Raw genomic sequence first — 922,746 nt, 5'->3', positions numbered from 1 at the left:
CTTATTGACAAGTTCATTGCAGAAAACCCAAAAATAAAACCCAACAAAGACGTTCAAAAGATTGCTATAGAAAGCTCTGTTACGCTTGACAAAAAGGAACTGATGACCGAAACCTTGGCAAAGGTTTACCTAGAGCAAAAAAAGTATAAAAAGGCCATTCAATCTTATAAAATTTTAAGTTTGAAATATCCGGAAAAAAGTGGTTTCTTTGCAGACCGAATTAAAGCGGTAGAAAAATTACAACAAGAAAATAAGTAAGGCATTATGAGTACGTTCACCATTTTTTTAATCCTTATTATTATAGTTTGCTTTTTGCTAATACTAGTCATCATGGTTCAAAACCCTAAAGGTGGCGGGTTGTCATCTTCTTTTGGTGGCGGTGGCAGTCAAATTGTTGGCGGTGTAAAAAAGACAGGAGATTTCTTGGACAAAAGTACTTGGACCTTATCCATTTTACTTGTTGTTCTTATCCTAGCTTCTAACGTTGCCCTTAAAGGCAACTTTAGTGACACAGACTCAAAATTACTGAACGGAGACGGCATTGAGACCGTTGTTCCAGAAACAGTACCGGAAGCTTTACCGGAACAGGCTCCTGAACCAGCAAGTTCTCCTGCCGATAGTTTATAAAATAACTTACATTCATACACAAAAATGCCAGCTTAGTGACAAGCTGGCATTTTTGGTTTAACAATGTGTCAGTTTTCCCGTAATGGCATAATTTCTGCCTAGTACCACCTGAGAATATAATTTTTCAAACTAAAAACTAAAAATATGGCAAAAGTGAACATTAAACCATTGGCGGATAGGGTTCTTATTGAACCTATGGCTGCCGAAACCAAAACAGCATCAGGTATCTACATTCCAGATACTGCCAAAGAAAAACCTCAACAAGGTAAAATAGTTGCCGTTGGACCTGGTACCAAAGACGAGCAAGTAACAGTTAAAGTTGGTGATACTGTTTTATATGGTAAATACGCAGGCACTGAGCTTAAGCTTGAAGGCGTTGATTACCTTATGATGCGTGAAAGTGACGTTTTAGCAATCATATAGTTTCTTTCACATTCCATTAACCACTGGAATTTTCAAGGAAGTACATAAGATAAATTCAAAAGACTCTCACTTTGGTGAGAAAAACTAATACTAATATTTATTATGGCAAAAGATATAAAGTTTGACATTGATGCACGCGACGGCCTTAGAAGAGGCGTTGATGCATTGGCAGATGCAGTTAAAGTAACATTAGGTCCTAAAGGTAGAAACGTAATCATCAGCAAATCCTTTGGTGCTCCACAGGTAACCAAGGATGGTGTTACGGTAGCAAAAGAAATTGAGTTGGCAGACCCTCTAGAAAACATGGGTGCCCAGATGGTTAAAGAAGTTGCTTCTAAAACCAATGACCTTGCGGGAGACGGTACTACTACAGCTACAGTTTTGGCTCAAGCTATTGTTAAAGAAGGCTTGAAAAACGTTGCTGCCGGCGCAAACCCAATGGATTTGAAGAGAGGTATTGACAAAGCAGTTGAAGCTATTGTTGAAAACTTGGCCAAGCAATCTAAAAAGGTTGGTGATTCTTCAGAAAAAATAAAGCAAGTGGCTTCTATTTCTGCCAACAATGACGAAACTATTGGTGACTTGATCGCCCAGGCTTTCGGAAAAGTTGGTAAAGAAGGTGTAATTACCGTTGAAGAAGCAAAAGGTACCGACACATACGTAGATGTTGTTGAAGGTATGCAATTTGACAGAGGTTACCTTTCTCCATACTTTGTTACGGATTCAGAAAAAATGGTTTCTGACCTAGAAAACCCTTACATCTTATTATTTGATAAGAAGATTTCTTCTATGAAGGATTTACTTCCTGTATTGGAGCCAGTTGCCCAATCCGGAAAACCTTTATTGATCATTGCAGAAGATGTTGATGGTGAAGCATTGGCTACTTTGGTAGTAAACAAATTAAGAGGTTCTTTAAAAATTGCAGCTGTTAAAGCTCCAGGTTTTGGTGACCGTAGAAAAGCAATGTTAGAAGACATCGCTATCCTAACAGGTGGTACGGTTATTTCTGAAGAAAGAGGTTTCTCTTTGGACAATACTACACTAGACATGTTGGGTACTTGTGAAAAAGTACAGATAGACAAAGACAATACAACTATCGTAAACGGTGGCGGTGTTGCAAAAGATATCAAGACTAGAGTAAACCAGATCAAATCTCAAATTGAGACCACTACATCTGATTACGATAAAGAAAAACTTCAAGAGCGCTTGGCCAAGTTGGCCGGTGGTGTTGCCGTGCTTTACGTAGGTGCTGCATCAGAAGTTGAAATGAAAGAAAAGAAAGACCGTGTAGATGACGCCTTACATGCAACAAGAGCTGCTGTAGAAGAAGGTATCGTTGCCGGTGGTGGTGTTGCCTTGGTTAGAGCTAAAGCAGTTCTTTCTAAAGTTGCTACAGAAAATGAGGACGAAGCTACAGGTCTACAGATTGTTGCCCGTGCCATTGAAGCACCGTTAAGAACTATCGTTTCTAACGCAGGTGGTGAAGGTTCAGTTGTAATTGCTAAAATCCTTGAAGGTAAAGGAGATTACGGTTACGATGCTAAATCCGAGAAATATGTTGAAATGACAAAAGCCGGTATTATCGATCCTAAGAAAGTAACTCGTGTTGCATTGGAGAATGCTGCATCTGTTGCCGGTATGATCTTAACTACCGAGTGTGCATTGACCGATATTAAAGAAGATGCTCCTGCTGCACCACCAATGGGTGGAGGCGGAATGCCAGGCATGATGTAGTGGCGAGCCGCCACAGGCAATTTTTAGCTTGTTTGCGGACGACATATATTATAATTAAAGCTGCTCTTGAAGTTTCAAGAGCAGCTTTTTTTTAATGCACTTATACCAACAAAAAAACCACCTTCTTTATTTACAGAAGGTGGTTTTCATGTCCGAACGGTAAGCGCCTATTCCAGGCCGTAACCTAACTACTTCTTACGAGGAGCAGCTTTCGGAGCAGCCTTTTTACCAGCTTTAGCTGCTAACGGCTTAGCAGATGATTTACCTGCATTTTTTGCTTGTGCCATGATTTTCGTGTGTTAAATAAAACTAATCTAAGGTAAATTAGTTTTTGATCCGTGATATTTTCATTGGGAAAAAATTAACTAAAATTTTTTCAGCCAATTTAACCTTACCTCTTTACTTCTAACACCCTGGCCATTAGACGCTTAAATATTAATGGTCAGCACCATCATCTGAATTATCTTCTCTATATCTACAACAAGGGTGCACACTTTCGTAAGCTTCCTCTGTAGCTTTTAATTCTTTGGTATCGTGACCTACTGCTACAATAGCAGTTTTTATTTTCATGGGGTCTGTTTTACGCTCGTCCATAATAACCGCCAATTGATGCGTTGGTATATCCCACGAGGCATACTTTACCCCTTTTACATTAAGTGCCGCTTCTTCTATCCGTTCTTTGCACATGGCACATTTTCCATTAACGTCAAAGGTCATTTTTTTATTCTTTTCCTGAGCAAAGGTCACTAGAGCAAATAGGGCCATCGCCATTGATAAAACTGTAGTTTTCATTTGTATATGTATTAATTAGTAGTGTTATTAAATTTTAATTCTAAAACCTCCATAAAACATACGTCCCATAATAGGCGCATAGATAATAGTAGTATCAAAGTTGGGACCAAAAGGGTCGTCAGCCCCTAAAACCGGATTATCTTGTTGTACTCCGGATAAGTTCTCTCCCCCCACATATATTTCAAACGTATTAGAGAACACTTTTGTTATCTGTGCATTCATATGATTATAGGGTGATGATGTAGTTGCCAGTTGATACGCTATTGGATTTGAACTCGTATCCGGCAATCGTTTTTCTCCCACACTATGCAACGTATAATCAAACTTCCACTTAGAACCATTTTCCTTTGCTTTTGTCTCATAACCAACATTGGCAAAGAACATATCTTGAGCCTGTAACGGCTTCTGAAGACTACCGCTTTGATAATCGGTTTTTACGTCATAATTTTTATACGCAACCCGCAGATCTAAACGAGGTAGAGGCTCATAATTCACTTCAACCTGAAAACTCTTTGCCTTACTATCTCCTTCCAGATTATAAAATAAGACTTCTTGTGAACTTTCCCAATCCACTACAACCTGATTTTCAAAATGGGTAATATAATAGTCTACCGAGATATCTCCTTTTCCATTCAGAAAATTAAACCCTTGTAAAAAACTTACCCCATAATTCCATGCATCCTCGGGATCAAGACCGTATACTTCTCCGCTAGAGTTTAAGATCTTTATCTCACGTGCCGAAGCAAAAAGCTGTTGATTCTCCGCAAAAATATTGGCGGCGCGCTTACCCCTACCAAAAGAACCTCGCAAACTTCCCTTTTCCCAAGGTGTATATCGCATGTGGAATCTTGGGGTAACGAACGTACCCAACCTATTGTGGTTGTCTACACGAACACCGGCAGTAAGACTTACCTTTTCCAAATTCTCATAACTATATTCAAAAAAAGCACCTACCGAACGGTCTTCCCTAGAATAATCCGTAGCGGTTACCATTTCATCATAACCGTCATAAGCAAAGGTTAATCCTGTTTTAAATTTGTTGCGTGTATCTCCTATGATAGAGTTGAAAAGCAAATTGGTGTAGATGCTCTCATGGTTAATATCATAAGTTCTAAAACCAAAATACGAATCCTGTTTGTGTAAACTATAAGCCGTTTGAAAACCGAAACTCTGAAATGGCAACTCCGGAAAAACGTAACCCAGTTTTAAAGAAGTATCAAAACGGCGGGTGTTAATTTCACTCCCCCATACTTCGGCTTCATTCTGCAATCCGTTTGCTCCATCTACCCTATCCGTATTAGGGTTAAAATCTACCTCTCCAACTTGCTTTTCATCATTTAAAAACCGGACATTAAAAAAGCTTACCCAACCCTTCTCCGCATCTTGGTACTGCCAGCGGTTCATTACGTTAATTTGGTCTGCCAGGGGAGCATCAAGAAACCCATCTCCATTATCATCTTCTTTTTGAGTTCTTTTATTTCCGTGGATATAAAGTCCAGTGCTCCATTTTTCGGACAACTTTTTATTAAAATGGGTATTCAACTCATACCGCCCGTTCTCATTACCATATCCATTTATAAAAATGGAACTATCTGTTAAAGGTTTAACCAATTCCGTATTTATTTGACCCGAAATACTTTCATAGCCGTTTACCACACTACCCGCACCTTTGGTAATCTGAATACTCTCGATCCAAGTACCTGGGGTAAATGTGAGTCCGTATGCCTGCGAGGCACCGCGCACCATTGGAATATTCTCCTGGGTAATCATTAAATACGGGCTGGTAAGTCCTAACATCTCAATTTGTTTTGTTCCCGTTAACCCATCGGATAGGTTTACATCTATTGCGGGATTGGTCTCAAAACTTTCAGCCAAATTGCAACAGGCCGCCTTTAACAACTCCGCACTATTTACGGTTACCGTATTTTGTGGGCTAAAGTAGGTTTTTTGAATATGGTCCCGTTCCTGTTGCACCACCACTTCTTCCAGCTCATTGGAGGGCTTTAAACCGTGACGTATTGTTTTAGGGGCATTTACCAATAAGGTATCGGACTCATAGCCCACATAACTAATGATCAGCTTATTGTACTCCTTTTTATAAGGAATGGAGAATTTTCCATCTATATCCGTTACTACTCCTATTTGGGAATCCATCCAATATACATTGGCCCCCGCAAGTCCTAACGGATTACTATTGCCTGCTTCCACCACTGTCCCATCTACCTTTTCTTGAGGAAAAGAGAGCCAAGGCAATAACAAGGCAAGCGTTATTATTAATTTATTCATCTATTTAAATTGAATTTTCTATTGTCAATTTGTTTGTTTTATTCGTAGTCCCCTACTGGAACAACCCAATAAAATTAGACCTATAGCCTTAAGAGAACTACCTTACCACATGAGATGCTCCGATTAAACCAACCGAAACCATACTACGCAGTACAGCACAAAAAATTGAAGAAAATCAAATTAAAAAGACAGCATCAAGCAATTGAATATCCTTGATTATTTTGGGAGGATTGTAGTGACTGTACGGAACATGTTTAGCCTCTACTGGCTCAAAAAGAACCCCATAAGAATAAACGAACGCAACCAAAACCATTTGCTGGTCAAGGTTAAAATCGTTAAAAGAAGGTTTTACGTCATTTTGCCCTTCCATAGCGATCAACTCACTATTACAGCATGACATTTTATCTACAGTAGAACCTATATTCTCATCCAAAGACATTGCCATACCGCAATCTTGGGCATCCGAGAAAAATGCAACATCTACAAGATGCCCCATACAATAGTGCTTTTCTACTTTAAAAGAAGTTGTAGAAACCAGTAGCACCAACGCCATGAAGCAAGCAAAATAAGAATGTATCTTTCGGTTCATTAAGGCAAATTTAAGAAATAAACTGCCATTCTTATTTTTAGCCCTAGTCTTTAACTAAAATTTAGAGTTTCCCGCTAATTCATGATTAAATGAATTTAAAACTGACATTTAGGGCAATAAAATAGAATTAGATCGTTGTAGAGGTACTAATTATAACGGATAAAACTTACAGTACATCCGATTCACTAACCGCTTTCAACTTAAAATTTTAGAAATGAAGAAGAATATTAGATCAGTAGTAAAATCTGGATTTGCAATTTTTGCATTAGCCTTTATGGCCTCTAGCTGTAGTAGCGATGAAGGTTCTGTTTTTGACACTCCCACAGATCAGGAACAAGAAAATCCTGACGGATCAAACACAGCCACATTAATAATCAATGAAAATGATAGCTCCAATGACATTTTAGTTGCTGAAGCATCTGGCGAAGTAGGCGCAACTGTTCCTGGACGTATTATTTATACTTCCGTAAACAACCAAAAAAGATTGTACATCACCCAAAACATATCCGGAAGTGGAGATATGCCTTTTAATAACTTTAATATAGAAGGCAAAGACCTCAAAGAAGCTTTAAAAGGTGATGGTTCTGTTGACTTAGATGGAGATACCCAAAAAGCTATTGACTTTACTTTTGAACTTCCGGTTCCTGATATTGACAATGGAGAAATAGTATACAAATTCTGGACTACGACCGGAAAGGGAGATTTTAGGGATGCCACTAAAAGAAAAGCATTGGGCGTAGGTACAATTACCGTTACAGTTGGTAATGGCACAAACGCTGCCGCCGAGGTAAGATCTTTTACAGATGTAAAATTATTTGCACCAGATGAATTTGGCAAGACCGAAACATTTTTTTCCCTTCTGAACGGCACCGAGTACAGAATAGATAGCGGCCCTGAATTTAGAGCGTTTTGGGATTTTGGATATTACTACGGGGCTTCTGGTGATTCTGCAAATGACAAAGCTTCCTTTGCCTCTACTGCAACCTATAATGATGTATTTCCTTTTGACGTTAAAGGTCTTGAAGCTGATGATACCGAGGAAAATGCCGCAACAGAAACCTTAAACCACATGTATTTTGACCTATCATCTACTACAACAGCTGAGTTTGATGCAATTGTCTTAGCGGGTGAACTAAATTTCATAAACGAAACCACCTTTGAATCAAGAACAAATCTTGCTGTTGGCGAGGTAATTGAGTTTGTGGACGAATATGGTAAAAAAGGTCTTATTAAAATTACAGATATAAAGGCCGGCTATGGCATTACGGACTACATTGTCTTTGACGTGAAAGTACAACCATAAAATATTTTAAAATATTGAAAAGAGGGTGTCGTTAATTCGGCACCCTTTTTTTGTTTACAAAAGCTTATTTTTGCACAAAAAATTAGCATGTTCAACACATTACGCACCCAAGCGTCTTCCATACTACACTCTACCGAAACAACCGTAGAAAACAGACTGCAAAACCTTTGTGAGCTTCTTAAAGAAACCGTTCCCCATTATGATTGGGTAGGGTTCTATTTTAAAAACGGCAATAAGGAAGAATTAAAATTAGGCCCTTATGCAGGCGCACCTACCGATCATACAATTATACCTTTTGGCAAGGGTATTTGTGGCCAAGTTGCAGTATCCAATCAAAATTTTGTTGTACCGGACGTTAAGGCTCAGGATAATTATATTGCCTGCAGTATTACGGTAAAGGCAGAAATTGTGGTTCCACTATTTATTAATGGTGAAAACGTTGGTCAAATAGATATAGATTCCAATACCCCTGATCCGTTTACGGAAGAAGACGAACGCTTTTTAGAGTTTATAAATACCGAAGTGGCCAAAATATACATCCCATAACCCATACCTAAAAGCACTTTTTTAATATATCAATGCCGTTTATCGATGCCACCCCGTGTTATTTGACACGAATCAGTTTAAAACTTTAGCTGTTTTGTTGATAACCTCGGCTATTTTTTCTTTCAAAAAAAGTACTTTTGCGTGTCTTTTTAACTTAGTAACAACATCCTATTAAAATGAGCATCAAAAAAGCTTCTTCTGCACTTATTTCCGTATTCCATAAAGATGGACTAGAACCTATCATTAAAAAATTCCAAGAATTAGGAATTACAATCTACTCCACCGGAGGAACCGAGAAGTTCATAAAAGACCTAGGTGTTGATGTTGTGCCCGTAGAGGACGTAACCAGCTACCCTTCTATATTAGGAGGAAGAGTTAAAACTTTACACCCTAAAGTTTTTGGAGGCATCCTTAACAGACAGGACAATGAAAGTGATGTTGCCCAGTTAGAAGAATTTGAAATTCCACAATTGGATATCGTTATCGTAGATCTTTATCCTTTTGAAAAAACCGTAGCCAGCGGTGCTCCGGAACAAGATATTATTGAAAAGATCGATATAGGCGGTATTTCTCTTATACGTGCCGCTGCCAAGAACTTCAAAGATGTGCTTTGTGTTTCTTCTATGGAAGACTACGCAGATTTCTTAAACGTTATCACAGAAGGTAACGGAAGTACAAGCCTAGAGGACCGCAAGCGTTTTGCTTCAAAAGCTTTCAACGTTTCTTCTCACTATGATACAGCTATTTTCAACTACTTTAATAAAGAACAACAAGAAGCTACGCTTAAAATAAGCGAAGAAAAGGGCCAAGTTTTGCGTTATGGGGAAAACCCACACCAAAAAGGGTTCTTCTTTGGTGATTTTGAGGCCATGTTCAACAAACTACACGGCAAAGAATTATCGTACAACAACCTTTTAGATGTTGATGCAGCAGTTAATCTAATGAACGAATTCAAGAACGATGCGCCAACTTTTGCCATATTAAAGCACAATAACGCTTGTGGCCTTGCACAACGCGAGTCCATTCACCAAGCCTATGTAGATGCCTTGGCCGGTGATCCCGTTTCTGCTTTTGGAGGTATTTTGATCAGTAATGTTGAAATTGACAAACCTACGGCAGAAGAAATTCGCGGTTTGTTCTGCGAGGTAGTTATAGCACCAAGCTATTCTCAAGAAGCACTTGACATACTAAAAGGCAAAAAGAACCGTATTATTCTTGTTCAGAATGATGTGGTGTTGCCGGATACTTTGGTCAGAACTTGTCTTAACGGATTTTTAGTTCAAGACAAAGACCATAGAACGGATGCCATAGAAGATTTACAGTACGTAACCAACACTAAACCATCGGAACAGGATTTGGAAGATTTAATTTTTGCTTCCAAATTATGTAAGCATACCAAGTCCAACACAATTGTCTTAGCTAAAAACAAACAATTATGCGCTAGCGGAACAGGGCAAACCTCTCGTGTAGACGCTCTAAACCAAGCAATTCACAAGGCTAAATCGTTTAATTTTGACCTTGAAGGAGCCGTAATGGCGAGCGATGCGTTCTTTCCTTTCCCAGATTGTGTAGAGATAGCCAATAAAAGTGGTATATCTAGCGTTATACAGCCGGGCGGGTCTATAAAAGACCAATTGAGTATTGATTACTGTAATGAAAACAACGTATCTATGGTTATGACGGGCACCCGTCATTTCAAGCATTAATTTCATTACTTTTGTCGATGAAACACACCCCTATCAAGCTAGTAACATAACCAAACAAGATTACAAATGGGATTTTTTGATTTCTTGACTGAGGAAATCGCCATCGATTTAGGTACGGCGAACACCCTTATCATTCACATGGACAAGGTAGTTGTGGACAGCCCGTCCATCGTTGCTCGTGACCGTATTTCAGGCAAGATAATTGCCGTAGGTAAAGAGGCGAACATGATGCAGGGCAAGACCCACGAAAACATTAAAACAATACGCCCGTTAAAAGATGGGGTTATTGCAGATTTTGATGCATCGGAAAAGATGATCAATATGTTCATCAAGAATATCCCTGCCTTAAAAAAGAAATGGTTTCCACCTGCACTTCGTATGGTCATCTGTATTCCTTCAGGTATTACCGAAGTGGAAATGCGTGCCGTAAAAGAATCTGCAGAACGTGTAAACGGTAAAGAAGTTTACTTGATCCATGAGCCAATGGCAGCGGCTATAGGTATTGGGCTGGACATTATGCAGCCAAAGGGAAACATGATCGTAGATATAGGGGGCGGTACTACAGAAATTGCTGTTATAGCCCTTGGAGGAATCGTTTGCGATAAATCCGTTAAGATTGCAGGTGATGTTTTCACTAACGATATTATTTATTACATGCGTACGCAGCACAACCTTTATGTGGGTGAGGCTACTGCAGAGAATATAAAAATAGAAATAGGTTCGGCAACAGAAGATTTACAGACACCTCCGGACGAAAAATCGGTACAAGGTCGTGATCTATTGACAGGAAAGCCTAAGCAAGTCCAGATTTCATATCGTGAAATTGCGAAAGCATTGGACAAATCCATTCTTCGTGTAGAAGATGCCGTAATGGAAACACTTTCCCAGACTCCACCAGAACTGGCCGCAGATATTTACAACACCGGTATTTATTTAGCAGGGGGTGGTTCTATGTTACGTGGATTGGACAGAAGGCTATCACAAAAGACAGACCTACCTGTTTATATCGCAGAAGACCCGTTACGTGCCGTAGTTAGGGGTACAGGTATAGCACTTAAAAACTTAGAGCGCTACAAGAGTATCCTTATCAAATAAAACCTAAAGATTTCGGGGCGATTTCAAAAGGGTTTAAATTTTATTTCCATTCGGAATTGCTTCGCAGGTTTCACCAAATCCATTAGTGAATGCAGCAGATCATCAACTTTATCATACGATATAAGAATTTCCTTCTTTATGTCTTATTGATGATTGTTTCTTTGGGCTTTACGATACAGTCTCACTCGTATCACCAATCCCGTTTTTTCAACTCGTCCAACTGGATTACGGGCAATATCCTAGAAACCTCAAATGATGTTTCTACCTATTTTGGCCTGGATAAGGAAAACGAGAAGCTAATGCAGGAGAACGAGTACCTGCGTAAGCTGCTCTTCAACAAAAAAGAAATAGACTCCACTATCTTAGATTCGGTACAACTAACATATACTATTACTACGGGTAAGGTCATTAAGAACAGTTTTGCGGACCCCCGCAACTACGTTACCTTAAATAAAGGCAAAAAGGATAGTGTTAAGCCGGATATGGGTGTAATTACCAGCAAAGGTATTTTGGGCATTGTAGAAAACACCTCGAATAATTTTGCCACGGTACAGTCTATTTTAAACGAAAAATCCAACATAAACGCCAAAATAAAGAATACCGACCATTTTGGCTCTTTGGTATGGGATACAAAAAGATATAATGTAGTGCAGTTGGTAGATATACCTAGATTGGTGCCACTTACCATTGGAGATACTATTGTAACCGGAGGAATGAGTAGTATTTTTCCAGAAAACATACCTATTGGAACCATTAGAAAATTTGACCTAAATACTTCTAAGAGTTTTTACAATATAGATGTAGCCCTATTTAATGATATGACAAATATCAAGAATGTCTACATCATAGATAATTCGTACCGCGAGGAAATTTTAGAACTAGAAAAACAAACGGAGACCAATGGTCAGTAACTACTACTTCTTAAACGTCATTCGTTTTATACTGCTAGTACTGGTACAAGTGCTTGTGTTCAATAGGCTCAACTTTTTTGGGTTCATAAACCCTATGGTCTACATTCTGTTTCTTTACTGGTATCCCATAAAAGAAAACAGGGCGGCATTTATAGGTCTTGGCTTTTTACTGGGCATTGCAATAGATTTCTTTTCGGACACGATGGCCATACACGCGGCATCTACAATTACAATAGCCTATATGAGGCCCGCAATTATGCGATTTGTTTTTGGTGTTAATTTTGAATTTCAAAGTTTTAAATTAAGTAACACCACTAGGGTACAACAAATTACGTATTTGGCGTTATTAATTATAGTACATCACTCTGTTTTCTTTACTCTGGAAATTTTTAGTTTGGCTAATTTCCTATTAATTTTGAAAAAAGTATTGGCTACGGGCATCGCAACTCTTATTCTTTGCTTATTATTTGGTTCACTGTTTAGTGTTCGCAAAGAGTAAATAAGCGTAAAAAATTATAAACCTCTTTAATCAAAAATTTCATCTAAGATGAAAAAGCTGTTATTATCATCCATTATCGTAATTATTGGTATTACGTTTCTCGGCAGGCTTTCCTATCTGCAGATATTCAGCTTTTCCCCTGATCAAGTTTTAGAAGACCCCGCAATAAAACGGGTATATGATTATCCTGAGCGCGGTTATATTTACGATAGAAATGGGGAGCTTTTAGTAGGTAACGATCCTGCCTATGACGTCATGGTTATACCTCGTGAGGTTCGCGAACTAGATACATTGGAACTTTGTGGACTTCTAAAAATAGACAAAGAAAAATTTAAAAAGGAACTGCGTAAAGCTACGATTTATTCGCCACGACTTCCTTCAGTTTTTGTTCCTCAACTCTCCAAAGAAGATTACGCAAAACTTCAGGAGAAAATGCGCCACTATGCCGGTTTCTACATCCAAAAACGTTCGCTACGCTATTATGATACCAATAGTGCCGCAAACGTATTGGGTTACATTAGCGAAGTAAACGAACGTGATTTGGCAAAAAACCCCTATTACGTACAGGGTGAACTTACCGGCCGTACAGGTGTAGAAAAAGTATATGAAGATATTTTAAGAGGAAGAAAGGGCGTACAATACATTCAAAAAGATAGGTTCAACAGAGATATTGGACCCTATAAAAATGGAACCTTGGACACCTTACCGGAACAAGGTTTTGAAATAAATATTACTATAGACAAGCATCTTCAAGAGTATGGAGAGCGTCTTATGCACGGAAAATGGGGCGGTATTGTTGCCATTGAACCGTCTTCGGGAGAAATATTATCCATGATTTCAGGGCCTACCTATGACCCGTCTCTTTTAGTAGGGAGAAAAAGATCTGCTAATTATAGCAAGCTACACTACGATTCAATCTCCAAACCAACGTTTGACAGATCTATTTCGTTTGAAAAAAGTCCAGGTTCTCCATTCAAGGCCATTAATGCTTTAATTGCATTGCAAGAAGGAGCCATTACACCATCTACTACATTTACTTGCCACCACGGCTTTTTTATCGGAAGAAGTAAAAAGGGCTGTCACTGTGGCGGAGGTGTAAGAACGTTGAACAACGGAATCTACAAATCATGCAACGCTTATTTTGTAGGTGCCTATAAAAAATTATTTGAACAATTCCCATCCAATAGCGACGCTATGGATGCTTGGGAGAAGCATGTTAGAAGTTTTGGGCTAGGGTCTTATCTAGGCTCCGACCTTTACACAGGAAGACCAGGTAGCGTTCCCAGTACCGCCCTATACAATAAATGGTACGGAGAAGGAGACAAAAGATGGTCTGCCACTACCACCTACTCCAATGCCATTGGACAAGGAGAGGTAAACGTTACCCCAATACAGTTGGCCAACATGACCGCTGCCATAGCCAACAGAGGCTTTTTCTATACGCCTCATGTTCTTAAAAAAATAGACGGCAAAGAAATAAGTATCCCAGATTTTGTAGAGCCAAAGCACACTACTATTGATAAGCGACATTTTGAACCTGTAATTCAAGGTATGGCAGACGTTTATCATAAAGGAACGGCACAATACATACAAATACCTGACATTGAAATTGCAGGAAAGACCGGTACCGTAGAGAATTTTATAAAAATAGATAGCGTCAAGACCCAATTAACGGACAACTCGGTTTTTGTGGCCTTTGCCCCAGTAGAAAACCCCAAAATTGCCATAGCCGTATACATTCAAAACGGATACTACGGATCTAGGTACGCCGGACATATTGCCTCTTTGATGATTGAAAAATACCTTAAAGGCGAAATTACCCGAAAAGACCTGGAAAAAAGAATGCTAGAGCGAACTTTGGAAAGTGAATACGCTAAACCATACAGTGGCAAAGAATTTAAAATAAACGAATACGATTGGAGCAAGCATTCTATAAAGTACCAAGAACAAGCAACCCAATCAGAACAATAGCATATGGCCGGTAAAAGTGTCCTTAAACGTATTGATTGGCTTTCTGTTCTATTTTACGTACTACTTCTAACCATAGGTTGGGTAAACATTTATTCAAGTACTTTTTCGGAAAGTGACTCTTCCATATTTGATTTTGGAACTCTACATGGCAAGCAACTTTTCTTTATACTTACCAGTTTTGCATCTATTGTAATTCTGCTGGCTCTTGAGGCCAACTTCTATGAACGGTTCTCCAGTGTACTCTATATCATATCAATGGTACTACTACTGGGCTTATTTGTCTTTGGAAAAACCATAGCAGGAGCTACCTCCTGGTATGATTTGGGCTTTTTTAACCTTCAGCCATCCGAGCTGGCAAAAGTAGCAACAGCCTTGGCCTTGGCCAAGTACTTAAGTGATATACAGACCGATATAAAACGAAATAAAGATCAGCTCTACGCCTTCTTGATTATTTTAATTCCGGCTATATTGATTATACCTCAACCTGACCCGGGTAGTGCTCTAGTCTTTTTCTCTTTAAGTTTTGTGATTTTCAGGGAAGGCCTACCTATCTACTATCTAGGGATTGCCTTTTTTGCCATCCTTATTTTCGTAACAACCTTAATGTTCGGTACCATTTGGATTACCATAGGCATTGCTTTGATCTTGATACTTTTCTTTCTATTAAAAAAGAAAAAATTTAAAGTTCCAATAATACCTACCGCAATAGCTGTTGTTGTAACCATTCTGTTTTCCCTTTCCGTTGATTTTGTTTTTAACAACGTTTTTGAGCAACGCCACCGTGACCGGTTCAGTCTTTGGTTACGTCTTGAAAAGGACCCTGCCAAACTGGAACACATTAGAAAAACCATTGGCTACAACACGTATCAATCTGAAAAAGCCATTGAATCCGGCGGTTTTTTTGGCAAAGGCTTTTTAGAAGGAACACGAACCAAAGGTGATTTTGTACCTGAACAGCATACAGATTATATTTTTAGTACCGTTGGTGAAGAATGGGGTTTCCTGGGAACGGCAACAGTGGTACTTCTCTTTACTTTTTTATTATTACGACTTGTTTATCTTTCAGAAAGACAGAAAACCGGTTTTGCCCGAATGTATGGTTATGGGGTAATTTCTATTCTACTCATACATTATTTTATAAATATTGGTATGGTAATAGGTGTACTTCCAACAATTGGTATTCCCCTACCCTTCTTTAGTTATGGTGGATCAGGGCTATTGTTTTTTACGGCCCTCCTATTTATTTTCTTAAAATTGGATGCCAACCGCCTTAAGGAAGGTATTTAGAATATAGCAACGATAAAGAAGAATAGCACATCTTAGAATTTAAACTTCCAACTGCTAGTATCTACCGTACTTTCTACTTTACCCTGAAGTTGTTTAGGAAGCCTTTCAAAAAAATCGATGCCTGTTCGTTTTTCTACCTCATCAACAGAAACACTAAATTGTTTTAAAGGTTTCGTGCTCTGCTTTCCTTCCATCAAAAAAGCTAGCACCTTTAGGTTCTCCCCAGCTCCACGAGATATAATTTTGTAATAATATTTAGGCACATCCACATCTTCATCCCCTATCTCTTCCAAGCCTTTTTCCAAAACTCCAGCCGTAACCACAAAAATCTCTCCGTATTGTTTGGCCCACATTCGCACTTGCATCTCCAGTTCATTCCATACTCCCGCGTTAAATTCGCGATTTTGAGGACTAATATTACTCGTGTAAAATGTTTCATTATAGGCCTGCTTGGAGAATCTTCTATCTCCCGCCGGGCATAAATGCCCTCTATCATAACCGGAACCCTTATAATTTCTCCAATCTGCAGATTTTGTTCTTACCTTGGGGTCCTCAATAAAATAAGGTCGTTTACGGTCATCATAGGTCAAATGTTCTTTCTTTAATGTGTACGCCACCCATTCCGCTTGCTCATAAGGTTCATTATACGATAGTGTATAATGACTGTGCTCAACCACATCTCCTGTTGTTGAACTGGGCATAAGGGTACCGGCTATGGTGGTTTTTGGTCCATTTTCGGTTTGCTGCGAATAGGTATTCGGTGTATAAAAATTTTCGAATAACCAAAAAGCACCTATACAAACCAACATTAGAACAGAGTAGATGAGCTTATTCTTTTGAGTCTTATTCATTCTTCAAATGTACTATAAAATCAATAGGTGTTGAACTAGCTTAAATGTAAGTAAACGCTAAAAAATTCGACAAATAAGCACATTTCATACAATGCAATGTATTTATTTTGTACTATCTAATTCAATGAACAATTAGTTTAAAAGAAAGGAAAACTATGCTTACATGGAAAGATGTAATCAATTTTAGTGTTAAAGGGAATCCACAGCCGGACAGAAGAGTAGAGAAGACCGAGGCAGAATGGCGTGAACTCCTTACTCCTGAACAATTCAGGATTACCCGAATGAAGGGTACTGAACGGGCACACACCGGTGCACTTTGTAGTGCACATGATGCAGGCAAATACAACTGCATCTGTTGTAACGCACCGTTGTTCGATTCTACCATTAAATTCGAATCGGGTACAGGTTGGCCCAGTTTTACTCAGCCTATAAAAGAAAATGCTATTAAATATGAGAAGGATTCCTCATTTGGTATGGTACGCGTAGAGGTCATGTGCAATACTTGCGATGCCCATCTAGGACACATTTTCCCCGACGGGCCCGAACCTAGCGGATTACGCTACTGTATTAATTCAGAATCTATGCAATTACAAAAAGAAAGTCTTAAAAATGAGCAATAAAAATCTAGAAATAGCCACACTTGGCGGCGGATGCTTTTGGTGTATAGAAGCTGTCCTGCAAGAATTAAAAGGAGTTAAGAAACTAGTATCCGGTTACACGGGCGGTACCGCTCCAGGAAAACCAACATATAAAGAAGTCTGCTCAGGCCTTACAGGTCATGCAGAGGTGGTTCAGGTTACTTTTGACCCTTCGGTAATTTCATATCAAGATTTACTGATTGTGTTCATGACCAGTCACGACCCTACTTCACTTAATCGCCAAGGGGGAGATGTTGGAACACAATACCGTTCCGTAATTTATTACCATAACGATACGCAAAAGGAAGTTGCCGAAACCGTAATTAAAGAGTTGGCATCTTATTTTGAAGACCCTATTGTTACAGAATTGAGTCCGCTATCCGTTTTTCACGATGCCGAAGACTATCATCAAGATTATTACCGTAATAACACCACACAGGGTTATTGTAGCGCAGTAATTACACCGAAACTGGCAAAACTAAGACAAATGCATGCCGATAAATTAAAACAGCCGCTAACTAGCTCGTAACCAATTTAGCGCAGCTAATCTACAGGAAACCGTAATTGGTCTTTCAAATTAAAAAAAATGGGTTTTAAGAAAGTAATTTTACCTCACAATCTTAAAACCCATTTCTATGAAAACCACACAACTTTACTACCGTATAGCCCTTTCTTTATTTTCATTGGCCATCGTATATGCCGTAGCCAACTCCTTTTTTAATTACGAAGCCGTAGTTATGAAATTTGAAGATTTAGGCTACCCTCCTTATTTAATATTTGTATTGGGAACGGCTCAATTACTAGGTCTTTCCGTTCTTATTTTTAATAAAAGCTCTTGGATAAGAGAATGGGCCTATGCCGGCTTTTTCTTAAATCTTGCGTTTGGTATAATAGCACATCTAATGGTAAAAGATGGAAATGGCGCCCCGGCCGTATTCTGTATTATTGCCCTTTACGTGACATTCGTACAAAATAAAAAACTTAATGAGCAGGCTACATCTGCAACTGAAGACACACATACTAAACCTACGCTAAAAACTGTAGCATGATTTGGGCGCTACAGCTTTATTTATTGCGACTTAAAAGACCTGCTAAACAGCAGGTCTTTTTATTTTAGTACCACCGCAAGTCCTAATCATATTTTACGACTAAACTTATAGACATTAATTACTATGGAAAAGATAGCTTTAGGTGGTGGTTGCCATTGGTGTACGGAAGCAGTATTTCAGTCTTTAAAGGGTGTTGACAAAGTTGAACAAGGTTTTGTATCATCTACGGGGATACATACTAGTTTCTCCGAAGCAGTCTTGGTTCACTTTAACCCTAGTATCATTACTTTAAAGGACTTAGTAGAAATACATCTTCACACCCACAAAAGCACTTCCAACCATAGCATGCGCTCCAAATATAGGTCTGCTATCTATACGTTTTCTGACCAGCAGTTGCACGAAGCGAATGCCATTTTAAATGAACTACAAGTGGATTTTAAGGATAGACTCATTACGAACGTGCTTCCTTTCGATTCCTTTAAACCCTCAACGGTTGCATTTCAAAATTACTATTACAGCAACCCTGAGAAACCATTTTGTGAAAATTATATAGACCCAAAAATTAAACTGCTCTTTAAGAAGTTCAGTATACACACAAAGGCAAATTCAATTGCGGACCTCTAAATAAAAAAGCCCTGACACAAAATGCATCAGGGCTTATTCTATATAAGTATATTTTTTCTATCCTTTTACTGCGGCCAGTTTGCCGTGTTCAATTTTATTGTTCTTTAAATCTTCAAGTACATTTACAGCTTCCTCTACATAAACATCCTTAGCCAAAGCTTTATGCCATCTGTCACGTTTTTCACGTAACACAGAATCTTTGACGAACAACTCTTCTTCATACTTTAAGGAAGCAAAAGTCAGCTTAGAATCATATTCATTGATTGCCTTAAAGTAATCGGACTTTTTCTTGTGTTCCTTTTCGTCTGCACGATAAGCATCATAGTTCAAAGAAATCTCCATCTCATCACTTTCAGACTTCAACCATTTAGCGTTTTCCTCAATTAGCTTGATCTGCGGATTATTTGCCATTCTCTTAGTACTGTTGGCAATGGTCTGATCGTAATCTATATACCCTTCCCAAGGCTTGTAATCCGCCGGAGAAATTTTATCCCATTTTAAAGGATTGGCTTGATCTCTCTCACCAAGATCAATATAGCTGTACTTGTCCGGAACCACAACATCGCTCTTAACACCTTCCAACTGGGTGGAACCACCGTTAATACGGTAGAACTTCTGGGTGGTTAACTTAATAGCTCCTAGATCTCCATGATCGTTACTTCTAACTATGTTGTCCAAAGGAATTACGTTCTGTACGGTTCCTTTTCCAAAGGTCTGTTTGCTACCAATAACAATAGCCCTTTTATAGTCTTGCATAGCTGCCGCCAAAATTTCCGAGGCGGAAGCGGATAGTTCGTTTACAAGTATAACAAGTGGGCCGTCCCATTGAATACGCTCATCTTTATCATCATACACATCCTTACCTTTTCCTGAAGAACGCACCTGAACAATTGGGCCATCTTTAATAAAAAGACCGGCCATTTCAACAACGGTCTTTAACGATCCTCCACCGTTATCCCTTAGATCTATGATAAGACCTTCGGCACCTTCTTCTTTTAAACGCTCTACCTCCTTAGCTACATCGGTAGCTGCATTTCTTTCGGTATAATCATCAAAATCTACATAGAATTTAGGTAAATCTATTATTCCAAACTTTTCATCGCTCTTAATAATACTTGCCGATTTGGCGAAAGACTCTTCCAGCTCAACCACATCTCTAGTAAGCTCTACAGTATCCAAAGACCCATCTATCTTACGCACGGTAAGTTCAACTATGGTACCTTTTGGGCCTTTTATCAATTTAATGGCATCATCCAAACGCATACCTACAATATTGATAGGCTCTTCTCCTTCTTGACCTACTTTTATGATTTGGTCTCCAACTTCCAATCGGGCATCACGCCATACCGGACCACCGGAAATGATATCTACAATCTTAGCACCCTCTGGTTTTTTCTGCAAACGTGCGCCAATACCTTCAAATTTACCGGACATGCTCGTATCAAACTTATCTTTTTCATCCGGAGCAAAATAGTACGTATGCGGGTCAAATTCGTCTACAATAGTGTTTATATATTGAACGAACCAATCCTTACGTTCCAAATCATTTACAAAATCAAAAAATTCATCCAGTGTTTTTTTGGTAGAAACCCTAGCTGCCTTTTCAGCATCTTTAGGTGTCATTGGCTTAGCACTCGCACCTTCTTTTTCCTCAACGACATCTCCTCTTTCAACGCCTTTCATTTTAGAGTCATACGTTCCTAGAGTTGCATATTTAAGTTGTTGCCTCCAACGTTCCTTCAATTCTTTTTTAGAAGTAGCGAAACTCATTTTCTCGTAATCGATATTTATGGTTTCGTTTTTATTGTAATCAAAAGGCTTCTCAAGCACCTCTTTATAGATAACCTTTGCTTCCTCCATACGTTGTACCAATCTATCATACACTAGATTGAAAAATGTGATATCCGTACTTTTGATTTGATCGTCCAACTGAAACTTGTACTGCTCAAATTCTTTGACGTCCTCTTCCAAAAAATATCTTTTGGTCGGATCCAAAACATCAATAAAATCCTCAAAAACACTTACCGAAAAATCGTCATCAATATTCTTGGGTTCATAATGTCCCTTTTCCAATACATAAGTAATAAGGTCTAAAAGCAGTTTATCTTTATCGTCAGTTTCAAAAGATTTGTTGGTAAAACTGCACGAAGCAACAGATATAAGCATTACCAAAAGAGAATAGGCAAGATTCCTTTTCATATAATTTTTTTTCGAAATTTTTAAAATAACCAATCTTGGGGAAGATTGAGATTTTCACACTTAAAAGTAATGAATTCCCTAAGATACTGAAAAAACCATGCCACCTTTAGAGAGGATACACTAATTTTTTGTTAAACGAACTTAGGTCGTTGTGTTCTGTAAACGTATTTTTGCACTATAAAGTATTCAGCATGAAAAAACCTTTGATCTTAGTAACTAACGATGACGGAATTACAGCTCCAGGTATACGTGCTTTGATTAAGTATATGAAAGAACTTGGCGATGTTGTAGTAGTTGCTCCAAACGGACCGCAATCTGGCCAAGGACACGCAATTACCATAGACAATACGCTGTATGCCAATAAAATTGTGGTAGACAAAAAAAATGGCGCCCCTATTGAATACAGTTGCAGCGGCACACCTGCAGATTGTGTAAAAATGGCACTTCAGGAATTATTGGACCGTAAACCGGATATTTGTGTTAGCGGTATCAACCACGGATCCAACTCGTCTATAAACGTTATATACTCGGGTACCATGAGCGCTGCTATTGAGGCCGGCATAGAGGGCATACCTGCCATAGGTTTTTCTTTATGCGATTACTCGTGGCATGCAGATTTTAAGCAAGCAGGGCATATCATCAAAAAAATAGTTAGCGAATCCTTGGCCAATGGCATTCCAAAAGGTGTAGTGCTGAACGTTAATATTCCTAAGGCCCAAAAAGAGGATATCAAAGGAATAAAAGTTTGCAGACAGGCACGTGCCAACTGGAAAGAGAAATTTGACAAACGTACCAACCCAGGTGGAAAGGATTATTACTGGCTAACCGGTGAGTTTGAATTATTGGACAAAGGCGAAGACACGGATGAATGGGCCTTGGCCAACAATTACGTATCCGTTGTACCTACCCAATTTGACCTTACGGCCCATCATGCAATCCAGCAACTTAATGGTTGGCAATTTGAGTAACTAAAATTCGTTTCTTAAAGAAATATAACTTTACAGTACCAAACAGGATTGAATGAACTTAAAAATTATGAACGTTAGAAAAGAGCTTGCCATAGGATTTTTAGTAGGTATAATTGCCAATACCATTGGCACTTTGCTCTATATCTTGTTATTTTCGGACTTTGGTATTGCCGAAACTTTTGAAGCAGCTATAGAACAAGGTCATATTGGCAGTCTTTTGGCCTTGGGAGCCATCCTTAACCTTATCGCTTTTTTTGGTTTTTTAAGAATCCGTAGAGACAACAGGGCTAAAGGTGTTCTTATTGCTACACTTTTAACCGCATTGGCCATTTTGTACTATAAAATCTTTTAGCCGTAAATTAACGGTAAAGAACATACGAATTTTGCCCTAACCGAGTTCTCCTTTTAAAAGGGCAAGGTATAAACTGTATTAATTTGTAATGAAGTATTATATAATAGCAGGCGAAGCGTCTGGAGACCTCCACGGCTCCAACCTTATGAAAGCCTTAATCGCCAAAGACCCAGATGCCAATATTCGCTTTTGGGGAGGTGACCTTATGCAACAGGCAGGAGGAACTTTGGTAAAACATTACAAAGAAATGGCCTTTATGGGCTTTCTGGAAGTCCTTATGAATTTAGGTACAATTGCCAAAGCTATTAAATTCTGTAAGACGGATATTCAACAGTTTCAGCCAGATGTTATTGTTTTTATTGATTACTCCGGCTTTAATCTCCGTATTGCCAAATGGGCCAAAGAACAAGGATTTAGAACAAATTACTATATATCTCCGCAAATATGGGCCTCAAGGGAAGGACGTATAAAAGACATCAAAAGAGATATTGATGCCATGCATGTTATTCTTCCTTTTGAAAAGGAGTTCTACGAAAAGAAACACAATTACCCAGTAAATTTTGTGGGACATCCACTTATTGATGCCATTGAAAATAGAATTCCGGTTGATGAGCTCCAATTCCGGCAGCAACATAAGTTAGACTCAAAAAAACCGATTATAGCGTTACTTCCGGGTAGTAGAAAGCAAGAAGTACAGAAGATGCTAACGGTAATGTTATCCGTCATCAAAGATTTTTCGGCCTATCAATTTGTAATTGCAGGAGCACCTAGCCTTGACCATGATTTTTACGGGCCCTTTCTAAAAAATCCCAACGTTAGTTTTGTAACCAACAAAACCTATGACCTTTTAGGTATTGCCCATGCAGCCTTGGTTACCAGTGGAACGGCTACATTGGAGACCGCTATTTTTAAGGTGCCCCAAGTGGTTTGTTATAAGGCGAATTGGCTTTCGTACCAGATTGCCAAACGAATTATTACCCTTGAATATATATCGCTTGTGAACCTTATTATGAAAAAAGAGGTGGTAAAAGAACTTATTCAAAACGATTTGACCACCAAAAACATAAAGGCCGAATTAAATAAAATACTTGATGGACCTGCACGTGAGGCCCAAATTGAAGCCTACAACCAACTTGAAAAAAAATTGGGCGGTAGAGGAGCAAGTGTTAATGCCGCTACCCTTATTATAGAAAATGTTTAATTTTGGTATAAGTCCATCTAGAAACGTATCTATTTACATGCTTCGCAAACTCCTATATATTCTAATTATCTGCCTTGTTGCCAGTTGTGGGGCCTCAAAAAAGAAAACGGCTCAAAACCAACCAAGAAGAGTAACGGTTGCAGCCAAGCCCATGGATGCACCAAAAAGAGAAAAGAAACCTAGCAGGAACGTAACGGTAGCCAAGCGTTCAAAAGCAGATGATGTTATAGATTCAGCATTAAAATTTTCAGGGGTTCGTTACAAATTTGGCGGAACGACCAAAAAAGGAATGGACTGTTCCGGATTACTTTATGTTGCCTTTGGCGAAAATGATGTAAAGCTACCACGCACCTCTTACCATATGGCCGAAGAGGGGAAAAATATTCGCGTGCGCGATGTTGAAAAAGGCGATTTACTTTTCTTTAAAACAAGTAAACGCAGCAAACGTATCAACCATGTAGGCATGGTTGTTTCCGTAGAAGGCGATGAAATTAAATTTGTACATTCTTCCTCCTCTAGAGGTGTCATAGTTTCTTCCTTACGCGAAGGATATTGGAACAGTGCCTTTATAAAAGCTACCCGAATTCTGTAAATGAGATTGCTTCGCTTCATACCCATAAAACTGACACTCGTTGTCATTTTGGGTATTGTGGCAGGAAACTATCTAAACCTAGATGTACGCTTTCCCCTATTTGCTTGCATTATTCTACTAGTTCTATTGGGTTTTTTACGTTTCAAGGATAAAAAGAACGAATCCCATAGTTTTGGATACTTAGCCATTTTAACCACATTTTGTATTGGTCTGTTCGCTGCCGGGTTGGCACAACCAAAAAATCAAACGAACCATTACCTTAATACAGATTTTTCCGGAAACCATATTTGGCACATCAAAATTTCGGAGGCACTAAAACCCAGCTCCTATTCGGAGAGATATATTGGCAAGGTACAAGCGCTGGACCAAAATTATGCAGAGGGAAAAGTCTTGCTCAGTTTTTCGAACGATTCTATGCTCAAAAAACTTCAGGTTGATGATGAGGTTGTACTATTTAGCTCCATAGATGAAGTAAAAGCGCCATTAAATCCACATCAATTTAATTATAAGAATTATTTAAAGGATTTGGGTATATTCCATCAATTTAGACTAACAAGCAGCCAGTTTATTACTCTTGACTCTCCTTCCACCACTATTTATGGCATAGCAGCCAATGCGCGTACCCATATCATTTCTCAACTTAAAAAAGCCGATTTCGGCCAAGAGGAACTGAGCATAATTCAAGCATTGCTTCTAGGGCAGCGCAACGACATATCCGAAGAAACTTATACCGATTATAAAAACGCAGGAGCTGTTCATATTTTGGCTGTTTCAGGCTTACACATAGGGATTCTATTATGGATTTTACTATTTCTTCTAAAACCTTTGGAACGCCTGCCTAGAGGCAAAACTTTAAAACTGGTCTTAACCGTGCTTTTGCTTTGGGGCTTTGCCTTCCTTTCTGGTTTATCTGCATCCGTAGTGCGATCCGTTACCATGTTTTCTTTTGTAGCCTATAGCATGTATTTAAACCGCCCGAACAACACCTTTAACATACTGGCTTTATCCATTTTCTTTATTCTATTGGCCATCAACCCAAACCTTCTTTTTCAAGCGGGCTTTCAAATGAGCTATGCTGCCGTTTTGGCTATTGTTTGGCTTTACCCGCTTTTTCAAAAATTGTGGTTTCCAAAACACAAGCTCGTGAGGAAGATATGGCAGCTCTTGTCCGTTAGTATTGCGGCACAGTTGGGAGTATTGCCCATAAGCCTGTTTTACTTTCATCAATTTCCGGGTCTGTTCTTTATAAGCAACCTACTCATTGTTCCCGGATTGGGAATTATCCTTGGGATGGGAATTTTAGTTATTTTCTTGGCACTAATTGGCCAATTATGTGGTGAACTGGTTATCATCTATAATGCCCTGATCGGCTGGATGAACCAAATTATACACTGGGTTGCCCAACAGGAAGCCTTTATCTTTAAAAATATCTCTTTTGATGGCGTTCAAATGGTATTGGCCTACACTATACTTTTTAGCTGCGTAATTTTATTCACCCGTCCTAACTTTAAAAAAGCGATTGCACTCGCAACGTTTATTGTGGGGTTTCAACTATGGACGATTTATACGGATTACGAGACTGCCCGCAAGAACATTTTATTTATTGGGCATCAAACAAAAAATACGGTAGTAGTACACCAAAACGGGCACCATACAATTGCTGCAACTCGTGACACCCTTAGCGTAGGGAACATGCTAAATGATTATAGTGTAGCGGAACGAACAACAAATACAACCTACTCCACTGTTAAGAACAGTTACAAGTGGGAAAACAAGAACGTTTTAATTATTGATAGTCTAGGTGTTTACCCCACAAGGGAAACCTCCGTAGATTACCTTATTCTTACCCAATCGCCTAAGCTAAATCTCGAAAGGGTCATTTCATCCATACGTCCAAAAAATATAATAGTAGACGGCAGCAACTATACTTCTTATGTAAATAGATGGAAAGAAACCTGCCTAAAACAAAAACTCCCTTTTCACGCTACAGGCGAAAAGGGAGCTTATTATTTTGATTAACGTAATTAAACGTGTTTCTCTATTTCAAAATCTTCCTGTCCTCCTGAAATTCTAGTTTCTCCGTCTTCCGCACCATGGGCCAATCGCTTTAATGGTTTTAACATGGCGATAACCAAAAGCCCAATTAGAGACCAAATAACGGCTATACCTGTAAAGATTTCAAATTCACCCAGTGATTGTGACGCCTGCCCTATTAGACCTGCCACTTTGTTCCCAAGGCCTGTTGCCGCCCAATACAATCCCATGATAATGGAGGCATATTTAAGCGGTGCCAATTTAGTTATGTAGGATAACGATACCGGAGACGCACAAAGCTCACCAATAGTATGAAGTAAATAAGCTAATATCAACCAATACATAGCGGAAGAACCGTTGGCCTCATATTGCAAGGATGCTGCACTCATAAACCCAAAACCAAGGGCCATAACTATTAGACCTACGGCTATTTTAAAAATTGACGAAGACTCTTTGCCGGCCTTACGCCATTTTAACCAAAAGGCACCCACCACAGTAGCCAAAGTGATAATGAAGAATGAATTCACCGACTGAAAAACCGATGCTGGAATTTCAAACAGACCAAAGAAATTACGATCCGTTTTTTGCATGGCATATAAGTTCATTAGTCCACCTGCTTGTTCAAAGGCCGCCCAGAATAAAATAATCAATAGAAACGAAATTAAGAGAACCTTTATCCTATCCTTCTCTATACTCGTTAAAGGTCTGTCCAAAATTTCACGATCAGCGGCATTGTTCCTGCTAATTAGGTTACCAACGTGCGTCAAATATTTCTGTCCCCAAATATAAACGGCCTGCCCCATGAACATACCTATAGCGGCCAAACCAAAGCCGTAGTGCCAGTTTATGTTCTCCCCAACATAACCACATAAAATTGGAGCAAGGAAACCACCTATGTTAATACCCATATAAAAGATATAAAAGCCTAGATCGCGTCTTTCGTCCTTCGGCTTGTAGAGTCCGCCAACCATTGAGGATATGTTGGGTTTAAGACAGCCCACCCCTAAGATTATAAAAAAGCACCCTAAATAAAACGAAGTCTCGGAATTCATTGCCAAAATAGCATGTCCTAAACACAGAAGTATTCCCCCGAGCATAACGGTCTTTTTTTGCCCTAAGAACCTGTCCGCAATCCATCCACCGGGAATTGAAGAAACATATACCAACATGGTATACCACCCATAAAGAGCAAGTGCCTCATCATTACTCCAGCCAAAACCTGCATTGCTAGAAGTAGTCTCCGCTACCAGAAACAAGGTAAAAAGAGCTCTCATCCCATAGTATGAAAACCGCTCCCACATTTCAGTAAAGAATAGAATATATAAACCTACCGGATGCCCGAACAGTTCCTTTTCATGCGGTGCCTTTTCTACTATTGCCATAAATATGTTATTTGTTTAATTGGATTTGTATCAAAACTAGTTCAAGATGCGATTAAATTACGCTTTAAAACGTTTCATACCTCTTGAGTCTGTAAACTTCTGTTGTTGGTCTGGGTTTCTAATTTTCAGGGTTCAACAAATTTTCCTGCAAAAAATTAGTCATTTTATTGAATAAGTGCACTCTGGTATTTCCTCCATAAATGCCGTGGTTCTTATCTGGGTAAATAGCCCAATCAAATTGTTTATTGGCCTGCACCAGTGCTTCAATCATGCGCATTGAGTTCTGCACATGTACATTGTCATCACCGGAACCATGAACCAACAGGTAATTCCCTTTTAACATTTCTGGATAGTTCAAAGGAGAGTTTTCATCATAACCGGCCGGATTTTCCTCCGGAGTACGTAAAAAACGTTCTGTGTAAATGGTATCGTAAAAGCGCCATGTAGTTACCGGAGCAACTGCAATGGCCGTTTCAAAAACATCGTTTCCTTTTAAAATGCAGTTGGTAGACATATGGCCTCCAAAACTCCATCCCCAAATTCCGGTTCTATTTTCGTCTATATACGGCAACTTGCTCAATTCTTTAGCAGCTGCAATCTGGTCTTCGGTTTCATATTTTACAAGATTTAGATAGGTAGACTTTTTAAAATCCGCACCCTTAAAGCCCGTTCCCCTACCGTCTACACAAGCAACCACATAACCTTGTGATACCAATTGCTGATGCCACAAATCCCTAGCATCCAACCAACGGTTTACCACGCTCTGTGAACCTGGACCACTATATTGGTACATTAACAACGGGTATTTTTTTGCTGGATCAAAATCTTTAGGCTTCACCATATACATATTTAGCTCATTGCCATTAATGGTAATGGTAGAGAATTCCTTTTCGCTAATTTCGTATCCTTTCAACTTTTCAACTAAAGCATTGTTATTTTTTATCTCCTTTACCTTTTTCCCGTTTAAAGCTTTGTGCAGCATATAAACAGGCGGTGTACTTGCATTGGAATAGGTGTGTATAAAATAAGTGAAATCTGCACTAAAATCGGCATCATTGGAGCCTTCCTGTGCTACCAAAGCCTTTTTGTTCTTTCCGTTGCTTTCAATACTGTATACACCACGGTTAATTGAGCCGTTTTCCGTAGATTGGTAATAGACCTTATCCTCATTCTGATCATAACCATAGTATTGGGTCACCTCCCATGGCCCCTTGGTTATTTGGTTTACAAGATTACCATCCTGATCATGAAGATAGATATGGTTGTAGCCGTCTTTTTCGCTTGTCCAGATAAAACTATCATCCGCCAGAAACGTAAGGTTATCCGTGATATCTATATACGCTTTGTCCTTTTCCTCTAAAAGTACGGTAGCCGCATTATTTTTAGCATCTACGGAATACAATTTCAAATGGTTCTGGTGCCTGTTGAGCACCTGCACACTTAAATAATTAGAGTTGTTCATCCATTTGATACGTGGAATGTAATATGCATCCCCTAAATCTACCCCGGCTGTGGTTTTAGCCTTTACATCGTATAAATGCAAATTTACTTTGGCATTTGCCTCGCCGGCCTTAGGATATTTGAATGTTTCCTGAGTAGGATATAAATCCGTTCCAAAAACATCCATAGAAAATTCGGGCACATCCGTTTCATCAAAACGTAAAAAAGCTATTTTAGTGCCATTGCTATTCCAATCAAAAGCCCTGACAAAAGCAAACTCCTCTTCGTAAACCCAATCCGTTATACCATTAATGACTGAATTTTTCTGACCATCTGTCGTAAGCTGTTCCGTAGTACCGGAAGCCAAATCAAATAAGTAGAGGTTGTTTTTGGCCACGTAGGCCACCTTTGTTCCGTCCGGAGCCAGCTTTGGCTCTTGAATTTTTGTATCTGAAACTTTGGTTAATTTTTTGGTCTTTAAATCATACACATAAAAAATGCCCAGTGTTGAATGTCTATAGATGGATTCTAATTCTGTTGCCAACAACAACTGAGACTCATCATCACTGAATTGGTAGGAGCTAAAACCTTCTATTTCTTGTAAATTGGCAGAACTAACAATGGTTTCTACCTTTTTCTGCGTAGCGTAATCAAACTTATCAATGGTTGTAGTCCCATCTGCATCCCAATTCAACAGGGTATATTGCTTACCGTTTTTCATGGACCTCAAGGCATCCAACCTTTCAATTGAGAAATCACCTCCGTATACTGCCTCTACTGTAACTTGTTTCTTTTGCGCATAAGAAATCGCCAAAAAGGCGAATACAAAAGAGACACTCAAAACTATTTTTCGCATAGAATGTTATAAAAAAGATTAAATCGCCCAAGTTTAGTGATAATTTTACAAAGAATTAAACTTTAAATCATAAAAATCCCTTGTTTTATCGAGGTTAATCGCAATCATAGGTATAAACCATTATCATTATCTTTACCCACCGAAACCAAATGTTATGACCAAGCCCATAGAGGGATTCTCAAAACTGACCAAAGAGCAAAAGATAGATTGGCTAACGGCCTCTTATACGGCCGATCCAAAGGCAGCAAAAAGCCTACTCAAAAGGTACTGGAACACAGCCGAAGACGTGCAACAACTGCATGACGAGTTTATAGAAAACACGGTTACCAATTACTATCTTCCGTTTGGAATTGCCCCAAATTTTTTAATCAACGATAAACTTTATGCCATTCCCATGGCCATTGAAGAAAGCTCCGTAGTTGCGGCAGCAAGTAAAGCGGCAAAGTTCTGGCTAGAAAAAGGCGGGTTTAAAACCCAAGTTTTAGGTACCGAAAAAATAGGTCAAGTACATTTCATATACCAAGGCAACAAAGAACACCTTATCTCTTTCTTTGCACATATAAAACCAAAGCTACTTTCCGAAGCCTCCTCCATCACCAAGAACATGGAAAAACGAGGTGGCGGCATCAATAGCATTGAACTGAGGGATAGAACTAATGCCCTGGACAACTATTACCAATTGCATTGCACGTTTGAGACGCTTGATGCTATGGGCGCGAATTTCATAAATTCCTGTCTAGAACAATTTGCTAAAACTTTTAAGGAAGAGGCGAGTTCGTTTTCTCTTTTTACCGAAAAAGAAAAGGCTATTGAAATTGTAATGAGCATCCTGTCCAATTATGTTCCTAATTGCTTAGTTAAAGCCGAGGTAACCTGCCCAGTTACAGAATTGAAGATAGGAAACAGCGAAGCATCTCTTCAATTTGCAAAAAAAATAGTACAAGCGGTAAACATAGCCAAAGTAGAACCCCATAGGGCCGTTACCCACAATAAGGGTATTATGAACGGTATAGATGCCGTTGTACTGGCCACAGGAAACGATTTTAGGGCTGTAGAAGCTGGTATTCATGCCTACGCAGCCAAAGATGGTTCTTACACCAGTCTCACCCATGCCGCCATTGAGAATGACACCTTTAAATTTTGGATCGAGATTCCTATGGCTTTAGGGACTATAGGCGGACTCACCAGTTTACATCCTCTTGTAAAATTAGCCATGGAGATATTAGGTAAACCGTCCGCTAAAGAATTAATGCAGATTGTTGCTGTTGCCGGTTTGGCACAAAACTTTGCCGCAGTACGCTCTCTAGTCACCACAGGTATCCAAGAAGGGCACATGAAGATGCACCTATTGAATATCTTGAACCAATTGGGAGCCACCGAAGAAGAAAAGAAAGCATTGACCATTTATTTTAAGAAACATCCGGCCACCCACAATGCCGTAGTAGAAGCGTTTGAAAAGCTCAGGAACACCAAATGATAAAAGAGTACTACAGTAACGGAAAACTACTCTTAACGGGAGAATATGCCATATTAGACGGCGCATTAGGTCTTGCTATACCTACTAAATATGGACAAACGCTAAAAGTAACCCCTACCCAAAGCCAACAATTAATTTGGAAAAGCCTGGACAACGAAGAAAAAGCTTGGTTCAAAACTTCGGTTGATATAGGTGAATTAGCAACTGATAAAAAAGAAGTTACAAACGAAACCGTAGAAACGGTACTTTTAAATATACTTAAAGAGGCAAAAAAATTAAACCCTAACTTCTTATTCAAAACTACAGGGCTAGAAGTTGAAACTAAATTGGATTTTCCAAGGGATTGGGGTTTAGGTTCATCATCAACCCTTATAAATAATATTGCGCAATGGGCAGAGGTAGATGCTTTTCAACTCTTGTGGAATGCTTTTTCCGGAAGTGGGTATGATATTGCTTGCGCCCAGAATAACACTCCTATCCTCTATCAGGTTAAGGAAAAAATTCCAACAATAAAACCGGTTGCTTTCAATCCTAAATTCAAAAAACAACTTTTCTTTGTTCACCTAGACAAAAAACAAAATAGTAGGGAAGGGATTGCCCAATATCGAAAAATGGAGTTTGACCATATCAAACTCACCGAAAGTATTACCCGATTAACCTTAGAAATAACGGAAAGTAAAGATTTGGAAACTTTTGGGAGTCTACTGGAACGCCATGAAGCCCTTTTGTCCCGAATATTACAGACCAAGACCATAAAACAACAACTTTTTCCTGACTACTTGGGAACTATAAAAAGTTTAGGCGCTTGGGGCGGCGATTTTATTCTTGCCATTGGCAATAAAGACACTCCGGATTATTTTATAAAAAAAGGCTACCGTACGGTAATTCCCTACGATAAAATGGTGCTATAAAAAAAGAGCCTTTCAATATTGAAAGGCTCTTTTTTTGTATTGTTAGACCACTATCTAGTAGAAAGCAGCTCTTTTGTCCTCAATCTCCGAGGCATCTTTTAATGCATCGTATACTGCAGTATTAACTCGTGCTTCACGTGAAGTTTTTACGGAAGTAGCGTACATACTATAGTTATCCAGTTTTGGCGCTTCGGTCTTCTTGGTAACCGTTAACTTATAAACTCCGGTGTTACCTTCTATAAGCTCAGAAGTAGCACCTTCTTTCATTGCGAAAGCAGTACCTACAACAGCAGGTTCAGACCCGGCTCCAGGAATTGTTGGAGACTTAACAGTTAACGCAGATGCCGTTGAGGCACTTACGTTATTATCTTTTGCCAAATCTTCAATTGATTTTCCTTTGTTGGCTGCTGTAATTTGTGCCGCTTTACGTTCTTTTCTAAGTTTAGGAAGAACTATAGCAGAGGCATCCTCTACAGACATAAGACCTTCTTTGTATGCTTTTGTTACTTGAGCAACAGCATAACCACCGGTTAAATCAAAACGCTTGATATCCCCAATATTGGTCTCTTCCTGAAAAGCCCACTGTACAATATTTCTTTGTGCACCAAGACCTGGCAAGTTTTCATCTGTAGCCTTTATCTTGTTTACAGGGCGAACCAAGTATTCATTTTCTTTGGCTAGATCTGAGAATGCCTTGTTAGATTCAATAGACTCCATTTCAAATTTAGTAGCATCCGTAAACAACTTATTAGTTGTTTCCTCAGATGGTTCTATCTCACGAGCCAAGGTAGCTATTTGAACAATATCCTCTTTATCATCTATTTTAATAACATGGAAACCAAAATCAGTTTCAACCATACCAATAGTGCCTACTTTATTTCCAAAAGCAAAATCATTAAAAGCAGGTACCATCCTACCCTCTTGGAAATATCCTAAATCACCTCCGTTTGGTGCAGAAGGACCGTCAGAATTATCACGTGCCAACTCTACAAACTTGGCATCTTTCTTTTTAGCCTCTCTTAACAAACGCTTTGCTTCGGCCTCAGCCTCTTCTTTAGTTCTTGTTACTTCAGGATTGGCACGTTGCGCACCTTCGTAAGCAATAAGAATATGGCTTGCCTTTACAGAACCTCCTGGCTTTCTGGCCACCATTTTAGAAACTTTAAAGAAATCACCATCTCTATAAGGACCATACATTTCTCCAACCTGCAAAGTCATTAGCGTATCTGCAAACTTGGCAGGAAGCTGCTTCTTAGATTTGTAAATAGTATCAAATTTCACATCTGAATTACGATCTAAAAATGCCGCTAAATCCGTTGTATTCCTGAAACCAGCTACAGTATCGTTTTTATCCGTTTGAGCATTATACTCAACTGTATCGTCCATCAATTTTGTAATGGCATCCTTTACTGCTGTCTCATCTGCGGCAGAAGGCTTCTCCTGAAAGTATACAAACTGAATATCCCTAGCTGGTTCTTGTTTGAAATCTTCCTTATGATTATTGATGTAAGTCTGAATCTCACTTTTAGAAACAGAAATAGTACTATCCGGAATAGAAGTGAACGGAATACGTACATACTTAACATCCACCTTATCATTGGCCAGTTTGTAATCTAGTTCACCTTCTTTTAAAGTGGCACCAACTCCGGCCTTGATCAAGTTAAAATAGGTTTGCTGTTTTGCGCTTTGAACAATTGCCTGTTCATCTTGCAACCAAAGATTGTACTGCTCCGGATTGTTCAATTTAAGCTCAGCAATAAAATTTCTGAATTTGTTCTGGTCAAAAACACCACTTTCATTCTGGAATTGTGGGCTCTGAGCATATGACGGAATAGTTCCAATGTAGTTTAGAATTTGATCTTGCTCAATATCAACCCCCAAATCCTCGAATTGCTGTCCTAAGATAGCATTACGTACCTCTTGGTCAAACACTTGGTTTACGGTCTGCATTGTAGAAGCGCTGGCAGAACGTCTAGAAGCAATATCTACCTTTTGGCGAAATTCATCTATTGAAATTTCCTCTCCATTAATTTCGGCTATACTAGAGCCTACTTTACCACTAACATCTCCGTTGACAAATACACCGGATATTACAAATGCGAAAAGGGCCAAGCCTATAATCAGTATTAGAACGGTTGTCCGTTTTCTTATATTCTCTAAAATTGCCATTAATTAGGGTTTTGTTTAATCAGTTTGCGAAATTACCATTTTTCCTTCAATTTATAAAGGATTGAAAAACTATTCTTTATCAAGGATTTGTAAGAACACTAAATCAATTTTTGTGTTCGATACTTCAATTATTTTGAACATGAAATTTTCTATTTGGATTTCTGAATTTTGCTCGGGAATTTCACCTGTTTCACTCACAATTAATCCGCCAAGTGTCTCATACTCTTCACTTTTAGGAAGCTCCAATTTATAGACTTCATTTATGTAGTCAACCTCTAACCGCGCCGAAAACTTAAACGTATTATCCTCTAATTGTTCTTCAATTAGATCGGTAGTGTCATGCTCATCTTCAATTTCACCAAAGAGTTCTTCAACAATATCCTCTACGGTCATGATTCCTGAAGTACCTCCGTACTCATCCAGAACCACTGCAATACTCTTTCGTTTTTTGGTCAACACATTAAGAATATCCTGAATAAGCATGGTTTCGGGCACAAACTCAACCGGCAAAAGAATACTCTTTATGGTTTTTGGCTTTTTAAATAGCTCATACGAATGCACATAACCTATAATATTATCTATAGTATCTTTATAGACCAAAATTTTAGAATAGCCTGTTTCCGTAAAAAGTTTTGCCAGGTTTTTTGGTGTCTCATGAAGTTCAACCGCCATGATTTCTGTACGGGGCACCATTACTTCTCGTGCTTTTAAGGCGGCAAATTCCAAGGCGTTCTGGAAAATTTGAATCTCGGAATCTACTTCGTCCTCCTCTTCTACGGTTTCCATCTGCTCCGTTATATAATCCCCAAGTTCTATTTTGCTAAAAGCCAATTGCACATCGTCCCCATCTGTTTTGAAGAACGCTTTTAAAATAGCATCGGACACCCAAATTACAAAATCGGAAATCACCGAAAAGATAATATAAAAAAGATAGGCCGGTATGGCCAAAAATTTGAGCAAGGTATTGGAGTAAATCTGAAAGAGCACTTTTGGCAAAAACTCCGCAGTAAAGAGGATAACCAACGTAGATATGACCGTTTGGGTTACCAGACTAAAATCTCCCAACACTAAATTGAGAAACTCACTATGGGAGGGCACCATACTTTGAAACCACCCCATGAGCAGATCACCCATGAACAACCCATAAATAACCAAGGCAATATTATTGCCAATAAGCATAGTGGCAATAAACTTAGATGGCTTTTTGGTTAGGCGCGTTAACACCTTGGCCAAAAGACCTTCCTGCTTCTTTTCTATTTCAATGTGAATCTTATTGGCGGAAATGAACGCTATCTCCATACCTGAAAAAAAGGCCGAAAACAGCAGCGATGAAACAATAATCAAAATGGCAGCTTCCACAGCTTATTGTTGGTTATCTTGTTTGCGTTGTTCAAACTTTTTCCTGTAATTTCTTCTGAACAGAAACATTCCTATTGAAACCGCAGCGAAGAACATAAATAAATAAGTGCCTTCCCTATCCGTATTCCAATCCGTAAAAATTCTATACAATGAGAAAAAGGCTACTGCCAAATATAAATATTCGGTATATCTTAAAATCTTAATCATCCGATTCTTCTTTAATAGTCATTAAGCCATATGTTTTATGGGCGTTGAAGAAACTTAAGTCTTTATTAAAATCCATTCCTTCACCATCCATGATAGTTCCATCCTCGGGATTTGTAAACTTAAAATTCTCTTGGGTAAAAATCCAATTATCATCCTGATCCCAAAACAATTGCGGGGTTTCCAATTTCTTGCCGTCATGGCTTTCTATGACAACATTGCCTTGTAAATCTATTACATTTGTGGCAGAATAAATAATTCCGTAATCCGCTTTAATAATACTCTTCTCCCCAGCTTCATTAAAATAATCTACCAACAAACCTTTTGGAAAGGTACGGTACGGAAATTCCTGATTGTTATAATCCTCGTTCAAAGGACTTGTTAGAACCGCAATTACACGGGTTGAAGTAGAATCTTCACTCTCAAGCATTTCCTTGGCCTCTGTATACGTGGCCGTAAAATTTTCGGTAATACCCATAGGATACACCAAAGGTGCTTTCTCCTGACCGGACCTTTTGTAGTTATCCTGACAAGAAAAAAAAACTATTGCCATGGTAAGAACCATGGCAATAGTTTTAAGATTATATCCGTAAGATGAAATCATCTTTCTATAAGTTCGGTACTTTTATGCTACCACCAACCCAACAACTGAAAGACACGGTTTTACCGGCCATACCAGAGTTGAATATATCTGTTTTAGAAGGTGCTTTTGCAGCATAACTAGCAGCAGACTGATTAGCCGCTCCTTTTACCGCTGGATCTACACGACCAGCTTGACGGGCCATATCCGCAGCCTTCCAGTAAATAGCTCTTTTCTCAAACGGAGTACTACCACAATCGTTAGCACTTGTTGCGTAAAGGCTAGCTATTAACAAATATGCTTTACCGTTGGCTTTATTAGCATTGATAGCCATTTGAGCATACTTTCTAGCTGTAGACTTGCTACCTTTTCTTTTGTTGATTACCGCTACTTTATAAGCGATATCAGATTTTTTATAAGGATCGGTCTCCAAAGTCATAGCCTTATCAAAATCCGCAAGGGCTCCTTTAGAATCTCCATTTTTCATTTTTAATGTACCACCATATACATAAGCACTAGCCGATGGATCTAAAGCCAATTGAGCTTCAAACAACTTTTGAAACAAAGGATCATCCGTACATTCTTTGTTGAACATTCTTCCTACCGCTCTTTTTACCCATGTAACATCTCCTTTTTTCTCTTCAAAACTCTTTTCATATAAAGGAATAAGGTTATCACAATCTGCCAAAGCACCAAGCTTAGAATCTACACTACCGGCAATTTTACCGTAAGATTCCGAATTAGTAGTCGCAATTTTCAAGCTTCTTTTCTCTTTAGAAGTAATAGTTCCCGTAGAATCTTTAGGAAGCAACTTGGTAATTACACCTGTAAGTTTTTTGTTCTCTTCTTCTATTTTATCGTTTACGTTATCGTAAACATCAAAAACCTCTTGCAAGTCTTTTTTACCATCTTTGTGCAAGTCTACCAAACTTGAAAAGTACAAGTACAAGGCTTTTGGATTCTTAAAGTTTTTAGGATCTTTCTCAAAAGCTTCCCCTAACAACTTGTACAACTCATCGTCAGAAGCCATTTTGTTATCGTACAAAAACAAAGCTTTATCAATACCTACTACACCTGGAGAGTATTTTGCTGGAAAGTACTTGGCACTGTTATCGTACAAAGCCAACATATCCTTTACGTACCCATCTTTTTCAGCACCAGATGACTTTTCTATTTTATCGGCCAATATTTTCTCGCCGTAAATAAAGTTAGCACGGTTAATATCAGGGCAATTATCATAGACCATTTTCCAAGGAGTATAAGCCGCCTCATAATTTTTCACCTTTGCATGCTCAACATATATAGATAAGTTGGTCATACATTCTTGATTTTGAGCCTGGGCATTACTTACTCCCATAAACCCTAAAAGCATAATCGCCGTGAAGTAAAGTTTTGTTTTCATTTTTAAATTTTTACTTGTTTTTCAAATTACAAATTGCCAGTCAAATTCATGGTTAGTGCCCAGAGTTATTATGGCTCATTTTTTATGTTCTAATTTTTGGAGGGGTAATGTACTAATTTTTCACCAAGAGGTCTAAAGTAAATTTAGAAAATGCCATTTTGAGATTTTTTTTGCGAATTTACCCAATCATTCTCTAATTAACCCAATAAACCCTAACGAAATCTCAAGCATTTTACAATCTTAGTTTATCTTTCTCTTTCTAAACCATTGATCGTTTAAAGACAATCCTAGGTTGACTTTAAAATAACTCTCCTCAATTAGATCTGCTGCGGTAGTTCCTCTTTTTCCATATTCAAAACCTAAGTTAAGATTGGAAAGATTGTTACCCAACGGTAAACCCAATCCAAAAGTTATGCCAAAATCATTTATATCTTTTTCATTAACATACATTCCGGTCTTCTCAAGACGTACACCAGCCCTGTAAGTAACCCTTTTTAAATAGCTTCCAAAAGAATTTCTTTCCGGAGTATAAAAACCTCCCAATGCAAATGTGCTGGCGTCTTTATATACTAAATTATCTATCTCCAAAAAGGCGTTAGAAAAATCAGTTAGCTTCTGAAAGCTATATTCCAGCCCCAAAAACCATTGCATATTTTTTCCGTAACCCAAGCCCAATGTAGTTGTGGTAGGTATGGTTACCCCAGTTTCTTTTAAGCCTTGAGAGTACAGATCAACTTCATTTACGAAACTTTCCGAGGACGGGCTTCCAATAAAAGAACCTATTCTCTGCGTATTTCTGGCCGAAAGATTGGCCTGTGTATTTATGCGTACCGATGTATACAAGGTGTATTCATCATCCATTGCCGGTGTATAGCTAAGAGCATAATTCAAATCTACACCGTTAATCCTAGAAACCCGCTCATCTTTTGAACCCAACAAAACACCTTCCGTGCTTTGCACTTTAAGGGTTTCTATTCTCCCAAAATTATAGTTCAGGGTTACACCAAAACTGAAATCCTTTGCAAATTCATAACCAACGGATACATAAGCCTTGTTAACACCGCCATCACCGGAGTACTGATTTATTTCTTGAGACCCTTCTGCCCCGACCAAATCTTCAAAATTATAACCTACCGAAGAATAAGGCACGATACCAAAACCAACTCCCAAGCCTTTTTTAATACTTAACCCAATAGACAAGTAATCTAAATTGGTAACCGCCGTACTCTGCTGTTCGGTAAAGCTTTTTAAAGTAGTCTGTTTGTACGATAGCCCCGCAGTATAAGTGGTTATACCAAAATCATCCCTTCCTTGAATACCCAATTTACTATACGCGGCAGGGTTTCTAAGGTTAACATGAATACTATCGGCATACATACCTATGCCACCCATCATCTGGTTTTCTACGGTAGAACCGCTTCTTAACTCTCCTAAACCAAAATATGAATATGGGGAAACCGAACCATCTTGAGCGTACATGCCTGTTGTAAAAAGGCAAATTATGGCAAAACCTATTTTTCTGATCATTAGCGTTTGTTGTATTCCAACAGATAATTTAATCCCTTAAGGAGAAATTTGGAGTCCGCAAATATGGTATTTTTTAACCGTTTAGACAAAAATAGCATGTCACCGCCTGTTAAAATAACTGTTAAATCTGCAAAACGAGATTTGTATTGGTCTATTACACCGTCTATTTCTTGGCAAATACCGTTTACTACACCACTGTGAATACTGGTTTCGGTAGAGTTTCCTATGTAATCTATAAATTCTTTTGGCTTCAATAGGGGCAATTTTGAAGTTTGTTCGTGCAATGCCTTATATCTCATATGCAACCCTGGGGAAATGGCCCCTCCCAAATACTCTCCGTAATCGTTCACCATGTCATAGGTAACGCATGTACCGGCGTCTATGACCAGACTGTTCCCTTTTGGATTATGATAAAATGCCGCTGTTGCCAGCGCTATACGATCAACACCCAAGGATTGTGGAGTGGCGTATGAATTCTTAAAAGGGGTTTTACTGGACGGTGTTAGTTCATGAACTTCGCAAAAAACGGTAAGCACCGACATGACTTTTCGGTCCAAATTTCCAACCGAAGCTATTATTCCGCGTTTTATTTTAGGATAATGATCACAAATTTCCTTTAGTTCCCGAGCTACATTTTCAACCTCGGAATTTTGCCGAAATATAAGGGTATCTCCCTCATACACGGCTAGTTTCACACAAGTATTACCGGCATCTATTACTAAGTTCATAGATACAAAGATCAAAAAATGTTACCTAACATTCATCTTTTTTTCAAAATTTGTTTGCATATCGCAAATTTGAAATTATATTTGCACCCCGCAAACGGGCATGGTGCCTTAGCTCAGTTGGTAGAGCAATGGACTGAAAATCCATGTGTCCCTGGTTCGATTCCTGGAGGCACCACAAAAAATCCTTACTTCGGTAAGGATTTTTTTGTTTTTGGACTTATCTTGCAAAAAACTACTGTTTTGACTGTAATAGATACCAACACCCCTCTAGAGGAACTACAGAATTATCTACTATCCAAAGAGTGGTTAGACCCCTCAGAAAAAATCATTTCCGTAGAAAAGCCCGGAGACGGCAACATGAACGTGGTACTGCGCATCACAACCGATCAACGTTCGTTTATCTTAAAGCAATCACGGCCCTACGTACAGAAATACCAACAGATCAAAGCACCTCTAGATCGTATTTTTGTAGAAAAAAAATTCTATCAAGCCGTTAGGGACAATGCCGTTCATGCCCACGTACCCAATATCATTGGTTTTGATTCTAACGAGCATTTATTACTGCTTGAAGATTTAGGTCATTGCGAGGATATGGTCTACATCTACCAAAAACAGGCTATCTCAAACAGACAGTTAGACCGTCTTATTTTTATTCTAGGGCTCATTCACAGAAAAAAGGTATCCAGTGATTTTCCACAGAACCTAGAAATGCGCCAACTGAACCATCAACATATTTTTGAACTTCCATTTTTAGAGGATAACGGATTTCCATTGGACGATATACAACCTGGACTCCAAGAGCTTTCGCTTCAATACAAGAAAGACAAGAAAATAAAAAAGGTTGTAAAAAAGGTGGGGAAGAAATATCTATCACCCGGCACCACACTTCTTCATGGCGATTATTATCCAGGAAGCTGGATGACCGAATCTGAGAATCTGTACATTATAGACCCGGAATTTGGTTTTGTAGGTTTCCCCGAATTTGATTTAGGTGTCATGTCCGCACATATTATCATGGCCACTGGCAAAAAGGGCTATCTAAAACGTATTCATGCCGCCTATGATGGAGAGGCCGATCTGGAGTTAATGTCCCAAGTGGCCGGTATAGAGATTATTAGAAGGTTAATAGGGCTGGCACAATTGCCCCTAGAACGCAGTTTAAAAGAAAAAGGCAAGCTTCTGAAAAAAGCACGCAAACTCATTTTGTCTCCATGAAAAGACTTCTACTTTGGACGCTAACAGTCTTATTCATTGGCTGCAAAGAAAAAACATCTCCATTAGAAATCCCCGCTCCAATTGGCCAATCTTATATCTTGGACACTCTAGACCTTTCAGAAAAAACCTATTACGACAAAGTTTTAGGTGCTTTGGTTGGATCTGCTATTGGCGATGCCATGGGTGCTTCTACCGAAATGTGGTCTCGAAAAGACATTCAACTTAAATACGGCTACATTACGACCCTCACTCCCGCCGTACGACAACAATCACCAGAAGGCACGTGGGACCATAATTTAATTGCCGGCGCCACAACGGACGATACACGTTGGAAATATGCCATGGTCAAGTACCTATCGCTAAACAAAGAAAACCTTAGTGCTACTAATTTTGCCAATTTTATAACGGACTATTATGCATCGCTTACAAAGACCATTAGTGACAATGGTGCCGTACCGGAAACCGATTTCTTGGATACCCAGATTGAAAAAATAGACTGGATCAAGGAATGGGCACGTGTAAGCATGGCCTATCAAAAAGATACCGAAGCCTACCTAAAAGCCATGAACCGTTTTTACGGTGGTGAAATGTCTTGTGCCGGGCAACTGTATACTCCAATGTTCGGGCTTATAAGCAATAATCCTGAAGATGCTTACAATCTTGCCTATGAACATACTTTGTTTGACTTGGGGTATGCCAAGGACATATCCGCTTTGGTTTCAGCAATGACACATATGGCACTCCGGACCACCAATATGGATTCCATAATCAACACCGCCACCTTTATAGACCCGCTAGGCTACCAAGATAGCAGACTAGTAGGCCGTATTTCATATAACATGGCAGATGCTTCCGTAAAAAAAGTCCTAGCCATAAAACAACTTGTATTAGCCGATACCTTAACCGCAAAAGACAGCATTCTCTTTAAAATACCTGAGGGATTTAATGGGCTCCAAAAGGAATGGACCCGCCAAGAACTGGCCTATCAATTTTTGGAGGAAAATGAAAAGGCTATTCCCTTTCACTCTGGAGAAATCTGGCAAATTTTGATTACCGCTTTACAATATGGCGAAGGCGATTTTGAAAAAACCCTTCAATTTATAGTGAACTATGGCCGGGACAATGACACCGTTGCCGCAGTAGCCGGGATGATTCTGGGCGCCAAAGAAGGTTACTCCAACCTACCGGTAACCCTACGTACCCAAGCCCTTAAAGTTAACAAAGAAAATATGGGCATAGACCTTGAGGCCTTGGCGCTTGAAATGGTAGAGAAAAAGCACATAGACTTTCAGAACCCTTAGTCTTTACTTAACAATTTCAGCTTATATTAATCTTATATTTGTTTATGCTTAAACAAACAATTATTAGAATTTGACTTTCATATTAATATTTTTAGCCTGCATACTTGGGTACCTGCTTATCAAATATTGGATTAGACTTATTAACTTCATTTTTAAGCCAATTGAAATGGCTTTAGAGAATAAACAAAGAAAAATCAAAGCGATTCGAACCGAAAACAAGAAGAAACAGGTTTCCAATTACAATCTCGGAGAATTTGATATAAATGACTTTCCTGAAAATAGAAATGAAGAATTTTACTTTTATGAATATGACATTCCAGATGGAGAATGGGTTAATATCGATGAGACAATTTGTAAAATAAGAATTGGCGAGAAAGGTATTCTTCAATTTTCTACTGTTGTAATAAGAGCAAAAAAAGCAGGGGTTTTAGAATGGACATCTGAAAAAGATGATTCGTTAAAAAATGGAGATAATATTTACAAACTACACCAAAAAGGAGAATACCAAAACGAAAATTCAATAGAAAATTTTGAACACAAAGATTTTTTTAAAGAACAAGGTTTCAAACACTCTTTCAATAAATGGCTTGTTGACGATGGCTCTTTAGTAAAAGAAGGAGAACCAATTTTTGAATATAATGACTCAAAATACAAGAAACATATAAATTATTCTAAAAAAAATGGGTTCATTCATCAAATTGACCCAAACAAAATCCTTGATTTAAACAGAAATGAATTAATGTATGTTATTCGTGACACTGATGAAAAAAGAATTGAGCAACGTTTTATAAATAAGCCAAATTTGATTACCGATGATTTTACAGAATTGAAGATTGTAAAATGGCATAGAGTAAGTTCTAGCTCAGAGATTAGTCCAGGAGTTAAAACTAAATCAGACAACATGATAATTGACTTTCTTTTCACCTTCAATTATTTAGACGATAATGATTATATTGTATTTCACTTTAACTCAAAGCAAATAAGACCTAAACAATTTGACAAAATCAACTTCCTATTTGAAAACGGAGAACAAATTCAATTTGAGTTGCTGGTAAACCCAACTTTTTCAAAAAATAGATTAAACGAAAAAATTTTAGAATATAAAGGATTAATAACTAAATCTGAACTCAACCTCTTTGCAAGTACATATTTTAAGAAATGGAAAATTTCCCTCGTTAGTGACAAAAGAGAAATATTAGGAGGCGATAAAAGTGGAGATGCATTCTATTCAACAAAAAACAACATTAGAATTGTAATCAAAAAATTCGCAAACGATTACATAAATTTAGTTCAAAAAACAATACCAAATTATCAACCAACTGAATTTAAAAAAGAGGAATCAATTAAAGAAACAGCCATTGAATTTTGTTATGTTTATCTAATGCACGACACTTCTAATAAATATTATAAAATTGGAATTTCTAACAAGCCGGAATATAGAGAAAGAACTTTACAAAGTGAGAAACCGACAATAGAAATGATTCAGTGCAAGAAGTTTCCAGTTAGAAAAATTGCTGAAAGTATTGAAAAGGCTCTTCACCAAACTTATTCAGATAAAAGACTAAGAGGAGAATGGTTTGAACTAAGTAAAGAAGATATTGAGCACATCAAACAAACATTGAGCTAAACAAAAATTGCTTAATTAAGTCCAAAAAAAAGTTTGAATCTATATATTTCATTTAAAACTTGTTTCTATCAGATATAACCCATGAGATCAACATTAACCACATTTCTATTTCTCTGTGTCGTTTCAACTTCCTTTTCACAGAACAAGATTGATAAAACCCTAAAAAAGCTCAATAAAGGATCTGTAGACTACATTCACATTGAACAACTTGAAAACGCCACGAACCCCATTTTTATTGATGCTCGAGAGAAGACTGAATACGAAGTAAGCCACTTAAAAGAGGCCATTTGGGTGGGATATGATACGTTTCAGTTGGACTCCGTTACTCAACAACTGCAAAATAAAAACAAGGAAATAGTCGTTTACTGTTCCATTGGGGTACGATCGGAAGATATTGGGGAAAAGTTGAAAAAAGCGGGGTATACCAATGTAAAAAATCTATATGGAGGTATTTTTGAATGGAAAAACAAAGGCTATCCGGTTTATGATTCTATTGGAAACCCCACCGAAAATGTCCACGCCTTTAACAAACATTGGGGCAAACTACTAAATGCAGGAGAGAAAGTTTACGACAAATAAAACGTCTAATGGGTTCTAGAAATTACAACACATTACAAACCATTAAAACCTTTCGCATTTGAGTATTATATCGCCCCAAGAAAAACAAAAAGACGCCGCTACGGTAAACTATACCAATATAGCATCAAAAAACCTTCTGCTCATTTTTACGCGAAACCCGCAATTGGGCAAATGTAAAACTAGATTGGCAGCTACGGTCGGAAATGAAACAGCTTTGGACATTTACAAGTTTTTACTGAACCACACGGTAAACATTACCAAAGACTTAAATGCCGCAAAACAAGTTTGGTATTCCGAAGAAATTTGGGCAGATGATATTTGGAGCCCTAGTATATTTGACAAAAGATTGCAGCAAGGCAATGATTTGGGCACTCGTATGGCCAAGGCCTTTCAAGATGGTTTTGCTTCTGGCTTTGAACGTATTATCATCATAGGAAGCGATATGTACGACCTTGACCAAAATAATATACAGAATGCTTTTTCCCAGTTAAAGAAAAACGATTTTGTAGTTGGGCCTGCCGAAGATGGCGGCTATTACCTTCTAGGAATGAATTCCTTTAAACCAGAGCTTTTCTCCAATAAAGATTGGGGCAAGGAAACCGTTTTAGCCAGCACCTTGGAAAATCTTAAAAACGAAAAATATCATATTTTAGAAGCACGTAACGATGTGGACGTTTATGAAGATATTAAAGACATAAATGCCTTTAAGCCCTATTTAAAACATATTAAAACATGATACAAAAACAATTAAACGAATCTGTTGCTTATTTACAGAGCAAAGGATTTGACAATCCGGAAATTGGTATTGTACTGGGTACCGGCCTTGGTAAATTGGCCGATCAAATAGAAGACCCTATTGAGGCGCATTACAACCATATTCCTTTCTTTCCCCTGGCCACCGTAGAATTTCACTCCGGAAAGCTTATTTACGGTACCCTGGAAGGGAAAAAGGCAGTGGTCATGCAAGGGCGATTTCACTTGTATGAAGGGTATGACTTTTTAGATATTACCTACCCCATTCGTGTTATGCACCAACTGGGTATTAAAAAATTATTTATTTCCAATGCTGCAGGAGCCATCAATCTAGACTATAAAGAAGGCGACTTAATGCTTATTGAGGATCATATTAACCTTCAAGGCGGATCTCCTTTGGCATTTAAAGGTGTTGGGAAGTTTGGTGACCGTTTTACAGATATGTCCGAGCCCTATGACATACCAATGCGCCAAACCCTGACTAAAATCGCAGAGAAAGAAGATATAACACTTCATAAGGGCGTATATGTTTCGGTGGTGGGACCACAACTGGAGACCAAGGCAGAATACCGGATGCTTAAAATTATTGGCGCAGATGCCGTGGGCATGAGTACAGTGCCCGAAGTTATTGTTGCCAACCATTTAAGCCTGCCCATTATTGCTGTTTCTGTTATTACGGATGAGTGCAACCCGGACAATCTTAAACCCGCGGACATACAACGTATCCTTAAAACGGCCGAAGCGGCAGAGCCCAAAATGGTAAAGCTATTCAGGGAGCTGATAAAAACCCTATAGACTATACTTCTAGGTCGAAAAAAAGAAACCAATAAGCTCCTATATGTAAGTTTTTGCATCTAGGAGCTACTTATTGAGAAACCTTAGAAGCATGCAATTTAAACTAATGGCTAAAATGGCAGTGTTATCAATTTTCTCCTTTGCCGGACTTTTTTCTTTTTTTGGAGGGAGAGAAATGCCTCAACACCATTTTTCCGGTAACGAACAGAGCAAAACTTTAGACCACTCCACTTGGAACACCCTTTTAAAGAAACATGTAGATCTTACGGGAAATGTAGACTATAAAGCTTTTAAGGCAGACCAAGCCACATTAACCGCTTATCTAGATTATTTGGCGCATTCGGTTCCTTCCGAAAATTGGGCCAAAGAAGAGGGGCTGGCTTATTACATCAACCTTTATAATGCCGCTACGGTACAGTTAATTCTGAACAACTACCCTACCAAAAGTATAAAAGACATAAAAGACCCGTGGGGAAAAGAATGGGTGAAAATTGGTGATGAAAGCTATTCTCTTGGCGATATTGAGCATAAAATACTTCGTAAAATGGATGAGCCCAGAATTCACTTTGCCATTAACTGCGCTTCTTTCTCATGTCCAAAATTGCTTACCGAGGCCTATACAGCCCAAAAACTTGAGAACCAACTTCAGCAGGCGTCAAAAGACTTTGTAAACGACCCTACAAGAAATATCATCTCAAAAGAAAAGCTACAGCTTTCCAACATCTTTAAGTGGTACAAAAAAGATTTTACCGAAAACGGGAACCTTATCGACTATATCAAAAACTATAGCCATACAGACATAGACCAAAAAGCCAACATAAAATACCTTACCTACGATTGGAGTTTGAATGAAAAAAAATAGACTTCAAATAAGCATTATTATTCCGGTATTGAACGAAGCTCATGGCATTGTCCAAATGCTCAATCACCTAACCGAAAATAGCTCCTCTAACAACATCAAAGAAATATTGATAGTAGACGGGGGAAGCACGGACCCTACTGTTGCCCTGGCAGAGCGTAATGGCGCTAGAGTTATAACCTCCGCAAAAGGAAGGGCCAAACAATTAAATTATGGTGCCAAACACGCTTATGGGGACATACTTTACTTTTTACACGCCGATACGTTCCCCCCAAAGGATTTTGATGTTTCAATACTAAATGCTATAGCGGACGGTTACAAAACGGGTTGTTTTCAAATGAAGTTTGACAGTGACAGTAAATTTTTGAACTTCTTTGCCTGGTTTACCCGTGTTAACCATAAATTATGTAGAGGGGGAGACCAATCTTTATTTATTACAAAATCCCTTTTCACCAATTCGGGTGGGTTTAATGAGGCGTATGTAGTCTATGAGGACAATGAATTTATAGGTCGCTTATACAAAAGTGCATTCTTTAAAATTTTGCCTCGCCACGTAAGGACGTCAGCAAGAAGATACGAAGAAAGGGGCACGCTCAGGCTACAGTATCATTTTGGAATGATGCATTTAAAAAACTACTTGGGTGCCGGGCCAGAGCAACTGTACGACTATTACAAAAGAAAAATTTCGATTTAGCGGATAGGGCCTATTTCCCCTAACTCATGATCTAGAAGAATCCCTTCACTTATCCATTTGGCCAAAGCCTGACGGTTTTCAGGATCCAATATACGCCTCTGATCTTTCTTGTTTCTAATGTTCCCCACCTCTATAAAAGTCATTGCCGGGTGTGTCTTCTTTACTAAATACAAAGAAGTCCGGTCTTGAAAAGTTCCCGAATAAGTGCGGTTAGGCTGATATTTTTTATATTTTTTCTGAAAAGTCTTATGGATACTTTCCGCCAATTTTTTACCGTTCTTGCTCTTTTCATGATGGTAGAAAAACACGTCTATATTCTGCCCCACGCTACGGCTGTCTATATGGGTAACTATAAGGCGTTGGTATTTACCCCTATTTTGTCTGTATAAATCGTTTACGATATTTACCCGTTGTTTTAAACGGGCCACCTGGTTCAAAGGAATGGTTTTATTAGGGTAGGCCACTTCATCATGATCTATTTCCAGAACACGTTCATCCCTGATTCCATCGTTTTCATCCCTAATAATAATATAGACAGTAGCTCCGTGAGACAATAGTTCTTTGGCCAAACGCAACGTTATGTCATACGCATACTCATCTTCAGCAATAGATTTACCACCATAAGTTGCCATTGCTCCAGGGTCGGGCCCACCATGGCCAGAAACCAAATAATAGACTGCTCCCTTCAACTTCTCGGTCTTAGGCAATACCGTTTCGTGGTCTTTACCAAAGATGGCGTAATCCTTACCTTCTATCTTTTTAATTTCCTTAGTCTTTCTTTGAATGGAATCTACAACATCAACCGTATCCAAGTCCGCAGAAGGTATTTTGTAAGTTCTACCCGCATACAAATGAACACTGTCCCTAAGGTTTTCAATATTCATTGAGATAAAATCATCATAATGATCGTATGGGTTTACCCCTTGTTTTCTTAATAAGGAAAGTATACCATCGCCTTTTTCGGCAACAACCGTCTGTATCGTATCCTGAGCGAAAGACGACATTGTAAAACCCGCGATAACCAGAAATACCGCTACTTTTAAGCGAGAAGAAAAACTATAAACCATTAAACAAACTGTATCAAAAAACCAACATGTATCTATTTCACCAAGAAAGTGGTTCTTTCTCTAAAAATCAAAAACAATGCCTAAAATTATTGGAATGCGTTACAAAATTAAAGAACCAAGGGATAAAACAAGAAGGCTTTAAAGAATTTAGTTAACCATTTCTTCAACAGTACACCTTTTCTTCTTTTTTTAGGTAAGTTGACTTTGACGATAACTTTTAGGGGACTGACCTATGTGCCTTTTGAAATACTTTACAAAATAAGAAGCATCCTCAAACCCCAAACGAAACGCTATTTCATTAATCTGCAATGTAGTAAACCGCACCAGTCTTTTAGCCTCCAATATAGTTCTTTCGGCAATGACTTGAGATGGCGACCTCCCTACTATCGCATTTGTTAAGGTAGCTAATGTTTTGGACGAAATATTTAAAATACGGGCATATTCAACCACTGAAAGTCCCTCTTTAAAATTAGCCTCCACCAACTCCTTAAAATCGAAAAACTGCCGTTCATAAAGACTATTCAGCTGTATGGGATTTTGAGCGTCCTCTTGGTGAAAACGTTCTAGCTGTATCAAAAAAGCCTTCAGCAAAAAACGGATACTGTCTTCGTAACCAAAACGATTTCGCTCCTTTAATTCAGTTTTAATAAGAGAAATATAGGTTGAAGCCAGGGTTACGGTATCGCCCTCAATAGTATAGAAAGGTTTTTCCAACATATGGAATATGTTGAATTTAAGAAACATGTCCACATCTGTATGCTTAAAAAAACTTTCATTAAAATGAATAAGCCAACCTTGAACTTCTTCATTTTCATCAAATGCATGTACTTGGTCCTTAGTAACAAAGAGCAGGGTATTCTTTTTAATGGCATACCGCTTAAAATCTACCACATGCGTGCCTCCTTCATTAAAAAACCAGATAATCTGATAATAGCTATGGGAATGGGGTATAGCGGCCAAATCGCCACTTTTTTTCCTATACGCATTTAAATCGTACAACTCAAATTGAAGCTTTCGCGGATGCATTTTATGCAGATGGTACTGTTCAATTTTTGTTTTCGAACGTTGCATTGATTGGGGTTGGTAGTGGTTTACGAATCCTTGGTCGCAAAAGAAACAGAACACTAACGACTACCCCATAATTTTTTGTGCCGCGTTAATTCCACTAATAATGGCACCATCCATATAGCCACCGTGAACAAGGGAAGTCTCCGCACCTGAAAACCAAAGTTTTCCGTTCAAATAGCCTTTGGCAAAAACTGGGTTCCCGTAAGACGGACTCATATAAATAGACTTTATAGTCTCGCAAGAAGTATGTCTATCTTTAGACCAATCTTTTTCTTTATAAGTAAGGTAATTCAAAACTTCGGCCCCTAAGTATTCAGATAAGTAGTCTAGAATCCGTTGTTTTCTATTTTCTTCGGAAGTATCTCTTAGCCCTTCATTTACAAAGCCCATTAGGGCAAAATGAGAGTTCTCCGCATCATTGTGATCGTACAATTCCGTAACGGCACCCACTTGACCAATAACCATTCCTGAAAAATTCTTGTTTCGCCAAAATGGCTCTTTAAATGTCAACCCCACTTTTATGGCATTGCTCATCCAGGTATGGGTCTTATCCATTACAGCTCCAACCTCAACAGGTAATTCAGGAGAAAAGGAAATACGGGTAGCTATTTTAGGCGGAATGGTAACAATAACCTTCTCTCCATAAAATACTCCTTTGTTGGTTTCTACCCGTACTCCATCCTCTATTTCATGAATACTTAAAACATCAGTACCTGTTGTTATCTTGTTTAATACAGGTTTAGCTAATGCCTGAATCAAAGCTTGCGAATTTCCCTTAATACGATAGGCTGCTGGGGTGTTCGGATCATTCTCAAAATAATGTTCGGGTGCCATGGTGCTATAGACCAATACGCTCTTCCCTTTATTATATTGATGGTACTTTTCTATACCCAACTCATTTAAAAGCTCAATTACCGCTTCATGATGTGTCTGGAACCAAGTAGCACCAAAATCAATCCCGTTTTGGGTTAAAATCCGGCCCCCAATACAATCTCGTGATTCTAACACTCTAAAATCACTTACCCCCTTGCCGAATAATTTATAAGCTGATGTTAGACCCGAGAGCCCTGCTCCTATTATGATATATTTAGAAAAATTCTCTTTCAAACTTACTTCATTAAATGTGTTCCGTGCACTACTGCAGCTCCCGCTCTTAATGCCGCGGAAACCATAGTAACTTCTGCCAACTCTTCTTCCGTAGCACCTGCCGCTATTGCCGCATCTTTGTGTATTTCAAGACAATATGGACATTGCGTTGTCAAAGCTACAGCAATTGCTATTAACTCCTTATACTTTTTTGGTATAGCACCTTCTGACAGAGCCGCTTGATCAAAAGCCCAAAATGCTTTCATTGCCTTTTCCGATCCTTCCCCTAGAGCTTTTAACTTCTCTAAATTCTTCATGTCGTACATAACTTTACGTTTTTTAAATGGAGGAAGATGAAGCAATTCATATGTTTCCTTTGAGACAACAAACTGCTTCTATCATCCATCAATGGTTGATAAACTTAGTTTCTTCCGGACATTACACCGCCATCCGTGTCCCAAATAGCTCCCGTTACCCACGAAGCCTTATCAGAAAGTAAAAAAGAGATGGTATTGGCTACATCTTCTGGTTTTCCGTATCGCCCAATTGGATGAAAACCGTGGAAACCTTGCAAAGCTTCGTGCGCTTCTTCCTGCCCTCCAAAAACACTGTCATAAACAGGAGTTTGAACCACTGCCGGAGAAACGGCATTCACTCGGATCTTAGAATCTGCCAACTCCATGGCTAAATGTTGCGTTAAGGAATGTAATCCTGCTTTCTGCATAGAATATGCCGTTGAAGGCGTAGCTTTCACTGCCTGCTTAGCCCACATAGAGCCTACATTTACAATAGACCCACCACCTGTGGCCGCCATCTTTCTAGCTACATTCTGTGTAATGAAATAGAACCCTCTGTTCAAATCCATATATGAATCGTAGTCTGCCACAGTGTGATCCAAAAATGGTTTTGGTCCAAAAATACCCGAAGCGTTCACTAGGTAATCTAAATTATCCCAACCGCTGATTTCCGCATTCAAACTGTCCAATTCGGTTGCATTGGTAATATCTACCTTATGGGTCGTTAAATCTCCCGTAGCTTCTTCTTTAAAAGCCGCAAGTTTTTCCAGGTTTGTTCCAACAACGTGTACCTCTACGCCATCACTTAACAGCTTTTGTGCCGTTGCTTTCCCAATTCCGCTACTACCTCCAATTATTAATGCTCTTTTCATAGTATCTATTTTTAGATTTTTCTTTGGAACAAAGGTATTTAGGTTCTCTGGCCAAGAACGGCATATTCCGGAGAATCCATGGTAATTTTCGGAAACATATGCCCTAACTTTCCCTATTTAAAATACCTTTATACACATGAGCGGAAACACTTACAAACCTAGGGCACTGGACCACATTGTCTACACTGTACGGGATTTGGATTCGGCAATCACCACCTTGAAAAATAAGCTAGGTATTACCGCTGTTTTTGGAGGATACCATAGTACCCAAGGCACTAAAAATGCCTTGATCAATCTAGACAATGGTACGTATTTAGAACTATTGGCTGCAGATGATAACAACAAAAGTATACCTCCTCCAAGATGGATGGGCGTAGATATGCTTACAAAGGACCAAATTACCCGTTGGGCCATTAAATCCGATCAGCTTGAAAAAGACGCCAGTTCATTAAAAGATTACCATAGCAAAATGGGTCATATAAAAGCCGGAAGTAGGAATACAGCAAACGGGACGTCATTAAAATGGCAACTAATTTTACCCCTTGCTACACCAGAAATTGAGTTAATTCCGTTTATGGTAGATTGGAGTCAAACGGAAACACACCCCCATGATGCTTTGCCCAATATGGGGTGTAAATTAATTGAACTGTATGGTACACACCCAAACCCCGACCTACTCAGCAATACGCTCAAAACCTTAAATGTAAATTTACGGATCGAGCCCAATGAAAACATGAGTTTAAAAGCCATTATACAAAGCCCAAAGGGAATAGTAGAAATTTAAAAATGCATATGAAAATCACCTCTTATCTTATTGTTGCATCAGTTTTAATGGGATTCTTTTCGTGCAAGTCCAAGCAAAAAGAAAAAAAAGAAGAATCTGTTGTAAAAACCAGTTACTCCACTGACCCCTCTACCCAAAGGGAAGAACCTGACGAGGCCAAGATTTTAGTGCTAGAAGCAATAATTGCCCATGGGGGCAATGCCTACAACATAGCTCATTATGGCTTTACCTTTCGGAATAAAGAATACACTTTTAAGAATGATGGCAACAAATACACCTATACCGCATCAGTAGGAGACACCATAGACTTTCTTGAAAACGGGAAATTAGTGCGTAGCGTAAACGGCCAGCCGGTTTCACTTTCCCCAAAGGACAATGACAAGTATAAAGAAGCTTTAAATTCAGTGATTTATTTTGCCACCCTTCCCCATAAATTAAGTGATAAGGCGGTAAACAAAACCTACAAGGAGGAGATAAAAATTAACGGCGAGGATTACAAAGCCGTTCAGGTAACTTTTGACCAAAAGGGAGGTGGTACAGATTATGACGATGTCTTTATGTATTGGATCAACAAAAATTCAAAAACCGTAGATTACCTAGCCTACAAATATGCAACGAACGGTGGTGGTGTCAGGTTTAGAAGCGCCTATAATCGTAGAACAGTAGATGGTATCATATTTCAAGACTACATCAACTACAAAGCAGCTGTTGGCACCCCATTAACCGAATTGCCTGTTTTATATGAGAAAGGAAAATTAGAAGAACTTTCAAAAATAGAAACGGAGAACGTTGTAAATTTAGCCCAATAAAACAGAAAACATGGCTGTTCTTGAAGTTATAAAAATGGGCAACCCTTTACTTAGAAAGGTGTCCCAAGCGGTGGAACCAAAAGAAATAACCTCTCCCGATTTTCAAAAATTTTTAGCGGACCTTGTAGAAACCATGCGTGCGGAAAGTGGCGCCGGTATTGCCGCAATCCAGGTTGGAGTTCTCAAAAGGGTCTTTGCTATGGAAATGAAGAAGAACAATCGTTACCCGGACAAAGGTTCTTTTTCACTTACCACAGTGATAAACCCGGAGATCGAACCTCTTTCTTCGGAAGAAGTAGAAGGGTGGGAAGGATGCTTGTCCATACCCGGAATACGTGGCAGATTAAAGCGCTACAAGAAAGTAAAATTGAGCGGATACGATTCCAACGGTGAGAAGTTTGAAAGGATTCTTGATGATTTCTCCGCCATAGTTGCCCAACATGAATTGGACCACCTTAATGGCATCTTATTAATTGACCGTATGCCCAACATGAAAACTTTAACCTTTCAAGAAGAGTACGACAAGTATTGGAATGTTTAATCAGAAGTACTGACCAATCCCAAAAACAAGTCCTCTAGAAGCATCCTTGGTAATACCATACCCATAGTCAATTCTAAAAATGGCATTGAAGATGCGCTTATGCATGAACCTAAGGCCCACTCCTGGATAAATACGGATGTTACGCTTATGGGAAAAATCACTAAAACTACCCCCTGGATTACGCCACGACCCACCATCAACAAAAACATTGCTCTGTAGCACAAACCAATTTTCTTCTATGAGGGTATGACGGTATTCCGTATTAAAAACAATAGCACCGGTTCCCCGGTCTATGGTATTACCAACACCCCGTATGTTTAAATTATTGTCTACGGTAAAGGGCGCAAAAGGCGTATTTACATTACTTGCCAATCCTAAACGGAGCCGGTTGGCCCAATTGCCCTTTTCACCAACACGCTTAAAGTAAACAAAATCGTTAAACCCAATTAAAAACTCGGGCAAACTGGAATCTTCACTCCCCACATATTGAAAATTCAAGGTGCTTCTAAATCCATCTAAAAAATAGAAATAGTACTTTATGTTTTCGTAATTGTAAATGAGTTTAAAAAGATGTTTATCTACCCTTAAAGCCCTGGGTACGCTATTATTGGTTGCCCCGGACAGGTACTTGTAATCTTCCGTAAAAAGGCTTCCCCCAAATTCTATTCGATTTTTAAAATTGAATTCGTGTAAGCCCATTACCTCAAAACCGCGATTGTTATACCTATAATCTGCTGTTGTTCCATCAAAAAAAACGGGTTCCTGAGTTGTAAAATCGTTATAACTTAAAGATAAACCAGTAGTTCTACTGAACAGATGCGGAGCCCTAACCGCCACTCCATACGAATTGAAAACATCATATTGATAAAAGCCCCCAAGGGTTATTCCCCTTCCCAAAAAGTTGAATTCCTGCAGACCTACCCTAAAGGCAAAAGCATCATTGGAGGATGAAAAAAGGTTGGCAAAAGGAATTAACGTAAAATTCTCCTCTACATTGTAAACCACTTTATATCCTGTATTGCCTTCACTTGACGGAAAAACATTATAATAAGCATGGGATATTAACGGAAGCCGTCTTAGTCTGGAAATGTCCTCGTCCAAAAGAAGAGAATCCAACTCCATACCGGACTTTAGAGTAACCAAACTTTTTAAGTACGCTACTTTTGTTCGTTTAGCCCCTTCAACCTGAACACTTACCACCGTTCCTTCTTGCGCCAGAGAGAACCATCCATTTAATACAATTATAAAGAACAAAAGTATTCTTATAGTCATTCTTTTATACAATCAGACTGCTAACGCAATTATATCCTTTCTTAGCTACATCCCAAATCATGGACAATAGCCGTAGATCAAAACTCTATTTCCGAAAAAAGGTTCACCCAATTATCTTCACTCACTGCCATTAAAGTAAAAGTATAATCAGCTTCTGCTTTCAAGTCCGGTGGGGTATCATTTGTAATATTCAAAACTACATTGTCCGTATCATAGTATTGAAAATTATTTTCGAAGGTATACGTACCGGACAGCAAATTGCCGGCATCATCCGATACAACTTGAAAATAAATTTTGGAGTCCGTATACTTCCCATCTTCCCAAGTAAACAAACGTTTTCCGGTTTCCAGGGAACCTACCTTTATATTTTTAGAAACATACTCTGTTGGCTTGGAAAGTTGTTTTAACCTAATAGGGTTGGACAGATGTATTTTTCCATCTTCTTCAAAGCTGACAATCACCCATCGTTCTTCTGCAACCGCAACTTCAAACTTTTTTAAATAGCCGTTAAAGACATCAAACGCAGGGATTTCCAATCGGTAATATTGGTCATAATCGGTTTTTGAGATAGAAGTGTCTTCCGTTTCGTAGTATCTAATGTTGGTAACCCCTTCCCGTGGATAAAAGAATACACTTACCAAATCATCATTTTCATTACTGGCGGCGCAGGCAATAACGTTATCAACAACCGGTGTCTTGTTTTTTAGGGCATCCTGCAATGTTACATCTTGATTTTCTAAATCGGATGAGCAACCTACGGCTACCATCACTAGAATAAAAAAAATGACTGAACGCATATCAATATTTTTTATATACCTCTTTAATTATTTCTTGTGCCGGTTTATTCTGCGGTGTAAATCTATTGTCTTTCTCCCCTCCGGATTTCTTATGGTCTATAAACCACTTCCAAACATATCCTCCGGCAAACCATTCTTCGTTCCAAAATTCCTCAAAGATGGCTTTTTTAGCATTTACTTGGGCCACTAAGTTTACTTCATCTTCATTTTTATCTACCAACCACGGTTTATGGGCGGTGTAATCCATACTTCTATACCCAAATTCCGTAAACAAAACAGGACGATCCACTTTCTCAGAAAGTGCTGCAATGTCAGTTTTCCACCGTTTCCATCCTTCTCGCAACGCCTCTACGGACGGTGTTTTTTCTTCCGACAGCGGAAAATACGCATCAATTCCTATATAATCCAAATCTTTCCAAAAAGGAACTCTTGAATATTCGTCCCAGTTGGCCGCATAAGTGAGCTTACCATCATAAACAGCCCTGATCCTACCAATTAGTTCATGCCAATATTCCGGTCTATTGGTTACGAATTTTTCAAGCTCGGTACCAATACAAAAGATTTCAGATTGGGTTTCTTGGGCCATTTTAGCATTGGCCAAGATAAATTTATCATAAGCCACCTCTAGCTTTTTCCAATCTTCTTCGGAATTCATGTGTAAGGTGCCCGTAAATTCGCCACGCCAAATCCAAATCTGCGGTTTAACCATGGTCTTGATGCCATTTTTATGAAGCATGTCTATATATTGCTTTGCTCCCTTGTTGGTTTCTCCAAACCACTGGCGTTCCGTATTGAAGACAATTTCTGGAGAGGCCACATCTCTAATAAAGCCAAAAGGCATAATAGCCGCATGGTTGGCATAAACCTCCTTTACATCATCTATATGTTCTTGCAGAACTTGGTTTCTAGAGGCCACAAAGCTAACCCCGTTAATCTTTTTCTTGACTTGACTAGAGCAAGAGAACTGAAGTAGACATAAAAAAAGGAGTCCTAATCTACGCATGTATCGTTATTAAGACCCCTAAAATACAGTATTTATGATTACCTCTTAGAAAATGGCCCTCAAACCTAAATTAAAGGTTTGCCCGAGCCCCGTATTACTCCCTCTTACGAAGTTTGTATATAAGGCTTCAAGATTAAGCGCATTTGTTAACTGATACTTGGCTCCTCCTCCTAAAGCGGTAAAGTCTTGAGCAAAATCGTTACCCAAATCCAAACGTTGCGAATGCTGCGCCAGCGCCAAAACTGTAAATTTAGAACTAGGGAAATAACTTAAAAATATGCCCGGTGTAAGGTTCAAGCTATTGTTGGCAAAGCTATCCTCCTTATCACCAAAACTCAGTTCGGAATTCAATTCGCTGAACAACTGCCATTTATTGCCTGGAAAAGTATAGTCATAAAAAAATCGGTTTTGCCAGATATATCCATTTTGATCCAAGAATACACCGTTTTCGGTTTCATTGTCTACCAAGGGAATAAAGAAAGAACTCTGAATGGAAAAATTACTAACAGACCTAAAAGGCACGAATTTTACCGATGGGGCTATTGAAGTTAGACCAGAACGCGCTGTGTTATCCTCTCCATCAAACTTAAAAACATCCAGAGCGCCTCTATCTCCTATTACGTTGGAACGGAATTCAAAAATAGCACCCACATTCCAACGCTTGTTTTCACCAACTCCGGTATATGCCTCTAAAGTAGAAGTAAAAAATGTTTGTCTGGGCTCCTTGCCATCGCTAAACGTACTTTTGGTTTGGGTATAGAGGTTATTGAACCATTTTAAATCTATTTGTCCCTTACCAATTAATTTGGACGGTGTATACTGTTGAATATTACTTTGAACCGTTTGCTCCTGATCATTTGTTTCTTCTTGCGAAAATCCGATGGCAGTAGCCAAAAGAAGTCCTGAAAGAAAAAGATTTCTTTGTATTGTTTTCATAAGTTTATGTTTAAAATTTAAGGCTGCTTATTATTTTGTTTCGTTCAAGGTCCAGTCATATGGGTAATATGAAACCTTGGTTTTTTCCGGTAGTTGTTCAGACTTATACTTGTTGATAAAGTCTATTAGACTCTGTCCATTTTGAGTGAAGTCTCCCTTATACCATTCAAAAATCTGAGAAATTTTAACTTTGTTCTTATTTAATTGGATAAACTCAGGATCGTTCAATGCCAATTTGGTCTGCTTTTCAAGTTGTGCCTCTAAAGTACTTGGCTTATACGCTTTGCTAATTATAGGAGGACATCCTAAACCGCCACATACCAATACAAAATGAAAACGTGGTTCTGCAGGGAATTTTGCCCGTAACAATTTGTTCTCAATATCATTAAGAGTAGTTTTCTTTCCTCCTATTTCATATTTTTTTCCATCAAAAAAACCACCAACGTCCAAGGGCGATTTTAACGGATATCTATCAACTATTCCTTTAATAACCAATAAATTGTAACCATTGATCCAAAATGCCTGATACTCTTTGGCATTTGCCTCTGCGACCGTGATTTTTTTTGCGGCCTCAAGCAATTCATTTAAATCTGCGGGGTTTTCCTTAATTGCTTTATAATGAACTCGGCCGTTCGTAACATTAGTTTTAAAAAAGGCATCTGCCTTGCTAAAAAATTCATCAGTACTTTGTCCGAAAGTGGCTGATATTGTGGCCAAAGAAAATACCAAAGCCAAGATTGAATATTTCATAATTTGATAGTTTTTGTTGTTATTCTTGTCGCATAGGTCGAGACAATTTTAACATCCATACAAAAAAAATGATTTTTTTAAGAGTTTTGTAAAAAATTAAAAATCAAGGTCCTACAAGTTCGGTTTACCTCCCAAAACCTTACAAATACCTCAAAAATTTAAAACGTTTCTAAATTAGACAAGGCAATTAAGGTGTTACCTTTAAAAACGACAGAACCCGCAACAACCGAATTAAATTATGGAGCATATCGTCATTATTGGTAACGGAATTTCAGGTGTAACCGCTGCAAGGCACATTAGAAAATTATCCGATAAAAAAATTACCATCGTATCGGCCGAGACCGATTATTTCTTTTCTCGTACTGCCCTAATGTATGTATACATGGGCCACATGAAGTTTAAACATACGCAACCTTACGAAAATTGGTTCTGGAAGAAAAACCGAATAGAACTGGTAAAAGGTTTTGTTACCAACGTAGACCATGAAAGGAAAACCTTGGTATTAGCTGAAGGCAAGGAACTAACTTATGATAAGTTGATTATCGCCACCGGCTCAAAACCTAACAAATTTGGTTGGCCGGGTCAAGATTTAGATGGGGTTCAGGGCTTATACTCAAAACAAGATCTGGACATGATCGAAGCTAACGCCCCAAACAACAAAGTCTGCAATCGTGCGGTTATCGTGGGTGGTGGCCTCATTGGGATAGAACTTGCGGAAATGCTGCGTTCACGTAAAATTCCGGTTACCTTTCTAGTACGCGAAAACAGTTTCTGGAACGGGGTTTTGCCCAGTGGCGAATCTCAAATGATAAACGAGCATATTCTAGACCATCATATTGATTTAAAACTGGAGACCAATCTAGTTGAAATTATAGCAGATGAAAATGGAAGGGCCAAAGCCATTACTACGGACAAAGGCGAAACTATAGAATGTAATGTGGTAGGCTTAACGGCAGGCGTTTCCCCTAACATAGATTTCCTTAAGGATTCTGGTATTGAGCTTGGTAGAGGCGTCAAGGTAAACCGTCTTCTAGAAACCAATATAAAAGACATTTATGCCATAGGTGATTGCGCTGAGCAGCATGAAGGCATTGGCAATAGGAGACCTATAGAAGCGGTTTGGTATACCGGCCGTATGATGGGAGAAACCTTAGCCCAGACCATTTGTGGCAACCCAAGATCATATAATCCCGGTCATTGGTTCAACTCCGCCAAATTTCTAGACATAGAATACCAAACCTACGGTTGGGTTTATAGTGAAAAAATCAAAAAAGAATATGAAAGCCACTTTCATTGGCGCCACGCAAAAGAAAACATCTGCATTACGGTAGCCTACCACAAAGACACCAATACGTTTTTGGGCATCAACACCTTTGGCATTCGTATGCGGCATGAGATATTTAACCGCTGGCTAACCGAGGAACGGGACGTAGATTATGTGATGCAATACCTTAAGGATGCCAATTTTGACCCGGAATTCTATTCGCACTACGAAGAACAAATTATTTCAAAATACAACTCGGTTATGCACACCAGCTTATCCGTTAAGAAAAAAAGTTGGAAACGAATTTTTAGTAAAGCTTAACCAAATACAAAATGAAAGCAATAAAAAATATAGGACTGGTCATCTTCTTAATAGGACTGGCCACTTTTACGGTCATACCCGTATTGGGCACCTTCAGTTTGGACCAAAGTACCTTTGACCAAATTATAAAGGATAAAAACATTAAAAGTGATGTTTTTATCCAATCTATAAACCAGAACGTGGTAGGCAAAGATTTTAATGGCATGCTAAGTTTATCGCCAACAATTAGCTCCGCATTAGATGCCGCAAATAATCAGCACAAAAAGAACAAGGAATACAAAAAGGTAATTTACACCAGTGGTCATGATATGGCCGCTTTAATCGGCAAGAAATCCGGCACTGGCCTTATCGCCCAAAACAAAGGCCTTATGTGGTTCTTGACCTTTGGCCTTGGCATTATTGGAGCGTTAATGTTCATTCTGCCCAATATTATTCTATTAGGTAAAAAGGGCATTAAAAACGATGGTGTTTACCATGAAAGCGCTACAAACAGAGGATGGATAGCTTGGATGGTATTCATATTCCTAGTTTCCTTTTATCTGATATTGTACTTCCGCCCAGAATTTGCCGTAAACTGGACGTTTTTGGTTGACCCAATCAGCGAAAGCCTTAGTGGAAATCCTGCTGGCCATTGGTTTGTATATGGTTTTATGTATTGTGTAGTTATGACTGTAATGGCCGTACGCATGTATATTAAATACCGTCACAACGTATACCAAATGGTACGAACAACATCTGTATTGTTCTTCCAAATCGTTTTTGCTTTCCTGATTCCTGAAATAATGGTGCGTTTACAAATGCCATATTATGATTTCAAGAATGCGTTTCCTTTAGATTATGATTTCTTTTTTCAGTGGAATTTAAAAGAACTACTTAATAGCGGTGGCATAGGATTGTTCATTCTCGTATGGGGTGTTGTCCTTACCTTGGTTATTGTGCCGGTTATGGTTTATTTCTTTGGAAAAAGGTGGTATTGTTCTTGGGTATGTGGTTGTGGAGGTTTGGCCGAAACATTAGGTGACCCTTACCGCCAACACTCAAGCAAATCATTATTCTCTTGGAAAGTAGAACGTTGGTTAATACACGGGGTCCTGTTGTTTGCCGTGGTCATGACAGGCATGACCTTGTATAGTTTCTTTGCCGAATCCGGTACCGTATTGGGCATTAAGACCCAAAGTGTCCAAAATACTTATAGTTTGTTAATTGGCGCTGTCTTTGCAGGCGTTATCGGAACTGGGTTCTATCCTATTTTTGGCAACCGCGTATGGTGTAGATTTGGGTGCCCATTGGCTGCTTACCTTGGTTTTGTGCAACGTTTTAAATCTCGCTTTAGAATTACTACCAACGGTGGCCAGTGTATTTCCTGTGGAAATTGTTCTACCTATTGTGAGCAAGGTATTGATGTGCGTGCGTATGCCCAAAAAGGAGAAAATATTGTACGCTCTAGTTGTGTGGGTTGTGGTATTTGTTCCGCAGTTTGCCCTCGTGGAGTACTGAAACTGGAGAATGGACCGGAAGAAGGCCGTATCAACCCTACCGAAGTATTATTGGGTAATGATGTTGATTTAATGGAATTGGTAAACAAAAAATAATAGAAACACCCCTTGTTCCTGTTAGTTTCCCGTTCATAAACCGACTATAATTAAACAATTTTAAAAAATGTTTCCTAAACTATTTCTTATGGCCGCTCTTGTTTTATTTGGACTACAGTCCAAAGGAGATACGGTATACCATAAAGAATACTATCAAACAGGAAACATTAAAGAAGAAGGTTGGTTAATAAACGGTGAAAAAACGGATTTTTGGAAATTTTACCACAACAACGGAAAACTAGCGGAGCAAGGGCACTACAAAAAAAATCAACGCACATCCTACTGGCATTTTTATGATAGTTATGGCAAACCTCTACAAGAAGGCCATTATACAAACGGAAAAAAATCCAATTGGTGGCTTTTCTATGATTCTATGGGAAAAGTGAACCACAAATGCCAGTTAATTAATGGAAAGAAAAATGGATATTGTCTTAAATACATCAATGAGAAGTTGACCTCGGCCGAAAAATACCAAAACGGTAAAAAAATTAAGGAATGGTTTAGTTTTAGTAGTTTTAGGCGCGAAAACAACTTATCCGACCTTAAATAATGACACGTTGCTATCTGTTCCTCTTGCTTCTAATTACCATTTCGGTTCAGTCTCAAACAGAAATAAACTACCCAGAAGTCCTTTATGGAAATGAACATATTACGGCTAGTTGGGTAAGCCACCCAGATATTAAAGGAGGTGAAGACGCCGCTGTATTGTTTCGCAACACATTTAAGGTTGCCGATTTAGAAGAAGATTTTATCATTAACATCTCAGCAGATAACCATTACTTTCTATATGTAAATGGAGAATTTGTAACTCACGGCCCACAATTAAGCGATATCCAGCATTATAAATATGAGACGCTCAACCTAAAAAACTATTTGCATAGGGGTAAAAATGTTATAGCCGTTAAGGTTATTAATTTTGGAAAAAGAAGGTTTTTGGGCATGCAATCCATTTTCACAAGTTTAGTGGTAAACGGAGTGTCCAACGGGGCAAAAATCATTAGCACAACGGGGTATAATGATGATTGGGTATGTTCCATAGCCCCTTCTTACAAAGCAAATGAAGTAATATGGCGCGGCAATGGGGAAAAGGCTATTGTTGGCGGGTTTTATGCCAACAACCCTACTGATATTATTGACATGAACAAACACCCTACCAACTGGGACACAATAGATTACAATGACTCTGATTGGCAAAAGGTGGAGTTTTTTGAAAATGCCAGTAGCATGGGCGGTTCTATTGCCTATTTATTGGAGCCTCGCAATCTACCCTTACTAACTTGGGAAAAAGAAGCTATCGGAAATACTGTGAGAAGTACGGAAAAGGCCTCCTCAAAATTCCCCGTTTCCGGAGAACTGAAAATCTCACCACAACACAAGACAACTTTCCTCATTGACCAAAAATATGTCACGAACGGGTTTCCTGAACTTGTTTTTAGCAAAGGAAAAGATGCACGTATCAAAATAAAATATGCCGAAAACCTTTTTGGTGAAGAAAATGAAAAAGGCGACCGGAACAACATAAAAAACAAAAAGCTGCTAGGCTATTATGACAGTATTGTTTCCAGCGGTAAAAATGCACAAAAGTTTATTCCAAATTGGATGCGAACCTTCCGCTTTGTTGAATTTGAAATTGAAACAAAGGATCAGGAACTGGTATTAAATAGTTTTATAAATTATCGTTCACGAACCAATATAGCTTCCAACGCACGTTTTCATTCAGACAATGAAATGTACAATGCCATTTTTGACATCTGTAAAAGAACGGTAGATATCTGTACACAGGATTATTTCCTAAGTGATGCGTATTACGAGACCATGCAGTATGTAGGGGACACTAAAATTCATGCGTTACTTTGGCAGGCTATGAGTGGTAACCTATCACACACTAGGAATGCTATTGAACAATTTCATCAATCACGGGATTCTGAAGGTAACATTTTGGGCGCCTATCCATTAAGGTCTACATTTATTTATCCCACCTATTCCTTGGTTTGGGTAGATATGGTTGCAGATTATTACAACCTAACTAATGACTCCGCTTTTATTGAAAAATACGAGGCTGGTATGATGAATACGCTAGCAGGTTTCGAAAAAAATATGAACGGACTAAATCTGGTAAACAAAACCAAGTATCGTTATTTCATAGATTGGTATTCAGGACCAAATGACGGCAAAGGAACTGCTACAAAAAATGATGGAGAAAACTCCGCCGTGGTAACCCTTCATTATGTACACGCGCTACAAAACGCCGCTAAATTGTTTAGAGCCATTGGTAAAAATGATTTTGCAGAAAAATATCAAAACAGAGCAGAAGAAATAAAAAAATCCGTTTACGACCTTTGTTACGATAACCAAAAAAACCTTTTTGCCGAACGCCCTGATAAGACTGTTTACGATCAACATACGAATATCATGGCTATTCTTACGGATGCCGTACCAGCCCGTGAACAGAGAGAACTACTGGAAAAAATTTTGAACAACAAAGAGTTACTACAAGCCACATATTATTACCGTTTCTATTTATTTCAGGCTATACAAAAGGTTGGTGCTCCGGAATTGTTCCACTTGGCACAGAAACCATGGGAAACTATGGTCAACGATCATATGACTACTACCTTAGAACGTTTTGAAAGCGAAAAAAAACCAACACGATCAGAAGTACATCCGTGGAGCGCTTCCCCTGCCTACTTCTATTTCAATTATTTAGCAGGAATAAAATCCTTAAAAAATAACTTTGAAGAAGTAAGGATCGCTCCGGTTTTTGGCGCCCTTGAAACCATAGACGGTTTGCTTCCTACCTCTAGGGGCAACATTACTTTCAACCTGAAAAAATCTAAATCCAAACTTTTGGCGGAAATAACTATTCCAAAGGGCATGAAAGGTGAATTAGTTTGGAACGACAAATATATTCCACTAAAACAGGGAACGAACAAGTACACTCTAAAATAAGCTTCGTCAATGCCACAACCAGACATTAAAGTCATTATTCCTGCATATAACGAAGCAGATTCTATAGCTTCGGTGATTGGTGACATCCCAAAATCGGTATCTGAAATAATTGTCGTAAACAATAATTCCACAGATAAAACAGCAGAAAATGCAACTAATGCGGGAGCTACTGTATTGACCGAGAACCAAATGGGGTATGGCTATGCTTGTTTGAAGGGTATGGACTATGTTGCCAAACAATCCAAAGCACCTGATATTATCGTATTTGTTGACGGAGATTATTCAGACTATCCAGAAGAACTTGATAAGCTTGTAACTCCAATTCTGAATAAAGATGTAGATTTTGTAATTGGTGCACGCGTAAAACGACTAAGAGAAGAAGGCAGCATGACTCCACAGCAAATTTTTGGTAACTGGCTGGCCACTTTTTTAATGAAATTGTTCTTTGGCGCAACATTTACAGACCTAGGTCCGTTTAGGGCTATAGCTTATGATAAGTTATTAGCGCTCAACATGGAAGACAAAACTTACGGGTGGACGGTAGAGATGCAATTAAAGGCTTTAAAGAAAAAGTTGGCATATACCGAAATACCAGTACGTTACAAAAAAAGAATTGGCGTGTCAAAAGTTTCCGGTACCGTAAAAGGTAGTATATTTGCGGGCATAAAAATATTAGGTTGGATTTTTAAATACAGCATAAAATAATATGGGTTTACTTATTGCTTACATTATTATCGCAATCTATAGTGTAGCTCTGCTATTGATATTCTTCTACAGCTTGGCGCAACTTAACCTCTTGGTAAATTACCTAGGGTACAAAAGGCGCAACCAAATTGCCCCAAAATTCAATCTTCTTGACCCAAAGGAGATTCCCTATGTTACTATACAGCTACCTGTCTATAACGAGGAGTACGTTATGGAACGGTTGCTAGAGAACATTGCAAAAATAGAATACCCTAAAAGTAAACTTGAAATTCAGGTGCTTGATGATTCTACGGACGATTCTGTAAACGATACCGCAGAACGGGTAAGGGCCTTGCAGGAAACAGGTCTTGACATTCAACATATACGCCGCGAAAATCGCCAGGGTTTTAAAGCGGGAGCATTAAAAGAAGGACTGGAAATTGCAAAAGGTGAGTTTATTGCCATTTTTGATGCAGATTTTATGCCATCCGGCGATTGGTTAAAAAAGACAGTTATTTACTTTAAAGACCCGGAAATTGGCGTGGTACAGACACGTTGGGGCCACATTAACCGTGAGTACTCTACCCTAACCCGTATACAGGCCTTTGCCTTGGATGCCCACTTTACATTGGAACAGGTAGGCCGAAACGCAAAAGGACACTTTATAAACTTTAACGGTACTGCCGGAATATGGCGTAAAGAATGCATTATAGACGCAGGAAACTGGGAAGGAGATACGCTTACCGAAGACCTTGACCTTAGCTACCGTGCCCAATTAAAGAACTGGAAATTCAAATATCTTGAAGATGTTGAGACACCAGCCGAACTTCCTGTAGTTATCAGCGCCGCTCGTTCACAACAATTTAGATGGAACAAAGGGGGTGCAGAAAACTTTAGAAAAACGGTTTTTAACGTAGTTACGGCCAAGAACATTTCGTTCAAGACCAAATTTCATGGGGTAATGCATTTACTGAACAGTTCTATGTTTCTTTGTGTTTTCTTGGTTTCGTTACTGAGTATACCGGCCATGTACATAAAAGCCATGTACCCGCAGCTTGATATTGTTTTTACCCTATTGAGTTTCTTTGTACTGAGTACTATTATTCTTTTTGTTTGTTATTGGTTTACTTATAAGAGTATCCAAGGAAGCAGTTTTGACAATTTTGTAGATTATATAAAATTGTTCTTTACTTTCTTTTCTGTGGCATTAGGCTTCTCCTTACACAATTCAATTGCTGTTCTTGAAGGGCATATGGGAAAAAGAAGCGAATTTGTACGTACCCCAAAATTCAACTTGAATAATCTTACGGATTCTTGGAAAGGCAATAAGTACCTTACCAAGAAATTATCTCCAAACATGATTCTTGAAGCTGTTCTAATGGTGTATTTCCTTTTTGGAATGTATAGCGCCATTCCCTTAAACGATTTTGGACTTTTCCCTTTTCATTTTATGCTTTTTATAGGTTTTGGATTTGTTTTCACCAAGTCTTTAACTTCACGTGCATAACGCGAAGAATCTATTCTTGCAAAAAGACCACATGTCATTTAATTTTCTTATTTTTTCGATGATAGGAACAAACCGTTAAATGTCTAACCGACTTACCACATACTGGAAATTACACAAGGTGCCCATAGTATTGGCTCTTTTGAGTACCATTCTATATTATACCTTCGCTTTTCAGTTAGTGCGAACGGACTTTATTAGACTGTTTACACTTTTTGCCGCTTCCTTTTTTATCTGTTATAAACTCATACAGTTTGAAAAGTGGAACTTTAAATTCCTTCTTGTAGTTGGTATTCTTTTTCGGTTGATTTTCTTAACAACGGAACCTAATCTCTCTCAAGACTACTATCGGTTTATATGGGACGGTCACTTGGTGGGCAATTTTATTAACCCCTACTTAAAAGTTCCCAATGAATTAATTACCCAAAGTGATTTGGTAATACCCAATGCCCAAACTCTTTATGACAGCATGGGTAGTTTAAGCGCAAAACACTATAGCAATTACCCACCGCTAAACCAATTATTATTTGCCATTGCTTCCATTTTGGGCGGCAAAAGTATCATGGGTTCCGTGCTGGTTCTTAAGACCATGATTATCTTATCGGATATTGGTATTTTCTACTTTGGAAGAAAATTGCTAAAACATCTTAACCGCTCTCCTCACCTTATTTTTTGGTATTTTCTTAATCCTTTAGTAATTATTGAACTTACGGGAAATCTTCATTTTGAAGGGGTCATGCTTTTCTTCTTCGTATGGGCCCTGTATTTGTTATCTATTAAAAAATGGGCCTTAGCGGCCATTCCTTATGCCATGTCCATCTGCGTAAAGTTGGTGCCGCTATTATTCCTTCCCCTATTCTTAAAACATCTAGGGTTTAAAAAGAGTATAAGTTTCTACGCCATAATTGGTGTTACGTGCCTTTTCTTGTTTACTCCCTTTTACGCCTCAGAATTTATAGCCAACTACTCTAAAACCGTAGGTCTATGGTTTTCTAATTTTGAATTCAACGCGGGTTTATACAATGCCATAAAATACATTGCCGTTCAATTTGACGGAAAACCTTGGGAGCTTATAAAAACATACGGTAAAATAACTCCGGTAATTACTATTCTATCCGTATTGTCCTTTACTTTCTTTAGGAACAACCAACAAGTATCGGTACTTATAACTTCAATGTTGGCCGTACTTACCCTGTACTATTTTATGTCTGCCACGGTACATCCTTGGTACATTATTTTCTTGGTAGTTCTTGGGGTTTTCACCCGTTATAAATATGCCGTACTTTGGTCCGCAACGGTAATTCTAAGCTATTACGCCTACTCAAAGGTAGATTTTAAAGAAAACCTTGGTTTAATTGCCGTTGAGTATATTTCCGTATATGCATTTTTGATTTACGAAATTTTTAACTCAAAACAACAATTTGTTATTTTTCGCAAAAATTAACCTCACACCTTTATACTTTCGGCATAATCTTGTACATTTGACCTTCCATGAAAGGACAAAGACACATATCTAAAACTTTGAGCAACCTTGCTCCAGTTCGCCCGTTTTCTCGTCGCCGTCGCCCGTAAGGGTGTTTCATATTTCATGGAAATAGGTGAGTCCATTTCCGCACAACGACCAACAATTCATTTTTTTTTACAGTTTAAATCCTTTTGGCAATGAAACTAATTATTGCTAACAAGTCACATGTTAAATACGCCCAGATCATTAGCGATACCATTACGGAATCTGCTAAGGTAAGAGGCACAGGCATAGCCAAGCGTACACCGGAATACATTCAGAAACGTTTGGAAAACGGCAATGCCGTTATTGCCCTAGACGGAGACAAGTTTGCTGGCTTCTGTTATATAGAAGTTTGGGGACACGAAAAATTCGTGGCCAACTCAGGCCTAATTGTTCATCCTGATTATAGAAATCAAGGATTGGCCAAAAAAATAAAAAAAAGAATTTTCGAGCTTTCGAGAGAGAAATTTCCGGATGCCAAAATATTTGGTATTACCACGGGCTTGGCCGTAATGAAAATGAATTACGAACTTGGTTACAAACCGGTTACATTTTCTGAACTAACGGACGACCCCGAATTTTGGAAAGGCTGCCAAACCTGCAAGAACTTTGATATTCTTACCCGCACAGAACGTAAAATGTGCCTTTGCACAGGTATGCTGTATGATGCGACCGTCAAAGAAAAAAAGGTGGAAAAAGAACAAGTAAACAGCAAAGCCTTCCAAAGACTTAAAAGCATTAAAGAATCGCTTTTCCTAAAAAAGAAAACAAACGAATAACCATAACAGGCCAATGGATCATCTGATTATGGCCAAGACAATACAGTTTTAAAATGAAAAAATTAGTTTTAGCATACAGCGGCGGATTAGACACTTCCTACTGCGCTAAATACCTATCAAAAGACAAAGGTTTTGACGTACATGCAGTAAGTGTAAATACAGGTGGTTTCTCTAAAGAGGAGATTGCTTCCATAGAAGAAAAAGCACTACAATTGGGGGCCAGTTCCTATACCTCTATTGATGCCGTTCAGACATTTTATGACAAAGTAGTTAAGTACCTCATCTTTGGAAATGTACTAAAAAATAACACCTACCCTCTTTCTGTAAGTGCGGAACGAATTGTACAGGCAATAGAAATCGTAAACTACGCTAAAAAAATAGGAGCCAATTATATTGCCCACGGTAGCACCGGGGCAGGTAATGACCAAGTTAGGTTTGATATGATTTTCCAAATCGTTGCCCCTGAAATTCAAATAATCACTCCAATTAGGGATAACAAATTAGCCAGGGAGGCCGAAATTGAATACCTAAAACAGAATGGTGTAGATTATCCTTGGGAAAAGGCCAAATATTCTATAAACAGAGGCCTTTGGGGTACTTCCGTGGGTGGTGAAGAAACATTAACATCACAAAGAGCTTTACCGGATAGCGCATACCCAAGCCAATTGCAGGAAAAGGAACCTACTGATGTAAAACTAACCTTTGAAAAAGGAGAATTAGTAGCTATTGATGGTGTTAAAGACGGTCCTGTTGCCAATATAGAAAAGCTGGAGGCCATGGCTTCTAAATATGCTATAGGAAGAGATATTCATGTAGGTGATACCATTATCGGTACAAAAGGTAGGGTTGGTTTTGAAGCTGCGGCTGCATTGATCATAATAAAAGCACACCATTTACTGGAAAAACATACGCTTACCAAATGGCAACAGTTCCAAAAGGAGCAACAAGGTAATTTCTATGGTATGCTATTACACGAAGGCAACTATTTGGATGCGGTAATGAGAAACATAGAAGCTTTCTTGACCGATACCCAAAAAACGGTTTCTGGTGATGTTTTCATCAGCCTATATCCTTTCCAGTTTAGACTTAACGGAATTTCTTCTCAACATGATTTAATGACCGATGCTTTTGGAAGCTATGGTGAAGTAAACAAAGGGTGGTCTGCAGATGATGCCAAAGGGTTTATTAAAATACTTTCCAATTCAGGAAAAATATATAACCACGTAAACCAGAAAAATGATTAAAGTAGGTATTATTGGTGGTTCTGGTTACACGGGCGGGGAACTCATTAGAATTCTTTTGCACCATCCTGAAGCTGAAATAGATTTTGTCTACAGCACCACCCGAGCAGGAAAAAAAATTACCACGGCACATGCCGATTTGTTGGGCACGACCGATATGGAATTTACCGGCACCATCAATCCTAATGTAGCGGTTGTATTCCTATGTTTGGGCCATGGTAATTCTTCCAAATTTTTACAGGAAAACGATTTTTCAAAAGACACCAAAATAATTGACCTGAGTAATGATTTCAGACTGCAGGCCGATGCTGTTTTTGAAGGAAGAAAATTTGTTTACGGACTTCCCGAACTCAAAAAAGAAGAGATAAAAAAGGCTGACTATATTGCCAACCCAGGCTGTTTTGCTACCGCCATACAATTGGGTCTTTTGCCTTTGGCAAAAGCCAACAAATTAAGGCAGGCCGTTCATATCAATGCAGTTACAGGTAGTACAGGCGCGGGTGTAAGTCCATCTGCCACCTCTCATTTTAGCTGGAGAAACAATAACGTGAGCTGGTACAAACCTTTCACCCATCAACATTTAGGCGAAATAAACGAAAGCCTAAAGTCATTGCAAGCGAATTCAGGTGAACTATTTTTTCTGCCTAACCGCGGCAACTTTACCCGTGGCATTCTTGCCACTGCGTATACTGAATATGACGGTACTCTAGAGGAAGCTATTGACCTGTACAAGGATTTTTATGCAGATGCTCAGTTCACGCAAGTTGCCGAAGAGCCCATCCATCTAAAACAGATCGTAAACACCAATCAGTGTCATATTCATTTGCACAAGCATGAAAACACATTGCTTATCACCTCGGCCATAGACAATTTGCTCAAAGGTGCCTCAGGCCAAGCCGTTCAGAACATGAACTTAATTTTTGGCTTTGAAGAAGGTACGGGCCTTAACTTAAAAGCCGGCGTTTTTTAACGATTAATAGAAAACTATTTCCGTAATGCGGTTCTACCGAACAGTAACGGAAACAACCAAAAAATTAAAAATGAAAATAGCCATTATAGGAGCAGGAAATTTAGGACTTTCCATTGCAAAGGGAATTTTAAATTCCAACGGTGCTACAACCATGTACCTGACCAAAAGAAACACTGCTGAAATTGAGGAATATGCCAACTATGGCAATGTTACAATTACCTCGGACAATAGAGAAGCGGTTGAAAATTCGGATATCCTTATTTTGGCCGTGCAGCCCGCTCAATTGGAAAACATTTTGGAAAGCACCAAAGACCTGCTTACGGAAAAACACGTGGTCATCTCTACTATAACCGGTTTTAGTATTGCTAAAATGGAGGATATTCTTGGTGAGGACTGCAATATCATAAGAAGTATGCCCAACACGGCTATTTCGGTAGGGCAATCCATGACCTGTATCTGTAGCAATGAAAAGGGCAAAAAGAAGATTGAATTGGCTAAGGCTATTTTCAATCGTATGGGACATTCCATGGAAATTCCTGAAACCCAAATGCAGGCCGCAACGGTAATCTGCGCTAGCGGTATTGCCTTTTGGATGCGTTTGATCCGCGCCACTACACAAGGTGCCATTCAGTTAGGTTTTGATGCCAAGGAAGCACAGGAATTGGCCATGCATACTTGTAGCGGAGCAGCCAGCCTGTTAATTGAATCCGGAAGTCACCCGGAAGCGGAGATTGACCGGGTTACCACACCCCAAGGTTGCACCATTCAAGGTCTAAATGAAATGGAGCACCAAGGTCTTAGCTCTTCCCTTATTCAGGGGATAGTAGCATCCTATGAAAAAATCAGTAGAATTAAAGAGAACCAGTTGTAAAGGGCGGCCTCTCTAATAAAATACAAGAAGCTATGATCAGCTCAACAGTAAAAGTTATGAATTTATTTGATGTTTACCCATTATACGATGTAACCCCGGTTTCTGCAAAGGGGATAGTAGTAACCGATGCTAAAGGAACGGAATACCTGGATTTCTACGGAGGTCATGCCGTAATCTCCATTGGCCACTCTCATCCACATTACGTAAAACGTCTTACGGACCAGCTAAATAAAATAGGGTTTTACAGCAACTCGGTAAAGAACCCTTTGCAAGAGGAACTGGCTACTAAACTAGGCGAGCTTTCGGGCTGTGAAAATTACAATCTGTTTTTATGTAATTCCGGTGCAGAGGCCAATGAAAATGCGCTAAAACTAGCTTCTTTCCATACTGGTAAATCTAGGGTTATCGCATTCACCAACGGTTTTCACGGCCGTACCTCCGCAGCCGTTGCCGCAACGGACAATCCAAAAATAAACGCTCCTATCAATTTACAGCAGGAGGTTACTTTTCTTCCGTTGAACGACTTTGAAGCATTTCAAAATGAAATAGAAAAAGGAGATGTATGTGCGGTAATTATAGAGACCATACAAGGTGTTGGTGGTTTGGATGAACCCACTACGGAATTTTATCAGCAAATTGCCTCACTTACGAAAGCTAACGGATCGGTATTGATTGCCGATGAAGTGCAATGTGGTTTTGGCAGAAGCGGTAAATTCTTCGCTTTTCAGCATCATGACATACAACCGGATATTATTTCGGTGGCCAAAGGTATGGGTAACGGTTTTCCAGTGGGCGGCATTCTAATCCATGAAGACATTAAGGCTTCTTACGGTTTATTGGGCACCACTTTTGGTGGAAATCATTTGGCTTCCGTAGCCACACTGGCAGTTTTAGAAGTTTTGGAAGAAGAAAAACTTATAGAAAACGCGGCGGACTTAGAAGGTTATTTTAAAACCTTGGCTGCAGAAATACCTCAAATTAAAAAAGTAAAAGGTAGAGGTCTTATGTTAGGTCTTGAGTTCAATTTTGAAGTAGCCGATCTAAGGAAGAGGTTAATCCATAACCAACAATTATTTACAGGAGGTGCCAAGGACAAGTATGTTTTAAGAGTCCTTCCTGCCTTAAATATTACCAAAGCGCATTTAGATACTTTTTTCACCGCCTTAAAAGCAGAATTGTAATGAGCTTATTACTGGACATAAAACAACGTAACGCCGTACTTTCTGATATGGCCCAACTTTTGGACAAAGAAAGGATCGCGATTTTAGCTGCCAATAAAATTGATATGGAAAGCTATATGGGCGACGATATTGCCATGCGCGACCGCCTTAAAGTAGACCAAAGTAAAATAGACGGTATGATTTTGAGCCTGCAGCAACTTGCGGCACAAGAAGACCCTCTAGGTGTGGAACGCTTTAGTTTTGAGCACGAGAACGGTATGCAGGTAAGCAATAAGACAGCTCCTTTTGGAACGATTCTTATTATATATGAATCCAGACCCGATGTTACTATCGAAGCGGCTGGAATCGCATTTAAATCAGGAAACAAGATTTTATTGAAAGGCGGAAAAGAATCGCTTAACAGCAATCTGCTATTGGTAGATTTATGGCACAAAGCGCTAGAAGCTAATGAGGCCGATGCGGATTGGGTTACCTATCTGCAATTCAACCGGACGGAAACTCAGGCTTTCCTAGAAAAACCTACCCAAAAGGTGGATCTTATTGTACCTAGAGGTGGCGAAAGGCTAATCGCTTTTGTAAAACAGCATGCCACCTGCCCTGTTATTGTTAGTGGTCGTGGAAATAATTTTGTTTTTATTGATAAGGAGGCCGATTTAGAGATGGCAATAGACATTATCATCAACGCAAAAACGACCAAAATATCGGCCTGTAACGCTCTGGACAAGGTTCTTGTTTCATCGGATTTACCACGCAAACAACAGTTCCTTCAGCATTTAATACAGGAACTAAAAAAGAGTGATGTTGAAATTTTGGCCGATGATGCCATATCCGGTATGGAGGGTACAAAAACCATAGAGGACGAGCGGGTTTGGTACGAGGAGTTTCTAGATTACAAGATTGTAATTGGCCAAAGTTCGGATATTGAAGATGCCATTTCAAAAATAAACACTTACGGTGGTGGGCATAGCGCCTCGATCATTACGGCCAATAACGAAACTGCAGATTATTTCATGAGCAATGTAGATACAGCAGCAGTCTACCACAATGCCTCTACCCGCTTTACGGATGGCGGGCAATTTGGACTGGGGGGCGAACTTGCCATTAGTACGGACAAGTTGCACCAAAGAGGCCCTATAGGGTTGCAACACTTGGTGACCAATAAGTGGTATGTAAAAGGAAACGGGCAAACAAGAGGATAAATTTCAACTCCCCCTTGTCTCCCAACGAATGAAAAAGAATACCTGATGAAAAAAAGGATTTTATTAAAAATAGGCTCTAACACCCTTACCAAGGAAACCAATCAGATTTCCCGAGGAAAAATAGAGGACATAGGTAGACAAATAGCACTGCTTAAGGACGATTATGAGTTTGTCATTGTAAGTTCCGGGGCCATTGCCGCAGCTAAGCAGTTCGTGAAATTGGAGCACAACGGAGAGGAAATCAACGTAAAACAAGCATTGGCCGCTATTGGCCAACCGCATTTAATGCGTATGTTCCAAGAGAGCTTTAGGGAATTAGGAATTTTTGCTGCACAGTGTCTTTTATCGTATTCGGATTTTGAGAACCCAAAATCAAAAGCCAATATCAAGAATACTATAGACATTTTGGTAAGCAATAATTTTATTCCTGTCATTAATGAAAATGACACGGTTGCCGCAGATGAGATTCAGTTTGGCGATAATGATAAACTGGCCGCATTAACGGCTGCCTTGCTTAAAGCGGACCTTTTAATGATTGCCACCAATACGGATGGGATATATACCAAAGCTTCCATAGAAAACGGAAAACCGGACACTATTGCAGAAGTATTGGGTATTGATAGTCTGCAACAAGAAATAAGCTCGCACAAATCATCGCACGGTACCGGAGGAATGCAATCCAAAGTGGAAGCTGCTACCATTGCCCAAAAGGCCGGTATTGAAACTTGGATCGTAAACGGACTTAACGACAACTTTATAACCGATGCTTTTGAGGGGACGGGCAAGCATACCAAAATAAAGACAACAGACGGTCACTTTTTAGCGGACCATTGATGTAGATAACATCCACAGAAAAAATAGAATAGCAAGAGAAAAGAACACAAATGAAACATTACCTTTCTTTACAAGACATAGATTCGTTGGAAAACTGGGTGAAAGAGGCCCGAAATTTAAAAGAAGCCCCAAGGAAACACAAGAGCTTAGGTTCGGACAAAACTATTGGGTTGTTATTCTTCAACAACAGTCTCCGTACTCGCTTGAGCACCCAAAAAGCAGCTATGAACCTTGGAATGGAGGTAATTGTCATGAATTTTGGAAGCGAAGGGTGGGCTTTGGAATATGCCGATGGCACGGTTATGGACCAAGGAACTTCAGAACACATTAAAGAAGCAGCACAAGTTATATCACAGTACTGTGATATTGTTGCCATTAGAGCCTTTGCCGGATTGCAGGACAAAGAAGAAGACGAGGCCGAAAAGGTTTTGAACGGATTTAAAAAATACGCCAGCGTACCCATTGTAAATATGGAAAGTTCAGTAGGCCACCCGTTACAGGCTTTGGCCGATGCCATTACCTTGGCCGAACAAAACACTAAGACAAGACCTAAAGTGGTACTTTCTTGGGCACCTCACCCAAAGGCATTACCTCATGCCGTAGCCAATTCATTTGTAGAGATGATGCATTTGCAAGATGCCGATTTTGTAATTACACATCCGGAAGGCTACGAATTGAACCCAGAAGTCACCAAAGGAGCAACTATTGAGTACGACCAGAACAAAGCTTGCGAAAATGCCGACTTCATTTACGTAAAAAACTGGAGCAGTTACAACGATTACGGCAAAGTCTTAAACCAAGACAAAAGCTGGACCATGACCCCGGAAAAAGTGGGTAACGCTAAATTTATGCACTGTCTACCGGTACGTAGAAACATAGTAGTTGCGGATGCTGTCCTAGATGGCGACCAATCTTTGGTCATAGAACAAGCCAACAATAGAACTTACGCCGCACAAATTGTATTGAAGAAAATATTGGAACAGTAAACCCATGAAGTTATCTATCATAAAAATAGGCGGTAATGTCATTGAAAATAAAGAGGAACTCTCTAAATTCCTAAAAGCTTTTTCCGAATTGGAAGGGCCAAAAATATTGGTTCATGGCGGTGGAAAACTGGCCACTCAATTGGGCAAAAGATTAGGTATAGAATCCAAACTCATTGGTGGGCGCCGTATTACAGATGAAAAAAACCTTGAACTGATTACCATGGTCTATGGCGGACTCGTCAATAAAAATATCGTAGCGGAGCTACAATCCTTAAATTGTAATGCCATTGGACTTAGCGGTGCGGACGGAGATACCATTCAAGCGCACAAAAGACCTGTAAAAGATATTGATTACGGCTTTGCTGGAGATGTAGATGGTGTAAACGCAACGGTTATTACAAAGCTATTAGAAGCAGGGCTAACTCCCGTTTTCTGTGCGATGACCCATAATGGCGAGGGGCAACTATTGAACACCAATGCAGATACCATTGCTTCTGAGTTGGCCATTGGCATGAGCTCTAGTTACGAAACCACCCTTTATTATTGTTTTGAGAAAAAGGGTGTCCTAATGGATGTAACCGATGAAGAATCCGTAGTTAAGCATATTGATACCGAATCCTACAAAACCTTGCTGGAGCAGAAAATTATTGCAGATGGCATGCTCCCAAAAATGGAAAATTGCTTTCACGCCCTTAAACAAAACGTACATCAGGTACGCATTGGAGACATAGGCATGTTAGACCCTAAATCCACTTTATTCACTACCCTTACCTTATAAAAATGGAACAAGCAGCATTAACGCAAAAAGCAATAGACTTATTAAAGGAACTGATTTCGATTCAATCGTTTTCATCTGAAGAGGATAAAACTGCGGACGCCATTGAGAACTGGTTCAAAGCTTTTGACATTCCTTTTAAACGTCACTTAAACAATGTGTACGCGGTAAACAAACACTATGATGAAAGCAAGCCTACCTTGCTTCTAAATTCGCATCATGACACGGTAAAACCAAATTCGGCTTACACAAGAGACCCTTTCAACGCACATATTGAAGATGGAAAACTTTATGGTTTGGGCAGTAACGATGCGGGTGGCGCTTTGGTTTCCCTTATCGCAACGTTCACCCACTATTATGCGGAAGAAAACCTAAATCATAATATTCTAATGGTAGCTTCTATGGAAGAAGAAAGCTCAGGCCCTAATAGCCTACGTGGACTTCTGCCACACCTACCAAAGATTGATGTTGCCATTGTGGGCGAACCTACTTTGTTGGATTTGGCCATAGCTGAAAAAGGATTGGTCGTTTTTGATGCGGTCATAAAAGGCACTCCATCACATGCCGCACACCCCAACGATAACAACTCCATTTACAACACTATTGAAGTATTGGAGTGGTTCAAAAACTATAAGTTCGATAAGGTTTCGGAAGCCTTAGGCCCCGTAAAATTAACGGTTACACAAATTAACGGAGGCTCACAACATAACGTGGTTCCTGCACAGGTAGACTTGGTTATAGATGTGCGTGTAAACGACAAATACACCAACGGAGAAATTGCTGAAATCCTAAAGAAAGAAGCACCTTGTGAATTAAAGGAGCGCTCATTAAAACTGAATTCTTCGGCTATTGATAAAAATCATCCATTAGTGCAGTCGGGAATTGCATTAGGAAGAAAAACCTACGGCTCCCCTACACTCTCGGACCAAGCCGCATTAACCTGTCAGTCCCTTAAACTAGGACCTGGAGACAGCACACGATCACATTCGGCAGATGAATACATCTACGTCAAAGAAATAGAAGACGGAATAGATTTGTATATTAATTTATTGAAAGGATTTCTTTTTTAGTGCTAGGTTCATAGTTAAAAGTTAATAGAAAATGTATAATTACAAGGAGCTTATTGTTTGGCAGAAATCAATGGATCTCGTTGAAAAAGTTTATAAATTGACTTCTTCTTTTCCGGTCGAAGAGAAATTTGGTCTTACCAGCCAAATTAGGAGATGTGCAGTTTCTATACCAAGTAATATTGCAGAGGGTACCGGTAGATTATCAAAAAAAGTATTTCGGCATTTTTTGGAAATTTCAAACGGGTCCATCAATGAATTAAAAACACAATTGGAAATATCAAAAAGAATCGGATTTCTGTCTGAGGAAGATTTAGAGGGAACTTTCGACCTATGCGATGAAGTTCAAAAAATGACATTCACATTAATCAAAAAGTATAGTGACTTTTAACTATAAACTTAAAACTTATATCTGAAAAAATGAAACTCTGGGACAAAGGCTTTAGCACCGATAAAAAAATTGACCATTTCACCGTTGGAAACGACCGTGAGCTTGATTTGCACTTGGCAAAATACGACGTTATTGCTTCGCAAGCGCATGCCAAAATGCTGGGTAAAATAGGACTGTTGACCAATGAGGAAACTGCGGACTTGGTAAAAGAATTGGATGCCATTGCCGAAACCATTGAAAAAGGCGAGTTCGTAATTGAAGATTCGTTTGAGGACATGCACTCAAAAATAGAATATGTACTCACTGAAAAACTTGGCGACACCGGTAAAAAAATACACACCGCACGGTCTAGAAACGATCAAGTTTTGGTGGCCATGCACCTATACCTGAAAAACGAACTTTCAGAAATAAAATCAAGCACCAAGGAGTTGTTTGATTTGCTTTTGGAACTTGCAGAAAAGCACAAAGACGTTTTGCTTCCGGGATATACCCATTTACAGATTGCAATGCCATCTTCTTTTGGGCTGTGGTTATCGGCTTATGCAGAAAGTCTTATTGATGATTTATATTTTGTTGATGCAGCTTATAAGGTAGCTGACCAAAATCCTTTAGGAAGTGCAGCCGGTTATGGAAGCTCCTTCCCTATAGACCGCAGTTTCACGACAAAGGAAATGGGTTTTGAAACTCTTAAATATAACGTTGTTGCCGCTCAAATGGGCCGTGGAAAAGTTGAGAAAGCAACTGCTTTTGGAATGGCAAATATCGCCGCTACCCTATCAAAACTGGCTATGGACATCTGTTTGTACATGAGTCAGAATTTCAACTTTCTGTCCTTTCCAGATGAGTTGACCACCGGTAGTAGTATTATGCCGCACAAGAAAAACCCTGATGTTTTTGAGCTTGTACGGGGTAAATGCAACAAGCTACAGAGCATACCCAATCAGTTGACTTTGGTCATCAATAACCTACCGAGCGGATATCATCGTGATCTGCAATTGGTAAAAGAAATTATTGTTCCCGCCATTCAGGATATGAAAGCGTGTATTGAGATTCTTACTTTCAGTCTTAAAGAAATGCAGGTGAACAAGGGCATTTTGGAAGACCCGAAATACGATTATCTCTTTAGTGTAGACACATTGAACGAATTGGTACAAAGCGGGTTACCCTTTAGAGATGCCTACAAAAAAATGGGACAAGAAATTCAAGAAGGCACCTTTACGCCAAAGAGAGACATTCACCATACTCACGAAGGTAGCTTAGGTAATTTATGTTTGAAGGAGATTAAAGGGAAGATGGACAAGATTTCTTAAATTCACGTAAAATTACTTAGAAAAAGTAAGTATAAAAGAAGGTGAATGACAAATATCTACTGGCCTGTATATAAAAATTTAGAAAAAGAGTTTCTGGATTTAACATACTCAATTCATATTGACGATAATCAGCTTGAAGTTTATTCTTCCAAAATTTCCGATTTAATATTGAGAAGTGCCATAGAAATTGAGTCAATTTCTAAAGAGCTTTATTACAGAGAGGGAGGAAAAGAAATTAAAAATATAAAATTTGACATTGATGCACTAAAATACCTTAACAATAAGTGGATTTTAGAAGAAAAAATCGTTTTCATCAGCTCATTAAATTGTTTTCTTTCCGAAGACTCAATACAACCTTTCAAAAAGAAAGCCACTAAACACAGTGGAAGACTAACCTACAACTGGAACAATGCATATCAACACTTAAAACATAATAGAGGTGAAAATCTTAGATATGGTTGTTTGAAAAATCTATTTGAAATTTTGGCCGCCCTATATATCCTTAATATCTACTACAAAAAGGAAACACTCGAATTAGGTAGTGAACCCGGAAAGTTTTCTGGGACCTTAGGCTCTAAGTTCTTCTCAATAAAAGTCCATCGAAATCACTCAATCAATCAATACGGAATAATTAAAGATAAAGATTTTGAACAGTGCACTTACTTTATCGCATATACAAAAGAAATTAAAAAAGTAATTCAAAATATAGACTATTCGAATTTAGAAAATCTTGCCTCGCAAGGAAACAAGGTTAAGTTATTAGAATGGAAACTTGATGCTCATCGTTCGGGACTATTTGATACACTTCAAAATCTAAAATTTGAGGCCATATTAAATGAAAACAATATAAACACATGAAATTATCAAAGTTTAAGGTCTCTCTAGTTATACTATTATTTTTTACATCGCAGAACTTCTGCCAAGACACCTACCAAAGAAACACTTCTGCAGATGTACAGGCTTACGTTTTTGGGCTTACTTTAAATGATGCATCCAATAGCATAAAAGGAGAAGCTGAAATTACTGTAGATTTTAAAAACGAAGTGAATCCGTTTGCATTGGACCTCATCGCCAAAGGAGATACCTATGGCATGCAAGTGACCCATGTTTTTGAAGGAGACACAGAAGCTATCTATAGCTACGAGCAAAACAAAATAAACATAACGCCATCTGCATCCAAAGAAAAAACAAGAACTTATAAAGTGGTCTATGAAGGCATTCCTGAGAGAGGCCTTGTCATTGACACCACTAAATTTGGGCAACGTTCTTTTTTTGGTGACAACTGGCCCAATTTGGCACGGCACTGGCTTCCATCGGTAGACCACCCATCGGACAAAGCTACTATTGAATTTAGGATTACCGCTCCCGACCATTATGATGTAGTGGCCACTGGCGAAAAAATAGAAGAAAGCAATTTAGGCAACGGATTAAAATTGACTGCCTACAAAGAACCCGCTCCCGTTGCCATGAAAGTAGTAACCATTGGGGTTACGAAATTTGCAAGCAAACTGTTGGACGAGGTGTATGACATTCCTGTTTCGGCATGGGTTTACCCAGAAAACCGGTTGGACGGATTCTCGGACTATGGTGTAGCTACCAAAGTGCTGAAATATTTTATAGATAATATTGGTCCATATTCCTACGCCAAATTGGCCAACATGCAGGCCAAGACCCAATGGGGAGGTCTTGAAAATGCGGGCACTATTGCTTATTTTGAAAATTCCGTAACCGGAAAAAACGAAGTAGAAGGACTTATTGCCCATGAAATAGCCCACCAATGGTTCGGTAATTCTGCCAGTGAGAACGATTGGAACCATGTTTGGCTTAGCGAAGGTTTCGCTACCTATTTCGCAATCCTTTATCAAGAAAGTGTCTATGGTAATGACAAGCGAAAAGAGGAGTTAGAACTGGACCGTAAGCAAATCATAGACTATTATCAAAAGAACCCATCACCCATTGTAGACCCTTCCATTACTGACCCAATGAAGGTTTTAAGCACAAACACCTACCAAAAAGGGGGTTGGGTATTGAATATGCTACGCCATAAGTTAGGCGATGAGATTTTTTGGAAAGGCATTAAGACTTATTACAAGGCTTTTCGGAATTCCAATGCAATGACTGTTGATTTTCGGAAAATAATGGAACAGGCTTCAGGGGAATACCTTGAGTCGTTCTTTCAGCAGTGGCTGTTTATAAAGGGTTATCCAGAACTTAAATGGGATTGGAACTACAATAAGAAGAATCTGCAAATCAATCTTACTCAAGTTCAAAAGCATCATATTTTTAAATTTCCCATTGAAATAGGTGTTGTTAAAGACGGGGAAATTGTCATCTACAAAATGGATATTGAAAACGCCAGAAAGAACTTGACCATAAAACTAGACTACCAACCGGATGATGTTGTTCTAGACCCGGAATCTTGGTTGCTGTTTGAAGAGAAAAGCAACTAAATATACCCACCACCACTCTAAGTTTTAACTTCCTTCCCTCTTGAACATAATACTAGGGAGGTGAATTTATCTTACAATAATCTTTTGTTTTTTAGAACTATTTACTCCTCTAAAAATCAATGTTGTAGTCATATTTCCCCTATTCAAATATGTCTCACACTTATAGTTTTAACAAACTCACCTTGTAAATTATAGTATTCACAACAAAAATTCTTCGACAGAATACCATTCTTATACTTTTAAATACCAATTAACCAATACCCAACCATTTTTAACCTACTACCCCGCATGAAAAGAATTTTCATTCCCCTAATTTCCCTTTGTATATTTTCTTGCAGTACTGATTTGGAAGAAGATACCCTGGATGCAATTGATGAAACTACCAAAACAACATCCGAAAATGAGGAAGAGACCGAAGAAACTACTTCGGAAAACACAAATTCAATTCCTGTTTTTGAAGCAGCCAACTATTCAATAAATGAGCACTCATTAGCTGCCAGTTCTATTGGTTTTGTAACTGCTACCGATAGTGACCAAGATGAAATAACTTACTCCATAGAGTCTAGTGCCGATCTTATAATTGACGAAGTTACCGGTGAAATCATAACGGGTCCGCTGCTTAAACCAGACTTTGAAACAAAGGATTCCTACACGTTTATGGTCTCTGCATTTGACGGTAAAACTATAGTTGACAAGAGTTATGACCTAGCAATTAACAATGTAGACGAAGTTACACTTCTAACGGACGAACAAAAGGAAGTTGTTGCTTATGCCCAACATTTAACCTATTGGAAAGGAGATAGTAACATTCCTCTAGACTTTAACCAAAAATGGGCAAACTCTATGAAATTGCACCTTACCGGAACCATTTCAGAACAATATGAAACTACTACGAAAAGCGTCTTAGAACAGTACAACGCATTATTCTCTTCTGGAGATTTCAACATATCGTTAGTTCAAAATTCCGAAGATGCAAATGCAATTTTATTTTACGGCAGTAAAGAAGAGGTAGAAGGGGTTTGGCCTGATATGTACGATGAAATTAAAGATGGGAATTACCATGGTTTTGCTATGAGCCCGTCCGAAAATTCTGTTTTGGTCTCCACCCGAATATGGATATCAAACCCGGCCGAAGCACTTTTAAAACACGAGCTTGGGCATGCACTAGGTTTTGGACATTCTAATAAATGTGAAGACGAAGGAAGCTTTTTGTGCTCTCAAATTAGTACAGAAAATGATTTCCTAGAAGTAGAAAAAGATATTATTCGTTTCATCTACAGTTCTAAAATTACCGCTGGTCTTACCGAAGAAGAAATAGAAGCAATTCTGGCTGATATTATACTAAATGAGGAATAGGCCATAAGATATAGTCTCCATCATTTTATCTAACCTGTACGCGAATACTACCCCAAACCAACCAGAAATGACTAAAAACCTACTGCCCATTCTGCTATTTTTATTTTTTAGCGCTAGCACAGTTGCCCAATCATTTACCTCAATTTGGAATACCAATAATACAGAAACAGGTTCTTCTGCTAACAACCAAATAACCATACCTACCAACCCCGCATACACTACTTACAATTATGATGTAGATTGGGGAGATGGCTCTACGGATACTGGGGTAACAGGTAATATAACTCATGACTATGCCGCACCAGGCACCTATACAATTCAAATAAGTGGCACTTTCCCATCTATCTATTTTAATGATGACCGGGCTAATGATAAACTAAAAATCATTGAAATATTGGCTTGGGGTGATATTCAATGGCAGACTATGGAAAATGCTTTTTTTGGGTGTGCAAATATGAATTTTGATTTAATCGATTCACCAGATTTGACCCAAGTAACTTCATTTAAAAATATGTTTAGAGGAGGAACTTCATTCAATGGAATTGTGAATGAATGGGATATAAGTACGATTACTGATCTTTCTGGAACTTTTGCAAATTGTAACACCTTTAATAGACCTTTAGATTTATGGGATACAAGTAACGTTACAGATATGTCTGAAACTTTTGCTAGTGCAGGTCAATATAATGAGCCATTAGATAATTGGAATACTGGTGCTGTAACTAACATGTCCGCAATGTTTAGTAGTGCTGGTAATTTTAACCAAAATATCAACAATTGGAATGTTGCTCAGGTAACAAACATGTCTGCAATGTTTAGATATACTAATAGGTTCAATTTCCCATTAAATAATTGGATTGTAAGCAACGTAACAGATATGTCGTCCATGTTTGATGGTTCTGCTTTTAACCACCCTATTGGTAATTGGAATGTAGCTAGTGTAACAAATATGTCTGGAATGTTTAGACATGCCGTTTACAATCACCCTTTAGCTAGTTGGGATGTATCTTCTGTTCTAGATTTCTCAGAAATGTTTCAAAGACATAGAACTTTTAATCACCCCTTAAACAATTGGAATGTTACTAATGCTACCAATATGTCTAGCATGTTTGATGGTTGGTATTGGGATCAAGTTTACAACCACCCACTAAACAATTGGAATGTTAGTAACGTAACTAATATGAGTTACATGTTTAGAGACAACTCTGGTTTTAACCAAGATATAAGTGGATGGAATGTTAGCAATGTAACTAATATGGCAGGTATGTTTTCGCTAACAGATGTATTTAATCAAGATATAAGTGGGTGGAACGTTAGCAGTGTCACGAACATGTCCACAATGTTTCAACAGGCACAGGTGTTCAATCAACCCCTAAATAATTGGAATATAAGTAATGTAACTAATGTTTCATCAATGTTTGATAGGGCTTCAAGTTTCAATCAACCATTAAATTTATGGAACCTCAGCAAAGTTACTAGTTTCCAAAACATGTTTAACCGTGCAAGTTCTTTTAATCAAGATATAACGGGCTGGAATACATCTAGTATTACCGATATGTCTGGTATGTTCACTTCTGCCAATACTTTCAACCAAAACTTGGGTATTTGGGATATTTCTTCTGTGACCAATATGACAAATATGTTGTCAAATAGTGGAATATCGCAGGAAAATTATGATAATACATTAATTGGTTGGGCTGGTCAAACTGTAAATACTGGAGTAAATTTAGGCGCAACAAACCTACAATATTGCGATGCCTTAAGCCAAAGACAAAGTTTAATAGATGATGATGGCTGGACAATCTCCGGAGATGCGGTCAACTGTTCGTATGTACTTTGTACCGATATTACGATGCCGCATGCAAGTGATACAGCTACACCTGCTAATAGCGATATCCGGTGGGATCCTGCACCAAATGCCACAGGGTATAAAGTTACCTTAGAAATTGAACGTGGTGGGGTTCGTAGTTATGCTACTATTGGTGGAAATACCGCTAACAATTATGATGTAGGAAATACCGTAGGTTTAGACTTTACCAATGAATTTATGGCTAATGACACCGTATATGTTACTGTAGTACCTTATAATGGTGAAGGGGATGCCGTAGGATGCCAAGAAATTAGTTTTACTGTAGTTGAAAGTTGGGTTAACAGAACCGATGTTTTTAAAATCACTATTGATACTAGAAATTTAGATACCAGTTCTTCTGCGGCAAATCAATATAGAATAGAACTAAATGATGGCTATCCAGACTATTTAACATACGACTTTAATATTGATTGGGGAGATGGGCAGTATGATAATAATGTTACAAATGATATAACACATTCTTATTTAAACCCTGGAATTTATACAATTGCAATCATTGGAGATTTCCCTGCATTTTACCACAGTTCCAGCAATAGAGATAATAAAAAACTTATTTCAATGGACCAATGGGGAGACCAGGTTTGGGGTTCTATGCAAAGTACGTTCTATTACTGCCAAAATATGGAATACAACGCAACGGATATTCCTAATCTTTCACAAGTTGAAAGCATGCAAAATATGTTTGGTGCTTGTTTTTTGTTTAACGGTAACATTAATGATTGGGATGTTAGTAATGTTACTAATATGAGTGGTGTTTTCTTAGCAGCTCAAGCTTTTAATCAACCATTAAATAATTGGGATATAAGTAATGTAACAACTATATCTACAATGTTTCTTGGTGCGGATGCCTTTGACCAACCACTTGACAATTGGAATACCAGTAATGTAACGGATATGTCCAGAACTTTTGAACAGACCGAATTATTCAATCAGAACATTAATAATTGGGATGTTAGTAATGTAACCGATATGTCTAGTATGTTCGAAAGAGCACTGCTTTTTAATCAACCACTAGATAATTGGGATGTCAGTAATGTAACCGATATGTCTAAAATGTTCGATGGTTTTGTATATGACATTCCATTTAATCAGCCTTTAGACAATTGGGACGTGAGTAGCGTAACCAACATGACAATGATGTTTAGGAGAGCAATAGACTTTAATCAAAATATTAATGGTTGGAATGTTACTAATGTAACCAATATGGCTTTAATGTTTAACAATACAGATGCCTTTAATCAACCTTTAAACAATTGGAATGTATCATCTGTAACAGATATGAATTCTATGTTCAACGGAGCAGATAATTTTAATCAAAATATTAATGGTTGGAATGTTACCAATGTAACTAATATGTCCTCCATGTTTAACAATGCTTCAAGTTTTGACCAACCACTAAACAGTTGGGACGTAAATTCCGTGGTAAACATGTCTAGTATGTTTCGTGGTGCATCAGTATTTAACCAACCCTTAGATAACTGGGATGTAAGTGCAGTAGCAAATATGACTTCTATGTTCGAAGATGCCGTACTCTTCAACCAACCTATAAGTACATGGAACGTTAGTTCTGTAACCCTTATGGAATCTATGTTTGAAGATGCCGAAGTTTTTAATCAAAATTTAAATAATTGGAACACTGCAGTAGTAACCAATTTTGAAGCGATGTTTAAAAACGCTCTAGCATTTAATGAACCGCTATCTAATTGGAATACTGGTGAAGCATTAACCATGCAAGAAATGTTTATGGGAGCTTCTACCTTTAACCAAAACATTGACCCTTGGGATGTTTCCTTTGTAACCACTATGGAAGCCATGTTCAATGGAGCAACATCATATAACCAAACCGTGAACTCTTGGAACGTAGCTTCTGTAGCTACTATGGAAGATATGTTTAAAGATGCAATAGCCTTTAATGAAAATATTGGTGATTGGAATGTTCGTGGTGTTACTACTATGGAAGAAATGTTCAGCGGCGCAACCGTCTTTAACCAAGACCTAAATAACTGGCGTATTTCTGGAGTAGAGAACATGGATTATATGTTCAGAAATGCATCGGCATACAACCAACCTATGGATTTATGGAATCCAGGTTTAGTAACAATGCATGCTATGTTTGATAATGCCATTGCTTTAAACCAAAGTTTGGCAGAATGGGATGTTAGTAATGTTACCAATATGAGTGACATGCTAGACCATACTGCTCTGGTTAGAGAAAACTACGACAACACTTTAATTGCTTGGTCAGAGCAAAACCTAACTCCTGGTATTACACTTGGTGCAGAAGATTTACCTTATTGTGATGCACAGGAAGAAAGACAAGCTATGATCGATAATTTTGGTTGGACATTTAACCAAGATGTTCGCGATTGTCCCATACCAGATTGTACCCTATTAACCTCTCCGCTTAATGGCGATACAGATGTACCGGTAAATACAAATATTACGTGGGAACACGCTTTATATGCAGAAGGATACCGTTTAACAGTAGGCACAAGCTCAGGAGGCAACGATATTGTAAATAATGCCACTATAACTAATGAAACCTCATACGAGTTTGCATCCGATTTCAATACTGGAGATGTAGTCTACGTAACCTTAATTCCTTTTAATACAGAAGGAGATGCTGTTGGTCCATGTACCGAAGAAAGTTTTACTATATCAAGTAATCCGGCAACCATACCAGATTGTACTACTTTAATTGAGCCTTTAGATGGAGTAACTGATGTTGCTGTAACCACAGACCTAAGTTGGAACCCTATTTCCAACGCAGATGGCTATAAAATAACAGTAGGAAACTCAGCAGGGGCAAACGACATTCTAAATTCGGAAGATGTTGGTAATATTACCACTTACGAATTTGCAACAGACTTGCCTGAAGACAGTGATATTTTCGTGACTATTATTCCTTACAACGATGAGGGCGATGCCACAAGTTGTACCGAAGAAAGTTTCCATACGGAAATAATTCCTGTACCACCGGTTTGTACAAATTTAACAACTCCATTGAATGGTGCAACTGACGTACCTATTGATACGCAATTAAGTTGGACAGCGGTATCTAACGCTACTGGATATTTAGTAGTTGTTGGAACTACTTCTGGTGGAATTGAAGTAGTAAACAATATTGACGTTGGTAATTTTACCACGTATGATATTCCTGGAGATTTACAAGAAGCTAGGATGCATTACGTAACTATTATTCCGTATAATGCAGAAGGTGATGCAACAGGTTGTATAGAAGAAACCTTTACTACAGGAGATTCTACGAGTCCTCCGTCATGCACAAGTTTATCTGCGCCAATACATGGAGCAACGGCGGTTGCCCCTGATACCAATTTAACATGGGCCGAAATAACTTCTGCTACGGGGTACAAATTATCCGTAGGTACATCTTCAGGCAGTTCTGATATTTATTCTGGCGATGTTGGCGATGTTTTAATTCACGATCTTGCTGCTGATTTACCCGAGAGCACAACAATTTATGTAAGTGTTACTCCGTACAATGATAATGGCGACGCCATGAGCTGTACAGAAGAAAGTTTTACTACCGATGGTGTGCCGCTTTGTACAACATTGTTAATGCCTGCAAACGGAGCAACAAATATTGCGGTAGATGCTAATATTGAATGGAACCCTAGTGGCAACACTAATGGCTATAAATTAACGGTAACTGCTAGCAGTAGTACTGCCAATAATTTAACCGATGTTGATATCACCTCAGGTACTACACACACTTTTGCAAATGACTTTGAAAGAGGTGAAACTGTTACTGTCACTATTACGCCATACAACGATACTGGTGATGCTATTGGATGCACCTCGGAGAGCTTTACTATTGTTCCTCCTCCAATACCAACGTGTACTACTTTAATAACACCAACGGCAGGAGCTGTTGATATTGCTCCAAGCACCAATTTAGAATGGAACGCAAGCACAGATGCAGACGGTTATAAACTTACCGTTATGGCAAGTAATAGCACGTTTAACAATATAACAAATGTTGATATAACTTCGGGTACCACATATAATTTCGCTAATGATTTTGAACAAGGAGAAACTGTTACCGTAACCATTGTACCATATAACTCCGTTGGGGATGCTATAGGGTGTACTTCGGAAAGTTTTACAATAAAACCTGTGTCTACTTGCACAGCTCTAAGTTCACCTACAAATGGTTCTATAGATATTGCAGTAGATTCTGATATTACCTGGAATACTGTAACAGATGCTACGGGTTATAAAGTATCTGTAACCGGCAGTAGCAGCACCGCAAACAACCTAACAGATTTTGATACTACAACTACAACCTATGATTTTACCAATAATTTTGAACAAGGTGAAACCGTTACGATTACCATTACCCCATATAACGAAGTGGGAGATGCTATTGGGTGTACTTCTGAAAGCTTTATTATTGAGGCCGTACCGCCATGCACCTATTTAACCACCCCTACAAATAGCACCATTGATGTAGCTGTTGACACAAATTTGGAATGGCAACCTATTACCGAAGCAAATGGATACAAGTTAACCGTTTTAGCAAGTAGCAGTACGGGTAATAACGTAACCGATTTAGTTTTATCAACCGGAACATCCTATAGTTTTCCAAATGATTTTGAACAAGGCGAAACGGTTACAGTTACCATTGTTCCTTACAATAATGTTGGAGACGCCATTGGGTGTACTTCGGAGAGTTTCACTATAAAGACCATACCCATGTGTACCAACTTGGTATCTCCTGTAAATGGAGATATCATACAAACTATAAGCGAAATTAGCTGGAATCCAGTTATAGACGCTGATGGTTATAGATTAACTGTTGATGGTAGCAATAGTACCGCAAATGACATTTCCAATTATGACACAACAGATACCACTTATGTTCTTCCAAATGATTTTGATGAAGGGGAAAATGTTACGGTTACCATTACTCCGTACAATGAAGTAGGTGATGCAATGGGGTGTGCCTCGGAAAGTTTTGTAATACGGCCAATACCTTCTTGCACCAATTTAACAGTTCCTCTAAACGATGCAACTGATGTTTCTGTCATGACAGATATTTCATGGAATACAAGTTCAGATGCTGATGGTTATCGAATTTCAGTAGGTACATATCTAAACGGCACTGATATTGTAAACAATGAAGACGTAGCTTCTTTAACCAGCTATACCTTTGCTGAAAATTTACCTTCCGAAAGTTTAATTTATGTTACCATTACCCCATACAACACTTCCGGAAGCGCTATTGGTTGTACAACAGAAAGTTTTGAAACGGAGATAATAGCTCCGGGATGTACTCAATTGTCCAGTCCGTTCAATGGAGAAAACAATGTACCATTGGAAAGCAGCATTTTATGGAACGCGATAGACAAAACAGATGGTTACCGCTTATCAATTGGAACCACTCCTAGTGGAACTGAAATCCTCAACAATCAAGATTTAGGTAATACTACAACATATACACACACAGAGGAGTTACCTCTTGATACACAAATTTATATAAATATTGTTCCATACAATAGTGCAGGTAACGCAGTACAATGTGAAGAACAGTCCTTTACCACGGTTATACCGGAAGATGACACCAAGTATGGCTTCTCACCGGATGGAGATGGAATAAATGAATATTGGCATATAGATAATATTGAGTACTACCCGGAAAATTCGGTAATGATTTACAACAGATGGGGAGATGCCGTTTTTCAAATAAACAATTACGACAATAACTCCAATGTTTTCCGTGGTGAGGCCAATTTAAAGACCAAAATGGGTGCAGGAAAATTACCGGCAGGAACTTATTTCTTCCACATTCAGATTGAAGGCGAAACTATTCTTAAAAAAACTACAGGGTACGTAGTAATCAAGCGTTAATCCAATGAAACTAAACCAAAAAATTGGCACGCTGGCACTAGGTGTTCTGCTGTCGCTTACCTCATATAGCTCTGTGTTTGGGCAACAAACACCAACATTTACAGAGTACAATTACAATCCGTTTATATTAAATTCCGCTTATGCGGGTTTAACCCAAAACACAGAAATTTCATTAAGCAATTCGGGATTTTTTAATCAGATAGAGGGTAGCCCTAAAAGCTTCTCTTTGAGTGGTCATGGATCTTTGAACCGGAATAAGATTGGTCTAGGCGCCGGTCTCATAAGAGATCAGATAGGAGTAACTACTTCCACAAATTTCTTTGCATCCTATTCCTATAAAATATTCTTTGACTTTAAAAGTAACAGACCTTATTGGCAACTTTATGATGCAGGGGTATTATCCTTTGGGATTACCGCAGGTCTTCAACAATACCAAGACAACTTAACCCAACTAGGCATAGTAGGCGACCCAAATTTTGCACAGGACATCAATGCTACCATACCAACAATTGGTTTGGGATTTTTATTTAATCACGCTTCGTTTTATGTAGGATTTTCAACGCCAAATATCTTAGGGGATGCGTTAGCTTCAGACGATTCATTAAAATTAAATAGTCCTTATTATGGATATTTTGGGTATCGCTTTTTCAACAATCGTTTTCAAGATTTAATGATAAAGCCCAACGTTCTCATAAAGCATGAGAATGGTGCCGCATTACAGGCGGATTTAAATGTTGCTGTGAGTTTTAGAAACAAATTTGAATTAGGTACGGGATATAGGACCAATAATTCTTTAAACTTTTTAGCAGGCATTTATTTATTTGATAATGTACGGGCCATATATAACTACAATTTGGCTACTAATGATTCTTCGCTAGGGAATACCCACGGAATTATTTTGAGCTATCAATTTGGGGATGGTTATGCATTAGACTAAATTTCAACTATGTCCATAAAAAAAATAATTATTGGGTCCCTCCTTTTTGGTGCAGCTATAATAGTGAGCTCTTTTTACTTGGTTTTTAGGACAAAAACAGAAGATTTATCCAATAAATTTCCCTATAACACAATCATTAATAAAACCTTTATAACCAAACATGAATGCTATATAACCATACACCAGCATTCTTTAGAAAACCCGTATATCTTAGATCTAACTAACACTAGTTTTTACGAAACCAACAAACCCATTTATAAACTGCCCATTGGAACTTCATTAAATATTGAAAAAACAAAAGCATTTACAACACCCGTTAGTGGCTCAACACATTCTATTGTTTTGGGAAGCGTTTATATTCCCGAACTAAAAGAGACTGTAAAATTTGAATTTTTCTGGGGAGAGAACCCTACTTATGGCCTTTATGACCATAACGATAATTACTACATTTACGCACTTGCTCCATGGCAAGAAAAAGCACTACCCTATAAATATTTTTGGGATGGCCGTAAAGAACCCCACGATTGGGAAGAATGGAACTTGTTATCCAATTAAGCGAGAGTTGCAGAAAAGACAAAACCGATACGAATATCGGTCTTAAGGCTTGCTGTTGTTTACTTAAACAAATAAACTATGATACAAAGATGTAACTTTCGCACGTTTCAAAAGTTACCTTAATCTTACTTTATGGTTATCAAATTCAACCTATCTCTGGCGATAAATTATTTGATCATACCCAAATTAACCACCTCTTGCTCCGTTAGGTAACGCCAGTGTCCTCTAGGCAAGTCTTTTTTGGTAAGTCCTGCATAAACTACGCGGTCCAATTTTACGATTTCGTACCCTAGAGTCTCAAAAATACGTTGTACAATGTTGGTACGGGTACTGAAGATTTCCATACCTATTTGGTTCTTGGGCGCTTTATCTACAAAACTAATATCCTGTACCTTAATTACCTTTTCATCAACAAGTATCCCTTCCTGAATCTTTTTTAAATCGGCACTACGTAAAGGCTTATTGAGTTCAACATGAAATATTTTTCGCAATCCGTTTTTAGGACTGTTCAAACGTTTGGTCAACTCGCCGTCATTTGTAAAAAGTAAGAGCCCTGTGGTATCCTTACTTAGTTTACCTACAGGCAGAAGCTCCGTTTTGGTAGCTTTGGAAATTAAACCTAGAGCGGTACGCCTACCGTGCTCATTTCGCGCCGCGGTCGTAAAATCTTTGGGTTTATTAAGCAGTACGTATTCTTTTTTAATAGGGTTCAGCAAACGGCCATCAAACTTAACCTCGTCCGTAAGTTTTACTTTATACCCCATTTCAACCACGGGCTTTCCGTTTACGGTTACACTACCCGCTGAAATATAAATATCCGCTTCTCTACGTGAACACACTCCTGAGTTGGCTACATATTTGTTCAAGCGGATTACGTTAGGGTCCGATGGTTTTTTTGGTTCTTGTTCCGTTTTTTTCCGTATTGGTGCATTACCACGCGCATAACTCTTCTTGCGGAAAGTACCACCTTGTCTTCCCGAAGCTCTCTTATCATTGTTGGAATCTGATCTGCCCATATCTAAAATTTATGCAAAGGTAGCTTTAATCTTTGAACTCTACGGTAGATTGACGCTCTCTATTTACGCTAAGCTTCGTAATATCAGGTCTTGAGTAGTGCCCAACCGGGTCAAAATTTTGGCGCTCTTCATAAACCCTGTTAAAATCAAGGTCATGATACAACAGCCCTTCCCTATCCAAAACAGGCTCAAGCAACCATTCCCCATCAGGACCTGCAATACAGGAACCTCCATTGGCCATGACCTCGGGTGCCTTTTTCAATATTTCTTGCAAATGTGGTGTAGTTTCAGGAAAATCGGATCTTTTCATCAATGAGGATACAGATATTACAAAACTGCGTGATTCCCTCGCTATAAAACGGGTTATATCTTTTGTATTATGGTCACTACCCGGCCAAACGGCAATATGTAAATTCTCGCCCTGTCCGTAAAGGGCCGTACGCGGTAAAGGCATCCAATTCTCCCAACAATTAAGTCCGCCAACGGTAAATTGTTTAAGCGGGTGTACTTGTAGTCCGTTACCATCTCCGGGCGCCCAAGTTAATCGTTCATCATAGGTGGGTTGTAATTTACGGTGAACGGATTTGATTTCGCCCGCGGCATCAATATAAACCAAAGAGCAATAGAGACTATGACCTCCCCTGTTTTGGGCTCTTTCAATAATGCCCAAATACACCGCAATCCTATGTTCCTTTGCCAAAAGACACACAGAATCCAACTCACCTAGTTCAATTTGCACAGAATTTCGTGCATAGTGCGCATGTAATTCTTTATTCACTTTGGTATCCCAAGCCGCTCCATCCGTTAAGGCCAACCAAAAAGGATAACCGGGCAAAAGGGCCTCGCCAAAAACTACAAGTTCCGCTTTTTCGTGTGCAGCCTCCCGAAGAGTGGCCTCAATTTTTTTTAGTGTCGCTGCTTTGTCCAACCAAACTGGTGAAATCTGGGCCAGAGCAACTCTCAATCTATTTTCCATTATAAAATTCGATTTAATACTAGGTCTACATCTATTAAGAGAATACTAAAAACTCCTACTATGATAATAAGCTTAAGGATGTTATGCAGCCAAACATAGTCTTTCTTAGATTTTGATTTTACCAATAAAACCAAGAATAACAATAAAAGTAGCACACAGGCCATAAAATAGTAATGCATATACCCTACATCAAACTTTAGTATTAACAATAGTGAAGGGATCAAGGTTAGCAAAATCAATACAGAAATAAGGGTTTTAGAAACCTTACCGCCATACAAAATAGGAATGGTCTTATAGTTTTGGGCCAAATCTCCTTTTATATTTTCCAGGTCTTTGATCATCTCTCTTGCCAAGATCAATAAAAACAAGAACATGGCATGCACAAAAATTACGTTTTCAAAATTTTTGTAATACACAAAGACGGCAAAAAAGGGGGCTATGGCCAGGGTAGCGGAGACAAAGTTGCCCACAAAAGGCATTTTTTTTAATTTATGTGAGTAAAACCATATCCCGAAAATATAGGCCGAAAAGAAAAATACCGCCTTAAACGATACATAACTTGCCGCTATAACCGCCAAAAAATTAAGGATAAAATAAGTGGTTAACTTAAACTGTTGGCCAACTAACCGATCGATCATACTCTTTCTGGGTTTGTTGATCAAATCTTTCTCCGCATCGTAAAAATTGTTGATAATATAGCCACTGGCGACTACCAAGGCCGAAGCTATTACGATAATAAAAAGGTTTAGATCAAGGACAACTTCCCGTACAGGTAGTTCATGTGCCAAAATATAGATAGACGCCAAGTACTGCGCCAAAACAATCATGAGAATATTGTATCCGCGAACAACAGAAAACAGACTGAATACCTTTAATAGTAAAAGCCTATTTTTTCTACTGAGCATGTATTGTGATTTTAGAAGTTGTAAACCACTTCCAAATTGTAGCCCTTCAATGCTTTTTTAGCTTTATCCAAATCTTCGGCAAAACCTAGAATGTAGCCACCACCACCGGAACCACAAAGTTTTAGATAATAGTCATTGGTCTCAATACCTTTTTTCCATAGGTCATGGAACTTTGCGGGTATCATAGGCTTAAAATTATCAAGCACCACGTGAGACAATTGTTTTAAGTTACCAAAAAGCGATTTTACATTTCCGCTTACAAAATCTTCCACACAAGCATCGGTGTGTTTGATAAACTGGTCCTTAAGCATGTTACGGAAGCCCTCTTGTTTCATTTTCTCCATGAAAATTTGAATCATGGGTGCCGTTTCGCCCGTTGAGCCACTATCCAACAAAAACACTGCCCCTTTTCCTTCCGGATTTTGGGTAGGTATGCTGGCAGATTCTATATTATCCTGAGAATTGATAAGAATAGGAATACTCAAATAACTGTTCAAAGGATCTAGACCAGAAGATTTTCCGTGAAAAAAAGATTCCATTTTTCCGAAAATTGCCTTTAACCTAAGCAATTTCTCTCTGGTAAGGTTTTCAAGAACCGTAATCTTATCCTGTGCGTATTTATCATAAATAGCAGCAACAAGTGCACCGCTACTACCTACTCCATATCCTTGCGGAATAGAACTATCAAAATACATACCCCCTTCAACATCCGCTTTTAAAGAAACAAAATCAAAGGAAACTAAATCAGGACTGTTTTTATGGATCATCTCTAAGTAACCTACATATTCACGAAGACTAGCATTAGATTCCTTAGCCGTTTCAGACGGGTTTTCATCCGTCTTTAAAGCTCCCTTAAAAAAATTGTAGGGAATGGAAAGTCCTTTGGAATCTTTAATAATCCCATATTCTCCAAAGAGAAGTATTTTCGAATAAAATAATGGTCCTTTCATTATATAGTTGGTTAGCTACGGTGCAAAAATACAAAATATACTTTTGATGATTCTACAATTCTGCCCCACTACACGATTAACGTTATAATTTTATCTGTTAAAACACATAAACCCCGCCACATTTAGTCTGGTTTAAAGCAAAAACCTTACCCATCTGCAGCCAATTCATGTTATGCACCTACTTAAAGATACGCTATATGTACGTTTTATGATACATAATGGATCAAAACAACATATTTTTCTTGAAGCTTGAACGGCCTAACTTCTATTAAATTATGAAGTTCTTAGTTTATTTTTTGAGCGCCGTTTCCTACAAAGTCATGAATAAATTGCCCGTTTTGGCAATACGCCGCCAACTCATCCTTAATAAATTGTTGCACTTGTGTTTTCTCATCTTCAGGATAGAGTACATGAACATTGGCCCCGGCATCCAAAGTGAAGCAGACATGGGTTTTAGAATCCTCGCGGAATGCCCATATTTTATTAATGATTTCAAGTGTATTGGGCTTCATGAGGATGAAATAAGGTTGACTTGTCATCATCATAGCATGAAGCGTTAGGGCTTCGCTTTCAACAATAGAAATAAACTCGTTTAAATCACCCTCGGCAAAAACCGTTTCTAGCTTTAAAAGGTTTTCATGGGCCTGATGAAACCGTTGTTCCGCAAAAGGATGCCCGTGCATTAGGTCATGCCCTACCGTACTGCTCACCTGTTTTTGACCTTTGTCTACCAATAAAATGGTATCGCAATAATTTTGAAAAACAGGATGTACTTTATGTGGATATTCAACTCCGTATAAGTTGGAACTTCCCTCAATTTTGGCATGTACGCCCCATTGCACTAAACTACCTTTTATACTCCGCGCGGCACTCCCCGAACCCAATCTTGCCAAAAAAGATGCCTTTTGATTAAAATAATCCTGAGTCATTTCAGGGTTTAAATTGCGCTCTATCTCCATTAGGCAAAGTGCCAATGCGCTCATACCTGACGCCGATGAAGCAATACCACTACTATGCGGAAAGGAATTAGAGGTTCCTATCTTAAACTGATACTCCTTTAAAAATGGAAGATACTGATATACTCGCTCAAAAAAAGTATTGATTTTCGGTTTGAAACTTTCCTCTACTTTTCCATCTAAAGCAACATCAAAGAAAAAGCTATTACTTGGCTCGTTTAATCTCTCATAGGTTACCGTTGTTACCGTAGCACATTCGTTTAAAGTAAAACTAATGGAAGGATTAGCTGGAATCTGGTTTTCCTTCTTCCCCCAATATTTTACCAAAGCAATATTACTTGGTGATTTATAGGTGGTTTTTCCGGATAAAACGGACTTTGTATAAGGAGAGGGAATAAATTCTTTTTCGGTCATCGCGAAATATTTTGTGCAAAGATAGTTTTTACCAAGATTGTGATAACCATCAATGGAATAAATCACTATTTTAGGGGTAAACGCTTTATATTTTGAAAAAGAAAGCCCTCTACATTATATGCGCCGTAAGTATTTGCCTTGCTATTGGGTTCCTATCTAGTTTTGCTACCCAAAGCTCCGTAAACGACTGGTTTACCACCCTAAACAAACCTAGCTTTAATCCGCCTAACTGGGTATTTGCGCCCGTATGGACCGTTCTTTACATTATGATGGGCGTAGCCGCCGGTATTGTTTGGGCAAAGGGGCTTTACCATTTATGGGTACAGACCGCACTTTACCATTTTGGATTTCAATTGCTCTTAAATGCAGCATGGAGTATTGTTTTCTTTGGCCTTAAAGAACCGCTCTTGGCACTATTGGTAATTATCACTTTGCTTATTGTACTTGCCATTACCATAAAATGGTTTAAAGTGGTAAGCAAACCTGCCGCTTGGTTATTGGTTCCCTATCTGCTTTGGGTATGTTTTGCAACCGTTCTTAATTATAAACTTTGGGAACTGAACTAACTACTGTTTCAAGAAGACATTTCAAGTAGCTTTACCATGGTGTTGTAATTTCGGGTAGTGGCTTCAACCTTTAACTTTCTCTCTACAAGATTGTTGTTCAATTTTGCCTTTCCGTATCCCGTTTTACACCATAAACACACACAATAACACGTTATTGCAAACTCCTCTTGAGCATAGGTTTCTGTACTAAAAGCATCAACAAGTCCTTGCTCCGGCAGATTTTTCAACAAAACAAAATACACTTGTTTCCGGGCAATGGCATCCAAATCCGTATACGGATTACTATTGAAAATATCCTGAAAGTCGCTTCTTGATTTTACCAGAACAGGCACATCAAAACCAAAAGTTCTTTTAATGTTTTCAGCAATTGAAACTTCTAAAGTAGCAGTGCTTACTTCCTCACTTTCAAAAACCACATTACCACTTTGTATATAGGTTTTTACATTTAAAAAACCCATTTCAGTTAACATAGACCTCAACGCTGCCATAGGCACTTTCTTCTGCCCGCTTACGTTTATTCCTCTTAACAAAGCAATATAAACACTCATTTAAAAATTATTAGCTACGGCCTGTGCGGCAATATACCCGCCCGTCCAAGCATTTTGGAAATTAAAACCTCCCGTAATAGCATCTACATTAATGACCTCGCCAGCAAAATACATACCGGGCAGCTTTTTACTCTCATACGTCTTGAAGTTCACTTCTTTTAAATCGATACCGCCTGCAGTGACAAACTCTTCCTTAAAGGTACTTTTTCCATCAATTTTAAGCTCGCATTCTACAAGTTGATGCGCTAATTTCTCCAATTGATTTTTGGTAACATCGGCCCATTTATCCGTCTCATCGATGCCGGAAGCCCGTACCAGATTGGTCCACAACCTACGGGGAACTTCAAGTGCCTTGGTTCTTAAAACGGTTTTTTTGGCCTCAACCTCCTTGATTTCCAAAAACAGTCCCATGAGTCCCTCAAAGTTATAATCCGGAAGCCAATTTACCCGTATCTTAAATTTGTAGTGCATGTCATTCAATAAACGTGCACCCCATGCCGATAGTTTTAAGATTGCCGGTCCGCTTAAACCCCAATGCGTAATAAGAAGTGGCCCATCCGAAGTTAAAATGGGCAGTTTGGATTTTTTGCTTTTTAATCGTGTGGTAACTTTTGAGTTGTACACTTGATTTTGGAATACCTCTACCTGTGCCAATGTACTTACCCCGGGAATACCAGCAATACGCTGGTCTTTGCAATTAAACGTAAACAGAGAGGGCACCGCAGGCACAATTGTATGGCCCATATTTTCTAGAAGCTTCCAAACTTTAGGATTACTTCCTGTTGCCACTACAAGTTTTTCACACTCATAACTATGTTTAATAGTGGTTATTTTAAACCCTTCTTTATCCTCCTTTTTTTCAATTTTGGAAACCGCGCTGTGTTTTAAAATTTTAACACCCAAACGGTTTGTTTCGTTCAAAAAACAATCGATAATGGTCTGGGAAGAATCCGATTCCGGGAACATGCGCCCGTCCGATTCTATTTTGAGGGTTATTCCCCTTTCTTCAAAAAAAGCTATGGTGTCTCCGCTACAATAGGTGTGAAAGGGGCCTATAAGTTCTTTTTCTCCCCTCGGATAGTTTTTGGTCAACTCCCTTGGGTCAAATTCTGCATGGGTTACGTTACAACGTCCTCCACCGGAAACCTTTACTTTTCCCAAGACATCCTTGCCCCGTTCTAAAATTGCAATTTTAAGATGTGGTTTTGCCTCCGCAATATGAATAGCCGTATAAAATCCTGCGGCACCACCGCCAATAACGATAACATCAAACATTAATCAATACGTTCTGGATAATTGGTAATAATACCATCAACGCCAAAGCGTTTCATTTGTAGAATATCTTGTGGCTCGTTTACCGTCCAAGGATAAATCTTAAAACCGGCCTCTTTTATCTTTATGTTATTCTCTGCGGTAAGTTTCTTAAAGCTAGGATTAATAGCTTCAGCATTCAATTCACTGCCAACCTCCAGTGCGTCCAGTGGGTTACCTTCAATTAAAACAGCAATTCTTACTTCTTTATTTGCCTTTCGCATATCCCGCAACTCATCCCACTCAAAGCTGGAAATAATAAAATCGTTCAGTTGCCATTTACCCGATTTTACTTCGGCTCCCATCATTCTATTCACATCAACGGCCGTATTCCTTCCTTTTAGTTCAATATTCAATTGGGTCTTTCCTGCCATAACATCCAGAACCTCTTGTAGCGTGGGTATTTTATGCCCGCCCTCTACGGTTAAAGCTTTTAGCTCGTTAAGGGTATACTTTTCTATTTCACCTTTTCCGTCGGTTAAGCGCTCTACCGTATCATCATGAAAGACCACAATTTCACCGCTCTTTATTTTAAAAACATCAATCTCCAACATATCCACACCCATCTCCATGGCTTTCTCAATAGAAGCTATGGTATTTTCGGTTTCATGGCCCATGGCACCGCGGTGCCCAATAACTAATGGTTTCTTGTTTTCCATACAACTTGATAGAACTAGTGCACAAAAGATAGTCAGAATTGACAACTTATTCATGATATACTATTTTACAGTGAAAATAAAAGATTCCAGAGGATTAATATCTATGCGTACTTGGGCGGAACCATTTTGCACTTTTAAGGTTTTCTCCACCCCGTAAAGTACATCAGTAATGATATGTTCCCCATCTGGCAATTGCCATTCGCGAACAATATTTTCCGGAAGCTTCAATTCAAAACCAAACCAGTCATTGGCATCAAAGTTTGAAATAACAATAAGCTTTTCACTATTGGACCAACGTACATATGAAAGTACGTGATGGTTGTAATATTCCGTATGGTCTTTATTATAAAAGTGAATGTCTTGATATGCCCCCATTAGGGCACTACTATTAACGGTAAAAGACAATAAACGCTGATAAAAATCCCGTAACTCAGCCTCTTCTTTGGAGAGCTGGCCTCCGTCAAACTTTTTATTGTTCACCCACCTTTGATGGTGCGGCACTCCTATATAGTCAAAAATTGAAGTCCGTGTGGGGCTTCCAAATCCAGCATTTTCCGCAGCAGGCTCGCCTACCTCTTGTCCAAAATAAATCATAACCGGAGCGGTGGTCATAGTGGCCGAAACCACCATTGCAGGTTTTCCTTTATTGGCATCACCGGCAAAATCTGGAGAAGCAATACGCTGCTCATCATGGTTTTCCAAGAAATGCAACAAGTGGTGTTCAATATCTTGCGTACCGTTCTTTATAACAGGAATGTGATCTGTCCAACCATGGCCTTGCATAATTCCTTTTAGGGAATCGTACATTTCTACCTTATCATAGAGGTAATCCATTTTCCCTCTAAAAATATAATTTCTGTATTCGTGGGGGTTATAGACTTCGGCCATTAAAAAGGCATCCGGATTTTTCATTTTAATATTGGAATTCATGTAACTCCAAAACTCCACGGGTACCATTTCGGCCATATCATAACGGAAACCGTCTACGCCCATTTCTATCCAGTATAGTGCAATGTCCTTAAACTTTTTCCAAGAATCCGGAACAGACCTTTCTTCCCAAAACTCAAAATGGGCCTTATAGTCCTTCCCACCAAAATCATCTGGTAAAACATCAAAATCATAATGACCATCCGGTCTTACCCCATAATTTATTTTTACGGTCTCGTACCAATCATTAAAGTCCGGTTGCGCCAAACGCGAACCATTGCCCGTCCATTTTGCCGGGTTTTCATAAAACTTATGGTCTACCCCTTCATGGTTTTCCCCGCCCAATGGCAAATACCCATCACGCCATTCTGGTACTTGAAAAGGAGTATTGGGAATATAATAAAAGTTATTGTCCCTATGATATTCTACCGATGTATCGTCTGACGCTCCAAAAGGCTCCTTACCCTCAGGAGTTGAACCGCCTTCATACTTCCGTGCCACATGGTTGGGAACGATGTCAATAATTACCTTTAGACCTTCTTTATGTGTACGGCCGATTAAATTCTTGAACTCTTTCAGCCTATTTTCCGGATTTTTTGCCAAATCGGGATTTACATTGTAATAATCCTTTACGGCATACGGCGATCCTGCCCTTCCTTTTACTACATCCGGATCGTCATTAGAAATTCCATATGACGTATAATCGTTAATTACGGCATGGTGGGGCACTCCTGTATACCATATGTGGGTTACACCCAGGTTTTTAATTTCCTGCAAGGCCTTTTTTGAAAAATCCGAAAACGTCCCTACCCCGTTCTCTTCAATGGTTCCCCACGGCTTATTAGTTGTATTGGTATTACCGAACAATCTAGTAAACACATGATATACCACCTTCTTTTTATTCTGCCCCATGCCTTAAACTACTTTCACTTGATTAGGGGTTAGCACTACACGTTCCCCGTTCAAGCGGATAGACATATCTTCCTGACCGTTAAGCAGAAACTCGGTACTACCATTTTTTACGGTTACCTTAAGAATTCTATTTCTAAAGTTGATTTTAAACGAATAAGCCTGCCATTGCTCTGGTATCTTGGGCTCAAAAGAAAGCTTATCGTCTACCACCCTCATTCCTCCAAAGCCTTCTACAATACTCATCCAAGTACCGGCCATAGAGGTAATGTGCAAGCCCTCTTCTACTTCTTTATTATAATCATCCAAATCTAATCTGGAAGTTCTCAAATAGAATGTGTAGGCCTGCTCCATACGATCTAATTTTGCAGCCTGAATGCTATGTACGCATGGCGATAAAGAGGATTCATGTACCGTAAAAGGCTCATAAAAATCAAAATGCTTTTCCAATTCCTTCTCCGAAAAATGGTCTTCAAAGAAATAAAAGCCCTGGAGAACATCGGCCTGTTTGATATAGGGCGAACGTAAAATGCGGTCCCAACTCCATTTTTGATTGATAGGTCTTTGTGTTTTGGGCAGCTCACTAACCGTAATCAGCTCTTTGTCCAAAAATCCGTCCTGTTGCAAGAAAACACCTTTTTCCTCGGAATACGGGAAATACATATTATCCGCTACCTTTTGCCATTGTCCTACTTCATTGTCCGTAAGTTTGACCTTGCCAATTACCCTTTGGTAATCCTCATTATAACCGTCTTCAACCTGCTGTAACTGCTTTATGGTATAGTCAATACACCATTTGGCCAGATAATTCGTATACCAGTTATTGTTTACGTTGTTCTCATATTCGTTGGGTCCCGTAACCCCCAATATAACATATTTGTTCTTGGCCGAAGAAAAGCTGGCTCGTTGGTGCCAGAAACGGGCAATACCAATAAGTACCTCTAACCCCATTTCCGGGATATAAGAGTAGTCTCCCGTAAAGCGGTAATAGTTATAAATAGCAAAGGCTATAGCCCCGTTACGGTGTATTTCCTCAAAAGTGATTTCCCATTCATTATGACATTCCTCACCGTTCATGGTAACCATTGGATAAAGGGCCGCTCCATTTGAAAAACCTAATTTCTGAGCGTTCTCAATAGCCTTTTCAAGGTGATTGTATCTGTATTTCAATAAACTACGAGCCACATTTTGATCTTTGGTAGCCATATAAAAAGGAATACAATACGCTTCCGTATCCCAATAGGTACTTCCGCCGTACTTTTCTCCCGTAAACCCCTTAGGTCCAATATTTAAACGTGAATCCTTGCCCAAATACGTTTGGTTCAACTGAAAAATATTGAACCGGATGCCTTGTTGCGCTTTTACATCGCCATCTATAGTGATATCGCTCATCTCCCATATTTTGGCCCAGGCTTGCTTTTGTCTATCCAACAACGCTTCAAACCCTAGATCAAAACCTTTGAGCAAAGCTTTTTTAGAAGCTTCCCTTAATGCAGATGCATTATGATTACGAGAAACTACATATCCTCCTAACTTATGGAGCGCTAACGTATCTCCTTGTTTAGCAGTTTGTACATATTCGTGACCAACACGCAATTCGGAAATCTGTTCCGCTGGATGATGTTCTATAGCCTCCCCGTTAAGGAACAACCTGCTTTCCATAAACGTGCAGGTCTCAAAATGGGTTTTCATAGTATGCGCTTCTATAAAAGCCTGCTTGCCTTCCGAAGTCACCGAAGTAGTGTTCCAAAACTTATCGTCCCAGTTGGAATCTTCATTGGTAATACCGCTATCTAGATAAGGAACAAACTTAATTTCCGCATCGCCATTTTCAGGTGATATTTCATATTTAATAGCCCCAACCTCGTCTAAATCCAAAGACAGGAAACGTGTTACTTTAACGGAAACCTTATCATCATTAGGCAGAACGGCCGTAAAAACACGACGGTACCAGCCTTCTTTCATATTTAGTTCCCTACTGAAATTATCTACTTTTTTGCAGGTATTTAAATCTAAAGGTTCTCCGTTGATGAAAACCTCTATTCCGATCCAATTAGGTGCGTTCAGAACTTTGGCAAAATACTCTGGATACCCATTTTTCCACCAGCCAACGCGGGTTTTATCCGGATAATAGACCCCAGCTATATAACTCCCTTGAAAAGTATCTCCCGAATACTGCTCTTCAAAATTGGCCCGTTGCCCCATAGCTCCGTTACCAATACTGAAAATACTTTCTGATGATTTGACCAATTCTTTATCAAAACCTTCTTCAATAATTGACCAAGGGTCCGCTTTTATATACTCTTGCATTTCGTTTAAATTTAGGGGTGAAAAAATGGGCTTATGCCTCGGCCGACATTAAGCTTTCCAGAAAATCGAGGCTCATCTCCGTAAAGTCGTTGAAATTATAATTCGCTTCGGAGAGAACCTGGGCGTCTCCAATACCAATACTTACCATATTTGCATTGTTCGCCGCTTGTATACCTGCCACTGCATCCTCAAAAACAAGACATTTTTCCGGTGCAACGCCTAACTTACGGGCCGCAATCAAGAAAACCTCTGGGTCAGGTTTTGCCTTGGTTACGTCATTGCCGTCTACAATGGCATCAAAATAAGATAAAAGATTTACTTTTTCCAAAATGGGCCGTGCGTTTTTACTTGCCGAGCCAAGGGCAATAGGAATATTCCTTTCCTTCAAAAAATTTAAGACCTTAGGCACATCCGGTAGAACTTCGGACGCATCCATTTTTTCTATGTATTCTAGATAGTCTTCATTCTTTTCAACCATCCAAGTATCAAATTGTTCTTGGGTGGCCGTAATGCCTCCAATATCCAAAAGGATTTCCAAACACCTTTTACGGCTTACGCCTTTAAATAATTCATTCTGCTCTTTTGTGAATTCAAAACCCAATTCATTGGCCAGTTTCTTCCAAGCTAAGTAATGATACTTTGCGGTGTCTACAATTACGCCGTCTAGGTCAAATATAAATGCGGATGTGCTCATATAGTTTCAACGTATTAGATTATAATAATAGGTAACTCCTTAAAAAATTAATCCAGCAGTATTGGACCAACATCTATTTATTTATAGTAGAGCCTCTTTCTAGAAGAGTTGCCTCTATAACCTCTGTTTTATAGACTTCCTCTTCATCAAAACCAATTTCGTTCTCAAGCTTTTCAATTAACATCTCAGTCGCCCTTTCTCCCATTTTCTCTCCGTGTTGGGCAACAGTTGTTAATGTTGGAGAGGAGTAGCGGGACAAAAGTCCGTCCGTAAAGCCAATTACCGAAACATCTTCTGGAATCTTAAGCCCCTTCTTTTGAGCTGCGCCCATAAACAGTACTGCAAAAATTTCATTAACACACAACACCCCATCAAAACTTTCATTTTCAACAAAGTTCTCTATATAGGACTCTTCTATTCCTTTAAAAGGCAAAACTAAGGTTAACTTTTCATCATAGGCTATGTTATGGTCCAGAAGGGCCCTTTTATAACCTTCTGCCCTCTTTTCGCTAACGTTAAAATAACTTTCAGTAGTTACCAGTGCTATTTTCTTCTTTCCTTCGGCCAACATTTTCACAGTCGCATCGTAAGCAATCTGTTCATCGTTCATCACCACTTTATCACACTTAATTTCATCAATGACACGATCAAAAAGAACCAACGGAAAACCCTGTTCCATTACTTCTTTTAAGTGGCTAAAGTCATTCTTCTGCTGAGTTTCCGCAGAAACGGACATAATAAAGCCGTCTATACTACCATTGGCAAGAAGTTCCATGTTGAACACTTCTTTTTCGTACGACTCATCAGACACACATACAACCACGTTATAGCCATGTTCATTGGCACACTTCTCAATACCTCTAAAAACCGTAGTGAAAAAATGATGTACTATATCTGGAATAACAACACCTATATTCTTTGTCTTTCTGTTTTTAAGGCTTAAGGCTATAGTATTGGGCCTGTAATTATACAATTTTGCAAAGGCCTTTACCTTTTGCTTGGTGTCAGCACTTATCTCATCGCTATCTTTTAGCGCTTTTGAAACCGTGGAGATAGATACCTCTAATTCTTTAGCAATTTGTTTTAAAGTAATCTTTCGTTTCAAATCTTATAACTTTTGGATAGTGAAAATAAACTATAAAATGAGTAAATGAGAACCTTCTCATTTTTTTTAACAACCTCAGGTGTTTAACAGGTAATTTTAGCACTTTTTTAATTAAAAAGAAAAACTGTATATTTGAAATAGATATCAATTCCCCGATTTCAACCTTCACTTATTATTTATTTGATATTTATTCGATATTATAATTATTATAATCGAATTATATAAAAGTTATTAACACGAAACCGTTTTCGTAGTTTTCGCAGGCGCCCGTTCGTGTGTTTTAAGGCCAATTTTATATACATTTAACATTATTTTATAATTAAACTCAACTTAAAACATCTCATTTATGAAGATCATGCTACTAAAAAACCTGATTATGGTTGCGGCTTTTTTAAGCTTTGGCATAGCACAGGCACAAGATGTATCAGGAACTGTTTCCGATGCAAGCGGTCCTTTGCCGGGAGCAAGTATTGTCATTAAAGGTACAACTACTGGCGCACAAACGGACTTTGACGGAAATTATGCATTGAGCAACGTTCCCGAAGACGCCACATTGGTATTCAGCTACATTGGCTTTGCCTCTCAGGAAATACCGGTAAATGGCCAATCTACTATTAACGTAACATTGCAAGAAGATGCCCAAGCTTTGGACGAAGTAGTAATAATTGGTTATGGCTCTACTACCGTAAAGGATGCTACAGGCTCTGTAGCCTCCGTTACTTCCGAAGACTTTAACAAAGGTGTGATTTCCTCACCTGAACAGTTAATACAAGGTAAGACGGCCGGTGTTCAAATTTCCCAAGGAAGTGGAGAACCCGGATCCGGAGTCTCTATCCGTATTAGAGGAACATCGTCCGTAAGATCAAACAACAACCCTTTATTTGTTGTAGATGGTGTACCATTACCATCTGGAGATACTTCTTCAGAAGGAACTAATATTGGTGTAGGCTCTAGTTCTGCTAGAAATCCTCTAAGCTTCTTAAACCCTAATGATATTGAAAGCATGAGTGTTTTAAAAGATGCTTCCGCTACCGCAATTTATGGTTCAAGAGGTGCCAATGGTGTTGTAATCATAACTACAAAGAGTGGAAGAGGTGGTGCTGAAGGAGGAACATGGGAGTTCTCTTCGGACTTAAGTTTTTCAGAACCTGCAGAAGAATATGATTTACTTAACAGACGTCAATTTCTATCTGCCGTAGATGCTTTTGGAGGATCTGCCACAGATTTTGGCAACGATACTGATTGGCAAGGTTTGGTAACACGTAATTCTGCCTCTACCAATAACAACTTGGCTTATTCACGTAATTACGGCTCAGGTAACGTAAGAGCTACCTTTAATTACGGGAAACAATTTGGTGTTATAAAAAAATCTTCTCAAGAACGTATCACTGGTCGTTTAAATATTTCTCAAAGATTTTTAGAAGACAAATTAAAGCTTGATTTTCAAGGTACAATCTCACGTGTAAATGATGAGGCACCGCCATTAAGCGGTAGTGCAGGTTCTACAGGAGACCTTTTAGGGTCGGCTTACTCAGCTAACCCAACTTGGCCCGCTAGTGCAACCTTTAATCCTGGAGACAGGATTAATCCTCTAAACTTATTGAACAACTGGCAAAGTTTAAATAACACTAACCGTTATTTAGCAAATTTCTCTGCAGCATATGACATAACCCCTGAGTTGACAGCGAAAGCTACCCTAGGCTATGACAAGGCAGATGCAACACGCGAAGCTTCATTAAGTTCTAATTCGTTTAACGTTTCTAGAGGCGCAGCTGGTAATGGCCGTGGTGCTTTAAACGACCTCACCAATGAGAATAGACTCTTTGAACTTACATTGAACTACAAGAAAGAATTTTCTAATTCAACCCTAGATGTACTGGGTGGTTTTTCTTATCAAGATTTTAATGTTAGAGGAAGAAATATAGAAGGCTGGGGATATGCTACGTCCGACCTTAATTCAATGGCCAGAGACTTATCAAATGCTTCTGACATTTTAGAATCTAGAATTTCCGGTTCTTACCAACAATACGGGTATGCAAGTAATATTGCAGATGGTATTTTTGTAAACAGATTGTTTCCAACAACGGAGACTGACTTTTTAGGTGACGCATCTATTCCTGTTAGTTCAATTTTTGCTGATACATTTGATAACACAGATGAACTGCAATCTTATTTTGCAAGAGTTAATTACACCATAGCTAACAAATATTTATTTACAGCTACAGTAAGAGCAGATGGCTCTTCTAAATTTGGAGACAACAACCAATATGGTATTTTCCCTTCAGGAGCTTTTGCTTGGAAAATTAATGAGGAAGATTTTATTGGAGATGCAGTGTCTACATTAAAACTTAGGTTAAACTATGGTATTACAGGAAACCAGGACGGTCTTGGTTATGGACGTTTTGTAAGAAGAGAAAGATACTCTGACGGAAGCATTAATGATGCTGGAGAAATCAACATACCAGGTATTACAACAGTTGAATTTGCAAATCCGGATTTGAAATGGGAAGAAACCACTCAATATGGTGTAGGTCTTGACTTTGGTTTTGCCAATGATAGATTAAACGGAAGTATTGACTTTTACCGAAAAGAGACCAAAGACCTTCTTTTAAATATTGAAGCGGCACAACCATCCCCACAACCAACATTCTTTCAAAACTTAGATGCTTTAGTTCTTAACCAAGGGGTAGAATTTGCATTGAACTATGATTTTGTACAAACCGAGGATTTTAACTGGTCCGCTGGGTTCAATGTTGCTTACAACAAGAATGAAATACAAGATTTTGATGGTGAAATTGCCGCAGGAACGATACGTGGTGCAGGTCTTTCAAATGCATTTTCTCAACGTTTAGCTTCAGGACAACCTTTATTTTCTTTCTACTTACGGGAATTCGTTGGTTTTGACGAAAACGGAAACCCTGTTCATGAAGGTGGAAACGATAACCAAAAATTTGTCGGCAAAAGCGCTTTACCTGATATTACTGGAGGTTTTTCAACCAGTTTAAATTACAAAAACTGGGATGCTTCTCTATACTTTAACGGTCAGTTTGGCAACTACATTTACAACAACACGGCTAATGCCTTCTTTACCGGTGGTGCTATAGGCAGTGGAAACAATGTAACTCAAGATGTTGTTGCGCTTGCTGGAGAAGAAGGACGTTTTGCAGAAGCTTCGGTTTCAACTAGATTCTTAGAAAAAGGTGATTTTGTGAGACTTCAAAATGCCTCTATAGGTTACAATGTGCCTCTTTCAGGAGAAGGTTGTTTTGACTCTATGAGACTAAGCCTAAACGCACAAAACCTATTTGTAATTACTGACTACAGTGGTCTTGACCCAGAAGTTAGCGTAAGCCCTGCAGGTGATGACCTACTAAACGGCTTGCCAATAGCCGGTATTGACTATAGTTCTTTTCCACGACCTAGAACTTTGACCGTTGGAATCAATGTAACTTTTTAAAAAAATTGATATGAAAATAAATATACAAATAACCCCAATGTTATTTTCGGTATTGACGATGGCTCTAGCGGTCTCTTGTACCGATCTTGAAATAGAAGAGACAGATTCTTTAATAAGCGAAGATTCTGGGTCAACAGGATTTACAGGCTTAAGTGATCCAGAGTCTTCACTTAGCGATCTTTACAATAAAGTTGGAGGAGATTTCCAGGGCCAAGAAAACATGTATGCACTTTCTGAAGTGGCTACAGATGAACTCTTGGTTCCCACTAGAGGAACCGACTGGGGTGACAACGGTATTTGGAGACAATTGCACACACATACTTGGACTACTTCCCACCTATTTGTGAAAAACTCATGGAACAATTTGAATCAAAACATTTTTAGAGCTACAGAAATCATTGAAAGCAATCCATCAGCATCAGTTGTTGCAGAAGCAAAGTTTCTTCGTGCGTTCAACATGTTTTTTGTTGTAGATCTTTTTGGCTCTGTTCCTTTTAGAGGTGTAGACGAAGGACCAGATGTTAATCCAATGGTTATGAGCCGAACAGAAGCTTTTGATTTTATTGTGACAGATATACTTGATGCCTTGCCTAACTTACCGTCAGTAACACCAGGTGTTGACAATACTGGGAAAGCAACACAAGAAGCGGCTAACTTTTTATTGGCCAAACTTTATTTAAACGCTGCTGTTTATAAAGGTACAGGCACTTTTGATGCTGCCGATATGCAAAAAGTCATAGATGCTGTAGACGCAATTGAAGCAAAAGGTTTTGCCATACAAGAAGGTTATTTTCAAATTTTTGAACCTACGGACGATACCGAAACTATTTGGCATTTAAATAGTGAGATTGGAGGAAGAATATGGAATACGCTTCATTACAACCAAAATTCACCTGACAACGAAGGTGGTGGATGGAACGGATTTACTACTCTTTCTGATTTCTATAATAGTTTTGAAGGAGCTGAAAATACCAACTACGTAGGCGATGGTCAGGAAGAACGAAGAGGTTTTGTTCCTGATGCCACAACAGCAAACAATCAGAACTTAGGTATTGGTTACGGCTTTTTAATTGGTCAACAGTATAATGAAGATGGCACCCCACTTACCAATCGCCAAGGTGCACCTTTGAATTTCACCAAAGAAATCCCTGCCCTAGTAGGTAATACTGAAGTAGAAGGGGTACGAGTAATTAAATATCACCCATTTGACCCTACTGATGAAGAAAACCAAAACAACTCATTTAGAAGACATCAAATTATGTTCCGTTATGCAGATGCTCATTTGATGAGAGCAGAAGCTATGATGCGCATGGGGAATGATATTACAGGAGTAGTTAATGAGCTAAGGCAAAAAAGAACTGATACTCCTGACTTAACATCTGTAAGTGAAGAAGAACTACTTGCTGAAAGAGGAAGAGAATTATTTATAGAGTACTGGAGAAGAAATGATTTAGTTAGATTTGGACAATTCACTTCTCCTTGGAGCCTTAAGGAAGTTAGTGGAGATGAAAATACAAATCTCTACCCTATACCGGAGACTGCAATTCTATCTAATCCAAATCTAGTACAAAATCCAGGGTACTAGAAATTATATTTTAAGTGTTTAAAAAGGCCTTGACAAAGAAGTCAAGGCCTTTTTTTGTTCTCTTTTTTCACTCACAAACTGAATCACTTTCAAATAACTTATACCCTACAACCATATTTAGCTTTAAATTTTAACACAATCAAATTATGGATATAATCCAAATAAAAGGAAATATTCCATAAATTAGCTATTCCACTTTTATAAGGATAGCTATGCAAATTTTTCGTCCACAACTTACCCCTTATACATTCTCGCAAACTATTGAATCGGCTTCAATTGGGTATAAAAAAACTATAAAGACCCATAATATATGTATCTAAACTGCCATACATATTATAGTCTTAGGTACGGTACCATCAAAACTGACGAACTTCTAAGTTTAGCCGCCCAAAACGGCTGTAAGACTTTAGCGTTAACGGATATTAACAATACTTCCGCCGGTCTTGATTTTGTCCGTTTAGCCCCTAAATATGGTATAAGACCTATCCTAGGAGTTGATTTTAGAAATGGTGCCAGTCAGCAATTTATCCTCCTTGCAAAAAACAATAAAGGTTATAAAAACATCAACTCTTATCTGTCCTCTTTTTTACACCAACCTGGTCTAGCCATACCTGAAAGACCTATTGAAATTGAAAACAGCTATATAATCTATCCTTTTGAAAAGGCAAGAAATTATAAGCTAAAGCAAAATGAGTATTTAGGAATTTCCTTAAAACAATTAAATGGCTTAAAGTTTTCAAAACAGAGCATTAACAAAGACCGTTTGGTACTACTCCATACCGTGTCTTTTCAAAGTAAAAGGGGATTTAATACCCATCGTCTATTAAGGGCCATTGACAATAATACGTTATTGAGCAAGTTGCCCGTACATGAACAAGGCCAAGAGACAGATCAATTTTTATCCGAAGATAAAATCAAACTTATTCACATTGATTTTCCGGAGATACTAGAAAACACATTACGATTACTAAATAATTGTAACATTAAATTTGATTTCTCCGAAACCAAACCAAAGAACCAGCGTGCATACTCTAACAATGAGGAGTTGGATTTTCGATTCCTTCAAAAATTAGCCCACCAAGGTATTCCATATCGTTATAAAAATGCAGCTCCGCAGATTTATACCCGTATAGACAAAGAATTGGCCATCATTAAAGAAAAAGGATTTGTCTCCTATTTTCTGATCAATTGGAAAATCTTAAAATACGCACGCAGCAAAGGGTATTTCTATGTGGGCCGTGGTAGTGGGGCCAATAGTATTATAGCATACCTTTTACGCATAACCGATGTAGACCCAATAGAGCTTGATCTTTATTTTGAACGCTTTATAAATATACATCGTAGAAATCCACCTGATTTTGACATTGATTTCTCTTGGTCCGATAGGGACGATATTACTCAATTTATGTTCAAACAATTTAAGAACACTTCTCTTATAACCGTTTATAACACCTTTAAATTCAAGGCGTCCGTACGTGAACTGGGAAAAGTTTTTGGGTTACCAAAGTCGGAAATAGATATACTTACCAAAGGAAAATTCAATTTTAACCAACTGGATAATTTATCTCAACTGGTTTTAAAATACAGTCAATATATACAAGGCTTCCCAAACTACTTAGGTATTCATGCCGGAGGCGTTTTAATTTCCGAAGAACCCATTCATAGCTATTGTGCCACATTTATGCCTCCCAAAGGTTTTGCCACTGCACAAATAGACATGGTAGCGGCAGAAGATATTAGATTATACAAGTTTGATATTTTGAGTCAGCGCGGTCTGGGAAAAATAAAAGATGCCGTTGAAATTGTAAGGAAGAACCATCCCCTTCAAAAGCCCATAGATATTCATAACATTAAACGGTTCAAAGAGGACAAGCGCATTAAATACCTTTTAAAAAACGCCAAGGCCATAGGATGCTTTTATGTAGAATCTCCCGCCATGCGAATGCTTTTAAAAAAGCTGCAGGTAGATGATTATTTGGGCTTGGTGGCTGCTAGTTCCGTTATTAGGCCCGGTGTGGCAAAATCGGGAATGATGCGTGAATACATTTTACGTTACCGATATCCTGAACGAAGAAAAGATGCTCATCCTGTGCTATTGAATATCATGCCCGAAACTTTTGGGGTCATGGTTTATCAAGAAGATGTTATTAAAGTAGCACATTATTTTGGGAGACTGAAACTTCATGAAGCAGATACACTACGCCGTGGCATGTCCGGTAAATTCCGGTCGCGAGATGAATTCTTAAAAGTAAAACAACAATTTTTTGATAATTGTAAGGCCGATGGTAAAGCTGATGCTGTTACAAGTGATATATGGCGCCAAATTGAAAGCTTTGCCGGGTATGCTTTTGCCAAAGGACATTCTGCTTCATATGCCGTAGAAAGTTACCAGAGCCTGTTCTTAAAAGCGTACTACCCCCTAGAATATATGGTGGCAACGCTCAACAATGGCGGCGGATTCTATAGCCGTGAACTTTACGTTCATGAAGCAAAAATGCACGGAGGTATCGTCCAAGCTCCATGCATCAACCAAAGTGAGTATCTGACCACTATTATGAAGAATACCCTCTACCTTGGATTTGGTTTTCTAAGGAGCCTAGAAACCCAAACTATAGAAAAAATATGCGCAAACAGAGCCCGCTATGGCCCTTTCAAAAGCTTGGATAATTTTGTTGATAGAGTTCCTGTTTCAGTAGAGCAAATTGCCATACTTATTAAAATTAATGCATTCCGTTTTACCGGAAAAAACAAAAGAGAACTTCTCTGGGCCGCCTATTTACAAACGAGCAAAGCCCCAAAGGAAGAGCATGTTCCTACCCTTTTTCAATCTAAAAAAATATCCTACAAAACCCCAGAGCTAAAAACTTCAGAATTAGAAAATGCATTTGATGAATATGAGCTGTTGGGGTTTCCCTTATGCAACCCTTTCGATTTGCTGGCAAATCCTAAAGAAAACACCTTAAAAGCAAACCAATTACTTCATTATAAAAATCGGGTAGTTACAATTGAAGGTTATTTAGTAGCTACAAAAAACACTTCAACTTCAAACGGAAAATCAATGCATTTTGGAACTTTTCTAGATAGGAACGGTGATTTTATAGATACCGTTCACTTTCCTCCCATAGCCGCAAAATTCCCTTTTAGGGGAAAAGGTATTTATTCTATAACCGGTAAAATAACCGAAGAATTTGAATGTGTTACTATTGAGGTTATCAGCATGTACCACCAAGCAATCATTGAAGACCCCAGATATTCCGAAAACCCTAAAACCAGTGCCTTATAATGCCAGAGGAAAGAGCTATAGTACATATGGATCTTGATACATTCTTTGTATCGTGCGAACGCTTGTTGGACAGTCGCCTGAATAAAAAACCTATTTTAATAGGTGGTGTTTCTGACCGAGGCGTAGTAGCTTCATGCAGTTATGAAGCACGGAAGTTTGGTATACATTCGGCCATGCCTATGCGTATGGCCAAGCACTTATGTCCGGAAGCTATAGTTTTAAGGGGCAATGCAGCCACCTACAGTAAATTTTCCAATTTGGTTACAGATGTGATCAAGGACAGCGTTCCCCTTTATGAAAAAAGCTCGGTAGACGAATTCTATATAGATTTAACGGGAATGGACAGATTCTTTGGGTGCCACCAAATAGCTATTGAACTTAGGGAAAAAATCATGAACGAGACAGGGCTACCCATCTCCTTTGGATTATCTATAAACAAGACCGTTTCCAAAATTGCAACGGGAGAAGCCAAACCTAACAACCAGATTAGAATTTTTAAAGGCACCGAAAAGCCCTTTTTGGCCCCATTATCCGTTAGAAAAATACCCATGGTTGGTGAAGTCACCTATAAATCATTATGTGACTTGGGAATCAAAAAAATAGTAACCGTTCAGGAAATGCCAATGCAATTAATGCATAAGGTATTGGGGAAAAACGGGTTGTCTATTTGGAAAAAAGCCAACGGTATAGACAACAGTCCCGTGATTCAATACCACGAGCGAAAATCCATTTCTACGGAACGAACCTTTGACAAGGATACAACGGACATTAAAAAACTTAAAAGTATTATTATTGCAATGGCCGAAAATCTAGCTTACCAATTACGGAGAGGTCATAAATTAACCGCCTGTGTTACCTTTAAAATCAGGTATTCGGATTTTCAGACCTATACACAACAACAGCGAATACCATATAGTTCTTTGGACAGCAGCATCTTGCCCGTAGTCTTAAACCTCTTTGAGAAACTGTACAATAGGCGTCTGCTAGTACGGTTAATCGGGGTTAGGTTTAGTCATTTGGTAGAAGGAGGACATCAAATTAATCTGTTCGAAGACAATGAAAAGCAAATACGTCTAAGCTTGGCCATAGACAAAATGCGTGAACGGTACGGAGACCGTTCCGTTATTAGTGCCGCTGGTATGGAAGCTAAAAGTATTAGCCGATGGAACCCGTTTTCAGGAGAACCGCCTCCCCTTTTGCCCAACAGAAGAAGGTAATAAAAATATTACCCAAAGAAAAGGCCTTGCACAGAGGTAATCCGTACAAGGCCTTAAATTATATAAGCCGTTCTTTATTTTGCAAAATAGACATACAGTGCCACTACGATAAAACAGATTGCAATACCCACCTGCTTCACATATTTGTAAGGCTCAATAGAGACTTGTTTGGTATACTCCAATTCAAATGGTTTTTCGTTAGGATATATTTTACCTATTACCAACATAATAGCCGCATTCAACACGAACAAAATGGCCATAACGTGAATAAAGTGTGGATAAGCTTCCGCTTTTACCAATGCCAATGCATCAACATCTATTATACCGGCCGCAGCGGCCTCTTCCAACGCCCCATCAACAAACATGGGCTGTAAATAAAATTGACTGAAACAGTACAATACAACACCAGCAATAATACCGATTTTTGCTGCTATGGCAGGAACCCTTTTTGTAAGATACCCCACCACGATTATCGTAAATATTGGAATCGTATAAATACCGTTCAACTCTTGCAAGTAGGCAAAGAGACTACCTGCATTAGATATTAACGGCGCAATAAGCATGGCACCTACTGCCAAAACAACACCAAAAATCTTACCGTATTTTACTACCGTTTGTTCTGTAGCTTCCGGATTAATATGCTGCTTGTACACATCAAGCCCAAAAAGGGTTACAGAGCTGTTCAATACACTGTTAAACGAACTCAAAATAGCCCCAAAAAGTACTGCTACGAAAAAACCTACCAGATACTTTGGCAATACTGCATTTACCAATGCCGGATACGCTTGATCTGGCATTTCCAGTCCACCTTGAAAATAGTGGAAAGCAATAATACCGGGAAGCACCACGATTAACGGTCCTAAAATTTTAATAAAAGAAGCTAACAATAACCCCTTTTGACCTTCGGCCAAGTTTTTCGCTCCCAAAGCTCTTTGAATAATTTGTTGGTTTGTACCCCAGTAGAACAAGTTAATAAGCATCATACCCGTAAACAGAGTTGAAAATGGTACACTGTTGGTTACTTCTCCTGTTGAATCAAACTTCTCAGGATTTGCTTGATAAAGGACATCCAAACCACCAAATACACTTCCATCACCTATAGCCATCAGTCCAAAAACAGGGATTAGAAGTCCGCCGATCAAAAGTCCAACCGCATTAATCGTATCTGACACCGCTACAGCCTTTAGTCCTCCAAAAACGGCATAAATAGAACCAATAATACCAATACCCCATATACTTAAGTTCAGTGCCGTACCATCGGAGACTCCTAACATCGTAGGTAAATCAAACATAGTACTGATCGCAAGCGCTCCAGAATATAGAATAGTTGGCAACAACACCACAACATACCCTGTAAGAAACAAGATAGACGTTAGTGTTTTTGTTGTTACATCATACCTATCTTTAAGGAATTGAGGAACCGTAGTTATACCCCCTTTTAAATACCTTGGCAATAAGAAAATGGCAGTAACCACCATAGCAATAGCCGCTAAAGTCTCCCAGGCCATAACCACAATTCCTTCGGTATAAGCTTGTCCGTTAAGACCAACAATTTGTTCGGTAGAGAGGTTGGTCAATAACAATGACCCCGCAATAACTCCAGCCGTTAAACTCCTTCCTCCTAAAAAGTAACCGTCCGAAGAATTTTCATCGGTTGTACGTGTTGCAAAATAAGATATTATGGCCACCAAAGCGGTAAAGCCTATAAAGGACAAAATTCCGATCATTATAAATTGGTTTGATATTTCGGTTAAATATATTGGATTATTTACGAAAAACTTAAAGATTAACGGACAATAAATACGAAATCACACTTGACACAAAAAAAGGATGAAATTTCACGGGACTGTAATTTTCTATACCTCTGGGCATTGATTATCTTGCAGACGATTTTGACTATGAAAAAAGTACTATTTTTAATTTGGGTTGGGACGCTGTCCTTTTTAATGATTTCCTGCTCAGAAAAAAAGCAAGAACCCACAACTTTATTTCAAAAATTAGAAGCCACAAGCACTGGAGTTTCCTTCAAAAACTTCCTTAAAAACACCCCTGACCTCAACATTCTTAATTATCTCTACTACTATAACGGAGCGGGAGTAGCAGCCGCAGATTTCAACAATGACGGGCTTACAGATATCTACTTTACAGCCAACGAAAGTGCAGACCATTTATACTTAAATAAAGGCAATTTAAAATTTACCGAAATAGGTAAAAAAGCAGGAATCGTTAATTCAAATGGATGGACAACAGGCGTTACTCACGTAGACATAAACAACGATGGTCTTTTAGACATCTACATTTGTAAAGTTGGCAATTACAAACACCTTAAGGGAGCCAATTTACTCTATGTAAACCAGGGTAATGACAATGATGGCCTTCCTATCTTTACAGAAGAAGCCGCAAAGTACGGACTTAATTTTTCAGGGTTTTCAACCCAAGCTGCATTTTTTGATTATGATTTAGATGGCGATTTGGATTTGTTCCTCCTGAACCATTCTGTTTATCCTAACCGCACTTATGGAAAAGGCGCTAAAAGAAAACAGGTTGATCCCTATTCCGGTGATCGCCTCTACAGAAATGAACATGGAAAATTTGTTGATGTATCTTCTGAAGCCAAAATTTTTCAAGGTGAAATTGGCTATGGATTAGGTATTGGCGTAAGCGATATTAACAATGATGGTTATCCTGATATTTACGTAGGCAATGATTTTTTTGAAAACGATTATCTCTACATCAACCAAAAAGATGGCACGTTTGAAGAAATTATCTCTAAAAACGATAGAAAACTTGGTCATACCACTCATTTCTCCATGGGCAATGATTTGGCGGACATCAACAATGACGGACTTACAGATATTGTTTCCTTAGATATGTTACCCGAAAATCTGGAAACTTATAAAACATCTGGCTTAGAATACCCATATCCTACTTACCAAAATTATCTGCGTAACGGGTACGCACCCCAGTATATGCAGAACACCTTGCATTTAAACTTGGGCAACAATAACTTTAGTGAAATAGCACACTTAGCAGGGGTTTCTGCAACTGAATGGTCCTGGGGAGCTCTTCTGGCAGACTACGATAATGACGGGCTTAAAGACCTTTTTGTTTCAAACGGCATCAAAGGAGCTACCAATGATATGGATTTTATCAACTTCATTGCCAATGACAATATTCAACAACGTATTGAAAAAGGCATGACCAAAGAAGACATGACCTTTATTGATGAAATGCCAAAGAAAAAAGTTACCAACTATTTTTTCAAGAACCAGGGAGATTTAACCTTCAAAAATATGTCCGGTGTATGGTCTGACCAACAGGCTAGTTATAGCAACGGTAGTATTTATGCAGACCTAGATAATGATGGGGATTTGGATATTGTGGTAAATAATGTTGACCAAGAAGCTTTTGTCCTTGAAAACAGAAGTGTTTCAAGCAATGAAAATCACTTTCTAAAAATAGACTTTGAGGGGCCTGAAAACAATCTTTTTGGAATTGGTGCAAAGGTTATCGCCTACGGCCACAACTCTCCCATAAGTGCAGAAAATTTTGTGAGCCGCGGTTATTTATCCGCTGTTCCTACTGAATTGCATTTGGGCGTAGGTAAAGATTCCGTTTTAGATTCAGTAAAGATTATATGGCCAGGCGGAAAACTTCAAACACTGAAAAAGGTTCGTGCCAATCAAAAACTAACCTTTAATATCTCTAAGGCAAACGGTAATTTCTATAAAAATTCGGAGAAACTCACCCCATCAATACTAAACAACACTCCTGATTTTCTCGGTTTCTATCATAAAGACAGTCCCACTCTTGAATTCAACCGAAGTCCATTGGTCCCTTTTGCCAATACCAATGAAGGACCAAGTATTTCCGTTGCAGATACTAATGCGGACGGATTAGATGATATTTTCATCAGCGGCGCAAAAGGTCAGGCTTCCGCTTTGTTCGTTCAGCATCCAGATGGAAGTTTTAAATCACAGCAAACCAACCTTTTTAAAGAAGATGCGATTAACGAAGATGTGTCTCAAGTCTTTTTTGACGCTGATGGTGATGGCGACCAAGATTTAATTATTGTTAGTGCCGGTAATGAATTTAAAACGGGCAAAACATTACAACCTCGATTTTACCGAAATCAAAATGGGCTGCTCAAAAAAGAAGACGAGCAGTTTGCCAGACTCTATCTTAACGCATCAAAAATAAGCGCTGTAGATTTTGACAATGACGGTGATAAAGATGTTGTGATTACTGCTGACCAGATTCCACATGAATTTGGTATCCCCCCTTTGCAATATATCTTTAAAAATGACGGCTCCGGAAGCTTCACAGACGTATCGGAAACTTTTGGACAGGAGTTTCAAAAAATAGGCAATGTTAAAGATTTTGTGTGGAAAGATTTAAACGGAAACGGCTTTCAAGACCTTATAATAGTAGGGCATTGGATGCCGATTACGATATTTTACAACAATGGAAAATCATTGCAGCTTCAAGACAATCCTACTTTAAAAAATACTAATGGTTGGTGGAACACCATTGTGGCCGACGATTTTGACAATGATGGTGATATTGACTTTATAGCTGGAAACTGGGGTCTTAACAGTAAATTCAAAGCTTCTAAATTAGAACCTATTACACTTTACAGTGCAGATTTTGACCAAAACGGACTTACAGATCCAATAGTGACACATTTCCATCAATCCAAAGAAACACCGTTTGCATCAAAAGACGAATTAACTAAACAATTACCTTATTTAAATAAAGAATTTTTATCCTACAAAGACTTCGCTCAAGCCTCCATATCAGACTTATTTTCTAAAGAGAAATTGACAAAATCCCATCAAAAAAAAGTCTATGAATTGCAAAGTCTATTTTACGAAAACGATGGAGTTGGAAATTTTAATATAAAACAGCTCCCAACTATTGCACAAGCATCTACAATTCATGATATTGCAGTAGACGACTTTGATAATGACGGGTTTAAAGACCTTTTAATTGTAAGCAACTCAACTGAAATTAGCACGCAATTAGGTAGAATGGATGCTTCTCACGGCGTTATTTTACGTAATAACCAAAAAGGAAGTTTTGAATGGTTAAGCAACCAGAAATTTAATATTGAGGGGTCTGCAAGAAGTATTGCTAAAATCAAAGTAAAAAACAACCAATTCTATATCATTGGCATGAACAATGACGTTCCTATTTTCTTATCAAAAAAAAGCAGCAAATAGTATGCAACTAATAGCCAAAAAATTTTTCAACGGTCCACTTTGGGCATTTAGCCTTATGATGGTTCTTATGGCTTCATGCAAACCGGAAACCAAAGAAGATACTTCTGATACACAAAAAAAAGAGACCCTTTTTAGCATGCTTCCTACAGAAGAAACCGGCATCGATTTTATCAACTCAGTAAAGAATCAAAAGAATTTCAACATATTCAAATACCGTAATTTCTACAACGGGGGCGGAGTAGCTATCGGAGACATCAATAATGATGGACTGGCAGACATTTATCTTTCCGCTAATATGGGGCCTAATAAACTTTACCTGAACAAAGGTGATTTTAAGTTTGAGGATATTTCTGAAAAAGCCGGTGTTACTGGGAACAAACCGTGGTCTACAGGAGTGGTCATGGCAGATATTAATGCAGACGGTTTACTGGACATTTACGTAAGTAACGCTGGAAACATGGAAGGCAACAACCATGATAATGATCTATATATCAATAACGGAGACCTCACTTTTACGGAAAAAGCAAAAGAATTCAATCTTGCAGAAACCGGTTTCTCCACACACGCTTCTTTTTTTGATTATGACAAAGACGGAGACCTAGATGCCTACATCTTAAACAATAGCAACATACCCGTTAGCAGTTTGGGCTACGCAGAACAACGCAGCGTTCGGGCTCAAGATTGGGAGGGTGTTCCTCATATTTTTAGGGGTGTTGGCGACATGCTTTTACGAAACGACAACGGAAAATTTACGGATGTAAGTGAAGATGCGGGCATATATGGTAGCTTAATTGGGTTTGGCCTTGGAGTTATGGTAAGCGATATTAACGGAGACCTTTGGCCGGACATCTATGTTTCTAACGATTTTTATGAGCGCGATTACCTTTACATCAATCAAAAGGATGGCACTTTTAAAGAAGAAATAAAAGAATGGACCTCTCACCTATCGCTGTCGGCAATGGGCATAGACATGGCCGATATCAACAATGATGGTCATGCGGACATTTTTATTACAGATATGCTTCCGGAAGGTGACCAGCGGGTTAAATCGGTTATGGAGTTTGAGGGTTACAACATCTTTAAACTAAAGCAGAGTAAAGATTTTTATCAACAATACATTCAAAATACATTACAACTGAACAATGGTAACGGTTCGTTTTCGGAAGTAGCCTATCATAGCGGTGTAGCAAAAACAGATTGGAGCTGGGCCGGACTATTATTTGACATGGACAATGATGGTCTGCGCGATATATTTATTACCAACGGTGTAAACCATGACCTTACCGATCTTGACTTTGTAGATTTCTTTGCCAATGAAATCATACAAAAAATGGCCCTGACGGGTAAGAAAGAATCTATAGATTCCATTATAAACAAAATGCCAGTTGCCCCGCAACCCAACTATGCTTATCGTAACAAAGGAGATATCACTTTTGATAATGCAGCAGTAGATTGGGGATTTGAAATCCCCAGCCTATCCAACGGTGCGGCATATGGAGATTTAGATAATGACGGTGATCTTGACTTGGTCGTGAACAATGTAAACATGCAATCGTTCGTATATAAAAACAACACTAGTGAAAAAACGGATAACCATTATATTAAGCTAAAATTTGAAGGTCAAGGCCAGAATCCGTTTGCAGTAGGTGCCAGTATTAAAATGTACTACGAAGACCAAATTGTCTTTCAGGAATTGATTCCCTCACGTGGTTTTCAATCTTCGGTAGATTATGTAATGGATGTTGGTCTTGGGGAGACCACTACGGTAGATTCTCTTCGTGTTATTTGGCCCGATGATTATACGCAGAAGCTGGAAAACATTTCTGCTGATCAGCTTTTAACATTAAAACGATCGGATGCCACAGAAAAATATGTTCCACAAAAACCATCGAACAAAAAGACACTACTCACCGAAATAAACGAAACAAAGTTAGAATCACACAAAGAAGATTCGTATCAAGATTTTGATTATGAAGGACTTATTTCCAAACTTATATCTCAAGAAGGCCCTGCATTAGCAATAGGCGATGTAAATGGCGATGGTAACGAAGATATTTTTATAGGAGGCGCAGAGGGCCAATCCGGTATAGTATACACCCATTCCGGAAACGGGAAGCTCTCAAAAAAACCGCTGAACTTAGATATTGATTTTGACGATACAGCCGCTGCATTTTTTGATGCCGATGGAGATGGCGACCAAGATTTGGTCATTGGCACAGGTGGCAATCGTATTAATAAGGAAAATTCATATAAGCCCAGGTTATACCTTAATGACGGAAGAGGGAATTTCAGCAAAAGTACGGAAGACCTACCTTCGGCCTTTAAGAACATTTCGGTTATTTCGCCACAGGATTTTGATGATGATGGTGATATTGACCTTTTTGTTGGCTCCAGAAGTGTGGTGGGCACTTATGGTGTAGATCCGGACCATCTGTTTTTAGAGAACCAAGGTGAAGGAAAATTCATTGATGCCACCGAAAGGCTAGCATACGACCTTAAAGATGCCGGTATGGTTACGGATGCGGTTTGGGCAGATGTAGATGGTGACAACAAAAAAGATTTGCTCACTGTATCCGATTGGGGCAGACCTAATATTTATAAGAATTCCGGAAGACGGCTTAGTCGGCTTTCTACATCGCTTGACAGCTTATATGGTTGGTGGAACACCGTAGAAGCCGTAGATCTTGACAAAGATGGCGACATGGACTTAATATTGGGTAACCAAGGTACAAACGTGCCCTACGAAGCCGATAAAGAGCACCCCATGAAACTATGGATTAACGACTATGACAACAATGGCACGTTAGAACAGATTACAACCCGAGGTTTTGACGGAAAGGATTATCCCATCCACCAGAAAAAAGAATTGACCGGACAAATAGTGTCCTTAAAAAAGCAAAGTTTAAAAGCTTCCGAATACGCCAAGAAAACCATAGGAGAACTTTTTCCAAAAGAGATTTTTGATCGTAGCATCGTTAAAGAAGCCAACACTATGGAATCCGTAATTGCAATTAACGAAGGTGGTGGCAAATTCACTATTAAAAAATTGCCATCGCGTGTTCAACTATCATGTGTTTGCGGTATTACTTGTGCCGACATTGATAAGGACGGAAATTTAGACCTTATCATGGCCGGGAACAACTTTGAGTTCAAGCCACAATATTCCCGTTTGGATGCCAGCTACGGTAATGTGCTTTTAGGCGATGGAAACCTGAACTTTAAATGGCAAGATTATAACACCAGCGGTTTTTTTATTAAGGAAGAGGTAAAGCATCTGAAACAATTTAAAGACAAAAGCGGAAAAACCTTTCTTATTGCGGCCATAAACGATAGTGCACCTAAAGTTTATGCTTTAGATTAAATGTCATTTCCAAAATTACAATTTCAAAGAAAAAACCTACTATTCGTGCATTTCAAACATACTCATATTGTTCTTTGCATTGCCCTCATGGCCTTTACTGCTTGCGGCAAGAAACAAGACTTTTTATTCAGCAATCCTCCCGCTACGGAAACAGGCATAACATTCAAAAACACCCTTACAGAAACAGACGATCTAAATATATTGGACTATCTATATTTTTACAACGGAGGTGGTGTAGCCATTGGTGACATTGACAATGACGGTCTTCCTGATATTTTCTTCTCAGGGAACCAGGTTAAAAACAAACTCTATCGCAATAAAGGAAATCTACAATTTGAGGACATCAGCAAAACGGCAGGTATTGAAGGTAATAGTACTTGGAATACCGGCTCCGTAATGGGCGATGTAAACGGTGATGGCCTTTTAGACATTTACGTATGTGCCGTGGTGGGCATTAACGGATTTAATGGATATAATGAACTGTTCATAAACAATGGTGATGGCACCTTTATTGAAAGTGCCGCCAAATACGGCCTTGATTTTGACTCCTATAGTTCCAATGCCGCTTTTCTTGATTTTGATTTGGATGGCGATTTGGATATATACCTTTTAAACCATGCCGTACACACCCAAGAATCTTTTGGCAAAGCCGATTTAAGACTTAAACGAAACTATCAAACAGGAGACAAATTACTACGTAATGATGGAGACAAATTTACCGATGTAAGTGAGACCGCCGGAATTTATGGTGGGGTAAATGGCTACGGATTAGGATTGGCAGTTTCTGATTTCAACCAAGATGGTTACCCGGATATCTATGTAGGAAATGATTTTCATGAGGACGATTACTATTACTTAAACAATGGAGACGGGACCTTCACTGAGAGTTCAAAACAGTTTTTCGGTCATACCTCTCGGTTTTCAATGGGTAATGATGTGGCCGACATTAATCATGACGGTTGGCCCGATTTAATTTCTCTAGACATGCTCCCCCAAGATGAAAACGTCTTAAAATCATCAGAAGGAGATGATAATATACAAACCCAAAAGTTACGTACAGAACGTTATGGGTATGGGTACCAGTTCACCCGAAACATGCTAAATATCAATCAGCAAAACAGTTCTTTTTTAGAAACGGCTCTTATGAGCGGTTTAGCCGCTACGGATTGGAGCTGGAGCGCTTTGTTTGGAGATTATGATCAAGATGGTGAGCAAGACTTATTTATATCCAACGGTATTCCAAAAAGACCTAATGATCTTGATTTTATCAATTTTGTAAGTAACGAGCAGATTCAAAACAAAATGAACAACACCAAACTTATGGACCAACAAGCTTTGGACAAAATGCCGAGCGGAAAAATCCACAACTTTGTATTTAAAGGTTCGGATAACTTAACCTTCAAAGATGAATCAGGACAATGGATACTTAAAGACACCTTGGTTTCTGGAGCTACAGCCATGGGGGATTTGGACAATGACGGCGATTTGGATTTGGTGACCAATAACCTAAACGGAACGGCTGCTCTGTATATCAACAACACTGACAGTAGATCAAATTACCTAAAATTAAAATTTAAAAACATAGGAAAAAATACTTTTGGCCTAGGAACCAAAGTTTTCTCATATACCCAAGGCAAGTTGCAGTATAAGGAACTCTATACTGTTAGAGGGTTTCAGGCTTCGTCCGAACCCATGATTCATTTTGGATATGGAACTACAGAAAAAGTAGACTCTATTCAAGTAGTCTGGCCCAATGGCAGTTACCAAACACTAAAGGATATTGCTACCAATCAGACCGTGATTGTGGAACCGGAAAACACAGTCAAGTTCAATTTTGCCAGCTTACTACCTGACGAAAAAATAATTTTTGAAAAGGAAGAGAACAACTTAGGTGTTACTTTTAACCATATCGAGGACAATTACACAGACTTTAATCGTCAAAAATTGATTCCCTATCAGGTTTCGGACCGTGGTCCCGCAACTGCAATCGGCGATTTAAATGGTGATGGGAAGAACGATATTTTCTTTGGAGGCTCAAAATACATTCCTTCGCAAATCTATATTCAAAATGATACGGCATTTACACCGTTTCATGTAGCACAAATAGCTAAAGATTCTATTAAGGAAGATGTCTCTGCGGTAATTGCAGATTTTAATTCGGACGCAAAGAATGATTTGATTATTGGTACAGGTGGCGCTGATTTTTATAATAAAATGGAACCTTTGCTTGATTCTTACTATACTCAGAATGACTCTGCTTTTATTCTCGCTCCGTTTCCTGAGAATTTTCAGAATACCTCCATTCTAGCCCCCTATGATTTTGATAGCGATGGAGACCTTGATTTGTTCGTTGGAAGCCAAGCCATTTCAAACGACTTTGGAAAGACACCACAATCAGTTTTACTAACAAACGACAACGGTATTTTCTTTAATAAAAATGAAGAAGCGCTTACCAATTTAGGCATGGTTACCGATGCCATTTGGAGCGATTTTGATTCAGATGGCACAAAAGACCTCATCGTTATTGGAGAATGGATGTCGCCAACTTTTTTCAAAAATATTAACGGCCAACTAAATAAAATTAACAATGTTCAAAAGAATCTGAACGGACTTTGGCAAAGTATTGTTCCCTTTGATATTGATAATGACGGAGACTTAGACTATCTTCTTGGTAATTGGGGAAGCAACAGCAAATTTAAAGCTTCGGCAGAACACCCTATGAAAATGTACTATGGAGATTTTGACAAGAACAAACAAACCGAAACCATAACGACTATTGAAAAGGACGGTAAATACTACCCTCTAGAAGGCTTAGACGGACTGTCATCCCAGCTAGTTTTTTTAAAGAAAAAATTCAACACCTACGCCTCTTTCGCAGGCTCCACAATCGAGGATATTTTTGATAAAGAAACTTTAGAAAAAACCAAAACACTCTTAGTTCATGAACTCCAGTCAGGCTATTTAAAAAACGAGAGCGGTAAATTCAATTTTGTTCCTTTTCAAAATGAATTACAGGTGTCACCTATAATGTCTATGTTGTCCTATGATTTTGACGGCGATGGAAAAAAAGAAGTTTTAGCAGCAGGAAACTATTTTGGTGTTAAACCGTATCACGGTAGATTCGATTCTTTTGCGGGCGCCTTGATTAAAGGTGAAAATAATGTAATTTTAAGCGCTAAAATCGGGTTAGACCTTAGTCAAAAATCCGTAAGAGATTTGAATATCGTTAATTTAGGAACAAAAAAATACCTCTTGGTTACCATAAATAATGACAGCCCCCAAATCTATAGGCTGAAAAGAAAACAAAAGACAAATGAATAAGATTTTTATAGTACTGCTTTCGCTAGTATTTGCGATTTCGTGTAAAGCCCCGCAAAAAGAAGAATCTATTACTATTACCCCAGAAGACCTTAACGCTTCAATAGACCAGGTAACGGAGATTATGATTCATGATATATTCTCGCCTCCTGTAGCCAGTAGAATTTTTGCCTATCCTAACGTTGCCGCCTATGAGATTATGGCTATGGCAAATGACGATTACAGACCGCTGGCAGGACAACTAAACGGACTCACATCTATTCCTGCACCAGATACTACCAAAGTCATCAACTATGACCTTTCCGCAATGGTGGCACATATGGAACTAAGCAAAAGGCTGATATTTTCAGAAGACCGGATGGAAGCTTTACGCGATAGTCTTTATACGATATGGCAAGGCAAGAACCCAGTTCTGTTCAATAGTTCCAAAGAGTATGGCCTACAGGTAGCGGACCATATAGCCCAATGGATGAGCAAAGACAATTATGCACAAACGCGAACCATGCCCAAATTTACGGTAGATGCAGACGATGAAACAAGATGGCAGCCTACTCCTCCTGCTTACATGGACGGTATTGAACCCCACTGGAATAAAATAAGACCATTTGCAATAGACTCCGCAGCACAATTCAAACCAATTCCTCCACCTGCATTTTCCCTTGAGGAAGATTCCCATTTTTACAAAGAGCTTAAAGAAGTATATGATATAAGTAATAAAATTACAGAAGAAGGTGATGCTTCCGAAGAAATTCAAATTGCTCAATTTTGGGATTGCAACCCTTATGTTTCGGTTACACGGGGTCACCTTATGTTCGCAACCAAGAAAATAACTCCGGGAGCACACTGGATGGGTATAGCAAAAATTGCAGCGCGCAAAACCAACAGTGACTTCCATCAAGCCTTATACGCGTATACCAAGGCCTCAGTAGCAATGGCAGATGCGTTTATAAGCTGTTGGGACGAAAAGTACAGAAGTAACCTTATTCGCCCTGAAACCCTGATAAACCAACATATAGATGACAGTTGGAAACCGGTACTACAGACCCCACCATTTCCCGAGTATACAAGTGGCCACAGCGTTGTTTCCGGAGCGGCTTCAGTAGCCCTAACGGATGTTTTTGGCGAAAATTTTGCTTTTGATGATGATACCGAAGTGCCTTATGGACTTCCAATCCGCAGTTTTACATCCTTTGAGCAAGCTGCCAATGAAGCTGCAATCAGTAGAATGTACGGAGGTATTCATTACCGAGCTGCGGTTGAAGTGGGTGTTAAACAAGGTAGGGACTTGGGCAAGTTCGTAGTTGAAAAACTCAAAATGAAAAATAGCAACGCAATGGCCCAAAACTGAGCCTCATGTTCAAAAAAATAACTGTAGTCCTGTCCGCTCTATTAATAGTAGGGGCAATTTGGTATCTTTTTATCATGCCTCAAGACTACATAGTTCGTTTTCAAACCAAGGCCTTACCGGGTACAGTAAACCAGATTGCAAAGTTTTGGGCAGATCAACAAAACAACGCCCACTTTCAAGAACAAAAAAGTCTTTCTGATTTTACAACTACGCTTATTGTAAACGACACTACCCTTACTCTTAATTGGAAAATTACTCCAATGAACGACTCTATTTCCCGTGTAAAAGTTGCCATATCGGATAACGAGCATAGCCTAAAAAACAGAATACTTCTACCCTTTACAACTACCTATTTTGAAAAACGCTCAAAACGTACTGTTAAAGATGTTTATACACTTTTAAAAAGCCACCTTTCAAACTTTAAGACCACTATAGTTGGTGAAGAGGTTATTCCTGAAAAATATTGTATCTGTGTTCCCCTAAAAAGCACCCAATTAGGAAAGGTTAAGGGCATGATGGAGAACTACTCGCGCTTAAGCAACTTTGTTGCAAAGAATAGTATTAAACCGGACGGAAGACCTTTGATAGAGGTTCAAGACTGGAATACTAAAAATGATAGTATTACCTACAATTTTTGCTTTCCCATAATTAAAACGGACAGCCTTCCACAAGACCATGATTTTGTTTACAAAAAAGTCCAGAAAAGAAAAGCCCTGAAAGCCATTTATAATGGCAATTACCTGACTTCTGACCGAGCATGGTATGCGTTAATGCATTACGCTGAAAAAAAAGGGTTGCAAATTAACGAAAAACCGTTTGAAGTATTTCATACCAATCCTAATATGGGCGGAAACGAGCTAGAGTGGAAAGCTGAAATTTTCATGCCTATACAAGACCAAAAAGAGGAATAGAGTGTACCTTTGCTTCCTAAAAACACGTTGCAATGAAAGTAATGGCAAAACACTTTTCACTCCAAGTCATGGCTCTTTTTCTTTTTTACAGCTGTTCCAATCACGGTCAGTTAGCTTATGTAACAAAGTTACCAAGTAGTCTAAAAGAAAATTCCGGAATAGCTACGTACACAAATGATGCAGCATGGTTCATTGAGGACAGCGGCAATGATGATGTCATTACCAAAGTGGATTTTAAAGGAGAAATCCTAAAGGAGTTTAAGGTAAAAAATGCCAAAAACCATGATTGGGAAGACCTTACGGAAGACAAAAAAGGCAACTTATATATAGGTGACTTTGGCAATAACGCTAGTGACCGTAAAGATTTGGTAATCTATAAACTCCCCAACCCCGAATATGAAACCGGAGACCATATTACCGCTGAGCAAATAGTCTTTAAATACCCCGAGCAAAAACGTTTTCCTCCTAAAAAAAAAGAGCGTTATTATGATGCTGAAGCTTTCTTTCACTATAACAACTACCTTTATATTTTTACAAAAAATAGGGCTAATCCGTTTAGCGGAGAATCACTAATATATAGAGTTCCCGATACCAAAGGAGATTATGATGCCGAATACTTGGGCAGGATAAAAACATGTGATGACTGGGATACTTGTAAAGTTACTTCTGCCGATATTTCTCCCGATGGAAAAACTGTAGTCCTTTTAGGAGCAGGAAAGCTTTGGACCTTATCTGAATTTGATTTGGAAAATTTACCCGAAAGCACCTTAAAAGAAACGGACCTCATGGTACGTACCCAACTAGAATCTGTGAGTTTTGTAGATAATACCACCCTTTTACTTTCTGATGAAGAGACAAAAAAAGAGGGCGGAAATCTATATAAGTATAAGCTTAAATAAACGCCTGCCCCTTGCTATTCATTTTGCGCTAGAAACCAAAACCTACACCAAAGGAGAAGCGCAAGCCATCATCACTATTGAAAAGTGCCATGCGCGCCGTGACAATATCAGCTCCATTAAGAAAAAATCCGCCTCCGTATGAGGTATGCCATTCTTTGGAATTTTCCATGGGCAACCACACCCTTCCATAATCAAAGCCACCATAAAACCCCATGGCCAATGGTAGAAGTTGTGTCTTTATTTTCCTAAGACTATATCTGATATCCGTATTTTGATAGTAAGATTTTTTACCGGTAAACCGTTGGTTTCTAAATCCCCTTAATCCATCAATACCCCCAATACTGGCGGCTTGATAAAATTCATAATCGTCGCCTATATTAAAATGTGCCTTCCATTTTGTAGCTAAAACCAATCTACCACTAGGTATTAACTTATAATCAAAAGCAAGACTGGGAACGACATAACCAAAAGCATTTCCGTTATCGGTACTTCTTTTATATCCTGCTGCAAGCGATGTAGACATTCCCATGGTTGGAAAAGCAGCATTATCCGTATTGGCATACGAATACTCCGCATCAACACCTACAAATTTATTTCCGGTCTCATCTCCGTTAGCCTGATAGTAAGTGTTGATAAATCTATCATCACTCTCTTCTACCTCTATGGATTCGTAAGATACGCCGGTTTTAAACTTAGCCCCGTATTGACCTCGCCATACCAAGGCCGGAGCAAATTTAAGTGTCTGTAAACGCACTCGGTTATAATCCATTCCCAAATCGTCATCAAAATTCTCGGTACTATTACCAAAATCGAAAAAATTGATAGCAAAGTTCGGACTGGTAAAACGAGCTCCCAAGTGTAAATTCCAATTTTCAAAAACATGGGCAAACTCACCACTGTACCCTAGTTCAAAACCACTGGTCGCAAAGTAAAAGGAAGCATCTACCTTATGTTGTTGGGTAAAAGGGTTCTGCCTGAAACCGTTGTACGTATAGGTATCACTAATTCCTATTTTAACGCCATCATCAGGGTTATAACCAATAGTAGGTATAATTTGATTTACAGAATTCCTAATTTGCAGTGGCAGGTAGTTGTTGGTGTTATAATCATCCGTAAGTTTTAATTTGGCGCCACTCAATTCCTCTATAGTGTTCTTCTTTGTTTTATAATCGTAAACAGCTATGTTACCGCCTTGACCTACCCTATAAATATCATTGTTCTGGCCACCCACCAAACGTATCTTAATAGCACTTCCTTCATCTCCGTTTACCTCAAATATATCATCATCATCCAGCCCATAAACCCAAACTTCTTTGGTGCTATTTTTATTGAAAACCTTGGAGAAAAACAACTTGTCCTTTTCACCTTTTATATTCCTATAGACCTTTACCTCTGTTTCTTTATCATTTAAGACGTTCACCTCAAACCAATCATCCTTATCGGTTCCTACCACTACCGCATATTTGTTAAGAACGCTATAATAGGTCTGCGCAGTTTCTTCAATTTTAGCGGATCGCGCCAATAAGATTCTTTTAATTTCTGCTACCGTTTCATCCCTCACCTCCTTAGGAAAGTGAGTAAACGCTTTATCAATGACTTCTTCGGTAAGATTTTCCCGAATGAACTTAGCCTGTTCTTGCCATTGCTCTGGGGTCGTTTCGGTCAAAAGCGCCATATCCAAAACATAGGTCTTTGGCGAAGAGTTAAAACCTTTTACGTTTCTTATTTCTTCATTAAAACCTTCCATTAAATGTAAAGCCGGAATTATCCTTGTGGCCAGATTCATAAAAAAACCATCACCATGTTTAGAATACACCATATCACGGTCCCTAGGCACTGGTTTATAAAGAACCTTATCATTTTTCTTATCCTTAAATTCTGCCCAACGCCATTGATCTACATGACGGTCCCAATCGCCCATAACCATATCAAAAAGTCGCGCTCTTAAATACATTTCAGAGTCTACGGCATATTTCTCATCGTCCCGTAAATCTTCCAGCATGCTATTCGTACTTTTTAGTTCATTGGCGTACCCAAAGCTTTTTAGATTTCCATGACCATCACCGGCATGTTCCTCTATCATATATAGCTCATTTCCAAAGGATTCATTAAAATCCTTAAGAGCTGGTTGCTTTGGCACATAATAAAGTACCGGGTTTGTATGGTATAGTCCCACGGCATCGGATAGCTCTGCCGTAGTAAAAGGCCCATAAGGGTGAGATCCTGTGTAAAAGTCAAGAAGGAAATTTTCTGTATAAGTATTTTCAAAATCACCCATTACATATTGTTCCTGAAAGGCCATGGCCTGCAAATATAGTTCCGCATCCTTACGAAGGGCCCGCATTACAAATTCCTTACCATCCTTATCCCTTAATCGCAATGATTTTGATTGATGTCCTCCTCCTTTATGAACAGGAACAAGACCTCCCATAAGAGTATCCAAATTTACCGTTGGGGCTTCTACTTTTGTGGCATAGTATTTACGGTACCGGTCTCCCCATAGAAACTTAAAGAAACCGCTTCTATCTATTTCATCCTCGGAATAAACCGAAGCTTTTACCGTTGTCGGGAATTTCTCATCATACTTGCCTTGAAACAACTTTCGGTCCGGTGGTAATACTTGCGAAGTGAATAAAAATTCCTCGCCCTTATTACCATCTACTCCAAAGTATCTAACTTGAGAAGAACCGTCCGTATAAACCTCCAAGGTAGCATAACCCCTTTGCCCCGTAGAAAATTTGCTGCCGTTCAAGAGACGGGTAGTTCCCGTTTTGGCCCCGGAACCGCTCACTATTTGAGGAGTATTCTCCTCCACAATATATTGCAACGTATGTTCGTGCCCCGAAGCCAAAATAACTTTTTCCGAGTATTGGGCCAAGGTCAACAACCGCTTCCTGAGCTCTGTATACCGTTTGTTACTCATATCTTCTATAGATGCCCCTGTAGTTCTTCTTAAAAGATGTACAAAACTTCCTAGAATAGGCAAAGGACCAACTTTTCCTTTAGGATACAAATATGCCTTTGTGGAATATTGACCTCCGTGCGGACCGTAGCTAAACATAGGATGGTGCATAGCGATTATAGTGGTGTTCTGCCGGTTGTCTTTAATTTCGTCTTCGAGTTCCAGCCAAAACGCATCGCGCGTTTTAATATCGCATTTATCATTAATATCAGGGCGCTTGTCCCAATTGGTCAAGTACCACTCCGTATCTATTGCAATTACGGTAATGTTATCCGTTACCTCTATGGTTTCTATAGGACAACCATCTTCGGGAAAAAAAACATCTTTACTGTCCAGTTGTTCCTGAATGTAATCTTGTTCTCGTTCCAAACCTACCAAACCTTCCGTATACCAATCATGGTTGCCCGGTATAAAAATAGGGGCTCCCTTAAAATTATCCAGGGTCTTTAATTGCGCATCCAAATCGTTCTTGGCCTTAATGTACGCTGCGGTAGAGTCTTTAGGATCCGGAAGTCCTGCAGGGTAAATATTATCCCCTAAAAATAGTGCTGTACTATTTTTGTCCGCATCATCTAACTTGCTCTTGAAAATTTTAAGTGCATCGTTCATACCGTTCATAGGAGATAGTCCGGCGTCTCCAATAAGGTAAAACGTATGTGCAACTGTTTTGGTGGTAGAAACATCCTCTTTACCTTCCTCATTAGCGTACTTGGTCTTGGAGGTCGCACATCCCACGAACAATACCACCAATGCTATTAAAGCAAAATGTTTGCCCAATAGAATACTATTCATTCTCAATATTTTGTAATTTGGAACCATAAATATTTTTTTATGCCGGATTTACTATCAAAAACCGAAGAATTTGCAATCAACCTATTAGTCAAAGATTTAGATACCAACTATTTGTATCATAATCTTAGGCATACTCAACGAGTTGTCAAAAGTACTAAAGAATTGCTTGATTTCTATAACTTAAACACTGTTGATAGTGACGCAATAACACTAGCCGCATGGCTTCATGACACAGGCTACACGCGTGGTGTTGAAAATCACGAAGAAAGCAGCTGCGAAATAGCTAAAGAATTTCTTGCAAGCCAAAATTGTAGTGCACAAACCATTGAAACGGTCTGCAATCTTATTATGGCTACAAAAAGAGGCTATGAGCCGCAGAATCTAATGGAAGAAATCATAAGGGACGCAGATGCATCCCATCTGGCACAATCCAGCTATGGGGAAACCTGTGAAATGCTGCGGCAAGAATTACAATTATTGGGTCTTGCAGAGCATTCACCAAAGGAATGGCGTAGAGCCAATATTAAGATGTTCCAGACAGAGCATCGTTTTTATACGGACTACGCACTTAAGAATTGGCAAGAAGGCAAGGACGATAACCTTAGAAAATTAGTAAAGCGCGATAAGAAACAAAAAAAGACCCTAAAGAAAGAGGAACTTAAAGTAAAACTAAAGAACCAAAGTCCGGAAAGGGGCATACAGACCATGTTTCGTGTTACTATGCGCAACCACCTAAAGTTGAGTGATATTGCAGATACAAAGGCGAACATTTTGTTATCCGTAAATGCAATTATTATCTCATTAATGCTTTCCAATCTTATACCAAAATTAGACAACCCCTCTAACGATTATTTGGTTATTCCGGCAGGTATTTTTGTGCTATTCAGTGTTATTTCCATGATTATGTCCGTTATGGCAACGCGGCCCAATGTTACTAGTGGTGAGTTTTCCAAAGAAGATGTACAGCAGAAGAAAGTAAATTTATTGTTCTTTGGAAATTTTCATAAAATGAAACTTGAGGATTATGAATGGGCTATACAGGAGTTGATTAAAGACCAAAAATATGTTTACGACTCCCTAACCAAAGATCTTTACTTTTTGGGAGTTGTATTGGATAGAAAGTATAAACTATTACGTTGGACCTATACCATCTTTATGATAGGAATGACCCTATCCGTAATCGCATTTTTTGTAGCGTTGAAATTCTACGGTCCCGAAAGAATAATTGAGTTACCTACCTAAGCCTTTAATTCGTTCATAAGGTCTTCATAGGTATACGTCTTTTCCTCATTGTTTTGCTTGGTCTTGTAGAGAATGTCTGCCCTAATGGCTTTCAATCCGCTAACACCTTGTAGACCTTCTAGCTCAACAATCTCTACCTTTCCGGTAAAATACCCTTTGGAGCGGAGAAATGTGATGTATCTTAGATACTCTAGCTCATCTTTTTTCTGCGAATAGACAATGACCATTTTTCCCGCTTGGGTCAAACGTTCATTGGTTCCTTTTATATAGGATTTATCTATACGCTTTTTGATGATCTCGTAACGTGCGTTATATGTGCCATCTACATCAAAACGTTTCTCATCCATTCTAAAACGTATAGAAAGCGAGGTACTGTACACCAATATAAGCGATGCCACGTCCAAAGGCACCGGAAGTTTAGGTTTTAGGGCATAATGCGCATTCTCCATTTCGCACATGACCTGTAACTGCCATAAACGAAGGTTATTGAGATAAAGCATATCAAAATCGCGATCACCTACTATTTCTTCGCCTATATACATGTTATGCTCAACACCATCTGTTTTATATCTTTCAAAATAGTGAGGAAACATGGCTTGGGCATTCTTCTGTTTTTTATCCATTAACCCCGCCAGCTTCATATTGATCTGTGTAACGCTCTCATCATAGTTACGTCTGTGATCGTAGTAAGACTCTGTACCCATATCAACCGACGATTCATAGAAAAGAATCAGGTTCTTCAAGTTCTCATCAGTTTTTTTTAAATGAGAGAAAACAGGATTTATTTCTTCGGTTACAAAATTAAAGATGGCCTGTTCACTATTGGTGTGGAGGCTATCCTTAATACTGTCCGTATGATTATTTACCCTAAACATCAACTCCTCATAAATAGGCAGCTTTGTTTTCTGCCAAGCCTCTTCAAGGACCTTACCAATAGTAGACAACTGAATCATAAGGTCCCGTTGTATAGCTATGTTTCTAGCTTGGGAAGAATTTTTTATATCCACCTGCCCATATAAAGGGTACACATCCTTAAAAACAATCTCCCTGAACGTTGGGTTTCTTCCTTCGGTAGAATCTTTTACAAAGCGTTTAGCTTCTTCCTCAAAACGCCAGTATACGGAATCGTGTACCGATGTACATTCATTTTGGATCACGGCATCGATCAGGTTGCTCTCCTCAATTTTAGAACGCAATACCGCAGATACGATAAAAGGCATTATATCCTCTAACTTATTAGCATTAACACTATTAAGGGCATTAACTTCATAAGCTACAAGCTCTAAAATTCCTAAAAGGTTTCCATTTTGCCCAATAGGTGCCAAAATAGCACTTTTGATACCTTGCTCCTTTAATCCCTTAAAAAGAGACATTTCGTCAGCAGTTTCATAATACCTATCTACGTCCGAAATGGCAAAATAACTATTCTCCTCCAGTAATTTGCGGTAGGACTTTTGGCACAAGGTACTGGCACAGGCTACTGAATCCCTTTCCCTTAAGAGGAAACTTTCCATACCACTGGCATACACCCTCTCAAAACGATTGTCTTTGGCATTGTACTCTACAAAACCAGCTTTCATGTTGGGCGTATTGAAGAAAGACCTAAAGGTTTCCTGCAGATTATCCATGAAATTCTTGCTGTTTCGCTTGTCATTAGCAATCAGGCTAGATTTTATTTCAGAGATAGAATGCTCCGCCGTAACATCAAACATATTGGAGATAACAAAACCTTTTGAAACAAAACTATGTGGCGGTATTTTCTCTTTCCACAAGTCTATATTATCAAAATTGTCCAACAACTCATCCACATCTTTCTGAGTGAGTTCCTTTGCCTTGTCCGTTGGCAAAATCTCCATAAAATCTGCATTGTACAGAATTCTATAGTGGCGCATTACACCGTTTTTATCCGGTATATCGTAAAAAAACGGTCTTTTAAAATCAAAATTGAACCCGTAATGAAAATTAAGGATTACGGTACATGCCACAATATACATTTGGTGTTCGGGCAAATTCCGCATTTGAGGCAAGAAGTCATCACCTCCGGCATCTTTTAATATTTTCTTAAACCGCTTAGAGGAATTAAAAATGATATTGTCATAGGGCAAAGAAGCCGCCTTTATTTCGTTGTTGGTAAGAACTTCCGAAAAGATATCCTGTAAAATTATATTAATGACATCCTTGTGTTTTTCAAGCAAAGCAACGTCATTAAACCCTGCGCGTAATTCCGGGTAGGGTTTGGCCGCATCTATAATGCGCTGTGCCATTTTCGCAGCCGTAATGTTATCGCTTTTGGCCATAACATCATACTGCCGCAAAAGCTTATCAAAGCTAATGAGCTGTATAATTGGCAAATCTATTTTACTATCTTCGTTCATCACGGTTCTTATAAGTCGCAAATACCTTCTTAAAGTTACAAAAGAAAATAATGTTTTGTTAAAACAAACTTTATGCCTTTCGTCGCTTTTTTTAGATATTTATGCAAATTTACAATATGTCGTCCAATACCCGGTTATCCAGAGCATACCAAAATGCCAAAATGGTACCTTTTGACGATGAATCGAAGTTTATCCTCTTTAGCGACTGCCACAGAGGTGACAATAGTTTTGCAGACGACTTTGCCAACAACCGAAACATTTACTTTCACGCACTAAATTTCTATTTTAAGGAAGGTTTTGATTATTGTGAAATAGGCGATGGTGACGAGCTCTGGGAGAACCGTTTTTTTGAATCTATATTTGAGGCCCATAAGAATGTATACGGACTATTGAGAAAATTTCATTTAGGCCGTAGACTACACATGATTTGGGGAAACCATGACATGGTCTACAAAGACCCACAGTATGTCAAAACACATCTAAGCAGTTATTTTGAACCCATAGACGGGGAATCCAAAGAGCTTTTTGAGGGCATTACATACCACGAAGGCATTATACTCCAGCACAAGGACACCCAACAAGAAATCTTTTTGACCCATGGTCACCAAGCAGATTGGTGGAACTATACTTTTTGGAGATGGAGCCGTTTTTTGGTTCGCGTTCTTTGGAAACCGCTACAGGTTTGGGGTATTGCAGACCCCACAAGCCCGGCCAAAAATTACAAAGAACTCATTAAAATAGAGCGCCGTATTAAACGGTGGATTTTAAAAAATAACTTGTTGATTACTATTGTTGGGCACACTCATAGACCACGCTTTCCGGAGCCTGGTGATATTCCGTTTTTTAATGATGGTAGTTGCGTTCACCCACGCAGTATTACGGGTATTGAAATAGAAAACGGCAGCATTTCACTGATCAAATGGCAGATATCAACCACAGATGATGGTACACTCCGTGTTGTACGGGTCTTATTGGAGGGGCCACAAAAGTTGACGGACTACCAGAAAGCAAAAGGTTAGAAGAATACGTATCTTTACCGCCACCATTAACTAATATTAAATTACATGTTTAAAAGAACACTATCCATTGCCCTTATTGCATTAGTACTTACTTCTTGCTGGAAAGATAAAAGCCCGGAAGACCTTATTCGTCTAAAAGATAAATTCAAGTCTCAGGTAAATGCTTTTGAGAACAAGAAAGAAACGGCCAATAAGAACGTGAACAAAGGCCTAGAATCGCTCAATGCATTAAAGAGTGCACTGGAAGACACAAAGAACGAAGACAAGGAATTTGCAAAGGTATATGGCGATTGGGAAAAGGTAGACCGCCGGGTACAAAATCTCAACAAAGAATACGAAGATTTAAAAGAGAAGGCTTCTAATCTTTTTGCTGCAATGGAAAAACAGACCAACAGCCTAAGTGATGAGACCAGCAAAAAAACGCTTTTAGGAGCCATTAAAAAAGCAAAGACCAAATACAACGGTACTTTAGCCAATACTTCAAAAGCCATTGACAAACTAAAACTTTTACATGGCGATGCCGTAGAGGTCGTAAAAGCCCTAGAAGTGGCTGCCGCCCTAAATTCCTTTGACAATATAAACGACCAGATGAAAAGTATAGAGGGCCGTGTAGATGGTATTATGCAAGAACTGAACGTAGCCGTTGTGGAAAGCAAAAAACTGTACGAAAAGAAGATTACCGAATTAGGAGAATAAGTCCCTAGCATGTATTGTTCTTTTTTGACGGAAAGCTTCAAAGCGCCTCATAATCTTGAAAACTGTGCATAAAACTTAATTTCATTATTTTAGCGCTAGCCCCAATAAAAAGCAGTAGTATGAAACGGTCCCCTCTCCTTCTTTTAACTCTTTTTATGTGGATGCTGGGCACATCTGTTTTTGCCCAGCACATAAAATTCAAGACCCTTAGTACTAACGACGGACTCTCTAACAACTCCATTACAGATATTGTTAGTGACCATGATGGGTTATTGTGGATTGCAACTTGGGACGGTCTTAATAGTTATAACGGAAATATGTTTACGGTTTACAAACACGACTTAAAAACCCCCAAGTCAATAGCCGGAAACAATATAGAAAGGTTAAAAAAAGACCGCGAGGGCCATATTTGGATACTCACCAAAGAGAAAAAGCTAAGCAGGTACATTGGTGACGGACAGTTTCAAAATTTTGTTTTTGATGATGCACCCAAATACGTAACGCTTACTAAAAATGGCAATATTGGAATAAAAACCAGTAAGTCCAGCTATACATTTACGGAAGGAAAATTTGTTAAATCCGAATTTGTTGAGGAGAAGCAAGAAGACAAAGGCATACTTAAGGGCATCTTGCTCAGCAAATATCCAAATTCAATTATAAACGATGTTCTTAAAGACCGATTCGGAAATATCTGGTACGCCACAAGAAAGAACGGCGTTTATATTATTCCAAACAATGCAAGTAATAGAGATAACGAGCAAATAGACCATTATTTCCATGACCTTTATGACCCTTATAGCTTTAAAAGTAATGAGGTAGAGAAAATATATGAAGATGGTTTTGGCAACATTTGGTTAGGACATAAAGATGGCGGACTAAGCATGGCCTATACAGGCTCCGAACAGATTACGACCATAACGCCCCATCCCTACGAATTCCCGCACCTACCTAACGAAACTATACGTGCCATTACAACAGATTTTAAAAGTCGTGTTTGGTTGGGGTACTATACAAAAGGCGTATTCTATTATGATCAAACAAAAGAATGTTTTGTAAAGTTCAAGATCAAAGAGGTGGCAAAAAATTCGGATTGGGAACGCATCCGTTCACTGTACACTGATAAATCGGGAGAAATCTGGATTGGCACCTATGCCGGCATTATCCGGATAAAAAACGGAAGTTATTCACTTTACCAATCAAAAAATATCCCGGAGCTGCCCAATGATAGAAACTACTCCTTTCAAGAAGACAATGCCAACAATATATGGGTAGCCTGCTGGGGCGGAGCGGCCAAATTCAACTTAAAAACAAATCAATTTGAATCATTTAAAGGACAAGAAGCCCTAAGTTCTTACCATATTAGAAATATAGCATACGCAGATAACGAACTACTGATAAGTACCGAGAACGAAGGTCTACTTCTATTGGACATCCCTTCAGGAACATTAAAAGACATTACGATTAATGACGGTATTTTGGGCAATAGCGTCTATTCCTCTTTTAAGGACAAGCAGTCCGGACATTACTGGATTGCCAGTTTGGGTGGCATAAGTATATATGACAAGAAAGACCGCCTGATTCATAATATTACCGAAAGAGAAGGATTACCAAGTCACATGGTTTATGGTATGCTTTTAGATAGCGATAAAATCTGGATAAGCACTACCAAAGGGATAGCTGCCGTTGACCGAAATGACTTTTCTGTAACGTCTTTAAATATGGACGAAGGCTGGCAAGGCAGGGAATTCTCCGAAGGCGCCTATTACCAAGATCGAAAAGGCTCTATATTCTTTGCCGGAATAAATGGCCTAAACCACTTTTCCCCCACAACTATCAATATTACCAAAGAGCTCCCCAAGCTTAAAGTGCATATTGACAATAGCAATGATTTTTCCCAAGGCATAACAAAAAACTATACCGAAAATTCTATAGAAGTATCCATAGAGCCCATTGTTTTTACTAAAGACCCCAATAATCAGATACTCTACAAATTGGTGGGATATGACAGTGAGTTTAAATCCTTCTCGGATTCCCCTATTCACTACACGGATTTGCCCGATGGAGAATACATTTTTGAAGTGAAAAATTCTTTATCCCAAGACCTTGCTTTTAAAAGTATACCTATTGTAATCCAAAAACCATTTTACAAAACTCCTTGGTTCTATATTTTGCTGTTGGCCACTACTCTTTTAGCATTTACGGGTTGGGTATTGGTACGAAACCGAAATATTGCAAAAAACCAGAAAAAACTAGAGCTTAAAATTGAAGAACGAACGCAAACCATAAACCGCCAAAAGGAAAGATTAGTTAAAGTAAACGAAACCTTAGATGAGAAGAACAAGGAAATAAACCGCCAAAGAGAGGAGCTTTTAAATTCCTATCACCAGCTTAAAAATGAAGATTTTGAAATTGAAAAATTTAAGACCTTCGTCCTGTCCGAATTTAAGGAACCAGTTTCCAAGATTATAGAGAACTCAAAACAACTTGAGCAAAATGAAGGCGTAAAACAGAATATAAACAACGAATCCAACAGGTTGATTACATTACTTTCGGAATGGGATTACCTTACCAATTCCAAAGATATTGGCGAACTTAAAAAATCGGCAACCAAAATAAAGCAATCCATAAAAATCTTAGTTGACGGACTTTCTGCGCACGCCAAAAAATCAAAAATAAACTTAGATTACTCCTTAAACATAGAAGACCAATGGGTTGAGTTGGACTCTCTACGCTTTAAACTATTTTTTAAATATCTGTTTAATGACATCTTAAAATACATTTCCAAGAACAGCTTTTTAAAGGTAATTGTACGAACGGTAGATACGTCATTAGAACTTGTTATTGAATCAAATAGTAAAGTCCTTATTGATAATTTTTTCAGCATACAGCATTATAGTCCTTACTATAGAGCTGCTAACACCCTATTAACGGCCATGGAAGGGACTCTGACCGTAAAAAACGAAGAAACCCTGACCATTTCTGCACTGTTGCCTATAAAAGTCGTGGACACCAATCAAAAAACGGAAGAGGTATTATGGAAACACTTAGACCTGAACCAAAAACTACCATCTGACAAAAACAATATCCTTATATTCTGTAACGACAACGATTACCTACCTGCCTTTCAGCTGTTTGACGACCCGGAAAACAATTTAGTATTTGAACGTACCTCAGCAGCAATTTCCTCCGCTATTAAGCTTGTGAACATTCACTGCTTGGTGTTGTACAACATTACCATTGACGAGCAGTTGGTCCAACTGTTTCATCTTACCAAGAACAACGGAAAACAAATGGCGCTTCCTACCCTTTACATATCCGAAGATATTGACCACGCCCTACGAATACAGACCACTGAGCTTGGTGTTGATGCTTTTATACAGTTGCCTGTTAGCAAATCTTTTATTCAAAGTAAGCTCACAAAACTACTATCCGTTAGAAAAGAATTTGCCAATCACAGTGCCAAACACTTGTTTTTAGAAACACCTTTTACAGAGGACCAAACTTTATCCGTTAATGAAAAATTAGTAAAAAAGGCACTGAAGCTTATAAATGAAAACCTTCACGACCCATCCTTCAACGTTCAGAAGTTGAAAGAAATGCTTTTCGTATCCAAAATAAAATGCTACCGCGCCTTTAAAGAAGTACTGCAACAATCCCCTTCCGACGTAATTATAAAACTCAGATTGCAAAAAGCGGAATATCTCCTCCAAAACCGCTCATTGAACATTTCTGAAATAAGTACGGAGTGCGGTTTTAACGACCCAAAGTATTTTAGCCGTCTATTTAAGAAGAATTTTGACTATAGTCCAAAAGGGTATAGGGCAAAAATGGCTCAACCTTAGTGTTAACCGCATATTATCACAAGGTTACGTTAGGATTACTGTAACCAAAGTGCACCAAAAAGAAACCATACAACCCCATTTTTGAGTCATAAGTACACCTTTATGATTCTTTTTTCATCTGGTAAAGAAACGTCTCCACCTACTTTTGGTAGATAACCAATTTTAAAATTCTACCTAAATGAAAAAAGTGTACTTATCTCTGCTAATAACATTAGGATGTCTTTCCTTTTCTTATTCGCAGGTAACAGTAAAGGGAACGGTAGTTTCCGAAACGGACGGAATGCCCATTCCTTCCGCATCAATTATTGTAAAAGGAAATTCCCAAGTGGGTACTTCCACTGATTTTGATGGCAATTTTACATTGAATCTTTCCGAAGAAAACGGAACGTTAGTAATCTCCTCTTTGGGTTTTGCCACTCAAGAAATACCATATTCCGGAGATGAAACCTTAAACATCGCTATGACCGAAGAGGCCAGTTTTTTAGATGAAGTAGTACTTATAGGCTACGGCTCATCCAGAAAAGGCGATTTAACCACGGCCATTGCCACAGTAAACAACGTGGAGACAATTGCTTCCCGGCCTGTATCCAACGTTACAGAGTTTTTACAGGGTAATGTTGCCGGTGTAACCGTATTGTCTCAAGGAGGAGATCCTACCGCTAGTGGCAACGTTGTTATTAGGGGGCTGGGAACTTTCGCCAATGAAAGTCCGCTTACCGTAGTTGATGGTGTTCCTTACTACGGGCCTGCTATAAACCCTAACGATATAGCATCCGTTTCCGTTCTTAAAGATGCTGCTTCGGCTGCTATTTATGGAGCTCAAGCCGCATCCGGTGTTATCGTTATTCAAACTAAAAAAGGAAAGTCCGGCAAACCTCGTGTAACCGTAGATTATTACGGTGGTATACAAGAAGCTACAAACTTACCTACTCCGTTAACGGCGCAACAGCAATCTCAGGTTTACAATACCGCAGCGGACAACGCCGGAACCCCAAGACAATCTGCTCACGACCCAGAACAAAACCCTTATGGGCAAGTAAACCGTACCAATTGGGTAGACGCTATTTTTAGACCTGCAGGCATCAACAATGCAAATGTTAACATAAGTGGCGCAGGCGATAGCATGAACTACCTAACTTCATTTGGATACACCAAAAGAGACGGTCTTTTAGAAGGAACAAGTTCAGAGCGCTATAACTTTAGAGTGAAGTCAGATTTTGACCTTTCCGATAAAATCAAAATAGGCGAAAACGTATATTTCTCAAAAACCGAAGCCGTAGGAACCAATACGGACAACCCATATTCAGGAACCATAATAAACGCCATTTACATGCCTTCTGCCTCTCCTACCCGTTATGAAGATGGTAGTTTTGCAGGTGTTGCCCCAGAGAACCTTTCCCAATTTGCAGGGGCGTACGGAGATGTGTATAACCCTTTAGCCTTGTTGTTAAGACCAACTACTACAGCTCCTACAAACTTTTTAAATGCCAATGTCTTTTTACAATATGATATTGTAGACGGTCTAACTTTTAAGACTACTTACTCCTATAGTTACACAGATTCCGAATACAAAAGATTTCAGCCCAAAGTACCGGAACTAGGTCGCTCCAACCCTAACAACTATCTTGAGCAAAGTAACGCTACAACCAACCGTTGGGTATGGGACAACCAGTTAAGCTATAAGAAATCATTTGGCGATCACAACCTTGATGTTACCGCTATCTATTCCTCACAGCATACCGACTTTGAAAAACTTACCAGTAAGGGAGAAGGATTTAGCAACGAACAAGCCTTCAACCAATACTTATCCAACGCTTCCATTATACGAAACCCCTCCAGTCAAGTTTATGAAGATGCACTAACATCTGCCATTGGTAGGGTTATGTACAATTTCAAAAACCGGTACTTTATTTCAGGAAGCATCAGAAGGGACCAAACGTCTCGTCTAGCCGCAAACAACCAAGCGGACAATTTTCCATCTGCCACCGTAGGCTGGAGGTTATCGGACGAATCGTTCTTTAATGTTGAAGCTATTAACGATTTAAAATTTAGGGCTTCATGGGGGCAGATAGGAAATATTAATTCCGTAGGCTACTACTCTTTTGATGTTCCGTTGAATACAACCGTAGTAACCATTGGCGAAGATGCCTCTTTTGATGACAAAGGTGCATTTGTGGGCAAGCAATCTAACCCCGATTTAAATTGGGAAGTATCGGAATCTGTTAACTTTGGTCTGGACGCCGCACTTTTCAACAACACGTTAAGCCTTACTTTTGATTATTTTGAAAAAAGCACCAAAGGAATGATTCTTCCTGGTCTTGAAGACCTTAACCAAGGTACGAGCGCTGCAGATGTTAACGGAGGAGAAGTTAAAAACAATGGTTTTGAAATATCCGCAAGTTACTCTAACAAAATAGGAGAGCTAGATTTCACGGTTAATGCCAATACCAGTGTGCTGGACAATGAGTTGGTAAACCTAGACGGTTATAATAAAAGTGGTATAGATTTTATTGCCCATACGGACAATGTTAGAGGGGTTCTTAGACCTTATCGTTCAGAAGTAGGTAGAGCTTTATACTCTGTTTATGTAGTACCTCAACTGGGAGTTTTCCAAAATCAGGCAGAAATTGATGCCCATGTAAAAGATGGCAATTTAATTCAACCTAACGCGCAGCCTGGGGATTTTAAATTTGCGGATAGCAATGATGATGGAAAAATAGACGATAATGATAAGATTTTCTATGATAGTTACCAGCCAGATTTTACCTATAACTTTGGCTTGAACCTAAATTTAAGGAAATTTGACCTAGGCGTGTTGTTCCAAGGGGTTTCTGGTGTTGAAGTGTTTAACGGCTACAAATTTTCCACCTATAACGCATCACTTACCGGATATAACTTAGACAACAGGGTACTAGACGCATGGTCATCTTCAAATACCGGAGCAACAACTCCAAGATTATCTACAAAAGATGACAACCAGAACTTTGGACTAGCTTCTAGCTGGTACCTTGAAGACGCTTCGTACTTAAGAATGAAAAACGTAACCCTTGGGTACACTATTAATGACCGCATTATGAATTCCGTATTGCCTGGTTCATCATTACGTTTTTACATTTCTGCGGAAAACTTATTCACTATTACGGATTACACAGGAATTGACCCCGAGGTTGGTGGCAAAGGATTGGATATTGCCAGATACCCTCTTTCCCGAACAATTACGGCAGGATTGTCTTTATCGCTTTAACAACAAAACATTTAGAAAAATGAAATTCAATAGAATAAAAATAATGAGCTTGGCAATAGGCTTTGCCGGTCTTAACCTAATTACGTGCTCGGACGATTTTACCGAAGTTGACCCTTTGGGAAGCACCTCGTATGCTAACTTTTGGGCCACCGAACAAGATGCTGCGGAAGCGGTTAACAGTATGTACGAATTCATGACGGACCAAGAAATGTTCTCAAGAGGATTCTTCTGGTACATTAATGCTTCGGACGATATGATTACTGGTCGTATTAAAGCTTCCGCCGATAATATCAAGGATTTTAACATCACTGGTGGTGAAGGAGGTTACACCTCTACCTGTTACCCCAAAAGCTACAAGGTAATCCGCCGCGCCAATGATATTATCTTGAACATCCCCAATATGGACATCAGCGAAACGCTAAAAAACCAATATTTGGGAGAAGCCTATTTTATGCGCGCTTTTAGCTATTTCTGGGTAGCCCATACCTATGGAGACAACGGCAACAATGGTGGAGTTCCTATTGTTACGGAAGAAAACATGAACGATGAACCCGGTAGTTATTCCAGACCGGCAAGTGTGGTTGAAAATTACAAACAGATAGAAGCAGATCTAATGAAAGCTTCAGAACTGCTACCGTTGTTCACAGACTATTCATCCGAAAATTATGGCCGCCCGCATAAAGATGCCGCATTGGCGTATATGGCCAAAACCAATCTTTATTGGGCACAATATGACGCCGCTAGATATGCTGAAGTTGTAAAATATGCAGATGCGGTTACCAACAGTGGTTCGGGAAGGGCATTGATTAATACGGGCAATCCATCTCAAGATTTCCGTGAACTGCACAGCAACCTGAACAATTGGACCAGCGAGTACATTTGGTCAGTTAACTCCGGAGTGGATAAAGGTAGTATCCTAACAGGTGTTATGCTTGAAAACAAAGGCTGGGGTAAATACAATGGCTGGGGCTATTACACTCCTTCCGAAGGACTTTATAACGAGTTTGAAGATGGCGATGCCAGAAAAGCGGTTACCGTTCTGAATTTTGGTGATGAATTTACTTTTTTCGGTGAAACCAGAAGGTACCAATCGGAAAACTCCTTATCCGGTTTTCAGTTCAATAAGTACATGTACGAATTCCAGTTCGAAAATCCTATCGGAACTTATTTGAACAGTAATGGAGATGACCCTTCAACAATTTATAATGTTCCTTTAATGCGCTACGCGGAAGTGTTGCTTATGAAGGCCGAAGCACTTATCATGGATGGTAAAAATGGAGATGCCCCATTAAATATGGTTCGGGAAAGAGCAGGTCTTCCAGCTATTGCAAACGCTACCATGGAAGATTTAAAACACGAAAGAAGGGTTGAACTTGCCGGCGAATTTGCTAACAGGCATTTTGACTTAGTTCGTTGGGGCGATGCCGCAGAAGTATATGCGCAACCCATCTACGGCCGTATTTATACAGACCGTTCCAATCCAGACTCACCATATACCTCAGAAATTGTATGGCCTGCAAGAAATTTTGATGCTTCGTACATGAATGTTTGGCCCATACCTAGTACAGTAATTGAATCATCCGGAATCCCCCAAAACAAAGGATGGTAGTAATTAGTTCGTTAGTTTAGTTTTATTTACGAAAGAGTGTCTCTTAACGGGGCACTCTTTTCTTAATTTTAAAGTATGTATAGATTTAAAACAAAGTATTCTCTCCTATTGGCGCTTTTTTGCATTACCTTTCTTAATGCACAACACAGCAGAAAAACCCTAATTCATTCGCACAACGACTATCTACAGAACGTACCGTTTTGGAAAGCATATTCAAACGGTCTTGATATTCTTGAGGCTGATATTTTCCTGAAAAACGGACAACTGAACGTAACCCATACCGAAGCAGAAATTACAAAGGGCAGAACCTTACGGACGCTTTATCTTGACCCTTTAAAATACGCCATTGAGAACAACATTGGCAACCCCACCAACCTTACTTTAATGTTGGATATTAAATCCGATGCCAAGCCTACTTTAAAAAAGATACTGGCCGAACTTAAAAAATATCCTGAAATCATATCAAGACCTGATATAAAGATTGTGATTTCTGGTCATAGGCCCAATGCCAACACCTATGACTCCTACCCCAACTATTTGTATTTTGACCATCAAAAGTTAGAAAGCGACCTTGATACAAGTGATTGGGAAAAAGTAGCTTTTATAAGTGTTGATTTCAAAAATTACTCGGAATGGAATGGCAAGGGCAGGCTTACGCAAGAAGATTACAAATCAGTATCCGAAGCTATAAAAAAGGCCCACAACCTCAGTAAACCGTTTCGTTTTTGGGGCACACCGGATTCAAAAACTGCGTGGAAAGCCTTTTCGGATTTAGGAGTGGATATCATAAATACGGATATGCCCTATAAATGCCCCACATATTTGAACTCCCTTGAAAAACGCACCTATAAAAATATATTAAGCTCAGAAGTTTACCGTCCTACTTATGCTACGGACCAAAAAGACACACTTATTAAAAATGTCATTCTGCTAATTGGTGATGGTAATGGTCTAAACCAGATTTCATCGGCTGTTTTGGCCAATGGAGGTGAACTTACCCTTTCGCAATTAAAGAGTATCGGTTTTCTAAAAACTCAATCTTCAGATGATTTTACTACGGATTCGGCCGCGGCTGGTACTGCCTTGGCCACAGGTGTTAAAACCTACAATAGGGCTATTGGGCTTGACCCGGAAAGGAAACCCGTTGAAAACATGCCGGAATATTTCTCTAAGTATAATTTTGTCTCCGGTATCATAACTACCGATCATGTTACGGGAGCAACGCCCGCATCTTTCTATGCCCATCAAAAAGACCGTTCAGATACAGAATTAATAGCCAGTGACCTTTTAAAAAGCGACTTGTCCCTTTTTGTGGGAGGCGGAGCCAAGGATTTTAAATTCGATTGGAAAAAGACTGAATTCAATATCCTGAACAAAATTGATGAAATAGGGAAGGACCAATCCGAAAAAATAGGTCATTTTCTTTCTGAAAAAGGAGTGCCCGGAGTTTTGGAAGGTCGTGGTAATGCACTAGCCATAGCCACCAAAAATGGTATTGAATTTTTGAACTCTAAGGACAAACCGTTTTTTTTAATGGTTGAAGCCGCCCAAATAGACAGCAACGGGCACTATAACAATGTAGGTGGTATCGTTACCGAAGGAATTGACTTTGACAGAGCCATTACCGAAGCCATTAAGTTTGCGGATACTTCCGGCAACACCTTGGTTATCATTACGGCAGACCATGAAACTTCTGGTTTTAGTATTCCCCAAGGCAACCTAGAAGAAGGTATCATTGAGGGCACTTTTACTACCTATGACCATACGGCCACTATGGTTCCTGTTTTTGCCTATGGCCCCGGCTCACAATTGTTTCAAGGAACGTATGAAAACAACCATTTGTTTGAAAAGATCAAAAGAGCGCTTAACTTAGGGGATAACTAAAAGTAACCGACCCATGAAAAGATTTAAAGCACTCGATGTATTCCGGGGATTGACCGTATGCCTGATGATTATTGTTAATACCCCTGGCGACTGGAGCTCTACCTTTTCACCTCTGTTACATGCCAAGTGGCACGGCTTTACCCCTACCGATTTGGTTTTTCCCTCATTTTTATTTGCCGTAGGTAACGCCTTTGCTTTTGTAAAGACCAAATGGGGAGAAAAGCCTTTCTCCGAAGTATTCAAAAAAATTGCAAAGCGCACTTTACTCATATTTTTGCTCGGGTATACCATGTATTGGATACCCTTTTTCTCTTGGACCGAAACAGGGGAACTAACCCCTGTTCCTTTTAGCGAAACTAGAATTCTAGGTGTGCTGCAGCGTATAGCCCTCTGTTACTTCATTGGTGCCGTGATGATATACTTTTTAACCAATAGGCAGCTGATTATAGCTTCAGTTTTGTTATTACTAAGCTACTGGGGGCTGTTGTCCGCATTTGGCGACTATACCCTTGAAGGAAACTTTGCCAGAACCGTAGACCGTCTTATACTAGGCGACAGCCATCTATATATGGGCAATGGTATACCGTTTGATCCAGAAGGACTTTTAAGCACACTGCCTTCCATTTGTAACGTCTTAGTGGGCTATCTTATAGGAAAATATATTATTCATGGCGGGATGAATTACGAGAAGCTGGCAAAAATGCTATTGATGGGTGCCGGTCTATTGGCGGTTGCTTATCTATGGGATTTAGGTTTCCCGGTAAACAAAAAATTATGGACAAGCTCTTTTGTAACACTCACCGTGGGTCTAGACATTGTAGTGCTATCCGTTCTTATTTACACCATAGACTTTGTAAAAAAGCCCGTTAACTACAATTTCTTTGAAGTATTTGGGAAGAACCCCCTTTTCATTTATCTACTTTCGGAATATGTAGCCATTGGCGCCCTCTTTATCCGGGTTAATGGTGAACAATCTCTTTATAGCTATGTGTACGAAAAAGGTTTTAGTTGGATCGGTCCTTACTTTGGTTCTCTGGCCTTTGCTTTGGTTTTTATGCTCTTTTGCTGGAGTATAGGCTTTTGGTTGGACAAGAAAAAAATCTACATTAAGGTCTAGTTGCCGCTTATTTACGAAGCTTGTAAAATAATACTTGTATTACATGAAAACAGGACATAAAAAAACCCCGCAATAGCGGGGTTTCCTATATAAAGTTGAAATCGTTTTTCTTAGTTGATTCCTACAGTCCATCCAGCAGCCCAATCAGGCTCACCAGCCTTATTACCTGCACCACTTGCATCTCCTTCTGTGTAGAAGTCTGTGTTGGTACCAGCATAGTTAGTAGCACTGAACTCAGCAGCAGGGCTAGCAAATTCAATAGTTGTAATTGAAAGTGCATCCGAATCAATTCTAGCGTTAGCTTCAGTATCCGTATCTTTTACGTTGATACCTAAATCAACACCTTCTGTGTAGAAGTTCTCAACAGTAAAGCTACCACCACCTTCTTTGAAGAAAAGGGCACCTTCACTTACTGGACCTACAACTGTAATATTTTTCAATGTAGTAGTTGTTACGGGAGTAGCGTCTCCGTCATCACCGTTGTTAGAACCTTCAATACCAGCTTTGGCACCATCCTTAATGTACCAGTTAGTACCGTTACCTGTCCATCCATCGGCAAAATCTATTGAATCGTCACCACTTCCTATAGAAACAAGGTTAACACCATCAACAGCTCCACCAAAGAACTCGATACCGTCATCTCCACCCATGTAAGACTGAACGTTTTCAAAAGTAGTACCAGAACCTACACCGAATAAAGAAACACCGTTAAACTCCTTATCGTTAGAGAAAGTAGCACCGGTATACTCAACTCTCAAGTATGTAATGCTACCTGAATTATCTTCAGCGTTTGCACCTCCATAAGTAAGGTCACCTACCTCTGTAGTAACGTCAACACCTTTGTTGGTTGGAGCGTCACCGGCAATAACCAAACCACCCCAGTCTCCTTGGGCAGGATTTTCAGCACCGGATGTCATAACAACAGGAGCAGTAGCTGTACCGTTAATGTTTATTTTTGCACCTCTTTCAACACCTATGAAAGCAGCAGTACCACCTGTTGCAGTAATAGTAGTTCCTGCAGGAATTGTAAGCGAACCACCTTCTTTAACAACGAATCCGCTAGTTAAAAGATACTCTACGTTAGCGTCTAACTCAACATCACCGGAAATTTCACCGGCAAGGTTCAACTGAGAAGCAGCAGCGCTATTGCTCAATCCAATAGTCCAACCAGCAGCCCAGTCAGGAGCAGCAGCACCGTTACCAGCACCTGTAGCCACACCTTCTACGTAGAAGTCAGCATTAGTACCTGCGTAATTAGTAGCAGCAAACTCAGCTGGAGTATCAGCAAATTGAATGTTAGAAATCATTAGATCATCAGCATCAATTCTAGCATTGGCTTCAGTATCAGTATCTTTTACGTTGATACCCAAATCAGCACCACTAACAAAGAAGTTTTCAACAGTAAAGTTACCACCACCTTCTTTGAAGAAAAGGGCACCTTCACTTACTGGACCTACAACTGTAATATTTTTCAATGTAGTAGTTGTTACAGGAGTAGCGTTACCATCATCACCGTTGTTAGAACCTTCAATACCAGCTTTAGCACCTTCGGCAATGTACCAGTTTGTACCGTTACCTGTCCATCCATCGGCAAAATCTATTGAATCGTCACCACTACCTATAGAAACAAGGTTAACACCATCAACAGCTCCACCAAAGAACTCGATACCGTCATCTCCACCCATGTAAGACTGAACGTTTTCAAAAGTAGTACCAGAACCTACACCGAATAAAGAAACACCGTTAAACTCCTTATCGTTAGAGAAAGTAGCACCGGTATACTCAACTCTCAAGTATGTAATACTACCAGAGTTATCCGCAGCGTTTGCACCACCGTAAGTAAGGTCACCTACCTCTGTAGTAACGTCAACACCTTTGTTGGTTGGAGCGTCACCGGCAATAACCAAACCACCCCAGTCTCCTTGGGCAGGACTAGCAGAACCTGAAGTAAGCACTACAGGAGCAGCAGCTGTACCGTTAATGTTTATTTTTGCACCTCTTTCAACACCAATAAAAGCGGCTGTACCACCTGCGGCTTTAATAGTAGTACCTGCAGGGATAGTTAATGTAGCTCCAGACTTAACTATGTAAGCACCTGTAAGGTTATAGGCCGTAGCTGCATCTAATTCTGTATCCTCGGTAATATCGCCTTCTAAGTCTTCAGAAGTTCCAGTTGTAGAACACGGCTCACAAGAACCTCCACAATCAATATCAGTTTCGTCACCGTTCTTTATACCATCACTACAAGTGGGGTCGTTTGTCGGCAAATTGTCATCATCGCTACAAGAAACCACAAAGGTCATTGCAGCTAGACTTAGCATTAAAGAGAAAATTGTTTTTTTCATTTTCTGAAAATTTAAATAGTTAGGTAATTTATTATGGTTAAAACTCGTATTTAGAAGCTGAATGTTAACGTAAGGGATAAATCAGACCCTCTCTTATAAGACAAATCGGTTACAGGACCATCTTCCAAGAATCCAGGAACTGCCGGGTTTACTGTATCCAATTCTCCTTCTGCGTTCTCAGTAACTCTTTCAATAAGTGGGTTCAATAAGTTTTTAGCGCTAATTCCAATTTTAAAGTGTTCGTTCAATTGCATGGACGAAATGAAATCCAACGTTACAAACCCTTTATCCATCAAATGTCCACGTCCCGTACTACCAAGAGCATAAAGTCTTTCTGAAAAATAGTTAGCCGCTATAGTGGCGTTAAGGTCTTTGTTGTTCTTAAGTTCTTTGTAGAAACTAATATCTCCGTTTACAATAATATCCGATGCACCTTGTAGCGGCGCCTCTGTATTGGTAAAAGCTGCTGCCAAACTGGTTTCGTTCGCCACTTTTTCCGATTGTAATTTTTGGTTGGTGTTCAAGTAAGAGATGTTACCACCAAGACTTAATCTTTCTTCAAGAAAATCATCGGCAATCTCAATCTCATTTTCAAATAGGTTTACTCTAGCTTCCAATTCCACACCAAAAGCGGTAGCGCTATCTCCTGTGTTGGCATAACTTAAATCGTTTGCCGCAGAAACCACAAGGAAAGTGTTGATAGGGTTTTCTATATACTTGGCAAATACGCCAAACGAAAGAATCTCGCTTGAAGTAGGGAAAAGCTCCCATCTTAAATCAAAATTGTAGTTGGTAGAGTTCTGCAAATCTGGGTTACCGTAAGAATCCTGGGTAATATCTTCTTGAAACAAGAAAGGTGCTCTTTCTTTAAACTGTGGTAAAGTATAGGTCTTACTTGTTGCAAACCTTAAGTTCTGCTTCTCGTTCAATTCGTATTTCAGGGCCAAAGAAGGCAAAAACTCAAACGTATCCAATTTACTTGAATCCTCACCAAATGTTGTATTCCAATCAATCTCCTGAGTTATTTGTTCTCCTCTTAAACCTGCAAACAAAGTAAGTTTAGGATTGAACTTGTATTCCAAAGTAACGAAAGCCGCATTAATCTGCTGTTCCCCACCAAAGGTCTGTGGATTTAAAGATCCAGGGATAGAAGCCCCACCTCTAAACGTTCCTATTTGATAAAGCCCTGCACTTAACGGGTTTTGATCAAAATATTGATCAATCTGTCTAATATCTACCTCTGGCTGATCATTTGGTCTTAAAAAGCGATAGTTGAACTGTGTTGCATCAAAATCTACCGACTTAAACCTACCGTTATAACCAACAGTTAATTTTCCATCAAAACCTTCGTCTTCATTTTCTTTAAACTTGTAGGTAGCCGAAAGGTTAGCTGCAATTTCCTGCTCATCCAACTCTTGGAAAAAGCGGTGGTTTTCAGAAGCGGCCGAAACCAATGCAAATGATTTAGGACCATCAGGATTGTTGTTCCGTACCGGTAAAACCGTGTTTTGGCGTCTGTCCGGAACTAAGTTTTTTACGTAGTTATAGGCTCCTCCCCAATTCACATCAATATTCTCTGAAAGATTATGCTCTCCCAATAACTGATGTACATATAAAGTGGTTCTTTCAAAAGTGGCACGTTGAATAAATCCACCACCTTCTGGTGCATCATCTTCCCTATCCAAGATTCCGAAAAACTCTTGTTGCTTTTGGCTAGAGTTGTTCAATACCAATAGATTGTACTTAATGTTATTGGCATTATTAATTCTATACCCTACGTTACCCATTAATGTAGTGGCCGTAGAATAATCAAAAGTAGTAAAGTCAAAAGCAGAGTTAGGAAGACCGTTACCAACGTTTGGCTGACCGTTGTTGATACCTTCGTTATAACTATGCTTGTTACTAAAAGACGCTACCCCAAAAATGCTCAACCTAGATTCTTCGCCTATAGTATAGGAGTCACCTCCTTTAAGTGAAAAGCTTGAATTAACCGGAGTACCCACAGCTTCCCTGTCCCAACTGGTATCAAAAGTATCGGAAAACGGATTGTTTGGAATATCCGCGTTATAGAATCCTGAAAAATCAGGACCATCGTTCAAATAAAATTGATCAACACCCAAGGCTTCAGTGTTACCACCAACAGAGGCACTAACATCAAAAAAACCATCACCGTTGTAATTTCTGGAAACAATATTAACGTTTGCTCCACCAAAATCTCCGTAATTGGCTGCATTGTATGTCTTATCTATTCCAATAGATTCTATAATGCTTGAAGTAAAAACACCTAGATCGATGTTCTTTTTTGAAGTGTTGTTAGAAGGTAACGGAAGCCCGTTCAATGTTGTAATATTGAACCTATCTCCCAAACCTCTTACGTAAACGTTTCCGGAACCTTCTTCTTTAGAAATTCCCGTTACTTTAGTAACTGCAGTGGCCGCATCGCTAACACCTTTACGCGCTAATTCCTGGGCACCAATAGAAGTTTCTAGGGTAATCGCTTTTTTCTGGTCAAGTAAAAGTGCCATTTCAGAATCCTTTCTGGAAACCGTGGTTACCACAACTTCACTCAATTCAAATCCGCCCCCAGCACTCATCGGCACATTTATTGTTGTTACTTTTCCAGCTTCAACCACTACATCTGGAATGTCTACAGTTTCATATCCTAAATAACTATAAGATACAACGTAAGTTCCCGGCTCAAGACCTGCTATTTCATAAAGTCCATCAAAATCTGAAGTTGTACCTGTAGTAGTTCCTTTTATCACTACATTAGCGAATGGCAAGGGATCGTCATTCATCTCTTTATCAGTAAGTTTACCGATAATACTCCCAGTGTCTTGGGCGCTTAATTGAATTGAAAAAAGGCAAAGGGCAATAAAGTATATTAGTCTCATTATCTAGTTTTATAACGCCGCAAATAACGCCACGTGAAGTAAAAGTCGAGTTACGTGTATGTTAAACCTTTATTGCAATAAGGTTAGGTTTATGTTACTATATTAAATCAACGTTAAGAGACTTTGGTATGTCGGTATTATATTTACTTTTGACGAATTAACCATCTTTACAGACCTTATGAAAAAGAAAGACATTAAGATATTACTTGTTGATGATGAGCCGGATATACTAGAAATAGTAGGTTATAATCTTACTGCAGAAGGCTATCAGGTCTTTACCGCCAAGAACGGAGTGGAAGGTGTGGCCATGGCAAAGAAAAAACAACCGCATTTAATTATCTTAGATGTAATGATGCCAGAAATGGACGGTATTGAGGCATGCGAAACCATTCGTGCCACTGCCGGACTGGAGAATTCCATCATTACTTTTCTTACCGCCCGTGGCGAAGACTATTCCCAAGTAGCAGGTTTTGATGCCGGTGCGGATGACTATATTACCAAACCAATTAGACCAAAAGTTCTAGTAAGTAAGGTTAAAGCACTTTTAAGAAGGTTAAAGGAAGAAGCGGCCCCACAAGATGATATTGTAACCGTAGGTAACATTATTATAAATAGAGAGGAATACAAAATAATCAACGACGGCGAAGAGATTGTTCTTCCTAGAAAAGAGTTTGAACTTTTGGCCCTACTCACTTCCAAACCTAGTAAAGTTTTCAAAAGAGAAGTTATTCTTGACAGGGTCTGGGGTAACGAGGTTGTTGTTGGTGGGCGTACCATAGACGTTCACATTAGAAAACTTAGAGAAAAAATTGGCGAGGAGCATTTTAAGACCGTAAAAGGGGTTGGCTACAAGTTTGTTCTTTAATTAAGTCTGTCCATTAATTAAGTTATACGTCTTTTTTGTAGTAATTTTGGGCGGTGACTCGTTCCATGATTATATATACCCGTTTTTTGGCACAAACAAAACCGTTTTCTTATGTCCGCTAAGCTAAGAAGGTCATATCGCTTTGCGCTAAGGTCTTCTTTTATGATTTCCGTGGCATTTGTTTCGCTTTTGGCATTGTTCCTACATCTTTTCAATGCTTTTAATTGGACGGCAATCATTATTTCTGCCCTACTACTATTCCCTATTGCCTTCATTGTTTTACAGATACGAATAGAAAGGTTCATTTATCGTCGTATTAAAAAGATTTATGATGATGTTGCCATGCTGGAATCATCATCTATTAGCACAGGCCCCATAACGACCGATATGAAAACCCTAACCGAAGAGATAGGGAAGTTTGCCCAAGACAAGCGTGTAGAAATAGACACCTTAAAAATTAGGGAGGAATACAGAAAAGATTTTCTTGGCAACGTATCGCACGAGCTCAAAACCCCTCTTTTTACCGTTCAAGGTTATATAGAAACGCTCTTGGATGGTGCCATTAACGACAAAAATGTACGCCGTAAATATCTGCAAAGAGCCAATAAAGGCGTAGACCGGCTCATATATATTGTTAAGGATTTAGACCTCATTACCAAATTAGAGGTGGGAGACCTTAATCTTAAAAGAGAACCGTTTGATATTATTGAACTTATACAGAATGTCTTTGACCTCTTAGAAATGAAATCGGCAAAGAAGAAAATCACACTCACTTTTGATATGGAGTATGATGAACCCATAATGGTCTTTGCGGACAAGGAAAAAATACAACAGGTAGTAACCAACTTTTTGGTAAATTCAATTAAATACGGCCATACCAATGGCACTACCGAGGTAAGTGTAGAAAACCTCATCAAAAACAAAGTAATCGTTAGGGTAACCGATAATGGCGAAGGTATTCCCAAACAACATATACCACGCCTATTTGAACGTTTTTACCGCGTAGACAAAAGCGGTAGCCGTACTGAAGGTGGGTCAGGTCTTGGTCTTGCCATAGTAAAACATATTGTAGAGGCACACGGAGAAAAGATATATGTAGAAAGTGAAATAGACGTAGGTTCGGAATTTTCATTTACTTTGGAAAAAGCAAAAACTGATACCGAGACTAAAGTCTTACCTAAAATTTAATTTTACACTATTGGGAAGCAAGAACAAACTTAAGCGGTTTAAAGAGAACGAAACCTTTTCAAATGTAATCCAACCTAACCGGGATGCAGTAAAGCAGGGGTTCGAAAAAAGAGGAAAGTGGAATGATTTTTTTGGAAATGACAACCCAATTGTACTAGAATTAGGGTGCGGCAAAGGAGAATATACCGTAGGGCTGGCCAAACAAGACCCTAGTAAAAATTTCATTGGTATAGATATAAAGGGGGCTCGCCTTTGGAGAGGTGCAAAAACCGCTCTGGAGGACAATCTTAAGAATGTAGCTTTTTTAAGGACACAGATAGAACTTATAGACGAACTTTTTGCCCAAGACGAGGTTTCCGAAATCTGGATAACTTTTCCCGATCCCCAAATAAAATACAAGCGAACAAAACATAGAATGACCAACGAGGCTTTCTTGGCCAAATACAAGAAAATTTTACGCCCAGATGGTCTTATGCACCTAAAAACCGATAGCGAATTTATGCACGGTTATACCTTAGGACTACTACATGGTCTAGGATTGGAAGTGAACTACGCCAACCATGATGTGTACAAAAATGAGGGCAGTCCAAAAGAAGTGTTGGAACTTCAGACTTTCTACGAAAAACAGTATCTTGAAAAAGGTAAGCCCATTACCTATATTCAATTCAAGGTACATTAAGCATGCAGCATCTTTTGATTCTTTTTTTTGCTACTTTTTCGGCAGCTTTTATGGCAACGGTACCTCCTGGTCTTTTGAACATGAATGCCGCAAAGGTTAGTGTAGAAAAGGGTAAACTGAACGGAATTATTTTTAGCTTGGGAGTAGCTGTAATGGTTATTCTACAAGCAACCATAGCAGTTTACATCTCAAAATTCCTTCATAAAAACCCTGAAGTTGTAGATATACTTCTCAAAATTGCGGTAGTGGTTTTTGCCTTTTTTATGGTATACTTTTTTGTAGCCGCCAAGAGAAATAAAGTACAGAAAATAAAAGCGGTAAAGGTTAGTAAAAAGAATAGTTTTTTTAAGGGCGTACTTTTAGCAGCGTTAAATCTATTGACCATACCCTACTATAGCGGACTTAATATTATGTGGAATGCTTCCGGTTGGATCAAGTTTCAAGTTTGGGATATTCTTGTATTTATTCTAGCGGCAGGTTCGGGCACTTTTACCGTGCTTTATATGTATACCGTTTACTTCAATAAGCTTGAGCACAAATCAAATCGATTTTCGCAGAACAGCAATTATATTCTTAGTGCTCTTATGTTGGTTCTATTGATTATAACCATTCTAAGAATTATATTTCTCTAATGAATCCTGACAACAAAAATTTCTTCCAAAAAGTATATGAAGTGGCCCGGCTCATTCCAGAAGGTCGTGTTACCTCATATGGTGCAATTGCCAAATATTTAGGTGCCGCCCGTAGTGCCCGTATGGTAGGTTGGGCCATGAACGGAGCCGGCAGTATGCCAGATGTACCCGCCCATAGAGTGGTAAACAAAATTGGACTACTTACAGGAAAACACCATTTTGACGGCACCAACCTTATGCAGCAGCTCTTGGAAAATGAAGGAATAACCGTAGTTGACAATCAAATCATCAACTTTGAAAAGCATTTTTGGGATCCTTTTAAGGAGCTAGGTTAAAATTCTTACCTTAATCAAAAGTGAGTGTAAAAACAGTCTGGTCCCGGGAAATTACTTGAATGGTTCCCTTATGCAAGCGCATAATCTGCTTAGACAAACTTAACCCTATACCGGTTCCCGTATTTTTAGTTGTGAAAAAAGGAACGAAGATTTCCTCTACTAGGTCTTCAGGAATTCCCGGGCCATTGTCTCGCACCTGCACAAACTTCTTTCCTTTTCTATTGATACCGGCTATAAGGTCAATTTTTCCGTTTTGTTGATTGCCAATGGACTGCTGTGCATTTTTGCCCAAATTCACCAATACCTGAGTAATCTGCTTTACATCAATATAAAGTTCCAAATCTTGCGGATCTATGGTAATTGAAATCTCAATTGGGTCTACTCCGGATTTATTATCCAATAAGAGCTTTACCTTCTCCAAAAAGTTTTGCGCACGTATCAATTCCCTATCAGGTTCCGGTACACTTAAAAATTTACGGTAAGAGTGCACAAAGTTCATCAAGTCGCTTCCTTGTCCCTTTATAACTTCAAGCCCCTTAACCGTGCTCTGCAAATGTTGCTCTTGCAATTCCTCTATGGCCAGTAAATTTTCTCCCTTTTTATAATATTTTAATATCGATTCCGAAATAGAGGTTATGGGGGTAATGGTATTCATAATTTCGTGCGTAAGCACCCGTATTAACTTCACCCAAGAGTCCGTTTCCTTCTCGTCCAGTTCTTTACGTATATCCTGGACCACCACCAATAGCAAAGGCTCGCCATCAAGGTTCATTGCTGTAGCTTTTACGGCCAGTTCCTTCTTTTCACGTTCATTGGTCAACTGATGAATACTGCTTTCAAACGGATGTAGATCTTGAAACTTGGCATACAATTTTTCGTCTATTTGCTTTAATTGCTTCACATGGTTCAAGGGGTGATAGTTCAGCAATTTTTCAATTGTAGGATTTGCATAAAGAATATGCCCTTTGGGGTTGACAGTCATAATCCCAATATCTGCCTGTTTTAAAATTTCTTGATAAAACTGTTCCTGGGCCTGCTTTTTAAGGTGAATATCTTGCACCATAGCGTTGAGCATATTAAGGCTATGGTTCAGTTCTTTTAATGATTTACTACTTAGCTTTTCTGGAAACCGAAGAGTAAAATCCTCATTCTTTATGGCATCAAAAAAATATGCTATTTTTCGGTTGGTCTGGTTTACATAGTAAATAAGCGAATAGATCTGCACTACAAGCAAGCATAGGGCAAAACCTACCAAAATGTACTTTTCCCCAAAAAACAAAAATCCTACTGCCAATGCGGTCAAGGACAAGAGAACCGTACGGAGAATTAATTGCAGATAAATGTGTTTACTTACCATTTGCTAAATGTGCTTATTTCCCTATTTTCTTTAACTTGTTGTACAAGGTTTGCCTAGAAATCCCCAATTGTTCTGCGGCCGCACTGTAGTTACCATCATTTTGCTCCAAAGCACTGTTGATCATTAAGAGTTCCATTTCCTCCAAGGTATTGGGACCGTTTAAATTTGTGGCAACCGTAGATTTATTGCTCAGTAAAAAATCTTCGGGTTTTAGTATATTCCCTTCCGATAGGATTACGGCTCTTTCAATAGTATGCAAAAGCTCCCTGATATTTCCTGGCCAAGCATACCCCATTAATTTATCTTGTGCCGCTTGATTGATACGAAGTCCAGGTTTACCATATTTAGAAGTAAATTTTTTCAAATAGAAATCAGCCAGGACCAAAATATCCTGATCGCGTTCCCTAAGTGCCGGCACCTCTACTCTAATGGTATTTATCCTGTAGAGCAAATCCTCCCTAAAGAGACCGTCCGCTACCATTTTATCCAAATCTTCGTTCGTAGCACATATCAACCTAATATCCACCGGAATAGCTTTATTGGAACCCACCCGAACAATGGTCCTGTTCTGAATGGCGGATAACAGTTTAGCTTGCGCCTGCAATGAGAGGTTTCCTATTTCGTCCAAAAAAAGAGTTCCTCCATTTGCCGCTTCAAACTTACCTGCCCTATCCTCTTTGGCATCGGTAAAAGAACCTTTGGTGTGGCCAAAAAGTTCGCTTTCAAATAGGTTTTCTGAAATGGAGCCCATATCCACGGAAATAAAAACTTCGTTATTTCGGCTAGATAGCTTGTGAAGTTCCCTAGCAATCAACTCCTTTCCTGTACCATTTTCTCCTGTAACCAGAACATTTACATCGGTTTTAGCAACTTTAGACACCAATTTTAGCACTGCGTTCAAGGCTTTTGAATTGCCAATGATGTAATTCTTATTTTGATTGATAACCTGCTTTAAATGGCTTTCCTTCTGTTTTAGCTCCTTAACCTCCTTCTTGGACTTTCTAAGTTCATAGGCAGATTTTACGGTGGCCAATAACTTATCATTGTTCCAAGGTTTTAGAATAAAATCAGAGGCTCCTTCTTTCAAAGCCTTTACGGCCAAATCTACCGCACCATAGGCAGTCATCATAACAACCGAAGTCTGTGGGGCTTTTTTCTGTAACTCCCGTAACCAATACAGCCCCTCATTTCCGGTATTTACCCCAGCCGAGAAATTCATATCCAACAGCACCATATCTATTTCATTAAGATTTGGGAAGGACGTTATCTGGTTAGGATTTGAAATGGTCTGTATAGAGCTGTACTCAAATTGCAACAATATTTCAAGAGCGCTAAGAACGCTCTTGTTATCATCAACAATCAAAATTTTTGCATCTACCATAGTAATCTTGTTCTACCGTAAACTAAAACGGCACCTAGTAAAACTACAATTTCAATATTATAAATTTTTAACAGTGTCTAAAAATTTGACACTTGCTGTACACATATTTTACAAACCAAAACGTCAATAACAAAATACAAATTTACAATATGTTGATTTTCAGTTATTTAATATATTGGCACGGGAATCGTATTAAGTTTGGCACACTTGATATATTATGAGCATTATTTTTAAATACTTAATTTGGATTTTGTTACTAATCTCCGCCAAACTAGCCGGCCAAGATTCGTGGACCTTAGATGCCTGTGTGGCCTATGCTTTAGAAAACAACCTGCAATTGAAAGATTATTCTTTTAACACCAATTCCAATGAGGAGACCTATAGACAGTCTATTCGTAACCTTTTGCCCACGGTTACGGGTTCCGGAAACTATGTAATCAATTTTGGACGTAGTACCGATCCCTTTACCAATGATGTGGTTACTACAGATTTTTTCTCCAACCGTTACACGCTAGAAGGTTCTGTTGACCTTTTCAGGGGATTTCAGAAAATGAATAACATAAAGGCTACCGAACTTCTGTATAAAGCTACTCAAGAAGAAAATCTACAGCAACGTTACTTACTGGCTTTTAGAGTAATGCAGGCTTTTTACGATATTAGATTTTTTAAAGGATTAGTAGCCATATCAAAAGAACAGATGACGGTATCCCAATCCAATTACGATCTGGTTGCCAAACAAATAGAATTAGGACTCAAAGCCGGAGCCGACCTGTACGAGGCCGAATCGTTATTACTTACGGACAAACTAAACCTTACACAAAGTAAAAACCAATTAGCCGCGGCTAAGCTTCAACTGATACAAGAAATGAATCTAGAAGGAACCAGTGAAATAGAGGTACAAGACGGCCTAAACCATACCATGGAACCCGAAAATTCACCTAATGTACAATCGGACAGTATATATGCTGAAGCAAAAGAATTTATGCCCATGCTCAAGGCCCAAGAGTTACGGGTAAAAGCTGCCAAAAAGCAACTGGCCATAGAAAGAGGTTCCTTATACCCGTCACTATCTTTATTCTCAGGAATTTCCACCGGATATTTTGAGACCACAAGAGATTCACTTGGTGTTACCGTTCCTTTTAGGGACCAGTTCCGAGATAATACATCGCAGTTTATAGGGGTAAGTTTAAGCGTACCCATCAGTAATGGATGGGCTGCTCGTTCCCGTATCAAACAACAGAAAATTGAAAAATTACGAGCCGAAAACAATTTAAAGGTACAGGAACAACTCGTCTACCAGACCATTCAACAATTGGTACAGGAATATCAATCCCTAGAGGTTGAGCGCGAGCAGAGCGCACAAAAAGTACAAGCGCAGGAACTGGCTTTTACCATTGCACAAAAGCGGTATGAAAAAGGCCTTATTAATGCCTTGGAATTATTTACTGCCAAAAACTTGTTTGCCAGTGCCCAAAATGAAAACCTGCAGGTAAGGCTCAGGTCGGAAATCAATCAAAGCACTTTGGAGTTTTACCGAGGCCTACCGGTTTTTGATATTGAATAAAGAATAAATAAAGACTAGCTAAAAACGACAATTATATAGCACAATGGATATACAACTAGAAAAGAAAAAAGGATTACGCCCCAAACATTACGGCTACATTGCACTGGCAATACTACTGCTTTTTGTGGGTTATCAACTGCTTTTCGCCAGCTCCGTCTCTACTTTTCGGACTGATAAGGAAAAACTCTCCATAGCCTCAATAACCAATGGTAAGTTTGATGATTACATTACCATTAGCGGCAATGTGGCTCCAATTGCCACCATTTACATGGATGCCTATGAAGGGGGCCGGGTTAGTGAAAAGCTAATTGAAGAAGGCGCTATCGTCAAGAAAGGAGATATAATCCTAAAACTGGATAATATTAACCTGTACGAGCAAATACTACAAAGCGAAAGTGGGCTGGCCCTGAAGCAAAACGATTTACGCTCTACGAAGTTAACTTTTGACTCAAGACAAGTTGAAGGGCGAAGGTCTTTGGCTACCGCGGCCACGGAATTACAACGATTAAAACGAAATTTTGAACAAAACGAAGCCCTGTTCGCCGAGGAACTCATATCAAAGGAAGCCTATCTTACCGCAAAAGAAAACTACGAACTTTCTCAAAAACAGTACGATATCATAAAAGTACAGACCGAAAACGATGACCAAGTTAGAAAAACCTCCTTGCCCGTTCTGGAAGCGGACCTTAACCGAATGCAGAAAACACTGGGTATGGTCTATCAGCGGCTAGACCACCTGAATGTACGTGCACCGGCAGACGGTCAACTAGGTTTTCTTGATGCAGAAATAGGCCAAAATATTACTCAAGGACAACGAATTGGGCAAGTAAACGTACTTACGGATTATAAAATTGAGGCGAATATAGATGAACACTATATTGATCGGGTAAAAAGAGACTTAGTGGCCGTTTTGGAGCGCAACGGCAAGCAATTTCCGCTGCGGGTACGAAAGGTATATCCCGAGGTACGCAACGGGAGGTTTAAAGTAGACTTGGTCTTTACGGAAGAGAAACCTGAAACCATCCGTACCGGACAGAGCTACAACATTAAATTGCAATTGGGAGAATCTAGTGACGCCTTGTTATTACCCAAAGGAAGCTTTTTCCAAAGTACTGGTGGGCAGTGGCTATTCGTAGTTTCCCCGGATGGTGGAGAAGCCATAAAACGTAATATTAAAATAGGAAAACAGAATTCAAAATATTACGAAGTCATTGAAGGCCTCCAAGCCGGTGAGAAAGTGATAACCAGTAACTATGACTCTTTTGGCGAAGCCGAAAAAATAGTTTTAAAATAGCAATTAACTGTCACTTTACACACAAAGCATCATCTTTATAACAACAAAAATCAAACTAAAAAATGATACAGATAAAAAATCTTAAAAAGAGTTTCAAGACCGAAGAGGTAGAAACCTTGGCCCTGAATAACGTAAACCTTAAAGTTGAAGAAGGCGAATTCGTTGCCATTATGGGGCCCTCCGGCTGCGGAAAATCTACATTACTTAACATTATAGGCATGCTAGACAGCCCAAATGAAGGCTCCTATGAATTTGCCGGTCATGAGGTAAGTCGCCTTAAGGAACGCCAACGCACAGAATTAAGAAAAGGAAATTTAGGCTTTGTATTCCAAAGCTTTAACCTTATTGATGAGCTAACGGTTTATGAAAACGTAGAACTGCCCTTAATTTATCTAAAGATGGGTAAAGCGGAACGAAAACAAAAAGTACGCGAGGTTTTGGAGCGTATGAAAATTGCACACAGGGAGAAGCACTTTCCACAACAACTTTCCGGCGGTCAACAGCAACGTGTAGCCATTTCAAGAGCGGTAGTAACCAACCCAAAATTGATTCTTGCCGATGAGCCTACTGGAAACTTGGATTCCAAAAACGGTATAGAAGTCATGAACCTATTAACGGAACTTAATCAAGAAGGAACCACTATTGTAATGGTAACGCATTCCGATAGAGATTCGCATTACGCTCATAGAGTTGTAAATCTATTTGACGGTCAAATTGTTACCGAAAGCCAGAACAGGGCTATTGGTGCCATTATGTAAAGGAGTTTATTCATCAATCAAAGTAATTCAAAAGGTCCCCTAATCAAGGACAACCAATTGTAAAGACGAAAATCATGTTCAAAACATACCTTAAAATAGCATGGAGAAGCCTTAAGAAACAACCATTTTTCACTTCGTTGAACATATTTGGTCTTGCCATTGGTATGGCCGGTGCACTGCTCATTTCGTTGTACATCTATGAGGAATTGAGCTATGATAAAATGTTTCCTGATGCCGAACGGATCCATCGTGTAAACAATAATATAAAATTTGGTGGGGACGAGCGTCAATTCGCCGTTACTCCTGCCCCTATGGCTGAAGCCCTCAAATCCGACTTTTCTGAAATTGAGGTAGTAACACGCTTTAGAACACGTGGTAGCGCCCTTGTCCGCAAGGCCGATGATTTGGCAAACGTAAAGGAAGAACATACCACCCATGTAGACCCCTCTTTTTTTGAAATGTTTGGCGTAGAGCTGTTGGCGGGTGATGTAAATACGGCTTTAAAAGACCCGAATACCTTGGTCTTGACCAGAACGGCCGCCGAAAAGCACTTTCCGATCACCAATGCGGTGGGGCAAAATATAGTGCTTAACAATGAGGAAAACTATACCGTTGTTGGGGTTATCGAAGATTTTCCGCAAAATTCCTTTTTGAAAGGGTACACCGTTTTTGAGGCGATGGCCGGATATGAAGATGCCGTAGTGGGCAATTGGGGCAGTAACAATTACCAAACCTTCATTAAGTTGATTCCCACGGTTAACGCAGACGATATTCAAGAACAGTTGCGCGGCTTTTTGGGCAAATATGTTATTCCTGGTGTTCAACAATTTATGCCGGGCATAACGGAAGCGCAATTTAAGGCGGCCGGCAATCATTTAATCTTTAGCACCATTCCTTTGACCGATATCCATTTAAAATCCCATAGGGTGGCGGAAATGAGTGCTAACAACGACATACAGAGCATATATATCCTTTCTTTTATAGCTGTTTTTCTTTTGGTCTTGGCCAGTGTCAATTTTATGAACCTCTCTACCGCCCATTCACTGAAAAGGGCAAAGGAGGTCGGGGTTAGAAAGACCTTGGGCTCCAATAAAAGAGACCTGGTACGCCAGTTTTTGGTAGAATCGGGATTGGTATCTTTTTTGGCTTTGGGCTTAGCCTTGGTTTTGACCCTTGTAGCCTTGCCTTATTTTAATACCCTTGCCGATAAAAATATTTCAATACCTTTTCAAAATCCCATTTTTTGGTTGATTTTGTTGGCTTCCGTTGTTGTCTTAGGATTGTTTTCAGGAAGTTACCCTGCTTTTTTTATGTCGCGATTTATGCCTGCAACGGTATTGAAAGGAGGTAACGGAAATAGTGTTGAGGGCGGTAAAATTAGAAATTCCCTCGTCGTATTTCAATTCGCCATTTCGGTTTTTTTGATTGTTAGTACCTTGGCGGTATATCAACAATTAAAGTATATACAAGGCAAAGATTTGGGCTTCTCAAAAGACCAGGTCTTGATTGTAAATGACGTGTATACGGCAGGAGACAAGGTATCGTCGCTCAAAGAACAAGTGAAACAATTGAGTTTTGTTGAAAATGCTACGTTGAGCAGTTATTTTCCTACTCCCTCGTCCCGTAGTGATACCACTTTTCTTCCTGATTCGGGTGAAACCAGTGTGGAATCTTCCATTAATATGCAAACCTGGGACGTTGATTACGATTATGTTTCCACTATGGATTTTGAATTCGTGGCAGGCCGAGATTTTGATAGGTCCTATGGTAATGACTCTACGTCCATCATTTTAAACGAAACGGCTACAAGAATAATGAATTTGAGTCCGCAAGAGGCTATAGGCAAGCGCTATACACCAGATTTTGATTCTGATACTCCAACGTATTATACTGTTGTTGGGGTATTAAAGGATTTCCATATAGCTTCACTAAAAGAAGATATTGATGCTTTAAGCTTGCACTTGGGAGATGAGGCCTATGCCATGGCAGTAAAAATTAAGCCTGGCGATTTTGCCAATGCAATTGCTCAAATTGAAGGGGTTTGGAATACTATCGTACCCGGTGAGCCATTTGATTATTATTTTATGGAAGATGCCTTTAATGATACTTATGCCAGTGAACAAAGGTTAGGCAATATCTTTATCATATTTACGGTACTCTCCCTTTTAATTGCCTGCTTGGGACTCTTTGGCCTTGCAGCCTTCAATGCCCAAAAACGCACCAAGGAAATAGGGGTTCGGAAGGTTTTGGGCGCCAGTGTTGGGCAGGTTGCTTATGCCTTAACTATAGACTTTTTAAAATTGGTCGGACTTGCGATCCTGGTAGCCCTGCCGTTAGGCTGGTATGCTATGAACAGATGGTTGGAAGATTTTTCCTATCGCATAAATATTCCTTGGTGGATATTTGGTCTGGCGGCATTTTTGGCCGTTCTCATATCCGTAATCACTGTAAGCTATCAAAGTATTAAGGCAGCCCTAGCAAACCCCGTAAAAAGTTTGCATGCCGAGTAAAAACATCCATCAAACAAAAAAAAGAAAACCATGTTAAAGAATTATATAAAAATAGCTTGGAGAAACCTACTGAAGAACAAACAGCAGACCATCATAAATTTGCTAGGGCTTACTTTAGGTACCGTGAGCTGTCTTACTATTCTATTGTATGTCTTTGCTCAGTTTGGATATGACCAACACCACAATGAAGCGGATACAATTTACCGTGTAGAGACGATAATAGAGCGCAATGGGCAAGAAAGCTATGAAAGTTCAACCTCATCTCCTCCCATAGCTTTTGCCCTTAAAGAAGATTTTGCCGAGGTAGAGGAAGCAACGCGCGTTGTTCTTACCGATGTTTTTTATAGCACTTTAATTCGTGCTTCGGAAAGCAAGGATGCCTATTACGAGCCACGGGTTTATATGGCCGATTCCACTTTTTTTAAAGTTTTTGATTTTGAATTTATTGAAGGCAATAAGCTTACCTCGCTAAACGAACCCAATGCGGTAGTACTTTCTTCTTATTTAAAACACAAACTGTTCGGAAACCAAAATGCTATGGGCAAGACCATAGTTTGGGGCACCGGAGAAGATACCCTCATCTTGACCGTTAAGGGCGTTTTTGATGAAAAAGCGAATAAATCCCATCTGAACCCCAACTACGTGGTAAGTATGAGCACCCCAGGCATGGGAACTTTTGTACAAACTTTTGAGAGTTTTGCTACAAATAATTTTGTGCATAGCTACGTAAAATTATCCGCTAACGGTAATATTGCCCAATTTCAAGCTAAAATGCCCGGATTTATTGAGGATAGGGCCGCAAAGGACCTTGCTGATGCAGGAATGAGTAGTAAGGCCTTGGAATTAAAAGAGGTTACGGATATTCATTTACGTTCCAATGGCCGTAAAAACCAATTAGACAAGGTTTCGAGCATTACATACCTGTATTTTCTTTTGAGCCTTGCATTTTTTATTCAACTGGTAGCCTGCATAAACTTTATTAATCTCAGCACGGCAAGAGCAAGCAGACGCGCCCGCGAAATAGGGGTACGAAAAGTAGTTGGTGCAGGAAAAAATGCCCTAATGAGGCAATTTTTGGGCGAATCGTTACTCTTATCGCTTTTCGCCATACTGATCAGTATACCTATCGTAATTTTGTTACTACCATTGGTAAATGAGCTTACCCAGGAAACCCTTACCTATTTGAATCTTTATCAATGGAAGTTAATATCGGTTCTTTTGGCGCTGGGAATAGGTACAGGTTTGGCTGCCGGCATCTATCCTGCTATTATTCTATCCTCAATAAAACCCGTAAATGCCCTCAAGGGCGGAACTATAATGCAATCCGGAAACGGTACTCTAAGAAAAGCGTTGGTCGTATTCCAATTTGTGGTTTCCATTGGCTTGGTAGCTACAGTAATTATCATTTCCCAACAATTTAGGTTTACTCAGGAAAAAGACCTTGGCTATACGAAAGACAATTTAATTGCCCTACGGATAGGCACGGATGACGCGTCTAGTAAATTTGAGTCTTTAAAATCTGCATTTTTGAATATTCCCGGAGTAACTGATGTATCTAGTGGAAATTATGCTCCCTCTGAAATTATATTGGCCGATAATGGATGTTATCTTCCCGGAGGAAACAGCGAGAACAGAACGGTCGTAAATCGTAACGGCGTAAGCGACGGATATTTTAGAACCATGGGGATTCCTTTTTTGGAGGGACGCGATTTTACGGAAGCGGATACTGTAGACCAAATTATTGTGAATGAGGCCACCTTAAGGGCTTTCAATATTAAACAAGAAAATGCCTTAAGCTCAACACTCATGCAGGGTTCCGGAGAGGATACTTTTGAAATGCGAATTATTGGTGTTGTGGCAGACTACCATTTTGCATCCCTAAGGGAAGAAATTGAGCCTTTGTTTCTTCATAAGGAAACGGCACCAAATTGGTTGTTTCTAAAAACAAAGACCAATAATTATAGTGAACTACTGACCCAACTAGAAGGCCAGTGGAAATCTACAGTAAGTAACGTTCCTTTTGATTATAGGTTTGTAGACAAAGAGGTAGAAAGACTCTATGATGAGGAAAAGCGGCTTGGCTTTATCTCCGTAGCTTTTACCGTGCTGGCTATCTTCATAAGTTGTTTAGGACTTTTTGGGCTTATTTCTTACGTTACGGAACAGAAGAAAAAAGAAATCGGTATTCGTAAGGTACTTGGTGCAAGCGTACGATCGGTAGTGCAACTATTAACTCGGGATTTTGTAACGCTAGTATTGATCGCATTTCTAATTGCTTCACCTATTGCCTACTATTTCATGTCTAGATGGCTAGAGGGTTTTACGTATAGAATTGAAATTGAATGGTGGGTATTTTTGGTCAGCGGCGGTTTCGCCCTCATAATAACATTGTTGACCGTGGGCATGCAAAGCCTAAAATCTGCTGTAGCCAATCCGGTAAAGAGCTTACGAACGGAATAAGCAAAAACATCAATCCAATCAAAAAACAACAATCATGTTCAAAAACTATTTAAAAATCGCCTGGCGAAACCTTTTAAAGAACAAAGGCTATTCCGCTATCAACATTGGCGGGTTGGCATTAGGAATGGCCGTTACCCTAATTATAGGTCTCTGGGTACACGATGAACTCTCGCATAACAACTATTTCAGCAAAAAAGACCGTATTGCACAGGTTTTTCAATCCCAGACCTTTAACGGAAACACAGATAGCGGCCCGGCCATACCTCGCCCATTGGAAATGGGCCTTAGAAATGGCTACATGGACAATTTTAAACATCTGGTCATGGCTTCCTGGAACAACTCCGTCTATCTCAATTATAAGGACAAAAGCCTTTCCAAAACAGGAAATTTTATGCAAGAGGACGCCCCGGAACTTCTTGGTCTTACTATTCTTAAAGGCGAAAAGAACGGATTACGGAAAATTAACTCCATTATGCTTTCCGAGTCTGTAGCACAAGCCCTCTTTGGAGAAGAAAACCCTATCGGTAAAGTGGTGAGGGCCAATAGTCAGTATGACATGGAAGTTACTGCAGTGTTCGAAGACATACCCATGAACAATTCATTTAATGATTTGGAGTATATCATGCCATGGGAAAAGTACCTGACTATTTTTGAATGGATTCAAAATGCAGAGGACCAATGGGGAAACAACTCGTTTCAGATGTTTGTTCAGCTTGCGGACAACACCAGTATGGAACAGGTTTCCGCCACCATAAAGGACGTTAAAAAGAACCTTAACGAAGATACCGCAGAGTTCAACCCACAGCTATTCTTGCTACCCATGAAAGATTGGTATCTAAGGAGCAGTTTTGAGAATGGAAAACAAGTAGGCGGGCGCATTAAATACGTATGGTTATTTGGCATTATTGGTGGCTTTGTACTGCTTTTGGCCTGTATTAACTTTATGAACTTGAGCACGGCCCGTTCCGAAAAAAGAGCCAAAGAAGTAGGCATTAGAAAATCAATAGGCTCACAACGCAACCAATTGATTTATCAGTTTTTGAGCGAATCATTTTTAGTAGTTTTATTCGCATTTTGTTTGGCCATACTGATCGTGCTTCTTTCTTTGGACGGATTTAACGATCTGGCAAAAAAAGAAATAGCCTTCCCTTGGAAAGACGGTCTGTTTTGGGCAATTTCATTCGCTTTTATCCTATTCACCTCTTTATTGGCAGGTAGCTATCCGGCACTCTATCTATCCTCTTTTAAACCGGTAGATGTTCTCAAAGGAACGATGACAACTGGTAAATACGCAGGGCTGCCCCGTAAAATATTGGTGATACTACAGTTTACCGTGTCCGTAGCATTTATCATAGGTACTGTTATCGTAATGCAGCAGATTAATTACGCAAAGGACCGCCCCGTTGGTTATGACAAAGAAGGTTTGGTACAGATACCAACAATGAGTCAGGATTTTGAAGGCAAATATAATTTAATACGAAGTGAATTTTTAACATCCGGTGCGGTAATGGAAATGTCTTCTTCAAGCGCTCCAACTACCCAAATATGGTCTAACCGAGGCGGCTTTAATTGGGAAGGAAAACCCGAAGGCTTCCAAGAGGATATAGCATGGACGGATGTTAGCCCTGAATATGCCAAATCCTTAAACCTGAAGATTCTTGAAGGAAGGGACTTTTCAAGGGAATTCGCCACAGATTCAAATGCGGTGCTTATTAATGAAACGGCCGTAAAGTATATGGGGCTTACGGATCCTGTTGGGAAATTTATAAAAGACGATGATGTTGAAGACCCCTTTCCTCCCCTAAAAATAATTGGCGTGGTACAGGATATGATTGCGCAGTCTCCTTACGAACCCGTAAAACAAGGTATTTATGCCTATGACAAACATGGTAATGCCAGCTTTTACAATTTACGGTTAAATCCTGACAATAGCGCTAATGAAAACATTTCTACTATTGAAAATGTATTTAAGTCCCATTTTCCGGATATCCCTTTTCAATATGATTTTGTAGATTCTGAATATGGCGAGAAATTCGCCGCAGAAGAGCGTATTGGAACACTTTCGGCCATCTTTACAGCGCTGGCCATTTTAATTAGCTGTTTAGGACTGTTCGGACTCACATCCTTTGTAGCGGAACAGCGTAAAAAAGAAATAGGGGTACGAAAAGTTTTGGGAGCTTCGGTTTTCAACGTTTGGAACATGTTATCCAAAGACTTTCTAAAACTAGTGACCATTTCTTGTTTCATTGCCGTTCCAATCTCATACTATATTATGAACGGCTGGCTACAAGACTACCCCTACAGGGTAATACTTGAATGGTGGATTTTTCTCTTGGCCATAGTAGGTGCTCTTGCCATAACCATTCTCACGGTAAGCTTTCAAGCCATAAAAGCGGCCAATTCAAATCCGGTCAAAAGTCTAAGAATGGAATAAATAGGAGATACTAATAAAAGAACGAACACATGTTACTTCAACTAAACCATATTTTTAAATGGGTTCAACAAGGTGGGCAAAGAGTCTTCTTGCTGAAAGACATCAATCTACAAGTAGAAGAAGGAGAGTTTATTTCCATCATGGGGCCCTCTGGGTCTGGAAAATCCACTTTACTGAACGTCATAGGAATGTTAGATGACTTTAATGAAGGTGAATATAATTTTCTTGATAAATCCGTACATCAACTTAAAGAAAAGCATAGAGCCAACTTGTATAAAGAATATATTGGTTTTGTATTTCAGTCTTATCATTTAATTGATGAATTAACCGTCTACGAAAATCTGGAAATGCCTTTATTATATAAAAAACACTCCAGTTCTGAACGTAAGGCCATGGTAGCCGATATGTTGGACCGTTTTAATATTGTAGGCAAAAAGGACCTGTTTCCCTCACAATTAAGTGGCGGCCAGCAGCAAGTGGTGGGCGTGGCAAGGGCATTAATATCAAATCCAAAACTTATTCTTGCCGATGAACCCACAGGTAACTTGAATTCTCAGCAAGGAGAAGAAATTATGCAACTTTTTAAACAGCTTAATGATGAAGGGGTAACCATTATTCAAGTAACACATTCAGAAAAAAATGCCGCTTATGGTAAGCGCATCATTAATTTATTGGATGGGAGGATGGTGTAAGCCCGTTTATCAAAAAAAAATCAGCCTAAGTTGAGGCCCAGTTTTATAGAATATTGTGCGAAACTAAACCTCCATAACCAATACCTATCTGCCCATATTACATTTCAATGCAAACGCTTTAGTTTCTTGCCCTTATGCCGTATCTTTGTTCTTTAGAATGATTTTATATAATGAAGATTGATAAAAAAGCAGTTTTAAAGGCACTAGAGAACATTACCGTACCCGGTGAGGGACAGAATATGGTAGAAAGCGGTGCGGTTAAAAATATACAGATTTTTGGCGACGAGGTTGAAGTTGATATAACCATTGGCAATCCCAGTCTACAGGCCAGAAAAAAGACCGAAGTAGAAATCTTAAAAATCATACACCGAGAGGTATATGAGAAAGCAAAGATAAAAGTCAACATAAAGGTAGATGCTCCGGCAAAACCCAAGACCAATGAAATTAAGGGCAAGCCATTGCCTGGCATTCAAAATATTATTGCGGTAGCTTCCGGAAAAGGTGGTGTAGGTAAATCTACAGTTACTGCAAACTTGGCGGTAACCCTTGCAAAAATGGGTTTTAAAGTTGGTGTTTTAGATGCGGATATCTACGGACCATCCATGCCTATCATGTTTGACGTTCCCTTGGAAAAACCATTAGCGGTCAACGTTGGTGGAAAATCAAAAATGAAACCGGTTGAGAATTATGGCGTAAAGCTATTATCTATCGGGTTCTTTACCCAGCCCAACCAAGCGGTTATTTGGCGTGGTCCCATGGCTGCAAAAGCCTTGAACCAAATGATTTTTGATGCGCATTGGGGTGAACTGGATTTTATGCTGATTGACCTTCCACCGGGAACAGGAGACATTCACCTAAGCATTATGCAAGCCATGCCCGTAACTGGGGCCGTGGTGGTAAGTACACCTCAGAACGTTGCCTTGGCGGACGCTAGAAAAGGGGTGGCCATGTTCCAACAGGAGTCCATAAATGTTCCCGTATTGGGAATAGTGGAAAATATGGCTTATTTTACACCTGACGAGCTTCCTGACAATAAGTACTATATTTTTGGTAAGGAAGGAGCAAAAAATCTGTCTGAAGATTTAAACGTACCTTTCTTAGGAGAAATTCCATTGGTTCAGAGCATTCGCGAAGCGGGTGACGTTGGTAGACCAGCGGCCTTGCAAACGGCCACACCGGTTGAAGAAGCTTTTGAAGAGGTTACAAAAAATGTAGTACAAGAGGTTGTAGGGAGAAACAAAAGTCTTCCCCCTACCGAGGCAATTAAGATAACAACTATGGCAGGCTGTTCTGCCGTTAAGAAAAAATAATATGACATCCGAAAATATGACATCCGAAGAATTAAAACAGAATGTTGAAAAAGCCCTAGAAGAGATTCGTCCTTTTCTACAGAGCGATGGAGGTGATATTTCCTTAATCTCTATTGATAACGAAAATTCTGTAAAGGTAAGGTTAGAGGGCGCATGTGTTGGATGTAGCGTTAATCAAATGACCCTAAAAAGCGGTGTGGAAATGACCATAAAAAAGTACGCTCCACAAATTGAAGAGGTCATAAATATTGTAGCCTAAATGCTGATTTTAGTCATATTCTTACAGACGTTTTAACTCTAATATTGTCTGACCTTTAATGTAAAACTCAATGATCAAAACAGACTTATTGATTATTGGAGCTGGCCCAACAGGGCTTTTTGCCGTTTTTGAGGCAGGCCTATTACAGCTCAAGTGCCATTTAATTGATGCACTACCACAAGCCGGGGGCCAATGTTCCGAAATCTATCCCAAAAAACCCATTTATGACATTCCTGGTTTCCCCGAGGTATTAGCGGGCGACTTGGTGAACAATTTAATGGAACAAATAAAACCTTTTGAACCTGGTTTTACTTTAGGCGAAAGAGCACAGACCATAGAAAAATTAGAGGACGGTACTTTTATTGTAACGACCAATAAAGGAACCAAACACCACGCTCCTATTGTAGCCATTGCTGGAGGCTTGGGTAGTTTTGAACCTCGCAAGCCACTTCTTGAAAACCTCCAGAAGTACGAGGACAATGGCGTTGCCTATATCATTAAGGATCCTGAGGTCTACCGAAATAAGAAAGTGGTAATTGCAGGAGGAGGAGATTCCGCTCTGGATTGGAGTATATTTTTAGCCGATGTAGCCTCAGAAGTCACTTTGGTACACCGTAGAAACGAGTTTAGAGGTGCATTAGATTCCGTAGAGAAAGTGCAACACCTCAAGAACCAAGGTAAAATAAACCTAATCACCCCTGCTGAAATCGTTGCTCTTAAAGGCGAGGAAACCCTAGAGGCCGTTTCCATTAGAAAAACAACAAATCCTAATGAGGATGTTACCTTAGAAGTTGATAATTTTGTGCCGCTTTTTGGTCTTTCTCCCAAATTGGGACCCATTGCAGATTGGGGCCTTGATATTGAAAAAAATGCCATAAAAGTAGATACGTTCGATTATCAGACTAACGTACCGGGAATATATGCCATAGGCGATGTTAACACCTATCCAGGGAAATTAAAATTGATTCTCTGTGGTTTTCATGAAGCAACATTAATGTGCCAAAGTGCGTACCAGCGTATTTACCCGGATAAAAAATATGTAATGAAATATACGACCGTAGGCGGCGTAACCGGTTTTGACGGAAGTAAAAAAGAGGCGCCAAAGGCGGTTGTAAAATCCATTGATTAGTAAAAGTTTATAATTCAAGAATATTAATGTCCGACATAAAAATAAAAATAACCGACCGTGATGGTGTAACCCATGAGGTAGACGCCCCAACCGATATGAACATGAACCTTATGGAAGTCGTACGTTCGTACGAATTGGCCCCTGAAGGAACTATTGGAATCTGCGGTGGTATGGCCATGTGTGCTTCTTGCCAATGCTATGTAGAATCCGATCATGAACTTCCTGAAAAGTCCGATGATGAAGATGCCATGTTGGCCGAAGCTTTTGACGTTAAGGATAACAGCCGTTTGGGATGTCAAATTCATATGACCCCAGATTTAGACGGCCTAGAAGTTGAACTGGCTCCTGAAAGTTAGATTCTTGCCTGGTAGGTAAACAAGTTGTAGTACCTACCTTCTTTTGAAATTAGCTCGTCGTGGGTACCTTCTTCGGCAATTCTACCATTTTCAATAACTAAAATCTGATTCGCTTTTCGGATGGTACTTAACCTGTGCGCTATTACAAAAGTGGTACGCCCTTCCGTTAAAGCTGCTAAACTCTTTTGAATCAAGGCTTCGCTTTCTGTATCCAAATTAGATGTAGCCTCATCTAGAATTAAAATTTTAGGGTCGGCCAAAACGGCCCTTGCAATCGCAATACGTTGGCGTTGCCCCCCGGAAAGCTTAACACCGCGCTCCCCTATCAAAGTGTCGAGTCCATCTTCAAACCTATCTGTAAACTCATTTACATAAGCAGCTTCAACCGCCTGTTGCAATTGCTCTTCAGAAGCATTTGGTCTAGGAAACAGAATATTCTCCCGTATGGTTCCCTCAAACAGAAAATCGTCCTGCAAAACCACCCCTAAATGTTGTCTAAAACTATTTAGGTTTACTTTAGAGACGTCCTTGCCGTCTATAGTAATCCTTCCCGACTGAGGGTTTAAAAAAGTAGCCGCCAATCCTGCAATGGTAGATTTTCCTGAACCAGAACTCCCTACTAAAGCGACTACGTTTCCGGATTTCACCTCAAAGTTAATGTTGTGCAACACCTCCTTATCTTCCTCATAGGCAAACGAAACATCATCAAAAACAATATCCCCTTTAATCTCATCTAGAACAATCGTTCGGTTTTCTTCATCTGACTCAGGGGTCATATTCATAAGTTCTTCCGTACGGTCCAATCCAGCCAGTGCTTCGGTCAACTGACTACCAATATTGCTCATTTGAACAATAGGAGCTATCATCAACCCTAACAAAAATGTAAAGGTTAAAAATTCACCAATAGTAAGCTCATCCATCATTATTTTATAACCTCCTATACCCATAATACCCGTAGTGGCAATCCCCAAAAGAAAGGTTGAAGAACTGGTCATGAAAGCAGTGGCGGTCAAACTCTTTTTTACATTTTGAAAAAGACGGTCTACTCCCTTTTCAAAAATTTTATTTTCTTGCTCTTCCGCATTAAAACCCTTGATTACGCGAACGCCACCCAAGGTTTCCGTAAGTCTCCCTGTGACCTCGGCATTTATTTTTCCTCTATTTCTAAAAATGGGTCTTATAATCTTAAAAGCCTTTAATGCTATAATAGCAAATATGGCAAGCGGCACTAAGGTGAACACCGTCATCGTCCAACTGATCCGCAATAACAATATAAGTGAAACTACAGCGGTAATGGTTCCGCCAACAAGTTGGACCAACCCAGTACCGATAAGATTACGGACCCCTTCCACATCGCTCATAATACGGGAAACCAAAGCTCCGGATTTTGCATTATCAAAAAAGCTTATAGGTAACGAGAGCACCTTTTTCTGCACTTGAGTCCTAAGCTCAGAAATTAGAAACTGTGCCTGTACGCTTAAGATTTTAGTCAATAAAAATGAGGTTACCGCTTGTACCAAGATTGCTAAGGCAACAGCACCAACAAGCAATTTTAAAAAATCCAGGTCTTTATTGGGTATAATGTCGTCCATTAAATATTTAAGGGACATAGGTGCAATAAAACTTGCTGCTTTACTTATTACAATAAGCACAAGACCTATAAACACAAGATTTCGTCTGGGCCAGATAATGGTCTTAAATGCGGTAAGGATACTAACTTTCTTTTCGGCCATGGAAGATGTTTTGAAGAGGGCAAAGTTACGGTAAAAACAGCGACTTTGCTTTTTAAGAAAGTTATCTAAATCATAAAGCTAAACCACTAGCGAATATTGAGAATACACAGCGTAATCTAGAAAATTTAATCTTCCGCTTCCTTTGTAACGATCAAGGTAGCTTTAGAACCTTCGGAGAGCAACCATTTATTCGCGTAGATAAGCTCTCCCTTATCATCATAAACGTTGATTTGTGCGGTGTTAGGAGGAGAAGAACCCACATTAAGGGCCTCAAAATCTATACGGTTAAAACCTTCTTTTAAATCAACATTCACGCCTTTAAAAGAGCCGGTCAAAAGAATATTAGGGTCGGCCACATCACCGTTAACATATATTTTTACACGATCCCCATCTACAAATTCGTGATCACGACAAACGATACCCACAAACTTCCCGTTGTTTTTTACATCGCCCAAATACATATCTGCAAAGTGCTGTTTAGAACCTTCCTTGGGTTGTCTTGGCCCTACTTTTGGGTCTATTTTCATACCTGCCCCGGCCTGAACCAGTTCGCGGTCATCAATCATCTTTACAGGGTTGCGTTTTGCGATATCAAAATCTACCTGAGGCTGGTCATCCACCACGGATGGTATTTTTAACGAAGTGCCTTGGTCAGGCTTGGCGTTATCATCAATCTTATTGGCGGCATCAATCTTAAGGTCTTTCTTTTGGGGAATATCCGTCTGGGCCATCCCCGTAAGGGAAAACAGCAGTGCAGCCAATACCAGTACCGAATATTTTTTGACCATTGTATAAAAAAAAATGCAAGATAAAGATAACAAATACCCTGCCATAGGGGCTTAAGGCAATGTTAAAACGATAAATTACTAAAAATCGTATCGGCAATCAATCTATGTCCTGTTTTATTAGGATGTATAGGGTCTTTGCCATAACACTCTTTTTGACTTGCAAAAAGCGGTTTCCTAATATTTATCTCGGCATTGGCGTAAGGATGCTGCATTTCTAGAATAATATCGGTAAACTTTTCAAGCACTTCCGCATCATATTTAGGATAGGGATTTTTATAACTATAGGACATTGCTTTTTCATTTTTTTTACTGGACTCGGCCAAGGGTGGTGGAGTGAGTAAAATGGTCTTGATATCCCTTTGACGCATTTTTTCAAGAAAAGAATAAACGCCAATTTTAAAGCTTCTGAACAGTTCATCGGAAGGTTTTCCGTAAATACCGTCATTAATACCATAGCAGAAAAGGGCTACATCTATGGAGTTTTTGTCCAAAATCTCATCTAACCGTTCAAAAAGGTACGGCCTAGGACCAGAATGATCCTGTTCTGTAAGTCCGCTTACGGTTTCACTACTCTTCCCAAAGTTGATGAACGTAATATTGAGTTCCGGTTTTTCTAGATTGAATTTTTCCTGAAGCATTTCAACATAACCATGCCCGCCTGCGTACGTAATGCTATCGCCAAAACAACCCACCACCTGATTTTTCTTTAATTGAAATTTGGAGTTATCAAAGCACCCTATTAGGCTAGTACTTACAACTGCCAGTGCCGTTCTATTAATGAACTGTCTTCTTTTCATCATCGTGCAATGATTCAATAATTTAAATAAAAATATCAAGAATGAGCACCCCTATGAGCCCCATAACTCCAACTGTGGTCTCCATTACCGTCCATGTTTTTAAGGTGTCCTTAACCGATAGATTAAAATACTCCTTATAAAGCCAAAACCCGCTATCGTTAACATGGGATAACATTAGACTTCCCGAGCCAATTGCTAAAACCATTAGCTCCGGACTAACATCCGTATTGGCGATTAACGGCAAAACAATACCCGCTGCTGTAAGACCGGCCACCGTTGCGGAGCCTACACAGACCCGAATGACCGTTGCTATAAGCCATGCCAAAATAAGTGGAGAAATAGTAGAACCTTTTAGCATTTCACCTATATAATCGCTCACCCCACTATCTATAAGCACTTGTTTTAACGCTCCCGCACCCGCTATAATCAAAAGTACCATGGTAATACCAGAAACGGCACTGGAAACGGAATCCATTACATCTTTCATTTTTTTACCCCTAGCCAGTCCCAAGGTATAAATGGCCACCAGAACAGATATAAGCATTGCCATTACGGGATTACCCAAAATATCAGTTGCTTTTCTAACAGCATTCCCTTCGGGCAACAACAAGGTCATTACAGAAGCGAAACCTATAAGAATTACAGGAAGCAGTGCCGTAAGAATACTGGTAGCCGTACTTGGCATTTCATCATCCGTTAAAACTTTTGGATTTAAAAATTCCTTAAGGGGAGTTGCCTTTACATTTTTAATAGCGCGTGACAATAGCGGCCCTGCAACGATAATAGCAGGTATGGCCACTAGAATACCATACAATAAGGTTTTCCCGATATCGGCATTAAAAATAACCGCTATACCCGTAGGCGCCGGATGCGGAGGAAGGTACCCGTGTGTTACGGAAAGAGATGCCAACATGGGCAAACCCACATAAATTAAAGGAAGCCTGGTAGCTGCGGCCACCGTAAAGACCAAGGGTATTAAAATAACAAAACCCACCGTATAGAACATGGGAATACCCACGATAAAACCCGTAAGCACTACGGCCCATTGAATGTGTTTCTTTCCAAATTTTTCCACCAACTGAGTAGTAATACGTTGTGCCGCCCCACTGTCTGCCACCAACTTACCCAACATAGCACCTAGACCCAAAATTAAAATTAAGTATCCAAGTGTGTTTCCAATACCGGATTGTATGGATTTGGTTACCGTTTCAAAATCCATTCCTTCTGCTACCCCAACCAACAGGGAAACGATAATAAAGGCGATAAAGGCATTGAGTTTAAAACGGGCTATTAAAATGAAGAGAATGAAAATTCCGGCAATAACAATGGCAAGTGGCATGGGCTAGATTGGTATTAAGCCCTCTAAGATACTAAATTAGATAACAAATGAAACTCGAAAAAACACACTTAAGCCCTTCTTTTTAAGTTGATGGACCCTAAGGTTTATGAATAGTTTTCCGAAAGGGTTTTTAATACATTAACCGCTTTTTCACCCACCTTGTGGTCTACAAAAATATGGTCATGATAGTAAGCCGCAACAACGTTACAACTGATGTTATTTTTTGCCAGTTCCGAAGAAAATAGCGCGGTAAGCCCTACTCCTTCTAATGATGAGTGGATCTCCAAAGTTATCCAAGAAGCGATGTACTCATACGGAAGTTGTAAAGCATCGGCTTTTTGCTTGGCTATAATTACCGTAACACCCTCCTCTTCTTTAAATTCGCAAATTGTATCCGCTCTTGAGATGTGATCCACATTGGGCAAAGTTACAAATACGTATTCACCCTCATTTAACTTGGGGGTCATACCTTTTATCACTTCCGCTAAGTTTTTTTCTCCTGCCATTTATTTCAATTTATAACAATTGTGCTATTTCCAGCCAACAACCAGATACTAAAACTACATTGGTGTAAATTTCTATACAAACATATAGATACTTGACTAATTTGTTGATTTCAAATACGATAAAGTCCAAAAAAAGAGAGAACCCATAGAATTCTCTCTTTTAATAATACTGGAACAAGCCCTATTAACCTTCTAAATACCCAAACTTACCATTATTAAAATCATGAAAAGCTTGCATTAACTCTTCTTTGGTATTCATAACAAAAGGGCCATGAGCGGCAATTGGTTCGTTTAGAGGCTCACCACTCAACACCAACACCAAAGCGTCTTCAGATGCTTCCACCGTAAAATCTTCACCATCATTAGCCATAAGTACCAAATGATCTGCAGGAGCATGTTCTTTACCGTTCACTGTAATACTTCCCTCAATCACCAACACAACCGTATTGTAATTTTCGGGAAAGGAGAAGTCCGCTTTAGCTCCGCTTTTTAAATGGGCATTTAACATATGAATTGGTGTAAAAGTAGACGCAGCTCCTTTTATGTCTTTGTACACACCAGCTATTACCTCTATTTTACCCGCACCGTCCGGAAGTATATAGTTACCCAAGTCTTCCTTTTTTAATGCCTGATATTTGGGTGCGCTCATTTTATCTTTTTGGGGCAAGTTTACCCAAAGTTGTACCATTTGAAAATCGCCCCCTTTTTTTGCCCATTCCTCCTCATGATATTCTTTGTGTAATACTCCGCTTGCAGCGGTCATCCATTGCACATCTCCTTCACCAATTACGCCACCACCTCCGCTACTGTCATGGTGGGCTACCCTACCTTTATAGGCAATGGTAACAGTTTCAAAACCTCTATGCGGATGAACGTCCACCCCTCTAGGATTATCCGTTGCCGAAAAGTGAAATTTTGAATTATAATCCATCATTATAAACGGATTCATACGCTGCATATCCAATCTAAATCCGCTAGGGATAAAGTTATGTACCCTAAAACCATCCCCAACAAAATGTGGGTCTCTTGGTTTTGCCACTAATTCTACTGTTCTTGTTTTCATGTCTTTAAGATTTTATACCACAAAAGTATTGCGATAGGCCAACCTGTGCATTGATGTATGATAAGAACCTATTTTCTAAAATTTTTATCCGCAAGACTTTTTCTTACCCTGCTTAGGCTTTCTGGCGTAATACCCAAATATGATGCTACCATGGTTTGGGACACACGCAGAAGAATATCCGGGTACATTTTTACAAATTGCAAGTATCTTTCCTCTGCAGACGAACTTAAAAGTCCGTTTACTCTTTTTTGTAAGTGTCTAATATGGTTGTGCAACAACCGGGTATTGAAATCTGTAAAAGACGGTATTTTTTCCGATAAATCCTTAATGAACCTCTCGTCTATCAATACTACTTGACTCTCTTCCAACGCTTGAATATAATAAACCGAAGGTGAATTAAAATAGCTGCTCTCGCGGTCCGTAACAAACCAATTTTCCGGAGCAAAAGCTATAACGTGCTCTTTACCCTTAGCATCTATTGAATACTGTCTTAACAGGCCCTTTTCCACGAAAAAAGTATGGGTACAACGCTCTTCCCTGCGCAATAAAAAGGAATCTTTTTTTATGGTTTTAGTTGTACAATTATCAAGAATTGCCAAAACCTCGTTCTCATGAACATTAAGATTTGTAGTTAAAAAAGTCCTTAAGGTAGTGCTGTTCATTTTCCTTGTTCAATTCTAGTCCTAAAACTAAACAAATACGAACAGATTATGACAATGTCATTAATCCAAACTACTCAGATATATTTAAGGGAATTGTGAATTTAAAGTCGCTGCCCTTTCCAAAAGTACTTTCCGCCCAAATTTCACCTCCCAATTTTTCTACGAACTCTTTACAAAGAACAAGACCAAAACCAGACCCTTTTTCATTTGCCGTACCCACGCAAGCCATATTGGTATTAATCCCGAACAATTTTTGACATGTATCCTCGCTCATTCCTACACCATTATCGGAAACCGTGATTTCTACATAGGTCTCACCGGCTTTAGATGATACATTGATATGCCCACCAGGTTTAGTAAACTTAATTGCGTTTGAAACAAGGTTACGCACTACAGTCCTTATAATTTTATGATCAGAATTAACGGAAATAACACCTTCTTGATCATAATTAAGGGTAATACCCTTTGTGGATGCAATGACACTGGATAATTCCAGAGTTTCCTCTATTATCTGATTAATGCAAGTTCTTTCAATTCTGAAATCTATCTGTCCCGTTTGGGATTTGGCCCAATTCAAAAGGTTATCCAACAGGTTAAGACTGTTTTTGGTAGTTCGATCAATGAGGGTTAAATATTCTTTAGATTGAGCAACATCATTTTTTTGCACGGAATCATTCAATAAATCCGATAGCAGGCTTATATTGTTAAATGGACTTCTTAAATCATGGGCAATGATAGATAAGAGTTTGTCCTTGGTAGCCGCTACCTCCCTTAATTGGGCCTCGCTTTCTAGCAACTGCTTTTCGGCCTTTTTCATTCCGGTAACATCGCGAACTACGCAAATAAGGAATTTATCACCTCTTTCATCAATATACCGAGACTTTCTTGTGGATATAATCTTTGTTTCTGCACCCCTCACCGTTATATTCTCTTCACTGATATTCTCAACACCATCGGTCAAAACCTGTCTATCTACCTTTAAAAAATAATCTCTCTCTTCAGGTCTAACATCTTCGGCAAGCGTTTTACCGATTATTTCTTCACGAGGCATATCCATCATCTTACAGAAGGCATCGTTCACCAATATCAATCTACTTTGACTGTCTTTGACAAACACAGAATCTCCCATATGGTCTAGGACAGTTTGGGTATATTTTGCCTCTGTATTCAAATCAATATTCCGATTTAGGGGTTCACTCATTTCTCCGTTTACAATTATAAAATTAACCAAGGAAACAGCTGATAACGCTACCAAGAGTATAGCTTTAAGCCTATCTCATAACCTCTACGGGGGGAAGTAGAAATCTGTTAATCAATGATTAACAGCCCCTAAATTTAACATTTTTTTTAGAAATGTGTTATTGAAAGTAAATGTTTTGAAATTGCAGCATTACTCTTAATATGACATATAGATGAATGCAACATGCCGTAACCCTGTTATTCATTAAACCAGACCAGCATACACCTATACCTGCTCGTTGCTAAAAATAATTACAGAACATGTCTCAAAAAAAGGTTTTCTAGCTCTTCCTCTGGAGCTAAACAAAGTCCTGGGTGAGGTTTTGAACTTTGTATAATGGTACTTCTAGAAGCTGTAAGCCAGCGAAATCTTGATGGTAAATCCAATTTACCTATAGCACCTCCTTTAGGCTCTCCTTCACAAACCAATTCCCAAGCGGCCAAATACGATTCTAAAGCTTCGGGGTCTATCTCACTTGCAAACGCCCGGATACGTTGGCGGTCAATAACGAATTTCATTTTAAGAAACTTCTTTCGTTTTGAAAACACGATAGCTCCTATATTAATAAATTCCTCCCGCTCTACCTTTGGCACCAACCTTATAATGGCATACTCGTATGTAACCCTATCTTGCATCTTCCGCCTCTTTTATTAGCACATCTAACTTTCCCAATCTTGTGTTCAAAAATTTCATGTAGGCATCACGCTTCTCATGAGTTGTTAATGGGTCAGATTCACTAGACAGCCAATCTTCAGGTATTTTAGAAACAATTTCCGCAATGACTTCTTCACTTATTCTTTTCTTAATGATACCGGAAGCTTGGGGCAATTGAGTGGCACGTTCTAACAGCACATGGTCTTTAATCGCGGGAAAGGTCCGCTCCAGATGCGTTTCCCAAGTTTCCCAATTATGGTGAAAATAAAAACTGGAACCGTGATCGATCAGCCATAATTCTTTATGCCAATTCAGCAAGTTGGTATTTTTAGCCGTACGATCTATATTACTAATCATACTATCTAGAAGTACAACTTTAGAAGCGGTTAAAGGGTCTGCAACAGAAACTAAGGGGTCATAAACAATAGCTCCGGACAGAAAATGTAACCCAAGATTTAAGCCTACGCTAAATTTGAGCAAATCTTGGATTTCCTCATCAGGTTCGGTCTTACTGAAGCTATCGTCTAAGTTCATAAAAACAATTTCCGGCACCTTAAGTTCCATGGCACGAGCTAGTTCTGCGCCAATAAGTTCGGCAATTAAAGCTTTTTTTCCTTGACCGGCCCCTCTAAACTTTAAGACATAAAGAAACTCATCGTCTGCCTTAACTATACCAGGTAGCGAGCCGCCTTCCCTTAAGGGTTTTATATACTGTACTACGTCTACAGTTCTAATTTCAATTGCATTCATATGTGCTAAGGTAATGAAAGTTGTGTTTTACGATTGAGCTAGGTTATAGTTATTACGGCAAACAAAAGAAGCCTCACAAAATGAGGCTTCTTTATTAGTTTAGTTTGAGGTTTTTCACTTTTTAAGCTTACTCAAAAAACTTCTCATTTTGGGGATGATTTTATCCGCATCTTCTTCCAAAGCAAAATGACCGGTATCGTAAATGTTACAATCAATATTTTTTACATCTTTTTTAAAGGCAATCGCCCCACTCTCTGGAAAAAAGGCGTCGTTCTTTCCCCAAACAATTAAAGGTGGCGGTTGATTCTCCCTCAAATATTCCTGCCATTTTGGGTATAGCTTTACATTATTTTGATAATCATAAAACAAATCTAATTGAACGGCATGCGCGGTAGGTCTGGACATTCTCAAATAATCTAAATGCCAAGTATCCGGGTTAACCTTTTCGGGATTACGTGTACCATGTGTATATTGCCACTTAAGCCCTTCTAATGAAAAAGATTGTAATAATGCTTTTTCAGATTGCTCGTTTCTATTTGCCCAGAATGCTTTAGTATCTTTCCACGCTGCTCCCAAACCCTCTTCATACGCATTACCGTTCTGATTTATAATTGCCGTAACGCGCTCTGGATGGGCCGTAGCAATCCTAAAACCAATTGGAGCGCCATAATCTTGAATCATTAACGCATAGGAAGTAATTTCCTTTTTTTCCAAAAAAGCATCTATTGTAGCGGCAATGTTATCAAAAGTATATTCAAATGCACTAGCAGCTGGAAAATCGCTATTTCCAAAACCGGGATAATCCGGGGCTACTAAGTGATATTCATCAGATAATTGATCTAGTACTTTTCTATATTGGTGAGAGGACGTGGGAAAACCATGCAGCAAAACTATAGTCTCATTTTCTGGGTTACCTGCTTCTCGGTATGCTATATTTATTCCGTTAACTTCTAAAGTCCGATACTTAATTATTGTCATATTTTCTTTGTTTTTAGATATTAGATTTGATTTTTCTACATCTGGCATTGTTTTCCCAGACATAAATAGTGGCACAACAGCCAAAGCGTAAAGAATTAAGTTTTTCATAGTTTTAGTATTTATTACCGAATGTTCGGTAAAATTTAATGGTAAATTTTTTTTATTCGTTTAGATATCTAAATTCAATATCCTTTAAAGTTTGTTCAAATATCTTTAAGTCGTTCAACCCTTTAGTAACTACAAGACTACCTTGAATTTCCAATAAGGTTTGTACCGCATATTTTTTCGCTCTTTGATCAGTCAAGCCCAAATCCTGACCTAATTTTTTGAAGGCCTCAATCCAATGTAACATGCCTTTCCCTATTTGCTCACCAAACAATTCCAGTCCAGAACCTAAAGAAAACGCCCTTAAGATGCATGCATCCTTTCCATTGGTATAAACATCCCTAATACTATCCAAACCATTAACCAATCGTTGTGCGGGAGATACACTATCATCCCATAAAGCCTTGAATACTTTTTCTTCTGCCCGTTCCCCTAAATAATCCATAACAGCAATAGCCATACCCTGCTTTCCATCCGGAAAACGATGATACAAACTAGCTTTTTTAAGTCCTGTTTTCTGGGCTAATTCAGAAAGACTAGCCCCGTCATAACCTTTTGACCTAAAAACACCTACTAGGCTTTCAATAATTTGTTTATCCAGCACTTTCTGTGGTCTCATGGGGCAAATATACAAATTATTTGAATTTTACCAAACGTTCGGTAATTATTTTTAAATTTTTGCCCTTAGCATGAATATACTTTTCTATCTATCCTATATGGCTATTTGGATTTCAGGTATAAAAAAAGCTGAGAATAAATTCTCAGCTTTTCATTTTTAATCTTGTACTCGAGGTGGGAATCGAACCCACACTCCAAAGGAACTGGATTTTGAATCCAGCGCGTCTACCAGTTCCGCCACTCGAGCATTAAAATCGGACTGCAAAAGTAAAAATTTTTTTCTACCCCACACAAAAAAATAACAACATTTATGCTTTAGCAAGACAAATAAATTTCTAAATTTGCACCTCGCTAACAAAACGACTTGTCAATAAACTAATTCACAATACGTTACCCATGGCTTACCAAGTTCCCGAACCTAAGATTTTCGCATGTACCCAAAGTACTGAGTTAGCAAAAAAAATAGCCAAGTTTTATGGGGCCGAATTAGGCAACGTAATCTTCTCTAGATATAGCGATGGTGAATTTCAGCCTTCCTTTGAAGAGTCCGTTAGAGGTACCCGTATTTTCATTATCGGTTCAACGAATCCTAGTTCGGAACACCTAATGGAAATGTTATTAATGCTAGATGCCGCCAAGCGTGCCTCTGCTAGACACATAACCGCTGTAATGCCTTACTTTGGTTGGGCAAGACAAGACAGAAAAGATAAGCCAAGAGTGCCTATTGCGGCAAAGCTAATCGCCAAAATGCTTGAAGCGGCAGGTGCTACACGAATTATTACAATGGATTTGCATGCCGATCAAATTCAAGGTTTTTTTGAAAAACCTGTTGACCATTTGTTCGCATCCACTATGTTCTTACCATACCTTAAAAGCTTAAACCTGGAAAACCTGACCATAGCTTCACCAGATATGGGGGGCTCCAAAAGAGCTTATGCGTATTCCAAAGCATTGTCTAGTGATGTAGTAATCTGCTACAAACAACGGGCAAAGGCTAATGTAATATCGCACATGGAGCTTATTGGCGACGTAAAGGGAAAGAACGTGGTCTTAGTAGATGATATGGTAGATACCGCCGGAACGTTGACCAAGGCTGCCGATTTAATGATGGAAAGAGGTGCACTAAGTGTTAGGGCCATTACAACTCACGCCCTATTATCCGGTGATGCCTATGAAAAGATAGAAAAATCCCAACTATCGGAACTGATTGTTACAGATTCTATTCCGGCAAGACGGGACTCGGATAAAGTAAAAGTATTGAGCTGTGCAGAGCTGTTTGCAGATGTTATGCATAGGGTTCACCACAATACTTCCATTGCATCAAAATTTTTAATGTAGCTCAAACAAAGGGCTACCCAATTTAGAGTATTAATTTTTTAAACCATATAATGAAGTCAATTAAAATTAAAGGATCAGAAAGAGAAAGCGTGGGCAAGAAGGCAACGAAGGCCCTACGTAATGCTGGACAGGTTCCTTGCGTAGTATACGGAGGGGAAAAACCATTGCACTTTTCAGCAGATGAGTTAGCGTTCAGAGATTTAGTCTACACCCCAGCCGCGCATACCGTAAAGGTTGACTTAGGCGATGTTAAGGTAAAAGCGATTATGCAAGACATTCAGTTTCACCCAGTGACTGATAAAATTTTGCATATCGATTTCTATCAACTTTTTGATGATAAGGAAGTTACCATGAACATTCCTGTTCGTTTAGTAGGTAATGCTCCTGGTGTTAGAGCTGGTGGTCGTCTACTTTTTAGAAAGAGAAAACTTGCCATTAAAGCACTTCCGGACAACTTGCCAGATTATTTTGATATTGATATATCGAAATTGAAAATTGGTGAAAACATTACCGTTGAATCTTTATTGAAAGATGAATTTACTATCCTACACCCAGAAACAACTGTGGTGGTTCAAGTTAAAACGCAACGTACAGCAGTGGCCGTTGATGACGACGAAGAAATTGAAGGAGAAGAAGGAGAAGCTACTGAAGCAGCAGCTACTGAAGGTGGTGAAAGCCAAGAATAAATTTCAATTGAAGTTATATAAAGCGCCCTAATTTAGGGCGCTTTTGTATTTTTACACCTTAAGGTTGCCGCTTGGCATCTACTTTAGAACATAATCATGAACAAGAACCATTTATTATGTTTTATCAATTTCTAAAATCAATTTTCAACAAGAACAAAAGTGTTCTAGAAGAAACCGATACCATGAAAAAATACCTCATCATTGGCCTAGGGAACATAGGTAGTGAGTATACAGAAACCAGACACAACATTGGCTTCAAAATATTGGATGCCCTAGCAAATGATGCCAGTTTTTCTTTTGAAACCGCAAAATTGGGAGATATAGGTCTTTTCAAAATTAAAGGGCGTAGCGTGCTTTGTCTGAAACCATCTACCTATATGAACCTTAGCGGTAAGGCCCTAAAATATTGGATGGACAAAGAAAACATTCCTTTGGAAAACGTATTGGTAATCACTGATGACATTAACTTGGAATTTGGCACTATACGCCTAAAGACCAAGGGAAGTAATGGTGGCCATAACGGTCTTAAGGACATACAGAATGTACTACAGACCACAAACTACAACCGACTAAGGTTTGGCGTAGGTGCAGATTTTGGAAAGGGAAGGCAAGTTGAATATGTTTTGGGTGAATGGACCGAAACTGAAAAGAATGCTTTAATAAAGCGCTATGAAAAGACTACAGAGCTCATAAAATCCTTTGTTCTGGCCGGTGTTGCCCGCACCATGAACCAATTTAACGGGTCTTAAATTCCGAAACCGAACTGGCGGAACTATTTCCTTCTTCATCGGTTGTAACAACTTTCCAGAAATAGACTTCTCCAGAGGTTACTTCTACCTTTAATTCACTAACTCCGGCATCCGTATTTTTTAATAAGTTGGTAGGCGGATTTTGGGTAGAAAAATAAATAGCGTACGCCTCTATATCATCATCCAAATCCTTGCCTGACCACTTTAAACTTACCTCATTATTAACATCTTTAAATGCAGTGGATCCTTGTACCGGAAATGTCAATTCTGCAGGAAAAGGCACGTGACTAATTTCTGAGCCAGGATTATAGAACAACCAAGAATCACTACTTGTTGCCGTTGTGGTTTCTGAATTTTTTGAAATTACCACCCAAGAAAAAGGGGTGCCCTTTGCCAATGAAAGAGTTTCTATGGTATTAGATGTATTTTTTGATTGAACGGTACCTGTATTGAGATTCGTAACCTGTAGCTCATAATCTTCCGTATGGTCTGCCGCTTTCCAATTAAAGCGAACAATACTACTGGCATCGCCATCACTTTGAACGGGTGTGCACTCTGAATTTTTAGCAGGGGCAATTAAATCCACTTTTTCAGGCGCCTTCGGCGAGTCTTTTTTACAACTCGAAAAGAGTACTAATCCCAACAGTATAAAAGTTAGTATCCTCATCGTTTTATCACTTTAACCGATTCATTAATTGTTTCTCCCTTGATTTTCACAATATACATTCCGGAATGCAATACCGAAAAATCCAAGTCTACTCCCCCACCTCTTGGTGTACTCTGTTCACTTTTCACCAAACTACCTCCAATAGTAAAGATATCTATTCTTACTTTTTCCGTAGATGCCCCTAATAAAACGCGTGTGCTTTCATTAAACGGGTTTGGGAATGCAATAGGTTTACTCCCCACAAAAAATTGGTCTTCATAAATACCTTGACACGAAATACCCGTTGATACCCGCAGTACATTACCCCCTGATTTCAAATCTAGTGTAATCTCGGATTTATCGGTCAGTAGCGTTTCACCATTTAATTCAATAGTATACAGGTCCGCTCCTTCCATAGATAACAACAACTGCTTTCCATCTAAAGAAACAGAGGATGTTACCCCCAAAGGCTCTGGTTGGGATACGGTTACCTGAGCACAAAAAGGTTCATAATCAAATCCGGCACCTGAAGCGTTTACACACAACGTGTATACCCCCGAGTTTAAATTTGAAAGCGAGAACGAGTCCGTAAACATATCGGTTACATCTACACTGTTACCAGATATAGTTACCGTATAATCCATAGACGTTTTAGCCTCTATAGAAATGACCCCATCATCATTATTTCTACAGGACTCACTTTCTACCGTAATCTCAAAATTATCGGAAGCAAACCTATGCACCTCACAACCAGAGGAGTCCACCTCCGCCCCTTCGGGCGTATTAAGGCATAAATCGTCTCCATCATCAAAAACACCATCATTATCTGCATCCGGTCTAAATTCGCCTTCTACACAAATATCCAGAGAGAACTCGTTTATCATACCTCCATCCCTAGAGGCATTATCCACTACCGTTAAGGTCCATTCACCCAATACGGACTCCCCTTTAAAAGAACTTAGCGAACCTAATGGTTTTACCGTACCCTTAATTGCCGTTGTAGCTGTAGCTCCACAAGAGAAACTAGAAGCACTATCATCAAAAATTGCATCTACATTCCTTAGATTGCCGCATGAACTAGAAATTAACGGAACCACTGTATTAGATGGAGATGTTAGTGTTACGACCAAATCCTCAAGGTACTCGTGATCAATGTTCAACCTTACATTTATATCATCTACCTTTAAATCTTCAAAAAAGGCAATTTTTGAAATTACCGTGGTTCTTTCCGTAGCACTTATTTCCAAAGGAAGGTCTCGCGCAGGCTTATTGGCACAATCTACTTGTATGGTAGTGAACTTACGAACTGTACTGTAAGGTCCTTCGCCACATACGTTTAGAGGCTTTACTCGCCAGTAGTATTCTTCCTGATTATTAAGTTCCGTAGGCACATAACTATTTGTAGTAACCGTGACCAATTCTACCAGGTTGGCAAAAGCGGCATCGGTTGCAATATGCACCTCGTATGAAGTATAAGAAGCATCCTCCTCCCACTGTAGCAACTCTGTTGTTGCGGCATCTACTAAATTATTGGCAGGAGCCGTAATCGCTACTGCAGGAAAGTCCGTGTCGTATATCTTTAAGTCTAGGATAATTTCTTTTGTTACGCTAGCAGAGACAGCTGTGATAGTCAATGAATACGAGCCTTCAGGAACGTTTTCGGTATTTTCGATTAACATATCCACTCGGGTTCCGTCTACTGAAACGGTATCCGGCATAAAAGTAACCCCTAAATTATCAGGCCCATCCGTTACCTCAAAAGTAACTTCTTCATCAAAACCCAAATAGGTTTCATAGTCAAAAGGAATCACAAGGTCATCAAAATGACAAGCTTCATACTCCAATCCTGAAAAGTTCATCACAAACTGCGATGCCTCAATGGTAAAATCAGTAGCATTCACAGCATAATACACATTGTCCGAAGCTTTGACCATAACCCGGGCCTTATCCGTAGCAATACCCGGAACTACCACTTTATGAGACCCATCGTTAACCACACCTGATGCCAAGGGAACCGTAAAAGTTACACCGCCATCAGTAGAAAGCACAAGGTCTACATTTTTAGTAGCAACCGGCAACTTATCCGTTCCGGCAACGTCCCAATCTATCTGTAACACTTCACCCGCCACATAAGTTTCGGCAGATGCTTGCGAGGTAACCTGAAAAGGCCCCGCACTGTTTACAACGGCAAGATTCATTAATTTGGAGACCACCTGACCCCCACCTGGTGCATTATCCCTAACCGTAAAAGCAAAATTCATCTCTCGCTCAACGTCCGATACCGTTTCCCAAGCAGAACCTCTCGTAGGGAAGGTCTGCACCAAATTACCACGAACTACTTGTGACAACATTGGAAAGTATCTTACAGGTGCCAAACTTGGAAGTCTAGACCTGAAATTTGCACCGCTTGCATTATTTGGACCAAAAGAGGCCTGAGTAACCACGCCGTTGTCTATTTGTTCCCATGTATAGGTCAGCACATCTCCTACATTAGAATCTGTGGCGCTGCCCTCCAATATAAAAGCAGTGGATTTTGGGATTACGTAATCTTCCAAATCCTCAACAACGGGAGGATTGTTGGAAATACCCGTAACCTCCCCACAGGTTTTTGTCTTTAGATTATCTATAATTTGCTTAATACTAACGTAATGAAAATAATCGTCTCCGCTGGCCGCTACGTCATCTACATCCGCTATACCTGCGTAGCCCATAATGGTAGAGCCACTACCCGGCTCTACTTGAACCAAGGTTCCTTCAAATTCATGTGACCAAGTGTGGTTTGCCCCTAATTGGTGTCCCATCTCATGGGCCACAAAATCCAAATCAAACTTATCTCCTTTAGGCACTCGGCTAGATGAATATGCACTACCCTTTCTATTGGTTACACAAATAGCCCCAATAAAACCGGCGTTACCCCCATTTTCACCATTATGAAACACATGCCCAATATCATAGTTTGTTTCTCCTATCTCACTGGTCATTACCGCCTGGCCCTGATCGCCCAACAAGCTTAATGTACCCGTATACGGGTCTGTAGCCGCATTGGTATAAATTATCTTGTCCGTTTCTGCTACAAGCTCCAAACGCACTGCTAAATCCGTTTCAAAAACCTCATTTACCCTTGTTATAGTGGCATTGATACCTGCTAGTGCATCAACCACTGTACCACCATGATATTCCGTATATTCCGCAGTTGCCGAAACGGCCAACCTGTATTTTCTAAGTACACGGTCATCAAGAGGTTTGGCCGTTAAGCTGGCACCGGCGGACAAAACCTTTTCTTGGGTACTACAAACAAAATCTTCATCATCTGCACTTTTAGCACTCCCGGAATACACCATATAGGTATCTCCCTCTACCTTCTCAATAAAACTGTTCTCTCTTTTTTCCGAAGAAATAATCATGGCCTGCACTTCCTTTTGAGAAATACTGAACCGTATACGGTTTTCCCTATTATTTACATCATAACCAGAAAATGATTTTATTTCTGGGTATTTTTTTGAAAGTTCTTCGGACAAAACGGGCGTTTCACGAACACTATACGCTACCATTTCTCCGTTAGAATTTGGAAAATGAACAATTTTTGAAACGCTCTTTGATGTTGTAGAGCGCTGCAAATCCTGCTTAAAAAGTTTCTCTTGTAAGGAAAAAACTTTTGCGTTCTGCATGTTCAACCCCTGCGAAAATCTCTTGTAGGAAGATTTTTTCATCGAAGAGCTTTCCCAATATTCGCTCTGTGCCGAGGCGGAAAAGGAAAGAAATGCTATGGTAATTGAGAAAACAAGACGTAATTTTGTAACCATCAAGGGGGTTTAGAACAAAATCAAATATAAGTCTTTTTATTATTTTTAACAGGTGGTAACAGTCCAAAGCATTTTCAAAAACGATAAACGGCATTCGACTGCCATTACCATAGGCACTTTTGACGGTGTTCATATTGGTCACAGAAAAATACTGGAGCGTTTGATAAATAATGCCGCTGCACTAAACCTTAAATCTACCGTATTGACTTTTTTCCCGCATCCGCGGATGGTTTTGCAAAAGGATGCAAACATAAAATTGCTCAATACCATTGAAGAAAAAACCAAAATATTAGAGGAGCTAGGATTGGACCAATTGATCATTCATCCTTTTACGCAAGAATTTTCCCGTCTCTCCGCCACTGAATTCGTTCGGGACAATTTGGTGAACCAGCTGCAGATAAAAAAAATTATTATTGGTTACGACCATCGCTTCGGCAGAAACCGAAATGCCAATATTACCGACCTTAAAGCTTTTGGCAGCACCTTTAATTTTGAGGTTGAAGAAATATCGGCACAAGAAATAGATGAAGTATCCGTAAGTTCAACCAAAATACGTAAAGCGCTCCAAGAAGGCGATATTACCACGGCAAACAGCTACCTAAGCTACAACTATATGCTTACGGGCACTATACAAAAAGGAAAAGGCCTTGGCAGACAACTTGGTTTTCCTACCGCCAATCTCCACATTGTGGAATCGTATAAATTGATACCCAAAAATGGGGTCTACGTGGTTAAAAGTCAGCTTTTAAACAAAACCGTTTACGGGATGATGAACATTGGCTACAACCCTACCGTTGCTGGCAAAGAGAAAACTATTGAGATTAACTTTTTTGATTTTGACCAAGATCTTTACGGTCAAAAACTACAGATAGACATTCTACACCGCATACGCGACGAGCACAAGTTTGAATCTGTAGAAGCCCTAAAGACTCAACTGGAAAAGGACAAACAAACCTCGCTCTCCCTAATCTTAGAATAAATGCTGAATCGTTTTCTCTTTTCGAAAATCGATAACTCGCAACTGATTATATTCCGTATTTTTTTCGGAATACTTGTTTCCCTAGAATGTTATGGCGCCATTTTAACGGGTTGGATCAGAAGAACGTTAATAGAACCAAAGTTTACCTTTAATTTCATTGGCTTTGATTGGCTCCAACCTTTACCGGGGTTTGGCATGTACTACTATTTCTTTGTTATGGGTACAATGGGCGTACTTATTGCCCTAGGCTACAAATACCGATTTGCCATTATTTCCTTTACCCTTATGTGGGCGGGTGTTTACCTGATGCAAAAGACATCGTACAACAATCATTACTATCTTCTGGTACTTATTTCGCTCATCATGTGTTTTCTACCGGCACACCAAAGTCACTCATTGGATGTAAAGCGAAACCCAAACTTAAAAAGCGACAGTATGTTCGCTTATGTAAAGTGGATTGTGATTTTTCAGCTACTTATTGTTTACACCTACGCTTCTATTGCCAAACTATATGGCGATTGGTTAGATTTTGGAATTGTTCGCATTCTAATGCTCAACAAAGCTAGCTACCCTATTATTGGAGGCCTATTGCAAGAGCCGTTTATTCATAGAATTATTGGGGTCTCGGGTATTTTTTTTGATTTATTGATCGTTCCCGCCCTACTTTGGAAGCCCACTCGAAAAATTGCCTTTTTCGCTTCTGTGTTTTTTCACCTGTTCAACTCCATTGTTTTTCAGATCGGTATTTTCCCGTATTTATCGTTGGCTTTTACCGTATTCTTTTTTGAGCCCGAGACCATACGAAATATCTTTTTCAAGAAGAAAAAACCTTACCACCTTCAAAAGGTAGAAGTGCCATCCTATAGAAAACCACTACTCGTTATAGGAGGCATTTATTTTCTAATACAAATTACGCTCCCCGTAAGACATCATTTTATAAAAGACGAGGTACTATGGACAGAGGAAGGGCACAGATTAAGTTGGCGTATGATGCTCCGAAGCCGCACAGGAACCGTAAAATTCTTGGTAGTCAATCCAAAAACCGGGGAACAGACCGTAATCAAAACAAAAGATTACCTCTCCAAAAAGCAACAGAAGAGAATTGCGGGCTACCCAGATTTTATATGGCAGTTTGCCCAAAGGTTAAAAAAGGAATATGCCAAAAAAGGAGAACATATAGAGGTTTACGCACAAAACTCTAAAGTTAGCGTAAACGGAAAACCTTACCGCCCGTTTATAGACCCTAAAGTAGACTTAGCCAATACCAAGTGGAACTACTTTTGGCATAATGAATGGATTTTCCCATCACCTACCTACGAAAAAAAACCTTAGAATTTTTTAGCCCGCTTGCAAAGTTGTAACGGCATGCCCCATGGATCACGTAGCATTACAAGATGCAGACCTTCACGCTTTACTTCCTCAACAAGAGTGGCTCCTTCAGCAATAAGTCTTTGTTTATCTGCTTCCGCATCATCAGAAACAAAAGCCACATGAAATGTTGCGGGGTGGCGCTCCTCAAAGTTACTTAGCGGTTCTTCCGGCTTTTGGTACAACTCTAGCATCACCCTTCCAGTAGAATCGGCCAAAAAGGTCATAAAAGGAGGCTTTTCCTGTCCAACAACAACAGTTAACCCTAAATGGGTCACAAACCAGTCTACTCTTTTGTGTATATCCGTAATGTTCAGTGCAAAATGTTCAAAAACCATAAAATAATAAGATTATAACGGCTGTAAATGTATTGGTTTTTAATCATTAGTTTAAATTTGCAGACTAAATTTAAGAGCAATGTTACAGCTACAGGTCGTTAGAGACAAAAAAGACGACATCATAAACGCATTAAAAAAGCGCAATATAGATGCCGCACCATTGATTAATGAAGTGTTGGAGTTGGATGAAAAAAGACGTGCAACACAAACTTCCTTGGACAACACCCTAGCGGAAAGCAATAAACTTTCCAAAGAAATAGGCATGCTCTTTAAGACTGGAAAAGCCCAAGAAGCCAACGTTCTCAAAGAGAAAACAGTGACCTTAAAGGAAGATTCCAAAAGATTGGGCGAAGAGCTTAATACTATTTCCGAAAATTTACAGAGCGTTCTTTACAAAATACCTAATGTTCCCCATGAATCAGTTCCTGCGGGTAATTCAGATGAGGACAACGAAGAGATTTTTAGAGAAGGAGACATACCTACTTTAAATACCGATGCTCTACCCCATTGGGAATTGGCAAAGAAATATGATATCATAGATTTTGAATTGGGCGTAAAAATTACAGGTGCCGGTTTTCCCGTATACAAAGGAAGAGGTGCCAGATTGCAACGTGCCCTAATCTCTTATTTTTTAGATAAAAATACAGAAGCAGGTTACACTGAAATGCAAGTACCGCACTTGGTTAACGAAGCATCCGGTTTTGGAACTGGGCAATTACCTGACAAAGAAGGGCAAATGTACCATGTAGGAGAGGACGACCTTTACCTTATTCCAACTGCCGAAGTACCGGTTACCAATCTTTTTCGTGACGAGATAGTTACCAAAAGCGATTTCCCTATCCGCTATACGGCTTACACACCCTGTTTTAGGAGAGAGGCAGGAAGCTACGGCGCACATGTTCGTGGTCTTAACCGTCTTCACCAGTTTGATAAAGTGGAAATTGTTCGGGTGGAAAACCCCGCTAATTCGTACCAAGCCTTGGATGGCATGGTAGAACATGTAAAAAATATCCTTAGAGAACTAAAATTACCATACCGCATTCTAAGACTTTGCGGCGGTGACCTAGGTTTTACGGCAGCCCTTACTTTTGATTTTGAGGTGTTTTCCACGGCGCAGGACCGTTGGTTAGAAATTAGCTCTGTGTCCAATTTTGAAGCCTACCAGGCCAACCGACTAAAACTACGGTACAAAGACGAAAACGGAAAAAGCCAGTTTGCCCATACATTAAACGGAAGCTCTTTGGCCTTACCTCGCGTTTTAGCTGGGATTTTGGAAAATTATCAAACTGAAGATGGTATTCAGATACCCGAGGTATTGGTGCCTTATTGTGGGTTTGACCGTATAGATTAATTTTAAGTACAAGAAATAAAATCGGCCAGAACAATTATCCGTTCTGGCCGATTTTCATTTAACACAATTTACAACTCTCCTTCTCCTACTTCTTCTCCCGAAGCATATACCACATAATTCTTATTGGTAGTATTGAATGTTACCCTAATTGGTTTTTCATTTCTAACCAAATCTAAATAATCACTATACCTATCTATAGGCTGATACCCTACCCCGGTTTTTATACTCTCGTTAAACGTATTCCCGGAAAGGTTTCCCTCTCTAAAAATTAGATATAACCTATATCCGTCCGCACAATACAAATTAATTCTACCGGAATTCTCCCCATTAGGATAAAGGAACGCCGCGTAACGATCACAATTTTTTACAAATGTTGCCATAACTCTATATGTATTTAAATGAAACAAATAACAATTTGATTATAAATGTATTACACAATAATAAAGGTCAAATATGGTATTGTACGAACAGTCTATAATCTTGTATAAATTGAAACAAATACGTTTTAAAGCCTATTTACTCCCAAATTATAGTCCCCTTAACAGATTCTTTTCCCAAGCTGACTTAAATTTGTTAAATTTCATATATGAAGGCTCTCCATACTATCGCCATTCTTCTTATTACCTTCTCTACTGTGGCCCAAGATGATTTCTTGGCCAAACAGTATTTTAATGATGGTGATTATGAAAAGGCCGTGGTGTACTATGAAAAACTAACGGATAAAAATCCTAGTAGAACAGATTATACAGAAGCTCTTATAGCCACCTACCAACAATTGGAACGTTATACGGATGCCGAAAACTTTTTACTGAAAAAATTAAAAAATGCCAGGGCATACCCTACGTTATTTATTGAAATGGGGTATAATTACAGATTACAGAACCAATCGGAAAAGGCCAAGGCATACTACGAGAAAGCAATCGCTAAAATAGATGAAAATCCTAATTATGGATATGGTATTGGCTACCGCTTTCAGAAATACGCTTTGTTAGACGAAGCCCTTAAGGCCTACACCAGGGCTATGGAACTCAACCCCCAGCTGGACTATAATTATCAAATGGCTCGTATTTACGGAGAACAGGGCAATATTGAGAAAATGTACGTATCCTACTTAAACCTCATTAGCGAGGGCAAAACATCAAAATCTAACGTGCTTCGTAATATTGACGATTTTATAACTGCGGATGCTGAAAACGAGAACAACCTTATCCTTAAAAAAACGCTATTGCAGAATGCACAAAAGAATCCGGATATTCTTTGGAACGAGCTTTTGAGCTGGCTCTTTGTACAACAAAAGCAGTATGGTAGTGCCTTTCGTCAGGAAAAGGCTATTTACAAACGCTTGGAAGGTTCTAATATGCAACGCCTCAATGCCCTCGGGAATTTAGCCCTTGAGGATTCCGAAACCGAGACCGCTCAAGAAATCTTTCAATACATTGCGGATAACAGTGCAAACGAGGTCACTAAACTTAACGCACAACTGAACCTTATAGACATTCAACTTTTTGAGCCCACAAAAAAAAGTTTAGAAGCGGTAGAAAAGCAATTTAACGAGCTGATAAACATTCATGGTTACAAGGCCCAGACTTTACAATTACAGGTTGCCTACGCCAACTTTTTGACCTTTAAACAAGAAACTCCAGAACAAGCCATCAAAATTCTAAAACAAAGTTTAGAGCTTCCGTTAAACGCCCGTGGAAAAGCTTTCGTAAAACTGGCATTGGGAGACATTTTGGTATATGATAAAAAATTTAATGAAGCGCTCATCTATTTTTCACAAATACAGCAAAATCTAAAAAATGATGTGCTGGGGCAAAATGCACGGTTTAAAGTGGCTCAGACCAGTTTTTACAAAGGCGATTTTGATTGGGCCCTCACCCAGTTAAAAGTGCTCAGAAGCTCAACATCGCAGCTTATAGCCAATGATGCCATGCAGCTGAGTTTATTAATTTCGGATAACTCACTGGAAGATTCAACCCAAACCGCTCTTAAAAAATATGCCCGGGCAGACCTTTTGGCCTACCAGAACAAAACCAAAGAGGCCATCACGGAACTTAATGACATTCTTGAAAACCATAAAGGCGAAAAAATTGAGGACGAGGCCCTTCTAAAACAAGGTGAACTTTTAGAAAGCACCAAAGCCTACGAAGCTGCCGAATACAACTACCAAAAAATAACTGAATTCTACGCCAATGGTATTCTAGCGGACGACGCGCATTTTGCACTGGCAGAACTCTATAGAAATAAACTAAATCAACCTGAAAAAGCTAAGTCGCATTACGAGAAAATTATTTATAACTATCAAGACAGTTATTATTTTCCACAGGCGAGAAAGAATTTTAGAATGTTGCGAGGTGATGCCGTGAATTGAAATAGCTATCTAAAAACAAAACAATAGAGCATGGGCAGATTCACTTTGATTTTTCTAATTACACTATTTTTTTCGGGTCAGGTGATAGCTAAACCCACCCCACTGAACGAAACCGAAAAACTGGCTTCGGTCGGCAAAGTCTGGGGTTTCCTAAAATATTACCACCCCAATGTAGCCAAAGGAAAATTCAATTGGGACGAACAGTTATTCACAATTCTCGCTAAAACTGAAAAGACCAATTCCAAAGAAGAACTATCACAAGTATTAATAGACTGGATAGGTTCACTTGGTGAAATAAAACCCTGCAAGTCTTGCCGAAAGCCCACATCTACGGCCCGTTTCAATAAAAACTTTGATCTATCGTGGATACAGGATAACCCGCTCTTTTCAAAACAGCTTTCCGATAAACTCCGGTTTATAGAAACAAATAGGTTTCAAGGCGAGCAATACTACGTGACCACAGCTAAAAGGATAACAAAGGCACAAAATATCATTATCCAAAATGAACCGGAATACCCAAACTTCTTATGGAAAGATAAGAACTTAAGGCTACTAGCCTTATTCAGATATTGGAATACGGTTGAGTATTTTTTTCCGTACAAATACCAGATGCACATCCCTTGGAACGATGTATTAACACAAATGCTGCCTAAGTTTCTTCACCCCAAATCTGAATTGGATTACCATTTAGCTATGCTAGAACTAGTGGTACACATTGATGATAGCCACGCGGGTTTAAGTACAGACATACTAAATGAATATTTTGGCAATAAGTACATTCCCGTGATCCACAGGATAATCGACAATAAAGCTGTAATCGTAAGACCTTTTAACGATTCATTGGCCCGACTAAACGATTTAAAAATTGGAGATGTCATTAGCAAAGTGAACGGACAAAACGTTATTGATGTTTTTGAAGAAGGAAAAAACTATATACAAGGCTCCAACCACGCCGCCAAGCTTGCTTTTGCCCGGAACAAAATTTTTAATGGCAGTACAGATTCGGTCACGATAGAACTATTGAGGAATGGAAAACCCATTACCAAAAAAATAGGAAGGTACCCGTTTGACGTCTTCAATTACGAGAGACCCACAAAGAAAAAATATAAAATACTCAATAATACTATTGGCTACGTGAATATGGGAGAAGTTACCCAAGAGGACGTCTCGCAAATGATGGATAGTTTAAGAAACACAAAGGCTATCATTTTTGATATCCGTAATTATCCTAAAGGCACTCTATACCGAATAGCGAATTACTTGAACAGTAGTCCAAAAGAATTTGTAAAAATTATAGTTCCAGATTTAGGTTACCCAGGTAGGTTTAAGTGGACAAAAACATTAAAATGCGGAGGTAATGGTAAGAAACCTTATAATGGAAAAGTTATTCTATTGGTCAACTCACAGACAATCAGCTATGCCGAGTTTACCACCATGGCTTTTCAGACATACGACAATGTAATGACAATTGGCAGCCAAACCTGCGCTGCGGATGGAGATCTTAGCCTAATTGGATTCGTAGGCGGTTTCAAAACAGGAATTTCCGGGACCGGTATTTTTTATCCCGATGGAACAAAAACCCAAAGAGTTGGCGTAAAAATTGATGTAACGACAAAACCTACTATTGCAGGTATTCGAGAAGGAAGGGACGAGGTATTGGAAAAGGCATTAGATTTGCTAAAAGACTAAAAAAAACCAACAATATGTACATATACAATGTAACAACCAATATAGAAGAGTCGGTGCATGACGAATGGCTCATATGGATGCGTGAAGTGCACATACCCGATATATTGGCCACCGGCAAATTCTTGAACGCCAAGATGAGCAAGATATTGGTAGAAGAAGAAATGGGGGGCATCAGCTACTCGGTTCAGTTCACCACCTTGAGCAAGGAAGTGCTGGAAAGCTATTATACGGAAGACGCACCCAGATTGCGTGAAGATGCCCATAAACGGTTTCCGAACAAATTCGTTTCGTTCAGGACCGAGATGGAAATCGTAAGCGAACACTAACGACTAGGTCCAATAACAAATGCCATACCTCTTCACCTACGGCACCCTCCAAGACCCGTATATACAACAACGGGTTTTTGGGCGCAGCCTGAAGGGAGGTCCCGATGTACTGAACGGTTTTCGTATTTCCCCTGAAAAAATAATGGGCAGATACCTAGTAGCCGAAGAAACAAAGGGTGCGGAAGACCGTATTGAAGGCGTGGTTTACGAATTAGAACAAAACGAATTGACAAAGGCGGACCAATACGAAGGCGCCGCATACAAGAAAAAGAAAGTCGGTTTAAAATCGGGCAAGACGGCTTGGGTTTATATAAGGGCTTAAAAGAAAAATATGGGCAAGAAAAAGAAGAAACATTACGAACAACACTCCACAAAGTCTTGGAAAGAAGATAGTCCCGTAAAGGCTAAGAAGCATTTAGGCCAGCATTTTTTAAAAGATGAGGAGATTGCCAAAAAAATTGCGGACACCCTTTCCTTGGAAGGCTATAGAAATGTAGTGGAAATAGGTCCGGGTACGGGCGTGCTCACCAAATACCTGCTGCTGCAAGACATAAATATAGTGGCAATGGATTTGGATGCCGATTCTATTGTCTATCTCAACCATAGTTTCCCTTTGGAACACCCCAAGGCAATGGCAGGAAAAAGTACGCTTCAGGTAATTGAAGCCGATTTTCTAAAGTATGACCTTACCGAGATTTTTGGTGATGAGCAATTTGCCATAACCGGAAACTTCCCCTATAACATATCTACACAAATTGTTTTTAAAATGCTAGAAATGAAAGCACAGGTGCCTGAATTTTCCGGTATGTTCCAAAAGGAAGTGGCCAAACGTATTTGTGAAGGAGAAGGCAATAAAACCTATGGTATTCTATCCGTACTGGTACAGGCCTATTATGATGCCGAATATTTGTTCACGGTTTCGCCCCAAGTTTTTGACCCTCCGCCTAAAGTACAATCCGGGGTACTCCGTTTAGTGCGTAAAAAGAATTTCACGTTAGATTGTGATGAAAAATTATTCTTTAGAGTGGTTAAGGCCGCATTCAACCAACGTAGAAAAACCATAAGGAACAGTTTAAAAGTATTTGACCTCTCACCGGAACTTAGGGGAGATATTATTTTTGATCAACGTCCCGAGCAACTTAGCGTGGCGGATTTTGTTGCACTTACAAAAAAAATAGCCCTGGATCTAGACTAGGTATTTTTTGGTCTGTATATACTTTATTTTCCCAAAATTATAATCTTGACAAATTTATAGGGTGATTTTTATCTATAAAGCGTGCTAAGAAATCGTAAAGAGCACAGTGCTTTAAGCCTTTTTCTTTAGCTTTGCCGCAGTTTCTTCATAAATGCTTTATATGATAAGATAGGATGACGCCATTTAAACTCACAGATGAACTTCTAGCTGAAATCGAGCAGCTAATTGAATCCCGAGGAGATACCAGCTTGGTAAACCTGATGGAGGAAATACATTATGCCGATATTGCCGAAATCATCAACGAGTTAAACGAAGATGAAGCCACCTATCTGATCAAACTTCTTGAGAGCGATAAAACTTCCGATGTCCTAACAGAATTGGACGAAGATGTACGGGAGTCCATCTTGAACAATCTTTCCGCAAAAGAAATTGCAGAAGAGCTGGATGAGTTGGATACGGATGATGCCGCGGATATTATTGGAGAACTTCCCAATGAGATTATCCAAGAAGTTATTTCCGAATTGGAAGACCGGGAACACGCCAAGGATATTGTAGACCTTTTACGTTATGATGAAAACTCTGCCGGCGGGCTTATGGCCAAAGAGCTCGTAAAAGTACGCGAGAGCTGGGACGTACTCAAATGCGTAAAAGAAATGCGCGCCCAGGCCGAGAACGTTACCCGTGTCCACTCCATTTACGTAGTAGACGATACGGACAAACTAAAAGGACGCCTATCTTTAAAAGATTTACTTACTACCTCTACACGCACGCACATTAGTGAAGTGTATATTCCAAAAGTTGATTCGGTAAACGTTAACGAAAAACCCGAGGAAGTAGCAAAAATCATGTCAAAATATGACTTGGAAGCCATTCCCGTAGTTGACGAAATAGGAAGATTGGTAGGCCGTATTACTATTGATGATATTGTAGACGTTATTCGTGAAGAGGCCGAAAAGGATTACCAAATGGCCGCCGGTATATCTCAAGACGTAGAGGCAGATGATAGCATTTGGGACCTTACCCGAGCACGACTACCCTGGCTATTTTTAGGCCTAGTGGGCGGTATTGGCGCAGCGGGTATCATGGGCGGTTTTGAAGAAATGATCAGCAAACATGCCGTATTGTTCTTTTTTACCCCGTTAATTGCGGCAATGGCCGGTAATGTTGGGGTACAATCCAGCGCCATAGTTGTACAAGGTTTGGCCAACGATGATTTAAAGGGCAGCGTTGGGAATCGCCTTATAAAAGAGTTGCTTTTAGCACTCCTGAACGGTACTATCCTTGCTACCATTTTATTACTTTTTACCTGGTTATGGAAGGGTGATTTCCTCACCTCCCTATCCATTTGCCTCTCTTTAATTGCCGTTATCCTAGTGGCGGGCTTCATTGGTACCTTCATCCCATTGTTTTTGCATAAAAGAGGCATTGACCCTGCCATTGCCACAGGACCGTTTATTACGACCAGTAATGACATTTTTGGTATCCTCATTTATTTCTCCATTGCAAAATTGGTGTTGGGCATCTAGACCAAAGCATGTATTTCATTACCTTTGTTCGCTATTCAGTGGAGAAGACCATTTAATTATCATCCATCTGAGTAAAAAGAATACCACCTCAGGTAGACCAAACATCCTTTTCAATATATGAGCCGTTCCATATGGAAACAACAGGGTTTGTATGATCAATTTGAAAAGACACAAAACGCCAGAACAATATGGAAGGAAAAATGAAGATTTTACATGTGGATGTCAACCATCCGCTCTTAATAGAACAGTTTAATGAACTAGGTTTTCAGAACGATGAAGACTACACTTCTTCTAAAGCAGAAATTGAAGCTAAAATTCATGAATATGACGGACTCATTATTCGCAGTAGATTTAGTATTGACAGTGAATTTCTGAACAAAGCGTCCAAACTTCAATTTATAGGAAGACTGGGTGCGGGACTGGAAAACATTGATGTACGCCATGCCGAAGCCAATGGTATATTCTTGGCAGCGGCGCCTGAAGGTAACAGAAATGCTGTAGGGGAACATACGCTGGGAATGCTTCTGTCTCTTTTCAACAAACTACAAAAAGCAGATAAAGAAGTTCGCTCCGGAAAATGGGACCGCGAAGGCAACCGTGGCATAGAACTAGATGGCAGAACTGTTGGTATTATTGGGTATGGCAACATGGGCAAGGCATTCGCAAAAAAACTACGCGGTTTTGATGTAGAAGTTATTTGTTATGACATACAAGGTGGTGTAGGCGATGAAAATGCTCGCCAAGTAGGTATTATGGAACTGCACCAACGTACAGACGTATTAAGCCTACATGTACCCCAAACGGAACTTACCATTGGCATGATCAATACTGAGTTTATAGGAAAATTCCACAAACCGTTTTGGTTAATGAATACGGCAAGAGGTAAAGCTGTGGTTAGCGAAGATTTGGTTTCAGGCCTTAAATCAGGTAAAGTTTTGGGTGCGGGTCTAGATGTATTGGAGTACGAAAAGGCCTCTTTTGAAAATATGTTCACGACCCACGCCAATGGCACAGCAGACCTTAGTCAGATACCAGAAGCGTTTCAATATCTTATTCAGGCAGAAAACGTATTGCTCACACCCCATGTAGCCGGATGGACCGTAGAAAGTCTAGAAAAACTGGCACAGACCGTAGTAGATAAGGTAAAAGCAAAATTTTGCTAACTTAGAAGACCATAATCCAAATTGCATGTACGTTCCCCCAATCGGATTATGGAGCGTATAGTTTGTTCATCCAAAATAAAAAAGCAATGCAATTAGGTAACTTTTCGGTAAGCCTGAATGTCAAGGACATTCAGGTTTCAAAGCAATTCTATGAAACTTTGGGCTTCTCTGTTTTTGCCGGAGATATTGCTCAAAATTGGCTAATCCTGAAAAATGGTGATGCCACTATTGGTCTATTTCAAGGCATGATCGATAAAAACATCCTTACTTTTAATCCCGGCTGGAATTCCAACGCAGAACCCTTGGATTCCTTTACCGATGTTCGGGAACTTCAGGCAAAGTTTAAGGCCCAAGGTTTACAATTAGATGTTGAGGCAGATGAAAGTTCTTCCGGACCGGCTTCCTGTATGCTAAAAGACCCGGACGGAAATCCTATTTTAATAGACCAACACGTTTGATCATGAATTACAAAGCAGATTCACCTGAAGCTTATATTGCACAGCTTCCTGCCGAACGCCAAGAAGTCATATCCAAATTGAGAAAAACAATTTTGGACCATCTTCCTACTGGATTTGAGGAACAAATGAGCTATGGAATGCTTGGTTACGTAGTACCGCACTCTCTTTATCCAGACGGTTACCATTGCAATCCCAAACTCCCACTTCCCTTTATAAATTTAGCTTCTCAAAAGGATTTTGTAGCATTATACCATTCGGGAATTTATGCTAATCCAGAACTCTATGACTGGTTTGTAGCGGAGTATCCAAAACATTGCAAACGCAAACTGGACATGGGTAAAAGCTGTATTCGGTTTAAATCTATGACAGACATACCTTATGAGCTCATTTCTGAACTCAGCACAAAAATGAGCGTAGATGATTGGATTGCATTGTATGAAAAAAATACAAAAATCAAAAAGTAACTATATTGACTACCATCTACCATTAGCAATCATTTCATAAATTTAGAACGGATTCATATGAAAAACAGAGTTACAGGTTTAGGAGGCTTCTTTTTCAAAACAAAAGACCCTGACGGGATAAAGACATGGTATAAAGAACATTTAGGACTTAATACGGACCAATATGGTTGTACGTTTTGGTGGAAAGATAAAGAGGGAAACGACTGTTCTACCCAATGGAGCCCTATGAACGAGGATACCAACTATTTTGAACCTAGCAAGAAACAGTTCATGATGAATTTTAGGGTTGAAAATTTGGTTGAGCTGCTTAAGGTTTTAAAAGAGGAAGGGGTTACCGTAGTGGGCGAAATAGAGGAATACGAATACGGTAAGTTCGGGTGGATTTTAGACCCCGAAGGCAACAAACTAGAATTGTGGGAGCCTATTGACAAGGCTTTTTTATAATCGAAAAACGACTTACATTTAAGAACAGAATAACCAAAGAACCAACACGATGTCCGACGAAAAAAAAGAATTTGGAAAAGACTTTGCAGAAGATGCCAAAAAAGCCGCAAACGAATTTCAAGAAGAAGTAAAGAAGACCTTTGACCCTAACAGTCCCGATAACGGCAAAATTGTGGCCATTTTAGCACATATTACAGTAATAGGGTGGATTGTGGCACTCATAATGAACTCGCAGAATAGAACAGAATTTGGGAGTTTCTACATTAGACAGACCCTTGGCATATGGCTGCTGACGATTGTTCTGGGTATTATCCCCATTGTAGGTTGTTTTGCCGCTGTGATCGGACTGGTATTAATCGTTATGAGCCTTATAAATGCGGCCAGTAATAAAATGGACCCCACAGTTGTGGTAGGTGAGTATTTTCAAGATTGGTTTAAAAGTCTATAATTTTCAACTTTTTTATGGTAGAAATTCAGTTAAGGGCCATGCTCCCTGAAGATTGGCCTTCCGTTTCTAAAATATACGTTGATGGCATGGCAACCGGATACGCCACGTTTGAACAACAAACCCCTACATACCAAGCATGGGATAAAGCGCACCTTGGCCATTGTAGGATTGTAGCTGTTCAAAAGGAAAAGTGTTTGGGTTGGGCGGCACTTTCGCCGGTATCTAGCCGCTGTGTTTATGGAGGTGTTGGCGAAGTCAGCATTTACATCTCTGAAGAGGCACGGGGAAAAGGCATAGGTTCAAAACTTATGCAAGCCCTAATCATGCAAAGCGAAGAAAACGGGCTATGGACACTTCAATCCGGTATATTTCCCGAAAACAAAGGAAGCATCAAACTTCATGAAAAAATGGGCTTTAGATATATAGGGAAACGCGAACGTATTGGCAAAAGAGACGGTCTCTGGAAAGACAACCTATTGTTTGAAAGAAGAAGTACTGTAGTGGGCGTAGATTAACTTGAAACAGCCCCCTAAACGTTTTGTTGCGCCTCCATAAACTTACGCTCCAGTTCCGCCTGAAACTCTTCCATTACAGGTTTTACCGTACTCTCGGGCAAATCTGCGATCTTAATATACATTAACCCATCTATGGCGTTGTTAAACAATGGATCTACATTAAATGCAACTACTTTCGCATTTTGCTTGATGTATTTTTTAATGAGAACGGGCAACCTAAGATTTCCTGGTTCTACCTCATCGATCAATTTATCAAACTTATTTAAATCAGCTTGGGTCTCATCAAAAACAAACTCCTTATCGGCATCCTTCAACTTTACCTTAAATTCTTTTTTAGGTCGTACATACTGGGCTACATAGGGATCCCAATAGTTACTCTTCATAAACTCGATCATTAACGATTTAGAAAAGTTGGAAAATTGGTTACTGATACTCACTCCACCAATTAAATATTTATGTTCCGGATGACGCAGCGTAGTATGTACAATACCCTTCCAGAGCAAGAACAACGGCATAGGTTTTAATTGATATTCCTTTACGATATAGGCCCTTCCCATTTCTATGGACTTGCTCATCATACCAAAAAGTTCAGGCTCAAACCGAAATAAATCTTGAAGATAAAACCCATCTATGCCATACTTGGCAAAGATTTCAGAACCAAGCCCCATACGGTAGGCTCCGGCAATTACCTTTGCCTCGTTATCCCACAAAAACATATGGTGATAGTACGCATCAAACTCATCAATATCTATAGAATTGTTGGTGCCCTCGCCAATTTCACGAAAAGTAATCTCTCTTTGACGACCAATTTCTTGAAGCGTAAACGGAATTTCATCCGCAGGTGCCAAAAACACCTCATAGTTCTTGCTTTGCACCATTCGCCTATCATTCTCAACAAGCTTTTCGATCTCGGCCTCTATAACCTCTCCTCTAACGGGCTGGGCGATTTTTCTAGGCTGTTTGGGTAACTTTAGAGATGTGGGTATTTGATCTATTAACCTCTCCTTTTCATAAGCATTGGCCAATATGTATGTTTTTCTCCGCAATAACTCGGAATACTCTTCCAACGTTTCCTGTTCTTTCTGAGTTGCCACGGAAATAGGCTGACCAATACGTACTTTAATAGGTCTGTTTCTTTGCGAAAATACTTCAGAAGGCAACTTTGCGGTACGGAACACCCCACTAATCTTTGCCAAGCGATAAAACAATTTACTATTCTTGGCGTGAAAATAAATGGGAACAACGGGCACCTCTGCTTTTCTAATAAGTTTAATTGCCGTTTCTTCCCAAGGTTTATCTATCGCTATTTTACCCTCTTTGCGAGTAGACACCTCCCCTGCAGGAAATATCCCAACGGGGTGACCTTGCCTTAGATGCAACATGGCATTCTTAAAACCCGAAATACTGCTCTTGGCCTCTTTACGGTCTTCAAACGGATTTACCGGAAAAATGTACTGTGCCAAGGGTTTAAAACGCTGTAACAAGAAGTTGGCCATTACCTTATAATCTGACCTATTGCCCAGCATCAGCTTTAATAAGACTATACCATCTATCCCTCCTAAAGGGTGGTTGCTTACCGTAATGAAAGGCCCTTCTTTTGGCAAACGTTTTAAGTCTTCCTCGGGTATTTCATAATCAATTTCATACTCTTCAAGAACGGCATCCAAGAATTCCGAGCCCTCTAGATGGCTCATCTTATCATACCTCCTGTTCATGTTAGAAATCATCGTGACCTTAAGTAGTATCCAAGCCGAAAACGTACCAAAAACCCCGTATTTATCAAGTTTGGTAGCTTTGGCCACTTCTTTTGCGGTCACTAAACCCATAGTTCTTTTATCAATTAGGTGACCGCTAAGATAGGAAAAACACTAGAGGAGACTCCCTTTTTAACAAATTTAGACTTACACAGTCAATATTACTTTACCACCAACTGTAGTGTCTCCTTACCCCGTTGCTCTAAAAGAACTTCGTGTCCGTTTTGCAAAGACTCAATAGCCTTTTCATCAAAATGCCTTATGGTATAGAGAGATACGCCTTCATGGTGCACGACCTTGAACCTACTTTTAAGCAAGTTTAAAAGATCCTCTAAACGTCCAAAACGATTATCGACACAAACAGAAAAACTAATTGCGGAATTCTGTATCAGGTCTACCTTCATCTTGTGGTCATGGAACAGCTTAAAAAGTTCACTTATACTATCTTCTACAATGAACGAAAAGTCCAACGAGGAAAGCTTCATAAGAACTTGATTTTTCTTCACGATGAAACAAGGCACTTTTGGCTCTATGCCAACTCCTTTACCCACTGTAGTACCAGGGTCTTTTGGGTTTAGAAATGATTTTACGTGAAGTGGAATCTCTTTTTGCTGTAGAGGCTGTAACGTTTTTGGGTGTATTACGGAAGCTCCGTAGAACGCGAGCTCAATAGCCTCACGATAAGATATGTTGTTCAACAGTTGGGTTTCGGAAAAATACCTTGGATCGGCATTAAGTACACCAGGTACATCTTTCCAAATAGTAACCGAATCCGCATTTAAGCAATAGGCCAATATAGCCGCGGTATAATCCGAACCTTCCCTACCCAAAGTAGTTGTAAAGTTGTTGTCATCACTACCTAAAAAACCTTGGGTAATGTTCAATTTGGATTTATCTATACCTTTGGAAATGCGGTCTTGGGTCTTCTCCCAGTTTACGGAAACATCACGATAACTGTCATTGGTTTTTATAAAATCTCGAATATCTACCCAGTTGCTTTTTATCCCTACATCATTCAAATAGGCATTGAGGATAGTTGTTGAAATTAATTCACCATAACCCACAACTTGGTCGTACACAAAATTATAATTGGGCGATTTGTTCCAAGCCAAAAAGCCCTGTACCTCATCAAACAAACCTTTGACCAGAGCAAATACCTCATGGCCATTGTTTGAAAAAAGGTCTCTAAGAATAGCATCATGATATGCTATTGTTTCTTGAAAAGCAGCCGTTAAAGCGGACTTATCATTAAAATAGGCATTTACCGTTGCTTCCATAGCATTAGTAGTTTTGCCCATGGCGGATACAACAACCATAGTATTCTCATGGCCTGTTTGCCTTAGTACATTCACCACGTTTTTTACTCCATCAGCATCTTTTACCGATGCACCGCCAAACTTAAATACTCGCATATGTTTTACTATTTATCTTAAATTTTTTATACTAAAAAGATTAAAGCTCCTCTAGAATAGATGTACCTCGGGAACCATCTCCAGAGGTCCACTGCCAACTTTCATGTAGCTTTATTTTTCCTTCTTTGTTTATTTCTGGCTTAGACAAGCATGTGCCTGTCATTAATGCTCCATCTGTATTTACTTGATGGTAGCGCATGTCTATATTTCCGTTTTCATCTACCAAACCTATGAGATGGCCTTTTACAATCTTACCTCCTGCATACTCAGAAGTGAGAATGTTGCCTGTCTGGCGATACTCAAAAATAGTCTCTTGTGTAGTTTCCCCGTTATCGGAATTCTGCACCGGGCGAAACCTTTTACCATCGTAGTTCATTACAATAGACCTTATTGGAGTTCCAAAAATGTTTTGATGCCGTTCTCGTCTAATTGGACCACGTCCCAGTCGCGCATTACCCTTGCCCCATTTTTTTCATAGAAAGCAATGGCCGGCTCGTTCCAATCCAATACTTCCCAACAGATTCTTCGTACACCCAAGTCGTTCCCATAATTGACCACTTCTTTAAAAAGGGCACTTCCCAGGCCACTACCACGCATCTTTTCCGTAACAATGAGGTCTTCTAAGTGAATTACCGGTCCTTTCCAAGTAGAGTATCTTGGATAGACCAAAGCCATACCCACAATCCTTTCTTGTGTCTCACCAACAAAACAGTGAAAAAGTTTTTTTTCACCAAAACCATCGTTTTTCAAATCCTCTACGGTTACCTCAACAGCATTGGATTCCTTTTCAAAAACAGCTAGTTCTTTAATTAATGTCAGTACTTGCGGCATATCACCCTCTTGGGCTTCACGAATTGAATAGCTCATAATTGTTATAAATAAAACACGAAGTTATAAATTTAAACATTCAAATCTAAACCAATGGAACATAGTTTCACAAAATAGCCGATATTTGTGGTCAAATAAACAGCCTAAACATGCACCATAAAAAAAACCAAACGCTCGGAGAGTTTATTATTGAAAATCAAGATTCGTTTAAATACTCATCTGGAGAGCTTTCAAAATTAATCAATGCCATTCGTTTGGCGGCAAAGGTGGTTAACCACGAGGTAAACAAAGCCGGTCTAGTAGATATTCTTGGAAAAGCCGGTGAGACTAATATTCAAGGGGAAGACCAACAAAAATTAGATGTCTTTGCCAATGAAAAATTCATAAATACCTTAGCTAACAGGGAAATTGTTTGTGGAATAGCTTCTGAGGAAGAGGATGATTTTATAGCCATTAACAGTAACGATGAGGATAACCAAAACAAATATGTAGTACTGATAGACCCTTTGGACGGATCGTCTAACGTAGACGTAAATGTTTCCGTAGGTACTATATTTTCTATCTACCGAAGAGTTACCCCTGTAGGTACACCCGTTACCATTGAGGATTTCCTACAACCCGGAAATAAGCAAGTAGCTGCAGGATATGTGGTGTACGGAACTTCAACCATGCTTGTTTATACTACGGGAGATGGCGTAAACGGATTTACATTGAATCCCGCTATTGGCACCTTCTATCTATCGCACCCTAACATGCAGTTTCCTGAAAATGGAACTATCTATTCCGTAAACGAAGGTAAATACGTTCATTTTCACCAAGGGGTAAAAGATTATATTAAATATTGCCAGGCCGAAGAAGGAGACAGGCCTTATACCTCAAGGTATATTGGCTCTTTGGTCTCCGATTTTCATAGAAATATGATTAAAGGTGGTATCTACATGTACCCTAAAAGTAGTGTAACCCAAGAGGGCAAACTGCGTCTTTTATACGAATGTAATCCTATGGCATTTTTAGCCGAACAGGCCAACGGACTGGCAACTGGTGGTAAAACCCGCATCTTGGATATTGTTCCTACAGAATTGCACCAACGTGTGCCTTTCTTCTGCGGAAGTAGAAAAATGGTAGAAAAACTACAAGAATTTCTAGACAAATATCATTGATCGCACCAAATACCCAAAAGCATCCTAAAAACAAAAAAGCCCGGAAACCATTTATTTTCCGGGCTTCTTTTATGCTTTACCTTAGTGTTTCAAAAGGTATAAATAATCATCAAAATCTATTCTTCCGCTAAAAATAGCAACAGACTTCTCAATTACCTTATCGGCCTGCTCTCCTGAAAAACCAAGTCCGATAGCGTACTTTTTTAATAGTACCATTTCCTCATCATCTATGTGATGGTCAGAAAAGATAATACGGAAAAGATCATAAAGACGCTCCAATCTGTTTTCTGAAGTATGTGGTGGGTCAATAGGATATTTATTCTCCTTTTTCATCACCTCTTTATACTCGGATTCGGTTATATCGAACTTTGCCGCAAAACGGTCCAACATACTTTTTTCTTCCGAGCTTATTTCTCCGTCTACACTAGCCAAAGTTGCAATAGCCGCAAAATGTGCTAAGTTTCTTCTGTGCTCTCCACTAGTATATAAATCTGCAATTGCCATATGTATCAATTTTATTGGCAGCAAATATAATTTTTTTAGAGGTCATTCCCTTCCTCCCATATGATTATTTTGACCCTGTCTCTTGGCATTAAACCATATCTTAATGTATACGGATGGCATTTCAGAATATTACGTAACTTTCAATGAACATGAAAAAACCGCTTCTTGAATTCACAGATAAAGGTATTTATTGCAGTGCCGCCAAGGTTTATCTAGACCCATGGAAACCTGTAGATAAAGCCATAATCTCTCACGGTCATGCAGACCATAGCAGGTGGGGGCACAAGCAATATATTACACATCATAGAAATGTACCCATTATCAGTCACCGTCTAGGGGAAATTAATGTTTCCGGTAGGGAATGGGGAGAATCCTTTACCATCAATAATGTAAAATTCAGCCTTCATCCTGCTGGCCATATTATTGGTTCATCACAAATTCGAGTAGAACATAAGGGCGAAGTTTGGGTGTTTACAGGAGATTACAAAACCGAGAACGACGGTATCTCCACCCCCTACATACCCATTAAATGCGATACCTTCATTACGGAATGCACCTTTGGCCTACCCGCTTTTAAATGGACTCCCCAGCAAGAGGTTTTTGAAGATATCAACCAGTGGTGGACAGATAACCAGGCCGGGAGAAAAACCTCAATTCTATTTGGTTACAGCTTAGGAAAAGCACAAAGACTACTCAAATATCTAGACACGGATATAGGCAAGATATACACCCATGGGGCCATTGAGAACATGACCCAAGTGCTTCGCCCATTAGTGGATTTTCCCGAAACGACCTTAATTACCAAGGAAACCAAAAAAGAGGAGCTTCTTGGAAATATTGTTCTGGCCCCGCCCAGTGCACACGGCAGTACTTGGATCCGTAAAATGGTTCCCTACGTAACGGCTTCCGCAAGCGGTTGGATGACTTTTAGGGGAGCCCGCCGCAGAAGGGCCATTGATAAAGGTTTTGTTCTGAGCGACCACTGCGACTGGCAGGGACTCTTATCCAGCATTGAGGCAACGGGAGCGGAAAAAATCATTTGCACCCACGGGTATACCGAAATCTTTTCAAGATACCTGCGCGAAAAGGGTTATGACGCCCTTACGGAAGAAACCCAATACGGTGATGAGGAAGACAGCGCTACCCCAGAAGAGACCACACCCCTTGAAACCCAGACCTCATGAAGCAAGAACAAACTATATCGGAAATTGATAATACTACCGTTTTTGAATTGAAAGAACTTGGTATGCGCGGTTTTGCCGCATTGATAAAAACCTTGGACAGCACCAATAAGACCAATGTTAAGGTCCAGGCCTTAACGAGTTATTTTTTGGCAGCGAGCGACAAGGACAAAGTATGGACGATTGCCATTTTATCGCATCGTCGCCCACCTCGTCCCGTAAACACCACCCTATTGCGGGAATGGGCTTCCGAACTGGCCAACATTCCACTTTGGTTGTTTGAGGAAAGCTATCACATTGTGGGCGATTTGGCCGAAACCATCGCTCTCATTGTTCCATCCAGCAAGACATCCACAGAAAAAACATTGACCCAATTTTTGAAGGAGATGATAGCGTTAAAAAAGAAATCGGAAAATGATAAAAAAACCTACCTCTTTGAAAACTGGAAAGTACTTGATTATTATGAGCGTTTTGTTTTTACCAAATTGATTACCGGAGGGTTTCGCATTGGTGTAAGCCAAAAATTAATGACCAGGGCATTGGCAAAGGCCACTGAAATAGATGAAGATATTTTGGCCTATAAACTTATGGGGAACTGGGACCCCAACGTAATTACCTTTCAAGAACTTATCTTAGAAGAAAACGAAAGCGATTATCTGTCCAAACCCTACCCGTTTTATCTTGCGTATGCTATTGAGGATGAGCCGGAAGATTTGGGCGATGTCAGCTTGTGGTCCGCAGAACATAAATGGGATGGCATACGTTCGCAGGTAATTCTCAGAAATGATGAGCTGTTTGTTTGGAGCCGTGGTGAAGAATTGGTGACCGATAAATATCCCGAGTTCAATCAATTTAAAACAACCATTCCCAATGGCACGGTGATAGACGGGGAAATTCTACCCTATATTGATGGACAAATAGGCACTTTCAACGATTTGCAGACACGCATTGGACGCAAGACCGTTTCTAAGGCCTTACTTAAAAAGGTACCCGTTATCCTAAAGGCCTACGATATTCTGGAATGGGAGGGAAAGGATATCAGAAACAAACCCTTTGCTGAGCGCAGAGCCATTTTAGAAAAATTATACCAAAAGACGAACAATTTAGACATACCGTTTCACCTTTCCGAAACGATGCATTTTAGCTCGTGGGAAGAAGTCGCCAAGGAGAGGGAACGCTCCCGGGAAATGTTCAGCGAAGGACTCATGCTTAAACGTAAGGACTCCCCTTATTTAGTGGGAAGAAAAAAAGGGGATTGGTGGAAATGGAAAGTAGACCCATTAACCATTGATGCCGTTCTAACCTATGCCATGCGAGGACATGGTAGACGCAGTAATCTGTTTACAGATTATACTTTTGCCCTATGGAACGAAAATGACGAAGGTGAAAAGGAACTGGTTACTTTTGCCAAAGCCTATTCAGGATTGACCGATGCCGAATTTAGAAAAGTTGATGCTTGGATCAAGAAAAACACCTTGGAACGGTTTGGACCCGTACGCTCGGTCACCCCTCATCACGTGTTTGAAATTGCATTTGAGGGCATAGCATTATCCAAGAGGCACAAAAGCGGTGTGGCCACTAGATTTCCAAGGATATTGAGATGGCGTAAAGACAAAAATATTCATGAAGCCAATTCCTTAGACGATTTAAAGTCATTGATTCCTTAATTCAACGATGAACAAAGAAGAACTTTATCAAGTCGCACAAAATTGGTTCGACCAACAAAACTGGAAGCCTTTCAAGTTTCAAAAAGATACTTGGAAAGCCTTTCTACAAGGTAAAAACGGACTGTTAAACGCCCCTACGGGCAGTGGTAAAACTTATGCACTTTGGTTTCCCATTGTCTTAAACTACATCAAGAAAAATCCGCAGTACAAGACCAAACACAAAAAAGGCTTAAAAGCCATTTGGATTACCCCATTACGGGCACTTTCACAAGAAATCAGGCAATCGGCAGAGCGGGTCACCGCAGATTTAGAAACCCAGATGACCGTAGGCATAAGAACCGGCGATACTACGGCCAAAGAACGGGCAGGACAGAAAAAACAAATGCCCGATCTATTGATTACAACGCCTGAGAGTCTTCAGCTTTTATTGGCTACAAAGGGCTACGATAAGATTTTTAAAGACTGTTCTGCAATCGTGGTTGACGAATGGCATGAACTGTTGGGCACCAAGCGCGGTGTTCAAATGGAACTGGCCTTATCCCGTTTAAAGACTATATCCAAAGACCTCCGTATTTGGGGAATATCAGCAACAATTGGCAACTTGGACCAAGCTCGGGAAGTATTATTAGGCCCACAGACCGAAGCCTTGGAAAATTCCGTCATGATAAGGGCTAATATCAAAAAGAAAATCAAGGTAAAAAGTATCATTCCCAAGAAGATGGAAACCTTCCCTTGGCGCGGGCACCTAGGACTCCATTTACTGGAAGATGTTGTGCCTATCATCAACAATAGTAAAACCACCCTGTTATTTACCAATACCCGTAGCCAGTGTGAAATATGGTTCCAGAAAATCTTGGAAAAGCACCCAGAATATGCAGGAGAGATAGCCATGCACCATGGAAGCATCAATAAAGAAACGAGGCTTTGGGTAGAACAGGCTATCCGAAACGAGAGTCTTAAAGCCGTGGTCTGTACCTCTAGTTTGGACCTAGGTGTGGATTTCGCTCCCGTAGAAACGGTTATACAAATTGGCGGACCAAAAGGCGTAGCCCGTTTTTTACAACGTGCGGGCCGTAGTGGCCACCGCCCCGGTAAGGAAAGTGTCATTCATTTTTTACCTACCCATGCCATGGAACTTATTGAAGCATCCGCATTACAGGTGGCCGTCAAGGATAATGCCGTGGAAGACCGCCTACCCTACCTCAACAGTTTTGATGTACTCCTTCAGTATTTGACCACTTTGGCTATCTCGGACGGGTTTTATCCCAATGATATTTTTCCTGAAATAAGACGAACTTTTTGCTACCAAGGTATCACCGAAGACCAATGGCAATGGCTACTGAATTTTTTGGTGATGGGCAGCCAGAGTCTTAGCAGTTATGACGAATATAAAAAAGTGGAGGTTGAAGAAGATGGTAAGTTTAAGGTGAACAACCGCGGTATTGCCATGCGCCATCGTTTTCAAATCGGGACAATTGTTGGTGATGCCACTATTACTGTCAAGTACCAAACCGGAGGTTACATCGGCTCTATTGAAGAGTATTTTATTTCTAAATTGACACGAGGGGATGTCTTTACATTTGCCGGAAGAAATTTGGAATTTATCCGCATCAAAGGCATGCAGGCCCATGTACGCAACTCCACTAAAAAGACCAATAAGGTTCCTAGTTGGATGGGAGGGCGACTTAGTTTTTCGGCACAGATGTCAGAATTGCTTCGTCAAGAACTATACAAAGCTGCTGCCAATGAGTTACAAGGTCCGGAATTAAAATCGCTTAAACCTATTTTTGACAAACAGCGGGAAGAAAGTATCGTTCCCACACCTGCGGAATTTTTAATCGAAACCTTTAAAACCAGAGACGGGTACCACCACATATTCTACCCTTTTGAAGGTAGGGCCGTTCATGAGGCTATGAGTAGTTTGCTGTCTTACCGAATTAGTCTGTTGCAACCTATAACGGTCTCATTGGCATTTAATGATTATGGTTTTGAAATGTTGAGCGATAAGCCCATAGACATTCAAGCGGTTTTGGACAATGATTTGTTTACTACGGATTATATGTTGTCCGATTTACAGAAGAGCCTCAACTCCAACGAAATGGCACGGCGCAAATTTCGTGATATCGCCGTAATTAGCGGTATGGTCTTTACCGGGTATCCTAATAAGAATATTAAAATGAAGCACCTACAAAGCAACTCCCAATTATTGTTTGATGTTTTTAAGGATTATGAGGCGGACAACCTGCTTTTTCAACAGGCATTCACTGAAACTTTTGAGCATCAATTGGAAGAAGGACGTTTACGAATGGCCCTTACGCGAATTGAACATCAAACTATTGTCTGGAAGGAATGTTCAAAAGCCACTCCCTTTTCGTTTCCAATCATAACGGACAGACTACGAGAAAAACTGAGTTCGGAAAAATTGGCCGATCGTATTAAGCGGATGACCAAGATTTTGATGAAGAAATAGATAAAAAAAACCTGCCAAATCCATATAATTCAGCAGGTAAGATGTTTTTTTTATAAATGATTGAACTCTATATGATTTTACAATTTTTATTTCTTGATATAGATACTCTTTGTTACCCATGTTTCACCATTCCATTCATCTTCAATCAACAAGGTGAGCTCGTTACCTGAAATAGAATAATCGGCTATAAAATTCTCTCCGTCTTCATAGGAAAAAGCCATTTTTCCAGATGAAGGTATCGACCATCCAGCAGTAAAACTATCATCATCTACGACACATTCATTCTCATTATCTTCTGCCGGATCATAATCTAAATATTCGTAAACACCTGCTGACTTAAAAATAATAGTCGATTCCAAATCACAAGTTTCTAGCTCACTTGGTTCGTCATCATTAAACTCTGCTGTAAGCTGCCAAGAGCCTATTAATGCATCTTCTGGAGTATCCGAACTATCGTCATCACTACATGAAGAAAATAAACCAAGCGTAATTGCACTGAGTAAAATAAAACTTCTTTTCATAAGTAAAGGTTTGGGGTTTTTGTTATTTGATTTTTAACAAAACGGGTCATTCATCCTTTTAGTATCTTTGTTCGTTATGACCCCATCTTTGGAAATAAAAAAACACCATTTTACCATGCACCCTTCAGGGGCACTTTTTTGGGAGGAAAAATCAACGCTTCTCATAAGTGATGTGCATTTAGGAAAGGTTTCTCATTTTAGAAAATTTGGTGCCGCGGTTCCAAAATATGCGGTACATAAGAATTATATTTTGATGGACGAACTCATCAAAACCTACCAACCTTTCAATATATGTTTTATGGGGGACCTGTTTCATTCTCACATCAATAAAGAATGGGCACTATTCGAGAATTGGGTGGCAAAAACCCCATCAAAAATCACATTGATTACCGGCAACCATGACATCATAGCTCCTGAAAGATTTGAAGCATTGGAAATAGACCAGTTTGACGAATTAATCGTAGAAGACTTCCTACTTACCCATCACCCTGAAGAAAGAGAAGGTTTGTTCAATTTTTGCGGACACATACATCCTGCTGTAAAACTGAAGGGTTTTGGGCGTCAACACCTGAGACTCCCTTGTTTTTTCAAAACAAAAAATCAAATGATTTTGCCCGCTTTTGGCGCATTTACGGGGACGTATGTTCTGGAACCTCAAGAAAGTGACCAGATATTCGTCATTGCCGATGATGAGGTCATTAGGGTATAACGTTTATATTGCCTGCCCGTATTAAAAAAGTCCTTTTTAAAAGGGATGCGATACACTAAAACAAGTTGAGCAGATTACATTTGTCCAAAGCAGAAAAACATGGCCAAAACATATTCTATCCTCAATCTTTTTTCGGTAATTGTAGTGATTTTAGTCAATTATCTTTCTCAAGCATTTCGGTTGAATGGAACTACGATAGGAGAAATCAGTAGCAAATATGATAATCTCTTTACTCCTGCGGGATATGCTTTTTCCATTTGGGGAATCATCTTTTTAAGTCTTATTGGCTATTCTATTTTTCAGGTGAGACGGGCTTTTTTCAGCAAAAAGGAAAGTGACTTTATTAATCAAACGAGATATTGGTTCTTTATCGCCAACATGCTCAATGCGGCATGGGTGCTGGCCTTTGTTTTCGATTATACCGGATTATCGGTTTTGATAATGCTCGGAATTCTATTCTCGCTCATTAAAATTATTCTGAATACGAATATGGAAAGGTGGGACGCTCCTATTGAAATTATTGCTTTCACTTGGTGGCCTATCTGTATCTATAGCGGATGGATTGCGGTAGCAACTATTGCTAATATTTCTGCTTATCTAACGAAATTGGGTTGGAGCGGAGGTCCGTTTTCAGAAGAAGTATGGACCCTTATACTTCTCGGTATTGCCACGGCGATAAATCTGACCATCACTTGGAAACGGAACATGCGCGAATTTGCACTTGTGGCCGTTTGGGCTTTTATCGCAATATTTGTTAGACACCAAGAAAATTATGAACTAATTGCCTATTCAGCACTTGTTGCATCCGTAATTCTGTTTGTTTCTTCAATGATACATGGCATCAAAAACAAGGACACCAGCCCAGCTCATAAACTTAAGGAACGGCTCAATAATCATTAAGCTAAACCATGGATTTAATATCGTTGGACCATGATGGATACGTAAATATGGTCTTTTTTATTTGATCAGCGGTCATACCTTGGTTAATTGCCATAGCAAATAAATTTATAGTCTCACCAGCTTCAGGACCAATAAGGTGAGCCCCAACAATTTCCTGAGTACGCTGGTTCAAAAGAATTTTATACGCGTATACTGGAGCATTAACACGTTTGGCATTGAACCAATCCGGCACCGACTCAAAATTGACAATCACATTTTTATACCTTCCCTTTGCCTCTTCTTCAGAATAGCCTACAGAAGCTAAATTTGGCAACGTGTACACCACAGAAGGAGTAACCGGTACATCAAACTCACTCTTGTTACCTTCAATAATATTGTCTGCCACTATACTACCTTCTATTCCAGAAAGTGGGGTTAATGGCAAACCTTTATCCGCAACATCCCCACAAGCATATACATTTTCGTTGGTTTTGCTCTGTAGATATGCGTTTGTCTCAATCCCGTTATCGCCATAGGCTACATTTCCATTTTCTAGTTTCAGCTTTGCAATAGCAGGAATACGACCGGCCGTATTAAAAACAGAACGCGTTTTTAATATCTCTGATTTTCCTTTTTTATCGTAAGCAATCTTGTAGTTTTTAGAACCCTTTTTTACGCCTGTAATTTTAGCTCCAAAAATAAATTTGATGCCCAAGTCTTTTGAATAGGAGGTCAATTCTTTTACCAAATCCGCATCAAAAGGCTTAAGTGGCCTTTTGCCCGAATCTATTACGGTTACCTTAGCGCCCGCTCTAGCAGCAATATGTGCAAACTCCATACCCACATACCCCGCTCCGATAAATGTAATGTTCTTTGGAAGCTTCTTTTGACTCAAAAAGTCATCACTTGCCTTTAAGTGTTTATTCCCTTTAAAATTCAATTTTCTAGGCTCATACCCTGTTGCGATAACAATCTTGTCCGCTTTTACAGTTTTCCCCTCAACGGATAATGTCTTTTCATCCAGAAACTCGGGCGATTGATGGTATAAGGTGATACCTCTATCCTTTAAATCCTCTTCTGTTGCTTTGGGCACCGGAGAAGTGAAATTTTCTTTAAACTTCATCAACTTTTTCCAGCTCAGATCAGGAATGCTTTTAATTCCCTTACCTAGAAGTTGGTTGCTGGTCTCTAGTACCTGAGTGGCACCCAACAACACTTTTTTTGGGTCACAGCCCCGGTTGGCACAGGTTCCGCCATATTCTCGTTTATCCGCCATGGCTACATTAAGGCCTGCATCAACACATTTTTTTGCAACTACCTTACCGGCAGTTCCACTTCCTATCACAAACACATCATATTTTTGTTCCTTCATCTGAATCCATTTTTAGCACAACCGTAACCAAACGGCAATCCTCAAATTAATCAAACAAGTTCCCATTTTTACCTAAAACCTATTGATGCTACCGCTACAATTGTGAACGCTATACCACGGGGTTCATTAATTTATAGCAATACAACACAAAAAACCGATTAATAGGGTACAAAAACATGAGCTGAGTTCGCTACCTTTACACTCACTAAAATGAAAAGGCCTGTTCATTATCAGGTCAAGGTATTATCATCTTGAACGGACCGGTACCATAAAATCCGTTTAAGTTCTTAAAAAACTAACGGTTGACGCAATCTTCTATTCAACAACTGTTTTCTCAGTCTCCGCAAACGCAGAAACTGCAGGACACTATTGCCCAAAAATTCACGGAAAACGCAAAAAATACAGAGTCTATTATTCTAAAAGGCCTTTCCGGCTCTGCGCTGTCATTTACTTTTTCCGATGTGTTTCAAAAAACAAACAGACCCTTTCTGCTCATATTCAATGACAAAGAAGAAGCTGCCTATTACCTGAATGATTTAGAACAGATCATAGGCGATAAAAATGTACTCTTTTATCCTGGAAGTTACCGCAGGCCTTATCAAATAGAAGAAACCGATAATGCCAACGTGCTCTTGCGTGCAGAGGTTCTCAACCGCATCAACTCCAGAAAAAAGCCGGCCATAATCGTCACCTATCCTGATGCTCTTTTTGAAAAAGTTGTCACCCGCCGGGAACTGGAAAAAAATACGCTTAAAGTAAAATTAAATGACACCTTATCACTGGATTTCCTTAACGAGGTGCTTTTTGAGTACAAGTTTAAAAGGGTGGACTTTGTTACGGAACCTGGAGAATTTTCGGTGCGTGGTGGAATCGTAGATGTTTTTTCGTTTTCCAATGATGAGCCCTACCGTATAGAGTTCTTTGGTGATGAAGTGGATAGCATTCGTACGTTTGATGTAGACACACAACTCTCAACGAGCAAAGTGAACAAAATAAACGTTATTCCTAACGTAGCCAGTAAATTTCTAGAGGAGAAAAGACAGAATTTTCTTGAGTACGTTTCTTCGGATACCGTCATATTCGCCAAAAACACTGATTATATTTTTGACCGTTTGGATGATTTCTTTGGAAAGGCCATAGAAGCTTTTTCCAAACTATCGCAAGACATCAAACATTTAGAGCCCGAAGCGCTTTTTATGAATTCGGAGAATTTTAAATCACAGTTGAAAGGGTTTGGGCTTATGACTACCGAAGCTTCTACAACTCCCGAATTAATTAGTGGTGCTTTAACCGTTCAATTCAACACCCACCCGCAACCTTCTTTCAATAAGAAATTCGATTTGTTGATTGAAAACCTTAACGCTTATAAAGCACGTGGGTATACCAACTATATTTTTTGCGCCAGTGACCAACAGGCCAAACGTTTTCAGGCCATTTTTGAAGAGGTTAACGAGAAGGTTCATTATCAAACCGTGGTAACACCCATTTTTCAAGGTTTCATTGACGATGACCAAAAACTGGTATGCTATACGGATCATCAGATTTTTGAACGTTACCATAAATTCAACCTTAAAAACGGGTATGCAAAAAAGCAGGCCATTACCCTAAAAGAGCTGAACAAACTTGAAATTGGGGATTATGTAACCCATATAGATCACGGAATAGGGAAATTTGGTGGACTTCAAAAAATTGATGTAGAAGGCAAAAAGCAGGAAGCCATAAAACTAGTGTACGGCGAGCGGGATATTCTGTATGTGAGTATTCATTCGCTTCATAAAATATCCAAATTCAACGGTAAAGACGGGGCCGTTCCTAAAATTTACAAATTAGGGTCTGCAGCTTGGAAAAAACTCAAGCAAAAGACAAAAACCCGCGTCAAGAAAATTGCTTTTGACCTTATTAAAATTTATGCCAAAAGACGCTTGGAAAAAGGTTTTCAATATGACCCTGACAGCTATTTACAAACAGAACTAGAAGCTTCTTTTATTTATGAAGATACCCCTGACCAAAGCAAGGCTACCGAAGATTTTAAAAGAGATATGGAAAGTGAGCGTCCCATGGACCGCCTTATCTGTGGTGATGTTGGCTTCGGAAAAACCGAAGTGGCCATCCGGGCGGCCTTTAAAGCGGTAGACAATGGAAAGCAGGTTGCCGTGCTAGTGCCCACTACTATATTGGCATTTCAGCACCATCGTACTTTTGCGGAACGTCTTAAGGAGATGCCCGTAAATGTAGATTACCTGAATCGGTTTAGAACGGCAAAAGAACGTAGGAAAACTTTAGAAAAGCTGGAAGCAGGACAAGTAGATATTATCATTGGCACGCACCAATTGGTGAATAAAAACGTAAAATTCAAAGACCTAGGGCTCCTTATCGTTGATGAGGAACAAAAATTTGGGGTAGCGGTCAAAGACAAATTAAAGTCCATTAAAGAAAATGTAGACGTACTAACCTTAACGGCCACTCCTATTCCAAGAACGCTACAATTTAGCTTAATGGCCGCCCGTGATCTTTCGGTCATAAAAACACCCCCGCCAAACCGTTACCCGATTGAAAGTAGGGTCATTCGTTTTGGGGAAGAAGTTATACGGGACGCCGTTCGGTATGAGATAGAACGTGGCGGGCAAATATTCTTTATCCATAACCGCATTGAAAACATCAAAGAAGTAGCGGGCATGATCCAGCGCCTTGTACCCGATGCCAAAGTAGGCATTGGTCATGGCCAGATGGACGGAAAAAAATTGGAAGCCCTCATGCTCTCCTTTATGAATGGCGAGTTTGATGTACTGGTATCCACGACCATCATAGAAAGTGGCTTGGACGTTACCAATGCCAATACCATTTTCATTAACAACGCTAATAATTTTGGACTGAGTGATCTACACCAGATGCGTGGCCGTGTAGGGCGTAGCAATAAAAAGGCATTTTGCTATTTTATCACCCCTCCTTATGAATCCATGACCGCAGAAGCCAGAAAACGTATTGAGGCACTTGCCCAGTTTACAGAGTTGGGCAGCGGCTTTAATATAGCCATGAAAGACCTTGAAATTAGGGGTGCCGGCGATTTATTGGGCGGTGAACAAAGCGGGTTTATCAATGAAATTGGATTTGAAACCTATCAAAAAATATTGGGTGAAGCCATAGACGAACTCAAGGAAAACGAGTTTAAAGACCTGTATGAAGAGGTAGAAGGCCATAAAGAGAAAGTTTTTGTAAAAGAAACCCAGCTAGATTCTGATTTCCAGTTGCTTTTCCCTGATGATTATATCAACAATATCACCGAAAGACTTACCCTTTACACAGATTTGAACGAGATTACGGACGAAGAAAACCTACAAAAATTCGAGGCCCAGTTAATAGACCGTTTTGGAGAGCTTCCTACCGAAGCCGAAGATTTACTGAATTCCGTACGTATCAAATGGATTGCCAATAGCATAGGTATTGAAAAAGTAGTAATGAAGAAAGGCAAGCTAATTGGTTACTTTATTTCGGACCAGCAGTCGCATTTTTACCAAAGTCCGGTTTTCACCAGAGTCTTACAATTTGTGCAAAGTCATCCGCAACACTGTAAAATAAAGGAAAAGCAGACCAGAAACGGACTTAGGCTCTTATTGGTCTTTGAGCGAATAACATCCGTAGAAAAAGCATTGAAAGCCATGGCTCCATTTGATGAAATCGTTGAGCCGGTTTCATAAAATGTTTTAATTAAACTATATTAGTTAGGGCTAAAACTATAGAGTTTTGGCCCTAATTCTTTTATTTACCAAACAACTTATATGACCATGAAACTAAAAATCTGCTTTAGCCTAGCGGCAACTCTCTTGTTGTGCTTTAACCTCAGTGCCCAACCTAGCAAAGAACTCGTAAACGTGATTGTGACACCGGACCATACGGATTGGACCTACAACGTTGGTAAACGGGCCGAGTTTTCAATCACAGTCTTAAGAAACAACGTACCTCTAGAAAACATCACCATAAATTACACTGTTGAAACCGACCCAGGTTATCGCTCCGTAAAAATATGGAATCAAGGAGAGCTTAAGTTGAAAAATGGTGTTGCAAAAGTAAAATCGAATAAATTCAATGAACCTGGATTTCTGCGCTGTACGGCCAAAGTAATTGTAGATGGCAAAGAATATAGTTCGTACGCCACTGCCGGCTTTTCTCCCGAAAAAATAAAGGCCACGACCACATTACCTTCAGATTTTGAAGCCTTTTGGAACAAGGGTAAGGAAGAACTAGCCAAGATTCCTATGAATGCTGTTATTACATTAATGCCAGAACGATGCACGGACAAAGTGAACGTGTACCACGTACGATTGGACAATATAAAAGGTAAGATTTACGGTATTCTTTGCACTCCCAAAAAAGAAGGAAACTACCCCGCTATTTTGCATGTTCCGGGAGCAGGTATTCGACCCTATTATGGTGAGGTAGACGAAGCAGCCCTAGGTTTTGTCACCTTTACCATTGGTATTCATGGTATACCCGTAAACCTTGACAAGCAAGTGTATGATGACTTACGAGCCGGAGCTTTAAGTAACTACAACACGATGAATTTAGATGATAAAGAAAATACGTACTACCATAGGGTTTACCTTGGTTGTATTCGCGCTGTAGATTTTCTAGAAAGTGTATCCAATTTTAATGGCGAGGATATTGCCGTTACCGGAGGAAGCCAAGGAGGTGCCTTGTCTATAGTAACTGCAGGACTTGATGACCGTATTGACTATCTGGCTGCATTCTACCCAGCATTAAGCGATCTTACCGGATTTTTACATGGCCGTGCCGGTGGATGGCCACAGCTATTTGTTGATGACTTTACGAACAAAACAGAAAAAATTGAAGTTTCAAAATACTTCGACGTTGCCAATTTTTCACGTTTCGTAAAAGCAGAAGGTTGGTATAGTTGGGGCTACAATGACAATGTTTGTCCGCCCGCTTCTACCTATTCGGCATACAATCTTATTCCGGCCAAGAAAGAACTTCACGTTTTTCAGGAAACCCGTCACTGGACATTTCCGGAACAACATGAACTCAAAAACAAATGGTTGTTTTCAAAGTTAAGAGACTAGTCAAAATTCTTGCAATTGCCTATCTTTAAGCACACAGAAAAAACACTACTATGAAAATAAGGTTTCTACTAGTTCTCTTCATTTTTACGGGAGCTTTGGCGTCACATGCCCAAAATGCCGACTCACTTTACTTTAGACAGCATTATGACTTAAAGGAATACCGCATTCCTATGCGTGACGGAGCTGAGCTTTTTACCGCAGTTTACACGCCAAAAGATAAGTCTAAAGACTACCCTATTTTACTCAACCGCACATGCTATAATGCCAGTCAGTATTCAAATTTTAACTACAGTAGTTACCCTTCAAGATATTTAATTGAGGACGGTTATATTCTAGCTTTTCAAGATGTTCGAGGTAGGTACATGTCAGACGGTGAGTTTGACAACATGCGCCCTAATATCCCGGGAAACAATCGTAGGAACAAAAAAGATATCGATGAAAGTTCTGACACGTATGACACCATAGATTGGATGATAAAGAAAATAAAGGGCAACAATGGCCGTGTTGGTATGTATGGTATTTCATATCCGGGACATTATACCGCTGCTGGAATGATAGATGCACATCCCGCATTAAAAGCATCCTCGCCTCAAGCCCCGATTGCCGATTTTTTCTTTGATGATTTTCACCATCAAGGAGCTTATTTAGAAAGTTACACCGCCGCATTTGCCGTGTTCGGATATCAAAAAGACAGCCTTACCAGAGACCCTTGGTACATGGATAAATTAATGCGTCTGTATGGCAACCCAGCTGCTGATGCCTATGATTTTTATCTGAACTTAGGACCACTTAAGAACATTACAAAAAACTATCATCACGACAACTTTTTCTGGAACCAAATTGTTGAACACCCCAATTATGATGAATTCTGGCAAAAAAGAAATATCCTTCCTCACCTAAAGGATATTGACCATGCAGTAATGACCGTTGGAGGATGGTTTGATGCTGAAGACCTTTACGGACCTTTAAACATCTACAAAACCGTTGAAGCCACTAGTTCAAAAGCCAAGAACAGCATTGTAATGGGCCCTTGGGATCATGGTGGCTGGGCTAGAGAAAAAGGCAAAACCGTACACAACCACATTTATTTTGGGGATAGCATTTCTTCCTTTTATCTAAAAAATATTGAACGAAAGTTCTTTGCACATCATTTAAAGGAAGATGGTCCGGACACCCTTCCGGAAGCCTATATGTTTGATACCGGAGCTAAAAAATGGGAGACTTTTGATACTTGGCCCCCTAAAGAAATTGAGCCTATTAGTCTTTATTTTGGTGAAAACGGTCAACTAAGCATCAATGAACCAATTGATAAAAAGGCGGTTTTTGAATACACTAGCGATCCCAAAAAGCCGGTTCCATATACATCACAAATAGAGGGGTTGACGTTCACCCCAAGAAGATATATGTCCGATGATCAGAGACAAGCTTCAAGAAGACCGGACGTACTAACTTTTGAGACGGATGTTCTTGAAAATGACCGGGTTTTGGCAGGTGAAATTATGGCTAAGCTTAAAGTAGCCATGACCGGTACGGATGCCGATTTTATAGTAAAGCTGATAGATGTTTATCCTAACGATCACGAAAATTACGAACACAATCCGGATAACATTATCATGGGTGGCTACCAGCAACTGGTACGTGCCGAAGTTTTTAGAGGGAGATTCAGGAATAGTTTTGAGCATCCAGAACCATTTATACCCGGTGAGCCAAGTGACGTTAACTTTAGATTGCAGGATATACTGCACACGTTTAAAAAAGGGCATCGTATAATGATTCAGATTCATAGTACTTGGTTTCCTTATATAGACCGTAATCCTCAGAAATACTTAGACAATATTTATAAAGCCAATGAAGATGATTTTATTAAGTCTACTATTAAAGTATTTGGCTCCTCGTCGGTGGAAGTAGGCGGTACGCAGGATTGTTGCGCACCTGAACCGTTTCGTACTGCGAACGAAAATCCAATAAAAGACTAGGGTATCGCTCCAAAACTGATACTTTTGTGGTATCATTTTTGGAGCATTTATATCATGAAAAAAATTCTAGTAGTATTTACGCTGCTTTTTGCGTTTTTTGCACAGGCACAACATAGCATTTCCGGAACTTTTACACCTGCCAGCAAATACAAGTATTTATTGGCTTATAAGCTAAAACCGGGCTCACAGTCCTTTGTTGCAAATACGTCTATTAAAGATGGTAAATTCACATTACAAATACCTGAAAACGCCAATCCGGGCATGTACCGCTTGGTTTATGCGGTTCCTCAGGACGAGTTCTATTTTGATGTCATTTACAATGGCCAAGAAAATATAGAACTAGCTTTTGATGAAAACCAGGGCGTTTCCTTCATTTCTTCAAAAGAAAATAAAATCATGGACTCCTACTTCCGAGCAATTGGCTCATTAGTAGAGGAGTTGGTAGATTTTTATGTGGAAGGAAAATCCGATAAGAAAGAATTCAAGGAATGCACGGAGCAACTAACTGCTACCCAAGAAGCCTATGAAGAGCAGGCTAAAAATCTAATGGTAGAGCACTTTATTAAAGCCAATAAACCTTACGTTCCTTCTCAGTTTGAAACCGTTCAGGAGTATATAGCGCATAAAAAAGAGCATTATTTTGACTACCTAAAAGTAGACAACAAAATTCTACAAGCCTCTGATTTTTTAACTGATAAACTCAAGAACTACGTATTTACGGCCCTACCTGCAAAACAATTGTCTGCCACAGAAACGGAAAAAGCAATCCAAGCCAATATTAAAAAAGTGAACACCCAATTGGCCCCAGTTGCGGATGCCTATAAGTTTGATGTATTCTATAACATATGGAAAATGAGTTCCAATGGTGGGCTACACGAAACTACAGATTTTGTTTACAACAACTATTTAGAGTCTCTTATCCCCGCTTCCAGTGACCCCAATAAAGCTCAGACCCTAGCTGCTCAGCACCGCTTGCGAATTGGCGCGAAAGCACCGGAATTGGAATGGACCACGGGCAATGCCCAAAAAAAATTAAGCACTATTGAAGGAGCAGAAAAGTATCTACTGGTTTTCTGGAGCAGCACCTGCTCACACTGTTTAAAAGAACTTCCCCAACTTCATAAAGAACTAAAACAGTACAATACCTTAAAGGTCATTGCCGTAGGTTTGGAAGACGACACTACTACATGGACACCTGAATCTGCCAAACTACCAAATTTTGAACATGTCATTGCCCTAGGCAGATGGGAAAGCAAATATGCAAGATTGTATGACATAAGCCATACTCCCACATATTTCTTGTTGGATTCTGATAAGCGCATTATTGCTAAACCAGAGAGCGATAAAGATGTAGTAGAACTACTAAAAAAATAATTTTTAAAGGGTTTTTAAGTCTTTTATGGTCTTGAAAGCTACATCTACCTGCTTGTCATCTACTAGGATAGTAAATTCGTTTGTTGTGGATATTACTTCATATAGTACTATTCCCTCCCAAGCTAAGCGCTGAAAGATAAAGTAATAAATTCCCGGGACGGATACGTTCTCAGCAGGAAGCTTTACTGTAATAGATGATAGATTCTTGGCCTTTTGAGTACACTTTTCATTCTTAAAAAGCTCCTCTACCGTACCATCCAGACTATTACTCACTACAATATTCAGTTCATTTACACCACGCGAAGACGTGTAAAATACATCTTTGTTCTTATTCACCTCTTCTAACAGTTGGGTCTGGTTCTCAAGAATGGACTCAGAGACCAAAAATGTAAAATCGGTGAGCGAAGAACGCACCGTAATCTCACCAATATTTTTTAAAACCTTTATAATTTTGTGGGTTGCCCTGAACTCTAAATCATCTGATAAACGTTTTAAGGCCATAACAATCGCTCCGTTGCGAATGTCTTTTCCTAGCTCATTTTCAATTTCAGGTTTTACAATCCTTGAAAGTGACGTTAAATTTATGATGCCCTGTGCCAACGCACTTTGCAAGAAAGGCTTCTTTTTAATGTACTGTTCCACTACGGAAGAAATCGTTTTCATGGGTTCACAAGTATTGGTTGCTGAGCAAAAATAACATATTGTTATAAATAAAACAAATTGTGTTGTAATCTTCTTTCTTAAAATTTCTGCAACCTCAGTTTTTGCCCTAAAAATGGGAAGTATCCCATGGTTTTAGATTTTGGAAAAACATTAAAAATGGTAAAAAGCACTTTCCAAATGTTCAATTTTAAAGATTTTACTGTTCTTTAAAATGGTAATTACATCAAAACGAACCTCTACATCTAGGTCATTTTCAACAATGTAGTTATCCGCAGCGGCAACGAGCAACTTTATTTTTTTAGGGGTTATCGTTTCCGCTATTGGTATAATTTGGTCGTTACTACGGGCACGCACCTCAACTATGGCCAATACATTTTCCTTTTGGGCTATTATATCAATTTCCGCTTTTAAATAACGATAATTTTTATAGAGGATATCATATCCGTTCTCAAGCAGAAAGTCGGCAGCCAATTTCTCCCCTTCTTTGCCAAATTCATTATGTTTTCCCATAAAACCACCTGTAAATCTTAATAAAACGTGTTATTCGTCGAAAAGTCGCGTATAACAACATCAAAAATTGGATTGCGTTCGTAAATGAAGCAACAGTACATCGAAAATACCAGAAAAGACATACTATCCAAAATCTTTGTGCGTTAAGAACTAGCCCCAAACACATGAAACGGTTCTTTAAAGCCTACGAAAATTATGGAATATTTTGTTAACTGTAATACGGCGCCATTGGCACCGTATACAACTCCCTTAGACAGAAATAGGGCGGCTCATCTGTACAGAAGACTCGGTTTTAGTGCCTCTACAGAAACTATTGACCAAGCCGTTGGTTCTACAGCAGAGACCATAGTAAACACCCTAATGAACCAAGCGCAGAGCGCAGCACTTATTCCACCGCCCGAATGGGCAGATTGGAACGGTAGTAACTATCCAGAAGACGACACCCAAAGAAATCAGTTAAAACGAACCCAGGAAACAGATTTTAGTTTGGCCTATGCCAAAGACTTACTGAACAACAACCTGCGTGATCGTATGAGCTTCTTTTGGAGCAACCATTTTGTTACCGAACTGGACATCTATGAATGTACCCCTTATCTATATTACTACGTAAACTGTTTGCAACGTAATGCCCTTGGCAATTTTAAAACGTTCGTGAGTGAAATTGGACTTACGGATGCCATGCTTTATTATTTAGATGGAGTTTACAACAACGGTTACAACCCCAATGAAAACTATGCCCGTGAACTTTATGAGCTTTTTACCCTTGGGGAAGGAAACAATTATACCGAAGAAGATATTATAGAAACCGCACGTGCCCTCTCCGGTTACGTAGAACGTGGTGAAATGGGTTGTGAAAAGGTTACTTTTGATGCGGAACGCCATGATTCCGACAGTAAAACGATTTTTGGACAGGCGGGCAATTGGGGATACGACGATGTTATTGATATCCTATTTGAACAACGGCCTAATGAAATAGCGGAATTTATATGCAGAAAATTATACGAGTTTTTCGTGCACCCGGACTCACAGGACAATGCAGGTAACGCCCAGACTATAATTTCCGGCATGGCAACAACTTTTATTGCCAATGATTTTGAAATTGCTCCAGTACTTTCCCAATTATTTAAAAGTCAACATTTCTTTGATGATGAAGCTATCGGGGTAATTATTAAAAGTCCTTTCGATTTTTATTTCAACTTACTAAAAGAAAGTAGTTTTAGTTATGATGATACGGTTCTAGCCAGTCTTATAAACTATAGCGGACTCCTTAGTCAGCGTATGTTTGACCCCTTTGATGTGGCCGGTTGGCAACGAAACCGTTCTTGGATCAACACCAATTTTATGATTGGCCGGTGGTTGACCATAGAAACTATCCTGGAAGATTTCTTTAATGCCGATGATGAGCAGTTCAGAGCCTTGGGGCTCTCCATATCCGGTAATGACGGACTCACCAGTAACAACCCTGATATTGTAGCCAGACCAATTATAGATTTTATTCTTCCAAAAGGCCTGTTGAACGAATCTGAATACGAAAAGGCATACACTATTTTTAGAAGTGACATCCAACCGCAATATTATGAGGGAGGAAGCACACCAACTTGGACTTTGGCCACGGCAATGGAAGGGCCAACCCAAGTATATCTACTCTTACAATATTTAGCCAGACAACCTGAATTTCAACTAAAGTAAACCTACTACTATGTGCGACAATCATCATAATCATCCCCATAAAGGCATAGAACACGACGGTCATGACCAAGAACATAAAACTTGGAGCAGACGTTCATTTTTACAGGCACTGGGCATTGCCGGTTCAGGTTCAATGATGCTGGGCAGTAACTTGCTTACCGCTTCTGCGCCATCACCGTTAACATCGGCCATAGCAAATGCGGAAACGGATAAAATTTTAATCTTGATTAGGCTTTCCGGTGGTAACGACGGCCTTAGCACGGTTATTCCCATTGAACAATTTGATTCGTACGCCAACGCAAGGCCAAATATCTATATTCCAGAAAGTAAGGTTTTAAAACTTACAGATGAATTTGGTGTACCTTCCTATATGAAATCTTTAGAACCCATGTGGGGAGAAGGTCAGTTTAAGGCGGTTCATGGTGTAGGCTACGAAGGCCAGAGTCTATCTCATTTTACGGGATCCGATGTTTTTGCAAATACCGATCTAACCTCAACAGGTTTTAGCGGACTGAATACAGGTTGGATGGGAAGGCATTTTGAGGAATGTTACCCAGATTATCTAATTTCTCCCCCACCCGCTCCGGCGGCCATCCAAATTGGTCAGTTTGGCAGTTTGGTTTTTCAGGGAGACGAAACCAACTATGCATTTGTTACTTCAAATGTGGAACAACTAGAGGAGATAGCAGAATCTGGTGTTCGCTACGGTCTTGAGCAGGAACTATTTAACGACTGTATGTATGGCGACCAATTGAAATTTTTGAGAGGTGTAGCCAATACCACATATGAATATTCAGGTGTAATACATGACGCTTGGTCACGAGGCCAAAACCAAGTAGAATATCAAAAAAACAGCTTTGCTAGGCAGTTGGCCCTTTTAGCTAGGTTGATAAAAGGAAATTTAGGTACAAAAGTCTATATGATTTCCATGGGTGGTTTTGACACACACGGTAATCAACCTTTAGCCCATGAACGCCTAATGAGCACCCTATCTATTGCCATTGATAATTTTTATGAAGATTTGGCTTATACGGAACAGGATGATAACGTTCTTAGTATGACCTTCTCCGAATTTGGAAGGCGTATTTTTGAAAATGGTTCCAATGGTACCGACCATGGCAAGGCCGCACCAACACTTTTTTTTGGTCCCGGTCTACAAGGCAGCGCCTTTGTTGGCGAGCACCCTACGCTAGACAATCCGGATGGAAGAGGTAACTTGGAATACACTATGGATTTTAGAGACCTATATGCCACGGTTTTGGCAGAATGGCTCTGTGTGCCTATACCGTTAGTAGAACAACATTTATTGGGGCATACCTATGCTCCGGTAAATCTAGGATTTAATTGTAGCGGCACGGATTTTCCGGACATTGTATATAGCGATGGGGAACCAACCATACCAACATCTCCGGATGGTGGATTAACGGACAAACCGGTAATTCCTAATAGGGAAGAATTAAATGCCATAGTCCATAAACCGTTCTATCCTTCGGAAAACACACCGCATATCTACCTAGAAATGCCCGTTACGGCACATGTAGACATCCAGCTTTTTAATATTATTGGACAAAAAGTAGGAACCATTAGCAACGCTATTATGTCCGAGGGAGTAAATGAGATAAACATTAAAGAAAACATTCCCGGGCATTTGGCCGCAGGCAAATACATTTACCGCATTCAAGTGCAGCAGCATAAAATGAGCAAATCGGTTATGGTAGCATAACCATTTGCAAATTCAACTTATTAAAAAACCTTCGCTATGAAATTATCATCGCGAAGGTTTCTTATATCCAATAAATTTTTATCAAGCAAGCTTAGATTTATTCTTGGTCTTGAAAGATAGTTCTTTTGAGATGCGGGAAGCTTTGTTTTTGTACAGACGGGTTACGTCCTCAGTATCCACTTCACTTTTTATCGATTCAATACTCTTTTTAATTTTTTCTAGGTTCTTGAAATTCTGGGGGTTAATTGTACTCATAGTTAATAGTTTAAGTTAATGCTTATTAATAAAACCAAATAGTCAGGAAATTAGTATACATCTTCGGCAAACCGCACAGCTACATCACTCCTGCCCAAAATCATTGTTTTTAACCTCACTATTTTCATTCTACATTCCGCTTGTGTAATGCAGTGCAAAATCAGTACTTTTGCACCCTAATTCATAATCAATGGCCCAGAAGCTAACACAACCAGAGAGATATACAATTACAGCCGCTTTGCCTTATACAAATGGCCCAATACATATTGGTCATTTGGCAGGTGTTTATGTGCCCGCAGATATTTATGCACGTTACTTACGTTTAAACGGAAACGATGTTGCCTTTGTTTGCGGTAGTGACGAGCACGGTGTAGCTATCTCTATGAAGGCGAAAAAAGAAGGTATTACGCCAAAAGAGGTCATTGACAAGTATGATGGTATTATCCGTAAATCTTTTGAAGATTTTGGGGTTACATTTGATAATTATTCACGTACCTCAAGGGAAATTCACCATAAAACGGCTTCTGACTTTTTTGTGAAGCTATACGAGCAAGGAGATTTTATTGAAGAAACCACGGCTCAGCTTTATGATGAAGAGGCGAAACAGTTTTTAGCAGATCGATTTGTAGTGGGCACTTGCCCTAAGTGTGGGCATGAAGAAGCCTATGGAGACCAATGTGAAAATTGCGGTTCTACTCTGAACGCAACCGATCTTATCAATCCAAAATCTACCATTACCGGTACCGTACCAACCACCAAAGAAACCAAACACTGGTTCTTACCGTTGGACCGTTATGAGGACTTTTTGAAAGAATGGATTTTGGAAGGCCATAAATCCGATTGGAAACCCAATGTATACGGACAATGTAAAAGTTGGATAGATGACGGACTAAAACCACGTGCCGTAACCAGAGATTTGGATTGGGGTATTCCCGTACCTGTTGAAGGTGGTGAGGGCAAAGTGCTTTACGTTTGGTTTGATGCGCCCATAGGCTACATTTCCTCTACTAAAGAATGGGCCGAACGAGAAGGCAAAGACTGGGAGCCGTACTGGAAAGATGAAAACACCAAACTGGTTCATTTTATAGGAAAGGACAACATAGTTTTTCACTGTATTATCTTCCCTGCTATTCTAAAAGCCCACGGCGGTTATATTTTACCTGAAAATGTACCTGCCAACGAATTCCTAAATTTAGAAGGTAACAAACTTTCTACTTCCAAGAACTGGGCGGTATGGTTGCATGAATATTTAGAGGAATTCCCTGACATGCAGGATGTACTTAGGTACACTTTGACCGCGAATGCTCCCGAAACCAAGGATAACGATTTTACATGGAAAGATTTCCAAGCCAGGAACAACAATGAGTTGGTTGCCATTTTTGGAAACTTTATTAACCGTGTAGTGGTCTTGACCAATAAATATTATGAAGGCATTGTTCCAACTCCTTCCGAATTTACGGATGTAGACAAAGAAACTTTGGAACAACTACAAAAATACCCTGAAATTATTTCCAGTTCCATTGAGCGGTACCGTTTTAGGGAAGCCGGCCAAGAATTGATGAACCTGGCACGCCTAGGAAATAAGTACCTGGCGGATGAAGAACCGTGGAAAGTAATTAAGCAAGATGAGGAACGTGTAAAAACAATTATGTTCGTTGCGCTTCAGATCGCCACGGGCCTATCCGTATTAAGTGAACCATTTTTACCCTTTACTTCGGAAAAACTTAAAAATATATTAGCCGTTAATTCGGAAGAAGCCGCTTCTTCTTGGGCCGAAGTTTCAACCAAAGAAACTTTACTCCCTGCCGACCATAAAATAAATAAGGCCGAACTACTTTTTAGAAAAATAGAAGACAGCGAAATACAAGCTCAGTTAGATAAATTGGAAGCCACTAAAAAGGCTAACGAAAACGCGAACAAAGAACTTATGCCACAAAAAGACACCATTACTTTTGACGACTTTACAAAATTAGACATGCGCGTTGGCACCATTGTAGAGGCCGAAAAAATGCCAAAAGCCAAAAAGTTGTTGGTATTAAAAGTAGATACCGGTCTAGATACCAGAACTATTGTTTCCGGTATTGCGGAGAGTTTTACGCCAGAAGAAATTGTTGGTAAGAAAGTAACCGTTCTCATCAACTTGGCACCACGTGCATTGCGCGGTGTAGAAAGTGAAGGTATGATTCTTATGACCGAAAACGAAGAGGGCAAATTAGTTTTTGTAAACCCAGATGAAGAGGGTGTTGGTAATGGGGAAGGGATAAGCTAGAACTTTTTCCACTCTTCATTTTACATTGCACTAACTATTTAAACATTGGTTACTAAGGGCCTATGCAACTCATTTCCTATATATCCAAGCACACTCAACTCCCGCAAAAGAGTATTGAGAATACTGTAGAACTTCTTAATGAAGACTGTACCGTACCTTTTATTTCTAGATATAGAAAAGAAAAAACGGGCAATCTAGACGAGGTAGAGATTGGAAATATAGTGCAGTTTAAAACCCAATTTGAAGCACTTGAAAAGCGAAAAACCGCTATTCTAAAGGCCATTGAGGAACAAAGTGGGCTAACAGACGAACTCCGGCATAAGATTGAACAGACTGATGACCTCGTTTCCTTGGAAGACCTTTACCTTCCTTTTAAGAAAAAACGAAAGACCAAAGCTGAAACCGCCCGTAAAAACGGACTAGAGCCGTTGGCGAAAATCATAATGGCCCAAAACCATGGTGATATAGAATCGGCTGCGAATCAATACACCAATAGTGAAGTTGCCAATGCAGATGAAGCTTTGGAAGGAGCCAGACACATTATTTCGGAATGGATCAATGAACGCATTTCTGTTCGTAATCTGGTAAGAAATCAGTTAGAGCGTAGTGCCATGATCGTCACAAAGGTTATCTCAACCAAGAAGGATGACGAAAAAGCCCAGAAATTCCGTGATTATTTTGATTGGAGCGAAGCTTTAAAAAAATGCCCATCTCACCGTTTATTAGCTATTTTGCGTGCCGAAAACGAAGGCTTTATACGTGTTAAAATTGAAATTGATTCGGATGAAATGCTCAGACGTATTGAAGACCGAGTTATAAAATCCAACAATTCCTGTACGTCTCAAATAGAAATGGCCGTTGCCGACGCGTACAAACGCCTACTTTATCCTTCTTTATCAAACGAGATACTTAAAAATGCCAAGGAGAAAGCAGATGAAGATGCTATAAAGGTATTTTCTAAAAACCTAAAACAATTGTTGTTAGGGGCTCCTTTGGGAGAAAAACGGATTTTAGCAATAGACCCTGGTTTTAGAACCGGTTGCAAAGTGGTTTGTTTGAGTGCTCAAGGCGATTTGGAACATAATGAGACTATCTATCCGCATGCACCTCAAAACAAAAGTACAGAAGCCATAAAAAAAATAAGTTCGCTCTGTGACGCCTATAAAATTGAAGCCATTGCAATTGGTAACGGAACCGCTTCCCGTGAAACGGAACAACTGGTGAAGCACATCCATTTTAAAAATCCGATTGAGGTTTTTGTAGTTAGTGAAGCTGGAGCATCTATTTATTCCGCCTCAAAAATTGCGCGAGAAGAGTTCCCAAATTACGATGTTACCGTAAGAGGTTCTGTATCCATAGGAAGACGACTGGCAGACCCATTGGCCGAACTTGTAAAAATAGATGCGAAATCTATTGGTGTGGGCCAGTATCAACATGATGTGGAACAAGGTAAATTACAAACTTCTCTGGATAGCGTGGTGGAGAGTTGCGTAAATTCGGTTGGTGTAAATATCAATACCGCTAGTGTTCCTCTTCTTAGTTATGTATCCGGTATTGGACCAAAATTGGCCGAAAACATTGTAAACTATAGAAATGAAAACGGAGCTTTTAAAAGTAGAACGGAAATTAAAAAAGTACCTCGCTTAGGAGGTAAGGCTTTTGAACAGGGAGCTGCTTTTCTCAGGATAAAAGATGCCAAAAATCCTTTGGACGATTCTGCCGTACACCCGGAAAGTTATAGTATCGTTACAAAAATAGCTAAGGACAAAGGTGTTCCCGTAACCAAATTGATTGGAAACAGCAGCATCTTACAAACTATAAAGTTAGAGTCCTATTGCACTGAAACTATCGGGTTACCCACACTAAAGGATATTGTAGAGGAGCTTGAAAAACCAGGACTTGACCGTCGGGAGAAAGCTAAGGTTTTTACCTTTGATCAAAACATAAAGTCCATTACGGATTTAAGAGAAGGTCAATTGTTACCGGGTATTGTCAATAACATTACCAATTTTGGCTGTTTTGTAGATATAGGCATAAAAGAAAGCGGACTCATTCACGTATCCAACCTAGCGGATACCTTTGTTAAGGATGTTAACGAACATGTTAGCCTACAACAACAAATCATTGTTAAAGTGCTACAGGTTGATGTTCCGCGCAAGCGTATTCAACTTAAATTACATAAAAAGTAGGGACGTTCTAAAAGACAAGTAGCACATTTTTACGTAGCATAAGGCTTGTTTCTTTTATGAGCTAATTTCTTTATGGCATGTGCCAGCCTGCCGTTTGCAGGGTATCTTCTATGTTTTGTAATGTTATTAAAAACAAGGGCTGTAACAAAGAGAATTACCGTACCCATTAAAACAGGTGAAACTACATAAAAATAACCCAAGGATTTAATTTTTGCAGTACCTATGACAGCAATTAGAGCCGTGGCACCACCTGGCGGATGCAAAGTTTTAGTTACCTGCATAACTACAATAGAGGTAGCAACGGCCAATGGTGCAGTTAACCAAATTACATCTGGCAAAAGCTTGTACACCGTAACACCAATGAATGCAGATAACAATTGCCCTCCAATAAAATTACGAGGCTGCGCCAACGGACTTTCAATAGCTCCGTAAATCAATACGCTAGAGGCACCAAAAGAACCGATCAAGAGTACATTTTCTAGTTTAGGCAGGTAAAAAGACTGCAAAAGGGCAATAAGACCAATACCCATAAACGCACCAAGAAAAGACCAAAATTGCTCTTTAAAATCTACTAAGGTTTCTTTATAGATTACATATTTTGAAATACGTGCCCTGCGGTTAATTTTTCTACTTAGTTCACTTCCTGTTTTCATTGCAAATGCTTCTTTTTACAATTCAATTTCTTTTCAATTCCACTAAGAACCGGCAAAGATATAGGAACGAAAAACACAAACAAAAATAAAACTCTATTTATCCTATCTTTTTTATAGGGTTAAATTCAAAAGACAACTATTCAGAAATAATACACTTAATCTCAACACATTAAAATTTGATGTTTTTTGAACTTGGAGTATGAATTTTAACTTTTCAATCTTATTTAGATTTATTTAAAATAGTTACATTTGCCCATATTTAGAATTTAAGCGGGTGTCAAAGAAAAAGAAATCGTCTAAGAAGAAAGACAAAAAAAAGGCAAAACCAGAGTTGCTTCAACAACGTCTGGAGAAGGTTCTATCTTGCGACACTAAACTTAAAAGCAAGTGCTGTAAAAAGTACAAAAAGAACGAAAGCAAAAGATGTGGCAAATGTCCGTGCTTTGACCTTCTTAAAAAAGTAGCGTAACCAACCGTCCACCTTCCATTTTATCAACTATCCATTTTCTAGTTCCTGAAAAGCTTATAGCTATATTTGTGGTATGCTAAAAATAGCGCACCATCCTATTTACAGACATTCCTTACCAGAAGGGCACCGTTTTCCAATGCTTAAATATGAATTGCTTCCCAAGCAACTGCTACACGAAGGTACCTGCACACCAGAGAACTTTTTTGAACCGGAAATACCCAATGACAAATACATTGTAGCCGTTCACGACCCTGAATATTTCTATGATTTACTCAACATTAAAATTCCACCTAGACAGGCAAGAAAAATTGGGTTTCCTCTTACGGAAGATTTGGTAGAGCGTGAACGCATCATTGCAGACGGCACAATGAAAGGTTGTTTATATGCCTTAGAAAACGGTATAGCGATGAACATTGCGGGCGGAACCCACCATGCCTATTCCGATCACGGTGAAGCTTTTTGTATGCTGAATGACCAGGCTATTGGGGCAAGATATCTACAGCAGGAAAAATTGGCAAAAAAAATACTCATTATTGATTTGGACGTACACCAAGGTAACGGTACTGCCGAGATTTTTCAGAACGACACCTCGGTTTTTACGTTTTCTATGCACGGAGAAAGCAATTATCCTTTCAAAAAAGAAAATTCGGATTTAGATATCGCCTTACCCAAAAACACGAATGATAATGATTATCTGTTAATCTTAAAGGAAAACTTACCCAAACTTATTTCTAAAGAAAGACCTGATTTTATTTTTTATCTCTGCGGTGTAGATGTTATAGGCTCGGACAAATTGGGAACATTGGCCCTAAGTATGGAAGGATGCAAAAAACGGGATTCTCTAGTATTGGAAATTTGCCATCATTTGCAAATACCCGTACAATGCAGCATGGGTGGTGGTTATTCCCCGGACATCAAAACTATTGTAGAGGCTCACGCCAATACTTTTCGCCTAGCTCAGGAAATCTATTTTTAAAGTTTAGGCTCAATTATTTATGATTCCCGGCAATACTCTTACTATCCATTTATTTTGTAAATTAACTGAAAGTAACCTCTAAATACAGCCAAACCGCACAATCCTATCTATTTTTTCATTTTCAAAGGCTGAAACTTTAAAGAATACGTCTAGTTTTGCAATTATTATGAAAAAGACCTTAGCCTTACTCCTTACCATCTTTACGATGGGTTCCTATGCCCAGGACTCAATTGTTCCTGTACCTGAAAAAAGGTGGGATATGTTCAAGTATGATTTTGTAAACATGTTTAAAGGCGTGGGTTACTCCTACTCCAGACCTTTTCACTGGAAAGGGCAACAATGGGCACAATTTGGCGGTGTAGTAGCAGGCACAGGTGCCGTTTACCTTTTGGATGATGATACTTCTCAATTTATACAAAGACAAAAAGAAAGTGTACCCCATATTATTAGGGAATACGGCGAACTTTACGGAAGTCCCGAGAACAATTACCTGGCAACTTCCGGGGTTTATTTAGCTGGATTGATAACAAAAAACGAAAAATTACGTCGTACCGGAGTACTCTTAATATCATCGGCCACCTCGGCCGGTTTTTTACAGCAAGTATTAAAATCTGCGGTAGGACGGGCACGGCCGGTAGCCGAAAAGGGAAAGGACACTTTTGACCCCTTCAACTCGAACAGAAACTACCATTCTTTCCCCTCAGGACACGCCTTATTGGCCTTTACAAACGCGTATGCGATTGGAAAGCAATTTAAAAGTCCGTGGGTAAAAGCAGGTATTTATACACTAGGAGCCGTACCAGGCATTTCTAGAATTTGGGATGGCCAACATTGGTTAAGTGATTTTGTATTTGCCGTAGCAATCAGTGTAGCCACGGTAGAATCTATAGACCGTTACCTAGATAGAAAATACAACGAAAAATACAATGACCAGGCCAAGAAAATGAGCTGGAACCTTAATTTTGGCCCCGGAACTTTAGGAGTGGTTCTTCAGTTTTAAAATATTAAATACGTACTAAGAACCAAGACCGTTATGGCCGCCCCTACAACAAAGGCATATTTCCAAGGTTCAACACTTACAGCATCGGTAGTCATTGGTTTATAATCCGTTTCCCTTGGATAAAGTTTACCAATTACCAGCATAATTATAATGTTCAAGACAAACAAAATGGCCATTACATGCAAAAAGTGCGGATAAGCTTCCGCTTGTATCACACTCAACGCTTTGGCATCCGTTATTCCGTTCTGTGCTGCTTCCGCTAATGCGCTATCCACATAATAAGGCTTAATAACAAACTGGCTTATAGAATACAAAACAACGCCTGAAATCACCCCTATTTTAGCCGCTATGGCCGGAACCCGTTTGGTAAAGAAACCTATTACGATAACCGTTAAAATGGGAATGCTATAACAACCGTTCGCTTCTTGCAACCAGGCGAAAAGTCCTTGAGGCGCATTGGCAATCAATGGCGCTACGCACATACCCAAGATACCCAAAACAAGACCAAATGTTTTACCTGCTTTTACGGTTTCTACCTCTGTGGCATCTTTCTTAAAATATTGACGATACAAATCAAACCCGAACAAGGTGGCACTACTGTTCAAAAGGCTATTGAAGGAGCTGAGAATTGCACCAAATAGTACTGCGGCAAAGAGGCCAGTAAATGCAGCTGGAAGCACCGTAGCAACCAGTTTTGGATAGGCTTGGTCCGGATTATCAAGATTCCCCTCAAAAATATGCCACGCTATAATACCCGGAAGAACTACAATTATGGGTATTAAAAACTTTACTAAAGCAGCAAGTATAACCCCTTTTTGACCTTCCTTTAAATTTTTAGCCCCAAAAACACGTTGCAAAATCACTTGGTTGGTTCCCCAATAAAACATCTGCACGAGCATCATTCCCGTAAAAATGGTCCCAAAAGGAATGGAAGCATCCACATCTCCCTTTACATTAAATTTTTCAGGGTGACTGTTCCAAAGCATGCTCAATCCCTCAGAAATACTTCCATCGCCAATAGCCATTAATCCAAACACAGGAATGAGAAGACCACCTATCAAAAGCCCTATAGAGTTGATAAGGTCAGAAACCGCAACCGCTTTTAATCCTCCAAAGATTGCATATATAATACCGATGATACCAATACTCCACACACAAATCCACAAGGTAACCGTACTTGAAAGTCCAAGAAGACTAGGCAAATCAAACATTGTACTAAACGCCAACGAACCGGAATACAATACCGAGGGAATAACTACAATAACATAACCTGATAAAAATAAAGCCGTGAGAATAGCTTTTGTACCGTGATCGAACCTATCCTCAACAAATTGTGGAATAGTGGTTATACCGCCCCTCATGTACCTGGGAAGCAGGAACACAGCTGTTATAATCATGGCAATTGCCGCCAAAGTCTCCCATGCCATCACCAATACACCTTCGGTAAACGCTTGTCCATTAAGCCCTACAATCTGTTCTGCGGAAAGATTGGTCAAAAGCAAAGAACCGGCAATTGTAATTGCCCCTAAGCTTCTACCTGCCAAAAAGTACCCATCGGCAGATTTTTCATTAGTGCTTCTTGTAGCGTACCAAGCAATGAACGCTACTAAGAGTGTAAAACCTACAAAAGAGACAATTGAGAGCATGAATTTGAAATTTTAAATTGATATTGAACAAAAGTTACAAGGGCACTAGTTATCAATTTTCTTTAGTACGCGACACGGATTACCTACGGCCACAACATTATCCGGAATATTCTTTACAACCACACTTCCAGAACCTATAACACTATTATTACCAATAGTAACCCCAGGATTAACGATTACTCCGCCACCAATCCAGACATTGTCTCCAATATGAATTGGTTTTGCATATTCTATACCAGAATTTCGGGCTTCAAATTCCAAGGGATGCGTAGCGGTAAGTAACCTTACCCCCGGTGCAATCATTACATTTTTACCTATGTAAACCGGCGCGGCGTCTAAAATAATACAATCAAAGTTAGCGTAAGAATTTTCTCCCCAGTAAATATTGAACCCGTAATCACAAGTAAAACGGTTTTCTATGTAGAAATTCTTGCCCGTTTCGGCAAATAGTTCTTTGAAAAAATGCTTGCGCTGCCGCTCCTTATCCATTGGTATGGCCTCAATTTCACGCATTAGTCTACGTGCATTTAACCTACCTTTTACCAACTCCTTATCATGTGGATTATAGGGTTGACCAGCAATCATTTTTTCCTTTTCGGTCATTTGAATTCAATTATATTTTCTCGGTCCTGATGATTCCGCAAGCTGGAACTTGAACCTCAAGTACTCCTTTCGAAAATACTACATTATCTTCCCTAATTAAATTTCCTTGGCAATCATAAATTTTGCAACGGTAAGCGCCCGAATCTTTTGTGCTCCGGATGACAATATGGTCCGCTATTTGACCATTTAAAATATCCATACTCTTATATTCTTCATTAAACTCTACAACCCACGCGTCATAAACTCCTATAATTGCATGTCCATCTTTAGACACACGCTTTGTTGGGTAGTTGGCGAGAGGTTTTGAGGGAAGGAAATTACCATTCATGAGAACATCGGCATTTTCATTCCAATACTTTGTATAAAAACCAATCATATTTACATACTCTTTTGGTGTTTCACTCAGCATAATAGAGAGCTGAGGCACACCAAAAAGTGTATTAATTACTTGTAATGCGGCAATTTCCAAGGGTTCGTCCGCATGCCATGTAACCATATCCGAATGAACAGCGGTATTACCAGCAAGCATACGTATATCCGCTATTCGCAGTCGGTTCATGGTAGCATCTCCAGGGCAATCAAAAGCGCGGAACATGTTTCCATATTTACGCATTGCAGGTCCCGTGTATTTTTGTCTAAACTCAATAAAAATTTCAGAGTTTATAGCTGTCAACGCCTCCTTTACATCGGTCAACAGGCGATCTACAGCATCATTTATTGAAGTATAGTCTGCATCCGGTCCTAGTTGGGTAGGCGTGTCCTTATAAAATCTGAAGTCATCTATAAAATCTAGTTTAAAACCATCTAGATTCCAGTCTTTGGCCGCGCTTGAATAGATATCTATTAAATACTGTCTTACATCTGGATAGCGTGGATCAAAAACTGGTGCCCATCTATGGTCTTCCGTCAAGAATTTGCCTTTAAAGCGTTTAAACGCTTTTGACTTTTCCCCACAAAAAGGAACAGAGTACCAAAGGGCTACCTTCATACCTGTTTTATGCACATTCCTGACAAATTCTGCCATTTCGGGAATACGGTCCGGTTTCCAATCTCCGGTAAAATCATAACCTCTATTCGAATCGAACGTTTGCCATCCATCATCTATAATAATGGCCTCATAACCTAAATCTTTGGCCAGTTTGCACTCCTTAAGTAGTAGGTCTACTTCAAGATTTTGATGAAATTGGTACCAAGTGGAGTACAATGGTTTTTTTGCAATATCGGGAACATAGGCAGGTTTCAACTCGTCAAACGTCTCCCACCATGAGGAAACCGCTTTCAAACTTTCAGAGAAATGCTGATTCTGATTATCCAATCGCAATTGCACCTTAAAGTTTTTTATGGGGTAATGTTGCTCCGTAAAAAAGGTGATATGACAGTAAAAACAATTGTCCTCTTCCCTTAAACGCGCATTCATCTCCAATTTGTTGATTGCATTGGAACAAGCAAAGGTTAGGATATTCTCGTCACTGTTACCAAAAAGTGAAATGACAGGAGAGTCAATAGAAATTCTAGACTCCATATTATCCAACTCCCAGTCTGCCTGAATACGCTTGTTAAAATCAGTTGTTGGCTTCCATACCCCTTTTACATTAATCGCTGGAACCTTCCACTGCAGGGTTATTGGTTCAGGAATTCGCTCCTCGTTACTTGATACTTCAAAATTGTAAATGACCGTACCGTCTTGATCGTATATTTTTTCTAGAGTGGTTTGAAAATTATCATCCGCTCCAATAGTATCTATCTTGGGGCCGTCGGTCATTAGAGTCGTGTTTGAAGTCATCTATTTATATATTGTAATAAAAAATTAGTGTTTAATTAAATTCTACCAACTCTAAAGTCGTGTAGGAAAACGTAATATAATTTCAAATATTGTGCTATGATATTCTATGCTACTAATCAAATATACAGTGTATTGTAAAAACTGCAAAAATAATTTGAGCGTATCAGCTCATTAATGCCAATTTTAAATACGTTTAACCAATAAAAAATGAAAAAAGTTTACCTAATTCTAATGAAAATTGTCTCAATCAATAAATTTTCATAACGTAAAAACCTTTGAAAGATACATATAATCTATTTATAAAATAAGATATTTCCTTCAATTAACGTGGTCTATGGAGTTTCCCGCAGTTTTATATCCTTCTAAAAATCAAAACAAAATACCCTCTTACTAATTCTTACTTTAATTGCTGAACAACAAAATTACCTATGGCTTTTCCTTGTTGTACACCAAGCTCAATTGCAGGCCTATAATGAATTCCACCATACAATCGGCTTATTGCTGCCTCTTCCGCTGCCTGCCAAAATGATTGAAAACTTCTTGGCGGAAGACCGTATGGCACTTCTGTAGCATCAACAAAAGCATAATCCTCACCAAACAACTGTGTAAGCGCAGTTGCTGCTGCACTAGATGCCACACTATGACCCGAAGTATGTTCAGGAAAAGCTGGAGTTTGTAAAATAGGTTCCCAATCTTGATCTATATAATTATTGATATAAGTTTCCGGCCTAGTTAAACTGCTCTTGTACTTTTGATCCCAACAACTTATAAAAGCATCCGCAATGGTCACCCCAACTAAAGACATGGTTTCTGCAGACTCAACTACACCTGCCTTTTGCTCTTCTAAAACTTGGGCGGCAATATGCATCCAATGCCCACCAGGTGATATTTGTTGCTGAAAATACATTACGTGCCCCTTGGTATGCGATATATTTGGATTACAATCCCAAAACTTGGCAACCTCTAGTTGCTTGTCATCTAGTTGATTGACCGTACTATATACTTCCATGGCCTCTTTATAAAATTTAGAGTCCTTTTCTACATCAAAGGACGTGGGCAACCCTGGATCAAACTGACCAGCAGATTGCAAAACAAAGGGCCTTATGGTATTCCAATGTGGCTCTATAGCCTCCATATAATCGGGCGGAGTAGGTCGCCATCGGCCAGCATCCTCACTTACAGAGTATCTAGGGAGCGCCGTGCGACGCAAGTATCCATCTTTTGCAGCCCAGGCCAATATTTCCGCTGCCAATTGTTCCCCAAAAGACACCGAGTTTTCATAGACCTCTTCATCAATACCAATTTCTCTAACCTCCTTGAGCAGCTCACTTTTAATCGCCTCTACCTTGTCCAAATCAAACACCAAAGATTTACCTACGTTTAAAAATGAAACCGCAGACACCAAAGGATAATAATACTGCTTACTTGGCTCAGGCTCAGATAATTTTCCCAAATCATTAAGCTTAGATGCCAAAGACTTTTTTGAAGGTTCCATAAACCGAATTCCCTCATATGCGGCAACATTGGAATATGCGTATATTCTACTCGCTACTGGAGGTGTAAAAATATCGGCAACTATAACATCTGTAAGCTGGCGGTTATATTTTGACAACCCTCCTTCAAAATAAGTATCCAAATCTTCTTGATTATGCTTGGTACCACATGACACCAACAACACAATACATATTATGACGCTACTACTTAATTTCTTCATCTAAATACACCGTTTTTGTATTTCCATTTGAATCTATAACTTTTATTTCCTGAATGTTTTCATTTACGGACATACTTCTACTGTTCTGCGATAAATACCCTGAACCAAAATAAAACTCTTTCTTATAGTTCTTACCGTTCTTTAGCCTTATTTCCGCAAACGCAACATTGTCTTCTATTCTTACCCATTTTCTATTAGGAACATCATTAACTTGGAAAACTTTTAACCTTGTATCGTTATTAGCTGCCAATATATTCTGAACCCCATCACCTCTTTTAATTGAAACCAAGCCGCTTCCATCCAAGTCGTTTAAAAATCCGCTTTCTTGTACAGAGACATTTTCAAAAGTACCTTGACCATTTCCTTTTAACAATGCACCTATAAAGGCATCATACCTACCTGTAGCAGCTTCCGTAGCATACGAATTACCAGTCATGAGTACATCCAAATTTCCATCTCCGTCAAAATCATCAACAGCAATCCCCTCAACAGGTGCCGTTTGCACCTCAAATGGAAGTTGGCTCAAACTAAATCTGCCATCTCCCATATTCTCAAGATAACTACTGGCAAAAGTATGACTCTTTACTACGTAAGACTCTTCTAACTCTTCGGGCAGAAATGATTTCTCAAAACTAGTTTCCGCATATGATCTATAGGTTTTAAACCTACTTCTCATAGCATTGACTTGACCAATAATCTCATCACGCGAGTGGGCCAAATGATTTTCACCATCAATATAGTAGCACATTATAGGGTCTATACGGCCATCCTTATCATAATCATTAGCATAAATACAAAGAGGTTCCTCGGAAGAGACCTTATATTTACTATTGAGTCCTAAATTGCCCAAAATATAATCCGTATCTCCGTCTTGGTCAAAATCGCCACCGTTGATGCTATTCCACCAGCCTTCGGTTTTTGCCAATCCGATTGTTTCTTTTTGCATGACCAATTTGCCCTTTTCATTATGAAAAATAGTGATAGGCATAAATTCACCAACCACTAAAAGATCCGTCCAGCCATCATTATCATAATCTGTCCATATACCAGATGTAACCATGGTGAGTTCTTCCCAGCCAACTATCTCATTGCCAACATCTACAAACTTAAAACCCCCGTCTTCTGATGACTGGTTTTCAAGCAAATAACTACGCGATGGCATTGGGTATTTGCCAGGATCCAATCTGCCCCCAACGAATAAATCCAAATCCCCATCCTTATCAAAGTCACTTGCAACAACACATGAACCACTTGCACTAATTTTAGGCAGTGCATCAGAGAGTAAAAAGCTTCCTTTACCATCGTTCATGTAAAGCCTATCTTGATATACCTCGTCACCCATTTCTGCACTTACACCCCCACTTACTAGATAAAGGTCTTTGTAACCATCCCCATTAGCATCAAATAACAAAACACCCATATCTTCAAGGTTGGCATCAAAACCCTCTTTGGACACGAAATCTCCATCTTTATTTTGCAAAAACAGCTCCCCTGGTTGACCTTTTGCCCCACCTACATAAAAGTCCTCTAAACCGTCTCCATTAACATCTGCAACAGCAATGCCCGGTCCGTTTCGTGAGTGCATGTGCGGTAAAATTGGCTGTAATTTAAAATCAACAAAATCATCTTCATGATGCGTAAAGTCAATACTCAGACTATCCGTTACATCAGAGAACAATTGCTTTTCAACTTTCTTTTTTAGGGGACTATCTTTAGAAGCCTTAGACTGCCATAACGTTAAAAGCGTATCAACAACCTGATTATTCACAACCTGATACGTACCATTAGGCCACCATACTTCAACACTGCTTATTTTTTTGGCTTTTCCCAGTCCAAAATGTACGGTAGGGTCTACACTAGATTCATACCCCCTACTTAAGTAATGTTGGTAATACTGTTCCGAATCTTCTGTTGTTACTTTTAGTTTTGCGCCTATTCCTTGAAGATTGCCTTGATGACCCTCCAGTTTAACACGTAAATAATGATTTATCTCTTTAGAGTTACCCTCATTTTCATACACGAAAGCTGGTTGATCCATATTATTTACCAATAGGTCAAGATCACCATCATTATCCAAATCAGCATAAGCTGCACCATGGGAACAACTGGCCTTATCTATGCCCCAAGCAGCGGATACCTTTTCAAACGTCATATCCCCATTATTCCGGTAAGCATAGTTTGGTAAATCTGCCATAGGCAGTTCACTAATTGACTTTAATTTTAAGTCTATTTTTGCGTCCACATCACCTAAAGGTGTATCGTATGCTTTTTGATAATGGATATAATCCAAGTCTCCCAAATCTCTTAAAAAACCGTTAGTAACATATAAGTCTTTACGACCATCATTGTCGTAATCGGCCAAAAGTGGGCTCCAGCTCCAATCTGTGCTACTAATTCCCGCCATAAAACCAATTTCACTGAACCTATCCATACCTTGATTCAACTGAAGGGTATTACGACTATATTGGGCATTGTAACCTGCATTCAGCATAATTTGAAATCGATCATAACCCGTTGAGGAAATAATCATTTTTTGCCTTAAATTATCTTCGGGACGCATATCCAACACCATAATATCGGGGTCACCATTGTTATCTACATCTGCAACATCATTACCCATTCCGGCATAAGAAGTATGCTTGATCTGTTCGGTAATTGCATCTTTGAACGTACCGTCTTTTTGATTGATATAGAGAATATCATTCCCAATAAAATCATTAGAGATATAAATATCCGGCCAGTCGTCTCCATTTATATCAGAAACCCCAACACCAAGTCCATACCCTTCAACTAAAATTCCGGCGTCTGCAGAAACATCTTCAAACTTGCCATTACCCAAATTCCTATACAAACGGTCATTACTTACGGATTGACCATCAAGCTCTCGCGGTTTACTCACATTTACATTATATTCATAAGCTGCGGGATTTACCAGCAAATACATGTCTAAATCATTGTCTCTATCATAGTCAAAAAAAGCAGCATGCATGCTTTGACGCGTATCAGCTAGGCCGTATTCCTCAGCCTTTTCGGTAAATGTCATATCGCCATTATTAATGAAAAGCATATTGGCCCTTTCCGATACCGTAGCACTTCCAGAAACACAGACATAGATATCTAAAAATCCATCTTGATTAATATCAACCATACTCACTCCCGTACCCCAACGCGTGTTAAGTAGCCCTGCTTTTTCCGTAATATCCTCAAATTGCATGTTTCCTTTATTTAGGTATAACCTACCAGAAACCATATTACCGCTAAAATAAACATCAGTAAGGCCATCATTATCTATATCACCCACTGCCACACCGGCACCGGTATATACATTCATAAATTCAAACACATTTATACTGTCATTTTCAGTAATCGTATTCTGAAAATCTATTCCCGTTTGAGAGGCATCCAGCAAACGAAAACGATGCGATTTGTTCTCACCACAACTTATAAAAAGAAGAATGAGACCTAACGCCAACAAACTGGGTTTCAAATTCTTCATAGGTCGTTTAAAATTTCGGTTTCAGTACCGTCAAAATTTTTAACCTTAACTGAAACTGCTGAATTGGGAATACTCAAAATGCGACTTCCACTAGAAAGGTAACCTTCTCCATAGTGAAATTCAATTTTTTGTTTTTGACCATTTTCAAAGGTCAATAAAGCTGAAATTTCTCCCGGCCTTGGCTGATATACTTTATTTTTTACAGGTCGATAAAAGCTTTTTAAACTATCATTATTTACTCCGGCTACAATTATTTCTTTACCAGGAGCAGTTAGACCAACCAAGCTTTTTCCATCTCCATCAACCAAAAAACCACTTTGTGATACATTGGCTTTGCTAAAACCTCCTTTGCCATTACCCATCAACAACCAACCAATTGAAGCATCATACCTGCCCGAGAATACCTCGCCACTGTAAAAATTACCAACAGCAAGTATATCAAGATTTTGGTCATTATTGTAATCTCCAACCCATACCCCATACACAGGTGCAATTTGAGCTATCCTCGGTAATTGCAAAAGCTTGAACTTTCCATTACCTAAATTCTCTAGATAAGAGTTGGCAAATGTTTCGCTTCGTACCACATAGGCATTTTCTATTTCCTCCTCTAAAAAAGATTCTTCAAAAGTAGCATTGGCATAGTCCGTAAAAGTCCTAAAACGCGAACGCATAGCGTTGATCTGACTAATTAAATCGTTTCTGGAGTGTGCCACGTAATTCTTTCCATCAACAAAATGACACATAACGGGATCTATTTGTCCGTTCTTATCATAATCACTTGCGTAGATACACAAAGGTTCCTTAAAACTAGCTCTGAACTTGCTATTAAGACCAAGGTTGCCCAATATATAATCTGTATCTCCATCATTATCAAAATCACCCGAAGTTATACTGTTCCACCAACCATTGGTATGCGCAAGACCCGTTTCTTCTGTTACCTCAGACAATATTCCTTTGTTGTTCCGAAAAAAGCGTAGGGCCATAAATTCTCCTACAACAATTAAATCTTCCCAATCATCATTATTAAAATCTGTCCACAGGGCCGAAGTTACCATACCCAAATCCTTGAGTACCGAACTGACAGACTGCGAATCCTTACTGAATTTTATACCACTGGCATTACTACTATTTTTTAAGAGGAAGCTTTCAGGAGGTAACGGATATTCTCCCGGCCTTACCCTACCCCCAACAAAAAGGTCTAAATCTCCATCTTTATCGTAATCGGACGCGGTAACAACAGATCCACTAACAGGCATATTTGGTAATGATTTATATAACCTAAAATTGCCTTGTCCATCATTCTCATAGAACCGGTCTTGATACCTCTTGTCTCCTATAGGAAAAGAGGAGCCTCCACTCACCACATATAAATCTTGATCACCATCATTGTCAGCATCAAAAAACAGAGCACCCATATCCTCATTATCTGTTTCACCAAACTCCTTCGTATCAAAAGAACCGTCTTGCCTTTGAAGCATTAATGCTCCTGCTTGACCCGTAGCACCGCCCACGTACATATCTTCTAGCCCATCACCATTAACATCACCCACGGCAAGTCCAGGCCCGTTTTTTGAATGCATGTGGGGTAAAAGTGCCTGAACCTTAAAATCTACAAATTCGTTCTCTACATGTAACCGATCAAGACCTATACTATCTGCTGATTGAAACAATGTTTTAGGTGTAGAAATTTTTGAAATATGCTTTGCTTCATTTGCATTTTCATAGACCAATACCAACTCTTGATTAGTAGTTATACCTTCAAGCTTTTGAACTTTACCATTAGGCCAAACTACTTTAACACTATCTAATACCTTAGACTGCCCAACCCCGAAATGTAAAGCCTGTTCTACGGTAGACAAATAACCGCGATAAGGAGTAAAGTATTTTTTCTGTACACTATCTGCATAAAAAATTTCGACTTGACTTCCCAAGGCTTGTTGGTTCTTTTGAGCTCCTTTAAACTTAAATCTAATGTATCTGTTTTCTTCTGATGAGATAGTGTTTTCATACAAACCTGCCGGGTCATCAATATTGTTCATGACCAAGTCCAAATCACCGTCGTTATCTAAATCCGCATAGGCCATTCCATTGGAATACGTGGCTTTATCAAAACCAACTTTTAGGGATGTATCTTTAAAAGTTAGGCCTCCTAGGTTCTTAAAAAAGTAATTATTCTCCTTTATACCTGGTAACTTATTGAGCTCCTCAATGCGTTTTTTACGATTGGCCTCTTCCGTACCCATAGTAAGCACTCTATCTCCGTAGACCATAAAATCAAGATTAGTGATATCTTGACGGTATCCGTTAGTAATACATAGGTCATTAAGTCCATCCTGATCAAAATCTGCGAACAAAGCGCTCCAACTCCATTCCGTAGCATCTATTCCTGCCAATTGCCCTACTTCACTAAAAGAACCATTACCGTTATTCAGTTGCAAAGTATTTCTAATATACTGTGGTTGATAGCCGTAATCTTGTCTAGTTCTAAATTGATCGTAATTATTACCCATCATAGTAAGTTTCCATCGTTTGTTATCCGGGGGAAGCATATCTAACACTACAACATCCATATTACCATCATTATCAATATCGGCAATATCATTACCCATACCATTAAATGTAAGGTGCTTAAAATAGGTAGCTATTTCATTTTTAAACGTTCCATCTTTTTGATTAACATAAAGCAAATCATCCGTTAGAAAGTCATTGGAGACATATATATCTGGCCAACCGTCTGAATTAATATCGCATACCTCTACACCTAAACCATACCCTTCTATGGAAATTCCGGAATCTAACGAAACATCGGTAAAAACAGGATTACCGGGAATTACTTCCCCACTATCATTCCTGTAAAGCCTATCCACGGAGGGCACTTTATCTGCATTATCCTTAGGTTTTGCCGTGTTCCTATTGAAATCTACAAGTGCATTGTTCAAAAGATACATATCCAGATCACCGTCACCGTCATAATCAAAAAAGACCGACTGTACAGAATAGCTGGCATCTGCCAACCCCCATTTCTCTGCTTCTTGGGTAAAAGTTAACTTCCCATCTTTTATACCATTGTTTACAAATAGCAAATTGGTCTTATCCGCGTCTTTAGCTCCTCTTGGACCTGCCCTACAAACATAGATATCAGGATAGCCGTCTTGGTTGATATCAACTATTGCTACCCCATTTGACCAGTGTGTAGAACCTACATTGGCCGTTTCTGTAATATCTTTAAACTTAAAATCCCCTAGATTACGATACAGACGGTTACTTACCATATTTCCCGTAAAATAGATATCCTGTAGACCATCTAAATCAAAGTCGGCTACGGCAACACCAGCCCCGTTATACATGTATTCAAAATCAAGTATGGTAAGGGAATCTGTTAATGTTAAAGCATTCTGAAAACCAAGTCCCGATTCAGAAGGTTCTATTTCCCGAAAAAGCGTTCGGTTCTTTTGAGCACATGATATAAACACCCATACCACGCACGAAAAGAGAATACAATAGAACCGGCCTATTTTATACGTAGTGAACATGAAAAAAAATTAAAAACGTCCATGAAAAGAAAGGAATCCAATCTAGAGAGTATTCAAAATTGGATTCCTTTTCAGTAAAATTACTATACTTTTTAGGGAAACCCCAAAAAGAAAATTTTTAATATCCTGGGTTCTGAATCAACAAGCCCTTAGACCTGTCAATCTCCGTAAGTGGAAAAGGAAATACATTGTACTTATCATCCCAAGCTGCTCCAAAAACCTCAGCACCAATTCCCCATCTGGTAATATCAAAATACCTGTGAGGCTCCAATGCAAGTTCTACTCTTCTTTCCTGCATTAACGCATCCATTGGATCTTGTGAACGATCAACAGGACCTAAACCTGCTCTTTCGCGAATATCATCTATCTCGTCAAATGCAATTCCAACATCACCACCTCCTCTGATTAAAGCTTCGGCGTAAAGTAATTTGGCTTCTGCAAACCTGAACCAACGTTCATTGTTAAAATCTACTTGTCCGTTAGCAGAAGAATTGCCCACTACAGCATTTAAAGTTCCTCTATATTTTTTTAGTGTATATCCTGTTGAAGACCAAGCTGGATCGTATTCCAATTCATAACGTGTTCCATCAAAAGAGTAATACATATCTCCCTCTTGGTAAACTGTAACACCTAATCTTTCATCTCCAGCTTCATAGGCGTCAACTAAATCCTGAGTTGGCACCCACTGACCTTGCTTTCCACCTGGAGCACCTCCGGCCGCATCCCAGTAATTTCCACGTGCAGTTCCTTGAGAAGCTTTAAAATCTTCTGAATGCGTATCATCAAAAACCCAAAGGTTATCATCCGAAAACGGTCCACCATACTGAATCTCAAAAATAGACTCTGAATTATTTTCATTGGTATAAGCAAACAATTGCTCATAATCCGGAACCAAAACATAGGGTCCTGAATTTACAACTTCTTCTAATGCAGTAATTGCAGTAGGCCAATCTTCTTTCCAAACATTTACTTTTCCTATATAGGCTTTAGCAGTCCATAAGGTTACCCTACCAGTATTGGACCCGTCCCACTCCGCAGGAAGACCAGCTTCAGCTTCAGCTAAATCAGCCAATATTGCAGCATACAATTCTTCTTGAGTTGCATTTGGCCTAGCCTGATCGTTAATACCAGTTCTAATGTCTAGAGCCAAAGGAGGCGTACCGAACATTTTCATAGCCTGAAAATGAAACCAAGCCCTTAAAAATTTGGCTTCTGCATTAATTATGGTTTTATCCTCTTCCGTTAAGTCATTCTCACCATCTAAGTTTTCAATAACTATGTTAGCTCTGTATATGCCTTCATAGATTTGAGTATACACAGCTCCAAATGGCACATCATTAGAACGAAGTAAGAGGTTATCTATATCCCTAGAAGATGTTCCGTTAACCTCATCTGCGGCCACATCATCCGTTATAGCCAAAGAAATCTTCCAAAATTCCCCTCGTTCACCTAATGTTTCTGTACTTGTACCCCAAAAATCTTGAATAGATGAGTATGAGGCAAAAACAGCTCCATCAAAATCCGTTCTAGTTTTATAGAACTGATTTGTGGTGACACGATCCAGAGGCTCGAGGTCTAATTGATCACCACAGGAGAAAGCTCCCAATAGCGATACAAACGCGAAAAATACAATTATTTTTTTCATAATATTTTTAGTTTTTTAGGCTTAATTGAACGTTACGGATAGTCCTAATTGAAAGATTCTAGGCAAAGGTGACGCTCCACCATCTTGACCTGTTGCCAATGTGAACTCACCTTTTTGGAAACTTTGGGTTCTCCCTACCTCTGGGTCATAGCCAGAATACTTCGTAAACGTTGCCAAGTTCTGTGCACCAACATATATTCTAAAATTTGAAATCATATCATTGGTCCAAGAAGTTAAGAGGTCTTGAGGAAGGTTGTACCCTATTTGAGCGTTCTGGATTCTCAAGTATCCCGCATCTTCTATCCAACGATCAGAGTATCTATTGTTCCCATTAGGGTCGTTCAATGTTAATCTTGGATTAGAACTGGAAGTAGCCGTTCCCTCTCCTGTCCAACGATCTAAGACCTGCGTACTAAAGTTGTTTCCAGAACTTAGATCTTCTAATGCTATCCTTGCTGAATTATATACCTGTTTGTTACCAACACCTCTAAAGTTAATTGAAAAATCAAATCCTTTATAAGCTGCATTAAAGTTTGCACCATAATAAAACCCAGGAAAAGGACTTCCCAATTCAGTTCTATCTTCTGCGTTCACTATTCCATCTCCGTTTACATCTACAAAACGAATGTCTCCAGGTGATGGTGTACCATTTGCATCTGGAACAGCAGCAGCCACCTCTGCATCATTTTGATAAAGACCGTCTGTTTTATAGCCGTAAAAATGACCAAGGCTTGCACCTTCTATAGTCCGGTGCGTGCTAGCCCCGCCAATTCCGGTAACTATTTGGGTAACTTCACCTAAATCTGTGACCTCATTTTTATTGGTCGTAAAATTACCTCCAATAGAATAGGTGAAATCACCTATTTCTCCAGCATAATTCATTGAAAACTCAATACCTGAGTTTTTTATTGAACCAATGTTTGCATCCGGAGCTAAGAAAAATCCAGATACATAAGGTAATGGCAAGCCAATGAGAACTCCATCATTCTCTTTGTTGTAATAATCTATACTACCTGTTAGCTTATAATTAAATAAACTAAAATCAAGACCAATATCAAACTGAGTACTAGTTTCCCAGAATAAATCTTGGTTAGCAAAAAGAGTTGGCGCAGGAGCAACAACCGTTCCCTGATCATCGCCAATAACATATCTTATATTACTATCAACAGAGCTTAAGTAAGGGAAGTTGGTAGGTGAAGCCTGGTTACCGGACTGCCCCCAACCTGCACGGATTTTTAAATCATCAAAAGCTCCTTCCTTAGGAAAGAAAGACTCATCTGAAATTCTCCAACCCAAGGATACAGAAGGAAATACATCTGTTCTATTATCCGGAGAAAATCTTGAAGTTGCATCACGACGAACATTAAAGGTTGCCAAATACTTTCCTTTGTAATTATAAGTAAGTCTACCTAACCACCCTTGCAAAGTCCAAAGATCTGCCTCATTGGCGGCTCCTACAGTTCCTACTGCACCAGTGGATGCAAAGTTTTCATTAAACAAACTCCTACCTTGAACCCTAAGCTTATCAAATCTAAACTTTGTTTGTTCAAATCCGAACAATGCCCCTATGTTATGATCACCAAAAGACTTGTCATATTGTAAAGTTGCCGATGATGTTAACGTTAATTCAATAGGTCTGGACGAAACCAAAAGTGAAGATCCTGTTGAATTATTAAGAACAGCGTCCGAAGTAAAGTAATCACCAACACCTACATTATAGTCAATACCTAAGGAAGGCCTGAATTTCAAACCTTCTAAAATTTGCAATTCTCCATAGAAACTAGCTAATACCTTACGTGTTTGTAACGTTGTTCTAGTATATCTATCATCAGTATTAAAAAGATAGTTACTAGCAGTTATTCCGTTACCTCTAGTTTCAGGGGTAGAGTCATTATACCCAAAAGCTCCATCACCAAAAGGCTGGTAATACGGAGCATTCAATGACGAACGGAAACCGGCGTAAATACCTTGCTCACTCTGTACCTGTCTATCTGTTTGACTTAATAGAATAGACTCTCCAAATTTCAAATACTTACCGACATTGATTTCTGAATTGGCTTTTAAGGAATATCTCTTGAATCCTTGACCCAACTCTATACCGTCTTGATCTAACAATCCACCTGAAATAAAATATTTGGCCTTTTCATTTCCACCACTAACACTTACGTTATGATTTTGAATGAAGCCCGTTTTGAAAATTAAATCTTGCCAGTCAACATATGGACTTCCAGAAAACTCAGAAAGATCTCTTCCCAACTCCCCCTGAATATCAATAAACTGCTCTACATCAAGAACATCTATTCTATCTCTTGTTGTAGCCGTTGAAACATACCCATTATAAGTTACCCTAGCGTCGCCACTTTTTCCCCTCTTAGTGGTAACGATAATAACACCGTTTGCAGCTCTTGAACCATAAATTGCAGTTGAAGCCGCATCCTTAAGAACATCTATGGATTCAATGTCATTTGCATTTAGACCAGCCAACGGGTTAGAATCAGTAGTAGAAGAAGTGTTTACCGTAATATTGGTCGTTTGCACAATAGGAATACCATCAATAACCCAAAGAGGGTCAGTATTTCCAGCTGTTCCCACACCCCTAATCAACACGCTGATAGGTGCTCCAGGATCCCCACTACGGTTTGTAATATTAACACCAGAGATTGTACCTGCCAAAGCTTGGTCCGGACTTGTAATTGGTTTGGAAACAATATCAGCAGAACTAATTGAGCCAACAGCACCTGTCAAATCTGCTTTACGTTGCGTACCGTATCCAACAACAACAACCTCGCTGAGCGCTTGAGCGTCCTCAGACATAGTAACGTTAATTGTTGTCCGACCATCAATGGCCACTTCTTGTTTGGAATATCCCACATAGGAAAATACCAAAGTAGAACTACCTTCTGGCACTTCTATAGAATAATTTCCATCAAAATCGGAAACACTCCCAACAGTAGTGCCTTTCACCAAGACATTTACGCCAGGTAAAACGCCTTGGTCGTCAGAAGTAGTACCTGAAATTGTGGTTTGCGCGCATACAGATGCCACGCCAAAGAAAAATAAAGTCACGAGCACAAAAACATGTGATCGAACCCTATTTAACCTCTTAAAGTTCTGGTTCATAATGAGTAATTTAAGTTAGTAATTGAGTTAGTATTTTATAATTTGCTAACCTAACATGTTGAGTTATGTTAAGAAAGACAGAAAGAGCTGTTGCATATATTTCAGCACAAATGCAATTCAACGTTGTTTTTGACCAAGTTACCCCCTTTTTTTTGAAAAAACCAAAATTTAAAAGGAGACAGCTCCAAAATCATTAACAAAATTAACTAAATCTATGCTACACTATGCTACAGGTCAAAAATAAGTATTTTTTTAATACGAAAAACAATTTTTAAACCTCAAGAATAAGAATTAACTAATTGAGAAGGAAAAAAGTGTGAATTTTTAAATTTGAGAAGTATATTTTTCTATTATCCTCAGGGTCATCCAACCGTATTACAAGGAATTACGCTTGAACAGTTTTGAAGTAACTATAACCTGAGAAGTAACATTGTTTTTTACGTGCTGAGCCGCTAAAGTTGCCATATCCTTAAAATCTGTTGAGATGGTAGTGATGCCGTCAAAGACAATTTCTTTGATTATATGATCATTGTGGGACAACACCCCAACATCTTTACCTACTGACAATCCCTTAGTATGACAATCTTTAAGTAATTCCCAAAGAGACGCATCGTTTATGAAAAAATAGGTTGTTTCCTTTTCGACGGAACCTTCAATATAATCCTCCACAACAACGCCGTTCAAACCATAATCGGCAATAAATCTATGGAATGCGATTAGTATACCTCTTGGATAATCTCTATTTTCCGCATAGAAAAGAACTATTTTCTTGAACTTTTTAATTTCCGGAAGCAGTTCTACCAATTTATCAAAAGTAGTTCCTTCAAACTCTTGCGAAATATAAGAATACTCTTCTGGCATGGGCAAATACCGGTCAACAATCAATAATTTCTGAGGCTCAATAGTTTCAAGAAGTGGTCTAATGGCTTTGTCGGGAATTGGAGCCACCACGTACATTCCATACTTCCCACGAATATTGTTAAAGATGGTTTCAAAAATAGAAACATTATTATGATGAAAGAAGACATCTATCTGATAGCGGTTTCCTAACTCCTTTCTAAAAGTATTGTAAAAATCTTCCTGAAAACGCTGAAAGGAGAATAAAAGCAGGGCTATTCTAAGCGTTACTTTAGTTTCATCACTTATTATAAAATAACCTTTGAGCTTTTTGGACTCTACTAATCCTCTCTCTTTTAACTCTTCATACGCCTTAACGATGGTTTTTCTAGCGTAGCCAACATCAGATACCATTTTGTTTATGGAAGGTAACTTATCGCCAACAGAAATTTCACCAGAATCCAAAGCTTCGATAACACCATGTACCAATTGCTCATGCTTGGTTAAACTATTTACTTCTTTTAGTCGATGGATTATCTGGAGTAAAGACATTAGATCCTATTAAAACAATTATGAAATTTGTAAGTATAATAATACAAATTTATTATAATAAACTTCTATATCGGTCATTTTAAGACAACAAAAGCTAAAAATTTTCATGAAAGCAAACTAGACTTCATATTTATGCTAAATATATAAATCTCAAAAGATTTAATTGCCTAAGATAAACACAACAAGTTTAAAAAATACAGACCTATCTAATTTTTCCACTTTAAAGTCTCCATAATTCCCCTAATATCATTTTGAAGATAAGCAGCCGCAGGGTATATGGAATCATAATTGGGCCTTGTATAAAAATATAGCGCACCGGTCATAAAATTCTTAGTGCTATCCGTTACATAAAACTGAGCTTGTGAAGCCGCATTTCCGCTAACCTCATAGAACATACCATATACGTTGTTCTTCTCATTAACGAAAGGCTGCTCTAAAATACCGTCTGCTTTTACGGAATGTTCGTAACTCAACTTTTGAGCATCAGAAAGCAATTTTTCTACATTGTCATCAACCTTTTTGTAATTGATATAGATTTCGCCCTTCATTTCAGGGTAATCTAAAACTAAAGAAGTCTCCGTATTACTTTTAATTTTCGCATTTGTGTTATAACTGAACATAAAATGCTCTGTTTGCAACTCTCCCTGCTGGGGAGCATCATACTCCAAACGCAACTGAGCTTTGGGCTTGGGCAAAACCTCCTCCTTACATCCAATGACCAATGCGAGCAATATTAAAAGAAATAAACGATATCTATACATTTTGGGGCAACGTTATTTTTATTTGTTTTAACCTCTTTTTATCTGAGCTCTCTACTACAAATTGATAATCGTTAAACGAGATTACCTCTCCTCTCTTAGGAAAACTTCCGGCTATCTCAAGAACAAAACCGGCAATGGTCTCAGACTCTCCTTTTTGTTCTTCAAATTCGGTTTCATTCTCAATTTTGGCTACTCGATAAAAATCCTTTAAGGCAGTTTTACCATCAAAAACGAAATTAAAATCGTCCAATTTTGAAAACACAAGGTCTTCATCATCAAACTCATCACTTATATCGCCTACAATTTCTTCTATAATATCCTCTAGAGTTACAATCCCAGAAGTCCCCCCATATTCATCCACAACTACGGCCAAATGGTTCTTCTTCTCCTGAAACTCTAATAACAGATCATCTAGTTTTTTGTTTTCCGGAACAAAATAAGGTTCACGAATAAGCGTCATCCAATTAAAGGTTTTCCTATCTATATAAGGTAGTAGATCCTTAACGTAGAGCACACCAAGAACATTGTCCATATTTTCCGAAAAAACCGGAATCCTAGAATAGCCATGGGTCTTTATTTCGGACAGTATCTCTAAAAACTTCATATCCTCGCTAACCGCAAAAATATCTATTCTGGGGCGCATGACCTGCTTTGTGTCCGTATTCCCAAAAGTAACTATACCCTGCAATATCTTCTGCTCTTCCTTGGTAGTATCACCTTCTGCCGTTAACTCCAAGGCCTGCGAGAGATGGTCTACACTTAAGTTGGATTTTTGTTTGCCCAATTTGTTATACATAAAAATTGTACCCGCCCTCATCGGGAGGCTAAGCGGACTGAACAAAAAGTCTAGAATATTTAGAGGATAAGACATTAAATGGGCAAATGCTATTCTGTTACGGTTCGCGTAGACTTTGGGTAATATTTCTCCGAACATTAATATTAAAAAAGTAGCGACCACTACTTCCAAAACAAACCGGACCCATTCTAATTCCACATTCGCAAAAAGGGAGTTACCAATAGTACTGAAGAGCAATACAACACCAATATTAATGGCATTGTTTGCAATAAGAATAGTGGCTAAAAGCTTCTTGGGCCTATCCAAGAGTTTAACTATTATATTCCCGCGAACACTTTTCTTTTCTGAAATCTCATTGACATCTGTAGGTGAAAGACCAAAAAATGCAACCTCTGCACCAGAAATGAGGGCAGAAGACATTAGCAGTACAACTAGAATTGTAATTTCAAATGCAAAAGCACCTGTAAAAGTGACAAAATAAGGTACTAAACTAAGGGGGTCAGGGTCCAACAGTCAGAAATTTAGTAATAAAAGGCGGTTAGTGAATATAACTGCGCACCACACCCTTGCTCTAGATATAAATCGGCATTAGGTGATTTTATAAAATTACAATGGTCTGTGTGCGCTTGCTTCATATTTTAATTGCATCTATAGAGGCTACTACTAAAAATACATCTTTTTTCTTAGAAAGGAAGATCATCTTCCTGCTCTGGCCGAACTAAAGGCGCGGCTTTAGGACTACTTGCTGTATTTGAAACGGAGTTTTGCTGTGGTTGTTGCCCACCTCCTTGCTGATTTGACATACTCTCTTTCTTAGTAGTAAGAAACGTAAAATCCTGCACATGCACTTCGGTACTATAACGTGTGTTGCCGTCTTCTCCTTGCCATTGGCGGTTTTTTAAACGCCCCTCTACATAGACCTTATCTCCTTTGCTTAAATACTTTTCACATATTTCAGCAGCTTTATTACGCACCACTACGTTGTGCCAATCCGTATTGGTAACACGTTCTCCCGTTTGCTTGTTCGTGTAGGTCTCGTTAGTAGCAATAGGAAAGCGGCCAATACATCCTCCACCTTCAAAATAATGCATTTTTACTTCATCGCCCAAATGGCCAATTAACATTACCTTATTTAATGTACCGCTCATAATCTACTTTTTTTTTGCAAGTTTGAATCTACAAATATACTTGTTTTTTAACCTCCACTATCAAGTGTTACTGTTACGATTTTTATAATTTACGGATAAAGTTGAAGAAAATAAAAAAACACTAAGGTTCCTTTTAGTAATAGAGCTTACAATTTCTTTAAAAAGTCGGCTATTAATACTGGAACCGGGTATTTTTGTACCTCTGTCATTGAAACACCTTCCTTTAAATCACTTTTGACCTGTACAATCCAGAACGTTGTGTATAAATGTTGATGGGAAAGTTTGTGTACAATAGGGCAGACATTAAACTTATCTATGGAAGCAATACTGATTTCATCGTCCAAACCCTTTACATTTACTAAAAACTCTGCATCTGAAAGCTCTTTTTCCGATTCAATAAGAGGAAATTGCCAAAGATTTTGCCAAATTCCCTTGCCTTTTCGCTGCTCTAGAATGGTCTTTTCATCTTGCGACATGAAAACAACATAGTTAAAATAACGGTTCCGAACCTTGGTCTTTTTAAGCTTTACCGGAAGTTGGTCTACTTTGTTATTTTGAAGTGCAACACAACTTTCATTTAAAGGACATACGCTACAATTGGGATTTTTAGGTGAGCACTGTATGGCACCAAACTCCATGACTCCTTGGTTATAATCACGAATATTATCCGTATCCATAACCTCTCTGGCCAACTTTTTGAAATATTTAACACCTTCCGTGCTATTGATAGGCAAATCAACACCAAAATACCGAGCCAACACCCTGTAAACATTACCATCTACCACCGGTTCGGGTCTATTAAAACATATAGACGAAATGGCACTTGCAGTATAATCTCCCACACCTTTTAAGGACAATAACTCCTTATAGGTATCAGGAAAATTACCACCATATTCATTAACTACCATCTTAGCCGTAGCATGCAGGTTTCTTGCCCTGGAATAGTAACCCAAACCCTGCCAAAGCTTTAAAACTTCTTCTTCCGAAGCATTGGCCAAGTCGTGAACTTTGGGGTAATTGCTAATGAACTTAAGGTAGTATGGAGTACCTTGAACCACCCGTGTTTGCTGCAACATGACCTCTGAAAGCCATATTTTATACGGATCACGGGTACCACGCCAAGGAAGGGTTCTTTTATTTTCTTGGTACCAAGTAAGGATTTTATCTGAAAAGGTCATTTTTACCGCTAGTTCATGCCAAAATTAACGGATTATAAACGGATATACATTACCCAGAATAGCCATAAATTGAAAAGTGATGGTGAACGACTTAAAATTAACCCTTTAGCACAAAAGATTAATTTTAATTTATATATTTGCATCCCAAAAAAATTATACTGAAAATTTAACACGAAAGATGACGAAAGCAGAAATTGTATCGAAAATCTCAGACAAGCTGGGAATTGAAAAAGGAGACGTACAGGCTACAGTTGAGAGTTTTATGGAAGAGGTGAAATCTTCTTTGGAAAGTGGTGATAATGTGTACCTTCGCGGTTTTGGTAGTTTTATTATTAAAACTAGAGCCGAAAAAACTGGAAGAAATATTAGCAAGAACACTACAATTAAAATACCGGCACACAATATTCCTGCATTCAAACCTGCAAAGGTTTTTGTAGAAGGTGTCAAAAGCAACGTACAAGTAAAATAAATATACTAACTTAAAGTAGAATTTTATGCCGAGTGGTAAGAAGAGAAAAAGACATAAGGTAGCTACCCACAAACGCAAGAAGCGTAGGAGAGCTAACAGACACAAGAAAAAATAGTTGCTAGGGGTTGAAATTTTCAACCCCTTCGCTTGTTTTTTCACCCCATACGTTCATTGACATAGAGATTGCAGAAAATCTCGGCGAATTCCAGTAATTCGTTTTAATAATTGTTTAATCTATTTGCCTACTTATTAATTAAGTACCGGCAAATACAAATACATTCAGGTGAATAGAGAATTAATCGTACGATCTAGTTCTGATGCCGTCGATTTTGCACTCCTAAAAGATGGAAAGCTCACTGAATTGCATAAAGAAGAAGACAACAACGATTTTTCCGTTGGTGATATTTTCTTGGCAAAGGTTCGTAAACCGGTTACCGGTCTAAACGCCGCCTTTGTAAACGTTGGTTATGAAAAAGATGCTTTTCTGCACTATCATGACCTTGGCCCACAACTGGCCACTATGCTTAAATTCATAAAAGGCGTGAGTACCAATAAAATTACGGATTACTCACTAGCCAACTTTCCATTTGAAAAAGATATTGACAAGAATGGCGTAATTACAGACGTCATCAAAGCCAACCAGTCATTATTGGTTCAAATCGTTAAAGAACCTATTTCTACCAAAGGACCTAGAATTAGCTCCGAACTTTCCATTGCGGGGCGTTATTTGGTAATGGTACCTTTTTCCGATCGTGTTTCCGTATCTCAAAAAATAGGAAGCAGTGAAGAAAAAGAAAGGTTAAAAATACTGGTAAGAAGTATTAAACCTAAAGGATTCGGCGTCATTATAAGAACAGTGGCCGAAGGCAAAAAAGTAGCGGAACTAGACAAAGACCTAGAAAATTTGTTGGCCAAATGGTCAACAATGTGTAAAAAATTGTACAAGGCCCACACGCCTTCAAAAGTATTGGTCGAGCTCAACAGGGCATCTTCTATCCTTAGGGATATTTTTAATGATTCCTTTACCGGAATTCATGTAGATGATGAAACCCTTCATGATCAGATCAAAGATTATGTGCTAGAAATTGCACCTGGAAAGGAATCTATAGTTAAACTGTATAATTCATCCGTTCCTATTTTTGAAAAATACGGAATTGAGCGACAGATAAAAACTTCTTTTGGCCGTACCGCCAGCATGAGCAAAGGTGCGTACCTTATTATTGAACATACCGAAGCACTTCACGTTGTAGACGTGAACAGCGGTAACCGTTCCAATAAGGCCAAAAATCAAGAAGATACCGCTTTAGAGGTAAACCTTCTGGCAGCTTCTGAAATAGCCAGACAATTGCGCTTGAGAGATATGGGAGGCATTATCGTTGTTGATTTTATTGACATGGTAAAAGCACCGCACAGGAAAAAACTTTTTGACCATCTTCGCGATGAAATGAAAGATGACCGCGCCAAGCATAAAATATTACCTCCTAGTAAGTTTGGACTTATACAGATTACAAGACAACGGGTACGGCCCGAAATGAACATCAAGACCACCGAGGAAAATCCGAATGGTAATGGGAAAGAAATAGAAGCCCCAATAGTCTTGATAGACAAAATTAATGCCGACCTTGAAAAGTTGTTGAAAGGCCCTAAAAAAGATAACGGAATTACACTTAACATTCATCCGTTTATCGCGGCCTATATTACTAAAGGCTTTCCTTCCATGCGTTCTAAATGGTTCTTAGAACACAAAAAATGGATTAAAATTCAACCTAGGGATGCGTATACGTATCTTGAATACCGTTTTAAAGATAAAGACGGTAAAACCATATATTAAAAGTTTTAAAGCGACCTTCGGCAACGATGGTCGCTTTTTTTATGCCTTATATTTAAATTCAAAGTTAGCTTCCTTACTACTTCAAATTGTATTTTTGTTTCTAGATACATTGGCAAAACCAGAATTTCTATATGCATGAACAACGCGCCTATTCCATTGAAGAAGCCAAAAGAAAACTAGAAGGGTATTGCGCCTATCAAGACCGCTGCCACAAAGAGGTGGTTACGAAACTCAAGCAAATGCGAATGATTCCCGAGGCCATAGATCAAATTATAGTTCACTTGATCCATGAGAATTTCTTGAACGAAGAACGTTTTGCCCAAAGTTTTGCCCGAGGTAAGTTCTCCATGAAAAAATGGGGCAGAAATCGTATTGTAAGTGAGCTGAAGCAACGCAATATCTCTAAATACAATATTACCACAGCACTAAAAGAAATAGACGACGAGGCCTATCTAAAAACGCTGGACAGCTTAGCCTTAAAAAGACTGGAGCAGATTACCGAACAAAACCCCTTAAAACGAAAGAAGAAATTAGCGGACTATCTTTTATATAGGGGATGGGAAAGCCATTTAGTCTACGAAAAACTAAAAGAGCTTGTTCCCTAAACTATATTCTTTTATAAAAAGTTGAAAACAGCCCCTATGTTAACCATGAATTGGTTGTGAAGCTTATCGGCAGGTTCCAAATCCTCAATTTTATATTTGGCAATAGGAAAACCTAATTCCGTGTAAATTCCCAAACCGTCCGAGAAAAAGTAACGCGCACCCAAATGAAAACCAAAATTCTTAAGACCTAGGTCCAATCCTGGATAAACATCAACCTCATCACTAAGTCCCACTATATTTCCTAAATGCGCACTAAAACGGGCCTTTGTATCAAAACGCTCCCAAGTACTGGCAGAAACACTCTCATCAATACCCAAAAGATAGGTTGCCGTTGCTCCAATAGATATATTCTCACCCAATCCAAAATCATAAGAAGTCATAATTCCTGTGCCGTGTCCCTGAAAATTGGCCCCAACCTGGAACTTTTGATCATCCCTACCCTCATAAGCCTGAGCCGATAGAAAAGTAGTTGTAAGAAGTAAGCAAACTGATAGAATGTAAAATTTCATTTAAAGTGTGTTTTTATGAAAAATGGATGCTCGAAAAAATTAATTGGACACTCTTTTAGAGGTTCGCTCTATGGCCTTTTGGTTTTTTCGGTCTATCCATTTCTGACCTTGTATTTTTCGCATTAAGATGTCAAAATTACGCATTATGAAAACATTATAAAGCCCCTCGGCAAAATTTATGGGGTTCTTTGGCCAAGACCTTAGACTCATAGAAAATCCAGGAGTTTTGTATTTCATATAATGCCAATATCCTTCGGGCATATATAGCACCTCACCATGGTTCAATTCCGTTTTATAACCGTTGGCCTTTTGCAAGGCGGGCCACTTATTAAAGTCCGGATTATCAAAATCTATGCTTTCATGGGTGATAAGCGAATTGGGCACCTTGTACAAATATTTAGTCTCTGAAGGCGCAAACAAGATACACTCCTTTTTTCCTTCAAAATGAAAATGGAAAATATTGGACATATCTATATCATAATGCATAAAGGTGTAAGAGTCCATCCCCCCAAAAAAGAGCATGGGCAACTTTTTCTTTAAGGTCAATCCAAAATCAGGAAACTCGTAATCCTTTTGAAGCTGAGGCACTTCCTTTAGCACATTCCAAAGAAAGATTCGGTATTTGGTAGGTTTGGCCCTTAGCAAATCAATGTATTCGGACATCTTCATTTGCGCATGCGGCTCATTAAAACCATCTTCATGGTTTACCGGGCGATCATCATAAAGAGGAACAGTTTTATCTCCTGCAACCTCCCGAATATAATCAAGGTTCCATTTTTTAAAAGCCGGCCAATTTTCTATGGCGCGTTCTATCACCACAGGTTTCTGCGGTTTAAAATACTGTTCTAAAAAATCTTCCTTAGAGATTGTTGATACCCTTGGAATAGCCGCTAATTTCAATGGAATTAAGGTTATGTATAGTTGGCAAATTTAATTAACCTTATGGAAATATTTTCTTAAAATTAACCTAATCTACCACTTTACTCTTTGCCTTAGCCTCCTCATTACGCTCAATAGTATGGCCCGGTCGGCTCCATTTTGGCTTTTCACCAAGAGGTTGCAACTTAGATTCCGAAGCTTCCACAGTTTTGGGTTGAGAAACTTTGGTAAACGGCTTTTGAGGATTTAATCCCAATAATTTGAACATTTCCATATCCTCGTTTACGTCAGGATTTGGAGTGGTCAATAACTTATCTCCAGCAAAAATAGAATTGGCTCCGGCAAAAAAGCACATAGCCTGTCCTTCCCTGCTCATTTCTGTACGACCAGCAGATAAACGCACTTGGGTCTCCGGCATCACAATACGCGTGGTAGCCACCATACGGATCATATCCCAAATGGAAACAGGCTCCATATCTTCCATTGGCGTACCTTCTACGGCTACTAATGAATTGATAGGCACAGATTCCGGTTGTGGGTTTAGACTAGCCAAAGCCACCAACATTCCGGCACGGTCTTGAACTGCCTCTCCCATACCTATGATACCACCGCTACAAACTGTTACGTTGCTTTTACGAACGTTATCTATAGTTTCTAGACGATCCTCAAATGCGCGGGTAGAAATAACATCTTTATAGTAGTCTTCTGAAGTATCCAAATTGTGGTTATAAGCGTAAAGACCTGCCTCTGCCAAACGGTGTGCCTGGTTTTCGGTTAACATACCCAAAGTACAGCAAACCTCCATATCTAGCTTGTTAATGGTACGTACCATTTCCAGAACTTGATCAAACTCAGGACCATCTTTTACGTTACGCCATGCAGCCCCCATACAAACACGAGAACTACCGGAAGCTTTTGCCCTTAAAGCTTGAGCCTTTACATGCGAAACTTTCATAAGATCGTTTCCTTCAATATCCGTGTGGTATCTTGCCGCTTGTGGGCAATACCCACAGTCTTCCGGGCAACCGCCCGTTTTTATAGAAAGTAAAGTAGACACCTGAACCGTATTGGGATCATGATGTTTTCTATGGATGGTAGCCGCATCATACAGCAGCTCCATTAAAGGTTTATTGTAAATATCAAGAATCTCTTCTTTCGTCCAGTTATGTCTAGTTTCGCTCATAGTCTTTTTGAAATCTGGCTTCAAAAATAACCTTTCTAAATTTAGAATACCAAATAAGGCCAAATAATCATGCTTATAGAAATGAAAAAAGCCCGCTGAAATAACTCAACGGGCCCTTATTCTAAAGATTGAAAACCGATTTATTCCTTTTCTTTTTCCTTGCCCGAATTAACAGATTTTACATCTTTAACCTCGTTTTCATCGGCTACATCCTTGCCTTTTAAATATTCTGGCAATTGCATTCCGGCCATATTAAACATTTCCTGCAATGGTGGGACCGACTTATACATTCCAGAGATAAAATTAGCCGTTGAGCCTTTTCCATCTGCTGTCTTGGCACCGGAATCCCACACGGTTACTTTATCAATTTTAATGTTTTTGATAGCTTCTGCTTGGGTTTTTACCAATTCAGGAAGCTTATCGGCCACTAATAACAATACCGCATCTTTAGGATTGTTGCCTGCAGCTTTTACAATTTCGTCAAGACCTTGTGCTTGCTTCGTTAAGATTTCGAACAGACCTTTTGCTTCGGCCTGTGCCTTGAACAGAATAGCATCTGCCTCACCTTTTGCTTTTCTACGGATCATCTCTGCTTCTGCTTCGGCATCAATCTCAACTTTCTTTTTATCTATTTCCGCAGGAACTACAATATCTGCCATTTGAGAACTACGTACCCTTTCCGCTCTTGCAATTTCTGCATCTTTTTCAGCCGCATAAGACTCTTCCAAAGCTTTTGCTGCCTGTACTTTTTCCGCTGCAATAGCTGTTCTTTCCGCTTCCGCTTCTCTCTGACGACGTAACGAATCCGAATTTGCTACATTGATTTTTGCAATATTTTCCCCTTCTACAGCCTGCGCGTTGGCAGCTGCCACCTGTGTACGTTGATCCTGTACCGCATTGGCCTCACCAATAGAACCATCTCTGTTTTTCTCAGCAACGGATTTTCTTGCCGCGTTAATAGCGTGTGCCGCGGCTTCCTTACCCAAAGCTTCTATATAGCCCGACTCATCTACAATATCCGTAATATTTACGTTGATAAGTTTGAGACCCACTTTCTTTAATTCCGATTCTACACTCTGTGAGATATTAGTCAAAAATTTATCTCGATCCGAATTGATTTCCTCAATATCCATTGAAGCCACTACCAAACGTAATTGACCAAAAATAATCTCTTTTGCCAAATCCTGAACCTCTTGCATACCCTGCCCCAAAAGACGTTCGGCGGCATTTTGCATAATTCCCGGTTCCGTTGAAATACCAATGGTAAAACGAGAAGGGACATTCACCCTAATATTCTGCTTACTTAACGCGTTTACAAGATTAACCTCAATGGAAATAGGCGTTAAATCCAAATATTCATAATCCTGGATCACGGGCCAAATAAAGGCGGCACCACCATGAATACATTTTGCCGAACTACCGGCACCTACTTTACCATACACCACAAGGATACGATCAGAAGGACAACGTTTGTACCTTCTAATGAACGATATGATAATGATAAAAAAGAAGAGAATGGCAAAGCCAATGGCGAGCAACGAGGCGCTTCCCGCTAACTGTAAGGGTATTAATAACATTTGGTTATTTATTTAGGGGTTCAACAATTAAAATTCCGTTTGCGGTAACTTCTTTTACGATAACTACATTGCCTTGCACAAGGTCTTCATTAGCATTGGTCAATGCTTCCAGTTCGCGCAGTGTTCCCTGCACATTTATACTTACTTTACCAATGCTCTTACGATTGGCTCCAATAGTTAAATACACCTCACCAATTTGGTTAAGGGCATTCTTAAGTTTGAGAGTACCGCTGCTTTGCAGTTTACCCAAATAGTAGAATAAAGATGCCATGGCCAACATCATTAGCAGACCGCAAATCAACGATATAAGAACCGTAATGCCTTTGGACATTCCCGCATCCAAGCAAGCGATACCGGACCACCCAAAAAGGGTAAAAAAACCAACAAGGTTTTTAAAGGATAAAAATTGAAATTCAATTCCGGTGTCCGCATCAATATCGGCATCTACATCGCCATCTATATCATCTACCTCCCCACCAATAAAAGTTAATAATAGAAGAATAATGAGAATTACGGAGGCCACTAAGGCCGTTACCCAATAGATTTTCTCAAATAAAGTCATCATTTCGAACCCTAGTTCCATAAGCTAAAAGTTAGGTTGGCGATTAAAGATAAGAATAATCTTACCTTAAACTAATTCGAAAGCGGACTATACGTTACGAGACAATAGAATAGAAACTGCATTACCCCCAAAACCTACCGCATTTACCAAAACTTTACTAAGTTTTTTTGGTGTAGACGAATAGGTAACGAAAGGTACTTTTACCACCTGTTGGTGCTGCAACATCAAGACCGCCAATTCTATGCTTAACGCTCCCGAAGCTCCAAAAGTATGCCCTACTTTCCATTTATTTGTAGTCAGAAAAGGCAACTTGTTACAAAATACTTTCTCAATGGCCTTATACTCAGATATATCTCCCTTAATTGTTCCTGGCGCATGCATTACAATGGCATCTACCTCATTTGGATTTATTTCTCCCAAAGCCATTTTCATGGAACTCTGAAAACACTCCGCATCCGTAGAGATTGAAATATTATGGCGCAAAGGCTCTGTGGCATACCCTACACCCTCAATTACGGCCAAGGTTTTAGAGGAAACTCCATTTTCCAAACAGATAACGGAGGCACCCTCTCCAAGAACCATCATGTTCCTTTCCTTATCAAAGTCCAAGGCACGGTTCGGGAACTCATTCCCCTTATTGGTATCCGTATCCTTTTTGTATTGGGAATATATTTTTAGTGCCTTCATTTGGGCAATGGTAAAAGGCGTTAACGGGGCTTCGCTGCCACCTACCAAAAATTTGTTTGCCATATCGCTCCTTAGCCATGCCACACCGTTTAAAACAGCATGAAGTGCCGTAGAACAGGTTATGGAATGAGAAATTTCCGGACCTTGGGTCTTAAGGTCATGCGCAATCCACGAGGAGATATTCCCTAAGGTTGTAGTTGGTGAAGTGAGCGTTGCCGTTTTGTTATTCGCCAAAAACTCTTGATGGTATTTTTCAAAAAGTGCCGTTGCCCCTCTTGAGGACCCTATGTTGATACCAAAGTCATCTCCCGCTTTCCATCCGGCTGTGGCAATGGCCTCTCTTGAGGCATACAAGGCGAAAAGAACGGAATCATCAAGGCTTTTATATTTATTGTCCGAATTTCTGAGTGCCTCTATCGCTTGCTTAGACTCATTGGACAAAGCGGCTATCCATTCTAACTCCTCTCCAAATTCATTTTGAATAAAAAAATGGTTGTCTTTAGAGTAGTTCGCCCAAGTTTCGCTGGAAGTTTTCCCTAATGGGGAAATTGAGCCTATGGCGGTAATGGATATTGGTTCTTTCAAGCGGCAAGTTTAAATACTGTTCAATAAATCTTCTATGGTAGCATATATTTTTTGCAACTGCGCATCCGTAATCACATAGGGAGCAGAAATATAAATGGTACTACCAAGGGGCCGCAAAAATACGCCATTATCCATAAAATGTTTGAACATTTGGTCACGTAAATTCCCGTAACGTTCCATTTTTACATTAAGGTCCAAGGCGTAAATAATACCGCATTGGCGGGTACGGGCTACTTTTGGGTGCTTTCTAATTTTAAGGTCGAACACCTGATGTGATGCGATTATGCTTTGAATTCTAGCCTGGATATCCTGTGATTGCAACAGTTCCAGTCCGGCCAAAGCCGCAGTGCACGCCAATGGATTACCTGTATAGGTATGACCATGGAATAAACCTTTAGCCAATTCATCGCTATAAAAGGCATCATAAACCTCTTGGGTACAACTCGTAATTGCCATAGGAATCAAGCCCGCAGTCAAGGCCTTGGACATGCAAATTATATCAGGTTTGGTTTCAATATACTCCGAAGCAAAGGGTTTTCCGGTTTTTCCGAAGCCCGTCATTACCTCATCGGCAACGGTGAGCACTTCATGCTGTTTTAGAAGGCGTAAAATACGGTCTAGATTTTCGGCTTTGTGCATTTTCATCGCCGCGGCACCTTGTACCAAAGGCTCGTAAATGAAGCCTGCAATATCGTTTTGTTTTAACCTCGTTTCCAACTGAAGTAAGATTTCCTCAATATTTTCATCCGTAGGAACGGCAACTCGCTCTACATCGATAAAAAATTCCTCAAATGGGCCGTTGTACACCGAAAGCCCAGAAACGGACATGGCACCGAACGTATCTCCATGAAAACCTTCTTCAAAAGCAAGCATGGTCTTGCGCTTTCTACCCTGATTAAAATGGAACTGTAAGGCCATTTTAATGCCTATTTCTGTAGCCGTGGAACCATTATCGGAAAAGAAGAGTTTTTGTTGGTTTTTGGGCAAAACCTTTATCAGCTCTTCGGACAGTTTTACTGCAGGTTCATGGGTAAATCCACTAAATACCACCTGATCCAACTTTTGCATTTGAGCATGCACCTTGTTGGTAATATACTCATTGCAATGACCATAGGCACTGGTGTACCATGAGGCTATGCCATCTATATATTCCTTTCCATTCTCATCGTACAAAACAGCACCTTTTGCCCTAACTATTCCTAACATGTTAGAATGCAGTTTATGCTGCGTTAATGGGTGCCACAGGTGTTTTTTATCTCTAGCGGATAGCGTTTCGGTTACTAGGGTTTCTGATGTATTTGCCTTCTTCATGATGCAAAGATGAGGAATTAAAACTTTTTTTTTGAAGTATTTTGTTGATCTTTAGACCAACAAAATCTATAAAAACATGAAGTTTTTTGATGCCGGATTTTTACACCCGACCAATACCAAAAACCTATACTTGCTATCGTTTTTAATAATTGTTCTCTACACGATATCCCTTTTTTACAATCTACACCTTGCTCCTCTATACACAGAAGAACCGCGTCGCGCCCTTGTAGCCCTAGAGATGCTGTTGAACAACAATTTTGTGGTTACTACCATTTTGAACCAAACTTTTTATGACCATCCCCCACTTTGGAACATTGTATTAGCGGGTAGCATTAAACTTTTTGGCTACAATACCTTTGCCCTTAGATTTCCTTCTGCTTTTTCCTTTTTTCTCACCGGTATTCTCTCTTTTTATATGGGAAAGAAATATGTTAATACCAAATTTGGCATTTTAGCCGCTTTCTATTACTTGGTATGTGCAGATATCTATTTTTATTTTTCCGTTACCGCAGAGATTGACATCTTTTATTCCCTCCTAGTGGTTCTAAGTATTTTTAGCATTTTTCACTTTTATCAACAACGGCGGTTTTTCCTTATGTTCGGTTGTGCCTATTTTTTTATTACACTTGCTTTTTTAACCAAGGGGTTTGCTTCCTTTGCTTTCATTATAATTACACTGGGCATTTATTTACTTTATAAAAAAGATTTAAAAAGACTTTTCTCCTGGCCTCACATTTTCAGCTTTTTATTATCGGCAGCAGCAGTCTATGCTTACTTCTACATCTACGGAAGCTATGAAGATTTGGGCAGGTACGTTTCGGAAATGTGGGGACTAACACAGCAGCGCACCTTACTAAGCGACAAATTTGACGGGATGATCAAACACCTTTTCTTTCTTCCTTTAAACTTTTTAGCGGTTATATTTCCAGCAACTTTATTTCTTTTGTTCATTTGGAAAAAAGAGCAAATACGCAACATTAAAGCAAACCCCTATTTGTTGTTCCTAACCCTTATTTTTCTTGGTAATTTTCTGGTATACTGGGTGTCGCCGGGAGCCAGAATGCGTTATACCTACATGTTCTTTCCTATGGTCATAACAGTGCTTACCTATCCTTTGTTTCTTCAACTTAACGAAACTAACTGGAAACATAAAACGTACCATATCTTCTTTAAAGTTCTGATGATCGCTACCTGTATTGCATGCTTGGCTATTCCGTTCATTGGTTATTTTTCAATTATTCCACATCTAAAATATACCGTGCCAATTTTTGGGCTAGTTGTAGCAGCAATATTTCTTTTTCACCATAAGACTATAGGTTATACCAAACACCTTTTTGTTATTGCTTTTATTGTAATGTGTAGACTGGTCTTTGACCATGTTGCCTTACCTCTAAAGGCATTGACCTCCTCCAGTGCACCGCACCAGACCTATGCAAAAGACATTCATAAAATTATTGGCGACGAAGCTCCGCTCTATGTTTTTACCCAAGAAGATTTGCGCACCCATATTCAGACACCTTTTAAACTCTACGCGACAGCAGCATACCTAGAAATGTCCCGTAAGGTCATTGTAACAAAAACCGACCAATGCGAACTGCCCGGTTACTATATATTTAACCAGCAAAATTTAGAAGACCGTACACCGCTATACAAATTTACAATAAGTGAAGTGGATATGGCCCTAGTGCGAATAGACTAAAAAGAGACTAAAGAGACTTTAGTGCAGACCTGAATTTATCAGCATATTTCTTAACAACGGCTTTATCAAAACTAGCCTCTTCATCTATACGACCAATGGCAGAAACACCGGTTTTGTGCAGAATAATATTTTCGGTTTCAGGATTAGAGGCTCCGCTAAAAAGTATGGACACATCGTACCCTTTTTGCTGTAACCAACCCACCGTTAAAAGTGTATGGTTGATGCTTCCTAAATAATGCCTGGATACCACCACAACATGATAGGTGGGCATAATTATATCCAAGACCGTATCATTCTCGCTAAGGGGCACTAAAATTCCTCCGGCACCTTCAATAACAAGAGAATTATCCGTTTGGGGTTCAACAATTTCTAGTCGGTCTATCTTTACACCGTCCCTTTCTGCAGCAGCATGCGGACTCATTGGTGTTTTTAACTCGTAGCTACTTTTATGAATAACGGTCCGTTCATTGGAAATCAAGGATTTAACCTTATCGCTATCCGTATTGTCCAAATCTCCGGCTTGTACAGGTTTCCAATAATCGGCCTCTAGGGCTTCCGCTATAATTGCCGAAGCTATAGTTTTTCCTACTTCAGTTGAAATTCCTGTTACAAAAATCTGCTGCATGCTATTGAGGTTTTGTTATCATGTTACAATGTAGGCATTTGTATTTTTTTTCCTCAAAAAATGGAAAAAGTTTATATAAAATTCCTTTTCTGTTATAATACACCTCTGATTTTTGCATTTTACAGTTAGGACACACAATCAAATTACCATTATCATCTATGGCATAGGCCCTAATTTCATTATAAATTTCTACAGCCTTTTCCCTATCTTCCGTGTAGACCTGTACTTTAACCCCGCCAATTGCATTACTGATCATTGGGTCTGAATTAAGTGTATATTCATCTTTCAAGAAAACAGATATTCCCTCAGATTCCAATTTTCCCTTTAGAATCTGAACATCCGCCGGATATTCAAAAGAAGCTATGGTATAAAATTTTTCTTTCATACTACACCGTATCCATTACCGTTTTGAGTAAATTATCTATCTCCTTTTCGGAATTAAAACTATGAAGACAAATTCGCAAACGTTCCTGACCTGCAGGCACAGTGGGTGAAAGAATAGGCCTGATATCAAATCCCTTTTCTTGAATTGCCTTGGCCATATCGCGCACCTTATCGTTGCCTGGCACCAAACAACAATGAATGGCAGAATTACTGGAAATAAACTGCCCCTGCAATCCTGAGCTAACCAATTTACGGTTGAAATAAGATATGTTATGTTTCAATTTCTCCACCTCAACACATTGATTTTTAAGATGGCCGTAAGCCGATAAAACCGAAGCGACCGAATTTGGTGAAAGCCCAGTGGTATAAATAAAACTCCGAGCAAAATTCACCAAGTACGTTTTTAGCGAAGCACTCCCCAAAATAGCGGCCCCATGGCAACCCAAACCTTTACCGAAAGTTACAATTTGGGCAAAAGCTTCTTTTTGCAAATTCAATTCATGGAGCAAACCTTCACCTTGCTTCCCAAAGACCCCAACGGCATGGGCCTCATCAACAACGAGCCTACAGTTGTATGTGCCACATATTTTGGCAAACCCAACTAGATCGGGCGTATCTCCATCCATAGAAAAAACAGATTCCGTTACCACATAAATTTCTACATCTGGGTGATTACGACTTCGCTCTGCTTTACATCTTGCTTCTAAATCGGCAAGACTGTTATGTTTAAACTTGTAACTTTTGGCATTGCCCATGCGCATTCCATCACGAATACTGGCATGAATATATTCATCATACAGAACAACATCTCCTCTTTGGGGCACGGAACTAAAAAAACCAATATTGGCATCATAACCGGAATTAAAGACCAGCGCAGCTTCCGATTTGTGAAATGCGGCCAACTGCATTTCCAGTTCTGCGTATAGCGGGTGATTCCCGCTTATTAATCTAGAACCGGTAGCCCCATTTACTACGCCTGGCATTTGTTTCAGGATATTTTGGGCAACATGGTACAGCTCGGGTTTTTGAGCAAGGCCCAAATAATCATTTGAAGAAAAGTCTACCCATTTTGCATTTGGCACCGGCAAATTGCGCATGGCGTTCTGCCGGGCCCTATCCTCAAGTTTTTGTATTAGTTTATGGGGCAGGTTTACCATACCCCAAATGTAAGCTGTTTAATTAAAACATACATATTTAATCAATACAGGATACCCTCGTTAAAATACTTCACTTCCAATCCTAGCTTTTGCGAGAAAAAAGTATGTTCTCCAAAATAAAGCCTTTCTTCGGATGAAAACAAAAGCTTATCATCTTCTCCGTAAATGGACAGTAGAAGGGCATCCCCTTTTTTATTAAGACTATAGTATGCCAAATTTTTATCGTTATATCCCTGTTTCAAATACACCGTTCCGCTCACAAGTTGGCCTTTATCGAAAACGGCTCTCGCCAACTCTTTACCATCCACATCATATTTTACGACGTCTCCATTCAGCTGTCCTTGCCACAATTCAAAACTGTATTTTATCTTCTCTCCATTAGGAAAATACTTCTTACAGCTCACTATGCCATCCTTTGAATAGGACTTGACCAATAGGCCTTCTTTAGTTTTTATATCTTCTTTAAGCAGTTGTCCGCCTTTATAGGTTTGAATGGTATTTTTATAACTGGAAACTGATGTCCTCACACCATCCATGGGCATTCCGTCTTTATACAGCATTTCCCCAATTTGCTCGCCATCCTGATCATAATATGTAGCTTTTCCATTTAATTTATCATTCTGGTAAATTTCTTTTGACAGCAAAACACCTTTATATGTAAAGGTTTTAAAAACGCCTTCTTTTTTGTCGTTCTTGAAAGTTCCTTCTGCGAGTAGGTTTTTACTATAATCCAACTTTTTGTAATCCCCAGATTTCTTGCCCTCTTTAATCTGAAACAATTCCCTTGAAATTGGGTCGTAATACTCACCGCTCCATGGTTTTTGATTCTTGAATTTTACTTCGGCAATTAATTTACCGTCCCTATCATAAAAAGACGCACAGCAATTAACATCCATGTTTTCAACCAGTACCGGATTAATATTACCATACTTAGCATCATTTCCGTAATCATATTTTTTAAAGGCGATTTGTTCTCCATTTTTGATTACCTCATATTCTTGAACCGCATCCGAATCTCCAAAAAATTTATATCGCGTTCCTTCCTTTTTTATATAATCAAAAGAACCCAAAACCTCTTCTGTTTTACTGTAGAAAGTCCCGGTTGACTCCACATACTTTTTATATAAAGTTTCGCTCTGTTTCTTGCCGTTACTATAAAACTTTATTTCCTTGGTTTTATAATAACCTTCTCCATCATATTCTTCTATTCTCTTAAAAACAGCAGAAGAATCTTCATCGATCTTTCTTTTTCTCCAGTAGGTTTTACGAATTAGCCCTCCGTTTTCATACTCTTCTATTCCGCTTACGGATCCATCATTATAATCGTAGGTATAACGCTTACCCTCCAAAGGTTTTGGATATGAACTACTGTTTTCTAGCGCTAGCTCTCCCAACTTGTTCGCCTCCTTGTCATAATAGATTTCTATTTCGTTGGTTTTCTCAATTTGAACAATATCGGTCTTATAGAAAAAGATAATTTCCTTGATCAATTCTCCGTTTTCATAGGTTCTTTGTCCCAATGAATTAATTTCCGTACCGTTCATGGGCTTATAGTTTTCATACTCCATCTTTGCCAGCTCGGAACCATCTTCTGTATAACTTACCTGAAGTATCTTTTGCCCATCTTTGAATGTATTTATTGCTTTTACCTGACCGTTCAAATAGTAATCTGCGTCCTCACTTATTTTACCATTGGTGTAAGTTGTTTTTCTAGCAATTTTATACTCATTTTCATAATTGTCCTTGTAGTTTCCGTAAGCAAAATTTATTAAGGTTCCGTTGTTGGGGATAATGCCATAAGCATCCATTTTATAGTTTATCCTACCCATCTCCTCTCCTTCCGGAGTATAATAAATATGGGCCAAATCCGGCTCCTTCTGAAAGAACGATCGGAGTTTTCCGTTGGGATAGTAAAAAGTCTGCCCCAATACCGTACCTCTACTGTAATAGTTAATGTTTTTAACTCGCATGGGGCCATACATATAAGTTACCTCTTCTCCTTTGATATTGCCGTTGGGCGAAGTTGTTTTTTCCCCAATATATGTACCTCCTTCTCCATAATATTTTGAACTGAGCTCGTATATATCTTTGGTGCCAATACGCTCAAACCGTATACCGCCTATATCATCTTGATAGACGATTTCCTTTATGGTATCACCCGCCTTTTCCATATAGTACATACGGTCTCCATAACTTGTATTCCTTTTTCCCGATATAAATTGACCTTTGCTATATTTTGCCTTTAACTTATTCCCTTTTAAATAGGTTATAAAATCTCCTTCTAGGTAACCTTGCTCATAATCGCCTTTTTGATAAACAGAGCCATCTTCATTATACCATGTTACCTTACCTTGCCAAATGTCCTTTTCCGCGGATAGTGAAAACCCTTCCATTTGTCTCTTCCCGGACAGGTAAAAATCCTGCATATGAAACAACTCACCATTTTTCGTAACCGGAATTCTAAAGAACGAAGCACTATCTTTCACCGTAACCGGTTTCCAACTTTTATTATAGTAGATAGTGTCATTTTGGGCATGTACAACACTTATTGAAGCTATTACTAAGATGAACCAAGTGTAACTTTTTAAAGAATGAATCATAATGAGGTTTTTATTGACAACAAAGGTAAGACCAAGCATTTCTTAAGAACACCCCTTTTTCAGGGGTTTTATCTAAATGGAAAGATTATAGAATATCGTCCTGAACAATAACTAGGGTTATTTAAAATTTATTGTGAATGGCCTACACATACTGAAAAAAGTAATACCCCTCTCCTATGTATGCATTTGGTTGGTCACACAGGGACTAATCTTATATACTAAATTGAAATGTAGAGAATACACTCTTTAAATGGTATATTAGTGACATTAAATTTACATTAATGAAATTCTACCTTACGTCCCTATTGCTTACTACCATTAGTATACTTTTTGCCCAAACCAATAGCTATGAAATTTCTTTTGAAAACGCCATTCACCATGAAGCGGTTATCAAAGGAAGCTTTCCAGAGTTAAAAACGGATACGATCTCTTTTAGAATGAGCCGTACGTCACCTGGCCGCTATGCGTTACATGAATTTGCCAAGAACGTATATAATTTTAAGGCTACGGACAGTAAAGGAAAAACTTTGGAAGTTCTGCGCCCAGACCCCTACCAATGGCAAGTAATAGGACATGACGATCTTATTAACATAAGCTATACGCTCTTTGCTAACCGAGGTGACGGAACTTATTCACAGGTGGACGAAACCCACGCACACCTGAACATACCTGCAACGTTCATGTATGCTCCTGCGCTTAATGAGAGAAAAATTAAAGTGGATTTCAAAGTTCGAAAGGATTTAGGCTGGAAAGTCGCCACCCAACTTCCTTTGGTTTCCGAAACAACCTATTCTGCCCCCAACCTCTATTATTTTATGGATAGCCCTACGGAAATCAGTAACCATTCCGTTCGTGAGTTTGAGGTAGAGGATAATGGAAAGAAACAAAAAATACGCTTTGTATTGCATCATAATGGCACCGATGAAGAATTGGATGCTTATTTTGAGAACGTGAAGAAAACCGTTTTGGCGGAGAGAGATGTTTATGGAGAACTACCCGAATTCGATTACGGCACCTACACCTTTTTGGCCTGTTACATTCCCAATGCTTCGGGTGATGGCATGGAGCACCGTAATTCAACTATACTCACCAGCACACGTAGTTTAGCAGAAGGAGGCATGAGTGGTAACATAGGTACCGTGTCTCATGAGTTTTTTCACGCTTGGAACGTAGAGCGCATACGCCCCAAATCATTGGAACCTTTTAATTTTGAAGAAACCAACATGAGCGGAGCGTTGTGGTTTGCCGAGGGTTTTACAAGTTACTACACCAACCTTATACTTTGTAGGGCAGGGATTATTTCGCCCACAAAATATGTAGAGGGTATTAGCGGTACTTTTAATTATGTTTGGAACTCACCTGCACGCCAATTTTTTAATCCTATAGAAATGAGCTACCAAGCTCCGTTTGTAGATGCAGCCACTTCCGTAGATCCTGTTAACCGGGAAAATACTTTTATCTCCTATTACTCTTACGGGAGTATTCTAGGACTAGCGCTTGATTTATCCCTGAGAGAAGAAAAACTAAACCTGGACGATTTTATGAAACACGTCTGGATGCAATATGGTAAAAGCGAGCAACCGTATACCGTTGAAAACCTGCAAAAATCCTTAGCAGAATATGCAGGAAATGATATTGCTCAAAATTTCTTTGGCAAATACATCTATAAAAGCGAAATGCCGGATTACAAGTCTCTTTTAAACTCCGTTGGTGTTGCGCTCAAACAAAATCCGGAAGAACCTTATTTTGGGGCATCGGTTTCTTTAAATGGCGACGGACACGGTCAGATACAATCCAATCCCAAAATGGGCACTCCAGCATATAAATCCGGATTGAACAATGGAGATATTATAACCCATATAAATGATGCCGGATTCCCGGACGGGCAACAGTTTAGCGCTTATATAGCAGGGCTAAAGGTTGGGGATACCCTAAACATTAAATTTACAAGCCAAGGATTCATAAAACAGACCAAACTTATTCTGGAAAGAAATCCAGATTACCATCTGCAACTAATGGAAAAAGAAAATATAAAACCTTCAAAAAAACAGTTGCGCAATAGACAAGAATGGTTAAAAGTAAATTAAAAGTGATTACCACTACGATTACAACAGATAGTGAGCTAAAGCAAATTCTAGCTCTTCAAAAGAAAAACCTGTCCTCTACACTTTCTCCCAAGGAAAAGGTCCAAGAAGGTTTTGTAACCGTAAAACATACTTTTGAAATTTTAAAAGCAATGAATGATGTATGTCCGCATATTATAGCCAAATCAGGTGATTTAGTTGTTGGTTACGCCCTCTGTATGCATCCAAAGTTTGCAGATGAAATACAGGTTTTAAAACCTATGTTTACCCAAATAAAATCTGTTATTCCCAAACCGGAGAATTACATGGTTATGGGACAAATCTGTATTGATAAGGCATTTCGAAAGCAAGGTATATTCAGAAAATTATACAAAACCATGCAAACCGAATCACGAGAAAATTTTAATTCTATTATCACTGAAGTAGATGCCACAAATACCCGTTCCTTAAGTGCACATTATGCTATTGGTTTTAATGAATTACAAACTTATGAGTCCGCTGGGCAAAAATGGGTGATTGTTTTACTTCAATAAACTTTAAAAGTAAAGCAGTAAGCTATCTTCAAAATTGAACTATGACAGTTTTACTATCAACGTCTTCCTGACCGAAAAAAGTCAAGACCAGCGTATTTGTATAAGAAGCCCAAGGGTGAATCCTTGAATTTCTATTCTATGCCTTATTTAAAATATATATCCTCAAGAAAATCAATCAATTTCTATCCATTTTTGGTTATTGGCTTGGGTAGCATCCAGTAAACTTATCTGTAATTTTTGGGCCAGTACTTTTCCTTGTTCTATAGCATCTTTTTTACTTTCTAAAAGCGAGATATTAAAATGTTTATTTCTGTTGTACCATAAATTAACCTCGAACTGAGCTTTTGAATTTTTAAAAACAGAAATGTACTCCAAGTTTTGAAAGTCCTTCCATTTCCCCTTCTTAAAAGGGCCCACCCTATAAACGGACTTGTAGCGATAATTGTCAAAGTCAAAATAATAATCCCTTGTTACGGATGACCCTAGTCCTCCCATAAATGTAATTACGGCTGCCTCCAAAGCATTTACAGCACCTCTAACCTCTCTGGATTCACCGTATAAATCAATAGTGACCAAAAAACGATAGAAAAAATAAATAGCAGCGGTGAAAAACAAAGATGCCAGTACCAGTTGCCAAAATGGACGGTTACCCCCTGAAATAATTACGTTGCTCTTAGCCATCTTTATAAAAACGAAAAAGCCATACGGTTAAGTATGGCTTTTTAATATTTATTGCACAGTGCAAATCTCTAATCGGCCAATACAATTACCCGATTATCACTCATTTCAACAGTTCCACTAGAAATGGGAAGTATAACCTTTCCGCTAGCGTCTTTTGAAAACTTTGAAGCATGTGCCTCTTCTATAGTTATGTTTCCGTCCACACGAACATTACCTTCTTGAAGCAAAGAAACTATAGCCGCGTGACCGTTCAAAATTTGAAACTCGCCATTAACTCCCGGTACAGTTACCGATGTTACTTCGCCTGAAAATAAAGTGGCTTCTGGTGATACAATTTCTAAATACATCCTTTTTAGTATTGAGTAGTTAGTATTTAGCAATTAGTTCTGTACACACAGTACTAATTACTATGTACTGCTCCTAATTAAGCTTCGGCCAACATTTTCTCACCTGCTTCTATTGCCTCTTCAATGGTTCCTTTAAGGTTAAAGGCAGATTCAGGAAGGTGATCTAACTCTCCGTCCATAATCATGTTAAATCCTTTTATGGTCTCTTTAATATCAACCAACACCCCTTTAAGACCAGTAAACTGCTCTGCTACGTGGAAAGGCTGTGAAAGGAAACGTTGTACACGTCTTGCACGACCTACTGCCAACTTATCTTCTTCGGAAAGTTCTTCCATACCAAGAATAGCAATAATATCCTGTAACTCTTTGTAACGTTGTAACAACTCTTTTACACGTTGTGCACAGTTATAATGATCGTTACCTAAAATCTCGGCAGTTAGGATACGAGAAGTAGAATCCAATGGATCCACCGCAGGGTAAATACCTAACTCCGCAATTTTACGGGAAAGTACTGTTGTTGCATCCAAGTGAGCAAAGGTTGTTGCAGGAGCCGGATCCGTTAAATCATCCGCAGGAACGTATACCGCCTGTACAGATGTAATAGAACCTCTTTTAGTTGATGTAATACGCTCTTGCATAGCACCCATCTCTGTTGCCAAAGTTGGTTGGTAACCTACCGCAGAAGGCATACGACCTAGAAGAGCCGATACCTCAGAACCCGCTTGCGTAAAACGGAATATATTATCTACAAAGAAAAGTACATCTTTACCTTGACCTTCTCCAGCACCGTCTCGGAAGTACTCAGCAATTGTCAATCCTGACAATGCCACACGAGCACGTGCTCCTGGTGGTTCGTTCATCTGACCAAAAACGAAAGTTGCTTTTGAATCTTTCATAGCGGCTTTATCAACCTTTGCAAGATCCCATCCGCCTTCTTCCATAGAATGCATGAAATCATCACCGTACTTGATAATACCAGATTCCAACATCTCACGAAGTAAATCGTTTCCTTCACGAGTACGCTCACCAACACCTGCAAATACAGAAAGACCACCATGGCCTTTAGCGATATTGTTAATTAACTCCTGAATCAATACGGTTTTACCAACACCTGCACCACCGAACAATCCAATTTTACCACCCTTTGCATAAGGCTCAATAAGGTCAATTACCTTAATACCGGTAAAAAGAACTTCGGTAGAAGTAGAAAGGTCTTCAAATTTAGGAGCGTCTCTGTGAATAGGTAAACCATCTTTACCTGCTTTAGGCAAATCGCCCAAACCATCAATAGCATCACCAATTACATTAAAAAGGCGACCATACACATCATCACCAACCGGCATTTGTATTGCGCTACCTGTCGAAAGCACATCTGTTCCTCTACTTAGACCATCAGTAGAATCCATAGAAATTGTTCTCACAGTATTTTCACCAACGTGAGACTGTACTTCTAAAACAAGTTTAGAACCATCTTTACCAGCGATTTCAAGAGAATCGTAAATTTTTGGAAGGGCATCTCCTGATTGGAATTCCACATCGACTACTGGCCCAATAATCTGGGAAACTTTACCTGTAACTTTTGACATTACTTTATTAGTTTATGAATTCAAATTACTTACTGTATTGAAAAACACCTTAATACAGCTATGTTTTTCAGGCTGCAAAGGTATGTTTTTCAACTTGAATTGAAAACTACTTTTTATTCTTTTTTCACCATAAAAAAAGGCACCGTTAAATGGTGCCTTGTAAAACGTAAGAAAATCTATACCTATTGCAATGCCGGCGAATAGTTCGTTGGGAAATTCCCGATGTTGAACAAAGACCCGGATGCCTCAAAATTAGATTGATATGTAGCATCTATTGCTTTCATAAATTCATTTGCAATAAGTGCATACCCCCTAGCTGTCAAATGCACTCCATCAAGAGAAAAACCTCCTCCTGTTACTAAATTGGCGGTTAAAGTAAAATCACCGTCCGTAACACCGCCCTGGGCCAAATCCTGCAACAATTGGTTGGCATCTACAAACGCCAAGCCAGCAGCAGAAGCGGCAGATGTAATTGTAGCATTAAACTGATCCGTAGCAATCTTAATTTCATCTTGTTCTTCTGGTGTTAAGACCCATTTATCGGCTAAAGGTAATGTTATACCCTCTACAGAAAACTGACCGGCTACCGCTGCAGGAAGATTTGCTGCAGAAAGTGCGGCAAAAGATTCTTCATTAACGGTTCCGATAACCTTACTACTAGGTAGCACCAATAAATCATTTTCCGTTGCAGGTCTGGTCTGCCCGTAGGTTGTTCCCAACAGACTAGCTACCAACGGAGCCGCTTCCTGAGGCAGCCCCAGCTGCGTAACAAATACCGGAAATGCAGGGTTTGCATTAAAAGCACCTGTAATCTGGGCCGATATGTCTACAAGTGCCTCATCCTTAATAACGACCGCATTGTCTAACGTATCCGAAAAAACAACAACTCTCTCGGTCTCTCCCAAAGCCGTATACACTTGATTCAATGCACCGTAAACCGTATTAAGAGTTGGCACCTGAGCAGCAAAATCATTTTCTTCAGGATCAATAGGATCATGAGGAACAGTTGTAAAATGCGGAATTGAAGTTACATATGGAATATTTGCCACAACCCCTTTTGCACCACCCGAAGTTAAGGTAGTTACGAGCGTATTAATCGCGAGGTCAAAAGTAGGTTGATCCGTAATAGGATTTGTTCCATCACCTCCTGAAAGCGCATATCCAAGTACATCATTATTTCCAATCCACAATGTAAAAAATGTAGGTGATTGGGCCATGGCCAGTTCTAAAACCCTAGCATCTGGTGTAGCACCCGTCATTCTAACAAAATAAGGATTGGCCAATTGAGCCGATAAATTGGCTATATTTCCATAACCTGGCGCCAATAGATGAAAACTCTTTGCTCCTGGAACACCCATATTATTGAACGGGCCTGATGGATTGTTCAAAACAATATCCGTTGTTGGGGCCACCTCACCAACTACATCGGACAAATCAACAGGGCCTGCCCCTCCGAAAACCAATCTAGGATTAAAGCCTTCTATTTGTGAACCGCCGGCCAATAGCCCCCCAATATTATCATTCATTAGTGGTTGAGAAAAAGAACCACCTCCTGCCAGCGCAAACTTAGTTGACAGCAGATTCGGAAAAGAGTTGGCTTGTCCCGCTTGAAAAAGTGCATTATCCGTAAAACCTGCGGTTAACGAATTCCCCAAAGAAACATAGGTTGAAAAATCTGCAGAGCCCGCATTCAATTCGGCAAGTGCCTCCGCCATTACTTCTGGCTCAAGATCAACATCTTCAGGGTCATTACAGGCCGTAAAGGCCAAGATACCTAAAGAAAAGTATATATATTTTAAGTTTTTCATTTCAACTTGAGATTAAAAATTAATTGTTAATTGTCCAAGATAAGTAGTACATAGAACCAATATAACCGGTACCGAATGCCGTGTAATATTCCTTACCAGTCAAGTTTGTGCCTCCCAATTTAAATGAAGATTTGATACTTGGAACTTCATAATTGATTTGTGCGTCAACTACATGAAATTCTGGAATAACGCCGTTACCAAAAGTAGCTTCCCAGAAATAATCATCACTAAACCTGTACGATACGTTAAATCCAAAGTTTTTAAATAACTGTTCATTTCCAAAAGATGCCTTGAACTTGTGTTCAGGAGTGTTGAAATTCAACATTACATCTGGATTAGCATCACGATCAAAATCCAATTTTGTATACGTGTAACTACCTCCTAAATTATAGTCGCCAAATACTTTCATATTAAGGCCTAAAGACGCACCATAAGAACTAACGTCAGCATCAGTATTAGTATACGTGCTATACGCTTGATAATCTCCGTTAGCTATCGCACCTACAGAAAGGCCACCATCACCAACTACCCCATAGTAAGGAGAAATTACAACTTCTTGTGAAATAAAGTCTTTGTATGTATTGTAGTAGGTACTAAAATCTATCACAAGTTTATCTACCTTACCCCTATAACCAATTTCAAAAGATGTTACTCTTTCCGGTTTAACTAAATCCGGATTTGCAATTTCCAGCACGGAAGGATCTCCTGTTGCCCCTAAAGCGGCCACAGATGCAGCAGAATAGGAATTATTATAAGCCACAGCACCGGTTTGGGTTACCGTTGATGGTTGTTGAAACTGAAATTGGCCAGTAGCACTTACATCAAAATCTCTTGAATATTGCCCCAAGTTATCCGGTGCAGAACCAATTAAAATGGCCCTACCGGCATCCAAACCAATGAAAAGATCTTGTGTAGTAGGGTTTCTAAATCCGGTTTGAGCAGAAGCCCTAATATTATGGTCTCTGTTTAACGTATAACCCGCAGATAGTCTTGGCGAAAAGAAACCATCAAAAAACTCAGACTTATCATAACGAATAGACCCCGTTAACTTCAAGCTTTTCTCTCCCGCCAAAGGCAAGGTCTTTTGGATCTGAGAATAAATTCCAAATTCAGAATAGTCAATTGGACCATCTTCTTCCGAATCCGTATATATGGTACCTAAGGAATTTAGACTATACTCCCTAAATGAACCACCAACTTGAATTTCAGCCCAATCAATCAAATGACTAAAGTTATAATTACCATCTGCATGATAATACTTAGATTGATCGTAAAATTGAGATCCCTTGCTTAGGTCCGGGTCTTTAATCACTTTATTAAAAGCAGCCTCAAATTCGGGCGTACCAGGAAGATACCTTCCGGATTCTGCTTGTGCCCTACCGGCAGCGTGAGCCTGTTCGTCTGTGGCTCCGGCCAATGTTGCCTGAACATAAGCTCCCGTATACTCTCCAAACCAAGTATTATTATCTTTCCAAGTTTGGTTAATATTGATTCCGGTAAATACCATATCATAAGAATCACCTGCTTTATCACCAACCACATAACCCCTTACAAAAAAGTTATCGTTTCTAACCTCAAGCTTATGCTGCTCTTGAAAGAATCCGTCAATATTGTATCTATTGGTACCCTGGTAAATTGTTGTACCTGTACCCACCTTACCTACGTAGGAAATCTCCAAACTTTTACCTTCAATTGGCCTGTAATACAAGCCCCAATCCGCCTTTATACTTTCAGCGTTATATTGGGTAAGGTCACTTTCATCATAACCTGTTCTACTTACGATTTCAGAAGGAACCAGAGCGTTAGCTCCTGCAGGCAATACACCTAAACCTTCCAAAGTAAGGGCTACATCCTTAATGTTCGTAGAAACCTCATCCCCATAAACATTAACACCGTCATAATTCAAATTATCCCTAGTTCCCCCGGGAGTATTTTTGTCATCTATATTATTAGCTGCCCAATCAGTTCCCTTTAGATATCCGAAATTGACTTTACCTGCAAATTTTTCACTAAACTTATATGCAGCTCTAATGCCAAAATCCGTGTACGAATTGTCACCTGCAGCTTTTTGGGATGTTATACCTCGTTTAATAGACACACTTATACCCTCGTAATCAAAAGGGTTCTTACTACGCATGAACAAGATTCCGTTAAAAGCGTTTGCTCCATACAGTGCAGATGATGCACCCGGCAACAATTCAACACTTAAAACATCTGGTTCAACTAAACCTACCAAGTTACCAATTGGAAAGTTCAATGCAGGTGTTGAGTTATCCATACCATCAACCAACTGCATAAAACGGGTATTTGCAAAAGATGCAAACCCTCTAGTATTGATTGATTTGAAGGTTAAACTATTTGTGTTTACGTCAACCCCTTTTAAATTTTCAAGACCACCATAAAAATCTGCGGCAGTACCGTTCTTTATTTCCGAAACACCTATTCGCTCTACCGTAACCGGTGACTCAAAAATACGCTCGGGTGTTCTTGAAGCAGATATAACCACTTCATCTAAAAATGTTTGGGACTCATTTATTACAATGGTCAAGGTTTGATTGTTAGAGGTGACTTCCTCCGCAGTATCGGAATATCCGATACTGGTAATTCTTAACTGAAAAGGGGGTACTTCAGAAGTTTGCAAATTGAAATTACCGTCAAAATCCGTTGTGGTACCAATCGCTTTTCCTTCGATAACGATATTGGCCCCTGGTACGGGCTGACTGTTCTGATCTACCACTTTCCCGTTTACCGTTGTTTGCGAAAATCCAAAGCTAGACGCCAACAGCAAGGCCAAAAATAGTATTGCTCTCATGTTAAGTTTAAGTTAAAAACGTTAGTAACCCGAAGTTACATTTTTTTTTTGACCAATAATCATAAAATGAAAAAAATTATGCATGCATAGTATATTTTTCCTAAAAAAGACCCCTAAAAATTACAAATTCACCAAAACAAAACAGGTCCCGACATATGTCGGGACCTGTTAAAAACTTATACTTATCTTAAAATACTATTCCACCGTAACGGATTTTGCCAAATTTCTAGGCTGATCTACATTACAACCGCGCATTACCGCTATATGATAGGATAAAAGCTGTAATGGTATAGTTGTTAGCAATGGCGTAAGACTTTCTAAAGTCTCAGGAACCTCAACCACATGATCGGCCAACTCCTTAACTTGGGTATCGCCCTCTGTTACAATAGCGATAATCTTACCTTTTCTCGACTTTATTTCTTGAATATTACTTACTACCTTTTCATAATGCCCTTTTTTGGTTGCAATAACAAAGACTGGCATTTGCTCATCTATTAATGCAATTGGACCGTGTTTCATTTCCGCAGCAGGATATCCTTCTGCATGAATATAACTGATCTCCTTAAGCTTTAAAGCGCCTTCCAAAGCCACCGGAAAATTGTACCCTCTACCCAAATACAGACAATTGGTAGAATCTTTATATACTTCCGATATGATTTCTATTAAAGCGTTGCTTTCTAAAACCTTCTCCACTTTTGCGGGAATAGTTTCTAGCTCCGTCAAAAATTCATGGAACCTAGATTGGGAGAAAATTCCCTTTTCTTTGGCCAACTTTAATGCAATTAACGTAAGAACGGTTATTTGAGTAGTAAATGCCTTAGTTGACGCCACTCCAATTTCAGGACCGGCATGCGTATACGCACCAGAATCCGTTTCTCTTGCTATAGAAGAACCAACCACGTTACAAACTCCAAATACATAAGCTCCTTTTTCCTTAGCCAGTTTTATTGCCGCCAAGGTATCTGCCGTTTCTCCCGATTGAGAAATAGCAATTAATACATCTTTATCTGTAATTACCGGATTCCTATATCTAAACTCCGAAGCATATTCTACTTCTACAGGTATTCTCGCTAAATCTTCAAATATATATTCCGCTACCAACCCAGCATGCCATGATGTACCACATGCTACAATGATAATGCGGTTGGCGTTCATGAACTTTTCAATATTCTCATCAATCCCAGCCATCTTTATGAGGCCTTGGGCAGCACGTAACCTACCTCTATAAGTGTCTAAGATAGCTCTTGGCTGCTCATATATCTCTTTGAGCATAAAATGATCATACCCTCCTTTTTCAATTTCCTCAATATTCATTTTGAGCTCGAGGATATTAGGATATGCTACCGCATCATTCTTTATCTTACGAAGTTTAATTTCCTTACCTAAACGAACTATGGCCATCTCTTCATCTTGAAGATACACTGCATTATTGGTAAATTCTATAAAAGGGGAAGCATCCGACGCAATAAAAAACTCGTTATCGCCAATACCAATTGCCAACGGGCTACCTAATTTGGCAACCACTATCTCATCCGGTTTCTTTTTGTCGAATACGGCTATAGCATAAGCACCCACAACTTCATTTAAAGCAATCTGCACTGCTTGACCTAACTTTACACCTTCGGTCTTTTGGACCTCCTCAATAAGATTTACCAAAACCTCGGTATCCGTATCGGATTCAAAAGTGTAGCCTCTTTTAATAAGCTCTTTTTTTATGGACTCATAGTTTTCGATAATTCCGTTGTGGATAATTACCAAATCACCTGAATTTGAACAATGCGGATGAGAGTTTACATCATTCGGTACACCGTGGGTTGCCCAACGTGTATGACCAATACCCAGTTTCCCTTCTAAAGAAATAGAACCTTCTGCCTTCTTCTTTAAATCTTCAACTTTACCCTTGGTCTTTGCTAAACTTATTTTTTCGCCATCGTAAATTGCAACACCGGCACTATCGTACCCTCTATATTCAAGACGTTGTAAACCTTTTACGACAATCGGATAGGCATCTCTATACCCTATATAACCTACTATTCCACACATACTGTATATGTTAATTTAAGTTGGGGAAAATAAATATTCATCACAAATGTACTAGAAGCTAGCCAAATGCCCTTAAAACACACTTATAAAACGAAAAATATCGTTAATTGGTATAAGTAAGGCCAATCTGAACATCTGCTAGTATAAAACTTACATTACTAAAAATTAGAGTAGTTGTTTTGTATAAACTTAGTTGGTTTCGGTATAGAAAATTTCAAGCTTGAGTTTCTTATCATCTTCCGCCCCATCAGCACTACCATAAAGGACAGTACCTAAAGGTGAAACTGTATTGGCTATGGGCAATTGTTGTTCTTCTCCATTCTCCAACATAGCATTTCCCACAGTATTAAGAAATAAATTGGGCGTAGTGGTAAGACCCAAATTTACATTATCTTCATTATTAACGATAAGGCTATTGATATACGTTGTTATGTTAACACTGTATTTAACACCTTTACCATCGCTATCAGTTTCTATTATTCCTCCATACTCGTTAGACCTACCATCCGCATCACTTGTTGATAGCGGTAATATGGTATTCGTTTCCGAATTGTATAGATAAAGGCGTTGTGGCTCAGCACCTAAATTATCATTGGCAACATAAAATACAAGATTGGCATTGTTGATAATCCAATTATTGGATTTTATCTCGTTAAGTGCTTCTCTACTATTTGCTTCATCAAACAATTTAACTTCAGCAAAAGCACCTGCCCCTCCTTTTAAATAGATTTTTGCTGCATTTTCACCTGTATCCAAGTTATCCGTTATCTCGGAAGGATAGGCTTCATTAATAAATGTATTTACGGCATTACCATCTGTACCCAAAAATTGACCTTGCGAACTAAACGAATCCCTTACAAAACTCAACACTACATCCTTTTGTCCTGCTTGCTCTGTAACTGCACCGGCAGAATCTGCAGTATCATAATTATATGTAATGGTGATGTTTGCCGATTTTATATCGAACAAAAACATGACATCATTACCTCCCGATGAGAGAGAAAAATGCAATCCGCGCAAAAACTCTTTAAAATTTGCTTGACTTTCAAGTTCTGTAGAACCCTCCTTATCCAAAATATTCTCCTGAAAAAAGTCTTTGTCCAAAGCTACTCGAATTCCAGGTGCCAAATAGTTGAATTGGGTAGACTCATCAACATCTTCAGTAGAAACATCATCTCTTTTAGGCACAGGTATCTGATCTCTGCTAATTACAATTTCTTCAGAACTTGCCTCGCTATCATACAATACCTCATCAACAAAAGTGGGCGCAAATTCCTGACTTGAATAGTATTCTTGGGCCTCTTGAAAATTGGCTGAAGGATCAAGATCACGTAAAAAATAAGTGGACCGCTGTACTTTTAAATTAAAGGATGGATTGTCTCCTTCACGATATAAACGACCATCAACATAAATACTATCCAAATCAAAAGTCTTGGCGAACTGATCCCTTACAAAATTTGCGTCATCCGTATCATCCGTACTATCAAGAGGGTTAGACCCTTTTGTTTTCTCCTGATTATCCAAAAGTCCTCCGCCATCAGTATCACTATTGGGGTCTAACGGATCCTTATCCAGTTCATCTATAACGCCATCCAAATCGGCATCACCTGATGGATTTGTTAAAAATGGGATGTACAAATAAACAGACTCTACAGTTTCATTTTCTTGAATCTGTGCCGGCACACTAGTGTTTTCTGTATCTTCCTGCTCCTGACTATACGTGCCAAAAGTAGGCGCACCACTAGGCAACAAGACCTGAGTGGTTACCTGTGCTTCGGTTTTACCATAAAGTGGATCATCATAAATGCCCAATTGATAAATTGGCAATCTATTCGTAGATACGGCCTTCACCTTTTTATTATAGGCAAAGACATCAAAGACGGCCTTATTATTTTTGAACGGCTCTCCACCAACTACGCCAGAACCAATGGTTGTCAAGTCTTCTTCACAAGACGTAAAGATGGTAACCAATACTATTACTGCAAGAGCAGGGAGCTTTAATCTGTTCAAAAAAATCATTCGGGCTATTTTAAAACTTCAGTGTTATAAAAATTGGCATACGCTTCCTCAAATTCTTGTAAGGAAACATACGGCAACACAGGTTTTTCAAGGTTGGATATGTGACTTTGTAAATCTTCCGGAATTTCTTCCGCTGCTAAAATAACCGCATCAGAATGATCTACGGCTATCTTTAACAAATTATTATAGGTAGGAGTTTTAAGTGCTTCAATACTATCTTCTGAAATACCATCAAAAGCCACCTTCTTTATCATTTCAGAATCCAGTTCGCCTTCAAAAGACTTACCGTAAACAGAGGTTACGATTTTACTGGTATCGAACAAGGGTTCGTCCGCATAGTATTTCTTCAGGTACAATGGCAATAAAGACGCCATCCAACCATGAACATGTATAATATCTGGAGACCAGTTCAATTTCTTAACGGTCTCAACAACACCTTTAGCAAAAAATATGGCTCTCTGGTCATTGTCCGGAAATAAATTCCCATCAGCATCCGCAAAAGTAGCCTTACGCTTAAAGTACTCATCATTGTCTATGAAATACACCTGAATTCGCTCACGAGGTATAGAAGCCACCTTAATGATTAGCGGCATATCCATGTCGTTAATAACTAAATTCATACCGGACAAACGTATAACTTCATGAAGCTGATGTCTACGCTCGTTGATATTGCCATACCTGGGCATAAAAATCCGAATTTGGCCACCATTGCTGTTAACCATCCTAGGAGTTTCATAAGACATTAGGGAAACTTCGTTCTGCGGAAGATAGGGCACTAACTCCGAGGATACGAACAATATCTTTTTACCATTCATATATGCAATGTTTTTTGTGTGTATTTGGTGCAACGTGGCTGCAAAATTACAAAAATTCTACAGATTAGCCGTAATTATAGTAAGTTTGCTCGCTTTTAAACCAAACCTATGCTGGTATTCAAAACTAAAAAAGAACTCTTAGACCACATTTTAAACCGGCCTAAAACAAACACTTTAGGACTCGTACCCACTATGGGCGCACTCCATACGGGGCATGCCTCTCTAGTTCAAAAAGCGGTTAACGAAAATAACATCGTCGTGGTAAGCATATTTGTCAATCCCACTCAGTTTGACAATAAAGAAGATTTGGCCAAATATCCCCATACTTTTGACGCCGATTTAGACCTCTTATCGAAAATTTCGGAAGATATTTTAGTCTTTTCACCTTCTGCAAGTGAAGTCTACGACAACCAAATAGAAGCCAAAAAATATAATTTTGAAGGTTTGGACACCGTAATGGAAGGTGCATTTAGAGATGATCATTTTAATGGAGTAGGTACTATTGTTGAAGCGCTACTTTTACTTGTAAAACCGGACAAGGCTTACTTTGGCGAAAAAGACTTTCAACAGCTACAAATCATAAGAAAACTTGTAAAACAAAAAGAAATTCCGGTTGAGGTTATAGGTTGCCCAATTGTTAGGGAAGCCCACGGTCTTGCCATGAGCTCCAGGAATGAAAGGTTATCGCCCCAATTACGACAAAAAGCTGCATTCATCTACAGAACGTTATTAACTGCCAAAGAAAAATTTGGCACGAAAAGTGCAGATTATGTAAAGGATTGGGTTAAAGGACAATTTAACGAACAGTTAGATTTAGAGTTAGAATATTTTGAAATAACAGATACGGAAACTTTAGGCCCGATCACAACAAAAAAAGAAAACCTAAAATATAGGGCGTTTATTGCCGTTTATGCCGAGCGCGTTAGACTAATAGATAATATTGCCTTATAATTAATTACCTTTGTCAGATGCAAATAGAAGTTGTAAAATCCAAGATTCACCGTGTAAAAGTCACTGGCGCCGATTTAAATTATATTGGCAGCATTACTATTGATGAAGATTTAATGGATGCAGCCAATATCATTAGAGGCGAAAAAGTACAAATTGTAAACAATAATAACGGCGAAAGGTTAGAAACCTATGCCATTCCAGGACCAAGAAATAGTGGAGAAATTACACTAAACGGTGCCGCGGCAAGAAAAGTTGCAGTAGGTGATATTTTAATCCTTATTACCTACGGCAGAATGGATATTGAAGAAGCTAAGAAGTTTAACCCCGCATTGGTTTTTCCTGATGAGGGCACAAATTTGTTGAAGTAAACTTGAACGAAAAACTTAAAAAGATACTAAAAACTGTACTCCCAATAGCCTTGGGAGTTTTTTTAGTTTGGTACTCTTACTACAAGACCTCACCGGAAGACAGGACACAAATTTTATTTTACGTAAAAGAAGCCGACCTTTTTTGGGTAAGCATATCCATTATACTTGGCATTCTTGGCCATATTTCACGGGCTGTACGCTGGAACTATTTGTTAGAACCGTTAGGATACAAGCCTAAGATTATAAATAATGTGTTTATTATTTTAATGGCCTATTTTGCCAATCTGGGTATTCCCAGAACAGGTGAAATTCTTAGGGCTACCGCCTTAACAACCTATGAAGACGTTCCTTTTGAAAAAGGATTTGGCACTATTGTAACGGAGCGGGTTATTGATGTAATCATGCTTCTTTTCCTTATTGGTCTTACATTAATTTTACAGACCGATAGTATCTTGGGCTTTTTGCAGGACAGGGGTTTTAACTTAAAAAGCTTATTGCTTTTAATGGGTGCAGGTGTCATTGGACTCATATTTTTCTTTTTCTTCATTAAAAAATCTACGCATACACTGGCCGTGAAAATCAAAGGATTCGTAAAAGGGCTCATGGAGGGCGTTTTTAGCATCTTTAAAATGAAAAGAAAATGGGCTTTTGTGATACACACCCTCTTTATTTGGGGTTGTTATATTGCTATGCTTTGGGTCATAAAATTTACCGTGCCGGAAACCATTCACCTATCTCTTAGTGAACTTATGGTTGCCTTTGTAGCAGGGTCTTTTGCAATGACTGCTACCAATGGCGGCATAGGCCTCTATCCTATTGCAGTAAGCAGTGCTTTGGCCATTTTTGGCATTAGCGCAGTTTCCGGTGATGCCTTTGGGTGGATTATGTGGATTGCACAAACTCTCATGATCGTTGTTTTTGGGGCAATATCTTTTCTGGTATTACCGTTATTCAACAGAAACCGATAAGGTTTTGTTGTACCCAAAAACTGAACCATGTTACGCAAACTCACTTTTTTTGCATGCCTGCTATGCGTTAGTCTGAACGCACAAGTCACACAGGAAATTTTTGAATCGTTTAAACTGCAAGAGCGGCGCGATGTAAAATACTATTTTCCAGAAGACTATGATGAAGAAAAAAAGTACCCCTTAATCGTTGTTCTTGACGGCGAATACCTGTTTGACCAAGTAGTGGCCAACGCCAAATTTTATCATAAGTTTCATGGTATGCCCGCTAGCATTGTAGTGGGTATAGAGCAGAGTAAAAAGAGCATCCGTTTTGACGATTGCGCTTTTGAGCCAGATTCAGGTCTTCCCTCCGAAAAAGCAAAAAAATTCTTTGAGTTTTTAGGGATGGAAATCATACCCTACCTAGACCTCAATTACAGCACCGCCCCGTTTAAAATGATTGTAGGTTATGATATTACGGCCAACTTTACCAACTATTGGCTCTTTAAAGAAAATTCACTTTTTAACGCATACATAAATATATCTCCGGATTTGGCCCCAGAAATGGAAACAAGGGTACCTACACGTCTGGCCGCGTTTGATAAGCAGATTTTCTATCAGTTAATAATGGAGTCCGAAAAAAACAAGAATACACCACGGGTTCTACAGATGGACAAAGCTATTAAGGCAATTGATAAAGAATCTCTTCATTACAATTTTTTACAATATGACGGTGCCGACCATATTTCAATAGCTACTTACGGGCTAGGAAAGGCCTTTGACAACATTTTTGGCATGTTTAAACCCATTAGCCCTAAAGAGTACAAAACACAGATATTGACATCCGAAGAACCTGCTTTTCAATATTTAGAAACCAAATACCAAAGTATAGAGGATTTGTTCGGGTTCAAAAAAACCGTAGACCTTAATGACATCATGGCTATATACGCCGCATGCCGTAAAAAGGAAGACACAGAATCTTTAAAACCCCTTGCCGAACTTTGTAAAAAAGAGTTTCCGGATACGATGATGGGCTTTTATTTTGAAGGCGAATACTATGAGCAATTGGGCGAACCCAAAAAAGCTTTTAAAACTTTTGAAAAAGCTTTTGCTATGGATGAAATAGATTTTCTTACCAAAGAGATGGCTTTAGAAAAAATTGATGCTTTGAAAGCTGATTTTGGATATTAATCCTTAAGCTACAATTCATAAAATACCAAACAAAGTTTTACCTTTAAGGTCTACTTAAAATTTAAGGATGGCCAAAACAAAAACAGCTTTTTTCTGCCAGAATTGCGGTACCCAATACGCCAAATGGGTAGGACAATGTTCCGCCTGCAAAGAATGGAACACCGTAGTTGAAGAAGTCATTCAGAAAGAAGAAAAGTCAAGTTGGAAGACAAGTAGCGTAACTGTTTTAAAAATAGCAAAACCATTACGGGTCAATGAAATTAGTACGGATAAGGAGCTTCGGCTAAACACTTTTGACTTGGAATTCAACCGTGTATTGGGAGGCGGCCTGGTACCTGGCGCATTAGTTTTATTAGGAGGTGAACCGGGCGTAGGTAAAAGTACATTGCTTTTACAAATTGCACTGAAACTTCCCTATAAAACACTCTACGTTTCGGGGGAGGAAAGCCAAAAACAAATTAAAATGCGGGCGGATAGAATTCACCCCAATAGCGAAACGTGTTTTATCCTTACCGAAACCAAGACTCAAAATATTTTTAAGCAGATAGAGGCTACAGAACCGGACATAGTCGTTATCGATTCTATTCAAACCCTACATTCCGATTATATTGAATCGGCTGCTGGAAGCATATCCCAAGTACGCGAATGCACCGCCGAACTCATTAAATTTGCCAAAGAAACCAATACTCCCGTTATCCTAATCGGTCATATTACCAAAGATGGTTCTATTGCCGGTCCAAAGATTCTGGAGCACATGGTAGACACCGTTCTGCAGTTTGAAGGCGATAGAAATTACGTTTACCGCATCCTTAGAGCCTTGAAAAACCGTTTTGGCTCAACAGCGGAATTGGGTATTTATGAAATGCTAGGTGGCGGACTCAGACAAGTGAACAACCCATCGGAAATATTGATTTCCAAAAATGATGAAGGACTAAGCGGAACGGCCATTGCATCTACTGTAGAAGGTATGCGGCCATTAATGATAGAAATACAAGCCCTCGTTAGCACCGCAGTATACGGAACTCCACAACGCTCTACCACAGGCTACAATGCCAAACGCCTTAATATGCTTTTAGCTGTTTTAGAAAAAAGAGCAGGCTTTAAACTTGGGGCAAAAGATGTTTTCCTGAACATTACCGGAGGAATTTCCGTAGACGACCCAGCTATTGACCTAGCTGTTATTGCCGCCATCTTATCCAGCAATGAGGACATCCCTATTGAAAAAGGGGTTTGTTTTGCCGCAGAAGTAGGACTTGCCGGGGAAATTAGGCCTGTACAGCGTGTAGACCAGCGTATTTCCGAAGCGGAGAAACTTGGTTTTACCTCTATCTATGTTTCCAAGAACAATAAAATCACCTTAAAAAACACAAAAATAGAAGTACACCTAGTTTCAAAAATAGAAGATATGGTCAGTGCGCTTTTTGGATAATGAATATATTTAAAACAAAAAGCAGCGCCCTATCGCTTATCACGAAGGATACGGGCAGTAACCAAAATTATGAGGATTACTGCCACAATTACGATCAACTGTCCAAGACCTACCTTTAGAAAAAACATACAACCCATTTATGGTGCCGGATTAGGAATTGAATTGTGTATTGCTTCAATACCCTCAAGCACCTCATCACTTAACTTCAGGTCTATACTCTCAATATTTTCCTGTAATTGTTTCATTGAAGTTGCTCCAATAATGGTACTTGTTACAAATGGTCTTGTGTTAACAAAAGCCAATGCCATTTGCGCCATAGAAAGTCCGTGCTTTTGAGCTAGGTCATGATACTTCTCCGTAGCCTTAATTGCTGGGTCACTACTATATCTGTTATAGTTAGGGAACAAAGTAATTCTGCCCGTTGCAGGCTTCATACCACCTAAATATTTTCCGGATAACGTTCCAAAACCCATTGGAGAATATGCCAACAGCCCTATTTTCTCACGTAACGAAATTTCAGAAAGACCAACCTCAAATTGGCGGTTCAGGAGACTATACGGATTCTGAATAGTGATTGCACGGGGCAAACTAGCATGTACTTTACTTTCCGTTAAAAAACGCATAGTTCCCCAAGGTGTCTCATTGGATATGCCTACGTGTCTAATCTTTCCTTCACGAATTAGATCGCGCAAGGTTTCTAATACTTGGTGGATATTATCTTTCCAATGGTCAGATATATCATGTTTATATCCTCTCTTCCCGAAGTAATTGGTATTTCTCTCTGGCCAATGCAACTGATAAAGGTCTATATAGTCTGTTTGAAGACGACCTAAACTGCCTTCAACGGCACTACGGATTGCTTCTGGCGAAAAACCAGTGGTACGGATAAACTTTGTAAAATCTGCTTTCCCGGCTATTTTTGTAGCTAGTACAACTTTATCACGATTACTATTTTTCTTGAACCATGTTCCAATTATTTTTTCCGTTGCAGAATGGCGGTCCGGGTGTGCAGGAACGGGATACAACTCAGCTGTATCAAAGAAGTTAACACCGTTTTCTAGAGCATAATCCATCTGTTCATGGCCTTCCGCTTCTGTGTTCTGTTTGCCCCAGGTCATTGTACCAAGGCAAATTTTACTGACTTCAATATCAGTGTAAGGTAGGGTAGTATTTTTCATGTATTCTTTGGGGTATTTTGGGGTACTATTTTCAAAAGCCCCAAATTTAAGCATTTTGAAGGGTTAGGAAAAACCCCTTATCGAATGTTATCTAAAAATCGCCCAAATGCTCATTTATTACGTGCCGATCAATCTCATTTACCACACTAAGGCTTGTCTACCTCAACCAAAATAGGACAATGGTCACTATGTTTTGCTTCAGAAAGAATAACAGACCTCTTTAACTGATCTCTTAAAGGTTCTGCCACCATGGCATAATCCAAACGCCATCCTTTATTATTATTTCTGGCATTGGCCCTATAACTCCACCAGGTATAGTTGTCCGGTTCTTTATTAAAATGCCTAAAACTGTCTATAAATCCACTTTCCATAAAATTGCCTATCCACTCCCGCTCAACCGGTAAAAATCCTGATACATTTTTGTTACGAACAGGGTCATGAATATCTATGGCCTCATGACAAATGTTATAATCGCCCAAGACGATAAGATTAGGATGTGTTTTCCTAAGTTCATCGGCATATTTCTGAAAATCTGCCATATACATTAATTTATGGTCCAACCGAGCTAAATTCGTGCCCGATGGCAAGTACATGCTCATTATAGAAATATCTCCAAAATCTGCCCTGATATTCCTCCCTTCAAAATCCATGTAATCTATACCTGTTCCCTTTTGGATGGCATCCGGTTGTTTTTTAGACAAAATAGCGGTTCCGCTATATCCTTTTTTCTGAGCACTAAACCAATAATTGTACTTATAACCGGCCTCTTCAAAAAGAGAGAGGTCTAGTTGCTCCTCCATCGCTTTTATCTCCTGAAGACAGATCACATCCGGGCCAACCGTTTGCAACCACTCTATAAAACCTTTATTCAATGCGGCACGTATGCCATTTACGTTATACGATACTATTTTCACGTCTGTTACTTTTTTACGAAAATAAGCATTGTAGACCAAGAAGCCCGTGAAGTTTCCTATTTTTACGCACTTCTAACAAAAGCCCTAAATGAAGTCTATTTTTTCAGCCCTTATCCTTTTACTTTTTGCACAACTTGCAAATGCGCAAAGCCCAATTCAAAAAGATAGTATTACCGTGTTAGAAGAAGTAATTTTAACGGACACCATCCTAAAAAAACAAGCTACAGGCATTGTTCCTTCTACCATTATAGGCTCAAAAAGTTTTCAGAACTATAGCCCTGTAGATATGGTTTCTGCCATTAATCAGATTCCTGGGGTATTTGTGCTTTCGGGAGCTCTGAACACAAATAAAATTACGATTAGAGGTATCGGGGCCCGTGCCCAGTTCGGGACGGACAAGCTTCAACTTTATTACAATGATATTCCCGTAACAAATGGCACGGGCGCTTCTACCATTGAGACCTATGACCTAGAAAATCTGGACGGCATAGAAGTTATTAAAGGACCAAAAGGCACAGCCTATGGCACAGGTCTTGGCGGAGCTATCATTCTACGGTCCGACAAAAATCTGAAAGAAACCTCTAGTCTTGAAAATAGTTTTACAGCAGGTTCGTACGGGCTCTTGAAGAACAATCTTAGATTCTCGCATTCAGACAAAAAACTCTCCCTGATGCTACGGTATGGGCATATGGAAACGGATGGATATCGTGAAAACAACAAGTTTGAGCGCGATGGAATTTTAATTAATACTTCGTATAAAATCAACTCTAAAAACACCTTTTCTTTTTTATTGAACCATATTGATTATTCTGCACAAATACCAAGCTCTTTAAGTAGATCTGCTTTTGACGAAAACCCGAAACAAGCAGCTTTTACATGGAAATCTTCTCAAGGCTTTGAAGACAACAACTACACCCTTGCCGGACTCTCTTACCAACATAAATTTAGCTCACGATTAAAAAACACCACCAGTATCTTCTACACTTATCTTGACCATTATGAGCCAAGACCCTTCAACATTCTAGATGAAATTACCAATGGGTATGGTTTTAGAAGTAGATTTCTTGGCGATTTTAATTTTCTCAAAGGGAAGGCGGAATATACTTTTGGGGCCGAACTTTACAAAGACGAATACAATTGGGGCACATTTGAAAATTTATACCAAGAGAATAACGGTAATGGGAGCCTGAAGGGAATGCGCATTAGCAGAAACAAAGAATTTCGTAGAAAATTTAATGGCTTTGGATCTTTGACCCTACCCTTTACCAATAAGTTAACGGCCCAAATAGGCCTTAACATTAACAAAACGCATTATGACTTTAGGGACCAGTTCAACACCGGCTCAGATAATAAAAGTGCAAAACGCAATTTTAGTGCCATTGTATTACCCAGTCTTGACGTAAGTTATCATCTGAATACGGACCATTCCATATACGTCAATGTTAGCCGAGGTTTTTCCAATCCAAGCTTAGAACGATCTCTTACCCCGGAAGGCGTAATTAATCCTGATATTGCACAAGAAACAGGCATGAATTATGAAATAGGCGGACTGTTTAATTTTTTCAGTAAAAACTTTCGGGTAGACGTGGCTATCTACCGCATGGACATCAAAAACCTTCTAGTAGACCAACGCATTGGCAAGGATCAATATGTTGGAAAAAATGCAGGAAGCACCAAGCACCAAGGAATAGACCTAGAGTTAAGCTACGCCATTAAACTATCGCCACAACTGCAACTCAGACCTTTTATAAATTATACTTTGAGCGATTTTAGCTTTGCAGAATTTATTGATGAAGACAACGATTTTTCAGGAAACCCGTTAACAGGTGTTCCTAAAAACAGATTAAATTCTGGCTTACAATTACAAATGAAAAACGGTTTTTATTGGAACACAACCCATCAATATGTAGATCAAATATCATTGACAGATGCCAACACCCTCTACAGTGACGAATTTAATGTGTTTAACTCAAGAATTGGTTATAGAAAACAATTATCCGCCCGTTTCTCTATTGGGTTTGATTTTGGGGTCAACAACATTTTTGACACCAAATATACCCAATCCGTTCTTATTAACGCTACTGGGTTTGGCGGCAGTGAACCGCGCTATTATTACCCAGGAAACGGACGTAATTGGTATGGAGGCTTAAAACTAGGAATGAAAATTTAAGCCTCTTGCATTTTCATTAACCAGCTTTTCATATCTACCGCTTTGTGAATAATTGACCTTAAACTAGATATGTCAACACGTTCCTGCTCCATTGAGTCACGATGACGAATGGTAACGGTATTATCCTCTACCGTTTGGTGATCAACCGTTATACAGAATGGAGTACCATTGGCATCCTGCCTTCTGTAACGACGCCCAACAGCATCTTTTTCATCATATATTACATTGAAATCCCATTTAAGGTCATCAACGATTTTATGAGCTATTTCTGGTAGACCATCTTTTTTCACCAATGGAAATATAGCCGCTTTGGTAGGAGCCAAAACAGCCGGTAATTTTAAGACCGTTCTAACCGAACCGTTTTCCAACTGCTCTTCCCTTAGCGAATTAGAGAATACGGCCAAAAACATACGATCCAAACCTATTGAAGTTTCCAATACGTAAGGCACGTAGCTTTCTCTGGTTTCCGGATCAAAATATTGTAGTTTTTTTCCGGAGAATTTCTCGTGGCTAGACAAATCAAAATCCGTTCTTGAGTGTATTCCTTCCAATTCCTTGAAGCCAAAAGGAAAACGGAATTCTATATCTGCGGCAGCATCTGCGTAGTGCGCCAATTTCTCATGGTCATGAAAACGATAATTTTCTTCACCAAGACCTAGGGAAAGGTGCCATTTTAAACGGTTCTCCTTCCATTTTTCATACCATTCTTGCTGCGTACCCGGCTTAATAAAAAATTGCATTTCCATTTGCTCAAACTCCCGCATACGGAAAATAAATTGGCGCGCCACAATTTCATTACGGAACGCTTTTCCTGTTTGGGCTATACCAAAAGGAATTTTCATTCTTCCCGTTTTCTGAACGTTCAAGAAGTTCACGAAAATACCTTGTGCCGTTTCCGGACGTAAGTAAAGGTCCATAGCAGTTTCTGCAGTAGCCCCTAACTTAGTTCCGAACATGAGGTTAAACTGTTTTACGTCTGTCCAATTTTTAGAACCTGACATAGGGCAAGAAATATCCAACTCCTCAATAAGTTTTTTAACGTCTGCCAAATCTTCATTCTCCAAAGACCTACCTAGTCTTTTTAAAATTGAAGTTACTTGTTCTTGGTAGTCCACCACTCGTGGATTGGTAGCCAAAAACTGTTCCTTATCAAACTTATCACCAAAGCGCTTAGCGGCTTTAGCCACTTCTTTTTCTATCTTACCTTCAATTTTTGCAACATGGTCTTCAACAAGAACATCTGCACGGTATCTCTTTTTGGAATCCTTGTTATCTATTAACGGATCACTAAAGGCATCTACATGACCGGAGGCTTTCCAAGTAGTAGGGTGCATAAAAATCGCGGCATCAATGCCTACAATGTTGTCATTAAGCTGCACCATTGCTTTCCACCAGTAGTCCCGTATATTTTTCTTAAGTTCGGAACCGTTCTGCGCGTAGTCATAAACGGCACTTAATCCATCATATATTTCGCTAGATTGAAATACGTAACCGTATTCCTTTGCATGGGAAATTACCCTCTTAAAATCATCTTCTTGTTTTGCCATGCGGCAAAAATAGAATATTAGGGCAATGAGTAAAAATTTATTTTAATTCAAATTCACTTGAAGACAGAAGTTTTTGGTTTTCAAAAATATTCAACCTGTAAATACCTTCCTCTAAAGATCCTTGGGGCAACGTAATGAAGTCACAAACATTGGTTTCTTCCCCACTAAACACAAACGCCACTCGCTTGCTATAAATATTCCCGTTTACGGCTATAGTGTTTGCATTATCTTCTATAACCCGCATATTCGGATCTAAAAATTGGAAGTAGATTACCTTTTCGGCATTTAGTTCGTGGCCGTCCGCAGCTACGGTAACACAACCGCGCAATTTTTCAATAAGTGATGCTTTATTGGTTTTTATTGGTTTGCCCGAGCGTAAGCGAAAACCACTGCCTTCCGTATTCTGTAGGGCCAAGTATTTTTTAGCTTTGAGTTCCTTGTTCAACTCGCTAATCTTTTTTCTTTGAAGAGCCTCAGCTTCGGCAAGGGAACTACTTTTTCCTCGTAAAACCTCTATTTGCTTCTTGGTTTCCTCATATTTATCCGAAAGAAGCATATTGTTGTACCTCAAGAAATTGTTCTTAAGCTTTAAACTATCGTTTTTAGCTTCCAACCTACGTAACTCGGTTTTATATTCCCTAAGTTTTTCTACGGTAAAATTTAAACGACCAACGGAATCCAACAATTGTTGCACCCTATATTTTGAACTTTCTAGCTCAATTTCATTTACCTCATTAAGTGCCGAAAGTCTATCAACATCGGTTTTCATTATGGTAAGGTCTTTTACCAGCAGCTCTTTTTCTTGTTCCAAGAAAACAATCTGACTTCTAGATTGTGCATAGCTATAGTAAAATGCTATTAAGATACCTATGATAACTGCAACTAGGGCAGTAAGTATTATCTTGTAGTTAAATTTAGTATCTTGAACGTCCATTGGGGCGTGTGGGGCTTTAAGGTAGGTTGCGCTAAGGCTAAGGTTTGGTGTTTAAAATGTTAACAAATATACTAAATGATATCAATTCGGTCTTAGCACCACGGGTGTGTTTTGGATGTAATGTTCATTTAAACAGAGGAGAGAAACTCATCTGTACCATTTGCCGAAACGATTTGCCGCTTACCGATTATACTTTTAACGACGAAAACCCCGTTGACCGTATATTTTATGGCAGAATTAACATAAAAAAAGCAAGTTCCATGCTTTTTTTCTACGAAAAAGGTATCGTTCGCGAGCTTATACACCACTTAAAATATAGAAATCAGGAAGAAGTGGGTACATTTTTAGGGGACTGGTACGGGCAACTTCTAAAGGAAAACAATGAACTTACCAACGCAATAGACCTGGTAATTCCCGTTCCCCTGCACAAGAAAAAACTAAGACAACGCGGCTACAACCAAGTAGCTTCTTTTGCACAGCGTTTGGCGTTTCACCTAAACGCAGATTATGTTGACCACATTTTAATAAAAACAGCAAATACAAAAACACAGACCAAAAAGGGGAGAATAGGCAGATGGCAAAATAAAAAAGACCTGTACACTCTCTCAGACTTTAACTCACTAAAAGACAAGCGTATTCTTTTGGTAGATGATGTTATCACTACCGGTGCCACCATGGAAATATGTGCTAGAACATTAGCCCAAACGCCAAATACCACAATATTTATTGCCAGTATGGCGGTTGTACCTTAAGTGTGGAATTAAAGAAAATTAGTTGTTTCTTTGTGCCATAGTTCAGTTAATATGGTCCGCCGGTTTTTCACCTTTTTATTTCTATTCATGATTGTTGCCGTTCTATGGCAATGTGCACGCAGGGGAAGCCCAAGTGGTGGTCCTAAAGACCTTACCCCCCCTACTTTGACCAAGACCGAACCGGATAGTATGACCACCAACTTTAAGGCCAGCCGTATCCGATTGTATTTTGATGAGTTTATAAAACTAAAAGATATTCAGGAACAACTCATAGTTTCTCCTCCGTTAAAGTATCAACCGGACATAACCCCACAGGGCGGAGCAAGTAAATACCTTGAAGTAAAATTTAAGGATACGTTACGCGAAAACACAACATACACCCTTAATTTTGGGCAAAGCGTACAAGATAACAACGAGGGCAACCCCAGTAGTTTTTTAACCTATGTTTTTTCTACCGGAGACTATATTGATTCCCTTGACCTTACCGGCGCGGTTAAAGATGCTTTTAAGAAAAAAGCGGATGATTTTATTAGCGTAATGCTATATGAAATTGATACGGCCTATACAGATTCTACCATCTTTAAAAGACCTCCAAACTACATTACCAACACCTTGGACAGTGCAGTTATATTTAAGCTTAAAAACCTTAAAGAAGGGCAATACAAACTTTTTGCCTTAAAAGATGAAGCCAAGAACAACATGTTCGATCAGAATGTAGATAAAATTGCCTTTCTTCAAGACACTATAAATTTACCCACAGATTCTACTTACGTACTGACCCTTTTTAAGGAAATACCCAATTACAGTATGGCCGTACCAAGTCTGGTGGCTAAAAACAGGATTATTTTTGGTTATTATGGCGATGCCAGTGATGTGGAAATAGAACCAATAACATCTATACCCGATACCGTCAAGACCAAAATACTTAAAGAAAAAGACAAAGACTCCCTCAATTTTTGGTTTACTCCCTACGAAATGGACTCTATAGTCTTTACCGCCACGAACGAAAGATTAAAAATCATAGATACCTTTACCGTAAAGGGCAGAAAAGTTGATACGGATTCGTTGAGACTGAACCCCAATCAAAACGGTTCGCTTAATTTTAGCGACCCTTATTTTATTTCGGCCAATACACCGATAAGCGCTGTTGATTCTACCCTGTTTTTTATGACGGACCAAGACTCCTTGGCTGTCAATTTTACCACAAAGTTGGATACGATAGACAACAAAGTTGATATTGATTTTGCCGTAGAACCTAACCAAAGCTATCAATTAGACCTTTTACCCGGTGCCATTACGGATTTCTTTGGACAGGCAAATGACACAATCTCTTACTACCTGTCTACGAGTAGCTATGCGGATTATGGAAATTTGAGATTTAACATTACTGGAGGAGACTATCCTTTAATTGTTCAGCTAACCGATGAAAAAGGTGCTTTAAAAAGGGAAATTATAGCCACTGAACCCAAAGTGTTCGAATTCAACAATCTTGAACCTTCCAAATATCTTGTCCGGGTTATTTTTGATGCCAATGGCAATAGCAAATGGGATACGGGTAATTTCCTAAAAAAACAGCAGCCCGAAAAAATTAGCTACTACCCTGATGTTATTGAAGTAAGGGCTAATTGGGAAATGGAACAAACTTTTATTATTCCAAACTAAAACGGTCCCTATCGTTCAGAAACCTAAGCTTGGCGCGCACGTTCTCAATATGTTTTTTTGATAATGACGCCGTTACTATTTCCTCGTTTTCAGAAAAAACCAAATCTTTGCCCAAACTATCAAACACTACGGAATGTCCCGGGTATGCATGACCTACATCATCCGAACCAATTCTGTTGACACCTATACAATAGCTCATATTTTCAATAGCACGTGCTTTTAACAAAGTATCCCAGGCGGTAATTCTCGGTTCCGGCCAGTTGGCTACATAGACCAACACATCATAATCTACGGTATTTCGTGACCAGACAGGGAAACGCAGATCATAACAAATCATAGGGCAGATTTTGAACCCTTTATAATTTACGATGAGCCTTTCGCTGCCTGCCTTATATACTTTATCCTCGCCCGCAAGAGTAAATGTATGGCGCTTGTCATAAACCGAAGTTTTTCCGTCCGGCTCAACAAAGAACAACCTATTTTTATAAATTTTATTTTCTGAAAAAACAATACTGCCCATAACAGCTGCTTTGTTTTCTTGGGCCTTTTTTTTTATCCAGACCAATGTCTTCTGTCCCTCTTCTGTTTTGATATTCTGTGGCTCCATAGTAAATCCGGTAGTGAACATTTCCGGAAAGATTATTAAATCAACATCAGAAGGAAGAGCTCTTAGTTTTACATCTAGCGCCACTCTATTGGCTTCAGGGTCCTCCCACTTCAACGAGGTCTGTACCAAGGCTACGTTCAATAGTTCATCCATAGAAAAAATCAATCAAAATGTACATCAATTTTATTTTCAACTGCCATGCTATGCAATTGCTTTAGCTGCGATTCCAAAATCCGGTCTATTGAAAGTTCCGGTAAATTGTCCATATCAAAAAAAGCGGCCCCTTCCATATCAAAACCATGATTAAGCTCACCACCTGTAAGCTGGCATAGAAAGCAAAGCTTATACACATAAAAGGGTTGTGGTGGGTGCGGGTGCGACTGCTTGTCATATACCGCCAACAATCTTACAACACTGGTGCTCAAACCGGTTTCCTCCTCTATTTCTTTAGTAACACAGGCAGATGGCGGATATCCCACTTCGGCCCAACCACCAGGTATGGTCCATTTACCATCAATGCTTTCCCTAGCCATTAAAACCTGATTCTTCTTGTTCAGTACAAGCCCACGAACATCAACTTTTGGCGTTGGATAATCCGTAACGGGCATATAAAATTCCTCTAAAACTGGTAATGGCTTATTCGCCAATGAAGCAATCAACTGCAGCGCGATTTGCTTAAGCTCTTCATAACGCTCTCTGTTATATTCGTCCTCTGCATAAACAAGACCCGTTTCCGCTAGGGCCTTAATTCTTTTAATCTGCTCCAGTTGCTTCATTTAAATCTCTGAATCAATCGTTAGTACCCAATAAACTTATAAGTTCCGGAACGCCTTGCATCTTGGCATGGTCAAACGCCGTATTGCCCCTGGCGTCTTTTGCCGTTGTATCCGCTCCATGCTCCAATAACAGTTTTGCTATTTCCAGTCTATTAAAAGTTGCCGCATATATCAGACAAGTTGCCCCCATTGAATTACGTTCATTAACGTTAGCTCCTTTTTCAATCAACATTTTGGCAATGCCCGCAAAACCTTTAAAACATACGCCCATTAGCGCTGTGTTCCCTGAAGCATCTACCGCATCTATTTTAGCCCCATTGTTCAAAAGCACCTCGGCCGTCTCTATCTGATCATAATATGTAGCCAAAATTAACGGAGTAGAGCCCCTTTGATCTGTTGTATTTACCAATTCTGGATTTTCCTTAAGCATTGAGACCACCTCTTGTGTATTGCCCAAGCGTATTTCATTAAAAATTTTGTCACTCATAATCTGCTAGTATCATGTAGGTCTTGAGAATGATTAATGAATAAACACACCCTATACCTTTCAATTTATAAATTTAAAAAAAAGAGCCACGGTATGTGCCGCGGCCCTATAAATAATTACTCCAATTTTACTTTCTACGAAATGGATTTTAAAAATTAAGCTCCAACCTCTTCCGGTTTTACATTGGAATTTGGATCAATCCCTCCTTTTCTATCGTTTAGTGCCTTTTCAACACCTGTTCCATAGGCTGGGTCAGCTGCATAAAAATGTTTCAACTGCCTTTGCACTATTTCTTCCGAAACTCCGTCCATGGCAGTGGCGATATTATTAAAGAGACGTTGTCTTTGACCATCATTGAACATACGGAACAAATCTCCGGGTTGCTTGTAATCCCCAAAGGTATCGTTCTCCTCATAACGTCTAACATCTCCGTTAATTCTCATTGGCGGTTCCTCTGCACTTGGCACTTCTTCTGCTCCTCCTTTTGTATTAGGTTCATAATACGCATCCGGATTTCCAAAGTCATTGCTAAAAAATCGCATAGCACCATCTTTATGATAGTGATTTACTTCATTAAGAGGTGCATTGGCGGGAAGTGCTTCATAATGTGTTCCCAAACGGTACCTATGTGCATCGGCATACGAAAAGATACGGGCCTGTAGCACCTTGTCCGGTGAGAACCCAATACCTGGCACTACGTTAGATGGGGAGTAAGCGGCATTCTCAATATACTGCCAATAATTATCCGGGTTTTTGTTTAGCTCAAGCTCTCCAACTTCTATTAACGGATAATCGCCATGTGGCCACACTTTTGTAAGATCAAACGGGTTATACGGTGTTTTTTCTGCATCTGCCTCTGGCATAATCTGCACCTTTAACGTCCATTTTGGGAAGTTTCCAGCTTCAATTGCACCAAAAAGCTCTTCTTGATATTTTTCTCTGGTTTGACCTATAACCTCAGCAGTTTCTTCATTGGTATAGTGCTTATGGCCTTGCTGTGTTTTAAAATGGAATTTTACCCAAAAACGTTCACCATCATTGTTCCAAAAACTGAAGGTATGCGATCCGTACCCGTTCATGTGCATTGGTGTAATTGGAATACCACGATCGGACATTAAAATAGTTACCTGATGAAGGCTTTCAGGAGATAGCGACCAATAGTCCCACATTGCTTCAGGGGAACGTAAGTTAGTTCTAGGGTGTCTTTTTTGTGTATGTATAAAATCTGGAAATTTATAACCGTCCCTTAGGAAGAAAACTGGAGTATTGTTACCTACCAAATCCCAGTTACCTTCTTCCGTATAGAATTTTAAAGAAAAACCACGTACATCTCTTTCGGTATCTGCAGCGCCCAATTCTCCAGCAACTGTTGAAAAACGTGAAAGTACAGGGATCTGGTTACCTACTTTAGAGAATATTTTTGCACATGTATACTTAGAAATATCATGGGTTACCGTAAAAGTACCCATAGCACCCCATCCTTTGGCATGAACCACTCGTTCCGGTATTCTTTCACGATTTTGGTGCGCTAACTTTTCCAATAGCTTGTAGTCCTGTACTACAACGGGGCCTCTTTCTCCCGCTGTTTTTGAGCGCTGATTATTTGCTACTGGAGCTCCAGCCGATGTTGTCAATTTTTTCTTCATATCTAAGTATTTTTAAACAACCCATTTCACTGAGTATCAATTATTTTCAAAATAAAGGTACCAAAAAGAGACAAATACAGTATAAAAAAATAATATTAAAATATTATTCAAAAATAGATTTTAACTATTAAACCGATTGATGGAGATAAGATTTTTAGTAAAAGCATCTAATTTTTAATAAACAATGTCTTAGCCCGACTCGTTTAATTCAACCTAACACAAAATATGACAGATTTTTCGTATATTATTGGCGTATATTATATAGGATTGTGTTAAATATGGTCTCTTATGTTTCATAAGGAAACGTACTATTCATTGTTAAGTCCTATTTTTACGATAAAACCCCTAAACATTGCAAACTCTTTCTATAACTTCCTTAATCAAAGATTCCCCCAGTGCAGTTGCTATTTTGGATACGCGACTACGCTTTGCAGGAAACTCTAGAGTATGGCTAAACGATTTCTGCCCTGATTATGACTCAATCACAGGCGAGAATTATTTTGACGTACTTCCAAATACCCCCGAAAAATTAAAATCCGTACTTCATGAATGCCTTGAAAAGGGACTAAAAAATCTTAACGAGGGAGAAAAATTTATTTTCCCCAACGGCAAAGTCCAATGGCTGAAATGGAGAATAAGCGCTTGGACCAATAATAACAACGAAATAGGAGGTCTCATAGTTACCCTAGAAGATGTAACCGAAACAAAACGTAGTGAAGAACTTTATGCTAAGGCTGAACGCGTTGCACGAATAGGTGGCTGGGAGGTTGATATGTCTACAAATTTTGTGCATTGGACAAATATAACCAAAGATATCCATGAAGTACCTAGAGATTTTAAACCGAACCTAGAAACCGGCATAAATTTTTATAAAAAGGGAGAACATAGAGAAAAGATAACAAGCTTGGTAACCAATGCCATTACAGATGGCACTCCTTGGGATACAGAGTTGATAATCGTTACTGCAAAGGGTAATGAGGTATGGGTTAGGGCAAAAGGCGAAGTTGAGTTTCTAGACGGGAAATGCGTACGTATTTTTGGAACTTTTCAAGATATTGACGAAAAAAAGAAAACGGAACTCAAGTTTTTTGAGGCCACCCAAAGACTTGAAGTTGCTACTAAAGGAGCCAAGGTTGGTATATGGGACTATGATATCATAAACAACCAACTCGTGTGGGACGATAACATGTACCAACTCTACGGGATTGACAGAAATGATTTTAAGGGTGAGTACGAAGCTTGGCAAGCAGGCCTGCACCCCGATGATAAAGCCCGGGGAGATCAAGAGATTGCCAAGGCCATATCCGGAGTAAAAGACTTTGATACCGAGTTTAGAGTCGTTTGGCCTAATGGGGACATCAGGTACATAAAAGCTACTGCGGTAACCCAAAGAAATGCCGCAGGGAAAGCCATAAAAATGACAGGGACCAACTGGGACATTACAGAGCTCAAGAATACCCAGATGATGCTCACTAAAAGTCAAGAATCTTTTTTTGGTGCCTTCGAGAATTCGGATACAGGTATGGCCATTGTTAGTATAACTGGCAAATGGATTAAAATAAACGAAAGTCTGTGCTCTAGTTTAGGCTACACAGAAGAAGAGCTTCTTAAATTAACCTTTCAGCAAATAACCCACCCCGAAGATTTACAGAATGACATAGATTTACTGAACCAAACTATTGCCGGAGAAATACCAAGTTACCAGATGGGCAAACGTTATTTCCACAAAAACGGCAGCATTGTTCATGGTATTTTGACCGTAACCGCAGTTAAAAATATTAACGGTAAAATTTTACACTTCATTTCACAAATTACGGATATTACCCCGCAGATAGAAAACGAAAAAAAATTAAAACGTTTGGTTGATATTACCTCAGAGCAAAATGAAAGCCTTCTAAATTTTGCCCACATCGTATCACATAATCTACGGTCACATTCCAGTAACTTGGCAATGCTTACTAAATTTCTTGTTAAAGAAGAAAGTGATGAAGAGCGCCAAAACCTTTTGGGCATGCTTAGTGGCGCATCAGACAGTCTTAATGAGACCATTTTACATTTAAACGAGGTGGTTCAGGTAAAAGTAGGTGCTTTGGAAAAGATGAAGAGCATCAACCTATATGATAGCATCAAAAATGTAAAGAAAAACCTCAATCTTATAATACAGGAAAAAAATGCGGTTTGCGAAATCAACATTCCTAAAAATCTGATGGTTAGTGCTATCCCTGCCTATTTAGACAGTATTGTTTTAAACTTACTCTCTAATGGTATTAAATACAGTTCACCAGACAGAAAACCTTTAATCCAAATAAGTTCAGAAGTAAACGAAGAAAATATAATTCTTTCATTTAAAGATAATGGCTTGGGAATAGACCTAAACAAGCATAGGGAAAAACTTTTTGGTATGTACAAAACGTTTCATCGCAATAAAGACGCCAAAGGCATAGGTCTGTTTATTACGAAAAACCAAATAGAAGCCATGAGCGGAAAAATTGAGGTAGAAAGCACCGTAGGTGTGGGAAGTACCTTTAAACTACACTTTAAAAAACCATTGACATGAATATGAATATCACTAAAATTAAGAGTGTCTGCATTATAGACGACGACCCTATCTTTATCTACGGCACCAAACGTATCATGAACGAAGTTGACTTTGCTGACGAGATCATTATTTATAATGATGGCCTTGCTGCGTTTGACGGACTAAAGGCAATGACTAAAAAGGGAGAGGAACTGCCATCTATGATTTTTTTAGACATAAACATGCCCATAATGAACGGGTGGGAGTTTTTAGATGAATTTGTTCAATTACCCAATAACAACAGTGAAAATATTACCATTTACATTATAAGTTCTTCTGTTGACCCGCGGGATATTGCAAGGATACATGAATATAAGGTTGTCAACAACTACATTTTAAAACCTATTTCAATAGAAGATCTTCATAATATTCTTCAAAATGTAGGTAATTAAGGCTATTTGTTTATTTTAGGCGATTGTATAAAATCATTAAACCTAGAGCTAAGCGAATATTACTTTATTGATGGGCAATTTTGAAAAAACATGCATTATAGACGATGATGCGATAGCCGTTTTTGGATTAAAAAGAGCAATGCAAGCTTTAAAATTCTCCCCAGAACTCGTTATTTATGAAAACGGTCTTGACGCCATAGAAGGTTTTAAAACAATGATAGATGGCAAAATGTCTCTCCCTTCCCTAATTTTAATAGATATTAATATGCCAGTGATGGACGGATGGGATTTTATTACCGAAATGCGTAAAATATGGCCCAAAGACCTAGAAGAGCCAACAATTTATATGATGACTTCTTCTTTAAGCCCTATGGATGTTGAAACGGCCAAAAGCTTTGGGTTAGAAAACAATTATCTCATAAAACCCATTTATGCAGAGGTTTTACAAGGTATTTTAGTGTAATACTAAATTTAACCTTTCTTTTTTGGGGAAAAATCATCCGGTGCTATTTTAACCTGTTTGGTTGTACCCATGTCTCCCGAGTCGTTCCATATATACCATTCATTAAAATCAAAACTGCCGTTTCCTTTCAAAAATTCTGGTTTACGCAACGCCCGGCCATCTTCAAATTCATGATTGGTGCCACTGCCATCTTCTCCTACAACCCCAAATACATCAATTACTTTTCCGAATGGATCTACCAGTTCAAGATTATCATCTCCGTTAGAATCTGCCGGACTATTGGTTCCTACACCTAAATCAGGCGGAAATCCATAAACCGCTTCAAACTCCCCAGCGTTTGGTGAAATCACTATAAAACCATTTGCATCTATAGTTAGAGCGGACAAGTCTATTTCTGAACTGACTTCTGTGCTCGCATTTGTATACCGCTTTAGGCTCCAGCCTTTAAGACTTAAACTTTCATCTGAAGAATTATAAAGCTCAACAAACCTGGCCGAAGCATTATTGTCCGGATCGGCTAATTCTGAGATCAATATATTTTCAGAAGTAAATTCATCTACCAACTCGGTACAGCGTTCTTGATTGAAGTCTATATCCAGCAAACTACGAATGCCAATCCTGTAATCTGCATTCTCCCTCAACAAAATCCCTGTTACGCTTCCTTTACCCTCCGGCAACAAATCGGCTTGAAAATCAGAATACCCGCTGTTCAGCATAATAATTTCATTATCGTTACAATCTACCAGAATACGTTCTGTCTCCTCTCCTGCAAGTGCAAAGGGTTGACCTAATTCCTCTTCCTTAAACTCTACATCGGTAAGCGTAACGAGCGTGTTGGTCAATTCCTTTTTCACATCGGAAATTGTTATTACTGTAGGCTCAGCAAATACTTCTTCGTCACAAATTCTAAAAACATGTTCATTAACAATAGCAGCCGGTAACCTCCCTACCGAAACATTACCAAAAGAGGTAAAGGTAGCTCCTAGGTTAAATACGTCCTTACTCTTTCCTAGGTATAAACTTTTTAACTTTATTCCGATTTTTGTTCCCACGGGATAAAACAAATGCGAGTCCCTAACGTCTACTTCTATTTGGAATCCCTCGGTTGGATTAACGGAACTATCCTGAAAATATAGTACACTAAAAAAGTTTCCAGCTTCATCTGAGGAAACAACATACCCCTCAATTATCAAATCATCTTGTATTTGGAAAGTATCACCCTTATAAAGACTTTTCACATCTGCATATGTACTATTAGCTGTCAGGTTTGAAGTACAGTCGTTTGGTGGCTGTTCATAATTACGGCTCTTTATACAACTGTTAAAACACACAGTTACAAGAAACGAAAAAACAAAAATCAACTTATTGAATCTATGCCTATCTCCCATCTGTACCATACTAAAAGCTATATGCCAAGTTTAAAAAATACGTGCGTCCATAACCGTACCAATACTTAGGAGCAAAGGATGGTGTTCCACTTAAATTATCTTGCTTGAATTGACCGTAATTACCATTTCTACTTTGCTCATAACCTCCCGTCCGGAACACGGAATCAAAAAGGTTGTTGACACTTGCAAAAACACTGATGTATTTTCCGTTCTTCAACCAAGATTTCCCACCTACTAAATTCAGCAGGTAAAAATTATCCAGCGGTCTTTGAGCCAGTGCATTACTCACATTTTCTTCTGTGGCATCCGCAAACGGGCTATTGGTTTCAGGATCCAAATAAAAACTTCGGGTCCTGGTAAGAGTAGATATGCCTGCATAATTATTTGCCAAGTAATTAGTAGTAGCTCCCACCCACCAATATTTGGGATCACGATACTCTATACCTATCGCATAAGCTTGTTGGGGACCTTGCGCCAATTTATAATCTTTGATTTTGGCAACACCCAAATCTACCGTGCCCTCTAAGTTTATAAGGTCTTCTTCCCTTCCTGCCGTATCAAAATTAATGGCAACATTTGGGTCGCTCGCATATACATACTTGCCTACAGCAGCCACAGCGGTCAATTTTACCGCTGACGACAACTGATATTCCAAACCTAGTTCCGTGCCCATATGCAGCTTGTCTAGCCCCGTGAGAACCTCCTGGACGAAGTCTGACCCAACACCGGCATCAACAAAGAAGAAATTTACGTCCGTTGTATTTTGAAAACGGGTGTAAAATCCCGTAAGCCTACCAGTTAATTTAGGAAGGCGCAGAAAGTAATTAAGGTCTACGGTCGTATTTATTTCATTACTAATGTTGGGTACAACGTTATTATTCTCGCGTGGGTTAATAAACACATTTTGAAGTACCGGCGGCCTGGTCATGTAGGAACCGTGAGCGGACAGCCAATGTCTTTCTGTTAATTTATAAGTAAAACCAGATTTGCCTCCCAATGAATTGAATACTGCTGCATCACTTTTACCCAATGAACTCTGCGGGTATCTATCATTTTTAAAAAGACCTACTCGTTGGTAATTGGTAGTCGCATATTTACCGGATATAAATGCACTCCACCTTTCTTGACTATATTTAAATTGAACGAACGACTCAAACTGATCGGCCTTCATCTTATAATTGTAATTGAATATGTCATCCTCTCCTTTTTCAACCGTTCCGTTACTATCGTTCAGTGTTTCGGAAAACGGGTCAATATCAGCATGAAAATCCGCTCCCAACAAATCATTAATTTTAGCATAATTTTCAGAATTCAGGGTTTTATAACTCAACCCAAAATCCATTAAAAACCTATCGGTTAAAATTAAATTCCCCACAGTATTTAAACTTACCTGTGTATCATCAGCTACATCATCATACAAAACATAAGCGGCATTTCCATTGGTGTTAGCTGTGTAAACCTGACTCCAATTAAGTTGTGGTTCGTTCAAAAAACCTTCCTTAGCCGCATTAGCACTACTAAAATTAGCCCCTAATGGGGAGTTGATATAGAAGCTGGGCAAATACCTATAGTAGGTTGGGTCCGGATTTGGCGCATTATAATACCCTAACCGACTTCTAGAATTAGAACCGGACTGGTAGGCCATTCCCGTAATTAAACTAAACCAATCGGAGCTAAAATAATGGTTGAGCATAAAAATCGGTTCCGAGATTTTTCGCTCTCGAGAGTTTCTGATCTCACCATTCTGCTCCCCCCAATAAGGATTATATTTTTTACCTGCCAAATCAAAGACCTCCTCTGTAATAGCAGAGGAACGACCTCGTCTATTTGAAGCCCAAAGTGCAGTAAGGTTTATACTGTTCTTTTCATTGAATTGATATTCTAGAGCACCAAAAAATGAAAATGCGTCATATAATGTACCATCTATATACCCCTGTTTCGCCCACCTTCTTGAACCAGAAACCGAATACGCCAAACCATTTTTTTGAACGCCAGAAGTATAGGTGGCCATTAATCTGCCCGCATAGGTCCTGTTGGAATATGATGTAGATAAACGCGTACCAGGCCGCAAACCAGAAGGTCTTGTATCTATGTTGGTGTTGCCCAAAATACCTCCAAAAGTATAGTCCGATGCTTCTAGGCCATTTGTAAATTGTTGATTTCTGGTTACATCGTTCATGCCTCCCCAATTGTTCCACTGAGGACGACCATCATAAAACTTATTCATTGAAATACCGTTCAATAGCACCGTTCCGTTCTGTGAATCGTATCCACGTACCCGAAAAAATGCCTGACCAAAATCAAAAGCTGCTCTATTTAAAAATAAATCTCTAGTTGCCCTGAGCAGACCGGAAGAATTAGAACTTACTTCATCATCCAACAATTCTGCATCACTCAATGAGATAAGGTTATCCGCCTGTTCTATCTGAATATCTTCCTCCAAGTAAAGTGTACCTAAATCCAAGTTTCCGTTTTCCACAGAAATGGGTACCCTTTTAAGAATATAATCGGTCGCTTCAATCTCTAAAATGTAATCCCCTGAATTTTGAATCGAAAGAACGAACACTCCTTCATCATTAGATACCGTATACGCGTTCGTACCTTCCAAGTTAATCTTAGCATTTTCAACAGGAATTTTTGACCGGTATGAAAGAAGTATACCTTCTACAGAAAAGCTGGCTTGAGACCATATGGCAAAATGCCACATGAATAAAAAGGTACCACAAAGGAATAATCTCATTAACGGGGTTTAATGGTCGGGAATCCCTAACAAGATATCGAAAACACAAATTATCCTACAAGAAATACCTACAAAAATCATTGTTTTTTCGTTAATTGGTATTCGTATCTATCTAACCGTATGAATTTTAGGTTTACATTACTCTTGCTATTGTTTGCTCTTGGAGGGTATTCTCAGGAAGACAAATTGTATAAAATTAGAACTGTTGCATTTTATAATTTTGAGAACTTATTCGACACAGAAAACGATACCCTTATTTTTGATGACGACCGAACTCCCGAAGGAAAAGATAACTGGACACTTGAACGTTACAATAAAAAAGTTGATCACCTTTCCCGTGTTCTTTCGGAAATTGGATTGAACACTAGTAAAACTTCCCCAGACATCATAGGAATTTGTGAGGTAGAAAACCGAAAAGTTATAGAGGATGTAATTCACCATCCTAATTTAATTTCAAGAGATTATGGGATAGTGCATTATGATTCTCCCGATGAACGCGGGATCGATGTTGCCCTGCTGTACAAAAAATCCGTATTCCTACCTACTTCATCTGCAAGTCATAGACTATTGCTTATTAATGATGATGACGAAAGAAATTACACAAGAGACCAACTTATTGTTGGCGGACTTTTAGACGACGAACAGTTCTATTTTATGGTAAACCATTGGCCTTCTAGAAGTGGTGGCGAAGCAAGAAGTAAGCCCAACCGCATGGCCGCAGCAAAACTCAGTAAACGTATTATAGACTCTGTACAACGGTTGGATGCCGATGCGAAAATCATTAGCATGGGCGATTTTAACGACGACCCCACCAACGATAGCTTTAAAAAGATTCTTAAGACTAAAGGTAAGGCCAACAAATTGGACAGCCTAGGTCTTTACAACCCCATGGAGAAACTCTATAAAAAGGGAATAGGGTCTCTTGCGTACAGGGACAAATGGAATCTTTTTGACCAGATTTTCTTTACCCAAAATCTTTTACAGCCTAAAGAAAGGTTTTATAAATTTTGGAAGGCCAAAGTTTTTAACGCTCCCTATTTAATTACTAAAAAGGGGCAATACAAAAGCTATCCCAAAAGAACCTATGCCGGTGGAAGTTACACCGGAGGATATTCAGATCATTTTCCGGTTTACATCTACCTAATAAAACCTGTTATGGACAAAACCCCAACCGAATAAGAAGCTAAAACGACCTAATCATTCTATAAAAATGAATAGGTCGTTCTAAGTATTTTTTTATAAAAATTGTTACTTCAGTTCGGTAATTTTAATGTTTTTCCATTGCACTTTAATTCCTCCTCCATCATGAATTTGTAAAATAACCGACCCTTCGCCGGCGCCAATAATTTTGTCGGTCAGCGTAATCATTTCAGTACCGTTTAACCACGAAGTAATCTCATCTCCGTTTACACGAATTTTCATGGTATTCCACTCGCCCATTTTAAGGGCCTTATCTTTTTCGGGCGCCGGTTTTATGAGCCAGTTTCGGCCATATGATTCGTAAACTCCCCCTGTAGAATATCCTGGTGGCGCCACCTCTACTTGCCAACCACTAACCGTTGTGCCTTCTACAGTAGAACGAATAAACACACCACTATTACCGTCTGCCAACTGTCTAAAGTCCACTGTTAGCTCAAAATTTTTATAGTGTTCATCCGTAGCCAAATATCCATATTGCTCATCCGGACCACTCTCACAAACCAAAAGACCATCTTCTACATACCACTTTTCAGTACCGTAAATTGTCCATCCGTCCAAGTTTTTACCATTAAAAAGTTCCTTTTCCTGTGCAAAGGTAGAGACCGCAAAAAATGCGAATACGATTACTAAAATGTTTTTCATGTTGGTTGGTTTGAGTTAGCAAAGTAAAATAATTCCCGGAAGTTAGTTAAACCATTGCCCCCAAGGAATACGACTAAGAATAAGTACTAGACCCAAACCATAGAAAATAGCAATGCTTTTGAACTTCTTGTCTCCTTCAACAAACTTCTTGTGACGAGACCAGCCCACTGTTATTAAAACAATGGCAATAATATTTATGAACGGATGCTCTACCGCCAATAATCTTGATGCCGAATTAAGACCGCCCATACCCAATGCCTGAATAGCTTGAAGTCCGCTTGGCGAAACAAAATATAGTATTAAGCCTACTAATAGTTGGATGTGCGACAAAATCAACGTAAAAAGGCTTAGGCGCAAATCCTTTTCCATAGTAAACATTTTGTTACCAACCCAGCCCATAATGGCGTTGGAAACGGCCAAGAATAGCAGAGCGAGAACAACATAGGCCAAATAAGAGTGAACCACCTGAATAACTTCGTACATAATAGATATATTTTAAGCTTTAAATGTACTGATTTTTGGGCATAAAAAAACCCTGCCGCTTGGCAGGGTTTTATCTCTTTTTAAATTTAATACTAGAAGCTATAACGAGCACTAACATTAAAAGTTCTTCCAAATCCAAAAAATACTTTATTATCTGTAGAGATTCCTTCATACAAAGAATCACCACTTCCTGCAAAGGTGTTCGTTAAAGATTCAGCAATATACTCTGTATCAAAAAGGTTATTTACATTAGCTGCAATACTTAGTTTGTTACTTCCTCCAAAACCAAAGGTATAGTAAGCACCTAAATCAAAAAGTGTATAACTTGGCAAACGTAAGGAACCGTTATTATCAGCAGAATCAAAATCCTCAGCATTTAAAAATGCATATAATCTTGAAGCATTGTAAAGGTTAGCACTAATCTTAAGATCTTCAATAGGTCTTATGATCATTTCTAGGTTAGTTGTAAATTGTGCAGCATCACCAACTTTTACCCCATCTAAAAATAAAGAAACATCTGGATCAATAATATTTCTGTCATCATCCAAAGCTTGACCAAATGCATTACCTCCATATTCCCAATCACCCAAAGAAAGCATACCTCTAAACTGTACTACTTCTGATGCACGGTAGTTAGCTTCAATTTCAATACCTTGGTGAATTTGCTCTACACCGTTAATATTTGCATTACCCTCATCTCCTGTTGGAGTTTCAACGCCAATACTAACAAATCTATCTTTCCAAGTAGTTCGGTAAATGTTGACCTTAGCTCTAAAGTCACCAAGATTGAGACCATAACCCAATTCAAGACCTAAAATTTTCTCATTAGTTAAATCTGGATTCAACTCATTTACGAAATTGATATAAACGGCATCGAACAATGGTTGTTTTGAATAGTAACCACCATTAAAAAATACGTTGTTTGCTTCATTAATATTAAAGTTAACACCACCTTTAATGTTACCTCCCAAAATATTTTCCCAATCTGTTTCTTGTAAAGGATCAGAATCTAGATAGTTGAAATAATCGATTCTCTTAAATCCTTGGTTAGAAATGCCACCTTGAACAAAAGCGGAAACTACACCATCAGTATATTCAACTTGACCAAATGCACCAGCCCATCTTACAAGACCATCATTATAATAATCAATTTTCTCCTCATCATCAATACTCTTGAACACATTCAAAATAGACGAGAAATCAGAATCTACAACACCGTCTTGACGTACAACATGATTAGGATTATTGATGTCATCATCATCAAAATAACCATCAGCCCCTAACAAATTATCCATTCTTCTGTAATGAATACCCTTATAGCTTCTTAAATCCAAACCTACATCATAGCTCCATTTTTCGTTAATTTGAGTATTCAAATTAGCAATTAAACCAAACCAGTTGTGAGAATTAATAGATGCTCTTCTTGCAAGGCCATCACCAAAGCTTGTAGTGATATATTCTCCATCGGTATTAGGCGACAATTGGTAATCATTACCATCATAAAAAGTAACCGCCTCACCACCATTGAAACGAGAAATTAAATCATAATCAACCTGACCAGTTTCAGGAATTCTATATCTACTAGAACTAGCAAAACCGGAATTTGGACCAGAACCAATATCACCTGTACCACCACCACGACCAAAAGAGGCGTAAACAGAAGTAGATAAAGTTGATTTTTCAGAAGCTTTCCATTCCCATGTCAATGAAGTAATAGGCTTATGGTAGAAGTTTCTTCTCCAACCAAATTCTTCACCATTTAAAGTACCATCGTTATAGTTATATTTAGCGCCATACTCTAAATGATCTGCCAACGTTGCAACATTAAAGAAACTTGATGTTCTCTGGTTGTGTACTTGTGGGGCTCCAGTTAAAACGAACTGGAAATTATGTTTTTCATTAGGCTCATAACCCAAACCTATAAAATAATTGTAACCTTCAAATTCAGTTCCCTGAATATAACCGTCACCAGAAGTTCTACCTAACAATATAGAAGCCGCAAAGCCTTTATCAGATTTTCCAGTATTGTAAGCGACGTTAGTTTTTAAATAACCATCGTTTCCTCCACCAAGTGTAACTGTACCACCTTCTTCTTTCTCGGTAGATTTTGTAATAACGTTTATGGTACCACCTACAGAAGAAATTGCCAACTTAGATGACCCTAAACCTCTTTGTACCTGCATTGCAGTAGTAACATCACCTAAACCAGCCCAGTTACTCCAATACACTGCGCCATTTTCCATATCATTAACAGGAATACCATTAACCATTACCGCAGTGTTTCTAGAATCAAAACCTCTAACGTTTACTCTACCATCACCAAAACCACCACCTGTTTTGGTAGCGTAAATAGAAGGAGTAGATTTAAGTATTTCAGGTAATTCCTGAGAACCTAATTTTTCTTGAATCTCTGCTGCTCTAATAGTCGAAACCGCGACAGGAGTCTCCCTGTCTTTTGCAATATCAATTACACCACTTACTACAACACCTTCTAATTCTTGCGCATTAGGTTCCAATACAATATTACCTATATTACCACCACTGGTATAAGCTACTTTCTTGGAAGTATATCCAATGTAAGAAACTAAAAGTGTTCCTGCATTTTCTGTGATTTCAATTTGAAACTTACCATCAAAATCTGTTGAAGTTCCGTTGGTTGTCCCTTGAAGAACAACACTGGCTCCTGGCAGTGGCTCATTAAGCTCACCATCTATTACGGTACCCGTAATAGTTCCTTGTGAAAATGCGATAGTCGTCATCAGAAATGCGACCCATGCGAAGTACATCTTTTTCATTTGTTCAGTTTTTACGTTTTCTCAATTTGCTGCAAAAGTGCTGCATTTTGCTGGTGCGAATGTTAAGAGAAGGTTAAATAACCCCTTTGCGAATATACTGAACAAAGGCGCAACTTCCACTCAAAAACAAGAAGTTGCGCCAATATTATAAAAAAATATGAAAATTCTATTTTAACCCTTAAAATAACGTAAAAGCTGCAAAGTAGAGCTGTCATGATCGGCAATTTCTGAACCTTGAATATCTTTCAAAATTGTTCCTGCCAACTGCTTTCCGAGTTCTACGCCCCACTGATCGTAGCTAAAGATGTTCCAAATAACCCCTTGCACAAAAATTTTGTGCTCATAAAGCGCTATTAAGCTACCCAAACTCTTAGGAGACAACTTATCTATAAGAATTGTATTTGTAGGCTTGTTTCCTTCAAAGACCTTGAAGGCCAATAATTTTTCGATTTCATTTTGGGCCATGCCTTTACCCTCCAATTCTTCACGCACCTGCTCGGCAGTTTTACCGTTCATTAGCGCCTCTGTCTGAGCAAAGAAATTGGCCATTAACTTGTTATGATGATCAACGTCTCCGTGCAAGGATTTTTTAAACCCGATAAAATCTACTGGAATAAGTTTTGTTCCTTGATGTATTAACTGAAAGAAAGCATGCTGCGAATTGGTCCCCGGCTCTCCCCATATAATGGTGCCAGTTTCATAACCTACACGTTTGCCGTTACGGTCAACACTTTTACCGTTACTCTCCATAATACCTTGCTGCAAATAGGCCGAAAACCTGCTCAAATATTGCGTGTAAGGAATGATTGCCTCTGTCTCTGCTCCATAAAAGTTGTTATACCATACACTTAACAATGCCAGAACAACAGGAAGGTTGTCTTTAAAATCTGCGGTTTTAAAATGCTCGTCCATTTCATTGGCCCCCATCAACAGCTCATCAAAGTTATCAAATCCAACGGCTAAAGCTATTGATAGGCCAACGGCACTCCATAAAGAAAAACGGCCACCTACCCAGTCCCACATAGGAAATACGTTTTCCGCAGCAATCCCAAACTCGGCTATGGCTTCTGTATTGGTAGATACCGCAGCAAAATGCTTAGCAATATCTTCTTTTGTACCATGCTTTAAGAACCACTTTTTTATGGTAGTTGCATTACTTAATGTTTCTTGGGTGGTAAAGGTCTTTGACACTACTACAAAAAGAGTAGTCTCCGGATCAAGTTCTTTTAAAACCTCGTTAACGTGATCACCATCTACATTGCTGACGAAGTGAAGCTTCAGGTGATTTTTATAGAATTTAAGGGCTTCCGTTACCATAGCCGGTCCTAGGTCAGAACCTCCAATACCAATATTTACAACATCGGTAAAGGCTTTACCTGTATATCCTACAGCATTCCCAGAAATGATACTTTCTGTAAATTCCTTAATATGTTCTTTAACCTGGTAAACTTCTTCAACCACATTTTCACCATCCACTAAAATTGTATCGGATTTTTTAGCTCTAAGCGCTGTATGTAATACTGCACGCCCCTCTGTTTGGTTAATTTCTTTGCCTCCAAATTGTTTTTGGATGGCATCGGCCAAATTAACTTCATCGGCTAATTGCAGAAGCAAGTTTACGGTTTCATCAGTAATTCTGTTTTTAGAGAAATCAACTAGAAAATCGTTCCATTTTAAAGTAAACTTTTCTGCCCTAGAAGCATCAGATGCAAAAAGGTTTTTTAACTGTTCCTCTTTAGTATTTTCAAAGTGCTGGGCAAGTTTTTTCCAAGCAGAAGTTTCAGTAGGGTTTGTGCTCTGTAATGACATTTTGGGTTTTTTAATGTGTTAGAAATTACTACGGCGAAAATAAGCCATATTCATTCTAAACCAAAACCTTAAGTGTCGTTATTTTTCGGCGGATGCCAAATCTTCAACTAGAATATCTTCTTCTACCGGACTTTCTGGATATACCATACAATCCAACTGATCTTTTATTGGATTGATGTAATTGAAGTAGTCTGGCTGTAAGGACTCGTCCAAAGGCTCTGCCAACGGAAGTTCTTCTTTTAAAGGATCCACTTGTCTTCCGTTCTTCCAAAAACGGTAACAAACGTGAGGACCACTGGTATTACCGGTCATTCCGATCCAACCTATTACATCTCCCTGCCTTACAAATTGCCCTCTTTTTACATTCTGATTGCTCATATGCAAGTATTGGGTAGAATAGGTTCCGTTGTGTCTGATCTTTACATATTTACCGTTCCCGCCTCTTCTTGTTGATTCGGTTACCGTACCATCTGCGGTTGCCAAGATAGGTGTTCCTTTTGGCGCAGCATAATCCGTTCCTTTATGAGGTCTTATCTTATTTCCGTAATAACGTATTCTTCGCTTAAGGTTATATCTAGATGAAATTCTACTGAACTGAACCGGAGCTCTTAGAAACGTTCTTCTAAGGTTGTTGGCTTCTTCATCAAAATAATCGACTATGCTTTTTAGCGAATCATTTTCATATGCGAAAGCGTAAATAGGCCTTCCGTTGTGCTCAAAGTAAGCTGCTTCTATAGCACCTGCTCCTGCATAAATGGAATCATTAATGTACTTTTCCTTATAAATTACCTTGAACTTATCTCCTTTCTGAAGACGAAAGAAATCTATGGTCCATGCGTACACTTCGGATAGGCTATTGGTAACGGTATAATCTATGCCTTGATCTAAAATAGCCTGAGACAAAGAAGTTTCAATAACTCCCGAAGCTTCACGCTCTACATAGGTAACTTCTTTCTTATTTCTATAAGCCTTAACCGTATCCCTAAGATCAACTACGGTATAATTAATGGGGTCGTTTTCATAAATGAATACTTGCGCCGCCTCTGTAGTATCTTTTGACTTTAAAATAAGATATGGTTTGCCCACACGAATCTTGCGAACATCAAAAGTGTCTTTAAAATCTTGGGTTATTTTGGCAATCTTGGGGTAGTCTACTTTGTTCTGAAGCATAAGCTCACCAAAACTATCACCATTTTTCACGGTGTCTAGCTGTACGGTAAACTCATCTAAATTAAACCCGAATTGTTTCATTACAGGTTTCTCTATAGGAACTATGGCAGCCATTTGTTTGACCGGTTCTTTTAGAACTGGCTTGTCATCTTTACAGGAAAGTGATATTAAAATAACGAAAAGAAGGCCCCAATATTTATTCATTTTACTCTGCTTGTTTCTTGTCCGGGTTAAAGATATGGTCTACCCACTCTTTCCCCCAATTATTTAACTCTTGTTTTGAATAGATTTCCGGAAAGAATACAATTTTCTGAAAACTTGGAGGTAAATAGTTCTTCCAATTTGTTCCTCCTGTTGCATCTATTTCCTCTTTGTCTTTTCCTAAATACCTATGAGCAGAACCCATATGCATTAAAGGCCAGTTTACATTGGCATTCATATCCAATGTCTTTAACGCATCTATTAGCTCTTTATTATCTTTCTTATTGGCAGGTAGTTGCTGATATTTTTGGTAAATGGTATTATGCTCTACTTGCTTTGCTATTCGTATTAGGCGCGGGGTATACCTATACTCAAACTGCTTCAACGTTAATGTCTTCTCTCCGGTGGCCAAATCAGTGGCTCCTTTTTTCCAATAAATTTCCTCATACAGTTCTTCAAGACTATTTTCCGAAGAAAAGGAATCTCTCTCCGTATGATGGACCAAATTCTCCATAGGAGTGGAATAAATCTCGATCATGCGGTATTGTGCCGATTGAAAGCCACTTGCCGGGAGCAAGGCCATACGGTATTGAAGAAATTGTTCTCTCTCCATACCCTTTATCATAATACTAAAAGAAGATATCAATGCCTTAAAATAGCTATTGATCCGTCTCGCTTTTTCTATAAAGAAATCTATGTTTTGCGATTTATCATCAACCAACTGTTTTTGCTCATGAAGAATAAGCTTAAAATACAGCTCGGTAATCTGGTGGTACATTATAAAAATTTCCTCGTCCGGAAAATAGGTGCGTGGTACCTGAAGACTTAAAAGGGTATCCAAATGAATATAATCCCAATACGTGAGGTAACGTTGATAAAGAAGCCCATCTAAATAAGAACTTAAATCCTGACCGGAGTCTTTATACTTCTCTTCTAGTTTTGAAATTTGTGAATCTATTCGCTCTTTATCTCTCATTAGGGTTTTAATCCATTATTATCTTGAACTGATGCTTAAGGCCGTTATACCCATCAAGGTCAGCTTTGATGGACCCAACCGCCAAATCTGCCTGTATGCGTATAGGTATTCTGTTATCGTCTGCCGAAACCCATAAGGAAAGACTTTCTTTTTCCTTAAAAACACGACCGGACTGTACCAAAGGTCTAAATTTATAACATTCTACCTTACCGAACTTAGTTTTAAGCACTTCTGTTCCTAAATATTTAAGTTTAAAGTTAAAAACACCGTCATCATCATACAGCATTTTCAATTTTACGGCTTCGCCTTCAACTAAATCACTTGGCTCGTAGTTGTTTCTAAGATAGTAGAATGCAGATATTAAATCCTGAATACTGTCCTGTAGCTCAAAATTATACTTTTTATTATGTTTTTTATCGTTCAGAACAGCTTTATCCTCTTCATGATCAAAGTTTATCTCAATATCCTTGGTATAACCACCTTCGTTTATTTTTCTAATGAATTTATAAGGCTTACCATCCTTTTTATCAAAATAGCTTTCATACGTATCGTCTACCTTAAAAAACACACTGGCGAAACCCGTAGTTTTTCCACGACCCACCACATGATAAACCGGCACACCATTCACCACGTCAGACTTTAGATGCAGTGTAGCGTAACTTGCATTTAAAAAACCATAATGCATTCTAAATTTTAACCATTCGCCAGGTTCAAAGGCGGAGGTACTATTCTGGGCGGAAGAAGAGAAAATAACGAGAAGAAAAAGTAAAGTAATTGCTTTTTTCATAGCTATAGTATTACGATAAAAATACAAAATGGACCTTTACCATATTAAGGGCTTACAATTACTTAAACAAAATTTATTCCAAAGTATTGTACGCATACCTCAACCCTGTTATTTTAGAACTTAAAGTATAAATTATGCTTAACCCAGGCCAGACCCGCAGCTTAGAATATAAAACTAAAGTTAGGCTTAAAAAAAAGCCCCAACATTTCATGTCAGGGCTTTTCCTAAATAACCAACCAAACTTTAAATTATGAAAAACCAATACTTAAAGTTGTAAGGGAACCACCCCTTACGCCTACAAATTTAAGGCATAGTTTCAATCCTCAATCCGTTTTAACTTACTTTAACTATTACATTAACAGTTCTTTTTGCTAACGGCTATAAAATTGGCATTTCATTAAGATATAGGGGTCGCTTTTCACTTAAAAACACCCCTTTTTAGACCAAAAACGAGGTATACTTTCACAAATAATATACCTGTGCTTTAAGATAATAACTATTACAAGGTTCCTCTGGACTCCTGCTCTCTTTCAATTGCTTCAAAAAGCGCCTTAAAATTACCTTTACCAAATGATTTAGCTCCTTTTCTTTGAATAATTTCAATGAACATGGTTGGCCTATCCAAAATAGGTTTGGTAAAAATCTGAAGCAGATAACCCTCTTCATCCCTATCAATAAGGATTCCCAATTCACTAAGAGGGGCCAAGTCCTCATCTATTTCACCCACACGGTCCAATACATCTTCATAATAACTTGAGGGTACTGTTAAAAATTCAACGCCCCGATCTCTCAATGCCGTAACCGTTTCAATAATATTATCCGTTGCCAATGCCATATGCTGCACACCCGCTCCGTTGTAAAAATCTATATATTCTTCTATTTGCGACTTTTTTCTACCGTCTGCCGGTTCGTTTATGGGAAATTTAATTCGGCCGTTACCATTGCTCATAACCTTACTCATTAGCGCCGTGTATTCTGTTGAAATGTCTTTGTCATCAAAAGAGACCAACTGGGCAAAACCCATAACCTTGGCGTAAAATTCACACCATTTGTTCATTTCGTTCCAGCCTACGTTACCCACCATATGGTCTACGTACTTTAGTCCAACATCAGAAGGTTTGTAATATGGGTTCCAAGCTCTGTAGCCCGGCATAAAAACTCCTTTGTAATCTTTTCGCTCTACAAAAACGTGAACCGTTTCTCCATAGGTGTGAATTCCCGAAAGTACAACCTCACCATCCTTATCCTTAATCGTTTTGGGCTCCAAGTAACTTTCCGCTCCTCTTTTGGTGGTTTCCTCATAACTTTTAGAAGCGTCATCTACCCATAAAGCAATAGCTTTTACCCCATCTCCATGAGAATCTATATGCTTATTGATATCTCCTCCCGACTTTAGCGGAGAGGTGAGCACCAATCTAATCTTATCTTGCTGTAAAACGTAGGAAACCCGATCTTTAAGCCCAGTTTCCAGACCTGCATAGGCCAAAGGCTGAAACCCCCATGCCGCCATATAGTAATGGGCCGCTTGCTTTGCGTTACCTACATAAAGCTCTATATAATCCGTTCCCAAAAGAGGTAGAAAATCTTCTGCTTCCGGGTTTTCCTTGGGTAAATTCAATGAAGTAGTATCTAAAGTTGACATATCTGTATGTTTTTAGTAATGTAAATTGTTAAAAGCTGAAAAATAGAACTCGTGTTCAAGCGTGGAGCAAGAACTAAAAAGTGGGTATTTACCACATGGCCCTAAGATGGGCAGTAATATCAACTCTTAATTGTAGCATATGTAACAAATATCGTAAAAAAACATCACTTTAAACCTAAGCGCATTAAAACCAATACCCTAAACTAAAAAAGAAGTTATTGGTCTTCCCTTCTGGAGACCATGAGTAATGCATTTGCATAGGCCCCATAAAAGATTCCCACCCATAACCAACGCCGTAACCGGAATAACTTGGTAGGGTAAACCACTCTCCCGTTCTAAAAAGATCATCGTCTACATTGGCATAGTTTGCAGTAAGCATAAAGTGATTCTTAGGGGCAAATTCATAATCCAGCCTACCGTAGGCTTTTACAAAAGCGTTACCGGGCAAAGCCAAATAATCATACCCAAAGAAAGGCGTAAAATTGTTTAAAAGATTTGTACCGAAGCCCCCTAGAATAAAATCAAAGGAGGAAACGCTTGAAGTACCCAATTTAAAACCTCCTTCTGCTTCTACATTTACCGAGAAATTTTTAAAAAATGGCACTGCCGTACCCAACCTAGCCTGCGCAATTGAGAACTCCTTAAAGTTTTCGTTAAAATCAGATGAAAAGACATAGAAATGAAAATCACCATCAAAGTACAGTCCTTTTGAAGGAAAGTACCTATCATCATAGGTATCAAAAGTTAACTGTCCAAAAGCGCTATAATAACTACTCTTTTCAAGAAACGTTCTTTGATCAGGCGTCTTACCTGTAGGACCCACCGGTGCGTTCTGCCCTAATGTCTTGGTGCTATACTTCAAAAATTTATGTTCCAGCCCCGTTCTAAACGCAAACTCTTCACGTAATACCGTTTGTACATAGACCTGATTGGTAAAATCCGTTACATCTATGTTTATTGAATTTAAATTTGCCCCGGCCTGAACATCAAAATTGCTTCGCACTAAATCAAAACTAACGTCCTTTTCAAATTCATTAAAGCTTGAATTAAAACCAAAACTCCAATAAAAACCCTTATCCACATAATATTGTAGTTTGTACCTGATATTATCTCCAATAATAAAGTCAAAAGAAGATACATCATCTCTGGTAATCAAACTTTTTCTTGTATAATTCAAGATGGCTGCCGTCTTGTAAAGATTATCATAGTGAGCACCTAGACGAATAAAGGATTTACTTTTATTTTCATTCAAATCTAGAATCATCTCTTGCTCGTCATTGTCTTCGTCATCCTGTATTTTATAGTGGATTGTATGAAAATTTCCAGTTGCGGCTAGATTACTGATACCTTGCTGTACTCGTGAAAAGGTGGTTGGTTTATCTGTATCAAACCTTAATTTTCCTTTAACGTAACCCCTAGAATAATTCTCACTCTCCAATATGACCAAATGACTGATACTTAACGTATCTGAAGAAACGATTCTCTCCTTGGCCTTCCTTTTTCCAATTTGTCTGGAAGCAATAGCTTTTAAAGTATCTATTCTTTTACGGGCAGCATCCTCCCCACTTTTAATAATTACATCGCCAAGATTAAAATCTATAATGGAGTAATCCGTCATTTCGGGTTTTATATAGATATCTGTCTTTTTGGACTTTTCAGCCATATCAAGAACGGTCCTATAATTATTGATTTGCAATAAAATCTCGGTGGCGGTCAATAGAGACTCCCTATTTCTGAGTCCGTGCTGTACATCTACCCCAATTATGATATCGGCCCCCATTTTTTTTACCTCGTCTATAGGATAATTGTTGACCACACCACCGTCTATCAATACTTTTCCGTTTATGCGAGCAGGTTCAAAGAGTGATGGCAACGTTCCACTGGCCATAACGGCTTCCGGTAAATACCCCTCTCTTAAAACCACTTCATCACCCGTTTCTACATCCGTTGCAATACACACAAAAGGAATGGGCAAATCATTAAAATCCTTTATGTTTCTTACCGGATACAGGAACTTAACCAACTCATTATATACGTTCTGACCACCGGAGTATGCAGGTGGCACGGATACCTTAAAATTGTCAAAAGGCAAGGTAACGGCATATTTTTCAGAATTTTCCTTTTCGTAAAATGTTTTAGCGCTTCTGGGCAGATTGTCCTGAATAAGGTTGGTGAAATCCGTAGCCCTAAAAATTGAATCTAATTGATCACCCGTATAGCCAGCAGCATATAATGATCCAACAATGGCCCCCATACTGGTCCCCCCTATATAATCTACTTTTATACCAGCTTCTTCCAATACTTTTATTGCTCCAATATGGGCCATTCCCTTAGCGCCACCTCCACTCAACACCAGCCCCACTTTGATGTCTTTCTTCTCAGGGTCCTGAGCAAAAGAAAACAAAGTAAAAAAGAGTAACCCAATTCCTATAACGGCTTTTTTCATTGTGCTGAGTTAGTCGTAATTTTAATGGAATGCTTCATAAATTTTTTTTGCCCTAGATAAGCCCACGGTTTCCGTTAGGTTTTCCATAGAGGCTTCTTTTATTCGTTTTACGGACTTGAATTTTTTCAAAAGTTCCTGTGCCGTTTTTTCACCAATACCTTCTATACTTTCCAACTTAGAATTAATGGCCGCCTTACTTCTTTTATTTCTGTGAAAGGTGATTCCAAAGCGGTGGGCCTCATTCCGTAATTGCTGAACAATCTTTAGACTTTCGGATTTTTTATCAAGATAAAGCGGAATAGGGTCTTCGGGAAAATAGATTTCCTCCAACCGCTTGGCTATACCAATAATGGCAATTTTACCTCTTAGACCAAGAAGGTCCAAACTTTTTAACGCAGAAGATAATTGGCCCTTTCCTCCATCAATAACAATAAGTTGAGGCAATGGCTCGGCTTCGGCCAAAAGACGTTTATACCTCCTATAGACCACCTCTTCCATAGAGGCAAAATCATCTGGGCCTTCCACGGTTTTTATATTAAAATGACGATATTCCTTTTTTGAAGGTTTCCCATTCCTAAAAACCACACAAGCGGCCACCGGATTACTTCCTTGAATATTACTGTTATCAAAACATTCTATATGTCTCGGCTCTTCGGAAAGATGTAAATCTTTTTTCATCTGCGCCATGATTCGGTTGGTGTGCCTATCCGGATCAATAATCTTAATCTGCTTAAACCGCTCTTGTCTATAAAATTTGGCATTGCGCTCAGAGAGTTCTAAAATCTTTCTTTTATCGCCCAATTTTGGCACGGTAACTTTAAGGTGTGCTTCTACAGGAACTTCAAAAGGGAGGTAAAGCTCTTTAGAAAGCGATTTGAACCTTTGCCGGATCTCTATAATAGAGAGCGCCAAAAGCTCGGCATCCGTCTCATCTAACTTCTTCTTTATTTCTAAAGTGTGCGACCGAATAATAGACCCATGGGACAACTGCAGGAAATTAATATAGGCATGGCTCTCATCCGAAATTATAGAGAACACATCTACATTATTGATCTTAGGATTGACAATTGTAGATTTAACTTGATAGTTTTCTAGAACCTCTATCTTTTCCTTGATTTGTTGCGCCTCCTCAAATTTCATTTCGGATGCCAGCGTTTTCATCTGTGATCTGAAATAGCTTAAAGACGACTTAAAATCACCCTTAATTATTTTTCTGATATCCTCTATCTGTTGATCATACTCCTCCGCAGACTGAAAGCCTTCACAGGGTCCTTTACAGTTTCCCAAATGATATTCCAAACAAACCTTGTATTTACCGGAATCTATTTTTTCTTTTGACAGATCATAGTTACAGGTCCGCAATGGATAAACCCCTTTTACCAAGTCCAACAACGTCCTAACCGTTTTCATATTGGTATACGGGCCAAAATACTCACTACCGTCCTTTATTAGTTTTCTAGTAGGGAAAATTCTGGGAAAACGCTCGTTTTTAATACAGATCCAAGGATATGATTTGTCATCCTTCAACAAGACATTATACCTTGGCCTATATTTCTTAATAAGATTGTTTTCCAAAAGCAGCGCATCGGACTCTGTAGGGACAACAATATGTTTGATGTTCCTAATTTTTTTTACGAGAACGCGCGTTTTTCCGTACTCATGGTTTTTCGTAAAATATGAAGAAACCCGCTTTTTAAGATTTTTGGCCTTACCTACATACAATATTTTATCATCTACATCATAAAACTGGTATACACCAGGACTCTGGGGCAACGTGCTTAATTGTACTTCTATAGGTACTTGGGGCATTACAAAAACGGTTTATCAAATTAAATGGTAGAAGGCATCTATTTCTATCATGTTAAATTACTATGTTTTATTAAAAGGGCTAAGTGTTTTACTCTTTTTTAACGAATACCGGAAAGCCCGCCCCATTTGCTCAGGCAAACGAAATGAAGTCTTATGCCGCCCTTTTTTGCACATTTTTGCGCGCGAAAAAGTGCAAATTTGTTAAAAAAACACTAAAAAATGCATTTCATCGATGAAAACTTGCAGTTAAAAGTGTTTTTATAAAATTTTTTAATTAGATTTAAGAATCAAAATCAATTACCACATGGATAAATATATTATAACCCTCGGCCTGTACCTTATCTTAATGATATCATTTAAGATATATTACGCAGTGTCTGTAAAAGAATAAGCATACTAGAGTTTCCCCAATTTGTACTGAGGTCATAATCAATGCTTAAAAAAGATTTAAGATCACTATACAAAAATCGAAGAGATTTAATTGACAATGAATCCCTTTCTAATTCTAGCCTGAGTATCGCTAACGGACTGCTCAAACTACCGGTATGGTCTTACGACTTTTACCATATTTTTTTACCCATTTCCGAAAACAAGGAGATTGATACTACCTACGTTCTTTCCATACTTCAAGGAAAGGATAAAAACATAGTACTACCCAAAGTAGTTGACAAAATTACATTAGAGCATTATTTGCTAACGGATTCTACGCGCCTTGTAAAGAATGAATGGAATATACCCGAACCTGTTGATGGCATAGAAATACCCAGCACAAAAATAGATGTAGTTTTTATACCCTTATTGGCTTTTGACGAGCAAGGAAATCGTGTAGGCTATGGAAAAGGGTTTTATGACACCTTCTTGTCTCAATGTCGCCCAGATGTTATTAAAATTGGCTTGTCATTATTTTCCGCTGAAGAAGAACTCATAACTGATGTGAACAACTTGGACATGCCTTTAGATTATTGCGTGACCCCCACTAAAACCTATTCTTTCTAGAAGATTACAATGAATCAGCTTCACTGGTAGTTGGCTCATCATCTACCTTACCGAACGCTTTCTTGTTGAAAACCAAAAGAATACCCACACCGGTACTGATAGCCATATCTGCAATATTGAAAACCGGTTCAAAAAACCGAAAACTAGAGCCTCCAAAATAAGGAACCCAATCTGGCCACGTTGTATCTACCATAGGAAAATAAAGCATGTCTACTACTTTCCCGTAAAAAATGCTGCCATAAGGTTCATCTGAAAATGCCGTTGCCAATTGTTGATAGCTATCACTAAATAGTACACCGTAGAATACAGAATCTATAATGTTTCCCAAGGCTCCTGCAAAAATCAAGCAAACTGCCAAGATCAGGGTTTTAGAGGATTCCTTACGAATAGTATCGTACAGCCAGTATCCAATTCCTGCTACGGCAAACAACCTAAACACGGTTAAGACCAACTTGCCTGTTGGTTCCGATATAGGCAAGAAATCACTTAACTTGGCCCCCCATGCAGCTCCTGAATTTTCAATGAACAGTATTTTGAACCAGCTAAAAACCTCAACAGAATCTCCCAGTACAAAATGGGTCTTTATATAAATTTTGCTCAATTGGTCAATCAACAGTACTGCTATGATTATGAGCAATGATTTCTTTAAATTCATAGTATATCTACAACTTGAATTGGCAAAAATAAGTATATTATTCGGTTTTCTTTATTCGTATGTTTCCCGTTAGGGAAGACAGTGTATATTGTGCGTCTCCCATGGGAATATCGTCTTTGTTTACCGCCCCATATTTACTTACCGCATTTACATTCCCTTTGAGAGCTTCTACTAAAATATGCCCGCTTTGTGTACGCACATTTATATCCTCATGAACATTAAAAAGCTCGCAGTTACCGTCATTAAGAGAAACCGTAAGTTCCTTATAATCCCCTGCAACGAACACATTGCAGCTTGTACCAAAAACGGTAATAAATTTAAAACGGGGAACAATTACCTTTAGCGCAATAGACACGACTTTATGTGCGCTAAGCTTATCATTAGGATTCTTGAAATTAGGCTGAAAACCACTACTGACCATTATAGCACTACCATTCTCCTTTACGGACAACAAAAGATCCTTCTTGTACTCCCCATCAATAATAGCCTCAACGAACATTTCATCTGTATCGGCAGTTTCCAAGGTTAACCTATAGCAATTCTCAACGTCTATACCAATTGAGGTAACTGCATCATTTACCACAGATTTTTTAACCACTTTTTGCGCCGCCAAAAGATTGAAAAAAAAGAAGAAAACGAGAAACCCTTTCATTTTTATACGGTGTAAAAAAAGCCTACAAGAACCAAGTTCCTGTAGGCTTTTTTAATTTAAAATCGCAAAATTACTTTTGCATATTCTTTGCCTCTATACTTAATGTAGCATGAGGAACCAATTTAAGACGCTCTTTGGCGATCAACTTTCCTGTAACACGGCAAATACCGTAGGTTTTGTTCTCAATACGCAAAAGAGCATTTTTTAAGTCTCGTATAAATTTTTCTTGACGTATGGCCAATTGCGTATTTGCTTCTTTACTCATGGTCTCAGAACCCTCTTCAAAAGCCTTAAACGTAGGGGAGGTATCATCCGTGCCGTTATTACCATCGTTCATATAAGAACTCTTAAGCAATTCTAAATGACTTTTTGCTTTCTCAATTTTGTCTTCGATCAATTCTCTGAATTCGGCAAGATCCTTGTCCGAATATCTAACTTTTAAATCTTCTGCCATTCTATTAATGTTTTTCAATAAATAATTTAGTATTCACCTCATCAAAAGAAACCTCGGTTCCTCTATCCAATTTTTCCTCAAAAACAAGTTCGGCCGTTAACGTTTCAGCTTTAATATAGCTTAAGTTATTGGACACCGCCTTTTCTACAAAACCGTCTTTAAGAATTTTAATATCAATTCTATCCGTTACTTCAAAACCGGAATCTTTTCTTATATTCTGAATTCGGTTTACAAGCTCTCTAGCAATACCCTCTTCCCTAAGACCTTCGTTTATGGTAACATCCAGAGCCACTGTAATAGGGCCTGAACTTGCTACCAACCAACCTTCAATATCTTGCGAGGCTATCTCTACATCTTGCAGCTGTAATGTAATAATTTTATCGTCAATGTCAAGCGAAATTTCGCCATCTTGCTCAATTTTTTGGATATCATCTTGGTTCAACTTGGCAACAGCCTGAGCTATTTTTTTCATATCCTTTCCAAATTTAGGGCCTAAAACCTTAAAATTGGGCTTGATCTGTTTCACCAAGATTCCCGAAGCATCATCAAGTAACTCTATCTCTTTAACGTTTACCTCGGACTTGATAAGATCAGCTACCGCTTCTATTTCATGCTTCTGCTTATCATCCAAGATAGGTATCATGACTTTTTGCAACGGCTGACGCACTTTTATCTTTTCTTTCTGACGAATAGAAAGTACCAAAGACGAAATGGTCTGAGCTTTCTCCATCTTACTTTCCAAATTCTTATCTACTATTGCCTCATCATACTTTGGAAACTCGGATAAATGTACACTTTCAAAATCCTCCCTATGCGTTGTATTCGTTAAATCTTTATAAAGTCTATCCATAAAGAACGGAGCAACCGGCGCCGATAATTTGGCTACGGTTTCTAGACAGGTATACAATGTTTGGTAGGCCGATATTTTATCTTTCTCATAGCTACCTTTCCAGAAACGTCTTCTGCACAAACGCACATACCAGTTACTTAGATTTTCTTGTACATAGTCTGAAATTGCACGTGTTGCCTTTGTAGGCTCAAAATCTGCGTAAGCTTCGTCAACCGTCTTGATCAACGAATGAAGTTCAGATAAAATCCACCTATCAATTTCCGGTCTTTCATTTAGCGGAATCTCTTCTTCTGAATAGTCAAAAGCATCTATGTTCGCATATAGACAAAAGAAAGAGTACGTATTATAAAGTGTCCCGAAGAATTTACGCTTCACCTCAACAATACCTTCAGTATCAAATTTTAGATTATCCCATGGGTTGGCATTGGAAATCATGTACCAACGCGTGGCATCTGCCCCATGCTCGTTCATGGTATCAAAAGGGTCTACCGCATTGCCCAAACGTTTGGACATTTTCTTTCCCTCCTTATCAAGCACCAGTCCGTTGGAAACCACGTTTTTATACGCTACGGAATCAAAAACCATAGTAGCAATAGCATGCAAGGTATAGAACCAACCTCTGGTCTGATCTACACCTTCTGCGATAAAATCGGCCGGGTAGGTCTTGCCCTCATCGATCAATTCTTTGTTTTCAAATGGGTAGTGCCATTGTGCATACGGCATAGAACCACTATCAAACCAAACATCAATAAGGTCACTCTCACGCTTCATGGGTTTACCCGAAGCGGAAACCAAAATAATATCATCTACAATATTCTTGTGCAGGTCTATTTTATCATAATTTTCTTCGGATAGGTCACCCACAACAAAATCATCAAAAATATCTTTCTCCATTACTCCGGAAGCCACGGCTTTTGCCATTTCCGCCTTTAACTCGGCAACCGAACCTATGATTATTTCTTCCTTACCATCTTCCGTTCTCCAAATAGGAAGCGGAATACCCCAATACCTAGATCGCGAAAGGTTCCAGTCATTGGCATTGGCCAACCAGTTACCAAAACGGCCTTCGCCAGTAGATTTTGGTTTCCAGTTGATAGTCTGGTTAAGCGCGAACATACGATCTTTAACATCACTGATCTTTATGAACCAGGAATCTAATGGGTAATATAGGATAGGCTTATCCGTTCGCCAGCAATTAGGGTAGCTGTGTACATACTTTTCTACTTTAAAAGCCTTGTTCTCTTCTTTAAGTTTAATGGCCAGCTCCACGTCTATTGACCTTTCCGGTGCCTCACCGGCATCATAATATTCGTTCTTGACGTATTTACCGCCAAATTCTTTCATTTCAGGGCGGAACTTTCCTTGCAAATCCACTAAAGGAACCGGGTTGTTATTTTCATCCAATACCAATAACGGTGGTATTTCCGGTGATGCCTGTTTGGCCACCAAGGCATCGTCCGCACCAAAAGTGGGTGCCGTATGCACAATACCGGTACCATCTTCTATCGTAACGAAATCTCCTGAAATTACACGAAATGCATTTTCAGGATTTTGGTACGGCTGGGCATATGCCAACAATTGCTCATATTTTATACCCACTAAATCTTTACCAACAAACTCCTTTACTACGTAAAAAGGAATTTTCTTATCACCGGATGTATATTCCAACAATTCCGGCTTGGTTTCAACTTGTTTGAATTTTCCTGAAAACTGTTTGCTTACCAAATTTTTGGCAAGCACTACATTCATTGGTTTAAACGTATACTGATTGTAGGTTTCTACCAGCACATACTCAATCTTTGGCCCTACCGTCAATGCCGTGTTAGAAGGAAGCGTCCACGGTGTGGTCGTCCACGCCAAGAAATAAATATCACCCTCATTCTTAAGAAAGTCCGGCAAAGATTCATCTACAGCCTTAAACTGTGCCACTACCGTTGTATCCGTAACATCTTGATATGTGCCCGGTTGGTTCAATTCGTGAGAACTTAGACCAGTACCCGCTTTTGGGGAGTATGGCTGAATCGTATATCCTTTATAAATTAAACCTTTATCATAAATCTGTTTCAACAACCACCAAACAGACTCCATATATTTTGGCTTGTAAGTAATGTACGGGTCGTTCATATCTACCCAGTACCCTACTTGCTCCGTCATACGGTTCCAAACATCCGTATAGCGCATAACCGCCTTTTTACAGGCCGCATTATATTCCTCAACAGAAATTTTCTTACCAATATCCTCTTTGGTAATGCCCAACTCTTTCTCAACACCCAACTCAATAGGTAGTCCGTGGGTATCCCAACCTGCTTTTCTCTTTACCTGAAAACCCTTCATGGTCTTGTACCTAGGAAAAATATCCTTTATGGTACGTGCCATAACGTGGTGTATACCTGGCATACCGTTTGCCGATGGTGGACCCTCGTAAAATACATAACTAGGTTTACCCTCTTTAGAGGAAACACTTTTCTCAAATATTTGGTTTTGCTTCCAGTAATCAAGTATATCCTCGGCTACTTTGGGCAAGTCCAATCCTTTATATTCCGCAAACTTCATAATAAGTGGCTCTACTGCATTAATTTAAGGCTGCAAAATTAAGGATTTTTAGTCGAATTAAGTCGATTTGAAAGAATTGAGATACAGCAAAATAAACAAGCTTGTAAGAAAATGTTAAAATATAGCGTCCAAAAAGCCGTTTCATACGTATATCACAAAAACAATTAAACAAAACTTTAAACACAAAATCATGAAAAAAGTAATTTTAGGTTCCGTTTTAATGCTTGCCTTGAGTATCTCTTTTGTTTCTTGTAGAGAAGCTGCGGATAAAGCAAAGAGTGCTACGGACGAAGCTGGTGCTGCTATGGAGCAGGCTGGTGAAGACGCTAAAGAAATGGGATCTGATGCCATGGATAAAGCTAAAGAAGCCGGTAACGAAGCTATGGAAAAAGCTGAAGAAGCTGGTGAAGAAATCAAAGCTGGTGCCGAAGATGCCGCTAACGATTTAAAAGCTAAAGCTGAAGAAGCTGGCGATGATATTAAGGCTAAAGCTAACGAAGCGGCTAGCGATGTTAAAGCTAAAGCCGGTGAAGCTGCAGATAAAGCAACAGATGCTGCCAACAAAGCTGGTGACGATGCAAAAAACGCTGCTAACAGTGCAGTTGATAAAGCTAAAGCTGCTGTAAACTAGTTTACAATTTTATTATTTCTTACAACAGAGAAATCCCGGCCAATGGCCGGGATTTTTCATTTTAATGCCCCAGAGAGAAACTAAAGCTGGTACGCCAAGCCCATAATTAAATTGATGCCCGGTGCGGATATTCCCGAAGAATAGGAGCGGTAACGCTGATCCGTAAAGTTTTCAAGATTCAAGGACACTTCAAAAGCATTTGAAATTTTATATTGCGAACGAAAATTTAAAGTATACCAAGAAGGAGAATACGGGTTTCCTTCCGAGTCGGAAGCGTAGATATACGCTTTACTGCGCTCGGAAGCAGCCAAATCATAAAAAGGAATCTCGCCGTTATAATTCATGAACAAATCCGTCTTTAGTCTTTGGTTTTTATAAATCAAATGTAAATCTCCAAAGGTGGGAGAAACGTGCCTACCGGGAGATTCTGTACCATCATCCTCTTCTTCAACACCCTCGGTAATAGTTAAATTGGACACCACGGAAATATTTTCTGTAAGAAAGGCTTCCGCGCCAAACTCAAAACCGTAGACAAAGGCCTTAGCTGCATTCTGTATAGCCTGCACACTACTCATCTCACCATTATATATAATTTCTTCTTCTCCATTGAAAAGGTAATCACGGCGTACCAAAGCATCTACCAAATAGGTATAAAACGCAGTGCTTTTAAATACTACTTTATCATTAAAATTCTTCTGCACACCCAGCTCTATATTATAAGCATACTCAGGCTCCAAGTCTGGATTGGGAACGACCACCGCTCCCGGCTCCGAATCAAAAATTTTGCCCACATCATCTATATTAGGTGCCCTAAAACCGGTAGAACCATTAAAAGTGACCTGCAAATCTGCCTTAGGAAACCAACTAAAACCCAAACTACCCGTAAGCGCCCCATTATTAAGATTGGCATCATCAAAAGGAAATGGGTAATAGGTCTTGTCAAATACGGCATTAATCCACACATGACTGTAACGCAAACCGGACAGTACCGTAAAATTGGGCTTGGCCTTATATTCCCCATGAACATAACCTGCTAAGGTTTGCCAAGTTGAACCATCTGGATATCTTGATGCAGATGCCAAAATTTCATTGGTCTCTATATTTTCTTGACTACCCAAGGAACCTACCTTATTAAATATATATTCACCTCCATAGTACATGCGGAGGTTACCAATTTTTTTGTTTTCAAAGTCGATATTAGTGGAAAGGGCATCTACCTTTTCTTCCGTACTATAGCGTATAACATCTTGAAAACCCCTGTCATTTCTACTTTCCTCAAAATGCTGATAGGCCGTGGTAATCTTTAATCCATCGTAAAAAATACCTTTTCCTCTTTTGTTCATCTGCAAGTTGCCCATGAACCATTTTTGAGGACCATAATACCATTCCGCAGAACGAAGTCCGTCTCCCGCACTATTGGGCCGGATCAGACGATCGTATCTGGCGTAATCCGAAGTCTCCGAATAATGCAGACCTAAATCATATTGCCACGTATGACTTGGTTTATAGGCTATTTTCTGCATTAGGTTAAACTGATTATAGCCCGTTGGGTTCTGTTCCTTTACAGTTTTGTTAGGCATAAGCACATCAGCTCCGTTTATGGTAGTCACGTATTCTCTTCTCAGGTAAGAATCAGGACCATGGGAACCCATTTTTAAATCATCAAAACTGTTGTCAGAAGCACTTGTTAAAAAGGCCCATTTCTTTTTCCCCAGATTAACATCTACATGAAACGTATTTTCCAGGTTGGCCGAAGCGAAGCGATAACTGGCATTTCCCGAAAACGAAAGACTATCCGAATTTGAGAACTCCGCTTTTTTAGTATAAAAATTCATAACACCTCCAATAGCATCACTACCATAAATAACGGAACCAGGACCAAAAATGATTTCTGTATTTTTTACTGAATAGGGATCTATAGAAATAACATTCTGAAGGTTACCTCCCCTAAAAATGGCATTGTTCATACGCACCCCGTCTACGGACAAGAGCAAACGGTTGGTTGCAAATCCCCTGATCATGGGACTACCGCCACCCAGCTGACTTTTCTGAACGAATACCTTACCGCTATTCTGCAATAGGTCTGCCGAAGTTTGTGGACTTGTGAAAGCGATATCCTTAGTATCTATAACGGCAATTTTGTTGGGAATGTCCTTTTTTTGCTGCTCCCATTTAGAAACGGACATGACCACCTCATCAAGCTCTTCAGCCTTCATTTCCAAAAACAAATGCCCTCCGTGCCGATTAATTTGGGCTCTTGTGCTCTTTCTTATTTGATAACTAAGATGGCGAAAAGTAATACGTTCTTCAGCCTTAAAAACGGATAGATCCGCCTTACCATCAAAATCCGTGAGTGCCGTTTTAGAGTGGTCATAATTGTAAATGGCCACATTTACTATGGGCTCTCGCGTATCTACATCCAAAACTGTAACCTGTTGCGCAAGTACGGTTTGGATACTCAAAAAAATAAGTAAAAACAGAACTTTGTTCATACTAGTTAAATACTTCATTAAGGATGGCAAGGGATTTTGGTTTCCTAAACCCTTGTAAATGCAACTCATAGAACAGCACTAATGATTGTAAAAGTTCTTGACGGTTGCTTTTATTCATTTTGATATGATGTATCTCATCAAAATTTATGCCCAAGAAGGTTTTAAAATAGCTAAGATTATCTCCGTTTAAAATAGGATTTAATGAAGGCGTATCCGTAAACTCACCTTCCAGTAAGTCAAAATAGCTTAATTCTATCTCGTTCGTATCCGGGTGAAAGCCCAAATAGCGTGTTAACCGAATTAAAAAATAAATATGAAAATTAGAAATTCCGCTCTGGTTGTCCAGCCATTGTAACGAAGCCTCTATAAATTCAAATAGTGCCTCATTGGCCTCCTCTTCATAAATGCTGTTCGCCAACATTTCGGCCAGAAATAAAGTCATGGCATTTTTTGAAATATCGGAATGTAAGGTCTGGTACGGATAATTGACCTTTGCTTCGCGAATACTCTCTAAAGCCCCTTTATTCTTATGGCTGGCCACTATCTCTAATTGTGTTAAAGGTTGAAAATAAGCCGTTTTTAATTTTCCTTTCTTAGAGGCCAAAACTCCCCTAAGGAGGTAAGATTTAACACCTCCAGATTCCGTAAATGCCTTTACAATTAAACTGGTATCTCCATATTTAATGGATGTAAGAACTATGGCTTTGGTAGTTACCTGCATTTACATAGATGGCTTTGCACAAAGATAACTTTAAAAAATATGATGTAAGAATTGCGCTGAAGGGCAAAAATAAAAAGACCTGTAACTTTAGAATTACAGGTCTTTTCTTATTTATATGATACTATTCTCTAAATCACACCTTGTGCCAACATAGCATCGGCCACCTTAACAAAACCGGCAATATTAGCCCCTTTTACGTAGTTGCAATAGCCGTCTTCTTCTTTTCCGTATTCTATACAGGAATCATGAATATCTTCCATAATATCCTTAAGCCTTTCGTCTACTTCTTCCCTTGTCCAACTTATACGTAATGAATTCTGAGACATTTCAAGACCTGATGTAGCAACACCACCAGCATTGGAGGCTTTACCTGGAGCAAAAAGAATTTTGGCATCATGAAACGTATGCACAGCATCCGTATCGCAAGGCATATTGGCTCCTTCGGCAACACACATACAACCGTTATCTATCAACGTCTTGGCATCCGCAGCCAATAGTTCATTTTGAGTGGCACATGGTAAGGCTATATCACATTTTACGTCCCATGGCGTCTTTCCTTTATGGTATTCGGCGTCTTTATACTTTTCAGTATATTCCGAAATTCTACCTCGCTTTTCGTTCTTTAGCTCCATAACAAAGGTAAGTTTCTCTGCATCAATTCCTTCTGCGTCATAAATATATCCACCAGAATCGGACAATGTAACTATTTTGCCTCCTAACTGAAGTACCTTTTCCGCAGCGTATTGTGCCACATTACCGGAGCCTGAAATAACCACGGTTTTACCCTCAAAACTTTCATTCTTGGTTTTAAGCATACTCTGCGCAAAATATACCGTTCCGTATCCTGTTGCTTCCGGACGAATTTTTGAACCACCCCAAGAAAGACCTTTTCCTGTTAGTACACCCGTAAACTCGTTCCTTATTTTCTTGTACATACCAAACAAGAAGCCTATTTCGCGGGCACCCACACCAATATCACCGGCAGGTACATCTGTATTTGGACCTATATGGCGACAAAGTTCCAACATAAAGGCATGACAAAAACGCATTACCTCATCATCTGACTTTCCTTTTGGATCAAAATCGGACCCACCTTTTCCACCGCCCATAGGCAAGGTGGTCAAACTATTTTTGAAAACCTGTTCAAAAGCTAGAAATTTAAGGATACTTGCATTAACCGATGGATGAAACCGCAAGCCTCCTTTATACGGTCCAATAGCGGAATTCATTTGAATTCGGTACCCTCTGTTAACGTGAATCTCTCCTTCATCATCTACCCAAGCCACTCTAAACGAGACCAACCTCTCGGGCTCCACCATGCGAAGTAAAATATTTTTGCCGTTATATATTTTATGTTTGGCGATATATGGAATTACCGTTTCGGCAACTTCCTGCACCGCTTGAATGAACTCGGGTTCATGCCCGTTTCTTGTTTTGACCTCATCCATGAAGTCTTTAATCTTTGCGTCCATAACGAGTATTTTGTTGAATTTTGATTATAACGGCAAAATTATGTTATTTATATAACTAACCTACCCTTTTTTTTAAAATACACTAAAAACTAGCTTATCGCCTGTTCCAAGTCGGCTATCAAATCGTCTATATCTTCAATCCCTACGCTTAACCTGATCAAAGCATCTACCACTCCACTTTTTTCTCGTTCCTCTTTTGGAATACTGGCATGTGTCATACTAGCCGGATGCCCCGCTAGGCTCTCTACACCTCCTAGGGATTCCGCCAGTGTAAACACCTTCAACTTTTCCACGATCTTAATAGCATCTTCATAATTACTACCCTTGGTAACAAAAGAAATCATACCCCCAAAACCGGTCATTTGGCTCTTAGCGATTTCATGGTTGGGGTGGCTATCAAAACCAGGCCAATATACTTTCTCTATTTTTGAATGGCCGGCCAGATAATTGGCAATTGCAGCACCGTTCTCGCAATGCCGTTGCATACGCACATGCAAGGTCTTTATTCCCCTTAACACCAAAAAACTATCCATAGGACCACAAACAGCACCGCTTGCATTTTGAATAAAATAAAGTTCATCTGCTATTTTTTTATCCTTGACGACCAAAGCACCGGCAACCACATCACTATGACCGCCCAAGTATTTAGTTGCAGAGTGCATTACAATATCCGCCCCTAAATCCAAAGGTGTTTGGAGATAGGGAGTGGCAAACGTATTGTCTACGGCTAAAAGAACACCATGCTTTTTAGCCAACAGACCTACCCCTTTAATGTCAATAATATTCATCATCGGGTTCGTAGGGGTCTCTACCCAAATAAGTTTGGTGTTACTAGTAATTGCCGACTCAATAGCCTTGGCATCTTGCATACCCACAAAATTGAATTTGATTCCATACTTCTCAAAAACCTTTTTGAACAATCGGTAACTACCGCCATACAAATCGTTGGTTGAAACCACCTCATCACCAGGACTAAGCAGTTTAATGACCGCATCCATAGCGGCAAGGCCACTGGCAAAGGCCAAGCCGTATGTTCCGTTCTCAATACTGGCCAACGAATTTTCCAAAGCAGTACGTGTTGGATTTGCACTTCTAGAGTATTCATACCCCTTATGCCCACCGGGGGTGGTCTGCGCATAAGTAGAAGTCTGATATATAGGAGGCATGACCGCACCGTAGGCCGCATCTGGCTCTTGCCCTCCATGAATTGTTTTACTATTGAATTTTAACGTTTTTTCACCCATTTTTTATAATTATTGGTTCAAATGTATCGTTATCTTTGATGTAGGATAATCCAGATTTTTTCCGCTTACCCCAATGAAATTCCTTTATGAGAACCCAAGTTACCTATATCATTTTATTTTTAGCCCTTGTTGGATGTCAAAATGAGAACAAACTAACGTTTGAAACCTTAAAACTCGATGAGACACGTTGTTCCGAATGTCCGAGTGTGGAAATCAACATTCCCAAAGCAATCGAAGACTCCAAAATAGCTACCAACATTAACAATGCTATTAATGAAGAAATCATAGAAACCCTAAACTATGATGACGAATTAGAGGCCACCACTATTAAAGATGCCGTAGAGTCCTTTAGTAATGGGTACTGGGAACTTAAAAAACTTTATCCGGAAGAAGCTACAAGTTGGGAGGCAAAAATAGAAGGCAGTGTTTCATATGAAGACGCCGATTTTCTGACCGTTGAACTCAACTCTTATATTTTTACCGGGGGAGCTCATGGCTATAGCTCACAACATTTTCTGAATTTTGATAAAAACAAAGGGAAAGAGCTTGAAAATTGGGAGATTTTTAAAGACCGTGAGGATTTTGAAAAATTTGCCGAAGAAAAATTCAGGAACCAGGAACACATACCTCTAGATGGCCCTATTAACAGCACAGGTTTTATGTTTGAAAGAGATATGTTTTACCTCCCCGAAAATATTGGATTTACCGAGGAGGGTATAAAGCTACTTTACAACCCTTATGAGGTTGCCTCGTATGCAGATGGCCCCATTGTTCTGACCCTATCATTTGCGGATGCCAAGCCCTACTTGGCCAAAAGCAAGTCCTAATCCTTATCTCCCTACTACTTTAAGCAGGGCAATAATGGCTCCCATATGCAACCCTTCATGATACAGGTTAAAGGTTAGCGCATCTTCAGCAGATGCCAATGTTACTCCTGCACTGGTAGTATACTCATTATACTCCTGAAAAAGACCAGCTTCATAATCCTCCATAATCCATTCCAAGGTAGATATTAGAAAATCTCCAATTATCATTATTTCCTCCTCAGTTGCCGTTCCATCTGGTTTTGTTCCTTTCATGAACTTTTGAACAAGTTCATCCGAAACCCGCATTTGAAGATTACTGAATTTATACACTAAAACTTGGGTAGTAATCACGGTATGGGCAATATTCCACCAGATATTGTTATTAAAACCCTCTGGAATTTCCAGCAATTGTTCTCTTGGGGTTTCGGTCAATATAATATACAAGCGTTTTCTATTCTGTAAAATAACATCAAAGAGTTTTTCCAAAGCATTCTTATTTTAAAGTGGACGTTAAAAATAGTACAATTGAACTGAATTGGGTTTCTTTGCAAAGTGATTTTATGTTAAGAAAGATGAAAAAGATTTACTACCTCAGCACCTGTGATACCTGCAAACGCATCCTTAAGGAATTGGAACCTCTAGACGGGTTTGTACTTCAGGACATTAAAACGGAAGCCATGACCGCCGAGCAAGTAGAAGAGATGCAAAAACTTGCCGGAAGCTACGAGGCGCTTTTCAGTAAAAGAGCCCGTCTGTACAGACAAATGGGGCTACATGAAAAACAGCCTTCGGAAAATGAATTGAAAGGTTTGATTCTAGAGCACTATACGTTCCTCAAGCGACCTGTAATTCTAATTGATGATCAAATCTTTGTGGGCAACAGCAAAAAAGTAGTGGAAGCGGCAAAAAATGCCCTACACCAGTGAGCAAACGTACCCTTGCCATATTAGCCGCAATTGGTGCAACCATTATCTATGCCTTAAACCATACCATTGCCAAAGGTGTAATGCCCAACCACGTACAACCTTTTGGGTTTATTATGTTGCGTGTTATAGGAGCCTCAATACTATTCTGGAGTGTTTCCGTTTTTGGTCCAAAGGAGAAAATAGAAAAAAAAGACTACCCTAGAATGTTCATTTGTGCACTCTTAGGTATGGGCTTTAACATGCTCGTTTTTTTTAAAGGACTGGACTTATCCACACCTATTAACAGTGCTGTTTTAATAACCACCACACCAATTATTGTGGTATTGCTCTCAGCTGTTCTAATCAAAGAAAAAATCATTCCCAAAAAAATGGTGGGCATTCTTATTGGTCTTTTAGGTGCCTTGGGCCTTATTTTCTTTGGTAGCGAAGTTAGACAGGATGCACCTAACATACCTTTAGGGAATTTTCTGATTTTTATGAACTCGGTATTTTATGGGTCTTACCTTATTGGAGCAAAAACCCTGATAGCAAAATACCATCCGTTTACCTTTATGAAATGGTTATTTACGCTTGGTATATTCATATGTCTCCCTTTTGGCTACCAGGAGCTTATAGACATAGACTGGCCCAATCTGCCGTTTGAAGCCCTGTGGAAAATTGCTTTTGTTGTTTTGGGAACTACATTTTGTACGTACCTGTTCAACATATTCGCATTAACCCAACTTAAAGCTTCTACATTAAGTGCGTTCGTTTATATTCAGCCATTAATAGGCATTCTCTTTGCGGTTGCCACGGGTCAGGACAAACTTACTACACTTAAGATAATAGCGGGTTGCCTAGTGTTTTTGGGAGTATATTTAGCAAGCAAAAAGCCTAAACCAGATCCTTTGGAGCCCTAGCGAACTTTCTAGTATCTTCTTTGGTAAGGATTCTAAAGCCTTCACCCTTTTCAACATCACTAAATTTTTGCATGAGATCATTTGGTAAACCGGTGAGTTTTCTGGTCTTTAAATCCATCCAAGCACCCATCATCTCGCAATGCGCAAAATTTCGACCTTTATAATCATAGAAATTATGATGGAATTCAAAAAACTGTCCGTCTTCACTCATCCCCATAATTTCCATTGAAACCTTTACGGGCCTACCGGGAAAGGCCTCTTTAAAATAATACATATGCTCATAAAAAACCACCGGTCCTATCTCTTTTTCCAGCAATGCTTTATGACCAAAACCAATTTCGGTTAAATAAGTCATTCGAACGTGACTCATAAAATTCAAATAGGCAGAATTGGCCAAATGGCGGTTTGCATCAACATCGCTCCAGCGTATTTCAAAGTCTTTTAGGTACATATTTTTACGAATTATTTTATTATGCATGCATAAGAATAACAAAAATACCATAGTTTTGAAAAACAGAGGAATATATGTCCTTAAATATTTTTAGCTAATTTCAATTCTTTCTAAAACCAATGATATGAGCGCAAAACCTTCTTTTATAAACGAATTGGCATTACCCGCCATTGCTGCCCCTATGTTTTTAATATCTGGCCCCAAGCTGGTTATTGAATGTTGTAAAAACGGTATTGTTGGAACTTTTCCGGCATTGAACCAACGTACAAGTGAAGGTTTTGAAGAATGGCTCATAGAAATCAAAACAGAATTGGACGCCTTTGAAAAAGAGACCGGTAAAAAACCCGCACCTTTTGGCGTAAACCTTATAGTTCACCCTACCAACCCAAGACTTGAAGCAGATGTTAAGCTCTGCATAAAACACAAAGTGCCTATTGTAATTACCTCTTTAGGGGCCGTGTCTATGGTTGTAGATGCCATTCACAGTTATGGCGGACTCGTCTTTCACGATATCATAAAAAAACGTCATGCCGAAAAGGCCCAAGAAGCTGGAGTAGACGGATTGATACTTGTTGCCGCTGGAGCCGGAGGCCATGCAGGTACGGTAAACCCTATGACTTTGGTGGCGGAAATAAAGAAGTTCTTCCACAAGACCATAATTCTTTCCGGATGTATCAGTACAGGGCGCGATATTGCTTCTGCATTACAAATGGGGGCGGATTTGGCCTATATGGGCACACGCTTTATCAATACCGAAGAAAGCAAAGCCACACCGGAATACAAAAAAATGATTATTGATGCAGGTGCAAACGATGTGGTATATACTGCATCCATCTCGGGCGTTCATGCCAATTTCTTGGGAGCAAGTCTAAAAGCTGCTGGAATAACCGAGGAAGACCTGAAAAAAGACACAAAAATAGATTTTGGAAAAGAGCTCAATACCGAGGCAAAAGCATGGAAAACCATTTGGTCTGCAGGCCAGGGATCTGCTTCAATTGAGAATGTGCTTCCCGTAGCCGAATTAATTGCTGATCTAAAAACCGAATTTAAATCTGCCATACAGCAGCAGATTATGATTTTGGAAAAGTATCCGAAGTAAGAAAGTTGATTGGGGAAATTTGTGTCGAAATAAAAAAGAATAATTAAATGCCACTACTCCACTCCGATTATAATCCCACATTACTTTTTAAGAACGGACATCTATCTACCGTCTATTCGGGATTGTTTAGACGAATAGAAGGATTGGAACAGCAGCGGGAACGTTTAGAACTTGCAGATGGCGATTTTATTGATGTAGACTGGAGTTACTCCAAAACCCCTTCTAAAAGTGTGGTTATACTTTTACATGGCTTGGAAGGCAACGCGCAACGGCCGTACATTACGGGAAGTGCAAAAACATTTAATACGGCGGGCATTGATGCTTGCGCCGTTAATTTTAGGGGTTGTAGTGGTGAGACCAATCGCCTTTTTCGTTCCTACCATTCCGGCGCTACCGAAGATTTAGATGCCGTTGTTCAATATATTCTGAAGAAACAAAAGTATGATCATATCTATATAAAAGGGGTAAGTTTAGGTGGAAACATGGCTATGAAATATGCCGGTGAGGACCGTACGCTCCCAAAGGAAATAAAGGCGGTAATAGGTGTTTCTGTGCCCTGCAACCTTCATAGTTCCTTAAAAGAACTCATGTCCACGAAAAACTACCTCTACTCCAAGCGTTTTAAAAAACACTTGGTTGAAAAATTATGGCACAAAGTAGATTTGTTTCCGGATAAAATTTCAAAAAAAGATGTGCGCGCTATTAAAACCCTAAAAGATTTTGACGATATCTACACCAGCCGGGCTCATGGTTTTAAAAATGCCATTGACTATTACACAAAATGTAGTTGCAGGCAATTTTTGCCCCATATTAAAATTCCCGCTTTAATCATCAATGCTAAAAACGATTCTTTTTTGGGCGATGAATGCTACCCGTACACCGAGGCGGAAAACACTCCGAACCTTTATTTAAAGACACCCAATTTTGGCGGTCACGTGGGGTTTGTAGCGCCATCAAACATCTATTACTCAGAAAAAACAGCAATTAAATTTGTGCAAGACATGGTTTAATTTTAGTGAATCGTTATATTAGCATCGCGAACAAAAAGCCCTTAACTCGGCTCGAATATTGAAATAAAGCACAAGATGAAAAAATTATTAAGCGTATTGGCACTTGGTGCCCTGCTTGCCAGCTGTGGCGAAGAGAAAAAGGAAGAAAAAAAGGGTGGTTTTGAAATGAACAGAACCAAAACAGAAACTAAAGCAGTAGAAGCCAAGTCTGAAGGCGTTCCTGTTGATATGGATAACCAAGGAGTAGGCCCATACAAGGATATTTCTTTTGATGCTGATATTGATGCTGAAATGGCTGCGGCCGGTGAGGCAAAGTTCAAAGCGGTATGTACCGCCTGTCACATGGTAGACAAACGTTTAATTGGCCCTGCATTAAAAGGTGTTTATGAAAGAAGAAGTCCATCATGGGTTATGAACATGATTGCAAACCCAGATAAAATGTTGAAAGAGGATCCAATTGCACAAGCCCTTCTTAAAGAATACAACAACGCTATTATGCTAAATCAGAATCTTTCTGAAGAAGACACAAGAGCGGTCGCGGAATACCTGCGAACACTTTAAGAGCCAAAATTTTATATTCCTATGCCGTTATCCTAATATTTTAGGGTAACGGCATATTTTTTTTGAATATATTAGTAGCTCTCAATCAACTTAAAAACACTTTACATTGAAAACGTTACGCCATTTTCTTATCGTCATCACTATTTTTTCGTGTACGAACACGATAACCGCTCAAAAAATAAAGCCAAAGAAAGTAAAGGAAAATATGCAGCGCGTTGCCGATTGGCAAATTGCTAATTTTGAAGGGTTGTACAGTGGACACAAAAAACCCCACCACCCTTTAGATTGGACCAATGCAGCACTTTACGTAGGTATGGTAAAATGGGCAGCGATGGCAGAGGATGACCGCTATTATTCTTGGTTAAAGAATATTGGTGAAACAAACGAATGGCAACTATACAAAAGAAAATACCATGCAGATGACCATGCTGTTGGCCAGATGTATCTAGATTTATTTAGAAAATACAAAGACGAAAAAATGATTGCTCCCACCAAAGAGCAATTTAACTTCTTAATATTCCATCCTTCCAAAAGTGCCCTAAACTGGGATACTCCGTATCATCAAGACCGTTGGAATTGGTGCGATGCCCTTTTTATGTCCCCTCCGGTCTGGGTCAAGTTGTATAAAATTACAGGCGAGAAAAAATATCTGGATTTCATGATGACAGAATTTAAGGCTTCAACTGATTTTCTGTTTGACAAAGAAGAGAACCTATATTATCGTGACGAAAGGTACTTTAATAAGTTAGATAACGGCACTAAGGTATTTTGGTCCAGGGGAAATGGCTGGGTATTTGCCGGACTCGTCAATATCATGAACGAACTTGAGCCAAACAGTGAAGAATACATGTATTTCTTGAACATCTATAAAAAAATGGCCGAAAAACTTATTACCATCCAGACACCCAAAGGCCATTGGGCCATGAGTCTTCTGGGCCAAGAATTTTATCCTACACCCGAAACCAGCGGTTCATCTTTTTACGTATATGGTCTTGCGTGGGGCATTAACAATGGAGTTCTGGACAAAGAAACCTATGAACCGGCAGTTAAAAAAGGCTGGAACGCCATGGTAAGCCATATAACAAAAGACGGCATGTTAGGTTACGTACAACCCATTGGAGCAGCACCCGGAAAGGCCTGGCCCGATAAAACCGAAGTTTACGGAACCGGGGCATTTTTAAGTGCCGGATCGGAAGTCTATAAGCTTTATGGTGGCGAGTAAAAGCAAGTTTACCGTGCCAAAAATATACTAAGCCTTTGTCTTGTCTACCGCTATCTTGTACGTAGGGTCTTCAAGCACATTAACATCTATAATGTCCTTAGCATTCTTTAAGAGGCCAAAGCTGTCCTTACTTAAGTGACGCAAGTGAATTTTTTTACCGGCTTTGGCATAGCGCTCCGTAATTTTGTTCAAAGCTTCTATACCGGACATATCGGCAACACGGCTCTCTTTAAAGTCAATGATAACCTCATTGGGATCGTTCTGAATATCAAACTTCTCTGCAAACAATGTGGTAGAACCAAAAAATAACGGTCCGTATATTTCGTAGTGCTTTACACCATTATCATCAATATATTTCCTCGCTCGAATTCGTTTTGCATTTTCCCAAGAATAAGCCAATGCAGAAATTATAACACCTAACAATACCGCAACAGCCAAATTGTGGGTTATAGCGGTAATCAAGGTCACCAAAACCATAACAATTACATCGGATTTTGGCATTTTTCCAAAAGTCTTGAAGCTGGCCCATTCAAATGTTCCAATGGCTACCATAAACATTAACCCAACCAAAGCGGCCATAGGCAATTGCTCAATAAGACCAGAACCGAACATAATGAACACCAAAAGCATAACAGCCGCAGTAATACCGGATAATCTTGCCCGTGCTCCTGAAGAGGTATTGATCAAACTTTGTCCGATCATAGCACAACCACCCATTCCTGATAAAAATCCGGATAGGATATTGGCAGTACCTTGAGCTACACATTCTTTATTACCGCTACCACGGGTATCCGTAATTTCGTCTATAATGTTCAAAGTCAACAAACTTTCTATGAGCCCTACACCCGCAACAATAGCGGCATAAGGAAAGATAATCCCAAGCGTCTGTAACGTCATTGGCAATTGTGGAATGGATAATGGTGGAAAACCACCTTTGATGGATTCTCCCGGCCCCATAGTATCTGCAACGGTTAACGTATCTACCCCAAATCCAATAACTATGGCGGAAACCACAACAATGGCCAATAATGAAGAAGGAATAGCCTTTGTTAATTTAGGAAAGCCCCAAATAATCAACATAGTGAGCAAAGTAAGCCCCAGCATTATGTACATAGGCGAACCGGATAACAATTCTCCCGTTTCCTTCTGATAGAAATTAGGAAACTGCGCCATAAAAATAATAATGGCCAACCCGTTTACAAAACCGAACATTACCGGGTGTGGTACCAAACGGATGAATTTACCCAATCTTAGCACACCGGCCAAAATCTGTAGCACACCAGCAATAATTACGGTGGCAAAAACGTAATTCAATATGGTTTCCGGTTCAATTCCCGGGAAATTGCGTTTTAATTCTAGAATCAATCCCACAAAAATAACGGCAACTGCCCCTGTAGCACCGGAAATCATGCCAGGCCTACCTCCAAAAATAGAGGTTACTAAACAAAGAATAAACGCCGCATATAGTCCTGTAAGAGGAGAAAAACCCGGAATAAGGGCAAATGCAATAGCTTCAGGAACCAAGGCCAAGGCAACGGTAAGACCGGAAAGAATCTCGGTCTTGTAATCTACCTTTTGTTTAAAATCGAACAAATTCAAATACTTCTTCACGACATTGGGATTTTAAGCGGGCAAAAATACATCAAAATACCCTATAAGCCATAGACTTATGACACCAAATGCTTCTAGGACCGTTTAACCAACACCTCAGAGACCTAGCTGCCTAGGTGTACAGAAACTATTTTATATGCGTGTACGGCATGCAAAAATTAACTTATAACACCTTAGCGAAGGTACTTCATACAAAAAAACCGCCCCAAGCATTGCAGCCCAGGGCGATTTCTAACTAAATAACCAACCAAAAAACGTTTATATATCTCTACTTCTTTTCACCTTCATTATGGGATTAGAAGTCTTTTTTCTCTTTTTTTCTACTGCGCCTTTTCCGGCTTTTAAGTACTCTTGATATCCTTTTCCCCTAAACTCATATACTGTTTTACTACTAGGGTGATAAAGTTCAATTGTACTCTCATTAATAACGTACAATTCAAAGTAATCATTGCTCGATGAACGGTAAGCCAGTGTTAAAGTTTTAAGCGTTTCATCGTGTTCTATGTCATACACCGAGTATTCTCCCTCAAAATCCCATTGAAGGTTTACCAAGGGTGTTCCAACCGGGTCTACAGACGACCTAAAAAAGGTAGGATTGAATTGCAAAAAGTTCTCGTTATCGAACTCATTTAAGGCACCTTCAAGACTTGTATATGTTTTTTCCCAAGCATGGTACTCCTGTAAAAAATAGTTGATATTCTCGTAAAACAATATATCATAATCAAAATTACCAACTTGGTATCCCTTTAAATAATAAGATGTATCCGAACGCCCGTCATAGAGCTCTATAGTACTCCCGTTTACGGCAAAAACATCTAAAAGCCACGGGCCATCTACATCATGATCAATTTCTACCGCTCCACGAATAGTGCTGTAATAACCTACGTCTATTCCTAAACCATTGCCGGTTCTACCAATGCCTACTATATTATTGTTGGCATACATAGTACCTCTATCAAAAGAAACGGTAAAAGCACGTTGTAAAAAAGGAACTTCGCCATTTCCTCTTGTAGCGTTTATATCTACGTACCACAAGTCATATGATTGTAATACTTGATCTGTGTTATAAACCGGTTCTTCTATAAATTCATCTTCTACAATAACTTCGGTATAGCACGAAGTCATTAAAAAAGCCGTAAAAATGGATGTTAAAAGTAGTTTTGTCTTCATAATCTTGGTATTACTATTCCCTCTATACAAAACAAGCACCGTGCCATTATTATTAACAGTCTATTAATCAGTACTTAAGGTTTCAATTTTTAATTTCCCTAGCTTTGTACAAGAGAAAAAACCAATACTTGTAACCAACCATTTAACAGGAACTAAGCCATATAATATAGAACGATGAATCAAAAATTTACAGTGTTAGGCGGTGGAAGTTGGGCTACGGCCATTGTTAAGATGCTCTGTGTAAACCAAAAAAAGGTAGGTTGGTACATGCGCAATTCGGATGCCGTAGGTTTTATCAATATTCAAAAGCACAACCCTAACTATTTAACTTCGGTTACTTTTGACACCAATCAGTTAGAACTTACTGATGACATCAATAAAGCGGTTGACAATTCCGATATTTTAATATTTGCCATACCCTCTGCCTTTGTTGAAGGAGAGCTGAAAAAAATAAACACCTCATTAAAAGATAAAATTGTTTTTTCTGCCATAAAAGGTATTGTTCCCGAATCCGGGTTGATAGTTGGCAATCATTTTCATGAGAAATATGATATTCCTTTTGAAAATATTGGGGTTATTACCGGTCCATGTCATGCCGAAGAGGTTGCCCTAGAACGCTTATCTTATTTGACCATTGCTTGTGCCGATACCGAGAAAGCACAATACATAGCCCAAAACCTGAGCAGTCATTACATTAAGACCAAAGTTACCAATGACATAATTGGAACGGAGTATGCGGCCATGCTTAAGAATATTTATGCAATTGCAGCCGGTATTGCACACGGTTTAGGCTATGGAGATAATTTTCAGAGTGTGCTTATGAGCAATGCTATTCGTGAAATGAAACGTTACACGAAACGTATTCATAAAATAGACCGTAATATTAACGAGTCTGCCTATTTAGGCGATTTATTGGTTACCGGATATTCTACTTTTAGCCGTAACCGTATGTTCGGGAATATGATAGGAAAGGGCTATACCGTTAAAAGTGCACAAATGGAAATGCGTATGGTAGCCGAAGGGTACTATGCCGCTAAGAGCGCCTACGAGATAAAATCCAAGTTTAAAAAGACAGTAAAAGTGCCTATAATAGATGCCGTTTATGCTGTACTTTATGAAAACAAAAGCGCTAAAAAAGTATTTAATACCCTGACGGACAAGTTAGATTGATAAAAAACCATTTGGTATATGAAAAGGCCGGCTCGTTTCTTTGGAAAACGGAACCGGCCTTTTACTCAACTTAACTTGATTAACTTCTTACTGTATGGTTCTACACTCTATCTAATGTAAAATTAGAATGATCATCCAGTTCCTTTAGTAGAATTTCTCTCCACTCAGAAATCTGATTGTCATCTACAGCGTAAATAGATTTAAATTCTTCCAAAATAGGTTCCATTAAACCTCGAACGCTGTCAATATCAAAATACAACCTGCCGGTTCTTCTAATGAAGAAATCCATTGGGTTTTGTACCATTTCAAAATCAATACCAAAACGAAGCTCGGCCTTGGCCATGCGTACGTATATATCGGCATCCTTTACGCCAGAATAATTCTCTAGAATCATTTCTGTCTGTTTTCCGTAGTTGGTTACCAAGAACCATGCATCATGCTTGGAAAAACCATCCGGTTTGATCCTGCCGTAAACTTCATCAATGTATTTCTCTACATGCTTGAACTTCTTGAAATCAACATTACCGCACAGGAAAATTTTCTCGGTAAAACATTCCTTTAACTCCGTACCATCTTCCTCTTCCATCTTCTTGGCAATACGATCTACAACACGCTCCGCCATTTTACGGTACCCGGTAAGTTTTCCACCAGCAATACTGATAAGACCCGTATCCGAAGTAAAAATCTCATCTTTTCTGGATAATTCCGAAGCCGATTTTCCTTCTTCATGAATTAACGGTCGTAAACCTGCCCATGAAGAAATGATATCTTCCATTTCCAAGTTTATGCTCGGGAACATATTGTTTACCGCAGATATGAGATAAATAGCATCTGCCAAATCTGTACGTACGTTATCCTTGTCTTTGTTAAAATTAGTATCCGTAGTACCTACGTAGGTAATTTTTCCGCGCGGAATAGCGAACATCATCCTACCATCCGGAACATCAAAATATACCGATTGTTTTATTGGTAATTTCTCCTTTGGAAATACAAGGTGCACGCCTTTGGTTAGGTGCAACTGTTTTCCCTTTTTAGAATTATTGGTACTTCTAAGCTCATCTACCCATGGGCCAGCTGCGCTGATTACATATTTAGACTTGATACTAAAGGTTGCGCCGCTAACACCGTCTTTTACCTTAACACCGGCCACTTTATCATCAACATAAACAAAGTCTTCTACAGATGCATAGTTTAAGGCTTGGGCCCCGAACAATAAACTGGATTTAATGTTTTCAATGGTCAAACGCGCATCATCCGTACGGTACTCCGCATAATACCCTGCACCCTTTACTATTTTCTTTGGAAGTAAAGGCTCTAGTTTCATTGCCTCTTTCTTCTCCAGCATCTTACGTTTGTCCTCGCCGGTAACCTGAGCTAAAATGTCATAGACTTTTAACCCTATAGAGGTAAGCCATTTGCCGTACGAACCGTTTTCAATAAGTGGCAATAACATTTTTTCAGGTAGCACTAAATGCGGTGCCAGTTTGTGAACAATAGCTCGCTCCGACCCTACTTCCTTTACCAACCAAAAGTCAAATTGTTTCAAATACCGTAATCCACCGTGAATTAACTTGGTAGATTTACTACTGGTTCCCGATGCAAAATCGCCCTTTTCTACCAAAGCAACTTTTAAACCTCTTGAAGCTGCATCCAGTGCAATTCCACCACCCGTAATACCTCCACCAATAACCACCAGGTCATAGGTATCATTGGTTAACTCCTGTATTGTTTTTGCTCTATCTAAATTAGAGAATCTTATATTTTTCATAGCTTTTTTTGTACAGTTGTAACTATAGTTTATTTGTCATCCCACCCTTTGGTACGCTCAACGGCTTGTTTCCATTTTTTGTACAGGCGTTTCCGTTTAACACGGTCAAAGGTAGGCTTAAAGATTCTGTTCATAGGCCTATTTTGATCAACATCTTCCTGTTTCCATAGACCCACTTGAATACCTGCCAAGAACGCAGCCCCCATAGCCGTAGATTCTATTACTTCAGGCCGGTGAACCTCCGAATCCAAAATATCCGCCTGAAATTGCATTAAGTGATTATTGGCACATGCACCGCCATCTACCCGAAGGTTTTTTAATTGAATTCCAGAATCATCTTCCATGGCCTTAAGGATATCCTTGGTCTGATATGCCAATGATTCTAACGTAGCCTTGGCCAAATGAGCTTTACCCGTATCTCTGGTCAATCCAAAAATTGCGCCTCTGGCATACATATCCCAATACGGAGCGCCCAAACCGGCAAAAGCCGGAACCACATATACTGGGTTTTCTCCTTCAACTGAATCTGCTAACGCCTCGGTTTCCTTAGCGTCTTTTATCAACTCTAATCCATCACGAAGCCATTGGATCGCCGCACCCGCAATAAAAATACTGCCTTCTAGTGCGTAGTTCACTTTTCCGTCTAACCCATATGCAATGGTAGTAAGCAGTCCGTTTTTAGAAAATTGTGGCGTTTCACCCGTATTCATCAACATAAAACAACCTGTCCCGTAGGTATTCTTTGCCGTACCCTTATTAAAACATGCTTGTCCAAAAAGTGCTGCCTGCTGATCTCCCGCAATACCGGCAATTGGAATTTTCTTTCCGTCTATCTCATAATCACCAAAATGATAGGCAGAAGGCTTTACCTCAGGTAACATTAATTTAGGGATACCCAATGCTTTTAACATCTTATCGTCCCATTTTAAATTCACGATATCATAAATCATGGTTCTAGATGCATTGGTATAGTCCGTTACATGGTTTGTTCCACCCGTCATGTTCCAAACCAACCATGTATCTACCGTTCCCATAAGCAAATCGCCGTTTTCAGCCTTCGCTCTAGCACCTTCAACATTATCCAATATCCATTTTACCTTGGTACCTGAAAAATAAGAATCAATAACAAGGCCGGTCGTTTGCCGTACATGCTCCGTTAAGCCACTCTTTTTTAAATGCTCACAAATATCCGCCGTGCGCTTATCTTGCCAAACAATGGCATTATACACAGGCTCTCCTGTGGTTTTGTCCCAAACCATTGTAGTTTCCCTTTGGTTGGTAATACCAATTGCTTCAATATCCTTAACTTCTACCTTTTCTTTCTTCAGCAACTCTGCCAAAACCCCCATCTGAGTCTCTAAAATCTCTTTAGGGTCATGTTCTACCCATCCTGATTTTGGGAAAATCTGCTTAAATTCCTTTTGAACCATTCCTTGAATTTGACCCTCTTGGTCTACAAGTAATGCACGGGAACTGGTAGTGCCCTGATCTAACGATATTATATATTTCATATGAAAAATGTTTAAGGCCGAAACCACACAAAGTAGCATAGAGTAGCACAGCAAATGTAAATAAATATACGCAATATTCTATAGAGGAAAGAAGCAAATTTTATTCAATGGATATTATTATAAAAACCTCATTGCCCGAAGCGTCCAGAACCATTACTTTATGCTCGCCTTCTCCGGGCATTATGGCCATCTCATGAAAGTTCTTGGTCTGCCCCACAAACGTTTCATCTACGTACCAATACACCTCGGTTTCCGGCTTGGCATGGGCCACTTTAAGAATAACCTCATTTGTTTTTCCATCAAAACCCTTTGTTAAGTTGATACGACTTCCGTTCTTGGGATAAATAAACTCCATAGGCGAAAGACTGGTATTATTACAACCACTACGATAGGGCGGTAGCACTTTATAGGTCGGGTGTTTGGGTCGATAATAAAATTGCATTAACGGAGGTAGTACAAACCAAGATTCGGGCATTGCCGAAGCCAATTGGGCACAAGAAGAATTTACCCTAAACTGTTTTGCGCTATCCAAATACACCATCTGATGGAATTTACATTCCGTAACGTAATTCTGTTTGTTAGGTATAGATATAGTCTTTACCGGGCAAATGTCAGTTGCTAAATACCCACTTTGGGCACACACCTCAACTTCTACAAATTCATCCCATGGTTTTTGAAACCATTCGCTCCTAGGAAGCACATTAAATACATCAAATAACAAAGGTGCTGCAGAGGATACTCCGGTTACATTTGGTCTTCCCTCACCATCTGCGTTCCCAACCCAGGTTCCGACCACGTAGTCTGCAGTTACACCAATAGCCCAAGCATCTTTGTTTCCAAAACTGGTTCCGGTCTTCCAAGCAATTTCTTTACTGCTATCGAAGAACTGCCAAGATTCATCGCCCTCGGGTCTATTTACCTCCTTCATAGCCTCAAAAGTGAGGTAAATGCTCCCGGCATCAAAAACGGTTTTCTCTAGCGATTTTTCTCCAAAATGGACCGTCTGGTCTGTTTTCAAAACTAAATCAGCGAACTCGTTGGTAAAATATTCACTAGAACTTTCATTAAAATGGTTAAGGGTAGAGGCCAAATTCGCGTAGGTTTTACAAAGGTCCCATAAGTTGCTTTCCGCACCGCCCAAAATCAAGGTTAACCCATAGTGGTCTGAAGATTTATTTATCCCACCCAGCTTAAAAAAATCCAGTTGATCTCTAAACTTTTCCAATCCGTATTGTTGTAACAAACGAACTGCCGGAATATTCAATGAACGGGCTAAGGCTTTTTTTGCTTCAACGGCACCGCTGTAGTTCTCATTAAAATTTTCGGGCGTATAGCCAGCTATTTGGGTAGGTACATCAGCTACGAGCATATCCGGCAATAATTCACCTGCATCTAACATGGCCGCATAAAGTATAGGCTTTATAACGCTGCCCGTACTTCTATTGGCCTGAACCATGTCTACATCTTTTTGATGCTCTTTGGTAGTATTCGTATTTCCCACATAAGACAATACTTCTCTCGTATGAACATCAAGCACTAAAACAGCGGCATTGTGCACTTGGTTTTGCTTAAGGTTCTGATGATGTTTTTGTACAATAGCATTTACGTTACGTTGTAAATTTTCATCTATGGTGCTTTTAATGCGTTTTCCCTTATTTTCCCTGGCCAAGTACTGTACTAAATGTGGAGTAGCTTTTGGTAACGGAAAGGCTTTCTCTGGAAGTGACTCCAACAAGGAAAGCTCATAAGTTGTCTGATCGATTATTTGCTTTTCAAAAAGCTTTTTTAACAGACGGTTACGCTTCTTAAGAAGCTTTGTCTGGTTCTTACCCGGATAAACTAGGCTTGGTGCATTGGGCAATACCGCCAATGTAGCAGATTCTGCCCACGACAATTGATACGGTCGCAACCCAAAATAACGCCATGAGGCCACGTCTATACCCACAACATTCCCTCCAAAAGGAGCATGACTTGCGTAAAGCCTAAGTATGTCTTCTTTGGATTTTTTCAGTTCAAGCCGAGTAGCCCAAATCAACTCCACAAACTTTTCTAAGTAAGAACGCTTTTTTCCTTTTCTGGCCAACCGGATTACTTGTTGGGTGAGCGTACTACCACCACGAACCGTTCTTCCTGCGGCTATGTTGCTCCCAATAGCCTTGCCTATGGCTACGGGGTTGAAACCGGGATGACTGTAGAAATATGCGTCCTCAAACTGAAGAATACAGGTCTCAAATTTATACGGAACACTATCCACTTCCGAAAATCGCCACTGGCCGTCATCCGCAATCCTTGCGCCCAACAAAGTGCCATTTTCACTTTCTACTACCGTTGCCGTTGGGGAATTAAATAATTTTTGTGGAAGACAGAAATAATAGGCAATCAAAACGATTGCCAATGCAATCAGTTTCTTGGAATGTCTCCTACAAAATGGGCCAATTTGTTTCATTTCGTAAAATCATACTCTCGCTCTACCAAACAAATGCGCACCTTATACCATGAATACCAATCCTCAATTCCCTTTTGCTGGGCAAAAAGATGATCCGTATTGGCTTTCCAATTGGCTATAGCATCCAAACTTTCCCAATAACTAACCGTTATTCCCAACTGCTCCCGAGCACTCTCTATACCTAGATAACCGGGCTGCTCTTTGGCCAACTTCTCCATTTCTTGGGCCATATGGGCATACCCATTGACATCTTCTGTAAGGAGAGAGGTAAAGATGACCGCATAATATGGGAGCTTGCTTTTCATTCGATAGAAAAAAATAGATTTTACATACGTTATATATACTCTCGTTCCACAAAATACCCAACAATGGCTTCTTTCATTAAAACCGATTGCTCTCCGGCTTTTAATGTTGGTAATTCTTCTTTAACAATGTAGTGGGGCCAACCCTCTTCATCGAAAAATTCAAATTCATAATACCCGTAGGGTTCCAATAAACGACAAATAGCAATGTGCATTAAATCTAACTTGTCATCTTTTTTATATTTTTTGTGGTACTGTCCTAGTTCTTGGATTCCTACCAGATATATAATTGCGTCTAGCTCCAAGGTATCCCCGCTAGCAAATTGGGCGGATAGCTTTTCTACCAACGCGTTCCATTTTTCTTTTAACTCTTCGTCTCTTGCCATTAATCTCTTTGCGTTTTTCCGCCGATTGAATATAAGTAGCAAAGGTACAAATCAAAATACTACTTTTGTGTAAAGACATTCGCCATGAGCTTCTTGGACATTATTTTAGGATTACTGCTTTTATACGGACTTTGGAAAGGTTTAAAAAACGGACTTTTCGTAGAGCTTGCCTCTCTTATTGCTCTGATTGCAGGTATTTACGGCGCTATTCATTTTTCATATTACGCAGGTGATTACCTTTCCCAAAACATGGAATGGAACGAACGGTATATTAATATTGCAGCCTTTGTAATCACATTCATTGTTATAGTTTTTGCCGTGCAATTGGCCGGACGATTTTTAACCAAAATAGCCAATTTTGCTATGCTCGGCTTACTGAACAAGATTGCAGGCGGTATTTTTGGTGTTGTGAAAGTTGCCGTAATTTTGGGCGCTTTACTTATATTCTTTGAACGCGTTAACAATTCTGCAGGTGTTGTAAAAGATGAAACCATGAAAGACTCCGTTCTTTACGAACCTATAAAGGAAATTGGCGCATTTATTTTCAACAAGGTCCTTAAGGAAGAAAAAACAAACCCAAAAGGCGAAATACAAAAAGAAACCCTCCAAGCTAGTATCTAACACCTAATCTCTTTTGTTTCAAGCAAAAAGAAATATACTCGCCGTTTTTTACCGAATAAAACGCTTGTTAAGCTATAAACTTCACCCTTAAAAGTGGTAGTTGCTCTAAAACATGTACCAACATGTAATTTCTAAAATGTACCAGCGTTTTAGTACTTCACCAAATCTGATTCAAATGAAAAAACCAATTTTACTATTATTTTTGGCTGCAGGTTGCATTTTCACTTCATGCAAAAAAGACAGCTCAAGTGATGATGGTGACCTAGCAGGAACTTGGTCTCTTATTGCATATATAGATGATGAAGGCGAAGAACCCACTAATGAATGCGAAAGCATGGATCTATTGCGCTTTAAAGACGGAAACGTTTTTGATTATGAGTTTCATAGTACGGATAGTAGCAGTGGCGACTGTATAGAAGGCGTTCATGACTCCGGAACCTGGTCCTATTTATTCAACTCAAAAGTTCAACTGGATTACGGTACTGAAGGAAATTCAGATGTAACTGTTGCAAAATATAAGGTTTCCGGTGATATTCTGACTCTTACTTTTGATGAAGGCAATGGCGAATATCAAGAAAAATATAAAAAGAAATAAAAAACACTACTTACTTTTAAGACGAAAAAGACCCTGTTAACAGGGTCTTTTTTATTTAATAAATAGAATGTTTTCTACTGAACCACCTCTACCCATCTTCCGGGTGTACGCACTACATAATCATTATTATACATAGCTTCCGCTTGGATGCCGGGCAAATAATATCTCCCTAAATACGAAGCATTCAACAATACCCTGAATGTTTTTTCTTCGTTCTTCTTCATATCAAAATAAAAGTTGCTTCGGTCATCACGAATATCGGTGTATGTTACTTGGTTATCCGCAAATTCCCCAAAATCGGTAAATCGGGTGTTCACTATCTCCCATCCACTCGGGAAAATCTCTGTTAAAGCCACATTCTTAATTGCCTTGTCCGTAGTATTCGTTAAAGTTACCTCGGCAACAAAATCCGTTCCTTGCTGCATTTGTGCTACATTAAGTATGGAGCCATCCCTGCCCTTAAACCTTAGGTTTGCCACCAGATTTTGCTGTATGGTTTTCTCTTTACCTACGGGTAAAATTCCCTGATTAACAATGGTAACGAACAATGTATTGCCCTCTGTATTTTTCAATTCTAATATATTTGTCCCGTTTTTAATGGCGATCTCATGAGTAGCCAAAGTCTTTGCTGTTTCTACATTTTTGCCCTTACCATTTACCGTTAGCGTTGCTTTTATACCCTTACCCCCAACAAGATCAGCGAATTTGGCCATGGCAATAAGACTATAGGCCGTAGTCTGTGTGCTTAACCATCTAGGTTCGGAAATACGCCCAGCTATAGTTTTGGCCAAGTCTTGGGCTTTATTTTTATCTTTTACCAAGATATAGGACTCCAAGGCCATGGCTCTATCCCTATCCGAAGAACCATAGGTATATTCATTAGTAGAGCTTTCAAAATTCAATGAAGCCTTACTCAAAATAGATTTAGCCACATTATCCTGACCAATTAGAGCATAACTAGCGGCCAACCTAAATTTAGCCTCATTGGACAAGCCACTTGTTTCCCGCAACCGGTTCATACTGGATACGTCTGCATTGCCCGATAATGCTAAGGTGAATAAACGGTAAGCTTGCGCCAAATCCGAACTATTACTTCCCGAACGCCATTGTTTTGAACTGTTTTGCTGATATTTTATCCAACTAGATTTAAAACCAATGGGCAGGACATATCCTTTCTTTTCGGCCTCCAGCAAAAAGTGTCCGGCGTATGAAGTACCCCAATCATTAGAATAGTTCTGACCGGGCCAATACGAGAACCCTCCAGTAGCATTTTGATAACCTCCCAAAAGTTTAATGGCACGTACTAAATTCTGCTGTATGTTCTTTTTTCTATTTCCATCTAAATCAAAAATATCCGAAAGATACAATTGCGGAAATGCGGCAGAGGTGGTCTGTTCTAAGCAACCATGAGGGTACCTAATGAGGTTCTGCATACGACCGTTAAAGTTCATGGCAGGTAAAGTAGAAAACTCAATTTCTGCCTTATTGCTTCCCGTAACACCAAAAGTCTCCAAGTTTATGGTCTGTGCAGAATTAGGCTCCAAGATTATTTTTTGCACTTCTGATGTAACCGGATTAGGATTCAGCACATCAATAGGAATTTCAAAAGAAGCGGTCTCCCCGTTACCAGAGGCTTCAACCACAACTTTTCCTATACCTTTAAAATCGGCCACTTGTAGTTTAAAATAGGCCATTTTCTCATCAGGCTGACTAAAAGTGACTGTTTGAGTGGCAACACCGGCAATGGTGAAAGATGGGTCCGACATTAATTTCAACGTTACATTTTTCACCTTCTTTTCCATGGCAAAGACCGTAACAGGAAGGGTTACCGTTTCTCCCGGTGTAATTTTTCTAGGCAACGAAGCCAATACCATTAGCGGTTTGCGCACGGGCGTGGTTTCTTCTGCCATACCATAAGCTCCTGTTTCTGCATTACCCGCCACGACCATAGTGCGTACAGAACCAACATATTTTGGAATCTTGACCTCATGGTTCTTGGTCTCCCCTTCTTTTAGGGTAAAAGGACCTAGGTGGACTACCATGGGTTCAAAACGATTGGCTTTTTTGTTTTTTGCGCCTGCTAGTTCGCCATCACCGCCAATAGCGAATACTTGATTTACCTTACCTCCAAATGCTCCAATAACCTCATCAAAAACATCCCAAGTTTTAACGCCAAGTGCTTCGTGGGCGTAAAAGGTATCCCAAGGATTTGGGGTTTTAAAACGTGTTAAATCCAACAACCCTTCATCTACAATGGCAATACTGTACGTCATTGCCTTTTTATTTTTTTCACCCACTTTAACCGTTATGGTCTCTTCTGGCCGTAATACGTTAGGCATGGCAATAACAGGTGAAATTTTAGTCTGCGGATTTTCTACAGAAACAGGAACAATACCGTATAACCGTATAGGATTATCATTCAAAGTTGTGGCATGGGGTTGCAATAAAGAAATATGGACAAATACATTGGGTGCATACAGTTCTTTCATGGAAAGCTCAAATTTTGTATCGCCCTTGGCCGTATCTACCCAAAGAGTTTCCAAAACTTCCGTACCGTTCTCTACCGTGACCAAAGCACGACTTCCCAAAGAACTAGGAAATGTAACCGTAGCGGTTTCGCCTACCTTATAGGTTTCCTTATCTGTAGAGAACACCAACATAGTTGCCGCAGAAGGATCCGTTTTTCGGGATTTTCCGGCCCATCCTGGCCAATCTATATACATTGTTTTGGCTGAGGAGTGCCCTCCATTCGGGTCTTCTACACGTACCAAATACCTACCCCACTCAGGATACTTTAATTCAAATTCAAAATTAGCTTTACCGTTGGCATTGGTACTTATTGTTTTTTCAAAAACCTTTTCATGATACTGACTACTGCTATAATTAGACAAATTATCCGCAGAAGTATCCCACCACCACCTCCAGCTGACTTTATGAATGGTTACGTTTAAATTTTTAGTAGCCTTTGGGTTCCCTTTTTCGTCCACAGTAACCACATCAAAAGTATGTGGGGTATCGGTCAAAAGCATTCCCCTGTTCTTGTCACCTTTAGGAATTGTGAGCCCTACATAGGTGTTATAGGGCGAATACGTTTTAGTAAAAACATCCGTACTAAAATCACCTCCGTTTTCGTAAACCTTAGTGATAAAAGCAGCTTTTAACATGCCTGGTGCCTTACTTGTAAGTTGAGGGTTCATTCTAAAATGCGCCTTTCCCCCGGCATCTATTTTTCCATCAAAAACCACTTGGTCTTCCGCCGAAAAATTACGAGTGGGGTCATCAAAAATATAACTCGGAAATTTATCGAACTCCGTAATTGATGCATTGAATTTTGCCGTAATATCCGCTTTTAAGTTTTTTGCGATAGCACCATGCAACCACTTTACCTCCATATCCCCAGAAATGGGTTGGGTGGCATTTAGAATTTCTTCATCAAACTCCGTTTTAATTTTTAACCTATTGGGTTTGATAGTTTCAATTTTAAGAGATTTAGTAAACGTAGCCCCACCAACGGAGACTTTTGCCAACCAATTTCCGGTAGGCGCATTTTCATCCGTACTTAGATTAAATTGATAAAAATTGTTGAGTCCGTTTGTTCTTATCTCACGGTGCACCACTTTATTGTAAGGGTCTAACAGTTCTAATTTTACAGGATGGTTCTCCGGTAATTCATGTGCATTGTCATTCAACATAAAAGAAAGGAAAATCTTGTCTCCCGGGCGCCAAACACCTCGTTCCCCAAAAATAAATCCTTTAAGCCCTTTTTGAAGTTGCACACCGGACACCTTAAACTTACTGACGGAAAGCGCATTACCGTCATTTAATTTTACATACGTTTTTTGACCGTTGCTTTCAACAATTGCAAAATAGGCTTGGTTTTCAGCATCAAAAACGGACATACCCTCAGCATCCGTAACCACATGCCCCAAAATTTGCTGTTGGTAATTATAAAACGTAACCTTAGCTCCGGCTACTGGCTTGGTATTTAAAATATCGGTTACGGCAACGAAGTAACTTTTATTGATTCCCTTCTTTATGGTTACGCCCAAATCGGAAGCCAAAATATTCATCCCTACTTTTTTATCGTAATAGTAGGATTGGTCACAAGGGTTTTCCCTTTCGTTCCAATTATAGTTATAATAGTAATCGTCGTAATAATAGTTCTCTACATTGTCCCAAGAACTATTCTCATTTTCCTCATCAAAATTAGCTTCGTCCTCTATTAAAGACCCAAAATTGGAATCCTCACACTTATAAGCACTGTCTTCTGGACCAAAATCCAGTTCTACCCTATACATAGCACCGGCATCTGGTGTAATTAAACTCTTAAGATCAAGTGCATGTGCAGACCATTTTCCACTAGAATTGGAAACATTATCCAATGTAATTTTCTTCCGGGCAATAGGTCTTGCAACGGCCAGTAAATTTCCCTGTCCGCTAAGATTGTTGTTTTGCAAAAATTGCAGGATATTGTTTTCATAAATCTTGAATACCGAAACCCTTACCGACGCCAAGCTTACTGCTTCAAAATTGATTTTTAGATTACTGGAGGAGGGCAAAATTGCCCCGTTGGAAAGTAACCTTACCTGTGGTTTTAACCTTTCATAAGCAACCCGCTCCGTAAATTTGGTTTTCAACTTATTGCCGTCCGTACTTTGTATGCCCTCGTAGACTTGTAATGTAACCGTACCTTCTATATCTTTTGAAGGATATACCTTTAACGTATTCCCATCTACGGTATATTTAAGATTATCATCTTGTTCCAGCACCACCAAACCCTTAAAATTCTGTCCTTTCTTAATAGGGTCCGAAAAATTAACGGATACCAATGCGTTTTCACCTGTTTCTACCGTGGCATCCAAAACCGTAAAATTATTTTTGCCGGGAATAGTTATATTCTCGGTGCCGTTACTTTCTATCTTAAACGGGCTTCCGTTCCATGATACTTCCAATTTAGAGTCTTCCGCAGACCTCTGGATACTATCTATTCTAAAAGAAAATTGAGTCCCCTTTTCCGTTCCGGCATCAAAACTAATTTGAACTGCCTTGCCATTGTGCGTGGCTGAAACCAATTGTTTTGCCTTCTCTAGAGGAAAAACATCTGCCATTCGTAACTGTCCCGTTATGTATTGTAGCTCTTTGGAATAGGATTGAAGCGCGTTGGTGTAAATGTTAAACTGCTGCTCCAACGTTTTTACACTAAAAGTTAAGGTGTGCAGATCATTGGGCAGTTCACTTATAATATCATCTAAATGAAGGGTGAAACGGTACTCCTTATTCTGGTCAAAACCGTTTTGGGGAACAAATGCGATTGTACGATTATCTAGAGCTACTACCTTGCCTTTTACTTTGGGCGATACTTTAAAAAGATTCTCGGTTAGCTCATCTCCGGCATTCCACCCGTCTACAGGTGCGTTCAAAACTACTCTTACACTGCTCTGAGCAGAGATAATTCCGTGCGAGACCTGACCTACGTAATCCTGAAAACGATTCAAGTTATCCGCTCGCTTGGCCGCACTCTCTCCTTTAGAATTACATGCCGATAAAAAAGCAAAAAGCAACAGAATACGAAAAAATGAACTGACCTTCATAGAAAGATTGTTTTACACAAAAATAGCGGTTAAAAAACAGAATACATCACGGTTTTCATTGAATCACGGTATTCTTAAAAACCCTGTTTACAGTAGAAACGAAATAGATTTGTTATTGTTGGATGCGAGCAATAAAATAGATATGCAAGGCCAACGTGCGGTTTGACTTACAATAACTTATTAGAAAGGTGTATTTCATCGAAAAGTGAAAATTATAGAGGAAACTAATCATATTATTTTAGATATTCGCCTCAGAACATATCCCCCTTATCGTTCTATAGAACACGAGAACACCCCACTCTTCTCTCCTACTTTTTAAAGAACGCGCCTACTTACAAATAGAACTTTGTATGAAAATGAGAATGCACTATGTGGCCCTCGTTTTATTTGTATGTACTTTGGCCTCTTGCAGTAAAGAGTCCGTGGAATCCACAAGTATTATCGAGACCGAGAACGCCGAAACTGTAGAAAAAGAACTTCTTGAAGCCGTTAACGGACACCGGCTTTCCATTGGAAGAAACTCACTGGAATTTAGCTCTGTGGCATACGAACATGCCAATAAACACACAGACTATATGATTGCCAAAGGAGGCCTGAACCATGACAATTTTAGTTCACGTGCCTCTGAGATATCTTCAGAAGAGGCTGCGGAATACGTTGCCGAGAACGTTGCCAAAGATTACACCACGGCCTCCGAAGCGCTAAAAGGGTGGTTAAACAGTTCTAGCCATAAAAAAACTATGGAGGATGAATTTACGCACACCGCAGTGAGCGTTAAGAAGGATGCCAATGGAAAACTATATTTTACCCAAATATTTTTCCGTTAATTTTTTAAACGTTAAAGTCCACTATCTACATCTACGTACTAGTAATACAGCATACTTTTTCATAAATTTGAGATGAAATGGCCGCTCCTTTTGCACGTGTAAAAACACGTGCAAAAGGATTTGGCTGTAAATGTCAAAAAAATGTCCGTAAAAGCTCCTTTTAATCTAAACCGTTGGATAGAAGAAAATAGGCACACCCTTAAACCTCCCGTAGGTAACAAAAACCTCTACAAAGATGCCGGAGACTACATAGTTATGGTGGTTGCAGGCCCAAATGCCAGAAAAGATTACCATTACAATGAAACCGAAGAACTTTTCTATCAACTAGAAGGGAATATAGAAGTTCATATACAAGAGGAGGGAAAAAAGAAAACAATGACGCTAGGACCGGGCGATATGTATCTGCATCCTGCCAAAATACCACACTCCCCTGTTAGGCATGAAGGCAGTATAGGACTGGTTATTGAACGAAAGAGGGCCGACATGAACGTTGATGACGGCTTACTATGGTTTTGCGATAATTGCAATCATAAACTTTACGAAGCTTACTTTACCTTAAATGATATTGAAATAGATTTTTTAAAGCATTTCAAACATTTTTATGGTTCGGAAGATTTACGTACATGCGACAATTGCGGTACGGTTATGCCTGTTGATGCCAGATTTGTTAGCAACAGTTAAAAAATAATTCCTATATAAAACGAAAAATTACCGTTCTTTGGAAGTATCACCGGCATAGCCAGTTTTTTTTTAGGAGTCCCCACACCAACCTCTTATGACCAAATCACAGATTCTAAAATACTTGGCAATACTGCTAACAGGAATTAGTTTATCCCTGTTCATTTTCTTTTCCATTAACAACAGGTACCTGCTAAGAAATAAGGCAGCTATAGATAACGCAGTCACCAAATCAGTAATAAAATTAGAGGACGAACTTAATAAGGTCAACTTAGTAGTTGAGTCAATGGCCTTTTTCTATGAGAACAAAAGTTTTATACCCCAGCATCTTTTTGAACGTTTTACAAATCCGTTTTTAAAAGAACTTAATGGGATAAAAGCACTTGCTTGGTCCCCTAAAATTACAGACTCCGAGAAGAGCAAATTTGAGAAATTCACTAAAATAAATGAGGTTGACCTGGAAAGCAACTTAGTTCCTTCTAAGACACGAGACGTCTATTACCCCGTTAGAGTACTCAATCCCTTAGCCCCATTTAAAAAAGTACTGGGTTACAATCTTTATGCGGACAGTACTAAACGAGATGCCGTTTTAAGATCCATCAAAAGCAATAAACCTGCAATCTCAGGCCCTATAACCCTAATTGCAGATAGTGATTACGACAAGGGTATCCTAGCATTAAAAGCGGTTAATGACCGTAAAACGGGAGAAAACAAAGGCGTTGTCCTTGGAGCCTACCGTATGGACAAGCTTATTTCGGAAACCCTAAAATCCGAAGTTAAGGTATTGAACATGTGCATTCATGAGTATACGGGCAATGCACTTTTATTCAATAATGTAGATGAAAGTGACTTTAACTACAAAACTGCCATTGAAAAAACCATAAGGGCCGTAGATAGCAAATGGCGAGTACATTTTGTACCAAAAGACGAGTATCTGTCCTTTCCTCATATTTTTGAATCCTATGTGGTATTGCTTTTAGGGTTGGCCACCACATTTTTGTTAACCCACCTAGCCCGCAGAAGAGACAATCATAATGACCGTTTAGAGGCCCGTGTTCTTTTACGAACGGCAGAACTAGAGGAATCTAACAAACAGAAGGAAAATTTGCTCAGGGAAATCCATCACCGGGTAAAGAACAACCTTCAAATTACGTCTAGTCTCATCAATATGCAAAAGCGAAAATTGGTCAGTAAAGAAGCTATTACTGCGTTGCAGGATAGCCAGGCCAGAATATCCGCCATTGCTCTTACCCATCAAAAAATTTATCAGGACAAAGACTCAAAAGCAGTAAACCTACATGAATATCTAAAGGATTTAATGGAGTATCAAAACAAGATATCCCCAACTTTCACCTATAAAATAAACTGCCCAGAAATATCCATAGATCTTGATAGGGCGGTACCACTTGCCCTAATTATATCGGAATTGGTAACCAACGCAGTAAAGCACGCCTATCCGGATACGACTAAATACAATGAGCTTATCATAGATGTAGATATATTGGATAACGGCATGGCCGCATTCTCAATTAAGGACAATGGCAAAGGGCTTCCCGAGGATTTTTCCGTTGAAAATGCAGAAGGAATAGGTTTTGATATCATAAAGGCCCTATGCCGCCAAATTTCTGCGGAATTTAGTTATGATTCCAGTGACAGCGGAACCCATTTTACCGTAACTTTCGGTAATCAAGTGTAGTTCCTCCAATTGAGGAGGCTACAAACATTAATAGTACTCCTATGGCACAAAAAATAATAATTGGTTTTATTGCTCTTCTCCATTTGTACTTTCTTTATTTTGAAATGTTCGCTTGGACTACAAAAGGTAGAAAAGTATTCAGGAAATTCCCTGCAGAACTGTTTGAGCCAACAAAACCCATGGCCGCTAACCAAGGCTTGTACAATGGCTTCTTAGCGGCAGGCCTTATTTGGTCACTCCTCATTACAGATACTACATGGCAAACAAACATTGCACTGTTCTTTCTTGGCTGTGTTTCTATTGCAGGACTATATGGCGCCTTCTCGGTAGAAAAGAAAATTTTCTATATCCAGGCCTTGCCGGCATTAACTGCAATAGCTCTTATTTTATTTGGCTAAGCTTGTTTAAAGTCAAGTTTACAAAGAAGCTAAAAAACTACCCTTAAAGCATTTTGATAAAATTTATTTTTCTGACTTAGAAAAAGTATCTTTATCAAAAATATAACAATACACACTTAAAAAGTTATAAAATGTCAAAAATAGCATCGCAATTCGGTATAGATAAAGCCCTTAAAGAATTAGGCATTCAAGATATAAATAATGGAACCTCTACAGGATCTTCAAGTTTTGGTTCGGGCGAAATTATTTCATCATACTCACCCGTTGATGGGGCATTAATTGCGAAAGTAAATACGACTACAAAAGAAGATTATGAAAAGGTAATGGAAGCTGCCACGGCATCTTTCAAAACTTGGCGAACCAAGCCCGCACCGTTACGTGGTGAAATTGTTCGTCAATTTGGAGAAAAGTTACGTGAGAAAAAGGAAGCTCTAGGAAAGCTTGTATCCTATGAAATGGGCAAAAGCTATCAAGAAGGATTAGGCGAGGTCCAAGAAATGATAGACATCTGTGATTTTGCCGTTGGTCTCTCCAGACAATTGCACGGTCTTACGATGCACTCGGAAAGACCAGGGCACCGCATGTACGAACAATATCACTCTTTAGGAGTAGTTGGTATCATATCCGCATTTAACTTCCCGGTTGCCGTTTGGGCATGGAATACGGCCTTAGCTTGGATTTGTGGTGATGTATGTGTTTGGAAACCATCAGAAAAAACACCGTTATGTGGTGTTGCCTGCCAAAACATTGCTGCTGAAGTTGTTAAAGCCAATAATTTACCCGAAGGCATTTCTTGCCTGATCAATGGCGATTATAAAGTTGGAGAAATGATGACCAATGATACCCGAATTCCTTTGGTATCTGCCACTGGCTCTACACGAATGGGAAAAAATGTAGCACAGACGGTAGCTGCCAGATTGGGCAAATCCTTGTTGGAACTTGGGGGTAACAACGCTATTATCGTAACACCGGATGCAGATATAAAAATGACGGTTATAGGTGCTGTTTTTGGTGCTGTTGGAACAGCCGGGCAACGTTGTACTTCCACACGAAGATTAATCATTCATGATAGCATTTATGATAAAGTTAAAGCCGCTATCGTTGATGCGTACAAGCAACTAAGAATTGGCAATCCTTTAGACGAAAACAATCATGTAGGCCCATTAATAGACACGGATGCCGTGGCTTTGTACAACGCAGCGCTTGAAAAAGTGGTAGACGAAGGTGGAAAAATTATTGTTGAAGGTGGTGTACTGGAAGGTGACGGCTACGAAAGTGGTTGTTATGTAAAGCCGGCCATAGCGGAAGCAAAACCTGATTTTAAAATTGTACAGCACGAAACTTTTGCACCAGTTCTTTACCTTTTAAAATATTCTGGATCTATAGAAAAGGCTATAGAGACACAAAATGGTGTAGCACAAGGGTTGTCATCTGCTATAATGACCAATAACCTAAGAGAAGCGGAACATTTTCTATCCGTGGCGGGTAGTGATTGCGGTATTGCCAATGTAAACATAGGAACTTCAGGAGCAGAAATTGGCGGGGCTTTTGGCGGTGAAAAAGAAACTGGCGGTGGTCGCGAATCCGGTTCCGATGCTTGGAAAGTTTATATGAGAAGACAGACCAATACTATTAATTACACCACTGAGCTTCCCTTGGCCCAGGGAATAAAATTTGACCTTTAAGATTTGAGTGTTTTTTAAATGTGAAAACCCGCCGTTAATCATTTGCCCTTCCCCCGAATAGACAAACGAAAAATTAGCGGGTTTTTAAAACACTAACTCAAATAACTATTTAAATAAATTATTAAAATTTTCTCTTGACCGCTATATCTTATTTCGGTCATTTCTTAACGTGTCAATCTCTTGTACCTTCCAACTTCCATGCAGGAGTGCTTGTAACCCCAAGACCACGAACATGCAAATAAAGGTTGCTGCCTTTACTATTTCATCTTTCATAACTAGTGTCATTTAGTGTCCCTGTTTCTTCGCCCTATAAATGTATTTATCTTAGGTCAACTCAAAAAACGATTATGTGTGAGCCTATGGAATACCCCTATAACTTGTTCGTTTTCTTGTATAATCGGTACGGCTAAAAAAAATATCCTGAATCCAATATCAGAAAACATCCATAGTATTGGATGGCAGCTTCACTTTCTCCACCAACCTAATTAATTTACAAACCGCTTATTTACATTGATTTATATCCTTTCTAGTTTTTTGGGATAAAACGACAAAGAGAGCATCAAACATGATAGAGTTTGTTACCAATATAATGCATATTGAAATTTTTGTAGTACTTTACCTATTAATTTAATAGATTTAGAAATAGTTCTATTTTTTTTAATACATTGTACACTAAACACTTATAACCCATTAACTATGAAAAACACCACTCTTTACCTACTTGGTATTATCATTACCATTATAGTAGGTACCTATTTCTATTTTTCGTGTTGCAGCTATTGCGGAGCAATTGCCTCACAAAAAGAAGAACCTGAAAAACAAGTGACTCCAGCTCCAGTTGCCCCAAAAGCAACTTCCTACCCCTTTGCTTTAAGCGATGGCGATTTTGCCTATTCTACGGAAGATAATTTCAATTTTAACACATCTTCGCCTAACTATTTGGAACCTGTTTCAGAAAATGTGAGAAACGGAATCTTACCTGGGCTTAAAAACTTTATGACCGATAATGACACTAAAATTTTAAACATTACCGGCTACTATACTAGTGACGAAAAAAATAACTCAGCTTTTCCAAATCTAGGTCTCGCCCGAGCAAATTCTGTAAAAAACTACTTTGTTTCTCAGGAAATTCCATCTTCACAAATTAACACCAACGGCAAATTAATGGATGAAATGGTTGCGGACAATGATATCTACCGCGGACCAATAGGCTACGATATTGAAGAGGTCTCAGCAGATGCGGAAGACGAAATAAAAGCCCTGTATGATAAAATCACGGCCAACCCACTAATCCTGTATTTCGATACTGCCGAAGCCTCTATCAATCCATCGGAAGAGCAACGGCAAAAAATAGCGGACATTACACACTATCTTGATAAGGTTGAAAATGCCAAGTGTCAGATTATTGGTTACACGGATAGTCAAGGTAGTCGTAAAACAAATATGAGACTTGGTCAAGATAGAGCGGATTTTGCCAAAGCTTATCTTATGAAGAACGGAATTTTGGATAACAGGATACAGACCGATTCAAAAGGCCCTAAAGACCCAATTGCCAGCAACGACACTGAAGAGGGTAGGGCAAAAAACAGACGAACCGTAATTACTATTAAATAATCAACAACTAAAATTGAACTAAAATGGAATCAGGAAATATAAATATTTGGTGCTGGCTAATCCCTCTTCTTGTAGGTGTAATTTGTGGTATTCTAGGATATCTGATCGGCAAAGGAAATACCAAAGTAATAGACAATTCTGAAGAGCTAAAACGCTGCCATGATAAGAATGCGAAATTAAAAGCCGATCTTGAAGCGTGCAACCAAAAATTGTTGACCATGCCGGACAAACCTGATGTTTCCTCTTCGTTGGGAGCAACGGCGGCAGCGGCCCCTGTTGCCATGGCGCCACAACCCGTACTTATACCTTTTGACGCTGCTGCTGCAAAAGCCGCCATTGGCAAAACCGTTAAGGAAAATGATTTAAAGGTGGTTGAAGGAATAGGCCCCAAAATTGAAGGGCTATTTCAGGCCGAGGGCATTAAAACATGGAAAGCCTTATCCGAAACTTCAGTGGCCAGATGCCAAGAGGTTCTTAAAGGTGGCGGAGACCGTTATAAAATTCATGACCCCGCATCATGGCCTATGCAAGCCAAAATGTGCTATGAAGGCAAATGGGCGGAATTGGCCAGATGGCAAGACGAGCATGACCACGGAAAATTATAATCTCAATTTTTACTAGTATTTCAACCCTCCCTCAACGGAGGGTTTTTTTATTGGAAATAGGCCGTTCATCGGTAAAACTGTACTCGTTATATTTTTCACAACACTATACCCAACGTTTACAACAATAATTTATACAGCAAAGAAAACTGCCTTAGTTTTACAGTGTAATTAAGTGATAGTATTGACCCCAAATCTAATCTAGAACTTAACCGAAACAAGTAACAATCCCAAATTGGAACTTGACCTACAAAACAAAATATACCTACTTAAGCAAAAAAAATCCGGTTCAATAATGAACCGGATTTTTTTATCCCCAAAGAAGGCTTTGCTAAATCATACCATTAGCATCTACCCACTTAAACTTATACTGGTCTTCAGGAAATTTCATTCTTTCGGCTATACGCTCCAATCTTGCTGGTAATTTGATTAAATAGTCTCGGGCCTTTTCCGCTTCGTCAGAAAGACTTCTAACATTATCAAGCTCCCAATATGCATTTAACTTTCTAAGGATATCTACATAGTCTTGCGCCGTATATACCCCTAAACGTTGTGCGCAGTTAGAAAAGTTCTCGAACGCCGTACCTACCGTACCACCGGACTCCCGTAAAAAATGGGCCGGCATAACAATTTTCTTTTTCATCATATCCGCAAAAGCCAGCATCATACCTGATGGGTCTTCACCAAAAATGGTTTTCACGAATTCTCTATATGCTAAATGGTGGCGCATTTCATCTCCTGCAATAATGGTACACATCTTGCCCAAAAGTGCATTGCCCTTTTTCTTGGCCATTTGACCTACCCTTTTGTGAGAAATATTGGTAGCCAATTCTTGAAAAGATGTATAAACAAAGTTCTTATATGGATCTCTATCCGTACCAATATCAAAACCATCGGAAATTAAATGTTGTGTGGTAATCTCTATTTCTCGCATATTGACCCTTCCTGACAAGTACAAATACTTATTAAGAACATCTCCATGACGATTTTCTTCGGCCGTCCAGGCCCTAACCCACTTAGACCAACCATTTTTCTTATTTGGCCCATGTTGGTCTATACCTTCAACATCCATAAGCCAAGACTCGTAAGTTGGTAGGGCTTCTTCCGTAATGGTATCTGCTACCATGGTTACCCAAAAGTCATAACCTAACTCTTTGGATTCACCCCTAAGTTCTTTAACTGCCTCTAAAAAACCGTCATTTTCTGAATCGGGCAAAAAATCACTCGGTTGCCAAATGTCCTCTGGCTTTATGAGAAAAGACTCCATAAATCCATCCACCTGCGGCTCAATAGCCTGCATTACCTCTAATCTTATGTTCTTTTCGGACATATTCCTGTTTTTTGTAAAGATCGTTAATTATCTAGTGAAATTATAAAAATTACCCAGCTATTTTAATTTCTACCCGGTTCGTTGGGATATAAGGTGTGCAAAGGTTCACTTTGCCAAACTTTCTTGGTATCAACATCTAACATTGATAGTGCCCCTTTAAATGCTGCTCCGGTATCTACATTCCATATATTGGCTGCCTGTCTTGGTTCCGCAGGTCCAGTTTTGGAAATAGGTGTATGCCCAATAAAAACCTCCTTGTACTGCGCCAATCGTTTTGGGTAATGTGCATCGCTTTTTTCAAGATTTGGGTTCAATGATCTTGCCAACTCCCACAGCGTGCGGTCCCAGTAAAAAGTTTGTTTAAAATACTCATGCTCAACCCCCTTTAAGTTAGTGAATCCAGCATGTAAAAACAACCTGTTCTTAGCATCCAAATAGTAATTTTCAAGGCTCTGGTAGAAAAGAATATGGCTTTCTTTGGTTGCTTTATCCGCCTTTCCATAAGAAGCCAATGTAGCACCTCCTCCGTGCTGTAACCAAAGGGGGTTATCTTTACCGTCTCTCAACCACTCCAGACAAAGCTCATCATGATTGCCCCGTATAAATGTGCAATTATGTGTATTACGTAAACCGATCAGAAAATTAACCGTATCTACGGCCTGGCTCCAACCATCTACATAATCGCCTAAAAAAATAAGTTTGTCCTTTGGGGTTACCTTTCCCCTCTCAAGTAATTGTTTCAACCCTTTTAAGCCAGAGTGAATATCACCTATTACCAATGTTCTCATTGTGCAAAAATCGTAATTATAGTAATTATGGCAAGGACAAAAAGTATCAAAAAGAATATTTTCCAAAAAGAGTAGGGTCTTGTGCCACTTAGTTCTCCGGTTTGCCCGTTGATATAAAAATTGTATTCTTTATTGTTATAGCGATAAGAGCTAATATAGACGGGGAGTAAAACGTGTTTGAACGTTTCGTTGGCCAGCTTTATATCTGCATGAGAAATTCTTTGGGTATCGCCCCCAATATCTTTACGAATCCATGTATTGGCTATTTGTTTTGCTTTTTGAAAGGATGAGTGATGGCCTTCTTTTAAGGAAACGGTATATTTTTCCGTTACGAAGCCTGATAAATATTTTGAATTGAACGGCACCAATTCCTTTACATTCCAAAATGCAATCTTAGCGGGAATATCCCTTCTTTTCTTTTCCGATGCATTAATGAGTATATCATCAACAAAACCCTGTACTACACCCGATGCAGATGACCACCTTGTTTTTCTAACTTGACGGGTTTGCGTTCCATTTTTGGTCTTCACCCGCTGTGTTTCGTAATAATAATCACCTCTTTGCCCTTGGTATTTAGCATGTAGATTGGCATCAAAAGTCCAATATGGTAAATACAGGCCGTGCAACCCTCCCGGATCAAGTGCGGCCCGTTTTAACTTATTGGGTGCAAACCAAATTTTACCCACCCAAGTCTTAAAGATAGATTTGGCCCTTTTTGCATCAATCTGAAAAGGAACAAGCGCACCGGGTACGATCCACCCCTCTTTTTCAATATCCTCAAGAATCAAAGGTTCACTACAATAGATACATTTAAGAGACTTGTAGTTTTCTTCAACATGTTGGTTGGCCCCGCAATTCTTACAATGTAAGACATCAATAGTTTCTGTATATGCATTCTCGCCTACCACTTTAAGATAGTGCTCTAGCTCTAGCTCTTCAAAACTGCTTTTGGCCTGTTCTATGAACTCCTCATACCCACAATACTCACATTTTAATTGATGTGAGCCTGGTTTAAACTTCAATTCGGCACCACAATTGGCACATGGCTTTTTATGTTCCGATTGTTTTATTTCTTCTTCCATTAATCAGTTCCTCTATTTTGGAAAGATGGCATCTAACAGGAGACAAAAATCATTTAACTATTAGTTGGTAGCGGTGGAGGCGTATTCCCCCCTAAAAACGATTTTAATTCTTCCACCTCTTTTAGGGCTGTCCAGTTTTGCATGCCCTGCTTCCACACCAATGAATCCCTATTTATGGTCCTACTGGCAAAAAGCTCCTTTAACTTGTCAAAAGCAACAGGTCCGTTCTGCTGGCCGTTGGCGGCATAATAATATTGAACCTGAACCGGCATTGGCGGAGGAACCGAAGCGGATGGTGCCGAACCTCCAAAAGGTTGCTGGGCAGCTTGCGGGTTCATCATATTGCCCATTTGTTGCGCAAGCACAAAACCCATTCCCATTCCCATGCCTGCCCCAGCGGTACCGCCCTCATTCTTGGCCGCTACTTCCATTGCTTTGGCGGCTTTAAATTGCGAAAGCTTTACCATATCCAGCTTATCCAGTCTGCTGTACTCAAAAATCTCCTTTTTAAGCTCTTCCGGCATTGATACGTTTTCAATATAGAAACGCTCCAATTCTATACCTACTCTTCCAAATTCCGGTTGCATTACCTCTTGGCAGGTTTCCGAAAGTTCAGTAGTATTAGCGGCATAAAGTTCTATGGGTAAATTGGCTTCCCCTACCGTATCCGTAAAACGGGTAACGATTAAACTTTTGAGATGTTCATTTACTTCGTAATTGGTAAAATTACCATCGGTTCCTACTACATCTACTACAAATTTACCTGGGTCACTGATCCTAAAACTATACGTTCCAAAAGCCCGTATTTCAACCAAACCGAAGCGTTCGTCACTTAACATTACCGGGTTCTTGGTGCCCCATTTTTCATCGGTAAACAAATGGGTGTTCACAAAATAGACCTCAGCTTTAAACGGACTATCAAAACCATATTTCCATCCTTTCAACGTGGTTAAAATGGGTAAGTTTTGCGTATTAAGTGTATACGTCCCGGGCTTAAAAACATCGGCCAACTGACCTTCGTTAATAAAAACAGCGGTCTGCCCCTCCCGTACTATAAGTTTAGCGTTGTTCTTAATTTCATTTTGATAACGTTCAAAACGATGAACAATGGTGTCATTGGTATTGTCTAGCCACTCTATAATGTCTATAAACTCGTGACTAAGCTTCTTTTTTATTTCGTTGAACAAATCCATTTCTCTAGTTATTAAAAATTTGTAATAAGGTAGTGGATTTCTTTAAAAGGGACAAAGAAGGGGTAGGCAATTTAACAGAGAGTTTGTAGGACTGGATTAGTTAATTAAGAATTGTATCATCATTCAACCAACCTACCTAAGCCTAAATTGTCATAACGACAATTGAATTATGCAAATTTTTGCAAAGTATGAAATTTTTTGCATAATTTTTTCATAAATCTCAGGATTTTAACTACGTTTATGACCTTGATACTCAATTAACCTTTCACAACAAAAAACTTCTCAACATGAAAAACAAAGAGGAACTACTATTCTCTGCGGTTAATTCTTTGGTCAGGGGACCAAAGAAAATATTAGCCACGGCCATTTGCCTATTAACACTCTTAAACGCAAATGCAGAAATTAAAGAAAATGAAAATCCCCTACAACAACCAACCATTTCAGGAACCGTTTATGACGACTTAGGAGAACCGCTACCTGGTGCTAGTATTGTCTTAAAAGGAACCACAGTAGGCACAACGTCTGATTTTGACGGTAACTTTACTTTACAAGTAGAAGGTAATCAACATATTTTGAGCATCTCTTACATTGGTTATAAAACCAAAGAAATAGATTTTTCCGGTAAAACTTCTGTAGAAGTAACAATGGAGACCGATGCGGCCGCCCTTGATGAAATCATAGTAGTAGGTTACAGCAGTCAAAAAAGAGCTACCGTAACCGGGGCTATTAGTACTCTAAAAGGTGGAGATATAGCCCAAGTTCCTGCAGCCAATATTTCACAATCACTTGCCGGTAGAATGGCCGGGGTAAGCATGCGACCCAATGGCGGCACACCCGGTAACGACAACCCAGATATTCATATTAGAGGTATTGTTACTACTGGTAACAATAAACCTCTAATTGTTGTTGATGGTATTAGACGAGATAACATTGGACAGGTTGATCCCAGCGTAATTGAAACCATTACCGTTTTAAAAGATGCTGCAGCTGTAGCACCATTTGGTATTGGCGGAGCAAATGGTGTAATATTAATAACCACAAAAAAAGGAAAATCGGGCAAGCCCGTTGTTAGCATTAACACTTCGTATGCTTTTCAAAAACCTACTTACCTTCCTGAAATGCTGAACGCACAAGACTATATGGCGTTGCAGAACGAAGGTTATTTTAACTTAAACCCTGATGGAACTACTCCTCCAAATGATCCGGATTTAATTGCTAATTACCCTTCCTTACATAAACAAGATCCTTACCGGTATCCCGATGCAAATTTTCCAGAAATATTCAAGAAAAATTCAGGTATTCAAATTACAAATGCCGAAATAAGTGGAGGAACAGAAAACATTCAATATCATGCCGGCTTAGGCTATTATGACCAAAGCGGTATTTTTGAACCATTAGGATACAAGAGGTACTCATACAATCTTAATATAGATGCAAATTTAAGTGCCAATACCAAAGTAGGTATGTCGCTACTCGGTACAATTGAAAACACAGACGGAATTGATGCCGATGAAACACCAACTCACCTCATGCGGAGTTTTTACAAATTTGTCCCTACTCAAACCCTACTTTATCCTGAAGGTGATAAGTGGGGGGAATCTTCTGCGAACACTCCAGTTGGAGTGTTAAGATCAGATGGTTACAATAGAGAAGAAGATAATACTCTGCTTAGTTCCGTATACCTAGAACAACAACTTCCTTTTATAGAAGGCTTAAGTGTAAAGGGGGTATTCAGTTTTGATAACGAACAGGGGAACGACAAACTGTGGCATGTACCCTATGTATATCACAACATAGATTTATCCCAACAGCCTTACACCTACACCGAAGCTATATCGCTACAAGAAGGAGGAGGAGCACCGTATACATGGCTTCAATTAAAAAACGATAGATCAAAAAAATTCACGTATCAAGGTTACATTAATTACAACCGAACCATAGGGGACCATGCCATCTCTGCATTATTTGTGGCGGAAGCAAGAGAAACTAAAAATGACTGGTTCAATACTAGAAGAAACAATTTCGCTATTGAAATAGATGAATTGAGTCTAGGGAGTTCAGACAAACTAGATTATGACAATGCCGGTTCATCCAGTACAGCTTCCGAACTTGGTTACGTATATAGAGTAGGGTACACTTATAAAAACAAATACATTCTTGAAGCTTCTGGTAGATATGATGGACACTACTCTTTTGCCCCAGGAAACAGATGGGGTTATTTCCCTGCATTCTCTGGCGCATGGCGTATTTCCGAGGAAAAATTTATGCAAAACGTTACGAACGTAAACAATCTAAAGCTAAGAGGTTCATGGGGTAAATCTGGAAATTTACCTTACATCAATGGGAATCTTGCTGCATTTCAATACCTGGCGGGTTATGACTTACGAGGAAATGCATACGCATATGGTAATGGTGTTCTAGTTCAAGGCTCCAGAATTCAAAATGAACCCAATCCTAATATAACATGGGAAATATCTACCAAGTTAGACGTAGGTTTTGACCTTACCATGTATAATGGATTATTAAATATAGAATTTGATTATTTTCATGAAGACCGAACCGGAATGCTTTTAACTCCACAAGTAACTTTGCCGGTAGAATACGGTCTCTCCTTATCTCAAGAGAATAAAGGCGAAATGAACAACGATGGTTTTGAATTTAGCATTGGCACTCAAAAACAATGGGATAGCGGATTACAATTATCTGTTAGCGCCAATATGAGTTATTCAGAGAATAATATGATCGAGGTTTTCCAGAGTGATGCAGAACGTGACAATCCTAACAGAACTAAAGTTGGAAGACCATTTGGTACTCCCTATGGCTATAAATCTTTAGGTTTATTTTCTACTGCAGACGACATTAATAACGATGGTATTATAAACGCAACAGACGGATATAATGTTGAGCAATTTGGAGACTTACACCCAGGAGATGTAAGGTATGCCGATTTGAGTGGCCCAGACGGTGTTCCTGATGGAAAAATAGATTCTAATGACCAAACCGTTATTGGAAAACCTGTTTACCCTTCTACAACGTACGGTCTTAATTCATCTGTGAGTTATAAAGGTTTTGACCTGTCTTTGTTCTTTCAAGGAACTGCAGGTTCTGACATAAACATTCAGACATTCTTGACTTCCCCATTTGCAAATAATGGAAGTAATACTTCCTACGAATACTTTAACAATAGATGGACTCCAGATAACCAAGGTGCCAGATATCCAAGAGCTACGCCATCTCCTTATTCTAATAACACACAAAGTTCAGATTTTTGGATGGTAGATACGAGCTATCTTCGTTTAAAGACGGCTTCTCTTGGTTATGCACTGCCTCAGAGCATAAGCGAAAAACTGAATGTATCTAGAATCGGTTTTACCTTAACTGGACAAAACCTATTTACCATAAGCAAACTAGACTTTATTGACCCTGAACTGGGATATGATGATCGTGAAAACTCCTATCCGATAATGAAATCATTATCGTTTGGAATGAATGTTTCCTTTTAATCAAAAAACTATACAAATCATGAAATACTTACAGAATATAACATATTTCAAAGCAGCCTGCCTCCTGCTCATATCAATATCTTTTTCTTGCGATTCCGAAGAGTTTCTAGAAAACGAAAATAAATCCAAACTTACAGATCAGACGCAATGGCAAAGCGAAGGCAACGCCGATATTTTCGTAAACGATGTCTATAGTGAAATTCCGCGTATATGCACCCTTGCCGAACAACTTGATTATTACACAGATGATTACAACATTAGTCACTATTACACGGCATCTAACTGGCGTCAAGGCATTTGCCAAGCTCCAGGCTCCAGTAACACCAGCCCTTGGGGCGGAACCTATGGTCCAACAAATGGTTACTCTTGGGAAAGCTTTTTCGTAAAAATCAGAAAAAGCAATACAGGGTTAAAAGAACTGGAAGCCAACAAAGAAAACTTTACACCAGAATATTACAATCAACGTATGGATGAATTGAGATTCTTACGAGCCTTTTTTTATAGCGAATATTTCATGCATGTAGGTGGTCTCCCAATTCTAACCGAACCATTGGACAGAAATACAATGACGGAAGAAGAACTACTCATCCCTAGAGCCACTTTTGAAGAAACCTTCAACTTTATAGTCAATGAGTTGGGTAGTATAGTTGATAATGGCCATTTGGAAATAAAATATAACAACGGAGATCCAAATGCCGGTAGAGCAACTTTAGGTGCCGCATTGGCTCTAAAAGGGTGGATTGAGCTATTTGGCGCCAGCCCCTTATTCAATAGTGGCTCTAGCTATTTACCGGATACAGGGAATTTTGTTCACTTTGCAACCGCAGACCCCAATAGATGGGCGACCGCCGCTGCCACCAATAAAAAATTCATAGATGAATACGGTGGTATTTACGATTTGTTCGATGACCTTCCCAATTTATGGAGAGCATCTAATGAATACAATTCAGAAGTAATTTGGGACAGACAAATTGTTGCTAACATTAACGGCATGGGGTCCAATTATGAAAGGCGTGGGGGGCCCACCTATGTATTGGGCCAATATATGACTTGGGGAAACTACAACCCTACCCAGGAGATTGTAGACCAATTTGCCATGGCAAACGGAAAACCGATAACCGACCCCACTTCTGGGTATGATCCTCAAAACCCATATGAAAATAGGGAAAAAAGATTCTACGATTTCATTGTTTATGATGGAGCTCCTTACAAATTGGATTGGATGCCAGAAGAAGATATCATTTATACCCGAATTGATGAAACTTACACCAACCCCGATAAAACCAACCAGATAGACCTTGCAGGTTCAACCGATGTGGGTGATTCTGGATACTACCAAAAAAAACGTTTGAATCCTGACGCGGCACCCGGTAACGACGCCAGCGGTCAGAACGATCTTTTTTATAGATACGCAGAAGTTCTACTGAATTATGCCGAGGCTCAAAACGAAGCCGTTGGTCCGGACCAAACTGTGTACGACGCTATTAATAAAATCAGGAACCGTTCTGACCTTCCTGATCTTCCCGCTGGGCTAAGCCAAGACGAAATGAGGGATGCCATACATACCGAACGCAGAGTTGAACTTTGTTTTGAAAACAAGCGCTATTATGATAACAAACGCCTAATGCAACAAGAAGAAACAATGGGTGTTGCCAGACATAACATGGTTATTAGAAACACAGTTCCTTCAGATAATTCAGGAGTTTGGACATACAGTGTTGAGCCAGAAGTAAAGTTTACACCTAAATTTGAACCTCGTCAATACATGAGCCCTATTCCACAGAATGTAATAGACCAAAACCCAAATATTTCCCAAAATCCCGGTTACTAATCTATTACACCAATAACAACTACAAAGCCACTTATTAAATTTAAGTGGCTTTTTTGTTTAGCACAAACATTTATATAATGGTCTTCTAAATAATTTATAACATAGAAACAAAATATTTAATTTTGATTTTGTTACCTTTCTTAAACAAGAGGAAGCACCTCATGAAATTTACTAACTTTTTACTTAGAGAGTTAATTTAAGACTGGACCAGTATATTGTAAAGTGTAGTAATTGCATTTGTCAGCGCCAGTTTAATCAATCCATCGGAACCAATGAAAACCATATACTGCATAGGAGAGTTACTTATAGATTTTGTAGCCATAAAGCAAGGAAATGACCTTTCCAAAGCTAAAGAATTCACCAAAAAAGCTGGAGGTGCACCTGCGAACGTAGCCTGCGCCATTTCTAAACTAGGAGGTAAAGGTCAATTTATAGGTGCAGTGGGCAATGATCCTTTTGGAACATTCCTCTTGAATGTGCTCAAAGAAAACAGGGTTGACATTTCGCTAGTACAACGCTCCAAAACTTTTACGACTATGGCTTTTGTTTCATTAGCCGAAGATGGTGAACGCGACTTTGTTTTTAGCCGGGGCGCGGACAAAAAGCTAAAGTATGACTCCTCTTTAAAAAAGCAGCTAAAAGGTAATATTGCTCACTTTGGTGCGGCAACGGGGTTCTTAGGCGGTGGTCTTGAGGAATCCTATGACCGCTATTTATTTGATTCCATAACGCAAAATGCATTTATCAGTTTTGACCCTAATTTTAGGGAAGACCTTTGGAAAGGGGAAGAAGAAGCCTTTATCAAAAAATGCATGAGGTTCATTGAAAAATCCCATCTGTGTAAATTTAGTGAGGAAGAGGCTCAATTAATTTCAGGGGAGTCGGACTTGGAACGTGCCTGCAACGCTATACATGAAATAGGATGCCCTACCATATGTGTTACCTTGGGCGGGAACGGCACTTTAGTAAGTTCAGTAGACAACAAAACTACGGTAGAAAGCATAAGTGTATCGCCTGTTGACACTACTGGGGCCGGCGATGCTTTTATTGGTTGTCTCTTATACCAAATTGCCAATATAGGGGACCCTCACCTTATCCTATCGGATTATGATCAACTGGTAGAGATGGTATCAATTGCTAACAGGGCCGGTGCAATTACTACAACAGGTTATGGTGCTATTCCTTCTTTACCTGATTATGACACCGTTTTCAAGAATTGACCATTTTTTTAATTATACCTAACCTTTCTTAAGATTCTAAGAGCCTCTTTTACACCAAGATAGACCTTAGGGTAATTCTTTTTCAATAGTCTACGGGCCACCTCCATTTGCTCTTTGGCCTCTTCAAAACCGTTTAAATAACAGATGAGATAGCTATCTGGCAGATGTTTTAAATCTATTTTTTCAGAAGGTTTTAGCTCTATATTTTTCTGAATTTTACCCAGAAGGGCGTTATTGGCGTTCCAGATGTGGAATAGGTTTTTCTTATTGTACTTTGGAGGTTCAAAAATTAGGTCGCTTTCAATCTTATAAGTCCCATTATCAAAAAAATGGATCACTACTTTTTCCAATTGAAAATACCTCTGTTTGGCACCCAGCCCAAGCTGAACATACTCTATCATAGTAAACGAGTCATCGTTATAGGCAATACTAATTTCATCTAATGCCGAATAAAAAAGTTTTACCTGCTCGTTGATCAATTCAATATCTACCCGAGAAAAATAGACGTTATTTTTGACCGTTTTCTTATTTCCCGCCCAGCAGACTACAAATTGCTCTTTAAAAACTTTATAGTCACTATTCAGGTTTTTATGGCGGTTATTAATAAAATCTATTACCCCATCTAGTGTCAATTCTATATTGTTCCTTGCATGCTGCTCTATCGTTGCAACCGTGCTAGAATTTATATCTTGGAGCACTACACCGTATGCTTTTGGCATACTAATACTCCCTTCACGAAAGAAAACCATTCCGCCGTAATATTTCCAAATATTCTTGCGCAAGGCACACACCTTTCCGTTAGAAAGTATGGTAACCAGACCTACAACTTTACCTTCTCGCAAATTTGGAAAAGGAATATTCTCATAGGAAATTAACGGTGGGTTATCCAGATAAGCATTTACCAGGTTCTGAATCTTACTATCATCAAAAAAATCTACCCCAACAATTTTATTATCCTCGTCCTCTACTCCAATAACTATAAACGAATTGTTTTTAGGGTTGCTGTTCGCCAAGGCACAAACATGTTTTAAGAATTTTGCCTTACCCTCTTTCTCCCCAATAGAGATAAAACGCTTCTTGTCATAAAAACTGTTCTCGTCATTATGAGCTAGCAGATTTTTTACAAGGAGGCGTTTATTGATCATAACGACCTGTTCAATATAGTAGCCGATGCTTGCGCAGTGGGCATTACAATTAAATCTGCAATATTTACGTGATAAGGTCTAGTAACTACAAAGTGAATAATTTCGGCAATATCCGCTGCTTTTAATGGATCAAACCCATCGTAGACTGAATCTGCCTTAGCATCATCTCCTTTAAAGCGCACATTACTGAATTCCGTTTCTACGGCTCCCGGATTAACAGCCCCAACCTTGATCCCGTATGGATTAAGATCCATTCTCATTCCCTTGGTGAGCGCATCTACAGCATGTTTACTTGCACAATACACATTGCCTTTAGGATATACTTCCTTACCCGCAGTTGACCCGATATTTATAATGTGGCCAGACCTCTTATTTACCATTTGGGGAATGACAGCTTTGGAGACGTACAACAACCCCTTAACATTAATATCAAGCATAGCATCCCAGTCCTCAATATTTCCTTCATCAATAGGATCTAGACCATGCGCATTGCCAGCATTATTAATTAACACATCAATATTGGAAAATTTTTCCGGCAACGAAGCTATACGTTCAAGTACGGTGTCTTTATCGCGTACATCAAAATTAAGTGTTGCCACTTCACAATTTTTACTCAACTCAAATTCAAGAGCATCCAAACGTTCCTGTCTTCTTCCGCAAAGCACCAACTTAAACCCTTGAACGGCAAGAAGAATTGCCGTTGCACGGCCAATACCACTAGTGGCTCCTGTTATTAATACGGTCTTTTTCATAATATCTATTTTTAAGGAACTTCATAACCATTGGCGGCTTCCAAAAGAATAAACCAATCGGTTTTATCCATTTCAATCTTTGTTGCTTCTAAAGCTGCTGATAGTCTAGATTTGGTAGCTGTACCCACAACCGGGAATACGTTAGAAGGGTGCCTCATTACCCAGGCCAAAAGCAATTGGTCTTCTGTAGCTTCATACTTCTCCGACATAGGAATCATGGCCTTTTTTATCCGTTTAGAAACCTCATCATCTTTTCTGAAATAAGAACCCAAAGGACTGTAGGACATAGCCATTCTCTTATTGGCCAAAGCATCATCTAAGGTACCGTCATACATTACTTTGTTCTCTGTTAAGGAAAACTCTACTTGATTACCTTCTACAGGAATAACAGATTCTATGAGTGCAATTTGGGAAGTAAAGAAATTAGAAACCCCAAAACTTTTTACCTTACCTTGTTCCTTAAGTTTGGAAATAGCTTTGCCTATGGCTTCAGGGTGCATTAACGGGCTAGGCCTGTGCACCAAAAGCATGTCTAGATATTCGGTATTTAGTTTTTTAAGTGATTGTTCTGCGGACAAAATGATGTATTCCGTATCGTAATTGTAATGTTTTACATGGTTTTTTCGGGCCTCGGCATCCAATTGAATACCACATTTAGAAATAAATTGCACCTTTTCTCGGTCAATACCAGCCTCTTTGAATGCATTTCCAAAATCCTCTTCGGTAGTGTAACCCCCATATATATCGGCATGGTCAAAGGTTGTTATCCCATTTTCAACGCAGTGTGTCATTATATCGATCATACTGGATTTAGAAAAACCTTTGCCCCAACTGCCCCAAGTCATAGTTCCTGCTATAACTTTGGAATAAAAATTGTTCTTTTGCATAGAGCGGTTAAATTAAAAAGAAATCCCTTAAAAACTTCATAAAAATAGGGGTTCTCTATTTTTTTTAACCAATCGTTAACAGCCTAGCAGCTAATTAATTTTCAATTTGCATGCCTGTTTAATAACAACCGGCCCGAACCAAAATTTGTAACGAAATATGGAAGAAAATACTACGGTAGATATTAATGCGGTAAACGAAAAAATTGCACAGGAGAGTGCATTTATCGACCTATTAATATTAGAAATGAACAAAGTGATCGTTGGCCAAAAACACATGGTCGAAAGATTGCTTATTGGTTTACTAGGCAAAGGCCACATCTTGTTGGAAGGTGTTCCCGGTCTAGCAAAAACCTTGGCTATTAATACGCTCTCCAAAGCCGTTAAAGGTAGTTTTAGCAGAATTCAGTTTACACCGGACCTTTTACCTGCTGATGTAACGGGTACGCTTATCTATAACATGAAAGAGAACGATTTTTCTATTAAGAAAGGTCCGATTTTCGCAAATTTTGTCCTCGCGGATGAAATTAACCGTGCTCCCGCCAAAGTGCAATCCGCGCTTTTGGAGGCCATGCAGGAAAAACAAGTTACCATTGGTGATGAGACTTTTACTCTAGACAAACCGTTTTTGGTTATGGCAACACAAAACCCGGTAGAACAAGAAGGAACTTACCCTTTACCGGAAGCGCAGGTTGACCGTTTTATGCTAAAGACCGTTATTGACTACCCCAAACTGAACGAGGAGCAGATGATTATGCGCCAAAATCTACTGGGGGCTTATGACAAAGTAAACCCCGTAGTAAGCATAGAACAAATTCTAAGTGCCCAAAATGCCGTTCGTGAGGTGTATATGGACGAAAAAATAGAGAAATATATCCTTGATATAGTTTTTGCCACCAGGTACCCTGAAAAATATAACCTTGAAGATTTAAAACCATTAATTAGTTTTGGTGCTTCACCAAGGGGTAGTATAAATTTGGGCACCGCGGCAAAATGTTACGCGTTCATTAAAAGAAGGGGCTATGTAGTTCCTGAAGACGTTAGAGCTGTTGTTCACGATGTATTGCGCCACAGAATAGGTATTACTTATGAGGCGGAGGCAGAGAATATTACTTCCGAGGAAATCATCAACAAGATTGTTAACGAGATCGAAGTACCTTAAAAGGTGGGCGGTTGGCAGATGTTGTCGGTAGTAATTGACGTCTTGTCGCTACCACTGAAAACTGCTTGCTGAAAACTGTTTGCTGAGAAATGGATACTAAAGAGTTACTAAAAAAAGTACGGAAGATCGAGATTAAGACGCGCCGTCTGTCCGATCATATATTTGGCGGGGAATACCACTCTACGTTTAAAGGGCGCGGTATGACCTTTAGTGAGGTACGCCAGTACCAATTTGGCGATGATGTCCGTAATATTGACTGGAACGTTACCGCTCGCTACAATGAACCTTACATTAAAGTTTTTGAGGAAGAACGTGAGCTCACTATGATGCTCATGGTAGATGTAAGTGGGTCCGAACTTTTTGGAACAAGCAACCAATTCAAGAAAGACGTCATTACAGAAATATCGGCTACCTTGGCGTTTTCTGCAATGCAGAACAATGACAAGGCCGGTCTTATTCTTTTTTCCGATCAGATAGAACTTTACATTCCCCCTAAAAAAGGAAAGAGTCACGTACTTCGTATTATACGGGAGCTATTAGAGTTCAAGCCCAAAAGCAATAAGACCAATGTTGCCGAAGCCCTTAAGTTTCTCAGTAGCGTAATGAAGAAAAAGGCCATAGTTTTTGTACTATCGGATTTTATAGCGGAGGATTATGAGAAGACCCTGAAAATATCGGGCAATAAGCATGATCTTACAGGTATACGGGTCTACGACGAGCACGAAGAAAGCATCCCCAATTTAGGTATGGTGCAGATGCAAGATGCGGAAACGGGAAAAATAAGCCTCGTGAACACACAGTCTAAAAGTGTACGAAGGGCTTATGGGGCTTACTACCAGCAACGGGTAGATTATTTTCAGGAAACGTTTACCAAATCTGGCTGTGGTGTCCTAAGCTGTAGGGTAGATGAAAGTTATGTGAAAAAATTATTGGGTTATTTTAAGCGAAGAGGTTAATGCTAAAAAAATACTTTATAAACTCTAAAAACAATACTACATCGCTTTTAAAACGATGCTTTTTACTATGCGTTCTATGCATAGGTTTTTCTGCTTTTTCACAAACTAAACCCAAGGTCCACACCACTGTTGATACTACCTCTATTAAAATTGGTGAGCAGATAAAATTTACGGTTACAGTTGAAGCGGATACCACTGCACAGGTCATCTTTCCGGAAGGGCAAACCTTTTCCCCTTTAGAAACGGTAGAGGCGTTTGCTACGGATACCACACGTAAGAACGACCGTATGACCCTGCAGAAAATCTACGCTCTTACTCAGTTTGATTCCGGCTCGTACAAAGTACCTGCGCAGCGCATAGAAATTAACGGAGAAGGTTTCTTGACCGATTCTACCCAAGTGATAAACGTAGCCAACGTAGCCGTAGACACCTTAGCGCAAAAAATGTACGACATTAAACCGCTAATGGAGGTTGAAAAAAGCAACTCGCACCTGTGGAAAATCTTTTTAAGCATACTTCTTGTTCTATTGGTTATGGGAGCTTTGGTCTATTGGTTTTTCTTTAGAAAAAAACCGTTAACGGAGGAAGAAAAAGTAGCACTTCTACCCCCTTATGACCGGGCCATATTAGAGCTTAAAAACTTAGAAAAGTCTAAGTACCTTATTCAAGATGAGTATAAAGCCTATTACTCCGAACTAACGGATATTGTCCGCTCCTATCTAGAAGAAGATGTACATGTTTCTGCCTTAGAGAGTACCACGGACGAACTTATTACCAAACTGGAACTGTTGAGGGACGCTGGAGAGCTAAAAATAGACAACGATACACTTCAACAGTTCAAGCGCATTCTTCAGACTGCTGATTTAGTAAAGTTCGCAAAATCAAAACCGGATACCTCAGTAGCGGAACAACACCGCCAATCCATTGAGCAAATAGTTCATAAAACACACGAGGCCCTTCCCGAACCTACGGTTGAAGAATTAATGGAGCAGGAAGAATACAAAGAAGAACTCGAAAAGAAAAAGCAAAAGAAAAAGATTGTCTACGCCAGTTTAGCTATTGTTGGGGCACTTTTAATTGCAGGGATAGCAGCTACTGCCTATTATGGATTCACATATGTAAAAGACACCGTTTTGGGCCATCCTACAAAAGAATTACTGGAAGGGGATTGGGTATCCAGTTCCTACGGTTATCCTCCCATTAGCCTAGAAACACCCCAAGTTCTTAAAAGACAGGAGACCAAGCTTACACCAGATATGAAGGCCAACATAAAAGACCTTCAAATGTTCATGTATAGAAATGATGAAGGGTTTTTTACAGTGGGTACCACATCTACGACACTAACACAGGAAGTGGAACCTGAATTCAACAAATCTATTGAAGCTTTTATTCAGAACTTAGAAAAACAAGGGGCAAAAAATATCATAACCAAGCAAGAAGAATTTACCACGGTTACAGGTGTAAAGGGCATAAAAGTTTTTGGTAGCGGCAAGTTTCCTGTTCCGGAATCCAAAGAATTGGTAGACGGAGAGTATAGCATTTTGCTTTTTGGAGGCAAGGGTTTTCAACAGCAAATTATTATAAACTGGCTAGAAGGCGACACCTACGCTCAAGAAATAGTAGATAGAATTTTAGGCTCGGTAGAAGTAAAAACAGAATTATAGATGTTGGATAATATATCATTCGCAAATCCGGAATTTTTTTGGTTGCTATTACTGCTTCCACTGGCCGTGCTATGGTATTTTTACAAGCGTAAGGAACAGGTAGCCTCATTAAAAATACCTACGATAAAGGGCTTTGCGAATACCGGTTTTCTCCCAAAATTAAAGCCTTTGTTGTTTTTATTTCGGTTATTGGCCTTAACGGCTATAATCGTAGCGATGGCGAGACCACAAACCGAGGATATATCAACGCGAACAAAAACTACCAAGGGTATAGATATTGTTATGGCCATAGATGTCTCGTCCAGTATGTTGGCAAGGGATCTTAAGCCCAATCGCTTGGCCGCCCTAAAAGATGTTGCGGCAGAATTTATTAAGGAACGACCCAACGACCGTATTGGTTTGGTTGCCTACGCAGGAGAAGGTTACACCAAAACACCCATAACAAGCGACAAATCTATTGTTCTAAGAGCACTGCGTGAAATCACGTACGGCCAACTAAATGATGGTACCGCTATAGGTATGGGTCTGGCTACCTCGGTAAATCGTCTAAAAGAAAGCAAAGCATCCAGTAAGATCATTATTTTATTAACGGATGGGGTAAACAATTCCGGTTTTATTGAGCCGCAGACCGCTGCAGACCTTGCTATTGAATTTGGCATTAAAACCTACACCATTGGTTTGGGCACAAACGGCAATGCCCTTTCCCCCGTAGCTTATAACAGTGACGGTTCCTTTAGATATGGCATGCGACAGGTTGAAATTGACGAAGACCTCTTGAAAGATATTGCAAAAGTAACCGGAGGAAAGTATTTTAGAGCCACCGATAACGAAAAACTGGAGGCTATTTACGACGAAATAAACAAACTTGAAAAAACAGAAATAGAGGAGTTTAAATATTACAAATACGAAGAAAAATTTAGACCGTGGGTGCTTTTGGCAGGCGCGTTACTTCTATTGGAATGGCTCCTAAGAAATACGCTTTTCAGAAGTTTTATTTAAGAAATTTTTAGCGCAGTATTTCATAAACTTGTATTAGCTTCAAACCAGGAACAAAGCAGAATGATTCAATTAGACGAAAAAATATATTTCTATTTATTGGCCATAATACCGGTCATCATCGTCTTGTTTGTGCTTTTGCAACTTTGGAAAAAGCGCACGCAAAAGAAATTTGCCGAAACCCAACTGTTAAAACGCCTATCTCCGGACAAGTCCAATTTTAAATCCGGATTAAAACTCTTGTTCTTTTTGTTAGGCCTGGCCTTTCTTACTTTAGGATTGGTGAATCCTAAAATTGGCACGAAATTAGAAACCGTAAAAAGAGAAGGGGTAGATGTGGTATTTGCGGTAGATGTCTCTAAAAGTATGCTGGCCGAGGATATTGCGCCTAACCGTTTGGAAAAAGCAAAACGTTTGGTTTCGGAAATCATCAATCAATTGGCAAGTGACCGTATAGGTATTATAGCCTATGCTGGGCAAGCGTTTCCGCAATTGCCGATTACAACGGATTACGGCGCTGCTAAAATGTTCCTCCAGAGCATGAATACGGATATGCTTACCTCACAAGGAACCGCCATCAGCGAAGCCATTAATCTGGCCACAACGTATTATAATGATGAAGAACAAACTAACCGGGTGCTTTTTATACTATCGGATGGTGAAGACCACTCGGAAGGCGATGCAAAAGATGCCGTAGAAAAAGCGGTGGAAGAGGGTATTCGTATTTTCACGATTGGAGTGGGCAAGACCAAGGGCGCTCCCATTCCCATAAAGAGAAACGGGGTTGTAGAAAGTTTGAAAAAGGATTCGCAGGGCGAGGTGGTAATTACAAAATTGAACGAAGACGTTCTCATAGACATTGCGGAAGAAGGCAATGGTGAATATATTAACGGTGCCAATACAGATGAAGCGGTAGAATACATAAAGGACCAGCTTCTTCAAATGGACAAGAAAGAGTTTGAAGCCAAGCAGTTTGCTGAATTTAAAGACCAATTCCAATGGTTTTTGGGTATTGGGCTGTTGTTTTTGTTATTGGATATATTTGTTCTGGATAAGCGCACTAAGTGGTTTAAAAAACTGAATCTATTCAACGAAAAAGAAATAGAATAAATGAGAAATATAGTTTTCATATTGTTTTTTATCGGTTTCGTTTCTTTTGCGCAGGAAGAAGAAAAAGAACGCGAAAAGGCGCTTGATGAATCTAGAAATTTAACCTGGGAGGCAAACAAAGAGCTTTCCGAGGATAATTTTATAGATGCCGAAATAGATTACAGAAAGGCAATTGCCAAAAGTGACGAAAACTCAGCTGCTCCATACAATTTGGCTAATGCCTACTACAAAAAAGAGACGTATAGTGAAGCCTTTGGCCGCTATAAACAAGCAGGCGAACTGGCAACCAATAAGGCAGATAAACACCGTGCTTATCACAACATGGGCAATGTGTTCATGAAAAGAAAAGAATATCAAAAAGCGGTAGAAGCGTATAAAGAAGCCCTTCGCAACGATCCTAAAGATGAAGAAACGCGCTACAATCTAGCTTTGGCAAAAAAGATGCTCGAAAAGGAACAAGAGCAGAATGACCAAAACCAAGATAACAAAGACGACCAGGACAAGAACGAAGACCAAAAAGACGAAAACGAGGACAAAAAGGACGGCGACAATAAAGAAGAGAACCAAGACCAAGATAAAAAGGACGAAGGCGACCAAGGAGACGAAGGCGATAAGAACGAGGAAGAAAAAGACGAAAACAAAGAGGGCGAAGGCGATGAAAAGGAAGAAGAGAAAAAACAGCCTGACCAAGGCGATAAACCTCAAGAACAGCAACAACAACCTCGTCCTAACCAATTAAGCAAACAGCAAATCCAGAATCTTCTGGAAGCCATGCAGAACGAAGAGAAAAAAGTACAAGAAAAAATAGACGCCCAGAAAGTAAAAGGCGTTAAGGTTAAAAACGAAAAAGATTGGTAAAGACCAGTATACATAAAATCCTTTTGGCATTATTCTCTATAATGCTTGTTGTTTTTTCGGTAAGCGCGCAGGATGATGCGGCCATAACCTTTGAGATGAAACTTAGCAAAGAGAAGCTGGGTATAAATGAAAGATTACGGGTAGATTTTACCATGAACAAAGATGGTGACAACTTTAATCCGCCGGATTTTCAAGGTTTCAGGGTATTGATGGGGCCATCTCAATCTATAAGCTCCTCTTGGATCAATGGTGTTCGTAGCTATTCCAAAACCTATTCTTACACCTTGGCACCAACGACCAGGGGCACCATGACCATTAAGCAGGCTACCATCGTTATTGATGGCAAAACTTATAAATCCTTACCAAAGGATGTTGAAGTTACAGCTGCCGTAGATAAGCCTAGCGATCAAATGACGGTAGATGACGTAGCAGACGAAAGCCTTCACTTAGTCGCAGAGGTTTCCAAAACGGACCCTTACCTAAACGAAGGTTTGAGCGTGGTTTACAAACTCTATGTGAGTCCGTCTATAAGTGTGTCCAATTACCAACCGCTAGACAACCCCAAGTACAATAACTTTTGGAGTCAAGATATTCCCGTTTCCAGACCGGTAGCCGAAAACGGCACCTATAAAGGAAAACCGTATAGATACGTTATACTAAAACGTGTGGTGCTCTATCCTCAGAAATCGGGCAAACTAGAAATAGAACCCCTGTCACTAGACGTTACGGTAGATGTACCTTCCAACAAAAGAGATTTCTTTGGAGGCCGGATTTATTCACAGACCAACAAAACGGTTTCGGCCGGTAAACGCACTATTAATGTAAAGCCATTACCGGAGAAAGGAAAACCTGTAAACTTTAGTGGAGCCGTTGGTAATTTTGATTTTTCGGTGAGCACAAGCAAAACAGTTTTAAACGCTTCCGAATCCTTGCAGGCAAAAGTTGAGGTTAGCGGTAAGGGAAACCTAAAACTCTTTCAATTGCCGGAGCCAAATCTACCAGGCTCACTTGAGGTGTACGAGCCGGAATTTAATGAGAACGTACGCACTACCCTATCGGGTTCACAGGGTAAGGTAAGCAACAGTTATACGATTGTACCTTCATTTAAAGGTAAATACCCTATTCCCGGTATATCCTTCACTTATTTTGACCCTAATGCAAAGTCCTATAAAACTATTACATCGGACGAGATTGTAATCAATGTAAAAGAAGGCCCTACAAACTCTAGTATTGGTAGCACACCTACGAACGGAACCAGTAACAAACAGGTAGTAACCGTAGGAAATCAATTTAACTTCTTAAAACTGAGTCCTAATTTAACCCCTATTGGTTCTAGCACCTTTTTTGGCACAAGAAATTACTATCTGTGGTTGTTATTACCAATATTACTCATACCCTTAGCCATACTACTTGGCAAAAAACGGGACGCAATTGCGAGTGATGTGGTGGGCAATAAAGTGAGAAAGGCAAATAGATTAGCAAGAAAGTATCTTTCTAAAGCAAAAAAGGAACTGGGTAACAAAGAAGGATTTTATATTGCCTTGGAAAAAGCGTTGCACAATTATTTAAAAGCAAAACTAAAAATAGAAACTTCGGAATTCAGCAAGGATAAAATAGCATCCCTCTTGAATGACAAACAGGTTGATAGTACCACCAACGAAGGATTTATTTCTTTGCTTAAAAATTGTGAAATGGCACGTTACAGTCCTTTTTCGGAAGTACAAATGCAACAGGATTATGACAAAGCCAGTGAAGTAATATCATATTTGGACAAGCAACTTTAAAAAAATAGAACTAATTCAATTTGAAAATCACGAAGTGAAAAACATACTCTTCATATTTGTTTCCTTTCTTACCCTAACGGTTTCCGGCCAGAACAACGCTTTGTTCGATAAGGCCACGGAAGCTTATAATGTAGGCGAATACCAGAAGGCAGTAGACAGCTATTTGGAGATTTTGGAAAACGGTGAACATTCCGCAGAGTTATATTACAACTTGGGCAATGCCTACTACAAGCTTAACCAAGTTGCCCCAAGTATCTATTATTATGAAAAGGCACTTTTGCTGAAACCGAACGATAGCGAAATAAAGAACAATTTGGGGTATGCCCAAAACATGACTTTAGATGCCATTGATGAAATGCCTACCACAGGACTTTCTAAAATTTACGACAGTATTATTGGCACCTTAAGCTATGACCAATGGGCCTATGTCTCCATTGTGTTCATGATTCTTTTTGTGCTGTTGTATATTGCCTTCTATTATTACAATTATTCATCCAAAAAGCGACTTGCATTTATTTTTAGTATAATCTCGCTTTTGATTATGGTAACTTCCGTAATCTTTGCTTTTCTTCAGCATAACAAATTTAAAGCAGACCAACCTGCTATAGTCTTTGCCAAAGAAGCTAGCGTTAAAGCGGAACCCAATAAAAGAGGACTTGAAACTTTTGCACTCCATGAAGGCACAAAAGTTAATGTTTTAGAAGAACTGAACGATTGGAAAAAAATTCGCATTTCCGATGGCACTACAGGGTGGATTTCTGCAGATGACATAAAAATTCTCAAAGATTTTTAATATTTTCTTAACGAGGATTTAAATGGTTGGTGTTATATTTGCATTTGTTACAAACTTTTATGAAAATTTTCGCTCGTTTTCTGTTACTTTCTTTATGGCTATTTGCCATAATGGCTCCGAGTGTCATAACTTTAATGGATGTTGATAACCCCATTATTATAACAAACCTTAATGAAGAGGAGCAACAAGAAACGGTCAAAAAATCTCCCTTAGAGGAAAAATTCGTAAACGACAGTCACTTTGACTTCTCATTAATAGCGCTGTCAGAACAAGATACTATGGGCCATTATTATACGATGGGCTATATAGATTTCACACTTGAAATCCTACTCCCTCCACCTGAACATATAGGATAATATTTTTCAGACATTGTATTCTATTATCTAAAACTTGTCCTTAATTCATATTGGGGACTAAACTATTTTATTTTATGTTCAAAACTTTAAAAAGCGATCTTCCTGCAAGTATCGTAGTATTTTTTGTAGCCTTACCTCTATGTTTGGGTATTGCCCTTGCCAGTGGAGCTCCGTTGTTTTCAGGCTTAATAGCTGGTATAATTGGAGGTGTAGTAGTTGGTGCCCTTAGTGGTTCCAATATTGGAGTAAGTGGCCCCGCAGCAGGATTGGCGGCCATAGTTTTAACCGCTATTGGAACATTGGGCGGTTTTGAAAATTTCTTAGTTGCCGTGGTTCTTGGAGGAATCATCCAAGTAGTATTTGGTGTTTTAAAGGCAGGTATTATTGGGTATTACTTTCCGTCCTCTGTAATAAAAGGCATGCTTACCGGTATTGGTATCATCATTATACTAAAACAGATTCCTCATTTCTTTGGATACGACCCAGATCCAGAAGGAGATTGGGCCTTTTTTCAAGTAGATGGTGAGAACACCTTCTCCGAGATTTTCAACACCGTTAACAATATTAGTCCAGGTGCAACACTTGTTGCTATAATTGGTCTTTCAATTTTACTTCTATGGGATAAAGTACTTTCAAAAAAAGGGAAAATATTTCAGTTGGTACAAGGGCCTTTGGTTGCCGTTGCAATAGGGATAATTTTCTTTATCGTAACTCAAAATAGTGAAGTTTTGGCTATTTCTTCGGACCACTTGGTAAGCGTACCAATTCCAGAAGATGCCGCCTCGTTCTTGGGCCAATTCAGCTTTCCTAATTTTGCTGCCATTACAAATCCTCAAGTTTGGATTACCGCATTTACCATTGCATTGGTAGCGAGTCTAGAAACCTTATTGTGCGTTGAAGCTACGGATAAGTTGGACCCGCAGAAAAATGTAACGCCTACAAACAGAGAGTTGCTTGCACAAGGTACGGGTAACATTCTTTCCGGTTTGATTGGTGGTCTTCCAATTACCCAGGTAATTGTTCGTAGTTCTGCCAATATCCAATCTGGTGGAAAATCAAAACTATCTGCAATTATACATGGTTTCCTTTTATTGATTTCCGTAATTCTTATACCAAGACTATTGAACATGATTCCTTTGTCCGTTTTGGCAGCCATCCTTTTTATTGTAGGTTACAAGCTGGCAAAGCCGGCGTTATTTGCCAAAATGTACAAACTGGGTTGGAAACAATTTGTTCCCTTTACGGTTACGGTAGCAGGAATTGTTTTTACAGATTTACTTATAGGTATTAGTCTAGGTTTGGCCGTTGGTATTGTAGTTATTTTGATCAAGAGCTACCAAAACTCTCATTTTCTTCACATTGAAGATGTAAGCAACGGAAAGCACAAAATAAAAATGACGCTTGCCGAAGAAGTTACCTTTTTTAACAAAGGTGCCATTCTAAAAGAATTGGACAGTTTACCTAGAGACACCTATCTGGAACTAAACTTACTCCAAACAAGATATCTAGATTTGGATATCATTGAAATTTTGGACGATTTTTCCATAAAGGCCAAAGAGCGTAACATAGACATTCAACTCGTTTCAAAACGAGGTGTAGTAGAAAACCCGGATAGTTTTACTGAGTTTTTTAAAACAAGACCTAAATCAAAATTAAGTCTAAGCTAAATGTCATGGAAAAGGACAAAAACAGGATAGTTCTATTTTCCTCTTTGGGAAATAGTCTGCATAATCTTTTGAAGAGCTCCGTTAGCCTGGCAAAAATGGTTGATGGAGAGCTAGAGGTTTTCCATGTAAGGAAACCTATTGATATTATTAGAAAGGATAATCAATTATCGGCAATGCGGACCATAAACCGTGAATATATTTTAACCGATAAGCGAATGAAACGTATAGTATCACCTATTTCTGAGGATTATGGAGTTCCTATCAGTTATTCCAGTGCCTTTGGCAACGTTAAGACTGAAATTGCCCGGTATTTAGCAAACAACAATCCGGACATTATTGTCCTTGGCAGGAGAAAAGCAAGGCTTTTCAGAGCTGTTGATGATAGAATAGCTAATTTTGTTCTAACTATTTTTAAAGGGTCCGTAATGATCGTCTCCGAAGAAAATGGTCTAGAACCAGATATGAAAATTGGTATTGGAACATTAAACTGTTCCTCAGAATCATCTAGCTCTTCTTTTCTAGAAACGCTGTTTGCTTTTACGGATAGACCGTTAAAGTCTTTTAATATTGTAGAAGGCTCCAACATTAGACCAAAACCACAGGAGTTTTTAGGACAAAAAACCGTAGAGTACGTATTTGACTATAATGAAAATACGCTGAAACAACTTCCAACTTACTTATCCAATAGTAACATAAACCTGTTATTTGTTGAGAGAAAAAAGAAGGAATCAAAAGCTACAGCTTCAGCATTGAACATGTACAATAAGGTAAAGAAACTAGGAATTACCCTTATGATTGCCGGCGAGAAACGTCTGCACATCAAACATCAAAGTAATTTAAGAATAGCATAATTAAAATATAAAATATGAAAGCACATACTAAGGAAACACAAGCAACAATGACCCCGCAAAAAGCAGTACAGTTCCTTAAAGAAGGTAACCAACGCTTCCAAAATAATTTAAAGGCCAATAGAAACCTTTTGGAACAAGTAAATGATACTAGCGAAGGACAATTTCCGTTTGCAACCATTTTGAGCTGTATAGATTCTAGGGTTTCGGCAGAATTGGTTTTTGATCAAGGTCTTGGCGATATCTTTAGTATTCGTATAGCAGGTAACTTCTCCAATGAAGACATTCTTGGAAGTATGGAATTTGCTTGTAAACTAGCCGGCACCAAATTAATTGTTGTATTGGGCCATACTAGTTGTGGTGCCATCAAAGGTGCTTGCGATCATGCTAGATTGGGCAACCTAACCAAACTGATCAATAAGATAGAACCAGCTGTAGACGAGGTTAAAGAACCAGCAGATGAAAGCCAGAGAAACTCTAAAAACCTTGAATTTGTTGATAAGGTTTCAGAAAAAAATGTGCTTTTAACTATTGAAAATATACGTAAAGAAAGTCCTGTTCTTGCAGAGATGGAAGACAAAGGAGAAATTAAGATAGTTGGGGCCATGTACGACATATCCAACGGCGAAGTAACTTTCTACTAGTATATTGAATTTTAGACAGGTTAAAAGGCCAATAACGATGTTGGCCTTTTAACTATATTTCTGTAGAATTCTCCTTACTTTACCAAAAAAATATAATGGATTTAGACACTGTTTTTGATAATAACCAAAAGTGGATTGCTGAGAAACTAGAGACTAATTCAGATTATTTTAAGGAACTGGCCATAGGGCAAAATCCAGAACTGCTTTATATAGGCTGTTCGGACAGTAGGGTTACCGCAGAAGAAGTTATGGGTGCCAAACCCGGAGAGGTTTTCGTACATCGTAACATTGCGAACATGGTAATCAGTATTGATTTAAATGTTCTATCTGTAGTAAAATATGCCGTAGACTATTTAAAAGTAAAACACATTATAGTCTGTGGGCATTATGCATGTGGAGGGGTAAAAGCCGCCATGCAATCTGCAGATTTAGGGGTTTTAAACCCATGGTTGCGTAATATACGCGACGTATATCGTCTTCATAAGGAAGAACTTAACGCAATTGAGGACGAAACAAAGAAATATGACAGGTTAGTTGAACTTAATGTAAAGGAACAATGTGTAAACCTGATTAAAACCGCGGTGGTGCAAAAAGCATATCGCGACCACGGATTGAAAGTTCACGGATGGATATTTGATGTCCACACCGGAAAGCTAATAGACCTTAAGATAGATTTTGAAGGCTATCTTATAAACATAATGGAAATCTATCATTTAGATTGATCAAAACCATTCTGTTACTCCTTAAACTAACATATTACCATTAATCTTGACTCTATGAAAAATCTTTTCTCAAACTTTAAAGGAGATCTATTTGGAGGGATAACAGCAGGTATTGTTGCTCTTCCCTTGGCATTAGCTTTTGGTGTTAGCTCAGGCCTTGGGCCAAGCGCCGGTCTCTATGGAGCTATATTCATCAGTTTTTTCGCGGCTCTTTTTGGTGGTACCAACACCCAGATTTCCGGCCCAACAGCACCAATGACCGCGGTAAGTATGGTTGTTATAGCAGGTATAATAGCAATCAATGATGGAAGTTTGGAAAAAGCGCTACCTGCAATCTTGGTTGTTTTTCTATTGGCCGGTCTTATGCAGATAGGCTTGGGGTTATTGGGTATTGGTAAATACATCCGCTATATTCCATATCCCGTTGTTTCCGGATTTATGACCGCAATCGGAGTTATTATTTTGGTAACCCAAATACTTCCCGCAATTGGCTATTACCCTAAAGAAGACGAGGCTTTTGTAGAGCAATACAAACCTATGGCCGAAGAAATTATCTTGGACAATATTTTAAAGGAAGAAGCCGGAGAAGGCATTCTTGTTCTGGAAAACTTTGAGGAGACCATTAAACGAGCGGAAGGAATTACCGAGGAAGATATGCTAAAAGAAGCACGTACTTTGGCAAAATCCGAAGCATCCGGAGTATTGGGAGCCATTAAGGTAATGCCTAGAGCACTTCAAAATATTAACTGGCTAGAGTTTATTCTGGCACTAACCACCATTGCCATTATCTATGGTTTTAAAAGAATAACTACGGCTATCCCAAGTGCATTGGTGGCCTTGGTTGTGGTATCGGGCGTGGCTTACGGTTTTGGTTTGGATTACAGGCCTATTGAGGAAATTCCAAGCGGATTTCCGGTTCCAAATCTGGGTATATTTACCAGTTTTGAGCTAAGTTCCGTAACGCCATACATTTTTACTGCATTAACATTGGCGTTGTTAGGAGCTATTGACTCCCTCTTAACCTCTGTAGTTGCGGATAATATGACAAAAACTAAACATCAACCCAACAAAGAATTGGTGGGCCAAGGAATAGGAAATAGTATCGCCGCCATTTTTGGTGGAATTCCCGGCGCAGGTGCCACCATCCGTACTGTGGTAAATATTAATGCCGGTGGAAAAACCAAATTGTCCGGTATGGTTGCCGGAGTTCTGCTGCTCGTTGTTCTCTTAGCTCTTGGACCGGTTGCTTCACAGATTCCCGCTGCCGTATTGGCCGGAATTTTAGTAACGGTAGGTATCGGTGTTATGGATTACAAAGGACTAAAAGCTATACCCAGTCTTCCTAAAGACATGAGTTTAGGGCCTATAAAATTCAGCTCGGAAGTTATTATAATGCTGGTTGTACTGGTTCTTTCTTCTGTTTGGAACTTGGTCTATGCAGTTGGTGTTGGTCTGGTAATTGCCTCCTTAATGTTCATGAAAAAGATGGGCGACCTTACTGCGGAGCGGTCTGATGTAAAGTCTTTGGAAAAAGAACAAGGATGGGCAGATGAGAAAAGTTTCCCCAAAAACTTAAAAGAAACGGTCTTTATCAAACACCTTAAAGGACCTTTGTTCTTTGGTTCTACTAGTGAATTTCAGATTTTAGCGGACCAAATTCCTAGATCGGCATCTACGGTAATCATTAGAATGGACCGCATGCAATATATGGATCAATCCGGTCTTTATACCTTGGAAGACGTGCTTATAGATTTACACAACTCCAATATAGAGGTTCTGTTCGTAGATGTACTTCCACAACCACGTTACATGATGGAACGTGTAGAACTCATTCCTGATTTAATTCCTGCAGAACATATTTTTGACACCTTTAATGAATGCCTGCAGTACTTGACACACAAGACATCCGAGCAAAATATTGAGGCCTCAGCATAGAATTTAGACCAATTTATGATGAATTATGTATTCGGTAATGCCGCAAATGTCCTAAATTTGCGGCTTTAGCCGAACATCATGATCGATACCATAAAAAAGCACATTACTGAGGTAGAAAAGTTTACCGCTACCACTAAAGAGGAACTGGAAAGCTTCCGTATAAAATACTTAGGTAAAAAGGGACTTTTGAACGATTTCTTCGCTCAATTCAAAAATGTACCCAATGAGCAAAAAAAGGAATTCGGCCAAACCATAAATCAGCTTAAGCAGACCGCAAACGAAAAGCTGAACACCTTACGGGATGCCCTTGAAAGTAAAACCGAAGAAAAAGGCATATATGGCGATTTAACCCGCCCAGGGGAGCCTCTAGAACTTGGCGCCAGACACCCTATTTCTATTGTAAAGAACCAAATTATAGATATTTTTTCCAGAATAGGTTTTAATGTTTCCGAAGGACCGGAAATTGAAGATGATTGGCACAACTTTACCGCACTGAACCTACCGGAATATCACCCTGCAAGAGACATGCAGGACACTTTTTTCGTTCAAACGGATCCGGATATCCTATTGCGTACGCACACTTCGTCCGTACAGGTTAGATATATGGAAAATAATAAACCACCAATACGTACCATTTCTCCGGGAAGAGTATATCGTAACGAAGCTATTTCGGCCCGTTCACATTGCTTTTTCCATCAAGTAGAAGGTCTTTATATTGATAAGGACGTTTCTTTTGCAGATTTAAAGCAAACCCTTCAGTTCTTTACAACGGAACTTTTCGGTAAGTCAAAAATTAGACTTCGCCCTTCATATTTCCCTTTTACCGAGCCTAGTGCCGAAGTAGATGTGTATTGGGGACTTGAAACCGAAACCGATTACAAAATGACAAAAGGTACCGGATGGCTAGAGATTATGGGCTGTGGTATGGTAGACCCTAATGTACTGGACAACTGTGGTATTGACTCCAAGGAGTACTCTGGTTTCGCATTTGGTATGGGAATAGACAGAATTGCCCTGTTGCTTCACCAAATCTCCGATATTCGCTTATTAAGCGAAAATGATGTGCGTTTCTTAGAACAATTTAAAAGCGCACTTTAACCCAGCGTTGTGAAGAAAGATATTGAAATACCTATTGCCAAAGATGTTCACGTGGCCATAATCCGTGAGTGGAACGACGATTTTCTTTCAAAAGACTGGAACGCGTACATTATAAACAATAGAACGGACCAGATTGAATTAACGATTGTGGTCTCCAAAGGATTTGATGCAGAGCGAAAAACATCTACTATGCGCCATGGCATTGGTACCATTCTACCCAAATCTTTTAAAAAAGTAGAAATGCTCCTTGAAGATGTGCTAGCATTGGACAATGAGTTTTTTGTTACTTTCTTCGCCGAGGGTAAACTTTTTGAAAAACGCTTCTTATTTCCCAAGAATACTATCTCCGAGAAAGACCTAGGCCCCATCCCCATCATTGAAAAGGAAGGCATATTAGCACCATAAATTCTTTCGCTAACAAAATTTTAACGCCTTTTAGGAATATTTAAGTTCTTTTGGTTTGTTTGTTTCCGAACTAATACTACCTTTGCCCCTTCAATATTTCGATTATGAACAGAGAAGAAAGCAAAAAATTATTAATTGAGGACCTAGGGATTCATTTTGAGAATGAATATTCCCTTCCTCCATTAGCTGCAAGAATTTTTGCTAACCTCGTTATTACAGAGGAAGACGGACTCACTTTTGAGGATTGTCTTACTAAACGTGGTGCCAGTAAAAGTTCTATATCTACATCGCTAAACCTCCTTTTACAAATGGACTTTGTAAAGTACTTTACAAAGTCAGGAGACAGAAAACGATACTTTAAAGTTGCTGAAAAAGACGCCTTTTTTATAAACAAACTCAATACAGTCCTTAAAAAACTCGAAAACGAGTCTGAAATGATTGAAAAAGTTGCAGCTTATAACGAGGCATATAATCCAGAGAAACATGAAGCTAATAAAGCAAGAAAGGATATCTATCTCAAATGTGTAGAAGAAGCTAGAGAAATTTACAGAAAGACAATTATAGACCTGAAAAAATCTAACAACTAATTTTTTGAACAAATGGTTCGTTTTTTACCGAACATTCAGAATTAACAAAACCTTAACAACATTCAATCAACAATTCAATACAAGTAAAACTCCATCTAAAATGAAAAAGTTATCAATTATAGGATTATTAAGCGCCGCACTCCTTTTGAGTTCGTGTTTTGGAACAACTCCAACTTCTCCCGCTGGTGCCGATGCTCCACCTCCACCAAGTTTAAAGGTTGGTGAACTAAAACCACAGGACATTACTGTTTATAATGAATTTTCTACTACTCTAGAGGGAAAGCAAAATGTAGAAATATGGCCAAAAGTGTCTGGTTTTGTTCAGGAGGTTTATGTAGAAGAAGGTCAGAAAATAAAAAAGGGCCAACTGCTTTTTAAATTGGAAACACAAACCTTGAACCAAGATGCAAATGCTGCCAAAGCATCAGTAAACGTTGCACAGGTAGAAGTAAACAAGCTAAAACCTTTGGTAGAAAAAGGTATCATTAGCGAGGTTCAATTAGAAACTGCAAAAGCACAACTTGCTCAAGCTCAAGCTAATTACCAGAGCGTTACCTCCAACATTGGCTACTCGCGTATTACGAGCCCGGTTGACGGTTACATTGGTGAAATTCCTTTTAAAATAGGAGCTCTTGTAAGTTCAAACATGAGCAAACCATTAACTACGGTTTCAGATGTTAGCCAAGTACGGGCTTATTTTTCAATGAACGAAAAAGAGTTGCTGAAGTTAAAAGAGTCTATGCCTAAAAATGATAAGAACCTTATGGATGTTGAAAAAGCACCAGAAGTTACACTTGTCATGATAAACGGAGAAGAATATCCTGAGCCCGGTAAAATTGCCATGATCAATAGTATTATAAACGGTACTACCGGTAGTGTTACCGCACGTGCAGATTTTGACAATAAAAATAACTTGCTAAGTAGTGGTAGTACTGGGAAAATTAAAATTCCCACCGTTTATAAGGATGCTTTCGAAATTCCACAAACGGCTACTATTGACCTTCAGGGGAAAAAGCTGGTCTATGTAGTAAAAGAAGATAACACTGTAACCACAATGCCTTTAGATATCGTAACCACCACTCAAAAAGGTTTTGTTGTGGAAAACGGCATAGATAAAGGAACTACCATTGTTCTAGAAGGTGTAACTAAAATAAAAGACGGTATGGCCATTAGTCCGGTCAAATAAGAAACCGCAATTCAACAAAACACATAAATAGAGAACAATGTTTCAGAAATTTATAGATCGTCCCGTACTGTCTACGGTTATATCGATTATTATAGTTATTCTAGGTATACTAGGTTTAACGACCCTACCTATTGAAGAGTATCCGGAAATTGCGCCACCTACCGTGCAAGTAACAAGTACCTACACCGGAGCAAATGCAGAGACGGTACTTAAGAGTGTAGTTATACCGTTAGAGGAGCAAATAAACGGTGTGGAGGATATGTTGTACATGACCTCAAGTGCCAGTAACGACGGTGCCGCTACCATTAACGTCTTTTTTAAGTTAGGTACGGATCCGGATATTGCCGCGGTAAACGTTCAGAACAGGGTGGCTAGGGCCAATAGTGTTTTACCACAGGCCGTAGTACAGACGGGTGTTATTACTCAAAAGTCGCAAACCAGTGCATTGTTGTTCTTTTCTTTATTCTCGGATAATGATGATTATGACGCAACCTTTGTAGAAAACTACGCCAGAATTAACATTGTACCCAAATTACAACGTATAGAAGGTGTTGGTAACGTTACTGTTTTTGGTTCTAAGGATTACTCTATGCGTATCTGGTTGAACCCAGAAAAGATGGCGGCCTACAAGCTTATGCCTTCGGATATTCAGAATGCCCTTAGAGAGCAGAACCTTGAGGCTGCAACTGGTAAAATTGGTGAAAATGCCGATGGAGTTTACGAATACGTTTTAAAGTATAAAGGACGTCTTTCAGAAGAAGCCGAGTATGAGAATATCATTATAAAAGCACAAGAAAACGGACAGTTTTTAAGACTTAAAGATGTTGCCGAAGTAGAATTGGGTGCCTTTAACTATGGAACAAAAAACGAAGGTATGGGAAAGCCCGGTACTGCCGTTGGTATTTTTCAAACATCGGGCTCTAACGCGAACGCTATCATTGATGAAATTCAAACCATATTGGATGAAAGCAGCCAAGATTTCCCTAAAGGTCTGGATTACGTAATTCCTTATAACACTAAAGATTTCTTAAGTGCATCCATAGAACACGTAGTACAGACTTTAATAGAAGCATTCCTATTAGTGTTCTTAGTGGTTTTCATATTCCTACAAGATTTTAGATCTACGTTAATACCTGCTATTGCCGTTCCGGTTGCGATTATTGGTACGTTTTTCTTTCTATCGCTCTTTGGGTTCTCAATTAACATGTTAACCTTATTTGCAATGATTCTGGCCATTGGTATTGTGGTGGATGATGCCATTGTGGTGGTCGAAGCCGTCCATGCCAAAATGGAGGAAGGCGCAACCAATGCCAAAACGGCTACCAAATCTGCAATGTCCGAGATTTCAGGTGCAATCATTTCTATCACCTTGGTTATGTCCGCCGTGTTTATTCCGGTATCGTTTATTAGTGGGTCATCGGGTGTGTTCTATCAGCAATTTGGTATAACATTGGCTATTGCCATCCTAATTTCGGCAGTAAACGCTTTAACGTTGAGCCCTGCCTTGGCCGCATTGTTGCTAAAACCGCACAATCCGTCCGAGGAACATAAAAAAGGAATTTCAAAACGTTTCTTTTCGGCCTTTAACACCGGTTTTAATGCGATTACCGATAAATATGTTGGTTCCGTAAAATTCATTGCCAAAAGAAAATGGGCCACTTGGGCATCTATTGCAGTGTTTGGGGTTATAGCGTATATGCTATTCCAATCCACACCTACAGGATTTATTCCAAATGAAGATAAAGCTATTGTTTTTGCCGATGTTACTATGCCTCCGGGAACAACATTGGAACAAACACAGAAAACCGTTAAAAAATTAGATTCTATTTATGCTTCAATGGACTTGATCAAGGCCAGAATGAACATTACAGGATTTAGTATCCTTAACAGTGTTAACGGTGGTTCTTACGGTTTCTCCGTACTTAGACTAAAAGATTGGGGAGAACGAGAAGGTGATAATGAATCCGTACAAGCGGTCGTAGGGCAATTGTTCGCAAAAACGGCGGGCATCAAAGATGCAAAAATATTCTTCTTTACGCCACCTAGTGTACGTGGTTTTGGTAACTCTACCGGTTTTGAGATGAACTTACAGAGTAAAGATGCAGACGATTGGCAAACCGTAAACAAAGTTACTAATGAATTTTTGGCAGCTATAAATGCAAGACCGGAAGTTCAATACGCCATTACCAACTTCAATGCTAATTTCCCTCAATACGAGTTGGAGGTAGATGTTGAGAAGACTAAAATGGCCGGTTTAGCCGTAACGGATGTATTTAGCGCTATGCAAGGCTACTATGGTGGACTTTATACCACGGACTTTAACAAATTTGGTAAGCAGTACCGTGTTATGATCCAGGCCAAACCGGAAGATAGGGCAGATGAAAATTCATTGAACCACATTTTCGTTACGAACGCCAATGGGGAGTCGGTTGCCGTATCTCAATTTGTATCGTTAAAGAAAATTTACGGTCCTGAGGTAGTGAGTAGGTTTAACCTATTGAGTTCGGTTAAGATTAACGGAGCCATGAATCCTGGGTATTCTACTGGTGATGCTATTAAAGCTATTGAAGAGGTTACGGCACAAGTATTGCCAAATAACTACACCTACGAATACTCTGGACTTACCAAGGAAGAGAATAGCGCAGGTAGCCAAACGGTTCTAATCTTTATTTTGAGCTTGGTTTTCGTATACTTCTTGTTAAGTGCTCAATACGAATCCTATATCCTTCCATTATCCATATTACTGTCCTTACCAATTGGTATTGCAGGAGCAATAGGTTTTGTGAGCGTAGCTGGTTTGGAGAACAATATCTATTTCCAAATTGCCCTGATCATGTTAATCGGTCTTCTCTCTAAAAATGCCATTCTTATCGTAGAATTCGCATTGCAGCGTAGAAAACACGGTATGTCTATTATTGATTCTGCCATAGATGGTGCCAAAGCACGTTTAAGACCCATTTTAATGACATCCTTCGCCTTTATCCTTGGTTTAATGCCATTGGCGTTGTCATCAGGTATAGGTGCCGTAGGTAACCGATCCATTGGTATGAGTGCAGTTGGAGGTATGTTGATAGGTACCATATTTGGTGTGTTTGTAATACCGGCGCTATATGTCATTTTCCAGACCATCCAAGAGCGTATTACCGGTGCGCCACAAGAAACTATTGAAGAAATAAAGAACTAGAGAAATCATGAAGAAATTAGTAATGAATAAATTCTTATTGGTGGCCCTGCTCCCGCTCTTGCTACAATCTTGTTTTGTAGCCAAAAACTATGAGCAACCAAAGGTCCAAACAGAAAACCTATATAGAACGGATAACCTGCCTCAGGACAGTGTATCCTTCGCATCGGTTTCTTATAAAGACCTTTTTACGGACCCTTATTTAAAGACCTATATTCAAAAGGGACTTGACAATAATTTGGACATTCGTATAGCCCTGCAGAATATTGCAGCGGCTGAGGCTTACGTAAAACAAGGAAAAGCGGGTTATTTGCCTACATTAAACGGTGCTGCAAGTGCCACTAGAACGGCAAGAACAAGTGAGAACGGACAATTTGGAAGTTTCTTTACGCAACCTTTTAATCAATATGAAACTTCGGGTACGGTTTCTTGGGAAGCCGATATTTGGGGTAAAATTAGAAGCACAAAGCGAGCTAGTGATGCCAGTTACTTGCAGACTGTTGCCGCTCATCAAGCTGTAAAAACAAGTTTAGTGGCGCAGATAGCAACAACGTACTATCAAATGTTAGCGTTGGACGAACAAATTTCCGTTACAGAGGAGACCATTGAAAACCGTGTAAAAAGTTTGGAAACCATTACGGCTCTTAAAGAAGCCGGGCAAACCAATCAAGTGGGTGTGGACCAAACCGCAGCACAACTTTACAGTGCTCAAAGTCAATTGTTAGACCTTAAGAATTCACTATTCAAAACGGAAACAACATTAAGCATTTTATTGGGCGAGCAACCCCAAACATACGAACGAGGTACACTTGCCGATCAAACTATAACTGGCGATATGTCTTTAGGTGTTCCTGCATTATTGCTTAGAAATAGGCCGGATATTATGCAAGCCGAATATAGCTTGGTAAATAACTTTGAATTGACCAACGTAGCAAGAAGCAACTTCTACCCGTCCATTACGTTATCGGCACAAGGTGGTTTTCAAAGTTTGGAGTTGGACAATTGGATAGATAGCAGTTCTATCTTTGCCAATCTTATTGGAGGTCTAACCCAACCTATTTTTAACGGAAGAAAAGTAAGAACGGCCTATGAGGTGGCACAAGCGCAACAAGAGCAAGCATTATTAACCTTTAAAAAGGCTTTGCTTACTGCTGGAAAAGAAGTTTCGGATGCGCTGTACGATTATAACACAGCCGTAGAAAAAGAAGCATATGTTACTAAACAGGTGGTTGCTTTAAAACGCGCGGAGACCAATTCAGAAGAATTATTGAACAGTGGTTACTTAACCTATTTAGACCTATTGACCGCCAGGGAGAACTGGTTGAATGCAGAACTAAGCTTAATAAACAACAAGTTTGGTCAGTTATCGGCAACAGTAGACCTGTACCGTTCCCTTGGTGGCGGATGGCATTAATCACTTGTAAGGCACATGATCAACAAAGACCTGTTTTTAGAATTTGCCCTTTCTAAATTTGTCCAGTTCGGTAGTAAACGATTTACTTTGGATGAGCTTGCGAATGAAATGGGTATGTCAAAAAAAACGATATACGAGAATTTCGCCAGCAAAGAAGTTATAATCCAAGAAAGTCTTGATTTATTTCTGAACAAGACCAGGTCTAAAATGGATCAATGTGTCAAAAGAGAAAAATCCAATCCTATTTTAGCTGTAATAGCAGTGTACAAAATAGGACTGGATTCTCTTAAAAATTTTAGTCCGGCTTTTCTATATGGACTACGAAAATATTATCCTAAGGTTGATAGCTATTTCAATCACTTTAGGGCAGACTATATTCACACTACAGTACGTGATCTTCTATTGCGAGCACAAGAACTGGGTCATATTAAAAAAGACATTAATGTAAATACAATTTGCCTTCTTTACTTAGAGCGGTTGCCCCTCCTGATTTTTACGGAAGAGAATTTGTTTGAAAAATTTTCGGTCGAAGAAATTCTAAAAACCTTTATAGTCCACAACATAAGGGGAATAGCCACCCTAAGTTACTTGGAAAAGAACGACCACCTACTCTAATCCTTTATTTCCCAATCTTTAAAAGGGTGTTTACTCAACTGGGAATTATAATATTTGGTAACACCGGAGACTTCTTCACCCAACCATTCCGGGGTTTCAAAGTTTTCATTTTCGGAGGATAGTTCTACCTCAGCTACCGTAAGTCCTTCATTATCCCCGTAAAACTCATCTACTTCAAAAATATGTGTCCCAATTTTTACTTCATACCTAATTTTATCTATGCTACCGGGTTCGGCCAGTTTTAATAGGGCTTCGGCCTCAACAACCTCAATTTCTTTTTCCCATTCAAAGCGGGAAACACCTGTATCGTTGCCCTTTCCCTTTACGGTTATAAAACCTTCATCTCCCATAATCCGCACCCGTACGGTACGCTCGGGGTCCGTATTCAAAAACCCTTGAAAAATTCGTTTTTTAGATATAGCCTGACTTTGGTACGCCGTAGACGTAACCAAAAATTTACGCTCAATTTCAATCACTTTCTGTTGCTATTTTTTTAATCTTATCAGATTCTATTATACGCTCCTCATATCCTGAATTTGCCACAGTCAACATAGCTTCCGCAATGGCTTCCGGCTTAATGGAGCGGTATTTCTCCAACGGACCCGCCAAAACAAGGTTCACTACTTTCATAAGCTGCTTGAACAAAAATTCTCCCATTCGCTTTTCTTCTCGTTTGCCACCAATTAAGGAAGGTCTAAAGATATAGGTGTTCATAATTTCCTCGGCCAAAACGGCATCTTCCATTTCACCCTTTACCCGATTATAAAAAACACTGCTTTTTGCATTCGCCCCCATTGCGGAAACTACTAGAAAAGTGGGGATTCCATTGGAATGGGAAAGCTTTGCAGCCGCTACGGGAATTCCGTAATCAATACCCTTATACACCGTTTTGTTGGGTGTTTTGGATTTGGTAGTACCGATGCAGCAGAAAACCTCGTCTCCGGTAAAATGGGATATAAACTGCTCCAGTTGCATTAAATCGCCCAAGTGCTCTTCCAATTTATCATGGGAAACGCCCACGGTGGAACGGGAAAACAGTTTTACCTTTTCATAACGGTCATCTGCTAATAAAAGCTGAAGCAAAATGCCTCCGGTAAGACCGGTTGCCCCTAGTACTATTGCTGTTTTTCTTTGTGTTTCCATCCAACTAAATATAACTTAATTTTGCAGTATGCCAAACGATTTTCCATTGCGAAAAATTATTCATGTAGACATGGATGCCTTTTATGCCTCCGTGGAGCAATTGGACAATCCAGACCTACGCGGGAAGCCCATTGCCGTTGGCGGTAGCTCTAAAAGGGGTGTGGTGGCAGCTGCTAGCTATGAAGCTAGAAAATTTGGGGTTCGTAGTGCCATGAGCAGTGTAGTGGCCCAGCGTAATTGCCCTGAACTTATATTTGTAAAGGCCCGTTTTGACAGGTACAAGGAAATATCAAAAATAATACGTGGCATTTTTCATGAGTATACAGACCTGGTAGAACCGCTTTCCTTGGATGAAGCCTATCTTGATGTTACCGTGAACAAAAAAGGAAATCCGTCGGCAACAATGATGGCCAAGGAAATCCGGCAACGAATTTTTGAGACTACCGGCCTCAATGCTTCCGCAGGAATTTCCATCAATAAATTCATTGCCAAGGTTGCCAGTGATATTAATAAACCCAACGGACAAAAAACGGTTAACCCAGAAGAAGTATTGGAGTTTTTGGAAGAACTGGAAATCCGAAAATTCTATGGTGTAGGAAAGGTTACGGCCGAAAAAATGTATAAACTGGGCATTTTTACCGGTAAAGACCTAAAACAAAAGCCAATAGAATTTTTAGAAGACAATTTTGGAAAAAGCGGAAGTTACTACTACAACGTGGTGCGTGGTATTCATACAAGCGAGGTTAAACCCCACCGTATTCCAAAATCTGTTGGTGCGGAGCGCACTTTTAACGAAAACCTAAGTAGTGAAGTGTTCATGCTTGAACGTTTGGAGCATATTGCAGAAGAACTGGAAAAACGCTTAAAGAAGGCCAACATTGCGGGAAAGACCGTGACCTTAAAAATCAAATACAGCGATTTTACACTAAACACACGAAGCAAGACCCTGAGCTATTTTATCTCCGCCAAAAGCCTTATCCTAGAAACGGCAAAGGAACTTTTATATCAGGAGAAATTGCAAAATTCCGTACGACTGCTGGGTATTTCTCTAGCCAACCTCAACACAGAAAAAGAAAAAAAGAATTCTGAAAAGGAGTCCGTTTCCGTACAACTTAAATTTGAATTTTAAGAAACACACCTTTTAAGTCTAAATATTTTAACATTACTTTAAATATTTACACCAAAGTGCTACAAATTAAACACTTTGTGTTAGAATTTACGATCATCCCAAGGCAGTGAATACCTGTTCTATCTATTATCTTTATACTTAGCTTGAACAACAAGACCTGTACTACTGATCTTTGTGTAGGTTACACAGATTATGAGCAAAAACGTCTTGTTAAAAATCAGTCCATTTGATACGTACCAAAATTAAAACCTATACCAAAATCTCTGCTTTGGCAGATATTAAGATCGAGCCCTTTGATGTTAATAAGCGCTACACCAAACCGCACCGCCACAACAAGTATATGGAGTTGGTTTATTTTAGTGCAGGTAGTGGAATGCATTATATGGACGAGACCGGGTACGCCATAGAGCCGCCAGTAATATTTATCATTAAAAAGGATGAAGTACACCACTGGGAAATAGATACCGTTCCTGAAGGCTTTGTAATTATTATTAAGGAAGGGTTTTTAGAAAAGACATTGGACAAGCATATTAATCTACAACTAAAACAGCTGGGTAACAAAAGGGTAATCAACCCATCTTATGATGCCAGTATTCAATCACTTTTTGAAATCGCATCCAAAGAAATCAAGGAAAATTGTGCCAGCAGAGATATTCTGGTAGAAGGGGTTCTCAAAGCTCTATTCTCTAAAATATTGACGTATGTAGAACTAGATGAAACCGTATCTACCAACAATCTGGAAGAACGTTTTGATGAGTTGCTGCAAACCAAACTCAAAAACGATGTGGCCTACTATGCCCAGAAGCTGAACACCACGGCACAAAACCTAAATGCCCTCTGCAAAAGAAAGCATGAGAAGACCGCTTCTGCCGTAATTGCAGACCATATTTTAAAAGAAACCAAGCGCTTGTTGCTTTACACCGATCTCTCAGTTACTGAAATTGCCTATGCGTTTGACTTTACGGATGTTTCCCACTTTGTAAAATACTTTAAACGACATGATGGACAAACACCACTACAGTTTAAAAAAGTAGCGATCGTACCTTAACTTTTTCAAACAGACCATAATTCAATAGGGGTTAAGCGTAATTTCGACACCTAATTAATACCAAACCTATTGAACATGAAGTCTTTTCATCTATTTGTATTTCTAATCACTATAATTCCGCTTTCGGTATCGGCGCAAATAACCGGTAAAATTACGGACGGGGATAATGATTATCCGTTAGAATACGCCACCGCTGCCGTCTTTAACCAGGATAACGGAGAATTGGTTACCGGGGTCATTACGGACCTAAACGGTTTCTTCTCCATAGACAATATTAAAAACGGAACTTACTACCTAGAAGCTTCTTTTATTGGTTTTGAAACCAAGACCATAAAAGATATTACCGTACAGAACCGAAAAGGTGTTGACCTAGGAACCATAACCTTAAGTATTGGTGGCACCCAACTTGAAGAAGTGGTCGTTAAAGGCGAACGGGCAACCGTTATCAACAAAATAGACCGACAGGTTTTTGACACCAAAAAGTTCCAGAACAGCCTTGGAGGAAGTGCCATGGATGTGGTTAGGAATATACCCTCGGTAAGTGTGGACGGACAGGGTGAAATAAGTGTTCGTGGGAGTACCGGATTTGTAGTATTGCTCAACGGAAACCCCGTGCAAGGAAATGCTTCCAATTTATTGAACCAACTTCCGGCCAATGCCATTGAGCGGGTTGAAGTAATTACCGCCCCCTCGGCCAAATATGATCCTGAGGGTAAAGCGGGTATTATGAACATCATCACCAAAAAAGGTGCTGCAGACGGCACTTTTGCCCAGATCAATATTAAAGGTGGTCTCCCCTCTATTGAAACGTATGGCAATGATAAGGTACACCAACGTTACGGCGCAGATGCCACGTATAACATTCGTAAAGGCGATTGGAATATCTCTATGGGTGCCAGCTACCAACGTAACGATCTTGGCGGCAGACGTGAAGGTGATATTTTTACCATCATAAATGACACCCTTACCCAATTTCCTTCTAGCGGAGAGCGCAGTTTTGATGAAATTAATTACAGTGGAAGGTTTACTGTAGACTATGCGCCAGATGATAAAAACACCTATTCACTAGGTTTTTACGGGGGGAAAAGAAAAAAGGATCGTCTAGCCGATATCGTATATTTTGACAACCACGGGATTACCCCTGCTGCTGGTGGAGAACGTTTTTATACTTTTCAGTATTATAACCACAACCTTAGAACCCGAAAAAGTGATTTTGTGTTGGGAAGCTTTGACTATTCCCATATTTTTGAAAATACTTCAAAATTATCTACTTCCTTTTTATACGAATACACCCTGTTAGGGGGGCCTACCGAAAGTGACAACTTGGGCCAACCCGATAGGAACATTGTATACCAACAGGAATACAACACCAATGACAACCCGCTTAACGGTATTCGTCTATCATTGGACTATGCCTGGAAACCATTTGCAATTGGCCAACTAGAAACCGGTTACCAATACCGAAACTTGGACCATACAGGTGATTTCGTATATGAAAGAAAGGATGATACTACCGGTGACGTTTTTGAGCTAGTTCCCGAATTTTCCAGCGAAGTTGACCTTCAAAGGAGCATCCATTCCGGTTATGCGCAATTAACAGGTGTCAAGGATAAATGGGAGTATGCTGCAGGTGTGCGTATTGAGGCTATGGATCGCGAACTTGATCTTCGTGACAAACAAGGTCTTATTGACACTACCTATACCTATGACTATGTAAAACCGTTTCCATCGGCATCAGTTCAATATACATTTGAGAACCATCTAAAATTGAAGGCCGCTTATAGCAAAAGGGTAGAACGCACCGCCACTTTTAAAATGAACCCTTTTCCGGAACGTGAGCACTCAGAAACCTTGGAACAGGGAGACCCCACCCTAAAACCGGAATTTATAGACCTATTGGAAGTGGGTATCAGCAAAAACTTTGAGGGCGGAAATTCGGTCTTCGCCACGGCCTATTACCGCGACACCAAAAATTTGGTGAACAGAGTAAATACCATCTATAACGACACCATCCTAAACCGCATCTACTCAAACGTGGGAAAGGCAAAGTCTCTTGGACTTGAATTGGGCACGCAGCTAAAACCTACCAAAAACTGGTCTAACTTTATTGGAGCCAACCTTTACAATTATACCATTGATGGCGAATATGATGGTAGAAATATAGACAGCAGTTCTTTTGTGTACTCCATAAACGCAAACAGCACCTATAACTTTACGGAAACCGCTTCGTTGCAATTCACCTTTAATTACCTCTCCGAACGGATTACGGCACAGGGCGAAGATTCCCGTTTTTATTCGCCCAACCTAACCTTTAAAAAGTCGTTCTTAAATGACCGATTGACGGCTACGCTACAATGGCAAAATATAGATTTGGGACTATTGGATACGAACGAACAGCGTATTACCACTTATCGTGAAGGTGAATTCTTTACCACCACAAACTATGTTTATGAGGTAGATATGGTACTGCTTAACCTATCCTACAATTTCAATAAGAACAAGAATAAATCCAAATTCATTGACAGTGAATTTGGTAAGCAAGAGTTTTAATTATAGTTGATGTTTAGTTGAGTAGTGGGTTTTAAATTCCACAGAAAAAGCCCCAATGAGTTTTAATCCATTTGGGGCTTTCCTCTATTTGTCTTCTTTTGGGCGTTCTTCTTTTTATGCTTCAACCGTTTTTCAATGGAAGATCGTGACGGCTTTGTTTTCCGCCGTTTTTTCTTAACTTTTAAAGCGTCTTCAATGAGGCTTAAAAAACGGGTAATGGCCAATTCTTTGTTTCTATGCTGACTACGGGTTTCATCGCATTGCATTTGCAACACCCCTTCTTTGGTTAGCCTATGGCCTATTTTCTTATAGAGACGTTCTTTCTCAATAGCGGTAAGACCGTTAGATTCCTCAACCGAAAAACTAAGGTCTATTTTAGTAGAAACCTTGTTTACATGCTGCCCTCCGGCACCACTGCTTCTTACAGCTTTGAAAGTTAATTCTTGAATCAGTTGGGCCTTGTTCATAGTTTAAGAATCGGCCATACGCTGGTTTATGGTTTCCAAAGAAATATTCAGAAAAATTACTTTTCCCACCTCTAAAGGCTTGTCATGGTTAAAATAGATATCCTCACCTTCATAAATCCCCACGATCATATAATGACCTCCCATGTAATAAGCTCCTTTTACCACACATTCTAAACCGGATTTACCGGAAACCTTAAATTCATGGGCATATACAATAATGCGCCTTTTGGTATCCGCATAGGATTTTACAATGTTTATGGGAATTTTATTGGCTTCGCCGAACAAGGAGGCTACATACAGGTCCTTAGGGTGCTCATATAGGTTTTTAGGACTATCCTTAGCCACAATGAACCTATCTTTGAGCACAACCACCCTATCCGCAAACGGAAGCATATCCATATGGTCATGTGTAGCGGTAAGTACAGTTATTTTTTGACGTCTTAAATAGCCAAAAAGGTTACGCCGTAAGCTGTTCTTCCTAAAATTATCAATATTACTAAACGGCTCGTCCAACAACAGTACTTTAGGCTCTTGGGCCAAAACTCTAGCCAGTGCCACACGCTGCTGTTGACCACGACTTAATAGTTTTACCTTGGTTTGGGCAAACTTGGTCATTTCAATCATTTCCAAAAGCTCAAACGTACGCTCTTGAAGCTCCTCAGGTTCAAAAACAGATAAGAACTGACTAATGTTTTCCTCTACCGTAGTGAAAGGCATCAAATCAAAATCCTGTGATAAATACTTCATGTACGGTTCGCCCGGCACAAGATTATGCTGTGGACCTAAAACTTGGGTTTCGTTCCAATACACCTCTCCCACTTCAATATGAAGCAATCCGTAAATGATTTTTAAGAGGGTACTTTTTCCACAACCGCTCTCTCCTATAATGGAAACATGTTCGCCTTTGGCCACCTTTAGGTTGATATTTTCCAAAACGGAAGTACCATCGTCATAACTAAAGGAAACATGATCTACTTGTAACATACATTCGTGTTCTGTATACCTAGGCACTCTTTTGTCAATAAAAGTCCAAACGGTATTTAATTCTTGAAATAGGCAATTTATTTATACGGAAGTGCCTCAAAACCCATATTATACAGGGTAAATGCAAAAATATCGGCATATTGCTCAATAGTTTTACTTACCGGTGTACCTGCTCCGTGACCGGCATTGGTCTCTATACGAATTAAGGTAGGGGTTTTTCCCGATTGTTTGGCTTGTAGTTCCGCAGCAAATTTAAAACTATGCGCCGGAACTACACGATCATCATGGTCTCCGGTAGTAACCAATGTGGCAGGATAATCTACTCCCTCTTTAATAGTATGAACGGGGGAATATCCTTTTAAGTATTCAAACATTTCCTTACTCTCCTCAGACGTGCCGTAATCATACGCCCAGCCTGCACCAGCAGTAAACGTATGGTACCTTAACATATCCAAAACCCCAACAGCAGGCAAAGCTACTTTCATAAGATCTGGTCTTTGGGTCATGGTAGCACCTACTAAAAGTCCGCCGTTGCTTCCACCGCGAACGGCCAGATAGTCCGAAGAAGTATACTTATTTTCAATCAAATACTCTCCTGCAGCAATAAAGTCATCAAAAACATTCTGCTTGTTCATTTTGGTACCCGCGTCATGCCATTTTTTTCCATATTCGCCACCACCCCTTAAGTTAGGTACCGCATATATGCCTCCCTGCTCCAACCAAACTGCATTGGCAATACTAAAAGCAGGTGTTAGGCTGATGTTAAAACCACCGTAACCATATAAAATGGTTGGGTTCTTACCATTCAACTTCAATCCCTTTTTATGGGTAATGATCATAGGAACCTTAGTGCCGTCCTTAGAGGTATAAAACACCTGGTTGGATTCATAACCCTCCGAATTAAAATCGATGTCCGGTGTCCAATAAGAAGTATATGCACCAGTTTCTACATTGTACTTAAAGGAAGAACCGGGAATAATATAGTTGGTAAATGAAAAGTAAAACTCTTTGTTTTCTTTCTTACCACCAAATCCCGAAGCACTCCCAACCCCGGGAAGCTTCACTTCACGGATCAATTTGCCATCGTAATCATATTGAAAAACTTTACTAATAGCATCTACCATATATTCCGCAAAGAAATAACCACCGCCCGTACCAGCAGTCAGTACATTCTCGGTTTCCGGGATAAAATCAACCCAATTCTCTTCTCCTGGATTTTCAGCATCTACCGTAACAATTCTCTTGTTGGGTGCATTTCTATTGGTAACGATATATAGTTTTGACCCTTCATTTTCAATAACATAATTATCCGAGTCCGTATCCTCAACTATGGGCACTAATGGACTATTTTCCTGTGAAAGGTCCTTAATGAACAACTTGTTACCCGACGTTGAAACAGCAGCGGAAATTAACAGATATTGCTCATCCTCCGATACTGAGGCCCCTATATACCTATGCTTCTCGGCTTCCGTTCCTCCATATACCAATTGATCTTCTTTTTGAGAAGTCCCTAGTTTATGGTAATAAACTTTGTGCTGATCCGTCTTTGCAGAAAGTTCGCTTCCTTCCGGCTTATCATAACTAGAGTAATAGAACCCATCATTTCCTTTCCATGAAATTCCGCTGAACTTAATATCCGTAAGAGTATCTTCAACTACTTCCATGGTCTGGGCATTAATGACAATGGCCTTTCTCCAATCGCTACCACCTTCCGAAATTAAATAGGCCGCAAGCGAACCGTCTTTTGTAAAGCTTAAACCAGCTAGAGATGTAGTTCCGTCTTCAGAAAAGGTATTCGGGTCCAAGAAAACTTCTTCCTTACCCTCCCCTTGTTTTCTGTATAGCACATACTGGTTCTGCAAACCATTATTTTTATAGAAGTAAGTATAATTCCCTTCCTTAAAAGGAGAACCTAATTTCTCATAGTTCCAAAGCTTCTCCAACCGTTGTTTCAATGCTTCCCGAAACGGAATTTTTTCCAAATAATTAAAAGTAACCTCATTTTGGGCTTTTACCCAAGCACCGGTCTCATCACTCATATCATCTTCCAACCAACGGTAAGGGTCAGCTACGGGAGTACCAAAATAAGTGTCTACAGTTTCCGATTTACGGGTCTTTGGATATTTCACCATATGATTCTCGTTTTTAGGCAATGTTTGGCCGGCCAAAGTAGCCGAAGCCAAAGAAAAAAGTACTACGAATTTCTGCATGATTTGACTATTGAAATTCGTTAAAAGTACCATAAAAAAACCTATGCCGGCATTGCACAGCATAGGTTTTAACTAAAAATTTAGAAAGTATATATGTTTTATACCAAACGGTTTTCTAACAAATACTCAGCAATTTGCACCGCATTTGTTGCAGCGCCCTTACGCAAGTTATCAGCAACGATCCACATATTTAATGTATTGCGTTGCGACTCGTCCCTACGGATACGGCCAACAAAAACTTCATCCTTATCATGCGCATAAATAGGCATAGGGTAGGTGTTGGTATCCGGATTATCCTGTACGGTAACACCAGGAGTATCATTTAACAGTTTACGAACATCGTTCAAATCAAAGTCGTTTTCAAACTCAACGTTTACCGATTCCGAATGTCCTCCAGCAGTAGGAATACGAACGGCCGTAGCACTGATGGAGAAACTACGGTCATCCAATATTTTTTGTGGCTCACGAGCCAACTTCATTTCTTCTTTAGTATACCCGTTTTCCAAGAAAACATCACAATGAGGCAATGCATTTCTGTTGATAGGATAAGGATAGGCCATTTCGCCTTGAACGCCCGTCATTTCGTTCTCTAACTGACGCACGGCTTTAACACCTGTTCCTGATACCGATTGGTATGTTGAAATGACCACACGCTTCATTTTGTATTTCTTGTGCAACGGAGACAAAGCCATAACCAACTGAATAGTAGAACAGTTAGGGTTAGCAATAATCTTGTCTTCTTTGGTCAATTCACTCGCATTGATTTCAGGAACCACCAATTTCTTGGTCGGGTCCATTCTCCAAGCCGAGGAATTATCCACAACTGTAGTGCCGGCCTCAGCGAATTTAGGAGCCCATTCCAAAGAGGTATCTCCTCCTGCTGAAAATATGGCAATGTCCGGCTTTGCTGCTACGGCAGCCGCCAAACCAATTATGGTATATTCTTTATCTTTATAAGAGAGTTTTTTTCCTACAGAGCGCTCAGAAGCGACCAATAGCAATTCCGTAATTGGAAAATTACGTTCGCTCAACACCTTGAGCATCACCTCGCCAACCATACCAGTGGCACCTACAACGGCTACTTTCATCTTTAATTAATTTTAGAGGGACAAATGTAGTGCAACCCTATTGACCTCACAAGCATTTTAAATCTGTATCAACATTATTTAACAAATTGTTTTAAACATAACAATTGTACAAAAAAGAACCGCCAAAGAAGTTGCGAGCTTCAATGACGGTTTTAATGTTAAACTGCAGTGCAGCGGTGGTCTACCCAAATGGGCAACCTATATTCTTATTGCTTTTTAAGCAAATCTCTGATTTCTCCTAATAAATCTTCTTGAGAAGGACCTGTTGGAGCTGGTTCTGGAGCAGGACCTTTAGCTTTGGCATATGCCTTAACAATCATAAACATTACAAAACCTACGATCAATAAGTTTACAATGGTATTGATCCAAGCACCGTAACGAATAGCGTTTTCAGCAACGTAACCTGCTTCTCCTTCTACACCTGATGCAGGGGTAAGTACATGCTTTAAATTAGCGAAATCTACACCACCGGTAAATTCACCAACAATTGGCATAACAATGTCATTTACAAATCCGTTTACTACTAGACCTACGGCTCCGGCCATTATAACTGCAACGGCAAATTCAATAACGTTGCCAGTCATAATAAAATTCTTAAAATCTTTTAACATGATTTAGTGTTTTTAATGGTTAATTAATTTATAGCGCAATTCAATGCACTGCAAATTAACAAAAAAAGACTTACTCTAAAATAATGCTTGTAAATATTAATTATCCACAATGATTCGCGTAACACGCTGCGAAATGCCAGTAAGTATTTCGTATGAGATTGTTTTGGCACCACTTGCAAACTGTTCAGCAGTTGGGTTTGCACCAAAAACAACCACCTCATCACCCTCATTACAATCTATTCCGGTTACGTTTACCATTATCATATCCATACACACGTTGCCAACAATGGGTGCTTTTTTTCCATTGATGGTTACATAAGCTTTTCCATTGCCGTATTGTCTTCCTATACCGTCTGCATGACCTACTGGCAAAGTAGCAGTAATAACAGCTTCATCTGCTTTGTATGCCCGGTTGTAACCAATACTCTGTCCTTTTTCTATTGTATGAATTTGAGATATAACCGTTTTTAACGTGGCCACCGGTTTAAGTTGTTTGTCTATAGCCGCTTCGTTTCCAAATCCATAAAGGCCAATGCCACTACGAACCATATCAAATTGTGCACTAGCATAATTTATAATGCCCGAAGTATTCAATAAATGCAACATGGGTACTTTTCCTAGTTTAGGAATAAGCATATTGGTAATATTTCTGAAGGTTGTAATTTGGTTTTCCGTAAACTCCCGCTCGCTCGAATCCTCGGATGCCGCCAAATGTGAAAATACCGAGACCACCTCAACTTCATCTTGGTCGCTCAATACATCACATAACTCATTAATCTGATGCTCCGTAAAACCAAGTCTATTGAGTCCGGTATTAAATTTTAGGTGTATTGGATATTGCTTTAACCCCTTGCTTTTGGCAACCTCTAGAAAATTGGCCAATATTTTAGGAGAATATATATTGGGTTCCAAGTTATAAGCAATCAGGTTTTCAAAACTAACAGGTAACGGGTGCAATACCAATATAGGAATCTTTATTCCGGCTTCCCGTAAAGCCACACCCTCGGTAACATAGGCCACAGCAAGATAATCTGCCCCAATGGTTTCTAATTTTCGGGCAATGGCCACAGAATCGCTTCCGTACGCAAATGCCTTTACGACACCTAAAAACTTTGTGTTGGAATCTATTTTAGATTTTAAAAACCTGTAGTTGTGCTCTAAAGCCAAAAGGTCTATCTCCAGAACGGTCTCACCTGCTTTCGCCATCGGCTTTCTTATCGTTATCGTTGCTTTTTATCTCTTCGCTCTTCACCTCTAAATGCTTGACCTTCTCCTTTAATCTCGCCTTGTAATAGGCCGCACGGCTCAAAGGTTCGTACTCTTCCGTTTCACCTAATAAAACCAAGTTGTCATTGCTAGATTTTCTATAGCTGTAGTTCGCCAGATTACCCGTACGCGTGCATATAGCATGTACTTTGGTTACATATTCTGCGGTAGCCATTAACGCGGGCATTGGGCCAAAAGGATTGCCTTTAAAATCCATATCCAGACCGGCCACCACCACACGCACCCCTTTGTTTGCCAAATCATTACAGACCGTAACAATTTCATCATCAAAAAATTGGGCCTCGTCAATACCTATTACATCGCAGGTATCGCCCAGAATGCGAATATTGGCCGCTGCAGGTACAGGTGTGGAACGAATTTCGTTCGCATCATGAGAAACAACCATATTCTCGTCATAACGAACATCTACCATCGGTTTAAAAATTTCAACCTTTTGCTTGGCGAACTGAGCCCGTTTTAATCTTCGGATCAGCTCTTCGGTCTTACCCGAGAACATTGAACCGCAGATGACCTCAATCCACCCGAATTGTTCTTTGTGATTAACAGTATTTTCGAGAAACATTTTGTATTTTTAGACGAAAATATGGGGATTTTCGTTCTTAATATTATAGAACTTTAGTTGAGCCGTTATTTTAACCAAAATAACATTTCCTTAGAGTTCAGAATTTAAAGTTAGCAAAGATAGAGATACCTTTTTTACCCAAACCCGGTAGAATTAGAAAAAATTGACCGATGAAGAACAAATTGAAGGAAGAACTGCGAAAATTATCTACTGATATTATCACTTCTCGTGATATGGAAATTAGCGACATGTACGATGCCGCCAAGAATCTGTATGAAAAATTGGCCGTTCTTAAATATATAGAGGAGAAATTAAACGACATAGAAATAGACGTATCAAAAAATGTTATTGCAGCCAAATTTGAGAAGATGGCCAATGCGGTCCTGAGAGAAAATGCCTCTGTACCCGAGAGCAATCCGCATGAAGAAGACATTATTACTCCAGGCATGGACACTATTAAAGGTTTTATTTCGGAAATGCCCAGCCATGAAGACCATGTAGATGAAGTTTTGAAGGAATTTTTGGCCAAGCCGGATTATATGAAAAACGATCAGGAACTTTTTGAACCGCAAAAGCCTGTAGCCCCTAAACCAAACGGTGTAGCCCCTAAAAAAGAGGTGCATACTAAATCTTTGAACGATAAAGTTTCTAACAAAGAGCTTAAAATAGACCTTAACAACAGATTGGCCTTTGTTAAGCATCTTTTTAATGACAGCATGGAAGACTACAACAGAGTCTTATCCCAATTGAATACTATAGATAGCGAGGAACGTTCTATCTCATTTATAGAAAATATGGTGAAACCGGACTATAACAACTGGTCGGGCAAGGAAGAATATGCGGAGCGCTTTATGCAGTTTATTGAGCGTAAATTCTCCTAGTTTTACTTTTTACCCCCATAAAAACACAGGCCCTTTGTTAAAACAAAGGGTTTTTTTTTGACCAAAATTGGGCCTAGTGTTAATGCTAATCATTATTTTAGAGTAAAAATTGCCCCCCAATGAAAACTTTAAAACTCATTTACTGGTCGGCCCTAGGGGTTTTGACCGCGATTATGTTGTTCTCTATCTACAATTATTTCACCAACTATGAAATGATTGCAGGTTTCTTTGAGCACCTAGGTTACCCTACCTATCTAATTTACCCTTTGGCCATTGCTAAAATACTCGGCTTAATAGCCATATGGGGTAATTTCTCAGTATGGCTTAGAGAATGGGCCTATGCAGGTTTCTTTTTTGATACACTTTTAGCGTTCTTTGCACATTATATAACCGATGGCCAGGACTACCTGATTGCCTTTATAGCGGCTATAGCAACGCTAGTTGCCTATTTTGTAGGGAACGAGCTACGACAATAATTTTTATGGGAAAATTATATTTGGTACCAACACCTATTGGCAATCTTGAGGATATGACCTTGCGGGCCATTCGTGTATTAAAAGAAGTAGACTGTATACTTGCGGAAGATACCCGTACCAGTGGAAAACTACTTCAGCATTTTGAGATTACCACGCAGATGCAGAGTCACCATATGCACAATGAGCACAAAACGGTTGATGCTTTGGTAAAGCGTTTACAAGCCGGTGAAACCATTGCTTTAATTTCCGATGCAGGAACACCGGCCATATCAGACCCCGGTTTTTTATTGACCCGGGCCTGCGTTGAAAAAAACATAGAAGTAGACTGTCTTCCCGGAGCTACGGCATTTGTGCCTGCCCTAGTGAACAGCGGGCTTCCAAATGATAAATTTGTTTTTGAAGGGTTTCTTCCTCCAAAAAAAGGACGCCAGACCCGACTAAAATTTTTATCGGAAGAAACCCGCACTATAATTTTCTACGAATCTCCTTATAAGTTGATTAAGACCTTAGGCCAATTTGCCGAATATTTTGGCGCGGACAGGCAAGTTTCCGTTTCACGGGAGCTTACAAAGCTCTACGAAGAAACCATAAGGGGAACGGCAGAAGAGCTCGTAGACCACTTTACCCAAAAACCTCCTAAAGGCGAAATAGTAATAATTGTTGCCGGAAAAAAATAATACTAATGACCTTAGATACATTCCTAAAAAAACTAAAATCCACTCCTGAAACCATAGCGTTTTCAGAAACCATGTCAGTAATTGACGCCAATTACGACTTTACTCCCACAGCCTTTACCAACGGTACCTTAGAAAATGCCGAAGGACAGAATTCCGGTTCTTGCAAACTTTTTGCTTTTGCCAAAGCACAAGAGCTTAGTAAAGATGAGACCCTAGCTTGTTTTGGCGATTTTTATTTTGCCGATGTTCTCAAAGATGCACGAGGTACAGGACACCAGAACATTCGTAATTTTATGAAAACCGGATTTGAAGGTCTAAATTTTGAAAAAGACCCATTGAAAAGAAAATAACCCTATGCAAAAACTGCTTTCCGAAATACGCGCATGCGAGGTTTGCAGTGAGCATTTGCCTTTAGGCCCAAGACCTATTGTGGCCGGCTCCCAGAAATCAAAAATTATTTTGGTCAGTCAGGCGCCGGGAAAAAAAGCTCATGACCATAACAAAGCATGGGATGATCCAAGTGGCAGAAAACTTAGGGAATGGTTAGGTGTTACCGATGAACAATTCTACAATCCGGATAATTTTGCGGTTTTACCCATGGGGTTTTGCTTTCCTGGAAAAGGAAAAACAGGTGATTTACCGCCACGTAAGGAATGTGCACCGCTATGGCATGATCATTTTTGGAAGGAGTTAGAAGAAGTGAAACTAATTCTGGTCATTGGAAAATATGCCCAAGATCGTTATTTGAAAAATCAATCTAAGCGCAACCTTACAGAGAACGTAGCTAACTACCATGAGTTTTTGCCTAAGTTTTTTCCACTGCCGCACCCTTCTCCGGTAAATAGATTTTGGATGTCCAAAAATCCTTGGTTCGAGATAGATGTGGTTCCCACATTACAAACCCAAGTCGCAAAGATTCTTTCGGACTAATCTTTAATTTGTAAGGTGCATTTTTTACGGAACAAAGCCCAAAACAAATCTTCGGATGGATACGGAAAATTCACTTTCTCAGGAATCATATTTAACATAAAACTCTTCCCTAGCTTATACTCAAGCAGCGATTTTATATGTCTTCCAGATATTTTTTTTGAGGGTCTTCCATGAGAAACCCGTTCAAATCCAAAGTTTTTCAAGAAAATTGTCAGCCCTTCTAAAGAGTACCAATGTAAAACACTTGGGGGTGCATATTCATGCCAGCTTTTCCCAAAGACTCTAGCGGAAATACTTTGCCTATTCCATGATTCTATGAGCAAAAAACCATCATCCTTTAACACCTTGGAAGCATTCATAAATGCTTTTTGTTGTTCATAAAAGTGAGGAACAACCTGTATCATAGAGACAAGGTCAAACCTTTCATGAGGCCTGAAGCTTTCAAAAGCACCTTGTTCAATTTGCAAGTTATATTGTTTACGACCGTATTGCGCCATTTGATGATTAGGTTCTATTCCAACACCGCTCCAACCTTCGTCTACATACCCCTTTAAAATACATCCTGCCGCTGCCCCTACATCTAAAACCCTTCCCTTTTTGCCAATAATCTGTTCCATTTTTTTCGCATACCTCTTACCGCGTTCGTATAGTAAATCAGATTCCAATAAATAATCCGAATAACCAGCACCTCCATCATTAAAATAAGAATCATCATATGTGTTATCTACATGCTTTTCATCAGTTTTTATATTGGCAAACCGATGATTACAAGACACACAGTCATGAATATCAAAACCATTGATTTTAAATGTAAATTTTGATTCCGAAGCACAAAGGGGACAATCCATAACCAATTTTTTATACTTACATCACTAATTATCTTAAGACCTAATCCGTGCTTTGTCTATGGCGCCATACTAGGACCACACGTTATTTTTTGGGGGAATTACGACTTATTGGTTTTCCTTCTTTTCAAAAGACAAGGTGGAATACAAGCTTAAAATCTATCAATTAATCGTATTTTTGACTCTTACAAGAAACATAAAAATTATGGCTACTACAAATCATATTACAACTAAATGGCTGGGTAACATGCAGTTCGAAAGCACCAACCCATCTGGCCTAACGTTGAACATAGACGCCGGACCAGACGATGGTGGTGAAGGAAAAGGATTGCGCCCCAAAGCTTTAATGCTATCGGGTTTAGCGGGCTGCTCCGGTCTAGATGTAGCTTCCCTCATTAAAAAAATGAAGTTGGAAGTTGACGATTTTCACATTGAAACCATAGCCAACCTAACGGATGAACATCCTAAGTTTTATGATGCTGTTACTATCGAGTACCATTTCCATGGAAAAAATCTGGCAGAGAAAAAGCTACAAAGAGCTGTAGACCTTTCAGTTGAGAAATACTGCGGTGTAATGGAAATGTTCCGAAAATTTGCAACATTGGAAATCAAAACTATTTTTCATAAAGACTAAGTTGAAAGCATCAACTATTAAATTTTCACCCTTCTCATTCTATGCGCTGGACCATTAAACCAAAACCTGAACAAGATGCTATTGACCAATTGGCCAGTACGCTTAAGGTAGACGATTTGGTGGCGCAGTTGCTATTGCAACGTGGTATATCTACCTATGACGAGGCCAAAAGGTTTTTCCGTCCAGAGTTATCCCATTTGCACGACCCTTTTTTAATGAAGGATATGTATTTGGCGGTGAAGCGCATAGAAAGGGCTATTTCCAATAACGAAAATATTTTGGTGTATGGAGATTATGATGTGGACGGCACTACATCAGTGGCTTTGGTTTCTTCCTATTTACTGAGTTTTTACCCCAATGTTGCCACTTACATTCCCGACAGATATACCGAAGGGTATGGCGTATCTTTCCAAGGAATAGATTTTGCGGAAGACAACGGTTTTTCGCTGATAATAGCCTTGGACTGTGGGGTAAAGGCTATTGACAAAGTTGCCTATGCCAAAGAAAAAGGAATAGATTTTATTATCTGTGATCACCACCGGCCTGGCAATTCGCTTCCTGATGCGGTAGCGGTTCTTGACCCTAAACGGGATGATTGCAACTATCCATACGATGAGCTTTGTGGTTGCGGTGTTGGCTTTAAACTAATTCAGGCCCTGGGTTCCAGAAATGGAGAAACCGTTCACGACCTTATTCCCTACCTTGACTTGGTGGCTACGGCCATTGGTGCAGATATTGTTCCCATGACTGGAGAAAACCGTGTGTTGGCGTATTTTGGTCTTCAGGTTATCAATACCGCTCCTCGAACCGGATTTAAGGCCATAATCAATCAGATAAAAAAATCCGTTCTTACCATTACCGATGTGGTATTCATTATCGCTCCGCGGATAAACGCAGCAGGACGTATGAAACACGGACAACATGCCGTAAACCTGCTTACGGAAACCGATATAACACAAGCCGAAGCCTTTGCCGCCCAAATTGAAAAATTCAACCAGGACCGGCGTGGGCTGGATAAGGAAATCACGATTGAAGCCCTAGACCAGATTCAGAAGAACAAGGAAGAAGAACGTTTTACCTCTGTGGTTTACAAAGACTCTTGGCATAAAGGTGTCATTGGCATCGTTGCCTCCCGACTTACCGAAACCTATTACCGTCCTACACTTGTGTTCACCAAAAGTGGTGATAAATTAGCTGCTTCGGCACGCTCCGTAAAAGGTTTTGATGTGTATAATGCACTACAAGGTTGTTCCGATTTTATCGAACAGTTTGGCGGGCACAAGTATGCAGCCGGACTCACTCTGCTGGAAGAACAGTTTGAGAAATTTAAATCGCAATTTGAAAAAGTAGTCTCGGAGACCATAGACCCTAACCTTCTAATTCCTGAAATTTCCGTTGATGCCCAAATCGACTTTAAGGATATTTCACCCAAACTCATGCGAATCATAAAACAGTTTGCTCCATTTGGACCAGGGAACATGACCCCGGTATTTATGTCCGAAAACCTACAGGATACAGGTTACGCAAAAGGAGTAGGTGAAGATGCGGCCCACTTGAAACTTGCTGCTACCCAAAACGGAATTGGCCCCATTGGCGGCATAGGTTTTAATATGGGCGATAAATTACCTCTTGTCACCAACAAAAAACCATTTAGCGCTGTATTTTCTTTGGATGAAAATGAATGGCAGGGAAATGTTAGTTTACAGATGAAACTAAAAGATATACAATGAAGATAGAGCACCTAGCCATATGGGTATCCGACCTAGAAGGTACGCGAAAGTTTTACGAACATTATTTTGGTGCAGTTTGCGGAGAACGCTATCATAACCCAAACAAAAACTTTACTTCTCACTTTCTAAGTTTTGATGAAGGCTCTCGACTAGAGCTCATGCACAAACCTGAAATTACTAAGGCATCAAATTCTACCGAGGAGCATTTAGGTTTCATTCATTTTGCACTCTCCGTAGGCTCAAAAGAAAAGGTAGACTTCTTAACGGAACAACTAAGAACTGACGGATTTCAAATTTCCGGCGAACCCCGAACTACAGGAGATGGCTATTACGAAAGTGTAATCCTAGACCCGGAAGGAAACCGAGTCGAAATTACCATTTAACGGATTTCTCGATGCAACTTAACTTGCGAATCGCACCAAGCAAATACACCTCTCAAGGTTTTCGTTCGTTTGCTCTAAAGCAACCTACAAACCACTGAGTCGGTTTTGAATTTCTTTCATTTCTAAAGTGCTATTTTCTTTACTTTTCCCATGTAAAAAAGAACCGTTTATCGACAAAACCCTTCCCTACCGTCAATTCAAGGCTCCAACAAACCGACTAGCTAGTCAGTTTTAGAAAATAGCGCTTGAAAACAAATTTAGGCTCAGCAGTATACCTTTCATCGGTTTATAGTAATATCTTTGCCGCTTATTTCTTTTGAAAAAGCGTTTCTATGGATTCATATGCTGCTTTACGTTTTAGAGAATTCAATATTTTTTTACTGGTTCGTTTTGCCATGGTATTTGCATGGTCTATGCAGTTCATTGTTATAGAATGGCAGGTATACTCCATGACCAAAGACCCTCTTTCTTTGGGTATAATCGGTCTTATGGAAGTGATTCCGGCCGTATCAATGGCGCTCTTTGCCGGCCACATTGTAGACCAGAAAGAAAAGCGCAATCTTTTGGTAAAATGCATCTTCGGTTTTTCGGTAATCAGTTTTGGGCTGTTTATGCTCAGTTGGCCTTCCATGGAAGATAAACTGGAAACCAAGACCATTTTGTACTGTATTTATTTCTTGGTTTTCCTAGGTGGCATTGTGCGTTCGTTTTTAGGACCTACGATATTTTCTCTTATCGCTTTGATTGTTCCTAAAAAAATATATCCCAACGCTGCTACTTGGAGCAGTACCACATGGCAACTGGCGTCTGTATTAGGCCCTGCCTTAGCAGGATTTTCCATTAATTGGATTGGGGTACATTGGTCTATGTGCCTCATTTTCGGATTCTCCATAATGGCGCTCATCTCTCTGTCCCAAATCAAACGAAAACCGATACTAAATCCTAAAATTGGCGAACCCATCTTTGAAAGTCTACGCGAAGGACTCCGTTTTGTATTCAGTACAAAAGCCGTTTTTGGGGCTTTAACTTTAGATATGATAGCGGTACTTTTTGGCGGAGCGGTAGCCTTGCTTCCCATTTTTGCCCAGGATATTCTTCATGTGGGTTCCGAAGGATTTGGGGTTCTACGGGCTGCTCCTGCGGTTGGCGCAGCAATTACTATGCTAGGTTCCACTCGTTTTCCACTACATAAAAATGCAGGCAAGAAGTTACTTTTTGCCGTATTCGGGTTTGGTATCTGTATGATTGTTTTTGGACTTTCTACCTATTTCTGGCTTTCGGTAATTGCATTGTTCGTGAGCGGTGCCGTAGATGGTGTTTCCATGATTATCCGCCAAACCATATTGCAATTGAAAACCCCGGACAATATGCGAGGTCGTGTAGCATCTGTAAACTCCATGTTCGTAGGCTCCTCTAACGAGCTGGGAGCTTTTGAGAGCGGATTGACGGCAAAACTAATGGGAACGGTAACCGCGGTGGTTTTTGGTGGCGCCATGACCTTATTGACGGTAGGGGCAACGGCAATTGTATCGCCTACCTTTAGAAAACTGGACCTGCAGAAAGATATTGACGAACACGAGGCTAATGAGTAGGCTCGTATTTCTCCAAACTTAGTTTTTCCCCATCAAAAACGGCATAGGTGTAGTAATGAATCCAATCGCCTAAATTGGTGTATTTTGAGTTTTCGCCCACTTCTATTTCCATAGGAAGGTGTCGGTGACCAAAAATAAAATGGTCATAATGCTGTGTTTCCAACTTTCGCTTGGCATACTGCACCAACCACTCTTTGTCTTCGCCCAAGAACTTGGCATCGTCATCACCGGAGATCAGTTTGTTCTTCACTGATAAATGTTGCGCCAAACGCACGCCTATATCCGGATGTAACCACCTAAACAACCATTTGGCCAAAGGATTAGTGAACACCTTTTTCATCCGCTTGTACCCAATATCATCGGGACCCAGACCATCGCCGTGACCAACAAAAAAAGAAACTCCGTTTATACTATACTGCTGCGGTTTGTGAAATACGGGGATATTCAGCTCTTCCTCAAAATAGCCGTTCATCCACAAATCGTGATTCCCTACGAAGAAATAAATAGGAATACCGGCATCGGATATTTCGGCCAATTTGCCCAGTGTACGGGTAAAACCTTTGGGAACAACGGTTTTGTACTCCATCCAAAAATCGAAAAGATCCCCCATCAGAAAAATAGCGGCAGCATCTTCCTTAATAGCTTCTAACCATGCTACGAATTTTTTTTCGCGAGGAAGGCTATCTGCCATAGTAGGTGCTCCAAGATGGTTATCACTGGAAAAATATACTTTTTTGCCTTGAGGAACGGTAATGGTTTTCATCTGATGTCAAATATAACGAATACCCTTTTTAGAAAGGCGTTACTGATTATCGGATGCGTACCACTCTGCAAAAGAAGTATCGGTTTCTTGTAATCGTAAAGAATGTAAGCTGATGTTCTCCGGCAGTCTAGCCTTTATCTTTTTAGAAAAATCTATGACCATGTTCTCACTGGTAGGTTGGTAATCCGCAAGAATTACATTATGCCCTCTATCCGTTAATTCTTTGGCCAAATCCACGTGTGGCGTATTTTTATTGAATACCGTGGCGTGATCAAACTGGTCTACGATTTCTTCTTTTACGATTTTCTTTAAATCGCCAAAATCTATGACCATTCCTAATTTTACATGAGAGGTATCCGTGATAGGGCTACCGATTACCGTTACCGATAATTTATAACTGTGGCCATGCACGTTTCTACACTTTCCGTCATAGCCGTATAGCGCGTGACCGGTCTCAAAATTGAACTGTTTGGTGATTCTAATTTTACTCATGAAATAGGATTGTGCTGCAAAGGTATTCATTTTGTAAAACCAATTGCTTTATAGATTACATTTGCCGGCTTTTAAATTTTGACCTAAGTGGAAGAACTGTATGACCAACTAGACTTTGCGGTGAATTCGCAATATGAAAAGATAATCTCCGATATCTTGGAAAACGGCTATAGTATTGTTGACGATCTTCTTTCCCAAGAGACGGTAAACGCCCTACGTACGGACCTTTTGGAAAAATATGAAGATGACCTATTTAAAAAAGCGGCCATTGGAAACCGATTAAACGAAGTTGTACAAACCGGAATACGTGGCGATTTTATTCTTTGGATGGATGAAAATATTATTAACGCCAGCCACAAACTTTTCTTTGACCGCATTAATGATTTGGCCTCATATCTTAATAAGACCTGTTTTCTGGGAATTATGAGAAAGGAATTTCATTATGCCGTTTATCCGGAAGGAAAGTTTTACGCAAGGCATTTGGATACTTTTCAAAATGACGATAGGCGAAAACTTTCTATAGTTTGTTACCTGAACGAAGACGATTGGCAACCCGAGCACGGTGGCGAACTGGTTCTATACCTAAATGGAGAAAACGGGGAAATACCGAAAACCATTTACCCGTTTCCGGGTAGGGCGGTAATTTTTGAAAGCCGAGATTTAGAGCACGAAGTAAAGCCTGCAAAACGCGAACGGTTGAGCATTACCGGCTGGTTAAAGACCCGCTAACCTAATGTAAAAAGGGATAAAACTATCTTTTGAACTTTCTTTTTGTACGAACGCGGTTTACAAAGTAGACTACCACCACAAAAAGGGCTAGAATGGGAAAAACAAGGTCGCCATTCAGGAAATTTAAAATATTCATAACTGAGATTTAAAAAAGTAAAACGTCAACTACAGTCGGTTATTGTTATTTTTTGAATTTAGAAAGCGCGTTACGGGTAAATTCCGAAAGCACCAGTTTTCCGGTAATGGCCGCTCGCTCGCTCAAAAGACTGCCCCAGTGGTCCGTACCCTGCCAGAGTACTTTTTTCCAATCTTCCAGAGCTTCTGGGTTATAGGCCGATAATTGTTCTACATGAAAATCGAGAGCCTTTTCCAATTCCTTTATATCATCAAAAACCCTAGAGAAAAGTCCTTTTTCCTGAGCCCAGTACGCATTTTTCCATTCGGTAGGAGCCAATGACAGTTCTGAAACAGCTGCCGTTCCCACTTTGCGTTCCACGGCCGGAGCAATGACCAGCGGAGCAATACCTATGGTAAGTTCAGACAATCTAATGGATGCGGCTTCTGTTGCGTATACATAATCACAAGCGGCAGCAAGACCTACGCCCCCACCTACTGTCTTGCCCTGTACACGGCCCACAATAACCTTTTTACACTGGCGCATGGCATTGATAACATTGGCAAAACCGCTAAAAAACACCTTGCCTTCCTCCAAATTGGACACCGCCATAAGCTCGTCAAAAGAAGCACCCGCACAAAAAGCGCGGTCACCTTCAGACCTTAAAACAATTACGGATATAGCATCGTTATCAGAGAGTTTATTAAACTCCGCCGTTAACCTATCCAATAGCTCCGCTACAAATGAATTACTGGCAGGGTGGCCAAACTCTATGGTTGCGACCTTGTTATCTATTTTGGTATAAAGACTTCCGTTTTCTCGCGTAGTTCCCATAACTATGGTTTATTTGTTCAACAAATGTAAGTATCAAAATTAATCGATTTGTAAAAGCGGCCTAAACTTTCTGACAAACTTAACGACCAAGGCCCCACCACGAATGGCCATCCATACGGTAAAAGCTATCCAAATGCCATAAAGCCCCCAGTCCATAAACTTTCCTAGAAAAAGCATAGGAACAAAACCTAGAAATGTAGCTGCCAACAGGGTGTTTCTAAGGTACTTCATTTCTCCCATACCCTTGAACATACCATCAAAAATAAAGGCTATCGTATTCATGGGTAAGCTAAGAATTACGATAAAGAATACTGCGTAAAAAGCACTCAAAACTTCTGGCTCCTTTGAAAATAGCAACCCAATAGGTTTGTAAAATATAAAGCCTGCAGCAACCAAGACCACACTAACCCAAAGACCGTATTTCAATATTCTCTTCGCCAATAGCCACAGACCGTCATAATCCCTCGCCCCTAAAAGTCTGCCGCCCATGATATTACCGGCACCCGCATATCCGTCAATAAAAAATGCGGAAAACAGCCAAATATTTATTGCTATAGTGTGTGCGCCAATATACTTTGGGCCCAATGCCGTGGCTTCTCTTACAGCTAAAATCAAAGCTGTATTCAAGGCCAAAGCACGTATGAACAAATTTAAGCTCATGACGACCAATCTTCCCAATTCCTGATGAACGGGCAATTTCAACCGAAGACTAATATCCGTTTTTGTTATCAATAGAACAAAAGCCATAATGGCCATAATAGCCTGAGCCAAAAGACTTGCCCATGCCGCTCCTTCTAGGTACATAGGTTCTATATAACCTTCTATTCCGTAAACAAAAGTAAAATCCAGTATTACATTAAGGACGGCTCCAACGATAGCGATTAGCATGGGATAGTAGGTATTTTGGAGCCCACGAAAAATACCCATAACCGCAAATACGAAGAGCGTTAGTGGGAAACCCCATACCCGAATGGAATAATAAGACACACAATAATCTAGAATCTTACCCGTGGCATTGAGCAATTGAAATATATCCTTTACGATAAAAATGGTGGAAAGTAGCACGAGGATGCTCAGCCCAATATTCAAGAATATCGCTTGTGCCGGTAACGTTTTTACCTCATCTATACGCCCCGCGCCCAAATACTGGGAAATTATGGCGGATATGGCACTTCGGGTCTGACCCAAAATCCATATTAACATAGAAAGAAAAGATCCTACAATACCCGCCGCCGCAAGCGACTCTAGGCCGTCTACGGGAATATTGCCCACAATGGCGGTATCCGTAATGGACAATAAAGGTTCTGCAATACCCGCAATGGTGGCAGGTACCGCTAGTTTATTAATGGACTTAAAATTTATTTCGGCCTTCAAGAGGGCGAAATTACAACACTAATTCATAACAATGAAAAGGATGTTCACTCTGTTTAGGAAAGAAAATATCACCCAAACGCTTAAAGCCCCTAGCCTCATAAAACCTTTGATTGCGTTTGTTTTGACTGAATGTATCTAAGCGTACGGAAACAAATCCTTTTTCCCTAGCCAGGTTCTCCGCAAAAGCCATCATCTTTTGGGCATAGCCTTTTCCTTGAAAATCCGGATGCACCGCCACCCTGTGTATGTAGACATTTTTTGCCGACGGAGTCAACCATTCTATAGCCTTGTACTCTTCATCCATTAAGGTAGAGATTACGATGCTCCCCATAATTTTATTCTCAATTCTTAAAACATACAGCTCCCCTCGTTCCACATCTGCCTCAAATGCCTGTTTTGAAGGATAGTGCTCGTTCCATTGAAAAATTCCATAAGCTATCATTGCAGCGGCACAGGCTTTAGTTACCTCAAGAATTTGTGGAATATTCAATAATTTGGCAGGTGAGATCATTTTGATTAGTTTTATTAAATCGTAAATTTAAACGATAAATCCGAAAACATATGAAACATATACTGGTACCTATTGGTATTTCTCCCGATGCACACAAGACTTTGCAATATGCCGTTGACTTTGCCGCACAATTCGATTCTGAAATTTATGTGATGGAAGTTTTCAATGCATCCGTAGGAGCCGGTAAAAGTTTAGCTAACGTTCCTCAAAAGCTTGCAGAGAGTGGCAAGGAACGGTTAAAGGAAGTCATAGAGAAAATAGACACAAAATCTATTGAAATAAAAATAGCCACTTACAACGGTGGTATTGTTGATGGACTGAAGGATATTGATAAAGAGTTGGGTATTGACTTGATAATCATGGCTCCCAGAAGTAACGATATTACCGAAGCGGTCTATCTTGGGAATACTTCCGGAAAAATCATAAAGCAAACGGATATACCAACATTGATCGTACCCAAGGGAAGTGTCTTTACTGCTCCGAAGGTGATTCTGACTGCGTTTAAATCAGGGATTTTAAAACGAAACCGTATTCTTAATCCGTTATTGGAAATCAAGAAAAAATTTGGCTCTACCGTAAACCTTCTCTTGGTAAAAACACCAGGGTATACAGACTCTGACCTAAGAATAAACACGGCACTTATGGACGTTAGCTCTCAAGTAACGATGACAGAAGCCCCTACTACCTATTTGGGCGTGTTAGAGCGCTTTGAAGCACAACACCCAGATTTATTATGTGTATTTAGACATAAAAGAGGGTTCTTCAAGAAACTTTGGGAAAAGAACACCATACTTAAATCCGAGTTCTCTTCACGTATTCCGGTACTTGTACTAAGTGTAAAGAAGGATTAAATAGGTTGTTGCAATTACTTTGCTAACTATTTTGATACTTAGTAGAAAAGTATTTCCTTTGCGCCAGCCAAAATGGGGGATTAGCTCAGCTGGCTAGAGCGCTTGCCTGGCAGGCAAGAGGTCACCGGTTCGACTCCGGTATTCTCCACCAATATTCAAAGCTTCAAGAGTAATTACTTTTGAAGCTTTTTTTGTTTTATTCCGGTTTCTTTTAGCAGTGATATCTGAAAATAAATGCCCGAGCGTTTATCTGGGTGGTTTTTCAATTCGATTCTGCCACCCAATTTCTCAATAATAGCCCTAATAGTAGCCAAACCTATTCCCGTATCCGTAGGGTTTTCTTTCCGTAAGGTTTCAAACATGACAAAGACTTTTTCCCAATATTTTTCTGGAATACCGGGACCGTTATCCTCATAAGTAAATGAATAACTATTTTCGCCCTCCGCAAATGATATTTTGATTTCTGTTAACTCTTGGCGGGAAAACTTTATGGAATTTAAAATCAATTCGGAAAAAATCTGATTGAAGCTTTTTAAGGAGTGAACAATGGTACGGTCACAACCTATGGGAGTCAGGCTAATATGAGATGTCTTGCCCAACTCCTGTGAAATATGGTGAAGCTCAGTTGCAATGTGAAACTCATTATACTCAACCTCACTGTTCATTATATTGGTATAGTTCATAATACCATTAATTAACGCTTCCATATAACTAACCCTATCCTCAATAGTATCTAGCCACTCCGGAACGTCTGTGTCCTTTAATAGATGTAGATAATCCATTTTAATAAAACTTACCAAAGCGCCTATACCTTGCAACGGGGTTTTCATATCATGTGCCAAGCGATATGTAAAGTGCTTAAGCTGATTGTTCTTAACAGAAAGTTCATTATTTATAATCTGTTGAAGACTGTTTTGACGTCTAAGCTCTAACTGAGCCATAACCTGATTGGCCAATGACCTTAAACAAGCCTGCTGTTTAGGGGTGAAGTTGGTTCTTGGCAAAGTGTCTATAACACATAAAGTACCTATTGAAAACCCGTCCTTTGTATTTAACGGTGCACCTGCATAAAATTGCACTTGTGGCCCTCCTGTAACCAGCGGATTATCTGCAAAACGTTCATCCTTGCTAGAATCTTTTACAATGAACAATTCCTCAGGATTATTTATGGCATGCGCACAGAAGGCTAGGTCACGAGGGGTTTCCGTAGCGTCTATACCATAGTGGGATTTAAACCACTGCCTATCTGAATCTACCAAAGACACAAGCGCCATTGGAGTATTGCATATTTCTGCCGCTATACGGGTAATGGCATCATATTCTTCTTCCTCCAAGGTATTTAGAATCTCGAAACTTTCAAGTGCTTTAATTCGGTCCTCTTCGTTTAGAGGTATCTTTGGTTTTAACATAAAGTCCTACGTATTACAAAATGTAAGATAAGGGGTTTAATTTGTAGGGGATAACTTACCTTATAGTTAAACTGAACGTAATTTTGGACCCTGTTATTGTAGTAACCAATAGAATTATAACTGCATTACCAAGGGTTGATGATGTTGGTAAGGGGAGAATGCCATATGAAGGCATAAAAAAACAAGCATCTTTTAAAAGTGACGCTTGTTTCTAGAATGATATTATTCACTTTTTACAGACTGAAAATTGGCTAGTATGCCTTCTCTTCACCTCTTAGGGCATTTACTACAGTTGAATAAATGATACTCAGGTCTAACCCCAAAGACCAGCTTTCCGTATAAAAAATATCAAATCGGATTCGGTTTATGATATCCGCCTTTTTAATAATTTCTCCGCGGCATCCTTTAATTTGTGCCAAACCGGTAATCCCAGGTTTTACAAAATGCCTTACCAAATACTTATCAATTGAGGTTTCGTACATTTCCGTATGGGATTCCATATGTGGTCTTGGCCCCACTACGCTCATATCTCCTAGAAAAACATTTATGAACTGTGGCAACTCATCAATACTGGTCTTACGCAATATCTTACCTATACGAGTAACCCTCATATCATTTTTAGTGGCCATTAAAGTATCAGATTCCGCATTTTGGGTCATTGATCTAAATTTATAACACCAGAATGCTTTTCTATTTACCCCATGCCTTTTTTGTTTAAAAAACAATGGCCCTTTTGACTCTAACTTCATAAGAACAAATAGGATGGGCGTAAGCCATGACAATACTGTGAGAATTACAAAGGAAGAAAACAAGAGATCAAAAGTTCTTTTGATTATTGGAGCATATTCCAATTCCAACGGAGATTTACGCATAGCCAGAACAGGTATATTATCATATAGTTCAATAGACATGGAACGCGTAAAAATTTCCTTGTTGTCCGGTATGATCTTTAACTTTTTCAAGTTGTTATCGGCAAAGGTAATTAGGTATTCCAGCTCCTTTTTAGAAAGGTTAGAGGTAACGCAATAGATATAATCCACATCATTTTCCAGGACATACTTAAAACAGTCGTTCATTTTTCCTAAATATGTGGGACTCACAGAAGGGCGGTCATCAAAAAAACCTTTGTACCTGTAACCTAATTCCGGTTGGTCAAAAACCTTCCTGATTTTCTTAAGGTTTTTATCCCTTCCTACCACAACTACGTTTCTAAAGTTTCCTCCGTACAATCTATACTTTGTCCTAACCCAATAGAACAAAGACCTATAAATGGTTATAAACAAACAAATGACCAAATAGACCGAAGCACGATACTCAAAAGCATATATTCCATTAGATTTGAAGCCGTAAAGCGCAAAATAGGCGAGCCCAAAAATACCGAGCAATCTAAAATATTTACCCAGGTTGGTTTCAAACCTCTCACGTCTTTCCGTAGGGTAATAATTAAGACTAAACGCCGCTATGAGCCAAGCCAAATTATAATAGAGCACATTGGTTCCTTCTAAATATGTAAGCGGGGTCATGAAGTAAAGTACCCCATTAACTATACACAAATGCATAAGAACTGAAAACGGAATGATTAACAACGATTTTTTCATAAGCCTAGTTTTTCAAATTGAAAAAATGGGGGTAGAAATAAAACCAAAGAACCGGGTGTAAGGCCGCTTTAGATTTACCACGTATTATAATCCGTAACAGAAGTAGGTATATTTATCTACAATAAAGTAAATGCATCTTTTCTTGAGCTAAAAGAAAATAACCGAATTATTTTCACCAATAAACAGATTATGATGATAATAATTCAAAATAAACCGCCAAAAACAAACAATAAATAAATAATGTAATCCGTAATTTAAAAAGAAATAGTAAAGAGGTATCGAAATCAAGAATATGAAAATTAACATTTTATTAAGAAAATGCCTTGAAGAACTATATCTACTACAATGAAAAAGCATAGAGCTATGTAGCTCTAACTTTTAACTATAAATTATGCCCCTTTCTTCACAATTAAATAATTACTGCATAAGCTTTTCTTAACGCTCAAAAATTTACAAATAGTGAATAAACATTGAATTTTGTGTTTTAATATTTACTATTTGTAAACTTTTTGTGACTCTCAAAATACATCATAAAGACATTAGGTTTTTGGTCTACGGTACATTTGCATCTTTTGGCACCTATTTCTGTATGTATGCCTTTCGGAAACCGTTTACAGTAGCCACCTATGAGCATCTCTCCTTTATGGGAATCGATTATAAAATTATCCTCATAATCACCCAAGTACTAGGATATATGCTTTCCAAATTCATTGGTATTAAGCTTATTTCCGAACTCAAGGCCAAGAATAGGCTCCGGTATCTTCTGGTCATGATTTCCTTAGCGGAGTTAAGCCTAATTCTTTTTGGACTTGTTCCTCCTCCATACAATATCATCTTCATGTTTTTCAACGGCCTCTCGCTGGGAATGATCTGGGGAATAGTATTTTCATATTTAGAAGGAAGAAAATTTACCGAAATATTAGGAGTAACCCTCTGTTCCAGTTTCATTGTTTCAAGTGGTGCCGTAAAATCATCGGGGCTACTCTTAATGCAGGCCACAGGTGTTTCCGAAATTTGGATGCCGGCCTTAACGGGAGCTGTATTTCTTATTCCTTTTCTAGGGTTTTCGGTTTTACTGGATCGCATTCCCAAACCTACAGAAGAGGACAAAATACTAAGAAAAGAGCGCAAACCTATGAACCGGGCAGACCGTAAAAAAGTGCTGTCCAATTTCTTCTTCCCGATTATAGTACTTGTTTTTTTCTATATAAGCCTTACGGCGATACGCGACTTTCGGGATAATTTTTCGCGTGAAATATGGGATGCGGTGGGTTTTAAAGGCAATGCTTCTATCTACACCCTCACCGAACTGCCTGTAGCAATTATAGTTCTGCTTTCAATTGGTCTTTTTGCGTTCGTCAAGAATAACTATCGCGCCTTTATGACCTATCACTATCTCCTTATTTTTGGCGCCCTGTTAATTAGTATAAGCACCTTTCTTTTTCAAAACCAGTTCATAGGCCCTGTACTCTGGATGATTTTAATCGGCCTGGGATTGTATATCTGCTACGTACCGTTTAATTGCATTTTTTTTGATAGGATGATAGCCACCTTTAAGATTGAAGGCAATGCCGGTTACCTCATCTATATTGCCGATGCCTTTGGGTATCTGGGAAGCATGGCCGTTTTGCTCTATAAAAATTTTGGCCAACGCTCCGTTTCATGGTTACAGTTCTTTAGCTATGGAACCTATGCCATTGCCTTTATTGGCCTTATTGCAGCTACTTGCTCTTTACTCTATTTCAAGAAAAAATACAGACGCGAACAACAGACTTTAAATAATGAACTACAGATTGTATGACCATGGAGAATAAATATGACCTAATTGTAGTTGGAGGAGGTGTTCTAGGTACTTTTCATGCCTATCACGCCGTGAACAATGGACTAAAAGTAGCCTTGTTGGAAAAAGATGCGAAACCCCAAGGTGCCACGGTTCGGAATTTTGGACAAGTAGTACCTTCTGGCATGGACTCTAAATGGCAACTTTATGGGCGGGAAAGCTTGAATATATACAAACACATCCAATCTAAATTTGATATATCCATTAGGCAAGAGGGAAGCATTTATATAGCCTCTAATGAAGAAGAAACGCAACTTTTACTAGAGCTGAACGCCATAAATCTGGCCAATTCCTATACATCCAAATTATTGACCAAAGAAGAATGCTTAGAGATGTTCCCCGGCTTAAGGGCAGATTATGTTAAGATGGGACTTTTCTTTCCTGAAGAGGTAATGGTAGAACCGCGTTTAATGATCGGTAAATTACAAGCCTACTTAGAAGAAGTGGGCGTGAATGTTTTCATGAACAAAACCGTGGTAGAATGTAATGCCCTTACCAATTGGGTACAGGTACACACTACGGATAACACAAGCTTGTCCGCCGCCAAGGTCATCATTTGTAACGGAAGTGATTTTAAAACGCTGTACCCTAGCTTGTTTGCGGAAAGCGATCTTATCGTATCTAAATTACAGATGATGCAAACCAAGCATCAGCCCAATTACAAATTACCCAGTTCTGTACTCACCGGGCTTTCCATACGCCGCTATGAAGCTTTTTCGGAATGTCCTTCATACGCCTCCATTAAAGCCAAAGAAAACAGCGAAGCTTTCGAGAAAAAATGGGGTGTTCACATTCTTTTTAAACAGGCTACGGACGGTTCCGTTATTATAGGTGACTCCCATGAATATGCTCCGGCAGCACGTATGGATCATTTGGGAATGGACTTAAATATGGACATAGATAACTTTATCCTTAAGGAAGCCAAAAAAATATTTGACTTACCCACCTACCAAATCCAGAACCGTTGGTACGGCCTTTATTCCCAATGCAAAGAGGCAGATATCTATCAACATACCTTAGAACGTAACATTCATATTGTTACCGGTATAGGTGGTAAAGGCATGACCGGAAGTGCGGGTTTTGCCAAAGAAAACATCAATTCAATTTTTAATTTACAAAATGCATAACATAGAATTAGCAGTATTTGACATGGCCGGAACGGTCGTTAATGAGAACAATGTGGTCTACAAAACGTTGCAAAAGGCCATTAACAAGACCGGTCATGAACTAGACCTGGATTTTGTTCTTGAGCATGGTGCCGGAAAAGAAAAACACCAGGCCATAAAAGATATTTTAAACGCCCTTAACAATCCAAAAGAACAGGCTTCCGAACCTATTTTTGAGGATTTTAAAAAACTATTGGATGATGCTTACCACGAGCTGAACGTAACCTCGTTTGAAGGTGTTGAGCAAATGCTAACTCAACTCAAATCCAAAAAAATAAAAATAGCACTGAACACCGGCTATAACAGGGCCGTTGCCGAATTGCTATTACAAAAAATGAACTGGAAACAAGGCGAGCAATATGACGCACTGGTTACAGCTAACGATGTAGTTGAAGGTCGCCCTCACCCAGCCATGATATATAAGGCCATGCAACTACTGAAAATAACCAATTCCAATAACGTATTGAAAGCCGGAGACTCTATCATAGATATTGAGGAAGGAAAAAATGCCCAGTGTGGCGTTACCGTTGGTGTAACCACCGGTGCCCATACGGTAGATCAATTAAAATCTGCTCAACCTACCTTTGTGCTAAGTTCCCTTACAGAACTCCCTAATTACCTGGCAGGTTAGTTATTACTAAAACAGTTTTGAACCAAAAACAAACAATCCGTTTACCAGTTGGTAGACGGATTGTTTGTTTTTATATATCCAAGTCCTACACAAAAAAATACATAACCAACATCTTGGTTGGTCTGTCACTCCTGTTAACAGGCACATGGGGAATGCGACCATCAAAGAAAATAGAATCACCTTCTTTCAAAAGCACTTCTTCTTCGTCAATAATATAAGAACATTCGCCAGTAAGCATATACTTAAACTCGTAAGCGTCCGTAGTAACTTTATCTCGTTCCGAATTAGGTTGCACCTCTAATAAAACCGTCTCAAAACCTAAAGAAGAAAGCTGTTTTCCAAAAATGTAGGTATAGTTAAAACCTACTGCATTATCCTCTTTTTCAATACTGGTATTATCTTCCTTTCTTGAGACAATAAATTTGGCCCCATTTATTTTGGCCATACCATTAAAAAAGTCGGTTACCTCAACTTCCAATGAATTAATAATCTTTAAGAGAACGGGTAGCGAGGGTATGGTCCGGCCATTCTCTATTCTTGAAATTAGACCACCAGTAACTTCTGCCCGTTGTGCAATATCGCTAATGGTCTTATTTCCCTCTTTTCTAATTTCCTTAATTCGTTTTCCTATACCAATAAGGTAGTCTTCCATATCTAAAACTTAATATACAAACTTACTATTAAATACATTTTAAGACGTTTAAACCTACAAAATAGATGTGGTTTTCAGTCAGCATAATTTTAATTAAACCGTCATAATTACAAAATCTATAATTGAGTATTTGTAAATAACGTTAAGATAACATTTTTATAACAACTCCTCTCTAAACCTTGCAATAACTTAATATTTAATCACATTTCGCTTAACCTGTTCAACTGATATTTGTTGCATAATAATTAACCAAAGTTTACAAATACGAAAAAATGAAAAGAACAGTTCTTTTAGCCTTATTCACTTTAATGGTCAGTTTGGCCGCCCGTGCACAGACCACTTTTACGGGAACGGTACTAGATGAAAACCAAGTGCCATTACCCGGTGCTTCTTTAGTTATTAAAGGAAGTACAACCGGGGTAGCCACAGATTTTGACGGTAATTTTAGCATAGAATTACCACAAGGAAATGAAATTCTGGTAGTATCCTATTTGGGGTATATACCCTCGGAACTCAACACAACGGGAAAAACAACAGCAACCATCGTTTTGCAACCTAACTCAGAACAATTAGGCGAGGTTGTGGTAACTGCTTTGGGTATTAAAAGAGAAGCTAAGAAATTAGCGTATGCTGTTCAAAAAGTCTCGGGAGAAGACATTTCAAAAGCAAAAGAAACCAACGTGGTAAACTCCTTAGCGGGTAAACTAGCCGGTGTTCAGGTAACCGGAGGTAATTCTGGAGCAGGTTCATCCTCACAAATCATTATTCGTGGGGAAAGTTCGTTAAACCCAAGTCCAAACGCGAATTCACCGCTTTTCGTAGTTGACGGTATTCCTATCAACAACAGTGTAAGTAGCCGGTCTAACGAAGGTAACATGGAAGTAGACTACGGCAACGGTGCCCAAGACATTAACCCGGACGATATAGAGACCATGAACGTGCTAAAGGGGCCAAGTGCCACCGCCCTTTATGGCTCAAGAGGTGCTAACGGGGTTATATTGATAACTACAAAATCAGGAAAGAACAACAAGGGCATAGGTGTTTCTTACACCAACAACACCACATTTGAGTCTATACTAACATTTCCAGAATATCAATATGAATACGGTCAAGGATCAAACGGTCAGTTCGCTTTTGCCGATGGTGGTCAAAACCGTTCCATAACAGGAGGTGTAAACGATCATGTTGACGAAAGTTGGGGTCCTGCTTTAAACGGCCAATTGATTGCACAGCATGACAGCCCAACAACCAGCGGTTTGCGTGCGGGTGATGTTCATGTACGACCAAGAAATGCAGACGGTACTTTTGCCGATGAAATTATCGCTACTCCGTTTTTATCAAGGCCTGGAAACATTAAAAGTTTTTTTGAAACCGGACATACTATTAGTAACAACATTGCGCTAACCGGTGGAAACGATAAAGGAAACTTTAGACTCTCTTTTACCGATTTACAAAGCGAGGGCATCGTACCCAATACGGATTACAATAGACGTTCATATGCACTTAACGGATCGTACCAACTTGCAGATTGGCTTAAAGTCTCCGGTTCTATGAACTATGTAAACAGTAACTCAGGCAACCGCCCTGTAAACTCGTATGGTACGGAAAACATTATGTACTTATGGATTTGGTTCGGACAACATGTTAATATGGACTCGCTACGCGATTACTGGCAACCAGGTTTAGAGGGCGTACAACAGTACAATTACAATTACAACTACCATGACAACCCTTTCTTTAATGTTTACGAAAACACGAACAGTCTTGATAAGGACCGTATTATTACCAATATGCGTGCAGACATTAAACTGGCCAAAGGTCTAGATTTCATGTTCAGAACCGGTTTTGATTATGCCAACGAACTAAATATGCGTAAAAGAGCTTATTCTACGCAGCGGTTCCCAAAGGGCCAGTATAGAGAGGATAATATTTATGCTTTTGAGCAGAACACAGATTTTCTTCTCGGCTACAACACTACGTTCAATGATGACTTTGATTTTGGCCTTTCTTTTGGGGGCAATAGCCGTATTGTTAAAAACAGATACCAAAGAGTAAGTGCCAACTCACTTTCAATTCCCGGCATATACAATTTCGGGAATGCGGCAGAACCTCTAACGTCTAGCGATTATGATGAAAAAAAGGAAATTAACAGTCTGTACGCCTTTGCAAATTTTGGTTTCAAAGACTATTTGTTCCTAGATGTTACCGGAAGAAACGATTGGTCTTCTACCCTTCCTTTAGAGAACAGCAGTTATTTTTATCCTTCTGCGGGACTTAGTTTAATTCTATCGGATATGTTCACGCTTCCTAAAACCATAACTTTTGCAAAATTAAGAGCAGGTTGGGCAAGTGTAGGTAACGATACTGACCCGTACAACTTATTATCTACTTACGGCTTTGGAACCACATTTAACGGTTTTTCAAGAGTTAATTCGCCTTCCGAATTAAAACTACCGGACTTAAAACCAGAAAGAACCAATTCTTTTGAGGTTGGAGCGGACTTAAGGTTGCTTAATAACCGTTTAGGGCTGGACGTGGCTTTATACAGATCGGAAACCAAGAACCAAATTATTTCGCTACCAGTTTCCAATACTTCTGGTTATAACCAAACGGTTATCAACGCTGGTAAAGTTAGAAATGAAGGTCTAGAAATTACTTTGAACGCAACACCTATAAAGTCTGAGAATTTCACTTGGAACACCAACCTCAACTTCACTACCAATAGAGGTAAAATTATAGCACTAGCAGAAGAACTCCCTTTTTATCGGATAAAGGAAAACTACCTTATTGTAGGTGCCGAGGTAGGTAAGAGAATGGGAGATTTATACGGTACGGGCTTCGTAGAAGTAACGGATCCCAACAGTCCTCATTTTGGAAAATGGATTATCAACCAAGATACCGGTCTACCTTCACGAGACAATGAACTTAGAAACTTGGGTAACTACAACCCTGATTTTATGGTGGGCCTTCAAAATAGTTTCCGTTACAAAAACCTAAACCTGGGCGTTCTTTTTGATTGGAGACAAGGTGGTGTTTACCATTCAAGAACAGTTTCCATTGGCGGTACCACAGGCCTTTTGGATTTTACTACGGAAGGGCGTGAAACGGGTATTGTTGCCGAAGGAGTAATAAATACCGGAACTGCAGAAAACCCAGTATATGAAGAGAACACCATAAATGTTCCTGCATCCGGGTACTACTCTACCGTGTACAACCGAAGCAATGAGGAAACCACAATGTACGATGCCAGTTATGTAAAACTTAGAGAAGTAAAATTCGGTTACAACTTCCCTAAAAAGATGTTCTCCCAAACCCCAATTGCTTCCGCCAGTATTTCTCTTGTTGGACGTAACCTGGCTTTATGGACAGAAAATCCCCATGTAGACCCTGAAACTATATCATTCTCAGGCGGAACGGTGGTTCCCGGTGTAGAGGATATGGCCCTGCCAAGCACAAGAAGCTATGGAGTTAATATAAACATAGAATTCTAAATAGAATTAATCAATACAATATATATTCAAGATGAAAACATCAAAAATATTTACCATAATTTTTCTAGCCGGCTTAAGCTTAACGGGCTGTACCGAAGATTTTGAAGAAACCAATACCAACCCTAATGCTCCGGAAATGGTAAGTGCCAATCTACTTACCGCAACGGCAACTTCTGAAATTGCCCGTACTTTAACATCAGAAGGATATTCGGACGGAAATACCCTTACCCAGCTAATGGCAAAGAACAATTTTCCTGGTTTTGGTCAATTTGAATGGGGAGATCAAGGACTTTGGAATTTTTTCTATGAAATTTTACCGGAAGTAACGGATATTCTAGAAATCTCTAGAGCAGAGGAAACAAAGAACAGCACTTATGAAGGCATTGCCCTAACCTTAAGAGCCCTTTGTTATGCCAATTTAACGGATCTTTATGCTAACGTTCCTTACACGGAAGCTATTACCGGAAAAACAGATGCGGTTTTTACCCCAAAATACGATGATCAAGAAACAGTTTACAATGGCGTTCTTCAAGATTTAGTTGATGCCGATGCCGCTTTGGCCTTAGGTGAAGCCATTACAGGCTCAACCGGAGATGCTATTTTTGATGGTGATGCTGCAAAATGGAGAAAACTAGCAAATTCCCTTCGCTTACGTTACTTGTTGCGAATCTCAAAACAAAGAGACGTATCGGCCCAAATGCAAGCTATTGTTAGTGCGGGTAACTATATCATGACCAATGATGACAATGCTACCTTAACTTTCAGCGGAACTTCAAATACGGATTCTTGGCCGGAAAGTACAGGCCGTATAGGTGGTTTTGACGAGAAAAGCTTGTGTACTACCGGACTTGAATACCTTACCCGTTTCAACGACCCTAGATTGGATATTTGGTTTGACCGCAATAGCGATGGAGCATATGTGGGCATCCCTATTGGCTTAAACCAAGATAACGCTAGAGCGTATGACGATGCCAACAGCCCTAGCCGTTTAGATGTTGAATTGTTCTATTTTTCCAGAACTGAGGCTGAGGCCTATATTATAAAAAGCTCCGAGGTGAACTTTATTTTGGCGGAAGCTGCAGAAAGAGGATTTATTTCCGGTGATGCCGAAACTTTTTACAATGAAGGAATTCGCCAAAGCATGAGGTATTGGGGCGTAACGGACGATGCGGTTATTGATGCTTACTTAGCACAGCCATCCGTAGCTTACGACGGGAGCATTGAATTGCTAATGACCCAAAAAACACTAGCACTCTGGAATGTAGATTACCAAGGTTGGTTTGATTATAGGAGAACAGGCCTTCCTGCACTTGAAGCCGGACCGGACAACGAAAACCAAGGTCTTTACCCGGTTAGATTCCTATACCCTTCTTCTGAACAAACGTTGAACAAAATAAACTATAAAGCTGCAGTAGAAGCAATTGGTGGGGATAATATAAACTCTAAGGGATGGTGGGAGACCGGAACAAGGTACTAACCTTCTTATAAACAGCAATGCTTTTGCCCAACGTAACAACCAAGGCAAAAGCATTGTTATAATTAATTTTTCAAATTATGAAACCAATTAAGTTACTTATACCTATGCTGGCGCTCTGCGGAATATGGTCCAAAAGCATTAATGGTCAAGAAATACCTACTTTAGACATTGAACACGTAGTGGTGATAGGTTTTGACGGACTAAGCCCGGATGGACTGCAAAATGCAGTTACCCCTACTTTTGACAAATTAATGCAAGAAGGTGCCTATTCCTTGCATGCAAGAGCGGTTCTCCCTACCAGTTCAAGTACCAATTGGGCTTCAATGATTATGGGAGCCGGACCCGAGCAACATGGTATAACGTCCAATGCTTGGGAACGCGATAATTTTACGCTTCCCGCGGTTACACAAAGTGAGGAATTCATATTCCCCACTATTTTTCAATTGACCCATGATCAAATAGCCTCCTCCGAAATAGGTGCCATTTATCACTGGGGAGGTTTCGGAAGACTGTTCGAGAAAAGTGCAGTTGATTATGACACAAGTCCGGAAACGGAAGATGAAACCGCAGTTTTGGCCAGTTCTTACATTAAAACCAAAAAACAAAAACTCACTTTTATACATTTTGACCATGTAGATCACGCCGGTCACGAGTACGGCCATGGCACCCCACATTATTACGAATCTGTAGAGAAATCAGATAAACTTCTTAAAGAAGTTATGGACGCAATTAAAACAGCCGGTATTGCGGACAAAACACTGGTAATCGTTAGTGCCGATCATGGTGGTTTAGGCAAAGGGCATGGTGGCGAATCACTTCAAGAAATTGAAATTCCCTTTATCGTTTGGGGAAAGGGAGTCAAGAAAAACCATAAAATTATCCACCCTGTCTATCAGTATGACAACGCAGCTACGGTAGCTTTTGCTCTAGGTCTAAAAATCCCATATGCCTGGATCGGAAAACCTGTACTCTCGGCTTTTGAAGGTTATAAAATTGAAGATGACTATATGCTTCTTGAGCAGTTGAAGGAGCCTCTAATCTCCCCAAAAGCGGATGGTTATAAAAAAGCAGGTGGACTCTTCGCGGAAATAACTTCCTTAAAAATCGAAAACCCGAATGCAAAAGGAGTAATCCGATATACCTTAGATGGTTCATTACCAACAAAAACTTCCAACGCTTATGAAAAGGTCATCTCACTAACCCAAAATACGGTGGTTAAAAGTGCGATGTTCACTAATGAAAAAATTAGCAGTCCGGTAGCAGAAGCCTATTTTAGAATTCGCCCAAAAAATCTTAAAAAACCAGTAAAATACAAGATTTTCTACGAAGACCAACTTTCTTTTCTTCCGCCCCTAGGTTCAAAAAAACCGAATCTATCCGGAAATATTTTTGAAATTACTTCCGATGAAATAAAGGATAAGATAAGATCCAATACCGTGGTACGGTTCACTACCCAAATAAGGGTAGATCAAGAAAAAAGTTTTAGGTTCTATGTTCGTTCGGATGACGGTAGTCAACTCTTTCTAGATAACGAACTCGTTGTAGACAACGATGGCGACCATGGGGTAAGGACAAAAGATGGGGCAATAACTTTAAAACCCGGTCTTCACACCCTCAAAGTTCTTTGGTTCAACGGTGGGGGCGATGGTTGGCTAGATGTTTTCGTAAAGGAAGGGGAAATGGTTAAACAAATTTTAACTCATCCTTTATTGATAGCCGATTAGATGAATTTTCTCAATTTCTGTTTTATAACGCTGTTTTCGCTGGGCACTACAGTTTGTGCCCGGCAAAATAGTACCAAACCCTACTCTTGGGAACAAAGTCTTTATGCATCCGAATAAAAAAATAAAACCTTACAAAAGAACTGAGGGCGATATTAACTACACCCCCGCCAGACAAGCTTGGCTAGACCATGAAGTAGATGAAAGCACAAGGGCCCTTCTTGAAAAAGATGCCCGTTATTTTTTTCATCAAGCCCTATCCTCTCCCTGTCTAGACGTACTTAAAAACTGTGAGGGACCTTATATCGAAAATCTATCCGGTAAAAAGTATCTTGATTTTCATGGCAATAATGTGCATCAATTGGGTTTTTCGCATCCAATATTGGTACAGCGCCTTACCGAGCAATTACAATCGCTTACCTTTTCTACCCGGCGGTACACCAACGAAGCAGCCATTAATTTTGCCGAGAAACTGGCCTCTCTCTTACCATCAGATTTAAACCGAACACTTATGACCCCCAATGGTAGCGCCGCCATTGGCATCGCCCTTAAACTGGCACGGGCGGTCACTGGTAAATTCAAGGTAGTTTCATTTTGGGGTTCTTTTCACGGCGCCTCATTAGATGCTATAAGTGTAGGTGGTGAATCTGTTTTTAGAGAATACATGGGACCCATGATGCCGGGAGTAGAACGCATTCCGCCGCCTGTCACCTACCGCGGCATTTACGAAGGCAACGAATCTAAATGTCTGGAGTATTTAGAATATGTATTCGCAAAAGAAGGAGATATTGGCGCCTTTTTGGCAGAGACCGTAAGAAATACGGATGTACAACTTCCCTCAAAAACCTTTTGGAAAGAAGCCCGGAAACTTTGTGATACCTATGGCGTACTCTTGATTTTAGATGAAATTCCTATAGCCATGGGCCGTACCGGAAAAATGTTCGCTTTTGAACATTATGATATAGAACCGGATATCCTTTGTTTGGGAAAAGGATTGGGAGGTGGAATTTTTCCACAGGCAGCTATCGTTACACGTGATTCCTATAATAATTTCAGTGATATTTCCTTGGGTCACTACACCCATGAAAAGAGTCCGCTTGGAGCTATAGCCGCATTGACTACCCTAGAAATTATTGAAGAGGAACTTCGCCTGGATAAAATCAAAAATCTTGAGCGAATCATGCACCAAGAAATGAATCGCCTAAAACAAAAGCATTCAATTATAGGTGATATTAGAGGTCTAGGGCTTTTATGGGGAATTGAACTGGTAAAAGACCAAAAAACTAAAGAAAAAGCAATTGACGAAGCCGAAAAAGTAATGTACGAGTGCTTAAAAAACGGACTTAGCTTTAAGGTCTCCGCTGGCAATGTTCTCCAACTTGCACCGGCACTCACCATTTCTGAGGATTCGTTAAAAGAAGCGGTGAAAATTCTAGATAATTCCCTTACTTCGTTAAACCTTGAAACCAACTGAAAATGAAAAACAAACACCTTTTACTCCTGCTTAACCTTATGCTTTTTTCACTAGTGAACGGACAAAAAGACCAACCTTCTCTATTGGTACACCCATACTTACAGGATGCCACCCCTAATTCCATTAAAGTACTATGGCAAACCTCTAGCGGCGAAGAAAGCATTGTTGAGTGGGGCACGACCCAGAAACTGGGCAAAAAGACAAAAGGCATCGCTTACGATATCAATTTTACCCATTCTAGAATTCACGAAGTCCAGATAGAAAACCTGAAAAGGTTTACCACCTATTTTTATCGCGTACGTACAGGTAATGTGATCTCTGATATTTTTCAGTTTAAGACACCTCCTTTTTCGAGCGATAATCGATCGTTTAATATGCTCGCCATGAGCGATATGCAAAAAGACCATCAAAATCCGGATAAATTTTCTGAGATTGTAAATGAAGGTATCATTCCCTACCTCAAAACCGAATACGGTGAAGCGCTTCCGGAGAATTTAGCCTTAGTAATGGTTCCTGGAGACCTAGTAGAAAACGGCACTAAATACGACCAGTGGAAAGATGATTTTTTTGACCCCGCACAAAATCTGTTTGCGGAGGTTCCCGTCTATCCAGTGCTAGGTAACCATGAAAAGAATTCGGCCTATTATTTTAAATACTTCAGTCTGCCCAAAAACGGAACTCCCGCTTATGCGGAGCATTGGTGGTACAAAGACTATGGAAATACGCGCATCATAGGTCTCAATTCTAATGAGGGTTACCGAGACATAGAACAACAATATACTTGGTTGAAAGAGGTCCTGGCAGAAACGGCCAACAATCCGGATATAGACTTTGTGTTCGCACAATTGCACCATCCGCATAAATCAGAATTGTGGATACCCGGAGAGGAAGAATCTACAGGAAAAGTTGTTAAACTCCTTGAAAATTTTACCACGGAAACCGGCAAACCCAGTCTTCATTTTTTTGGTCATACGCATGGCTATTCCAGGGGGCAATCCAAAGACCATAAACACCTATGGGTCAATGTAGCTTCGGCCGGTGGAGCTATTGATAATTGGGGCGAGTTTGAAGGTCGCGATTATGACGAATTTACCGTAACCCAAGACGAATACGGATTTGTGATGGTAGAGGTAGACGCCACCGAAGGCAATCCTAAATTCACTTTAAAACGAATAAGCAGGGGCAACGAGAACCAGTTTAAATCCAATGAAAAGACAGACGAAATCACCATTTACGCAAAGAGTCACAAACCCGATGCGCCACAAGCCATTTCCCCAAAAGGAGAAAACATCCCCTTTAAGGGAATTACATTAAAAGCGGGAAAGTTTAGCAGTTCCTTTAACGGGGCATACCATGCGGCTGCACATTGGCAAATAGCTACGCAACCTGATTTCTCAAAACTAGTCCTAGACCGTTGGAAACAATCGGAAAATTGGTACTATCTTGAAAACAGACAGGAAGGAGATGACTTAACGGATGAGCCTTCCAAGAGACTGGAACCAAACACCACGTACTATTGGCGCGTTCGCTACCGAGATCAGCACCTGAATTGGAGCAACTGGTCCAACACTCAAAATTTTAAAACCAACAACCCATGAAAAAGTTGACATTCTGTATTCTAGGACTTCTTTTATTTGTAAAAACCAACGCCCAAGAGAACGATACTAAAGTGGTTCTGATAACTTTGGACGGGTTGCGATGGCAAGAGCTCTTTTCAGGAGCGGACCCGCTTTTGGTATCCAACCCTACCTATGTTCATGATACTACGGCATTGAAAAATCTATTTTGGAAACCCTCGCCACAGGAAAGAAGAAAGGCCTTAATGCCCTTTGTTTGGAATTCCATATCGGAGATGGGACAAATTCACGGTAACCGAGAATTGGGGAGCAAAGTAGACCTCACCAATAAAATGTGGTTCTCATACCCCGGTTATAATGAAATATTGACGGGTAAAGCAGATGATTCCCGTATAGATAGTAACGATAAAATACCCAACCCCAACACTACCGTTCTTGAAATGGCTAATTCTGATGTGCGGTATAAAAACAAGGTCGCAGCTTTTGGTAGCTGGGATGTTTTTCCTTTTATCGTAAATGAGGAACGCTCGGGCGTACCCGTAAATGGCGGATTTGAAATTGCCAAAGGGAAAGACCTTAGCGAACGAGAAAGATTCCTGAACGAGCTACAACCAAGAATACCCAGCCCTTGGGGAACGGTTCGTTTGGATGCCTTTACACACCACTATGCTATTGAGCATATAAAGAAAAACCATCCTGAATTAACTTACATTGCCTACGGTGAAACCGACGATTTTGCACACGATGGCGACTATCAGGCCTATTTAAAATCTGCCCATAACACAGATGCCTTACTAAAGGATTTGTACGATTTTACACAGCAAGACCCCTTTTACAAAGATAGAACCCTCTTTATAATTACTACCGATCATGGCCGTGGAACCCAGCCTCTGGAAACTTGGAAAAGTCATGGCGAAAACATAAAAGGTGCCGGACAGGTATGGATAATTCTATTTGGAAAAGGTATTGATCCCCAAGGCGAAATTTCAACACCGGAACAACTATATAGTAACCAAATTGCCCCAACTATTTTAAAGGTCTTGAGCTTAAAAAGCGCACCTCATAGCATGCCGGGAAAACCACTATCCTTAGAAAAAAAATGAATCTATAGTTTATATAATGATAGCTTGATATTAAGTTAACTCTACAACAGCCACTTTAAACGAATTTTGCGCTGTGATTATTTGAGTTAATCTAGTTTGAGTTAGTTTAGTAAAACCGGTGCACGTCTCAGCATCGGTTTTTTTATGCTCAAAAAAGTGCTGCTCTAAATGTAAAGATTAGCTAACAAATTGTTAATCTACAGTTTACGAACGAGTAAACTAAAAGACCAATCTTTATCCAAACTTGTTTTCTCTATATGAAAATAGTTCTAGTATACTTGTCCACCCTTGTGGTAAACCTTCTAATCTCACAACTTAGAAGCTACTTTTCGCCCTTAAAATTCAAGAAAATAAGAAAGCGTAGCTACCCCTCCATACAATGAAAAAAAGACCCGTAGATATTGTTGTCATTTCGGACATACACCTTGGAACTTATGGATGTCAAGCCAAGGAATTGATCAAGTATCTAAAATCCATAAACCCTAAGCAAGTAGTATTGAATGGTGATATTGTTGATATATGGCAGTTTAATAAACGATACTGGCCAAAATCGCACATGAAAGTGGTAAAACTGCTAATGGAATGGATTACCAAAGGCGTAAAAGTGCATTACATTACCGGTAACCATGATGAAATGATGCGTAAATTTTCCGGCTTTAAACTAGGTTCTTTTAGTATAGTAAACAAGTTGGTACTAAACGTTCATGGCAGAAAAGCTTGGATCTTTCATGGGGATGTTTTTGATGTTACCATGCAACATTCCAAATGGTTGGCCAAACTAGGGGCCATTGGTTATGACACCCTTATTCTTATTAACAGTGCGGTAAACTTTTGCTACAAAAAATTGGGAAAGGGACCTGTTTCCATGTCCAAGAAAATAAAGAACAGTGTAAAATCTGCCGTAAAGTTCATTAACAACTTTGAGCAGACCGCTGCGGATATTGCCATAGAGAATGAATTTGATTATGTAATATGCGGACACATCCATCAACCTGAGATTAAATCTATAGAAACGGATAACGGCAAGGTAATGTACCTGAATTCCGGTGATTGGATAGAAAACCTTACCGCGCTTGAATATTCCCATGGAGAGTGGAAGCTCTATAAATATGAAGACGATTTGTACATACAGGCGTACAACTCGGATAGCAATGACCATGTTGAAATGCTGGAGAAAAAAGAACTTTTTCAAAGCCTAATGTCCGAGTTTAATGACATGGTAGCCTCAAAAGTAAAAAAATGAACAACCCCAAAGAGAACAGTAGATGAAAGTACTCTATGCGATACAAGGTACTGGAAACGGGCATTTAAGTAGAGCCCGGGATATTATACCATCCCTACAAAAAAACAACATTGAGCTAGATTTACTGGTAAGTGGTACCCAAGCGGATATTAAACTGCCCTACCCCGTTAAATACCAATTGAGCGGCTGGAGTTTTATTTTTGGAAAAAAAGGGGGTGTAGATATGTGGCGCACCTATGCCAAAACCAACTCGGCTAGAATAAAAAAAGAAATTAAAAGCGTTCCGGTTGCGGCGTATGATTTGGTCATTAATGATTTTGAACCCATTTCCGCATGGGCGTGTAAAGCAAAAAACCTGCCCTGTATAGCCCTTAGCCATCAAGCGGCAGTCTTATCGCGTCACGCACCAAAACCAAAACAAAAAGACCACTTAGGAAAGCTCATTCTTGAGAAATATGCACCCTCTACTACACAGTACGGATTTCACTTTAAAGCATATGATGATAGAATCTTTACTCCCATTATTAGACAGGACATAAGGTCTACCACAAGAACTTTGGGCGAACATTATACAGTGTACCTGCCCTCCTATAGCGATGAAAAATTGCTCAAAATGCTATCGCAAATAAAGGATGTTAAATGGCAAGTGTTCTCTAAGCACAACCAGAAAGAGATATTTTCCAATAATATTACCATTAGCCCAATAACCAATGAAGCTTTTGTAAACAGCATGGCAAATAGCAAAGGAGTCCTTTGCGGCGCCGGTTTTGAAACGCCGGCAGAAGCTTTACACATGCAAAAAAAATTATTGGTAATTCCTATGAAAGGCCAATATGAACAACAGTGTAATGCAGCGGCATTAAAGGAAATGGGAGTTCCTGTTGTTAAATCTTTAAAACTGAAGCATCTGGATAAAATTAAATCTTGGATAGATACCAATACCAATCTAGATGTGCACTACCCAGATAATACAGATGAGATAATTGAATCCGTTTTGGAAGAATCATTATCTACTTACACCGGCAAATAATTTTAAATGGCGAATACGAGTGCGCAATCAGCTTTTGACTTGCAACCTGATGATTTTGGAGAAGATTTTGTTTGGGGCGTATCCACAGCAGCTTACCAAATTGAGGGAGCCCATGCAGCAGATGGAAAAGGAAAGTCTATTTGGGACGAATTTGTCACTAAAAAAGGTACCATTTATGAAAATCAACATGCAGAAATAACCTGCGATTTCTACCATAGATATAAAGATGATATCCTTTTAATGAAATCCATGAATATTGAACACTACAGGTTTTCAATATCATGGACAAGAATTCTTCCAGACGGCACCGGTGAAGTAAACCAAAAAGGAATAGCATTCTATAATGATGTAATCAGTTTTTGCCTTAAATGCGGCATTACGCCTTGGGTAACTCTATACCATTGGGATCTGCCTCAAAATTTAGAACAATTGGGAGGTTGGGCCAATAGAAAAATCTTGGACTGGTTTGAACATTATGTGACTATTTGTGCCAACGCGTTTGGTGATCGGGTAAAAAATTGGATGGTTCTAAACGAGCCAATGGTATTTACCGGAGCAGGTTACTTTTTAGGGGTACATGCTCCTGGTAAAAAGGGACTCAAAAACTTTCTGCCTGCCATTCACCATGCCGTACTATGCCAAGCTCTGGGTGGGCGGTTACTTCGTAAGATGGTACCCAACGCCTTCATAGGAACCACTTTTTCCTGCTCACAGATTTCTCCTCGGTCCCATAGTAGAAAGGACGTAAAAGCAGCGGACAAGGCCGATGCTCTTCTGAACCGCCTTTTTATCGAGCCCAGTTTAGGCTTGGGTTATCCGGATGAAAGTATTCCCGTTCTCAAAAAAATAAAAAAATACCAAAGACCGGAAGACCCTCAAAACAGTGTTTTTGAGTTTGATTTTATCGGCATTCAAAATTATACCAGAGAAGTTGTTAGGCACAGTTATACCGTACCTTATTTAAGGGCGAAAATTGTAAAGGCACCGGAAAGAAATGTTCAGACCACATTAATGGATTGGGAAGTTTATCCCCCAAGTATTTATGAGATGCTGAAAAAATTCAACGGTTATAAAGGAGTTAAAAAAGTATTTATTACCGAAAATGGGGCCGCTTTTGAAGACTCTTTAGAAGGTGAACATATAAATGATAAAGAACGAACTTCATATTTACAAAATTACCTAAAACAGGTTCATAGGGCACAGACCGAAGGACTAAAAATATCCGGGTATTTTGTATGGACCTTTACCGATAACTTTGAATGGGCAGAGGGCTATTATCCCAGGTTTGGTTTGGTGCATATTGATTTTATAACTCTAAAACGCACCATTAAAGCTTCAGGCATGTGGTACAGTAATTTTTTGAAGGACAAGAAAAAATCAGTACCGTCCGAAGCCAAAAAAACCGATGTCCCCATCGGTTAAATTCTATTCAAGCTAATTCAAATAAGAACGTATGCCGGATATCGCGGAGCAAAGATGCCCTTTAATCACTTATCTGTCATGACCTTAACTTTAGGCGTTTATTACCGTTGTGTTAAGCCGTTATAATTCTGTTGTTCTTGAATAAAGCCCATAAAAAAACCAACAATTGCCAAGCCAATTTTCTAAAAACCCTCTTCGCAATTGCCAGTTTTGGAACCTTTCTAGTTTCTATAAATCAAACAAACTTGGCAACCATAAACTAAGTTGCGGAATGTAAGTCACAAGAAACAGTGCAATTATCATGGCTATAAAAAGTGGAAACAGCGGTTTTATCACTTTTTCTATAGTGGTGTTGGCAATACCTACCCCAACAAAGAGAACCGAGCCCACTGGTGGTGTACAAAGCCCTATACAAAGGTTAAGTACCATAATGATTCCAAAATGTACCGGGTCTAGGCCCAATTTGGTTACTACCGGCAAAAATATAGGCGTAAAAATCAGTACGGCAGGCGTCATATCCATAAAAATACCTACAAATAATAATAGTAGGTTTATGATAAGTAGTATAACAATTTTGTTATCGCTAATCCCCAAAAGCCCAGAGCTGATTTCTTGTGGAATATTCTCGTAAGATAAAGCCCAAGACATACTCATGGAAGCACCAATCAGTAACATAACAATAGCCGTTGTTGAAGCGGAGTCCAAAAGAATTTTAGGGAGCCTGTCAAATGATATTTCCTTGTAGAAAAAGCCCAACAGCAAACTATATAGTACGGCTATGGCCGAAGCTTCCGTTGCAGTAAAAACCCCAATTACAATACCGCCTATGACCACTACAAGCATGAACAAACTTGGCAAAGCATCAACAAGGGTTCTAAAAATCTCTTTAAAAGAGCTACGTTTCCCTACTTTATAGCCTTTTTTCTTTGCCCAAAATGAAGCCACTATCATAAGAAAGAGTCCCGTTAAAATACCGGGGATATATCCAGCTAAGAACAATGCGGCAATAGAGGCCCCACCACTTGCCAAAGAATAGACAATAAGTACATTACTTGGTGGAATAACGAGACCTGTAGTAGCCGCAGTTATATTTACGGCCGCACCAAACTCCCTAGAGTATCCTTCTCGCTCCATTTCAGGCCCCAAAATACTTCCCATGGCTGAGGCTGCCGCCATAGATGAACCAGCAATGGCGCCCATAAGCATGGCAGAAACAATATTGATCAATGCCAGCCCACCGGGCAAAGCGCCTACCAAGGTTTTTGCAAAAGCAATTAACCTATGTGCAATACCCCCTTTATTCATAAGTTCTCCCGAAAGTATAAACAATGGTATGGCCAATAGTGCAAAACTATCCAGACCGGTACCTATACGCTGAGAAACCGTAGTAAAGGCCGGTAACACGGGAATGCTAACCAACATGGTAAGAACGGAAGATATGGCAATACTCCATGCAACAGGGGTTCCTATGGCCAACAAAACCACAAAACTTAGCACCAAAACTAAAATTGGTAAATACTCCATAATACTTAGTCTTTAAGAAGGTCAGATATTTTATAATAGATGATAAGCACACCACTTATTGGGATAACAAGGTAAACCAAGGACAGTGGTACTTGCAGTGCCGGTGAATGCTGATCTAACACATGTGTGATATAAACCAAACGGGAACCACCAATAACCAAAGCCCCAAGACTAAATAAGATTACCAGCCAATGCACCACTAACTGTAATTTCTTTTGGGTTGCCAAGCTAAAACGTTTTGGTAATACGTCTATGGCCACATGAAGGTTCTTGCCCGATACGTATGCCGCACCCAAAATACCGATCCAAATCATTAAATATCTGGCAAGCTCATCCGTAAACGAACTAGGTGAACCCAACAAAAACCTGCTGAACACCTGCCATAATACATTTAAGACCATAATTCCCATTATCGTAACGAGAAAATAGGCCAAGGCTTTGTCTATGCTTTTCCTTAATTCCATATTATTTGGTTGCTTGTATTTCTTGAATCAATTTATAAATGACCTCGTCATCTTTGTATTTGTTGAACGAGTCTTTTATTTTTTCCGAAAAGAGTGTTTTGTCAGGTCTTATGATTTCTACACCTGCTTTTTCAACTTCGGCCAGTGCTTCATCTTCGGATTCTGCCCATAATTTACGCTGGTAACCAATAGAACCATCAACCGCTTTCTTTAACCAACCTTGCTCTTCTTCTGATAGGCTATCCCACAAATGTGTGCCTGCCAAGAGTACATCCGGCAATACGGTGTGTTCGTCCAAGGTGTAAAATTTGCAAACTTCATAATGTCTGGACAAGTAGAAACTAGGTGGGTTGTTCTCTGCCCCATCTACAACTCCCTGTTGTAATGCCGTGTACAGTTCTCCCCAAGAAATAGGAGTAGGCGAACCTCCAAGGTCCTTAACCATATCCATGGCCGTGACACTCTCCATTACCCTAATCTTTAATCCCTCTAGGTCATCCGGATTGTTAACAGGTCTATCTTTAGTGTAAAAACTACGGCTTCCCGCATCATAATACCCTAGCCCTTTAAGCCAATATTTTTCGCCATCGTTCAACAATTCCTGACCAATGGGCCCATCAAGTACATCAAAGGAATGTTGTCTATCCCTGAAAAGGAAGGGCAGACCTAGCACTTTCATTTTAGGCGCAAAGTTTTCCAAAGTTCCAACAGACACCTTGGTCATATCCAGACTTCCTATTTGCAACAGTTCCAAACATTGACGTTCAGTACCCAATTGTTGATTGGGGTAGATTTCCAACAACATCTTGCCTCCAGAAATTTCTTTTAGGTCTTCGCCCATTTTAACCATGGCCTTATGTACGGAGTGGTTCACATCCAAGCCATGTGCCAAGCGAATGGTACGGTTGCCACCAAGTTCCCCACAACCACTGACCATGAGTATTCCAAGACAGAAAAAAACTAATTTTAGATTTAATTTCATAGGACAACCAAATTAGAGATCAAAGTACTCTTTAGCGTTATTGTAGCAGATATTTTGCACCATTTTACCTATCCATTCCATATCGTTAGGCAATTCTCCTTTTGCCATTTCGTTACCGAAAAGATTGCAAAGTATACGACGGAAATACTCATGCCTAGGAAAAGAAAGGAAACTTCTTGAATCTGTTAGCATACCTACAAAACAGCTTATGAGCCCCATGTTGGAAAGGGTATTGATCTGATCGATCATACCGTCTTTTTGGTCTAAAAACCACCATCCGGAACCCCATTGGACTTTTCCTTTTACACTACCATCATTAAAATTACCTGCCATAGTTGCCATTAAGGCATTATCGCGCGGATTGAGATTATACAATATGGTTTTGGTAAGTTTATCTTTACTGTCTAGCGTATCAAGAAATTTAGATAAGCTTTCGGCCTGTGTATAATCGCCAATGGAATCCCAACCCGTATCCGGGCCAAGTTCAGATAACATTCTTGTATTGTTATTACGCAATGCACCTAAATGAAACTGTTGTACCCAACCAAATTCATGATAGGTTTCCGATAGGTATAATAAGATGGCACTCTGAAATTTTACGGCCTCTTTAGGGCTTATTTCCGCACCTTCCCTTCTTTTCTTGAATATTGTTTTTACTTCGGCCTCCGTAAAGTCCTCTGCATATAGGTGCGATAATCCGTGGTCGCACACGAAACAGCCGTTAGAATTAAAAAATTCGATACGTTTCCGCAATGCATCGCATAACTCATCATACGAAGTAATATCACACTCGGAAGCCTTCTCTAAACTATCTATGTATTCGTTATAGGTTTCGCTTCCAATTAAAATAGCTTTATCAGGTCTAAATGCGGTACTTACCTTAGTAGTAAAGTCGCTTTTTGCCAATTGTTGGTGATACTCCAAAGTATCAGTAGGATCCTCTGTAGTACAGAGTGTAGTTACATTCATCTTACTGATCAGTCCCCTAGAAGTAAATTCTGAAGATTGTAGCATTTCTGTGGTAGCATCATAAACTGCAGAAGCATTTTTTCCGCTCAATGTATCCGTAATACCAAAATATCTTGAAAGTTCAAGATGTGTCCAATGGTATAAAGGGTTTCTCATAGTATGCGGAACAGCTTCGGCCCATTTCATGAACTTTTCCTTATCGGAAGCATTTCCGGTAATGTATTTTTCATTTATACCAAGAGTTCTCATCGCCCTCCATTTATAATGGTCGCCGTTGATCCATGCACTGGTTATATTCCCAAAAACCCGATTTTCCGCTAAATCTTTTGGCGGGAGGTGGTTATGGTAATCTATGATAGGCATTTGAGCCGCATACTCATGATAGAGCGACTGTGCCTGCTTACTTTCCAGTAAGAAATTATCATCTAAAAATTTGCTCACTTTATATCGTTTTTTCTGGCTTATACTAATTCCTATAGACAAGAACCTATTTTCCGTTGTTGGTAAAAACAACCTTAAACCCCTAAAATAGGTTTCTATTCTGGCATAGACAAGAAAAATTATAGAATCAGCACTCAAGCGCTAAAGTCAATGCAAATATTAACAATTTAGCTTGTTAAAATTGCATAAATAGTATCATCTGAATGATTTTACCCCCATTTTAGAACGGATAACTTCTTATTTAAGAAAAGAATAACGCTCCCAACTTTTTTTGGTCTTTTAAGAGAATTATTTTTATAAAAAAATAACAAAATGGACCTAAAGAATAAAGTAGTTTATATAACAGGAGGCTCAAAAGGTATAGGTTACGGTGTTGCCGTAAAACTATTAGAGGCGGGAGCTAAAGTAGCCATAAGCGGGCGAACATTAAGCACTGTACAAGAAGCCGCAAAACAGCTTAGTGCCCAAGACCGGGTGCTGGCTTTGGCCTCAGATGTTTCTAAAATAAGTGACGAGAAAGCGGCCGTTAAAAAGATATTGGACCAATGGGGGCATTTAGACGTAGTTTTGGCCAATGCGGGAGTAGGATATTTTGCGCCTGTAGACGAACTTGAGGACGATGCTTGGCACAAGATGATAGACACTAACCTAAGTGGTGTTTTTCATACGCTAAAAGCTTCGGTTGAGGCTTTAAAGAAATCAAAAGGGTATTATATAACCTTGGCCAGTTTAGCGGGCACCAATTTCTTTGCATCGGGTACGGGTTATAATGCCACTAAGTTTGGTGTAGTTGGATTTACCCAAGCGGCCATGTTGGATTTACGAAAGTATGATATAAAAGTATCTACCATTATGCCCGGTTCTGTGGCCACGGAATTTGCCGGTAACGAACCCGATGAAAAAGATGCCTGGAAAATACAGCCCGAAGATATTGGAGAACTTGTTCTGGATTTATTAAAAATGAACCCTCGTACCTTACCAAGCAAAATTGAGGTAAGACCTACTAGGCCGGACAAAAAATAAAGTTTCCATGAGTTAGGAGGCTATACTTCCTTCTCCGTAAAGGGGACTTGAATGTTACAAATTTCAGTGATCAGGGCGGTTAGCTCTGTATAAAATAGGGAAAGGGTTTCTTTCCCTATTTTTGTTTCTTTTTTTGCGCCGTTGCCCGCTTTATCCTTTGTGGCAAACTTTAACACACCGGAACTTAGTTTTTTAAACGATATGATCCCTGCTTCCATAAGCACCTTAGGGTGTTCCGAAGCGTACATTGTAGCGTAACAAAGCAGTTGAAAAGCTTTACTGAATTTATAGTCTGAAGTTATGGATACACCGTCTACAATTTCCAATTGACCTCGATCAACACTTCCCGTTTTATAATCAATGATTCTTAAAACTCCATCTACTTCATCTATTCTATCTAACTTCCCTTTTAAATTTACCGGAAAACTCACTTCCGGAATATCCAATGAAATTTTTAGATTGGCCTCTAACCCAACTATTTTTATTTGATGCTTTTTGACATCCGCAATTTCTAGGTTGATGAAATTTTCTATGTACCGTAATACCACATTAAAAGCAATCAAGTTTTTCCCTCTTGAAATATCGCCGTCCAAATAGGTCTTGGCAAAGTGCTTTTTTACCAATTCCGCAACTCTGGTTTTTGCTTGGACCAATATTTCCTCGCTTAGTATTTTTCCAATAAAAGGGGTATAAAGCTCTTCTAGGGTATCATGTACTATAGTCCCAAAGGTATTGGCAGCGATAGTTTCCTCAACCTCAAGTACATCATCTATTCCTAATAAATTTCTTTTATAAAAATCGATAGGGTTACGAACATAGTTACTTAAAGATGTTGGTGAAAACCCTTTTAGCGCATGGGCCTTGATAAGTTCAATTAAACTATTGTCCTTTTCAATAGATTCTAATGTGTGGTGTTTAGGTGAAATGGAGGGCGATGCTACACTTTCATTAATCGTAGCGCTTCTGTTCTCATCCGTTAGCAGCTGGTTTATAAGCCTACTACGCTCACCACCTTCCAAAACATCCGGCTCTGTATTATAAAGTATGTAGATATTTTTTGCGCGTTGCAATAGCCTATAAAAGTGATAAGTATAAACCGCATCTTTCTCCTTAAATGTAGGCAACCCCAACTGCACTTTTAAATCGAACGGAATAAAAGAATTATTAGATTTTCCGGAAGGAAGAATACCTTCATTAACCGTTGTAATAATTACTGTCTCAAAATCTAGATTGCGGCTTTCCAACATCCCCATAACCTGAAGCCCCTCCAACGGTTCACCTTGAAAATCCAAGGTCTCGGAAGACAATAATTCGCGATAGAGGCCCAACAAAGATTTTAGGTCTGTAATAAAATCATACTTCCCTACCAGCTCTGATAATTGGTTAAACAAATTAAAGTATCTATATAAATATTCTAAGGATAACGCATCTTTAGAATCATGTAATTTGTCCTTAAGCCCAGCTATTATCTGTAAGCAATGTTCTAGAATTTCCTTTGGTGTAGGGGTATGTTCATGAAAAAGTAACTTGGAGGCAACGGCAACACTACCCTCTGCCTGTTTAATATGCTCCGTAGTAACATAGACCCAATTCTTATTTTTTATGACCTCCTCAAGAGATTGTTCATTTCCCCGATTATCGCCTCCTAAAAGTACGTGTACGTACGGGTGCGCCAAAAACGCTAGTATATTCTGATAGAACCATCCTTGATCATTTCTGTTTATATATAGATTCAAAAATTGATCGAACAAACTGGCCAAAGGAATCTTGTTCAAGGGATACCCCATGGTAACGTTAACATTCTCGATACACTCAGGTATGGAGTTCAGAATGGGGTTCAACAATGATTCATCTCCCAATACTACTGCGCTTCGTTTTAAATCTACAGCCTTTTCCGCATGAATACACTCAAGTAAATGCGCGGTATATTTGGCCTGTGAAACGTTTTTTGGCACACCTACCACATTAATCTGCTTATCCCCTAAATACTGGGAACTAACTCCTTTAAGGGCATTTTCTTTAAGGTAAGGCCAAGTTTTTAGATGTTGTCTTAGAAAGAATCCCGCATCATGAACAGGGTCATTTAGAAAGTACGAATCAATATCCCAATATATATCGGATGGGGCGTGATTAAGAATATGTTGAATAATTTTGGTCTCCGCAGTGTTCAACGCATTGAAGCCGATGAAAACGAAAAATTTCTCTTGATTATCCTTTAAATATGTATCCAGTTCCGAATGGGCCTTACGGTATACCAAACCCTGATGCCCTAAACCTATGCTGAGTAATGCATTGTTGAAGCTGTCGTACAAAGATTCTAGATTATTCCAAAAACGGAGGTAATCCTCCATCATTTTGGTTTTCTCCTTTTGAAGCGACCAATGGGTTACTTCTTGGATAGCCGCTAGATTGGAAAATAGCTTTTTGGCATCAACCAAATACCGGTCTATCTCATTAAAATCCTGTAAAAGAGTTTGTGCCCAATTAGAAAAACTATAGAAACTATCCTTCTCTTGTGAAGTTTCCTTTAGGTACGTATTGTATAAAATGAACAGCTGTTGCGTGTTGCTCGCATAGGAAAGACCCGAAATCTTTTCGATAAAAGTTTCAATACTATAAATCTCAGGTGCAAAAAAAGTGCTGTTAGCAGATTTTGCTATGGCATTTTTAAGGAAAGTACCGGCACGCTTGCTTGGAAGCACAAAAACAATATGCTCGTGCGAACTGTGTTTTTCCCAAACCTCTTTGACTACTTCTTCTAGAAAACTCTGCATAGTCAAAAATAAAAAAAGCCCTGACAAATGTCAGGGCTTTTAAACTTATTTAGTGAGGAGAATTACTTTACTAAGTTAATCTCAACTCTTCTGTTTTCTTTTCTACCACTTCTTGTGTTGTTAGAAGCGATTGGTTTGTCTTCACCGTAACCGATAGCAGACAATCTGAACTCTTCAATACCCTTATCTACTAAGAACTCTTTTACAGAAAGTGCTCTTGACTCAGAAAGGCTTTGGTTCAATTTCTGGCTACCAACGCTATCTGTGTGACCTTCTACTGTAAATTTAGCAGTTGGGTACTCTTTTAAGATAGTGATGATGTCAACCATTACAGAAGTAGACTCAGCTTTGATAGAAGACTTACCTGTATCGAACAAGATAGTTCTAGCGTAGTCATTCAATTGCTTCTGTACTTCTTCAGTAACTTCAGGACAACCAGCGTTAGCTACAGTACCTGCAACATCTGGACATTTATCATCTTTGTCCAATACACCGTCACCATCAGTATCAGGCCATGGGCAACCTTTGTTCTCAGCAGGACCTGCTTCGTTAGGACACTCATCGTCACCATCGGCAACACCGTCACCGTCAGCATCAGGACAACCAGCTAAGTTAGCCAATCCAGCTTCGTTAGGACATTTATCATCTTTATCAGCAACACCGTCACCGTCAGCATCAGGACAACCGTTCATTTCTTTTGAACCAGCTTCGTTAGGACAAGCATCTTTGCTGTCTTCGATTCCGTCACCGTCAGCATCAGGACAACCATTGAAAGCTTCTAGACCAGCAACTTCTGGACAAGCATCATCTTTGTCATATACTCCGTCACCATCAGTATCAGTACCACCAAACTTAACAGAGATACCTGCTAAATGTTGCCAGTGCTTACGACCGTAATCTTCAAAAGCGTGCTTGTAAGTAGTCTGTACAGTAAGACCGATGTTTTCAGTAAACCAGAAGTTTACACCAACACCACCGTTAACAGTACCAGCACCAATTTCATCAACCCAAGTGTAACCACCACCTATTTCTACGAACGGGTCAACAACTTTTTGATCAAGGAAGTTATATTTGATAGTACCATCTAAAGCGTAGTGCGAAAGATCGTCAACTCCTATATCTCCTAATTTACTGATTTTGTTCAAAGATCCTCTAACGCCTACAGAAAGACCGTCACCTACAGATCTAGACACACCAACATAAGAAATAGAAGGAAGAATATTCCAGTGATCAGAAGCGTTGAAAAGCTCATTACCGAAAGAACTAGTCTGAGTCGGGAAATTGTCATCGCTTGTCGGATACACATCTATGGCATTTACTCCGAACTGTACTTGCCATGGATTATTCTCGTCTTGCGCTTGTATGTTATTGATGCCTACAATAAGGACAGCAACAACCAATAATTTGCTAAGATGTTTCATGTTAAAATTTTTAAGTTTAAGTGTTTATTAGCTGCAAATGTAAGTTGTTAAATATTATTAACAAAATCAATTTCTTATTTTTTTTAACGCATTTAATACCGTAAATAATGCATTTAAACGATTTTTAAGTCCTTCCCAACCTCTATAAAAGCCTCTATTGCGCGGTCTAAATGCCTGATTTCATGGGCAGCAGATAATTGAACACGTATTCTTGCCTTACCTTTAGGAACTACAGGGTAGAAAAACCCTATGACATAAATTCCTTTTTCCAACAAACGGCTCGCCATTTCCTGCGCTAATTTAGCGTCATACAACATTACGGGTACAATGGCAGATTCTCCGTCTATTATATCAAATCCAGCATCTATCATTCCCTTTTTAAAGTAGGCGGCGTTTGCCTGTACCTTATCACGCAAAGAAGTATCGTTTTCCAAAAGTTCAAACACCTTAATAGATGCCCCAACTATGGCTGGCGCCAAGGAATTGGAGAATAGGTACGGCCTTGAACGTTGGCGCAAAATTTCTACAATTTCCTTTTTACCGGTGGTATACCCACCCATGGCGCCTCCAAGAGCCTTGCCCAAAGTACCTGTAATGATATCTATCCGGCCCATTACATCCTTTTCCTCTAACGTACCTTTTCCCGTAGGACCTATAAACCCTGTGGCATGACACTCATCTATCATGACCATGGCATCATACTTTTCAGCCAAATCACAAATCTTATCCAAAGGTGCAACAAGCCCATCCATAGAAAAGACACCATCCGTAACAATGATTTTAAAACGGGCATCATCTGCATTGGCCTGTTTTAATTGTTTTTCTAAATCCTGCATATCACTATTCACATAGCGGTAGCGCTTCGCCTTACATAATCTAACCCCGTCAATAATAGAAGCATGATTAAGCGAATCAGATATTATGGCATCTTCGGCAGTCAACAAAGGTTCAAAAACTCCACCATTGGCATCAAAGGCAGCAGCATATAATATGGTATCTTCCGTACCGTAGAAATTGGCTATTTTCTTTTCAAGCTCTTTATGGATGTCTTGGGTACCACAAATAAAACGTACGGATGACATCCCAAATCCATGACTGTCCAAAGTATCCTTTGCCGCTTGTATTACTTCCGGGTGAGATGATAGCCCCAAATAATTATTGGCACAGAAGTTAATGACTTCTTCTCCTGTTGAAATTTTAATTTCCGCCCCTTGCGGCGATGTAATTATCCTTTCGCTTTTATAAAGGCCTTCTTCCTTTATACTTGCAAGTTCTTTTTCTAAATGTTGCTTTATTTTTCCGTACATATAGTTATATGAATTCTGGTGTTACTTCTTCGTTAATGTAAACAATGATTTTATTCTCTACAACATAGCCCATATCCGTTAGGGCATCGGCATAGGAATAGAGCTGTTCTTTGTATTTGGGATTTGTCTTTCCCGTTTTATAATCTATAAGTGTTGCTTTCTTATCTTTTAACACTACTCTATCCGGACGCAAAATCTGACCTTTGGCGGTTATAATATCCTTTTCATTTTTAAAAGTGTAGCCATCCTTATAATAAGAATTAAGTTTAGGGTGCTTAACCACATGTTGCAGTCTGCTTCTGACCTCATCTAATTCCTGGTTTTCTATTTCCCCTTGTTGTACCGCTTTCTGCAGTGCAGGTTCAATATCGTCTTCCGTATTTATAAAACCTAATATATAATGTATAAGGTTCCCTTTTGAAAGGGCCGCCTCCCTTTCCGTATCCCACAGGAGTCCCGAACGGGTCAATATTTTAAAACTAGACCGGTCCTTATGCGTAAAACTATAATCTATTTTCTGTTGCTCCTTTGTTTGGTGAACAGTAGGGGCATCCTCCAACACTCCAAAATTATATACCAGTTCATCATCAGACCATAACCCTTTACCTTTTAGATACTCAATGAACAGGCCGGAATAATAATCGGTTTTATGTTGTCCTTTTGAAAGGTCTTTTTCCGTTATTACATAAAGTGCTTTCTCTGCCCGTGTTAATGCCACATATAATAGGTTAAGGGCATCCAATTCCATTTTATGTTCTTCTTCGGAATAAATCTGCGCAGCCTCCGACCCATAATTCTCAACTTCTTTTTTTTCAGTGACCAGAATTTCTTCAAACCCATCAAAAGCATCGGCATTAAGCGGAAGCCATATTTTTTTATCCATCCGTTTGTAAATATGCTCATTGGCAAACGGAAAAATAACAATAGGGAATTCCAGTCCTTTGGATTTATGCACGGTCATTATACGCACGGCATCAATATTGTCGGGTGCCGAAATACTAAGCTTGCCCTTCTTCTTTTCCCAGAGATTCAAAAAGGCCTGAATTCCTGTACCTTCCTTCTGTTCGGTATCAAGAACAAAATCCATAAAAAACGTAATATAAGCATCAGAACCCTCCACCAAGTGGCATTGGCGAATTACTCTCTCCAAGCCATCATAGACCGACAGTTGTTTGAGCTCATTAACATCAAGATTGTATTCGTTTAAAAAAAGTTGGTCTACCCTTTTAAGATTTTCATATATATATTGATGTCTGTTATTTTTACTTTCAGATAGAAAAGCCAACAGGTCATAAGCTATTTGCAAATTTCCCGGATTACCTATATAGGCGATAAGATTGGCCAAAAAACGTACTTTATCACTACTGCTCAACAAAAGACTCTCCGAAGATATAGTAGGGATATTCTGCTGTGTTAGGAAATCTGCCAACATTACACCTTGCCGGTTCCCTCGCACCAAAATACAGATGTCTTCGTAACCGTATTTTTTATCGATCACCTCCGCTATCGTGTTCAGAACCTCCTCGCAATACTGATCGTCCTTGCTCTTGTCATCTACCTTTTCAATAAAAGCAAGCTGTACGGTGCCGCCTTTTTTGGAGTTATATCCTTGTTGATTACCGTCTACGAACATGGCGTTGTACATAGCATCGTTTAAAAACGGACTGGTGGCCGTAAAAAAGTCGTTATTGAACTTAATTACCTCATCATAGCTACGCCAGTTGGTTGGCAGGGATTCTGTTTGGGCGGGAATTGCAAACGGACTCACCTTCTCGTTCACCAAATCCAAGAACTGCTCTGCCCTACCACCACGCCAACGATATATTGCCTGTTTGGCATCGCCCACCAAGAATAAAGACCCTTTATTACCCTGAAGGTCCTCTCCCTCTAAGGCATGACCAATAAGGGGTATAAGATTGTTCCATTGTAATGTGGAGGTATCCTGAAATTCATCTACAAAATAGTGCTGGTACTTTTCACCCAAACGCTCGTAAATAAAGGGCGCAGGTTGATTTTTTATTTCTTTGGATATAATGGTGTTGAATTCTGCTATTGAAAGTTGGTCTCGCTCGTTCTGTAAGCTTTTGACCTCTCTCTGTATAGCGTTCAAAACTGTTAGGGGAACTAGATTTGAATATGCATTTTTCAAAAACGCTAGTTCGTAAAAAGTGTGCTTTATCTTATTAAAAATCTCGGAAAATTGAGGATGTAGCTCATCTAGGGTAGCCTTGGTAGCCTCAGCGGTAGATTTGTTATAAAGTACGGTATCATCAAAATTTTGCTTCCATCCGGCGTTAAAGTCGATTGCCAAATCTCCCGTTGAAATTTTTTCCATGAATTTTGGAAAGTACCCTCTTGTAAAATCAGAAAACTCAAGTCCGTTTTGTTCTATCAATTGCAAGGCCAAGGCTGCAAAACCAACAAGACTTTCTTGGGTAGCCTTAATCCTGGCCCTTAAGGTTGTTTTCAAGCCAACAAAATCCTTAATGTTCTTGTCCCTCAAGTTTTGGAGATGCTCGGCATGGTTCTCCCTAAAAAGAAGCTTACCAATATTACCTAGGTCATACGCTATATCCCAACTTTTGTCATCATCTATTTTTTCTAGGGCAAATTCCAGCAAAACCTGAGTTAGCTGTTTATCCGTTCCCGCCTTATGAACCAATTTTGCTACGGCCTCGTCCAATAATAGGTCCGTATCTAATACAACCTCAAAATTCTGTGGTAGTTTTAAATCCTTGGCAAAGGTTCGTATTAACCTATGGGTAAACTTATCAATGGTAGAAATATCAAAAAAAGCATAGTTGTGCAGGATTTCCTTTAAGGTGCGTTGGGCTCGTTTTCTAAGTGTATCTGCATCTATGCCCAACTCGCGCATTAAATCAATAAAAAGAGGAGGCGCCCCAACCTCATTAGTTACCTGCCCAAAATTGAACAAACTCTCCAAAATACGCTGCTTCATTTCATTTACCGCCTTATTGGTAAATGTGATAGCTAGAATTTTACCAAAACGATTGCCAGAGGAAAGGACAATTTTAAGGTATTCTTTGGTTAACGTATGCGTCTTTCCAGAGCCTGCCGAGGCATTATATATTTTGAAAGTGCTGTGTTGCAAGTGCTTTTTTATGCAAATTACTAATTCTAAAAAGGTTCTTAACAAATTATTTAGTGAATTTCTATGTTAAAAACTGTAAATTTGATTTCACTAAATTTTAATCTAAAAACACATATAAAATGGCTTTTGAACTACCAAAATTACCTTATGCATATGATGCATTAGAACCACATATTGACGCTAGAACAATGGAAATTCACCATACAAAACACCACAATGGTTATACTACCAAATTAAATGGTGCTATTGAAGGAACTGCATTGGAAGGCAAGTCTATTGAAGATATCTTAGAAAACCTAGACATGTCTAACGGTGCCGTTAGAAATAATGGCGGCGGTTTTTACAACCACTCTCTTTTCTGGGAAATTATGTCTCCTAACGGTGGCGGAAAACCTTCAGGAGAACTTGCAGACGCTATTGACAGTGCTTTTGGTTCTTTTGACGCTTTTAAAGAGAAGTTTAGCGGAGCTGCAGGAACCCGTTTTGGTTCTGGCTGGGCTTGGCTTTGTGTACAAAAAGGCGGAAAAGTAGAAGTATGTTCTACTCCAAACCAAGATAACCCTTTAATGCCGGATACCGGTTGTAGCGGTTTTCCTATTTTAGGTCTTGATGTTTGGGAGCATGCATACTACCTAAACTACCAAAACAAAAGACCTGATTACATCAACGCTTTTTTCAACGTTATTAATTGGGACAAAGTAGCTGAACTATATGCTGCCAACAAATAAGAAACACAGCATACTTTAATAGAATTTATATTTACAAAAAACCCATCCTGATTTTTTTCAGGATGGGTTTTTTCTTGTGGTTTAAAAATAGAAAAGGGCGGAGAAGTCTCCACCCTTTTCGTCCCAAATCTTACCATAAACTTAACCTACTTATGCTATGGCGATACTAAAATACTGGTATTGTGGGAAATAAAAAAGAAATATTTAGGGTTTTTTTTTACCTCAATTGCTTATAAAAACGCCCGAACACACCATAAAGGCTAGTGTTTACAAGGGTTTAGACAATAAAAAAGGCGGAGCGAAGCTCCACCTTTTTTCCCCAAATCTTACCATGAACTTAACCTACTTATGCTATGGTTCTCCAAATGTAGTGCTACATGGCTCCTAAAAAAAAGGTTTTGGACTAACGATCAAAACTCTAGTTGAAATGCAAAATCAACACAAATACTACCTTCTAAAATTTTTAGCGGAATTGGAAAACTTATAACCCTATTTTGAAGAAATCCTTTATGATGAAAAGAGGAAAGTGTAGAAAATAAAAAGGCGGAGTTAGACTCCGCCTTTTTCCCCAAATCTTACCATGAACTTAACCTACTTATGCTATGGTCCTCCAAAGATACAACCGCATTAAGCCCTACAAAAACATCTTTGTCCAAGCGTATAAAAATCGGTTAAAGGGATGAAACTTTAAAAAGGGAGACCATTAAGGTCTAAACACATTAAAAATTGATATTGTATTGGAGCGTACAACTGAAGAAATGTAGCCCCATAAACTTGTAGAAAATAAAAAGGTGGAGTAAACTCCACCTTTTTGCCCCAAATCTTACCATGAACTTAACCTACTTATGCTATGGCAAGTTCAAATGTAATCTGACCTCCGTCCAAGCGGTTAAAAAAACGCCAAGTAGCGGATATTATCGATGAAATACATTATTTGTGCATTTCACCGATAAAGCCAATTAGTATGCACGTTCGTTCTTGCCTTCGTAAAAATTGATAAAGGCTTTATTTACTACTCGGTTACCACCCGGGGTGGGATAGTCTCCGGTAAAATACCAGTCCCCTAAATTCTTAGGACACGCTTCGTGAAGCGCCTCCACACTTTGATAAATAATCACTACCTCGGCCTTAATCTCTTCCGGACTAAGCAGCTCCCCAATTTTTGCGGATATTTCCTCTGGAGTAAAAGGTGCGTAAAATTCTTTAACGTAATTCACTACATCTTTATCCTTGCTACTTACCTGCTCTAAACATTTATCATAAATATCATCAACAACGTTCATTGTTAAACGTTCTTCATGTAAGGCCAATGCCGCCCTAAAAGCAATAAAATCTTCTAATTTGGCCATATCAATACCGTAGCAATCCGGATACCTAATTTGTGGCGCAGACGATACAACTATTATCTTTTTAGGCGATAAACGGTCCAATATCCTAAGAATACTCTTTTTTAATGTTGTTCCCCTAACGATACTGTCATCAATAATTACCAGATTATCTCCCTTCTTTACAGAACCATAGGATATGTCGTAAACATGTGTAACCAAATCATCGCGGCTACTGTCTTGTGTAATAAAGGTGCGCAGCTTTGCATCTTTAATGGCTACTTTTTCAATTCTTGGACGTACCTCTAAAATTTCATGAAGCTCCTCACTAGTAATCTTTGAGCCAATAGAAAGTATTTGCTCCTCTTTTCTCTTATTCAAATAGTTTTGCGCCTCCCTAACCATTCCAAAAAAGGAAGTTTCCGCAGTGTTAGGTATGTATGAGAAAACCGTGTTCTTAATATCATAATCTATTGACTCCAGAATTTGCGGAAAAACCAACCTTCCCAACATCTTTCGTTCTTGATAGATTTCTTTATCACTTCCCCTTGAAAAATAAATACGTTCAAATGAACATGCCTTTCTTTCCGTAGGCTCTAAAATTTGATTGATTGACGATGAGCCATCCTTTTTAATGATAATTGCACTACCAGGATCAAGTTCTTTGACCTCTTCGTAAGGCACATTAAATACCGTTTGTATAGCAGGCCGCTCAGAAGCAACTACCACAACCTCATCATCTTGATAATAATACGTAGGCCTAATACCTGCTGGATCCCTAAGAACAAAGGCATCTCCATGCCCCAAAAGACCGGCCATGGCATAACCACCATCCCAATTTTTGGCAGCTCTTTTTAGTATCTTATGAACCTTAAGACGTTCCGCTATAATAGGTGAAGCTTCCTGCTTGGTATATCCTTCCTTTTTTATTTGCTTGTAGAGTTTGGCAACGGCATCATCTAAAAAATGACCTATTTTCTCCATTACGGTTACTGTATCCGCCATTTCCTTTGGGTGCTGTCCGATCTGAATTAAATTATCGAACAGCTCATGTACATTGGTCATGTTAAAGTTACCCGCAACAATAATATTACGGTGCATCCAGTTGTTCTGCCTCAAGAAAGGATGTACACTCTCTATACTGTTTTTCCCAAAAGTACCGTAGCGCACGTGACCCAAAAGTACTTCTCCTATATAAGGTATGTTCTTTTTCTGAGCCACAACATCATCTACATATTCCGGGTGCTCTTGTAACGTGGTATTAATACGATCGTTTATTTGCGCAAAGATATCTTGTATAGGTTGTTGAGCAATAGACCGCACCCTGCTCATGTAACGTTCCCCTGGAGCTGTATCTAACTTGATACTTGCAAAGCCCGCACCATCTTGGCCACGGTTGTGCTGCTTTTCCATCATTAGATACATCTTGTTTACCCCGTAAAAGGCCGTACCGTACTTCTCTTTGTAATACTCCAACGGTTTAAGCAACCGTATTACCGAAATACCACATTCATGTTTAATCGCGTCACTCATTATAAATCTACGTATTAAAAAAGCCCCTAATATAGGGGCGTGTCATTATTTTAATTCTATGTCAAACTGTGTCAAGGCCTTAAATTGATGCAGCCTTTTAGTAACCTCTTCCCTTTTTAAATCTTGCATACGCTCCGTCCCAAATCGTTCTACACAAAACGATGCTAAATTAGAGCCATGGATAACGGCATTTTTCATATTGTTGAACGAAAGGTCGTTAGTGGCCGCCAAATATCCTGAAAAACCTCCTGCAAAGGTATCTCCAGCACCTGTTGGATCAAACACCTCTTCCAGAGGTAAAGCCGGAGCAAAGAAAATTTTCTCCTCATGAAACAAGAGCGCTCCATGTTCTCCCTTTTTGATCACCAAGTACTTTGGCCCCATTTGCTGAATAGCTTTTGCAGCCTTTACCAAAGAGTATTCATTGGTCAACTGCCTTGCTTCTTCATCATTTATGGTAAGTACATCTATATGTTTAATGACCTCCATTAACTCTGGCAACGCATTGTCCATCCAAAAATTCATAGTATCCAATACTATCAACTTTGGTCGTTTTTCCATTTGGTTGATTACGCTTAGCTGAACACTAGGATGCAGATTACCCAACATAACTACATCAGCATCTTTAAACCCTTCGGATACTACAGGGTTAAAATCGGCCAAGGTATTCAATTCCGTTGCTAAAGTATCTCTAGAATTAAGGTCATTGTGGTACTTTCCTTTCCAATAAAAGGTTTTTCCGCCTTTTACAATTTCCAAAGCACTAAGATCTATCTGCTTATTGGTTAGAATATCTAAATATTCTTGCGGAAGGTCTTCTCCCACAATAGAAACGATTCCTGATTCTACATTATACTGGGAAGCCGCCAAACCAATGAAAGTTGCTGCACCACCCAAAATCTTATCAGTTTTCCCGAAAGGAGTTTCAATTTCGTCAAAGGCAACAGTGCCCACGATTAGAAGTTTGCCCATGCAATTTTAAGTTTAAGCTGCAAATATACGCTTTTGTAACGCTATTACGTGCAAATATACCCTTACAAAAAAAGCTTGCGAATATTACCTTTCCAATTTTTGCACATCTCATTATACGCCAGTTTTCTGAGATGCAATGCATTGTCTATAAAGAAATAGATTATAATTTTTTGTCCAAATACTTTGTGGCCCTGTACTCAACGCTACTTGCGGCCAAAATCCGCAGGAATCTCTCCCCACACCTTAGTTTCCCATTTAACGATCGGGGTGCTGTACGAATTGTTTTTTAACCACTCCAAAGCTCTCCTAATCAAATCAAAAACTTCTTTGTTCTTAGGTGTTTCCTGTAGTTTAGTATTGCACGTTTTTTTACGCACCCAACTCATAGCCGTACGGGAATCTGTATAAATAATCCTATTACTCTTATTGTTCTTTAAAAAAGCTAACCCGTGTACTATGGCCAAAAACTCTCCTATATTATTAGTGCCTTGCTGAAAGGGCCCTTGCCTAAAAAGTTTTTTGCCCGTTTTTGTATCTACTCCCTGGTACTCCATAATTCCTGGATTACCGCTGGAGGCCGCATCTACGGAAATGGAATTGTAGTTTGGCGTTCCATACCTTTGTATAAGTTCAGGCGTTAAAACAGGCTTCCCCTTTTTCTTTCCTTTAAAATCCTCATAATTACCATTAAAGGCTTTTTTGGCCTTTTCAAACGTTTCAAAAGATTTGTACTGAGCCCCTTTAAATCCTGTAATTGCAGCTTTACAAGCTGCCCAAGAATCATAAATTCCAGGTTTTTTCCCTTTCCAGACCGTATAGAACTTTCCTTTTTTAGCCATTATTCTACTTCTAATAGTTGCGCTATAACCTTTGGGAAATATTCGTATTCGAGATCGTGTACTTTTCCGGCTATACTCTCCGCAGTATCATCTGCAGAAACTGACGTTTTTGCCTGCTTAATTACAGCTCCCTCATCATAATTTTCATTTACATAATGAATAGTGATACCGGTTTCCGTCTCATTATTGGCCCTAACGGCTTCATGTACATGATTACCGTACATACCTTTGCCACCGTATTTTGGCAATAACGCTGGGTGAATATTTACAATTTTATCAGGAAAATTCTCAACCAAGTTCTGGGGTACTTTCCAAAGAAAACCCGCTAACACAATAAGATCCGGTTTAAACGATTTTATAATATTCAGCACGCATTCCGTTTCATAAAAAGCAGTCCTGTTAAAATATAACCCATTAATTTTAAGACTATTACACCTGTCTAAAACTTTTGCCCCAATTTTATTGGTCAATACGGCACTAATGTTCACTTCAGGATTATCTTGAAAATACTTAACAATGTTTTCAACATTAGATCCAGAGCCGGAAGCGAATAATACAAGGTTTTTCATGCAGCAGATAAGGTTACAAGTAGCAAAATATTTAGGTCAAAAATACCGCTCTTATCCTGAAATTTTATAAATTACAAGACATTTTAACGACAAATAGTGGATTTAGTCCAAAGTTTTTTATTTTTGCAACCAATTTAATTTTTTAAAAACAATATTATTATGTCAGACATTGCATCAAGAGTAAAAGCTATCATCGTTGATAAATTAGGTGTGGATGAGAACGAAGTAGTAACGGAAGCTAGCTTTACTAACGACCTAGGGGCCGATTCTTTGGATACCGTGGAGTTGATCATGGAATTCGAGAAAGAATTTGATATTCAGATTCCCGACGATCAAGCTGAGAACATCGCAACAGTTGGCCAAGCCATTAGCTATATAGAAGAAGCGAAGTAATCTTTATGATTTCTTGAACGAGATTCAAAATTATCCATGTGGTAACCATTATCGCATGGATAATTTTTTTAATTTACGCTTGACTTACTAAGTAAACCAAAAATCAGGTTCAATGCAATTAAAGCGAGTTGTAGTTACTGGGTTGGGTGCGTTGACTCCCATAGGTAACAATATTGAGGAATATTGGGAAGGTCTTAAAAACGGAAAGAGCGGTTCTGCTCCCGTTACCTATTACGATACCGAAAAATTTAAGGTAAAATTTGCCTGCGAGCTTAAGAATTTTGACCCTCTAGAGCATTTTGACCGCAAAGAGGCCAGAAAACTAGATAGGTTTGCACAATATGCCTTGGTCTCTTCGGATGAGGCCATTATAGATTCCGGTCTTGACCTTAACGAAGTAGACAAGTTTCGTGTTGGGGTTATCTGGGGCGCCGGTATTGGTGGTCTGGAGACTTTTCAAAACGAAGTAATGAACTTTGCGGAAGGTGACGGTACACCTAGGTTCAATCCATTTTTTATACCCAAAATGATTGCGGATATTGCTCCCGGGCATATTTCCATCAAGCACGGTTTTATGGGGCCTAACTATACCACCGTTTCTGCATGTGCATCTTCGGCCAACGCCATGATCGATGCTCTAAACTATATTCGTTTAGGCCATTGTGATGTTGTTGTTACCGGAGGTAGTGAAGCCGCAGTAACCATAGCAGGTATGGGTGGTTTTGGAGCTATGCACGCTTTATCTACTAGAAATGATAGCCCTGAAACGGCCTCTAGACCGTTTGATGCTACCCGAGATGGGTTTGTTTTGGGTGAAGGTGCAGGTGCATTAATTCTAGAAGAGTATGAACATGCGAAAGCGCGTGGCGCAAAAATATATGCAGAAGTTGCCGGTGGAGGGCTTTCTAGTGATGCCTACCACATGACCGCACCGCACCCGGACGGGATAGGAGTGGTACAGGTAATGAAAAACTGTTTAAGGGATGCTGGTCTAAAACCGGAAGATGTAGATACCATTAATACGCATGGTACATCTACTCCCCTTGGAGATGTGGCAGAACTAAAGGCTATTAGTGAAGTCTTTGGCGACCATGCCCCTAACATCAATATTAATTCTACAAAATCAATGACCGGCCACTTACTGGGTGCTGCCGGGGCTATTGAGGCCATTGCTTCAATTTTAGCTATGCAACATAGTTTGGTTCCTCCAACTATAAACCATACTACCGTAGATGAGAATATAGATCCCAAACTAAACTTAACCCTTAACAAAGCCCAGAAGCGCGACGTAAACGTTGCCCTGAGCAACACCTTTGGGTTTGGTGGTCACAATGCCTGCGTAATTTTCAAAAAATTTAGCGAGTAATACAGTATGGGATTTCCTTCCAATATATTTAATTCCCATCCTAAAGAGGATGGGGATTTTTTTGGGGGAATGACTTCTATTTTGGGTTTTAAACCTAGAAAGCTAGCTATTTACAAAAAAGCTTTCATACACCGCTCCGCTAATGAAAAGGACAAGGACGGGAATCCTCTAAACTATGAACGTTTAGAGTTTTTAGGCGATTCCATGCTGGGAACAATAATTTCCAAGCACTTGTATGATCAAGTACCGGAAGGAGACGAAGGCTATCTTACCAAGATGCGCTCAAAAATTGTAAGCCGCAAACATCTAAACGAACTTGGTAAGGATTTAGGACTCATAAATTATGTAAAAAGTCGTATTCCTAAATCCCATTTTGGAGAAAACATACACGGCAATGTTTTTGAAGCGTTGGTAGGCGCCATCTATCTAGATCGCGGCTACAAGTATTGCGAAAAGTTCATTAACCAAAAGGTTATAGAGCCTTATGTAGACATAGAACAACTAGAAGGTAAGGTCATAAGCTACAAGAGTCTTGTAATTGAATGGTGCCAAAAACAGAAAAAAACGTTTGACTATGACGTTTATGATGATACAGGTAATGACGCGTTAAAGCATTTTGCGGTAAAACTTACTATTGCAGATACAGTAGTGGCAAAAGCAAGGGCCACTTCTAAAAAAAAGGCAGAGGAACGTGCTTCAAAACGGGCCTATTACGCATTACAGGATAAGATGGACAAGTCTTAAATTGTAATTTTATGTAACCAAAATGTTATAGTTTGTTCAAAAATAGTTTTAGCCTTATCTAATCTAGGCGTTGTACGGTATTAATATTATCTTTACCACTTTGTGCCCCTATGGTAGCAGTACATAAAATTACGAACGACTTTTACGAAGATACATTCGATTTAGTTGCGTTGCATAGTAGCCTTGAAGATTATGCCATAGCCTACGCTCTCAATCTTCATTTAAAATCGAGCTTTAAAAGGTCACCTAAAGACCTTGACCTCACCGGTCATATTACAGTTCCCATTTTTGAATGGAAAGATGATATTAACGATAGGTACTGGACCTTATTCACAAACAATGGTCTAGCGGAGGACACAAATAGTAGAAAAGGGCTATTTAAGGACGAACCCTCTTTCACGACATTTCACATGGTGCCCGAACACCGAGATGTAGACTATTTTTTAAAAATAGAACAAGATGGGTTTATTAATATGGAAAACCTTGTGAGAACACTGCAAAACATACCCAAAATTATAACGGCTTACGCCATAGAAACTGACAAACTCAAATCTAAGAACAATTTAATTTTTTGATCAATGCCAAGTAATAAAAAAACAAAAATTGTAGCCACCCTAGGGCCGGCCACAAGCAAAAAAGAAGTGCTGAAAGATATGATGGAGGCTGGTGTAGATGTCTTTCGCATCAACTTCTCACATGCAGACTACTCAGATGTTACAGAACGTGTAAAAATGATACGGGAACTCAATGAAGAAACCGGTCGTAATACCTCTATTCTTGCAGATTTGCAAGGCCCTAAGCTAAGGGTAGGCGTTATGGCTAGTGAAGTTGTAGTTGCCCCAGGTGATGAAATTACTTTTGTTACAGGCGAGCCTTTTGAAGGTACTGCCGAAAGGGTATATATGAACTATGCCGCTTTTCCACAGGATGTTAAGCCAGGTGAGCGTATCTTGCTTGATGATGGAAAATTAATGTTTGAAGTAGTTGCTACGGATAAAAAATCCGAAGTAAAGACCAAAGTTATACAAGGTGGTCCGTTACGCTCCAAAAAAGGGGTTAACCTGCCTAACACCAACATCTCTTTACCTGCCCTAACGGAAAAGGATGTTAAAGATGCCATTTTTGCTATTTCTTTAAAAGTAGACTGGATCGCACTTTCCTTCGTTCGTTTTAGCCAAGATCTTATTGATTTACAAGCAATCATTAAGGAGCATGCCGATGAGAAAATTCCGATTATAGCTAAAATTGAAAAGCCTGAAGCCGTTGAAAACATAGATAAGATTGTTGCTTATTGTGATGGGTTAATGGTTGCTCGTGGCGATTTAGGTGTTGAAGTGCCTGCACAAGAGGTTCCGTTAATTCAAAAACAATTGGTGCTAAGGGCCAAAAGAGCTCGTATTCCAGTAATTATCGCCACACAAATGATGGAAACGATGATCACAAGCCTTACGCCTACACGAGCCGAGGTTAACGATGTGGCCAACTCCGTTATGGATGGGGCAGATGCCGTTATGCTTTCCGGTGAGACTTCCGTAGGTAACTACCCGGTTCAGGTTATTGAAAAAATGGCAAGTATTCTTCAAAGTGTAGAAGGCTCGGAGCTTATTCAAGTACCTCATGATCCGCCGCATATCCGCACAAAAAGATATATTACCAAGTCCATTTGTTATCATGCCGCCATTATGGCCAACGAAATTAAGGCAAAAGCCATTTCTACGTTGACCAATAGTGGATATACTGCATTCCAGATTTCTGCATGGAGACCAAGTTCCCATATTTTAGTATTCACCTCTAACAAGCGTATTCTTACGCAGTTAAACCTTCTTTGGGGTGTTCGCGCTTTTTATTACGACAAATATGTCTCTACGGATGAAACTATTGAAGACGTAAATAAAATGGCATGTGATAAAGGCCTTTTGGAAACAGGCGATATGCTAATTAGTTTAGCGGCAATGCCCATGAAGGAAAAAGGTATGGTAAACACGCTACGTGTTACCGAAATAGAAAGTAAATAAATAGTAATGTATATTGAAAGAAGTGGTCTTAGGCCACTTCTTTTTCAAATGCAATAAAGTTGACGAGTTGACCTCTGTTGTTGAATATAGGCTCTGCTTTTATTTCACAATGGTACGTACTTCCGTCCTTTTTATAGTTTAGAACAACGGCCTCAAAAGGAACCTTTCTTTCGATGGCCGTTTTTATTTTGGCCAAAGCTTCTCTGCTAGTTTCCTTGCCTTGAAACAGTTTAGGTGTTTTTCCAATAACCTCTTCTGGTTTATAGCCCGTCATTAAAACTAGATTTTCCGTAGCATGTACTATAGTTAATTGGCTATTGGTTACAACCACAACCTCCTCTCCTAATGAGGACACCAAATCCGTTTTATCATATGCCCATCTATTCCGTTGGGCCAAAGCCTGTAAGTATCTCAGGTCTTTTCCGCTTATACAAAGTTTCTGAAAATTAAGACTGTGCAGGTCCCAAGAAACCAATGGCACAGGACTAATATTTGTCTTGCTAAAAAATTTATCTGCCGCTTCATCGTACGCCTTCATACTCTTAATAGTTAAATTGACCACTATTTTGATTTCCTTTGGTAATAGTACAAAAAGACTTTTTGCCTAACAAACAGTTAGACTCGTTTAACAACAAAGATTAACTTTCCAAGTAACATTTGGGTAAGGTTATCATTACAAGAGAGACTAATTTTAAAACAACCAATCTGCTGCAGATGAAATTTGAATTCAATGATACAAAACTAGGCTCTCACTTAGGGTTTACGAATGATATTAAAAAATACCAGAATCAATTTTCAATACAATCCGGAAACATTTGTATGCTCTGGAACCGCAATAACTTGCCTCTAGAACTACACATAGATGGCATGCCCATTGAGCTATTACCGGATCAGCTAGTTACCACTACCTACCTGCAGCATGTTTCCTATGAAAAAACGGAATTGCCATTAACCGCGTTTCATTTCAACAGAGAATTCTATTGTATTAATGATCACGACCACGAAGTATCTTGTAACGGCATTCTATTTTTTGGAACCCAAGACCTCCCAATCATAACTATTCCTGTAGAACAAAAACGCAAGTTCGAGACTTTGTACGAGGTTTTTCAAGATGAATTTTCCACACCCGACGGTATACAGGGAGACATGCTTCAAATGCTGTTAAAACGACTTATAATTATCTGTACACGTCTGGCCAAGGAACAACTTATCGTAAAAAAGTTAAATAATGACCAGGTTGAAATTATAAGAAAGTTTAACGTATTGGTAGACACGCATTACAAAACCAAAAGAAAGGTTAGCGATTATGCAGAGCTTCTTTATAAAAGCCCAAAAACGCTTTCTAACCTGTTTTCCATTTACAACCAAAAATCACCACAGCAGATTATTTTAGATCGTTTGGCACTTGAAGCAAAACGATTGATAAATTTTACGGACAAGCAAAACCAGGAAATTGCATACGATCTAGGCTTTAATGATCCAGCACATTTCAGTAGGTTTTTTAAAAAAATGACCGGTACATCTCCCTCTCAATATAGAGAAACAGCCCCAATTTCTTCGTAAAGGGAAATTTCTACAAGCGGTCGGGCAATCGCTCCTAACAAACAGCCTCACTTACTTCGCATCTTTGCCTTGTAATTAAAAAACAACGCAAGATGAATTTAAAACATATATCCCTTTTTAACCTTATAGAGATTTTTTCTCATCCCAGAAAACAATTGCAAACTATAAATGCAAACGTGCATTGTGAGCAAAAACATCATCATGATTTTTATTGTGATGCCGAAAAACCGCATGTAGAACTTTAAAACAAAAACAAATTAATAATCGTCATAGAAACGGAGCACTAGATATATGCTTCATTAAACTGACAAAATATCTAAAATTATGAGCAATTTTAATGTACCCAAAAGAGAAGAAGTAAGTACAGGCAATCAAGCCATTTTTGATAATTTGGAAAAAGCTGTTGGCTTTGTACCCAACCTTTACGCTACGTATGCCTATTCTGAAAATGCGCTAGCTAATTATTTAGCTTTAAGCAACGCAAAAACATCTTTGAGTGCCAAACAAAAAGAAGTAGTGAACTTAGCAGTGAGCGAAGTTAACCAATGTACCTATTGCCTTTCTGCGCATACGGCTATTGGAAAAATGAATGGATTTAGCGATGCTGAAATTCTTGAGCTTAGAGCTGGGAAAGCATCTTTTGATGCTAAATTGGATGCCCTTGCCGGGTTTGCAAAAAACGTTACTGAAAACCGTGGAGCAGCCGATGAAGCTATAGTTGAGAGATTCCTTAACGCAGGATGGACTAAAGAGAACTTGGTAGATACTATTGTATTGGTAGGAGACAAAACCATTTCTAACTACTTACACAAGACCACAGATGTTCCTGTAGATTTTCCGGTTGCAGCATCATTACAATCTGTTGAAGCTTAACATAAATCTAGCGCAACCTTTATAGCGCTGGGCAATTAAAGTCCTTTTAAATTTAAATAAATATTAAAAACCCGTCTTTTCAAAAAAGACAAAATTCAAAAAATTATGAAAAATATTATCGCAGCATTAGCATTAGTTTTCACCGTGGCATTTTCAGCAAATGCACAGGACAAAATGAGCAAAAAAGTAAAAACAATTGCCTTGGAACAAACTCCGGGCGAGTTTACTAAAAAACAACTTACCGTAACACCGGGTACATATGTTTTTGAAATTGCCAACAATGGAGTTGGTCATGATGTTGGTTTTGTTCTAGTAAAAAAAGGAGAGGATATTAGCAAGCCTGAAAACCACATTCAGACTGCCTATGTAACAGAGGTGGTTGCTACTGGAAAAACACAGTTATCTAAACCTACGGTATTGGAAAAAGGTGAATATGTATATTTTTGCCCAATGAACCCAACTGCTACTGACAATACTATTCTTGTTCAGTAACAACGGTAGACTATCTTTTAGAAACATGAGACTATAAAAAAAAGGGAACCTTAATAGGTTCCCTTTTTTTTATTTGTAGTGCTCAGAACTATTTATTGTCCTCAAGTTTGATGACTTCAGTTCTAGCATCGTTGTTGTTCTCTTCCTCTAGCTCATCTGCGATATCTTCCAATTCAGATTTTACACTGCACGAAAAGGCAGTCATTGAAACAAAGGCCAGTAAAAATAATTTTGCAAATAAAGGTTTCATAGGTTTAAGTTTTGGTTAATACTATCTGCATTCTAAAACTCAGATAGATAGATAATATTGTACCTCTTATCGAAAAGTTAAAATCTGTTAAAAAGAACCTTCTATTTTTGAGCGGCACAATTTTTGGAATTATTTATGAGTTCCAATGGTGCTCAAACCCCATGGATTAGTAGTTTAGCGCTTCCAAAAAAAATGTTGTGATTATAGATTTCATTATTGCCATGTTATGGAGCCTTTCTCCTTTTGGGGAAGCAAAGGTAGGTATCCCTTATGGGTTACTCAATGGCCTTAATATCTATCTGGTATTCTTGCTTTGTTTTGCCGCCAACGTACTTGTTTTTCCACTAATGCTCTTCTTTCTGGAGAAAGTAAACCGCTATTTTTTACGCTGGGGATTCTATAAGAAGTCGGCTATTTTCGTGGCAAGGCGGGCTAAAACCGGTTCAGGCGATAAAATAAAACGTTACGGATTCTGGGGGCTTATCTTTTTTGTAATGCTTCCGGTGCCCGGTACAGGGGTGTACGCTGGTAGTATTGCATCCTATCTTTTTAAAATTGAAAAAACCAAAGCCTTTTGGGCCAATACTATAGGAATATTCTTTTCCTCGGTTATTGTTTGGTCTGCCACTTTGGCATCAATGAAAGGTATTGGGTAACACTTTCTTTTTCTTGACAACTATCTAATTTCAATAATTTTAATTTCTTGACCGCTAAAGGTGGTGCTGGCGCCCTGTTCTTTTCCAAAGAGTAGTTGGGCTATTGGGGTTGCAGCAGATATACAATAAACACTTTTCCCTTCGGATTTGAATTCCCCTGCAGAAATTGCCAAATAGTAATCCGCTTTTGAAGTAACCACCCAACTCCCAAGACCCACAACGGGCTTTGAGGCTTCCTGAGGTACTTTAGATAGTGTTTGCTTCATTTTTTCGGCCTCCGCTAACTGTTGTCCCAGTTTCTCACGTTCAAGCTGTAACATTGCCCTACCGGTTTCATGCTTGTCTCCCGCGCTACTTTTTGTTTCTGATGACAATGAGGTTTGTATGTCCTCTATATTTTTCTGAATCCTGGCTACACGTTCAATAACGAACGTGGTACAGAACTGATGTAGCTGCTCTTTCTTTATCATTTACCTTTAATGTAAATCCCTATCTACCTTAGCTCCGGAACCTCCTACCAAAAAATCCAGATCGGCACCCTTATGCGCCTGTTCTACATGGTCTATATACATTTTTACATATCCTCTATCCGCCAAAGGCTTAGGCGCTTTCCATACCGCCTTACGTTGTTCCAGTTCACTTTCGGCAACCAATAGATCAAGACTTCTGTTCTCAACATCTAACTGGATTAAATCTCCATTTTGTACCAAGGCCAATGTTCCGCCCACCGTTGATTCCGGGGAAACATGTAAAATTACGGTTCCAGCGGCGGTGCCACTCATACGACCGTCCGATATTCGCACCATATCCGTAACTCCTTGAATCAAAAGTTTTTTAGGAAGATCTACGTTGCCCACTTCCGGCATACCTGGGTAACCTTTGGGGCCTACTCCCTTTAAAACAATTATACTGTTCTTATCTATTTCTAAATTAGGATCATCAATTCTAGCATGATAGTCTTCCATGCTTTCAAAAACAACCGCTTTTCCGGTATGCTTCATTAATTCCTTTGATGCCGCCGAAGGCTTTATAACTGCACCGTTTTCACACAAATTACCTTTAAGCACCGCAATACCCGCATTTTGTTGGACGGGTTTTTCCACCGATGCTATAACATCAGTATCATAACAAACCGCCTCATTATAGTTCTCCGTAATGTGTTTTCCGTTTACGGTAAGGGCCGTATCATGTAGCTTGGGCCTTAACTCTTTCATGACAACGGAAATTCCGCCAGCATAAAAGAAATCTTCCATTAAATGCTTTCCGGAAGGCTTCAAGTTTACCAATAGAGGCACCTTGCTCCCCAAGACATCAAAATCTTCCAAATTTAAATCTACACCTATTCTACCCGCAATTGCCGTAAGGTGAATAATGAGGTTGGTAGACCCCCCAACCGCAGCGTTAGTAATTATAGCGTTCTCAAAAGCTTCCCTGGTCAATATTTTGGACAATTTTAAATCCTCCTTAACCATTTCTACAATACGCCTGCCAGAAAGCTGCGCGAACAATTTCTTACGGGAATCTGCTGCGGGAATTGATGAAAAGCCAGGTAAAGTAAGTCCTAACGCTTCTACCATTGTTGCCATAGTTGAAGCTGTTCCCATAGTATTGCAATGCCCAATACTCCGGGCAACACAAACTTCGGCCTCGGTAAAATCGGCATCACTAAAACCATCTACGCTTCGTTTTTCCTTGATCATCCAATTCATAGAACCGGAACCCATTTTTTCTCCCCTAAACCTACCGCTTAACATTGGGCCGCCAGGAACTACAATAGTGGGCAAATCTACGCTACAAGCGCCCATTACGGTGCTGGGCGTAGTTTTATCGCAGCCGGTCAACAAAACAATTCCGTCAAGAGGATTAGCCCGTATGGATTCTTCCGTATCCATACTCGCCAAATTCCTAAAAAGCATAGATGTTGGCCTCATAATAGTCTCCCCTAAAGACATTACCGGAAACTCCATAGGAAAACCACCAGCTTCAAGAATTCCTCTTTTAACCACTTCCGCAAAATCTCGTAAATGCCCATTACAAGGTGTAAGTTCTGACCATGTGTTGCAGATTCCAATAACGGGTTTACCCGTAAAATAATCATCTGGATACCCTTGGTTTCGGAGCCAAGAACGGTGTACGAAGCCCATTTTATCCTTTCCGCCAAACCATTCACTACTACGCAGGTGCTTCTTATCTTTCATATAAATTAGGAGAGGTTAGTTCAAAGTAGTTAAAGTAATGAATCTAGGCCAGCCTGCAAAACTATAGTACTATCAAGATTACCGCTTAGGGGAAACCTAATAAACTATTCCAGTAAATCCGCTAAGTTATTACCTATTGTACTCCCAATAGCTATGCCCATGCCTCCCAACCTAACACCACAATACACGTTTTCCGAAAGCTGCTTGACTATAGGTTTCTTTTGCATACCCGTTCCCATAATTCCGCTCCATGTGTAATCAATAGTAAATGGAGTCTCGGGCAGAATTACTTCCTTAAGTAATTTGTCTAGATGAGTCTGAATCACTTGTGAATTACCAAACCGATCTGTTTCCTCTCCTTTAAAATCAAGATTTCTACCACCTCCAAACAAAACCCGATTATCTATATTCCTAAAATAATAATAGCCCTCATCAAAATGAAAGGTTCCCTTTAGATTCAAATTTTCAATGGGTTTGGTAATCAATACTTGCGCCCTTGCGGGCTTAACATCCTCACCAATTAATTGCGGACTGAAACCATTGGTAGCTATCAGCATTTTTTTAGATGAAAATTCGAACCTATTTGTTTTTATTTTGATGCTGGAGCGGTCTGCGGAAAAATTCTCTACGGTAATGGAATTAAGTATAGTAATTCCTGCCTGCTGTACCAATTTTAACAGTCCGTTCATCATTTTTCCAGTATCCAACTGCCCTTCAAACCTATGGGTAATATAATTTTCCTTTATCCCTTTAAAACCAAAGGTATTAGGAGACCCATAAAATGCATCTGCTTTAAAGATCGGGTGCAACAGTGCGTTAATTTCAGATTGCTTTTGCACACACTTCTGATATAACTCCTGCGCCGCATCAAGAAACAATTCATAGCCACCGTTTACCTGAAAACCCATTGCTTTATCGCCAAGGTTTTTACGGAGTTTTTGTATTCCTTTCCAGCGCTGTGCGACCAGTTCGATCACTTCTTGTTCGCTATGTAAATCTAAGTCCGCCAAAATTTCGGAAATACTCCCAAAGCAAGCAAATCCAGCATTTTTGGTGCTCGCTCCTTGAGGCAAAAAACCCTTTTCCAAAATAAGGATTTTCGCTTTTGGAAATCGCTCATGCAGACGCAAGGCGCAGTTAAGCCCCACGATACCACTACCCACAATAGTGAAATCAACATTCGTTAACCACGTTTTATATTCCCAATAACTTAGCTCCATTTTACTGTATAAAAAAACCCCGATAAATATCGGGGTTTTAAATCTTATTCCGCTGGTGGTGGATCCATTTTGAAATCTTCCATAAATGCGGTAGTATAATTACCCGCTAAATAATCTGGGTGATCCATTAATTGCCTGTGGAACGGTATAGTTGTTTTAATGCCTTCAATTACGAACTCATCTAAAGCCCTTTTCATTTTATTGATAGCCTCTTCACGTGTTTGCGCAGTGGTTATCAACTTTGCAATCATAGAATCGTAATTTGGCGGTATACTATAGCCGCTGTAAACGTGCGTATCCATACGTACACCATGACCTCCTGGAGTATGTAAGGTAGTAATCCTACCCGGTGAAGGCCTAAAGTTGTTATATGGATCTTCCGCGTTTATTCTACACTCTATGGAATGAAGTTTAGGTAAATAATTTTTACCAGAAATAGGCACGCCTCCAGCTACTAGTATCTGCTCACGAATTAAATCGTAATCAATAACCTGTTCCGTAATAGGATGCTCTACCTGAATACGGGTATTCATTTCCATGAAATAGAAATTTCTGTGCTTATCTACCAAAAATTCTATGGTTCCCGCTCCTTCGTATTTTATGTACTCCGCAGCTTTAACAGCTGCCGCTCCCATCTCTTCACGAAGTTTATCCGTCATAAAGGGTGATGGGGTTTCTTCTGTAAGCTTTTGGTGTCTTCGCTGTACTGAGCAATCTCTTTCCGATAAATGACATGCCTTACCGTATTGGTCTCCAACAATCTGAATTTCAATATGCCTTGGCTCCTCTATCAGCTTTTCCATGTACATACCGCCGTTGCCGAATGCTGCGGTAGCTTCCTGTACGGCACTCTCAAAAAGGTCTTCCATTTCCTCTTCCTTCCAAACGGCGCGCATACCCTTACCACCACCACCGGCAGTTGCCTTGATCATAACAGGATACCCCATTTTCTTGGCAGTTTTTATGGCATCTACAACATCTTTTAACAAACCGTCCGAACCAGGAACTGTAGGAACACCGGCCTCTTTCATGGTTTTCTTGGCAGAAGCCTTATCTCCCATACGATCTATGTGCTCACCGGAAGCTCCAATAAACTTAATATCGTGCTCTGCACATATTTTGGAAAATTTAGAATTTTCCGAAAGAAACCCATAACCTGGGTGAATGGCATCGGCATTTGTAATTTCCGCTGCCGCGATAATATTTGGTATTTTCAGGTACGATTCGCTACTCGGAGCAGGACCAATACAGACGGCCTCATCAGCAAAACGAACATGCAAACTTTCTTCATCTGCCTTAGAATAGACGGCTACGGTCTTTATACCCATTTCCTTACAGGTACGTATAACACGTAACGCAATCTCTCCCCTATTTGCAATTAATATTTTTTTGAACATACTTTTTTAATTTAAATTCCAAAATCTAAGTACCAACAATCCATTCCCCTAAAGGGAACCTTATTTGGGATTCAGAATTTATAATTATGACGGATCTACCAAGAACAATGGTTGATCAAATTCTACAGGAGAAGAATCCTCAACTAAAATCTTAACGATTTTACCAGAAACCTCAGATTCAATATCGTTAAAAAGTTTCATTGCCTCAATAACACAAAGCACATCTCCTTTTCCGATAGAAGTACCCACTTCTACAAACGCACTCTTATCCGGTGATGGCTTTCTATAAAAAGTACCGATTATTGGCGATTTAATAGTGATATACTTTGACTCATCATCTTTTTTCTCTGTTTTGGCCGTATCGGCCGCAGCAACCTCAACAGTTTGTGCCGGAGCTTGCGCAGACATCATCTGGGCTTGTGGCATAGGAATCTGTTGCACATAGGTTGTTTCGTTTCCAGAATCCGAAGTACCCGTTTTAATGGTGATTTTTAAATCCTCCATTTCCAACTTTACTTCACTGGCCCCTGATTTTGCTACAAACTTGATCAGGCTTTGAATTTCTTTAATATCCATGGATGTTATTTATTTAAATGATCGGTATTTTATTTAATAAGCCCATTTTAGGTAAATGGAACCCCAGGTGAAACCTCCGCCAAAAGCGGCAAAAACAAGGTTGTCGCCTTTTTTCAACTGGCCTTCAAAATCAGCCAACAGTAACGGTAAGGTTGCCGATGTGGTGTTACCGTATCTTTCTATATTCATAAGAACTTTAGAACTGTCCAGACCCATTCTATTGGCCGTGGCATCTATAATTCTCTTATTAGCTTGGTGTGGCACCAACCAAGAAACATCTGTATGTTCCAAGTTGTTGCGTTTCATAATTCTCTCCGCTACATCTGCCATATTGGAAACCGCAAATTTGAACACCGTTCTACCATCTTGGTAGATAAAGTGCTTTCTATTCTTAACCGTTTCTATGGTAGCGGGCATTAAAGAGCCTCCTGCATCCATTCCCAAAAATTGTCTTCCGGAACCGTCTGCCCTTAAATATTCATCTTGTAATCCTAGACCTTCTTCGTTAGGTTCGAACAAAGCCGCACCCGCACCATCACCAAAAATAATACATGTGGTACGATCTGTATAATCTATTATTGAAGACATTTTATCTGCCCCAATCAGCAATACCTTTTTGTACCTACCGGACTCTATGTAACTGGCCGCGGTTGACATGCCGAACAAAAAGCTGGAACAAGCCGCCAAAAGATCATAGGCAAATGCGTTTACAGCCCCAATTTCGGACGCTACAAAAGCCGCTGTAGATGCCACCATACTATCTGGTGTAGCAGTGGCTATCATTATTAGATCAATTTCTTTTGGATCAATATTTTTTCTTTGGATCAGGTCTTGCGCAGCTTTAATAGCCAAATACGAAGTACCTTCTCCCTCTTCGGGTTTTAACACCCTTCTTTCTTTTATTCCCGTTCTGGAGACAATCCATTCATCATTTGTCTCTACCATATCTTCCAGCATGTTGTTGGTAAGAACAAATTCCGGAACATACCCTCCTACAGCTGTAATTGCTGCTGTTATTTTACTCATCTTAAAGTTGATTTGATATCAGAAACCTTCAAAAATGCCTCAAAATTGGTGAAAATTAATCAATTTTTATCAATTCGTCCTGTAAAACTATGCGTTTTTGAGATTTCAGTAGTAGAAATAAAAAACTCCCGTCATTAAATACGGGAGTCGTGAATTCATTATTAAGATAACCGATACATTTATGCTTCAGCCTCTTCAGTCTTATCGATCAAAACTTGACCTTTGTAGTATAATTTACCTTCATGCCAATGCGCTCTGTGGAACAAGTGCATTTCGCCAGTAGTTGGATCAGTAGCCAAAGTTGGTGCTACTGCTTTATAATGGGTTCTTCTTTTGTCCCTTCTGGTTCTCGATATTTTTCTCTTAGGATGTGCCATTTAAAACTTATTTATCCGTTAACAGTTTCTTTAATTCGTCCCATCTGGGATCACTCTCTTTTTTCTCTTTCTTTGGCTGCAGTTCCTCAAGCTTTTTTAAGGCTTCCGATTGCAACGTACCATCTAATACCCCTGGGTGAATTCTTTTTTGCGGTACGGCCAACACTAACATTTCGTATACGTATTGTGCAATATTGACCTGATGTTCTCCGTGGGGAATGATTAGAATTTCATCATCTTCATCATTATATTCTTCCCCAAATTTGACTACGAGTTCCAAATCTGCCTCTATAGGCTGATCAAAAGGTTCGTTGGTCAGGTCGCAATTTACATTAACCGTGCCCTGGGCTTTCATCTCTAACTCAAGCATTGTGCTCATCTTGTTCAAAACAACATCCAACTTAATGTCTGCCGCGTTGAACTCTTCATACCCAAAAGATTCAAAGAACGGGTTATTAATCGTATACTCAAATTCGTGTTTTCCTTGTCCTAATCCAGAGAAAGGAATGTTAAACTCCTTTTGCTTCATCATTTCAACACTGATTTTTATACACCGCCAGATTAAAGGCGGGTGCAAAGATACTATTATTTAATAAACTTACAACCCTTTTTTAATTGGAATTCAATACGTTCGCCTATCTTTTAGACCATTTCTTGAAATTAAAGCGAAACATTGGCCCAAAAACAAGCTTTTATCTCCTTATACGCTGCTTTTGCAAAGGGTTTTCAGTAAGTTCTTGATATTCTTTTCTATTCTTAAAAATATGTAGAGCAGTAAAGACCGCTTCCTTAAACGAGCTATGATCCGCCTTGCCTTTACCTGCAATCTCATACGCCGTACCGTGGTCCGGAGAGGTTCTTACCTTAGAAAGGCCTGCTGTATAATTAACCCCTTTACCAAATGAAAGCGTCTTAAAAGGAATAAGCCCTTGATCGTGATAGGCCGCTAAAATGGCATCAAAACTTTTGTAACCGTCCGACCCAAAAAAACTGTCCGCAGAATATGGTCCAAAAACCAAATGGCCCGATTCTGACATTTCTTTTATGACCGGTTTCATGACCTCATCGTCTTCTTTACCTATTATACCGTTGTCTCCGCTATGCGGATTAATGCCCAACATGGCTACCTTGGGAGCGCGAATTCCAAAATCCATTTGCAAAGATTTCTCTATGGTGCGCACCTTATTTCTTATTAATATAGGATTTATGGCTGCCGGAGCGTCCTTTACGGCAACATGATCGGTAAGCAAACCAACTTTAAGGTCATCCGTAACCATGAACATTAAGCTCTCCCCTTCCAATTCTTGGGCCAAGAAATCAGTATGGCCGGGAAATTTAAAATCGTCTGCCTGAATGTTATTTTTATTGATCGGGGCCGTAACCAGAGCATCTATAGCATCATTTTTTAAAGCATCAACTGCCGCCCGTAAAGACTTAATAGCATATTTACCTCCTTCTTCGGTAGCTTCTCCAAACTTAATTTTAGGAACTTCTTTCCATACATTAACTACATTTATCTTACCGTCTACCGCTTTAGAAGCATCAGTAATGCCATGATAGTTAATATTCAGGCCCAATTCTTTTTTCTGAAAAGAAATGGTTTTGTTGGATGCAAATATGACGGGTGTACAAAAATCCAGCATGCGTGCATCTTCAAAGGTCTTGAGTACTACCTCACAACCTATTCCGTTTAAATCGCCTATAGAAATACCCAGTTTAATTTTTCCTTCTTCCTGCATCTTATTCTTTACCTTTGCCTAATAATCTAGGGTACAAAACTACTTAAATTTAACGGAACATGTTTACGGGCATTATCGAAACTTTGGGCGAAATACAGCAATTGGAACAAGAAGGGAGCAACCTTCATATTACGGTTAAATCTTCATTAACGCCAGAACTTAAAATAGACCAAAGCGTATCTCATAACGGGGTTTGTTTAACGGTAGTTTCTTTGGACGAAAACAGCTATACCGTAACAGCTATTGATGAAACTTTACAGAAAACCAATTTAGACGACCTAAAGGTAGGTGATAAAGTAAACCTTGAGCGCGCCATGATTCTTGGTTCTCGCCTAGACGGCCATATTGTTCAAGGCCATGTAGACCAGACGGGCAAGTGTACCGCCATTGCAGAAAAAGACGGTAGTTGGTTCTTTACTTTTGAATATGATGCCGCTACGGGAAACCCTACTATAGAAAAGGGTTCTATAACCATAGATGGTACCAGCCTTACAGTGGTAAATTCCGAAAAGAACAGCTTTAGTGTGGCCATTATTCCCTATACCTATGAGCACACCCGTTTTAAATCATATCAAATAGGTACAACGGTAAACTTAGAGTTTGACGTTATTGGCAAATATGTAGCCAAGCTGATGTCTTACCAGAACAACGGGTAAACTATTTTTTACCTGAAAAGCTTACTTTAGTTTCCTTCTTGCTCTTCTTAAACCCTATTAGTTGCTGCTTGGCATCTAAGGACGCTTTTACGTAGACCTTGAAGTCTTTGTAATCACTTGCCGGAATACGTTCTTTTGAAGTTTTAGCCTCTATGGAAACATGTAGTTCATTCTCTTTAGCCAAGTCATAGTTTATTTTAAACTGATGCTTTTTAAAACTATAATCCGCACTTTCCGGAATTTCAACAAAACGCTCGTCTTCGTTCAGTTTAATAACATAACTAGACTTGTAAACATCTGCATTTTCATACAACAGATAATCAATTGGAAAAGTACGCTCATCATCTTGGATTATTGACGTGTTATAGGCATTGTTCACCGCTGGAATACGAAACACCCTCATACTGCCAATTTCATCCAATTTCTCGTTAACCGTCAGGTCTGACGTGTACTTTAAAACAGGCGAACGTAGTTCATAATGTATATCATGAATACTATCCATGGAAAAATCTTCTGAAATCCTACTTTTAAAATCGTCCGTAATACTCTTCTTTACTACCTCATAATTGTTCTCCTTAAAAATAGCGGCATAATGAGCGTTTATGCTTCCCTTTAAAACAGATTCTATTCTTAATTTATGAGAACCTTCTCCAATTACATACTCCAAGTTACTTTCTAGCACCGTGGTAGTATGGTCAACATTTCTTAACTTGTAAATGCCCTTCTTTACATCTTCCATCCATTTATTGGGGATATCCAAAGCAGTAGCACTTTCTAAACTGGTAGGTATAGACTTATAGGGCATATTGTTGTCCGTAAGTTCCAAATACTGGGGTTTACCATCTATAAATACCTTGGCTATACAGTGGTTAAAATCTTGACTTGGCAATACCATGGTGCTTTCGCCATAATCTGAGGTAAGCACCAAAACTAAATGCGACTTTAGACCGGCCATTTGAGCTAAGGTGACATAGAGCGTTGAAAAGTCCTTACAATCGCCTAGCTTAGACTTTATAGTTTTTGAGGGCCGCTGCGGAACATAACCACTTTGTCTAAAGCCTACATGGCTATAGCTAAAATTCTCCATAATATAATAGTAAATCTTAGAAGCCTTTTCGTCTTCCGAAAAAGAATCGCTTCCGGATGGGAAAATTGTTTTATAGGCTTCTTTAACATCTGAGTTGATAACGATTTGCGGGCGTACCAAATCTGAATACCAATTGGCTATCTCATCCCAAGAACCTATTGTGCTTACGTGTACATAGCTAGCTACATCACTAAGGCTAGGCATAAAGTTCTCCTCTGGCGAAAGTTCTTTCTGATCAATGGTCTCCCACTCATGGAATACATAATCATCTATTGTTCGCTTTTTATAACTGACGTCCCCATTAAGTGTTTTAGTAGTGAAATCCTTGCCCTTAGGCACCAATATTTTTAAGGTGTTTTTATGAATAGGGTGAAAAGAATCAAACTGAAAATAGTCTACATGGTCTTTATAAAACCTACCGCTATTGGCATAACTACTTTCATAATCTACGTAGATGATATCACCAATTTCAAGATTGTTAAAAACAATACTGGAACCGCTTCTAGACGCGGGAACAATTTTTTTATTAGGTTTTACTATTTCGGATTTTGTAATGTGATAATTGCCACTTAAACCAAGATTTACCTCTTTTAAAGATTCTATACCACTATCGCTGGTAATCTCAACCACATAACGCGTCTGAGACTTACCGCCACCTTCCGGATACAGTTGCAACAGACTTTCATCCAACAAATAATTATACCCATAGTTGCCCTTAACTCCCTTATTACGGGTCTGGGCCATAAATTCATATATATTGGGTGTAGCTAGTTCTTCTAGATAATCCTTGGCGTTGGACAAATCGTCTATTTTCTTGCGTAAGGAGGTATTTGCGCCATTATGTCCAAGTGATTTTTTATACCAAACCAGAGCTTCCTTTTTACGTCCGGATTGCTCTAGAGCCGTACCTTTTAATTCCATGGCCACAAATGAATACGGGAAATTCTCCAACATTTGATCTATATAAGGTAAAGACGCTTCATACTTCTTATATTCATGTTGGTAGGCAATATAATCGGACAGGTAGATATTATCGTGATCCACCAAATTATATCGCTTTTCAAAAAGGGCCAAGGCCTCTTCCTTTCGGTCTTGCTTGTTATAAAAAGCAACGAGAGATTTTAATGCGCTGTAATCAAAATAGGTGTCATCTATATCTTCTAAAATCTGTATGGCCTTATCGTCTTCATTCAAATAGGCGGAATATATATTGAGGTAGACTTTTAGGATACTCAACTGATCCTTATAATTATCGGTAATGGTCTGTAACGTTTCCTTTACGGCAGATTTATTTTCTTGCCTAATATTCAATAACAATTTAGCCGATTGTTTTAAAATATCCATATCCGTAGAAGCCGAAAAGTCCGCTACAAATGCCTCAAACTCCTGTAAGGGCAGTTTAAAAAGTTCCCGAGATTCCTCAAAACGATAGATGTACGACAGATAGTAGTTTTCATCATCGCTTTGGATATTTTTTTGCAACTCCTTTGCAGAAGCATAATCCTTTTCCTTTGTATAACACTCAATATGATATTTTCTAAGAAACGAGCTTTCCGGATAGGCTTCTATCCATGGTTGTAAAGTTGCCTTGGCCTCATTGAATTTTGAATTTCTCAAATACGCACTTACCAAGCATATCGTGTTGAAAAAATTGTTTGGGTCTTTCTTTAATTTATTTTGAAAAAAGGCTTCTACGTCATGTGTCAATACTTTGGGAGCAATACGCTCCAATGAACTTTTTTGATAGGCAACTGGGGTTGCACTGTATTCCAAATCGGTAAAAGCGTGTCCTTCTTCATCTGTAATTCTAACAATAAAATAGGCTATTCCGCTTTGGTCCGCGCTCTTTACTAATAATCGGTTGTTTCCGGCAGGAAGGTTTACGAGCACATTATAGGCATCCAAATCGGTAATGCCATCATTGGTGTTTTCATAGATGAGTACATCATTTAGCCAAACTCTTGCAAAAGATGAACTACCTAAACGTACTACTGCTTTTTTTGCTGATGGATTGCTTATAAAACTTTGTGCATAATTTACGCCACCACCATATTCTGCGTGGTTAGAGTAATATTGATACGCATCTTTCTCACGCCCCCTTTGTGTATACCAATTGATAAATCCGTTGCTATTGGCGTTAAAATCCGTTTTGGAAGTAGTATTCTTTTCCGGAGCATATTCCGTAGCCAAACCACTACCGTTCAAATTCTCAAAACTACCACAAAACTGCCAAGCCTTAATAGCTGGTATTTCATAATTCAATTGGTCGTACGCTGCCCAATCATCGGAATGTTGAGCTACGGCAGATTTGAGGTACCTAAGCGACTCCTTAACAGTTGTATTTTTAATTCTTTCTAATGGTACGCCATTTATGTTAGCCACATTTTTTCTGTTGAATCCTGTTGTTAAATAGGAATCGAAAAAGAAATTATGGTTCCACAATGCGTAGAGGTAATATTCAAAATCCGGCTGGGCAACTACGTTTGTAATAAAGCCATCGGCAGAAGTAAATGTACCATTCTCATTGGCTATAAGTTCATTGGTTAACAAATCTGGCAAACTACCCTTGTTCTTTTTCTGAAACTTAACTTTAGCCTCCTCTCTCTGATTCTTTAAAAGAAGCTGCCAATAAGCATCTATTTTTTTGGTTTCTTGAGCTTGGGAACAAGTTGCAGAAAAGACAAAAGCCACTAGAAGAAGACGATAAAATCTCATACGTAGGTAGGTTTGGTTAAAGTTTGGATAAATTATAACGCAAGTTTTCTTTAAATGGTATGCTTAGCTACAATCCTGAAAAAACCAACATGGAATTCAGAACTACCCATTTCTACAATTAAAGACCGAACAACGATTTTATACAATAAGCTCACCTAACAGGCGTTGATTCTAAAGGTGTTAGCCAATAGCACCTAAGCAAACCTGGAGGCTCCCAATCCTCCTTTAAAAACCTACTTATGAAAAAGCGCATTGTATACCTACTTTGCAGTGTTGTATTGGTGTTGACCGCAAGCTGTTCTAAAGATGAAGAAGAACCAAGTCTAGTAAGCGGAGAGGCCAAAATCTCAAACGACACTGGAATTTCTTTCGCCAACTCAACCGGATTTTCCGCAGATTACGTGACTTTCAAACTCAGAAAAGGTACTGGAGCAGAAAAGGAATATGGACAAAGTTTGAGCAACTATAGCCTAACATCACTAGAGCAAGGGTCTATTACTATTTACCAAATACAAGTGTTTGACAATGAGGAAAAGGTTTCCTTTAAATCCTACACCTACGATGAAGATGGTAATAGAAGAGAGATAAAATCTACTTCAATAATAGAAATAAACCAGGATGAGGTACTACAAATTATTTTGGAGAGTGTAGAGTAACAACCGTACCACCTCATCTTTTTATCTCATTACAGTATATTTTCTTTCATTTTGTTCCAAGCCCGTATAAGCAGGAAGCCCGAGACTACGGCAATTCCTGTAAGCAATAATGCGGCTTCGGTTCTACCGTAAATCCAATATCCGGTTGCGAACATAATTGTGTAGATAAGAACACACCCAAGAACCATTGCGGTAATACCTTGGGGCACGCTCCACTTTTCATTATCGTTCTTAATTTTTTCTCCATCGGCCTTGGCATCATTAACCACTTTAGACCAACCTGGTCCTCCCGGCTGAATACGCTTATAAAAAGACCGAAGCGTTTCTTTAGATTCAGGTTGTGTCATAAACGTTGCCGTTAACCAAATAGCAGAAGTAACCATCACTACAAAAGGATACTCGGCCCAATCCGGAAAAACTCCTGTCGTTTCAGCAAAAAGAACCGCCCCCAAAGAAGTAGTTTTCAATACAATTGAAATTACCCCTGAAGCGAACATAGCCGTAATTTCACTCCATGCATTAATACGCCACCAGAACCATCTTAAGATAAAAATGAGTCCGGTACCCGCACCAAAGGTCAATAGAATGTCAAAAATCTGAAGCGCATTCTCAAGTGCCAAGGCCAAACCTGCACTCAGGATCATAAGTACAACAGTAGAAATTCTACCCACGGCCACCATTTGCTTTTCAGTAGCATTAGGGTTTATCTGTTGCTTATAAAAATCAAATACAATATAAGATGAACCCCAGTTTAACTGTGTAGAAATAGTACTCATATAAGCTGCGATCAAAGAAGCCAGAACTACACCTAAAAGTCCGCTTGGGAGTTTGGTCAACATGGCGGAGTAAGCCAAATCCTGTCCTAGTTTGTCTTCCGCGATATTAGGAAAAGCTTCATGAATACTTGCAATATCCGGGTAAACCACCAATGATGCCAATGCCACCAATATCCATGGCCAAGGCCTTAAAGCATAGTGCATAATATTGAAAAAGAATGTGGCGCCAATAGCATGATTTTCGTCTTTTGCGGCCAACATACGTTGCGCAATATAACCTCCCCCGCCTGGTTCGGCACCTGGATACCAAGAACTCCACCACTGTACGGCCAACGGAATAATAAAAAGGGTAATCAGTGCCTTTTTATTACTGAAATCAGGAACAATATCAAGTTTCCCCATTACATTTTCATGCGCTATTAGCGCCTCAATACCACCAACCTCGGGTATATTTACCAAATAATATGCGGCGCCTATAGCTCCGGACATGGCTACAAAGAACAAAAGAAAATCAGTATAGACCACTCCTTTAAACCCTCCCAAAGCACTAAAGGTAACGGTAATTAATCCCGCACCAACTACGGTTTCCCATGGTTCTAGACCTAACATAATACCACCTATCTTAATAGCGGCCAAGGTTACGGATGCCATTGTAATAATATTGAAAAGTGCACCTAGATATACGGCCCTGAACTTTCTTAAAAAGCTTGCCGGAGCACCCCCGTAACGCATTTCATAAAATTCTAAATCTGTGTTTACATTGGACTTACGCCAAAGTTTGGCATATACAAAAACAGTTAAAAGACCGGTAATCAAAAAAGCCCACCAAACCCAGTTCCCAGAAACCCCATTTGTCCTAACAATGTCCGTTACCAAATTAGGTGTGTCGGTAGAAAAGGTAGTAGCCACCATTGAAAGCCCCAATAACCACCAGGGCATAGTCCTGCCGGACAGAAAAAACTCAGATGAGTTCTTACCCGATTTTTTAGAAACGTAAAATCCAATACCTAGGACAATTGAGAAAAAAACAATGATAAAACTATAATCTAGAGTGGATAGTTCCATTAAAGAGGGTTGGTTTTGGGATTAGTCTTTAAAGATATTATTTTTTAGGATACTTTTGCCTTTTTCATACAAACCTCTTCCTGTGCTTTTAACTACTTCATTCAACATTACACTTACCGCTTGGGCCCTTGCATTTACAGCTGCAACCGTTATTGGACTCTCAAAGGCTGGCATTAAAGGAATTGCAATTGTAAATGTTACGTTAATGGCGCTTGCCTTTACTGCAAAAGCATCTACCGGCATAGTAGTTCCTCTCTTGGTGGTGGGCGATATTTTTGCCGTTATCTATTACAACAGACACGCCAATTGGGCACATATCATAAAATTTCTGCCGTGGATTCTCGTTGGGATAGCTTGTGGAGTATTGATCGGAAACGATCTGGATGAAGGGTTGTTCAAAATTGCTATGGCAATCATCATTTTGGTAAGCGTGCTTATGATGTACTGGTGGGATAGGCGAAAGTCCAAATCCGTTCCCACACATTGGTTATTTGCAGGCCTCGTAGGAACCATTGCCGGTATTACTACAATGATAGGCAATTTAGGTGGTGCGTTCAGTAATATTTACTTTTTGGCCATGCGCGTTCCCAAGAACGAATTCATTGGTACCGCAGCCTGGTTGTTTCTTATCATCAACGTTTTAAAACTACCGCTGCACATTTTCGTTTGGGAAACTATAACCATAGAGACCCTTCTGTTTGACCTAAAACTGGTTCCTGGAATTATCTTAGGTGTTTTCTTGGGTATACGTCTGGTAAAAATCATAAAAGAGGATTTCTACAGAAAAATGATTTTGGTCTTGACCGCACTAGGAGCCATCATGATCTTGATTAGGTAGTAAATGCTGTTGCTTGGTGTTCGTGGCTTCTTACAAAACACCTTCTATTTCCTATTTTTTTCTTAATAGATTGACATACAACTTTCAGAATTGTATATTCAACTCAACTATTTAATGCGGGTTGCCGTATATATTAGGGCTACAGGCGTACGCTATTAATAACCGATACAATTTCTGTTAAAAGCGAGTAAGACTCGGCCAGCGCCATACTAAAGTAAGAACTGACACGTTCGCTACTTATACGAAGACCCATCACGGGCATATTTAAGGGGCGAACACCGACTATCACCTACAATCCCAAATTGTAGGAGCGGTTAATATTTATATCAATGAAACAATTTTTTATATACATAACGTTGCTCTTTGTGGCTGCATCCTGCAGTACCATAGGCATAGCCAATAAAGGCAATAAAAAAGGCAAAACAGAAAGCGTAGCATCAACCAGTGCCAAGGCTTACGATCGTTTAATCTCCAGTGAAGCTATTACCAGCAACGGTCTTTTTGATGTTCACAAAGTAGGGGACAAATACTATTTTGAAATTCCTGATAGCCTTTTTAACCGAGAGATGCTTGTAGTAACCCGGTTTATAAAAACTCCTTCGGGTGCCGGTAATTACGGTGGTGAGAAAATTTCCGAAAACACCATCACTTTTGAAAAAGGACCTTCAAACAACATTTTTCTTCGTATTTCTACTTTGGTAAGCTCTGCTAGTGAAGATGATGCTATTTCCAAAGCGGTAAATAATTCTAACATAACCCCCATTCTTGAAGCTTTTGCCATAAAAGCTACCAATGAAGACAAGCAATCCCATGTTATTGAAGTAACCGATTTTATAAATGGCGAAAACCCGCTCTTGGCACTTAGTGGCGATCAAAAGGACGATTACAAACTCACCTCTCTTGAAAAGGATAAATCCTATATAAAGGAAATAAATTCGTTTCCCGTTAATACGGAAATCAAAACGGTCAAAACCTATAAGGCAAGGTCTAGTGTTGATAAGAGAAAAGAGCTTCCCGCAGCAATTCTTGCCGGAGTGGTTACATTGGAAATCAACAACTCTTTTATCCTGCTTCCAAAAGTTCCCATGAAAAAAAGACTGTACGATGCCCGTGTGGGTTATTTTGCAAGTTCGTATTTGGAATATGGAGACGACCAGCAACAAGTAGATCGGAACACTTACATACACAGATGGCGATTAGAGCCCAAACCTGAGGATTCCTTAAAATGGCAACGAGGTGAGTTGGTAGAGCCCAAGAAACCTATTGTTTACTATATAGACCCTGCCACTCCTAAAAAGTGGAGGCCCTTTCTTATTCAAGGAATTAATGATTGGCAAGTTGCCTTTGAGCAAGCCGGGTTTAAAAACGCAATTGTTGGTAAACCATGGCCGGAGAACGACAAAAGTATGAGCCTAGAAGATTCCCGTTTTTCGGTACTTCGTTATTTTGCCTCACCCTCCAAAAATGCATACGGCCCTAATATTGTAGACCCTAGAAGTGGCGAAATATTGGAGAGCCACATTGGCTGGTACCACAACCTCATGAGCCTGCTGCACAGTTGGTACATGGTTCAAGCCGGTGCTGTTGACGAGCGCGCAAGAAAAATGGAATATGACACGGAACTTATGGGCAATCTCATCCGTTTTGTGGCTTCGCACGAGGTAGGTCATACGCTAGGGCTTAGACATAATATGGGCGCCAGCTATGCTACTCCCGTTGAAAAATTGCGGGATGCTGAGTTTTTAAGAAAAAATGGCCATACCAGTTCAATTATGGATTATGCCCGTTTTAACTATGTTGCACAACCGGAAGATAGTATTCCTACGGAAGATTTAATGCCACGAATAGGCGATTATGATAAATGGGCCATACAATGGGGTTACTCCCGGTTTGCCGATGATTTATCCGCAAGGGACGAAAAAGAACTCTTGAGCCAAATGGTGGTAGATAGTGTATCTGCCAACCCAAGATTATGGTTTGGTGGGGAAGGGCGCGATTTTGACCCTAGATCACAGACCGAAGACTTGGGTGACGACGCCATGCAAGCCAGTATGTACGGTATTCTGAACTTACAGCGTATTGCTCCCTACCTTAAAAAATGGACGCAAGAAAAAAGCAGCGACGATTATGCCAATTTAGACCAGATCTACAAGGATTTGGTCGGGCAGTACAGTGACTATATTTTTCATGTTACCAAGAACATTGGCGGAATTTACGTAACACCAAAAACCATGGGTGAAGAAGGTGAAGTATACCGCCCCGTGGATAAGCAAAAGCAAAAGCAGGCATTGGTATTTTTAAACAATTATATTTTTAAAGAACCCAAGTGGTTATTGCGAAACGAAATTTTGAACGCCATACAATCGCCGCAATCAAAAGAATCCGTAACCAAGACCATGGAGAGCGTTATGCTCAATCTTTTAGGTGGCAGTAGGCTAAGTAGAATGACTTTTATTGCAGAGCGATACGAAGATGAAGACCCCTACCTTCCCCAAGATTATATGGATGATTTGAACCAATTGGTTTGGGGCGATATGAATGTTTTCTACCAAACGAATGCCTACCGTAGAAAATTACAGAAATCTTATGTTGCCAACCTGATTACGCTTTATAAACCGGACGAAGCAGAAGGTTTGGTAGAAGGTATCTTGGCTAAGCTTTCCGAAGGTTACACCTCTAATACGGATGTGCGCTCATTGGCCCTTGACAACCTTTTGAATTTACAGGGAAAAATTAAGCGGACCATTCCCGTGATGACCGATAGACTGACCATTGCCCATTTAAATTATCTTAAAAGGGAAATTGAATCGGTTATTGGTGAGACCAAAGATGTAGATCCGCTATTTATTCCTTTCCGTAGAGATATTTCTATTCAGGAAAGTGAAGAGAATTAATTAGCTATAGATGTATTATTCCTAAACCTGGAGCATCCGATGGGTATAACACCCCTTTTTCTAGTTTGAACAAGCCTTTAAAAGGGTCGTCTACCACATCTAAATGCCCATCTAGATCGGCATAACAAATGTTAGGCCTGGAAAGTGCAAAATGAAGTCCCGCAGAAATACCCAACGCACACTCATCATTACAACCCACCATAGTTTCAATCCCTGCCGATTTAGCTACGGAATTAATATGCATTCCTTCAAAAATACCTCCCACCTTCATCAACTTAATGTTTACCATATCCACCCTTTCGTTCTGGGCAAGCCGGAATACATCGGTTAAGGTTTTTAAACTTTCATCGGCCATTAAAGGAATATCTATCTGGTCCATAACTTCACCCAAGCGTTCTTCCCGCTCCTGTTTGGTAGGCTGTTCAAAAATCTCAATACCTATCTGGCTGGTGGCTTTTACAAATGCTACGGAATCTACTACGGAATATCCTTGGTTTCCATCAAAGCGGAAAGTAACTTCTGGAAATTTCTCGTGCAGCAAGGTCATTTTTTCAATGTCCTCGGCAAGGTTGTGCCCGCCCTTTACCTTTAAAATTGAAAACCCCTGCCTAACGAATTCCTTGGCCTGAGCCATGGTTTCCTCCAAAGATAAAATACCAATCGTTATACTTGTTGGAATGCTTTGTCTGTAACCGCCTAAAAACTTATACAATGGTACATCTGCTTTTTTTGAAATGATATCAAAAAGCGCCATGTCTACCATAGCCAAAGAAGACGATTTCCGGCCCAATAACTTCTTTAATTCCTTTAAAACATAAGCGTACATAAAAGGGTCCTTGCCTTTTAAAAAAGGAATGATAACCTCTTTTAGAGCTGTTTCTACTTCCTTAGGATGTTCTCCCGTAACTATTTTATCCGGAGCGGAACATCCATAACCAACTATAGCACTATCCGTTTCAATTTTAAGAATGAAATTTACCGTATCATCTATCGTTTCGTAAGCAATAGTATAGGGTTCGGACAGTTTAAGGTCTAGCCGCTCATAAGACACGTTGGTTATTCTCATTTAATCTTTTCCATTAGTAATGCTACCAGTTCTTTAGCACCATACTTTAGCACATCAAAAGCAGGCAACTTTGTTTCAAGAGTAATCTGCTTGCATGCCTCCAGAATCTCATCCTCCTCCATTTCTTCATGGTTAACGGTAATGGCAATTACCTTTTTACCAGAAATAACTTCAATAGCATTGATTTGTTCTGTTAACGAATGCATTTTATAGCCTGGAAACCCATCATATTCCAGTCGTTTTGGAGCATGTTGCAATATTACGTAATCAGGTCTGCCTGCCGCTAAAATTTCAAAACCACCGGGGTAAGCAGGGTTCATTAAACTACCTTGCCCTTCAATAACAATAACATCAGGCTTTTCATTTTTATAGGCACTTACCACGGCATGTTCAATCTCCCCCGATACAAAATCGTTAATACAACTGTCCATTACCATACTATATTTGGCGCCTTGCATCCAAGCGGTCTGTCCGGTACCAATCATTTGGGCCTTTTGACCGGCATCTCTAAACCCGTGAACCAATAACCAAGCAGTGGTACGCTTTCCCAATGCGGAATCCGTTCCCAAAACAGCCAATTTTAAACAATCTACTTTTTCAATTTCCCCAGTAAAAAAATGAAGTTTGTCCCGGTCCGGTGTTTTACGAACATCGCGGACCCGACAGTTATTTTTAGTGGCAATTTCCATTAACGAAGCATCATTCGTCAAAAAGTCGTGTAAACCACTATCTACGTTCCAACCCATTTCCAGAGCTTTTGAAATGGTAGCCTTTGCTTCTTTTGGTAACCGCCCCCCATCGGGTGCCAAACCAATAACAAGAGATTCCGGCGTATTGCCAGAAGCACCCAAAGTTTCTACTGCATCCTCTATGGTTGAAAAAACCGGGATTCCGCTGGGTTTCCCATCAAGTACCTCACCAGCGTCCCTAGAAGCATAATTTGTATCCAATACGCCAACTACCTCATAACGTTCGGTAAAACGAACCAAACCATGCGCAGTTTTTCCGTTAGGAGTATTAAAAGCCCCTTCGCAATAGATAAGGGCCTTTCCATCAATTGATTTTTTCATTTTCTTAAATATTAATTTTTTGCCGTCAGAACCGCTACAAAACGGTCTGGTTCAAAATTCATTTTTTCGTCAAGTTCCAGTAGGGCTATTAGTCCAGCTGTGGAGGCAGGCAAAATGCGAAAGCCTTCCTTTTTGGCCAGTAGGGCCGTCATATCCTTTAATTTTTTATCGCTGATATTATACGCCTCACCATCGGATTCCCTCAAGGCATACAACGCTTCTTCTCCGTCAAAACTATGCCAGTTAATAAGCGGCTCATTGTACTTGGTCTCCTTAATAGCTTTGGGATCCAAATCCTTGCAATAGTCCAGTCCCAGTAAAAACGATTGAATAATCGGATTTTTTCTTGATGATGAAGCCGCTACCATTTTGGGTACCCTAGAAGTCTTGCCCCTTTTATAAAGGCTAACGAACCCCCGATAAATTCCAGCGAAAAGTGTACCGTTGGAAACAGGTACCGCACAGTACTTTGGTGCATCTCCCAAATCTTCAAAAATTTCTAGGGCAATCTGCGAATAAGCACTGATCTGCAAAGGGGTATTGGCTCCTCCCGGATTAGCATCATACCAACCGTTATTTTTTGCGAGTTCGCTACTCTCTTTTACGACATCTTCATAGCTCCCCGGCCTACGAACAATTTCTGCACCCAGCAATTGCATTTCTACAACACGATCGGTATGAAAAGTTTCCGGAATATAAATTCTACAAGCAATACCGGCCAAGTTGGCGGCTAACGCCACAGCAACACCATAGTTACCACAAGTAGCCAAAGACACCACTTCAAATTCCCTACGGAGGGCATCATAGATTTGTGCAAAGGCAATACGGTCTTTTTGTGTTCCCGTGGGGTTATCACCTTCGTACTTAATGTACAGCTGACGAATATCAAATTCCCGCTCCAGGGTTTTTGCGCGGTGCAAGCCTGTGTCTCCTACTTCAAGATTTATGATATCTTCATATGACTCTAAACGATCTACCAAGGACTTACTTTTGTCCCTAACAAATTCGCTTAGTTTTTTGGTCTCGGAAGACACCTTGTTCTCTGCGGTTTTCACACCGTCTCGTAAATCCATTTTTATAATTTGATATTGGGGAATTCCCTATCAAATGTAATATGTTTTTAGTCACGATGTGAAAAATAATTTTAAAATTATTCAGCTGAAAATCAATCTTCTACGCTAAATTTTTCCATAGTGGTAAGTTCTGGCGAACCGCCTCTGTTCCCACATCCCGAAGCAATATATACACCGTCTTCAAAAAGCACAAGACCACTACCGTGCCTACCTTCTACCAAGCTGGGCAAGGTGTGCCATTTATGGGTGTTTAAATCCAAAACCTCAACATCGGCATGTGCTTTTTCCTGTGTTGTAGATTCACCCCCAACAACTATCAATTCATCATGAAATAGTGCAGCGGCATTACCCGCTCTTGGCGTTGGAATATTTTCTGGTAACGTCTCCCAAGTATCACTTTTTATATCATACACATCAACCTCGGCTATGGTTCCTCCAAAAACGGAATCAGGATCAATCCCGGAATTTCTACCTGCCGGGGCGTAAATCTTTCCATCTGCTAAAACCGCCTGAAAATGGTCTCTTGCACGAGGTGCATCTGCCAGAACCTCCCACTCGCCAGTACTTGGATCGTAACTGTCCATCCAATTTTTATAATCACCTATATGACCGTTCTTTATTCCGCAGGCAATATAAATCTTGCCTTCATACAGCACATTTCCTGTAGAACCACGTCTTCTTTCCTCTGGAATTTCATCTCCCTTAGACCATTCATCCGTAGCAGGGTCGTAGATATAAATATGCTCCGTTGGGGTTTCTGCCGGATATTTACCTGTTAGTGCTGAAATAAGGTATATTTTATGCTGATAGACCACAGGCTGAAAGTGGTGCATTTCAATAGGAGGTTTACTGCCTTCTGACCAGCTTTGGGTATTGGTGTCATAGATACTTACAGGGCGAATACCTCTTCCCCCTAACAAATAGAATTTATCATCTACGCGAACAAAGGCCGCTTCATGGCGGGCTACGGGTTTGCTGCCATCTGCGGAAGCTACCAGTTCCCAAGCCATCGTAGGTTTTTGAACGGTTATTTCATCTACCGGTTTTTCAACATCCGCTTTTTTGTCCGGATTGTCCTTACATGCCGTGAATAGTAGAATACCGCTTAATAGGCCAAGAAATTTTTTGTTCATTTGGAAGGTGTTTTAGGTACTATCCAAATGTAACAAAATCAGCTCGAAAAATTCAGTTCCGTTTTTTCAAATTGGGATTTTGGTGCTTCACATACCGAACAGGTATAGCTATCGGGCAACTCTTTAAATGTGGTTCCTTTTGGAATATTGTTCGTAACATCTCCATACAACGGGTCATAGACCGTAAAACAGGATTGACATTGGTGAATGGTCTTGGTTTCCTGTTCCTCAACTTTTTTAGGAGTTTTATTTACTTCAACCTCCCTGCCCAGTTGATTAAAGTATTTTTTACTGAGTTCCATTAATAGACCGGGAAGTTCAATCTTATCTACATCTTGGGCGTAGGCCAGATATTTTTGGGTATTGGGATCAAAATTTACAAAATGAAGCACATTATAGGTAGGCCTCACATCAAAATCCTTAACAATGGTAGGCGAACTATTTTTTTCGATAATTACCGAAGCAAAATGGGACCGCTTGCCCACATCATTGCTTATACCAAATGTAAGCCCGTAGGTACTAATATCATTCTGGTCAAAGCTACGGACCAAGAATTTTTTTAGTTCCAATGCTTGGTTATCATCTACCGGCAAATGCCAGTTCATTTCTAGCTGTGAGTGTCTTACATTAATACCCCATTGCCCTAAAAAGCGTTCCAAGGCGGGTCTACTCTGCTTTTGAATACCTTTTACCACGAAGGATTTCCATGGGGTAATACAGATTTTACCTATGCTATTGTCTAAACAAAAACCGCAGAATTCCTTAAGAAACGATAGATCATACCGGTTGTTTCGCCAATACAGGCCCAGCCAATATTGATCTAGCCCCATACGGTTCATTCCCTCATAATACGGGAAGGTAAGATAGGGTACTTTTAACTCCTTTTCTATGGTCTTGTTATTCGTATCCAGATTCTTGTTCAAGACAAAAAACAGTTCCTCTACATCTTGAATGTCTTCATAAATATCCTCAATGGCCTTGCATATGGTGGTAATATCCCAACTGTAAATCAAAACAGGGTAATACGCCGCTTTTTCCCATTGTGGCAGCTTTACGTTTAAATACCAATAATCTTCATTTTCCGAAGCTATAAAATTAAGGTTACCACTAAAAAGGGGCACCAATCTTTGTTTAGGGTCTGTGATGTTAATTTTTAATTTCGGCAAAAAATCAAAGCCCTCCAAAATATAGAGATAGGTAGAACCTTTAAGCCAATGGGTCATATCAAAAATATCTGCAGAAACGTATGAACTTACAATATTCTGATATGCTCTATTAGTAATAATATTGGTGTTGAACTTTGATATACGCTCAAGTTGACCTTCTTCTACGCCTTTTAACGGGAAGAGTAAATCCTGCCGGGAACCAAAATAGACTTCATTTAGGCCTGCAGCTTCCAGAAGACCTATAATATCTTTAAGTTCCCCCGGTGAGGTAACTCCTCCTTTTATTAATATGCGGTGCAGATCATCGTTCATAATCCCGTTTTTTTAATTTGCTAATTGTAGTTGTTTGTCCAATATGGCCTTCACTTCCGGTTTGCAACTGCCACATCCTAAACCTGCTCCCGTTTCCGAGCATAACGTGTTAAACTCTGAGCAACCACCGGCAACGGCGTCAATAACATTGCCCTCTCCGACCTGACTGCAAGAACATACCAATTTTCCCTTTAGAGGAACGGAAGTAGTTGCCCCTCTAAGCAATTCGTTTCGTTTTTCGGACAGTTCTATTTCTTCTTCTATCAGGCGTTTGAACTCGGCAAACTCATTTTTATCGCCCATTAAAATCGCACCTTTCAATGTATCGTCCTTTACAATGCACTTTTTGTAGAAGCGCTTGCTCACATCCATCAAAATAATCTCTTCGTAACTACTGTCGTCCGATGGTGCATTTACCATACCAATACTACACAGGTCAAGATTTTCGAACTTCAGGATATTCATAAGAACTGAGCCATTGTAGATACTGCTATAATCGCCTAAAATATAGTTAGCGGCAATATCTGCCTGTTGCTCTGCGGCCGATGTTATTCCAAAAAGCGAATTATTGAATTCCGCTATTTCGCCCAGGGCAAAAATAGATGGGTTATTGGTCTGCAAATACGAATTTACCAGAACACCCCTTCTTGTTATTAAATCGGCCTTTTTTGCCAATTCAATATTCGGTCTTGTTCCTATAGCGTAAACAATGGCATTACACTGAATGGTACGACCTGTTTTAAGGTTTACCAACAACCTAAACGGATTCTCTTTTTCCTCAAACACCGTACTGACTTCATTATCAAAATACAGGTTGATGTTCCTTTCGGTGACATCTTCCGCTAGAAGTCTACTTGCCACCCGATCCAGCTGACGCTCCATTAAACGAGGTGCCCTTTGTACAATGCTTATATTGATGTCTATCTTTTTAAGTGCCGCGGCCAATTCCAGTCCTAACAGACCTCCACCAACAATTACCACATGTTGTTCTGTTGCCGGCAATCCCGTTTTTTGGAGGTATTGTTTCAGTTTGTCCGCATCTCCCCTTTCGCGCATGGTAAACCGCCCCGGGAGGTCTATTTGTACCTCACTTGGTACAAAAGCACGGCTACCTGTGGCCATAACCAGCAAATCGTACGAATGTATCAATCCATCACTATCGGTAACCTGCTTCATCGTTGCATTTACGTCACTAATCCCAATTCCCGAGTGCAAGTTGACGTTCAGCTTTTGTAATTCTCCAGATTTTAACTTCTCCAATGCTTCCCAAGAAAGCTCATCGCTTACATATTCGGGCAATAGTACCCTGTTATAAAACGGGTCCTTTTCTTTGGAAAACACATGCAATTCGTCTTTTTTATTTTTCTCCCGATAGGATTGAATAAACCTGTATGCAGCCGCACCTGCCCCGATAACAATTATTTTTTGAACCGGTTTTACGAACTTCTCTACCTGAACCGCACAGTATTTAAAATCGGGCTCTTTAGAAACTGGGTCAACAATATCATTGGTAAGGTTGTTGGCCCTGCCAAAATCATTATTGAGGACTTTTCCCCAGTGCATAGGAAGAAAAACAACACGTTCACGAATATCAAAATTGATTTTCACTTTTACCTGTACTTCACCCCTTCTACTTTTAATAACCGCAATATCTCCCTCTTTTAACTTGCGCAGATAGGCATCTACCTTGTTCATTTCTAAATAGGGCTGCGGAATATGGGTCAATAAACGTTTTACTTTTCCGGTTTTGGTTCGGGTGTGCCACTGATCCCTTACCCTTCCCGTATTCAATACCAAAGGAAAATCAATATCTGTTTCCTCAGATTTATTATAAAGACTCTTTGGCGCATTAAAATGTGCCTTTTTATCATTTGTATGGAAGTTAAAATCAGTAAACAAACGCGGTGTTCCCGGATGGGTCTTGTGGGGAACCGGCCATTGAAAGCTACCTTCGTTTTTTAATCTTTCATAAGACAGACCTGTAATATCAATATTGGTGCCTTTGGTCAAAAGGCAGTGCTCATCATAAACTTCGCTTGCATTGGCGTAATCAAAACCTTCATAACCCATGGCCTGGGCAAAACGCCAAAGAATTTCGGCATCTGGCAATGCTTCTCCCGGTGCATCAATAACCTTTGGTAAATAACTGATCCGTCTTTCCGAATTGGTCATCGTACCTTCTTTCTCCAACCAGCCGGCCGCAGGCAATAAAAGATCGGCAAATTTTGTGGTTTCCGAATTATGGCTAATATCCTGAACTACTACAAAAGCCGCATTTTTAAGGGCCTTTTCAACTTTCTTTACGTTGGGCATACTCACAGCCGGATTTGTACAAATAATCCAAATTGCCTTTAGTTTTCCACTTTCTAGCGCATCAAACATTTCTGTTGCAGTATAACCCGGTTCCGAATTGATTTCCTTTCCTCCCCAAAAATCCGAAACCTCTTTCCGGTGCTGCGGATTGCCCAAGTCTTTATGCGCGGCCAAAAGACTGGCCATACCACCTACTTCACGGCCACCCATAGCGTTGGGCTGCCCCGTTAATGAAAATGGCCCACAACCCGGTTTTCCTATTTGTCCTGTTAACAAAGAAAGATTCAACAGAGACACATTTTTGGAAACCCCTATTACACTTTGGTTAAGCCCCATGGTCCACATACTAATGAACTTATTGGCGTCTCCGATATATTGTGCCGCCTTCCGGATATCCGAAACGGGAACACCACATTTTTCGGACGCCTGCCTAAGGGTAAGGGTAAATGCACTTTCCTTGCAAGCCTCAAAATTTGAGGTGTGTTTTTTAATAAAATTCTTATCTATTTTTTTCTTTTCGATGAGCCATCTTGCCATGGCATTAAAAAGGATAACATCTGTTCCCGGAAGGATTTGTAAATGTATATCTGCCGAAGCACATGTCTGCGTTTTTCGCGGGTCTACAACAATTATTTTAACGTTGGGATTTTCTTCTTTGTGCTGCTCCAAACGTCTATAGAGAATAGGATGGCACCAAGCAGGGTTGGCCCCTGCAATCAAAAAACAGTCTGCCAGTTCAATGTCTTCATACGAAATAGGAACAGAATCTTCACCCAAAGTTTTTTTATAGCCTACCACGGCAGAGCTCATACAAAGCCTACTGTTGGTGTCTACATTATTGGTTCCGATAAAGCCCTTGGTAATCTTGTTCACCAGATAATATTCCTCAGTAAGACATTGTCCGGATACGTAGAAACCGACACTATCCGGCCCATGTTTGGCAATAATGCTTTTAAAAACGGCTGCGGCACGCTCAAAAGCGGTGTCCCAAGCTACTTTTTGCAACGGGTGATTCCTACTCCATCGCATTTGTGGATGCATAATCCGGTCGCTGGTATCTTGGGCAACATAATTCAGGTTTCTTCCTTTAGAGCACAACATACCCTTGTTGGAAGGGTAATCAGGGTCTCCGTCTACCTCAATTTTCCCTTTATTATCAACATCTACCAATATACCGCAACCTACACCACAGTAAGAACAAACGGTTTTATGTGTTTTCTTTTTTAACATTGCTTTTCCTTTTTGATGTAAACACCAAAATTAGATATAGCAAGTTATAAAATTACGTATATATACGTAGTGTTTTTTTCGTAATAGTTTGATGTTTTTATCGCACATCAATAAAAAAAGTGCCCTCTAGCTACTTTTCGATCAATGATACAGGATACGGCCCCAACATGGTGGAACCTCCACAGAAAGACCTGTTTTGTTGGGTATTAGACAATAATCTGGGTTAAGAAAATCCGTAAAACCCTTGGCAAGCAGACCTTTTACGGGAATGTTTACCTTAACAGGTTGGTTAGACATATTTACAATAACGACCACCGTTCCATCCTTTTCTTTTCTAGAAAAGGCATACTGCTCTTTTTTAACCAGCAAAGTTTCATACTTACCCGTAGACAGAGACTTACATTTTTTACGTGCGCCAATAAATTACTTTATAGCATCTAATAACTTTGGGTGTTTTGCTTGTTTTTTTAGGTTTTCCAGCTCTACACTTGGGCGCAGCAAATCATCACTATGTGCGGACTTTTTCCCTTCAAAACCCCACTCACTCCCGTAGTAAATGGCAGGTATTCCCGGAAGCGTAAATAGTAATAAGTATAGAGGGAATAAGTGTTCTGGTTTCTTTAAAGTACTGGCGGCACGGTTAACGTCATGGTTATCTACAAAAGAATAGAGCGCCAAATCTTTATAAATTCCCTTAGGACCAAAATCCCGTTCAACAGTTTCAGAAATTTTACTGAAGTCCTTTAAATTAAAGCTTTCGTAAATAGGCGTGTGGTAATCGTAATTGGTAACGGAATCTAACATTCTATCATTGGCCCAACGGTTATAATTGCCATGAACCACCTCACCCATTAACCAAAAATGAGGGTTTCGTTTTTTACAAAAGCGCGCAAGTTCTTTCATAAAGTCAAAATCCAACACATCTGCGGTATCTAAGCGCAGGCCATCAATTTTATAGATGTCCATCCATTTGGCAACGGCACTCAAAAGATAATCCCGAACCTCCTTATTTTTAAGATTGAGTTTTACCAATTGAAAATAGCCGGCCCAAGTGTCATAGGTAAACGGGTCTTCTAACGGGCTACGCTTTCCAAAATCTACATTAGAAAACCAATTGATATATGTTGAATTCTTTCCAAACTTCTTAAGATCTTTAAATGCAAAGAAATCTCTTCCTACGTGGTTGAAAACACCATCTAAAACTACACTAATACCCAGCTCATGTGCATTTTTCACCAGAGCAATCAAGGCAGCGTCATCACCTAACCTTCGGTCTACTTTATAATAATCCACGGTATCATACCCATGGCTAGATGATTCAAAAACAGGACCAATATAAAGCGCTTTGCAACCCAGCTTCTTTATATGTGCCAACCAAACGTTGAGCACCGAAAGTCTATTAATGCTGACCGAAACCAAATCATTGGTTTTATCCGCGCCCAGAAGACCCAAGGGATAGATATGATAAAAAATGGCGTGGTCCATATGTGCAAATGGGTACCGAATAAATTTAGAACAGCAGTGCTACACCAAATTAAACTGTTGCGCTTTTTTTGAAAGGTCGATTAGGTTTTTGACTTCCATCTTACGCATAAGGTTAAACCTATGTGTCTCCACTGTACGTTTACTGTTCTGCAATTTTTCGGAAATCTGCTTATTGGTCAAACCGGATAAAACCAATTTTAATACCTGGAGTTCTTTATTGGTCAAATCAAAAGGAATATTTGTAGGTGTAGCTTTTTTAGGACTTTCTACAGTATTGGTCGTGGAGCTCAATAAACTATTGACCAAAACATTTGAAATATCGCCACTATAGTATTTGCCCCCTTCCCGCACGGCATGAATGGCTTTAAGAAATTCTGATTTTCCTGTGTCTTTCAACAAATAGCCTAGTGCACCGGCCTTAACAGACTTAAGAATATACTCCTCCGAATCGTGCATAGAAAGGATGATACATTTTACAGGCGAGTTTTGAGCACTCAGTTTTTCAACAGCCTCTATTCCTGTCATGCGTGGCATTCTAATATCTATAATCAATAGATCGGGCGAGTTCTTATTCACCATTTCAATGGCCTCGATACCGTCGGAAGCTTCGGCAATAACTTTCAAATCAGATTCACTCTCCAATAAAGACCTGATACCATCACGAACCAAAGAATGGTCATCCGCTAAAATAATACTTGTTGTTTGATCCAAAATATGCGTAATTATACGTACAAATATAATCGATTTTTATAAAGGGAGTTACACAAGCTACTATACCGATTTAAAATCTGTTTAAAACAAAAGAACCGCCACAACAAAAAGGTTGTAACGGCCCTATCGAAGCATCTTAAAATAATTTTATTACTTGGCCGTATTTAAAAATTTAGGCTTCATAGTTAACTGCACCCAAGCCCAATTTTGTGCGCTAGAGGCGTCTGCTTCTGTTACTCCTTTTAATTCATACATGCCATCACTAGCAAACATTTGGGAATAGCCTATGGCTAACCCGTATCCTTTAAAGGTCTTTGCAAAAACCAAATCAACTTCCGTACCTAGGGACTTCTCGCCACTTGGCAACTCCTGCTCGCCACTAAAGTTCAAAACCTTTACCATTAAACTAGAGGTCTCGCCCAAAGCGAACTTGGCACTGGCATGAATATCCGTTAGCCCAACGGAATTAGCATGGTTGCCTACGTAGAAGTAATCCATAAACCCATTAAATTTATGGTTGGTTCCGTAAAGCGGAAAGAAAGCTTCGGTCTTGTCCGTAGTACTAGTATCATTTCCACTAATGATTTCGGCCCCTAACCCCAAGGAAACCCCTTTAGACACCTTGTAGGTCAAGTCCAATCCCAAAAGATATGCTCCGCTCACATCTACACTATTTTGACGTTCACCAGTCTGCAGATAGGCGTTAAGCGCTGCTCCAAAACTTCCTTTTTTATAGTTTAAATGTGTACCCAGCGTAACCAAATTGCTTACACCATCTGCAACTTGAGCATCTGCATCTCCTGTAAAATTTTGAAAACCATTGTTCATTATCAATCCGCTTGCGGAAAATGCTTCTCCTTTATGTCTCAGATAGAGGTATTGCATGCTTTTGTACGAGAAAAACCCAGTAGTATTATAGGCCGTACCAACTGATTGAAACCCTCCCGGATTTCCAGTAGTTGCCGTAAAGTCCTGATTAAAGGCAAGACCCAGGTCCATCATAAATTTACCTTTTTTGTATTGTAACAAAGCTGCATCGTGGTTACGTGCCTGCATGGCCCAATCAACCCCGCCAAGAATTCTTTGATCATCGTAGACAAGCATTTGGCGGCCTATTTTAGTTGAGAAGCCTTCTCCAAGTTTAATGTCGGCCCATGCTTGAAAGACAGAAAACGAATTGTTGCTATCCTCAGGTTTTAACTGTCTGTTCTCTCCCCAAACCATAACATCTTGCAAGCTCATGTAAAATTTAAAAGCTTCGGTTTGATAACCGGCGTTTAGTCGTAAACGTGTTGCAATAGCAAAGCCAGGGTCTAGGGCATCGGGGATAATGCTACCAAAACCATTACGGTATTCTGTACGGGGTTTAAATTCGCCATCGAGAACAAATTGCGCAGATGCAAATTGAATCGTAAGCATCAATACAAATAATAGGGTGTACTGTTTTTTCATAATATAGGTCTTAATGTAATTGTATTAGTGTTTAGTTATGGTTTAATGTTCTAAGAAGTCTATTAAGTGTTTTCGGTATGTATAGTAATCATCATGTTCCAATACGGATTTTCTGGTTCTAGGCCTTTCAAATTCAATATCTAGAATGTCTCCTATTTTAGCCCTTGGTCCGCTGGTCATCATTACCACACGGTCTGCCAAGAAAATCGCCTCATCCACATCATGGGTAATCATTACCGCCGTAATTTTTTCTTTGTTCCAGATTTCAATCAAAATATCCTGCAATTCACCACGGGTAAGCGAGTCTAGCATACCAAATGGTTCATCTAGAAGTAATACCTTAGGTTTAATGGCAAACGCCCTGGCGATACCAACCCTTTGTTGCATACCTTGAGAAAGTTCAGAAGCTTTCTTGCCAAAAGCACCGTCCAGACCCACTTTATGAAGGTAATATTTAGCGATATCTTGACGCTGTGCCTTTGTTGCGTGAGGAAAAACCTGATTCACGCCTAGCAGCACATTTTCAAGCGCTGTCATCCATGGCATAAGGCTCGGCGATTGAAAGATAACGCCCCTATCCGGACCAGGTCCTTTAACCGGATTTCCCAAAACGGATATATTTCCTCCTGAAATAGGGTTAAGGCCAGCTATCATAGAGAGCATTGTAGTTTTACCACATCCGGAATGGCCGATTATGGTAACAAATTCCTCTTTCATTATTTGAAGGTTCAAATGTTCCAGTACCACATAATCTCCTTTTGGTGTGGGGTATACTTTCTTAAGATCGTTTAGATCCAACATTACCTGAGAAGGATAAAAAATACCGTTCTCCGTGGTTCCCAACTCTGTTTTTTCTATTGTTTCGGACATAGTTCTAGGTTTAGGCTACAAAACTTTTAGGTGCTATTTCTGGAAGGATGTAATCCTGTTGTGAAACCGATTTTCTTTGGTCCCCGATATCCATCAAATACTCGATAATGGCATTCCTTGTTTTCTTGTAATTTGGATTATCGTTCATGGCCGTCTTATCCCTAGGCCGTTCAATATCTATTTTAAACTCTGGTCCTAGCGTAGCATTTGGACCCGGTTTTAAAGGAATAATCCTATCTGCCATATAGATACCCTCATCCACATCATTGGTAATCAACAATGCCGTACGTTTATCCTTGCTCCAGATATTTAGGATTTCATCTTGAAGGTTGCCACGCGTTAAAGCATCCAGAGCACCTAAAGGCTCATCCATGATTATCATTTCAGGATTCATGGCCAATGCCCTGGCAACCGATACACGTTGCCTCATTCCTCCTGATAGTTCTTTAGGTCTTTTGTTTATAGCAGGGCTTAGGCTAACCATTTCCACATAATCGCTTACGCGTTTCTTCAACTCTGCTTTGCTCAACTTTGGAAAAGCTTCTTTGACCGCCATATACACATTTTGACCAACGGTCAGCCACGGTAGCAAAGAATAATTTTGGAAAATAACACCTCTCTCATGACTGGTATCTACAACCGGACTTCCTTTAAAGAGAACTTCTCCACTTGTAGGTTTTAACAATCCGTTGATAAGGTTTACCAATGTAGTTTTTCCACTTCCGGTAAAGCCTACGATGGCAACAAATTCCCCTTCTTCTATCGTTAGGTTGATGTCGGATAATACGTTTGTAACGTTCTCATCCGTACCATAACTCTTGTATACATTGTTTAATTCTAAATATGCCATTAGTTACGATTTTAAGGGTTATGCCATTTCGTTTTTGTTGAAAGAAACCAAGTTCTGCACGGAAAGCATAATCCTGTCCAAAAGGAATCCGATGATACCGATTACGAACATCGCAACGATGATTTTTGCGTTGGAGTCATTGGCCCCGTTCTGAAACTCTTCCCAAACGAAAAGTCCCAACCCTTGACTTTGTGCCAATAGCTCAATTGCTATAAGCACCATCCACGCTACGGAAAGCGTAATACGCAGACCGGTAAATATCAATGGGAGGGAAGAAGGTAAAATCACCTTAAACACTTTTTGAAAAGTGCCTAATTTTAAAACTTTGGCAACGTTGATATAGTCTTTGTCTACCGAGGATACACCCATAGCGGTATTTACCAAGGTGGCCCACATGGCACAGAGACCTACACTTATAAAGGATATTACAAATGCGTTATCCGAACTGTCTCCTATATAAAGGGTCTTTACGATCATAAAGACCAACAAATACCAAACCACGGGGGATACTGGCTTAAAGATTTGAATGAACCAGTTGAATGCACTGCGCAAAGATGGGCTCAACCCTATGATAATACCGATTGGTACAGCAATTAAAAGTGCTAATAAGAATCCCGCAAAAACTGTTTTTATACTTGTAAGAACGATATCCACAAAAGAAGCTCGGCCTGTGTAAACAATAGCATCCTTGCCTTGTGCTACCAACTTAGCATTCATGGTGGACATCTTTTCTTCAAACGCTGCCTTATCCGCAGTTATAACTTTGTGATCTGCAATTAGAGATTGAAGCGAACTCCATACTTGAGAAGGAGAAGGCAGCGTATTGGGTTGGCAACTACTGTCTCCGGATGCGATACATGCACGCTCCGCGTCCGCAGCTTCCTGGCCACGCTCCGTTAGTGCTTTTTCAATTTTATAGGCTGCTTCCTTATTGTAAAGTGCTTTAGACCCTAAATGCCATAATCCTAAGAACAATAGAACGGACAATACGGTAATACCTGTTTTCTTCAAGGACGAAAAAATATCACCCTTTTGAAATTTAGGGGTAAGCTTAGCTACCACCGGCTTTAAGAATACAAGTCCTTGACCTTCCTTTTTAAGTGTTATATCTTGTTCCATAATACATTAATTTTGCTTCGATTTACTTACTCTGTATCTTAATCCTTGTTTCCTATGGAGAAACTATTGATATATCCTATCGGATCTTTTGCATCAAACGATGTTCCGTCTATAAAGTCTGTAGTTGCCGGTTTGTACCCGTCCGTATCAGGAACATCACTTGAGGGAATTTGACCTTCCGCTACTAAAAGTTCCGCAGCTTTTTTCCAGATGTCAGGACGATAGATATCCTTGATTGTTTCACCATACCACTCAGCTGATTTTGTTTCTGGAATCTGTCCCCATCTGCGCATTTGAGTCAAGAACCAAATACCGTCCGAGTAAAAAGGATATGTAGCATTATACTTATAGAAAACATTAAAATCAGGCATCTCACGCTTATCTCCTTTTTCAAATTCAAACGTACCGGTCATGGAGTTTGCCAAAACCTCTTCAGGTGCACCAACATACTGAGACATTGAAAGTATTTTTACGGCTTCGGCCCTGTTAGATGGCTCATCTAACCATTTTCCTGCTCTAATCAATGCTTTAGTAACGGCTATGGCAGTATTTGGATTTTCGTTTACAAATTTCTCCGTCATAACAAATACTTTTTCAGGGTTGTTCTTCCAGATATCGTAATTAGTAGTTACTGGTACACCAATTCCTTTAAATACCGCTTGTTGGTTCCATGGCTCTCCTACACAGTAACCATATATAGTTCCTGACTCTAATGTAGCCGGCATTTGTGGCGGTGGTGTTACGGACAATAAAACTTCTGCATCTATCTGCCCCTGTACGTTATCCGCAGTATACATACCTGGGTGAATACCCGCTGCTGCCAACCAATAGCGAATTTCATAGTTATGTGTAGATACAGGGAACACCATTCCCATTTTAAACGGTTTACCACTATTCTTATACTCGGTAATAACAGGTTTAAGAGCGTCTGCCTTAATCGGGTGTATAGGCTTCCCCTCTGAATCTGCCGGTACATTTGGCTTCATTTTAGACCAAACATCATTGGACACCGTTATTCCGTTACCATTCAAATCCATTGAAAAAGGAGTTACCAATTTGGCTTGTCTACCAAAACCGGCTCCTGCCGCAATTGGTTGTCCCGCCAACATATGAGAACCGTCCAACTGACCATCTATAACGCGGTCTAAAACGTTTTTCCAGTTAGATTGTGCTTCTACTGAAACGAACAGTCCTTCATCTTCAAAAAATCCTTTTTCTTTGGCGATGGCCAATGGTGCCATATCCGTTAGCTTAATAAAACCGAAAGTCAATTGTGGTTTTTCAATATCAAGCATCTTGGTTTTTGAAGCTACGGCCTCTTCTGTAGCAGCTTCGGTCTTTTTTGATTCTTTTCCTCCGCAAGCCATTACCAATGCAGCTACGCTTGCAAATAATGATGCTTTTGTAAAAATGGTTTTCATATTCAATTGGTTTTAATTAAACTACGTATTAATACTTATTCTTGACAAATGTATACGTAATCGTTTGATCTACATATGGTATATCATAGGTTAAACCCTCTTTTTACACCATCTTCAAACCTGCCAAAACACAGGTTTATATTATTTAATGCTGAATTCCAACATGTTAGAACACACCCACCTATTTGAGTATAGATACGTAGTGGTACGGATTAATAAATATTGAGTAATTGTAGGGAAAGTGTACAGTTTACTTAACTGTCCAAATAAAAGTTATGCTCGGATATTTCCCGTTTGAGAAGCGCGCTATCAATAATTTCAACACGCCTGCCTTTTGTGTTAATCAAATTATCCTTCTTTAATGCAGAGAATACTCGTATAACTTGCTCTTCCGTAGTTCCGGCATAATTTGCATACTCCCTTCTACTTAAAGCGACATTGATAAAATTATTTTTTCTACCAAATTTACGCTCTATATAAATCAGGGTATCTATGACACGCTCACGCACAGTCATCTGTGAAATTGATTTTACTTTAGCCTCACTTTTGTTGAGCTCATTGGCATAAAATAACATGAGATCATATGTAAAATTGGGAGCTGTTAATAGTACTTTTTGCAGGTTTTCTTTTGAGAAGTAACAAAGGTTGGTATCCTCTAGGGCCATAGCACCAATACTATAGTATTCGTGGGTTCCAAACCCCCTATGCCCAATTATTTCACCAGAGTTGGCAAAGCGAACGATTTGCTCCCTTCCGTTAATACCGGTTCTAAAAACCTTAACTTTTCCAGATTGAATAAAGAACAAGCCGTTTACGGGAGCTCCTTCCATAATAAATTGCTGGCTCTTTTTACAAGTGAACTCCCTCTTTTCCTCAACAAATTCCGATACCAATGCACTAAGTCTTAAGTTTCTTTTAATAAGACAACCACTATTTGTACAGTCCTCACAAGAAGTGTGGGCCAATTTTTTCTTGGTTTGAGCCGTATTCGTATTTGCCTGTGTAGAAATCATATTGACTTTTTACTTATCCGCTACAGCAAACTTAGGCGTATTGGCCTTGTTCATTTCTAAAGCCGTAGCCTTCTCGTCTTCTGTGGAAAATTTTATTGCTAGCGATAGACCAGCTGCAACAACAACACAAATTCCTATAATAAAGTACCCACCCGATACTGCTGTAGAAGCTGCAGCGGATTGCGCTGCCCTAACCGCCTCTTCTCCCAAGTTTGTATTTGCGGCAATTGCTTGGGTTTCGGCCAAAGCGGATTGTGATTTGAGAAACATTGCCGCAACAAAGGCCCCAACGTTTCCGCCAGCTCCTACAATTCCCGAAATAGAACCAATTGCTTTTTTATTAATGAACGGCACAACGGAAAAAGTAGCTCCTTCAGCCATTTGAACGGATAGACTAAACGCTATCAAAAATAAGATACCAAAGGCAATACTTGTAGTAGTTGAAAATATGGTAAGCATACAACCTTCTATAGCTAAAATTATCCCCAAGAACACAACTCTACCTCGCAATCCTTTCATTTTCCCGAATCTATCTCCAAAGAAACCTCCCAAGGTTCTTGCAAAAATATTCATTAAGGCAAACGATAAAACCAGATTACCCGCCGTAGAGCGCATTAGGCCAAACGTATTTTGCAAGTAATCATCCATTGTTCCATATACGGTAAGCTCCATTCCAAAAGAGGCGGCATATACTACAAATAGTATCCACACCCGATAATCCTTTAAAACACTTATAAAGCTTTCTTCATCTTTCTTAAGTTTGGGCATCTTACCCTCTTTCTTAAGTTGAGCAAAATTACCTTCCGGAGTATCCTGTGTAAAAAAGTAATAAACCACTCCCATTAGCATTGCAATTACACCGGCAATTACCATAGAATAACGCCATGCTACCTCATCCGCAACACCAAAACTCACCACGGCAGCCGCAATTAACGGCATTCCCAAACGGTTGGCGCCACCTCCTAAATTTCCCCAACCTGCAGATGTGGCATTGGCCGTACCCACAATATTAGGAGCGAACATTATAGAAGTATGAAACTGGGTAATTACAAACGATGCCCCAATAAAGCCTATGAACAAACGGCAAATTAAAAATTGAGCAGGTGTTTGAACGAATCCAAGTAATATAACAGGTATAGCTCCTATAAGAAGTAAATACGTATAACATAATCTGGGGCCATATTTATCACATAATTTCCCAATGAGAAGACGTGCGAACACCGTTCCGGTTACCGCCAATATAATAGAGTTCCATTTCTGCTCAGGAGTAAGCCCTAAGTCCTTGACAACATCCGGCATGAACGGTACAATACCAAACCATGCGAAAAAACAGATAAAGAATGCTACCGAAGTTATCCAAAACGTACGAATGGGCATACTTTTAATATTTCCGAGTTTTAAGCTGGTCACTTTTTTAGATTGTGTTTCCATAATACAGATGTTTTAGGTTCAACAATATTCAAAACTACGTATATTTATACGTATTACTACGTATATTTCTAAAATATGTCATATTACTAAGTATTTTTACGAGAACAAAAAATATATTGAACCAAAAAACAGATATCTAAAAAAAAGTGCTGTATAAAATAACAATATCATATTCCCTCCAAAAAAAGAGCTCTGAAAAATGCCTTATACAGACACCATACAGAGCTTTTAGCAGAGGTTCCAGCACAAAATATACGTACGTAAACCTATTTAGATTTTAGAAGCTTGAATGAAGTACACGCTGCACTTCTTCCTCAAAAAAAGCGGGATGCTCGGCCACTACATCACCTATTACTATAATACCGGGTTTAGAGCAATCAATACTAGATTTCCCTGAAGCCATACTGCCCAATGTACCCACAATACAGGATTCATTTGGCATTGTGCCATTTTGAATTACAGCCATTGGAGTTAAGGACCCCCTATATTTATTGATCTCTCTAATTATTTCCGATAATTTTCTCACTCCCATTAATATAACCATAGTTGCGGAAGACTGCGAAGCGAACTTTAAATCTTCTGAGAACGAACCATCTCTTTTTGTTGCCGTCATTACCCAAAAACTACTACTAACACCTCTCTGTGTCATAGGTATTCCTTGACTAGACGGAACAGCTATCGCACTGGAAACTCCAGGTACCACGGTTACAGGAATACCAAAAGATTCCACATAGGCTATCTCTTCATGGGCTCTACCAAAAACAAATGGGTCGCCCCCTTTTAAACGAACCACATGACCTCTCTCAAATGCTTTTTCTACTATTAGGATATTAATATCATCTTGATTGAACGAATGCATTCCACATCGTTTACCTACGTATATTTTTGGAATACCGGCATCAATCTGTTTTAATAATTCTTCATCTATTAATGCGTCGTACAAAACCACATCGGCCGACCTTAAAGCCTTTAAACCCCTTATGGTAATAAGGTCTGCGCTTCCCGGACCCGCTCCTATCAATGTAACTTTTGGCTCTTTTACTGTTTTCATAACTAGCAGTTTTAAAGGGTTGTTTTAGTAATTCCTCAACAAAACTACGTAATTATTTCGATAAAAATAGATGTTTTATACGTATTTATACGTAATATTGCTAAGTAGTTTAAAATCGAAGCCTATGAAAACCATTATTGTTGTCGGAAACGGCATGGTCGGATATAAGTTCTGTGAGAAAATCGCAGCCCGAGAAGAATCTGAAAATTTTAAGATTATCGTTTTCGGTGAGGAACCAAGAGCGGCGTACGATCGTGTACACCTAAGTGAGTTCTTTGGAAATAGGGATGCCAAAGCCTTGGAACTTGCCCCTATGAGCTGGTATACAGAAAATAAGATAGAACTGATCGTTAATGAACGTGTTACGGACATTCACCGTAAAACAAAAACGATAACCACTGGAAGCGATAAAGAATATGCATACGACTACTTAGTACTGGCCACAGGCTCAAGTCCTTTTGTACCTCCTATAAACGGAGTAGAGAAAGAAGGTGTCTTCGTATACCGCACCATAGAGGACCTGGAAGCCATGCTTAACTATGCAGAAAAGATTAAAGCAAAAAAATCTAATGGTCGTGCGGCAATATTAGGCGGTGGTCTTTTGGGGTTAGAAGCAGGTAAAGCCGTGATGGACATGGGTCTTGAACCCCATGTTGTAGAGTATGCCCCTAAACTTATGCCAAGACAACTGGATTCTCGAAGTAGCAATGTCCTTCAACTTACCTTAGAGAATATGGGCATTAACATACATTCCGGAAAAGCTACAAACCGTATTCTAGGAAACGGGGCCATTACAGGAATGGACTTTGGCGAAGATGATACCTTAGAAGTAGACATGCTCGTAATTTCAGCAGGTATTAGACCTCGTGATGAACTCGGAAAAACTTGTAATCTAGAAATGGGTGTTCGCGGTGGCATTGTTGTAAATGACAGAATGCAGACCTCGGACCCTAATATATTCGCTATTGGCGAAGTGGCACTGTACAACCAAATGATTTACGGACTCGTAGCCCCAGGTTATGAAATGGCCGAAGTGGCCGTAAACCAAATTATAGAGAGCTCCGAAGTGGTAATGCGCTCAGAAATTGACATGTCCACAAAACTAAAACTGATCGGTGTTGACGTGGCTAGTTTTGGAATACCTTATATGCCAGCGGACAAGGGCCTTTCTATTATTTATGAGAACAAGACTAAAGGGTTGTACAAACGTATAAACGTAAGTCACGATGGCAAAACCCTATTAGGAGGAATTATGGTAGGCGATGCAGAGGATTATAGCATTCTACACCAAATGTACCTTAACAATATTCCCTTGCCCGATAATGCCGAAGAGCTCATTGTTGGTGCCCGTGGCGAAGGAGGTTCCGCATTTGGCAGCGCCATGGATTTACCGGACACGGCCGTAATCTGTTCCTGTGAAGCTGTCACCAAAGGAGCCGTTTGCTGTTCCGTAATAGACGATGGTAATGAAACCGTAAAGGACGTAGCCAAAGCAACCAAAGCCACAACAGGCTGTGGAGGATGTAAGCCCATGGTTGCCGATCTGGTAAAAGAAAGTCTAAAAAGCTTAGGAAAAACGGTTAAAGAAAGCATCTGCGAGCATTTTGACTACTCCAGACAAGAACTTTTTGATATAGTTAAGCTTAAGGATATTAAAGATTATGACCAATTGCTGGACGAAGTAGGAAAAGGACATGGCTGTGAGGTCTGCAAACCCTTGGCCGCTTCAATTTTTGCCAGTATATACAATGAAACGGCCAACCGTCAAGAAACCATACAGGATAGCAACGATCGTTATTTGGCCAATATACAGCGTAACGGAACCTACTCAGTTGTTCCTAGGGTAGCTGGAGGTGAAATTTCGCCCAAGCAGTTAATGGCCATGGGCAGGATTGCCAAGAAGTACGACTTGTACACAAAAATAACGGGAGGACAACGTATTGATATGTTCGGTGCTAAATTGCACGAGCTGCCCCTTATTTGGGAAGAACTTATTGCCGAAGGTTTTGAAACCGGTCAGGCTTATGGAAAATCGCTACGTACGGTAAAGAGTTGTGTTGGTTCTACTTGGTGCCGATACGGAATGGACGAAAGCGTAAGTTTTGCCATAGAAATTGAAAACAGGTACAAGGGTATACGCTCTCCCCATAAATTTAAAGGCGGGGTTTCCGGATGCATCCGCGAATGTGCCGAAGCCCGAGGTAAAGATTTTGGATTCATTGCCGTTGAAGGCGGATGGAATGTTTACGTAGGCGGAAACGGTGGGGCCAATCCAAAACATGCCGAGCTACTGGCCGAAAAAGTGGACAAGGAAACTGCCATTACATATGTAGACCGTTTTATGATGTTCTATATAAAAACAGCTCCGCCACTTACAAGAACCGCGGCTTGGCTAGACAAACTGGAAGGCGGCATTACCTATCTTAAAAACGTAGTTATCAATGACTCATTAGGCATTGCGGAAGAATTGGATGCCGATATGCAAAAATTTGTTGATACCTATAAATGTGAGTGGAAAGAAGCCGTAGAAACTCCAGAAATAAGGGAACGGTATACCCACTTCATTAACTCGGACGAACCGGATGATAATATAGAATTCGTATCTCTTCGTGATCAAAAGATGCCTAAAGAATGGGCTTAAAAGAACTTGAAAATCACGAAAAAAAGTGACAAACAGAGTAATCCCAAACTAAAAACAACATTATGATCGCAAATCTAAGTACATATGAAACCGTACAGCCAGATAACGTAAAAGTCTGGTTTAAAGCAGGACCCTCTAGTAAATTTCCAAAAAATGGCGGGGCATGTATAAAATATAAGGACAAACAAATTGCCATTTTCAATTTTACACGCCAAGCCACTTGGTACGCGTGCCAGAATCTTTGTCCGCATAAAATGGAAATGGTCCTTTCCCGTGGAATGATCGGAGAGGAAGATATGCAACCAAAAGTAGCATGTCCGCTTCATAAGAATACGTTTTCGCTAAAAACAGGAGAAAACCTAAACGGGAGCTTGGATGCAATTGCTACCTATCCGGTTAAGGTAGAAGGGGAGTTTGTGTTCGTTGGCTTTTCGGAATAAGTGATTTTTTCGGCAAATCTTTAGAAAGACGTTATAGCCATGCAATAGATTCTCTACAGGTCTCAAGGTATTTGTATCTTAGACCAAAATTAAACTTATGGCCATTTCCGATAAATTACAGCAAGCCTTTTCTTTGTTCGATAAGGCAAACGAGCAAGATCCCCATACAGAAATAACCCCTTCTGGGAAAACATATCCCAAAGAATTGCTTTATGCACTTCGTATGACGGAAAAACTGAACGACTTTGCCCCCAAAGCATCAGAAGCCTTGCAATTAACGGCAAGATGTCAACATATATGCAGATGGGAAATTCCACGGGAATCTTATGAAATGAACCGTACGGGGTATCTTAAATGGCGCCAGGACCTAAAAAAATTCCATGCCCAAAAAGCTTCTGCTATTCTTGAAGAAGTGGGTTACGATCAAGAAACCATTGAGAAGGTCGCTTTTTTATTGGAGAAGAAACAATTAAAGAAAAATGAGGACACACAAACCTTAGAAGATGTTATTTGCTTGGTGTTCCTTGAGCATTATTTTGAGCCCTTTGCGTCTCAGCACGATGAGGCCAAGGTAATTGACATTCTTCAAAAAACATGGCGAAAAATGTCCGAAGAAGGGCATGAAGCCGCATTAAAACTGCCCCTTTCCAAGAATTCACTGGAGTTGGTTTCAAAAGCCATTGCAGGTTAATTTAAGGAATAGCAATAGTACCCATGTACCATGTCAAAAGAAAAAAGCCAATTACCGCTTGACTCTGAAACCTTTCTAAGTATAAGAAAGTGGTACCTATGGGCTTTGGCAGGTATTGCAATTACCATTATAGTCTCTCAAATTCTAATTCAGTTGCACCTTAATTCGCAGCTGAGTGATTCGCGCGTCATTAACGTGGCGGGTTTCCAACGGGCCTATAGTCAAAAATTGACCAAAGAATTATTGCTCATAAAAGATGCGTTTCCAAGTAATTCCATTACCAAAAATGTAACGGCCCTCTCTAAAACCATTTCAATTTGGAAACACTCCCATTTGGCATTACAAAATGGAGATGCGGAAATAGGAATTCCTAAAGAGACCAATATTGAAATACTAGAGTTATTCCAGAAGTTAGAACCCCATCATGCGGCCATGGTAGGGGCCGCAGAAAAGATAATCCAATCCTACCATGATAAAAGTCTAGACAAGGCCAATCTAGAAGAAAATGTTGCCGTAGTTCTCCAAAATGAGAACAGTTTTCTTCAATTGATGGACGATATCGTAAACCAATACGACCAACGGAGCAAGGAACAGTTAAAAATCCTTAAGCGAAAGGAATATGTTCTACTTGGCATTTCATTGCTCATATTATTGTTAGAAATATTGTTCATTTTTCGCCCTCTTTCTTTACAAATTAGAAAGACCATTGGCGATTTAATGCAAAACCAAGTAAACTCGGAAGCACGGGCAAAAGAGGTTCAGCAGCTTTATTCGGAAAAGGAAAAATCCCTTCAGGAACTACAGGAGCTTAACTTTGTAATAGACAATGCCGCATTGTTTGCCAGTACCAGAAAAGATGGGAGCATCGTTTTTATAAGTAAAAAATTCCTAGAGCTATTAGGGATAACCGAAAAGCAACTGAACAAGCCCCTTTCCGAAATTCTAACTGCCGATCAAGGCCAGCAAGAATACCTCAGGGAGGTTCTAAAGAACAATAGAAAAAACGTAATCCGTACAGAAGAGATAAAAATCACTACCCTAAAAGGAAAACACTTTTGGCTGGATATGTCCATAGTACCCATGCATCAATCCAGTAGACAACAGAGTATTCTAATTCTATGTTCGGATATTACGGAACGGAAAGAAAACAGCATAAAAGTAGAGCAGCTTACCCAACAGAACTTTGAAGCTCGCATGTTACAGAAAAAAGTACAGGCAAGCCAAATTGTTGAGGGCCAGGAAGAAGAGAGAAAACGGATTGCAAAGGACATTCATGATGGTATTGGCCAAATGTTGACCGCCTTAAAATTCAATATAGAATCCATTGACCCTGAAAACAAGGCTAAGACCATTGAAAAGATTGCCTATTTAAAAACTTTGACTTCAGATTTGATAAAGGGTGTGCGTACGGCAACTTTTAACCTAACACCACCGGAACTGAGCGATCACGGTATTTTTCCGGCACTTCAAAAAATGACTGCCGAGCTTTCTAAACTCACGGGTAAAACTATTCTTTTTGATAACCGTACCGATGAACACATTAGGTTTGACTCCTTGGCCGAAACCAATGTCTATAGAGTAGTACAAGAGGCGGTAAACAATGCCATAAAATATGCCGAAGCCAATTATATTTTGGTGACCATTAATTATAAAGACGATATCTTAAGTGTTGTTATTGACGATGACGGCAAAGGTTTTGACGATTCCATTTTGGGTCAAGTACCTAAAAACAATAGTGAAGGCGGAATGGGACTCTTTTTTATGAAAGAGCGCATAGACTATATTAACGGTAGGCTATTTATAAATTCTATTCCCGGTGAAGGCACTCGTGTCACTATAAATTATAAAACAGAAAAAAAAGAAGAACATGGAGCGGAATGAACTGTACCCCGTATTTCTTAAAGTATCCAATCTAAATATTTTAATCGTGGGCGGCGGAAACGTAGCCCTGGAAAAATTGACTTTCCTATTAAAATCAAGTCCTAGTGCCCAAGTGGAAATGGTATCCCCTTTTTACAGGGAAGAAACTATTGCTCTCGCGACCAAATTTGGCATTGTTATGCATTTAAGCGACTATAATAAATCTTTCTTGAAAAGCAAACACATGGTCGTTGCTACTACCGATAAGGTAAAAGTAAACGAACAAGTATACCATGATTGTAGGGCGGAGAGCATCTTGGTAAACGTAGCGGACAACCCTCCTTTCTGTGATTTTTATATGGGCGGGATCGTTACCAAAGGAAACGTAAAAGTGGCTATTTCTACTAACGGAAAATCGCCTACCACAGCTAAACGTTTGCGTCAGTTTTTTGAGGATGTCATCCCTGAAAATATAGACGACCTAGTGAAGAACCTCAACGAATTTAGAAAAACAATTAAAGGTGACTTTGAAGAAAAAGTAGAAACCTTAAACGAGTTTACCAAAGGTTTGGTCAGCAAAAAAGACAAGGACCCTAACTAAGCCTATACACGATTACAAAGTGTACCACGTTGCCCAAAGTCTAAAAACAAAGGTTGCCCCAAGGCCAAAAATGATATGGGCACCCACTAGCTGAATTAGAAACAGTTGCAATTCTATTTTGGGCGGAGCACTATGAAACCGTATCATGGTCAACCAACCCAGCACACCAAATAGCCCCAATATACATCCAAGAACAATGGCCAACCACCATGTAGGGTGATTTTCCGTTAAACAGAAATAGGCCGCCATAGCCCCTGCAAAAAGAAAGCCCGTTAGATAGTGGAATATCCAGCCCCAAATACTATCCTCTGCAACTTCAATGTCTAAGCGTTTGGAACGGTCCAAGAATTTATTGAGAAGTTTGGGCTCGCCAAGTTCAGCATCGCACAATTGCCCCACCAAATAACTGAAAGCAGTCATCAAAGTAGTACCAACAAGCCCTGCTAAAAGAATTTTTGGCAACTCCATTTGGGTAGGTTTAAAGTATCCAAAGAAAGGTAATCAATTCAAAATTAGTTAATTCAAATAAACAAAAATCTTTCGCAATCGAATATGCGGAGCAAGTCTCTATCTTTTAACACCAGATTTGCCTATAATTCCTGCATAACCTCGGAAAAAAGTCGGAATGAATTTATTCTATCTTGCTGATTATAAATATGTGAGACCACAATAATCTCGTTTACGCCCGTCTGTTTTATAAATTCCGCTGTTTTCTCTTTTACCGTAGCTTTACTTCCCACAAAAGCATACTTCAACATTCGCTGAAAAGCAGGGTCTACGGAAATCTGTTTAAGTTCTGCCGTCATTTTCACCGGCGGTTGCATATAATCTATCTTTCCTGTCATCACGCCCAACATTAAGCGCAACATAGAAGTAGAAATGGTATCTGCCTCCTCATCCGTTTCTGCGGCCACAACATTTATACCCGCCATAGTATACGGTTCGTTCAAGTATTTAGAAGGCTGAAAATTGTTGTAATAAATATTCAAAGCCTCCAAGAGTTGACTAGGAGCAAAGTGACTAGCAAACACATAAGGAAGCCCTTCTTTTGCGGCTAAATGCGCACTATCCGTACTGGAACCTAAAATATAGATGGGTACCTCTACGCCTTCGGCAATGGGTACCCTAACCTTGGCATTTTGGTTCTCTTTTGAAAAATACTGCTGAATGTTATGCATTTCTTCAGGAAAACGATACACGGCCTGCATTCTATCTGGACGAATGGCATTTGCCGTTACCTGATCCGTACCAGGAGCTCTACCCAACCCTAAATCTATCCGATCAGGATATAATGACGCCAAGGTACCAAACTGCTCAGCTATGAGCAGAGATGAATGATTGGGCAACATAATACCCCCGGACCCAACACGTATTTTTTTGGTTCCTCCGGCAATATGCCCCATAAGTACTGCAGTTGCAGAACTGGCAATGCTTAACATGTTATGGTGTTCGGCCAACCAAAAACGGTTGTATCCAAACTCCTCGGCCTTTTGTGCCAATTCAAGACTATTATCAAAAACTTCCTTAGGCTTAAAACCGGCTCCAACGGTTGCCAATTCTAATATGGAATATGGTATCTTCTTATCTATCATCTTCATTACGATATACGTTCAAAATTGTGAAATAAACCCCTCTTAAAACCTACAAACGCCAGACTATAAAACCTCAAACCAATGTAGTCTAGCGGTTTGTAAAAAGTTAGTCATAAGAGGAACATATAAGTCGATACAAAGGTGATAAACTTACGGCGTAAATAACAGTATACCCGTTGTAAATCCCAACCAAAAATTAACCCAAAAAAATAAATTTAAACCTGAAGCGGAAGACCCTTTCGGCTGGATTCGTAGATTTTCTCCAAAACCGAAATATTAGGAATATAATTAGAAACATCCGTTTCAAAAGGCGCTCCAGATTGGAGGTTTGCAATAAAGTGTTGTTGGGTAGCAAAGACACAATCGCCTGCAAAGTTCTGTTTCTTGAAAATATACTGATGCGGACGTTCTTTCTCGCCTAAAAGTTGAACCGTAATCTTACCGTCATCATAAAGTCGTAAACTACCTTTGTCCCCTTCAATAAGTACGGCACCAAAAGTTAACCTTGGATCTTCGGAAGTGTTTTCATTGTACCTATTGGCATCCAAAAAGCCCAAGCCTCCGTTCGCAAAATCAAAATTTACCCAAGCAAAATCTTCTCCTTTAATGTTGTTGTTAAGCGTTCTGAGTTTAGCGTATACCTGTGTGATTTCTCCTGCCAAGTATCTGAACACGTCTATAAAGTGAATTCCTGTTTCGTAGATCAGCAAACGCTCCATTTCCCTAAAATAGGGCTGTCTATTCATATAGGCATCGGTCTGCCAACCGTCTCCCATTCTCATTCGCAAATTTATGGTGTGTAATTTGGAGCCAATTGTTCCTGCGTCCAAAAGCTTTTTGAGTTCCCGGTGCCAAGGCTGAAACCGGAAATTTTCGTGTACCATCATCCTAACCTCCGAACCTGCAATAAGCGCTTCAATCTCTTGGGCTTCTTCTAAAGTAGGTGCCAAAGGTTTTTGACAAATGATATGAATGTTATGTGCCGCCGCTAATTTACAAAGCTCTAAATGACTTTCGGGAGGTGTAATAATATCTACAAAGTCCGGCTTTTCATTCCGGAACATTTCCTCAACGCTAGTATAGGCCTTCTTAAAACCATAGGTGTCAACTATATCCTCCGCTCGTTCTTTCACCGAATCGCAAACACCAACAATATCAACCGCATCAATTCTTTTCCAAGCTTCAAAATGAAACTGGCTAAAATAGCCAGCACCTATACAAACTCCCTTTAATTTTGCCATGCTCCCTATTTAATATGTACTAAAATGCCTTTGAGGCTTCATATTGAACCACATTACAATTGCAATAGTATTCAATACTGCGCCCACTACAAAGAACGGCGTGGTAGATTCTGTCCAGGACTGCAGGTACGGAAACGCCAATGCGGTCAAAAATGCTCCAATATTTCCGGCCATGTTCATTGTACCGGATACGGCTCCGGAATGTTCTTTTCCAATATCTACACAAAAGGCCCAAGAAGACGGCAATGTCATATCGGCACCAAAAATAGCCAGACTTAAAAATAGGATTGCGCCTTCAACAGTATCCATATAAATACTTCCAATAAGTCCTACAGCGGCTAGAAAGAACCCAATTGATGCCGGAACAATACGAGACATGTCCCAGTTCCCCTTTTTATAAATACGATCACTTAGGGCCCCGGAAGTCCAATTTCCAAAAGCACCAAAAACCAAAGGTATTGCTGTGTATATGCCAGCTTCCATAGTATTTAGGCCGTACTCACTCTTAACGTGCGGAAACAGCCATGTAAGGGCAAAGAAAAAGGTGAAATTGCTGCAAAAGTATTGCCCCATGGCCAACCATATATTTTTGGATTTTAACAGGTCTCCCATGTTAATTTTTTCGGCCTTTGTTTTAGTATCCTGTTGTTGTCTTGTTGATAGGATAAATTCCTTTTCTTTATCCGAAACATGGGGATGTTCTTCCGGCATATCCCTAAAAAGCACATACCAAGCAACGGCCCAAAGCACCCCTATAACACCCAAAATAACAAAGGAGACCCTCCATCCAAAATCATCTATCATCCAAGCTACTACTGGAAGCGCAAATGCCGCGCCCAACCGAGAACCCGAAAAATTAATGCCGGTTACAAGACCTCTTTCCTGTAGAGGAATCCACGTATAAATAGCTCGGGACATACCTGGAAAGGCACCGGCCTCTCCCGCCCCAAAAAGAAAGCGGACAATGAGAAGTGATATAAAGTTAAACGCTGCTCCCGTTAAAGCCGTAAAAACGGACCATATAGCTACAATTGCGGAGAGTACTTTACGCGGTCCCAAAGAATCTGACAGCATACCGGCCGGAGTTTGAAAAAGGGCATATCCTAGAGAAAAAGCCGCCAGGACCCAACCCATTTGTTTATCACTCAAGTCCAACATTGCAGAAATGGGCTCCTTGGCCACAGAAATACAGACACGATCTACATAAAGAAGCAAGGCCAGCAGAAATGTACCTGCCACCATAAAATACCTTTTAGGAAAATAGCCTTGTGTCTTCATATTTTTTATTTCAATAAGGAAATCAATTCGTGTAAAGCTGTCTCGTCACCAACATTACCTGGAAATACGATGTAAGGCATATCGGGAAATTTTGCCTCTTTACCCAGTTGCCAAACAGGCACCCCTTTTAGCACTTGCCCCATGACATTCGCTCGGCGTACATTAAGCCCTTTTGTAGCTACATCACTAGAGGTAATTCCGCCCTTGGCAAGAATATATTTTGGGCGTACCATTACCTTTTTTAGAATGGAAATAAGTGCATTGGAAACCCGATTTACAATTTCAAGGCTTTCCTTTTTTGTAGCTCCTTTTATCACTTTTCTACTTGTAAATACCACCACATCCTCTCCGGTCTTGAGGTAATCGTTTGCTTTTTGGACCAGTTGAACCAGCTCGTTGCAAAAAACTTCAATATTGGAAATATGGGTAACATCCAATTCTAGGAAAAAAGCATTACTTCTCTCCTTTAAATACGCCAACTGTGCAGTGGTTTTTGGCACATAGGAACCAATTACGACCAGTGCCCCATTGGAGGACGTATTCTTTAAGATTTCATTTTTTGTCAAACATGGTTTTAGGGCAATACCCGAAATGGCGTTAACAAAAGAAGCCGCCGTCCTGAAAACCAATGCGTCCTTACTTTTTAAAATGGCCAGCGCCAAGACCTGCAAATCGGCATAACACGTTGCGTTCGCTATGATATGGGTCGTTTTTGGTTGTTCTATTATCGATTTTATTTCTTCGGAAGTGGCATTTCTAAGCGTTCGAACAGACACACTTGCAATCTGTGATTTGTTGACCCTTCCTTCCGATTTTTCTACAATCCAATCTTTTAAATTGGATGCTGAATAACCAAAAGTATTGTCTGCTGCAAAAGGGGTTTTTGCGGCAGGAACAAACTCATTTCCTTCCTTTACATAATGAACATCTTCATACGTATAGCGTCCGCCCTCAAAAAAAGCAGGTGCCAAAATATGCTTTATTTTGTTTAAGCCCATTCCTTTTACCAAGGCATCAACTTCATTGGGGTAATGCCCCCTTAAAGTAGAATCGCTTCGGCTAATGATAAGAAGTTTCTTTTGGTGCTTCTTGGCCAATTTCTGTAGCCGTGAGCCTATGAGCTCTCCCAGGGCATCGGCTTTATCAACTTGAAGACTTCTGGAGTTGGTAAGTATAAAGAAAATAGGACTCTTCAAGAGTTCGTTTTCCAAAATCTCTTCGGTCCATTCAGTAATAACGGGAACATCGCACACGGTTTGGGTGCCTGTTGGGTCATCATCTAAAACCACAATGGATTTGGGGTTTTGAGCAAGCTCTGACCGTATATCCTTCTCATAGCCCAAAAGCGTAACCCCTTCTTCAATAGATTTTAAAAGTGCTGGATGCGACATGAAGTTCAATTTTCTATTGCAATGATACGCGCGGGAGCACCATCGCCATTTTCAACCTTTAAAGGTAGTGCCACAAGGGTCACTTTTGGTTGAGAAAGTGCTTCTAAATTAGTAAGTCCTTCAACTATAATAATATCGTTTTTCATTAAGATGGTATGCACCTCCGTAACCTCCTTGATATTGTTGACATCTGCTACGGAAGGAGGTTCAACCCCAAGTATATTTACCTTTTTTTCACCCAACCAATGGGCAAGCTCGGTGCTGATTCTAGGTAAGGCATCACGGTACTCTTCCGTGCCCAACTTTTTGCTCCAACCCGTATGTAAGAGCAAACTTTGTCCTTCCTCTACTTTTTCCGCAATAGTGCCCAAATGTGCTACGGTAATAGATTCTTTAGGTTTGATATGCGTAAGGTTAATCACCCAAGCTTCAGAAATAAAACGAGCGACCGGTAATTGATCTATTGTCTGATCATTGACCTCAAAATGTACCGGAGCATCCATATGGGTGCCGCTATGCGAATACAAATGTAAAGTTGTTGCGTTCCAACCATCTTTGTCCAATGTTTTGGCCTGGTCTATAGAAACGCCCTTTACACCGGATACAATGGGTAAAGTGAGGTCAATGATTTTCCTATCTATCATTCTAATTTATATAGTTGATAATTTTGTTGCGTTTATAAACTGAACTACGCTTTCTGCAACTTCTGACGTAGTAGCCGTACCACGAAGATCTTTGGTTAAATTACCTTTTGCGGTCGTAGCCTCTATACCGGCCATAATTTCCTTTGCCGCCTCGGTCTCTCCTAAATGATCCAGCATAATAGCGGCCGACCATATTTGACCAATTGGATTAGCAATATTCTGCCCTGCAATATCCGGTGCTGAACCGTGAATAGGCTCGAACATAGAAGGAAAATCTTTCTCCGGGTTAATATTTCCACTACCTCCAAGACCTAAACTTCCCATAACGGCACCACCAAGATCGGATAAAATATCGCCAAAGAGGTTTGTAGTCAAAATAACGTCAAAAATCTCCGGGCGCAATACAAAACTTGCCGAAGCATTGTCTATGTACATTTTGTTATATTCTACATCCGGATACTCCTCTGCAACCTCTGCAATTACCCTATCCCAATAGGCCAAGCTATTGATCAATGTATTTGATTTGGTAACATTGGTAACCTTGCTTCTTCTCTTACGCGCCAATTTAAATGAATAATGTGCGATACGCTCAATACCGAATCTAGTAAAAATACTGATATCCATAGCCATACCACCGGGCTTATCCCCATGCATTATTTTTCCACTCTGTACGAACTCGCCTTCATTATTTTCGCGAACAACTACAAAGTCTATATCTTTTTCGGTTTTATAGCGAAGCGGACTTTCTATACCTGGAAACAATTTTACAGGTCTGTAGTTTACGTATTGTTCAAAAGAAGTTCTTACGCGAAAGGTGTAATCTCTAGCTGGCAACGTATCGTCTACCTCTGGCAGACCCACTGCTCCAAAAAATATGGCATCGAATTTTTTTAAGGTTTCAAGAGCGTCATCTGACATGAACTTGCCATGCTCCTTAAAATATCCTGCTCCAAAAGGAAATTCCTCTTTATCTAGTTCAAAGCCATATTTAGTGGCTACCGCATCCAGCACGGAAACACCGGCAGGAACGATTTCGGCCCCTATTCCGTCGCCATTAACTACGGCGATTTTGTACGTTTTTCCCATTTCTAATCTTTTTCTAATTGTAGTTCAAATGCTTTTGCGCAAATATTGCGCAAAATATCATTTGCATTGATAATTGTGTTGAATTTTGAGCAAATATATATAAATTAATCTATAAATTATCCGAAAAATATAGATTGGGATGTGTGATTTGTGCAAAATTTTGTATTTATGCATATTCAAAACGAACCGAAATAAACAGGATCGATACAAAATGTTCCTGCTTAGTTTTTTCTTATTAATCCATAAAGCAAACCGCTTTTTATTGCCATCATTATTTCATATGCGAATTCAACTTTAAAAAAATAAATCAAAGTAACTTCATCAACCTATTAACTCATACTCAAAACTGAAAACATGAACAGACTTTACATGAAAACATCATTTTTCCTGAGCGCTTTGCTCTTTCTGACTTCCTTGGTTTCAGGATGCGAATCCGAACCAGAGTATACCGTTCAGGGCGAGCTAAAAAAATGGCATAAGATCGAACTGGTCTTTAACGGCCCATCTACGGATGAAATGAACGAAGTAAACCCCTTTTTGGATTACCGTCTAGACGTTACGTTTACCAACAACAATCAAACCTTTGTAGTTCCCGGATTTTATGCGGCCGATGGTAATGCTGCAGAAACAGGAGCGGAAAAAGGAAACAAATGGATTGTACGTTTTGCTCCCAATACTACAGGAAACTGGAATTTTAAGGCATCCTTTAAAAAAGGAACCAATATTGCCGTTGCAGATACCAGTAACAGCGCCACCAGTGGAGAATATATGGATGGTGTTACGGGTAGTTTTACCGTGTCCGAATCTGACAAAACAGGTATAGACAACAGGGCCAAAGGCAAGTTGGAATATGTAGGTGAACACTATCTTAAATTTAAGGAAACAGGTAAATATTTCATTAAAGTGGGTGTAGACGCCCCAGAGAATATTTTGGCATACAGTGATTTTGACGCCACTACCAACGCGTTAGACTTACTAAAGACATGGGAGCCCCACAGGAAAGATTTTAACGAAGATGCCAAGGATCTATTATGGCAAGGGGAAAAAGGTAAAAACCTACTAGGCGCCATTAACTATTTGGCTTCAGAGGGTCTTAACGTATTTTCATTTTTGACTTTTAACGTTGATGGTGATGACCGTAATGTTTTTCCATATCGCTTAAAGGTATCCGAAGAAGAGTACACCAAATATGCCAGTGACAAGAAAAACAAAAAAGCATGGCAGACCATGTTCCATAAAACCCGCTTGGATATTTCAAAGTTGGAGCAATGGGAACGTATTTTTGACTATGGGGAACGAAAAGGAATGTTCCTGCACTTCAAGACCCATGAAACCGAAACCGACCATCTAATGGATAACGGTGTCTTTGGTGTTGAGGGCAAATTGTACTATCGTGAACTTATTGCCCGTTTTGGGCATCATTTGGCCATGAACTGGAATATAGGTGAAGAGAACAACCAACCCATAGAAAATGTTAGGGAAGTAACGGATTATGTGGCAAAGTTAGACCCTTACAATACACACCGGGTATTACATACGTTTCCTGACCAAGATTACCGTTATGCAGAACTGGTAGGTGACCAATCTTCGCTTACGGGAGCATCTCTTCAACTAAGTGAGGCCGATTTTAAAGATGTGCACCCACGGGTTCTTAAATGGATGAAAAACGCCGATGATGCGGGTAAAAAATGGGCCATTGCAGTTGATGAGCCCGGAAAGGCCAAAATAGCCCTTTTACCGGACGCAGAAGACATGGAACATAATGATGCACGTGGCAACGCGCTATGGGGAACTTTACTTGCAGGAGGCTACGGTGTTGAATGGTATTTTGGTTATGCCAGTCCGCATTCTGACCTTACCTGTCAGGATTATAGGAGCAGGGACCTTTTTTGGAACCAAAACCTACATGCCAAACTCTTTTTTGAAAACTACCTTCCTTTTTGGGAAATGCGGCCATCAGATGGTTTAACCACAGATCCAGATTCATTCTGCTTTTCTAAAGCCGATGAGGTTTATGTAGTTTATATACATCCCGGAAAGGAAACGACTTCTCTTAATTTGGGAGATTCGGGTAATACGTTTTCAGTGAAGTGGTACGACCCTAGAAACGGAGGAGACCTATTGGACGGTTCCGTAACTTCGGTTGATGCAAAAGGTGTAGTGGCGCTGGGCAACCCACCCAAAGACCAGGACAAAGACTGGGTAATATTGGTTCAAAAGAAGAACTAATTATATAAGACTATCGGTTTTGGTGATTTGTTTTTCTACAACTTGTTCTTGTTGGTAGAATTACGGATCACCAATTCTGATTTTAAGACCACTCGAGACACCTCTTTATCATAATCTTCAATTCGGTCTATAATCAGTTTTGCAGATTCTACTCCCATCTGATAGCTAGGTTGGTCAATACTAGTAAGCGAAGGCTCCAAAAGTTCGTCTATAGGCTCATTATTAAAACCGATGATGGCTATATCCTCTGCCATTTTTAGACCTCGTTCTTTCGCGGCTAACATAACACCAATGGCCACCTGATCACTAAAGGCCAAAACGCCGTCCGGATGCTCCGGAGAATACAGTAATTTTCTTGCGGTACTAAGGTTCCCTTCCCTAGTAAAATCGGAATTTTCAATAAACTTTTCCTCCACCAACATATTAGCATCCAGTAAAGCCTTCTTGTAGCCTAAAAGTCGGGTTGAGCTTATTTGTAAAATTCTTGGACCTCCAATATATGCAATCCGCTTACAACCCACGGATATTAAATGCTGGGTAGCATCGTAAGCCGCTTTGAAGTTATCAATAATCACCTTATCCGATTCTACCTCATCACAAAGGCGATTAAAGAACACTAACGGAACCTTTCTTTTTTTAGCCTCTAAAAAATGGTCAAAATCCTTGCTTTCACTGGCCAACGAAACTATAATTCCCGCCACGCCAATATCCATAAGTTCCTTTACCAGTATTTTTTCCCTCTCGTACGACTCATTAGATTGACAAATGATTATTTGCATCTGATGTTTCTCCAAGATTTGCTCTATGCCCGAAATGGCCATAGCGTACAAATGATATTTTATACTGGGTACAATTACGCCAACGGCCTTAATCTTCTTTTTAGCATAAGGGTTTATATGCTTTGTCTGAAAATAATTATACTCCTGCGCCAACTCCAGTACTTTTTCCCTGGTCTGCGCACTTATACGTGTATTGCCCTGTAATGCTCTTGAAACAGTAGAAATAGAAACATTAAGCTCTGCGGCAATATCCTTTAAAGTCGTTTGTTTTTTATCCAAATCACTAATAATGAGAACAACAAAGATAACTTAAATTATCTGGTCGTTACCTAAACCCTGAATGGCTTAGTTTAAATTTCAATCTATAAAAATGTAACCGCTGCTTAATTTCTAATTTTCAAAACCCATGAAATACTATTTATTAGTTGATTTTAGCCGCTCTTAACCTAAGCGCGTTCGCAATTACAGATACCGAGCTAAAACTCATAGCAAGAGCCGCAATCATTGGCGATAACAAAAGCCCAAAAACAGGGTATAACACTCCCGCTGCAATAGGAATACCTATTGTATTGTAGATTAGAGCAAAGAATAGGTTCTGCTTAATGTTTCGCATTACGGAATCACTAAGGTTTCGGGCTTTTACAATACCGTGCAAATCTCCTTTTACCAAAGTTATCATAGCACTTTCAATGGCTACGTCTGTTCCCGTTCCCATAGCAATTCCAACATCACTTTTGGCCAATGCAGGTGCATCATTGATTCCATCGCCGGCCATAGCCACCACATGTCCTTTTTCCTGTAATTTTTGTACCTCGGCCAATTTATCCTCGGGAAGCATTCCCGCTTTAAAATCAGCTAAATTTAACTCTGTAGCTACGGCTTGTGCGGTATCATGATTATCTCCCGTAAGCATAACAACCGCTATTCCCTTCTCTTGAAGTACCTTAATAGCCTTTGCGCTCGTTTCCTTTATTTTATCGCCAATTACAACATACCCTATTACTTGCTCATTAACGGACAGGTACGATACCGTTTTACCCATTTTTTGGTGTTCATTGGCCTCATATTTTAAGTTTGAACTTAAGGCGGCATTAACATACTCCATCATCTTAAGGTTCCCTAAAGCCATTTTTTGACCATTTATTTTCCCTTCCACCCCTTTTCCGGTAATAGCCTCAAAATCCTCTGTCCTTAAAATTTCAAGACCTTGCTCCTTTCCATACTTTACCGTGGCTTCGGCAAGAGGGTGTTCACTGGAATTGTTTAAGGAAGCTATAAACTGTAACACCTCATTTTCAGAATATTCGTCCTTTAACGCACCAATCGTTTCCACTGTTGGTTTTCCTTCGGTAATAGTTCCCGTTTTATCTACTATTAACGTATCTACCTTATCCATTTTTTCCAAAGCTTCGGCATTCTTGATCAACACCCCGTTCTGTGCACCTTTGCCCACACCTACCATAATGGACATTGGCGTTGCCAACCCCAAAGCACAAGGACAGGCAATAATTAGCACGGCTATAGCATTTACCAACGCAAAAACATAAGCAGGTTCAGGACCCCAAATGGCCCAAACAGCAAAAGTAATTACAGAAATTACTACCACGATAGGCACAAAATAGCTTGAGACCGTATTCGCCAACTTCTGAATAGGCGCCCGACTACGGCTAGCATCATTCACCATTTGTATGATTTGGGACAATAAGGTTTCATTCCCTACTTTTTCCGCCTTCATTAAGAAAGACCTATTTCCGTTTATGGTTCCACTATTGACCTTGTCCTGCGTTATTTTATTAACAGGTAACGGTTCTCCTGAAATCATGGATTCATCTACTGTGGTATCGCCTTCAATTATGATACCGTCTACCGGAATTTTATCTCCAGGTTTTACCTTTAACGTATCCCCTTTTTGAATTTTATCTATGGCAACCTCTTCTTCCTTTCCATCTACTACTCGGATAGCTTTATTAGGTGCCAGTTTCAATAATTCCTTAACGGCAGAATTGGTTTTACTATGCGCGCGCGCCTCTAATACCTGCCCCATAAGAACCAAGGTGAGAATTACGGTAGCCGCCTCAAAATAAACATGCACCGCACCTGAATCCGTCTTGAACTGTGGTGGAAAGAAATCTGGGAACAACATTCCAAAGACACTAAAAACCCATGCCACTCCCGCACCAATACCTATTAGGGTGAACATATTTAAGTTCCATGTTTTGATACTTCGGTAAGCACGCTCAAAGAACATCCAAGTGGCGTAAAAAACTACAGGCAGGGAAAGTCCAAGCTGAATCCAGTTCCACCACTTTTGCGCCATTATATCGTAAAGGGGATTGTTTGGAACCATCTCGCTCATAGCAATCACAAACACTGGTAGGGTAAAGCCCAATGCAATCCAAAACTTCTTTATAAGCTTCTTGTACGTTTTCTCCTCAGCGGAGAGATCCGGTTGCATAGGCACCAAATCCATACCACAAATAGGGCAACTTCCAGGCTCATCGCGAACCACTTCCGGGTGCATAGGGCACGTCCATTGTTCGGAAGCGTTAGCACTTAGGTTTTGCTCCTCAACCAGGTCCATTCCACATACAGGACAATCACCCGCCTGATTATAGGTTTTATCACCCTCGCAGTGCATGGGGCAGTAAAAAGTACCTGTGCCCTTACCTTTAGGACTTTCTTTTTTCTTTACTTCATGACCGTGTTCCCCTAAATTATGGATGCTGTACGAACCACCGTCATCTAACAATGCCTTTTGAAATGTTTTTAAAGGAATATGGAACTCCATTTCGATTACTGCTTCCGCTTTCTCTAGATTTACCGAAGCATGGGTTACACCTGCTACTTTGGAAAGCGTCTGCTCTACATGACCGCGACACCCGTTGCAGGTCATTCCGTGTATATGATAGGTATGTGTCATTTCCTCTTAATTTTAGAATGTAAAATTACTAAGAGGCCAAGCGAATCTTTTACACAATTACGATTCTTATTTATACAATTTTGTCCAAGGTCTTTCTATCCCAATTTTTTAAACTTTTGTAGTCGGTCATAGACATTCCCGTTACGGTTTTAAACTGCCTTGCCAAATGGCTACTGGTCTTATAATTTAGGCTGTATGCTATTTCAGAAAAATTGAGCTGGCCCAGCTGAATGTATTCCTTTACTTTTTCAATTTTTAGGTTGATGGTGTATTTTTCCAAGGTCATACCTTCGGACTTGCTGAATAGCTTGCTAAGTGCCGTTTCCGTCTTACCGAATTCCTCGGCCAGGGATTGAAAGAGATTTTCGGTTTCTCCGATTTCAATTTTATGAATCAGCTTCACTTTTATCTGTTCTAGAAGCGTATCCGTTTCGTTTATGATGAGTTCAAACTCGGTCTGGACAAGAGTATGGGATAGTTTTTTCTTATCACTTTCAGGTCCTTCGGCAGCAACTACTTTTCCCAATTCAACAGATTCTACGGTATAGCCCTCCGAAGTGAAAATTTCCAAAACCGAAGCTATACAGCGGTTACAGACCATATTTTTAATGTAGAATGTCTCGTTCATCTATATTCTTTTTGTTGCCGTGCCAGCTATTTGCCAAACCTAGTAAAAGGTATGAAATGTTAACCGGTTTGTCGAGCCTATACAAGTAAACTTTACACAGTGATTACCCCCCTTATTAAACCTAAATATTTACTAAGATAACCGTTGTTTTAGTTCTTGTGCGACCCATCACAATTGGGCATTCGTTTGGAACGGCCGCAGGTGCAATCATTTAGTCCGTAACCCTCAAAAATACGGTCCGTGTTTTTTTCAATTCTAGCTATTCGTGTAGTAGCCTGTTTTGCCTTTGAAAAATGGAGCAAATACCCCTTTTGTCTACCTGGGGTTAGTTTTTTAAACGCCTTTTCAAATTCTGGATTCTCCTTGAATTTCTCAATCAACTCATCTGGGGTTTCAAAATCCGCTACCTTTTTTACCTTTAGTTTCAGTCCCAATTTCTCTACCTCAACCGCCTCTAAGATATATTGTTTGATGATGGTTTTTTGATTTTCTATTTCAGCCACGTTGGTAAAACGTATTTGCCGGGCGGATCGGGTATGCTCCGTTTGCTGAATCAAAATTTGCGCAGCGTCCTGTAGTAGTGCCCCTTTATTGAAAAGTAAAGCGCAGTAGTTCTTGAACCCGTGAATAAGCACAATATTTTTGCCCTTATAAGTGTAACAGGGGTGATTCCACTTAAAGTCTTCCGCTAGCCCACAATCCAAAATTAACTCATGAAGTCTTTTTAACTCTTCTTGCCATTGGCCTAGGCCGTTCAAGAATTCATCTACTTTTGGGTTCATTTTTCAGGCTACTTTTCAGTTTGTTTTTTGAGGCTTTTCACATCTAATTGTACAAGACTAGAATTAGAAGAATTACTTTAATAAATATCGGGATTTGTAGATAAGTGTGCTAGGGTAAGTCGAAAAAAATTACTGTGGATGCTTTTGACCTCGAACACTTGAAAAAAGAAAAACCTCTCAAGAACAGATGTCCCGAGAGGTTTTCTGTGGTCCCACCTGGGCTCGAACCAGGGACCACCTGATTATGAGTCAGGTGCTCTAACCAACTGAGCTATAGGACCAAAAATTGGACTGCAATATTACTACTTATTTTTTGGTGGTGCAAGCTATTTTATAAGCTACTACATTATTTCTTGACATAATTCTATCAACACCCCATTACTGCTCTTAGGGTGGAGAAAAGCAACTAGCTTATTGTCAGCACCTTTTTTAGGTTTTTCATTGATCAAAGTAAAGCCTTCCGCCTTTAATCTTTCCATTTCTTTTTCAATATCGTCTACAGCAAAAGCTATATGGTGCATTCCCTCTCCATTTTTACTTAAGAATTTAGCAATAGGGCCCGTGGGTTCTATAGATTCCAAAAGTTCTATCTTACTTTCCCCTGTTCTAAAAAAAGACGTACGCACACCTTCACTGGGCACTTCTTCAACTTTATAATGAGGTTGTCCTAAGAGCTTTTCAAAGCGTTCGTTGGCCGCATCTAAGTCGTGTACCGCTATGCCTATATGCTCTATTTTTTCCAATTGAAATGCAAATTTTGTCCGTATCGGTGTTTATCCCCCTAAATTACGCTATTTCTCCGTATTTTTGCAGTATGGAAACACAACGACAGAAAAAGATTGCGGGGGTCATACAGGAAGATATCGTAGATATTCTACAACGTGCCGCCATTGACGGAGGTTTGAAGGGTACGTTGATTTCGGTTTCGAAAGTTTCGGTAACAACGGATCTCTCTATTGCCAAAGTTTATATTAGTATTTTTCCCAACAAAGATGCCAAGGAGCTCATGGAGGGTATAAAATCCAATCAGCCATTAATTAAACATGAATTGGCACAGCGTACCAAAAATCAATTAAGACGGGTTCCCGAACTATTGTTCTTTTTGGATGATTCCCTTGATTATATTGAAAATATTGAAAAGTCATTAAAAGGCGAAGAGAACCCAATTGAGAACAGGGACCTTTTGGACAAAAGAAAAAAGATGTAAGGTTGAATTTTCCGTTCTACATCGCCAAGCGCTATGTTCGTTCCAAAAGCAGTCAAAATGCCGTAAACGTCATTAACTTTATCACTTTTTTGGTAACGGTAATAGGCTCTGCAGCCCTGTTTGTAGTACTTTCCGGATTTGCCGGACTTAAAACCTTTAGTCTATCCTTTAGTAATACTTTTGACCCAGATCTAAAAGCTTTGCCCGCAACGGGCAAATTCTTTTCCATTACTCCGGAACAAGAAGAGCAGCTCTCCCAAATAGATGGCCTTGCTTTTTATTCCAAAGAACTGGAGGAAAAAGTATACCTAAAACACCGCGAGAAAGGACATATTGCTTTTATAAAAGGTATAGATACCAATTACACTCAGGTTACGGGTATAGATAGTACTTTATTGTACGGCACTTGGCGCATCAATAGCCAAGAAGCGGTAGCCGGAATTGGTGTGACAAATATTCTGGGGGTAACCATTAATCAATACCGTAACCCTCTGGTGGTGCTGGCTCTAAAACCGGGTAAGGGCTCACTCACTCAAAAATCCTTAAAAACTAAATCGCTTGTACTTAGCGGTGTCTATTCCGTAGAAGAAAATTTGGATAAAAAATACGTTTTTGCCCAATTGGCCGAAGTGCAACAGCTATTGGAAAAGAAACCCAATGAAGTTTCCGGAATAAATTTTAAGGTGAAGGATGTATCACAATTGGCCAGTATTAGGACTAAAATTGCAGGTACATTTGGCGATAAAGCAATTTTAAAAGACCGACAGGAGCTTAATAGTACCTTGCACCGAATGCTCAACACGGAAAACTTGGCAACTTACCTCATTTTCACCTTAGTTTTGGGCATTGCCCTTTTTAATGTAGTGGGCGCCATTATCATGATGATTCTGGATAAACTGCAAAACCTAAAAACGCTGTACAGTTTGGGCACCACGCTTAAAGAACTGCGCCGTATCTATTTTGTACAGGGCGTGCTGGTAACCGGCTTAGGCGGACTTATTGGTGTGGTAACGGCATCCTTATTAATATGGTCACAGATTGCCTTTGGATGGCTAAAAATTACGCCATCACTTGCCTACCCGGTAGAATATCAGTTTGTAAATGTTCTGATCGTTTTTGGGACTATATTTATTTTGGGGATAATTGCCTCTAAGATAGCTAGTAGCAGGATTACCAAAAAAATGATATCTATTTAATTCTTCTGTGTTTAGGAAGTAAACTGATAGTCGCCAAACTTCTCTAGCACCTCGTCAAACGCTTGAAAAACATCAACGGAATCATCACTGGTTACCATTTTCATTCGGTATTCCTTAAAGTTGGGAATACCTTTAAAGTAATTGGTATAATGCCTTCTGGTCTCAAAAACACCTAACTTTTCGCCTTTCCAATCAATGGCCATTTGCAAATGCCTTCTAGCCGCTTCTACGCGCTCGGGCATGGTAGGCGGTGCTTTGTGTGTTCCGGTTTCAAAGAAATGCTTTACTTCATTAAAAAACCATGGATAACCAATACTGGCACGACCGATCATGGCTCCGTCCAACCCATACTCATCACGCATCTTCATTGCGGCTTCGGGAGAATCTACATCTCCGTTACCAAAAACGGGAATATGCATGCGCTGATTATTCTTTACTTGGGCAATAGGTTTCCAATCGGCCTCACCCTTATACATCTGTACCCTGGTCCTACCATGAATGGCAATGGCCTTACAACCCACATCCTGCAGACGTTCGGCCACCTCAACTATTTTAATGGAATCACTGTCCCACCCCAAACGCGTTTTTACGGTTATTGGTAGTTTGGTGTGTTCTACCATGGCTTTAGTAAGCGATACCATTAGATCTATATCCTTTAGTATACCTGCACCGGCACCTTTGCTCACCACCTTTTTTACCGGGCATCCAAAATTAATATCGATGATATCCGGATTGGACTTCTCTACAATCTCTACAGATTGTAACATACTATCTAAATTGGCACCAAAAATCTGGATGCCTACAGGTCTTTCTTTTTCGTAGATATCTAACTTCATGACGCTTTTGGCCGCATCACGAATCAATCCTTCCGAAGAAATAAATTCGGTATACACCACATCGGCTCCTTGCTCTTTACAAAGGGCTCTAAATGGTGGATCGCTTACATCTTCCATTGGCGCTAAAAGCAACGGAAAATCAGGTAGTTGTATGTCTCCTATTTTGGGCACTGCATTCTAATTTTGGGTTGCAAAGTTATATAAAAATACGGGAAGGGCATTACTTAGGCTTTTCGATAAATTCTGTGGTTTTACAAGCTATTATTACTTGTTAAAATACTTGTTTATAGAAACGATGTAAATTAGTATCAAAATGAAGTCTTCATATACGCTTCGAATTATATTTCAATCTTTAATTTTAAAATAAAGCTCTGACAATAATTTCATGACCCATACGCTACTTATTGTCTCGCTACCTTTTGAGCCTATTGTATTTGGAATAAAACTGAACATGCACCTTATTCTGGAGTACCTAGCGTTTTTCATTGCCTTTAGGTACTATGTTTTTTCTCGTAAGCATGGCGTTGATACCATTTCCTCAAGCAACCGCCTAACTATAATTATTGGCGCCATTTTTGGAGCCTTGCTACTTTCTAGAGTGATTGCTTTTTTGGAAGAACCCTTCGTACATTACGAACAGGGTTGGATGGCATTAATGAACAACAAGACCATTATGGGCGGGCTTTTTGGTGGTCTATTGGGGGTAGAGCTTGCCAAGTTAATTATTGGGGAGAAGCAATCGTCAGGAGACCTTTTTACCTTACCTATCATCTTGGGTATAATAATTGGCAGAGTGGGATGTTTTTTAGTCGGAACCAATGAATTTACCTATGGTAGACAAACTTCATCTTTTATGGGAATGGATTTGGGTGACGGGTTATCAAGACACCCTATTGCGCTTTACGAGGTAGCTTTTCTACTCCTACTTTTCATAGGACTTAAAAGAATAAAAAAGAAGACAAAATCCTTTGAAAACGGCATGCTCTTTAAAATTTTTATGATTTCTTACTTCTCTTTCCGCTTCTTAATAGAGTTTTTAAAGCCAAATACGTTTTTTGTTCTAGGGCTGAGCAGCATCCAATTATTATGCTTAATTTGTCTTATATACTACTACAAAATCATTAGCCAAGCCATTACCTATGTCCTCCAAAAACTACACTTATTATGACTTTACACTTAGCCTTTGTCCACAATGTTTACGACGCATAGATGCCAAAATCGTTTTTGAGAACAAGAAGGTATATATGCTTAAAAACTGTAAAGAGCATGGTAGGAGCAAAGTTCTTATTGCAGACGACATAGAATACTATAAGAACATAAGAAACTATAATAAGGCTTCTGAATACCCAAAAACGTTCAATACAAAAACACATTATGGATGCCCCTATGATTGCGGACTTTGCCCAGATCACGAGCAACATTCTTGTCTTACGGTTATTGAACTGACCGACCGCTGCAACCTTACCTGCCCTACCTGCTATGCTGGTTCTTCGCCTACTTATGGTAGACACCGAACATTAGAGGAAATCAAAAAAATGTTAGATGTTATCGTTAAGAACGAGGGCGAACCAGATGTAGTTCAACTTAGTGGTGGTGAGCCTACCATACATCCTAACTTTTTTGAAATTCTTGATTACGCAAAAACCCTCCCTATTCGGCATTTAATGTTGAATACCAACGGAATTAAAATTGCAAAAGATTTTGATTTTGCGAAACGATTGGCAACTTACGCACCAGATTTTGAAGTGTATTTACAGTTTGATTCTTTGGATAACCATGTACTACAAACCTTAAGAGGGGCAGACCTGGCAGATATTCGTCTACAAGCGTTAGACTACCTAAATGAATTGAACCTTTCCACAACATTGGTAGTCACATTACAAAAGGGGCTGAACGACCATGAAATGGGAAGCACCATAGACTTTGCCCTAAAACAAAAATGTGTGCGCGGCGTAACTTTTCAGCCCACCCAAATTGCCGGTAGATTAGAAAATTTTGAAGTAGATGAAAACCGTATTACCTTAACTGAAGTACGTAGAAAAATTTTAGAGCAATCGCCCATTTTTGAACCAGACGATTTAATACCGGTACCCTGTAACCCCGACGCCTTGGTGATGGCATATGCTCTAAAATTAGGCGATGAGGTAAACCCGCTAACTAGGTTCATTAACCCAGATGATTTATTGAACGAAGGTAAAAACACCATTATTTACGAGCAAGATGAGCAACTGCACGGCAAAATGATCGAGCTTTTTAGTACAGGCAATTCCGTTGAAAAAGCATCGGAAAACTTGAAAAGTATTATGTGTTGTTTACCTGAAATTGACGCTCCAGAACTTGGGTACGATAACCTGTTTCGTATCATTATCATGCAGTTTATAGATGCCCATAATTTTGATGTACGTGCCATTAAGAAATCTTGTGTGCACATCGTGAACAAAGACTATAAAATTATTCCTTTTGAAACTATGAACTTATTTTACAGAGATGATAAAATAGAACGATTAAAGGAATTACAAAACGAAACGGTATGATTACGCTTGTATTTCTAATGATAGGACCTCCTATAATTTTCTTGATTTTGGGCATTGTAGGTTTGGCGAGAAAGAACAAAAAAACGGCTAAGATTTTCTTTATTCTAACCGGTGTTTATCTACTCATAAGCTTTGGTACTTGCGGAATTATGCTTAGTAATTTTAGCTTGGATACGAAGTAAGCCCGCAGATTTAGATCCGGTTGCGCTCATCAACCCTTTTAGACTTCTTATTGTCTCGCATTTTAGAATTACCAAACCTATAACGTAAACCCAGAACAAACAATCTGTTCTCTCCTCTTTTAAAGGATGTTCCGTTTTGATCTTGGTAATTTCGGGTGTTTAGCTGGTTGCCTTGGTTAAATATATCCTCAAGCCCCATAGACACACTAAGCTTCTTATCGTAAAACGTTTTACGCAACATTAAATTTATTGCTCCAAAAGGGTCAAATTTAGAATTCCCCGAAAGCAGGGCAGAGGTATAGACAAAATTAAGGTCTGCAGTAAGAGATCGGTCCTTTAAAAGCGAAAAATTGTTGCTACTGCGTATAAACCAACTAAACTGATCCAAAGATACCTGCTCGCTGGTACTTAAGTTATTGAACTTAAAGGTTTCGTCATAGAAACTGATAAGAACGTAACTATTATAAAAATTGGTGAAATTCTTATTGAGCGAAAAGTCTATTCCGTACGCCGTTTCTTGGTCTAAGTTGGAAGAAATAAAGCGTAATAAGTTACTATCGTTATTCTGAAAAATTAACTCGCCTAGTCCGTTTTTTTTGTTTTTGTAGAAAACCTCAACCGTGTAGGTATCATCAAAAGTATAGCCACCCGCCAAGTAATATCTGGTTGCCGGTAAGAGTTCCGGGTTTCCCTCAATGGTAGAAAACGTACTTTGGAAAGTTTGAAAAGGGTTGATGCTACTGTATCTTGGCCTTGTTATCTTTCTAAAGTAATACAGGTTAAAATCGTGCTTGTCATTTGGTGTATACTGTATAGAGCCGGAAGGGAATAGCTGAAAATTATTGCGTTCACTGCTCTGTCTTTCCATATCCCATTCTCCTTCTGTCTCGGCATATTCCGCACGAAGCCCTAGCTTAAGCTTCCAATGCTCCCATTTACCCGAATACTGTGTGTAGGCCGCATAAATAGATTCGTCATAGTCAAAAATACCGGATGCCGATGGGTCTATACCGGGCTGGTCCCGATCAAAACCTTGCTGAAGAATGCTACTATTAGAGGAAATTCCTGCAAATCTAAGTCCGGTTTCAAGGGTACTTGCATCGCCTAAAGGCGTTAGGTAATCTCCTTGTAAGCTATACAGATTCAGTTTTTGATAGGTTTCCGTTGTAAATTGGTTTTCCCCCGCTAGTTCCCTGTTCGTATCAAAAAAAGTAGTGTTCAACAATTGTGAATCCGACTCTTCATAAAACGTAAAATGCGCATTAAAGGATAGTTGTGCTCCCTCTGTATTCAAATCTTGAATATAATCTAAGTAGTAAGAGGTATTGATCTTTTCTCTTGTTGCATTGTTAAGGGTCTCAAAACTAGACCAGCGGTTATCCCCTACCAAATCAGTGTCTGTATCGTAAACTCTGGACTTATCAGGTTCCCAAAGGGTAATGGTCGTAAAACTGATTTTACTTTTATCGCTAATATCGTAGTCGAAAAATGTAGATAAGTTGTGCTGTTTATTGTTGCTCAAATACTCCTGTTCCGCAGACCAAGTTGAAATAGACCCATCATCTTGAGAAAAGTTAGTAATGTCCGTATAGTATATAACATCCCTATCATGGCGAAAGTTATAATTGAGCGAAAGTTGTGTTTTCTTCCCCTTAAAAAAATGATCGGTTCCTACGGTGTGTTTGGGAAGTACACCTTGAACGTATTTATTATAGATAGCCCCATTATAGCCCGCAACAATATTTTTCTTCATTACAATATTAATGAGCACACTTTCCTCTGCGCTATATTTTGCAGGAGGGTTAGTTATGACCTCAATACTTTGAACATTGGATGCAGAGGTTCCCGATAACAGGTTTACAATATCATTGTAAGGAATGTTTATTTTTCGTCCATTTATCAATACGCCTACTGCACTACTGCCCTTAACGCTTATCTTATCGTTCATGATCATAATGCTCGGAGTAATCTTTAGCACATCCCAAACATCACCATCCGAGTATGGGGTGTTCTCCACATTAAAAACCAATCGGTCTACTTTTCTTTCCAACCTAGGTTTCTGGGAGATAACCACTACTTCATCAAGGTTTTGGCCATTCTCATTTATAACCAATGGCTCTAGTTCAAGGTCTCCGTTAACAGTAATGCGTCTAAGTGGGCTTTCATTGCCTATGTAACTGGCCTTTATTAAATATTTCCCTTGGGAAATTTTATTCATCTGGTAAGTACCGGATTCATCAGTAGAAGTTCCCGTTATTAAGGTGGAATCTATTACGCTCATTAACTGAACATTTGCAAAGGCAACACTCGTATCTTCATTGCTTGTTACCGTACCCGTAAGAACAAAATCTTGGGAATAAAGTAGGCAATTGGAGAGCAGTAGGTAAAATAAGGGGCAAATAAATTTCTTCACTCAATATTAAATTCTGTTACCAAATCTAATATATTTTATGTAAAATCCTACACGAAACGATGTATTATTATGCAAGCATAGCAATTAAATCTTAAATTACTAATCACAGTTTTTCCTATTGTGCCTTTTGTTCATTAATACTCCTAGACCTTCGCACGTATCGGAAGATTGTTTTCCGCCAGAGGCTACAATGACAAATTTAACCTTCAACTTATTTTCATAGTCCACCTCTATAATGGTACCCTCGTCTGTAAGGGTTACCTTGTAAACTTGAGTTTCCCCAAAAAATTCCAACCAATACAATTTCTTAGTGAAATCTAAATATTCTTGTACTACTACAAATATTGAAAAACAATAAGGACATATAAGTGCTTCCTCTTTTGTGTGATCTGTGTATAAAAGCAAACAAATATCTTGGTTGACTTCTCCCCACTTCTTTACTTTATACAAAAACCTATCTGTGCTATTGTCTGGTGTTAACATAGAAAATGCTTGTTTGCTTTTTAAAATAGCCTTAAATTTAATAGCCTAGGCTATCACAACTGTTACGATTTCCGAAATTGTAACAACCCCGACCTCTAACCAAAACTTATTCTTATGCTAATAGACATTCTTCAGTTCGTTGGAGTCCTCTTTTGTCTTTTTACAGCATTCCTTATACGATTCAGGCTAAATAAGGAGAATTCGTTTTCTGGGCATTTGTTAGCTGTGCTACTGGTTCTGATCGCACTTTGCAATAGCTTTTACCTCTTTATCGTATATGGTGTTATTAACTATTTTCCGTACCTATATAAAATTCCCGCCCCTATTACCTACTTAATTTTTCCATTATCCTATCTCTACGTGCGAGCTGTTTTGAACGGCGAAAAATCGTTTAAAAAGATAGATGCCCTACATTTAATACCATTTCTATTCTTTACGGTCAATTACTTTCCATTTTACATCATGGACCTGAATGAAAAGTCTAAAATGGTATTTGAGATTACGCAGGACTTTTCAAAAACCTATACCGGTCAAGACGGTTTGCTACCTGAGTGTGTAAACATTGCTTGTAGGGCCTCATCATCGGTTATATATTTATTATTTCAATGGCGCTTGATCAATTCGTTTTTCAGAAAGCGGCAACAAGTATTTTCCAAGCAATTTGCTCTGGTGAAAAAATGGGTATACGATCTTACTATTATTCAGACCATACACAGCCTCTCTCTGGTAATCCTCTACATTGTTAATGCATTAATCGCCATTGGCCTTATACCCATGTTCCGATTTGTACATATTGTTCTTGGCCTTCTGGTTTGCTGCAGTTTTCTGTTGGTTTCCTGTTATCTGCTGTGGAACCCCAACCTTTTGATAGGTCTACCCAACTTATACATTAAAAATCCTGATGCGGACATACCCCCTACAGCAGAAAATGTAGAAGATGTCTTGACCGAGCTTGATAACCATCTTAAGCAAACCAGGGCCTTTCTTGACCCTAACCTAAAAATAGATACCCTATCTAGGGCCACCAACATACCTACAAGAAAATTAACGCATATTATTAGTGAGTCTAACTACGATAATTTTAATGATTACATCAACCAAATGCGCATTAGTTATGCAGCGGTTAAAATTGAGGACAATTACCTTCATACCTATTCTGTAGAAGCCCTTTCCGTTACATGTGGTTTCAACTCCAAAAATGCGTTTTACAGAGCTTTTAAAAAAGCCCATGATTGCACACCCGTACAATATTGTTCCAATCATTTTGGGTCATCCAACGACACAAATACCCTATAAAGTACTTTGCGCCTATGCTCTTTGATGAAACAGGCTTAAAATAACGTATCTTTGCCAACTTAATGTAAAACGATTTGCTTGCCGAAATAAGCTCACCATCAATGAAGAACATTAGAAACTTTTGTATTATAGCCCATATTGACCACGGTAAAAGTACCTTGGCAGACCGTTTGTTGGACTTTACTGGCTCCGTAACCGCCCGTGAGAAAAAAGAGCAGTTGCTAGACAGCATGGATTTGGAGCGAGAACGTGGGATTACCATTAAAAGCCACGCCATACAAATGGATTACACCTATAAGGGTGAACAATATATTCTTAATCTCATAGATACCCCGGGCCACGTAGATTTTTCATACGAGGTATCCCGTTCCATTGCTGCCTGTGAAGGTGCCCTATTAGTGGTAGATGCCGCGCAGAGCATTCAGGCACAAACCATATCCAACCTATATTTGGCTCTAGAGAACGATTTAGAGATTATTCCGGTTCTGAACAAAGTAGATTTACCAAGTGCCAATCCGGAAGAAGTAACGGACGATATCGTGGATTTATTAGGTTGTGACGCAGAAGATGTAATCCCGGCCAGTGCCAAGACCGGTATTGGTATTGAGGAAATTCTTGCTGCCATCATAGAACGCGTACCAGCACCAAAAGGAAACCCCGATGAAGCCCTTCAGGCATTGGTTTTTGATTCGGTTTATAATCCTTTTAGAGGTGTAGAGACTTACTTTAGGGTCATTAACGGAGAAATTAAAAAAGGACAAAAGATAAAATTCGTAGCTACGGATAAAAGCTACTTTGCCGATGAGGTGGGTACCTTAAAATTAACCCAACACCCCAAGCAAACTATAAAGGCAGGAGATGTAGGCTATTTGATTACAGGTATTAAGGATGCCCGTGAGGTAAAAGTTGGTGATACTATTACGGATTCCGCCAATCCTACCATAAACGCCATTGCCGGTTTTGAGGATGTAAAACCAATGGTTTTTGCCGGAATCTATCCTGTGGATACCGAAGACTTTGAAGAACTCCGTTCTTCTATGGAAAAACTTCAGCTAAACGATGCCTCGCTGGTTTTTGCACCGGAAAGTAGTGCTGCCTTAGGTTTTGGTTTTCGTTGCGGATTCTTGGGCATGCTTCATATGGAGATTATTCAAGAACGATTGGAACGCGAGTTTGATATGACCGTAATTACTACCGTTCCTAATGTTAGTTATCATGCATTTACCAGAAAAGATCCGGATAAACCGTTAATCGTAAATAACCCTACGGACCTACCTGACCCTTCTACGGTAGATCGTGTTGAGGAACCGTATATTAAGGCCACTATTATTACTAAAGCCGATTTTGTGGGTAACGTAATGTCTCTCTGTATTGAAAAAAGAGGGATTATTACCAATCAGACATATTTAACCACAGAGCGGGTTGAGCTTACTTTTGATATGCCTTTGGCAGAAATTGTTTTTGATTTTTATGATCGATTGAAAACCGTTTCTAAAGGGTATGCTTCATTTGATTATGCTCCAATAGGTATGCGTACCTCTAAATTGGTACGTGTAGACATTCTATTGAACGCACAACCTGTTGATGCCCTATCGGCCCTTATACATGCTGATAATGCCCAGAGCATTGGTAAAAAGATGTGTGAAAAATTAAAGGAGCTTATTCCAAGACAACAGTTTGATATTCCTATACAAGCTGCAATTGGGGCCAAAATCATATCTAGGGAAACCATAAAAGCGTTGCGTAAAGATGTAACTGCTAAATGTTATGGTGGTGATATATCCCGTAAGAGAAAATTATTGGAAAAACAGAAGAAAGGTAAAAAACGTATGCGCCAAGTTGGTAACGTAGAGATACCGCAACAAGCCTTTATGGCCGTTCTTAAATTAAACGATTAAAAAAACCCTTGCTCTTAAGAGCAAGGGTTTTTTTCTGAGATAATTTTAATTATTCTTTTACGGCTATCATATAACCGTCTTCTTCAAGAGTTTTTTCTCCTAGAAGGTCGCCTATCGTGAAAGTTTCATCGGACATATCCTCTAGGGCGTAGTTTACTAAATATCCTTCCTCTGTCTTGGACCAACTAAATGCACTTTCTTCAAGAACGTCACCATTTGTAGCATCTTTATAATTACCGGTTGCATCATTTCTAAATACCCATTCTTCACGGTAATTAGTGGTAGATTCATTAACGGTAATACTAGATTCTGAGACCCAAGTACCTACAATGGCATCGGTATCATCCTCATCTTTTGAACAACTTGTAAAGGCAACTGTACTCGCTAAAGCGAAAAATAAAAATAGTTTTTTCATAATAGATTTGGGTTGAATAAATTAAACTTTAAGTAGGGATAAAACGACCCGAATCTTATTATATTGCCACAATATATTAACGCAAAACCAGTTTTACTTTCCCCTTGCAGCATAATATCAAGATTAAAAACTTCATTTATTAATTCTTACAGCTATACTATTTTTTTCTTACAAAAATTTTATTGTTTGAACAATTTTTAACTTTACTTGCTGTTTAAAAGATGTAAAACTATTTCGCCCAAAGATGACCACGTATATAGCCCATTTTATCGCAAAGCATGAACAGATTCCAACAGAACAGAACTCTATATTCACATGGCAGCAAGAGAGTGGTGAAGTAGATATTAAACTTCTAGAAGATAAGATAAAAAGAGAGTCTGCGCTGCACTTCTACGCTCTGGTGGCAGATTCGAACACAGAAGTAAAACAGGACAATATTACTATTAAGGTTGTAAAAACAATGCCTTTTTCGGGCTAAACGAAATTGGTTCAATCCTCATCTTCCTGTTCAACTTCAACTTCGTCCTCGGTTTCATCAACATCAAATATTTTACCAAGATAAACCAGTCGGTATTTATTTGTAATGTCTTCAAAATCCGTACTGAAACTAGAAATAATCTGTAAGTCGCCCTGAGGTGTTTTCAAGAAGATGGGTACTATATTCTCATCTGCCTTAGTAATCTCTATTAGCGCCTCATAGTGCTCCTTATCCTTTAGCTCTATTTCATGCACAGCAGGATACTTACGTGCTGTTTCCGTTAGCTTAATAAAGTCGTCCGTATGTGAGAACAGTCCTTCTTTCGGGTTGTTTTCAGGGTTGCTCATTTCATCGGCATTTACCAGTCTGTATGAACCGTTAGCTCCAAATTGCTTCCCAAAGTTACTCACCGCAAATTTGTTAATATCAGAGTTACCGGTCAACGCCATAAGATATCCTACATCATTAAGCTCTATATTATCCGTTAACGAGTCCGAATAAATATTAGCGGTAAATGCTTCAAGCCCCAAAGCCTTGGCTTTACTAATATTAGTCTGGTTATTATCTATTAAAACCACATGGCGATCGTTCTTGTTCAAATAATCTGCAATAAGACGAGACGCTTTTGACGCACCAATAATAAGTATTCCCTCAGATTTGGTTAAAAAGACCCCTACCGCTTTAGCGAACATACGTGCCGTAGTAGCATTTAAGAGTACCGTTCCTAGTACGATCATAAACACCAATGGGGTTATGAATTCCGCACCAGGTTCTCCTTTGGCCAAGAGTTTGGAGCCGAAAAGAGAAGCAATACCCGCTGCAACAATACCTCTAGGTCCTACCCAACCAATAAACAGCTTCTCATTAAATTTTAGATTAGACCCCATAGAACTTAGAAAAACACCAAGCGGTCTAATAACAAAAACTATAATAGCAAATAGAGCTACGGTATTCCAATTATAAATCAATTGGAGGTCTGCTATATTTATGTTTGCCGATAAAAGAATAAACAGAATCGAAATCAATAGAACGCTCAAGGATTCCTTAAAATAGAGCAGCTCCTTTATGTTGGGCAAATCTGTATTACCCATGACCATACCCATGACCACAACGGCCAATAGACCAGATTCGTGAGCAAATACATCGGACATTACAAACACCAATAACACTGCTGAAAGCGATACTACGTTCAATAAATAATGCGGAATAAAGTTCTTTTTAATAACGAAGGTCAAAGCATGTGCAAAGGTGAAACCAAACGTAAAACCGAACAATAAAATTTTTCCGAACTCAATAAGGGCCGTAAGAGTATAGGCCTGTCCCTCTCCTACACTAATAAACTCAAATACCAATACCGCTGCCAAAGCACCAATTGGATCAATTAGAATCCCTTCCCATTTTAATACTGCGGAGATATCGTTCTTTAAAGGAATGTTCCTAAGAATAGGTGTTATTACGGTGGGTCCGGTAACAATAATCAAGGCAGAGAACAAAAAAGAAACTTGCCAACTTAAATCAAAAATAAAGTGGGCCGCCATAGCAGCGGCAAAGAAGGTAACAAGGCTTCCAACGGTAATCAGTTTTGTGATAACCGGCCCCACATTCCTAATTTCGGAACGTTTAAGGGTAAGCCCTCCTTCAAAAAGAATTATACTTATGGCCAATGAAACAAAATAGTACAGGCTTTCCCCTGGAAAAAGACCTTTGGTACTGTTCCAAATAGGCTCAATCAATTTCTGACCATCCTCTGTATAAAGACTAGCAACAGGGCCTACCAAAAGACCTATTAAAATTAACGGAAGTATAGCGGGTAGCTTAAAGCGCCATGCCACCCACTGCGCAATAATTCCCAATATAACGATACCGGCAAGTTCTACCATATGATTTAGGTTTGAACCAAAAATAGTGATTTTAATATCAGTATTTCGTCTAGAAAAACCGTTTTCCACAGTTATTTGCCCAACCAATAAACAGAAAGATACCCAGAGCTCTTAAAAAATCTCTTTAATAGTTGGTTTATAGTAGTTTGCAAAAAATTGGAGCTTCTGTTAAAAAATACCAAAGGCCAATCTATTGCCTGTTCAATTTACTAATTTGCGCGTACTCTAAAAACACCAATATGAAACTATACCCCGTAGAAACAGGAAATTTTAAGTTAGATGGTGGTGCTATGTTCGGTGTGGTGCCAAAGGCTATATGGCAACGCACCAATCCCGCGGATAACAATAATCAAATTGATATTGCGGCGAGAAGTCTTCTTATTGAAGAAGAAAACCGATTGGTACTAATTGATACAGGAATGGGCAACAAGCAGTCCGATAAGTTCTTTGGATATTACAATCGTTGGGGAAATTATTCAATAGATAGTTCACTTAAGAAGCTAGGTTTTCATCCTGATGATATTACGGATGTATTCTTAACTCATTTACATTTTGACCATTGTGGCGGATGCATTCAGTGGAACGAAGAGCGTACCGGTTATGAGCCAGCATTCAAAAACGCTACTTTCTGGACCAATGAAGACCATTGGAAGTGGGCTACAAAACCCAATGCTCGCGAAAAAGCCTCTTTTCTGAAGGAAAACCTTTTGCCCATGCAAGAAAGCGGGCAACTCAAATTTATTGAAAGAACATCGGACAAGTTTCAAAGCGAATCGGAATTAGGTTTCGGAATTCATTTTGTAGACGGTCATACGGATAAACAAATGCTGCCACATATTTCATACAAAGAAAAACAGTTGGTATTTATGGCAGATTTGCTTCCTACTGTAGGGCATATTCCATTGCCGTATGTAATGGGGTATGATACTAGACCTTTGCTCACTCTTAAAGAAAAAGATTTGTTTTTGAACGAAGCTACCTCAAAAGGATACCATCTGTTTTTTGAACATGATGCGCATAACCAGATTTGTACGCTTAAAGAAACGGAAAAAGGAGTACGGTTAAACGAACTCTTTACTTTTGACCAACTTTTTAATTAAGACCAATTGGTTCTAACCCCTGAAATTCATCTAAATAATCGTATACGAAACATAAATTTTATCAACTATTTATGGTATTGAAAAAATTTTCATCTCTCTATCATAAATGTTTTTACTAAAATGACTAACCGTTATATCCACATCGTTATTTATCTATAAATAGCTGGGCATCTTACTTAAACCTTAGATACCAGCGACTCGTTTTTCAATAAAAAAATCATAAAAGCATTATGATTTGGTTAAAAAATTGTGCCAAATCTTACCTTTGCAGCCAATTACGTTAAATTTCCGAGTCGGTTCAACGGTTAATTTAACCTTAAACGAACCTTTTATTCTTCTAAATTAAACCTCTAAAAAGAAACACTAAACTCAATTCAACTATATGACATCATTTTTTTCAAGACCTTTAATAGGCTTATCTGCAGGACTTGTACTTATGGGCTGCGGCTCTACGGCTTTAGTATCTACTCCAATAGAGAACATTGATACTACCCCATTAAAAATATCCGACCTTTCTGACACCGAGAAAAAGAATTGGGGTCATTTAGACCTTGTAGCGGACACCATTCCAGGAATGAGTATAGATAAGGCGTACGCCGAAATTATAAAAAACAAAAAAGGAGAAACCGTTATTGTTACCGTCCTGGATTCCGGTATGGATTTAGACCATGAGGACCTTAAAAATGTGCTTTGGACCAATAAGGGCGAAAAACCAGGTGATGGTATTGACAATGACAAGAACGGTTATGTAGATGATATCCACGGATATAACTTTTTAGGCAAATCCTATAACGAACAACTGGAAGCAACCCGTATCGTTAGATTAAAATTGGGCGATGCAGCGCTTCAGGCCAAGGCAAAAACCAAGGTAGATACGGAATACGCTAAAGCATCACAACAAAAACAGCAATACGAGCAAATCTTTCAGACCGTAAAGAATGCAGATGAGGCCGTTAAAAAAGAACTAGGAAAAGATACCTACACGAAAAAAGACCTTGCCGGCATAGAGCCAAAGGATGAGGCCATGCAACAGAATGTGGGCATCTTAACGCAAATGCTATCCTACGAAGATTCCATAGACAAAGTTTTGGAGCAAGTTGAAGAAGGTCTAAAGTATTTCAGCGATCAACTTAACTACAACTACAACGTAGATTTTAACGGTAGAAAAGAAGTTGGGGACAATCCTTATGATATTACCGACTTAGGTTACGGTAGTGGAAATCCTCAAAATCTTGAAGAAGACGAAAGCCACGGTACGCATGTTGCCGGTATCATTGGTGCAGAACGCAATAACGGAAAAGGGGTTAACGGAATTGCCAACAACGTAAAAATCATGAGTGTGCGTGCCGTACCTAACGGAGATGAGTATGATAAGGATATTGCCTTGGGTATTCGTTATGCGGTAGATAATGGTGCCAAGGTCATTAACGGTAGTTTTGGAAAAGCTTTCTCCCCAAATGCTCAATGGGTGTACGATGCCATAAAATATGCAGCGGACAACGATGTACTTTTTGTGCATGCAGCAGGTAACGATGGCGCTGATTTAGACAGCCCGGCAAACCCTAATTTTCCAAATGACCAAGTAAACAACGGACCTGAAATTTCCGATAATGTCCTTACCGTAGGTGCGCTAGCTTCTAAGTACGGTTCGGAAATGGTTGCTGTGTTCTCTAACTACGGTAATGTAAATGTTGATGTTTTTGCCCCAGGTGACGAAATCTATTCTACCATGCCAGGCAACGAATATGAATTTCAAGGAGGAACATCAATGGCGGCTCCTGCCGTGGCAGGTGTTGCTGCTTTGATTCGTTCTTACTATCCTAAATTGACCGCTTCCCAAGTAAAACATATCATTATGGAATCTGGCCTTGCTCCAAGGGCGAAGGTTATTTTGGGTGGAGATACCTCCAAAACTGCTACGTTGGACGAGATTTCTACTTCCGGAAAAATAGTAAATGCTTACAACGCCTTGATTATGGCGGATAACGTATCCACAGGAAAGATAAAATTATAATATACCATGAAGTATTTTTTTAAAGGGATTGCTGCCGTAATGCTCGTAATGGGCCAGATGGCAGTTGCACAAAACGGATCGTACTGGCAACAGCATGTAGATTACAACATGCAGGTTGATATGAACGTTGAAAATTTTCAGTATACCGGTACTCAAAAATTAGTCTATACCAACAATTCTCCGGATGAGCTTACCCGTGTATATTATCATCTGTTTTTCAATGCTTTTCAACCCGGGAGCGAAATGGACATGCGCCTACAAAGCATTCCCGACCCGGATGGAAGAATGACCGATGAACAGAAAAATAGCCGAATTGCTATCTTAAAGGACAATGAAATAGGTTATTTACACGCTACATCGCTTACGCAGGATGGTGTTAAGGTCAATTTTGTTGAAGAAGAAACCATATTGGTCGTTGAACTGGCAAAACCAATTCCACCTGGTGGCAAAACCACTTTTGACATGGAATTCAAAGGTCAAGTTCCCGTCCAAATACGCCGTTCAGGAAGAAACAGTGCAGAAGGTGTTGCGCTTTCTATGAGCCAGTGGTACCCAAAATTAGCCGAGTATGATTTTGAAGGCTGGCATGCCGATCCGTACATTGCTCGTGAGTTTCAAGGAGTTTGGGGCGATTTTGATGTAAAGCTAACCATAGACAAGGACTATGTTGTGGGAGGAACAGGTTATCTACAAAACCCACAAGAAATTGGTCACGGATACGAAGCTCCGGGCACAAAGGTGAAAAAACAGAAAGGAAAGACCCTTACCTGGCACTTTAAGGCGCCTATGGTACATGATTTTATGTGGGCCGCAGACCCTGAGTACATTCATGATACATTACCCATGGAAAACGGGCCAACCCTTCATTTTTTGTACAAGGACGATAAAGAAATTATTGAAAATTGGAAGAAGCTTCAGCCCAAGACTGCGGAGTTCATGGAGTTTTTCAGCAAGAATATTGGAAAATATCCGTACGAGCAATACTCTGTAATTCAAGGGGGAGATGGTGGTATGGAATATGCCATGTCTACTTTGATTACAGGTAAACGAAAATTTGGAAGTCTGGCCGGTGTTACGGCACATGAATTGGCACATTCTTGGTTTCAGCATATCTTGGCCACCAACGAATCCAAACATGAATGGATGGACGAAGGCTTTACCACCTTTATCTCTACATTGGCCATGAACGAAGTCATGCAAGAGAACAAGGAAAACCCTTTTGAAGGTACCTACAAAGGCTATTACAATTTGGTGAATTCCGGAAAGGAACAGCCGCAAACCACGCATGCAGACCGTTACGATCTTAATTTTGCCTATGGTATTGCCGCTTATAGCAAAGGTTCTATATTCTTGTCTCAGCTGGGTTATATCATTGGTCAGGACAAGCTAATGGAAACCATTCGCAAATACTATGAAGATTTCAAATTCAAACATCCTGTACCCAATGATATTAAGCGTACGGCCGAAAAGGTTTCGGGTATGGAGCTAGATTGGTACCTAACGGATTGGACACAGACCACCAACACTATAGACTACGGCATAAAAGAGGTAAAAGAGAATGATGGTAAGACCAAAGTTTCCATGGTACGTACAGGTGCAATGCCAATGCCTTTGGATATTTTAGTGATTTATGAAGATGATACCAAAGAGACTTTTTACGCTCCATTACGTATGATGCGCGGCGAAAAAGAAAACCCTTACCCACAAATAAACCGAACGGTATTAGAAGATTGGCCTTGGGCACAATCCAGCTACAATTTTACCATAGATAAACCTTTGGCAAGCATTAAGGCTGTGGTCATAGACCCGTCTCAATTAATGGCCGATGTAAACCAAGAGGATAATGTTTGGCAGAATATGAAGTAATTGCTAACGAAAAAACCGTTATCTTTTATTCAATGATTAAATTTGCAATTGCCCCCGCTAAACGGGGGCAATTTTATAAAATACCTTTATGCCAGAATTCACTTTCCCAAAAAAAGAAAAGCTGAAAAGTAAAAAGCTTATAGAGCAGCTATTTGCCCAAGGGAAGTCCGTTTCTGCATTTCCTATAAAACTAATTTATCTCCCCACAGAATTTACCGAAGATACCCGTGTAAAAGCTGGTGTAGCCGTTCCAAAAAAGAATTTTAAGAGTGCCGTAAAACGTAATCGTGTGAAGCGTCTTATGCGAGAAAGTTACAGACTTAACAAACAATACGTTTTTAACAATAGTGAGGGTTCTTTTGCGTTTCTATTTTTATACCTTGGTAGAGAGATGCCTTCTCAAAGCAATGTAACCAAAACCATGAAAGAGGTCATGAAGCGTTTTTTGAGCAAGCATACACCAGAAAACAGACAACCAGAATAGAAATTTAGGGAAGGTTTAAGACCAAATACCCATCAAATTATAGAAAGCGATGAAAAAAATGCTAGGCAAAAAAATCCTTATTCCAGCCTTTGCAATAGTCATTTTGGTAGCAGGGAGTAGTTTCGTAAAAAGTGATTTCTTTGAAATTGCCAAGCAAATCGAAATCTTCACCACCCTGTTCAAGGAATTGAACATGAACTATGTAGATGAAACCAATCCGGCAGAACTTATGGATACCGCCATCAAGAACATGCTAGATGACCTTGATCCCTACACCAAATTTCTAAATGAACAAGATGTAGAAACGTATCGCATTAACAATGCTGGAGAATACTCGGGAATTGGTGCTTTAGTCCGTTCCTTTAAAGACCGCTTATTAATTGTAGAACCGTACAAAGGTTACCCTGCGGACAAGGCCGGACTTAAAGCAGGTGATGAAATTATTAAGATCGGTGCCATTAACGTTTCAGATTTTGACGATAATGCCAGTGAACTTCTAAAAGGCGCCAATAATACGGCTGTTGAAGTCACCTATAAAAGGCAAGGGGAAACTAAAACTGCTACCATAACGCGGGCTGCCGTAGAAGTAGATGCCGTACCCTTTTACAAAATGGCAGATGATAAAACAGGCTACATTGTACTATCTAGGTTTAACGCAAAAGCATCGGCACAGACCAAAGAGGCCCTTTTGGACCTTAAAGGAAAAGGCGCAGAAAAAATTATACTGGATCTAAGGGATAACCCAGGCGGACTTTTATCCGAAGCTATAAACGTTACCAACTTGTTTGTTGACAAAGGCGAGCTGATCGTAACAACAAAATCAAAAGTTAAAAAATTCAATACCGAATACAAGACCCGTAACAAGCCTGTGGATATGGATATTCCGTTGGTGGTCTTGGTTAATGGTAGTAGTGCTTCCGCTAGTGAAATTGTATCGGGCGGACTTCAAGATTTGGACCGTGCGGTAATCATGGGGGCACGCAGCTTTGGAAAAGGCCTTGTACAGCGCCCGTTAAAGCTAACTTACGGCACACAGCTAAAAGTTACCATAAGTCGTTATTATACGCCCTCTGGGCGCTGTATACAGTCATTGGACTATTGGAACCGGGATGAAGACGGTAATGCCGTGCAAAAGACCGCTTTTAAAGATTTTACTACGCGCAATGGTCGCAAGGTACAAGATGGCGGCGGCGTGTTGCCGGATATTGAGGTGGCTTCTACCAAAGCCAACGAGCTTACTACGGCACTTATGAACAATAATGTAATTTTTGATTACGCTACTAACTATTTCTACAAGCATAAATTAAAAGATGTATCCAGCTTTAAATTCTCCGAAAGCGATTATAAGGATTTTAAGACGTTTGTATCCAAAAGCGACTTCTCCTATGAAACCAAAACCGAGAAAACCTTAAAAGCCGCAATGACGGACCGCGAAGAGGTAATTTTTAATGATGCCATAGAAAACGATTTTAGAACGTTATTGCTGGACATCGAAAAAAGTAAAATTGTTGCTTTGGACGATTATCAGCGCGAGATTGAAAGCAAGCTTCAAGACGAAATAGTTAAACGCTACGCATACCGTGAAGGACTATATGATTACTATTTAAAAAATGATGACGCCATTTTAGCGGCTACCGAGCTTTTAGGTAACGAAAACAAATACTGGAGCATTCTTAAATAAGCGCTTTTTACCATAACCATGGCTTTCAATAAAGTACACCACATTGCCATTATTTGTTCCGACTACCAAAAGTCCAAACATTTTTATGTTGAAGTGTTAGGTCTAGAAATTCTAAACGAAGTGTATAGGGAAGAACGGCAATCCTACAAACTGGACCTTGCCCTTAACGGAAATTATATAATTGAACTATTCTCATTTCCCAACCCACCCAAACGTCCTTCTAGGCCGGAAGCATTAGGTTTACGTCATTTGGCTTTTGAAGTAGACAATGTTAGTATAGAAAGGCAAAAACTCATGGAAAAAGGTGTAAACGTAGAACCCATAAGAACGGATGAATTTACGGGCCGCAAATTTACCTTCTTTGCAGACCCGGATAATCTTCCTCTAGAACTCTACGAGAAATAACTTTTAAATCAAGGCTTTAAATTCTTGATTTTTATGTTTCTGAAATCTATGGGCTGTCCTTCGCTCTGCAAGGCAATCATACCTTCTTTTAATAGTTTTCCGTCCTGTTTCATCTTTGGGTCATAACCTACAACGGTACCCCCACCAACTTGGGGCTTGGTGTATTCTAGAACAACTTTTCCGTTTATGATTTGTGTAACCAAGGAATCGCCTCTCACTATCAATTCCGCTTTTACCCATTGGTCTCCATAATAGGTGTCCGAAGACGACCTTAAACAATGGCTAGGATATATTTTACCCTCATACTCAATCTCCGTTCCCGGAGAACACATATTTCCAGTTGGCCTAGCTTCGCCCTCTTTTATACCTCCTAAAAATTGCATTTCTACGGAAATTGGCCAATTCTGTTCTTTCAACATGGTCCTCGGATCTTGGGAGTGGTACATAACCCCACTGTTCATTTCGGTAAAAACGGGTGCTCCAGGGTGTAAATCCCCCACAAATCTATATTCCATGCTCAGGTGAAAACTAGAGTAGGGCTTATCAAAATATAAATGACCGAACCTGTCGTTAAAATCGCCCTCATATTGGTCATAACGAACTTTGATCATACCGTCTTCGGCACGAAAGGTATCGCCAAAATTATCTCCAGTTTCATAATGATGGATTTTTGTGGTCCATCCGTCCAAATTCTTACCATTGAACATATCTTCCCAACCCGCATCTGCAACCGTTATTTTAGTTGCGTTACACGCCATTAGGGCTATTGAGGAAACAAAAAGGGCAATTTTAGTGCAGTTCATAGTATGCGTATTGAGTAAATTTATATTTGAGATAAGAGTTTATACTTTAAAGTAAATCTTATGCTTGTCCAAAAAGTAGGTAATGTACCAAAAAATATACAGTACAAACAGCGCATTAATAACCATTATGACATTTTCCGAAATGCCAATAGGAGCTAGCAAACCTTCCGTCCATATTTGACCAAATCCCCTAAACCACTGTACACCCACGGTTTCAGCAAAGAGATAGATAAAAATAGAGTTCGTACCTACCACCGAGAAAATTTTCAACCAATTTTTTTGATATCCCTTTATATCAATAAGCCAGTAAAAAAGGGTTAGCGTTAAAATAGCGATACCTCCAGATGCCAAGGTAAAGGAACTCGTAGCAATACGCTTAACTATTGGCGTAATACCGGCAAAATCCATCGCAAATCCTACAATGACCAAAACGGTTCCCCAAATTAAAAAGGGTTTTATTTTTTCTGCTGAAGGTATATGTGACAACAGCATTTTTCCGCAAACAACACCCCAAATGGTATGTGCAGCAGTAGGTATAAAATTTACGAACACCCAATACCCATCATTTACTTGCCCCATAACCAACATGTCTATATACGAACCAAAACTTTCGTGTCCCTGTGCATATGGTGCGGCCGGGTTATATGCACGATACAAAATCTCGGTCAACACCAACAACCCTAATGATATACCAATCTGTATTTTATTTGGAAGCTGCATTATCGCGTATGCAATTAAAATAGTAAAGGCCAATTGTACCAGTACATTCCATAGTTCCCAGACCAGAGCGTGACTGTAAACACAATGCAGTAAAACACCAAAAGTGAACAACAAAAAACATCTGCGTACGATGTGTTTGGTAACCCCTTTTTTATCTCCTGAGGCTAGTCGTTTTCTTAAAGAAAAAGGCATGGCCACCCCTACAATAAACATGAAAAAAGGTTGAATTAGATCCCAAAACCAGAGTCCGTTCCATGGGTGATGATGCAATTGGTGCGCCAATCCCGAAAAAGCTGTACCCTCGGCCAGTTCAGAAAAATTATGGTGAAAACCTGCTGCTTCGGCAATCAATAAAAACATGGTAAGACCTCTAAAAACGTCTAAGGAAAAAAGACGTTTTGATACATTTTCGGCTAGTTGAGACATATGTTGGTTGGATAGGGTTAGAATTTCTGCCGTTGCGGATTTTTTTGATCAATGCAAAAAATAGGGCCGTTAGGGTTGAAATTTGCCCTAATTTAGAAAAAATAATACCATTGTGGTTTATGAATTGCAGCTATCTTGCTACCGTTTAATTCTACATACCTTCATTTTCATGTTAACACCGTTCATTAGTTGGCTGAAAACGGCCACCGTACTATCTATATTATTTTCGCTGGTTACAGTAAACTTTGTTTCGTCACAATCTGCAAATACACTTTGGTTTGATCGGCCAGCCGAACATTTTGAGGAAACCTTGGTTCTAGGTAATGGAAAAGCTGGAGCATCAATCTTTGGCGGTGTTGCTACGGATTCTATTTATCTGAACGATGCCACCCTTTGGAGCGGTGAACCCGTAGACCCTAATATGAGTCCAGAAGCGTATAGAAATGTTGCGGAAATCCGCGAAGCGCTAAAAAAGGAAAATTATAAACTAGCAGATTCTTTACAAACCAAACTACAGGGAAGCTTTTCCCAATCGTATATGCCTTTGGGTACACTTTACCTTAATTTCGAGCATAAAAACAAATCCATATCCTATCTGCGTAAGCTTGAATTAGAAAAAGCGCTTTCTACCGTAACCTATGAGGTAGATGGCACCACATTTACCCGTGAGTATCTTATTTCCCATGATGAACAGGCCATGGTCATTAGGCTAAAGAGCAGTAAAAAAGGAGCGCTTAATTTTAATGTTGCATTTAACAGTTTGCTTAAATATGAGGTTATGAGTAACGAATCTACTCTAGAAGTAAGCGGTTACGCCCCTTATCATGTAGAACCCAGTTACCGTGGTAAAATTCCGAATCCGGTACAGTTTGACCCGAATAGGGGAACACGTTTTACATCACTTTTCAAAATAAAGCATACGGATGGAGAATTAGTCAGCACAGACAAATCCGTCTCCCTGAAAAATGCTACGGAAGCGGTTATCTATATTTCAATGGCCACGAGTTTCAATGGATTTGATAAAAACCCAGCTACTGAAGGGGCAGACCATAAAGCCATTGCGGTCTCACAACTTTCAAAAGCAAGCTCAAAATCTTTTGAATCCATATTGGATGCCCATCTGACGGACCATCAGAAATATTTTAGCCGAGTGCATCTAGACCTTGGAGAAACTACCGCCGAAGACCTGCCCACAGATGAGCGTTTAAAACGCTATGCCAAAGGCAAAGAAGATAAAAATCTGGAAATACTCTATTTTCAATATGGGCGCTATTTGCTGATTTCCAGTTCTAGAACCCCAAATGTACCTGCCAATTTACAAGGAATTTGGAACCCCTACATAAGACCGCCATGGAGCAGTAATTATACTTTAAACATTAATGCAGAGGAAAACTATTGGTTAGCAGAGAATGCCAACCTTTCCGAAATGCACCAACCCATGTTGGGCTTTATAGAAAATATAGCACAAACGGGAAAAACAACTGCAAAGACCTTTTACGGTGCCGGTGGATGGGCCGCATGCCATAATTCGGACATTTGGGCGATGAGCAACCCTGTGGGCGACTTTGGTGAAGGTGGAGTCAATTGGGCCAACTGGAATATGGGAGGAACTTGGTTAAGCTCTCATTTATGGGAACACTATATGTTTTCTCAGGATTTGGATTTTCTACAGGATAAAGCCTACCCCCTACTGAAAGGAGCGGCAGAGTTTTGTTTGGAATGGCTCGTAGAAGATGAAAAAGGAAATTTGGTGACTTCCCCTGGAACATCACCGGAAAACAAATTTATTACTTCAGACGGATATGAAGGTTCAACCTCGTACGGTTCAACATCCGACCTTGCCATGATCAGGGAATGTTTTCAGCAGACCATAGCAGCATCAGAAACCCTAAAAACAGATGTGGAGTTCAGAACTCGACTAAAAAAGGCACTGGCCAAACTATATCCGTACCAAGTAGGAAAAAAAGGGAATTTACAAGAATGGTATCATGATTGGGAAGATGTAGATCCCAAACACCGTCACCAATCGCATTTGTACGGCTTGTACCCTGGGCATCATATCAGTCCGGAAAAAACACCGGAATTGGCAGATGCCACAAGGACCACTTTAAACATTAAGGGAGATGAAACTACAGGATGGTCAAAAGGATGGCGTATTAATCTTTGGGCTCGCTTATTAGATGGAAACCGAGCGTACAAACAATATCGTGAACTGTTGCGTTATGTTGCTCCAGATGGTGTACGTGCTTCCTATGAAAAAGGAGGTGGAACGTATCCCAACCTGTTTGATGCACACCCACCTTTCCAAATTGACGGGAATTTTGGCGGAGCCGCTGCAGTAGTAGAAATGTTGGTACAGTCCTCTATGCAAGAGATTCAGCTTTTACCTGCTTTGCCAGATGTGTGGGCCAATGGCTTCGTTGAAGGTCTAAAAGCTCGTGGAAATTTTGAAATTGCCATTACTTGGAGCAACAAAGTACCAACTAAAGTAAAAATACATTCCGCTACCGGAGGAGCTACCGTTTTAAAACACGGAAGTAAACAGAAAGAGGTTACTCTAAAACCCAATGAAACAGTAGAATTTGATTGGTAGAAATTTCATTGCACCCTAGTTTTCAGTTTTTGCCTACATTTAGGAAAGCTATACTTTCTCCTATATGTTTTCAAAAAAAATAATTTTACCCCTGTTGTGCACTGCTCTGGGTATTCTGTTTTTTAGTTGTCAATCAGATACAAAACAAGAACCAGCAAATAAGGCCTATACCACATGGTCTTCCTATTTGGGAGACCCGGGCCGTAGTCACTACTCCACCCTTTCCGAGTTTACCAAAGAAAACGTAAAAGACCTAAAAGTGGCCTGGACGTATGAAGCGGCAGATTGGGGCCAGATACAGATGAACCCCTTGGTGGTGGATAGTATACTGTACGGGGTTACCGCAGCGCTCAGAGTGGTAGCTTTAAATGCCAAAACGGGTAAGGAAATTTGGCAGTTTGGCGATTCCATACAAGTTTGGCATTCTACCAGCAGGGGCGTGTCGTATTGGGAAGAGGGTGACGACAAGCGGATTCTCTGTACACGCGGACCTCATCTTTTTGCTTTGGATGCCCTAACGGGAAAGCCCATATCCACTTTTGGCGATAACGGTAAAATAGACCTGCGCTCAGGAATGCCCGAAAGTGCACGGGAAAAGTTCGTGATATCCAATACGCCAGGAACTATTTTTAAAAACCTCATTGTAATGCCCCTTCGGCTCTCCGAAGGTTCTGGTGCCGCTCCGGGAAATCTTATGGCGTTCAACGTCATTACAGGGGCCGTAGAGTGGGTTTTCCATACCATTCCGCATCCTGAGGAGGAAGGCTATTGTACGTGGGAAGAAAATGCTTATTTAAGTGATGAGGTGGGTGCGGCCAATAATTGGGCCGGTATGGCGGTAGACGAGGATTTGGAAATCATATATGCGCCTATAGGTTCCGCTGCACCTGATTTTTACGGGGGAGCCCGAAAAGGAAGCAACCTTTATTCTGACTGCCTGTTGGCTTTGGATGCGAATACGGGCCAAAGGCTATGGCATTTTCAATTTACGCATCATGATCTATGGGACCGTGACCCTCCTGCCCCACCCAATCTTTTGATGGTAGAGCGAGGAGGTAAAAAAATTGCTGCGGTGGCTCAGGTTACCAAACAAGGTTATGTGTATGTTTTTGACCGAAAAACGGGCGAACCCCTTTTTGATATCGAAGAAGTTCCTGTACCGTCGTCTAATTTGAACGGTGAGGAGACTTGGCCAACCCAGCCAATTCCCGTAAAACCGAAGCCTTTTGCACGGCAATCCACAGACATCACAGAAAATAATGTGAGTCCGTATGCGGAAAACCCAGATTCCCTTAAAGCCATTTTGAGCAAATTGGACAAGCGTATCTATACTCCACCAAGTTTAGATCCTATCTTACTTTTGCCCGGTTACGATGGGGCCGCGGAATGGGGCGGTACAGGGGCCGACCCTGAAGAAGGGATTATTTATGTGAATTCTAACGAGATGCCCTGGATTATGCAAATGGGCGTAAACGACACCAAGTTAGAAACCTTGCCCTTGGGCGAGGCTACCTATAGTAAATATTGTGTAAGCTGTCATCAAGCGGATAGAAAAGGACTGGCCGCAAGCGGATTCCCTTCATTGGTAGATATTGAACTCCGTAAATCTAAAAATGAAATCTCTTCTATCATTGCAAACGGGAAAGGGATGATGACGGGTTTTCCACAATTGAAACAGAAGGAAAAAGATGCACTCATCCGTTTTCTGTTCAATCAGGAAATTAAACATAACGTTGCCGAAAACAATAATTATGAAAAAGGATATCGAACACCCTACAAACATTTGGGCTACCATAAATTTTTGGATAAGAACGGGCTGCCGGCCATAGACCCGCCATGGGGAACAATGCATGCCATTAATTTAAATACCGGAGAGTATATTTGGTCTATTGTTTTGGGCGAATCCCCGGAACTCTTGGAAAAAGGCATCACCGGAACAGGAACAGAAAACTACGGAGGCCCTGTAATTACGAAAAACGGACTCCTGTTTATAGCTGCTACCCGCGATGGTTATTTTAGGGTTTTCGACAAACATACCGGAACAAAACTGTGGGAATATAAACTACCTGCCCCGGCCTTTGCAACACCAGCCCTATATGAAGTAAACGGAAAACAATTTATTGCTCTAGCTTGTGGTGGTGGAAAATTAGGAACCAAAAGGGGGAATACCATTATTGCTTTTGCATTGGATTGAAAAAGTCATTGTTAATGTCATACACTTCGTAGCGTGGATAAACATCTAAAGGAACATATTGCCTATTTGCTCTGTGTGAATATTGAACGTATCCAATCCGTTTCTGGGGGTGATATTTCCGGAGCCTACTTGCTGGAAACCGAAACGGAACGTTTCTTTTGTAAAATCAACCGAAGAGACAATGGTTATGAGTTGTTTAAGGCCGAAAAATTAGGTTTGCAAGCCATTGCCAAATCCAAAACGATAAGCGTACCCAATATTTTACTCTGCGAACCCTTAGAAAAGGGCGGATTTTTGGTGATGGATTATATTGAAGCCAAACGCCCTTCAAAAACCGACTTTGAACTTTTGGGTCATCAACTGGCAGCCCTACACCACTATACAACCCAAGACGAATTTGGGTTCTCCACGGACAATTATATTGGCAATCTTGAGCAGTCCAATTCCAATCATCTGGATTGGGCGGAGTTCTATGTGAAAGAACGACTTGTTCCCCAATTGCAACTGGCAAAAGATACAGGTAGGCTGAATGATGACGAAGTTCCTTCCGAAAACCAACTTTTAACAAATTGTAAAAATCTATTTCCCCACACAAAACCATCTTTATTACATGGCGATTTATGGAGCGGAAATTATCTTATATCAAAAAAAGGCACCCCTTATTTAATAGATTCAGCGGTGTATTTTGGCCATCATGAAGTAGATTTGGCTATGACCCGGCTCTTTGGAGGTTTTGGTGCTTCTTTCTACAATGCCTATCAAGAACATTTTGCACCAATTGGTAATGAAAAAGAACGAACACATCTTTATCAACTTTACTATCTCTTAGTGCATTTAAACCTTTTTGGTTATTCTTTTAAGGCTTCGGTTACGAAAATATTGCAGCGATATTTTTAGATTATAATATCATTTTCCTAATTAGATATCCCCTAATCCTTAAAAACAGGGTTTTTAACCAAGCTGATCAAAGCATCATCATTTTCCTTTAAGATGCGTTTTGAGCGCAAATAACGGTTATGGTTATGCTCGTCATAATTATCGGCATTTTTGTCCATACTGCTTATACGTACCATCTCTGAGGCATGTATAAACTCATTGTTCCCGATCCACATACCTACGTGTACCACTTTTTCCGTGGTTGAGTCCGTGGCTTTTCTTCCAAAGAACAGCAAATCGCCTTTTTGCAGCTTATCAAAATTCATAACAGAATCAATGGCTTTACCCGTATGCACCTGCTGCGAAGCGTCTCTAGGAATAACCATTCCGTTAAGAAAAAAGATGGTCTTGGTAAACCCGCTACAGTCCATACCCTTTGTTGAGGTTCCTCCCCATAAATAGGGAACACCCATAAGGGTTTTTGAAGTCGCTACAAGGCTCTCTTGATCAGGGTTTAATTTTTCCAACCAAGTTTCATACGGTTCTGCTTCTTCTTTGCTTACAAAGGCCTTTCTACCATCTGGGTACTGCACTTCATAATAATCATCGGTTTCGCCTTCTAGTTTTATTATATCTCCCGCTACCAAATCCGATACCCGCTGACCTACTTCTGCCTTTTCATAAGCATAGCCTGCAGTTTGCGTATAAATAATCTTGTTCGTGCTTTTCCAGTTCTTGGCCTCGGAATCATCCATCAGAACAATTCCACCAGCATCTACCCATGACAGATATTTATCCGGGGTTTGAATATAGAACCAATCGCCTTCTTTCTTAAAGACTTTTACCGGTGTACCTAATGTGGCCTGCGTTGCCAGCTCAGCAGAGTGTTTGGGATTACTCCTAAGATTCGCCACTGAAATATTGATTACCGCATTAGTTTTGCCCTCTAAATTTTTAGAAGGTAAAATTTCAATTCTACTTTCATAGATAATATTTTCAGCATCTAAGGTGGTTTTCAAAAGTTCTACCGCTTCAGGGATGTTACTTTCGCCCATTAAAATATACTTTTCAGTATCTATAAAGGTGTGAACATCAAAAAGCGCCGTTCGTTTGTCCGGAGCGTATTGTTTTTTTACATCTGTAATGGTCTGTAATAGTTTTGCTTCTCTCTCACTCTGTTTGGTGCACGAAACCAGAAAAAGCACAAAAAAACCGGTAACTAAAACCCCTAACCTATATCGCTTCATTTTTAAATCTATTATCATGTTTACTTTGCCTTAGTGAAATTATGTAATTTTATCGCAAATGAGCAAACTCAAGGCAATAGAACTTTTTGCAGGAGTAGGCGGATTTCGCCTAGGCCTGGAAAAAACCGGACAATATGAGGTAGTCTGGAGCAACCAATGGGAACCTTCAACCAAAGCGCAACATGCTTCTTTGGTGTATGAGGCCAATTTTGGCAAAGAAAACCACAGTAACCAAGATATTGCGGAAGTTGAAACGCAAACCATACCCGATGCAGACCTTCTGGTAGGCGGATTTCCCTGTCAAGATTACTCCGTAGCTACTACATTACAGAACTCCAAAGGACTTATTGGTAAAAAAGGCGTGCTGTGGTGGAGTATTCATAAAATACTTTCGGAAAAAAAGAATCCGCCTAAATACTTATTTCTTGAAAATGTAGACCGTTTATTAAAATCACCTTCTGCCCAACGTGGGCGTGATTTTGCCATTATGTTGAAAAGTTTGGATGATCTGGGTTATGCCGTAGAATGGCGGGTTATTAATGCCGCGGACTATGGAATGCCACAACGGCGCAGACGCATATTTTTCTTAGGGTATCACAAATCAACTTCGCTTTACAAAAAACTTAAAAAGTCCGTTTCAGCGGATTGGGTACTTTCAGAAGGTACTATAGCTTCTGCTTTTCCTGTGCAACAAACCACTCAAAAACCGATTTCCTTTGAAATTGAGGGTGATTTGGTCCATATTTCGAACAATTTTAATTTGGGTGAAAAACTTTCTCCCTTTCAAAATACGGGAGTGTTCATAAACGGAAAAGTATTTACGGTAAAAACGCAAGCCAGTTATGATGGTAAACGTACTGTTTTAGGGGATGTGCTCCAAAATGGTGAAGTAACGCCTGAATTTTTTATTCCCGAAGAGGATTTTCCTAAATGGGAATATTTAAAAGGAGCTAAAAAAGAAGTACGAACGGCCAAAACCGGTTTTACCTATAATTATAGTGAAGGCGGGATGATTTTTCCCGATGCTCTGGACAACGCGTCAAGGACCATTATTACCGGTGAAGGTGGAAAATCGCCTTCACGTTTTAAACATGTAGTGCAGACATCAAAAGGATTGCGACGATTGACACCTGTAGAATTGGAACGTTTAAATATGTTTCCGGATAATCATACGTTATTAGAAGGTATAAGTGATACCAAACGCGCCTTTTTTATGGGAAATGCCCTTGTGGTAGGCGTAGTAGAAAAGATTGCAGAAGCCTTGGCTACTAAAATTCAGGTTTAGTTCTTCTGCGTAATCCTAAAAACCGTACTATGCCGCTTCAAAGTAATTTCAAGTCAGATTTGGAAAGGGAGCAGAAGCTGTACATTTTATTAGATAGCTATTACCGTCAATATCTAAAGCAATACTCTTTTGAGCGAGTGTCCCATATGAAACAGCAAATGGCGGGTATAGATTTAATTTTCACCCGTAAAGCCAGTGGTAAAAGTTATTCTATTGACGAAAAGGCCCAACTAGATTACCTAAATGAAAATTTACCCACTTTTGCCTTTGAACTAAGTTACCAGAAGAACGGTATATTAAAAGAAGGTTGGTTGTTTGACACTTCAAAAAAAACGGATTTCTACGCATTGATAACTTCAATTTATGCGGATGCGCCCGATGAGTTTACTTCGTGTAAAATTACCTTGGTAAATAGACAAAAACTAATAGACCTTTTAACGGCCCGATCTATTACCTCATCAAACTTAAAAAAATACATTGTGCCTGATAAAGAGCTTCATGGTAAAATTAAGATTAGTGAGTTGAACCATAGGAACGAAGGATACCTGTACGCATCCACAAAAAACAAGGCCGAAAAACCATTAAACCTTATTTTAAAGCTCGATTTTCTAGAAGAAACCGGTGTTGCCAAAAGATTGGCTTAACAGATTTTTTAGACTGATCAGTCTGTAAAGTTATATTATAGCTTTAAGCTTTGGTTTTGATTTACTTACAGCGTTATCAACATGTTTTTAAACGATGAAAATAGTTGATTTTTATTTCCGTATTGTATCCAATTAGACCGGTCAGTCGGTTCTGTAAAATTGAATACAATGTACAAATTGAAAGACTCCGCGCTCTTAAAATGCTGTTAATCAACACTAAAAATTTGCAATTGCGGTTATTTTTTATATCTTATCCTTTATGGTAAGAACAGAAAAGTCAGAAAATCAGGAGTTTTTAGAGAAGTCGATCAATCATCTTGAAGCCACAGGTTTCGAAGATATTAAAGCGGATATTGAGGGGTACGATACTCCCAAATCCTATGTTAGAAAAGGTACGGATTCCAAAATTACCCCAGACATAGTAGCGCTTAAAAACGGTAGAAAATATTACTTTGAAATAAGCCTGAAATCATCTAAACCCAGACTGCTAAAAACCAAGTGGCTTTTCTTGGATACCTTAAGCAGAATGAATTCCAATAGATTCAGAATTATAACCACCAAGGGGCATTACAAGTTTACTGACAATATGTTGGAAGATATTAACCTATCCAATAAAGAACCTATTCGTATATAACATTACAATCATAAGAAACAAAAAGGTCCGTATGTAACGGACCTTTTTTATTTTCTAACCATACCTATATGCGGTATGCCATCTTCAAGATAGCCATCTCCTACTTGGTCAAAACCTAAAGTATGATAAAAACGTTCTAGATATAATTGAGCGGATACTTTCATGACCGGCGTATTAAAGTGTTCCTCTACCGCCGCAATAGATGCTTTCATAATATCCTTTCCATAACCGTATTTTCTTTCGGAATATTTAACCACTACCCTACCAATACTTGCTTCATCAAAATAATCTCCCGGTTTAAATATTCGGGTATAAGCAACTATTTCATTGTTTTTAGTGGCTATAACATGTAACGCTTTTTGATCTTTATCATCTATATCTTGGTAAACACAATCCTGTTCAACAACAAAAACTTCACTTCGTAACCTAAGAATATGGTAAAGTTCCAATTTGGTAAGCGCTTCAAATGATTTTACATTTATTTCCATCATACTATCAATCTTGTACAATTATTTACGTGTTTTTACATTTTGGTATTTAAGTTGAATAGTAACGTTCTGAAAACCTAATTTGTGATACACGATGTCTTTTATGTCTTAAGAATGTTGTAAAACTCCTTAACCTTGATGTTTTTATTGCGGCAACTGTTCTAAAACCATCTTTTAAGCAAAAACAATAGTTTGGGAACTTGATTACATCAATAATACACTACCCATATTAAAATGGATTCACATTGTATTGAACATATTTGGATACCTCATAACCTTCATAACAAGATTGCTCCAGTTATAAACATCTGGTAATTTAGCAAGATGGTTGGATAAGAAAGTGACTATAACGAAACTTTCCTTTTTAAAAGTAAAACTTTGGAAGCTTACTTACAAGGAATTTTTTCTATTCTCCTTTCATGTCTACCTCCCTCAAAATTGGTATTCAAAAAGGTCTTTACCATTTCCAATGCCTGTGGTAATGAAATAAATCTAGCCGGTAGACTTAATATATTAGCGTCATTATGTTCTCTACTTAATTGAACAATTTCTTTTGTCCAACACAAAGCACAACGTACTTTTTGGTGTTTGTTGGCAGTCATTGAGGCACCGTTACCGCTACCACAAATAATAATTCCAAAATCAACATTACCGTTATCAACATCTGAGGCAACAGGATGTACAAAATCTGCATAATCAACACTATCAGCTCCGTCAGTTCCGTAATTGCTAACCTCTATATTCATAGATTTCAATAAACCAACGATGGCCAATTTATAATCTGTACCCGCGTGATCGTTTCCAATAGCTATTTTCATTATGCGTAATCTTGTTAGAAGCTTAAATTTGTACAGTTTTATAAGTGTATAAAACCCTTTTATAGCTCTCAAAGGTACAAATACTAGTGCTTTACCACAACATGGATAGGGTTCACAACATTAGTTTTCTGTAAACACTTGTTCATTGTTAATTTGTTATTGTTAAAAGGTGTTTATATTGTTAATAACCTTGCAAAAGAAAGTAGATCTTAAATTTTGATTTCTCACCTGAATAGTACTCTACAAAACTAATCTCTAATTGAGAAAATTATTTTTACCCATTTTGTAATACGCTATCAAAATGTTATTGGAGGTAATTAACATTAAATTTACGTTTACTTATTAAATAATTTATGTTGATATCGCTTATCAACGAATATTGATAATGTAGTTATCATCCTGATTCTGTGTTATATTAGATCGGTACAAATTGTCAACAACTTCTTTAAGTAACATGGAACAACTATTTCTTCAAATTTTTATAAGCCTTATTAACACTCTATAATAACCACCAATTTTATTTTAAATTTTAAAAAAGAAAAACAGATTATAATATAGTTGTTGATAACCTTGTTTTGAGATCAAGGATGTTCAATAACGGATGTAATGGATTATAATTCGTAATTTACCGTATAAATTAAAGATAGTTAATGTCAAAGAACAAAAAGAAAGCTCGTAATCATAGAAACAACGAGATAACAAAAGGAATCTTTACCGTATTGGAGAAAGAACCTAAAAAGAGTTTCAATTATAAACAAATAGCGGCCAAACTTGGCCTTAACAATACTCAGGACCGTAACCAATTAATAAAAAGGTTGGGCCAACTTAGAGAAAAGAAAAGAATACAAGAAGAAGGGAGAGGTAATTATATGGCCTTGGCTTCTTCCAAAAAATACCACACAGGTACCGTTGATCTTACTGGCCGGGGCAATGCTTATATTGTCATAGAAGATATGGAGGATGATGTTTTTATTCCTGCCAATAAAGTTAAAAAGGCCTTTCATGGAGATACTGTAGAGGTGTACATCTTTCCAAGGAGAAAGGGCAAGAAATTAGAAGGTGAGATTACCAATATCCTGGAACGTAAGAAAACGGAGTTTGTGGGTATTGTAGATTTACAAAAGACCTTTGCTTTTGTACGTCCCACGGATTTTAGAATGTACACGGATTTCTTTGTTCCAAAAGATAGTATAAAAGGAGCTAATGATGGCGATAAGGTTATTGTTAGATTGGATGGTTGGGAAGACAAAGACGATTCACCCACCGGGACAATTATTGAGGTCTTGGGAAAACCAGGAGAGCATAACACAGAAATACATGCTATTTTAGCAGAATACGGACTTCCGTATGAATTTCCTACTGAGGTTGAACGTTTTGCAGATACTCTTGATACTTCTATAAAAGAAGAAGAAATAGCCAAAAGAAGGGATATGAGAGAGGTTTTAACCTTCACCATAGATCCTAAGGATGCCAAGGATTTTGATGATGCACTTTCTTTTGAAGTACTGGAAAATGGTAATTATGAAATAGGTATTCACATTGCAGATGTTTCTCATTACTTGGTACCGGATACCATTTTGGATGATGAGGCTTATGAAAGAGCTACTTCCGTTTATCTTGTGGATCGTGTGGTTCCCATGCTTCCAGAAGTATTGTCCAATAACGCTTGTTCGTTACGGCCCAATGAAGAAAAATATACCTTCTCCGCAATTTTTGAAATGGATAAGGATGCCAATATCAAGAACCAGTGGTTTGGTAGAACGGCTATAAATTCCAATGAGCGTTTTGCTTATGAAGAGGCCCAACATATTATTGAAACCAAGGAAGGAAGTATTCCAAAAGAAATTTCTATTCGTGAAGATGCCTATACCGTTCCTGAAGATGTAGTAAACGCTACCTTGGAAATGGATAGGATGGCCAAAATTATGAGGGGCAGACGTATGCAAGAAGGTGCTCTTTCTTTTGATAAGGTAGAAGTACGTTTTAACCTGAACGAAGAAAGTGAGCCCGTTGGAGTATTCTTTAAGGAATCTAAGGATGCCAATAAGTTAGTTGAGGAATTTATGCTGCTGGCCAATAGAAAAGTGGCCGAGTTCATAGGCAAACAAAAACCTAAAAAGACGTTTGTATATCGTATTCACGATGATCCTAATGAAGATAAATTAATAGCTCTTAACGGTATTGTTTCCAGGTTTGGGCACAAGTTAGACTTTAAGGATAAAAAATCCATTAGCGCGTCTCTAAATCAGCTTTTGAGCGATGTTAAAGGCAAGAAAGAACAAAATTTGGTAGATACACTTGCTATACGTAGTATGAGCAAGGCTATTTATACAACGGATAATATTGGGCATTACGGTTTAGCGTTCGATTACTATACGCATTTTACCTCGCCAATTAGAAGATACCCGGATGTAATGGTACATCGTTTATTGCAACATTATTTAGATGGTGGTGCATCTGTAAAAGAAGAGGTTTATGAACAGAAATGTAAACATTCTTCAGATATGGAGTACTTAGCTTCCAGTGCAGAAAGAGATTCCATTAAATACATGCAGATCAAGTTTATGCAAGACCACCAAGACCAAGAGTTTGTTGGTGTTATTAGTGGAGTTACCGAATGGGGTATTTATGTTGAAATTATAGAGAACAAGTGCGAAGGTATGGTGAGAATCAGCGATATAAAGGATGATTATTATACCTTTGACGAAAAGGAGTACGCAATTGTAGGAGAAAGGACAAAGAAAACTTACCAATTGGGTGATGAAGTAGTAGTCATGGTAAAAAACTCAGATTTGGTAAAACGTCATTTAGATTTCTCTCTTTTGGGAAAGCATGAGTAGTAATCGGTTCTTTTGGAACGGATTTTGTCTTTGAACTATCAAAATAACCTAAAAAGGTACATTATGAAAAAGTTCGTTTTGCTTGTCATTTGTATTCTTGGGCTTCAAGTCACTTTTGCCCAAGATGCTACTATGACTCAAGACTTAACTAAATTCTCAGAGGTTAAGGCTTTTGATGGTCTTTCCATTAAGCTTATCAAGGCAAATGAGAATAAGGCCGTTATATCCGGTGAGAATATAGATAAGGTAGCTATTGTTAATAATGATGGTGTTCTTAAAATAAGAATGCAAATAGGTAAAATTTTTAGTGGGTACAGAACTTTTGTTGATTTGTACTATACCGAAAAACTTATTGTTATAGACGTTAACGAAGATGCTAGAATAGTTTCGGATGAATCTATAAAACAAGAAGTTATTGAGCTTAAGGCCCAAGAAGGTGGCGAACTGGAAATTAATGCCGAAGTTGAACAGATGTTGGTAAAGACAGTTACCGGTGGAATGATTTCAACCAGTGGCTCCTCTAATTTACAGGATATTGTCATAAATACCGGTGGTGTTTATGAGGGTAAAGAATTCATAACTAAGTTTTCTACTATAAATGTGAATGCCGGATCTCGTGCAGAGATTTACGCATCGGATTATGTAAAGGCCACTGTAAAGGCCGGCGGAGAGGTTTTGGTGTACGGCAATCCTAAAAAAATGGATGAAAAAACTGTGTTTGGTGGTACGGTAACACGAATGTAATCGGTTTTTATTCCAGTTTTAATCCCTTAGCTTTGTGGTGTAGTCTTTCCAATTTCTTATCAGGAAGGGATAAAACTACATTTTGCTTTAAAATTAATAGTAAAGAATACCAAGAATAACGCATGTGGGAAGACATTCAGGCAGCAGTTCCATTAGGCTTTTTTTTAAGCTTTATGATTGGGCCTGTTTTCTTTGTTCTTTTGGAAACAAGTGCCATTAAAGGATTTAGGGCCGCCCTTATTTTTGATTTTGGGGTTATTCTTGCAGATGGTGTTTTTCTTGTTCTTGCTTATTTTAGTAGTTTTCAACTTCTTGAAAATTTAAGCAACCAGCCGGGTCTGTATGTTTTTGGAGGTGCAATACTTCTGGTGTATGGTATTGTTACCATATTTAAAAAACCTCCCAAACAGGTAGAAACTAATATAAAAGTTAAGAAAAGCGATTATCTAGGTCTGTTCGTAAAAGGTTTTCTGCTGAATTTTATAAATATTGGGGTTTTGGTATTTTGGTTGGGTATTATCATTGTGGTAGGACCTAGTTTGGATAATGACCCTAACCGTATTGTAGTGTTCTTTTCTGCAATGGTAGGGGCTTATTTTGTAACGGATATATTTAAGATTCTTCTGGCGAAACAGTTAAAGAAGAAACTAACGGTAAACAGAATATTTTTCATTAAAAAAGGACTTGGTATTATTTTGATTATATGTGGTATAGTGCTAATAATCAAAGGTTTTTTACCAAAAGACCAGTTTAATATAGAAAACGGTATTGAACGTATAGAAAAGCTTTAGCTAAATAATAGGGAGTATTGTAATGATATACTTGCTCTGGATGTTTCGTATTTAAAACAAAAAAACCTTCGTTGTACACGAAGGTTTTTTGTTGAGGCATCGAGCAGATTCGAACTGCTGTACAAGCTTTTGCAGAGCTCTGCCTAGCCACTCGGCCACGATGCCATTTGCAGGTGCAAAGATAGTTTTTTTGATGGAAATGTTATTTTTACTTTACTTTTTTTTCACAATGGCTATTTACATCGTACATAAAAAGAGCTAAGTATAAAGATTTGCAGTTATTTAGAATGATGATTTAGTGTATTGGGTACGTTATTTTTTTCGCTTTTCCTTTAAAACTATGGTCACTTTTTCAACATCACCACCTATAGGAGGGTTTATTTTTGAAACCTCAACTTCTGCTTTTTGAACAATTTGAATTTCGTTAAAAATACGATCTATAATACGTTTACCAATATGTTCCAAAAGTTTAGAAGGCACTTTCATTTCCTCTTTCACGATATGGTTAATATGAACATAATCAACCGTATCGGATAATCTATCGGAAATTGAAGCTTTGGTTAAATTGGCATCTACAGACACATTCACCAAATATTCGCTACCTATGGCAGTTTCTTCCTCTAAACAACCGTGGTGGGCATAGACCCTTATATTATTAACTTTAACCTTGTCCAAAATCAAATTTATTTTTGCAAACTTAATTGAAACGGCCGAGATTAGAATAGAAAGCTAGGCTGTAATTTCCATAATCGTACAGGTATTTTGAACAACTTTGCCACTTAATACGTACAACGACAATTACTAAGTCCTTGAAACAAATCTACACCAATAGTTACTACATGGGTACCTGTACTATAAGTAAGTAATTCATTTAGAATTATTTGATAGGAATACCCAAAGTAGAAATTGTTCTTTTTTAGACCTGCAAAAGGCGCTATAAAAAGTGGGCTACCTATTTGATCGTTCAAAAAACGGTAGTTAACACCGGCATAGAAATAGTCTTCAAAATTGTACCATCTAAATTTTAGGTTTAAATCGGTTTCTGAACGACCATCACTTTCAAACATTTTAAAGAGTAAAGATGGCTCTATTTCTAGATCACTGTTTTTATTTTTTCTGTATCTGTATCCGGTATATACGTAGTAGTTTCTTAGTTCATTAGGTTCATCTGCATTAAAGGTAAAACTGCTAGGATCCTTGCCTAAAAGGTTGGATGCATTACCACTTATGTAGAATTTACCATATCTGTACAGTACCCCAACATCAAAGTTATGATTGCTAGTTTGGCGGTTGTTAATAACTCCCGGATCAAGATTGGCATCCACAAATTTATCAATGTCTATTCTAAACTGGTTAAAGTTGTAAGAAAGACCAAAGGATAAAAATTCATCATCATATCTGTCTAGAGTTAAGTGATGAGCAAAAGATACCCTGGCACCCTGTTGTTTGGTATATCCGTTTTTATCATTATATAAAAATAGACCTATACCGGATTTTTCACCTAAACGCATATCTGCTGCCAGAGACTGTGTTTGTGGTGCGTCTTTGATTCCTACCCATTGTGTAAGACCGTTAAGCCTAATTTTTACATGGTCTCCTATACCCGCATAAACCGGTGATAGAACAAACGGGTTATCTGCCAAGTATTGAGTAAGCTGGGGCGAATTAAGCTCCTGCCCTCTTGCGGTTATGATGCCCGATAAGAGCAGCATGGTCCATATGAATTTGCGCATGGTACTGTAGGTTGTAGGTTAAGTATTTTTATTTAGCGATATAGGGTAAAGTGTCCAACGAATTCCCTGTCATCATTCTCTCCGTTGAGTTTAATAACGTACCAGTAATCTCCGGTAGGAAGCTCTTTGCTTAAGTAAAGACCGTCCCATCCTGGATCACCAACACCCATTCGGTACACCTCTCTACCATAACGATCAAATATGATGGTTAGTATCTCTGGGAAGCCTTCATCATTTTTAGGTTTCCATGTCTGATTTTCCGCATCTCCATTTGGGGTAAAGAAGTTTGGAATATCAAGATCTATAAACTCCATATATATGCTTGCTACAGCTTCACAACCGTTTTCATCGGTTACGGTAACTACATAAGTATCAGTACGGTTAATGTAGAACGTATTGTCCGTACCATTATCCTTATCACCAAAAGTAATATTGTATTCACCTCTTCCACCAGTAACGTTTGCTGTTATCTGGTTGATGTTGGTTTGCTCTAGAACAAGAGTTAAAGGTTGGAAATCTTCAATCTCTATATCGTATGTTACGATACAACCGTTGGCATGGGATATAGCTATGTAATGCGTACCCGGTGTAAGGTCTCTAAAGAATGGGTTCAACTGCATTTCTGCTGGATCCATGGTATCTACACCATAAAGAACCTGATCTGCAATAGTTTCGTCTTCTAGGGTAATATTTATGTAGTTGTTAGGAATATTTCCATTACAACCATATACCGGTTCTACAGTAGCATTTAAATTTACGCCTGGTTCTACGGCAACGGTTATATTTTCTTCACAACCTTGGGCATCACGTACAAATATGATGTAGTTTCCTTCAGCCAGACCGGTAAAAGTTGTTCTGTCCTGAACAAAATCGGTTTCTGTATGCATTCGGGTGCTATAACCTCCAGTTCCTCCGGTAATGGTCAATTCAATTGTACCATTTTCTTCACCTATACATATTTCTGGTGTTGAGATGGCCGATATTTCAACAATGGCAGGCTCGTTAATGGTATATTCCAACTCTATAAAGCAGCCATTTTGATCCTGTGCAATTACCCTGTAATCTCCAGGGGCAAGGTCTTCAAATGTATTTTCATCATCAAACTGATTAAGGTTTGGAGATATAGCATATTGATAGCCCCCTGAACCACCGGACAAGGTAACGGTTATACTTCCATCTTCTTCGCCGTTACAAGAAACATCGATAATTTCATCTGTGTATTCCAAAGCTGTAGGCTCAGAGATAACTACTTGTTCAGGAGTAGTTAATCTACAATCCTGACTGATTACATCTACGTAATAGGTTCCGGCTGGCAAAGTACTGAAGGTACCATTGCTTTGTGGACCGGCTATACGAGAAGCTACACTTAATGAAGCATCTGTGTAAAGAGAATATTGATAGTTTCCTAAACCACCATCTGCCGTAGCATAGATAGTAGCGGTATTATCACCATTACAGTTAATTACTGCAGCAGTATCATCTACTGTTAATATTAATGGATCAATAGGGTCTTCTTCAATAGAATTAGATTGAACAGCTGTACAAAGGTTTACGGCATCCCTAACATAGTAGCGGTAAACACCTGCACTCAACATGCCGCTTAAAGGCAAATTAACGCTGTTTCCTGGCATTGCTGTCCATGTAACATTGTCTTCACTAAATTCGTATGTTCCGCTTCCTCCAGTGGCACTTAATTCAAATTCTACACCGGTGGTACAAGTCAACGGACTTGTCCTAATCAATGAAGCTTCTACTTCCGTAGGATTTACTATTTCAAGAATAGCGGTCTCTTCCGAACATCCAACCTCATCACTTACCGTTACACTATAGAAACCGGCCGCTAAATTATTGAAGTCGCCTGTACTCTGACCAACAGAAGTAGTTAATAAGTTACTTCCGGAAATATCATCATAAACATTCAATTGATATTGGTACGTTGGTGTAATATTTCTTGCACCTACGGTTGTTGATATGCTTGCCGTATTTGCATTAAAACACGATAAGGTAGTTGCCGTAATATTAGCTACAATATCATCCGGTCTGATCAATGTGATGTTATCCGATAATACACAAGAGAATGCATCTGTAACAGTCACATGATAATCACCGGCCGCTAAGTTTCTGAAAATAAACGCCTCTACATTTGTTTCGGTATATACCGTAGATGTAGTAGTGTTTTCCAAACGGATGGTATATGGTCCTTCACCACCAGTTGGATCTACAAATATTTCACCTTGATCATTGCTACATGATACATTGGCTTCTTCTCTAACAATAGCGGTAATTGGAGCACTTGGAGCCAATACGGTTATAACATTAGAATCATCATCACACAAAGGTGCTGTAGTTTCCGTAATGCGTATGTAATAACTTCCTCCAACAAGATTTGAAATCGTCAAAGGTGTACTGGTATCTCCAGTTCCACTGAATCCGGCTACAGGATTATCGTTTATATCATATACTTGATAGCTGTAAGGCCCCGTGTAGTTATCAATAGTTACACTAAAACTTCCATCATCTACACCATCGTTCAAACATTGTTCGTCGGAAAGTTTCGTGGCTGTAACCTCTATAACATCCGGGTCTTCAATTCTATGAACAGTTTCTATTACACAACCTGTATCTACATTGGTAATTCTTACACTGTAATTTCCAACTTCCAAACCTGTAAATGTTTCAGGATTATTGGTAGAAGTAATGGTCTGTGCATAGGTAACGTTTATTCCCGTTACAACATATTCCAAGTTAGGAGTTGCGGTAGCTGGGCTAACCGTTACACCAACTTCTATTTGGCCATTGTTCAATGGAGAACAAGCAGCTTCTTGGGTAGTTGTAACCGTTGCATCACTAATTTCTACAAAAGGTAAAACAGTGTCTGTGGCTGATAGAGCAGAACATCCAGCATTATCATATACTCTAATTTCATAGATACCACCCAGACCATCAGTTTCAAAATAAGTTGTGTTCGAACCATCTTGAACTACACTTCCATCTCGGATAAATACATATCTATTGAAAGTACCCGTTCCACCTGATGCATTTGTAAATGACACACTAGCGTTGTTTCCATTGTTTCCAACAGTACAACCATACTGAACAATGTTAATAGGATCTACGGTAATAACATCTAATTCCGTAATAGTAACATCTGTTGTTATAGCACAGTTGTTAGCCCCTCTTGCTTCAATAGTATAAGTTATTCCGGCAATAGAACCTTCAAGTCCATCAAAGAAAGCAGATGTTGTCGTAGATGATGTTGCCGCTATTGGGAAAGTAGCCGAACTACCTGGTCCCGTGATAATACGGAAGGTATATGGTCCTACTCCATTATCGGTAACACTTACGGAAATTGTTCCATCATCTAAGCCATTACAAGTTACGTTGGTAGAAGAATCTACGTTCAGTACAGGAATTACCGCTGTTTCCAAACGTTGTGTTATAGTTGTACTACAACCGTGGTTCGGGTCTAAATCGGTAATGGTAAATACATAATCTCCTACTTGTGTAAGATTTGTAAAAATACCCGTATTGTTAGTATCATCTACCGTAGCTGGAGCAGACAGTGGATATTGTACATCATATCTGAAGCTTCCAGAACCACCTGTTTGTGAAATGGTAATCTGTCCACCGGGATCTGTTGTAGAACAATCAATAGTTTTAACTACGGATGCCAATGGTGAAATAGGTTCGTGTAAGTCAATGCTTGTACTTGTTGTACCTACACAGCCCCATTGGTCACTAACAACTACTTGATATTCGCCTGCACCTAAGCCGCTAAATATAGCTGTGGTTTGTATGGGTCTCATATCTTCAAAAGCAGAAGTACCAGTGTTGAATAGCTGTAATTGGTAACTGTAGTTGCTACCCTGACCGTTCATTACGTTAATAACTTCAATTTCACCTTCTAAGTCGGTACAGTTAGGCTGATTGATTCTCAAATCTGCAGTAATCGGTGATGGATCAACAAGAATAACATCTGCCAATTGCTCAGCACATCCTCTAGAATCCATAACCCAAACTTCATAGGTAGCCGCAGTAAGGTTTTCTTCTTTCTGGTTTGAAGTATAGTTCGCAGAATCGTTAGTGTCAATAACAGGACCTGCCGCATCAAAAATCAGATACGAATAACCGCCCCACCCACCGGTAACATCGGTAATGGTAATGGTACCGTTGTTACCTGGTACGCAAGTGATATCGGTAAATATTCTGTTTGCGCTAATTGGGTCACTAGGACCTGCAATGGTAAATAACTCGGAAGCAACACAAGAAGGATTACTATCTTGGGTAACCTCAACGCGGTACTCGCCCGCGCCAATGTTAAATGGTGTTGTGGGACCTACATTGGCCGAAGTTCCAGTAGCACCTGCAATGATGGTATCATCACCCGTGGTAGCCGTACCTTGCGAATTATATATTTGCCATGTGAAACCTCCAGTATATGGGTTGGTACTATCGCTTATGGTAAAGCTAACAGAACCATCGTCTCCATTACATACTACATCAACAGTGGTAGCATCGATTTCAAATGTATTTGGGTCTTCAATTTCAAAAGTAGTTTGTACAAAACATCCGGTATCCGTATTGGTAACGGTCACTTCATAGTTTCCTACCCCTATTCCGGTAAATAAATTATTAGTTTGATTTAATACACTATACGCATTGTCCGTTCCAACAACTGAATATTCAAGAGTTGGAGTTCCCGATGGAGGCGTTAGGGTTACACCTATAGTAACTTCGGCATCATTGCCAGGGTTACAGCTTACATCCGTATCAATGGTAACCGTAGTATTACTGATTTCAACAAAAGGAGCAATTGTGGCGTTGGTCGTGCCCACACAACCCTTATCGTCATAGACATTAATCGTATAAGCTCCACCTAATAGATCGGTTTCAATATAGGTATCGTTAGAACCATTTTGAACTACAATATCAGCTTCTACAGGAACTGTATTAGGATTATCATTTTTAATGAATTCATAACGTACGAATGCGTTTGAACCACCTGTTGCACTTGCCACAGAGATGATCGCATCATTTTGATTGTTAGCCGTAGTACAACCAAACTCTACTACTGCATCCATAGTTACAGCAATAGTAGCTGGTTCTGCAATAAGTATAGAAGCACTATCCGTTGTACAATTGTTGGAAGTAGGATTACTTCTAACCGTAACGATATAACCTGCGGCCGTAGTTGTAGGTGCAAGACCTGTGAACGTAGCAGAAGTATTGGTAAAGCTTGTTGGAGCAATGCTTACGGCACCACTATCCAAAGAAGTAATCTCAAAGGTAAACGGACCGATACCGTTATCTACAGCTGATATTGAAATTGTTCCATCGCTATCTCCATTACATGTTACATCCGTAGAAGTAACTGTATCGATTATCGGCTCTGGCCGGTCTGGAACACGAATTGTGAATTCTCTGTTACAACCTGCATTGTTAGGCGTGTTAGTATCATAAATGATGATGGTATAGTTACCCGCTAAAGGCGCTCTATAATCAAAAGGATTTCCTGGGAACGCTGTTTGAGCTACCGCAGGGGCACCAGCATCGTTGGTAATGGAATATTCATAACTTCCCGACCCTGATGTAGCTTCAATATTAATTGTTGCCTCAGGTGATGCCGTACAATCTATAAGCTTAGTAAGCCTAGCTTGAACGGAAAGTACTGGATGAACCACAAACGCTGTCTGTGAGGCCATACAACCATTTCCATCAATAATATAAACATCATAGGAACCTGCGGCAATATCATTGAATACACCACCATTATCTAGGTATGTGGTTGGTGCTGGGTCACCGGCCGGTGCAATAGCATAACGGATATTTCCTGCCGCTGAGTTTCCAACAACGGTAAGGTCTATTGGAGCGCTACAATTATCCTGTGTGATAGAATCAATAGTAGGGTTTGGCGATAAAGTCAATGCAACAGGGGCCATGGTAAATGAACAACCATATTGATCATTTATAGTTACCGTATAATTACCCGCTGGGGAATTCACAGGAATCTGTACAGGGTTGTCCGTTGTACCGGTCAATGCTGTAAAACCAGCTGGTCCTGTTACATCAAAAGTGTATGGTGCTCCGCCACCACCGGTAATTCCATCAATTGAAATTAGTCCCGGTAGGTTACACGAAATATCCCTAGTAACGTTTGGTGTTGCACTTAAAGCACGTAACTCTTGTAAATAGGTATTTTCGCTACCACCTCTACAGGCATCTGTAGTTCCATCAGATTGAACAATATCAATATAATACTCCCCTTCAGGCAAACCGCTAACGGTTATAGTGTTGTTATAAAGAATGTCTCCACCACTAGTCTGAAGTGCAATAGGATTGCCTACTTCAAAGAATTCCCAACGCATGTGTGAACTTGGTATGGTAGGATTCAAAGTATATTCTATTTCACCCGTTGAAGAACCAAAACACGTAGGAGTAATATCCGTAGTTATTTCAATAGGTTCGTTAATTAGATCATTAACATTGATTAAACTCTGGCGTACACAACCCGTATTATCCCTAACATAGAAAATATAGGTTCTACCCGGTGTCAGTCCGGTCCAAGTATAAGAACCTTCGCCTGCTGGAACCGTAGCTCCGCTGGAATTTACTGTTCCACCTGGTTGCCAGGTTGTGGTAGCTGGATCAAAATTGGCTGGGTCTTCCGAATAGGCATATTCATAAGGAGCAACACCTGCGGTTCCTTGAACACGTACTTGCAAATCAAAACAGTCTACAACTATCGCGCTTATACTAATGTCCAAATTATCCAAAGGATAAGGAATAATGTATCTATCAAAGTCTCTCTGACAAATAGTGCCACTAGGTAATGTAACTCTGATAGAAGGGAATACCTCCGTACCTGAAAGAGTACCTCTTAGTTCATTTGATAGTTGCCATGTAGTACCGCCATCATTACTATATTCTATGGTACCACCAGAAGGAGCGGTTACATTATCAAAACGGAAGCCGTATTCATTGGGATCAGGGTCATTACATGCCGCTGGTAAAATAGGATCTATATCCGCAGTTATTTCTGTAGCATTGTTAATGGTAATGGTTGATGAAGTAACTGTACAACTATTTGTATCGGTAACCGTAATTTCATAATCACCTACTCCAATACCATTGAAAGTCAATGTTGTGGTAGATATATTAGTATTTGTTGTTCCGTAATCAATACCATCTGCGGGAGTCAAATCCACTAATTGATATGTAAACGGACCTGTTCCTCCACCTACCGTAGCATCAATTGAACCTAGACCATCAAAACACTCTGGGTCTGTTGCTGTTCCGCTTGCGGTTAACGTAGCAACGGGAGTCAGGATAATATCTTCTTGTAGGAAAGAACATGATGGAGATGCCCCATTATTATCTAGAACATATACGTCATAACCCGCCGGGTTGGCAGTAGCCATGGCCGTAGTTACGGTTAAGAAGTTAGTTGTTGAATAGAGACCAGAAGGATCGGTATTTGCCGGTACAATGGCGTAAACCAGGGTTCCGTTTCCACCTGTGGCATTAACGGTAATGGAACCGTCATTACACGCACTAATATCAACAACCTCTACGGACACTACTAACTGTGGGTCTATTGTAATGGTTTGTTGAACAGCCGTACATCCATAAGCATCTCTAACATCTATGGTATAAGTGCCATTGGCTAAATTATCAAAAGTGTGAGTTGTTCCTGTAACTGGAGTTGCCGCTACAAACGGACCTCCATCAATACTAAAGCTATAACCTCCATTACCAGCAGTAACATTTACAGCTATGGAACCATCATTGGTACCTGAATAACAGGCTGTAGGTGTGGCATCAAAAGTTGGTACAACGGGAGCGAATACGGTAATTGCTGAATCAATAGGATCTGTACATAAATTTGTATCCCTTACCCTTACGATATAATCACCTGCAGGCACACCGTTAAATTCCGTGTTGGTTTGATAAGCTGTCAGTATTCCACCTACATTATCTTCTAATTGATACTCGTAAGTTGGAGTGCCACCTGTAGCACTAGCCGTAATGGTAGCACCTGAATTATTACACGTAAATTCTGAAGTAATACTTGCTGAAGCGACAACAGCATTTGGTTCGGTCAATGTTTGAGTCAATGTTACGGTACAACCAGGCAAACTTGCAGCCGCATTGTCTACATCACGCACTTCTATAGAATGTGCTTGTGCGGCAAGGCCTGTAATTTCTTCTGCAGCTGTAAACGGACCAACAAATGCAGCTCCGTTTAAGCTATATTCATATCCACCTGTACCATAGTTATTGGCATCAATGGTAATAGTTCCTGAATTATCGCCATTACAATCAAGGTTTTCAAAGGCGGTAATCGAAGCTTCAAAAGCATGTCCGTCCTCAACGATTACTGTTCTATCAACTGTACAATCGCTACCATAGTTTACGGTAATGGTATGGCTTCCTAAAGCTATATCGTTAAAAACATTTGTTGGCTGAGCCGTTCCTCCATCTATGCTATACGTATACGAAGCATCGTTAGGTAGAACGGTTATGTTTCCTGTTCCATCACAGTTGTAGGTTATTGAGGTAGAAAGTGTTGGTTCTGTTGGTAATGGAGCAATTATAACATCGGCCAAAGTAAGCTCACATGAAGTAGCATTGGCATCCCTAACCCTAATGCTGTAGGTACCATCGGTTAAACCAGAGAAAGCATGCACTCCTGTTGAAGAAGCAGCTGTCCAAGCTCCACCATTTATGCAATACTGATAATCTCCAGACCCACCTGTTGTTGGCGTAACGTCTCCAACGGTAATTTCACCATCAACAAGGCAGGTATAATTTTGTGTAATACTCGCTTCTGCTACCAATTGAGATGGTTCCGTAACAACTACATCCTGAGGCGTAGTTTCACAATTATTGGAATCTCTAACGCGTACTGGATAAGTTCCCGCGCTAAGGTTAGGGAAACTATTTTCGGTTACATAGGTAACCCCGTTGTCAATACTGTACATGAACGGCGCGTTTCCACCAGAATCTACAACTATTGAAATTGCACCGTTTGACTCGCCAAAACATGTTACAGCGGTTGGTGTTGGGGTAATTGCGATAGGAGCGTCTTGGTTTACGGTAATCGTGTACATGGCCGAACAGTAATCTGCTCCCCCACTGTTGTCACGTACATACACATCATAGTCTCCTGCAGCCGAAACTGTAACTGGATTATCAGTGCTGAAATCACTATTCGTTACTGCAGTTCCATTAGTTACAACAGCGAACACATAGTTATTGTCCCCACCAGAAGCAGAAATAGTTATATCTGTATCGGTCGCGCAGGCCGTAATAGTAGGTGCTGATGCGCTAACCGTTAATTGAGGGTCAATGGTAATATTCTGTAATACACCGGTACATCCTAGTCCGTCTTGAACATTAATGGTATACGTACCGTTTGAAAGACCGCTAAAAGTGTGTATTGTACTATTTGCTGGAGTTGGGCTTACCCAAGGGTTTCCGTTTATGCTGAAGGTATAATCTCCATTCCCATCAGTAACATCAACCTGAATGGTAGCTGTATTTCCTCCAGGATAACAAGCCGTTGGCGTAACGTTAAAAGTAATAGGATTTGCCGCGGTCACCGTCAAAGCAGCTTCAATGGCATCTTCACATGAATTGGCATCCCGTACACGAACAATATAATCACCTGCAGCTAAACCGGAAAAGACAGTGTTGGCACCATTAGTAGCAAAGTCATTAGTCCCAACTATCGCACCCAGGTTATCTTCCAATTGGTATTCGTAAGCAGCAGTACCACCGGTAACACTAGCTGTTATGGTAGCTCCACCATTGGTACAACTTAATTCGGTTGTAATTGAAGCAAATGCTTCCAGTGCATCTGGTGCGCTAATAGTCTGTGTAAGCGTTCTTGAACATGTTGTTTCATCTGCTTTTCTAACCACCAAAGTATGAGAACCAGCACCAAGGGTTGAAGCAGAAGTAACCGGTGAAGTTGTTGAGGCTATAAAAGCACCACCGTCTATAGAATATTCAAATCCGGCTGCGTTAAAGTTTTCAACTTCAAATGTTATTGAGCCATCGCTTAGTCCGTTACAACTTGCGTCTGTAGAGCCAGTAATATTTGCGGTAAATACATTGCCAGCAACAACGGTAACCGCAGTTTCTACAGTTTGTTCACAAACTTCCGGTACTTGATGTATCACTATATCATCAAGTGCAAAATCGTTACCGCCATTTCCGTTAACTTCAGATCTAATTACAAAATCCAGAGTTGTATTTGCACCTGGGTTAAGGGTAGCCGTAAACTCTACCCAATCATTAGATCCTGTATTTTTTGCAATTTCACCGGTGCGTATGGATTGAACAACATTTGTTGTTCCGGTTTCTCTTATTTCTATTGTTAAGTTGGGGTCAAGACCACCGGTACCTTGCCGCAGAAGGTTCATAACATATAGGGTAACACTTAAATCTTGATTAGGTATTACATCATTTATCTGTTTAGAATAGATGATTTGAGTTGGCGTTGGCGTACCTACATTCATTACCAAATAGCGACCTTGGCCTGTACGCGTACCAGTTGTATGATCTATTGGGTTTATCCATGTGCCAAAGGGAGCAACAATGTCACTTGTTACTGTGTATTCAAAATCATTTACATTACTATTTGAATCACCTGGGGCATTATTAGTTTGATCTTCATAAGTGTATCCGTTCGTATTTGGACTAGGAATAGTTGCTCCACTTCCAAAATCTTCACTAAGTAATATACTTGGTGTTGGCGGCGTCTGTGAGCTATAGTTTGTACTTACCGTATAGGTTCCTGGTCCTACATTAAGGAACACATTGCTCGTAGGGTCCGGTGAATTTGGAACACCATCTAAGGCATAAGTATAGTTGTACGTTGTAATGTTTGGTGTTGCCGTTACAGTTGCCAACCCGTCACAATCATAACTTACCTCTGGAGTAAGGGTTACTTCTGGCTCATCAGGGACGTCCTCTACGGTAACGTTCATAGGAAATTCACATGAAGCATCTCTAACAATTACCGTATAATCTCCCGGAGGAAGTGTAGCCGTACTTGATGCACTGTAGCTTGCACCACCATCAAAACTATATTCATATGGAGCTGTACCTCCCGTAACATTAGTTACTCTTACTTCTGCGCCGTTGGGGTCGCAGGTTGCATCTCTGGAAACACCCGCAGAAGCACTAAGAGGAAAAGGTTCGGTTAGGTTTATGGTTTGAGAAAAACTACAACCTGAAGAATCCGTTACAAATACTTCATAAGTGCCTGCAATAAGGTTAACAAAGTTTGGTGTTCCTTGAGTAGTAGTTCCGCCATCTATACTGAACTCGTACGGGGCTACACCACCTGTTGTATTTATAGTTATCGCTCCGTCCGAATCTCCACTACATGAAGGCGAAGTTTCGGTAATGGAATCTAAAGTCATTGCCCCATTATCGTTTATAGTTACTTCATTGGAAAAGGCGAAACAGTTGTTAGAATCTACGATTACAAAAACATAATCACCGTCTTCTCCGGGGAAATATTCATCAATATCATCGGCATCGGTATCTCTCCATCCGAAAGAAAATATAGGATTGGTATCATACGCATCACCCGGAATTGAAGCTACATCGGCATATAAATTCGTTCCGTTTTTGCTCCAAATAGCATAGGAATAATCAGGATTGGGAAGTCCTCCGCTTCCTGTAAGTTGAATGGTACCGGCTGTACAACCAATGTCTCTTGTGGTAACCGCTGTAACTGTTGGGTCTGGTGTACGGGTTACCGTTACATCTTCGGAATACGTACACCCGTCTTGAGTAGAAACTTCAATGGTATAATCCCCTGGGTTTACATCAAAAGAATGCGTATTGTCCGGCTGAGCGGTTTCATCGTCAATTAGGGTTCCATCGCTTCTTCTTAGAACATAGTTATAATTGGGCTCAACATTAAGTACATCTATTTTGATAATACCCTGAGCATTACAATTAGATGGGGTTGTAGTTACGTCTACTTGAAAATCCCTATCAAGGATTCCAATGTCCGGAGTGCTAAAAATACAGGCATCTGGAATAGGATTTCCTGAACTGTCCAATTGGGTAACGTCTACTCTATAGGCTCCATTGGTAGAAATATCAAAGCTAGGACCGTTGTTGGCACTAAAAGGAACTACAATAGCATTATTGGCTACGTCTACTAACTGGTAACCATAATTGCTTCCTAAATTGGTTATAGTGATGTTACCATCCGTAGAACAAATAATGTCTCTATCATTGTAAAGAATGTTTAGATTATTCTGGAAAACATCAAAATAAAATCTGCTAAAACACCCATTGGTATAATTTATAACCAAACGGTATTTTCCTGCTGTGTCCGCATTGTAATCGCTTCCTGTTTCTACTTGATTCCATGTACAGGTAAGGTTTTTGTTGGCACAATCGTCAGGAGCTGCAAGACAACTACCTTCATCCAATCTTTCCCAAGAAATACTTTGAGCATCTAGTATATTCAATTGAATAGGCTGAACATCCGCGGAGCCACAAAGGAAGAATTTGGGCAATAAATCACCATCAATACTACATTCAACAATTTCGCCTTGAATATCGTTAGTAGGGTCTGCATCGCTGTTTATATCATTGAAATATTCAACTAACGGATTGGTTTGCGTTGTACCATATCGTTCAACAACAATAATTTCTTTAAAACCTTTACAAGGGTCGGCAACAATTTTGTCTACAATGTAAGTGCCTACCTGGGTTACTTCTAATGTGCTTTGATCATTGTCTGGGTCTCCATCGTTTAGAACAGGGTCCGAGGCATCTATTTGGCCATTTCCGTTTTCATCTCTAACCCAAACGTAATCATCAAAATTATCTCCGGCATCTAATAGGGCATTTAATCCACAAAGTTGTACCGTTCTTGTAAAATTACAGTCCGAAAGGTCGTCTAAAAGGAAGTTGGTAGCACCTGGAGTTACAAATCCACAGTTATCAAAATCAGATACACTAGGGTCATCCGTAATGCGGTTATTGTTTATTTCTCCTTCGTAGGTGGAATAAGCTAAATTCTCAATCAGGTCCGTACATGCATCTATAAAATCAAAGCAGTTTTGAGCTACTTGAACACGCATACGTATTTGTCCAGGTGTATCTCCTACTTCAACAAATCTGTTAGGAATGAAAAAATCTACCTCTCTTGTTGCTGGGTCATAGGTATATGTAGTTCCCGTTGGCATGTCTAGGTTTGCCTCGTCCAACGTAACATTTATGGGTAATATATCACGAATGGTATAATTTACGGCATCATCATTTCCGGTATTTTGAAAGGTTAGAACATAATCTAAAATTTGACCTAAGTTTACACCTTGTCCGGTGATGTCGTTACCTGCAATATCTTCTACTTTTTTCTCAAGTACAATATCCGGTTCAATGATTTCAATGTTGAAAGAGTTGAAAAATGGATAGTATTGGTCACCATTGGTTTGAAACCTGAATGTGGCGGCCGTTTCGTTATTGGGGATAACCGAATTTGTAGGATTGTTTAGGTTGAATAGATCACTGTCATAGCCTAGTGTATTGCGACTAAAAGGATTTCTATTGGCCGCATGAACACCGTTAAGGGTAATATTACTATTAAAAAAGTTATTTGATGGATTGGTGCCATTGCTTAGTGTGGTAAACCCACCGTTGCTAGCCGCTCTTATTCTTAGATAATCTCTTACTATTCCATAATCACCTTCAAGTGCTCCAGCTCCAATGTTCGCTGTTACTGGGCCAACAGGAATAGTATTAAATCCAGAATAGTTAATATTTACACTTGAACTTCCCGTTACACGTGCGAAACCATCAAAAGTGGTAATGAGTTTACCAGTAAGGTTGGGGTTTTCATAAACAATAACTAAAGTCCAACCACCAGCTGCTCCACCGGTCATTCTGCCTCTCCCACTTGGTGTAATCCCATAGCCCTGTGCACTTGGTATGTTGGCAATGGTATAATCTCCCTCAGGATTTGTCAAGGGAGTTATTAAGCCGGTTACATCTGCGTAACAGGCGTAAGGTGCGTTTGCGCTTAACTGTGTGTTGGTTAAACCGTCATACAGTATTTCGTCTGCGGTAATATCTACATAGGTACCTCCTGGTACTTTAAATTTGATTTCATCAATTTCATAATCTCTTGGTGTGCCAACCGGGTCTGCAGTATCATCCCTAGGATAGGTAGCCGACCAGTAAAGACCAGCATATCTAATAAGATTACAGTCGGCATTCGGAAAAGTAAATGTTGCCGTACTAGAACTAAATGTAGTAGCATCAGAATCTACATCTATATACTGCATATTTTTGTAATCGTTCGAATTGTAGTATCCTCCTGTTTCAGGGTTTCGATTACTGGATGGCCAATAGTTACCATTGTTGTTAAGGTTGTTATAGGGGTCTTCAGGTTCTGTGGCAGATGTGCCCCCATCTCTATTAACAATACTGTTTGAAATAAAGGTCAAGTCTCCTTTAATGTTGTTCTGATAACGAACTTCAAAGGAGTTGTATTCTTGGGAAAATCCTGCAAATGCATATAAAAACAGAGCGCCCGCAAGTATTTTTTTTAAGGATTTTGGTATCATTTATGCCAGTAGATTTGGTCTGACGCGCATAATCCACATTTTGTCATTGTACGCATCATTTAGGTTGGTATAGTAGGATAGTAGGGCATTGTTCCAAGATTGGTGTCTTTTTAGGTATACATACCTCCAGTTGTTTTCGGGGTTTATAAAATAACTGGCACTAAGCCCGTAAGAATTTAATAGCTTCACAAAACGATTTGCATTCTTAGGGTTTGCAAATACATTGGCTATGATGTAATAACCAGAACCAATACCATCTATTTTGTGAGTTTTAGAAGTTAACTCGTTAGATACCACTTGGTCTTTTACTACGGTATTTGTTTGTAGAACGTCGGTATCGTACTTGGCAGATTTTTCTTTTAATTTGTTTACGTTAGAAGCATAGGCTTCGTTCGTGTAACGGTTATCAACATCCATAATCCAAAGGGCACCGTCATAAGTACCGTTCATACTACTATTATGGGCGGCTACAGCTTCGTCCCATGTATCATAACGTTGCAAATACACGTATTTTAGGCCGTTATCCGGATTTGCTATATAATCCGAAGAAAACCCTTCACCATTAAGTTTGTTAATGAATTTATCCATGTACTGCCCACCTTTGTAAACGTTGGCTACTACATAATATCCATCCTTAACTCCCTCTAGGTTTTTGAATTTTCTACTCTTTACGTTGCCTCTGTCCGCAACTGTTGAAGTTGTTGCAGATGTAGATGTATTAGATGTGGTTTGTTGTACCTTATCTCTGGCAACGGTGGGCCTTGATTGCTTAGAAGTATTGTTTGCTAAGGCCGTAGTTGCACTAGTTTTAGATGATGTACTGTTTGGTATAATACCGTTGTTAGAATCTTGGTTGCTAGCAGTATTTGTCACTGACGGACGATCATTGGTTCCCATGAATAGTCTCTCGGCACGGTCTTCTAAATCTGGTCTTTTGCCGTTGGTTTCATTACGTACCATGCTCATTACCATGTTAAACCGACGCTCTAAATCTTTTTGGCGATCGTTTTCCAAAGAATCTTGACGGAACATTAATTCTTGAATAATGGCATCGTTCTCCGCAAGCTTTCGTTTTAGTTCCTCTATTTCCTCGTTATCTACTAGGTCATTTTTGTCAACTTCTTCGTTTTCAACTAAAGAATCTTCATAATCATCCTCTAGCATAACACGGTCTTCCGTTAAGTTTGGTGTAAAGGAATAGGCGAACGAGATTTCATGGGTAACCCCAAAATTGTTGAAATCGGTACCAAAACCTTTTTCCATGGTATACCCTAGGGAGAGTCTTTTGTTAATGTTGAACCCGGCACCTGCAGAGGCACCATAAAAACTATCATAACCAGCTTGTAACCATCCTAATTTTGGCAGATCAAGAATTGCACCACCACCATAGGATAGGTCTTGGGTCTCACTTTCTGAAGCAGACAAACGGTTTTGACCGTTGATGCGTACTCTTGCGATCGGCATTAAACGGCTGCCCTCCATAATGCCATCATCTTTTTTAAACCGATGAGTATATTGAAGGTGGCTAGAGTAGGTCTTATCACTAAAGGCTGTTAAAGACTCGCTGGTTTTTAGATTATAATCAAATAGGTTTTCGGCAAAAACACCAAAATCTATATTCCCATAGGATAAGTTAAAACCAGGCTGAAAGGAAAGCACATTACTGTCTTCCGTTCCGTTAAGTCGGTAATCGTTCGTATCTATAACGTCAATATTGTTCTGATCAAGGCCCGTACTATAATAGGCCAAGTTTCCACCAAATGTAAAATTGCTCTTGTCGCTTAACTTTATACCGTAGGCATAGTTGGCCAGTACTCCAATATTGGAAACAGGCCCTACACTCTGGGTATAAAGACTTAGACCCAAACCACTTCTATCACCTATTCTACCACTGTAACTCAAAAAGTAAGTCTGATCATTATCCTTAAACTGTACCGATTGGTTTCTGTGTAAAAGGTTAATATAAGACTTGTCTTCCTGTACGGTAGAGAAGGTAGGATTGATTAAAAATCTATTGAATTTCAATAAATTCTGTGGGGCCGGACTATACAAAAGTACGGGGTCATCCTCCTGTGCCTGAACGTTTGCAAACGTCAGTGCAGCCATTAGAGTAAGCGCTAAGTATTTTACAAATTTCATGGTAGGTTGGTTATCTGATAACAGTTACGGTACCTTGTTTCAATGTCTCACTAGCATTTTTAATTACATAGTAGAATACCATGTTTTGCTTGGCGAAACTCATTGAAGACTCGGGCCAGTTGTTTTGGTAATTAGTTGAATTGAGGACTTCTACACCTTTTGCGTTATATATGATGACACGTACATCGGACTTATTTGAGTACGAGTTAGGGATGATCCACTGATCATTGGCCCCATCACCATTAGGCGTTATAACGTTAGGTATATTAAATAGATCTAAATAGGTTACTGTTATAGGTTTGCTTATTTCACAGTTGTCAATATTTGCTATTAACAAGTAGTTACCCTCTGTGGTAAAAGTGGCGGATGAAGAGCCGCTTATTTCAATATTGTTAGCATCTAACCATCTGTAGGCGGTACCTCCACTTGCGTTTACCGTTTTGGAACTTCCTTCTGGAAATATCACATCGCCATCTATATCCAAAGTGATTAAGTCTGGATCTAATGGTGTAATGTTAATCTCATTAGATATTTGTGAACAGCTGCCTTTTCTAACTACCAATCGGTAAGTTCCTTCTTGAGTAATGGACAATGACGCATCTGATGAGTTTATGGCTTCACCGTTGCGTTCCCAATCAAAAGTTTCAGAAGATAAGTCTGTTGTAGTAGATAGGGTAATAACATCGGAAGAACTACAATATACGGTGCTCGTACTACTAATAGTTAAGGCCTCACTGGCAAGTTGTACCGCTAAGGTATTTGATGTCGCGTTCATACCACCCAAGTCAGTTTCTACAGTGTAGTTTCCGTTTTCGTTACTGTCCGTTAAGCTTATGGATTGTGATGTTTCAGATGCTATGTCAATACCATCTTTTTGCCATTGGTAGGTAAATGATGAAGCTACGTCTGCGGTTACATCTACTTCTGAACCATCAGCTAGGACGGCATAAATTTTATCCGTTGTTAAAGCTATGCTAGTACTGCTACATGACTCATAGGATGTGGCATAGGCTATTTCGGTTCTAAAAGCTGTAGGAGCAACAACTTCTGTGTTTTCTGAATTTATGGTTGTTGAAGAGCATGTGCCTCCCGTTTGGGTAATGGCTGCATGGTAAGTTCCTGCTTGGCTAACGGTTAAGGAAGCGTTATTGGAACTTGGTATTGGCGTACCATTTCTGAACCATTCATAAGTTGGAGCATTGGCATCTGTTGTAACACTCAAGGTTTGGGTTTGCGATGGAAGCACTACAAGATTGGCATTGTTATTTCTTGTAACCGTAAATGCACCGGCGTTACTCATAGCAACAGCGGCAGAAGTTTCTGTACAAATGCCTGTTCCTCTAACTTCAACAGTATAGTCTCCTGTAAACGAAGGGTCATTGGTATCTATAGTATAGGTAAAACCACCTGCTTGAGACGCCTGTACTTCGGTACCATCTTTATACCATGTATATATATAACTACCATCTTGAACATTTGCTTCTAATGGAGCAACGGTATCTCCGGCACATACAGATGTAGTTGCCGGTGGATTAATGGTAATACCAGTACTGGTACCGGAGTTAACAATAATATGGTTAGATTCTGTATTGGCAGAACCTGTACAATCTCCGTAATCTATAAATACAAAATATTCTCCGGCTCCATCTGTTAGGATAGTGGGTCCGGTTTCGGAAAGTAATGTCCCACTTCTATACCAAGAATACTGATAGGTATTTAATTCTCCAGCCGGCACGTTGTCTACGCTAAGCGTAATTTGCGTGCCACCACAAGCCTGTACACTTCCCGGGGTTGTTCCATCTCCATTTGGACTCATGTGCAAGTTGGTATCAAACCCTAAATAATACATGGAATACCCAGCTGATTCTGGACTTGTTGATGCTGGACTTGTACTTCGTACACGCATCTTGTAGTTGGCTCCCCTAGTATCCGTAGGAAGGCTAAAACTCGTTGTAAATTCTGTATTGCTATTTTGATCGGTTACAGTAGATAGTTCTAACGGAGTAGCGAAAGAACCGCTTGCATTAGATAATTCAAGAATGAACTGATTATCAGAATTTGCTGCACCGGCCCATTCTATGGTAACAAAAAACTCGTTAAAACCACTATCGGCACAAGCTCTTGGCCATGTGTTGGTCCCAGATAAATTTGGGTTGTCTGCGGGAACCGGGGCTTCCAATGCAATTTGTGCAGAAATCTGTGTGGTGAGCAGCATTAGAAATGCGGCCAAAATTGTTTGCGGAATGTTAATTCTTTTCTGTCTCATAAGTAGGCGTAGTTTTGGGTTTACTACAGGTTTCAATGTCAGATTTGGGTTTTGACATAGAGAATACAATAACAAATATGGCATATAATACACGCGTGGGGAATTTAATGTTGTAGCAAGGGATATAATTGTTGTGAAACGCAGGTATTTGTATGAATGGAAATAGAAAGATGCCTGATTACGGCATTTTATGTACCTTTGTGGCTCTAAAAAAGAACTCTATGAGCGAGGCAGTAGAAGCGTTGAATTTCATTGAACATATTGTTGAAGAAGACCTAAAAAACGGCTATTCAACGCAAGATTTGCGTTTTCGTTTTCCACCGGAGCCAAACGGCTATTTGCATATTGGCCATGCAAGTTCTATTTGCTTGAATTTTGGGTTGGGATTACGGTACAATGCGCCTGTAAATTTGAGGTTTGATGATACGAATCCGGCCAAGGAAGAACAGGAGTATGTAGATGCTATTAAACGAGATGTGGAATGGTTAGGATTTAAATGGGATACCGAAAGGTATGCTTCTGATTATTTCCAGCAATTGTATGATTGGGCCGTTGAATTGATAAAACAGGGGAAAGCGTATGTAGACGAGCAGTCTTCTGAGGCTATGGCGGAACAAAAAGGTACGCCAACACAGCCAGGAACCAATAGTCCGTTTAGAGATCGGAGCATAGAAGAGAATCTAGCTATTTTTCAGAAAATGAAAGATGGTGAATTTGAAGAGGGTACACATGTACTTAGGGCTAAGATTGATATGTCCTCTTCTAATATGTTAATGAGGGATCCAATAATGTACCGAGTGTTACATAAAGCGCATCACAGAACAAATACCGATTGGTGTATTTATCCGATGTACGACTGGACCCATGGTGAAAGTGATTATATAGAACAAGTATCGCATTCCTTCTGTACATTGGAATTTGCTATGCACAGGGAATTGTATGACTGGTTTCTGGACCAAGTGATAGACCCTAAAAAATTACGGCCTAAGCAACGTGAGTTCGCCCGTCGTAATTTGAGCCATACGGTTGTTAGTAAGCGTAAGCTGTTGCAGTTGGTTGAGCAGAATGTAGTAACTGGGTGGGATGACCCTAGGATGAGTACCTTATCAGGGTTGCGAAGACGCGGTTATACCCCAGAATCTATCCGAAACTTTGCCGATACAATTGGTATTGCAAAAAGGGATAACCTTATTGATGTTTCTCTTCTTGAGTTTCATGTTCGAGAACATCTTAATAAAATCGCCCCACGTGTTATGGGAGTACTTGACCCGGTTAAAGTGGTGATAACAAATTATCCTGAAGGACAAGTAGAGTGGTTGGAGACAGAGAATAATCCCGAGGATGCATCGGCGGGTACACGTCAGATTCCATTTTCTAGGGAAATATATATAGAAAAAGATGACTTTAAGGAGGCAGCCAATCGTAAATTCTTCCGTTTAAAATTAGGAGGAGAGGTCAGGCTGAAATCAGGTTATATCATTAAAGCAGAGAGCTGCACAAAAGATACTGATGGGAATATTACTGAGATTCAGTGCACCTATGATCTTAAGAGTAAGAGTGGTAGTGGCACCGAGGAAAGCTTGCGTAAGGTAAAGGGAACCTTGCACTGGGTATCTCTAAACCATGCGCTAAAGGCAGAAGTGCGGTTGTATGACCGTTTGTTTACGGACGAAAGTCCGGATACACATAAGGATAAGGATTTTATGGAATTCATTAATCCAGATTCGTTAAAAGTGATTACAGGATTTTTGGAGCCTAGTTTAGTGGACGCTAAACCTGGAGACCGAGTTCAGTTTCAACGTTTGGGTTATTTCTGCGTTGACCCAGATTCCACCTCAGAGAAATTAGTTTTTAATAAAACGGTTGGCTTAAGAGATACTTGGGCAAAACTTCAGAGTAAATAGATTTTAATTTTCTTATAATTCAGAGCTCCTTTATAGCATCACGTTATAGAGGAGTTTTTTTATTGTTTTTTCTCAGATTATTAGGTATAAATTTTATTTATCGAAATTATTTGTAGTATAGATTTGATATATTAAAATCGACTTTCTTAGGTCGTTTTTCCTGTTAAATTAGTTTTCCGCCGATAAACATATCCACTCTGGCCGACTTCATCCCTCAAACGCTCTTAAAATCGCTAAATGGCTCATAAATTGATTTAAACGTCAATTTTTGATTTTATTGAGGTAATGTCACTTAAAGACTTGGCCTAACTTGCATGATATAGACAGAGGAGTTGTTTTTAACTTAAAATAAGTAATGACTTCTCATTATAATTTTAGTCAAGTATTAATTTAAAAAATAGAGATTATGTCAAATGATAGTGGAAATGTTTTGTTGGCCGTTCTTACCGGAGCAATTATTGGAGTAGGGGCTGGCATATTGTACGCACCTGATAAAGGTGAAAAAACAAGAAAGAAGATTAAGAAAAATGCGTTGAAGACCAAAGATGATATAACGCATAGAATTTCCCAAGCTACAGAAGAGCTAACCAAAACGGCCGAGGAGAAAAAAGTAGACTTTGAGCAGAAGCTTGAAAATACCATTTCCAATATGAGCTATAAAGCCGATGATATTATCATGAGCTTGGAGAACAAATTGGCCGAATTGAAAAAGAAAAATGCCCAATTACAAAAATAGCATATGGCTTTTGACGAACTAAAAGAAAGCATTTCAGAGGCCGAAGCTAGCGCTAAGTCCTATATAGAGAGTAGTAGGGAGTTTTATAAGCTAAAGGCTTTTAAAATGCTTATGAAAGGTATTACAGGCTTTGCTCAGGCAGCGTTTATAGCTATTGCAGTTGTACTTGCGCTTTTGTTTTTGTCTGTTTCTGCTGGCTTTTTTATAGGAGCGGAACTTGAAAATACAGCCTTAGGATTTTTAATCGTAGGGGGCTTTTATATCCTGGTGGGTATTTTAGTGTTTGTTTTCCGCCGTTCGTTGGTCAAGCCTTTAATGGCGCGTTTTTCCGAACTTTATTTTGAAGAGATATGATACCGAAAAAATATACATCGTTCGAACAGATAGACCAAGACCTAAAGATTTTGAAGCTACAACAGGATATAGAGCGAGAGAATCTTAAAATGCAGGTTCAGATTACCAAGAATAGTCTGTACCCAACACATTTATTGGGTGGCTTTAGTGGTATTTTACAGAAATTGACGCTTTCTATGGTTGCCAAGAAGTTGCTTAAAAAGTTTAATTAGAGCATAAAATATATGAAATGAGCCTCCGGTACACAGTTCCGGAGGCTCATTTTGTTTAAATATGTTTTGGTATTTACTCGTTCTTTTTTTCTTTCTGCGTCTTCTTCATAGATTCCCCGATCATATTGCTTGCGGTAAAGGATGCTACCATATTGTTCAGCATATCACTACCTGCCTGTGGGGAATTTGGTAAGAGAATAAGGTTGGTATTGGTTTCCTCACCAATAGACTGTAGCGTATCATAATGCTGTGTAACCACGATAAGGGCAGAGGCCTCCTGTGAATTGATGCCTACTTTGTTCAGCACTTCAACGGATTCTTCCAATCCACGAGCTATTTCCCTTCTTTGGTCTGCAATACCTTGCCCTTGTAATCGCTTGCTCTCTGCTTCGGCCTTGGCCTTTTCTACAATAAGAATACGTGCTGCATCACCCTCAAACTGGGCAGCTATTTTTTCTCTTTCTGAAGCATTAATACGGTTCATGGCCTCTTTTACTTGAGCATCCGGGTCAATATCCGTTACCAAAGTTTTTATAATATCATAACCATAATCCAACATAGCGTCTTGTAACTCGGACTTAACTGCAATAGCAATATCATCTTTCTTTACGAAGACGTCATCTAGTTTCATTTTTGGAACTTCTGCACGTACAACATCAAATACATAGGAAGTAATCTGCTCATGGGGATACTCAAGTTTATAAAAAGCATCGTACACTTTTTCCCTAATCACCACATACTGCACGGATACTTTTAGCTTTACGAATACATCGTCTAAGGTTTTGGTTTCGATAATTACATCTAATTGCTGAATTTTAAGGCTAATTCTTGCCGCAATACGCTGTACATAGGGGATTTTGAACTGAATTCCCGATTGTCGTACACTGGTAAACTTTCCAAATGTCTCGATAAGAACAGCGGTTTGTTGCTTTACGATAAAAACGCCCGATAGAATAGTGGCGATAACAAAGAATAGAATTGGTATCCAAATAAAACTGCCCATGATTTTGATTTTTTAGTTAATGGAATGAATTTACAAAACACTTTATAGATATGTAGTAATTTTCTTGTGTTTGTTACATACCAAAAAAAGGAGCAGAGATTGGGGTTACCCAATTACTGCTCCTTTTACTATGTTAATGAATAGCTTTTAAGCTAAACTGGAAATCGCTTTTTGAATACGGTGAATACTATCTTCTTTACCGATCATAGCCATAATATCAAATAAATGTGGTCCTTTCATATCTCCAACAATGACCAAACGTAATGGGGGCATTACCTTTCCAAAAGATAATTCCTGTTCGCCAATCCACGATTTTACAGTAGTTTCCACAGCTTCCGAGGAAAAGTTAGATATACCTTCTAGCACGGATACCAATCTGTTTAAAATTTCCGGTGTATCATCTTTCCATTGTTTTTTAACAGCCTTTTCAGCATAGGTAGTAGGGGCCTGGAAGAAATAGTCTGACAAATCCCAAAAATCGGAAACGAATACTGCTCTTTCCTTGATTAAACCAACGACCTTTTCCAGATAGTCTTCGGATTGATCACCTACGGATACCGATTTCGATTCTAGTATTTCGGCATATAGTCCTGCCAATTCTTTATTAGTCTTAGTTTGTAAATACTGCTGATTGTACCATTTGGTCTTATCTGGGTCAAAACGTGCTCCGGACTTGTTTACACGCTCTAAACTAAAGGTATCAACAAGTTCTTCAAGACTAAAAATTTCTTGTTCCGTACCAGGGTTCCATCCTAATAAAGCTAAAAAGTTAACTACGGCATCAGAGAAGTAACCAGCTTCTTTATATCCTACGGATTCGTTCCAAGTAAGTGGAAATACAGGAAAGCCCATTTTTTCACCATCCCGTTTGCTGAGTTTACCTTTTCCTACTGGTTTCATAATCAGCGGCAAGTGAGCAAATTCAGGAGCTTGCCATTCAAAAGCATCGTACAATTGTTGGTGCAAGGCCAATGAGGGCAACCATTCCTCACCACGTATAACATGGGTAATTTCCATTAAATGGTCATCTACAATATTTGCAAGGTGGTAGGTAGGCATACCATCACTTTTATACAGAACTTTGTCATCCAATACATTCGTATCTATCTCAATAGTACCACGAACCCTGTCTTTTAGCTGCAATTTTTCATCAGGTGGGGTTAAAAACCGGACTACATAATCTTCGCCGGCGTCCAAGCGCTTTTGAACTTCTTCGGGCATTAACGAGAGTGAATTGTCCAGTTTTAGGCGATTATGCCAATTATAAATGAATGTTTTTCCTTTTGCTTCATGGTCTTTACGGTGAGCATCAAGCTTTTCTGCTGTGTCAAAAGCGTAATAAGCCTTTCCTTTAGTTATAAGCTCTTCAGCATATTGCTTGTATAAATGCTTGCGCTCGCTTTGTCTGTATGGGCCAAAATCTCCTTTTAAACCTGGACCTTCGTCAAAAGTAAGTCCGCACCAGTTAAGTGCATCAATAATATATTGTTCAGCGCCTTCTACATAACGGTTTTGGTCAGTATCTTCTATCCTTAAAATAAAATCACCGCCGTGTTTTTTGGCGAATAGATAGTTGAATAGGGCAGTGCGAACACCACCAATATGCAATGGCCCTGTAGGGCTAGGTGCAAAACGTACGCGTACTCTTTGGCTCATGGCTAAAATATTTATCCGGCAAAGGTATAAAAAGCACCCTAGCTCCCCAAGGTATACTGACCAAACCGCTCATATCTTCCTGAGGATCGGCATCTGAGTGCTGGGGTCGTTTTTTCCTTATCTTTACATTCTATGGAAGGTTACCAGATCATACTCCGGAAGCTTAATAGCTTCGTTAAAAAGTACTACACCAAAATGCTCATTAAAGGTATTATTCTTTTTTTGGCGTTTGGGTTGCTGTTCTTTTTTGCAGTACTTGGTGTGGAATACCTCCTGTGGCTCAATTCTACGGGTCGTTTAGTGCTTTTGTTAAGTTTCGTATGTATTGAGCTGTGGTTGTTGTTCAAATACATTCTCACGCCCTTATTTTATCTTTTTAAGTTGAAACAGGGCATGAACAATAGGCAGGCCTCTGTATTGATCGGGAAACATTTCCCTGAAGTAGGAGATAAGCTATACAATTTGATAGACCTTGGTGAAGATAAAAACCAATCGGAATTATTATTAGCGAGTATTGAACAACGTAGCAGGAATATGAGGGTTGTTCCGTTTACAAAAGCGGTTGATTTTAGGGAAAACTTGAAATATGTAAAGTATTTGGCAATTCCTGCTGTGATTGTTTTGGTGATTTGGGTTTCGGGAAACCTTAAGCCTTTCTTTGGCTCTGCTGATCGTGTAGTTAATTATAGGCTTGCTTATGAACCACCGGCTCCGTTCTCATTTCTTTTAAATACTACGGATTTAGAGGTTCTAGATTCAGAGGAATTTACCATCGAAGTCCGCACGGAGGGTGAGGTAAAACCAGAATCCGTTTCTATTGTTATTGATGGAAAACAATCTATTTTACAGGAAGATAACGGTCGGTACCGTTATACGTTTACGCCTCCTTTAACTAGTGTTGATTTTCACTTTTTGGCAAATGAGGTGCGTTCAAGGGCGTATACGTTAAATGTGCTCAGGACACCCGTTATTCAGGATTTTGAGATGAAATTGGATTATCCCAATTATACGGGCAGAGCGTCGGAAACATTAAAAAGTACCGGAAATGCGGTATTTCCTGAAGGAACTAAGGTAACTTGGTCTATAGATGGGGAGAATACGGAGGTTATACGTTTAATCACCAAGGATACCGTTCAGAATTTTTCTACTAGCAAAGGTTTGTTTTCTCTTAATAAACGTGTTTATAGGGATATGGAGTATGAAGTCTCGACTTCTAATAAAAACGTAACCGATTATGAAAAATTAAGTTATGAGTTTAAGGTCATAAGAGATGCTTTTCCAGCGATTAAAGTAAAGCAGGTTCTTGATTCGTTAAATCCTAACGTCGCCTATTATGCCGGAGAAGCTTCGGATGACTATAAACTGAGTAGTATAAAATTGATTTGTTATGCGGATGATAACCCTGAAGACAAACAAATTATACCGTTAAGTACACCTCAGAGCAATTTTGACCAGTTCTATTATACTTTTCCTTCCGGCCTAGAGATACAGGCCGATAATAAATATAGCTTCTACTTTGAAGCGGTTGATAATGATGCTATTCACAACGGTAAATCTACTAAGAGTCAAGTGTATTCATTGGCTTTGTTGGATGAAAACCAATTGCGAAATAAGGAGTTGGAATCCCAGCAATCTTTAATCAATAATCTGGATAGGTCTTTGGAGAAGTTCAAGGAACAAAAGGAAGATTTAAAGGAAATCAATGAAGGTCAAAAGGAAAAAAATCAATTGAGCTTTACGGACCAGAACCAGGTCAAGGATTTTTTGAAACGTCAGCAAGAGCAGGAAAGCCAGATGGAAAAGTTCAGTAAGGAGCTTAAGGAAAACTTGAATAAGTTGGATAGTGATGATAAGTTGAATAAACTGCTTCAAGAACGGCTAGAACGTCAGGAGTTAGAGGCAAAAAAGAACGAGAAACTGCTTGAAGAACTTAATAAAGTTGCGGATAAAATCAATAAGGAGGAGCTTTCAAAGCGTTTGGAGGAGTTAGGAAAGAAGCAAAAGAATAGTGAACGTAACCTTGAGCAGTTGTTGGAACTGACTAAAAGATACTATGTTACGGAGAAGGTTGACCAACTTGCGAGGGATTTGCAAAAGCTAGCTGAAGAGCAGGAAAAGGCTTCGGAAAAGTTGGATGCGTCAAATAAGGAAGAGGAGCAAAAGGAACTTAATAAAGCTTTTGACGAGCTTCAAAAGGAGCTGGATGAATTGCAAAAGGACAACGAAAAGCTTAAAAAGCCGCTTGATTTGGACCGCAACAAGGAAAAGGAGGGTGAGGTTAAAAAAGACCAAGAGGAGGCGTTAGAAGAGCTTAAAGAGGAGAAATCGGAAGGTTCTGACGCGAAGGATAAGCAAGAATCTTCGGAAAAGGCATCAAAAAAACAAAAGTCGGCAGCTCAGAAAATGAAAGAAATGAGTGAGCAATTGAGCTCATCATCCGCTGGTGCTGGCGGAGAATCAACCATTACCGAGGATGCTGAAATGCTACGGCAAATACTGGATAATTTGATTACTTTCTCGTTTAAACAAGAAGTATTGTATGATAATTTAGAAGATGTGGATGCGGATAGTCCACAGTTCTCAAGTGCCATTCATAAGCAGCAGGAGTTGCGCGAACTTTTTGAGCATGTAGATGATAGTCTTTTTGCACTTTCCTTACGACGTGCTGAGCTTTCGGAATTTGTTAATGAGCAAATTACCGAGGTATATTACAATGTGGATAAAACCTTGGAAAGCATTGCAGAGAATCAAATATACCAAGGTGTATCTTATCAGAAGTATGTGCTAAACGCGTCTAACAGTTTAGCAGATTTCTTGGCAAATATTTTGGACAATATGGAGCAAAGTATGATGTCTGGTAAAGGTGAGGGTGAAGGCGAAGGATTTCAACTTCCGGACATTATCAAAGGACAGCAAGAGTTGAAGGAGAAAATGGATGGTATGGGGAAACCTGGTGAGGGCAAACCTAGTGAAGGAGATGGCCAAGGAAAGGAAGGTAAAGGTTCCGAGCAAGGAAAAGAACAAGGTGAGGATGGTCAGGGCAAAAAACCTGGTCAAGGCGAGTCAGGTAAAGGTGAAAAGGGTGATGGTAAAGATGGACAAGGAGAAGGTGGTAAGCAGGGCTCAGAATCTGGTCAGGGTAACGGTCAACCTTCGGAATCTGAATTGCAGGAAATATATGAGATATATAAAGAGCAGCAAAGATTACGTGGAGAGTTGGAACGGCAGCTTAAGGATATGATGAATGCTGGCGATAAAAAACTTGCTCAAAAGCTAATCAAACAAATGGAAGATTTTGAGAATGACCTTTTGGAAAATGGTATTACACAGCGTAGCAAGTCTAGAATGAATAACATACAGTATGAAATGCTCAAGCTTGAGAATGCCGCTTTAAAGCAGGGTAAAAAACCTGAACGTGAGAGTAATACAAATATCAATCAGTTTCAAAATCCTATTACTACTAAACCCTCATTATTAGAGAATTATCGTAATGAAATTGAGATTTTAAATCGACAAAGCTTACCTTTGCGCGAAAATTTCCAAAACAGGGTTAAAGAATACTTTAAAAGCGATGATTGAATTTCATTATAAAACCAATTTTTCTTTGGATAATGAACAGAAATATGCCGATTGGTTGAAAGCTGTTATTTCATCTGAAGATGGCATTTTGAGCCAAGTGGATTATGTTTTTTGCTCTGATGATGAGGTTTTGGAAATGAACGAAAAATATCTAAATCACGATACGTATACGGATATTTTAACGTTTGATTATACAGAAGGAAAGGTTATTGCCGGGGATATTTTTATCTCTGTAGATAGAGTTAAAGATAATGCCGATCAATTATCCGTTTCTTTTGAGGAAGAGATGCTACGGGTAATGGCGCATGGCGTCTTGCATTTGTTTGGATATAAGGACAAGTCCAAGGAGGAAGTGCTCTTAATGCGTAGTAAAGAGAATGAAAAAATTGAATTGTTCCACGTGGAACAATAAAAGTTTCAAATTGCTGTTGCGCAATTTGGGCGGATAAAATTATCAAATAATCACATTTATTTAGGAGAAGAGATGTTTGCAGAGGAATATGATGTTATAGTTGTAGGTGGTGGTCATGCGGGTGCGGAAGCTGCTGCTGCTGCTGGAAATATGGGTTCCAAAACGCTTTTGGTAACCATGAATTTACAAACCATAGGGCAAATGTCCTGTAATCCTGCTATGGGCGGTATTGCAAAAGGACAAATTGTGCGTGAGATTGATGCGCTTGGTGGAATGAGCGGAATAATCACGGATAAGTCTGCCATTCAGTTTAAAATGTTGAATAAGTCAAAAGGTCCTGCTATGTGGAGTCCGCGTGCGCAGAATGACCGTATGCGTTTTGCTGAGGAATGGCGCTTAGCTTTAGAGAATATACCGAATGTAGATTTTTATCAAGAAATGGTTAGCGGTCTCCTCGTGGAGAACGGAAAAGCTGTTGGTGTAAAGAGTTCTTTAGGAATTGATATTCGTTCTAAATCCGTAATTCTAACGAACGGTACTTTTCTAAATGGACTTATCCATATTGGAGAAAAGCAGTTTGGAGGAGGTAGGGCAGGAGAGAAAGCGGCAACAGGAATTACCGAGCAATTGTTAGATTTTGGCTTTGTTAGCGGTCGTATGAAAACGGGAACACCACCTAGAGTTGATGGTCGTTCTTTGGATTATTCGGTTATGATTCCTCAACCAGGTGATGCAATTCCTGAGAAGTTTTCTTATTTGCAGACGCCAATTTTACAGAACCAACGGGACTGTTTCATGACGCACACCAGCGAAATGGTTCATGATGTATTGCGGGAAGGCTTTGACCGTTCTCCTATGTTCAATGGTAGGATAAAGAGTGTTGGTCCACGTTATTGTCCTTCTATAGAAGATAAGATTAATCGATTTGCGGATAAGAATAGCCACCAAATTTTTGTAGAACCAGAAGGTTGGGATACGGTAGAAGTTTACGTAAATGGATTCTCAACATCGCTTCCGGAGGATGTCCAGTTTAAAGCACTACGGTCCGTAAAAGGGTTTGAGAATGTAAAGTTCTTTAGACCTGGATACGCTATAGAGTATGATTATTTTCCGCCTACACAATTGAAGCATACACTAGAAACCAAGCTTGTGGAGAACCTGTATTTTGCAGGTCAAATTAATGGTACAACCGGCTATGAAGAAGCTGCATCTCAAGGTTTAATGGCAGGTATAAACGCACACCTAAAGATTAAGGAAAATGAAGAATTTATACTTCAAAGAGACGAAGCATACATTGGTGTATTGATAGATGATTTGATTACGAAGGGTACGGAAGAGCCGTATAGAATGTTTACTTCCAGAGCGGAATATAGAACTTTATTGCGTCAGGATAATGCGGATTTAAGACTTACACCGAAAGGTTTTGACATAGGTTTGGCTAAAAAAGAGCGCTTGATTAGGATGGAAGAGAAGGAGTTAAAATCTGATTCTTTTGTCAATTTCTTTAGGGAAACTAGTGTAAAGCCGGAAGAGATAAATCCAATTTTGGATAGTATAAATTCATCCTTGGTGAAGCAATCTGATAAGATGTTCAAGGTGTTTTCCCGCCCAAAAGTAACCATGGACCACATGCTTCAATTGGAGATGGTTTCTGGTTTTGTGGAGGAAAATAATTTAGATAGAGAGGTGTTGGAACAGACCGAAATCCAGGTTAAATATTCGGGGTATATTGAAAAGGAAAAGAACAATGCGGATAAGTTATTGCGGCTTGAGAATGTGAAAATCCCAGCTAATTTTGACTATTCAAAGCTGAAGTCTTTATCCTTTGAAGCTCGTGAAAAATTGAACAGTATACAGCCAGTAACCATTGCTCAGGCCGCTAGGGTTAGTGGCGTGAATCCTTCGGATATTAGTGTGTTGTTGGTGTATTTAGGAAGGTAATTTAGGCAAGGTTCCACGTGGAACATATAGAGTTTCCACGCCATTTGTGTTGTAAAAATAACGTGGTTCCCGTGCCTACACTAGTGCGTAAGGCACTAGCTGGTAAAGCGATATTGAAAAAACAAGGGTTTCTTGCTCGGTCCCGAGAATAGGGGTTTGCAAGAAATCCTTTTCTTTTTTATGTCAATATAGAACGGTATGCGTCTCATGATATTGTTTTTGGGCTCAGTTTTTGTTGAGCTATTTTTTCAATCTAAACGGACTTTGAAAATGAGACATATTCTTTCAATTTTGTGCTTGGTCTTAATCATACAATCTTGTGTTCCCATCCGAGTTGCACCTGCTATTCGTGACTATAAATTAAAGAAAGGAAAGAAGTTTAAAAGAAGTCTTTCTAAACGCACCATGTTTATTTTTGAAGACCCCAAAGATGCCAACCATTTTTACAATTATGTAAATACAAAGTTTCAGTTGGGCGATGAAAATGTATATGACGATGTACCTTTTTTAATTGATGACGAATATTACTTTTTTGCTTTTTACGAGGTTGACATACCTACCAAAATTTTGAATCTAGCACCTGCTATTTTTAGTGCAACTTTGAATGCCGCATTAGATAGTGAAGATGATTTAGACGATGTTGGAGGAGAGGATATTTTAAGAACGGATAATTGGTATATTGCCATTGAGGTGTATAGTGATAAAGAAAAAGATTGTCTTCATGAAGATTCGTTTTCTAGAGAGCCAGTTTTAAATTATCTTCGAACTCTCAAAAAAGAATACCTGACCACGCACAACTATAATGAAACCATTTTTAAAAACTAAAGACTTCTCGATTTCCGGCGAAGACTTTGAATTACTTTTGGATGAAGAGTTGGAAATGTTGGTGACCAAACCGCAACCCAAAAATCTTCAAAAATACTACGAAAGTGATGCATACATTTCACATACGGATTCCTCTAAATCTGCCATTGATAAAATGTATCAATTGGTCAAAAGGTTTAGTTTGGTCCAGAAAGTTCTTTTGATAAATAAATATGCAAAGGGCAAAAAAACCTTATTGGATTTTGGGGCCGGAACAGGAGATTTTTTGCTGGAAGCGGAAAAATGGAAATGGTCTGTTAAAGGGGTAGAGCCAAACCATGATGCCCGGATGCGATCCCGAGAAAAGAAAATGGAGCTGCATTCTAACATTGAAGCATTCCCCCAAACAAAATTCCAGGTAATTACGCTTTGGCACGTTTTGGAACATTTACCAAATCTAGATGAACAGATAAAAATTATATTGGATCATTTAGAAGGGGAGGGCACCTTGATTGTAGCGGTACCCAATTATAAATCTTACGACGCGGAACATTACAAAGAGTTTTGGGCAGCTTATGATGTGCCAAGACACCTTTGGCATTTTTCAAAAGGAGCTATTGAAAAGGTGTTTTCCAAACACGGAATGAAACTCGTAAAAATAAAACCTATGTGGTTTGATGCTTTTTATGTTTCCATGCTTTCCGAAAAATATAAAACAGGCAGGCAAAATTTTATACAAGCGTTCTGTGTTGGTTTGTGGTCAAATTTTCGTGCAGTTTTTAATGGACGCCCCTCTTCAGTAATATATATTCTAAAAAGGGAGTTATAGTAGACCATTTTTGCTCTAAAATCAATTTTTAGCGGTTTTAAGGCTTTTTCTGAGCAAATGCCTTATCCGTGTATTCTTTCTCAAAAATCTATCAATTGGCGCCTTTTCTGGAGGCTGTTTTTAATAACTATCACTTATTGTATTAGATTCTTTGCATAAGTATTTTCTATGTGACGTATTTTACTAAAATACATGGAATCCGTAACATTATTTTTTTGATTCCCTACCACTTCGTTCAGATTTAGAAATTAGTTAACAACAATTAGAAAAGCTTTTCTATTTTTGCGCAGCTTGGAAAATAGATTGTGATAATTTTGGCAGTCAAAGTTTTCAAAATAGGATAACGAAAATAAAAAGCAGATTAAAATAAACTGAATTATGAAAAATGTAGTAGTGGTATTTTTAATGTTGGTAGCAGTTTCTTGTCAACAGGAAAAAATTGGGTTTGTAGACAACGTAAAGTTGATGGAGGAGTACCAAGAAAAAATAGATGTTGAGGCTAGCTTTAAAGTAAAGGCAGACGCACTTACCAAAAAAAGAGATAGTATTTCACAAGCATTTCAAATGGAGGCTCAAGCTTTTCAGGCAAAGGCTCAAAAAATGTCTCAAGCAAAAGCTCAGGAAGAATATGGTGCTATGCAACAAAAAGGACAAATGATAGGTCAGCAACTGCAACAAGAAGACCAGCAGCTTCAGTTATTGGGCCAGACAGAAATGGATAGTATCATTAGCAAAGTAAAAAAAGAGGTTAAGGCTTATGGTAAAGCAAACGGTTATTCTTACATCCTTGGTGGAGGAGATGGCGGTAGTGTATTATACGGATCGGATGCTAATGATTTAACTGACGAAATCGTAAAGCTATTGAACGATAAGTACAAGAAGTAATTGCTGCTCAACGTTCTTATATTAAAAGGCGTTCACAGACCTTATCTGTGGACGCCTTTTTTATTTTTGTAACATATATACTAGAAAGATGGCAGGCATGAAGTAAACCGCTATGGTTTTAGCTCCTTCATAGTCTTTGGCCATACGCTGGCCAAACATGAGCATGAGCAAGGAGGCGCAGGAAAGGATACTGCCATAGAGTGCAATGGTGCTTTCTCCTACAATCAAAATTTGATAAAGCCCTACGGCACATAAAATACCGGCAGCCATTTCCACTAACACTAATGTAAGTAAAAGAAAGGGCACCAAACTTGCCAAGGGCGTATCGGTAAAATGCTCCGTTAACCAATTAAGATTTCCTTTCCAATCGAACACTTTATCAATGCTACTCTGAACGAAAACAATGATTAAAAAAATTAGAATTAGGATTTCGGTTGCCGAGTTGAGAAAGGTGTCCATGTCTTGCGGATTTAGGGTTGGTTGCTATTAAGTTAGCAAAAAAACCCCATTATGACACAGATCATGCCGCTTTTCTATGCAACAAGCGTGTTAGTTTTATGGATAGATCTGTAAGAACAATCTTTGAATTTCCGTTTCTTTCAATATGATATATGGCATCCTCCAACTCCTCAACAATAGTTAGAATATTGTTCTCGTGAACGAAAGGGGCAAACTTATCCAGGCTAAAACCATCTGCATGTATGCGCATAAAAGCAAGGTCCTTGATATTAAAATTAATAAGCATGGCCTGGCGCATTACCGCAATGCAATAATGTAGAAATTTCTTTTGGGTTTCGCGGCCGGTCTTTGCCACTTCATCACTCCACATAATCAAGTCCTGAATAGCACTTTTGTTGCCCTTGGCCTTAAAAGCGCTCCGTACCCATTGTACGAACCATTTTTCAAAGATCAGATCTTCCGAATCTTCGTTCATTAAATCCAGGGCCTTGTTGAAATTGCCATTGGCCTCGTGGGCAATTCTCAATGCTTCCTCGCGTAGCGCTCCTTTTTGTACAAGGGCATTGGCCATAACCTCTTCTGCAAGTGGAGGGAAATGTAATACTTGACACCTAGAACGAATAGTCTGTATGATCTGTTCCTCGTCTTCGGTAATAAGAATAAAGACGGTTTTATTTGGCGGTTCTTCAATGAGTTTTAAAAGCTTGTTGGCGGCGGCCGTGTTCATTTTTTCGGCCATCCAGATTAGCATCACTTTATATCCGCCTTCGTATGATTTTAACACCAGTTTTTTGACCACGTCCTGCGCCTCATCCACACCGATCTGACCTTGTTTTTTCTCAATACCAATCAAACGGTACCAATCAAACAAATTGCCGTAAGGTTGTTCTTTAACAAACTGACGCCATTCTTGCATGTAGTGATTGCTCACGGCATGGCTTTTTACTTTATCCGAATTGGAAACGGGAAAGGCAAAGTGCATATCCGGATGTGAGAGTCCTTCAAACTTAAGGTTGCAACTTTGGTTGGTTCCGGTATTTTCTCCATCACTATTACCACAAATAATATATTGCGCATAAGCAATAGCCATGGGAAGTGTTCCTGAACCTTCCGGACCAACAAATAGTTGTGCATGCGGAATTCTACCTGCATTGGCACTGGTGGCCAAATGGTTCTTAATGTGCGATAGCCCTAAAATATCTTTGAACAACATGGGGCCAAAGATAACTTTTTTAATAGATACGATCTAACCGTACCAACATCATAAATATGGTTAATATCTACAGTCTATTGGTTTTGGACTACCAGTCTAACTTCCTTTTTATTACATTTGCGGCTCTCTAAAACCGCATAACATGAAAACTGTAAACGACTTTAATTTTGAAAATAAGAAAGCTCTCATTCGCGTTGATTTCAACGTTCCTTTGGACGAGAACTTTAACGTAACGGACGCTAACCGTATAGAAGCGGCCAAACCAACTATTATAAAAGTACTTGAAGATGGTGGTAGTGCTGTTCTAATGAGCCATTTGGGAAGACCAAAAGGACAAAAGAATCCGGATTTATCTTTGCAACATATTGCCAATAAGGTTTCTGAAGTTATTGGTGTAACCGTAAAGTTTGTGTCTGATTGTGTTGGGGATGTTGCCGAAAAAGCGGTTGCGGAACTTCAGCCCGGTGAAATCTTGTTGTTAGAAAACCTTAGGTTCCATGCCGAAGAAGAAAAAGGGGATGAAGGCTTTGCCGAAAAACTATCAAAGTTAGGTGATATCTATATTAACGATGCCTTTGGTACAGCGCACAGAGCTCATGCATCAACTACTATAGTGGCAAAGTTCTTTAAGGACACCAAGTGTTTTGGATTTTTATTGGCCAAAGAAATTGAAGCTATTGACAAGGTAATGCAAACTGGAGAGAAACCGGTTTTGGCAATTTTAGGAGGAGCAAAAGTATCTTCAAAGATTACTATTATTGAAAATATTTTAGACAAGGTAGACCACTTGATTATTGGTGGAGGTATGACCTATACCTTTGTGAAAGCACAGGGCGGTCAAGTAGGTGATTCTATTTGTGAGGATGATAAGATGGACTTGGCCATGGAAATCTTGAAACAAGCTAAAGAAAAGAATGTTAAGGTACATATTCCTGTAGATGTTATTGCAGCAGATGATTTTTCTAATGACGCCAACACACAAATAGTAGACGTAACCAAAATTCCTGACGGATGGCAAGGTTTGGATGCCGGACCAAAAACACTTGAAATCTTTAAAGAGGTTATTCTGGAATCAAAGACTATTCTATGGAACGGACCAATAGGTGTTTTTGAAATGGGAAGCTTTGCAAAAGGAACCATTGCTTTGGGTAACTATATAGATGAGGCTACTAGAGGTGGTGCTTTTTCACTTGTTGGAGGAGGTGATTCCGTTGCGGCTGTTAAACAGTTCGGTTTTGATGATAAGGTAAGTTATGTTTCTACAGGTGGTGGAGCAATGTTGGAAAGCCTTGAGGGCAAAAGCCTACCAGGTATCGCTGCAATAATCGGTTAATAAAGGCGTTATCGATAAACGGTGTACAACGTTAAATTGTATAAAAATTTTATTTTTTCAGAAAAAAGTACGATTTTAGGAGGGTTACAGTGCACTGTAACCCTTTTATTAACTAAAGCAATTGGCACCGCTATATATGCAGTTTAAATGATAAAAAACAAAAGACGTTTTTTCATAGTTCTATCAAGCCTTGTTTTGGCATTGCCACTTATGGCGCAAGAACAAGAGCAGGATTCCGTTGCCCAGTCGCCAAACCCAATAAATGAAGTTGCTGGCGATACGTTGGCTATGGATATGAAAGGTATTGAGCAAATGGAAGAAATGGCCCTTGATAGTACAACTATTAACGATAGCCCCATTAGTCTCAAAAAAGATAGTCTAGACCTGTCTTTTCGGCTTCAAGATTTGCCCGAAGCCGCTAAATATGATAGTCTTTGGATGAAAGAGCTTTATGCAAACGCAGCGCTTTCCGATGAGATGTTTCGTGAGGTAGAAAATTTGGATTATGATAAGACCTACCCTACTTCACTTCCTACGGATACACTTAAGGCCCGTTTGGAAAAACTAAATCAAAAAACACCTTTTAACATCGCTTACAACCCTTCTTTGGAGAACGTAATCAAATCGTTTCTTTTTAGAAAAAGGGATTTAATGGAGCGCATGTTAACGGTAAGTCAGTTCTATTTTCCGCTGTTCGAGCAAGAATTGGACAACCATAACATTCCCCTAGAAATGAAATATCTTTCTATTGTGGAGTCTGCGTTAAACCCTAGAGCACGTTCGCGTGTGGGTGCTACGGGTCTATGGCAGTTCATGTACGGCACTGGTAAGCAGTACAAATTGGATGTTTCAAGTTATGTAGATGACCGTAGCGATCCTATAAAGGCAACTACTGCAGCTTGTCAATTTCTTTCAAAACTGTATGATATTTATGGTGATTGGGATTTGGCCTTGGCGGCCTATAATTCCGGTCCGGGTAATGTAAACAAAGCCATTAGAAGATCTGGTGGGCAAAAGAACTATTGGAATCTTCGTCGTTATTTGCCTAGGGAAACTGCAGGTTATGTTCCTGCATTTTTTGCTACGATGTACCTTTTTGAATATGCAGAGGAACACGGATTAAAAGGTCAGAAAATAGAAAGGGCCTATTTTGAGACCGATACCATTCATGTAAAAAGTATAATTACGTTTGATCAAATTTCTGAATTGACCGGCGTGGGAAAAGATGAATTAAAGGTCTTGAATCCATCTTATAAATTAGATGTAATTCCATTTGTTGAAGGAAAAAACCATGCTTTACGATTGCCAAAGTACGCTATGGGCGGTTTTGTGCATAATGAGGAAGCTATCTATGCCCACATTAAAAAGGAAATGGAAAGTAAAGAAAGCCCGTTGCCGCAAATGGTAAAGGAGGCAGAGCAGAACAGAATTCGTTATAAAGTGCGTAGTGGAGATTTTCTAGGTAAAATTGCAGAACGTTACGGAGTTGGTGTAAGCCAAATAAAGCAATGGAACGGGTTGCGCAGCAATAACCTTAGAATAGGACAAAGACTTACCATTTTTCCTAGAAGAATGCCAAGCGCGGCAGTGGCTTCTACAAAAACAACTGCTGCTCCAAAAAGTTTTCCTCCTGGGACAAAGACCCACACCGTGCGAAGTGGAGACTCACTTTGGACCATTTCAAAAAAATATCCAGGAATTTCTGTTGAAAATTTACGACAATGGAACGGTATTAGTGGTAAGAATCTAAAACCGGGCACAAAATTAAAATTGTGCGAATGTTCATCGTAAACCTATACCAAAATGAAACAAGCTGGAACACTATTTTTACTCTTTTCCCTAGCACTTTTATCCTGCAAAGACTCTAAGAACCAAAATTACCTTCCTAGTTCCGTAGGAGCCATAAACTCTATGGTGGTGGTTATTGATAACGAACTATGGAAAGGTAGTGTGGGCGATAGTATAAGAAGCCATTTTGCCGCTCCCGTTGTTGGAATGCCCATGGATGAGCCTTTATTTACCATAGACCAAATTGCACCCAAGTTCTTTACGGGTTCCATTAGGAATACGCGGTCTATTCTTTATGTGGCCGAAGATTCTTTGAACCTGGCACATATTAAAAAGGATATGTATGCTACACCGCAGCGTGTGGGTGTCATTAAAGGAACTACCAAGCAGGAGGTTCTTGAAAACATAGATGCAAAGGCAGATGAAATTATTACGGCTTTTAAGGACATGGAGATCGAGGCTGCCCAAAACCGTTTTGAGCGGTCATTGAACAAAGAAACCGTATTACAGGATAAGTTTGGTATTACACTAAAAATACCGTCTATCTATAAAGTAGGGAAACAAGAGGATAACTTTGTGTGGATTGACCGTGAAATACAGAAGGGTACGGCCAATATTATCGTTTATGAGATGCCTGAGAGCAGCTTTAGTACCGATTCTACTCTGGTTAAGGATATAGTGGCTATGCGCGATTCTATGGGCGCCAAGTACATTCCCGGACCAGATGTTACTGGAAAAATTACCCACATGCGTACAGAACCTGCTTTTGCGCCTTATATATACCCCACAGAAATTGGCGGTTTAAAGGGAGTGGAAGTAAGAGGCCTTTGGGATATAAAAAACTACCCTATGGCCGGACCGTTCTTGACCTACATTTTGAACGATAAACAGAACAATAGAAAGTTGGTCTTAGAAGGCTTTGTATTTGCCCCTGCAACCGAAAAGCGAAACGATCTTTTTGAGTTAGAGGCAATTTTAAAAACGTTAGAGTTACAACCGGCCGGAACTGAGAAATAGAGTTCTTTGGCAAAAATCCATATTAAAAATGCCCATTTCAACCGAGATGGGCATTTTTAATTCTTAATTGTATTATTTGGTCAGGCGAATACTAAGGCCGTAGACACCCTGTTAATAAATGCGTACATACAAGTATCAATAAGGCAAAACAAAACCACGAAAAGGCCTTAAAATACTTTGTGAGCATTCTAAAAGTCAAGTCTCTAAAAGCCTCTACTTAAATTTCCTTAAAAAGTGATAATTTCCTGATACCATTAATTTTGAGATTGGGTACAAAGTTGGGGCATAGGAAGAGGCTACCCATATAAAATAAGTGAAGTGGTGATAAACAAAGGAGGCTTGTGGCCTTGTTTTAAATCATAGATAAATGGCCTGTCTAATGAATATACGACGCTTTTTGCCTTTCAAGTTGTTTTTATACCTAAATGGAAATTGATATTTCTTAGACTCATATTAGGTGTATTGGTAGTATTATTCAAGATTGTTAACGTTGGAACGGGTTAGGGTAGATAGTTAGGCACAAAAAAACCGCTGCCTTTTAAGGCAGCGGTTTGGTTTAGGATTTATGGTTTTTACATGTTTAGTATTATAAATTCCGATCTTCTGTTTAGCAGGTGGTCCGCTTCAGAGCATGGTGATGATCCGTCACAATCATTAAGCAATCTGTTTTCGCCGTAACCAATTGCGCTTTCTATACGGCTGGCATCAATACCTTGAGATATGATATAGTCTCTTGTAGATTTAGCCCTCTTATCAGATAGGTATTCGTTATATACTTTGCTACCGCGTGAATCGGTATGTGATTCAATTTTAATGACCATAGTTGGGAATTCTTTCATTACACTAACCAATTTATCAAGTTCCTTGGCCGCATCCGGTCTTATGTAAGATTTGTCAAAGTTGAAGTAAATCATTTCCGTTTTGATCTTCTTAATACCATCTTCAACAGCGATCATTTCTTCAAGTCGCTTCATGGCGATATCAACTTTTACCGTATCGTTTACTGTAGTTTCTACTAACCTTTCATTATCAACAAACTTGTCTTGAGTAGTTTTAAGAGTGTATTTTGTAGTGTCGTTCAAGTCTTCAAAAATAAAGCTCCCGTCATCTTCTGTTTCCATTTCCTTAAGCTTTATTCCATTCTCATCTAAAAGTTGTACTAAGGCCTGTGGCATTACCTCGCCTGTTACCATTTCAGTTACAAATCCGGCAATGGCATTATTGTTTTCAGGAACTTCTTCTATGATTAATCGTTTAAACGAATAAATATCATCGTCTCCTTTTCCACCTTCCCTGTTGGAAGCGAAGTATCCTTGTTGATTCTCTTCGTTTACGATATAAGAGAAATCATCTTTATTACTGTTTACTGGCTGACCAAGGTTTTTGACTTCTGCAAAACCTTCTTCGGCATCAAAAGCACTTTGATAAACATCTAGACCGCCAAGACCTGTAAACCCGTCGGAAGAAAAATATAGTTTAGTTCCGTTAAAGAATGGGAACATTTCGCGTTGCTCCGTATTAATAGTAGGACCCAAGTTTCTAGGCTCGGAGAAACTACCGTCTTCTTGGACATCTACAACAAAAATATCTGTCTTACCTAAACTTCCGGGCATATCTGAAACAAAGTAAAGCTGTTTTCCATCAGGGCTTAAAGTTGGGTGTCCTGTAGAATAATTATCGCTGTTAAAAGAAACCTCTACGGCTTCGGTCCATTCCGTACCTACTTTTGTAGACTTGTAAATTTTTAGGTGGTTTACACCGTTATTATCTCGCTTAAGTTTTTTTCCGTAGTTGTTACGTGTAAAGTACATGGTACTATTATCCGGAGAAAAGGTTACCGAAGCTTCATGATATTTGGTGTTTATTTTCTTAGAAAATTTTAGAGCGTTTTTTAGGTCATTGGACTCTTCGTTTATTTTGGCTACATATAAATCCAGATAAGGTTGATCATTCCATTTATACCGTCTGGTATTAAAAAAAGAAGAGTCTTTTGCGGAAGAGAAAACCACTTGGTTAGAATCTAAGAACATTGGAGAAAAATCTGAATATTCTGTATTTACCGCAAGATTCTTTATTTCAAAATCCTTTTTGGTATTGAGGATATTGTCCAACTCACTTTCGTTAGCTTTAAGATTTCCGGACAATTCTGTAGTAGGTTCATCCTTCATCTTTTTACTGTACAAACGCATAAGACGTTTTGATCGCGCATACTTGCCTGTACCTTTTAAGGAGTGTGCATATTTGAAAATATTTTCCGATGACATTTCTTTACCGTAGTTTTCGTACAGTACATTATACCACTGGTACGCTTTCTCCATATTGGTGTTAAAATAGTAGGCGTCCGCTGTTTTTTGAATTACTTCCCTAGACCGATTCTTGTCTCCTTTTTCTAAGGCTTGCTCATAGAGTTCTGCAGCTTCGGCATACCACATTTTGTCAAAATAGTGGTCTGCACGTTGTAGAAGTTTGGTCTTGCTTGTTGTTTCGGAAAGTGTAGAGGCCGGAGTTTCTACTTCAGAAATGTCCGTTGCTACGTCAGAGGAAAATGCAGGAACAGTAATTTCACTTTCTTGAACTGGCTCTGTTTTTTCTAGTTCTGAAAAATCGGAAGTTGCTGCTATGGTTTCAACTGGTGCAATGCTGTTTTCAATAGACGCCGCTTCTTCGTTTAAATCAACCTCGTCTCCTCCTATGGCAACACTATTCTCTATTTCTAATATCCACTTATCATTAGTATACGTATCATCTAGATTTGAAGCGCAAGCATCCACTGCTTCAAGACCAAATGGGTAATACGCCAAGTAAACATAATTAAGCTCGTTTTCTGGATTAAGAATGTATCCGGCAGAATCAAATCCCTTTTTATGAAGTTTTTTTAACGTCTTGTTCAATGTTTTACCATTGCTAAAAACGCCTGAAATAATATAATAGCCATTTTCAACACCGGTTAAACCACTGAATGTCCGGTGCGGAATTTCATTTCGATCGGCGGCTTCCTCAAAAGTTTCGGTTATTGAAAAGGTTTCTGAACCAACTGGGGAAAAGTTGATGTTTTCCGTTTCATTGGAAGTTACGATTTCTTCGGAATCAATATTTTCAAAGTCTTGGGCGTAAGAGCCATAAGACAATAGAAAAATAAAGGCAGCTATTAGTTTTTTCATGATTTGGGATGTTTGAAAAAAATCCGGAGATTTTAAAATTTGGCTAGTATTTTTAATAGAATTCTATTGTTATCAAGGCAGAACACAAAGGTGTTTTACCTTAATAGTATTCTTTTGATAACGCAAATTTCGGTTGAAGGTTTTGTGTACAACGTTTTTTGTTGTGAAATGCCCGTTTCATAAGGTGTAAGCCTTGTATAATGATGTTAGCAAGAAAAAGAAGGATGAGTGTAAGAAAATTAAAATCAAGTAGGTGTAGAATATCCTCGACCAACTAAAAATACCAATTGGTATTAGTTTAAATAACAAAAAACCCTTGATGCAAATCAAAGGTTTAGTATATATTAAAAATTACGGGTGACGCTATTCTTTTTTCTCTTCTAGGGTTTCATCTTCTTTAGAAGCATCTTTAAATTCTTTTATGCCACTACCAAGTCCACGCATTAGTTCTGGAATCTTTTTTCCTCCAAACAATAAAAGAACTACTAAAACGACAATCCCTATTTGCCATGGCCCTATCGCTAAAAATATCTGTAAAGTTGTCATATTTTCGTTTTTAAAACAGATTCAAAGATACTAAAAAAGTAACTTGATTGCGCTTAAATGTAGAAGTAAGGAGATTATTTTAACAGATTTTGGCAGGTTTTCTTAAATGTGGCATTACCAATGCGCTGGTATATGCAAGAATCATTAATTTAGAACAACCGTATAAGAATCCGATTCCATCCTTTATATTTGCTCTATGGCCAAAAAAGTCAAAAAGAGAAAAGAGATTAAACGCAAACTACTGCATAAGTACCGTTTGGTTATTCTCAATGAATCTACATTTGAAGAGAAAATCTCGTTTAAATTAAGCCGTCTAAACGTTTTCGTTACCGGCTCTTTATGTATTATAGGCTTAATTGCCCTTACTACACTATTAATTGCTTTTACGCCATTACGCGAATATATACCGGGATATTCTAGCACCAAGCTTAAAAAACAGGCAACGGATCTTACCTATAAAACCGATTCACTAGTTGCATCGTTAAATAATACCAATAAGTATTTAGAAAGTATTCGCATGGTGCTCCGGGGAGACGTAGCTTCTCAAGAAATTAATTTGGATTCGCTGCGTGAGCAATTCAAGATAGATCCATCCAGTATAGATTTGACACCTATAAAAGAAGATTCACTTCTTAGGGCCGAAGTTGCTTTAGAAGACAAATACAATCTTTTTGAACGTAGCGCAACTGCTGCGGAAATAGAGCTCTTTCCTCCGTTGAGCGGTGAAATATCAAACGATTATGACCCTGAGAAACGTCATTATGCGGTAGATGTTACTGCGCCCAAGGATACTCCTATAAAAGCCGTTGCAAACGGTACGGTTATTTTTGCGGAGTGGACAGCAGATACAGGTTATGTTATAATCCTTGAGCATAAAGACGGGTTGATAAGTGTGTATAAACACAATGGCTCGTTGAACAAAAAACAAGGAGAAGTGGTTAGGGCCGGCGAAGTAATTGCCTCGGTCGGGAATACAGGGGAACTTACGACAGGGCCTCATCTTCATTTTGAACTCTGGAGCAATGGTAATGCTGTTAACCCCTTAGACTACATTGACTTTTAAGGACAATACTTACCGTTCTTTATAACTGATATTTATTTTTATATGTCCATAAAATCACTTGGAGCCAAGATATTTGCAAAACGCATTGCCAAGCAAACGGCAAAATGGCGGGACAATCCCATTGCTGCCCAGGAGAAAGTATTTCGTCAATTAATAGAAAAGGCCAGTAATACCAAATTTGGTGTGGATCATGGGTTCGGAAAAATAGAATCGCATGAAGATTTTGTAAAGAATGTTCCTATTAGGGATTATGAAGCCCTTAAGCCTTATGTGGAAAAAGTAGTTGCCGGAAAACCGAATATTCTTTGGCCCGGTAAGCCGGTATATTTTGCGAAAACCTCGGGAACCACTTCTGGGGCAAAGTACATACCTATTACGGACACATCTATAAAGCATCAAGTAAACGCCTCTAGAAATGCGATTTTAAATTATATTGATGAAACCGGTAATGCAGATTTTGTAACCGGAAGAATGATTTTTTTACAGGGAAGCCCTGAGCTGACCGAGAAAAACGGAATTAAACTAGGTCGTCTTTCAGGTATATCTGCTCATTATGTTCCTAATTACTTGCAAAAAAACCGCCTGCCCAGTTGGGAAACTAATTGTATTGAAGATTGGGAAACCAAGGTAAATACGATAGTGGATGAGACCATGAACGAAGACATGACCGTTATAGCCGGCATACCTTCTTGGGTACAAATGTATTTTGAAAAACTGGAAAGCAAGTCGGGAAAAAAGGTAGGTGACTTGTTCAAAAATTTTCAGTTGTTTATCTATGGGGGAGTCAATTATGAACCTTACAGAGCAAAATTTGAAGGTTTAATAGGTAGGAAAGTTGATAGTATTGAACTGTTTCCCGCTAGTGAAGGCTTCTTTGCCTATCAAGTTTCTCAGAAGGACAAGGGAATGCTTTTGTTGTTGAACTCGGGAATATTCTATGAATTTGTAAAGGCCGATGAGTTTTTTGAAGAGAACCCTGAACGTGTTACAATCAAAGACGTTGAAATAGGGGTAAACTATGTCATGATCATTTCCACAGACGCCGGACTTTGGGCATACAATTTAGGAGATACCGTTCAGTTTATTTCGCTGAAGCCTTATAAAGTAATCGTTTCGGGACGCATCAAACATTTTATCTCTGCCTTTGGGGAACATGTAATTGCCAAAGAAGTGGAAGAAGCTATGCAGTTGGCTGTTCGTGAGACCGGCGCTAGCATAAATGAGTTTACCGTGGCGCCACAGATTACACCAAAGGATAATGAACTGCCTTATCATGAATGGCTGATCGAGTTCGAAAAGGAACCTGCGGATATGAAAAAATTTATAGAAATTCTGGATACTTCTTTACAAAAGCAGAATAGTTATTATTTTGATTTGATTGTTGGTAAGGTGCTTCAGACCTTGAAAATCACGAGTATAAAAGAAGGGGGGTTTAATGCCTATATGAAATCTATTGGCAAACTTGGTGGCCAAAACAAGGTACAGCGCTTAGCGAACGACCGTAAAGTTGCAGATGGGTTGTCCTCTTTTAAAAAGTATTGAGTACTTATCGGTTCGTTTGATTTATTTTATTGATTCTATCATAAAACCGGGAGGCACGAATCTGGGATAATTTAAATAAGGTAACTAAATTGCTATTCTTCCCGCACCGAAAAAATTATCGTAATTTTGATTGAAATTTGTTTATGGGAAATAATATGACCACAACACGGGCTCAAGAGTCTACAAATGCTATTGAGCGCTTATATATTACAATGAGGCACCTTTTTAACCGCGGGTTTTATAAGCCTACCGGTGTATCAGGTGAAGCTTTAAAAAATGCATTACTTCAGCTAAGACCTGAAATTTATGGCTCTATTGCAGAGGAAAAGGCAGAACTGAGCGGGCTCATATATGTTTTGGAACGTTTGCCAAAAGGTATAGAACAGTGCCGTTTCATTAATTTAACCTCGGATGAGGGGTATGGAAAATCACATTTTGACCCCATCGTTCCTCCAAAACGTCGTAGAAACTGTTATCGGATAGACGATGAGCAAATGAATATTGAAATTACGCGCGGACGTTCCGATATCTATGATATTCTTACACATTTAACGTTCTTGTTTATTGAGTCCGAAAAAATCTGTAAAAGGGTTTTAATCGAGGACTCCAATAGAACTATTCGAGACTGGGTAAAACTGGAAGAAGCGGTCCAAAAAGAAGAGCTAACCCTTGCCGAAAGGGAGGTTGCCGTTATTCATACCGCCAATATTTTAGGACGTTCCTTTATTGAGATAATGGCCGTACATCAGCAATTTTCTACTGATGACCAACCGGACCGATTTTTAGAAATCGTTTATTGGTTAGGTAAACTCGCTATTGAAGAAGAGATTACAGGAGACAAAAGAGCCATTACCTTTAGTGCTTTGTTGCGGGAGCGTTTGGGGCACCATATACATGGAGAGCGTTGGGCAGATACCATAAAAGAAGTGTTGAAGAAAAACGGACTTTTGAACCGCCCAATCCATATCATTAGCGCCAACATGCATAGTGTTATGAATTCTCTTTTTGCCAAGAATGCATTAACCAAAGAATTTTCCGGCAAGGAATCATTAAAGATATACGAGGCGTTAAGCTCTTCATTAAATGAGGAATTGCGTTCAAAAGTAACAAAGGTTGCGGCTAAAAATGGAATGATTTCCATTGATGATCTTTCGGGAACAAACATTGACGTACAATTATTTGATACGGCTAAAATGAGTTCTGACGCTTGTTGTTATGATTTGCCAAAAGATATGCCCGATGAAGAAAAGCCGGTCATTTTTGTGATGGATTATGCATTTGGCGAACAGGCCTATGAAACTATAGATGAATTGTTGAAACCTTATAAAGGTACCGGTGAAGAACTTGTGTTTTTAGATGTTGCGTCAATTTCTATAATGGGAAAAGCAGGTATTTTAGAAGGTGGCAAAGGTGATCTAATGATTCCGTCCGCACATATTTTTGAAGGCACTGCAGATAACTATCCGTTTAAGAACGAGTTATGTGCAGAGGACTTTAAAGGACATGGGCTGAAAGTATTTGAGGGGACTATGGTCACTGTACTGGGAACATCGTTACAAAACAAGGATATACTAAAATTTTTCCACCAATCTACCTGGAATGTTGTTGGTCTTGAGATGGAAGGTGTCCATTACCAGAAAGCAGTACAGTCGGCTTCCAAGATACGAAAGAGTGTACGAGAGGATATAAAGGTCAGATACGCGTATTATGCTTCTGATAACCCTTTGGAAACTGGTAGTACTTTGGCATCCGGAGGTTTGGGTACAACCGGAGTCAAACCTACGTATCTTATTACTGAAAAAATATTGGAACAAATTTTTAATTCATAAATTAATGTCAGACAAACCAAATAGCGCTTCTACCTCAGATGAGATTGACTTGGGGCAGTTGTTTAAAATGATTGCCAATGGGTTTAACCGAATAGGCATCGCTTTTTTACGCGTGTTCTTATATCTAAAGAAAAATGCACTTATATTGATAGGTCTCATTGCGCTAGGTATAATCATTAGCTTTGTTTTAAGTTCTTTCATTAATAAAAAGTTGAAAACAGAGGCTATTGTAAGACCCAATTTTGACAGTACAGATTATGTATACGATGTGGTTGATGAAATTCAGTCCAACATATCTAGTCAAGACACGGCCTTCTTTCAAAAAATAGGTCTTTTAGTAGAAGATTTAAAAGGATTTAGAATTCAGATTGAACCTATAGAAGATCCAGAAGAGACTAAGGAAGAGGCTGAACAGGAGTTAAGGTATTTAGAGCTGCTTCAAGATTTTAAAGAAGAGAGTTTTGTTGTTGATATTGTACGGTCTGAGCTAACCAAGAAAAGCATTATAGCACATCGTATAACATTTACGTATATCGATCCTGAAAAAGGGAATCAAATAGCTCAAAAATTGTTGGATTATATTAACGATAATTCATACTACGACAAAGTAAAAAGTACTTCTAGGGAAAACGCTCAACTACGAATAAATAAGAATACCGCGCTTATTGCCCAAATAGATAATCTTATAGACAATTACACAAAAACATTGTTAAGAGACGATTCTCAAAAGGCGCAAGGTAACGTTTACATGGAGAATGAAAGTGCACTTAATATTTCTAGTTTACTTACCCTTAAGAACCGTTTTTTAAAGGAAATAGAAGAAAAGAAATCAGAACTTACAGAGCAAACCGAGATATTGAGTGTAATTAATATGGGTAAGACTCAGGTATATAAAAAACCTCTTTTTAACAATACGTTTTTCTTGATTCCTACAGTGCTGTTAGTACTATTTTTTATTATTTCTTTCATTCTATTCTTAAATAGAAAGGCCAAAGAATTACAATTGTAGAAAATTTCAATGTCCAGTAGAACTATTCTTATAACAGGTGGTGCAGGTTTTATAGGAAGCAATTTCATTCCGTTTTTTCTGGATGAGCATCAAGAAATTTTTGTGGTGAATCTAGATAAGCTCACCTATGCTGGAAATTTAAATCATCTAGTTGAAGTTGAAAATAATAAACGGTATAAATTCATAAAGGGTGATATTTGTGATGCCAGTTTGGTAAGGTCTATTTTCAGTGAAAACCGAATTACGGATGTAATACATTTTGCGGCGGAATCTCACGTAGACAATTCTATAGCGGGCCCTGAAGCATTTATACAGACTAATGTTAACGGAACTTTTACGTTACTAGAAGCGGCGCGTAAAAGTTGGTTAGATGAGGATAATGGAGTAAAGACTGGCTTTGAAACATCTCGTTTTCACCATATTTCTACCGATGAGGTATATGGTAGTTTAGGAGAATCTGGTTTTTTTGATGAAAATACGCCATACGCTCCCAATAGTCCGTATAGCGCCTCAAAAGCTTCATCTGATTTTTTGGTGAGAAGTTATTATCATACGTATGGACTTAACGTGGTAACGAGTAACTGCTCCAATAATTACGGGCCTAAGCAACATGATGAAAAATTGATTCCTACCATTATTCGAAAGGCATTGGCCGGAGAGGAAATCCCTATTTATGGAGATGGAAAGAATGTTAGGGACTGGCTGTATGTACAGGACCATTGTTCAGGAATAAATGACGTTTTTACCAATGGACGTGCAGGAGAAACCTATGTTGTTGGGGGTAATAATGAGCGTAATAATATTTCCATTGCCCAAAAAATATGTGGTATTTTAGATGACATTCTCCCCAAAAAGAACGGAAGTTTCATAAATCAAATAGCTTTTGTAAAAGATCGTTTGGGTCATGACTTCAGGTATGCCATTGATGCCACCAAAATCAAGACGGAACTTGGTTGGAAACCCCAATCGGATTTTGATTCTGGATTACGAGATACGGTTATGTGGTATATCAACAAATATCAAAAAGTTTAGCGTATGAAGGGTATAATTTTAGCAGGAGGGTCAGGAACGCGCTTACACCCACTTACATTGGCGGTTAGTAAGCAGCTTATGCCTATTTATGACAAGCCTATGATATATTACCCGTTGGCAACGCTTTTATCGGCAGGCATTCAAGAAATATTGATTATAACTACTCCGCAGGACATTGCTCTGTTTAAAAAATTATTGGGAGACGGAAGTCAATTGGGCTGTAGCTTTCAATATGCGGTACAGGAAAATCCAAACGGACTAGCCGAAGCCTTTATTATTGGAGAAGATTTTATTGGAAAGGAAAAGGTAGCCCTTATTTTAGGAGATAATATTTTTTATGGCTCCGGTCTTGCAAAATTGCTTCAAGCGAACAATGACCCTGATGGGGGAATCATTTATGGCTATCATGTTCAGGACCCTAAGCGCTATGGAGTGGTGGAGTTTGATAAGGGTGGAAAAGCAATTTCTATCGAAGAAAAACCAGAAAACCCTAAATCTAACTATGCCGTCCCTGGAATTTATTTTTACGATAACCAAGTTGTAGAAATTGCCAAAAGTATTGAGCCCAGTCCAAGGGGAGAGCTGGAAATAACAGATATCAACAAGGTATATCTAAAGAATAAAAAATTAACCGTAAGTATTCTAGATCGTGGCACGGCGTGGTTGGATACAGGTACATTTAGCTCTCTAATGCAAGCCTCACAGTTTGTTGAGGTTATTGAAGAGCGCCAGGGGTTAAAGATAGGTTCAATTGAAGAAGTGGCCTATACCATGGGGTACATTTCACGGGAACAACTACATAAGTTGGCCCAACCTTTAGTAAAAAGTGGTTACGGGAACTATCTTTTAGAGCTATAATAGACGGAAAACTGGAGTATGAAAATAACGGAAACCAGCTTAAAAGGCTGTTTTGTAATACAGCCGAGACTGTTTGAAGATGAAAGGGGTTTCTTCTTTGAATCTTATCAGCAAAGGAAATTTGAAGAAATTTTGGGAGAGCAAATTAACTTTGTTCAAGATAACATCTCCGTATCGAAAAAAGGTGTACTTAGGGGCCTTCATCTACAGACTGGAGTTTATGCACAGGCCAAGCTGGTCCAAGTTGTACATGGTGAAGTTATGGATGTTGTGGTGGATTTAAGAAAAGGTAGTCCAACTTTTGGACAGCATTTCAAGCTTAAATTATCTAGCAAAAATAGAATCGCCATTTTTATACCAAAAGGTATGGCTCATGGTTTCATAACTTTAAGTGAAGAAGCTACGTTTATGTATAAGTGTGACGCGTTTTACAATTCAGCTTCAGAACGAGGTGTAATCTATAACGATAGGGATTTGAAGATTGACTGGCAATTCCCTGTGGAGCCGCCTATTATTTCCGAGAAAGATAAACTACTCCCCACCCTTAAAGAGTTTTTCAAATGAAATCCGTAATTGTTACCGGAGCCAGTGGGCAGTTGGGGCAGAGCATCAAAAAGATAGCTTCTGGTTATCCCCAGATAGATTTTACATTCTTTAATTCAACGGATTTAGATATTACAAATACAAAAGCTGTAGAAGAAAAGTTTTCAAATAGAGCGTTTGATTACTGTATTAATTGTGCTGCCTATACTAATGTAGAAAATTCGGAAAAAGAACCTGAGAAGGCATTTAAAGTCAATTCCGAAGGTGTTAAGAATTTAGCGACAGTTTGTAAAGAACTGGGGACAGTCTTGATACATATTTCAACAGACTATGTTTTTGATGGAGAAAAGGGGGCTCCTTATTTAGTTACCGATGCAACTAATCCGATAAATGTGTATGGAGCATCTAAACTAGAAGGAGAACAACATATTCAAAATCTAATGAGCGCTTATTTCATTATAAGAACTTCTTGGCTTTATTCGGAATTTGGAAAAAATTTTTATAAAACCATTTTACAAAAGGCAAGAGAAGGTGCGGACCTTAGTGTGACAGATGATCAGATTGGTTGTCCAACACACGCTGGAAATTTGGCTAAATATGTGTTGGGTTTAATTGCGGGTGAAAGTAAGCATTATGGAATCCATCACTTTACCGATGAAAAAAGTTTAAGTTGGTATGGTTTTGCAGAAGAAATATTACGCGAAAACAATCTGTTGGGAAAGGTACGATTAGAGAAAGCGAAGAATTATCGTACTTTTGCTAGAAGGCCCGCATATAGCGTCTTGAAAAAATAACCGAATTAACTTTCCAATATGTCTACGGATACATTTTTTGCCCACGTAACAGCAGTTGTTGATCAGGGTTGTAACATAGGACCAGGTACTAAAATATGGCATTTTTCACATATTATGTCCGATTGTAAAATTGGAGAAAAATGCAATATTGGTCAAAATGTAGTAGTCTCCCCAGGAGTAGTATTAGGGAACAACGTAAAGGTCCAGAATAATGTTTCGATATACACTGGTGTTATCTGTGAGGATGATGTTTTTCTTGGTCCTTCCATGGTATTCACCAACGTTATAAACCCAAGAAGTGCCATTGTTCGTCGTGATAGTTACCAAGAAACACTGGTTCAGCAAGGAGCATCAATAGGTGCCAATGCAACCATAGTTTGTGGTAATCCATTGGGGAAATATTGCTTGATCGGAGCAGGTGCCGTGGTAACTAAAGCGGTACAGGATTACGCCCTTATTGTAGGCAACCCTGGTAGACAAATTGGATGGGTAAGCGAATTCGGGCATCGTTTGGAATTTAACGAGCAAAATAGTGCCACTTGCCCAGAAAGTAATCAAATATATAAATTGGACGGACAAAAGGTTGTCCGTATAAAATAAAACCATCTACTATTTATGAAGATTGATTTTGCCAACCTAACCAAGGCCTATCAAGAACATAGTTCTGAATTTGAAAAAGCCGTTTTGGATGTTATGTCCTCTGCCCGTTACATTTTGGGAAAAGAAACGGATGAGCTTGAGGCATCTTTACAGGATTATGTGCAAACAGACTATGCTTTGGGGGTATCTTCAGGAACGGATGCCCTATTATTGGCTATGATGGCATTGGGCATTCGTGGGGGCGATGAGATTATCACAACCCCTTTCACTTTTATAGCTACTGCCGAAACTATAGCTTGCTTGGGTGCAAAACCGGTTTTTGTTGATATTGATGAAGAAACGTTTAATATGGATGCATCCCTTATTGAAGGTGCAATAACTGAAAAGACAAAGGCTATTATGCCTGTTTCGCTATATGGGCAAATGGCCAATTTGGATGAAATCAATGAGATAGCTTCCAGACATAATTTAGCTGTAATCGAAGATGCAGCACAGAGCTTCGGTGCCCTCTATAAAGGAAAACGAAGTTGCTCTGCAACAACCATTGGTTGTACCAGTTTTTTTCCAGCAAAACCATTGGGTTGTTTCGGGGATGGAGGAGCGGTCTTTACAAAAGACCAAGAGCTTTATGACAAGATGAAAGCCATGCGTGTTCATGGCCAGGTAAAACGCTATACACATAAGTATATTGGTATGGGTGGCCGATTGGATAATCTTCAAGCGGCTATACTCAACATAAAACTACGGCACTATGAAAAGGATATTGAGCGAAGACAAAATGTGGCTGAAATATACACAGAACAATTAAGTGCCCATGTTTCCACTCCTGTTGTAAAAGAAGATAGAACTTCGGTTTGGGCACAATATACCGTAAGAATTAAAAATAGAGAAGAGATTCAAATGCGGTTGAAAGGGGCAGGTATCCCTACCGCAGTGCATTACCCTATTCCTATGCACCTGCAAGAATGTTTTGCTTATTTGGGTCATACAAAAGGAGATTTTCCAATTAGTGAAATTTGCGCAGCGGAGGTAATGAGCCTTCCTATGAACCCATATTTGAGCAAGGACGAAATAGAATACATAACTTCACATTTGATAAAAAACTTATAGATGAAAAACTTCGCATTAATTGGCGCGGCAGGTTACATAGCGCCTAGGCACATGAAAGCCATTAAGGATACCGGAAACAACTTACTCACCGCTTTTGATAAAGGCGATAGTGTAGGAGTCATTGATTCTTATTTTCCTGATGCAGATTTTTTCGTTGAATTTGAACGTTTTGATCGTCATATAGAAAAGCTCAAATATGAGAAAAACACCTATTTGGATTTTGTAAGTATCTGCTCTCCAAATTATTTACATGATGCCCATATTAGATTTGCGTTGCGCAGTGGTGCAGATGCCATTTGCGAAAAACCATTGGTTCTTAACCCATGGAATGTAGATAAGCTACAACATGTTGAGGAAAAGACGGGGAAGAAAATATATAACATTTTACAGTTGAGAGTGCACCCAAGTATTATTGCACTTAGGGAGAAAGTTAAAAATGCAAATAAGGATACAAAATTTGAAGTAGATCTGACCTACCTAACCTCTAGAGGTCATTGGTATCATACCTCTTGGAAAGGTGATAAGACAAAGTCTGGAGGCATAGCCACTAATATAGGTGTCCATTTCTACGATATGCTTTCATGGATTTTTGGAGATGTACAAGAAAACATTGTACATATTCATGAAGAGGACCGTGCAGCTGGATATCTTGAGTTCGAAAATGCAAGAGTCAAATGGTTCCTTTCCATTAGCGCCAAATATTTGCCACAAGAAATAAGGGACAAAGGTCAAACAACATTTAGATCTATAACCATTAATGGAGAGGAATTAGAGTTTAGCGGTGGTTTTACGGATCTTCACACCATGGTTTATAAAGATATACTTGATGGTAAAGGTTACGGCGTTGATGCCGCCAGAACGGCTATAGAAATCGTTCATAATATTCGTAACTCAAAACCGGTTGGGTTAAAAGGCGATTATCATAAATTTTGTGAAGGGAACTAATTTTTTTAAAGAATAAAGCGATGAAAATAGTAACCGTTCTAGGAGCCCGTCCACAATTTATTAAAGCTTCTTCTTTAAGCAGAGAAATAAAAAAGCGGTCTAATTGCGAAGAGATTATTATACATACAGGTCAGCACTTTGATAAAAATATGAGTCACATATTTTTTGAAGAAATGCAAATTCCTGAGCCAAAATATAATTTGGATATCAATAGCTTGTCTCACGGAGCAATGACAGGTAGGATGCTTGAGGAAATAGAAAAAATACTTTTAATTGAAAAACCAGATTGGTTGGTTGTTTATGGAGATACAAATTCCACTATTGCGGGTGCTTTAGCTGCAAAAAAACTTCATATAAAGGTAGCTCACATAGAGGCAGGACTTCGTTCTTTTGATATGCGGATGCCAGAAGAGATCAACAGAATACTCACAGATCAAATTAGCGACATTCTTTTTTGCCCAACTAACGTGGCTATCAATAATTTGAAAAATGATGGGTTTGATGATAAGGATATAAAAATCTCATTGTCTGGAGACATCATGTTTGATAGCGCTCTATTTTACAAAAGTAAAATGAAACGTCCAGAGGGTATAGAAGAGGGTGAAAATCCAATTTTGGTAACTATACACAGGCAAGAGAATACTGATGATCCTAAAAGGCTCAGAAATATTATTACAGCTTTAAATACACTTTCTGAAGAAGGAAATAAGTTGATATGGCCAATACACCCAAGAACAAGAAAAATTATTGAGGCTCATGGTTGGCCAATAAAATTTAAATGCATATCTCCTGTAGGTTATTTAGAAATGCTGTACTTGATAGAAGCTTGTTCTCTAGTTATAACAGACAGTGGTGGATTGCAAAAAGAAGCCTATTTCTTTAATAAATATTGTCTTACCCTTAGAGATAGTACAGAGTGGGTTGAGCTTGTTGAAAATAATGTAAATACATTAATAAATGTTGAGGATAAACAACTGGTTAACAACATTAAAGGATATTTAGAAAAAACAATAGACAATTCCAACCACCTTTATGGAGAAGGTAATACTGCGGCCATAATCATGGATGAACTTATAGAAAATCAGGCTTAATGAAACAATTGTTTTTGTATGGGTGTCCTTGCTTTGAAGTAACGTCTAAAGAAGTAGCTGAAAATTTCTTATTGACAAAGATTAACGAAGGTAAGGGTGGATATACAGCCGCTATTAATGCGCTAAAGCTTGTATCATATAACGAGGACCCCGCTACAAAGGATGTTATAGACAAGGCAATTCTTCAAACTCCAGATGGTTTTGGAGCACAGTTAGCTTTTAGACTACAGCATAAGAGTAAGGTTATAAAACTGGATCTTCCAGGTTTGGCCATGGAACTGTGTCAAAAGAATAATTTAAGGTTATACTTTTTGGGTACAACCGAAGAAAATAATGCGGCGGCTGTCAAAGAGGCTCAGAGAATATACCCAGGGATAAATATCGTAGGGAACATGAGTGGTTTTTTTGATGGTCAAGGTCAAGTTGAGAAAGAACTAGAGAGAACAAATCCACACATTGTGATGATATCAATGGGATCACCACGGCAAGAAGTACTTAGTGCCAATTTACATAAGAAATTTCCCGGAATTATTTTTGTCGGAAGTGGAGGTAGAATGGACATTTTGGCTGGTAAGTTGAAGAGAGCTCCAGTATGGATGCAAAACAATGGTCTTGAATGGTTATATAGGTTTTTACAAGAGCCTAAAAGAATGTTTAAGGGCCAAATTGTTGGTGGGATCAAGTTTTTTAAATTACTGCTTAAGGGATAGACATTTGCCGAAATCTTATGTGAATAGGATTTCATAAGTACGTTTATGAAGTCTTCTATTTACCTAACATTTGATTACGAGGTTTTTTTGGGTAATAAATCCGGAGGAATAGAAGATTGTTTACTTGTTCCAACAGAAAGAATCTTAAAAATTATAAAGAGTCATAAAGTACCTGTAACTTTTTATGTAGATTTTGGTTTCCTAATTCAATTGAAAAATGAAAACTTCTTAAATCAAATTATTGCTCAATTGAAAGAATTAAGTGATTTAGGGTCTTCAATTCAACTTCATTTACACCCTCACTGGTTTAATACCACTAAAACAGATAGTTGTAAAAGGTTTTATATAGACCAATATTCTCAAACAGAGATACAGGACTTTGTTATAAGATGTTTTGATTTTGCTAATGATAGGATGAAGTTAAAATTTACATCATATCGGGCAGGGAGCTTAAATAATTCCTCACTCTGTAGGCTGGAGTCAACCCTGTTTGAGCTAGGTATTAAGACGGATTCTTCTATGTTAGATTCTGATTTAAAGAAGTTGAGTTTGTTGAGACAATTCAAAATTTCAACTACATTTTACTCACCTGTATTTTATTGGGAATTAACTTATGAACGTTTCTTAGGTAAAACCTCCGTAAGACGCTTTGGTCGGGGAAACTCAAAGCCCATGTCTAATTTCCAAAAAGTTAAGAGACTTTTATTCGGGAGTGTCGATCATTTATCTTTTGACTCAAACAAATGGGAAAAACTAGGAAAAAGCCAATTTAAGAGAAATGAAATAGTAATTCTTAGCCACCCAAAATCAATGAATATGGCTTCACTTGAGGCTATGGACAGATTTATAGAAAAGCATAAAAAGAATATGGATTTTAAATCAATTTAGGTTTGTTAAAGGCAATTCTTTCCCGTAACGTTCTTGGGCTTTATTTGTTTAAATGTATAACTTACTTTCGTTTGAGGGTTTTAAGACTTATTAATAGTAAGTCAGAATCTTTTTTACATTATTTAAAAATTGAAGAGATATTAAGAAGAGAACTCAAGGCAGATGCAAATTGTATTGATATAGGTGCGTCAAAAGGAGATGTTTTAGATTTAATAATCAAAGCTTGTCCTCACGGTAATCATATCGCAATAGAAGCTGTTCCTGTATTTTGTTCTTTTCTTAAGTATTACTATTCAAATAAATCTGTTCATATAATAAATACGGTAATTAGCGAGCAAGAGGGAACTGTCGCTTTTTATTTTGTAGCTAATGAACCGGCAATTTCAGGCGTAACTAGGGTCAATAAACCAGTTCATACATTTAGTGAACTGAGTCTTTGCAGTAGGAATTTAGATTCTTTACTTGTTGAGGATCAAAAAACGCACTGTATAAAAGTTGATTGTGTAGGGAGCGAACTTGCTGTTTTTAAAGGAACAAAACAACTGCTAGAAAGTCAAAAGCCACTTATATTATTTGAATGTACTGCTACACATAACTCTAAGGCAATGGTAAAGGAAATTTATGATCTTTTGATAGGGTTTGGATATAATATATTCTTACTTGAGGCGTACCCCAAACACCAAAATTTAGATTTTGAAAGTTTTAAAGATTCTATTTTCAATCAAAATAAATGTCAATACTTTGCTCAATAATTAAATTTTGTAGCAATAACGTTTCTTAGATATATAATCATTTTGATTAATTATCATTATTTAGTTTGGTTACCAATATATTTGTGGGTCATAATTAAAGAGTGTTATGTTTTTCTCTAAAAGATTTAATCAAAAATTTAGAAATTGATCATCTCAAAATATAAAGCAGTAATTAAGTCTCTATCATGGCTTTGGATGGGTTCTTTGATAGGTAGCGGCAGTAGCTTTCTAATTTATATACTTGTTGCACGAGAAATTGGTCCTACATCTTTTGGAGTCTTTTCTTCAGCCCTGGCAACTATTACCATTTTTTCTTTAATAGCTGGTTTTGGCGTATCTCAATCATGGTTAAAAATTTTTGGAAAAGAGGGGTGGTCAGGAATAAAATGGATAAAACCTTCCTTACAGTTCGTTATTATCACATTAATTTTAATTACAATTTCCTTAACAATATTGGCAAGAATGTCATTTCAAGATGCAGTTTCCTCAAAGATTTTGATGATTTTGGCCTTTTATGTTTATGGTTTTATAGCTGTTGAACTCGTGACTTCTAAATTACAGTTAGAAGAGTCTTATGACTATCTTTCTATTTGGAAACTATCTCCGAACCTTCTCCGCTTGTTAATAATACTAATAAGCATTTATTTATTGAACATTGAGCTTGATGTTTTTAAGATAGCACTTATTTACGCTTCTGTAGGGCTTTTATCTTTAGCTATTTCTATTCCTCATTTTTACAATATGTTGAATGCAAATTTTAAACTGAAAGGTCACGGGAAAAAGAATAATATTGCGGTTGAAGGCGTTAGTATAAAGGATGTTTTTAAAGAGTCTTGGCCTTTTGGTCTGGCTAACTTATTTGCGTTTGTATATGTTCAGAGTGACATAATCATGGTAAAATATATTTCAGGAGACGAACAGGCTGGATTTTATAATGTTGGTTATGTTATTTTGACAGCTATTCTTGTGATTCCAGCAATCTTGTTCGGTAAATTCTTATTACCCAAATACCACAGATGGGCCAATCAAGATATGAATAAATTTTATTCAATATATAAGCAAAGTAATAAAGTAATGCTCGTAGTAGGGCTGGCTGCCATGATATTTATCTTATTGGGATCAAGCACAATTGTTCCTTTGGTTTTTGGAAAAGATTATAACCCTTCTGTGGGTCTTGTAAATATTTTAGCGACTTCTGTACCTATCTCTTTTTTAGCATATAGTGTGGGGGCAACTTTGGTCACAAGTGAACATATGAAATTAAAGGTTGTTTTAATGGGCCTAGTTGCGATTCTTAATATAGCTTGTAATTTACTGTTGATTCCTAAGTATGGAGCGCAAGGGGCTGCCGGAGCTACAGTGGGGAGTAATATTGTTCTGTTATTACTCTATCTTTGGGGTGCAAATAAGAAAGTGTTTACTAGGAATATTGTAGAAAGATGAAAAGTATTTGGAGAAAATTTATAAGATCAAAAGTAAGAGGTCTTTACCGGATTGTTGAAGGGCTTCGAGGGTTTTTGTATGACTATCGCAGGTTTGTGTTATACGGCGGTTGGAAGGAAGATTTAAAAGAGACCGAAACTAGAAATTATAATTTGGCGATGGCTTATCATGGGCTGGAGAAGAGTTTGAGCTATAAGAAACGTAATCCAACGTCTGGTTGGAGCAATGCAGAGCGTGTTTTCCTAAGGTTGAAAATGGCTAATGAGACCGGTGATTTTGGATATCATGACATAGCTGCTAGTCAGGTCTTACATAAGTTTTTGGTTTTGCCAGGAAATATTGAAAAGAAGCGCGCTACTGAAATGCTGGGCTTTATAGAACAGTTAGATCTAGTTTCTGTCGAAGACCATGGTGCTATAGAGAGGTCTTATGAAGATATCACTATGGGTAAATTAGAAAATCCAGAAGCATTTTTCTTAAGCAGATATTCTTTGCGTGAATATAAGGAGAATGGTTTTGTAGATGAGGATACTGTACGTAGAGTTGTAAAAATGGCCATGAAAACACCATCTGTTTGTAACCGGCAGGAGTGGCATGTATATCATACTAAGGACAGAGAAATAATGGATATTGCGCTTAGTTATCAAAATGGGAATAGACCTTTTGGAAAGAAAATTCCAAATTTATTTATCATTGGGATTGATTTAAAGGCTTTTTTTGCGGGTTCAGAACATTATCAACACTGGATTGATGGGGGTTTGTTTTCAATGTCAATAATGTACGCTCTCCACTCTCTTGGAATTGCCTGTTGTCCCCTTAATTGGAGTCAAACTCCTAAGGCAGATAAGGCGATTAGAAAAGCACTGAAAATTAAAAATAATCATACAATTATGATGATGATTGGTTTTGGTTATCCCGATGATGACAATAAAGTGTGTAGCTCAACAAGAAGACCTATAATCGAAGTTCTAACTAATCTAGAGAAGAAATGAAAATAGCTTTAATTACGATACATAATGTCACAAATTATGGGGCCATACTGCAAGCGTACGCTACTAAAATAGCACTTTCTAAATATGGTGAGGTCAATGTAATAGACTATCAAAATGAATACTTGAATAAAAATATGGACAAAATTAGGTTTGAGGTTTCCGTTCATGGATTTAAGATGCTAGTACATGACTTACTCAATTTGCCATGGAGAACACGGCTTTTGTCAAGGTTTAAGCATTTTAATAGCTCTAATTTGAGTTTGACCCCAACTATGAGTGCTAAAGATCTTTTAGAAGGAAAGGTAAATGAATATGATATTTACGTATGTGGTAGCGATCAGATTTGGAATCCGGTTGTGGTTAGTCCAATTGACAAGATAGACCCTATTTTCTTTTTATCCTTTGCACCTGTCGAAGCCAAGAAATTTTCATATGCCTCTAGCATTGGACACCACCATTATACAGAAGAAGAAAAAAAGCAAGTTAAATCCCTATTGGATAGCTTTGCGATGGTTTCTGTAAGAGAAAGTGATGGTAAGGAAAAATTGCAAGAGATATTACCAAGCAGAGAGATTTTTCACGTAGTTGATCCAACTCTTATTCTCCCCCAAAAAGAGTGGTATTCTCTTTTTAATGTTCAACAGAATAATGAAGAATATATTCTGGTCTATTCTGTACCAAGAACAGACCTGATAAAAAAAGCTATTGGTTACTTCTCTCAAAAAATGGGTATGAAAATAGTTGCAATCGATAGAATGTTTTTTCCAATAGGAAAAATTGATAAACACGTGAGAGACGCAGGTCCAAATGAATTTATCCAACTTTTTGCGAATGCAAGCTTCATAATTACCGATTCATTTCATGGCTCATGTTTTTCTGTAAATTTTGAAAAACCTTTTGCTTGTATTTCTGCTAATAAAGGTGCTAATCGTCAAGAAAGCTTATTAAAACTATTGGGTATAGAGAACAGAATAATGTACAAAGAAGAAGATTTTGATCGACTTGATTTGGAGGTTGATTATAGTGAAGTAACTCCAAAACTAGAAAAGATTAGAAATGAATCACTGTCGTTTATTGACGCTGCTATGAAGGTTTAATGAACTAGTGTTTTTTAGATGTTTTTTAACATACATTAGGGCAAACAAAATACCAATAAATACGGCAGACATTCCAGAACCAAAAACATGACCAGCCATGGTTGATATAATTATCAAGATGATTACCATGATGCGTACCAAATTGGCATATGGGTAGTCATTAGATTTCAAAAACTTATTAGCCTGTGTAAGAACAAAAATTAACATTGTAGTAAAAACAGATAAACCCAATATTCCATAGGCAAAGAAAATATCCATTATGTCCATTTCAACAACCTTAGAATTGTTTAAAAACTCAAATTTGGTATGCCCTACCCCAATAATTTTTTCTATAAAATTATAATCATTTATAAAGATATTATAAGAATTCTCTAAAAATACATTCCTACTGGAGAGTATAAATGTCCAGAAATCAAGCTTTTGATAAAAAAACTCTATTCGTACAATGATTGAAGAGTTTTTTATGAATTGCCATGAAAATAGAAGAGCTAATGGTAATAAGCATATTGCACCTGCTAGCAAGGGAATGAATTTTTTTAGTTTTAAGGATTTTCCTTGAAATGGGATACTAAAAAATACTAGCAATATACCAAATATGGCTGTTTTAGAACTAATTGTAAGACCAGCTAAAAGATTTAGGACCAAAAACAAAAAATATTGTTTTTTCAATTCTTTATTCCACAGCTGAAATGCGATTATAGAACAAAGAATAATTAAAAGAGCGGATATTTCATTACCGGCATAGAAGAACCCTTTACTGCCCATGCCGCCATTTTTGTAAGCTGGATACCCTAGACCTAAATATTTAACAAAAATGTTTAAAACTAGTATTAAGTACGACACTTTTACTAAGGATAAGGATAGGGGGTAAATTTTATCTCTTGAATGTTTAAAAGCATTTACGAAGAATAAAAAGCAAATAAATGGCGTAATATATTTTGTAACTTTAATCAAATCCAAGAAAACTGAGCTACCTTCAGAGTCGTGTAGAATTTGATATATACTGGGAATTAAGAGTAATAATGTTATAATTAGCGTAGAAATTAATAACCTTACAGTAAATAAAAAACGAATTAACAAACAAAGTGTTATTACTAGTTTGTAGAATTGCCCAAAAGATATTGGTAAGTTAATTCCATTCATTAGCAATATACCGTTGATCATATCAACAGGTAAGAGTGCGAACATAAGAATAATTATGAAAGTATCTATCGTGACTAATTTGAGCATCAAACAGAGTAAATTGTATGTGCGATAAAAGTAGTATTATTAATGTAACTTCTTGCTGTTGTATTAGGATTTTGAAGGAGGTACTTTTGTCTCTTAAGGATGGGCGGTAAAATATATTATAAAGAATTGGTGACGGATAATTTTTCTTCAATTAAAAACCTTAGCGGCACGGGGTTCTTTTTATTTGCTTTTTTCCTCCCACTGCATACTGGTGTAAGCAATCTTTTTCTAATTATTTCTTTTGTTATTGTTCTAGTTAATGTATTTGATCTAAAACGGAATGAAAAATCTTATTTTAAAATTAGTAAATGTAAGATTCTTTTTTTCACACCTTTCACCTTTTTTTTCTTACATCTAGTAGGTTTAGTTTATTCTGAAAATCCTACTCTTGGATTATCATATGTTGAGAGAAGCTTATCCTTTTTTTTAGCTCCAGTAATATTACTTTTTACAACTCAAGAAAATATTGAGTATTTAAAAAAATCTCTGTCGAAAGGTTTAATTGCAGGGTCTTTGATTTCCATATTAATATTGATTACATTAAACCTCTATCATTATTTCTATAATCAGAAACTCTTTCATATCGGCACTGATTTATTTGACTATTATCATACCTATCTTAAGTTTACAGAGCCCTTAAATCAACACCCTACTTATCTAGGTGTGTACTATTTGATGGCAATCGTTTTAGTTGGGGACGTTGTACAAAGAAAATATTTTAAGTATTTTATAATAGCTACGTTTGGCTTAGGTTTTCTTTTCTTAAACTCACGTATAATTTTTGCAATGCTTTTTTTAGTTGTGTTTTACTATTTTGTGAAAATGATTAAAAACATAATTGTAGAAAGGAGATACTTAAAACTTTTTTATATTTCCATTATATTTTTAATTGGTTTTACGATAATAGTTCAGGTTATTTCTAAAAGTTATATTGGTTCACGAATTAAGAATATTTATGACTTTGAACTTTCTTCAGATACGAAAGTGAAGTTTAATTCTCATTCTTCTTCCAATCCTCGAATGGCAAGATATATTTCGGCAGTTAAACTAATTAAGAAAAAACCATTGTTGGGGTATGGTACAACTGGAGAAAAGATTAAATTAAAGCAGCAGTTTATAGAGGATGGCCTGGGAATTGCGGCTAAGCAAAATTACAATAGCCATAATCAATATTTGGGATTTACAGTCCGTTATGGAGTAGTAGGTTTAGTGTTTCTTATATTCTTTTTTTGTAGTAATTTTTATCTTGCTTGGTCCGTAAAGGATAAACATTATCTATTTCTCGTAACTCTAGTGGCATCTATTTGTCTTGTTGAGAATTATTTTGACCGTAACTTTGGAATTACTTTCAGCGCGGTTTTTTTTACGATTTTTTCTTATCAAATTTTAAAGAAGGAAAAGGTTTAATTTTTTTGTTAGAACTAAATATCTATGAGTCTTTATCTAATCTCTAATATGTACCCTTCTCAGGAAGGTTTACGATATGGTATTTTTGTAAAAAGATTCGAGGAAGCTGTTCAAAAACGGTATAATGTTAAACGGATTGTACTAACAAAAAAAAAGTCTTTTACGAGTAAAATATTTGGATATAGTATCCTTTTCCTTAAGATAATCAAATTGTACTTTGTCGTAAATAAAAAGGATATTGTGTACGTCCATTTTCCTACGTATGTATCGCTGTTTCTCTATCCTTTTCTTTGGAGGAAGATTCCATTAATAATTAATTTTCATGGCAGTGATGCCGTACCTGACTCATTTCTAAAAAAACATCTAATTTCAGTATTGGGACCGATTGTTCAGAAATGTCAACAAATAGTTGTCCCATCTAAATCGTATCAAAATAAGATTAAAGTAATGTTTGGTGTTGAAGAAAAAAAAATCTTCATTTATCCTTCAGGAGGTATTGACTCAAAGGTTTTTTACCCGTTAAAAAAAGAAACAGAGAAGTTTACTATTGGTTTCGTTTCTAACTTTGTTGCATTAAAGGGGTGGTCTGTTTTTCTTGAGGCACTTAATATCATTGAAAATGATGGCGTTTTTTTGGATTACGAAGCAATAATGATTGGTGATGGACCAGATATGCAAAAAATTAGAGATGAGATTAATCGAGCTAAGTTAAATGTTAGACTCATTAAAGGAATGAATCAATCAGAATTGGTGAAAATGTATAATTCTTTTGATGTTTTTGTGTTTCCTACTTACAGGGAAAGTCTTGGTCTGGTTGGTCTAGAAGCAATGATGTGTTCCGTGCCGGTTTTGGCAACTGCTGTTGAGGGGCCTCTTGAATATATGGTTGATGGTTATAATGGTTTTCTTTTTGAAAGGGGTAATAGCAAACATTTAGCAAGTAGATTGATAGAATTTAATTCGTTGTTGCCTTCTGAAAGAACTGCAATGAAACAAAATTGTATTGAAACATCAATGAAATATGAAAAGGATTTTGTTAGTGTAGAATTGTTGAATGTTTTAAGCAATATAAACAATTAGTTTTTTGAATCTTTAAGAGTTATATGTTGGGTATTAGTACGTATATTTTTAATTACCTTTAGCGCTAGTTAAATATATCATACTTTGTATTTTCTAGAAACAGCCATACTATTATTTATAGGTTCTTTTTTATTAACCTATTTGACAATCCCCAAAATTATCATAGTTGTCGAATTCAAAAGGTTAATGGATGATCCCAATCAAAGGAGTTCTCATAAAATGAAAACTCCAACTTTAGGAGGAATAGCTTTTTATTGTACTCTAATATTTGCTCTTTTCTTTATAAGAGATAGGGACTTGTTTGATGAGGCAATGTATATGATACCTGCTCTTACCGTACTCTTCATAATTGGGTTAAAAGATGATTTAGTTGTTATCTCTCCAGGTGCTAAACTCTTAGCGCAGGTTTTTGCTATCTTTTTTATTTTAATAAACCCTAGTTTCACTATCCATTCTCTAAACGGCTTTTTGAATATAAATGAAATACCATATTACCTCTATTTAATCATTGCCGGGTTTATGATGATTACGATTATTAATTCTTATAACCTTATTGATGGTATTGACGGCTTGGCATCTGTTGTGGGTATCGTAATTATGGTAATTTATACGACAATATTTTACATGACAGGTGAGTATTTCTTTGCTTTAATAAGCATTACTATGAATGCGAGTCTTATGGCATTTTTAGGTTTTAATTTGTCTTCGGATAAAAAGATTTTCATGGGAGATACGGGGTCACTTATTGTGGGGTTGATTATTAGTATACTAACGTTAAAATTCTTGGCCCTACGACCAACAGTTTATACAGAATTACCATTTCTCCTTGAAAATGCGCCTTTAATAGCTATTAGTATTCTTATTGTTCCTCTTTTTGATACGGCTAGAGTTTTTGCAATAAGAATAGCCAATAAAAAGGGGCCTTTTTCTCCAGATCGTAATCATACACATCACGTTTTAATTGATTATTGGGGGCTTACACATAAACAGGCCAGTTTTATTATCGGCTGCTTTAACTTGCTTTTTGTAATGTTATTTATAGTATTGGGGAGTACGGCAAAGAATTTAGGAATGGTAATCATGCTGGTTTCTGTAGTCATAGTCTTGGGGTACATCTTTTTCAAATACAATTATAGTTTTGCTACTTTAAAGCAAAAAATACTTTTAAAAAGAAAAGTAGACCGAATAAAATCCAAGGTAGAAGAATCCAATCTTTCTAAAAAGAAAAAGGACCGACTGAAAACAGGAAATAAAGATGGACAAATAGAAGGGTAGAGTTTATTCAGTGGACTAGTATATATATTAGTGATATGCTTGAGGAATAGATAAGTTAAAAAGTTCTTTTGTTTTTTCTGGCAATAATATGTTTTCCATACCTTAAATTCCACTTCAAAACGTATTTTTGCGCAAACCTTAGAACATGAATATTCTTATTTTAGGTGCTGGCGGTCGCGAGCACACTTTAGCTTGGAAACTAAAACAGAGCCCAAAACTAGATAAACTTTATGTAGCACCTGGAAATGCCGGTACTTCCGAAATTGCAACAAATATACCAGTTGGTGTAAACGATTTTGAAGGAATCAAAAAGGCGGTTCTGGCTAATGACGTGAATATTGTTATAGTAGGGCCGGAAGACCCTTTGGTAAATGGGGTTCACGATTTTTTTCTTAGTGATTCCGAATTGAAGCACATACCCGTAATAGGACCTCAAAAAGCAGGTGCTGAGTTAGAAGGCAGTAAGGAATTTGCTAAAAAGTTCATGATGCGGCATAACATACCTACCGCTGCTTACGAAAGCTTCACTTCAGAGACACTTCAAAAAGGGTTTGACTTTCTAGAAACGTTACAACCTCCTTATGTATTAAAGGCAGATGGACTTGCAGCTGGTAAAGGGGTGGTTATTTTAGAAGATTTGACCGAAGCAAAAGAGGAGCTTAAAACCATGTTGGTAGACGCTAAATTTGGTAACGCAAGCACCACGGTCGTTATCGAGGAGTTTTTAGCAGGTATAGAGTTGAGCGTTTTTGTATTGACGGATGGTAGTGGTTATAAGGTCTTGCCCACTGCAAAAGATTACAAACGTATTGGTGAAGGCGATACCGGACTTAACACAGGCGGGATGGGCGCTATTTCTCCCGTTCCTTTTGCGGATGAAGCTTTTATGGATAAGATACACCAGCGTGTTGTAAAACCTACGGTAGAAGGCCTTAAAAAGGATAATTTGCCGTATAAAGGTTTTATATTCATAGGTCTGATAAAAGTAGGTGATGAGCCTAAGGTTATAGAGTACAATGTGCGTATGGGTGATCCCGAAACGGAAGTGGTTATTCCTCGTATTCAGAATGACTTGGTTGAGGTCTTTGAGGCCGTTGCCAACGGAACTTTAGATGATATTGAACTTGAGTTGGACCCAAGAACCGCATCCACGGTTATGTTAGTGTCTGGAGGATATCCCGAAGCATATGAAAAAGGAAAGGAAATTACAGGATTCAATGCTCTTGAAGATTCGTTGGTCTTTCACGCAGGTACGCAATTAAAAGACGGTAAAGTAGTTACCAGTGGCGGTAGAGTAATGGCAATTACTTCCTACGGAGATAACTTTAAGCAAGCGTTGGCTACTTCCTATAAGAATATAGAAAATATTAAGTTCCAGAATATGAACTATAGAAAAGACATTGGGTTCGATCTTTAAAAGAAAGAATCCAATGTCTTTACAAATGTATTAGTAGTAAACCTACTGTTTATAGGTAAGAGTGAGAAGAGATAGACTTGTCCTCTTCGTCGTTATCGTTGTATTGTTTTAGCTGTAACATCCAATATACGAAAGCTACACAGCAAATTAGGGCAAGAATCCAGTTAATGATATTGGCACCCCACCAACTATGCATAAAACGCAACTGGTCCAACGGCCAAAATAGGTGGTTTACGAACAAATCTGCTATTCCTTCAAAAAATGATTTCATCTTAGCTATATTTACACTTGCAAAAGTATAAAAAGCTAAGAAACTTTCTAAATTTAAATGTTGATGATTTAGTTTGTTCGTTAGAAGGTGCTACCAAATAAGGGTTGCCGGCCCAAGATTATAGTTCCTGTTGCAATGAAAGGTTTGTGCTTTTCAATAAAGAAATTGTAGTATCGTCCGGTGAAATTTTAGATAATTTTTCAAATGATATCAATCATTTTTGGCAAGACAAAGCCAATTAACTACATAATAGTTCTTTCGTTTCTATTCGTTTTCTATTGGTTTGCCCATTTCTATATGTTCGATAGAATCTACTCTCTTGTCCGTATTTTTTGGCAGTTGTTTGTTCTATCGGTCTTATTTTTTAGTGTATTCATTGTCAACTTTATCGTAAAACGAAATAAAGTAACCGGGGCAAACTCATTTACCATTCTTTTTTATGGGCTTCTAATGGTGGTGTTTCCGGAAACCCTGCTGGATTCTAATGCTATTTTTTGTAGCTTTTTCCTGCTGTTGGCCACAAGGAGGCTCATAAGTATTCGGTCCTTGAAAAATATTAAGTTCAAGATTTTTGATGCAACGATTTGGGTATTGGTTTCAAGCCTTTTTTATGATTGGGCCTTGTTGTTCCTAATTTTAGTTTTGGCCGCTATATATTTTTACGAACCTAAAAATGCCAGAAACTGGTTTGTACCTCTTGCCGCTATTTTTACGGTACTTATGATAACGGAATGCGTCCTGATACTGTACGGTAATCAAGATTTTTTTAGCAACCATTATAAGTTTTCTGTGTCTTTGGATAGCACTTACTTTTCATATTGGGGGCATAGCACTAAGCTGGTTTTATTTGCTTTGACCACGTTTGTATCGGGTATTTTAGCTTTTGTAAAGTTGGGTAAATCCGGATTTGGAAAAGTGATTACCATGCGCCTAATTGCGCTTTCTTTTGTAATTGGCCTTGTGTTGAACATACTTCTATTATCGGACAACGTCTATCCAGTTATGATTACGTTTTTTCCTGCAGTTGTCTTTATGACCAAGTACATAGAATCCTTACGTAAAGCTAATATTCGTGAGATAATCTTAATGGCTGCGGTACTAATTCCGTTTTTGGTGTTGATGACCGGCATTGCCATAAAATAATTATGAATAACTTTGCCCTTAAAGCTATAAAAAATGTTCAGCAAGTTCGCATTTACCATTTTCGAGGAAAGTATTCAGAAATATCATATTAAGGATAATGTATATCAGTCTTTTGAGAACCCCTACCCTAAAGATGATATTGCACGTCTGCTCTATCGTAAAAACTGGATAGACACTGTACAATGGCATTATGAGGATATTATTCGCGACCCGGATATTGCACCGGAGGATGCTTTGGTATTAAAGCGAAAGATTGATGCGAGTAATCAAGACAGAACGGACTTGGTAGAGTTTATAGACAGCTATTTCTTGGATAAATACAAAGATGTTGCAGTAAAGGAAAACGCAACCATTAATACGGAAAGTCCGGCCTGGGCTATAGACAGGCTATCCATTTTAGCGCTTAAGATTTATCATATGCAAGAAGAAGTGGGCCGTACGGATGCGTCTTTGGAACATATTGAAAAATGTACGCAAAAGCTAAATGTGTTATTGGAGCAACGTAAAGATCTTTCTACGGCAATAGACCAATTGCTGGTGGATATTGAATCTGGTGATAAGTACATGAAAGTGTACAAGCAGATGAAAATGTACAATGATGATGAGATGAACCCTGTTCTCCGTGGCCAAAAATAAACCCGAACACCTATTGATCATCAGGCTCTCCGCAATGGGGGATGTAGCCATGACCGTACCTGTCCTTCTTGCGCTTACCAAGCAAAATCCGCACCTAAAAATTACCGTACTCACGCGGAAATTTTTTGCCCCAATGTTCTCTAATGTCCCCAACGTAAGTGTTTATGAGGCCGATGTAAAGGGAAGGCATAAAGGTGTATTTGGACTCTGGAAGCTCTATAAGGAACTTGCCAAATTAAAGATTGATGCCGTTGCTGATCTTCACAATGTTTTGCGGAGCAAAGTATTAAAGCGATATTTTAAATTTGGACGTATTCCGGTTGCACAGATCGATAAAGGTAGGGCAGAAAAAAAAGCGCTTACCTCCGCTGTTTCAAAGGTCTTTAAACCTTTAAAAACCACCCACCAACGTTATGTAGATGTGTTTGCGCAATTGGGTTTCTCAATAGATTTACCTAAGAATTCTGTATTGTCCAAAGAAAGTCTTTCGGATGAAACACAAAAAATTGTAGGAATCGATTCAAAAAAATGGATTGGGATTGCTCCTTTTGCCGCATTTGAAGGTAAAACTTACCCATTAGAATTAATGGAGGAAGTTATTGCCAAGCTTAACAAAGATAATGGATATAAAATTTTCCTTTTTGGAGGTGGACCTATCCAGGAAAAGAAATTTCAAAGTTTTGAGAACAAGTTTACGAACTGTCTAAGCATGGTAGGCAAACTTTCTTTTCATGAGGAACTTGCCCTTATTTCTAATTTAGACACTATGCTGTCTATGGATAGTGGTAATGCACATTTGGCGGCTATGTACGGCATTCCAGTAGTTACACTTTGGGGAGTTACCCATCCTTACGCCGGGTTCTACCCTTTTGGCCAAGATGTAGATAATGCATTATGTGCCGATCGGGAAAAATTTCCGTTAATTCCAACATCCGTTTACGGTAATAAAATGCCCGAAGGATATGAAATGACCATGCGTACCATTCTGCCGGAACAAGTTGTAACCAAGGTTAAGAGCGTATTGAACGATGTATAAATTTCTATACGGTTGTCCTTTTGGGTTCCAAAGATTTAAAGTACTGACGTAATTGGGACATAAAGCGATATTTACGGGCACTTGGGGTAGTTTCTACCATTAGGGTTCTAACCCCTATATATGAGCTCATAAGATAAACGGCAACACCTTCACTATCAATGTGTCTATCAATGTGTCCGTTAAACTTTCCGCGTTGTATGGCAGATACCAAATTCACCTCCCAAATACGCAAAATGTCATTTAGGTGCTTCATTACGGTTTCATTCTTACCATTAAACTCATTAATGAAATTACTAAGCACAAAACCAAAGTCAAACTCGTTATGTACGGCCGTTTCTAAAGCCTCTTCAAAACATTGTGTAATAAGGTCTAAAGTATTGTCATGACCTTCTATAGGTTCAATAAGCTGACTGTACATTTTACGAACCAGTAAGTTTTCAATAATCTGAATAAAGAAATCTTCTTTGGATTCAAAATGATAATAGAAGGCTCCTTTGGACAAGGATAGTTCTTTTAATATATCATCAACACTTGTATTATAGTATCCGTTTCTGTAAAAAAGTTCAAGTCCTGTTACTTGCATTCTTTGCATGGTAGCCATGCGTTTTAAACTCTTGGTCATAATTATAGATTTGGGGTTAAACAGACCGTTGGGTCTCATACAAAGAACCGCAGCAATGAATGCTATGTTAGAAATGAAGGGTTGTCTGACCATTTTTCTCGTTAAAAGACCTAAATTGTTTAATATGAGGTTATTCAACGAGTGACTCACAAACCACATGGTCGGTAAATAATGTCGATTACCGAGTGAAAAACCACCAAGAACTTATAAAAAGGAAGTTTTTACGCATATAATATACCAACGTAAGCCTGTTTTTGATACGTAAGAAAATATACACAAATATTAAAAAGGTCACATCTTGTTTAGTATCTTGCACTTAAAACCCGAGTAAGGTTCAAAAACAATTACGACGAAAGTTGGTAAATGGGGCAGATAAATAAGGATACGGCTATATTAATATTCTCGCTTTCGGCGCAGCTGGAGGCAGAACGGAAGTCCGTTTTTGGAAATGCCAACAAGAAAGCCTCCCGTGGTTTTTTTAATATCCTTATCAATCGTACACGTAAAATTGCATTCTCCACTGGGGCAGATGTTATTATAGTAGACGAAAGCCAACAAAAAGGAACAACCTTTGGCGAGCGTTACGCCAATGCTTTTCAAGAACTTTTTGATCAAGGGTATACCAAAGTGCTTTCTATTGGTAATGATACGCCAGATTTAACTGCAGAAGTTTTAGAGCAGGCTATAGACAAAATTCAGGACAAGGACTTGGTAATAGGACCTTCAACTGATGGTGGGGTGTATCTGTTGGGTATGCGCCGTGAGTTCTTTAACTTGGGTCAGTTTAAGGCACTTCCCTGGTTAGAATCCACCTTGTTCAATACATTGGTGAACGGGGTTTTCTGGAAAAGAGCAAAGGCATACTATTTTGATGAGCTTACGGATATTGACACCGCACATCAATTACTTCAATTTTTATATAGTACAGATGATGAAGCTCTAATTAGCTTCATCTTGAGTCATTTATTGGCAGTACAGAACCTTATACAACATTCAAAATCACTGTGCTTATCGGATAAGCATTCGTTTTCCTTTCAATTAAGAGGCCCTCCCGCATTTCTTTTAGCGGCATAGTTTAAACCTTTTACAGGTTAAGAAGGATAGTCCCTATATATCATATAGTGATTTTGACTTCTTTTAAAAAAATAACAACCTTTTATTGAATTTTAATGAAAACAGCTATAATAGCGCTTATGCAGCTATGTGCAGTATTGGCGTACGGCCAGACCAATTCGTATACTGCAAGATTGATAGATACGGATAATGTACCCGTACCCTACGCAACTATAAACGAGCTCGGGAGCAATAATTATGTGGTATCCGATGAATCCGGATTTTTTACTTTACGTACGGAAGCAAATACTTTTACAGTAAGTATTGCCTCCATCGGATATATCACCCAAGAAATTAATGTAACTGATGGAAGCTTTCCAAAGATTATTACTTTAGAGCTTTCTTCCGAGCAACTAGATGAAATTGTAGTTACCGCGTTAGGAATTGAACGGGAAAAGCAATCCTTGGTTTCTGCAGTAACTACGGTAAAGGCAGAACAACTTACGGAAGTACCCCTTACCAATATGGTAAATAGTCTTGCCGGCCGCGTGGCGGGTGTTCAGATTACGAACGGTTCATCTGGTGTAGGCTCTTCTTCTCGTATCGTTATTAGGGGAGAAAATTCTTTGGGCGGTAGCAACCAGCCCTTGTTTGTGGTAGACGGTGTGCCTATAAGCAATGAACAGATTACGAGTAACCTTGTAAATGACGGTGCGCTTCAAGAAGTAGATTTTGGTAATGGTGGTGCAGACATAAGTCCGGATGATATTGCCTCTATCTCTATTCTTAAAGGAGCAGGTTCCGCAGCATTATACGGAGCGCGCGCAGCAAACGGTGTGGTAGTCATTACCACTAAAAGAGGACGAAAGAAAAAGGGGCTGGGCATTAGTATCAATAGTACCTTAACTGTAGAGAGCTTATTGACCTTGCCAGATTATCAGAATGAGTACGGCGGAGGTTCAAATGGTGAATACGCCTTTCAAAACGGAACTGGTGCCGGTGTAAACGATGGCGGCATTAGCAGCTATGGCCCTCGTTTGGACCAAGGTCAATTAATTGCTCAGTTTGATAGTCCTTCGGTAGATATAAACGGAAACCCTGTTCGTGCAGGAGATGTCATTTCACGAACCAGCCCAGATGGTTCGTTTACGGATATTACCCCTACACCTTGGGTGTCAAGACCGGACAACGTTCGTAATTTCTTTGAAACGGGTGTTACTTATCAAAACAACATTTCCATAAGCTCGGGAGGCGAAAAGGGAAGCGCACGATTATCCTATAGCAATCTAAAGAATGATGGAATTGTTCCTAATACGGACTTAAAACGAAACGGACTTGCGGTGAGTGTAGACCAAAACGTTCATGAAAAGTTTAAGGTAAAAGCATTTTTAAATTACATCAACACGCGCAGTGGTAACCGCCCCAATTTAGGTTACGGTTATGAAAATCCACTTTATGGGTTTAACTGGACCGGGAGAAACACCAATGTGGAATCATTAAAAAATTATTGGCAGGCAGGTCAAGAAGGCATTCAGCATTATGATTTTAATTACCTATGGTTGACCAACCCCTATTTAACGGTTTATGAAAACACCAATAGTTTCAATAAAAACCGAATTTTAGGGAATGCTTCAGCCACTTATGATATTACGGATAAGTTAAGTCTAAGCGTTCGCGCCGGTATTGATACCTATGATGATAAAAGGGAATTCCGCCGTGCGGTAAGCACCAATCAAAACCCGTTGGGTACGTATCGTGAGGATGACGTTCGTTTTAGGGAATTGAATACGGATGTTTTGCTTTCCTATTCGGACAAGATCAATGATGATTGGAAATACAACGTATCCGCAGGAGCCAACCGTTTTGACCAGGACATTCAATATAAATTTTCGGAAGCTTCTCAATTGGCGATTCCCGGTATTTATACCCTGGCAAATTCAAGAACACCGTTAAAAGGAGACAGTCAGAAATTTACAAAGCGAATTAATAGCGTATACGCCAGCGGAAACCTTTCCTATAAAAACTCGTTGTATTTTGATGCTACTTTTAGAAATGACTGGAGTAGTACATTACCAAGTAATAGCAATTCTTTTGGGTATTACTCGGTAGGACTTAGTTACGTTGTAAGTAATATGTTTACGTTGCCCGAAGCCATTTCGTATCTAAACCTCAGGTTTAGTGCGGCCAGTGTGGGTAATGATACAGACCCGTACCAGAACGTACAGAACTTTGTGTTCAATCAAAATTATGGTTCCAGTTTTAGGGTAACCAATGAAACGGTATTAAAAAATGCCAATCTAAGACCGGAACGTTTAAATGCACTTGAGGCCGGTCTGGAAGCCTGGTTTTTAGATGGCCGGCTTCAGCTAGATGTGGCTGGGTACCAAAATACTAGTATTGACCAGATTATTTCAAGGCCTATATCGCAGACCAGCGGGTTTTCTAATTTTAACGTAAACGGCGGAGAGGTCAGAACTAGAGGTTTTGAGGCCTTAGTGAGCGCAACCTTGGTTCGCTCGGAAGATTTTGGTTGGGAATCTTCGGTAAATTATTCAACCTATCGCAGTGAAGTTACCAAGTTGCCAGATGGGGTAGATCAATTTGTAACGGGTACGGCCAATATCTTTTCCGGTGGAGGCGGATCTAATACGGTTTTCTACATCGCAAGGGAAAATGGTCGTGTAGGAGATATGTACGGCACTGGTTTTCTAGAAGTAGATGGTCAAACCGTCTATGGAGCAAACGGCCTGCCCATACAAGATGGAAACCTTAGACTTTTGGGCAACTACAATCCGGATTTTACCGTAGGTTTCAACAACAAGTTTTCGTACAAAAATATTGACATGACTATTCTTTTTGATTGGCGAAAAGGAGGTACCATTGTTTCTAGGATCAAAGCACTTGGAAGTACATCGGGTGTTTTAAAAGAAACTTTAGTGGGTCGTGAGAACGGAGTTGTTGGAGATGGTGTGGTTAATGTTGGTACGGCCGATAGCCCGCAGTATGTTCCTAATACCACCTCGGTTCCTGCCAGTCAGTTTTACAATAATTTCTTTGACCGAGGTAATGAAGATAGTGCATTGTACAGCGCATCTTATGTAAAATTGCGCCAGTTGGGACTATATTACAACCTTCCTGAAAAAGTGTCAAAATCCATCGGTTTTCAGAATATAAAATTAGGCTTGGTGGGCAGTAATTTACTATTGTTTACAGAAAACCCTCATTTTGATCCAGAGTTGAACGCCTTGCAAGAACAGCGTATCGTTTATGGCGTAGAAGACTTTTCATATCCGTCTACCCGCAGTTTTGGGTTTAGTGTTAAAACGGATTTTTAAGAGGAAAGCACCATGAACGGAAAACTAAAATTTAGAACAATGAACAAACTATATATATTAGGTTTTACAAGTTTCTTCTTAGCATTGGGCAGTTGTACCGATGAGTTTGAGGAGCTTAACGAAAACCCCAATTCTCCTGAAGCTGTTGATCCGCAGTTTTTGTTGGCCAACGTCATTTCCGTAGAAGCGGACCAAAATGCGTTTTACCAAGGATTTCGTCTGGCAAACTATATTGAGCAGTTTGCGGCCAGTGTAGAATTTGAGCGTATAGATCGTTACGAAATGGGTACGAACAGCGAGTACTGGAATACCATATTTCAGCTATTGAGCGATGTTAAATCTATGCGGGAATTACAGGGTTCCAATGAGGCGTATAATGCCATAGGAGATGTAATGCAGAGCTTTTTGTTCTCCCAGCTTACGGATATGTGGGGAGATGTTCCCTATACCGAAGCCGTTAATGCACTAGACGGGCAATTCACTCCCGCTTATGATACCCAAGAAAGTATTTATACAGATCCAGATACCGGCATTTTGGCCGTTTTGGAGCGTGCAGCTACAACTCTGGAAAATTCTAATGCCGTAGTAAACGGCGATGTACTTTTTGATGGAGACCTTAACAAATGGGTGCGTTTTGCAAACTCCCTACGCTTGCGATATCTTTTACGGATAAGTAAACGGTTAACTGATTTTTCTGAAATTCAGGAACTGGCCTCTTCCGGGAAACTTATGCAATCCAATGCGGACAATGCGGTGCTGCCCTATCTGAGTTCAGCGCCAAACCAATATCCTATGACGCTGTCGTCTTTGGGATTGTATCAAGAACATCGTATGACCACCACTGTAGATTCGGTTTTGACATTATGGAATGACCCAAGGATGAATGTTCTTTACAAACCTACGCAGGCGAGTGTAAATGCGGGTACTCCGGAATTTAAGGGACTGTTGAACGGCCAAGACCGAGAAACCATTGCAGAAAAAGGAATTGATTTAAATGACGTTTCTTTGTTCGGTGCTATTTTTAGAGATGTGCCGGATGGGGTAGATGCCCAGTTCATGCAATACTCGGAAGTTCAGTTTGCATTGGCGGAAGCTGTGGAGAGAGGTTATATCACGGGCGATGCTGAGGTCTACTATGAAGCCGGTATAAGAGCTAGTTTTGAATATTATGGTGTTGAGGTTCCTGCGGGATACCTTGCTCAAGAGCCAGTTGCACTTAATGGAGCGGATAACCTTACTAAGATTTTGACACAAAAGTGGTTCAGTCTAATATCTAATGGGCATGAAGCATGGTTTAACGTTCGTAGGACGGGTATTCCCAACTTAAAACCTGGGCCGGATAATTTGAACAACAGCCAATATCCCGTTCGGTATTTATATCCAGAATCAGAACAAGCTACCAATAGCGCTAATTACAAAGTGGCGGCAGAACGTATAGGTGGAGATAATATTAATAGCAAAGGATGGTGGGAGAAAGATTAAATGAGGAATCTTATCCAATTTTTCTAAAGCTTATTATATTGTAAACGACAAAGAAGATCTAAACACAATTAGAAGCTGTTTCAATGAAGAAGATTAACAATGTACTTTTTGGTTTTTTATTTGGTTTTTTGCTACTCTCTTGTGGTGAGAATTCTAAACAGGACAGTGACGGGCTAAAGCATGCACCATGGGAGGAAATAGAAGCCAAAGCAAAAGGTACGACTGTTAACTTTATGATGTGGCAGGGAAGTACCGCCATTAACGATTATATTAATAATTATGTGGTTCCTAGTGTAAAGGAAAAATATAACATTGATTTACAGATTAGCGGAGGTCAAGGCCCGGAAATTGTACAGCTTGTTATGGGCGAAAAGCAGGCTGATATTAATGAAGGTCAAGTGGACATGGTTTGGATCAATGGCGAGACTTTTTTTCAATTAAGAAAGGTAGAAGGTTTATGGGGCCCATTTGTAGACCAGCTTCCCAATGCTTCGTTGATTGATTTTGAGGATTCGTATATCAATACGGACTTTCAGCAGCCTGTAAATGGCATGGAGGCTCCGTGGAGCATCAATCAATTTGCAATCGTATACGATTATGAAAAGGTGCCAAACCCACCAAAAAGCATTCCTGAGCTCAAAAATTTCATAAAGGAGCATCCGGGTACCTTTACTATTTCCAATGATTTTACGGGCATGACCTTTTTGAAAAGTCTATTGGCGGAATTAGGTGGCGGACCTAACGCATTGGATGGTCCGTTTAACGAAACAAAGTACAACCGGCTCTCTGAAAAACTGTGGGAGCTTATTAATAATAACAAACGGTATTTTTGGAAGGAAGGCCGTACATTTCCAAAAGAACAATCCAAGATGAACCAGCTATATGCCAATGGGGAACTTTTAATTGCATACGGATTTAGTGAAGGGGGCATAGAAGATAAAGTACTGAACGGTCTTTATCCGAAAACAACCAAAGGATATGCTTGGGAAAACGGCACCATTAGAAACTCCAATTACTTGGGTATTCTTTACAATTCACCTGAAAAAGCAGGAGCCATGCAGGTCATTAATTTTTTGCTATCCCCTGAAGCACAATTTAAAAAAGCGGATGCCAACGGAATGGATTCCAATACGGTTTTGTCTTTAGATAAGCTTGAAGTAGAATGGAAGGATAAATTCTTAGATGCTAGAAAACGCCAGTACGGACCTACGCTAAAGCAGTTAGAAGTGAATGCCATTGCCGAACCGGCTCCCGAATATATGATACGTTTGTACGAAGATTTTAGAAAACAGGTAATTGAAAATTAGCAAATCAAACATAGGTCTACTTTTGTTCGTGTTGGTGGGGGTGGTTCCATTTGCCGCGGCATTTGTCTATGCCCTATTGTATAGCTTTGGAATCATTGGCGTGGCCAACAAGGGATTTACATTTCAGTTCTGGGAATCCGTTTTGGCTTCGGGAACTTTTTTTACGTCTTTAGGTTATAGTGCCTTAATTGCATTGGTAGCTGTAAGCATATCCGTAGGAGGCGCACTCTGGATAACTTTAAAGTTTAGGCGGCAATTGGAGAAACGGTTTTTATCGTTTATTATCTATTTACCTCTGGCCATACCGGGCATCGTTACCGGGTTTTTTACGTTTCAACTGTTTTCAAAAGGAGGTTTTTTTGCTCGTATCAGCCATAAATTGGGATGGATAACAGAAGCAGCTCAATTTCCGGATTTGGTAAATGACGGATTGGCTATTGGAATCATTCTGTCCTTCATTACCATGATAATGCCATTTTTTGTGTTACTCTTTTTAAATGTTTACAAAAACGAACGGGTAGAAGAACTTTCAATTTTGGCACAATCGCTCGGGGCAAATGCAAAGCAGGTTGTTAGTCGTGTATTTTTGCCTATTCTTTTAAAGAAGACTTGGGTACTTATCGTTCTGTATTTCATCTTTTTGTTGGGAGCTTATGAGGTACCGTTAATTTTGGGTCAAGAATCACCGCAGATGCTATCGATACTCATTATTCAAGAAATAAAACAATACGATTTGGATAAAATTTCGGAAGGGTATGTGGTTGCCGTGTTGTACACATTAATTGTGTCCGTGGCGGCAATTGCGTTGTTCTTGCCAAAAAGAAAAAGAGCGTATGCGAGCTAATTGGAAACCTTTTGTATTGAGTTTGGCGGTGCTCCTAATTCTATTCCCCTATGTATACCTCGTGTTTTTATCACTGGCTTCGGAATGGCGTTTTCCTGAGGTGTGGCCTTCATATGTTGGTTTTAGGAACTGGATTACCGTTTTTAGTTCCGAAACAGGTCTTTTGCAGAGTTTTTTATCGTCTTTATTAATCTCACTTTTGGTGGCAATCTTTTCTACTACTTCGGGATTTTTGATCAGCAAGGCCGTATTTTATCATCCCAAAAAAAAGACATTGACCCTATTGGCTTATTTTCCATATATCTTGGCTCCGGTTGTTTTTGCCGCTTGCCTTAGTTTTTTCTTTCTAAAAATGGGTCTATTTGGAAATACAACAGGGGTTGTAGTTGCTCAGTTTATTATAGCTTTTCCGTATGCGCTACTGTTTTTCAGTAGTTTTTGGAATGAAAAAATAAAAAGCTACGAAGATTTAGTGGCCACTCTAGGAGGCAACAAATGGCAAACCTATACCAAAGTGCTCTTGCCTTTGGCCAAAGGTTTATTGCTTATTTGCTTTTTTCAGACCTTTCTTATTTCTTGGTTTGAATATGGTCTCACTTCCATAATAGGCATTGGTAAAGTACAAACGCTTACCATTAAGGTGTTTATGTTCATTAAAGAGGCAAACTATTATTATGGGGCCTTAAGTTGCTGTCTATTGGTTTTTCCGCCTGTAGTTTTGTTGTATTTTAACAAGCGTTATGTATTTAAAAAATTGGTCTAATGTTTCTTGAAGTTCAACATATTGTAAAAAGTTTTGGTGCTGAAAGGGTGGTCAAAGACTTGAATTTTTCACTTCAGGCAAAACAGACTTTGAGTATTTTGGGAAAATCTGGTTGTGGTAAGACTACAATGTTAAAAACCATAGGTGGACTCGCAACACCGGATTCGGGTAAAATCCTTTTAAACGGAGTAGATATTACGGAGACCAAACCGGAAAAACGAAATATCGTATATCTCTATCAGGAAGACCTTTTATTTCCGCATCTAAACGCTTTTGAAAATATAGCTTTTGGATTACGGTTAAAAAAAATACCGGAAGGTTTAATCAATGAAAAAGTGGAGCATATGCTGCATAGCTTGGAGCTTGAAGGACAGGCGGATAAAATGCCTACACAGCTTTCCGGAGGACAAAGACAAAGGGTTTCCTTTGGGCGGGCCATTAGCACCAACCCATCACTTTTATTGTTGGATGAACCCTTTGGAAGCCTTGATACAGGTACGCGCCAACGGATGCAAGAATTGTTTAAAAAGCTCACTGCTGAGTTTAATATAACATCGCTTTTTGTTACCCATGATTTAAAAGAAGCAGTTTTAATGGGTGATCAAATTGGTTTTATGGAGGACGGTGTTCTAAAGGTGTACAAGGATAAAAAAGATTTTATCCAAGACCCACAGACTGGTGTGCAAAGTGAAATTGAATTTTGGGGCGGATTGATATAGTTACAACAGAAAATATAATTTGGATAGCATGATGAAGAAAAAGGTGTGGATAGACACAGATTTGTCCGTGGGTATGACAAGGCATAAACGAGAGGGCTATTGTGATGTAGATGATGGATATGCCGTACTGCAATTGATAAAGGCCGATACAATTGAAATATGTGGTATTAGCGCTGTTTTTGGAAATACCATCATAGAAAACTCGTATCCACTAAGTCAACAAATGAGCACGGAGTTTGCCATGGGCAATATTCCGGTATATAAAGGGGCAGGGGAAGCTATTGACTTAAAAGATGTAAACAGTAATGAGGCGGTAGAAGCCTTGGCAGAAGCGCTCCGTAGGCAACCTATGACCATTATGGCCATTGGCCCCGCAACAAATATTGGATTATTGCTCTTAAAGCACCCGGAACTAAGGAGTGAAATACAGGAAGTAGTTCTTGTTGCAGGACGAAGAACACCGCAGGACTACTTTAAAATTGGAAATAAAGGCAATCATGCCCAGGATCTTAATTTTGATTTGGATAATGATGCTTTCCGGTTGATGTTCGAGCATGGAGTGCCCGTAACGCTCTGCCCTTTTGAAATTTCTAACAAGGTTTGGATCAAAGCGGAAGATTTGGATACTTTGGAAAAAGGTGATGAGGGCAATAAATGGTTGGCCAATGCTTCTAGGGCTTGGTTACAACAGTGGGTAGACCAAGGAGCGGACGGCTTTAACCCGTTTGATGTGCTGGCGAGTCATTATATTATTTCCCCGGAGGACATTATCTCTGAAAATTTAAACGCAAGATTGGAAATTCATCCGGACGATACGGTAAAAGAGAACAATAAGGAGGTATTTAAACCCTACTTGTTATGTGACAGAAAAGAAGGATTCCCTGTAAAGTACTGCTATGATGTGGTTTCAGGCTACCATAAAAAGTTAATGGATAGTCTGCTGAAATAAATACCTTCGTAGTATCGTTTTTCAGAAAACCTACTATGAGTGATATACAGACAAAATCAATTGGACTTGTGCTTTCCGGCGGAGGCGTTCGTGGTATGGCACATATTGGGCTTATACAGGCTATGAATGAATTTGGCCTATCGGCCGAAATAGTTGGGGGCAGTAGCGTAGGTGCACTAGTAGGCGCGTTATATGCCAACGGAAATTCTGTGCCGGAAATGATGGCGTTTTTCAGGGAAACACCTTTGTTCAGATATAACTTTTTAACTATTGTAAAACCAGGGTTTATAGATACCGATAGGTATTTTGATGTGTTCCGAGCGCATTTCCCGGAAGATAGTTTTGAGGCCCTTCAAAAAGGGTTACACGTTGTGGCCACCAATCTCCAAAAAGGAGACTTGGAGTATTTCTCTAAAGGCGAATTAATACGGCCCTTACTGGCTTCTGCCGCTTTACCTCCGGTTTTTAGTCCGGTTGAAATGGAAGGGCAACTCTATGCAGACGGTGGTATTATGAACAACTTTCCGTTAGAACCAATTGCTGGAAAGGCAGATTTTATAATCGGTAGTAATGTATCCGTAGTTGGGGAGCTCAACAAAAATGCCTTGAAAAACTCGTTACAACTTACGGGAAGGGTAACCGGCCTAATGATTTACGCCATTAATAGAAGCAAGTTGGAAGCTTGTGATTTGTTGATGGAGTTCAAGGAATTGGAAAAAATAGGCGTGTTGGACCGTAAAGGGCTGGAAAAAGCATATTTGGTGGGTTATGAGAACACCGCTAGAAAATTGGAAGAACTATTAAAAAAGCCTCAGTTGTAATGTACAACCGAGGCTTTTTCTATTTGTAAATGATGTTCACTTTAAACATCGTCATAATCAATTTTTAAAGTAGGCGTTGTTGGGTGAGCCTGACAGGTAAGGATAAGACCATCGGCAATTTCACCGTCCGTTAGAATCTGATTTTTTACCATTTCCGCTTTACCTTCGGTTACTCGTGCTATACAACTACTACAAACACCACCTTGGCAAGAATATGGCGCATCTATATTTTGTTTTAGTACCGCATCAAGAACAATCTCCTTTTTGTCCATAGTCAATGAAAACTCCTCATCATCGACCAAAACGGAAACTTGGGTCTTGCCTTCTGGTTGCTCTGGCATTTCATCCAAGATTTCGGTAGTAGTGAACAGCTCAAAATGTATTTTGTCCTTAGGCACCTCGTTTTCCTTCAACGTATCGGAAACCAAATGAATCATTGCCTCCGGACCACATAGGTAGTACCCATCAAAATCTACATCTTTATGCTTGTTCTTAAGCGCATAGTTAACCGTAGATACATCAATTCGGCCAAAAAGGGAATCATCTTCTTTAGTCTGGCTGTTTATAAAATAGGTGTTGAATCTACCTGCGTAATCCAATTCCAATTTCGCCAAATCTGTATAGAACATGGTTTCCTTCTGAGATTTGTTTCCATATACCAAAACAAACGTACTTTTTGGATGGTCTGCTAAAACGGCTTTGGCAATACTCATGATAGGGGTAATACCACTACCTGCGGCAAAAGCTGCAATATTTTTAACCTTTCCCGTTGGCTGAAAAGTAAACCTACCTTCGGGCGGCATGACCTCCAATACATCTCCGGCCTTTAGTTTAGTATGTGCATAATCTGAAAATCCGCCTTTATCCACACGCTTGACACCAATTGTAAAACAATCGCTTTTTGGTGAGGAACAGATAGAATAAGCCCTTCTAATTTCTTTTCCCTTAAGTTCCATTTTAATTGTAATGTACTGTCCGGGAACAAAATCAAAGGTTTGTATAAGGTCTTTAGGTATCGTAAAAGTGATGGCCACAGAACTAGGTGTTAGCGGCTTAATATGTTTTACGGTCAAGGAGTGAAAATGCACCATTATGTGTTTTTTAGTCAAATGTGACCGCAAAAATAAGCATTGATACAGCCATTTGAAACGGAAACCATAAAAAAAGGAACTTAAATACCGTTTTTAATTAGACGGTCCTTTTAGATTCTAGATTGTTATGTACGCAATAGGATAGCACGGAGATATAAAAGCGATAAATCTCTCTCTAAAAATCTTGGAGATGTAATTTATCTGAAATTTTTGTAACAAACTGTATTGCTTTTAACACTAACTTACCCAAATAGTAATCCAATTCTTATGTTTAAAAAATTTACTAAGCTGCAATGGAAGTCCTTCTTTCGGTCTTCATCCATGGGTAAAAGTCTTGGTATAAAGATAGTCATGGGTTTTTTTGCATTGTATTTTATGGGTATGCTGGCTTTTTTTGGCTCTGCATTGTTCTATATTTTAGAAAGAGCGATCCCAGATACGGACCCGCTTATACTGGTAAGCCAATTTTTATTGTATTGGATGCTTGGAGAACTGTTTCTTAGGTATTTTATGCAAAAACTTCCGGTTATGGATGTGAAACCATATTTGGTCCTTCCCATAAAGAAGAGCAGCATTGCGCATTATATTCTAGGTAGGTCTGCGGTATCCTTCTATAATTTGTTTTCTCTGTTTTTCTTCGTGCCCTTTAGTGTGGTGTTGCTCATAAATGGATATACGCCCTTAAACGTTTTGCTCTGGTTGTTGGCCATGATAAGCATTGTGCTGAGTATTAATTTCATCAACTTTATTGTAAACAAGAGTGATAAGGCTTTGGTGATTATCGGGGCTCTGTTACTAACATTTTATGGTTTGGAATATTTTCAGGTTTTTCCTGTTCAGGAATTTGCGGGCCATGTATTCTATGCCCTTTATAAAAGTCCGCTATACGCACTAGTTCCTTTGGGTATTGCAGGCTTGACGTATTATTTGAATTACTCCTACTTAAGAAGCCGTATTTTCCTTGATGCTTCCCTTAAAAAGAATACGGTAGAAGCTACTTCGTCAGATTTATCTTGGACAAAGCGTTTTGGTGCTATTGCTCCGTTTTTGCAGTTAGACCTAAAGCTAATTTGGAGGAATAAAAGAACCAAAACGCAGGTTTTTATATCACTTGCTTTTGTTTTCTACGGATTGCTTTTTTATGGAATGGAAGATTTTGGAATGGGTTCTATGATGTTGGTTTTTATCGGTATTTTTATGACCGGCGTTTTCCTAATGAACTTTGGGCAGTTTATTCCGGCTTGGGATAGTTCGTATTTTAGTATGATAATGTCACAGAACATACCCCTTAGAAGGTATTTGGAGTCTAAGGCATTCTTAATTTATGTTAGTATTGGGGTAATGTTCTTACTATCTGTGCCCTATATTTATTTTGGTTGGGAAGCGCTTGCCATAAACTTTAGCTGTGCCGTATATAACCTAGGGGTAAACGTACCGTTAATCCTGTTCTTTGGGTCAATGAACAAAAAGCGTATAGACTTGAACAAAAGTGCCCTTGGTAATATGCAAGGTACCAGTGCCACCCAGTTTATAGTAGGTATTCCTTTGTTCGGGATTCCTTTGCTTGTTTATGCCGTATTAACATTTTTCTTTTCACTAAATGTAGCTCTTATCACATTAGGCATTTTGGGTATGATAGGTTTCGCATTTAGGAATAAACTTTTAGACCTTATTACAAAAGCTTACCGAAAAAGAAAATACCGAATGATTGCCGGATTCAAAGAGCAGAATAGCTAGTGTAATGTGCATTGGCAAATCTTTAAATGAAATAAGAAACTTATACCGTTACTATGATATCAGTTGAAAACCTTACTAAGAAGTACGTTGGCAAAGCCGTGTTGAATATTAACAATTTAGAAATACCAAAAGGACAGAGCTTTGGACTAGTTGGCAACAATGGGGCCGGCAAGACCACTTTCTTTAGCCTTTTGTTGGATTTAATAGTGCCCACTACCGGTCATATTATAAACAATGGTGTACAGGTAAACCAAAGTGAAGCTTGGAAAACCAATACATCTTCTTTTATTGATGAGAGCTTTTTAATCGGGTATTTAACGCCAGAAGAATATTTCTATTTTATTGGGGAATTGCGGAACCAAAACAAGGCGGATATAGACGCACTACTAACCAATTTTGAAGATTTTTTTCATGGTGAAATCTTGAACCAGAAAAAATATTTGCGAGACCTCTCAAAAGGGAACCAAAAGAAAGCGGGTATTGTGGCTTCATTTATAGGTAATCCGGAAGTAGTTGTTTTGGATGAACCTTTTGCGAACCTAGACCCTACCACCCAAATACGGTTGAAAAACATTATCAAAGACTTGGCGGCAAAACAAGGAGTTACGGTTTTGGTCTCTAGTCATGACCTTATGCACGTAACCGAAGTATGTGAGCGCATTGTAGTTCTGAACAAGGGAGAAATTGTAAAGGATATTGAAACTTCTGAAGCCACTTTAAAGGAATTGGAGCTGTTTTTTAGCGGAAAAGATACTCCTAAAGAAGATATTCCGGTGTCTTAGTTTCTTTTTTAAAACCGACTGCCTAGTCTATTTTTAGTTTTTCAACACTACAACGAGTGCTAGAAGATGTCGTTAATTTGCGTTTTTTGTCTGTTAAGTAGTAATAAAACCAGAGGTTTATCGATGAAAAGAGCGTTTACAAACTACTTAGTCTGTGAAAAATAAATCCTGCTACTTTAATTTTATACTCTTTATTTAGAAAATAGAGAAGCTATAAAACGAACATGCAATTCTTAATTGGATAAAGTAATTCTTACCCGGTTCATTAAAGAATTGTCAAGAACTAAAAAGAGACCTAGTTTAGAATATCATATTTTTGTTTCCACAGGTAAAGCCCGAACCCTAAACTTTTTATCGACCAACTGCATAATAATACCGTTCTTTTTTAGTTAAAGTAAAGTACGTAGATATACAATTTTGAAGCTGCACTATAAACTTATCATATTTTCTATTCTGGGGGCCATCATTTCAAATGCTTGTTCCACCAAGAAAGACGCGTTCGTCAATCGTAATTGGCATGCGCTCAATACCAAGTACAACACACTGTACAATGGTAATATCGCTTTTGAAGAAGGAAGGGAAGAGCTTAATCTTAATTACCATGATGATTATTGGGAAATTCTGCCCATTGAGCGTCTAGAAGTCACGGAAGACATCAAATTAGATTCGGAAGATAACAATCCCAATTTTATCATAGCCGAAGAAAAAGCAACGAAAGCCATACAGAAGCACAGTATGGATATCAAAGATATTGAGCGCAATCCGCAAACGGACGAAGCTTTTCTTCTTTTGGGCAAGGCACGTTATTTTGATCAGCGTTATATGCCGGCACTTGAAGCCTTTAACTACATAATTAAAAAGTACGATTATAGCGATAAACTGAACGAGGCGCATATATGGCGGGAGAAGGTGAACATTCGCCTGGAGAATGAAGAATTGGCCATTAAAAATCTAAAACGCCTACTAAAGTTTGAACAGCTTACAGATCAGGAATATGCAGATGCACGTGCTATGATCGCACAGGCCTATATAAATGAAAAGGTACTTGATACGGCCGTACAGCACTTAAAAGTTGCTTCTCACTATACAAAGAAGAATAAGGAGAAAGGCCGCTACTATTACATTATTGGTCAGTTGTACAATCAAATTGGGCATAAGGACAGTGCCAATTATGCTTTTGATAAAGTTATTGCCTTGAATAGAAGGTCGCCAAGGGTGTATATGATCAATGCGGAAATTCAGAAGATTAGGAATACCCAGATTACTTCTGAAAACAGCGAAGAAATGCTTGAATATTTGACGGATTTGGAAGAGAACCGAGAGAATCGTCCTTTTCTGGATATCATCTACCGTCAGGTTGCCGAGTATCATTTAGAGCAAGAAAATGATAGTATGGCTATTGTGTATTTTAATAAATCGCTTCGCGCTACGCAGAACGAGCCCAAATTGAATGCTCTGAATTATGAAAACTTGGCAGAATACAATTTTGACAAGAATGAATACAGGCTTGCTGGGGCGTACTATGATAGTGTTATTCCTAATCTGGATGAGAATACAAAGAAATTTAGGTCTACCAAGAAAAAATTGGATAACCTTGAGGACGTTATTAAATATGAGGATATTGCCCAGCATACAGATAGCATCATTACCCTTTATAATCTGCCTTTAACAGAGCGTAAAGCCTATTTTGAAGATCATATAGCCAAATTACAGGCTGCAAAAGATGCTGCGGCCAAGAAAGAAGAAAGAAGAATAGCCTCCGGTTTTGCGGAGTTTGCCAAGAGCAAGGGAGGTAAGGAGAACAAAGGTAAATTCTACTTTTACAACCTTACAAGCTTGGGGTACGGTAAGAACGACTTCGTTCAACGATGGGGCAAAAGGGAATTGGAAGATGATTGGAGGTGGAGCAATAAAAAGAGGACACTGCCTCAAGAAACTACAGATGATGCCCTTGCCGCAAATGATAGCATTGCAGGTGAAGTTGGTGAGGATGAAAAATTCTCCTTGGATTATTATTTAAATCGTGTACCTACGGATGTTGCGGTAATAGATAGTTTAAAGAACGAAAGAAATTTTGCCAATTATCAATTGGGACTGATTTACAAAGAGAAATTTAAAGAGAACCTTCTAGCAGCTGCTAAGTTGGAAAATGTGTTGGATTCGGAACCAGAGGAAAGATTAATTCTTCCGTCTAAATACAACCTTTACAAAATTTACGAAGAAGAAGGCAGTCCGCTTTTGGCTTCAATGAAAGAAAACATTCTGACCAATCACGGAGATTCCCGCTATGCGGAAATTATACTGAATCCTAGGGCGGTCCTAGAAGATGATGCAGATAGCCCAGATGCACGGTACGCGGCTTTATACCGCAAATACAGAGAGCAAAGGTTTTTGGAGACCATTACCGGCGCAGAGGAAAATATAGAGAAATATACGGGAGACCCAATAGTTCCCAAATTTGAAATGTTGAAGGCCAATGCCATTGGGAGGCTAAACGGATTCGAACCTTTTGAAGAAGCTTTAAACTATGTTGCCCTAACCTACCCTAATAATCCGGAAGGTAAAAAGGCAGAGCAAATGGTTGCGGAACAACTTCCAAAATTGGCCGTTAAGGAATTTTCAACTGAGCTAGGGTCGTCGGGTACCGGCAACTGGAAAGTGGTTTTTCCGTTTAGACGAAGTAACGATGAAATTGCCAAAAGGGTGAAGAAAGCTCTGGAAGATGCCATTATAGACTTGCGTTATAAGAATGTGGTTTCAAAAGATATCTATACCTTAGAAGACCAATTTGTGGTTGTACACGGCTTTAAATCCAAAGATTATGCGTTGGGCTTTGCCGAACTTATAAAGTTTAACAAGGATTACCTTATTGAGAATGAGAATTTTGTAATTTTATCTACTAACTATAAAATAATACAGGTACATAAAAACCTACAATCTTATAAAAATCAAATTTTAACCCCAAAACCTTAAAAAATGTTTTCTGACAACAAAAAACCAAGAACTATGAACGAAATTGGCGCACAACCTAACAGAATTTCCAAGCACACAAAAATTAAAGGTGATATAGAATCTGAAGCAGATTTTAGAATCGATGGAAAATTAGACGGTAACGTAAAAACTACCGGTAAGGTAGTTATTGGTAAGGATGGCTATATTCATGGCAAAGTAGAATGTGTAAATGCTGATATTGAGGGAAGCTTTAATGGCGAACTTTTAGTGTCCGATTTACTTTCATTAAAGTCTTCTGCGGTAATAGAAGGTACCGTTTCGGTAACCAAATTGGCGGTTGAGCCCGGAGCTACGTTCAATGCTTCCTGTACCATGAAAGGTAAAGGTGGTTCTTTGAACAGTTCTTCAAGTAGCTTTAAATCATCGTTAAGCAACAGTTCTAGTACGAGCAATGAGCCAGCAAAAGCCTCATAATGATTCAAATTTAATACGTACTGCGGCCAGTTTTTCGGGTATTGCCATACAAATGGGTGCTACTATCTATTTAGGCAATCTTTTGGGGGCCTGGTTAGATGTAAAGTTTGAAAAAACGTTTCTAGAGGATACATTTACTTTACTTGCCGTATTTTTGTCAATGTATATCGTCATCAAAAAAGTGATCACATTAAATAAGTAACATTGATAAAGCAAATAGTACAATATATAGTCGTGTTCATTTTGGTGGGCACGACTTCTTTTTTTCTACATCAGTTTTTATTGGCAGATACTAATTTGGACTTTAGGGCACTGCTCAAAAAAGCCTATATCTTTCATTTTATTTTCTCTTTATCGGTAATTATTGCCTTTCAACTGCTCTCCAAAAACGAAAAAGTTTTTGTTCAATTGGGTTTTATTTATATCGGGCTTTTAGTATTTAAAATTGCCGCTTATACTGCTATGTGCTACCCACAACTTATGGGAGATCAGTATTTACCGAGATTTTACAGGGCTTCACTTTTAATTCCCGTGTTTGTTTTTTTAGGCTTGGAAGTCTTTTTTGTTTCAAAAATTATGCAGCGTAGATAGTTTCAAAATTTTATGGAATAAAAATGCTTTGTATTACGGCAAGATTACCTACTTTTGCGCAAAATTTCAGGAGCATAATTTTTTGATAAAAAATAATGAAGGAAGTTTCAAAAATGATCAGAACACTAGTTTTACTTTGTACACTATGCATTTCTCTTCAGGGTTTTGCATTCTCTGAAGGAGGTGATGAAGGGGCGGTAGACACAAAAGATGAAGTGAATGCATACATTTTGCACCACATTAAAGATGCTCATGATTTTCATTTGTTTTCATATACGGGAGACAATGGCGAGCGTAAGCATGTAGGCTTTCCATTGCCGATCATTCTTTGGTCTAGCAATGGGTTGGTGACTTTCATGTCTTCTGAATTTCATCATGACGATGCCGGAAAGGTTATAGTAGAGAAAGGTGGATCCAAATTCGTAAAGCTTCACGGCAAGATTTATGAGTTAAATGCGGGAGCTTCCGAGGTTCAATTTGATGAACATCACCATGCAGAAAATGCAGCTAAGGTTTTGGATTTTTCAATCACTAAAAGTGTTTTCGGAATTTTATTGGTTGGACTTTTAATGCTTTGGGCATTCTCTTCATTGGCCAAACAATATGCTAGCAAAAAAGTACCTACAGGATTCGGTAGAGTTTTGGAGCCTTTGGTAATTTATGTTAGGGATGAAATTGCTAAGCCAAACATTGGCGAGAAAAAATACAGAAAATTTACAGGATACCTTTTAACCGTGTTTTTCTTTATATGGATTTTGAACCTTTTAGGTTTAACTCCGTTAGGTTTCAATGTAACCGGTCAGTTGGCCGTTACCGCTGCTTTGGCAATTTTCACTTTAATTATCTATACGTTTAGCGGAAACAAAGATTACTGGATGCACATGTTGTGGATGCCGGGTGTTCCTGTTTTGATCAGACCTGTTCTTGCTATTATAGAATTGGCCGGAGCTTTTGTAATCAAGCCATTTTCATTGTTGGTGCGTTTGTTCGCGAACATATCTGCAGGACACATTGTAGTAATGAGTCTAATTGCGATCATGTTTACACTTAAGGAGAGCCTTACCGTCGGGGGAGCTACAATCTTGTCGTTGGTACTATCGTTTTTCATTACATTGATAGAGGTGTTGGTCGCCTTTTTGCAGGCTTATATTTTTACCATGTTATCGGCATTGTTTATTGGTATGGCTGTTGCGGAACACGACCATGAGCATGAGCACGATGCAAACGGACATGAAATTCCGGATGCGGAAGACGTTAGAGGGGATTTCATCTAAAAGAGAGTTTTTTAATTTAATTATATAAATCAATTACTATGTACAACTTAATTGGAGCTGGTTTAATCGTAATCGGAGCAGGTATCGGTCTTGGTCAAATTGGTGGTAAAGCAATGGAAGGTATTGCTCGTCAGCCAGAAGCAACAGGAAAAATCCAAACTGCGATGATTATCATTGCTGCACTTTTAGAAGGTTTGGCATTCGGTGCCTTGTTCTTAGGAAAATAAGAACTACAAAACCCAAAGACATTTTCCTGCAACGGTTGGTTGCAGGAAATGTTTTAATCAAGTTTAGAATTTTAAGGTAATATTATATATGGAAACTTTATTAAACGATTTCTCGCCAGGCCTTTTCGTAGTTCAGACAATATTATTGTTAGGGTTGATTTTCCTATTGGTGAAATTTGCATGGAAACCGATCTTGACTTCTTTGAACGAACGTGAAGAAGGTATTCATGGTGCATTGGAGGCTGCTGAAAAAGCGCGTGCAGAAATGCAGAACTTGCAGGCTGATAATGATAAGTTATTAAAAGAGGCCCGTGCAGAGCGTGAGGCTATGTTAAAAGAAGCTCGTGAAATCAAAGATAAGATGATTTCGGATTCTAAAGAGCAGGCTAAAGTAGAAGGCGATAAAATGTTGAAGCAAGCTCAAGCTGCTATTGAAAGCGAAAAGAAAGCTGCTGTTGCCGATATTAAAAATCAGGTAGCTGAACTTTCTGTAGAGATTGCAGAGAAGGTTTTAAAAGAACAACTATCCAACAAGGACCAACAATTAAAGTTGGTTGAAAGTATGTTGGGTGATGTTAAATTGAATTAAGTAGCTATATTGCTCTTTGTTGTGCCAATGGTTTTTGCGCAACAGGACAATAAAACAAAATAAAAGATGAGCGATTCTAGAGCAGCAATACGTTACGCAAAAGCAGTCTTGGACCTAGCGGTTCAAAACAAGGCTACGAGTGCAGTTGAGAAAGACATGCGTTCGGTTGTGGCAACTATTGCCGATAGTAAGGAGTTGAGAGCAATGTTGGCGAGTCCCGTAGTAAATGGGGAAACCAAGAAAAAAGCTTTGGCCGCTGTATTTGAAGGCAGTGATCAAATTACCCTTGGTGTAATCAATACGCTTGCTGCGAACAAAAGAATATCTATTTTAAACGAGGTTGCTTTAAAGTATATTATTCTTAATGAAGATTTGAAAGGAGAAGGAGTGGCTTACGTTACTACCGCTGTGCCGTTAAGCGCAGACCTTGAAAAGAAAGTTCTTAAGCAAATAGCTCAGATAACCGGTAATGCCGTTACCATCGAGAATAAAATTGATGAAAGCATTGTTGGAGGATTTGTATTGCGTGTTGGCGATTTGCAATATGACGCTAGCATTTCAAACAAATTGAATAATATTAAACGAGAGTTTACAAGTAGTTTATAATAATAACAAGGGCTTAGGATGTATTTCTTAAGTTCTAGGTCTTATATCTATAAAAATGGCAGGAGTAAAAGCCGCTGAGGTATCAGCAATTTTAAAGAAACAATTATCAGGATTTGAAGCCACCGCTACATTGGATGAGGTGGGAACTGTACTGCAGGTTGGTGATGGTATCGCCAGAGTCTACGGTCTATCTAATGCCCAGTACGGGGAATTGGTAGAATTCGAAGGCGGCCTTGAAGGTATCGTTCTTAACCTTGAAGAAGATAACGTTGGTGTGGTTCTTTTAGGACATTCCAAGTCTATTGGAGAAGGTGCTACGGTAAAACGTACCCAGCGAATTGCTTCTATCAAAGTAGGTGAAGGTATCGTTGGCCGTGTGGTAGACACTTTGGGTAACCCTATAGATGGTAAAGGACCTATTGCTGGTGATACTTATGAGATGCCATTAGAGCGTAAAGCTCCTGGTGTAATCTTTAGAGAGCCGGTAACTGAGCCTATGCAATCTGGTATTAAGGCAATTGATGCAATGATTCCTGTTGGCCGTGGCCAGAGGGAGCTTGTAATTGGTGACCGTCAAACTGGTAAAACTACCGTTTGTATCGATACCATTTTGAACCAAAAAGAATTTTATGATGCTGGTGAGCCGGTATTTTGTATATATGTTGCTATTGGCCAAAAAGCCTCTACTGTTGCTGCCATTGCGCAGACATTAGAAGATAAAGGTGCTATGGCATATACAACTATTGTTGCTGCTAATGCTTCCGATCCTGCACCAATGCAGGTATATGCTCCTTTTGCAGGTGCATCTATCGGAGAGTATTTCCGTGACACAGGTCGTCCAGCTTTGATTATTTATGATGATTTATCAAAGCAAGCGGTTGCGTATCGTGAGGTATCACTTCTTTTAAGAAGACCACCGGGACGTGAGGCTTACCCAGGTGACGTTTTCTACCTTCACTCTAGATTGTTGGAGCGTGCTGCAAAGGTTATCAATGATGATGCAATTGCTAAGAACATGAACGATTTACCTGAGGTTTTGAAGCCTATGGTAAAAGGTGGTGGTTCGCTAACGGCACTTCCTATTATTGAAACACAAGCAGGTGACGTATCGGCATATATTCCTACGAACGTAATTTCTATTACGGACGGACAGATTTTCTTGGAGCAGGATTTATTCAACCAAGGGGTAAGACCGGCAATTAACGTTGGTATCTCTGTATCTCGTGTGGGTGGTAACGCTCAGATTAAATCAATGAAGAAGGTTGCAGGTACATTAAAACTGGATCAAGCTCAGTTCCGTGAATTGGAAGCTTTTGCGAAGTTCGGTTCAGATTTGGATTCTGCTACATTGAACGTTATTGAAAAAGGACGTCGTAACGTAGAGATTCTTAAGCAAGCTCAGAACGATCCTTACACGGTTGAAGATCAGGTAGCCATTATCTATGCAGGTTCTAAGAACTTGTTGCGTGATGTTCCTGTAGAAAAGGTTAAGGAGTTCGAAAGAGATTATTTGGAATTCTTGAACGCAAAACACAGAGATGTGTTGGATACCTTAAAGTCCGGTAAACTTACTGATGAAGTAACGGATACGTTGACTACGGTAGCTAAAGACCTTTCGGGTAAATATAGAAACTAGTACTAAGTACAGAGTATTGAGTGGGAAGTAACCATTAAAGGGTAAAACCATAGCTTGGATGCGGCCCACTCACTACTAAATACTATTTAAAGAATGGCAAACTTAAAGGAAATACGAAACAGAATATCGTCGGTATCATCAACGATGCAGATTACTAGTGCCATGAAAATGGTATCTGCCGCAAAGTTGAAGAAAGCACAGGATGCCATTACTGCAATGCGACCTTATGCCGATAAGCTTACGGAGCTGTTGCAAGGTTTAAGTGCTAGCTTGGATTCTGATTCTGGTAGTGTATATGCTGATAATAGAGAAGTAAAAAAGGTATTGGTGGTTGCTATAACTTCAAACAGAGGTTTGGCCGGTGCTTTTAACTCTAACATCTTAAAGCAATGTACTATTTTGCTTAATGAAAAGTATGCTGGCAAGCAGGTAGATTTTGTAGCCATTGGTAAAAAAGCCAATGATTTCTTGGTAAAGCGTTCAAAGGTAATAGCAAATCATAGCAGCCTTTATGATGATTTAACTTTTGACAATGTATCTGCCATTGCCGAAGATTTAATGGAGCAATTCACTTCAGGTAATTATGACCGTATAGACATCGTTTACAATAAATTTAAAAACGCTGCTACACAGATTGTAATGACTGAGCAGTTCTTGCCTATCGTGCCTATGGCCGGGGCAGATAACCTTAGCACTGATTATGTTTTTGAACCTTCAAAAATAGAAATTGTTGAGCAGTTGATTCCTAAGTCGTTAAAAACGCAATTGTACAAAGGTATCCGTGATTCTTTTGCCAGTGAACATGGTGCTCGTATGACGGCAATGCATAAAGCAACGGATAACGCAACCGAATTGAGAGATCAATTGAAGTTGTCTTACAACCAAGCAAGACAAGCGGCAATTACCAACGAAATCTTGGAGATTGTTGGTGGTGCGGAAGCGTTGAACAACTAATAGAATATATCAGCTTTGACTTAGTCATTGTAGATACGTATAGAATAGAAAACCCCACAGAAATGTGGGGTTTCTTTTTTTAGGATAGTCCCTGAGCATGCTTTATGCGTATGTATTGCCAAATACAATAAGATAACTATCATGAAAAAATACATCTATATTTTAGGATTAAGCTTATTTATCCTTTCGGGTTGTGGGTCTACCAAGAAATTGGAAACCACGGCGCCTTTTAGTTTAGGAGAAGCCTACGCTCAAAAATGGTCCATAAGTCAATCCCCAAAAGATGGCGGTTACGAGATAGTGGTTTCCGTGCTAAGTTTGGAGAACGATAATGCCAACTTAAAGAACGTCTACTATAATGGGAAAATGGCTCCTATTTCTATTGAATTAACGGATAAGGGCATTATAGGTATTGCAGAATTTGGAGCGGTTGTTGAAAGTCCTGAGGAATTTCCTTTTGATTTAACAGAGACACAAGCGGTCATTAGTTTTGTGCATAAGGAAAAGGTGAAATACTATCAAATCAACGGAATTCAACAGAACCTTCCCATTTCATATTCCAGTTTGGAAGAAAAAGAGGCCCGCTAGAAAAAAGAAAGATGGCGGGAGATTAACTTCACTTTGCTACATGCCTTTAAATAGGTACTTTTGGATTTAAATACAGCACTATTGAATCCGCTTAAAAAATTGTTCAAGCAAACGGCTATCTACGGTCTGGCCACTGTATTGCCCAGAATGATTTCTTTCTTTTTGGTAAGGGTGCATACAGATGCTATGCCCCCGGAGATATATGGTGAGCTAGCCGTTATCTTTGCATATTTTGCAATGTTCAACGTGGTACTGGCCTACGGAATGGAAACTGCTTTTTTTAGATTCTACTCCAAGTCCGCTGATAAGGAAACGGTAATATCTACTTCTCTAACTTCTATTTTGGGATCCACCATGCTTTTTATGGTATTCTCGTTACTTTTTCAGGACGGTATGGCAAGTATGCTCAATATTGACCCAAAATACATAAAGTACGTTATTTTTATTCTGTCTTTGGATGCCTTGGTAATTATACCTTTTGCCTGGTTGCGTGCCAATGAACGCCCCTTGCGATATGCGGTGGTCAAGATTTTAAATGTGGTCATCAATTTTGGTCTTACGCTACTTTTTCTTTTGATACTACCAAAAGTTGCCGAGACCAGTCCGGAAAGCTTTTTAGCAACGCTTTATAAGCCTAATTTTCAAATTTCATACATAATCATTGCGAATCTGGTAGCTAGCGCCGTGACGCTTCTATTGATGCTAAAACCTTATTTAATTAGTAAATACACTTTTGATAAGAAGCTCTGGAAAGAAATGATGAAATATGCTATTCCGGTTTTAATTGCAGGTGTGGCTTTTACCATAAACGAAGTTTTTGATAGGGTAATGTTGGAAGCGCTTTTACCCCAGGATATTGCCAATAAAGAAGTGGGTATGTACAATGCCTGTGTAAAGCTTGCCTTGTTTATGACTTTGTTCTCAACAGCGTTCCGTATGGGAATTGAGCCTTTCTTTTTTAGTCATGCCGGTACGGAGAATCCTCAAAAGGCGTATGCGCAGATAACCAACTACTTTGTAGTTTTGGGTAGTGTTATACTTTTGGGTGTGGTAGTCTTTGCCGATGTTCTTAAGGTGCTTTTTGTGAAGAATCCGGCCTATTGGGAAGCCATGTCCGTTGTACCCATTATTTTGCTGGCCAGTTTCTTTTTGGGTATTTATCACAACCTATCGGTCTGGTACAAGGTAACGGATAAAACCCGTTATGGCGCGCTTATATCAGTATTCGGAGCATTTATAACTATCGGTATAAATTATTTTTTCATCCCATATATTGGTTATATGGCCAGTGCCATTGCTACGGTTATGGCTTACGGTAGTATGATGGTGCTCTCGTATTACCTTGGTAAATCGCGCTATCCCGTTCCCTATAACTTTAGAAAAATACTTTTCTATTTAGGGGTTTCCATTCTTTTTTCCGTGCTGTCTTTTTATGTTTTCAATAGGAACTTAATTATTGGAGGTATCTTACTTTTGTTATATCTAGGTTTGGTATACAAACTTGAAAACGATAAGTTGAAACAGATTTTTCTTAGACAGAAAAGTTAACGAAGTAATAGAGACGGCCTAACCCAATAATCGTTGGCCAAAATCAAATTGAACATTTTACAATTAACACAATACTATGGAAATAAATATTATCAATAAATCACAACATAAGCTTCCGCATTATGAAACGGGTGCGTCTGCGGGAATGGACCTTAGGGCCAATATTACCGAGACGGTAACATTACAACCTTTGGAGCGTGCTATTATTAAAACAGGACTGTTCATAGAGCTTCCGGTTGGTTTTGAAGCACAGGTGAGACCTAGAAGCGGTCTTGCTGCAAAAAAGGGCATTACGGTTCTAAATGCGCCCGGTACGGTTGATGCGGATTATCGTGGAGAGATTGGTGTAATTTTGGTAAACTTGTCCAATGAAAGTTTTGCTATCGAAAACGGGGAGCGTATTGCCCAACTGGTCATAGCCAAACACGAACGCGCAGATTGGATAGAGGTTAACGAACTTTCCGAAACTTCAAGAGGTGAGGGTGGTTTTGGTAGTACGGGTGTAAAGTAGTTAATTCTATAGCAATGAAAGGTAGATGTTGTAAGATGAGAATAAGTCGGGTTATATCCACTTTCTTCGGGGGATTTTTTCTTATCGCCCTATCTACCTATGCCCAAGAGTCGCCTAATATTGATGAAACACAAAGTGCAGAGCTTTTTCTGGAGGACTATTCGGATGATTTTCAGGACAAATTTTTTGATGCCCTAAAGCAAAAGGGTATTGAAAATTACGATAGGGCCATTAACCTTATGCTCCAATGCAAACAATTGGATGAAAATAATACTGTGGTAGACCATGAACTGGCACAAATGTACCTCAAGGAAAAACAATATCCGGTTGCGGAAACATTTGCTTTAACGGCGCTATTGGCAGAACCTGATAATTTATGGTATACCAATACGTATGTAGAGATATTGCAAAAACAGCAGAGATCCGTTGAGAGCAATAAAGAGCAGTTGCCTTTTGATGAACCCAAGTTCAAGGAAAATTTGGCTTTGGTATATTATAGAAAGGGAAGGGCCAAAGCAGCAAAATCTATTCTGGAGCAGACTCCAAAATCTAGCTTTACGCAACAGCTATCCGTAAAAGTAGATGATTTAATAGAATCGCAACAGGCGGCTATTACCAGTAGTTCCTTTTCTGCTACCAACGTAAACAGATCGGAATCAGGTTCCGTTGAGCAATACAAGGCCCGTATTCAGGGCATGCTCAGAACCAATAATTATTTATCTCTAGATCAAGTTGCGGCAGAGGCTTTGGAAAGTTACCCTTCGCAACCCTATTTTTATTATGCCCAAGGTTATGCCTATAATAAAAAGGGCAAACCACGCGATGCTATTGAGGTATTGGAAACCGGACTGGATTATTTTGTAGGTGATATTGCATTGGCCAATAAGTTTTATCAAGAACTGGCAGATGCTTATAATTCCATTAACAATTCAGTCAAGGCAAATATGTATCTTCGTAAGATAAAACCCGGGTTTTAAACTTTACAAAGATTATGGCTTTACCCTTACGAATGGCCCTGCGTTTAACGGCGTTGGTCTCACTTACTTTTTTTATTTCTTGTAAATCTACCAAGGTTCTGGCCGATGGTAAGGTTGATGGCAATCTTTCGGCGAAAGCTATTGTTAAGAACCATTATGCGAATACAACCAATTTTAATACGCTAAGCGGGAAAATGCGAATAGATTATTCCGATGGCGAATCGTCTCAAGGGGTTTCAGTTAGCCTGCGAATGGAAAAGGATAAGGCTATTTGGATGAGTGCTCCACTTGGCATGGTAAAGGCATATATAACGCCGGGCAGGGTCTCCTTTTATAACAAATTGCAGAATGAGTATTTTGATGGAGATTTTGCTTATTTAAGTAAGTTTCTAGGAACAGAACTGGATTTTGAGCAGGTACAAAATCTGCTAATGGGCCAGGCGCTTTTTAATTTAAGGGAAGGAAAGTATGATGCATCTATTGTAAATGGGGATTATCAATTGAAACCTAAAAAAGCAATGGAACTCTTTAAGGTGATGTTTCAAGTAGAGCCCAAGAACTTTAAAATGGCAGCGCAACAACTCTCTCAGCCTCTAAAGAAGCGTTTGTTACAAATAAACTATACGGATTATCAGAAAATTGGCAAGTATATTCTTCCGCAACGTATTGCCGTTGCCGCTATTGAAGGTGAGGACCGCAATACGGTTGATATAGAATACAAAAATATAGAGTTTGATCAACCTATGAACTTTCCTTATAAAATACCAAAAGGTTTTAAAGAAATTACACTTACTGACGATGCGCGGTAATACCCATTATATTGCAATTTTCTTTTTTTTCTATCTCTTGGGATGGAACCCCGTTTTTGCTCAAAACGAAGAGCAGGAAGCGCTGGAAGCCAAGCGAGAGCAGTTGCAAAAAGAGATAGAACAAATCAACTATTTACTGTTTGACCAAAAGAAGAAAAAGGGTACGGTCTTAGATCAGATGGAGGCCTTGGACAACAAAATAAAAGTGCGTCAAGAGCTGATTAATGTGACCACGAAACAGTCCAACATTCTAAACCGAAAAATAAATGCCAACATAAAGGTCATTTCCGGTTTAAGGAAAGAATTGGATGAGCTTAAGGATGATTATGCTATGATGATCCAAAAGGGCTACCAAAGCAAAATTCAACAGAGCAAATTAATGTTTTTGCTGTCATCGGATGATTTTTATCAAGCTTTTAAGCGCATACAGTACATAAAACAATACACGGAATTTAGACGTAAACAGGGGGAGAAAATTGTTGTTAAGACCGAAGAACTTAGTAAGTTGAATCAAGGGCTTAGCGCGCAACGAAAGGAAAAGGACCGTTTAGTGGCCCAAAACCTAAAGGCTAAAAGGGCAATGACCCAAGAAAAAGAGGATCATCAGGCACTACTGGGAACGATACGTAAGAGCGAAACCAAATTTGCCGCACAAATTAGGGACAAGCAAAATCAGGCCAAGGAAATTGACCGTCAGATCGAGCGTCTCATTCGTGAGGCCATAGCGGCATCCAATAAGGATGCCAACAAAAAAAGTAACGACCCAAGCAAGTTCCTATTAACTCCGGAGGCGGCTATCGTGGCCAATAGCTTTACGGCAAATAAGGGTAGATTGATTTGGCCTGTTGAAAAAGGGTTCAAAAGCCAAGGTTTTGGGGTGTATGCAGATGCTATTTATCCTGGAATTAAACATCAGAGTAACGGTGTGGTCATTACCACGGACCAAGGGGCCAAGGCACGGGCTATTTTTAGAGGTGAGGTCATTGCCATACTTTCCATTCCGGGTGGTAATAAGGCTGTGCAATTAAAACATGGTAATTTTATCAGTACGTATTATAACCTCTCGGTCCTTTATGTAAAAAAGGGTGATAAGGTAGAAGCAAAGACGGATCTCGGAGAAATTTATACCAATCGGTCTAACGGTCAAACAAAATTGAAATTTTATTTACATCAAAACACTTCCAAGTTAAATCCTGAGGAGTGGGTGTACCAATTATAAACTTAAGAATGCTATGAAGAAGATAACAGACTTACAGGGAACATTTACGTTAAACAATAAAGTAGAAATGCCATACCTTGGTTTGGGCACGTACCAAGCGGATAATGAGCAAGAGGTAATAGATGCTGTCAAGAATGCATTGAATGGTGGTTACAGACATATAGATACGGCTTCGGCCTATAAAAATGAAGAAGGAGTAGGTAAGGGCATTCAGGAGAGCAATGTGGCCCGTGAAGAGGTGTTTTTGGTCTCTAAACTATGGAACGCGGACCAAGGTTATGAAAGCACCTTAAAAGCCTTTGAAGAGAGCCTGGAGCGTTTGGGTGTAGATTATCTGGATCTATATTTGATTCACTGGCCGGTTGCCGGAAAATATAAGGATACTTGGCGTGCCATGGAAAAGCTATATCGGGAGAAACGGATTAGGGCCATTGGGGTCAGTAATTTTTTGCAGCACCATTTAGAAGATTTACTGGAAACTGCAGAAATTGTTCCAACGGTAAACCAAATGGAGTTCCACCCCTACTTGGTGCAACAGGATTTAATAGGTTTCTGTAACGATAAGGAAATTCAGTACGAATCTTGGTCACCTTTTATGCAGGGAAAAGTTTTTGAAGGGCATTCCAATGATTTTGACCCACTTACTGCTAAATACAACAAATCTATTGCACAGATTATATTGCGCTACAATTTGCAGAAGGGCATTGTTGCCATTCCAAAATCGGTACATGAAAACAGGATCAAGTCCAATGCTGATATTTTCGACTTTGAACTGTCAGAAGCCGATGTAGTTTATCTAGATGGGCTGGATAAAGGTGAACGCAGCGGACCTGATCCCGATAACTTTGATTTCTAACAGAGGATTACTGTGTAAACAAAGCCTTTAGTTCTGTAGCTTCATTAGGCTTCATTTTGCCTGCCAGAACAAGGCTTAGCTGTTTTCTGCGCAGAGCGCCTTCAAAGCGTTCTTGTTCCAGTTTTGTCTCAGGTTCTAACGGAGGAACAACAGTAGGTCTTCCGGTATCATCTACTGCTACAAAGGTATATATGGCTTCATTGGCCTTGGATTTTTCGCCGGTAAAACGGTCTTCCATCCAAACATCAATATACACTTCCATAGAAGTTCTAAAAGCACGTGAAACGGCCGCTTCTACTGTAAGTACACTTCCCACGGGTACAGATTGGTTAAATGCCACATGGTTTACAGATGCGGTAACGGTAATGCGGCGGCTGTGGCGGCGTGCAGAAATACTAGCGGCACGGTCCATTCGGGCCAAAAGCTCACCTCCAAATAGGTTGTTTAAGGGGTTGGTCTCACTAGGGAGTACCATATCGGTCATTACGGTTCTAGAATCACGGGGATTTTTAGCCTGCATAAATCAATTTTTTGGCAAAGATACCTTTTTTAACGGGCACCAAAGAAGAACCTTTTCTAAGTTGTAAAAGGTAAATTTAAAAGCTTGAAAAATAAGCTTTTCAAAAAAAGATGGATGATACGAAGTTGGTTTTAGTGACCGGATTTTAACCAAGCGTCTTTTTGAGTGCGCTTAATTTCACGTAGTGCTTCCAAGGCTTTGTTAGAGTCCGTAAAACTATCGTAGGCAACCAAATATAGACCAAAAGGATTTGTACCTATATAAGAAGGATTAAAGCCCTTAAGTTTTAATTGCTCTATTTTCTTGTCTGCATTGGTACGGTATCTAAAAGCTCCGGCAATAATATGGTGCATACGCTTTTCCGCCAGCTCCGAAACCGCTTTTTTAGAAGTTTTTAGTGTAATTGTAGGTAATTCTAATGGCTGCGCATCAAAGAAGGTTGCTTCTTGAATACGTTTGGATACCTGTTGTTCCGCTTCTTGGCGGGCCAGTTGTTGGTTGTTTTCGTTGGATTTGTAAAATTGGAATCCGGTAACACCTAGAGTTAAAGCAACTAGCGCAACGGCCGCATATTTTAAATAAGGACGAAGCGTAAGCGTTTCACGTTTTTCAGGTGTAAAAGCAAACGGAATTTTTTCTTCAAGCTGAACAACTTCTTCTTTTAACGCTTCACGGGTAACCGGAGCGGAAACAAAAGAAGACATTCCAAAGGAAGATGTCAGGTAGTTTACATTGCCTGAAGGTTGAAATTGAATCTTATCTTCTGAACTGTACCATAGCGTTCCAATATCGGCCAATCTTAATTGATTGCCTTTTTTAAGGTCTGCTTTCCATTCACCTACAATTTCGCCTACTTCTTCAAGCATCTGCTCAAAAGAAACATTTTCTGCTTCGGCGGCATAGGAAACTAAAAGTCCGTCATTGGACAATAATTGTTGGTTGAATGAAACCGTTTTTACCGGAGGATAAAAAGTGTTGGTACTTTCATGTATAACAGCAGATTTTTGTTCGGTTAAAAATGCTCCGAAACCTGGCACAACTACACAGTTGTAGCGATACATTAACTCAGATATATAGCGTTCTAATCCCATATAGCGCAAATATGGAAAAAATTAAAAGGTCAGACCAGCCCCTACATAACTTTTTATTAACATTATAAAATGTGTATTTTGTGGATAACTTTGATGCATATATAAATGACTACAGATGAATTGCTTGCAGTATTACGTTTGCAAGGTGCCCCCAAAATAGGTGATGTAACTTTAAAAAAACTTATTGCACATTGTGGCAGCGCAACAGCTGTTTTTGAAGAAAAGCGCCAAAATCTTTTAAAAATAGATGGTGTTGGTACGCATGCTTTAAAAGGACTTTACGATGTAGAACACCAAGAGGCCGCAGAGGAGGAGTATGGGTATATTGAGAAAAACAGCATTGGGTTCTCTTATTTTTTGGACGAGGATTATCCCAGTTACCTAAAACACTGTATAGATAGTCCGGTATTGCTCTACAAAAGGGGAAATATCAACTTAGAGAACCGGAAACTCATTAGTATTGTTGGTACGCGTAAAATAACAAGTTATGGCACCGCATTTTGCGAAAAGTTCATTGAAGACTTAGCTCCGTTGAACCCCATAATCGTTAGTGGATTTGCCTATGGCGTGGATATTACTGCTCAAAAGGCTGCCGTAAAACACGGTTTACAAACTATAGGCTGTTTGGCACATGGCCTCAACCAAATGTATCCAAAAACTCATGAGAAATATATTCGTGATGTGGAGAAAAATGGTGGGTTCTACACGGAGTTCAGAAGTACAAGTAATCCTGACCGGGAAAATTTTTTAAAGCGAAACCGGGTTATTGCCGGTATGAGCGAAGCTACTGTAGTTATTGAATCTGCCGAAAAAGGAGGTAGCTTGGTTACCGCGGATATTGCCAACAGCTACAATCGGGATGTGTTTGCCGTACCGGGAAGAGCCCAGGATAAGTACAGCTCTGGGTGCAATAATCTAATAAAACAGCAAAAGGCACATATGCTGACTTCGGCCGCTGATCTGATTTATCTTTTGGGTTGGAATATTGCCGAGAAGGAGCCTCAAACTATTCAAAAGCAACTCTTTGTTGAACTTGAACCAACCGAACAGTCCATTTATGATTACTTACACAAAAACGGAAAGCAATTGTTAGACAGCATAGCTTTGGAATGCCGGTTGCCTATTTTTAAAGTGTCGTCTACCTTATTGAATATGGAAATGAAAGGAGTTATCCGTCCATTGCCCGGAAAACTGTTCGAGGCCATTTAACAAAAATTGAAAAATGATAGAGAAGACTACCGACTGGCTAGTCTGTAAATAGGTTTGATACGAGCTTAAAGTAGGTTCTTAAGGGCTTTATCGATGAAAAACCTCTTGAAAACGAGACAATTTTTGATTTCCTAAATGCCGTACAAAAACAAAACCGACTCTAAAGTCGGTTCTGTTAAAATTTAATAACCAAGTTTTTCACGTACTCTTTCCAGTACGCCATCGGCAACTTTGCGGGCTTTTTCGGCACCTATGGCCAATGCTTCGTCTACTTCTTTAGTATTGTTCATGTAGTAATCATACTTCTCCCGTGCATCACCAAATTTGTTTACGATTACTTCGTAAAGGGCTTGTTTGGCATGGCCATACCCGTAGTTTCCTGCAAGGTAGTTGGCACTCATTTCTTCAATCTGTTCTTGAGAGGCCAATATTTTGTATAAGGCAAAAACGTTGTCGTTAGTCGGGTCCTTTGGTTCTTCCATAGGCGTACTGTCCGTCTGTATGCCCATAATCTGTTTCCTTAGTTTTTTATCAGTTTGAAAAAGATTGATCAGGTTGCCCCTACTCTTACTCATTTTCTCTCCATCGGTACCGGGAATGTACATGGTACTTTCCTGAACCTTACCTTCGGGCAGAACAAAGGTTTCCCCTAGTTGCGCATGAAAGCGAGAAGCTACATCACGGGTAATCTCAAGATGCTGCATCTGGTCTTTTCCAACGGGTACAATATTGGCATCGTATAAAAGAATATCCGCGGCCATTAACATAGGGTAGGTAAACAATCCGGCGTTAACATCCTCCAAGCGGTCTGCCTTGTCCTTAAACGAATGTGCCAAAGTCAATCTTTGAAACGGAAAAAAGCAACTTAGGTACCAAGAAAGCTCAGTAGTTTGTGGGACATCGCTCTGTCTATAAAAAACAGTTTGGTCTATATCCAACCCAAAAGCCAACCATGTTGAAGCTATGGCATAGGTGTTTCTACGTAATTCTTCCGCATTTTTAATCTGGGTGAGCGAATGCATATCCGCAATGAACAAAAACGATTCGTTCTTTGGGTCTTGCGCCATTTCTATTGCGGGCATGATTGCGCCTAAGATATTTCCTAGGTGTGGAGTGCCCGTGCTTTGTATTCCTGTTAAGATTCTTGCCATTTGCTTATTTTCAAAGAAGCCCAAAGATAAAAGAAATGCATTATACCTCGTAAAATTGTTACTTTTGATTTTATGCCCGGAATACTCAAAAAAATTGGCTACACCCTGTACCGCATTTGGTTCTATATTTTAGTAGCTCTGCCCATCCTCATATTTTTTCCTTTTTTGTTGCTGACTACGCTTAGCGAGAAGTGGTATCCACAGTTTTTTTGGTTGGCACGGAACCTATGGGCCACCCCAATTTTGTACGGTATGGGTTGTCCACCAAAGGTGATTTTTGAACAGAAGATAGAAAGGCGAAAGAGCTATATGTTGGTGGCGAACCATACCAGTATGTTAGATATTATGTTGATGCTCTACATTAGCAGAAACCCTTTTGTTTTTGTGGGCAAGAAAGAACTGGCGAAGATTCCGCTTTTTGGTTTTTTCTACAAAAGGGTCTGCATTATGGTAGACCGTTCGGATGCCAAGAGCAGAACGGCGGTATATAGACGTGCTCAAAAGAGGTTGGGCCAAGGATTGAGTATCTGTATTTTTCCAGAAGGAGGTGTACCGGATGACGAGCGTATTCTTTTGGACGATTTTAAGGACGGTGCTTTTAGAATGGCCATAGCCCATAAAATACCGGTGGTTCCTATGACCTTTCATGACAATAAAAAGCGATTCTCTTTTTCGTTCTTCAGTGGTGGCCCAGGCCGCACTCGTGCCAAAGTGCACCAATTTTTCGAGACCGATAATCTCTCCGAATCCGATAAATCAAGCTTAAGAGAGAACATAAGAAAAGTAATTCTAAAAGAACTTCAGTCCCAATAATAGCCTTTTGGATCTAGTACAGGATATATGCTAGGGACAAAGCGGAAATGAATATCCAAAGAAGCAATGCCAAAAGCACGGGGCGTACTCCCGTTTTCTTTAAATCACCAATAGAAATTGTTGAACCTACAAGAAATAATGTCAATACTAAAAGATGTTTGGAAGTGGCAACTAAAAACCCCGTAGCAGGTGCGGGAATAAGATGATAACTATTCACAATTATGGCCCCTATAAAAAGTAGAATGAAGTAAGGCATTTTTACTTTTTCACCTTTTGTTTTAAAAATGAACATAGAAAGAAGGGACAATGGTATAATCCAAAGCATTCTAGAAAGTTTTACCGTTGTGGCTATTCTCAAGGCTTCATCACCATAACCAATGGCCGCACCTACTACAGAGCTGGTATCATGTATGGCTACAGCACACCAGAGCCCAAATTGATGTTGAGTTAGGTGCAGGTAATGACCAATTGCCGGAAAAACGAACAATGCCACAGAATTCAATAGAAACACAACGGCGAGCGCAATGCTAATGACCCTGCTTTTAGCATTTATTACAGGAGATATAGCCGCTATGGCACTACCACCGCAAACTGATGTTCCGGAAGTAATGAGATGACCTAATTTGGTGTCCAGTTTTAAAACCTTTGTGAGTAAAAAACCAAGGCAAACGGTCAGGAGAATTGATAAAAAAGTTAGGGTGAAGCCTTCTTTGCTTGTTGCTAAGGTTTCTTTTAAAAACATACCAAAACCTAGACCCACAACAGATATCTTTAGAAAGGTATGTATAGCCTTGTGGCAATATGCTTTAAAAGGGTTGTTAAAAAAAAGGGTGAATCCAAAACCGAGTAGCAGGGCAGTTGGGCTATTGACCCATCCGCTGAAAACGATAAGTGCTATACCTAAAAATACTGCTTTTGCCACTCTATCTTTCATACCATCATATTTTTTTGATGTTACAAAAGTAAGCCCGTTAAATTACTTTTAAGCAATTTAAAATGCTATATGAAATAACTAAAAGTTATAGTTGTTCCGTGCGAATTTTTGAAAGTAGTCCATTACATTAGATTGGTAACCTGTTCTTGATACAAAATAAAACCATCGTTCAATGGTAATATTTTTAATGTCGATGATTTTTAGCTTATTGGAAACGAGATCTTCATTTAACGCATGAACGGAGAGCAATGCAAAAGTGTCAGAATGGTAGAGGTAGTTTTTTATGGCTTCGGTACTGTTAAGGGTTACAATACTGTTCAGCTTTTTAATATTGTGTTCCTTAAGAAAGCTGTAGATAATTTCTCGGGTTCCGGAGCCCATTTCACGCTCTATCATGGGCAGTTTTTGCAGTACGTCCGTACTTATGGTATTTTGTTTAAAAGCACTGTTCTTAACGCTGGTAACCAACACTATTTCATCTTTTATAAACTTTTCATAATGAAGTTTTCTATTGGTGTTGCTGCCTTCGGTTATACCAAAATCTAATTTTTGGTTGAGTATAAACTCCTCAATTTCTTCTGAATTACCGCTTTTAATATCAAAATTGGTGTGTGGGTGCTGTGTTCTGAATTTGGCAATGATTTTTGGCACAATATGGTTCACCAAAGTAGTACTAGCGCCAAAATGAATGGCGTCTGGAATATGTTCTTTTTGATGTAAAAACTGATTTTCAATTTCTGCATGAATCTCCAATATTCTATTGGTGTAAACCAAAAAAGCTTTTCCATCTTCAGTAAGTTCAATGGAATTTCGCTTTCGCAGGAAAAAGGTCGTCTTGTATTCGTCCTCTATACTGCGGATGGCTTTGGAAACTGCAGGTTGGGATATAAAGAGTTGCTCTGCCGCTTTAGTAAAACTAGAGTGAATGGCTACCGTTTTAAAAATCTGTAGTTTCTGTTTCATCAGTTTAAATAAAAGAATAGTTCCGCTTTAGAAACTGTTTGTACGGCAGGCCTTTAAAATTTAAAATTGAGACCACTGTATACCCCAACAGAAAAAGGCCTAAAATCTCCGGATACATCTGAAAAGGTATTCAGTTGATATTTAAAAACCGGCTCTACATTAAAACGTATTTTTGGTGTGAACTTGTAATTGACACCAAACCCAACATTGGTACTAAAGTTTACGGAATTTATGTTGTTAGCTTCACCTATTTCTGTAGTTAGTTCACCAGAAGTTAAGGTCACGGAATTATCTATTAAGAACAGCGAACTAACACCGCCCAGAATATTTAATCCAAACTTACGGTCAATTAGTGCGTAATCCAACTCCAGAGGCACCTCTAAATAACCAAATTGCTGTGCCATAGTCCCGCTTCGTTGATTGCTGTTGGCGTTGGTCACTTCAAAGGCAAACATGGCATCCGAGTTCGACAAGCTGTTAAAATTACTGTTTTGGCCCGTTACTACTATGTTTTTTGCAGTACTGGCATAATCAATATTCTTTAGTTTGTCAGTTGAAGCTTCTTGCAAGGTAGATGAAAAGCCAACATCGTTGGTGTCGTACCCATAGTCTACTTTATTTATTCCTGAGCGAATACTCAATTTATCGTTTAGGGCATAGGCCACGGTAAGGCCGTAACTAAAATTGGTGTTACCGGATTTTGAGTTCTCATTAAAAATGGAGTTGACCGGTGAACCTTCGCCAATAGCGTTATAGTACACTGGGGCAACATTGGGCCCTGCGGACCAACGACCTGTTTTTTCTACAGTTGCAATCTCCTCTTTGGCTTCAATCTCATCAAAAATGGATTTCTTTTCCTGGGAAGATTTTTTGGGTAAGTCTGTGTTGCTTTCGGCTACTTCAGTATGTAAAACCGAGTTTTGCGCGTCGCTCTTATTTGTTTTAAGGTTTACAGAACCCTGTTGTTCGGCCTTTGCCAAATCTGTAGATTCCATTTTATCTCTAATGGTAGAACCTGTTTTTTGATTTGTCGGGGAGTCAGCTGTGTCAGGCGAATCAACACCTGTCTCATTACTTACAAGTCTGGAATCAGTAGGGCTTTGATCCTGTTGGTTGGTCTCGTTTTTCGTTTTTAAAGCATCCTTAGTTTTGTTGCTCTGAGCTAACTCTGTGCTTTTAGACGGTGAAATATTCTGATTTTTAAGCGTGCGCTTTTCTACGGTCTGTTCATCTTTTTCTAAGCCTGAACTTTGAGTGTCATCATTTTCTTGAGTGTTGGCGTAGGATTCAACATTCTGCTTTTTTTCTGGGTCAATTTTAGCATCGGAAGAAACTACATTACTTTCCTTTTCGGACGAATTTAAAATAAACTCATTGGTATTTTTTTTGCTATTGTCGGGTAGCTCTTCATTTTCATCAGTATTGGTTATACCGTTGGAATCTATGGTTTGTGGAGAGGTTGGATAGAACGCCAAAAGCGCAATGACCAAAGCTGCCGCTGCACCACCCAGAGTCCACCAGATAGGAATGACCCTTTTCTTTTTCTTCTTGTCCAAAGAAGCCTCAATGGCGTTCCAGACTCTATCGCCCGGAACTTCCTCAAAGTCGCGAAACTTCTCTTGGAACAGATTATCTATATTTTTTTTACTCATTATGCAATGCTTAGGTACTTGGTATTTTGTTTTTTTGATGTACTATTTTTCAAGGGTCATACACAAAATCCTATCAAAAGGAAGATGAGCAGACCAATGATGGCTTTGTTCTTTGTAATCTCTATTTTTTCTTTTAATAGGTTTCTGGCTCTGGCCAGATTACTTTTTGAGGTGCCTTGGGAGGTACCTAAAAGTTCACTTATTTCTTTATGGGTATATCCATCAAGAACATATAGGTTAAACGTAAGACGGTATTTGTCCGGAAGCTCCTGTATATGTTTTAACAAGGTGTCCAGACTTAGGTTCTCATAGTCGCCATCTACTTCTGGTTCTATTTCCTCGGTATTTTCAGTTACTAAGCTTAAATGTTCTTCCTTACGGTATTTTTGAAGAACGGTGTTTACGGTTATACGTTTTAACCAACCTTCAAAAGAGCCTTTGTGTTTAAACTGTCCAATTTTTTCATAGATAACCATAAAACTGTCGTGTAGGTTGTCTTCCGCTTCCGTTCGGTTGCGGGAATACTTAAGGCAGATACCGAACAACGTACGGGAATAGTCCCGGTACAATTGTTCCTGTGCCTGTCTGTTTCCTTTCTTACAGTTAATTATGAGCTCTTCTAGACCCAATTGGCATTGTATTATTAAAGCATGTAAACTACGTGCTTGTTTTTTAGAAATAGTGAATGACTAAGGTTAAAGATAATTATTCTTTTACAGGTACTTCTATTTCTAAAAATTCAGGTTCCCCTGCGGAATCGTCACCAGTATAGAATCTGAAAATATACGGTTTGGTATAAAGTACTTCAAATTGAAAAGCGTCCTGCAGACTGTCGTTCATCTCAATACATTCCTCTTTGTCTAGTATAATACCAATTGCGGATATGGTTCTAATTTGGGTAGAGTCCGTAAACGAACGTTTTACATCAAACTGGTCCATTAGCGTACAATCATTTGGCCTTAGGATGTTTACATCTACATTGTATACGCGTCCTAGTTCAAATGTATCCGGTAAACTTGCTCCGGTAATATTGAGTGATGTATATTGAAAATTTACGCCGTCATCATTAAGGCTGCAAGATGCAAGGGCAAGTGCACAGGCTAAACCAAAAAGTTTAAGGTATGATTTCATGGTAATGCATTTTATTTACTAGATGAAAAATACGGGCAAGGGTTGCGTGGAGTGGTTCTATACTAGCAATAAAGAGTTACGCCGCTAAAAACAACGGTTGATTGTTGCTATTAGCGGCGTAATAATAAGGTAGACCCTTTTAGTTTATTCTTTTAGCGCTTTTATGGCTGCCCTGATTTTTGCATCTAGTTCTTCAAAAAGTTCTGGGTTGTCCAATAATAAGGACTTTACGGCATCACGACCTTGCCCTAGTTTGGTGTCGCCATAGCTAAACCATGAACCGCTTTTCTTGATGATTTCATATTCAACACCAAGATCAATGATTTCACCAACTTTAGAGATTCCTTCACCATACATAATATCAAACTCCGTTGTTCTGAATGGTGGAGCTACTTTGTTTTTCACGACTTTTACTCGGGTCTTGTTCCCTTGAACACCTCCGTCCGTATCTTTGATCTGTGTAGATCTACGAATATCTAGTCTAACCGAAGCATAGAATTTTAAGGCATTTCCACCTGTGGTAGTTTCTGGATTACCGAACATTACCCCAATTTTTTCACGTAGCTGGTTAATGAAAATAACCGTACAATTGGTTTTGCTTATAGATCCGGTAAGTTTACGTAATGCCTGAGACATTAACCTTGCATGAAGACCCATTTTGGAATCTCCCATCTCACCTTCTATCTCACTTTTAGGAGTCAATGCGGCAACGGAGTCAATAATAACAATATCAATCGCGCCCGAACGAATCAGGTTATCGGCTATTTCTAAAGCTTGTTCCCCGTTATCCGGTTGAGAAATGATAAGGTTGTCTATATCTACACCAAGTTTTTGCGCATAAAAACGGTCAAAAGCGTGCTCAGCATCAATAAATGCTGCAATGCCCCCATTTTTTTGGGCTTCGGCAATGGCGTGTAAGGTCAAAGTGGTCTTACCTGATGATTCAGGACCGTAAATTTCAATTACCCTACCTCTTGGATAACCGCCAACGCCCAAGGCTATATCAAGACCTAATGAACCGGATGGGATTACTTCAACATCTTCTACTACGCTGTCGCCCATCTTCATTACGGCACCTTTTCCGTAAGTCTTGTCCAACTTATCCAAGGTTAACTTTAGGGCTTTTAGTTTTGCATCTTTTTCCGAGCTCATATTTTCTTTTTTTTAAGGGATGCTAAATTAGCATTTCTTTTATCATAATGCCAGTTCTTAAGTTCATTTTCTGAAAATGGGGCGTATGTTTTTAGAGGATATGCAATACAGTGTTTTTTAAAATAATTGATAAATGCTGTAAGGCTAAAGCTTGGTATACGTCTAAGGGATAAGTGTTTGTTAAAATAGTTGTTTCCTTAACGCAACTTTTAGGTTGGTTTGGTATCTTATTAAAAATACTGTTCCGATTGTAATCGGAAACTAACTCAAACAAGCTTCCCTTTTTAGTGTTAGGGAGCAATGGTGGCCACTTCCTTTTTTATGTATTTTAAAGATGCTATGAAAAAGAAAAAAATGGAATGGTCAATAAAGAGTCTTGATTTTATCAAGGCTCTTTTTTTATGGTCTAGGGTGATTTAGCGGCCCAAATTCTGCCCACAGAAAAGAATTATCTATAATTGTTATCTTTGCGGACTTAGAAAATTCTTTATAAACTTAAAACATTGGTATAGCATGCAACTGTACAATAACTTAAGTGCAAAAGAAAGGGCGGCTCTTATTGAAGAAGCCGGTCAAGAACGTTTGACTATCTCTTTCTACAAATATGCACAGATCGGTAACCCCGAAATATTCCGAAACCACCTATTTATCAATTGGAACGAACTTGATGTTCTTGGCCGTATTTACGTTGCCAACGAAGGTATAAATGCGCAATTATCCGTTCCGGCCGAAAATTTTGAACGTTTTAAGGCTCATTTGGATAGCATTACCTTTTTGGAGAATGTACGCCTAAACATAGCTATTGAACAGGATAACCTTTCATTCTTGAAATTGAAAGTTAAGGTTAGGAATAAAATTGTTGCAGATGGTCTAAATGATACCACTTTTGATGTTACCAACAAGGGTATTCATGTAGGAGCGGAAAAATTTAATGAACTTATTGAAGACCCGGATACCATTTTGGTAGACATGCGTAACCATTACGAGAGCGAAATAGGTCATTTTAAAAATGCCATTACCCCAGACGTAGATACGTTTAGAGATTCTTTGGATATTATTGAGAAAGACCTGGCAGACCATAAAGAAGATAAAAAATTGGTCATGTACTGTACCGGTGGCATACGGTGCGAAAAAGCAAGTGCCTACTACAAGCACAAAGGCTTCAAACAGGTGTACCAATTAGAAGGAGGAATTATTGACTATACCCGTCAGGTAGAGAATAAAAAACTTGAGAATAAATTTTTAGGAAAGAATTTTGTTTTTGATCATAGACGTAGCGAACGTATTACGGACGATGTTATCGCCAATTGCCACCAATGCGGCAAGCCTTGCGACAATCATGTAAACTGCGCTAATGAAGCATGTCACCTATTGTTCATTCAATGTGATGAATGTGCGAAAAATATGGACAATTGCTGTTCGGATAGTTGCCAAGAAATAAATGCTTTACCCTATGAAGAACAGAAAAAGTTACGCAAGGGAAAAGGGGCTAGCAACAAAATTTTTAAAAAGGGGCGATCAGAAGTGCTCAAATTTAAGAAGTAGACTTTAAATTTTCTTATCGCCATATATCAAATGCGCCAATAACGTAACTATTGAAAGTGTAAGGCCCAGGACAGATACGCCTGTCCATTGGTAATGCAACCATGCAAGGGCGGCTAAAATTGTGCCTAGGGCACCTCCCAGAAAGAAAATGACCATGTACACTGTATTTATTCGGTTTCTGGCATGTTCGTTCCTGGAGAAAATAATGTTCTGGTTGGCAATATGGAGCGATTGTTGTCCAAGGTCTACCATAATAACACCTACTACAATGCCAATGATAGAATGATGGGAAAATAGAAATACTACCCAAGAAAGAATCAAAATTAGGGCAGATACAATTATGATTCGGTTTTTGCTCATTCGGTCACTTAGTTTTCCCACTACTGTGGCCGCTAGGGCACCAATAATACCAATCAGTCCAAAAGTTCCGGTAATGCCGCTTCCGTAGCCAAAATTATCTTCCATCAGAAACACTAAAGTGGTCCAAAAGGCACTTAATCCGGCAAATGAAAGTCCGCCTCTAAATGCGGCAAGACGCAAAGGAGGTTCGGTCTTAAAGAAATGCACGAGGGACTTCATTAGATCTAAATAACGACCCTTGTACACCGGTTCTACTTTCGGTAATTTAAATTTTAGTACCACAAATAAAACAAACATCATTGCAGTGGCCGCAAAGTACATGGTACGCCAGCCAAACTGCTCCCCAATAACCCCGCTAATTACACGGCTTCCAAGAATGCCGATCAGCAACCCGCTCATAACTATGCCTATGGCACGCCCTCTATTTTCCGCATTGGACAACTGTGCGGCCATGGGAACGAACAATTGCGGTAGGGCAGAAGTACATCCTATAAAAAAACTGGAAACGACCAGTAGCCATAAAGAGGTGGAAAATGCAGCGGCCAATAAGGACAACAGCATCAGTATAAAATCTATTTTCAATATTTTTTGACTGGAAACCATATCGCCCAGCGGAACAACGAACAGCAACCCGAACGCATAGCCCAATTGAGTGGACAGGGCCACATTGCTCACGGCAGATTCGCTAACTCCAAAACTTACGGAAATCATATGGAGCAAAGGCTGGTTGTAATAGAGGTTCGCAGCTACCAAACCTGCGGAGAGGCTCATGAGATAGAGAACGGTATTACTTAGCGTTTTTTGCTTTTCCATGAAAAGCGATCTTAGTTTTTTTTAAAGGAAGACAAATTTGGCGCAAAGGAACGAAGAACCTTCGTAAGTTGAGATAACTTTCTATCACATTAAAAATTTAGTACCTTTACATATAAAATTAGTACGAACCCTATTTGGCCAAAAACCCCCGTTTAGGCCAAACCAAGATATAATATATGGGCTGTAGCAGTTGTTCGACCGGTAAGGACGGACAACCTCGTGGTTGCAAGAATAATGGAACTTGTGGTACCGATGGTTGTAATAAATTAACCGTCTTTGATTGGCTTTCCAACATGTCGCTTCCTAATGGTGAAAAGCCGTTTGATTGCGTTGAAGTTAGATTTAAGAACAGTAGAAAAGAATTCTTCAGAAATACCGAAAACCTATCCATTTCAATAGGTGATATTGTGGCAACACAGGCACAATCCGGTCATGACATTGGTATGGTTACCCTTGTTGGTGAATTGGTTAAAGTGCAGATGAAGCGTAAAAAGGTTGATCACAAAGATGAAACCCTTCCAAGGATTCATCGTAAGGCATCTCAAAACGATATTGATAAATGGCAAAAATGCCGTGACCGCGAAGAGGAAATAAAAAAGCGCGCACGGGAAATTGCCATTATTTTGAAACTTCAGATGAAAATTTCGGATGTTGAGTTTCAAGGAGATGGTTCAAAGGCCACATTTTATTACACGGCCGAAGATCGCGTAGACTTTAGGCAGTTGATCAAGGATATGGCCAAAGCATTTGGTATTAGAATTGAGATGCGTCAAATAGGGTATCGCCAAGAAGCTCAGCGTTTGGGTGGTATAGGTTCCTGTGGACGGGAATTATGCTGCTCTACATGGCTCACGGATTTTAGGTCCGTAAGTACTTCTGCGGCACGGTATCAACAGTTATCGTTAAATCCACAAAAATTGGCAGGACAATGCGGAAAGCTCAAATGTTGTCTAAACTATGAGCTAGATATGTATTTAGATGCCTTAAAGGATTTTCCGTCTCAGGACACTAAATTGTTCACGGAAAAAGGCCTTGCGTTCTGTCAAAAAACAGATATTTTTAAAGGAATGCTGTGGTTCTCTTACAAAGAAGATCCATCAAATTGGCACACTTTAACCAAGGAGCAAGTGCAGGAAATTCTCGAAAAAAACAAAAAGAGAGAAAAAGTTGCCAGCCTAGAGGAATATACGATAGATAATTTCGTTAAGGAAGAGAAGGTGTTCGAGAATGTTGTGGGGCAAGATAGCCTAACGCGTTTTGATAGACCTAAAAGATCATCTAGAAATAGAAACCGTAAGAGAAGCAAGGCTAAAAGTAACAGTGGCAATACCAATAAAAATAAAGGGGCTAAAACGGGTAACACAAACCCTCCTAAAAATAAAAGAAGGAGAAACAATAATCCTAAAAGACAGCAAAATAATGGCTAGGCTCTTACTGGTTCTTGCTGTGGCAACACTGTGTTTTTCGTGCAATGACAATTTGGTCAGGTCAGAATTTCAGGCAACTAAAGGTGGGGTCTGGAACAAGACGGATAATATTGTGTTTTCTTTTACCGAGATAGATACCACCCAAAGACATAACATGTTCATTACCGTTCGTAATGATGCTACTTTTCCCTACAACAACCTGTTCTTGATAGCGGAACTGGAATATCCTTCCGGAGAAACGGTAAAGGATACATTGGAGTATGAAATGGCGTTACCGGATGGTACATGGTTGGGAAAGGGCTACGGTAGTATCAAGGAAAATAAATTATGGTATAAGGAAAACATCGTTTTTCCATCTTCTGGCGTATATAATTTACGGGTCTGGCACGCCATGCGAAAAAATGGTAGTGTTAACGGTGTTGAAAATTTAAAAGGCGTAACAGACGTCGGTTTTGAAATAGAAAAAAGTAACGAGTAAGGTATGGCCAAGGTTGTTAAAGAGAAAAAGACCAATGGGTATTTTAAATACATCAAATGGTTTTGGATCCTGTTTATTTCAGGTATTCTGTTAGTTGTATTGATATTTTTGTCTGCGTCTTGGGGACTTTTGGGAGAGATGCCCGAATACGAATACCTAGAAAATCCGCAGACCAATTTGGCTACCGAAATTATTTCTTCGGATGCAAAGACATTGGGTAAATTCTACTTGGATGATAACCGCACACCTGTGCCCTATGACAGCCTTCCCCAAAATTTGGTAAATGCGCTTGTGGCCACGGAAGATGCCCGTTTTTATGATCATTCAGGAATAGATGCCCGTGGTACGCTTAGAGCTTTTGCTTATTTAGGAAAAAAAGGAGGTGCTAGTACCATATCACAACAGCTAGCGCGTCAACTCTTTGTAGGGGTAAGGTCTAAGAACAAATTTGAGACCATCAAACAAAAGGTAATGGAGTGGGTTCTGGCCACGCGTTTGGAAAGACAATATACCAAGGAGGAAATCATTGCCATGTACCTTAATCAATATGATTTTCTTAATAATGCAGATGGAATACGCTCTGCCGCAAAAATCTATTTTGGTAAGGAGCCACAAGAGTTAAAAACGGAGGAGTCTGCCGTATTGGTAGGTATGCTTAAGAACTCATCTTATTTTAATCCGATCAGAAGGGAAGAATTGGTTAAAAACCGAAGAAACACCGTTCTGGGTCAGATGGCTAAATACGATTACATCACGGAACAGGAAAAAGATTCGTTACAAGCCTTGAAGATGGATATTAATTTTAATCCAGAATCACATAAAGAAGGTTTGGCTACTTACTTTAGAATGTACCTACAGGGTTTCATGAACGACTGGATATCCAAAAACCCTAAGCCAGCTTTAGAAGGTGGTAGGGACAAATGGAATCTTTATTTGGACGGACTTAAAATTTACACGACTATAGATTCACGTATGCAGGCTAATGCCGAAGACGCTGTACGTAAACATATGGCTAATCTTCAAAATGAATTTTTTCACCAAAATACGCCTGATAGAAACCCTACGGCCCCATTTTTAGACTTGGAGAAGTCTGAAATTAATAAGATTATGGAGCGAGCAATGAAAAATTCCTCCAGATGGCGTAAAATGAAGGCGGAAGGAAAATCTGACAAGGATATTCGCGCATCATTTACCAAGAAAACGGAAATGACGGTTTTTGATTGGAATAGTGATGGTCGTGAACGCGATACCATTATGACTCCAATGGATTCGATCAGGTATTATAAAACCTTTTTAAGGGCGGCTATGATGTCTATGGAACCCCAAACAGGACATGTAAAAGCTTGGGTTGGTGGAATTGACTATAGGCATTTTCAATACGATAATGTTATTCAAGGTTCACGACAGGCAGGTTCAACTTTTAAACCTTTCGTATATGCTGCGGCCATTGACCAATTAAGACTTTCTCCATGCGATTCTTTACCGGATACTCAATACTGTATTGAAGCAGGAAAACACGGTAATATGGAAGCTTGGTGTCCTAAAAATGCAGTTGGGCAGTATTCTGGTAAAATGTATACCTTAAAAGATGCATTGGCAAACTCAGTAAATACGGTTACCGCACAATTGATTGATCGGGTCGGACCTAGATCAGTAGTATCAATAGTTAAAAATCTTGGAATTAAAGGAGACGTATTAGAAGTGCCATCTATTGCATTGGGTACGCCTGATTCCAATGTATATGAAATGGTCGGGGCTTATGGTACGTTCGCCAACCAAGGTGTATATGTAAAACCTGTTATGGTTACGCGTATTGAAGATAAGAATGGAACCGTTCTTTATGAATACGTGCCTGAGACCAAAGATGTGCTAAGTAAAGATGTAGCTTATGCTATGGTTAATCTTATGGAAGGTGTTACTCATGGAGGTTCTGGTACACGTTTGCGTCATAGTTACCAAAAGAATGCAACTGAATATAAAGAAATCATTACGGGCTATCCATACGGGTTTACAAACCCGATTGCAGGTAAAACAGGTACGACACAAAACCAGAGTGATGGGTGGTTTATGGGAATGGTACCAAACTTAGTTACTGGCGTTTGGGTTGGTGGTGAAGAAAGGTCTACACACTTTGCGTCTATAAAATACGGCCAAGGAGCATCTATGGCATTGCCTATCTGGGGGCTGTACATGAAGAAAAACTATGAAAATAAAAATCTAGGAATTTCTGATGGCGAGTTTGAAAAACCTAAAAATTTATCCATTAACGTAGACTGTACCAAAGTGGTTGGTGATAGCGATGATGATGGTGGGTTAGACGATGATTTGGATGATTTGGATTTCTAATCCATAAAAGTAATTTAAGCTTTTTAATTGCCCGTGACTTTCACTGAAAGTCACGGGCAATTTCGTTTAAAAATTGTAACTTGACTCCAACAGAAATCTTTTATTCCTTAAGTATGATCTCTAAGAAAGTAGCAGATGTAAAAGAAGCCTTGCAAGGCATTCAAGACGGGATGACCTTTATGCTAGGCGGTTTTGGGCTTTGCGGAATTCCAGAAAATGCCATTACCGCACTTGTTGAATCCAACATTAAGAATATTACTTGTATTTCCAACAACGCCGGGGTAGATGATTTTGGGCTAGGGTTATTGCTTCATAAACATCAGATAAAAAAAATGATATCTTCTTACGTAGGTGAGAACGAAGAATTTGAACGGCAAATGCTGAGTGGCGAATTGGAAGTGGAGCTAACTCCGCAGGGTACGTTAGCCGAAAAATGCCGTGCGGCACAAGCCGGATTTCCTGCATTCTATACGCCTGCCGGTTATGGTACGGAAGTAGCAGAAGGTAAGGAAACCAGAGAATTTAACGGAAAAATGTATGTGCTTGAGGAAGCCTTTAAAGCGGATTTCGCATTCGTAAAAGCATGGAAGGGAGATGAAGCCGGGAACCTGATTTTTAAGGGTACGGCCAGAAACTTTAACCCTTGTATGTGTGGAGCTGCCAAGATTACCGTTGCCGAAGTTGAAGAACTTGTGCCGGCAGGTGAATTGGATCCCAATCAAATTCATATTCCCGGAATATTCGTGCAACGTATTTTTCAAGGAAAAGATTATGAAAAGCGTATTGAACAACGAACGGTTAGGGCGAAGCATTAAAGCGATTTGAAATTTTTAATTCTCAAATCAACACATTTTCAAATTACCATTATGTTAGATAAAAACGGAATCGCAAAGCGAATAGCAAAAGAAGTTAAAGACGGTTACTACGTAAATCTAGGAATCGGGATACCTACGTTGGTGGCCAACTTTGTGAGAGATGATATAAATGTAGAGTTTCAAAGTGAAAACGGAGTTCTAGGCATGGGGCCTTTTCCGTTTGAAGGAGAAGAGGATGCAGATATTATAAATGCCGGAAAGCAAACTATTACCACCCTTAACGGAGCATCTTTCTTTGATTCGGCTACCAGTTTTGGAATGATTCGCGGTCAACATGTAGACCTTACTATTTTAGGTGCGATGGAAGTTTCGGAAGATGGCGATATTGCCAATTGGAAGATTCCCGGAAAAATGGTGAAAGGTATGGGGGGTGCTATGGATTTGGTAGCTTCCGCCGAAAACATAATCGTAGCCATGATGCACACGAACAGAGCTGGTGAATCCAAGCTTCTAAAAAAGTGTAGTTTGCCGCTAACGGGCGTGGGCTGTGTTACTAAGATCGTTACAAATTTGGCGGTGATCGAGGTTACCAAAAAAGGATTTAAACTGTTGGAACGTGCACCTGGTGTAACTGTTGATGAAATTAAAAAAGCAACTGAGGGAACGTTAATTGTTGAAGGAGAGGTTCCTGAAATGATTTTGTAAGTAAAATCTCTTTCTTTTTTCGCTGTATTTTCTAGGCAAATACATCTTGTTTAGTCCTTTACAACAGAATATTGCTACTTCACAACAAGTTTTTTTTTAGCAAGGGCTTGGGTGCTATTTTTATGGTGTTATTAATCGAAAGTCGCATCCCAAATCCGATTTTACCAAAACTTACAACCTATGGAAGCCCAAATTAACCGAACTACAGAAGAAATTCAAGTGTACAAGAATGATTTTTTCAGCGGAATCGTAATGCTGACAAGAAAGTTATTTATGCTGTAAAAGCTTTTGAAAAAGAAATTAGAAAAAGTGGCTCACCCAAAGGCCGCTTTTTTTATGCCTTGTTTTTTTGAATTGTAAAATTTGGGTTATAGTAACCTAAGGATTTCCAGGGCCCGTTCCAGCGTTTCGTTTTTCTTAGCGAAACAAAACCGTAAAACACCATCTTGCCTGTTCTTCATATTAAAGGATGAGATAGGGATACTGGCCAATTTGTAATCAATAATCAAGCGCTTAGCCAGATCCTCATCATTCTCATTTGTAATTTTGGTATAATCTAAAAGTTGAAAGTAGGTGCCTTGGGAAGGTTTAAATCTAAATTTGGAATCCTTTAGTCCATCCAAAAATAAGTTTCGTTTTTTCTGATAAAATGAAGGTAGGCTCAAATAGTGTTCCTCATTTTTTAAATATGCGGCCATAGCACGTTGTACAGGATGGTCAACACAGAACACTGCAAACTGATGTGTTTTTCTAAATTCATGCATTAATTCCTCAGGTGCGGCACAATAGCCTATTTTCCATCCGGTAACATGGAAGGTTTTGCCAAAGGAGGCGCAGACAAAACTACGTTGTGCTAAATCTTCAAAACGGGATGCACTTTGGTGTTCGTTTCCATCAAAAACAATGTGTTCATATACTTCATCACTTAAAACAATACAATTGGTCGGTCTTAAAATGTCTTGTAGCTGTAACATATCCTCCTTAGAAAAAATGCGTCCGCTGGGGTTGTGGGGTGTGTTTATGATGACCATCCGGGTTTTGTCGGAAAGCTTGTTTTTAAACTCTTGCCAATTCACTCGGTAACCATCGGCATCTAATTGCACATAAACTGGTACTCCCCCATTAAGTGTAATGGCCGGTTCGTAGCAATCGTATGCCGGTTTCAGAACAATTACTTCATCGCCGTGATTAACAAAAGCAGTGATTGCCGTAAATATAGCCTGTGTAGCACCTACCGTAACGGTAATTTCAGTCTCGGGATGATATGATCTGTTATGCAGTGTTTCAATCTTTTGTGAGATGATTTCACGTAGGCCATAATACCCTTGCATTGCGGCGTATTGGTTATGTCCGCTTTGCATGGCATCCGTAACCAGACTTTTTAACTTATCATCTACTTCAAAATTCGGGAAGCCTTGGGAGAGGTCTACCGCATTATGTTTGCGCGCCAAATTTCCAACCGTAGTGAAAATTGTGGTTTTTGCGTTCGGAAGTTTAGATGAAAATCTCAAATTAGAGGGTGTCATTCGGTACTGTTAGGTTAAGATTTCAATTTACAACTTTATAAGGCACATACTTTTTCTTTTTTTCCAAACTTAACTACAATCCCTTATATTTATGCATCCAAAATATATGATATGCGTAATTTTCGAACTTTAGTTTTATTACTTTCTATGGTTTTTGTGTCAAATACCGTTTTTTCCCAAACACCTTCATCAAAAAAGATAAAAACGCTTATCGTTGATGGTCAAAACAACCATGGTGAGTGGCCCAAGATTACGTATATGTTGAAGACCGAAATGGAGAATACAGGGTTATTCACTGTTGAGGTGGCTCGTTCAGCATTTACATGGAAAGGCGATGAGTTTATTTCTGAGTTTCCTATTGCAAATCTTCCAAAAACGGAAGCAAAGGAGAAACCACAAATGGACCCAAATTACAATCCTGATTTTTCAAAGTATGATTTGGTCATTTGTAATTTTGGGTGGAACGCCGCTCCATGGCCGGAAGCCACTCAGAAGAAATTTGAAAAATACATCAAAAAAGGAGGCGGACTAGTGGTTTTCCATGCTGCTGATAATTCTTTTCCTGAATGGGAAGCCTACAATCAAATGATCGGTTTGGGCGGTTGGGGAGACCGTACGGAAAAAGACGGACCCTACGTATATTATAATGATGCCGGTAAACTTATACGTGATAATTCGCCCGGAAATGCCGGTGCCCACGGTCCACAAAGTGAGTACCAGATTCAAATAAGGGAAGACCATCCAATAACCAAAGGAATGCCAAAAGTGTGGTTGCATACCAAAGATGAGTTATATAACAGTTTACGTGGTCCTGCGGAGAATATGACCATTTTGGCTACGGCTTATTCGGAGCCAGAAAATAAAGGGACCGGTAGACATGAGCCTGCGCTTATGACTTTGGAATATGGTAAAGGCCGTATATTCCATAATATTATGGGACACGTAGATTATTCCGTGGAATGTGTAGGCTTTATGACCAGTATGCTTAGAGGAGCTGAGTGGGCAGCTACGGGTAAGGTAACGCAATCCATTCCTGAAGATTTTCCCACAGCCGATAAAACAAGCTCTAGAAAGTTCGTAAAATAATCATGGAACTTACCTTAAGTATACCTGCATTACTTTTTCCTGCCATATCATTGACTATGCTGGCCTATAATGCTAGGTACTTGGCTATTGCGGCATTAATCAGGCAACTTCATCAGAAGTATGAAGAAACGGCGTCACCTACTATTGCTTTGCAAGTAAAAAAGCTACGTAAACGCCTATCTATCATAAAGAATATGCAGGCCACCGCAATATTCAGTTTTTTATTGGCAGTAATTACCATGAGTTTAATTTATGTTGAATTGCGATTCTGGGCCAATCTGGTTTTTGGCATTAGTCTTTTGGCGCTTATGGTTTCTTTGGTGCTTTCTTTTATTGAGGTTCAGCTCTCTACAAAAGCCCTCGAAATTCAACTAGAGGATATGGAAAAATAGAAATTCACGGCCGGATTTTAAAACGTTAAGAAACCGACTAACTAGTTTGTAAAAGGTGTAAAAGGAAATGTTCCTGCTAAAGTTAAGTCCCGTTTTTTGTTGTTCAATCATAGATGAACGTCATATATTATAGGCTTTTTCCGATTAGAGGGATAGCTTACAAACTGCTTAGTTGGTTTTTTTGTAGGCGTTTCTTAAATTCTGAGAGATAACTTTTTTGATGTGTCGGTGAAGCATAGTTTAAATGGGATAAACACCAACCTTATCTATCGGCTTGTATGACGCCTTTGTTGGTAGGCATGCCAATATGAAAAAGAGCATCACCTCTATTGACCACCGCTTGGTGATTGATGCAAAATACCAAACCGTCGAATGGGGCTTTTACTATTTTGCTCCGTTTGGCATAGGGTCCGGATACGATACCCAATACCTGCCCTTTTTTGATTTTACTGCCGTTTTCTATTTTTGGAACGAACATTCCTGCGGTAGGAGCCCGTAACCACTTTCTGCTGCCCAAATGAACCGTATTGTTCCGTTCAATATATTTGGGTTCAATAGTTGCTATCATATCAAAGTGCTTCATTACGTTCAGGACACCTTGCATTCCTTCAATAATAGCGTGATTGTCAAACCGCATACTTTCTCCTGCTTCAAAGACCACTGTAGGTATTTTCATTTGAAAGGCCGCATTCCTAAAGGAGCCCTTAATCAGTTTGGATGAAAAGGAAATGGGAGCATTAAATACCTTTGCCAGTTCTTCGCTTTGCTCATCTTTTTCGGTATACCTTATTTGCGGAAAATTGTGCCGTTGTCCTCCTCCTGTATGCAAGTCTATCCCATAATCTACTTGAGATAGAATTGCTGAGGTATAGTGATATGCAATTCGGCCGGCCATGGAGCCAATTTTAGAACCGGGAAAACTTCGGTTTACGTCTTTTCCATCAGGAACATCCCTGGAATAATGGATAAATCCAAAAATGTTTAGGATAGGCACTGCAATTACGGCACCACTGGTAATATTGAATCGTTTTTCGGTCAGCATTCGCCGTACAATTTCAATACCGTTTATCTCATCGCCATGAAGGCCGGCTTGTACCAAGAGTGTAGGGCCCGGTTTTTTTGAGTTAAATACATACACCGGTATGTCAATTAAAGTCCCGGTAGGTAACCTATCAATACTAATATTTAATAATTTGGATTCTCCAGGTTTAACGCTTTCGCCTTCTATAGTTATGGTTTTGTTGTTTTCCATTTGGTATTGTGATGTTCTTTTTTTTCTTGAAGTATAAGAGGTTATCGTCTTCTCTTAAGGCAATTTTGTTCTACAAACTGTACAATTTCTTTGGCAACGTTTACTCCGGTTGCTGCTTCAATGCCCTGCAATCCAGGTGAAGCATTTACCTCCAAAAGTAACGGACCTTTTTTTGAACGTATCAAATCTACGCCCGATACGCCTAAACCAATATATTTAGTGGCATTTATTGCCATTGCTTCTTCTTTGGGGGAGAGTTTTACGGCTTGGCTGCTGCCACCACGGTGTAAATTGGAGCGAAACTCGTCTTTTCCGCTGGTGCGTTTCATACTGGCCACCACCTTGTTGCCAACTACAAAAACCCGAATATCCTCGCCTTTACTTTCCTCAATGAACTCCTGCATAAAAATGCCGGTTCCCATTTTGTAAAAAGTGTCTATAATGGATTTTGCCGATTTTTTGGTTTCCGCTAAAATAACCCCAAGGCCATGTGTACCTTCTTCTAGTTTAATGATAAGGGGTGCGCCGCCAAGAAGTTCAATTTGTTGTTCAATATTATCCGGGTCTATGGAAAGGAGGGTTTCGGGTACGGGAATTCCTTTGTTGGATAGTAAAAGTAACGCTTTGGCCTTGTTTCTTGCTTTATAAATACCTGTAGAGTGCGCGGTACTGAACACTTTGTTCATTTCAAATTGCTTAACAACGGCTACGCCATGGTTGGTGACCTTAGAGCCTATACGGGGTATAATAGCGTCAAAAGCGTCTATTATGTTTTCTTGACGAAAAAGTACCTGAGGTTGGGCTGTATTAATTTTTACGGAACATTGGGTATGGTCTACCCATTCTATGTAGTGCCCTAATTTTTTGGCTTCGTCTGCTATTCTACTAGTTGAGTAGACATTCATACTAACTGAAAGGAGGCCAATATCCATATTAAAATATAAGTCTGTGGTAATTTAAGACCTTAATATCGTTCAAAAAATGGATATGCGGAAACTGGAAGTTAAAAATTGAAGAATAAAGTATTCTATTTTAAAATCTAACGGGAAGTTGAAAAATCTGGAGAAAGGCGTGAAGGCCTTGCTTAAAACGTTTCTAAATACTTTACTAAAGAGACTCAAAGTTTGTTAAAGCCAAGCTTATGCCCTAATTTTGTCTACAGTCTTTAAACTAACTCCAACTTATTATAAAATGAGCGGATTGATAAAATCTTCGATAGCCCGAAAAGTGGTCATGGCCCTATCGGGTCTTTTTTTGGTCTTTTTTCTTTTGCAACACTTTGTCATTAACATTACTTCGGTAATTGCGCCCGATACTTTTAACGAGTGGTCGCATTTTATGGGTTACAATGGTTTAGTGCAGTACATCTTGCAGCCCGTACTTATAGCCGGTGTAGTAGTTCACTTTGTTATGGGTATTGCACTTGAACTAAAGAATAACAAGGCAAGAGCCGTAAAGTACAAGAAGTACAACGGTGGAGCCAATTCTTCCTGGATGTCCAGAAACATGATCATAACCGGTTTGGTGGTCCTTGCTTTTCTTGGATTACACTTGTACGATTTTTGGGTACACGAAATGGCATACAAATACATTGAGGTAAATCCTGAAGACCCAACACGTTACTATGCGGAAACCGTAGAAAAGTTTGAGCCGTTCTTGAGAACTATTCTTTATGTGATTTCTTTTGTACTGTTATCATTGCACCTATGGCACGGTTTTGCTTCGTCTTTTCAGTCGGTAGGGGTGAACAACAAGTACTCTGCAGGCATTCAGACTTTCACTAAAATATACTCGATAGTAATTCCATTAGGATTTATTTTTATCGCTCTTTACCATCATTTTAACCCAATAACACATTAATTATGGGCATATTGGATTCAAAAGTTCCAAAAGGGCCATTGGCCGCTAAATGGACCCAACATAAAAACGATATTAACCTGGTAAACCCTGCCAACAAACGTAATATTGATATTATAGTTGTGGGAACTGGGCTTGCAGGTGGTTCTGCCGCTGCTACTTTAGCAGAGTTAGGCTATAACGTAAAAACATTTTGCTACCAAGATTCACCGCGTAGAGCGCACTCTATTGCCGCTCAGGGTGGTATTAACGCAGCAAAAAACTATCAAGGTGATGGCGATAGTGCCTACCGTCTTTTTTATGATACTATAAAAGGGGGCGATTACCGTTCTCGTGAGGCCAACGTTTATCGTTTGGCAGAAGAATCGGCCAATATTATTGACCAATGTGTTGCGCAAGGGGTTCCTTTTGCAAGAGAATATGGTGGATTGTTGGACAACCGTTCTTTTGGTGGTGTACTGGTGTCGCGTACGTTTTATGCAAAAGGACAAACAGGGCAGCAGCTTTTATTAGGTGCCTATGCGGCCATGAACAGACAAATTAATAGAGGTAAAATACAATCGTTCAACCGTCATGAAATGATGGATTTGGTACTTGTTGATGGAAAAGCAAGAGGTATCATTGCCCGTAACTTGGTTACCGGTGAAATTGAGCGTCATTCGGCCCACGCCGTGGTTTTGGCTACCGGAGGTTACGGAAACGTATTCTTCCTATCTACCAACGCTATGGGAAGTAACGTAATGGCCGCTTGGAGAGCACACCGTAAAGGAGCGTTCTTTGCAAATCCATGTTTTACCCAGATTCACCCTACTTGTATTCCGGTTTCAGGTGACCATCAATCTAAATTAACGTTAATGTCCGAGTCGCTCCGTAATGACGGTCGTATTTGGGTGCCAAAACGTATTGATGATGCAGTTGCGATCAGGGAAGGGAAATTAAAACCTATTCAGCTTAAAGAAGAAGATCGCGATTACTACCTAGAGCGAAGATATCCTGCTTTTGGAAACTTGGTGCCTCGTGACGTGGCTTCACGTGCGGCCAAAGAACGTTGTGATGCCGGTTTTGGAGTGAACAAGACGGGAGAGGCCGTTTATTTGGATTTTGCTTCGGCAATTCAACGTTACGGTAAAGAGGAAGCGCTTACACACGGTATTAAAAATGCCGATGACAAGGAAATTACACGCTTAGGTAAAAAAGTAATCGAGGCTAAATACGGAAACCTTTTTCAGATGTACGAGAAAATCGTAGATGAGAATCCGTATGAAACCCCAATGATGATTTACCCAGCGGTTCACTATACCATGGGCGGTCTTTGGGTAGATTATAACTTACAGACCACTATAGAAGGATGTTATTGTGCAGGTGAAGCTAATTTTAGCGATCACGGAGCCAACCGTTTAGGGGCTTCCGCATTAATGCAAGGACTTGCAGATGGCTATTTTGTATTGCCTTATACAATTGGAGATTACCTATCCAAAGATATTAGAACGGGAGCCATCCCAACGGATTCTGCGGAGTTTGACGCTGCAGAAACTGCGGTTAAAGAAAGGTTGAACAAATTAATGTCCGGTAGCGGACAGCACTCTGTAGATTATTACCATAAGAAACTAGGTAAGATCATGTGGGATAAGTGTGGTATGGCCAGAAACGCCAAAGATTTACAAATAGCCATTGATGAAATTTCTGCACTACGTGCCGATTTCTGGGCAAATGTAAAAATACCAGGAAAAGCAGACGGCATGAACCAAGAGCTTGAAAAAGCGGGTCGTGTTGCAGATTTCTTGGAACTAGGAGAATTGTTCGCTAAAGATGCCCTAACCAGAAACGAATCTTGTGGAGGTCACTTTAGGGAGGAATACCAAACTGCAGAAGGTGAAGCGCTACGTGACGATGAGAACTTTAAATTTGTTTCCGCTTGGGAATACAAAGGAGAACCTAAAGATGCCGTGTTGCATAAAGAGGAGTTGGTGTACGAGAATATTGAATTGAAGACAAGAAGTTATAAATAAATAGCTATGAAGCTTAACTTAAAAATATGGCGTCAAAAAGATGCTAAGTCCAAAGGTGAACTTGTAGACTATCCTATTAAAGGTATAGAAGGCGATATGTCTTTTCTTGAAATGTTGGATGTTCTTAATGAAGAACTGATCAACAAAGGAGACGAGCCGGTACAATTTGACCATGACTGTCGTGAAGGAATTTGTGGTGCTTGTTCATTGCAAATAAATGGTGAGCCTCATGGTCCAGACCGTTTGGTAACTACATGTCAGTTGCATATGCGTAAGTTCAAAGATGGCGATACTATTGTTATTGAGCCATTTCGTGCAACGGCCTTTCCGGTTATCAATGATTTGGTAGTAGATAGAAGTTCTTTTGATAGAATTCAACAGGCTGGTGGATATATCTCTGTAAATACTTCAGGTAATACGGTAGATGCCAATGCTATTCCTATTAACAAGCATGCGGCAGATGAAGCAATGGATGCAGCAACTTGTATTGGTTGTGGAGCATGTGTAGCAGCTTGTAAAAATGCCAGCGCCATGTTATTTACATCGGCAAAAGTATCGCAATTTGCTTTGTTGCCCCAGGGGCAAGTAGAAGCCGTTGATCGTGTTCAAAATATGGTACGCCAAATGGATTTGGAAGGTTTTGGTAACTGTACTAACACCGGAGCGTGTGAAGTGGAATGTCCTAAAGGAATTTCATTAGAGAACATTGCCCGTATGAACCGTGAATATTTAAGCGCTACTACAAAAGGATAACCTTTATACAAGTACTAAACACACTTTATAATATTTAAAATCCCAAGCACCTATTTTAGGAGTTTGGGATTTTTTGTTATTTTAAACTATGCCCAAAGACTATCCTAAAGAGCGAATTAAAGTTCCCCGTTTTAACGAGGAATCGGGTTTCTATACTACGCCCAAGCGTTCTAAGATTATGAGTAAAATCAGGGGCAAGAACACAAAACCGGAACTGGCATTTAGAAAGGCGCTTTATGCGGCCGGGTACCGCTATCGCATAGATTACAAAAAGTTGATCGGTAAACCGGATATCGTCCTAAAAAAATATAAAACCGTCATTTTTATAGATGGTGAGTATTGGCATGGCCACAACTGGGAGGAAAGAAAACCAAAGGTAAAGACCAATAGAGAATTTTGGATTGCTAAAATAGAACGGAACATTCAGCGGGACGGGGAAGTCAATGAAGAGTTAGAGCGCTTAGGTTATAAGGTATTTCGATTTTGGGAAACCGAAATTAAAAAGGAACTTGATCGATGTTTAACTGAAGTAATCCGTCATTTGCAATCTTATCAATAGAGCAAGTATCCATTTGTTTTCCGTCAATGCAAACTGCTATTAACCGGTATCTTGCAGTATAATAAATTAATAATCATTAAAAAATTATACATATGAAGAGGATAGCAATTTTAGCTACAAATGGATTTGAAGAAAGCGAATTAAAATCACCAAAAGAAGCCATGGAAAAAGAAGGCTTTCAGGTAGATATCGTGAGTCTGGAATCAGGGGAAATCAAAGGATGGGCCAATGGCAATTGGTCTAACTCATACAAAGTGGATAAAACCATAGATCAAGTAACTGCGGAAGACTATAATGCACTAATGTTGCCTGGCGGTGTTATTAACCCTGATAAGCTGAGAAGAGAAGAGAAAGTATTAACTTTCGTAAGAGACTTCTTTAAGCAAGAGAAGCCCGTAGCAGCCATATGTCATGCAGCTTGGACACTAATTAGTGCAGACGTTGTAAAAGGCCGTAAAATGACTAGTTTTAATTCTATTAAGGACGATTTAGTAAACGCTGGAGCGAACTGGGTAGATGAGGAAGTAGTAGTAGACCAAGGGTTTGTAACCAGTAGAAATCCTGATGATTTACCAGCCTTTAATTCAAAACTGGTAGAAGAAATTAAAGAAGGTAAACACGAAGAACAGCACGCATAGGAATAAAGTGTAGCTAACCGTGATTAAATTATGGCCCCTGCAGTTCGCAGGGGCTTTTTTTATTTCGGACTTTAGGAAATTTAATTAGCGCTTGATAGCATTTCATCGGTGAAATGAGCCGCTTGTATTTTTCACAACAGACTTGGATGAGTTCACAACAATAATTTAGGCGAATGAGAAATCGTCCGTAAGTTTACAGTGTAATTAAGTGATAGTAATGACCCCAAATCTACTCTTGAACTTAACCGAAACAAGTAACGAATCCCAAGTCCGCTACTTAACCTACAGAAGCTTATAGAAAATACCGGTCCCCACCGGAAAGTTTAAAAACCTACTTAAAAAGAAAAGCCCCGATATGGGGCTTTCTTTTTTTTCGCTGTGTTCTGGGTCAATCAATAGTAAACGTTACTTCTGAAGATTTTCCGCTACCTTTTAATTGAACCGTATATTTCCCTTTGGACAAATAGATTTTTCCGTCCTTTGCAGTCTCTAGATTTGTTTTGCTCTTTTTTTCAAAAGCTGCTTTTCCGGCATCTGTAAAGGCTAGATCATACGAAAGTATATTAAGGCCCTTATCCGCTTTTAGTTCCGCCTTACTCACAATTACACCTTGGTCAGAGGTAATAACAGCTTCAAATGAATTGGCTTCAGCACTATAAAAAGTAATATCAAGACCCGGTGTGCTAGCTTTTGCCCAAGTGCTTGGCGGGTTGCCCCAATTTTTAGAGTGTTTGATATTCTCCAAACCAAAAACCACCAACTCTTTTTTAAGTAGTTCAGGAGTCATTTTTTGAAGAACCGAAATAGCTGCTTTATAAATACTTCGCCCGTGCGTACCAACTAAAAGATGCTTGGCTTCCGGTTGAATTACCAAATCATGAACGGCCACATTGGGCATTCCGTTTTGAAAAAACTCCCAAGAACTCCCTTGATCAAAAGATACGTAAAGACCATTATCGGTTCCAACAAAAAGAAGGTTTTCGTTTTCAGGGTCTTCAACAATTACGTTCACCGCAGCCGTAGGAATACCAGTTGCAATGGTTTTCCAAGTTTTTCCATAGTTGTCGCTTTTAAAAATATAAGGTGTAAAATCATCCCACCTGTAACCGTTTAAACAGAGATATACACGCTCTTTTTTATGTTTGGACGCGACAATACGGCTCACCCAAAGCTTGGCATCCGTTTGAATTTCATCTATGTTTTTTGAAATGTTCTCCCAGTTGCTTCCTCCATCCTTTGAAACATAAACGAGTCCGTCATCACTTCCCGCGTACAAAAGGCCAAAGGAGAAAGGCGATTCCGATAAGGTAGTGAGTGTTCCGTAGGCCACATTGCCCCGTTTTCCACCGTGGGTAAGGTCTGGCGATATCGTTTCCCAATCATCTCCTTGATTCATGGAACGATGAAGTTTGTTGCTGCCCAAGTAAAGAATATCTTGGTTGTGTGGTGAAAGCAAAATTGGGGTTTGCCAATTAAACCGGTACGGAGCCTCGCCCAATTCATGCTTTGGTTGAATATAGTATCGTTTTCCGCTGTTCTTATTAATCCTGTAATAATTACCAAATTGATATCCGGTGTAGACGGTATTATGGTTGCGGTTATCTATTTCTATTTGCATACCATCGCCTCCCATTAGGGATTTCCACGGGTAATCTCCCGTTTGGTGCCATTTTTTGTTTTCCTCTGCATTATGGGCGCCTTCCCATACCCCATTGTCCTGTAGACCCCCATATACATGATAGGGCTCTTGATTATCTACATTTATCGCATAGAATTGGCCTACTGTGGGCGAGTTGTTCTTGATCCAGTTTTCCCCATCATCATAAGAAATATTAACACCACCGTCATTGCCATTGATTAGATGGCCCGGCATATGTGGATTGACCCATAGTGCATGGTGATCGGCATGTACGTTATCACCGTTTATAGAAGTGTAGGTTTTGCCTCCATCTGCAGATTTTATTATGGGTACTCCTCCCAAATATATTTTGTTTACATCGTTGGGGTCTACCCGTATTTCACCAAAATAATATCCGTAACTGTACAATAGACCATCAATATAATCTTCGTTTTGTTTTTGCCATGATTTTCCTCCATCATTACTCTGGTATACCTCTGCACCGATTACGGGCGTGTCAAAAAGAGCGGAATTCGCATTTTCCAGGTATTTAGTGATGTCTGCCGGTTTAGCTACACCGCTGCGAATCATTTGTTTCACATTTTCAGCACGGTATTTTTCCTGAAAATTATTTGTTTTTAGAAAGGCGTTCAGTTTCTTGTCATCAATTTTTAGAAAATCGATTTCAGACATCGACTTAAAATCTTCTTTTGACAGTTCATTGGATTTTTTTTCGGGCTTTTCAGTTTTCTCCCGATGTTCCTGATTGTCTAGAAAAGCATACACCGTGTTTTCATCAAATACGGCCAACCCAATACGGCCAACCCCATAACCGGTAGGAAAACCGCTTCCGTCATTTGAGATTTTTGTCCATGAACTTCCGCTATCGTTACTTTTGTAAATGCCCGAATCGTTTCCACTGCCAAGAAAATCCCATGCTTTTCTATCTTTTTCCCATGCGGAGGCGTAAAGGATATTAAAATTGCCCGGTACCTGAGCAATATCTATTATCCCGGCCGTGTCACTTATGAACAATGTTTTTTTCCATGTCTTGCCACCGTCTGTAGTTTTGTAGACGCCTCTTTCGGTATTTGGTGAATATAAGTGGCCTGTAACACCTATAACTACCTCATTTGGGTTGTTGTCATTTATAAGAATACGTCCAATGTGGTGGGAGTCTTTTAACCCAACATTCTGCCATGTTTTTCCTTGATCGATTGATTTTAAAATTCCCACTCCCGAGTAAGAGGATCTAGAGGCGTTGTTTTCGCCTGTTCCCACCCAAATTGTGCCTGTTTTCCAGTGAACGGCAATATCGCCAATATTCTGGGTTTCCGAGGAATCCATTATAGGAGAAAAAGAAGTTCCATTATTGTTGGTGTACCATAACCCGCCACTGGCATACGCTACATAAAATTCTATGGGATTTTCAGGATTAACATCTAGATCAACAACCCTGCCGCTCATAACAGACGGACCAATATTTTTTAAAGGGATGTTCTTTACTAAAGAAGTGGTACCCATTTGCTTCTTAAGCTGAAGCCCTTGCTGAACAGCTTCGTATGAACTAGGCATATTTTGTGCGTTGCCGGTAAGCCAAAAAAGCAAGAGGAAGGATAGGCCAAAAAGTCTCATGATAATCAGTTTTCTACGTAACGGAAAGTTACTAAAACTGAGTTATAATTTGCACTTAACCCTAAGAAATACAGATAAAACTTACAAGTAAACCGTCATATACTAACAGTTAACGAGGAAACAGTTAAAATTTACAATTTCTGTTGTGTCCTAACTTAAATTTTTGTTAATTTATTCAAGAGGATGAAGCTAAAAACCAGTTTAAACGTCCTTTTTCAGTAAAATATTTGACCTGTTCACCACAGGTTTTAAAACAAGTAACATAACCAACTTTAATTAGGGACCCCAAAGGTTTTAACAAACCTTTGGGGTCTTACCATTTGTGGGTTCTTGTAAATCATTAATTTTGATAAAATTCAAAATTGATATGAAGTACGATCAAATAAAGAGTAGTCTTTTTATTAAAAACAGAAAGAAGTTTATGGCCGCAATGCAACCTAAAAGTATTGCTGTTTTTAACTCTAATGATATTTACCCAATAGGTGCGGATAGCACCTTGCCTTTTGAGCAGCATAGGGACCTATTTTATTTAAGTGGCGCGGATCAGGAAGAAACGATATTGGTTCTTTTCCCGGACGCACTTTCCAAGAAACATCGTGAAATACTTTTCGTAAGAGAAACCAATGCCCATATTGCCGTTTGGGAAGGTGAAAAACTAACGAAAGAGAAAGCTACGGAAGTCTCGGGAATTGAAACCATTTATTGGTTACAGGATTTTGACAAGGTATTTTTTGATTTGATGACCGAGGCAGATACCATCTACTTTAATACCAATGAGCACTACAGACAAGCGGTTGAAACACAAACCCGTGAGGACCGCTTTATAATTGATTGTAAGCAAAAGTTCCCTGCACATAAGGTAGCTAAGAGCAATCCAATTTTACAAAAGATAAGAGGTGTAAAAGAACCCGAAGAAATAGAACTGATGCAGACGGCGTGTAACATTACGGATAAGGGGTTCCGTCGCGTGTTGAGCTTTACAAAGCCCGGTGTTTGGGAGTATGAGATAGAGGCGGAATTATTGCATGAATTTATTCGCAACCGTTCTAAGGGTTTTGCGTATTCACCTATAATTGCGTCGGGTAATAATGCCAATGTTCTACATTATGTTGAAAACAACCAACAGTGTAAAAGTGGCGATTTAATTTTGATGGATACAGCGGCGGAATATGCCAATTATTCTTCAGACCTGACTAGAACAATTCCCGTTAACGGAAAATTTACCCCGCGACAGAAAGAAGTGTACGAAGCTGTTCTGCGCGTAAAGAACGAAGCGACTAAAATGCTGGTACCCGGAACAATTTGGGCGGACTATCATGTAGAGTGTGGAAAACTGATGACTTCAGAACTTTTAGGCTTGGGGCTATTGGATAAAGCCGATGTTCAGAATGAAAATAAAGACTGGCCCGCCTATAAAAAATACTTCATGCACGGTACCAGTCACCATATTGGATTAAATACTCATGATTATGGGGAACTGAAGCAACCAATGGAAGCCAATATGGTCTTTACCGTGGAGCCCGGCATCTATATCCCAGAGGAAAAAATGGGCATTCGTATAGAGGATGATGTGGTGATTCAAGAAAAAGGAGAACCGTTTAACTTAATGGCCAACATTCCTATTGAAGTGGAGGAAATTGAAGAGTTGATGAATAAGTAAAATATGTATTAGTTGACAGGGGTGGTTTTATGTCCGTGATTTATCTAGAAGATTGACCATTATAAAAGCCACCCCTGCCGGCAATACCCATCCCAGGCTATATCCACTTAAAGGAATATACCCTTGAACCTCGGATAAGGCTTCGGTAAAACCAATACTTCCTAAAAAATCCGGAACACTGAAAATTACGGTAAGTAAAACCACTGCTCTGAATACTTTTTCAGATGCAAACTTTTCCGGCACTATATTTAAAAGAATAAGCACAATGGTAATAGGGTATATGAACATTAGTGTGGGCAGTGCAACGGCAATAATGTACCCCACATTAAACTGGCCCATGACCACACCTAAAATACAACCCAGTATGGCGGTAGTTAAATATACGGCTTGTGAATCGTGAAACCTGTATTTTATAAAATCTGCCGTACCGGTTACAATTCCCACTGCGGTGGTAAAACAGGCTAGGCTTACCAGAATGCTCAAAAATAGATTGGCGGTATTACCCAAGGTTTTGGTGCTAATGCCACTAAGTAAGGCCGTACGTGAAATATCTGCATTGAATTCGCCGTGCATCAAAGCACCTGTAATGATGAGTCCGGTATAAATAAGTAGCAGACTGAGTCCGGCTAACCAGCCCGAACGTCTGATCAGAACTTTCTTTTCTTCGTAAGTAGCATCTTTTTTCTTCAGGTTGATTGAAATAATAATTACGCCACCCACCACAACCGCGCCTATAGCATCAAAAGTTTGGTAACCTTCAAGAATGCCATCTGAAAACGGATTCTGAAATACAGTATCGCTAAAAGTAAAATCATAGGAAAATATAGCCGTACCTATTATAAGGAACAAAATCAAAATTATAGCTGGGGTCAAAAGCTTTCCTAGAATATTCAGTATTTGAGAACGGTTAATGACAAATACAAAAACAAGCGCAAAATATATAATACTGGTTAACAGTGGAGGTGAATCAAAAAAGGGCTGAATGGCCATCTCATGCGTAACCGCTGCCGTACGTGGTGAGGGCAGGCTTATGGAAATCGCGTAGATAAGTAAAGAGTAGATGAGACTAAAAGCGGGTGAAACTTTTTTTCCAAAGTCAAAAATTGTCCCCTGTAATTTGGCATGTGCCATAATGCCCATAATGGGAATGAGTACCGCGGAAGCACAAAACCCCAAAGCCACCAACCACCATAGATTTCCGGCTTTGTTGCCTAGAAGTGGAGGTAGTATGAGGTTACCGGCCCCAAAGAATAATGAGAACAATGCAAAAGCGGTAACCAGTACCTCTCTAGTTTCCTTTGTTAGCATAAAACGTAATTAGAAATACAAAGATGAACCATTTCTATTTGTCTATTGGATTGTTGTACTTCATCGAAAATTTAGATGGTCATTCATCGAGATCGACGAACGGCAAGCTAAAAAACAAGATGTACTAGTCCTAACATAAAATCGCGGAAAGATACCGTAAATTCACCTGATAACAAATGTACGGGAAGCCGATATTAAGGTGTTGTTCATCGAATAAAATGTATTTCATCGAAAAAACGGCACAATCGTAAGACCTTGCCCAATAAAAAAAGATATGGTAGCGTTCAAGTAGAAAGAGTGCCTAAAAATCACTAAAAAGTATAGACCCAAATTTGCAGTAAGCGGCTTCCCAAAAGCCGATGATGCGTTTTAAACCTACAACCATGAAGAAGTTTTTTTGCAGTTTATTCGGGCATCACTACACGGTGTCAAAAAAAGTGACCCTCCACATTAAAGAGTACAAATGTATCCATTGTGGAAAACAAGTTACAACAGACGTAAGTGGAAACCTTTCAACGCTTACTCCGGAACTGCAGGATATTAATAAAACCTTAGAAAATATATTTCAGAAAAGACATAGGGCAGCAGAGCATGCCGCTTAACTATGCTTTGGCACCGAAATCCTGAACCGTTATTGGCATCGGGATTTTAAACTTATTTCCGGAAATTTAGGAAACAGCCTCGTTCTCCACTGTCGTTCGCCCCACAACAGTATAAGTTAGGTATGTCCTTTATTTTCGGGAATTTTTTGTTTTTATGCCTTTCCAAATAGTTCGTAATAGTCTATTTTACAGAATCTTATAAGTTGTTTTCTTCTATTGTTTTTAGAATTTTAGCGCTTATGAGGTCAATTTTTGCATCGGGTAAATCATGCCCCATATTATCTACCCATAAACTATCTGCTTTTGGAATTACCTTTGCCATTTTTCTTCCATGTTCAATAGGTATAACAGGGTCTTGCTTACCGTGAACGACAAGCACGGGCAATTTCAATTTTGATAGGCCATCATATCTTGGTTCAGCGGTCTCAATCGCTTTTTGATGTTGCCTTCCCGCAATAAAATGAAAGCCATCCCGCCTTTCAATATTATAAAGAGCAGCTTCCGCTAGGGGTTTGCTGGCTATAGGGCCCGTAGCCTCTCCCATTAAAATTCTTTTTTGAACAAACTGAAGTTTCATTTGAGCTTTTTTTCCGCCAAAAACACCATATTTTAATACGGCGCTTATCATTTTTGGAAGAACTTCGGGAGATGGTGTTGGCAGAGTAGAATCGAACAAATCTGCGGAAGACATAATAGAAGTTAGACTTTTAAATCGGTTTTCTTGTTGAATTACGGCAATTTGAGATATCATACCACCCATGGATACACCAACAATATGGGCCTTTTCAATATGTAAACTATCAAGAATTGCAATGGGGTCATTGGCCATACTGGTAAGAGTATACTCCTTATCCGTTTTTTTTAGACGTTGGGTGAGGCCTGTTCCTCTATGGTCATAGCGTATAACATCATAACCGGCTTTGGTAAATTTTGAAATAAAACTCGGTGGCCACGTGAGGGCGTCGTTGGCAGCACCCATTACCAATAAAATAGTCCCTTTTTTAGGGTTTGTAGCTGGGATATGCTCGTACCAAATTTTCCAACCGTCAGAAATGGCAAATCCTGTTTTACCCTTAACCATTTCGGGTAAAGGTTCGTGAATTACCGTTTTGATCAGTAATTCCGTCTCATTGGATAATTTGGGAACGGACGCACAGGCGTAAAATAGGATAGTAATTAAGGTTAAAGCGAAAAATCTAGTTGCCCAATACTTACATCTATTACGCTTTTTCATAGAAGTGATTTAGTCTTTTGATTTGAATGAATTCCACCCTTGGGCGGTCAATTCAATTTTGGTATTGCCTCTTGTGACCAAATGGGCACCTTCGCTCTCATGGGTCATATGACCAATTACCGTTAAATTGGGATTCCCTTTTATTTTATCGAAATCATTCTGTGAAATAGTAAAAAGAAGTTCATAGTCTTCCCCTCCACTTAGGGCTACCATGGTGCTATCTACATTAAACTCTTCACAAGCGGAAATCACGGTAGGGTCTAACGGAATTTTTTCTTCAAACAGATTACAACCTATTTTACTGTTTTTGCAGAGATGAAGAATTTCTGATGAAAGTCCGTCACTTATATCGATCATTGCGGTAGGCCGTACCTCTAACTTTTTTAAAAGTTCAACAATATCCTTTCTAGCTTCGGGTTTTAATTGTCTTTCAACAATGTATGAATAGGGCGATAAATCAGGTTGATTATTGGGATTCACCTTAAAAACCTCTTTTTCACGATCTAATACCTGGAGACCCATATAGGCGGCACCTAAATCTCCGCTAACAACTAAAAGATCATTTTCTTTTGCTCCATCACGATATGTGAGTTCCTCTTCTTTTGCCTCTCCTAACGCGGTAATACTAATAAGCATTCCTGAGGTAGAAGATGTGGTATCTCCTCCTATAAGGTCTACATTAAAAATCTTTGCAGCAAGGGCAATACCGGCATATAGTTCTTCTAGTGCCTCTAACGGGAAACGGTTAGAAACGGCCAATGAAACGGTTATTTGCGTAGCCGTTGCATTCATAGCATACACATCGGATAAGTTTACCATCACCGCTTTGTAGCCCAAATGTTTTAAAGGCATATAGCTGAGGTCAAAATGAACCCCTTCTATCAGTAAATCTGTTGTTAAGACGGTTTTATCCTTATGGTCAAATACTGCGGCATCATCTCCAACACCTTTAATGGTGGAATTGTGGGTAATATCAAAATTTTTGGTCAAATGGTCAATAAGGCCAAATTCACCAAGTTTTTCCAGGGACGTGCGTTCTTGATTTTTATCTTCTAACATTTTGCAAAAGTAAGAATGATAATTTTGATAGCCTTAATTTTTAATGAATGGAGGAAAACAAAATTGTATACAGGTTAAATCCGGATTTATACAGCCATATAAAACCCTCTTTTTTTACGGAAATACCAGTGAAATTCTCCTTTGACTCAATTTTTGATAAAGATTTTTCCAAATACATACCTCTCCTTTTTATTAATTGAATAAGATTGGGACATCAATAGAAAAAGCTTATTGCAATATGCGTTATAATAATGTTAGTTCTTATGGTAAAACCCTACTAATACCGTATATTTGTAAACTATTTAGATTAAATCCAAATGCTTATGATTCAAGTATCTGAGACTGCGAAAAAGAAAGTCATAGACTTAATGACCGAGGGAGGTTTTGATGCCTCAACGGACTTTGTTCGCGTAGGTGTTAAGAGTGGTGGGTGTAGCGGCTTATCGTATGAACTCGATTTTGACAAGAAGAAAGAAGAAACCGATAAGGTTTTTGAAGATAACGATGTGCGCATTATTGTAGATAAAAAAAGTTTTCTTTACCTAGTGGGTACAACGCTAGATTATTCTGGCGGATTGAACGGAAAAGGGTTTGTTTTCAACAACCCTAACGCACAACGCACCTGTGGTTGCGGAGAAAGTTTTTCGTTATAAACGGAAAATAGTAAAAGAACTAATTATTCAATTACCTAGTGTAGTTGGTATAAAAGGAAAAAATGGCATATACAGAAGAAGAACTAAAAAAGGAACTCGAAACCAAGGAGTACGAGTACGGTTTCTATACGGATATTAAGTCCGATACTTTCCCGAATGGATTGAACGAGGAAATCGTTATCGCCATTTCGAAAAAGAAAGAAGAACCAGAGTGGATGACCCTTTGGCGTTTAGAGGCTTTCAAGATTTGGAAGGAGATGGAGGAGCCGGAATGGGCCAATGTGCATTACACTAAACCAGATTTTCAAGCAATAAGCTATTATTCCGCACCTGTAAAAGCGGACCCTAATAAAACATTGGATGAGGTGGATCCGGAGTTGTTGGAAATGTACAAGAAATTGGGTATTTCTGTAGATGAGCAAAAGAAACTGCAAAACGTTGCTGTAGATATTGTAATGGATTCAGTTTCCGTTGCTACTACTTTCCAAAAGACACTGGCGGAAAAAGGAATCATTTTTTGCTCTATTTCCGAGGCTATAAAAGAGCATCCGGAGCTGGTCAAAAAATATTTGGGATCGGTAGTTCCGCAGAAAGATAATTTTTATGCGGCTCTAAACTCAGCTGTTTTTTCAGACGGTAGTTTCTGCTACATTCCAAAAGGTGTTCGTTGCCCAATGGAACTATCCACCTACTTCAGAATCAACCAAGCGGGTACAGGTCAGTTCGAAAGAACGCTTGTAATTGCAGATGAAGATAGTTATGTAAGTTATTTAGAAGGTTGTACTGCACCATCAAGAGATGAAAATCAGTTACATGCCGCTGTTGTTGAGCTTATTGCTTTAGACGACGCCGAAATAAAATACTCAACGGTACAAAATTGGTTCCCAGGGAACAAAGAAGGAAAAGGTGGGGTTTATAACTTCGTTACCAAAAGAGGTTTGTGCGAGAAAAATGCAAAGATTTCTTGGACACAGGTAGAAACAGGTTCGGCCGTTACTTGGAAATATCCTTCTTGTATATTAAAAGGGGACAATTCAATAGGTGAGTTTTACTCCATTGCCGTAACCAATAATTATCAGCAGGCAGATACCGGTACAAAAATGGTGCATTTAGGTAAAAATACCCGTAGTACCATTATATCCAAAGGTATATCCGCAGGAAAATCGCAGAACAGTTATAGGGGTCTAGTTCAGGTGAACAGCCGTGCAGAGAATGCACGTAACTTTTCTCAGTGCGATTCCCTCCTAATGGGTAACGAATGTGGGGCCCACACATTCCCATATATAGAAGCCAAGAACAAAAGTGCACAGATAGAGCATGAGGCAACTACGAGTAAGATCGGGGAAGACCAAATTTTCTACTGTAACCAAAGAGGTATAGATACTGAAAAGGCTATTGCCTTGATTGTAAACGGGTTCAGTAAGGAAGTTCTGAATAAATTGCCTATGGAATTTGCCGTTGAGGCGCAAAAATTATTGGAAATTAGTTTAGAAGGCTCGGTAGGTTAATCTTGCCAAATGCAGTTTATAGTTTTGATTAATAAATAAGATTCGCAAAATGCTTAAAATCGAAAATTTACACGCTAGTGTAGAGGACAAAGAAATATTAAGAGGTATTAACCTAGAGGTAAAAGCTGGTGAGGTTCATGCCATAATGGGCCCCAACGGTTCAGGTAAAAGTACCTTGGCATCTGTAATTGCAGGTAAGGAAGAATTTGAGGTTACTGAAGGTAGCGTTTCCTTGGAGGGTGAAGATTTAGAAGATGCTTCTCCGGAAGAACGCGCTCACAAAGGGGTGTTCTTGTCTTTTCAGTATCCAGTTGAAATACCAGGTGTTTCCGTAACCAATTTTATGAAGACGGCCATTAATGAATCTAGAAAGGCCAAAGGTCTTGAAGATATGCCGGCCAAGGATATGTTGAAGTTGATTCGTGAGAAATCGGAATTATTGGAAATAGACCGTAAATTCTTATCTCGTTCATTAAATGAAGGTTTTTCCGGTGGGGAAAAGAAGAGAAATGAAATTTTTCAAATGGCAATGTTAGAGCCTAAGTTGGCCATTTTGGATGAAACGGATTCCGGTTTGGATATTGATGCCTTGCGCATTGTTGCTAATGGCGTTAACAAGCTTAAGAGCAAGGACAATGCGGTAATCGTGATTACCCACTACCAGCGATTGTTGGATTATATTGTTCCTGATTTTGTTCACGTATTGCACAATGGTAAAATTGTAAAGTCTGGCGGAAAAGAATTGGCTTTAGAGCTGGAAGAAAAAGGATACGATTGGTTAAAGCAGGAAACTGCCGTTTAAAATAGTACGAAGTACAGAGTTATTGGTTCAAAGCATTAAAAACTTTGTAATCAATACTTAATACTAAAATATATGGATTTAAAAGACAAATTGATATCATCTTTTATGGCGTTCGAGAACAACGTAGATGTGGAACATTCCGTGCACGATGTTAGAACAGAGGCCATGAAGAACTTTGAGCTTAAAGGTTTTCCCAGTAAAAAGGAGGAAGCTTGGAAGTACACTTCTCTTAATAGCCTTCAAAAGATAGATTTCAGCATTTTCCCACGAGAAGAAAATACCCTTGAGTATAAAGACGTTAAAAAATACTTTTTGCACGAAATAGATTCGTATAAAATCATTTTTGTAGACGGTATTTATAGCTCTTATCTTTCGGAAACAACGCATGATGGTGTTGATATTTGCTTAATGAGCGCAGCGCTTACTAAGCCAATGTACAAGCCGGTTATAGATGTGTATTTTAATAAAGTAGCGTCTAAAGATGAGTCGCTAACTACATTGAACACTGCATTTAGTAGAGAAGGGGCGTATATTTATATTCCTAAGAATAAAATGCCCAAGAAGCCTATAGAAATTATTCATTTCGCTACGGGGAACGAGGCATCTATTTTGTTGCAGCCAAGGAATTTGATTATTGCGGAAGAGAATGCCGAGGTTCAGATTATTGAACGTCACCAAAGTTTGACATCCAACGAAGTTTTGACCAACAGCGTGACGGAGATTTTCGCAGCGAAAAATGCAATTGTTGATTATTATAAGATTCAGAATGATGCGGCTTCTGCCTCATTGATTGATAATACCTACATAGACCAAAAAGATAAGAGTGTGGTTAAGGTTCATACCTTCTCTTTTGGTGGAAAACTAACTCGTAATAATCTTAACTTCTACCAGAATGGAGAATATATTGACTCCACTATGAAAGGGGTTACTATTTTGGGCGATAAGCAACATGTAGATCATCATACGTTAGTGCACCACATTGAGCCTAACTGTGAAAGTCACCAGGATTATAAAGGTATTTATGGCGATAGTTCTACAGGAGTCTTTAACGGTAAGATTATTGTAAATAAGATTGCGCAGAAAACCAATGCGTTTCAGCAGAACAATAATATTTTGGTTAGTGACAAGGCTACAATCAATACTAAGCCGCAGTTAGAGATTTTTGCGGATGATGTAAAATGTTCACACGGTTGTACTATTGGGCAGTTAGATGAAGATGCTTTATTCTACTTACAATCTCGGGGTATTCCTGAAAAGGAAGCGAGAGCATTGTTAATGTATGCTTTTGCTAATAATGTACTGGAAAGTGTACGTATACCAGAACTAAAAGCACGTATTAATAAGTTGATTGCTAAAAAGTTAGGTGTTAATCTTGGGTTCGACTTATAAGGAGAACCATGAGATTTCTTAACAAGAAATTATCTTAAAACATATAATTTTTTTAACGGCACTTTGGGAGTGCCGTTATTTTTTTGAAGGAATTTACGTATAAATTTACGACCGAATTATAAACCATTAATGAATCGTTCGTATGAAAAAAATCTACTTTTTATCAGCTTTAATTTTCTTTTTAAGTGCAAGCTTGTTCGCTCAGGATCACAAATGGAGTGTGGAAGCAAATTATCCTTTTTCTTCTGGTGATGATTTAGGAAATGATGCTAAAGGTATTATTGACCTAGGTGTAAAATATCGATTTTTGGATTTTAACATTGTCAAAATCGGTGCGGGTATCAACACAGGAATTTACAAGGCAGACACAAAAGACTTTAATGACCCTTCATCATATGATTACACTGAGACTCACTGGCTAATTAAACCTGAGGTCTTTGCAGAGTTTTCTATTCCGGGAGCAAAAAAACTTCACCCTTCTATAGGGCTAGGGTATACTTTTGTTGAATCTAAATATGATGGTGTATTTGATTATGGGCCAAATGAACCTCCATTTCCTGGGGCGCACAAGATTACAGAGTCAGAAGGGGGAATAAATGTGAATTTGGGACTCTCTTATGATATAACTAAGCGGTTCTTTTTAAAAACTCAGGTTGACCTTATCCGAAATGTTGCTGATAAAACAAAGGGAGAAGGAGAAACTTTAAGAAACATAGAACATATAAGTCTCATAAAGGTCGGAGTTGGTTTTAGGTTTTAATCCTCAGATACAAATTCAAGTACTCTAATACCCGATTTGTTTTTACAATCGGGTATCTTTGTATTTAAGAAGATTGACTATGTTAGATATAAATAAAATAAGAGAGGATTTCCCTATTCTCAAAAGAGAAGTGAACGGAAAGCCTTTGGTATACTTAGACAATGCTGCTACATCACAAACGCCTCAACAGGTGATAGATGTTATAGTAGATTACTACCAGAATTACAACGCCAATATACATCGTGGCGTGCATGCACTGTCTCAAGAAGCAACTGATAAATATGAAGTAGCTCGGCAAAAGATTCAGAAGCACTTCAATGCAAAGAATTCATACGAGATTATATTTACCTCAGGAACAACGCACAGTATTAACATCGTTGCCAATGGGTTTACCACCTTATTGAAAAAAGGTGATGAGATACTGGTGTCGGCTATGGAGCACCATTCTAATATCGTGCCTTGGCAAATGTTGGCCGAAAGAACAGGTGCCGTTTTGAAGGTAATTCCGATGAATCTTGATGGTGAGTTGCGAATGGACATTTTTGAAGAATTACTCTCCACCAAGACCAAATTGGTTTTCTGTAATCATATTTCCAACGCACTAGGAACCATTAATCCCATTGAAGAAATAATAGAAAAAGCACATGCTGTTGGTGCTGCTGTTTTAATTGATGGCGCGCAAGCGGCTCCCCATGTTAAAGCGGACATGCAAAAATTGGATGTCGATTTTTATACGGTCTCAGCTCATAAAATGTGTGGGCCTACCGGTGTAGGGGCTTTGTATGGCAAAGAAGAATGGCTAAATAAATTGCCTCCCTACCAAGGAGGGGGAGAGATGATTGCTGAGGTAACTTTTGAGAAAACTACCTATGCAGATTTACCGCATAAATTTGAAGCGGGAACACCAAATATTTGTGGTGGTATCGCCTTTGGTGCCGCTCTGGATTATATGAACGCCATAGGTTTTGAGGCTATTGCTCAATACGAGCATGAACTGTTGGGTTATGCCACGCAAGAATTGCTTAAAATAGAAGGGCTGAAGATTTACGGGACGGCAAAAAACAAGACTTCGGTTATTTCTTTTAATATAGAAGGGCTGCATCCTTATGACATAGGCTCTATTCTGGACAAATTGGGCGTTGCCGTAAGAACTGGTCACCATTGTGCACAACCCATTATGGATTTTTACGGAATTCCGGGAACGGTAAGGGCCAGTTTTAGTTTTTATAATACTATGGATGAGGTAGATGCCTTGGCCAAAGCGGTAATCCGGGCAAAGGGCATGTTGGAATAAGGATGGCGTTATCATTCTCTTAAAGTGTTGAAATCCATAGATAGTTGTTGTATTTTTACCGAAAATAGCGATAATGCAGATAAAGGAAATACAGGACGAAATAGTAGACGAATTTTCAATGTTCGATGATTGGATGCAACGCTACGAATATATGATCGAGCTGGGCAAAAGCTTACCGCTTATCAACGAAAAATTTAAGACTGATGATAATATTATCAAAGGTTGTCAAAGCAAAGTGTGGGTTCATGCGGAGCTTGAGGAGGATAAATTGGTTTTTACTGCGGATAGCGATGCAATTATAACGAAAGGTATAATTGCCATTTTAATAAGGGCCTTTAGTAATCAAAGACCTCAAGATATTATTGATGCCAATACCGATTTTATTGATGAAATTGGTCTTAAAGAACATCTTTCACCTACGCGGGCCAATGGTTTGGTAAGTATGATCAAACAATTGAAGCTATATGCCATAGCTTACCAAACACAATTAAATTAGAGTGATGCCTTGTAGGGGCGACCTCAATCTTTAACGAATTAATCTCAAGAACATGAGTGAAGAAATAGCAGTTGATAGCCAAGAGTTGGGCGAGAAAATAGTAGTTATACTTAAGACCATATACGATCCTGAAATTCCAGTAGATATATATGAGCTTGGTTTAATTTATGACGTATTCGTAAATGAGGATAACGAAGTGAAGATATTAATGACCTTAACATCTCCCAATTGTCCGGTTGCGGAATCGCTTCCTGCAGAGGTAGAGGAAAAAGTAAAGTCTTTGGACGTCGTTAAAGATGCAGAGGTAGAAATTACTTTTGATCCACCATGGACGCAAGATCTTATGAGTGAAGAGGCTAAATTGGAATTGGGCTTATTATAAAAGCGGATATGGCAGAAGAAATTATCAATAGGGTAGCTGAGAGCAAATTGGTTACGTTTAACTTGGAGGATTATTATCTCCCGGGAAAGCGCGTGCTTTTTGATATTTCCGAATGGCTATTGGAAGGTTTTATTTTAAAGGAAAAAGAATTCCGCGCCCGTGCCGCCGAGCACGACTGGGCACAGTACAAAGATTCTTACGTTGCCCTACATTGCTCAACAGATGCGATAGTTCCGGGCTGGGCCTATATGTTATTGGCCACTTATTTAAACCCTTATGCCAATCGGTATATTCAGGGTTCTTTAGAGGATTTGGAAACCTTACTTTATACAGAAACGTTAAAAGATTTAGATGTTTCGGAGCTAAAGGACAAATTTGTTATTGTTAAAGGTTGTAGTAATAAACCGGTGCCACCTAATGCTTACGTATTGATAATAGGAAAGTTACAGCCCATAGTAAAATCTCTCATGTATGGAGAGGCATGTTCTTCCGTGCCTTTGTACAAAAGAAAGTAGACATTTATTATTAAAATAAGTGACAATTAGTACTTTTGCGTGTCTAAATTAATAAACACAAATACCATGAGAAAATTACTGCTTACATCTTTGGCATTACTTACCTTTTCGGTGGGTTTTGCACAGACAATTGATGAATTAAAAGCTGAACAGGCTGCAAAAAAAGACTCTATCAGTGCCATTCAAGGTAGGGTAGATGCGCTTCAAGGACAAATTGATGCTTTTCCAGGGTGGAAAATAAGAGCGTTCGGTACAATAGGTGCCAACCTTTCAAAATTTAATAACTGGTACTCGCAAGGTACACCGGATAACTCTTCAGGAAACATTGGGGTTACGGTTAATGCAATCGCTAACTTGGATAGGGAGAAGTTCTTCTGGAGAAACTCTGCCAATGCTAATTTCCAATGGGTTAAGTTAGATGATAAAAACGATCCTACGGATGCGGAGGGATTTGATAACACAACAGATGTTTTTAACATCACTTCATTGTACGGTTATAAATTGAATAAGAACTTTGCTATTTCGGCCTTGGCGGAATATCGTACATCTATCATCAACAACTTTAATGACCCTGGTTATTTAGATTTTGGTGTTGGTGCTACTTGGACTCCTATTCCTGATATGGTAGTTGTTATTCACCCATTGAACTACAACTTTGTTTTTGCTGATAATGATGCAGCTTACGATTCTTCTGCTGGTGCTAAGATTGTTGTTGATTATGCAAAACAGTTGGGGTCAATTAACTTTAAGACCAACTTCTCTACTTTTCAAAGTTACAAGAGCGGTGATCTTTCTAACTGGACATGGATCAACTCTTTTGGATACACGCTTTGGAAAGGAATTGGTGTAGGTTTTGAATTTGGTCTTCGTGACAACAAACAAGAAGGTTTGGCTAATGCATTAGTTTCGGATGCCAATGCGTCTTTTGACAATTTGGATAATGTTCTACAGAGCTACTACCTTTTTGGTCTTAACTACTCTTTCTAAAAAAAGTTTAATTCATACATAATGAAAACGCCCCGATGATAATCGGGGCGTTTTTTTTGTTAAGTAGGATTAGTTAAGTTTGGTTGTACAGTCAATAAATCAAACCTTGGTTAAGTAATTTATTTGGGACGTACACTAAGTTTCAAATACAAGACGAATGTAATAGGCAACGCTATCATTGCTAAACTTTTGTTGTGAACCTATTTCAATTTGTGGTGTAGCTCGTTAAAATGAACATAGCTTCGACGAAATACATCTAGAATCCATTTTTTAATCAGGTTATAGAAAACAAAAAAGCCCGTTTTAACGGGCTTTTTTGTTAAGTAGGTTTACTTGTACTTTTTAATTGCAATTTGGGGTCGCAATTTTTTAAGCTTTTCGTAGGTCAAGTCCGGATTTGGGATTCGTACTTGTTTCGGTTAAGTTCAAGATTCGATTTGGGGTCATTGCTATCACTTAATTACACTGTAAACTTACGGTGGTTTCTTCGGTCTTCTAAATTATTGTTGTGAACCTAAGCAAGGCTGTTGTGAAAAATATCAACGGTCCATAATGTTCGATGAACGGCATAGTTTAAGTTTGATTTTAAAAACCAAGCAAAATAGGAGGCATAAAAAAACCCTCTTGTACAGAGGGTTTTTTTATCAAGTAGGTTTGGTCAATTTGGTATTATTTTTTTCTGATCAAGTAACAGGTTTGGGGTTCGTTACTTGTTTCGGTCAAGTTCAAGATTCGATTTGGGGTCAATGCTATCACTTAATTACACTGTAAACTTACGGTGGTTTCTTCGGTCTTCTAAATTATTGTTGTGAACCTAAGCAAGGCTGTTGTGAAAAATACAAGTTGTTGTGTATGTCCGATGAACGGTAAAAGATTTCTTGAAAACAGTTTAATACTCGTCCAAATGTTCCGGATAGAGGAAGTTGTTGTACGGGAAGCGTGTTACATGAATATCCCTTACCTCGTCATAAACCCTTTTTCTAAATTCGTCCAGATTTTCTTTGTTCAAGGCAGATATGAATAGGGCGCGGTCCCCAACACGTTGCATCCATGTCTTTTTCCATTCGTCAATACTAAAATGCCTTTCTGTCCTTTCGGTGATGAGGTCATCCTCATCTATTTCGGCATGTTTGTATTGATCAATTTTGTTAAACACCATAATGGTATTCTTGTCCGCACTATCTATTTCGTCCAAGATTTTATTAACGGACTCTATATGTTCCTCAAACTGCGGATGTGATATATCAACAACATGAAGTAACAGATCGGCCTCGCGAACTTCGTCTAAAGTGCTTTTGAAGCTTTCTACCAGCTGCGTAGGTAGCTTTCGGATAAAACCAACCGTATCACTTAATAAGAAAGGCAAATTGCCTATAACCACTTTACGTACGGTGGTGTCCAACGTTGCAAAAAGCTTATTCTCTGCAAATACCTCGCTTTTACTTATGACGTTCATTAGAGTAGACTTACCTACGTTGGTATACCCTACCAGAGCTACACGAACCAGGGCCCCACGGTTTCCCCGTTGGGTTTCCATTTGGCGGTCTATCTTAAGGAGCTTTTTCTTTAACAGGGAGATACGATCACGAACAATACGTCTATCCGTTTCAATTTCGGTTTCACCCGGTCCACGCATTCCAATACCTCCACGTTGGCGCTCAAGGTGAGTCCAAAGTCCCGTTAATCGCGGTAACAGATATTCATATTGCGCCAGTTCTACCTGGGTACGTGCATAACTGGTCTGCGCACGTTGCGCAAAAATATCTAGAATAAGGCTTGTACGATCCACAATTTTGCAACGTAACAACTTTTCTATATTACGTTGTTGGGCAGGGGTAAGTTCATCATCAAAGATAACGGAGCCTACATCGTTCGCTTTTACGAATGCCTCTACTTCTTCCATCTTACCGGAACCTATAAGGGTCTTGGGGTTGGGAACATCCATGCGCTGTACAAAACGTTCTATAACCTCTCCACCGGCAGTGTAGGTCAAGAATTCAAGTTCATCAAGATATTCGGTAACTTTTTCTTCGCTCTGTTCGCGGTTAATAATACCGATTAAAACGGCTTTTTCGTGATCTATGGTCTTCTTTTCTAACATATCTAAACTAAAGTGCAAATTTAAGCAATACTGACCGAGCTATTTTCGTAATTTTAAGATCCCAATCGAAAATTTTATGATTTTTTCATTTTTCAGGAAAAAAAAGGGAAGCCATTTAAATACAATTAGCTTCTACAACCTAGAAAATCTATTTGATACGGTAGACGACCCGGAGACCCTTGATGATGATTTTACGCCAAAAGGCCGCAAAAAGTGGTCTTTAAGAAGGTACAAAAAAAAGTTGTACAAATTGGCTAAGACCATTTCTGAGATTGGCAATTCCGAAACCCAGAGCCCGCCAGTCCTAGTGGGAGTGGCAGAGGTAGAAAACCAACAGGTTATGGAGGACCTTCTGGCGGCAGAACCTTTGGCTAATATAAAATATAGCTACGTACATTATGATTCTCCGGACGAGAGGGGTATAGACTGTGGGTTGATCTATCATAAGGACCATTTTGAGGTGTTACATTCGGAGCCCATTACTTTATTTATTTATGAAGAGGATGGAAGACGAGATACCACACGGGATATTCTGTACGTAAAAGGCAAATTGAACAATGAAGTGGTTCATATATTCGTAAACCATTGGCCTTCTAGAAGGAGCGGCAATTCAAAAACCGGATATAAGCGAGTTATTGCGGCCGAAACTATAATTAAGTTCATGGCCGGAATTGAGGAGCAAGAGGCCAATCCCAATTATATAATCATGGGTGATTTTAACGATGGCCCAAAGTCCGAAAGCGTACAGTCGCTCATGGAAACTAAAACCTTGTACAACCCTATGGAAAAGTTGCTCACACCAGAACGTGGTAGTGCCAACTATAAAAGGTCATGGATGCTTTTTGATCAGATAATGGTCTCGCACAGTTTTCTAAATTTTGAAAAGGGAACCCACAGTTTTGCCCATGCCAATATCTTTGATGAACATTTTTTAACGGAGTTTGAAGGAAAATACATGGGGTCTCCCTTCCGCACTTATGTGGGCAACAAATACATTGGTGGGTACAGCGATCATTTTCCGGTTTATATTCAATTGAAATATAACGCTTAGTTTCTCCTAGATACTTTTAATATTGCTATCGTCCAGGAGTTCATCTCCTCGTAAGCGTAGAAAAACTTGGGCCGTAGTAACTACGTCAAGCTCACAATAGGTAACAATACGGTCTAGGTCTTTTTCTTCGTAATAAACTTCGCGAACCATACTGCCGTCAATATCTTGTTTGGGAGAAGGAATACCTAAAATATTGGACAGTAGTTTTAGAGAGGTAAAATTCTTATAATCCCCAAATTTCCATAGTTCCATGGTATCTAGATGCGGAATTTCCCATGGTTTTTTGCCAAATAGGTTCAGTTTGTACGGTAATTCAATACCGTGAATGATCATTCTGCGTGCAATGTATGGAAAATCGAATTCCTTGGCATTGTGTCCACAGAGCAAATGCTTGGTTGAGCTAAAATGTCCGTTCAATAAATTTTTGAACTCTTTTAATAATTTATCTTCTTCTCCATAAAAAGAAGTAGTTCTAAAGGTTTTGGTTTCTCCGTTCACACGAAAATACCCTACTGAAATGCACACGATCTTTCCGAACTCTGCCCAAATTCCGGCACGGTCATAAAACTCTTCAGCTGTATAATCTTCTTTGCGTTGGTATCGGGACTTTTGCTCCCAAAGCTCCTTTTTTTCCTCATCCAAGGCATCAAAATTGGGCTGTTCGGGAACGGTCTCAATGTCTAAGAATAAAATATGCTCTAAGTTTATCCTACCTAGCATGATTGGATTTTTTTGAATAAATATAAGAAAATAGCCATCTTATTATAGCTGGGATTCATTTATTTCATTGGAATAACCCATGTTTTCAGATTAAGAAGGTGTGCGTTGTTACGAGTAAACTCTTTCTAAGAAGTATCATTTCTGTTTTAGAAAAAGAAAAATTCTGGCGCTGCTTAGATGTAATGAATCCCCCATTTTTCGGAAATTAAGCTCATCAAAAATTATTTTCACCGAAATATTTTCATGTTCTACTTCCATTATCATTTGTTCAGGGTCAATGTTATATAGATTAGTTCCTCTCTTGCTCAAGTCTCTAAGTTTTGGGAGAAGTTGAATCTCATGTAGCGTTAGACTATCCTTAGGTGCAAGTAGGCTCAGAAAATTATTCTTATGGTCATAATCTATGGTGTAAACTCCTATTGAGGCGTTTGTGGAAATATTTTCGTTAATGGTAAATACCGCTAGATCATGATACCCTTTAAGCGTATAGTTTTGTGCTTGCTGTCGGTCTGCATAGTAGTTAAAATATTTTGTGTTTCGGGCTTCGGACCCAAATTCATTTGGGGCTAAGGCTATGTCAAGGGAGTCTAAAACTTTTTGGGAATCGAACCAATTAAAAACCTCCGGCTCATCGCTAAAAGTATCTTTAAAAATATCCTTAATCTCGATACCGGTAATGCTGTTTAGTTGGTTCACCGATTTTCTATCGTCCAAGTATTTTAGAATGGACGTTAATTGATTGTATTGGTCAGAAGTGGCCAATCTGTTGTTTTGAAGTACATTTTCGTATACGATTTGGAACTGATGTGTCTGACTTTTTAATGACACGCTGGACGCACTCCAAAAACCAAATGATGATAGTATTGCTAGAATAAAGAGGGAAAACGGTAAAATTAGGAGACTCTTTTTTCGGCTGAATAAAAGAAACAGACTAATTCCTAAAATCCAAAAGGCCAACAGTATTACGAAGTAACGATTCTCAGTGATGCCATAATCGGAAACACGTCTAAAAATAGCAATGAAAAGAAGCACCAATAAGGGTAATATCAAAATATAAAACCAAGGATAAAAGCGTTTGATAGTCCAAGACTTCACTGTTTCATGAATTGGATTTATAATGACCTGTACGGTAAAACCTAAAAAGGCCAATGCGGTGACCAAATATGAAACCCATCCTTTTGGAAGTTCCCATTCAACCAAGATTTTTATACTATAGGAATAAAGAATCAGCAGGTATAGAATGACTAGCGGAATCAGAATGTATTTGACAAAGACCTCTAATGCCTTATTGAAATGGATTTCTTTTTGTTGATGTATATTTTTTGGGAAGTCCGATAGATATATCCATGTATTGACCACTCCTAAGCAAAAAAGAAACAACTGAAAATATATATCGCCATCTATTCGCATATTGAACAGCGCGTCAATAGCCAAAAGGGCCAGTACTAGTCCAAGATAAAGTACACCTGAGAAAAAACCGCTTCTCACTATGGCAAAACCAGCAGCTTTGAGGTAATTCCAATAAGCATTCTTATTCCATTTGAATAAAAAGGGAGCGAATAGAACGAATAAATGTCCTGCAATCAAAAACAGGAAAAAACGGACTAGATAAATAGGGTCATCATCAAAAGTATCAACTTCGGGTAAATGCCAGTAGAAGAGAAACAATAACAAGAGCAGAACGGGTTTCAACCAAATGGCCTTTTTAGAGTTTTTAAGTTGTTCAAGAAAAAACTGGGAGCCAATAAGCCAACTTACTCCCAAAATAAATGTTAGTATGATATTGGTTTGGTTGTCTGTATTTGCTTCTTTGGGTGCATCTACCACCCATATGGCGTAGAGTGTACCGCATAATGCCCAGAGGATTGTTAATGGAAACCTTTTAAATGCACTTTGCGCTTTACTGGTTAAATCATTAAGGGAGAGAAATGCCATAGTTTAGTTTTTACAACAGTTAACCACAAAATTACAGCGGATTGTCTTAGAATAACTCCCTGAATTTGGGAATATTGTGACATGTAATCTTATAGGGGGTGATAAAAGGTGGAACAGACCACCCGGTTGGTTGGTACATTTCTCGAACAGGCTCAAAGTTGTGAGTTCTTCAATAATAAGAACTATTTATCGATGAAAAATACCATTAGTAACTATAATAGGGGATTTTTAATTTTTAAACCGACTAATCAGTTTGTCGGAGATGCTTAAATCATTGATGAAACGGTGGCAAATTGTGCAGTTGATGCTAGAGGATTTGTGCTAATCGAAAAGGCTTTGTTGTTTAAAGGGAGATTCATGCTCCAACAACCACTTCTTACGATGTAAGCCTCCCGCATAGCCTGTTAAGGAACCATCGCTACCAATAACCCGGTGACATGGAACCACAATCCAAAGCGGATTTTTGCCATTCGCAGCCGCAACGGCTCTAATAGCTTTTACGTCTCCCAAAGTTTTGGAAAGGTCCAAGTAAGAAACTGTTTTTCCGAAAGGTATTTCTAGTAGAGCCTCCCAAACCCGTTTTTGAAAATCCGTGCCTTCTGGGTTTAATTTAATATCAAAATCACTTCGTGTACCCGCAAAATATTGTTCTAGTTGTTCTGCAGCTTCTACTAGGTGCACAGGAACATCAACGGATAGGCTTTTATCCTCATCCAAAACGGTAATTGCAGCTAGGCCGTTGTCATCGCCTTCAAGTTTTGCCGTACCAAGCGGAGTGCCGATATAAGCGATTTCCATACTAGAGTATTTTGGGGTGCGTTGCTTTTTGATTATAACTTACTTGTCAAGTATTCCTGAGCGTTTTGCACGCGTATTCCAATTTTTTCGAGCTAGTTCCTGCAAGTCGGCCACATTGTCGCTCTCGTCCATTATTTCAAGCCCTAGAAGGGTTTCAATCACATCTTCCATGGTGACTAATCCACTTACTGAACCATATTCGTCCACAACTAGGGCAATATGTTCCCGTTTGGCGATAAAGGTATCAAAGAGGCGAGGTATAGGGGTGTTTCTTTCGGTTATTAGGATTTCCCGTTTTATTTCGGATAATGGTGTGTTTCCGTTTTCATTAACCATTTCCTCTAAAATAGTATCCTTAAGCACAAAACCATCTATATGATCCATTTTTTCGCCATATACAGGAATCCGTGAAAAGCGCATTTTGGGATTGTCTTCAAAAAATTCTGCAATCGTTTTATTTTCCGAAGCAATTTTCATCACTGCACGTGGGGTCATTACATCCTTGACCAGAACTTGGTCAAAACGTAGGAGATTCTTTATGATAGTAGATTCGGATTTTTCAAAAACACCTTCTTCGCGGGCCATATCGGTCATGGCGGTAAAATCTTCTCTACTTAAAACGCTTCCATGGTGTCCTTTGCCGCCCACAAGTTTAGTGAAAAGCTGTAGGAGCCATAAAAGTCCGGTATATTTTAAGGCAACCACCATAATGTTGAGCGCTTTTGCGGTAAAATTGGCCAACTGCCTCCAGTAGGTGGCGCCAATGGTTTTGGGAATAATTTCCGATGCCACTAAGATGAGAATGGTCATTATAGTAGATACCGCCCCAACCATTAAATCCTCGGTAAAGGTTACCCCAAATATGCTTCGTGTAGATGAACCGTACATCTCTGCATAGGCAACTTTGGCTTGAACACCCACCAAAATAGCACCCACGGTATGGGCAATGGTGTTTAGCGTTAAAATAGCAATAAGGGGTTTGTCTACGTCCTGCTTTAGTTCCTCTAAGGTAACTGCATAGGTTTTGCCTTCCTTCTTCTTAACATTTACAAAGGTTGGGCTAATGCTCAGGAGCACCGCTTCAAGTATGGAGCAGAGAAACGAAATAAAAATTGAAATTAAAGCGTAAAAAATTAATAAGCCCATGAATGAGTTTTAGTGTAACGAATATACCAATTAAAGTACAATCTTATGATCTTATTTGCTTGGTAATGTGGCTTTATAAAATACCTGTTGCACTGCAGGTCTAATATTTAGGTTATAAAGATTTCTGTTATCTCTAGTAGGGTTTACCCGATTGGAAAGAAAAATATATACCAGTTGATTTTCTGGGTCTGCCCAAACGAATGTTCCTGTAAAACCGCTGTGACCAAAACTACTGGCACCTACTTCTGGAGCCGGATAAGCTTTGGACAGGGGCAGTTCCGAGTTGTTCAATGAAGGCTTGTCAAAACCAAGACCTCTACGATTGTCATTTTCGGGAAATTGAACTCTTGTAAATTCCTTTACGGTGGCTTCGGATATGTAGCGCTTGCCGTCATAGACGCCATATTGCATGTACATTTGCATCAATTTGGCCAAATCTGTTGCCGTAGCAAAAAGCCCGGCATTACCGGATATTCCACCTAAAAGTGCGGCATTTTCATCATGGACCCAACCTTGGGTCAGCGTATGCCTAAAAAGGGTATCTACCTCTGTAGGAACAATAAAATTGGTAAAGTCTTTGGTTTTTGGTTTGAACCCCATAGTGGGGGCATTCAGCGGTAAATAAAAATTCTTCTCCAAATAATAGTCATAGGACTCTCCGGTAAGTTGCTCTATTAGCTGTGGGAATATGAGAAATGCAAGTCCCGAATATTTGTATTTCTTTTCAGCAGATACTTTTGAACGGTCAATAAGACGATACATTTTCTTGTTGAACTTGTTTTTAACGAACAAGCCATCATATGCCTGATTTTGAAATCTGCGGTTGGGGGAACTATGAACAAAACGCCGTTTAAGCTTTTTATTCTTTTTAAAAACCTCATTTAGAAAAACAATGTAAGGTTGTAGTCCGGCTTGATGAGCCAGAATTTCCCGAAGCGTAATATCTCTTTTATCCTTTTCTTTTTTCCAATGCTTCCAATAGGTTCTAAACGGAGCGTCCAAATCAAGTTTTCCTTCATCCACTAATTTCATGAGGGCAGGAAGGGCAGCAGTAATTTTAGTTACCGAAGCCAAATCATACATATCATCTAAAGCCACGGGTTGTATACTGTCATAAGTGTGATATCCGTAAGCTTTATGAAAGATGATTTTTCCGTTTTTGGCAACTAGTATTTGCGCACCGGGAAAAGCGTTGTTTTTTATACCGTTAGTTATTATTTTTTGCACGTTCGTGTTGATGTAGCTGGAATCCAGCCCTACATCGTAGGGAGTGCCATAAGTTAAGGCATCCTTTATTCCTAAATTTAAAGGCGTTCCAATGCCTTCCTGCGCTTGTGACAGCTGGAGAAATATAAATAGGAATACAAACAATACAATTCTCAAATCTGCTCTTTTAATAAAAACTAGTCCAATAGCCTAACCGCGTCCTTGGCAAAATAACTGGCGATAATGTTGGCGCCGGCACGTTTTATGGCCGTCAGCTGTTCCATAACCACGGCATCATGGTCCAACCAACCTTTTTCGGCGGCAGCTTTGACCATGGCATACTCCCCTGAAACTTGGTAGACCGCAACGGGAACATCAACTTCATTGCGAATTTCACGTACAATATCCAGATAACAAAGACCTGGTTTTACCATAACAATATCAGCACCTTCATCAATATCCATCTCGGTTTCCTTTAAGGCTTCAAACCGGTTGGCATAATCCATTTGATAGGTATTTTTATCTTTTGGTACGTTTTTAACATCAACTGGTGCAGAATCCAAAGCATCCCTAAAAGGACCATAAAAGGCACTGGCATATTTGGCACTATAGCTCATGATTCCCGTATTTACCAGGCCTTCGTCTTCTAACGCTTCACGAATGGAAAGAATACGACCGTCCATCATATCACTTGGTGCAACAAAATCAGCCCCGGCCAAAGCATGGGAAACGCTCATTTCGGCAAGAAACTCCGCAGTTTCGTCATTCAGAATCTGACCGTTTTCTACAATACCGTCATGGCCAAAGGAAGAATAAGGGTCCATGGCTACATCGGTCATTACCAACATTCCCGGGCAGGCATCTTTAACGGTCTTGATGGCTTTTTGCATCAGTCCGTTTTCATTCAAGGCTTCGGTGCCTTTGTTGTCCTTTAAATTATCGGGCACTTTTACAAATAGAAGAACGGCGTGCAGGCCCATACTCCAAAGCTCCTTAACTTCGGCAGAAAGTAGGTCAAGACTCAATCTATAATAATCCGGCATAGAGTCGATCTCTTCTTTTATACCCTTACCTTCGGTTACAAAAAGAGGCACCAAAAAATCCTTTGGCGATAAAATGGTTTCACGTACTAAATGTCTAATGGAGTCGTTTGTTCTTAACCTGCGGTTTCTTCTAAGTGGATACATGCTTTTACCTATTTTTGAATAGCCAAAGTTACTTATTATCCTCCTAAAAAACCCGAAAACAAACCAACTCTTGACCGAACTGATCCATAGTCTGAAATTTAAATTTGAATGGCGAAGCTATCAGCAAAATTTTCTGGACCATTTTGAGGAGCATATTAAAGACCATCATTTACATGTGGTAGCACCTCCGGGGTCTGGAAAGACCATTTTGGGGTTGGAAGTACTGCGAAGGGTCAACAAGCGGACCTTGGTTTTGGCTCCTACTTTAACCATTAGGAACCAGTGGAAAGACCGATTGGTATCGTTCTTTTTGAAGGATTCGGGGTTCGCGGACTTTTCTATGAACATCAAGAAACCCAAACTTCTCACCTTTTCTACATACCAGTCGTTACATGCACTAAACAAGCGCTTGGCCGAGAAAGAAAATTATTCTCTTCTAAAATTCATCAGGGAAAACGGTATAGAAACCTTAGTACTAGATGAGGCACACCATTTAAAAAACGAATGGTATAAATGTTTGATGGCCCTAAAGGAAATTGAGGGTTTAACGGTAATAGCATTGACGGCAACCCCTCCGTACGATAGTTCTAGTGCGGAGTTAAATAAGTATTTTGATCTCTGCGGGCCAATAGATGATGAAATTGCCGTGCCGGACCTTGTCAAGAACGGAGACCTTTGTCCGCACCAAGATTTTATATATTTCTCCAAACCGTCCGAAGCACAAATACGATATATTGTAGAATACAGAGAGAATATTATTCAGTTTCTTAGTGATTTGAAAGCCGATATTGGTTTTCAAGATCTGCTTTTAGAACATCCATTTTATAAAAATACAGAAGACACGCTTGAGGAAATTTACGGAAAACCATCGTTTCTATCTGCAATGTTAATATTCTTGAATTCTGCCGGAGTTCAGATAGATAAAGAGAAACTGCTGTTTCTTGGTTTTGAAGACAAAGCGGTAGACTTTCCGGAGTTAACATATGAGTGGATTGAAATCCTTCTTCAGGAATTGTTGGTGGCTCAAAGGGAAGCTTTAGGAGCTTATGAGGAACAATTGAAAGCTATTGAAAAACAGCTGGGAAGAATTGGAGTGTACGAGAAGAAGAGGGTAAATTTTATTGGCGACGAGCAACTCTACCGTTCTTTGGCCAGCAGCCCTAGTAAATTGAATGGCATACATGCTATTCTTGAGAAGGAGTATGAAAATTTGGGAGAGCGATTAAAAGCTGTGGTGTTAACCGATTTTATAAGAAAGGAATTCCTTGATTACACAGGTGAAGCCACGGGAGTTCTTAATAAACTTGGAGTAGTCTCTATTTTTCAATTCTTACGGATCAAATCCAAACACAAGGAGCACTTGGCCATACTAACAGGGTCTTTGGTGGTGCTGCACAAAACTATTGTTGAAGATTTTGAAAAGGTCCTTGGAGAAGGGGCTTTTGGCAAGCAACCCATGGCTGCGGATGCAGATTTTGTAACGATATCCGCTTTTGGGAACGCTAAAAACAGCATAGTTACCGCGGTAACGGAGCTTTTTCAAAAAGGAAAAATAAAAATACTAATTGGTACTAAATCTCTTCTTGGCGAAGGTTGGGATGCCCCGGCTATCAACAGTTTGGTTTTGGCTTCGTACGTTGGCTCTTTTGTTTCTTCTAATCAGATGCGAGGCAGGGCAATGAGAACAGATGTTAACGAGCCTACCAAAACCGGAAATATATGGCACTTGGCCTGTTTAGATCCAACGGTAAGTGATGGCGGAAAGGATTTGGAAAAACTAAAACGCAGGTTCACCGCTTTTTCCGGTGTATCCATTCAGGGAGAGCCCTATATTGAAAACGGATTGGACAGGTTACAACTTCCGGACCATTTTGATGAACATAGCGCTTTGGAGGATTTGAACGGATCCATGGTACAAAACGCTTCCGATAGGCAGAATATTGGAGGGCGTTGGCAGCAAGCTATTCAAACGGGCAGTGTGCTGGTGCGTGAAATTAAGGTTCCCTATACGCATAAAACTCCCTTTAGAAAAGTAAAAAGAATACGTTCTGTAGATGCCGCACAGTATTTAATTATTGAAGTGGTAGCGGGTTTGGGCCTGTTTCTTCCCGAGTTTCTTATGAAGAACATAGGAACATTATTAAATAAAGGTATCTTTCAGTTTGTATATTTTTTGCTGGCAGGCGTACTTATTGGTTTTGCCCCAAAAACTTACAAAGCATTAAAGCTATATTTCTTGTTTGGAAATTCTTTTAAAAAGACCAAAAAAATAGGCGCCGCTTTGTTGGACTACCTCTGTAAAACCAACCAGATTCATTCGGGTCCTTCTAGTATTTCTGTTGTTGCGGAACAGAATGCCAATGGTGCATTTGTTTGCTATCTGAAGGGCGCTAGCAATTATGAAAGTACGCTTTTTGTAAACCTAATGTATGAGATATTGGCCCCTGTTGAAAATCCAAGATATTTAATGGTCAATAGCAATTGGTTAAAGAGAAAATGGGGTATTCGTAATTATTATGTGGTACCTCAGGATTTGGGTAGACGAAAAGCGGATGCCCAAAAGTTCCATAGCTTTTGGAAGAAGCATGTAGACGGCTCCAAACTATTGTATACTAGAACGCAAACGGGTAGAAAAGAATTGCTTAAAGCTCGCCTTGCCCATGTAGTATATCAATTTAAAGAAGTTTCGGAAAAGGCAATTACTTGGAAATAATACGTTCGGTATTTTCTCTGCACCGTATCATTTGTTTTAGTTGTTGCCGGTATCCGTAGGCAGACCATAAAGTAGAGTCTTCTTTAATTTTTATCGGGTTTTCATCGGCATCTATAAATCGCTTTGTAGCTCCAACAAGCGGGTGATCTAATCCTTGTATGTTTAGAATGGAGTTGTTTCCCGGAATTACAAGTTCGCCCTCATAATCATAACAGAAAACAAGAACTTTGTCGCCAACCGTAACATCGGTATGATTAAAGCAATCGGTTGTAAAATATTTTTGACTTGCATAACTGTTAGTACCCATCTCCTTTATCTTGTATACTTCGTCTAAGGCTATGGTTCCTTTTTGAGAAATGTAGAGTGGTGCGGCATCATGGTTGGCCTTTTTTAAATCTACCACCGTACCTGAAAATACAAGGGCATATTCTTTACCGCAATACCCAATAAAAGGGCCGGATTCTTCCCACCAGTATGTATACCCTACATTTAAGGTATCAGGAGTAAAGCTAATTTCTATATCGCTTTTTGCTTTTTGCTGGGGATTACAAGAAGTAAATAAGGCAATAAGTAACGCTACCAATACTACCTTTAGTAAAAGATTGCCTAGACTAATTAAATAGGAAGTGAGATTAAAGGTCTTCACGAAGATGGAGTGTTTTTATTTTGGCCCTGCTTAATAATCTCCTTCAAACGCTGTTTGCGCGTTTCCTTTTCTAATTTAAGCTTGGCTTTTTTTCGATTTAAAAGCTTGGTGTGCTTGGCTTTGTTTACAGTATTTTTTGCTTTTCCTTTTTTAGACATAATTTTGCCATTAGAGGTCTAGACCCAATTCTTTGGTTCTTTTAATATTTCTACCAATCGGTATTCTTCTGTTCCGTTTTCAGGTTTATGGTCATAACGCCACTGTACATGTGGTGGTAAGCTCATTAAAATACTTTCAATCCTTCCATTGGTTTTCAGACCGAACAATGTGCCTTTATCATGAACAAGGTTAAACTCAACATAACGTCCTCTTCGTACCTCTTGCCAATCGCGTTGCTCTTTGGAATATGCCTGTTCCTTTCGTTTTAAAACAATCGGTACATAACTTTCTAAAAAACTGTTTCCTACTTCAGTTACAAAATCGTACCAGTTATCCATACGTATCTCATCGCTAGCTTTGCAATAGTCAAAGAAGAGCCCGCCTATACCCCTAGCCTCATTTCTGTGGGCATTCCAAAAATAATCATCGCACTTCTTTTTATAGGTGGAATAGAATTCTGGATTATGGGCATCACAGGCTGTTTTACAGACCGTGTGAAAGTGAATGGCATCTTCATCAAATAAGTAGTAGGGAGTTAAATCCTGACCACCACCGAACCATTGGTCAACTATATTCCCTTCTTTGTCATACATCTCAAAATAGCGCCAGTTTGCGTGTACGGTCGGGACCATAGGGTTTGTGGGATGCAGCACCAAGCTTAATCCGCAGGCATAAAAATCTGCGTCTTCAACCCCAAAATAGGCCTGCATACTTTTGGGCAAAGCGCCATGTACACCAGATATGTTTACGCCTCCCTTTTCAAAAACGGCACCATTCTCTATAACTCGGGTACGTCCTCCACCGCCTTCGGGTCTTTTCCATATATCTTCTTGAAACTTGGCCTTCCCGTCTATTTCCTCTAACTTGGAGGTAATCGTATCTTGAAGGTTTTGGATGTAACTAAAGAATTTGTCTTTCATGAAGAGAAATGGTTTTGTGCGAATTGACTGTAAATTTACGATTTACAGAGGAAGCTATAAAGTAATACGGACTACAAAAAGTTTTTTAGAAGGATTATTGTGAATTTTGAAACGGTTCTTAAGCTCCTAGCTCGTACAGCTCCATGTCCAATGCATCTTCATTGGGTGGTGTATGTTCCTTTAGAAGTGTTTTTTGCCAAATATAACCGCATTTTTCTGCTACTCTAACACTTCCTAAGTTGGTTTTATGTACAATTATTTGAAGATTTTGAAGACCTAGAGCCTGTATGGCGTATTGGGATAAAATTTTTGTTGCCCTGGAAGTAATTCCTTTGCCTTCGTAGTCGTAACCGATACAATAGGCCAGTTCCGCTTGTTTTTTGTCCCAATCTAATTCTTTGATGTACACCAAACCCATTACTTTGCGGCTTTCAGTATCCTTGAGAACAAATAAGAATTCTTCCTTTTTTTGGTACTCACGGACTTTCTGCTCTACAAAAATTTGAGAAAGGGTAGGTGTTAGGTTCTGGGCCAACGTTTTTGGAAAATAGCGTTGTAGGCGTTTGCTGTTTACAGTTACGAAATCGCAAATGCGCCAAGCGTACTTTTCATGTATGGGTTCTATGGAAAACTGTTCGAAAATGGCAATTGGGCTGTTCTCATTTTCCATAGAGCTCAAACTTTATTTAGCTTACAGGTTTCCACTCTTTTACCGCATCTATAAACGCTTTTGCGTTTTCTACGGGAACATTAGGTAAAATGCCATGACCCAAGTTTACCACATAGCTGTCTTTCCCGAACTCGTTGATCATTTGCGTAACCATCTTTTTTATTTCCGATGGTGGCGATAACAATCTAGCTGGGTCAAAATTACCTTGAAGCGTAATCTTTCCTCCGGTCAGGTAACGTGCATTTCTTGCGGAACATGTCCAATCTACACCCAATGCCGAAGCACCGGATTTGGCCATATCGCCCAAGGCGAACCAACACCCTTTACCAAAGACAATAACAGGGGTCTCATCCTTTAAAGCATCAATAATTTGCTGAATGTACTGCCATGAAAATTCGTTATAATCCGTTGGTGAAAGCATGCCTCCCCAAGAATCAAAAACTTGAACCGCATTAACACCGGCTTTAACCTTTGCTTTTAAATAGGCAATGGTAGTATCCGTTATTTTCTGTAGCAGCTCATGGGCTACTACAGGTTGTGTAAAGCACAATTCTTTGGCCTTATCAAAGGTTTTACTGCCTTGACCTTGTACGCAATAACATAAAATGGTCCACGGTGAACCGGCAAAACCGATAAGTGGCACCTCGTCGTTCAGTTTTTCTTTGGTAGCTTTTATAGCTTCCATAACGTATCCTAAAGTATCGTTTACATCAGGAACAATAACACGGTCCAAATCTTTTTGCGAACGGATTGGGTTGGGTAGGTACGGGCCAAAATTGGGTTTCATCTGCACCTCAATATTCATGGCCTGGGGAATTACCAATATATCGCTAAAAAGAATAGCGGCATCCATTCCATATCTGCGGATGGGCTGTACCGTAATCTCAGAGGCTAGTTCCGGGGTCTGACAACGCGTAAAGAAATCATACTTTTTTCTGATTTCCATAAACTCTGGAAGGTATCTTCCTGCTTGACGCATCATCCACACGGGTGGACGGTCTACTGTTTCGCCCTTAAGGGCCTTAAGAAATAGGTCGTTCTTTAGTGACATAGATATAAGTTAACCCCATGAAACGGAACGTCCGTTCGTGGTTCTATTTGTAAAAATAATTAATGCTTTCCGTAGGTTTGGTTCACCAGTTCGATAACACTTTCTACAGTGGGTATTTTGGCTACGTGAACCGTTCCAAAGTGTTTCTTTGCTTCGGTAGCCGTAGTTTCTCCAATACAATACGCTGTTTTGTTAGGTGCGTTTTTTTGCAAATAACTCGTAACCGTAGACGGACTAAAGAACATTACACCTTCAACAGTTTCCTCAACGTCTGCCGGTGCATGCTTGGTGGTGTATGCCTCTATCTCATTAACTTTAATGTTGTTTTCAGCAAGTATAGTGGGCAGATTATCAAGCCTTAGGTTACTGCAGAAATAAGTAACCTCGGCACCTTCCATATACTCTACTAAGTACTCGGCTAATTTTTTAGCATCTTTTTCCTGATGCGTAACAGGACCAATGTATTTCTTTATCATGCGTTTGGTCTTTCCTCCAACACAATAAATATTTTTAAATTTCAGCTCTTCCGGAGATATGCTCTTGATAAGTGCCTCTACAGCATTCTGACTGGTAAGCACTACGTTTTGAATTTCTTTTTTCAATACAAGTGTAGAAATTCGGTTAGGGCTTATTTTAATGAAATCTTCCGATTTTACTTTAATATCCGCATCAAAAAGTTCTTCTTGAGCAGTCGTAAGGTTTTTGGTGGAAAATATTTTGGTGTTTTCCAAAGTACCTTCTTTGTAGGTCATAAGAAGTTTGCCACCACGGCTAAGGATACTATTTGCACAGTCTTTTGCCAGATAGGTGTGTTTGCCTAGCGGAGCGGTAAATTCTGCTTCTAGTTTTTTCTTGCCGTCTACGGTTAAAAGTACACCTTTAAGCGTTACTTCGTTCTCTTTGTTTATGGTAGCAATCGCACCTATGGGCGCCGAGCAGCCTCCTTCTAAAATACGAAGAAACTCACGTTCTAGTTGCGTACATATTTCCGTGGGCCTATGATTTAGTTCTGCACAGGCTTCACGAACAAATTCATCTTTTTCTTTGGCCACCACCATAATAGCTCCTTGCGCAGGGGCAGGTACCATCCATGTAAGTCCAATTGTATTTTCCGGTTCCAGGCCAATACGCTCCAGACCTGCAGCGGCGAATATGGCGCCGTTCCAATCGTTGTCCTCAAGTTTTTGGTAACGACTGTTAACGTTTCCGCGAAGGTCTACCACGGTATGGGTAGGATATCTATTAAGCCATTGGGCTTTTCTTCTTAGACTTCCGGTAGCAATGATAGCATCCCTTTCCCCAAGAAATTCTTCGTTCTTTTTAAAGGCAAGGATATCCAGAAAGTTGGCACGTTCCAAAACCGCTGCCTGAACAATACCTTGTGGCAGGGCGGTAGGCACGTCTTTCATGCTGTGAACGGCAATATCAATATCATCGTTCAGCATAGCAACGTCTAGGGTCTTGGTAAAAATACCGGTAATGCCCATTTCGTACAACGGCTTGTCAAGAACAAGGTCGCCTGTAGATTTTACGGAAATTACTTTTACTTTATGGCCTAAAGCTTTGAGTTTGTTTTTGACGGTATTTGCTTGCCATAGCGCTAATTCGCTATCGCGTGTACCAATTCGTATGACCTTGCTCATGGAGTGTCGAGTTCGAGTTGAAAGACTTTTTGAATGAGTTCTAGACTAGTGTCTGAATCGACATTATCGTCCTTAAGATGATTTGCGAACTGCTTCGTTATTTTTTGAATGATTCTGTTTGATATTACATCTGCCTGTTGCTCGTTAAAGTCCGATAGTTTTTTGGATTGATAGTCCATTTCTTCGTCTTTCATGGTTTTGAGCTTCTGCTTCAGGGCTTTAATGACAGGGGCAAATTTTCTGGTTTCAAGCCATTGGATGAAATCTCCTTTTACCTCGTCTATGATAACTTCCGCTTCTGGAATGAACTGTTTTCTTCTTTCTAGCGTATCGTCCGTAATTTGGGAAAGCTGATCTAAATGTACCAAAGTAACGTTATCATGTTCTTCTACCGTTTCCGAAACATTCTTGGGAATGGAAAGGTCTAAGATCAAAAGAGGTTTCTTGGTGTGGATAAGATCTTTTGAAATTGTTGGGGATTGTGCTCCCGTAGCAACAATCAATACATCGGTAGACCTAATTTCGGTTTGAAGGTCCCCGTAGTCCTTAACTACCAATTGAAATTTACCGGCAATTTTTTCCGCTTTGTCCTTGGTACGATTAATAAGGGTAATATGTGTGTTTTTGGTATGCTTGATAAGGTTTTCACAAGTATTCCTACCAATCTTTCCAGTACCAAAAAGTAAAATATTCTTTTCTGAAATGTTTTCAACATTTTCCATAATGTACCGTACCGATGCAAAAGACACCGATGTAGCACCCGAGGAAATTTCCGTTTCGTTCTTGATACGCTTACTGGCCTGAATGACCGAATTGCAAAGTCGCTCTATAAACGGGTTGGCAATACCGTGCTTTTTGGAACGGTTAAAACTTGCCCTTAATTGGCTTATAATTTCAAAATCACCTAAAATCTGACTATCCAATCCTGTGCCTACTCTAAAAAGATGGCTAATGGCGTCATTGTTTTTGTACACGTAGGCTACCTCTTGAAATTCTTCAACAGAGCCGGCGGTATTATCACAAAGTAATTTTATAAGTTGAAAAGGGTGCTGTGCAAAACCGTTCAGTTCGGTTCGGTTACAGGTAGAGGTCACTAGAAGCCCGTCAATACCCAATTCACCGGCTTTGGATAGAATACGTTCCATAGCGGCATCGTCCAAACTAAATTTGCCACGAACCTCGGCATCAGCTTTTAGATAGCTTAAACCAATGGTGTAGAACGAGTTGTTTTTTGAAATGTGGTAATCTTTCATGAAAGCTCTTTCAAAGCGGAAACAAAAATAAGAGGCTTAGCGCTATAAAAATAACGCTAGAGGAACAATAAGTGTCGTTGAGGGTTTTTTTAGTTATATATGAATGTAAATCCGTTGAAAACCAGTATTTTTGTAGGAAATACTGTGCTTAACGACGCATCTATTTAGAACGTTTCTAAATAAAAACAAACCAATTCATGTTTCATATGGAAGCTAAAAATACCGCTCAAGGTTCATTTCAAGAAGTGCTTATAGAGGATGGGTTTTACGTACTCAAAATTCAAAACGATACCGCAGAAACCCAAAATGTGGTACGTGATATAGATAGTAGTTTTATTCAATTTCATTTTTGTTTAAAGGGAAATGCCAAGTTCATTTTTAATGAAGGCAGGTACAACCTTGAAGTGTCCGAAGAAAACTCTTTGTTGCTCTATAACACGCAGATAGACCTTCCTATGAACCTGCAGCTGGCCCCAAATTCTTGGTTGGTTTCGGTAGTGATGACCATTCGTAAATTCCATTCGCTCTTTTCCAAGGAGGCAGATTATATTCCCTTTTTAAGTGCGGACAACAAGGATAAAAAATACTATGCCCAAGAAGGTGTAAGTCCGGCAATTGCGGTTATTCTTAGTCAGATGATGAATTACAACCTTCACCCCTCTATAAAAGAGTTGTACATAAAAGGAAAAGTGTACGAGCTTATTTCTTTGTACTTTAATAAAAGTGATGATGCGGATATAGAACAGTGCCCGTTTTTGGTAGATGAGGATAATGTGCGCCGTATACGTAAAGCCAAGGAAATTGTTATCTCACGTATGGCGGAACCTCCTACACTAACAGAGCTTTCCGAAGAAATTGGCTTGTCCTTAAAAAAATTAAAGGAAGGTTTTAAGCAGATTTATGGCGATTCCGTGTTCAGCTTTTTGTTCGATTATAAAATGGAATATGCCCGTAAAATGTTGGAAACAGGGCAACACAATGTTAATGAAGTAGGACTTAAGGTGGGCTACAGTACAGCTAGCCATTTTATTTCGGCCTTTAAAAAGAAGTACGGAACCACTCCCAAAAAATACTTAATGGCCTCTGCAAATAATTAATACGGCAGAATTAGAGTATCACTTTTGTCATTTTTATATAATTGAAGGTGTCTGCGTTTTATTTTGTTAATAACCTTCGGTAAAAGGTTCATTTTTATCGATGAAATTTCTGAATTTTGCTAGTGAGAAACTATAGTTAGGAATTCAACTTAAACATGTCCCCCTAGAAAATGAAAGAAAGACCCATTGTAGGCCTACTTTCCGCAATATTCATATGTTTTTTATTCTTTGGTATTGCCTGTGAAAAGGACAAAAGTGACGACCCCGTTGCTATTGCCCCAGATGTGATACCGCCATTGCCTCCCAAAAAACTGGAAACGGTACATGTTACGGATTCGTCCATTACCGTGTCTTGGGAATCTGCTAAGGACAACGTTAAGGTATTGCATTATATGGTCTACCAAGATAGTGTAGAAGTGGCGCGGGATACACTAACTACTTATCATGCTGAAAACCTAAAACCAAATACGGAATATGTTTTTGCCGTAAAAGCTACAGATGCTGCCGGGAACAACTCTGAATTCAGTGAAAATATAAAGGTATTTACAGATGCTCTTGTAGCAGAAGATACTCTAGTTGAGAATGATAGCACAGCAGTTTTCAGTTCAATTTTAAGAGCACCACTATTGTCCGTTGGCAAGGTGTTGAAGAATTCCGTAGAGTTAAAATGGGAATTGGAAATCAACCCTTCTGCAGTTAAGGAATATCGCATATTTCGAGATACGGTGCAGATTGGTAATGTAAACAACAAGTCTTACAGCGTAACAGGTCTGGAGGCTGGAGTAGGGTACAATTTTAGTGTGACGGCCATTGATTTACTGGGCAAGACCTCAAAACATAGTAATAGGGTTGAAGTGGAAACTCCACTTGAAAATATACCCGAAAAAGATACTATAGCACCTACGGTCCCAACTGATTTAAGAGCTTTGGATATTCTTGAAAATAGTATGAGACTGGTATGGAATAGCGCCAAGGATAGTGTTGGCGTTGCAATATATACAGTTTATAACGATAGTACTCTTTTGGCAGAGGTTACGGATACTTTGTACGTGGTTGAGGGGTTGGAGGCCAACACCAGATATAGCTTTCAAGTGAGCGCTTCCGATGAATCAAAAAACGAATCGCTGCGCAGTGAACCTATTTTGGTTAGTACTATTAAAGAGGTTAAAGAGGACAGTGTTGTTCTTGGTGCGCCAAAAAATTTACAAGTAGTTGATTTAGGCGCTACCATGGCCAGTTTTTCTTGGTCACCTGAAAATGATAGTACAGCAGTTGCAGAGTATTCTGTTTATTTGGATGAAACTTTAGTAGCAAAAACCGAAAAGCCAGAATATGTGGTTGAAGGATTAACCTCTGGAACGGAATACACTTTGTCAGTGGGGGCGATAGATGAATCTGGAAACCAATCGGAAAAAAGTAGCACATTAAGCTTTACGACCTTAAACGAAAGGGTGGTGTTCAAGGAATCCATTGCACCTACGATTCCAAAAAGTCTAAAAATTGAAGACCTTACCAAATCATCTTTAAGATTAACATGGAATGCTTCTACGGATAACATAGGTGTAGCCAATTATAGGGTTTTTCAAAATGAAGATTTTCTGGCTACCACAACGGAAACGAGCTTTTTGGTTGAGAAACTTTCACCAGAGACCCAATATACTTTTTCTGTTTCAGCTTTAGATGAAGCCCAAAACGAATCGGAGCAAAGCGAGCTGGTTTCTATTACTACGGAAAAAGAGGTAGAAGAGCAAAAAACCAGTGATACTATGGCTCCTACCGTTCCGGAAGGTTTGGTCGCTAGTGAAATTACACAGTCTACGGTAGATTTGTCATGGAAAGCGTCACAGGATAGTGTTGGTGTGTCTGGGTATAGCGTGTTCCAGAATGGAAAATTTTTGGCTTCGGCCACAAAAACGGCATATCGTGTAGAAAGCTTGTCACCCAATACCCAATATACATTTTCTGTAGCGGCTTATGATGCAGCGGAAAATCAATCTCAGCAAAGTGCCGCTTTGCAGTTAACTACCGAACCGGAAGTATATGTAGATGATGTTCCACCTTCTGCACCAACTGGTTTAAGGACGGAAGAAATTACGGATACCCAAATAGATTTACGTTGGAATCCGGCAACGGATAATCTTGGCGTGACCCAATATATCATTTATCAGAATGGAGAAAGGGTTAAGACGGCTACTGGCACCAGGTCTTCTATGACCGGGTTAACCTCTAATACATCATACAGTTTTAATGTTTCGGCAGTAGATGCAGCTCAAAACGAATCAGAACAAAGCGAGACACTTTCTGCTTCTACTATTGAAGAAGTACAAACAGTAGATAAAATCTTGGTTTTTACTAAAACGGCCGCTTTCCGGCATGGATCTATTGAAAAGGGAGTAGCTACGTTAAGGGCTTTGGGCCAAGCCAACAATTTTGAAGTGGAGCAGACGGATAACGCAAGCAATTTCACCTTTACTAATTTGAGCCGATATAAAACGGTGGTTTTCTTAAACACAACGGGAGACGTTTTGGATGCTGGTCAGCAAAGGGCTTTTGAGAGTTACATTCAATCTGGGGGTAGTTATATGGGTGTGCATGCCGCAACGGACACGGAATATGATTGGCCTTGGTATGGAAAATTAGTAGGTGCTTATTTTAATGGTCACCCGAGCATACAAGAAGCTACACTCAATGTAGTAGATCGTAACCATAGTGCAACTTCTCACTTATCCAGTAATTGGGTGCGAACGGAAGAGTGGTATAATTTTAAAGAAATCTATAGCGGCATAAATCCGTTAATACTTTTAGATGAGTCTACGTACAACGGAGGTACGAACGGAGCCAATCATCCATTTTCTTGGTATCATAGTTATGATGGTGGAAGAGCTTTCTATACTGCGGGAGGACATTCCAATACATCGTATGATGAAGCGGATTTTAGGGCTCATTTGTTAGGCGGATTGCTCTATTGTTTGGGGCGATAATTTGATGAAAGGCATTTATAGGAAAACCAACTCATTGGTCGGTTGTATGGGTTTAAGCCGGCAGCTCCCATGTTCAGGAGGTAGATTTACGATGCGAAACTTTCGGTGAAAGGGTAAAACTGCTTATTTCGTTAGGTACAATTTTTTAAAACAAACTAAGGAGTCGGTTCTGAAGGAGGTATTCCAGACTTAATTAACGGGTCTAGCAACCATAATTCCCGTATTTTTCTTGATGCCTTTAAGATATTCTGCAAGTGGCTTTTTTGATACTTCAACTTTCATAGAGCCTGTTGAAGCATGTAGCAAATGAATACGCCCATCCTTCTCTCTTGTGGCAATTCCGGTGTGTGTAATGTCCAGTCCGTTTATAGATGTTGTTAAGGCAATGATATCTCCGGTTTGTATCAGGTGTTCATTGGCTGCGATTTCATCCTGTGCCAAAATACAAATAGGTTGGTTGTTGAGGTAATTTTCTGAAGCCTTTACTTTTTCAAAATTTTCGTCATCGCTTAGAAATGGATAAAGGTCACGATGTGTACTCATAAAATTAATAGGCTTGGTTATTTCTTTTCCTCCAATTTCAGAAGTAATGTCTTTGATCAATCCTTTCTTTTCGTTGTTGGCGATCCATTCTGAAAAGTAATGTAGACGAGAAGCGTAACCGTCTAATTGGCCATCTTTATAACGAATGATTTCTAGAGCCTTTGTGAAATCATCAAAACTAGATGTTCCGTTTTTTAGCGTTAGGGCAAAAGCCAATACGTTTTCAACATAGGTAGTACAGTCTAAACCTTGAAGATTAACAACCAGGGTTTCCGTTTTTCCAATTTCCAAGGTTTTGGCCACGTAAGGTGTACCCATAAACGTTTTTCCAATGGCTACAATGGTTTTTCCAAAATCTTTCTCCAGAAACCCATCAATGGCAATAAACTTGTTCTCTATGGCTTGTTTGTCTATAGGTGAGCAAGTAATTTGCTGAGAAAACGATAGGGTAATTGTTAGAAAAAGCAACAAAAAAGCGGCAAATTTGGACATAGTGGGAGTTTAAAGTAAAAATACAAATTTATAGCCCATGATGGCCAAACATACCATACCCATGAGGTCTGTAAATATCTGCGCGCCTTCTGTCCTTAAGTTCAAAGGCTTCGGAGAGGTATTCTATTACATCTTTGTCCCTGTCCGTATCTTCAATACGCATGGCATCACTTTCGTAGAAAGGCTTGGTTTGGAGTCCGTTTTCGTTTTCAAACATCAGTAGGTACATAGAGAAATTCTTATCGTAATCCTCATTGTCGCGCTTTTTGAAAAAATACCCGGTATATTGTTTTTCTTGGAACGAGAAGGTTTTTTGGGCGACAAAAGCAACAGAATCTTTAATGCGGTTATAGGTTGAACCCTCAAAGAGAAGTGCTTCTGCCAAATGTTGTTGTGATTTATAAGTAGATGGAAAATGGCCTAACATATTTACCTCTTTTAGTTTGTTGAATAGGGGCAACTTTCCGTTAAGGTCAGCGGCTAAATCCGTTAACTGTTTTTGCGATACTTGTACTCCGTTTTGTAATAATTGAGCAAAGTAAGTAGCCTGAACGCCAGGGTCTTCAACTTGCGAAATTTGGGTAAAAGAGTGCGATACCTGTTTGTCCGAACGAAAGGGGTAGAGCAGTGTAACGTAGTTTTCTAACAACGTTGTGTTGGTCTTGCTAGTTCTTGGGTTGTAAAAGTCATTATGTGAGTTGGCCAAATCTTTGCCAAGTTGTCTTTTAATGAGGGTCTTGGCATCATTTAAAATCTGGGTTCTATACTTTTTGTATAGTTTGGGTTTTATGGTGTTGCTCGTTAGTAATTTAGATAGTAACGAAAAAATAGGTTCTTTATATTCTGGGATGGAACTATAATTTAATAGTTCTGGGTATAGCTTTTTGGCCAATTGCAAATTTTCCCGATACGGTTTAAAAATAAGGCTAATGTTGAACGTGTTTGATAACAGGGGTAAATCAGTTTCCATTAATTCTAACAACAGCTTTGTTGAGGCCTCATTGGATTTTTTTGCAATTTCTTGGAGCAAAACTGCCTGTGCCGTAGAATTGTTATATGATTTGGTGTAAAAACTTCTATAGAATTCGGTGAGGTCTACGTCTTTTAAATCTGCTAATTTTCGAATTAGATGCAGTTGGATCTGTCTTTCCCCATTGACCAGGTCAAATTCCGAAATGTGCTTTTTTAGTGCGTTGGCGTGCTTGGTTTCAAACTTTATAAAACGGTATCCGTCAAGTGCGATACTATCGTTGGCGCTCAATGCCTTAAAAAACTCAGGTGCTTTGTCCTCAAAGAGGTCACGACCTATTGTAGTATCATTGGGCACAAAATTATTGAAGAATTCATTTATGAATACACTGGGTTTTTCAATTGTGTCCACTACGGCCTTTAGTTCGTACAGAAGTCCATCTTTCAAAATATTTTTCACTAGAATACCTCTTGTACTGGCCGTATCGGCAAGTATCATCTGTAGTTCATGGTATCCCTTGGAAGAGGTTTTTTTCTCCTCTTTTATTATATTATATTTTTTATGTGCGTACAGTTTTTTACGTAGGCCCCAAGCCGAATCTAAATTTCTGAACATTAAAAAATCATGTGATTTGTTCAGTTCTACAGATACCGCTTCGCCATTTTCATTCCTATAGATGGTTTTCTTGTGGAAAGCGTCGTAGGGTTTTGTTTTGGGAGCGCCATGATAGTAGTTGGTGCTGCTTTCTACGAATTTGGGAGGTTTAACGGTACTCTTTGTGGTAAAGAACAGGGCGGTGTCTACCACGGTTTCGTAGGGTTTCTGGGCTTCACTATTTTTTAGTTTGAAGGAATCAAAGAATTTTGCAGCCTCTTTTTCATTTTTCCCTACCATACCCAAAAGGTAATATTCCCCTTTTCGCAAAGTGGTCATTAGGTATAGTCGCTTTTGGGTCTTGGCATCCATTTGTGCCGATGAGGTGAGTCTTCTTCCCTCAAAAGAACCGTATTCAGGTTTTAGTTTTAAGTCCTGATAAAAACGTTTTTGTATCTGCTTGAGTTCAAAAGTATCGACCTCAATAAAATTAAAATCATTTAAAACCGATTTACGGAGAAAGTAATAATTATCGGTAATGGAGTCATAACCTTCTATCCAACGATTGCCGTTTCTACTGCGGTTGGTAAAGCTGTATAGGGATGGCATTTGGACCTCAAAATCCTTGAATACTGAGGAAACCGTTGTTGGTCTACGGAGAGAATCGTTCCTGAACTTTAGGCTATTAAAAATAGAATCTGAAAATGAGGTAACGTAATCACCTTCTCCCCCCATTTTTATGATAACCAATTCTAAAGGGGTTTCAAAAATTTGGTACCGTTGGTGGTCACCGTTCTTAAGCTTATTTCTAATGTCCAACCCAGAAAAATGGCCATTGGTAATGGGCTTTTTATCTACTATTTTTCCTGGGATGTTCTCAAAAAGCAATTTGTCTATTTCTTCTAAGGTAAATACGTTGTCCTTCTTAAGATGCGAATAAGTAGGTATGCGATTAATAACCACAAAACTGCCGTTGGCAAGGTCCGGAGAAACATATGTGGTTTTTCCTATATCAGAAACCGGATATAATTTGTTGGGAAGGTCAATAGTGAAAAAATTGTCTTCCGGGCCATAGGTGTGATATTCGTTCTCGCGTTTCTTTTGCTCGAACTTCAATTTTAATTTTCTTCCCTTTGATGTGGTTTTGGAAAGTAATGGTCTTACGGTATATCCCTTTTTTCTTAAGAGCGAAATAACACCTTGCTCCCCTGGTAAATGCGCTGCGCCAATACCCGAAAAGACCTTTCCCTTTCGCATGATGGAATCCATCCGATCCACCATATTGGCATTGCGTATGTACAGCATATTTTTCATGTAATAGGGCGTGTACATAGCTCGGTCAATAGAGTCCAATAAGGCTATGTTCCTTTCTCTATAGGCATCTTGAAGCAAGAACATTGGGTCTGACTGCTGCATTTTTTTTTGCAGCCACTCGTCCGGTTTTTGTTTAATGGCGTTTAGACTGGCCCTCCCCACAAGAGCAGCGGACTCCTCCATATCTTCTAAGGCAATGATGGGTTTGTTGAATTTTTTTCCGGCCTGATATATGAACATATCAAGATAGGTTTCCTCCTCAAAATTTTGGGAGTATTCATTGGTGCGGTACAGAATGTTGTTTACAATGCGATCCTCATAGGCTAGATATGCCCCCAGAACTTCTTTACGCGGATTATCTACCTTAAAAGACCTAGCGTAAAAACCTTTGGTAACAAAACCGGCTTCTGCACCATAGGGACTAGAGCCCATGAGATTTTCTTTTTCCAGCCAAAGTCCGGGATCGGATTCTAGGGCAACCATGTCACTTTGATCTAACGCATCAAAAAAAACATCGTCTAACCTAAAAGCAATTTTTTTGCTCACGTGCATAGTGCCATACAGGTAAGATGATTTCTCTAAGCCGTTTCCCGAAATTTCCCAGAGAAGACTATTTTTTTCTTGGGCCGCTACCGAAAGAGAAATAAGCAAAAGAAAAACTGATACAAGTCGCATAAATGCTTTTTTGGTATAGGGGTTCATGTGCCCGGAAACGAGCGCTTTTCACAAAATTAGAAAAGAGCTAGCTGCAGTATATCCCTATAAACCGTTAAAATAAACAATTGGTTTTATGGTATAACGGCTATTCCCTAGTTGTATTTTCTGGAGCTTCCATATTTTCTAAACGTAGTCGGGTGCGGGGTAGACTTTCAGGATAATTCTCCTGTAAAAATGTAATTAAATTTTCACGTACATGCACACGTAAGTCCCATGCGGTAGACGAATCTACGGCGCTCATCAACGCCCGGATTTCTATGTGGTTGGCTTTGGAATCCGTTACTTGAATATTATTTACTTCTCCGTCCCACAGGTCCGTGTTTTTTAGAATACGGGTGAGTTCTTTTCGTAAGGCCTCAAACGGCACGGAATAATCCGTATACAAAAAGACGGTACCTAAAATATCAGCAGAGGATTTTGTCCAGTTTTGAAATGGTTTTTCAATAAAGTAGGTGGTGGGCAATATCAATCTTCTTTTATCCCAAATCTTCACCACCACGTAGGTAAGCATAATTTCTTCAATGCGCCCCCACTCACCTTCAACTACCACAACATCGTCTAATTTTATAGGTTGCGCCAAGGCAATTTGTATTCCCGCCAAAATGGTTCCTATCATTTTCTGGGCAGAAAACCCAATGATAATTCCCGCGACTCCTGCAGAGGCAAAAATACTGACCCCTATTTCCCTTATGCCGTCAAAACTCATAAGGGCAATACCCACCGCCAGGATGATTATGATAAAAATTACAATGCGTTCCAGAATATTGAATTGCGTAGCTACCTTACGGGCCCTAAGATTATCGGAAGTGTTCATGTCATAGGTGTGCATGACATGCTGTTTAACAATTTTAATAGCTTTTATAATCAACCAGGTAAAGGCAAAAATAAAGAGTAGAGTGCTCGTTTTTCTAAAGTAGAATTCTAGATGAGATAGTCCTAGTATCTGCCTTAAGGAGGCCATTCGTAACAAAATGGAAACCAGTATGAGAAAAATAGGTGTGCTAACCGTTTTTACGGTAGAAGACGGAATAAGATACTTAGGGTTTTTGCCTAATTTTCTAAGGACTTGTAGCAACATAAAATAGGCAATCAGCAAAACTATAAATGTTCCTAAGAGCCATAAAAGAGATTGATAGTTGGTGTTGAAAAAGTTATTCAGCATAGCAAATCATTAAAGAGGATAATTATACTCTGTTTTTTCCCGTCAACATATCTTAATCGGTCATATAATTGATGTAATCTATAGTAGCATCAAAAAGTATTTTAATAACATTCGCTCTAGATACGTTTCAAGGTGTATTTTTGTCAAAATTATTGGTTTGACCTGTTCAAAACGGGCACTTGAAGATAGTTATATTACCTTAAAGATTCACTGTGCTTTAAGATGAATAAACATTTTTAAACCAAGAAAAATATTGCTACGCTATGAAAGGAGTTTTATTGGTCAATTTGGGTTCTCCGGACAGTCCAACATCAAAGGATGTGAAACCGTACCTAGATGAGTTTTTAATGGATGAACGCGTGATAGACGTGCCCAACTGGCTACGGAACATCATAGTTCGCGGTATTATTCTTCAGACCCGACCTAAAAAATCTGCTGAAGCATATTCTAAAATTTGGTGGGAAGAAGGTTCTCCACTGATTGTAATTTCGGAAAGGTTTACGGAAAAGTTAAAAGAGCAGTCGGACATGCCTATAGCATTGGGTATGCGGTATGGTAGTATGACCATAAAGAACGCTTTGCAAGAATTGAACAGTAAATGTGTGGATGAGGTACTTTTGGTGCCCATGTACCCCCATTATGCTATGTCTTCTTATGAGACCGTTGTGGTAAAAGTAATGGAAGAGCAAGAGCAGTTGTTTCCTAAAATGAAAATCACCACCCTTCCTCCTTTTTATAAAAATCCAGAGTATATACGTGTTCTTTCGGAGCGAATTTCGGAAAGTTTGGAAGGCTTTGATTATGACCATATTTTGTTTTCGTACCATGGCATTCCCGAAAGGCACATACGAAAATCCGACCCGACCAATTTTCACTGTAAAATAGATGGTATATGTTGTCAGACCAATTCTGTGGCCCATCATACTTGCTATCGCCACCAGTGTTTTGACACTACAGAATCCGTAAAGGCGTATTTAAACCTGCCGGCGGAGAAGGTCAGTAACTCGTTTCAATCACGGCTACCTAACGATCCTTGGTTAAAGCCTTATACCGATTTTGAATTTGAACGTTTTCCTAAAGAGGGAATAAAAAATCTTGCGGTTATTACACCGGCCTTTGTTGCCGATTGTTTGGAGACCTTAGAAGAGATAGCCATGGAAGGGCAACACCAATTTCAGGAAGCAGGTGGTAAGGGGTATAAACACATACCCTGTTTAAATGAAAGTGATTCTTGGGTAAGTGTAGTAGCAAAATGGATAAAGGATTGGCAGGAAACGGGTGCATTACCGGCATAGATTTCTACCAGCCTCTTTTATGAAGTAGATAACTGATATAAAATGGCTAAAGTATCATCGGAACAGTTAGGGTCGGAACCAATTGGTAAGCTTTTGGTAAAACAGGCCTTGCCTGCCTCTATTGGTATTTTGGTGATGTCACTTAACGTACTGGTAGATTCCATTTTTGTTGGTAATTGGATAGGCTCTATTGCCATAGCCGCTATCAATGTAGTACTTCCCGTATCCTTTTTTATTGGAGCCTTAGGAATGGCCATAGGTATTGGAGGGTCCAGTATTATTTCAAGGGCTCTTGGAGCAAATAACTACGAAAAGGCTATAAAAACTTTTGGTAATCAAATTACCTTAACCCTGTTGATTACCACCGTAATGGTGGCTTTAGGGCTTTATTACATAGATGAACTTATCCCTGCTTTTGGTGGTAAGGGAACCATTTTTGAACCTGCAAAGATTTACTACACCATTGTGCTGTACGGAGTGCCGTTTTTGGCCCTTTGTATGATGGGTAATACCGTAATTAGGGCTGAGGGAAAGCCTAAATTTGCAATGATAGCCATGATTATACCCTCCGTAGGAAACCTTCTTATGGACTATATATTCATTTATGTTTTTGATTGGGGCATGGAAGGGGCAGCTTGGGCTACTACTGTTGGATACGTGCTATGTGCAGCATATGTTTTTTACTTTTTTCTATCAAAAAAATCGGAACTAAAACTTAGTCCGGCATGTTTTCGGATTGATTTGCGCATTATTAAAGAAATTGGGTCCTTGGGTTTTGTAACCTTATCAAGACAAGCTACCACAAGTGTGGTCTACTTACTAATGAACAACATACTTTTTGGTCTTGGTGGAGAGGCTATGGTAGCCGTTTATGCTATTATTGGCCGTATGTTAATGTTTGCGCTGTTTCCTGTATTTGGGGTAACCCAAGGTTTCTTGCCTATTGCGGGATTCAATTATGGTGCAAAAAAATACCAAAGGGTACGAGAGTCCATTAATACCGCCATAAAATATGCCTCCTTATTGGCAGCAGTTGTTTTTATTGGGCTTATGAGTTTTCCGCAAGAAATAGCCTCTTTGTTTTTAAGTGATAGGGCAGGGCAATCTGCTCATGATTTGGCCGCTAATGCGTATGTTCTAGATCATATATCCCTAGCTATGCGGTTGGTGTTTGCTGCAACCCCTATTATTGCTTTACAACTGATAGGTGCCGCTTATTTTCAAGCTATTGGTAAGGCGGTGCCAGCATTACTTTTAACCTTGTCCAGACAAGGCTTCTTTTTTATTCCGCTTATATTGATCTTGCCCAATTACTTAGGCGAACTGGGTGTGTGGCTTTCCTTTCCCATAGCAGATGTGCTGGCCACTATTGTAACGGGTTTCTACTTGAGAAAGGAAATCAAGAACACTTTAGTCGCAAAAGAAGCGTAAACTAGACCTCTTCTTTGACCTTAAATTTCAATTTTATTACTGCTTCATATTCGTTAATGCCGCTTTTGAGTGCAATAGTTCCATACCTGTTGAAGATCTAGGTTTAAAACCGTGCCAATCCTGTTCGTTGGATTCTTTAGGGATGTTCAAGTATACGTCATAATCGGTACCTTTTAAGTGGGTTCCCAAAAATGCGGTTAGAAAATGTTGGTTGATGTTGTTGATTTTTCTTTGGTCCCATGAAGGTTCAGCATATCTGTAATATTCGTCAATATGTAAACCGGGTTGAAGCGCTGCAGCCGGTGGAGGGTTCGGAGCTACGTTATGTCTCGCATTTTTATAGGTGAGTAAGTATCGGTCCGCATTAACAGCGCCCTCATAAATGGCTTTAATACCTTTTTCGTAACCAGAAATATCATCTTGGTCGCCTGCAATAAAGAGTGTTGGTTTTTTTAGTCCAGCCAATCCATTGGCATCCCAAACCCCACGTTCCATTCCCCATGGGGCAAAGGCAACTACTGCTTTAATTCTGGGGTCAATCTGTTTTTGGTATTCAGCATTACTGGCCGCTAAAGTTGAGATTGCCGTGCTACCTCCTGTCATTTGTCCAAAGAAAGCTGTAAGACCATCGCTATAACCGGCACCTCCAACATTTAAAACACCATAGCCACCCATAGAATAGCCAACGATACCAATGTTCTCTGAATCTACCATTCCAGCGAGAGGGCCTTTTGATGAGGAATTTCCTTTTTCGGCAATCGTATTGACAACAAATTGGATGTCTTTAGCCCTGTTCAATAAGGTGCTTTGAAAAGCATGGGCATCTTTAAAAGTAGAATCCGTATGGTCTATTGAAACCACTACATACCCTTTAGAAGCAAGGTTTTCAGTTAAATAGGTCATTAAATATCTAGAACCTACATACCCGTGCGATACTATGATTAATGGGTATCCGCCAGTAGTTGTTTTGGGTGCGGCATCGCGATAAGCCCTGCCTTTAAAGGTAAATGGGACCAAGGGACGTAAAGAATCGCCACGGGTGCCCATTACTTCTTCATAAACTACGGTAGTATTTTTTTCCATAGGAGCTTCGGACGGGTACCAAACCTCTATGGTAAGCGGCCTGTCATACGTAGGGTCCGAGCCCCCTTTTGAATTTAAAATATCTACTTGGTTCTTATGGGTTAGCTGAAGCGTGCGCACGCCAACGGTATAATCGCCTCTGGCGGCAAGTTGAGGTGCATCGGGCAATTCATCTCCATAAAGAAATTCCTGTGCTTGAAGAGTAAGTGAAGTGGATAGAAAGAGTAGCAGTGCTGCTACTAAAGAGCGTTTTTTTGAGGGGGATTTTAATCTTGTTTTCATAATGTTTGAGTTGAGTTATTGCTAAATGTAATGAAATTAAGCAAGATGAGGATTTTACACTAGGCTTTTGTAATGGAAAGTTGCTCGTATTCCTGCTTTATAAGGGCCGCACCATATTTACGTTCTAATCGTCTAATACTAAAATGGGCATGTGCCATATTCTGAAAGTGGTCTATAAACGCCAGATTGATTGTAGCCCCTCCCGCAGCACCAACAATTGGTATGGCCTGCGCAACGAATTTCTCGGAGACTTGAACACTAAATTTTGAAGCTACTTGGGCAATTAATTGTAAAATGGGGTTTCCGGTGGTGTTCAATATGGTGGTGAGGGTCTTTCCCGAAATACCGCTTGCCCCTTTCACTGCTGAACTTATAGCAAGTCTGGTAGCGTAGTATCCAGTGTCCAGATTATCATCATGCTTACTTTTTCCTCCAAGGGCGAAAACCTGCAAACATGCCAGTTGCGAATCAAGGGTGTCTAAATCTTCACCTTCGCTACGCGCAATATCCATAATGGAACGCATCATTAGTTTAGTTGTCAAAGTAAGGTCTACCGCAAATGCCGTAGCTCCCAAAGCACCTCCAATGGCACCGGATGAGGTTACTAGGGCCTTATAAAGATTGTTGGACGGTATAGCGGTTTTTTTTCGCATTGAGATTAAATTACTTTTCACCACAGTGTGCAATACTTTGTAGGTTATTTGCTGTAACCAATTGCGTTGTTTCTGAGGTAAAAGTTGAATGCGACTTTCTATAATATTGCCCATTTTGTTAAGACCTTGCATGGCCCAACCTATCTGCTCCATCTTTTGTTTGGCGTTGCTAAGTGTCTGGAAATCTTCCGGTGTCATTTCTTTTTTCACAATTTTCAAAAGATGATTGTTTAAAATATGGGTTGCCCTAAATTAAACATTCTTCTAAATATATAAGGGCTTAATGGCGTAAAGGATTGTATCATAAAATTCATTTTGGGTTATGTAAAAGGAGTTTGTGGTTTTTCCTAACTTTGAGCAGCAATTCTAAAGCCTGTTCCATTGTACGAATACATAAAAGCGTTACACCTTATTTTTGTGATTACATGGTTTGCAGGGCTGTTCTATATACCGCGCCTATTTATTTATCATATTGAGGCTTCTGAAAAAGCATCACCTGAAAGGGAGATACTTACCAAACAGTTGCAGTTAATGGCAAAGCGCCTCTGGTATATCATTACTTGGCCGTCTGCGGTTCTCGCCATTGGTTTTGCCATTTGGTTATTGGTTTTAGTTCCTGCATGGCTACAACAACCGTGGATGCACGTAAAACTTGTTTTTGTTTTGTTGTTGGTGCTATATCATTTAAAAACGCATCAAATTTTTAAGCAATTACAGCGGGATGAAGTTAATTACAGTTCCAAATTTATGCGCATTTTTAATGAGGGTGCCACGCTTATTTTGTTCGCTGTAGTTTTTTTGGTGATTCTTAAAAGTGCCTTTAATTGGGTGTTTGGTGTGGTTGGAATTATCGTTCTTGGAATTCTATTAATGCTCGGCATTAAATTGTACAAGCGTATAAGGTCCGAAAACCCCGAGGCATAAACTATTTTAATGCGCTGTAGGCCGTATTAAAAATGGCGTGATATTTGCTACCTTTGGTGTAAACTCCAGTCTTTTGTTTACAAAACTTTCCTTAAGGTCGCGCATCTTCCTATCTATGATTCTGCTGGTAGTCATAGCTTCTATTCTAATTGCAGGAGTTACCGTGTATCAGTATAAAGAGCAATCCGAAGATTACCACTCCGAACGTTTAGAGCGAAAAGAAGAGCAGGTAAAGCAAAGCGTAGAGTATGTTTTAAAAAAGACAACCTACCCTGTTACGACAGAGAATTTGGGACTTATTTTTAATGAGGAAATTTACCAGATTGCCAATGTGCAAAATCAGAGGCTTAATATCTATGACCTAGAAGGGCAGCTTATAAAAAGTTCAAGGGCCAAATTTGAGGTAGATTCTATCGCAAATTGTTTGAGTCCGTCTATTCTGCGATTGTTGGAAACAAGCCCCACTAAGCGCTTTGTGGACCAAAAAGCATTGGCTGGTGATAATTATAAGGCGTCTTATACGTACATCAACGATAAGCGATTTAAACCAATTGGTATTTTAAATTTACCCTATTACGAAGATGATTCGTTCAATAATATGGAGCTTAAGGAGTTTCTTATGCGCTTGGGCGGGGTTTATTTTCTAATGTTGTTGATAGCTATTGGTTTGGCTTATTTTATTTCTACTTATATCACCCGGTCGCTTCAGACCATTTCCGACATGTTGGGCAAGACAGATTTAAGGAAAAGCAATCAAAAAATATTGATAGACAACCCAAGTGAGGAAATTGAAAAGCTGGTGACCTCGTACAATGCCATGATCGACGAACTTGAAGACAGTGCCGTAAAATTGGCGCGTAGTGAAAGGGAACAGGCTTGGCGGGAGATGGCAAAGCAGGTGGCGCATGAAATCAAGAATCCCCTAACCCCAATGCGGCTTACCGTTCAAAGTTTTGAGCGTAAATTTGACCATCAGGATCCCAACATCGATATAAAAATAGCCGAGTTTTCAAAAACACTCATCCAGCAAATTGATACCATGAGCAGCATTGCTTCTGCGTTTTCCAATTTTGCCGAAATGCCCGCCCAGCAGAACGAAACCCTGAACATCGTGGAAATCGTAAGGTTGGCGCTTGATATCTTTAATGAAGATTACATTCACTTTATCTCTGAAGAAAAAGAAATTATTACGAAATTAGATCGTACACAACTCATACGTGTGGTTACTAACTTGGTAAAGAATGCCATTCAGGCCGTTCCGGAAGTAGATGCTCCAAGAATTGTAGTATCGGTAGGAACAGAAGGTGATTTTGCTAAAATCTGCGTAGCGGATAACGGTATTGGTATTGGGGAAGGCTTTAAAGAAAAAATATTTGAGCCCAAGTTTACCACAAAATCAAGCGGAATGGGATTGGGTCTGGGCATGGTAAAGAACATAGTGGAAACCTACAAAGGAGCTATTACGTTTACGTCAAAACCGGATAAGGGAACGGTGTTCTCCGTTAAGTTCCCACTTGTAAAGTAGATGAACGCCAACAAAAAATAGAATACTAAAAAAAATAGCTATATGAAATTCAATAATGTTCTTGTGGATGATAATCAGCCTACGGCAATCGTAACTATTAACCGTCCCACAAAGTTGAACGCCCTTAACCGTGAAACCATTCAAGAACTACACGAAGCGCTTAAGGCATTGGAAGCGGATAAAGAAATTAAGGTCATTATCTTAACCGGTAGTGGGGAAAAAGCTTTTGTTGCCGGTGCCGATATTTCGGAGTTTGCTGATTTTTCCGAAAAGCAAGGTGGAAAATTGTCCGCCAAAGGACATAAGATTCTTTTTGATTTTGTTGAGCAACTGTCCAAGCCTGTAATTGCCGCTGTTAACGGATTTGCACTTGGCGGTGGGCTAGAGCTTGCCATGGCATGTCATTTTAGAGTAGCGAGCCATAATGCTAGAATGGGTCTTCCAGAGGTATCGCTTGGGGTTATTCCCGGTTATGGTGGTACCCAACGTTTGCCGCAATTAGTAGGCAAGGGCAGAGCTATGGAATTGATTATGACTGCAGGTATGATAGACGTTGATCGCGCATTGAATTATGGACTGGTAAATCATGTGGTTTCCCAAGAGCAATTGATCGAGTTTTGCCAGAAGTTGGCAAGCAAGATATCGAATAACTCTCCGGTCGCGCTCAGTTATGCAATAAAAGCAGTAAATGCGGGTTTTAAGAATAGTAATGGATATGACGAAGAAATAAAGGCTTTTGGAGCTTGTTTTGGCACCGAAGACTTTAAGGAAGGTACCTCTGCTTTTTTGGAAAAGCGTAAGGCCAACTTTCCTGGTGAGTAGCATGTCCGCTTAAAACCTACTTATGCGAACCCGAAAGAGCCTAACAGCGTTACTGTTTTTAGCTGCCCTAACGTTTACGAATGCCCAAGAAATCCCCGTGGATTATAAGCTTGGAGAGAATTATTCCGATAGGTATAAATATTCTACCGTGTTGACCATAGATCGCTCTGTCCAAGAACAGACGGTTCTTGTTCGTACCTATTACGGAGGAATGCCTTTACGGCCCAAAGGTCATTTTATTGAGGTATACGATGCTGAACTTAACTTGGTGGCTGACCATAATTATAAATATGCAGGCAGGCATATGGTTGATGGTTTTGTAAAGAATGGTCAACTTTATTTATTGGAACTGGTTTATGACCATAAAGACGAGGCGTATAATTATGTGGTACACCAGAGTCCGCTGGACGAGTTCAATTTTATGGAAAGAAAGTTGCTATCCATTCCTTCTAAAGAGGTTTTGAATCCATTGGCGGTTAACAAGTACAACCGCAATTTTGGCAATGGCTTTTCAACGGCTACCCATTTTAATGATGATAGAACGGCTTTTGCCGTAACTGTACACCATAGGGAAGGAAAGAAAGAGAAGTATCACATCTATCTTTATGGCACGGATTTAAAGCTTCAATTAGACTATGATTTTAGCGCCAATATTGAGGAAAAGAACTATGCCTTTGAAAACATTGAGGTTTCAAAAGATTTAAAGGAGTTGTATTTAATGGGAAAGGCCTTTTTCAAAAAAAGAAGGTTTGATGTAAAGGAAAGACGTTTTCAATATGAGTTGGTCAGGATTACCCAAAACGGATTTAAAACCCAAGAATTTGCAGATGCGGGAAGGTTTCCAGAATCTTTAAAACCGGTATTATTGGGTAATGATCTAAAAGCAGTTGGTTTTTACGCAGATCGAAAAGATAATAGGTACAATGGATTGGTGTATTTTAATCTAGACGCCAATTCCTTGGCTATTAAAGCAAAGAAATACAATCCGTTTTCGGATCAGTTCATGTTGGATAAATTTGGGCGTGAGGTAGATGCAGAAATCAAGAATCTTATTTTTAAGAGTGTGCACATAACCCCAAATAAAGATATTCTTTTTAGTGCCGAAGAGTATTTTGTAACCGCAGGACAAGATATAGGAACAGGGGCTACCAAAAAAGTAGACCGTTTTCATTACAATGATATAGTATTGGCAAAACTGAATGCTTCCGGTACTATGGAATGGGCCCGTAACATCAATAAGGCCGAAGTTACCCAAGGTGATGCTTCGTATGCTTCCTATACGGCATATGGTAAGGGAGAAAACATGTACTTCTTCATCAATTCTGGAGAAAATCCACAGAAAATGAGCAAAGAAAGAATTCTGTTCAAACAAGGGTTTAGCAGAAACCCAAATATGTTTGTTATTAAAGTAGACGGGTCAGGTGATCTATCGTATAAAAAACTTGTAGACGACAAGGAGGTAAGACTGCCTATTATGGTTTCAAGGCCGTTTATCGATGAGGCTTCCGATCATCTTTTGTTTTACGCTAAGCGGGGTACTAAAAAGCAATTAGTTGAGGTAACTGTTAAATAGTTATTGAAATTATTTGTAATTGGATTTATTCCATAAATTTGGAATAAATCCAATAGTGTTGAAAAATGAGTCTTACATTAAGGGCCGTGGTGCCCAGCAGAACGTTCACAACAAATTTCTACAGAACGTTTATGAAACCCGCGATGATTTTCTGGAATTTTGCCGAATAGAGGGTGAAGAAGCCGATAGAAACAAGACGCAGTACATCCCCATCTTTCCAAAAACCATTGTAATCAAAGTTACCAGCCCAGATGTGGGTATGCAGTACTCCATGAATCCTTACCAAGGTTGTGAGCATGGTTGTATTTACTGCTATGCGCGAAATACTCACGAGTTTTGGGGCTATAGTGCGGGACTGGATTTTGAACGTAAAATTTTAATAAAGAAGGATGCGCCAAAACTGCTCGAGGAAAAAATAAAGAGTAAACGGTGGGAGGCCAGAACCATTGTACTTTCTGGGAACACAGATTGCTACCAACCCGCCGAGCAGAAGTTTAAAATTACCCGTGCCTGTTTGGAAGTATTTTTAAAGTACAAGCACCCAGTGGGTATCATTACTAAAAATGCTTTGATACTCCGTGATCTGGATATTTTAAAGGAATTGGCAAAAGATAGGTTGATAGGAGTAAATGTTTCGGTTACCTCATTATCCGAAGATACAAGGCGTGTTTTGGAACCAAGAACTACAACCATTAAAAAACGCCTGGAAACCATTCGTGTTCTGTCCCAAAATAATATTCCGGTCAATGCCATGCTCGCTCCCATTATTCCCGGTATCAATAGTCACGAAATCATGAATTTGGCGAAAGCGGTATCTGAAAACGGTGCCAAATCTTTTGCTTTTACCGTAGTCAGACTTAATGGGGCGATAGGACAAGTTTTTACGGATTGGATTCATAAAACCCTACCCGATAAGGCGGATAAAGTTTTGCATCAGATTGAAGAATGTCATGGCGGTACTTTAAATGACAGTCGTTTTGGTGTTCGGAGCAGAGGAGAGGGGAAAATAGCCACCCAAATTCATGATTTGGTACGTCTTGCGCGTCACACTTATTTTAAAGACAAATCCTTTCCTCCACTCAATCATGATTTGCATGAGCAATTCAAGGACGGTCAGCTAAAATTATTCTAATAAAACGGTAAAATTTGTTTTTAGTACAATCACACTAAAAACCATTCAATTGCTTAGCATTCATAAATTGTATAGGCAGCTTTTATCAATTATAGTTTAGAAGGGTCAAATTGTTAGTATACCTATAATATTCTGTATCTCTTGGGGTGTTAAAATAGTGTAAAGGAAAAATCCGAACCGCAATCCGGTATCGTATAAGCTACTCAGAACATCATTGAGATACATTTTATGAAAATGGAAAATACAGTAGAAAAGACAACTTCAAAAGCTAGCTTGTTACAAAAGATCAAGATTTTTATTGAGACAGCTAATGCTTGGGGCATTTTTGTAATGGGAAGCACCTTTGTTTTAATGATAGGGGCAGCCTATATGTCCTATATTTTACGAAGCGACTTAAATCAGTTCAACATAGAGCGTGCAAGCTCTAGTTTTGGTCAAGGTTTTATGTATTTGGCACTTGGGCTGTTCGTTTTTAAAGCGTTATTTTTTCTTTTTGTTATCTACAAGTACTTTAAATACAAGGCAATAAGTTCTGTATCTAATGAAGAATTGCCTACGGTTACAGTTATAGTGCCCGCTTACAACGAGGGAAAACAAGTATATGATACTTTAATGAGCTTGGCGGAAAGTGATTTTCCTCATGAAAAATTACAGCTGTTGTCTATAGATGATGGTAGTAAGGATGATACGTGGCACTGGATGAAAGAAGCCAAAAAGGTTTTAGGTGATCGTGTAACTATTTTTCAGCAACCTAAGAACATGGGTAAACGTCATGGTCTTTACAGAGGTTTTAACGAGGGTACTGGCGAAATTTTTGTTACGGTAGATAGTGATTCTATAGTTGATAAGGATACCCTTCGTAATTTGGTTAGTCCATTTGTGGTAAATGAAAACTGTGGCGCCGTTGCAGGAAACATACGTGTATTGAACAATAAAAGAGCATTACTTCCAAAAATGCTTGATGTTAGCTTTGTAATGAGTTTTGAATTTGTTCGTTCTGCAGAGAGTGCGTTAAACTCAGTGCTTTGTACTCCCGGGGCTTTAGCGGCATACCGTAGAACGGCTGTTTTTAACTGTTTGGATGCATGGATCAATCAAACTTTTATGGGACAACCTTCAGATATTGGTGAAGATCGCGCAATGACCAACATGATTTTAAAGCAGGGTTATCACGTGTTGTTCCAAAGAAACGCTTATGCTTATACCAATGTACCTGAAAAATACAAAGGTCTTTATAAGATGTTCATTAGATGGGGTAGAAGTAATGTTCGTGAAAATATTGAAATGTCTAAATACGTTTTTACCAATTTTAGAGAAGGTTCAAAATTTGGTTCGCGGTTGTTGTTCATTAGCCAATCCATAAAGATATTGATGAGCTACCCATTCTTATTTTTCATGTTCTTCTTTATTTTAACTCACCCACTTTTATTTTTGAGCTCTACGCTTGTGAGTATTTTGGTGTTGTCTACGTTCCCAGTTCTTTTTTATGCGAAGCGATATGATTTAAAAGAGTCGGTTTGGGCATATTCTTACAGCATCCTATTTACATTTGGATTGTTCTGGATAACCCCATATGCCATTGCTACAGCAAACAAAAGAGGATGGTTAACCCGTGAATTGCCAACTAAGAAATAAGTAATTACCAAATATAGTCTTACTACAAATGCCCAAGCGATAAACTTCGTTTGGGCATTTGCTTTTCTTAATGATGTAAGATGTAAAAAGTATGTATAAAAACCGATAGGTTCTTTCAAAGTGGGCTTTCTGTATTAAGTCATGTAGGGTTTTATATTTTTATGTTAACCTTTTTATGTGTTTGACACTAACTGATGAAACAGTTAAACAAAACATGTAGATTATGAAAAAACTAGTATTCTTTTTAACCACGCTTTTATCGATTACTGCTATTCAGGCCCAAGATTTTGGTTTTGGGGTAAAAGGAGGCATAAATGTAGCCTCAATTGGCGGCAGTGCCTATTCGGGCTTAGGAAGTTTAGGGACAAAGGTGGGCTTTCATTTAGGTGGAGTGGCGGAATTTTCCATTTCGGATAAAATAGCGGTACAACCAGAGTTGTTATACTCATCGCAAGGCACAAATTGGGATTATGGTACTAATGACAATAACCTGAAGTTGGACTATGTAAATCTGCCATTACTTGGAAAATATTATTTTTTGGAAGGACTTAGTGCCGAAGCAGGTCCATTGGTAGGCTTTTTAATATCCACAAATGAAGATGATGATGACCGTTTTAAGAAGTTAGACGTTGCTTTTGCTATTGGAGCCTCGTACAAATTGAACGATAACATCTTTTTTAGCCTTAGGTATAATAAGGGTATTGCCAATATAAACGGAGATTCTTATTCAGGAGGAAACAGTCAAAATAACGTATTTCAACTATCCGCGGGATACGCTTTCTAAATCAAAATAAAAAAAGCGCAATAGGAACGTTTTTCCCTATTGCGCTTTACTATTGCTTACTATTTTAATTCCCAGCCTTTGCGGTATTTTCCTTTTACCCATTCGTTGGCAAGGTCCCAATTGGTGACTTTCATGTTGGCACCGTCCCAAAGGATTTTTCTTCTTCCAGGATACTCAAATGGATCCCAATCCCCTAGTTTTTTGCCTTCTTTCAGTTTTTTATATTGAAATGCTTTAATGGCCAAGTTGCCCATAAGAACGGCTTCCGTTAGCGGTCCTGATTTTTTGAAGTCCGATGAGGTTTCTGTACCGTTTAAGCAACCTTCCACAAAGTTTCTTTGGTGTCCTTCTACATCACCTTCCACTCGCTTTAAATAAGGAGCGGGAGCGTTAAACAGGCTCATGTTTTTGCTTGGGAGCAACCGGGCATTACGTGAGTAGGTATCCGTAACAAGAATACCTTTGGTACCGTAGAAAACGGAACCTCCACCTCCATCACCAATGGTTTCTCCATCTGCCAATTCATCGGGCAGGTCTGGCATTAATCCACCGTCGTACCAGTTCAGAGCAATGTCGCCATGTTCTTCCGTATTGAATTTCAAACGTACAATGGAAGAAGCAGGGCAAGATTCACTATAATCCGCTTCAACAAAATCGCCTACCCAGTTGGTGGTACAACTAGCTTCGGCTTCTGTGGGATATCCAAGGTCCAAAACACCAAACGGAGTTTCCATAATGTGGCATCCCATATCCCCTAGGGCACCTGTTCCAAAATCCCAAAAACCTCGCCATTTAAAAGGTAGGTATGCCGCATTGTAATCACGTTTTGCAGCTACGCCAAGCCAAAGGTCCCAATCAAGGCCTTTTGGTACGGGTTGTTTTTCGGTAGGTACAGGAACGCCTTGTGGCCATACCGGACGATTGGTCCAACAATCTACTTTGTAGACTTTTCCTATGATTCCGCTCTGAATCCATTCTTTTGCCTCACGGCTACCATCACTAGAAGCTCCTTGGTTTCCCATTTGGGTAACAATGCCATGCTCTTTGGCTACTTGGGTCATTAACCTGGCTTCGTTAATATTGTGGGTTAAAGGTTTCTCTACGTAGGCATGTTTTTTTTCACGCATAAAAGGCAAAGCAATAGAGGCGTGCATATGATCGGGAGTAGCTACCATTATAGCGTCTATGTCTTTTAGATGCTTGTCGTACACCTTACGGTAGTCTTTGTATTTTTTTGCTTTTGGGTATTTTTCGTAGGTTTCTGCCGCTCTTCGGTCATCTACATCACAGAGGGTTACAAACTTAACCTTACCGGTTTGGTCAAGGCCGTTTATAACGCCGGCACCACGTCCTCCAACACCAAAAGCACCCACATAAAGAGTGTCGCTAGGAGCCACATGGTTCTTGCCCAGAACGTAGCTGGGTACAATGGAAAATGCGGTAGAGGCCGCTGCTGCATTTTTGATAAACTTTCTTCTTTGCATCTTCAAATTTTTGATTTTTGGTTCTGCATTTGAAGGTACAAAAAATGTAAAAAAGCAAGGCCGATTTTTGGTTTGAATTATATGGTAAAACCTGTGTGTGGTTCAAGCGGGTTCCATTCTTGATAAAATTGTTTAAGGAAGCCCAGCATGTATTCATGGCGTTCTTCCGCAAGTTTTTCACCCGTTTGGGTATTCATTTTATCTTTAAGGAAGAGCAATTTTTCGTAAAAGTGATTTAGGGTAGGGGCTTTTGATTTTTTGTATTCCTCTTTGCTCATCTTTAAATTTGGAGCTATCTCGGGGTTGTACAGCTCCCGGTTCTTGAACCCACCATAATTGAATGCTCTGGCAATGCCAATGGCACCCATAGCATCTAGACGGTCTGCATCTTGGACCACGGCCAGTTCTAGAGAGGAGAACCTCTCTTCCTTGTTTTTTTCAAGGGAATTTTTGAACGATATATTTTCAATGATCTGTATAACGTGATCAATAGTTTTGTGGTCTACTTTTAAATCGGTTAAAAATTGATGGGCCAGTTTAGGACCAACGGTCTCATCTCCATTGTTGAATTTTGCATCGGCAATATCATGCAAGAGCGCTCCAAGACTAACCACCAAAATATCTACATTTTCTTCTTTGGCAATGAGTAGGGTGTTATTAAAGACACGTTGTATATGAAACCAATCATGTCCGCCTTCGGCACCTTGCAAGGTCTCTCTTACGAAAGCAATGGTTTGCTCTACAATTTCTGAGTTTGTCATTCTATGATTTAAAGGAGGTTACTCCGGAAATAACTTGTTTTTCGGCCTCTGCCAGAACTGCATCAAAATTGGAATTTACTTCAATGGGCTTATGCACTTGAAAAGTAATATGATTGCCAATTCCGTTTGGAAATTTACCGTATTTGAGCATTTTCCAAGAATTATTGATACTTATAGGAACTACCAATGCAGAAGGTGCATTTTTCATTAGGAGTTTTAATCCGGTAGCTTTAAACGGTTTTGGATGTCCGGTGCGGCTACGGGTTCCTTCGGGAAATATTACGGCGCTTCGGTTATGTTCTTCTATATAGCGGCCCAGTTTTGCAATTTCCGATAGGGCTTGCCTGCTATCGTTCCGGTCTATTAGAACGGAACCGCCGTGGCGCAGGTTGTACGAAACACTGGGAATACCCCTTCCCAACTCTTTTTTGCTAACGAATTTAGGGTGGTGCTTTCGCATGAACCAGATAATAGGGGGTATGTCATGCATACTTTGGTGATTTGGAACAATGATCAAAGGCCTGTCCGTAGGAATATCATGCGGGTTGTTAAAGTCATAAGTGGTTCCCAATACATGAGTGCAACGCATAAGCGAGAGGTTGAGTAGGGCAACGCTCATTCTATGGGGATTGTACCCAAAAACATTAAAACAGACCCATTGAATGGGGTGAAACACCAATAGACACAACCCAAAGAAGATCATGTATAGAAAGGTGAGCGGGTATGCCAATAGTTTTTGCATAGTGCAAAAATAAAAAACCGCTTCTTTGTGAAGCGGTTTTTTGTATTCTTTTATCCTCTCTCTATACGAGAGACGTTTAAACAGTTCTAGCAGAACTCGTCATATGCACTAACAAGGTTTTCGGCAATCAATTCCGCTGGTCTACCTTCAATGTGGTGACGCTCAATCATATGAACCAATTCGCCATCTTTAAAAAGGGCCATACTTGGCGAAGACGGAGGAAAAGGAATCATAAGGTTTCTTGCTGCATTTACAGCTTCAATATCTACACCAGCAAAAACCGTTACCGTATGGTCAGGTTTTTTAGCGTTGTGCAAACTTAATTTTGCCGCAGGCCTTGCGTTGGCCGCTGCACAACCACAAACAGAGTTTACTACAACTAAAGTAGTACCTGGTTTATTGATCGCGTTCTCGACTGCTGCTGCTGTATGTAATTCTTCAAACCCGGCTGATGCCAAGTCTTGTCTCATGGGTTTTACCAATTCTGCGGGATACATATTTTTAAATTTTATTTTGGTTAACAAAGATACTTAATTTGTCGCATTTAGTTGACTTACTTAACTTTTCGTTGGCGAAAAGGGCTATAATTGGGGTATGTGCGCACATACTCTTGCTTTCTATGGTTTTATAAAGGTCTACAAAGCCATTTTGATGTTTAATTCTGACCGCTTTTAATATCTTTGCCCAAATTAAGAAAAGGCATGATTAAATGGTTCGCGGCCATCATAGGATATTATTTTTTCCGGTTTCCTGGGGCAATTTTGGGATATCTGGTGGGAAGCTTAATAGATGGATTAAAAATTACCGGAGGAGGTGGGGCACAGTCGGTTTTTGGTGATATGACCCGCCAAAAGGTTTCCCCGGCAGATTTTGAACTCAACTTACTTTCATTATGTTCGATTGTTATAAAGGCAGATGGTAAGGTAAGCCAGCGTGAAATGGACTATGTACGACAATATTTTGTTAGTACGTACGGCAAGGATAAGGCCAACGCCATTTTTAGGACCTTTAACGAAATTAATAAAAAGCACGAAATTTCTGCCCAACGTATCTGTGCGTTTTTAAATCAACGTACACGCTATGAGGTAAGATTGCAGTTACTTCATTTTCTGTTTGGAATAGCCCAAGCAGATGGTTCCGTTAGCGATCCGGAAGTTCGTAAGATTAGGGAAATTGCGGGTTATTTACGCGTACACCTGCGGGATTTTGAGAGTATTAAGGCCATGTTCATAAAATCTGTGAACAATGCATATAAAATTCTGGATATTGAAAAGTCGGCCAGTAATGACGAAGTGAAAAAAGCGTATCGTACAATGGCTAAAAAGTACCATCCCGATCGTGTAAATACACAGAACGAAGCCATAAAGAAAGGTGCGGAGGAAAAGTTTAAGGAAGTACAGAAGGCTTATGAAGAAATACAGGCAGAAAGAGGTTTATAGATTTCGATTTAGGGGTAATTTGTTTTTTTAGCGACCTTCAACATTTAATAAAATCCAAAATGGAAGAGTTTCTATTTTATATAAAGATGGGTTTGGAGCATGTGCTGGACATAAATGCATATGACCATATTCTTTTTTTGGCCGCACTAGCGGTACCGTTCTCTTTTAAAACATGGAAAAAAGTAGTACTCCTGGCCACGGTATTTACCATTGCTCATTGCGTTTCCCTTGCTTTAAGTGCTTACGGATGGGTGAATATAGATGTTAGCCTCATAGAGTTTCTGATTCCTGTAACCATTATGATGACAGCCGTTTTTAATCTGTTGTACATGCGTAAAGCGGCCACGGTAAAAAACATGCAAGGGCATGTTTTGGCCACCCTGGTTTTTGGTTTGATACACGGTTTTGGCTTTAGCAATTATTTTAGAATGCTCATGGCCGAAGAAGACAATAAGTTAGTTCCACTTTTGGGCTTTGCTACCGGTATTGAGATTTCTCAGGTTACCATTGTGGCTTCGGTTTTGGTTTTAGGTTGGGCCCTAACTACAGTAACTAAATTGAGTAAAGTGCTGTTCGTCGTAATTACTTCAATTTTAATTATACTTCTAACAATACCAATGCTCATTCGTACGTTTCCGCTATAGCAACTCAAATATTTTCACTTTAAATTAACCCCTTAATATTGTTGGGCTTTCTAAAAGCGGGTATCTTAGTTGTATTGCAAGTAAGATAATTAGCGCAAGTGTCTATTGTTGTATCTTTGCAGTCCATGAAAAAAATAAAACAAGCAAAATACGATAAAGCGTACCTGCGCATGGCCCAGGAATGGGGCAAGCTATCCTATTGCCGGCGTAAACAGGTGGGGGCTATTATCGTAAAGGATAGGATGATAATTTCGGACGGTTATAATGGTACGCCAACCGGTTTTGAAAATGTATGTGAGGACGATGAAGGTTATACCAAATGGTATGTTTTGCACGCCGAAGCCAATGCTATAAGCAAGGTAGCCTCCTCAACACAGTCATGCGAGGGTGCTACGCTTTACATAACCTTGTCCCCTTGTAGGGAGTGCAGTAAATTAATACACCAATCTGGCATAAAACGTGTAGTATACAAAATGGCATACAAGGACGATTCCGGACTGCAATTTTTAGAACGGGCAGGTATTGAGTTGGTGCATTTACCAGAAATAGAAGAAACCGAGGCCAAGTCCTCATAGTATGAAAAAACAGCAAAATTACATATGGCCCACCGTTATAGCCGCAGCACTTGCTTTAGGTATTTTTGTAGGTGGTAAGCTCCATTTTGCTGATTCTCCAGAGAAACTTTTTACTACCAATTCTAAAAAGGATAAACTTAACAGGCTTATAGATTATATAGATTATGAGTATGTTGATGAGATTGATACGGATAGTATTGTAGATGTTACCGTTAATCAGATTCTTGAAAAATTAGACCCACATTCCGTGTATATTCCAAAGAACGAAATGGACCGGGTCTCCGAGAACATGAAAGGCGATTTTGTGGGAATAGGTATAAATTTCTATCCATACAAAGACACTATTTCAGTAATTAGAACCGTCCCTAAAGGACCTAGCTATTTAAAAGGTATAAAAGCTGGAGACCGCATCTTAATGGCCAATAATGATACGCTTTACGGTAAAAACCTGGCAAGCGAGGATATTGTTGGCAAGTTAAAGGGAGAAAAGGGCAGTTCTGTAAAACTTAAAATCTACCGAAAAGCAGAAGACAAAGTGTTTACTGTTAATGTAAAAAGGGACATTGTTCCTATAAAAAGTGTAGAAGCGTATTATATGCTAACAAATGATATGGCCTACATAAAGGTTAATCGTTTTGCGGAGTCTACTTATAAGGAATTTAAGGCAGCACTTTCCGAACTTATTAAACAAGGCGCGCGCAAGTTAACGTTAGACTTAAGGGATAATCCCGGAGGGTATTTGGGCGTTGCGGAGCAAATGGCAGATGAGTTTCTAAAAGATGGTAAACTCATACTTTTTACAAAGAACAAAAAGGGGAAAATCAATAAAATTCACGCAACTTCAAAAGGTAGATTTGAAGACAAACCGGTGTATGTATTGATAAATGAGCGCTCTGCATCTGCAAGCGAAATTATAGCCGGGGCTTTACAGGATAACGATATTGGCACTATAGTAGGCCGTCGTTCCTTTGGTAAGGGCCTGGTGCAAAGAGAAATGGAGTTGGGTGATGGTTCTGCGGTGCGTCTTACTGTTTCCAGATACTATACACCTACTGGTAGAAGTATTCAAAAATCATACGAAAACGGAAACGAGGATTATTATAAAAGGTTTACGGATAGGTACCATAGTGGCGAACTGGTAACCGTAGACAGTATAAAGGTAGCGGACTCTTTAAAGTTTACGACACCCAAAGGTAAAGTTGTATACGGTGGTGGTGGAATTATTCCCGATGTTTTTGTTCCTATAGGTTCCAATGAAGAAGAGGCGGTTGAAAGTATGGATAGCTTTGGGTGGCTTTCCTATTTTATATTTGAACACCTAGACTCTGATAGAAAGCGTTACAACTCGTATTCGCAAAAAGAGTTCATCAATGATTTTACAGTAGATGATATTCTATTTGAAAAATTTGTGGACTATTCCGTGAGTAGAAATTTAAGAATGAATTTTTACGACTACGAAGACAGTATTAAACTTTATTTAAAAGCGGCGTTGGCAGAACAATTGTTCGGGGCCAATGTACACGCTAAAATTAAAAGCACTGAAGATAAAATGCTGCAAGAGGTAATAAAGCTAGATAACCCTGTAGTGCAACAGCAAGAGGTGGACGCTATTGAAAGTGCCAACTAATCTAATCCCTCTGATTTACTTTCTGTTCTATTTTCTTACTTGTCCTGAATATCAACAACAGCAGTACGGCACACAGAGAACCTACAATACCAATCAAGGCAATAGTACTATCTCCATTAAAAGGATCCTGAAAATTGATCATAGTAACATTGTATGCAATAAGTGCAATGGCTGCTACAATTAAGATTATAGTTAGGGTCTTGTTCATTTCTATTTTTTTAAGTTCAATTTCTATGCTAGAAAAGCTCGTTGATGTTTGCTGCGAACAGCTTTACGGCAATTGCCAATAAGATAACACCAAAGACCTTTCGTATTACGTTAAGTCCGTTTTTACCCAGCACGTTTTCTATCTTTTTTGACGATTTCAAGACCAGGTACACAAAAATAGTGTTTAGTGTAATGGCAACGATAATATTTTCTACTCTGTACTCTGCCCGTAAGGAAAGTAAGGCCGTTAACGTACCTGCCCCGGCAATTAATGGAAAAGCAATGGGTACGATAGATGCACTTTCGGGTTCGTCTTCCTTATAAAGGGTAATGCCCAAAATCATTTCAAGGGCAAGGAAAAATAGGATAAATGACCCCGCTACGGCAAAAGAATAGACATCAATGCCAATCAGTTTCAGTATTTTTTGACCCACGAAAAGAAAGGCGATCATAATGATTAAAGAAACAAAAGAGGCCTTTTCCGATTCTATGTGCCCTACTTTTTTACGTAGACTGATTATAATAGGGATACTTCCTAAAATATCAATAACCGCAAAAAGTACCATTGTAGCGGTCGCAATTTCTCGAATATCGAATTGTATGTCCATACCTTAGAATTTTTCGCAAAATTACATTTAATTAAACCGATAGAAAGCATAGTTGACCTATTTATTTACCTATAAAATCCCGTTTAAAAAGTATCTTTGCATCTCAAACCTGCAGTATGTTTCAATTAGGTAACACCATAGTATCAGAAGAAATTATCGAAAACGATTTTGTCTGTAACATTACGGCCTGCAAAGGGCAATGTTGTATAGATGGTAATGCGGGGGCTCCCCTAGAGGATAAGGAAACAGAGATTCTTGTAGATATTTACGATAAATTAAGACCCTTTTTGAGGAAAGAGGGTATTGAGGCCATTGAGGAACAAGGGGCGTTTATTAAAGGCGATGACGGTGAATGGGAAACACCATTGGTTAATGATAGTGAATGTGCCTATGTTATCTTTTCCGAGAACGGTACAGCTAAATGCGGTATAGAGGAGGCTTATAACCAAGGGGCCGTTGACTGGAAAAAGCCGGTTTCATGTCACTTATACCCTATTCGAATACGGGAATATACAGAACTAACAGCCGTTAATTATCATAAATGGAACATTTGTGACCCGGCCTGTTCGTTAGGTGACGAGCTTCAAGTACCAATCTATAAGTTCGTAAAAGAGGCTTTGATCAGAAAATTTGGCGAAACTTGGTATCAAGAACTGGAACAAGTGGCCCTAGAATATACTAAGCCGTAGGAATGTGGAGTATTACTTTGGTGCCTAGAGGTTTTTTGTTATCATCGTATAGGTCAACGATTTCTACTTCAAAGGAATTCTGAAGGTCTTTTGAGAAATTAGCGAGCCGCTCTTTTGTAATTTCAATACCAACAGATTTACGTTTTAAGACCTTGTTCTGCTTTATTTTTTCGGCGGCGGCTCTTCCTACACCATTGTCGGATATGGCAATATGAATAAAATCTAGTTTGTCTTTTGATATGTGAATGTCAATTATCTTTTCGCCTGTTTTTGGTGAAAGCCCATGCCAAATAGCATTTTCTAGGAACGGTTGTAAAATTAGTGAGGGTATTTTAACCGTATGGGTGTCAATATCTTCATCTACACGAACTTTAAAATCTATTTCATTTGAAAAACGAATATTTTCTATGTTCATATAGAGCTCTACGGTTTCCAGTTCTTCCGCTAAGGGAATTTCCCGCATAGATGAGGCTTCCAATATTTTCCGTACCAACTTGGAGAACTTGTTCAGGTAATGGACCGCATTTTTCTGTTCGTTGTTGATAATATACAACTTTATGGAATTGAGCGAATTAAAAAGAAAGTGTGGGTTCATTTGACTGCGTAACATACTCTGCTCCAACGTCAAAACCTTTTTTTCATTTTTAAGTTGATACTGTCTATAGAGGATGTAAAATATACCGGCCAATAAGGCAAGAGCAATGCTGCCAATGAGTAAAGTGGTACGGCTCGTGCGCAGTTCCATTTGAATCATTTCGTTCTCTTGCGCCAATATTTGTATCTCGTTGGTCTTCTTCTCGGAATCATATCTAAAGATGATATCGTTTACGTAACGAACGGTGCTTTCGTTCACAATTTCTTCATCAAGCTCTTCGGCTTTCATATTATATGAAAGAGCCTTTTTGTAGTTTTTAGTTTGTTGATAGAGCTGGGTGAGCAAATGATTGGCCCGAGCGGCTTCGTGTCTTAAGTTAAATTTTTCTGCTATCCTTAGGCCCTCAAGCATGTACTTTTCCGCACTGGCATAATCTCCTGTTATCATTTCTGCCCAGCCTAGATTAATATAGATAGGCGAAATTAAGAACCCATCTCCTAGCTTTTTTGCTAGACTTAGTGTGGGTGTAAGTAGTTTTTTGGCGTCGTTAATACGTTCTTTTTTTAAATAAACCTTTGCAATGCTGGTTTTGCAGATTATTTGCCCCATGTCACTGTCTATTTCCTCGTTATAGGCCAAAGATGTGCGGTAGTTTTTGAGGGCTTCGTCTAGTTCCCCCAATTCTTCAAGGCTGTTACCTATATTTCCATAATTGATGGCCATACCCAAGGTATTGCCCAATTCTGTCTCTAGGACCAATGATTTTTTAAAGTATTCTATAGCTTGGCCGTATTGGTTAAGCATACTATACAGGTTGCCAATAGAGTTTAGTGAAACATTAATGCTCTTTTTAAGGCTGTTAGAACGATTTTCTTTTTTAACGGATTCGGCCAGTTCCAACGCTTGCTGGTTGTAGTCCATTGCCCTACGAATAGAAGATGTTCTGCGGTAAACTACTCCTAGGTCATTTAAACTAGATACCTTAAACTCAATATTATTGATTTCATTGGCAAGTTTCAAAGCCTTATTGTGGAACTTAACGGATTTTCCGTATTGTGAAGTATTGCGGTAAACCCTTCCCAACTCGTTAAAAGCATAAATTTGGCCCGGGATATATTTCTTGTCAAATGAAACATCGGAAAAATAACGCATCAAGAGGGTATCTTTCTTGTAATCTTGCAGTACCGGATGAATTTCGGAATAAGAAGTAGGGCCTGCGGTTATAAGGCTGTCTACTGTTTTTTTGAATACTGGTGGTATAGATTGGGTATAACCTATGGTAAAAAAGAGAAAACCGAATAAAAGCGTAAATATTTTGTCCAAATGAACAGGGCATTTGGAGAGGGAATTTTTGTTATTTCTCAGTTGCGAACGCATTAATAGTTTTAGAGCATATCCAGAAAATCTGATTTCTTTTGTCTGGAAACGGGAATCTTATGGTTGGATTCCAAAATAACATATCCATCGGTTTTCAAAAACTCTTTTATTTTGGTAAGGTTGATAATGTATGAATTATGGATTCTGAAAAAAGAATCGGTTGGTAACAGTTCGTTTACTTCTTTCAATTTTTTGGTAAGGACAATTTTGTGGCCATCGGCTAAGTAAATGGTGCTATAATTTCCATCGGACTCGGCGTATAGAATTTCATCGCTATCCAAAAAGACTAACTTTCCGTCTGTGTTGAAAGTAATTTTTTTATGCTTTGCGTTAGAGTTAAAATTCAACAATAATTTTTCCAATCGCTCTGCGGTAAAGTTTTTGGCATTATGTTTTCTGATTTTTACAATGGTCTCCTTTAAATCATCTGTGTCAATAGGCTTAAGCAAGTAATCTATGGCTTCGTTTTTTAAGGCTTTAATGGCGTATTGATTGTAAGCCGTAGTAATGACTACCGGAAAATTTTTGTTCGTTAATTTTTGGATGAACTGAAAACCGTCCATAGTTGGCATTTCAATGTCCAAAAAAAGACAATCAGGGGTGTTTTTTTCTAAATAGGTTAACGCCTCAAAAGGGTCTGTAAAAGATGCTTCCACCTTAATTTCATCACTAAAATTGGTCAATTCCCACGAAAGACTTTGTAGTGCTTTTATTTCATCATCAACGATTACGACTTCGATCATAGAATTATACTTTAAGGTAAAGTAAACAAATTTAATCGTATGGCATGTTTTATGATAGTAAAGATGTACCGATGGAGACAATTAAAGTGTGATTGGTATAAAAAGTGACAAAATTGGTCGGGGTTGGGTCTTATAAAGTGTATTTAATACTAGTTAGAGGAAAAAGATACACGTGGGAGGCCTCATGAACCCTGATAAAATAAGGCGCTTACCATTTATACAGGAAAATGTACCATTTATACATTAGCACTACGGGTAAGGGGCGTTCAACCCTACTTTAGCTTTTGAGTAGATGACGGTTATTAATGTTTCCCCAGGAGTTTTAATATATCCAACTAGGTTAAACTAATAATAATAGCAATGAAAAAATGTCTGTTCATGTTCGTATTACTTGTCGTTACTTTAGTGGCGGCAGCTTTGACGGATACAAGTGAGGTTAAGGAATTGGATAACAGCTTAATTGTTGGGGAGCAGTTTGTAGAAAACGCGTTAACGGGTCTAGAGGAACCGGAGCAAGAAACCAAAAATTAGCAACATCATGTATAGTTTTGTATTTCAGTTTGTTGTCAATACCACTAAAGTAGGCTTCTGGTTTGTTCTCTCTTTTTTCTTTTTTTCGAACCCTGGAGTGAATGATAAACTTACTTCACCTTCTACTTTATTAGAGGATGTTCATTTTTTAAATCGGGAAGCTATTAGTGATAGTGTTGGTAAGATTATAGAAAGCTCTCTTGTTTTTAATGTAGTGGAGATAAAGTCTAGAGACGGCGTTTCATTCACGAATGTTGAGCTAAAAGCAAGTGGCACTAAGACTAGAGGAGAGCAGCTTTTTGGAATGATTATTTCAAAACCAACAGAAAATACAAATGCTATACTAGGCAAACATGAGGTTAAAGGAGATTTTAATAGCCTTTTAAGCAATTTTAGTGGAGTTTTTGGTTTTGTTAATCTAACGGACTTAGATGAGAAACCTTATTTTGGACATAAGGGGTTTGTGCATATTGTAGAAATAGACCAACATGCTATGCGCGGGAAGATGAATTTGTCTTTTAGAAACTCAGAAGGCAAAACAATACATGTTAGCAGGTCGTTCATGGCTTACAAAAATTAGAGACTAAGTTTACATCATGGGTGTTGTTCTGTGATGATTTTAAGGTTAAGGTGTGTTATTTGTAATATTCTACGAATGATGCAGTTAGATTGAACAATAATAGGGAGTAATGGTGCTACATGTTAAGAAAATGCTTATTTTTACCATCCCCCGATTGGTAATTACTGAGATTACGTACAACACAGCATTAGAAAATAGAGACATCAAAATACCAAACCAATAACTAGACAATATCTACATATGGGGAACCATCTTACAATTTTATGAAACTGCCAATCCAAAAAGGTACGGTTCTAGGCTACATGTTATGAAATAGAGCATGTTTGTCCGTCTAATGAAGCCATTGGGGGTCATCTTATTCAATTTGTTGGAAAGGTGATTGCCGATTATAGGTTTCGGGGGAACTACCTGAATCAGCACCCTTTCTGGTACTAATCGATTTTGATACATTAGAAGGACCGTACGGTTTGGCGGTATCATAATAACATTATAAAAAGACCAAAAAATACTTTTCGGTCTTTTTTTGTGCCCTAAGGTTTTCTTCTGTTATTTTTTTAAGCAACCATCCGTACAGCCAACAGTGCTAGGCATACAAGAAATTAGACCAATAAAACATAAGCTATTGATGTACTTATAAATTATGGGCACCTTTAGCCAAATTGATTGATTATCATGTTTACCTTTTTAGGTTTAGGGTACTCATCTGTAGAAAACCATAAATTATGAAAGCAATGAATTATTTAGTCTGTCTTATGTTTATTATGTTGGGTGTAGTCTCATGTTCTCAGAAAGAACTGCCCGAAGAAAAATTAACCTCTAACAATTTTAGTTACCGTTTAGTTCAAGAACCCAAATACCTGAATGGTCTTGAACTGTACAAACTTGGAACAATACACAGTCTTTCCGTTATGAAACAGGAAATTGCGGAATTAAAGGAGGCCATAGATGTTAATAAAGGAGGTAAAAGATTGATTCCGCGATTAGAGCAGGCTCAAAAGAAAGAGGCTAGTTTAAATACGTTTAAATCAGAGTTGGTTAGTTTTGTTATGCCAAGGGGAGGAAAATTCCCGCCCAGGCCGCCAAGAGGATGTTTTGATAACCCAAGAGCTGGTTGTGTGCCTAAAATCAATATTTCGGATTTTTCGGGAATAGAGTTGCCAGCGGAGGTAGATGATGCCGAAATAATTATAGTTAACGAAAAGAACAAAGTGGTGGCCAAAGGCGGTTCAGCAACTCTTACGAAAACCGGAAACAGGGTGGTTGCTATTGAGGGTGATTATAAAGGTAACGCTACAATGGTCATAAAAATACCAAGGACCAAAGAGTTTGGAGATGCCATTACCCTAGAACTACCGGTCTATAAAAATTAGTTGAACAATTTTTAATTAATTTAAAGTCCTTTACGCAGATACGTAAGGGACTTTAACATATGAAATACTTTCATTACATAGTTTGTTTTTTGTTTACATGCCATAGCGGCTGGTCCCAAGGAGAAGCATCAAACTTGGACGATGCTTTTAACAGGGCTTTGGAATATCACTACGTAAATAAGGATAGCGCCTATGTCTACTATGAAAAAACCATATCACTTGCCAATGAACAAGACAATATGGACTATCTTCTTGGAAGTCTAAGTTATTTGATCAATGCGAACAGTAATTTTTACGATTTACAGGAATACAGGCGTAACCTGCAAAGAATGGAGGACTGGTTGGGCAACGACTCTAGAACCAATGGTCTTGAGATAAGTGAAGTTTATAAAAACCGACTCCTTTTTGACAAAGGAAATTTTCATTACAAATTAAAGGAATACGGTACGGCCAAAGCCTATTTTTTAGAGTTGTATTCCATTCTTAAAGCTATTCCTGAAGAGCAGCGTACCGCGCTTGATATAGATACACTTTCCGCAATTTATAGTTTCCTAGGGCTCATTTATAGGCATACCGGCAAATATGAACAGGCTGAGTTCTACTATACGCAAGATTTAAACCTAATAGCAACATTTAGAGATAGTATTGAAGACTGGCAATCGGCTAGTTTCAACACTAAAAAATTGCTTTCACAGGTGTTAGAGGTGCAGGGCAATACCGTAGGGGCCAATGATTTGCTGAAGGAAACATTGGAGTTTTATAAGGCGAAAGTGAATAACCCCAGATTTAAAAACAACTTCTTGTCCGCATATATATTGCTGGCCAAAAATTATTTAAAACAGGGGGAATATGATAATGCACTAGCAGTATTAAATGAAAACCATCTTGTGAATGCTTTGGATAACCCTTTTTCCAAAGAAATAAATGTGCTTTATGCCGATGCCTTCTTGGGGAAAAAGGATTACGAGCAGGCAGATGAGTATTATGGTCAGGCGTTGGAAGCTTATACAACCTATCGGCAGTATAAACCTCACCAAGATGTAGCCTATGTCTATGGTAAAATGGCAAGACTTTATTTAGCACAAGACAATTTTAAAGAAGGGCTTAATTTCATCCAGAAAGCATTTTATAATGCCAGCAACATTAAATTAGGGTCTGAGGGCAACCCCAAGCCTAAAGATGCATTTTCCAAACTTCAATTGCTGAATTTATTGGATATAAAACTTCAGCTTTTGCAATCGGCGTATGCCAAAACAAATCATCTTACTTATGAGAAAGAGGCAATAATAACCAGTAAAGACATATTGGCCACTTTTGATGAATTGAAACTGGAGTTTGACAGTAAATTGGACAAGCAATATTTGGCCGAGGAAGTGTATCCTATCTTTCACCGGATGCTAGATGTGGTATATGACAATTATGAAAAGAACAGATCTGCAAACACGGTAGAATTGGCGTTGAACATTGCAGAAAAGAATAAAGATTTTGTTCTGCTCGAAGCCCTCAGGGATGCTCAGGCTACTAGATATGGAAATGTGCCTCAACAAGTATTGGAAAAAGAAGCACGCCTAAGAGCGGAAATAACTCATTTTGAGAAAGAAATTTTTGATGGTCCTGAAGACGCGAGCAAGTTGGAGCCCCAACTTGTAAGTCTAAAGCAAGCGTATTACGGTCTATTGGATACATTAAAACAGATGTACCCAAGGTATCATGATTTAAAGTATGGTAGTAAAACCTTAGATTTTGCCACTATACGCAATACGCTGTTTAAAGATGGGGGTGCCATAGTTTCTTTTACCCTTACGAACCATCACCTGTATGCCATTGTATTGAACAATGAAAAGCAACATTTTTTAAAATTGCCATTTTCCGAAGACGATAAAAAGAATATTAGTGATTTTTATAGGGCACTCTCAAAACCATCTTTAAAAAACGGGATAGAAGAAGTAAATGTTTTAGGTAACCGTCTCTTTGAAAAAGTCTTGAAGCAGCCGCTCAAAGATATTGATTCTCAAAATCTTGTTATCGTTCCAGACGGAGAATTGAATTATATGCCTTTTGACCTCTTACGTGAGAACGGTTCCTACCTTTTGGAAACAAAAAGTATTAGTTACGGCAATTCAATTACCTCTCTTTTGGAACTCATAAAGAAGGCGAAATCTAAAGAGAACCACATTTTGGCCTATGCGCCAAATTTTGATGATGAAGAAACGGTCCAGGATAGCAGGCAGTTTGGAAAGTTGCTCTATAACGATGATGAGGTTAACGGAATAAGCTCTTATTTTAATACGCAAAAGGTCTTGGGCCAAAATGCTACCCTTGCAAGTTTTACGGCTAACTCTTCTAATTCTAATATAATCCATTTGGCTACACATGCTTCTGCCAACGACGCGTATCCGGATTATTCTTATCTCGCTTTTAGTCAACAACAGGATAGTAGTGAGAACAGTGTGCTCTATATAAAAGACCTTTATAATATTTCCTTGGATGCTGATTTAGTGACTTTGAGTGCTTGCCAAACAGGTATAGGAAAACTTCAAAAAGGGCAGGGTATGTTGAGTTTGTCAAAAGGCTTTTACTATGCCGGGGCCAAATCTTTAGTGAACACATTGTGGAAGATTAACGATAAAAGCAGCGTGAAATTAATGGAGTTCTTTTACGAAGGGCTTAGTAAGGGTAAGTCAAAAGCAAAAGCATTGCGTGATGCAAAACTGAAATATCTGGAAACTACGGATGATAGCCTGTTGCAGCACCCCTATTACTGGTCGGCTTTTGTGGTTTCTGGAGATGTTTCCCCAATTACGACTACCAATTACTGGTGGTATTTGGGGAGTTTGTTTTTAGTATTGAGTGTTTTTTACGTTGTTTTTAGATATAAAAGGAAAAGAAGTTTTAATTAGTTCAGCTCGGCCAATAGATTTTTTGCGGCCTTGGTTTTGAATCCCTCTTTATGGGTCAAAAGACTTAACTGTTCTTTACATTCTTCAATTTCATCTAGTTTTAAGTAGGCTAGTGCTAGGTACCAAATGGCCCTTTCTTTAAGCTCTCCGTTGGTTTCAATGTAATCTTCAAATAAGGGAACCGCTTCATCATGTTTATTCAATTGCATAAGGGCAATAGCTTCGTAAAAAATAATATACCTATCATTATTTTTCTTGTTTAAAGTTTGGAACAGCTCTATAGCTTTTGTGTATTCCGCATTTTCATATGCAATAAAAGCCCGCGTTTTAAGGTCTTCCAATTGTTCGCCGCGTTCAATAGGATGTACTACATTTTCATAGGGGGCAAAATTGCTGGCATACAATTGTTGAGAATCAATGTCCGGTCGGTTAAAGAAAATCAACCAAGAGCTGATGCCGGCAAGTAGAGCCACGGAGGCGGCAATAAACCAAGGGCGTAAGCGTATTACTTGAGATTTTTCTTTTTCATGTGGCGTGTTGGTATTCGATAAAATTTCCTTAAGTTGTTTTCTTTCGGATTTTACCAGGGCGCGTTTTAGCTCTTCCTGAAACTCAAAATCGGTTTTAAAATCGGTATTTGTTTCAAATAAATGGTCAAATTCTCTCTTTTGCTCTTCTGAAAGAGAACCTTCAAAATAACCATTGATCAATTCTTCATTATCCATTCTTTGCATGAGTAAGCTCTTTTAATGATTTGAGGCATCTAGATTTTTGGCTTTTTACTACATTTTTGTTTTCATAGCCTTGCACGCTCATTATTTCGTCTAGTTTTAATCCATTTAGGTAGAAAAGCTCAAGAATTTCGCGGCATTTATCTCCAAGCTTCTTAAAATTTTCTACTAATTTTTGTTGGTATTCATTGGGGCCTTGGTCTTCGTATACGTCATTGATGACAGCTATTTCGTTTTGGTCAAAAATATAGGTTTCATCAGTGGCTATTTCCTTGGTGTCTCTGAACTTTTTAAAAATCATAAACTTTCCTGTGCTGAAAAGGTAGGTTTTTAAGCTACTTTTTAATTCGTCTAATTTTCCTGCCAGAGCATTTTCATAGAGTACGATAATAGCATCTTGGAAAATGTCCTCTAGTACATTAGTGTCGGAAGTATATCGGGAAGCAAACTTGAAAAATTCAATTTTATACCCTTTATAAACTTCTTTAAGTGCATTTCTATCCCGCTGTTTCATTTGGGAAATAATATGCTGGTCTTTCATTGGTGCTCAATTGGTTAAAAGGTAAACATCATCTAAATATAGAATTTTTTTAATGGGTATGTTGACCTTTTGATATTTAGGGTACAAACACCCGTGGAATCAATAAAATATAAGATTATGAAAACTAAAAATGTATGGTATATGGCGCTTATTGCCCTGATGATTGTGTCATGTACCAAAGAGGGGGTAAATGACAGTATCAACGATCCTGAATCAGTTGATGAACAGCAAGAACAAGAAGAACAGTCCGAAGAACAACTTACACTAGATAATTTAGCAGGTTCTTGGATTAGGATTTCCAGTAATAACATCCCTAATGACGGAATGATTGTGAAAGTGGAAAATGCCCAAGGAACAATTACCGATAAAGCGGGTTCATCTTTTAGTAAGGGGGATGTAAAATGGAGTGATATTGGAGCTGTAGATGTGGAAAATTATAAATACGGGGAGTTGGGAAGTGACTATAACTACTATGATGCTTTTATGGAGCTTAAGGAAGATGATACTCTTAGGATTTCTGTTGGGTCTAGTGGAGCCGGAAATATTCAAAAATGGGTTCGCGAAGGCCAATATATTCCAATATCGGAGCAAGAGAGCAAAGAAACACAAATTTTGGATTGTAATATAAGTGAGGAAACCGTTTTAAAGAACGGTCCTGCAGAAGTAGATTATTTGGTAGAATGTGTTGTGGACATTATAGCACCGCTGGTTATTGAGGCAGGTGTGGTAATTAAATTCAAGGAAAATGCTGGTATTGGTGTTTACGATAATGGGTCCATTACAGTAAATGGTACCGCTACAGAACCTGTAGTAATGAAAGGAGAAGAAGCCACCAAAGGATATTGGAGGGGCATCCACATAGAATCAAACAAACAAGCTAATTCCTTAAATTTTTTAGAATTATCGGATGCAGGAGGGAGCTATGTATATTGCTGTAATGATGCTGCTTCTATATATCTTAAAGACGGAAAATCTGCAATTACCAATACCACAATCAGTAATGGAAAATCATACGGTATCGTGGTAAGAGATGATTTTGAGTTTAGCGGATATGCTAGCAATACTATAACCACTCATGAACTGGCACCATTAAAGCTACCGATGGGAGGGCTGGACGCAATAGACGGTACTTTATCATCTTACCAAGGTAATGAAGAGGATTATATTTTGATTACAGATTCAACACTGGAAGAAGAAGTAACTATAAAAGCAACCGATGTACCGTATAGAATAGGCAATAATGATGTTTTGGATATTAAAAATCGCTTAAATTTTGAAGCAGGTGTAGAGATTGTATTTGAGGAAAATGCTGGTTTGGGTGTGTATGACAATGGTGGGTTCAATGCTATTGGAACAGAAACGAAACCAATAATCTTTCGAGGTTCTGAAGATATAAACGGCTTCTGGCGCGGAATTCATGTAGAAACCAATAGTGCGTCTAATGTAGTTCGTTATGCCGAGGTCAAAAATGCTGGTTCAACTTATGTATACTGCTGTAATGCTAAGGCGGCTATATATGTTAAAGCAGGCCAGTTAACAGTTGAAAACTCTCATATAACCAAGAGTGGTGGATGCGGAATAAACGTTAAGGCCAATGCAAACTTTATGGAGTCTGAAAACGAATACGCCGATAATGGAGCCGAGGGTGATGTCTGTAATCAATAAGTCTTAAGCTTTAAGAGATAAACATAATTGGAATACGTCTAAAGGTCCGATAACTGTAAGGTTGTCGGACTTTTTTTGATTTTGATGTTTACCTTTTAAAGATTAGGACACTAATGGATGTAGGAGGTTCGGTATAAGGATGTTTTTCCACTAGAACACTACAAAAAATAGTTAATGAACCAGTGAAAACAATGATTATGAAAAATTTAAAAAAACAAGTTCTTTTAGCCGTTTGTGGTGCGGCAATTATTTTAACGTACGGTTGTGACAAGGACAACCCTTTAAACCCTGTAGGAAACTGCTTTGGAGGAAATTGGGCCCAGGGTTATGCAGATGAACTACAAGCATGGTCAGATGCGACTTCTGCTTATTCGGAAAACCCCACCGCAGAGAATTGTGCAGACTATAATAGCGCGGCCAAGGCCTATCTAGATGCTCTAGATGACATTTATGATTGTATACCTACGGCCAGCAGAGCTGAAATTGACCAAGAAATCAAGGAGGCAAAAGCAGAAATAGATAGGGAAAGTTGTGACAACCTATAAAGTGAAGATGATGAAATTAAAGAATATAGGATTGGTTATACTCTTGCTGCTTTTGGGCTCTTGTGTTGGCGAGGTCAAGGAAAAGTTATCCAAGGCTAAGGAAGGGGTATCTAATGCATCCACCTTTGTAAAGGAAGCCAGAAAAGTAGAAGGAAGAATTGAAAAACTGAAAGATGCCGTTCCCTTAACCAATGAACAACTAAAGGGGTGGTTGCCCAAGAGTTTAGAGGTCTTGGACAGAACAGGTTTTAAAGTGGGCCAAGCGGGAATGTATAAGGTTAACTCTGTGGAAGGCACCTACAAAAAGATAGATAGCAAGAAGAAGTTTAATGTTATGATAATAGATGGGGCGGGCCCTACCGGAAGTATGATGGCAACGAGTTACGGACTACTGGGTAATTTTGAAATGGAAACGGAAGATGAATATAAACACCAACAAACGGTTGAAGTTAATGGGATAAAGGCACAACAGACCTACAAGAAGAAGTCTAACGATACCCAACTAATGTTTGCCTATGCAGAGCGCTTTTTGGTAACGATAAATGCATATGATATACCACCCGAAGAAACTTGGGATATAGTAAACGAACTCAAACTAGAACAATTGACCAAAATGGCGGAATAAAACCAATTAAATATATATAATTATGGAAAATACGGATACTGAATTAAATAAGGCACAAACTGCTACGGCTACAAGTGAAAATGATAAGACAATGGCAATTCTGGCTTATGTAACCTTAATAGGCCTAATAGTTGCATTTGTAATGAACAATGAGAAAAAACAAGAATTTGCAAGCTATCATATTAGGCAATCATTGGGTTTGTGTGTTACCGGTTTGGCCTTGGGCGTTATTGGCATGATACCTATTTTAGGTTGGGTCATAAACTTTTTGGGTATTTTTGTCTTATTGTACATGTGGGTCATGGCATTTATGAATGCCCTAAACGGAAAAGAGGCTCCGGCCCCTATCTTGGGGAAGAAGTATGAGGTTTGGTTCGCGGGCATTCAACAATAGTTAGGTTTGCTGTTCTAGCAAATAACAAGTTTAAAATAGAAACTTATGAGAGTGTTTGTTCCGTTGGTATGCTGTCTTTTTTTCTGTCTAGAAAGTCTTAGTCAGGAAAAGCAGTTGGCCATTGTCAATTCGGTTTCTGGTAAAGAAATAACCATTGAGGAAAGCAGAAGGATCAAAGTAATTACCAAAACAGGTGAAAAATTTGCAGGGAGGTTTACTGTGCTCAATCAAAATAGTATTATTGTAGATGATATAATTGTTAGCTTACAAGAAATAGATATCATTAGACGTCATGCCTTGTTTCATACAATTATGATTCATGTTAATTTTCTGCATATTGGCAGTATCATGTTTTTAGTTGGATTGGCCGTTGGTACTGTGCCTTCCGTATTTATTGGGGCCGCAGCGTTAACAGCAGGTATTTATGGGGTAGTAAAGTCTCCTAATATCTCCAAGGGATATAAAAGAGCGGGGAAATGGTCCTATGAGATCAGGACCGTTCAAAGTCCCTGATTCCACTGAATGACCAAGGTGTTTAGCAACACTCTTCACAAAGAATTACAATATTCTTGCAGATTACACATTAGAACCATCAAATTGTACATTTTTAATTTTTGAAAATTAAAGTTGCCAGTATCTTGTCAGTGGTTTCAAGGGGCTGGCAATTTATTTGAGTTTTTAAATCGGATGAAAGCTTCTTCCTAACCTTCCCAAATCAGTTTCCCCCTATTCATCTTTAATGGTGTAGACCATTCAAGCAAATAGAGAAAGAAAATGAAACTGATTCATCTCCAATACATAACGGTATTGCTCATTCAACGGAGCAGTTGTACCAGTTTCTTCTGGTTGTTGTTAGCAGAATATGCCATGGCAACCATCAGAAACCATTCCTCCCAAAACCTAGGTACTCACAAGAACTTTTTTATAAAGCGGGTAGTACCCAATTCTGGAACATTTTAAATCTGTACGTATGAAAACCACCATCATTTTAATTGTAGCCCTGTTATTTAATACCTCACTATTGTTTGCAGAGTCTTTGCTTGTTTTGGTCAAAAAGATAGACCCAGTGGTGCTTATTTCCATAGAAGCACTCTTGATTGTTTTATTTGCTGCCCATAAATTTTTGAGCGGTTTCTCAAAGAGTATGAAAATAGACTTTGATCGCTTGGAAGTGTTCGTCTATAAAAAGAAAAGAAGCTAGCTCTTTAGGACAATTATTAAAATGTTGAAGCTGCCCTGTTAACCTTCAACATTAAAAAAACATTAATCTTAAAATGAACACATATGAAAGCAAAACTACTCCTCTTTTTTCTATCAGCAAGTACTACATTTTCATTTGCCCAATCAATAGAACGCAGTGTTGTTAGTAACGTTGGTGGTACTATGGCAAGTGCAGAGGTCTCGGTAAGTTTCACTATTGGAGAGCCAATTGTGGGTTTGGTAGGAGAAAATAATTCTGTAGATCAAGGTTTTTGGGCAGGAAAAGGAATTTTGGTCATACCACTAAGCCCAGGGGAAGATCCTTCCAACATTTTGGTTTATCCCAACCCGGTTATAGAAGAAGTGACCGTTTTTACCAGTCAAAACAAAGTGTATGGTATAGAGTTGTTCAGTGTAAACGGGCAGCGCGTTTTAAACCAAAAAGTAGAAACGTCTAAGTCTGAATACAAAATAGACATGGCCTATATGGCCAAGGGAGTATATGTTTTAAAACTCTACATAGAAGGAAATACGGATAGTAAAGCATTTAAACTGATCAAAGAATAGAACCATGAAAAAAAATTACACATCAATACTTATAATCTTGGCCTTTATGTTCTCCGGGACTTTTGTGGCGCAGGCACAGCAGAAAAACTACATCAATTACCAGGGTGTTGCCCGTAATTCGGATAATGAATTAATGGAGCAAGAGACCATAGATATTGGTATTGCTTTAAAATTTGGCAGTGCGGATGCAGCTACGCAATATGAAGAAACTCATGCTATAACCACCGATGCCAATGGTGTTTTTAACTTGCAAATAGGCAGTGGAAACAGTAATAGTGGCAGTTACTCCAATTTGCCTTGGGGTCAAGCTACGTTTGTTGTCGTTTCTTTTAACGGTGCTGAGGTGGGTACAACGGAGTTGATGGCGGTTCCTTACGCCATGGCTTCGGGGAGCCAACAGTGGGAGACAAATGGCAATGATATTGAAAACAAGAATGTAGGAGAAGTAAAAATAAAAAGCGACTTAAGAATTTTAGGAGGCTTTAATTTAAGCTCAGGCAATCAAGTCAACAAAATATCGGACGATGGCGGCCTGGCCGAAAACAGTAACGGTATTCTACCCACGCAAAGAGCGGTAAAGACTTATGTGGATAATAGATTGTTTAGTGGTGGTGGAGGCGGAGACGCTCAAATTGCTTCCGAAGTGCCGTATGACAATGCGGGCTCAGGACTTACTGCAGGTAATGTTCAGGAGGCTTTGGATGAATTGGTCGCTTCTGGCACAGGAGGTGCGGATGCAGATGCGGACCCGACCAATGAAATCCAAGATATTAATATTTCCGGCACTAACTTAAGTATAACGGATGGGTCAACTATCGATCTATCGGCTATTATCCCACCGGGAGGAACAGATGACCAGAACGCCTCCGAAGTTCCTTTTGATAATACGGGAACGGGACTTGCAGCTGCCGATACCCAAGCGGCAATTGAGGAATTAGCTGCGGGTGGGTTGGTAGATACAGATGATCAGAATTTATCACTTTCAGGAACCATGCTACAGATAGAAGATGGAACGGGTGTTGATCTTTCTACGATTATTCCACCGGGAGGAACGGATGACCAGAACGCCTCCGAAGTTCCTTTTGACAATACGGGAACGGGACTTGCAGCTGCTGATACCCAAGCGGCAATAGAAGAATTGGCAGCTGGTGGGTTAGTGGATACGGATGATCAAGGACTTATAATGACTGGAGATGTGTTAAGCATTGAAGATGGTACGGGTTCGGTTGATTTAAGTGATTATGTGGATGTTACAGGGGAAAGCGGATTGCTTTTAGGTGATGGCACGAATATAAGCGGACTTGAGGGTACGGCAGATGGTCAAGTAGCTAAATGGGATGCGGGTACAAGCATGTGGGTGGCCGGTACTGATGAAGTTGGAGGAGGAGGAAGCTCTTTATGGACAGATAATGCAGGTGATATTTATTTTAATAGTGGTAAGGTGGGTGTTGGTACAGATTCACCAGATGCAAATTTTGAAGTATCAGGTATAGGAACTTTACGCAATAGAATGACATCTACAGATGCCGGAAGTGTTAGTTTACAATGGATGCGGACTGGAGCTGCAAATACTGATTGGGCATTTACGGCAGGAGAAGGAAGAATGGAATTAATGTATTCTTCTACAGATTTGACGGGTGGAAGTGTACATACTCGATTGCTTGATGATGGAACGTTAGATGTTGTAAAGGGAATTCGCTCAGGTGATTTGGCTGGAACAGGAGAACGCAACGTTATGGCCGATGCTGATGGAAATTTGATGATTGGGACGGGTGCCGGAGGAAGTTCTCTTTGGGAAGAAGATGAAGGTAATATATATAGATCTAGTGGAAATGTAGGTGTTGGTGTTAGTAATCCTGAAAAGAAAATGCATGTTGGAGGAGATCTCTTTATTCAGACTAATTTGGGGGATTTAATAATGGGTTTTAAGGAAAATGGAAATCAATGGCAATTAGGTACACGTAATTTGGGCGCAACTTTACAGTATAGGTTTAAAGAAAGTGGTTCCAATAGTTGGTTGGCACATTTTAGAATGCATAAAGGAGGGGAATTTCAATTTGGTGATATTGCAGATGTCTCTTCATGGGCACATATTCGAAATAACTCGTCCGTAATCAAACCCTTGTTAAAATTAGAGGAAGAAGGGAATGATTATGCCAGGTTGGAACTCACCAATGATGCAGTAAGTGATTCTTTTTGGCACGTAGCGGGTTTGCCCTCTGCCAATGCTAGTGTTGCAAAGCTTAATTTTTATTTTCGTAATGCTAGTGGAGCTGCGGATAGAATGACAATTACAGGAGATGGTAGGGTAGGTGTTAATACCAGTAGTCCTTCTGCAAGATTAACTATCAATCAAGCTAGTCAATCTGTGGGTTCTGGCCTTAGTTTTCGAGATGGTACTTTAAATCTAGATTGGCACATTACCCATGGTTATGGCTTAAGGTTTCATTATGGGGGCACACTAAAAGCTCTTATAAATGCCAGTACAGGGGCTTATACTGTAGGTTCCGATAGACGACTTAAAACTGATATTAAGCCTTTGCCAGGCGTGTTAGATAAAGTTTCTCTTCTTAAGCCATCAACGTATGTCTACAAGGCAGATACAACAAAAACAAAAACTTTAGGGCTTGTAGCTCAAGATGTGCAGCCATTATTTCCTGAGCTAGTCAGTAAAAGTGACGATGATGGTATGCTCGGAGTTAATTACTCGGGTTTTAGTGTTGTGGCGTTACGAGCAATTCAGGAACAACAAGCTGTAATTCAAGAACAATCAGAAAAAATATCCAATTTGGAAGAAAGATTACGTAGACTGGAAGCTAGAATTGGTAAATAATGGCCCTTTCGTAGATTACAATTTTAAACCAAAAAGTATATTAAAAACATACTTTTTGGTTTAATTTTTTGTATTCAACTTTCATGTAAAATTTACGTTAACTGTCGATCCCCGTTAACGTCAGTGTATATACAATGCGAGCATACATTTCAACAATTTGTGTTAAAAACTTTGTGCCCGAAATGATCGAACAGCACGCATATTTTGGTGCTTTTTTGCCATCTTTGTTATCCCATCACAAGGGGAGAATTTTCTTCCCAATACACGAATTTTTTAAAAATAATTTGATATGTCCGCAGCTTTAGAGCCTATTTTGGAAGAAAACAACGACCGCTTTGTAATCTTTCCTATTAAACATCATGATTTATGGGAATGGTACAAGAAATGCGAAGCCTGTTTTTGGACGGCTGAGGAAATAGACCTTGGTGAAGATTTAAATGACTGGAATAATAAGTTGAGTGATGACGAGCGTTACTTCGTAAAGCATATACTTGCCTTTTTTGCAGCTTCGGACGGTATCGTAAACGAGAATTTGGCAGAGAACTTTGTTAGTGAAGTGCAATATGCCGAAGCTAAGTTTTTCTACGGGTTCCAGATTATGATGGAAAATATACACTCGGAGACCTATTCGCTTTTGATTGATACTTACGTAAAGGATGAAAAGGAAAAGAACCTTCTTTTTAGAGCAATAGAAAACTTTCCTGCCATTAAGAAAAAGGCAGATTGGGCATTGAATTGGATCGAGTCTCCAAGTTTTGCAGAAAGGTTGATAGCCTTTGCAGCTGTTGAAGGTATATTCTTCTCCGGTGCATTCTGCTCTATTTTCTGGTTAAAGAAAAGAGGTTTAATGCCTGGGCTTACTTTTTCCAATGAGTTGATTTCAAGAGATGAAGGTATGCACTGTGATTATGCGGTACACCTTCATAACAAACACTTGATCAATAAAGTTCCAAAAGAACGTATTACCGAGATTTTGACCAATGCATTGGATATTGAACGTGAGTTCATTACAGAGTCGCTTCCGGCAAGTTTAATCGGGATGAACTCAAAATTAATGACACAATACCTAGAATTTGTAACGGATAGGCTTCTTGTTGAGCTGGAGTGCGATAAAGTGTACAACGCAACCAATCCGTTTGATTTTATGGATATGATTTCCCTACAAGGAAAGACCAACTTCTTTGAAAAACGTGTTTCTGAATACCAAAAAGCGGGCGTTTTGAACAAGGATAATGATGAGGACGCACAGAAGATAAGCTTCGACGCAGATTTTTAGATAATATATAAAATAGAGGACCCTTTCTCAGAAAGGGTTTTTGTTCCCAATTTTAAAATTGTTAATTTTTTTAACAATTCAGCATAAACAAACCAACGTATCACACCCCACTAAAAAAGTATTCACATGTTTGTAGTTAAAAGAGACGGCAGAAAAGAAGTGGTCATGTTCGATAAGATCACGGCCCGAGTAAGAAAATTATGTTATGGCCTAAACGGGCTTGTAGACCCTTTAAAGGTTGCTATGCGCGTTATAGAAGGATTGTATGACGGTGTAACCACATCTGAGCTAGATAATTTAGCGGCGGAGATTGCGGCCACTATGACTACGACCCACCCGGATTATGCAAAGTTAGCGGCCCGTATTTCGGTCTCAAACTTGCACAAGAATACTAAAAAGTCGTTCTCAGAAACAATGAAGGACCTTTATGAGTATGTAAACCCACGTACGAACAAAGAGGCGCCACTTTTATCCGATGAGGTCTATAAGGTAATTTCGGAAAATTCAGAAAGGTTGGACTCCACGATTATCTATAACAGAGATTTTGGATATGACTACTTCGGTTTTAAAACACTTGAGCGTTCGTATCTTTTAAAATTGAACGGTAAGATTGCAGAGCGTCCTCAACACATGCTTATGCGTGTTTCCGTAGGTATTCACCTAAATGATCTGGATGCGGCCATTGAGACGTATGAGCTCATGTCCAAAAAATATTTCACCCACGCTACACCTACACTTTTTAACTCAGGAACACCAAAACCACAGATGTCTTCTTGCTTCTTATTGGCAATGAAAGATGATAGTATAGATGGTATTTATGATACGTTAAAGCAAACGGCTAAGATTTCTCAGTCTGCGGGTGGTATTGGTCTATCTATACATAATGTACGTGCAACAGGCTCTTATATTGCAGGAACAAATGGTACGTCTAACGGTATAGTTCCTATGCTACAGGTGTTTAATGATACGGCACGTTACGTAGATCAAGGTGGTGGAAAGCGTAAAGGAAGCTTTGCTATTTACATGGAGCCATGGCATGCAGATATTTACGCATTCTTAGATTTGAAAAAGAACCATGGTAAAGAAGAAATGCGTGCACGTGATCTTTTTTATGCCATGTGGATTTCAGATTTATTCATGAAAAGGGTTGAGGCTAACGAAGATTGGACGTTAATGTGTCCTAATGAATGCCCAGGATTGTTCACACACCACAGTGAAGAGTTTGAAGCATTATATACCAAATACGAAGCGGAAGGAAAAGGAAGAAAAACCGTTAAGGCTCGTGAACTTTGGGAAAAAATATTGGAGTCTCAAATAGAGACCGGTACACCTTACATGTTGTACAAAGATGCGGCTAACCGTAAGAGCAACCAGAAAAACTTAGGTACTATACGTTCTTCTAACTTGTGTACCGAGATTATGGAATATACCTCTCCGGATGAGGTAGCGGTATGTAACTTGGCATCCATTGCTTTGCCAATGTTCATTAAGAATGGGGCCTTTGATCATAAAGAACTGTTCAAGGTAACCAAAAGGGTAACCAGAAACTTAAACCGTGTTATAGATAGAAATTACTATCCGGTAAAAGAAGCGGAAAACTCCAATATGCGTCACAGACCAATTGGGCTAGGAGTACAGGGGCTTGCAGATGCTTTTATTCTGTTGCGTTTGCCTTTTACAAGTGACGGTGCCAAGAAATTGAACCAAGAGATTTTTGAAACCTTATATTTTGCTGCTGTTACCGCTTCTATGGAAATGGCAAAAGAAGAAGGAGCATATTCTACTTTTGAAGGTTCGCCTATTTCTCAGGGAGATTTTCAGTTCAACCTTTGGGGTATTAAGGACGAAGAACTATCAGGAAGATGGGATTGGAACAAACTGCGTAAGGAGGTTAAGAAAAACGGAGTTCGTAACTCACTTTTAGTAGCGCCTATGCCAACAGCTTCAACGTCTCAGATTTTGGGTAACAATGAGTGTTTTGAGCCTTATACTTCTAATATTTACACGAGAAGGGTGCTTTCTGGTGAGTTTATTGTGGTGAACAAGCATCTATTAGAAGATTTGGTAAACCTAGGTCTTTGGAACGAGAACATGAAGCAAGAGTTAATGCGTGCAAACGGTTCTATCCAACATATAGAAACCATACCAAAGGACATACGTGACTTGTACAAAACGGTTTGGGAGCTTAGTATGAAAGATATTATAGACATGAGCCGCCAAAGAGGATATTTCATTGATCAAAGTCAGTCTTTGAACTTGTTCATGGAAAACGCAAACTATTCTAAATTGACCTCAATGCACTTTTATGCATGGAAAAGTGGCTTAAAAACAGGTATGTATTACTTGCGTACTAAAGCTGCTGTAGATGCTATTAAATTTACATTGGATAATAGCAAGAAGAACGCTGCTCCGGTAAGTGTTGCTGCAGAAGCAGAAGCGGCCGCAACTACACCGCCAGTAGAGGCAGCTGTTGCAATGGAAGTAAACACTACTTCTAGTGCGCCACAGGCACAGGCAGAGTTGGATATTCAACCAATGACTCCTGAAGAAATGAAAGAAATGATTGCCCGGGCCAAAGAAGGTCAAGCAGATGATGATTGCTTAATGTGCGGTTCTTAATCAAAGAAGTTTTTATACTTATAAAACCCTGTCCGTTTGGTCAGGGTTTTTTTATACGTATTTCGGATGGATTTTAATAACCCATTAAGGATGTATGCTTTTCTATAATAGAGCAAAGTTGGCCCTAAACAGTAACGGCTTAGTCACAATAGGTTAAAGGAAAATTTTGAGAAAGTATGGCACAAAAAGGCACTACCTGAGAGGTAATGCTATATACATGGGAAATGGCTATTTCTCCAAGTACGGTCTTGCTACTACAGAAAAGATGTATGCAGCAATATAAACGATGAGTATGATAATATATTTGTCCATTGTGCCCCAATAAAACGTTGTATACTATATACGTAGTAAAATGGATGAAAAGATTACATAAAAGTGACGAAAACTTAAAAAATTGGGAGAGTTTTAAGATAAAATCGCACTTGTAAAGTAATCTTTCTGTTTTTGTGCGCAAGATAGCATCATCATGGAGTTAAGAAATTCCATTGATGCGATATTCAAAGCTTTGCCTTCAATCTAATTATTTACTTGCTTTCGTTTAAAATAATGAAACGCAAGTTTAGATAAAAGCATTAGCGATGCGTAGGCGATAAGTAGGTATATGTATGAGGTCATATAAAACTAACGCCTTCACTAGAAGGTATCTTACCTCTTTAGTATGTAGAACGTCGAAAAAGGTTAAAAAACTCGTTAAAATGCGCTATTTGCATCAATATGCCGATGAAACACCCCTTTTTTACTTTTGAAGGTTGGATTTGAAGTAAAAAATAAGTCCTACTTTTAAAAGAAGTAGGACCTATCAAATAAAGACTTTATGTTTTATAGGAATGAATCCTCTTGAATATAGGCATCAATAACGGCTTGCTCTCCTGCTTTTCCGTCTTTGGAGTTGCCATGTTCCATACCAAGTACTCCTTTAAATCCTTTTTCGTGTATCCATTTAAATACATTTTTATAATTGATTTCCCCTGTAGTGGGCTCTTTACGGCCCGGATTGTCACCAATTTGAATATAGGCTATTTCATCCCAAGTAAGGTCCATATTATGGATAAGGTGCCCTTCGGTTTTTTGCATATGGTAGATGTCGAACAATATTTTACAGGCCGGACTATCAACTCCTTTACAAATCATATAGGTTTGGTCCGAGTTCTGTAAGTACAGGTCAGGTGAATCGGATAGGGGTTCCAGAACCATCGTAAGCCCATGAGGTTCTAAAATCTCGGCACCTCTTTTCAAAGCTTCAATTACATTGCCATCTTGTACACCAATAGGTAGTTTTCTTTCAAATCCACCGGGTACAACGGTCATCCATTTGGCATTGACACGTTTTGCAGTTTCCACGGCTCTTTTACATCCATCTAAAAAAATATCAATATATTCTTGTTTTCCGGCGGCTAGCGTATTTTTCATGTTGCCCCCTTTGTCTATAACAAAAACACCCATGGTCATACCTCTTTTGGCCAAGGTTTCGCCCATTTTGGTCTGTAGGGCCACATCTCGCTTCATCATACCGTTATCTTCAAAAGCGGTAAAACCTTGATCGGCCATAAAGTTGATCTGATCAATAGGGTCTTCGCCCGCTAATTCTTTGAACATACCCAAATGTGGGGCATATTTAAGATTGAACTTATGAGGTTTAACAAGATTGTTAGTTGGGCTGGAGTAGGCAAAATTGCCTCCTAGTGAAATGGCTCCACCGGTAAGGGCGGTTTTTTGAATGAAGTTTCTTCTTTTCATTGTGTATATAGGTTGGATGAGTAATCGTAAAATAAAAAAGAGCCGCAAGTAAACAGTAATTTACCAGCGACTCTTCAATAGGCTCTATTGCTTTATTAAAGTGACCAAGCTTTGCCGCCTGTCAGCTCTTGCGTGTCCGCGCAAGCAATATATTCTCCGGGAACAGGTAAGTAGGCCAGGACCTTCTCACCAACATATTCAGAAGTTTTGTAACCCCAAATAGTCATTCCTCTAAGGTTGTTTGCAAAAGCAAAGCGAGCAATACCGTCATCAAGTAGCGCTTCTTTACCCTCGGCCACAGCCTCGTTGTATTGTTTTATAGATTCAAAGTTCTGTACTTCATCCTCTTTGGTGACTTTTAAGGATTCGGCAAGAACCGGTTCTAAATCTTCGGCAGTTAAGTCTGCTCCTTTTTCTTTTCCGGAATCTTTCAACGCCTTTTCAATAAATCGGTCCATAGACATTTTAAGAAAATCTTGTTGGCCCTTTTCCATAACCTGATCGGCAAACCGATCAATGAAAATATTTACTTGAGTTTCCGAAGCGGAAGGCGTATCTGTTTTAGGAAGAATGATATCAACTAATTTAGTCAATACCGCCCCTTGGTCTTTTGTGAAAAAGTCTGGGGTCCATTCAAGTACGGTCTCGTTTTTACAACTTTGAACAATGCTGAGCAGAGTTGGGGTGGCCACGGTGTAACCCAGTGCCATACCCATATTCTTGAGTGCTTTTCTCCTATCCATTATATATTTCCTTTTTTAAGTTCGTTTACGGCGTGGTTAGCAGCTCTTGCTGTAAAGGCCATATAAGTTAAAGATGGGTTTACACAACTTGCAGAAGTCATGAACGAACCATCTGTTACGTAAACGTTTGGTACATCATGTATTTGGTTGTTGCCGTTCAATACAGATGTTCTACGGTCTCTACCCATACGTGCTGTACCCATTTCATGAATACCTAGACCTAAGCCTGTTTCGCGATCATGACCTTTAACGTCTTTTACTCCTGCTTTTTCAAGCATTTCAATAGCAGACTGCATCATGTCTTTACGCATGTTCAATTCGTTTTCCTTAAAACCGGCATCAAAAGTTACGGTTGGTAATCCCCAATCATCCAATTTATCGTAATCAAGGGTCATACGGTTATCTTCGTAAGGAAGTACCTCTCCAAAACCACCAATACCAATGGTCCATCCGCCTGGTTTTAAAATAGCATCTTTTAGGTCTTTACCATAGGATAGTTCCGCAACTAGTTCTTCCCAATCGCCTCTACTTGCGCCACCTTGATAACCAAACCCGCGCTTGTAGTCTTTTCTATTGGTGTCTCCTCCTAAGTTTCTAAACCTTGGAATATAAACTCCGTTAGGTCTTCTACCTTTATAATATTTGTCCTGAAAACCATCAAATTTACCTGAGGCACCAACACCTAGGTGGTGGTCCATAATATTACGGCCCAATTGGTCACTGTCATTACCCATGCCGTTAGGGAAACGGTCAGATTTTGATTGCATTAAAATTGATGTAGAAGCTATGGACGAAGCACAAAGGAAAATAACCTTTGCTTTAAATTCGTACGCCTCTTTGGTAACGCGATCTATAACTTTTACACCAGTTGCTCTTTTTGTTTCTGGGTCATAAATAACCTCATGAACAATTGAATCTGGGCGTAGCGTCATATTTCCTGTTGCTTCGGCAGCAGGTAACGTAGAAGAAAGGCTACTAAAGTAACCTCCAAAAGGACACCCTCTAATACATCTATTTCTGTATTGACATTTGGTGCGTCCATCAAAGTTTTTAGTTCCTGTAATATGGGCAACTCTACCAACGGTTACGGCACGACCATCAAACTCCTCACCTACTTTTTCCTTAAAGTGCTCTTCCACACAATTAAGTTCCATTTGTGGTAGGAAGTTACTATCCGGTAGTTGTGGAAGGTTTAGCGCCTCGCCACTAACACCAATGTAATCCTCAACTTTTGCATACCAAGGTGCAATATCTTTATAACGTACCGGCCAATCTACGGCAATACCTTCTTTTTTATTTGCTTCAAAGTCAATGTCGCTCCAGCGGTAACTTTGGCGCCCCCATTGTAATGAACGTCCACCTACGTGATAACCTCGCATCCAGTCAAAACGCTGTATTTCGTTATACGGATGTTTAAGATCGTTTACGAACCACATTTTACTTGCGGCGTTGGTGGTATAGCCAGTTCGGTTCTGTTTTTCCTGTTTTGCGATGTCCTCTTTTGTTGGTTTTCCTCCGTTAGGGAAATCCCAAGGGTCCATGTTCGCAGTTTCATAGTCTTCGATGTGCTTCACCATACGTCCGCGCTCCAGCACCAAGGTTTTTAGTCCGGCCTCGCACAGCTCTTTTGCTGCCCAGCCACCACTTATACCTGTACCCACCACAATCGCGTCGTAAGACTCTTGCTCTTCGTTGTAATAAAATTTGCTCATGTACAAAATTGTTTAGTCCATAAATTTATTAAATATTAAATTAATTTTCTACATTTATTCGCTATACATCTTGTTAAGGTGACACATTTGCAGGTGATCTATCCTCAAATCCTTAAAATTCAATAAACTAATCTTACATAATGAAAAGAAGAAACTTTATAAGGAATAGCTCTCAGGCCGGTTTGGCACTTTCAATTCTAGGTGTTGCCGCTTGTAAAGAGACTAAAAAAAGTGAAAAAGTTGGTGATGTAGCTCCTGAAACGGAAGAGACAATGGCAGAACCTTTCTTTAAATTGTCTTTGGCGCAATGGTCTATTCATAGAATGATAAAAGAGGATGGTGTAGATCCTTATACTTTTGCGGAAAAAGCAAAGAATTGGGGTTTTTCAGGTTTGGAATATGTTAGTCAATTATATAATCCTGAATTAGCGGATGCCGGTTATTCAGATGAGGCTATGGCCGCCTTTGTTGAAAAATCCAATGCAGAGGCTAAAAAACACGGAATGCAAAATGTCTTGATCATGATTGATGGTCAAGGAAACCTTGCCGTAAGTGATGAAAAAGAAAGAAACGAAACCGTAGAAAAACATAAAAAATGGGTAGATGCAGCAGCTGCAATGGGCTGCCATTCCATTCGGGTAAACCTTAACGGCAGCAGTGAGCCGGAGGAGTGGAAGAAAAACTCCATAGATGGCCTTACCAAACTGTCTACCTATGCCAAAACAAAGAACATTAATATTTTAGTAGAGAACCATGGTGGTCTGTCTTCTAACGGAGCCATGCATGCAGAGGTTATGAAAGCCGTGGCAATGGATAATTGCGGGACACTTCCTGATTTTGGAAACTTCTGTATTACACGCAAACAAGGAAGTCGCGATTGTGAGGTTATGTATGACAAATACAAGGGTGTAAAAGAATTAATGCCGTATGCCAAGGCGGTCAGTGCCAAAACGCATGATTTTGATGCCGATGGAAACGAAACCGACATAGACTATGTTAAAATGCTCCAAATGGTAAAGGACAATGGATATACCGGTTTTGTTGGTGTTGAGTACGAGGGCAGCATATTGAGCGAGGAAGAGGGTATCATAGCGACTAGAGAATTGCTATTGAATGCAGCAAAAGAAGTAAGTTAAATTTTAATAGATACCCGTTGCCGTGAAAGTATTTTTCAATCAACTATTCGACTATAATTTCTATTGCAACAAGAAAATAATAGAGGCCAGTACAGCACTTAATGTTGTTCCACAGAATAGCATTGCCCTGTTTTCGGATATTCTGAACATGCACCATATTTATAATGAGCGTATTGCCAAACGTGTGCCTAAATACACATTTGGTCAATTGCACGAAGTAAGTACATGGGGAGATATTCATTATGAAAACCAGCGGAACTCTTTTGATATTACTTCTGAAAGCGAAGATTTTGAGAAGCGCATAGACTATGAAGATAGTAAGGGTGAGTTGCTGATTCATACCATGCAGGACATGCTTTTTCATATCATTAATGAGTCTACCCATTACAGGGCTCTAATAGACATGGACTTTAAAGCGAATGGGCTGGAGCCGCTCAGAACAAATTATATTACCTATAAACATTAGTGCAAATAGCCATGACGGTAAAGATCAAGACACAGCTTTCTATAATGATGTTTTTGGAATTCTTTATCTGGGGCGGCTGGTTCGTTACTCTGGGAATTTATCTTCCAAATACCTTAGGTTCAACAGGAAGTGAAATAGCATTGGCATATTCAACACAATCATGGGGCGCAATTTTGGCGCCCTTTATTATTGGTCTTATTGCCGATAGGTATTTTAATGCCGAACGTATTTTGGGAGCCCTCCATTTAATAGGCGCGGCGCTCATGTATGTAATGTATCAAGCCACGGATTTTTCCGGATTTTTTCCGTTTCTGCTGGCATATATGATTATGTATATGTCAACTTTGGCTTTGGTAAATTCGGTTTCATTCAATCAAATGAAAGATCCAGCTAAAGAGTTTTCTTTAGTACGTGTTTTTGGGACCGTTGGATGGATAACTGCTGGACTGCTGATAAGCTTTTTTAATTGGGACTCCCAAGAAGGCATAACCCAAGGTTTTTTAAGAAATACCTTTTTAATGGCTTCGGTTTCATCGGCTATATTGGGAATCTTTAGTTTTACATTGCCCAAAACTCCGCCCACGGCAGACAAATCGCAAAAAATAAAATTAGCCAATATTTTAGGCCTTGATGCATTGGCGCTTTTAAAGAACCGTAATTTCTTGATTTTCTTTCTGGCCTCGGTGCTAATTTGTATTCCATTGGCCTTTTATTACCAACATGCCGGTCAGTTTTTAGGGGAAATAGGAGTGGCCAACCCGGCCGGAAAAATGACTATTGGACAAATTTCGGAAATTCTATTTCTACTGCTCTTGCCGCTCTTTTTTAAACGGTTCGGGTTTAAAATGACCATTGTGGCGGCCATGCTGGCATGGGGTTTAAGATATTTGATGTTCGCTTACGGAGATACCGGAGAATTGGTTTTTATGTTGTTGACCGGTATTGCTTTGCACGGTATATGCTATGATTTTTTCTTTGTTTCGGGCCAAATCTATACAGATAGTAAAGCTGGTGCAAAGTATAAAAGTGCAGCGCAAGGGTTAATTACTTTGGCTACTTATGGTGTGGGAATGCTCATTGGGTTTTGGGTGGCAGGTACCATTACCGATGCCTATGTATTAGAAGGCGGGCAACATGATTGGAGTACCATTTGGTTGTATCCATCAGCTTTTGCGTTTCTCGTGTTACTCCTGTTCGTCATTTTGTTCAAAAATGAAAAAATAGCTTATAAATCATAGTTATTTTATTAAATTCAAACTCTTAAAAAATAAGGAACACAAAAAGACCCTAACAAGGTTTTTTACTAATTAAAAGGATTACAAAATGCCAAAAAAAATCAGACTCGGAATTTTAGGAGGAGGAGGAGACTCTCTAATAGGTGTACTACATCGTGTAGCATCGCATATAAATGATAACTATCAAATTGTTGGGGCTGTTTTTAACCCGGATTTTGATCAGAATATGGCCTTCGCCAAAGAAATAGATGTGCCAACAGATCGTATCTATAAAGATTTTGATACGCTGATCGAAGAAGAAATGAAGTTGCCGGAGGATGAGCGTATTCAGGTATGTTCTATTCTTACGCCTAACTTTCTTCACTTTCCAATGGCTTTAAAATTGTTGGAAAACGGTTTTAATGTTATTTGCGAAAAACCAATGACTACCACGTTGGAAGAAGCTAAAAAACTGCAAGCCGCACATGAAAAGGCAGGTACTGTTTTTGCTTTAACTCACACATATACCGGTTATCCAATGGTACGCCAAATGCGCCAAATGATTAAGAACGGAGAGCTAGGGAGAATTCACAAAGTAGATGCTGTGTATTACCAAGGTTGGATTAATGAAATTATTCATGATCAAGAAAAACGTTCATCTGTTTGGCGTTTAGACCCTAAAAAGGCAGGAATCAGTTCTTGTATTGGAGATATTGGGGTACATGCCTTTAATATGGTAGAATACACAACCGGACTTAAGATTAAGTCTATTTTGAGCGATTTCAATTATTTGTATGAAGACAACCAGATGGATGTTGATGGTACTGTGCTTATTAGAATGAGTGATCACGTTAAAGGTGTTATTAGAAGTAGTCAGGTAGCGACAGGTGAGGAAAATGGTCTTGGAATTGCTATTTATGGCGAAAAAGGGGCTTTCAGATGGGAGCAGGAGAATCCTAATTATCTGTATGTAATGAGTGATACAAAACCAACTCAGATTTACAAGCCAGGTCATGCGTATAACAGCGAACTTTCTTTAGGTGGAACAAAACTTCCTCCAGGACACCCAGAAGGTATTTTTGATTCTATGGCTAATATCTACCTTGGTGTGGCAAAAGCTATTAGAGGAGAGCAATATGACAGCGGTGAGTATCCAACAATGACCGATGGTGTTCGTGGTATGAACTTCATTGAAGCAACAGTTGAATCTCACAAAAACGGAAATACTTGGGTAGAATTAGAGGACTAGTCTTTCTAAAGTACCTATAAAACAAAACCCCCGAAAGTATTTTACTTTCGGGGGTTTTTATTGTTAATCGATTTGGTTCATACTAACTCTTATTTCACCGGTTGTATCATAAAACTAAAGGATAGATTGCCCGGTTTAATTTGATATGCTTCATGCGGTAAAAGTCCCCAGCTGTTGTCGCCTCCAACGCCCATTTGGCTATAATCAATATTGATGTTGATGAGGTCTCTTTGAGGAATATCATAGGTGTGACGCTGTTGCTTTTCCATGCCTTCGTCAAAGTCGGAATTATATTGGTTGTGGGCACTAAACCCAAACAGTTTTGATGCCGAAACTTCAATTCCTTTGCCTTCCGCATTTAAAAATGATACGGTACGGATGTCGGTTCGGTAACCGTTTTCTTGTGGGCGTATGTATTCAAAATACAAGTCCTTCACCTTTGCATTATATACACCAACCAGTGCCGAAGTTTTTCGGTCTTGGTAATTTTCATGTGGTCCTCTACCGTACCAACTTACATTGTCATAGGCTGGGTCTATAATAAAGTTGTTGCCAAAACGGGGCACGATGGGCAAACTGCCCTTAATATTTGAAAGGTCCGTACGCACTAGAATCTCTCCCTTTTTGTTGATTGCATAGGTAATCGTGGCTTCACCTTGTACGGAAGGTAAACTGTAAGTGGCCGTAAGCTGTAAATCGTTTTTTATTTTAAACGGATTCTTGCTCAATTTTACGGCGTCTATAACTTTCTTTCCATCATTGGAATTCAGTTGAAAGCTAGTTAGGTTTTGCGTTACCGTAGCCTCTTTCCATACCTGCAATAATTTTGGCATGTTGTAGCCATAGTCATTATCGGTTGGTGCTCGCCAGAAGTTTACGCTCGGTCCGTTTTTGATTAAATTTCCTTGGCCGTAGTCGAGTGTGGTCAAGCTACCATCGGTACTATTAAAGCCCACTTCAAATCCATCACCTTTAATTTTTACGGTGCCGTCTATATTGGTAACCGAAAGTCCACTGGTTTCCATTTCAAAAACGCTTGGGGTGTAATTGGTAAGTTGAAATTGTTCATAGGCCAACATATAATCTTGGGGTATAAGGACATCTGCATTTTTAGTAGATGCATAAACATTCAAGAAATATTCGGCTTTATCATCGGTCAATTCCGGTAGGGTAATCTGAACTTCTTTAGATCCGTAAGGAGCTATGGCAATATCAGGAATGGTTCCGGCCTGTACCTCAATGCCGTCCTTGAACAATTTCCATGTAAAATTATATTCTGAAAGGTTAGTAAAATCATACTTGTTGGTAATGGTGATTTTACCTGATTTAGGATTCTCGGATTTAAACTTTATATATTGATACACCTTTTTTACTTCGTGTAGGGCCGGGTGTGCGGAGCGATCAGGATTTACCAATCCGTTTAAACAAAAATTATTATCGTTTTGAAGATGCGATGCGCCAAAATCGCCTCCAAAGGCATAAAATTCTACCCCGTCTTCATTTTTGGTTTTTAGGCCTTGATCTACCCAATCCCAAATAAAACCACCTTGTAACACATCATACTTTTCAATAACATCCCAATAATCCTGAAGGTTGCCAACACTGTTTCCCATGGCATGTGCATACTCACATTGAATGAGGGGTCTTTTTGGGTTGTTTTCAGCATATTCAATGGTTTGCTCTATAGTTGCGTACATGGGCGCCTGAATGTCTGTATTGGCGTATTGAGTGGCGCCTTCATATTGTACTGGGCGCGTATAATCCTGATTTTTGAGCCAGTCATAAGTGGCGAAGAAATTTTCTCCGTTACCCGCTTCATTACCTAAAGACCAAGTAACAATAGAAGTGTAGTTTTTATCACGTTCGTACATACGCTTTGTGCGGTCTAAATGCATGGCTTTCCACTCCGGTCTATAAGCTGGGTGAATTTTCTTGGCCTCCTCATCATTATCAAGACCTTGGTTGGTGGTGCCCATACCGTGAATCTCAATATTTACTTCATCAACCACATAGAAACCATATTTGTCCGCCATGCGGTAGAAGAACTCATTTTTAGGATAATGACTGCAACGTATGGCGTTTAAGTTGTTGCGCTTCATTACCTCCATATCTTTAAGGGTTACCGCCCTACTGATAACATGACCCGTGTTTTCATCATGGTCATGAAGGTTGGCACCTTTAATAAGTACAGGTTGGCCGTTGACCAAGAACTGATTGTTCTTAATTTCAATTTTTCTGAAGCCTATTTTTGAACTTACAGCTTCGGTCACTTCTCCTTTTTTATTTTTAAGAGCGAAAAGCAAAGTGTAAAGGTTCGGTTTTTCGGCATTCCAGGTTTTTATGTTTTCCAGGTTTTTTTCAAAGTTTACCTCGGCTGACTTTCCACTGAAAACCACATCTTTCTCTTCGGAATAAAGTTCCTTGTCGCCGTCCAAAAGTTGCACGGTAACTTTATAGCCTTTGGCTTTTTTGGCTGTATTTTCAAGTTCAAGATTCACTTTTAAAAGACCGTCCTTATAATTATTCTGCAAGTCGGCAATAGCGCGGTAGTCTTTAATGGTGGTTGCTTTGGTGGTATAGAGATAAACATCCCGGTCAATACCGCTCAGACGCCAAAAGTCTTGGTCTTCCATATAGCTGGCATCGGACCAGCGTAAAACTTGTACGGCCAAGGTGTTCTTTCCGGGCTGTATGTATTTGGTAACATTGAATTCGGCTGGGGTTTTACTGCCTTCGCTGTACCCCACTTTTTGTCCGTTTACCCAAACGTACATAGCGCCACTAACGCCTCCAAAATGTAAATAGATATTCTTCCCGTTCCAGTCCTCCGAAATGTCAAAATCACGCTTATAACTTCCTACGGGGTTTTGATCATGAGGAATAAAAGGAGGATTCTTTGGGAATGGATATACAATATTAGTGTAGATAGGGGTTCCGTGTCCTTCAAGCTCCCAATTGGACGGTACGGGAATGGTGCTCCATGCGGAAGTGTCAAAACCTGCGTCTTGAAAATTCAGAGGTCGTGACATTACATTATCGGCATAATTAAAAAGCCAATCTCCATTTAAGGATGCATAGAAAGGAGAGTTTTCCCAACTGTCATTTTTTAATGCATTTTGGGTGGTTTCGTATCGATAAAAAGAAGCTGTAGGTGCTTCACGATTAATTTGAAATATTTCAGGATTTTCCCATTCCGGATTCTCCCATTTTGGAGCTTGACCTTTTACGGAAATACACAGAAATAAAGTAAATAAAGAAAGAGTTAAGCCTAAAAGAGGCTTTTTTGGCGTTGAGATGCGCATAGTTGAGTTTGTTTACATTGATGTCGTACAAGGTAAACAAACTTTAGAATAAACCAGTGTCAAGTAATATAATAGAGAATAGGCCTAATGGCGGCCTATTTTATGGAAAAGTAAATTTAGAGAATGGAATTTACCGATCAAAAACTTTTTCGAACTCTTGACAGACAATAATCATGCTTTCGTTGGGCTTGCGGTTAAAGGCGGCCAATTCCTTAGTGTAATAGTCCCAATGCACTTTTTTCCAGTAGGCCAAGCTCTTATCGCCCTCGCCTTCTAAACGGGCATACGCTTCATCAATACTAAAATACGGTCTTAGTTTTACGGCCGTGGTTCTAACAATGCATTGTGCTTCCCCTTCCCAGTCCGTAACAATCATAAAATCACCAATCTTTGGCAGAGGTTCTTTCATATACTGTAATCCCAATAAACTGGGAGATGTGGCACGTTTGATGCCTTTTTTTACCAAAGCGGCGCATTCGTTGGCATCCAATTCGTTATTACAAAAGTGAACTACTTTGGGAGCGTCTACAAAAGCATGTTCTAGGTGCTTATCCAAATAATCTCCCCATAAATTTCGGGCTGAAGCGTTTTCCATATAGTTATTGCGGTTAGCTAATTCTTCACGCTATACGTGAGAAACATAGTTCAACAAGATACGAACGACTAAACAATTTTAGTGATATTTTAGAATATCAGATTGATTTATCGGTCGTTATACATCATTATGAAAATTTTCCGGCTTTAAATTGTTCTGCGGCGTGGTTGGCCGCCCTTGCAGTAAATGCCATATAGGTCAACGAAGGATTAACACAACTAGATGATGACATAAAAGCGCCATCCGTAACGTATACATTAGGCACGGTATGAACTTGATTGTTTTTATTGATAATAGAAGTTTTAGCACTGTGCCCCATACGTGCACCACCCATCTCATGGATGCCTAAACCGGGACCGGTGGTTTCATCATAAGATTGAACATCCTTAAAGCCAGCTGCTTCAAACATTTTTACAATCTCTTTTTTAATGTCTTCACGCATGTTGTATTCGTTTTCTTTAAACTCAACATCAAAATCTAATTGAGGGAGGCCCCACTTGTCTTTTTCAGTTTCGCTCAAGGTTACCCTGTTATCATCATAGGGTAAGAACTCCCCAAAACCGGTAACCCCAATTTGCCAGTGACCTGGTTTTAAAATAGATTCCTTAAGTTCTTTGCCATAACTCATTTCTGCAATGGAAGCTGACCAATCCTCCCTACTGGCGCCACCTTGATAGCCAAAACCACGCAAGTATCCTTCGCGTTTGGTCTTTTCGTCTAGGTTAACAAATCTAGGAATGTAAAAACCGTTTGGCCTTCTGCCTTGATAATATTTGTCTAAATGTCCGTCTACTTTAGCAGAGGCTCCCAGTTTATAATGATGGTCCATAATACCACGACCAAGCGCATCGGAGTCATTACCCAGGCCGTTGGGAAACCGTTTGCTTTTAGATTGTAAAAGAATACCAACAGATGCCATTGCGGACGCGCAAAGGAAAATCACTTTTGCTTTAAACTCTATTTTTTCGTTGGTTTCGGCATCAATAATCTTAACGCCTGTAGCCTGTTTCGTTGCATCATCGTACAATACTTCATAAACGATGGAGTTGGGTCGTAACGTCATGTTTCCTGTGCGTTCTGCGGCAGGTAGTGTAGAGGAGTTGCTGCTAAAATATCCGCCAAAAGGGCAACCTCTCCAGCATCTGTTCCTATTTTGACAAGTTCCCCTGCCTTCAAAATCGGCTTCAGGATCGGTAATATGCGCGGCGCGGCCTATGGTTATCAAACGGCCATCTTCAAATTTCTCAGCAACGGAAGCTTTAAAATCTTCCTCAACACAGTTTAAGTCCATTTTAGGCTGAAAAATACCATCAGGTAAATGCGGAAGTCCTAAATTTTCACCGCTAACCCCAATATACTTTTCAACTTTGTCATACCAAGGGGCAATATCCTTATAACGTACAGGCCAGTCAACACCAATACCTTCTTTTTTATTCGCTTCAAAATCAAGATCGCTCCAGCGGTAACTTTGTTTGCCCCAAGTCAAGGATCGGCCACCTACTTGGTAACCTCTGATCCAATCAAAACGTTTGGTCTCTACGTAAGGGTGATCAAGGTCGTTCACAAAAAAGTGCTTAACATCTTCTTTGGGGGCCCAACCTACTCTAGATTGTACATGGTATTTTTCTTTGTCTTCTTTGGAAAGTTCTCCTTTTAGTGGGTAGTCCCAAGGATCATCGTTCATAGTAGGGTAATCTACTACGTGCCGTACCATAGGGCCCCGTTCAAGTACCAAGGTTTTTAATCCGTTCTCACATAATTCCTTAGCGGCCCATCCGCCACTAATTCCGGTGCCGACAACAATAGCGTCGAATATTTCTTCTTTATTCACGGTCTTATTTCTTGTATTAAACGTGTTGTATTCCCTATATTTATAACTTCTCTAGAAGATGACATTTTGAGATGTTTACGAATTTAAATATAGGGTTTTTCTTTATAGGGAATTTAAAAAAAAGGAAGCCCAATACTAAAGACAAATAATAACAGCATGAAAACAATTAAAGGACCTGGCGTTTTTTTAGCGCAATTTGTAGACAATAAAGCTCCGTTCAATACGCTGGACGGTATGTGTAAATGGGCTGCAGATTTAGGTTACAAAGGAATTCAGATTCCTACTTGGGAGAGTTTTTTAATAGATTTGGATAAAGCTGCCGAAAGTCAAGATTATTGCGATGAGCTTAAAGGAAAAGTAAACTCATACGGTCTAGAAATCACGGAACTTTCCACTCACCTTCAGGGGCAATTGGTAGCGGTTCATCCGGCGTACGACCTCATGTTTGATAATTTTGCACCCGATGCTGTAAAGAATAACCCAAAAGCACGTACGGAGTGGGCGGTAGATGTAGTTAAAAAGGCGGCAACGGCAAGTAGAAGATTGGGACTTAACGCGCATGCTACTTTTTCAGGGGCCTTACTTTGGCATACATGGCACCCATGGCCACAAAGACCAGCAGGTCTTGTAGAAATGGGCTTTGAAGAATTGGCTAAGAGATGGATGCCGATTTTAAATCATTTTGATGAGCAAGGTGTAGATGTTTGTTACGAAATTCACCCTGGTGAAGATTTACATGATGGCGATACTTTTGAGCGTTTTCTTGCTGCAACAGGCAATCATAAGCGCGTAAATATTCTTTATGATCCAAGTCACTTTGTTTTACAACAATTAGATTATATAGAATACATAGACCACTATCATGAATTTATAAAGTCATTTCATGTTAAGGATTCTGAATTTAACCCAACCGGTAAGAAAGGTGCCTTTGGGGGGTATAATGACTGGGGCGATCGTGCCGGTAGATACCGTTCTTTGGGTGATGGTCAAATCGATTTTAAAACCATTTTCTCCAAACTTACGCAATATGGCTGCGATGTTTGGGCAGTAATGGAATGGGAGTGTTGTATTAAGAGCCCTGAGCAAGGTGCTCGCGAAGGTGCGATTTTTATCCAAGACCATATTATTGAGGCAACGGAGAAAACTTTTGATGATTTTGCAGGTGCTGCAGTAGACAAAGAAATGCTTAGAAAAATATTAGGTACTTCATAATTGAAGGAACCCATTAAGCTATAAATAATATAAAACGATTCTCTTGTTGCAAAGGCCAGGGAATCGTTTTTGTTTAATACTAAAAACAAAGACTCATGAAAAATTTACTATTAATTGTTTGTATGGCGACTGTTGTTTTCGGTTGCAAGGATAAAGCTGAGAAAACCCAGAAAGAAATGGAATCTGAGCGTATAGCCGAAGCGGAAGCGGAGAAACCACCGAAAGAGTGGACCCTTCTCTTTGACGGTTCTTCTTTTGATGGCTGGAAAGAGTATAACAAAGAAGGTGTTTCCGAGAACTGGAAGATAGAAGATGGGGCTATGGTTTATTATCCTCCTGCGGACAGAAAAAAAGGAGATGCATTTAACCTTGTTACAGAAAAGGAGTATACAGATTTTATTCTTTCGTTGGAATGGAAAATTTCAGAAGGAGGTAATAGCGGGGTGTTTTGGGGCGTAAACGAAACCCCTGAATTATCCGAAGCTTACCAAACGGGTCCGGAGGTGCAGGTTTTGGATAACGAAAAACATCCAGATGCTAAAAATGGCACCACTCATCAAGCAGGGTCGTTGTACGATATGGTGGCGCCCTCAGAAGATGTTACCAAACCTGTTGGGGAATGGAATACCATGGTAATTACGGTAAACCATAAAGAGCAAAAAGGGAGTATTTCTTTAAACGGAACCGATATTGTAGATTTTCCTGTTGGTAATGAAATGTGGAATGTTATGGTGTCCAAATCCAAATTTGCAGATTGGGACCATTTTGGAAAATTCACTACAGGCAAGATTGGTTTGCAAGACCATGGAGATAAGGTCGCTTTTAAAAATATAAAAATTAAGGAGCTTTAGATTTTGAATAACTAAAAAGCGAGGTTTTATATAAAACTGCTCTAATGGCCCCATTTCATATTTTGAGATGGGGCCATCATTGAATTATAGGTCTAGTTTATGTGTTACAGGGACTTCTACTTTCTGTATTTACGTTATATTTGCCAAAATTCATAGCAATTTATGATTCAGTCCATGACCGGTTTCGGTAAGCACGTTATTCAGCTACCGACAAAAAAGATTACCGTAGAGCTCAAATCCCTAAACAGTAAAAGTCTTGATTTAAATGCACGTATGCCATCGGCCTATCGTGAAAAGGAACTAGAACTACGTAAGACCATTGCAAGTTCTTTAATGCGTGGCAAAGTAGATTTTGGACTGTATTTGGAGCTTACCAGTGGCGAAACTTCCACAGAGGTAAACGAGCTGGCCGTAAAGAATTATATGCAGCAATTAAAGGCTATTGCAGACGGTGATGACATAAAGTTGCTAGACATGGCCCTGAGAATGCCAGATTCATTAAAGACTGCCCGTGAGGATATTGATGAGACCGAATATGAGTCCATAAAACTTGCGCTTCAAGAGGCCTTAAAGGAAATAAACAACTTTCGTTCTGAGGAAGGGGAGGTTCTTGAAAAGGATTTTATAGAACGAATTCAAAACTTACAATCCTTACTTGATCAGGTAAAAGCTATGGATCCAGACCGTCAGTCCGATGTGCGGGAACGTTTGAACAAGGCCGTTTTGGATTTGAAAACAGAATTGGATGCCAATAGGTTTGAGCAAGAATTGATTTACTATTTGGAAAAATATGATATCACGGAAGAAAAAGTACGTTTGGCAAATCACCTTGAGTATTTTGCCAGCACTTTAAAATCAGAAGATTCAAATGGTAAAAAGCTTGGTTTCATTGCTCAGGAAATAGGTCGTGAAATCAATACAATCGGTTCTAAGGCCAATTATGCTCCAATGCAACAGTTGGTGGTTCAGATGAAAGATGAACTTGAAAAGATAAAGGAGCAGATGCTCAATGTTCTCTAACGTACCCATACAAATTAAGTGAACTCATGAAAGGCGGTAAACTAATTATATTTTCGGCACCCTCTGGAAGCGGTAAGACAACCATAGTGCGGCATCTTTTAAAGCAAGAGGAACTTAACCTTGCATTTTCGGTATCGGCTACCTCAAGACCCAGAAGGGCCAAGGAAAAAAACAAGGAGCATTATTACTTTATGTCTATTTCTGAGTTTAAGAATCATATAAAGCAGGATGATTTTTTGGAGTGGGAAGAAGTGTACCGGGATAATTTCTACGGAACCTTAAAAACGGAAATAGAACGACTATGGGCCGAAGGAAAGAATGTTATTTTTGATATTGATGTAGCAGGTGGCTTGCGGATCAAACGAAAATTTCCGGATAAAACCTTGGCCGTTTTTGTAAAACCGCCAAGTGTTGACGAGTTGAAAATAAGACTTAAAAAACGGAGTACCGAAAGTGAGGATAAAATCAATATGCGAATCGCTAAAGCTTCCGTAGAACTGGCAACAGCTCCGCAGTTTGATAAGATTATAAAGAATTATGATTTGGATACGGCCTTAAAGGAGGCTTATGATCTTGTAGCGGATTTCGTAGGAGTTGAAACTAAAGAATCATAGATAGGCAACCCAGATTAGTTTTATAGCTTATGAAAAAGGTAGGTCTCTATTTTGGTACTTTTAACCCTGTACACATAGGTCATATGATTATCGCTAACCATATGGTGGAATTCTCCAATCTGGATGAGGTTTGGTTCGTGGTAACTCCACAGAGTCCGTTCAAGACTAAAAAAACCTTACTTGCGGATAACCATAGATACCAAATGGTTTATGAAGCAACAAAGGATTATCCTAAGCTAAAACCTAGTAAAATTGAATTTGGGCTTCCACAACCCAACTATACGGTTAACACCTTGGTTCACCTGCGTGAGAAATACGGAATTGATCATGAGTTTGCATTAATTATGGGTGAGGATAATTTAAAAGGACTTCATAAATGGAAAAATTATGAGGTAATTTTAAGCGATTACAACCTTTACGTCTACCCAAGAATTTCAGAAGGTGAAATTGAACATCAGTTTAAGGGACACGCTAAAATCCATAAAGTAAACGCTCCAATTATGGAAATCTCCTCTACTTTCATCCGCAAAAACCATAAAGAGGGAAAAAATATTCGTCCGTTGTTACCTAACAGTGTTTGGAAGTATATGGATGAGATGAATTTTTATCGATAAAATCAACGCTTCAGTATTTTTTGGCCATTTTCATGATATATCTTTTTTAGGACTGCGTCGTCTAAATCCAGTCCATTCAGTGCCCAGTGATATGAAAACAAATCCCATGCATAGAAATGTTCATCTGTAGTTTCTAAAATTCTAAAGGTGGTTTGGTACATGGATGCATCCATGCCCATGTCGGTTCCATATAATAATCGGTCCTGATATTTTTCAAAAAAACTTTTGGTGCGTCTAGGAACCGGTGCTACTTCGGCATATCGTGCTGAGATATCCGCATAAAGATTTGGGTGTTCATCTAGTAATTTACCAAGAATGCTTAGGTCGTGACTGGTATTTGCTAAATGGCAGGCTATAAACGTTGTGCCCCTATTGTTTTTAACTGCGTTAGATAATGTTGTGAGTAGCTCTTTATGAGATAGGATACCTTCTTGTGAGGAATCTACTTTCCAGGTGTAAGCATTCATTAACCCATCATTTTTCTCATTCATTGGTAAGTACATCCAATAAGGGTCAGCTACATGAACGCTAATGGGCATGTCTAATTCTCCGCACCTTTTTAGAAGTGGCTGTAAACGAGGGTCGTCTATATGAAGTTCAGGGGCTTCGGAAGGTTTGGAGTAAAATAGTCCTAGTCCTTTATCTCCAAGTTCGCCTACTCCTTTGGCACCTTTGTCAAAACATCTTTCTAGTTCCTTGATTGCCTTCTTTGTCCACCCCTTTTCATTGTATCCGGTATAATCAAAACCGCACCAAACCTCTATTTGATTACCATATTTGGCATACATATCGTAAATACTGTCAAAGCGTTTTCCTGTTGAATAGGTTAGAATAATGGATTTTTCTATGTTCCGCTTGCGCATCGTACTTATCCAATTTTCAATTTCCTTTTCTGATTTAGCATAGGGGTGAGAGTGAAAATCTATAGCAGGGAATTTTGCTTTAGGAACCAGTGTTTTGGTAGTATTGTAAATACTTTCCGGTCTGTAGTCTTTTAAGAGAAGGTCTTCTTGTGCAATTAGCAGATATGGTAAAGACAACAGGAGAAGAAGTGATATCCGCTTGTTCATAACAGTATGGTTTTAATTCAAAATGATTAGGTCCGTTCAGCTTAATGAAAAGATACGCTATTTTCTTAGATGTAAGAACCGTTCATAAAGCGGATAGCAGAAACGTTTGCTATTAAATGATTAGATAGATAAGAGTAGTGTAGTAGGTAAAATTAGGAACGAAAAGAGTGATTCTGTTTTGTTTTATATCTGTTGACCGGCCCATTCGTAAGCATCTTCGAGCCTATGAAAAACACCAATTGGTTTTTTAATGAACATTTTTTCTAGGGTTGCAATCATACGACGGTATTTATTGTCCGATACAATTGCCATACCCATTAGGTTAGGAAACATGTCTACTATGTCCTTATAGCCCATGGGATCCATTGAGTATGAGTTTTTTCTATTGGAGATGTATACGAATGGAGTAGATGTGCCGTATACCCGCTTTAATACCTCAATAGGACCCAGCGAATTTTCTCTAGTTACATGCACGCCTTCAGCAAACTCACCGACTAAAAAATTAGGAAAGAACCAAAATTTGGCAAAACCAAAATCTTGCTCTTCCAATAGTTTATGCTGTAATGGTAATGATGTCTCCATAGCGTATCTATGAAGGTAAGATACAATTTTAACTTACGAAAACGAACAGGTTGTTATAAAATAAACAAAATGTAACAGCTATTTGGTTTTTAAAGGTAAAGACGTTTCTACTGGTTTGGGTCAAAAATGGTTACATCATATTGAAATTCTTGTGGTTCTGAGTCAATTAGAACATTTTTAATGGTTATACTGTATGTTCTATCTTCTGTAGGGTTGTTATCAATTTCTGGTACCCAAACTATGGTATTATCTCCATAAATACCCGTAAGTTCTTCTATTTGAACCGGAATTGAATTTCCATTAGCGGCCCTCATTTCAATTTTGGTATCCGAAAAATCGGCATTAGCAATGGAGAACGACCATCTGGAGTAGACGAGATTAGCTGGCAGGTAACCTTCTGGTGGCCAAGCAATGAAATCGGGTGCGTCCTCAGGAACGTTACCTGGATTTCCTATCACCCAAATAGCATTATACCGACTAGTATTTCCTATACCTATTTCTTGTAATCTTGGCCATAGTAACCATCTTCTGTGTCCAACAGGATAGTTTTCATTGCCTTGATCACGAATATAAGAGTCTATTGATGCAGAGTTTTTTGTGGAAGTCAATAGGGCATTTGCAGCAGCTTCTTTTCCATCGTTTGTAAAGCAGTTCCAAGATTCAGGTGGAAAGTGGTTTAAAGTGCCGTTAGCGTGCATCATAAGTGCTGCTTGCTGTGATTTTTCGCTCTTAGAGATGCGTTCTTCTATGGTGTTGTTTAAACCAGCTGCTTTGCGAAAATACTGTAACCGCATTAAAATTTTTGCTTTTATAGATTCCGGAACGGTTCCAGGGTCACAAGTTTGCTCGTCTCCGGTCCATGAAACATCTGAAGTAGTATTGCTAGAAGCTAAGTAATAGTCTTCATATAGTTTCTTGGCTTCTGCCCTTGCATTAACATTCAATTTGGTCGTTAATTCTTCTTCCTGTATGGAATCTGTGTCTTCTTTGCTACAGGATAGGAATAGGGAAATACTACATAACGTTGGTATGATATAATTCTTGAAACGCATTAGATAAAGATTTGGGTATCTTTTTACTAACGGTTAAATCTGTGGAAAGGTATTTTTTTTCGATGAAGTGACAACGGGACTAGTGCCGTATTTAACTAGGCAATAACTCCATAGCCCATTAAACTTTAGTGTTTGCGTGTTGGTCGTAGGTTTCCAACAAATTCATGGTTGCCACTAAAAGGTCTTTGGTTTCTAACAATAGACTAAAGTATAGAGCCGTGTTTTTAGGGCTAGATTCATCACTTCGTGTACGCTCTACCTGCTTGTGAATTTTCATATCCACTTTTGCGAATAGCTCTTGTTTGTGAATAATGAGCTCGGTGAGTTTTAAGAAATCCTTCGTTTCAAAAATAGTTTCAATTTCTTTAAAAAGTTCATCTAGATAACCATCGGTTTCTTTTAAATCCTTGATTTGGTTGAACCTTAGTTTTTTATGATTGTTGTGTACATGCTTATGTCCAGCTTTAGCTATATATTCTAAGGACTGGGTCATGTCTTGCAAATAGCTCAGTATGGAAATATAGAAGTTACTAGTGCTAACACTGGATTCGTCTAGATTTTTAATAAAGTAGAAAATATTGTCCCGTAGGTCTTCTACTTCTTTATCAAACTTGCTTATACCTTTTTTACTTCTCTTAAGTGTTTCTATATCGTGCTTGGCCAAGCCATCAATACTTTGTGTATATATTTTGTTGGCTCTTCTTATAGCTAGGGAGATGTTAGCGGCACTTTCATCAATAACACCAATGATAGAATTGCTTTCCGCTCTTTCAAGCTTTTGCTCTAGCTTGGTTTCTTTCATTTTTTTGGTGTGCGAAAGGTAATTTTTTCCTATTAGGAAAAAAGCAACGATCAATAGGGCACCAATGGCCCAAATACCTCCTAAATGAATGATATATGCAATAAGTGCAGCAGCTGTAAATGCGCTTATGGCCGTAAAAAACCATCCACCAATAACATTAAGTACTCCGGCTACACGGTAAACGGCACTTTCCGCACCCCAAGCCCTATCCGCCAAAGAACTTCCCATAGCAACCATAAATGTTACGTACGTGGTAGATAACGGAAGCTTCATGGAAGTAGCCAAAGAAATAAGTACACTGGCAACCATTAGGTTAACTGAAGCACGAACCAAATCGAATGCAGGTAAATCCTGTACACGGCTTTTTGGCACGTATACGTAAGGTTTTTCAAAACGCGTGTCCATTTTTTTCAAAAGGGAGTCGGGAATAAGACCTGCTATATTTTCAGATGCCGATATGGTTAATTTTACAATCTGTCTGGATAGAAAATTAGGTTGAAAGCGCTCATCACCTTCGTCTTGTCTAGATAAGTCTACGCTGGTTTTAACCACATTCTTTGCTTTGGAGGAAAACCATAGGGTTACCACCATTATCATACCGGACAATAGTAATAGGTATTGTGGTGTTTGTACGGCAGAGGCTAATCCCTCCATTGTGTATTTATCCGCATCTATACCTGATGCACTCCATGTAGTGTAGGATTCCATAGCGGCCAAAGGCACGCCAATAAAGTTTACCAAATCATTACCGGCAAAGGCCATGGCCAATGCAAATGTTCCCATTACGATAACTATGGTGTATACATTAATTTTAGTTAGTGTTGAAATCATCCAAGAAACTAAGGTCCACACCACAAAATTGCTCAAAATGAACAAGAACTGTTTGTTGGCGATCATATCTAGCACCTCTGGACTAAAAACAGAGGCACTTTTAAGACCTTTTACAAGGATGAAATAGATGATGGATGTTAGTGCAAACCCTCCAAAAATAGCACCTACCCATTTTGGCTTTTCTTGAAACTTGAAAGATATTAGAAGTCGGGAAACAAATTGAACCAAAGCTCCAATACTAAATGCGATAATTACTGAAAGGAGAATGCCAAGAATAATTTCGGTGGCTTTATCTGTGTTTATGTACGTCCATAAGTCGGACACACCTCCTTCATCACCCATGATTTTAACCAAAGAAATAGCCACAGCGGCACCTAAAAGTTCAAAAACTATGGAAACCGTTGTGGAAGTGGGCATTCCCAGAGTATTGAAGAAATCCAATAATAGGATATCGGTTATCATTACCGCCATGAAAATGATCATGATTTCGGCAAAAACAAAGTGCTCAGGATTAAAAATACCCTTTCTAGCAACCTCCATCATACCGCTAGATGATATGGCTCCAAAAGCAATACCAACGCTCGCCACGATCATGACCGTCCGGAATGAAACAGCTTTAGATCCTATAGCGGAGTTCAAAAAGTTAACAGCATCGTTACTTACCCCAACTACCAAATCGGTAATGGCAAGTACTGCCAATGCAATAATCATAAAAAGGTAAAGGTTCTCGCCCATCAAAAATAAAATGTGCACAAAAATGCTACTATAATTTATTAATTGCGTTAAAATAAGGTTATGAAGTAACTTTCTGTATCATGACCAATTCAGTAACTTAATTAAATACAAGAATTTGAGCCGTTATAAACGTAAGACGACCAAGCGTCGTATTTATCGGGTAAATTAGTGTATTTAGGGCAGTTTGGGACTGTAAAATTGTAATAAGATGAAATTTAGTTCTGGTGTTTATACAATATTTTGCAAACTACATCGTTTTCAATGTAAATTTAATGTTAAGTAATAGTGTTTTTAACGTAAATTTATTTATCTTTGAAATAACAAACAGGTACAGAATCATATTTAAAATAAACACACATGAAAAATTCAATTATACTTTTAGCCCTTTCATTAACAATGACAATAGGGTATGCCCAAAAAGAAAAGGAAGTAAAATTAAATAAGGAGACAAACTTGGTTGAAGCTACTTATTTTCATGATAATGGAGAAGTGAGCCAAAAAGGAACTTTTGATCTTGCAGGTAAATTACACGGTCAATGGATCAGCTTTGATGAAATGGGCGAGAAAGTGTCCAAAGGAAATTACAATAAAGGTATTAGAACCGGAAAGTGGTATTTTTATAATGAAGGGACTGTAAAGGAGGTGGAGTTTGATAATAACGTTATTGCTAATGTTATTAATAAGGAGAAAAAATCTGCCGTCGTTTCTAAGGACTAGTGCAATTATTGTATAAAAAAAAAGGGAGTTTTCACTTAGTGAAAACTCCCTTTTTTATTTTAACGATAGGATTGGTTAAAATATGTTACTTTATACTGGTCAATGCTGTCTCTTGGTTTTGCAATGTGCCGTTATCCGTGAAGGACACGTCAGATAAGCTTAAGGTTTTCGCCTGTAATCCTTGTGTTACTTCAACTGTATTATGAGCAGTTACTTCAACCGGAATTTCATGACTTTCATATCCCAAAAAAGTTACTTTAAGAATATAGTTTCCTGGTTCTACATTTGATATTTCAAAATTACCCCTAAAATTGGTCTGCGTCTTAAATTTAGTATCCTTGATTTGAACGTCCGCAAACAAAAGAGGTTCGTTATTCATTTCCAGGTCATAAATAGTGCCTCTAATTGCTCCTTCGTCTTGGGCGAAAAGGTTTAGGGTGCATATAAATGCCAGAAAAAATAGTGTCGTTTTCATTGGTTCTTATTTTCTTGGCAAAGAAAACCGTGGTGTGTTAAGTTATGGTTACGTGAAGTTTAATTGTTGATATTTTTAAGGTTAAATAATGAGGTGTTCTTTTGGCTTTAAAATGATACTAAAATTGAAAAAATGTAACTTGCGAGACTTAAAGAACTGTTATGAACTGGGAAAATTTATTGTCTCTTAAGCGTCAAGGAGATACACACAAAAGGTTGCGGAAAGAGCAAGATGAAACGCGATTAGGATTTGAGGTAGATTATGACCGCATCATTTTTTCCAGCGCTTTTAGAAGTTTACAGGACAAGACACAAGTCATACCCCTTTCAAAGACAGATTTTGTTCATACCCGCTTAACACATAGTTTAGAGGTTTCTGTGGTTGGTAGAAGCTTAGGCCGTATTGCAGGGAAGAAAATTCTGGAAAAACATCCCTTCCTAAGTGAAACCTATGGTTATAGGTTTAATGATTTCGGGGCTATAGTTGCAGCAGCGGCTTTGGCCCATGATATTGGTAACCCACCTTTTGGACATAGTGGGGAAAAGGCTATAGGTGAATATTTTATTACGGGCAATGGCCAAAAATATCAATCGGTTCTAACTGAAAAGGAGTTTCAGGATATAGTTGATTTTGAGGGAAATGCCAATGGCTTTCGTTTGTTGTCACAATCTAGGGAAGGTGTTACTGGAGGTTTGCGATTAAGTTATGCCACCCTTGGGGCTTTTATGAAGTACCCCAAAGAGTCACTTCCTAAAAAGCCAACCAAACATATTGCCGATAAAAAATTTGGGTTCTTCCAAACAGAAAAGGAGGCTTTTAAAGAAATAGCGCATGAATTGGGTTTGATACAGACTAGAGACGGAGAAGATATTTCGTTTTCTAGACACCCCTTAACTTTCTTGGTGGAGGCTGCGGATGATATTTGCTATACAATAATAGACTTTGAGGATGGTATTAACCTAGGGCTTATATCTGAAGATTATGCTTTGGAATACCTTATAAAACTGGTAAAAAATTCAATAAATACCAAAAAGTATAATTCTCTAAAGTATAAGGAAGATAGGTTAAGTTACTTACGAGCGCTGGCTATAAATACATTAATAAGTGATGCTATTTCTGTATTTATTGAAAATGAAGATAAAATACTGAACGGTAGTTTTGATAGTAGCCTTTTGGATCAGAGCGCATTTAAGGCCCAGATCGAGGATATCATTTCTTTAAGTGTGGAAAAAATATATCGTTCTCAGGAGGTAATAGAGAAAGAGATTGCGGGTTATAAGATTATTTCGGACATTTTGGATGTATACATAAATGCTCTTATCCGAAAAAAGGAGAAAAAGGCGTCTAATTATGATATGCTAATGCTCAAGACGCTTCCTGAATTTTATAGGGATACGGACAGTTCTATCTACCATATACTTTTGAATGCGTGCTGTTATGTAGCTAGCTTATCGGACAGTGCCGCAGTGCATATCCACAATAAAATTATGGGAAAACAACTTTAAAAGGCATAGGAAACCCCAACGCCAAGGAGTTGTTTAAACTGTATTTTGGGCCGGCCGGCATCGGTAATTGTTCCGTTGGCATCCTTTACTTCATCAAAAAGGATATCATCATCATAAATAACCTGAGTACCTATGGTGGTGACAACGTATTTATTGACCTTAAGGTCAAAATTAAGCTCCCAGTCCACATCAATATTTCCAAACTTTTGGAGGTAATCCGTGTACAAGCTTAACCGGTGTTTCAACACCATATTTTTAAATACTTCCTTTTCCAATTGGTTGGTAACCAAGAATCCAAATTCCAAAAATATCTTTTCGCCCTTTTCAATGACATTGCCATCTGCATCCAAAACCGCTTTCTTAACACCAAAAGCACCTTTATTCGCTAATTCTTCGTCCAAAACAAATGTTGCTTTTTGGGTGATAGGCGAGATGTACAGGTTAAACTTTTGATCTTTGGTAATATATGACGTACCAGCACCTAAAAATGAGTAACCTGGTGCCATAAACCGTGAAATAGGAGATGATCTGTCCGGATATTTATAACCGTTTGAAAATTGAGTGTTGAAGTTGGCTTTCGCCGAATAGTACCAATTACTAATTGTGTCTCGCTGAAGCCCGAAAGTAGAACTAAAACGAATGGCATCGTCCGTTTTTCTTAGTTTTTGCTCATCTTGAATGTTGAGGCCGTAACGCATCTCCATATAATTGTCCCATTGAATATACCGAAACTTATAATTTCGTTCAAAACGGGCGTTTCCAAGGGCGGATATGGAATTGTTACCCCCTGCGTTCCAGTTAACAAAGGCAACTTCACTAAAATTGGCACCCAATTTATTTACTTTGGTCCAGAAGGAGGGCACTCTAAATCTGTTAGGCTTTTCATTAAGAGCCTTGGTACGTTTAAAAGAAATAACGGGATTCATTAAATCTACGCTGCGAGGAACGAATTTTATCTTGTCCTGTGTTTTTCTTATCACTACGGTATCAACAATAACCGTGTCAACAACCATAGAATCAATTTCCATTTCGCGACCTGGAGGCAACGAATCTTGGGTTTGACCAAAAATAGAGGTAATACACACGCTAAATAAAAGAATACATAAGAACGGTGTGGCTGGGGAGTTATTCATTTAATAGCATTTTTATATGTTCTGTTAAACTTATGGGGTCAATTTTAGCTTGTTGGTGCAACTGTTCTACGGTTCCGTGCTCAATAAAGGTATCACCAATGCCTAGAATATGAATTTTATTTTTATAACCTAATTCGTTAGCAAGTTCTAGGATTGCGGATCCAAAACCACCCATTTTAGAGCCATCTTCAACCGTGATGATGTGTTTATAGCGTTTAAATATATTTATAAGTAAATCTTTATCCAACGGTTTAACAAATCGCATATCTACCTGGCCAATTTTTTCATGCTCCGCAATATCGTTTATGACGTCTGCAACCGTATTGCCAATAGGCCCCAAGGTTAATACTACCAGTTCCGATCCGGTTCTTAGTTCTCTTGCCTTACCAATTTTTATTTTTTCAAAAGGCGTCCTCCATTTTTCTTGAACCCCTTTTCCACGAGGATACCTGATCGCTATGGAGTGCTCTAAGCCCAATTGGGCGGTGTACATTATATTACGAAGTTCACTCTCGTTCATTGGTGCAAAAATATACAGATTGGGAATGCACCTCAAATAAGCAATATCATAAACACCGTGATGAGTAGCTCCATCTTGCCCTACCATGCCGGCTCTGTCCAAGCAAAATACAACGGGAAGATCTTGTATGGCTACATCATGTATAACTTGATCGTAAGCCCTTTGTAAAAAGGTGGAATAAATGGTACAAAATGGGATAAGCCCTTCTGAAGCCATGCCTGCTGATAGGGTTACGGCATGTTGTTCTGCGATGCCCACATCAAAAGCCCTATCCGGTAGTTGCTCCATCATATATTTTAGGGAGCTTCCTGTTGGCATAGCAGGGGTTATGCCCACAATATTTTTATTCTTTAGCGCCAGTTGTACCAATGTATGGCCAAATACATCCTGATACTTTGCAGGTTCGTTGGCCAAGACCGGTTTTTTGTATAGCTCCCCTGTAAGCTTGTTAAATTTACCGGGAGCATGGTAAGTTACCTGGTTCTCCTCGGCTTTTTTTAAGCCTTTTCCCTTGGTGGTTATGACATGTAATAATTTTGGTCCGGACACCAATTTTAAATGATTTAGTTCATCGATCAATGCCTCCGTATTATGCCCGTCTAACGGACCGGTATAATGAAAGTTGAGACATTCAAATATGTTTTCGTCCTTCGCCGTACCCTTTTTTACATTGGTCAAATACTTTTTAAGGGCACCAACACTTGGGTCTATACCAATGGCATTGTCATTAAGTATTACCAATACATTGGAATTTGTAGAACCAAGATGGTTCAATGCCTCAAAAGCCATGCCACTTGCTATGGACGCATCACCAATTACGGCAATATGCTGTCTGCCATTTTTATTGTGGAGTTGCGCGGCCATGGCCATGCCTAGAATTGCTGAAATTGATGTAGAACTGTGTCCTGTGCCAAAAGCATCATATTCACTTTCGGAACGTTTTGGGAATCCACTTATTCCGCCTAATTGCCGATTGGAGTGAAAAATCTCTTTCCTGCCCGTTAATATTTTATGTCCATAAGCTTGGTGGCCCACGTCCCAAATAAGTTTGTCATCTGGCGTATTGAAGACATAATGTAGAGCAATGGTGAGCTCAACTACCCCTAAGCTTGCTCCTAAATGTCCTTCTTTGGTAGCCACAATATCAATTATAAACTCCCTTAATTCTTGGGCAAGTTGGGGAAGTTGGTCCAATGCCAACTTGCGCAAATCTTCGGGGTAGGTAATATGGCTTAAAAGTGATTCCAAATTAGCGATGTAAGTTGCAAAAATAGGTGTTTAGCAGTGCTAAGACAATTCTTTTTGGCACTTCAAAAAAAATCAACAAAAAAATCTTATCTTGTTGAGGACTAACCATTACCAACCAATTTATGCTTCCCCTTTACAAGGTGAGTAATCCTTTGTATAGCAGTACGCAATCTAATTTTAAGCCAATAACGGTAGTACTTCTTCATGGAAACTCACAAAGTTCCGTAGTCTGGAAAAACCAATTATCCTCTGATTTGTTCGGTTCTATGCACCTAGTAGCAATGGATTTGCCAGGGCACGGAAATTCTCCTGAACCAGTCTTTGACACATTAGTATGGGTACTAAAAAGTATTAAATTTTCTTTCAAGCTTCATTTTTCTTTGATAAAAATTAATCAATAGTTTTTTCGGTCTCGTCCTTTTCGGGGGAGCTGGGCGGGACCATTTTTATAACTTCAAAATTTCATTGTTATAAGTGTTGTGCTAAAAATGGTATTTTTGGCATCAATTAAACTTTAGTACATGTTGCAACCCTTTGACGATACCTATTATATGAAAAAAGCCCTTCAAGAAGCAGAGGCGGCTTATGAAAAAGGGGAGGTGCCCATAGGGGCCGTTATTGTAATTCAAGATCGGGTGATTGCCAGGGCCCATAACCTCACGGAACAATTAAATGACGTTACCGCTCATGCAGAAATGCAGGCCATTACCGCGGCGGCTAATTTTTTAGGGGGCAAATACCTGCAGAACTGTACGCTTTATGTAACCTTGGAGCCTTGCCAGATGTGTGCGGGAGCCCTATACTGGAGTCAAATATCTAAAATAGTATATGCGGCCAAAGACCCTCAGAGAGGTTGTGGTGTAATGGGAACTAAACTCCACCCAAAGACAGAAATAGTGGGCGGACTCCTAGAGGAAGAAGCAAGCAACCTGTTAAAGCGCTTTTTTGTTGAAAGAAGAAACCTGAATTAGAATTCCAAATTGTTTCGGGCATAAAAAAACCCTGAACTTCGTCAGGGTTGAATGTCATAGCTTATATATTAGCCTACAACTTGAACCTGTGCGGCTACAATGCCTTTTCGGCCTTCTTCTTCTGCGTATTCTACTTTATCACCTTCATTAAGAATTGTACCGTTCAATGCGGTAGCATGTACAAAAATGTCCTTTCCCGTCTCGTCGTTTGTAATGAATCCATAGCCTTTGGATTCATTGAAAAATTTTACTGTGCCAATCATGATAAATTAAAATTAGTTGATAATAGTTTCCAACTAAATTATAAATTTTTTAATTAGGCGAAGTTAAAATGAACTAATATTTCCAATTAACCGTCTTGATTATCAGTCTTTTCGGGTTTGCTCGCTCTCATTTTTTTGATGTTCTCCTCGGTTAGCATATAGTCTTTCATTTTTTTGCCTTTGCTATATGTAAATAGGAATAGGGGCATGGCTATAAGAAAAAGACCAAGGGTGCCAGAGCCAATATATTTGTGGCTCAGCGCAATATTTTCCTCTTGAATGTTGAAGCCGTAAATAATGGCGGCAAAACACCCTAAAGTAATTATGGATATAAGGTATTTCATAGTAACGGTAAAATTACAAAACCTTTTAGACCTTATCTTGTAAAATTGATGAGTTCTCTACGGTAGGCGGTTAAAAGTTTGGACTTTGAAACAAACCCAATGTACTTTCCGTCTTTTATCACAGGAAGGTTCCATGCACCACTGTTCTGAAACTTTTGCATTACTTTTTGCATGCTGTCCTTTCCATGAAAAATGTGCTCTGGGGCATTGTGCATAAAAGTTTCTACCTTGGTAGTCCCGTACAGGGAAGTATCGAACATAAATTCTCTAATATCATCCAACAGAACAATTCCAACAAGAGATTGGTTTTTATCAATGACTGGAAAAATGTTCCTAGCGGATTTTGCAACGGATTTGTGTAACATGTCTCCCAAAGTCATATCTGGATTTACGGTCTTAAAGTCTTTTTCAATTACATCATCTAGCTTCATCAACGTTAATACCGATTGGTCTTTATTGTGCGTCAGCAAATCTCCGCTTCGGGCCAGTTCCCTGGTATAAATAGTGTAATCAATAAAGTTCTTGGTAATGAGATAGGATATGGATGCGGTTATCATCAAGGGAACAAAAAGTTCATATCCGCCGGTAATTTCAGCTATCAAGAATATTGCCGTTAACGGGGCATGAAGTACTCCGGATATGAGACCGGCCATTCCAATTAAGGTGAAGTTACTTTCGGAAACGGCAAAACCTAACCCGGAATGATTTATAATTTTGGCCATAACATTGCCTAATGCACTGCCCATAACCATGGTAGGAATGAAAATTCCACCAGCGCCACCTGCCGCTAATGTAGTAGTCATGGCTACAGCTTTAAAAATAGTAATACCGAATAAAAGTGCAATAACCACCCAAATATTCTGTGTGTACTTATCAAAGGGAGTTTTGCCCAGTGCTTTTATATGGTCTCCATGCAAAAGGTCGTTAATAAAACTGAAGCCTTCTCCATAGAGCGGTGGTATTATATACAACATGATTCCTATGGCCAGACCGCCAACTAGAAGCTTGTATTTTGGGGTTTTTAATCTGGCAAATAGTTTTTGTATGCCAAAGTACATTCGTGTAAAATATATCGATGCAAATGCAGTGCCTATTCCCAATGCAATGTAAAAGAGGGTGTCCTCTACCTCAAAATTCTGCGTTAACGTAAAGTTGAAAAGCACTTCATTGCCCAGAAAGAAATAGGAGGTAAGAACTCCTGAAATTGAGGCCAATAAAAGCGGAAGCATAGAAAGCATGGTAAAGTCCAAACTAAAGACTTCAACCGCAAAAATAATGGCTGCAATAGGCGATTGAAATATAGAGGCAATGGCTCCGGCCGAAGCACAGGCAATCAGAAGAGAGCGGGTCTTGGCATTAATATGAAAGAAACGCCCAAGGTTAGAACTTATGGCGGCACCAGAAGCTACCGCCGGACCTAATAGCCCCGTAGAGCCACCAAAACCAATGGTAAGCGGTGCGGCAATTAATTGGGTATAAATATGCTTAGGCTTTATAACTCCTTTTTTCTTAGAAAGCGAGAAAAGAATGGAGGAAACGGCATGTTGTAATTGTTCCTTATGTATGTATTTTACATAGAGATACACCAAGGTCAGCCCAATTATGGGCAAGATAAAATAAAGTCCGTTGTTAGAGATAAAAATCCCACGTTCCAAGGAGACTTCTATAAAATATACAATGTTCTTTAGGGTAACCGATGCCAAACCGGCCAAAAGACCAACCAGAACACTCATGATGTGCGTAAAGGTTTTATTGGAGATATTTTTATATCGCCACTTTAAAAGTCGGGTAGATAGTCTTTTTAGTTTGGTGGGCATTAGAAAGGTTTGCTACCTAAAAGTATTAAAAAAATCCCGCCTATTAGCGGGATTTGGTTTCTATGTTTTGATATCTATTTTTAAGTTCAATTCATGTAGTTGCTCTTGGTCAATAGGCGCAGGGGCATCTATCATAACATCTCGTCCGCTGTTATTTTTTGGGAAAGCAATGAAATCCCTGATGGTTTCCTGTCCTCCAAGGATGGATACCAATCGGTCTAAACCAAAGGCGATTCCTCCGTGCGGTGGAGCTCCGTACTGAAAAGCATCCATTAGGAAACCAAATTGCGCCTGAGCTTCTTCGGGAGAAAAACCAAGATGTTTGAACATAACACTTTGCACATCCCTATCATGGATACGTATAGAACCTCCGCCTATTTCATTTCCGTTCAATACCAAGTCATAAGCATTGGCACGTACTGCACCAGGGTTTGTTTCAAGCAATTCTAATTGACCCGGTTTTGGTGATGTAAACGGGTGGTGCATGGCGTGATAGTTCCCGGTTTCTTCATCAAGTTCCAACAACGGGAAATCTATAACCCATAACGGGGCAAATTCATCAGCCTTTCTTAAGCCAAGTCTTTCGGCAAGCTGCATTCTAAGTGCGCTTAATTGAGCACGTGTTTTGTTGGCATCTCCCGAAAGCACACAAATTAGATCGCCCGGGTTGGCTTGTGTAGCTTCTGCCCACTTTGCTAAATCCTCTTGGTCATAAAATTTATCTACCGTAGACTTAAAGCTGCCGTCTTCATTATATTTTGCATAAACCATTCCCTTGGCGCCTACTTGGGGTCTCTTTACCCAATTTACCAGTGCATCCAGTTCTTTACGAGTATAGCTTGCTGCACCCGGAACCGCAATACCAACTACCAATTCTGCGGAGTTGAATACGCCAAAATCCTTATGTTGCGCAACGGTGTTCAATTCGCCAAATTCCATTCCAAAACGAATGTCAGGTTTGTCATTACCATAAATGCGCATGGCATCATCATAGGTAATTCTTGGGAAGGCGGATATCTCTACCCCCTTAATTTCTTTCAACAAGTGTTTGGTAAGACCTTCAAAAGCATCAAGGATATCTTCCTGCTCCACAAAAGCCATTTCACAATCAATCTGCGTAAATTCAGGTTGTCTGTCCGCTCTAAGGTCCTCATCGCGGAAGCACTTTACAATCTGGAAATACTTATCCATTCCCCCTACCATAAGGAGTTGTTTAAAGGTTTGGGGAGATTGAGGTAAAGCGTAAAACTGACCTTCGTTCATACGGCTGGGAACCACAAAATCTCTAGCCCCTTCTGGAGTAGATTTTATTAAGTACGGAGTCTCAACCTCTATAAAATTTTGGTCGCTTAGGTACTTGCGTACTTCCATAGAAACCTTACTTCTAAAAATAAGGTTGTTTTTAACAGGATTTCTGCGGATATCCAAATACCGATATTTCATCCTAAGGTCCTCACCACCATCGGTTTCATTTTCTATGGTGAAAGGGGGTGTTTTGGATTCGTTTAGAACAATAACCTCGTCTACTAAAACCTCTATGTTACCAGTAGCAAGGTTAGGGTTTTTTGAAGATCTTTCTATGACTTCACCTGTTACTTGAACAACAAATTCGCGTCCTAAATGTCTAGCTTGTTCCAATAATTTATAAGAGGTACGGTCTTCATCAAAAACCAATTGGGTTATGCCGTAGCGGTCACGAAGGTCTACCCAAACAACAAACCCTTTGTCACGAGTTTTTTGTACCCATCCAGATAGGGTAACTTTTGTGTTTATATGAGATTCGCGCAATTCTCCGCAAGTATGGCTTCTGTACATAAGTAAATGTTGATTTATGAAAGAGCAAATGTAAGAAGATATGATGGTATCGGCTAAAAAATTATGATGGTGAATGTTTTTGACAATAGCGGAATAGAGCGCTAATATAAATGCTAAAATTTAACATAAGTTTTAGTTTTATGATAATTCTTAACTATATTGCTTTGAAATTAACTAATTCAAAATTTTGAAAATGAAACAAACTTTACTTAGAAAGTTGTATTTCCTAGCGTTTTTGACATTGCCCATTTCGGTTTTTGCTCAAGGAACGATTTCAGGAAATATTACGGATGCCACGGATTTGCCGCTTCCAGGAGCTAGCATTGTGGTAAAAGGAACAACTAATGGAACCACATCCGATTTTGATGGGAATTATGAAATATCGGTAGATAATTTTCCTGTTACGTTGGTGTTTTCCTCTTTAGGATATGCTACAAAGGAAATCAACGTGAGTAGTTCATCAACTGTAAACATGGTTTTGGAAGAATCTGCCATGGGTCTAGATGAGGTGGTGGTTTCCGGGTTGGCAACAACTGTAAAGAGAAAGAACTTAGCTAACGCGGTGGCAACTGTTTCCGCAGCCGAACTGGCAGGTGTTACCCCGCCAAAAACATTGGACGGAGCCTTGGCAGGTAAATTTACGGGTGCTGTGGTTAGTGCCAACTCTGGTGCGCCAGGTGGTGGTATGTCTATAAAGTTTAGGGGTATTACTTCTATTAATGGTAATTCGCAGCCTTTATATATTGTTGATGGGGTGTATGTGGATAACAGTAGTATTGCTTCCGGTGGTTTAAATGATGTTTCGGGTGCTGCGGCAGGAGGAAGTGCTTCCAACCAGGATAACGCAACCAACAGGATTGCGGATTTAAACCCGGACGATATAGCGAACATTGAAATTTTAAAGGGAGCTTCTGCTGCCGCAATTTACGGTTCTAGAGGTGCTGCCGGGGTTGTTATTATAACCACCAAGAAAGGTAAATCAGGTAAGACAAAGGTGAACTTCTCCCAGGGCTTCGGTTTTAACAAGATAATTAGGTTACAAGGTCAGAGAGATTGGACTGAAGATTTGGCTGAGGAGCAATATGGTGAGGGTGCTCTTTATGCTGCTGCTGCGTCTGCCGGAAAACTGAGAGATTACGAAAAGGAAGTATTTGGAGAAGAAGGCTTGATTTCCAATACCAACGTAAGTGCTTCCGGAGGTAGTGATAAAACTACGTTCTATGCAGGTATTTCAAATAACGATGAAGACGGTATTGTAAAGAATACCGGGTATAAAAAGAGCTCTTTTAGATTGAATGTAGAGCATAAATTCAACGAAAACATTAAGTTGGGATTGAACACCAACTACATAAGTTCTTCTGCGGATAGAGGGTTTTTTAATAACGATAATACAGGTACAACTATTGGTGTTGCCTTAACCAACACCCGTCCTTGGGATTTTCTTGAGCCGGATGAGAACGGTAACTATCCTGATCATCCAAATAACTCTTCCAACCCACTACAGACAAGAGATTTGTTTACAAACAATGAGCGTGTAAATAGATTTATTATTGGTGGAAATTTAGATGTAAACATTTTTAGAAAGGACAATTCTAATCTAAAGTTCATTGGACGTGTAGGTGTGGATACATATAACATGGAGGCTAAAGTAATTTTCCCAAAAGAACTTCAGTTTCAACGTCCTGATCAAGGAGGTGTAAATGGTGTTTCCGGTATAACTAACACAAACAACAAGAATGCAAACTATTCTGGTTTCTTGGTTCACAACTATTTTACGGATAGTGATTTATCCTTTAATACTCAGTTAGGTGTAACTAACGAACAGTTTTCGAGAAATACGGTTAGTGTTGTTGCTTCGGATTTAATTGCTTCGGAAACAAATCTTGATCAGAGTGCTAACCAGAAAGTTACCCAAACAAGGTTGGAACAAGAAGATTTTGGATTTTTTGTGCAAGAAAGTATTAACTATCAGGACAAATTTATTGGAACTCTTGGTGTACGTGGAGACAAGTCTACAAATAACGCAGATATTAATGAGTTGTTTTTCTACCCTAAAGCATCGTTGGCCGTTAACTTGAACAGCTTTGGTTTTTGGAGTGAAGATGCTTTGGTCAACCGGCTTAAATTGAGAGCCGCCTATGGTGAAGCAGGTACTTTTGCAAGGTTTGGCTCACTTTATACCGTTTATGAAAGTGCTCTTACTGGAGGCAATGTTGGTATTGTTGTTCCCCTAACACAAGGTAATCCTGATATTTTGCCGGAAAGACAGAAAGAACTTGAATTGGGTATAGACCTAGGAATGTTCAAAAACCGTTTAGGTCTAGAACTAACATATTACAAAAAGAATGTTGATGACCTATTGTTGTTGGCCAATACAGAGCCATCTAGCGGTTTCTCCACAAAATGGGAAAATGCGGGTGAATTGGAGAATAACGGGGTTGAAGTAGCCTTGAACGCAGCTATTATAAATAAGGATGATTTTACTTGGGATGCCACGCTTAACTGGTGGACCAATGTATCCGAAATGGTACGTATGGATGTTCCTGCCTATGACACTGGAGGTTTTGGTACTGGTCTAGGTACATTTAGAATTGAAGAGGGAGAAAGTGTAACACAAATAGTAGGTACAAATTTAGATGGAGATGTGGTAAAATTAGGAGATGCAGCTCCGGATTTTCAGACTTCACTAAATAATAGCATAAAGTACAAGAACTTTGTACTTTCGTTCCTATGGCATTGGAAGAAGGGTGGAGATAACATAAACCTTTCTAAACTTTTGTCGGATTTTGGTGGTACAAGTGCTGATTATGATGAGATTACTATTGATCCTGATGGTGTTATTCCAAATGGTGTATATCGTGTAAACAATGGTATTTTCGCTGGTAATGCAACGCCTTTCGTAGAAGATGCTTCTTATCTTAGGTTGCGTGAACTTGGTTTCTACTATACAGTACCGGAAAAGAATATTCAAGACTGGTTCAATGGAGTTGTGTCTAGTGTAAAAGTTGGGCTTTCCGGAAATAACTTGATCAATATCTTTGATTACAACAGTTATGACCCAGAGGTTTCCAATTTTGGAGGAACAGGTCTTTCTTCTGGTGTAGAAGTAACACCGTTTCCTTCATCCAAAAGATACATGATGCATATATCGGTGCAATTTTAATTTTAAAAAAAATTAGCGAAATGAAAATACTAAAACAACTAAAAATAGTGACCATTATAGCGGCTATTTTTCTAGTAACGGCATGTGAACTAGATGGTGGTGAGAGTTTAAATGGTGCAAGTACGTCGTCAATATCTGACGACCTTTCCAGGGGAGAGTTGCCACAGGCGCTTACTGGAATTTTATCAGATATGCGTGTAGGTCTTTCTACAAATACGGATGTACTGAGCATAGTGGGTAGGGAATACTATTACTTTACTTCCTCAGATCCAAGATATGAAGGTGATGTGGTAGTAGGAAATTTAAATAACAATACCTTTTATGTAACAACCCCATGGGGAGCAAGATATGCTGCAATAAAAGATGCAAATCTTATTTTGGAAGGATTGGATAATACCACTTCTGATCTTTCTGATGCTGAGATATCTGCAACAAGAGGAACCATTAGTACACTTAAAGCGCACGAATTACTTATGTTGAGCAATAATCAACATGATAATGGTATTCGTATTGACGTGTCCGATTCTGAAAATCTTGGAGCTTTCGTAGATAGAGCAGGGGCACTTGATGCTATTGCCGATTTGCTAAATTCTGCAGCAACCGATTTAAATGCGGGTGGAGATGAACTCCCATTTAGCATGACACCTGGTTATAATGATTTAAAGAAAAGTGACGCTACCTCAGGAGACCAATTACCGCTAACGCCAGCAGATATATTGGAGTTTAATAGGGCATTATTGGCTAGAGTTGAAGCTTACCGTGGTAATTATCCTGCTGCTTTGGCGGCACTTGAAGATTCTTTCTTTGACTTAAACGGAGATTTAAGAAAAGGGGTTTACCATAATTTTAGTTTGAGTGGAGCAGATCTTTCAAACCCTCTTTTTATTGCCTTAAATCAAGAAGCTAACGTTAGGGTAGCCCATGCGAGTTTCATTACTGATGCGCAAGATGGAGATGGTAGGTTGAGCAAAGCTGTTGAAAGACTTGAAAATAGAGATGCTTCTGGACTAGTAGGAACTCATGATGTAGCTATTTATGCAAGCCTTACTGATGATGTGCCGATTATAAGGAATGAGGAACTTATTCTGTTGTATGCAGAAGCAAATATAACAGCTAACCCCACGGAAGCGGTTGCGGCCCTTGATATTATTAGAACTGCTGCTGGTTTACCTGCATATTCCGGAGCTACGTCAGCTGCAGCTTTACAGGATGAATTATTGTATAACAGAAGATATTCATTATTTGGAGAAGGTCATAGGTGGATTGATATGAGAAGGTTTGGTAAATTGGCAGAATTACCAAATGATAGGTCCACGGACAGCGTTCCTTCCGCACTTCCTGTACCTGCCAATGAGAACAAATAATATTTCGTATTTAATATAAAATCAAAAACCCGCCAATTGGCGGGTTTTTTTTATGTAATGAAGATTGGTTTTTAAACCGATGCTTCCAAATTGTTTTCGGTTTGTATTGGGCGTTCCTTTTTTCTTCCCCAAACAGCAATCTTTATTCTATAGATAATATTGAATAATACCGGAACAATAATCAGGGTTAGGAAAGTAGCAACTATCAACCCAAAGATAACCGTCCATGCCAATGGTCCCCAGAAGACTACGTTATCTCCTCCCATATAGATTTTTGCGTCAAACTCAGAGAACAATGAGAAGAAATCAATATTAAGTCCAATAGCCAAAGGAATAAGCCCTAAAACCGTAGTAATAGCCGTAAGAATTACTGGGCGCAACCTTGCCTTACCACCCTTGGTAATGATTTCAGTAACCTCTTCTAACGAGATAAGGTCTTTGTCCTCCAGCCCTAGAGTCACCTTTTTACGGTCAATAAGAATCTGTGTATAATCCAGAAGTACCACACCATTGTTCACTACAATACCGGCAAGGGAAATAATTCCCATCATGGTCATCATGATTACAAAGGACCACCCGGTAATCATTAATCCTCCAAAGACTCCAATAAAGCTTAAGAAGATGGCAATCATAATAATAAGGGGTTTTGAAATTCCTCCAAATTGGAATATCAAAATAAGCATGATCAACCCAAGTCCTGAGAAGAAGGCACCTACTAAAAATTGCATTTGCTTATTTTGCTCTTCAATCTGACCGGTAAAATCAATTTTTACGTCCGCAGGAAGTCCTTTAAAGTTTTCCATTTCTTTCTGGATTTCCGCTACAATAGCTCCTGCATCACTAAACCCAGGTTTTAATTGAGAATAAACCGTAACCACTCTCTTTTTGTCCTTGTGCTTAATGGCACTAAAACCTGAAGAATTCTGCTGTTTGGCTACTGCCGAAACGGGAATTTCCTTAATCTGGCCATTTGCGGGATCTCTAAAAATAATATTCTGATTGAACAGGGCATTTTTATTATACCTGATGTCTTCGTTAAAACGAACGTTAATATCGTAATCCTCACCATCTAGCTTATATACACCTGCTTTTTCACCAAAGAGAGAACGTCTTAACTGTAGTCCTACTTGACCCACGGAGACACCTAGTTCACCCGCTTTTTCTCGGTCTACCACAACTTGCATGGAGGGCTTACTCTTGTTCACATCAATTTTTAACTCCTCAATACCAGCAATATTTTTGGTGTTGATAAAGTTTCTAACATCCTCGGCGGTACTGATCAATTCCGTATAGTCCTTACCTTCCAATTCAATGTTAATAGGGTAACCTGCTGGTGGTCCATTGGCCTCTTTTTCTACTGAAATGGCAACGCCAGGGTAAATTCCGGTAAGGGCTTCCTGTATTTCTCCACGCAGTTTTTCGGTGTCACGACCTTTTCTATACTTAAACTCGCGCATAGATACAGTTACTTTTCCACGGTGAGGCATTTCCGCTGCAGAACCACCATCGGTCTGGGGATTACCCGCTCCCTCTCCTACTTGGGATACCGCTGATTCTACCAAATAGTTGTAATCACCATCGGTATATTTATCTTGATTAGCAACGGCAAAAACCCTTTCCTCTATTTCTTTGGTAAGCCTATTGGTCTTTTCAATGGCCGTACCTTGTGGGTATTCTATATACGCATATATCTCATTGGGTTTGTTGTCAGGGAAAAACTCCACTTTAGTTCGCCCACTGCCTAGTGATGCTCCAAAGGCCATGAAAACCCCGATCAATAAAAGAAAGGTGATTCCAAAATACCAATATACGTTCTTGCCCCTTAACGCATGCGAAATGCGTCTTTCATACCAGTTCTCAAAACGTACCATGGCACCGTTCTGGAAGCTAATGGCCCATTTTTTAAGAGCATATTTGTATATCCAGAACATTAAGGCGGTAATAATCATAACCGAGCCAAGGCCTCTCATGGTTCCGCCAAAAATCAGGATAAAGAGTCCAAACCCTCCCAATATGGCGCTAATACGTATCAGCTGCTTTACTGTGAGTTCTTTTTCCCCTATTTCCATAAACTGCGATACCAACATGGAGTTCATGAAAATTGCTACGAAAAGTGATGACCCCAGTACAACCGATAATGTAATAGGGAAGTAGATCATGAACTGCCCAAATATACCTGGCCATAGTCCTAACGGGACAAAGGCGGCTACGGTTGTTAAGGTTGAAATAATAATTGGAAATGCGATTTCTCCAATACCTTTCTTGGCGGCTTCGGTGCGGGACATGCCTTCGCTCATTAAGCGGTACACGTTCTCAACCACCACAATACCGTTGTCTACCATCATACCAAGACCCATAATCATACCGAACAGTATCATGGTGTTTAGAGTATAGCCCAGGTTGTTCAAAATCATAAAGGACATGAACATAGACATAGGAATGGCAAAACCAACAAAAAGGGCATTTCTAAATCCTAAGAAGAACATAAGAACGGTAACCACTAGGATAATACCAAAAATGATATTGTTTACAAGGTCATCTACTTGGTTAAGTGTTCTTCCCGAAGAATCATTGGCAATGGTGATGTTCAAATCAGCGGGGAAATAGTTTTCTTGTTCCTTTTTGACAATTTCCCTAACCTTTGTTGTGGCTTCGATCATGTTTTTGCCCGAACGTTTTTTGATGTCCAGCATTACTACGCTAGTTCCAAATTCTCGGGCATAGGTTGTCTTTTCCTCTTCGGAAAAAGTAACCTCGGCAATGTCCTTCAAATAAACTGCTCCGTTTTCGGATTTCACTACAAAATCATTCAGCTCTTTAGGGTCTTTGACTTCTCCTAAAATACGGATGGTACGCCGTTGCCCACCAGAAAGAATATTACCTGCGGACATGGTAGAGTTTCCATTGCTTATAGCATTGATAACATCCTGAAAACTTACCTTGGAAGCCATCATTTTATAGACATCCACAGCAATTTCAACCTCCTTTTCTTGAGCTCCCCTAATGTTCACTTCCTTAACTTCGGGAAGATCTTCAATTTCATCCTGTAGATATTCGGCAAACTCCTTTAGCTTTTCAACAGGGTAATCTCCCGTGAAGTTCACGTTCATGATAGGGAACGATTCGGAAAGGTTTAGGTCAAAAACATTGGGTTCAACCTTTGCATTGTTAAAGGTAGGCCAATCTTCACTGGCCTTTTCACCATCTACTTCGTCCTTTATCTTTTGTTTGGCCTGTTCTACGGAAAGTTCTTCATCAAACTCAACGGTAATAATGGAATAATCCTCTTGAGAAGTTGAGGTTACCTCTACCACATTGCTCACGTTTTTTAAACGGTCTTCAAGCGGGTCGGTTATCAATCGTTCTACATCTTCCGCGGTGTTACCCGGGTAAACTGTACTTATGTAAATTTTTGTCTCTACAATTTCAGGAAAATCTTCCCGAGGCATAGCAAAGTATGACTTTAGCCCCAACCATAGGAATATGGCAATCATTACATAAATGACCGAAGGGTTGTCTATGGCCCAAGAAGATAGGCTAAACTCTTTATTAGCGTTTTTTTGCTGTTTACTGCTCATCGGTCTGGTCGTTTAAAATTTTAACCTTCTGGCCATCTTTCACACTTCTGGCACCTTCCTCTATAATATGGTCCCCATCGTTTATACCGGATAGTACTTCAATATGGCTCCCTTGGGTTTTTCCGGTCTTGATTATACTCTTTTTCAACATAGCTTCGTTCTCTCCATCAGTAGGTTCTGCAATGTAGACGTATTGATCGCCTTCGGCATTTTCAGATATGATACTTTGGGGAATAACTATAGCCTCTTCATTTGTGTAGTCGTTTATATTCACCTTTGCCGTTAGGTTAGGTTTAATATTCCCTTTTTTATTAGGAACCGAAATTTCTACGGTAAAGGCCCTGTTACTAGGGTTAATGAAATTACCGGTCTGTCTAACCTTGGTAGTTACGGTATCTCCTAAAACCGGGAAATATACCTGAGCTTGTTTGCCAACTTTAATGCCGGATAGGTAGGTTTCTGGAACATCTACTTCAATATACATGTCAGACAGGTTTACAATACGGAACACTTCCGATCCTGGCCCTGGTGAAACCACTGTACCTTGATCTTTTATTACGTTATCTATAATACCCGAAAACGGAGCTCTTATGGATGATTTGCCCAATTGACTCTGTGTTTGTTTTACGGCATCTTCAGCAGCTTCGTAATTGGTCTTTGCGGATAAGTATTCCAATTCTGAACCAATTTTTTGTTCCCACAGGCGCTTTCTACGCTCAAAAGTGGTTTTGGCAAGCTCTGCCTGTGTTTTAAGCTGAGACAGTTGGCTGCTCATGCCTCCGTCATCAATAGTTGCTAAAATCTGCCCAGCGGCTACCCTTTGACCTTCTTTTACATATACACGCTGCAAAGTACCAGACATTTCAGGATATACAAGAACGTTCTGTTTGGTCTTGACATTACCTTGAAGTTCTAAGAAATGATCAAACTTTTCCGCCTTGGCGGTTACCGTGGTAACTAGAGGTAGTTTTTCATCATTGTTCATAGTAGCAATGACGGAATCAAGCTTTTTAAGTTCCGATTCCAGCGATTTTTGTTTTTCCGAAAGCTCACTTTTTTTGGCTCGTATACTTTCTAAATTACCCTGTGAAATGATATCGCTAACAGATGCTTCCTTCTCGCCGCAAGCGGAAAAAAGTAAGGCAGTAGTTGCTAAGTATAGTATTTTTTTCATCGTAAAAAGTTTGTTATGTTATTTATCTTATTGCTTAAGATCAGATACGGGTTCGTTTATAATGACCTCTAATTCAGTTTTCTTGTTAATGACTTCAACCATAGATTGCAAATAGCCCTGTTGTGCATCATAGAGTTGGGTCTGTGCTTGGCGAAGGTCAAAACTAGTGGCAATACCTTCGGCGTATTTGATTTGATTTTTGTTCTCTATACGTTCTGCCAAACCTAGATTTTGTTTTGCGGTCTCGTATTCCTCAATAGATAAGATATAATCGCTTTTGGCTTTTTCAAGTTGAAGTCGTATTTGCTCTTCGGCCTCGGATAATTGGGTCTTTGCTTTTTCCATTGCAATTTTGGCCCGTGCCGTACTTGCACTACGCTTACCTGAACTGAACAATGGAATACTGAGGTCTAGGCCTAAAACGGATGAGTCAAACCAATCTTGTTCACTTTTAAAGAAAGTAAAACTGTCCGAATAAGCGGTAGAGCCATAGTTTATAAAAGTGCTAAGTGTTGGTAACGCGCGGCTTCTCGCCAGTTTCCACTCAAAGAACCTTTGTTCCGTTAGATTTATGGCCAGCTTATAGTCTACGTTATTTGCCATATTGAACTCGGATTCCATGAGAGCAAAATCTATCTGTGATTCGGCAAGGTCATCCAGGTCTTCTTCCAGCTTTGTAGGCGCGTCTATAGCAATGCCCATTACAAGGTTTAGCATTTGGCGCGTAATATTCTCTAGCCGAACCGTATTTTTTAATTGGCTTTCTATGGAAGAAAGGGTAATCTGTAATTGTTCTACACTTTCTTCATCGCCCAGACCGTTTTCGTACAGTTTGTTCGTTTCAAAAAGATTTTTTTCCAGATTGGCTTTGTTCTTTTCTAGAATGGCTACACTTTTTTTGGCCAATAAGACGTTTCCGTAGGCTTCTACAACGGACTTCCTTACCTCTTGATCCGTTTTCTCTTCGTTATTGGCGCTATAGCTTAAGAATGATTTTGTTGCCTGTACCCCAACTATATAGGAGCCATCAAAAATCTTCTGTGTTAAGGTGGCCGTAGCCGATGCTTGGTGGGCTTGCCCAAAAACTATGGGAACAAACTCTCCGGGTGTTCCTCCGGCAAATTCAGCGGGAATTAATGAAACCGGTTGTTTTAACTGATTTTGATAGCTAACGGAACCATTTATTTGAGGCAGTCCGTCCGCAATGGTTTCCCATTTCTGTTTTCGGGCATCAACAATATCCCGACCCGCATTAATGGCGCTGTAATTATTTTCTAGCGCAAATTCTATGGCTTCCTCTAACGTAAAGCTATAGGTTTTTTCGGGTGGATCTTGAGAAATTCCGAGCACAGCAGTTAGCAATGCTAGTGAAGTCAAATATATATTTCTCATTTATTCTTGGTTTGAATTGATAATTTCATTTAACACTTTTCTTCCTTTTGGAGTAACAATACCCCGTATATGGTACTCTAGATAATTGTCCATTAAATCTTGCATGGGAAACTTTTCCATTGGAAAAAGGCGATGGTCTTTAATGCTTGTTATTCCGGAAAAATAAATTCTTGAAATAAACTCTACATTTAGGCCTTCTCTATAAATACCTTTTTCAATACCCCTATTTATATTAACCAACACACAATCTTGCATTACCTCAAATTGCTTATCCCTAAGGGTAGCGTGAATTTTTGGATAGTATTTTTGCAATTGATACTGTGGAGATGATTTTTCATCTTTTAAGTTGACCATCACAAATTTTTTAATGTCATAAAGTTCTTCTATTGGGTTTTTGTTTAGGGAACAGATTTGGTTTATACCTGCTGAGATGGCACTAAAAAGATGGGCAGTACATTCCTGTACCAATGCCGTTTTATTTGCGTAATGTGTGTATATAGTTTTTTTTGAGATGCCCATCTCTTGGGCAAGATCGTCCATTGTAACACTCTTGAACCCTAGGCTCAAGAACATATCTGTTGCTTTATCTAAAATTTTTTCTTTCATAGATGGCGCAAAGATAAGTTAGGAAACTTAAAAAACATTAAAAGTTTCCAAAGTTTTACAGTTATTTAACATATCCTTAGGACGCTCAAATTTCCTTTTCGTTACGCTTACGTTCAACATATTTGTCATATGCCTGTTCTCCTTCTTCTTTCCAGAACTCATCGTAGAATTTCCATTTAGAAAAATCATCATTACACATCTTGCTAAACTTGCTCTTGCCGGGCCGGTTAGATTTCCTTTTTTTTCCTTTTTTCTTATTACCACCACCTCCGTTGCCAAAGCCACCAAAGATTATTTTTGATAGTAAAAGAAGTCCAGCCGCCTGCCAATAGGTTAGGGCGGTCAATCCAAATAGTTCTGGCATCAACCAATTCCATAGGTACATAAAGACGTAGGCAAATAGCAGTACAAAGGCTATTCCTGCTATGATGTAGAACAAGACCTTAACAAACTTTGTTACATATTTTTTGGTTTTGCTCTTTACTTTTTGTTCTATATAGTCTTCCATAATCCGTTTATTTTTAGTTTATATTCTGTTTTTTCAATTCCAATTGTTTTAACAATAGTGCTAGAGCTCGGTGCCGGCGCGACATTAAAGTTCCTGCAGGTATGTCTGTTTCTTTAGATAGTTCTTGATAGGTATACCCTTCAAAATCTATGGCTACAATTATATTTCTGTAATGGGGTTTAAGTTGGGCAATAGCTTTTTTAAGCTCGGTTTTCATTTCTTCGGAATATGAATTGTCTACTGACCCATAGAGGAGCTCTGTAAAGTCGCCCAACTTGTTTTCCATTTCGGATTCAATACTAACCGCCGGCTTTTGGGTTCGCATTAAATCCACAATTTTATTGCGTAGGGAATGGTAAACAAAGCCCGCAATATTAGTAATAGGCAGAGCACTATCTGAACGAGAGAACAGCTTTAAAGCAACATCTTGGACAATATCATCTGCATCTCTATCCGCTGCATTATCTATTCTAGATTTTGCATACGCCTTTAGCGAACGATATTCTTCGTCAAAGAAGGTTTTTAGGTTTTTATAGTTTTCTGTGTCCGAAGTCATTAAAATGCTTTTTGCAGCTATTCTTCACAAGTAAAGACGATGGTTTTCAAATCTATTGCATTTTTTTTAGGTTATTTTTTTACAAAAGCTTCTAAACCGGCATTCTTTATATAAATGGTCTTATTTTTGAAAAAATTTTCTTGAATGCATTCCATAGAATTTTACCGTTCAGAGTTTATTTCATTTTTAGAACAGAAGTCCGTTAAAAGAGAACCAAACAACCTTTATGCTCCTATATCCTATATTTTGGGTCTGGGAGGTAAGCGTTTAAGGCCAGTTCTTACACTGTTGTCCGCCGAATTGTTTGAAAGCGATTATAAGAAGGCTCTAGAGGCGGCCCTAGCAGTAGAGACTTTTCATAACTTCTCTTTGGTTCACGATGATATTATGGACGATGCTCCGTTGCGTAGGGGAAAAGCAACGGTACATGAAAAGTGGGATATAAATACGGGAATCCTTTCTGGGGATGCCATGTTAATCACCGCGTATCAGCTTTTTGAAAACTATGAAGGGCATACCTTTAAAAACTTGGCAAAGCTCTTTAGTAAGACCGCTTTGGAAGTGTGCGAAGGTCAGCAGTATGATATAGATTTTGAGGAACGTGACGATGTAACCCTACCGGAATACCTTAAAATGATCGAGTTTAAAACGGCGGTACTCGTTGCGGCTGCTTTGCAAATGGGAGCAATTATTGCCGAAGCCTCGGAAAAGGAACAGGAAGATATTTATAATTTTGGATTGAACTTAGGTATCGCTTTTCAGTTGCAAGATGATTATTTAGATGCCTTTGGCGATCCCAAGACTTTTGGAAAACAAGTGGGGGGAGATATTATTGAAAACAAAAAAACCTATTTATACCTTAATGCTTTGGAGCTAGGTACGGCAGATCAAAAGAAAGATTTGTTGGATATGTATTCCATTCAGCCTAAAGACCCTTCAGCTAAAATTGAAACCATAAAAGAAATTTTTATAAAAAGCGGCTCTGCGGAGCATACTCAGAAGGCCATTGAGGAATATACCCAACGGTCATTTAGGCTTTTGGATGTTCTAAATATCTCATCCGATAAAAAGCAGATTCTTCAAGAGTTTGGTGAAGGGCTTATGCGCAGGAGGGTTTAGGTTATTCTCCCCAACAACGCTTTAACAAAGGGTTTTGTTGGACTGGAAGATATAAATCTGAGGTCTTCTAAGAAGGTAGTGTCCTCGTCCAAAAATTTGAGTATAAGTTGTGGAGGGCATTTTTTGAAAAGCGATTCAAATATGGAATGTCCTTTTTCATTATGTTGGGATAAGACATCTAAGAACAGTAAATCGTAAAACCAAAATCGGTTTTTAAAACTTAGTTCATTTAACGGTTTTTCGGTTTTAATAAAATCAACAAGTACAGGAATTTTCTTGGCAGTACTCATAAAAGTATAGCCCGTACTGGGTTTGGCCCATCCGCCAGCTGTACCTATATAACGAATATTTTTGGTGTGGTGCTCGCTAAAATCATAGGAAGTCATGGGTATACTTCCTTGTTCTATTTCGGTTATTCTATAGGAATCACCTTTTAGAAGGTCTCCGAGATAGTTTATCAAAGCTTCTTCGTATTCTACTTTTTCCAAGCGATTTTTTGAGAATAGTGTGTATTCAACAAGAGCTTCATATTTGGAAAACGGAAGAATGTACATAAAACGGGTATTTCCTTTCTGCGGAACGGAAAAATCCATGTATGTTACTTGAAGGGGATTGAAAATCGGCTTTTCAGTCTTTACGGTCCACCCTAGAAAATGCTGTTGCAGTACTGGATATTTCTCTTGATGCGTAGCCATTTTGTAATCAAAACTACTGCTAAAGACTTTGGAAGCTGAATAGGTATTATTATCCGTAAGGACTATAACTTTAGAACCTTGATCCGCTATTTTGGTAACCTGTTCTTGTTTAAAGGTAACATTAGATTGCTGCTTTAAAGCATCAAAATAGGCCCTATAAAAATCAATGCCTTGCACCATTTTATACTGGTATGGAGCAATGGAGTAATCTTTGGAAAATTGTTTACTTCCAAAATATATACGGTCCCATTTTTTGGAAACGATGGAATCAAACTTCCCATCACCCTTTTCCCAAAAACACCATGTTCTATCATTTGTTTTTTTGGCATCTTTATCTAAAAGTAAAATGGACTTGCTCTTGAAAAAATCATCTTTGACCATGGCATTGGCAAGCATTAGACCGGCCGCTCCAGCACCAATGATGATGTAGTCAAAATGTTTTGTGTTTTCCAAGGGCTAATATAGAATCGTTACTTTTTCAAAAGTAGCGATTCTACTCGAGCGTATTTTATTTTTAATTGATGCGATACCTCAAACCAAAAAATCCTCGAATACCTTGGTTGGGGCCATATACGTAAGATGGGCCAAAAGTTAATGCATTAGGATTGTTGGGTGTTGCCACCACATTTCCGTTGGGGTCAAAGGTGACATTCTTGTCAAAAGGGTCATGGGCGCGGGCGATGATAAAGGGATTGCCGCGGTTGGGAGTCCAATCTAATAGGTTTTTGATTCCGCCATAAAATTCAAAATTTTCAAGGCCCTTCCAAGTAAACTGAATGTTTTGAATGCTCCATGTAGGCGAATAATCGCTTCTGGGGTCGCTTTTGCCAAGAGTGGGTAAACGCATGGGGCCATAAACATTTCCGGTATAATCTATTGATAGGTCTATGTTCTTAATTTCATATGATGCATTCCATGTTCCCGTGAAGCTTTCGGTTAATATTTGACGTTCCTTAACCCCGTTTTCGGTTTGACTCACATCTTGAAGCGTGGCACCCAGTAAGAACTTAAATCCACTGGGAAAAGAAAAATCAACATTGGCGCTTACTCCCTTTGAAACAGATTTTCCATTAAGGTTGTCGTAAATGATTTTATTCGGGTCCGTATCATAATCGGGTAAAATGGCATTGCTAAAATTCGTGTAAAATACCGAAGCATCTATGCTAACAAAAGTACCATTGTCCGCATATATTTTTTTAAGGTAATTTAGATTCACGTTAAATGATTGTTCGGGTTTGAGTTCTTCCGTTACGACAACATCACGGGCACCTGTTAGCGCGGCATGTTCTTCGGTAAATAGGTTCACGACCCTAAAACCTGTGCCTGCATTAAGACGTATGATATCATTATCCGTAATTTTAAATCTATAAGCTGTTCTTGGGGTGTAAATGCTGCCATGCCTCTTGTCATAATCATAGCGCATGCCCAATAAAAGGGAATGTTGTTTGGCCAATGAAATTTCGTCCTGAATGAATAAGCTAGGTATGACTACTTCGTCTACGGAAGTGGTTGCTGTGGTATTGTCATCGTAATAATTATAGCGTATGGCTGAACCAATTAGGAGGTCATGAGACCCTAAGGACTTATCCCAAGTAAACTGGCCAAAACCTATGCGCTGATCAGCAATATAGGGCGTATCTCCGTAAACGGAGTTTTGACTGTGGTCATTATATGAGAAAGAAAAAAGCACTTTTTCCTTAATAGGTAGTTGATACTTTCCTAAAACCTCCCATCTACGGGTGTAGATACTTTCCCCATAAATTTCATTGCCCCCTCTAAATTCCGGAGTCCATTGCATTTCACCGCCCCAGCGGTCTTCATAGAAAAATCGCCCTGCAAGAGAGAAAATACGGTTCTCTTTTCGTTGAAAGTTCCATTTTTGAAATACAGAAATACGATCTTGTAAAGTTAGGTCGGTAAAGTTGTCACCGTTATTATCAATTGGGTTATCGTAATTAAAGTAGTTGATGCCTAGAAGCATATCGGTCTTTTTTCCCAAGTTAATTTTGGCCCCAACATCAATGTTAAATTCACCCCAGCCGGTTACAAAGGCATCTGCGAAGAAATCAGGGGTCTCTAAGGTGTTTTTAGTGATAATATTGATTAATCCTCCCACTGCTTCACTGCCGTAAAGTGTAGAGGCAGGCCCTTTAATAATTTCAATCTGTTCTATGAGCGAATTGGGTATTCCGGAAAGACCGTAAACCGTACCTAAGCCACTAACAATAGGCATTCCGTCTATTAAAACCAAGGTGTAAGGGCCCTCAAGTCCGTTAATGTGAATATCACCCGTATTACAAACATTACAATTGATTTGCGGGCGTACGCCATTAACGTTTTGTAGAGCTTCAAAAATGCTGGCGGTGGGGTTCTTTTTTAGAAAAGTAGGACTGTAAACTTCTACAGGAACAGGGCTTTCCGATCGGCTAACTGCCTTTAGGGTTCCAGTTACCACCATTTCTTCTAATTGCTCGGAAGCCGGATTTATTGTTATGTCAAGTGTTTTATCTTCGTTGTTTTTGAAAGTAACCTTTGTGGAGAAATCTTGATATCCCAATACCGAAACCTGCAATTTGTAAGTCCCCGCAGGTATATTCTTTAAAACATAAGAGCCATCTTCTAATGTAGAAGTGCCAATTTTGGTGCCTTTTAGATAAATGTTTGCGAACGGAACGGTCTCACTGTTATCCGAAATGGTTCCGGCAATTGTATTGTTTTGGGCATATGCGAGTCCGGTTATCAGGAAACATATGAAATATAGACTCGGCTTTAAATTTATTTTCATCAGCTTAAACTAAAATTTAGACAAAACTAAATATTTGTTTTTGGATATAAAAATGTATTTTTGTGTGATTGAAATTTTATGACACTTTCAGAAGAAGATTACATAAAGGCCATTTATCACCTGGGAAAGGGTGAAAACAGCTTGGTTTCTACCAACGAGGTAGCGGAACAGATGAATACAAAACCCTCTTCCGTTACGGATATGGTGAAGAAACTTTCTGATAAGGGAGTGGCCAACTATAGGAAATACAAAGGTGTCTGCCTTACGGAATATGGCCAGAAGGTAGCGCTTACCCTTGTGCGGAAGCATAGGTTGTGGGAGGTTTTTTTAGTTGAAAAGTTGAATTTTGCTTGGGACGAGGTACATGAGGTGGCTGAACAATTGGAACACATTAAAAGCGAAAAATTAACGGATAGACTGGATAAATTACTTGGTTTTCCTCAGGTTGACCCACATGGAGACCCTATTCCTTCTAAAAGTGGCGAGTTTAAGAAAGCGGTAAAAAAATTGTTAAACGAGGTACCTGTTGGTGCAAGTGGTACATGTGTTGGTGTAAAAGATTCATCAGCCCCATTTCTTAAATTTTTGGATAAAAATAAAATAGCCTTGGGAGATACCATTTTGGTAATGGAGAGGGAAGAGTTTGACGGGTCGTTGCATATTCAGGTCAAAGGAGATGATATTCGAATTTCGGACCAAATTGCAGCAAACCTGTATCTTAAAATAACAGAATAATATGCAAGAGATTATTACTTATTTTGAATCTATTGATCCCGTTTTAGCGGCTTTTTATGCTACGCTTTTTACTTGGGGCCTGACTGCAGCTGGTGCAGCTTTGGTTTTTCTTTTTAAAGGTATGAACCGTGCGCTCTTGGACGGTATGTTGGGCTTTACCGGAGGTGTTATGGTGGCGGCTAGTTTTTGGAGTCTGTTGGCTCCGGGTATAGAAATGAGCCCTGGCGAGGGTTTTGTAAAAGTGATTCCCGCCGCTGTTGGGTTTCTTTTAGGTTCGTTCTTTATTTTTGGTTTAGATAAGGTGCTGCCCCATCTGCATATCAATTTTAAGGAAAGCGAAAAAGAAGGAATTAAAACCCCTTGGCACCGTACTACCTTGTTAACATTGGCAATTACACTTCATAATATTCCTGAAGGTTTGGCCGTAGGTGTATTATTTGGTGGTGTTGCCGCTGGTTTTGAAGGCGCTAGTATTGGAGGTGCCGTAGCTTTGGCCTTGGGAATAGGTCTACAAAATTTTCCTGAAGGTTTTGCGGTGGCAATGCCATTACGAAGACAGGGGCTGAGTAGGACAAAAAGCTTTATGTACGGGCAAGCTTCCGCAATTGTTGAGCCCATTGCTGCTGTTTTGGGAGCATGGGCGGTTTTAACTTTTCAACCTATATTGCCGTATGCTTTGTCTTTTGCAGCCGGGGCGATGATTTTTGTTGTAGTTGAAGAGGTCATACCAGAAACCCAGCAAGATAAGTATACAGATATAGCCACAATGGGTTTTGTTGCGGGATTTATTGTTATGATGACCTTAGATGTTGGTTTGGGATAACTGCTCCGTTGGTGCTTCGGTTTCTAGTTATTAGCAAAAATAAATGCTTACTTGGCGCGTACGTTTCGCATTATTATGTTAAATGTAGGAATAGTTCTACGTTTATTTTTTAACTTTAATCTTCTATAAGATTCGCGAATGAATTCCGTTTAGATTAAGGACCGTTATTCTATTGATATCCTTGGTCTGTAAAAACTTGCAATTATGATAGCCCCCAAAAATCATGACCGTGAAGCAGAGCGTCTTGAGCTTCTTGAGTCCTATGCTATTCTGGATACACAGCTAGAGGAAGATTATGATAATTTGGTTTTACTGGCTTCCGAAATTTGCGGAACACCTATTTCTGTAATTACCCTTTTAGATAAAGATAGACAGTGGTTTAAAGCGCATCATGGTTTAGACGTAAGTGAAACGGAAAGAAAGTATTCCTTTTGCGGCCATACAATTCATGAACCGAGCAATTTATTTGTAATTGAGGACGCAAGAGCTGATGAGCGTTTTCATGATAACCCCATAGTTGTGGGCGACCCCAATGTAATTTTTTACGCCGGTGTTACCCTTAAAGGAGCTAGCGGATTACCATTAGGAACACTTTGTGTCATTGACCATGAACCAAAACAGTTAACAAAAAGCCAGCTAAGTGCTTTAAAGATACTTTCCGATCAGGTAATGAACCTGCTTAATCTTCGTAAGAAGAAAATGGAGTTGGAAAAAGCAAATAAAGATTTGCAACTCGCGAATAGAGAACTAGATAATTTTGCTGCCGTGGCGGCCCACGATTTAAAATCTCCTTTAAATAATATCATTACATTGTCTAATTGCTTAAAAGATGTGTATGCCCCTAAAATGGATGATGAGGGCAAGCAAATTATTGGATTCATAAAAAGTTCTTCGGAAACACTTAAAAAGTTGATAGAGGGCTTGTTGAGTTACAGTAAATCCGGTCAGTACAAAATGAAGGATAAGACCAACATACAATTAGCCGATTTGCAGCAAACCATTAACGAACTTTTTGGTGGTCAAAAGGAATGTTCTATAAATGTAACGAGTGAACTGACTGAAATCCGTGCCAATAAAGTTGCCGTTGAGCAAATTTTGATAAATCTGATAGCTAATGCTATCAAGTATAATGATAAGCCCAAGATTAAAATTGATTTGCTAATTAAAGAAGAGAATGGATTTTATGAATTTGCAGTAAAGGATAATGGTCCCGGTATTCATAAGGATAACCAAGAAAAAATCTTTAAGATATTTGAGGTTGTATCAGAGAAGGACAGATATGGGGAAAAAGGAACGGGAATTGGTTTGGCTACCGTAAAAAAGGTTGTAGCAGGCTTAGGAGGTAGCATACATGTTACATCCCAAGTTGGCGAAGGCGCAACTTTTACCTTTACCATTAAAAGCCCTATTGTTCTAGAGTCCTCTCTGGCTTAATTCGGTTCCTTTAATGCCTAGCTTATCTATTGATTTCTTCAATTAGGTTGGCTACCAATGCAGTCCAACCGGTTTGGTGAGATGCTCCTACACCACGACCATTATTTCCATCAAAATATTCATAGAACAAGATAAGTTCTTTAAAATGCTCATCGGTATATTTTTCTTTTTCCAATTCGTTCACGGGTCTATTTCCGTTTTCGTCCTTTCTAAAAATACCAATTAGTCTTTTACTTATTTCAAATCCTATCTCTTTCAAGTTGAGCTGGTTGCCGCTTCCTGTAGGGTAGTCAAATTTTAAATTATCCTCAAAATGATTATGATATTCCTTAAAAGAACTTATAAATAAATAGTTCATAGGCATCCATATAGGTCCGCGCCAGTTAGAGTTTCCTCCAAACAAATCTGTTGATGATTCTGCGGGCTCGTAATTTATACCGTAGGTTGAGCCATTAATCTCTATCTCATATTTGGTTTCATGAATTTTGGATAAGGACCTAATGCCATAGTCACTTAAAAATTCAGATTCATCCAATATACTGTGAATAAGTATACTTAACCGTTCTTGGGGAACTAAGGATAGCAGCACGTCCTTATCTGGGCTAAACTCCTCAATAACTTGATATTTTTGAGTTTCCATACGGTAAGTACGGTACCAGTCCATACTGGCTTTGAACCTTGGTAACTTATCCAGACATTCTTTTCTAATATTTAAAACTGCCGCTAACGACAAAAGACCTGATATGGAACGCACCTTAATTGGAATTTTTTTACCATCTGGCAGAATAAGAGTGTCATAGAAAAAACCTTCTTTTTCATCCCAAGAACTCATGGAGCCCTCGGTAATTTTGTTCAAGGCTTCGGCTATAAAAACAAAGTGCCCAAAGTATTTAAGGGCCATATCTTCAAAAGTATCATCATGAATGGCAATTTCAAGGGCCATTTCCAGCATATTCAAACAGTAAAGCGCCATCCAAGAGGTGCCATCTACCTGCTCCAAGATACCGCCACCGGGAACACCGTTACTACGGTCAAACACCCCAATATTGTCCAAACCTAAAAATCCGCCTTCAAAAACATTGTTGTTCAGGCTATCTTCCCTATTTACCCACCATGTAAAGTTTAGGGCTAATTTGTTGAACATCCGTTTTAAGAAACTCAGGTCTCCCGTTCCTGTCTTGCGCTGTTCCATCTGGTATATCTGAATGGCCGCCCACGCTTGAACGGGTGGGTTAACATCGCTAAAATTCCATTCGTAGGCAGGTATCTGACCATTTGCGGCCATGTACCATTCCTTAGTGAAAAGCAAGAGTTGTTTTTTTGCAAATTCATGGTCAACCATGGAGAACGTAACGCAGTGGAATGCTGAATCCCATGCTGCAAACCAGGGGTATTCCCAAGCATCTGGTATGGAAAGAATATCATGGTTTCTAAAAGTTGTCCAAGTACTGTTACGGCCATGTTTCCTTTCTTGAGGGGGCGTGGTGCCCGGGTCGCCGTTCAGCCATTGTTCTACTTCGTAGTTGTAATATTGTTTTGTCCAGAGTAAGCCTGCAAAAGCTTGTTTTTGAATTTCTCTTTCTTCCTCGGAAGATTTTTCGGTTATTGAATTCAAAAACTCATTGGACTCCTTTATCCTTTCCTCAAAAACCGATTCAAAGGAATCGTCAATAGGTGAGTTGATATCCTGTGTTGAAAGCCTTAATCTAATCGTTTTGGTTTCACCGGCAGCTATATTTAACTCGTACATGGGGGCACACTTGGTGCCTTTGGTATTTTTTTCCGCCAGCGAGAAATCACTATTTATCACGGCATCATGAAATAGGTCTTTTTTAAAAGGATGCTCGTTGGTGCCGTTAAAGACGCGTTCCATATTGGTTTCGTTCTCTGTAAAGAGCAGTCGGTCCGGAGCATCAAAATAGAGATTGTACTTGCCCACGTAACTGTGGTCTATACTTAGGTGGGGAGCTTTTTTGTTTCCTTTTTTCTTGATGACCGGTTTTTCTTCCATGCCGGTAAAACTCCAAAAATTCCGTATCCAAATAGTTGGTAGAACCACTGCTAATGCTTCTTTAGGCCCACGGTTACTAACGGAAATCTTTATTAAAATATCCTCTCCTTTTGCCTTGGCATATTCAGTATGAACATCAAAATATTCATTATTGTCAAAAATTCCCGTATCCAGAAGCTCAAATTCGGTATCATGCTTCCCCCTTTTTTGGTTTTCCGCTACCAATTGATTGTAGGGAAATTCATTTTGAGGGTATTTATAGAGATGTTTCATGTACGAATGAGATGGTGTGTTCTCTAAATAATAGTAGAGTTCCTTAACATCTTCGCCATGGTTTCCCTGCGGACCGGTAAGCCCAAAGAGACGTTCCTTTAAGATGGGGTCCTTACCGTTCCAAAGCCCCACCGAAAAACAGATGTTGCAATAACGGTCAGAAATACCGGCAATACCATCTTCTCCCCAGCGGTAGGTTCTACTCCTGGCATGGTCATGTGGCAAATAGTTCCAAGCATCTCCGTTAGCACTGTAGTCTTCACGTACCGTTCCCCATTGACGTTCACTTAAGTATGGCCCCCATTTAAGCCAATCTTTTTTCTTGCTATAATGGTCTTCCAGTCTTTGGTTTTCTTTGGTATTTTGGGTCATAAACAAATAATATGAAACATGTTAATAGTCTGGGGTAGCAATTCTCTTAAACTGCTTTGAAACGATAAACTAAATTAGGTATATAAAGAGGTCTTAGCAAGTGCTAAACGCTCTTGGGAATAAAATATTAAGCGCTATCCGAAATTTTCACCACTTTTGTGCGTTCATAGAGTAATTGGTACTGGTATAGAACACTTACCAAGCTACAAAATGAAAAATTACTACTGACATGCAGAAAAAAGGACATGTATTCTGGAATATTTTGGGCGTACTAACGGTGATCATTTGTCTGTTCGCCTTTGTTCTTCATTTTAAAAATTGGACTAAAACAGACGCTACCGGTTTAAGGGTCGTCTCAGGGTTTTATTGGCAAGAAGTTCCGTTTTCCGCTTTAGACAGTGTAGACCTTGTACCTAAAATTCCGCCCATGGTTCGTCTTAATGGTTTTTCTGCGTTGGAAAAGGAGAAAGGGATTTTTCAGGAGTTCAAGGATTCGCTTACGGACAAAAAGGTGTATGTCTATGTAGATAATTTAGAAAATCAAAAAATCAAGATTGTGCATCATGATTCCTTAAAGCTCTTCATTAATCTTAAGGACTCTATAGAAACCCAGCAGTTGTTCAATTTACTTTCCGGCAAATTAGCGGTAGAACCCAACTAAATTAACGCAATTCGGTTCTTTTTTAAGATTAACATCAGTTTAAATTATTTCTAGTGTTTTGCTATTCAGAGGTCTGTGTTGTATTTTGTTGACATAATCAATAAAACAAACAGTTATGGAAACAAATGAAATAGCTTCAAAATTAGTAGCATGGTGCAATGCGGGTGATTTTGAAAAGCCGTATCAAGAATTGTACAGCGATAAAATCGTTAGTATTGAAAACGATGGAAAGGCCGAGGGCGCTTATGTTGAAGGCTTTGAAGGTATTAAGAAAAAAGGGGAGTGGTGGCAAGAAAATTTTGAGGTACACAGTAGTAAAGCTTCAGATCCAGTGGTAGCGGACAATTGGTTTTCCGTAAAGTTTACCATGGATACGACCCATAAACCATCTGGACAACGTTCTACCATGTCCGAAATAGCCGTATATGAAGTTCAGGATGGCAAAATTGTAAAAGAGCAGTTCTTTTATGATGATAAAGGATAAGTCAATATAGAAGTTTACAAGCTATAGGGCCGCTCAACTATTGAGCGGCTCTTTGTTTTTAGAAAGACCAAGGCCTATCTTTGTTTTAAAATGTATTTATGGTTCTATTAGCTCAGGTTCTTGGCGCGTTATATGGTCTTTTAGCAGTAATATTTGGTGCTTTTGGTGCTCACGCTTTAAAGAAATTGCTTTCTGAAGACCAGCTTAAAAGTTTTGAAACAGGGGTTAAATACCAAATGTACCATGCCTTGGTACTGCTTTTAATCGGTTTCAATTTTAATATGGATGTTGTCTCTCAGCAATATATGGTGTACTGTTTTGCTATTGGAACTTTCCTTTTTTCTTTCAGTATTTATGCTTTGGTGATCAGTTCTGCAAAAGGAAAGAAAATGCGGTTTTTGGGCCCAATAACTCCGTTGGGCGGATTATTACTGGTCTGTGGTTGGGCACTGTTACTGTTTAGTTTTATTGGAAACCTTGTCTAATTTTCTAGTTGTACTTCCGAAGTAAATTCTTTTATGGCCTGATTGGGTTCTATAATGTCATAGCCTTTCCAAAAGTTAGGGTCATAGTCTGGCATATAGGTTGGTAAAACACCGGTTTTTTCCTTAAAGGCTTCAAATTGCCCGGAATTGATTGGTTCCTCGTCAAAGACTATAAGTTCATATTGATTTATGTTCCCAAAGGCAGCATCAACTTTTAGGGCCAATTCATTCTGTTTACGTCTGCCTTTTACGTTCTTATTTTTCTCAATGATGGTCAGCGGTCTTTTAAAACCGGCCCTTATACCCTTTATAATGTTGTAGTATCGTAAATGGTACTTCTGGTCAGCTCCTTTATCGAACAGAATACTTCCTTTTGCCAAATATTCGTTCACGGAAACCCCAAGGAGTTTAAAATCACGAAGCGATTCCGTATTCTCAAAATCCATCCGAATCAATGCAAAATCATCCGAATTGATATAGAGCATTCCACCAAATTCCGGAGAACCATCGGGTACAAACCGGATAACATAAACGGCTTGGTCACCTAGGTACGTGTGGTTTTCGAGCGTAAGTTCATAGCGTCTAGGCTTGAAAATAACATTGTAATCCGTATCATCAAAAATGGGAAGATTCTCAAAAAGGTTGCCCAGTGTTTTGCGCTTGTATTCCAAGAAAAATTCACGGCGCTCCTCTTTCTTTTTCTTTTCTTCCTCAAGCTGTTTGTTTAGGGCGGCAATATCCGTAGAATCTATCTCTTCCTTAAAAATATCGCCCATGTCTTCGGCATCTACCTTGGTTCCGAACAATCCCGATTTCACTTTAAAATAAGAATCGGTTTTAATATTTTCTTTTACAATTTTATTGAACTTTTCCTCCAAGAGTTCAACATCTAGCTCCTTACTTTTGTCATAAAGCTCAGAAGCTTTTATAAGGTCTAGTTTTTGTTCATCAGCATCATCTGCACCATAGAGATCGCCCAACATCTCGGTGTAATAAATATTGTTTTTGGGAATGGTCTGAATAACACTATCCAAGAAATTCTTGTTGAAAGCTTCAATGGAAGATTTCTTAATTTCATATTGGGTCTTGATGATATTATTCTGGTAGGTTTCCCTTAGAAAAAGTCTTTTTTTAGAAAATTGGGTGATGTAATTTTTTTGTATGTTTTCCTCTACCAATTCAATAATTTCCCTTGGGGTATAAGTTTTATTGGAAACGATAACTTCCCTTAATTCTATAGCCTTTGGCCTTAAGTAAATGAGGCTGTCCGTAAATTCGGAAATGGGTTTGCCCATAGATTCGTAACCAATGCACGAAATAAAAAGTGAATCTGTGGCCTTAATATCATCCTTTAGTAGAAACTTGAACCTGCCCTCTTCATTGGTAATCATTCCTTTGTTGTTCAATTGGACCGTTGCATACGGAACAGGCTTTTTTGAAACGGAATCGACAATTACTGAGGTCAAGCTTTGTGCATGTTGCACGGTAGATGAAAAAAGAAAAAAAGCGAAGAGGTAAAAAAATGGTTTTTGCATATTCACGGCTAATGGCTATTCAAAAAAAGCAATAGCATTTGAAGTAAGAACGGTTTTTTTGATTTATTTAATACCAATTTATTCTTTTATTAACGAATAGACTTACAACAAGGGTAAGGTACAGGAAATTTTTCTAAAAATTAATGGCAGCCACAACCATCTTGTCCGCAAGCTTTGTTGCTGCTTTTTTTACTTGAAAACAATGCTTTTGGCAAAAGGAATTTCTTGACCAAATAACCTACGGAGATTGCTAAAACAATATAAACCAATATGGGTTGAAGTACACTCATCTTATTTTAATATTTGATAGGCAACTAGAGCTACAATATAAGCAAAACTGCTCATAAATACCAATTGTGCCGCGGGCCATTTCCAAGTATTGGTTTCGCGTTTTACCACCGCCAAGGTACTCATACATTGCATGGCGAAGGCATAGAACAGCAATAATGAAATACCAGATGCCAAATTAAATAATGGTTTCTTGGTTTTTGGGTTTATTTCTGCTGCCATTCGGTTTTGGATGGTTTCTTCCTGATCGTTTCCAACGCTGTAAATAGTGGCCAAAGTACCCACAAATACTTCGCGTGCGGCAAAGGATGTAAGTACCGCAATACCAATTTTCCAGTCATAACCCAGTGGGTGTACAATAGGTTCAATAGCCTTCCCCATATAGCCCATATAAGAATTCTCTAGCTTGTAGCTGGATATTTCTTGGCTAAGTGCCCTCTGCTCAAGTAGGTTCTGTTTTTGGGCAAGTGAATCGGTCAGGGCGGTATTATCTATACGATAGACATTGTTCCTTATACTATCTTTTAAAGCTGTTTTGTAAGCGGATAGGTCATTGGCAATACTAACTTGATTAAAATCCGAGAATCCTTCGGTTTTAACTCGGTTGGATACAATTTCGTCTGCATTGTTAAAATTATCGCCATAGCCATTGGAGCCTAAGAACCAAAGTACTACGGATATGGCCAAAATTATTTTACCGGCACCCAAAACAAAACTTTTGGTCTTTTCCCAAACCGTATAGGCAACGTTTTTTGGTAATGGCAGCTTATAGTTGGGCATTTCTACCACAAAAAAGGACCTACCCTTAATCTTTAAAATTTTATTAAGTATTAAAGCGGATATAATAGCTGCCCCAAAACCTAGTAGATAGAGCAACATAAGAGTCAAGGCTTTGTAACCAAAGCCCAAGAAACTACCTTCAGGTATTACTAGGGCAATAATAATAATGTAAATGGGAAGCCTTGCCGAACAGGTTGTAAATGGCGTAACAAGAATAGTTATTAATCGCTCTTTCCAATTTTCAATGGTTCGGGTGGCCATTACCGCGGGTATGGCGCATGCCGTACCGGACATTAGGGGCACAACACTTTTACCGCTTAGGCCAAAGGGGCGCATCAGACGGTCCATTAGGAACACCACACGGCTCATATAGCCCGTTTCTTCCAGCAAAGAAATGAACAGGAAAAGAAATGCGATTTGCGGAATGAACATGGCTATACCACCAATACCCGTTAGTATACCTTCTGCAATGAGGTTGGTAAATACACCGGGAGGCAAAGTGTCCTTTACCCACGAGCTGGCGGAGGCAAAAAATGTTTCGATGAGGTCTTGAGGGTAGCCACTCCAGTCGTAAATACCTTGAAATATAACCAGAAGGATGGCAAAGAAAATTATATATCCAAAAACCTTGTGGGTTAGAATCTTATCCAGCGAAGCCCTAAATCCTTTGGCTATGGCCAAATCTACTTTGTAGGTCTCTTTTAGAATGCCGTTTATAAACTGGTACCTTAAAATGGTTTCCTTCTGCTGCAAGCGCTTCAGTTCTGATTTTGATTTGGTAGCAAAAGAAGAGGCATCTTTGAACAGTTTTTTCTCAATGGGCATAAAATTTACGTCTTGCGTAATCACAAGCCACAACTTATACAGGTCCTCATTAGGAAAAGCGTCCTTTAATTTTTTAAAATACCCAGGGTCAATAACCGTAATATCTACATTTTGTTCAGTTGAAAGGTTTTTATAATCGGAAATGAGTTCTTTCAGCTTGTCAATACCAATGCCCTTTCTGGTGCTCACCAAGGCAATTTTGGTATTCAACTTTTCTTCCAAAAGCGGAATATCTACGGATATACCTTTGCGGGACATACGATCTGCCATGTTAATGACAAGAATGGCCGGTATTTTAAGGTCTTTTATTTGCGTGAATAGAAGAAGGTTTCTCTTCAGGTTTTCTACATCGGATACGACTATGGCCACATCTGGGTGGTTCTTGTCATTTTTGTTCAGTAGAAGTTCTACGGCAACACTTTCGTCCAAAGAAGTAGTGTTCAAACTATATGTTCCCGGTAAATCCAGTATATGTGCCTTTACGCCTCTGGGAAGCTTGCACACACCCTCCTTTTTTTCAACGGTGATACCTGGGTAATTACCAACTTTTTGTTTTAAACCGGTAAGTTGATTGAAAACGGAAGTTTTACCAGTATTGGGGTTTCCTATAAGGGCAACGTTAATTTGTTTGCTCATAGAACGGAAGTGTCTTCTAAAATTTCCAGCTCAATGAGCTGTGCGGTCTCACGCCTAATGGCAATATGGGAGCCGTTTACATTTACATAAATAGGGTCTTTAAAAGGGGCTATTTGGACCAATTCTATCTCGTTGCCGGGCAAACAGCCCAATTCTAACAATTTAATGGGTAGGGAATCGTCAGAGAATTCTTTGATGATTCCCTTTTGTCCTTTTTTTAGCTGTGCGACCGTTATTACCAACGTTTATTTAGATTGATTATAAGTAAGGCAAAAGTAGCATAATTTATCCTAAAAGCCGTGTGTTGAATCCCAAAAAATCATAAAACTTTAGGATGTTTGCGTGCTACAGTGGCCGATGCGGAAAATGGAGAGGCCCGTAAGTTGAATACAAGAATATACTTTTCGGAATTTGGTATTGCCCCTATAGTTTATTCTTCTTGGTTAGGCGTCATTAGAATTTTTAAATCGGCCATCAGTTTTTCAACCTCTTCTTCATTGGTACCATCATAAAAGCCGCGAATGCGCTTTTTCTTGTCCACTAGAATAAAATTTTCGGTATGGATCATATCAAAAGGTCCGCCATCGCCATCGTCTTTTACGGCTAGGTATGATTTACGGGCCAACTCGTATATCTGTTTTTTATCGCCCGTAACAAGGTTCCATTTAGAATCATCTACACCTTTTTCTATTGCATATTTTTTTAGTTGTGCTACAGAATCTATCTCCGGTGTAACTGAATGTGATAGCAACATTACGTCATCAAAACCCTTAATTCTTTCCTGTATACTGGCCATATTCTTGGTCATTATGGGGCATATAGTTGGGCAGGTGGTAAAAAAGAAATCGGCAATATAGATTTTGTCGTTGTAATCGGCTTGGGTTATATTTTTTCCATTTTGGTTGATCAACGAGAAATCTGCAATGGTATGGTATTTTCTTTTGTATTGAAGCGTACTGTCAACCAGTTCCGGGTTAACCATGGTAGGTTGGTAAATTGTTAGGATTTTGGGGGGTTGCAGGGCGTTATAAAACAAATACATGATTACCGCAGAGAGCCCCAATAACACGAGGCCAAAAAATTTATATTTGGCAAAGAATGTGCGCATAATCTTTTTGGTAAAGATACGTTAGTCAGTACAAGCATTCAAGTCCTAACTGCTAAGAGCGCTGCTAAATGTTTCTTAAAAATAAATGGCGGTTATCAGTAATTTTTTTTAAGCGGCCGTAAAAGTGTACTTTTGTCGGCTGAATTCAATAAGAGTTCATTAATTATAGAAAACATAGATGAGTCCGTTCCTTATTAAGGCCATACAATTTTTTTTAAGCCTTTCACTATTAATAGTGCTTCACGAAATGGGGCATTTTATCCCGGCAAAATTATTTAAGACCCGTGTAGAAAAGTTCTACCTATTCTTTGATGTAAAGTTCTCGCTTTTCAAAAAGAAGATAGGCGAAACCGTTTATGGTATTGGGTGGCTTCCTTTAGGAGGTTATGTAAAGATTTCCGGTATGATAGACGAAAGTATGGATACCGAGGCTATGCAAGAAGAGCCAAAGGAATGGGAATTTAGAAGTAAGCCGGCTTGGCAAAGACTTATTATTATGTTGGGCGGTGTTACCGTTAACTTTGTTTTGGCATTGGTTATCTATATTGGTATGGCCTATGCTTACGGAGATCAATATATTCCGGGAGATAGTTTAAAAGACGGTGTTCATGTAACGGAAAAGACCATTGGTGATGAACTTGGTATTGAGACCGGAGATAAAATTGTTGCGGTAGACGGCCAAAAGATAAAGGACTTTAATACGGTCTTTATGGACATTATTAATGGGAGTAGCATTACTATTGAACGAGACGGACAAACCATTGAGAAGGAAATTCCTGTTGATTTCATAGCTACTTTAATTGAGGATAAGGACCGTGCTAGGTTTTTGGGACCACGTATCCCTTTTGTTATAGCCGAAGTTTCTCCCGAGTCCCTAAATAAGGATGCCGGACTTGAACCAAAAGATGAAATAGTTGAGATTGCCGGAAAGAAAATATCATATTTTGATGAGGTAAAGCCTATTTTGGAGCAGTATAAAGGCGAAAAAATTAACCTGACCGTTGTTCGTGACAATAGCGTTCGTAAAGTTGTACCGGTAGTAATAAATGACTCTGCCCAAATAGGAGTGCGCCCCGGTATGGTTTCTATGGACGAAATGGAAAAAAGAGGTCTTTTACGTTTAGAGACCGAAAAATATACGTTTGCCGAATCTATTCCTGCAGGGATAAATAAAGGGGTAAATACCCTTACGGGATACTTGAAGCAATTGAAAAAGATATTTAACCCAGATACGGGAGCATACAAAGGTGTGGGTGGTTTTGCGGCCATTGGCGGACTTTTTCCTGAAACATGGAACTGGGAAGTGTTCTGGGGCACAACGGCTTTCTTGTCCATTATGTTGGCCGTTCTGAACCTGTTGCCAATTCCAGCTTTAGATGGGGGGCACGTTATGTTTTTGTTGTACGAAATGGTTTCCGGGCGTAAGCCAAGCGATAAATTTTTGGAATATGCACAAATGATAGGATTCTTTATGTTGCTGGCTTTGATACTGTTTGCCAACGGAAATGACCTATATAGATACTTAATGGGAAAATAGATTGCAAAATTTATTTGGGACAATAAAAAAAACAATTATATTTGCACCCGCTTAGATAAACAAAGCGAAAATATTTTCCTCCTTAGCTCAGTTGGTTAGAGCATCTGACTGTTAATCAGAGGGTCCTTGGTTCGAGCCCAAGAGGGGGAGCAACAAAAAGCTAGTCGAAAGACTGGCTTTTTTTGTTTGTGATGGTTTTTATTGGGTTTAAGTCCAATTAAACCATTGGTTACTACTCTTCTGAAAAGCTAACTTGTATGCAATTATTTAATGCTTGAACCCTAAGTAAGACGCATAAGAAAAGGTTCTGATGTTTTTATATCATCAGAACCTTTGTTTGTGTTAGGTAATTTTGTTTAAATCAATCCCAACCGGAAAGGCCAATAATTTCGCCATTGGGTCCTACAAAAAATGTGTATTTGTCACGAGCGTAATTTTCATTTTCCAGTTCGTAACCTTCTTCTTTTAGCTTATCGCCAATTGGGACAATGTTGTTTACTTTTAGCATAAAGTGGTTGTGGTTGGTGTTTCCTATGGGACCTATGGTATCTATAAATTCGGGAGCTGTTAGTGATAGCCCAATAGTCAAATCATCGGCCTTTAGTTTCATTACAAGCATTCCTTCAAGTCCAGGTCCGTGAAGTACTTTGGCATCGGCCATTTTAAATCCCAATATTTCACGGTATAACTTTAGGGTCTTTTCAAGCTCCAATACGTGCACACTAATGTACTTTAAACCTGTAACCCTTGCTTCTTCCGTACTAGCTGCCTCAATGGCTTTAGGAGACGAATCTGATGTTTGTGCAAAGCCGTAATTAGTGCCTGCTAATACAAAAGCTACTAAGAAGCAGATTTTATAAAGTGAATTTAGTGAACTGTGGTTTTTTTTTGTTCTGTGACTAGTAGTAGCCTTCATAATAACTTTCATAATAAATATCGTTTTGTTAAAACTATGATATTATATGATAATCTTAACCTCAATATAGCTTAACAAAAACTGAACATTTGCAATGTTCAAGACCTGCAACCATAGACATTTTGCACTGCGCTTCAATAAAAACTGAACAATTAATTATTGGTCGGAAATTCACAGGTTATGGTAAATATTTCTTTGTAAAATTACAATACATGCATGCTTTGTGTAGCCCTAAAACATGCTTGTCAGAATGGTTTTGGCCGTTTGAAATCAGCTGAAAACTTAATAGGGTAAACGGCAATAACCAACAATAAATAATATGAAACATTTTACACTTTATTTACCACTTTTCTTTCTTGTGATTTCCTGTTCTGAGGTAAAAAATGAGGAACAAAAAAACCCTGAAGAAACATACGAGTGGGAAGAATTAATAGATAAGGATTTAACCCAGTGGGACAATTATTTGAGCTATCAGCACCAACCCGGTTACGACGGTTCCGTACCACTAGATGAAAATGGGGAAGAAATAGCTCCGATAGGTTTAAACAATAGCGACTATACCGTTTTTTCAACGGTGAAAGAGGGCGGGGAAACCATTATCAAGAATACGGGAGAATACTATGGTTGCCTGATTACTAAAAAGGAGTATAAGAATTATCATTTTCAGTTAAAGTACAAATGGGGAGATAAAAAATGGGCCTACCGAAAAGATTTATTGAAAGACTCTGGAATATTGTACCATTCCGTGGGGCCAATGGCTGTTGAGTACTGGCGTTCATGGATGCTTTCTCAAGAATTTCAGATAATGGAGGGGCATACGGGAGATTTTTGGAGCCAGGCTAATTCTGCCATAGATATTAGGGCGTACAAACCGGAATCTGTTTTGGATCCATTGGCGCATGAGTCACAGGAGTATTTACCAATTGGTATGGGTAGTCCGTATAACAATTATTGTTTACGAAGCGGAAATTATGAAAAACCACATGACGAGTGGAATACGCTTGAGTTGATCTGTTATGAGGGTAAAAGTCTTCATATCGTAAACGGAGAGGTTGTTATGATTTTGAAGGACTCAAGATATATAGATGAAAACGGTAAGGAAGTGCCGTTGATCCAAGGGAAAATTCAATTGCAAAGCGAAGCTGCAGAGGTGTTTTTTAAAGATATCAAGATAAGACAGATTGATTCGCTTACACAGCAGCAAAAAGCGCTTTTCTAAATTAAGACAAATTATAAAGATAGTATCATATGAAGATTAATGTGTTTCTGGTATGTAGTATTATAAGTGCATTTATTGCGTGTTCGTCAAATTCTGACGATGATGAAGAAATGGATAAAGGTCCTGAAAACCCCATGCAAGTAGATGATAAGGAGGAAGACAAGGAAGATGAGATAGCACCTTTTCAACTTTCTGATTTGGACTCTGATTTGCCTTCGTTTGTTTCTGTAGTTGATGATACCCCGGAGGGAATGGAGTGGGTAAAGGTGGAAGCCATGTCCGATGAATTTGATTCATGGGACGATGACAAGTGGTTTAATTCTTTTTGGAACTACGGAAACACCCCGGTTTCTATGCGAAGTGAAAACTCTAGCGTGGTAGACGGCAAACTAAATATTCAGGCCACGTTGGATGAGGGTAGTTCCCAATGGTTTCAAACGGCAAGAGTTCACTCCAAAACTAAAATAAGTTATCCTATGTATACGGAGTGTAGTATGAAAACCTCAAGTATTTCTGCGTTCAATACGTTTTGGCTGAACAATGGCGATATTGATGATAGGGATGAGATAGATATTGTTGAGAGCAATGCAAACCCAACTCCTGAGTGTAGTAATCAAACTACGAAACCAAGTAACTACCCGTGGGCTCCGTGGGATTTCCCAACGCAGATGAACTCACAGTATTTTATTGCTAAAAATGGTGTTACGGAAAGGCATGAGGATAATTTTGATACGAGAATGTTATCGGATGCAAATCCTAACAAAGGAAAAACGTGGGATGAAACCTACCATATTGTTGGTGCTTGGTGGAAAGATGCTAGAACTGTTCAGTTTTATTTAAATGGAGAGCCAGCTGGTGTTGTTACCACTAACCAAGACTTTACAAGAGAGCTAGAGTTAATATTTGATCTATGGACATCTGAAGAGTGTTATTTGGGAGGTTTACCACAAAAGGAAGAGCTAAATGACGATTCTAAGAATACCATGCGTGTAGATTGGGTACGCACTTGGAAACTTGAAGAGAAATAGTAATACTTAACCTATTGGCATAGGATTATGTTTTAAATATAATGTGCAGAGTTTGTTTAAATTGAGTTAGTTTTCAGTTAGTTTAGTATGGGTTAGGGGCGTGGTTAAAACCAGGCCCCTTCCTTTTTTTAGCTGCCTTTTGCAGTTATATTTTGCAGATTTATTGTTGTTGTTTGATATCGTAGGTAAAAAAGAGTTTACCCTATTCACCGACATAAGGGAAATTCAATTACCATTTCAGGTGGTATTAAAAATCAGGTGTAGTGTTGGAGACGCAATAAGTAGGTTGGTGCCCTTTATCTGGTGCCGGTATTCAATTTGAGGTTATAGTCATAGGTGTCATTTTTCATGTAGTCTTTGACCATTTGGTATTCTTCGTTTACCCTGTTGCCTTTTTCTAAGGACAAGTCGCATTCAAAACGAACAAAATGATAATTGGGGTACAATTCGTGACTAATTCCCCACGTTATGCCTTGTCCGGGGCTTGTGTTTACATCGGTAAAATTCCCTGGTCGGTAAGCACCGCCACCCTTTGGAATGGTTAAACCTTGAATTTTTGGGTAAAAATTTACTCCGTCTTCAGAAAATAGGATACTGTTTCTTTCAGGTCCTTCCGGCAAGGTAGCGCATACACCGTTACGATAGGGCCATACCATGCTGCCATGTCCGCCCATTAAAACAGGGTTGTACTTAGATTTAATATACGGGCCTTCAGGGTCATTGGCTATTGCAACCCCTGTGGCTAAGGGTATATCGGCATGTTTTTTATTGAAATTACCCGGTGATACGTTAGGGGTCCATGGTAAGCGGCCATGACTTTTGTAGTATAGAAAATATTGTCCTCCCTTAACAAAAAAGGTGGGTTCGTGTATAACCTCGGCATCCCAACTTTCTTCAGAACCGGGTTTTAATATGGGTTCATCCAATGCTTTCCAAGGTCCCGCCGGAGTACTGGCTACGGACATGCCAATTACATTGGGTGTAAAATCTCCGGATGTTTTGAATTGTTTTGACCAGCGTGCATCTTCAATGCTTCTTGCTGCTTGATATACTAGATGGTACTTGCCATTTGCAAACAAAATATCAGGATTAAATACACTGCGGTGGTCATAACGCCCAGCTGTGCCCCGCGAAATTGCCACTCCCTGTTCCTCCCAATTTAAGGCATCGGTAGAGGTTGCGTACCAAACATTGCACAAATCCCAGTGAAAAGCTCTTAGTGAATCGGTAGCGTCATTGGGGCCTACAACTTCGCTGTTAGATAGAGGTTTTGAATACCACATGTAATATTTACCATCAGTTTCTATTACACTAGAGGGGTAATAACGTTCTGCGCCGTCTTCAAACCCCTGTAGTTTTTTAAATGTGAATTGGGTATTGAATTCGTTATACTTTTCGTAAGAAATCTGATTTTCGCGAAAACGCTTGTAAGAGGCGCTTTCGTACGTCTCTGGTTCTTTGTGCTGGCACGAAGATAAACTTACTAGTATCAGTGCTAAAACAATGTTTGTTCCAGTTATAATTATGGCCTTTGCTGTCATAAAACAGTGGGTTTTATTATTTTCTTAGCGATATCTTTATGTTCAAATGGTGTTGCATTTTTACGAAAAATGAGGTTTAAGTAATATTCAACTTATTAAAAAGGACAGTAGCTACATGTAACATACTGTCCTTGCTTAATCAAACTCAACTCAACTCGTATTTTATTCTCCTTTGGCCCTATGTTGGGTCTTTCTTTCTGATGTAAAGCTCATAATACTTTGATAATCCCAGCTATTGTACATATGAGAAAGTCCCCAACGTAATATTTCTGTAGGTTCTTTTTCATTGTCCGCAGTTCTATTTAAGCCAATGGCATGTGCAGTAACTCCGGGAATGACAGACATTATTTCAAAATTAATACCGTCAGGTGCCCATTGAATGGTGTTTTTTTCTGGACCATCTGTAGTAATTAAGGCCGCAACACCACCATTGTATGGCCAAACACAAATTTCATGACCGCTATTGCTAATTGGGTTGTATGGTGATTTTATGTATGGTCCTTCAGGTTTGTCTGCAATGGCAAGACCATGACGGATTTGTCTTCCGCCAAATGTAATTTCTTCTCCCATCTGTTCACCTTTGTAGTACAGATAAAACTTGCCATCAAACGGTATAATGCAAGGGTCATGAACCTTATGGCTGTCAAAGTCGCCTTTTCTTTCAACAGCAAATCTATCTTGTTCCTCACCTTTCCAAATACCATTGTCGGCAGGACTTAATATAGGTTCTTTACTTTTTGTCCAAGGGCCGTCAGGAGAATTGGACCAAGCTAGGCCAATTTGGTTTTTTACACGTACCGTATAGGGAGATTTTACGGTTTGGTAGCTCAAATAATATTTGTTTTCATGTTTCATGATTTCTACGGTAAATACCGATCTGTCATCATATTCCCCTGCCTTGCCTCTAGGTACGGCTAGTCCTTCTTCTTTCCAAGTCTCTCCGTCTTCCGAAGTTGCATACCAAATGTCACAACGGTCCCAAGGAAATACCTTGTCGTTTTCAACGTCGCCCCCAAAACCTTGTGTTGGTCCGGTACTTTTGGAATACCATACATAGAACTTACCATTTTCTTTTATGACAGCACTGGGGTCTCTACGTACAACACCTTCTTCATAGGCTAAATCTCCTTTCAGCGGTTTTAAGTTAGAAAACTGAATAAACCATTCATTTCCTAAATCTACGGGCCATTTTAAGGCCCTTTTAGAAGCGGCACTTAAATGATCTATATCTGTAATGCCCAAATGGTCTATTTGGGCCTGAGTTATCCCTAAAGAGTCTAGTTTTTTCTGGTCATATGTCGTATTCTGGGCATAGCTATGATATGAAAGCATAGCGAAAAAGAGAAACGAATATAGGATTGTTTTGGTTCTAGAAATCATTGTAATAAGCGTTATTTAATTTATATGAATTTTGATGTTTCGTTTAAAGTGGGGCCGGTAAAATAGTTGTATTTAATTTTTGTCCATGTTTTGTTTCGTAATGGTACTTTTTATGAAATGTTTGGAAATAGACTAGTACGTTTATACTTGGCATATTTACCTTTTCTAGGTTTTTGTTGGGTTTATTTTTATGCTCGCACCTAAAATCATGTGTTTTGGTTCTGTTTTTTCTATTTGAGAAATCTGAACGAAAAATTGATGTATCAGTAATTTTTCCATTATTATTTTGACAAATATTAGTTAATAGTGGGTAAAATCTTTGGTTTTCTAATGAATAAAAACTGAACATTCTTAAAAACCGGTTCAATTTTCATGAATTTCAACTAAGCAAATATTATATTGACTTTGACTAGGAAAAAAAAGACCCATGTTCAGTCTTGTATTTTCTAATGTTTAGTTGATTTTTAATTAGTGAGCAATAATTTTTAGATATGATGAAGCGTAGGAGTTTGCTAAAAATGCTTAGTGCTGTTATTATTTTGAGCAGTTTGTTTGTAAAGGCGCAAGAGCCTTATGGCACAAATAAGTATATAGACAAGGCAAACCAACTCACGGCAAAAAAATTAGATAGTGCTATCTATTACCTGAAAGCGGGTATTGATTATTATTCTGAACAAAAGGATACCATAAACTTAATCAACAATCTGTGTCAGTTATCTGCGGTTTATGATAATGTGTTGGATTACGGAAAATCTTATGATGGATATTGGGAAGCGTTAATTTTAGCCGATCTATCCGATGATGATATTTCAAAATCCCGTATTTATCAAGAATTGGGTTGGTTGTATACCGCCTATAGAAGGGAAGAAGAATCATTGCGTTATTTTAATATGTCCCTTAAGCTAAAAAAACAGCTTTTTAAAGAGAAAAAGATAAGTCAGGATTATCTGGTCAGTAACTACTTTGCTATTGTAAATTGTTATAGGGTAAACCATAATTATATAATGGCAAAGACGTATCTTGATAGTTGTGAACTGTCCTTAAAAAAGATAGACTCCAATAAAAAATCATATTACGTAGAAACGGAGAAGGGCTATTTTGATGCCATTGCAGGAGATTATGAAAATGCATTGAACACGTTAAACGAATCTAAACTCTTTTTTGAAAAGAAGAGCCCTTCATACCTTACTATTGTCTATTTTTTATTAGGAGAGGTGTATAAACTAAAAGGAGATTTTGAGGAGGGAATAAAGTACTATAAGGAATCTCTTAAGTTCTCGGAAATGTATAATAAGCATTTGGGTTACAAGCTATTCAACTATGAGGTTTTGTCCGAGCTGTATTATAATCAAAACAATTTTAAAGAAGCCTTTTTCTACAATGATAAGGCACAAGAATTAAATGAAAATATATTCGGCAGAAAAAGTAAAAATCATAAACATTTATTTGAAATAAAAGATCGTTACAGACTTCAAAAAGAAAAAGAAAAGGCACTACTTAAAGAAGTACGAATTGAAAAGCTGGAAGACCAAAAAAGAATAGGTTTCTTACAAAATATCTTAATGGGCGTAATAGTGGTCTTTATGTTTTTATACGGGGTTCTTTTGTTTAGAAACCTAAGAAGAAAACACAAACTAGAAAAGCAAAAGACCAATGAGGTTATGATGTTAAAAAACAGGGAATTAACTGCGTCTGCCCTTCAACTGATCGAAAAGGAAGAATTTATTGCTAAACTAAAGCAGAATATTTCCAAAAGTGATGCCATAGACGCAAAGGCCATTCATAATATGCTCAAAGGTTTTCAAAATTCCCCAGGTGGAAATTGGAAGGAGTTTGAAGCACGGTTTACTTCTATAAACCAAAGCTTCTATGAAAAAATAAGGACAAAATATCCAGACTTGGGACAAACAGATTTAAAGCTTTGCGCTCTAGTAAAGTTAGGGTTTTCAAGTAAGGAAATGTCTTCATTATTGGGCATTACAATAGAAAGTGTACATACTTCAAGGTATAGGTTAAGAAAGAAACTTGGATTAGAAAAAGGAGAAAATCTTATAGATTTTATGTCCACAATTTAAAAGTGCTATATCTTCTAATATGTGGTATAAATAATACTTAAAAGAGTCAATACATGACTTGCAATTAAAAATGGGCAGCCTATTCAAAGACTGCCCATTTTACTATTTAACATAGCGGTTAAGATTCGGGGGTTATACCTTTATGGTCTAACAGGAACTTCTGCTAAGAACATATCATCTATATGAAATTTAATAGCTTGTGGGTTAAACTCATTATATCCTCTAATGAACCAACTTACTTCACCAGTAAAACCTGCATCAAATTCTTGTTTTTGATATACCCATTCTCCGGTAGGTAGGTCAGGAGTGAATACGGTAGGTATCAGTTCAAAAGCCCAGTTTGAAGGATATATTCTAATATCCGAGGATTCAGTACCTGAAGGAACTCCTGATAAGTCACTTTCTATATATATCCAGTAGCCAAACTCATATCTTTTACCTTCTTCAAGGGTTATTACAACAGGATTTCCTCCGGCATCTCTATGTTCAACGATCATACCACCGTTGGGTCTAAAGTTGATATCGAGGCTCTTGGTTCCGGTGCGTGTGTTAACCACACCAATATCCAAATCATATTCGCCCCAATGACCTCCCCAACCTAGGTAAGCCCAATTATCAGGAGTTGATGTTTCTAATCCATAATCATATGGGGTAGAAGGGTAAAGGTTGGCCAGTTGGTCAAAATCTGTCAAAAGAACATCGGTAAATGCTTCTGACTCCACTTCATCTACGGTTGTAAGTTTCCCGGGCGTATAGCTTACGTAAACTTGGTCATCATTATAAAGTTGTTCTCCACTTAAATCAAGAATAACAATATTGGCTTCGTTCTTGTCTATAGTCGCCGTAGATATAACAGGGTTGATCAGAATAGGATTCATTTCATCTCTGTTATTTTCTATTCTAACGGTAAAATCGGCTGGATCTACCGTGCTTCCATCTATTTCTCGGCTGAATTCTAAAGCAATCTTATCTTCACGTTCGGCCACTCTATCCAAAGTTACCGGAGCGGAAGATGGTATTACTTTTATCACTTTCTCAAAAGAAAGGGTGTCCGCATCGGTGGGTCTAAACCTTGAGGCAATAAATTCAAGATCCCAAGACCCTAATCTATTGAACCGCATGTCTACCTCTTCTTCTGCACCGGAGTTTATAGTGGCAGGTTTTCCTCCATCCGAAGACCATGCAATTGCTTCCGGTTCGCCTATTGCGGTGAAGGTTAAACGAACAGAGTTACTGGCTTCTATTTCATTTTCTGCTCCGTTGGACAAATCCAATTCAGCTCCTACGCTCCCATCAGGGTTTACATGATAGGCCCTTAGGGCAGATTTGATAGAATCAATTACCGTGATTACGATGGTGGTGTCCAACTGCTTGGTGTCGCTTGGAACCGTACTATCATCATTTCGAAAAACATTGCCCTTAAAAGTTTGGCTTAGTTTAACGTCATATACTCCGGCCTTGTTAAAAACACCTTTTACTACCTCTTTGGATGAGGTATTAGCTTTTTCTCCTGAAATACGAGAGTTTTCGGGGAATGTCCATGTTCTGGTTTCAACTCCTCTAGAGATATCGCCAAAATCTATATGACCTCCAACAATTACTTTGTTTTGGAAATCCATTTCGGATGTTACGATAATTCTATGGTTCACATCGCTTATGTTCAGCTCCTCTTCTTTTTCGCAACTGAAGACAAGCAGAGCTAGGATGAAGAGTACACTTAGGATATTATATTTTTTCATGTCTAGCGGTTTTAGTTGTTTAAATTAGGATTGTTTAATACTTCTCCAGTAGGAATAGGAAAATAGTCATGTTGCGCCGAGCGATAATTTTGTGAGGATTGAATAAAGTCCGGTCTAACTCTTCCTGATATAAATAGAGGAGCTTCACCTTGTCCGGTCACGTCCAAATTAGCTTCACGCCAAACTTCATCGGCACGTAAATCATCAAAAACCTCTTTAACAATACCCCAACGTACCAAGTCTTTATAACGGTGTCCTTCAAAGCATAATTCTATTGCTCGTTCCACACGTTGAATATGCGTTAATACAGTTTGTGCATTTGCAACTACCAAAGGATGTTCTCCATGAACTTGTTTGCTTACGTGCAGCTGTGGAAACATGCCACCGTTCATATCCATATACTGTTGTAAAGTATAGACACCGGCTCTACTTCTTACCATGTCTATATATTCTATTGCAGTCATAAAGTCTCCGCTATCATTAAGTACGGCTTCGGCATACATTAATAAAACATCTGCATAACGGATATGTCTAAAGTTAATACCACTACGTCCTCTTGGTGGTTCTGCATCTAGATGGTACCAGTTAGAGTGTTTTTTTAGATAGGCACTTTGTCCGCCTCCCCAACTTGCCTTTGCTTCTGCAAAAGGAGCAAGGTACCAGTCGCCTTCACCATTTCTAGGTGCAATGGTAGCATTCATTCTTCTGGACTCTAAGTTGGTGTCGTTTATAGAATTGTTGGGATCTACTTCATCGTAAACCAACATTTCGTGCAAGTTGTAAGAAGCGATTACGGTATTGAAAGCTCCGTATTGTAGGTGCCCAACTTCGGTACTAAGGGTAGTAGATTCAGCACCTGCTCCACCATTGGTAGTATCATCTTCTGCAAAACCGCTATTGCCAGGTTTTATATCAAAAGAATAATTTACTTCAAAAATAGATTCTTCATTAAATTCATTTTCGTGCCAGAAATTATCTTCAATATTTCTTGTTAAGCTATATATTCCAGAATCTATTACTTTTTTAAACAAAGTGGCTGCTTGCCCCCACTGTTCATCATAGAGGTATGTTTTACCTAATAACGAAGCTGCAGCACCCCAAGTGGCTCTACCTACATCATTAGCTTCCCAAGATTCTGGTAAATTATTCATGGCAAACTCTAAATCTGGAATAATTATTTGCGTATTTACTTCTTCCATAGTAGATATGGACTTACTCAATTCTTCAATAGATTCTGCTACTCCATCATGTATCATAGCTCCTCCATAAGTATGAACAACTTGGAAGTAAAAGAAAGCCCTTAAAAAACGAGCTTGGCCCTCTATTTGCGCTTTGGCTTCATCATCAAGAGTCTCTTCGTCTACTTCTTCTAGTTGAGAAATAATAGTGTTTGCCCTAAAAATGCCAACATACAGTTCTTCCCATTTGTTGGTTAAGTGAATTTGCCCGTTTGTATAGGTTAGATTTCTAAACGGATAAGGCCTATACCAAGATTCAGTACCAGCAATATCTCCTAACACAAATTCCTGCACTAACTCGGCACCACTAACGGAACGATATTGTAGAGCGCCATAAACCGCCGCGAGAGCAGCGTTAAAATGTCCTTCGTTTTTCCAAAAATTTGTCTCCGTAAGAGCATTTGGATTTTCTTCGTCTAAAAATGTACTTTCATTACAGCTAGCAATAATTAGTGCAAGAAGTACAAGACTTTTTGTTATTATTTTGTTCATTGATTTCATAGTTATTTTTTTAAAAACTTAATTGAACTCCTAGCATAAACTGGCGAGCAATAGGGTAGTTGCCATTGTCCACACCTCTTTGAAATAGACTATCACCACCTACTTCAGGATCATACCCCGTATAATTCGTAAAAGTGAAAGGGTTTACAGAGTTTAAATAGAGTCTTATTTTGTCTACTCCGTAGTCTTGAGTGTTTGGAATCGTATACCCTAAGGATATGGACCGGATACGTAGATAAGTTCCGTCTTCTAAGAACCAATCTGAAAACCCTCTTACATTAGAATGGCCTTCATTTTGTCTAAATGTTGGAATGTCCGAGTCTGGGTTTTGTGGTGTCCATTGAAAAACTTGATCTTGATGGCGCCCACCTATATAGGCTAGGTTTTTATTACCATTGTATACTTCAGTACCATAAGCCATATAGCTTTGTACGGATAAATCCCAATTGTTATAATCTAGATTTAGATTTAGACCGGCTTCCCATTGTGGAATACCAGAACCAGAGAATACACGGTCATTGTCATTAATGGCACCATCTCCATTTATATCTTTAAAACGTAAATCACCTAATTGTGGAGAGCTAATAGCACTTAAATCTAACTGTTGGTATTCCGTCAATTCTTCTTCGGTTTTAATTACACCATCGTTTTGTAACAGGAAGAAAGAACCGGCCGGATTATTTAAGGCTAAGAAGGTGGTGTTATCTCTATTAATAGTTCCTCCGGACTGCCCAAGTATTTTACCATTTAAATTGGTGATTTTATTATCATTAAGAGTCCATGTTCCTGATATGCCAAAGTTTAATTTGTCTCCTATTTTTCCTTTGTAGTTAGCTGCAAACTCTACACCTTTATTTACCATGTTACCGGCATTAAGGGCTACACTACCGTAAGTACTTTGAGCACGTGGTTGCCACAAACCGGAAGAAGGAGCGGTCTGCTCGTTAATTAACATGTCTTGTTTATCATTTTTATAGACATCGGCAGTTATATTTAATTTGTTTTGAAAGAGACCCAGCTCAAAACCGATGTTTTTAGAAACAGTTGTTTCCCATGCCACATTTGGATTGGCATATCTACGTTGAACTTGACCGTTTACAAGATTTTCGTCCGTTCCAAAAGGGTAATTAACCCCTGCTTCTATGGATGGAATAAAGGCATAATCCGGTATTCCATTAAAGCCTGTTTGGGCCCAGCTTCCTCTAATTTTTAGATTGTTAATGGCATCTACATTAAACCATTTTTCATCAGTAACATTCCACCCGGCAGAAAATCCATAGAAGTTACCATATCTTGTTTCTGGGGAGAACTTGGAAGAACCGTCACGTCTAAAACTTGCCGTTAATAAATATTTTCCATCATAGTTGTACTGTAATCTGGCCAATTTACCGGCAAGCGTATAACCGTTTTGGAATTCATTAGGGGATTTAGGGTCCGCTCCTGCGTTTAATACTTGAACATCGTTTGATGCGTCATCGGCAAATACAGTTCCTACGTTTAGACTTCGCCACCTATATTTTTCATAAGAAGCGGCTCCTAAAAGATCAAAGTTGTGTAGCCCAAAAGATTTTTTATAATTTAAAATATGCTCAATGGTTTCTCTTTTGGAGAACCAATAGTTATAGTCTAATTCTGCGTTAAGGGTAGAGGCTGCAGGACTTAAATTTCCATTTCTATCTAAAGCAAGGTATTGTGGCTGAAAGAACTTTCTAAAATACTGTCCCTCATTACGACCTAAATTTAATTTATAACTTAAGCCATCTAAAACCTCATATTCTAAATTAAGAGATATACTATTGCTCTTATTTTCTCTTTCATCAATATTATCTAATTGCCTTGAAAGAAAGCCATAGAAGATTTCATTGGCAGCAGATATGAGTACGGTATTTTCACCAGTTCTATTTATTTGATCAAAAGGAGCACTATGCGGTACATTTTGTATGGCAAAACCGAATAAATTCCATGGTTCTTGTTTTCTGTTTTCAGTAGTTAAACTAGCAGAACCAAAAGCTTTAAATTTACCCTTGGTAAATTGTCCCGTAATTCTGTTTGTTAACCGGTCAAAATCAGAACTTATTAAAACCCCTTCTTGCTTGTAGTAAGTGGTATTGAAATTATAAGTTAAATTTTCCGCGCCGCCAGATAAGTTGAAAGAAACATTTTGAATTATAGCATTGTCATTTTGAACTTCATCAACAAAATTCGTATCCCAGTCTAGTGCGTTTGCATCCAATAAAAATGTCTGTGGCTCATCTCCTCCTACTTCTGCAGTAGTTTCTCTGTTATAGAGAAAATCTACCGTATTTGATAGAGGTGTTCCTGAAGTAATGTTTTGAATCCCGGTAAAGGTATTCAGGTCTATTTTCATTTTACCTTTCTTACCTCTCTTGGTTGTAATTAGGATTACTCCACCAGCTGCACGAACCCCATAAACAGAAGCAGATGCACCATCTTTCAGGATATCTATGGATTCTATTTGTTCTGGTGCAAGGTTTGGATTTCCTTCTTGAGGAATATTATCTACCACATAAAGGGGCTCTCCGCCATTTATGGATACCAAACCTCTAATTTGAACGTTGGCAGCTTCTCCCGGACGTCCACTAACAGCTTGAATGTTTACACCGGAGACTTTTCCTTGAATGGCGGCTCCAATATCAGATACAGGAATTTTAACCAATTCTTCGGACGCGACTTGCGCAACGGCCCCGGTTACCTCTTTTTTCTTTTGGGTTCCATACCCTACAACAACCACTTCTTCTAGAAGTTGAGAATCCTCTTCCATAGATAGGCTTATAGTTTTGTTGTTGGCAGAAACCGAACGTTTTTCGGTTTTGAAACCTAGGTAAGAGAATACCAATGTTTCACCCGCTGAGGCGGTAATTGAATATTTACCGTCAAAATCTGTTACTGCACCCTTGCTAGTGCCTTCTACAACAATAGAAACACCTGGAAGCGGAGTTTTTTGTTGGTCTGTTACAACACCTGAAATGATTTCTTGTGCGTACGCCCAGCTTATTCCTAACAGGAAGTAGAGCAGAAGGGCGCTCATTTTCATAAATCTTGGTTTTTGTCCTTTCATAATAATGAATTAGGTAGTTGGCATTTTAACGACAATAGTAATATGTCATTGAAATGGATTAAGTATTTAATTATTGAAAAAAATTCAGGGATAAATTTATCAGATTATGAATTTGGGTAATAAAATACGCCCTCAATAAAAACTGGACATAGCTTTTCTATTTTCAAATTATTTATTGGTTTTAACTGAACTATGAGGATATTGTGAGAGTTTCAGAACGTATTTTATAGGGGGTGAGCAATTTTTATGAAGTCTACATTTTCATTATGGAAAAGTTCTGGGGTAAATTACCTTATTCCTGTATTTTAGGTTGATTCCAAGGGGTGTTAAGAACCAAAGGAGCTTAAGGGTATTTGCTGAGATAACCAGTTTGTTCAGGTTTTGTTCAGCTCTTAAACTTAAATGAACAAGATATTTTTACCGTTCAGATATTGCTGTACAGGCAATGAATGATTATAGCATAATTCATAGAAAAAGTATGTTGATATCTATTGGGGAAATGTTAATCATGACAATTAAAGTAAATAATGGCTAAAACTTTTGGATTGTCCTTTCCATAATGCTAGGTCTATTACAAACAGTAGAGTAGTAGTCAGTTATCTTTATTAGAAAGATATAGTACATTTTAGAGAGGTTTATAGTATTGGATAGAACTAGCGGGTTCTTGTGATTCTTGACATTTCTAAAGATGAAAATAAGATTCAAGAAAGAAAGTGAATCTTGAATATTTGCGTCTTATAAATAGCATACTGTAGAATAATACTGTAGGAACATCCTGATTTTTCATTAATGAATTTATTTTTGGTCTAATAGTTTGATTAATAGTTAAATAAGTGTGTTAAATATGCTATCTTGTTTCGGTTGGAATTTTGCGTAATACCCGTTCTGGAATTTAAGAAAACTGTAGCGAGATATTTGTCATGTTCGAATTCAATACACTAAATATCCATTAAAGTTTTGCCTTATAAAATGTCGATTGACTAATATTTAGGTCAATTGCCCCAGAAGATGTGATATTCGTGAAATGTTAATTATTTCATTCATATATTTGGCCGCTGTTGGATTAGATGCTAGTTATAGGATTGATTTTATAAACTATTAAAACCGACGTAATTCCCCCATGAATTCAAAAAATAGATTTATTCTAATAAATTTACTTGCCTTTGAGTTTGTTCTGCTCAATGTGGTTTTGACCATATGCTTTATGTTTAAACTACCAGATTTTTCATTTAGCGATACAGCTATTCTTTGGAATATGGTTCGTTTAATGGTTATCTACAACGTCACGTGGTTGGTAATCATTATGTACATACGCAATAGTGAGTTCTATTTTAATCCGGATTTTGGGTACTTTAAGAGCATTGTAACTTCCTTGTTTTTCTTTGTAGGTTTTGTTATGAGTGCCGTTATATTGCTTAAAATCAGATACTTTCCTAGGTCTACATTTATTATTCCAATTTTTATTTTTTCATACCTAAATCTGGTAAGCCACAAATACTTGTTAAAATATTTGAAGAAAAGGGCTTCCCATTTGTTTTCGGACACTTTACTTATAGGCTCAGGTTATGATGAAAACAATATTCAGGGCTTTACCAATGCTATGACTCAGTACGGTTATAACATTATGGGGTACTTGGAGAATAAACAGAAGAAACCGAATAATATTTTGGGTTTTAATGTTTTTGGCAAAGTTGATGACTTAACAGAAGTATTATCTAACAACCGTGTGGATGATATTTTCATAGCGATGGCCGGAATGAAACATGAGAAAATCATGGAAACCATTCAAATAGCGGACAGTTTTGGGGTTCGGGTAAAATTGATTCCCAAAAATCCATTGCTTAAATCAAAGAATTATAAAGCAGTTACCATGGGTGACCTTGCTGTTTTTAAGCTCAGGGAGTCGCCTTTAGATCATTTTAGTACAACAATTCTAAAACGTTTATTTGATTTTTGTTTTGCTTTCATAGTGTTGGTGCTTTTGTCTCCAATCTTCTTGATTATAGCAGCTCTGATCAAAATCGATTCAAAAGGCCCGATTTTTTATACTCCCTATAGAAAGGGTGAGGCAGGAAAGACTTTTAAATGTTACAAGTTCAGGACTATGTCCGTAACCGAGGACCCTTTACATGGAGCGAAGTCCACAGTTGTGAACGACCCAAGAATTACGCGTATAGGTAAATATTTAAGAAAGGGAGATTTGGACGAATTGCCCCAGTTTTATAACGTGCTTGTAGGTGAAATGAGTGTAATAGGGCCACGGCCTCATAGAATAAATCTACAAAACGACTTTAGGAAAAGTGTAAATCATTATATGGTGCGCAGTTATATTAAGCCAGGTATTACGGGTTGGGCACAAGTTAATGGTTGGCGAGGGCCTACTGTAACAGACGAGCAAAAAAATCAACGGGTAAACCATGATCTATGGTATATAGAAAACTGGAGTCCTTGGTTAGATGTAAAAATTATCTTCTTAACACTTTTTGGAAGCCATCATAAAAAAGCTTTTTAGCTATAGCTTTCCAAATGTGAAGTCGGACTAAGATTGACAAGCATGCTTATTTCGATTAAAAAAATTGACAAAAGTAAACTTTGAAATATGAGAATTATATCAAGTATAAAAAAATCAGGACTTTTCTTTTTGAAAGGGGTATACGAGGCTTTATCCTTCAAGCGAATTAGTATAGCGCTAGTTGCGTTGGTTTTGACCTCTTGCTATACCTCTAAAGGTGTAAATTATCTTCAAAGCCCGGATAGTGAAATGACCATAAGATTGCGCCCAACCGAATATGGTGTTCAGCCAAATGATGTGTTGAGCGTAAAGGTTCAAAGTAGAGATCCTGATCAAGTGGCATATTTTAATAACGCAACCGTAGAAAACAGGAATCTACAAGCTAATCCTGCTTCGTTATTTTTGACAGGCTATACGGTAGATAAGGAAGGTGCGATAGATTTGGCTATTGTTGGAAAAGTCCATGTTCAAGATAAAACAATTGAGGAAATTCGTGATTTTGTTCAGTCGGAAATTGATAAATACTTATTGAATGCGGTGGTGTCCGTTAAGCTTACAAGTTTTAAGGTTTCAGTGTTGGGAGATGTCAAAACCCCCGGTACGAACTACATATATAATACCCAAGCTACTATTTTTGAGGCATTAAGCGCTGCGGGAGATTTAAATATTTCAGCTAAGAGAAAGAACGTAAAATTAATTCGCCAGAAGGGAGATAAATCTATTGTAGTTGATTTAGATTTGACGAGTCCAGAAATTATCCGTTCTCCATATTACTTCTTGCACCCAAATGACGTTCTATATGTAGAAACTTCAAAGGAGAATTTGTTTCAGAAAAACTTAGGGGTTTTCAGCTTGGTGCTATCTGCTATATCTACTACTATATTGGTCTTAAGTTTCAATTCCAACTAATCAAAGAATCGTAGTCCTTCTTAAAGTATAAAATAAAATTTCATTGCAATTTGACCACTTGAAGAGTTAGGAGGCGATGAGAGTTATAATGACAGCGAAATGAAAGAGAAAAAGAATAATCAAGTTAACCCTCAGCAAGAGATTAACCTAAAATTATTTTTTCGGAAAATCTATAAGAACAAGATGTTTTTTATGGCTAGTATAGGCCTGTTTGTGCTTTTGGCTTTAATATATATAGCATCGGCAACATCTATTTATGAGGTTTCAACTTCTGTATTGATAGATTCAAAAGGTAGAAACCGAGTCTTGGGAGATAGTGAATACGTTGAGGGAGGTGTAAGTCTTATTGAGATGGAAAAAAACCTTTACAATGAAATAGGTATTTTAAAATCTTTTAGTCTCATAAGGCAGACCATTGAAGACCTAAACTTTGATATTTCTTATCACACAGAAAGCTTATTCTCATCAGAAGAGAAATATGGTTATTTTCCTTTTGAGGTGATGATGGACCGTTCCAAACCACAATTATTTGGTGTGCCTTTTGAAATTGAATTACTGTCCGGTGATAATTATAAATTAACTATAGAGGGAGATGAGTTTGGAGTTTCCAACCCTTCCAACGGCTCTGTTAGGGAAGTTGAGCGAAGTTTTGATTTTTCTGGGGAATACAAGTTTGGAGATAAAATAGAGCATGAATATTTTACATTCACCCTTAATAGACCTGAATACAAGGTAAACATTGAAGATTTTGAAGGAGAGGATTTAAGTTTTGTTATCCATAATATTGAAGGAGTGGCCAAAGATTATATGGGTAAGCTGGAGGCGGATAATATTGATATACAAGCAAGTATTTTTAAAATTGTTTCTACGGGTCCAATTGTTAGTAAGGAAGTAGATTTTTTAAAACAATTAACGGAGAACTATGTTCAAAATGAACTCTTCTCCAGAAACGAGATTGCAGCAGGTAAAGAAGCGTTTATTAGAAACCAGTTAAGAGTAATTTCTGATTCTTTAACCAAGTTTGAAGTAAAATTGGAAGCTTATAAAATTGATAAGAAGGCAGTGGACCTTGGGGCAACAGCCTCCAATGCTCTGGACCAGACCAACAATTTACAAGTTGAAGCAGCTAAGATTAAAATGAGTATTAATTACTATAACTCTATTATCCGTAGCGTGAGGAACAATAGAAATAGTGATGAATTTATAATGCCTTCGGGAATTGGTATTGAGGATCCATCAATCAATCAAAATATTCTTGAGTTAAAAGAGCTTTATGCGGAGCGATCGAGAAAAAAATTCTTTGTTACTAGCAATAATCAGGAGATGACTATTCTAAATGGTCAAATTCAGGAGTCTACAGAAATTTTGCTCAGTAATTTAAGAAGTGCGGTAAGATCTTCCCAGGCGGCTTTAGCCGGTATAACTTCCCAATTGTCTAGCATAGATGAAGAAATAAGTTCTTTACCTACACGAGAAATACAATTGTTGAATATTCAACGTCAAAATACGCTTTACGAAAACCTTTACAAATATTTGAGTCAAGAATTGGCTAAAACAGGTATTGCAAGAGCGGAAAGCACATCGGATACGCGAATACTGGACGAAGCCAGAATGGTGGGTAACGGCCCTGTTGCGCCACAAAAGTCGCTTTTGTTAGCCCTAGCGGTAGTAATCGGTATGCTTATCCCCTTAGGATGGATGATATTCTTTTCTCCTGACGATACTATAGAAAATGTACATCAAGTAATGGCCAATAGTGACATGCCAATCATTGCCAGTATTGTGCACTATGATGACGAAGTAAAAGAAAAATCCTTTAAAGTTCCTTATATAGGCCAAGAGCTGGAAAAGGCCATAAAAAAAATTAGGGGTAGTCAGCAGCTATTTGATTTTGTCGGACAGAATTTTAAAACTTCCGAAGCGGACTCAGAAGTAGCACTTTGGAAATTAAAAGAATCTTTCCGGGATTTAACAACCAATCTTAAACTGATAAATTCACAAGACAAAGGTGTTATAGGTATAACTTCTATTCTGCCGGAAGAAGGAAAAACATATAGCGCAATTAATCTAGGAATTACGCTTGCCGAAGCCGGAAAGAAAACAGTTATCATAGATGCAGACTTGCGCAACCCAAGTTTGGTAAACCATGTAGGTAAGGTAAAAGGTAGAGGACTTTCAAATTACCTTAAAGGTGAAGTGAACTCTATAAAAGATGTGATTCGAACGCATGAAAAGTTGGAAAATCTAAAGTTTATTCCAACTGCTGTAGTAGATGGTAATGTACATGAGCTTTTATCCGGAGATAAGATGAAAGCTGTAATAGAGGAGCTAAAAATAGAATATGACTACGTGATTTTGGATACACCAGCAGTAGGGTTGGTATCAGACTTCTTATTGCTCTTAGATGTTATGGATATTAACCTATTCGTAGTAAGAAGAAATGTTTCTAAAATAGAATTTTTAGAAGATTTAGAAAATTTGATTCCACGGGACAAGAAGAAAAAAAGTTATATCATATTTAATGATGCTCTCAAGGAAGACCATAAGTATGGGTATGAGGCAAAGTATGGTCTTAACAAAGAAAAACAATTGGTGGATAAGTCGTTTTCGGTATAAGGTTGAGTTAATTAACAGTTTTGTAAACTGTTGAATATATTACCAATTAGTAGGAATGAGTAATTACGAGCAACACTTTAATTGGACGGGCGTTCAGATACACCACTATTACATTTATTTTGTAATTGCAGGTCTAATTGCTTCGTATTTAACTTACAAGAGTGATTCTAAATATAAATTAGAAGGGTTTTTGCTATCGTTTTATTTCCTTACAGGAAACATAAATGATCTTCTCACAATTAAAATTCCGGGTTTTAGTTTTTTTGAAATTCAGCCCATACGACTTATATACCTTCTACTGCTCTTTTTTATTGTTAGAACAACGTTACTATCAAAGGAAAAAATTCCTCCCTCGGATAATTTTCGAATACCCTATTTTATAATTCCTTTGGTACTGTATATATTACTTCAAATAATTTCTATAAGTGTAAATTTAGATGATGTTGGTTTACCGGAAGCCTTAAAAACTATACTGGAGTCTGTTGCTTTTGTTATTATTTTAGTTGGTCTTCGTCTTATGGCAGATCAAGCAACTTACGATTTGGTTGGTAAATCTATAATTGTCGGTGGGGTTATAACTAGTTTGGTAGCTTTTATTCAGTTGGGATATGACCCGTATTTCTTGCGTATTGGAGATGAGAGATTGGCTTTTGGCAATGTTCTTAGGTCCAACGGTCTTTTTACGGCCGAGTATTATAATTCATATTTTTTAATTATTGCTATTACTTGGACGCTAACTACAGTAAAAAAGAACTTCTTAAAGGTTTTCTTAGTGGTTCTTTTCTCTTTAGGTGTGATAACATCATTTATGAGAATGAGTTGGATAATTCTTATTGTAGTATTGGCTACTTACCTTATTTTTATTAATAAAGTTGCTTTAGAAAAACTTTTATTTGCTGCTTTGAGTGGGTTAATGATTATCCTTTCTCTCTCCATATTTTATTATCAAGATATAATGAACAGCTCTTTGGTGAAAGAAAGGCTGTCAGATTCCGTTGGGGGTAGAAAAGGTTATTATACCATGGTTTTGGATAATATTGACCAAAAGCCATGGTTGGGATTTGGAGGACTTACAAATGATGTTTACTACGTTAATCTTTTGAGAATCACGCAAGATAGAGATAGGGCAACGGCAACTACAGGTAGTCTGCACAGCGGGTATTTTTCATCAATGTTCGAATATGGTATTCCCGCATCTGTTTGTTTTACCCTATTTATAATTTTATCTGCCGTATACTATTCAACTTCCTTTAAGAAAAACCTTTATTTTGTCATCCCTTTTTTAGTAAGTATAATTTTTATGGTAGGCAACCTGACTAATACGTTTATGTTTTTGTCCTACCTATCTGTTCTGTATGCGGTTCATATTGGTATGGGAATGGGAATAAGAAAAATTGAATCAAATAACTGAATTTGTCTTAAATGAACAAAAACACTTTTAATGGCTATATTTAAGAAAATTCAGGGTATTTTTTCCAATGGACACGAAAGGTCTTCACGTGCAAAAAAGAATATTCTACTTACCATTTTAATAAAAGGCCTTGGAATACTTATCGGATTCCTATATTTCCCTTTGTCTTTAGACTATTTGGGTACAGTTAAGTTTGGAATTTATCTAACCCTATTGTCTATTATTGATTGGTTTTTGAATTTTGATATTGGCATTGGTCTGGGCTTAAGAAATAAATTTGGAGAAGCGGTGGCCCAAGAGAAAGATGATGAGGCAGTTACTTACGTAAGTACAGCTTATTTTGCCTTGGGTACAATTATACTGTTCGTCGTAGCCGTACTGTTGATTTTAAATTTTACGACGCCATGGACTACATTAATAAATATTGATGCCTCATTGGTGGATGAGGTAAAGTGGCTCGGGGCCGTTATAATTATTGCTTTCGGAATTAGGTTTATAGCCGGTAATATTTATGAAATATTCTATGCATTACAGAAAATGGCTTATGTTGAATATTTTACGTTATTGACCAAATTGTCCTTTTTAGTTTTTATTTTAATTATTCCATTTATTGTTTCGGATTCATTATTGTTGTTCGGGTCAGGTAAAGCACTAACTTTTGCTTTAGTTCCATTCTGTGTTGGGGTCTATTATTTTAGACGTAATTTTAGTAAATACAGGCCTTCTTTTAAATATGTCAACAAAGCATATTTTAAAGATATTTTCTCATTGGGAACAAAGTTCTTTGTTATAAAAATGGCAATGCTGGTCATTCATCAGACCAACAATATATTAATAGCAAGTTTCGTGTCTTTAGATGGAGTTCCACAGTATGAAGCGGCTTTTAAGTATCTTTCCATTTTTACCATGCTTTTCGTAATTATTTCTAACCAACTATGGCCTTCGAATATAGAGGCGTATGCCAAAGGTGATTTTGGGTGGATGCGGAAGTCTTTAAAAACAGTCCTAAAAGTTTGGCTCGGTACTCTAGCTATAGCCGTTGTTATGGTCTTAGTGTCTCCTTTCGTATACAAATTGTGGTTACAGGAACATTTAGAGGTGCCTATAGGTATATCAATAGCCGTAGCTATATCAGTTAGTCTTTCAACTTGGGTTAATATTTTTAATATTGTTCTTAATGGAACGGGTAAGGTAAAACTTCAGATGTATGCTTGGATATTTGCGGCACTTATTAATATACCGGCGTCTATTTTCTTCGTAAAGGTATTGGACCTTGGTGTAATAGGCATTGTATTAGGTACAGTAGCGAGTTTATTTCCTGTTGCTATAGTCTCCCCTATACAAGTAAGCAAAATATTATCTAAAAAAGATACGGGTATATGGGCAAGATAGTAGGGCATTGTTTGACAGGATTATATATATCATTTAAATAATTTAGATTTTGCAGAATAAGAAAAGACTAGGTCAGAGGCATATTGTTTTTTTAGGGGAGTCAGGTTTCCCTATAGGCTTGGCTACGATTCAAAGATTGACCTTAATGGCAAGGGCTTTTATTCATGCAGACTCTAAATCTACCGTTATCTGTAGAAAAGGTGTTCATAAAAATAAAGAGGAAGTAAATTTCCCGTTAAAAGGAAATCATGAGGGTATATCTTATCTATATACTTCGGATAGTATTTATAAACCCAAAGGATTTTTAAAAAGGAACATTCAAAAGATTATAGGAGCGATTGGTGAATATAGGGCTTTGCAATCACTTAAATCCACAATAGGTATAGATGCTATTATTATATCGGAAATGAAAGTTGTTCATATTATGAGATACTGGATGTTTTCTAAATTATTAGATATACCCATAATAATGAATTTTGTGGAGATGACATCTTCTATGCAACATAGGGCCTCTGCGCTAAGGAAATTGAATGACTATATTTTAGATAATTGGGTGCTTAAAATTTTTGATGGAGCCTTGTCTATAAGTGATCGTTTGTTTGATTATTATACTGAGATTGCGCCAAAACGTCCTAACCTTAAAATACCTATAATTTGTGATTTCGATAAATTTAAGGTAGACGGAAACGAGACGGCACCTTATTTTTTATATTGCGGGAGCTTCAAATATAAAGAGGTGCGTGACTTTGTTATAGAGGCATACAAAAAAATCGCAGCAGATGAAGAAACTAAGCTGTACATGATTGTTAGCGGAGGTAATAAGCAGGAAACCGCTGCATTAGAAGAAGAAGTGAACAAATCTTTAAAAACCTCGCCGATCAAACTGTTTTCAAACATACCTTATTCTGAATTAGTGCAACTTTATGTAGATGCCATGGCATTATTGATACCGCTTAGGCCAACTGTTCAGGATGCGGCGCGTTTTCCTCATAAAATAGGAGAGTATTTAGCATCTGGAAATCCTGTTATTACTACTGATGTGGGAGAAATAAAAAATTACTTCGTGCATGAAGAAACAGCCCTGATAGCAGGGGAATACGATTTGGATAGTTTCTCAAAAGAGATGAAATTTATTATTGATAACCCGTTAAAATCAAAAGAGATTGGTATACGTGGCCAGGAAATGGGGCGTCGAGAATTTGATTATAGGACCTTAGGACATTCTTTATCAAAATTTGTGGATAATCTATCTTAAACGATTAATTAATCTATGTTTTAAAAAGGAGGTCTAATGAAAAATATATGCATTACCATTAATTCACTAAATAGGGGTGGAGCTGAAAAGCAATGTTTGTTATTGGCTAAGGCCTTAAAGAACAGGCATCGTGTTACCGTTGTCATTCTTCGTGATAAACCGGTTCACAAACTTCACCTTTCATTTATAGAAAATGAGAAAATAGAGCATCTTTTTTTACCATCCAACCCATTAAAAAAAACTATTTCATTCGTTCGTTTTTTAAAACGGAATAAAATAGATATTGTGTTTTCTTTTTTACCAACTGATAGTTTGTTCTCTGCAATCCTGGGTAAAATATCAGGAGTTCCCTATGTGTTTTCAGGTATCAGAAATAGCTATATGGCCCGTACAAAGTTCATAAGCTTAAAATGGGTTAACAATAACATTGCAAATTACACAATTGCAAATAATTTTGCGGCTTATAGGGCGGCTCTTGAGTATGGTTTTAAAAAAAATGTTTTTGTAATATCAAACGGAATAGAAATTGAAACCGTACCTGAACGAATCAAAACCGATAAGAAAATCATCCAAATTATAAGTTTGGGTCGGTTGGTGAAACAAAAGGAGTACGGAACGGCCTTAAAAAGCATGGTAGCCTTAAAAAAACATTTGGGTAATACTATAGCTTTCAAGTATACTATTGTTGGTCAAGGACCTGATGAGGGTTATATTTTAAAAACTATTAAGGAGTGTGGCCTGGAGAAGGAGGTTGAACTTGTGGTAAATCCTGGTAATATTTTTAAAATGTTACTTGCCGCGGATATATACTTGTGTACTTCTTCTTTTGAAGGGGTTAGTAACGCTATTATGGAGGCTATGAACTGTTCTTTACCTATTGTTGCAACAGATGCAGGTGATAATGCTAGATTAACAATACATGGAAAAAATGGTTTTATTACAGAAATTAATGACGTTGAGAATTTATCTGAGTATTTAAAGGAATTGATATTATCGAATGTTTTAAGGACTAGAATGGGTAAGGCTAGTTTTGACCATCTTGTAGAGAATTTTAGCTATGCAGCCTTTCAGCGTAACTATATAGATTTAATTGATAACATAGATAAATTTAAAATTCAAGAAGGTAAAATTGTTTTCAAAGAGCCCTGAATCTAGGGGTCTCGTGTTAATTAAAAGTTGTAATTAAATAGTATAGAGGATTCTAACAAAATGAAGAATAAAAAGAAAGTTGCATTTTTTGGAATAAAATATTTTCCATCACGAGGAGGCACTAGTAGAGTAGCGGAAAATATGATTCTCAACCTCGTAGATGAATATGATATTACTATTTATTGTTATAAGAATAAAAATGCGTCCAAACATATTAAGGGTGTTAAGGTCGTGCAGTTGCCAGAAATCAAGTTGGGTAATTTAGGTGTTTTTACCTATTACTTTCTTTGTTACTTGCATATTCGTTTTTTTGCTAAATATGATATTGTTCATGCGCATAAAATAGATAGTTTCTATTTTTTAAAAAGCCTTTCTAAAAATGCAAATGTTATTGCTACTGCACACGAGGCCCCGTATAAGCGTGATAAGTGGGGTAAATTGGCTAAGGCTTTTTTTAAGGTAAACGAGCGTAGATTTTTAAATTTTAACGGGATAAAAACAGCAATTTCTAAACCGCTGTGTGATTTTTATAGAGAAAGAGACGGTGTAGATGTTCAATTTATCCCAAACGGTATAAATATTTCGGAAAAAGGTTCGTTGAGTGAAGATAATAAGTTCTGGCCGGTAGGATTAGAACTATCAACGCCCTTTGTGCTCTTTGCGGCAAGAAGAATTATGGGGACCAAAGGCCTGCATACGATGCTTTCGGCCTATAAAAAGTTAAACTATAAGGGGCATATATTTATTGCGGGAGAACTAGATAATTTTCCTTCGTACATGAATAAAATTAAGGAACTTAGTGTAGGGCTAAATGTTCATTTTTTGGGGTTTGTCAACCCTTTGCCGGCCTTGTTGCAGTTAGTCGAAAAATGCAATTACTTCGTTTTTCCTTCCGAAACAGAAGGTATGTCCATAATGTTACTTGAAGTAGCTACAACTGGCAAGCCTATTTTGGCAAGTGATATACCTGAAAATACACAGGTTTTTGATGACGATAATGTATTGTTTTTTCAAAATAAAAATGTTGAAGACCTTGCTAAAAAAATTGAATGGGCAGAAAAAAACATGGAGTCATTTTCGGCTTTAGGGAAAAGTGCAAAGGAGAAAGTTGCTTCGTTTTATACCTGGGATAGAGTAGTTCTTGAGTATAAAAAGCTATATGATACTATGTAGTTTATTCAAAAAAGAATTCGTTAGGTGTAATCATGTATATAAAGAAAACAACATTTATAACTGTCGCCCTGCTCGCTTCTGGTCTGCTTTATGCATTATTTTCTTATGTGTTACACTATGTTGGTCCTGCTAATGTAAAAGCTCTGACTGCTGAAAATATGGTGGGAGGTAATATAATAGTTGATAATCTTTTATTTGATTACAGTTCCGAAATTGAGGAAAACAAGTGTGTTACAGAAGGGGCAAGTGCGGAAGCAAGTGGATATAAGGTCTGGTGTTGGTCAGATTTGACTCTTTGGGAAAAAGCAATAATGTCTCGAAACCCTGCAAGAAGACAACAAATTAAAATTGATACCGAGTGTAATGCCAATCAAGTAAAAATAGAAAATGATGTTCTTAAGTTTCAGGTAAATTCTAAAGCCGCAATATCAGATACAAATTGTGAACGCGCTTATAATATGAGGGCAGAAATTAGAACGGCTCCTTGGAGAGTAAACCATCCCATTGGCACGGAGGAGTGGTTTGGTTGGAATTATACTTTTGGAGAAGATTATCAAATTGATAAAGAAAATCCATGGTTATTTTTCCAAATTCATGAAGGTACAATTAACCAAACACCCCTAATAGCCCTATGGTGTATGAACAATGGAGGGCCGGGTAGTAGTCGGGCAGGGGAGGTGCATTTGGTAAATAATACCTATGCAACTAAAAGCTTTTATCATCCAACGGGTTTTGTGCCAAAAGCTGGTGAAACGTTAAGAATAGTTGTTCATGTCGTGTGGGGTGATTCTAATTCAGGGCTTATTCAACTTTGGATTAATGAGACCAAGGTTTATGACCAAAAAGAAAGAACGGTAAGGGCGAGCAATCCTGTTGGCGGAAACGCAAAATGGGGAATATATATATGGAAATGGGCAGCAAAGGAAGGAGTTGAGAAATCTAATGCTCAAGGAATTTTTTCTTTAAATACCTCTATGGGACCTTTGCGAATTATAACCCGTAAACCAGGGGATAAGGACTATCTTAAACCTTCTTATTCTAGAGTCATGCCATGATGGTTCTATAGGCCTTATTGCTTGTATTCTTATTATGGCTTGGGATATTAACCGCCAATGTACTAATTGTTTTCTTTCCAATAATAATGCACTTTTTTTAGGGATATAGTAATGTTAGTTGTCCTTTCCAAGAGGGTTATCTAAATCCTGTAAGTATAATACTAAACTATTTGCTACTTCGTTAGTAAAGAACCAAATCTAGGAGTTATAGGGATTTGTTCTTATAACTCCTACTCGTATTGACTTAACCCTTTTCGGCAATTTTCACTGAGGATTGACGAATATTAAATATAAGGAAGAGGTTATCAGCCTTTGTTCCAGATAATCATCTATGGCAAATAATAGTATAAAAACAGGGCTTTTGGCGTTCTGTATAATGCAGGTTTTAGCGTGCTCCAAAGATACTTCTCTACAACAGAATCAAAATCAAACAGAAAGTAGGGAGCAAATTCTTCCTACTGATGATTTGCTTCCAACGAGTGCTGAAAAAAGTAATGAAAACAAGTATTCTTGCAGTACGTCCGGTGGCTTTGCAAATGTGACCGGATTAAAATATTGGTGCTGGGAAGATGCTGTTATTCCTGACTATACTGGAAAAAAAGGGGTTGCTTTTAGTGATGGATACCTTCATGTTGACTCTGAATGTTATGAGAAGCAGGTTGTTATTGAGAATGATAAAATTAAGTTTAATATCAACCCTAGTTACCCGTTGCCTGATAGTTGGTGTTCAAGAGATTATAATATGCGTGCTGAAATACGCACCTCTCCTTGGGATGTTCGCCATGAACTTGGAACAGAAGAATGGTTCGGTTGGTCTTATACTTTTGGTGACAATTATATTATTGACCAAAACAATCAATGGAAATTCTTTCAAGTTCATAATGGGGTTACAGGCCAATCCCCTCAAATAGGTCTTGAGGTTATTCATGCTAATCAATTTAATGGACATAAAGCAGGGGAAATTTATGTAACCGTAGCTGGTGACACAGATAATTATACACCTACAGGCGTTATACCAACAGCTGGGCGAACTTTAGATATTGTGGTTCAGGTCATATATGGTGATACCCAAAAGGGCATGTTAAAAGTTTGGATTGACCATAATCTTGTTTATAATGAACATGTAAGTACTTTTATTCATGGATATCCTTGGGGTGGTAATGCCAAATGGGGTATTTATAAATGGCCATGGGCCAAGGCCGATGCTGTTGTTAAATCTAAGGAACAGGGTATTGAATCCTTAGAAACTTATATGGGATCTTTACGAATAGTTACTAGAAAACCTGGTGATTCCAACTATAAAAAAGATGCATATGAAATAGTCAGACCTAACTAATGTTGGTTAAAAATTATAAAACTATGACTTCTTAAAGTCAAACAAAGTTGCCCTACTAAATTTGAATAGTGAAAAGGGTTCTTCTTGTCTGAAAAACTGAAAAATTAACCTTAGTTTTGGCGCTCGTAACAAATTCCCCGATTTGTAGGTTTAAATTTAAACTTTATCTGTTTAAAATGGCTTAAACAAAGGGCCTAACAATTAAGAAGTGTTATTTAATTCAATTGAATTTCTTATTTTTTTACCAATAGTTTTTTCTCTCTATTGGTTTATTTTTAGTAAAAAATTGAAATATCAAAATCTTTTGATTTTGGTTAGTTCATATGTTTTTTATGGTTGGTGGGATTATCGGTTTCTTCTTCTTATTATCCTCTCTACTATTGTTGATTATTTTGTAGGTATAGAGGTTCAAAGGCAATCGGACTTAAGTAAGAAAAAATACCTCCTATGGGCGAGTATGTTGTTTAATCTTGGGGTCTTGGGAGTGTTCAAGTATTATAACTTTTTTGTCCAATCATGGGTTGAAATGTTCCATTGGTTTGGGTATGAAATGAAGAATAGCTGGACGCTGAACATTATTCTTCCAGTAGGGATATCGTTTTACACGTTTCAGACAATGTCTTATACGATAGATGTTTACAGAGGAAACTTAAAGCCTACCAAAGATTTCATTTCTTTTGCTTCTTTTGTTTCTTTTTTTCCTCAACTGGTTGCAGGTCCAATAGAGCGCGCAACTAATTTACTGCCTCAAATACTCAATAAAAGGGTGTTTAATTCTAAAATTGCTGAACAGGGTGTGCGTTTAATAGTGTGGGGCATGTTCAAAAAGGTAGTAATAGCAGATTCTTTAGCACCAGTAGTTGACAATATTTTTTCGGATTACACAGCGTTTGACGGAGGTACACTTTTATTGGGGGCCATTTATTTTGCGTTCCAGATTTATTGTGATTTTAGCGGTTATTCAGATATTGCTATAGGTATATCTAAGTTGTTTGGCTTTGAGCTAATGTCCAATTTCAAATTTCCATACTTCTCACGTAATATCGGAGAATTTTGGCGTAGATGGCATATTTCTTTATCAACATGGTTTAGAGACTATCTGTATATACCACTAGGGGGCTCTAGAGTTGGGAAATGGTTCTCCCTTAGAAATATCTTTATCATATTTTTAGTTAGTGGTTTTTGGCACGGTGCAAATTGGACGTTCGTAATATGGGGTTTTATTCATGCGCTGCTCTACGTTCCATCGTTTGTACTAAAAACTAATAGAAAGTATCTGAGTGAAGTAGTGGCAGAAGATAGTCTGTTGCCGTCATTTAAGGAAATTTGGCAGATGGGGGTTAACTTTTTCTTTGTGGTAATTGCATGGGTTTTCTTTAGAAGTGAAAACGCTTTGCAGGCATTTGATTACATTAAACGTATTTTTTCTGAATTTTCTGTTCACGTGTCCTATAAGTATTATCTGTTCTATTATATATTGCCTTTAGTGCTATTGGAATGGGTTTTTAGAAAGGATGAACGCCTATCTCATGTGAACAAAGCTTTTTGGTTTGGGTTATCAGTAGTATTATTAATTTTCATAACGGCCAAATTTGGAGGGCAAAAATCATTTATATACTTTCAATTTTGAGGAATTTTTTCAAGCATATCGTCATATTTTTTATTGTGCCAATGGGTCTGGTAATTGCTTTTTTTAATACAAAATTGGCTTTACAATTAAATGAGTCCAAAGAGGTGTATGATCTTGTTGAGAAGGTAAAAAACAATACGGTTAACTCAACAACGGTTCTGTTGGGAGATTCTGTTTGCCGTCAATTTTTTGGTAGTAAAAAAAGCGATGATGTTTATTGTTTATGTGAAAATCAAAGCTATGAAGTTGTTGGTAATTACCTTCTTCTATTAAATCTGATAGAGAATAAATCCGCGTTTAAGAATTTAATCTTAGTGATAAATCCAAGAACATTAGTATCGTCACTTAATCAGCCATATACATATAATTATTTTGTCAAGCCTTTTGAGTCAGAACTTGATAGATTGGAATTTAATGAGTTAATCTATATTGAAAATACCTTTCCATCGGAAGATGTTTTGAAATATAAGTTTTCCAACTTTGAGCTAAAGGATGCCTTTGATATTATGAATGATACAATGAGCACACCTTATAAAATATCAGAGGTAAATTTAAAATATCTTAAAAAGATTGATTCGGTCTGTAAAAGTGAGCAGATTAAATACAAAATGGTTTCTCCACCACTTCCCGCTTCAAACAAAGGCTTTATGG

Annotated in this window: 751 protein-coding genes and 6 tRNA genes (2 of these 757 only partly in view); 425 read left to right on the top strand and 332 right to left on the bottom strand. The window is 39.1% G+C overall.

The annotated features are described in order from the left end of the window. The 4 genes from H9565_RS04320 to groL all read left to right on the top strand — a co-directional run. On the top strand, positions 1-258 hold the 3' portion of the coding sequence (locus tag H9565_RS04320) for a hypothetical protein (protein WP_215437923.1). Its footprint begins 663 nt before the window's first position; the window shows 258 of its 921 coding nt (coding positions 664-921); the start codon falls outside the window, past its left edge; it ends in the stop codon at positions 256-258. A 6-nt stretch (positions 259-264) separates the two neighbouring features. After that, on the top strand, positions 265-627 hold the full coding sequence (secG, locus tag H9565_RS04315; protein WP_215437920.1) for a preprotein translocase subunit SecG: 363 nt from the start codon (positions 265-267) through the stop codon (positions 625-627). 144 nt (positions 628-771) lie between these two features. Continuing rightward, positions 772-1,050 (top strand): co-chaperone GroES, encoded by a 279-nt coding sequence (locus H9565_RS04310; RefSeq protein WP_194525858.1) that lies wholly within the window; start codon positions 772-774, stop codon positions 1,048-1,050. Positions 1,051-1,152: 102 nt separating this feature from the next. After that, positions 1,153-2,784 (top strand): chaperonin GroEL, encoded by a 1,632-nt coding sequence (groL, locus tag H9565_RS04305; RefSeq protein WP_215437917.1) that lies wholly within the window; start codon positions 1,153-1,155, stop codon positions 2,782-2,784. A 435-nt stretch (positions 2,785-3,219) separates the two neighbouring features. Here groL and H9565_RS04300 read toward each other — a convergent pair whose 3' ends face one another. From H9565_RS04300 to H9565_RS04290, 3 genes are all read right to left on the bottom strand, one after another. Beyond that, a complete protein-coding gene (locus H9565_RS04300; protein WP_215437915.1) occupies positions 3,220-3,576 on the bottom strand; it encodes a heavy-metal-associated domain-containing protein in 357 nt (118 codons plus the stop codon). A 27-nt stretch (positions 3,577-3,603) separates the two neighbouring features. After that, complete coding sequence (locus tag H9565_RS04295) at positions 3,604-5,862, bottom strand: TonB-dependent receptor (RefSeq protein ID WP_215437913.1); 2,259 nt, start codon at positions 5,860-5,862, stop codon at positions 3,604-3,606. Positions 5,863-6,037: 175 nt separating this feature from the next. Next, a complete protein-coding gene (locus tag H9565_RS04290) occupies positions 6,038-6,451 on the bottom strand; it encodes an HYC_CC_PP family protein (RefSeq protein ID WP_215437911.1) in 414 nt (137 codons plus the stop codon). A 214-nt stretch (positions 6,452-6,665) separates the two neighbouring features. On the opposite strand from H9565_RS04290, the gene H9565_RS04285 reads away from it, so the two are divergent. From H9565_RS04285 to rodA, 8 genes are all read left to right on the top strand, one after another. Continuing rightward, positions 6,666-7,754 carry a hypothetical protein gene (locus tag H9565_RS04285; RefSeq protein ID WP_215437910.1) on the top strand — a complete coding sequence of 363 codons (1,089 nt, stop codon included), beginning with the start codon at positions 6,666-6,668 and terminating at the stop codon, positions 7,752-7,754. A gap of 87 nt (positions 7,755-7,841) precedes the next feature. Continuing rightward, positions 7,842-8,300, top strand: coding sequence for a GAF domain-containing protein (locus H9565_RS04280; protein WP_215437907.1), 459 nt, complete (start codon positions 7,842-7,844; stop codon positions 8,298-8,300). A 176-nt stretch (positions 8,301-8,476) separates the two neighbouring features. Beyond that, complete coding sequence (purH, locus tag H9565_RS04275) at positions 8,477-10,006, top strand: bifunctional phosphoribosylaminoimidazolecarboxamide formyltransferase/IMP cyclohydrolase (protein ID WP_215437904.1); 1,530 nt, start codon at positions 8,477-8,479, stop codon at positions 10,004-10,006. Positions 10,007-10,072: 66 nt separating this feature from the next. After that, positions 10,073-11,101, top strand: a complete 1,029-nt coding sequence (locus H9565_RS04270; protein ID WP_013992538.1) for a rod shape-determining protein — start codon at positions 10,073-10,075, stop codon at positions 11,099-11,101. 89 nt (positions 11,102-11,190) lie between these two features. Then, complete coding sequence (gene mreC, locus H9565_RS04265) at positions 11,191-12,012, top strand: rod shape-determining protein MreC (protein WP_215437902.1); 822 nt, start codon at positions 11,191-11,193, stop codon at positions 12,010-12,012. Next, positions 12,002-12,511 carry a rod shape-determining protein MreD gene (locus H9565_RS04260; protein WP_215437900.1) on the top strand — a complete coding sequence of 170 codons (510 nt, stop codon included), beginning with the start codon at positions 12,002-12,004 and terminating at the stop codon, positions 12,509-12,511. Before mreC ends, H9565_RS04260 begins: the two co-directional genes overlap by 11 nt. A 48-nt stretch (positions 12,512-12,559) precedes the next feature. Continuing rightward, positions 12,560-14,482, top strand: a complete 1,923-nt coding sequence (locus tag H9565_RS04255) for a peptidoglycan D,D-transpeptidase FtsI family protein (protein ID WP_215437898.1) — start codon at positions 12,560-12,562, stop codon at positions 14,480-14,482. 3 nt (positions 14,483-14,485) lie between these two features. Next, positions 14,486-15,769 carry a rod shape-determining protein RodA gene (gene rodA, locus H9565_RS04250; RefSeq protein ID WP_215437896.1) on the top strand — a complete coding sequence of 428 codons (1,284 nt, stop codon included), beginning with the start codon at positions 14,486-14,488 and terminating at the stop codon, positions 15,767-15,769. Positions 15,770-15,801: 32 nt separating this feature from the next. Here rodA and H9565_RS04245 read toward each other — a convergent pair whose 3' ends face one another. Then, entirely contained in the window at positions 15,802-16,620 is an 819-nt protein-coding gene (locus H9565_RS04245) for a DNA/RNA non-specific endonuclease (protein WP_215437894.1), read from the bottom strand. A gap of 155 nt (positions 16,621-16,775) precedes the next feature. On the opposite strand from H9565_RS04245, the gene msrB reads away from it, so the two are divergent. The 4 genes from msrB to H9565_RS04225 all read left to right on the top strand — a co-directional run bounded on the left by msrB (position 16,776) and on the right by H9565_RS04225 (position 18,931). Beyond that, positions 16,776-17,240 (top strand): peptide-methionine (R)-S-oxide reductase MsrB, encoded by a 465-nt coding sequence (gene msrB / locus H9565_RS04240; RefSeq protein ID WP_215437891.1) that lies wholly within the window; start codon positions 16,776-16,778, stop codon positions 17,238-17,240. Beyond that, the gene (msrA, locus tag H9565_RS04235; protein ID WP_215437888.1) at positions 17,230-17,787 is read left to right on the top strand and encodes a peptide-methionine (S)-S-oxide reductase MsrA; all 558 of its coding nucleotides are present in this window, start codon (positions 17,230-17,232) and stop codon (positions 17,785-17,787) included. Before msrB ends, msrA begins: the two co-directional genes overlap by 11 nt. Positions 17,788-17,893: 106 nt before the next feature. Then, complete coding sequence (locus H9565_RS04230; RefSeq protein WP_215437885.1) at positions 17,894-18,307, top strand: DoxX family protein; 414 nt, start codon at positions 17,894-17,896, stop codon at positions 18,305-18,307. 123 nt (positions 18,308-18,430) lie between these two features. After that, complete coding sequence (locus H9565_RS04225) at positions 18,431-18,931, top strand: peptide-methionine (S)-S-oxide reductase (protein ID WP_215437882.1); 501 nt, start codon at positions 18,431-18,433, stop codon at positions 18,929-18,931. Positions 18,932-18,988: 57 nt separating this feature from the next. On the opposite strand, the gene H9565_RS04220 is transcribed toward H9565_RS04225, so the two are convergent. Further along, the gene (locus H9565_RS04220; RefSeq protein ID WP_215437879.1) at positions 18,989-21,130 is read right to left on the bottom strand and encodes a carboxy terminal-processing peptidase; all 2,142 of its coding nucleotides are present in this window, start codon (positions 21,128-21,130) and stop codon (positions 18,989-18,991) included. Positions 21,131-21,321: 191 nt separating this feature from the next. Here H9565_RS04220 and surE point away from each other — a divergent pair, with 191 nt between their 5' ends. The 5 genes from surE (at position 21,322) to H9565_RS04195 (ending at position 26,262) form a co-directional block, all read left to right on the top strand. Further along, positions 21,322-22,098, top strand: a complete 777-nt coding sequence (gene surE / locus H9565_RS04215; protein ID WP_215437876.1) for a 5'/3'-nucleotidase SurE — start codon at positions 21,322-21,324, stop codon at positions 22,096-22,098. Positions 22,099-22,165: 67 nt separating this feature from the next. Continuing rightward, positions 22,166-22,450: a hypothetical protein gene (locus H9565_RS04210; protein ID WP_215438219.1), complete on the top strand. Its 285-nt coding sequence runs from the start codon at positions 22,166-22,168 to the stop codon at positions 22,448-22,450. An 88-nt stretch (positions 22,451-22,538) separates the two neighbouring features. Next, positions 22,539-23,651, top strand: a complete 1,113-nt coding sequence (gene lpxB / locus H9565_RS04205; RefSeq protein WP_215437873.1) for a lipid-A-disaccharide synthase — start codon at positions 22,539-22,541, stop codon at positions 23,649-23,651. Between the two features lie 37 nt (positions 23,652-23,688). Next, on the top strand, positions 23,689-24,243 hold the full coding sequence (locus tag H9565_RS04200; RefSeq protein ID WP_215437870.1) for a C40 family peptidase: 555 nt from the start codon (positions 23,689-23,691) through the stop codon (positions 24,241-24,243). Then, positions 24,244-26,262 (top strand): ComEC/Rec2 family competence protein, encoded by a 2,019-nt coding sequence (locus H9565_RS04195; protein WP_215437867.1) that lies wholly within the window; start codon positions 24,244-24,246, stop codon positions 26,260-26,262. Between the two features lie 5 nt (positions 26,263-26,267). Here H9565_RS04195 and H9565_RS04190 read toward each other — a convergent pair whose 3' ends face one another. Together H9565_RS04190 and H9565_RS04185 are read right to left on the bottom strand one after the other, a co-directional pair. After that, positions 26,268-27,659, bottom strand: coding sequence for a peptide MFS transporter (locus H9565_RS04190; protein ID WP_215437864.1), 1,392 nt, complete (start codon positions 27,657-27,659; stop codon positions 26,268-26,270). A 118-nt stretch (positions 27,660-27,777) separates the two neighbouring features. Continuing rightward, the gene (locus H9565_RS04185; protein WP_215437862.1) at positions 27,778-29,955 is read right to left on the bottom strand and encodes a S9 family peptidase; all 2,178 of its coding nucleotides are present in this window, start codon (positions 29,953-29,955) and stop codon (positions 27,778-27,780) included. 154 nt (positions 29,956-30,109) lie between these two features. Between H9565_RS04185 and H9565_RS04180 the strand changes: the two genes are divergently transcribed. Both H9565_RS04180 and H9565_RS04175 read left to right on the top strand, forming a co-directional pair. Further along, positions 30,110-31,432 carry a hydroxymethylglutaryl-CoA reductase, degradative gene (locus H9565_RS04180; protein ID WP_215437860.1) on the top strand — a complete coding sequence of 441 codons (1,323 nt, stop codon included), beginning with the start codon at positions 30,110-30,112 and terminating at the stop codon, positions 31,430-31,432. Beyond that, a complete protein-coding gene (locus H9565_RS04175) occupies positions 31,429-32,343 on the top strand; it encodes a GYDIA family GHMP kinase (RefSeq protein WP_215437858.1) in 915 nt (304 codons plus the stop codon). The genes H9565_RS04180 and H9565_RS04175 overlap by 4 nt, the downstream gene beginning before the upstream one ends. 54 nt (positions 32,344-32,397) lie before the next feature. Here the strand turns inward: H9565_RS04175 and H9565_RS04170 are convergent, their stop codons facing one another. The 7 genes from H9565_RS04170 to H9565_RS04140 form a co-directional block, all read right to left on the bottom strand. Continuing rightward, complete coding sequence (locus tag H9565_RS04170; protein WP_215437857.1) at positions 32,398-34,512, bottom strand: peptidylprolyl isomerase; 2,115 nt, start codon at positions 34,510-34,512, stop codon at positions 32,398-32,400. 69 nt (positions 34,513-34,581) lie between these two features. Beyond that, positions 34,582-35,811, bottom strand: coding sequence for a hemolysin family protein (locus tag H9565_RS04165; RefSeq protein WP_246560332.1), 1,230 nt, complete (start codon positions 35,809-35,811; stop codon positions 34,582-34,584). 63 nt (positions 35,812-35,874) lie between these two features. Then, positions 35,875-36,078: a hypothetical protein gene (locus H9565_RS04160; RefSeq protein WP_215437852.1), complete on the bottom strand. Its 204-nt coding sequence runs from the start codon at positions 36,076-36,078 to the stop codon at positions 35,875-35,877. Continuing rightward, on the bottom strand, positions 36,071-36,679 hold the full coding sequence (gene lptC, locus H9565_RS04155; protein ID WP_215437850.1) for an LPS export ABC transporter periplasmic protein LptC: 609 nt from the start codon (positions 36,677-36,679) through the stop codon (positions 36,071-36,073). The genes H9565_RS04160 and lptC overlap by 8 nt, the downstream gene beginning before the upstream one ends. 4 nt (positions 36,680-36,683) lie before the next feature. Further along, a complete protein-coding gene (locus H9565_RS04150) occupies positions 36,684-38,057 on the bottom strand; it encodes a hypothetical protein (protein ID WP_246560284.1) in 1,374 nt (457 codons plus the stop codon). Positions 38,058-38,297: 240 nt separating this feature from the next. Then, positions 38,298-39,584: a hypothetical protein gene (locus H9565_RS04145; RefSeq protein WP_215437848.1), complete on the bottom strand. Its 1,287-nt coding sequence runs from the start codon at positions 39,582-39,584 to the stop codon at positions 38,298-38,300. Continuing rightward, positions 39,584-40,312 carry a type III pantothenate kinase gene (locus tag H9565_RS04140; protein WP_215437846.1) on the bottom strand — a complete coding sequence of 243 codons (729 nt, stop codon included), beginning with the start codon at positions 40,310-40,312 and terminating at the stop codon, positions 39,584-39,586. Before H9565_RS04140 ends, H9565_RS04145 begins: the two co-directional genes overlap by 1 nt. Positions 40,313-40,414: 102 nt before the next feature. Between H9565_RS04140 and H9565_RS04135 the strand changes: the two genes are divergently transcribed. The 9 genes from H9565_RS04135 to H9565_RS04095 all read left to right on the top strand — a co-directional run bounded on the left by H9565_RS04135 (position 40,415) and on the right by H9565_RS04095 (position 48,135). After that, positions 40,415-40,487: transfer RNA gene (locus H9565_RS04135), tRNA-Phe, on the top strand. A 65-nt stretch (positions 40,488-40,552) separates the two neighbouring features. Then, the gene (locus tag H9565_RS04130; RefSeq protein ID WP_215437844.1) at positions 40,553-41,527 is read left to right on the top strand and encodes a phosphotransferase; all 975 of its coding nucleotides are present in this window, start codon (positions 40,553-40,555) and stop codon (positions 41,525-41,527) included. Continuing rightward, on the top strand, positions 41,524-42,828 hold the full coding sequence (locus H9565_RS04125) for an ADP-ribosylglycohydrolase family protein (protein ID WP_215437843.1): 1,305 nt from the start codon (positions 41,524-41,526) through the stop codon (positions 42,826-42,828). The genes H9565_RS04130 and H9565_RS04125 overlap by 4 nt, the downstream gene beginning before the upstream one ends. Positions 42,829-42,994: 166 nt before the next feature. Further along, entirely contained in the window at positions 42,995-44,455 is a 1,461-nt protein-coding gene (locus H9565_RS04120) for a GIY-YIG nuclease family protein (protein ID WP_215437841.1), read from the top strand. Positions 44,456-44,536: 81 nt separating this feature from the next. Beyond that, on the top strand, positions 44,537-45,034 hold the full coding sequence (locus H9565_RS04115) for a rhodanese-like domain-containing protein (RefSeq protein WP_215437839.1): 498 nt from the start codon (positions 44,537-44,539) through the stop codon (positions 45,032-45,034). A gap of 58 nt (positions 45,035-45,092) precedes the next feature. Further along, entirely contained in the window at positions 45,093-45,770 is a 678-nt protein-coding gene (locus tag H9565_RS04110; RefSeq protein ID WP_246560280.1) for a TIGR04282 family arsenosugar biosynthesis glycosyltransferase, read from the top strand. After that, complete coding sequence (locus H9565_RS04105; protein ID WP_215437836.1) at positions 45,767-46,582, top strand: purine-nucleoside phosphorylase; 816 nt, start codon at positions 45,767-45,769, stop codon at positions 46,580-46,582. Before H9565_RS04110 ends, H9565_RS04105 begins: the two co-directional genes overlap by 4 nt. A gap of 115 nt (positions 46,583-46,697) precedes the next feature. After that, complete coding sequence (locus H9565_RS04100; protein WP_246560275.1) at positions 46,698-47,444, top strand: DUF547 domain-containing protein; 747 nt, start codon at positions 46,698-46,700, stop codon at positions 47,442-47,444. Further along, the gene (locus H9565_RS04095; protein WP_215437830.1) at positions 47,431-48,135 is read left to right on the top strand and encodes a TIGR04283 family arsenosugar biosynthesis glycosyltransferase; all 705 of its coding nucleotides are present in this window, start codon (positions 47,431-47,433) and stop codon (positions 48,133-48,135) included. The genes H9565_RS04100 and H9565_RS04095 overlap by 14 nt, the downstream gene beginning before the upstream one ends. On the opposite strand, the gene H9565_RS04090 is transcribed toward H9565_RS04095, so the two are convergent. The 5 genes from H9565_RS04090 to H9565_RS04070 form a co-directional block, all read right to left on the bottom strand. Further along, entirely contained in the window at positions 48,132-49,202 is a 1,071-nt protein-coding gene (locus tag H9565_RS04090; RefSeq protein ID WP_215437828.1) for an N-acetylmuramoyl-L-alanine amidase family protein, read from the bottom strand. The two genes, H9565_RS04095 and H9565_RS04090, sit on opposite strands and share 4 nt — an antisense overlap. A 189-nt stretch (positions 49,203-49,391) precedes the next feature. Further along, positions 49,392-50,273 (bottom strand): AraC family transcriptional regulator, encoded by an 882-nt coding sequence (locus H9565_RS04085; protein ID WP_215437826.1) that lies wholly within the window; start codon positions 50,271-50,273, stop codon positions 49,392-49,394. A 60-nt stretch (positions 50,274-50,333) separates the two neighbouring features. Further along, positions 50,334-51,377: a flavin monoamine oxidase family protein gene (locus H9565_RS04080; protein WP_215437824.1), complete on the bottom strand. Its 1,044-nt coding sequence runs from the start codon at positions 51,375-51,377 to the stop codon at positions 50,334-50,336. Positions 51,378-51,379: 2 nt separating this feature from the next. Continuing rightward, positions 51,380-51,682: a carboxymuconolactone decarboxylase family protein gene (locus H9565_RS04075; protein WP_215437822.1), complete on the bottom strand. Its 303-nt coding sequence runs from the start codon at positions 51,680-51,682 to the stop codon at positions 51,380-51,382. 95 nt (positions 51,683-51,777) lie between these two features. After that, the gene (locus H9565_RS04070) at positions 51,778-52,524 is read right to left on the bottom strand and encodes an SDR family NAD(P)-dependent oxidoreductase (RefSeq protein ID WP_215437820.1); all 747 of its coding nucleotides are present in this window, start codon (positions 52,522-52,524) and stop codon (positions 51,778-51,780) included. A gap of 136 nt (positions 52,525-52,660) precedes the next feature. Here H9565_RS04070 and H9565_RS04065 point away from each other — a divergent pair, with 136 nt between their 5' ends. Genes H9565_RS04065 through def form a run of 3 tightly spaced genes read left to right on the top strand, consistent with a single transcriptional unit; the run spans position 52,661 to position 54,658 of the window. Beyond that, positions 52,661-53,308: a VOC family protein gene (locus tag H9565_RS04065; RefSeq protein ID WP_215437818.1), complete on the top strand. Its 648-nt coding sequence runs from the start codon at positions 52,661-52,663 to the stop codon at positions 53,306-53,308. Between the two features lie 8 nt (positions 53,309-53,316). Continuing rightward, the gene (locus tag H9565_RS04060; RefSeq protein WP_246560273.1) at positions 53,317-54,117 is read left to right on the top strand and encodes a DUF6503 family protein; all 801 of its coding nucleotides are present in this window, start codon (positions 53,317-53,319) and stop codon (positions 54,115-54,117) included. 10 nt (positions 54,118-54,127) lie between these two features. Continuing rightward, positions 54,128-54,658 carry a peptide deformylase gene (def, locus tag H9565_RS04055; protein WP_215437815.1) on the top strand — a complete coding sequence of 177 codons (531 nt, stop codon included), beginning with the start codon at positions 54,128-54,130 and terminating at the stop codon, positions 54,656-54,658. On the opposite strand, the gene H9565_RS04050 is transcribed toward def, so the two are convergent. From H9565_RS04050 to H9565_RS04030, 5 genes are all read right to left on the bottom strand, one after another. Further along, the gene (locus H9565_RS04050) at positions 54,659-55,930 is read right to left on the bottom strand and encodes a BamA/TamA family outer membrane protein (RefSeq protein WP_215437812.1); all 1,272 of its coding nucleotides are present in this window, start codon (positions 55,928-55,930) and stop codon (positions 54,659-54,661) included. It lies immediately after the preceding gene. A 77-nt stretch (positions 55,931-56,007) separates the two neighbouring features. After that, a complete protein-coding gene (locus tag H9565_RS04045; RefSeq protein ID WP_246560270.1) occupies positions 56,008-56,727 on the bottom strand; it encodes a hypothetical protein in 720 nt (239 codons plus the stop codon). 1 nt (position 56,728) lies between these two features. Further along, the gene (locus tag H9565_RS04040) at positions 56,729-57,730 is read right to left on the bottom strand and encodes a glycoside hydrolase family 113 (protein WP_215437810.1); all 1,002 of its coding nucleotides are present in this window, start codon (positions 57,728-57,730) and stop codon (positions 56,729-56,731) included. A 45-nt stretch (positions 57,731-57,775) separates the two neighbouring features. Next, a complete protein-coding gene (locus H9565_RS04035; protein ID WP_215437807.1) occupies positions 57,776-58,666 on the bottom strand; it encodes a hypothetical protein in 891 nt (296 codons plus the stop codon). Positions 58,667-58,696: 30 nt separating this feature from the next. Next, positions 58,697-59,416: a DUF547 domain-containing protein gene (locus tag H9565_RS04030; RefSeq protein ID WP_215437804.1), complete on the bottom strand. Its 720-nt coding sequence runs from the start codon at positions 59,414-59,416 to the stop codon at positions 58,697-58,699. A 238-nt stretch (positions 59,417-59,654) separates the two neighbouring features. Here H9565_RS04030 and H9565_RS04025 point away from each other — a divergent pair, with 238 nt between their 5' ends. The 25 genes from H9565_RS04025 (at position 59,655) to H9565_RS03905 (ending at position 93,880) form a co-directional block, all read left to right on the top strand. Continuing rightward, positions 59,655-61,001, top strand: coding sequence for an NAD(P)/FAD-dependent oxidoreductase (locus tag H9565_RS04025; RefSeq protein WP_215437802.1), 1,347 nt, complete (start codon positions 59,655-59,657; stop codon positions 60,999-61,001). 11 nt (positions 61,002-61,012) lie between these two features. Beyond that, complete coding sequence (locus H9565_RS04020; protein ID WP_215437799.1) at positions 61,013-62,593, top strand: 4Fe-4S binding protein; 1,581 nt, start codon at positions 61,013-61,015, stop codon at positions 62,591-62,593. Between the two features lie 67 nt (positions 62,594-62,660). Beyond that, on the top strand, positions 62,661-63,143 hold the full coding sequence (locus H9565_RS04015) for a toxin-antitoxin system YwqK family antitoxin (protein WP_246560267.1): 483 nt from the start codon (positions 62,661-62,663) through the stop codon (positions 63,141-63,143). Continuing rightward, positions 63,143-65,542, top strand: a complete 2,400-nt coding sequence (locus tag H9565_RS04010; RefSeq protein WP_215437797.1) for an alpha-L-rhamnosidase-related protein — start codon at positions 63,143-63,145, stop codon at positions 65,540-65,542. Before H9565_RS04015 ends, H9565_RS04010 begins: the two co-directional genes overlap by 1 nt. 9 nt (positions 65,543-65,551) lie before the next feature. Next, positions 65,552-66,247 (top strand): glycosyltransferase family 2 protein, encoded by a 696-nt coding sequence (locus tag H9565_RS04005; RefSeq protein ID WP_215437794.1) that lies wholly within the window; start codon positions 65,552-65,554, stop codon positions 66,245-66,247. 1 nt (position 66,248) lies between these two features. Next, the gene (locus tag H9565_RS04000; protein ID WP_215437791.1) at positions 66,249-67,733 is read left to right on the top strand and encodes a cellulose synthase family protein; all 1,485 of its coding nucleotides are present in this window, start codon (positions 66,249-66,251) and stop codon (positions 67,731-67,733) included. A gap of 79 nt (positions 67,734-67,812) precedes the next feature. Continuing rightward, positions 67,813-69,174, top strand: a complete 1,362-nt coding sequence (locus H9565_RS03995; RefSeq protein WP_215437788.1) for a mannosyltransferase — start codon at positions 67,813-67,815, stop codon at positions 69,172-69,174. A 218-nt stretch (positions 69,175-69,392) separates the two neighbouring features. After that, a complete protein-coding gene (locus tag H9565_RS03990) occupies positions 69,393-70,016 on the top strand; it encodes a GNAT family N-acetyltransferase (RefSeq protein WP_215437785.1) in 624 nt (207 codons plus the stop codon). A 53-nt stretch (positions 70,017-70,069) separates the two neighbouring features. After that, positions 70,070-71,260: an argininosuccinate synthase gene (argG, locus tag H9565_RS03985; RefSeq protein ID WP_215437783.1), complete on the top strand. Its 1,191-nt coding sequence runs from the start codon at positions 70,070-70,072 to the stop codon at positions 71,258-71,260. Continuing rightward, positions 71,253-72,227: an N-acetyl-gamma-glutamyl-phosphate reductase gene (gene argC, locus H9565_RS03980; RefSeq protein ID WP_215437781.1), complete on the top strand. Its 975-nt coding sequence runs from the start codon at positions 71,253-71,255 to the stop codon at positions 72,225-72,227. Before argG ends, argC begins: the two co-directional genes overlap by 8 nt. A gap of 70 nt (positions 72,228-72,297) precedes the next feature. Beyond that, entirely contained in the window at positions 72,298-73,098 is an 801-nt protein-coding gene (gene proC / locus H9565_RS03975; RefSeq protein ID WP_215437779.1) for a pyrroline-5-carboxylate reductase, read from the top strand. 56 nt (positions 73,099-73,154) lie between these two features. After that, complete coding sequence (locus H9565_RS03970) at positions 73,155-74,279, top strand: aspartate aminotransferase family protein (RefSeq protein WP_215437777.1); 1,125 nt, start codon at positions 73,155-73,157, stop codon at positions 74,277-74,279. After that, positions 74,279-75,478: a glutamate-5-semialdehyde dehydrogenase gene (locus tag H9565_RS03965; RefSeq protein WP_215437775.1), complete on the top strand. Its 1,200-nt coding sequence runs from the start codon at positions 74,279-74,281 to the stop codon at positions 75,476-75,478. Before H9565_RS03970 ends, H9565_RS03965 begins: the two co-directional genes overlap by 1 nt. Positions 75,479-75,523: 45 nt before the next feature. Beyond that, positions 75,524-76,312, top strand: coding sequence for a glutamate 5-kinase (gene proB, locus H9565_RS03960; RefSeq protein ID WP_215437774.1), 789 nt, complete (start codon positions 75,524-75,526; stop codon positions 76,310-76,312). Between the two features lie 50 nt (positions 76,313-76,362). Then, a complete protein-coding gene (locus H9565_RS03955; RefSeq protein ID WP_215437772.1) occupies positions 76,363-77,298 on the top strand; it encodes an N-acetylornithine carbamoyltransferase in 936 nt (311 codons plus the stop codon). 4 nt (positions 77,299-77,302) lie between these two features. Further along, complete coding sequence (argB, locus tag H9565_RS03950) at positions 77,303-78,076, top strand: acetylglutamate kinase (RefSeq protein ID WP_215437769.1); 774 nt, start codon at positions 77,303-77,305, stop codon at positions 78,074-78,076. A 2-nt stretch (positions 78,077-78,078) separates the two neighbouring features. Further along, entirely contained in the window at positions 78,079-79,143 is a 1,065-nt protein-coding gene (locus H9565_RS03945) for a M20 family metallo-hydrolase (RefSeq protein WP_215437766.1), read from the top strand. 31 nt (positions 79,144-79,174) lie between these two features. Further along, positions 79,175-79,531: a four helix bundle protein gene (locus tag H9565_RS03940; RefSeq protein ID WP_215437764.1), complete on the top strand. Its 357-nt coding sequence runs from the start codon at positions 79,175-79,177 to the stop codon at positions 79,529-79,531. 29 nt (positions 79,532-79,560) lie between these two features. Then, the gene (gene argH / locus H9565_RS03935) at positions 79,561-80,841 is read left to right on the top strand and encodes an argininosuccinate lyase (RefSeq protein ID WP_215437761.1); all 1,281 of its coding nucleotides are present in this window, start codon (positions 79,561-79,563) and stop codon (positions 80,839-80,841) included. A gap of 45 nt (positions 80,842-80,886) precedes the next feature. Then, the gene (locus tag H9565_RS03930; RefSeq protein ID WP_215437758.1) at positions 80,887-81,699 is read left to right on the top strand and encodes a hypothetical protein; all 813 of its coding nucleotides are present in this window, start codon (positions 80,887-80,889) and stop codon (positions 81,697-81,699) included. Continuing rightward, positions 81,696-83,291: a M1 family metallopeptidase gene (locus H9565_RS03925; protein WP_215437756.1), complete on the top strand. Its 1,596-nt coding sequence runs from the start codon at positions 81,696-81,698 to the stop codon at positions 83,289-83,291. Before H9565_RS03930 ends, H9565_RS03925 begins: the two co-directional genes overlap by 4 nt. 288 nt (positions 83,292-83,579) lie before the next feature. Beyond that, entirely contained in the window at positions 83,580-84,647 is a 1,068-nt protein-coding gene (locus H9565_RS03920) for a hypothetical protein (protein WP_215437754.1), read from the top strand. A 67-nt stretch (positions 84,648-84,714) separates the two neighbouring features. Next, positions 84,715-92,388, top strand: coding sequence for a BspA family leucine-rich repeat surface protein (locus H9565_RS03915; protein WP_215437752.1), 7,674 nt, complete (start codon positions 84,715-84,717; stop codon positions 92,386-92,388). 4 nt (positions 92,389-92,392) lie between these two features. Next, positions 92,393-93,325, top strand: a complete 933-nt coding sequence (locus tag H9565_RS03910; protein ID WP_215437750.1) for a PorP/SprF family type IX secretion system membrane protein — start codon at positions 92,393-92,395, stop codon at positions 93,323-93,325. A gap of 9 nt (positions 93,326-93,334) precedes the next feature. After that, positions 93,335-93,880, top strand: coding sequence for a hypothetical protein (locus H9565_RS03905; protein ID WP_215437747.1), 546 nt, complete (start codon positions 93,335-93,337; stop codon positions 93,878-93,880). A 167-nt stretch (positions 93,881-94,047) separates the two neighbouring features. Here the strand turns inward: H9565_RS03905 and H9565_RS03900 are convergent, their stop codons facing one another. The 5 genes from H9565_RS03900 to H9565_RS03880 all read right to left on the bottom strand — a co-directional run bounded on the left by H9565_RS03900 (position 94,048) and on the right by H9565_RS03880 (position 99,097). Further along, positions 94,048-94,896, bottom strand: a complete 849-nt coding sequence (locus tag H9565_RS03900; protein WP_215437745.1) for a pseudouridine synthase — start codon at positions 94,894-94,896, stop codon at positions 94,048-94,050. Between the two features lie 25 nt (positions 94,897-94,921). Beyond that, on the bottom strand, positions 94,922-95,872 hold the full coding sequence (locus tag H9565_RS03895) for a carbon-nitrogen hydrolase family protein (protein ID WP_215437742.1): 951 nt from the start codon (positions 95,870-95,872) through the stop codon (positions 94,922-94,924). Then, entirely contained in the window at positions 95,872-96,777 is a 906-nt protein-coding gene (locus H9565_RS03890) for a geranylgeranylglycerol-phosphate geranylgeranyltransferase (RefSeq protein WP_215437739.1), read from the bottom strand. Before H9565_RS03890 ends, H9565_RS03895 begins: the two co-directional genes overlap by 1 nt. Before the next feature lie 11 nt (positions 96,778-96,788). After that, positions 96,789-97,727 (bottom strand): mevalonate kinase family protein, encoded by a 939-nt coding sequence (locus H9565_RS03885; protein WP_215437736.1) that lies wholly within the window; start codon positions 97,725-97,727, stop codon positions 96,789-96,791. Between the two features lie 284 nt (positions 97,728-98,011). Continuing rightward, the gene (locus H9565_RS03880) at positions 98,012-99,097 is read right to left on the bottom strand and encodes a diphosphomevalonate/mevalonate 3,5-bisphosphate decarboxylase family protein (RefSeq protein ID WP_215437728.1); all 1,086 of its coding nucleotides are present in this window, start codon (positions 99,095-99,097) and stop codon (positions 98,012-98,014) included. A 92-nt stretch (positions 99,098-99,189) separates the two neighbouring features. On the opposite strand from H9565_RS03880, the gene H9565_RS03875 reads away from it, so the two are divergent. After that, complete coding sequence (locus H9565_RS03875) at positions 99,190-99,663, top strand: TspO/MBR family protein (RefSeq protein WP_215437726.1); 474 nt, start codon at positions 99,190-99,192, stop codon at positions 99,661-99,663. 8 nt (positions 99,664-99,671) lie between these two features. Here the strand turns inward: H9565_RS03875 and H9565_RS03870 are convergent, their stop codons facing one another. The 7 genes from H9565_RS03870 to H9565_RS03840 all read right to left on the bottom strand — a co-directional run bounded on the left by H9565_RS03870 (position 99,672) and on the right by H9565_RS03840 (position 108,126). Next, the gene (locus H9565_RS03870; protein ID WP_215437724.1) at positions 99,672-100,211 is read right to left on the bottom strand and encodes a DUF1697 domain-containing protein; all 540 of its coding nucleotides are present in this window, start codon (positions 100,209-100,211) and stop codon (positions 99,672-99,674) included. Next, complete coding sequence (locus H9565_RS03865) at positions 100,212-101,486, bottom strand: BaiN/RdsA family NAD(P)/FAD-dependent oxidoreductase (RefSeq protein WP_215437722.1); 1,275 nt, start codon at positions 101,484-101,486, stop codon at positions 100,212-100,214. Further along, positions 101,486-102,181 (bottom strand): glycerophosphodiester phosphodiesterase, encoded by a 696-nt coding sequence (locus H9565_RS03860; protein WP_215437719.1) that lies wholly within the window; start codon positions 102,179-102,181, stop codon positions 101,486-101,488. Before H9565_RS03860 ends, H9565_RS03865 begins: the two co-directional genes overlap by 1 nt. 60 nt (positions 102,182-102,241) lie before the next feature. Continuing rightward, the gene (locus H9565_RS03855) at positions 102,242-104,020 is read right to left on the bottom strand and encodes an alpha-amylase family protein (protein WP_215437716.1); all 1,779 of its coding nucleotides are present in this window, start codon (positions 104,018-104,020) and stop codon (positions 102,242-102,244) included. A gap of 3 nt (positions 104,021-104,023) precedes the next feature. Beyond that, the gene (locus H9565_RS03850) at positions 104,024-106,327 is read right to left on the bottom strand and encodes a glycoside hydrolase family 65 protein (RefSeq protein WP_215437713.1); all 2,304 of its coding nucleotides are present in this window, start codon (positions 106,325-106,327) and stop codon (positions 104,024-104,026) included. 31 nt (positions 106,328-106,358) lie between these two features. After that, positions 106,359-107,021, bottom strand: a complete 663-nt coding sequence (pgmB, locus tag H9565_RS03845) for a beta-phosphoglucomutase (protein ID WP_215437708.1) — start codon at positions 107,019-107,021, stop codon at positions 106,359-106,361. 73 nt (positions 107,022-107,094) lie between these two features. After that, positions 107,095-108,126: a LacI family DNA-binding transcriptional regulator gene (locus tag H9565_RS03840; protein WP_215437704.1), complete on the bottom strand. Its 1,032-nt coding sequence runs from the start codon at positions 108,124-108,126 to the stop codon at positions 107,095-107,097. A 346-nt stretch (positions 108,127-108,472) separates the two neighbouring features. Here H9565_RS03840 and H9565_RS03835 point away from each other — a divergent pair, with 346 nt between their 5' ends. The 4 genes from H9565_RS03835 to dinB (H9565_RS03820) all read left to right on the top strand — a co-directional run bounded on the left by H9565_RS03835 (position 108,473) and on the right by dinB (H9565_RS03820) (position 117,668). After that, the gene (locus tag H9565_RS03835) at positions 108,473-111,583 is read left to right on the top strand and encodes a SusC/RagA family TonB-linked outer membrane protein (protein ID WP_215437700.1); all 3,111 of its coding nucleotides are present in this window, start codon (positions 108,473-108,475) and stop codon (positions 111,581-111,583) included. A gap of 10 nt (positions 111,584-111,593) precedes the next feature. Continuing rightward, the gene (locus H9565_RS03830; protein ID WP_215437698.1) at positions 111,594-113,168 is read left to right on the top strand and encodes a RagB/SusD family nutrient uptake outer membrane protein; all 1,575 of its coding nucleotides are present in this window, start codon (positions 111,594-111,596) and stop codon (positions 113,166-113,168) included. Positions 113,169-113,478: 310 nt separating this feature from the next. Further along, positions 113,479-116,451, top strand: coding sequence for a DNA polymerase III subunit alpha (locus H9565_RS03825; RefSeq protein ID WP_215437696.1), 2,973 nt, complete (start codon positions 113,479-113,481; stop codon positions 116,449-116,451). After that, positions 116,451-117,668, top strand: a complete 1,218-nt coding sequence (dinB, locus tag H9565_RS03820) for a DNA polymerase IV (protein ID WP_215437693.1) — start codon at positions 116,451-116,453, stop codon at positions 117,666-117,668. Before H9565_RS03825 ends, dinB (H9565_RS03820) begins: the two co-directional genes overlap by 1 nt. Before the next feature lie 74 nt (positions 117,669-117,742). Here dinB (H9565_RS03820) and H9565_RS03815 read toward each other — a convergent pair whose 3' ends face one another. After that, the gene (locus H9565_RS03815) at positions 117,743-119,395 is read right to left on the bottom strand and encodes a solute:sodium symporter family transporter (protein ID WP_215437692.1); all 1,653 of its coding nucleotides are present in this window, start codon (positions 119,393-119,395) and stop codon (positions 117,743-117,745) included. 171 nt (positions 119,396-119,566) lie between these two features. On the opposite strand from H9565_RS03815, the gene H9565_RS03810 reads away from it, so the two are divergent. From H9565_RS03810 to H9565_RS03785, 6 genes are all read left to right on the top strand, one after another. Next, complete coding sequence (locus tag H9565_RS03810; RefSeq protein WP_215437690.1) at positions 119,567-122,890, top strand: VCBS repeat-containing protein; 3,324 nt, start codon at positions 119,567-119,569, stop codon at positions 122,888-122,890. A gap of 1 nt (position 122,891) precedes the next feature. Continuing rightward, complete coding sequence (locus H9565_RS03805; RefSeq protein ID WP_215437687.1) at positions 122,892-126,251, top strand: VCBS repeat-containing protein; 3,360 nt, start codon at positions 122,892-122,894, stop codon at positions 126,249-126,251. 87 nt (positions 126,252-126,338) lie between these two features. Beyond that, the gene (locus tag H9565_RS03800; protein ID WP_215438213.1) at positions 126,339-129,572 is read left to right on the top strand and encodes a VCBS repeat-containing protein; all 3,234 of its coding nucleotides are present in this window, start codon (positions 126,339-126,341) and stop codon (positions 129,570-129,572) included. Further along, positions 129,565-130,917 (top strand): vanadium-dependent haloperoxidase, encoded by a 1,353-nt coding sequence (locus H9565_RS03795; RefSeq protein WP_215437685.1) that lies wholly within the window; start codon positions 129,565-129,567, stop codon positions 130,915-130,917. Before H9565_RS03800 ends, H9565_RS03795 begins: the two co-directional genes overlap by 8 nt. A 5-nt stretch (positions 130,918-130,922) precedes the next feature. After that, positions 130,923-131,828, top strand: a complete 906-nt coding sequence (locus H9565_RS03790; RefSeq protein ID WP_215437683.1) for a GyrI-like domain-containing protein — start codon at positions 130,923-130,925, stop codon at positions 131,826-131,828. Between the two features lie 32 nt (positions 131,829-131,860). After that, a complete protein-coding gene (locus H9565_RS03785) occupies positions 131,861-132,727 on the top strand; it encodes a hypothetical protein (protein ID WP_246560264.1) in 867 nt (288 codons plus the stop codon). A gap of 28 nt (positions 132,728-132,755) precedes the next feature. Here the strand turns inward: H9565_RS03785 and H9565_RS03780 are convergent, their stop codons facing one another. Beyond that, positions 132,756-136,481, bottom strand: a complete 3,726-nt coding sequence (locus H9565_RS03780) for a metallophosphoesterase (RefSeq protein WP_215437681.1) — start codon at positions 136,479-136,481, stop codon at positions 132,756-132,758. 39 nt (positions 136,482-136,520) lie between these two features. Here H9565_RS03780 and H9565_RS03775 point away from each other — a divergent pair, with 39 nt between their 5' ends. Further along, positions 136,521-137,723, top strand: a complete 1,203-nt coding sequence (locus H9565_RS03775; RefSeq protein ID WP_215437679.1) for a Pycsar system effector family protein — start codon at positions 136,521-136,523, stop codon at positions 137,721-137,723. On the opposite strand, the gene H9565_RS03770 is transcribed toward H9565_RS03775, so the two are convergent. Beyond that, on the bottom strand, positions 137,720-140,098 hold the full coding sequence (locus tag H9565_RS03770; RefSeq protein ID WP_215437676.1) for a GAF domain-containing protein: 2,379 nt from the start codon (positions 140,096-140,098) through the stop codon (positions 137,720-137,722). The genes H9565_RS03775 and H9565_RS03770 overlap by 4 nt on opposite strands. Positions 140,099-140,214: 116 nt before the next feature. Here H9565_RS03770 and H9565_RS03765 point away from each other — a divergent pair, with 116 nt between their 5' ends. From H9565_RS03765 to H9565_RS03735, 7 genes are all read left to right on the top strand, one after another. Further along, entirely contained in the window at positions 140,215-141,117 is a 903-nt protein-coding gene (locus H9565_RS03765; RefSeq protein WP_215437673.1) for a metallophosphoesterase family protein, read from the top strand. Between the two features lie 45 nt (positions 141,118-141,162). After that, the gene (locus H9565_RS03760; RefSeq protein ID WP_215437670.1) at positions 141,163-141,813 is read left to right on the top strand and encodes a hypothetical protein; all 651 of its coding nucleotides are present in this window, start codon (positions 141,163-141,165) and stop codon (positions 141,811-141,813) included. Between the two features lie 119 nt (positions 141,814-141,932). After that, positions 141,933-145,655, top strand: coding sequence for a two-component regulator propeller domain-containing protein (locus tag H9565_RS03755; protein WP_215437668.1), 3,723 nt, complete (start codon positions 141,933-141,935; stop codon positions 145,653-145,655). 178 nt (positions 145,656-145,833) lie between these two features. Next, positions 145,834-148,899, top strand: a complete 3,066-nt coding sequence (locus H9565_RS03750) for a SusC/RagA family TonB-linked outer membrane protein (protein ID WP_215437663.1) — start codon at positions 145,834-145,836, stop codon at positions 148,897-148,899. A gap of 19 nt (positions 148,900-148,918) precedes the next feature. Continuing rightward, positions 148,919-150,508: a RagB/SusD family nutrient uptake outer membrane protein gene (locus H9565_RS03745; RefSeq protein ID WP_215437661.1), complete on the top strand. Its 1,590-nt coding sequence runs from the start codon at positions 148,919-148,921 to the stop codon at positions 150,506-150,508. A gap of 75 nt (positions 150,509-150,583) precedes the next feature. Further along, complete coding sequence (locus H9565_RS03740) at positions 150,584-152,392, top strand: alkaline phosphatase (protein ID WP_215437659.1); 1,809 nt, start codon at positions 150,584-150,586, stop codon at positions 152,390-152,392. Positions 152,393-152,405: 13 nt separating this feature from the next. Further along, positions 152,406-153,509 carry an acyltransferase family protein gene (locus H9565_RS03735; RefSeq protein WP_215437657.1) on the top strand — a complete coding sequence of 368 codons (1,104 nt, stop codon included), beginning with the start codon at positions 152,406-152,408 and terminating at the stop codon, positions 153,507-153,509. A 110-nt stretch (positions 153,510-153,619) separates the two neighbouring features. Here the strand turns inward: H9565_RS03735 and H9565_RS03730 are convergent, their stop codons facing one another. Then, entirely contained in the window at positions 153,620-155,854 is a 2,235-nt protein-coding gene (locus H9565_RS03730; protein ID WP_215437655.1) for a hypothetical protein, read from the bottom strand. Between the two features lie 50 nt (positions 155,855-155,904). Further along, the gene (locus H9565_RS03725; RefSeq protein ID WP_215437654.1) at positions 155,905-158,748 is read right to left on the bottom strand and encodes a TonB-dependent receptor; all 2,844 of its coding nucleotides are present in this window, start codon (positions 158,746-158,748) and stop codon (positions 155,905-155,907) included. A gap of 178 nt (positions 158,749-158,926) precedes the next feature. On the opposite strand from H9565_RS03725, the gene H9565_RS03720 reads away from it, so the two are divergent. The 5 genes from H9565_RS03720 (at position 158,927) to H9565_RS03700 (ending at position 162,447) form a co-directional block, all read left to right on the top strand. Then, positions 158,927-159,613 carry a response regulator transcription factor gene (locus tag H9565_RS03720; protein ID WP_215437653.1) on the top strand — a complete coding sequence of 229 codons (687 nt, stop codon included), beginning with the start codon at positions 158,927-158,929 and terminating at the stop codon, positions 159,611-159,613. A gap of 111 nt (positions 159,614-159,724) precedes the next feature. Then, positions 159,725-160,801: a sensor histidine kinase gene (locus H9565_RS03715; RefSeq protein ID WP_215437651.1), complete on the top strand. Its 1,077-nt coding sequence runs from the start codon at positions 159,725-159,727 to the stop codon at positions 160,799-160,801. 10 nt (positions 160,802-160,811) lie between these two features. Next, on the top strand, positions 160,812-161,480 hold the full coding sequence (gene trmB, locus H9565_RS03710; protein ID WP_215437649.1) for a tRNA (guanosine(46)-N7)-methyltransferase TrmB: 669 nt from the start codon (positions 160,812-160,814) through the stop codon (positions 161,478-161,480). Between the two features lie 2 nt (positions 161,481-161,482). After that, positions 161,483-162,112 (top strand): LysE family transporter, encoded by a 630-nt coding sequence (locus H9565_RS03705; RefSeq protein ID WP_215437647.1) that lies wholly within the window; start codon positions 161,483-161,485, stop codon positions 162,110-162,112. After that, positions 162,112-162,447 carry an MGMT family protein gene (locus H9565_RS03700; protein WP_215437643.1) on the top strand — a complete coding sequence of 112 codons (336 nt, stop codon included), beginning with the start codon at positions 162,112-162,114 and terminating at the stop codon, positions 162,445-162,447. The genes H9565_RS03705 and H9565_RS03700 overlap by 1 nt, the downstream gene beginning before the upstream one ends. 10 nt (positions 162,448-162,457) lie before the next feature. Here H9565_RS03700 and H9565_RS03695 read toward each other — a convergent pair whose 3' ends face one another. Further along, positions 162,458-163,804: a sensor histidine kinase gene (locus H9565_RS03695; protein ID WP_215437640.1), complete on the bottom strand. Its 1,347-nt coding sequence runs from the start codon at positions 163,802-163,804 to the stop codon at positions 162,458-162,460. Positions 163,805-163,817: 13 nt separating this feature from the next. Beyond that, positions 163,818-165,185 carry a sigma-54-dependent transcriptional regulator gene (locus H9565_RS03690; protein ID WP_215437637.1) on the bottom strand — a complete coding sequence of 456 codons (1,368 nt, stop codon included), beginning with the start codon at positions 165,183-165,185 and terminating at the stop codon, positions 163,818-163,820. A 250-nt stretch (positions 165,186-165,435) separates the two neighbouring features. Here H9565_RS03690 and H9565_RS03685 point away from each other — a divergent pair, with 250 nt between their 5' ends. The 11 genes from H9565_RS03685 to H9565_RS03635 all read left to right on the top strand — a co-directional run bounded on the left by H9565_RS03685 (position 165,436) and on the right by H9565_RS03635 (position 179,951). Continuing rightward, entirely contained in the window at positions 165,436-166,749 is a 1,314-nt protein-coding gene (locus tag H9565_RS03685; protein ID WP_246560261.1) for a TolC family protein, read from the top strand. 43 nt (positions 166,750-166,792) lie between these two features. Then, a complete protein-coding gene (locus H9565_RS03680; RefSeq protein ID WP_215437631.1) occupies positions 166,793-168,043 on the top strand; it encodes an efflux RND transporter periplasmic adaptor subunit in 1,251 nt (416 codons plus the stop codon). 62 nt (positions 168,044-168,105) lie between these two features. Continuing rightward, positions 168,106-168,801 carry an ABC transporter ATP-binding protein gene (locus H9565_RS03675; RefSeq protein ID WP_215437628.1) on the top strand — a complete coding sequence of 232 codons (696 nt, stop codon included), beginning with the start codon at positions 168,106-168,108 and terminating at the stop codon, positions 168,799-168,801. A gap of 74 nt (positions 168,802-168,875) precedes the next feature. After that, positions 168,876-171,311 carry an ABC transporter permease gene (locus H9565_RS03670; RefSeq protein WP_215437626.1) on the top strand — a complete coding sequence of 812 codons (2,436 nt, stop codon included), beginning with the start codon at positions 168,876-168,878 and terminating at the stop codon, positions 171,309-171,311. A 30-nt stretch (positions 171,312-171,341) separates the two neighbouring features. Beyond that, positions 171,342-173,771, top strand: a complete 2,430-nt coding sequence (locus H9565_RS03665; RefSeq protein WP_215437622.1) for an ABC transporter permease — start codon at positions 171,342-171,344, stop codon at positions 173,769-173,771. Between the two features lie 34 nt (positions 173,772-173,805). After that, on the top strand, positions 173,806-176,205 hold the full coding sequence (locus H9565_RS03660) for an ABC transporter permease (RefSeq protein ID WP_215437619.1): 2,400 nt from the start codon (positions 173,806-173,808) through the stop codon (positions 176,203-176,205). Positions 176,206-176,234: 29 nt separating this feature from the next. Next, complete coding sequence (locus H9565_RS03655) at positions 176,235-176,897, top strand: ABC transporter ATP-binding protein (protein WP_215437616.1); 663 nt, start codon at positions 176,235-176,237, stop codon at positions 176,895-176,897. Between the two features lie 170 nt (positions 176,898-177,067). Next, complete coding sequence (locus H9565_RS03650; RefSeq protein WP_215437613.1) at positions 177,068-178,207, top strand: Mrp/NBP35 family ATP-binding protein; 1,140 nt, start codon at positions 177,068-177,070, stop codon at positions 178,205-178,207. Between the two features lie 16 nt (positions 178,208-178,223). After that, positions 178,224-178,466: a NifU family protein gene (locus H9565_RS03645; RefSeq protein ID WP_215438211.1), complete on the top strand. Its 243-nt coding sequence runs from the start codon at positions 178,224-178,226 to the stop codon at positions 178,464-178,466. A gap of 70 nt (positions 178,467-178,536) precedes the next feature. Further along, on the top strand, positions 178,537-179,595 hold the full coding sequence (locus H9565_RS03640; RefSeq protein WP_215437610.1) for an NAD(P)/FAD-dependent oxidoreductase: 1,059 nt from the start codon (positions 178,537-178,539) through the stop codon (positions 179,593-179,595). A 26-nt stretch (positions 179,596-179,621) separates the two neighbouring features. Further along, complete coding sequence (locus tag H9565_RS03635; RefSeq protein ID WP_215437608.1) at positions 179,622-179,951, top strand: 2Fe-2S iron-sulfur cluster-binding protein; 330 nt, start codon at positions 179,622-179,624, stop codon at positions 179,949-179,951. On the opposite strand, the gene H9565_RS03630 is transcribed toward H9565_RS03635, so the two are convergent. From H9565_RS03630 to H9565_RS03570, 13 genes are all read right to left on the bottom strand, one after another. Further along, positions 179,948-181,684, bottom strand: coding sequence for an ABC transporter ATP-binding protein (locus H9565_RS03630; protein ID WP_215437606.1), 1,737 nt, complete (start codon positions 181,682-181,684; stop codon positions 179,948-179,950). The two genes, H9565_RS03635 and H9565_RS03630, sit on opposite strands and share 4 nt — an antisense overlap. A gap of 125 nt (positions 181,685-181,809) precedes the next feature. Further along, positions 181,810-182,472 carry a hypothetical protein gene (locus H9565_RS03625; protein ID WP_215437604.1) on the bottom strand — a complete coding sequence of 221 codons (663 nt, stop codon included), beginning with the start codon at positions 182,470-182,472 and terminating at the stop codon, positions 181,810-181,812. Positions 182,473-182,534: 62 nt separating this feature from the next. Beyond that, entirely contained in the window at positions 182,535-183,272 is a 738-nt protein-coding gene (locus tag H9565_RS03620) for a GDSL-type esterase/lipase family protein (protein ID WP_215437602.1), read from the bottom strand. 19 nt (positions 183,273-183,291) lie between these two features. Beyond that, a complete protein-coding gene (locus H9565_RS03615) occupies positions 183,292-184,608 on the bottom strand; it encodes a gluconate:H+ symporter (RefSeq protein WP_215437600.1) in 1,317 nt (438 codons plus the stop codon). A gap of 104 nt (positions 184,609-184,712) precedes the next feature. Continuing rightward, positions 184,713-185,114: an ACT domain-containing protein gene (locus H9565_RS03610; RefSeq protein WP_215437598.1), complete on the bottom strand. Its 402-nt coding sequence runs from the start codon at positions 185,112-185,114 to the stop codon at positions 184,713-184,715. 184 nt (positions 185,115-185,298) lie between these two features. Further along, the gene (locus H9565_RS03605; RefSeq protein WP_215437595.1) at positions 185,299-186,177 is read right to left on the bottom strand and encodes a pirin family protein; all 879 of its coding nucleotides are present in this window, start codon (positions 186,175-186,177) and stop codon (positions 185,299-185,301) included. Between the two features lie 68 nt (positions 186,178-186,245). Then, on the bottom strand, positions 186,246-186,839 hold the full coding sequence (locus tag H9565_RS03600; protein WP_215437591.1) for a Crp/Fnr family transcriptional regulator: 594 nt from the start codon (positions 186,837-186,839) through the stop codon (positions 186,246-186,248). A 70-nt stretch (positions 186,840-186,909) separates the two neighbouring features. Then, on the bottom strand, positions 186,910-188,040 hold the full coding sequence (locus H9565_RS03595; RefSeq protein WP_215437588.1) for a PAS domain-containing sensor histidine kinase: 1,131 nt from the start codon (positions 188,038-188,040) through the stop codon (positions 186,910-186,912). Between the two features lie 290 nt (positions 188,041-188,330). Then, the gene (locus tag H9565_RS03590; RefSeq protein ID WP_215437585.1) at positions 188,331-188,714 is read right to left on the bottom strand and encodes a DUF3037 domain-containing protein; all 384 of its coding nucleotides are present in this window, start codon (positions 188,712-188,714) and stop codon (positions 188,331-188,333) included. Then, on the bottom strand, positions 188,704-189,483 hold the full coding sequence (locus H9565_RS03585) for a HipA family kinase (RefSeq protein ID WP_215437582.1): 780 nt from the start codon (positions 189,481-189,483) through the stop codon (positions 188,704-188,706). The genes H9565_RS03590 and H9565_RS03585 overlap by 11 nt, the downstream gene beginning before the upstream one ends. 114 nt (positions 189,484-189,597) lie before the next feature. Beyond that, positions 189,598-190,569: an alpha/beta fold hydrolase gene (locus tag H9565_RS03580; RefSeq protein WP_215437580.1), complete on the bottom strand. Its 972-nt coding sequence runs from the start codon at positions 190,567-190,569 to the stop codon at positions 189,598-189,600. Between the two features lie 52 nt (positions 190,570-190,621). Further along, on the bottom strand, positions 190,622-191,185 hold the full coding sequence (locus H9565_RS03575; RefSeq protein ID WP_215437577.1) for a TetR/AcrR family transcriptional regulator: 564 nt from the start codon (positions 191,183-191,185) through the stop codon (positions 190,622-190,624). A gap of 165 nt (positions 191,186-191,350) precedes the next feature. After that, positions 191,351-191,431 (bottom strand) — tRNA-Leu (locus H9565_RS03570). Between the two features lie 149 nt (positions 191,432-191,580). On the opposite strand from H9565_RS03570, the gene H9565_RS03565 reads away from it, so the two are divergent. From H9565_RS03565 to pth, 3 genes are all read left to right on the top strand, one after another. Next, entirely contained in the window at positions 191,581-192,522 is a 942-nt protein-coding gene (locus H9565_RS03565) for a ribose-phosphate pyrophosphokinase (RefSeq protein ID WP_215437574.1), read from the top strand. 50 nt (positions 192,523-192,572) lie between these two features. After that, a complete protein-coding gene (locus H9565_RS03560; protein WP_215437571.1) occupies positions 192,573-193,208 on the top strand; it encodes a 50S ribosomal protein L25/general stress protein Ctc in 636 nt (211 codons plus the stop codon). Between the two features lie 116 nt (positions 193,209-193,324). Continuing rightward, positions 193,325-193,957 carry an aminoacyl-tRNA hydrolase gene (gene pth / locus H9565_RS03555; RefSeq protein WP_246560252.1) on the top strand — a complete coding sequence of 211 codons (633 nt, stop codon included), beginning with the start codon at positions 193,325-193,327 and terminating at the stop codon, positions 193,955-193,957. Here pth and H9565_RS03550 read toward each other — a convergent pair. Both H9565_RS03550 and H9565_RS03545 read right to left on the bottom strand, forming a co-directional pair. Beyond that, positions 193,944-194,624: a hypothetical protein gene (locus H9565_RS03550; RefSeq protein ID WP_215437568.1), complete on the bottom strand. Its 681-nt coding sequence runs from the start codon at positions 194,622-194,624 to the stop codon at positions 193,944-193,946. The genes pth and H9565_RS03550 overlap by 14 nt on opposite strands. Next, positions 194,621-198,406: a reprolysin-like metallopeptidase gene (locus tag H9565_RS03545; RefSeq protein WP_215437566.1), complete on the bottom strand. Its 3,786-nt coding sequence runs from the start codon at positions 198,404-198,406 to the stop codon at positions 194,621-194,623. Before H9565_RS03545 ends, H9565_RS03550 begins: the two co-directional genes overlap by 4 nt. 52 nt (positions 198,407-198,458) lie before the next feature. Between H9565_RS03545 and H9565_RS03540 the strand changes: the two genes are divergently transcribed. Next, positions 198,459-199,385, top strand: a complete 927-nt coding sequence (locus H9565_RS03540) for a bifunctional riboflavin kinase/FAD synthetase (protein WP_215437565.1) — start codon at positions 198,459-198,461, stop codon at positions 199,383-199,385. Next, positions 199,386-200,717, top strand: a complete 1,332-nt coding sequence (locus tag H9565_RS03535) for an HTTM domain-containing protein (RefSeq protein ID WP_215437564.1) — start codon at positions 199,386-199,388, stop codon at positions 200,715-200,717. On the opposite strand, the gene H9565_RS03530 is transcribed toward H9565_RS03535, so the two are convergent. Beyond that, entirely contained in the window at positions 200,714-201,091 is a 378-nt protein-coding gene (locus tag H9565_RS03530) for a VOC family protein (RefSeq protein ID WP_215437562.1), read from the bottom strand. The genes H9565_RS03535 and H9565_RS03530 overlap by 4 nt on opposite strands. Positions 201,092-201,170: 79 nt before the next feature. On the opposite strand from H9565_RS03530, the gene serS reads away from it, so the two are divergent. After that, positions 201,171-202,442, top strand: a complete 1,272-nt coding sequence (serS, locus tag H9565_RS03525) for a serine--tRNA ligase (protein WP_215437559.1) — start codon at positions 201,171-201,173, stop codon at positions 202,440-202,442. A gap of 68 nt (positions 202,443-202,510) precedes the next feature. On the opposite strand, the gene H9565_RS03520 is transcribed toward serS, so the two are convergent. After that, a complete protein-coding gene (locus H9565_RS03520; protein ID WP_215437555.1) occupies positions 202,511-202,822 on the bottom strand; it encodes a hypothetical protein in 312 nt (103 codons plus the stop codon). Between the two features lie 206 nt (positions 202,823-203,028). On the opposite strand from H9565_RS03520, the gene H9565_RS03515 reads away from it, so the two are divergent. From H9565_RS03515 to H9565_RS03460, 12 genes are all read left to right on the top strand, one after another. Further along, positions 203,029-204,813 (top strand): tetratricopeptide repeat protein, encoded by a 1,785-nt coding sequence (locus H9565_RS03515; RefSeq protein ID WP_215437551.1) that lies wholly within the window; start codon positions 203,029-203,031, stop codon positions 204,811-204,813. Positions 204,814-204,843: 30 nt separating this feature from the next. Continuing rightward, positions 204,844-206,502, top strand: a complete 1,659-nt coding sequence (locus H9565_RS03510; RefSeq protein ID WP_215437549.1) for a S41 family peptidase — start codon at positions 204,844-204,846, stop codon at positions 206,500-206,502. 14 nt (positions 206,503-206,516) lie between these two features. Further along, on the top strand, positions 206,517-206,828 hold the full coding sequence (locus tag H9565_RS03505; protein WP_215437546.1) for a DUF4286 family protein: 312 nt from the start codon (positions 206,517-206,519) through the stop codon (positions 206,826-206,828). Positions 206,829-206,847: 19 nt separating this feature from the next. Further along, complete coding sequence (locus tag H9565_RS03500) at positions 206,848-207,150, top strand: gamma-glutamylcyclotransferase family protein (protein ID WP_215437544.1); 303 nt, start codon at positions 206,848-206,850, stop codon at positions 207,148-207,150. 9 nt (positions 207,151-207,159) lie between these two features. Then, complete coding sequence (gene rsmA, locus H9565_RS03495; protein WP_215437542.1) at positions 207,160-208,023, top strand: 16S rRNA (adenine(1518)-N(6)/adenine(1519)-N(6))-dimethyltransferase RsmA; 864 nt, start codon at positions 207,160-207,162, stop codon at positions 208,021-208,023. 173 nt (positions 208,024-208,196) lie between these two features. Next, positions 208,197-209,549 carry a magnesium transporter gene (gene mgtE, locus H9565_RS03490; RefSeq protein WP_215437540.1) on the top strand — a complete coding sequence of 451 codons (1,353 nt, stop codon included), beginning with the start codon at positions 208,197-208,199 and terminating at the stop codon, positions 209,547-209,549. A 200-nt stretch (positions 209,550-209,749) separates the two neighbouring features. Next, positions 209,750-210,712, top strand: a complete 963-nt coding sequence (locus H9565_RS03485) for a 2-hydroxyacid dehydrogenase (protein WP_215438209.1) — start codon at positions 209,750-209,752, stop codon at positions 210,710-210,712. A gap of 86 nt (positions 210,713-210,798) precedes the next feature. Next, the gene (locus tag H9565_RS03480) at positions 210,799-211,170 is read left to right on the top strand and encodes a VOC family protein (RefSeq protein WP_215437538.1); all 372 of its coding nucleotides are present in this window, start codon (positions 210,799-210,801) and stop codon (positions 211,168-211,170) included. Between the two features lie 2 nt (positions 211,171-211,172). After that, on the top strand, positions 211,173-211,634 hold the full coding sequence (locus H9565_RS03475; protein WP_215437535.1) for a DUF1801 domain-containing protein: 462 nt from the start codon (positions 211,173-211,175) through the stop codon (positions 211,632-211,634). A gap of 57 nt (positions 211,635-211,691) precedes the next feature. Next, positions 211,692-212,078, top strand: coding sequence for a VOC family protein (locus H9565_RS03470; protein ID WP_215437532.1), 387 nt, complete (start codon positions 211,692-211,694; stop codon positions 212,076-212,078). A 49-nt stretch (positions 212,079-212,127) separates the two neighbouring features. Next, positions 212,128-212,526, top strand: coding sequence for a YtxH domain-containing protein (locus tag H9565_RS03465; RefSeq protein WP_215437529.1), 399 nt, complete (start codon positions 212,128-212,130; stop codon positions 212,524-212,526). Positions 212,527-212,540: 14 nt separating this feature from the next. Further along, positions 212,541-213,041: a GNAT family N-acetyltransferase gene (locus H9565_RS03460; RefSeq protein WP_246560247.1), complete on the top strand. Its 501-nt coding sequence runs from the start codon at positions 212,541-212,543 to the stop codon at positions 213,039-213,041. A gap of 14 nt (positions 213,042-213,055) precedes the next feature. Here the strand turns inward: H9565_RS03460 and H9565_RS03455 are convergent, their stop codons facing one another. From H9565_RS03455 to H9565_RS03440, 4 genes are all read right to left on the bottom strand, one after another. After that, positions 213,056-214,867 (bottom strand): GNAT family N-acyltransferase, encoded by a 1,812-nt coding sequence (locus H9565_RS03455; RefSeq protein WP_215437525.1) that lies wholly within the window; start codon positions 214,865-214,867, stop codon positions 213,056-213,058. 89 nt (positions 214,868-214,956) lie between these two features. Further along, positions 214,957-216,207, bottom strand: a complete 1,251-nt coding sequence (locus H9565_RS03450; RefSeq protein WP_215437523.1) for an aspartate kinase — start codon at positions 216,205-216,207, stop codon at positions 214,957-214,959. Positions 216,208-216,247: 40 nt separating this feature from the next. Continuing rightward, positions 216,248-216,583 carry a n-acetylglutamate synthase gene (locus tag H9565_RS03445; protein ID WP_215437520.1) on the bottom strand — a complete coding sequence of 112 codons (336 nt, stop codon included), beginning with the start codon at positions 216,581-216,583 and terminating at the stop codon, positions 216,248-216,250. A gap of 11 nt (positions 216,584-216,594) precedes the next feature. After that, complete coding sequence (locus tag H9565_RS03440; RefSeq protein ID WP_215437517.1) at positions 216,595-217,074, bottom strand: GNAT family N-acetyltransferase; 480 nt, start codon at positions 217,072-217,074, stop codon at positions 216,595-216,597. A gap of 110 nt (positions 217,075-217,184) precedes the next feature. Here H9565_RS03440 and fbp point away from each other — a divergent pair, with 110 nt between their 5' ends. Then, positions 217,185-218,195 carry a class 1 fructose-bisphosphatase gene (gene fbp / locus H9565_RS03435; RefSeq protein ID WP_215437515.1) on the top strand — a complete coding sequence of 337 codons (1,011 nt, stop codon included), beginning with the start codon at positions 217,185-217,187 and terminating at the stop codon, positions 218,193-218,195. Between the two features lie 81 nt (positions 218,196-218,276). Here the strand turns inward: fbp and H9565_RS03430 are convergent, their stop codons facing one another. After that, a complete protein-coding gene (locus H9565_RS03430; protein WP_215437513.1) occupies positions 218,277-218,699 on the bottom strand; it encodes a tellurite resistance TerB family protein in 423 nt (140 codons plus the stop codon). A 149-nt stretch (positions 218,700-218,848) separates the two neighbouring features. Here H9565_RS03430 and H9565_RS03425 point away from each other — a divergent pair, with 149 nt between their 5' ends. From H9565_RS03425 to H9565_RS03415, 3 genes are all read left to right on the top strand, one after another. Then, positions 218,849-219,883 (top strand): ligase-associated DNA damage response exonuclease, encoded by a 1,035-nt coding sequence (locus tag H9565_RS03425; protein ID WP_215437511.1) that lies wholly within the window; start codon positions 218,849-218,851, stop codon positions 219,881-219,883. Positions 219,884-219,945: 62 nt separating this feature from the next. Next, positions 219,946-221,547: an ATP-dependent DNA ligase gene (locus tag H9565_RS03420; RefSeq protein WP_215438207.1), complete on the top strand. Its 1,602-nt coding sequence runs from the start codon at positions 219,946-219,948 to the stop codon at positions 221,545-221,547. A 7-nt stretch (positions 221,548-221,554) separates the two neighbouring features. Then, on the top strand, positions 221,555-224,017 hold the full coding sequence (locus tag H9565_RS03415; RefSeq protein WP_215437509.1) for a ligase-associated DNA damage response DEXH box helicase: 2,463 nt from the start codon (positions 221,555-221,557) through the stop codon (positions 224,015-224,017). A gap of 86 nt (positions 224,018-224,103) precedes the next feature. Here the strand turns inward: H9565_RS03415 and H9565_RS03410 are convergent, their stop codons facing one another. After that, positions 224,104-224,538 (bottom strand): lipocalin-like domain-containing protein, encoded by a 435-nt coding sequence (locus tag H9565_RS03410; RefSeq protein WP_215437506.1) that lies wholly within the window; start codon positions 224,536-224,538, stop codon positions 224,104-224,106. Between the two features lie 76 nt (positions 224,539-224,614). Between H9565_RS03410 and pdeM the strand changes: the two genes are divergently transcribed. Next, the gene (gene pdeM / locus H9565_RS03405) at positions 224,615-225,247 is read left to right on the top strand and encodes a ligase-associated DNA damage response endonuclease PdeM (RefSeq protein WP_215437504.1); all 633 of its coding nucleotides are present in this window, start codon (positions 224,615-224,617) and stop codon (positions 225,245-225,247) included. Positions 225,248-225,346: 99 nt separating this feature from the next. Beyond that, on the top strand, positions 225,347-226,147 hold the full coding sequence (locus H9565_RS03400; RefSeq protein WP_215437503.1) for a tryptophan-rich sensory protein: 801 nt from the start codon (positions 225,347-225,349) through the stop codon (positions 226,145-226,147). Between the two features lies 1 nt (position 226,148). Here the strand turns inward: H9565_RS03400 and H9565_RS03395 are convergent, their stop codons facing one another. Further along, positions 226,149-227,498 (bottom strand): dihydrolipoyl dehydrogenase family protein, encoded by a 1,350-nt coding sequence (locus tag H9565_RS03395; protein WP_215437501.1) that lies wholly within the window; start codon positions 227,496-227,498, stop codon positions 226,149-226,151. 302 nt (positions 227,499-227,800) lie between these two features. On the opposite strand from H9565_RS03395, the gene mfd reads away from it, so the two are divergent. From mfd to H9565_RS03375, 4 genes are all read left to right on the top strand, one after another. Beyond that, complete coding sequence (gene mfd, locus H9565_RS03390; protein WP_215437499.1) at positions 227,801-231,193, top strand: transcription-repair coupling factor; 3,393 nt, start codon at positions 227,801-227,803, stop codon at positions 231,191-231,193. Between the two features lie 81 nt (positions 231,194-231,274). After that, positions 231,275-232,573: an acetylxylan esterase gene (locus tag H9565_RS03385; RefSeq protein ID WP_215437497.1), complete on the top strand. Its 1,299-nt coding sequence runs from the start codon at positions 231,275-231,277 to the stop codon at positions 232,571-232,573. A gap of 50 nt (positions 232,574-232,623) precedes the next feature. Continuing rightward, complete coding sequence (locus H9565_RS03380) at positions 232,624-234,549, top strand: CocE/NonD family hydrolase (protein ID WP_215437494.1); 1,926 nt, start codon at positions 232,624-232,626, stop codon at positions 234,547-234,549. 54 nt (positions 234,550-234,603) lie between these two features. Beyond that, positions 234,604-235,923, top strand: coding sequence for a TlpA family protein disulfide reductase (locus H9565_RS03375; RefSeq protein WP_215437491.1), 1,320 nt, complete (start codon positions 234,604-234,606; stop codon positions 235,921-235,923). Between the two features lie 3 nt (positions 235,924-235,926). Here the strand turns inward: H9565_RS03375 and H9565_RS03370 are convergent, their stop codons facing one another. Together H9565_RS03370 and H9565_RS03365 are read right to left on the bottom strand one after the other, a co-directional pair. Next, entirely contained in the window at positions 235,927-236,586 is a 660-nt protein-coding gene (locus tag H9565_RS03370; protein WP_215437488.1) for an aspartate kinase, read from the bottom strand. Between the two features lie 150 nt (positions 236,587-236,736). Beyond that, positions 236,737-237,096 carry a YraN family protein gene (locus tag H9565_RS03365; RefSeq protein WP_215437485.1) on the bottom strand — a complete coding sequence of 120 codons (360 nt, stop codon included), beginning with the start codon at positions 237,094-237,096 and terminating at the stop codon, positions 236,737-236,739. 195 nt (positions 237,097-237,291) lie between these two features. On the opposite strand from H9565_RS03365, the gene H9565_RS03360 reads away from it, so the two are divergent. Both H9565_RS03360 and H9565_RS03355 read left to right on the top strand, forming a co-directional pair. Beyond that, entirely contained in the window at positions 237,292-238,785 is a 1,494-nt protein-coding gene (locus tag H9565_RS03360) for a DUF1800 domain-containing protein (RefSeq protein WP_215437482.1), read from the top strand. A 10-nt stretch (positions 238,786-238,795) separates the two neighbouring features. Next, positions 238,796-240,508: a DUF1501 domain-containing protein gene (locus tag H9565_RS03355; RefSeq protein ID WP_215437479.1), complete on the top strand. Its 1,713-nt coding sequence runs from the start codon at positions 238,796-238,798 to the stop codon at positions 240,506-240,508. An 81-nt stretch (positions 240,509-240,589) separates the two neighbouring features. Here the strand turns inward: H9565_RS03355 and H9565_RS03350 are convergent, their stop codons facing one another. Continuing rightward, positions 240,590-240,763, bottom strand: coding sequence for a hypothetical protein (locus H9565_RS03350; protein WP_215437476.1), 174 nt, complete (start codon positions 240,761-240,763; stop codon positions 240,590-240,592). Positions 240,764-240,953: 190 nt separating this feature from the next. Here H9565_RS03350 and metG point away from each other — a divergent pair, with 190 nt between their 5' ends. After that, positions 240,954-243,032: a methionine--tRNA ligase gene (metG, locus tag H9565_RS03345; RefSeq protein ID WP_215437473.1), complete on the top strand. Its 2,079-nt coding sequence runs from the start codon at positions 240,954-240,956 to the stop codon at positions 243,030-243,032. Positions 243,033-243,094: 62 nt separating this feature from the next. Further along, a complete protein-coding gene (locus H9565_RS03340) occupies positions 243,095-245,221 on the top strand; it encodes a Tex family protein (RefSeq protein WP_215437470.1) in 2,127 nt (708 codons plus the stop codon). Between the two features lie 29 nt (positions 245,222-245,250). On the opposite strand, the gene H9565_RS03335 is transcribed toward H9565_RS03340, so the two are convergent. Continuing rightward, complete coding sequence (locus H9565_RS03335) at positions 245,251-245,874, bottom strand: HPP family protein (RefSeq protein ID WP_215437468.1); 624 nt, start codon at positions 245,872-245,874, stop codon at positions 245,251-245,253. Positions 245,875-246,416: 542 nt separating this feature from the next. Here H9565_RS03335 and H9565_RS03330 point away from each other — a divergent pair. Beyond that, entirely contained in the window at positions 246,417-247,319 is a 903-nt protein-coding gene (locus H9565_RS03330; RefSeq protein ID WP_215437466.1) for a histone deacetylase family protein, read from the top strand. 166 nt (positions 247,320-247,485) lie between these two features. Next, a complete protein-coding gene (locus H9565_RS03325) occupies positions 247,486-248,319 on the top strand; it encodes a phosphatase PAP2 family protein (RefSeq protein WP_215437464.1) in 834 nt (277 codons plus the stop codon). Here H9565_RS03325 and H9565_RS03320 read toward each other — a convergent pair. The 13 genes from H9565_RS03320 to mutY all read right to left on the bottom strand — a co-directional run bounded on the left by H9565_RS03320 (position 248,316) and on the right by mutY (position 271,131). Next, complete coding sequence (locus H9565_RS03320; RefSeq protein WP_215437462.1) at positions 248,316-249,965, bottom strand: solute:sodium symporter family transporter; 1,650 nt, start codon at positions 249,963-249,965, stop codon at positions 248,316-248,318. The two genes, H9565_RS03325 and H9565_RS03320, sit on opposite strands and share 4 nt — an antisense overlap. A 45-nt stretch (positions 249,966-250,010) precedes the next feature. Continuing rightward, positions 250,011-250,568, bottom strand: coding sequence for a sugar O-acetyltransferase (locus H9565_RS03315; protein WP_215437459.1), 558 nt, complete (start codon positions 250,566-250,568; stop codon positions 250,011-250,013). 10 nt (positions 250,569-250,578) lie between these two features. Beyond that, a complete protein-coding gene (locus H9565_RS03310) occupies positions 250,579-252,330 on the bottom strand; it encodes a glycoside hydrolase family 36 protein (protein WP_215437456.1) in 1,752 nt (583 codons plus the stop codon). Positions 252,331-252,748: 418 nt separating this feature from the next. Continuing rightward, positions 252,749-254,065, bottom strand: coding sequence for a vanadium-dependent haloperoxidase (locus H9565_RS03305; RefSeq protein WP_215437455.1), 1,317 nt, complete (start codon positions 254,063-254,065; stop codon positions 252,749-252,751). After that, on the bottom strand, positions 254,049-257,561 hold the full coding sequence (locus tag H9565_RS03300; RefSeq protein ID WP_215437452.1) for a VCBS repeat-containing protein: 3,513 nt from the start codon (positions 257,559-257,561) through the stop codon (positions 254,049-254,051). The genes H9565_RS03305 and H9565_RS03300 overlap by 17 nt, the downstream gene beginning before the upstream one ends. Then, the gene (locus H9565_RS03295) at positions 257,558-261,094 is read right to left on the bottom strand and encodes a VCBS repeat-containing protein (RefSeq protein ID WP_215437449.1); all 3,537 of its coding nucleotides are present in this window, start codon (positions 261,092-261,094) and stop codon (positions 257,558-257,560) included. Before H9565_RS03295 ends, H9565_RS03300 begins: the two co-directional genes overlap by 4 nt. 118 nt (positions 261,095-261,212) lie before the next feature. Further along, positions 261,213-262,739, bottom strand: coding sequence for a RagB/SusD family nutrient uptake outer membrane protein (locus H9565_RS03290; RefSeq protein ID WP_215437446.1), 1,527 nt, complete (start codon positions 262,737-262,739; stop codon positions 261,213-261,215). A gap of 21 nt (positions 262,740-262,760) precedes the next feature. Continuing rightward, the gene (locus H9565_RS03285) at positions 262,761-265,859 is read right to left on the bottom strand and encodes a SusC/RagA family TonB-linked outer membrane protein (RefSeq protein WP_215437443.1); all 3,099 of its coding nucleotides are present in this window, start codon (positions 265,857-265,859) and stop codon (positions 262,761-262,763) included. A 375-nt stretch (positions 265,860-266,234) separates the two neighbouring features. After that, the gene (locus H9565_RS03280; protein WP_215437440.1) at positions 266,235-267,248 is read right to left on the bottom strand and encodes a GntR family transcriptional regulator; all 1,014 of its coding nucleotides are present in this window, start codon (positions 267,246-267,248) and stop codon (positions 266,235-266,237) included. 206 nt (positions 267,249-267,454) lie between these two features. Then, complete coding sequence (gene gldD, locus H9565_RS03275; protein WP_215437438.1) at positions 267,455-268,009, bottom strand: gliding motility lipoprotein GldD; 555 nt, start codon at positions 268,007-268,009, stop codon at positions 267,455-267,457. Next, positions 268,002-269,315, bottom strand: a complete 1,314-nt coding sequence (locus tag H9565_RS03270) for a gliding motility-associated protein GldE (protein ID WP_215437435.1) — start codon at positions 269,313-269,315, stop codon at positions 268,002-268,004. Before H9565_RS03270 ends, gldD begins: the two co-directional genes overlap by 8 nt. 173 nt (positions 269,316-269,488) lie before the next feature. Beyond that, the gene (locus tag H9565_RS03265) at positions 269,489-269,953 is read right to left on the bottom strand and encodes a single-stranded DNA-binding protein (RefSeq protein WP_215437433.1); all 465 of its coding nucleotides are present in this window, start codon (positions 269,951-269,953) and stop codon (positions 269,489-269,491) included. Between the two features lie 146 nt (positions 269,954-270,099). Then, a complete protein-coding gene (gene mutY / locus H9565_RS03260) occupies positions 270,100-271,131 on the bottom strand; it encodes an A/G-specific adenine glycosylase (RefSeq protein ID WP_215437431.1) in 1,032 nt (343 codons plus the stop codon). Between the two features lie 178 nt (positions 271,132-271,309). On the opposite strand from mutY, the gene H9565_RS03255 reads away from it, so the two are divergent. The 3 genes from H9565_RS03255 (at position 271,310) to H9565_RS03245 (ending at position 274,036) form a co-directional block, all read left to right on the top strand. Then, a complete protein-coding gene (locus H9565_RS03255) occupies positions 271,310-271,600 on the top strand; it encodes an HU family DNA-binding protein (protein WP_038236075.1) in 291 nt (96 codons plus the stop codon). Between the two features lie 283 nt (positions 271,601-271,883). Next, positions 271,884-273,431 carry an Rne/Rng family ribonuclease gene (locus H9565_RS03250; protein ID WP_215437429.1) on the top strand — a complete coding sequence of 516 codons (1,548 nt, stop codon included), beginning with the start codon at positions 271,884-271,886 and terminating at the stop codon, positions 273,429-273,431. 131 nt (positions 273,432-273,562) lie between these two features. Further along, complete coding sequence (locus tag H9565_RS03245; protein ID WP_215437427.1) at positions 273,563-274,036, top strand: regulatory protein RecX; 474 nt, start codon at positions 273,563-273,565, stop codon at positions 274,034-274,036. Between the two features lie 11 nt (positions 274,037-274,047). Here the strand turns inward: H9565_RS03245 and H9565_RS03240 are convergent, their stop codons facing one another. The 7 genes from H9565_RS03240 to bioA form a co-directional block, all read right to left on the bottom strand. Then, positions 274,048-274,545: a DUF6646 family protein gene (locus H9565_RS03240; protein ID WP_215437424.1), complete on the bottom strand. Its 498-nt coding sequence runs from the start codon at positions 274,543-274,545 to the stop codon at positions 274,048-274,050. A 39-nt stretch (positions 274,546-274,584) separates the two neighbouring features. Beyond that, a complete protein-coding gene (locus H9565_RS03235) occupies positions 274,585-275,445 on the bottom strand; it encodes a cupin-like domain-containing protein (RefSeq protein WP_215437422.1) in 861 nt (286 codons plus the stop codon). Between the two features lie 67 nt (positions 275,446-275,512). Further along, the gene (gene bioB, locus H9565_RS03230; protein WP_215437421.1) at positions 275,513-276,607 is read right to left on the bottom strand and encodes a biotin synthase BioB; all 1,095 of its coding nucleotides are present in this window, start codon (positions 276,605-276,607) and stop codon (positions 275,513-275,515) included. 140 nt (positions 276,608-276,747) lie between these two features. Beyond that, a complete protein-coding gene (locus H9565_RS03225) occupies positions 276,748-278,184 on the bottom strand; it encodes a flotillin family protein (protein WP_215437420.1) in 1,437 nt (478 codons plus the stop codon). Between the two features lie 4 nt (positions 278,185-278,188). Next, positions 278,189-278,767 carry a hypothetical protein gene (locus H9565_RS03220; RefSeq protein WP_215437419.1) on the bottom strand — a complete coding sequence of 193 codons (579 nt, stop codon included), beginning with the start codon at positions 278,765-278,767 and terminating at the stop codon, positions 278,189-278,191. A 66-nt stretch (positions 278,768-278,833) separates the two neighbouring features. Continuing rightward, entirely contained in the window at positions 278,834-280,018 is a 1,185-nt protein-coding gene (locus H9565_RS03215) for a beta-ketoacyl synthase N-terminal-like domain-containing protein (RefSeq protein WP_215437418.1), read from the bottom strand. Between the two features lie 9 nt (positions 280,019-280,027). Beyond that, positions 280,028-281,329 (bottom strand): adenosylmethionine--8-amino-7-oxononanoate transaminase, encoded by a 1,302-nt coding sequence (gene bioA / locus H9565_RS03210; RefSeq protein WP_215437416.1) that lies wholly within the window; start codon positions 281,327-281,329, stop codon positions 280,028-280,030. Positions 281,330-281,405: 76 nt separating this feature from the next. On the opposite strand from bioA, the gene H9565_RS03205 reads away from it, so the two are divergent. Then, positions 281,406-283,028 (top strand): glycosyltransferase family 39 protein, encoded by a 1,623-nt coding sequence (locus tag H9565_RS03205; RefSeq protein WP_215437413.1) that lies wholly within the window; start codon positions 281,406-281,408, stop codon positions 283,026-283,028. A 7-nt stretch (positions 283,029-283,035) separates the two neighbouring features. On the opposite strand, the gene bioD is transcribed toward H9565_RS03205, so the two are convergent. Genes bioD through H9565_RS03185 form a run of 4 tightly spaced genes read right to left on the bottom strand, consistent with a single transcriptional unit; the run spans position 283,036 to position 287,794 of the window. Next, positions 283,036-283,653: a dethiobiotin synthase gene (gene bioD / locus H9565_RS03200; RefSeq protein WP_215437411.1), complete on the bottom strand. Its 618-nt coding sequence runs from the start codon at positions 283,651-283,653 to the stop codon at positions 283,036-283,038. A 1-nt stretch (position 283,654) separates the two neighbouring features. Then, positions 283,655-284,038, bottom strand: coding sequence for a putative signal transducing protein (locus tag H9565_RS03195; protein WP_215437408.1), 384 nt, complete (start codon positions 284,036-284,038; stop codon positions 283,655-283,657). A 1-nt stretch (position 284,039) separates the two neighbouring features. Continuing rightward, positions 284,040-285,194, bottom strand: coding sequence for an aminotransferase class I/II-fold pyridoxal phosphate-dependent enzyme (locus H9565_RS03190; RefSeq protein WP_215437406.1), 1,155 nt, complete (start codon positions 285,192-285,194; stop codon positions 284,040-284,042). A 41-nt stretch (positions 285,195-285,235) separates the two neighbouring features. Continuing rightward, positions 285,236-287,794: a toxin-antitoxin system YwqK family antitoxin gene (locus H9565_RS03185; RefSeq protein ID WP_215437403.1), complete on the bottom strand. Its 2,559-nt coding sequence runs from the start codon at positions 287,792-287,794 to the stop codon at positions 285,236-285,238. Between the two features lie 281 nt (positions 287,795-288,075). Here H9565_RS03185 and H9565_RS03180 point away from each other — a divergent pair, with 281 nt between their 5' ends. After that, positions 288,076-289,881: a M61 family metallopeptidase gene (locus H9565_RS03180; RefSeq protein WP_215437400.1), complete on the top strand. Its 1,806-nt coding sequence runs from the start codon at positions 288,076-288,078 to the stop codon at positions 289,879-289,881. Further along, positions 289,863-290,411: a GNAT family N-acetyltransferase gene (locus H9565_RS03175; RefSeq protein WP_215437398.1), complete on the top strand. Its 549-nt coding sequence runs from the start codon at positions 289,863-289,865 to the stop codon at positions 290,409-290,411. Before H9565_RS03180 ends, H9565_RS03175 begins: the two co-directional genes overlap by 19 nt. A 171-nt stretch (positions 290,412-290,582) precedes the next feature. On the opposite strand, the gene H9565_RS03170 is transcribed toward H9565_RS03175, so the two are convergent. From H9565_RS03170 to H9565_RS03135, 8 genes are all read right to left on the bottom strand, one after another. Then, on the bottom strand, positions 290,583-291,092 hold the full coding sequence (locus H9565_RS03170) for a hypothetical protein (RefSeq protein ID WP_215437395.1): 510 nt from the start codon (positions 291,090-291,092) through the stop codon (positions 290,583-290,585). Between the two features lie 68 nt (positions 291,093-291,160). After that, on the bottom strand, positions 291,161-291,439 hold the full coding sequence (locus H9565_RS03165) for a F0F1 ATP synthase subunit epsilon (protein ID WP_038236125.1): 279 nt from the start codon (positions 291,437-291,439) through the stop codon (positions 291,161-291,163). Between the two features lie 77 nt (positions 291,440-291,516). Further along, positions 291,517-293,025 (bottom strand): F0F1 ATP synthase subunit beta, encoded by a 1,509-nt coding sequence (gene atpD, locus H9565_RS03160; RefSeq protein WP_215437392.1) that lies wholly within the window; start codon positions 293,023-293,025, stop codon positions 291,517-291,519. A gap of 182 nt (positions 293,026-293,207) precedes the next feature. Continuing rightward, positions 293,208-294,833 (bottom strand): G-D-S-L family lipolytic protein, encoded by a 1,626-nt coding sequence (locus H9565_RS03155; RefSeq protein ID WP_215437390.1) that lies wholly within the window; start codon positions 294,831-294,833, stop codon positions 293,208-293,210. Positions 294,834-294,852: 19 nt separating this feature from the next. After that, positions 294,853-297,645 (bottom strand): TonB-dependent receptor, encoded by a 2,793-nt coding sequence (locus H9565_RS03150; protein ID WP_215437388.1) that lies wholly within the window; start codon positions 297,643-297,645, stop codon positions 294,853-294,855. Positions 297,646-297,840: 195 nt separating this feature from the next. Continuing rightward, on the bottom strand, positions 297,841-299,688 hold the full coding sequence (glmS, locus tag H9565_RS03145) for a glutamine--fructose-6-phosphate transaminase (isomerizing) (protein WP_215437385.1): 1,848 nt from the start codon (positions 299,686-299,688) through the stop codon (positions 297,841-297,843). 189 nt (positions 299,689-299,877) lie between these two features. Beyond that, positions 299,878-301,707 carry a DUF4270 domain-containing protein gene (locus H9565_RS03140; protein ID WP_215437383.1) on the bottom strand — a complete coding sequence of 610 codons (1,830 nt, stop codon included), beginning with the start codon at positions 301,705-301,707 and terminating at the stop codon, positions 299,878-299,880. 5 nt (positions 301,708-301,712) lie between these two features. Continuing rightward, complete coding sequence (locus H9565_RS03135; protein WP_215437382.1) at positions 301,713-302,522, bottom strand: glycogen/starch synthase; 810 nt, start codon at positions 302,520-302,522, stop codon at positions 301,713-301,715. 108 nt (positions 302,523-302,630) lie between these two features. Here H9565_RS03135 and panC point away from each other — a divergent pair, with 108 nt between their 5' ends. The 5 genes from panC to radA all read left to right on the top strand — a co-directional run bounded on the left by panC (position 302,631) and on the right by radA (position 307,408). Beyond that, a complete protein-coding gene (gene panC, locus H9565_RS03130; RefSeq protein ID WP_215437380.1) occupies positions 302,631-303,473 on the top strand; it encodes a pantoate--beta-alanine ligase in 843 nt (280 codons plus the stop codon). 17 nt (positions 303,474-303,490) lie between these two features. Next, entirely contained in the window at positions 303,491-303,841 is a 351-nt protein-coding gene (panD, locus tag H9565_RS03125; protein WP_215437378.1) for an aspartate 1-decarboxylase, read from the top strand. Between the two features lie 2 nt (positions 303,842-303,843). Continuing rightward, positions 303,844-304,809, top strand: a complete 966-nt coding sequence (locus tag H9565_RS03120; RefSeq protein WP_215437375.1) for a lysylphosphatidylglycerol synthase transmembrane domain-containing protein — start codon at positions 303,844-303,846, stop codon at positions 304,807-304,809. Positions 304,810-304,836: 27 nt separating this feature from the next. After that, the gene (locus tag H9565_RS03115) at positions 304,837-305,979 is read left to right on the top strand and encodes an alpha/beta hydrolase (protein WP_215437373.1); all 1,143 of its coding nucleotides are present in this window, start codon (positions 304,837-304,839) and stop codon (positions 305,977-305,979) included. 67 nt (positions 305,980-306,046) lie between these two features. Then, entirely contained in the window at positions 306,047-307,408 is a 1,362-nt protein-coding gene (radA, locus tag H9565_RS03110) for a DNA repair protein RadA (protein ID WP_215437371.1), read from the top strand. A gap of 137 nt (positions 307,409-307,545) precedes the next feature. On the opposite strand, the gene H9565_RS03105 is transcribed toward radA, so the two are convergent. Next, positions 307,546-308,586 carry an NADP(H)-dependent aldo-keto reductase gene (locus H9565_RS03105; protein WP_215437369.1) on the bottom strand — a complete coding sequence of 347 codons (1,041 nt, stop codon included), beginning with the start codon at positions 308,584-308,586 and terminating at the stop codon, positions 307,546-307,548. Between the two features lie 146 nt (positions 308,587-308,732). Next, positions 308,733-309,500, bottom strand: a complete 768-nt coding sequence (locus H9565_RS03100; protein WP_215437367.1) for an exodeoxyribonuclease III — start codon at positions 309,498-309,500, stop codon at positions 308,733-308,735. Between the two features lie 88 nt (positions 309,501-309,588). Here H9565_RS03100 and H9565_RS03095 point away from each other — a divergent pair, with 88 nt between their 5' ends. Then, entirely contained in the window at positions 309,589-311,670 is a 2,082-nt protein-coding gene (locus H9565_RS03095; protein ID WP_215437365.1) for a TonB-dependent receptor family protein, read from the top strand. Here H9565_RS03095 and H9565_RS03090 read toward each other — a convergent pair. Then, complete coding sequence (locus H9565_RS03090; protein ID WP_215437362.1) at positions 311,667-313,217, bottom strand: glycine--tRNA ligase; 1,551 nt, start codon at positions 313,215-313,217, stop codon at positions 311,667-311,669. The two genes, H9565_RS03095 and H9565_RS03090, sit on opposite strands and share 4 nt — an antisense overlap. 37 nt (positions 313,218-313,254) lie before the next feature. After that, positions 313,255-314,151, bottom strand: coding sequence for a hypothetical protein (locus H9565_RS03085; protein WP_215437359.1), 897 nt, complete (start codon positions 314,149-314,151; stop codon positions 313,255-313,257). A gap of 56 nt (positions 314,152-314,207) precedes the next feature. On the opposite strand from H9565_RS03085, the gene H9565_RS03080 reads away from it, so the two are divergent. Both H9565_RS03080 and H9565_RS03075 read left to right on the top strand, forming a co-directional pair. Then, positions 314,208-314,903, top strand: a complete 696-nt coding sequence (locus H9565_RS03080; protein WP_215437358.1) for a ComF family protein — start codon at positions 314,208-314,210, stop codon at positions 314,901-314,903. 87 nt (positions 314,904-314,990) lie between these two features. Then, a complete protein-coding gene (locus H9565_RS03075) occupies positions 314,991-316,565 on the top strand; it encodes an Ig-like domain-containing protein (protein ID WP_246560241.1) in 1,575 nt (524 codons plus the stop codon). Here H9565_RS03075 and H9565_RS03070 read toward each other — a convergent pair. The 4 genes from H9565_RS03070 to H9565_RS03055 all read right to left on the bottom strand — a co-directional run bounded on the left by H9565_RS03070 (position 316,552) and on the right by H9565_RS03055 (position 320,081). Next, the gene (locus tag H9565_RS03070; RefSeq protein WP_215437356.1) at positions 316,552-317,325 is read right to left on the bottom strand and encodes an amidohydrolase; all 774 of its coding nucleotides are present in this window, start codon (positions 317,323-317,325) and stop codon (positions 316,552-316,554) included. The genes H9565_RS03075 and H9565_RS03070 overlap by 14 nt on opposite strands. A gap of 8 nt (positions 317,326-317,333) precedes the next feature. After that, positions 317,334-317,948 (bottom strand): NUDIX hydrolase, encoded by a 615-nt coding sequence (locus H9565_RS03065; RefSeq protein WP_215437354.1) that lies wholly within the window; start codon positions 317,946-317,948, stop codon positions 317,334-317,336. A gap of 13 nt (positions 317,949-317,961) precedes the next feature. Then, positions 317,962-318,435 (bottom strand): ankyrin repeat domain-containing protein, encoded by a 474-nt coding sequence (locus H9565_RS03060; RefSeq protein ID WP_215437352.1) that lies wholly within the window; start codon positions 318,433-318,435, stop codon positions 317,962-317,964. A gap of 155 nt (positions 318,436-318,590) precedes the next feature. Then, complete coding sequence (locus H9565_RS03055) at positions 318,591-320,081, bottom strand: catalase (protein ID WP_215437350.1); 1,491 nt, start codon at positions 320,079-320,081, stop codon at positions 318,591-318,593. A gap of 352 nt (positions 320,082-320,433) precedes the next feature. Between H9565_RS03055 and H9565_RS03050 the strand changes: the two genes are divergently transcribed. The 3 genes from H9565_RS03050 (at position 320,434) to H9565_RS03040 (ending at position 323,514) form a co-directional block, all read left to right on the top strand. Beyond that, complete coding sequence (locus tag H9565_RS03050) at positions 320,434-322,638, top strand: PAS domain-containing sensor histidine kinase (protein WP_215437348.1); 2,205 nt, start codon at positions 320,434-320,436, stop codon at positions 322,636-322,638. Beyond that, complete coding sequence (locus tag H9565_RS03045; RefSeq protein WP_246560239.1) at positions 322,635-323,051, top strand: response regulator; 417 nt, start codon at positions 322,635-322,637, stop codon at positions 323,049-323,051. The genes H9565_RS03050 and H9565_RS03045 overlap by 4 nt, the downstream gene beginning before the upstream one ends. A gap of 70 nt (positions 323,052-323,121) precedes the next feature. After that, complete coding sequence (locus tag H9565_RS03040) at positions 323,122-323,514, top strand: response regulator (RefSeq protein ID WP_215437345.1); 393 nt, start codon at positions 323,122-323,124, stop codon at positions 323,512-323,514. Positions 323,515-323,522: 8 nt separating this feature from the next. Here H9565_RS03040 and H9565_RS03035 read toward each other — a convergent pair whose 3' ends face one another. Together H9565_RS03035 and H9565_RS03030 are read right to left on the bottom strand one after the other, a co-directional pair. Next, positions 323,523-324,902, bottom strand: coding sequence for a DUF5689 domain-containing protein (locus H9565_RS03035; protein WP_215438204.1), 1,380 nt, complete (start codon positions 324,900-324,902; stop codon positions 323,523-323,525). Positions 324,903-324,912: 10 nt separating this feature from the next. Continuing rightward, a complete protein-coding gene (locus H9565_RS03030; protein ID WP_215437342.1) occupies positions 324,913-327,642 on the bottom strand; it encodes a TonB-dependent receptor in 2,730 nt (909 codons plus the stop codon). 120 nt (positions 327,643-327,762) lie between these two features. Here H9565_RS03030 and H9565_RS03025 point away from each other — a divergent pair, with 120 nt between their 5' ends. After that, positions 327,763-328,821: an endonuclease/exonuclease/phosphatase family protein gene (locus tag H9565_RS03025; protein ID WP_215437339.1), complete on the top strand. Its 1,059-nt coding sequence runs from the start codon at positions 327,763-327,765 to the stop codon at positions 328,819-328,821. A gap of 69 nt (positions 328,822-328,890) precedes the next feature. Here H9565_RS03025 and H9565_RS03020 read toward each other — a convergent pair whose 3' ends face one another. From H9565_RS03020 to uvrC, 10 genes are all read right to left on the bottom strand, one after another. Further along, the gene (locus tag H9565_RS03020; protein ID WP_215437336.1) at positions 328,891-329,484 is read right to left on the bottom strand and encodes a 3-keto-disaccharide hydrolase; all 594 of its coding nucleotides are present in this window, start codon (positions 329,482-329,484) and stop codon (positions 328,891-328,893) included. Positions 329,485-329,526: 42 nt separating this feature from the next. Beyond that, entirely contained in the window at positions 329,527-329,967 is a 441-nt protein-coding gene (locus tag H9565_RS03015) for a hypothetical protein (protein WP_215437335.1), read from the bottom strand. A gap of 92 nt (positions 329,968-330,059) precedes the next feature. Next, positions 330,060-332,762: a TonB-dependent receptor gene (locus H9565_RS03010; protein ID WP_215437334.1), complete on the bottom strand. Its 2,703-nt coding sequence runs from the start codon at positions 332,760-332,762 to the stop codon at positions 330,060-330,062. Between the two features lie 171 nt (positions 332,763-332,933). Continuing rightward, positions 332,934-334,571 carry a glucose-6-phosphate isomerase gene (pgi, locus tag H9565_RS03005; protein ID WP_215437333.1) on the bottom strand — a complete coding sequence of 546 codons (1,638 nt, stop codon included), beginning with the start codon at positions 334,569-334,571 and terminating at the stop codon, positions 332,934-332,936. A 78-nt stretch (positions 334,572-334,649) separates the two neighbouring features. Continuing rightward, positions 334,650-335,945, bottom strand: a complete 1,296-nt coding sequence (locus tag H9565_RS03000; protein WP_215437332.1) for a M23 family metallopeptidase — start codon at positions 335,943-335,945, stop codon at positions 334,650-334,652. Position 335,946: 1 nt separating this feature from the next. Next, complete coding sequence (locus H9565_RS02995) at positions 335,947-336,918, bottom strand: tryptophan 2,3-dioxygenase family protein (RefSeq protein ID WP_215437331.1); 972 nt, start codon at positions 336,916-336,918, stop codon at positions 335,947-335,949. 7 nt (positions 336,919-336,925) lie between these two features. Beyond that, the gene (locus H9565_RS02990; RefSeq protein WP_215437330.1) at positions 336,926-337,705 is read right to left on the bottom strand and encodes a DUF3108 domain-containing protein; all 780 of its coding nucleotides are present in this window, start codon (positions 337,703-337,705) and stop codon (positions 336,926-336,928) included. 499 nt (positions 337,706-338,204) lie between these two features. After that, complete coding sequence (hppD, locus tag H9565_RS02985) at positions 338,205-339,347, bottom strand: 4-hydroxyphenylpyruvate dioxygenase (RefSeq protein ID WP_215437327.1); 1,143 nt, start codon at positions 339,345-339,347, stop codon at positions 338,205-338,207. 184 nt (positions 339,348-339,531) lie between these two features. Further along, entirely contained in the window at positions 339,532-341,793 is a 2,262-nt protein-coding gene (locus H9565_RS02980; RefSeq protein ID WP_215437323.1) for a patatin-like phospholipase family protein, read from the bottom strand. A 21-nt stretch (positions 341,794-341,814) separates the two neighbouring features. Continuing rightward, positions 341,815-343,602, bottom strand: a complete 1,788-nt coding sequence (gene uvrC, locus H9565_RS02975) for an excinuclease ABC subunit UvrC (protein ID WP_215437320.1) — start codon at positions 343,600-343,602, stop codon at positions 341,815-341,817. A gap of 432 nt (positions 343,603-344,034) precedes the next feature. Here uvrC and H9565_RS02970 point away from each other — a divergent pair, with 432 nt between their 5' ends. Further along, positions 344,035-344,598: a 5-formyltetrahydrofolate cyclo-ligase gene (locus H9565_RS02970; protein WP_215437317.1), complete on the top strand. Its 564-nt coding sequence runs from the start codon at positions 344,035-344,037 to the stop codon at positions 344,596-344,598. 4 nt (positions 344,599-344,602) lie between these two features. Here H9565_RS02970 and H9565_RS02965 read toward each other — a convergent pair whose 3' ends face one another. The 4 genes from H9565_RS02965 to ileS all read right to left on the bottom strand — a co-directional run bounded on the left by H9565_RS02965 (position 344,603) and on the right by ileS (position 349,762). Next, positions 344,603-345,253 carry a lipoprotein signal peptidase gene (locus H9565_RS02965; protein WP_215437314.1) on the bottom strand — a complete coding sequence of 217 codons (651 nt, stop codon included), beginning with the start codon at positions 345,251-345,253 and terminating at the stop codon, positions 344,603-344,605. A gap of 37 nt (positions 345,254-345,290) precedes the next feature. Further along, the gene (locus H9565_RS02960; protein ID WP_215437312.1) at positions 345,291-345,905 is read right to left on the bottom strand and encodes a DUF4097 family beta strand repeat-containing protein; all 615 of its coding nucleotides are present in this window, start codon (positions 345,903-345,905) and stop codon (positions 345,291-345,293) included. A 70-nt stretch (positions 345,906-345,975) separates the two neighbouring features. Continuing rightward, positions 345,976-346,359: a TraR/DksA family transcriptional regulator gene (locus H9565_RS02955; protein ID WP_013992813.1), complete on the bottom strand. Its 384-nt coding sequence runs from the start codon at positions 346,357-346,359 to the stop codon at positions 345,976-345,978. Positions 346,360-346,363: 4 nt separating this feature from the next. Next, positions 346,364-349,762, bottom strand: a complete 3,399-nt coding sequence (gene ileS / locus H9565_RS02950) for an isoleucine--tRNA ligase (protein WP_215437310.1) — start codon at positions 349,760-349,762, stop codon at positions 346,364-346,366. A 229-nt stretch (positions 349,763-349,991) separates the two neighbouring features. Between ileS and H9565_RS02945 the strand changes: the two genes are divergently transcribed. Beyond that, positions 349,992-350,393: a hypothetical protein gene (locus H9565_RS02945; RefSeq protein WP_215437307.1), complete on the top strand. Its 402-nt coding sequence runs from the start codon at positions 349,992-349,994 to the stop codon at positions 350,391-350,393. 80 nt (positions 350,394-350,473) lie between these two features. On the opposite strand, the gene H9565_RS02940 is transcribed toward H9565_RS02945, so the two are convergent. The 4 genes from H9565_RS02940 to H9565_RS02925 all read right to left on the bottom strand — a co-directional run bounded on the left by H9565_RS02940 (position 350,474) and on the right by H9565_RS02925 (position 356,322). Continuing rightward, positions 350,474-352,885, bottom strand: a complete 2,412-nt coding sequence (locus tag H9565_RS02940; protein WP_246560226.1) for a TonB-dependent receptor — start codon at positions 352,883-352,885, stop codon at positions 350,474-350,476. A 1-nt stretch (position 352,886) separates the two neighbouring features. After that, positions 352,887-353,606 carry a DNA repair protein RecO gene (recO, locus tag H9565_RS02935; protein WP_215437302.1) on the bottom strand — a complete coding sequence of 240 codons (720 nt, stop codon included), beginning with the start codon at positions 353,604-353,606 and terminating at the stop codon, positions 352,887-352,889. Between the two features lie 128 nt (positions 353,607-353,734). After that, entirely contained in the window at positions 353,735-355,078 is a 1,344-nt protein-coding gene (gene gdhA, locus H9565_RS02930; protein ID WP_215437300.1) for an NADP-specific glutamate dehydrogenase, read from the bottom strand. Between the two features lie 89 nt (positions 355,079-355,167). After that, entirely contained in the window at positions 355,168-356,322 is a 1,155-nt protein-coding gene (locus H9565_RS02925; protein ID WP_215437298.1) for a cystathionine gamma-synthase, read from the bottom strand. 86 nt (positions 356,323-356,408) lie between these two features. Here H9565_RS02925 and H9565_RS02920 point away from each other — a divergent pair, with 86 nt between their 5' ends. After that, a complete protein-coding gene (locus H9565_RS02920) occupies positions 356,409-357,149 on the top strand; it encodes a DUF3298 and DUF4163 domain-containing protein (RefSeq protein ID WP_215437295.1) in 741 nt (246 codons plus the stop codon). Between the two features lie 3 nt (positions 357,150-357,152). Here H9565_RS02920 and H9565_RS02915 read toward each other — a convergent pair whose 3' ends face one another. Beyond that, positions 357,153-357,614: a DinB family protein gene (locus H9565_RS02915; protein WP_215437292.1), complete on the bottom strand. Its 462-nt coding sequence runs from the start codon at positions 357,612-357,614 to the stop codon at positions 357,153-357,155. Between the two features lie 86 nt (positions 357,615-357,700). Between H9565_RS02915 and H9565_RS02910 the strand changes: the two genes are divergently transcribed. Both H9565_RS02910 and H9565_RS02905 read left to right on the top strand, forming a co-directional pair. Continuing rightward, entirely contained in the window at positions 357,701-358,054 is a 354-nt protein-coding gene (locus H9565_RS02910) for an arsenate reductase family protein (RefSeq protein ID WP_215437289.1), read from the top strand. Beyond that, positions 358,051-358,953: a DMT family transporter gene (locus H9565_RS02905; RefSeq protein WP_215437287.1), complete on the top strand. Its 903-nt coding sequence runs from the start codon at positions 358,051-358,053 to the stop codon at positions 358,951-358,953. Before H9565_RS02910 ends, H9565_RS02905 begins: the two co-directional genes overlap by 4 nt. On the opposite strand, the gene H9565_RS02900 is transcribed toward H9565_RS02905, so the two are convergent. Beyond that, on the bottom strand, positions 358,928-359,404 hold the full coding sequence (locus tag H9565_RS02900; protein WP_215437285.1) for an acyl-CoA thioesterase: 477 nt from the start codon (positions 359,402-359,404) through the stop codon (positions 358,928-358,930). The genes H9565_RS02905 and H9565_RS02900 overlap by 26 nt on opposite strands. Positions 359,405-359,528: 124 nt before the next feature. On the opposite strand from H9565_RS02900, the gene H9565_RS02895 reads away from it, so the two are divergent. From H9565_RS02895 to H9565_RS02880, 4 genes are all read left to right on the top strand, one after another. After that, positions 359,529-360,503, top strand: coding sequence for an NAD(P)H-dependent flavin oxidoreductase (locus H9565_RS02895; protein WP_215437282.1), 975 nt, complete (start codon positions 359,529-359,531; stop codon positions 360,501-360,503). Positions 360,504-360,550: 47 nt separating this feature from the next. Further along, positions 360,551-361,513 carry a YheT family hydrolase gene (locus H9565_RS02890; protein ID WP_215437280.1) on the top strand — a complete coding sequence of 321 codons (963 nt, stop codon included), beginning with the start codon at positions 360,551-360,553 and terminating at the stop codon, positions 361,511-361,513. A gap of 75 nt (positions 361,514-361,588) precedes the next feature. Beyond that, positions 361,589-362,074 carry a c-type cytochrome gene (locus H9565_RS02885; protein ID WP_215437278.1) on the top strand — a complete coding sequence of 162 codons (486 nt, stop codon included), beginning with the start codon at positions 361,589-361,591 and terminating at the stop codon, positions 362,072-362,074. A 106-nt stretch (positions 362,075-362,180) separates the two neighbouring features. After that, positions 362,181-363,296 (top strand): glycoside hydrolase family 88/105 protein, encoded by a 1,116-nt coding sequence (locus tag H9565_RS02880; protein ID WP_215437275.1) that lies wholly within the window; start codon positions 362,181-362,183, stop codon positions 363,294-363,296. A 27-nt stretch (positions 363,297-363,323) separates the two neighbouring features. Here the strand turns inward: H9565_RS02880 and H9565_RS02875 are convergent, their stop codons facing one another. Together H9565_RS02875 and H9565_RS02870 are read right to left on the bottom strand one after the other, a co-directional pair. Next, the gene (locus H9565_RS02875; protein ID WP_215437273.1) at positions 363,324-364,907 is read right to left on the bottom strand and encodes a SulP family inorganic anion transporter; all 1,584 of its coding nucleotides are present in this window, start codon (positions 364,905-364,907) and stop codon (positions 363,324-363,326) included. A gap of 258 nt (positions 364,908-365,165) precedes the next feature. Further along, the gene (locus H9565_RS02870) at positions 365,166-366,077 is read right to left on the bottom strand and encodes a nicotinic acid mononucleotide adenyltransferase (protein WP_215437270.1); all 912 of its coding nucleotides are present in this window, start codon (positions 366,075-366,077) and stop codon (positions 365,166-365,168) included. Positions 366,078-366,251: 174 nt separating this feature from the next. Between H9565_RS02870 and H9565_RS02865 the strand changes: the two genes are divergently transcribed. Further along, entirely contained in the window at positions 366,252-367,247 is a 996-nt protein-coding gene (locus tag H9565_RS02865) for an NAD(P)H-dependent glycerol-3-phosphate dehydrogenase (RefSeq protein WP_215437267.1), read from the top strand. Between the two features lie 100 nt (positions 367,248-367,347). On the opposite strand, the gene H9565_RS02860 is transcribed toward H9565_RS02865, so the two are convergent. The 5 genes from H9565_RS02860 to H9565_RS02840 all read right to left on the bottom strand — a co-directional run bounded on the left by H9565_RS02860 (position 367,348) and on the right by H9565_RS02840 (position 373,660). Beyond that, entirely contained in the window at positions 367,348-369,015 is a 1,668-nt protein-coding gene (locus tag H9565_RS02860; protein WP_215437264.1) for a glycerol-3-phosphate dehydrogenase/oxidase, read from the bottom strand. A gap of 29 nt (positions 369,016-369,044) precedes the next feature. Further along, on the bottom strand, positions 369,045-370,526 hold the full coding sequence (glpK, locus tag H9565_RS02855; protein WP_215437262.1) for a glycerol kinase GlpK: 1,482 nt from the start codon (positions 370,524-370,526) through the stop codon (positions 369,045-369,047). A gap of 100 nt (positions 370,527-370,626) precedes the next feature. Beyond that, positions 370,627-372,972, bottom strand: coding sequence for a penicillin-binding protein 1C (gene pbpC / locus H9565_RS02850; protein WP_215437259.1), 2,346 nt, complete (start codon positions 372,970-372,972; stop codon positions 370,627-370,629). Next, positions 372,969-373,277, bottom strand: coding sequence for an antibiotic biosynthesis monooxygenase family protein (locus tag H9565_RS02845; RefSeq protein ID WP_215437256.1), 309 nt, complete (start codon positions 373,275-373,277; stop codon positions 372,969-372,971). The genes pbpC and H9565_RS02845 overlap by 4 nt, the downstream gene beginning before the upstream one ends. 29 nt (positions 373,278-373,306) lie before the next feature. Continuing rightward, on the bottom strand, positions 373,307-373,660 hold the full coding sequence (locus H9565_RS02840) for a hypothetical protein (RefSeq protein ID WP_215437253.1): 354 nt from the start codon (positions 373,658-373,660) through the stop codon (positions 373,307-373,309). A gap of 84 nt (positions 373,661-373,744) precedes the next feature. Between H9565_RS02840 and H9565_RS02835 the strand changes: the two genes are divergently transcribed. Beyond that, entirely contained in the window at positions 373,745-374,281 is a 537-nt protein-coding gene (locus H9565_RS02835) for a CvpA family protein (protein WP_215437251.1), read from the top strand. A gap of 175 nt (positions 374,282-374,456) precedes the next feature. Continuing rightward, positions 374,457-374,876 carry a lipocalin-like domain-containing protein gene (locus H9565_RS02830; RefSeq protein ID WP_215437248.1) on the top strand — a complete coding sequence of 140 codons (420 nt, stop codon included), beginning with the start codon at positions 374,457-374,459 and terminating at the stop codon, positions 374,874-374,876. A gap of 74 nt (positions 374,877-374,950) precedes the next feature. Here H9565_RS02830 and H9565_RS02825 read toward each other — a convergent pair whose 3' ends face one another. Beyond that, complete coding sequence (locus H9565_RS02825) at positions 374,951-380,467, bottom strand: alpha-2-macroglobulin family protein (RefSeq protein WP_215437245.1); 5,517 nt, start codon at positions 380,465-380,467, stop codon at positions 374,951-374,953. A gap of 350 nt (positions 380,468-380,817) precedes the next feature. Between H9565_RS02825 and H9565_RS02820 the strand changes: the two genes are divergently transcribed. The 5 genes from H9565_RS02820 (at position 380,818) to amaB (ending at position 385,751) form a co-directional block, all read left to right on the top strand. Beyond that, on the top strand, positions 380,818-381,294 hold the full coding sequence (locus tag H9565_RS02820) for a CAP domain-containing protein (protein ID WP_215437242.1): 477 nt from the start codon (positions 380,818-380,820) through the stop codon (positions 381,292-381,294). 141 nt (positions 381,295-381,435) lie between these two features. After that, positions 381,436-381,975 (top strand): 3-hydroxyanthranilate 3,4-dioxygenase, encoded by a 540-nt coding sequence (locus H9565_RS02815; RefSeq protein ID WP_215437239.1) that lies wholly within the window; start codon positions 381,436-381,438, stop codon positions 381,973-381,975. Between the two features lie 94 nt (positions 381,976-382,069). Further along, positions 382,070-383,668, top strand: coding sequence for a CHASE domain-containing protein (locus H9565_RS02810; RefSeq protein WP_215437236.1), 1,599 nt, complete (start codon positions 382,070-382,072; stop codon positions 383,666-383,668). 41 nt (positions 383,669-383,709) lie between these two features. Beyond that, on the top strand, positions 383,710-384,066 hold the full coding sequence (locus H9565_RS02805; protein ID WP_215437233.1) for a DUF1304 domain-containing protein: 357 nt from the start codon (positions 383,710-383,712) through the stop codon (positions 384,064-384,066). A 131-nt stretch (positions 384,067-384,197) separates the two neighbouring features. After that, positions 384,198-385,751 (top strand): L-piperidine-6-carboxylate dehydrogenase, encoded by a 1,554-nt coding sequence (amaB, locus tag H9565_RS02800; RefSeq protein ID WP_215437231.1) that lies wholly within the window; start codon positions 384,198-384,200, stop codon positions 385,749-385,751. Between the two features lie 141 nt (positions 385,752-385,892). Here the strand turns inward: amaB and H9565_RS20225 are convergent, their stop codons facing one another. After that, positions 385,893-386,024, bottom strand: coding sequence for a hypothetical protein (locus H9565_RS20225; RefSeq protein ID WP_256439084.1), 132 nt, complete (start codon positions 386,022-386,024; stop codon positions 385,893-385,895). Between the two features lie 423 nt (positions 386,025-386,447). On the opposite strand from H9565_RS20225, the gene H9565_RS02795 reads away from it, so the two are divergent. Continuing rightward, positions 386,448-387,365 carry an OmpA family protein gene (locus tag H9565_RS02795; protein ID WP_215437228.1) on the top strand — a complete coding sequence of 306 codons (918 nt, stop codon included), beginning with the start codon at positions 386,448-386,450 and terminating at the stop codon, positions 387,363-387,365. A 23-nt stretch (positions 387,366-387,388) separates the two neighbouring features. Next, positions 387,389-387,970, top strand: coding sequence for a hypothetical protein (locus tag H9565_RS02790; RefSeq protein ID WP_215437227.1), 582 nt, complete (start codon positions 387,389-387,391; stop codon positions 387,968-387,970). A gap of 328 nt (positions 387,971-388,298) precedes the next feature. On the opposite strand, the gene H9565_RS02785 is transcribed toward H9565_RS02790, so the two are convergent. From H9565_RS02785 to H9565_RS02770, 4 genes are all read right to left on the bottom strand, one after another. Continuing rightward, complete coding sequence (locus tag H9565_RS02785) at positions 388,299-389,297, bottom strand: acyl-ACP desaturase (RefSeq protein WP_215437225.1); 999 nt, start codon at positions 389,295-389,297, stop codon at positions 388,299-388,301. 62 nt (positions 389,298-389,359) lie between these two features. Further along, on the bottom strand, positions 389,360-390,085 hold the full coding sequence (locus tag H9565_RS02780) for a metallophosphoesterase (protein WP_215437223.1): 726 nt from the start codon (positions 390,083-390,085) through the stop codon (positions 389,360-389,362). Continuing rightward, positions 390,082-391,167, bottom strand: coding sequence for a DNA helicase PriA (locus tag H9565_RS02775; RefSeq protein ID WP_215437221.1), 1,086 nt, complete (start codon positions 391,165-391,167; stop codon positions 390,082-390,084). The genes H9565_RS02780 and H9565_RS02775 overlap by 4 nt, the downstream gene beginning before the upstream one ends. 53 nt (positions 391,168-391,220) lie before the next feature. Beyond that, positions 391,221-392,360 carry an SPFH domain-containing protein gene (locus H9565_RS02770; protein ID WP_215437219.1) on the bottom strand — a complete coding sequence of 380 codons (1,140 nt, stop codon included), beginning with the start codon at positions 392,358-392,360 and terminating at the stop codon, positions 391,221-391,223. A 287-nt stretch (positions 392,361-392,647) separates the two neighbouring features. Between H9565_RS02770 and H9565_RS02765 the strand changes: the two genes are divergently transcribed. From H9565_RS02765 to H9565_RS02755, 3 genes are all read left to right on the top strand, one after another. Then, a complete protein-coding gene (locus H9565_RS02765; RefSeq protein WP_215437216.1) occupies positions 392,648-395,863 on the top strand; it encodes a SusC/RagA family TonB-linked outer membrane protein in 3,216 nt (1,071 codons plus the stop codon). A gap of 19 nt (positions 395,864-395,882) precedes the next feature. Next, a complete protein-coding gene (locus H9565_RS02760) occupies positions 395,883-397,694 on the top strand; it encodes a RagB/SusD family nutrient uptake outer membrane protein (protein WP_215437214.1) in 1,812 nt (603 codons plus the stop codon). A gap of 272 nt (positions 397,695-397,966) precedes the next feature. Next, on the top strand, positions 397,967-398,914 hold the full coding sequence (locus H9565_RS02755; protein ID WP_215437212.1) for a carbohydrate kinase family protein: 948 nt from the start codon (positions 397,967-397,969) through the stop codon (positions 398,912-398,914). Positions 398,915-398,922: 8 nt separating this feature from the next. Here H9565_RS02755 and H9565_RS02750 read toward each other — a convergent pair whose 3' ends face one another. From H9565_RS02750 to H9565_RS02740, 3 genes are read right to left on the bottom strand one after another with little or no spacing between them, the layout of a single operon-like run. Further along, positions 398,923-400,059 carry an ATP-binding protein gene (locus tag H9565_RS02750; RefSeq protein WP_215437210.1) on the bottom strand — a complete coding sequence of 379 codons (1,137 nt, stop codon included), beginning with the start codon at positions 400,057-400,059 and terminating at the stop codon, positions 398,923-398,925. Next, positions 400,056-400,811 (bottom strand): SDR family NAD(P)-dependent oxidoreductase, encoded by a 756-nt coding sequence (locus tag H9565_RS02745; RefSeq protein WP_215437208.1) that lies wholly within the window; start codon positions 400,809-400,811, stop codon positions 400,056-400,058. Before H9565_RS02745 ends, H9565_RS02750 begins: the two co-directional genes overlap by 4 nt. 11 nt (positions 400,812-400,822) lie before the next feature. Then, a complete protein-coding gene (locus tag H9565_RS02740; RefSeq protein WP_215437206.1) occupies positions 400,823-401,698 on the bottom strand; it encodes an aldo/keto reductase in 876 nt (291 codons plus the stop codon). Between the two features lie 157 nt (positions 401,699-401,855). Between H9565_RS02740 and H9565_RS02735 the strand changes: the two genes are divergently transcribed. The 21 genes from H9565_RS02735 (at position 401,856) to H9565_RS02635 (ending at position 425,676) form a co-directional block, all read left to right on the top strand. Further along, positions 401,856-402,857, top strand: a complete 1,002-nt coding sequence (locus tag H9565_RS02735; RefSeq protein ID WP_215437203.1) for an AAA family ATPase — start codon at positions 401,856-401,858, stop codon at positions 402,855-402,857. An 89-nt stretch (positions 402,858-402,946) separates the two neighbouring features. Next, the gene (locus H9565_RS02730; protein ID WP_215437200.1) at positions 402,947-403,813 is read left to right on the top strand and encodes a DUF58 domain-containing protein; all 867 of its coding nucleotides are present in this window, start codon (positions 402,947-402,949) and stop codon (positions 403,811-403,813) included. Beyond that, a complete protein-coding gene (locus H9565_RS02725; RefSeq protein ID WP_246560224.1) occupies positions 403,813-405,477 on the top strand; it encodes a BatD family protein in 1,665 nt (554 codons plus the stop codon). The genes H9565_RS02730 and H9565_RS02725 overlap by 1 nt, the downstream gene beginning before the upstream one ends. After that, the gene (locus H9565_RS02720; protein ID WP_215437198.1) at positions 405,478-406,476 is read left to right on the top strand and encodes a vWA domain-containing protein; all 999 of its coding nucleotides are present in this window, start codon (positions 405,478-405,480) and stop codon (positions 406,474-406,476) included. It abuts the gene before it with no gap. 60 nt (positions 406,477-406,536) lie between these two features. Further along, positions 406,537-407,583, top strand: coding sequence for a VWA domain-containing protein (locus H9565_RS02715; RefSeq protein ID WP_215437196.1), 1,047 nt, complete (start codon positions 406,537-406,539; stop codon positions 407,581-407,583). After that, the gene (locus H9565_RS02710; protein WP_215437194.1) at positions 407,584-408,441 is read left to right on the top strand and encodes a tetratricopeptide repeat protein; all 858 of its coding nucleotides are present in this window, start codon (positions 407,584-407,586) and stop codon (positions 408,439-408,441) included. Between the two features lie 41 nt (positions 408,442-408,482). Continuing rightward, the gene (locus tag H9565_RS02705) at positions 408,483-410,225 is read left to right on the top strand and encodes a BatD family protein (protein ID WP_215438202.1); all 1,743 of its coding nucleotides are present in this window, start codon (positions 408,483-408,485) and stop codon (positions 410,223-410,225) included. 34 nt (positions 410,226-410,259) lie between these two features. Next, on the top strand, positions 410,260-411,018 hold the full coding sequence (locus H9565_RS02700; protein WP_215437192.1) for a tetratricopeptide repeat protein: 759 nt from the start codon (positions 410,260-410,262) through the stop codon (positions 411,016-411,018). A gap of 59 nt (positions 411,019-411,077) precedes the next feature. Continuing rightward, a complete protein-coding gene (locus tag H9565_RS02695) occupies positions 411,078-411,374 on the top strand; it encodes a hypothetical protein (RefSeq protein WP_215437191.1) in 297 nt (98 codons plus the stop codon). A gap of 74 nt (positions 411,375-411,448) precedes the next feature. Then, the gene (locus H9565_RS02690) at positions 411,449-413,041 is read left to right on the top strand and encodes a SulP family inorganic anion transporter (RefSeq protein WP_215437188.1); all 1,593 of its coding nucleotides are present in this window, start codon (positions 411,449-411,451) and stop codon (positions 413,039-413,041) included. A gap of 5 nt (positions 413,042-413,046) precedes the next feature. Continuing rightward, positions 413,047-413,892: a universal stress protein gene (locus H9565_RS02685; protein ID WP_215437185.1), complete on the top strand. Its 846-nt coding sequence runs from the start codon at positions 413,047-413,049 to the stop codon at positions 413,890-413,892. A gap of 14 nt (positions 413,893-413,906) precedes the next feature. Beyond that, on the top strand, positions 413,907-414,533 hold the full coding sequence (locus tag H9565_RS02680) for a carbonic anhydrase family protein (RefSeq protein ID WP_215437183.1): 627 nt from the start codon (positions 413,907-413,909) through the stop codon (positions 414,531-414,533). A gap of 95 nt (positions 414,534-414,628) precedes the next feature. After that, positions 414,629-415,255, top strand: coding sequence for a carbonic anhydrase (locus H9565_RS02675; RefSeq protein WP_215437181.1), 627 nt, complete (start codon positions 414,629-414,631; stop codon positions 415,253-415,255). A 54-nt stretch (positions 415,256-415,309) separates the two neighbouring features. Continuing rightward, positions 415,310-417,190, top strand: coding sequence for a SulP family inorganic anion transporter (locus H9565_RS02670; protein ID WP_215437179.1), 1,881 nt, complete (start codon positions 415,310-415,312; stop codon positions 417,188-417,190). Positions 417,191-417,268: 78 nt separating this feature from the next. Continuing rightward, on the top strand, positions 417,269-418,288 hold the full coding sequence (pheS, locus tag H9565_RS02665) for a phenylalanine--tRNA ligase subunit alpha (RefSeq protein WP_215437177.1): 1,020 nt from the start codon (positions 417,269-417,271) through the stop codon (positions 418,286-418,288). Positions 418,289-418,297: 9 nt separating this feature from the next. After that, entirely contained in the window at positions 418,298-418,693 is a 396-nt protein-coding gene (locus H9565_RS02660; protein ID WP_215437175.1) for a hypothetical protein, read from the top strand. A gap of 104 nt (positions 418,694-418,797) precedes the next feature. Next, positions 418,798-419,280 carry a GbsR/MarR family transcriptional regulator gene (locus tag H9565_RS02655; RefSeq protein WP_215437173.1) on the top strand — a complete coding sequence of 161 codons (483 nt, stop codon included), beginning with the start codon at positions 418,798-418,800 and terminating at the stop codon, positions 419,278-419,280. Positions 419,281-419,380: 100 nt separating this feature from the next. Further along, positions 419,381-420,466, top strand: a complete 1,086-nt coding sequence (locus H9565_RS02650) for an efflux RND transporter periplasmic adaptor subunit (protein WP_215437171.1) — start codon at positions 419,381-419,383, stop codon at positions 420,464-420,466. A 37-nt stretch (positions 420,467-420,503) separates the two neighbouring features. After that, positions 420,504-423,650: an efflux RND transporter permease subunit gene (locus tag H9565_RS02645; RefSeq protein WP_215437169.1), complete on the top strand. Its 3,147-nt coding sequence runs from the start codon at positions 420,504-420,506 to the stop codon at positions 423,648-423,650. A gap of 7 nt (positions 423,651-423,657) precedes the next feature. Continuing rightward, positions 423,658-425,061 (top strand): TolC family protein, encoded by a 1,404-nt coding sequence (locus tag H9565_RS02640; RefSeq protein WP_215437166.1) that lies wholly within the window; start codon positions 423,658-423,660, stop codon positions 425,059-425,061. Between the two features lie 15 nt (positions 425,062-425,076). Further along, positions 425,077-425,676, top strand: coding sequence for a TetR/AcrR family transcriptional regulator (locus tag H9565_RS02635; RefSeq protein ID WP_215437164.1), 600 nt, complete (start codon positions 425,077-425,079; stop codon positions 425,674-425,676). Here the strand turns inward: H9565_RS02635 and H9565_RS02630 are convergent. Together H9565_RS02630 and H9565_RS02625 are read right to left on the bottom strand one after the other, a co-directional pair. Further along, on the bottom strand, positions 425,673-426,152 hold the full coding sequence (locus H9565_RS02630) for a CYTH domain-containing protein (RefSeq protein WP_215437163.1): 480 nt from the start codon (positions 426,150-426,152) through the stop codon (positions 425,673-425,675). The genes H9565_RS02635 and H9565_RS02630 overlap by 4 nt on opposite strands. Beyond that, positions 426,145-426,819: an NAD(P)H-binding protein gene (locus H9565_RS02625; protein WP_215437161.1), complete on the bottom strand. Its 675-nt coding sequence runs from the start codon at positions 426,817-426,819 to the stop codon at positions 426,145-426,147. The genes H9565_RS02630 and H9565_RS02625 overlap by 8 nt, the downstream gene beginning before the upstream one ends. Before the next feature lie 28 nt (positions 426,820-426,847). On the opposite strand from H9565_RS02625, the gene dinB (H9565_RS02620) reads away from it, so the two are divergent. From dinB (H9565_RS02620) to H9565_RS02610, 3 genes are all read left to right on the top strand, one after another. Continuing rightward, positions 426,848-427,948, top strand: coding sequence for a DNA polymerase IV (gene dinB / locus H9565_RS02620; protein WP_215437157.1), 1,101 nt, complete (start codon positions 426,848-426,850; stop codon positions 427,946-427,948). Between the two features lie 226 nt (positions 427,949-428,174). Further along, on the top strand, positions 428,175-428,996 hold the full coding sequence (locus H9565_RS02615) for an AraC family transcriptional regulator (protein WP_246560221.1): 822 nt from the start codon (positions 428,175-428,177) through the stop codon (positions 428,994-428,996). Between the two features lie 75 nt (positions 428,997-429,071). Continuing rightward, positions 429,072-431,546, top strand: a complete 2,475-nt coding sequence (locus H9565_RS02610; protein WP_215437155.1) for a TonB-dependent receptor domain-containing protein — start codon at positions 429,072-429,074, stop codon at positions 431,544-431,546. Between the two features lie 62 nt (positions 431,547-431,608). Here the strand turns inward: H9565_RS02610 and arfB are convergent, their stop codons facing one another. The 7 genes from arfB to H9565_RS02575 form a co-directional block, all read right to left on the bottom strand. After that, positions 431,609-432,013, bottom strand: a complete 405-nt coding sequence (gene arfB, locus H9565_RS02605; RefSeq protein ID WP_215437151.1) for an alternative ribosome rescue aminoacyl-tRNA hydrolase ArfB — start codon at positions 432,011-432,013, stop codon at positions 431,609-431,611. 3 nt (positions 432,014-432,016) lie between these two features. Then, positions 432,017-432,997 (bottom strand): ABC transporter ATP-binding protein, encoded by a 981-nt coding sequence (locus H9565_RS02600; RefSeq protein ID WP_215437149.1) that lies wholly within the window; start codon positions 432,995-432,997, stop codon positions 432,017-432,019. Positions 432,998-433,074: 77 nt separating this feature from the next. Then, a complete protein-coding gene (locus H9565_RS02595; RefSeq protein ID WP_215437147.1) occupies positions 433,075-435,207 on the bottom strand; it encodes a prolyl oligopeptidase family serine peptidase in 2,133 nt (710 codons plus the stop codon). 98 nt (positions 435,208-435,305) lie between these two features. After that, positions 435,306-436,295, bottom strand: coding sequence for an aspartate-semialdehyde dehydrogenase (locus tag H9565_RS02590; protein ID WP_215437144.1), 990 nt, complete (start codon positions 436,293-436,295; stop codon positions 435,306-435,308). A gap of 206 nt (positions 436,296-436,501) precedes the next feature. Further along, the gene (gene mscL / locus H9565_RS02585) at positions 436,502-436,906 is read right to left on the bottom strand and encodes a large conductance mechanosensitive channel protein MscL (RefSeq protein ID WP_215437142.1); all 405 of its coding nucleotides are present in this window, start codon (positions 436,904-436,906) and stop codon (positions 436,502-436,504) included. 96 nt (positions 436,907-437,002) lie between these two features. Then, on the bottom strand, positions 437,003-438,112 hold the full coding sequence (gene alr / locus H9565_RS02580) for an alanine racemase (protein ID WP_215437141.1): 1,110 nt from the start codon (positions 438,110-438,112) through the stop codon (positions 437,003-437,005). Beyond that, complete coding sequence (locus H9565_RS02575) at positions 438,096-438,755, bottom strand: thymidine kinase (RefSeq protein ID WP_215437138.1); 660 nt, start codon at positions 438,753-438,755, stop codon at positions 438,096-438,098. The genes alr and H9565_RS02575 overlap by 17 nt, the downstream gene beginning before the upstream one ends. Positions 438,756-438,925: 170 nt before the next feature. Between H9565_RS02575 and H9565_RS02570 the strand changes: the two genes are divergently transcribed. The 5 genes from H9565_RS02570 to H9565_RS02550 all read left to right on the top strand — a co-directional run bounded on the left by H9565_RS02570 (position 438,926) and on the right by H9565_RS02550 (position 441,719). Further along, complete coding sequence (locus tag H9565_RS02570; protein WP_215437136.1) at positions 438,926-439,636, top strand: hypothetical protein; 711 nt, start codon at positions 438,926-438,928, stop codon at positions 439,634-439,636. Positions 439,637-439,755: 119 nt separating this feature from the next. Further along, positions 439,756-440,112, top strand: coding sequence for a DoxX family protein (locus H9565_RS02565; protein WP_215437133.1), 357 nt, complete (start codon positions 439,756-439,758; stop codon positions 440,110-440,112). A 5-nt stretch (positions 440,113-440,117) separates the two neighbouring features. Next, positions 440,118-440,789, top strand: coding sequence for a 16S rRNA (cytidine(1402)-2'-O)-methyltransferase (gene rsmI / locus H9565_RS02560; RefSeq protein ID WP_215437130.1), 672 nt, complete (start codon positions 440,118-440,120; stop codon positions 440,787-440,789). A gap of 5 nt (positions 440,790-440,794) precedes the next feature. After that, the gene (locus H9565_RS02555) at positions 440,795-441,139 is read left to right on the top strand and encodes a HopJ type III effector protein (protein ID WP_215437129.1); all 345 of its coding nucleotides are present in this window, start codon (positions 440,795-440,797) and stop codon (positions 441,137-441,139) included. 4 nt (positions 441,140-441,143) lie between these two features. Next, entirely contained in the window at positions 441,144-441,719 is a 576-nt protein-coding gene (locus H9565_RS02550; RefSeq protein WP_215437128.1) for a uracil-DNA glycosylase family protein, read from the top strand. Here the strand turns inward: H9565_RS02550 and H9565_RS02545 are convergent. Continuing rightward, the gene (locus H9565_RS02545) at positions 441,716-442,567 is read right to left on the bottom strand and encodes a class I SAM-dependent methyltransferase (protein ID WP_215437127.1); all 852 of its coding nucleotides are present in this window, start codon (positions 442,565-442,567) and stop codon (positions 441,716-441,718) included. The genes H9565_RS02550 and H9565_RS02545 overlap by 4 nt on opposite strands. A gap of 202 nt (positions 442,568-442,769) precedes the next feature. Here H9565_RS02545 and H9565_RS02540 point away from each other — a divergent pair, with 202 nt between their 5' ends. The 4 genes from H9565_RS02540 (at position 442,770) to H9565_RS02525 (ending at position 446,903) form a co-directional block, all read left to right on the top strand. Continuing rightward, entirely contained in the window at positions 442,770-443,198 is a 429-nt protein-coding gene (locus H9565_RS02540) for an OsmC family protein (protein WP_215437125.1), read from the top strand. 41 nt (positions 443,199-443,239) lie between these two features. Continuing rightward, positions 443,240-444,928, top strand: coding sequence for a single-stranded-DNA-specific exonuclease RecJ (gene recJ / locus H9565_RS02535; RefSeq protein WP_215437123.1), 1,689 nt, complete (start codon positions 443,240-443,242; stop codon positions 444,926-444,928). Further along, a complete protein-coding gene (locus H9565_RS02530; RefSeq protein WP_215437121.1) occupies positions 444,925-445,311 on the top strand; it encodes a VOC family protein in 387 nt (128 codons plus the stop codon). The genes recJ and H9565_RS02530 overlap by 4 nt, the downstream gene beginning before the upstream one ends. A 332-nt stretch (positions 445,312-445,643) precedes the next feature. Continuing rightward, positions 445,644-446,903: an MFS transporter gene (locus H9565_RS02525; RefSeq protein ID WP_215437118.1), complete on the top strand. Its 1,260-nt coding sequence runs from the start codon at positions 445,644-445,646 to the stop codon at positions 446,901-446,903. Here H9565_RS02525 and H9565_RS02520 read toward each other — a convergent pair. Together H9565_RS02520 and H9565_RS02515 are read right to left on the bottom strand one after the other, a co-directional pair. Further along, positions 446,893-447,666: a UDP-2,3-diacylglucosamine diphosphatase gene (locus H9565_RS02520; protein ID WP_215437116.1), complete on the bottom strand. Its 774-nt coding sequence runs from the start codon at positions 447,664-447,666 to the stop codon at positions 446,893-446,895. The two genes, H9565_RS02525 and H9565_RS02520, sit on opposite strands and share 11 nt — an antisense overlap. Positions 447,667-447,705: 39 nt before the next feature. Next, the gene (locus H9565_RS02515) at positions 447,706-448,158 is read right to left on the bottom strand and encodes a 6-pyruvoyl trahydropterin synthase family protein (protein WP_215437113.1); all 453 of its coding nucleotides are present in this window, start codon (positions 448,156-448,158) and stop codon (positions 447,706-447,708) included. 87 nt (positions 448,159-448,245) lie between these two features. Between H9565_RS02515 and H9565_RS02510 the strand changes: the two genes are divergently transcribed. After that, the gene (locus H9565_RS02510; protein ID WP_215437110.1) at positions 448,246-448,887 is read left to right on the top strand and encodes a 2OG-Fe(II) oxygenase; all 642 of its coding nucleotides are present in this window, start codon (positions 448,246-448,248) and stop codon (positions 448,885-448,887) included. Positions 448,888-449,068: 181 nt separating this feature from the next. Here H9565_RS02510 and H9565_RS02505 read toward each other — a convergent pair whose 3' ends face one another. The 3 genes from H9565_RS02505 to H9565_RS02495 are packed head-to-tail and all read right to left on the bottom strand — an operon-like array spanning position 449,069 to position 451,721. Next, positions 449,069-449,836: an enoyl-CoA hydratase/isomerase family protein gene (locus H9565_RS02505; RefSeq protein WP_215437107.1), complete on the bottom strand. Its 768-nt coding sequence runs from the start codon at positions 449,834-449,836 to the stop codon at positions 449,069-449,071. Positions 449,837-449,875: 39 nt separating this feature from the next. Continuing rightward, positions 449,876-451,210 (bottom strand): MATE family efflux transporter, encoded by a 1,335-nt coding sequence (locus H9565_RS02500; RefSeq protein WP_215437105.1) that lies wholly within the window; start codon positions 451,208-451,210, stop codon positions 449,876-449,878. Between the two features lie 10 nt (positions 451,211-451,220). Then, positions 451,221-451,721: a GNAT family N-acetyltransferase gene (locus H9565_RS02495; RefSeq protein WP_215437103.1), complete on the bottom strand. Its 501-nt coding sequence runs from the start codon at positions 451,719-451,721 to the stop codon at positions 451,221-451,223. 50 nt (positions 451,722-451,771) lie between these two features. Between H9565_RS02495 and H9565_RS02490 the strand changes: the two genes are divergently transcribed. Together H9565_RS02490 and H9565_RS02485 are read left to right on the top strand one after the other, a co-directional pair. Then, entirely contained in the window at positions 451,772-452,572 is an 801-nt protein-coding gene (locus tag H9565_RS02490; protein ID WP_215437101.1) for a universal stress protein, read from the top strand. 74 nt (positions 452,573-452,646) lie between these two features. Beyond that, positions 452,647-452,723, top strand: a tRNA-Ala gene (locus H9565_RS02485). 22 nt (positions 452,724-452,745) lie between these two features. Here H9565_RS02485 and H9565_RS02480 read toward each other — a convergent pair. Further along, positions 452,746-453,981 (bottom strand): sensor histidine kinase, encoded by a 1,236-nt coding sequence (locus H9565_RS02480; protein WP_215437098.1) that lies wholly within the window; start codon positions 453,979-453,981, stop codon positions 452,746-452,748. A gap of 251 nt (positions 453,982-454,232) precedes the next feature. Then, on the bottom strand, positions 454,233-455,579 hold the full coding sequence (locus tag H9565_RS02475) for an exopolysaccharide biosynthesis polyprenyl glycosylphosphotransferase (RefSeq protein WP_215437095.1): 1,347 nt from the start codon (positions 455,577-455,579) through the stop codon (positions 454,233-454,235). A 511-nt stretch (positions 455,580-456,090) separates the two neighbouring features. Between H9565_RS02475 and H9565_RS02470 the strand changes: the two genes are divergently transcribed. Genes H9565_RS02470 through H9565_RS02460 form a run of 3 tightly spaced genes read left to right on the top strand, consistent with a single transcriptional unit; the run spans position 456,091 to position 459,216 of the window. After that, entirely contained in the window at positions 456,091-457,380 is a 1,290-nt protein-coding gene (locus H9565_RS02470; protein ID WP_215437092.1) for a DUF5690 family protein, read from the top strand. A gap of 2 nt (positions 457,381-457,382) precedes the next feature. Then, a complete protein-coding gene (locus H9565_RS02465; protein ID WP_215437089.1) occupies positions 457,383-458,546 on the top strand; it encodes a TIGR03364 family FAD-dependent oxidoreductase in 1,164 nt (387 codons plus the stop codon). Further along, positions 458,539-459,216, top strand: a complete 678-nt coding sequence (locus tag H9565_RS02460; RefSeq protein WP_215437086.1) for a phosphonatase-like hydrolase — start codon at positions 458,539-458,541, stop codon at positions 459,214-459,216. Before H9565_RS02465 ends, H9565_RS02460 begins: the two co-directional genes overlap by 8 nt. Before the next feature lie 85 nt (positions 459,217-459,301). Here the strand turns inward: H9565_RS02460 and H9565_RS02455 are convergent, their stop codons facing one another. Then, positions 459,302-459,868, bottom strand: a complete 567-nt coding sequence (locus H9565_RS02455; protein WP_215437082.1) for a helix-turn-helix domain-containing protein — start codon at positions 459,866-459,868, stop codon at positions 459,302-459,304. Positions 459,869-460,140: 272 nt separating this feature from the next. Between H9565_RS02455 and H9565_RS02450 the strand changes: the two genes are divergently transcribed. The 9 genes from H9565_RS02450 (at position 460,141) to H9565_RS02410 (ending at position 474,406) form a co-directional block, all read left to right on the top strand. After that, on the top strand, positions 460,141-463,359 hold the full coding sequence (locus H9565_RS02450; protein ID WP_215437079.1) for a SusC/RagA family TonB-linked outer membrane protein: 3,219 nt from the start codon (positions 460,141-460,143) through the stop codon (positions 463,357-463,359). Positions 463,360-463,390: 31 nt separating this feature from the next. Next, a complete protein-coding gene (locus H9565_RS02445) occupies positions 463,391-464,836 on the top strand; it encodes a SusD/RagB family nutrient-binding outer membrane lipoprotein (protein WP_215437076.1) in 1,446 nt (481 codons plus the stop codon). Between the two features lie 77 nt (positions 464,837-464,913). Beyond that, positions 464,914-466,560 carry an alkaline phosphatase family protein gene (locus H9565_RS02440; protein WP_215437072.1) on the top strand — a complete coding sequence of 549 codons (1,647 nt, stop codon included), beginning with the start codon at positions 464,914-464,916 and terminating at the stop codon, positions 466,558-466,560. Positions 466,561-466,663: 103 nt separating this feature from the next. Continuing rightward, entirely contained in the window at positions 466,664-468,031 is a 1,368-nt protein-coding gene (pbfA, locus tag H9565_RS02435; protein ID WP_215437069.1) for a (R)-1-hydroxy-2-aminoethylphosphonate ammonia-lyase, read from the top strand. A gap of 2 nt (positions 468,032-468,033) precedes the next feature. Then, positions 468,034-469,629: a fibronectin type III domain-containing protein gene (locus H9565_RS02430; RefSeq protein WP_215437066.1), complete on the top strand. Its 1,596-nt coding sequence runs from the start codon at positions 468,034-468,036 to the stop codon at positions 469,627-469,629. Further along, on the top strand, positions 469,626-470,711 hold the full coding sequence (locus tag H9565_RS02425) for a phosphoglyceromutase (RefSeq protein ID WP_215437062.1): 1,086 nt from the start codon (positions 469,626-469,628) through the stop codon (positions 470,709-470,711). The genes H9565_RS02430 and H9565_RS02425 overlap by 4 nt, the downstream gene beginning before the upstream one ends. A gap of 379 nt (positions 470,712-471,090) precedes the next feature. Next, a complete protein-coding gene (locus H9565_RS02420) occupies positions 471,091-471,954 on the top strand; it encodes a UDP-2,3-diacylglucosamine diphosphatase (RefSeq protein WP_215437059.1) in 864 nt (287 codons plus the stop codon). A gap of 22 nt (positions 471,955-471,976) precedes the next feature. Further along, positions 471,977-472,984 carry a glycosyltransferase family protein gene (locus H9565_RS02415; protein ID WP_215437056.1) on the top strand — a complete coding sequence of 336 codons (1,008 nt, stop codon included), beginning with the start codon at positions 471,977-471,979 and terminating at the stop codon, positions 472,982-472,984. A gap of 6 nt (positions 472,985-472,990) precedes the next feature. Continuing rightward, positions 472,991-474,406, top strand: coding sequence for a GH1 family beta-glucosidase (locus H9565_RS02410; protein WP_215437053.1), 1,416 nt, complete (start codon positions 472,991-472,993; stop codon positions 474,404-474,406). Between the two features lie 228 nt (positions 474,407-474,634). Here the strand turns inward: H9565_RS02410 and H9565_RS02405 are convergent, their stop codons facing one another. From H9565_RS02405 to uxaC, 4 genes are read right to left on the bottom strand one after another with little or no spacing between them, the layout of a single operon-like run. Then, a complete protein-coding gene (locus H9565_RS02405) occupies positions 474,635-475,930 on the bottom strand; it encodes a TRAP transporter large permease (protein WP_215437051.1) in 1,296 nt (431 codons plus the stop codon). A gap of 5 nt (positions 475,931-475,935) precedes the next feature. Then, positions 475,936-476,394, bottom strand: coding sequence for a TRAP transporter small permease (locus H9565_RS02400; RefSeq protein WP_215437049.1), 459 nt, complete (start codon positions 476,392-476,394; stop codon positions 475,936-475,938). 1 nt (position 476,395) lies between these two features. After that, a complete protein-coding gene (locus tag H9565_RS02395; RefSeq protein WP_215437047.1) occupies positions 476,396-477,376 on the bottom strand; it encodes a TRAP transporter substrate-binding protein in 981 nt (326 codons plus the stop codon). A 12-nt stretch (positions 477,377-477,388) separates the two neighbouring features. Continuing rightward, entirely contained in the window at positions 477,389-478,786 is a 1,398-nt protein-coding gene (gene uxaC, locus H9565_RS02390) for a glucuronate isomerase (protein WP_215437044.1), read from the bottom strand. A gap of 312 nt (positions 478,787-479,098) precedes the next feature. Between uxaC and H9565_RS02385 the strand changes: the two genes are divergently transcribed. After that, entirely contained in the window at positions 479,099-479,809 is a 711-nt protein-coding gene (locus H9565_RS02385) for an SDR family oxidoreductase (protein ID WP_215437041.1), read from the top strand. Positions 479,810-479,829: 20 nt separating this feature from the next. Here H9565_RS02385 and H9565_RS02380 read toward each other — a convergent pair whose 3' ends face one another. The 4 genes from H9565_RS02380 to H9565_RS02365 form a co-directional block, all read right to left on the bottom strand. Continuing rightward, positions 479,830-482,583, bottom strand: coding sequence for a PD-(D/E)XK nuclease family protein (locus H9565_RS02380; protein ID WP_215437039.1), 2,754 nt, complete (start codon positions 482,581-482,583; stop codon positions 479,830-479,832). Positions 482,584-482,645: 62 nt separating this feature from the next. Then, on the bottom strand, positions 482,646-484,004 hold the full coding sequence (locus tag H9565_RS02375; protein ID WP_215437037.1) for an OmpA family protein: 1,359 nt from the start codon (positions 484,002-484,004) through the stop codon (positions 482,646-482,648). Positions 484,005-484,117: 113 nt separating this feature from the next. Next, the gene (kbl, locus tag H9565_RS02370) at positions 484,118-485,311 is read right to left on the bottom strand and encodes a glycine C-acetyltransferase (protein WP_215437035.1); all 1,194 of its coding nucleotides are present in this window, start codon (positions 485,309-485,311) and stop codon (positions 484,118-484,120) included. 4 nt (positions 485,312-485,315) lie between these two features. Next, entirely contained in the window at positions 485,316-488,423 is a 3,108-nt protein-coding gene (locus H9565_RS02365) for a UvrD-helicase domain-containing protein (RefSeq protein ID WP_215437033.1), read from the bottom strand. A 119-nt stretch (positions 488,424-488,542) separates the two neighbouring features. On the opposite strand from H9565_RS02365, the gene H9565_RS02360 reads away from it, so the two are divergent. Beyond that, on the top strand, positions 488,543-489,151 hold the full coding sequence (locus tag H9565_RS02360; protein WP_215437030.1) for a superoxide dismutase: 609 nt from the start codon (positions 488,543-488,545) through the stop codon (positions 489,149-489,151). Positions 489,152-490,110: 959 nt separating this feature from the next. Here H9565_RS02360 and H9565_RS02355 read toward each other — a convergent pair. The 4 genes from H9565_RS02355 to purN all read right to left on the bottom strand — a co-directional run bounded on the left by H9565_RS02355 (position 490,111) and on the right by purN (position 494,389). After that, on the bottom strand, positions 490,111-492,009 hold the full coding sequence (locus H9565_RS02355; protein ID WP_215437027.1) for an amidophosphoribosyltransferase: 1,899 nt from the start codon (positions 492,007-492,009) through the stop codon (positions 490,111-490,113). A gap of 45 nt (positions 492,010-492,054) precedes the next feature. Next, positions 492,055-492,981, bottom strand: coding sequence for a PfkB family carbohydrate kinase (locus H9565_RS02350; protein ID WP_215437025.1), 927 nt, complete (start codon positions 492,979-492,981; stop codon positions 492,055-492,057). A gap of 203 nt (positions 492,982-493,184) precedes the next feature. Beyond that, complete coding sequence (locus tag H9565_RS02345) at positions 493,185-493,820, bottom strand: ribonuclease H1 domain-containing protein (protein ID WP_215437023.1); 636 nt, start codon at positions 493,818-493,820, stop codon at positions 493,185-493,187. Continuing rightward, positions 493,820-494,389 (bottom strand): phosphoribosylglycinamide formyltransferase, encoded by a 570-nt coding sequence (gene purN, locus H9565_RS02340; RefSeq protein WP_215437021.1) that lies wholly within the window; start codon positions 494,387-494,389, stop codon positions 493,820-493,822. The genes H9565_RS02345 and purN overlap by 1 nt, the downstream gene beginning before the upstream one ends. 159 nt (positions 494,390-494,548) lie before the next feature. Here purN and H9565_RS02335 point away from each other — a divergent pair, with 159 nt between their 5' ends. The 5 genes from H9565_RS02335 to pyk all read left to right on the top strand — a co-directional run bounded on the left by H9565_RS02335 (position 494,549) and on the right by pyk (position 498,907). Next, positions 494,549-494,782 (top strand): acyl carrier protein, encoded by a 234-nt coding sequence (locus H9565_RS02335; protein ID WP_008269813.1) that lies wholly within the window; start codon positions 494,549-494,551, stop codon positions 494,780-494,782. 112 nt (positions 494,783-494,894) lie between these two features. Beyond that, positions 494,895-496,148 carry a beta-ketoacyl-ACP synthase II gene (gene fabF / locus H9565_RS02330; protein WP_215437019.1) on the top strand — a complete coding sequence of 418 codons (1,254 nt, stop codon included), beginning with the start codon at positions 494,895-494,897 and terminating at the stop codon, positions 496,146-496,148. Positions 496,149-496,154: 6 nt separating this feature from the next. Beyond that, positions 496,155-496,892: a ribonuclease III gene (gene rnc, locus H9565_RS02325; protein WP_215437016.1), complete on the top strand. Its 738-nt coding sequence runs from the start codon at positions 496,155-496,157 to the stop codon at positions 496,890-496,892. 110 nt (positions 496,893-497,002) lie between these two features. Continuing rightward, positions 497,003-497,467: an IPExxxVDY family protein gene (locus tag H9565_RS02320; RefSeq protein WP_215437014.1), complete on the top strand. Its 465-nt coding sequence runs from the start codon at positions 497,003-497,005 to the stop codon at positions 497,465-497,467. Positions 497,468-497,470: 3 nt separating this feature from the next. After that, positions 497,471-498,907: a pyruvate kinase gene (gene pyk / locus H9565_RS02315; RefSeq protein ID WP_215437011.1), complete on the top strand. Its 1,437-nt coding sequence runs from the start codon at positions 497,471-497,473 to the stop codon at positions 498,905-498,907. Positions 498,908-498,935: 28 nt separating this feature from the next. Here pyk and H9565_RS02310 read toward each other — a convergent pair whose 3' ends face one another. Next, positions 498,936-499,445, bottom strand: coding sequence for a PAS domain-containing protein (locus H9565_RS02310; protein WP_215437007.1), 510 nt, complete (start codon positions 499,443-499,445; stop codon positions 498,936-498,938). A gap of 176 nt (positions 499,446-499,621) precedes the next feature. On the opposite strand from H9565_RS02310, the gene H9565_RS02305 reads away from it, so the two are divergent. From H9565_RS02305 to H9565_RS02295, 3 genes are all read left to right on the top strand, one after another. After that, a complete protein-coding gene (locus tag H9565_RS02305) occupies positions 499,622-500,470 on the top strand; it encodes a helix-turn-helix domain-containing protein (protein WP_215437004.1) in 849 nt (282 codons plus the stop codon). Positions 500,471-500,794: 324 nt separating this feature from the next. Next, the gene (locus H9565_RS02300; protein WP_215437001.1) at positions 500,795-501,343 is read left to right on the top strand and encodes a carboxymuconolactone decarboxylase family protein; all 549 of its coding nucleotides are present in this window, start codon (positions 500,795-500,797) and stop codon (positions 501,341-501,343) included. Positions 501,344-501,448: 105 nt separating this feature from the next. After that, a complete protein-coding gene (locus tag H9565_RS02295) occupies positions 501,449-501,835 on the top strand; it encodes a cupredoxin domain-containing protein (RefSeq protein WP_215436998.1) in 387 nt (128 codons plus the stop codon). Between the two features lie 88 nt (positions 501,836-501,923). Here H9565_RS02295 and H9565_RS02290 read toward each other — a convergent pair whose 3' ends face one another. Further along, the gene (locus H9565_RS02290; RefSeq protein ID WP_194529266.1) at positions 501,924-502,085 is read right to left on the bottom strand and encodes a hypothetical protein; all 162 of its coding nucleotides are present in this window, start codon (positions 502,083-502,085) and stop codon (positions 501,924-501,926) included. 197 nt (positions 502,086-502,282) lie between these two features. On the opposite strand from H9565_RS02290, the gene H9565_RS02285 reads away from it, so the two are divergent. Continuing rightward, on the top strand, positions 502,283-502,741 hold the full coding sequence (locus H9565_RS02285) for a COG2426 family protein (RefSeq protein ID WP_215436996.1): 459 nt from the start codon (positions 502,283-502,285) through the stop codon (positions 502,739-502,741). A 20-nt stretch (positions 502,742-502,761) separates the two neighbouring features. Here H9565_RS02285 and H9565_RS02280 read toward each other — a convergent pair whose 3' ends face one another. The 9 genes from H9565_RS02280 to pdxA all read right to left on the bottom strand — a co-directional run bounded on the left by H9565_RS02280 (position 502,762) and on the right by pdxA (position 511,274). Continuing rightward, complete coding sequence (locus H9565_RS02280; protein ID WP_215436993.1) at positions 502,762-503,211, bottom strand: 3-oxoacyl-ACP synthase; 450 nt, start codon at positions 503,209-503,211, stop codon at positions 502,762-502,764. Positions 503,212-503,217: 6 nt separating this feature from the next. Then, positions 503,218-504,939 (bottom strand): IlvD/Edd family dehydratase, encoded by a 1,722-nt coding sequence (locus tag H9565_RS02275; protein WP_215436990.1) that lies wholly within the window; start codon positions 504,937-504,939, stop codon positions 503,218-503,220. 104 nt (positions 504,940-505,043) lie between these two features. Then, entirely contained in the window at positions 505,044-506,159 is a 1,116-nt protein-coding gene (locus tag H9565_RS02270) for an NAD(P)/FAD-dependent oxidoreductase (protein ID WP_215436987.1), read from the bottom strand. A 44-nt stretch (positions 506,160-506,203) separates the two neighbouring features. Next, positions 506,204-507,556, bottom strand: a complete 1,353-nt coding sequence (gene accC, locus H9565_RS02265; RefSeq protein WP_215436984.1) for an acetyl-CoA carboxylase biotin carboxylase subunit — start codon at positions 507,554-507,556, stop codon at positions 506,204-506,206. An 84-nt stretch (positions 507,557-507,640) separates the two neighbouring features. Beyond that, complete coding sequence (gene accB, locus H9565_RS02260) at positions 507,641-508,132, bottom strand: acetyl-CoA carboxylase biotin carboxyl carrier protein (RefSeq protein WP_215436982.1); 492 nt, start codon at positions 508,130-508,132, stop codon at positions 507,641-507,643. A gap of 33 nt (positions 508,133-508,165) precedes the next feature. Further along, complete coding sequence (locus H9565_RS02255; RefSeq protein WP_215436980.1) at positions 508,166-509,158, bottom strand: beta-ketoacyl-ACP synthase III; 993 nt, start codon at positions 509,156-509,158, stop codon at positions 508,166-508,168. Between the two features lie 179 nt (positions 509,159-509,337). Beyond that, positions 509,338-509,535 carry a 50S ribosomal protein L32 gene (gene rpmF / locus H9565_RS02250; RefSeq protein ID WP_215436978.1) on the bottom strand — a complete coding sequence of 66 codons (198 nt, stop codon included), beginning with the start codon at positions 509,533-509,535 and terminating at the stop codon, positions 509,338-509,340. Positions 509,536-509,542: 7 nt separating this feature from the next. After that, positions 509,543-510,064, bottom strand: a complete 522-nt coding sequence (locus H9565_RS02245) for a YceD family protein (protein WP_215438200.1) — start codon at positions 510,062-510,064, stop codon at positions 509,543-509,545. A gap of 163 nt (positions 510,065-510,227) precedes the next feature. Beyond that, a complete protein-coding gene (gene pdxA / locus H9565_RS02240; RefSeq protein ID WP_215436976.1) occupies positions 510,228-511,274 on the bottom strand; it encodes a 4-hydroxythreonine-4-phosphate dehydrogenase PdxA in 1,047 nt (348 codons plus the stop codon). Positions 511,275-511,333: 59 nt separating this feature from the next. Here pdxA and H9565_RS02235 point away from each other — a divergent pair, with 59 nt between their 5' ends. Then, a complete protein-coding gene (locus H9565_RS02235; RefSeq protein WP_215436973.1) occupies positions 511,334-511,930 on the top strand; it encodes a riboflavin synthase in 597 nt (198 codons plus the stop codon). Position 511,931: 1 nt separating this feature from the next. On the opposite strand, the gene H9565_RS02230 is transcribed toward H9565_RS02235, so the two are convergent. Then, positions 511,932-515,732 carry a transglutaminase domain-containing protein gene (locus H9565_RS02230; RefSeq protein WP_215436970.1) on the bottom strand — a complete coding sequence of 1,267 codons (3,801 nt, stop codon included), beginning with the start codon at positions 515,730-515,732 and terminating at the stop codon, positions 511,932-511,934. A gap of 239 nt (positions 515,733-515,971) precedes the next feature. Here H9565_RS02230 and H9565_RS02225 point away from each other — a divergent pair, with 239 nt between their 5' ends. Continuing rightward, entirely contained in the window at positions 515,972-516,388 is a 417-nt protein-coding gene (locus H9565_RS02225) for a hypothetical protein (protein ID WP_215436967.1), read from the top strand. Between the two features lie 29 nt (positions 516,389-516,417). On the opposite strand, the gene H9565_RS02220 is transcribed toward H9565_RS02225, so the two are convergent. Then, complete coding sequence (locus H9565_RS02220) at positions 516,418-518,229, bottom strand: sodium:solute symporter family protein (RefSeq protein ID WP_215436964.1); 1,812 nt, start codon at positions 518,227-518,229, stop codon at positions 516,418-516,420. Between the two features lie 82 nt (positions 518,230-518,311). Here H9565_RS02220 and H9565_RS02215 point away from each other — a divergent pair, with 82 nt between their 5' ends. Together H9565_RS02215 and H9565_RS02210 are read left to right on the top strand one after the other, a co-directional pair. Continuing rightward, complete coding sequence (locus H9565_RS02215; RefSeq protein ID WP_215436962.1) at positions 518,312-519,067, top strand: sulfite exporter TauE/SafE family protein; 756 nt, start codon at positions 518,312-518,314, stop codon at positions 519,065-519,067. Between the two features lie 329 nt (positions 519,068-519,396). Then, on the top strand, positions 519,397-521,961 hold the full coding sequence (locus H9565_RS02210; protein WP_215436961.1) for a zinc-dependent metalloprotease: 2,565 nt from the start codon (positions 519,397-519,399) through the stop codon (positions 521,959-521,961). 4 nt (positions 521,962-521,965) lie between these two features. On the opposite strand, the gene H9565_RS02205 is transcribed toward H9565_RS02210, so the two are convergent. From H9565_RS02205 to cobA, 17 genes are all read right to left on the bottom strand, one after another. Continuing rightward, positions 521,966-523,027, bottom strand: coding sequence for a mandelate racemase/muconate lactonizing enzyme family protein (locus H9565_RS02205; protein ID WP_215436960.1), 1,062 nt, complete (start codon positions 523,025-523,027; stop codon positions 521,966-521,968). Further along, positions 523,024-524,097 carry a DUF1611 domain-containing protein gene (locus H9565_RS02200; RefSeq protein WP_215436954.1) on the bottom strand — a complete coding sequence of 358 codons (1,074 nt, stop codon included), beginning with the start codon at positions 524,095-524,097 and terminating at the stop codon, positions 523,024-523,026. Before H9565_RS02200 ends, H9565_RS02205 begins: the two co-directional genes overlap by 4 nt. A gap of 11 nt (positions 524,098-524,108) precedes the next feature. Beyond that, positions 524,109-525,170, bottom strand: a complete 1,062-nt coding sequence (locus H9565_RS02195) for a pyridoxal-phosphate dependent enzyme (protein WP_215436951.1) — start codon at positions 525,168-525,170, stop codon at positions 524,109-524,111. A 92-nt stretch (positions 525,171-525,262) separates the two neighbouring features. Then, positions 525,263-526,303, bottom strand: a complete 1,041-nt coding sequence (locus H9565_RS02190; RefSeq protein ID WP_215436948.1) for a Kelch repeat-containing protein — start codon at positions 526,301-526,303, stop codon at positions 525,263-525,265. 38 nt (positions 526,304-526,341) lie between these two features. Then, entirely contained in the window at positions 526,342-527,781 is a 1,440-nt protein-coding gene (locus H9565_RS02185) for a rubredoxin (RefSeq protein ID WP_215436945.1), read from the bottom strand. A gap of 12 nt (positions 527,782-527,793) precedes the next feature. Beyond that, on the bottom strand, positions 527,794-531,324 hold the full coding sequence (locus H9565_RS02180; RefSeq protein ID WP_215436942.1) for a nitrate reductase: 3,531 nt from the start codon (positions 531,322-531,324) through the stop codon (positions 527,794-527,796). A 141-nt stretch (positions 531,325-531,465) separates the two neighbouring features. Further along, positions 531,466-531,693, bottom strand: a complete 228-nt coding sequence (locus H9565_RS02175; protein WP_215436940.1) for an alpha amylase C-terminal domain-containing protein — start codon at positions 531,691-531,693, stop codon at positions 531,466-531,468. 54 nt (positions 531,694-531,747) lie between these two features. Then, a complete protein-coding gene (locus tag H9565_RS02170; RefSeq protein ID WP_215436939.1) occupies positions 531,748-532,809 on the bottom strand; it encodes an alpha-amylase family glycosyl hydrolase in 1,062 nt (353 codons plus the stop codon). A 39-nt stretch (positions 532,810-532,848) separates the two neighbouring features. Next, positions 532,849-533,520 (bottom strand): response regulator transcription factor, encoded by a 672-nt coding sequence (locus H9565_RS02165; protein ID WP_215436937.1) that lies wholly within the window; start codon positions 533,518-533,520, stop codon positions 532,849-532,851. A gap of 150 nt (positions 533,521-533,670) precedes the next feature. Continuing rightward, entirely contained in the window at positions 533,671-534,972 is a 1,302-nt protein-coding gene (locus tag H9565_RS02160) for an alginate export family protein (protein WP_215436934.1), read from the bottom strand. A 42-nt stretch (positions 534,973-535,014) separates the two neighbouring features. Then, on the bottom strand, positions 535,015-535,842 hold the full coding sequence (locus H9565_RS02155; RefSeq protein WP_155601150.1) for an ABC transporter ATP-binding protein: 828 nt from the start codon (positions 535,840-535,842) through the stop codon (positions 535,015-535,017). Positions 535,843-535,852: 10 nt separating this feature from the next. Then, positions 535,853-536,692 carry an ABC transporter ATP-binding protein gene (locus H9565_RS02150; RefSeq protein WP_215436932.1) on the bottom strand — a complete coding sequence of 280 codons (840 nt, stop codon included), beginning with the start codon at positions 536,690-536,692 and terminating at the stop codon, positions 535,853-535,855. An 18-nt stretch (positions 536,693-536,710) separates the two neighbouring features. Next, a complete protein-coding gene (locus H9565_RS02145; protein WP_215436930.1) occupies positions 536,711-537,811 on the bottom strand; it encodes an ABC transporter permease in 1,101 nt (366 codons plus the stop codon). Between the two features lie 38 nt (positions 537,812-537,849). After that, the gene (locus H9565_RS02140; protein WP_215436929.1) at positions 537,850-539,232 is read right to left on the bottom strand and encodes a CmpA/NrtA family ABC transporter substrate-binding protein; all 1,383 of its coding nucleotides are present in this window, start codon (positions 539,230-539,232) and stop codon (positions 537,850-537,852) included. Between the two features lie 254 nt (positions 539,233-539,486). After that, positions 539,487-540,245 carry a Crp/Fnr family transcriptional regulator gene (locus H9565_RS02135; RefSeq protein WP_215436926.1) on the bottom strand — a complete coding sequence of 253 codons (759 nt, stop codon included), beginning with the start codon at positions 540,243-540,245 and terminating at the stop codon, positions 539,487-539,489. 9 nt (positions 540,246-540,254) lie between these two features. After that, on the bottom strand, positions 540,255-541,676 hold the full coding sequence (locus H9565_RS02130) for an MFS transporter (protein WP_215436923.1): 1,422 nt from the start codon (positions 541,674-541,676) through the stop codon (positions 540,255-540,257). Positions 541,677-541,953: 277 nt separating this feature from the next. Next, positions 541,954-542,727, bottom strand: a complete 774-nt coding sequence (gene cobA, locus H9565_RS02125; RefSeq protein WP_215436920.1) for a uroporphyrinogen-III C-methyltransferase — start codon at positions 542,725-542,727, stop codon at positions 541,954-541,956. 124 nt (positions 542,728-542,851) lie between these two features. Between cobA and nirB the strand changes: the two genes are divergently transcribed. From nirB to H9565_RS02100, 5 genes are all read left to right on the top strand, one after another. After that, positions 542,852-545,368, top strand: a complete 2,517-nt coding sequence (nirB, locus tag H9565_RS02120) for a nitrite reductase large subunit NirB (protein ID WP_215436917.1) — start codon at positions 542,852-542,854, stop codon at positions 545,366-545,368. A gap of 62 nt (positions 545,369-545,430) precedes the next feature. Next, positions 545,431-545,808, top strand: a complete 378-nt coding sequence (gene nirD, locus H9565_RS02115; RefSeq protein WP_215436914.1) for a nitrite reductase small subunit NirD — start codon at positions 545,431-545,433, stop codon at positions 545,806-545,808. Positions 545,809-545,905: 97 nt separating this feature from the next. Then, positions 545,906-546,499: a DUF4202 domain-containing protein gene (locus H9565_RS02110; protein WP_215436911.1), complete on the top strand. Its 594-nt coding sequence runs from the start codon at positions 545,906-545,908 to the stop codon at positions 546,497-546,499. A gap of 30 nt (positions 546,500-546,529) precedes the next feature. Continuing rightward, on the top strand, positions 546,530-548,380 hold the full coding sequence (locus H9565_RS02105; RefSeq protein WP_215436908.1) for an ATP-binding protein: 1,851 nt from the start codon (positions 546,530-546,532) through the stop codon (positions 548,378-548,380). Next, positions 548,367-548,960, top strand: coding sequence for a precorrin-2 dehydrogenase/sirohydrochlorin ferrochelatase family protein (locus H9565_RS02100; protein WP_215436905.1), 594 nt, complete (start codon positions 548,367-548,369; stop codon positions 548,958-548,960). Before H9565_RS02105 ends, H9565_RS02100 begins: the two co-directional genes overlap by 14 nt. Before the next feature lie 12 nt (positions 548,961-548,972). On the opposite strand, the gene H9565_RS02095 is transcribed toward H9565_RS02100, so the two are convergent. The 7 genes from H9565_RS02095 to H9565_RS02065 all read right to left on the bottom strand — a co-directional run bounded on the left by H9565_RS02095 (position 548,973) and on the right by H9565_RS02065 (position 556,192). Beyond that, positions 548,973-549,428: a hypothetical protein gene (locus H9565_RS02095; RefSeq protein ID WP_215436901.1), complete on the bottom strand. Its 456-nt coding sequence runs from the start codon at positions 549,426-549,428 to the stop codon at positions 548,973-548,975. 122 nt (positions 549,429-549,550) lie between these two features. Beyond that, positions 549,551-550,552, bottom strand: coding sequence for an LLM class flavin-dependent oxidoreductase (locus H9565_RS02090; RefSeq protein WP_215438199.1), 1,002 nt, complete (start codon positions 550,550-550,552; stop codon positions 549,551-549,553). A 215-nt stretch (positions 550,553-550,767) separates the two neighbouring features. Continuing rightward, a complete protein-coding gene (locus H9565_RS02085; RefSeq protein ID WP_215436898.1) occupies positions 550,768-551,793 on the bottom strand; it encodes a Gfo/Idh/MocA family protein in 1,026 nt (341 codons plus the stop codon). Between the two features lie 9 nt (positions 551,794-551,802). Further along, complete coding sequence (locus H9565_RS02080; protein ID WP_215436895.1) at positions 551,803-553,071, bottom strand: MFS transporter; 1,269 nt, start codon at positions 553,069-553,071, stop codon at positions 551,803-551,805. 5 nt (positions 553,072-553,076) lie between these two features. Beyond that, entirely contained in the window at positions 553,077-554,462 is a 1,386-nt protein-coding gene (locus tag H9565_RS02075) for a four-carbon acid sugar kinase family protein (RefSeq protein WP_215436892.1), read from the bottom strand. A gap of 5 nt (positions 554,463-554,467) precedes the next feature. After that, positions 554,468-555,106, bottom strand: a complete 639-nt coding sequence (locus H9565_RS02070; RefSeq protein WP_215436888.1) for a cyclase family protein — start codon at positions 555,104-555,106, stop codon at positions 554,468-554,470. Between the two features lie 6 nt (positions 555,107-555,112). After that, the gene (locus H9565_RS02065) at positions 555,113-556,192 is read right to left on the bottom strand and encodes a tartrate dehydrogenase (protein ID WP_215436885.1); all 1,080 of its coding nucleotides are present in this window, start codon (positions 556,190-556,192) and stop codon (positions 555,113-555,115) included. Positions 556,193-556,546: 354 nt separating this feature from the next. Here H9565_RS02065 and H9565_RS02060 point away from each other — a divergent pair, with 354 nt between their 5' ends. Continuing rightward, the gene (locus tag H9565_RS02060; RefSeq protein WP_246560214.1) at positions 556,547-558,421 is read left to right on the top strand and encodes a DUF5060 domain-containing protein; all 1,875 of its coding nucleotides are present in this window, start codon (positions 556,547-556,549) and stop codon (positions 558,419-558,421) included. A 35-nt stretch (positions 558,422-558,456) separates the two neighbouring features. On the opposite strand, the gene H9565_RS02055 is transcribed toward H9565_RS02060, so the two are convergent. The 6 genes from H9565_RS02055 to mce all read right to left on the bottom strand — a co-directional run bounded on the left by H9565_RS02055 (position 558,457) and on the right by mce (position 564,273). Then, the gene (locus tag H9565_RS02055; protein WP_215436882.1) at positions 558,457-559,479 is read right to left on the bottom strand and encodes a LacI family DNA-binding transcriptional regulator; all 1,023 of its coding nucleotides are present in this window, start codon (positions 559,477-559,479) and stop codon (positions 558,457-558,459) included. A gap of 142 nt (positions 559,480-559,621) precedes the next feature. Continuing rightward, entirely contained in the window at positions 559,622-562,120 is a 2,499-nt protein-coding gene (locus tag H9565_RS02050; RefSeq protein ID WP_215436879.1) for a heavy metal translocating P-type ATPase, read from the bottom strand. A 70-nt stretch (positions 562,121-562,190) separates the two neighbouring features. Further along, positions 562,191-562,748: a helix-turn-helix domain-containing protein gene (locus H9565_RS02045; protein WP_215436876.1), complete on the bottom strand. Its 558-nt coding sequence runs from the start codon at positions 562,746-562,748 to the stop codon at positions 562,191-562,193. A gap of 149 nt (positions 562,749-562,897) precedes the next feature. Beyond that, positions 562,898-563,530: a DUF1801 domain-containing protein gene (locus tag H9565_RS02040; RefSeq protein ID WP_215436873.1), complete on the bottom strand. Its 633-nt coding sequence runs from the start codon at positions 563,528-563,530 to the stop codon at positions 562,898-562,900. Between the two features lie 207 nt (positions 563,531-563,737). Continuing rightward, positions 563,738-563,811 (bottom strand) — tRNA-Ile (locus tag H9565_RS02035). 60 nt (positions 563,812-563,871) lie between these two features. Beyond that, a complete protein-coding gene (mce, locus tag H9565_RS02030; protein ID WP_215436871.1) occupies positions 563,872-564,273 on the bottom strand; it encodes a methylmalonyl-CoA epimerase in 402 nt (133 codons plus the stop codon). A gap of 71 nt (positions 564,274-564,344) precedes the next feature. Here mce and rbfA point away from each other — a divergent pair, with 71 nt between their 5' ends. After that, the gene (rbfA, locus tag H9565_RS02025; RefSeq protein WP_215436869.1) at positions 564,345-564,737 is read left to right on the top strand and encodes a 30S ribosome-binding factor RbfA; all 393 of its coding nucleotides are present in this window, start codon (positions 564,345-564,347) and stop codon (positions 564,735-564,737) included. 2 nt (positions 564,738-564,739) lie between these two features. Continuing rightward, the gene (locus H9565_RS02020; RefSeq protein WP_215436868.1) at positions 564,740-565,933 is read left to right on the top strand and encodes an ABC transporter permease; all 1,194 of its coding nucleotides are present in this window, start codon (positions 564,740-564,742) and stop codon (positions 565,931-565,933) included. Positions 565,934-565,944: 11 nt separating this feature from the next. Here H9565_RS02020 and dusB read toward each other — a convergent pair whose 3' ends face one another. Next, on the bottom strand, positions 565,945-566,940 hold the full coding sequence (gene dusB, locus H9565_RS02015) for a tRNA dihydrouridine synthase DusB (protein WP_215436866.1): 996 nt from the start codon (positions 566,938-566,940) through the stop codon (positions 565,945-565,947). Positions 566,941-567,154: 214 nt separating this feature from the next. Between dusB and H9565_RS02010 the strand changes: the two genes are divergently transcribed. Genes H9565_RS02010 through H9565_RS02000 form a run of 3 tightly spaced genes read left to right on the top strand, consistent with a single transcriptional unit; the run spans position 567,155 to position 569,485 of the window. Continuing rightward, entirely contained in the window at positions 567,155-567,937 is a 783-nt protein-coding gene (locus H9565_RS02010; protein WP_215436864.1) for a prolipoprotein diacylglyceryl transferase family protein, read from the top strand. Further along, on the top strand, positions 567,909-569,303 hold the full coding sequence (locus tag H9565_RS02005) for a radical SAM protein (protein WP_215436861.1): 1,395 nt from the start codon (positions 567,909-567,911) through the stop codon (positions 569,301-569,303). Before H9565_RS02010 ends, H9565_RS02005 begins: the two co-directional genes overlap by 29 nt. Continuing rightward, positions 569,300-569,485 carry a hypothetical protein gene (locus tag H9565_RS02000; protein ID WP_215436858.1) on the top strand — a complete coding sequence of 62 codons (186 nt, stop codon included), beginning with the start codon at positions 569,300-569,302 and terminating at the stop codon, positions 569,483-569,485. Before H9565_RS02005 ends, H9565_RS02000 begins: the two co-directional genes overlap by 4 nt. Positions 569,486-569,495: 10 nt before the next feature. On the opposite strand, the gene H9565_RS01995 is transcribed toward H9565_RS02000, so the two are convergent. Both H9565_RS01995 and H9565_RS01990 read right to left on the bottom strand, forming a co-directional pair. Then, a complete protein-coding gene (locus tag H9565_RS01995; protein WP_215436855.1) occupies positions 569,496-571,898 on the bottom strand; it encodes an outer membrane beta-barrel protein in 2,403 nt (800 codons plus the stop codon). A 99-nt stretch (positions 571,899-571,997) separates the two neighbouring features. Beyond that, the gene (locus tag H9565_RS01990) at positions 571,998-572,381 is read right to left on the bottom strand and encodes a hypothetical protein (protein ID WP_215436852.1); all 384 of its coding nucleotides are present in this window, start codon (positions 572,379-572,381) and stop codon (positions 571,998-572,000) included. 114 nt (positions 572,382-572,495) lie between these two features. Here H9565_RS01990 and H9565_RS01985 point away from each other — a divergent pair, with 114 nt between their 5' ends. Continuing rightward, a complete protein-coding gene (locus H9565_RS01985) occupies positions 572,496-573,677 on the top strand; it encodes a helix-turn-helix domain-containing protein (RefSeq protein ID WP_215436850.1) in 1,182 nt (393 codons plus the stop codon). A gap of 101 nt (positions 573,678-573,778) precedes the next feature. Next, positions 573,779-575,575 carry a translation elongation factor 4 gene (lepA, locus tag H9565_RS01980; protein WP_215436848.1) on the top strand — a complete coding sequence of 599 codons (1,797 nt, stop codon included), beginning with the start codon at positions 573,779-573,781 and terminating at the stop codon, positions 575,573-575,575. A 49-nt stretch (positions 575,576-575,624) separates the two neighbouring features. On the opposite strand, the gene H9565_RS01975 is transcribed toward lepA, so the two are convergent. After that, on the bottom strand, positions 575,625-575,990 hold the full coding sequence (locus H9565_RS01975; protein ID WP_215436847.1) for a hypothetical protein: 366 nt from the start codon (positions 575,988-575,990) through the stop codon (positions 575,625-575,627). Positions 575,991-576,234: 244 nt separating this feature from the next. Here H9565_RS01975 and H9565_RS01970 point away from each other — a divergent pair, with 244 nt between their 5' ends. Then, positions 576,235-576,468: a GTP-binding protein LepA gene (locus tag H9565_RS01970; protein WP_215436846.1), complete on the top strand. Its 234-nt coding sequence runs from the start codon at positions 576,235-576,237 to the stop codon at positions 576,466-576,468. Between the two features lie 11 nt (positions 576,469-576,479). On the opposite strand, the gene H9565_RS01965 is transcribed toward H9565_RS01970, so the two are convergent. Continuing rightward, positions 576,480-578,348, bottom strand: a complete 1,869-nt coding sequence (locus H9565_RS01965; RefSeq protein ID WP_215436844.1) for a cation:proton antiporter — start codon at positions 578,346-578,348, stop codon at positions 576,480-576,482. A 239-nt stretch (positions 578,349-578,587) separates the two neighbouring features. Between H9565_RS01965 and H9565_RS01960 the strand changes: the two genes are divergently transcribed. The 6 genes from H9565_RS01960 to gloA2 all read left to right on the top strand — a co-directional run bounded on the left by H9565_RS01960 (position 578,588) and on the right by gloA2 (position 585,898). Further along, entirely contained in the window at positions 578,588-579,448 is an 861-nt protein-coding gene (locus H9565_RS01960) for an MBL fold metallo-hydrolase (protein WP_215436841.1), read from the top strand. A 382-nt stretch (positions 579,449-579,830) separates the two neighbouring features. Further along, a complete protein-coding gene (locus tag H9565_RS01955) occupies positions 579,831-581,462 on the top strand; it encodes a S8 family peptidase (RefSeq protein WP_215436837.1) in 1,632 nt (543 codons plus the stop codon). A 6-nt stretch (positions 581,463-581,468) separates the two neighbouring features. Then, complete coding sequence (locus H9565_RS01950) at positions 581,469-583,328, top strand: M1 family metallopeptidase (RefSeq protein WP_215436833.1); 1,860 nt, start codon at positions 581,469-581,471, stop codon at positions 583,326-583,328. An 88-nt stretch (positions 583,329-583,416) separates the two neighbouring features. Continuing rightward, positions 583,417-583,812 carry a ribonuclease P protein component gene (gene rnpA, locus H9565_RS01945; RefSeq protein ID WP_215436830.1) on the top strand — a complete coding sequence of 132 codons (396 nt, stop codon included), beginning with the start codon at positions 583,417-583,419 and terminating at the stop codon, positions 583,810-583,812. A 49-nt stretch (positions 583,813-583,861) separates the two neighbouring features. Next, entirely contained in the window at positions 583,862-585,493 is a 1,632-nt protein-coding gene (locus H9565_RS01940) for a S41 family peptidase (protein WP_215436828.1), read from the top strand. A gap of 18 nt (positions 585,494-585,511) precedes the next feature. Continuing rightward, complete coding sequence (gloA2, locus tag H9565_RS01935; protein WP_215436826.1) at positions 585,512-585,898, top strand: SMU1112c/YaeR family gloxylase I-like metalloprotein; 387 nt, start codon at positions 585,512-585,514, stop codon at positions 585,896-585,898. A gap of 8 nt (positions 585,899-585,906) precedes the next feature. Here gloA2 and H9565_RS01930 read toward each other — a convergent pair whose 3' ends face one another. Next, complete coding sequence (locus H9565_RS01930; protein ID WP_215436823.1) at positions 585,907-586,701, bottom strand: 3-keto-disaccharide hydrolase; 795 nt, start codon at positions 586,699-586,701, stop codon at positions 585,907-585,909. Positions 586,702-586,740: 39 nt separating this feature from the next. Then, a complete protein-coding gene (locus tag H9565_RS01925; protein ID WP_215436820.1) occupies positions 586,741-587,847 on the bottom strand; it encodes an acyltransferase family protein in 1,107 nt (368 codons plus the stop codon). A 169-nt stretch (positions 587,848-588,016) separates the two neighbouring features. Between H9565_RS01925 and H9565_RS01920 the strand changes: the two genes are divergently transcribed. From H9565_RS01920 to H9565_RS01910, 3 genes are all read left to right on the top strand, one after another. Beyond that, positions 588,017-590,440 (top strand): glycoside hydrolase family 95 protein, encoded by a 2,424-nt coding sequence (locus H9565_RS01920; protein ID WP_215436817.1) that lies wholly within the window; start codon positions 588,017-588,019, stop codon positions 590,438-590,440. A gap of 64 nt (positions 590,441-590,504) precedes the next feature. Beyond that, positions 590,505-592,634: a pyrroloquinoline quinone-dependent dehydrogenase gene (locus tag H9565_RS01915; RefSeq protein ID WP_215436814.1), complete on the top strand. Its 2,130-nt coding sequence runs from the start codon at positions 590,505-590,507 to the stop codon at positions 592,632-592,634. Between the two features lie 33 nt (positions 592,635-592,667). After that, complete coding sequence (locus H9565_RS01910; RefSeq protein WP_215436811.1) at positions 592,668-593,531, top strand: fructosamine kinase family protein; 864 nt, start codon at positions 592,668-592,670, stop codon at positions 593,529-593,531. 32 nt (positions 593,532-593,563) lie between these two features. Here H9565_RS01910 and H9565_RS01905 read toward each other — a convergent pair whose 3' ends face one another. Further along, complete coding sequence (locus H9565_RS01905; protein WP_246560211.1) at positions 593,564-594,775, bottom strand: C40 family peptidase; 1,212 nt, start codon at positions 594,773-594,775, stop codon at positions 593,564-593,566. A gap of 40 nt (positions 594,776-594,815) precedes the next feature. On the opposite strand from H9565_RS01905, the gene dcm reads away from it, so the two are divergent. The 3 genes from dcm to H9565_RS01890 all read left to right on the top strand — a co-directional run bounded on the left by dcm (position 594,816) and on the right by H9565_RS01890 (position 597,320). Continuing rightward, a complete protein-coding gene (gene dcm / locus H9565_RS01900) occupies positions 594,816-596,042 on the top strand; it encodes a DNA (cytosine-5-)-methyltransferase (protein ID WP_215436808.1) in 1,227 nt (408 codons plus the stop codon). Positions 596,043-596,071: 29 nt separating this feature from the next. Beyond that, positions 596,072-596,686: a hypothetical protein gene (locus H9565_RS01895; protein WP_215436805.1), complete on the top strand. Its 615-nt coding sequence runs from the start codon at positions 596,072-596,074 to the stop codon at positions 596,684-596,686. A gap of 259 nt (positions 596,687-596,945) precedes the next feature. Continuing rightward, positions 596,946-597,320 carry a hypothetical protein gene (locus tag H9565_RS01890; RefSeq protein ID WP_215436802.1) on the top strand — a complete coding sequence of 125 codons (375 nt, stop codon included), beginning with the start codon at positions 596,946-596,948 and terminating at the stop codon, positions 597,318-597,320. A gap of 47 nt (positions 597,321-597,367) precedes the next feature. Here the strand turns inward: H9565_RS01890 and H9565_RS01885 are convergent, their stop codons facing one another. After that, positions 597,368-597,811 carry a GNAT family N-acetyltransferase gene (locus H9565_RS01885; RefSeq protein WP_215436799.1) on the bottom strand — a complete coding sequence of 148 codons (444 nt, stop codon included), beginning with the start codon at positions 597,809-597,811 and terminating at the stop codon, positions 597,368-597,370. Positions 597,812-598,194: 383 nt separating this feature from the next. Then, positions 598,195-598,626 carry an RpiB/LacA/LacB family sugar-phosphate isomerase gene (locus tag H9565_RS01880; protein WP_215436796.1) on the bottom strand — a complete coding sequence of 144 codons (432 nt, stop codon included), beginning with the start codon at positions 598,624-598,626 and terminating at the stop codon, positions 598,195-598,197. A 650-nt stretch (positions 598,627-599,276) separates the two neighbouring features. On the opposite strand from H9565_RS01880, the gene rnr reads away from it, so the two are divergent. The 3 genes from rnr (at position 599,277) to H9565_RS01865 (ending at position 603,001) form a co-directional block, all read left to right on the top strand. Next, on the top strand, positions 599,277-601,466 hold the full coding sequence (gene rnr, locus H9565_RS01875; protein ID WP_215436792.1) for a ribonuclease R: 2,190 nt from the start codon (positions 599,277-599,279) through the stop codon (positions 601,464-601,466). Between the two features lie 63 nt (positions 601,467-601,529). Beyond that, positions 601,530-602,210, top strand: a complete 681-nt coding sequence (locus H9565_RS01870) for a head GIN domain-containing protein (protein ID WP_215436789.1) — start codon at positions 601,530-601,532, stop codon at positions 602,208-602,210. 122 nt (positions 602,211-602,332) lie between these two features. After that, on the top strand, positions 602,333-603,001 hold the full coding sequence (locus H9565_RS01865) for a LysE family translocator (protein WP_215436787.1): 669 nt from the start codon (positions 602,333-602,335) through the stop codon (positions 602,999-603,001). A 94-nt stretch (positions 603,002-603,095) separates the two neighbouring features. Here the strand turns inward: H9565_RS01865 and H9565_RS01860 are convergent. The 6 genes from H9565_RS01860 to H9565_RS01835 all read right to left on the bottom strand — a co-directional run bounded on the left by H9565_RS01860 (position 603,096) and on the right by H9565_RS01835 (position 623,742). Then, a tRNA-Cys gene (locus tag H9565_RS01860) sits at positions 603,096-603,166 on the bottom strand. Between the two features lie 147 nt (positions 603,167-603,313). Beyond that, complete coding sequence (folB, locus tag H9565_RS01855) at positions 603,314-603,676, bottom strand: dihydroneopterin aldolase (RefSeq protein WP_215436785.1); 363 nt, start codon at positions 603,674-603,676, stop codon at positions 603,314-603,316. 104 nt (positions 603,677-603,780) lie between these two features. Further along, a complete protein-coding gene (locus H9565_RS01850) occupies positions 603,781-604,734 on the bottom strand; it encodes a PorP/SprF family type IX secretion system membrane protein (RefSeq protein WP_215436782.1) in 954 nt (317 codons plus the stop codon). Positions 604,735-604,766: 32 nt separating this feature from the next. Beyond that, entirely contained in the window at positions 604,767-619,337 is a 14,571-nt protein-coding gene (locus H9565_RS01845; RefSeq protein WP_215436779.1) for a T9SS type B sorting domain-containing protein, read from the bottom strand. After that, on the bottom strand, positions 619,338-621,476 hold the full coding sequence (locus tag H9565_RS01840; RefSeq protein WP_215436776.1) for a PorP/SprF family type IX secretion system membrane protein: 2,139 nt from the start codon (positions 621,474-621,476) through the stop codon (positions 619,338-619,340). It abuts the gene before it with no gap. A 10-nt stretch (positions 621,477-621,486) separates the two neighbouring features. Then, positions 621,487-623,742, bottom strand: coding sequence for a T9SS type B sorting domain-containing protein (locus H9565_RS01835; RefSeq protein ID WP_215436773.1), 2,256 nt, complete (start codon positions 623,740-623,742; stop codon positions 621,487-621,489). 221 nt (positions 623,743-623,963) lie between these two features. Between H9565_RS01835 and H9565_RS01830 the strand changes: the two genes are divergently transcribed. The 4 genes from H9565_RS01830 (at position 623,964) to H9565_RS01815 (ending at position 626,948) form a co-directional block, all read left to right on the top strand. Then, complete coding sequence (locus H9565_RS01830) at positions 623,964-625,646, top strand: glutamine--tRNA ligase/YqeY domain fusion protein (protein ID WP_215436770.1); 1,683 nt, start codon at positions 623,964-623,966, stop codon at positions 625,644-625,646. 406 nt (positions 625,647-626,052) lie between these two features. After that, entirely contained in the window at positions 626,053-626,382 is a 330-nt protein-coding gene (locus H9565_RS01825; RefSeq protein ID WP_215436767.1) for a YtxH domain-containing protein, read from the top strand. 3 nt (positions 626,383-626,385) lie between these two features. Beyond that, the gene (locus tag H9565_RS01820; protein WP_215436764.1) at positions 626,386-626,736 is read left to right on the top strand and encodes a hypothetical protein; all 351 of its coding nucleotides are present in this window, start codon (positions 626,386-626,388) and stop codon (positions 626,734-626,736) included. Next, a complete protein-coding gene (locus tag H9565_RS01815; protein WP_215436761.1) occupies positions 626,733-626,948 on the top strand; it encodes a DUF6327 family protein in 216 nt (71 codons plus the stop codon). Before H9565_RS01820 ends, H9565_RS01815 begins: the two co-directional genes overlap by 4 nt. A gap of 73 nt (positions 626,949-627,021) precedes the next feature. On the opposite strand, the gene H9565_RS01810 is transcribed toward H9565_RS01815, so the two are convergent. After that, a complete protein-coding gene (locus H9565_RS01810) occupies positions 627,022-627,951 on the bottom strand; it encodes an SPFH domain-containing protein (RefSeq protein ID WP_215436759.1) in 930 nt (309 codons plus the stop codon). A 147-nt stretch (positions 627,952-628,098) separates the two neighbouring features. Further along, positions 628,099-629,607, bottom strand: a complete 1,509-nt coding sequence (gene gltX, locus H9565_RS01805) for a glutamate--tRNA ligase (RefSeq protein ID WP_215436756.1) — start codon at positions 629,605-629,607, stop codon at positions 628,099-628,101. A 132-nt stretch (positions 629,608-629,739) separates the two neighbouring features. Here gltX and H9565_RS01800 point away from each other — a divergent pair, with 132 nt between their 5' ends. The 6 genes from H9565_RS01800 to H9565_RS01775 all read left to right on the top strand — a co-directional run bounded on the left by H9565_RS01800 (position 629,740) and on the right by H9565_RS01775 (position 638,057). Further along, entirely contained in the window at positions 629,740-633,186 is a 3,447-nt protein-coding gene (locus H9565_RS01800) for a DUF4175 family protein (protein ID WP_215436752.1), read from the top strand. Next, positions 633,179-633,598 carry an rRNA maturation RNase YbeY gene (ybeY, locus tag H9565_RS01795; RefSeq protein ID WP_215436749.1) on the top strand — a complete coding sequence of 140 codons (420 nt, stop codon included), beginning with the start codon at positions 633,179-633,181 and terminating at the stop codon, positions 633,596-633,598. The genes H9565_RS01800 and ybeY overlap by 8 nt, the downstream gene beginning before the upstream one ends. Positions 633,599-633,670: 72 nt before the next feature. Next, positions 633,671-635,539, top strand: a complete 1,869-nt coding sequence (gene mnmG, locus H9565_RS01790; protein WP_215436746.1) for a tRNA uridine-5-carboxymethylaminomethyl(34) synthesis enzyme MnmG — start codon at positions 633,671-633,673, stop codon at positions 635,537-635,539. 270 nt (positions 635,540-635,809) lie between these two features. Then, positions 635,810-636,364 carry a hypothetical protein gene (locus H9565_RS01785; RefSeq protein ID WP_215436743.1) on the top strand — a complete coding sequence of 185 codons (555 nt, stop codon included), beginning with the start codon at positions 635,810-635,812 and terminating at the stop codon, positions 636,362-636,364. After that, positions 636,342-637,172: a class I SAM-dependent methyltransferase gene (locus H9565_RS01780; RefSeq protein WP_215436741.1), complete on the top strand. Its 831-nt coding sequence runs from the start codon at positions 636,342-636,344 to the stop codon at positions 637,170-637,172. The genes H9565_RS01785 and H9565_RS01780 overlap by 23 nt, the downstream gene beginning before the upstream one ends. A 378-nt stretch (positions 637,173-637,550) precedes the next feature. After that, positions 637,551-638,057: an OmpH family outer membrane protein gene (locus tag H9565_RS01775; RefSeq protein WP_215436739.1), complete on the top strand. Its 507-nt coding sequence runs from the start codon at positions 637,551-637,553 to the stop codon at positions 638,055-638,057. Between the two features lie 60 nt (positions 638,058-638,117). On the opposite strand, the gene H9565_RS01770 is transcribed toward H9565_RS01775, so the two are convergent. Further along, the gene (locus H9565_RS01770) at positions 638,118-638,516 is read right to left on the bottom strand and encodes a DoxX family protein (RefSeq protein ID WP_215436737.1); all 399 of its coding nucleotides are present in this window, start codon (positions 638,514-638,516) and stop codon (positions 638,118-638,120) included. A gap of 61 nt (positions 638,517-638,577) precedes the next feature. Continuing rightward, entirely contained in the window at positions 638,578-639,729 is a 1,152-nt protein-coding gene (locus H9565_RS01765) for a DNA polymerase III subunit (RefSeq protein ID WP_215436735.1), read from the bottom strand. A gap of 142 nt (positions 639,730-639,871) precedes the next feature. Between H9565_RS01765 and H9565_RS01760 the strand changes: the two genes are divergently transcribed. From H9565_RS01760 to H9565_RS01750, 3 genes are all read left to right on the top strand, one after another. Then, positions 639,872-641,062, top strand: coding sequence for a phosphoglycerate kinase (locus tag H9565_RS01760; RefSeq protein ID WP_215436732.1), 1,191 nt, complete (start codon positions 639,872-639,874; stop codon positions 641,060-641,062). A 147-nt stretch (positions 641,063-641,209) separates the two neighbouring features. Beyond that, positions 641,210-642,853, top strand: a complete 1,644-nt coding sequence (locus H9565_RS01755; RefSeq protein WP_246560208.1) for a LysM peptidoglycan-binding domain-containing protein — start codon at positions 641,210-641,212, stop codon at positions 642,851-642,853. A 12-nt stretch (positions 642,854-642,865) separates the two neighbouring features. Then, positions 642,866-643,867: a DUF4837 family protein gene (locus H9565_RS01750; protein WP_215436730.1), complete on the top strand. Its 1,002-nt coding sequence runs from the start codon at positions 642,866-642,868 to the stop codon at positions 643,865-643,867. A 91-nt stretch (positions 643,868-643,958) separates the two neighbouring features. Here the strand turns inward: H9565_RS01750 and H9565_RS20285 are convergent, their stop codons facing one another. From H9565_RS20285 to tatA, 3 genes are all read right to left on the bottom strand, one after another. After that, complete coding sequence (locus tag H9565_RS20285) at positions 643,959-644,054, bottom strand: hypothetical protein (RefSeq protein ID WP_317195427.1); 96 nt, start codon at positions 644,052-644,054, stop codon at positions 643,959-643,961. 385 nt (positions 644,055-644,439) lie between these two features. Continuing rightward, positions 644,440-647,028, bottom strand: a complete 2,589-nt coding sequence (locus H9565_RS01745) for an OmpA family protein (RefSeq protein ID WP_215436728.1) — start codon at positions 647,026-647,028, stop codon at positions 644,440-644,442. 363 nt (positions 647,029-647,391) lie between these two features. Further along, complete coding sequence (tatA, locus tag H9565_RS01740) at positions 647,392-647,574, bottom strand: twin-arginine translocase TatA/TatE family subunit (protein WP_038236782.1); 183 nt, start codon at positions 647,572-647,574, stop codon at positions 647,392-647,394. A gap of 196 nt (positions 647,575-647,770) precedes the next feature. Here tatA and H9565_RS01735 point away from each other — a divergent pair, with 196 nt between their 5' ends. The 18 genes from H9565_RS01735 to H9565_RS01650 all read left to right on the top strand — a co-directional run bounded on the left by H9565_RS01735 (position 647,771) and on the right by H9565_RS01650 (position 665,872). Then, complete coding sequence (locus H9565_RS01735; protein WP_215436725.1) at positions 647,771-648,637, top strand: M23 family metallopeptidase; 867 nt, start codon at positions 647,771-647,773, stop codon at positions 648,635-648,637. A 42-nt stretch (positions 648,638-648,679) separates the two neighbouring features. Further along, positions 648,680-650,179 (top strand): GH3 auxin-responsive promoter family protein, encoded by a 1,500-nt coding sequence (locus tag H9565_RS01730; RefSeq protein ID WP_215436723.1) that lies wholly within the window; start codon positions 648,680-648,682, stop codon positions 650,177-650,179. 143 nt (positions 650,180-650,322) lie between these two features. Further along, positions 650,323-652,008 carry a DUF6909 family protein gene (locus H9565_RS01725; RefSeq protein ID WP_246560204.1) on the top strand — a complete coding sequence of 562 codons (1,686 nt, stop codon included), beginning with the start codon at positions 650,323-650,325 and terminating at the stop codon, positions 652,006-652,008. A 4-nt stretch (positions 652,009-652,012) separates the two neighbouring features. Beyond that, complete coding sequence (locus tag H9565_RS01720; protein WP_215436720.1) at positions 652,013-653,017, top strand: hypothetical protein; 1,005 nt, start codon at positions 652,013-652,015, stop codon at positions 653,015-653,017. 9 nt (positions 653,018-653,026) lie between these two features. After that, entirely contained in the window at positions 653,027-654,049 is a 1,023-nt protein-coding gene (gene rfbB / locus H9565_RS01715; protein ID WP_215436717.1) for a dTDP-glucose 4,6-dehydratase, read from the top strand. Between the two features lie 3 nt (positions 654,050-654,052). Beyond that, positions 654,053-654,907, top strand: coding sequence for a glucose-1-phosphate thymidylyltransferase RfbA (gene rfbA / locus H9565_RS01710; protein WP_215436714.1), 855 nt, complete (start codon positions 654,053-654,055; stop codon positions 654,905-654,907). A gap of 18 nt (positions 654,908-654,925) precedes the next feature. Next, a complete protein-coding gene (gene rfbC, locus H9565_RS01705; RefSeq protein ID WP_215436711.1) occupies positions 654,926-655,471 on the top strand; it encodes a dTDP-4-dehydrorhamnose 3,5-epimerase in 546 nt (181 codons plus the stop codon). Beyond that, complete coding sequence (gene rfbD, locus H9565_RS01700) at positions 655,468-656,244, top strand: dTDP-4-dehydrorhamnose reductase (RefSeq protein ID WP_215436708.1); 777 nt, start codon at positions 655,468-655,470, stop codon at positions 656,242-656,244. The genes rfbC and rfbD overlap by 4 nt, the downstream gene beginning before the upstream one ends. 18 nt (positions 656,245-656,262) lie before the next feature. Next, positions 656,263-656,844 (top strand): acyltransferase, encoded by a 582-nt coding sequence (locus H9565_RS01695; protein ID WP_215436705.1) that lies wholly within the window; start codon positions 656,263-656,265, stop codon positions 656,842-656,844. A 15-nt stretch (positions 656,845-656,859) separates the two neighbouring features. Continuing rightward, positions 656,860-657,954 (top strand): DegT/DnrJ/EryC1/StrS family aminotransferase, encoded by a 1,095-nt coding sequence (locus tag H9565_RS01690; RefSeq protein WP_215436702.1) that lies wholly within the window; start codon positions 656,860-656,862, stop codon positions 657,952-657,954. After that, the gene (locus H9565_RS01685; protein ID WP_215436698.1) at positions 657,955-658,899 is read left to right on the top strand and encodes a Gfo/Idh/MocA family protein; all 945 of its coding nucleotides are present in this window, start codon (positions 657,955-657,957) and stop codon (positions 658,897-658,899) included. A 20-nt stretch (positions 658,900-658,919) separates the two neighbouring features. Next, positions 658,920-659,990, top strand: a complete 1,071-nt coding sequence (wecB, locus tag H9565_RS01680) for a non-hydrolyzing UDP-N-acetylglucosamine 2-epimerase (RefSeq protein ID WP_215436695.1) — start codon at positions 658,920-658,922, stop codon at positions 659,988-659,990. After that, the gene (locus H9565_RS01675; RefSeq protein ID WP_215436693.1) at positions 659,990-660,700 is read left to right on the top strand and encodes a WecB/TagA/CpsF family glycosyltransferase; all 711 of its coding nucleotides are present in this window, start codon (positions 659,990-659,992) and stop codon (positions 660,698-660,700) included. The genes wecB and H9565_RS01675 overlap by 1 nt, the downstream gene beginning before the upstream one ends. Before the next feature lie 45 nt (positions 660,701-660,745). Beyond that, on the top strand, positions 660,746-661,588 hold the full coding sequence (locus tag H9565_RS01670) for a polysaccharide deacetylase family protein (RefSeq protein WP_215436691.1): 843 nt from the start codon (positions 660,746-660,748) through the stop codon (positions 661,586-661,588). Positions 661,589-661,590: 2 nt separating this feature from the next. Next, on the top strand, positions 661,591-662,340 hold the full coding sequence (locus H9565_RS01665) for an FkbM family methyltransferase (RefSeq protein WP_215436689.1): 750 nt from the start codon (positions 661,591-661,593) through the stop codon (positions 662,338-662,340). Between the two features lie 144 nt (positions 662,341-662,484). After that, complete coding sequence (locus H9565_RS01660) at positions 662,485-663,783, top strand: flippase (RefSeq protein WP_215436687.1); 1,299 nt, start codon at positions 662,485-662,487, stop codon at positions 663,781-663,783. Beyond that, entirely contained in the window at positions 663,780-664,775 is a 996-nt protein-coding gene (locus H9565_RS01655) for a nitroreductase family protein (RefSeq protein WP_215436685.1), read from the top strand. Before H9565_RS01660 ends, H9565_RS01655 begins: the two co-directional genes overlap by 4 nt. Beyond that, a complete protein-coding gene (locus H9565_RS01650) occupies positions 664,772-665,872 on the top strand; it encodes a polysaccharide pyruvyl transferase family protein (protein WP_215436683.1) in 1,101 nt (366 codons plus the stop codon). Before H9565_RS01655 ends, H9565_RS01650 begins: the two co-directional genes overlap by 4 nt. On the opposite strand, the gene H9565_RS01645 is transcribed toward H9565_RS01650, so the two are convergent. Continuing rightward, positions 665,837-667,060, bottom strand: coding sequence for an O-antigen ligase family protein (locus H9565_RS01645; protein WP_215436680.1), 1,224 nt, complete (start codon positions 667,058-667,060; stop codon positions 665,837-665,839). The two genes, H9565_RS01650 and H9565_RS01645, sit on opposite strands and share 36 nt — an antisense overlap. Positions 667,061-667,201: 141 nt before the next feature. Between H9565_RS01645 and H9565_RS01640 the strand changes: the two genes are divergently transcribed. The 4 genes from H9565_RS01640 to purD all read left to right on the top strand — a co-directional run bounded on the left by H9565_RS01640 (position 667,202) and on the right by purD (position 672,281). Next, the gene (locus H9565_RS01640) at positions 667,202-668,509 is read left to right on the top strand and encodes an O-antigen ligase family protein (protein WP_215436677.1); all 1,308 of its coding nucleotides are present in this window, start codon (positions 667,202-667,204) and stop codon (positions 668,507-668,509) included. Positions 668,510-668,533: 24 nt separating this feature from the next. Then, complete coding sequence (locus H9565_RS20220; RefSeq protein WP_317195426.1) at positions 668,534-669,589, top strand: glycosyltransferase family 4 protein; 1,056 nt, start codon at positions 668,534-668,536, stop codon at positions 669,587-669,589. An 84-nt stretch (positions 669,590-669,673) separates the two neighbouring features. After that, a complete protein-coding gene (locus tag H9565_RS01630) occupies positions 669,674-670,864 on the top strand; it encodes a glycosyltransferase family 4 protein (protein WP_215436671.1) in 1,191 nt (396 codons plus the stop codon). Positions 670,865-671,009: 145 nt separating this feature from the next. Further along, a complete protein-coding gene (gene purD, locus H9565_RS01625) occupies positions 671,010-672,281 on the top strand; it encodes a phosphoribosylamine--glycine ligase (RefSeq protein ID WP_215436668.1) in 1,272 nt (423 codons plus the stop codon). A gap of 49 nt (positions 672,282-672,330) precedes the next feature. On the opposite strand, the gene H9565_RS01620 is transcribed toward purD, so the two are convergent. Next, positions 672,331-672,552, bottom strand: coding sequence for a DUF6341 family protein (locus H9565_RS01620; RefSeq protein WP_215436665.1), 222 nt, complete (start codon positions 672,550-672,552; stop codon positions 672,331-672,333). A gap of 297 nt (positions 672,553-672,849) precedes the next feature. Between H9565_RS01620 and H9565_RS01615 the strand changes: the two genes are divergently transcribed. Genes H9565_RS01615 through H9565_RS01605 form a run of 3 tightly spaced genes read left to right on the top strand, consistent with a single transcriptional unit; the run spans position 672,850 to position 675,367 of the window. Further along, a complete protein-coding gene (locus tag H9565_RS01615) occupies positions 672,850-673,695 on the top strand; it encodes a DUF6427 family protein (protein ID WP_246560198.1) in 846 nt (281 codons plus the stop codon). A 33-nt stretch (positions 673,696-673,728) separates the two neighbouring features. Continuing rightward, positions 673,729-674,331: a DUF4254 domain-containing protein gene (locus H9565_RS01610; protein WP_215436662.1), complete on the top strand. Its 603-nt coding sequence runs from the start codon at positions 673,729-673,731 to the stop codon at positions 674,329-674,331. Continuing rightward, on the top strand, positions 674,318-675,367 hold the full coding sequence (locus tag H9565_RS01605; RefSeq protein WP_317195425.1) for a glycosyltransferase family 9 protein: 1,050 nt from the start codon (positions 674,318-674,320) through the stop codon (positions 675,365-675,367). Before H9565_RS01610 ends, H9565_RS01605 begins: the two co-directional genes overlap by 14 nt. A gap of 4 nt (positions 675,368-675,371) precedes the next feature. Here the strand turns inward: H9565_RS01605 and H9565_RS01600 are convergent, their stop codons facing one another. Beyond that, complete coding sequence (locus H9565_RS01600; protein WP_215436660.1) at positions 675,372-675,989, bottom strand: TetR/AcrR family transcriptional regulator; 618 nt, start codon at positions 675,987-675,989, stop codon at positions 675,372-675,374. Positions 675,990-676,352: 363 nt separating this feature from the next. Here H9565_RS01600 and H9565_RS01595 point away from each other — a divergent pair, with 363 nt between their 5' ends. The 9 genes from H9565_RS01595 (at position 676,353) to H9565_RS01555 (ending at position 687,262) form a co-directional block, all read left to right on the top strand. Then, positions 676,353-677,063 carry a TIGR04282 family arsenosugar biosynthesis glycosyltransferase gene (locus tag H9565_RS01595; RefSeq protein WP_215436658.1) on the top strand — a complete coding sequence of 237 codons (711 nt, stop codon included), beginning with the start codon at positions 676,353-676,355 and terminating at the stop codon, positions 677,061-677,063. 95 nt (positions 677,064-677,158) lie between these two features. After that, a complete protein-coding gene (locus H9565_RS01590; protein ID WP_215436655.1) occupies positions 677,159-680,377 on the top strand; it encodes a SusC/RagA family TonB-linked outer membrane protein in 3,219 nt (1,072 codons plus the stop codon). A gap of 39 nt (positions 680,378-680,416) precedes the next feature. Beyond that, the gene (locus H9565_RS01585; protein WP_215436652.1) at positions 680,417-681,859 is read left to right on the top strand and encodes a SusD/RagB family nutrient-binding outer membrane lipoprotein; all 1,443 of its coding nucleotides are present in this window, start codon (positions 680,417-680,419) and stop codon (positions 681,857-681,859) included. An 83-nt stretch (positions 681,860-681,942) separates the two neighbouring features. Then, a complete protein-coding gene (locus tag H9565_RS01580) occupies positions 681,943-683,166 on the top strand; it encodes an ABC transporter substrate-binding protein (protein WP_215436649.1) in 1,224 nt (407 codons plus the stop codon). Continuing rightward, positions 683,156-684,010: an ABC transporter permease subunit gene (locus tag H9565_RS01575; RefSeq protein WP_215436646.1), complete on the top strand. Its 855-nt coding sequence runs from the start codon at positions 683,156-683,158 to the stop codon at positions 684,008-684,010. The genes H9565_RS01580 and H9565_RS01575 overlap by 11 nt, the downstream gene beginning before the upstream one ends. After that, on the top strand, positions 684,000-684,773 hold the full coding sequence (locus H9565_RS01570) for an ABC transporter permease (protein WP_215436643.1): 774 nt from the start codon (positions 684,000-684,002) through the stop codon (positions 684,771-684,773). The genes H9565_RS01575 and H9565_RS01570 overlap by 11 nt, the downstream gene beginning before the upstream one ends. Next, positions 684,773-685,492: an ABC transporter ATP-binding protein gene (locus tag H9565_RS01565; protein ID WP_215436641.1), complete on the top strand. Its 720-nt coding sequence runs from the start codon at positions 684,773-684,775 to the stop codon at positions 685,490-685,492. Before H9565_RS01570 ends, H9565_RS01565 begins: the two co-directional genes overlap by 1 nt. Positions 685,493-685,520: 28 nt before the next feature. Then, the gene (locus H9565_RS01560; protein ID WP_246560195.1) at positions 685,521-686,441 is read left to right on the top strand and encodes a nucleoside hydrolase; all 921 of its coding nucleotides are present in this window, start codon (positions 685,521-685,523) and stop codon (positions 686,439-686,441) included. Between the two features lie 35 nt (positions 686,442-686,476). Then, entirely contained in the window at positions 686,477-687,262 is a 786-nt protein-coding gene (locus H9565_RS01555; protein WP_215436638.1) for a patatin-like phospholipase family protein, read from the top strand. Between the two features lie 41 nt (positions 687,263-687,303). Here the strand turns inward: H9565_RS01555 and H9565_RS01550 are convergent, their stop codons facing one another. Further along, on the bottom strand, positions 687,304-688,353 hold the full coding sequence (locus H9565_RS01550) for a ferredoxin--NADP reductase (RefSeq protein WP_215436635.1): 1,050 nt from the start codon (positions 688,351-688,353) through the stop codon (positions 687,304-687,306). Between the two features lie 267 nt (positions 688,354-688,620). Between H9565_RS01550 and H9565_RS01545 the strand changes: the two genes are divergently transcribed. The 19 genes from H9565_RS01545 to H9565_RS01455 all read left to right on the top strand — a co-directional run bounded on the left by H9565_RS01545 (position 688,621) and on the right by H9565_RS01455 (position 706,683). Then, on the top strand, positions 688,621-690,090 hold the full coding sequence (locus H9565_RS01545; RefSeq protein ID WP_215436632.1) for a DUF5687 family protein: 1,470 nt from the start codon (positions 688,621-688,623) through the stop codon (positions 690,088-690,090). Positions 690,091-690,143: 53 nt separating this feature from the next. Further along, positions 690,144-690,872: an ABC transporter ATP-binding protein gene (locus tag H9565_RS01540; protein ID WP_215436629.1), complete on the top strand. Its 729-nt coding sequence runs from the start codon at positions 690,144-690,146 to the stop codon at positions 690,870-690,872. A 417-nt stretch (positions 690,873-691,289) separates the two neighbouring features. Next, positions 691,290-693,845 (top strand): type IX secretion system periplasmic lipoprotein PorW/SprE, encoded by a 2,556-nt coding sequence (gene porW / locus H9565_RS01535; protein WP_215436626.1) that lies wholly within the window; start codon positions 691,290-691,292, stop codon positions 693,843-693,845. A gap of 3 nt (positions 693,846-693,848) precedes the next feature. Beyond that, positions 693,849-694,298 (top strand): bactofilin family protein, encoded by a 450-nt coding sequence (locus H9565_RS01530; protein WP_215436624.1) that lies wholly within the window; start codon positions 693,849-693,851, stop codon positions 694,296-694,298. After that, positions 694,276-694,500 carry an AtpZ/AtpI family protein gene (locus H9565_RS01525; protein WP_215436621.1) on the top strand — a complete coding sequence of 75 codons (225 nt, stop codon included), beginning with the start codon at positions 694,276-694,278 and terminating at the stop codon, positions 694,498-694,500. The genes H9565_RS01530 and H9565_RS01525 overlap by 23 nt, the downstream gene beginning before the upstream one ends. A 2-nt stretch (positions 694,501-694,502) precedes the next feature. Next, entirely contained in the window at positions 694,503-694,889 is a 387-nt protein-coding gene (locus H9565_RS01520; protein WP_215436618.1) for a DUF6168 family protein, read from the top strand. A 95-nt stretch (positions 694,890-694,984) separates the two neighbouring features. After that, positions 694,985-696,163, top strand: coding sequence for a F0F1 ATP synthase subunit A (gene atpB, locus H9565_RS01515; RefSeq protein ID WP_215436615.1), 1,179 nt, complete (start codon positions 694,985-694,987; stop codon positions 696,161-696,163). A gap of 38 nt (positions 696,164-696,201) precedes the next feature. Continuing rightward, positions 696,202-696,390, top strand: coding sequence for an ATP synthase F0 subunit C (gene atpE / locus H9565_RS01510; protein ID WP_013993139.1), 189 nt, complete (start codon positions 696,202-696,204; stop codon positions 696,388-696,390). An 88-nt stretch (positions 696,391-696,478) separates the two neighbouring features. Then, positions 696,479-696,979: a F0F1 ATP synthase subunit B gene (locus H9565_RS01505; RefSeq protein ID WP_215436613.1), complete on the top strand. Its 501-nt coding sequence runs from the start codon at positions 696,479-696,481 to the stop codon at positions 696,977-696,979. Between the two features lie 66 nt (positions 696,980-697,045). Then, on the top strand, positions 697,046-697,585 hold the full coding sequence (gene atpH, locus H9565_RS01500; protein ID WP_215436611.1) for an ATP synthase F1 subunit delta: 540 nt from the start codon (positions 697,046-697,048) through the stop codon (positions 697,583-697,585). A gap of 55 nt (positions 697,586-697,640) precedes the next feature. Further along, complete coding sequence (atpA, locus tag H9565_RS01495) at positions 697,641-699,221, top strand: F0F1 ATP synthase subunit alpha (protein WP_215436608.1); 1,581 nt, start codon at positions 697,641-697,643, stop codon at positions 699,219-699,221. 93 nt (positions 699,222-699,314) lie between these two features. Next, positions 699,315-700,175 (top strand): ATP synthase F1 subunit gamma, encoded by an 861-nt coding sequence (gene atpG, locus H9565_RS01490; protein WP_215436605.1) that lies wholly within the window; start codon positions 699,315-699,317, stop codon positions 700,173-700,175. A 141-nt stretch (positions 700,176-700,316) separates the two neighbouring features. Beyond that, entirely contained in the window at positions 700,317-700,763 is a 447-nt protein-coding gene (locus H9565_RS01485) for a putative periplasmic lipoprotein (RefSeq protein ID WP_215436603.1), read from the top strand. Positions 700,764-700,844: 81 nt separating this feature from the next. Continuing rightward, positions 700,845-702,311 (top strand): lipopolysaccharide biosynthesis protein, encoded by a 1,467-nt coding sequence (locus tag H9565_RS01480; protein ID WP_215438192.1) that lies wholly within the window; start codon positions 700,845-700,847, stop codon positions 702,309-702,311. Between the two features lie 76 nt (positions 702,312-702,387). After that, positions 702,388-702,822, top strand: a complete 435-nt coding sequence (gene dut, locus H9565_RS01475) for a dUTP diphosphatase (protein ID WP_215436602.1) — start codon at positions 702,388-702,390, stop codon at positions 702,820-702,822. Positions 702,823-702,857: 35 nt separating this feature from the next. Next, complete coding sequence (locus H9565_RS01470; RefSeq protein WP_215436599.1) at positions 702,858-703,799, top strand: tetratricopeptide repeat protein; 942 nt, start codon at positions 702,858-702,860, stop codon at positions 703,797-703,799. Positions 703,800-703,813: 14 nt separating this feature from the next. Then, on the top strand, positions 703,814-704,608 hold the full coding sequence (locus H9565_RS01465; protein WP_215436597.1) for a DUF4292 domain-containing protein: 795 nt from the start codon (positions 703,814-703,816) through the stop codon (positions 704,606-704,608). Further along, positions 704,598-705,827, top strand: a complete 1,230-nt coding sequence (locus H9565_RS01460; RefSeq protein ID WP_215436595.1) for a murein hydrolase activator EnvC family protein — start codon at positions 704,598-704,600, stop codon at positions 705,825-705,827. Before H9565_RS01465 ends, H9565_RS01460 begins: the two co-directional genes overlap by 11 nt. Before the next feature lie 13 nt (positions 705,828-705,840). Continuing rightward, positions 705,841-706,683 carry an aldo/keto reductase gene (locus H9565_RS01455; protein WP_215436592.1) on the top strand — a complete coding sequence of 281 codons (843 nt, stop codon included), beginning with the start codon at positions 705,841-705,843 and terminating at the stop codon, positions 706,681-706,683. Positions 706,684-706,690: 7 nt separating this feature from the next. Here H9565_RS01455 and H9565_RS01450 read toward each other — a convergent pair whose 3' ends face one another. Together H9565_RS01450 and H9565_RS01445 are read right to left on the bottom strand one after the other, a co-directional pair. After that, positions 706,691-707,203, bottom strand: coding sequence for an acyl-CoA thioesterase (locus H9565_RS01450; protein ID WP_215436588.1), 513 nt, complete (start codon positions 707,201-707,203; stop codon positions 706,691-706,693). A gap of 131 nt (positions 707,204-707,334) precedes the next feature. After that, a complete protein-coding gene (locus H9565_RS01445; RefSeq protein WP_215436585.1) occupies positions 707,335-708,294 on the bottom strand; it encodes an HU domain-containing protein in 960 nt (319 codons plus the stop codon). Between the two features lie 105 nt (positions 708,295-708,399). Between H9565_RS01445 and dprA the strand changes: the two genes are divergently transcribed. Then, positions 708,400-709,503 (top strand): DNA-processing protein DprA, encoded by a 1,104-nt coding sequence (dprA, locus tag H9565_RS01440; RefSeq protein WP_215436582.1) that lies wholly within the window; start codon positions 708,400-708,402, stop codon positions 709,501-709,503. A 182-nt stretch (positions 709,504-709,685) separates the two neighbouring features. Here dprA and trpS read toward each other — a convergent pair whose 3' ends face one another. Then, entirely contained in the window at positions 709,686-710,654 is a 969-nt protein-coding gene (trpS, locus tag H9565_RS01435) for a tryptophan--tRNA ligase (protein ID WP_215436579.1), read from the bottom strand. A gap of 72 nt (positions 710,655-710,726) precedes the next feature. Here trpS and H9565_RS01430 point away from each other — a divergent pair, with 72 nt between their 5' ends. Beyond that, entirely contained in the window at positions 710,727-711,467 is a 741-nt protein-coding gene (locus H9565_RS01430; RefSeq protein ID WP_215436576.1) for a lysophospholipid acyltransferase family protein, read from the top strand. Positions 711,468-711,480: 13 nt separating this feature from the next. Here the strand turns inward: H9565_RS01430 and H9565_RS01425 are convergent, their stop codons facing one another. From H9565_RS01425 to recA, 6 genes are all read right to left on the bottom strand, one after another. After that, entirely contained in the window at positions 711,481-712,401 is a 921-nt protein-coding gene (locus tag H9565_RS01425; protein ID WP_215436573.1) for a YeiH family protein, read from the bottom strand. Between the two features lie 78 nt (positions 712,402-712,479). Continuing rightward, positions 712,480-713,364, bottom strand: a complete 885-nt coding sequence (locus H9565_RS01420; protein WP_215436570.1) for a LysR substrate-binding domain-containing protein — start codon at positions 713,362-713,364, stop codon at positions 712,480-712,482. A 53-nt stretch (positions 713,365-713,417) separates the two neighbouring features. Further along, a complete protein-coding gene (locus H9565_RS01415; protein WP_215436567.1) occupies positions 713,418-715,016 on the bottom strand; it encodes an outer membrane beta-barrel protein in 1,599 nt (532 codons plus the stop codon). A 56-nt stretch (positions 715,017-715,072) separates the two neighbouring features. Further along, entirely contained in the window at positions 715,073-715,645 is a 573-nt protein-coding gene (locus H9565_RS01410) for an RNA polymerase sigma factor (RefSeq protein WP_215436564.1), read from the bottom strand. A gap of 76 nt (positions 715,646-715,721) precedes the next feature. After that, entirely contained in the window at positions 715,722-716,147 is a 426-nt protein-coding gene (locus H9565_RS01405) for a hypothetical protein (RefSeq protein ID WP_215436561.1), read from the bottom strand. Positions 716,148-716,291: 144 nt separating this feature from the next. After that, positions 716,292-717,299: a recombinase RecA gene (recA, locus tag H9565_RS01400; RefSeq protein WP_215436558.1), complete on the bottom strand. Its 1,008-nt coding sequence runs from the start codon at positions 717,297-717,299 to the stop codon at positions 716,292-716,294. Positions 717,300-717,812: 513 nt separating this feature from the next. On the opposite strand from recA, the gene trhO reads away from it, so the two are divergent. Continuing rightward, the gene (trhO, locus tag H9565_RS01395) at positions 717,813-718,844 is read left to right on the top strand and encodes an oxygen-dependent tRNA uridine(34) hydroxylase TrhO (RefSeq protein ID WP_215436555.1); all 1,032 of its coding nucleotides are present in this window, start codon (positions 717,813-717,815) and stop codon (positions 718,842-718,844) included. Between the two features lie 3 nt (positions 718,845-718,847). On the opposite strand, the gene H9565_RS01390 is transcribed toward trhO, so the two are convergent. Beyond that, positions 718,848-720,017 (bottom strand): MFS transporter, encoded by a 1,170-nt coding sequence (locus tag H9565_RS01390; protein WP_215436551.1) that lies wholly within the window; start codon positions 720,015-720,017, stop codon positions 718,848-718,850. 176 nt (positions 720,018-720,193) lie between these two features. Between H9565_RS01390 and H9565_RS01385 the strand changes: the two genes are divergently transcribed. The 5 genes from H9565_RS01385 to H9565_RS01365 all read left to right on the top strand — a co-directional run bounded on the left by H9565_RS01385 (position 720,194) and on the right by H9565_RS01365 (position 725,788). Next, entirely contained in the window at positions 720,194-721,444 is a 1,251-nt protein-coding gene (locus H9565_RS01385) for a PSP1 domain-containing protein (RefSeq protein WP_215436549.1), read from the top strand. After that, entirely contained in the window at positions 721,437-721,922 is a 486-nt protein-coding gene (locus tag H9565_RS01380; RefSeq protein ID WP_215436546.1) for a gliding motility lipoprotein GldH, read from the top strand. Before H9565_RS01385 ends, H9565_RS01380 begins: the two co-directional genes overlap by 8 nt. 3 nt (positions 721,923-721,925) lie before the next feature. Beyond that, positions 721,926-724,268 carry a penicillin-binding protein 1A gene (locus H9565_RS01375; RefSeq protein ID WP_215436543.1) on the top strand — a complete coding sequence of 781 codons (2,343 nt, stop codon included), beginning with the start codon at positions 721,926-721,928 and terminating at the stop codon, positions 724,266-724,268. 113 nt (positions 724,269-724,381) lie between these two features. Next, the gene (locus tag H9565_RS01370; RefSeq protein ID WP_215436540.1) at positions 724,382-725,083 is read left to right on the top strand and encodes a CoA transferase subunit A; all 702 of its coding nucleotides are present in this window, start codon (positions 724,382-724,384) and stop codon (positions 725,081-725,083) included. A 51-nt stretch (positions 725,084-725,134) separates the two neighbouring features. Beyond that, on the top strand, positions 725,135-725,788 hold the full coding sequence (locus H9565_RS01365; protein WP_215436538.1) for a CoA transferase subunit B: 654 nt from the start codon (positions 725,135-725,137) through the stop codon (positions 725,786-725,788). A 368-nt stretch (positions 725,789-726,156) separates the two neighbouring features. On the opposite strand, the gene H9565_RS01360 is transcribed toward H9565_RS01365, so the two are convergent. Beyond that, positions 726,157-727,314, bottom strand: coding sequence for a methionine aminotransferase (locus tag H9565_RS01360; protein WP_246560172.1), 1,158 nt, complete (start codon positions 727,312-727,314; stop codon positions 726,157-726,159). Positions 727,315-727,425: 111 nt separating this feature from the next. On the opposite strand from H9565_RS01360, the gene H9565_RS01355 reads away from it, so the two are divergent. Both H9565_RS01355 and H9565_RS01350 read left to right on the top strand, forming a co-directional pair. Next, on the top strand, positions 727,426-728,400 hold the full coding sequence (locus H9565_RS01355; protein ID WP_215436536.1) for a ThuA domain-containing protein: 975 nt from the start codon (positions 727,426-727,428) through the stop codon (positions 728,398-728,400). A 2-nt stretch (positions 728,401-728,402) separates the two neighbouring features. Then, positions 728,403-728,792, top strand: coding sequence for a DUF2721 domain-containing protein (locus tag H9565_RS01350; RefSeq protein WP_215436535.1), 390 nt, complete (start codon positions 728,403-728,405; stop codon positions 728,790-728,792). A 262-nt stretch (positions 728,793-729,054) separates the two neighbouring features. On the opposite strand, the gene H9565_RS01345 is transcribed toward H9565_RS01350, so the two are convergent. Both H9565_RS01345 and H9565_RS01340 read right to left on the bottom strand, forming a co-directional pair. After that, entirely contained in the window at positions 729,055-730,044 is a 990-nt protein-coding gene (locus H9565_RS01345) for a succinylglutamate desuccinylase/aspartoacylase family protein (protein WP_215436532.1), read from the bottom strand. Between the two features lie 41 nt (positions 730,045-730,085). Beyond that, the gene (locus tag H9565_RS01340) at positions 730,086-730,976 is read right to left on the bottom strand and encodes a RimK family alpha-L-glutamate ligase (RefSeq protein WP_215436530.1); all 891 of its coding nucleotides are present in this window, start codon (positions 730,974-730,976) and stop codon (positions 730,086-730,088) included. Positions 730,977-731,235: 259 nt separating this feature from the next. Here H9565_RS01340 and H9565_RS01335 point away from each other — a divergent pair, with 259 nt between their 5' ends. From H9565_RS01335 to H9565_RS01315, 5 genes are all read left to right on the top strand, one after another. Next, positions 731,236-731,904, top strand: a complete 669-nt coding sequence (locus H9565_RS01335; protein ID WP_215436528.1) for a succinate dehydrogenase cytochrome b subunit — start codon at positions 731,236-731,238, stop codon at positions 731,902-731,904. A 2-nt stretch (positions 731,905-731,906) separates the two neighbouring features. Next, complete coding sequence (locus H9565_RS01330; protein WP_215436526.1) at positions 731,907-733,910, top strand: fumarate reductase/succinate dehydrogenase flavoprotein subunit; 2,004 nt, start codon at positions 731,907-731,909, stop codon at positions 733,908-733,910. 6 nt (positions 733,911-733,916) lie between these two features. After that, positions 733,917-734,663, top strand: a complete 747-nt coding sequence (locus H9565_RS01325) for a succinate dehydrogenase/fumarate reductase iron-sulfur subunit (protein WP_215436524.1) — start codon at positions 733,917-733,919, stop codon at positions 734,661-734,663. 88 nt (positions 734,664-734,751) lie between these two features. Then, complete coding sequence (locus H9565_RS01320) at positions 734,752-735,222, top strand: very short patch repair endonuclease (protein WP_215436522.1); 471 nt, start codon at positions 734,752-734,754, stop codon at positions 735,220-735,222. Between the two features lie 92 nt (positions 735,223-735,314). Then, a complete protein-coding gene (locus H9565_RS01315) occupies positions 735,315-735,860 on the top strand; it encodes a type 1 glutamine amidotransferase domain-containing protein (protein ID WP_215436519.1) in 546 nt (181 codons plus the stop codon). 388 nt (positions 735,861-736,248) lie between these two features. Here the strand turns inward: H9565_RS01315 and H9565_RS01310 are convergent, their stop codons facing one another. Continuing rightward, positions 736,249-739,113, bottom strand: coding sequence for a beta propeller repeat protein (locus tag H9565_RS01310; protein WP_215436516.1), 2,865 nt, complete (start codon positions 739,111-739,113; stop codon positions 736,249-736,251). A 367-nt stretch (positions 739,114-739,480) separates the two neighbouring features. Here H9565_RS01310 and H9565_RS01305 point away from each other — a divergent pair, with 367 nt between their 5' ends. After that, on the top strand, positions 739,481-740,773 hold the full coding sequence (locus tag H9565_RS01305) for an aminopeptidase P family protein (RefSeq protein ID WP_215436513.1): 1,293 nt from the start codon (positions 739,481-739,483) through the stop codon (positions 740,771-740,773). A gap of 27 nt (positions 740,774-740,800) precedes the next feature. Here H9565_RS01305 and brnQ read toward each other — a convergent pair whose 3' ends face one another. Next, positions 740,801-742,081 (bottom strand): branched-chain amino acid transport system II carrier protein, encoded by a 1,281-nt coding sequence (brnQ, locus tag H9565_RS01300; protein WP_215436510.1) that lies wholly within the window; start codon positions 742,079-742,081, stop codon positions 740,801-740,803. A gap of 383 nt (positions 742,082-742,464) precedes the next feature. Between brnQ and H9565_RS01295 the strand changes: the two genes are divergently transcribed. Beyond that, entirely contained in the window at positions 742,465-742,683 is a 219-nt protein-coding gene (locus H9565_RS01295; protein ID WP_038236978.1) for a hypothetical protein, read from the top strand. A gap of 196 nt (positions 742,684-742,879) precedes the next feature. Here H9565_RS01295 and H9565_RS01290 read toward each other — a convergent pair whose 3' ends face one another. Both H9565_RS01290 and thiL read right to left on the bottom strand, forming a co-directional pair. Further along, positions 742,880-743,917 (bottom strand): alpha/beta fold hydrolase, encoded by a 1,038-nt coding sequence (locus tag H9565_RS01290; protein WP_215436507.1) that lies wholly within the window; start codon positions 743,915-743,917, stop codon positions 742,880-742,882. A 9-nt stretch (positions 743,918-743,926) separates the two neighbouring features. After that, entirely contained in the window at positions 743,927-744,976 is a 1,050-nt protein-coding gene (thiL, locus tag H9565_RS01285; RefSeq protein WP_215436504.1) for a thiamine-phosphate kinase, read from the bottom strand. A 323-nt stretch (positions 744,977-745,299) separates the two neighbouring features. Between thiL and H9565_RS01280 the strand changes: the two genes are divergently transcribed. The 10 genes from H9565_RS01280 (at position 745,300) to H9565_RS01235 (ending at position 753,762) form a co-directional block, all read left to right on the top strand. Further along, positions 745,300-745,629 (top strand): HesB/IscA family protein, encoded by a 330-nt coding sequence (locus H9565_RS01280; protein ID WP_215436501.1) that lies wholly within the window; start codon positions 745,300-745,302, stop codon positions 745,627-745,629. Positions 745,630-745,691: 62 nt separating this feature from the next. After that, positions 745,692-747,137 carry a Fe-S cluster assembly protein SufB gene (sufB, locus tag H9565_RS01275; RefSeq protein ID WP_215436498.1) on the top strand — a complete coding sequence of 482 codons (1,446 nt, stop codon included), beginning with the start codon at positions 745,692-745,694 and terminating at the stop codon, positions 747,135-747,137. A 49-nt stretch (positions 747,138-747,186) separates the two neighbouring features. Continuing rightward, complete coding sequence (sufC, locus tag H9565_RS01270; protein WP_215436495.1) at positions 747,187-747,939, top strand: Fe-S cluster assembly ATPase SufC; 753 nt, start codon at positions 747,187-747,189, stop codon at positions 747,937-747,939. Positions 747,940-748,011: 72 nt separating this feature from the next. Next, positions 748,012-749,328 (top strand): Fe-S cluster assembly protein SufD, encoded by a 1,317-nt coding sequence (sufD, locus tag H9565_RS01265; RefSeq protein WP_215436492.1) that lies wholly within the window; start codon positions 748,012-748,014, stop codon positions 749,326-749,328. Between the two features lie 142 nt (positions 749,329-749,470). Continuing rightward, complete coding sequence (locus tag H9565_RS01260) at positions 749,471-750,088, top strand: outer membrane beta-barrel protein (protein WP_215436490.1); 618 nt, start codon at positions 749,471-749,473, stop codon at positions 750,086-750,088. A gap of 79 nt (positions 750,089-750,167) precedes the next feature. Continuing rightward, the gene (locus H9565_RS01255) at positions 750,168-751,382 is read left to right on the top strand and encodes an aminotransferase class V-fold PLP-dependent enzyme (protein WP_215436488.1); all 1,215 of its coding nucleotides are present in this window, start codon (positions 750,168-750,170) and stop codon (positions 751,380-751,382) included. A 73-nt stretch (positions 751,383-751,455) separates the two neighbouring features. Beyond that, complete coding sequence (locus H9565_RS01250; RefSeq protein ID WP_215436486.1) at positions 751,456-751,878, top strand: SufE family protein; 423 nt, start codon at positions 751,456-751,458, stop codon at positions 751,876-751,878. Between the two features lie 52 nt (positions 751,879-751,930). Next, complete coding sequence (locus H9565_RS01245; protein WP_215436484.1) at positions 751,931-752,260, top strand: SUF system Fe-S cluster assembly protein; 330 nt, start codon at positions 751,931-751,933, stop codon at positions 752,258-752,260. Between the two features lie 8 nt (positions 752,261-752,268). Further along, positions 752,269-752,775 carry a DUF2480 family protein gene (locus H9565_RS01240; protein WP_215436481.1) on the top strand — a complete coding sequence of 169 codons (507 nt, stop codon included), beginning with the start codon at positions 752,269-752,271 and terminating at the stop codon, positions 752,773-752,775. A 66-nt stretch (positions 752,776-752,841) separates the two neighbouring features. Continuing rightward, positions 752,842-753,762, top strand: a complete 921-nt coding sequence (locus H9565_RS01235; RefSeq protein WP_215436478.1) for a DUF3078 domain-containing protein — start codon at positions 752,842-752,844, stop codon at positions 753,760-753,762. Positions 753,763-754,651: 889 nt separating this feature from the next. Here the strand turns inward: H9565_RS01235 and hflX are convergent. Next, entirely contained in the window at positions 754,652-755,863 is a 1,212-nt protein-coding gene (gene hflX, locus H9565_RS01230; RefSeq protein WP_215436475.1) for a GTPase HflX, read from the bottom strand. Between the two features lie 76 nt (positions 755,864-755,939). On the opposite strand from hflX, the gene H9565_RS01225 reads away from it, so the two are divergent. After that, positions 755,940-756,914, top strand: coding sequence for an endonuclease/exonuclease/phosphatase family protein (locus tag H9565_RS01225; RefSeq protein WP_215436472.1), 975 nt, complete (start codon positions 755,940-755,942; stop codon positions 756,912-756,914). Positions 756,915-756,920: 6 nt separating this feature from the next. Here the strand turns inward: H9565_RS01225 and H9565_RS01220 are convergent, their stop codons facing one another. The 6 genes from H9565_RS01220 to hemB form a co-directional block, all read right to left on the bottom strand. Then, a complete protein-coding gene (locus tag H9565_RS01220) occupies positions 756,921-757,634 on the bottom strand; it encodes a 3'-5' exonuclease (protein WP_215436470.1) in 714 nt (237 codons plus the stop codon). Between the two features lie 135 nt (positions 757,635-757,769). Beyond that, entirely contained in the window at positions 757,770-759,569 is a 1,800-nt protein-coding gene (locus tag H9565_RS01215) for a DUF4153 domain-containing protein (protein ID WP_215436469.1), read from the bottom strand. 321 nt (positions 759,570-759,890) lie between these two features. Further along, complete coding sequence (locus tag H9565_RS01210) at positions 759,891-760,367, bottom strand: methylated-DNA--[protein]-cysteine S-methyltransferase (RefSeq protein WP_215436467.1); 477 nt, start codon at positions 760,365-760,367, stop codon at positions 759,891-759,893. Between the two features lie 39 nt (positions 760,368-760,406). Continuing rightward, complete coding sequence (locus H9565_RS01205) at positions 760,407-761,513, bottom strand: CNNM domain-containing protein (protein ID WP_215436464.1); 1,107 nt, start codon at positions 761,511-761,513, stop codon at positions 760,407-760,409. A 51-nt stretch (positions 761,514-761,564) separates the two neighbouring features. Further along, the gene (locus tag H9565_RS01200) at positions 761,565-762,896 is read right to left on the bottom strand and encodes a serine hydrolase domain-containing protein (protein ID WP_215436462.1); all 1,332 of its coding nucleotides are present in this window, start codon (positions 762,894-762,896) and stop codon (positions 761,565-761,567) included. A gap of 20 nt (positions 762,897-762,916) precedes the next feature. After that, on the bottom strand, positions 762,917-763,906 hold the full coding sequence (gene hemB, locus H9565_RS01195; protein WP_215436460.1) for a porphobilinogen synthase: 990 nt from the start codon (positions 763,904-763,906) through the stop codon (positions 762,917-762,919). A 70-nt stretch (positions 763,907-763,976) separates the two neighbouring features. On the opposite strand from hemB, the gene H9565_RS01190 reads away from it, so the two are divergent. After that, on the top strand, positions 763,977-766,619 hold the full coding sequence (locus H9565_RS01190; RefSeq protein ID WP_246560166.1) for a DEAD/DEAH box helicase family protein: 2,643 nt from the start codon (positions 763,977-763,979) through the stop codon (positions 766,617-766,619). Here H9565_RS01190 and H9565_RS01185 read toward each other — a convergent pair. The 7 genes from H9565_RS01185 to hemA form a co-directional block, all read right to left on the bottom strand. Beyond that, entirely contained in the window at positions 766,606-767,265 is a 660-nt protein-coding gene (locus tag H9565_RS01185) for a hypothetical protein (RefSeq protein WP_215436458.1), read from the bottom strand. The two genes, H9565_RS01190 and H9565_RS01185, sit on opposite strands and share 14 nt — an antisense overlap. Beyond that, positions 767,262-767,423, bottom strand: a complete 162-nt coding sequence (locus H9565_RS01180) for a hypothetical protein (protein WP_215436456.1) — start codon at positions 767,421-767,423, stop codon at positions 767,262-767,264. Before H9565_RS01180 ends, H9565_RS01185 begins: the two co-directional genes overlap by 4 nt. Before the next feature lie 18 nt (positions 767,424-767,441). Beyond that, the gene (gene hemF, locus H9565_RS01175; RefSeq protein ID WP_215436453.1) at positions 767,442-768,344 is read right to left on the bottom strand and encodes an oxygen-dependent coproporphyrinogen oxidase; all 903 of its coding nucleotides are present in this window, start codon (positions 768,342-768,344) and stop codon (positions 767,442-767,444) included. Positions 768,345-768,462: 118 nt separating this feature from the next. Continuing rightward, positions 768,463-769,014, bottom strand: a complete 552-nt coding sequence (locus H9565_RS01170) for a GNAT family N-acetyltransferase (protein WP_215436450.1) — start codon at positions 769,012-769,014, stop codon at positions 768,463-768,465. Positions 769,015-769,030: 16 nt separating this feature from the next. Beyond that, positions 769,031-770,065, bottom strand: coding sequence for a uroporphyrinogen decarboxylase (gene hemE / locus H9565_RS01165; protein WP_215436447.1), 1,035 nt, complete (start codon positions 770,063-770,065; stop codon positions 769,031-769,033). 59 nt (positions 770,066-770,124) lie between these two features. Continuing rightward, the gene (gene hemC / locus H9565_RS01160) at positions 770,125-771,708 is read right to left on the bottom strand and encodes a hydroxymethylbilane synthase (protein WP_215436445.1); all 1,584 of its coding nucleotides are present in this window, start codon (positions 771,706-771,708) and stop codon (positions 770,125-770,127) included. Next, entirely contained in the window at positions 771,705-772,961 is a 1,257-nt protein-coding gene (gene hemA, locus H9565_RS01155) for a glutamyl-tRNA reductase (protein ID WP_215436442.1), read from the bottom strand. The genes hemC and hemA overlap by 4 nt, the downstream gene beginning before the upstream one ends. A gap of 206 nt (positions 772,962-773,167) precedes the next feature. Here hemA and H9565_RS01150 point away from each other — a divergent pair, with 206 nt between their 5' ends. Together H9565_RS01150 and H9565_RS01145 are read left to right on the top strand one after the other, a co-directional pair. Continuing rightward, positions 773,168-774,058: a helix-turn-helix transcriptional regulator gene (locus tag H9565_RS01150; protein ID WP_215436440.1), complete on the top strand. Its 891-nt coding sequence runs from the start codon at positions 773,168-773,170 to the stop codon at positions 774,056-774,058. Positions 774,059-774,228: 170 nt separating this feature from the next. Beyond that, positions 774,229-777,039 (top strand): ThuA domain-containing protein, encoded by a 2,811-nt coding sequence (locus tag H9565_RS01145; protein WP_215436439.1) that lies wholly within the window; start codon positions 774,229-774,231, stop codon positions 777,037-777,039. Between the two features lie 189 nt (positions 777,040-777,228). Here the strand turns inward: H9565_RS01145 and H9565_RS01140 are convergent, their stop codons facing one another. The 3 genes from H9565_RS01140 to H9565_RS01130 form a co-directional block, all read right to left on the bottom strand. After that, the gene (locus H9565_RS01140; protein ID WP_215436438.1) at positions 777,229-778,074 is read right to left on the bottom strand and encodes an N-acetylmuramoyl-L-alanine amidase-like domain-containing protein; all 846 of its coding nucleotides are present in this window, start codon (positions 778,072-778,074) and stop codon (positions 777,229-777,231) included. 28 nt (positions 778,075-778,102) lie between these two features. Next, positions 778,103-781,627, bottom strand: coding sequence for a TraB/GumN family protein (locus H9565_RS01135; RefSeq protein WP_215436437.1), 3,525 nt, complete (start codon positions 781,625-781,627; stop codon positions 778,103-778,105). 127 nt (positions 781,628-781,754) lie between these two features. After that, positions 781,755-782,831, bottom strand: coding sequence for a mechanosensitive ion channel family protein (locus H9565_RS01130; protein ID WP_215436436.1), 1,077 nt, complete (start codon positions 782,829-782,831; stop codon positions 781,755-781,757). A 263-nt stretch (positions 782,832-783,094) separates the two neighbouring features. On the opposite strand from H9565_RS01130, the gene hemH reads away from it, so the two are divergent. Further along, positions 783,095-784,126, top strand: a complete 1,032-nt coding sequence (gene hemH, locus H9565_RS01125; protein WP_215436433.1) for a ferrochelatase — start codon at positions 783,095-783,097, stop codon at positions 784,124-784,126. A gap of 42 nt (positions 784,127-784,168) precedes the next feature. Further along, positions 784,169-785,557: an MATE family efflux transporter gene (locus H9565_RS01120; protein ID WP_215436430.1), complete on the top strand. Its 1,389-nt coding sequence runs from the start codon at positions 784,169-784,171 to the stop codon at positions 785,555-785,557. A 36-nt stretch (positions 785,558-785,593) separates the two neighbouring features. On the opposite strand, the gene H9565_RS01115 is transcribed toward H9565_RS01120, so the two are convergent. Continuing rightward, complete coding sequence (locus H9565_RS01115; RefSeq protein ID WP_215436427.1) at positions 785,594-786,922, bottom strand: alpha/beta hydrolase family protein; 1,329 nt, start codon at positions 786,920-786,922, stop codon at positions 785,594-785,596. Positions 786,923-786,981: 59 nt separating this feature from the next. Beyond that, positions 786,982-787,785 (bottom strand): EcsC family protein, encoded by an 804-nt coding sequence (locus H9565_RS01110; RefSeq protein WP_303404816.1) that lies wholly within the window; start codon positions 787,783-787,785, stop codon positions 786,982-786,984. A 171-nt stretch (positions 787,786-787,956) separates the two neighbouring features. Between H9565_RS01110 and H9565_RS01105 the strand changes: the two genes are divergently transcribed. From H9565_RS01105 to H9565_RS01075, 7 genes are all read left to right on the top strand, one after another. After that, positions 787,957-788,499 carry a CopD family protein gene (locus tag H9565_RS01105; RefSeq protein WP_246560161.1) on the top strand — a complete coding sequence of 181 codons (543 nt, stop codon included), beginning with the start codon at positions 787,957-787,959 and terminating at the stop codon, positions 788,497-788,499. Positions 788,500-788,614: 115 nt separating this feature from the next. Then, positions 788,615-790,024, top strand: coding sequence for a sensor histidine kinase (locus tag H9565_RS01100; protein WP_215438187.1), 1,410 nt, complete (start codon positions 788,615-788,617; stop codon positions 790,022-790,024). A gap of 42 nt (positions 790,025-790,066) precedes the next feature. Beyond that, complete coding sequence (locus H9565_RS01095; protein WP_215436424.1) at positions 790,067-790,846, top strand: enoyl-CoA hydratase/isomerase family protein; 780 nt, start codon at positions 790,067-790,069, stop codon at positions 790,844-790,846. Between the two features lie 22 nt (positions 790,847-790,868). Beyond that, the gene (locus H9565_RS01090; protein WP_215436422.1) at positions 790,869-792,419 is read left to right on the top strand and encodes a hypothetical protein; all 1,551 of its coding nucleotides are present in this window, start codon (positions 790,869-790,871) and stop codon (positions 792,417-792,419) included. Between the two features lie 19 nt (positions 792,420-792,438). Next, positions 792,439-793,551 carry a PA0069 family radical SAM protein gene (locus H9565_RS01085; protein ID WP_394370239.1) on the top strand — a complete coding sequence of 371 codons (1,113 nt, stop codon included), beginning with the start codon at positions 792,439-792,441 and terminating at the stop codon, positions 793,549-793,551. Between the two features lie 228 nt (positions 793,552-793,779). Beyond that, positions 793,780-795,186 carry a glycosyltransferase gene (locus tag H9565_RS01080; RefSeq protein ID WP_215436420.1) on the top strand — a complete coding sequence of 469 codons (1,407 nt, stop codon included), beginning with the start codon at positions 793,780-793,782 and terminating at the stop codon, positions 795,184-795,186. Between the two features lie 223 nt (positions 795,187-795,409). Next, complete coding sequence (locus H9565_RS01075) at positions 795,410-795,970, top strand: porin family protein (RefSeq protein WP_215436418.1); 561 nt, start codon at positions 795,410-795,412, stop codon at positions 795,968-795,970. A 59-nt stretch (positions 795,971-796,029) separates the two neighbouring features. Here the strand turns inward: H9565_RS01075 and H9565_RS01070 are convergent, their stop codons facing one another. The 4 genes from H9565_RS01070 to H9565_RS01055 all read right to left on the bottom strand — a co-directional run bounded on the left by H9565_RS01070 (position 796,030) and on the right by H9565_RS01055 (position 799,454). Then, on the bottom strand, positions 796,030-797,454 hold the full coding sequence (locus tag H9565_RS01070; RefSeq protein WP_215436416.1) for a Gfo/Idh/MocA family protein: 1,425 nt from the start codon (positions 797,452-797,454) through the stop codon (positions 796,030-796,032). Between the two features lie 77 nt (positions 797,455-797,531). After that, positions 797,532-798,215 (bottom strand): HD domain-containing protein, encoded by a 684-nt coding sequence (locus H9565_RS01065; RefSeq protein WP_215436413.1) that lies wholly within the window; start codon positions 798,213-798,215, stop codon positions 797,532-797,534. Position 798,216: 1 nt separating this feature from the next. Then, positions 798,217-798,957, bottom strand: coding sequence for a lysophospholipid acyltransferase family protein (locus H9565_RS01060; protein WP_215436410.1), 741 nt, complete (start codon positions 798,955-798,957; stop codon positions 798,217-798,219). An 86-nt stretch (positions 798,958-799,043) separates the two neighbouring features. After that, on the bottom strand, positions 799,044-799,454 hold the full coding sequence (locus H9565_RS01055) for a BrxA/BrxB family bacilliredoxin (protein ID WP_215436407.1): 411 nt from the start codon (positions 799,452-799,454) through the stop codon (positions 799,044-799,046). A 204-nt stretch (positions 799,455-799,658) separates the two neighbouring features. On the opposite strand from H9565_RS01055, the gene H9565_RS01050 reads away from it, so the two are divergent. The 4 genes from H9565_RS01050 (at position 799,659) to H9565_RS01035 (ending at position 803,242) form a co-directional block, all read left to right on the top strand. After that, on the top strand, positions 799,659-800,396 hold the full coding sequence (locus H9565_RS01050; RefSeq protein WP_215436404.1) for a tellurite resistance TerB family protein: 738 nt from the start codon (positions 799,659-799,661) through the stop codon (positions 800,394-800,396). Between the two features lie 59 nt (positions 800,397-800,455). Continuing rightward, a complete protein-coding gene (locus tag H9565_RS01045; protein WP_215436402.1) occupies positions 800,456-801,040 on the top strand; it encodes a HupE/UreJ family protein in 585 nt (194 codons plus the stop codon). A 125-nt stretch (positions 801,041-801,165) separates the two neighbouring features. Continuing rightward, entirely contained in the window at positions 801,166-801,615 is a 450-nt protein-coding gene (locus H9565_RS01040; RefSeq protein WP_215436400.1) for a deoxycytidylate deaminase, read from the top strand. A 1-nt stretch (position 801,616) separates the two neighbouring features. Continuing rightward, positions 801,617-803,242 (top strand): S41 family peptidase, encoded by a 1,626-nt coding sequence (locus H9565_RS01035; protein ID WP_215436398.1) that lies wholly within the window; start codon positions 801,617-801,619, stop codon positions 803,240-803,242. A 1-nt stretch (position 803,243) separates the two neighbouring features. Here H9565_RS01035 and H9565_RS01030 read toward each other — a convergent pair whose 3' ends face one another. Beyond that, the gene (locus tag H9565_RS01030; protein ID WP_215436397.1) at positions 803,244-803,450 is read right to left on the bottom strand and encodes a hypothetical protein; all 207 of its coding nucleotides are present in this window, start codon (positions 803,448-803,450) and stop codon (positions 803,244-803,246) included. Positions 803,451-803,478: 28 nt separating this feature from the next. Next, entirely contained in the window at positions 803,479-804,057 is a 579-nt protein-coding gene (locus H9565_RS01025) for a MarC family protein (protein ID WP_215436395.1), read from the bottom strand. 116 nt (positions 804,058-804,173) lie between these two features. On the opposite strand from H9565_RS01025, the gene H9565_RS01020 reads away from it, so the two are divergent. Further along, complete coding sequence (locus H9565_RS01020) at positions 804,174-804,746, top strand: DUF3109 family protein (RefSeq protein ID WP_215436393.1); 573 nt, start codon at positions 804,174-804,176, stop codon at positions 804,744-804,746. Here the strand turns inward: H9565_RS01020 and H9565_RS01015 are convergent. After that, positions 804,736-806,718 (bottom strand): tetratricopeptide repeat-containing sensor histidine kinase, encoded by a 1,983-nt coding sequence (locus tag H9565_RS01015; protein WP_215436390.1) that lies wholly within the window; start codon positions 806,716-806,718, stop codon positions 804,736-804,738. The two genes, H9565_RS01020 and H9565_RS01015, sit on opposite strands and share 11 nt — an antisense overlap. Positions 806,719-806,726: 8 nt before the next feature. Further along, complete coding sequence (locus H9565_RS01010) at positions 806,727-807,461, bottom strand: LytR/AlgR family response regulator transcription factor (protein ID WP_215436387.1); 735 nt, start codon at positions 807,459-807,461, stop codon at positions 806,727-806,729. 378 nt (positions 807,462-807,839) lie between these two features. Between H9565_RS01010 and H9565_RS01005 the strand changes: the two genes are divergently transcribed. From H9565_RS01005 to H9565_RS00990, 4 genes are all read left to right on the top strand, one after another. Beyond that, positions 807,840-807,992: a hypothetical protein gene (locus H9565_RS01005; protein ID WP_215436385.1), complete on the top strand. Its 153-nt coding sequence runs from the start codon at positions 807,840-807,842 to the stop codon at positions 807,990-807,992. Positions 807,993-807,999: 7 nt separating this feature from the next. After that, positions 808,000-808,572 (top strand): hypothetical protein, encoded by a 573-nt coding sequence (locus tag H9565_RS01000; RefSeq protein WP_215436383.1) that lies wholly within the window; start codon positions 808,000-808,002, stop codon positions 808,570-808,572. Between the two features lie 722 nt (positions 808,573-809,294). Further along, entirely contained in the window at positions 809,295-809,942 is a 648-nt protein-coding gene (locus H9565_RS00995; protein ID WP_215436381.1) for a hypothetical protein, read from the top strand. Positions 809,943-810,001: 59 nt separating this feature from the next. Further along, positions 810,002-812,842, top strand: coding sequence for a CHAT domain-containing protein (locus tag H9565_RS00990; RefSeq protein WP_215436379.1), 2,841 nt, complete (start codon positions 810,002-810,004; stop codon positions 812,840-812,842). Here the strand turns inward: H9565_RS00990 and H9565_RS00985 are convergent. Both H9565_RS00985 and H9565_RS00980 read right to left on the bottom strand, forming a co-directional pair. After that, positions 812,839-813,576: a tetratricopeptide repeat protein gene (locus H9565_RS00985; RefSeq protein ID WP_215436377.1), complete on the bottom strand. Its 738-nt coding sequence runs from the start codon at positions 813,574-813,576 to the stop codon at positions 812,839-812,841. The two genes, H9565_RS00990 and H9565_RS00985, sit on opposite strands and share 4 nt — an antisense overlap. Next, positions 813,560-814,114, bottom strand: a complete 555-nt coding sequence (locus H9565_RS00980; RefSeq protein WP_215436375.1) for an RNA polymerase sigma factor — start codon at positions 814,112-814,114, stop codon at positions 813,560-813,562. Before H9565_RS00980 ends, H9565_RS00985 begins: the two co-directional genes overlap by 17 nt. Positions 814,115-814,231: 117 nt before the next feature. On the opposite strand from H9565_RS00980, the gene H9565_RS00975 reads away from it, so the two are divergent. From H9565_RS00975 to H9565_RS00925, 11 genes are all read left to right on the top strand, one after another. Beyond that, the gene (locus H9565_RS00975; RefSeq protein ID WP_215436372.1) at positions 814,232-815,779 is read left to right on the top strand and encodes a hypothetical protein; all 1,548 of its coding nucleotides are present in this window, start codon (positions 814,232-814,234) and stop codon (positions 815,777-815,779) included. 197 nt (positions 815,780-815,976) lie between these two features. After that, positions 815,977-816,324: a hypothetical protein gene (locus tag H9565_RS00970; protein WP_215436369.1), complete on the top strand. Its 348-nt coding sequence runs from the start codon at positions 815,977-815,979 to the stop codon at positions 816,322-816,324. 7 nt (positions 816,325-816,331) lie between these two features. Next, positions 816,332-816,949: a hypothetical protein gene (locus H9565_RS00965; RefSeq protein WP_215436366.1), complete on the top strand. Its 618-nt coding sequence runs from the start codon at positions 816,332-816,334 to the stop codon at positions 816,947-816,949. A 22-nt stretch (positions 816,950-816,971) separates the two neighbouring features. Beyond that, a complete protein-coding gene (locus H9565_RS00960; protein ID WP_215436364.1) occupies positions 816,972-817,343 on the top strand; it encodes a DUF4870 domain-containing protein in 372 nt (123 codons plus the stop codon). Between the two features lie 45 nt (positions 817,344-817,388). Next, positions 817,389-817,856 (top strand): hypothetical protein, encoded by a 468-nt coding sequence (locus H9565_RS00955; RefSeq protein WP_215436360.1) that lies wholly within the window; start codon positions 817,389-817,391, stop codon positions 817,854-817,856. 261 nt (positions 817,857-818,117) lie between these two features. After that, complete coding sequence (locus H9565_RS00950) at positions 818,118-818,303, top strand: hypothetical protein (protein WP_215436357.1); 186 nt, start codon at positions 818,118-818,120, stop codon at positions 818,301-818,303. A gap of 10 nt (positions 818,304-818,313) precedes the next feature. After that, entirely contained in the window at positions 818,314-818,544 is a 231-nt protein-coding gene (locus H9565_RS00945; protein WP_215436355.1) for a hypothetical protein, read from the top strand. A gap of 83 nt (positions 818,545-818,627) precedes the next feature. Next, positions 818,628-819,110: a T9SS type A sorting domain-containing protein gene (locus H9565_RS00940; protein ID WP_215436352.1), complete on the top strand. Its 483-nt coding sequence runs from the start codon at positions 818,628-818,630 to the stop codon at positions 819,108-819,110. A 1,603-nt stretch (positions 819,111-820,713) separates the two neighbouring features. After that, the gene (locus H9565_RS20360; RefSeq protein ID WP_394370245.1) at positions 820,714-821,943 is read left to right on the top strand and encodes a tail fiber domain-containing protein; all 1,230 of its coding nucleotides are present in this window, start codon (positions 820,714-820,716) and stop codon (positions 821,941-821,943) included. Between the two features lie 289 nt (positions 821,944-822,232). Further along, positions 822,233-823,219 (top strand): ribonucleotide-diphosphate reductase subunit beta, encoded by a 987-nt coding sequence (locus tag H9565_RS00930; RefSeq protein ID WP_215436347.1) that lies wholly within the window; start codon positions 822,233-822,235, stop codon positions 823,217-823,219. Positions 823,220-823,345: 126 nt separating this feature from the next. Then, the gene (locus H9565_RS00925; protein WP_215436344.1) at positions 823,346-825,838 is read left to right on the top strand and encodes a ribonucleoside-diphosphate reductase subunit alpha; all 2,493 of its coding nucleotides are present in this window, start codon (positions 823,346-823,348) and stop codon (positions 825,836-825,838) included. Positions 825,839-826,657: 819 nt separating this feature from the next. Here H9565_RS00925 and H9565_RS00920 read toward each other — a convergent pair. From H9565_RS00920 to H9565_RS00910, 3 genes are all read right to left on the bottom strand, one after another. Then, a complete protein-coding gene (locus tag H9565_RS00920; protein WP_215436342.1) occupies positions 826,658-827,575 on the bottom strand; it encodes a hydroxypyruvate isomerase family protein in 918 nt (305 codons plus the stop codon). Positions 827,576-827,670: 95 nt separating this feature from the next. Further along, positions 827,671-828,318, bottom strand: a complete 648-nt coding sequence (locus H9565_RS00915) for a gluconate 2-dehydrogenase subunit 3 family protein (protein WP_215436341.1) — start codon at positions 828,316-828,318, stop codon at positions 827,671-827,673. Further along, positions 828,318-830,030 (bottom strand): GMC oxidoreductase, encoded by a 1,713-nt coding sequence (locus tag H9565_RS00910; RefSeq protein ID WP_215436339.1) that lies wholly within the window; start codon positions 830,028-830,030, stop codon positions 828,318-828,320. Before H9565_RS00910 ends, H9565_RS00915 begins: the two co-directional genes overlap by 1 nt. Before the next feature lie 140 nt (positions 830,031-830,170). Between H9565_RS00910 and H9565_RS00905 the strand changes: the two genes are divergently transcribed. From H9565_RS00905 to H9565_RS00890, 4 genes are all read left to right on the top strand, one after another. Then, positions 830,171-831,166, top strand: a complete 996-nt coding sequence (locus tag H9565_RS00905; protein WP_215436337.1) for a sugar phosphate isomerase/epimerase family protein — start codon at positions 830,171-830,173, stop codon at positions 831,164-831,166. 22 nt (positions 831,167-831,188) lie between these two features. Next, positions 831,189-831,632 (top strand): damage-inducible protein DinB, encoded by a 444-nt coding sequence (locus H9565_RS00900; protein WP_215436335.1) that lies wholly within the window; start codon positions 831,189-831,191, stop codon positions 831,630-831,632. An 11-nt stretch (positions 831,633-831,643) separates the two neighbouring features. Further along, positions 831,644-832,870, top strand: coding sequence for an MFS transporter (locus tag H9565_RS00895; RefSeq protein ID WP_215436332.1), 1,227 nt, complete (start codon positions 831,644-831,646; stop codon positions 832,868-832,870). 85 nt (positions 832,871-832,955) lie between these two features. Beyond that, on the top strand, positions 832,956-834,095 hold the full coding sequence (locus tag H9565_RS00890) for a Gfo/Idh/MocA family protein (RefSeq protein WP_215436329.1): 1,140 nt from the start codon (positions 832,956-832,958) through the stop codon (positions 834,093-834,095). 89 nt (positions 834,096-834,184) lie between these two features. Here H9565_RS00890 and H9565_RS00885 read toward each other — a convergent pair whose 3' ends face one another. The 3 genes from H9565_RS00885 to H9565_RS00875 form a co-directional block, all read right to left on the bottom strand. Next, positions 834,185-837,397, bottom strand: coding sequence for a glycoside hydrolase family 2 TIM barrel-domain containing protein (locus H9565_RS00885; RefSeq protein ID WP_215436327.1), 3,213 nt, complete (start codon positions 837,395-837,397; stop codon positions 834,185-834,187). 130 nt (positions 837,398-837,527) lie between these two features. Then, complete coding sequence (locus tag H9565_RS00880) at positions 837,528-837,992, bottom strand: ASCH domain-containing protein (protein WP_215436325.1); 465 nt, start codon at positions 837,990-837,992, stop codon at positions 837,528-837,530. A gap of 127 nt (positions 837,993-838,119) precedes the next feature. Then, positions 838,120-839,823: a GMC oxidoreductase gene (locus tag H9565_RS00875; protein ID WP_215436323.1), complete on the bottom strand. Its 1,704-nt coding sequence runs from the start codon at positions 839,821-839,823 to the stop codon at positions 838,120-838,122. 156 nt (positions 839,824-839,979) lie between these two features. Here H9565_RS00875 and H9565_RS00870 point away from each other — a divergent pair, with 156 nt between their 5' ends. The 5 genes from H9565_RS00870 (at position 839,980) to nadD (ending at position 844,134) form a co-directional block, all read left to right on the top strand. Next, complete coding sequence (locus H9565_RS00870) at positions 839,980-841,035, top strand: sugar phosphate isomerase/epimerase family protein (RefSeq protein WP_215436321.1); 1,056 nt, start codon at positions 839,980-839,982, stop codon at positions 841,033-841,035. A gap of 95 nt (positions 841,036-841,130) precedes the next feature. Continuing rightward, on the top strand, positions 841,131-841,886 hold the full coding sequence (locus H9565_RS00865) for a 3-keto-disaccharide hydrolase (protein WP_215436319.1): 756 nt from the start codon (positions 841,131-841,133) through the stop codon (positions 841,884-841,886). A 162-nt stretch (positions 841,887-842,048) separates the two neighbouring features. After that, positions 842,049-842,906 (top strand): YicC/YloC family endoribonuclease, encoded by an 858-nt coding sequence (locus tag H9565_RS00860; protein WP_215436317.1) that lies wholly within the window; start codon positions 842,049-842,051, stop codon positions 842,904-842,906. Between the two features lie 26 nt (positions 842,907-842,932). After that, positions 842,933-843,520, top strand: coding sequence for a guanylate kinase (gene gmk / locus H9565_RS00855; RefSeq protein WP_215436315.1), 588 nt, complete (start codon positions 842,933-842,935; stop codon positions 843,518-843,520). A gap of 29 nt (positions 843,521-843,549) precedes the next feature. Further along, the gene (gene nadD / locus H9565_RS00850) at positions 843,550-844,134 is read left to right on the top strand and encodes a nicotinate (nicotinamide) nucleotide adenylyltransferase (RefSeq protein WP_215436313.1); all 585 of its coding nucleotides are present in this window, start codon (positions 843,550-843,552) and stop codon (positions 844,132-844,134) included. A 2-nt stretch (positions 844,135-844,136) separates the two neighbouring features. Here nadD and H9565_RS00845 read toward each other — a convergent pair whose 3' ends face one another. The 4 genes from H9565_RS00845 to H9565_RS00830 all read right to left on the bottom strand — a co-directional run bounded on the left by H9565_RS00845 (position 844,137) and on the right by H9565_RS00830 (position 849,206). Next, positions 844,137-845,204, bottom strand: coding sequence for an amidohydrolase family protein (locus H9565_RS00845; protein ID WP_215436310.1), 1,068 nt, complete (start codon positions 845,202-845,204; stop codon positions 844,137-844,139). 183 nt (positions 845,205-845,387) lie between these two features. Continuing rightward, positions 845,388-845,786: a hypothetical protein gene (locus tag H9565_RS00840; protein ID WP_215436307.1), complete on the bottom strand. Its 399-nt coding sequence runs from the start codon at positions 845,784-845,786 to the stop codon at positions 845,388-845,390. 107 nt (positions 845,787-845,893) lie between these two features. Continuing rightward, entirely contained in the window at positions 845,894-846,838 is a 945-nt protein-coding gene (locus H9565_RS00835; RefSeq protein WP_215436304.1) for a CAP domain-containing protein, read from the bottom strand. Between the two features lie 118 nt (positions 846,839-846,956). Then, entirely contained in the window at positions 846,957-849,206 is a 2,250-nt protein-coding gene (locus tag H9565_RS00830; RefSeq protein ID WP_215436301.1) for an inorganic phosphate transporter, read from the bottom strand. Between the two features lie 357 nt (positions 849,207-849,563). Between H9565_RS00830 and H9565_RS00825 the strand changes: the two genes are divergently transcribed. Further along, positions 849,564-849,923, top strand: coding sequence for a toxin-antitoxin system YwqK family antitoxin (locus H9565_RS00825; RefSeq protein ID WP_215436298.1), 360 nt, complete (start codon positions 849,564-849,566; stop codon positions 849,921-849,923). Positions 849,924-850,008: 85 nt separating this feature from the next. Here the strand turns inward: H9565_RS00825 and H9565_RS00820 are convergent, their stop codons facing one another. After that, positions 850,009-850,398, bottom strand: a complete 390-nt coding sequence (locus H9565_RS00820; protein ID WP_215436295.1) for a carboxypeptidase-like regulatory domain-containing protein — start codon at positions 850,396-850,398, stop codon at positions 850,009-850,011. Positions 850,399-850,559: 161 nt separating this feature from the next. Between H9565_RS00820 and H9565_RS00815 the strand changes: the two genes are divergently transcribed. Beyond that, positions 850,560-851,903, top strand: coding sequence for a deoxyguanosinetriphosphate triphosphohydrolase (locus tag H9565_RS00815; protein WP_215436292.1), 1,344 nt, complete (start codon positions 850,560-850,562; stop codon positions 851,901-851,903). On the opposite strand, the gene H9565_RS00810 is transcribed toward H9565_RS00815, so the two are convergent. Together H9565_RS00810 and H9565_RS00805 are read right to left on the bottom strand one after the other, a co-directional pair. After that, positions 851,900-853,036, bottom strand: a complete 1,137-nt coding sequence (locus H9565_RS00810; RefSeq protein ID WP_246560158.1) for a DUF3078 domain-containing protein — start codon at positions 853,034-853,036, stop codon at positions 851,900-851,902. The two genes, H9565_RS00815 and H9565_RS00810, sit on opposite strands and share 4 nt — an antisense overlap. Continuing rightward, a complete protein-coding gene (locus H9565_RS00805; protein ID WP_215436289.1) occupies positions 853,029-854,804 on the bottom strand; it encodes a 1-deoxy-D-xylulose-5-phosphate synthase in 1,776 nt (591 codons plus the stop codon). The genes H9565_RS00810 and H9565_RS00805 overlap by 8 nt, the downstream gene beginning before the upstream one ends. Positions 854,805-855,325: 521 nt before the next feature. On the opposite strand from H9565_RS00805, the gene H9565_RS00800 reads away from it, so the two are divergent. Next, complete coding sequence (locus tag H9565_RS00800; RefSeq protein WP_215436287.1) at positions 855,326-855,775, top strand: nucleoside deaminase; 450 nt, start codon at positions 855,326-855,328, stop codon at positions 855,773-855,775. A 68-nt stretch (positions 855,776-855,843) separates the two neighbouring features. Here the strand turns inward: H9565_RS00800 and H9565_RS00795 are convergent, their stop codons facing one another. The 4 genes from H9565_RS00795 to aspS all read right to left on the bottom strand — a co-directional run bounded on the left by H9565_RS00795 (position 855,844) and on the right by aspS (position 860,014). After that, the gene (locus H9565_RS00795) at positions 855,844-856,038 is read right to left on the bottom strand and encodes a cold-shock protein (protein ID WP_215436285.1); all 195 of its coding nucleotides are present in this window, start codon (positions 856,036-856,038) and stop codon (positions 855,844-855,846) included. A gap of 86 nt (positions 856,039-856,124) precedes the next feature. Further along, the gene (locus H9565_RS00790; RefSeq protein ID WP_215436283.1) at positions 856,125-856,382 is read right to left on the bottom strand and encodes a hypothetical protein; all 258 of its coding nucleotides are present in this window, start codon (positions 856,380-856,382) and stop codon (positions 856,125-856,127) included. 32 nt (positions 856,383-856,414) lie between these two features. Beyond that, entirely contained in the window at positions 856,415-858,199 is a 1,785-nt protein-coding gene (locus H9565_RS00785; protein ID WP_215436281.1) for a chloride channel protein, read from the bottom strand. 60 nt (positions 858,200-858,259) lie between these two features. After that, positions 858,260-860,014: an aspartate--tRNA ligase gene (aspS, locus tag H9565_RS00780; RefSeq protein WP_215436279.1), complete on the bottom strand. Its 1,755-nt coding sequence runs from the start codon at positions 860,012-860,014 to the stop codon at positions 858,260-858,262. A gap of 193 nt (positions 860,015-860,207) precedes the next feature. Here aspS and H9565_RS00775 point away from each other — a divergent pair, with 193 nt between their 5' ends. Both H9565_RS00775 and H9565_RS00770 read left to right on the top strand, forming a co-directional pair. After that, positions 860,208-863,177: a SusC/RagA family TonB-linked outer membrane protein gene (locus H9565_RS00775; RefSeq protein ID WP_215436276.1), complete on the top strand. Its 2,970-nt coding sequence runs from the start codon at positions 860,208-860,210 to the stop codon at positions 863,175-863,177. Between the two features lie 20 nt (positions 863,178-863,197). Continuing rightward, the gene (locus H9565_RS00770; protein WP_215436272.1) at positions 863,198-864,541 is read left to right on the top strand and encodes a RagB/SusD family nutrient uptake outer membrane protein; all 1,344 of its coding nucleotides are present in this window, start codon (positions 863,198-863,200) and stop codon (positions 864,539-864,541) included. Positions 864,542-864,612: 71 nt separating this feature from the next. Here H9565_RS00770 and H9565_RS00765 read toward each other — a convergent pair whose 3' ends face one another. The 6 genes from H9565_RS00765 to H9565_RS00740 form a co-directional block, all read right to left on the bottom strand. Then, on the bottom strand, positions 864,613-868,119 hold the full coding sequence (locus H9565_RS00765) for an efflux RND transporter permease subunit (protein WP_215436269.1): 3,507 nt from the start codon (positions 868,117-868,119) through the stop codon (positions 864,613-864,615). Further along, a complete protein-coding gene (locus tag H9565_RS00760) occupies positions 868,109-869,293 on the bottom strand; it encodes an efflux RND transporter periplasmic adaptor subunit (protein WP_215436266.1) in 1,185 nt (394 codons plus the stop codon). The genes H9565_RS00765 and H9565_RS00760 overlap by 11 nt, the downstream gene beginning before the upstream one ends. A 27-nt stretch (positions 869,294-869,320) precedes the next feature. Next, on the bottom strand, positions 869,321-870,685 hold the full coding sequence (locus H9565_RS00755; protein ID WP_215436263.1) for a TolC family protein: 1,365 nt from the start codon (positions 870,683-870,685) through the stop codon (positions 869,321-869,323). Beyond that, the gene (locus H9565_RS00750; RefSeq protein WP_215436261.1) at positions 870,686-871,291 is read right to left on the bottom strand and encodes a TetR/AcrR family transcriptional regulator; all 606 of its coding nucleotides are present in this window, start codon (positions 871,289-871,291) and stop codon (positions 870,686-870,688) included. Positions 871,292-871,376: 85 nt separating this feature from the next. Then, positions 871,377-871,799 carry a hypothetical protein gene (locus H9565_RS00745; RefSeq protein ID WP_215436259.1) on the bottom strand — a complete coding sequence of 141 codons (423 nt, stop codon included), beginning with the start codon at positions 871,797-871,799 and terminating at the stop codon, positions 871,377-871,379. A 13-nt stretch (positions 871,800-871,812) separates the two neighbouring features. Next, entirely contained in the window at positions 871,813-872,355 is a 543-nt protein-coding gene (locus tag H9565_RS00740) for an RNA polymerase sigma factor (RefSeq protein WP_215436257.1), read from the bottom strand. Between the two features lie 144 nt (positions 872,356-872,499). On the opposite strand from H9565_RS00740, the gene H9565_RS00735 reads away from it, so the two are divergent. Beyond that, positions 872,500-873,474, top strand: coding sequence for a polyprenyl synthetase family protein (locus H9565_RS00735; RefSeq protein WP_215436255.1), 975 nt, complete (start codon positions 872,500-872,502; stop codon positions 873,472-873,474). Here H9565_RS00735 and H9565_RS00730 read toward each other — a convergent pair. Next, entirely contained in the window at positions 873,471-874,622 is a 1,152-nt protein-coding gene (locus tag H9565_RS00730) for a lycopene cyclase family protein (protein ID WP_215436252.1), read from the bottom strand. The two genes, H9565_RS00735 and H9565_RS00730, sit on opposite strands and share 4 nt — an antisense overlap. 61 nt (positions 874,623-874,683) lie before the next feature. Beyond that, complete coding sequence (locus tag H9565_RS00725; RefSeq protein ID WP_215436250.1) at positions 874,684-876,954, bottom strand: TonB-dependent receptor; 2,271 nt, start codon at positions 876,952-876,954, stop codon at positions 874,684-874,686. Between the two features lie 78 nt (positions 876,955-877,032). On the opposite strand from H9565_RS00725, the gene H9565_RS00720 reads away from it, so the two are divergent. The 3 genes from H9565_RS00720 to H9565_RS00710 all read left to right on the top strand — a co-directional run bounded on the left by H9565_RS00720 (position 877,033) and on the right by H9565_RS00710 (position 879,946). Beyond that, complete coding sequence (locus tag H9565_RS00720; protein ID WP_215436247.1) at positions 877,033-877,689, top strand: metal-dependent transcriptional regulator; 657 nt, start codon at positions 877,033-877,035, stop codon at positions 877,687-877,689. A 1-nt stretch (position 877,690) separates the two neighbouring features. Continuing rightward, the gene (locus H9565_RS00715; RefSeq protein WP_215436244.1) at positions 877,691-878,512 is read left to right on the top strand and encodes a ZIP family metal transporter; all 822 of its coding nucleotides are present in this window, start codon (positions 877,691-877,693) and stop codon (positions 878,510-878,512) included. A 204-nt stretch (positions 878,513-878,716) separates the two neighbouring features. Further along, positions 878,717-879,946 carry a sensor histidine kinase gene (locus H9565_RS00710; protein WP_215436242.1) on the top strand — a complete coding sequence of 410 codons (1,230 nt, stop codon included), beginning with the start codon at positions 878,717-878,719 and terminating at the stop codon, positions 879,944-879,946. Between the two features lie 22 nt (positions 879,947-879,968). On the opposite strand, the gene H9565_RS00705 is transcribed toward H9565_RS00710, so the two are convergent. Continuing rightward, positions 879,969-882,602: an MGH1-like glycoside hydrolase domain-containing protein gene (locus H9565_RS00705; protein ID WP_215436239.1), complete on the bottom strand. Its 2,634-nt coding sequence runs from the start codon at positions 882,600-882,602 to the stop codon at positions 879,969-879,971. Positions 882,603-882,831: 229 nt separating this feature from the next. Between H9565_RS00705 and H9565_RS00700 the strand changes: the two genes are divergently transcribed. The 3 genes from H9565_RS00700 to H9565_RS00690 all read left to right on the top strand — a co-directional run bounded on the left by H9565_RS00700 (position 882,832) and on the right by H9565_RS00690 (position 884,232). After that, positions 882,832-883,263, top strand: coding sequence for a hypothetical protein (locus H9565_RS00700; protein WP_215436236.1), 432 nt, complete (start codon positions 882,832-882,834; stop codon positions 883,261-883,263). A 115-nt stretch (positions 883,264-883,378) separates the two neighbouring features. Further along, positions 883,379-883,747 (top strand): nuclear transport factor 2 family protein, encoded by a 369-nt coding sequence (locus tag H9565_RS00695; RefSeq protein ID WP_038237264.1) that lies wholly within the window; start codon positions 883,379-883,381, stop codon positions 883,745-883,747. 98 nt (positions 883,748-883,845) lie between these two features. Continuing rightward, a complete protein-coding gene (locus H9565_RS00690; protein ID WP_215436233.1) occupies positions 883,846-884,232 on the top strand; it encodes a DUF423 domain-containing protein in 387 nt (128 codons plus the stop codon). Here H9565_RS00690 and H9565_RS00685 read toward each other — a convergent pair. From H9565_RS00685 to H9565_RS00665, 5 genes are all read right to left on the bottom strand, one after another. Beyond that, entirely contained in the window at positions 884,229-885,698 is a 1,470-nt protein-coding gene (locus tag H9565_RS00685; RefSeq protein WP_246560154.1) for a carboxypeptidase-like regulatory domain-containing protein, read from the bottom strand. The genes H9565_RS00690 and H9565_RS00685 overlap by 4 nt on opposite strands. 209 nt (positions 885,699-885,907) lie before the next feature. Then, positions 885,908-886,057 carry a hypothetical protein gene (locus H9565_RS00680; protein ID WP_215436227.1) on the bottom strand — a complete coding sequence of 50 codons (150 nt, stop codon included), beginning with the start codon at positions 886,055-886,057 and terminating at the stop codon, positions 885,908-885,910. A gap of 1 nt (position 886,058) precedes the next feature. Then, positions 886,059-888,296 carry a ferrous iron transport protein B gene (gene feoB, locus H9565_RS00675; protein WP_215436225.1) on the bottom strand — a complete coding sequence of 746 codons (2,238 nt, stop codon included), beginning with the start codon at positions 888,294-888,296 and terminating at the stop codon, positions 886,059-886,061. Then, positions 888,293-888,538, bottom strand: a complete 246-nt coding sequence (locus tag H9565_RS00670; RefSeq protein ID WP_215436224.1) for a FeoA family protein — start codon at positions 888,536-888,538, stop codon at positions 888,293-888,295. The genes feoB and H9565_RS00670 overlap by 4 nt, the downstream gene beginning before the upstream one ends. 188 nt (positions 888,539-888,726) lie before the next feature. Continuing rightward, positions 888,727-889,404: an SCO family protein gene (locus H9565_RS00665; protein WP_215436221.1), complete on the bottom strand. Its 678-nt coding sequence runs from the start codon at positions 889,402-889,404 to the stop codon at positions 888,727-888,729. Between the two features lie 178 nt (positions 889,405-889,582). Between H9565_RS00665 and rseP the strand changes: the two genes are divergently transcribed. After that, complete coding sequence (rseP, locus tag H9565_RS00660) at positions 889,583-890,941, top strand: RIP metalloprotease RseP (protein WP_215436218.1); 1,359 nt, start codon at positions 889,583-889,585, stop codon at positions 890,939-890,941. Positions 890,942-891,017: 76 nt separating this feature from the next. Beyond that, positions 891,018-891,091, top strand: a tRNA-Asn gene (locus H9565_RS00655). A 211-nt stretch (positions 891,092-891,302) separates the two neighbouring features. Here the strand turns inward: H9565_RS00655 and H9565_RS00650 are convergent. Then, complete coding sequence (locus H9565_RS00650) at positions 891,303-891,869, bottom strand: VOC family protein (protein ID WP_215436216.1); 567 nt, start codon at positions 891,867-891,869, stop codon at positions 891,303-891,305. 307 nt (positions 891,870-892,176) lie between these two features. Between H9565_RS00650 and H9565_RS00645 the strand changes: the two genes are divergently transcribed. Next, positions 892,177-893,076 carry a 3-keto-disaccharide hydrolase gene (locus H9565_RS00645; protein ID WP_215436213.1) on the top strand — a complete coding sequence of 300 codons (900 nt, stop codon included), beginning with the start codon at positions 892,177-892,179 and terminating at the stop codon, positions 893,074-893,076. A gap of 29 nt (positions 893,077-893,105) precedes the next feature. Further along, positions 893,106-894,104 carry a LamG domain-containing protein gene (locus H9565_RS00640; RefSeq protein WP_215436210.1) on the top strand — a complete coding sequence of 333 codons (999 nt, stop codon included), beginning with the start codon at positions 893,106-893,108 and terminating at the stop codon, positions 894,102-894,104. A 296-nt stretch (positions 894,105-894,400) separates the two neighbouring features. Here the strand turns inward: H9565_RS00640 and H9565_RS00635 are convergent, their stop codons facing one another. Continuing rightward, positions 894,401-895,645, bottom strand: a complete 1,245-nt coding sequence (locus tag H9565_RS00635; protein ID WP_215436207.1) for a glycoside hydrolase family 117 protein — start codon at positions 895,643-895,645, stop codon at positions 894,401-894,403. Between the two features lie 162 nt (positions 895,646-895,807). Further along, a complete protein-coding gene (locus H9565_RS00630; protein ID WP_215436204.1) occupies positions 895,808-897,025 on the bottom strand; it encodes a glycoside hydrolase family 117 protein in 1,218 nt (405 codons plus the stop codon). 491 nt (positions 897,026-897,516) lie between these two features. Here H9565_RS00630 and H9565_RS00625 point away from each other — a divergent pair, with 491 nt between their 5' ends. Beyond that, on the top strand, positions 897,517-899,100 hold the full coding sequence (locus H9565_RS00625; protein ID WP_215436201.1) for a tetratricopeptide repeat protein: 1,584 nt from the start codon (positions 897,517-897,519) through the stop codon (positions 899,098-899,100). 140 nt (positions 899,101-899,240) lie between these two features. On the opposite strand, the gene H9565_RS00620 is transcribed toward H9565_RS00625, so the two are convergent. From H9565_RS00620 to H9565_RS00610, 3 genes are read right to left on the bottom strand one after another with little or no spacing between them, the layout of a single operon-like run. Further along, a complete protein-coding gene (locus H9565_RS00620) occupies positions 899,241-900,839 on the bottom strand; it encodes a hypothetical protein (protein WP_215436197.1) in 1,599 nt (532 codons plus the stop codon). An 11-nt stretch (positions 900,840-900,850) separates the two neighbouring features. Next, complete coding sequence (locus tag H9565_RS00615) at positions 900,851-902,569, bottom strand: RagB/SusD family nutrient uptake outer membrane protein (RefSeq protein WP_215436194.1); 1,719 nt, start codon at positions 902,567-902,569, stop codon at positions 900,851-900,853. A 19-nt stretch (positions 902,570-902,588) separates the two neighbouring features. After that, positions 902,589-905,633 carry a SusC/RagA family TonB-linked outer membrane protein gene (locus H9565_RS00610; RefSeq protein WP_246560141.1) on the bottom strand — a complete coding sequence of 1,015 codons (3,045 nt, stop codon included), beginning with the start codon at positions 905,631-905,633 and terminating at the stop codon, positions 902,589-902,591. A gap of 1,144 nt (positions 905,634-906,777) precedes the next feature. Between H9565_RS00610 and H9565_RS00605 the strand changes: the two genes are divergently transcribed. From H9565_RS00605 to H9565_RS00550, 12 genes are all read left to right on the top strand, one after another. Then, entirely contained in the window at positions 906,778-908,169 is a 1,392-nt protein-coding gene (locus H9565_RS00605; protein WP_262897827.1) for an exopolysaccharide biosynthesis polyprenyl glycosylphosphotransferase, read from the top strand. Positions 908,170-908,256: 87 nt separating this feature from the next. Further along, positions 908,257-909,078, top strand: coding sequence for a polysaccharide biosynthesis/export family protein (locus tag H9565_RS00600; RefSeq protein WP_215436186.1), 822 nt, complete (start codon positions 908,257-908,259; stop codon positions 909,076-909,078). 99 nt (positions 909,079-909,177) lie between these two features. Continuing rightward, positions 909,178-911,694: a GumC family protein gene (locus tag H9565_RS00595; RefSeq protein WP_215436181.1), complete on the top strand. Its 2,517-nt coding sequence runs from the start codon at positions 909,178-909,180 to the stop codon at positions 911,692-911,694. Between the two features lie 55 nt (positions 911,695-911,749). Beyond that, a complete protein-coding gene (locus H9565_RS00590) occupies positions 911,750-913,105 on the top strand; it encodes an O-antigen ligase family protein (protein ID WP_215436178.1) in 1,356 nt (451 codons plus the stop codon). A gap of 30 nt (positions 913,106-913,135) precedes the next feature. After that, positions 913,136-914,497, top strand: a complete 1,362-nt coding sequence (locus H9565_RS00585; protein WP_215436174.1) for a lipopolysaccharide biosynthesis protein — start codon at positions 913,136-913,138, stop codon at positions 914,495-914,497. Between the two features lie 49 nt (positions 914,498-914,546). After that, positions 914,547-915,752, top strand: a complete 1,206-nt coding sequence (locus H9565_RS00580; RefSeq protein WP_215436171.1) for a glycosyltransferase — start codon at positions 914,547-914,549, stop codon at positions 915,750-915,752. Positions 915,753-915,788: 36 nt separating this feature from the next. Next, positions 915,789-916,901 (top strand): glycosyltransferase, encoded by a 1,113-nt coding sequence (locus H9565_RS00575; RefSeq protein ID WP_215436168.1) that lies wholly within the window; start codon positions 915,789-915,791, stop codon positions 916,899-916,901. A 60-nt stretch (positions 916,902-916,961) separates the two neighbouring features. Further along, on the top strand, positions 916,962-918,074 hold the full coding sequence (locus H9565_RS00570) for a glycosyltransferase family 4 protein (RefSeq protein ID WP_215436164.1): 1,113 nt from the start codon (positions 916,962-916,964) through the stop codon (positions 918,072-918,074). A gap of 32 nt (positions 918,075-918,106) precedes the next feature. Further along, on the top strand, positions 918,107-919,129 hold the full coding sequence (locus H9565_RS00565) for a heparin lyase I family protein (RefSeq protein ID WP_215436161.1): 1,023 nt from the start codon (positions 918,107-918,109) through the stop codon (positions 919,127-919,129). A 331-nt stretch (positions 919,130-919,460) separates the two neighbouring features. Then, positions 919,461-920,465, top strand: a complete 1,005-nt coding sequence (locus H9565_RS00560; protein WP_215436158.1) for a heparin lyase I family protein — start codon at positions 919,461-919,463, stop codon at positions 920,463-920,465. A gap of 310 nt (positions 920,466-920,775) precedes the next feature. After that, a complete protein-coding gene (locus H9565_RS00555; RefSeq protein WP_246560126.1) occupies positions 920,776-922,095 on the top strand; it encodes an MBOAT family O-acyltransferase in 1,320 nt (439 codons plus the stop codon). 41 nt (positions 922,096-922,136) lie between these two features. Beyond that, on the top strand, positions 922,137-922,746 hold the 5' portion of the coding sequence (locus H9565_RS00550) for a hypothetical protein (protein WP_215436152.1). It continues 167 nt past the right edge of the window; the window shows 610 of its 777 coding nt (coding positions 1-610); it begins with the start codon at positions 922,137-922,139; its stop codon lies beyond the right edge, outside the window.

The organism is Zobellia russellii (assembly GCF_018728565.1).
GTDB lineage: Bacteria > Bacteroidota > Bacteroidia > Flavobacteriales > Flavobacteriaceae > Zobellia > Zobellia russellii.
Note: the sequence above shows the minus strand (reverse complement) of the source record. Positions and strands in the feature narration are given on the sequence as shown.

What these genes read in the sequence shown, in the direction of transcription:
- panC (WP_215437380.1), top strand. Translation starts at nt 302,631, where the DNA reads ATGCTGGTATTCAAAACTAAAAAAGAACTCTTAGACCACATTTTAAAC.
- hppD (WP_215437327.1), bottom strand. Translation starts at nt 339,347, where the DNA reads ATGTCAACTTTAGATACTACTTCATTGAATTTACCCAAGGAAAACCCG.
- H9565_RS01640 (WP_215436677.1), top strand. Translation starts at nt 667,202, where the DNA reads ATGGGCGGTAAAATATATTATAAAGAATTGGTGACGGATAATTTTTCT.
- H9565_RS03930 (WP_215437758.1), top strand. Translation starts at nt 80,887, where the DNA reads ATGACAAATATCTACTGGCCTGTATATAAAAATTTAGAAAAAGAGTTT.
- H9565_RS03290 (WP_215437446.1), bottom strand. Translation starts at nt 262,739, where the DNA reads ATGAAAAAAATAATTGTATTTTTCGCGTTTGTATCGCTATTGGGAGCT.
- H9565_RS00785 (WP_215436281.1), bottom strand. Translation starts at nt 858,199, where the DNA reads ATGCCCACCAAACTAAAAAGACTATCTACCCGACTTTTAAAGTGGCGA.
- H9565_RS03500 (WP_215437544.1), top strand. Translation starts at nt 206,848, where the DNA reads ATGCCATACCTCTTCACCTACGGCACCCTCCAAGACCCGTATATACAA.
- H9565_RS03175 (WP_215437398.1), top strand. Translation starts at nt 289,863, where the DNA reads ATGGTTAAAAGTAAATTAAAAGTGATTACCACTACGATTACAACAGAT.
- H9565_RS03480 (WP_215437538.1), top strand. Translation starts at nt 210,799, where the DNA reads ATGCAATTAGGTAACTTTTCGGTAAGCCTGAATGTCAAGGACATTCAG.
- H9565_RS03380 (WP_215437494.1), top strand. Translation starts at nt 232,624, where the DNA reads ATGAAAATAAGGTTTCTACTAGTTCTCTTCATTTTTACGGGAGCTTTG.
- H9565_RS01845 (WP_215436779.1), bottom strand. Translation starts at nt 619,337, where the DNA reads ATGATACCAAAATCCTTAAAAAAAATACTTGCGGGCGCTCTGTTTTTA.
- H9565_RS02050 (WP_215436879.1), bottom strand. Translation starts at nt 562,120, where the DNA reads ATGACACATACCTATCATATACACGGAATGACCTGCAACGGGTGTCGC.
- H9565_RS04195 (WP_215437867.1), top strand. Translation starts at nt 24,244, where the DNA reads ATGAGATTGCTTCGCTTCATACCCATAAAACTGACACTCGTTGTCATT.
- H9565_RS03850 (WP_215437713.1), bottom strand. Translation starts at nt 106,327, where the DNA reads ATGCAAGAGTATATAAAAGCGGACCCTTGGTCAATTATTGAAGAAGGT.
- H9565_RS00755 (WP_215436263.1), bottom strand. Translation starts at nt 870,685, where the DNA reads ATGAGAAATATATATTTGACTTCACTAGCATTGCTAACTGCTGTGCTC.
- H9565_RS04180 (WP_215437860.1), top strand. Translation starts at nt 30,110, where the DNA reads ATGACCAAGCCCATAGAGGGATTCTCAAAACTGACCAAAGAGCAAAAG.
- H9565_RS04015 (WP_246560267.1), top strand. Translation starts at nt 62,661, where the DNA reads ATGTTTCCTAAACTATTTCTTATGGCCGCTCTTGTTTTATTTGGACTA.
- H9565_RS03885 (WP_215437736.1), bottom strand. Translation starts at nt 97,727, where the DNA reads ATGAAAGGACCATTATTTTATTCGAAAATACTTCTCTTTGGAGAATAT.
- recO (WP_215437302.1), bottom strand. Translation starts at nt 353,606, where the DNA reads ATGCAGGTAACTACCAAAGCCATAGTTCTTACATCCATTAAATATGGA.
- hemE (WP_215436447.1), bottom strand. Translation starts at nt 770,065, where the DNA reads ATGTCACTAAAGAACGACCTATTTCTTAAGGCCCTTAAGGGCGAAACA.
- H9565_RS02230 (WP_215436970.1), bottom strand. Translation starts at nt 515,732, where the DNA reads ATGAGATTTTATCGTCTTCTTCTAGTGGCTTTTGTCTTTTCTGCAACT.
- H9565_RS03305 (WP_215437455.1), bottom strand. Translation starts at nt 254,065, where the DNA reads ATGAAGAAATTAAGTAGTAGCGTCATAATATGTATTGTGTTGTTGGTG.
- H9565_RS01655 (WP_215436685.1), top strand. Translation starts at nt 663,780, where the DNA reads ATGAAAAGTATTTGGAGAAAATTTATAAGATCAAAAGTAAGAGGTCTT.
- H9565_RS01250 (WP_215436486.1), top strand. Translation starts at nt 751,456, where the DNA reads ATGCAGATAAAGGAAATACAGGACGAAATAGTAGACGAATTTTCAATG.
- H9565_RS01305 (WP_215436513.1), top strand. Translation starts at nt 739,481, where the DNA reads ATGAAGTACGATCAAATAAAGAGTAGTCTTTTTATTAAAAACAGAAAG.
- H9565_RS02495 (WP_215437103.1), bottom strand. Translation starts at nt 451,721, where the DNA reads ATGATCTCACCTGCCAAATTATTGAATATTCCACAAATTCTTGAGGTA.
- H9565_RS03615 (WP_215437600.1), bottom strand. Translation starts at nt 184,608, where the DNA reads ATGCCACTTGCCATTGTTATTGCCGGAATTTTCATTCTCTTCATTTTA.
- H9565_RS00695 (WP_038237264.1), top strand. Translation starts at nt 883,379, where the DNA reads ATGGAAACAAATGAAATAGCTTCAAAATTAGTAGCATGGTGCAATGCG.
- groL (WP_215437917.1), top strand. Translation starts at nt 1,153, where the DNA reads ATGGCAAAAGATATAAAGTTTGACATTGATGCACGCGACGGCCTTAGA.
- bioD (WP_215437411.1), bottom strand. Translation starts at nt 283,653, where the DNA reads ATGCAGCAGATTTTTGTAACAGGAATTTCAACTGAAGTAGGAAAAACT.
- H9565_RS03565 (WP_215437574.1), top strand. Translation starts at nt 191,581, where the DNA reads ATGGCTTACCAAGTTCCCGAACCTAAGATTTTCGCATGTACCCAAAGT.
- H9565_RS04165 (WP_246560332.1), bottom strand. Translation starts at nt 35,811, where the DNA reads ATGGAGATAGCGTTCATTTCCGCCAATAAGATTCACATTGAAATAGAA.
- H9565_RS01340 (WP_215436530.1), bottom strand. Translation starts at nt 730,976, where the DNA reads ATGGATATTGGCCTCCTTTCAGTTAGTATGAATGTCTACTCAACTAGT.
- H9565_RS02455 (WP_215437082.1), bottom strand. Translation starts at nt 459,868, where the DNA reads ATGGAAGACTACCTTATTGGTATAGGAAAACGAATTAAGGAAATTAGA.
- H9565_RS01245 (WP_215436484.1), top strand. Translation starts at nt 751,931, where the DNA reads ATGAGTGAAGAAATAGCAGTTGATAGCCAAGAGTTGGGCGAGAAAATA.
- H9565_RS03440 (WP_215437517.1), bottom strand. Translation starts at nt 217,074, where the DNA reads ATGAGCTATTCAATTCGTGAAGCCCAAGAGGGTGATATGCCGCAAGTA.
- atpD (WP_215437392.1), bottom strand. Translation starts at nt 293,025, where the DNA reads ATGTCAAAAGTTACAGGTAAAGTTTCCCAGATTATTGGGCCAGTAGTC.
- H9565_RS04260 (WP_215437900.1), top strand. Translation starts at nt 12,002, where the DNA reads ATGGTCAGTAACTACTACTTCTTAAACGTCATTCGTTTTATACTGCTA.
- H9565_RS04075 (WP_215437822.1), bottom strand. Translation starts at nt 51,682, where the DNA reads ATGTACGACATGAAGAATTTAGAGAAGTTAAAAGCTCTAGGGGAAGGA.
- H9565_RS00885 (WP_215436327.1), bottom strand. Translation starts at nt 837,397, where the DNA reads ATGCGCATCTCAACGCCAAAAAAGCCTCTTTTAGGCTTAACTCTTTCT.
- atpH (WP_215436611.1), top strand. Translation starts at nt 697,046, where the DNA reads ATGAGCGATTCTAGAGCAGCAATACGTTACGCAAAAGCAGTCTTGGAC.
- H9565_RS03830 (WP_215437698.1), top strand. Translation starts at nt 111,594, where the DNA reads ATGAAAATAAATATACAAATAACCCCAATGTTATTTTCGGTATTGACG.
- H9565_RS02590 (WP_215437144.1), bottom strand. Translation starts at nt 436,295, where the DNA reads ATGAAAGTAGCCGTTGTAGGTGCCACTGGTATGGTTGGCGAGGTGATG.
- H9565_RS02400 (WP_215437049.1), bottom strand. Translation starts at nt 476,394, where the DNA reads ATGGAATTAAGGAAAAGCATAGACAAAGCCTTGGCCTATTTTCTCGTT.
- H9565_RS02105 (WP_215436908.1), top strand. Translation starts at nt 546,530, where the DNA reads ATGTCAAAAGAAAAAAGCCAATTACCGCTTGACTCTGAAACCTTTCTA.
- bioB (WP_215437421.1), bottom strand. Translation starts at nt 276,607, where the DNA reads ATGAGCGAAACTAGACATAACTGGACGAAAGAAGAGATTCTTGATATT.
- H9565_RS01600 (WP_215436660.1), bottom strand. Translation starts at nt 675,989, where the DNA reads ATGACCAAGAGTTTAAAACGCATGGCTACCATGCAAAGAATGCAAGTA.
- H9565_RS03105 (WP_215437369.1), bottom strand. Translation starts at nt 308,586, where the DNA reads ATGAAAAATACTACCCTACCTTACACTGATATTGAAGTCAGTAAAATT.
- H9565_RS01045 (WP_215436402.1), top strand. Translation starts at nt 800,456, where the DNA reads ATGGAAGAGTTTCTATTTTATATAAAGATGGGTTTGGAGCATGTGCTG.
- H9565_RS00955 (WP_215436360.1), top strand. Translation starts at nt 817,389, where the DNA reads ATGAGAGTGTTTGTTCCGTTGGTATGCTGTCTTTTTTTCTGTCTAGAA.
- H9565_RS01140 (WP_215436438.1), bottom strand. Translation starts at nt 778,074, where the DNA reads ATGTCCAAATTTGCCGCTTTTTTGTTGCTTTTTCTAACAATTACCCTA.
- pheS (WP_215437177.1), top strand. Translation starts at nt 417,269, where the DNA reads ATGATCGATACCATAAAAAAGCACATTACTGAGGTAGAAAAGTTTACC.
- H9565_RS04010 (WP_215437797.1), top strand. Translation starts at nt 63,143, where the DNA reads ATGACACGTTGCTATCTGTTCCTCTTGCTTCTAATTACCATTTCGGTT.
- H9565_RS04300 (WP_215437915.1), bottom strand. Translation starts at nt 3,576, where the DNA reads ATGAAAACTACAGTTTTATCAATGGCGATGGCCCTATTTGCTCTAGTG.
- H9565_RS01965 (WP_215436844.1), bottom strand. Translation starts at nt 578,348, where the DNA reads ATGGTAGAACTTGCCGGTATCGTTATATTGGGAATTATTGCGCAGTGG.
- H9565_RS01695 (WP_215436705.1), top strand. Translation starts at nt 656,263, where the DNA reads ATGTCTACGGATACATTTTTTGCCCACGTAACAGCAGTTGTTGATCAG.
- H9565_RS01120 (WP_215436430.1), top strand. Translation starts at nt 784,169, where the DNA reads ATGGCTAAAGTATCATCGGAACAGTTAGGGTCGGAACCAATTGGTAAG.
- H9565_RS02415 (WP_215437056.1), top strand. Translation starts at nt 471,977, where the DNA reads ATGAAAGTACTCTATGCGATACAAGGTACTGGAAACGGGCATTTAAGT.
- H9565_RS02430 (WP_215437066.1), top strand. Translation starts at nt 468,034, where the DNA reads ATGAAAAACAAACACCTTTTACTCCTGCTTAACCTTATGCTTTTTTCA.
- H9565_RS00790 (WP_215436283.1), bottom strand. Translation starts at nt 856,382, where the DNA reads ATGAAATACCTTATATCCATAATTACTTTAGGGTGTTTTGCCGCCATT.
- H9565_RS00930 (WP_215436347.1), top strand. Translation starts at nt 822,233, where the DNA reads ATGTCCGCAGCTTTAGAGCCTATTTTGGAAGAAAACAACGACCGCTTT.
- H9565_RS03515 (WP_215437551.1), top strand. Translation starts at nt 203,029, where the DNA reads ATGAAGGCTCTCCATACTATCGCCATTCTTCTTATTACCTTCTCTACT.
- H9565_RS03430 (WP_215437513.1), bottom strand. Translation starts at nt 218,699, where the DNA reads ATGGCAATTGCAGATTTATATACTAGTGGAGAGCACAGAAGAAACTTA.
- H9565_RS03805 (WP_215437687.1), top strand. Translation starts at nt 122,892, where the DNA reads ATGCAACTAATAGCCAAAAAATTTTTCAACGGTCCACTTTGGGCATTT.
- H9565_RS04145 (WP_215437848.1), bottom strand. Translation starts at nt 39,584, where the DNA reads ATGATCAGAAAAATAGGTTTTGCCATAATTTGCCTTTTTACAACAGGC.
- H9565_RS04105 (WP_215437836.1), top strand. Translation starts at nt 45,767, where the DNA reads ATGATACAAAAACAATTAAACGAATCTGTTGCTTATTTACAGAGCAAA.
- H9565_RS01015 (WP_215436390.1), bottom strand. Translation starts at nt 806,718, where the DNA reads ATGCGTTCGCAACTGAGAAATAACAAAAATTCCCTCTCCAAATGCCCT.
- hemH (WP_215436433.1), top strand. Translation starts at nt 783,095, where the DNA reads ATGAAAGGAGTTTTATTGGTCAATTTGGGTTCTCCGGACAGTCCAACA.
- H9565_RS03765 (WP_215437673.1), top strand. Translation starts at nt 140,215, where the DNA reads ATGTCGTCCAATACCCGGTTATCCAGAGCATACCAAAATGCCAAAATG.
- H9565_RS03575 (WP_215437577.1), bottom strand. Translation starts at nt 191,185, where the DNA reads ATGAGACCACAGAAAGTGCTGGATAAACAAATTATTGAAAGCCTAGTA.
- H9565_RS01325 (WP_215436524.1), top strand. Translation starts at nt 733,917, where the DNA reads ATGAAGCTTAACTTAAAAATATGGCGTCAAAAAGATGCTAAGTCCAAA.
- H9565_RS01775 (WP_215436739.1), top strand. Translation starts at nt 637,551, where the DNA reads ATGAAAAATGTAGTAGTGGTATTTTTAATGTTGGTAGCAGTTTCTTGT.
- H9565_RS00810 (WP_246560158.1), bottom strand. Translation starts at nt 853,036, where the DNA reads ATGAATAACTCCCCAGCCACACCGTTCTTATGTATTCTTTTATTTAGC.
- H9565_RS02925 (WP_215437298.1), bottom strand. Translation starts at nt 356,322, where the DNA reads ATGGGTGAAAAAACGTTAAAATTCAATAGTAAAACAATTCATGGAGGG.
- H9565_RS00640 (WP_215436210.1), top strand. Translation starts at nt 893,106, where the DNA reads ATGAAGATTAATGTGTTTCTGGTATGTAGTATTATAAGTGCATTTATT.
- H9565_RS01550 (WP_215436635.1), bottom strand. Translation starts at nt 688,353, where the DNA reads ATGGTGCATTTTCACTCCTTGACCGTAAAACATATTAAGCCGCTAACA.
- H9565_RS02095 (WP_215436901.1), bottom strand. Translation starts at nt 549,428, where the DNA reads ATGGAGTTGCCAAAAATTCTTTTAGCAGGGCTTGTTGGTACTACTTTG.
- H9565_RS03630 (WP_215437606.1), bottom strand. Translation starts at nt 181,684, where the DNA reads ATGGCCGAAAAGAAAGTTAGTATCCTTACCGCATTTAAGACCATTATC.
- H9565_RS04125 (WP_215437843.1), top strand. Translation starts at nt 41,524, where the DNA reads ATGAAAAGACTTCTACTTTGGACGCTAACAGTCTTATTCATTGGCTGC.
- H9565_RS00750 (WP_215436261.1), bottom strand. Translation starts at nt 871,291, where the DNA reads ATGAAAGAAAAAATTTTAGATAAAGCAACAGATATGTTCTTGAGCCTA.
- H9565_RS00925 (WP_215436344.1), top strand. Translation starts at nt 823,346, where the DNA reads ATGTTTGTAGTTAAAAGAGACGGCAGAAAAGAAGTGGTCATGTTCGAT.
- H9565_RS02825 (WP_215437245.1), bottom strand. Translation starts at nt 380,467, where the DNA reads ATGAAGGTCAGTTCATTTTTTCGTATTCTGTTGCTTTTTGCTTTTTTA.
- H9565_RS02805 (WP_215437233.1), top strand. Translation starts at nt 383,710, where the DNA reads ATGGCACAAAAAATAATAATTGGTTTTATTGCTCTTCTCCATTTGTAC.
- H9565_RS02750 (WP_215437210.1), bottom strand. Translation starts at nt 400,059, where the DNA reads ATGATCAATAAACGCCTCCTTGTAAAAAATCTGCTAGCTCATAATGAC.
- H9565_RS01020 (WP_215436393.1), top strand. Translation starts at nt 804,174, where the DNA reads ATGTTTCAATTAGGTAACACCATAGTATCAGAAGAAATTATCGAAAAC.
- H9565_RS00980 (WP_215436375.1), bottom strand. Translation starts at nt 814,114, where the DNA reads ATGAAAGACCAGCATATTATTTCCCAAATGAAACAGCGGGATAGAAAT.
- H9565_RS03595 (WP_215437588.1), bottom strand. Translation starts at nt 188,040, where the DNA reads ATGAGTGAACCCCTAAATCGGAATATTGATTTGAATACAGAGGCAAAA.
- H9565_RS01080 (WP_215436420.1), top strand. Translation starts at nt 793,780, where the DNA reads ATGAAAATGGAAAATACAGTAGAAAAGACAACTTCAAAAGCTAGCTTG.
- H9565_RS02540 (WP_215437125.1), top strand. Translation starts at nt 442,770, where the DNA reads ATGGCTACTACAAATCATATTACAACTAAATGGCTGGGTAACATGCAG.
- H9565_RS02705 (WP_215438202.1), top strand. Translation starts at nt 408,483, where the DNA reads ATGCTTGTTGTTTTTTCGGTAAGCGCGCAGGATGATGCGGCCATAACC.
- H9565_RS01070 (WP_215436416.1), bottom strand. Translation starts at nt 797,454, where the DNA reads ATGCAAAGAAGAAAGTTTATCAAAAATGCAGCAGCGGCCTCTACCGCA.
- mutY (WP_215437431.1), bottom strand. Translation starts at nt 271,131, where the DNA reads ATGACCTTTTCAGATAAAATCCTTACTTGGTACCAAGAAAATAAAAGA.
- H9565_RS02725 (WP_246560224.1), top strand. Translation starts at nt 403,813, where the DNA reads ATGCTAAAAAAATACTTTATAAACTCTAAAAACAATACTACATCGCTT.
- pgi (WP_215437333.1), bottom strand. Translation starts at nt 334,571, where the DNA reads ATGTCATTACAGAGCACAAACCCTACTGAAACTTCTGCTTGGAAAAAA.
- H9565_RS04285 (WP_215437910.1), top strand. Translation starts at nt 6,666, where the DNA reads ATGAAGAAGAATATTAGATCAGTAGTAAAATCTGGATTTGCAATTTTT.
- H9565_RS03815 (WP_215437692.1), bottom strand. Translation starts at nt 119,395, where the DNA reads ATGATCGGAATTTTGTCCTTTATAGGCTTTACCGCTTTGGTGGCCATA.
- H9565_RS00905 (WP_215436337.1), top strand. Translation starts at nt 830,171, where the DNA reads ATGAAAAGAAGAAACTTTATAAGGAATAGCTCTCAGGCCGGTTTGGCA.
- H9565_RS02245 (WP_215438200.1), bottom strand. Translation starts at nt 510,064, where the DNA reads ATGAAGCAAAAGGAGTTTAACATTCCTTTCTCTGGATTAGGACAAGGA.
- H9565_RS02830 (WP_215437248.1), top strand. Translation starts at nt 374,457, where the DNA reads ATGAAAAAACCAATTTTACTATTATTTTTGGCTGCAGGTTGCATTTTC.
- rsmA (WP_215437542.1), top strand. Translation starts at nt 207,160, where the DNA reads ATGGGCAAGAAAAAGAAGAAACATTACGAACAACACTCCACAAAGTCT.
- H9565_RS03895 (WP_215437742.1), bottom strand. Translation starts at nt 95,872, where the DNA reads ATGGAAAATAGATTGAGAGTTGCTCTGGCCCAGATTTCACCAGTTTGG.
- H9565_RS02480 (WP_215437098.1), bottom strand. Translation starts at nt 453,981, where the DNA reads ATGTTAAAACCAAAGATACCTCTAAACGAAGAGGACCGAATTAAAGCA.
- H9565_RS04220 (WP_215437879.1), bottom strand. Translation starts at nt 21,130, where the DNA reads ATGAAAAGGAATCTTGCCTATTCTCTTTTGGTAATGCTTATATCTGTT.
- lptC (WP_215437850.1), bottom strand. Translation starts at nt 36,679, where the DNA reads ATGATTTCATCTTACGGATATAATCTTAAAACTATTGCCATGGTTCTT.
- H9565_RS02820 (WP_215437242.1), top strand. Translation starts at nt 380,818, where the DNA reads ATGAAAATGAGAATGCACTATGTGGCCCTCGTTTTATTTGTATGTACT.
- H9565_RS01610 (WP_215436662.1), top strand. Translation starts at nt 673,729, where the DNA reads ATGTTCAGCAAGTTCGCATTTACCATTTTCGAGGAAAGTATTCAGAAA.
- H9565_RS01010 (WP_215436387.1), bottom strand. Translation starts at nt 807,461, where the DNA reads ATGATCGAAGTCGTAATCGTTGATGATGAAATAAAAGCACTACAAAGT.
- H9565_RS03080 (WP_215437358.1), top strand. Translation starts at nt 314,208, where the DNA reads ATGTTAACAAATATACTAAATGATATCAATTCGGTCTTAGCACCACGG.
- H9565_RS03335 (WP_215437468.1), bottom strand. Translation starts at nt 245,874, where the DNA reads ATGAAAACAGGAAGTGAACTAAGTAGAAAAATTAACCGCAGGGCACGT.
- H9565_RS00890 (WP_215436329.1), top strand. Translation starts at nt 832,956, where the DNA reads ATGCCAAAAAAAATCAGACTCGGAATTTTAGGAGGAGGAGGAGACTCT.
- H9565_RS02685 (WP_215437185.1), top strand. Translation starts at nt 413,047, where the DNA reads ATGGAAAAGGACAAAAACAGGATAGTTCTATTTTCCTCTTTGGGAAAT.
- H9565_RS02690 (WP_215437188.1), top strand. Translation starts at nt 411,449, where the DNA reads ATGTTCAAAACTTTAAAAAGCGATCTTCCTGCAAGTATCGTAGTATTT.
- H9565_RS01810 (WP_215436759.1), bottom strand. Translation starts at nt 627,951, where the DNA reads ATGGGCAGTTTTATTTGGATACCAATTCTATTCTTTGTTATCGCCACT.
- H9565_RS01485 (WP_215436603.1), top strand. Translation starts at nt 700,317, where the DNA reads ATGAAAAAATACATCTATATTTTAGGATTAAGCTTATTTATCCTTTCG.
- H9565_RS02075 (WP_215436892.1), bottom strand. Translation starts at nt 554,462, where the DNA reads ATGTCGCATCCAGCACTTTTAAAATCTATTGAAGAAGGGGTTACGCTT.
- H9565_RS02345 (WP_215437023.1), bottom strand. Translation starts at nt 493,820, where the DNA reads ATGGCTAAAAAAGGAAAGTTCTATACGGTCTGGAAAGGGAAAAAACCT.
- H9565_RS01580 (WP_215436649.1), top strand. Translation starts at nt 681,943, where the DNA reads ATGAAGAAGATTAACAATGTACTTTTTGGTTTTTTATTTGGTTTTTTG.
- aspS (WP_215436279.1), bottom strand. Translation starts at nt 860,014, where the DNA reads ATGTACAGAAGCCATACTTGCGGAGAATTGCGCGAATCTCATATAAAC.
- H9565_RS04170 (WP_215437857.1), bottom strand. Translation starts at nt 34,512, where the DNA reads ATGGCAATTTTAGAGAATATAAGAAAACGGACAACCGTTCTAATACTG.
- H9565_RS01915 (WP_215436814.1), top strand. Translation starts at nt 590,505, where the DNA reads ATGTTTTCAAAAAAAATAATTTTACCCCTGTTGTGCACTGCTCTGGGT.
- H9565_RS03455 (WP_215437525.1), bottom strand. Translation starts at nt 214,867, where the DNA reads ATGGGTTTAGTGACCGCAAAAGAAGTGGCCAAAGCTACCAAACTTGAT.
- H9565_RS01925 (WP_215436820.1), bottom strand. Translation starts at nt 587,847, where the DNA reads ATGTCTCAACTAGCCGAAAATGTATCAAAACGTCTTTTTTCCTTAGAC.
- H9565_RS02310 (WP_215437007.1), bottom strand. Translation starts at nt 499,445, where the DNA reads ATGAAGGCGTACGATGAAGCGGCAGATAAATTTTTTAGCAAGACAAAT.
- H9565_RS03370 (WP_215437488.1), bottom strand. Translation starts at nt 236,586, where the DNA reads ATGAAAACGATTTCTTCCGTAGTGGAACAGTACATTAAAAAGAAGCCT.
- metG (WP_215437473.1), top strand. Translation starts at nt 240,954, where the DNA reads ATGGCCCAGAAGCTAACACAACCAGAGAGATATACAATTACAGCCGCT.
- rnpA (WP_215436830.1), top strand. Translation starts at nt 583,417, where the DNA reads ATGCCAGAATTCACTTTCCCAAAAAAAGAAAAGCTGAAAAGTAAAAAG.
- H9565_RS04175 (WP_215437858.1), top strand. Translation starts at nt 31,429, where the DNA reads ATGATAAAAGAGTACTACAGTAACGGAAAACTACTCTTAACGGGAGAA.
- H9565_RS03925 (WP_215437756.1), top strand. Translation starts at nt 81,696, where the DNA reads ATGAAATTATCAAAGTTTAAGGTCTCTCTAGTTATACTATTATTTTTT.
- H9565_RS00825 (WP_215436298.1), top strand. Translation starts at nt 849,564, where the DNA reads ATGAAAAATTCAATTATACTTTTAGCCCTTTCATTAACAATGACAATA.
- nadD (WP_215436313.1), top strand. Translation starts at nt 843,550, where the DNA reads ATGAAAAAGGTAGGTCTCTATTTTGGTACTTTTAACCCTGTACACATA.
- H9565_RS03770 (WP_215437676.1), bottom strand. Translation starts at nt 140,098, where the DNA reads ATGAACGAAGATAGTAAAATAGATTTGCCAATTATACAGCTCATTAGC.
- H9565_RS02775 (WP_215437221.1), bottom strand. Translation starts at nt 391,167, where the DNA reads ATGGAAGAAGAAATAAAACAATCGGAACATAAAAAGCCATGTGCCAAT.
- H9565_RS01930 (WP_215436823.1), bottom strand. Translation starts at nt 586,701, where the DNA reads ATGAACTGCACTAAAATTGCCCTTTTTGTTTCCTCAATAGCCCTAATG.
- H9565_RS03715 (WP_215437651.1), top strand. Translation starts at nt 159,725, where the DNA reads ATGTCCGCTAAGCTAAGAAGGTCATATCGCTTTGCGCTAAGGTCTTCT.
- H9565_RS03760 (WP_215437670.1), top strand. Translation starts at nt 141,163, where the DNA reads ATGTTTAAAAGAACACTATCCATTGCCCTTATTGCATTAGTACTTACT.
- H9565_RS02815 (WP_215437239.1), top strand. Translation starts at nt 381,436, where the DNA reads ATGTCCGTAAAAGCTCCTTTTAATCTAAACCGTTGGATAGAAGAAAAT.
- H9565_RS02280 (WP_215436993.1), bottom strand. Translation starts at nt 503,211, where the DNA reads ATGATAAAGAAAGAGCAGCTACATCAGTTCTGTACCACGTTCGTTATT.
- H9565_RS01450 (WP_215436588.1), bottom strand. Translation starts at nt 707,203, where the DNA reads ATGCAGGCTAAAAATCCCCGTGATTCTAGAACCGTAATGACCGATATG.
- radA (WP_215437371.1), top strand. Translation starts at nt 306,047, where the DNA reads ATGGCCAAAACAAAAACAGCTTTTTTCTGCCAGAATTGCGGTACCCAA.
- H9565_RS03650 (WP_215437613.1), top strand. Translation starts at nt 177,068, where the DNA reads ATGAAGATTGATAAAAAAGCAGTTTTAAAGGCACTAGAGAACATTACC.
- H9565_RS02710 (WP_215437194.1), top strand. Translation starts at nt 407,584, where the DNA reads ATGAGAAATATAGTTTTCATATTGTTTTTTATCGGTTTCGTTTCTTTT.
- H9565_RS03665 (WP_215437622.1), top strand. Translation starts at nt 171,342, where the DNA reads ATGTTAAAGAATTATATAAAAATAGCTTGGAGAAACCTACTGAAGAAC.
- atpB (WP_215436615.1), top strand. Translation starts at nt 694,985, where the DNA reads ATGAAGGAAGTTTCAAAAATGATCAGAACACTAGTTTTACTTTGTACA.
- H9565_RS03890 (WP_215437739.1), bottom strand. Translation starts at nt 96,777, where the DNA reads ATGCTCAGTAGAAAAAATAGGCTTTTACTATTAAAGGTATTCAGTCTG.
- H9565_RS03400 (WP_215437503.1), top strand. Translation starts at nt 225,347, where the DNA reads ATGGCCAAAACATATTCTATCCTCAATCTTTTTTCGGTAATTGTAGTG.
- H9565_RS03190 (WP_215437406.1), bottom strand. Translation starts at nt 285,194, where the DNA reads ATGGTAAACCTGCCCCATAAACTAATACAAAAACTTGAGGATAGGGCC.
- H9565_RS03415 (WP_215437509.1), top strand. Translation starts at nt 221,555, where the DNA reads ATGAACAAAGAAGAACTTTATCAAGTCGCACAAAATTGGTTCGACCAA.
- H9565_RS02515 (WP_215437113.1), bottom strand. Translation starts at nt 448,158, where the DNA reads ATGAGTAAAATTAGAATCACCAAACAGTTCAATTTTGAGACCGGTCAC.
- H9565_RS02290 (WP_194529266.1), bottom strand. Translation starts at nt 502,085, where the DNA reads ATGAAACCTTTATTTGCAAAATTATTTTTACTGGCCTTTGTTTCAATG.
- H9565_RS02565 (WP_215437133.1), top strand. Translation starts at nt 439,756, where the DNA reads ATGAAAACTTTAAAACTCATTTACTGGTCGGCCCTAGGGGTTTTGACC.
- H9565_RS01040 (WP_215436400.1), top strand. Translation starts at nt 801,166, where the DNA reads ATGAAAAAAATAAAACAAGCAAAATACGATAAAGCGTACCTGCGCATG.
- H9565_RS04230 (WP_215437885.1), top strand. Translation starts at nt 17,894, where the DNA reads ATGAAAACCACACAACTTTACTACCGTATAGCCCTTTCTTTATTTTCA.
- H9565_RS02770 (WP_215437219.1), bottom strand. Translation starts at nt 392,360, where the DNA reads ATGGATTTGTTCAACGAAATAAAAAAGAAGCTTAGTCACGAGTTTATA.
- H9565_RS03420 (WP_215438207.1), top strand. Translation starts at nt 219,946, where the DNA reads ATGCGCGGTTTTGCCGCATTGATAAAAACCTTGGACAGCACCAATAAG.
- H9565_RS02380 (WP_215437039.1), bottom strand. Translation starts at nt 482,583, where the DNA reads ATGCAGAGTTTTCTAGAAGAAGTAGTCAAAGAGGTTTGGGAAAAACAC.
- H9565_RS03325 (WP_215437464.1), top strand. Translation starts at nt 247,486, where the DNA reads ATGAAAAAGACCTTAGCCTTACTCCTTACCATCTTTACGATGGGTTCC.
- H9565_RS03910 (WP_215437750.1), top strand. Translation starts at nt 92,393, where the DNA reads ATGAAACTAAACCAAAAAATTGGCACGCTGGCACTAGGTGTTCTGCTG.
- H9565_RS02040 (WP_215436873.1), bottom strand. Translation starts at nt 563,530, where the DNA reads ATGAACCCAAAAGTAGATGAATTCTTGAACGGCCTAGGCCAATGGCAA.
- H9565_RS03000 (WP_215437332.1), bottom strand. Translation starts at nt 335,945, where the DNA reads ATGAATAAATATTGGGGCCTTCTTTTCGTTATTTTAATATCACTTTCC.
- pgmB (WP_215437708.1), bottom strand. Translation starts at nt 107,021, where the DNA reads ATGAGCACATCCGCATTTATATTTGACCTAGACGGCGTAATTGTAGAC.
- tatA (WP_038236782.1), bottom strand. Translation starts at nt 647,574, where the DNA reads ATGACAACTTTACAGATATTTTTAGCGATAGGGCCATGGCAAATAGGG.
- H9565_RS02000 (WP_215436858.1), top strand. Translation starts at nt 569,300, where the DNA reads ATGATTACGCTTGTATTTCTAATGATAGGACCTCCTATAATTTTCTTG.
- H9565_RS01675 (WP_215436693.1), top strand. Translation starts at nt 659,990, where the DNA reads ATGAAACAATTGTTTTTGTATGGGTGTCCTTGCTTTGAAGTAACGTCT.
- H9565_RS01425 (WP_215436573.1), bottom strand. Translation starts at nt 712,401, where the DNA reads ATGAAAGATAGAGTGGCAAAAGCAGTATTTTTAGGTATAGCACTTATC.
- H9565_RS02545 (WP_215437127.1), bottom strand. Translation starts at nt 442,567, where the DNA reads ATGGATTGTCCCCTTTGTGCTTCGGAATCAAAATTTACATTTAAAATC.
- H9565_RS01755 (WP_246560208.1), top strand. Translation starts at nt 641,210, where the DNA reads ATGATAAAAAACAAAAGACGTTTTTTCATAGTTCTATCAAGCCTTGTT.
- H9565_RS02360 (WP_215437030.1), top strand. Translation starts at nt 488,543, where the DNA reads ATGGCTTTTGAACTACCAAAATTACCTTATGCATATGATGCATTAGAA.
- atpE (WP_013993139.1), top strand. Translation starts at nt 696,202, where the DNA reads ATGTACAACTTAATTGGAGCTGGTTTAATCGTAATCGGAGCAGGTATC.
- H9565_RS00565 (WP_215436161.1), top strand. Translation starts at nt 918,107, where the DNA reads ATGTATATAAAGAAAACAACATTTATAACTGTCGCCCTGCTCGCTTCT.
- H9565_RS01595 (WP_215436658.1), top strand. Translation starts at nt 676,353, where the DNA reads ATGGGGCAGATAAATAAGGATACGGCTATATTAATATTCTCGCTTTCG.
- H9565_RS01345 (WP_215436532.1), bottom strand. Translation starts at nt 730,044, where the DNA reads ATGGAAAACAACAAAACCATAACTATAGAAGGCGAAAGCGTTAAACCT.
- H9565_RS02305 (WP_215437004.1), top strand. Translation starts at nt 499,622, where the DNA reads ATGAAATTTGAATTCAATGATACAAAACTAGGCTCTCACTTAGGGTTT.
- H9565_RS01090 (WP_215436422.1), top strand. Translation starts at nt 790,869, where the DNA reads ATGCGAACCCGAAAGAGCCTAACAGCGTTACTGTTTTTAGCTGCCCTA.
- H9565_RS04100 (WP_246560275.1), top strand. Translation starts at nt 46,698, where the DNA reads ATGGCAGTGTTATCAATTTTCTCCTTTGCCGGACTTTTTTCTTTTTTT.
- H9565_RS02910 (WP_215437289.1), top strand. Translation starts at nt 357,701, where the DNA reads ATGAAAAAGATTTACTACCTCAGCACCTGTGATACCTGCAAACGCATC.
- H9565_RS01990 (WP_215436852.1), bottom strand. Translation starts at nt 572,381, where the DNA reads ATGTTAACACCAGACAATAGCACAGATAGGTTTTTGTATAAAGTAAAG.
- H9565_RS00880 (WP_215436325.1), bottom strand. Translation starts at nt 837,992, where the DNA reads ATGGAAAACGCTTCAGCCCGAAATTTATGGGGAGATTATTTGGATAAG.
- H9565_RS02375 (WP_215437037.1), bottom strand. Translation starts at nt 484,004, where the DNA reads ATGAAACATCTTAGCAAATTATTGGTTGTTGCTGTCCTTATTGTAGGC.
- H9565_RS01465 (WP_215436597.1), top strand. Translation starts at nt 703,814, where the DNA reads ATGGCTTTACCCTTACGAATGGCCCTGCGTTTAACGGCGTTGGTCTCA.
- surE (WP_215437876.1), top strand. Translation starts at nt 21,322, where the DNA reads ATGAAAAAACCTTTGATCTTAGTAACTAACGATGACGGAATTACAGCT.
- H9565_RS00840 (WP_215436307.1), bottom strand. Translation starts at nt 845,786, where the DNA reads ATGGAGACATCATTACCATTACAGCATAAACTATTGGAAGAGCAAGAT.
- H9565_RS03735 (WP_215437657.1), top strand. Translation starts at nt 152,406, where the DNA reads ATGAAAAGATTTAAAGCACTCGATGTATTCCGGGGATTGACCGTATGC.
- H9565_RS04140 (WP_215437846.1), bottom strand. Translation starts at nt 40,312, where the DNA reads ATGAACTTAGTAATAGATGCCGGTAATACTTGTGTGAAACTAGCCGTG.
- H9565_RS00720 (WP_215436247.1), top strand. Translation starts at nt 877,033, where the DNA reads ATGACACTTTCAGAAGAAGATTACATAAAGGCCATTTATCACCTGGGA.
- H9565_RS02900 (WP_215437285.1), bottom strand. Translation starts at nt 359,404, where the DNA reads ATGTACCTAAAAGACTTTGAAATACGCTGGAGCGATGTTGATGCAAAC.
- pdxA (WP_215436976.1), bottom strand. Translation starts at nt 511,274, where the DNA reads ATGCAGGAAGAAGGAAAAATTAAACTGGGTATTTCTATAGGCGATTTA.
- H9565_RS03245 (WP_215437427.1), top strand. Translation starts at nt 273,563, where the DNA reads ATGCATGAACAACGCGCCTATTCCATTGAAGAAGCCAAAAGAAAACTA.
- H9565_RS01725 (WP_246560204.1), top strand. Translation starts at nt 650,323, where the DNA reads ATGGGAAATAATATGACCACAACACGGGCTCAAGAGTCTACAAATGCT.
- H9565_RS00635 (WP_215436207.1), bottom strand. Translation starts at nt 895,645, where the DNA reads ATGACAGCAAAGGCCATAATTATAACTGGAACAAACATTGTTTTAGCA.
- H9565_RS00985 (WP_215436377.1), bottom strand. Translation starts at nt 813,576, where the DNA reads ATGCAAAGAATGGATAATGAAGAATTGATCAATGGTTATTTTGAAGGT.
- H9565_RS02205 (WP_215436960.1), bottom strand. Translation starts at nt 523,027, where the DNA reads ATGAGAATAACCAACGTGTCTTATGAGCGGCTAGACCTTAAACTGTCC.
- H9565_RS03295 (WP_215437449.1), bottom strand. Translation starts at nt 261,094, where the DNA reads ATGTTCACTACGTATAAAATAGGCCGGTTCTATTGTATTCTCTTTTCG.
- H9565_RS03510 (WP_215437549.1), top strand. Translation starts at nt 204,844, where the DNA reads ATGGGCAGATTCACTTTGATTTTTCTAATTACACTATTTTTTTCGGGT.
- H9565_RS02715 (WP_215437196.1), top strand. Translation starts at nt 406,537, where the DNA reads ATGATTCAATTAGACGAAAAAATATATTTCTATTTATTGGCCATAATA.
- H9565_RS00760 (WP_215436266.1), bottom strand. Translation starts at nt 869,293, where the DNA reads ATGAAAAAAATACTATACTTAGCAACTACTGCCTTACTTTTTTCCGCT.
- H9565_RS04035 (WP_215437807.1), bottom strand. Translation starts at nt 58,666, where the DNA reads ATGAAAACAATACAAAGAAATCTTTTTCTTTCAGGACTTCTTTTGGCT.
- H9565_RS04000 (WP_215437791.1), top strand. Translation starts at nt 66,249, where the DNA reads ATGGGTTTACTTATTGCTTACATTATTATCGCAATCTATAGTGTAGCT.
- secG (WP_215437920.1), top strand. Translation starts at nt 265, where the DNA reads ATGAGTACGTTCACCATTTTTTTAATCCTTATTATTATAGTTTGCTTT.
- rfbC (WP_215436711.1), top strand. Translation starts at nt 654,926, where the DNA reads ATGAAAATAACGGAAACCAGCTTAAAAGGCTGTTTTGTAATACAGCCG.
- H9565_RS00775 (WP_215436276.1), top strand. Translation starts at nt 860,208, where the DNA reads ATGAAACAAACTTTACTTAGAAAGTTGTATTTCCTAGCGTTTTTGACA.
- H9565_RS01750 (WP_215436730.1), top strand. Translation starts at nt 642,866, where the DNA reads ATGAAACAAGCTGGAACACTATTTTTACTCTTTTCCCTAGCACTTTTA.
- accC (WP_215436984.1), bottom strand. Translation starts at nt 507,556, where the DNA reads ATGTTCAAAAAAATATTAATTGCAAATAGGGGAGAGATTGCGTTACGT.
- H9565_RS04150 (WP_246560284.1), bottom strand. Translation starts at nt 38,057, where the DNA reads ATGAAAACAAAACTTTACTTCACGGCGATTATGCTTTTAGGGTTTATG.
- H9565_RS02745 (WP_215437208.1), bottom strand. Translation starts at nt 400,811, where the DNA reads ATGAAAAAGACCGTATTAATAACAGGAGCCACTAGTGGTATTGGCCGT.
- H9565_RS01210 (WP_215436467.1), bottom strand. Translation starts at nt 760,367, where the DNA reads ATGGAAATCGCTTATATCGGCACTCCGCTTGGTACGGCAAAACTTGAA.
- H9565_RS01645 (WP_215436680.1), bottom strand. Translation starts at nt 667,060, where the DNA reads ATGTTCGCACTCTTACCTGTTGATATGATCAACGGTATATTGCTAATG.
- H9565_RS01730 (WP_215436723.1), top strand. Translation starts at nt 648,680, where the DNA reads ATGTCCATAAAATCACTTGGAGCCAAGATATTTGCAAAACGCATTGCC.
- thiL (WP_215436504.1), bottom strand. Translation starts at nt 744,976, where the DNA reads ATGTTAGAAGATAAAAATCAAGAACGCACGTCCCTGGAAAAACTTGGT.
- H9565_RS01260 (WP_215436490.1), top strand. Translation starts at nt 749,471, where the DNA reads ATGAAAAAAATCTACTTTTTATCAGCTTTAATTTTCTTTTTAAGTGCA.
- H9565_RS01940 (WP_215436828.1), top strand. Translation starts at nt 583,862, where the DNA reads ATGAAAAAAATGCTAGGCAAAAAAATCCTTATTCCAGCCTTTGCAATA.
- H9565_RS01075 (WP_215436418.1), top strand. Translation starts at nt 795,410, where the DNA reads ATGAAAAAACTAGTATTCTTTTTAACCACGCTTTTATCGATTACTGCT.
- dinB (WP_215437693.1), top strand. Translation starts at nt 116,451, where the DNA reads ATGCCAGAGGAAAGAGCTATAGTACATATGGATCTTGATACATTCTTT.
- H9565_RS02860 (WP_215437264.1), bottom strand. Translation starts at nt 369,015, where the DNA reads ATGAAAAATATAAGATTCTCTAATTTAGATAGAGCAAAAACAATACAG.
- H9565_RS01885 (WP_215436799.1), bottom strand. Translation starts at nt 597,811, where the DNA reads ATGATGGAAATAAATGTAAAATCATTTGAAGCGCTTACCAAATTGGAA.
- H9565_RS01770 (WP_215436737.1), bottom strand. Translation starts at nt 638,516, where the DNA reads ATGGACACCTTTCTCAACTCGGCAACCGAAATCCTAATTCTAATTTTT.
- H9565_RS01505 (WP_215436613.1), top strand. Translation starts at nt 696,479, where the DNA reads ATGGAAACTTTATTAAACGATTTCTCGCCAGGCCTTTTCGTAGTTCAG.
- H9565_RS04050 (WP_215437812.1), bottom strand. Translation starts at nt 55,930, where the DNA reads ATGACTATAAGAATACTTTTGTTCTTTATAATTGTATTAAATGGATGG.
- H9565_RS03690 (WP_215437637.1), bottom strand. Translation starts at nt 165,185, where the DNA reads ATGGTAGATGCAAAAATTTTGATTGTTGATGATAACAAGAGCGTTCTT.
- rpmF (WP_215436978.1), bottom strand. Translation starts at nt 509,535, where the DNA reads ATGGCACATCCTAAGAGAAAAATATCGAGAACCAGAAGGGACAAAAGA.
- serS (WP_215437559.1), top strand. Translation starts at nt 201,171, where the DNA reads ATGTTACAGCTACAGGTCGTTAGAGACAAAAAAGACGACATCATAAAC.
- H9565_RS02065 (WP_215436885.1), bottom strand. Translation starts at nt 556,192, where the DNA reads ATGGGAAAAACGTACAAAATCGCCGTAGTTAATGGCGACGGAATAGGG.
- H9565_RS03755 (WP_215437668.1), top strand. Translation starts at nt 141,933, where the DNA reads ATGAAACGGTCCCCTCTCCTTCTTTTAACTCTTTTTATGTGGATGCTG.
- pyk (WP_215437011.1), top strand. Translation starts at nt 497,471, where the DNA reads ATGCCAAGTAATAAAAAAACAAAAATTGTAGCCACCCTAGGGCCGGCC.
- H9565_RS01390 (WP_215436551.1), bottom strand. Translation starts at nt 720,017, where the DNA reads ATGGAAAAGCAAAAAACGCTAAGTAATACCGTTCTCTATCTCATGAGC.
- H9565_RS00895 (WP_215436332.1), top strand. Translation starts at nt 831,644, where the DNA reads ATGACGGTAAAGATCAAGACACAGCTTTCTATAATGATGTTTTTGGAA.
- H9565_RS02635 (WP_215437164.1), top strand. Translation starts at nt 425,077, where the DNA reads ATGATCAACAAAGACCTGTTTTTAGAATTTGCCCTTTCTAAATTTGTC.
- alr (WP_215437141.1), bottom strand. Translation starts at nt 438,112, where the DNA reads ATGGCGAAAGCAGGTGAGACCGTTCTGGAGATAGACCTTTTGGCTTTA.
- H9565_RS03900 (WP_215437745.1), bottom strand. Translation starts at nt 94,896, where the DNA reads ATGGGCAGATCAGATTCCAACAATGATAAGAGAGCTTCGGGAAGACAA.
- H9565_RS03640 (WP_215437610.1), top strand. Translation starts at nt 178,537, where the DNA reads ATGATCAAAACAGACTTATTGATTATTGGAGCTGGCCCAACAGGGCTT.
- H9565_RS03620 (WP_215437602.1), bottom strand. Translation starts at nt 183,272, where the DNA reads ATGATGAAAAGAAGACAGTTCATTAATAGAACGGCACTGGCAGTTGTA.
- wecB (WP_215436695.1), top strand. Translation starts at nt 658,920, where the DNA reads ATGAAAATAGTAACCGTTCTAGGAGCCCGTCCACAATTTATTAAAGCT.
- H9565_RS01240 (WP_215436481.1), top strand. Translation starts at nt 752,269, where the DNA reads ATGGCAGAAGAAATTATCAATAGGGTAGCTGAGAGCAAATTGGTTACG.
- H9565_RS03860 (WP_215437719.1), bottom strand. Translation starts at nt 102,181, where the DNA reads ATGGAAAACAAGAAACCATTAGTTATTGGGCACCGCGGTGCCATGGGC.
- H9565_RS03360 (WP_215437482.1), top strand. Translation starts at nt 237,292, where the DNA reads ATGGAATATTTTGTTAACTGTAATACGGCGCCATTGGCACCGTATACA.
- H9565_RS03310 (WP_215437456.1), bottom strand. Translation starts at nt 252,330, where the DNA reads ATGACCGACGGCCCCAAGATAGATACTATTGGAGCGGATGATAATTTT.
- H9565_RS00770 (WP_215436272.1), top strand. Translation starts at nt 863,198, where the DNA reads ATGAAAATACTAAAACAACTAAAAATAGTGACCATTATAGCGGCTATT.
- H9565_RS01280 (WP_215436501.1), top strand. Translation starts at nt 745,300, where the DNA reads ATGATTCAAGTATCTGAGACTGCGAAAAAGAAAGTCATAGACTTAATG.
- dcm (WP_215436808.1), top strand. Translation starts at nt 594,816, where the DNA reads ATGAGCAAACTCAAGGCAATAGAACTTTTTGCAGGAGTAGGCGGATTT.
- H9565_RS04115 (WP_215437839.1), top strand. Translation starts at nt 44,537, where the DNA reads ATGAGATCAACATTAACCACATTTCTATTTCTCTGTGTCGTTTCAACT.
- H9565_RS01620 (WP_215436665.1), bottom strand. Translation starts at nt 672,552, where the DNA reads ATGAAATCATTTTTTGAAGGAATAGCAGATTTGTTCGTAAACCACCTA.
- H9565_RS02625 (WP_215437161.1), bottom strand. Translation starts at nt 426,819, where the DNA reads ATGGAAACACAAAGAAAAACAGCAATAGTACTAGGGGCAACCGGTCTT.
- sufC (WP_215436495.1), top strand. Translation starts at nt 747,187, where the DNA reads ATGCTTAAAATCGAAAATTTACACGCTAGTGTAGAGGACAAAGAAATA.
- H9565_RS03780 (WP_215437681.1), bottom strand. Translation starts at nt 136,481, where the DNA reads ATGAATAGTATTCTATTGGGCAAACATTTTGCTTTAATAGCATTGGTG.
- H9565_RS03255 (WP_038236075.1), top strand. Translation starts at nt 271,310, where the DNA reads ATGACGAAAGCAGAAATTGTATCGAAAATCTCAGACAAGCTGGGAATT.
- H9565_RS00960 (WP_215436364.1), top strand. Translation starts at nt 816,972, where the DNA reads ATGGAAAATACGGATACTGAATTAAATAAGGCACAAACTGCTACGGCT.
- argG (WP_215437783.1), top strand. Translation starts at nt 70,070, where the DNA reads ATGAAAAAATTAGTTTTAGCATACAGCGGCGGATTAGACACTTCCTAC.
- H9565_RS04020 (WP_215437799.1), top strand. Translation starts at nt 61,013, where the DNA reads ATGAAAGCAATAAAAAATATAGGACTGGTCATCTTCTTAATAGGACTG.
- H9565_RS02995 (WP_215437331.1), bottom strand. Translation starts at nt 336,918, where the DNA reads ATGAGAGATAAAGAGCGAATAGATTCACAAATTTCAAAACTAGAAGAG.
- H9565_RS01065 (WP_215436413.1), bottom strand. Translation starts at nt 798,215, where the DNA reads ATGACAAACTCAGAAATTGTAGAGCAAACCATTGCTTTCGTAAGAGAG.
- panD (WP_215437378.1), top strand. Translation starts at nt 303,491, where the DNA reads ATGCAAATAGAAGTTGTAAAATCCAAGATTCACCGTGTAAAAGTCACT.
- H9565_RS03800 (WP_215438213.1), top strand. Translation starts at nt 126,339, where the DNA reads ATGGCCTTTACTGCTTGCGGCAAGAAACAAGACTTTTTATTCAGCAAT.
- H9565_RS00615 (WP_215436194.1), bottom strand. Translation starts at nt 902,569, where the DNA reads ATGAACAAAATAATAACAAAAAGTCTTGTACTTCTTGCACTAATTATT.
- H9565_RS01365 (WP_215436538.1), top strand. Translation starts at nt 725,135, where the DNA reads ATGTTAGATAAAAACGGAATCGCAAAGCGAATAGCAAAAGAAGTTAAA.
- H9565_RS03045 (WP_246560239.1), top strand. Translation starts at nt 322,635, where the DNA reads ATGAATATGAATATCACTAAAATTAAGAGTGTCTGCATTATAGACGAC.
- arfB (WP_215437151.1), bottom strand. Translation starts at nt 432,013, where the DNA reads ATGAACAAGGCCCAACTGATTCAAGAATTAACTTTCAAAGCTGTAAGA.
- H9565_RS03055 (WP_215437350.1), bottom strand. Translation starts at nt 320,081, where the DNA reads ATGAAGAAAAAATTGACAACATCGGCTGGAGCTCCAGTAGCAAATAAT.
- H9565_RS01135 (WP_215436437.1), bottom strand. Translation starts at nt 781,627, where the DNA reads ATGCGACTTGTATCAGTTTTTCTTTTGCTTATTTCTCTTTCGGTAGCG.
- H9565_RS03730 (WP_215437655.1), bottom strand. Translation starts at nt 155,854, where the DNA reads ATGAAAAAAACAATTTTCTCTTTAATGCTAAGTCTAGCTGCAATGACC.
- H9565_RS01350 (WP_215436535.1), top strand. Translation starts at nt 728,403, where the DNA reads ATGGAACTTACCTTAAGTATACCTGCATTACTTTTTCCTGCCATATCA.
- H9565_RS04200 (WP_215437870.1), top strand. Translation starts at nt 23,689, where the DNA reads ATGCTTCGCAAACTCCTATATATTCTAATTATCTGCCTTGTTGCCAGT.
- nirB (WP_215436917.1), top strand. Translation starts at nt 542,852, where the DNA reads ATGAAAACCATTATTGTTGTCGGAAACGGCATGGTCGGATATAAGTTC.
- H9565_RS03445 (WP_215437520.1), bottom strand. Translation starts at nt 216,583, where the DNA reads ATGAACTACGATGGTAAAAGGTTTCGCCCGGTGCAGAATTCCGATAAC.
- H9565_RS01470 (WP_215436599.1), top strand. Translation starts at nt 702,858, where the DNA reads ATGAGAATAAGTCGGGTTATATCCACTTTCTTCGGGGGATTTTTTCTT.
- H9565_RS03330 (WP_215437466.1), top strand. Translation starts at nt 246,417, where the DNA reads ATGCTAAAAATAGCGCACCATCCTATTTACAGACATTCCTTACCAGAA.
- H9565_RS04225 (WP_215437882.1), top strand. Translation starts at nt 18,431, where the DNA reads ATGGAAAAGATAGCTTTAGGTGGTGGTTGCCATTGGTGTACGGAAGCA.
- feoB (WP_215436225.1), bottom strand. Translation starts at nt 888,296, where the DNA reads ATGAGCAAACAAATTAACGTTGCCCTTATAGGAAACCCCAATACTGGT.
- H9565_RS02465 (WP_215437089.1), top strand. Translation starts at nt 457,383, where the DNA reads ATGGAGAATAAATATGACCTAATTGTAGTTGGAGGAGGTGTTCTAGGT.
- H9565_RS02200 (WP_215436954.1), bottom strand. Translation starts at nt 524,097, where the DNA reads ATGAAAAAATCAATTGATGGAAAGGCCCTTATCTATTGCGAAGGGGCT.
- H9565_RS01170 (WP_215436450.1), bottom strand. Translation starts at nt 769,014, where the DNA reads ATGGAAAATGAGAACAGCCCAATTGCCATTTTCGAACAGTTTTCCATA.
- trpS (WP_215436579.1), bottom strand. Translation starts at nt 710,654, where the DNA reads ATGGCAAGAATCTTAACAGGAATACAAAGCACGGGCACTCCACACCTA.
- H9565_RS01865 (WP_215436787.1), top strand. Translation starts at nt 602,333, where the DNA reads ATGTGGGAAGACATTCAGGCAGCAGTTCCATTAGGCTTTTTTTTAAGC.
- bioA (WP_215437416.1), bottom strand. Translation starts at nt 281,329, where the DNA reads ATGAAGAAGGCAAATACATCAGAAACCCTAGTAACCGAAACGCTATCC.
- H9565_RS02990 (WP_215437330.1), bottom strand. Translation starts at nt 337,705, where the DNA reads ATGAAAAAAGCAATTACTTTACTTTTTCTTCTCGTTATTTTCTCTTCT.
- H9565_RS04160 (WP_215437852.1), bottom strand. Translation starts at nt 36,078, where the DNA reads ATGATTAAGATTTTAAGATATACCGAATATTTATATTTGGCAGTAGCC.
- H9565_RS01780 (WP_215436741.1), top strand. Translation starts at nt 636,342, where the DNA reads ATGAAACCATTTTTAAAAACTAAAGACTTCTCGATTTCCGGCGAAGAC.
- H9565_RS02295 (WP_215436998.1), top strand. Translation starts at nt 501,449, where the DNA reads ATGAAAAATATTATCGCAGCATTAGCATTAGTTTTCACCGTGGCATTT.
- H9565_RS02475 (WP_215437095.1), bottom strand. Translation starts at nt 455,579, where the DNA reads ATGAAAAAATCGTTGTTAATCATTCCGTTTTCAGTTCTTATGCATTTG.
- H9565_RS00710 (WP_215436242.1), top strand. Translation starts at nt 878,717, where the DNA reads ATGATAGCCCCCAAAAATCATGACCGTGAAGCAGAGCGTCTTGAGCTT.
- H9565_RS02555 (WP_215437129.1), top strand. Translation starts at nt 440,795, where the DNA reads ATGACCTTAGATACATTCCTAAAAAAACTAAAATCCACTCCTGAAACC.
- hemC (WP_215436445.1), bottom strand. Translation starts at nt 771,708, where the DNA reads ATGAGCAAGGTCATACGAATTGGTACACGCGATAGCGAATTAGCGCTA.
- H9565_RS03070 (WP_215437356.1), bottom strand. Translation starts at nt 317,325, where the DNA reads ATGGATGAACTATTGAACGTAGCCTTGGTACAGACCTCGTTGAAGTGG.
- H9565_RS01765 (WP_215436735.1), bottom strand. Translation starts at nt 639,729, where the DNA reads ATGTTGTTCAAAGATATTTTAGGGCTATCGCACATTAAGAACCATTTG.
- H9565_RS01690 (WP_215436702.1), top strand. Translation starts at nt 656,860, where the DNA reads ATGAAGATTGATTTTGCCAACCTAACCAAGGCCTATCAAGAACATAGT.
- H9565_RS00815 (WP_215436292.1), top strand. Translation starts at nt 850,560, where the DNA reads ATGAACTGGGAAAATTTATTGTCTCTTAAGCGTCAAGGAGATACACAC.
- mscL (WP_215437142.1), bottom strand. Translation starts at nt 436,906, where the DNA reads ATGTTAAAAGATTTTAAGAATTTTATTATGACTGGCAACGTTATTGAA.
- H9565_RS01335 (WP_215436528.1), top strand. Translation starts at nt 731,236, where the DNA reads ATGAGCGGATTGATAAAATCTTCGATAGCCCGAAAAGTGGTCATGGCC.
- H9565_RS02010 (WP_215436864.1), top strand. Translation starts at nt 567,155, where the DNA reads ATGACCCATACGCTACTTATTGTCTCGCTACCTTTTGAGCCTATTGTA.
- H9565_RS02645 (WP_215437169.1), top strand. Translation starts at nt 420,504, where the DNA reads ATGTTTCAGAAATTTATAGATCGTCCCGTACTGTCTACGGTTATATCG.
- glmS (WP_215437385.1), bottom strand. Translation starts at nt 299,688, where the DNA reads ATGTGTGGAATAGTAGGTTATATAGGGTATAGAGATGCCTATCCGATT.
- H9565_RS01735 (WP_215436725.1), top strand. Translation starts at nt 647,771, where the DNA reads ATGGCCAAAAAAGTCAAAAAGAGAAAAGAGATTAAACGCAAACTACTG.
- H9565_RS01820 (WP_215436764.1), top strand. Translation starts at nt 626,386, where the DNA reads ATGGCTTTTGACGAACTAAAAGAAAGCATTTCAGAGGCCGAAGCTAGC.
- H9565_RS02235 (WP_215436973.1), top strand. Translation starts at nt 511,334, where the DNA reads ATGTTTACGGGCATTATCGAAACTTTGGGCGAAATACAGCAATTGGAA.
- H9565_RS03410 (WP_215437506.1), bottom strand. Translation starts at nt 224,538, where the DNA reads ATGAAAAGAAGTTTTATTTTACTCAGTGCAATTACGCTTGGTTTATTT.
- H9565_RS01095 (WP_215436424.1), top strand. Translation starts at nt 790,067, where the DNA reads ATGAAATTCAATAATGTTCTTGTGGATGATAATCAGCCTACGGCAATC.
- H9565_RS02885 (WP_215437278.1), top strand. Translation starts at nt 361,589, where the DNA reads ATGAAAAAATTATTAAGCGTATTGGCACTTGGTGCCCTGCTTGCCAGC.
- H9565_RS01905 (WP_246560211.1), bottom strand. Translation starts at nt 594,775, where the DNA reads ATGATAATAGATTTAAAAATGAAGCGATATAGGTTAGGGGTTTTAGTT.
- H9565_RS03865 (WP_215437722.1), bottom strand. Translation starts at nt 101,486, where the DNA reads ATGTTTGATGTTATCGTTATTGGCGGTGGTGCCGCAGGATTTTATACG.
- H9565_RS02655 (WP_215437173.1), top strand. Translation starts at nt 418,798, where the DNA reads ATGAACAGAGAAGAAAGCAAAAAATTATTAATTGAGGACCTAGGGATT.
- H9565_RS02980 (WP_215437323.1), bottom strand. Translation starts at nt 341,793, where the DNA reads ATGAAAAAAGCCGTTATAGGAATTGGGTTACTCTTTTTTACTTTGTTT.
- H9565_RS00700 (WP_215436236.1), top strand. Translation starts at nt 882,832, where the DNA reads ATGCAGAAAAAAGGACATGTATTCTGGAATATTTTGGGCGTACTAACG.
- kbl (WP_215437035.1), bottom strand. Translation starts at nt 485,311, where the DNA reads ATGTACGGAAAAATAAAGCAACATTTAGAAAAAGAACTTGCAAGTATA.
- H9565_RS01460 (WP_215436595.1), top strand. Translation starts at nt 704,598, where the DNA reads ATGCGCGGTAATACCCATTATATTGCAATTTTCTTTTTTTTCTATCTC.
- recJ (WP_215437123.1), top strand. Translation starts at nt 443,240, where the DNA reads ATGCGCTGGACCATTAAACCAAAACCTGAACAAGATGCTATTGACCAA.
- H9565_RS03520 (WP_215437555.1), bottom strand. Translation starts at nt 202,822, where the DNA reads ATGGCAACATTTGTAAAAAATTGTGATCGTTACGCGGCGTTCCTTTAT.
- H9565_RS20360 (WP_394370245.1), top strand. Translation starts at nt 820,714, where the DNA reads ATGGAATTAATGTATTCTTCTACAGATTTGACGGGTGGAAGTGTACAT.
- H9565_RS04190 (WP_215437864.1), bottom strand. Translation starts at nt 27,659, where the DNA reads ATGGCAATAGTAGAAAAGGCACCGCATGAAAAGGAACTGTTCGGGCAT.
- H9565_RS04255 (WP_215437898.1), top strand. Translation starts at nt 12,560, where the DNA reads ATGAAAAAGCTGTTATTATCATCCATTATCGTAATTATTGGTATTACG.
- H9565_RS02490 (WP_215437101.1), top strand. Translation starts at nt 451,772, where the DNA reads ATGAAACATATACTGGTACCTATTGGTATTTCTCCCGATGCACACAAG.
- H9565_RS01760 (WP_215436732.1), top strand. Translation starts at nt 639,872, where the DNA reads ATGAAAACTGTAAACGACTTTAATTTTGAAAATAAGAAAGCTCTCATT.
- H9565_RS03940 (WP_215437764.1), top strand. Translation starts at nt 79,175, where the DNA reads ATGTATAATTACAAGGAGCTTATTGTTTGGCAGAAATCAATGGATCTC.
- H9565_RS02695 (WP_215437191.1), top strand. Translation starts at nt 411,078, where the DNA reads ATGAAAATTTTCGCTCGTTTTCTGTTACTTTCTTTATGGCTATTTGCC.
- H9565_RS03695 (WP_215437640.1), bottom strand. Translation starts at nt 163,804, where the DNA reads ATGGTAAGTAAACACATTTATCTGCAATTAATTCTCCGTACGGTTCTC.
- H9565_RS02865 (WP_215437267.1), top strand. Translation starts at nt 366,252, where the DNA reads ATGAATCAAAAATTTACAGTGTTAGGCGGTGGAAGTTGGGCTACGGCC.
- H9565_RS03225 (WP_215437420.1), bottom strand. Translation starts at nt 278,184, where the DNA reads ATGTTATTAATACCCTTACAGTTAGCGGGAAGCGCCTCGTTGCTCGCC.
- H9565_RS00920 (WP_215436342.1), bottom strand. Translation starts at nt 827,575, where the DNA reads ATGAAAAGAAGAAACTTCATTCAAAAAACCGCCCTTACCGGTGGAGCC.
- H9565_RS00870 (WP_215436321.1), top strand. Translation starts at nt 839,980, where the DNA reads ATGAAAACAATTAAAGGACCTGGCGTTTTTTTAGCGCAATTTGTAGAC.
- H9565_RS01355 (WP_215436536.1), top strand. Translation starts at nt 727,426, where the DNA reads ATGCGTAATTTTCGAACTTTAGTTTTATTACTTTCTATGGTTTTTGTG.
- H9565_RS02790 (WP_215437227.1), top strand. Translation starts at nt 387,389, where the DNA reads ATGGAATCAGGAAATATAAATATTTGGTGCTGGCTAATCCCTCTTCTT.
- H9565_RS03725 (WP_215437654.1), bottom strand. Translation starts at nt 158,748, where the DNA reads ATGAGACTAATATACTTTATTGCCCTTTGCCTTTTTTCAATTCAATTA.
- H9565_RS04245 (WP_215437894.1), bottom strand. Translation starts at nt 16,620, where the DNA reads ATGAATAAGACTCAAAAGAATAAGCTCATCTACTCTGTTCTAATGTTG.
- H9565_RS02185 (WP_215436945.1), bottom strand. Translation starts at nt 527,781, where the DNA reads ATGAACGATGATCTGCACCGCATATTAATAAAAGGAGGAGTTACCTCA.
- H9565_RS01145 (WP_215436439.1), top strand. Translation starts at nt 774,229, where the DNA reads ATGAAAGAAAGACCCATTGTAGGCCTACTTTCCGCAATATTCATATGT.
- H9565_RS03790 (WP_215437683.1), top strand. Translation starts at nt 130,923, where the DNA reads ATGTTCAAAAAAATAACTGTAGTCCTGTCCGCTCTATTAATAGTAGGG.
- H9565_RS03955 (WP_215437772.1), top strand. Translation starts at nt 76,363, where the DNA reads ATGAAACATTACCTTTCTTTACAAGACATAGATTCGTTGGAAAACTGG.
- hemB (WP_215436460.1), bottom strand. Translation starts at nt 763,906, where the DNA reads ATGTATCCACTTAGAAGAAACCGCAGGTTAAGAACAAACGACTCCATT.
- H9565_RS02870 (WP_215437270.1), bottom strand. Translation starts at nt 366,077, where the DNA reads ATGAAGACAAAACTACTTTTAACATCCATTTTTACGGCTTTTTTAATG.
- H9565_RS00995 (WP_215436381.1), top strand. Translation starts at nt 809,295, where the DNA reads ATGAAAGCAATGAATTATTTAGTCTGTCTTATGTTTATTATGTTGGGT.
- H9565_RS03205 (WP_215437413.1), top strand. Translation starts at nt 281,406, where the DNA reads ATGAAGTTTTTTGATGCCGGATTTTTACACCCGACCAATACCAAAAAC.
- H9565_RS03610 (WP_215437598.1), bottom strand. Translation starts at nt 185,114, where the DNA reads ATGGCAGGAGAAAAAAACTTAGCGGAAGTGATAAAAGGTATGACCCCC.
- H9565_RS00820 (WP_215436295.1), bottom strand. Translation starts at nt 850,398, where the DNA reads ATGAAAACGACACTATTTTTTCTGGCATTTATATGCACCCTAAACCTT.
- msrB (WP_215437891.1), top strand. Translation starts at nt 16,776, where the DNA reads ATGCTTACATGGAAAGATGTAATCAATTTTAGTGTTAAAGGGAATCCA.
- def (WP_215437815.1), top strand. Translation starts at nt 54,128, where the DNA reads ATGGCTGTTCTTGAAGTTATAAAAATGGGCAACCCTTTACTTAGAAAG.
- H9565_RS03995 (WP_215437788.1), top strand. Translation starts at nt 67,813, where the DNA reads ATGTCTAACCGACTTACCACATACTGGAAATTACACAAGGTGCCCATA.
- H9565_RS02845 (WP_215437256.1), bottom strand. Translation starts at nt 373,277, where the DNA reads ATGAAAAGCAAGCTCCCATATTATGCGGTCATCTTTACCTCTCTCCTT.
- ileS (WP_215437310.1), bottom strand. Translation starts at nt 349,762, where the DNA reads ATGAAGTTTGCGGAATATAAAGGATTGGACTTGCCCAAAGTAGCCGAG.
- H9565_RS01385 (WP_215436549.1), top strand. Translation starts at nt 720,194, where the DNA reads ATGGGCTGTAGCAGTTGTTCGACCGGTAAGGACGGACAACCTCGTGGT.
- H9565_RS01890 (WP_215436802.1), top strand. Translation starts at nt 596,946, where the DNA reads ATGGTAAGAACAGAAAAGTCAGAAAATCAGGAGTTTTTAGAGAAGTCG.
- hemF (WP_215436453.1), bottom strand. Translation starts at nt 768,344, where the DNA reads ATGAAAGACAAATTCTTTAGTTACATCCAAAACCTTCAAGATACGATT.
- H9565_RS04085 (WP_215437826.1), bottom strand. Translation starts at nt 50,273, where the DNA reads ATGCAACGTTCGAAAACAAAAATTGAACAGTACCATCTGCATAAAATG.
- H9565_RS03880 (WP_215437728.1), bottom strand. Translation starts at nt 99,097, where the DNA reads ATGACCGAAAAAGAATTTATTCCCTCTCCTTATACAAAGTCCGTTTTA.
- H9565_RS02960 (WP_215437312.1), bottom strand. Translation starts at nt 345,905, where the DNA reads ATGAAAGGGTTTCTCGTTTTCTTCTTTTTTTTCAATCTTTTGGCGGCG.
- atpG (WP_215436605.1), top strand. Translation starts at nt 699,315, where the DNA reads ATGGCAAACTTAAAGGAAATACGAAACAGAATATCGTCGGTATCATCA.
- pbpC (WP_215437259.1), bottom strand. Translation starts at nt 372,972, where the DNA reads ATGAAACAAATTGGCCCATTTTGTAGGAGACATTCCAAGAAACTGATT.
- H9565_RS03180 (WP_215437400.1), top strand. Translation starts at nt 288,076, where the DNA reads ATGAAATTCTACCTTACGTCCCTATTGCTTACTACCATTAGTATACTT.
- H9565_RS01540 (WP_215436629.1), top strand. Translation starts at nt 690,144, where the DNA reads ATGATATCAGTTGAAAACCTTACTAAGAAGTACGTTGGCAAAGCCGTG.
- H9565_RS02895 (WP_215437282.1), top strand. Translation starts at nt 359,529, where the DNA reads ATGAGCGCAAAACCTTCTTTTATAAACGAATTGGCATTACCCGCCATT.
- H9565_RS20225 (WP_256439084.1), bottom strand. Translation starts at nt 386,024, where the DNA reads ATGAAAGATGAAATAGTAAAGGCAGCAACCTTTATTTGCATGTTCGTG.
- atpA (WP_215436608.1), top strand. Translation starts at nt 697,641, where the DNA reads ATGGCAGGAGTAAAAGCCGCTGAGGTATCAGCAATTTTAAAGAAACAA.
- purN (WP_215437021.1), bottom strand. Translation starts at nt 494,389, where the DNA reads ATGAAAAACCTTGTATTATTCGCTTCCGGCTCTGGATCTAATGTTGAA.
- H9565_RS01235 (WP_215436478.1), top strand. Translation starts at nt 752,842, where the DNA reads ATGAGAAAATTACTGCTTACATCTTTGGCATTACTTACCTTTTCGGTG.
- H9565_RS00625 (WP_215436201.1), top strand. Translation starts at nt 897,517, where the DNA reads ATGATGAAGCGTAGGAGTTTGCTAAAAATGCTTAGTGCTGTTATTATT.
- H9565_RS01220 (WP_215436470.1), bottom strand. Translation starts at nt 757,634, where the DNA reads ATGCTAGGTAGGATAAACTTAGAGCATATTTTATTCTTAGACATTGAG.
- H9565_RS01320 (WP_215436522.1), top strand. Translation starts at nt 734,752, where the DNA reads ATGCCCAAAGACTATCCTAAAGAGCGAATTAAAGTTCCCCGTTTTAAC.
- H9565_RS00620 (WP_215436197.1), bottom strand. Translation starts at nt 900,839, where the DNA reads ATGAAAAAATATAATATCCTAAGTGTACTCTTCATCCTAGCTCTGCTT.
- H9565_RS01000 (WP_215436383.1), top strand. Translation starts at nt 808,000, where the DNA reads ATGTATAGTTTTGTATTTCAGTTTGTTGTCAATACCACTAAAGTAGGC.
- H9565_RS01225 (WP_215436472.1), top strand. Translation starts at nt 755,940, where the DNA reads ATGATTTTTTCATTTTTCAGGAAAAAAAAGGGAAGCCATTTAAATACA.
- H9565_RS00600 (WP_215436186.1), top strand. Translation starts at nt 908,257, where the DNA reads ATGAGAATTATATCAAGTATAAAAAAATCAGGACTTTTCTTTTTGAAA.
- H9565_RS00650 (WP_215436216.1), bottom strand. Translation starts at nt 891,869, where the DNA reads ATGAAAGTTATTATGAAGGCTACTACTAGTCACAGAACAAAAAAAAAC.
- H9565_RS04040 (WP_215437810.1), bottom strand. Translation starts at nt 57,730, where the DNA reads ATGCGTAGATTAGGACTCCTTTTTTTATGTCTACTTCAGTTCTCTTGC.
- H9565_RS02570 (WP_215437136.1), top strand. Translation starts at nt 438,926, where the DNA reads ATGAAGAACAAATTGAAGGAAGAACTGCGAAAATTATCTACTGATATT.
- H9565_RS01415 (WP_215436567.1), bottom strand. Translation starts at nt 715,016, where the DNA reads ATGAGTAAAAAAAATATAGATAATCTGTTCCAAGAGAAGTTTCGCGAC.
- H9565_RS03485 (WP_215438209.1), top strand. Translation starts at nt 209,750, where the DNA reads ATGAAGATTTTACATGTGGATGTCAACCATCCGCTCTTAATAGAACAG.
- H9565_RS03465 (WP_215437529.1), top strand. Translation starts at nt 212,128, where the DNA reads ATGTCCGACGAAAAAAAAGAATTTGGAAAAGACTTTGCAGAAGATGCC.
- H9565_RS02785 (WP_215437225.1), bottom strand. Translation starts at nt 389,297, where the DNA reads ATGTCCGAAAAGAACATAAGATTAGAGGTAATGCAGGCTATTGAGCCG.
- H9565_RS03740 (WP_215437659.1), top strand. Translation starts at nt 150,584, where the DNA reads ATGTATAGATTTAAAACAAAGTATTCTCTCCTATTGGCGCTTTTTTGC.
- H9565_RS00610 (WP_246560141.1), bottom strand. Translation starts at nt 905,633, where the DNA reads ATGAAAATGAGCGCCCTTCTGCTCTACTTCCTGTTAGGAATAAGCTGG.
- H9565_RS03675 (WP_215437628.1), top strand. Translation starts at nt 168,106, where the DNA reads ATGATACAGATAAAAAATCTTAAAAAGAGTTTCAAGACCGAAGAGGTA.
- H9565_RS01570 (WP_215436643.1), top strand. Translation starts at nt 684,000, where the DNA reads ATGCGAGCTAATTGGAAACCTTTTGTATTGAGTTTGGCGGTGCTCCTA.
- H9565_RS03300 (WP_215437452.1), bottom strand. Translation starts at nt 257,561, where the DNA reads ATGAAGAATTTGAAACCCAGTTTGTTGGCGTTAGGTCTCATTCTTCTT.
- purD (WP_215436668.1), top strand. Translation starts at nt 671,010, where the DNA reads ATGAATATTCTTATTTTAGGTGCTGGCGGTCGCGAGCACACTTTAGCT.
- nirD (WP_215436914.1), top strand. Translation starts at nt 545,431, where the DNA reads ATGATCGCAAATCTAAGTACATATGAAACCGTACAGCCAGATAACGTA.
- H9565_RS01295 (WP_038236978.1), top strand. Translation starts at nt 742,465, where the DNA reads ATGAAGAAGTTTTTTTGCAGTTTATTCGGGCATCACTACACGGTGTCA.
- amaB (WP_215437231.1), top strand. Translation starts at nt 384,198, where the DNA reads ATGTCAAAAATAGCATCGCAATTCGGTATAGATAAAGCCCTTAAAGAA.
- H9565_RS01150 (WP_215436440.1), top strand. Translation starts at nt 773,168, where the DNA reads ATGGAAGCTAAAAATACCGCTCAAGGTTCATTTCAAGAAGTGCTTATA.
- H9565_RS03990 (WP_215437785.1), top strand. Translation starts at nt 69,393, where the DNA reads ATGAAACTAATTATTGCTAACAAGTCACATGTTAAATACGCCCAGATC.
- H9565_RS00795 (WP_215436285.1), bottom strand. Translation starts at nt 856,038, where the DNA reads ATGATTGGCACAGTAAAATTTTTCAATGAATCCAAAGGCTATGGATTC.
- gdhA (WP_215437300.1), bottom strand. Translation starts at nt 355,078, where the DNA reads ATGGACGCAAAGATTAAAGACTTCATGGATGAGGTCAAAACAAGAAAC.
- H9565_RS01455 (WP_215436592.1), top strand. Translation starts at nt 705,841, where the DNA reads ATGAAGAAGATAACAGACTTACAGGGAACATTTACGTTAAACAATAAA.
- H9565_RS03560 (WP_215437571.1), top strand. Translation starts at nt 192,573, where the DNA reads ATGAAGTCAATTAAAATTAAAGGATCAGAAAGAGAAAGCGTGGGCAAG.
- H9565_RS01525 (WP_215436621.1), top strand. Translation starts at nt 694,276, where the DNA reads ATGAGCCAGCAAAAGCCTCATAATGATTCAAATTTAATACGTACTGCG.
- H9565_RS01960 (WP_215436841.1), top strand. Translation starts at nt 578,588, where the DNA reads ATGAAACTATACCCCGTAGAAACAGGAAATTTTAAGTTAGATGGTGGT.
- H9565_RS01745 (WP_215436728.1), bottom strand. Translation starts at nt 647,028, where the DNA reads ATGAAAAAACTAATAGCTGCCTTTATTTTTCTATTGTCTTATGGCTCT.
- H9565_RS00915 (WP_215436341.1), bottom strand. Translation starts at nt 828,318, where the DNA reads ATGGATAGGAGAAAAGCACTCAAGAATATGGGTATGGCACTGGGTTAC.
- H9565_RS04295 (WP_215437913.1), bottom strand. Translation starts at nt 5,862, where the DNA reads ATGAATAAATTAATAATAACGCTTGCCTTGTTATTGCCTTGGCTCTCT.
- H9565_RS04210 (WP_215438219.1), top strand. Translation starts at nt 22,166, where the DNA reads ATGAACGTTAGAAAAGAGCTTGCCATAGGATTTTTAGTAGGTATAATT.
- ybeY (WP_215436749.1), top strand. Translation starts at nt 633,179, where the DNA reads ATGATTGAATTTCATTATAAAACCAATTTTTCTTTGGATAATGAACAG.
- H9565_RS03185 (WP_215437403.1), bottom strand. Translation starts at nt 287,794, where the DNA reads ATGATTCATTCTTTAAAAAGTTACACTTGGTTCATCTTAGTAATAGCT.
- H9565_RS02520 (WP_215437116.1), bottom strand. Translation starts at nt 447,666, where the DNA reads ATGAAAACCATTACCGTTCCTCAAGGCAAAAAAGTATATTTTTCCAGT.
- H9565_RS20220 (WP_317195426.1), top strand. Translation starts at nt 668,534, where the DNA reads ATGAGTCTTTATCTAATCTCTAATATGTACCCTTCTCAGGAAGGTTTA.
- H9565_RS01850 (WP_215436782.1), bottom strand. Translation starts at nt 604,734, where the DNA reads ATGCGCAAATTCATATGGACCATGCTGCTCTTATCGGGCATCATAACC.
- H9565_RS02890 (WP_215437280.1), top strand. Translation starts at nt 360,551, where the DNA reads ATGCCACTACTCCACTCCGATTATAATCCCACATTACTTTTTAAGAAC.
- H9565_RS01975 (WP_215436847.1), bottom strand. Translation starts at nt 575,990, where the DNA reads ATGAAAAAACTATTTTTATTTTTCGCTTTAGCGAGTACAGTTGCCTTT.
- H9565_RS00865 (WP_215436319.1), top strand. Translation starts at nt 841,131, where the DNA reads ATGAAAAATTTACTATTAATTGTTTGTATGGCGACTGTTGTTTTCGGT.
- H9565_RS04095 (WP_215437830.1), top strand. Translation starts at nt 47,431, where the DNA reads ATGAAAAAAAATAGACTTCAAATAAGCATTATTATTCCGGTATTGAAC.
- H9565_RS00570 (WP_215436164.1), top strand. Translation starts at nt 916,962, where the DNA reads ATGAAGAATAAAAAGAAAGTTGCATTTTTTGGAATAAAATATTTTCCA.
- H9565_RS01685 (WP_215436698.1), top strand. Translation starts at nt 657,955, where the DNA reads ATGAAAAACTTCGCATTAATTGGCGCGGCAGGTTACATAGCGCCTAGG.
- H9565_RS02530 (WP_215437121.1), top strand. Translation starts at nt 444,925, where the DNA reads ATGAAGATAGAGCACCTAGCCATATGGGTATCCGACCTAGAAGGTACG.
- H9565_RS02320 (WP_215437014.1), top strand. Translation starts at nt 497,003, where the DNA reads ATGGTAGCAGTACATAAAATTACGAACGACTTTTACGAAGATACATTC.
- gltX (WP_215436756.1), bottom strand. Translation starts at nt 629,607, where the DNA reads ATGAGCCAAAGAGTACGCGTACGTTTTGCACCTAGCCCTACAGGGCCA.
- gloA2 (WP_215436826.1), top strand. Translation starts at nt 585,512, where the DNA reads ATGGCTTTCAATAAAGTACACCACATTGCCATTATTTGTTCCGACTAC.
- H9565_RS03705 (WP_215437647.1), top strand. Translation starts at nt 161,483, where the DNA reads ATGCAGCATCTTTTGATTCTTTTTTTTGCTACTTTTTCGGCAGCTTTT.
- H9565_RS01670 (WP_215436691.1), top strand. Translation starts at nt 660,746, where the DNA reads ATGAAGTCTTCTATTTACCTAACATTTGATTACGAGGTTTTTTTGGGT.
- H9565_RS04030 (WP_215437804.1), bottom strand. Translation starts at nt 59,416, where the DNA reads ATGAAATATTCAATCTTGGCTTTGGTATTTTCTTTGGCCACAATATCA.
- rsmI (WP_215437130.1), top strand. Translation starts at nt 440,118, where the DNA reads ATGGGAAAATTATATTTGGTACCAACACCTATTGGCAATCTTGAGGAT.
- H9565_RS02920 (WP_215437295.1), top strand. Translation starts at nt 356,409, where the DNA reads ATGAGAACCCAAGTTACCTATATCATTTTATTTTTAGCCCTTGTTGGA.
- H9565_RS03220 (WP_215437419.1), bottom strand. Translation starts at nt 278,767, where the DNA reads ATGGAACTAGGGTTCGAAATGATGACTTTATTTGAGAAAATCTATTGG.
- H9565_RS02450 (WP_215437079.1), top strand. Translation starts at nt 460,141, where the DNA reads ATGAAAAGAACAGTTCTTTTAGCCTTATTCACTTTAATGGTCAGTTTG.
- H9565_RS02135 (WP_215436926.1), bottom strand. Translation starts at nt 540,245, where the DNA reads ATGATTTCTACACAGGCAAATACGAATACGGCTCAAACCAAGAAAAAA.
- H9565_RS02940 (WP_246560226.1), bottom strand. Translation starts at nt 352,885, where the DNA reads ATGAACAAAGTTCTGTTTTTACTTATTTTTTTGAGTATCCAAACCGTA.
- H9565_RS03625 (WP_215437604.1), bottom strand. Translation starts at nt 182,472, where the DNA reads ATGGTCAAAAAATATTCGGTACTGGTATTGGCTGCACTGCTGTTTTCC.
- H9565_RS03775 (WP_215437679.1), top strand. Translation starts at nt 136,521, where the DNA reads ATGCCGGATTTACTATCAAAAACCGAAGAATTTGCAATCAACCTATTA.
- H9565_RS04070 (WP_215437820.1), bottom strand. Translation starts at nt 52,524, where the DNA reads ATGAAAAGAGCATTAATAATTGGAGGTAGTAGCGGAATTGGGAAAGCA.
- H9565_RS01970 (WP_215436846.1), top strand. Translation starts at nt 576,235, where the DNA reads ATGACCACGTATATAGCCCATTTTATCGCAAAGCATGAACAGATTCCA.
- H9565_RS01880 (WP_215436796.1), bottom strand. Translation starts at nt 598,626, where the DNA reads ATGAAAATAGCTATTGGAAACGATCACGCGGGTACAGATTATAAATTG.
- H9565_RS03920 (WP_215437754.1), top strand. Translation starts at nt 83,580, where the DNA reads ATGAAAAGAATTTTCATTCCCCTAATTTCCCTTTGTATATTTTCTTGC.
- H9565_RS03150 (WP_215437388.1), bottom strand. Translation starts at nt 297,645, where the DNA reads ATGAGAGCAATACTATTTTTGGCCTTGCTGTTGGCGTCTAGCTTTGGA.
- H9565_RS00630 (WP_215436204.1), bottom strand. Translation starts at nt 897,025, where the DNA reads ATGATTTCTAGAACCAAAACAATCCTATATTCGTTTCTCTTTTTCGCT.
- gldD (WP_215437438.1), bottom strand. Translation starts at nt 268,009, where the DNA reads ATGTATAGATATCGTTTATTTCTTTTAATATTGCTCGCATTGGTCATT.
- H9565_RS03395 (WP_215437501.1), bottom strand. Translation starts at nt 227,498, where the DNA reads ATGAAGGAACAAAAATATGATGTGTTTGTGATAGGAAGTGGAACTGCC.
- H9565_RS02550 (WP_215437128.1), top strand. Translation starts at nt 441,144, where the DNA reads ATGCAAAAACTGCTTTCCGAAATACGCGCATGCGAGGTTTGCAGTGAG.
- H9565_RS02150 (WP_215436932.1), bottom strand. Translation starts at nt 536,692, where the DNA reads ATGGCATATTTAGAATTAAACAATGTATACAAGAGTTATGGTACGGAT.
- rnr (WP_215436792.1), top strand. Translation starts at nt 599,277, where the DNA reads ATGTCAAAGAACAAAAAGAAAGCTCGTAATCATAGAAACAACGAGATA.
- rfbB (WP_215436717.1), top strand. Translation starts at nt 653,027, where the DNA reads ATGTCCAGTAGAACTATTCTTATAACAGGTGGTGCAGGTTTTATAGGA.
- H9565_RS01205 (WP_215436464.1), bottom strand. Translation starts at nt 761,513, where the DNA reads ATGGGCTTATTAATTTTTTACGCTTTAATTTCAATTTTTATTTCGTTT.
- H9565_RS00735 (WP_215436255.1), top strand. Translation starts at nt 872,500, where the DNA reads ATGCATTCCATAGAATTTTACCGTTCAGAGTTTATTTCATTTTTAGAA.
- pdeM (WP_215437504.1), top strand. Translation starts at nt 224,615, where the DNA reads ATGACCCCATCTTTGGAAATAAAAAAACACCATTTTACCATGCACCCT.
- H9565_RS01290 (WP_215436507.1), bottom strand. Translation starts at nt 743,917, where the DNA reads ATGAAAAAGCGTAATAGATGTAAGTATTGGGCAACTAGATTTTTCGCT.
- H9565_RS00585 (WP_215436174.1), top strand. Translation starts at nt 913,136, where the DNA reads ATGGCTATATTTAAGAAAATTCAGGGTATTTTTTCCAATGGACACGAA.
- H9565_RS00835 (WP_215436304.1), bottom strand. Translation starts at nt 846,838, where the DNA reads ATGCGTTTCAAGAATTATATCATACCAACGTTATGTAGTATTTCCCTA.
- H9565_RS02740 (WP_215437206.1), bottom strand. Translation starts at nt 401,698, where the DNA reads ATGCAAAAGAACAATTTTTATTCCAAAGTTATAGCAGGAACTATGACT.
- H9565_RS02410 (WP_215437053.1), top strand. Translation starts at nt 472,991, where the DNA reads ATGGCGAATACGAGTGCGCAATCAGCTTTTGACTTGCAACCTGATGAT.
- H9565_RS00940 (WP_215436352.1), top strand. Translation starts at nt 818,628, where the DNA reads ATGAAAGCAAAACTACTCCTCTTTTTTCTATCAGCAAGTACTACATTT.
- H9565_RS02195 (WP_215436951.1), bottom strand. Translation starts at nt 525,170, where the DNA reads ATGGATTTACGAGACGGTGTGAAAACCGCAGAGAACAAGGTGTCTTCC.
- H9565_RS02675 (WP_215437181.1), top strand. Translation starts at nt 414,629, where the DNA reads ATGGATTTAGACACTGTTTTTGATAATAACCAAAAGTGGATTGCTGAG.
- H9565_RS00765 (WP_215436269.1), bottom strand. Translation starts at nt 868,119, where the DNA reads ATGAGCAGTAAACAGCAAAAAAACGCTAATAAAGAGTTTAGCCTATCT.
- H9565_RS02300 (WP_215437001.1), top strand. Translation starts at nt 500,795, where the DNA reads ATGAGCAATTTTAATGTACCCAAAAGAGAAGAAGTAAGTACAGGCAAT.
- H9565_RS01870 (WP_215436789.1), top strand. Translation starts at nt 601,530, where the DNA reads ATGAAAAAGTTCGTTTTGCTTGTCATTTGTATTCTTGGGCTTCAAGTC.
- H9565_RS00845 (WP_215436310.1), bottom strand. Translation starts at nt 845,204, where the DNA reads ATGAACAAGCGGATATCACTTCTTCTCCTGTTGTCTTTACCATATCTG.
- H9565_RS02525 (WP_215437118.1), top strand. Translation starts at nt 445,644, where the DNA reads ATGGATTCATATGCTGCTTTACGTTTTAGAGAATTCAATATTTTTTTA.
- H9565_RS03060 (WP_215437352.1), bottom strand. Translation starts at nt 318,435, where the DNA reads ATGAGTGACAAAATTTTTAATGAAATACGCTTGGGCAATACACAAGAG.
- H9565_RS02080 (WP_215436895.1), bottom strand. Translation starts at nt 553,071, where the DNA reads ATGAAGACACAAGGCTATTTTCCTAAAAGGTATTTTATGGTGGCAGGT.
- H9565_RS02780 (WP_215437223.1), bottom strand. Translation starts at nt 390,085, where the DNA reads ATGAGAACATTGGTAATAGGTGATATTCACTCTGGCTTAAAAGGGTTG.
- H9565_RS02385 (WP_215437041.1), top strand. Translation starts at nt 479,099, where the DNA reads ATGGACCTAAAGAATAAAGTAGTTTATATAACAGGAGGCTCAAAAGGT.
- H9565_RS01835 (WP_215436773.1), bottom strand. Translation starts at nt 623,742, where the DNA reads ATGAGACAGAAAAGAATTAACATTCCGCAAACAATTTTGGCCGCATTT.
- H9565_RS01375 (WP_215436543.1), top strand. Translation starts at nt 721,926, where the DNA reads ATGGCCAAGGTTGTTAAAGAGAAAAAGACCAATGGGTATTTTAAATAC.
- H9565_RS01785 (WP_215436743.1), top strand. Translation starts at nt 635,810, where the DNA reads ATGAGACATATTCTTTCAATTTTGTGCTTGGTCTTAATCATACAATCT.
- H9565_RS03085 (WP_215437359.1), bottom strand. Translation starts at nt 314,151, where the DNA reads ATGGACGTTCAAGATACTAAATTTAACTACAAGATAATACTTACTGCC.
- H9565_RS02595 (WP_215437147.1), bottom strand. Translation starts at nt 435,207, where the DNA reads ATGCAGAAATTCGTAGTACTTTTTTCTTTGGCTTCGGCTACTTTGGCC.
- H9565_RS01530 (WP_215436624.1), top strand. Translation starts at nt 693,849, where the DNA reads ATGTTTTCTGACAACAAAAAACCAAGAACTATGAACGAAATTGGCGCA.
- H9565_RS00860 (WP_215436317.1), top strand. Translation starts at nt 842,049, where the DNA reads ATGATTCAGTCCATGACCGGTTTCGGTAAGCACGTTATTCAGCTACCG.
- fabF (WP_215437019.1), top strand. Translation starts at nt 494,895, where the DNA reads ATGCAATTAAAGCGAGTTGTAGTTACTGGGTTGGGTGCGTTGACTCCC.
- pth (WP_246560252.1), top strand. Translation starts at nt 193,325, where the DNA reads ATGTTTTATCAATTTCTAAAATCAATTTTCAACAAGAACAAAAGTGTT.
- H9565_RS02155 (WP_155601150.1), bottom strand. Translation starts at nt 535,842, where the DNA reads ATGTCCGAAACAATAGAAAAAACAGAGTTGGGAACCACGGAGAACGGT.
- H9565_RS01005 (WP_215436385.1), top strand. Translation starts at nt 807,840, where the DNA reads ATGTTCGTATTACTTGTCGTTACTTTAGTGGCGGCAGCTTTGACGGAT.
- H9565_RS00975 (WP_215436372.1), top strand. Translation starts at nt 814,232, where the DNA reads ATGAAAACTAAAAATGTATGGTATATGGCGCTTATTGCCCTGATGATT.
- sufD (WP_215436492.1), top strand. Translation starts at nt 748,012, where the DNA reads ATGGATTTAAAAGACAAATTGATATCATCTTTTATGGCGTTCGAGAAC.
- H9565_RS02680 (WP_215437183.1), top strand. Translation starts at nt 413,907, where the DNA reads ATGAAAGCACATACTAAGGAAACACAAGCAACAATGACCCCGCAAAAA.
- msrA (WP_215437888.1), top strand. Translation starts at nt 17,230, where the DNA reads ATGAGCAATAAAAATCTAGAAATAGCCACACTTGGCGGCGGATGCTTT.
- H9565_RS03580 (WP_215437580.1), bottom strand. Translation starts at nt 190,569, where the DNA reads ATGAAAAACTTAATTCTTTACGCTTTGGCTGTTGTGCCACTATTTATG.
- H9565_RS03135 (WP_215437382.1), bottom strand. Translation starts at nt 302,522, where the DNA reads ATGAATGGTAAAAAGATATTGTTCGTATCCTCGGAGTTAGTGCCCTAT.
- H9565_RS02355 (WP_215437027.1), bottom strand. Translation starts at nt 492,009, where the DNA reads ATGAGTGACGCGATTAAACATGAATGTGGTATTTCGGTAATACGGTTG.
- H9565_RS03450 (WP_215437523.1), bottom strand. Translation starts at nt 216,207, where the DNA reads ATGCGAGTATTTAAGTTTGGCGGTGCATCGGTAAAAGATGCTGATGGA.
- H9565_RS01420 (WP_215436570.1), bottom strand. Translation starts at nt 713,364, where the DNA reads ATGAAACAGAAACTACAGATTTTTAAAACGGTAGCCATTCACTCTAGT.
- H9565_RS03670 (WP_215437626.1), top strand. Translation starts at nt 168,876, where the DNA reads ATGTTCAAAACATACCTTAAAATAGCATGGAGAAGCCTTAAGAAACAA.
- H9565_RS03835 (WP_215437700.1), top strand. Translation starts at nt 108,473, where the DNA reads ATGAAGATCATGCTACTAAAAAACCTGATTATGGTTGCGGCTTTTTTA.
- H9565_RS03855 (WP_215437716.1), bottom strand. Translation starts at nt 104,020, where the DNA reads ATGGGGCAGAATAAAAAGAAGGTGGTATATCATGTGTTTACTAGATTG.
- H9565_RS03010 (WP_215437334.1), bottom strand. Translation starts at nt 332,762, where the DNA reads ATGAAAAAGATGTACTTCGCATGGGTCGCATTTCTGATGACGACTATC.
- H9565_RS01180 (WP_215436456.1), bottom strand. Translation starts at nt 767,423, where the DNA reads ATGTCTAAAAAAGGAAAAGCAAAAAATACTGTAAACAAAGCCAAGCAC.
- H9565_RS00645 (WP_215436213.1), top strand. Translation starts at nt 892,177, where the DNA reads ATGAAACATTTTACACTTTATTTACCACTTTTCTTTCTTGTGATTTCC.
- H9565_RS02965 (WP_215437314.1), bottom strand. Translation starts at nt 345,253, where the DNA reads ATGAATTTAAAGAAATCATTGCTCATAATCATAGCAGTACTGTTGATT.
- H9565_RS03340 (WP_215437470.1), top strand. Translation starts at nt 243,095, where the DNA reads ATGCAACTCATTTCCTATATATCCAAGCACACTCAACTCCCGCAAAAG.
- H9565_RS00690 (WP_215436233.1), top strand. Translation starts at nt 883,846, where the DNA reads ATGGTTCTATTAGCTCAGGTTCTTGGCGCGTTATATGGTCTTTTAGCA.
- rbfA (WP_215436869.1), top strand. Translation starts at nt 564,345, where the DNA reads ATGGAAACACAACGACAGAAAAAGATTGCGGGGGTCATACAGGAAGAT.
- H9565_RS02765 (WP_215437216.1), top strand. Translation starts at nt 392,648, where the DNA reads ATGAAAAACAAAGAGGAACTACTATTCTCTGCGGTTAATTCTTTGGTC.
- H9565_RS03355 (WP_215437479.1), top strand. Translation starts at nt 238,796, where the DNA reads ATGTGCGACAATCATCATAATCATCCCCATAAAGGCATAGAACACGAC.
- H9565_RS02090 (WP_215438199.1), bottom strand. Translation starts at nt 550,552, where the DNA reads ATGATAGATAAGAAGATACCATATTCCATATTAGAATTGGCAACCGTT.
- H9565_RS03140 (WP_215437383.1), bottom strand. Translation starts at nt 301,707, where the DNA reads ATGATTTTTTTGAACAGATTAAAGCTCCCTGCTCTTGCAGTAATAGTA.
- H9565_RS00725 (WP_215436250.1), bottom strand. Translation starts at nt 876,954, where the DNA reads ATGAAAATAAATTTAAAGCCGAGTCTATATTTCATATGTTTCCTGATA.
- H9565_RS01025 (WP_215436395.1), bottom strand. Translation starts at nt 804,057, where the DNA reads ATGGACATACAATTCGATATTCGAGAAATTGCGACCGCTACAATGGTA.
- H9565_RS03320 (WP_215437462.1), bottom strand. Translation starts at nt 249,965, where the DNA reads ATGCTCTCAATTGTCTCTTTTGTAGGTTTTACACTCTTAGTAGCGTTC.
- H9565_RS03475 (WP_215437535.1), top strand. Translation starts at nt 211,173, where the DNA reads ATGAATTACAAAGCAGATTCACCTGAAGCTTATATTGCACAGCTTCCT.
- H9565_RS02610 (WP_215437155.1), top strand. Translation starts at nt 429,072, where the DNA reads ATGAAGTCTTTTCATCTATTTGTATTTCTAATCACTATAATTCCGCTT.
- H9565_RS03700 (WP_215437643.1), top strand. Translation starts at nt 162,112, where the DNA reads ATGAATCCTGACAACAAAAATTTCTTCCAAAAAGTATATGAAGTGGCC.
- proC (WP_215437779.1), top strand. Translation starts at nt 72,298, where the DNA reads ATGAAAATAGCCATTATAGGAGCAGGAAATTTAGGACTTTCCATTGCA.
- H9565_RS01920 (WP_215436817.1), top strand. Translation starts at nt 588,017, where the DNA reads ATGTTAACACCGTTCATTAGTTGGCTGAAAACGGCCACCGTACTATCT.
- H9565_RS01545 (WP_215436632.1), top strand. Translation starts at nt 688,621, where the DNA reads ATGTTTAAAAAATTTACTAAGCTGCAATGGAAGTCCTTCTTTCGGTCT.
- H9565_RS03315 (WP_215437459.1), bottom strand. Translation starts at nt 250,568, where the DNA reads ATGACCGAAAAGGAAAAAATGATTGCTGGTCAACCCTATAATCCACAT.
- H9565_RS03965 (WP_215437775.1), top strand. Translation starts at nt 74,279, where the DNA reads ATGAGCTTATTACTGGACATAAAACAACGTAACGCCGTACTTTCTGAT.
- H9565_RS02085 (WP_215436898.1), bottom strand. Translation starts at nt 551,793, where the DNA reads ATGGCAAAATTAAAGGGAGTTTGTATAGGTGCTGGCTATTTTAGCCAG.
- H9565_RS03750 (WP_215437663.1), top strand. Translation starts at nt 145,834, where the DNA reads ATGAAAAAAGTGTACTTATCTCTGCTAATAACATTAGGATGTCTTTCC.
- H9565_RS03905 (WP_215437747.1), top strand. Translation starts at nt 93,335, where the DNA reads ATGTCCATAAAAAAAATAATTATTGGGTCCCTCCTTTTTGGTGCAGCT.
- uvrC (WP_215437320.1), bottom strand. Translation starts at nt 343,602, where the DNA reads ATGCCCCAAGTACCTATAGAAGTACAATTAAGCACGTTGCCCCAGAGT.
- H9565_RS02835 (WP_215437251.1), top strand. Translation starts at nt 373,745, where the DNA reads ATGAGCTTCTTGGACATTATTTTAGGATTACTGCTTTTATACGGACTT.
- H9565_RS00970 (WP_215436369.1), top strand. Translation starts at nt 815,977, where the DNA reads ATGAAAAATTTAAAAAAACAAGTTCTTTTAGCCGTTTGTGGTGCGGCA.
- dinB (WP_215437157.1), top strand. Translation starts at nt 426,848, where the DNA reads ATGCCAAACGATTTTCCATTGCGAAAAATTATTCATGTAGACATGGAT.
- H9565_RS01445 (WP_215436585.1), bottom strand. Translation starts at nt 708,294, where the DNA reads ATGGGATTAGAACGCTATATATCTGAGTTAATGTATCGCTACAACTGT.
- H9565_RS02145 (WP_215436930.1), bottom strand. Translation starts at nt 537,811, where the DNA reads ATGGAACAAGATATAACACTTAAAAAGGAAGGTCAAGGACTTGTATTC.
- H9565_RS02730 (WP_215437200.1), top strand. Translation starts at nt 402,947, where the DNA reads ATGGATACTAAAGAGTTACTAAAAAAAGTACGGAAGATCGAGATTAAG.
- H9565_RS02335 (WP_008269813.1), top strand. Translation starts at nt 494,549, where the DNA reads ATGTCAGACATTGCATCAAGAGTAAAAGCTATCATCGTTGATAAATTA.
- sufB (WP_215436498.1), top strand. Translation starts at nt 745,692, where the DNA reads ATGGCATATACAGAAGAAGAACTAAAAAAGGAACTCGAAACCAAGGAG.
- H9565_RS04025 (WP_215437802.1), top strand. Translation starts at nt 59,655, where the DNA reads ATGGAGCATATCGTCATTATTGGTAACGGAATTTCAGGTGTAACCGCT.
- H9565_RS02270 (WP_215436987.1), bottom strand. Translation starts at nt 506,159, where the DNA reads ATGGAGCTAAGTTATTGGGAATATAAAACGTGGTTAACGAATGTTGAT.
- H9565_RS01060 (WP_215436410.1), bottom strand. Translation starts at nt 798,957, where the DNA reads ATGCAAAAACTATTGGCATACCCGCTCACCTTTCTATACATGATCTTC.
- H9565_RS03660 (WP_215437619.1), top strand. Translation starts at nt 173,806, where the DNA reads ATGTTCAAAAACTATTTAAAAATCGCCTGGCGAAACCTTTTAAAGAAC.
- H9565_RS00705 (WP_215436239.1), bottom strand. Translation starts at nt 882,602, where the DNA reads ATGACCCAAAATACCAAAGAAAACCAAAGACTGGAAGACCATTATAGC.
- H9565_RS04060 (WP_246560273.1), top strand. Translation starts at nt 53,317, where the DNA reads ATGAAAATCACCTCTTATCTTATTGTTGCATCAGTTTTAATGGGATTC.
- H9565_RS03280 (WP_215437440.1), bottom strand. Translation starts at nt 267,248, where the DNA reads ATGTCTTTACTCCAGATAATCCATCGACTAAAAGAAGTAAATAGTTTA.
- H9565_RS02220 (WP_215436964.1), bottom strand. Translation starts at nt 518,229, where the DNA reads ATGGAACTATCCACTCTAGATTATAGTTTTATCATTGTTTTTTTCTCA.
- H9565_RS03015 (WP_215437335.1), bottom strand. Translation starts at nt 329,967, where the DNA reads ATGTACGAAGTTATTCAGGTGGTTCACTCTTATTTGGCCTATGTTGTT.
- H9565_RS04090 (WP_215437828.1), bottom strand. Translation starts at nt 49,202, where the DNA reads ATGGTTTATAGTTTTTCTTCTCGCTTAAAAGTAGCGGTATTTCTGGTT.
- H9565_RS02970 (WP_215437317.1), top strand. Translation starts at nt 344,035, where the DNA reads ATGCTTAAAAAAGATTTAAGATCACTATACAAAAATCGAAGAGATTTA.
- H9565_RS01825 (WP_215436767.1), top strand. Translation starts at nt 626,053, where the DNA reads ATGTCAAATGATAGTGGAAATGTTTTGTTGGCCGTTCTTACCGGAGCA.
- gmk (WP_215436315.1), top strand. Translation starts at nt 842,933, where the DNA reads ATGAAAGGCGGTAAACTAATTATATTTTCGGCACCCTCTGGAAGCGGT.
- H9565_RS03095 (WP_215437365.1), top strand. Translation starts at nt 309,589, where the DNA reads ATGAAGTCTATTTTTTCAGCCCTTATCCTTTTACTTTTTGCACAACTT.
- H9565_RS02650 (WP_215437171.1), top strand. Translation starts at nt 419,381, where the DNA reads ATGAAAAAGTTATCAATTATAGGATTATTAAGCGCCGCACTCCTTTTG.
- H9565_RS01955 (WP_215436837.1), top strand. Translation starts at nt 579,831, where the DNA reads ATGACATCATTTTTTTCAAGACCTTTAATAGGCTTATCTGCAGGACTT.
- H9565_RS03460 (WP_246560247.1), top strand. Translation starts at nt 212,541, where the DNA reads ATGGTAGAAATTCAGTTAAGGGCCATGCTCCCTGAAGATTGGCCTTCC.
- H9565_RS01115 (WP_215436427.1), bottom strand. Translation starts at nt 786,922, where the DNA reads ATGAAAACAAGATTAAAATCCCCCTCAAAAAAACGCTCTTTAGTAGCA.
- H9565_RS02640 (WP_215437166.1), top strand. Translation starts at nt 423,658, where the DNA reads ATGAAGAAATTAGTAATGAATAAATTCTTATTGGTGGCCCTGCTCCCG.
- H9565_RS01585 (WP_215436652.1), top strand. Translation starts at nt 680,417, where the DNA reads ATGAACAAACTATATATATTAGGTTTTACAAGTTTCTTCTTAGCATTG.
- H9565_RS01310 (WP_215436516.1), bottom strand. Translation starts at nt 739,113, where the DNA reads ATGAGACTTTTTGGCCTATCCTTCCTCTTGCTTTTTTGGCTTACCGGC.
- H9565_RS02275 (WP_215436990.1), bottom strand. Translation starts at nt 504,939, where the DNA reads ATGAAAGATAAGAAGCACCTGCGTAGTAGTGAATGGTTTGGCGGAAAG.
- proB (WP_215437774.1), top strand. Translation starts at nt 75,524, where the DNA reads ATGAAAAAAAGGATTTTATTAAAAATAGGCTCTAACACCCTTACCAAG.
- rfbA (WP_215436714.1), top strand. Translation starts at nt 654,053, where the DNA reads ATGAAGGGTATAATTTTAGCAGGAGGGTCAGGAACGCGCTTACACCCA.
- H9565_RS02110 (WP_215436911.1), top strand. Translation starts at nt 545,906, where the DNA reads ATGGCCATTTCCGATAAATTACAGCAAGCCTTTTCTTTGTTCGATAAG.
- fbp (WP_215437515.1), top strand. Translation starts at nt 217,185, where the DNA reads ATGCACCATAAAAAAAACCAAACGCTCGGAGAGTTTATTATTGAAAAT.
- H9565_RS03635 (WP_215437608.1), top strand. Translation starts at nt 179,622, where the DNA reads ATGTCCGACATAAAAATAAAAATAACCGACCGTGATGGTGTAACCCAT.
- H9565_RS03680 (WP_215437631.1), top strand. Translation starts at nt 166,793, where the DNA reads ATGGATATACAACTAGAAAAGAAAAAAGGATTACGCCCCAAACATTAC.
- H9565_RS02405 (WP_215437051.1), bottom strand. Translation starts at nt 475,930, where the DNA reads ATGGAGTATTTACCAATTTTAGTTTTGGTGCTAAGTTTTGTGGTTTTG.
- H9565_RS03365 (WP_215437485.1), bottom strand. Translation starts at nt 237,096, where the DNA reads ATGGGAAAACATAATGAATTTGGCAAAGAAGGGGAGAAATTGGCTGCC.
- H9565_RS04185 (WP_215437862.1), bottom strand. Translation starts at nt 29,955, where the DNA reads ATGCGAAAAATAGTTTTGAGTGTCTCTTTTGTATTCGCCTTTTTGGCG.
- dprA (WP_215436582.1), top strand. Translation starts at nt 708,400, where the DNA reads ATGACTACAGATGAATTGCTTGCAGTATTACGTTTGCAAGGTGCCCCC.
- H9565_RS02170 (WP_215436939.1), bottom strand. Translation starts at nt 532,809, where the DNA reads ATGGACCACGCCATTTTTTATCATATCTATCCCTTGGGTCTTCTGGGC.
- H9565_RS02045 (WP_215436876.1), bottom strand. Translation starts at nt 562,748, where the DNA reads ATGAACGAGACATTCTACATTAAAAATATGGTCTGTAACCGCTGTATA.
- H9565_RS00990 (WP_215436379.1), top strand. Translation starts at nt 810,002, where the DNA reads ATGAAATACTTTCATTACATAGTTTGTTTTTTGTTTACATGCCATAGC.
- H9565_RS04120 (WP_215437841.1), top strand. Translation starts at nt 42,995, where the DNA reads ATGGCTTTAGAGAATAAACAAAGAAAAATCAAAGCGATTCGAACCGAA.
- argB (WP_215437769.1), top strand. Translation starts at nt 77,303, where the DNA reads ATGAAGTTATCTATCATAAAAATAGGCGGTAATGTCATTGAAAATAAA.
- H9565_RS03075 (WP_246560241.1), top strand. Translation starts at nt 314,991, where the DNA reads ATGATTGTTGCCGTTCTATGGCAATGTGCACGCAGGGGAAGCCCAAGT.
- H9565_RS03545 (WP_215437566.1), bottom strand. Translation starts at nt 198,406, where the DNA reads ATGGTTACAAAATTACGTCTTGTTTTCTCAATTACCATAGCATTTCTT.
- H9565_RS01050 (WP_215436404.1), top strand. Translation starts at nt 799,659, where the DNA reads ATGATTAAATGGTTCGCGGCCATCATAGGATATTATTTTTTCCGGTTT.
- H9565_RS03720 (WP_215437653.1), top strand. Translation starts at nt 158,927, where the DNA reads ATGAAAAAGAAAGACATTAAGATATTACTTGTTGATGATGAGCCGGAT.
- H9565_RS02420 (WP_215437059.1), top strand. Translation starts at nt 471,091, where the DNA reads ATGAAAAAAAGACCCGTAGATATTGTTGTCATTTCGGACATACACCTT.
- H9565_RS02955 (WP_013992813.1), bottom strand. Translation starts at nt 346,359, where the DNA reads ATGGCAGAAGATTTAAAAGTTAGATATTCGGACAAGGATCTTGCCGAA.
- H9565_RS03655 (WP_215437616.1), top strand. Translation starts at nt 176,235, where the DNA reads ATGTTACTTCAACTAAACCATATTTTTAAATGGGTTCAACAAGGTGGG.
- H9565_RS02100 (WP_215436905.1), top strand. Translation starts at nt 548,367, where the DNA reads ATGGAGCGGAATGAACTGTACCCCGTATTTCTTAAAGTATCCAATCTA.
- H9565_RS00715 (WP_215436244.1), top strand. Translation starts at nt 877,691, where the DNA reads ATGCAAGAGATTATTACTTATTTTGAATCTATTGATCCCGTTTTAGCG.
- H9565_RS02190 (WP_215436948.1), bottom strand. Translation starts at nt 526,303, where the DNA reads ATGAACAAAAAATTTCTTGGCCTATTAAGCGGTATTCTACTATTCACG.
- H9565_RS04005 (WP_215437794.1), top strand. Translation starts at nt 65,552, where the DNA reads ATGCCACAACCAGACATTAAAGTCATTATTCCTGCATATAACGAAGCA.
- H9565_RS02395 (WP_215437047.1), bottom strand. Translation starts at nt 477,376, where the DNA reads ATGAAATTAAATCTAAAATTAGTTTTTTTCTGTCTTGGAATACTCATG.
- H9565_RS00830 (WP_215436301.1), bottom strand. Translation starts at nt 849,206, where the DNA reads ATGGGCGAGAACCTTTACCTTTTTATGATTATTGCATTGGCAGTACTT.
- H9565_RS03035 (WP_215438204.1), bottom strand. Translation starts at nt 324,902, where the DNA reads ATGGGAGATAGGCATAGATTCAATAAGTTGATTTTTGTTTTTTCGTTT.
- H9565_RS02070 (WP_215436888.1), bottom strand. Translation starts at nt 555,106, where the DNA reads ATGATAGATAGGAAAATCATTGACCTCACTTTACCCATTGTATCCGGT.
- H9565_RS01330 (WP_215436526.1), top strand. Translation starts at nt 731,907, where the DNA reads ATGGGCATATTGGATTCAAAAGTTCCAAAAGGGCCATTGGCCGCTAAA.
- H9565_RS02735 (WP_215437203.1), top strand. Translation starts at nt 401,856, where the DNA reads ATGGAAGAAAATACTACGGTAGATATTAATGCGGTAAACGAAAAAATT.
- H9565_RS01255 (WP_215436488.1), top strand. Translation starts at nt 750,168, where the DNA reads ATGTTAGATATAAATAAAATAAGAGAGGATTTCCCTATTCTCAAAAGA.
- H9565_RS03795 (WP_215437685.1), top strand. Translation starts at nt 129,565, where the DNA reads ATGAATAAGATTTTTATAGTACTGCTTTCGCTAGTATTTGCGATTTCG.
- brnQ (WP_215436510.1), bottom strand. Translation starts at nt 742,081, where the DNA reads ATGCTAACAAAGGAAACTAGAGAGGTACTGGTTACCGCTTTTGCATTG.
- H9565_RS03745 (WP_215437661.1), top strand. Translation starts at nt 148,919, where the DNA reads ATGAAATTCAATAGAATAAAAATAATGAGCTTGGCAATAGGCTTTGCC.
- H9565_RS01800 (WP_215436752.1), top strand. Translation starts at nt 629,740, where the DNA reads ATGGAAGGTTACCAGATCATACTCCGGAAGCTTAATAGCTTCGTTAAA.
- H9565_RS00595 (WP_215436181.1), top strand. Translation starts at nt 909,178, where the DNA reads ATGAAAGAGAAAAAGAATAATCAAGTTAACCCTCAGCAAGAGATTAAC.
- H9565_RS01100 (WP_215438187.1), top strand. Translation starts at nt 788,615, where the DNA reads ATGATTCTGCTGGTAGTCATAGCTTCTATTCTAATTGCAGGAGTTACC.
- H9565_RS02130 (WP_215436923.1), bottom strand. Translation starts at nt 541,676, where the DNA reads ATGGAAACACAATCTAAAAAAGTGACCAGCTTAAAACTCGGAAATATT.
- H9565_RS04065 (WP_215437818.1), top strand. Translation starts at nt 52,661, where the DNA reads ATGAGCGGAAACACTTACAAACCTAGGGCACTGGACCACATTGTCTAC.
- H9565_RS02670 (WP_215437179.1), top strand. Translation starts at nt 415,310, where the DNA reads ATGAAAAATCTTTTCTCAAACTTTAAAGGAGATCTATTTGGAGGGATA.
- H9565_RS02160 (WP_215436934.1), bottom strand. Translation starts at nt 534,972, where the DNA reads ATGAAAAAACAGTACACCCTATTATTTGTATTGATGCTTACGATTCAA.
- pbfA (WP_215437069.1), top strand. Translation starts at nt 466,664, where the DNA reads ATGCATCCGAATAAAAAAATAAAACCTTACAAAAGAACTGAGGGCGAT.
- H9565_RS03090 (WP_215437362.1), bottom strand. Translation starts at nt 313,217, where the DNA reads ATGGCAAAACAAGAAGATGATTTTAAGAGGGTAATTTCCCATGCAAAG.
- H9565_RS03195 (WP_215437408.1), bottom strand. Translation starts at nt 284,038, where the DNA reads ATGAAAGAAAAATTTTATACCATAGCTTCTTTTGAATATCCGGCGGAT.
- H9565_RS01985 (WP_215436850.1), top strand. Translation starts at nt 572,496, where the DNA reads ATGCTAATAGACATTCTTCAGTTCGTTGGAGTCCTCTTTTGTCTTTTT.
- H9565_RS01720 (WP_215436720.1), top strand. Translation starts at nt 652,013, where the DNA reads ATGTCAGACAAACCAAATAGCGCTTCTACCTCAGATGAGATTGACTTG.
- H9565_RS01555 (WP_215436638.1), top strand. Translation starts at nt 686,477, where the DNA reads ATGAGTGATATACAGACAAAATCAATTGGACTTGTGCTTTCCGGCGGA.
- cobA (WP_215436920.1), bottom strand. Translation starts at nt 542,727, where the DNA reads ATGAAAACAGTAAAAGAGCCAAAAGTTACATTGATAGGAGCGGGTCCG.
- H9565_RS03165 (WP_038236125.1), bottom strand. Translation starts at nt 291,439, where the DNA reads ATGTATTTAGAAATTGTATCACCAGAAGCCACTTTATTTTCAGGCGAA.
- H9565_RS00560 (WP_215436158.1), top strand. Translation starts at nt 919,461, where the DNA reads ATGGCAAATAATAGTATAAAAACAGGGCTTTTGGCGTTCTGTATAATG.
- H9565_RS03350 (WP_215437476.1), bottom strand. Translation starts at nt 240,763, where the DNA reads ATGAGTACAATTAACCCCCAGAATTTCAAGAACCTAGAAAAAATTAAA.
- H9565_RS04045 (WP_246560270.1), bottom strand. Translation starts at nt 56,727, where the DNA reads ATGCGTTCAGTCATTTTTTTTATTCTAGTGATGGTAGCCGTAGGTTGC.
- H9565_RS02060 (WP_246560214.1), top strand. Translation starts at nt 556,547, where the DNA reads ATGAACAGACTTTACATGAAAACATCATTTTTCCTGAGCGCTTTGCTC.
- mreC (WP_215437902.1), top strand. Translation starts at nt 11,191, where the DNA reads ATGCAGCAGATCATCAACTTTATCATACGATATAAGAATTTCCTTCTT.
- H9565_RS03600 (WP_215437591.1), bottom strand. Translation starts at nt 186,839, where the DNA reads ATGAACAGCACTACCTTAAGGACTTTTTTAACTACAAATCTTAATGTT.
- hflX (WP_215436475.1), bottom strand. Translation starts at nt 755,863, where the DNA reads ATGTTAGAAAAGAAGACCATAGATCACGAAAAAGCCGTTTTAATCGGT.
- H9565_RS02720 (WP_215437198.1), top strand. Translation starts at nt 405,478, where the DNA reads ATGTTGGATAATATATCATTCGCAAATCCGGAATTTTTTTGGTTGCTA.
- H9565_RS02795 (WP_215437228.1), top strand. Translation starts at nt 386,448, where the DNA reads ATGAAAAACACCACTCTTTACCTACTTGGTATTATCATTACCATTATA.
- H9565_RS03020 (WP_215437336.1), bottom strand. Translation starts at nt 329,484, where the DNA reads ATGAAAAACATTTTAGTAATCGTATTCGCATTTTTTGCGGTCTCTACC.
- H9565_RS02210 (WP_215436961.1), top strand. Translation starts at nt 519,397, where the DNA reads ATGAAACAATTTTTTATATACATAACGTTGCTCTTTGTGGCTGCATCC.
- H9565_RS03605 (WP_215437595.1), bottom strand. Translation starts at nt 186,177, where the DNA reads ATGAAAACAAGAACAGTAGAATTAGTGGCAAAACCAAGAGACCCACAT.
- H9565_RS20285 (WP_317195427.1), bottom strand. Translation starts at nt 644,054, where the DNA reads ATGCTCACAAAGTATTTTAAGGCCTTTTCGTGGTTTTGTTTTGCCTTA.
- H9565_RS01590 (WP_215436655.1), top strand. Translation starts at nt 677,159, where the DNA reads ATGAAAACAGCTATAATAGCGCTTATGCAGCTATGTGCAGTATTGGCG.
- H9565_RS02440 (WP_215437072.1), top strand. Translation starts at nt 464,914, where the DNA reads ATGAAACCAATTAAGTTACTTATACCTATGCTGGCGCTCTGCGGAATA.
- H9565_RS01380 (WP_215436546.1), top strand. Translation starts at nt 721,437, where the DNA reads ATGGCTAGGCTCTTACTGGTTCTTGCTGTGGCAACACTGTGTTTTTCG.
- H9565_RS03385 (WP_215437497.1), top strand. Translation starts at nt 231,275, where the DNA reads ATGACCATGAAACTAAAAATCTGCTTTAGCCTAGCGGCAACTCTCTTG.
- H9565_RS01370 (WP_215436540.1), top strand. Translation starts at nt 724,382, where the DNA reads ATGATCTCTAAGAAAGTAGCAGATGTAAAAGAAGCCTTGCAAGGCATT.
- H9565_RS00800 (WP_215436287.1), top strand. Translation starts at nt 855,326, where the DNA reads ATGTTGCAACCCTTTGACGATACCTATTATATGAAAAAAGCCCTTCAA.
- H9565_RS01215 (WP_215436469.1), bottom strand. Translation starts at nt 759,569, where the DNA reads ATGGCATTTCTCTCCCTTAATGATTTAACCAGTAAAGCGCAAAGTGCA.
- H9565_RS03645 (WP_215438211.1), top strand. Translation starts at nt 178,224, where the DNA reads ATGACATCCGAAGAATTAAAACAGAATGTTGAAAAAGCCCTAGAAGAG.
- H9565_RS04270 (WP_013992538.1), top strand. Translation starts at nt 10,073, where the DNA reads ATGGGATTTTTTGATTTCTTGACTGAGGAAATCGCCATCGATTTAGGT.
- recA (WP_215436558.1), bottom strand. Translation starts at nt 717,299, where the DNA reads ATGAGCTCGGAAAAAGATGCAAAACTAAAAGCCCTAAAGTTAACCTTG.
- H9565_RS03535 (WP_215437564.1), top strand. Translation starts at nt 199,386, where the DNA reads ATGCTGAATCGTTTTCTCTTTTCGAAAATCGATAACTCGCAACTGATT.
- H9565_RS02005 (WP_215436861.1), top strand. Translation starts at nt 567,909, where the DNA reads ATGTCCTCCAAAAACTACACTTATTATGACTTTACACTTAGCCTTTGT.
- rseP (WP_215436218.1), top strand. Translation starts at nt 889,583, where the DNA reads ATGAGTCCGTTCCTTATTAAGGCCATACAATTTTTTTTAAGCCTTTCA.
- H9565_RS03970 (WP_215437777.1), top strand. Translation starts at nt 73,155, where the DNA reads ATGAATTTATTTGATGTTTACCCATTATACGATGTAACCCCGGTTTCT.
- H9565_RS03155 (WP_215437390.1), bottom strand. Translation starts at nt 294,833, where the DNA reads ATGAAAAACTTAAAATATATATACTTTTCTTTAGGTATCTTGGCCTTT.
- H9565_RS02755 (WP_215437212.1), top strand. Translation starts at nt 397,967, where the DNA reads ATGAAAACCATATACTGCATAGGAGAGTTACTTATAGATTTTGTAGCC.
- H9565_RS01055 (WP_215436407.1), bottom strand. Translation starts at nt 799,454, where the DNA reads ATGTATCCCGCAGAATTGGTAAAACCCATGAGACAAGACTTGGCATCA.
- H9565_RS00965 (WP_215436366.1), top strand. Translation starts at nt 816,332, where the DNA reads ATGATGAAATTAAAGAATATAGGATTGGTTATACTCTTGCTGCTTTTG.
- H9565_RS02575 (WP_215437138.1), bottom strand. Translation starts at nt 438,755, where the DNA reads ATGTTTCTCGAAAATACTGTTAATCACAAAGAACAATTCGGGTGGATT.
- H9565_RS03170 (WP_215437395.1), bottom strand. Translation starts at nt 291,092, where the DNA reads ATGGCTAAGAGCAACGTAATTATTTCAGGGGGTAACCGTCCATTTTGG.
- H9565_RS01405 (WP_215436561.1), bottom strand. Translation starts at nt 716,147, where the DNA reads ATGAAATCATACCTTAAACTTTTTGGTTTAGCCTGTGCACTTGCCCTT.
- argH (WP_215437761.1), top strand. Translation starts at nt 79,561, where the DNA reads ATGAAACTCTGGGACAAAGGCTTTAGCACCGATAAAAAAATTGACCAT.
- H9565_RS03375 (WP_215437491.1), top strand. Translation starts at nt 234,604, where the DNA reads ATGAAAAAAATTCTAGTAGTATTTACGCTGCTTTTTGCGTTTTTTGCA.
- H9565_RS01840 (WP_215436776.1), bottom strand. Translation starts at nt 621,476, where the DNA reads ATGAAATTTGTAAAATACTTAGCGCTTACTCTAATGGCTGCACTGACG.
- dut (WP_215436602.1), top strand. Translation starts at nt 702,388, where the DNA reads ATGGAAATAAATATTATCAATAAATCACAACATAAGCTTCCGCATTAT.
- H9565_RS02180 (WP_215436942.1), bottom strand. Translation starts at nt 531,324, where the DNA reads ATGTTAAAAAAGAAAACACATAAAACCGTTTGTTCTTACTGTGGTGTA.
- H9565_RS03785 (WP_246560264.1), top strand. Translation starts at nt 131,861, where the DNA reads ATGAAAGTAATGGCAAAACACTTTTCACTCCAAGTCATGGCTCTTTTT.
- H9565_RS02225 (WP_215436967.1), top strand. Translation starts at nt 515,972, where the DNA reads ATGAAAAAGCGCATTGTATACCTACTTTGCAGTGTTGTATTGGTGTTG.
- H9565_RS02445 (WP_215437076.1), top strand. Translation starts at nt 463,391, where the DNA reads ATGAAAACATCAAAAATATTTACCATAATTTTTCTAGCCGGCTTAAGC.
- H9565_RS00680 (WP_215436227.1), bottom strand. Translation starts at nt 886,057, where the DNA reads ATGAGTGTACTTCAACCCATATTGGTTTATATTGTTTTAGCAATCTCC.
- H9565_RS01565 (WP_215436641.1), top strand. Translation starts at nt 684,773, where the DNA reads ATGTTTCTTGAAGTTCAACATATTGTAAAAAGTTTTGGTGCTGAAAGG.
- H9565_RS00605 (WP_262897827.1), top strand. Translation starts at nt 906,778, where the DNA reads ATGAATTCAAAAAATAGATTTATTCTAATAAATTTACTTGCCTTTGAG.
- rodA (WP_215437896.1), top strand. Translation starts at nt 14,486, where the DNA reads ATGGCCGGTAAAAGTGTCCTTAAACGTATTGATTGGCTTTCTGTTCTA.
- H9565_RS03810 (WP_215437690.1), top strand. Translation starts at nt 119,567, where the DNA reads ATGAAAAAAGTACTATTTTTAATTTGGGTTGGGACGCTGTCCTTTTTA.
- H9565_RS00910 (WP_215436339.1), bottom strand. Translation starts at nt 830,030, where the DNA reads ATGAGCAAATTTTATTACAACGAAGAGCAAGAGTCTTACGACGCGATT.
- H9565_RS01315 (WP_215436519.1), top strand. Translation starts at nt 735,315, where the DNA reads ATGAAGAGGATAGCAATTTTAGCTACAAATGGATTTGAAGAAAGCGAA.
- H9565_RS02505 (WP_215437107.1), bottom strand. Translation starts at nt 449,836, where the DNA reads ATGGGAACTACGCGAGAAAACGGAAGTCTTTATACCAAAATAGATAAC.
- trhO (WP_215436555.1), top strand. Translation starts at nt 717,813, where the DNA reads ATGCAACTGTACAATAACTTAAGTGCAAAAGAAAGGGCGGCTCTTATT.
- H9565_RS01950 (WP_215436833.1), top strand. Translation starts at nt 581,469, where the DNA reads ATGAAGTATTTTTTTAAAGGGATTGCTGCCGTAATGCTCGTAATGGGC.
- purH (WP_215437904.1), top strand. Translation starts at nt 8,477, where the DNA reads ATGAGCATCAAAAAAGCTTCTTCTGCACTTATTTCCGTATTCCATAAA.
- rnc (WP_215437016.1), top strand. Translation starts at nt 496,155, where the DNA reads ATGGGATTTCCTTCCAATATATTTAATTCCCATCCTAAAGAGGATGGG.
- mgtE (WP_215437540.1), top strand. Translation starts at nt 208,197, where the DNA reads ATGACGCCATTTAAACTCACAGATGAACTTCTAGCTGAAATCGAGCAG.
- H9565_RS02460 (WP_215437086.1), top strand. Translation starts at nt 458,539, where the DNA reads ATGCATAACATAGAATTAGCAGTATTTGACATGGCCGGAACGGTCGTT.
- H9565_RS00945 (WP_215436355.1), top strand. Translation starts at nt 818,314, where the DNA reads ATGAAAACCACCATCATTTTAATTGTAGCCCTGTTATTTAATACCTCA.
- H9565_RS01895 (WP_215436805.1), top strand. Translation starts at nt 596,072, where the DNA reads ATGCCGCTTCAAAGTAATTTCAAGTCAGATTTGGAAAGGGAGCAGAAG.
- H9565_RS01130 (WP_215436436.1), bottom strand. Translation starts at nt 782,831, where the DNA reads ATGCTGAATAACTTTTTCAACACCAACTATCAATCTCTTTTATGGCTC.
- H9565_RS00950 (WP_215436357.1), top strand. Translation starts at nt 818,118, where the DNA reads ATGAAACTGATTCATCTCCAATACATAACGGTATTGCTCATTCAACGG.
- H9565_RS00665 (WP_215436221.1), bottom strand. Translation starts at nt 889,404, where the DNA reads ATGCGCACATTCTTTGCCAAATATAAATTTTTTGGCCTCGTGTTATTG.
- H9565_RS01430 (WP_215436576.1), top strand. Translation starts at nt 710,727, where the DNA reads ATGCCCGGAATACTCAAAAAAATTGGCTACACCCTGTACCGCATTTGG.
- H9565_RS03945 (WP_215437766.1), top strand. Translation starts at nt 78,079, where the DNA reads ATGGAACAAGCAGCATTAACGCAAAAAGCAATAGACTTATTAAAGGAA.
- rfbD (WP_215436708.1), top strand. Translation starts at nt 655,468, where the DNA reads ATGAAATCCGTAATTGTTACCGGAGCCAGTGGGCAGTTGGGGCAGAGC.
- H9565_RS04280 (WP_215437907.1), top strand. Translation starts at nt 7,842, where the DNA reads ATGTTCAACACATTACGCACCCAAGCGTCTTCCATACTACACTCTACC.
- H9565_RS03870 (WP_215437724.1), bottom strand. Translation starts at nt 100,211, where the DNA reads ATGAGTGTTTATATTGCTTTGTTAAGAGGAATAAACGTAAGCGGGCAG.
- H9565_RS03825 (WP_215437696.1), top strand. Translation starts at nt 113,479, where the DNA reads ATGTATCTAAACTGCCATACATATTATAGTCTTAGGTACGGTACCATC.
- H9565_RS03585 (WP_215437582.1), bottom strand. Translation starts at nt 189,483, where the DNA reads ATGAATGCAATTGAAATTAGAACTGTAGACGTAGTACAGTATATAAAA.
- H9565_RS01650 (WP_215436683.1), top strand. Translation starts at nt 664,772, where the DNA reads ATGAAAATAGCTTTAATTACGATACATAATGTCACAAATTATGGGGCC.
- H9565_RS03505 (WP_215437546.1), top strand. Translation starts at nt 206,517, where the DNA reads ATGTACATATACAATGTAACAACCAATATAGAAGAGTCGGTGCATGAC.
- H9565_RS04290 (WP_215437911.1), bottom strand. Translation starts at nt 6,451, where the DNA reads ATGAACCGAAAGATACATTCTTATTTTGCTTGCTTCATGGCGTTGGTG.
- H9565_RS03240 (WP_215437424.1), bottom strand. Translation starts at nt 274,545, where the DNA reads ATGAAATTTTACATTCTATCAGTTTGCTTACTTCTTACAACTACTTTT.
- H9565_RS02350 (WP_215437025.1), bottom strand. Translation starts at nt 492,981, where the DNA reads ATGGGCAAACTTCTAATCGTGGGCACTGTTGCCTTTGACGAAATTGAA.
- H9565_RS03550 (WP_215437568.1), bottom strand. Translation starts at nt 194,624, where the DNA reads ATGAGGATACTAACTTTTATACTGTTGGGATTAGTACTCTTTTCGAGT.
- H9565_RS02425 (WP_215437062.1), top strand. Translation starts at nt 469,626, where the DNA reads ATGAAAAAGTTGACATTCTGTATTCTAGGACTTCTTTTATTTGTAAAA.
- H9565_RS00740 (WP_215436257.1), bottom strand. Translation starts at nt 872,355, where the DNA reads ATGACTTCGGACACAGAAAACTATAAAAACCTAAAAACCTTCTTTGAC.
- H9565_RS00590 (WP_215436178.1), top strand. Translation starts at nt 911,750, where the DNA reads ATGAGTAATTACGAGCAACACTTTAATTGGACGGGCGTTCAGATACAC.
- mnmG (WP_215436746.1), top strand. Translation starts at nt 633,671, where the DNA reads ATGTTTGCAGAGGAATATGATGTTATAGTTGTAGGTGGTGGTCATGCG.
- lpxB (WP_215437873.1), top strand. Translation starts at nt 22,539, where the DNA reads ATGAAGTATTATATAATAGCAGGCGAAGCGTCTGGAGACCTCCACGGC.
- H9565_RS02760 (WP_215437214.1), top strand. Translation starts at nt 395,883, where the DNA reads ATGAAATACTTACAGAATATAACATATTTCAAAGCAGCCTGCCTCCTG.
- H9565_RS03590 (WP_215437585.1), bottom strand. Translation starts at nt 188,714, where the DNA reads ATGCAAGATAGGGTTACATACGAGTATGCCATTATAAGGTTGGTGCCA.
- H9565_RS03115 (WP_215437373.1), top strand. Translation starts at nt 304,837, where the DNA reads ATGTTACGCAAACTCACTTTTTTTGCATGCCTGCTATGCGTTAGTCTG.
- accB (WP_215436982.1), bottom strand. Translation starts at nt 508,132, where the DNA reads ATGGATATTAAAGAAATTCAAAGCCTGATCAAGTTTGTAGCAAAATCA.
- H9565_RS01830 (WP_215436770.1), top strand. Translation starts at nt 623,964, where the DNA reads ATGAGCGAGGCAGTAGAAGCGTTGAATTTCATTGAACATATTGTTGAA.
- H9565_RS03040 (WP_215437345.1), top strand. Translation starts at nt 323,122, where the DNA reads ATGGGCAATTTTGAAAAAACATGCATTATAGACGATGATGCGATAGCC.
- H9565_RS03285 (WP_215437443.1), bottom strand. Translation starts at nt 265,859, where the DNA reads ATGAACCAGAACTTTAAGAGGTTAAATAGGGTTCGATCACATGTTTTT.
- H9565_RS01560 (WP_246560195.1), top strand. Translation starts at nt 685,521, where the DNA reads ATGATGAAGAAAAAGGTGTGGATAGACACAGATTTGTCCGTGGGTATG.
- argC (WP_215437781.1), top strand. Translation starts at nt 71,253, where the DNA reads ATGATTAAAGTAGGTATTATTGGTGGTTCTGGTTACACGGGCGGGGAA.
- glpK (WP_215437262.1), bottom strand. Translation starts at nt 370,526, where the DNA reads ATGAAATATATAATATCGTTAGATCAGGGCACTACCAGTTCCCGTGCA.
- H9565_RS01360 (WP_246560172.1), bottom strand. Translation starts at nt 727,314, where the DNA reads ATGACACCCTCTAATTTGAGATTTTCATCTAAACTTCCGAACGCAAAA.
- H9565_RS03915 (WP_215437752.1), top strand. Translation starts at nt 84,715, where the DNA reads ATGACTAAAAACCTACTGCCCATTCTGCTATTTTTATTTTTTAGCGCT.
- hemA (WP_215436442.1), bottom strand. Translation starts at nt 772,961, where the DNA reads ATGAAAGATTACCACATTTCAAAAAACAACTCGTTCTACACCATTGGT.
- H9565_RS01815 (WP_215436761.1), top strand. Translation starts at nt 626,733, where the DNA reads ATGATACCGAAAAAATATACATCGTTCGAACAGATAGACCAAGACCTA.
- H9565_RS02600 (WP_215437149.1), bottom strand. Translation starts at nt 432,997, where the DNA reads ATGTTACAAGTAGATCATGTTTCCTTTAGTTATGACGATGGTACTTCC.
- H9565_RS01035 (WP_215436398.1), top strand. Translation starts at nt 801,617, where the DNA reads ATGAAAAAACAGCAAAATTACATATGGCCCACCGTTATAGCCGCAGCA.
- H9565_RS02810 (WP_215437236.1), top strand. Translation starts at nt 382,070, where the DNA reads ATGACCAAATCACAGATTCTAAAATACTTGGCAATACTGCTAACAGGA.
- H9565_RS03530 (WP_215437562.1), bottom strand. Translation starts at nt 201,091, where the DNA reads ATGGTTTTTGAACATTTTGCACTGAACATTACGGATATACACAAAAGA.
- H9565_RS00745 (WP_215436259.1), bottom strand. Translation starts at nt 871,799, where the DNA reads ATGGAAGACTATATAGAACAAAAAGTAAAGAGCAAAACCAAAAAATAT.
- H9565_RS03025 (WP_215437339.1), top strand. Translation starts at nt 327,763, where the DNA reads ATGAATTTTAGGTTTACATTACTCTTGCTATTGTTTGCTCTTGGAGGG.
- H9565_RS03265 (WP_215437433.1), bottom strand. Translation starts at nt 269,953, where the DNA reads ATGAGCGGTACATTAAATAAGGTAATGTTAATTGGCCATTTGGGCGAT.
- H9565_RS03470 (WP_215437532.1), top strand. Translation starts at nt 211,692, where the DNA reads ATGAAAAACAGAGTTACAGGTTTAGGAGGCTTCTTTTTCAAAACAAAA.
- H9565_RS04310 (WP_194525858.1), top strand. Translation starts at nt 772, where the DNA reads ATGGCAAAAGTGAACATTAAACCATTGGCGGATAGGGTTCTTATTGAA.
- H9565_RS03030 (WP_215437342.1), bottom strand. Translation starts at nt 327,642, where the DNA reads ATGAGATTATTCCTTTGTGGTACCTTTTTATTCATGTGGCATTTTGCC.
- lepA (WP_215436848.1), top strand. Translation starts at nt 573,779, where the DNA reads ATGAAGAACATTAGAAACTTTTGTATTATAGCCCATATTGACCACGGT.
- H9565_RS03425 (WP_215437511.1), top strand. Translation starts at nt 218,849, where the DNA reads ATGAAAAAACCGCTTCTTGAATTCACAGATAAAGGTATTTATTGCAGT.
- H9565_RS02255 (WP_215436980.1), bottom strand. Translation starts at nt 509,158, where the DNA reads ATGAGTAAAATAACAGCAGCAATTACAGCTGTAGGAGGGTATGTTCCG.
- H9565_RS02140 (WP_215436929.1), bottom strand. Translation starts at nt 539,232, where the DNA reads ATGAAAACCATTTTTACAAAAGCATCATTATTTGCAAGCGTAGCTGCA.
- H9565_RS03065 (WP_215437354.1), bottom strand. Translation starts at nt 317,948, where the DNA reads ATGAAGCAACTGGAGCAGATTAAAAGAATTAAGGCCCTAGCGGAAACG.
- H9565_RS01030 (WP_215436397.1), bottom strand. Translation starts at nt 803,450, where the DNA reads ATGAACAAGACCCTAACTATAATCTTAATTGTAGCAGCCATTGCACTT.
- H9565_RS00575 (WP_215436168.1), top strand. Translation starts at nt 915,789, where the DNA reads ATGAAAAATATATGCATTACCATTAATTCACTAAATAGGGGTGGAGCT.
- H9565_RS01615 (WP_246560198.1), top strand. Translation starts at nt 672,850, where the DNA reads ATGTTCGATAGAATCTACTCTCTTGTCCGTATTTTTTGGCAGTTGTTT.
- H9565_RS02840 (WP_215437253.1), bottom strand. Translation starts at nt 373,660, where the DNA reads ATGGCAAGAGACGAAGAGTTAAAAGAAAAATGGAACGCGTTGGTAGAA.